Annotated in this window: 833 protein-coding genes, 9 tRNA genes, 7 pseudogenes and 2 riboswitches (2 of these 851 only partly in view); of the genes and pseudogenes, 461 read left to right on the forward strand and 388 right to left on the reverse strand. The window is 70.3% G+C overall.

The genetic code is table 11. The features are described from left to right. Positions 1–346 carry the final stretch of a helix-turn-helix transcriptional regulator gene (locus AC0L6F_RS09670; RefSeq protein ID WP_274636352.1) on the forward strand. It extends 425 nt beyond the left edge of the window, so 346 of the gene's 771 nt are visible here — the last part of the coding sequence; its start codon lies beyond the left edge, outside the window; its stop codon occupies positions 344–346. A gap of 155 nt (positions 347–501) precedes the next feature. On the opposite strand, the gene AC0L6F_RS09675 is transcribed toward AC0L6F_RS09670, so the two are convergent. From AC0L6F_RS09675 to AC0L6F_RS09710, 8 genes are read right to left on the reverse strand one after another with little or no spacing between them, the layout of a single operon-like run. Further along, positions 502–873 carry a fluoride efflux transporter FluC gene (locus tag AC0L6F_RS09675; RefSeq protein WP_473537712.1) on the reverse strand — a complete coding sequence of 124 codons (372 nt, stop codon included), beginning with the start codon at positions 871–873 and terminating at the stop codon, positions 502–504. After that, a complete protein-coding gene (locus AC0L6F_RS09680) occupies positions 870–1,331 on the reverse strand; it encodes a fluoride efflux transporter FluC (protein WP_473537713.1) in 462 nt (153 codons plus the stop codon). Before AC0L6F_RS09680 ends, AC0L6F_RS09675 begins: the two co-directional genes overlap by 4 nt. Beyond that, positions 1,328–1,840, reverse strand: coding sequence for a universal stress protein (locus tag AC0L6F_RS09685; protein ID WP_473537714.1), 513 nt, complete (start codon positions 1,838–1,840; stop codon positions 1,328–1,330). The genes AC0L6F_RS09680 and AC0L6F_RS09685 overlap by 4 nt, the downstream gene beginning before the upstream one ends. Positions 1,841–1,882: 42 nt before the next feature. Then, positions 1,883–2,446: a histidine phosphatase family protein gene (locus AC0L6F_RS09690; protein WP_473537715.1), complete on the reverse strand. Its 564-nt coding sequence runs from the start codon at positions 2,444–2,446 to the stop codon at positions 1,883–1,885. Continuing rightward, positions 2,443–3,735, reverse strand: a complete 1,293-nt coding sequence (eno, locus tag AC0L6F_RS09695) for a phosphopyruvate hydratase (protein WP_473537717.1) — start codon at positions 3,733–3,735, stop codon at positions 2,443–2,445. Before eno ends, AC0L6F_RS09690 begins: the two co-directional genes overlap by 4 nt. Next, complete coding sequence (locus AC0L6F_RS09700; protein ID WP_473537719.1) at positions 3,732–4,934, reverse strand: MFS transporter; 1,203 nt, start codon at positions 4,932–4,934, stop codon at positions 3,732–3,734. Before AC0L6F_RS09700 ends, eno begins: the two co-directional genes overlap by 4 nt. A gap of 49 nt (positions 4,935–4,983) precedes the next feature. After that, positions 4,984–6,480, reverse strand: a complete 1,497-nt coding sequence (locus AC0L6F_RS09705; RefSeq protein WP_473537720.1) for a MutS-related protein — start codon at positions 6,478–6,480, stop codon at positions 4,984–4,986. Continuing rightward, positions 6,477–8,108, reverse strand: coding sequence for a MutS-related protein (locus tag AC0L6F_RS09710; RefSeq protein ID WP_473537721.1), 1,632 nt, complete (start codon positions 8,106–8,108; stop codon positions 6,477–6,479). Before AC0L6F_RS09710 ends, AC0L6F_RS09705 begins: the two co-directional genes overlap by 4 nt. Before the next feature lie 10 nt (positions 8,109–8,118). After that, positions 8,119–8,191: riboswitch (Fluoride riboswitch) on the reverse strand. A 104-nt stretch (positions 8,192–8,295) separates the two neighbouring features. On the opposite strand from AC0L6F_RS09710, the gene AC0L6F_RS09715 reads away from it, so the two are divergent. Further along, positions 8,296–8,739 carry a hypothetical protein gene (locus AC0L6F_RS09715; protein ID WP_473537722.1) on the forward strand — a complete coding sequence of 148 codons (444 nt, stop codon included), beginning with the start codon at positions 8,296–8,298 and terminating at the stop codon, positions 8,737–8,739. Positions 8,740–8,749: 10 nt separating this feature from the next. Here the strand turns inward: AC0L6F_RS09715 and AC0L6F_RS09720 are convergent, their stop codons facing one another. The 5 genes from AC0L6F_RS09720 to AC0L6F_RS09740 form a co-directional block, all read right to left on the reverse strand. After that, complete coding sequence (locus AC0L6F_RS09720) at positions 8,750–9,967, reverse strand: redoxin domain-containing protein (RefSeq protein ID WP_473537724.1); 1,218 nt, start codon at positions 9,965–9,967, stop codon at positions 8,750–8,752. Then, on the reverse strand, positions 9,951–10,829 hold the full coding sequence (locus tag AC0L6F_RS09725; RefSeq protein WP_473537725.1) for a cytochrome c biogenesis CcdA family protein: 879 nt from the start codon (positions 10,827–10,829) through the stop codon (positions 9,951–9,953). The genes AC0L6F_RS09720 and AC0L6F_RS09725 overlap by 17 nt, the downstream gene beginning before the upstream one ends. Next, the gene (locus AC0L6F_RS09730) at positions 10,829–11,809 is read right to left on the reverse strand and encodes a cytochrome c oxidase assembly protein (protein WP_473537726.1); all 981 of its coding nucleotides are present in this window, start codon (positions 11,807–11,809) and stop codon (positions 10,829–10,831) included. The genes AC0L6F_RS09725 and AC0L6F_RS09730 overlap by 1 nt, the downstream gene beginning before the upstream one ends. A gap of 53 nt (positions 11,810–11,862) precedes the next feature. Continuing rightward, positions 11,863–12,333 (reverse strand): MarR family winged helix-turn-helix transcriptional regulator, encoded by a 471-nt coding sequence (locus AC0L6F_RS09735; RefSeq protein WP_473537727.1) that lies wholly within the window; start codon positions 12,331–12,333, stop codon positions 11,863–11,865. Positions 12,334–12,491: 158 nt separating this feature from the next. Then, positions 12,492–13,085, reverse strand: a complete 594-nt coding sequence (locus AC0L6F_RS09740) for a TetR/AcrR family transcriptional regulator (protein ID WP_473537728.1) — start codon at positions 13,083–13,085, stop codon at positions 12,492–12,494. Positions 13,086–13,185: 100 nt separating this feature from the next. Here AC0L6F_RS09740 and AC0L6F_RS09745 point away from each other — a divergent pair, with 100 nt between their 5' ends. From AC0L6F_RS09745 to AC0L6F_RS09755, 3 genes are read left to right on the forward strand one after another with little or no spacing between them, the layout of a single operon-like run. Further along, positions 13,186–13,782: a DUF6230 family protein gene (locus AC0L6F_RS09745; protein ID WP_259612984.1), complete on the forward strand. Its 597-nt coding sequence runs from the start codon at positions 13,186–13,188 to the stop codon at positions 13,780–13,782. Then, on the forward strand, positions 13,773–14,231 hold the full coding sequence (locus AC0L6F_RS09750; RefSeq protein WP_473537730.1) for a DUF6114 domain-containing protein: 459 nt from the start codon (positions 13,773–13,775) through the stop codon (positions 14,229–14,231). The genes AC0L6F_RS09745 and AC0L6F_RS09750 overlap by 10 nt, the downstream gene beginning before the upstream one ends. Then, complete coding sequence (locus AC0L6F_RS09755; protein ID WP_473537731.1) at positions 14,228–14,980, forward strand: hypothetical protein; 753 nt, start codon at positions 14,228–14,230, stop codon at positions 14,978–14,980. The genes AC0L6F_RS09750 and AC0L6F_RS09755 overlap by 4 nt, the downstream gene beginning before the upstream one ends. Before the next feature lie 180 nt (positions 14,981–15,160). On the opposite strand, the pseudogene AC0L6F_RS09760 reads toward AC0L6F_RS09755, so the two are convergent. Next, positions 15,161–15,973, reverse strand: a pseudogene (locus AC0L6F_RS09760) (EamA family transporter); the annotation flags it as partial. 121 nt (positions 15,974–16,094) lie between these two features. Beyond that, positions 16,095–17,360, reverse strand: coding sequence for a serine hydrolase domain-containing protein (locus AC0L6F_RS09765; protein WP_473537733.1), 1,266 nt, complete (start codon positions 17,358–17,360; stop codon positions 16,095–16,097). Between the two features lie 161 nt (positions 17,361–17,521). Here AC0L6F_RS09765 and AC0L6F_RS09770 point away from each other — a divergent pair, with 161 nt between their 5' ends. Beyond that, complete coding sequence (locus tag AC0L6F_RS09770) at positions 17,522–17,830, forward strand: DUF2470 domain-containing protein (RefSeq protein ID WP_259612989.1); 309 nt, start codon at positions 17,522–17,524, stop codon at positions 17,828–17,830. Positions 17,831–17,898: 68 nt separating this feature from the next. Then, positions 17,899–18,552, forward strand: coding sequence for a biliverdin-producing heme oxygenase (locus AC0L6F_RS09775; RefSeq protein WP_473537734.1), 654 nt, complete (start codon positions 17,899–17,901; stop codon positions 18,550–18,552). 155 nt (positions 18,553–18,707) lie between these two features. Here AC0L6F_RS09775 and AC0L6F_RS09780 read toward each other — a convergent pair whose 3' ends face one another. After that, positions 18,708–20,066, reverse strand: a complete 1,359-nt coding sequence (locus tag AC0L6F_RS09780) for an ATP-dependent DNA helicase (protein ID WP_473537736.1) — start codon at positions 20,064–20,066, stop codon at positions 18,708–18,710. Positions 20,067–20,150: 84 nt separating this feature from the next. On the opposite strand from AC0L6F_RS09780, the gene AC0L6F_RS09785 reads away from it, so the two are divergent. Further along, positions 20,151–21,332 carry a hypothetical protein gene (locus tag AC0L6F_RS09785; protein ID WP_473537738.1) on the forward strand — a complete coding sequence of 394 codons (1,182 nt, stop codon included), beginning with the start codon at positions 20,151–20,153 and terminating at the stop codon, positions 21,330–21,332. 39 nt (positions 21,333–21,371) lie between these two features. Here AC0L6F_RS09785 and AC0L6F_RS09790 read toward each other — a convergent pair whose 3' ends face one another. From AC0L6F_RS09790 to AC0L6F_RS09815, 6 genes are all read right to left on the reverse strand, one after another. Continuing rightward, on the reverse strand, positions 21,372–23,354 hold the full coding sequence (locus tag AC0L6F_RS09790) for a cytochrome c oxidase assembly protein (RefSeq protein ID WP_274638470.1): 1,983 nt from the start codon (positions 23,352–23,354) through the stop codon (positions 21,372–21,374). Positions 23,355–23,559: 205 nt separating this feature from the next. After that, on the reverse strand, positions 23,560–23,847 hold the full coding sequence (locus AC0L6F_RS09795; RefSeq protein ID WP_473537739.1) for an HU family DNA-binding protein: 288 nt from the start codon (positions 23,845–23,847) through the stop codon (positions 23,560–23,562). Positions 23,848–24,159: 312 nt separating this feature from the next. After that, entirely contained in the window at positions 24,160–24,465 is a 306-nt protein-coding gene (rpsN, locus tag AC0L6F_RS09800) for a 30S ribosomal protein S14 (RefSeq protein ID WP_274636367.1), read from the reverse strand. 4 nt (positions 24,466–24,469) lie between these two features. Next, positions 24,470–24,640 (reverse strand): 50S ribosomal protein L33, encoded by a 171-nt coding sequence (rpmG, locus tag AC0L6F_RS09805; protein WP_036301131.1) that lies wholly within the window; start codon positions 24,638–24,640, stop codon positions 24,470–24,472. Next, positions 24,640–24,876, reverse strand: a complete 237-nt coding sequence (rpmB, locus tag AC0L6F_RS09810; protein WP_259612994.1) for a 50S ribosomal protein L28 — start codon at positions 24,874–24,876, stop codon at positions 24,640–24,642. The genes rpmG and rpmB overlap by 1 nt, the downstream gene beginning before the upstream one ends. A gap of 499 nt (positions 24,877–25,375) precedes the next feature. Further along, positions 25,376–26,137, reverse strand: coding sequence for an SDR family oxidoreductase (locus AC0L6F_RS09815; RefSeq protein ID WP_473537740.1), 762 nt, complete (start codon positions 26,135–26,137; stop codon positions 25,376–25,378). Positions 26,138–26,239: 102 nt separating this feature from the next. Here AC0L6F_RS09815 and AC0L6F_RS09820 point away from each other — a divergent pair, with 102 nt between their 5' ends. Beyond that, positions 26,240–27,079 (forward strand): helix-turn-helix transcriptional regulator, encoded by an 840-nt coding sequence (locus AC0L6F_RS09820; RefSeq protein WP_259612995.1) that lies wholly within the window; start codon positions 26,240–26,242, stop codon positions 27,077–27,079. Between the two features lie 27 nt (positions 27,080–27,106). On the opposite strand, the gene AC0L6F_RS09825 is transcribed toward AC0L6F_RS09820, so the two are convergent. Further along, a complete protein-coding gene (locus tag AC0L6F_RS09825) occupies positions 27,107–27,769 on the reverse strand; it encodes a DNA-3-methyladenine glycosylase (RefSeq protein WP_473539988.1) in 663 nt (220 codons plus the stop codon). 384 nt (positions 27,770–28,153) lie between these two features. Between AC0L6F_RS09825 and AC0L6F_RS09830 the strand changes: the two genes are divergently transcribed. Further along, complete coding sequence (locus tag AC0L6F_RS09830) at positions 28,154–28,885, forward strand: glutamine amidotransferase-related protein (protein ID WP_473537741.1); 732 nt, start codon at positions 28,154–28,156, stop codon at positions 28,883–28,885. A gap of 39 nt (positions 28,886–28,924) precedes the next feature. Here the strand turns inward: AC0L6F_RS09830 and AC0L6F_RS09835 are convergent, their stop codons facing one another. From AC0L6F_RS09835 to AC0L6F_RS09860, 6 genes are read right to left on the reverse strand one after another with little or no spacing between them, the layout of a single operon-like run. Then, positions 28,925–30,388, reverse strand: coding sequence for a hypothetical protein (locus AC0L6F_RS09835; RefSeq protein WP_473537742.1), 1,464 nt, complete (start codon positions 30,386–30,388; stop codon positions 28,925–28,927). Continuing rightward, positions 30,378–31,250 (reverse strand): TIGR03943 family putative permease subunit, encoded by an 873-nt coding sequence (locus tag AC0L6F_RS09840; protein ID WP_473537743.1) that lies wholly within the window; start codon positions 31,248–31,250, stop codon positions 30,378–30,380. The genes AC0L6F_RS09835 and AC0L6F_RS09840 overlap by 11 nt, the downstream gene beginning before the upstream one ends. Continuing rightward, a complete protein-coding gene (locus AC0L6F_RS09845; protein WP_259612997.1) occupies positions 31,240–32,292 on the reverse strand; it encodes a permease in 1,053 nt (350 codons plus the stop codon). The genes AC0L6F_RS09840 and AC0L6F_RS09845 overlap by 11 nt, the downstream gene beginning before the upstream one ends. Position 32,293: 1 nt before the next feature. Beyond that, positions 32,294–32,710: a Fur family transcriptional regulator gene (locus AC0L6F_RS09850; RefSeq protein ID WP_473537744.1), complete on the reverse strand. Its 417-nt coding sequence runs from the start codon at positions 32,708–32,710 to the stop codon at positions 32,294–32,296. Positions 32,711–32,767: 57 nt separating this feature from the next. Beyond that, on the reverse strand, positions 32,768–33,517 hold the full coding sequence (locus AC0L6F_RS09855; RefSeq protein WP_473537745.1) for an ABC transporter permease: 750 nt from the start codon (positions 33,515–33,517) through the stop codon (positions 32,768–32,770). 39 nt (positions 33,518–33,556) lie between these two features. Continuing rightward, positions 33,557–34,396: a COG4705 family protein gene (locus tag AC0L6F_RS09860; RefSeq protein ID WP_473537746.1), complete on the reverse strand. Its 840-nt coding sequence runs from the start codon at positions 34,394–34,396 to the stop codon at positions 33,557–33,559. A gap of 111 nt (positions 34,397–34,507) precedes the next feature. Between AC0L6F_RS09860 and AC0L6F_RS09865 the strand changes: the two genes are divergently transcribed. From AC0L6F_RS09865 to AC0L6F_RS09875, 3 genes are all read left to right on the forward strand, one after another. Then, a complete protein-coding gene (locus tag AC0L6F_RS09865; protein ID WP_274636375.1) occupies positions 34,508–35,194 on the forward strand; it encodes a phosphatase PAP2 family protein in 687 nt (228 codons plus the stop codon). Positions 35,195–35,273: 79 nt separating this feature from the next. Next, complete coding sequence (locus AC0L6F_RS09870; RefSeq protein WP_274636376.1) at positions 35,274–35,939, forward strand: response regulator transcription factor; 666 nt, start codon at positions 35,274–35,276, stop codon at positions 35,937–35,939. Between the two features lie 23 nt (positions 35,940–35,962). Further along, positions 35,963–36,925, forward strand: coding sequence for a sensor histidine kinase (locus AC0L6F_RS09875; protein WP_473537747.1), 963 nt, complete (start codon positions 35,963–35,965; stop codon positions 36,923–36,925). A gap of 3 nt (positions 36,926–36,928) precedes the next feature. Here AC0L6F_RS09875 and AC0L6F_RS09880 read toward each other — a convergent pair whose 3' ends face one another. The 9 genes from AC0L6F_RS09880 to AC0L6F_RS09920 form a co-directional block, all read right to left on the reverse strand. Next, a complete protein-coding gene (locus AC0L6F_RS09880) occupies positions 36,929–38,458 on the reverse strand; it encodes a hypothetical protein (protein ID WP_274636378.1) in 1,530 nt (509 codons plus the stop codon). Position 38,459: 1 nt separating this feature from the next. Further along, a complete protein-coding gene (locus AC0L6F_RS09885) occupies positions 38,460–38,657 on the reverse strand; it encodes an SNARE-associated domain-containing protein (protein ID WP_259613003.1) in 198 nt (65 codons plus the stop codon). A 120-nt stretch (positions 38,658–38,777) separates the two neighbouring features. After that, positions 38,778–39,641 carry a metal ABC transporter permease gene (locus tag AC0L6F_RS09890; RefSeq protein ID WP_473537748.1) on the reverse strand — a complete coding sequence of 288 codons (864 nt, stop codon included), beginning with the start codon at positions 39,639–39,641 and terminating at the stop codon, positions 38,778–38,780. Beyond that, positions 39,638–40,459 carry a metal ABC transporter ATP-binding protein gene (locus AC0L6F_RS09895; RefSeq protein WP_473537749.1) on the reverse strand — a complete coding sequence of 274 codons (822 nt, stop codon included), beginning with the start codon at positions 40,457–40,459 and terminating at the stop codon, positions 39,638–39,640. Before AC0L6F_RS09895 ends, AC0L6F_RS09890 begins: the two co-directional genes overlap by 4 nt. Positions 40,460–40,664: 205 nt before the next feature. Next, complete coding sequence (locus tag AC0L6F_RS09900) at positions 40,665–41,615, reverse strand: metal ABC transporter solute-binding protein, Zn/Mn family (protein WP_473539989.1); 951 nt, start codon at positions 41,613–41,615, stop codon at positions 40,665–40,667. Positions 41,616–41,800: 185 nt separating this feature from the next. Further along, positions 41,801–43,120, reverse strand: coding sequence for a dihydrolipoamide acetyltransferase family protein (locus tag AC0L6F_RS09905; RefSeq protein WP_473537750.1), 1,320 nt, complete (start codon positions 43,118–43,120; stop codon positions 41,801–41,803). A 121-nt stretch (positions 43,121–43,241) separates the two neighbouring features. Further along, the gene (locus AC0L6F_RS09910) at positions 43,242–44,207 is read right to left on the reverse strand and encodes an alpha-ketoacid dehydrogenase subunit beta (protein ID WP_274638473.1); all 966 of its coding nucleotides are present in this window, start codon (positions 44,205–44,207) and stop codon (positions 43,242–43,244) included. A 77-nt stretch (positions 44,208–44,284) separates the two neighbouring features. Further along, a complete protein-coding gene (locus tag AC0L6F_RS09915; RefSeq protein ID WP_473537752.1) occupies positions 44,285–45,433 on the reverse strand; it encodes a thiamine pyrophosphate-dependent dehydrogenase E1 component subunit alpha in 1,149 nt (382 codons plus the stop codon). A 4-nt stretch (positions 45,434–45,437) separates the two neighbouring features. Further along, positions 45,438–46,544, reverse strand: coding sequence for a histidinol-phosphate transaminase (locus AC0L6F_RS09920; protein ID WP_473537754.1), 1,107 nt, complete (start codon positions 46,542–46,544; stop codon positions 45,438–45,440). A gap of 231 nt (positions 46,545–46,775) precedes the next feature. On the opposite strand from AC0L6F_RS09920, the gene AC0L6F_RS09925 reads away from it, so the two are divergent. Then, the gene (locus tag AC0L6F_RS09925) at positions 46,776–47,834 is read left to right on the forward strand and encodes an OmpA family protein (protein ID WP_473537756.1); all 1,059 of its coding nucleotides are present in this window, start codon (positions 46,776–46,778) and stop codon (positions 47,832–47,834) included. After that, positions 47,831–48,448, forward strand: coding sequence for a hypothetical protein (locus tag AC0L6F_RS09930; protein WP_473537757.1), 618 nt, complete (start codon positions 47,831–47,833; stop codon positions 48,446–48,448). Before AC0L6F_RS09925 ends, AC0L6F_RS09930 begins: the two co-directional genes overlap by 4 nt. Before the next feature lie 143 nt (positions 48,449–48,591). Here AC0L6F_RS09930 and AC0L6F_RS09935 read toward each other — a convergent pair whose 3' ends face one another. From AC0L6F_RS09935 to AC0L6F_RS09960, 6 genes are all read right to left on the reverse strand, one after another. After that, positions 48,592–49,407, reverse strand: coding sequence for an ABC transporter ATP-binding protein (locus AC0L6F_RS09935; RefSeq protein WP_473537759.1), 816 nt, complete (start codon positions 49,405–49,407; stop codon positions 48,592–48,594). Beyond that, positions 49,404–50,216, reverse strand: a complete 813-nt coding sequence (locus tag AC0L6F_RS09940) for an ATP-binding cassette domain-containing protein (RefSeq protein ID WP_473537760.1) — start codon at positions 50,214–50,216, stop codon at positions 49,404–49,406. Before AC0L6F_RS09940 ends, AC0L6F_RS09935 begins: the two co-directional genes overlap by 4 nt. Then, the gene (locus tag AC0L6F_RS09945) at positions 50,213–51,082 is read right to left on the reverse strand and encodes an ABC transporter permease (protein WP_274636388.1); all 870 of its coding nucleotides are present in this window, start codon (positions 51,080–51,082) and stop codon (positions 50,213–50,215) included. The genes AC0L6F_RS09940 and AC0L6F_RS09945 overlap by 4 nt, the downstream gene beginning before the upstream one ends. Next, positions 51,079–52,032, reverse strand: coding sequence for an ABC transporter permease (locus tag AC0L6F_RS09950; protein WP_274636389.1), 954 nt, complete (start codon positions 52,030–52,032; stop codon positions 51,079–51,081). The genes AC0L6F_RS09945 and AC0L6F_RS09950 overlap by 4 nt, the downstream gene beginning before the upstream one ends. A 51-nt stretch (positions 52,033–52,083) precedes the next feature. Beyond that, positions 52,084–53,601: an ABC transporter substrate-binding protein gene (locus AC0L6F_RS09955; RefSeq protein ID WP_473537762.1), complete on the reverse strand. Its 1,518-nt coding sequence runs from the start codon at positions 53,599–53,601 to the stop codon at positions 52,084–52,086. A gap of 68 nt (positions 53,602–53,669) precedes the next feature. After that, positions 53,670–54,389, reverse strand: coding sequence for a DUF1684 domain-containing protein (locus tag AC0L6F_RS09960; protein ID WP_274636391.1), 720 nt, complete (start codon positions 54,387–54,389; stop codon positions 53,670–53,672). Between the two features lie 210 nt (positions 54,390–54,599). Here AC0L6F_RS09960 and AC0L6F_RS09965 point away from each other — a divergent pair, with 210 nt between their 5' ends. Continuing rightward, the gene (locus AC0L6F_RS09965; protein WP_259613016.1) at positions 54,600–54,992 is read left to right on the forward strand and encodes a phage holin family protein; all 393 of its coding nucleotides are present in this window, start codon (positions 54,600–54,602) and stop codon (positions 54,990–54,992) included. 195 nt (positions 54,993–55,187) lie between these two features. On the opposite strand, the gene AC0L6F_RS09970 is transcribed toward AC0L6F_RS09965, so the two are convergent. The 3 genes from AC0L6F_RS09970 to AC0L6F_RS09980 form a co-directional block, all read right to left on the reverse strand. Continuing rightward, positions 55,188–56,219 (reverse strand): pirin family protein, encoded by a 1,032-nt coding sequence (locus tag AC0L6F_RS09970; RefSeq protein WP_473537764.1) that lies wholly within the window; start codon positions 56,217–56,219, stop codon positions 55,188–55,190. Between the two features lie 64 nt (positions 56,220–56,283). Continuing rightward, positions 56,284–56,670, reverse strand: a complete 387-nt coding sequence (locus AC0L6F_RS09975) for a nitroreductase family deazaflavin-dependent oxidoreductase (protein WP_473537766.1) — start codon at positions 56,668–56,670, stop codon at positions 56,284–56,286. A 223-nt stretch (positions 56,671–56,893) separates the two neighbouring features. Next, positions 56,894–57,016 (reverse strand): hypothetical protein, encoded by a 123-nt coding sequence (locus AC0L6F_RS09980; RefSeq protein ID WP_473537767.1) that lies wholly within the window; start codon positions 57,014–57,016, stop codon positions 56,894–56,896. Between the two features lie 43 nt (positions 57,017–57,059). On the opposite strand from AC0L6F_RS09980, the gene AC0L6F_RS09985 reads away from it, so the two are divergent. From AC0L6F_RS09985 to AC0L6F_RS10030, 10 genes are all read left to right on the forward strand, one after another. Beyond that, positions 57,060–60,017: a helix-turn-helix transcriptional regulator gene (locus AC0L6F_RS09985; RefSeq protein WP_473537768.1), complete on the forward strand. Its 2,958-nt coding sequence runs from the start codon at positions 57,060–57,062 to the stop codon at positions 60,015–60,017. 77 nt (positions 60,018–60,094) lie between these two features. Beyond that, positions 60,095–62,683 (forward strand): PEP/pyruvate-binding domain-containing protein, encoded by a 2,589-nt coding sequence (locus AC0L6F_RS09990; protein WP_473537769.1) that lies wholly within the window; start codon positions 60,095–60,097, stop codon positions 62,681–62,683. Positions 62,684–62,685: 2 nt separating this feature from the next. Next, positions 62,686–63,150 carry a hypothetical protein gene (locus AC0L6F_RS09995; RefSeq protein WP_473537770.1) on the forward strand — a complete coding sequence of 155 codons (465 nt, stop codon included), beginning with the start codon at positions 62,686–62,688 and terminating at the stop codon, positions 63,148–63,150. A 45-nt stretch (positions 63,151–63,195) separates the two neighbouring features. Continuing rightward, positions 63,196–63,897, forward strand: coding sequence for a YceI family protein (locus AC0L6F_RS10000; RefSeq protein WP_473537771.1), 702 nt, complete (start codon positions 63,196–63,198; stop codon positions 63,895–63,897). Positions 63,898–64,254: 357 nt separating this feature from the next. Beyond that, complete coding sequence (locus AC0L6F_RS10005) at positions 64,255–65,907, forward strand: thiamine pyrophosphate-binding protein (RefSeq protein ID WP_473537772.1); 1,653 nt, start codon at positions 64,255–64,257, stop codon at positions 65,905–65,907. A 33-nt stretch (positions 65,908–65,940) separates the two neighbouring features. Further along, positions 65,941–66,930 (forward strand): ABC transporter substrate-binding protein, encoded by a 990-nt coding sequence (locus tag AC0L6F_RS10010; protein WP_473537773.1) that lies wholly within the window; start codon positions 65,941–65,943, stop codon positions 66,928–66,930. 13 nt (positions 66,931–66,943) lie between these two features. Further along, a complete protein-coding gene (locus tag AC0L6F_RS10015; protein ID WP_473537775.1) occupies positions 66,944–67,765 on the forward strand; it encodes an ABC transporter permease in 822 nt (273 codons plus the stop codon). Continuing rightward, positions 67,762–68,568 carry an ABC transporter permease gene (locus tag AC0L6F_RS10020; protein ID WP_354002970.1) on the forward strand — a complete coding sequence of 269 codons (807 nt, stop codon included), beginning with the start codon at positions 67,762–67,764 and terminating at the stop codon, positions 68,566–68,568. The genes AC0L6F_RS10015 and AC0L6F_RS10020 overlap by 4 nt, the downstream gene beginning before the upstream one ends. A gap of 10 nt (positions 68,569–68,578) precedes the next feature. Then, positions 68,579–69,376 (forward strand): ABC transporter ATP-binding protein, encoded by a 798-nt coding sequence (locus AC0L6F_RS10025; RefSeq protein WP_274636451.1) that lies wholly within the window; start codon positions 68,579–68,581, stop codon positions 69,374–69,376. A 26-nt stretch (positions 69,377–69,402) separates the two neighbouring features. Further along, positions 69,403–70,317, forward strand: coding sequence for a LysR family transcriptional regulator (locus tag AC0L6F_RS10030; protein ID WP_473537777.1), 915 nt, complete (start codon positions 69,403–69,405; stop codon positions 70,315–70,317). Positions 70,318–70,693: 376 nt separating this feature from the next. On the opposite strand, the gene AC0L6F_RS10035 is transcribed toward AC0L6F_RS10030, so the two are convergent. From AC0L6F_RS10035 to AC0L6F_RS10090, 12 genes are all read right to left on the reverse strand, one after another. Next, a complete protein-coding gene (locus AC0L6F_RS10035; protein WP_473537779.1) occupies positions 70,694–71,959 on the reverse strand; it encodes an ABC transporter substrate-binding protein in 1,266 nt (421 codons plus the stop codon). After that, complete coding sequence (locus AC0L6F_RS10040) at positions 71,956–73,467, reverse strand: amidase (protein WP_473537780.1); 1,512 nt, start codon at positions 73,465–73,467, stop codon at positions 71,956–71,958. Before AC0L6F_RS10040 ends, AC0L6F_RS10035 begins: the two co-directional genes overlap by 4 nt. Before the next feature lie 98 nt (positions 73,468–73,565). Then, positions 73,566–74,138 (reverse strand): TetR/AcrR family transcriptional regulator, encoded by a 573-nt coding sequence (locus AC0L6F_RS10045; RefSeq protein ID WP_473537782.1) that lies wholly within the window; start codon positions 74,136–74,138, stop codon positions 73,566–73,568. A 130-nt stretch (positions 74,139–74,268) separates the two neighbouring features. Beyond that, positions 74,269–76,509 carry a glycoside hydrolase family 31 protein gene (locus tag AC0L6F_RS10050; RefSeq protein ID WP_473537784.1) on the reverse strand — a complete coding sequence of 747 codons (2,241 nt, stop codon included), beginning with the start codon at positions 76,507–76,509 and terminating at the stop codon, positions 74,269–74,271. Next, a complete protein-coding gene (locus AC0L6F_RS10055) occupies positions 76,506–77,798 on the reverse strand; it encodes a glycoside hydrolase family 15 protein (protein WP_473537786.1) in 1,293 nt (430 codons plus the stop codon). The genes AC0L6F_RS10050 and AC0L6F_RS10055 overlap by 4 nt, the downstream gene beginning before the upstream one ends. Before the next feature lie 69 nt (positions 77,799–77,867). Further along, positions 77,868–79,124 (reverse strand): ABC transporter substrate-binding protein, encoded by a 1,257-nt coding sequence (locus AC0L6F_RS10060; RefSeq protein ID WP_473537787.1) that lies wholly within the window; start codon positions 79,122–79,124, stop codon positions 77,868–77,870. 46 nt (positions 79,125–79,170) lie between these two features. Beyond that, positions 79,171–80,001: a carbohydrate ABC transporter permease gene (locus tag AC0L6F_RS10065; RefSeq protein WP_473537789.1), complete on the reverse strand. Its 831-nt coding sequence runs from the start codon at positions 79,999–80,001 to the stop codon at positions 79,171–79,173. Further along, positions 79,994–80,941: a carbohydrate ABC transporter permease gene (locus AC0L6F_RS10070; protein WP_473537790.1), complete on the reverse strand. Its 948-nt coding sequence runs from the start codon at positions 80,939–80,941 to the stop codon at positions 79,994–79,996. The genes AC0L6F_RS10065 and AC0L6F_RS10070 overlap by 8 nt, the downstream gene beginning before the upstream one ends. Beyond that, positions 80,938–82,146, reverse strand: coding sequence for an ROK family protein (locus AC0L6F_RS10075; protein WP_473537791.1), 1,209 nt, complete (start codon positions 82,144–82,146; stop codon positions 80,938–80,940). Before AC0L6F_RS10075 ends, AC0L6F_RS10070 begins: the two co-directional genes overlap by 4 nt. Before the next feature lie 1,070 nt (positions 82,147–83,216). Continuing rightward, on the reverse strand, positions 83,217–83,630 hold the full coding sequence (locus tag AC0L6F_RS10080) for a hypothetical protein (RefSeq protein ID WP_259613030.1): 414 nt from the start codon (positions 83,628–83,630) through the stop codon (positions 83,217–83,219). Positions 83,631–83,787: 157 nt separating this feature from the next. Next, positions 83,788–85,233: a threonine/serine exporter family protein gene (locus AC0L6F_RS10085; protein ID WP_473537792.1), complete on the reverse strand. Its 1,446-nt coding sequence runs from the start codon at positions 85,231–85,233 to the stop codon at positions 83,788–83,790. Positions 85,234–85,510: 277 nt separating this feature from the next. Further along, positions 85,511–85,984, reverse strand: a complete 474-nt coding sequence (locus AC0L6F_RS10090) for a MaoC/PaaZ C-terminal domain-containing protein (protein WP_473537793.1) — start codon at positions 85,982–85,984, stop codon at positions 85,511–85,513. 226 nt (positions 85,985–86,210) lie between these two features. On the opposite strand from AC0L6F_RS10090, the gene AC0L6F_RS10095 reads away from it, so the two are divergent. The 5 genes from AC0L6F_RS10095 (at position 86,211) to AC0L6F_RS10115 (ending at position 90,547) form a co-directional block, all read left to right on the forward strand. Beyond that, positions 86,211–86,630: a YciI family protein gene (locus AC0L6F_RS10095; RefSeq protein ID WP_274636463.1), complete on the forward strand. Its 420-nt coding sequence runs from the start codon at positions 86,211–86,213 to the stop codon at positions 86,628–86,630. An 18-nt stretch (positions 86,631–86,648) separates the two neighbouring features. Further along, positions 86,649–87,899, forward strand: coding sequence for an RNA polymerase sigma factor (locus AC0L6F_RS10100; RefSeq protein ID WP_473537794.1), 1,251 nt, complete (start codon positions 86,649–86,651; stop codon positions 87,897–87,899). 45 nt (positions 87,900–87,944) lie between these two features. Continuing rightward, positions 87,945–88,103, forward strand: coding sequence for a hypothetical protein (locus tag AC0L6F_RS10105; RefSeq protein ID WP_274636465.1), 159 nt, complete (start codon positions 87,945–87,947; stop codon positions 88,101–88,103). 42 nt (positions 88,104–88,145) lie between these two features. Beyond that, a complete protein-coding gene (locus AC0L6F_RS10110; RefSeq protein WP_274636466.1) occupies positions 88,146–89,399 on the forward strand; it encodes a hypothetical protein in 1,254 nt (417 codons plus the stop codon). Between the two features lie 182 nt (positions 89,400–89,581). Further along, positions 89,582–90,547 (forward strand): IS481 family transposase, encoded by a 966-nt coding sequence (locus AC0L6F_RS10115; RefSeq protein WP_473537795.1) that lies wholly within the window; start codon positions 89,582–89,584, stop codon positions 90,545–90,547. Here AC0L6F_RS10115 and AC0L6F_RS10120 read toward each other — a convergent pair. From AC0L6F_RS10120 to AC0L6F_RS10130, 3 genes are all read right to left on the reverse strand, one after another. Then, on the reverse strand, positions 90,478–91,380 hold the full coding sequence (locus AC0L6F_RS10120) for a GSU2403 family nucleotidyltransferase fold protein (RefSeq protein ID WP_473537796.1): 903 nt from the start codon (positions 91,378–91,380) through the stop codon (positions 90,478–90,480). The genes AC0L6F_RS10115 and AC0L6F_RS10120 overlap by 70 nt on opposite strands. Continuing rightward, entirely contained in the window at positions 91,368–92,306 is a 939-nt protein-coding gene (locus AC0L6F_RS10125) for a hypothetical protein (RefSeq protein WP_473537797.1), read from the reverse strand. Before AC0L6F_RS10125 ends, AC0L6F_RS10120 begins: the two co-directional genes overlap by 13 nt. A gap of 255 nt (positions 92,307–92,561) precedes the next feature. Beyond that, positions 92,562–93,236, reverse strand: a complete 675-nt coding sequence (locus AC0L6F_RS10130) for a GntR family transcriptional regulator (RefSeq protein WP_473537798.1) — start codon at positions 93,234–93,236, stop codon at positions 92,562–92,564. A gap of 90 nt (positions 93,237–93,326) precedes the next feature. Here AC0L6F_RS10130 and AC0L6F_RS10135 point away from each other — a divergent pair, with 90 nt between their 5' ends. Next, positions 93,327–94,586, forward strand: a complete 1,260-nt coding sequence (locus AC0L6F_RS10135; protein ID WP_473537799.1) for an MFS transporter — start codon at positions 93,327–93,329, stop codon at positions 94,584–94,586. Between the two features lie 82 nt (positions 94,587–94,668). Continuing rightward, positions 94,669–95,058, forward strand: a complete 390-nt coding sequence (locus tag AC0L6F_RS10140) for a VOC family protein (RefSeq protein ID WP_473537800.1) — start codon at positions 94,669–94,671, stop codon at positions 95,056–95,058. Between the two features lie 34 nt (positions 95,059–95,092). On the opposite strand, the gene AC0L6F_RS10145 is transcribed toward AC0L6F_RS10140, so the two are convergent. From AC0L6F_RS10145 to AC0L6F_RS10155, 3 genes are all read right to left on the reverse strand, one after another. Beyond that, a complete protein-coding gene (locus AC0L6F_RS10145) occupies positions 95,093–95,458 on the reverse strand; it encodes a DUF5615 family PIN-like protein (protein WP_473537801.1) in 366 nt (121 codons plus the stop codon). After that, complete coding sequence (locus AC0L6F_RS10150) at positions 95,455–95,874, reverse strand: hypothetical protein (protein ID WP_473537802.1); 420 nt, start codon at positions 95,872–95,874, stop codon at positions 95,455–95,457. Before AC0L6F_RS10150 ends, AC0L6F_RS10145 begins: the two co-directional genes overlap by 4 nt. A 186-nt stretch (positions 95,875–96,060) precedes the next feature. Then, positions 96,061–96,765, reverse strand: coding sequence for an SDR family NAD(P)-dependent oxidoreductase (locus AC0L6F_RS10155; RefSeq protein ID WP_473537803.1), 705 nt, complete (start codon positions 96,763–96,765; stop codon positions 96,061–96,063). Positions 96,766–96,866: 101 nt separating this feature from the next. On the opposite strand from AC0L6F_RS10155, the gene AC0L6F_RS10160 reads away from it, so the two are divergent. Both AC0L6F_RS10160 and AC0L6F_RS10165 read left to right on the forward strand, forming a co-directional pair. Further along, positions 96,867–97,718 (forward strand): helix-turn-helix transcriptional regulator, encoded by an 852-nt coding sequence (locus tag AC0L6F_RS10160; protein WP_473537804.1) that lies wholly within the window; start codon positions 96,867–96,869, stop codon positions 97,716–97,718. Positions 97,719–97,726: 8 nt separating this feature from the next. Next, positions 97,727–98,542, forward strand: a complete 816-nt coding sequence (locus AC0L6F_RS10165) for a hypothetical protein (protein ID WP_473537805.1) — start codon at positions 97,727–97,729, stop codon at positions 98,540–98,542. Between the two features lie 52 nt (positions 98,543–98,594). On the opposite strand, the gene AC0L6F_RS10170 is transcribed toward AC0L6F_RS10165, so the two are convergent. Then, positions 98,595–99,332: an alpha/beta hydrolase gene (locus AC0L6F_RS10170; RefSeq protein WP_473537806.1), complete on the reverse strand. Its 738-nt coding sequence runs from the start codon at positions 99,330–99,332 to the stop codon at positions 98,595–98,597. A gap of 255 nt (positions 99,333–99,587) precedes the next feature. Here AC0L6F_RS10170 and AC0L6F_RS10175 point away from each other — a divergent pair, with 255 nt between their 5' ends. The 5 genes from AC0L6F_RS10175 (at position 99,588) to AC0L6F_RS10195 (ending at position 104,966) form a co-directional block, all read left to right on the forward strand. Further along, on the forward strand, positions 99,588–100,397 hold the full coding sequence (locus AC0L6F_RS10175) for a nuclease-related domain-containing protein (protein ID WP_473537807.1): 810 nt from the start codon (positions 99,588–99,590) through the stop codon (positions 100,395–100,397). Between the two features lie 610 nt (positions 100,398–101,007). Further along, on the forward strand, positions 101,008–101,670 hold the full coding sequence (locus AC0L6F_RS10180) for a hypothetical protein (protein ID WP_473537808.1): 663 nt from the start codon (positions 101,008–101,010) through the stop codon (positions 101,668–101,670). Positions 101,671–101,841: 171 nt separating this feature from the next. Continuing rightward, a complete protein-coding gene (locus tag AC0L6F_RS10185; protein ID WP_473537809.1) occupies positions 101,842–102,765 on the forward strand; it encodes a DUF2971 domain-containing protein in 924 nt (307 codons plus the stop codon). A gap of 291 nt (positions 102,766–103,056) precedes the next feature. Then, positions 103,057–103,671 (forward strand): hypothetical protein, encoded by a 615-nt coding sequence (locus AC0L6F_RS10190; RefSeq protein ID WP_473537810.1) that lies wholly within the window; start codon positions 103,057–103,059, stop codon positions 103,669–103,671. 356 nt (positions 103,672–104,027) lie between these two features. After that, positions 104,028–104,966, forward strand: a complete 939-nt coding sequence (locus tag AC0L6F_RS10195; protein ID WP_473537811.1) for a hypothetical protein — start codon at positions 104,028–104,030, stop codon at positions 104,964–104,966. 27 nt (positions 104,967–104,993) lie between these two features. Here AC0L6F_RS10195 and AC0L6F_RS10200 read toward each other — a convergent pair whose 3' ends face one another. Then, on the reverse strand, positions 104,994–105,524 hold the full coding sequence (locus AC0L6F_RS10200) for a hypothetical protein (protein WP_473537812.1): 531 nt from the start codon (positions 105,522–105,524) through the stop codon (positions 104,994–104,996). A 548-nt stretch (positions 105,525–106,072) separates the two neighbouring features. On the opposite strand from AC0L6F_RS10200, the gene AC0L6F_RS10205 reads away from it, so the two are divergent. Then, positions 106,073–107,038, forward strand: a complete 966-nt coding sequence (locus tag AC0L6F_RS10205; RefSeq protein WP_473537795.1) for an IS481 family transposase — start codon at positions 106,073–106,075, stop codon at positions 107,036–107,038. Positions 107,039–107,185: 147 nt separating this feature from the next. On the opposite strand, the gene AC0L6F_RS10210 is transcribed toward AC0L6F_RS10205, so the two are convergent. Both AC0L6F_RS10210 and AC0L6F_RS10215 read right to left on the reverse strand, forming a co-directional pair. Continuing rightward, entirely contained in the window at positions 107,186–108,325 is a 1,140-nt protein-coding gene (locus AC0L6F_RS10210) for a helix-turn-helix domain-containing protein (protein ID WP_473537813.1), read from the reverse strand. Further along, a complete protein-coding gene (locus AC0L6F_RS10215) occupies positions 108,318–109,067 on the reverse strand; it encodes a hypothetical protein (RefSeq protein WP_473537814.1) in 750 nt (249 codons plus the stop codon). Before AC0L6F_RS10215 ends, AC0L6F_RS10210 begins: the two co-directional genes overlap by 8 nt. A gap of 262 nt (positions 109,068–109,329) precedes the next feature. Between AC0L6F_RS10215 and AC0L6F_RS10220 the strand changes: the two genes are divergently transcribed. The 3 genes from AC0L6F_RS10220 (at position 109,330) to AC0L6F_RS10230 (ending at position 112,712) form a co-directional block, all read left to right on the forward strand. Then, positions 109,330–109,533 (forward strand): hypothetical protein, encoded by a 204-nt coding sequence (locus AC0L6F_RS10220; RefSeq protein ID WP_473537815.1) that lies wholly within the window; start codon positions 109,330–109,332, stop codon positions 109,531–109,533. A gap of 292 nt (positions 109,534–109,825) precedes the next feature. Further along, positions 109,826–110,473, forward strand: coding sequence for a hypothetical protein (locus AC0L6F_RS10225; RefSeq protein ID WP_473537816.1), 648 nt, complete (start codon positions 109,826–109,828; stop codon positions 110,471–110,473). 202 nt (positions 110,474–110,675) lie between these two features. Continuing rightward, positions 110,676–112,712, forward strand: coding sequence for a hypothetical protein (locus tag AC0L6F_RS10230; protein ID WP_473537817.1), 2,037 nt, complete (start codon positions 110,676–110,678; stop codon positions 112,710–112,712). On the opposite strand, the gene AC0L6F_RS10235 is transcribed toward AC0L6F_RS10230, so the two are convergent. The 4 genes from AC0L6F_RS10235 to AC0L6F_RS10250 all read right to left on the reverse strand — a co-directional run bounded on the left by AC0L6F_RS10235 (position 112,616) and on the right by AC0L6F_RS10250 (position 116,847). Continuing rightward, entirely contained in the window at positions 112,616–113,905 is a 1,290-nt protein-coding gene (locus AC0L6F_RS10235; RefSeq protein WP_473537818.1) for an ATP-dependent DNA helicase, read from the reverse strand. The genes AC0L6F_RS10230 and AC0L6F_RS10235 overlap by 97 nt on opposite strands. A gap of 179 nt (positions 113,906–114,084) precedes the next feature. Then, a complete protein-coding gene (locus AC0L6F_RS10240) occupies positions 114,085–114,831 on the reverse strand; it encodes an ATP-binding protein (RefSeq protein ID WP_473537819.1) in 747 nt (248 codons plus the stop codon). Next, a complete protein-coding gene (istA, locus tag AC0L6F_RS10245; RefSeq protein ID WP_473537820.1) occupies positions 114,828–116,399 on the reverse strand; it encodes an IS21 family transposase in 1,572 nt (523 codons plus the stop codon). The genes AC0L6F_RS10240 and istA overlap by 4 nt, the downstream gene beginning before the upstream one ends. A 142-nt stretch (positions 116,400–116,541) precedes the next feature. Further along, positions 116,542–116,847: an AAA family ATPase gene (locus AC0L6F_RS10250; protein WP_473537821.1), complete on the reverse strand. Its 306-nt coding sequence runs from the start codon at positions 116,845–116,847 to the stop codon at positions 116,542–116,544. Positions 116,848–116,981: 134 nt separating this feature from the next. Between AC0L6F_RS10250 and AC0L6F_RS10255 the strand changes: the two genes are divergently transcribed. Beyond that, the gene (locus AC0L6F_RS10255; protein WP_473537822.1) at positions 116,982–117,746 is read left to right on the forward strand and encodes a hypothetical protein; all 765 of its coding nucleotides are present in this window, start codon (positions 116,982–116,984) and stop codon (positions 117,744–117,746) included. Positions 117,747–117,942: 196 nt separating this feature from the next. Then, complete coding sequence (locus tag AC0L6F_RS10260) at positions 117,943–118,833, forward strand: HNH endonuclease (protein WP_473539990.1); 891 nt, start codon at positions 117,943–117,945, stop codon at positions 118,831–118,833. Between the two features lie 228 nt (positions 118,834–119,061). On the opposite strand, the gene AC0L6F_RS10265 is transcribed toward AC0L6F_RS10260, so the two are convergent. From AC0L6F_RS10265 to AC0L6F_RS10330, 14 genes are all read right to left on the reverse strand, one after another. Beyond that, positions 119,062–119,907, reverse strand: a complete 846-nt coding sequence (locus AC0L6F_RS10265; protein WP_473537823.1) for an ABC transporter permease — start codon at positions 119,905–119,907, stop codon at positions 119,062–119,064. Beyond that, positions 119,904–120,707 carry an ABC transporter ATP-binding protein gene (locus tag AC0L6F_RS10270; RefSeq protein ID WP_473537824.1) on the reverse strand — a complete coding sequence of 268 codons (804 nt, stop codon included), beginning with the start codon at positions 120,705–120,707 and terminating at the stop codon, positions 119,904–119,906. The genes AC0L6F_RS10265 and AC0L6F_RS10270 overlap by 4 nt, the downstream gene beginning before the upstream one ends. Positions 120,708–120,760: 53 nt before the next feature. Further along, a complete protein-coding gene (locus AC0L6F_RS10275) occupies positions 120,761–121,750 on the reverse strand; it encodes an ABC transporter substrate-binding protein (RefSeq protein ID WP_473537825.1) in 990 nt (329 codons plus the stop codon). Positions 121,751–121,801: 51 nt separating this feature from the next. After that, positions 121,802–122,005, reverse strand: a complete 204-nt coding sequence (locus AC0L6F_RS10280) for a tautomerase family protein (protein WP_473537826.1) — start codon at positions 122,003–122,005, stop codon at positions 121,802–121,804. 4 nt (positions 122,006–122,009) lie between these two features. Next, positions 122,010–123,428, reverse strand: a complete 1,419-nt coding sequence (locus AC0L6F_RS10285) for an MmgE/PrpD family protein (protein WP_473537827.1) — start codon at positions 123,426–123,428, stop codon at positions 122,010–122,012. Further along, positions 123,425–124,192 (reverse strand): HpcH/HpaI aldolase family protein, encoded by a 768-nt coding sequence (locus tag AC0L6F_RS10290; protein ID WP_473537828.1) that lies wholly within the window; start codon positions 124,190–124,192, stop codon positions 123,425–123,427. Before AC0L6F_RS10290 ends, AC0L6F_RS10285 begins: the two co-directional genes overlap by 4 nt. A 6-nt stretch (positions 124,193–124,198) precedes the next feature. Beyond that, positions 124,199–125,047: an SMP-30/gluconolactonase/LRE family protein gene (locus AC0L6F_RS10295; protein WP_473537829.1), complete on the reverse strand. Its 849-nt coding sequence runs from the start codon at positions 125,045–125,047 to the stop codon at positions 124,199–124,201. Positions 125,048–125,182: 135 nt separating this feature from the next. After that, a complete protein-coding gene (locus AC0L6F_RS10300; protein ID WP_473537830.1) occupies positions 125,183–126,082 on the reverse strand; it encodes a LysR family transcriptional regulator in 900 nt (299 codons plus the stop codon). Between the two features lie 110 nt (positions 126,083–126,192). Next, positions 126,193–127,242: a class I mannose-6-phosphate isomerase gene (locus AC0L6F_RS10305; RefSeq protein WP_473537831.1), complete on the reverse strand. Its 1,050-nt coding sequence runs from the start codon at positions 127,240–127,242 to the stop codon at positions 126,193–126,195. Beyond that, the gene (locus tag AC0L6F_RS10310) at positions 127,239–128,489 is read right to left on the reverse strand and encodes an ADP-dependent glucokinase/phosphofructokinase (protein WP_473537832.1); all 1,251 of its coding nucleotides are present in this window, start codon (positions 128,487–128,489) and stop codon (positions 127,239–127,241) included. Before AC0L6F_RS10310 ends, AC0L6F_RS10305 begins: the two co-directional genes overlap by 4 nt. Continuing rightward, the gene (locus tag AC0L6F_RS10315) at positions 128,461–129,324 is read right to left on the reverse strand and encodes a ketose-bisphosphate aldolase (RefSeq protein WP_473537833.1); all 864 of its coding nucleotides are present in this window, start codon (positions 129,322–129,324) and stop codon (positions 128,461–128,463) included. The genes AC0L6F_RS10310 and AC0L6F_RS10315 overlap by 29 nt, the downstream gene beginning before the upstream one ends. Positions 129,325–129,362: 38 nt before the next feature. Beyond that, a complete protein-coding gene (locus AC0L6F_RS10320) occupies positions 129,363–130,202 on the reverse strand; it encodes a carbohydrate ABC transporter permease (RefSeq protein WP_473537834.1) in 840 nt (279 codons plus the stop codon). Between the two features lie 8 nt (positions 130,203–130,210). Further along, positions 130,211–131,161, reverse strand: a complete 951-nt coding sequence (locus tag AC0L6F_RS10325) for a carbohydrate ABC transporter permease (RefSeq protein ID WP_473537835.1) — start codon at positions 131,159–131,161, stop codon at positions 130,211–130,213. An 81-nt stretch (positions 131,162–131,242) separates the two neighbouring features. Further along, the gene (locus AC0L6F_RS10330) at positions 131,243–132,499 is read right to left on the reverse strand and encodes an ABC transporter substrate-binding protein (protein ID WP_473537836.1); all 1,257 of its coding nucleotides are present in this window, start codon (positions 132,497–132,499) and stop codon (positions 131,243–131,245) included. Between the two features lie 255 nt (positions 132,500–132,754). On the opposite strand from AC0L6F_RS10330, the gene AC0L6F_RS10335 reads away from it, so the two are divergent. The 10 genes from AC0L6F_RS10335 to AC0L6F_RS10380 all read left to right on the forward strand — a co-directional run bounded on the left by AC0L6F_RS10335 (position 132,755) and on the right by AC0L6F_RS10380 (position 143,919). Then, a complete protein-coding gene (locus AC0L6F_RS10335; protein WP_473537837.1) occupies positions 132,755–133,561 on the forward strand; it encodes a DeoR/GlpR family DNA-binding transcription regulator in 807 nt (268 codons plus the stop codon). Positions 133,562–133,731: 170 nt separating this feature from the next. Beyond that, on the forward strand, positions 133,732–135,375 hold the full coding sequence (locus tag AC0L6F_RS10340; protein WP_473537838.1) for an ABC transporter substrate-binding protein: 1,644 nt from the start codon (positions 133,732–133,734) through the stop codon (positions 135,373–135,375). After that, a complete protein-coding gene (locus AC0L6F_RS10345) occupies positions 135,372–136,343 on the forward strand; it encodes an ABC transporter permease (RefSeq protein WP_473537839.1) in 972 nt (323 codons plus the stop codon). Before AC0L6F_RS10340 ends, AC0L6F_RS10345 begins: the two co-directional genes overlap by 4 nt. Continuing rightward, positions 136,340–137,269 carry an ABC transporter permease gene (locus tag AC0L6F_RS10350; RefSeq protein ID WP_473537840.1) on the forward strand — a complete coding sequence of 310 codons (930 nt, stop codon included), beginning with the start codon at positions 136,340–136,342 and terminating at the stop codon, positions 137,267–137,269. The genes AC0L6F_RS10345 and AC0L6F_RS10350 overlap by 4 nt, the downstream gene beginning before the upstream one ends. Beyond that, a complete protein-coding gene (locus AC0L6F_RS10355) occupies positions 137,266–138,936 on the forward strand; it encodes an ATP-binding cassette domain-containing protein (RefSeq protein WP_473537841.1) in 1,671 nt (556 codons plus the stop codon). The genes AC0L6F_RS10350 and AC0L6F_RS10355 overlap by 4 nt, the downstream gene beginning before the upstream one ends. After that, positions 138,933–140,048, forward strand: a complete 1,116-nt coding sequence (locus tag AC0L6F_RS10360; protein ID WP_473537842.1) for a peptidase C39 family protein — start codon at positions 138,933–138,935, stop codon at positions 140,046–140,048. The genes AC0L6F_RS10355 and AC0L6F_RS10360 overlap by 4 nt, the downstream gene beginning before the upstream one ends. Before the next feature lie 72 nt (positions 140,049–140,120). Then, positions 140,121–140,753: a TetR/AcrR family transcriptional regulator gene (locus AC0L6F_RS10365; protein WP_473537843.1), complete on the forward strand. Its 633-nt coding sequence runs from the start codon at positions 140,121–140,123 to the stop codon at positions 140,751–140,753. A gap of 78 nt (positions 140,754–140,831) precedes the next feature. Beyond that, the gene (locus AC0L6F_RS10370) at positions 140,832–142,202 is read left to right on the forward strand and encodes an aminotransferase class III-fold pyridoxal phosphate-dependent enzyme (RefSeq protein ID WP_274636514.1); all 1,371 of its coding nucleotides are present in this window, start codon (positions 140,832–140,834) and stop codon (positions 142,200–142,202) included. 18 nt (positions 142,203–142,220) lie between these two features. Continuing rightward, a complete protein-coding gene (locus tag AC0L6F_RS10375) occupies positions 142,221–143,450 on the forward strand; it encodes a flavin monoamine oxidase family protein (RefSeq protein ID WP_473537844.1) in 1,230 nt (409 codons plus the stop codon). A gap of 109 nt (positions 143,451–143,559) precedes the next feature. Beyond that, positions 143,560–143,919, forward strand: a complete 360-nt coding sequence (locus tag AC0L6F_RS10380; RefSeq protein ID WP_473537845.1) for a YybH family protein — start codon at positions 143,560–143,562, stop codon at positions 143,917–143,919. Between the two features lie 210 nt (positions 143,920–144,129). Here the strand turns inward: AC0L6F_RS10380 and AC0L6F_RS10385 are convergent, their stop codons facing one another. Both AC0L6F_RS10385 and AC0L6F_RS10390 read right to left on the reverse strand, forming a co-directional pair. Then, positions 144,130–144,432: a hypothetical protein gene (locus AC0L6F_RS10385; RefSeq protein WP_473537846.1), complete on the reverse strand. Its 303-nt coding sequence runs from the start codon at positions 144,430–144,432 to the stop codon at positions 144,130–144,132. Beyond that, positions 144,416–146,359, reverse strand: coding sequence for a C1 family peptidase (locus AC0L6F_RS10390; RefSeq protein WP_473537847.1), 1,944 nt, complete (start codon positions 146,357–146,359; stop codon positions 144,416–144,418). Before AC0L6F_RS10390 ends, AC0L6F_RS10385 begins: the two co-directional genes overlap by 17 nt. A 171-nt stretch (positions 146,360–146,530) precedes the next feature. Here AC0L6F_RS10390 and AC0L6F_RS10395 point away from each other — a divergent pair, with 171 nt between their 5' ends. After that, the gene (locus tag AC0L6F_RS10395) at positions 146,531–147,022 is read left to right on the forward strand and encodes a hypothetical protein (RefSeq protein WP_473537848.1); all 492 of its coding nucleotides are present in this window, start codon (positions 146,531–146,533) and stop codon (positions 147,020–147,022) included. After that, positions 147,019–147,531, forward strand: coding sequence for a J domain-containing protein (locus tag AC0L6F_RS10400; RefSeq protein WP_473537849.1), 513 nt, complete (start codon positions 147,019–147,021; stop codon positions 147,529–147,531). The genes AC0L6F_RS10395 and AC0L6F_RS10400 overlap by 4 nt, the downstream gene beginning before the upstream one ends. Before the next feature lie 144 nt (positions 147,532–147,675). On the opposite strand, the gene AC0L6F_RS10405 is transcribed toward AC0L6F_RS10400, so the two are convergent. Then, entirely contained in the window at positions 147,676–148,254 is a 579-nt protein-coding gene (locus AC0L6F_RS10405) for a helix-turn-helix domain-containing protein (RefSeq protein ID WP_473537850.1), read from the reverse strand. Between the two features lie 67 nt (positions 148,255–148,321). Between AC0L6F_RS10405 and AC0L6F_RS10410 the strand changes: the two genes are divergently transcribed. The 5 genes from AC0L6F_RS10410 to AC0L6F_RS10430 all read left to right on the forward strand — a co-directional run bounded on the left by AC0L6F_RS10410 (position 148,322) and on the right by AC0L6F_RS10430 (position 153,631). Further along, complete coding sequence (locus AC0L6F_RS10410) at positions 148,322–149,224, forward strand: NAD(P)/FAD-dependent oxidoreductase (RefSeq protein WP_473537851.1); 903 nt, start codon at positions 148,322–148,324, stop codon at positions 149,222–149,224. Between the two features lie 130 nt (positions 149,225–149,354). Next, positions 149,355–150,833: an IS1096 element passenger TnpR family protein gene (locus AC0L6F_RS10415; protein WP_473537852.1), complete on the forward strand. Its 1,479-nt coding sequence runs from the start codon at positions 149,355–149,357 to the stop codon at positions 150,831–150,833. Positions 150,834–150,880: 47 nt separating this feature from the next. Then, positions 150,881–151,117, forward strand: a complete 237-nt coding sequence (locus AC0L6F_RS10420) for a ribbon-helix-helix protein (RefSeq protein ID WP_259613102.1) — start codon at positions 150,881–150,883, stop codon at positions 151,115–151,117. After that, positions 151,110–151,472, forward strand: coding sequence for a type II toxin-antitoxin system PemK/MazF family toxin (locus AC0L6F_RS10425; protein ID WP_473537853.1), 363 nt, complete (start codon positions 151,110–151,112; stop codon positions 151,470–151,472). Before AC0L6F_RS10420 ends, AC0L6F_RS10425 begins: the two co-directional genes overlap by 8 nt. 203 nt (positions 151,473–151,675) lie before the next feature. Next, positions 151,676–153,631 (forward strand): nuclear transport factor 2 family protein, encoded by a 1,956-nt coding sequence (locus tag AC0L6F_RS10430; protein WP_473537854.1) that lies wholly within the window; start codon positions 151,676–151,678, stop codon positions 153,629–153,631. Here AC0L6F_RS10430 and AC0L6F_RS10435 read toward each other — a convergent pair. The 7 genes from AC0L6F_RS10435 to AC0L6F_RS10465 all read right to left on the reverse strand — a co-directional run bounded on the left by AC0L6F_RS10435 (position 153,586) and on the right by AC0L6F_RS10465 (position 162,615). Next, positions 153,586–154,371, reverse strand: a complete 786-nt coding sequence (locus tag AC0L6F_RS10435; RefSeq protein WP_473537855.1) for an IclR family transcriptional regulator — start codon at positions 154,369–154,371, stop codon at positions 153,586–153,588. The two genes, AC0L6F_RS10430 and AC0L6F_RS10435, sit on opposite strands and share 46 nt — an antisense overlap. Positions 154,372–154,417: 46 nt before the next feature. Further along, entirely contained in the window at positions 154,418–155,245 is an 828-nt protein-coding gene (locus tag AC0L6F_RS10440) for an ATP-binding cassette domain-containing protein (protein WP_473537856.1), read from the reverse strand. Next, entirely contained in the window at positions 155,242–156,996 is a 1,755-nt protein-coding gene (locus AC0L6F_RS10445) for a dipeptide/oligopeptide/nickel ABC transporter permease/ATP-binding protein (RefSeq protein WP_274636535.1), read from the reverse strand. Before AC0L6F_RS10445 ends, AC0L6F_RS10440 begins: the two co-directional genes overlap by 4 nt. Continuing rightward, positions 156,993–157,937: an ABC transporter permease gene (locus AC0L6F_RS10450; RefSeq protein WP_274636536.1), complete on the reverse strand. Its 945-nt coding sequence runs from the start codon at positions 157,935–157,937 to the stop codon at positions 156,993–156,995. Before AC0L6F_RS10450 ends, AC0L6F_RS10445 begins: the two co-directional genes overlap by 4 nt. A 10-nt stretch (positions 157,938–157,947) precedes the next feature. Next, entirely contained in the window at positions 157,948–159,474 is a 1,527-nt protein-coding gene (locus AC0L6F_RS10455) for an ABC transporter substrate-binding protein (RefSeq protein ID WP_473537857.1), read from the reverse strand. 139 nt (positions 159,475–159,613) lie between these two features. After that, entirely contained in the window at positions 159,614–161,602 is a 1,989-nt protein-coding gene (locus AC0L6F_RS10460) for a nuclear transport factor 2 family protein (RefSeq protein ID WP_473537858.1), read from the reverse strand. Beyond that, positions 161,599–162,615: a cyclase family protein gene (locus AC0L6F_RS10465; RefSeq protein ID WP_259613113.1), complete on the reverse strand. Its 1,017-nt coding sequence runs from the start codon at positions 162,613–162,615 to the stop codon at positions 161,599–161,601. Before AC0L6F_RS10465 ends, AC0L6F_RS10460 begins: the two co-directional genes overlap by 4 nt. Positions 162,616–162,679: 64 nt before the next feature. On the opposite strand from AC0L6F_RS10465, the gene AC0L6F_RS10470 reads away from it, so the two are divergent. Then, complete coding sequence (locus AC0L6F_RS10470) at positions 162,680–163,444, forward strand: SDR family NAD(P)-dependent oxidoreductase (protein WP_473537859.1); 765 nt, start codon at positions 162,680–162,682, stop codon at positions 163,442–163,444. Further along, a complete protein-coding gene (locus AC0L6F_RS10475; RefSeq protein ID WP_473537860.1) occupies positions 163,441–164,172 on the forward strand; it encodes an IclR family transcriptional regulator in 732 nt (243 codons plus the stop codon). The genes AC0L6F_RS10470 and AC0L6F_RS10475 overlap by 4 nt, the downstream gene beginning before the upstream one ends. A gap of 7 nt (positions 164,173–164,179) precedes the next feature. Here AC0L6F_RS10475 and AC0L6F_RS10480 read toward each other — a convergent pair whose 3' ends face one another. From AC0L6F_RS10480 to AC0L6F_RS10535, 12 genes are all read right to left on the reverse strand, one after another. After that, complete coding sequence (locus AC0L6F_RS10480) at positions 164,180–164,956, reverse strand: SDR family oxidoreductase (protein ID WP_473537861.1); 777 nt, start codon at positions 164,954–164,956, stop codon at positions 164,180–164,182. Beyond that, positions 164,946–166,808, reverse strand: coding sequence for a nuclear transport factor 2 family protein (locus AC0L6F_RS10485; protein WP_473537862.1), 1,863 nt, complete (start codon positions 166,806–166,808; stop codon positions 164,946–164,948). Before AC0L6F_RS10485 ends, AC0L6F_RS10480 begins: the two co-directional genes overlap by 11 nt. Then, complete coding sequence (locus AC0L6F_RS10490) at positions 166,805–167,968, reverse strand: sialidase family protein (RefSeq protein ID WP_473537863.1); 1,164 nt, start codon at positions 167,966–167,968, stop codon at positions 166,805–166,807. The genes AC0L6F_RS10485 and AC0L6F_RS10490 overlap by 4 nt, the downstream gene beginning before the upstream one ends. A gap of 3 nt (positions 167,969–167,971) precedes the next feature. After that, on the reverse strand, positions 167,972–169,579 hold the full coding sequence (locus AC0L6F_RS10495) for an ABC transporter substrate-binding protein (protein ID WP_473537864.1): 1,608 nt from the start codon (positions 169,577–169,579) through the stop codon (positions 167,972–167,974). A gap of 31 nt (positions 169,580–169,610) precedes the next feature. Beyond that, on the reverse strand, positions 169,611–170,759 hold the full coding sequence (locus AC0L6F_RS10500) for a sialidase family protein (protein WP_473537865.1): 1,149 nt from the start codon (positions 170,757–170,759) through the stop codon (positions 169,611–169,613). A 3-nt stretch (positions 170,760–170,762) separates the two neighbouring features. Next, entirely contained in the window at positions 170,763–171,686 is a 924-nt protein-coding gene (locus AC0L6F_RS10505; RefSeq protein ID WP_473537866.1) for an amidohydrolase family protein, read from the reverse strand. A 43-nt stretch (positions 171,687–171,729) separates the two neighbouring features. After that, entirely contained in the window at positions 171,730–173,310 is a 1,581-nt protein-coding gene (locus tag AC0L6F_RS10510; protein WP_473537867.1) for an ABC transporter substrate-binding protein, read from the reverse strand. Between the two features lie 40 nt (positions 173,311–173,350). Next, positions 173,351–174,130, reverse strand: coding sequence for an ABC transporter ATP-binding protein (locus tag AC0L6F_RS10515; RefSeq protein ID WP_274636548.1), 780 nt, complete (start codon positions 174,128–174,130; stop codon positions 173,351–173,353). Then, complete coding sequence (locus tag AC0L6F_RS10520) at positions 174,123–175,001, reverse strand: ABC transporter ATP-binding protein (RefSeq protein ID WP_274638480.1); 879 nt, start codon at positions 174,999–175,001, stop codon at positions 174,123–174,125. Before AC0L6F_RS10520 ends, AC0L6F_RS10515 begins: the two co-directional genes overlap by 8 nt. A gap of 2 nt (positions 175,002–175,003) precedes the next feature. Then, positions 175,004–175,945, reverse strand: coding sequence for an ABC transporter permease (locus AC0L6F_RS10525; protein ID WP_473537868.1), 942 nt, complete (start codon positions 175,943–175,945; stop codon positions 175,004–175,006). Continuing rightward, the gene (locus AC0L6F_RS10530) at positions 175,942–176,928 is read right to left on the reverse strand and encodes an ABC transporter permease (protein ID WP_259613126.1); all 987 of its coding nucleotides are present in this window, start codon (positions 176,926–176,928) and stop codon (positions 175,942–175,944) included. The genes AC0L6F_RS10525 and AC0L6F_RS10530 overlap by 4 nt, the downstream gene beginning before the upstream one ends. A 247-nt stretch (positions 176,929–177,175) precedes the next feature. Next, a complete protein-coding gene (locus AC0L6F_RS10535) occupies positions 177,176–177,940 on the reverse strand; it encodes an IclR family transcriptional regulator (RefSeq protein ID WP_274636550.1) in 765 nt (254 codons plus the stop codon). 109 nt (positions 177,941–178,049) lie between these two features. Between AC0L6F_RS10535 and AC0L6F_RS10540 the strand changes: the two genes are divergently transcribed. From AC0L6F_RS10540 to AC0L6F_RS10565, 6 genes are read left to right on the forward strand one after another with little or no spacing between them, the layout of a single operon-like run. Further along, positions 178,050–178,973, forward strand: a complete 924-nt coding sequence (locus AC0L6F_RS10540; RefSeq protein WP_274636551.1) for a DUF6282 family protein — start codon at positions 178,050–178,052, stop codon at positions 178,971–178,973. Then, complete coding sequence (gene kce, locus AC0L6F_RS10545; protein WP_473537869.1) at positions 178,973–179,911, forward strand: 3,5-dioxohexanoate:acetyl-CoA acetone transferase; 939 nt, start codon at positions 178,973–178,975, stop codon at positions 179,909–179,911. The genes AC0L6F_RS10540 and kce overlap by 1 nt, the downstream gene beginning before the upstream one ends. Further along, complete coding sequence (locus AC0L6F_RS10550; RefSeq protein WP_473537870.1) at positions 179,908–180,819, forward strand: cupin domain-containing protein; 912 nt, start codon at positions 179,908–179,910, stop codon at positions 180,817–180,819. The genes kce and AC0L6F_RS10550 overlap by 4 nt, the downstream gene beginning before the upstream one ends. Next, on the forward strand, positions 180,819–181,592 hold the full coding sequence (locus AC0L6F_RS10555) for an HpcH/HpaI aldolase family protein (protein WP_473537871.1): 774 nt from the start codon (positions 180,819–180,821) through the stop codon (positions 181,590–181,592). Before AC0L6F_RS10550 ends, AC0L6F_RS10555 begins: the two co-directional genes overlap by 1 nt. Then, on the forward strand, positions 181,589–182,821 hold the full coding sequence (locus AC0L6F_RS10560; RefSeq protein ID WP_473537872.1) for an iron-containing alcohol dehydrogenase: 1,233 nt from the start codon (positions 181,589–181,591) through the stop codon (positions 182,819–182,821). The genes AC0L6F_RS10555 and AC0L6F_RS10560 overlap by 4 nt, the downstream gene beginning before the upstream one ends. Beyond that, positions 182,818–184,245, forward strand: coding sequence for an NAD-dependent succinate-semialdehyde dehydrogenase (locus tag AC0L6F_RS10565; protein ID WP_473537873.1), 1,428 nt, complete (start codon positions 182,818–182,820; stop codon positions 184,243–184,245). The genes AC0L6F_RS10560 and AC0L6F_RS10565 overlap by 4 nt, the downstream gene beginning before the upstream one ends. Before the next feature lie 179 nt (positions 184,246–184,424). On the opposite strand, the gene AC0L6F_RS10570 is transcribed toward AC0L6F_RS10565, so the two are convergent. Then, on the reverse strand, positions 184,425–187,649 hold the full coding sequence (locus AC0L6F_RS10570) for an ExeM/NucH family extracellular endonuclease (RefSeq protein ID WP_473537874.1): 3,225 nt from the start codon (positions 187,647–187,649) through the stop codon (positions 184,425–184,427). Positions 187,650–188,166: 517 nt separating this feature from the next. After that, positions 188,167–188,844: an SDR family NAD(P)-dependent oxidoreductase gene (locus AC0L6F_RS10575; protein ID WP_473537875.1), complete on the reverse strand. Its 678-nt coding sequence runs from the start codon at positions 188,842–188,844 to the stop codon at positions 188,167–188,169. 110 nt (positions 188,845–188,954) lie between these two features. Here AC0L6F_RS10575 and AC0L6F_RS10580 point away from each other — a divergent pair, with 110 nt between their 5' ends. The 8 genes from AC0L6F_RS10580 to AC0L6F_RS10615 all read left to right on the forward strand — a co-directional run bounded on the left by AC0L6F_RS10580 (position 188,955) and on the right by AC0L6F_RS10615 (position 197,838). Beyond that, the gene (locus tag AC0L6F_RS10580; protein WP_473537876.1) at positions 188,955–189,617 is read left to right on the forward strand and encodes a histidine phosphatase family protein; all 663 of its coding nucleotides are present in this window, start codon (positions 188,955–188,957) and stop codon (positions 189,615–189,617) included. 191 nt (positions 189,618–189,808) lie between these two features. Beyond that, positions 189,809–191,107: a M18 family aminopeptidase gene (locus tag AC0L6F_RS10585; RefSeq protein WP_473537877.1), complete on the forward strand. Its 1,299-nt coding sequence runs from the start codon at positions 189,809–189,811 to the stop codon at positions 191,105–191,107. Positions 191,108–191,189: 82 nt separating this feature from the next. Continuing rightward, on the forward strand, positions 191,190–191,684 hold the full coding sequence (locus AC0L6F_RS10590) for a bifunctional nuclease family protein (protein ID WP_259613138.1): 495 nt from the start codon (positions 191,190–191,192) through the stop codon (positions 191,682–191,684). A 146-nt stretch (positions 191,685–191,830) separates the two neighbouring features. Next, the gene (locus tag AC0L6F_RS10595) at positions 191,831–193,198 is read left to right on the forward strand and encodes an FAD-binding oxidoreductase (protein ID WP_473537878.1); all 1,368 of its coding nucleotides are present in this window, start codon (positions 191,831–191,833) and stop codon (positions 193,196–193,198) included. A gap of 68 nt (positions 193,199–193,266) precedes the next feature. Then, positions 193,267–194,442, forward strand: a complete 1,176-nt coding sequence (locus AC0L6F_RS10600) for an ROK family transcriptional regulator (protein ID WP_473537879.1) — start codon at positions 193,267–193,269, stop codon at positions 194,440–194,442. A gap of 102 nt (positions 194,443–194,544) precedes the next feature. Beyond that, a complete protein-coding gene (locus AC0L6F_RS10605) occupies positions 194,545–195,663 on the forward strand; it encodes an ABC transporter substrate-binding protein (protein WP_473537880.1) in 1,119 nt (372 codons plus the stop codon). 85 nt (positions 195,664–195,748) lie between these two features. Further along, positions 195,749–196,570 carry an ATP-binding cassette domain-containing protein gene (locus AC0L6F_RS10610; protein WP_274636563.1) on the forward strand — a complete coding sequence of 274 codons (822 nt, stop codon included), beginning with the start codon at positions 195,749–195,751 and terminating at the stop codon, positions 196,568–196,570. Next, positions 196,567–197,838 (forward strand): sugar ABC transporter permease, encoded by a 1,272-nt coding sequence (locus AC0L6F_RS10615; protein ID WP_473537881.1) that lies wholly within the window; start codon positions 196,567–196,569, stop codon positions 197,836–197,838. Before AC0L6F_RS10610 ends, AC0L6F_RS10615 begins: the two co-directional genes overlap by 4 nt. 85 nt (positions 197,839–197,923) lie before the next feature. Here the strand turns inward: AC0L6F_RS10615 and AC0L6F_RS10620 are convergent, their stop codons facing one another. Further along, the gene (locus tag AC0L6F_RS10620; protein WP_274636565.1) at positions 197,924–199,081 is read right to left on the reverse strand and encodes an ROK family transcriptional regulator; all 1,158 of its coding nucleotides are present in this window, start codon (positions 199,079–199,081) and stop codon (positions 197,924–197,926) included. A 114-nt stretch (positions 199,082–199,195) separates the two neighbouring features. Between AC0L6F_RS10620 and xylA the strand changes: the two genes are divergently transcribed. Together xylA and AC0L6F_RS10630 are read left to right on the forward strand one after the other, a co-directional pair. Continuing rightward, positions 199,196–200,383, forward strand: a complete 1,188-nt coding sequence (gene xylA / locus AC0L6F_RS10625) for a xylose isomerase (RefSeq protein WP_473537882.1) — start codon at positions 199,196–199,198, stop codon at positions 200,381–200,383. 13 nt (positions 200,384–200,396) lie between these two features. Beyond that, a complete protein-coding gene (locus tag AC0L6F_RS10630) occupies positions 200,397–201,689 on the forward strand; it encodes a xylulokinase (RefSeq protein ID WP_473537883.1) in 1,293 nt (430 codons plus the stop codon). 78 nt (positions 201,690–201,767) lie between these two features. Here AC0L6F_RS10630 and AC0L6F_RS10635 read toward each other — a convergent pair whose 3' ends face one another. Together AC0L6F_RS10635 and AC0L6F_RS10640 are read right to left on the reverse strand one after the other, a co-directional pair. After that, the gene (locus tag AC0L6F_RS10635; RefSeq protein WP_473537884.1) at positions 201,768–203,237 is read right to left on the reverse strand and encodes a hypothetical protein; all 1,470 of its coding nucleotides are present in this window, start codon (positions 203,235–203,237) and stop codon (positions 201,768–201,770) included. 90 nt (positions 203,238–203,327) lie between these two features. Beyond that, a complete protein-coding gene (locus tag AC0L6F_RS10640) occupies positions 203,328–203,597 on the reverse strand; it encodes a hypothetical protein (RefSeq protein WP_473537885.1) in 270 nt (89 codons plus the stop codon). 114 nt (positions 203,598–203,711) lie between these two features. On the opposite strand from AC0L6F_RS10640, the gene AC0L6F_RS10645 reads away from it, so the two are divergent. Further along, positions 203,712–204,218 carry a low molecular weight protein-tyrosine-phosphatase gene (locus AC0L6F_RS10645; protein WP_274636570.1) on the forward strand — a complete coding sequence of 169 codons (507 nt, stop codon included), beginning with the start codon at positions 203,712–203,714 and terminating at the stop codon, positions 204,216–204,218. A gap of 37 nt (positions 204,219–204,255) precedes the next feature. Beyond that, positions 204,256–205,629: an adenylosuccinate lyase gene (gene purB, locus AC0L6F_RS10650; RefSeq protein ID WP_473537886.1), complete on the forward strand. Its 1,374-nt coding sequence runs from the start codon at positions 204,256–204,258 to the stop codon at positions 205,627–205,629. Between the two features lie 227 nt (positions 205,630–205,856). Here purB and AC0L6F_RS10655 read toward each other — a convergent pair whose 3' ends face one another. From AC0L6F_RS10655 to AC0L6F_RS10665, 3 genes are all read right to left on the reverse strand, one after another. Beyond that, the gene (locus AC0L6F_RS10655; RefSeq protein ID WP_274636572.1) at positions 205,857–206,249 is read right to left on the reverse strand and encodes an amino acid transporter; all 393 of its coding nucleotides are present in this window, start codon (positions 206,247–206,249) and stop codon (positions 205,857–205,859) included. Continuing rightward, complete coding sequence (locus tag AC0L6F_RS10660) at positions 206,246–206,929, reverse strand: acyl-CoA synthetase (RefSeq protein WP_274636573.1); 684 nt, start codon at positions 206,927–206,929, stop codon at positions 206,246–206,248. The genes AC0L6F_RS10655 and AC0L6F_RS10660 overlap by 4 nt, the downstream gene beginning before the upstream one ends. A gap of 185 nt (positions 206,930–207,114) precedes the next feature. Continuing rightward, positions 207,115–208,284: a trans-sulfuration enzyme family protein gene (locus tag AC0L6F_RS10665; protein ID WP_274636574.1), complete on the reverse strand. Its 1,170-nt coding sequence runs from the start codon at positions 208,282–208,284 to the stop codon at positions 207,115–207,117. Positions 208,285–208,658: 374 nt separating this feature from the next. Between AC0L6F_RS10665 and AC0L6F_RS10670 the strand changes: the two genes are divergently transcribed. Both AC0L6F_RS10670 and AC0L6F_RS10675 read left to right on the forward strand, forming a co-directional pair. Beyond that, positions 208,659–209,288: an NAD-dependent epimerase/dehydratase family protein gene (locus AC0L6F_RS10670; RefSeq protein WP_274636575.1), complete on the forward strand. Its 630-nt coding sequence runs from the start codon at positions 208,659–208,661 to the stop codon at positions 209,286–209,288. Position 209,289: 1 nt separating this feature from the next. Next, on the forward strand, positions 209,290–210,312 hold the full coding sequence (locus tag AC0L6F_RS10675; RefSeq protein WP_473537887.1) for a zinc-dependent alcohol dehydrogenase family protein: 1,023 nt from the start codon (positions 209,290–209,292) through the stop codon (positions 210,310–210,312). A gap of 49 nt (positions 210,313–210,361) precedes the next feature. Here the strand turns inward: AC0L6F_RS10675 and AC0L6F_RS10680 are convergent, their stop codons facing one another. The 4 genes from AC0L6F_RS10680 to AC0L6F_RS10695 all read right to left on the reverse strand — a co-directional run bounded on the left by AC0L6F_RS10680 (position 210,362) and on the right by AC0L6F_RS10695 (position 214,806). After that, the gene (locus AC0L6F_RS10680; protein WP_473537888.1) at positions 210,362–211,612 is read right to left on the reverse strand and encodes an alpha/beta fold hydrolase; all 1,251 of its coding nucleotides are present in this window, start codon (positions 211,610–211,612) and stop codon (positions 210,362–210,364) included. Between the two features lie 107 nt (positions 211,613–211,719). Beyond that, positions 211,720–212,538, reverse strand: a complete 819-nt coding sequence (locus tag AC0L6F_RS10685; RefSeq protein WP_473537889.1) for a carbohydrate ABC transporter permease — start codon at positions 212,536–212,538, stop codon at positions 211,720–211,722. After that, complete coding sequence (locus tag AC0L6F_RS10690; protein WP_274636578.1) at positions 212,538–213,482, reverse strand: carbohydrate ABC transporter permease; 945 nt, start codon at positions 213,480–213,482, stop codon at positions 212,538–212,540. The genes AC0L6F_RS10685 and AC0L6F_RS10690 overlap by 1 nt, the downstream gene beginning before the upstream one ends. Before the next feature lie 67 nt (positions 213,483–213,549). Continuing rightward, positions 213,550–214,806 carry an ABC transporter substrate-binding protein gene (locus AC0L6F_RS10695; protein ID WP_473537890.1) on the reverse strand — a complete coding sequence of 419 codons (1,257 nt, stop codon included), beginning with the start codon at positions 214,804–214,806 and terminating at the stop codon, positions 213,550–213,552. A gap of 215 nt (positions 214,807–215,021) precedes the next feature. Between AC0L6F_RS10695 and AC0L6F_RS10700 the strand changes: the two genes are divergently transcribed. Further along, the gene (locus AC0L6F_RS10700; protein WP_473537891.1) at positions 215,022–216,224 is read left to right on the forward strand and encodes a Gfo/Idh/MocA family protein; all 1,203 of its coding nucleotides are present in this window, start codon (positions 215,022–215,024) and stop codon (positions 216,222–216,224) included. A 28-nt stretch (positions 216,225–216,252) separates the two neighbouring features. Then, complete coding sequence (locus AC0L6F_RS10705) at positions 216,253–217,257, forward strand: LacI family DNA-binding transcriptional regulator (protein WP_473537892.1); 1,005 nt, start codon at positions 216,253–216,255, stop codon at positions 217,255–217,257. Between the two features lie 16 nt (positions 217,258–217,273). On the opposite strand, the gene AC0L6F_RS10710 is transcribed toward AC0L6F_RS10705, so the two are convergent. The 3 genes from AC0L6F_RS10710 to AC0L6F_RS10720 are packed head-to-tail and all read right to left on the reverse strand — an operon-like array spanning position 217,274 to position 221,281. After that, the gene (locus AC0L6F_RS10710) at positions 217,274–217,921 is read right to left on the reverse strand and encodes a response regulator (RefSeq protein ID WP_473537893.1); all 648 of its coding nucleotides are present in this window, start codon (positions 217,919–217,921) and stop codon (positions 217,274–217,276) included. Further along, positions 217,918–219,183, reverse strand: coding sequence for a sensor histidine kinase (locus AC0L6F_RS10715; protein WP_259610794.1), 1,266 nt, complete (start codon positions 219,181–219,183; stop codon positions 217,918–217,920). The genes AC0L6F_RS10710 and AC0L6F_RS10715 overlap by 4 nt, the downstream gene beginning before the upstream one ends. Then, complete coding sequence (locus tag AC0L6F_RS10720) at positions 219,146–221,281, reverse strand: MMPL family transporter (RefSeq protein ID WP_473537894.1); 2,136 nt, start codon at positions 221,279–221,281, stop codon at positions 219,146–219,148. Before AC0L6F_RS10720 ends, AC0L6F_RS10715 begins: the two co-directional genes overlap by 38 nt. 145 nt (positions 221,282–221,426) lie before the next feature. On the opposite strand from AC0L6F_RS10720, the gene AC0L6F_RS10725 reads away from it, so the two are divergent. The 4 genes from AC0L6F_RS10725 to AC0L6F_RS10740 are packed head-to-tail and all read left to right on the forward strand — an operon-like array spanning position 221,427 to position 225,835. Next, positions 221,427–222,947 (forward strand): class I adenylate-forming enzyme family protein, encoded by a 1,521-nt coding sequence (locus AC0L6F_RS10725; protein WP_473537895.1) that lies wholly within the window; start codon positions 221,427–221,429, stop codon positions 222,945–222,947. Beyond that, positions 222,944–223,294: a hypothetical protein gene (locus tag AC0L6F_RS10730; RefSeq protein ID WP_473537896.1), complete on the forward strand. Its 351-nt coding sequence runs from the start codon at positions 222,944–222,946 to the stop codon at positions 223,292–223,294. Before AC0L6F_RS10725 ends, AC0L6F_RS10730 begins: the two co-directional genes overlap by 4 nt. After that, the gene (locus AC0L6F_RS10735) at positions 223,291–224,658 is read left to right on the forward strand and encodes a beta-ketoacyl-[acyl-carrier-protein] synthase family protein (RefSeq protein WP_473537897.1); all 1,368 of its coding nucleotides are present in this window, start codon (positions 223,291–223,293) and stop codon (positions 224,656–224,658) included. The genes AC0L6F_RS10730 and AC0L6F_RS10735 overlap by 4 nt, the downstream gene beginning before the upstream one ends. A gap of 10 nt (positions 224,659–224,668) precedes the next feature. After that, positions 224,669–225,835 carry an acyl-CoA dehydrogenase family protein gene (locus tag AC0L6F_RS10740; RefSeq protein ID WP_473537898.1) on the forward strand — a complete coding sequence of 389 codons (1,167 nt, stop codon included), beginning with the start codon at positions 224,669–224,671 and terminating at the stop codon, positions 225,833–225,835. Positions 225,836–225,848: 13 nt separating this feature from the next. Here the strand turns inward: AC0L6F_RS10740 and AC0L6F_RS10745 are convergent, their stop codons facing one another. From AC0L6F_RS10745 to AC0L6F_RS10770, 6 genes are all read right to left on the reverse strand, one after another. Continuing rightward, positions 225,849–226,097 carry a hypothetical protein gene (locus tag AC0L6F_RS10745; RefSeq protein ID WP_473537899.1) on the reverse strand — a complete coding sequence of 83 codons (249 nt, stop codon included), beginning with the start codon at positions 226,095–226,097 and terminating at the stop codon, positions 225,849–225,851. A gap of 22 nt (positions 226,098–226,119) precedes the next feature. Next, on the reverse strand, positions 226,120–228,078 hold the full coding sequence (locus AC0L6F_RS10750) for an ABC1 kinase family protein (protein WP_473537900.1): 1,959 nt from the start codon (positions 228,076–228,078) through the stop codon (positions 226,120–226,122). Positions 228,079–228,133: 55 nt separating this feature from the next. After that, complete coding sequence (locus AC0L6F_RS10755) at positions 228,134–229,522, reverse strand: C1 family peptidase (RefSeq protein ID WP_274636591.1); 1,389 nt, start codon at positions 229,520–229,522, stop codon at positions 228,134–228,136. Positions 229,523–229,598: 76 nt separating this feature from the next. Further along, the gene (locus AC0L6F_RS10760; protein WP_473537901.1) at positions 229,599–230,057 is read right to left on the reverse strand and encodes an iron chaperone; all 459 of its coding nucleotides are present in this window, start codon (positions 230,055–230,057) and stop codon (positions 229,599–229,601) included. 130 nt (positions 230,058–230,187) lie between these two features. After that, positions 230,188–230,691, reverse strand: coding sequence for a hypothetical protein (locus AC0L6F_RS10765; protein WP_473537902.1), 504 nt, complete (start codon positions 230,689–230,691; stop codon positions 230,188–230,190). After that, the gene (locus AC0L6F_RS10770) at positions 230,688–231,890 is read right to left on the reverse strand and encodes an NAD(P)/FAD-dependent oxidoreductase (protein WP_473537903.1); all 1,203 of its coding nucleotides are present in this window, start codon (positions 231,888–231,890) and stop codon (positions 230,688–230,690) included. Before AC0L6F_RS10770 ends, AC0L6F_RS10765 begins: the two co-directional genes overlap by 4 nt. A gap of 134 nt (positions 231,891–232,024) precedes the next feature. Between AC0L6F_RS10770 and sigJ the strand changes: the two genes are divergently transcribed. Continuing rightward, entirely contained in the window at positions 232,025–232,957 is a 933-nt protein-coding gene (gene sigJ, locus AC0L6F_RS10775) for an RNA polymerase sigma factor SigJ (protein WP_473537904.1), read from the forward strand. A gap of 20 nt (positions 232,958–232,977) precedes the next feature. On the opposite strand, the gene AC0L6F_RS10780 is transcribed toward sigJ, so the two are convergent. Next, positions 232,978–233,898, reverse strand: coding sequence for an NADP-dependent oxidoreductase (locus tag AC0L6F_RS10780; protein ID WP_473537905.1), 921 nt, complete (start codon positions 233,896–233,898; stop codon positions 232,978–232,980). Positions 233,899–234,011: 113 nt separating this feature from the next. Between AC0L6F_RS10780 and AC0L6F_RS10785 the strand changes: the two genes are divergently transcribed. From AC0L6F_RS10785 to AC0L6F_RS10795, 3 genes are all read left to right on the forward strand, one after another. Next, positions 234,012–234,578: a PadR family transcriptional regulator gene (locus AC0L6F_RS10785; protein ID WP_473537906.1), complete on the forward strand. Its 567-nt coding sequence runs from the start codon at positions 234,012–234,014 to the stop codon at positions 234,576–234,578. A gap of 38 nt (positions 234,579–234,616) precedes the next feature. Then, on the forward strand, positions 234,617–236,305 hold the full coding sequence (locus tag AC0L6F_RS10790; protein WP_473537907.1) for an ABC1 kinase family protein: 1,689 nt from the start codon (positions 234,617–234,619) through the stop codon (positions 236,303–236,305). Between the two features lie 320 nt (positions 236,306–236,625). After that, positions 236,626–237,324 carry an NUDIX hydrolase gene (locus AC0L6F_RS10795; protein WP_259610803.1) on the forward strand — a complete coding sequence of 233 codons (699 nt, stop codon included), beginning with the start codon at positions 236,626–236,628 and terminating at the stop codon, positions 237,322–237,324. Between the two features lie 28 nt (positions 237,325–237,352). On the opposite strand, the gene AC0L6F_RS10800 is transcribed toward AC0L6F_RS10795, so the two are convergent. The 5 genes from AC0L6F_RS10800 to AC0L6F_RS10820 form a co-directional block, all read right to left on the reverse strand. Further along, positions 237,353–237,697, reverse strand: a complete 345-nt coding sequence (locus AC0L6F_RS10800; protein ID WP_473537908.1) for a DUF2200 domain-containing protein — start codon at positions 237,695–237,697, stop codon at positions 237,353–237,355. Between the two features lie 51 nt (positions 237,698–237,748). Then, positions 237,749–238,519, reverse strand: a complete 771-nt coding sequence (locus AC0L6F_RS10805) for an isocitrate lyase/PEP mutase family protein (RefSeq protein WP_473537909.1) — start codon at positions 238,517–238,519, stop codon at positions 237,749–237,751. A gap of 147 nt (positions 238,520–238,666) precedes the next feature. Then, positions 238,667–239,341, reverse strand: a complete 675-nt coding sequence (locus tag AC0L6F_RS10810; protein ID WP_473537910.1) for a 4a-hydroxytetrahydrobiopterin dehydratase — start codon at positions 239,339–239,341, stop codon at positions 238,667–238,669. A gap of 95 nt (positions 239,342–239,436) precedes the next feature. Further along, positions 239,437–239,838 (reverse strand): PPOX class F420-dependent oxidoreductase, encoded by a 402-nt coding sequence (locus AC0L6F_RS10815; protein ID WP_473537911.1) that lies wholly within the window; start codon positions 239,836–239,838, stop codon positions 239,437–239,439. Further along, positions 239,747–240,718 (reverse strand): EamA family transporter, encoded by a 972-nt coding sequence (locus tag AC0L6F_RS10820; protein WP_473537912.1) that lies wholly within the window; start codon positions 240,716–240,718, stop codon positions 239,747–239,749. Before AC0L6F_RS10820 ends, AC0L6F_RS10815 begins: the two co-directional genes overlap by 92 nt. A 38-nt stretch (positions 240,719–240,756) precedes the next feature. Here AC0L6F_RS10820 and AC0L6F_RS10825 point away from each other — a divergent pair, with 38 nt between their 5' ends. The 4 genes from AC0L6F_RS10825 (at position 240,757) to AC0L6F_RS10840 (ending at position 242,654) form a co-directional block, all read left to right on the forward strand. Next, a complete protein-coding gene (locus AC0L6F_RS10825) occupies positions 240,757–241,254 on the forward strand; it encodes a MarR family transcriptional regulator (RefSeq protein WP_274636609.1) in 498 nt (165 codons plus the stop codon). 84 nt (positions 241,255–241,338) lie between these two features. Continuing rightward, positions 241,339–241,830, forward strand: coding sequence for a methylated-DNA--[protein]-cysteine S-methyltransferase (locus tag AC0L6F_RS10830; protein WP_274636610.1), 492 nt, complete (start codon positions 241,339–241,341; stop codon positions 241,828–241,830). After that, positions 241,830–242,180: an HNH endonuclease signature motif containing protein gene (locus AC0L6F_RS10835; RefSeq protein ID WP_473537913.1), complete on the forward strand. Its 351-nt coding sequence runs from the start codon at positions 241,830–241,832 to the stop codon at positions 242,178–242,180. Before AC0L6F_RS10830 ends, AC0L6F_RS10835 begins: the two co-directional genes overlap by 1 nt. Before the next feature lie 84 nt (positions 242,181–242,264). Beyond that, positions 242,265–242,654, forward strand: a complete 390-nt coding sequence (locus AC0L6F_RS10840; RefSeq protein ID WP_274636611.1) for a DUF1304 domain-containing protein — start codon at positions 242,265–242,267, stop codon at positions 242,652–242,654. On the opposite strand, the gene AC0L6F_RS10845 is transcribed toward AC0L6F_RS10840, so the two are convergent. Together AC0L6F_RS10845 and AC0L6F_RS10850 are read right to left on the reverse strand one after the other, a co-directional pair. Beyond that, positions 242,594–244,006 carry an acyltransferase family protein gene (locus tag AC0L6F_RS10845; RefSeq protein ID WP_473537914.1) on the reverse strand — a complete coding sequence of 471 codons (1,413 nt, stop codon included), beginning with the start codon at positions 244,004–244,006 and terminating at the stop codon, positions 242,594–242,596. The two genes, AC0L6F_RS10840 and AC0L6F_RS10845, sit on opposite strands and share 61 nt — an antisense overlap. An 82-nt stretch (positions 244,007–244,088) precedes the next feature. Next, positions 244,089–244,841, reverse strand: coding sequence for a MerR family transcriptional regulator (locus tag AC0L6F_RS10850; protein WP_274636613.1), 753 nt, complete (start codon positions 244,839–244,841; stop codon positions 244,089–244,091). Between the two features lie 61 nt (positions 244,842–244,902). Between AC0L6F_RS10850 and AC0L6F_RS10855 the strand changes: the two genes are divergently transcribed. After that, entirely contained in the window at positions 244,903–245,349 is a 447-nt protein-coding gene (locus AC0L6F_RS10855; RefSeq protein ID WP_473537915.1) for a DUF6194 family protein, read from the forward strand. Positions 245,350–245,467: 118 nt separating this feature from the next. After that, the gene (locus tag AC0L6F_RS10860; protein WP_473537916.1) at positions 245,468–246,124 is read left to right on the forward strand and encodes a histidine phosphatase family protein; all 657 of its coding nucleotides are present in this window, start codon (positions 245,468–245,470) and stop codon (positions 246,122–246,124) included. A gap of 39 nt (positions 246,125–246,163) precedes the next feature. Here AC0L6F_RS10860 and AC0L6F_RS10865 read toward each other — a convergent pair whose 3' ends face one another. From AC0L6F_RS10865 to AC0L6F_RS10885, 5 genes are all read right to left on the reverse strand, one after another. Further along, positions 246,164–246,442 (reverse strand): putative quinol monooxygenase, encoded by a 279-nt coding sequence (locus tag AC0L6F_RS10865; protein WP_473537917.1) that lies wholly within the window; start codon positions 246,440–246,442, stop codon positions 246,164–246,166. Between the two features lie 37 nt (positions 246,443–246,479). Further along, positions 246,480–246,962: a glutathione peroxidase gene (locus AC0L6F_RS10870; RefSeq protein ID WP_473537918.1), complete on the reverse strand. Its 483-nt coding sequence runs from the start codon at positions 246,960–246,962 to the stop codon at positions 246,480–246,482. Between the two features lie 111 nt (positions 246,963–247,073). Further along, positions 247,074–248,450 (reverse strand): replicative DNA helicase, encoded by a 1,377-nt coding sequence (gene dnaB, locus AC0L6F_RS10875; protein WP_473537919.1) that lies wholly within the window; start codon positions 248,448–248,450, stop codon positions 247,074–247,076. 456 nt (positions 248,451–248,906) lie between these two features. Continuing rightward, complete coding sequence (locus AC0L6F_RS10880) at positions 248,907–249,383, reverse strand: hypothetical protein (RefSeq protein WP_473537920.1); 477 nt, start codon at positions 249,381–249,383, stop codon at positions 248,907–248,909. A 110-nt stretch (positions 249,384–249,493) separates the two neighbouring features. Continuing rightward, positions 249,494–249,658: a hypothetical protein gene (locus AC0L6F_RS10885; protein WP_473537921.1), complete on the reverse strand. Its 165-nt coding sequence runs from the start codon at positions 249,656–249,658 to the stop codon at positions 249,494–249,496. A gap of 238 nt (positions 249,659–249,896) precedes the next feature. On the opposite strand from AC0L6F_RS10885, the gene AC0L6F_RS10890 reads away from it, so the two are divergent. After that, positions 249,897–251,429: a MinD/ParA family ATP-binding protein gene (locus tag AC0L6F_RS10890; protein WP_473537922.1), complete on the forward strand. Its 1,533-nt coding sequence runs from the start codon at positions 249,897–249,899 to the stop codon at positions 251,427–251,429. A gap of 335 nt (positions 251,430–251,764) precedes the next feature. Here the strand turns inward: AC0L6F_RS10890 and rplI are convergent, their stop codons facing one another. The 5 genes from rplI to AC0L6F_RS10915 form a co-directional block, all read right to left on the reverse strand. Next, positions 251,765–252,217: a 50S ribosomal protein L9 gene (rplI, locus tag AC0L6F_RS10895; protein ID WP_259610832.1), complete on the reverse strand. Its 453-nt coding sequence runs from the start codon at positions 252,215–252,217 to the stop codon at positions 251,765–251,767. Positions 252,218–252,228: 11 nt separating this feature from the next. Further along, positions 252,229–252,483: a 30S ribosomal protein S18 gene (gene rpsR / locus AC0L6F_RS10900; RefSeq protein ID WP_259610833.1), complete on the reverse strand. Its 255-nt coding sequence runs from the start codon at positions 252,481–252,483 to the stop codon at positions 252,229–252,231. 159 nt (positions 252,484–252,642) lie between these two features. Beyond that, complete coding sequence (locus AC0L6F_RS10905; protein WP_259610834.1) at positions 252,643–253,146, reverse strand: single-stranded DNA-binding protein; 504 nt, start codon at positions 253,144–253,146, stop codon at positions 252,643–252,645. A gap of 5 nt (positions 253,147–253,151) precedes the next feature. Further along, positions 253,152–253,520 (reverse strand): 30S ribosomal protein S6, encoded by a 369-nt coding sequence (rpsF, locus tag AC0L6F_RS10910; protein ID WP_259610835.1) that lies wholly within the window; start codon positions 253,518–253,520, stop codon positions 253,152–253,154. Between the two features lie 172 nt (positions 253,521–253,692). Further along, on the reverse strand, positions 253,693–254,298 hold the full coding sequence (locus AC0L6F_RS10915; protein WP_473537923.1) for a TetR/AcrR family transcriptional regulator: 606 nt from the start codon (positions 254,296–254,298) through the stop codon (positions 253,693–253,695). A 117-nt stretch (positions 254,299–254,415) separates the two neighbouring features. Between AC0L6F_RS10915 and AC0L6F_RS10920 the strand changes: the two genes are divergently transcribed. The 4 genes from AC0L6F_RS10920 to AC0L6F_RS10935 all read left to right on the forward strand — a co-directional run bounded on the left by AC0L6F_RS10920 (position 254,416) and on the right by AC0L6F_RS10935 (position 258,399). Further along, entirely contained in the window at positions 254,416–255,201 is a 786-nt protein-coding gene (locus AC0L6F_RS10920) for an SDR family oxidoreductase (protein ID WP_473537924.1), read from the forward strand. Between the two features lie 78 nt (positions 255,202–255,279). Beyond that, on the forward strand, positions 255,280–256,101 hold the full coding sequence (locus AC0L6F_RS10925) for an alpha/beta hydrolase (protein ID WP_473537925.1): 822 nt from the start codon (positions 255,280–255,282) through the stop codon (positions 256,099–256,101). Between the two features lie 91 nt (positions 256,102–256,192). Then, on the forward strand, positions 256,193–257,200 hold the full coding sequence (locus tag AC0L6F_RS10930) for a hypothetical protein (protein ID WP_473537926.1): 1,008 nt from the start codon (positions 256,193–256,195) through the stop codon (positions 257,198–257,200). Positions 257,201–257,298: 98 nt separating this feature from the next. Next, complete coding sequence (locus AC0L6F_RS10935) at positions 257,299–258,399, forward strand: hypothetical protein (RefSeq protein ID WP_473537927.1); 1,101 nt, start codon at positions 257,299–257,301, stop codon at positions 258,397–258,399. 1 nt (position 258,400) lies between these two features. Here the strand turns inward: AC0L6F_RS10935 and AC0L6F_RS10940 are convergent, their stop codons facing one another. Together AC0L6F_RS10940 and AC0L6F_RS10945 are read right to left on the reverse strand one after the other, a co-directional pair. Beyond that, entirely contained in the window at positions 258,401–259,072 is a 672-nt protein-coding gene (locus AC0L6F_RS10940; protein ID WP_473537928.1) for a TMEM175 family protein, read from the reverse strand. Positions 259,073–259,135: 63 nt separating this feature from the next. Continuing rightward, entirely contained in the window at positions 259,136–259,606 is a 471-nt protein-coding gene (locus AC0L6F_RS10945; protein WP_473537929.1) for a DUF6098 family protein, read from the reverse strand. 203 nt (positions 259,607–259,809) lie between these two features. Between AC0L6F_RS10945 and cds1 the strand changes: the two genes are divergently transcribed. Next, positions 259,810–260,898: an L-cysteine desulfhydrase Cds1 gene (cds1, locus tag AC0L6F_RS10950; RefSeq protein ID WP_473537930.1), complete on the forward strand. Its 1,089-nt coding sequence runs from the start codon at positions 259,810–259,812 to the stop codon at positions 260,896–260,898. A gap of 158 nt (positions 260,899–261,056) precedes the next feature. Here cds1 and AC0L6F_RS10955 read toward each other — a convergent pair whose 3' ends face one another. The 7 genes from AC0L6F_RS10955 to AC0L6F_RS10985 all read right to left on the reverse strand — a co-directional run bounded on the left by AC0L6F_RS10955 (position 261,057) and on the right by AC0L6F_RS10985 (position 269,573). Next, a complete protein-coding gene (locus AC0L6F_RS10955; RefSeq protein WP_473539992.1) occupies positions 261,057–262,745 on the reverse strand; it encodes a dipeptide ABC transporter ATP-binding protein in 1,689 nt (562 codons plus the stop codon). Positions 262,746–262,756: 11 nt separating this feature from the next. After that, positions 262,757–263,728, reverse strand: coding sequence for an ABC transporter permease (locus AC0L6F_RS10960; protein WP_473539993.1), 972 nt, complete (start codon positions 263,726–263,728; stop codon positions 262,757–262,759). Positions 263,729–263,798: 70 nt separating this feature from the next. After that, the gene (locus tag AC0L6F_RS10965) at positions 263,799–264,875 is read right to left on the reverse strand and encodes an ABC transporter permease (protein WP_274636637.1); all 1,077 of its coding nucleotides are present in this window, start codon (positions 264,873–264,875) and stop codon (positions 263,799–263,801) included. Positions 264,876–264,941: 66 nt separating this feature from the next. Further along, the gene (locus AC0L6F_RS10970; protein WP_473537931.1) at positions 264,942–266,579 is read right to left on the reverse strand and encodes an ABC transporter substrate-binding protein; all 1,638 of its coding nucleotides are present in this window, start codon (positions 266,577–266,579) and stop codon (positions 264,942–264,944) included. A gap of 298 nt (positions 266,580–266,877) precedes the next feature. Further along, on the reverse strand, positions 266,878–267,630 hold the full coding sequence (locus tag AC0L6F_RS10975; protein WP_274638486.1) for an amino acid ABC transporter ATP-binding protein: 753 nt from the start codon (positions 267,628–267,630) through the stop codon (positions 266,878–266,880). Positions 267,631–267,674: 44 nt separating this feature from the next. Beyond that, complete coding sequence (locus AC0L6F_RS10980) at positions 267,675–268,667, reverse strand: amino acid ABC transporter permease (RefSeq protein ID WP_435526185.1); 993 nt, start codon at positions 268,665–268,667, stop codon at positions 267,675–267,677. 3 nt (positions 268,668–268,670) lie between these two features. Then, positions 268,671–269,573, reverse strand: coding sequence for an ABC transporter substrate-binding protein (locus tag AC0L6F_RS10985; RefSeq protein WP_274636639.1), 903 nt, complete (start codon positions 269,571–269,573; stop codon positions 268,671–268,673). A 216-nt stretch (positions 269,574–269,789) separates the two neighbouring features. Here AC0L6F_RS10985 and AC0L6F_RS10990 point away from each other — a divergent pair, with 216 nt between their 5' ends. From AC0L6F_RS10990 to AC0L6F_RS11005, 4 genes are all read left to right on the forward strand, one after another. After that, positions 269,790–270,791, forward strand: coding sequence for an ABC transporter ATP-binding protein (locus AC0L6F_RS10990; protein ID WP_473537932.1), 1,002 nt, complete (start codon positions 269,790–269,792; stop codon positions 270,789–270,791). Next, the gene (locus AC0L6F_RS10995; protein ID WP_259610845.1) at positions 270,788–271,609 is read left to right on the forward strand and encodes an ABC transporter permease; all 822 of its coding nucleotides are present in this window, start codon (positions 270,788–270,790) and stop codon (positions 271,607–271,609) included. Before AC0L6F_RS10990 ends, AC0L6F_RS10995 begins: the two co-directional genes overlap by 4 nt. 421 nt (positions 271,610–272,030) lie before the next feature. Next, positions 272,031–273,218, forward strand: coding sequence for a sensor histidine kinase (locus tag AC0L6F_RS11000; RefSeq protein WP_473539994.1), 1,188 nt, complete (start codon positions 272,031–272,033; stop codon positions 273,216–273,218). Further along, positions 273,215–273,820: a response regulator transcription factor gene (locus AC0L6F_RS11005; RefSeq protein WP_259613278.1), complete on the forward strand. Its 606-nt coding sequence runs from the start codon at positions 273,215–273,217 to the stop codon at positions 273,818–273,820. The genes AC0L6F_RS11000 and AC0L6F_RS11005 overlap by 4 nt, the downstream gene beginning before the upstream one ends. Positions 273,821–273,833: 13 nt before the next feature. Here AC0L6F_RS11005 and AC0L6F_RS11010 read toward each other — a convergent pair whose 3' ends face one another. Next, entirely contained in the window at positions 273,834–275,261 is a 1,428-nt protein-coding gene (locus AC0L6F_RS11010; protein WP_473537933.1) for a CCA tRNA nucleotidyltransferase, read from the reverse strand. A gap of 10 nt (positions 275,262–275,271) precedes the next feature. After that, the gene (locus AC0L6F_RS11015) at positions 275,272–276,906 is read right to left on the reverse strand and encodes a DUF7059 domain-containing protein (RefSeq protein ID WP_473537934.1); all 1,635 of its coding nucleotides are present in this window, start codon (positions 276,904–276,906) and stop codon (positions 275,272–275,274) included. 117 nt (positions 276,907–277,023) lie between these two features. Here AC0L6F_RS11015 and AC0L6F_RS11020 point away from each other — a divergent pair, with 117 nt between their 5' ends. The 4 genes from AC0L6F_RS11020 to trxA all read left to right on the forward strand — a co-directional run bounded on the left by AC0L6F_RS11020 (position 277,024) and on the right by trxA (position 282,479). Beyond that, positions 277,024–279,390 carry a DUF6049 family protein gene (locus tag AC0L6F_RS11020; RefSeq protein WP_473537935.1) on the forward strand — a complete coding sequence of 789 codons (2,367 nt, stop codon included), beginning with the start codon at positions 277,024–277,026 and terminating at the stop codon, positions 279,388–279,390. After that, positions 279,387–280,982 (forward strand): murein biosynthesis integral membrane protein MurJ, encoded by a 1,596-nt coding sequence (gene murJ / locus AC0L6F_RS11025; RefSeq protein WP_473537936.1) that lies wholly within the window; start codon positions 279,387–279,389, stop codon positions 280,980–280,982. Before AC0L6F_RS11020 ends, murJ begins: the two co-directional genes overlap by 4 nt. Positions 280,983–281,086: 104 nt before the next feature. Further along, positions 281,087–282,085: a thioredoxin-disulfide reductase gene (gene trxB / locus AC0L6F_RS11030; RefSeq protein ID WP_274636646.1), complete on the forward strand. Its 999-nt coding sequence runs from the start codon at positions 281,087–281,089 to the stop codon at positions 282,083–282,085. Between the two features lie 70 nt (positions 282,086–282,155). Then, a complete protein-coding gene (gene trxA / locus AC0L6F_RS11035) occupies positions 282,156–282,479 on the forward strand; it encodes a thioredoxin (protein ID WP_259610847.1) in 324 nt (107 codons plus the stop codon). A gap of 82 nt (positions 282,480–282,561) precedes the next feature. On the opposite strand, the gene AC0L6F_RS11040 is transcribed toward trxA, so the two are convergent. The 10 genes from AC0L6F_RS11040 to rpmH form a co-directional block, all read right to left on the reverse strand. Then, entirely contained in the window at positions 282,562–284,460 is a 1,899-nt protein-coding gene (locus AC0L6F_RS11040) for an APC family permease (protein WP_473537937.1), read from the reverse strand. 123 nt (positions 284,461–284,583) lie between these two features. Beyond that, on the reverse strand, positions 284,584–284,946 hold the full coding sequence (locus tag AC0L6F_RS11045; RefSeq protein ID WP_259610848.1) for a tryptophan synthase subunit alpha: 363 nt from the start codon (positions 284,944–284,946) through the stop codon (positions 284,584–284,586). Between the two features lie 56 nt (positions 284,947–285,002). Beyond that, positions 285,003–285,995 (reverse strand): ParB/RepB/Spo0J family partition protein, encoded by a 993-nt coding sequence (locus tag AC0L6F_RS11050; protein ID WP_473537938.1) that lies wholly within the window; start codon positions 285,993–285,995, stop codon positions 285,003–285,005. Continuing rightward, positions 285,995–286,945 carry a ParA family protein gene (locus tag AC0L6F_RS11055; protein WP_435526186.1) on the reverse strand — a complete coding sequence of 317 codons (951 nt, stop codon included), beginning with the start codon at positions 286,943–286,945 and terminating at the stop codon, positions 285,995–285,997. Before AC0L6F_RS11055 ends, AC0L6F_RS11050 begins: the two co-directional genes overlap by 1 nt. 1,580 nt (positions 286,946–288,525) lie before the next feature. Further along, complete coding sequence (gene rsmG, locus AC0L6F_RS11060; RefSeq protein WP_473537939.1) at positions 288,526–289,164, reverse strand: 16S rRNA (guanine(527)-N(7))-methyltransferase RsmG; 639 nt, start codon at positions 289,162–289,164, stop codon at positions 288,526–288,528. Positions 289,165–289,182: 18 nt separating this feature from the next. Next, complete coding sequence (locus AC0L6F_RS11065) at positions 289,183–289,695, reverse strand: Jag family protein (RefSeq protein ID WP_473537940.1); 513 nt, start codon at positions 289,693–289,695, stop codon at positions 289,183–289,185. A gap of 22 nt (positions 289,696–289,717) precedes the next feature. Next, entirely contained in the window at positions 289,718–290,845 is a 1,128-nt protein-coding gene (gene yidC, locus AC0L6F_RS11070) for a membrane protein insertase YidC (RefSeq protein WP_274636653.1), read from the reverse strand. Between the two features lie 3 nt (positions 290,846–290,848). Continuing rightward, positions 290,849–291,196 carry a membrane protein insertion efficiency factor YidD gene (yidD, locus tag AC0L6F_RS11075; RefSeq protein WP_473539995.1) on the reverse strand — a complete coding sequence of 116 codons (348 nt, stop codon included), beginning with the start codon at positions 291,194–291,196 and terminating at the stop codon, positions 290,849–290,851. Positions 291,197–291,201: 5 nt separating this feature from the next. Then, on the reverse strand, positions 291,202–291,600 hold the full coding sequence (gene rnpA / locus AC0L6F_RS11080; RefSeq protein WP_473537941.1) for a ribonuclease P protein component: 399 nt from the start codon (positions 291,598–291,600) through the stop codon (positions 291,202–291,204). Then, a complete protein-coding gene (gene rpmH / locus AC0L6F_RS11085; protein ID WP_259610854.1) occupies positions 291,548–291,685 on the reverse strand; it encodes a 50S ribosomal protein L34 in 138 nt (45 codons plus the stop codon). Before rpmH ends, rnpA begins: the two co-directional genes overlap by 53 nt. Positions 291,686–291,978: 293 nt before the next feature. Here rpmH and dnaA point away from each other — a divergent pair, with 293 nt between their 5' ends. The 7 genes from dnaA to AC0L6F_RS11120 all read left to right on the forward strand — a co-directional run bounded on the left by dnaA (position 291,979) and on the right by AC0L6F_RS11120 (position 302,084). Beyond that, the gene (gene dnaA, locus AC0L6F_RS11090) at positions 291,979–293,385 is read left to right on the forward strand and encodes a chromosomal replication initiator protein DnaA (protein WP_473539996.1); all 1,407 of its coding nucleotides are present in this window, start codon (positions 291,979–291,981) and stop codon (positions 293,383–293,385) included. Between the two features lie 452 nt (positions 293,386–293,837). Beyond that, positions 293,838–294,986, forward strand: a complete 1,149-nt coding sequence (dnaN, locus tag AC0L6F_RS11095; protein WP_473537942.1) for a DNA polymerase III subunit beta — start codon at positions 293,838–293,840, stop codon at positions 294,984–294,986. A 200-nt stretch (positions 294,987–295,186) separates the two neighbouring features. After that, entirely contained in the window at positions 295,187–296,368 is a 1,182-nt protein-coding gene (gene recF / locus AC0L6F_RS11100; RefSeq protein ID WP_473537943.1) for a DNA replication/repair protein RecF, read from the forward strand. Further along, positions 296,358–296,852 (forward strand): DciA family protein, encoded by a 495-nt coding sequence (locus tag AC0L6F_RS11105; protein ID WP_259610856.1) that lies wholly within the window; start codon positions 296,358–296,360, stop codon positions 296,850–296,852. The genes recF and AC0L6F_RS11105 overlap by 11 nt, the downstream gene beginning before the upstream one ends. A 120-nt stretch (positions 296,853–296,972) precedes the next feature. Beyond that, on the forward strand, positions 296,973–299,027 hold the full coding sequence (gyrB, locus tag AC0L6F_RS11110) for a DNA topoisomerase (ATP-hydrolyzing) subunit B (protein WP_473537944.1): 2,055 nt from the start codon (positions 296,973–296,975) through the stop codon (positions 299,025–299,027). 73 nt (positions 299,028–299,100) lie between these two features. After that, a complete protein-coding gene (gyrA, locus tag AC0L6F_RS11115; RefSeq protein ID WP_274636659.1) occupies positions 299,101–301,683 on the forward strand; it encodes a DNA gyrase subunit A in 2,583 nt (860 codons plus the stop codon). Continuing rightward, positions 301,680–302,084: a DUF3566 domain-containing protein gene (locus tag AC0L6F_RS11120; RefSeq protein WP_274636660.1), complete on the forward strand. Its 405-nt coding sequence runs from the start codon at positions 301,680–301,682 to the stop codon at positions 302,082–302,084. The genes gyrA and AC0L6F_RS11120 overlap by 4 nt, the downstream gene beginning before the upstream one ends. 242 nt (positions 302,085–302,326) lie before the next feature. Here AC0L6F_RS11120 and AC0L6F_RS11125 read toward each other — a convergent pair whose 3' ends face one another. Beyond that, positions 302,327–303,049: a VIT1/CCC1 transporter family protein gene (locus tag AC0L6F_RS11125; RefSeq protein ID WP_473537945.1), complete on the reverse strand. Its 723-nt coding sequence runs from the start codon at positions 303,047–303,049 to the stop codon at positions 302,327–302,329. Between the two features lie 91 nt (positions 303,050–303,140). On the opposite strand from AC0L6F_RS11125, the gene AC0L6F_RS11130 reads away from it, so the two are divergent. Together AC0L6F_RS11130 and AC0L6F_RS11135 are read left to right on the forward strand one after the other, a co-directional pair. Beyond that, positions 303,141–303,214, forward strand: a tRNA-Ile gene (locus tag AC0L6F_RS11130). Between the two features lie 13 nt (positions 303,215–303,227). Next, positions 303,228–303,300: transfer RNA gene (locus tag AC0L6F_RS11135), tRNA-Ala, on the forward strand. A gap of 61 nt (positions 303,301–303,361) precedes the next feature. Here AC0L6F_RS11135 and AC0L6F_RS11140 read toward each other — a convergent pair. The 3 genes from AC0L6F_RS11140 to AC0L6F_RS11150 all read right to left on the reverse strand — a co-directional run bounded on the left by AC0L6F_RS11140 (position 303,362) and on the right by AC0L6F_RS11150 (position 304,554). Further along, positions 303,362–303,667, reverse strand: coding sequence for a DUF2283 domain-containing protein (locus tag AC0L6F_RS11140; RefSeq protein WP_473537946.1), 306 nt, complete (start codon positions 303,665–303,667; stop codon positions 303,362–303,364). Between the two features lie 117 nt (positions 303,668–303,784). After that, a complete protein-coding gene (locus tag AC0L6F_RS11145; RefSeq protein ID WP_473537947.1) occupies positions 303,785–303,985 on the reverse strand; it encodes a DUF6186 family protein in 201 nt (66 codons plus the stop codon). Further along, positions 303,982–304,554, reverse strand: coding sequence for a hypothetical protein (locus tag AC0L6F_RS11150; protein ID WP_473537948.1), 573 nt, complete (start codon positions 304,552–304,554; stop codon positions 303,982–303,984). The genes AC0L6F_RS11145 and AC0L6F_RS11150 overlap by 4 nt, the downstream gene beginning before the upstream one ends. Positions 304,555–304,704: 150 nt before the next feature. On the opposite strand from AC0L6F_RS11150, the gene AC0L6F_RS11155 reads away from it, so the two are divergent. Further along, positions 304,705–305,130 carry an NUDIX hydrolase gene (locus AC0L6F_RS11155; RefSeq protein ID WP_274636665.1) on the forward strand — a complete coding sequence of 142 codons (426 nt, stop codon included), beginning with the start codon at positions 304,705–304,707 and terminating at the stop codon, positions 305,128–305,130. A gap of 1 nt (position 305,131) precedes the next feature. Here AC0L6F_RS11155 and AC0L6F_RS11160 read toward each other — a convergent pair whose 3' ends face one another. Both AC0L6F_RS11160 and AC0L6F_RS11165 read right to left on the reverse strand, forming a co-directional pair. Then, complete coding sequence (locus tag AC0L6F_RS11160) at positions 305,132–305,563, reverse strand: aminoacyl-tRNA deacylase (protein ID WP_473539998.1); 432 nt, start codon at positions 305,561–305,563, stop codon at positions 305,132–305,134. A gap of 143 nt (positions 305,564–305,706) precedes the next feature. Beyond that, positions 305,707–306,294: a DNA helicase gene (locus AC0L6F_RS11165; RefSeq protein WP_259610865.1), complete on the reverse strand. Its 588-nt coding sequence runs from the start codon at positions 306,292–306,294 to the stop codon at positions 305,707–305,709. 111 nt (positions 306,295–306,405) lie between these two features. Between AC0L6F_RS11165 and AC0L6F_RS11170 the strand changes: the two genes are divergently transcribed. After that, on the forward strand, positions 306,406–306,963 hold the full coding sequence (locus AC0L6F_RS11170; protein ID WP_259610866.1) for a peptidylprolyl isomerase: 558 nt from the start codon (positions 306,406–306,408) through the stop codon (positions 306,961–306,963). Between the two features lie 22 nt (positions 306,964–306,985). Next, positions 306,986–307,891, forward strand: a complete 906-nt coding sequence (locus tag AC0L6F_RS11175; RefSeq protein ID WP_473537949.1) for a rhomboid family intramembrane serine protease — start codon at positions 306,986–306,988, stop codon at positions 307,889–307,891. Between the two features lie 75 nt (positions 307,892–307,966). On the opposite strand, the gene AC0L6F_RS11180 is transcribed toward AC0L6F_RS11175, so the two are convergent. Beyond that, entirely contained in the window at positions 307,967–308,206 is a 240-nt protein-coding gene (locus AC0L6F_RS11180; RefSeq protein ID WP_274636668.1) for a cell division protein CrgA, read from the reverse strand. A gap of 78 nt (positions 308,207–308,284) precedes the next feature. Here AC0L6F_RS11180 and AC0L6F_RS11185 point away from each other — a divergent pair, with 78 nt between their 5' ends. From AC0L6F_RS11185 to AC0L6F_RS11195, 3 genes are read left to right on the forward strand one after another with little or no spacing between them, the layout of a single operon-like run. Beyond that, positions 308,285–309,094, forward strand: coding sequence for a class E sortase (locus tag AC0L6F_RS11185; protein ID WP_473537950.1), 810 nt, complete (start codon positions 308,285–308,287; stop codon positions 309,092–309,094). Beyond that, on the forward strand, positions 309,094–309,249 hold the full coding sequence (locus AC0L6F_RS11190; protein ID WP_274636670.1) for a hypothetical protein: 156 nt from the start codon (positions 309,094–309,096) through the stop codon (positions 309,247–309,249). The genes AC0L6F_RS11185 and AC0L6F_RS11190 overlap by 1 nt, the downstream gene beginning before the upstream one ends. Further along, positions 309,233–309,901 (forward strand): anthranilate synthase component II, encoded by a 669-nt coding sequence (locus tag AC0L6F_RS11195; RefSeq protein WP_473537951.1) that lies wholly within the window; start codon positions 309,233–309,235, stop codon positions 309,899–309,901. Before AC0L6F_RS11190 ends, AC0L6F_RS11195 begins: the two co-directional genes overlap by 17 nt. Here the strand turns inward: AC0L6F_RS11195 and pknB are convergent. The 7 genes from pknB to AC0L6F_RS11230 form a co-directional block, all read right to left on the reverse strand. Beyond that, a complete protein-coding gene (pknB, locus tag AC0L6F_RS11200; RefSeq protein ID WP_473537952.1) occupies positions 309,898–311,613 on the reverse strand; it encodes a Stk1 family PASTA domain-containing Ser/Thr kinase in 1,716 nt (571 codons plus the stop codon). The two genes, AC0L6F_RS11195 and pknB, sit on opposite strands and share 4 nt — an antisense overlap. Before the next feature lie 79 nt (positions 311,614–311,692). Further along, positions 311,693–313,477 carry a serine/threonine-protein kinase gene (locus AC0L6F_RS11205; RefSeq protein ID WP_274636673.1) on the reverse strand — a complete coding sequence of 595 codons (1,785 nt, stop codon included), beginning with the start codon at positions 313,475–313,477 and terminating at the stop codon, positions 311,693–311,695. Then, the gene (locus AC0L6F_RS11210) at positions 313,474–314,940 is read right to left on the reverse strand and encodes a peptidoglycan D,D-transpeptidase FtsI family protein (RefSeq protein ID WP_274636674.1); all 1,467 of its coding nucleotides are present in this window, start codon (positions 314,938–314,940) and stop codon (positions 313,474–313,476) included. The genes AC0L6F_RS11205 and AC0L6F_RS11210 overlap by 4 nt, the downstream gene beginning before the upstream one ends. Position 314,941: 1 nt before the next feature. Continuing rightward, positions 314,942–316,369, reverse strand: a complete 1,428-nt coding sequence (locus AC0L6F_RS11215) for an FtsW/RodA/SpoVE family cell cycle protein (RefSeq protein WP_274636675.1) — start codon at positions 316,367–316,369, stop codon at positions 314,942–314,944. Further along, a complete protein-coding gene (locus AC0L6F_RS11220; RefSeq protein WP_473537953.1) occupies positions 316,369–317,604 on the reverse strand; it encodes a PP2C family protein-serine/threonine phosphatase in 1,236 nt (411 codons plus the stop codon). The genes AC0L6F_RS11215 and AC0L6F_RS11220 overlap by 1 nt, the downstream gene beginning before the upstream one ends. A gap of 12 nt (positions 317,605–317,616) precedes the next feature. Then, the gene (locus AC0L6F_RS11225; protein WP_274636677.1) at positions 317,617–318,147 is read right to left on the reverse strand and encodes an FHA domain-containing protein FhaB/FipA; all 531 of its coding nucleotides are present in this window, start codon (positions 318,145–318,147) and stop codon (positions 317,617–317,619) included. Beyond that, complete coding sequence (locus AC0L6F_RS11230) at positions 318,144–318,881, reverse strand: FhaA domain-containing protein (protein WP_473537954.1); 738 nt, start codon at positions 318,879–318,881, stop codon at positions 318,144–318,146. Before AC0L6F_RS11230 ends, AC0L6F_RS11225 begins: the two co-directional genes overlap by 4 nt. A 450-nt stretch (positions 318,882–319,331) precedes the next feature. Between AC0L6F_RS11230 and AC0L6F_RS11235 the strand changes: the two genes are divergently transcribed. Continuing rightward, positions 319,332–319,415: transfer RNA gene (locus AC0L6F_RS11235), tRNA-Leu, on the forward strand. 65 nt (positions 319,416–319,480) lie between these two features. Here the strand turns inward: AC0L6F_RS11235 and AC0L6F_RS11240 are convergent. Beyond that, positions 319,481–319,966, reverse strand: a complete 486-nt coding sequence (locus AC0L6F_RS11240; protein ID WP_473537955.1) for a GNAT family N-acetyltransferase — start codon at positions 319,964–319,966, stop codon at positions 319,481–319,483. A 39-nt stretch (positions 319,967–320,005) separates the two neighbouring features. Continuing rightward, positions 320,006–320,650 (reverse strand): GntR family transcriptional regulator, encoded by a 645-nt coding sequence (locus tag AC0L6F_RS11245; RefSeq protein ID WP_259610871.1) that lies wholly within the window; start codon positions 320,648–320,650, stop codon positions 320,006–320,008. A gap of 361 nt (positions 320,651–321,011) precedes the next feature. On the opposite strand from AC0L6F_RS11245, the gene AC0L6F_RS11250 reads away from it, so the two are divergent. Next, complete coding sequence (locus AC0L6F_RS11250; RefSeq protein ID WP_259610872.1) at positions 321,012–321,218, forward strand: cold-shock protein; 207 nt, start codon at positions 321,012–321,014, stop codon at positions 321,216–321,218. A 54-nt stretch (positions 321,219–321,272) separates the two neighbouring features. On the opposite strand, the gene AC0L6F_RS11255 is transcribed toward AC0L6F_RS11250, so the two are convergent. Then, positions 321,273–322,541 carry a hypothetical protein gene (locus AC0L6F_RS11255; RefSeq protein WP_473537956.1) on the reverse strand — a complete coding sequence of 423 codons (1,269 nt, stop codon included), beginning with the start codon at positions 322,539–322,541 and terminating at the stop codon, positions 321,273–321,275. Position 322,542: 1 nt separating this feature from the next. Continuing rightward, a complete protein-coding gene (locus tag AC0L6F_RS11260; RefSeq protein WP_473537957.1) occupies positions 322,543–323,301 on the reverse strand; it encodes an HAD hydrolase-like protein in 759 nt (252 codons plus the stop codon). Positions 323,302–323,373: 72 nt separating this feature from the next. Between AC0L6F_RS11260 and AC0L6F_RS11265 the strand changes: the two are divergent. Beyond that, positions 323,374–323,532: pseudogene (locus AC0L6F_RS11265) on the forward strand (coenzyme F420-0:L-glutamate ligase); the annotation flags it as partial. Positions 323,533–323,832: 300 nt separating this feature from the next. Further along, positions 323,833–325,401, forward strand: a complete 1,569-nt coding sequence (locus tag AC0L6F_RS11270; protein WP_473537958.1) for an HNH endonuclease signature motif containing protein — start codon at positions 323,833–323,835, stop codon at positions 325,399–325,401. Positions 325,402–325,448: 47 nt separating this feature from the next. Here the strand turns inward: AC0L6F_RS11270 and nucS are convergent, their stop codons facing one another. Next, positions 325,449–326,144, reverse strand: a complete 696-nt coding sequence (gene nucS / locus AC0L6F_RS11275) for an endonuclease NucS (protein ID WP_473537959.1) — start codon at positions 326,142–326,144, stop codon at positions 325,449–325,451. Positions 326,145–326,153: 9 nt separating this feature from the next. Beyond that, positions 326,154–326,789 (reverse strand): cysteine hydrolase family protein, encoded by a 636-nt coding sequence (locus AC0L6F_RS11280; protein ID WP_473537960.1) that lies wholly within the window; start codon positions 326,787–326,789, stop codon positions 326,154–326,156. Between the two features lie 100 nt (positions 326,790–326,889). Between AC0L6F_RS11280 and AC0L6F_RS11285 the strand changes: the two genes are divergently transcribed. The 10 genes and pseudogenes from AC0L6F_RS11285 (at position 326,890) to AC0L6F_RS11330 (ending at position 338,462) form a co-directional block, all read left to right on the forward strand. Beyond that, positions 326,890–327,651, forward strand: coding sequence for an IclR family transcriptional regulator (locus tag AC0L6F_RS11285; protein WP_473537961.1), 762 nt, complete (start codon positions 326,890–326,892; stop codon positions 327,649–327,651). Positions 327,652–327,795: 144 nt separating this feature from the next. Next, positions 327,796–328,818 carry an amidohydrolase family protein gene (locus AC0L6F_RS11290; protein WP_473537962.1) on the forward strand — a complete coding sequence of 341 codons (1,023 nt, stop codon included), beginning with the start codon at positions 327,796–327,798 and terminating at the stop codon, positions 328,816–328,818. 39 nt (positions 328,819–328,857) lie between these two features. After that, positions 328,858–329,880 (forward strand): ABC transporter substrate-binding protein, encoded by a 1,023-nt coding sequence (locus AC0L6F_RS11295; protein ID WP_473537963.1) that lies wholly within the window; start codon positions 328,858–328,860, stop codon positions 329,878–329,880. A 27-nt stretch (positions 329,881–329,907) separates the two neighbouring features. Further along, positions 329,908–330,717, forward strand: coding sequence for an ABC transporter permease (locus AC0L6F_RS11300; protein WP_473537964.1), 810 nt, complete (start codon positions 329,908–329,910; stop codon positions 330,715–330,717). Next, a complete protein-coding gene (locus AC0L6F_RS11305; protein ID WP_473537965.1) occupies positions 330,714–331,541 on the forward strand; it encodes an ABC transporter permease in 828 nt (275 codons plus the stop codon). The genes AC0L6F_RS11300 and AC0L6F_RS11305 overlap by 4 nt, the downstream gene beginning before the upstream one ends. Before the next feature lie 9 nt (positions 331,542–331,550). Further along, the gene (locus AC0L6F_RS11310; protein ID WP_473537966.1) at positions 331,551–332,345 is read left to right on the forward strand and encodes an ABC transporter ATP-binding protein; all 795 of its coding nucleotides are present in this window, start codon (positions 331,551–331,553) and stop codon (positions 332,343–332,345) included. Positions 332,346–332,375: 30 nt separating this feature from the next. Beyond that, positions 332,376–333,878: an aldehyde dehydrogenase family protein gene (locus tag AC0L6F_RS11315; protein WP_473537967.1), complete on the forward strand. Its 1,503-nt coding sequence runs from the start codon at positions 332,376–332,378 to the stop codon at positions 333,876–333,878. Beyond that, complete coding sequence (locus tag AC0L6F_RS11320) at positions 333,875–335,599, forward strand: thiamine pyrophosphate-requiring protein (RefSeq protein WP_473537968.1); 1,725 nt, start codon at positions 333,875–333,877, stop codon at positions 335,597–335,599. The genes AC0L6F_RS11315 and AC0L6F_RS11320 overlap by 4 nt, the downstream gene beginning before the upstream one ends. A gap of 2 nt (positions 335,600–335,601) precedes the next feature. Then, the gene (locus AC0L6F_RS11325; RefSeq protein ID WP_473537969.1) at positions 335,602–337,032 is read left to right on the forward strand and encodes an MFS transporter; all 1,431 of its coding nucleotides are present in this window, start codon (positions 335,602–335,604) and stop codon (positions 337,030–337,032) included. A 141-nt stretch (positions 337,033–337,173) separates the two neighbouring features. Then, positions 337,174–338,462, forward strand: a pseudogene (locus AC0L6F_RS11330) (MFS transporter). 41 nt (positions 338,463–338,503) lie between these two features. On the opposite strand, the gene AC0L6F_RS11335 reads toward AC0L6F_RS11330, so the two are convergent. After that, complete coding sequence (locus AC0L6F_RS11335; protein ID WP_274636689.1) at positions 338,504–339,754, reverse strand: MFS transporter; 1,251 nt, start codon at positions 339,752–339,754, stop codon at positions 338,504–338,506. Positions 339,755–339,813: 59 nt separating this feature from the next. On the opposite strand from AC0L6F_RS11335, the gene AC0L6F_RS11340 reads away from it, so the two are divergent. The 7 genes from AC0L6F_RS11340 to mnhG all read left to right on the forward strand — a co-directional run bounded on the left by AC0L6F_RS11340 (position 339,814) and on the right by mnhG (position 347,115). Continuing rightward, a complete protein-coding gene (locus tag AC0L6F_RS11340) occupies positions 339,814–340,848 on the forward strand; it encodes a LacI family DNA-binding transcriptional regulator (protein ID WP_473537970.1) in 1,035 nt (344 codons plus the stop codon). 116 nt (positions 340,849–340,964) lie between these two features. Continuing rightward, a complete protein-coding gene (locus AC0L6F_RS11345; RefSeq protein ID WP_473537971.1) occupies positions 340,965–343,877 on the forward strand; it encodes a Na+/H+ antiporter subunit A in 2,913 nt (970 codons plus the stop codon). Continuing rightward, positions 343,874–344,398 carry a Na(+)/H(+) antiporter subunit C gene (locus AC0L6F_RS11350; RefSeq protein ID WP_473537972.1) on the forward strand — a complete coding sequence of 175 codons (525 nt, stop codon included), beginning with the start codon at positions 343,874–343,876 and terminating at the stop codon, positions 344,396–344,398. Before AC0L6F_RS11345 ends, AC0L6F_RS11350 begins: the two co-directional genes overlap by 4 nt. Continuing rightward, positions 344,395–345,963 (forward strand): Na+/H+ antiporter subunit D, encoded by a 1,569-nt coding sequence (locus tag AC0L6F_RS11355; RefSeq protein WP_473537973.1) that lies wholly within the window; start codon positions 344,395–344,397, stop codon positions 345,961–345,963. Before AC0L6F_RS11350 ends, AC0L6F_RS11355 begins: the two co-directional genes overlap by 4 nt. Beyond that, positions 345,960–346,514, forward strand: coding sequence for a Na+/H+ antiporter subunit E (locus tag AC0L6F_RS11360; protein ID WP_473537974.1), 555 nt, complete (start codon positions 345,960–345,962; stop codon positions 346,512–346,514). The genes AC0L6F_RS11355 and AC0L6F_RS11360 overlap by 4 nt, the downstream gene beginning before the upstream one ends. After that, complete coding sequence (locus tag AC0L6F_RS11365) at positions 346,511–346,771, forward strand: MrpF/PhaF family protein (protein ID WP_259610883.1); 261 nt, start codon at positions 346,511–346,513, stop codon at positions 346,769–346,771. The genes AC0L6F_RS11360 and AC0L6F_RS11365 overlap by 4 nt, the downstream gene beginning before the upstream one ends. Further along, complete coding sequence (gene mnhG, locus AC0L6F_RS11370) at positions 346,771–347,115, forward strand: monovalent cation/H(+) antiporter subunit G (protein WP_274636695.1); 345 nt, start codon at positions 346,771–346,773, stop codon at positions 347,113–347,115. Before AC0L6F_RS11365 ends, mnhG begins: the two co-directional genes overlap by 1 nt. Before the next feature lie 58 nt (positions 347,116–347,173). Here mnhG and AC0L6F_RS11375 read toward each other — a convergent pair whose 3' ends face one another. The 7 genes from AC0L6F_RS11375 to AC0L6F_RS11405 all read right to left on the reverse strand — a co-directional run bounded on the left by AC0L6F_RS11375 (position 347,174) and on the right by AC0L6F_RS11405 (position 356,756). Further along, positions 347,174–348,001 (reverse strand): aggregation-promoting factor C-terminal-like domain-containing protein, encoded by an 828-nt coding sequence (locus tag AC0L6F_RS11375; RefSeq protein WP_473537975.1) that lies wholly within the window; start codon positions 347,999–348,001, stop codon positions 347,174–347,176. A gap of 320 nt (positions 348,002–348,321) precedes the next feature. Continuing rightward, entirely contained in the window at positions 348,322–350,922 is a 2,601-nt protein-coding gene (locus AC0L6F_RS11380) for a penicillin acylase family protein (protein WP_473537976.1), read from the reverse strand. A 184-nt stretch (positions 350,923–351,106) separates the two neighbouring features. Further along, entirely contained in the window at positions 351,107–353,008 is a 1,902-nt protein-coding gene (locus tag AC0L6F_RS11385) for a YhgE/Pip family protein (protein ID WP_473537977.1), read from the reverse strand. Further along, positions 353,005–353,862 carry a hypothetical protein gene (locus AC0L6F_RS11390; RefSeq protein ID WP_473537978.1) on the reverse strand — a complete coding sequence of 286 codons (858 nt, stop codon included), beginning with the start codon at positions 353,860–353,862 and terminating at the stop codon, positions 353,005–353,007. Before AC0L6F_RS11390 ends, AC0L6F_RS11385 begins: the two co-directional genes overlap by 4 nt. After that, positions 353,859–354,470, reverse strand: coding sequence for a TetR/AcrR family transcriptional regulator (locus tag AC0L6F_RS11395; protein ID WP_259610888.1), 612 nt, complete (start codon positions 354,468–354,470; stop codon positions 353,859–353,861). Before AC0L6F_RS11395 ends, AC0L6F_RS11390 begins: the two co-directional genes overlap by 4 nt. A gap of 122 nt (positions 354,471–354,592) precedes the next feature. Next, a complete protein-coding gene (gene argG / locus AC0L6F_RS11400) occupies positions 354,593–356,023 on the reverse strand; it encodes an argininosuccinate synthase (RefSeq protein ID WP_274636700.1) in 1,431 nt (476 codons plus the stop codon). Positions 356,024–356,033: 10 nt separating this feature from the next. After that, positions 356,034–356,756, reverse strand: a complete 723-nt coding sequence (locus AC0L6F_RS11405) for a Pr6Pr family membrane protein (protein WP_274636701.1) — start codon at positions 356,754–356,756, stop codon at positions 356,034–356,036. A 107-nt stretch (positions 356,757–356,863) separates the two neighbouring features. Between AC0L6F_RS11405 and AC0L6F_RS11410 the strand changes: the two genes are divergently transcribed. Then, positions 356,864–358,150, forward strand: coding sequence for an adenylosuccinate synthase (locus tag AC0L6F_RS11410; RefSeq protein WP_274636702.1), 1,287 nt, complete (start codon positions 356,864–356,866; stop codon positions 358,148–358,150). Beyond that, positions 358,150–359,307, forward strand: a complete 1,158-nt coding sequence (locus AC0L6F_RS11415) for a lactonase family protein (RefSeq protein ID WP_473537979.1) — start codon at positions 358,150–358,152, stop codon at positions 359,305–359,307. Before AC0L6F_RS11410 ends, AC0L6F_RS11415 begins: the two co-directional genes overlap by 1 nt. 5 nt (positions 359,308–359,312) lie before the next feature. Here the strand turns inward: AC0L6F_RS11415 and AC0L6F_RS11420 are convergent, their stop codons facing one another. Beyond that, positions 359,313–360,509, reverse strand: coding sequence for an AI-2E family transporter (locus AC0L6F_RS11420; protein ID WP_473537980.1), 1,197 nt, complete (start codon positions 360,507–360,509; stop codon positions 359,313–359,315). 135 nt (positions 360,510–360,644) lie between these two features. Here AC0L6F_RS11420 and AC0L6F_RS11425 point away from each other — a divergent pair, with 135 nt between their 5' ends. Further along, complete coding sequence (locus tag AC0L6F_RS11425) at positions 360,645–360,950, forward strand: chorismate mutase (RefSeq protein ID WP_274636705.1); 306 nt, start codon at positions 360,645–360,647, stop codon at positions 360,948–360,950. Between the two features lie 4 nt (positions 360,951–360,954). Here the strand turns inward: AC0L6F_RS11425 and AC0L6F_RS11430 are convergent, their stop codons facing one another. Genes AC0L6F_RS11430 through AC0L6F_RS11440 form a run of 3 tightly spaced genes read right to left on the reverse strand, consistent with a single transcriptional unit; the run spans position 360,955 to position 362,974 of the window. Continuing rightward, positions 360,955–361,683: a hypothetical protein gene (locus AC0L6F_RS11430; RefSeq protein WP_473537981.1), complete on the reverse strand. Its 729-nt coding sequence runs from the start codon at positions 361,681–361,683 to the stop codon at positions 360,955–360,957. Continuing rightward, positions 361,680–362,588, reverse strand: coding sequence for an ABC transporter ATP-binding protein (locus AC0L6F_RS11435; protein WP_473537982.1), 909 nt, complete (start codon positions 362,586–362,588; stop codon positions 361,680–361,682). Before AC0L6F_RS11435 ends, AC0L6F_RS11430 begins: the two co-directional genes overlap by 4 nt. Then, positions 362,585–362,974: a GntR family transcriptional regulator gene (locus AC0L6F_RS11440; RefSeq protein ID WP_473537983.1), complete on the reverse strand. Its 390-nt coding sequence runs from the start codon at positions 362,972–362,974 to the stop codon at positions 362,585–362,587. The genes AC0L6F_RS11435 and AC0L6F_RS11440 overlap by 4 nt, the downstream gene beginning before the upstream one ends. A 350-nt stretch (positions 362,975–363,324) precedes the next feature. Here AC0L6F_RS11440 and AC0L6F_RS11445 point away from each other — a divergent pair, with 350 nt between their 5' ends. The 3 genes from AC0L6F_RS11445 (at position 363,325) to AC0L6F_RS11455 (ending at position 366,594) form a co-directional block, all read left to right on the forward strand. Further along, on the forward strand, positions 363,325–364,650 hold the full coding sequence (locus tag AC0L6F_RS11445; protein WP_473537984.1) for a quaternary amine ABC transporter ATP-binding protein: 1,326 nt from the start codon (positions 363,325–363,327) through the stop codon (positions 364,648–364,650). Beyond that, the gene (locus AC0L6F_RS11450) at positions 364,650–365,588 is read left to right on the forward strand and encodes an ABC transporter permease (protein ID WP_473537985.1); all 939 of its coding nucleotides are present in this window, start codon (positions 364,650–364,652) and stop codon (positions 365,586–365,588) included. Before AC0L6F_RS11445 ends, AC0L6F_RS11450 begins: the two co-directional genes overlap by 1 nt. 103 nt (positions 365,589–365,691) lie before the next feature. Beyond that, complete coding sequence (locus AC0L6F_RS11455) at positions 365,692–366,594, forward strand: glycine betaine ABC transporter substrate-binding protein (protein ID WP_473537986.1); 903 nt, start codon at positions 365,692–365,694, stop codon at positions 366,592–366,594. 216 nt (positions 366,595–366,810) lie between these two features. Here the strand turns inward: AC0L6F_RS11455 and AC0L6F_RS11460 are convergent, their stop codons facing one another. Beyond that, complete coding sequence (locus tag AC0L6F_RS11460) at positions 366,811–367,437, reverse strand: TetR/AcrR family transcriptional regulator (protein ID WP_259610893.1); 627 nt, start codon at positions 367,435–367,437, stop codon at positions 366,811–366,813. Positions 367,438–367,565: 128 nt separating this feature from the next. Between AC0L6F_RS11460 and AC0L6F_RS11465 the strand changes: the two genes are divergently transcribed. From AC0L6F_RS11465 to AC0L6F_RS11490, 6 genes are all read left to right on the forward strand, one after another. Then, on the forward strand, positions 367,566–368,549 hold the full coding sequence (locus AC0L6F_RS11465) for a phosphotriesterase family protein (RefSeq protein ID WP_473537987.1): 984 nt from the start codon (positions 367,566–367,568) through the stop codon (positions 368,547–368,549). A gap of 1 nt (position 368,550) precedes the next feature. Further along, positions 368,551–369,504 carry a phosphotriesterase family protein gene (locus AC0L6F_RS11470; RefSeq protein WP_473537988.1) on the forward strand — a complete coding sequence of 318 codons (954 nt, stop codon included), beginning with the start codon at positions 368,551–368,553 and terminating at the stop codon, positions 369,502–369,504. Between the two features lie 72 nt (positions 369,505–369,576). Next, the gene (locus tag AC0L6F_RS11475) at positions 369,577–370,692 is read left to right on the forward strand and encodes an FAD-dependent monooxygenase (RefSeq protein ID WP_473537989.1); all 1,116 of its coding nucleotides are present in this window, start codon (positions 369,577–369,579) and stop codon (positions 370,690–370,692) included. A gap of 3 nt (positions 370,693–370,695) precedes the next feature. After that, a complete protein-coding gene (locus AC0L6F_RS11480; protein ID WP_473537990.1) occupies positions 370,696–371,601 on the forward strand; it encodes an alpha/beta hydrolase in 906 nt (301 codons plus the stop codon). Then, positions 371,598–372,506, forward strand: a complete 909-nt coding sequence (locus tag AC0L6F_RS11485) for an MBL fold metallo-hydrolase (protein ID WP_274636715.1) — start codon at positions 371,598–371,600, stop codon at positions 372,504–372,506. The genes AC0L6F_RS11480 and AC0L6F_RS11485 overlap by 4 nt, the downstream gene beginning before the upstream one ends. Beyond that, a complete protein-coding gene (locus tag AC0L6F_RS11490) occupies positions 372,503–374,215 on the forward strand; it encodes a CocE/NonD family hydrolase (protein WP_473537991.1) in 1,713 nt (570 codons plus the stop codon). Before AC0L6F_RS11485 ends, AC0L6F_RS11490 begins: the two co-directional genes overlap by 4 nt. 89 nt (positions 374,216–374,304) lie before the next feature. Here the strand turns inward: AC0L6F_RS11490 and AC0L6F_RS11495 are convergent, their stop codons facing one another. Together AC0L6F_RS11495 and AC0L6F_RS11500 are read right to left on the reverse strand one after the other, a co-directional pair. Further along, a complete protein-coding gene (locus AC0L6F_RS11495) occupies positions 374,305–375,486 on the reverse strand; it encodes a cytochrome P450 (RefSeq protein ID WP_473537992.1) in 1,182 nt (393 codons plus the stop codon). A gap of 149 nt (positions 375,487–375,635) precedes the next feature. Continuing rightward, positions 375,636–376,577: a LysR family transcriptional regulator gene (locus tag AC0L6F_RS11500; protein ID WP_473537993.1), complete on the reverse strand. Its 942-nt coding sequence runs from the start codon at positions 376,575–376,577 to the stop codon at positions 375,636–375,638. A 149-nt stretch (positions 376,578–376,726) separates the two neighbouring features. Here AC0L6F_RS11500 and AC0L6F_RS11505 point away from each other — a divergent pair, with 149 nt between their 5' ends. The 4 genes from AC0L6F_RS11505 (at position 376,727) to AC0L6F_RS11520 (ending at position 380,968) form a co-directional block, all read left to right on the forward strand. Beyond that, a complete protein-coding gene (locus AC0L6F_RS11505) occupies positions 376,727–376,915 on the forward strand; it encodes a ferredoxin (protein WP_473537994.1) in 189 nt (62 codons plus the stop codon). Beyond that, positions 376,912–378,060, forward strand: a complete 1,149-nt coding sequence (locus tag AC0L6F_RS11510; RefSeq protein ID WP_473537995.1) for an NAD(P)/FAD-dependent oxidoreductase — start codon at positions 376,912–376,914, stop codon at positions 378,058–378,060. Before AC0L6F_RS11505 ends, AC0L6F_RS11510 begins: the two co-directional genes overlap by 4 nt. 168 nt (positions 378,061–378,228) lie before the next feature. Beyond that, positions 378,229–379,962, forward strand: a complete 1,734-nt coding sequence (locus AC0L6F_RS11515) for an MFS transporter (protein ID WP_473537996.1) — start codon at positions 378,229–378,231, stop codon at positions 379,960–379,962. A gap of 139 nt (positions 379,963–380,101) precedes the next feature. Continuing rightward, complete coding sequence (locus AC0L6F_RS11520) at positions 380,102–380,968, forward strand: carbohydrate kinase family protein (protein ID WP_473537997.1); 867 nt, start codon at positions 380,102–380,104, stop codon at positions 380,966–380,968. Between the two features lie 80 nt (positions 380,969–381,048). On the opposite strand, the gene AC0L6F_RS11525 is transcribed toward AC0L6F_RS11520, so the two are convergent. The 4 genes from AC0L6F_RS11525 to AC0L6F_RS11540 form a co-directional block, all read right to left on the reverse strand. After that, on the reverse strand, positions 381,049–381,912 hold the full coding sequence (locus AC0L6F_RS11525; protein ID WP_473537998.1) for a hypothetical protein: 864 nt from the start codon (positions 381,910–381,912) through the stop codon (positions 381,049–381,051). A 43-nt stretch (positions 381,913–381,955) separates the two neighbouring features. Further along, positions 381,956–382,090, reverse strand: coding sequence for a hypothetical protein (locus AC0L6F_RS11530; protein ID WP_259610904.1), 135 nt, complete (start codon positions 382,088–382,090; stop codon positions 381,956–381,958). Between the two features lie 40 nt (positions 382,091–382,130). Next, positions 382,131–384,473, reverse strand: a complete 2,343-nt coding sequence (gene purL / locus AC0L6F_RS11535) for a phosphoribosylformylglycinamidine synthase subunit PurL (protein WP_473537999.1) — start codon at positions 384,471–384,473, stop codon at positions 382,131–382,133. Positions 384,474–384,550: 77 nt separating this feature from the next. Next, the gene (locus AC0L6F_RS11540; protein WP_473538000.1) at positions 384,551–386,104 is read right to left on the reverse strand and encodes an HNH endonuclease signature motif containing protein; all 1,554 of its coding nucleotides are present in this window, start codon (positions 386,102–386,104) and stop codon (positions 384,551–384,553) included. 179 nt (positions 386,105–386,283) lie between these two features. Here AC0L6F_RS11540 and AC0L6F_RS11545 point away from each other — a divergent pair, with 179 nt between their 5' ends. Then, entirely contained in the window at positions 386,284–386,841 is a 558-nt protein-coding gene (locus AC0L6F_RS11545) for a hypothetical protein (RefSeq protein ID WP_473538001.1), read from the forward strand. A 1-nt stretch (position 386,842) separates the two neighbouring features. Further along, on the forward strand, positions 386,843–387,781 hold the full coding sequence (locus AC0L6F_RS11550) for an alpha/beta hydrolase (protein WP_473538002.1): 939 nt from the start codon (positions 386,843–386,845) through the stop codon (positions 387,779–387,781). A gap of 16 nt (positions 387,782–387,797) precedes the next feature. Here the strand turns inward: AC0L6F_RS11550 and vapC are convergent, their stop codons facing one another. From vapC to AC0L6F_RS11570, 4 genes are read right to left on the reverse strand one after another with little or no spacing between them, the layout of a single operon-like run. Beyond that, positions 387,798–388,190 carry a type II toxin-antitoxin system VapC family toxin gene (gene vapC, locus AC0L6F_RS11555; protein WP_473538003.1) on the reverse strand — a complete coding sequence of 131 codons (393 nt, stop codon included), beginning with the start codon at positions 388,188–388,190 and terminating at the stop codon, positions 387,798–387,800. 1 nt (position 388,191) lies between these two features. Then, entirely contained in the window at positions 388,192–388,395 is a 204-nt protein-coding gene (locus AC0L6F_RS11560) for a type II toxin-antitoxin system VapB family antitoxin (protein ID WP_473538004.1), read from the reverse strand. Between the two features lie 23 nt (positions 388,396–388,418). Next, positions 388,419–388,862 carry a Fe-S cluster assembly sulfur transfer protein SufU gene (gene sufU / locus AC0L6F_RS11565; protein ID WP_473538005.1) on the reverse strand — a complete coding sequence of 148 codons (444 nt, stop codon included), beginning with the start codon at positions 388,860–388,862 and terminating at the stop codon, positions 388,419–388,421. Further along, complete coding sequence (locus tag AC0L6F_RS11570) at positions 388,859–390,130, reverse strand: SufS family cysteine desulfurase (RefSeq protein ID WP_473538006.1); 1,272 nt, start codon at positions 390,128–390,130, stop codon at positions 388,859–388,861. Before AC0L6F_RS11570 ends, sufU begins: the two co-directional genes overlap by 4 nt. Positions 390,131–390,217: 87 nt before the next feature. On the opposite strand from AC0L6F_RS11570, the gene AC0L6F_RS11575 reads away from it, so the two are divergent. From AC0L6F_RS11575 to AC0L6F_RS11595, 5 genes are read left to right on the forward strand one after another with little or no spacing between them, the layout of a single operon-like run. Continuing rightward, positions 390,218–390,541 (forward strand): hypothetical protein, encoded by a 324-nt coding sequence (locus AC0L6F_RS11575; RefSeq protein WP_473538007.1) that lies wholly within the window; start codon positions 390,218–390,220, stop codon positions 390,539–390,541. Then, a complete protein-coding gene (locus AC0L6F_RS11580) occupies positions 390,528–391,109 on the forward strand; it encodes a carboxymuconolactone decarboxylase family protein (protein ID WP_473538008.1) in 582 nt (193 codons plus the stop codon). The genes AC0L6F_RS11575 and AC0L6F_RS11580 overlap by 14 nt, the downstream gene beginning before the upstream one ends. A 52-nt stretch (positions 391,110–391,161) precedes the next feature. Then, positions 391,162–391,506, forward strand: coding sequence for an ArsR/SmtB family transcription factor (locus AC0L6F_RS11585; RefSeq protein WP_473538009.1), 345 nt, complete (start codon positions 391,162–391,164; stop codon positions 391,504–391,506). A gap of 31 nt (positions 391,507–391,537) precedes the next feature. Then, entirely contained in the window at positions 391,538–392,518 is a 981-nt protein-coding gene (locus tag AC0L6F_RS11590) for an SRPBCC family protein (RefSeq protein ID WP_473538010.1), read from the forward strand. A gap of 25 nt (positions 392,519–392,543) precedes the next feature. Further along, a complete protein-coding gene (locus AC0L6F_RS11595; RefSeq protein ID WP_473538011.1) occupies positions 392,544–393,422 on the forward strand; it encodes an alpha/beta fold hydrolase in 879 nt (292 codons plus the stop codon). A gap of 3 nt (positions 393,423–393,425) precedes the next feature. Here AC0L6F_RS11595 and AC0L6F_RS11600 read toward each other — a convergent pair whose 3' ends face one another. From AC0L6F_RS11600 to AC0L6F_RS11625, 6 genes are all read right to left on the reverse strand, one after another. Beyond that, positions 393,426–394,628 (reverse strand): mechanosensitive ion channel family protein, encoded by a 1,203-nt coding sequence (locus AC0L6F_RS11600; RefSeq protein ID WP_473538012.1) that lies wholly within the window; start codon positions 394,626–394,628, stop codon positions 393,426–393,428. Between the two features lie 85 nt (positions 394,629–394,713). Next, positions 394,714–396,843 (reverse strand): APC family permease, encoded by a 2,130-nt coding sequence (locus tag AC0L6F_RS11605; RefSeq protein ID WP_473538013.1) that lies wholly within the window; start codon positions 396,841–396,843, stop codon positions 394,714–394,716. A gap of 84 nt (positions 396,844–396,927) precedes the next feature. Continuing rightward, the gene (locus AC0L6F_RS11610) at positions 396,928–397,398 is read right to left on the reverse strand and encodes a DUF3237 domain-containing protein (protein WP_473538014.1); all 471 of its coding nucleotides are present in this window, start codon (positions 397,396–397,398) and stop codon (positions 396,928–396,930) included. A 112-nt stretch (positions 397,399–397,510) separates the two neighbouring features. Next, complete coding sequence (locus tag AC0L6F_RS11615; RefSeq protein ID WP_473538015.1) at positions 397,511–397,888, reverse strand: hypothetical protein; 378 nt, start codon at positions 397,886–397,888, stop codon at positions 397,511–397,513. A 342-nt stretch (positions 397,889–398,230) separates the two neighbouring features. Continuing rightward, positions 398,231–399,268: a LacI family DNA-binding transcriptional regulator gene (locus tag AC0L6F_RS11620; protein WP_473538016.1), complete on the reverse strand. Its 1,038-nt coding sequence runs from the start codon at positions 399,266–399,268 to the stop codon at positions 398,231–398,233. A 31-nt stretch (positions 399,269–399,299) separates the two neighbouring features. Next, positions 399,300–400,994, reverse strand: coding sequence for a glycoside hydrolase family 13 protein (locus AC0L6F_RS11625; RefSeq protein WP_473538017.1), 1,695 nt, complete (start codon positions 400,992–400,994; stop codon positions 399,300–399,302). A gap of 206 nt (positions 400,995–401,200) precedes the next feature. Here AC0L6F_RS11625 and AC0L6F_RS11630 point away from each other — a divergent pair, with 206 nt between their 5' ends. Next, a complete protein-coding gene (locus tag AC0L6F_RS11630) occupies positions 401,201–401,716 on the forward strand; it encodes an adenine phosphoribosyltransferase (RefSeq protein ID WP_274636740.1) in 516 nt (171 codons plus the stop codon). 20 nt (positions 401,717–401,736) lie between these two features. Here AC0L6F_RS11630 and AC0L6F_RS11635 read toward each other — a convergent pair whose 3' ends face one another. From AC0L6F_RS11635 to AC0L6F_RS11660, 6 genes and pseudogenes are all read right to left on the reverse strand, one after another. Beyond that, on the reverse strand, positions 401,737–402,666 hold the full coding sequence (locus tag AC0L6F_RS11635) for a 2-hydroxyacid dehydrogenase (RefSeq protein WP_473538018.1): 930 nt from the start codon (positions 402,664–402,666) through the stop codon (positions 401,737–401,739). A gap of 65 nt (positions 402,667–402,731) precedes the next feature. Then, entirely contained in the window at positions 402,732–403,067 is a 336-nt protein-coding gene (locus AC0L6F_RS11640; RefSeq protein WP_259610919.1) for a cupin domain-containing protein, read from the reverse strand. A gap of 53 nt (positions 403,068–403,120) precedes the next feature. Then, a complete protein-coding gene (gene purQ / locus AC0L6F_RS11645) occupies positions 403,121–403,828 on the reverse strand; it encodes a phosphoribosylformylglycinamidine synthase subunit PurQ (protein WP_274636742.1) in 708 nt (235 codons plus the stop codon). Further along, positions 403,825–404,073: a phosphoribosylformylglycinamidine synthase subunit PurS gene (locus AC0L6F_RS11650; protein WP_259610920.1), complete on the reverse strand. Its 249-nt coding sequence runs from the start codon at positions 404,071–404,073 to the stop codon at positions 403,825–403,827. Before AC0L6F_RS11650 ends, purQ begins: the two co-directional genes overlap by 4 nt. 40 nt (positions 404,074–404,113) lie before the next feature. Further along, the gene (locus tag AC0L6F_RS11655) at positions 404,114–404,596 is read right to left on the reverse strand and encodes an FAD dependent oxidoreductase family protein (protein WP_473538019.1); all 483 of its coding nucleotides are present in this window, start codon (positions 404,594–404,596) and stop codon (positions 404,114–404,116) included. Positions 404,597–404,657: 61 nt separating this feature from the next. Further along, positions 404,658–405,320: pseudogene (locus tag AC0L6F_RS11660) on the reverse strand (FAD-dependent oxidoreductase); the annotation flags it as partial. A 253-nt stretch (positions 405,321–405,573) separates the two neighbouring features. Between AC0L6F_RS11660 and AC0L6F_RS11665 the strand changes: the two are divergent. From AC0L6F_RS11665 to AC0L6F_RS11685, 5 genes are all read left to right on the forward strand, one after another. Next, the gene (locus tag AC0L6F_RS11665; RefSeq protein ID WP_259610922.1) at positions 405,574–406,902 is read left to right on the forward strand and encodes an ABC transporter substrate-binding protein; all 1,329 of its coding nucleotides are present in this window, start codon (positions 405,574–405,576) and stop codon (positions 406,900–406,902) included. A gap of 109 nt (positions 406,903–407,011) precedes the next feature. Further along, positions 407,012–408,118, forward strand: a complete 1,107-nt coding sequence (locus AC0L6F_RS11670) for a carbohydrate ABC transporter permease (protein WP_473538020.1) — start codon at positions 407,012–407,014, stop codon at positions 408,116–408,118. Beyond that, positions 408,115–408,996 carry a carbohydrate ABC transporter permease gene (locus AC0L6F_RS11675; protein ID WP_259610924.1) on the forward strand — a complete coding sequence of 294 codons (882 nt, stop codon included), beginning with the start codon at positions 408,115–408,117 and terminating at the stop codon, positions 408,994–408,996. Before AC0L6F_RS11670 ends, AC0L6F_RS11675 begins: the two co-directional genes overlap by 4 nt. 56 nt (positions 408,997–409,052) lie before the next feature. After that, the gene (locus AC0L6F_RS11680) at positions 409,053–410,522 is read left to right on the forward strand and encodes a GH1 family beta-glucosidase (protein ID WP_473538021.1); all 1,470 of its coding nucleotides are present in this window, start codon (positions 409,053–409,055) and stop codon (positions 410,520–410,522) included. Positions 410,523–410,543: 21 nt separating this feature from the next. Continuing rightward, positions 410,544–411,551, forward strand: coding sequence for a LacI family DNA-binding transcriptional regulator (locus AC0L6F_RS11685; RefSeq protein ID WP_259610926.1), 1,008 nt, complete (start codon positions 410,544–410,546; stop codon positions 411,549–411,551). 16 nt (positions 411,552–411,567) lie between these two features. Here AC0L6F_RS11685 and AC0L6F_RS11690 read toward each other — a convergent pair whose 3' ends face one another. From AC0L6F_RS11690 to AC0L6F_RS11700, 3 genes are all read right to left on the reverse strand, one after another. After that, the gene (locus AC0L6F_RS11690; protein WP_473538022.1) at positions 411,568–412,458 is read right to left on the reverse strand and encodes a VOC family protein; all 891 of its coding nucleotides are present in this window, start codon (positions 412,456–412,458) and stop codon (positions 411,568–411,570) included. Positions 412,459–412,601: 143 nt separating this feature from the next. Continuing rightward, positions 412,602–413,921 carry a uracil-xanthine permease family protein gene (locus tag AC0L6F_RS11695; RefSeq protein ID WP_274636748.1) on the reverse strand — a complete coding sequence of 440 codons (1,320 nt, stop codon included), beginning with the start codon at positions 413,919–413,921 and terminating at the stop codon, positions 412,602–412,604. Between the two features lie 88 nt (positions 413,922–414,009). Further along, positions 414,010–414,906 carry a phosphoribosylaminoimidazolesuccinocarboxamide synthase gene (locus AC0L6F_RS11700; RefSeq protein WP_473538023.1) on the reverse strand — a complete coding sequence of 299 codons (897 nt, stop codon included), beginning with the start codon at positions 414,904–414,906 and terminating at the stop codon, positions 414,010–414,012. Between the two features lie 88 nt (positions 414,907–414,994). Here AC0L6F_RS11700 and AC0L6F_RS11705 point away from each other — a divergent pair, with 88 nt between their 5' ends. Then, positions 414,995–415,621 carry a PadR family transcriptional regulator gene (locus AC0L6F_RS11705; RefSeq protein ID WP_473538024.1) on the forward strand — a complete coding sequence of 209 codons (627 nt, stop codon included), beginning with the start codon at positions 414,995–414,997 and terminating at the stop codon, positions 415,619–415,621. 137 nt (positions 415,622–415,758) lie between these two features. Then, entirely contained in the window at positions 415,759–417,177 is a 1,419-nt protein-coding gene (locus AC0L6F_RS11710; protein WP_473539999.1) for a DHA2 family efflux MFS transporter permease subunit, read from the forward strand. 72 nt (positions 417,178–417,249) lie between these two features. Here AC0L6F_RS11710 and AC0L6F_RS11715 read toward each other — a convergent pair whose 3' ends face one another. Both AC0L6F_RS11715 and AC0L6F_RS11720 read right to left on the reverse strand, forming a co-directional pair. Then, entirely contained in the window at positions 417,250–418,110 is an 861-nt protein-coding gene (locus AC0L6F_RS11715; RefSeq protein ID WP_473538025.1) for a siderophore-interacting protein, read from the reverse strand. A 173-nt stretch (positions 418,111–418,283) separates the two neighbouring features. Continuing rightward, positions 418,284–420,806 carry a CDP-glycerol glycerophosphotransferase family protein gene (locus AC0L6F_RS11720; protein ID WP_473538026.1) on the reverse strand — a complete coding sequence of 841 codons (2,523 nt, stop codon included), beginning with the start codon at positions 420,804–420,806 and terminating at the stop codon, positions 418,284–418,286. 204 nt (positions 420,807–421,010) lie between these two features. On the opposite strand from AC0L6F_RS11720, the gene AC0L6F_RS11725 reads away from it, so the two are divergent. The 6 genes from AC0L6F_RS11725 (at position 421,011) to AC0L6F_RS11750 (ending at position 428,882) form a co-directional block, all read left to right on the forward strand. Further along, positions 421,011–425,525, forward strand: a complete 4,515-nt coding sequence (locus AC0L6F_RS11725; RefSeq protein ID WP_473538027.1) for an MBG domain-containing protein — start codon at positions 421,011–421,013, stop codon at positions 425,523–425,525. Positions 425,526–425,556: 31 nt separating this feature from the next. Beyond that, entirely contained in the window at positions 425,557–426,423 is an 867-nt protein-coding gene (locus AC0L6F_RS11730) for an LLM class F420-dependent oxidoreductase (protein WP_473538028.1), read from the forward strand. A gap of 230 nt (positions 426,424–426,653) precedes the next feature. Further along, the gene (locus tag AC0L6F_RS11735) at positions 426,654–427,550 is read left to right on the forward strand and encodes a DUF222 domain-containing protein (RefSeq protein ID WP_473538029.1); all 897 of its coding nucleotides are present in this window, start codon (positions 426,654–426,656) and stop codon (positions 427,548–427,550) included. Next, the gene (locus AC0L6F_RS11740; RefSeq protein ID WP_473540000.1) at positions 427,489–428,211 is read left to right on the forward strand and encodes an HNH endonuclease signature motif containing protein; all 723 of its coding nucleotides are present in this window, start codon (positions 427,489–427,491) and stop codon (positions 428,209–428,211) included. The genes AC0L6F_RS11735 and AC0L6F_RS11740 overlap by 62 nt, the downstream gene beginning before the upstream one ends. 42 nt (positions 428,212–428,253) lie before the next feature. Continuing rightward, the gene (locus AC0L6F_RS11745) at positions 428,254–428,508 is read left to right on the forward strand and encodes a type II toxin-antitoxin system Phd/YefM family antitoxin (RefSeq protein ID WP_259613287.1); all 255 of its coding nucleotides are present in this window, start codon (positions 428,254–428,256) and stop codon (positions 428,506–428,508) included. After that, on the forward strand, positions 428,505–428,882 hold the full coding sequence (locus AC0L6F_RS11750) for a type II toxin-antitoxin system VapC family toxin (RefSeq protein WP_473538030.1): 378 nt from the start codon (positions 428,505–428,507) through the stop codon (positions 428,880–428,882). Before AC0L6F_RS11745 ends, AC0L6F_RS11750 begins: the two co-directional genes overlap by 4 nt. A 10-nt stretch (positions 428,883–428,892) precedes the next feature. On the opposite strand, the gene purD is transcribed toward AC0L6F_RS11750, so the two are convergent. Beyond that, positions 428,893–430,164, reverse strand: coding sequence for a phosphoribosylamine--glycine ligase (gene purD, locus AC0L6F_RS11755; RefSeq protein ID WP_473538031.1), 1,272 nt, complete (start codon positions 430,162–430,164; stop codon positions 428,893–428,895). Positions 430,165–430,231: 67 nt separating this feature from the next. On the opposite strand from purD, the gene AC0L6F_RS11760 reads away from it, so the two are divergent. Next, the gene (locus tag AC0L6F_RS11760) at positions 430,232–430,585 is read left to right on the forward strand and encodes a sterol carrier family protein (protein ID WP_274636758.1); all 354 of its coding nucleotides are present in this window, start codon (positions 430,232–430,234) and stop codon (positions 430,583–430,585) included. Between the two features lie 198 nt (positions 430,586–430,783). Next, positions 430,784–431,167 carry a potassium transporter Trk gene (locus AC0L6F_RS11765; RefSeq protein WP_473538032.1) on the forward strand — a complete coding sequence of 128 codons (384 nt, stop codon included), beginning with the start codon at positions 430,784–430,786 and terminating at the stop codon, positions 431,165–431,167. 3 nt (positions 431,168–431,170) lie between these two features. Here AC0L6F_RS11765 and AC0L6F_RS11770 read toward each other — a convergent pair whose 3' ends face one another. Then, complete coding sequence (locus tag AC0L6F_RS11770; RefSeq protein ID WP_274636760.1) at positions 431,171–431,782, reverse strand: zinc-binding alcohol dehydrogenase; 612 nt, start codon at positions 431,780–431,782, stop codon at positions 431,171–431,173. Positions 431,783–431,849: 67 nt separating this feature from the next. Between AC0L6F_RS11770 and purM the strand changes: the two genes are divergently transcribed. Both purM and purF read left to right on the forward strand, forming a co-directional pair. Further along, positions 431,850–432,980 carry a phosphoribosylformylglycinamidine cyclo-ligase gene (gene purM, locus AC0L6F_RS11775; RefSeq protein ID WP_274636761.1) on the forward strand — a complete coding sequence of 377 codons (1,131 nt, stop codon included), beginning with the start codon at positions 431,850–431,852 and terminating at the stop codon, positions 432,978–432,980. 6 nt (positions 432,981–432,986) lie between these two features. Next, on the forward strand, positions 432,987–434,447 hold the full coding sequence (purF, locus tag AC0L6F_RS11780) for an amidophosphoribosyltransferase (RefSeq protein WP_274636762.1): 1,461 nt from the start codon (positions 432,987–432,989) through the stop codon (positions 434,445–434,447). Positions 434,448–434,467: 20 nt separating this feature from the next. Here the strand turns inward: purF and AC0L6F_RS11785 are convergent, their stop codons facing one another. Further along, positions 434,468–434,677, reverse strand: coding sequence for a DUF3073 family protein (locus AC0L6F_RS11785; protein WP_259610941.1), 210 nt, complete (start codon positions 434,675–434,677; stop codon positions 434,468–434,470). 163 nt (positions 434,678–434,840) lie between these two features. Here AC0L6F_RS11785 and AC0L6F_RS11790 point away from each other — a divergent pair, with 163 nt between their 5' ends. Next, entirely contained in the window at positions 434,841–435,377 is a 537-nt protein-coding gene (locus AC0L6F_RS11790; protein WP_473538033.1) for a universal stress protein, read from the forward strand. A gap of 30 nt (positions 435,378–435,407) precedes the next feature. On the opposite strand, the gene AC0L6F_RS11795 is transcribed toward AC0L6F_RS11790, so the two are convergent. Then, positions 435,408–436,034: a PadR family transcriptional regulator gene (locus AC0L6F_RS11795; protein WP_274638490.1), complete on the reverse strand. Its 627-nt coding sequence runs from the start codon at positions 436,032–436,034 to the stop codon at positions 435,408–435,410. After that, positions 436,034–436,891, reverse strand: coding sequence for a DUF4097 family beta strand repeat-containing protein (locus AC0L6F_RS11800; RefSeq protein WP_473538034.1), 858 nt, complete (start codon positions 436,889–436,891; stop codon positions 436,034–436,036). Before AC0L6F_RS11800 ends, AC0L6F_RS11795 begins: the two co-directional genes overlap by 1 nt. 230 nt (positions 436,892–437,121) lie before the next feature. On the opposite strand from AC0L6F_RS11800, the gene AC0L6F_RS11805 reads away from it, so the two are divergent. The 5 genes from AC0L6F_RS11805 to acs all read left to right on the forward strand — a co-directional run bounded on the left by AC0L6F_RS11805 (position 437,122) and on the right by acs (position 442,125). After that, positions 437,122–437,880, forward strand: coding sequence for a MerR family transcriptional regulator (locus AC0L6F_RS11805; RefSeq protein WP_274636764.1), 759 nt, complete (start codon positions 437,122–437,124; stop codon positions 437,878–437,880). Positions 437,881–437,971: 91 nt separating this feature from the next. After that, on the forward strand, positions 437,972–438,199 hold the full coding sequence (locus AC0L6F_RS11810) for a hypothetical protein (protein WP_259610943.1): 228 nt from the start codon (positions 437,972–437,974) through the stop codon (positions 438,197–438,199). Beyond that, positions 438,196–439,371 carry a MalY/PatB family protein gene (locus AC0L6F_RS11815; protein ID WP_473538035.1) on the forward strand — a complete coding sequence of 392 codons (1,176 nt, stop codon included), beginning with the start codon at positions 438,196–438,198 and terminating at the stop codon, positions 439,369–439,371. The genes AC0L6F_RS11810 and AC0L6F_RS11815 overlap by 4 nt, the downstream gene beginning before the upstream one ends. Before the next feature lie 130 nt (positions 439,372–439,501). Continuing rightward, a complete protein-coding gene (locus tag AC0L6F_RS11820; RefSeq protein WP_473538036.1) occupies positions 439,502–440,137 on the forward strand; it encodes an acetate uptake transporter in 636 nt (211 codons plus the stop codon). 20 nt (positions 440,138–440,157) lie between these two features. Continuing rightward, on the forward strand, positions 440,158–442,125 hold the full coding sequence (gene acs, locus AC0L6F_RS11825; protein WP_473538037.1) for an acetate--CoA ligase: 1,968 nt from the start codon (positions 440,158–440,160) through the stop codon (positions 442,123–442,125). Positions 442,126–442,131: 6 nt separating this feature from the next. Here the strand turns inward: acs and AC0L6F_RS11830 are convergent, their stop codons facing one another. The 3 genes from AC0L6F_RS11830 to AC0L6F_RS11840 form a co-directional block, all read right to left on the reverse strand. Beyond that, entirely contained in the window at positions 442,132–443,367 is a 1,236-nt protein-coding gene (locus AC0L6F_RS11830) for a CynX/NimT family MFS transporter (protein WP_473538038.1), read from the reverse strand. Between the two features lie 58 nt (positions 443,368–443,425). Further along, the gene (locus tag AC0L6F_RS11835; protein WP_473538039.1) at positions 443,426–443,989 is read right to left on the reverse strand and encodes a flavin reductase family protein; all 564 of its coding nucleotides are present in this window, start codon (positions 443,987–443,989) and stop codon (positions 443,426–443,428) included. A gap of 98 nt (positions 443,990–444,087) precedes the next feature. Then, entirely contained in the window at positions 444,088–444,252 is a 165-nt protein-coding gene (locus AC0L6F_RS11840; protein ID WP_259610947.1) for a hypothetical protein, read from the reverse strand. 227 nt (positions 444,253–444,479) lie between these two features. Between AC0L6F_RS11840 and AC0L6F_RS11845 the strand changes: the two genes are divergently transcribed. Beyond that, positions 444,480–447,797: an efflux RND transporter permease subunit gene (locus AC0L6F_RS11845; protein ID WP_473538040.1), complete on the forward strand. Its 3,318-nt coding sequence runs from the start codon at positions 444,480–444,482 to the stop codon at positions 447,795–447,797. Positions 447,798–447,898: 101 nt separating this feature from the next. On the opposite strand, the pseudogene AC0L6F_RS11850 reads toward AC0L6F_RS11845, so the two are convergent. Next, positions 447,899–448,471 (reverse strand): annotated as a pseudogene (locus AC0L6F_RS11850) (DUF998 domain-containing protein); the annotation flags it as partial. Positions 448,472–448,917: 446 nt separating this feature from the next. Here AC0L6F_RS11850 and AC0L6F_RS11855 point away from each other — a divergent pair. After that, entirely contained in the window at positions 448,918–451,071 is a 2,154-nt protein-coding gene (locus tag AC0L6F_RS11855; protein WP_473538041.1) for a DEAD/DEAH box helicase, read from the forward strand. A gap of 168 nt (positions 451,072–451,239) precedes the next feature. After that, positions 451,240–453,027 (forward strand): glycosyl hydrolase family 18 protein, encoded by a 1,788-nt coding sequence (locus AC0L6F_RS11860; protein WP_473538042.1) that lies wholly within the window; start codon positions 451,240–451,242, stop codon positions 453,025–453,027. Positions 453,028–453,176: 149 nt separating this feature from the next. On the opposite strand, the gene AC0L6F_RS11865 is transcribed toward AC0L6F_RS11860, so the two are convergent. Beyond that, complete coding sequence (locus AC0L6F_RS11865; RefSeq protein WP_473538043.1) at positions 453,177–454,100, reverse strand: hypothetical protein; 924 nt, start codon at positions 454,098–454,100, stop codon at positions 453,177–453,179. A gap of 286 nt (positions 454,101–454,386) precedes the next feature. Continuing rightward, positions 454,387–455,454, reverse strand: a complete 1,068-nt coding sequence (locus tag AC0L6F_RS11870) for an Rv2578c family radical SAM protein (RefSeq protein WP_473538044.1) — start codon at positions 455,452–455,454, stop codon at positions 454,387–454,389. Positions 455,455–455,562: 108 nt separating this feature from the next. Here AC0L6F_RS11870 and AC0L6F_RS11875 point away from each other — a divergent pair, with 108 nt between their 5' ends. Then, positions 455,563–456,822: a M15 family metallopeptidase gene (locus AC0L6F_RS11875; RefSeq protein WP_473538045.1), complete on the forward strand. Its 1,260-nt coding sequence runs from the start codon at positions 455,563–455,565 to the stop codon at positions 456,820–456,822. 171 nt (positions 456,823–456,993) lie between these two features. After that, positions 456,994–458,157 carry an acyl-CoA dehydrogenase family protein gene (locus AC0L6F_RS11880; protein ID WP_274636777.1) on the forward strand — a complete coding sequence of 388 codons (1,164 nt, stop codon included), beginning with the start codon at positions 456,994–456,996 and terminating at the stop codon, positions 458,155–458,157. A 10-nt stretch (positions 458,158–458,167) separates the two neighbouring features. Here AC0L6F_RS11880 and AC0L6F_RS11885 read toward each other — a convergent pair whose 3' ends face one another. Next, positions 458,168–458,749: a TetR/AcrR family transcriptional regulator gene (locus tag AC0L6F_RS11885; protein WP_473538046.1), complete on the reverse strand. Its 582-nt coding sequence runs from the start codon at positions 458,747–458,749 to the stop codon at positions 458,168–458,170. A 106-nt stretch (positions 458,750–458,855) separates the two neighbouring features. On the opposite strand from AC0L6F_RS11885, the gene AC0L6F_RS11890 reads away from it, so the two are divergent. Then, positions 458,856–460,115 carry an FAD-dependent monooxygenase gene (locus AC0L6F_RS11890; RefSeq protein WP_473538047.1) on the forward strand — a complete coding sequence of 420 codons (1,260 nt, stop codon included), beginning with the start codon at positions 458,856–458,858 and terminating at the stop codon, positions 460,113–460,115. A gap of 29 nt (positions 460,116–460,144) precedes the next feature. After that, positions 460,145–462,826: a helix-turn-helix transcriptional regulator gene (locus AC0L6F_RS11895; protein ID WP_473538048.1), complete on the forward strand. Its 2,682-nt coding sequence runs from the start codon at positions 460,145–460,147 to the stop codon at positions 462,824–462,826. 349 nt (positions 462,827–463,175) lie between these two features. Here the strand turns inward: AC0L6F_RS11895 and AC0L6F_RS11900 are convergent, their stop codons facing one another. From AC0L6F_RS11900 to AC0L6F_RS11915, 4 genes are read right to left on the reverse strand one after another with little or no spacing between them, the layout of a single operon-like run. Next, positions 463,176–463,997 carry an energy-coupling factor transporter transmembrane component T family protein gene (locus AC0L6F_RS11900; protein ID WP_473538049.1) on the reverse strand — a complete coding sequence of 274 codons (822 nt, stop codon included), beginning with the start codon at positions 463,995–463,997 and terminating at the stop codon, positions 463,176–463,178. Then, a complete protein-coding gene (locus AC0L6F_RS11905) occupies positions 463,994–465,877 on the reverse strand; it encodes an ABC transporter ATP-binding protein (protein WP_473538050.1) in 1,884 nt (627 codons plus the stop codon). The genes AC0L6F_RS11900 and AC0L6F_RS11905 overlap by 4 nt, the downstream gene beginning before the upstream one ends. Then, entirely contained in the window at positions 465,874–466,416 is a 543-nt protein-coding gene (locus AC0L6F_RS11910) for an ECF transporter S component (protein WP_274636783.1), read from the reverse strand. Before AC0L6F_RS11910 ends, AC0L6F_RS11905 begins: the two co-directional genes overlap by 4 nt. A 32-nt stretch (positions 466,417–466,448) precedes the next feature. Continuing rightward, positions 466,449–466,748: a GNAT family N-acetyltransferase gene (locus tag AC0L6F_RS11915; RefSeq protein ID WP_274636784.1), complete on the reverse strand. Its 300-nt coding sequence runs from the start codon at positions 466,746–466,748 to the stop codon at positions 466,449–466,451. A gap of 91 nt (positions 466,749–466,839) precedes the next feature. Between AC0L6F_RS11915 and AC0L6F_RS11920 the strand changes: the two genes are divergently transcribed. The 4 genes from AC0L6F_RS11920 to AC0L6F_RS11935 all read left to right on the forward strand — a co-directional run bounded on the left by AC0L6F_RS11920 (position 466,840) and on the right by AC0L6F_RS11935 (position 471,199). Next, on the forward strand, positions 466,840–469,425 hold the full coding sequence (locus AC0L6F_RS11920; RefSeq protein WP_473538051.1) for a DEAD/DEAH box helicase: 2,586 nt from the start codon (positions 466,840–466,842) through the stop codon (positions 469,423–469,425). A gap of 242 nt (positions 469,426–469,667) precedes the next feature. Further along, positions 469,668–470,342, forward strand: a complete 675-nt coding sequence (locus AC0L6F_RS11925; RefSeq protein ID WP_473538052.1) for a hypothetical protein — start codon at positions 469,668–469,670, stop codon at positions 470,340–470,342. A 204-nt stretch (positions 470,343–470,546) separates the two neighbouring features. Next, positions 470,547–470,768, forward strand: coding sequence for a type II toxin-antitoxin system VapB family antitoxin (locus AC0L6F_RS11930; protein ID WP_259610971.1), 222 nt, complete (start codon positions 470,547–470,549; stop codon positions 470,766–470,768). 32 nt (positions 470,769–470,800) lie between these two features. Further along, positions 470,801–471,199, forward strand: coding sequence for a VOC family protein (locus AC0L6F_RS11935; RefSeq protein ID WP_473538053.1), 399 nt, complete (start codon positions 470,801–470,803; stop codon positions 471,197–471,199). A 6-nt stretch (positions 471,200–471,205) separates the two neighbouring features. On the opposite strand, the gene AC0L6F_RS11940 is transcribed toward AC0L6F_RS11935, so the two are convergent. After that, positions 471,206–471,676: a VOC family protein gene (locus AC0L6F_RS11940; RefSeq protein ID WP_473538054.1), complete on the reverse strand. Its 471-nt coding sequence runs from the start codon at positions 471,674–471,676 to the stop codon at positions 471,206–471,208. Between the two features lie 30 nt (positions 471,677–471,706). Here AC0L6F_RS11940 and recQ point away from each other — a divergent pair, with 30 nt between their 5' ends. The 12 genes from recQ to AC0L6F_RS12000 all read left to right on the forward strand — a co-directional run bounded on the left by recQ (position 471,707) and on the right by AC0L6F_RS12000 (position 487,378). Further along, positions 471,707–473,791, forward strand: coding sequence for a DNA helicase RecQ (gene recQ, locus AC0L6F_RS11945; RefSeq protein ID WP_473538055.1), 2,085 nt, complete (start codon positions 471,707–471,709; stop codon positions 473,789–473,791). A 60-nt stretch (positions 473,792–473,851) separates the two neighbouring features. After that, complete coding sequence (locus AC0L6F_RS11950) at positions 473,852–474,100, forward strand: hypothetical protein (RefSeq protein ID WP_259610974.1); 249 nt, start codon at positions 473,852–473,854, stop codon at positions 474,098–474,100. Beyond that, positions 474,097–474,531, forward strand: a complete 435-nt coding sequence (locus AC0L6F_RS11955; protein ID WP_259610975.1) for a TA system VapC family ribonuclease toxin — start codon at positions 474,097–474,099, stop codon at positions 474,529–474,531. The genes AC0L6F_RS11950 and AC0L6F_RS11955 overlap by 4 nt, the downstream gene beginning before the upstream one ends. Before the next feature lie 51 nt (positions 474,532–474,582). Next, positions 474,583–476,361, forward strand: a complete 1,779-nt coding sequence (locus tag AC0L6F_RS11960) for a glycoside hydrolase family 3 protein (RefSeq protein WP_274636788.1) — start codon at positions 474,583–474,585, stop codon at positions 476,359–476,361. Between the two features lie 220 nt (positions 476,362–476,581). After that, on the forward strand, positions 476,582–477,985 hold the full coding sequence (gene uxaC / locus AC0L6F_RS11965) for a glucuronate isomerase (protein WP_473538056.1): 1,404 nt from the start codon (positions 476,582–476,584) through the stop codon (positions 477,983–477,985). Further along, complete coding sequence (locus tag AC0L6F_RS11970) at positions 477,985–479,331, forward strand: mannitol dehydrogenase family protein (protein ID WP_473538057.1); 1,347 nt, start codon at positions 477,985–477,987, stop codon at positions 479,329–479,331. Before uxaC ends, AC0L6F_RS11970 begins: the two co-directional genes overlap by 1 nt. A gap of 22 nt (positions 479,332–479,353) precedes the next feature. Further along, complete coding sequence (gene uidA, locus AC0L6F_RS11975; protein WP_473538058.1) at positions 479,354–481,186, forward strand: beta-glucuronidase; 1,833 nt, start codon at positions 479,354–479,356, stop codon at positions 481,184–481,186. Positions 481,187–481,255: 69 nt separating this feature from the next. Continuing rightward, on the forward strand, positions 481,256–482,782 hold the full coding sequence (gene uidB, locus AC0L6F_RS11980; RefSeq protein WP_473538059.1) for a glucuronide transporter: 1,527 nt from the start codon (positions 481,256–481,258) through the stop codon (positions 482,780–482,782). A gap of 32 nt (positions 482,783–482,814) precedes the next feature. Next, positions 482,815–484,053, forward strand: a complete 1,239-nt coding sequence (gene manD, locus AC0L6F_RS11985) for a D-mannonate dehydratase ManD (protein WP_473538060.1) — start codon at positions 482,815–482,817, stop codon at positions 484,051–484,053. A gap of 6 nt (positions 484,054–484,059) precedes the next feature. Next, complete coding sequence (locus AC0L6F_RS11990; protein ID WP_473538061.1) at positions 484,060–484,551, forward strand: gluconokinase; 492 nt, start codon at positions 484,060–484,062, stop codon at positions 484,549–484,551. After that, positions 484,548–485,606: a LacI family DNA-binding transcriptional regulator gene (locus AC0L6F_RS11995; protein WP_473538062.1), complete on the forward strand. Its 1,059-nt coding sequence runs from the start codon at positions 484,548–484,550 to the stop codon at positions 485,604–485,606. The genes AC0L6F_RS11990 and AC0L6F_RS11995 overlap by 4 nt, the downstream gene beginning before the upstream one ends. A 95-nt stretch (positions 485,607–485,701) precedes the next feature. Beyond that, on the forward strand, positions 485,702–487,378 hold the full coding sequence (locus AC0L6F_RS12000) for a formate--tetrahydrofolate ligase (protein ID WP_473538063.1): 1,677 nt from the start codon (positions 485,702–485,704) through the stop codon (positions 487,376–487,378). Here AC0L6F_RS12000 and AC0L6F_RS12005 read toward each other — a convergent pair. Continuing rightward, on the reverse strand, positions 487,362–487,841 hold the full coding sequence (locus tag AC0L6F_RS12005; protein ID WP_274636805.1) for a MarR family transcriptional regulator: 480 nt from the start codon (positions 487,839–487,841) through the stop codon (positions 487,362–487,364). The genes AC0L6F_RS12000 and AC0L6F_RS12005 overlap by 17 nt on opposite strands. A gap of 120 nt (positions 487,842–487,961) precedes the next feature. Here AC0L6F_RS12005 and AC0L6F_RS12010 point away from each other — a divergent pair, with 120 nt between their 5' ends. Further along, positions 487,962–489,071 carry an alkene reductase gene (locus tag AC0L6F_RS12010; RefSeq protein ID WP_473538064.1) on the forward strand — a complete coding sequence of 370 codons (1,110 nt, stop codon included), beginning with the start codon at positions 487,962–487,964 and terminating at the stop codon, positions 489,069–489,071. 66 nt (positions 489,072–489,137) lie between these two features. Here the strand turns inward: AC0L6F_RS12010 and AC0L6F_RS12015 are convergent, their stop codons facing one another. From AC0L6F_RS12015 to AC0L6F_RS12030, 4 genes and pseudogenes are all read right to left on the reverse strand, one after another. Then, positions 489,138–489,782 (reverse strand): NAD(P)H-dependent oxidoreductase, encoded by a 645-nt coding sequence (locus tag AC0L6F_RS12015; RefSeq protein WP_274636807.1) that lies wholly within the window; start codon positions 489,780–489,782, stop codon positions 489,138–489,140. Between the two features lie 31 nt (positions 489,783–489,813). Beyond that, positions 489,814–490,440, reverse strand: a complete 627-nt coding sequence (locus tag AC0L6F_RS12020; RefSeq protein WP_473538065.1) for an NADPH-dependent F420 reductase — start codon at positions 490,438–490,440, stop codon at positions 489,814–489,816. A 168-nt stretch (positions 490,441–490,608) separates the two neighbouring features. Further along, positions 490,609–491,094: a GNAT family N-acetyltransferase gene (locus tag AC0L6F_RS12025; protein ID WP_259610983.1), complete on the reverse strand. Its 486-nt coding sequence runs from the start codon at positions 491,092–491,094 to the stop codon at positions 490,609–490,611. A gap of 40 nt (positions 491,095–491,134) precedes the next feature. Then, positions 491,135–491,293, reverse strand: a pseudogene (locus AC0L6F_RS12030) (PIN domain-containing protein); the annotation flags it as partial. A 224-nt stretch (positions 491,294–491,517) separates the two neighbouring features. On the opposite strand from AC0L6F_RS12030, the gene AC0L6F_RS12035 reads away from it, so the two are divergent. From AC0L6F_RS12035 to AC0L6F_RS12065, 7 genes are all read left to right on the forward strand, one after another. Beyond that, the gene (locus AC0L6F_RS12035) at positions 491,518–493,626 is read left to right on the forward strand and encodes an acyl-CoA dehydrogenase family protein (protein ID WP_473538066.1); all 2,109 of its coding nucleotides are present in this window, start codon (positions 491,518–491,520) and stop codon (positions 493,624–493,626) included. Positions 493,627–494,065: 439 nt separating this feature from the next. After that, a complete protein-coding gene (locus tag AC0L6F_RS12040; protein WP_473538067.1) occupies positions 494,066–494,641 on the forward strand; it encodes a DNA-3-methyladenine glycosylase I in 576 nt (191 codons plus the stop codon). Between the two features lie 31 nt (positions 494,642–494,672). Continuing rightward, a complete protein-coding gene (locus tag AC0L6F_RS12045) occupies positions 494,673–497,423 on the forward strand; it encodes a hypothetical protein (RefSeq protein WP_473538068.1) in 2,751 nt (916 codons plus the stop codon). After that, the gene (locus AC0L6F_RS12050) at positions 497,420–500,143 is read left to right on the forward strand and encodes an FtsX-like permease family protein (RefSeq protein WP_473538069.1); all 2,724 of its coding nucleotides are present in this window, start codon (positions 497,420–497,422) and stop codon (positions 500,141–500,143) included. Before AC0L6F_RS12045 ends, AC0L6F_RS12050 begins: the two co-directional genes overlap by 4 nt. 23 nt (positions 500,144–500,166) lie before the next feature. Next, positions 500,167–501,120 carry an ABC transporter ATP-binding protein gene (locus AC0L6F_RS12055; protein WP_274636814.1) on the forward strand — a complete coding sequence of 318 codons (954 nt, stop codon included), beginning with the start codon at positions 500,167–500,169 and terminating at the stop codon, positions 501,118–501,120. Next, positions 501,117–501,803, forward strand: a complete 687-nt coding sequence (locus tag AC0L6F_RS12060) for an ABC transporter ATP-binding protein (RefSeq protein WP_274636815.1) — start codon at positions 501,117–501,119, stop codon at positions 501,801–501,803. The genes AC0L6F_RS12055 and AC0L6F_RS12060 overlap by 4 nt, the downstream gene beginning before the upstream one ends. Before the next feature lie 16 nt (positions 501,804–501,819). After that, positions 501,820–502,734, forward strand: coding sequence for an alpha/beta fold hydrolase (locus AC0L6F_RS12065; RefSeq protein ID WP_274636816.1), 915 nt, complete (start codon positions 501,820–501,822; stop codon positions 502,732–502,734). Here AC0L6F_RS12065 and AC0L6F_RS12070 read toward each other — a convergent pair whose 3' ends face one another. Continuing rightward, positions 502,735–503,523: a glycosyltransferase family A protein gene (locus tag AC0L6F_RS12070; protein ID WP_473538070.1), complete on the reverse strand. Its 789-nt coding sequence runs from the start codon at positions 503,521–503,523 to the stop codon at positions 502,735–502,737. Positions 503,524–503,804: 281 nt separating this feature from the next. Between AC0L6F_RS12070 and AC0L6F_RS12075 the strand changes: the two genes are divergently transcribed. The 10 genes from AC0L6F_RS12075 to AC0L6F_RS12120 all read left to right on the forward strand — a co-directional run bounded on the left by AC0L6F_RS12075 (position 503,805) and on the right by AC0L6F_RS12120 (position 522,696). Then, on the forward strand, positions 503,805–506,048 hold the full coding sequence (locus AC0L6F_RS12075) for an LLM class flavin-dependent oxidoreductase (protein WP_473538071.1): 2,244 nt from the start codon (positions 503,805–503,807) through the stop codon (positions 506,046–506,048). Positions 506,049–506,268: 220 nt separating this feature from the next. Next, positions 506,269–512,340, forward strand: coding sequence for an Ig-like domain-containing protein (locus tag AC0L6F_RS12080; RefSeq protein WP_473538072.1), 6,072 nt, complete (start codon positions 506,269–506,271; stop codon positions 512,338–512,340). Positions 512,341–512,368: 28 nt separating this feature from the next. Further along, positions 512,369–513,340, forward strand: a complete 972-nt coding sequence (locus AC0L6F_RS12085; protein ID WP_473538073.1) for an AAA family ATPase — start codon at positions 512,369–512,371, stop codon at positions 513,338–513,340. Then, positions 513,340–514,593: a DUF58 domain-containing protein gene (locus AC0L6F_RS12090; protein WP_473538074.1), complete on the forward strand. Its 1,254-nt coding sequence runs from the start codon at positions 513,340–513,342 to the stop codon at positions 514,591–514,593. The genes AC0L6F_RS12085 and AC0L6F_RS12090 overlap by 1 nt, the downstream gene beginning before the upstream one ends. Beyond that, a complete protein-coding gene (locus AC0L6F_RS12095) occupies positions 514,590–516,962 on the forward strand; it encodes a transglutaminase-like domain-containing protein (RefSeq protein WP_274636822.1) in 2,373 nt (790 codons plus the stop codon). Before AC0L6F_RS12090 ends, AC0L6F_RS12095 begins: the two co-directional genes overlap by 4 nt. Beyond that, a complete protein-coding gene (locus AC0L6F_RS12100; protein WP_473538075.1) occupies positions 516,959–518,257 on the forward strand; it encodes an RDD family protein in 1,299 nt (432 codons plus the stop codon). Before AC0L6F_RS12095 ends, AC0L6F_RS12100 begins: the two co-directional genes overlap by 4 nt. A gap of 23 nt (positions 518,258–518,280) precedes the next feature. After that, positions 518,281–519,123, forward strand: coding sequence for a PP2C family protein-serine/threonine phosphatase (locus AC0L6F_RS12105; protein WP_473538076.1), 843 nt, complete (start codon positions 518,281–518,283; stop codon positions 519,121–519,123). Further along, entirely contained in the window at positions 519,123–520,352 is a 1,230-nt protein-coding gene (locus AC0L6F_RS12110; protein ID WP_473538077.1) for an FHA domain-containing protein, read from the forward strand. The genes AC0L6F_RS12105 and AC0L6F_RS12110 overlap by 1 nt, the downstream gene beginning before the upstream one ends. Then, positions 520,349–521,968 (forward strand): serine/threonine-protein kinase, encoded by a 1,620-nt coding sequence (locus AC0L6F_RS12115; protein WP_473538079.1) that lies wholly within the window; start codon positions 520,349–520,351, stop codon positions 521,966–521,968. Before AC0L6F_RS12110 ends, AC0L6F_RS12115 begins: the two co-directional genes overlap by 4 nt. Continuing rightward, on the forward strand, positions 521,965–522,696 hold the full coding sequence (locus tag AC0L6F_RS12120) for an FHA domain-containing protein (protein ID WP_259613294.1): 732 nt from the start codon (positions 521,965–521,967) through the stop codon (positions 522,694–522,696). The genes AC0L6F_RS12115 and AC0L6F_RS12120 overlap by 4 nt, the downstream gene beginning before the upstream one ends. Before the next feature lie 3 nt (positions 522,697–522,699). Here AC0L6F_RS12120 and AC0L6F_RS12125 read toward each other — a convergent pair whose 3' ends face one another. Further along, a complete protein-coding gene (locus tag AC0L6F_RS12125) occupies positions 522,700–523,098 on the reverse strand; it encodes a recombinase family protein (protein ID WP_274638492.1) in 399 nt (132 codons plus the stop codon). Between the two features lie 55 nt (positions 523,099–523,153). After that, a complete protein-coding gene (locus AC0L6F_RS12130) occupies positions 523,154–524,893 on the reverse strand; it encodes a cation:proton antiporter (protein WP_473538080.1) in 1,740 nt (579 codons plus the stop codon). Positions 524,894–525,051: 158 nt separating this feature from the next. Between AC0L6F_RS12130 and pip the strand changes: the two genes are divergently transcribed. Further along, entirely contained in the window at positions 525,052–526,035 is a 984-nt protein-coding gene (pip, locus tag AC0L6F_RS12135; protein WP_473538081.1) for a prolyl aminopeptidase, read from the forward strand. Positions 526,036–526,045: 10 nt separating this feature from the next. On the opposite strand, the gene AC0L6F_RS12140 is transcribed toward pip, so the two are convergent. Continuing rightward, positions 526,046–526,537 (reverse strand): MarR family winged helix-turn-helix transcriptional regulator, encoded by a 492-nt coding sequence (locus tag AC0L6F_RS12140; RefSeq protein WP_473538082.1) that lies wholly within the window; start codon positions 526,535–526,537, stop codon positions 526,046–526,048. A gap of 81 nt (positions 526,538–526,618) precedes the next feature. Between AC0L6F_RS12140 and AC0L6F_RS12145 the strand changes: the two genes are divergently transcribed. After that, entirely contained in the window at positions 526,619–527,239 is a 621-nt protein-coding gene (locus tag AC0L6F_RS12145) for an NADPH-dependent F420 reductase (protein WP_473538083.1), read from the forward strand. A 27-nt stretch (positions 527,240–527,266) separates the two neighbouring features. On the opposite strand, the gene AC0L6F_RS12150 is transcribed toward AC0L6F_RS12145, so the two are convergent. The 8 genes from AC0L6F_RS12150 to AC0L6F_RS12185 form a co-directional block, all read right to left on the reverse strand. After that, positions 527,267–528,874, reverse strand: coding sequence for a GMC family oxidoreductase (locus AC0L6F_RS12150; RefSeq protein ID WP_473538084.1), 1,608 nt, complete (start codon positions 528,872–528,874; stop codon positions 527,267–527,269). Continuing rightward, positions 528,871–530,649 carry an aldehyde dehydrogenase family protein gene (locus AC0L6F_RS12155; protein ID WP_473538085.1) on the reverse strand — a complete coding sequence of 593 codons (1,779 nt, stop codon included), beginning with the start codon at positions 530,647–530,649 and terminating at the stop codon, positions 528,871–528,873. The genes AC0L6F_RS12150 and AC0L6F_RS12155 overlap by 4 nt, the downstream gene beginning before the upstream one ends. Before the next feature lie 31 nt (positions 530,650–530,680). Continuing rightward, positions 530,681–532,264: an MFS transporter gene (locus tag AC0L6F_RS12160; protein ID WP_473538086.1), complete on the reverse strand. Its 1,584-nt coding sequence runs from the start codon at positions 532,262–532,264 to the stop codon at positions 530,681–530,683. 110 nt (positions 532,265–532,374) lie between these two features. Further along, positions 532,375–533,628: a kynureninase gene (locus tag AC0L6F_RS12165; RefSeq protein WP_473538088.1), complete on the reverse strand. Its 1,254-nt coding sequence runs from the start codon at positions 533,626–533,628 to the stop codon at positions 532,375–532,377. After that, positions 533,618–534,589, reverse strand: a complete 972-nt coding sequence (locus AC0L6F_RS12170; protein WP_473538089.1) for a hypothetical protein — start codon at positions 534,587–534,589, stop codon at positions 533,618–533,620. The genes AC0L6F_RS12165 and AC0L6F_RS12170 overlap by 11 nt, the downstream gene beginning before the upstream one ends. Before the next feature lies 1 nt (position 534,590). Further along, complete coding sequence (gene kynA / locus AC0L6F_RS12175; protein WP_274636834.1) at positions 534,591–535,451, reverse strand: tryptophan 2,3-dioxygenase; 861 nt, start codon at positions 535,449–535,451, stop codon at positions 534,591–534,593. 144 nt (positions 535,452–535,595) lie between these two features. Continuing rightward, positions 535,596–535,856, reverse strand: coding sequence for a glutaredoxin domain-containing protein (locus AC0L6F_RS12180; protein ID WP_473538090.1), 261 nt, complete (start codon positions 535,854–535,856; stop codon positions 535,596–535,598). Between the two features lie 134 nt (positions 535,857–535,990). After that, a complete protein-coding gene (locus AC0L6F_RS12185; protein WP_473538091.1) occupies positions 535,991–537,307 on the reverse strand; it encodes a UDP-glucose dehydrogenase family protein in 1,317 nt (438 codons plus the stop codon). A gap of 167 nt (positions 537,308–537,474) precedes the next feature. Here AC0L6F_RS12185 and AC0L6F_RS12190 point away from each other — a divergent pair, with 167 nt between their 5' ends. Then, positions 537,475–538,635 carry a glycosyltransferase gene (locus AC0L6F_RS12190; RefSeq protein WP_473538092.1) on the forward strand — a complete coding sequence of 387 codons (1,161 nt, stop codon included), beginning with the start codon at positions 537,475–537,477 and terminating at the stop codon, positions 538,633–538,635. A 198-nt stretch (positions 538,636–538,833) separates the two neighbouring features. On the opposite strand, the gene AC0L6F_RS12195 is transcribed toward AC0L6F_RS12190, so the two are convergent. The 4 genes from AC0L6F_RS12195 to AC0L6F_RS12210 all read right to left on the reverse strand — a co-directional run bounded on the left by AC0L6F_RS12195 (position 538,834) and on the right by AC0L6F_RS12210 (position 541,805). Continuing rightward, positions 538,834–539,256: a PIN domain-containing protein gene (locus AC0L6F_RS12195; RefSeq protein WP_473538093.1), complete on the reverse strand. Its 423-nt coding sequence runs from the start codon at positions 539,254–539,256 to the stop codon at positions 538,834–538,836. Further along, positions 539,237–539,479, reverse strand: a complete 243-nt coding sequence (locus tag AC0L6F_RS12200) for an AbrB/MazE/SpoVT family DNA-binding domain-containing protein (protein WP_473538094.1) — start codon at positions 539,477–539,479, stop codon at positions 539,237–539,239. The genes AC0L6F_RS12195 and AC0L6F_RS12200 overlap by 20 nt, the downstream gene beginning before the upstream one ends. A 231-nt stretch (positions 539,480–539,710) precedes the next feature. After that, the gene (locus AC0L6F_RS12205) at positions 539,711–540,685 is read right to left on the reverse strand and encodes a N5-glutamine methyltransferase family protein (protein WP_473538095.1); all 975 of its coding nucleotides are present in this window, start codon (positions 540,683–540,685) and stop codon (positions 539,711–539,713) included. Between the two features lie 124 nt (positions 540,686–540,809). After that, positions 540,810–541,805, reverse strand: a complete 996-nt coding sequence (locus tag AC0L6F_RS12210; RefSeq protein WP_473538096.1) for a glycosyltransferase family 4 protein — start codon at positions 541,803–541,805, stop codon at positions 540,810–540,812. Positions 541,806–542,161: 356 nt separating this feature from the next. Between AC0L6F_RS12210 and AC0L6F_RS12215 the strand changes: the two genes are divergently transcribed. The 4 genes from AC0L6F_RS12215 to AC0L6F_RS12230 are packed head-to-tail and all read left to right on the forward strand — an operon-like array spanning position 542,162 to position 546,543. Then, positions 542,162–543,484: a glycosyltransferase family 4 protein gene (locus AC0L6F_RS12215; protein WP_473538097.1), complete on the forward strand. Its 1,323-nt coding sequence runs from the start codon at positions 542,162–542,164 to the stop codon at positions 543,482–543,484. Next, entirely contained in the window at positions 543,481–545,040 is a 1,560-nt protein-coding gene (locus tag AC0L6F_RS12220) for an acyl-CoA ligase (AMP-forming), exosortase A system-associated (protein ID WP_473538098.1), read from the forward strand. Before AC0L6F_RS12215 ends, AC0L6F_RS12220 begins: the two co-directional genes overlap by 4 nt. Next, positions 545,037–546,263 (forward strand): pyridoxal-dependent decarboxylase, exosortase A system-associated, encoded by a 1,227-nt coding sequence (locus AC0L6F_RS12225; RefSeq protein ID WP_473538099.1) that lies wholly within the window; start codon positions 545,037–545,039, stop codon positions 546,261–546,263. Before AC0L6F_RS12220 ends, AC0L6F_RS12225 begins: the two co-directional genes overlap by 4 nt. A gap of 22 nt (positions 546,264–546,285) precedes the next feature. After that, on the forward strand, positions 546,286–546,543 hold the full coding sequence (locus AC0L6F_RS12230) for an acyl carrier protein (RefSeq protein ID WP_473538100.1): 258 nt from the start codon (positions 546,286–546,288) through the stop codon (positions 546,541–546,543). Positions 546,544–546,547: 4 nt separating this feature from the next. Here AC0L6F_RS12230 and AC0L6F_RS12235 read toward each other — a convergent pair whose 3' ends face one another. Beyond that, positions 546,548–547,402, reverse strand: a complete 855-nt coding sequence (locus tag AC0L6F_RS12235; protein ID WP_473538101.1) for a hypothetical protein — start codon at positions 547,400–547,402, stop codon at positions 546,548–546,550. A gap of 41 nt (positions 547,403–547,443) precedes the next feature. Here AC0L6F_RS12235 and AC0L6F_RS12240 point away from each other — a divergent pair, with 41 nt between their 5' ends. The 3 genes from AC0L6F_RS12240 to AC0L6F_RS12250 all read left to right on the forward strand — a co-directional run bounded on the left by AC0L6F_RS12240 (position 547,444) and on the right by AC0L6F_RS12250 (position 549,388). Beyond that, positions 547,444–548,310: a glycosyltransferase gene (locus AC0L6F_RS12240; protein WP_473538102.1), complete on the forward strand. Its 867-nt coding sequence runs from the start codon at positions 547,444–547,446 to the stop codon at positions 548,308–548,310. Between the two features lie 95 nt (positions 548,311–548,405). After that, a complete protein-coding gene (locus AC0L6F_RS12245) occupies positions 548,406–548,960 on the forward strand; it encodes a polysaccharide deacetylase family protein (protein WP_473538103.1) in 555 nt (184 codons plus the stop codon). 11 nt (positions 548,961–548,971) lie between these two features. Then, positions 548,972–549,388, forward strand: a complete 417-nt coding sequence (locus tag AC0L6F_RS12250; protein ID WP_473538104.1) for a holo-ACP synthase — start codon at positions 548,972–548,974, stop codon at positions 549,386–549,388. On the opposite strand, the gene nadE is transcribed toward AC0L6F_RS12250, so the two are convergent. From nadE to AC0L6F_RS12265, 3 genes are read right to left on the reverse strand one after another with little or no spacing between them, the layout of a single operon-like run. Beyond that, positions 549,378–550,358: an NAD(+) synthase gene (gene nadE / locus AC0L6F_RS12255; RefSeq protein WP_473538105.1), complete on the reverse strand. Its 981-nt coding sequence runs from the start codon at positions 550,356–550,358 to the stop codon at positions 549,378–549,380. The two genes, AC0L6F_RS12250 and nadE, sit on opposite strands and share 11 nt — an antisense overlap. 2 nt (positions 550,359–550,360) lie before the next feature. Then, positions 550,361–552,367: an asparagine synthase (glutamine-hydrolyzing) gene (asnB, locus tag AC0L6F_RS12260; RefSeq protein ID WP_473538106.1), complete on the reverse strand. Its 2,007-nt coding sequence runs from the start codon at positions 552,365–552,367 to the stop codon at positions 550,361–550,363. After that, positions 552,367–552,576, reverse strand: coding sequence for a hypothetical protein (locus AC0L6F_RS12265; RefSeq protein WP_473538107.1), 210 nt, complete (start codon positions 552,574–552,576; stop codon positions 552,367–552,369). Before AC0L6F_RS12265 ends, asnB begins: the two co-directional genes overlap by 1 nt. 125 nt (positions 552,577–552,701) lie before the next feature. On the opposite strand from AC0L6F_RS12265, the gene AC0L6F_RS12270 reads away from it, so the two are divergent. Further along, the gene (locus AC0L6F_RS12270; protein WP_473538108.1) at positions 552,702–552,950 is read left to right on the forward strand and encodes a hypothetical protein; all 249 of its coding nucleotides are present in this window, start codon (positions 552,702–552,704) and stop codon (positions 552,948–552,950) included. Between the two features lie 51 nt (positions 552,951–553,001). Beyond that, complete coding sequence (locus tag AC0L6F_RS12275) at positions 553,002–553,598, forward strand: serine O-acetyltransferase (RefSeq protein WP_473538109.1); 597 nt, start codon at positions 553,002–553,004, stop codon at positions 553,596–553,598. A 121-nt stretch (positions 553,599–553,719) separates the two neighbouring features. On the opposite strand, the gene AC0L6F_RS12280 is transcribed toward AC0L6F_RS12275, so the two are convergent. The 3 genes from AC0L6F_RS12280 to AC0L6F_RS12290 all read right to left on the reverse strand — a co-directional run bounded on the left by AC0L6F_RS12280 (position 553,720) and on the right by AC0L6F_RS12290 (position 558,476). Then, positions 553,720–556,227: a DUF7402 domain-containing protein gene (locus tag AC0L6F_RS12280; RefSeq protein ID WP_473538110.1), complete on the reverse strand. Its 2,508-nt coding sequence runs from the start codon at positions 556,225–556,227 to the stop codon at positions 553,720–553,722. Positions 556,228–556,340: 113 nt separating this feature from the next. Then, positions 556,341–557,684, reverse strand: a complete 1,344-nt coding sequence (locus AC0L6F_RS12285; protein WP_473538111.1) for an O-antigen ligase family protein — start codon at positions 557,682–557,684, stop codon at positions 556,341–556,343. A gap of 12 nt (positions 557,685–557,696) precedes the next feature. Further along, on the reverse strand, positions 557,697–558,476 hold the full coding sequence (locus AC0L6F_RS12290) for a YveK family protein (RefSeq protein WP_473538112.1): 780 nt from the start codon (positions 558,474–558,476) through the stop codon (positions 557,697–557,699). Between the two features lie 120 nt (positions 558,477–558,596). Here AC0L6F_RS12290 and AC0L6F_RS12295 point away from each other — a divergent pair, with 120 nt between their 5' ends. Beyond that, positions 558,597–559,271: a hypothetical protein gene (locus tag AC0L6F_RS12295; RefSeq protein WP_473538113.1), complete on the forward strand. Its 675-nt coding sequence runs from the start codon at positions 558,597–558,599 to the stop codon at positions 559,269–559,271. Here AC0L6F_RS12295 and AC0L6F_RS12300 read toward each other — a convergent pair. The 5 genes from AC0L6F_RS12300 to AC0L6F_RS12320 all read right to left on the reverse strand — a co-directional run bounded on the left by AC0L6F_RS12300 (position 559,268) and on the right by AC0L6F_RS12320 (position 565,615). Then, positions 559,268–560,800 (reverse strand): lipopolysaccharide biosynthesis protein, encoded by a 1,533-nt coding sequence (locus AC0L6F_RS12300; protein WP_473538115.1) that lies wholly within the window; start codon positions 560,798–560,800, stop codon positions 559,268–559,270. The two genes, AC0L6F_RS12295 and AC0L6F_RS12300, sit on opposite strands and share 4 nt — an antisense overlap. A 223-nt stretch (positions 560,801–561,023) precedes the next feature. After that, complete coding sequence (locus AC0L6F_RS12305) at positions 561,024–562,271, reverse strand: hypothetical protein (RefSeq protein WP_473538116.1); 1,248 nt, start codon at positions 562,269–562,271, stop codon at positions 561,024–561,026. Positions 562,272–562,290: 19 nt separating this feature from the next. Continuing rightward, positions 562,291–563,334 (reverse strand): glycosyltransferase family 2 protein, encoded by a 1,044-nt coding sequence (locus tag AC0L6F_RS12310; protein ID WP_473538117.1) that lies wholly within the window; start codon positions 563,332–563,334, stop codon positions 562,291–562,293. A gap of 139 nt (positions 563,335–563,473) precedes the next feature. After that, positions 563,474–564,673, reverse strand: coding sequence for a glycosyltransferase (locus tag AC0L6F_RS12315; RefSeq protein WP_473538118.1), 1,200 nt, complete (start codon positions 564,671–564,673; stop codon positions 563,474–563,476). A gap of 42 nt (positions 564,674–564,715) precedes the next feature. Then, complete coding sequence (locus tag AC0L6F_RS12320) at positions 564,716–565,615, reverse strand: glycosyltransferase family 2 protein (RefSeq protein ID WP_473538119.1); 900 nt, start codon at positions 565,613–565,615, stop codon at positions 564,716–564,718. A 153-nt stretch (positions 565,616–565,768) separates the two neighbouring features. Between AC0L6F_RS12320 and AC0L6F_RS12325 the strand changes: the two genes are divergently transcribed. Further along, positions 565,769–566,290: an acyltransferase gene (locus AC0L6F_RS12325; protein ID WP_473538120.1), complete on the forward strand. Its 522-nt coding sequence runs from the start codon at positions 565,769–565,771 to the stop codon at positions 566,288–566,290. Positions 566,291–566,315: 25 nt separating this feature from the next. On the opposite strand, the gene AC0L6F_RS12330 is transcribed toward AC0L6F_RS12325, so the two are convergent. Next, entirely contained in the window at positions 566,316–567,950 is a 1,635-nt protein-coding gene (locus tag AC0L6F_RS12330) for a DUF4082 domain-containing protein (protein WP_473538121.1), read from the reverse strand. 1,694 nt (positions 567,951–569,644) lie between these two features. On the opposite strand from AC0L6F_RS12330, the gene AC0L6F_RS12335 reads away from it, so the two are divergent. Then, entirely contained in the window at positions 569,645–570,100 is a 456-nt protein-coding gene (locus tag AC0L6F_RS12335) for a VanZ family protein (protein WP_473538122.1), read from the forward strand. Positions 570,101–570,240: 140 nt separating this feature from the next. Here the strand turns inward: AC0L6F_RS12335 and AC0L6F_RS12340 are convergent, their stop codons facing one another. Further along, positions 570,241–571,785, reverse strand: coding sequence for a sugar transferase (locus tag AC0L6F_RS12340; protein ID WP_473538123.1), 1,545 nt, complete (start codon positions 571,783–571,785; stop codon positions 570,241–570,243). A gap of 327 nt (positions 571,786–572,112) precedes the next feature. Here AC0L6F_RS12340 and AC0L6F_RS12345 point away from each other — a divergent pair, with 327 nt between their 5' ends. From AC0L6F_RS12345 to AC0L6F_RS12360, 4 genes are all read left to right on the forward strand, one after another. Beyond that, entirely contained in the window at positions 572,113–572,508 is a 396-nt protein-coding gene (locus tag AC0L6F_RS12345; RefSeq protein WP_259611027.1) for a (deoxy)nucleoside triphosphate pyrophosphohydrolase, read from the forward strand. Positions 572,509–572,652: 144 nt separating this feature from the next. Further along, positions 572,653–573,900 (forward strand): Fic family protein, encoded by a 1,248-nt coding sequence (locus tag AC0L6F_RS12350; protein WP_473538125.1) that lies wholly within the window; start codon positions 572,653–572,655, stop codon positions 573,898–573,900. A gap of 224 nt (positions 573,901–574,124) precedes the next feature. Beyond that, the gene (locus AC0L6F_RS12355) at positions 574,125–574,346 is read left to right on the forward strand and encodes a helix-turn-helix domain-containing protein (protein ID WP_036280208.1); all 222 of its coding nucleotides are present in this window, start codon (positions 574,125–574,127) and stop codon (positions 574,344–574,346) included. Continuing rightward, positions 574,336–575,619 carry a HipA domain-containing protein gene (locus tag AC0L6F_RS12360; RefSeq protein ID WP_473538127.1) on the forward strand — a complete coding sequence of 428 codons (1,284 nt, stop codon included), beginning with the start codon at positions 574,336–574,338 and terminating at the stop codon, positions 575,617–575,619. The genes AC0L6F_RS12355 and AC0L6F_RS12360 overlap by 11 nt, the downstream gene beginning before the upstream one ends. 82 nt (positions 575,620–575,701) lie before the next feature. Here AC0L6F_RS12360 and AC0L6F_RS12365 read toward each other — a convergent pair. The 3 genes from AC0L6F_RS12365 to AC0L6F_RS12375 form a co-directional block, all read right to left on the reverse strand. Next, positions 575,702–575,774: transfer RNA gene (locus AC0L6F_RS12365), tRNA-Phe, on the reverse strand. A 72-nt stretch (positions 575,775–575,846) separates the two neighbouring features. Beyond that, positions 575,847–575,920, reverse strand: a tRNA-Asp gene (locus AC0L6F_RS12370). Between the two features lie 26 nt (positions 575,921–575,946). Further along, positions 575,947–576,019: transfer RNA gene (locus tag AC0L6F_RS12375), tRNA-Glu, on the reverse strand. A gap of 263 nt (positions 576,020–576,282) precedes the next feature. On the opposite strand from AC0L6F_RS12375, the gene AC0L6F_RS12380 reads away from it, so the two are divergent. Beyond that, the gene (locus AC0L6F_RS12380; protein WP_473538128.1) at positions 576,283–577,683 is read left to right on the forward strand and encodes a peptidoglycan DD-metalloendopeptidase family protein; all 1,401 of its coding nucleotides are present in this window, start codon (positions 576,283–576,285) and stop codon (positions 577,681–577,683) included. A 33-nt stretch (positions 577,684–577,716) separates the two neighbouring features. Here the strand turns inward: AC0L6F_RS12380 and AC0L6F_RS12385 are convergent, their stop codons facing one another. Next, a complete protein-coding gene (locus AC0L6F_RS12385) occupies positions 577,717–578,202 on the reverse strand; it encodes an inorganic diphosphatase (RefSeq protein WP_259611030.1) in 486 nt (161 codons plus the stop codon). A gap of 87 nt (positions 578,203–578,289) precedes the next feature. On the opposite strand from AC0L6F_RS12385, the gene tilS reads away from it, so the two are divergent. The 11 genes from tilS to AC0L6F_RS12440 all read left to right on the forward strand — a co-directional run bounded on the left by tilS (position 578,290) and on the right by AC0L6F_RS12440 (position 587,693). Next, complete coding sequence (tilS, locus tag AC0L6F_RS12390; protein ID WP_274636880.1) at positions 578,290–579,279, forward strand: tRNA lysidine(34) synthetase TilS; 990 nt, start codon at positions 578,290–578,292, stop codon at positions 579,277–579,279. A 62-nt stretch (positions 579,280–579,341) separates the two neighbouring features. Continuing rightward, entirely contained in the window at positions 579,342–579,893 is a 552-nt protein-coding gene (hpt, locus tag AC0L6F_RS12395) for a hypoxanthine phosphoribosyltransferase (RefSeq protein WP_274636881.1), read from the forward strand. A gap of 130 nt (positions 579,894–580,023) precedes the next feature. Then, complete coding sequence (gene ftsH, locus AC0L6F_RS12400) at positions 580,024–582,021, forward strand: ATP-dependent zinc metalloprotease FtsH (protein WP_274636882.1); 1,998 nt, start codon at positions 580,024–580,026, stop codon at positions 582,019–582,021. A gap of 10 nt (positions 582,022–582,031) precedes the next feature. Further along, the gene (folE, locus tag AC0L6F_RS12405) at positions 582,032–582,622 is read left to right on the forward strand and encodes a GTP cyclohydrolase I (protein ID WP_274636883.1); all 591 of its coding nucleotides are present in this window, start codon (positions 582,032–582,034) and stop codon (positions 582,620–582,622) included. Beyond that, on the forward strand, positions 582,619–583,422 hold the full coding sequence (folP, locus tag AC0L6F_RS12410) for a dihydropteroate synthase (RefSeq protein ID WP_274636884.1): 804 nt from the start codon (positions 582,619–582,621) through the stop codon (positions 583,420–583,422). The genes folE and folP overlap by 4 nt, the downstream gene beginning before the upstream one ends. Next, positions 583,419–583,796 (forward strand): dihydroneopterin aldolase, encoded by a 378-nt coding sequence (folB, locus tag AC0L6F_RS12415; protein ID WP_354003047.1) that lies wholly within the window; start codon positions 583,419–583,421, stop codon positions 583,794–583,796. Before folP ends, folB begins: the two co-directional genes overlap by 4 nt. Beyond that, the gene (gene folK / locus AC0L6F_RS12420; RefSeq protein WP_259611033.1) at positions 583,793–584,314 is read left to right on the forward strand and encodes a 2-amino-4-hydroxy-6-hydroxymethyldihydropteridine diphosphokinase; all 522 of its coding nucleotides are present in this window, start codon (positions 583,793–583,795) and stop codon (positions 584,312–584,314) included. The genes folB and folK overlap by 4 nt, the downstream gene beginning before the upstream one ends. Continuing rightward, positions 584,311–584,829: a DUF3180 domain-containing protein gene (locus tag AC0L6F_RS12425; RefSeq protein WP_259611034.1), complete on the forward strand. Its 519-nt coding sequence runs from the start codon at positions 584,311–584,313 to the stop codon at positions 584,827–584,829. Before folK ends, AC0L6F_RS12425 begins: the two co-directional genes overlap by 4 nt. Then, positions 584,750–585,370: a PH domain-containing protein gene (locus AC0L6F_RS12430; protein WP_274636885.1), complete on the forward strand. Its 621-nt coding sequence runs from the start codon at positions 584,750–584,752 to the stop codon at positions 585,368–585,370. Before AC0L6F_RS12425 ends, AC0L6F_RS12430 begins: the two co-directional genes overlap by 80 nt. Then, positions 585,367–587,001: a PH domain-containing protein gene (locus AC0L6F_RS12435; protein ID WP_274636886.1), complete on the forward strand. Its 1,635-nt coding sequence runs from the start codon at positions 585,367–585,369 to the stop codon at positions 586,999–587,001. The genes AC0L6F_RS12430 and AC0L6F_RS12435 overlap by 4 nt, the downstream gene beginning before the upstream one ends. Continuing rightward, positions 586,998–587,693: a DUF2520 domain-containing protein gene (locus AC0L6F_RS12440; protein WP_274636887.1), complete on the forward strand. Its 696-nt coding sequence runs from the start codon at positions 586,998–587,000 to the stop codon at positions 587,691–587,693. The genes AC0L6F_RS12435 and AC0L6F_RS12440 overlap by 4 nt, the downstream gene beginning before the upstream one ends. 183 nt (positions 587,694–587,876) lie before the next feature. On the opposite strand, the gene AC0L6F_RS12445 is transcribed toward AC0L6F_RS12440, so the two are convergent. Beyond that, on the reverse strand, positions 587,877–589,508 hold the full coding sequence (locus AC0L6F_RS12445) for a phospholipase C (protein ID WP_473538129.1): 1,632 nt from the start codon (positions 589,506–589,508) through the stop codon (positions 587,877–587,879). Between the two features lie 69 nt (positions 589,509–589,577). Between AC0L6F_RS12445 and lysS the strand changes: the two genes are divergently transcribed. The 10 genes from lysS (at position 589,578) to AC0L6F_RS12495 (ending at position 598,920) form a co-directional block, all read left to right on the forward strand. Next, positions 589,578–591,107 (forward strand): lysine--tRNA ligase, encoded by a 1,530-nt coding sequence (gene lysS / locus AC0L6F_RS12450; RefSeq protein ID WP_473538130.1) that lies wholly within the window; start codon positions 589,578–589,580, stop codon positions 591,105–591,107. A gap of 38 nt (positions 591,108–591,145) precedes the next feature. Further along, a complete protein-coding gene (locus tag AC0L6F_RS12455; protein ID WP_259611037.1) occupies positions 591,146–591,334 on the forward strand; it encodes a hypothetical protein in 189 nt (62 codons plus the stop codon). A 103-nt stretch (positions 591,335–591,437) separates the two neighbouring features. Then, on the forward strand, positions 591,438–592,898 hold the full coding sequence (cls, locus tag AC0L6F_RS12460) for a cardiolipin synthase (protein WP_274636890.1): 1,461 nt from the start codon (positions 591,438–591,440) through the stop codon (positions 592,896–592,898). Between the two features lie 40 nt (positions 592,899–592,938). Further along, positions 592,939–594,480 (forward strand): protoporphyrinogen/coproporphyrinogen oxidase, encoded by a 1,542-nt coding sequence (locus AC0L6F_RS12465; protein ID WP_473538131.1) that lies wholly within the window; start codon positions 592,939–592,941, stop codon positions 594,478–594,480. 52 nt (positions 594,481–594,532) lie between these two features. Further along, the gene (locus tag AC0L6F_RS12470; RefSeq protein ID WP_259611040.1) at positions 594,533–594,895 is read left to right on the forward strand and encodes a hypothetical protein; all 363 of its coding nucleotides are present in this window, start codon (positions 594,533–594,535) and stop codon (positions 594,893–594,895) included. Between the two features lies 1 nt (position 594,896). Further along, positions 594,897–595,307 carry a phage holin family protein gene (locus tag AC0L6F_RS12475; RefSeq protein WP_274636892.1) on the forward strand — a complete coding sequence of 137 codons (411 nt, stop codon included), beginning with the start codon at positions 594,897–594,899 and terminating at the stop codon, positions 595,305–595,307. Further along, a complete protein-coding gene (locus AC0L6F_RS12480; protein ID WP_259611041.1) occupies positions 595,297–595,575 on the forward strand; it encodes a hypothetical protein in 279 nt (92 codons plus the stop codon). Before AC0L6F_RS12475 ends, AC0L6F_RS12480 begins: the two co-directional genes overlap by 11 nt. 229 nt (positions 595,576–595,804) lie before the next feature. Then, entirely contained in the window at positions 595,805–596,614 is an 810-nt protein-coding gene (locus AC0L6F_RS12485; protein ID WP_435526279.1) for a uroporphyrinogen-III synthase, read from the forward strand. Positions 596,615–596,624: 10 nt separating this feature from the next. Next, the gene (cofD, locus tag AC0L6F_RS12490) at positions 596,625–597,584 is read left to right on the forward strand and encodes a 2-phospho-L-lactate transferase (RefSeq protein ID WP_259611043.1); all 960 of its coding nucleotides are present in this window, start codon (positions 596,625–596,627) and stop codon (positions 597,582–597,584) included. 109 nt (positions 597,585–597,693) lie between these two features. After that, a complete protein-coding gene (locus AC0L6F_RS12495) occupies positions 597,694–598,920 on the forward strand; it encodes an MFS transporter (protein WP_473538133.1) in 1,227 nt (408 codons plus the stop codon). On the opposite strand, the gene cofC is transcribed toward AC0L6F_RS12495, so the two are convergent. Genes cofC through cofG form a run of 4 tightly spaced genes read right to left on the reverse strand, consistent with a single transcriptional unit; the run spans position 598,917 to position 604,589 of the window. Next, complete coding sequence (cofC, locus tag AC0L6F_RS12500; RefSeq protein WP_473538134.1) at positions 598,917–599,573, reverse strand: 2-phospho-L-lactate guanylyltransferase; 657 nt, start codon at positions 599,571–599,573, stop codon at positions 598,917–598,919. The genes AC0L6F_RS12495 and cofC overlap by 4 nt on opposite strands. Before the next feature lie 59 nt (positions 599,574–599,632). After that, positions 599,633–600,640: a glucose-6-phosphate dehydrogenase (coenzyme-F420) gene (fgd, locus tag AC0L6F_RS12505; protein WP_473540001.1), complete on the reverse strand. Its 1,008-nt coding sequence runs from the start codon at positions 600,638–600,640 to the stop codon at positions 599,633–599,635. After that, the gene (locus AC0L6F_RS12510; protein ID WP_473538135.1) at positions 600,640–602,091 is read right to left on the reverse strand and encodes a flavin-containing monooxygenase; all 1,452 of its coding nucleotides are present in this window, start codon (positions 602,089–602,091) and stop codon (positions 600,640–600,642) included. The genes fgd and AC0L6F_RS12510 overlap by 1 nt, the downstream gene beginning before the upstream one ends. After that, positions 602,088–604,589, reverse strand: coding sequence for a 7,8-didemethyl-8-hydroxy-5-deazariboflavin synthase CofG (gene cofG / locus AC0L6F_RS12515; RefSeq protein WP_473538136.1), 2,502 nt, complete (start codon positions 604,587–604,589; stop codon positions 602,088–602,090). Before cofG ends, AC0L6F_RS12510 begins: the two co-directional genes overlap by 4 nt. 192 nt (positions 604,590–604,781) lie before the next feature. Between cofG and AC0L6F_RS12520 the strand changes: the two genes are divergently transcribed. Further along, entirely contained in the window at positions 604,782–605,219 is a 438-nt protein-coding gene (locus AC0L6F_RS12520) for a hypothetical protein (protein ID WP_473538137.1), read from the forward strand. Between the two features lie 15 nt (positions 605,220–605,234). On the opposite strand, the gene AC0L6F_RS12525 is transcribed toward AC0L6F_RS12520, so the two are convergent. Continuing rightward, positions 605,235–606,059, reverse strand: a complete 825-nt coding sequence (locus AC0L6F_RS12525) for an ABC transporter permease (RefSeq protein ID WP_473538138.1) — start codon at positions 606,057–606,059, stop codon at positions 605,235–605,237. Then, the gene (locus AC0L6F_RS12530; RefSeq protein ID WP_473538139.1) at positions 606,056–607,723 is read right to left on the reverse strand and encodes an ABC transporter ATP-binding protein; all 1,668 of its coding nucleotides are present in this window, start codon (positions 607,721–607,723) and stop codon (positions 606,056–606,058) included. Before AC0L6F_RS12530 ends, AC0L6F_RS12525 begins: the two co-directional genes overlap by 4 nt. A 133-nt stretch (positions 607,724–607,856) precedes the next feature. Here AC0L6F_RS12530 and AC0L6F_RS12535 point away from each other — a divergent pair, with 133 nt between their 5' ends. After that, positions 607,857–608,960 (forward strand): enoyl-CoA hydratase/isomerase family protein, encoded by a 1,104-nt coding sequence (locus AC0L6F_RS12535; RefSeq protein ID WP_473538140.1) that lies wholly within the window; start codon positions 607,857–607,859, stop codon positions 608,958–608,960. 3 nt (positions 608,961–608,963) lie between these two features. Next, complete coding sequence (locus AC0L6F_RS12540; protein WP_473538141.1) at positions 608,964–609,896, forward strand: DnaJ domain-containing protein; 933 nt, start codon at positions 608,964–608,966, stop codon at positions 609,894–609,896. Between the two features lie 13 nt (positions 609,897–609,909). Here AC0L6F_RS12540 and AC0L6F_RS12545 read toward each other — a convergent pair whose 3' ends face one another. After that, positions 609,910–611,376: a D-alanyl-D-alanine carboxypeptidase family protein gene (locus tag AC0L6F_RS12545; RefSeq protein WP_473538142.1), complete on the reverse strand. Its 1,467-nt coding sequence runs from the start codon at positions 611,374–611,376 to the stop codon at positions 609,910–609,912. A 34-nt stretch (positions 611,377–611,410) separates the two neighbouring features. Further along, positions 611,411–611,520: riboswitch (TPP riboswitch) on the forward strand. A gap of 6 nt (positions 611,521–611,526) precedes the next feature. Here AC0L6F_RS12545 and AC0L6F_RS12550 point away from each other — a divergent pair. From AC0L6F_RS12550 to AC0L6F_RS12560, 3 genes are read left to right on the forward strand one after another with little or no spacing between them, the layout of a single operon-like run. Continuing rightward, positions 611,527–612,162 carry an ECF transporter S component gene (locus AC0L6F_RS12550; RefSeq protein WP_473538143.1) on the forward strand — a complete coding sequence of 212 codons (636 nt, stop codon included), beginning with the start codon at positions 611,527–611,529 and terminating at the stop codon, positions 612,160–612,162. Between the two features lie 9 nt (positions 612,163–612,171). Further along, on the forward strand, positions 612,172–613,647 hold the full coding sequence (locus AC0L6F_RS12555; RefSeq protein WP_473538144.1) for an ABC transporter ATP-binding protein: 1,476 nt from the start codon (positions 612,172–612,174) through the stop codon (positions 613,645–613,647). Then, the gene (locus AC0L6F_RS12560) at positions 613,644–614,426 is read left to right on the forward strand and encodes an energy-coupling factor transporter transmembrane component T family protein (protein WP_473538145.1); all 783 of its coding nucleotides are present in this window, start codon (positions 613,644–613,646) and stop codon (positions 614,424–614,426) included. The genes AC0L6F_RS12555 and AC0L6F_RS12560 overlap by 4 nt, the downstream gene beginning before the upstream one ends. 190 nt (positions 614,427–614,616) lie before the next feature. Here the strand turns inward: AC0L6F_RS12560 and AC0L6F_RS12565 are convergent, their stop codons facing one another. Both AC0L6F_RS12565 and AC0L6F_RS12570 read right to left on the reverse strand, forming a co-directional pair. Further along, on the reverse strand, positions 614,617–615,003 hold the full coding sequence (locus AC0L6F_RS12565; RefSeq protein WP_473538146.1) for a YchJ family protein: 387 nt from the start codon (positions 615,001–615,003) through the stop codon (positions 614,617–614,619). Between the two features lie 4 nt (positions 615,004–615,007). Next, on the reverse strand, positions 615,008–615,733 hold the full coding sequence (locus tag AC0L6F_RS12570; RefSeq protein ID WP_473538147.1) for a phosphotransferase: 726 nt from the start codon (positions 615,731–615,733) through the stop codon (positions 615,008–615,010). Positions 615,734–615,857: 124 nt separating this feature from the next. Here AC0L6F_RS12570 and AC0L6F_RS12575 point away from each other — a divergent pair, with 124 nt between their 5' ends. Next, a complete protein-coding gene (locus tag AC0L6F_RS12575; RefSeq protein WP_473538149.1) occupies positions 615,858–616,109 on the forward strand; it encodes a hypothetical protein in 252 nt (83 codons plus the stop codon). On the opposite strand, the gene AC0L6F_RS12580 is transcribed toward AC0L6F_RS12575, so the two are convergent. Next, a complete protein-coding gene (locus AC0L6F_RS12580; protein ID WP_473538150.1) occupies positions 616,098–616,409 on the reverse strand; it encodes a hypothetical protein in 312 nt (103 codons plus the stop codon). The genes AC0L6F_RS12575 and AC0L6F_RS12580 overlap by 12 nt on opposite strands. 137 nt (positions 616,410–616,546) lie before the next feature. On the opposite strand from AC0L6F_RS12580, the gene AC0L6F_RS12585 reads away from it, so the two are divergent. After that, positions 616,547–617,791, forward strand: coding sequence for an HNH endonuclease family protein (locus AC0L6F_RS12585; protein WP_473538152.1), 1,245 nt, complete (start codon positions 616,547–616,549; stop codon positions 617,789–617,791). Positions 617,792–617,894: 103 nt separating this feature from the next. On the opposite strand, the gene AC0L6F_RS12590 is transcribed toward AC0L6F_RS12585, so the two are convergent. After that, a complete protein-coding gene (locus AC0L6F_RS12590; RefSeq protein WP_473538153.1) occupies positions 617,895–618,242 on the reverse strand; it encodes a DUF488 domain-containing protein in 348 nt (115 codons plus the stop codon). Positions 618,243–618,392: 150 nt separating this feature from the next. On the opposite strand from AC0L6F_RS12590, the gene AC0L6F_RS12595 reads away from it, so the two are divergent. The 10 genes from AC0L6F_RS12595 to AC0L6F_RS12640 all read left to right on the forward strand — a co-directional run bounded on the left by AC0L6F_RS12595 (position 618,393) and on the right by AC0L6F_RS12640 (position 629,929). Beyond that, complete coding sequence (locus AC0L6F_RS12595) at positions 618,393–619,154, forward strand: SDR family NAD(P)-dependent oxidoreductase (protein ID WP_259611061.1); 762 nt, start codon at positions 618,393–618,395, stop codon at positions 619,152–619,154. Further along, positions 619,151–619,909: an enoyl-CoA hydratase/isomerase family protein gene (locus AC0L6F_RS12600; RefSeq protein WP_274636908.1), complete on the forward strand. Its 759-nt coding sequence runs from the start codon at positions 619,151–619,153 to the stop codon at positions 619,907–619,909. The genes AC0L6F_RS12595 and AC0L6F_RS12600 overlap by 4 nt, the downstream gene beginning before the upstream one ends. 31 nt (positions 619,910–619,940) lie before the next feature. Continuing rightward, a complete protein-coding gene (locus tag AC0L6F_RS12605) occupies positions 619,941–620,780 on the forward strand; it encodes an SDR family oxidoreductase (RefSeq protein WP_473538154.1) in 840 nt (279 codons plus the stop codon). Positions 620,781–620,841: 61 nt separating this feature from the next. After that, complete coding sequence (locus AC0L6F_RS12610; RefSeq protein WP_473538155.1) at positions 620,842–621,624, forward strand: sulfite exporter TauE/SafE family protein; 783 nt, start codon at positions 620,842–620,844, stop codon at positions 621,622–621,624. Between the two features lie 71 nt (positions 621,625–621,695). Next, a complete protein-coding gene (gene rlmN, locus AC0L6F_RS12615) occupies positions 621,696–622,937 on the forward strand; it encodes a dual-specificity RNA methyltransferase RlmN (RefSeq protein ID WP_473538156.1) in 1,242 nt (413 codons plus the stop codon). Positions 622,938–623,005: 68 nt separating this feature from the next. Continuing rightward, positions 623,006–624,433, forward strand: a complete 1,428-nt coding sequence (locus AC0L6F_RS12620) for a DUF4407 domain-containing protein (protein WP_473538157.1) — start codon at positions 623,006–623,008, stop codon at positions 624,431–624,433. A gap of 152 nt (positions 624,434–624,585) precedes the next feature. Next, positions 624,586–625,599 (forward strand): aldo/keto reductase family protein, encoded by a 1,014-nt coding sequence (locus AC0L6F_RS12625; RefSeq protein ID WP_473538158.1) that lies wholly within the window; start codon positions 624,586–624,588, stop codon positions 625,597–625,599. Then, a complete protein-coding gene (locus AC0L6F_RS12630) occupies positions 625,596–626,063 on the forward strand; it encodes an NUDIX hydrolase (protein ID WP_473540002.1) in 468 nt (155 codons plus the stop codon). The genes AC0L6F_RS12625 and AC0L6F_RS12630 overlap by 4 nt, the downstream gene beginning before the upstream one ends. A gap of 69 nt (positions 626,064–626,132) precedes the next feature. After that, the gene (locus AC0L6F_RS12635) at positions 626,133–627,860 is read left to right on the forward strand and encodes an ABC transporter ATP-binding protein (RefSeq protein ID WP_473538159.1); all 1,728 of its coding nucleotides are present in this window, start codon (positions 626,133–626,135) and stop codon (positions 627,858–627,860) included. After that, positions 627,857–629,929 (forward strand): ABC transporter ATP-binding protein, encoded by a 2,073-nt coding sequence (locus tag AC0L6F_RS12640; protein WP_473538160.1) that lies wholly within the window; start codon positions 627,857–627,859, stop codon positions 629,927–629,929. Before AC0L6F_RS12635 ends, AC0L6F_RS12640 begins: the two co-directional genes overlap by 4 nt. A 21-nt stretch (positions 629,930–629,950) precedes the next feature. Here the strand turns inward: AC0L6F_RS12640 and AC0L6F_RS12645 are convergent, their stop codons facing one another. The 3 genes from AC0L6F_RS12645 to AC0L6F_RS12655 are packed head-to-tail and all read right to left on the reverse strand — an operon-like array spanning position 629,951 to position 632,980. Then, positions 629,951–630,418 carry a GbsR/MarR family transcriptional regulator gene (locus AC0L6F_RS12645; RefSeq protein WP_259611081.1) on the reverse strand — a complete coding sequence of 156 codons (468 nt, stop codon included), beginning with the start codon at positions 630,416–630,418 and terminating at the stop codon, positions 629,951–629,953. Between the two features lie 10 nt (positions 630,419–630,428). Then, complete coding sequence (locus tag AC0L6F_RS12650; protein ID WP_473538161.1) at positions 630,429–632,048, reverse strand: ABC transporter permease; 1,620 nt, start codon at positions 632,046–632,048, stop codon at positions 630,429–630,431. Further along, a complete protein-coding gene (locus tag AC0L6F_RS12655) occupies positions 632,045–632,980 on the reverse strand; it encodes an ABC transporter ATP-binding protein (RefSeq protein ID WP_473538162.1) in 936 nt (311 codons plus the stop codon). The genes AC0L6F_RS12650 and AC0L6F_RS12655 overlap by 4 nt, the downstream gene beginning before the upstream one ends. Before the next feature lie 146 nt (positions 632,981–633,126). Here AC0L6F_RS12655 and AC0L6F_RS12660 point away from each other — a divergent pair, with 146 nt between their 5' ends. The 9 genes from AC0L6F_RS12660 to AC0L6F_RS12700 all read left to right on the forward strand — a co-directional run bounded on the left by AC0L6F_RS12660 (position 633,127) and on the right by AC0L6F_RS12700 (position 642,214). Beyond that, on the forward strand, positions 633,127–634,566 hold the full coding sequence (locus tag AC0L6F_RS12660) for a dicarboxylate/amino acid:cation symporter (protein ID WP_274636917.1): 1,440 nt from the start codon (positions 633,127–633,129) through the stop codon (positions 634,564–634,566). Between the two features lie 120 nt (positions 634,567–634,686). After that, positions 634,687–634,926, forward strand: coding sequence for a FitA-like ribbon-helix-helix domain-containing protein (locus AC0L6F_RS12665; RefSeq protein WP_259611084.1), 240 nt, complete (start codon positions 634,687–634,689; stop codon positions 634,924–634,926). Beyond that, positions 634,923–635,315: a type II toxin-antitoxin system VapC family toxin gene (locus AC0L6F_RS12670; RefSeq protein ID WP_473538163.1), complete on the forward strand. Its 393-nt coding sequence runs from the start codon at positions 634,923–634,925 to the stop codon at positions 635,313–635,315. Before AC0L6F_RS12665 ends, AC0L6F_RS12670 begins: the two co-directional genes overlap by 4 nt. Before the next feature lie 152 nt (positions 635,316–635,467). Further along, entirely contained in the window at positions 635,468–636,127 is a 660-nt protein-coding gene (locus tag AC0L6F_RS12675; protein WP_274636919.1) for a GntR family transcriptional regulator, read from the forward strand. Continuing rightward, complete coding sequence (locus AC0L6F_RS12680; RefSeq protein ID WP_473538164.1) at positions 636,124–637,650, forward strand: MmgE/PrpD family protein; 1,527 nt, start codon at positions 636,124–636,126, stop codon at positions 637,648–637,650. Before AC0L6F_RS12675 ends, AC0L6F_RS12680 begins: the two co-directional genes overlap by 4 nt. Continuing rightward, positions 637,650–638,561, forward strand: a complete 912-nt coding sequence (prpB, locus tag AC0L6F_RS12685; RefSeq protein WP_473538165.1) for a methylisocitrate lyase — start codon at positions 637,650–637,652, stop codon at positions 638,559–638,561. The genes AC0L6F_RS12680 and prpB overlap by 1 nt, the downstream gene beginning before the upstream one ends. A gap of 7 nt (positions 638,562–638,568) precedes the next feature. Beyond that, positions 638,569–639,759: a bifunctional 2-methylcitrate synthase/citrate synthase gene (locus AC0L6F_RS12690; protein WP_473538167.1), complete on the forward strand. Its 1,191-nt coding sequence runs from the start codon at positions 638,569–638,571 to the stop codon at positions 639,757–639,759. Continuing rightward, entirely contained in the window at positions 639,756–640,928 is a 1,173-nt protein-coding gene (locus AC0L6F_RS12695) for a thiolase family protein (protein WP_473538168.1), read from the forward strand. The genes AC0L6F_RS12690 and AC0L6F_RS12695 overlap by 4 nt, the downstream gene beginning before the upstream one ends. A 134-nt stretch (positions 640,929–641,062) precedes the next feature. Further along, positions 641,063–642,214: an acyl-CoA dehydrogenase family protein gene (locus tag AC0L6F_RS12700; RefSeq protein ID WP_473538169.1), complete on the forward strand. Its 1,152-nt coding sequence runs from the start codon at positions 641,063–641,065 to the stop codon at positions 642,212–642,214. A 4-nt stretch (positions 642,215–642,218) separates the two neighbouring features. Here the strand turns inward: AC0L6F_RS12700 and otnC are convergent, their stop codons facing one another. The 5 genes from otnC to AC0L6F_RS12725 are packed head-to-tail and all read right to left on the reverse strand — an operon-like array spanning position 642,219 to position 645,916. Continuing rightward, a complete protein-coding gene (gene otnC / locus AC0L6F_RS12705; protein ID WP_473538170.1) occupies positions 642,219–642,821 on the reverse strand; it encodes a 3-oxo-tetronate 4-phosphate decarboxylase in 603 nt (200 codons plus the stop codon). Then, positions 642,811–644,073 (reverse strand): 3-oxo-tetronate kinase, encoded by a 1,263-nt coding sequence (gene otnK, locus AC0L6F_RS12710; RefSeq protein ID WP_473538171.1) that lies wholly within the window; start codon positions 644,071–644,073, stop codon positions 642,811–642,813. The genes otnC and otnK overlap by 11 nt, the downstream gene beginning before the upstream one ends. An 8-nt stretch (positions 644,074–644,081) precedes the next feature. Beyond that, positions 644,082–644,750 (reverse strand): aspartate/glutamate racemase family protein, encoded by a 669-nt coding sequence (locus AC0L6F_RS12715; RefSeq protein ID WP_259611089.1) that lies wholly within the window; start codon positions 644,748–644,750, stop codon positions 644,082–644,084. 1 nt (position 644,751) lies between these two features. After that, entirely contained in the window at positions 644,752–645,219 is a 468-nt protein-coding gene (gene rraA, locus AC0L6F_RS12720) for a ribonuclease E activity regulator RraA (RefSeq protein ID WP_473538172.1), read from the reverse strand. Between the two features lie 22 nt (positions 645,220–645,241). Next, positions 645,242–645,916, reverse strand: a complete 675-nt coding sequence (locus AC0L6F_RS12725) for a GntR family transcriptional regulator (RefSeq protein WP_274636928.1) — start codon at positions 645,914–645,916, stop codon at positions 645,242–645,244. Positions 645,917–646,147: 231 nt separating this feature from the next. On the opposite strand from AC0L6F_RS12725, the gene AC0L6F_RS12730 reads away from it, so the two are divergent. The 8 genes from AC0L6F_RS12730 (at position 646,148) to AC0L6F_RS12765 (ending at position 657,100) form a co-directional block, all read left to right on the forward strand. Beyond that, positions 646,148–647,326, forward strand: coding sequence for an ABC transporter substrate-binding protein (locus tag AC0L6F_RS12730; RefSeq protein WP_473538173.1), 1,179 nt, complete (start codon positions 646,148–646,150; stop codon positions 647,324–647,326). A 67-nt stretch (positions 647,327–647,393) separates the two neighbouring features. Next, positions 647,394–649,154 (forward strand): ABC transporter permease, encoded by a 1,761-nt coding sequence (locus AC0L6F_RS12735; RefSeq protein ID WP_473538174.1) that lies wholly within the window; start codon positions 647,394–647,396, stop codon positions 649,152–649,154. Beyond that, entirely contained in the window at positions 649,147–650,274 is a 1,128-nt protein-coding gene (locus AC0L6F_RS12740; RefSeq protein ID WP_274636931.1) for an ABC transporter ATP-binding protein, read from the forward strand. The genes AC0L6F_RS12735 and AC0L6F_RS12740 overlap by 8 nt, the downstream gene beginning before the upstream one ends. Continuing rightward, positions 650,271–651,353: an isocitrate/isopropylmalate dehydrogenase family protein gene (locus AC0L6F_RS12745; RefSeq protein ID WP_473538175.1), complete on the forward strand. Its 1,083-nt coding sequence runs from the start codon at positions 650,271–650,273 to the stop codon at positions 651,351–651,353. Before AC0L6F_RS12740 ends, AC0L6F_RS12745 begins: the two co-directional genes overlap by 4 nt. After that, complete coding sequence (gene acnA / locus AC0L6F_RS12750) at positions 651,346–653,994, forward strand: aconitate hydratase AcnA (RefSeq protein ID WP_473538176.1); 2,649 nt, start codon at positions 651,346–651,348, stop codon at positions 653,992–653,994. The genes AC0L6F_RS12745 and acnA overlap by 8 nt, the downstream gene beginning before the upstream one ends. Beyond that, the gene (locus tag AC0L6F_RS12755) at positions 653,994–655,187 is read left to right on the forward strand and encodes an MFS transporter (protein ID WP_473538177.1); all 1,194 of its coding nucleotides are present in this window, start codon (positions 653,994–653,996) and stop codon (positions 655,185–655,187) included. Before acnA ends, AC0L6F_RS12755 begins: the two co-directional genes overlap by 1 nt. Next, a complete protein-coding gene (locus tag AC0L6F_RS12760) occupies positions 655,184–656,242 on the forward strand; it encodes an Ldh family oxidoreductase (protein WP_473538178.1) in 1,059 nt (352 codons plus the stop codon). Before AC0L6F_RS12755 ends, AC0L6F_RS12760 begins: the two co-directional genes overlap by 4 nt. An 81-nt stretch (positions 656,243–656,323) precedes the next feature. Continuing rightward, positions 656,324–657,100: an enoyl-CoA hydratase gene (locus AC0L6F_RS12765; protein ID WP_274636934.1), complete on the forward strand. Its 777-nt coding sequence runs from the start codon at positions 656,324–656,326 to the stop codon at positions 657,098–657,100. Between the two features lie 11 nt (positions 657,101–657,111). Here the strand turns inward: AC0L6F_RS12765 and AC0L6F_RS12770 are convergent, their stop codons facing one another. Continuing rightward, positions 657,112–658,386 carry an MFS transporter gene (locus tag AC0L6F_RS12770; RefSeq protein ID WP_473538179.1) on the reverse strand — a complete coding sequence of 425 codons (1,275 nt, stop codon included), beginning with the start codon at positions 658,384–658,386 and terminating at the stop codon, positions 657,112–657,114. A 51-nt stretch (positions 658,387–658,437) separates the two neighbouring features. Between AC0L6F_RS12770 and AC0L6F_RS12775 the strand changes: the two genes are divergently transcribed. Continuing rightward, on the forward strand, positions 658,438–658,965 hold the full coding sequence (locus AC0L6F_RS12775) for an ArsR/SmtB family transcription factor (protein WP_473538180.1): 528 nt from the start codon (positions 658,438–658,440) through the stop codon (positions 658,963–658,965). 4 nt (positions 658,966–658,969) lie between these two features. Here AC0L6F_RS12775 and AC0L6F_RS12780 read toward each other — a convergent pair whose 3' ends face one another. From AC0L6F_RS12780 to AC0L6F_RS12800, 5 genes are all read right to left on the reverse strand, one after another. Beyond that, the gene (locus AC0L6F_RS12780) at positions 658,970–659,734 is read right to left on the reverse strand and encodes an ABC transporter permease (protein WP_473538181.1); all 765 of its coding nucleotides are present in this window, start codon (positions 659,732–659,734) and stop codon (positions 658,970–658,972) included. Then, positions 659,731–660,522, reverse strand: a complete 792-nt coding sequence (locus AC0L6F_RS12785; protein ID WP_473538182.1) for an ABC transporter ATP-binding protein — start codon at positions 660,520–660,522, stop codon at positions 659,731–659,733. Before AC0L6F_RS12785 ends, AC0L6F_RS12780 begins: the two co-directional genes overlap by 4 nt. Beyond that, positions 660,519–660,887 carry a DUF1048 domain-containing protein gene (locus AC0L6F_RS12790; RefSeq protein ID WP_473538183.1) on the reverse strand — a complete coding sequence of 123 codons (369 nt, stop codon included), beginning with the start codon at positions 660,885–660,887 and terminating at the stop codon, positions 660,519–660,521. Before AC0L6F_RS12790 ends, AC0L6F_RS12785 begins: the two co-directional genes overlap by 4 nt. A gap of 1 nt (position 660,888) precedes the next feature. Further along, a complete protein-coding gene (locus tag AC0L6F_RS12795; RefSeq protein ID WP_259613310.1) occupies positions 660,889–661,218 on the reverse strand; it encodes a PadR family transcriptional regulator in 330 nt (109 codons plus the stop codon). A gap of 130 nt (positions 661,219–661,348) precedes the next feature. Next, complete coding sequence (locus AC0L6F_RS12800; RefSeq protein WP_473538185.1) at positions 661,349–661,885, reverse strand: MarR family winged helix-turn-helix transcriptional regulator; 537 nt, start codon at positions 661,883–661,885, stop codon at positions 661,349–661,351. A gap of 102 nt (positions 661,886–661,987) precedes the next feature. Here AC0L6F_RS12800 and AC0L6F_RS12805 point away from each other — a divergent pair, with 102 nt between their 5' ends. The 6 genes from AC0L6F_RS12805 to AC0L6F_RS12830 all read left to right on the forward strand — a co-directional run bounded on the left by AC0L6F_RS12805 (position 661,988) and on the right by AC0L6F_RS12830 (position 668,164). Continuing rightward, entirely contained in the window at positions 661,988–662,764 is a 777-nt protein-coding gene (locus tag AC0L6F_RS12805) for an electron transfer flavoprotein subunit beta/FixA family protein (protein WP_473538186.1), read from the forward strand. A 10-nt stretch (positions 662,765–662,774) separates the two neighbouring features. Then, positions 662,775–663,740, forward strand: coding sequence for an electron transfer flavoprotein subunit alpha/FixB family protein (locus tag AC0L6F_RS12810; RefSeq protein ID WP_473538187.1), 966 nt, complete (start codon positions 662,775–662,777; stop codon positions 663,738–663,740). 536 nt (positions 663,741–664,276) lie between these two features. After that, on the forward strand, positions 664,277–665,269 hold the full coding sequence (locus tag AC0L6F_RS12815) for a cytochrome b/b6 domain-containing protein (RefSeq protein WP_473538188.1): 993 nt from the start codon (positions 664,277–664,279) through the stop codon (positions 665,267–665,269). Between the two features lie 74 nt (positions 665,270–665,343). Beyond that, positions 665,344–666,627, forward strand: a complete 1,284-nt coding sequence (locus tag AC0L6F_RS12820; RefSeq protein ID WP_274636962.1) for a histidine kinase — start codon at positions 665,344–665,346, stop codon at positions 666,625–666,627. Next, entirely contained in the window at positions 666,615–667,292 is a 678-nt protein-coding gene (locus tag AC0L6F_RS12825; protein WP_274636963.1) for a response regulator transcription factor, read from the forward strand. The genes AC0L6F_RS12820 and AC0L6F_RS12825 overlap by 13 nt, the downstream gene beginning before the upstream one ends. After that, positions 667,289–668,164 (forward strand): DUF4097 family beta strand repeat-containing protein, encoded by an 876-nt coding sequence (locus AC0L6F_RS12830; RefSeq protein ID WP_274636964.1) that lies wholly within the window; start codon positions 667,289–667,291, stop codon positions 668,162–668,164. Before AC0L6F_RS12825 ends, AC0L6F_RS12830 begins: the two co-directional genes overlap by 4 nt. A gap of 44 nt (positions 668,165–668,208) precedes the next feature. On the opposite strand, the gene cofE is transcribed toward AC0L6F_RS12830, so the two are convergent. Both cofE and AC0L6F_RS12840 read right to left on the reverse strand, forming a co-directional pair. Next, a complete protein-coding gene (cofE, locus tag AC0L6F_RS12835; protein WP_274636965.1) occupies positions 668,209–668,988 on the reverse strand; it encodes a coenzyme F420-0:L-glutamate ligase in 780 nt (259 codons plus the stop codon). 2 nt (positions 668,989–668,990) lie between these two features. Continuing rightward, positions 668,991–669,497 carry a GNAT family N-acetyltransferase gene (locus tag AC0L6F_RS12840; protein ID WP_259611108.1) on the reverse strand — a complete coding sequence of 169 codons (507 nt, stop codon included), beginning with the start codon at positions 669,495–669,497 and terminating at the stop codon, positions 668,991–668,993. Positions 669,498–669,718: 221 nt separating this feature from the next. On the opposite strand from AC0L6F_RS12840, the gene AC0L6F_RS12845 reads away from it, so the two are divergent. After that, entirely contained in the window at positions 669,719–670,279 is a 561-nt protein-coding gene (locus tag AC0L6F_RS12845) for an acyl-CoA thioesterase (protein ID WP_473538189.1), read from the forward strand. A gap of 7 nt (positions 670,280–670,286) precedes the next feature. Here the strand turns inward: AC0L6F_RS12845 and AC0L6F_RS12850 are convergent, their stop codons facing one another. Next, the gene (locus tag AC0L6F_RS12850; RefSeq protein WP_274636967.1) at positions 670,287–671,168 is read right to left on the reverse strand and encodes a LysR family transcriptional regulator; all 882 of its coding nucleotides are present in this window, start codon (positions 671,166–671,168) and stop codon (positions 670,287–670,289) included. Between the two features lie 115 nt (positions 671,169–671,283). Here AC0L6F_RS12850 and AC0L6F_RS12855 point away from each other — a divergent pair, with 115 nt between their 5' ends. From AC0L6F_RS12855 to AC0L6F_RS12870, 4 genes are read left to right on the forward strand one after another with little or no spacing between them, the layout of a single operon-like run. After that, positions 671,284–674,994 (forward strand): proline dehydrogenase family protein, encoded by a 3,711-nt coding sequence (locus AC0L6F_RS12855; protein ID WP_473540003.1) that lies wholly within the window; start codon positions 671,284–671,286, stop codon positions 674,992–674,994. A 41-nt stretch (positions 674,995–675,035) separates the two neighbouring features. Next, positions 675,036–675,476, forward strand: coding sequence for a hypothetical protein (locus AC0L6F_RS12860; protein ID WP_473538190.1), 441 nt, complete (start codon positions 675,036–675,038; stop codon positions 675,474–675,476). Between the two features lie 41 nt (positions 675,477–675,517). Continuing rightward, positions 675,518–678,049 carry an excinuclease ABC subunit UvrA gene (locus AC0L6F_RS12865; protein WP_473538191.1) on the forward strand — a complete coding sequence of 844 codons (2,532 nt, stop codon included), beginning with the start codon at positions 675,518–675,520 and terminating at the stop codon, positions 678,047–678,049. After that, entirely contained in the window at positions 678,028–681,012 is a 2,985-nt protein-coding gene (locus AC0L6F_RS12870) for an alpha-mannosidase (RefSeq protein ID WP_473538192.1), read from the forward strand. The genes AC0L6F_RS12865 and AC0L6F_RS12870 overlap by 22 nt, the downstream gene beginning before the upstream one ends. 70 nt (positions 681,013–681,082) lie before the next feature. On the opposite strand, the gene AC0L6F_RS12875 is transcribed toward AC0L6F_RS12870, so the two are convergent. Further along, a complete protein-coding gene (locus AC0L6F_RS12875) occupies positions 681,083–682,531 on the reverse strand; it encodes an HNH endonuclease signature motif containing protein (RefSeq protein ID WP_473538193.1) in 1,449 nt (482 codons plus the stop codon). Positions 682,532–683,082: 551 nt separating this feature from the next. On the opposite strand from AC0L6F_RS12875, the gene ddaH reads away from it, so the two are divergent. From ddaH to AC0L6F_RS12890, 3 genes are read left to right on the forward strand one after another with little or no spacing between them, the layout of a single operon-like run. Next, entirely contained in the window at positions 683,083–683,973 is an 891-nt protein-coding gene (ddaH, locus tag AC0L6F_RS12880) for a dimethylargininase (RefSeq protein WP_473538195.1), read from the forward strand. Next, positions 683,970–685,193: an ornithine--oxo-acid transaminase gene (gene rocD, locus AC0L6F_RS12885; RefSeq protein WP_473538196.1), complete on the forward strand. Its 1,224-nt coding sequence runs from the start codon at positions 683,970–683,972 to the stop codon at positions 685,191–685,193. Before ddaH ends, rocD begins: the two co-directional genes overlap by 4 nt. A gap of 6 nt (positions 685,194–685,199) precedes the next feature. Further along, positions 685,200–686,003 carry an IclR family transcriptional regulator gene (locus AC0L6F_RS12890; protein WP_473538197.1) on the forward strand — a complete coding sequence of 268 codons (804 nt, stop codon included), beginning with the start codon at positions 685,200–685,202 and terminating at the stop codon, positions 686,001–686,003. A 35-nt stretch (positions 686,004–686,038) separates the two neighbouring features. Here the strand turns inward: AC0L6F_RS12890 and AC0L6F_RS12895 are convergent, their stop codons facing one another. Next, complete coding sequence (locus tag AC0L6F_RS12895; RefSeq protein WP_473538198.1) at positions 686,039–687,637, reverse strand: AMP-binding protein; 1,599 nt, start codon at positions 687,635–687,637, stop codon at positions 686,039–686,041. Between the two features lie 181 nt (positions 687,638–687,818). On the opposite strand from AC0L6F_RS12895, the gene AC0L6F_RS12900 reads away from it, so the two are divergent. From AC0L6F_RS12900 to AC0L6F_RS12960, 13 genes are all read left to right on the forward strand, one after another. Continuing rightward, the gene (locus AC0L6F_RS12900; protein WP_259611117.1) at positions 687,819–688,358 is read left to right on the forward strand and encodes a UGSC family (seleno)protein; all 540 of its coding nucleotides are present in this window, start codon (positions 687,819–687,821) and stop codon (positions 688,356–688,358) included. A gap of 1 nt (position 688,359) precedes the next feature. Next, a complete protein-coding gene (locus AC0L6F_RS12905) occupies positions 688,360–689,475 on the forward strand; it encodes a hypothetical protein (RefSeq protein ID WP_259611118.1) in 1,116 nt (371 codons plus the stop codon). Further along, positions 689,472–689,717: a hypothetical protein gene (locus AC0L6F_RS12910; protein WP_274636977.1), complete on the forward strand. Its 246-nt coding sequence runs from the start codon at positions 689,472–689,474 to the stop codon at positions 689,715–689,717. Before AC0L6F_RS12905 ends, AC0L6F_RS12910 begins: the two co-directional genes overlap by 4 nt. An 11-nt stretch (positions 689,718–689,728) precedes the next feature. Then, a complete protein-coding gene (locus AC0L6F_RS12915; RefSeq protein WP_274636978.1) occupies positions 689,729–691,012 on the forward strand; it encodes an aconitase X catalytic domain-containing protein in 1,284 nt (427 codons plus the stop codon). Further along, entirely contained in the window at positions 691,009–691,434 is a 426-nt protein-coding gene (locus AC0L6F_RS12920; RefSeq protein WP_274636979.1) for an aconitase X swivel domain-containing protein, read from the forward strand. Before AC0L6F_RS12915 ends, AC0L6F_RS12920 begins: the two co-directional genes overlap by 4 nt. Before the next feature lie 112 nt (positions 691,435–691,546). Beyond that, a complete protein-coding gene (locus tag AC0L6F_RS12925; protein WP_274636980.1) occupies positions 691,547–692,617 on the forward strand; it encodes an ABC transporter substrate-binding protein in 1,071 nt (356 codons plus the stop codon). 17 nt (positions 692,618–692,634) lie between these two features. Beyond that, on the forward strand, positions 692,635–693,468 hold the full coding sequence (locus AC0L6F_RS12930) for an ABC transporter ATP-binding protein (protein ID WP_473538200.1): 834 nt from the start codon (positions 692,635–692,637) through the stop codon (positions 693,466–693,468). A gap of 1 nt (position 693,469) precedes the next feature. Next, positions 693,470–694,267: an ABC transporter permease gene (locus tag AC0L6F_RS12935; RefSeq protein WP_274636982.1), complete on the forward strand. Its 798-nt coding sequence runs from the start codon at positions 693,470–693,472 to the stop codon at positions 694,265–694,267. 10 nt (positions 694,268–694,277) lie between these two features. Beyond that, entirely contained in the window at positions 694,278–695,513 is a 1,236-nt protein-coding gene (locus AC0L6F_RS12940; protein ID WP_473538201.1) for a Bcr/CflA family efflux MFS transporter, read from the forward strand. Positions 695,514–695,603: 90 nt separating this feature from the next. After that, complete coding sequence (locus tag AC0L6F_RS12945) at positions 695,604–696,293, forward strand: alpha/beta fold hydrolase (RefSeq protein ID WP_473538202.1); 690 nt, start codon at positions 695,604–695,606, stop codon at positions 696,291–696,293. Positions 696,294–696,407: 114 nt separating this feature from the next. Further along, on the forward strand, positions 696,408–697,202 hold the full coding sequence (locus AC0L6F_RS12950) for an alpha/beta fold hydrolase (RefSeq protein WP_274636984.1): 795 nt from the start codon (positions 696,408–696,410) through the stop codon (positions 697,200–697,202). A gap of 126 nt (positions 697,203–697,328) precedes the next feature. Next, entirely contained in the window at positions 697,329–697,781 is a 453-nt protein-coding gene (locus AC0L6F_RS12955; RefSeq protein WP_473538203.1) for a MarR family winged helix-turn-helix transcriptional regulator, read from the forward strand. After that, positions 697,778–698,941 carry an alpha/beta hydrolase gene (locus tag AC0L6F_RS12960; protein WP_473538204.1) on the forward strand — a complete coding sequence of 388 codons (1,164 nt, stop codon included), beginning with the start codon at positions 697,778–697,780 and terminating at the stop codon, positions 698,939–698,941. The genes AC0L6F_RS12955 and AC0L6F_RS12960 overlap by 4 nt, the downstream gene beginning before the upstream one ends. Before the next feature lie 18 nt (positions 698,942–698,959). Here AC0L6F_RS12960 and AC0L6F_RS12965 read toward each other — a convergent pair whose 3' ends face one another. The 4 genes from AC0L6F_RS12965 to AC0L6F_RS12980 all read right to left on the reverse strand — a co-directional run bounded on the left by AC0L6F_RS12965 (position 698,960) and on the right by AC0L6F_RS12980 (position 705,287). After that, positions 698,960–700,501: a molybdopterin-dependent oxidoreductase gene (locus AC0L6F_RS12965; protein ID WP_473538205.1), complete on the reverse strand. Its 1,542-nt coding sequence runs from the start codon at positions 700,499–700,501 to the stop codon at positions 698,960–698,962. A gap of 105 nt (positions 700,502–700,606) precedes the next feature. Continuing rightward, positions 700,607–701,680, reverse strand: coding sequence for an alpha/beta hydrolase (locus AC0L6F_RS12970; RefSeq protein WP_473538206.1), 1,074 nt, complete (start codon positions 701,678–701,680; stop codon positions 700,607–700,609). Positions 701,681–701,711: 31 nt separating this feature from the next. Next, positions 701,712–703,754, reverse strand: coding sequence for a prolyl oligopeptidase family serine peptidase (locus tag AC0L6F_RS12975; protein ID WP_473538207.1), 2,043 nt, complete (start codon positions 703,752–703,754; stop codon positions 701,712–701,714). Positions 703,755–703,766: 12 nt separating this feature from the next. Continuing rightward, complete coding sequence (locus AC0L6F_RS12980; protein ID WP_473538208.1) at positions 703,767–705,287, reverse strand: MATE family efflux transporter; 1,521 nt, start codon at positions 705,285–705,287, stop codon at positions 703,767–703,769. A gap of 129 nt (positions 705,288–705,416) precedes the next feature. Between AC0L6F_RS12980 and AC0L6F_RS12985 the strand changes: the two genes are divergently transcribed. Then, positions 705,417–706,535, forward strand: coding sequence for a glycerate kinase (locus AC0L6F_RS12985; protein WP_473538209.1), 1,119 nt, complete (start codon positions 705,417–705,419; stop codon positions 706,533–706,535). A gap of 95 nt (positions 706,536–706,630) precedes the next feature. Here AC0L6F_RS12985 and AC0L6F_RS12990 read toward each other — a convergent pair whose 3' ends face one another. From AC0L6F_RS12990 to AC0L6F_RS13030, 9 genes are all read right to left on the reverse strand, one after another. Next, complete coding sequence (locus tag AC0L6F_RS12990; RefSeq protein WP_473538210.1) at positions 706,631–708,271, reverse strand: DUF5605 domain-containing protein; 1,641 nt, start codon at positions 708,269–708,271, stop codon at positions 706,631–706,633. Between the two features lie 107 nt (positions 708,272–708,378). After that, positions 708,379–711,189 (reverse strand): alpha-L-rhamnosidase, encoded by a 2,811-nt coding sequence (locus AC0L6F_RS12995; protein WP_274636992.1) that lies wholly within the window; start codon positions 711,187–711,189, stop codon positions 708,379–708,381. Beyond that, positions 711,186–712,706 carry a glycoside hydrolase family 43 protein gene (locus tag AC0L6F_RS13000; protein WP_473538211.1) on the reverse strand — a complete coding sequence of 507 codons (1,521 nt, stop codon included), beginning with the start codon at positions 712,704–712,706 and terminating at the stop codon, positions 711,186–711,188. Before AC0L6F_RS13000 ends, AC0L6F_RS12995 begins: the two co-directional genes overlap by 4 nt. A 20-nt stretch (positions 712,707–712,726) precedes the next feature. Continuing rightward, entirely contained in the window at positions 712,727–713,851 is a 1,125-nt protein-coding gene (locus AC0L6F_RS13005) for a serine hydrolase domain-containing protein (protein ID WP_274636994.1), read from the reverse strand. Further along, positions 713,848–716,280: a glycoside hydrolase family 3 C-terminal domain-containing protein gene (locus tag AC0L6F_RS13010; RefSeq protein WP_274636995.1), complete on the reverse strand. Its 2,433-nt coding sequence runs from the start codon at positions 716,278–716,280 to the stop codon at positions 713,848–713,850. Before AC0L6F_RS13010 ends, AC0L6F_RS13005 begins: the two co-directional genes overlap by 4 nt. Then, positions 716,277–717,131 carry an ATP-binding cassette domain-containing protein gene (locus AC0L6F_RS13015; protein ID WP_274636996.1) on the reverse strand — a complete coding sequence of 285 codons (855 nt, stop codon included), beginning with the start codon at positions 717,129–717,131 and terminating at the stop codon, positions 716,277–716,279. The genes AC0L6F_RS13010 and AC0L6F_RS13015 overlap by 4 nt, the downstream gene beginning before the upstream one ends. After that, positions 717,128–718,996 (reverse strand): dipeptide/oligopeptide/nickel ABC transporter permease/ATP-binding protein, encoded by a 1,869-nt coding sequence (locus AC0L6F_RS13020; protein WP_473538212.1) that lies wholly within the window; start codon positions 718,994–718,996, stop codon positions 717,128–717,130. The genes AC0L6F_RS13015 and AC0L6F_RS13020 overlap by 4 nt, the downstream gene beginning before the upstream one ends. Further along, entirely contained in the window at positions 718,993–719,934 is a 942-nt protein-coding gene (locus tag AC0L6F_RS13025) for an ABC transporter permease (RefSeq protein ID WP_274636998.1), read from the reverse strand. The genes AC0L6F_RS13020 and AC0L6F_RS13025 overlap by 4 nt, the downstream gene beginning before the upstream one ends. A gap of 67 nt (positions 719,935–720,001) precedes the next feature. After that, positions 720,002–721,525, reverse strand: coding sequence for an ABC transporter substrate-binding protein (locus tag AC0L6F_RS13030; protein WP_274636999.1), 1,524 nt, complete (start codon positions 721,523–721,525; stop codon positions 720,002–720,004). Positions 721,526–721,709: 184 nt separating this feature from the next. On the opposite strand from AC0L6F_RS13030, the gene AC0L6F_RS13035 reads away from it, so the two are divergent. Genes AC0L6F_RS13035 through AC0L6F_RS13045 form a run of 3 tightly spaced genes read left to right on the forward strand, consistent with a single transcriptional unit; the run spans position 721,710 to position 726,268 of the window. Further along, positions 721,710–722,366 (forward strand): TetR/AcrR family transcriptional regulator, encoded by a 657-nt coding sequence (locus AC0L6F_RS13035; protein WP_274637000.1) that lies wholly within the window; start codon positions 721,710–721,712, stop codon positions 722,364–722,366. Then, positions 722,363–724,777, forward strand: coding sequence for a glycoside hydrolase family 2 TIM barrel-domain containing protein (locus AC0L6F_RS13040; protein WP_274637001.1), 2,415 nt, complete (start codon positions 722,363–722,365; stop codon positions 724,775–724,777). The genes AC0L6F_RS13035 and AC0L6F_RS13040 overlap by 4 nt, the downstream gene beginning before the upstream one ends. Positions 724,778–724,807: 30 nt before the next feature. Continuing rightward, positions 724,808–726,268, forward strand: a complete 1,461-nt coding sequence (locus AC0L6F_RS13045) for a sulfatase family protein (protein WP_274637002.1) — start codon at positions 724,808–724,810, stop codon at positions 726,266–726,268. A 17-nt stretch (positions 726,269–726,285) separates the two neighbouring features. Here the strand turns inward: AC0L6F_RS13045 and AC0L6F_RS13050 are convergent, their stop codons facing one another. Genes AC0L6F_RS13050 through AC0L6F_RS13065 form a run of 4 tightly spaced genes read right to left on the reverse strand, consistent with a single transcriptional unit; the run spans position 726,286 to position 730,508 of the window. Further along, entirely contained in the window at positions 726,286–728,028 is a 1,743-nt protein-coding gene (locus AC0L6F_RS13050) for a D-apionate lactonase family protein (protein ID WP_473538214.1), read from the reverse strand. A 16-nt stretch (positions 728,029–728,044) separates the two neighbouring features. Beyond that, entirely contained in the window at positions 728,045–728,815 is a 771-nt protein-coding gene (locus tag AC0L6F_RS13055) for an SDR family NAD(P)-dependent oxidoreductase (protein ID WP_473538215.1), read from the reverse strand. Positions 728,816–728,853: 38 nt separating this feature from the next. Continuing rightward, positions 728,854–729,717, reverse strand: coding sequence for a phosphogluconate dehydrogenase C-terminal domain-containing protein (locus AC0L6F_RS13060; RefSeq protein ID WP_473538216.1), 864 nt, complete (start codon positions 729,715–729,717; stop codon positions 728,854–728,856). Beyond that, positions 729,714–730,508, reverse strand: coding sequence for a sugar phosphate isomerase/epimerase family protein (locus AC0L6F_RS13065; protein ID WP_473538217.1), 795 nt, complete (start codon positions 730,506–730,508; stop codon positions 729,714–729,716). Before AC0L6F_RS13065 ends, AC0L6F_RS13060 begins: the two co-directional genes overlap by 4 nt. A gap of 70 nt (positions 730,509–730,578) precedes the next feature. On the opposite strand from AC0L6F_RS13065, the gene AC0L6F_RS13070 reads away from it, so the two are divergent. After that, a complete protein-coding gene (locus AC0L6F_RS13070; RefSeq protein WP_473538218.1) occupies positions 730,579–731,322 on the forward strand; it encodes a FadR/GntR family transcriptional regulator in 744 nt (247 codons plus the stop codon). A 1-nt stretch (position 731,323) separates the two neighbouring features. On the opposite strand, the gene AC0L6F_RS13075 is transcribed toward AC0L6F_RS13070, so the two are convergent. From AC0L6F_RS13075 to AC0L6F_RS13085, 3 genes are read right to left on the reverse strand one after another with little or no spacing between them, the layout of a single operon-like run. Then, complete coding sequence (locus tag AC0L6F_RS13075; protein WP_473538220.1) at positions 731,324–732,256, reverse strand: alpha/beta hydrolase; 933 nt, start codon at positions 732,254–732,256, stop codon at positions 731,324–731,326. A 49-nt stretch (positions 732,257–732,305) separates the two neighbouring features. Then, complete coding sequence (locus AC0L6F_RS13080; RefSeq protein ID WP_473540004.1) at positions 732,306–733,676, reverse strand: MFS transporter; 1,371 nt, start codon at positions 733,674–733,676, stop codon at positions 732,306–732,308. A gap of 5 nt (positions 733,677–733,681) precedes the next feature. After that, positions 733,682–734,143, reverse strand: coding sequence for a MarR family winged helix-turn-helix transcriptional regulator (locus tag AC0L6F_RS13085; RefSeq protein WP_435526195.1), 462 nt, complete (start codon positions 734,141–734,143; stop codon positions 733,682–733,684). A gap of 72 nt (positions 734,144–734,215) precedes the next feature. Here AC0L6F_RS13085 and AC0L6F_RS13090 point away from each other — a divergent pair, with 72 nt between their 5' ends. Beyond that, a complete protein-coding gene (locus AC0L6F_RS13090; RefSeq protein WP_473538221.1) occupies positions 734,216–735,067 on the forward strand; it encodes an alpha/beta fold hydrolase in 852 nt (283 codons plus the stop codon). Between the two features lie 22 nt (positions 735,068–735,089). On the opposite strand, the gene AC0L6F_RS13095 is transcribed toward AC0L6F_RS13090, so the two are convergent. Further along, a complete protein-coding gene (locus AC0L6F_RS13095; protein ID WP_473540005.1) occupies positions 735,090–736,679 on the reverse strand; it encodes a DEAD/DEAH box helicase in 1,590 nt (529 codons plus the stop codon). A gap of 183 nt (positions 736,680–736,862) precedes the next feature. Between AC0L6F_RS13095 and AC0L6F_RS13100 the strand changes: the two genes are divergently transcribed. The 3 genes from AC0L6F_RS13100 to AC0L6F_RS13110 all read left to right on the forward strand — a co-directional run bounded on the left by AC0L6F_RS13100 (position 736,863) and on the right by AC0L6F_RS13110 (position 739,871). Then, positions 736,863–737,912, forward strand: coding sequence for a lipoate--protein ligase family protein (locus tag AC0L6F_RS13100; RefSeq protein ID WP_473538222.1), 1,050 nt, complete (start codon positions 736,863–736,865; stop codon positions 737,910–737,912). Then, a complete protein-coding gene (locus AC0L6F_RS13105; RefSeq protein WP_473538223.1) occupies positions 737,891–738,754 on the forward strand; it encodes a DNA-methyltransferase in 864 nt (287 codons plus the stop codon). Before AC0L6F_RS13100 ends, AC0L6F_RS13105 begins: the two co-directional genes overlap by 22 nt. Before the next feature lie 130 nt (positions 738,755–738,884). Next, positions 738,885–739,871 carry an LLM class F420-dependent oxidoreductase gene (locus AC0L6F_RS13110; RefSeq protein WP_473538224.1) on the forward strand — a complete coding sequence of 329 codons (987 nt, stop codon included), beginning with the start codon at positions 738,885–738,887 and terminating at the stop codon, positions 739,869–739,871. On the opposite strand, the gene AC0L6F_RS13115 is transcribed toward AC0L6F_RS13110, so the two are convergent. The 3 genes from AC0L6F_RS13115 to galT are packed head-to-tail and all read right to left on the reverse strand — an operon-like array spanning position 739,852 to position 742,875. Then, positions 739,852–740,481, reverse strand: a complete 630-nt coding sequence (locus tag AC0L6F_RS13115; RefSeq protein ID WP_473538225.1) for a TetR/AcrR family transcriptional regulator — start codon at positions 740,479–740,481, stop codon at positions 739,852–739,854. The genes AC0L6F_RS13110 and AC0L6F_RS13115 overlap by 20 nt on opposite strands. A gap of 34 nt (positions 740,482–740,515) precedes the next feature. Further along, positions 740,516–741,691 carry a galactokinase gene (gene galK / locus AC0L6F_RS13120; RefSeq protein ID WP_473538226.1) on the reverse strand — a complete coding sequence of 392 codons (1,176 nt, stop codon included), beginning with the start codon at positions 741,689–741,691 and terminating at the stop codon, positions 740,516–740,518. Then, a complete protein-coding gene (gene galT / locus AC0L6F_RS13125) occupies positions 741,688–742,875 on the reverse strand; it encodes a galactose-1-phosphate uridylyltransferase (RefSeq protein WP_473538227.1) in 1,188 nt (395 codons plus the stop codon). The genes galK and galT overlap by 4 nt, the downstream gene beginning before the upstream one ends. 134 nt (positions 742,876–743,009) lie before the next feature. Here galT and AC0L6F_RS13130 point away from each other — a divergent pair, with 134 nt between their 5' ends. Continuing rightward, positions 743,010–744,029: a LacI family DNA-binding transcriptional regulator gene (locus AC0L6F_RS13130; protein WP_473538228.1), complete on the forward strand. Its 1,020-nt coding sequence runs from the start codon at positions 743,010–743,012 to the stop codon at positions 744,027–744,029. A 93-nt stretch (positions 744,030–744,122) separates the two neighbouring features. Here the strand turns inward: AC0L6F_RS13130 and AC0L6F_RS13135 are convergent, their stop codons facing one another. Further along, positions 744,123–745,028 (reverse strand): SDR family oxidoreductase, encoded by a 906-nt coding sequence (locus tag AC0L6F_RS13135; RefSeq protein ID WP_473538230.1) that lies wholly within the window; start codon positions 745,026–745,028, stop codon positions 744,123–744,125. A 131-nt stretch (positions 745,029–745,159) separates the two neighbouring features. Here AC0L6F_RS13135 and AC0L6F_RS13140 point away from each other — a divergent pair, with 131 nt between their 5' ends. After that, complete coding sequence (locus AC0L6F_RS13140; RefSeq protein WP_473538231.1) at positions 745,160–745,765, forward strand: TetR/AcrR family transcriptional regulator; 606 nt, start codon at positions 745,160–745,162, stop codon at positions 745,763–745,765. Here AC0L6F_RS13140 and galE read toward each other — a convergent pair. Together galE and AC0L6F_RS13150 are read right to left on the reverse strand one after the other, a co-directional pair. After that, positions 745,696–746,685 (reverse strand): UDP-glucose 4-epimerase GalE, encoded by a 990-nt coding sequence (gene galE, locus AC0L6F_RS13145; protein ID WP_473538232.1) that lies wholly within the window; start codon positions 746,683–746,685, stop codon positions 745,696–745,698. The two genes, AC0L6F_RS13140 and galE, sit on opposite strands and share 70 nt — an antisense overlap. Positions 746,686–746,808: 123 nt before the next feature. Beyond that, positions 746,809–747,219, reverse strand: coding sequence for an SgcJ/EcaC family oxidoreductase (locus AC0L6F_RS13150; RefSeq protein WP_473538233.1), 411 nt, complete (start codon positions 747,217–747,219; stop codon positions 746,809–746,811). A gap of 107 nt (positions 747,220–747,326) precedes the next feature. On the opposite strand from AC0L6F_RS13150, the gene AC0L6F_RS13155 reads away from it, so the two are divergent. Then, positions 747,327–747,899 (forward strand): PadR family transcriptional regulator, encoded by a 573-nt coding sequence (locus AC0L6F_RS13155; protein WP_473538234.1) that lies wholly within the window; start codon positions 747,327–747,329, stop codon positions 747,897–747,899. Between the two features lie 13 nt (positions 747,900–747,912). Here AC0L6F_RS13155 and pgm read toward each other — a convergent pair whose 3' ends face one another. After that, positions 747,913–749,553, reverse strand: a complete 1,641-nt coding sequence (gene pgm / locus AC0L6F_RS13160; protein WP_473538235.1) for a phosphoglucomutase (alpha-D-glucose-1,6-bisphosphate-dependent) — start codon at positions 749,551–749,553, stop codon at positions 747,913–747,915. Between the two features lie 32 nt (positions 749,554–749,585). Continuing rightward, complete coding sequence (locus AC0L6F_RS13165) at positions 749,586–751,013, reverse strand: glycoside hydrolase family 1 protein (RefSeq protein ID WP_473538236.1); 1,428 nt, start codon at positions 751,011–751,013, stop codon at positions 749,586–749,588. A gap of 109 nt (positions 751,014–751,122) precedes the next feature. Between AC0L6F_RS13165 and pheA the strand changes: the two genes are divergently transcribed. From pheA to AC0L6F_RS13225, 12 genes are all read left to right on the forward strand, one after another. Next, a complete protein-coding gene (pheA, locus tag AC0L6F_RS13170; RefSeq protein WP_274637023.1) occupies positions 751,123–752,082 on the forward strand; it encodes a prephenate dehydratase in 960 nt (319 codons plus the stop codon). A 71-nt stretch (positions 752,083–752,153) separates the two neighbouring features. Continuing rightward, positions 752,154–753,380, forward strand: coding sequence for a CaiB/BaiF CoA transferase family protein (locus AC0L6F_RS13175; protein WP_473538237.1), 1,227 nt, complete (start codon positions 752,154–752,156; stop codon positions 753,378–753,380). After that, positions 753,377–754,180, forward strand: coding sequence for an HpcH/HpaI aldolase/citrate lyase family protein (locus tag AC0L6F_RS13180; protein WP_473538238.1), 804 nt, complete (start codon positions 753,377–753,379; stop codon positions 754,178–754,180). Before AC0L6F_RS13175 ends, AC0L6F_RS13180 begins: the two co-directional genes overlap by 4 nt. A gap of 97 nt (positions 754,181–754,277) precedes the next feature. Beyond that, positions 754,278–755,315, forward strand: coding sequence for a LacI family DNA-binding transcriptional regulator (locus AC0L6F_RS13185; RefSeq protein ID WP_473538239.1), 1,038 nt, complete (start codon positions 754,278–754,280; stop codon positions 755,313–755,315). Next, positions 755,312–756,241 carry a carbohydrate ABC transporter permease gene (locus tag AC0L6F_RS13190; RefSeq protein WP_473538240.1) on the forward strand — a complete coding sequence of 310 codons (930 nt, stop codon included), beginning with the start codon at positions 755,312–755,314 and terminating at the stop codon, positions 756,239–756,241. The genes AC0L6F_RS13185 and AC0L6F_RS13190 overlap by 4 nt, the downstream gene beginning before the upstream one ends. Beyond that, positions 756,238–757,074, forward strand: coding sequence for a carbohydrate ABC transporter permease (locus tag AC0L6F_RS13195; protein ID WP_473538241.1), 837 nt, complete (start codon positions 756,238–756,240; stop codon positions 757,072–757,074). Before AC0L6F_RS13190 ends, AC0L6F_RS13195 begins: the two co-directional genes overlap by 4 nt. A 52-nt stretch (positions 757,075–757,126) precedes the next feature. Beyond that, positions 757,127–758,422, forward strand: a complete 1,296-nt coding sequence (locus tag AC0L6F_RS13200; RefSeq protein ID WP_473538242.1) for an ABC transporter substrate-binding protein — start codon at positions 757,127–757,129, stop codon at positions 758,420–758,422. A gap of 69 nt (positions 758,423–758,491) precedes the next feature. After that, entirely contained in the window at positions 758,492–759,643 is a 1,152-nt protein-coding gene (locus tag AC0L6F_RS13205; RefSeq protein ID WP_473538243.1) for an ADP-ribosylglycohydrolase family protein, read from the forward strand. After that, positions 759,640–760,998 carry an ADP-ribosylglycohydrolase family protein gene (locus AC0L6F_RS13210; protein WP_473538244.1) on the forward strand — a complete coding sequence of 453 codons (1,359 nt, stop codon included), beginning with the start codon at positions 759,640–759,642 and terminating at the stop codon, positions 760,996–760,998. Before AC0L6F_RS13205 ends, AC0L6F_RS13210 begins: the two co-directional genes overlap by 4 nt. Beyond that, positions 760,995–761,981, forward strand: coding sequence for an ADP-ribosylglycohydrolase family protein (locus tag AC0L6F_RS13215; RefSeq protein WP_259611156.1), 987 nt, complete (start codon positions 760,995–760,997; stop codon positions 761,979–761,981). The genes AC0L6F_RS13210 and AC0L6F_RS13215 overlap by 4 nt, the downstream gene beginning before the upstream one ends. Next, on the forward strand, positions 761,978–762,961 hold the full coding sequence (locus AC0L6F_RS13220; RefSeq protein WP_473538245.1) for an ADP-ribosylglycohydrolase family protein: 984 nt from the start codon (positions 761,978–761,980) through the stop codon (positions 762,959–762,961). The genes AC0L6F_RS13215 and AC0L6F_RS13220 overlap by 4 nt, the downstream gene beginning before the upstream one ends. Positions 762,962–762,964: 3 nt before the next feature. Beyond that, positions 762,965–763,870 carry a ribokinase gene (locus AC0L6F_RS13225; RefSeq protein ID WP_473538246.1) on the forward strand — a complete coding sequence of 302 codons (906 nt, stop codon included), beginning with the start codon at positions 762,965–762,967 and terminating at the stop codon, positions 763,868–763,870. On the opposite strand, the gene AC0L6F_RS13230 is transcribed toward AC0L6F_RS13225, so the two are convergent. After that, entirely contained in the window at positions 763,831–764,886 is a 1,056-nt protein-coding gene (locus tag AC0L6F_RS13230) for an LLM class flavin-dependent oxidoreductase (RefSeq protein ID WP_473538247.1), read from the reverse strand. The genes AC0L6F_RS13225 and AC0L6F_RS13230 overlap by 40 nt on opposite strands. Positions 764,887–764,998: 112 nt before the next feature. Between AC0L6F_RS13230 and AC0L6F_RS13235 the strand changes: the two genes are divergently transcribed. The 5 genes from AC0L6F_RS13235 to AC0L6F_RS13255 all read left to right on the forward strand — a co-directional run bounded on the left by AC0L6F_RS13235 (position 764,999) and on the right by AC0L6F_RS13255 (position 771,385). Then, complete coding sequence (locus AC0L6F_RS13235) at positions 764,999–766,006, forward strand: LacI family DNA-binding transcriptional regulator (protein WP_473538248.1); 1,008 nt, start codon at positions 764,999–765,001, stop codon at positions 766,004–766,006. Positions 766,007–766,231: 225 nt separating this feature from the next. Then, positions 766,232–767,968, forward strand: a complete 1,737-nt coding sequence (locus tag AC0L6F_RS13240; RefSeq protein ID WP_473540006.1) for a glycoside hydrolase family 13 protein — start codon at positions 766,232–766,234, stop codon at positions 767,966–767,968. Positions 767,969–768,014: 46 nt separating this feature from the next. After that, positions 768,015–769,400, forward strand: a complete 1,386-nt coding sequence (locus tag AC0L6F_RS13245) for an ABC transporter substrate-binding protein (protein ID WP_473538249.1) — start codon at positions 768,015–768,017, stop codon at positions 769,398–769,400. A 66-nt stretch (positions 769,401–769,466) separates the two neighbouring features. After that, positions 769,467–770,420 (forward strand): carbohydrate ABC transporter permease, encoded by a 954-nt coding sequence (locus AC0L6F_RS13250; protein WP_473538251.1) that lies wholly within the window; start codon positions 769,467–769,469, stop codon positions 770,418–770,420. Continuing rightward, a complete protein-coding gene (locus tag AC0L6F_RS13255; protein ID WP_473538252.1) occupies positions 770,417–771,385 on the forward strand; it encodes a carbohydrate ABC transporter permease in 969 nt (322 codons plus the stop codon). The genes AC0L6F_RS13250 and AC0L6F_RS13255 overlap by 4 nt, the downstream gene beginning before the upstream one ends. On the opposite strand, the gene AC0L6F_RS13260 is transcribed toward AC0L6F_RS13255, so the two are convergent. Beyond that, a complete protein-coding gene (locus AC0L6F_RS13260) occupies positions 771,375–772,391 on the reverse strand; it encodes a diacylglycerol/lipid kinase family protein (RefSeq protein ID WP_274637025.1) in 1,017 nt (338 codons plus the stop codon). The genes AC0L6F_RS13255 and AC0L6F_RS13260 overlap by 11 nt on opposite strands. Positions 772,392–772,444: 53 nt before the next feature. On the opposite strand from AC0L6F_RS13260, the gene serS reads away from it, so the two are divergent. The 4 genes from serS (at position 772,445) to arfA (ending at position 776,347) form a co-directional block, all read left to right on the forward strand. Continuing rightward, the gene (gene serS, locus AC0L6F_RS13265; RefSeq protein WP_473538253.1) at positions 772,445–773,710 is read left to right on the forward strand and encodes a serine--tRNA ligase; all 1,266 of its coding nucleotides are present in this window, start codon (positions 772,445–772,447) and stop codon (positions 773,708–773,710) included. Continuing rightward, positions 773,707–774,606: an HAD family hydrolase gene (locus AC0L6F_RS13270; protein WP_473538254.1), complete on the forward strand. Its 900-nt coding sequence runs from the start codon at positions 773,707–773,709 to the stop codon at positions 774,604–774,606. Before serS ends, AC0L6F_RS13270 begins: the two co-directional genes overlap by 4 nt. A 108-nt stretch (positions 774,607–774,714) precedes the next feature. Further along, a tRNA-Ser gene (locus tag AC0L6F_RS13275) sits at positions 774,715–774,799 on the forward strand. 36 nt (positions 774,800–774,835) lie between these two features. Continuing rightward, positions 774,836–776,347 (forward strand): arabinosylfuranosidase ArfA, encoded by a 1,512-nt coding sequence (gene arfA, locus AC0L6F_RS13280; protein WP_473538255.1) that lies wholly within the window; start codon positions 774,836–774,838, stop codon positions 776,345–776,347. On the opposite strand, the gene AC0L6F_RS13285 is transcribed toward arfA, so the two are convergent. From AC0L6F_RS13285 to AC0L6F_RS13295, 3 genes are all read right to left on the reverse strand, one after another. After that, on the reverse strand, positions 776,334–779,261 hold the full coding sequence (locus AC0L6F_RS13285) for a helix-turn-helix transcriptional regulator (RefSeq protein ID WP_473538256.1): 2,928 nt from the start codon (positions 779,259–779,261) through the stop codon (positions 776,334–776,336). The two genes, arfA and AC0L6F_RS13285, sit on opposite strands and share 14 nt — an antisense overlap. A gap of 56 nt (positions 779,262–779,317) precedes the next feature. Beyond that, positions 779,318–779,533 carry a hypothetical protein gene (locus tag AC0L6F_RS13290; RefSeq protein ID WP_473538258.1) on the reverse strand — a complete coding sequence of 72 codons (216 nt, stop codon included), beginning with the start codon at positions 779,531–779,533 and terminating at the stop codon, positions 779,318–779,320. Positions 779,534–779,620: 87 nt separating this feature from the next. Then, positions 779,621–780,511 carry a LysR family transcriptional regulator gene (locus tag AC0L6F_RS13295; RefSeq protein WP_274637039.1) on the reverse strand — a complete coding sequence of 297 codons (891 nt, stop codon included), beginning with the start codon at positions 780,509–780,511 and terminating at the stop codon, positions 779,621–779,623. A 125-nt stretch (positions 780,512–780,636) separates the two neighbouring features. Here AC0L6F_RS13295 and AC0L6F_RS13300 point away from each other — a divergent pair, with 125 nt between their 5' ends. The 6 genes from AC0L6F_RS13300 to AC0L6F_RS13325 all read left to right on the forward strand — a co-directional run bounded on the left by AC0L6F_RS13300 (position 780,637) and on the right by AC0L6F_RS13325 (position 785,864). Continuing rightward, positions 780,637–781,671 (forward strand): MBL fold metallo-hydrolase, encoded by a 1,035-nt coding sequence (locus tag AC0L6F_RS13300; RefSeq protein ID WP_473538259.1) that lies wholly within the window; start codon positions 780,637–780,639, stop codon positions 781,669–781,671. Positions 781,672–781,733: 62 nt separating this feature from the next. Further along, the gene (locus tag AC0L6F_RS13305; protein ID WP_274637041.1) at positions 781,734–783,077 is read left to right on the forward strand and encodes an MFS transporter; all 1,344 of its coding nucleotides are present in this window, start codon (positions 781,734–781,736) and stop codon (positions 783,075–783,077) included. Between the two features lie 111 nt (positions 783,078–783,188). Then, positions 783,189–783,280, forward strand: a tRNA-Ser gene (locus AC0L6F_RS13310). A gap of 371 nt (positions 783,281–783,651) precedes the next feature. Next, the gene (locus tag AC0L6F_RS13315) at positions 783,652–784,815 is read left to right on the forward strand and encodes a hypothetical protein (protein ID WP_473540008.1); all 1,164 of its coding nucleotides are present in this window, start codon (positions 783,652–783,654) and stop codon (positions 784,813–784,815) included. 61 nt (positions 784,816–784,876) lie between these two features. Then, positions 784,877–785,545: a hypothetical protein gene (locus AC0L6F_RS13320; RefSeq protein ID WP_473538260.1), complete on the forward strand. Its 669-nt coding sequence runs from the start codon at positions 784,877–784,879 to the stop codon at positions 785,543–785,545. Positions 785,546–785,570: 25 nt separating this feature from the next. Continuing rightward, on the forward strand, positions 785,571–785,864 hold the full coding sequence (locus AC0L6F_RS13325) for a Rossmann-fold NAD(P)-binding domain-containing protein (protein WP_473538261.1): 294 nt from the start codon (positions 785,571–785,573) through the stop codon (positions 785,862–785,864). A 36-nt stretch (positions 785,865–785,900) separates the two neighbouring features. Here the strand turns inward: AC0L6F_RS13325 and AC0L6F_RS13330 are convergent, their stop codons facing one another. Together AC0L6F_RS13330 and AC0L6F_RS13335 are read right to left on the reverse strand one after the other, a co-directional pair. Beyond that, on the reverse strand, positions 785,901–787,028 hold the full coding sequence (locus AC0L6F_RS13330) for a winged helix DNA-binding domain-containing protein (RefSeq protein ID WP_473538262.1): 1,128 nt from the start codon (positions 787,026–787,028) through the stop codon (positions 785,901–785,903). Between the two features lie 40 nt (positions 787,029–787,068). Further along, complete coding sequence (locus tag AC0L6F_RS13335) at positions 787,069–787,449, reverse strand: DUF5655 domain-containing protein (RefSeq protein ID WP_259611185.1); 381 nt, start codon at positions 787,447–787,449, stop codon at positions 787,069–787,071. A 166-nt stretch (positions 787,450–787,615) separates the two neighbouring features. Between AC0L6F_RS13335 and AC0L6F_RS13340 the strand changes: the two genes are divergently transcribed. From AC0L6F_RS13340 to araA, 8 genes are all read left to right on the forward strand, one after another. Further along, the gene (locus AC0L6F_RS13340) at positions 787,616–789,136 is read left to right on the forward strand and encodes a SulP family inorganic anion transporter (RefSeq protein ID WP_473538263.1); all 1,521 of its coding nucleotides are present in this window, start codon (positions 787,616–787,618) and stop codon (positions 789,134–789,136) included. A gap of 43 nt (positions 789,137–789,179) precedes the next feature. Further along, positions 789,180–790,409 (forward strand): pyridoxal phosphate-dependent decarboxylase family protein, encoded by a 1,230-nt coding sequence (locus AC0L6F_RS13345; RefSeq protein WP_473538264.1) that lies wholly within the window; start codon positions 789,180–789,182, stop codon positions 790,407–790,409. 62 nt (positions 790,410–790,471) lie between these two features. Continuing rightward, on the forward strand, positions 790,472–791,125 hold the full coding sequence (locus AC0L6F_RS13350) for a GyrI-like domain-containing protein (protein ID WP_473538265.1): 654 nt from the start codon (positions 790,472–790,474) through the stop codon (positions 791,123–791,125). Between the two features lie 88 nt (positions 791,126–791,213). Then, positions 791,214–791,636 carry a DUF6069 family protein gene (locus AC0L6F_RS13355; protein ID WP_473538266.1) on the forward strand — a complete coding sequence of 141 codons (423 nt, stop codon included), beginning with the start codon at positions 791,214–791,216 and terminating at the stop codon, positions 791,634–791,636. 11 nt (positions 791,637–791,647) lie between these two features. Further along, positions 791,648–792,709, forward strand: coding sequence for a LacI family DNA-binding transcriptional regulator (locus AC0L6F_RS13360; RefSeq protein WP_259611213.1), 1,062 nt, complete (start codon positions 791,648–791,650; stop codon positions 792,707–792,709). Between the two features lie 101 nt (positions 792,710–792,810). Further along, the gene (locus AC0L6F_RS13365) at positions 792,811–793,533 is read left to right on the forward strand and encodes an L-ribulose-5-phosphate 4-epimerase (protein ID WP_473538267.1); all 723 of its coding nucleotides are present in this window, start codon (positions 792,811–792,813) and stop codon (positions 793,531–793,533) included. Beyond that, the gene (locus tag AC0L6F_RS13370; protein ID WP_473538268.1) at positions 793,530–795,110 is read left to right on the forward strand and encodes a xylulokinase; all 1,581 of its coding nucleotides are present in this window, start codon (positions 793,530–793,532) and stop codon (positions 795,108–795,110) included. The genes AC0L6F_RS13365 and AC0L6F_RS13370 overlap by 4 nt, the downstream gene beginning before the upstream one ends. A 29-nt stretch (positions 795,111–795,139) precedes the next feature. Beyond that, the gene (araA, locus tag AC0L6F_RS13375; RefSeq protein ID WP_473538269.1) at positions 795,140–796,663 is read left to right on the forward strand and encodes an L-arabinose isomerase; all 1,524 of its coding nucleotides are present in this window, start codon (positions 795,140–795,142) and stop codon (positions 796,661–796,663) included. Between the two features lie 22 nt (positions 796,664–796,685). Here the strand turns inward: araA and AC0L6F_RS13380 are convergent, their stop codons facing one another. Both AC0L6F_RS13380 and AC0L6F_RS13385 read right to left on the reverse strand, forming a co-directional pair. Next, a complete protein-coding gene (locus AC0L6F_RS13380) occupies positions 796,686–798,110 on the reverse strand; it encodes an HNH endonuclease signature motif containing protein (RefSeq protein ID WP_473538270.1) in 1,425 nt (474 codons plus the stop codon). A 61-nt stretch (positions 798,111–798,171) separates the two neighbouring features. Next, complete coding sequence (locus tag AC0L6F_RS13385; RefSeq protein WP_473538271.1) at positions 798,172–798,972, reverse strand: siderophore-interacting protein; 801 nt, start codon at positions 798,970–798,972, stop codon at positions 798,172–798,174. Between the two features lie 132 nt (positions 798,973–799,104). Here AC0L6F_RS13385 and AC0L6F_RS13390 point away from each other — a divergent pair, with 132 nt between their 5' ends. The 3 genes from AC0L6F_RS13390 to AC0L6F_RS13400 all read left to right on the forward strand — a co-directional run bounded on the left by AC0L6F_RS13390 (position 799,105) and on the right by AC0L6F_RS13400 (position 803,453). Next, positions 799,105–799,896 carry a universal stress protein gene (locus AC0L6F_RS13390; RefSeq protein WP_259611215.1) on the forward strand — a complete coding sequence of 264 codons (792 nt, stop codon included), beginning with the start codon at positions 799,105–799,107 and terminating at the stop codon, positions 799,894–799,896. Between the two features lie 134 nt (positions 799,897–800,030). Beyond that, positions 800,031–802,157: an RNA polymerase recycling motor ATPase HelR gene (gene helR / locus AC0L6F_RS13395; protein ID WP_473538273.1), complete on the forward strand. Its 2,127-nt coding sequence runs from the start codon at positions 800,031–800,033 to the stop codon at positions 802,155–802,157. 54 nt (positions 802,158–802,211) lie between these two features. Further along, positions 802,212–803,453 carry an FAD-binding protein gene (locus AC0L6F_RS13400; protein WP_473538274.1) on the forward strand — a complete coding sequence of 414 codons (1,242 nt, stop codon included), beginning with the start codon at positions 802,212–802,214 and terminating at the stop codon, positions 803,451–803,453. A gap of 20 nt (positions 803,454–803,473) precedes the next feature. Here the strand turns inward: AC0L6F_RS13400 and AC0L6F_RS13405 are convergent, their stop codons facing one another. Together AC0L6F_RS13405 and AC0L6F_RS13410 are read right to left on the reverse strand one after the other, a co-directional pair. Then, positions 803,474–805,738 carry a glycoside hydrolase family 3 C-terminal domain-containing protein gene (locus tag AC0L6F_RS13405; RefSeq protein ID WP_473538275.1) on the reverse strand — a complete coding sequence of 755 codons (2,265 nt, stop codon included), beginning with the start codon at positions 805,736–805,738 and terminating at the stop codon, positions 803,474–803,476. A gap of 72 nt (positions 805,739–805,810) precedes the next feature. After that, the gene (locus AC0L6F_RS13410) at positions 805,811–807,121 is read right to left on the reverse strand and encodes an MFS transporter (RefSeq protein WP_473538276.1); all 1,311 of its coding nucleotides are present in this window, start codon (positions 807,119–807,121) and stop codon (positions 805,811–805,813) included. 102 nt (positions 807,122–807,223) lie between these two features. On the opposite strand from AC0L6F_RS13410, the gene AC0L6F_RS13415 reads away from it, so the two are divergent. Genes AC0L6F_RS13415 through AC0L6F_RS13425 form a run of 3 tightly spaced genes read left to right on the forward strand, consistent with a single transcriptional unit; the run spans position 807,224 to position 810,404 of the window. Continuing rightward, a complete protein-coding gene (locus AC0L6F_RS13415) occupies positions 807,224–807,826 on the forward strand; it encodes a TetR/AcrR family transcriptional regulator (protein ID WP_473538277.1) in 603 nt (200 codons plus the stop codon). After that, complete coding sequence (locus AC0L6F_RS13420) at positions 807,823–809,319, forward strand: carboxylesterase/lipase family protein (RefSeq protein ID WP_473538278.1); 1,497 nt, start codon at positions 807,823–807,825, stop codon at positions 809,317–809,319. Before AC0L6F_RS13415 ends, AC0L6F_RS13420 begins: the two co-directional genes overlap by 4 nt. Positions 809,320–809,363: 44 nt before the next feature. Further along, entirely contained in the window at positions 809,364–810,404 is a 1,041-nt protein-coding gene (locus tag AC0L6F_RS13425) for an NAD(P)H-dependent flavin oxidoreductase (protein ID WP_473538279.1), read from the forward strand. On the opposite strand, the gene AC0L6F_RS13430 is transcribed toward AC0L6F_RS13425, so the two are convergent. After that, complete coding sequence (locus tag AC0L6F_RS13430; RefSeq protein WP_259611243.1) at positions 810,405–810,989, reverse strand: DnaJ family domain-containing protein; 585 nt, start codon at positions 810,987–810,989, stop codon at positions 810,405–810,407. 135 nt (positions 810,990–811,124) lie between these two features. Here AC0L6F_RS13430 and AC0L6F_RS13435 point away from each other — a divergent pair, with 135 nt between their 5' ends. From AC0L6F_RS13435 to AC0L6F_RS13445, 3 genes are all read left to right on the forward strand, one after another. Beyond that, complete coding sequence (locus AC0L6F_RS13435; protein ID WP_473538280.1) at positions 811,125–812,078, forward strand: aldose 1-epimerase family protein; 954 nt, start codon at positions 811,125–811,127, stop codon at positions 812,076–812,078. Positions 812,079–812,177: 99 nt separating this feature from the next. After that, positions 812,178–812,864 carry an asparagine synthase gene (locus AC0L6F_RS13440; RefSeq protein WP_473538281.1) on the forward strand — a complete coding sequence of 229 codons (687 nt, stop codon included), beginning with the start codon at positions 812,178–812,180 and terminating at the stop codon, positions 812,862–812,864. A gap of 77 nt (positions 812,865–812,941) precedes the next feature. Next, positions 812,942–813,014, forward strand: a tRNA-Arg gene (locus tag AC0L6F_RS13445). An 84-nt stretch (positions 813,015–813,098) separates the two neighbouring features. On the opposite strand, the gene AC0L6F_RS13450 is transcribed toward AC0L6F_RS13445, so the two are convergent. Further along, positions 813,099–813,869: a GntR family transcriptional regulator gene (locus AC0L6F_RS13450; protein ID WP_473538283.1), complete on the reverse strand. Its 771-nt coding sequence runs from the start codon at positions 813,867–813,869 to the stop codon at positions 813,099–813,101. A gap of 279 nt (positions 813,870–814,148) precedes the next feature. Between AC0L6F_RS13450 and ehuB the strand changes: the two genes are divergently transcribed. From ehuB to ehuA, 4 genes are read left to right on the forward strand one after another with little or no spacing between them, the layout of a single operon-like run. After that, positions 814,149–815,063, forward strand: a complete 915-nt coding sequence (gene ehuB, locus AC0L6F_RS13455; RefSeq protein ID WP_473538285.1) for an ectoine/hydroxyectoine ABC transporter substrate-binding protein EhuB — start codon at positions 814,149–814,151, stop codon at positions 815,061–815,063. A gap of 6 nt (positions 815,064–815,069) precedes the next feature. Continuing rightward, the gene (gene ehuC, locus AC0L6F_RS13460) at positions 815,070–815,831 is read left to right on the forward strand and encodes an ectoine/hydroxyectoine ABC transporter permease subunit EhuC (protein WP_274637091.1); all 762 of its coding nucleotides are present in this window, start codon (positions 815,070–815,072) and stop codon (positions 815,829–815,831) included. Next, positions 815,828–816,487 (forward strand): ectoine/hydroxyectoine ABC transporter permease subunit EhuD, encoded by a 660-nt coding sequence (gene ehuD / locus AC0L6F_RS13465; RefSeq protein WP_473538288.1) that lies wholly within the window; start codon positions 815,828–815,830, stop codon positions 816,485–816,487. The genes ehuC and ehuD overlap by 4 nt, the downstream gene beginning before the upstream one ends. Positions 816,488–816,491: 4 nt before the next feature. After that, positions 816,492–817,295, forward strand: coding sequence for an ectoine/hydroxyectoine ABC transporter ATP-binding protein EhuA (gene ehuA / locus AC0L6F_RS13470; RefSeq protein WP_473538290.1), 804 nt, complete (start codon positions 816,492–816,494; stop codon positions 817,293–817,295). 213 nt (positions 817,296–817,508) lie between these two features. Here ehuA and AC0L6F_RS13475 read toward each other — a convergent pair whose 3' ends face one another. Beyond that, a complete protein-coding gene (locus AC0L6F_RS13475; RefSeq protein ID WP_473538292.1) occupies positions 817,509–818,534 on the reverse strand; it encodes a hypothetical protein in 1,026 nt (341 codons plus the stop codon). 307 nt (positions 818,535–818,841) lie between these two features. On the opposite strand from AC0L6F_RS13475, the gene AC0L6F_RS13480 reads away from it, so the two are divergent. The 7 genes from AC0L6F_RS13480 (at position 818,842) to AC0L6F_RS13510 (ending at position 825,698) form a co-directional block, all read left to right on the forward strand. After that, complete coding sequence (locus AC0L6F_RS13480; RefSeq protein ID WP_473538294.1) at positions 818,842–820,191, forward strand: MFS transporter; 1,350 nt, start codon at positions 818,842–818,844, stop codon at positions 820,189–820,191. Beyond that, positions 820,188–822,035 carry a glycoside hydrolase family 2 protein gene (locus AC0L6F_RS13485; RefSeq protein WP_473538296.1) on the forward strand — a complete coding sequence of 616 codons (1,848 nt, stop codon included), beginning with the start codon at positions 820,188–820,190 and terminating at the stop codon, positions 822,033–822,035. The genes AC0L6F_RS13480 and AC0L6F_RS13485 overlap by 4 nt, the downstream gene beginning before the upstream one ends. Continuing rightward, positions 822,032–823,069, forward strand: coding sequence for a DUF2804 domain-containing protein (locus AC0L6F_RS13490; RefSeq protein WP_473538298.1), 1,038 nt, complete (start codon positions 822,032–822,034; stop codon positions 823,067–823,069). The genes AC0L6F_RS13485 and AC0L6F_RS13490 overlap by 4 nt, the downstream gene beginning before the upstream one ends. 70 nt (positions 823,070–823,139) lie before the next feature. Next, positions 823,140–823,907, forward strand: coding sequence for an ABC transporter ATP-binding protein (locus AC0L6F_RS13495; RefSeq protein ID WP_473538300.1), 768 nt, complete (start codon positions 823,140–823,142; stop codon positions 823,905–823,907). Next, complete coding sequence (locus AC0L6F_RS13500) at positions 823,904–824,629, forward strand: ABC transporter permease (RefSeq protein WP_274637104.1); 726 nt, start codon at positions 823,904–823,906, stop codon at positions 824,627–824,629. The genes AC0L6F_RS13495 and AC0L6F_RS13500 overlap by 4 nt, the downstream gene beginning before the upstream one ends. 51 nt (positions 824,630–824,680) lie before the next feature. Continuing rightward, on the forward strand, positions 824,681–825,082 hold the full coding sequence (locus AC0L6F_RS13505) for a PPOX class F420-dependent oxidoreductase (protein WP_473538302.1): 402 nt from the start codon (positions 824,681–824,683) through the stop codon (positions 825,080–825,082). Beyond that, positions 825,075–825,698 (forward strand): TetR/AcrR family transcriptional regulator, encoded by a 624-nt coding sequence (locus AC0L6F_RS13510; RefSeq protein WP_473538303.1) that lies wholly within the window; start codon positions 825,075–825,077, stop codon positions 825,696–825,698. The genes AC0L6F_RS13505 and AC0L6F_RS13510 overlap by 8 nt, the downstream gene beginning before the upstream one ends. A 36-nt stretch (positions 825,699–825,734) precedes the next feature. Here AC0L6F_RS13510 and AC0L6F_RS13515 read toward each other — a convergent pair whose 3' ends face one another. Continuing rightward, positions 825,735–826,178, reverse strand: coding sequence for a MarR family transcriptional regulator (locus AC0L6F_RS13515; protein WP_274637107.1), 444 nt, complete (start codon positions 826,176–826,178; stop codon positions 825,735–825,737). A 35-nt stretch (positions 826,179–826,213) separates the two neighbouring features. Between AC0L6F_RS13515 and AC0L6F_RS13520 the strand changes: the two genes are divergently transcribed. Continuing rightward, positions 826,214–828,064: a DUF2207 domain-containing protein gene (locus AC0L6F_RS13520; RefSeq protein WP_473538305.1), complete on the forward strand. Its 1,851-nt coding sequence runs from the start codon at positions 826,214–826,216 to the stop codon at positions 828,062–828,064. Positions 828,065–828,075: 11 nt separating this feature from the next. Here AC0L6F_RS13520 and AC0L6F_RS13525 read toward each other — a convergent pair whose 3' ends face one another. Then, complete coding sequence (locus AC0L6F_RS13525) at positions 828,076–829,554, reverse strand: HNH endonuclease signature motif containing protein (RefSeq protein ID WP_473538306.1); 1,479 nt, start codon at positions 829,552–829,554, stop codon at positions 828,076–828,078. A gap of 370 nt (positions 829,555–829,924) precedes the next feature. Next, a complete protein-coding gene (locus AC0L6F_RS13530) occupies positions 829,925–830,818 on the reverse strand; it encodes an MBL fold metallo-hydrolase (RefSeq protein ID WP_473538307.1) in 894 nt (297 codons plus the stop codon). A 121-nt stretch (positions 830,819–830,939) separates the two neighbouring features. Between AC0L6F_RS13530 and AC0L6F_RS13535 the strand changes: the two genes are divergently transcribed. Further along, the gene (locus tag AC0L6F_RS13535) at positions 830,940–831,614 is read left to right on the forward strand and encodes a YdeI/OmpD-associated family protein (RefSeq protein ID WP_473538308.1); all 675 of its coding nucleotides are present in this window, start codon (positions 830,940–830,942) and stop codon (positions 831,612–831,614) included. A gap of 18 nt (positions 831,615–831,632) precedes the next feature. Here the strand turns inward: AC0L6F_RS13535 and AC0L6F_RS13540 are convergent, their stop codons facing one another. Both AC0L6F_RS13540 and AC0L6F_RS13545 read right to left on the reverse strand, forming a co-directional pair. After that, on the reverse strand, positions 831,633–832,442 hold the full coding sequence (locus AC0L6F_RS13540) for a Cof-type HAD-IIB family hydrolase (RefSeq protein ID WP_473538309.1): 810 nt from the start codon (positions 832,440–832,442) through the stop codon (positions 831,633–831,635). A 43-nt stretch (positions 832,443–832,485) separates the two neighbouring features. Beyond that, the gene (locus AC0L6F_RS13545; protein ID WP_473538310.1) at positions 832,486–833,088 is read right to left on the reverse strand and encodes a TetR/AcrR family transcriptional regulator; all 603 of its coding nucleotides are present in this window, start codon (positions 833,086–833,088) and stop codon (positions 832,486–832,488) included. Positions 833,089–833,193: 105 nt separating this feature from the next. On the opposite strand from AC0L6F_RS13545, the gene AC0L6F_RS13550 reads away from it, so the two are divergent. The 7 genes from AC0L6F_RS13550 (at position 833,194) to AC0L6F_RS13580 (ending at position 839,076) form a co-directional block, all read left to right on the forward strand. Beyond that, positions 833,194–833,877: a DUF899 domain-containing protein gene (locus AC0L6F_RS13550; protein ID WP_473538311.1), complete on the forward strand. Its 684-nt coding sequence runs from the start codon at positions 833,194–833,196 to the stop codon at positions 833,875–833,877. Between the two features lie 136 nt (positions 833,878–834,013). Continuing rightward, entirely contained in the window at positions 834,014–835,255 is a 1,242-nt protein-coding gene (locus AC0L6F_RS13555; protein WP_473538312.1) for an extracellular solute-binding protein, read from the forward strand. A 10-nt stretch (positions 835,256–835,265) separates the two neighbouring features. Next, a complete protein-coding gene (locus AC0L6F_RS13560) occupies positions 835,266–836,228 on the forward strand; it encodes a carbohydrate ABC transporter permease (RefSeq protein WP_473538314.1) in 963 nt (320 codons plus the stop codon). Next, a complete protein-coding gene (locus tag AC0L6F_RS13565) occupies positions 836,225–837,115 on the forward strand; it encodes a carbohydrate ABC transporter permease (RefSeq protein WP_473538315.1) in 891 nt (296 codons plus the stop codon). The genes AC0L6F_RS13560 and AC0L6F_RS13565 overlap by 4 nt, the downstream gene beginning before the upstream one ends. A gap of 117 nt (positions 837,116–837,232) precedes the next feature. Next, positions 837,233–838,006 (forward strand): lysostaphin resistance A-like protein, encoded by a 774-nt coding sequence (locus AC0L6F_RS13570; protein WP_473538317.1) that lies wholly within the window; start codon positions 837,233–837,235, stop codon positions 838,004–838,006. Between the two features lie 42 nt (positions 838,007–838,048). After that, a complete protein-coding gene (locus tag AC0L6F_RS13575) occupies positions 838,049–838,666 on the forward strand; it encodes a TetR family transcriptional regulator C-terminal domain-containing protein (protein WP_473538318.1) in 618 nt (205 codons plus the stop codon). Positions 838,667–838,758: 92 nt separating this feature from the next. Beyond that, entirely contained in the window at positions 838,759–839,076 is a 318-nt protein-coding gene (locus tag AC0L6F_RS13580) for a cupin domain-containing protein (RefSeq protein ID WP_473538319.1), read from the forward strand. Positions 839,077–839,121: 45 nt separating this feature from the next. On the opposite strand, the gene AC0L6F_RS13585 is transcribed toward AC0L6F_RS13580, so the two are convergent. Continuing rightward, the gene (locus AC0L6F_RS13585) at positions 839,122–840,411 is read right to left on the reverse strand and encodes an HNH endonuclease signature motif containing protein (RefSeq protein WP_473538320.1); all 1,290 of its coding nucleotides are present in this window, start codon (positions 840,409–840,411) and stop codon (positions 839,122–839,124) included. Positions 840,412–840,440: 29 nt separating this feature from the next. After that, positions 840,441–841,400 (reverse strand): alpha/beta fold hydrolase, encoded by a 960-nt coding sequence (locus AC0L6F_RS13590; RefSeq protein ID WP_473538321.1) that lies wholly within the window; start codon positions 841,398–841,400, stop codon positions 840,441–840,443. A gap of 113 nt (positions 841,401–841,513) precedes the next feature. Between AC0L6F_RS13590 and AC0L6F_RS13595 the strand changes: the two genes are divergently transcribed. After that, positions 841,514–842,437 (forward strand): hypothetical protein, encoded by a 924-nt coding sequence (locus AC0L6F_RS13595; RefSeq protein ID WP_473538322.1) that lies wholly within the window; start codon positions 841,514–841,516, stop codon positions 842,435–842,437. Between the two features lie 19 nt (positions 842,438–842,456). Here the strand turns inward: AC0L6F_RS13595 and pgi are convergent, their stop codons facing one another. After that, positions 842,457–844,136, reverse strand: a complete 1,680-nt coding sequence (gene pgi / locus AC0L6F_RS13600; RefSeq protein WP_473538323.1) for a glucose-6-phosphate isomerase — start codon at positions 844,134–844,136, stop codon at positions 842,457–842,459. Positions 844,137–844,278: 142 nt separating this feature from the next. On the opposite strand from pgi, the gene AC0L6F_RS13605 reads away from it, so the two are divergent. Further along, positions 844,279–845,472, forward strand: a complete 1,194-nt coding sequence (locus AC0L6F_RS13605; RefSeq protein WP_473538324.1) for a ScyD/ScyE family protein — start codon at positions 844,279–844,281, stop codon at positions 845,470–845,472. A 1-nt stretch (position 845,473) separates the two neighbouring features. Here AC0L6F_RS13605 and AC0L6F_RS13610 read toward each other — a convergent pair whose 3' ends face one another. After that, positions 845,474–846,109, reverse strand: coding sequence for an NADPH-dependent F420 reductase (locus AC0L6F_RS13610; protein ID WP_473538326.1), 636 nt, complete (start codon positions 846,107–846,109; stop codon positions 845,474–845,476). Between the two features lie 135 nt (positions 846,110–846,244). Between AC0L6F_RS13610 and AC0L6F_RS13615 the strand changes: the two genes are divergently transcribed. Genes AC0L6F_RS13615 through AC0L6F_RS13630 form a run of 4 tightly spaced genes read left to right on the forward strand, consistent with a single transcriptional unit; the run spans position 846,245 to position 853,599 of the window. Then, on the forward strand, positions 846,245–848,191 hold the full coding sequence (locus AC0L6F_RS13615) for a type I restriction-modification system subunit M (RefSeq protein ID WP_473538327.1): 1,947 nt from the start codon (positions 846,245–846,247) through the stop codon (positions 848,189–848,191). After that, positions 848,188–849,609, forward strand: a complete 1,422-nt coding sequence (locus AC0L6F_RS13620; RefSeq protein WP_473538328.1) for a restriction endonuclease subunit S domain-containing protein — start codon at positions 848,188–848,190, stop codon at positions 849,607–849,609. Before AC0L6F_RS13615 ends, AC0L6F_RS13620 begins: the two co-directional genes overlap by 4 nt. Next, a complete protein-coding gene (locus AC0L6F_RS13625; RefSeq protein WP_473538329.1) occupies positions 849,606–850,643 on the forward strand; it encodes a virulence RhuM family protein in 1,038 nt (345 codons plus the stop codon). The genes AC0L6F_RS13620 and AC0L6F_RS13625 overlap by 4 nt, the downstream gene beginning before the upstream one ends. Further along, positions 850,621–853,599, forward strand: coding sequence for a type I restriction endonuclease subunit R (locus AC0L6F_RS13630; RefSeq protein WP_473538330.1), 2,979 nt, complete (start codon positions 850,621–850,623; stop codon positions 853,597–853,599). The genes AC0L6F_RS13625 and AC0L6F_RS13630 overlap by 23 nt, the downstream gene beginning before the upstream one ends. A 37-nt stretch (positions 853,600–853,636) precedes the next feature. Here the strand turns inward: AC0L6F_RS13630 and AC0L6F_RS13635 are convergent, their stop codons facing one another. Further along, the gene (locus tag AC0L6F_RS13635) at positions 853,637–855,334 is read right to left on the reverse strand and encodes a class I adenylate-forming enzyme family protein (protein WP_473538331.1); all 1,698 of its coding nucleotides are present in this window, start codon (positions 855,332–855,334) and stop codon (positions 853,637–853,639) included. 179 nt (positions 855,335–855,513) lie between these two features. Here AC0L6F_RS13635 and AC0L6F_RS13640 point away from each other — a divergent pair, with 179 nt between their 5' ends. The 3 genes from AC0L6F_RS13640 to AC0L6F_RS13650 are packed head-to-tail and all read left to right on the forward strand — an operon-like array spanning position 855,514 to position 858,922. Next, a complete protein-coding gene (locus AC0L6F_RS13640; protein ID WP_473538332.1) occupies positions 855,514–855,930 on the forward strand; it encodes a hypothetical protein in 417 nt (138 codons plus the stop codon). A 33-nt stretch (positions 855,931–855,963) separates the two neighbouring features. Then, positions 855,964–856,794 (forward strand): aldo/keto reductase, encoded by an 831-nt coding sequence (locus tag AC0L6F_RS13645; protein ID WP_473538333.1) that lies wholly within the window; start codon positions 855,964–855,966, stop codon positions 856,792–856,794. Between the two features lie 16 nt (positions 856,795–856,810). Further along, complete coding sequence (locus AC0L6F_RS13650; protein WP_473538334.1) at positions 856,811–858,922, forward strand: S9 family peptidase; 2,112 nt, start codon at positions 856,811–856,813, stop codon at positions 858,920–858,922. A 23-nt stretch (positions 858,923–858,945) separates the two neighbouring features. On the opposite strand, the gene AC0L6F_RS13655 is transcribed toward AC0L6F_RS13650, so the two are convergent. The 3 genes from AC0L6F_RS13655 to AC0L6F_RS13665 are packed head-to-tail and all read right to left on the reverse strand — an operon-like array spanning position 858,946 to position 860,771. After that, entirely contained in the window at positions 858,946–859,170 is a 225-nt protein-coding gene (locus AC0L6F_RS13655; protein ID WP_274637141.1) for a hypothetical protein, read from the reverse strand. A gap of 19 nt (positions 859,171–859,189) precedes the next feature. Continuing rightward, a complete protein-coding gene (locus tag AC0L6F_RS13660) occupies positions 859,190–859,771 on the reverse strand; it encodes a YdeI/OmpD-associated family protein (RefSeq protein ID WP_473538336.1) in 582 nt (193 codons plus the stop codon). 40 nt (positions 859,772–859,811) lie between these two features. Further along, positions 859,812–860,771, reverse strand: a complete 960-nt coding sequence (locus AC0L6F_RS13665) for a DNA-3-methyladenine glycosylase family protein (RefSeq protein WP_473538337.1) — start codon at positions 860,769–860,771, stop codon at positions 859,812–859,814. A gap of 77 nt (positions 860,772–860,848) precedes the next feature. Here AC0L6F_RS13665 and AC0L6F_RS13670 point away from each other — a divergent pair, with 77 nt between their 5' ends. The 4 genes from AC0L6F_RS13670 to AC0L6F_RS13685 all read left to right on the forward strand — a co-directional run bounded on the left by AC0L6F_RS13670 (position 860,849) and on the right by AC0L6F_RS13685 (position 864,289). Continuing rightward, entirely contained in the window at positions 860,849–861,079 is a 231-nt protein-coding gene (locus AC0L6F_RS13670; protein ID WP_473538338.1) for a hypothetical protein, read from the forward strand. Beyond that, on the forward strand, positions 861,076–861,471 hold the full coding sequence (locus AC0L6F_RS13675; RefSeq protein WP_473538339.1) for a TA system VapC family ribonuclease toxin: 396 nt from the start codon (positions 861,076–861,078) through the stop codon (positions 861,469–861,471). The genes AC0L6F_RS13670 and AC0L6F_RS13675 overlap by 4 nt, the downstream gene beginning before the upstream one ends. Positions 861,472–861,539: 68 nt before the next feature. Next, positions 861,540–862,874: an aminomethyl transferase family protein gene (locus tag AC0L6F_RS13680; RefSeq protein ID WP_473538340.1), complete on the forward strand. Its 1,335-nt coding sequence runs from the start codon at positions 861,540–861,542 to the stop codon at positions 862,872–862,874. A gap of 41 nt (positions 862,875–862,915) precedes the next feature. Further along, positions 862,916–864,289, forward strand: coding sequence for a glycine cleavage T C-terminal barrel domain-containing protein (locus tag AC0L6F_RS13685; protein ID WP_473538341.1), 1,374 nt, complete (start codon positions 862,916–862,918; stop codon positions 864,287–864,289). 2 nt (positions 864,290–864,291) lie between these two features. On the opposite strand, the gene AC0L6F_RS13690 is transcribed toward AC0L6F_RS13685, so the two are convergent. Continuing rightward, on the reverse strand, positions 864,292–865,650 hold the full coding sequence (locus tag AC0L6F_RS13690; RefSeq protein ID WP_274637147.1) for an aminomethyl transferase family protein: 1,359 nt from the start codon (positions 865,648–865,650) through the stop codon (positions 864,292–864,294). 130 nt (positions 865,651–865,780) lie between these two features. On the opposite strand from AC0L6F_RS13690, the gene AC0L6F_RS13695 reads away from it, so the two are divergent. Further along, positions 865,781–866,269 (forward strand): MarR family transcriptional regulator, encoded by a 489-nt coding sequence (locus tag AC0L6F_RS13695; RefSeq protein WP_274637148.1) that lies wholly within the window; start codon positions 865,781–865,783, stop codon positions 866,267–866,269. 25 nt (positions 866,270–866,294) lie between these two features. Here AC0L6F_RS13695 and AC0L6F_RS13700 read toward each other — a convergent pair whose 3' ends face one another. The 4 genes from AC0L6F_RS13700 to hpaD all read right to left on the reverse strand — a co-directional run bounded on the left by AC0L6F_RS13700 (position 866,295) and on the right by hpaD (position 870,497). Further along, a complete protein-coding gene (locus AC0L6F_RS13700; protein ID WP_274637149.1) occupies positions 866,295–867,629 on the reverse strand; it encodes an aminomethyl transferase family protein in 1,335 nt (444 codons plus the stop codon). A gap of 34 nt (positions 867,630–867,663) precedes the next feature. Further along, on the reverse strand, positions 867,664–868,509 hold the full coding sequence (locus tag AC0L6F_RS13705) for a methylenetetrahydrofolate reductase (protein WP_274637150.1): 846 nt from the start codon (positions 868,507–868,509) through the stop codon (positions 867,664–867,666). A gap of 23 nt (positions 868,510–868,532) precedes the next feature. Further along, complete coding sequence (gene purU, locus AC0L6F_RS13710; protein ID WP_259611289.1) at positions 868,533–869,438, reverse strand: formyltetrahydrofolate deformylase; 906 nt, start codon at positions 869,436–869,438, stop codon at positions 868,533–868,535. A 63-nt stretch (positions 869,439–869,501) separates the two neighbouring features. Continuing rightward, positions 869,502–870,497 carry a 3,4-dihydroxyphenylacetate 2,3-dioxygenase gene (gene hpaD / locus AC0L6F_RS13715; protein ID WP_259611290.1) on the reverse strand — a complete coding sequence of 332 codons (996 nt, stop codon included), beginning with the start codon at positions 870,495–870,497 and terminating at the stop codon, positions 869,502–869,504. Positions 870,498–870,618: 121 nt separating this feature from the next. On the opposite strand from hpaD, the gene AC0L6F_RS13720 reads away from it, so the two are divergent. Beyond that, a complete protein-coding gene (locus AC0L6F_RS13720) occupies positions 870,619–871,527 on the forward strand; it encodes a LysR family transcriptional regulator (RefSeq protein ID WP_473538342.1) in 909 nt (302 codons plus the stop codon). A gap of 124 nt (positions 871,528–871,651) precedes the next feature. Next, positions 871,652–872,314, forward strand: a complete 663-nt coding sequence (locus AC0L6F_RS13725; RefSeq protein ID WP_259611292.1) for a GntR family transcriptional regulator — start codon at positions 871,652–871,654, stop codon at positions 872,312–872,314. A 4-nt stretch (positions 872,315–872,318) separates the two neighbouring features. On the opposite strand, the gene AC0L6F_RS13730 is transcribed toward AC0L6F_RS13725, so the two are convergent. The 7 genes and pseudogenes from AC0L6F_RS13730 to AC0L6F_RS13760 form a co-directional block, all read right to left on the reverse strand. Next, positions 872,319–872,765, reverse strand: coding sequence for a MarR family winged helix-turn-helix transcriptional regulator (locus AC0L6F_RS13730; protein WP_259611293.1), 447 nt, complete (start codon positions 872,763–872,765; stop codon positions 872,319–872,321). Between the two features lie 52 nt (positions 872,766–872,817). Beyond that, positions 872,818–873,951 (reverse strand): annotated as a pseudogene (locus AC0L6F_RS13735) (FAD-dependent oxidoreductase). Positions 873,952–874,066: 115 nt separating this feature from the next. After that, positions 874,067–875,113: an amidohydrolase family protein gene (locus AC0L6F_RS13740; protein ID WP_259611295.1), complete on the reverse strand. Its 1,047-nt coding sequence runs from the start codon at positions 875,111–875,113 to the stop codon at positions 874,067–874,069. After that, on the reverse strand, positions 875,110–876,435 hold the full coding sequence (locus AC0L6F_RS13745) for a DUF3500 domain-containing protein (RefSeq protein ID WP_274637153.1): 1,326 nt from the start codon (positions 876,433–876,435) through the stop codon (positions 875,110–875,112). Before AC0L6F_RS13745 ends, AC0L6F_RS13740 begins: the two co-directional genes overlap by 4 nt. Further along, the gene (locus AC0L6F_RS13750; RefSeq protein ID WP_473538343.1) at positions 876,436–878,037 is read right to left on the reverse strand and encodes a sugar ABC transporter ATP-binding protein; all 1,602 of its coding nucleotides are present in this window, start codon (positions 878,035–878,037) and stop codon (positions 876,436–876,438) included. Positions 878,038–878,039: 2 nt separating this feature from the next. Beyond that, complete coding sequence (locus tag AC0L6F_RS13755) at positions 878,040–879,212, reverse strand: sugar ABC transporter substrate-binding protein (protein WP_274637155.1); 1,173 nt, start codon at positions 879,210–879,212, stop codon at positions 878,040–878,042. A 57-nt stretch (positions 879,213–879,269) separates the two neighbouring features. Continuing rightward, a complete protein-coding gene (locus AC0L6F_RS13760; RefSeq protein WP_274637156.1) occupies positions 879,270–880,298 on the reverse strand; it encodes an ABC transporter permease in 1,029 nt (342 codons plus the stop codon). A 209-nt stretch (positions 880,299–880,507) separates the two neighbouring features. Between AC0L6F_RS13760 and AC0L6F_RS13765 the strand changes: the two genes are divergently transcribed. The 6 genes from AC0L6F_RS13765 to AC0L6F_RS13790 all read left to right on the forward strand — a co-directional run bounded on the left by AC0L6F_RS13765 (position 880,508) and on the right by AC0L6F_RS13790 (position 885,229). Beyond that, positions 880,508–881,785 carry an FAD-dependent monooxygenase gene (locus AC0L6F_RS13765; RefSeq protein ID WP_473538344.1) on the forward strand — a complete coding sequence of 426 codons (1,278 nt, stop codon included), beginning with the start codon at positions 880,508–880,510 and terminating at the stop codon, positions 881,783–881,785. Beyond that, positions 881,782–882,249, forward strand: a complete 468-nt coding sequence (locus tag AC0L6F_RS13770) for a YybH family protein (protein WP_259611303.1) — start codon at positions 881,782–881,784, stop codon at positions 882,247–882,249. The genes AC0L6F_RS13765 and AC0L6F_RS13770 overlap by 4 nt, the downstream gene beginning before the upstream one ends. Next, entirely contained in the window at positions 882,246–883,103 is an 858-nt protein-coding gene (locus AC0L6F_RS13775) for a fumarylacetoacetate hydrolase family protein (protein WP_473538345.1), read from the forward strand. The genes AC0L6F_RS13770 and AC0L6F_RS13775 overlap by 4 nt, the downstream gene beginning before the upstream one ends. A gap of 4 nt (positions 883,104–883,107) precedes the next feature. After that, entirely contained in the window at positions 883,108–883,515 is a 408-nt protein-coding gene (locus AC0L6F_RS13780) for a RidA family protein (RefSeq protein WP_473538347.1), read from the forward strand. A gap of 92 nt (positions 883,516–883,607) precedes the next feature. Further along, on the forward strand, positions 883,608–884,828 hold the full coding sequence (locus tag AC0L6F_RS13785; protein ID WP_473538348.1) for an acetyl-CoA C-acyltransferase: 1,221 nt from the start codon (positions 883,608–883,610) through the stop codon (positions 884,826–884,828). Next, on the forward strand, positions 884,828–885,229 hold the full coding sequence (locus AC0L6F_RS13790; protein WP_274637161.1) for a PaaI family thioesterase: 402 nt from the start codon (positions 884,828–884,830) through the stop codon (positions 885,227–885,229). The genes AC0L6F_RS13785 and AC0L6F_RS13790 overlap by 1 nt, the downstream gene beginning before the upstream one ends. A gap of 51 nt (positions 885,230–885,280) precedes the next feature. Here AC0L6F_RS13790 and AC0L6F_RS13795 read toward each other — a convergent pair whose 3' ends face one another. Continuing rightward, entirely contained in the window at positions 885,281–886,300 is a 1,020-nt protein-coding gene (locus AC0L6F_RS13795; RefSeq protein WP_274637162.1) for a dihydrodipicolinate synthase family protein, read from the reverse strand. 8 nt (positions 886,301–886,308) lie between these two features. After that, positions 886,309–887,322 carry an ornithine cyclodeaminase family protein gene (locus AC0L6F_RS13800; protein WP_473538349.1) on the reverse strand — a complete coding sequence of 338 codons (1,014 nt, stop codon included), beginning with the start codon at positions 887,320–887,322 and terminating at the stop codon, positions 886,309–886,311. A gap of 100 nt (positions 887,323–887,422) precedes the next feature. On the opposite strand from AC0L6F_RS13800, the gene AC0L6F_RS13805 reads away from it, so the two are divergent. From AC0L6F_RS13805 to AC0L6F_RS13840, 8 genes are all read left to right on the forward strand, one after another. Further along, complete coding sequence (locus AC0L6F_RS13805) at positions 887,423–888,799, forward strand: aldehyde dehydrogenase family protein (protein WP_274637164.1); 1,377 nt, start codon at positions 887,423–887,425, stop codon at positions 888,797–888,799. Positions 888,800–888,845: 46 nt separating this feature from the next. Continuing rightward, the gene (locus AC0L6F_RS13810) at positions 888,846–889,784 is read left to right on the forward strand and encodes a LysR family transcriptional regulator (protein ID WP_274637165.1); all 939 of its coding nucleotides are present in this window, start codon (positions 888,846–888,848) and stop codon (positions 889,782–889,784) included. An 83-nt stretch (positions 889,785–889,867) separates the two neighbouring features. Beyond that, entirely contained in the window at positions 889,868–891,370 is a 1,503-nt protein-coding gene (locus AC0L6F_RS13815; RefSeq protein WP_274637166.1) for a bifunctional 3-(3-hydroxy-phenyl)propionate/3-hydroxycinnamic acid hydroxylase, read from the forward strand. Positions 891,371–891,388: 18 nt separating this feature from the next. Then, positions 891,389–892,330 carry a VOC family protein gene (locus AC0L6F_RS13820; protein WP_274637167.1) on the forward strand — a complete coding sequence of 314 codons (942 nt, stop codon included), beginning with the start codon at positions 891,389–891,391 and terminating at the stop codon, positions 892,328–892,330. A 3-nt stretch (positions 892,331–892,333) separates the two neighbouring features. After that, complete coding sequence (locus AC0L6F_RS13825; RefSeq protein WP_274637168.1) at positions 892,334–893,362, forward strand: fumarylacetoacetate hydrolase family protein; 1,029 nt, start codon at positions 892,334–892,336, stop codon at positions 893,360–893,362. Continuing rightward, the gene (locus tag AC0L6F_RS13830; protein ID WP_473538350.1) at positions 893,359–894,072 is read left to right on the forward strand and encodes an ABC transporter substrate-binding protein; all 714 of its coding nucleotides are present in this window, start codon (positions 893,359–893,361) and stop codon (positions 894,070–894,072) included. The genes AC0L6F_RS13825 and AC0L6F_RS13830 overlap by 4 nt, the downstream gene beginning before the upstream one ends. 25 nt (positions 894,073–894,097) lie before the next feature. Then, complete coding sequence (locus AC0L6F_RS13835; protein WP_473538351.1) at positions 894,098–895,396, forward strand: oxidoreductase; 1,299 nt, start codon at positions 894,098–894,100, stop codon at positions 895,394–895,396. Position 895,397: 1 nt separating this feature from the next. Next, the gene (locus AC0L6F_RS13840; RefSeq protein WP_274637171.1) at positions 895,398–896,105 is read left to right on the forward strand and encodes an EthD domain-containing protein; all 708 of its coding nucleotides are present in this window, start codon (positions 895,398–895,400) and stop codon (positions 896,103–896,105) included. Positions 896,106–896,216: 111 nt separating this feature from the next. On the opposite strand, the gene AC0L6F_RS13845 is transcribed toward AC0L6F_RS13840, so the two are convergent. Further along, positions 896,217–897,467, reverse strand: a complete 1,251-nt coding sequence (locus tag AC0L6F_RS13845; RefSeq protein ID WP_274637172.1) for a substrate-binding domain-containing protein — start codon at positions 897,465–897,467, stop codon at positions 896,217–896,219. Between the two features lie 132 nt (positions 897,468–897,599). On the opposite strand from AC0L6F_RS13845, the gene AC0L6F_RS13850 reads away from it, so the two are divergent. The 7 genes from AC0L6F_RS13850 (at position 897,600) to AC0L6F_RS13880 (ending at position 905,486) form a co-directional block, all read left to right on the forward strand. Further along, positions 897,600–899,105 (forward strand): sugar ABC transporter ATP-binding protein, encoded by a 1,506-nt coding sequence (locus AC0L6F_RS13850; RefSeq protein WP_473538352.1) that lies wholly within the window; start codon positions 897,600–897,602, stop codon positions 899,103–899,105. Next, positions 899,102–900,061, forward strand: a complete 960-nt coding sequence (locus AC0L6F_RS13855; RefSeq protein ID WP_473538353.1) for an ABC transporter permease — start codon at positions 899,102–899,104, stop codon at positions 900,059–900,061. The genes AC0L6F_RS13850 and AC0L6F_RS13855 overlap by 4 nt, the downstream gene beginning before the upstream one ends. After that, the gene (locus tag AC0L6F_RS13860; RefSeq protein WP_473538354.1) at positions 900,058–901,089 is read left to right on the forward strand and encodes an ABC transporter permease; all 1,032 of its coding nucleotides are present in this window, start codon (positions 900,058–900,060) and stop codon (positions 901,087–901,089) included. The genes AC0L6F_RS13855 and AC0L6F_RS13860 overlap by 4 nt, the downstream gene beginning before the upstream one ends. Before the next feature lie 279 nt (positions 901,090–901,368). Next, positions 901,369–902,511, forward strand: coding sequence for an FAD-dependent oxidoreductase (locus AC0L6F_RS13865; protein WP_274637176.1), 1,143 nt, complete (start codon positions 901,369–901,371; stop codon positions 902,509–902,511). Positions 902,512–902,525: 14 nt separating this feature from the next. After that, positions 902,526–903,557, forward strand: a complete 1,032-nt coding sequence (locus AC0L6F_RS13870; protein ID WP_274637177.1) for a fumarylacetoacetate hydrolase family protein — start codon at positions 902,526–902,528, stop codon at positions 903,555–903,557. Positions 903,558–903,567: 10 nt separating this feature from the next. Then, complete coding sequence (locus AC0L6F_RS13875) at positions 903,568–904,497, forward strand: VOC family protein (RefSeq protein ID WP_274637178.1); 930 nt, start codon at positions 903,568–903,570, stop codon at positions 904,495–904,497. Positions 904,498–904,562: 65 nt separating this feature from the next. Continuing rightward, positions 904,563–905,486 (forward strand): AraC-like ligand-binding domain-containing protein, encoded by a 924-nt coding sequence (locus tag AC0L6F_RS13880; RefSeq protein WP_274637179.1) that lies wholly within the window; start codon positions 904,563–904,565, stop codon positions 905,484–905,486. A 25-nt stretch (positions 905,487–905,511) separates the two neighbouring features. Here the strand turns inward: AC0L6F_RS13880 and AC0L6F_RS13885 are convergent, their stop codons facing one another. Continuing rightward, the gene (locus AC0L6F_RS13885; protein ID WP_274637180.1) at positions 905,512–907,122 is read right to left on the reverse strand and encodes an FAD-binding oxidoreductase; all 1,611 of its coding nucleotides are present in this window, start codon (positions 907,120–907,122) and stop codon (positions 905,512–905,514) included. A 179-nt stretch (positions 907,123–907,301) separates the two neighbouring features. Here AC0L6F_RS13885 and AC0L6F_RS13890 point away from each other — a divergent pair, with 179 nt between their 5' ends. The 5 genes from AC0L6F_RS13890 to AC0L6F_RS13910 all read left to right on the forward strand — a co-directional run. Next, positions 907,302–908,078 carry an SDR family oxidoreductase gene (locus AC0L6F_RS13890; protein WP_274637181.1) on the forward strand — a complete coding sequence of 259 codons (777 nt, stop codon included), beginning with the start codon at positions 907,302–907,304 and terminating at the stop codon, positions 908,076–908,078. Positions 908,079–908,167: 89 nt separating this feature from the next. Next, on the forward strand, positions 908,168–909,175 hold the full coding sequence (locus AC0L6F_RS13895; protein ID WP_274637182.1) for a fumarylacetoacetate hydrolase family protein: 1,008 nt from the start codon (positions 908,168–908,170) through the stop codon (positions 909,173–909,175). Between the two features lies 1 nt (position 909,176). Then, positions 909,177–909,782: a cupin domain-containing protein gene (locus AC0L6F_RS13900; protein ID WP_274637183.1), complete on the forward strand. Its 606-nt coding sequence runs from the start codon at positions 909,177–909,179 to the stop codon at positions 909,780–909,782. Then, positions 909,779–911,761 carry an acetoacetate--CoA ligase gene (locus tag AC0L6F_RS13905; RefSeq protein WP_274637184.1) on the forward strand — a complete coding sequence of 661 codons (1,983 nt, stop codon included), beginning with the start codon at positions 909,779–909,781 and terminating at the stop codon, positions 911,759–911,761. Before AC0L6F_RS13900 ends, AC0L6F_RS13905 begins: the two co-directional genes overlap by 4 nt. A gap of 58 nt (positions 911,762–911,819) precedes the next feature. Beyond that, positions 911,820–911,957 carry the 5' end (the start) of a TetR/AcrR family transcriptional regulator gene (locus tag AC0L6F_RS13910; protein WP_274637185.1) on the forward strand. It continues 441 nt past the right edge of the window, so only the first 138 of its 579 coding nucleotides appear in the window; its start codon is at positions 911,820–911,822; its stop codon lies off the right edge, out of view.

Raw genomic sequence — 911,957 nt, forward strand, 5'->3', positions numbered from 1 at the left:
CGCGGCGGTGGCCGCAGCCGAGCGGAACCTGCTGTGGCTCGTGTTCACCGACCCGTCGGTGCGCGAACTGCTGGACGACTGGGATGTCACGTCCCGGCGGTTCCTCGCGGAGTTCCGGGCGGAGGCGGGGCGGATGGCCGATCCGTCGAGCGCGCAGCTGGTGCAGGCGCTGAGCGAGGCCAGCCCGGAGTTCCGCACCGGCTGGGAGTCGTACGACGTCGGCGGGTTCGAGTCGCGCGAGCGCGTGTTCCACCTGCCGGACGGCGGGACGGCTACGTTCGAGCACCACCAGCTGCGTCCGTCCGACCGGCTCGACCTGCAGCTGGTGGTCTACACCCCGGTGTGACGCCGCCCGCGGCCCTTCGCCTGGTCGCTGCGCTCCTCGCTCAGGGACCTGACCAGCCCCCAGGTCCAGAGCGAGCGCAGCGCTCAGGGACCTGACCAACCCCCAGGTCGCTGAGCGAGCGCAGCGAGGCGCCAGGACCCGAGACACGCCCCAGCTCAGTGAAGCCCGCCGAGCCACAGGCCGAGCCCGGCCGCGAGCAGGGCGAGCAGCAGCATCCCGAATGCATTCGCGGTCGCGGCTCGCCAGCGCCCCTGCTGGGCGAGCCGGACGGTCTCGAAGCTCGCGGTGGAGAAGGTCGTGTACCCGCCGAGCAGGCCGGTGCCCAGCACGAGCGCCCACGGGCCGAGGCCGGAGGCGAGGCCGGTGACCACGCCGAGCAGGAGCGATCCGGTCACGTTGACCACGGTCGTCCCGACCGGGTACGGGATGCGGGTGGCCGAAGTGATGACGCCGTCGAGCATCATCCGCCCAGCCGCGCCGATGCCGCCGGCGACCGCCACGCAGAGGGCGAGCAGCACCGGGCTCATCCGCGGCCCGTCCGTGCGCCCAGGGCTCCCCGTGCGCCCAGCGCGATGCCGGCGACGGATGCCGCGGCTCCCACGATCACGGTGACCAGCGCATATGCGACCCCCAGCCACGGCCGGTCGGCGGCGAACAGCCCGTCGGCGCCGACGGCGAATGTCGAGTAGGTGGTGAAGCCGCCCAGGATCCCGGTGCCGGCGAACAGGCGCAGCATCCGCCGCCGGCCCGCATCCGGTCCGCCGCGCCCGAGCGCGGACAGCAGCCAGCCCAGCGCGAACGCACCGACGACGTTGATCAGGAGGATCGGCACCGGCATCCCGCCCCATTCGGGCAGCACCAGCGACAGCAGGTACCGGGCGAGTGTGCCGATCGCGCCGCCGGCGATCACGAGTCCGATCGCCGACCAGCGCAGGTGCACGGGACGAGGGGCGGATGCCGCGGCCTGAGGATCCGGCCCGCTCACTCCCCCGGCATCCATTCGCCGTCGGTCACCGGACGCAGCGGCACCACGAGCACGGGGCGGTGCTGCCGGTGGGCGAGGTGACTGGCGACCGAGCCCTGGAAGAACTCGCGCAGCGTCTCACGCACGGTGGCCTCACGGGTGCCGACCACGATGTAGCGGGCGTCGACCGCGTCGGCGAGCCGGCCGAGCGCATGGCCCGGATCCCCGGCCAGCTCGCGGCCCACCCAGGCCACGCCCGAGCCGGCGAGCACCTCGTCGATGTGCGCGGCCAGCGCGGCGTCGAACCCGCCCTCGCGCTCGTCCGGCAGGTCGGGGTCGATCGAGCGGGTCAGCACCGACCCGTCCAGGTGCTCGCCGACCGTGTACCGCTCGAGGTCGACGTGCGCGCAGACCAGGTCGACGTGCAGGTCACGGGCCAGGCGGGCGGCCTCGTGCAGCACGGCATCGGGCAGGCCCGGCTGCACGCCGACCAGGATGCCGCCGCGCGGACCCTTCTCGCTGTCATCCATGTCGGCTCTCCCTCCTGCCGCCATTGTCCCAGCCCCGGCGCGTCATCGGGGCATGCGCGCGGGCAGGTTCCCGGCCGAGACCACAACCCACCCCCCGTGGTCCCATCGCAGCTCGGACCACGATCCGGTCGGGATCTCGGGGTTCTGCTCCGGTGCGAGCAGGTGCACCACCGGCCGGATCACGGCGTCGTGCGAGACGATGACCACTCCTCGGTCGTCCTGCCGCGCCGCGTCCATGGCCGGCCGCACGCGTGCGAGCACGGTCTCGGTGGGCTCCACTCCGGGCGCGGCATCCACCGATCCGAACTGTGCCACCACCGCGGCACGCTCGTGCCCGGTCCATGGACCGTAGTCGCGGTCGTTGAACCGAGGATCGGCATCGGCGCTCACCCCGAAACGCGTGGCGATGACTCCGGCTGTGGTGACGGCCCGCCCGAGCGGGCTGGAATACACGGCAGCGACATCCCGCCCTGCCAGCGCGTTCGCGACCGCCTCTGCCTGGGTCACGCCGATCTCGTCCAGCGGCGGGTCGGCGAGACCGCGCAGCCGGTCCTGTGCGTTCAGCACCGTGCGGCCGTGGCGGACGAGGAAGAGGGATGTCGTCATCGGGCCGCTCCGTTCGCGAGGCCGTACGGGATGCCGGGGACATCGGCTTCGATCTCCATCAGCCGGTTGTACTTCACGACGCGTTCCCCGCGCGCCGGGGCACCGGACTTGATCTGCCCGACACCGGTACCGACGACGAGATCGGCGATGAACGCGTCCGCCGTCTCACCCGACCGATGCGAGACCATGCACGCCATGGCATGCTCGCGTGCGACGGCGATCGCGTCCAACGTGCCCGAGACCGTGCCGATCTGGTTGGGCTTGATCAGCACCGCGTTCGACCAGTAGCTGAGCGCGCCTTCCTCGATGCGTCGGGCGTCGGTGACGTACAGGTCGTCACCGACCAATTGAGTGCGGCGTCCGAGAGCGTCGAACATCAGCCGCCAGCCCTCGTGATCGTCCTCGGCGAACCCGTCCTCGATGCTGCGCAGCGGATACCGGTCGAGCAGCTGGACATAGTAATCGACCAGGTCGTCCCGGCCGATCACCTCACCGTCCACGCGATAGCGGCCATCCCCGAGGAAGAAACCGTTCGCGGCCGGGTCGATCGCGATCGCCACCCGGTCCACCGCGGCCGTGGCCCCGGCATCCGCGATCGCGGACACGAGCAGGTCGAGCGCCTCGTGCGGGTTGGCCAGGTCGGGCGCGAACCCGCCCTCATCGCCCAGCCCCGCCGTGCCGAACCGCTGCTTCACGCGGGCGGCGAGCGCGTGGTACACCTCGGCGCCGGTCTCGACGGCCTCCTCTTCGGTCGCCGCCCCGACGGGCGCGATCATGAACTCCTGGAAGTCGAGCGGATTGGCCGCATGCGCGCCCCCGTTGAGCACGTTGAAGTGCGGCACCGGCATCCGCTCCGCGCTCCCGGCGAGCTGTGCGAGCCATACGTGCACGGGTGCACCGGCAACATGCGCGAACCCGCGAGTGGCCGCGATCGATACGGCGACGACGGCGTTGGCGCCCAGGCGCGAGAAGTTGCCGGTGCCGTCGAGCTCGCCCATCGCGGTGTCCAGTTCACGGATCGACCTCCACGACCTCGACGCGAGCATATCCGCGAGTTGCCCGGTCACGGAGGCCACCGCACCGCGGACGCCGCGGCCGGAGAACGCCTCTCCCCCGTCGCGGAGCTCGACGGCCTCGAACTCGCCCGTCGAAGCGCCGGCGGGGGCGGATGCCTCGACCACCGCACCGTCGGCGAGCACGAGCCGCACCGCGACGGTCGGGTACCCACGAGAGTCCAGGATCTGTCGCGCCGCGACGGATGCGATCGTCAGGGACTGGTCAGTGGTCATGTGCTTCTCCTTCGAATTGCGCCCTCCGGGCGGATGAACACGGATGCCGTGACGGCCAACACCATCCACGCCGCTGCATAGCCGAAGGCGGCGGCCGCACCGACCACGGTGTAGAGGATCCCGGCGACCACGGTCGCCACGACGTCACCGGCCGCTTGAATGCCGCCGAGCACGCCGTACCCACTGCCGCGCAGCCGGTCGGGGAGGATCCCGGCGACCAGTGCCGACTCGGCGGTCTCGGCCAGGCCGATCCCCGCCCCCGCCAGCACGAAGCCGCTCGCCAGTCCGAGCACCCCCGACACGTCCGTGGCCAGCAGGAGGTATGCCAACACGTACAGGGCGGCGCCCGTGGCGAACACCCGGCGCGGACCGTTGCGATCCAGCCACGCGCCACCGCCGAGGGCGACGGCCGCGGCGACGGCGTTGTGCCCGGCGTACATCAGGATCGCCAGCGATGCCGCCCCGGCCACCCCCAGTGTGGCCAGTGCATCAGTGGCACGGAGAATCAGCAACGTCGTCGCGAGATTCCCGCACTCGAACAACACCACCGGCAGCATCGGCCGGACCAGTCCCGCGGCGCGCAGTCCCGCGACATCCAGGCGCGCGCGCTGCTTCTGCGGGTTCCCGTCGCTTCGGCGCGCGGCGCGGGCGGCCACGGTGATCGCCGCGGCGGCCAGGAGCCCCGGTATCAGCGACACCCACATCGTGGGACGGATGCCGATCCAGCCGACGAGGACGGCTGCCAGCAGGGGCCCGGCGACCGCCCCGAGGTTATCGCCGGCCCGCTCGACTCCGAACGCACGCCCGTAGCGACCGTCGATCGCGATCGAGCTGAGCAGGGCATCGCGGGCGGGAGACCTGACGCCCCGCGCGGTCCATGCGACCACCCGCAGCACGCCGGCCTGCCAGACCGCGGTGGCCAGCCCGATGGCCGCCGTCGCCACGGCGGTGACTAGATATCCGCCGGTGGCCAGCGTGCGTCGTCGACCGGCGTCGTCGGCGAACGGCCCACTGATGACTTTGGCCAGTCCGGTGCTGGCGTCGCTGATGCCTTCGATGACGCCGAGTGCGGCTGCGGAGCCGCCCAGCGTGCTGGTGATGAACGAAGGCAGCAGGCTCGTGACGATCTCGTGCCCGGTGTCGGAGAAGAAACTGGTCGCCCCGACCGCCCACACCCCGGCCCCGTTCCGTTTCCGCACGAGTGCGCGTTCCCCTCGGACGGGACCGGGGCGGTCCGGCCGGGCGCCGTCACGCCTGGGCAAGGCGCGTCCCGAAGACACGGTCGTACAGGTCGACGCCGAAGCTCGTGGGAAGGGGTGGGCCGGCCTCGAGACGGTAGCTGCGTGAGCCGTCCGTGTCCCGCGGCGCGCGCAGGAACTCGGCGCCTGTCCCGTCGGTCTGGACCGTGTGCGCGAAGTCGTACATGTGCGTCACATAGCGCACGCGCACTCCGGCATGGACCAGGGCGGAGGTCACGTCCAACGCGATCTGCGAGCCCTCCGCCTCGTTCGTGGACGCGAAGGACTCGTTGCACAGCAGCAGGTCGCCCGCGCGGAGGGTATCGATCAGCGTGCTCATCCGGTCCAGTTCCTCGTCGAGCTTGCCGTGTGTGAGGTTCTCGTCCTCTTCGCGCGTCCAGTGCGTGAGCACCCGGCCCACCACCGGGGCGGAGAACGCCGTGGCCGCGACGAACAGACCGGACTGTGCCATCAGCTGGGCGACGCCGAGCGCCCGCAGGAAGGTGGACTTGCCGCCATGGTTGGCGCCGGTGATCACCAACAGGCTGCCGTCGTCGAGGGCGAGGTCATTTCCCACCGGCGCGCGCTGCGCGCGCAGCGCGAGACACGGGTCGCACAGTCCCTGGGCCCGAGTCGGCCCGTCGGCCGCGACATCCGGCACGCACTGCGGCACGCCCAGCTCGGCGAGCGCATCGTGCAGCGCGGCGGCGGCGAGGTAGAAGCCGAGTTCGACGCGCAACGTCCGGAAGAACCCCATCACGTGGTCGACGGATGCGGTCGCCGCCTCCGCGACGGCGCCCAGGCTCCGTTCACGCAGTTCGCCCAGCGCTTGGAAGCCGGCCTCGTCGCGCTCGGGAATGGTGAACGAGTAGTACGGGCGCAGCAGCGGTGTGCGGTCGAAGATCCTGCGGTTCTCACGCTTGGCGCGACGAAGCACCTGCCCGATGACCTGCCCGTCGTGGCCGAGCCGCGCGCTCATCATCAGTCCCTGCCCGAACGACAGCTCCTTCAGCTGGGACCGCAGACGTTGCATGTAGTCCGCGTCGAGTTCGGCTGCCACGACCCGGAACATGTCGGTGAACGCGGGTGAGCGGAACGTCGGAGCGATGCGCGCGCACAGCTCATGCAGTCGCTCCAGCCGGTCCGTGAGCGCGGTGAGCATCCGCACGGCGTGCGACAGCGACAGCTCGGGACGTCCGCGCACCGGCATCATCAGGATGCCGCGCTGCACCGAGATCGCATCGATCGCCACCGCAGACAGCTCGGCGGCGGCATCCGGTTGAGCGAGCACGTCGGCGAGCGCACGCTGCCGGTACCGGACGACGTCCGAGTCGGTGACGGGGTGCAACGTGACGGTGCGGACGACATCGTGCAAGAACCGGTCGCCGCCCGCCATGGCGTTCCACAGCATGTCCAGTTCGAGGTCGCGGCGCAGGTCGTCGGCGAATTCCGGGTCCGCGGCATCCGGATCGATGTCCCGCTGCGGGTCGAGCAGTCGCACCTTCATGAGGTCGCCTCCCTCGCGGCCGCGTCGGCGTCCTCGGTCATCCGCTTCTGAATCTGCTCCGCGGTCAGCCCGTGCACGGCCGCGAGCGCCCGCGCGTACGCGCGGCCGTCCGCGACCCGCCGCTCGACCCGGAATGTGCGCACGGCGAGGTCGGCGGGGTCGACGGTGCTCACCATCGACACGGTGCGCTCGTCGAGCCGCGACAGCTCGTCGATGAACGTGACGCACACGGCGAGTGCGTCGCGGTCGAGGACGCGCTGCAGGATGTCGCGGGTGAGGATCCGCGCATCCTGCAGGGCGGTCGAGGAGAACACCTCGTTGAGCACGAGCGCGGTGCGGTCGGTCGCGCTCTGCAGCATCCCGTGCATCCGGTCGATCTCGGCACCGAGCCGGCCGGCCAGATCGTCCAGCTGCTCCTCCCGTTCGAACGCGGTGAGCACCTGGTCGCACAGGAACACACGTGCGCCGGTGCCCGGGACGGGGCATCCGATCCCCGCCAGATGGTGCAGCTGCCCGAATGTGCGCGCGGTCGTGGTCTTGCCGCCCTGATTCGGACCGGAGATCACGAGGACGCGCTCACCACCCGTCAGGTGAAGGTCGTTGCACACGACCGGCGCGCTCTTGGCCGTGAGCTCCGCGGCAAGGGCGAGGTCGAACGTGTCGGTGGCCGCGAGCTCCTTCGAGGAGGCCGACACCTCCGGCATGCACAGCGGGAGTCCGACGGCCCGCAGCGGGGCGACGAAGTCCAGATACGCCAGATAGAACCAGATCTCGGCGGTGAACCGGGCGATCACCGCGTCACGGTACCCGGCGCTGGACTGCACGAACCGGGTGAGACGGTCGGCATCGGCACGGTGCACCTGGGCGACCCTCTCCAGCACCCACGCCTGGACATGATCCAGCCCCCGGTTCGGGAGGTACCCGGATGCCGCGACGTCCACGTCCGCGGGACGGAACCGGGCGAACGTGGCCAGGACCTCAGCGCGCAGATCGGTCTCGTCATCGGTGTGCGCGACGCTCAGACGCGCCCCGCGGATCAGGACGTTGTAGTCGAGCGCGTCGAGGCGCTCCCGACATTCATGCGCCTCATCGGCGAGCGCGACGAACGACGAGGACGCCGCCATCTCGCTCACGTATCGGGTGAACCCGCGCAGGCCGTCGGATGCTTCCGCTGCCGGGCAGGCGGGGAGGTCTGCGGACAGCGCCCGGACGGCGTCCGTGTACGCGATCACCGCCGTCAGCCGCCACAGCTCACCCTCGTACGGATAGTGCGGGTGGGCCGCCGCCCCATCGGCGATATCAGCGCGGCCCACGGCCTGCAGGAACGCGTCGATCGCGCGGCGTGTGTCCGGATCCTCGAGGGCACGGAACACGCCCTGCCGGTAGTGCACCTCGTCTTCGTCCCCGCACAATGTGCGAAACGCGTCGGCGGCCGCCGGTGCCTTCTCGATCGTGCGGGCGAACACGTGGTCCAGGGCCAGGTCGTGCAGGACATCGTCGGCCGTGCGGCGCCCCTCCGACGGCGATGCCGCATCGCTCGGCGCCAGAATCGTGCGGAACGGAGGCGGGACGTCGGCTTCCGGGGGCGTGGACGTGGTCGTGTCGTGGGGACTGCTGATCGCGGACACCGTGACTCCTCTCGTCACAGGTGCCATCAGCCGTCTCGGCAGTTCGGGCCATCGCCCCGGCGGACTCCATCGCCGTTGCTCTCAGCATGGCACATTCGGAGGGCGATCGGCCAGTACCCGCGAGAGCGCTGCAGGCCGATGCCGCTCCTCGATCGGCGGCGACACATCATCGTGGCAGGCTGGAAGCATGACGACATCACGACCGCGGACCCCGTATGGGCGACTGATCCACGAGGTCACCGAGACGGTCGCGATCCCGCACACGTACACGCTTCTCATCTGGAGCACGACCATGGTCACCGTGGAGCACCACGGCCTTCCTGACCTGCTGTCGGTCGTTCTCCTGCTCGTCGGCGCGTGCAGCGCGTATGTGATCGTCGGCCGGGTCGCACACCATCGGCACGGCAACCGGCCGGCCGTGGAACGTCGGGTGATCGCGCATCCGTACCTGGTGGCGAGCGGGAACATCGTGACGCTGATCGTGGCGACCGGGGTGTGCTGGGCGGTGTCGATCGTCCCTCTCGTGCATCTGGCGTGGTTGCTGTCCGGCCTCGCGGGCACGACCACCTATCTGATCGGGGTGGCCCTGCAGGCCTACGTCGTCGCGCACGCCGTGCCGGTCGAGGAGTGACCCGGCGGCGCTACCCCTCGCCGGGCGGCAGCGCGGCGTCGAGGTCGCGCAGCACATAGTCGAGTTCGTCGACGGTGAAGAGGCCCGGGTGGCGCACCAGCACCTTTCCTGTGGGCGAGAGGATGACCGTGTAGGGGAGTTCGCTCACCCGGAAGCGCGCCGCCTGCGCGCCATCCGGGTCGCGCAGGTTCGGGAACGCGACGTGCGCACGGGCGGTGACGGCGCGCCCGGCGGCGATCTGGTCGCCGACGTCGACCCCCAGGAAGGCCACGGCACCGTCCAGTCGGCTCGCCTCGGTCTGGACGGCCGGAAGCTGGGTCGTGCACGCCGCGCACGTCGATGACCAGAAGTCGACGACGGTGAACTGTCCGTGCGAGGTCGCGCTGCTCAGGCTGCCCGTCCCGGCCAGAGCGTCACCGGTCACCGGCGCGGGGGTGTCTGAGAGGCCGGTGCCCCCGGCGATCTCGCCTGCCAGATTGGCGCCGGTCACTTCTCCGCGCTGAGCGCTCGGCAGCGCGTCGTTCGCGAGCGTGGCCAGCCCGTGCGCGAAGGGAGCGGTGTCGGCGGATTCAGTGCCGAACGCGGCCTGCTCCACGATTCGTCCCTGCGGGCCGATGATGAAGATCTGGCTGCCGTGCGAGATCGTGCGAGTGGCAGGGTCGAGCTCGACCGGAACGCCGTAGGCGCGGGCGGCAGCGCTCAGCTGCGCCGCGCTGCCCGTGAGATACTCCCAGTTCGGCAACGTGCCCAGCCCGTTCTGCTCGGACCAGGCCCTCACGTCGGACGGCTTCGGGTAGTAGGGGTTCGCGTTGATCGAGACGAACTCGATCTTGCCCCGCGCGGAGGCCGACAGGTCATCGTCGGCCGCGAGGATGTCGGTGGCCAGCATCGCGCACAGGTCGGTGCATCGGTCGTCGCTGAAGGTGAGGACGACCACCTTGCCCCGCAGCTTCGCAGGGTCCACGACGCGTCCGCGTTGATCGGTGAGGCGATACGACGGCGCCGAGACGGGATCGGTGGCCACCGGTGCCACCCCGAGCAGACTCGCGGTCGCCTCATTCACACCCGCTGGCAGGACATCGACCGCGCGCGGCGCGGACGGCGCGCGACCGGCGCCGACGGCGACCAGGGTCAGCGCCACGATGACCGCCAGCAGCCCGGCCGACGAGATCCACAGCACCCAGGTGCGCTGCCAGACCTGCAGTGGTCTCTTATCGTCTCGTGTCACGGGTTCTCCTCTCGGTAGGGGGTGGGGATGCCGTGCCCGACGCGGGGCCGCGGCTGAGATGGGCCGCGACGATGAGGGCGGCGAGAACGAACGCCGCGGCGCCCACGCCGATGGGAAGCCAGGCCCGTTCGATGGCTCCGACGATCCCCTGCTGGGCGGTCTCCAGCACCCGTGTGATCGGAGCGACCAGTTGCGGGCCGCCCGCCTGCCCGACCCAGTACCCGATCAGATAGACGCCGATCACGATGCACACCACGCCCGCGGCCCGGGGCAGGCCGGAGGCGATGCGTCGCAGCCGGCCGAACCGGACCGCGCCGACGAGCGAAGCGATCAGGGCCAGGACGATGGCAAGCAGCCCCATGCCCAGCCCATATGCGACCACGACGGCCGCTGTCACGAGAGCCGACTCGGTGGTGAGCGCACCGCCGACCGCGGCGATGAAGACGGGCAGGGAGCAGCTCAATGAGCCGACCGCGTAGGCGATGCCGAATCCGATCATCGGGAGCACGCCCGCGCCGCTGCGGAACCCCGGCAGGAAATGCATCGGCACCGTCTTCCCCCGCACTGCCATGATCCCTAGGGCCACGATGGCCGTCGCCACCGCGATCATCAGCCATGGTGCCACCGCCATCAGGACCGCGTGCAGCGATCCGGCGAGCAGTCCTGCGGCCGAGAACACTGCGACGAATCCGATCGTCACCGCCAGCCCGGCCCGTGTTCCGGTCACCACGCGCGCGACCCAGCTGCGGCGGCCGTCCTGGACGAAGGCGGCGAGGTAGACCGGAAGCAGGGGGAATCCGCAGGGGTTCAGCAGCGCGACCATCCCGAGCAGGAACGCGAAGCCGATGACGCCGCCGGTCATCACCCGAGTCGGCCGTCCCGCGTCGCCAGTTCCTGCAGTCGCGCGTTGTAGGCGTCCAGCTCGATGTCGCCGAACCGTTCCACACGACGGTCGACGGCCGCCGTGTGCCGTGCCTCGCCGCGCTGCCATTGCAGGAACAGCACCAGGAGGACCAGCAAGGTGGGCAACTCGGTGAATCCCCAGGCGATGCCGCCGGCGGTCTGCTGATCGCTGAGTGCGGTCACGTGCAGGAACGGCATCGGGACCGCGTAGTAGGTCACGACCGCGGTGCTGGCCATCATCAGCACGACCCCGAAGAAGGCGTGGAAGGGGATCGGCAGGGCCATCTCGGCGATGCGCGCGACGGGGCTGGCCGCACGCCCCATCAGGCCGCTACCTCGGCGCGGGTTCGGATCGACGCCGAGAATTCCCCAGAAGTACAGCATCCCGATCAGCATGAAATGGATGAGCATGAGGTTGTGGCCCCACATGGAGCTCATCAGCACGTCGAACAGCGGTGTGAAATACATCACGTAGAGACTGAACAGGAACAGAAGACCGGTCACGACCGGGTTCGCGATGAACGCGACCGGAGCCGAATGCACGACGCGCAGCAACAGGGCGCGGAGCCGGCGACGGACGCGGCCGCCGCTGGAGAGCGCGCGCAGCAGGAGCGTGATCGGCGCCCCCAGCGCGAGCAGGATCGGTGTCACCATGCTCAGCGTCATGTGCTGGATCATGTGGATGCTGAACAGCTCCATGCCATAGCCGTCGAACCCGGTCGCCGTCATCAGCTCGATCGTGAACACGCCCAGCATCCAGCACGTCGTCCGGATCACGGGCCATCTGTCGCCGCGTCGGACCAGGACCAGCACGCCGGCGACGTAGCAGACTGCCAGCGCCAGCCCCAGCACGGGGAGCACCGGGATCGGCTGCGGATGCACGGCGAACAGGTTCGCCGTGCTGACGGGCTGGGTCGGCATCCACATGGGGCCGGTCATCGCGGCGGCACCTCCTGCGGGAGGCATCGGCATGTGGGAGAGCAGGCCGATCATCACAGCCCCAGGATCAGAAGGTCGGCGACCGCGGGTTCGCCGGCGGCCCGGTCGAAGGCACGCAGCGAGTCATTGAGCGTGTCGCGGTCGTCGGGATCCATCCGTGCCAGAACCTCTGCGATCAGCGTGCGGCGCTGGTCGGTGACGGACCGCACGAGCTCGTGCCCGCTGTCGGTGAGCGCGAGGATCACCTCGCGTCGGCTGTCGGGATTGCCCTCGCGTCTGACCCGGCCGCCCAGGACGAGACGATCCGCCATTCGGCTGAACGTGGACACGTTCACGCCGAGCCGTTCCGCCAGGGCCCCCATGCGCAGCGGACCGGCCGAGGCGAGCACGACCAGCACCCGGAACTGCGGGAGCGACACCTGTTCCAACGCCGGCACCATCGAGCGGGCGATGATCCCCAACAGGGCTCGCGAGGCCGTCACAGTGGCTTCGGCCGCGTCCTCCCGGGAGTCGGCCGAGGTCACGCGAGCGCCTTCTCGACACACGTGCATTTCCGCAATATTTGCATCACGGCAATGGTAGTGCGCTCGCGGGCCCGTCGGCCCTTCGAACCGGGGAAGGTGCTATTGGTCGCACCCTCGCGGATCGGCGAGACCGAGATCAGCCTCGCGGATCGGGACGGTCAGTGGCGGACGACGGCGGCCACGACGCCACGCGCCGCGCGCTCGAGGAAGTCCACGATCTCGTCGGCGGGCCGGTCGGCGTCCACCGCGAGCTCGACCAGCACCTCCTCGGCGAACCCCACCCAGGAGCGCACCGCCACCCGCAGCAGCGGCGAGTCCTCGGTGCCCTGCTCGAGGAGCACGTCCAGCAGGCGCTGCGCGTTCTCGGCCCGCGACTCGTCGATCACCGCACGCACCTCGGCATCGCCGCTGGCCACGCCCCGCACCAGCGAGTAGAACGTGCCGCGATGCTCGCGCACGAACCCCACGATGCGCTGCAGCGTGTCGCGGAAGCGCTCGGCCGGGGGCAGCTCGGCACGGGGGGCGGATGCCTGCAGCAGGCTGTCGCGCGCGGTGATCACCACCTCGCGGTGCAGCCCCTGACGCGATCCGAAATAGTGGAAGACGAGGGCGCGCGAGACGCCGGCGAGCTCGGACAGAACCTCCATGGTGAGGTCGTCGAGGGGGCGGTCGGCGAGGAAGTTCACGCCGAGCGCGACGAGCTGGGAGCGGCGCTGATCGGGAGTCAGCCGCATCCGACGGTCGGCGGACATGAAAGAAGCCTAATCCGCGATCACTATTGACCGACAGTCAATAGTGTCTAGGCTCGTCCCGGAGCGACACCGCGGTCGCGCCGACGACGAGGGAGAGCCGATGAAGTTCCGCACGTTCGCACGCTCACATGCCGGGCGGCTGGTCCTCACGGCGATCCCCGTCGCCGCCGCGGTCACGCTCGTGACCGCCGGCGTCGCGCAGGGGGCGGTTCCCGTCTCGTTCGCCGTCTCGGGCAGCCAGTTCCAGATCGGCGCGTCCTCGCTGGAGGGCACCGGCTTCTCGCAGTACGCGGGCGTGGCCGAGGACACCGCCGGCAAGAGCCACGCCGTCGCCATCGCCAACATCAAGTCCGCGACGCTGCACGACCTGTGCCAGTCCGTGGTCACCGACACCCCACTGGGCAAGGTCGGGGTGCTGATCACCGCGGGCGGCGGAGACAAGCCGGCCACGGCATCCGACCTGCAGATCGGGATGACGGGGCTGAAGGGCGACTCGTCGTTCGGCCACATCCGCATCGGCGTGGACGCCTCGACCGTGAACACCAAGGCCAAGGGCTCGGCCGGCGACTTCGCGCAGGACGCCGACACCGTCACGATCAAGAACCTGCAGCAGACGGCCTGGAGCACCCAGGCATCCGTGTTCACCCTCACCGGAATGACCATGAAGCTGACGGACGGATCGAAGGGATGCTTCTGACCGCGTCGATGCGGCGACGGGATGCCGCGGTCCCCGCGGATCGCGGAGGACTCCGGAGCTGGAGCCGGCGGCGGCCGCTGATCGGCGGCATCCTCACCGTGCTCGCCGGCGCCGAGATGTTCCTGTCCAGCCAGCTGGACATCGGGCACCTGCACGTACAGTTGGGCATCGAGGGGTTCCAGGCGACGGTGATCCCGCTCGTCCTGATCCTGCTCGGCGCCCTCGCGGTCGCGATGCCTGCACACCACGTGTTCTACGGCGTGCTCGCCCTGGCGGTCGCCGTCTACTCGCTGATCGGGGTGAACCTCGGCGGGTTCGTCCTGGGGATGCTGCTCGGCTGCATCGGCGGCATCTTGATCGTGGCGTGGATGCCGAAGCCGCGCGCGGCCGATGCGGGCACAGCGGGTGCGGCCGATGCGGGCGCCGACGACCTGCAGGATCGCCCGTGACGCGCGGGGGCGGACGCGCTCGGCGGCCTCGGCTGCGGCTTGCCGTCGGCGCGGCGGCCGCGATCGGATGCCTCCTGGTCGGCCAGTCGGTGGTGGCGGCCGCACCCGCCTCGGCGCAGCTGTGCATCCCGATCCTGCTGCCGTGCCCGAAGCCCTCGGCCTCGCCGACCCCGACCCCGACGCCCACGGACTCGCCGTCGCCGCACGCCTCCGACGCCCCGCCGGCGGCGGGAACCGACCCCGGCGAGCCGGACAAGGGCACCCCGGCCGCGCCCGACGACCCGGGCGGGAGCACCCCGAAGACCACCGACCCGAGCCTGCTGCCCGCCGATGACAGCATGGTGTTCACCCAGCCGCCCGCCCAGCTCGGGGCATCCTCCCTCTCGTTCTCGGGGCTCCAGGGCATCGCCGCGGTGAAGGTGCGGCTGGCCGACGGGTCGCGGGTCGCGGCGCTCCGACTGCGGGCCGACAGCATCACGATCGACGGATTCGCGCTCACCGTCCGGGCCGAGACGGGTCCGACGCTGGCGACCACCGCCGACCGGATGACGCTGCGTGGCGACGTCGCCGTGTACGTGAACTCGCTCACCGCGACCACCGCGGACGGGCATTCGTACACGCTCGGGGCCGACACCCCGCCGCCGAAGGACGGCATCGCGCCGTCCCTGGTGCGCGTCACGCTCGGCCTGGTGGGCGCGCGCGCCGATCAGATCAGCTACTCGAACACCGACCAGCGCCTCAGCGAATGACGGATGCCGCGGCTATGCCCGCGGCTCGGCGAACGGCTCTTCCGGGTCGTCTCGCAGCGGCAGCGTCTCGATCGGACCGGTCAGCGGACCGTTGAATCCGGCGAGCGGGCCGGTCGGATCGGCGATCACCGCATCCGCGGCCGACAGCGGCCCGGCCGGGGCCGGCAGCGTCTGGATCGGACCGGTCCGCTCGGCGCGCTGCTGCGACGCGGCGACGCCCGCGCGCACCGCCCCTACACCCGCGGCGACCACCAGCACGATGCCGGCCAGCTCGAGCGGGGTCAAGGCCTGACCGAGCAGGACGAGACCGGCGAGGGCGGCCGTGGCCGGGGCCAGGCTCATCAGGATCGCGAACGCCGAGGCGGGCAGGCGCCGCAGCGCGATCAGCTCCAGGGCGTAGGGGATCGTGCTCGACAGCAGCGCCACGGCGGCGCCCAGCCCGAGGATCTCGGGGCGCAGCAGCACCGCGCCGCCGTCGATGATGCCGAACGGCAGTGACAGCAGCGCGCCGATCGACATGGCGATGGCCAGGCCATCCAGCCGGGGGAACTCGCGGCCGACCCGCGCCGCAGCCAGGATGTACCCCGCCCAGCTGGCGGCGGCGCCCAGCGCGAACACGACCCCGAGCGGGTCGAGGTGGTCCCATCCGCCGCCGCCCAGGCACACCACGCCGGCCAGCGCCAGCCCTGCCCACAGCCAGGCCGAGGCGCGCCGGCTGGCGATGATCGACAGGGCGAGAGGCCCGAGCACCTCGATCGTGACCGTGACGCCCAGCGGCAGCCGCTCCAACGCCAGGTAGAACAGGGTGTTCATCGTCGCCAGAACGGTGCCGTAGCCGAGCACGGCCAGCCATGCGTCCCGCCGGTGACCGCGCAGCCGCGGCCGGGCGATCGCCAGCAAGACGAGGGCCGAGAACACCAGCCGCATCATCACCATCCCCACCGGCCCCACCCGGTGGAACAGGAGGACGGCGATCGCGGCCCCGACATCCATGCAGATCTCGCCGACGACGACGAGGCCGACGGCCGAGATCGCGCCCGCCCTCCCCGGCCGGTTCACCGCTCACCCGCCGCCGGTGCCGCATCCCGACGTGTACGGAGGCGGAGACCTCCGGTCACGACCGGGGGACGGGGCACACGGCCGCCTTGGCGATCGTGCTGTGGAACTGGTCGGCCGACCAGGGCAGTCCCAGCGCAGGTGCTTCGCGGTCGCCGGTGGCGGGCGCCTTCGACGCGATCGCGGCCAGTTCGCGCGCCAGGTCGACGATCGGACCGCGCCCGGCGGTCGAGTTGTTCAGCACGACCGCGACCGTCAGCCCGCTCTTCGGGTCCGAGAACGCCGCAGTCAGATACCCTGCCGTCGAGCCGTACTGCCCGACCATGGGCCCGGCCTGGACGGCGCCGCCGGCCGTGGTGAACCAGGAGGGCGAGCTCGCGGTGACCGGCAGCGCGTCGGCGAAGCGGCTCTTGTCGGCCACCAGCGTCCCCCGGGCCAGCGCGCGCGCGTAGCTGCCGAGGTCGCTGATGTCGGAGACGACACCGGCATCGGTGAAGCCGAAGCTGGCCGACTGCTCGGTGATGTCGGTCTGCTTGTCGCAGACATACGCGCCGCTCTTCGACGTCTTGCCGAGGTAGTAGCCGGGCAGCGCGGTCGACGAGCCGACCACCGGGGCGGCCGCGGCCGGGTCCGGCAGTGCCGTGCTGTGCATGCCGAGCGGGTCGAACACGTGCTCGCGGAGCAGCTCCGCCGCGCTCTTGCCGCTCGCCCGCTCCAGGGCGAGGCCCAGCAGCACGTATCCGGCATCCGAGTCCCGGTACGTCACGCCGGTGCGGACCTCGCCGCCGACCTGCCCGATGCCGTAGCCGACCAGCTCGCGCGGGTCCCATACGCGGTCGGGGTTGCCCAGCGACTGGCTCTTCAGCAGGGCGTTGTACGAGCCGATGCCGCTGGTCCCGTCGCACAGGCTCTCCAGCGTGACATCAGCGAACCGCGGCATCCCGCCGACGTACTTCGTGATGCTGTCATCCACCGCGACGACGTTCTCGTCGGCGAGCGCATAGAGGACGTCGCAGATCATCGGGCGGGTCAGCTGGCCCGCCCGGAACGTCATCTCCGGCGTCACCGCGGTCTTGCCGCCCGGCTCGACTGTGCCGAGACCGGCCACCCACGACCCGCTCCACGGCACCCAGACGCCCACGACGGCACCCGAGGCGCCGGTCGCCGCCATCGCATCGTCGACCGCGCCCGTGAGCTGATCCTGCGTGTCCGAAGGGAGGTTCTTGTCCGGAGCGAGGGTCCCCGCGCCCGGGTCGGCGTGTCCGGCCGAGCAGGCCGCGGCCACCAGGGTGATCGCCAGCACGGCGGCGGCCGACGCGATCACGCGCCTGATTCCTGAGCGGACCGGCATTCTCACCCCCGATGACTGTGCATATGCATTCAAACACACGCTCCCTGCGGAACCGGCGGGCGTGACCGGCCGCCGGCGGTGCGTCCCGGGCACCGGGGGCGGGCATCGAGGGGGCGCATCCGTATGGTGGAGGGATGGCGCACATCTTCGAACCGGATGCCGTGGCCGGCGTCCTCGGTCACATGAACGGCGATCACGCTGATGACAATCTCCTCATCGTCCGCGCCTTCGGCGCGCCGGATGCGACCGCGGGCCGGATGACCGGGGTGGACGGCGACGCCGGCACGTGGGAGGCGACGGCGGCGGACGGTGCGACGGCGACGGTGCGCGTGCCCTGGCCGGGCGGAGCGATCAGCGAGCGGCCGGCCGTGCGCCGCGCGGTCGTGGCGGTCTACCAGGAGGCGTGCCGACGGCTGGGCGTGGACGCCCGCAGCGAGCACTGAGGACGGTCACGGCATCCTCATGCCGTTTTCTTGGTTAGGCACGCCTTACCTTGAGCTAGGGTGAAGGTATGAGTGAGCCGATCCCCTTCTCCACCACGCTGCGCGAGCGCTCCAGCGGCGCCCACAGCGGCAGCGAGCACGCCGGATTCATGGCCGACCTGCTGCGCGGGCGCGGGACGCGGGACGACTACGTCAACCTCGTCGCCCAGCACTGGTTCATCTATGCGGCGCTGGAGGCCGCGACCGAGCGGATGCGGCACGACCCGGTCGCGGCTCCGTTCATCAGCGACCATCTGACCCGGCTGCCCGCGCTGGAGGCCGACCTCGAGTTCCTGATCGGCGCGGATTGGCGCGAGCGGATCGAGCCGCTGCCGGCGACCGTGCGCTACGTCGAGCGGATCACGCAGGTGGGCACGGTGTGGGCGGGCGGGTACGTCGCGCACCACTACACGCGGTACCTGGGCGACCTGTCCGGCGGGCTGTACATCGGCAAGGTGATGCAGCGGCAGTTCGGGTTCGAGACGAACGGGATCGGGTTCTACCTGTTCGACGGGATCGCCGACCCGGCCCAGTTCAAGACCGTGTACCGCGAGCAGCTGGATGCCGCCCCCTGGGACGAGGTCGAGAAGGAGCGCGTGATCGACGAGGTGCTGCTGGCGTACCGCTGCAACACCGAGCTGTTCGAGGATCTCGACCGCCGCCGCCCCGAGCGCGTGGCCTGACCCGCCTCCCTCCGCGTCGAGATCGTACGATTTGGCCGAGTGCACATCAAACTCGGCCAGGTTTGATGTGGTCTCGGCCAAATCGTACGATCTCGGGCAGAAGAGGGGCGGGGTCCCCGGGCGCGGAGTACGGGGGACGAAGCGGCGCGAGCCGGTCAGGGCGCGGGCGCGCGCACGCCGGCCATGAACCGCTGCACGTCGGGATCGACCTGGATGTCGCGGGGCCGCAGCGGCCGCGTCAGGTACAGCCCGTCCAGCGCGGTCAGCCGCGACAGCGCGACATACGTCTGGCCGGGCGCGAACGCCCCCGACCCGAGGTCGATCACCGCACGGTCGTACGTCTTGCCCTGGGACTTGTGGATGGTCACCGCCCACGCCAGCCGCAGCGGAAACTGGGTGAACTCCGCCACGATCTCACGGGTCAGCGCCTTGGTCGACGGCTCGTACGCATAGCGGAACTTCTCCCACACCGCCGGCTCCACGTCGTGCTCCTCGCCGTCGACGTCCACCCGCACGGTGCCGCCGGCGATCCGCGTGACCGTCCCGATCGTGCCGTTCACCCACCGCGGCGGCTCGCCGAACGACCCGGTGTCGTTGCGCAGGAACATCACCTGCGCGCCCACCTTCAGCTCCAGGTCGACGTCGGCCGGGTAGGCGTCGCCGCGCCCGAAGTCGCCGTTGACCTCTGCGACCGCGTTCTGCGCCCGACCGGGCAGCGCGTCCAGATGCCGCTTGTTGATCGCGCTCACCCGGTCGTTGCGGGTGGCCAGCGTGATGATCGGGGTCTCGCCGTCGACCGGCTCGGGCGGTCTGCGTGCGCCGGTGTCGTTGAGCATCTGCGCGATGTCGGCGGTCACCCGCCCGTGCCGCACGGCGTTGAGCATCGCCTTGAAGGCCGGATCGGACTGCCGATGGATGTCGCGCAGCTCGCGGATGCGCAGTTCGGCGCCGTACGTCCCGACATCCAGCAGGCCGTCCGCATCCGCCGCCGAGCCGGCCCACACGTGCGCGTCGAAGAACCAGAACGACCGGTAGTGGTCGGCGATGTACCGCGCCTCGTCGCCTCGCGGCGGCACCGGCGCCAGCTGGTACGGGTCGCCGAACATGACCACCTGCGCGCCGCCGAACGGCTCGCTGCGCCGGCCGCGGGCGGTCCGCAGCGCGCGGTCCACGGCATCCATCACGTCGGCGTTCACCATCGAGATCTCGTCGATGACCAGCGTGTCGATGGCGTTCAGCAGCTTGCGGGTGGCGTCGGTCTGCGGTTCGTCCTTGCTGCCGATCAGCCCGATCGGCAGCTTGAACAGAGAGTGGATGGTCTGCCCCTCGACGTTCAGCGCCGCCACCCCGGTGGGCGCGCACACGGCGATCTGCTTCTCGGTGTGCCGGGCGAGGTGGTTCAGAAGGGTGGACTTGCCGGTCCCGGCGCGGCCGGTCACGAACACGTGCTCCCGGGTGTCCTCGATGAGCCGATACAGCTCCTCCTGCTCGGCGGACAGGGCGGGCGTGCTCACCCTGTCCATCGTAGGCGGGTCGGCGTGCGTCGATCTGCGACATTCCACAGGGGAATCCCGGATGCCCTTTCCTAGACTGGGTGCGTGGAGCAGCAGGCGAAGGACGCGACGGCCCCGGCGCCGTCCGTTGCGGATGCCTCGGCCCCGTCGGCCTCTCCCGTGACGGAGACACCCGCCCCGGCCGAGACCACGTTCGTCGATGCGACCGCCGCAGACGCCGACATCCCACCCCGTCGCACCCATCTGGGGCGGGATCTGACTGTCATCGTGCTGATCACCGCCCTGCTGCTGGGCGGCCTCGGAGTGGCCGGCTTCGCCGCCTACCGCACCCTGTATAGCCCGTCGGCGTTCGTCGAGCACTATCTGTCGCTGCTGTCGACCGGGCACGCGGCCGATGCGCTTCGCGTGCCGGGCGTCGCCGTCGACCGGTCCGAGCTGAAGGCGGCCGGGCTTGCCGACGACGCCTCCGACGCGCTGCTGCGGCAGGCGGCGCTGGCCCCGCTGACCGACGTCCGGGTGGATTCCGAGCAGACCGACGCGGCCGGCTCGCACGTCACCGTCTCGTACCGTGCCGGCGGGTACGTGGGCACCACGACGTTCGACCTCGAGCGCGCCGGGAGCATCGGCATCGTGCCGACCTGGAGGTTCTCCCGCAGCCCGCTCGCGGTGATCGACCTGACCGTGCACGGATCGATGTCGTTCCTGGTCAACGGCTTCGCCATCGACAAGCGGCAGGTCTCGCCCGCCGGCACCGAGGCCGCCCCGGCGGATGCCGTGCCGCTGCTCGTGTTCTCGCCCGGGATCTACTCGGTGCGGGTGGACACGGCCATCTCGTCCTCGTCCGGGGTGGCGGTGCTCTCGGATTCCCCGCTGAAGAACGTGCCGGTCACGGTGCAGTCCGAGCCGACGTCGAAGTTCGTGCAGGTCGTGCAGGACCGGGTCGACGACTTCCTCACCCAGTGCGCGACCCAGCAGGTGCTGCAGCCGACCGGATGCCCGTTCGGCTACGTGGTGCAGAACCGCATCGACGGCTCGCCGGAGTGGTCGATGGATCAGCCGCCGAAGATCGACGTGATCCCGGACGGCGAGGGCTGGGCCATCCCGCCCACCGACGGCGTCGCGCACATCGTGGTCGACATCCGCTCGATCTACGACGGCTCGCTGACCCACATCGACGAGGACGTGCGGTTCACGATGGTCGGGACCATCGACATCTCCCCGAGCGGGACCGCCTCGATCCGGGTGAGCGCGCCGGACAGCGACTGACATGCGCGGGTGGATGCCGCATCCGCCCGCACGCACCGGCTACAGCCGCGCCGTACCCTCACTCTCGCGGGCGTCGCGTTCGGCCAGCGCCGCGAGCCGGGCGTTGTACTCGACCAGCTCGGCATCGCCGGTGCGGTCGGCGTTGCGATCGGCCCGGCGCTCGGCGCGGGCATCGCTCTGGCTCCATTGGATGCCGACCACGATCGCGAGGATGAGGGTGGGGATCTCTCCGATCGACCACGCGGCGCCGCCGCCCACGTACTGGTCCATCATCGGGGTGGCACCCCAGGTGCGGCCCATCGAGCCGAACCACTCGGCCACCATCAGTCCGGACTGCATCATGATCGTGATGCCGAAGAACGCGTGCGTGGCCATCACGAGGATGAGCACCACCAGCCGCATCGCCCACGGCAGCCGGTACGGCACCGGGTCGATGCCGATCAGCGACTGGATGAAGAGGTACCCGGCGATGAGGAAGTGGACGATCATCCACTCGTGCCCGAGATGGTCGTACATCGCCCAGCGGAACAGGTCGGTGAAGTAGAAGACCCACAGCGACGCACCGAAGATCACGGCCGCCACGATCGGGTTGGTGACCACGCGCGCGAACGGGGTGTGCACGGCCCAGAGGATCCATTCCCGGGCGCCGCGGGTCTCGTCCTGCCGCTTGGCGATGGCGCGCATCGCCAGGGTGACCGGCGCCCCCGGGACCAGCAGCACCGGAATGGCCATGTTCAGCAGCATGTGCCCGACCATGTGCACGCTGAACAGGTAGTCCTGGTACGCGTTGATCGGCCCGCAGGTGACCCAGAACAGCAGCAGCAGCCCGAGGATCCAGAACACCGTGCGGTACACCGGCCACTTGTCGCCGCGCCGGCGCAGGCGACGCACGCCGGCGAGATAGAAGAAGATGCCGAAGCCGCACACGACCGCCCAGAGCAGGTCGATGTCCCATTGGGTGAACCAGCGGGCCATGGTCAGCATCGGCGGCAGCGGGGCGCCGGTGAGGATCTCGGCCGGCGTCTGCGACAGCGGCACCTCGGCCCCCGTCGGCGGCGGCGTCCGCGACAGCGCCACGGCGGCGCCGCTGGCCACGCCCATGATGATCAGCTCGCCGACGACGAAGCTCCAGAACCGGCGGCGGGATGCGGCATCCGTGCGCATCGCGGTGATCAGGCGGGTCCGGTAGACGGCGCCGAACAGGCCGAGCAGCACGAGGGCGGCGACCTTGACGATCAGGATCGTGCCGTACCCGGAGTTCAGCCCGGCCCAGCTGCCCACCCCGACGATCGCGCGGCCGACGCCCGAGACGGCGACCACCACGAACGCGACGAGCGCGATCGACGAGTAGCGCGAGACGACGTCGACCATGCGGTCGTGATCCATGACCGGCCGGATCAGCACCAGCAGCACGAGGCCGCCGACCCAGACCGCGGCGCCGATCATGTGCATGACCAGCGAGGTGACCGCGATGTTGTGCGAGGCGAGGTCGCCGGAGTGGCCCTGCGTGCCCATCGGCACCAGTGCGGCCAGCGCGAGCCCGGCGGTGATCAGCGTCATCGTCCAGCCGCGCACGGCGAAGGTCAGCACGGTGAGCACCGCCCCGGCGAGGGTGGTCAGCAGCCACGTGCGGCCGGACTCGGTGCCCACCAGCCAGCTGCCCAGCTGCGAGCCGAACGTGTTGTCCAGCCCGACGGTCGCGTTGAAGGTGAGCACGAACGTGAGGAAGCCGGTGAGGCCGGCGGCGATCGTGAACACGGCGGCCGAGACGGATGCCGTGTTCAGCGCGATCTCGAACGGCTTCTCGCCGGCGCGGAGGGCGAACAGCGCGAGCACGAGCGTGCCGCACAGACCGGCGGCCGACAGGTTCACGACCATCGTGACCAGTGGGAGGCTCCACCGCACGAACGGCCCGGGATCGCCCAGCTGCAGCGGCGCGGCGCCGCCGCCGTACGCGAGTGCCCAGATCGCCGTGAGCAGGGCGGCCGCGACCAGTAGCGCCGGTCCGAGCGCCCGCAGCAGGCGGGCCGGGCCCGCGCTCCCCGGGACTCCGCGCGGCGCGACGGCGCCGCGTGGAGTGAGGGTGGGGTTCACCCCTCAAGCCTAAGCGGGATCGGGGCTGCCCCGCCCCGCCGGTGAGGCCGATGTGCGCGGGCGGCGCGTGGGTCGCGATCGAATGCGAGAGGGGGATGCCGCGGCTGCGGCATCCCCCTCTCGAGCGACCGTCCTACTTGACGGTGGCCTTGAGCTTGGAGCCAGCGGTCACCTTGACGCGCTTGCCTGCCGGGATCTTGATCTCGGCGCCGGTCTGCGGGTTGCGGCCGGTGCGGGCCGCGGTGGCGACCTGCTCGAACGCGATCCATCCGGGGATCGAGACCTTGCTGCCCTTGGCGACGGCCTCGGAGACCGTGGAGAAGAGGGAGTCGAGCACGCTCGAAACGACGGACTGGCTCTGGCCGGTCGCGCTGGCGATGCTCGCAACGAGTTCGGTCTTGGTGATGGACTTGTCAGCCATATGGTGTGTCCTCCAGACGGCGGACCGCCGTCGTTCTAAACGGAACCGAAGAAGCAGCTGCCCCCCGGCTGGTCTTTCAACCGCGTCGAATGTACCAAGAAACCGCGGAATCACGCGGATTTCCGCTGGTCCTGCGTGATCTTTCCCGGCGTGTCGCGCGCCGGGCGTGACTGGTGTGACTGGTGTGACTCCGGCATCCTCCCGCCGCCGGGTCGGCGAGGGGCCTGGTACGCCGGTGCGGGCGGGCGCCGACCGGCACAGACGCGAGAAGGCCGGAGCCCGAGGGGCTCCGGCCTTCGTCGAAAGCGTGGTCTACCAGCTGGACTTGGTCACGCCGGGCAGCTCGCCCCGGTGCGCCATGTCGCGGAAGCGCACGCGCGAGATGCCGAACTTCGACAGGTTGCCGCGGGGGCGCCCATCGATGACGTCGCGGCTGCGCAGGCGCACCGGCGACGCGTTGCGCGGCAGCTTCTGCAGGCCGACGCGAGCGGCTTCGCGCTCCTCGTCGGACGCGTTCGGGTCCACGAGCTGCTTCTTCAGCTGAGCGCGCTTCTCGGCGTAGCGGGCCACGACCTCGGCGCGCTGGTTGTTGCGCGCGATCTTGCTCTTCTTCGCCATAGGATCAGCGCTCCTCTCGGAATTCGACGTGCTTGCGCACTACCGGGTCGTACTTCTTCAGCACGATGCGGTCGGGGTTGTTGCGGCGGTTCTTGCGCGTCACGTAGGTGTACCCCGTGCCGGCGGTCGAGCGCAGCTTGATGATCGGACGGACGTCCTGCGACTTCTTGGCCATCAGAGCTTCACACCCTTCGCGATCAGGTCCTGTACGACCGACTCGATGCCACGGGCGTCGATCACCTTGATGCCCTTGGCGGACACGTTGATGGTGATCTTCCGGCCGAGCGACGGCACGAAGTAGGTCTTCTTCTGCACGTTCGGGTCGAAGCGGCGCTTCGTCCGACGGTGCGAGTGCGAGATGCTGTGACCGAAGCCGGGAACCGCGCCGGTCACCTGGCACACTGCAGCCATGGTGATGTCTCCCTCTGTACCGTGAGACCGGACGGCCTCACCCAAGATCCCTTGTCTGCACCCACTCCACGAACCCGTCGTTTCCGACCGGCGAGAATGGGGAGGGTGCGAACTGCGCGCAGGAGTGCGCGCAGACAAGGAGTCAGTTTAGCACGGGGAGAACCGGCGCCCGATCACTGCCGAGCCGAACGGCGAGAGACGGCATCCGTCCGAGACACGGGGTGGAGAAGCGGCGGATGCCCGGGCCGGCAGGCCGGGGCATCCGCCGCTCATGTCAGCGCTTGCGCGTCTTGACGATGCCCTCGTCGGCCTTCTCCCGCTTCTGCGCACGCTTCTCCTTCAGCGTGGCCTGCGGTGCCTTCTTCGCATTCTGCTTGTCAGCCATGGTGATACTCGCGTCCCCTTTCACAGCTGGCGGGTAGTCCCGCCGACCATAGCCGACTTTCACGAGGAAGTCACTTCCTGCCACCTGACCGGGGAATTTCTGCTGTCTCGGCCATCAGGCCGCCGCGTGCGGGTCGAGCCGGTTCAGCGTCGCGACGGTCTGTGCGTAGTCGCCGCGCACCTCGCCGAAGCGCAGCAGCTTCACGTTCTCGACGAGGATCTCGTGGGCGTCCGGCTGCGCGGAGATGAGCGCCATCGTCTCGTCGGCGAACGCGTCCAGCGGCATCGCGAACGGACTCTGGTCCTGCCCAGGGAGCAGCTCGGTCGCCACCGCGGGCGGGACGAGTTCGAGCACCTTCACGCTCGTGTCGGCGAGCTGCAGACGGATCGACTCCGACAGCTGGTGGACGGCGGCCTTCGTCGCGTTGTAGCTCGGCGTCACGCGCAGCGGGGTGTGCGCCAGCCCGCTCGAGACGGTGACGATCGTCGCGTCCGGGCGGGTGCGCAGCTGCTCGACGAACGCCGCGATCAGGCGGATCGGACCGAGCAGGTTGGTCGTGACCATCTGCTCGGCGTCGGAGAGGAAGCCGTCGCCGTGCCAGTCCTCGATGCGCATGATGCCGGCCATCGCGATCAGCACGTTCACGTCGGGGTGCGCGGCGATCACCTCGGCGGCCGCACCGCGGATGCTGGCGGCGTCGGCGGTGTCGATGCGCACCGTGTCGAATCCGTACTGGGTCTGCAGCCGGGCGAGCAGTTCGGCGCTGCGTCCGCCGATGATGACGGTGTTGCCGGCCGCCTGCAGGCGGGTCGCGAGGGCGAGACCGATGCCGCGGGTCGCGCCGGGGATGAAGACGGTGTTTCCTGTGATGTCCATGCGATCCAGAATCCGCGGCATCCGTTCACGCGGTAAGAGACCTGCGGATCGGGGGACTCGCGATCCCTGGTTCCCGCGGCGTGCACGCCGCACAATGGGGGGATGGACCGCGTCGCACTCGCCGACTTCCTCCGCCGCCGCCGGGCGTCGCTGCAACCCGCCGATGTCGGGCTTCCCGCGGGCGCTCGACGGCGGGCGCCGGGGCTGCGGCGTGAGGAGGTCGCAGCCCTGACCGGGATGTCGGCCGACTACTACACCCGCCTCGAGCAGCGTCGCGGTCCCCAGCCGAGCGAGCAGATGCTCGCCGCTCTCGCCCGCGCTCTGCGCCTCACCGATGACGAGCGCGACTATCTCTTCCGCACGGCGGGACATTCGGCGCCGGGCCGGCGCCGCTCCCTCCCGCATGTCGCGCCGCCGCTGCTGCGCGTGCTCGACCGGCTCGAGGACACGCCGGCGCTGATCCTCTCGAACCTCGGCGAGACCCTGGTGGCGAACCGGATGGCGACGTCGCTGTTCGGCGACACGACGGCACGCACCGGCCCCTCACGCAGCGACGTCTACCGCTGGTTCACCGAGCCGACCTCGCGCGCCGTCTACCCCGAAGACGACCACCCCCGGCTGGCGCGGGCCCTGGTCGCGAACCTGCGGGTCGCGTACGGCGCGATGGGCCGGCGTTCGCGCGCCGGAGAGCTCGTCCGCGCCCTGCAGGAGGTCAGCCCCGAATTCGCCGAGCTGTGGGACCGGCACGAGGTGGCGGCGCGCTTCGAAGACCACAAGACGCTCATCCATCCCGAGCTGGGCCCGATCGAGCTGGACTGCCAGGTCCTGTTCACCGAAGACCAGTCGCAGGCGCTGCTCGTGCTCACCGCCGCGCCGCACAGCGAGGCGGCCGAGAAGCTCGAGCTGCTCTCCGTGCTCGGCACGCAGCGCTTCGGCGGCTGAGGCGGCGGGTCCTCCCGCGCGCAGGCGTCAGCGGGATGCCGCGGCCTCGGCGGCTCCCCGCCCCCAGCGGAACGGTGAGACGGTGCGGTCGCCGGCAATCCAGAACCGCCAGGGGAAGGCATCCGTCCCGGCGATCCCGGCGATGCCGACGCGGGGACCGGATGCCACGGATGCCAGCGGCTCGTCCCGCAGCTCGAGCCGCGCCACAGCGTCGCCGAACGGCGCGGACTCGACCACGTCGATGCCGTCGTGCAGCGCGTGCCGCAGTCCCATCGCGTCGCCGAATCGTCCGGGCCCGCGGGCGAGCTCGCGATCGGTGCGGGCAGCCGGCCGGCGTCGCCGCGCGACCTCGAGCCCCTCGACGATCTCGCCGGCGCGCAGCAGGATCCCGCCGGCCTCGCCCTCCGGGCCGCACACCACGTTGGCGCAGGAGTGGATGCCGTGGCTCAGGTACACGTACAGGTGACCGGGTTCTCCCCACATCGTGGCGTTGCGGCGGGTGTACCCCATGCGCGCGTGCGATCCCGGATCCGGCACCGGTCCGGTGCCCTTGCCGTGATACGCCTCGACCTCGGTGATCCGCGCGGCGACGGTCTCGGCATCCATCGTCACCGTGAGCACGCCGCCGAGCAGGCGCGGGGCGACCTCGAGCGGCAGGCCGGACAGCTCGGCGCGCGCGGCCGGATGCATGGCGGAGCGGGCGGATGCCGGGGGCACGGCTCGGTCGATGGATGCGGGGGGCACGGCTCGGTCGGCGGATGCGGGGGGCACGGCTCGGTTGTCGGATGCCGAGCGGGCGGATGCCGGGGGCACGGTCTCGGGTGCGGTGTCAGTCATGGCGGTCGGGGCGGGGCGCCCGCGCTCCACGATACGCCGGAGCGCGGGACCGCCCGGCCCTCCCCCGACCACTCGCCCGTGCGTGACTCGTCAAAAGTGGTCGGTATGGTCGCGATGATTCCCGCCAGTTCTGACAAGTCGGGAACGGGCGCGGGGCGCCGACCGGCGCGGGGCGCCGACCGCCGCGGGCTCGCGGGACCGCCCGGCCCCGCACGCACCCCGCCGTAGACTCGCCGCATGCCGCTCGTCTACCTGTGCGTGCGCCCGCAGCACGAGGCGGGCGTCGCCGAATACGCGTCCTTCCGCGAGACGGCCGGTCTGGGCCTGGACGAGCTGCAGCAGCACGACCTCACTCGCGCGCCGCTGCCGGCGGATGCGTTCGAGCGGTGGCGCGGGTTCCTCGTCGGCGGCAGCCCGTTCAACCTGACCGACCCGGAGCGCGACAAGTCCGACGTGCAGCGCCGCGTCGAATCCGAACTCGAGGCGATCGCGGCTCGAGCGGCCGACGCGCGCACCGCGGCACTGTTCACCTGCTACGGCATCGGGGTCGTCACCCGGATGCTGGGCGGCAAGGTGACCCGGCAGCATCCCGAGCCGACCGGACCGGCCACCGTCGTGCTGACCCCAGCCGGTCACGACGACCCGATCACGGGCGGCCTCGCCTCGCCGTTCCACGCGCTGTCCGCCCACAAGGAGGGCGCCGGCGCCGCCCCGGCCGGTGCGACCCTGCTCGCCACGAACGAGGCCTGCCCGGCGCAGGCGTACCGGGTGGGCGATCGCCTGTATGCGACGCAGTTCCATCCCGAGTCGACGCCGGTGCCGTTCACCGAGCGGATGGCGCTGTACCGCGACGGCGGATACTTCGACGCCGCCGAGTACGACGCGATCGCGCAGCGGGTGCTCGCCACGCCGGTCACCGAGCCGGGTCGGATGCTGCGGGCGTTCACGGAGCGGTTCGGCGCTTCCTGACCTCCGCGGCGTGCGACGCCGCACCATCCAGCACGCCCGTCACTGGGACGGCGGCGGAGGCACCTGACACCAGGACAGGTCGAAGCCGGTGAAGGTGTGCACGGCGCTGCCGTCGGCCAGCGCGATCACGTGCGTGACCACCCGGGTCGGCATCGGCATCCAGTACTGGTCGTAGCTGTTCGAGACCGCATCGGGCGCGACGGTGATGGCCGCGTACTGGCCGCTCGGCGACACGCAGGTCTGCAACAGGGCATCCGTCGGGGGCATGTCGAAGACGGATGCCGCGGCCCCGTCGCCCGCGACCCGGTATACCCGCGTCCCCTCCGGAACGCCCTGGCCGGCGCCGGTGCCGCCGGCCACGTCCAGCACCGTGTAGGGGCGGATCGACCCGCCGTCTGCGCCGGGGATCGGGGTGACGACCCCCATCCGGCCGGGCACGTCGCGTCCGTCGAGGCTGGCCTTGGTGAGCGTGTTCTGGGTGCCGTCGGTGAGGTCGACGGTGACCATCCCGTCGGCCCGCTCGACGACGGCGACGGACGATCCCCGGGCGATGCCGTCGATCGCCATCCCGGTGCCGAGGTCCGCGGCATCCTGTCCGTCGGCGCTGCTCAGCAGCATCCGCCCGTCGTAGGTGAGGACCAGGATGCTGTCGCTGTCGGGCACGAAGCGCCAGTCGGCGACCCGCTTCTCGGTGCCGCTGACGGCGACCTCGGTGGGGGCGGTGTCGGCGGCGGCATCCTTGACCGAGGCGATGAACAGCCGGTTCTCGCGGGCGCCGGCGGTGCCGAGTGCGGCATCCGAGAACGTGTACCCGACGAGCTCGCCGCGGTCGGCGCTCTGCAGCTGCGAGATGGTGCCGGGTCCGGGCAGCGGGAGGGTGCGCTCGCCCTTGCCCTGCAGGTCGGTCACGACGAGCGCCGTGTTGCCTTTGGCATCGAGCGTGGAGATGACCAGGTGCCCGGTCGTGGCGCGGAAGTCCTCGATGTGATCGCCGCTGAACACCGGCACCGGGTCGGCGCCGTGCAGATCGGTGCGCAGGATCCGGTCGCCGTGTCTGCCGCGCTGCAGCAGGTACGTCTGCAGCCCCGGCGTGCGGAACGTCTCGGTCACGGTGGTGGACGGGCCGCCGCCGAGCCCGGTCACGCCGGCGACGCGCACCGTGTACTCGGTGTCGTCGTGCAGCGGGAGGGTGAAGCGGATGCCCAGGTCGCGGCCGGCGGTGTCGACGGTGAACTCGGCAGCCGGGGTCACCGTGACCTGTGCGGCCCTGATCTTGTGCAGCGACTGGTTCATCGTCACGATCAGGCGCGCACCGGATGCCGTGGCCGCGGCATCCGGATCCACGTGCACCGCCGTGGGCCGCGGTCCCTGCGCACCGCCGACGGCGGCCCCGACCAGTCCGAGGACGGCGAGCGCACCCAGGACGGCCGCGAACGTGCCGGCGAACGCCCGTCCTCGACGCCGGCGGGAGGCCGCGCGCCGGGTTCCGGCGTCAGTACTCATACGGATCCTGGGGCTCGGGGATCGGCTTCACGCCGGTCGCCGCGATCTGCAGCGCGCCGGACCCGCTCGAGCGGACGGTGCCGGTGACCTCGATCCACGCGCCGGTCTTCGGTGCGGCGCCGGATCCGACCACCGGGACGCTGGCCGGCTGCGCGTCGATCACGCAGTGGGTGATGATCAGGCGGGTCAGCGCGAAGCCGCCCCCGTCGGCCGGCGTCGCGAATCCGGTCAGGGTGACCGCGTCGCCCTCGAACGCGTCGGGGTTCGTGGCGGTCGCGAACACGCTGGCCCAGTCGCCGACCCCGAACTTGGCCGTGTCTCCGTGGGTGGCCAGGCTCACGACATCCGCGCCCGCGAACAGCGGCGCCGCGCCGACGTCGCGGCTCTGCGCGATCTCGGCCGACAGCGACGCGGGCGGCAGCAGCAGGATCGACAGGATGACGCCGGTCGCGGCGACGCCCCCGGTGGCGGCGACCACCGCCCCTGCGCTCCGCCCCACCCCCTGCCGCGAAATCGTACGATCTGGCCCACTGAACATGAAACTCGGCCCGGTTTGATGTGCACTCGGCCAAATCGTACGATTTCGCGGACCAGCGGCGGCCGCGGGCGCGGGGGCGGGAGGGGCGTGCGCGACGTCGCCGTGGTCGTGGCCGTGGTCCTCCTCGGCGCCGGGCGGCAGCAGGAAGCTCAACGCCGCCCCGACCAGCACCAGCACCGCCATCGGGATCGCGAACCAGTTCGACGACGGGTTGATGTACAGGGCCAGGCGGCCGGTCAGCGCGAGCCCGAGGGTCACCACCGCCAGGCACGAGGCGAGCCCCACGCCGAGCCAGCGGTTCCAGAGCGAGGCGCTACGCGACAAGGTTCACCCCCACCCCGATGGCGAACGCCGCCAGCACCACGGTGACCACCATCCCGATCAGCACCCGGGTGGTGAACGTGGTCCGCAGCAGGGCCATCATCTTCACGTCCACCAGCGGCCCCACCAGCAGGAACGCCACGATCGACCCCGGCGTGAACGTGGAGGCGAACGACAGCGCGAAGAACGAGTCGACGTTCGAGCAGATCGACACGATCATGGCCAGCATGATCATCGCCACGATCGAGAACACCGGGTTCGATCCGATCGCCAGCAGCGCGTCGCGCGGCACGAGCACCTGCACGGCACCGGCCACGGCCGATCCGATGATCAGCGCCGGCATCACCGCGCGCAGCTCGACGACGAACTGGGCGAGGCTGCGCCGCCACCGGTCGCCGGGCTCGTGCGTGACCAGCTCGCACGTGTCGCGGAACCGCTCGGTCAGCAGGGCGTCCGGGTCGGGATGCCGGCTGTAGATCCATCCGATCAGGTTGGCGATCAGATAACCGCCGACGAGCCGCGCGACGAGGATGCCGTCGCTGAAGCCGAACGCCTGGTGGGTCGTGATGATCACGATCGGGTTCACGATCGGCGCGGCCATCAGGAACGTGAGCGTCTCGGGCACCGTGAACCCGCGCATGAGCAGGCCGCGGGCGAACGGGACGTTGCCGCACTCGCACACCGGGATCACCATGCCCAGCAGAGACAGCACGGCCCGCCGGGCCCACGCGCGCCGCGGCATCCACCGCTCGATCATCCCCGGCGGGATCCACACCTGCACGACGATCGAGAGCAGCACGCCCAGCACGACGAACGGCAGCGACTCGATCAGCACGCTGATCGCGAGGGTCAGCCCGTCCTGCGCGCGGGTCGGGACCCCGGGCATCAGCTGCGGCGCGAACGCGTCCAGCGCGAACAGCACGGCGATCGCGGCGACGCCGATCCCGAGCAGGAGGGCGCGCCGGGGCGCCGGCCGGCGAGGCGGCCGGAGGCGATCGGTGGGCTTCGGGCGGGCGACGGATGCCGCGGCCGGGGTCCGCGTCACGTCAGCTCGTGCTCCTGCCTGCAGCGTCGCGTCGTGCCGCACAGTCGGCGCACAGGCCGAAGATGTCCACGACGTGCTCGGCCTCGGTGAACCCATGGCCGGCGGCCGTGCGTCGCGCCCAGTCCTCGACGTCGGTCGCGGCGATCTCGACGGTCAGCCCGCACGATCGGCAGATGAGGTGGTGGTGGTGGCCCGGGCTGGTGCAGGCGCGGTACAGGCTCTCGCCCTCGGGGCTCTGCAGCGAGTCGGCGTCGCCGGCCGAGGCCATGTCGGACAGCGCGCGGTACACGGTGGCCAGGCCGATGCCGGTGTTCTCGTCGCGCAGGGTCGCGTGCAGCGTCTGCGCGCTCACGAATCCGGGGGCGTCGGTGAGCGCCTCGCGCACGCGTTCGCGCTGCCAGGTGTTCCGCTGGGCCATGCTCCGAGTCTAGGCGGGCTCCCCGAGATGAGGCTGGGCGTCGGCCTCCGGCATCCCTCACCGCAGCGGGACGGGCTTGACGGTGATCCTCCCCATCCAGGTCGCGACCAGCACCGCCGTCAGCGACCCCGCCGTCATGATCGCCGCGAGCACGACGAGCTGGAACCGGCCGGCCTCCAGCGGCGAGATGCCGCCGAAGATCGCCCCCACGAACGCCCCCGGCAGCACGACGAGCCCCGTCGTCCTGGTCTGGTCGATCGTCGGGATCAGCGCGCCGCGCACCGCACGCCGCGCCAGCCCGATCGTCGACTGGCGCGGGGTGGCGCCCAGGGCCAGCCAGCCCTCCACCTCGTCCCAGTGGTCGATGACGGCCGTCGTCAGCATCCGGCCGGTGAGCGTGGCGATGGTCATCGCGTTGCCGATCACGATCGCGCCGATGGCCAGGGCGTAGCGCGGGGTGAACTCCAGCGCTTCGGTGCTGAACACGATGACCGCCGCGAGCAGGATGCCGGCGCCCATCGAGCCGGTCATCATGGTCGTCGACCGCCATGACCAGCCGATCCGACCGGTCGCGACCGACGCGGCGATGGCGAACATCACGCACAGGGCGACGGCGATCCAGCCCGGCTGGGTGATGATCCCGCTGAGGATGACGCTGATCACGGCCAGCTGCACGGCGCCGCGCAGGATGGCCAGCAGCGGCGTCCACGCCGCGGGCACCCGGAACAGCAGCAGCACGCCGGTCGTGACCGCCGCCAGCACCGCGACGCCGACGAGGGTCGGCAGGATGTCGGTCGGGATGCTCACACCGCGAGCCTAGGACTCGGAGTCGACGCGCACCGCCGGTCAGAGCTCGTCGGCTCCGGGTGGGGCAGGCGCGGGGGCGGGCGCCGCGGCGGCCCTCGGCATCCCCGAGCGCCGATCGACCGACGCGTGAACGCGCCCCGTGGCCAGCACAGTCGCCAGCACAAGGGCCACCATCGTCACCGCGAACCCGAGCGACACCCAGCCGGCGCCCAGGCCGACGCCGCCGTCGGCGACGGGCTTGCCCAGCCAGTCGGCGACCGACGCCCCCAGCGGCCGGGTCAGCACGTACGCGAACCAGAACGCGAACACGGCGTTCCAGCGCAGCACGCGATACCCGAGCGCCGGGACGAGGATCAGCAGCGCGAACAGGGCGATCGACGGCAGATATCCCAGCCCCAGTCCGACCGCGGTGAAGTCGCCCAGCGCGGTGCCCAGCGCGAAGGTGCCCACGACGGCCGCCCAGTAGAACAGCTCGCGGCGCGCGGTGGTGATCTCGTGCACGTCCAGGGTGCGCTCGATCAGCCGCCAGCCGACGAAGACCAGTGCCAGCAGCAGGGCGTACACGGCGGTCGAGACCGCGTAGGGCGCCCCGAGCACGACGTGCACGACATCCGCCGCCATCGTCCCGAACACGCCGACCATCGCCACCGCGAGCCAGTAGACGCCCGCGATGAAGCGCCGCCGGGTCAGCTGCAGCGCGAGGGCGGCGGCGAACAGCGCGAATCCGAGCAGCACCGCGACCACCGGAGGCATCACGTGGATCGAGAAGTCCGACAGCGCCTCGCCCAGCGCCGTCGAGGCGCCCTTCGTGACCCAGAACATCACCGACGGAGCGGCCACTCGGCTCACCGGTCGGGCCGCGGGGATCTGTGCGCTCACGCGGAAGAGAGTGGATGCCGCACGCTAAGAAATCACCCAGAGAGCGTCCGCGCGCGATGGCCGCGGCGCGTCTCAGCCGATTCTCAGAGCGAGGCGTCCAGTGTTCTGTGCATGCACACCAGCTCACCCCGCCCCGCGCTCGTCGCGCCCCTGATCCTCGCCGGCGCTGTTCTCGCCGTGGTCATCGGCGCCGGATTCGCGATCGTCGGGCACCCCGACTGGTCGGTCGCCGAGGACCAGGCGATCCGTGCCGTGCAGTCCGTGGGCGGTGCCGGGCTCGAGCTCGTCGCCGGGGCGATCGGCATCGGCTTCGGGCCGGCCGGGGCGATCCTGGTCGTCCTGATCGTGCTGGCGGTGGCGTATCTGCGCACCCGATCCTGGCGGCTCACGGCCCGCACGGCGATCGTGATCGCGGTGCCCTGGGCGGTCGCCGAGGCGATCAAGGACATCGTGCGGCGACCCCGGCCCGACCCGGCACTCCTCGGCCAGGCGGCCACAACGCCGCTGACCTACAGCTTCCCCAGCGGGCATACGGCGTTCGCGGCCGCCCTCGGCTGCGCGGTGATCCTGCTGCTGGCAACCGGGCGTGCCCGCGCGGTCGCGGTGGCGATCGCCGCGGTGGTCGTGCTTCTGACCGGCTGGTCGCGCATCTACCTCGGCGCGCACTATCCGACCGATGTGATCGCCTCGATGATCCTCGTGCCGGTGCTCGCCGTGGCCGCAGACCGGGTGGCCGGACGCATCCGCCTGCTCGCCGACGACGGTCTTCCGACGCACCTGCCGGCCGACGCGCCGTGACGCACGCCCGGGACGGACGTATCTTTCTCACAGGGGCCGCAGCCGCGCTCGGGGAGGACGACCGGATGGGATCCGCACGATGACCGGCGACCGGCCGCGCCTGCTGCTCGCCGAGGACGACCCGCAGCTCGGCCCCCTGATGGCCCGGGTGCTCGACGAGGTGTATGACGTCGTCCTGATCCCGGATGGCGCGGATGCGCTGGCCGCCGCGGTGGACGGCATGTTCGCCGTCTTCGTGATCGATCGCCGGCTCCCCGGGCTGGACGGCCTCGAGATCATCGCTCGCCTGCGCCGCGAGGGGGTGCGCACCCCCGCCCTGATCCTCACGGCGCTGGGCACGGTGCACGACAAGGTGAGCGGCCTGGACGCCGGCGCCGACGACTACCTCGTCAAGCCGTTCGACTTCGACGAGCTGTTCGCCCGGCTGCGGGCGATCCGACGGACCGACGACGGCGAGGGGCCGTTCGTCCGCATCGGCCCGTGGGAGTTCTACCCCGAGTCGCGCGCCGTCTACTCGCCGTACGAGGGCCGCAGCATCCTCACCGATCGCGAGAGCGCGCTGCTGCGACTGCTCGCCCTGCACCCCCGCAGGACGTTCAGCCGGGGCGAGATCCTCGAGGCGGTCTTCGATGCGACCGACACGCCCGGCACGGTCGACACGTATGTGCACTACCTGCGGCGCAAGACCGATCGCGACATCATCACGACCGTGCGCGGGCGCGGCTATCGACTGGGGATGATGTGACGGGCCGCGCGAGGCGGCGGCGATTGGATGCCGATGCCCGGCTGGTCCGCCGGACGGCGTGGACGGTCGGGGCGTGGATGACCGTCGCCGCGACCGTGCTGGTGATCGCAGTGCTGGTGGCGGCGTCCTCGATCGTGCTGGGGCAGATCCCCCTGGCCGAGCTGCTGGACCGACGGCACCACGAGGAGTCGATCGATGTCGGGGGGCTGGACGCGCTGGCCGGGATCGTCGTCATCGGGCTGCTCGCCATCGTGCTGGCCTGCACCCTCAGTCTGATCGTCACCCGCCGCGCCGTCGCGCCGCTCGTGGATGCGCTGGCCCGGCAGCGCCGCTTCGTCGCCGACGCCTCGCACGAGCTGCGCACGCCGCTGGCCGTCCTCGACGCGCGGCTGCAGGTGCTCGAGCGCTCTCTGCCGCCCGACGATCCGCAGCGGGGCATCGTCGCCGAGCTGCGCGCGGACTCCCGCTCGCTGATCGCCGTGGTCTCGGACCTGCTCGACTCGGTCGACGTCGCCTCGTCCGGGCACCAGCAGCCCGTGGCGCTCGCACCGATCGTGCAGACGGCGGTGTCGTCGATGCGGATGCTCGGCCAGGACAGGGGCGTGCACGTGACCGCGGGCGACGTCGCCCCGGACGTCTGGGTGCGGGTCCCCGAGACGAGCCTGCACCGCGCCCTGGTCGCGGTGATCGACAACGCCGTGAAGAACTCCGCCGCCGGAGACGCCGTCGAGGTCGCGGTGCGTGCGGACCGCGCGCAGGTGCGGATCGCCGTCCGCGACCATGGTCCCGGCATCCGCGGCATCCCCGTCGAGCGCGTGTTCGATCGGTTCGCGCGCGCCGCCGAGCCGGGCGCCGGCGGTTTCGGGATCGGGCTGTCGCTGGTGCAGGACACCGCCGGACGGTTCGGCGGCTGGGTCGAGGTGACCGAGACCTCGGCCGACGGGACGACGATCACGATCGGGCTGCCGCGGGCCAGGCGCCGCTGACAGTCAGTCGGCAGACGTGTAGAGGGCGACGACGCTGCGGTGATCGACGACGCGCTCACGCTCGCGGTATCCGAGGCGACGCAGCTCGTCCACGCCCCAGGTGTCCACCGCCCGACCGACCCGGTATTCGACCACCCACACCCGCTGCACGTCGTGGAACCGGCCGTGGCGGGCCGCAGCATCCACCGACATCGTGGTGTCATACCACGTCGGATCGTCGGGGTACGGCGAGGCCAGCGTGACATCGCGGACGGTTGCGAAGGATGTCGGGTCGGTGTCCATCGCCAGCCGCGGCCGGCGAGATGGGCGGGTGCCATCGTCGAACACGATCGCGTCGCCGACGCGCGCGTGCGTGCGGATCACCTGGGCGATCTGGTTCCAGTCCGACTGGTTCTTCGCGAACGGCGTACGTTGCGAGGCCCACACCGGGACTGCCGCCGCGATGACCGCGAGCAGGGCGATCGGAGCGAGCCGCCGGCCGAATCGCAGTCGCGCGAGCCGGCGGATGCCGGACGCCATCAGCACCGCGGCCGCGGGGGCGGCGTAGGTGCCATACCGCGCGGTGAATCCGGGCGCGACCGGACTCGCCGCGACCAGGATCCCCACCGGGATCACCAGCCAGCACACGGCCAGCACATCCAGCGCGCGCACCGGTGATCCGTCACCGATGTGCCGCGCGGCATCGCCGACCACGCCAAGCGTCGCGATACCGATCAGGGCCCAGGCGATCGCCGCGAACAGCGGTGTGGCGAACCACATCTGGATGAACACGGCGGTCGGGCCCGCGACATCCGTCCCGCGCAGATACCCGATCTGCGCCGTCTGGGTCGCCGCGACGGCGAGCAGGGGCAGCGCCAGGGCGGATGCAGTGGCCGATGCGATCAGCCAGCGACGCCGTTGCGGCCGCAGTTCGGGCGTCATCGCGATCGCCGCGCCGACGGCAAGGGTGAGCAACGCGAAGTAGAGGAACGCGTAGACGCCGACCGTGAGCACCACGGTGTAGGCGATCCACCACGGCCGGGAGGGCCCCCGGCCGAGCAGCAGCTCGACGACGATGGCGCACAGGATCGCGGCCAGAGCCGCGTCCCACGCATAGGAACGGGCTTCTTCGCCCGCATAGGTGAGCCGTGGCAGGACCGCGACGAGGACGCCGGCCAGGACGCCGAAGCGGACGGTGCCCACGCGCCCGCACATCCAGGTGACGGCGGCCGCGCACATCCCCGCGGCGAGCGCGGAGGGAAACCGCACCGAGAACGGGCCGGCGCCGAATAGCGCGACCCAGTCGTGCAGGCCGAGGTAGTAGGCCGCATGCACGACGTCGACGTGCATGACCATCGCGAGCAGGCTTCCGACCGGCCGTGTCGCAGACAGGACGCTGGCCGCCTCGTCGCCCCACAGCGAGGGGATCCACGAGCCGGTCATGGCGAGCGCCGCGGCCACGGCGCCCAGGGATACCGCAGCCAGGCGCAGCCGCCGCCGGGATGGGGGATCCGTGGGGCTGTGGATCCGCCCCTCGAGGTCGAGAGTCGTCATGTCACGGCGTCCCCCGCCGCGGGAAGAACGCGTCTGTCTCATCGAGGTACGCGGACTTCAGGATGCGCACATCGGGACGGAACCATCGACGCCCGTGCCGGCGTCCGATCAGGAAGCCGCCCCCGGCACCGGTGATCACCGCCCCGCCGGCGACGAGAGCGGGCGATCCGGATGACGCGAGGAACGCGCTGACCACCATGGGGTGAGCGTGCGCGCGGCCGACTAAGGAAGGTCTCAGACGGCCGTCGTGGCCGCGCAGGCTCTGCGCATCGGCCGTGCCACAAGGGACGGGTGCGGGGCGGACGGCGCCCGGCGGGGGCTATGCCGCCGAGCGCGTGACGCGGTCGCGGCCGGCGCCCACGCCCCGGCAGACCAGGTAGATCACGAACGAGATCGTGGTGATGTACGGGCTCACCGGCAGTTCGCCCATGACGGCGAGCAGGATGCCGCCGACGGCCGAGACGAGACCGAAGACCGCCGCGAGCACGGGCACCGCGACCGGACCGGTCGCCACCCGCATGGCCGCGGCGGCGGGGGTGACCACCAGCGCCAGCACGAGGAGGGCGCCGATGATGTGCACGGCGACGGCGACCACCAGGCCCAGCAGCAGCATGAACCCGAGCGAGACCCACCGCACCGGCACGCCGCGCGCGGCGGCGGCCTGCGGGTCGAGCGAATCGAAGCGCAGCGGCCGCCACATCAGGACGAGCCCGACCAGGACGACCGCGCTGATCACGATCAGCCAGCCCAGCTGTGCACTCTGCACCGTGACGATCTGGCCGGTCAGCAGACTGAACCGGTTCGCGCTGCGACCCGGATACAGCGACAGGAACAGGATGCCCAGGCCCAGCCCGAACGGCATCAGGACGCCGATGATCGAGTTGCGCTCCCGCGCGCGGGCGCCGAGCCACCCGATGAGCCCCGCGGCGATCAGCGATCCGACGATCGACCCGGTCACGGCATCCGCGCCCAGCAGCAGGGCGGCCGCGGCGCCGGCGAACGAGAGCTCGCTGATGCCGTGCACGGCGAAGGCCATGTCGCGCTGCATCACGAACACGCCGATCAGGCCGCCCACGAGCCCGAGGACGGCCCCCGCCCACACGGAGTTCGACACCAGCGCCAGGATCTCGCCGTAGTCGGCCACGCCGCCGAACATGGCGTTCCAGACATCCCCCCAGCTCATTCGTGCTCGCCTTCGTGATGGTGGTGGGATGCCTCGGCATCCGGTGCGCCGACGACCACGAGCCGGTTCCCGGCCCGCATCACGAACACGGCCGCGCCGTACAGGTCGGTGAGCACATCGCTGCGGAGCACGTCGCGCGGGGCGCCGAGCATGAATCGCCCGCCGGCGAGGTAGAGGATGCGGTCGACCTTGCCGAGCACCGGGTTGATGTCGTGCGTGACCAGCAGCACGGCCGCCTGCTGCTCGCGCCGATGCCGGTCGATCATGCGCACCACGGCGTCTTGGTTGGCCAGATCCAGGCTCGTCAGCGGCTCGTCGCACAGCAGCAGCCGCGGCTGGTCGGCCAGCGCCTGCGCGACCCGCAGCCGCTGCTGCTCGCCGCCGGAGAGCAGCCCGACCGGGCGGTCTGCGAACGCCGCCGCGCCGGCCGCGCGCAGCAGCTCGTCGACGCGCTCCCGGTCGCCGCGATGCGGGATCGGCGGACCGAACCGGTGCCCGTCGACGCCCAGGCGCACCAGATCGCGGGCCCGCATCGCCGTGTCGCGGGGCAGCGGACGCTGCTGCGGGATGTATCCGATCCGCCGGTTGCCGGCGCGGTGCACGGGCTCGCCGAGCGCGGTGATCCGGCCCTCGCTGAGCCGGTCGAGCCCGAGGATCGCGCGCAGCAGCGTGGTCTTGCCCGAGCCGGACGGCCCGAGCACGGCGATGAGCTCACCCGGGTCGACGGTCAGATCCAGGCCCGACCACAGGCTGTGGCCGCCGCGGCGCAGCGCCGCGTTCTCGATCACGAGGGGCGGGCCGGAATGCTCGGATTTCACCACTCCACCTTAGTGATAACGGTTCTCAGGGTGTGCGCGACCTTCGCCCGGCAGACGCCGAGCAGATGCCGAGACCGGGGAATCGTGGCGAGACCGGGCGGAATGCACTGGGTGTCACGGAGGATCCCTGGTTTCGGCATCCGGACGGGGCGAGGGAGGGGCACGGAGGCGAGGGCGGGCGGCTGCGACCGGGTCGCGGCGGAGGCTAGGACAGGGCGCCGGCGAGCGCGTCGACGTTGGCCGTCATCCAGGTCAGGTAGGTCTCGCCGTCGGGCAGCAGCTCGGAGAACCGCAGCGTCGGGATGCCGGCATCCTTCGCATCCTGCTCCACCCGGTCGGTCTCGGCTCCGCCGGCCTGCGCATTGACGACCACGACGGCGACCTGCTTCGCCGAGATGATCTGCAGCGCTTCCAGAAGCGTCGCGGGCGCGACATCCTGCCCTTCCTCGACGGCTTCGCTGAAGGCCGGGGGCGTCTTGTTGTCCAGGCCGGCCGCATCGGTGAGGGAGAGCGGCAGCGGCTCGGTGACGAACACACCCGTTCCCTCGTGCGCGCTCTTCAGCTGGGCCAGGCGGCGGTCGATCTTCTCGATGCCGGCCCTGAACGCCTGCGCGTTCGTCGCGAACGCGTCCTTGCCCGCCGGGTCGATCGTGCCGAGCTCCTCGGCGACCTTGCCGGCGAGCGTGGCCATCACGGCCGGGTCGTAGAACACGTGCTCGTTGAACCCCTCGAGGTGGTCATGGGCGTGCGCGTCGTCGTCACGGTGGGTGTCGAGGTCGCCGTCGGCGGGGTACTCCGGCGAGAGGGTCGCGGCGGTGATCACGGCGGCCTTGCTGTCGGATGCCTGGATCAGGCCGTCGATGAACGGGTCGAACCCGCCGCCGTTCTCGATCACGACCGCGGCATGCGCCACGCGCAGCTGGTCGCGGGCGCTCGCCTCGTACTCGTGCGGATCCAGCGCGAAGGAGTCGATGATCGAGGTGACGTCCACGCGGTCGCCGCCGACGGCCTCGGCGATCGATCCGTACACGTTCGTCGAAGCGACCACGGCGATGCGCCCATCCCCCGAGCCGTCGGCGGCGGTCGGGCCGGAGCATCCGGCGAACAGGGCGGCCGTGGAGGCGATCGCAGCGGCGAAGATCACGCGGTTTCTCATCACGTCCCCCACCCTAACCCGTAATGAGAATCATTCTCAACTCGCCCGGGGGCGCCTCGCTCCCCTCCCCCGCCGCCCTCGCTGTCGGCGAGAGTGCATCTCGCGGTCGGGGCGGCGGCCGGGCCGGGTCGGGGCGGCCAGCCGGGGCGGGTCGGGCCGGGTCGGGGCGGCGGCCGGGCCGGCGGTCAGTCGAGGAGGAGGGCGGGCTCCTCCAGGATCGAGGCGACGTCGGCGATGAACCGGCTCATGCCGTCGCCGTCGACCACGCGGTGGTCGAACGATCCGGCCACGGTGGTGACCCAGCGCGGACGCACCTCGCCGTCGACCACCCAGGGCTTCTGCCGGATCGTGCCCATCGCGACGATCCCGGCCTCTCCGGGGTTCAGGATCGGGGTTCCGGCATCCATCCCGAACACGCCGATGTTCGTGATCGTGATCGTGCCGTCCTGCTGGTCGGCCGGAGTGGTCTTGCCCTCGCGGGCGGTGAGCGTGAGCTTCTGCAGCGCCGCGGCGAGCTCGCGCATCGTCAGGTTCTGCGCGTCCTTGATGTTCGGCACCAGCAGCCCACGGGGCGTCGCCGCGGCGATCCCGAGGTTCACGTAGTGCCGCACCCGGATCTCGGCGCCGTCTCCGGTCTCGATCCACGCCGCATTGACCATCGGCGTGCGCCGGACGGCCCAGATCACGGCGCGGGCCACGATCAGCAGGGGCGACACCTTGATGTCGGCGAAGTCCGGCGAGGACTTGAGCCGCTTGACGAGCTCCATGGTGCGGGTGGCATCGACATCCGTCCACACCGTCACGTGCGGGGCGGTGTAGGCGCTGCGCACCATGCCGCTGGCGACGGCCTTGCGCACGCCCTTGACCGGGATCGTCTCGGTGCGCTCGTCGACGGATGCCGCGGCCGGCGCCGCGACCGGGATGGTCTCTTCGCGCACCGGCGACCAGTCGGGGGTCTCGATGTTGCGGAAGACACTGGCCTGCGACGCCTGCTTCAGGACGTCGTCGCGGGTGACCTCGCCGGCGGGGCCGGAGGGCGTGACCGCGGACAGGTCGATCCCCAGGTCGCGCGCGAGCTTGCGGATCGGCGGCTTGGCGACGGCCCCGACCGAGGCGCGCACCGGGCGCTCGGCGGGCTTGCGACGGCGCGACTTCACCGGGCCGCCGGTGCCGTAGCCGACGAGCACGGAGCCCTCGGTCGCCGGTTCGGCCTCGGGCTCGCCGTGCTCGCTCTGCCCCACCACGGCGTCGGGAGCGGATGCCGCGCCCGACGCGATCGTGATGATCGGGGTCCCGACATCCACCGTCGTCCCCTCGGTCACGAGGATCTCGCCGACCGTGCCGTCGAACGGCGACGGCAGCTCGACGAGCGACTTGGCCGTCTCGATCTCGACCAGGACGTCGTTGACGGCGACCTGGTCGCCGGGGGCCACGTGCCAGCTGACGATCTCGGCCTCGGTGAGGCCCTCGCCGACATCCGGCAGCAGGAAGGTCTGGGGGCTCATATCGTTCCCTTCGTCACCCCGCCAGCACCGTGCCGAGAGTGCATCTGACGGCCGAGAGAGCGGGCATCACCCATACTCTCGTCCGTCAGATGCACTTTCGCGGTCATCGCGGAGGGTCTTGTCAGTAGGCGAGGACGCGGTCGACGGCCTCGAGGATGCGGTCCGGGTCGGGCAGGAACACGCCCTCGAGCTTGGCGGGCGGGAACGGGGCGTCGAAGCCCGACACCCGCAGCACCGGGGCCTCGAGCGCGTAGAACGCCTCGGTCATGACGGTCGCCGCGACCTCGCCGCCGAGCGACACGAAGCCGGGGGCCTCCTGCGCGTAGACCATCCGGCCGGTGTGCCGGATCGAATCCAGCACCGGCCCGTAGTCGATCGGCGACAGCGAGCGCAGGTCGATGACCTCGCACGAGACGCCCTCGCCCTCGGCCAGGGCGGCGGCCTGCAGCAGCGTCGTGACCATCGCGCCGTGCCCGACCAGGGTCACGTCGGTGCCGCGCCGCACGATCCGCGATGCGTGCAGCGGCAGCGCCGGGGCGGCCTGGTCGACCTCGCCCTTCTGCCAGTACTTCGCCTTCGGCTCGAGGAAGATCACCGGGTCGTCTGACGCGATCGCGTCCTGGATCATCCAGTACGCGTCGTTCGGCGTGGACGGCGAGACCACCCGCAGGCCCGGGGTGTGCGCGAAGTACGTCTCCGGACTCTCCTGGTGATGCTCGACCGCGCCGATGTGGCCGCCGTACGGGATGCGGATGACCACCGGCATCCGCAGCGCACCCTCATGCCGGTTCGTGATCTTGGCCAGCTGGGTGGTGATCTGGTCGAACGCGGGGAACACGAACCCGTCGAACTGGATCTCGACCACCGGACGGAATCCGCCCATCGCCAGCCCGATCGCCGTGCCGACGATGCCGGACTCGGCCAGCGGGGTGTCGAGCACCCGCTGCTCGCCGAACTCGGCCTGCAGCCCCTCGGTGACGCGGAACACGCCGCCGAGCCGGCCGATGTCCTCGCCCATCAGCAGCACCCGGTCGTTGTCGGCCATCGCGCGGCGCAGCCCGGCGTTCAACGCCCGGCTGAACGGCATGGTCTGCACGGCGGGGGGGCCGCCGTCGACGTCCGCCGGCTCGCTCACCGGCCCGGCGGACGATGCGACAGGAGCGCTCATCGGGTGCCCTCCTCGAGGGATGCCTCGTACTCGGTCAGCCACGCCTTCTCGCGTTCCATCAGCGGATGCGGCTCGGAGTACACGTGATCGAAGATCGTCGAGGCCGGGATCGGCCCCAGCGCGACCGTGCGCGTGCGGATGTCGTCGGCGCCCGCGGCGGCCGCGGCATCCACTTCGTCGAAGAAGGCGTCGGAAGCCCCGCGTCCGCGCAGGTACGCCCGCATCCGCGCGATCGGGTCGCGGCGCGCCCACGATTCCTCTTCGTCGGAGGTGCGGTACTTGGTGGGGTCGTCGCTGGTGGTGTGCGCGCCCATCCGGTAGGTGACGGCCTCGATCGCGCGCGGGCCGGTCCCGGCGCGGGCCTCGTCGAGGGCGCGACGGGTGACCGCGTAGCTGGCGAGCACGTCGTTGCCGTCCAGGCGGACGGACGGGATGCCGTAGCCGGCACCGCGGCGGGACAGCGGCACGCGCGCCTGGGTGGCGACCGGCACCGAGATCGCCCACTGGTTGTTCTGCAGGAAGAACACCTCGGGGGTCTGGTAGCTGGCGGCGAACACCATCGCCTCGTGCACGTCGCCCTGACTGGAGGCCCCGTCGCCGTAGTACACGATGACGGCCTCGTCGCGGTCCGGATCGCCGGTGCCCGACTTGCCGTCGAAGGCCAGCCCCATGGCCAGCCCGGTGGCGTGCAGGGTCTGCGAGCCGAGCACCAGCGTGTAGATATGGGTGTTGCCGAAGGCCGGGTCGGACGGATCCCATCCGCCGTGCGTGAGGCCGCGCATGAGCCGGATGATGTCGATCGGGTCGACGCCCCGGATCATGCAGACCGCGTGCTCGCGGTACGACGGGAACAGATGATCCTGGGTGCGGGCGGCGTAGGCCGAGCCGACCTGCGCGGCCTCCTGCCCGAGGCTCGGCGGCCAGAGCGCGAGCTGTCCCTGCCGCTGCAGGTTGGTGGCCTGCTGGTCGAACGCGCGCACCACCACCATGTCGCGGTAGAACTGCTCCAGCTCGGCGTCGGGCAGCGCCTCGACCAGGTCGAGATACGGTTCCGCGGCGGGTGTCGGCGCGAGTGATCCGCTCGGATCGAGGACTCGGACCAGGCCCGGGTCGTCAGGGGTCACATCGTCATCGGTGGGGAGCACCGTTCTACGCTAACCGTCGCGCCGGATGCCCCTCCGGAAGAGACTCGACAATGGATCCTGCAATTTGCAGTACCTTCTCCACAGACTCCTCCTCGCCGACCGAGACGCGGATGCCGTCGCCGGCGAACGGCCGGACGATGCATCCGTCGCCCTCGAACCGCTCCGCGGCCTCCATCGTCTGGGCGCCGGTGGCCAGCCACACGAAGTTGCCCTGCGCCTCTGGGACCGCCCAGCCCTGGGCGCGCAGGCCGTCGACGACCCGGTCGCGGCGGGCGGCGATCGTGTGCACGCGCGCAAGGAGCTCGGCCTCGGCGTCCAGGCTCGCCAGTGCCGCCTCTTCGGACTGCGCCGTGACCGACAGCGGCACGGCGGTGGAGCGGGCCGCATCGAGGATGCGGCGGTGCCCGATGGCGTAGCCGACCCGCAGGCCGGCCAAGCCGAACGCCTTGGAGAACGTGCGCAGCACGACGACGTTGGGGTGGTCGTCGCGGCCGAGCTTGCGCAGGCCGTCGACGGCGTCCGGATCGGTGACGAACTCGGCGTACGCCTCGTCCAGGAGCACGAGCAGGTCGGACGGGATCTTGGTCAGGAACGCCTCGAACTCGGCCTGGGTGACCACCGGTCCGGTCGGGTTGTTCGGGCTGCACACGATGATCGCGCGGGTGCGGTCGGTGACGGCGGCGGCCATGGCGTCCAGGTCGTGCCGGGCGTCCGCGGTCAGCGGCACCTCGACCGGCGTCGCCCCGGCGATCAGGACCAGACCAGGGTACGCCTCGAACGAGCGCCATGCGTAGACGACCTCGTCGCCGGGACCGGCGGCGGCCAGCATCAGCTGCGACAGGATCGACACGCTGCCGGCGCCGACGTGCACCTCGTCGGGGGTGACGCCGAACCGCGCGGCCAGCGCCTGCCGCAGGCGGGCGGCCGTGGCATCCGGGTAGCGGTTCACGCCGACGGTGCGCCGCAGCGATTCGACCACGGTGGGCAGCGGCTCGTACGGATTCTCGTTGCTGGACAGCTTGAACGCGTCTTCGCCGGCCTGCTTGCCCTGCCGGTACGGGGGCAGGGCCGCGATCTCGGGGCGGATGCGGACGGGAACATCTTCGGTCACGCCTCGAGTCTACGAGCCGCCGTGCGCCCTCCCCTCTCGGACGCCGAAATCGTACGACTTGGCCGACTGCACATCAATTTCGGCCCAGGATGATGTTCACTCGGCCAGATCGTACGATTTCGCGTGTCCGGGGATGGGGAAATGTGCCCATGGAGCGATCCGCCGCCGGCGGCTAGCGTTCACTGACGGCCGGCGACCCAGCCGCGTCGGGACGGGAGTCGGGAGGGGAACATGAGGCCAGGACGCAGAGGGATCGCCGCGACGGCGGCGGTGATCGGGATGCTGAGCCTGGCGACGCCGGCGGTTGCGGCATCCACACCCCCGCCGAGCGACCCCGGCTCGGCCACCGCGCCCCTGCTGGGCACCACCGCGTACCGCGTGGTCGCCCTCGGCGAGAGCCAGATCAGGGTCGGCATCCTGGCGGTGGCGCGCATCCCGCATGGCACGGCGGTCTATTACGCCGTGGCCCCGAACTCCACCGGCGACGCCGATGTGGTCTTCATGCACACCAAGTCGCTGAACGATCCGTTCCCCGTCCAGGCTCTCGCGAACCTGGCCATCGTCGACGTCGCGCACGACGCCGTCTACCAGCCGTTGATCTCGGGCGAGCGCTGCCTGTGCAGCTCTGCCGGCGACCTGTCCGGCACGGACGCGAACGGCACGCCGAGCGTGGGCTACGCGATTCTGCCCGAGCTGCCCGCCGATCTGAGCTCGGTCACCATCCGGATGGGCGGGTACGCGTTCCTGCCCGGCATCCCGGTCGGCGACGCGCCCCCGACGGGACCGGTCGCCGCGGCGCCGGTGCCGCTGGGATCCTGGCCTGAGCTGCCCGACGAGGCCGCGATCGCCGCCGGCGACGTGAAGCAGGCCACGCGACCGCTGACCACCAATATCGCCGACCCCGTCGCGGCGACCTCCACGAGCCGGACGCGCACGACCGTCGCCCTGGCCTCGGACGTGCTGTTCGCCAACGACAGCGCGACCCTGAACGGCAAGGCGCAGTCCGCGCTGCGGGCGGTGGCCGACAAGATCAACGCGCACGGCACGGGCGTCGTGATGATCGACGGATACACCGACTCGGTCGACTCGGACGCGCACAACCAGGCGCTGTCCGAGGCGCGCGCGCAGTCGGTGCGCACGGCACTGACCCCGCTCGTGACGAACACCGGCGTGACCTTCCAGACCGCCGGGCACGGCGAGCAGGATCCGGTCGCCGACAACGGCACCGCACAGGGACGGCAGCTGAACCGCCGCGTGACGGTCTCGTTCGCGACCGAGGGGGACAAGTGAACCGCAGGATGCCGCACCCGGCCGCCGGCCTCGCTGCGGCGGGTCTCGCCCTCGCGCTGGTCCTGGCCGGCTGCACCGCCACCCCTCCGCCGACCCCGCCGTCGCCGAGCACCCCCAGCCCGACCGCCCTCTCGGTCGATCAGGTGTCGAAGAAGATCGCGGATGCCGCCTTCCCGAGCGGGTCGATCGCGCACACCGACGGCACCATCGACGCGATCGACAAGACGGCGGTGACGATCGATGTGGTCGCCCTCGAGGCGCTGCCCGACTCGACGATGCTCGAACTGCGGATCGCCACCGCCTCGGGCAAGGAGGAGCGGATCACCTCGTTCCAGTTCGCGGTCGCCCCGTTCCACGACACCCGCAACATCGGCCTCGTCGACACCGCGAGCGGCAAGACGTACCGTCCGTACACCTACCAGAACGCCCGGGATGCGGACGGCCAGAACACCGGCTGCCTCTGCGACGGGCTGCCCGACAGCGCCGACGGCACCGGCATCCTGGTGTCGATGATCATGCCGCCGCTGCCCGACGGAACCGACGCCGTCGACGTCACGATCCCCGGGATGACCACGATGAAGGCCGTCCCGGTCTCTCGCGACGCCGCTCGCTGAGCCGGCCGCTCGCTGAGCCGGCCGCTCGCTGTTCGGCCGCCTCCCGTTCGCTTCACACCCAGCGAGATCGGAAATATGCTCCGCTGCGCGCCAGATTCCGAGACATCTCCCCGATCTCGCGCAGGGGATCCGGAGCCCTGAGCTCAGGCCGGAGGCAGCCGCGGCACGCTGCCGAGCAGGCGCTGCGTGTAGGGATGCGCGGGCGCCGCGAGGACGGATGCCGTCGGCCCCTGTTCGACGATCCGCCCCTGCTCGAGCACGATGATCCGGCGGCACAGCCGAGCGACGATGCTGAGGTCGTGCGAGACGACGACCATCGTCACCGGCGTGCGGCCGGCCTCGCCTTCGCCGCCGGCCTCGCCGCCGCCACTGCCGGCCCGGCCGCCGCCGAGCTCTTCCAGCAGGTCGATGATCGCCACCCGGGTGACCATGTCCAGCGCCGAGACCGGCTCGTCGGCCAGCAGCACGCGCGGGTTCGTGACCAGCGCGCGAGCGATGGCGATCCGCTGACGCTGTCCTCCGGAGAACTGGTGCGGGTACCGGTCGGCGGTGTCGCCCTCCAGCCCGACCGAGACGAGGGTCCGGCGGGCCAGCTCCTCGGCGCGGGCACCGGATGCCACACCCAGCGAGCGCAGCGGCTCCGAGACCGTGCGGCCGATGCGCTGGCGCGGGTCCAGCGACGAGTAGGGGTCCTGGAAGACCGGCTGCGCGAAACGACGGTGTGCACGCATGCGCGCGCCCGCCCCGGTCTGCAGTGCGGTCCCGTCGGCGCGGACCGTCCCGGCCGTGGGCGCGCTCAGGCCGAGCAGCAGCCGCAGCAGCGTCGACTTGCCCGCCCCGGACTCGCCGACGATGCCGACGTGCTCCCCGGGCTGGATGGCGAACGAGATGCCGGCCAGGACGTCGGGGCCGGACCGGTACCGGAAGCCGACCTCGTCCAGCTCGTACAGCGCGCTCATGCCGGGCCCCCGGCATCCAGCGCCCGGTCCAGCGCCCGCGCCGCGCCCACCAGGCGGCGGGTGTACGGCTCCTGCGGCGCGGTCAGCAGCCGGCCGACCGGACCCGTCTCGACCGCGCGCCCGTCGCGGAGCACGATGGCGGTGTCGGCCATCTCGGCGACCACCGCCAGGTCGTGGCTGACGAACAGGGTGGCGGTCCGGTCGTCGTCGACCACCGCGTGCAGCAGCTGCAGCACCTCGGCCTGGACCGTGACATCCAGTGCGGTCGTCGGCTCGTCCAGGATCAGCAGGTCGGGACGCGACGCGAGCGCCATCGCGATCGCCACCCGCTGCCGCTGCCCTCCCGACGCCTCGTGCGGGTAGGCGCGGGCGATCCGCTCGGGGTCGCGCAGCCGCACGGCGCGCAGCGCCTCGTGCACGGCCTCGACCCGTGCCCGCCGGCCGGGCTTGGGCGATGCGGCCCGGCCGATCGCCTCGCCGAGCTGTCGCCCCAGGCGCATCAGCGGGTCCAGCGCGGTCAGCGGCTCCTGGAACACGATGCCCACGCGACGGCCGCGCACGGCCCGGGCGATCCGGTCGGGCGCGCCCACCAGCTCCTGCCCGCCGAGCCGGATGCTGCCGGTCACGGTCATGCCCTCCGGCAGCAGTCCGAGGATGGCCAGGCTGGTCAGCGACTTGCCCGACCCGGATTCGCCGATCAGCGCGAGGCGCTGGCCGCGCTCGGCCCGCAGGGTCAGATCGTCGACGAGCACCCGCCCGTCTCCGGCGCGGATGGTCAGGTGCTCGACGCTCAGCACCGGATCGCTCATCGCCGCCTCCGGGTGGGGTCGAAGGCGTCCTGCAGCCCGTCGGCGAGCAGGTTCATCCCGAGCACGAGCACGATCAGCGCCACGCCGGGGGCGATCGCCCCGAGCGGGGCCACGTAGACCGTCCCCTGCGCCTGCTGCAGCAGGCTGCCCCACGACGCGTTGGGCGGCGGCGCCCCCAGGCCGAGGTACGACAGGCTCGCCTCGGCCAGGACTGCGAGCCCGAACTGCAGCGCCACGATGACCGCCAGGGTCGGCCAGATGTTGGGCAGGATGTGCTGGAAGATGATGCCGGGCCAGCGCGTGCCCGAGGTGCGCGCCGCCGTCACGTACTGCTGGGTGAGCACCCGCTTGGCGAGGATCCGGGTCAGCCGCGCGACGATCGCGCTGCAAGCCAGCCCGATGGCCAGGATGGCCGAGCCGAGCGTGGCGCCGCGGGCGGCGACCACCAGCATCGCCAGCAGCAGCGCCGGGAACGCGATCAGCACGTCCAGCACGGCGGCGATGGCGTCGTCGAACCACCGCTGCGCGAACGCGGCGGCAAGCCCCAGCACGATGCCCAGCACGCCGCCGAGTGCGGCCGAGCCGGCCCCGGCCAGCAGCGCGATGCGCGCGCCCACCATGAGCTGGGAGAGCAGGTCGCGCCCGAGCGTGTCGGTGCCGAGCCAGTGCTGGGGCGAGGGGCCGGTCAGCCGTCCGCCGCCGATCTGCGCCGGCGGGTAGGGCAGGTAGACCAGCGAGACGAGCGCGACCACGACGACGATGCCCACCAGCACCGCACCGATCGTGGCGGTCGCCGACCACCGCCGGTCGCGGCGGCGCGCCGCGGCATCCACCTGGGCCGCGACATCCACCACCGGCGCCGTCACAGCAGCGCTCCCCGCAGCCGGGGGTCGAGCATCTTCTGCACGAGGTCGGCGAGGAAGCCCACGATCAGCACCAGCATCGTGGTGACCAGGATCACGCCCTGGATCGTCGGGTAGTCGTGCTGGGCGATGCCGGTGACCAGCATCGAGCCCAGCCCGGGCAGCGCGAACACGTTCTCGACCACGACGGCGCCCAGGAACGTGGTGGCCAGCTCGATCCCGAGCACCGAGACCAGCGGCACCGCCACCGACTTCAGGCCGTGCCGGAGCATCGCGCTGCCGAAGCTGGCGCCCAGGCTCCGGAAGGTGCGCAGGAAGTCGCTGCCGATCACCTCGATGCACGCCGAACGCACGTAGCGGGCGATCGAGGCCGACATCACCAGCGCGATGGTGATGATCGGCAGGGTCAGCGACCGAAGCGCCTCGGCCGGGTCGGCCCAGTCCGCCTGCGGGAAGCCGCCCGCCGGCAGCACCCGCATGCCGAGCGCGAACGCCCACACCAGCAGGATGCCGATCCAGAACACCGGCACCGCGATGCCGAGCTGCGAGACCGCCGAGCACACCACCCCGACCCAGCTGCGGCTGTAGCGGGCGGCGACGAACCCCACCGGGGCGGCGATCAGGATCGCCAGCACGAACGCGATGAGCGTCAACGGCAGGGTCACCAGCAGCCGCTGGGCGATCTGCGGGCCCACCGGCAGGCTGCTCACGAACGACGAGCCGAGGTCGAGGCGCAGCATCTGCCCCGCCCACGTGGCGAACTGCTGCAGGAGCGGCTGATCCGAGCCGATCGCGTGCCGGGCGGCCGCGATCTGCTCGGGGGTGGCGCCGACGGCGACCAGCGCGTTCGCCGGGTCACCCGGCAGCATCCGCAGCAGCACGAACGTGACGACGGCCGCCGCCGCCAGCGACACCAGCAGGAAGACGAGGCGCCGGAGAATGTACGCGAGCATCGGTCGCCCCTCCTCCCCCGGCTGCGGATGCCGTGACCCGGCGCCCTGCGATCAGCCCTGCTTCTTGATCCCGTACACGAAGAACTGCGAGTTCAGGCCGTTGACAGGGTATCCGCTGAGCGTGGTGCGGGCCACGACGATCTGCGGGTACAGGTACAGCCAGTCGCTGGCGGCGTCCTTCACGATGAGCTCGTTGGCCTGCTTCAGGTCGGCGGTCTGCTCGTCGGCCGTCTTGGCCTGCTCGGACTTCGCGATCAGCGCCGTGACATCCGGGTTGTCGTAGCCCCAGTAGAAGTCGGGGTTGCCGTACCAGACCACGTCGCGGTCGTTCACGTGCTCCTGCATCGTGGCGGCGAAATCATGGTTCTGGTAGATCTTCGTGTACCACTCGTCGGGCGTGATGATGTTGATCTTCACGTCCACGCCGACCTTCGACAGCTGCTCCTTGATGAACGCCGCCGCCTGCGGGTGCGGGTCGTAGTTGGGGGTGTCCAGGGTGAAGCTGAAGCCGTCCGGGTAGCCGGCCGCGGCGAGCTCCTTCTTCGCCTCGGCGGGGTCGTACGGGTAGAGCGCGCTGAAGTCCTGGTACCACGGGTCGGTGGGCGGCACCATCGATCCGGTGACCTTGCCGTAGGAGCCCCAGATCGAGTTCAGCAGCGCGCTGCGGTCGATCGCCCGGGTGATCGCGACCCGCACCGCGGTCTTGTCGAACGGCGCCTTCTTGTCGTTGAACGCCAGCAGCAGCTTGGTGGTGGACGACCCGTCGTTGACCTTGTACTGCGGGTTGTTCTCGAACTGGGTGAGCGCGTCCGGGCTCTGCTCGCCGGTGACGATGTCGAGCTGTCCGGACAGCAGCGCGTTGTTCTCGGCGGTCGAGTCCTTGTAGTAGTTGTAGACGACCTGCTTGTTGGTGGCCGGGGTGCCCCAGTAGTCGTCGAATCGGGTCAGGGTCAGGGCGCTGCCCTGCTTCCAGTCCGACACCGTGTAGGGCCCGGTGCCGTCCTCGGTGGTCTTCAGGTCCTTCGCGTCGCGCTGGATGATCCACACGTAGCTGAGGTTGTAGATCAGCGAAATCGAGGGCTTGGACAGGGTGATCACGACGGTCGCGTCGTCGGGGGTCTGCACCGAGGCGATCACGGCGAGGTCGCCCTTGCGTGCCGACTGCGAGTCGGGGGCCAGCACCTTCTCGATGCTGTACTTCACGTCCTGGGCGGTCAGCGGCTGCCCGGAGTGGAACGTCACGTCCTTGCGCAGCGTGAACGTGTAGGTGAGTCCGTCGTCGGAGTGCTTCTCGGATGCCGCGAGCAGCGGCGTGACCTTGCCGTCGTCGCCGAGCTTGTACAGCGCCTCGTACACGTTGCCGTTCAGCGCCTCGGTCACACCCTGGCCTCCGCCGGCGGTGTTGTCCAGGTTCTGCGGCTCGTAGATCGAGCCGACCTGGATCGTCGCCTCCTTGTCGTATCCGCCCGCGGCGGACGGGTTCTGCGACGCCCCGGCCCCGCAGCCGGCGAGGACGGTGACGGCGGCGACCGCCAGGGCGAGGATGGCGATCGGACGTGCCGTGCGCATGGTTCTCCTTCTCGGGTATGTCATCGGGTCGACCTGGTGGGATGCTGCGCCCAGGTCACGTCGCGTTCTCAGCGGCCGTCGGCCGCGGCATCCGGTGCGAACAGCGGCAGCTTCTCGCCGGCGCGCACCGGGACGCCGATGCGGTTCGACGGCGGCGGGAACGGACAGTTGTACTGGTCGCTGAACCCGCACGGCGGGACGAACGCGCGGTTGAAGTCGAGGGTCACGGTACCTTCGGTGGCGAAGCCGTCCGCGGCGCGCTCGATGAACAGGAACCGCCCGGCACCGTAGGTCTCGGCGCCGTTGGTGGGATCGGCGAAGACCAGCAGCAGCGTGCCGTCGTCGTCGAATGCGCTGAGCTGGTAGTCCTGCCCGGCGATCTCGACGTCGATCCGGCCCGGCACGACCAGGTCGCGGGTGCGCCCGTTGTCGCGCATGTGCTCGAACGAGACGGTGTGGCCCGCCGCCAGCGGCGTGTAGCGGCCCTCGAGCACCCAGGCGGGGTCGTACGGGTAGCAGCCGATGTCGGTGAAGGCGGCGATCGCCGGCGAGTGCGCGTCCCAGCGGCGCAACCCCTCCTGCATCAGGCCGGTCTCGAGGTCGGTGCGGCGCAGGGCGGTGATGCTCACCCCGTCCTCGTCGGGGTCGCGCAGCTGCTCGGCGGGGATCGTGGTGCCCGCCGGATACCACCGGGTCTCGACCAGGGCGAGGTTGCCGCGCGCCGAGGTGACCGACGCGAGGCGCTCGCGGTGCCACGCCTCGTGCTGCTGCCTGTCGATCGAGTCCATCCTTCTATTCTCTCCCCGTCACGGCCGGCGGCTCCGCGCGTGTTACCGCCTGTGACCGGCAGGCGGCGCCGCCTCCCGTGCAGAACTCCGGACACTTCGAGCCGTCCGCCGCGACACGCCGGTGATCGGCCGCGCGGCGGCGCATTCTTCCGGAGTTCTGCACGCGCGCCGGCCGAGACATCCGCCGATCCCGCATGTCAGACTGACCGCATGCGCTTCCTCATCCGCGTCGTCATCAACGCCTTCGCCATCTGGGTCGCGACCCTCATCCCGGTGCTGACCGTGACGGTGATCGCGTTCCCGCCGGGAGACACGCTGCAGTTCGTGCTCACGCTGCTGATCGTGGCGGCGATCTTCGCGATCGTGAACACGATCATCGGCACGATCATCAAGATCGTCGCCTTCCCGCTCTACATCCTCACGCTCGGCCTGATCTCACTGGTGATCAACGGCCTGCTGCTGTGGATCACCGCCTGGCTCACGCACTGGTGGAACTGGGGTCTGCGCGTCGAGTCGTTCTGGTGGGGCGTCGTGGCGGCGCTGCTGATCACCGTCATCAACTGGATCCTCGGCATCATCCTCCGCCCGCAGCGCCGGCGCTGAGCCCGGGCCTCGGGTCGCCCGGTTCGGCGACACTGACTCGGCGTTCATCTGTCGCCGTTGCACGCGGATGCTGCGACCGCCGTGCATCAGCGACAGATGAGCCGGAGCGGGGCGGGGCGCGGCGGGACGCAGCAGGGCGCGGCGGGGAGCAGCATCCGTCCGCCCTGTGGCCCGCCCGCGGACGACGAGCCCGGATCAGCCCTGCACGTGCGGCGGACGGTTCTGCCGCGGGCGCAGCCGCAGCCCGGGCAGGGCGGGGGCGGGCAGGCGCTGCAGGCCGCCCGGTCCGCCGAGCCCGACGTATCCCTCGACCCGGCCGAACCGGTCGCCCTCGTCCTGCCATTCCTGGCGGAACCGGGCGATCTCGTCCGAGTCGCGGCCGACGAAGTTCCACCACATCACGATGTCCTCGTCGAACGGTGCGCCGCCGATCAGCACGAGCCGCGCATCGGTCGTGCCCTCGTTGCGGATCCGCAGCCGGGCGCTGCCGATGCCGGTGTACCCGATCGTGGCGCGCGGCACGGGAACTCCCTCGAGCGTGATGTCCCCGGCATCCACCAGCACGCCGTGCTCGAATCCCGGGTCGACGTCCAGCACGAGCGTGGCGGCCGGCGCCAGGCGGATCTCGGCGCCCACCAGCGGAGAGTGCACGTCGACGGGGGATGCCGCACCCAGCAGGCTGCCCAGGAACACCAGCGCCGACCCGCCGTCGAAGGCCACCGGCTCGGGGGCGTAGTGCTCGAACACACGCCCGATGGCGTTGCGCACGGCGTCGGGCAGCGCGAGCCACAGCTGCACGCCGTGCAGAGTCGTGGTCTCGGCGGTGGAGACCTCGGAGTGGCAGATTCCGGTGCCGGCCGTCATCAGGTTCATCTCTCCGGGGAGCACCAGACCGACGTTGCCGCCCGAGTCGATGTGGTCGATCGCGCCCTCGAACAGCCAGCTCACGGTCTGCAGTCCGGTATGCGGGTGGGGCGCGACATCCATGCCGCCCGAGGTCGACACGTCGTCGGGGCCGTAGTGGTCCACGAAGCACCAGGCGCCGATCATCGAGCGCTGGCGCTGCGGGAGCGTGCGGCGCACGGTCATCGCGCGCGGGCCGCCGAGGGGAACCTCGCGCGATTCGATGATCTCGACCGGCGCGCCGTCGGCGCATGCCGATCGCGGCCCCGGCAGTCCCCCGTCGTGGGCGACGATCTCCTGCGGGTGCGCCTCGGTGTTGCTCATGGCCCCATCCTCGCCCGGGGACGCGCGGGCGGCAAGGATGCCGCGGCCGGCCGGATCGCTCGGGTCACTCCCCGTGCCGGAGGACGATCGCCGCCGGCATCCGGCGCACGACCCCGCGGAACAGCGGCTTGGTGAGGGATGCCGCCTCAGCGGCCGCGACGATGCGGGGCGCGTTCGTGACGATGTCGCGCCCCTTCCAGGTCAGGATCGCCCCTCCGGCTGCGACGACGTTGCGCGCCCAGTTCGTCTTCCGACCCCACGGCAGCCCGATGAGGATGACGCTCTCATCGACGACCGGCACGATGGCGACCGGATTCTCGTACACTGTGCCGCTGCGGCGCCCGCGGTGATGCATGACCGCCCACAGCGGGAACCACCGGCGCCCGGCGAGCGCCTTCGCGACCGGCGTGAACGCCCGCTGCGCCGACGGACGCCGGTTCTGCTCACTCATGCCTCCAGGATGCACCCGCGGCGGTTGGCGCGCACGGCCCCGCCTCACCGAGGCATCCGCCCCGGCCTACGCGCACGGCCCCGCCTCACCGAGGCATCCGCCCCGGCCCACCTCCCAGGGCGCCTTCATCTGTCGCTGTTGCACGAATATCCGCCGGGGAGTGTGCAACAGCGACAGATGAGGCGGCGTGAGCCGACCGGCGTCAGCCGACCGCCGACCGCCGTCAGGCGACGACGGCCGCCGGCACGGCCGCGGGCTGGACCGCATCGACCTGCCGGCCGACGAAGCGCTTCAGTGCGACCAGGAGCAGCGCGGTCACGATCGTCCCGGCGATCAGGGCGACCACAAACGGGATCGTGTGGGAACGCGGGGCGGTCTAGCATGCAGCTATGTCACTGGGGCGTGACCGACACCTGTCGCCGGGCTCGACCCCTGCCACTGCCTCTCCCTCTGTCCCTGCCGCTGAGACCGCGCTCGTCCTCGTCGGTCGCGCCCGCGAGCGGGACCAGCTGGCCGGGGCGCTCGCCGAGGCGGCGGGCGGGCGCGGCTGCTTCGTGCGGATCGTCGCCCCCCTGGGGATGGGGGCGACCGCACTGGCAGAGGATGCCATGGCCGCGGCCGCGGCATCCGGGTTCTGCGTCCTGTCCGTGCATGTCGACCCGGTGGATCGCGAACTGCCCTACGGTGCGCTCGCCCGGATCGTTTCCGCCTTTCTCCGGGAGCAGGAGCCGTCGGTGCGCACAGAGCTGACCCGAGGACTCAGCGCGCTGGCCGCCGTCGTTCCGGGCGTCGACGCGACTGCGACGCGGCCTCGGGGCGACCCGCGGTTCGAGGCCGCGCGGATCCTCGAGGACTTCGCACAGCTGCTGACCCGTCTGGCCGCGCCGACGCCGCTGGCCGTGCTGATCGACGACCTCCCACTGCTGGACCGGCAGAGTATGCGCCTCTGGGAATACGCGGCGCCGCTGCTGGCTGATCAGCCCGTTCTGGTGGTCGCCACCGCGCACCCGGGCGACGATCTGGCGGCCGTCGACGGACTCGGCGCCGCGTTCGAGCGGGACGGCTGGTTCGTGGCCGCGTGCACCCCCGACCCGCTGGACGACGAGGCGGCCGGGATGATCGTGGATGCCGCTGCCGGACGCCGCCTGCCCGTGGCGCTGCGCCGTCGGGTCGTCGCGCACTGCGCCGGGCGACCGCTGTTCCTCGCGGCGCTGGGCCGCGATCTCGCCGGGCGGGCGGCGTCCGATCCACAGGACCTGCCGCTGCCGGCGGACATCCATGCTCCGGTACGCGGCCGGCTCGCGGACCTCGACGAGCTGTCGCACCGCCTGGTGGACGCCCTCGCGATCGGTGGCCGGCTGTCCACCGATGCACTCGCGGTCGTGTCGCGACACGATCGCACCGACCTGGCCGATCCGCTGGCGGGGCTCATGGTCGCGGGTATGGTGCGGCAGGACGAAGCGGGGGCATGGATGCTGACGCACGGCATCCTGCGGGACGTCGCGGTGGCTGCGCTCCCACCGGTGCGGATCGCAGCGCTGCACGCCCGACTCGCTCATGCGCTGAGCGGCCCGCGCACCGATCCGGGGGACGGGCTCGGAGTCCGCGCCGTCGAGCCCGGGGCGGCCGCCGCACACGCGCTGGCCGGCATCGGCTTCCTCGATCCGGACGAGGCGGGCGGGCTGATCCTCGACGAGGCCGAGCGCCTGCAGCGCATCGGCGGGGTCGGCGCGGCGGTGCGGCTGCTCGAGCCGGCCGCGGCGCACGCGGACCGCATGCGGCCGGCCACGCGTGCGCGGCTGCACCTGGTCCGCGGACGCTGCCTGCACGAGACCGGCGACGACGAGGCGGCCTGCCTCGCCTGGGACCGCTCCGCCGCCGCCTATGAGGAGGCCGCCGACCCGATCGGCCAGGCGGCCGTGGCCCGGGACCGCGCGGAGGTCGATTGGGCGCACGGAGATGTGGCGGCCGCCCAGGCGCGACTGCGCGCGGCCGAGGCGCGACTCGACGGTCTGGAGCCCACCGAGACGCTCGCCGCGGTGCTGCACTCGCGCGCGGTGGCGGCCGTGCGCCTGGGCGAGAACGACGAGCTGCAGGCGATCGCCACCGCGCTGGACGGGGTCGCGGCCCACCTGGGCACGCGCGTCGCCGCCGGACGGGTCGAGCTCGTGCGCGCCGCCGGACTGCTGACCCACACGGATTTCGTCCGGGCGGAGAGTCTGGCCCAGCGTGCGCTCGACGACGCCGACGGCGACGAAGCGCTGCAGATCCGCGCGCACGATCAGCTCGCCGTCACCGCGGCCATCCAGGGAGACCTCGATCGGCTGCTCGCCCACAGCCGCGCCAGCCTGGAGCTCGCGCACGGGGTGCCCCTGATGGAGGGATGGCCGCTCAGCCGCATCGCGTTCGTCGAGCTGGCACACGGACGGCCCGACCGCGCCCTCCCCCTCACCGCGCGGATGGTCGAGATCGCGCTGCGGGCGCACGAGCCGCGGATCGTCCTTTCGGCGCTCAGCACGCACGCCCTCGCACTCGCACAGGCGGGGCGCCTCGCGCCGGCGCGCGCCGCCGTCGACGAAGCCCGGCGCGCGGCGGCATCGACCCTCGAATCCGACCGCAACGTCATCTCCACGCTCGAGCTCGCCGACATCGCGGTCACACTCGCCGAGGGGCGGCCGGCGGATGCCGTGGCCCGCGTCCACGTCCTCGGCCACCCCGCCGTCGGCTGGCAGCCGCTGATCGGCATTGTCCTGCTGGGGCGCGCGCACGCCGAGTCCGGGCATCCGGAGCATCTGTCCGGGCTCATCGATCGGGTCGCCGGCATCCGCTCGTGCCGCACCGTCCTGCCCACGACCGTGATCGCGTGGCTGCGCGGGCTGCAGCAGCTGCACCAGGGGCGGAGCGCGGGTGGCGTGGCGCGGCAGACCATCGCTCTGCTCGACGCCGCGGCCGACGGGTTCGACGACCTCGGCTACGTGACGCTGGCCGCCCGGTCTCGACGGATGGCCTCCGCCGTTCCCGACCGACGGGCGACGACCGCGGGCGCGCTGACCGTGGGCACCACCCCCTCGTCCGGACCGGCGCCGCCGGACGCGTCTGATTCGGCCGGTCCCGCGCTGAGCGCGCGTGAGCTCGACGTGGCACGGCTCGTCGCCGCCGGGATGACGAACGTTCAGATCGCGGATCGGCTCTCGATCAGCCCTCGCACGGTGTCCACGCACCTGGATCACGTGTACCGCCGGTTCGGGTTCCGGTCACGGGTGGGACTGACGCGGTACCTCGTCGACACCGGTCTTGCGGCCCCGACGTCCGCGCCGTCCGGCGGGTCCCGCACCAGCGATACGTAATTCTCCCGATGGCGGCGTCCGCCGGTGTAGGAGCACGATGCATCAAAGGATGCAGGGGAAGCAGAGGGGGCGACCGGATGCCCGAGATCGAGCGGGGCGGACGCGGCGGACGCGCAGCGGCGTCGGCCGTGGTGCACCCTTCGCTGTCGGACGTCCCGGTCGCGCCGCTGACCGTGCCGCTCGCCCAGGCCGCCCACTGGGGCCGCCGCGTGGTCGGGTCGAAGGCCGCGACCCTCGGCGCGCTGGCGAACGCGGGGTTCCCGGTGCCGGAGGGCACCGTGCTGACCACGGCCGCACTCGCCGGCGACGGCGCCGCGGCGGGTGACGAGATCGACGCTGAGATCGCCGCTATCGCCGCCGCGGCGCCGGAGCAGACGTTCGCCGTCCGCTCGTCTGCGGTCGCCGAGGACCGCGCCGACGGGTCGGCGGCCGGCCGGTTCCGCACCGTGCTGGGGGTGCGCGGTGCGACCGCGCTGCGCGACGCCGTCACCTGGTGCCGGGCCGGGGCGGCCACCCTCGGGATCGGCGGTCGCGGCGCTGCGGCGCGGATCGCGGTGCTCGTGCAGCGGCAGGTGGACGCGGATGCCGCGGGCGTGGCGTTCACCGCCGATCCGGTGACCGGTGACCGCGGACAGGTGGTGATCTCGGCCGTCGCGGGGATCGGCGACCCGGTCACGGCGGGCACCGCGGACCCCGACGAGTGGGCCGTCGCGGGGGAGGCGGCCCACGCCGTCCGCGTCCGACACGGGGTTCTCACGGCGGGTCAGGCGCAAAAGATCGCGGCGCTCGCCCGGCGGATCGAGCAGTTGGCGGGCCGGCCGCAGGACGTGGAGTGGGCGTTCGCCGACGGGCGCCTCGTCGTGCTGCAGGCGCGTCCGATCACCGCGCTGCCGACCCCTCCGGCGGCGTCGCTGCCGCCGCGACGCACGTGGGCGAAGGACCCCGAGCGCTACCCCGAGCCGTTCACCGCGCTGGGCGCGTCATTGGCGCCGGCGCTGATCGCGACCGGGCTGTCGGCGGCCTTCCACGAGGCGGGCGCATTGGCCGATCAGGTCGAGGTGCGGCAGATCGGCGGCGAGCTGTACGTATCGGTCGCGACGGCCGGCGCGCACCGGTCGGGGCCGCCGCCGTGGTGGGCGCTCGGCATCCTCGCCCGGGTGCAGCCGGACCTGCGCGCCACCTGCGCACGGGCACGGCGGATGCTTCGACCCGCTGCCCTGCGCGAGCGCAGAGAGCGGTGGCGGCGCGAACTTGGGCCAGCATGCGACGGCGCAGCCGAGCGTCTGCGGGCGGTCGACCTCGCCGTGCTCGACGAGACGGCGCTGGCGGCGCACCTCGACCGGGTCCGTGCCGAGGCCACGCGGGCGATGGCCGCGCACTTCGCCGTCATGGTGCCGGAGACGCTGCCCGTCTACCGGCTCGTCGTGCTGTGCCGCGATCTGCTCGGGTGGTCGACGAGCGATTCTCTCGCCCTGCTTGCGGGGTCGTCTCCGGCCAGCTCCGTACCCGCTCGCGAGTTGCATCGCCTTGCCGCGGCCGCTCCCGAGGCCGAGCGGACCGCCGTGACCGGATCCTGGCGCGAGATGCCCGGCGAGTTGGAACTGCTCGCCCCGCGCTTCGCGGCGGGGTTCGCCGCGTGGTGCGATCGATATGCCCTGCGTGGCATCAGTGACGACCCGGGCTCGCCCGTGCTGGCCGAGCGCCCTGCCCTGCTGGCGCGCCTCGTCCGCGACGCGTTCGCCGCGGCGTCCGGGGCGACCGCGTCCGAGGCGACAGGGTCGGAGGCGACAGGGTCGAATCGCAGCGAGGCGGTCGCCACGCAGGCGCTGACCCGCGCGCATCAGGAGATGACGGATGCCTCCCCCGGCGCCCGCGACCGGTTCGTCCGGATTCTGCACGACGCGCGGGACGCCTACGGCATGCGCGACGACGTCGCCGCCCGCACCGGATCGACCTTCGGCGGGCTGCTGCGCATCGCCGCGCTGGAGATCGGCACGCGGCTCGTGGAGCGCGACGCGCTGGGGCGCCGCGAGGATGCCGTCCACTTGACGTTCGACGATCTGAGGGCGGCGCTGATCGGCACGCTGACCGCGGACGAGATCTCCTCGCGGGTCGCCCGGGCGCAGGCCGAGCGAGCGTGGGTGCGCGTTCACCCCGGCCCGGCGCACGTCGGACCGGTTGCTCCGCTCCCGGACCTGCGCGGCCTGCCGACGGCGGCCCGCGAAGTGAATCGGGCCATCCTCTGGGTCCGTGATGCGGGCACCGGCAACGGGCTGCGCACAGACGACGGGCACCCCGGGGAGGAGGAGCTGCTGGCCCGCGGCATCCCGGCGTCCCCCGGCCGATGGACCGGCCCGGTGCGCCTCATCGCGGGCGAGGCCGACCTCGACCTCGTCGAGCCGGGGGATGTGCTGGTGTGCGCGACGGCCGATCCGGGGTGGGCTGTGCTGTTCGCGAGCGCCGGAGCCCTGATCGCCGATCACGCCGGACCGCTGTCGCACGCGGCGATCATCGCGCGCGAGAACGGCATCCCGGCCGTCGTCGGCACGGGGGCGGCGACGCGGATGCTGCACGACGGTCAGCGCGTGACCGTCGATGGATCGTCGGGGCGGATCATCGCCGCTCCGTCAACACAGAACGAGGCGATGGGGAACGAGGAGGTCTGATCATGATGACGACGACGAAGGAGCGGCCGGACGCCGCCGTGCAGTCGATGCCCGGCTGGCGGGTGCTGTTCGACCGGCTGGAGCTGATCGGCGCGGTCATCGGGATGGTGGCGTGCGCGCTGCAGGTGGCGTTCGCCGCCTACGGGTTCTGGGTGGGCACCGCCGCCACCGACGAGTCTGTGGCCCGTGCGGCGTTCGACATGCACGTGACCAACGGCACCGTGCTGTCCTATCTCGCCGTCGCGCTGCTGATCTGTGGACTGTTGGCACGGTCCGGCTGGAAGGGCTGGGTGATCCCGCTCGTGCTCGCGGTGCTGCTGTTCGCCGTGCAGGGACCGCTGGTGGGGCTCGGCTTCGGGGTCAGCCCATGGTTCGGCGCACTGCATGCCTTCAGTGGCATGTGCATCACGGGTGGGTTCGTGTGGCTGACCGTGGATCGATCACTGCACCCGCTGCGGACACACTGATCTCACACAGATCCCGCTCATAGCGGGTGTGCCTACCGTGGGGGGATGACCAAGCGCGTCCGGCGGGCGAAGGCGGGCCTGCTGGTGACCGCAGGCATTGTCGTGGCGGCCGGGGCGGCCGTCGCGATCGTCGGCCCGGCGTTCTACCGCGACGTCATCGTGGGTGCGCCCGATCCCACCCCGACCGTGACGGCCGGCGCGGCCGGCGGCGTGGCCGTCGCCGCCGCCGATGTCCAGGGCGACTGGCGGGTGGGCGAGGGGTCGTACGCGGGGTACCGGGTCGACGAGGTGCTCAACGGCACGGATGTCACGGTGGACGGGCGCACCGATCAGGTCACCGGAACCGTGACCGTCGCGGGCGAATCCGTGACCGCGGCATCCTTCACCGTCGACGTCGCCTCGATCACGACCGACCAGGGCAGTCGCGACTCGTACTTCCGCAGTACGGCGATGCAGGCATCCCGCCACCCGACCGCGACGTTCGAGCTGACCGCGCCGGTGGTCGCGGCGTCCGCCCCGCACCTGGGCGCCGCCCAGACGGTGACGGCGACCGGAGAGCTCACCCTGGTCGGGACCACCCGCACCGTCACGGTGACGATGGATGCCGTCTTCGACGGCGCGCGGGTCCAGCTGGCCGGCAGCATCCCGATCCGCTTCGCCGACTACGGCGTGCGGGCCCCGGACCTCGGCTTCGTGAAGGTCGAGGATTCCGGCTTCGTCGAGTTCTCCCTCACCCTCACCCGCTGACCCCTCCGCGAAATCGTACGATCTGGCCGAGTGCACATGAGTTTCGGCCGAGATTGATGTGCAGTGGGCGAATTGATGTGGTTTGGCGTGCGCGGGCGGGCACGCCCGGCGTACGCGGGCCGGCACTGGCCAGTGTGCGCGGCGCCACCGGCCATGCGCCGCGATGCGCTCAGGCCGACGCGCGGCGCCCGCCCCGCCGACCGCCCACCCCGCCGATCGGCCCACCCCGCGACTCCACCCCACGACCCCACCCACCCATTAGCCCCACTGATGGGCGACCCAAGTAATCCTCAGTCGACTTATCCTTCCGGCCTTGCGATGCTCGACAGGCACGACGCAAGGAAGCGGAGGAACAGCATGGGTCGCAGGATCACGGTCGCCGAGGCGGTGGGGCTCACCCTCGCCCGCCTCGGGGTGAGTCGCGTGTTCGGGGTCGTCGGCAGCGGCAACTTCCACATGACCAACGCCCTGCTCACCGGCGGGATGCCGTACACGGCCGCCCGGCACGAGATGGGTGCGACCTGCATGGCCGACGCGTACACGCGCACGACCGGCGAGGTCGCGGTGGTCAGCCTGCACCAGGGGTGCGGCCTGACCAACGCGATGACCGGCATCACCGAGGCGGCCAAGGCGCGCACCCCGATCGTGGTGCTCACCGGCGACACCCCCGGGCACGCCAAGACCTCGAACTTCTACATCGACCAGGACGAGGCGGTCGCCGCGCTCGGCGCCGCCGCGATGCGCGTGCACCGCCCCGAGACCGCCGTCGCCGACACCTATCGCGCGTACGTCCACGCGGTGAAGGACCGCCGCACGGTCGTGCTGTCGGTGCCCATCGACCTGCAGACCGCGCTCGTGGACTGGGACGAGGATGCCGTGCCCGCCGTGCCCGTCACGCAGGGCGCCGGAGCCGGCGGCGACGCGATCCGCGCCCTCGCCGATCTGCTCGCCGCGGCCGAGCGCCCGGTGCTGGTGGCCGGCCGCGGCGCCTGGCACGCGAAGGAGCAGATCGCCCGGATCGCCGGCCAGGTCGGCGCGCTGCTGACCACCTCGGCCGCCGCGCGCGGCCTCTTCCACGACGACCCGTGGCACATCGACGTGATGGGCGGCTTCGCCACCGACGGCGGCGCCGAGCTCATCGCCGGCGCCGACGTGCTCGTGGCCTTCGGCGCCAGCCTGAACCGCTGGACCACCCGCAACGGCACGCTGCTCAAGGACAAGACGATCGTCCAGATCGACGACACCCCGGACGCCCTCGGCAGCCACACGCGCATCGATCTCGGCGTCCGCGGCGACACCGCGGCCGTCGCCGCGGCGGTCGCCGACCTGCTCGCCGAGCGGGAGGTCCGCCGCACCGGCTACCGCACCCCGGAGGTCGAGGGCCGGCTCGCCCAGACCCTGCTGTGGCGCGACCAGCCGTTCGACGACCAGGGCGACGCCGACCGCATCGACCCGCGCACGTTCACCAACGCGGTCGACGCCATGGTCCCCCTCAACCGGGTCGTGGTGCCCGACGGCGGCAACTTCAACGGCTACCCCGGCGCCTACCTGCAGGTGCCGGACGTGCACGGCTACAGCGTCCCGCTCGCGTTCCAGTCCATCGGACTCGCCCTGGCCAGCGCCATCGGCGCGGGGCTTGCCCACCCCGACCGCATCCCGATCGCCGGCGTCGGCGACGGCGGCTTCATGATGAGCCACGTCGAGCTCGACACCGCCGTCCGCCTGCGGCTGGGCCTGCTCGTGCTCGTCTACAACGACAGCGCGTACGGCGCCGAGGTGCAGCACTTCAAGCACGTCACCGACGACCTCGACACGGTCCTGTTCCCCGAGACCGACATCGCCGCCGTCGCCCGCGGCTACGGCTGCGAAGCCATCACGGTCCGGTCGGCGGCCGACATCGCGCCGCTGCAGGACTGGCTGGACGGTCCGCGCGAGCGCCCGTTCGTGATCGACGCCAAGACGGCGGCCTTCCCGTCCTGGCTGCTCGGGCACTCGATGGACGAGAACTGACGCACATCCCCCGCACAACCAAGGAGTACAACGATGTCCTCACGCAGAACCCGCTTCACCCTCGCCGCCGCCGGGCTCGCGGCATCCGTCCTCGCCGTCACCGCGTGCGCGTCCGGGTCCGGCGGCGGGGCCGACCACACCGACGGCGAGCCCGTCGCCATCACCGTCGCCTCGCTGCCGACCGCCAACCTCGCCTCGGTCCAGCTCGGCCAGCAGCAGGGCTTCTTCACCGACGAGGGGCTGGATGTCACGATCCAGAACGTGCAGTCCGGCAGCGCGATGATCACCGGCGTGCTGGGCGGATCGTTCGACTTCATCGCCGCCGGCTACGTGCCGGTCTTCACCGCCCAGTCGCAGGGCCTGCCGCTGAAGTTCCTCGCGGGCAACGACACCGGCGCCGACACCCCCGACAAGGACTGGCAGATCGTGGTCGCCGGCAAGGACAGCGCGGTGAAGACCCCCGAGGACCTCGCCACCGCCACCGTCGCGGTCAACGCGCTCAAGGGCGTGGCCGAGGTGCAGGTGCGCGCCTCGCTGGAGAAGCAGGGCATCGACGACTCGAAGATGAAGCTCACCGAGATCCCGTTCCCCGAGATGCCGGTCGCGCTCTCGGAGGGGCGAGTGGATGCTGCGCTGGTGCCCGAGCCGTTCGTCACCGCCGTGCTGCAAGCCGGCGGCCACGTCGTGGACACCCCGTACGTCGTGATGGGCAAGCACTTCCCCAACGGCGCGTGGGAGACCTCGCAGCAGGTCATCGACCGCGACCCCGAGACGGTGGCCGCGTTCACCCGCGCCATCATCAAGTCGGTCGAGTACGCCCGGGACAACCCGGATGCCGTGCGCAAGATCATCCCGGAGTACACGTCGGTCAAGCCCGAGATGGCCGCCGCGATCCGGCTGCCGATCTTCAGCCCGGACCTGCCGATCGACCAGATGCAGGAGCTGATCGGCTACACGAAGAGCTACGGGGTCCTGGAGAAGGACCTGAACGCCGCCGACCTCATCTACACGCCGAAGTCGTAGGCCGCACGCCATCATGACGGTCCTGTCCCGACCCGCCCCGAGCGGACCGGCCACCCTGCTGCGACGAATGGGCAGGGGGGTCGGTGCGCTCGGCGGCGTGGTCGTCGTCCTCCTGCTGGCCGAGCTGGTGACCCGGCTCGAGATCCTGCCCAGCCGATTCCTGCCGCCGCCGTCGGTGGTCATCGTCACCCTGGTCGGCGAGCTCGGCACGCCCGAGGCGTGGTGGGCGATCCTGGACACCCTCCGCGGCTGGGCGATCGGGCTGGGGATCGCGATCGTGATCGCCGTGCCCCTCGGCCTGCTGCTCGGCTCGAGCGAGCTCGCGTACCGCGCGACCCGCCCGATCGTGGAGTTCCTGCGCCCGGTGCCGTCGGTCGCGCTCATCCCGCTGGTGTTCCTGCTGTTCGGCCGCAACCTCGGCGACGGCAAGATCTTCCTCGCCGCGTTCGCCGCGATCTGGCCGCTGCTGATCCAGACGATCTACGGGGTGCGCAATGTGCTGCCCACCCAGCTGGACACCGCGCGCTCGTTCCAGATCCGCCGCCGCGACGTCGCCCTGAAGGTGGTGCTGCCCAGCGCGGCGCCGTATCTGGCCACCGGCATCCGGATCGCCTCCACCGTGGCGCTGATCCTCGTGCTCACCGGCGAGATCGTGATCAACGCCGGCGGCATCGGCGAGCAGATCAACCTCGCCCGCGAGGGCAGCGCCGTGGATGTGATGTACGCGTACGTGGTCATGTCCGGCATCCTCGGGCTGCTGCTGAACGCCGCGTTCGCATGGCTCGAGAAGCGCGTGCTGAAGTGGCATCCATCGCATCGGAAGGTCGAGTCATGACCACGGCGCAGCGCGAGAAGGGAAGGGTCGCCACCCGCCGGGGCGGCTGGTACGTCGCGGCCGAGGTGCTCCTGCCGGTGCTGGTGGTGCTCGGCGTGCTCATCTTCACGAACACGGCCGGCAGCTTCTACTTCCCGCCGCTGCAGGACGTGCTGGTCGCGTTCCAGAAGAACTGGCTGTTCGCGCGGATCCCGGTCGATCTCGTGCCCTCGCTGGCCCGGCTGCTCAGCGGCTACCTCATCGCCGCTGTGCTCGGCGTGCTGCTGGGCGTCCTGCTCGGGCGCGTCGCCTGGCTGCGCCGCCAGGCCTCGCCGATCATCGAGTTCCTCCGGGCCATCCCGCCGCCGGCGCTGCTGCCGTTCACGATCGTCGCGATCGGCGTGGACTCGTCGGCCAAGGTCGCCCTGATCGCGTTCGTGTGCATCTGGCCGATCCTGCTGAACACGATGGACGGGATCGCCGGCATCGAGCCGACGATGGCCGAGACGGCGCGGGTCTATCACATCCGGGCATCCGACGATCTGCTGCACGTGCAGCTGCGGGCGGCGTCGCCGCAGATCTTCGCGGGCATGCGCACGGCGCTCCCGCTGGCGATCATCCTCATGGTGATCAGCGAGATGGTCGCCTCCACCGACGGGCTCGGGTACTTCGTCCTGCAGGCCCAACGCACGTTCGCCCTGGCGGACATGTGGTCCGGCATCCTGCTGCTGGGCATCCTCGGATACCTGCTGAACCTTGTGTTCACACTGATCGAACGCGGGGTGCTGGCCTGGCACCGCGGGGCGCGCGCTGCGGCGCGGTGAAAGGAACACGATGCTGACACTGAACGGCGTGAGCAAGCGCTACGGCGACGCGACGACGGGGATGCTGGCGGTCAGGGACCTCACGTTCCAGATCGGCGGCGGCGAGATCGTGACGATCGTGGGGCCCTCCGGATGCGGGAAGACCACCGTGCTGAAGCTGATGGCCGGGCTGCTGGCGCCGACCGCCGGGACGATCGAGGTGGACGGGCATCCCGTCGCCGGGCCGCCCGAGCAGATCGCGCTGGTCTTCCAGGACTACGCCAACTCGCTGTACCCGTGGATGACGGTGGCCGACAACGTGGCGTTCCCGCTGCGACGGATGAAGCTGAGCCGGGCGGCGCGGCGCGAGCGCGTAGCGCACGCGCTGGAGTCGGTGGGGCTGGGCGCGTCGCCCGACCGGTACCCGTGGCAGCTGTCCGGCGGGATGCAGCAGCGTGTGGCGATCGCGCGCGGGCTGGCGTACCAGCCCGAGATCCTGCTGATGGACGAGCCGTTCGGGGCGCTGGACGCCCAGACCCGCGCCGACCTGGAAGACCTGGTGATGAAGGTGCGGGACGACTTCGACGTGACGATCGTGTTCGTCACGCACGACATCGACGAGTCCATCTACCTGGCCGATCGGGTGCTGGTGATGGGCGCGCGCCCGACCTTCATCGAGGAGGACGTGGCGGTGACGCTGCCCAAGCCGCGCGACCAGCTGGCGACCAAGCAGCTGCCCGAGTTCGGCGAGCTGCGGGCCCACATCTACCGCAACATCAAGGCGTCCAGCCAGCTGATGGCCAAGACGGGGGCGGTCCCCACGTCGTGATCGGGCGGGACGGCCAGTATGGGGTCATGGACCTCAACCTGCTGCGGACCTTCATGGCGGTCTACGAAGCGCGCAGCCTGACCGGAGCGGCATCCGCTCTGCACGTGACGCAGTCGGCGGTGAGCCAGGCGATGAGTCGGCTGCGACGGGATGTCGCGGACGAGCTGTTCTACCGGTCCGGGCGCGAGATGCTCCCGACGCCGTACGCCCAGGAGCTGTTCCCGGTGATCCGGGATGCGCTGGGCCGGATCGAGAACGCGGTCTCGGCGCAGGCGTTCGACCCGGCGACCTCGAGCCGGCGCTTCCGCATCGCGCTGTCCGAGCTCGGCGAGATGCACTGGCTGGCCTCGATCGTGGAGCGGGTCAGCGCGGCCGGATCCGGGATGGGCGTGGACGTCATCCAGCTCGATCCCGCCGGAATGGCCGACACGCTCGCCCGCGGGGTGGTGGATGTCGCGATCAACTCGGCGGTCGTCCCGGGCCGGTTCCAGACCTGGACGCTGAAGCACGAGCCGTACGTCGTGCTGATGGCGGCATCCAACCCCCTCGCCTCGGGCGAGCTCGACCTGGCCGCATATCGGGGTGCGTCGCACGCCGTGGTGACCGGGGAATCCGGGCACTCGAACATCGAGCGGGCCGTGGACGCGCTGGGCGGGGCGCGCGAGCCGGTCGCGGTGATGAACCACTTCACGGCGCTGCCGCCGATGCTGTGCGCGACGGACCTGGTCGCCACGATGCCGTACAGCCTGGCCGTGCGGTGGGCGCGCGAGTGGCCGCTGGTGATGCGCGACCTGCCGTTCCCGTTCGAGCCGGTGCAGGTGCGGCTGTACACCCGGTCCGCGCATCAGGAGGCCAGCTCGCTGCTGTGGTTCCGCGACATCGTGCTGGCCGCGACCGAGGCTGAGTCGGGCTTCACCCCGGTGCCGGCCGACCCCGCCTGACCCGCCCGCCCTGCCTGTCTTCTCCCGCCCCGCCCGGCCCCGCCCGGCCCCGCGTCGCGTGGCCCCGCGTGGCCCCGCGTGGTGTGTTCTTCGGGATCGTACGATTTGGCCGAGTGCACATGAATTTCGGCCGAGAATGATGTGCAGTGGGCGAATTGATGTTCAGTCGCGCGCGTTTGCCAAGGCCCCGGGCCCCGTCTCCCGGCGGCTTCGGCCCCCGCGCCCGCGGCCCCATCTCTCCAGCCCCGCGCCCGCGGCCCCATCTCTCCAGCCCCGCGCCCGCGGCCCCATCTCTCCAGCCCCGCGCCCGCGGCCCCGCCCCGGGCGCGGCGGCCAAGGCCCGCGGCCCGGCGGCCGCGCCCCGCGTCTCCCCCGCTCAGTTCAAGGCGTCGATCGGGTCGTATCCGCTGCCGTTGAACCGCTCGAGGATCACCGACGAGATCGCCGGCTCGCCGTCGATCGTGGTGTCGACCTCGGCGCCGTCGAGCATGAGCGGCGTCTGGTATCCCTTGATCGACCGCAGCTGGGTCATGAACTCGGCGCGCGTGGGCTCGGACATCTGCTGGAACGTCTTGTCGAGGATCGCGGCAGCCATGTACCCCCACATGCAGTGCGGGAACTCGGGGATCTCGGGCTGCTTCGTGTACTTCGCCAGGTCGGCGACGAACTTCTTCACATCCGCGTCGTCCGCGTAGGCGGGGTCGTCGGGGGTCTTGTGGTACCCGATCGTGTAGACGTTGGGGAAGGCATCCGCCCCCGCCGGCTTCAGGATCGGTGCGACGCCGGACGTGTTCGACGGCAGGAACCAGTCCGGCAGCCACCCCAGCGTCTGCGCCTTCTTCATCGCCGAGACCGTCAGGTGCGGCTGCGAGACGGCGTTGAAGATGACGTCGGCCCGGGTCGCGGCGAGCGTCGTGATCTGGGTGTCGAGCGAGAGGTCGGGCACCTCGTAGGTGAGTTGCTTGGTGATGGTGATGTTCGGAGCATCCTTGACCGCCTCGGTGAACCCGGTGAGGTAGTCCTTGCCGTAGTCGTCGTTCTGCGACAGCACGGCCACCTTGTGCGTGCCCGAGGCGACGAGCATCTCGCCGAAGGCCCGGCCCTCCTCCACGTAGGTGGGGAACGCGTCCAGCTGCATCGGCGACTTCTCGCGGTCACTGAACAGGGGGTCTCCGGTGCCGGTGAGCACCTGGGGCACGCCGTCGGCGATCGCCGCCTCGCGGAACGCGCGGTTGGTGGGAGTGCCCAGCCCGATCGCGATGGCGAACGCCGTGCCCTTCAGCTGGTCGTAGTTGGCTTTGGCCTTCTGCGGGTCGTACGCATCGTCCAGGGCGACGACCTTCACCTCGCGGGTCTCGCCGTCCCCGAACGTCACGCCGCCGTCGGCGTTCTTCGCGCCGAAGTAGGCGATGGCGCCGTCGGCCGTGCAGGTGCCGGGGCCGGCTACCGGGCCGCTCAGCGGCGAGCTGATCCCGATGGTCACCGCGGTGTCGGTGATGCCGGGGGAGGATGCCGCGTCCCCGCGCCCGCCGCCGTCGGTGCGGGCGCACCCGGCGAGGGCGAGGCCGACGACGGATGCCACGGCCACCGCGCCGAGGATGCCCCGCGCGCGGCGGTGCCTGTTGTTGTGGTGCAGGTTCATCGTTCGTTCCTCTCCGATGATGCAAACGGGATGCCGGGGTTCGGGATGCCGGGGCTCCAGACGGGCGGCGGCGCGGCATCCTGCAGGGCGATGCCTAGCGCGAGCACGTCGATGTCGGCGTCGGGTGCGCCGATCAGGCTCACCCCGACCGGCAGACCGGAGCGGGAGCCGATGCCGGCGGGCAGGGCCACGACGGGGAAGCCGGTCACGTTCCAGGTGGCGGTGAACATCGTGAGCGGGTCGGTGCCCCCGGCGGGCCTTCCGGCGTCGTACCCGCTGCCCCGTGCCGGCGCCGTCACGGCGCTCGTCGGCTCGAGCAGCGCGTCGATCCGGTGCTCGCGGAACCAGACATCCCACCGCGCGGTCACCGCGCGGCGCCGGGCCTGCGCGCCCAGGTACGCGTCCACGGGCAGGGGTGCGGCATCCGGGTCGATGAACGCGCGCACCGACGCCCGGTAGCGGTCCCCGCGGGCGCGGTATCGCGCGTGGTGGGCGCGGGCCTCGGCGATGAGGATCGTGTCGTAATCAGCGGACGACAGGTCGTCGGGGGCGGCCAGCTCGACGATCTCGGCGCCGAGAGCCCGCGCGAGGTCGCACAGCCGGTCGTAGCCGTCGCGCACGTCGGGGTCGACCTCGTCCCGGTCGGCACGGGGCGTGATCGCGATGCGCCGCCCGGTGAGGTCTCCGCGCGACTCACCAGTTGATCCGCCCTGCGGATCAACTGGTGAGTGCAGCGGAAAGGGCGGTCGACCGAAGACTCCCCAGGGGTCGCGGGTGGCGGGGGCCGCCGAGAGCACCGGCAGAAGCACAGCACAGTCGGCGAGCGTGCGCGCGAGGGGCCCGACATGGTCGAGCGTGGCCGCCAGCGGGATCACGCCATCCATCGACACCCGGCCGAACGTGGGCTTGAACGACGAGACGCCGCACAGAGCGGCGGGGATGCGCACCGATCCGGCGGTGTCGGTGCCGAGAGCGGCGGGCACCATCCCGGCCGCCACCGCAGCGGCCGAGCCCCCGCTGGATCCCCCGGCGGAGTGCGCGAGGTTCCAGGGGTTGCCGACCTGATCGGTCGTGCCGCCGGCGGCGAACTCGTGCGTGTGCGTGTGTCCGGCGTACACCGCCCCGGCAGCGGCGAGGGCCGCCCAGGGGGCGCTGTCGACGTCGGCGACGGATCCCTCCAGCACGCGGCTGGAGGCGGTGAGCGGCTGACCGGCGACGGCGAAGAGGTCCTTCACCGCGATCGGGATACCGCACAGCGGCGAAGCGTCTCCGTCGGCGATCCGCCGGTCGGCGTCGGCGGCGTGGCGCAGGGTCGCGTCCGCGTCGAGGTGGGCCCAGGCGTTGATCGCCTCGGGCGCACCGTCGTACGTCGGGTCGCCGCCGTTGCGGGCGGCGATCCGCTCGAGCATCGTCTCGGCCAGCCGGGTGGCGGTGAGCTCACCCGTGCGAAGACGGGTACTCAGGACGTCGATGCCCGCCAGCGGCAGGTCGGTGTCGATATGCGCCATACCGCACACCATACGAACGGCTGTGCCTCGGCGGCGTCGAAGTGAGAGGAATGCCGCGCGTTCCTCGCAGATGCGGGGCCGGCGACCGCACCGCGCGCTCAGCGCGTGAGGACGGCGTGGGCCAGGTGCTGCGCGTCGATCCGCGGAGCGCAGAACCCGTTGATCAGCGTGGTGAGCTTCGGAACGCGGCGTCCCGCGTCGCGGATGCCGCCGACGAGATCGACGAGGTCCATCGGGTCGGCCCACGACACCACATGGCCGGCGGCGGATGCTGTGGCCCACAGCGCCTCGAAGCGCTGGGCGAACTCCCGCCGGACGGGGAGGATGGCGACCGGGGTCTGACCCACGTCGACGCCGGCCGCGGCGATGAATTCGCTGTCATCGGTCACCATCAGCGAGAACCGGTCGAGGGTCGTGACGATGTCGATGAGGGCCCGCTCGGGTCTGCCCGAGCCTGCGGCCCACCCCGCCGCGCGCCGCCAGCGGTCGACCGACACCTCGTCGATGAGCGCCTGCTTGCTGCCGAAGTGCCGGTAGACGCTGGCCGGGCTGACTCCAGCACGGTCGGCGATGCCGTCGACGCTGATCCGGGCCGTGCCGGTCTCGCTCATCAGCTGCCAGACCGCGCGCAGCACCATCGCGCGGGTGCGGCGCGCATCATCACGGAGCATGCCTCTCACCTCGTCATGACAGGTTCGGGATCGGCGCCGCCACGGTGCGGGATGCGGCGGAGCAGAGTATCGCCGAGTCTAGCCGCGAACCCGCTCGCCGCGGCCGCGTCCCGCCCCGCGCACGGCCGCGTCACGCCCCGGGCGCGGCCCCCTCGAAGAGCGCGAGAAGGCCGGCGTCGCGGGTGTAGACGGGGATCCGGGCGATCGGCGCGGCCGCGGTGATCGTCTGCCCGCCCGCGTGCCGGTGCCCGGTCCAGACGTCGATCCACTCGCCGGCCGGCAGGTACACGTCGCGCTCCTCGACCCCGGGCGCGAGCACCGGCGCGACGAGGATGTCGTCCCCCAGCAGCCACTCGATATCCGCGCGCCACACCTCGGGGTCGTCCGGCCACTCGAAGAACAGCGGACGCATGAGCGGTCGATCGGTCGCGATGCTCTCGGCGGCCGCCGCCGTCAGGTACGGCACGAGCCGCTCACGCAGCTGCGCGTACGCACGGAAGACGGGGAGCACCCGGGCGTCTCCGGTGCGTTCGGCGATGTTCCACGGCGTGCGGTCGCGCGACGGTGTGCGGTGGTGGTTGAACTCCGAGTGGTACTGCATGATCGGGACGAACGCAGCCGCCTGCGTCGCGCGCAGATACAGCTCGGCCGACGGGATCTCGCCCGAGAAGCCGGCTATGTCCCAGCCCCAGTACACGATTCCGGATGCTGCGGCCGACAGGCCGGCGTTCATCGACCAGCGGAACGCCTCCCAGGTGGAGTTCTCGTCGCCGGCCCAGAACGCGCCGTGCGCCTGCGATCCGCTGAACCCGGCACGGCTGAACGTCACCGGCGCCTTGCCCGCCGACTGCAGGAGCTGCCCGTACGCCGCCGCGTACGCCACCGGGAACAGGTTGTTCTTCTCGTCGCCGCGCCGCCCGTCGAGGTAGACGAGCTCGGCGCCCCAGGCGTGCTCGCCGCCGTCGGTCTTGAAGCCGTCGATGCCGATCTCGTCCACGAGGTAGCGGCGCTTCTCAGTCCACCACCGCGCCGCGCGCTCGTCGGTAAGGTCGGGCATGAGCGCGAGCGGGAACCACCATCCGCGGTTGCGGTAGGGGCGGGTTCCGCCGCGCGGGGCGGGCTCTCGGATCACGACGCCGTCACGCACGGCGGCCGCAGCATCCGCCGCGAGCTGCCCGGTGGGATGAGGACGCATCTTGATCAGCGGGATCTGCCAGAGATGAAGACGGATGCCGCGGTCATGGAGTTCGTCGGTCATGCCCTTCGGATCCGGCCAGGCACCTTCGGACGGGAAGTCGAAGTCGGCCAGGCGGTGCGGCGCCCCGTCCGCCGACACCTCGTATCGGGCATCGCGGAACGCGGTGAAGGTGGCCTCGTCGCTCCACGCCTCGATCACGACCGACCCGACCGGGATGTCGTGCGCGGCGTGCAGGTCCATCTGCCGGATGACCTCGGCCTGCGTGTTCCATTCGTTGCCGCTGGCCCAGAGCCGGAACACCCACGCCGGCAGCTCGGTCGCACGACCGACGCCGTCGAGGAAGCCGCGCAGGACGTCGACGGGAGCGCCGTCGAACAGCCGCAGTGCGATGGTGCCCTCGGCGCCGGTCTCGGCCTCGATGAGGATGCGGCGGCGATCCGTCTCGCCGACGTCGAACCAGACGCGGCGCGATGTGTCGACGTGGAACCCCCACCCGGCGCCGCCGACGACGTGGGCGAACGGCATCGGCAGGTAGGTCTTGCGTTCGGCGCCCTGGCTCTTGTACTGCTCGAAGACGACCGCGTCGAGGCTGCCGCCCGCCTGATCGACGGCGTCGAACCGTTCACCGAATCCGGCCACGTGCTCGGCGGCCTCCAGCGGCAGCGCGAACCGCACCCGCCAGGCGCGCTGCCCGTCATGGAGCACCTCGGTCGAGCCGGGGAGCACCCGCGCGCGGCCGCTCTGGGTCACGGCATCCTCTGCCGGCACCCACTGCGCCGCCCGGAACTCGAACCAGCGGGTGCGCTCGGTGCGGCCGTCGGCATGCGTCGCCGTGAACCGGTAGCGATAGCGTCCGCCGGTGCGCAGCGTCGCGGTCCGTGCCTGCCAGCCGCCGGTCGCGCGGGCCAGCCGGCTCGCGGCGGAGGCGAGGTGCCCGCCGTCGCTGACCCGGCCGCGCGAGGTCGTGGCGACCCGTTCCAGCGTGAGCTCCTCGATGGCGCCGGCACCGCCGTCATCCGGCTGCCACTCGATCGTGCACACCGCCGACTCCACCGTGGCGTCGGCGCGCAGGCCCAGGGCGGCGGTCTGGCCGACCAGCGGCACGATCGGCCACCGCTGCTCGGTGTCGACGGAGTACGGATGCCCCGACCCGGACGGACGGTGACGGATCATCGGGCGGCTCCTTCCGTGGTCGCCGCGGCGGCGGCTGGCTCCACATCGACCGACACAACATCGACCGGCACCGCGTCAATCGGCACGGCGTCGACCAGCTCCACACCGACCGACACAGCGTCAGGCACGACCTCGACCGGCAAAGCCGCGACCGGCGCAATCCGCCCGAGCGCGAGACCGAGACGCAGGAACATCGCGTGGCTCCACAGCAGGGGCGTCGCCACCGTCCCCCAGCGCTGGATCCACTCCTCGCGCATGCCGGGGGCGATGAGGTGGCGGGATGTCTGTTCGGGCAGATCCAGGTCGGGGGTCGCGGCGGCCGCCGCCCACTCCAGGAGCTCGCCCGCGCGGCTGCGGTCGCCCGCGGCGAGGTGGGCCAGACCGAGGAAGCAGGACAGCAGCGGCCACTGCCCGCCGCCGAAGAACGTGTCGCCGAGGTAGCGGTGCACGCCGCCGTCGACGGTCAGATGCGCCTCGAGCACGCCGATGGTGCGGCGGGCGAGGTCGGAGGCCGGATCGATGAACCCGAGCGGGGCGATCGCGGCGGCCAGGCTGCCGTCCACGGCGGTGCTGCCGATCCACTTGATGAGGTGGCCGTCGCGCGTGCCCTGCGTGGCGACGAGGCGCCGGATCGCGGTGGTCTCGGCGCGGATGCTGCCGGCCCGGTCCGCGTCGACGAAGCCGGCGACCGCATCCAGGCCGGCGGCGATGCACGCGAGGGTGGACACGTGCACGTGTTGCGCGTGCTCCTCCCACCAGTCGTAGCAGGGGCGCTCCCACGAGACGAGCAGATAGTCGACGGTGAGCTCCACCGCGGCGCGGTAGGGCGCGGCATCCAGCCCGTATCGCGTGAGGTGCTCGGCGAGCGCCCAGATCCAGGTGCCGTACCCGTCGAGCTGGAAGTCCCACCACTCGTCGGTGCCGTCCGCGCCGCTGAAGGTGAAGCGGGCGGGGAGCATGTGCTCGGCCGGCGGGCGTCGACCCGCGCGGGACTCGTCCACGATCCAGCGGATCGCGTCCGTGCGGCGCTCGATGACATCGGCGCACCAGCCGAAGAACCGGGTGGCCGAGCCCTGTTCGCCCGCGGCCGACATCGCGTCCGCGATGAAGGCGCCGTCGCGCAGCCAGCTGTAGCCGACGTACGCCGAGAACGTGGGGCTCGCCGGGAACGCGCCTTCGGGCGTCTGCAGTGCGCCGATGAGCTGCCGGCTGCGTTCGGCGAGCGCGGCGATGTCGGGCCCGTCAGGCTCGCCGTCAGTCCCGAGGCGGAGCGGAGGGATGTCGTTCACAAGGCTTCTTTCGAGGGAGGGGCCGTGTCCGCGGGAATCGGATGCCGCGGACACGGCCGATCGGTGCGGCTACTTCAGGAGCGCGTCGACCTGGGCGGCCAGCGCGGGGATGGCCTTCTCGGTCGTGGTCCGGCCCGCGGCGATCTCACCGAGGGCGTTGGTCGCGGCATCCTGGATCTGCTGCGAGTTCGCACCCAGCTGCGGCGCCGCGGCGATGTGGTCGAGCGCGTCGAACACGGCCTGACGGTTCGCCGGCGGCGTCTTCTCCAGGTACGGCTTCAGCAGCGCGTCGTCGCTGATCGCGGGCAGCTCCCACCCGGCGTCGAGGCGGACGCCGACCATCTCCTTCGAGCTGCTCAGGTACTCGGCCCACTTCTGCGCCGCGGCCTTGTGCTTGGAGGCATCCGAGACGACGACCGCGTTCGAGAACGTGGCGCTGGCCTTCTGGGTGTCACCGGGCTCGACGGCGATGTCCCACCCGAACGGCAGGTCGCCCACCAGGCTGATCATCCAGATCCCGGTGTGCCACATGGCCAGCTTGCCGTCCTTGAACAGGTTCGTGTCGAAGTCGGGGGTGCCGGCGCCGTCGGCCGCGGTCGGCATGACCGTCCCCGACTTGCCCGCGATCCAGTCCGCGGCGGCCTTGCCCGCGGCGGAGTCGAAGGCCGTGGACGTGCCGTCGTCGGACAGGAACGAGCCGCCCGCCTGCTGCACGGCCTTGTAGTACTCGTTGTACGAGATGGGCTGGTAGTCGCCCCACACGCCTGCAGCCTTGTCAGTGAGCTTCGCGGCGGTGGCCTTCTCATCGGCCCACGTCCAGTCGGCCGTCGGGTAGCCGACGCCTGCCTTGTCGAACAGGTCCTTGTTGTAGAACAGCACGACGTTCGAGAACGAGGTCGGCAGACCGTACTGCTTGCCGTCCACCTTGTAGCTGTCGAGCACGGACTGCCGGTACGCCCCGGCGTCGACGCCGTCCAGGCCGGCGAGCACGCCGTTGGCCTGGATGTTGGCGAAGCTGCCGGCGTCGACGTCGAACACGTCGGACTGCGTGCCCGCGGCCAGGTCGGTCTGCAGCTTGGTGAAGTAGTCCGCATACGCCGACGTGGTGACGTCGACGGTGATGTCGGGGTTGTCCTTCTCGAACGCCGCGACGATCTTCTTGAGGTTGTCCTCGTTGCCGCCGTTGGAGATGAAGTTCGAGTAGGTGATGGTGACGGGGCCGCTGTCACCGGCGTCGCCGGCGCCGGCACCGGCCGAAGAGCAGCCGGTCAGTCCGGCGGCTGCCAGGAGCGCGACGGATGCCGTCGCGACGAGTGTCTTCTTCATGTGCGTGCGATCTCCTTTGATGTGGGTGTCTCTTCGGGTGAAGGGTTCATTTGATGCCCGCGCCGGCGACGCCCTGGACGATGTACTTCTGGGCGAAGACGTAGAGCGCGAACATGGGCAGGATGCTGATGATCGAACCGGCCATGAGCACATCCCATTGGGTGGAGTACTGGCCCTGCAGGCTGGACAGCGCCACCGGGAGGGTCTGCATCATCGGGTCCCGCAGGATGATGAGCGGCCAGAGGAAGCTGTTCCAGGTGTTGAGGAACGCGAACACGGTGAGCGTCGCCAGCGCCGGCCGGATCAGCGGCAGCATGATCTGGAAGAAGATCCGGAAGTGCCCGGCGCCGTCGAGGGTCGCGGCCTGGTCGAGGTCGTAGGGGACCGAGCTCATCGCCTGGCGCAGCAGGAACACGCCGAACGCCGAGGCGATGGTGGGCAGGATCGCGCCGAAGTACGTGTTGATGAGTCCGAGCGTCTTCATCTCCGCGAACAGTGGCACGATCAGCACCTGGAACGGGATCATCATCGTCGCGAGGTAGAGCACGAACACGGCGCCGCGGCCTCGGAACGGCATCCGCGCGAACGCGTAGGCGGCCATGGCGCTCGTGATGAGCTGGAACACCGTGCTGATCACGGCGATGATGAGCGAGTTGACGATGACCTGTCCGAACGGCACCCGGCTGAACAGCTCGAAGTACGGGGCGAGGGACGGGTTGTCCGGGATCAGCTTCGGCGTCGTGGTGAGGGTCGCTCCCGGGGTGAGGGATGTCACGACCGTCCACACGAACGGGAACACCATGATCAGCGCGCCGACGATGAGCACGACGTAGAGCACCGATCGGCCGGTGACGTTGCGGCGGAGGGCGTCAGTCATAGTTCACCCACTTGCGCTGCCCGTAGAACTGGATCAGCGTGACGATGAGGATGACGAAGAACAGCAGCCATGACAGGGCCGACGCCATCCCGGCCTGCCCGTACCGGAACGTGAGGTCGTAGACCTGCTGCACCACGACCTGACTCGAGTTGTTCGGGCCGCCGCCGGTCATGACATAGACCTGGTCGAACACCTGGAAGCCGTTGATCAGCGAGAGCACGACGACGAAGAACGTGGACGGCGACAGCATTGGCAGCGTGACGCTGAACAGGCGCCGCCACCAGCCCGCGCCGTCGAGCTCGGCGGCCTCGTACAGGTCGGGGTTGATCGACTGCAGCCCGGCCAGCAGGATGACCATCACGAAGCCGAGGTCCTTCCAGGCCGATGCGAGGATGATCGACGGCATCGACCAGACCGGGTCGGTCCACCAGCCCGGCCCGTCGATGCCGACCCAGCCCAGCACGGTGTTGACGATGCCGGTGGACGGGTTCAGCAGCCAGCGCCAGACCAGCGCCACGACGACCCAGCTGGTGATGACGGGCAGGAAGTAGACACCGCGCAGGAACGAGCGTCCGCGCAGTTTCGCGTTCAGCGCCAGGGCGAGGGCGAGCCCGCCGACGTAGACGATCGGCAGGTAGCCCACGATGTAGTAGATGGTGTGCAGGAACGCCTGCCCGGTCACGGGATCGGTGAGCAGGTGGGCGTAGTTGTCCAGGCCCACCCACTTCATCGGGCCGATGAGGTTCCAGGAGTGCAGGCTCGTCCACGCGGCCGAGATCATCGGTCCGATGACGAACGCGAGCAACGGGATCAGGCTGGGCAGCAGGAACACCGCGACGGTGAGCAGGTACTTCACCCGCCTGGGCCGGCGGCGGGCCGGCGTCCCGGAGGGCGTTGCCGGCACAGCGGCGACGGCCGGAGTGATGGTCATCGTGGTCATGGACGCGCCTCGATCGATGCCACCAGGCGCTCGCGCACCAGACGTCCCTGCTCGCCGGCGACACCCTGCGAGTCGAAGGGCGTGGCCAGGACGAGGGCGGCGGCGCCCTGCGCCCACCGGTCGTCCTGCCAGCGCTCGACCGCCACCGTGGTCCCGCGCTTGCCGGGGACCAGGGCGCTGCGCAGCGCGTTCTCGAACGACGGCGCCCAGTGCGTCCACGCCTCCATGCCCTCGCCGGAGAGGACGACGATGTCGGGGGCGAACAGGTTCACCGCGCCGGCCAGCGAACGGCCGAGCTGGTGGCCGGCGTGCGCGAAGATCTCCCGGGCCTGGTCGTTGCCGGTGTCGGCGAGCTCGCGGAGCTCGTCGATGCCCTCGGTCTCGCCCAGCAGGCGGATGGAACGGGCGTCGTTCACGAGCGCAGCCTGGCCGATGATCGCCTCGAGGCAGCCGCGGTTGCCGCACTGGCAGAGGGGCCCGTCTTCACGCACCGGGATGTGTCCGAGGTCGCCGGCACCGCCGGCGCGTCCGCGGACGATCACCCCGTCGGCGACGAGGCCGGCGCCCACGCCGTTGCCGACCGTCACGACCAGCACATTGCGGAAGTCGCGGCCCTGCCCATACAGCTGCTCGGCGACCGTGAGCGCGTTGACGTTGTTCTCGACCACAACCGGCAGCCCGAGTGCGCGGCGCATCTGCTCGCCGAGCGACACCTGGTTCCAGCGCAGCTGGGTGGAGTCGACCACGCCGATCCCCTGCTGTGCGACCGTGCCGGGCAGTCCGACGCCGATGCCGATGAGCTGGTCCGAGTCGCCCGCGATGATGAACTCCTGGACGAGGTCGGTGAGGTGCGGCACGGCCAGCGGCGAGACCGCGTCGAACGGGCGGGTTCCGGAGCGGCGCACGACCCCGTCGATGCCGACCTCGACGAACGCGATGTGGTCGGGGGCGACCTTGACCCCGAGCGCGGTGATGTCGTGCGAGACGATGCCGAGCATGCGTGCCGGGCGGCCGCCGCTCTTGGCCGCCTCGAGCTCCTCGAGCAGTCCGTCGGCCAGCAGGTCGCGGGTGAGCTGGGTGACCAAGGCCGCCGAGACGTCGAGCGCCCGGGCGAGCTCCGCACGCGATGCGGGCCCGTGCGCGCCCAAGTGCGCCAGGATCGCCGTGCGGTTCACGTCGGCCTGAGACCGGGACGCAGCACCCATCTTTACCCCTTTGTTAAGTAGTAAAGAAACTGTAGAAGGAAGCGGCTGGCGGTGTCAAGTGGCCGCGCTCGCGTTGCCCTTTCCCGCGTCCGCGCCCGTTTCTTCTAAGTGGCTGCGCTCGCGCTGCCCTTTCCCGCGTCCGCGTCCGTTTCTTGTGGGCGCGGATGCGGAAAACGGGCGCGCGAGCAGTCGGGGCGCGGGCGGCGCGTGAGACCCCGGCGGCAGCGACGAACATCGGCACCGCGAGCGGCGACGCGGTCAACCCGGCCGGCAAGCGCGCAGTACGGGGCGGTGATCTCATGTGGGCGCGCTCGCGCTGCCCTTTCCCGCAACCGCGCCCGTTTCATTCGGGCGCGGATGCGGAAGACGGGCGCGCGAGCAGCCGGGGCGCGGGCGGCGCGTGAGACCCCGGCGGCAGCGACGAACATCGGCACCGCGAGCGGCGACGCGGTCAACCCGGCCGGCAAGCGCGCAGTACGGGGCGGTGATCTCATGTGGGCGCGCTCGCGCTGCCCTTTCCCGCAACCGCGCCCGTTTCATTCGGGCGCGGATGCGGAAAACGGGCGCGCGAGCAGCCGGGGCGCGGGCGGCGCGTGAGACACCGGCGGCAGCGACGAACATCGGCACCGCGAGCGGCGACGCGGTCAACCCGGCCGGCAAGCGCGCAGTACGGGGCGGTGATCTCATGTGGGCGCGCTCGCGCTGCCCTTTCCCGCAACCGCGCCCGTTTCATTCGGGCGCGGATGCGGAAAACGGGCGCGCGAGCGGTCGTGGCGCGGGCGGCGCGTGAGACACCGGCGGCAGCGGCAAGAGCGGCGAACGTCGGCGCCGCGAGCGGCGACACCGTCTGGCTGCGCTCGCGCTGCCCTTTTCGGCAACCGCGCCCGTTTCATTCCGGCGCGGATGCGGAAAACGGGCGCGCGAGCAGCCGGGAAGGAGCCGAGCGGCGCCGGGGGCGGGCGGCGCGGAGCGACGGGCACCGCCCCGGACGGTGCACCTTGGCGCGGGGGCGCCGAGCGACCGGCCCGAGCGCGCGAGCGCAGGGGCGAGCGCGGCGGGCGGGGCGCGGCTCAGTCCTCGTCGTCCTCGGCGGCGCCGATCAGCAGGCTCAGGCCGATGGCCAGCATCCACGAGTCCTTGCTGATCGCGGTGCCCGCCTGGCTCGGCCAGATGCTGCCCGGCTTGCGCAGCGCCGGGGTGCGCAGGTACATGCCGACCAGTCCGGACGAGAACACCGTCAGCGCGGCGCCCGCGAGGGCGGTGGGGACGAACGGGACGAGCAGCAGCGATCCGACCGTGATCTCGCCGATCGCCAGCAGCCGGACGAATTTGCCGGCGGGGATGCGCGTCAGCGCCGGATACGCGCTCGTGGCGCCGGCGTACAGGCCCGCGACCTGTTCCGGGCCGGCGCTGAGCTTGGTGATCCCGGAGTGCACGATGTATGCCCCGGTGGCCAGCCGGGTGGGGATGTCTCGCAACCGCATGATGACCTCCTTCCCGGCGCGCGACGCGCCGACCGTCTGTACGATACGCCGGATCCGCGGGCGGCGAGCCGCCGAGACGCCGCGGGGGCTCAGAACTCGGTCGACCGAGGATGCCGAACCCGCCAGAACCGGGCGATCCGAAGCCCCGCACCCCGCCTCAGCCGCGGACGCGGGAGCGGCGCTGGGCGATCCGCGCCGAGCGGTCGAGGCCGAAGCTGAGCCGGGCGATGTATCCGCCGATGGCGGTGCCGGCGGCCAGGCCCAGCCCGGTGGCGGCGGCCGTCAGCAGCGCGGGCGCCGCCGCCGACGGGTCGAAGTCGTCGCCGATGAGGCTGTACAGCCCCTGGTAGAAGGCCAGGCCGGGGATCAGTCCGATGATGCCGGCCATGGCCATCGCCGATTCGGGCACCTTGATCCACCGGTACGCGAGGTAGGCGATCACCCCCGCGACCGCGCCGGCCACGGCCGCGGCCATCCCCGGCTGCGGCATGAGCGGGCGCAGCAGGTAGTACACGGCGAACACGGCGGCCGCATCGGCCGCCATCAGCGGCGCCAGGCCGAAGCGCACATAAGAGGTGAGGGCGAAGCCGATCCCGATGAGGGCGACCCCCAGCATCCCGGCCCACAGCCCGCGCCCGCCGCCGAGCGTGGTCCCGACGGCGACGGGTGCCCCGAGCCGGAAGGCGGCGCCGAGCGTGATCCAGATGCCGATCGCCAGGCCCAGGGTGAGCATGACGACCTCCATCATCCGCGCCGCGGCGGTGAGGTAGTAGCCGTCGACGGCGTCGCGGGCGGCCGTGGTCAGGCCGATGCCGGACAGCAGCATGATGATGCCCGAGATGACGATCACGGTCGGGTGGTTCGTCCCCGGCAGCTCGAGTCCCACCGAGCGCAGCCAGTACATGACCACGGCGATGATGGTGATGGCCGCCGCGCACGCGATCTGGGAGAAGAAGACCGCGATCCCCCACTTGCTCAGGCGCCGACCGATCAGATCGGCGATCACCGCGGATGCCGCGGCCACGACGACCAGCACGACGCTCGCGTTGAACATCACGACCACGCCGGCGGCCAGCACCGCCATCCCGAGCGTCACGATCCACCGGCGGTACGGATGCGGCTGGTTCAGGATCGTGCCGAGCCGCTCGCGCACCTCGTCGACGTCGATCGCGCCGCCCGACGTGACCGCCTCGTCGATCAGCCGGTACACCGCCTGCAGCCGCGTGTAATCGGTCGTGCGGACCTTCACCACGCGCATGATCGAGATGGGATTCTCGTCCAGTCCGCGATGCACCGAGATCGTGATCGAGGTGAACGCGATGTCGACGTGGACGTTGCGCAGCCCGTAGGTCGCGCTGATGCGCAGCACCGTGGCCACCACGTCCGCCGTCGTCGCGCCGGTGGCGAGCATCGTCTCGCCGGCGCGCAGGCACAGGTCGATGACCGCGCGGGCGTGCCGCTGCGAGAGCGCGTCGTCGCTCCACGGGATCGAGACGCGCTGCGTGGGCGGGAACGCCGCACGGACGATCTCACCGCTGAACACGCGCAGCCGCCGGCTCCACCAGGTGCGCAGCCGGTCGGGCCGCTGGGCGTCGCCGGTCATCCATCCAGCCTAGGGCCAGGCTCGCGCGGATGCCGGGGACAGCGCGGATGCCGGGGACAGCGCGGATGCCGGGGGCGGCCGCAGGTGCCGCATCCGAGCGGGCGCGGGACGAGAGCGGATGCCGGGGGCAGGGTGTCGGCCGTGCCCGTCACCGCGCTCGATGACACGCGGGATCAGCGGATCCTCGCCGAGGCGGTCGCACTGTGAAAGACGCCGCTTCCCGGCGCTGGCAGCGGCGGCTCGAATGGCGGCCGACGACGGTTGACGAAACGCGCCGCTATCCGGTCGCGGTGATGCTCTCGTCAGGGGCCGGCCGGCGGAGCACCATCAGGTCCATCCGGCCGGACTGCACGGTCTCGCCGTGCTGGTTGCGCAGCGTCACCTGGCGTTCGACGACCCCGTAGTCGCCCGACGAGGTCGGACGGGTGGAGAGGATGTCGACGGTGCACGTGACCGTGTCGCCGATGAACACCGGGGCGGTGAATCGCCACCCGTCGATGCCGAGCAGAGCGACGGCGCTGCCCTCGAACACGCCGGTGCGGGCGATGAGCCCCAGACAGAGCGAGGCGCCCAGCATCCCGTGCACGATCCGCTGTCCGTAGCGCGTGCCCTTCGCGAACTCGGCGTCGGTGTGCACCTGGTTGTTGTCGTTGGTCCATGCGGCGAATGACATGACATCCGCCTCGGTGATGGTGCGGCCCGGACTGACGAACGACTGCCCGGCTTCGAGGTCTTCCAGGAACAGCGGCATGCGCGTCCTCCTTCCAGCGTGCCCGACCAGGCTAGCGCCGGCCCGACGGCATCCGCGCCCTGTTCATCTGTCACCGTTGCGCACGATCCCCCGCGAACGCGCGCAACCGCGACAGATGAATCGCGCCGCCGGCAAGATTTCATCCCCCGATGTCGATTCCGCTGACGCCCGTTCGACGCGATAGTGAGAGGGGACGAAAGGTCCCCACCGTTCAAGGAGAATCGAAATGAAGCACATCCTGATCATGCGGGCCACCGCCGAGGCGGTCGAGGCGTCGAAGCAGCTCGATTTCAACGAGGTGCTGAATGCGATGGGCGCGTACAACGAGTCCATGATCAAGGCCGGGGTGATGGTCGCCGGCGAAGGACTGTCGTACGAGCCGGGCTACGTCGTCGACTTCGCCGCCGAGCCGCCGATCGTCAGCGACGGCCCCTACGGCGAGGTGCACGAGCTGTTCAACGGGTTCTGGATCATCCAGACCGCCACGGCCGAAGAGGCGCTCGAGTGGGCCAAGCGCTGCCCCCTCGGCCCGGGCAGCAAGCTCGAGGTGCGGCGCGTGCACGAGGATGCCGACTTCGAGGCCTTCGCCGACAACGAGTACGTCCAGAAGGAGAAGGAGTGGCGCGCCGAGCTGGGCGCCAACTGAGCCGCAACGCGAACCGACATGGATGACACCCGGCGCACGGTCGAGGCCGTCTGGCGCATCGAAGGGCCGCGGATCACGGCATCCGTCGCCAAGATGACCGGCGACCTCGGCCTCGCCGAGGATGTCACTCAGGAAGCGCTCATCGAAGCTCTCGGCGCGTGGCCGGACTCCGGCATCCCGAACAATCCGGGCGCGTGGCTGACGGCCGTCGCGAAGCGGCGCGCGATCGACGCCTGGCGTCGGCGCGAGCGGCTGGACGACCGGTACGCGGCGATCGCGCGGACGCTGGACGAGGCATCCGACGACGACTGGCAGCCGATCGACGACGACGTGCTGCGGCTCGTGTTCACCGCGTGCCACCCGGCGCTGTCGCGCGAATCGCAGGTGGCGCTGACGCTGCGGGTGGTCGCGGGGCTGTCGACGGACGAGATCGCGCGGATGCTGCTGACCAGCGTGCCCACCGTGCAGGCGCGCATCACCCGGGCGAAGAAGTCGCTGGCCGCGGCGCGGGTGCCGTTCGAGACGCCCGACCCGAGCGAGTGGAAGGCGCGGCTGAGCGCCGTGCTCGGGGTCGTATATCTCGTCTTCACCGAGGGGTACGCCGCCACGGCGGGCGACCGCTGGGTGCGTCCGGAGCTCGCCGACGAGGCGATCCGGCTGGGCCGGGTCGTGGTCGGGCTGCTGCCGCGCGAGCCCGAGCCGCTCGCGCTGGTGGCGCTGATGGAGTTCCAGCGCTCGCGCTTCGCCGCCCGCGAGGCCGGCTCGGGTGCGCCCGTGCTGCTGGCCGACCAAGACCGGTCGCGGTGGGACCACGGGCAGATCCAGCGCGCGATCGGGCTGCTGAAGCGGGCGGATGCCGCGGCTCGCGCACGCGGCACGGGCCGAGGCGCCTACGCCCTGCAGGCCGCGATCGCGCAGTGTCATGCCGTCGCGCCGAGCGTCGCCGAGACCGACTGGGCGCGGATCGTGACCCTGTACGAGGTGCTCGGACGGGTCGCGCCGAACCCCGTCGTGGACCTGAACCGGGCGGTCGCCGTCTCGATGGCGCAGGGTCCGGCTGCGGCGCTGCCGATCGTCGACGAGATCGACGAGGCGGGGGCGCTGCGCGGCTCGCACCTGCTGCCGAGCGTGCGCGGAGAGCTGCTCGCCCAACTCGGACGGCTCGACGAGGCCCGCTCGGAGCTGCTGACCGCAGCGGCCCTGTGCGCGAACGCGGCGCAGCAGCAGGTGCTGCGCCAGAAGGCCACCGCCCTCACCCTCGGTCGTTGAGCGAGCGCAGCGAGGAAGCGCACGTGCGCACTCCTCCGGTCCGTCGTGCTGAGCCGCAGCATCGGTGCGGGCGCGGTGTTCGTGCACTGCCGCGACGAGGTCGCCCGAGACTTCTCCCTGCACAACGGCGACTTTCTCGCATCACCCATCGATGAGCTGCATCTGATGGCACCGATCTCGGCGGTGGAGCGCTACGTGGGCTGAGCGCCGCGGCACGTCTTGCGTGAAGCCTGGCATCCTGGACGCATGACGCTCGCTCGCGACATCCCGAACGTTCTGGCCTCGTTCCGCACCACACGACGCGACATGTGGAACTGGCGCGCCGTCGACGAATACGCATTCGAGGCCGAGCAGGCCGTGCCGCTGCTCGCCGATATGGCCGAGGACTACGGTGCGGCGGGCGTGATCCCCGTCGTGCAGAAGGCGATCGCCAGCACGTTCCGGGTGCTGATGCGCGCGGATGACTCGAACGGCGTGATCCAGCTCGTGATCGCCGACCTGCTGAACCTGCACGCCGAGCTGTGCGCCGAAGCGCCGCCGGCAGCGGCGACCCTGTCAACCTGGATCCAGAAGCAGCAGTTCGGTGAGCTGGGCCAGTACTTCACTATCGATGTCATCGATTATGAAGAGGCCCTCGGTGAGCGCGGCATCGCGCGCTTCGAGGCGCAGCTGGCGGCGCGTCGGACACAGCTGTCGGCATTCGACGATCGCCCCGAGCTGGAGTTCGACCACGATGACGAGTGGCACGCTCGGCATGCGCTGCGCGCCAACCTGCAGCGGTTGGCCGTGCTGCACGAGGACGAAGAGGCGATCGTGCGCACGCACGGCGGCGATCTGCCGCGCGCACACCTGCGGGCCGCCGCGGCGAAGGCGCTGCGCGAGGCCGGATTCATCGACCGGGCGATCGCCGTCGCACAGGAGGGGATGCATCTGCCCGGTGGAGAGTTCCAGCAACAGCAGTGCGGTGAGCTGTGGGTCGAGCTGGTGACGGCGTCGGGAGGGAAGGATGCCGCGGCCGCAGCATCCGAGGTCTTCTACCGGTGGCCGACGGCATCGAATGCGCGCGTATGGGAAGAGGCGGCGGGTGGCACGTGGCAGGTGCACCGCGAGGCGGCGATCGCGCAGCTGCGGGGGCGGGCCTGGGAGCTCACCTCATATCTGATCGACGCGGGCGATGTCGAGCGCGCATGGCACGAGGCGCTTCGCGCCGCCGAGGATGGTCGCTCGCTGCTCGCGGATCAGTGGGACGACCTCGTCGCCCGCTACGCCAAGGTCGATCCGGGCGCCGTCCTGCCGGTGATGGCACAGCTCATCGACGACCGGCTCGTCGCGGCGAACACGCGCGTGTATCCCGGAGCCGTGCGGCGGATGAAAGCGCTGCGCACGGCCGCGCTCGATGCGGGGCAGCCCGAGTTCGCCAGCGAATACCTGGCGGAACTGCGCGCACGGTACGCGCGCCGACCGTCGCTGATCGCGCGGATGGATGCTGCGCGGGTGTGAGGAGCGGCTTGAAGGGGTTCCCGGCGTCCTGGCGCTGGTCGGACCGATCTGCTCGTCGAAGAGCTCAGACTCCGCCTAGCTGTACCCGGCCAGGACGTTGGTAGCGGCGAGCCTGGTTGAGCGAACGAGAACCTCCGAGTGGGATGTGGCTTGTCTAGGGCCAAGACCCACCGGAGGTTCTCGTGTCCCACGGTAACGCGCGACTGACCGTTCACGGTCGCCGATTGATCGTCCAACGCCACCAAGCGGGTTGGCCGCAAGCCCATATCGCCGCCGCGATGGGCATCTCCCGGAAGTGCGTGAAGACCTGGATCGATCGTTTTCGCGCCGAAGGCGATGCTGGACTCGCGACGCGGTCGTCACGACCTCACACGATGCCCACGAGAACCAGCGACGAGATCGAGCAGCGGGTCCTCACTGCACGGGCCAAGGAGCGAAGCGGCCCCGATGTCCTCGGCCCGAAGGTCGGGGTGCCCGCACGAACGGTGTCCCGGATCCTGCGCCGGCACAACGTGCCCTACCTGCGCGAATGCGATCCGATCACTGGCGAAGTGATCCGTTCCTCGAAGCAGACCGCAGTGCGGTACGAACGCGACCAGCCGGGCGAACTGGTGCACATGGACGTGAAGAAGCTCGGCCGGATCCCTGACGGCGGCGGATGGCGCGCCCACGGCCGCGCCAGCGCGTCGATCCAACGCGACCGCAACACCAAGGTCGGTTTCGACTACGTCCACTCCCTCATCGACGACCACTCCAGGCTGGCCTACAGCGAGATCCTTCCCGACGAGAAGGGGCCGACATGCGCTGCGTTCCTCGAGCGCGCGATCGTCTACTTCGCCGCGCACGGCATCACCCGGATCGAGCGGTTGATGACCGACAACGCCTGGGCCTACAGGTGGTCGCTCCGCGAGGTCTGCGCGACGCACGAGATCCGGCAGACGTTCATCAAGCCCCACTGCCCCTGGCAGAACGGCAAAGTCGAGCGACTGAACCGGACCCTGGCCACCGAGTGGGCCTACCGCCAGACCTTCACCAGCAATGCAGAGCGAGCCGCAGCCCTTGCACCCTGGCTCGAGCACTACAACAATGAACGTCGCCATAGCGCACTCGGAGGCCACCCGCCGATCAGCCGACTGCTACCAACCTGATGGCCGGGTACACCTAGCCGCCCAATCGCAGCGGAAAGGTCCTCAGCGAGCAGGCTGGCTGAGAGCGCAGTGCGCTCGGGGTCCCCGATGCCCTCCTCCGCGGCACCTGCGGCCTGTGAGCCGAACGCGTCAGGTCCTCTCGCATACAGTTCGGCGAGCAGCTCGATTCCTTTGCGTGTAGCCGCCGAGCTCACATCGGTGGCCAAAAGCGCGCGAATGCTGTCCGCCAGGTCGCGCGTATCGACTGCCACGAGGAGGCGGTAAATGTCATGGGCGTCCTTGTGGTCATGCCTCCTGGGGTCGTCGCGCCGCTCAGCCAGCTTGTGCAGTTTGGCGATCAACAGCGCTGCCGGACCGGCGACACGAATCGTGAAGGAGCGTGAGTCTGCGTTGTCAAGCGCGTACACAGTCATGAATGCGTTGTCGACCAATGCCGGTTCGAGCCCGGTCGTCCGACGCATCGATCTCCGACCATGAGGCGGAATCGTCACGCCGCGACGGCCCCGACCCGCCACCTGATCGGGCACCATCAGGTCGACGGGCACGCCGGTCGGCGACATCCACGTCCCGGGGCTACTGTCACCGGCCTTCGGCACGAATCCGGCGGCACTCATTGCCTCTTCGATGAGCGGATGCTCAGAGACGACCCTCGCGTCGATCGCGAGGTCGGCATCGGTAGTGAACTCGGCGATTGCGACATCGGCGGCGTGAGTGTGCATGTAGATCGCCTGCGCGCCGACGAGAATGATCGATGGCAAATGCTCGTCGAGTGCTCCCAGGGCGTCCAGCAATACTGCGCGTGCACGTATGGTCGCGTCGTTCAGGTCCTCCATGACGCTTCGTTCTCCCTCATCCATGTGAGCAACTCTTCGGCCTCGGCCGGGTCACGACCCGGTCCGTTGAGCAGATCGGCTGCAACCTGCGCGGGAGCGACGCGCTTGAGCCCATCCCCCAGCGCGCCCATGTTTGCGAACACGAACGACGGATTCCTTCGAGGCTCGAGCAAGATGACATTCGCCCCTGTCTCTGTCCGCCGAAGCTCCCATTCATCTGCCGCGGTTTCAGCGTCCTCGACATAGATCATCAGGGAGCGCGCCGGGGCGATCGACGACCATTCACTCGCCGCTGTCGCACCGGTGACGGCGTATTTCATACCGGAGGCGGCGATGGAATCGCGCGCGCGACTGAGGCCCCGCGGCTGAAGGTAACGCGCCACCTTGTTCTCACTCAAAAATCTCCAGTCCCCCGCCCACGCGCGAAGCAACTGCTCCCAATCCGGAATCGACCAGGTGCCGTTCTCGTCGCGCGTCGCCAACTCCTGCTCGTTCAGATACTCGAGCACCCGGTACGTCGCCCCGGTCGACGCCCCTGATGCTTCGATGAGATCTCGAATGCGCCAATTCGCGCGTTCATCGAGAAGCGCTCTGACCACGCGTGCCGCCGGTTCCCCCTTCAGCGTTCCGCGCGGTCTACCGGCACCGCGCCAGGGGTCTTTGTCGGCTCCACGATCCGCGAGGTAGACCGCGGGTTCCGTCGCAGAGAGGAAGAGATTGCCTGTCGCATCGGCATACGCGACGCCGCCATCGCGAAGTGCCGCGCGCGCCTCGGGAGACAGGTACCGCGTGATGAGCATGGGCACTGATCCGGGGCCGGCCTCGACGGCGAGGGTTCGAGCCGCGCCGATCGCGACGCTCTTGGTGATGGTGCGCTTTATCTCACTCGCTATGACGATGGTGCTGCCGTCGGGCGCGGTCAGCATGAAAGCGCCGCATGGCTCCTGAGTTGCGTTTGGCTTCTCCGCGTTCTGGATGCTCCATCCCGGCGGTAGCCGCTCGGCTATGAGTAGGCGGGCTGCGCGAAGCAGTTCTCCGTCCGACTCGGGTGGGCTCGTTTCCAAGGTCTGCACCCCCTGTTTCTGAAAATAAGGGTATTCCGCTCGATGCGGAAAGTCCATATTCCCCGAACAATTGCCACCTCTCGCGTGGGCCAGTAATCTGTGGACCCCCACCACGCCTCACTCCCCGACGATGCGCAGCCCGCGCGCGCCGAGCGCACGGCGATCGGCGCGCAGCGAGGTCAGAAGGCGCTCCAGGTTCGCCTGCGAGTGGCGGGCGACGGCGGATGCCGCGGCCTGCGCATCGCGGGCGCGGACGGCGTCGACGATCGCGGCGTGCTCGCGCCAGGCGGCATCCCGCCCCTCCTCGCTGCGCATCTCGAGCCAGCGCGCCCGCGCCATGCGGGTCACGGCATCCGTCACCGCCTGCCGGATGAACGGATTCCCGGCCAGCGCGGCCAGCCCCTCGTGGAAGTCGGACCCGCGCCGCATCCCGGCCTCCGCATCGCCGGCCGAGTCCTGTGCGTCGCGGTCGGCCGCGGCGAGCGCCGCGATCTCGTCATCGGACGCGCGCTCGCAGGCGAGCCGCGCCGCGGCGATCTCGACGGCCTCTCGGTACTCGGCCAGGGCGGTGACCTCGTCCAGGTCGATCGGGGTGACCCGCCACGCGCGCCCATCGCGGGCTGCCAGCCCCTCGGCCTGCAGGCGCATCAGCGCCGCGCGCACGGGAGTGCGACTCGCGCCGTACTGGGCCTCGAGCCCGCGTTCGCTCAGCGACGAGCCGGGAACGAGGTCGAACGACAGGATCGCCTGCCGCACCCGGTCATAGAGCAGCTGGGTCTGTGAGGTGGGCATGGATGCTCGCTCCCGGTGTGTCGGCTCCGCTCCAGTATCCGGCATGAGCGCGAGTTGCGAACCGGATTGGGATACCACTACGGTATACCAATGAGCTGGACGACACAGCCGCGGGTCGGCGCCCGCCCGTGGGTGATGCTGGCCGTGGCGGTGCTCGCGCAGGCCGCCGGCACGGTCTTCCAGTCGGCGCCCGCCTTCCTCATCCCCCTGCTGCACACCCAGCGCGGCATCCCGCTCGCCCAGGCGGGCCTGCTCGCCTCCGCCCCCACGCTCGGACTCGTCCTCACCCTCGTCGCCTGGGGTGCGCTGACCGACCGCGTCGGCGAGCGCTGGGTGATCGCCGGGGGTATGGCTCTGACCGCCCTCGCCGCGGTCGGGGCGGTCCTGGCTCCGGGATACCTCGGGCTCGGCCTCTTCCTCCTGCTGGGCGGGGCCGCCTCGGGCAGCACGAACGCCGCCAGCGGCCGTGTGGTCGTCGGCTGGTTCCCGAAGAATCGTCGCGGGCTGGCGATGGGCATCCGACAGATGTGCCAGCCGCTGGGGGTCGCGGTCGCTGCCCTCGCCATCCCGCCGCTCGCGGCATCCGGTGGCGTGTCGGACGCGATGTCGCTGCCGCTCGTGCTGACGGCCGTGCTCGCCGTGCTCAGCGTCGTGCTCATCGTGGATCCGCCGCGCCCGGCGCGGACGGGGACGGATGCCGCGACCCGGCCGGCGAACCCGTATCGGTCGCGCCTGGGGCTGGTCCGGATCCACGCGGCATCGGCCCTGCTGGTCGTGCCGCAGTTCACCGTGTCGATCTTCGGGCTGGTCTGGCTGACCGCCGATCGCGGTCTCAGCCCGGTGGCGGCCGGCATCGTCGTGGGCGCCGCGCAGTTCATCGGCGCGCTGGGGCGGGTCGCGATCGGGATGCTGTCGGACCACGTCGGCAGCCGGATGAGACCGCTGCGTTGGGTGGCGTGGGCCGCCGGGCTGGTCATGGTGCTGCTCGCGGCCAGCGAGCTCGCCCCGGCGTGGGCGGGCGCGGCCGCGCTGATCGTGGCCGCCACGATCACGGTCGCCGACAACGGCCTGGCCTACACCGCGGTGGCCGAGATCGCCGGGCCGTTCTGGTCGGGCCGGGCGCTGGGCACGCAGAACACCGGGCAGTTCCTGGCGGCATCGGTGGTCGGGCCCGCGGTGGGCGGCCTGATCACGCTGGTCGGCTACCCGCTCGCGTTCGCCGCGGTGGCGCTCGCGCCGCTCTTCGCGGTGCCGGTCATCCCGCGTGAGCCCACGCCCATCCCGGCCGAAGCCGAAGTGGATGCCACGGCCGACGCCTTGGCAGGTCCCGGGGATCGAGCCAGATCCTGAGCCGGCGCGAACGCTCGCGCCGCGCGCGGCCCCGGTCGAGCCGCCTGTGGACGCGGCGCCTGCGACGGAGGATGCTGGAGGAATGACCGGCTTCACCCCCACCGACGCGTTCAGCGGCTTCAGCGTCGACGACATCGCCGCGGCCAAGACGTTCTACGGCCAGACCCTCGGGCTGGATGTCGAGGACAATCCGATGGGCATGCTCGACCTCGTGCTCCCCGCGGGCGCCCACGTGCTGATCTACCCCAAGCCGAACCACGAGCCGGCGAGCTTCACCATCCTGAACTTCAGCGTCGACGACATCGATGCGGCCATCGACGACCTCAATGCGCGCGGGGTGGAGACGAAGATCTATCGCGACCCGGACTTCGGCACGGACGAGAAGGGCATCGCCCGGGGCAACGGCCACGGCCCCGACATCGCCTGGTTCCGCGACCCGGCCGGCAACGTCCTGTCCGTGCTCCAGGGCTGACCGCGCGGTATCGCCTCCCCGCGGTCGCAGGTCGTCAGACGAGCCAGTCTTCGACGGGGCGATCACCGTCGCCAGCTCGCGACATCCACGCTTCGATCGCACCGATGATGGCACCCGTGCGACTCGCGCTCCCTCGCGGAAATCGACGAGGCGGTACCAGCAGCAACGCCGCAGCGAGATCACCGGCATCGAGCGCCGCCAGCAGAAGCGGCCGGAAATCCTTGATGTTCTCGGTGACGATGCGCCGACCGGACTGCGCCGCCGATCGAAAGATCGCGGGGTCGTCGGCGCCACGCAGGTCGGGGTCGGTGACGACCGCGACGACGTCGTGCCCGCGGACACGCAGCGCGGCGGCGATGGCCTGCGAATAGTGCTCGTCGAGAAGCAGCCGCTCCGTCATGCCAGGAGACGCCGCTGGGCCTGCCATCCGCGTTGAGCCTCGTCGGCCGCGCGATCGTTCCGCTCGATCTCGCGATCGATCTCGTCGGCATAGGCTCCGTAATAGTCCAGTGCGGCGCGGACACGGCCTGGGGTGAGTTCGAAGTCAGCGGCGATTGCGGCGATCGCTTCGTCCCCGCGCGTCTCGCTGTCGCGCAGGGCGGCGATCACTTCCCACACATCGGGGCCGACGGAAAGGGCCGCCCGTCGACCCGAGGGTCCGTCTCGAAAGACGACGCCCGGGAACTCCTGCGAGCGCAGCCCCTCGTCGACGAGCCGTTGCGCAAGCCCCGACGGCGTCAGGTCTCGGGCGGCCGCACGAGCGCGGAGACGGTCGAGCAGGGTCGGGCTGAACCTGATCGAAAGAGGCGTTGTCATGGTGCACTACAGTGTAGCGCAACAGCCGACCGGCAGCCCGCGGTGAGCAGGTCGCCCCCCGCAGATCGGCCTTCGTGCCGTGATAGAACGGTCCCTCGTCTGACGGTTGGCTCACCGCCACATCGTATTCCGCGCCGTGCCGCAGATGGATGCTGCCGGGCGGCCTTCGGCCCGGCAGCATCCGTCTCACCACCCCAGTTCGCCGTCGTCCTCCCAGAACGAGCCGGTGGGGCCGTCGGTCCCGATCTCGGCGAGCTGCGCGACGATCCGGGCGCTCACGTCGGCCGGGCGCCCCGGGTGATCGTCGACGCCGCCGCCGCCGAGGTCGGTCGCGGTGATGCCCGGCTCGACCGCGTTGAACTTCACCTGCGGATGCACCTTCGCGTACTGCACGGTGAGCATCGAGACGGCGGCCTTGCTCGATCCGTACACGATCGAGGGGAAGTGCGACGCGGGACGCGACGGCTCGTGGGTGGCCCAGAACGAGCCGAGCGCGCTCGAGATGTTGACGACGACCGGGTTCGCCGATCGGGTGAGCAGCGGCAGCGCCGCCTCGGTCACGCGCACGATGCCGACCACGTTCGTGTCGTACACCGACAGCACGCTCGGCCCGTCGAGGGCCTCGGTCGGGCCGAGACGGTTCGCGATGCCCGCGTTGTTCACGAGCACGTCCAGTCCGCCGTCGGCGGCGATGCGCTCGAACGCGGCGGCGACCGAGGCGTCGTCGGTCACGTCGAGGGGGACGAACCGCGCACCGATCTCGTCGGCGGCGGCGCGGCCGCGTGCGGCATCCCTCGCTCCGACATAGACGGTGTGGCCGTGGGAGACGAGCAGCTGGGCGGTCGCCTTGCCGAGGCCCTTGTTGGCCCCGGTGATGAGGATTGTTGTCATGGTCCGATCGTGCGCGGATGCGGCATCCACAGCCAGCGCTCCGCTCATCGTAGGAACGGCAGTACCACGACAGGCGGCGGTGCGAGTGCCAGGCTGGCAGAGTGGATGATCGCGAATTCGGCCGGCTGGTGCGACAGTGGCGCGACCGGGTCGAGCCGGCGGCGGTCGGGATGCCGGCGGGAGGCCATCGCCGCGCGCTGGGGCTGCGCCGCGAAGAACTGGCGCAGCTGGCCGGCATCTCGGTGGACTACCTGACCCGGCTCGAACAGGGCCGCGCGACGTCGCCGTCGGCGCAGGTGGTCGAAGCCCTCGCCCGCGCGCTGCGCGTGAGCGACAACGAGCGCGAGCGGCTGTTCCGCGGGGCGGGGCTGTCGGTGCCGGGGCCGGGCGTCGTCCCGACCCGGGTCGCGCCGAGCGTGCAGCGGCTGCTGGATCGGCTGGCGAACACCCCGGTCGTCGTGTACGACGCGGCGTGGAATCTGATCCAGGCGAACGCGCCGTTCGACGCCCTGATGGGGGCCACGTCGCAGCTGCGGGGCAACGATCGCAACGCGGTGTGGCGCAACGTGGCCGGCAGCGGTTCGCGGGCGCGGCACACTCCTGAAGAGCAGGCGCGGCAGAACGCGGGCCTGGTCGCCGACCTGCGGATGACGGTCGCCCGGTACCCGGATGACGGGCGGCTGCGGCGCCTGGTCGACGACCTGCGCGCGCAGAGTCCGACGTTCCGAGAGCTGTGGACCTCGGCGACGGATGCCCCGACCGCCGAGCCGTCGCGGCACAAGATCATCGACCACCCGCTGGTCGGCCCGATCGAGCTCGACTGCGACGTGCTCGTCGTCACCGACGACGACCTGCGGATCATGGTCTACACGGCCGAGCCCGGCTCAGAGGGCGCGCAGAAGCTCGAGCTGGCGGTCGTGCTCGGGTCGCAGGAACTGGCCGGTCAGGGTTAGATCGACTCATGCCGGCTTCCCGTCCCCTCCGCGCCGCGGCCCTCCTCGCATCGCTTCTGGCCGCCGGGGCGCTGACCGGCTGCGCCCCCACCACGTCCGGCCGCGACGCGGCGCTTGCCACGCGGGCGCACCACGAAGCGGCCGACATCGCCCGGCACCTGTACCGCGGTCCGACCGACACGATCGACGACTATGCCCGATGGGCCGACGAGCGGCTCGGCGGCCTGGCCTCACCCCAGCTGATCGGCTACACGGCCTACCCGGACGCCACGCACGCCGAGCCGTTCGGCACCCTGCAGCTGCGGGTCACGATCGAGCGCTACGACGGCGCCGACCCCTACGTGGCGTGCTTCGAGTCGCAGTTCGACTACTGGGGCGTCGTCACCGACGACCACGCGCACTGGGACGACGACAACGCGGTCGCCCATTCGATCGACTGCCCGGCGGACGCGCACCCCATCGATCCGCCCGTCGATACCCGTCCCGTCTACGTCATACCCGACGGCGCCGAAGACGTCGTCGTCGACGTGCTCACCCGTGCGACTGCGGAAGGTTCTCCCGACGACATCCTCGCCGAAGTGAAGAAGCGGATGCCGCAGCCCACCGGCGACCGCGAGGTCGCGTTCGCCGCGTCCGTCGCGATCGGCGATCACCAGGTCGGGTTCGCGATGGGGGATGCCGACGACTGCCTGCTCGCGGTGCGCCGGCCCACCGGCGGCGTCGAGGTTCTCCACGTTCCCCGCGTGCTGCTCCAGCCCGGAGAACTGGGATGCCGCGCCGAGACAGCCCTGCGCCCGGTCGATCAGCTGCGGGCGCCGCACTGAGCCCGCGGGCAACGGCCGGATCAACTGCGGCGCACCGCACGACATCCCTCCGCTACGCCAGGTGACGGGCGAAGAAGCGGGCCGCGTCCTCACCGGCGAACGAGGGCACCCCGGTGTGCCCGCCCAGGTTGGCCTGCAGCGTCTTCTGGGTCGACCCGAACGCGTCGAACAGGTCCAGCGCCAGCTGCCGGTCGTTGCCCTCGTCATCCCATTGCAGCAGCACGTGCAGCGGGATCGTGACCTGCCGGGCCTCTTCGAGCAGCCTCGCCGGCACGTAGCTGCCGGCGAACAGGCCCGCCGCGACGATCCGCGGCTCGACGACCGCGAGCCGGATGCCGATGCCGATGACTCCGCCGGAGTATCCGACCGGGCCGCCGATCTCGGGCAGCGACAGCGCTTCATCCAGGAGCGCCTGCCATTCGGGCACGGCCTGGTCGACCAGCGGGAGGATGAGCCGGTCGACGATGTCGCCCGAGACCGGTTCGCCGGCCGCGAGCGCGGCCCGCAGGTCGGCGCGCGCCTGGTCGACGGCGGCGAGGCGGGGACGGTCGCCGGCGCCCGGCAGCTCGATGGTGGCGGTGGCGAACCCCTGCCCTGCCGCGGCGGTGGCCCGCGCGGCCAGCCGCGGGTACATCGGGCCCAGCCGGCCGGGGTGGCCCATGAGGATGAGCGGGATGGGATCGTCGGCCGAGGCGGATGCCGGGGTCCACAGCATCCCGGGGATCCCGTCGAGGGTGAACCCGCGCTCGACGACGTCGTGGTCGAGTCGTCGTTCGGTGGTGAACTGCATGGTCGCGCCTTTCGAGAGTGCTCTTCAGACGGCGCTCCCGGACGACCTATCGCCCGACCGTGACCCCGCTGAGGAGCACCCACGTCGATTCGTTCATGGGTCTCACCTCCTCGCTTCGTGTCTCGGCTGTGGGGCGAGCGTAGCAGGGGGCGCTGTCGCGTGCCTGCTTCGACGGGCGTCCGGCACGGTCGAGTCGACCGTGTTGTCGCGGCATCCGGCTCACGATCGGGACCAGTCGGCCGATAGCGTGCAGGTGTGTCGACCCCTCCCGAGTCCAGCGCTCTCGAAGCTCCGGTGACGGCGTTCGGCAGCACGCCTGCCAGGCAGGTGATCATCGAGTGCCTGCGCGTGCAGAGCAGCGTCGCGCCGCGTGGTCGGATCGCGCGGGTGTTCGGCCGATCACCGCTGTCCGCTGACTCCCGTTCGTGGTACCTGGGGACGCTCGGCGAGCGCGAGATCGCGCGTCGGCTGGCGGGTCTGGGTGGCGAGTGGACGGTTCTGCACTCCGTCCGTGTTGGTGTGCGCGGCAGCGACATCGACCACGTCCTGATCGGCCCCGGCGGCGTCTTCACGATCAACACGAAGCTCCACGACGACGCGAAGGTCTGGGTCGGAGCACGCCGCATCCTCGTGAACGGGCAGAAGACGGATCACCTGCGCAACTCACGATTCGAGGCAGAGCGTGCGGCACGACTTCTCAGTGCGGCAACCGGCACGGATGTCGCGGTGCACCCGGTCCTCGCGATCGTGGGTGCCCGCGAGGTGACTGTCAAAGAGCGACCGAAGGATGTCGCGGTCCTCCGCGACCGGGAGCTCGTGCGCTGGCTGCGCAGGCGACCGTCCAGCCTCGATGCGACCGCCCATGCACACCTCGCCGCGGTAGCCGCCGTCCCGACGACCTGGACCGTAGCGCCCGATGCGGAGGCCGTCGACCTCGGCCGGTTCAACGCGCTGCACGACGAAGTCCGTGCCGCGAAACGGGTGAGGCTGCTTTGGGCGTCGCTCGGCCTTCTTGCGCTGATCACGGCGACAGCGACGCCGCTGCTTATGCAGGTTCTCGGATGACGAGACGCGCGACTCCCCTTCGGATCCGAGTGGTCGCATCCGGCCGCTGGGACGTCCCCGCGGGGCGACCAAGACATCTAGCCGCGATGCCCGTGGCTACACGGCCTGATACGTTCGTCGCTGTAAGACGTCCGGTCGCCGGCTATCGGCGTGCGCTGCTTTTGGCCTTGGTATCAACGGGGGACGTGGCGCAATTCAACTGGGGAACATGCGGTGATTCTGGATGAGACGTCGGACGGTTTGGACCGTGGTCGGTGTGTGCGCGGGAGCTCTGGCTCTAGCTGCCGGTGGTGTCGCCTTAGTCGTCCAGCTCCTGGGAGACGTACAGGCAGACACGGCCATGAGGGCGACCCCTCAACAGTCCACAGAAGCGATGCATGGAGCTGAGCCAGTTGCGCCGGAGTCAGCGACGCCCGTGACCAAGGCGGCCGTCCCTCAGCCCGAGGACTCGGTGACAGACGCCGTGTCGACTCAGCCGCGTCCGACCATCGCATCAGGGTGTCGGACGATCCCTAACCGGGCGGTGCACGTTCAAGGTTGCTGTGAGTGGTGCAGAACCACGGGCTGCGCGAGACCGACGCTGTAGCGGAGAGTGGCCTAGCCTGCTCACGTGCCAATCACACCCAGCGAGTACGTTCGCGACGGCCCAACGAGTGCGTGGCACGTTCCCGACCTCGTGCCGGCGAACGGGCGCGACATTCGACTGCTTTTCATACTCGAATCGCCCCACGTCGACGAGCTTGAGGCGCCCAGACGCCCAGTCGTCGGTGATGCGGGGAAGTCAGCGCTCAAGTTTCTGCAGGGCGCTAACTGGGGCGGCGACAGTCTGGGGGGCTTCGTCGCAGCTAGACACCGCACGGGCGAGGGTCGCCTCGCGGTGATGAACGTGTCGACAGTTCCGTTGCAGGCGGCGGCATTCGAGCGCACTGCCGTTCCGCCGGACTTGTCCAAGCCCGACTGGAAATGGTTAGGCGAGACGTTTCGGAAGTCGGTGGCATCGACCGTGAGTAGGACCCCAAGCACGAAAGCAAACTTGGTCGGCCAGATCCTTCTGGACGACCTGCAGGATCGCGTTGACCAGTTGGCGCTGGACTCAGCGTGCACGGTTGTCGCGTGCGGACGTTGGGTTCAGAGATATGTGCGAGAGCTCGAGCGAATGCCGGGCGTGCAACTCGATGTGCCACACCCCGCCAACAACCAATGGCACCCGGTCCAGTCGCCTGTCCCGAAGGCGTTGGAGTCAACGCGAAAGCTCTTCGGACGCTTCGCCTGACGGGCGATCTCTCCGGATCGTTGTCCGCGCGCGTTTGCCTAGGACGGCCCCCCCCCCCCCCCCGGGGCGAGACACACCCTGCGGATGGTCGAGGTATCGTTTGCCCTGAGACCCGGCCTCGGCACAGCGAAGCCTGATCCGAGCAAGACTTTGTCCCCGAAAGGAAGTCCTTTGGCCGGCAAGCTGTATAAGTACCTCGCCCCTGACCTTGCAGACAAGGCACTTTCGCAACATGGAGCAACACTCAAGTTCTCTCTGCCGAGCGAGTTCAATGACCCTTTCGAGTTGTTTCTCACCGTTGACCCCAATTCTCCCCCTGAAACTCTCGCTTTCTATGAGGAGGTGATCGGCGAGCTAGAGATGATGCCCACTACCTGCTTCTCACGTCACCCTGATGTCGTTCCAATGTGGGCTCACTACGGACAGAACGGCGAGGGGTTTGTAGTTGAGGTAGACGAAGCAGCACTACGTGCTGAGCTCGGTGACTCCTGTGCTATCCAGGACGTCACCTACCGCGACTCACCCCAGGAGAACCTCGCGCAATCTCTCGCGCGGGCTCAGTTTCGCCAGAAGTTTAGGGATATCTACTTTCTCCGCAATAGCGTCTATCACGCCGCGTACTTCACAAAGGCCTCCTGTTGGTCGTACGAGAAGGAGAGGCGTCTCGTCCTGAACAATGCGACCGACCTCGCTCACGTGGATGGAGCGTCACTCCTTTCGATTCCGCGCCAATGCGTGACCGCGGTGTTCCTCGGCTCGAACACCGACGCTTACACGCAGGCCAAAGTGCGCTCTTACGCCGCGAAAATCGGTTGCGAAGTGTATGAGTGCAGGATCGGGCGAAGCAACATAACCCCATTCTTCTTGGCTTCAGACGGTTCGTCGCGAGTCTTTGCGGAAGGGGCGCTCTCAGAACCCGACAACGCTTGCGATATGTGCGCCGAGCCTCTAGAAGAGGGCAATCGCTGCTCATGGTGCAGGATTGAGGACGCTGATCGTGATATTGCGGCAGCAAGTAACTCTTGGCGATCGCTCGCTGCACATGGACTCTTGGAGGAGTACATCAATTCCATGAACTCTGTCGGGAAAAAGTAGTCGTCCGGGACTGCTGAGGGTGTCGGTGACGCTTCTCGTGAGACCGCGTACGTGGCCTTTGATCACATTGGCTTCGAACTCGACGCGCGTCAACTTGGCGAGGAGTCGTTGCGGACTGATCGAACAACTATCCTCAGCAGGGGGCGGCGAAGCGAGGAAGTGGTGCGACACTTCCGCCCGTCAAAGCGACGCCAGACAGCGATCCCTCCGCGGGCATTGCCGTCCAGATGTCGATCGCAGACGCGGCGAGCGATGGATAGGTACAGTCAAGAGCTCCCCTAGCCTTACGCCATGCGTGAAGATATAACCACGGAGAGCCGCCCCGAATCGCGAGCTCGGCGAAGGTCGAACTCCTTCCTCAACTGGTTGGCAGTCGTTCTCTCAATTCTGTCGTTCACCGTCTCCGGGGTCACAGCGTGGGCCACGTGGGCGCAGGTCGCAGCGATTGAACAGTCGACGACCGAGGACCTTGTGGTCATCGGCGTTGGCACCGGGCCGCTCAACGCGCAGTCCGAAGAAGACATGGGCGATACTGGTGGGCGGATTCCGGCGTCGACCACACAGAGCGAAACCTTCTCCGTTTGGATGGACGTCGCCAACAACGGACGGGCTGCAGGGTCGATTACCGAACTGCACTACCTTGTCATCGGCCAGCAGCCGATCCCGATCTTCGCTGTGAAATGCGGCGCTCGCGAGGAAGAGGTTGCTCGCGAGTGCGTGTTGCCCATCGCCATTGAGCAGGGCGAACAGATCCGAATACGGGTTGACTTCGACACGCAGCAACGAGCGGCTATGAACTGCCCGCAACGAATGGAGTACTTACTCCTCACACTGACGGATTCAGCAGGTCATGATCTAAATATCGGGGAAGAGTACAAGGAGCGCCTGTGGGATTGCTCCAACTGACGCGCCTCAAGCCAAAGCGCGGGCGTCGGGAAGCTAGCGAGCTGGACGCATGTCCGATCCTCAAACATGCGGGCGCTCGAGCTGGATCCTTCGCCGGGCACCTCGACCCCGTTATGCCGGTCGTAGTTCGTGTAGGGAGCCGAGGCGTGCAGCTGAACAGGGCTCTTGCCTGCCAGGTCACCGGTGTGCGACTCATCCGTAGCGCCTGCTGTTGCGGTGACGATATGTCGAGTGTCAAGTGAGCGCCGCCTCGGTCGCGTGAACGGTCGTCTTCCCAGCGTCAAACGACAGGCTGCCCGCGACCGGGTCACCGACGGCTACCGCGCGACCGGCAAAGCGGACCCTAAGGTAATCGCATGACGACGGACGGCTTCCACCGCTTCGCAGGCCTGGTGGGCACATACATTCAGCGTCACGGCGACGAGGTGTCTGAGCAGGAAGCGCAGCAGAAGCTCGGCGGCCTTCTCGAGGTGTGGCGAAGGTCGATGCACGACCGTGACGGCGTGATGTCCCGCGAGGACGGTTCCGACCTTCGCGGGGATGAGCTCAGGTTGCCGAAGCTCCCGGCGACCGAGCGGAGCGTCGCAACGAAGAACGATCCGCTGCTACACGTGACCCCCGCGCAGCAGGCGGACCACGCCATCCTCACGTTCCACAACCTGATGCGCGGATTCGACAGCATGGTGGTCAACGACAACCGCGACGAGCTGCGCCTGCACCTATCCGCGGAGTTTGTGATGATACGCGCCCTCTACGAGACCGCGGCCGCCGCGCTGTGGGTGCTCGGTCCGGACAGCAGCGACGAGCGAATCACCCATTCCCTTCGCTTACGGTTTGGGGAACTGACGCACTCCCGCAAGCTCACTATCAAGTACGCCGAGCTCGCCGACGACGACACGGGCCTGCAGGCGCAGGAAGACTTCGTCGCCGGCCAGCTCGAGGATCTCACCCAGATGGCGTCACAGGCTGGGCTCGATGCCCGCACTGTCCACAAAGCCATCACTCCGGGGAATCTGGTGATCGAGGCGGGTCAATACGTGGACGAGCTGTCTCCCGCGCTGACGTACTGGTATTGGTCGACGGCGAGCTCTATCGCGCACGCAGAACCGTCGAATATGAACCTGCTGGCCGACATGCAATTTATCGGCGTGGACGTTCGGGACCAACCCATCGCGCACGTCGAACCGAGCGCCGTCGCCATCTGGAATCACCTCGACGTCGCCCACAAGATGATCTCCCAGGCGCACGAACTGTGGAATCGCCGAGCGGCTCCACCTTCGAACGCACCCGCGTGAGCGCCCTGCGGTGAAAGTCCTGAAACCTCAGCTCAGGTCGAGTACCCGCGGGTTCCACAGGACGACCGGCACTGTCGAGAGCCCGTACGTCTGATCACCGCTCATGCCGATGCGGAAGCGCAAGTCGTAATCTTCGGCGGTGCTTCGGACCTCAGCCTGGAGCTTGTCGTAGTCCCAAGACGAGTAGGGAGCGAAGGTGACGACGGCGAGTCGAGAGCGCCCTCCGGCGGGCCTGACGTTGTAAGCCCGGCCGTGATCCCTCACGTGGGTGGGCTCTCGGAACAGACATGCCCGTGACTCGTACTTGTGGAAGCGGCCGACGAGGCCGCTGTCGCTCGCGAGCATGTGGAAGCACGAGTCACGCGTGCCCACACTGAGCCCGTGGTCCGCAGCCCACGCGCGTTCGCGTTCCTCACGTCCGGGCAGAGCCAGTGTCTGGTCCGCATACAACGGGCGTCCGGAGGTCGCGTCGAACTGACGGAACGCGGTGGTGTAGCTGATGGAGTTCAGGTCCGCGAATGCGCGAACCTGTGCCTTGCGGCTGTGGTGGGTAGTCACGATCTCAACCTTTCGTCGATGTGCTCCGCGCAGCCATCGACGAGGGAAATCGAAGACAACTGAGAATTGGATACAGCGCGATCCCGTGGACCTTGTCGTCGTCTGTGTCGGTGCGCGGACCGAGACATCGGAGTAGGGCGTGCGCCACGCCCAGGATGTGCAACGCATGTGCGCCGGAGCCTATTCCCGAGCCGCCCGTGAGGCCGGCGTAAATCCCTCTTGGCAAGGCCTTCCGGATCGGTCCGATCGGGACGTGAAGGACCCACATGCCGCCGCCACGGCGAGGCCAACCCTGCGCTCGCACCGAACCCTTGGGCACGAATCGTCGGTCCGTGTTCCGCCGCCCGCGCGTTCATGCGCGAGCTTGGGCTGACCTCCCGAGAGCTCGACGAGGCGGGTTGACACGCTTCTCGGATCCCGGGTGATGTTCGGTGCGAGCAGCTAGTTGTACCCGGCCAGGACGTTGGTAGCGGCGAGCCTGGTTGAGCGAACGAGAACCTCCGAGTGGGATGTGGCTTGTCTAGGGCCAAGACCCACCGGAGGTTCTCGTGTCCCACGGTAACGCGCGACTGACCGTTCACGGTCGCCGATTGATCGTCCAACGCCACCAAGCGGGTTGGCCGCAAGCCCATATCGCCGCCGCGATGGGCATCTCCCGGAAGTGCGTGAAGACCTGGATCGATCGTTTTCGCGCCGAAGGCGATGCTGGACTCGCGACGCGGTCGTCACGACCTCACACGATGCCCACGAGAACCAGCGACGAGATCGAGCAGCGGGTCCTCACTGCACGGGCCAAGGAGCGAAGCGGCCCCGATGTCCTCGGCCCGAAGGTCGGGGTGCCCGCACGAACGGTGTCCCGGATCCTGCGCCGGCACAACGTGCCCTACCTGCGCGAATGCGATCCGATCACCGGCGAAGTGATCCGTTCCTCGAAGCAGACCGCAGTGCGGTACGAACGCGACCAGCCGGGCGAACTGGTGCACATGGACGTGAAGAAGCTCGGCCGGATCCCTGACGGCGGCGGATGGCGCGCCCACGGCCGCGCCAGCGCGTCGATCCAACGCGACCGCAACACCAAGGTCGGTTTCGACTACGTCCACTCCCTCATCGACGACCACTCCAGGCTGGCCTACAGCGAGATCCTTCCCGACGAGAAGGGGCCGACATGCGCTGCGTTCCTCGAGCGCGCGATCGTCTACTTCGCCGCGCACGGCATCACCCGGATCGAGCGGTTGATGACCGACAACGCCTGGGCCTACAGGTGGTCGCTCCGCGAGGTCTGCGCGACGCACGAGATCCGGCAGACGTTCATCAAGCCCCACTGCCCCTGGCAGAACGGCAAAGTCGAGCGACTGAACCGGACCCTGGCCACCGAGTGGGCCTACCGCCAGACCTTCACCAGCAATGCAGAGCGAGCCGCAGCCCTTGCACCCTGGCTCGAGCACTACAACAATGAACGTCGCCATAGCGCACTCGGAGGCCACCCGCCGATCAGCCGACTGCTACCAACCTGATGGCCGGGTACAGCTAGTCGCCGGCACGAACACCGCGAGCACCACCGTGCCAGAACTCTACGTCCCGAAGCTGATCCCGCTGCTGACGGCGCTGCTTCTTGGCCTGCTTCGCTCTCCCCAATGCCCGTGCCGGCCTACTGACCGCGGTCAGAGAAGTGGGCGCAGGTGAGGGCGCCGGTCGCCATTGCCGAGAAGCCGCTCAACAGTGGACTCCCGCCAGCCAAGTTCATGCGCGAGATCCGTCACGGTGACACCTTCGGACCGCGCGTAGTCGAAGGCCCGTTTGAGCAGAACAGGCGTCTCACCTTCGTACCGCGCTGTCGGCGAAGACTTTACAAGACCCGCGCTCTTCATCATCTCCAGCCGCTGGTATGCACGCCGCGCGGAGGCGTCGGAGAGCAAGCCGAGCTGGCGGGAGCGGTACACAATCGCTTTCATCTCGACTCCCCACTTCTGACTCAGGTGCGCGACGTAGTCCCATTCGACTTTCGGCCTCAACGCTGCGCGCATCGCGCGCTCAGGAAGAAGCAACTCGCCGGCAAACGCGTCGGCTTCCCGTTCGATCTCGATCTCCCCGTGCACCTCGTCCTGGTGGAGAGCGAAATGACCGAGCTCATGCGCCAGGTTGAAGCGGTGGCGGTAGACGTCATCAATGCGGTCCGGGGGCGTGACGACAAGCGGCCGGGAAAGCTTGCTTGTGGAAAACGCGCTTATTCGTTTGACCTCAGCGTCATCGGCGAAGGAGGCGAAGACGACGACGATGCCATTGGCTTCTGCAGTACGAGTCAAGTGCGGAAACGGCTCGTCTAGATGGATCCCCCATTGCTCACGCAAGCCCTCTGCCGCTTCACGCAACGCGGCCCGGTCAAGAGGCCCGTCAACAGATCGGGGAGTGGGGAGGTTGATGTCAGGGAACTGCACCCAGCGTTCGAGCGCGTGAGTCAACTCCCATACCTGCTCCGTGTAGGCGAGTGCCTTACTTCGCTGCCCCACCGTCGTAGCCCGTAGCGACTTGAAGTGCGCGTCGGAGCTGTCGAGAACAGCGCGTGGCCGACCTGTCGCGAAAAACGGGACCGGAACATCGAGAACGCGTGCCACGGCTTCCAGCACATTCGGGCGGGGAGCATTCACTCCCGCTTCCCACTGGCCAACCGCAGCGGCCGAGACCCCCACTTGAGATGCCAGGGCCTGCTTCGTCATCACCGCGAGCCGCCGCGCTTGACGGAGCCTGCCTGCGTCGAACAGTGCCGCGACGTCGGCGGTACGAGGTTCGGTGGGACTAGTCATCGGAGACAATCTTCGCGGCTTCCCGCGCACGCGCGATCTCGTCCTCGTCTACCGGGGAAATCGCCTTTCGACGCCGCGGAGACATGGAAGGCACCGGGATCATGCCGGTGTCGAAGCGAGGTTCTGCGTCGACTTCGCGGAGGCGCTGCGGTGCCGCCCGGTAAAGGTCGAGGTCCAGCGGAACGAAATGGACCCATTCCACGAATCCGTCTGCGCGGAGTCGGCCCTGGCCGAGGCCCGCCCCGAGGACCCCCGAGTCGGCGTTCGCGACGAAGGGAACGAGGAGTGCGCGACGCGGCCACACCGGCGCGGAGGTTCCCCAGCCCTCTTCTTCACCGGCACCGAACTCGAGTACCTGAGCGCGAGGCATCCGATTCGACAGCGCAACCAATGCATCACGGATCCGGCGGGGTTCCATCGCCGCGCTGTCCAGGCTCTCCTTGACCCGGGAGTCCTGGCGATATGCGTAGATGGCTGTGTCATTGACGACCGGAATGTCGTACGACGCGCCGTCGGGACGGTAAACCGAGAACTCTCCCGCCGCGGCTGCAGCCGCGACCATCTCTTCGTGAACGGCGAGCCACAACGAGTTGCCGTACGGGTTCAGTTGACGAAGCCGGCTGGCGGTCTGTGCGTCTTTCGCCCGCTCGTTGGCGGTGCGCAGACCATCCGGAATTCGGGCCACGACATCGACCGTGCGAGGCCCCAGCAGCTCGGTAAGCCAATCCGGATGTGTAGCCACGCGAGACCCCCTTGATTGCGCCGGCGCCCTGCCGACATCAAAAAAGTTACACCTCGGCTAGCGACTTTGGCGATGGCGACACGCTAAAACTTCAGTTCTCTTCACCAATTGCGCATCCACGCGCTATGCTCGTCTCGTCTCAACGGAGACAAACGAAACGACCCCGCAGCGGTCGTGCCGCCACGGGGTCGAGAGTTCCGGAAGAACACCAACGATTCTATGGGGCGCGGTCGATCGAGGTCACCAGTAAGGAGCCAGCACCATGCCCGATCCGAAGAACCACAACAAGCCCTGGACCGCCGCCGACAACGCACAACTGCGCCGCGAGGCTGCGGGGAACACTCCCACGCGCGTCATCGGCCTTCACCTCGGTCGCACGCCGGATGCCGTTCAGTCCCGCGCGTCTGATCTCGGCGTTTCGCTGAAGCCGACCAACCAGAGCCCCTACGGCACCCGCAAGAAGTAGGAGTCACGCGCACCTGGCGTGCGCGTGACTCACGGTCCCCTTCGGTGCCGTCGGCCTCGGTGGCACCGAAGGGGATTACAGACGGATACCAGCGCCCCGAGATCATGCTGTTCCTCGGATCCGATTTCAGCAGATGCGACTGCAACTCGTCGCGCTAGGAATCCGGACGGCCGATATCCGCACAAGCATTCGTGCGCGAGCTCAAACTGGCAACTAGCTCTTGACGGGCGGAAGCGCTGACCTCATCGCAAGACGGTCCTGGAACGTCCGAGGTTGACCGTATGTTGACGACATGAGCACAGTCGCAGCCGGGGAACGTCCTTCTCGTGTCGAATTGATCGCGTCCACGCTGCTGGGTCCGATCCCGGTGCTGACGACGCTCTACTTCGTGGTCGGCATTGGGTCACTATTCGGCCAAGTGTGGGCAATCGCGTTGTTCTGGTCCCTGACGGTGGTCGTCGCCGGCATCACGATCACAGTGCTTGCCGGCGCTCGCCCCCTTCCTCGACTCGCCGACCAGAGTCATCTCGTTAACCGGCTGTCGTGGCTTGGCCGTTACGGAACTGCGGCCTTCCTGCTTTGCGTTTCCACGTTCCTAGGCGGCATGGCCGGGGTGGCTGTTCCTGCGGGCTCGGCGCAGCAAGTTGCCGACGCGCTGTCTTCGCTCGTCGGGGCTGTGGGAATCTACGCGATCCAGGCCGCGATCGTCATCTTCCTGGTGTGGCTGACGATTGACGTCAAACGGCTCGGCGTCGATCATCGTCGCGCAGGCTTCGCGCGGTCCGTCACCTACTTACTCGGACAGCGCGTAACGAGCGTGTGCGATCATCCCGCGGTCACGCGGTGGATCATCGCGCTCACGTCTCCGCTGCTGGTTTCGCTCGCTGCGGCAACCGCGATCGTCTCGATGTTCCTGCATACGGCTGGTTCGGTTTCCTAAACCGAACCTCTCTCCGGCTCATATCGGTCTCGTCGGTAGAGGTCGGGCGTACTTTGACCGGTCCACATACGATCGCTCCAAAGACCTCGTTGCGTGCGGGAAGACTGCTTCGCTCCGCACGTGCTCGACATTGTCAGCTTCATTGGATTTGCATGACTCGCATCGCCAGCGAGCCGTTCACGTGGAACGGTATCGTCCAGTTATGGAAATCGAAACGGAAGATCTGCCGTGGCTAGCGAAAGTTGGTGCGGTACCGACTCTTCCGAGCCCAACCGATGGCTGGCGAGACCAGCTCATCCGTCTGCTGGAGTGGCTGGTCGACGCGGGGCCATTGCCTAAAGAGACGGCCTTCTTGAACCCCACGTCAGACACGCGATACACCCTCGAGCAATACGCGAATCAGCTGGCGCCTTTCGACATCTTGACACGGACTGCCGAACGGCAAATTGAGGTTGGGCACTTCGGTCGCGAGTGGCTGAAGGATCCCTCGCCAGCTGACCTGCTGAAGCAGATTCACGCAAGGGCCAAATTCGTTGGCGAGCTCCTCTCTGCCATCAGCGACAGGCCTCGCGAAATGGTCGAGTTGCACGATCTTGCCAACGACGAGTACGAGCTCGACTGGCGAAGCCGGGACCAGATCCGCCGACGGATGACGTGGCTCATATCGCTCGGATTCGCGGAGCGCCTCTATAACAACTTCTATGCGATCACAGATCGCGGTCGCGACGTCTTACCAGCCCTCGTTCTACACGTGACCGACGCCGGTGACGAAAATGATCAGCTGTCCACACCCCTGCCGAACTCCGGGCCGGCAATCCAAGCTCTCGTGATGACCCATGCCGCCGACCCGACTGTGGACAGGGAGCGCCGTCGCGGGCTGGGCTACCTCCCAGCCAATCCCGACAGCCCGGTTGAGAAGTCGATCGCTGTTCTCGCCGCGCTTGCTTTGCAGCAGACCTCGATCGAGGACTTCGTTGCCACCGCGCGCGCAACGTTTGACCTCAGCGAGAGTAGCGCTAAGTCTTCGCTTGGAACTCTTCGCGGCTGCGGCCTGTTCGACCCAACTGGACGATCTACGTTCGTCGCGAGTCCGACGGCCCGCGAGTGGCTCCAGTCAGGTTCCACGCTAGATCTCGTACGAATTCTTCACGCTAGGACGTTCCCGGTGGGCGAGGTGATCGGCTTGATCGATGAGGCGAACCGAGCTCCTTCGCTGGCCGCAGCCATCGATGTGCGGTACGGCCAAGGTAGTACTTCTGCCCTCGCGGTGGCGCGAATCCTTCCCTTCCTCCTCGCGGTTGGCGCTATTCGCGAGATCGGATATGCGCGTTACGCGAGCACTCTCTTTGGGCGCAATCTTGCTGATTCGCTGCCGCTTCGACGCCCGATCATGGAGAACGTCGAGGAGGTGACTCGGCCGATCGCCGCCAATGAGCCCGAGCCGACTGCCGAGGAAATCGCGAGCGAACTCGTGGCCGCGGGCACGCGGTCGGAGCAGCCTCAAAGACTTGAGCGGGCTGTCGCCGCCGCGCTCAGTTATCTCGGCGCGGCAGCCCAGGTCGTCGGTGGCCCGGGAAACACAGATGTCTTGGTCGAGATCGGCACGCAACCAGCAGAGAGGACCATCGCGATCATCGATGCCAAGTCGTCAACACACGGCGTCGTCAATGAGAATGCGGTCAAGCTCGATGCGATCGAAGACCACAAACGAAAGCACGAGGCATCGCTCGCGGCCATTGTGGGCCCAGGTTTCGCTGGGCGACTCTCGACCTGGGCCGCTGACAAGAAGATCGCGCTGATCTCGACCGACTTGCTCGCCTCGCTAGTTCTCCGGCACTCCACCACGCCGCTCGGGCGCGCAGACCTCAGGGCGCTTCTCGAGGGCAATCTCAGGCATCAGGAGCTCGATAAATCCCTGACGGCGCGGAGCGCGGCGACGGGACTGGTTGGCATCGTTCTGACTGTCCTGTTGCGCGAGGCAGAGGAAAACGACCCTAACGTCACGGCAGGCCTTGATCTCGACGGAATGTACCGGGCCATTCGCGACCAGTTCGCAATCAAGGCCGACAAGGACGACCTTCGAATCGCTGCCGACCTTCTCGCTTCACCACTAATCGCAGGCGTAGCTCTCAAGGGGAGTCACTACCTTGCAGTTGAGCCCGTGACAACCATCGCACTTCGACTAACAACGCTTGCCACGTCGCTTGAGGGATCGGACCACAACGAGCCACCGCTCTGAAGCCGGTCCTTCATCAACACACGTGATGAGATATCGCGAGCGCCTTTCATGACGCGTCCGACCTCGCGCGAATAGCCGGCCCGAAAGCCTGCCCGCTGACCGCTCCGCGTGTGGAGCGCCGCTACATCCCGATCCCGCGCCCCGCACTCGACACCCCAACCGCCGGCCCCATCACCATCGCCGCCTCCCGGTTCCGCCGCGCGCCGCACCTCCGCCTGAGCCGCGCGCACGGCATCCTGCATCGTCAGTTCGGGCGTACCTCGCTGCATCGACTCGGCGAGACACTCGCGGGCGGCGGCATCCGTCCGCGCGACCACGATCGCTACGTTGTGCAAGCGCCCGCGTGTGAGGCCGACGTAGAGCCCCGCCGCGTCCACATCCGGCCCGACCACGGAGGCGTCGGCGGTGTCGCCCTGCACCCCGTGCACCGTCGACGCGTAGGCGAGCTGCAGGTGCTGACGTGCATACTCGGCAGACACTCGCCGCAACTCGCCGCTGTCGCCAACCGACACGAGATCGACGAACTCTTCGTTGATGCCGCGCACGATCCACTGCGCGCGATTCTCGACGCCCGTGAACCGGTCGTTGCGACGGGTCTGGACGGTATCGCCGACGAGGATCCGCTGCTGCCCCATTCCCCATGCGACTGCGCGGACGTCGAGCTCGCCCTGATCGACTCGCCGCTGCTGGATGGCATCGTTGATCGCATCCGCCTCAGCATTCGTGCCGGATACCAGCGTTACCCGCTTGCCGCCCGCGTGCCACTCGCGGTACGCGTCGATCAGCCGCTCACGCGCCGCGTCGTGATGATCGACCCGATCGACGTGCCCGTGTTCGGCGAGTTCGCCCGCAACCACCAGCGCACGCTCGCGATCACCCGCATCCCGCAGCCGCAGCGTGACCGCCGCGTACTCGGGATCGCGGAACCGGTGCACCGTGTCGAGCTCGATCGCAGCGTTCGCGTGCCGGATCGCGGAACCCATCGCGCCCGCATGTCCGACCGGTAACGCCTGATGCGTGTCACCCACGAACGCCAGTCCGACGCCCTGCTCGATCGCGAGCTCGACGAGGACGTTCGCCGTCTGCAGGTCGACCATGCCGGCTTCGTCGACGACGATCCGATCGCGAGAACGCAACACGTACTGGGTGGGTCCGCCGTATACGGCGCCCGTGCTGGGATCGACTTCTCCCACTCGAAGCCTGGTCCACACCTTCGCACCGGCCTCGTCGGTGCTCCATCGGTAGCCTGAGTATTTGCACCTCTGAGCGCCAGTGAATATTGTGGTGGCGCGCCACCCGGTATTGCGTTTCGGGGCCGCCGGGTATCGCCGGTGAGCGCCACCCGCGGCGCGACGCTCACCGGCGGGCTGGGTCAGCTGGTCATCGCGGCGTGTTCGCGCATGTTGACGTCGCCGGTTTCGATCCAGAGCGTGTTGTGCACGATGCGATCCATGATCGCGTCGGCGTGGACGCCACCGCCGAGGCGTTGGTGCCAGTCCTTCTTCGCGTATTGGGTGCAGAACACCGTCGAAGCGGCGTCGTAGCGCCGCTCAAGGAGTTCGAGGAGCATGCTCCGAACGTCGTCCGTTGGCGGGTCGAGGAGCCATTCGTCGATCACCAGGATCGTGAACGCCGAATATTTGCGCAGCCACTTCTCCTTCCCGGCGGGCTTGTCTCGAGCGACGGCCCAGGCCTCTTCGAGGTCGGGCATGCGGATGTAGTGGGCCCGGTAGCGGTGTTTGCAGGCTTGCTTCGCGAGCGCGGACCCGAGGTAGGACTTCCCTGACCCGGTGAAGCCTTGGAACACGACGTTTTGCTGCCTCGTGATGAACTGGCAGGTCCCGAGCTGCGCGATCACGCCCCGGTCCAGGCCCCGCTGCTCGAGCAGGTCGAGGCGGCGCAGGTCCGCGTTCGGGTAACGCAAGCCCGCACGTCGGATGAGTCCCTCGACCTTCGACTGGGTGAATGTGGCGTGGGCGTCGTCGACGGCGAGCTTGATGCGCTCCTCGAACACCATCCCCAACGTGAGGGTGTCGTCCTGCACGTCGAACGCGTCCACCAGCGATGTGACCCCCATCTCACGCAGCTTCCGCTTCGTCTCCGAGTCGAGCCGGCTCACCGGGCGCCCCCATCGGCGTAGTAGTCCGCGCCGCGAACATACCCGCCAGGCTCGGCCGTGGGCTCGGAGGGTTCGAGCCAGGTACCCCTGCCGCGTTGGTCCTGGTTCGAGGCGAGGATCGGCCGCAGGTGCGCGTAACGTGGTGATCTCACTCGTGAGGCCAGCGCGATGCCCGCGGCGGCTTCGACCCTGGTGGCGGAGTATCGGCGCGTCAACCGCAGCACGGCGAGGGCCGCGTCGAGGCCTTGCTCCTCGACCGGCACGGCCTCGAAGATCCGGTTCACGACGGTGGTCGTGTTCTCCCCGATTCGGGCCGCCCACTCCCGGACCCGGGCCGCGTCCCACTGCCGGTAGCGGGACCCGTCGGGCAGGTCACCATCATGCGTCCGATACTCGTTGACCATCCCGGCCGGGGCGATCAGATGACTGGTCAGCCGATCCTGCCCCGCGAACACCTCGATCGTCGTGTCGGTGACCCGCAGGTCGACGCTGGCACCGATGTGGGCGGCGGGGACGGAGTAGAAGTTCTTCTCGAACACCACGTGCCCGTTCTTCTGGACGCGGCGTCCGTAGACCCATCGGGCGATCTCGAACGCCACGGCCGACAGCGGTCGCAGCAATGGCTTCTCCTCCGCTTCGAACACGCTCGACCTGGACCCGGCGCGTTTCTGGAACGGTTCCGCGTTATACGCGGCGACGCGCTCATAGACCGCCGAGCGCAGCTCCGGCAGCGTCCCGAACGGCCGGTCGCGTAGGGACGCGATCACCCAGGTGGCGATGTTGCCGACCGTGTTCTCCACGCTCGCCTTGTCTTTCGGTTTGCGCACCCGGCCCGGCAGTACCGCGGCCGAGTAGTGCGCGGCCAGCTCCCGATACGCGTCGTTGAGGACCACCTCGCCCTCGGCTGGGTGCTTGATCACCCCGGTCTTCAGGTTGTCGGGCACGACCCGTGGGACGGACCCGCCGAACCAGTCGAACATCGCCGTGTGCGCACGCAGCCAGGTGTCCTGCTTCATGTCGAGCGTCGGCTCAACGAACGCGTACCGGGAGAACGGCAACGTGCCGACGAACAGATAGACCCGCGCCGTCGACGCGCCGGTGACCGGGTCAGTCAGCTGCATCGTCGGCCCCGACCAGTCGACCTCGACCGTCTGCCCCGCCTTGTGACCGACGCGGGACGCGGCCCCGGCGATAAGGACGTACCGCGCGTAGGTCTTGCAGAACCGGTCATAGCCCATCGTGGTCTCACCCTTGGCACGGCACGCATCGACATACTCACCGTGCAGCAGCTTCAGAGTCACCCCAACCTTCGCGAGCTCCCGGTGCACCCGCTCCCAATCCGGTTGCGCGTGCACGCTCTCATGCTCGCCCCTCCCGGGAAACAGTCGCGCATACACGGCTGCTTCCTCGAGGTCGGCGATATCGTCCCAGCCGATGCCTTCTCGGTCGGCTGCGTCGATGACTGCGGCTACCGAGTGCCGGGACATGCCCTGCGCGGCGATCTGCCGCCCGGTGAGGCCTTCCGCGCGAAGCCGAAGCACCAGCTTCGCCTTGATCTTGCGTACCATCCGAATCACTCCTCCTGCCGCGTGATTGGCCACACGGCAGGAGGAGCCTACGAGGGTGGCGCTCACCCCGAATATCGAGCGGCGCCCACGAACACGATCACATCGACGGGCAACCGGTGCTCAACCGCAATACCCCTGGCGCTCAGAAACGCGAATATTCATAGCCGTGATCCGAGAGCAGGGCATGAATACTGGATGCCGCGGCCCCGACCTCGCGAGACGCCACCGATGCTGCCTTCCGCGTGGGAGCAACGACAAGCATCCGCCGCCGTTGCGACGTGAGCGTCGCGAACGCAGCGCGCAGCATCGTCGTCCTGCCCGCTCCGGCGGGTCCGGTCACCGTCACGAGCCCGTCCGAGCCGGCGATGGCACATGCGGCAATGCCCTGCGACGCATCCAGTGCCGACAGATCCTCGTTCGGCGCGAACCGGAGCAACTCGCCCGGCATCTGGGGAGCGCCCCGGTTCGGCGAGCACGTCCAACCGGCCGGCGAGACGTGTTTTGGCGCGCACTGCTTGGGTCGCCATGAACGCCTTCGCGTGCGCCAGCGGATCATCCGCAACGAGCCGGTAGACGGCCCGTGTGGCACGCTCCGCAATCTCGGAGATCAAGCCATCCAGCCTGTCGCGCTCCGCAACGACGCCCGAGCGCGAGAGCGCGCGTATTGCGCCCGCACGGATGTCGAAGATGCTGAACCGTCCGCCGCATGATGTGGACCGTTCGTCCGCATCGACGACCGCCTTTGCAGCGAGCAGATCCAGGTCGACTGCCTGTGGGTCTGTTGCAACGACGGGAGTGGATGCGCGCGGCGCGGTCAGACTCGGATCGATCGCTGCAGTCTCGTCGCGGCCGCGCGCCTCCCAAGACGGCTCATCGCCGGGCAAAGAAGGCCCGGACTTCCACACGTACAGTCACGCCGTCGTGCACTGGAATCTGCCGAGCAACCCCGTCGATCTTGAGCAGCGCGAGGGACGCGTGCACCGGTACAAGGGGCACGCCGTGCGCAAGAACGTAGCGGCGCAGTACGGTGATGCGGCGCTGGCAAGGCCGGACGACGATCCGTGGGCCGCGATGTTCGATGCAGCCGTCGCGGATCGGCCAGAGGCGGCATCCGACATCACTCCGTCTTGGGTGTTCACGCGACCCGACGGCGAGGTCATCGAGCGGTACGTGCCCGCGCAACCGCTGAGCCGCGAGTCGGCGCAACTCGAGCGCCTGCAGCGCACCGTGGGTGCCTATCGGCTGGTGATGGGCCAGCCGCGGCAGGAGGATTTGCTGCGCTACATCGGCGAGCGCGACGGGGACGTCGACTGGATGCGGATCGACTTGAGCCCGCGGGCAGAGTGAAGAGGGCACTTCCGTCTTCCTCAAATGCGCACGACGACACAATTCAGTATCACAGCTTCCAAACAATGGCCGAGCCGCTCAGGGCACGCGTTGCTTCTGGCGACTACGCGAGCGAAAGCGAGGTCGTCCGTCACGGTCTGCGCACACTGTTTGCCCGTGACGAGGCTAGTTAGGCCATGATCGAACCGTGGCACGAATGCGCAGTGTGGCTGAACAAGCAGCGATCCGCGAGGACGTTTTCCGCTGGCTCGATGATGTCTTGATCGGCCACGGCGGGTACGAGATTCCGCGTACACTGCTGCTGTCATACGAGTATCGCGGTGAGCGCATCCCACTGCTCGACACAGGTCGCGGCATCCGGAACCCAGCTGACTTCTCGTCGACGTTGTCGATCATGTCGGGCTGGAAGAAGAACCAGTATGAGGACTACGAAAGTGATGACGGCTGGGTCACGTATCACTATCGCGCAGGCGAGGGCGGAGACAACGTCAAGCTGATCCGCGCGTTCGAGGATCAGGATCCGATCGTGTACTTCCGCGCGGTGCGCGAGGGGTACTACCTGCCGTATTACCCGATCCAGATCGCGGAGAACGACCCAGCGGGCCGGGTGGTGCGCTTTCCCCTTGACGAAGGTCTCGCACTGCTGGGCGACCCCATGGCTTACACGATCGCGCAGAAGCGCTATGCCGACCGGCTCGTGCAGACTCGCCTCCATCAGCCCATCTTTCGAGCGCGTGTCCTGCACGCCTACGACGGCTCGTGCACGGTGTGTGCGCTGCGCCACGCTGAGCTCTTGGATGCTGCGCACATTGTTCCGGATGCTTCGGAGCACGGCGTCGCCCACGTGACGAATGGGCTCGCCATGTGCAAGATCCACCACGCGGCCTACGACCGAAACCTGATGGGGATCACGCCTGACTTCGAAGTGCGCATCAACTCCGACCTTCTCAACGAGGTGGACGGCCCCATGTTGCGGCACGGCCTGCAGGATATGCACGGACGGGACATTCGCCTGCCGACCCGACGCACTGAGCAGCCGTCACGTGAACGGCTTGCGGAACGGTTCGCTGAGTTCGCGGCACGGTGACTCGAACACCCCTCTAGGGGTCTGCGTCCTCCCATCACGAGCGGTCAGTGAGTCTGCCGGCGACCGAGGAATGGCGTCGGGTGGCCGGTATGCGTGCAGCACTGCCGACACAGCGCCGCGGCGGATGAGACACTCGCGCTGCTGCGTGTCGTCACTGTCACCGAGAAGCGCGACTTCTACCCCCGCACAGCTTTCGAGCGTGGTCGGCAGTCCGCCTTCAGACAGGGATCACTCGCGTCCCGACCCAGCTTCGCGCCACGGTGCCATCCGACGCTCGAATACCTTCACGATGGCCATGATGATCACCGAGATGATCACCATGACGACCACACCAGCCAGATAGCGCGGCGTGTTGAACACCTCGGCATCCGACCTGATCCGGTATCCGATTCCGACGGTCGCTGCGATGTACTCGCCGACCACGACCGCGATCATTCCCTTCCCGATGGCCAGCCGCAGCCCGGTGATGAAGAACGGCAGGATCGAGGGGAACGTGACATCCCGGTAGACCTTCAGCCCCCGCGCGCCGAAGGATCTGGCGGCCCGGATGAGGGTGGCATCCGTCGTCTGGACGCCCTCGATCATGTTGATGAGAACCGGGAAGATCGCGAGGATCGCGACGTTCGCGATCTTCGAGCCGATACCGAGCCCGAACCAGATGACCAGCAACGGCGTGAGGACGAGGATCGGCGTCGAGTAGAGCGCGTTCACGATTGGGTCGAAGGCGATGCGGAGCCGACGGTTCGATCCGAGAAGGATCCCGAGCGGCACACCCAGGGCCAGCGCGATGGCCATGCCGATGAGGAACTCCGTCCCGCTGACGGCGAGATCGGACCAGAGCGGACCCTGGGCGAGGGCGATGAGTCCTTGGAAGATCTGCGACGGCGAACTGAAGAACAGCGGGTTCCACAGCTTGAAGGCCCCCGCGGTCTCCCAGACGATCAGAATGACGACGACCGCGGTGATGGGGAGGGTCAGCTTCTCATACCGTCGCCACCATGACTTGCGCGGCTCGACGCGGATACGCTCGACGGTTCCGTCGTGGCGCCTCTTCTCCTGGATGCTGACGCTCACGACGTCTCTCCTTCGCGCTCGCGCTGCTGGACGGTCTCCACCTCGTGACGGAGGTGGTCCCACAGATGCTCGCGATACTCGTCGTATCGCGCGACATACTCGGCCGAATGCGCTTCCGGGAGGTCCACCCGAATGTCGTCGCGAATCCGAGACGGCCCCGCCGACATCAGCAGGATGCGGTCGGAGAGCTGGATCGCCTCGTCGAGGTTGTGGGTGACGAAGACGATCGTCCGGTTTTCCTCTGCGACCAGCGAGCGCAACTCCTCGCGGAGGATCTCCGCGTTCTGCGCATCGAGAGCGCCGAACGGTTCGTCCATGAGCATGATGCTCGGCTCAACGGCGAACGCGCGGGCCAGTCCGACGCGCTGCTGCATCCCTCCAGAGAGATTGTGCGGATACAGCTCGGCCGCAGACGCGAGCCCCACCTTGTCGAGGAAGTGCAGGGCGGTCTCGCGCCGTCCCTTCTTCGGAAGCTCGGGCCGCCGATATCGCAAGCCCAGCTCGACATTGCTGAGCACGGTCTTCCACGGCATCAACGCGAAGTTCTGGAAGACCATGGCCCGCTCGGGATCGCCCGGCTTCGGTGCCCTCCCGTTGACCAGGATGCTTCCCGAGTCCGGGGAAGCCATACCGTCGAGCATCGCGAGGAGAGTGCTCTTCCCACATCCGCTCGGGCCGATCAGCGATACGAACTGACCCGCCTCGATGGCGATATCGACATTGTCGATCACCAGCTTCCTGCCGTAGCCGAAGCAAACCTTCTCGATGCGAATGACCGGCTCGGCATGCGATGCAGTCATGGGGCGAGTGCCTCTCTCCTTTGTGCGGACGTCCGTGTCCGCCATCACCGCCGTCATGATTCCGGGAGGAACGACGGGTCGTAGATGTCGTCGACTGCCACGGTGCCGGTGACCTTGCCGTACTCCTTCGTGAGCCGGATCCACGTCGTGAGGCCCTCGGTGCTGACCCTGCCGTCGAGCGAGTAGTCCGGCTTCGCGAATTCGTACGAGGAGCGGGCGATCTCTTCGCTCACCTTCGCGTCGCCCTTCAGGATGCCGACGGCCTCGTCCGGGTGCGCGACGATCCACTGGGTGCTCTCGGTGTATGCCGCGAGGAATTTCTTCAGAGCGTCGGGCTTGTTCTTGATGGCCTGACCTGACGCTCCGAACACCTGAGGGGTGAGACCGGGGATCATGTCGCGATAGTCGAGGACCTTGTTCATGCCCTGCGCGGCCGCCTGATCGGCGTATGGCTGCACGAGCCCGGCTCCGTCGACTTGCCCCGCGATGAGAGAGGCCACTTGAACCGATGCCGCACCGCTGGGCACGTAGGTGACCTTGTTCTCGATACCCGCTTTCTCGAAGAGGTACTTCGCGAGGATCTCGGTGCCGCTGCCGGGGCCGACCACCGCCATCTTCTTTCCGGCGAAGTCCTCGACCCTGGTGATCCCCTTGCCGCCGTAGAGGATGTGCTGGTCCTCAGTGAGCAGGTTCGCGATGATCTTCATGTCCGACCCTGCGGCGACAGCGCCGATCGCTCCTTCGGTGAGCATCGCGGCGACATCCACCTGCCCGCTGACGAGCGCTGCGACGCCCGTGCTGGTGTCCTTGACCTTGGTCACCTCGAGATCGATGCCGTGCTTGGCGAAGATGCCCTCCTTGAGCCCGGCGGTGACACCGAGGAACGAGCTCCCGGTGATCGAGGTTGCGAGCTTGACAGTGACAGTGCCCGATGACGAGTCGCCGCCGGACGTGGTGGCGTCGCCCGCACAGCCGGCGGCGGCGACCATCACGGCCGTCAGCACCACGGTGCCCAGAAGGCTCTTGCGAAGTCGTTGTCTCATGATGAATCTGCTTTCGATAATCGGCGTTGATTATGGTGGCGGTCCCAGTTGTCAGGACTTGTTCGCGCTGTCCATGTCGCTGAACAGGACGCCGCCGCGGGCGAGGTCGGAGCGCTCGATCTCGAAGAACGTGATCCGCACCCCTTCGGGCTTGATCCCGAACGCGTCGACGGCGGAGCGGGTGACTCCCTCGACGAACTGGCGGCGCTGGTCCAGCGTCCGTCCACGGAAGATCTCCACGGTGATGTTCGGCATCTCTTTACTCCATCTCTTGGTGGTGGTTCGGGTAAATCTCGGTCGGCTTCGCGACCCGCGCGTTCGCGAACAGCCCGCGCAGCGTCGATCGGGTGTCGATCGCACGGAGCTCGTCCAGAAGCCGGCGCGCATCCCAGGCGCTGCCTGGTGTCTGAGCGCATTCGGCGAACTTGGCATCGAGCTCGGCGTCGGTGAGAGGCGAGCCGGCATGCCCATGCGGCATGTCCGCGCGCTCTTCGAGCAGCGTGCCGTCGCGGAGCTGCACACGTACCGTCGAGAACCAGCGCCCGTACTCGGTCGGCCCGATCGGCGGAACGACCGCTTCATGAGTCGCCACGAGCGGGATCAGCCGCTGAATATGCGGCCGCCTGACCGCGGGGTCCTCGAATGATCGCAGCGACAGCGTCTCTCCGGCGAGGGCTGCGGCGACCGTGTATTCCATGCTGAACTTCGCCTGGAGCCCCGTCGTGGGCCGGTGGTGGATCGGCCCGGTGAGACCCGTCGGCTGCACCGTCACATCGATGCGCTCGATGTCCCCGGTGTCGAGGCCACGGGCGGCGATGGCCGATGCGGCACGGGCTGCAGGGTGGACGGCATAGCAGGCGGGGAAGGACTTGACGTTCAGTCCGCGAGTCGTGACCGTCCATCGCTCCTCAAGAACGGGGGCGATCCTGCTGAGATCGGGTTCGACCCCGAAGACATGGAAGTAGCCGAGCGCGGATTCGAGGTGTTCGGGATCGGCGTCGTAACCACTCTCGGCGAGGGACGCCGCGAGCACCGCGTGAGACGCGGCCATGCCCGCGTGCAGCGGCTTCACCGTGAATCCGCAGTTCTGCCGGCTTCCTGAGGCCAGAGATGCGGCGATACCGAGGGCATACCGCGTCCGGAGCACATCGAGTCCGAGAAGACGCGCGCATGCGGCCGTGGCCGCCATGATCCCGACGGTCCCGGTCGCGTGCCACCCCAGGGTCCAATGTGCGCGGACAGGCAGCGCCGCGGAGATCGCACACATCACCTGATGCCCCACCACGTACGCTTCCAGCGCCTGCCGTCCGGAGAAGGATCGGGACTCGCAGACGGCGAGGATCGGTGGCACGAGGACGACGCTCGGGTGGCCGTTCACATCGTTGAGGTGATCGTCGAAGTCGAGCGCATGCCCGGCGGTGGCGTTCACGAGTGCCGCGTGTACGGCTGAGGTGCCCGCACCCGAGCTGATCAGGGTCGCGCCCGCCGCCTCGCCGGCGGCGGGGGCGGGGGCCGAAGCGGTCAGAGCTGTCACGGCGACTTCGGGGACGCCCGCGATCGCGACGCCGATCGTGTCGACGAATGCGCGCGTCGCAATCCTCAGCGCCTCGCTGTCGAGAGCGGAGAGGTCGCTGTCGACGGCGAATCGTGCGATCGACTCCGTTGCCGCAATCGTCATCGCATTTCTCCTTCAGCCTGGACGGCGCGATCAAGTTCCTCGATAGATGTGGAGAGGAGGCGCGACTCCGCCGCGAGGAGGAACCGGGCGCCACGGTCACGTGCATCGGCGATGGCTGCGGGGGTGCTCGCCGACAGACCGATGATCTTTCCGGCGCCCTTGGCGGTGCCGATGACGGTCTGCACTGCGTCCCGGACCTCCTGCCGGTCGACCTGGCCCGCGAGGCCGAGGTCGTTCGACAGGTCGTAGGCGCCCGGCAGGACGATGTCGACTTCGGGGAGCAGAATCGCGGGCAGTTGCTCGACTCCCCGGCGACTCTCGATGTGGACGATGATGAGCGGCCAGGAGCCGTCCGCCACCAGCTTCTGGTAACCGCCCGGGTAACCCCCGAAATGGGTCACCCGCGAACGCCCGAGCCCCCGCTCACCGTCTGGGGCGAACGTCACGCAGCTTCGCACGGCGAGAATGTCATCGGCGCCCTCGACGTGAGTGAGCTCGAGCCCGTCGACCCCGATGTCGAGGCAGCGGCCGATCAGATCACGGTTCACCGGCAGGCGCGCGATCAGATCGACCTCCGCGACGGCGCATGCCCGCGCGACGTCCTCGAGTCGCGCCCAGTCCGGAAACCCTCGCTCGAGGTCGACCGCCAGGGCGTCGACTCCGAGGCGTCCGAGGTACTCCGCGGCCGCCGCGGTGGGGAAGTCGAGCGTGACGCACAGGGCGTTCTCACCCCCGGCCAGCCGGTTCCGGACTCTGTTCGCCATCGCTTCTCACGCTCCCGTGCGGAAGGGGTGCAGTGGCATCCCCGCGACGGGCCATGGCGCCGTCAGTAGACTCCCCTTGTCGGAGTCCGTGACGATGAGCTGGCCCTCTGCGGAGATCGCGACGTTCGTGTACTTCGTGCCCTCTCCTGGCCGGATGACCTCGATAAGGGATCCTTCCCGGTCGTAGACCTGAAGGTCGCCAGGCGCTGTTCCGGTGATGGCTCCGACGACCAGATTCCCATCGACGTCCCAGGCAAAGCCGTCCGGGCGACCGTGATCGAGCCGGATGAAGACCTCGGGCGCGCCGAGCCGGCGCTCGCCGGTGAACGGGATGCGCAGGATGCACCCCTCCGCGCCCTGTGCGACATAGACGGCGTCGTCGTTGGTGGTGAACCCGATGCCGTTCGGATACCAAGAGGTCGACCCGAGGAAGTCAGTCTCGCCACTCGCGACATCGACCCGCCACAGTCGGCCGTCGTTGCGCTCGGGATTGCGGCTGGGGTCGGTCACGTAGAGATGACCGTCCGGGCCGAAGCACAGATCGTTCGGATGGATCGGATCCTGGGTGATGGTCTCGACCCGACCGCTGGGAAGGATCGCCTGCACGCCTCCGGTGACGCCCGGCCACCGGTGCGCAGGGAACTTCCCGCCGTTCTGAGCAACGTACATGACGCCATCGGCACCCTCTGTCAGACCGTTCGGGCCTCCACCCGTCAAACCGTGTACGACCGTCTCGTCGCCGTGCACTCGATAGACGCATCCGCGGTCGATCGACGTGAAGAGGATGTCACCGTTCTGAGCGAACACCGGACCTTCGGTGAATCCGACATCAGATGCAACGACTGTGAACTCCATGCCTGCTCTTTCTCTTGCCCGGTCTGTCGCGGATCCCGCGCCAATGGCAACGAGTCTAGGAAGATCCAAGACGGAGATGCAGGGGGCTTCAGCGATCAATCCATCGGTTTCACCGATAGTTGTGGATGGCGTTCATCATCGGCGCAACGTTCCGTTCTCGGCGGTTTCCATGGCGATCGACACGAACTCCCGCGTCGGCTGGGTCGCCGCGCCGGGGATCCAGGCGAGCTGCATCTGCACGGGCTTCGCCAGGTCGTGCACGGGAACGAAGGCGACGTCTGCATTGCCGGATGATCGGAACGACAGCGGCTGCACCGAGACCCCGAGACCCGCGCTGATGAGCGCCATCTGCGTCTCCATGTTGGCGCTGGCGGTGATCTTCCCGGGGATGCAACCGAACTCGTGGCACGTCGCGATGATGCGGTCGTAAAACGATGCGTTGTCCGACCGCGGCCAGAAGATGAACGTCTCGCCGTCGAGCTCGGACAGACTGAGGCTCTTCGCCCCTGCGAGCCGATGGGTGGAGGGCAGCACGGCCAGGAGTGGCTCCTCGAGAAGGGACTCGACCCGCACGCCGTGTCGATGATGGACGCCGCGCACGAACCCGACGTCGAGGTCGCCCGTGAGCAGCCCGTTCAGCTGATGATCCGTCGACATTCTGATCAGCTGAACCTCGACGGCGGGGAACCGCTTCACGTAGATCTGCAGGATCGACGGAATCAACGTGGCGAGCGAAGGCGTCAGAGCGCCGATCCGAAGACGCCCTCGGCGGCCGGACCCGATCTCCTGAGCGGTGTCGGCGAGACTCTCAAGATCCTCGAGGATGCGGCGGGCACCCTCAAGAAAGCTCGCACCCGCTTCCGTCAGCAGGACGGAGCGGCTCGAGCGCAGCAGGAGCTCCGTTTCGAGCTCGCCCTCCAGCGAGCGGATCTGCTCACTGATCGTCGACTGTGCCACGCCGAGCCGCACGGCGGCCCGGCTGAACTGCCCGTCCTCGGCAACAGCGACAAAATAGCGCAACTGCCTGATCTCCATGGAAGCCCCGTCTCAGACGCCATCCGCAAACGAATCCAACGATATCCGAGCGTTATCACCACAGCTTGACGGTCTTCCGCTCCAGCCGATGTCCGCGATTAGGGCCCGCACTAGGCGGAGCGCCGAGGTCTCCCGCTCAGAGTGCTCGGTGCCGGCGGCATCCCGCGGATCGCCGACAGCTCACCCGACACGCGCACGGTCCCAGCGCCGAACGGTAGCAGCACCGTATCGCCGGCACGCACCAGCAGTGCGCCTCCGTCCCAGGCGAGCTCGCCCGCCCCTTCAGCCACCACGAACACGGAGAACTGCTGCACCAGCTCGACGTCGCGCCCCGCTGTGACCACGACCTCCTCGGCGCGGAAGAACGCATCGGCGCCAGAGGGCAGGAACGACCCCGCCGAGACGTGGCCGAGCCAACCCGCGATGTCCTCAGCGCTCACGCCAGTCCGCGTGACGGCACGCAGCGCGGTGGCCTCGTCCAGACCGAGCAGCGAGTCCTGTCTGGTCAGCCGCTCGTAGGGCGCGTACTCGAGGATGATCGAGAGGTCGGCGGGCTCCTGCAGCTCGAGGATCAGCATCCCCTCGCCGATCGAGTGCGGGACGCCGGCCGGCACGAACAGCACGTCACCCGGGCGCAGCGTCACCCTGTTCATGGCGCCCAGCATCGCCGCGGCATCCTGCGTCTGGAACCACGCTGCGAGCGTCGCCTCGTCGACATCCTCGCGGAAGCCCACCCAGGCACTGCCCTCGCCACCATCGACGTCGAGCACGATCCACGCCTCGGTCTTGCCGTTCGCCACGTGCAGCTCGCGTCGTGCGTACTCGCCGTCGGGGTGCGCGTGCACGAAGATCCGATCCCCGGTGTGCAGCAGCTTTGTCAGCAGCTTCGGGTCGGCGCCGAACGCGGCCACGTGCGCGTCCCCGAGGTACCCGACCGGATCGGCGGCGATGCGGTCACGCAGCGTGACCCCGTCGATCACCGTGAGCCCCTGGTCGTCCGACCCGAAGGTGGTCACGGTCGATGCCACGAAGTCCTCGGGCAGCCATTCGTCCGCGCCGGCGGCAATTCGCCGGAACCGTTCGATCGCCGCGCCTCCGCGGTACGCACGCGGGGTCGGGCGGTTCTCGCCGAGAACGACCGGGGTGAGTTGTGCAGTCATGCCGCTTCGATCCTCTCTGCGGCGGCGAGCGCCGCAATGAACCCGCCGACGAAGCAGTCGCCGAGTCCGATGGTGGTGGGCCGTTCGACCGAGATCGACCGGGCCGGCACGCACGTGGTCGGTTCCTCCGTGTGCACCACGATGTCCTCCGCGAATCTCGAGTGGGCGGCGGGCGGGTCGCCCGCACCAATCGCGGCGACCTGTTCGGCGGTGACCCGATCGCCGTGCGCATATCGGGCGGTCGCCGCGGATGTGCCGCCGCGCAGCGCCGGCTCGAAGCGGGCAACATCCTTCCCGTACGCGAGCGCCCAATGGCGAGTGTGGATGACAAGCGTCGGAGTCGCGATCAGCGAACGGATGTCGCGCAGGGCGCCCGCCACGTCATCGATGTCGAGCAGATCGATACGTCGACCGAGGTGCGCCTGCCATTCGTCTTCGTTCATGCTGTACACGTCGACCAACGGCGCGACGCCCGCACGGACAAGGCCGTGCAGCCGCGCATCGTGGAACGCGGCATCCTCGTACATCACCGTTCCGAACGCGGGCCGCGCCGCGAGCGCCGCACGCAGCTCACCCAGTCGCGCCTCGACCAGCCGGGCATCGGTCATCACGTTGAATCCCGACACCATCAGCCACTCGGCGTCGCGCGCGGCCGCCGCGAAGTCGGGGCTGAACGCCATCGCCACGTGCGGAGGATCGTTCGTGAAGATGAGCCGGTTCGGCACCTCCAGCACCACGTCACCGTCTGCCAGCTGGATGAGCCCGTGCTCGGGCAGCTGCACGATGAGGTGCGGATACATGCCGTCACGCGTCGCGCTGGTGATGTAGTCGCAGTCGACCGGGTACAGCCGCCGGAAGTCGTCGTCGATGCTCACCAGGTGCACGGTCGAGCGCACGCCGAGCGCCCGCATCATGAGCGCAGCACGCACGCACGTGCCGCCGAGCGTGACGGTCTTCTCGTGCTGCGCCGCGAACCGCGTGATCACCTCCGGCACCTCGACGAAGCGCTCTCCGCCGCGACGCTCGCGCGCGAACCCGAGGATCACCGCCACGAGCGACCGCTCGTCCCGAATCGGCAATTCCGGATCGCAGTCGGCGACCCGCAACTCGTGCGCGTCGGCGAGCCGTTGGATGAGTCGCCCGTCCCACACGATCTCGTCGTCGATGGTGCCCCCGAGGCCCAGGACGACGCGCCCGGGCCTCGAGGGAGAATGCGCGTCAGTAGAGATCCGCTTTGCCGGCTGCATCGAAGAGTTCGATCTTCTGCGCCGCCGTGACCTTCAGGGCCGCGATCGGCTCGGGCTGGATGGCGTTCGGCTCGCGCAGCCGCTCGTCGGTGCCGAGCACCTCGCGCATCCGGTTGTGGTACGCCACCTTGATGTCGCTGGAGATGTTGATCTTGTTGATGCCCAGCTCGACCGCCCGCCGCAGTTCCGCGTCGGGATTCGCCGACCCGCCGTGCAGCACCAGCGGGATGCCGGTGGCCGCCTTGATCTCCTTGAGCAGGTCGTGCCGCAGCTCGGGGTTCTTGTCAGCCGGGTACAGGCCATGCGAGGTGCCGATCGCGATCGCCAGACTGTCCACCCCCGTCTCGGCGACGAAGCGGACGGCGTCCTCCGGGCTCGTGTAGATGATCTCAGCAGCACCGGACTCGCCGTAGCTGTCGTTCGCCCCGATCGTGCCGAGCTCACCCTCCACCTGGATGCCCACGGCGTGCGCGGCCTCGACGACCTTGCGTGTCAGCGCGACGTTCTCGTCGAACGGCTGGAGCGACGCGTCGATCATCACCGACGTGAACCCCGCCTGGATCGCCCGGATCATCTGCTCGTAGCTGCCGCCGTGATCCCAGTGGATCGCCACGGGCACGCTCGAGCGGTGTGCGCGGGAGTGCATCGCGGGAATCAGGTCGGTCGTGATGTGCGCCACCTCGTCCGGATGGATCGCGATGATGACCGGCGCCGCCAGTTCCTCGCTGATGTCCATGACGCCATTGAACATCGCCCAGTCGCTGATGTTGAAGGCCGGGATCGCGAAGTTGTGCGCGTTCGCGACGTCGAGGATGGACTTTCCTGCGTAGAGCATGTCTCTCTCTTTCTCTGTTGAGGTTCGGGGCTGCCGGGTCAGGCCTTCACCGCACCGGCCGCGAGGCCGCCGATGAAGTACCGCTGGAAGATGAGGAACAGCACGAGCACCGGGATGGAGCCGAGGATGCTCATGGCCATCACCTCGTTCCACAGGTAGTTGTTCTGACCCATGAGGAGTTGGATGCCGACGGGCACCGTGCGCCGGTCGTCGGTCTGGGTGAGGGTGAGCGCGAACAGGTACTCGTTCCACGAGATCATGAACGTGTACAGGCCCACCGAGACCATGCCGGGCACGGAGACAGGCACGAGGATGCGCCACAGCACCGACATGGATCCGGCCCCGTCCACCCGCGCCGCCTCGTCGAGTTCGCGCGGCAGGCTGTCGAGGTAGGCGGTCATCATGATGATCGCGTAGGGCAGCGTGAACACCACGTAGGTGAGGATCAGCCCCTGGTACGTGTTGTAGAGCTGGAGCGCGACCATGATGCCGAAGAACGGGATCAGCAGCGTGATCGGAGGCACCGCCTGCACGCCGATGATGATGACCCGGATGATCGATTTGCCCCGGAACTCGTACCGGCTGAACACGTACGCGGCCAGCAGCGCGATGATCAGCGTGAAGATGACCACGCTGATCGCGACGATGTAGCTGTTGACGAAGTAGCCGATCTTCACCGGGTCGGTGAGCACTGCCGCGTACGCCTCGAACGAGAACGAGCCGTCCACGAGCTTCGGTGGGAACGCGAAGATGTTCGCGTTCGATTTGAACGAGCTCGACAGCATCCACAGCACCGGAAAGCCGGCGAACACCGCGCCAACGACGAGGGCGAGATAGATCAGGACGCGTCCGACGCTGCGTCGCGTTCGGGACTTCATTGCGATGCTCAAAACTGACTCGCCTTCTTCTGCTGGCGCACGTAGAAGATCGCGACGAACAGCGACGCGACGAGGATGACGACCGCGCTGGTGGAGGCCAGCGAGAACTCGTAGCTGTTGAACGCGAGCTTGTAGGTGTAGGTGCTGACCACTTCGGTGTGGTTGATCGGGCCGCCTCCGGTGGTGGCCCAGATGAGGGTGAACTGCTGCGTGGTCCAGAGCAGGTCCAGCAGGGCCATGCTGTACAGCACGGGGCGCAGTGCGGGGAGCGTGACGCTGAAGAACTGACGGATCAGTCCCGCGCCGTCGACCCGGGCCGCCTCGTACAGATCGGTCGGGACGCCCTGGAGGCCGGCGAGCAGGCTGATCATGAAGAACGGATAGCCCGACCAGATGTTGATCACCGTCACCGCGAGCAGCGCGGTTGCCGGCGTCGCCAGCCACGGCACTGCCTCCTGCAGGGCACCGAGGGTGGTCAGCACGTAGTTGATGACGCCCGACGGGTCCAGCAGCAGTCGCCAGAGGACGGCGACCACGGATGCCGTGAAGATCCACGGCAGGATGTAGATCGCCCGGAAGATGGCCCGGGGCAGCGCGTGCACGAGCTTCGAGTTGAGCATCAGCGCGAAGGCGACGCCGATGATCATGTGGATGACGACGCTGGCCACCGTGAAGATCAGCGTGTTGCTGACCGCGTTCCAGAAGTTCGGATCGGTCAGGATCGTGACGTAGTTGGCGAATCCGACGAACTGCGGGTTCTGGTTCGTGACGACGTTGTCAAACAGCGAATACGCGATGACGATGATGATCGGGATGACCATCAGGCCGAGCACGAGCAGCACGGTCGGCGCGATCAGCACGTAGGGCTCGAACCGCCCGCGCCGGCCCGAATGCGGGTGGGACGGCCCGCGGGGTGCGGATGTCGTGATCAGGACGGTGTCTGGTGCGGACGTGGTCATGGAGCTCCCCTTCCGGGTGGCCGGCCGCACCGTGCGGGTGCGGCCGGCCCGATTCTGCGCCTCAGCGAGATCCGAGGCGGATCAGAATTGCTTCTTCCACTGGTCTTGGACGTTCTGCAGCATCGTGGTGGTGGGCTCCTGACCTGCCACCGCCTTCTGGAACTCGGTGAGGAACGAGGTCATCAGCTGGTCGGCGGCCGGCAGACCGGTGAACTCGTTGACCGGCTTGCTCTTCTGGTAGATGTCGAACGCCGCCTTGAAGTGCGGGTCGGCACCGGAGAAGTCGGGCGTCGAGGTCTTGTTGCCGGGGAAGCCGTTGGCCAGGGTCGAGAGTGTCGAGTTGGTGTCCTTGTTCATCAGGTACTGGATGAACTTCCACGCCTGCGCCGCGTGCTGGGTCTTCGCCGACATCCCGATGCCCCATGATGCGGTGAGCATGCCCTTCGTGCCGGTGTAGCCGTCCTTGACCGGCTGCGCCGAGACGCTGAACTTCAGGTCGGCCGCACCCTGCGTGATGGTGGTGACATGTGCGAGCGAGTCGACCATCATGCCGACCCGGCCGTTGATGAAGTTGGTGACCTTGTCGGTCTCCTGCAGGCTGTTCGCACCCGGAAGGACGGCGTCCGAGGTGACGAGGTCCTTGACCATGTCGACGGCACCGCTGACGTCCGGGTTGTCCGTGAGGTTCGGCTCGCCGTCCTTGAGCATGCTGCCGCCGGAGGCCCAGGCCCACGACAGGATGTCGTTCTGCGCGCCGTTGGGGTTGGTGGTGCCCAGCGGCACGACCCATCCCTTGACGCCGCTCTCGGTCTTGCTGATCTTCTTGGCGTCGGCGCTGAACTCGCTCCACGTGGTGGGCGGGGTCGTGATGCCGGCCTTGCCGAGGATCGCATCGTTGGTGAACAGCGGGTAGACGAAGTTGACCACCGGGATCATGTACGTGCTGCCCTTGAACGCCACCTGGCTGGCGAGCTCGCTGTCGTCGTAGTTCGCCTTCTTCATGGCGTCGGTGAGGTTGTACAGGGCGCCCTGCTTGTACAGCGGGTTCACCCACGAGCCGTCGAGGCCGACGATGTCGGGCAGCGTGCCCGAGGCCGCCTGCGAGATCGTCTGCGTCTGCAGCGACGCGAACGGCGCGCTGATCAGCTTGATCGTGATCTTCGGGTTCGCCTTGTGGAAGTCGTCCACGATCTTCTGCAGCGCACCGCTGGGCATCTCGGGTGCCCACCACTGCGAGAAGGTGAGTGTGACGTTTCCTCCGTCGGCGCTGCCGGATCCGCCGCTGCACCCCGTCAGTGCGAGCGCGACCGCCGACGTGGTCGCGGTGGCAGCAAGCATCCATCGCAGCCGCCGAAGCGGCCTCCGAGCTTCGTTGCCCATGATTCTCCCATCGTTGGAATGAGACTGCTGTTCTCTACTGCTTTCTGCAGTTATCTGCATGGTAGGAGCATCTGCCTTGCAGAGTCAAGCAAAAAACGGCAATAATGGGCGAACGACGTGCGCGGGGCCGCCGGTCAATGCAATCCGATGCGGTTGGATGCGGCTGTTCTATGCTGTTCCTGTCGCCGCACGCGAATCTCTAGGGGGTCAACGATGAGCCTGCCCGACTCCGAGCGGCGTCTTCCGGCGGGGCGCAAGGCCGAACTCGCCGCCTACGTGTCAGAGCTCGGCGAGGTGACCGTCGCGAAGCTCGCCTCTCATTTCGGCGTCTCGACCGACACGATCCGGCGCGACCTCGATCACCTCGACCATGAGGGAATGGTGATCCGCACGCACGGTGGCGCCGTGAGCCTGAGCGCCGGGACGAAGCCCGACACCGAGCTCGAGGTCCGGCTGCGCGTCCAGACCTCGGCCAAAGAGGCGATCGGGCGCCGAGCGGCAAGCCTGGTGGAAGACGGGTCTGTCGTGATGCTCAACGGCGGCACCACGACGCTCGCGCTGGCCCGTCACCTGCGCAAACACCGCAACCTGACGGTGGCGACGAACAATCTGCGGATCCCCGCCGAGATCCCGCCCAACGTCCTGCGCGACCTGTACATGTTCGGCGGCCCGGTTCGGACGGTGACCCAGACCACGACCGGCCCGATCTCGCTGCGTCTGGGCCCGAGCGATCACGAGATCGAAGTGCGCAGCGACCTCGCGTTCATCGGCATCGGTGCGGTGTCACCGGTGGGCGGATACTCCACGAGCAACCTGGGCGACGCCGCGATGATGGCCGCGATGATGGCCCGCTCCACACGCGTCGCCATCCTCGCCGACTCGTCGAAGTTCGGGCGGGATCTGTTCGCCCAGGTCGCGACGCTGGATGCCGCGGACTACTTCATCACGAACGCGCAGCCCCCGGCCGACCTGATGACGGAGTTCGACGCCGGCGGCGTCGAGGTTCTCGTCGCCGAGTAGCGCGCTCCCGCTTGGTCGCAATCTGATTTCGAAGCTGTTGACTCGCCGTTAAATGCGGTATCGTGCACTCCAATTCAGTCCCACATTGAAATCAGTTGCCTTACGCCCGACGTGCGACGAAATCCGCAGGATTACGTCGCCCGGCCGAGCTGACGCAAGGGAGCGGTCAGATGAGCTCAGCAGTTCGGCAGAAGCGCCCCGGGTGGCGCACCCTTGTCGTCGTCGCGGTCAGCGCCGTCGCGGCGCTCAGCATGGCGGCGTGCACGCCGGTGCCCAAGGCGACGCAGGCGACGATCAAGTCCCCGGGCATCACGCTCGAGAACACCGGGGCCGAGGTCGACAAGGTCACCATCGCGCTGCCGGGGTCGCTGTCGAACCTGTATCCGGGCGTGGAAGACGGCATCCTCAACTACAACGTCATCGCCTCGGTGCAGGAAGGCCTGGTCGGTCGCGACGCGTCGGGCAAGATGGTCGGCGCGCTCGCCTCGAGCTGGACGACGCCGGATGCCACGACCTACGTGTTCGAACTGCGCAAAGACGCCAAGTTCCAGAACGGCGATCCGGTCACGGCCGAGGACGTCGCGTTCAGCATCAAGGAAGCGGCCGACGCCACAGCATCCCCCGGCACGTACTACTACCTGCAGAACATGGCATCCGTGGCGGTGACCGGGCCCGACGAGGTGACCGTCAAGACCAAGCACGCCGACGCCGGATTCCTCGTGAACATGTCGATCGCCGGTGCCATCGCGGTCACGCAGAAGAAGTTCTGGCAGGCCCACAACGGCAAGATCGGCACCAGCCAGACGCTGATCATGGGCACCGGCCCCTACAAGGTGACCGAGTTCGTGCCCGACTCGCATGTCACCCTCGAGCGCGTCGACACGTGGTGGGGCGGTGTGCCCAAGGTCAAGAAGATCGTGTTCGAGTTCATCCCCGACCAGAACACGCGTCTGGCCGCCGCGCAGAAGGGCAACGTCGACATCGCGCTGAACGTGCCGATCACTCAGCTCAAGCAGTGGCAGAGCATCGGCGACTCGCGCATCGAGGCCGTCAACGACCTGTCGTACGTGGGCATGATCTTCGACCAGAAGGTCAAGCCGTTCGACGACGTCAACGTGCGCAAGGCCATCTCGTACAGCATCGACCGCGACGCGATCGTGCAGAACCTGCTGCGTGGCCTCGGCCAGCCGGCGACGGCGATCATGACGCCCGAGTCACTCGAGCCGGCGTACAGCGCCGACGCGGCCAAGAAGCTGCTGGCCACCCTTCCGCAGTACGACTTCGACACGGCCAAGGCCAAGGCCGCCCTGCAGGCGTCGTCGGTGCCGAAGGGCTTCACGGTCGAACTGACCTACCCCAACACCGGGCCGCAGATCGGCCTGGCCGCGCAGGCGATCGCCGAGAACCTGAAGACGATCGGCATCACCGTGAAGGTCAGCGAGGTGCCCATCGAGCAGTGGCTGGCCACTATCGGCGACGGCAAGCACGGCCTGGGCTTCATGTGGTACTTCTCGACCACCGGCGACCCGTCCGAGATCAACAGCTACCTCGTCGGACCGGATAACCCGAACAACTTCACCGATCCGGCCGCCGAGCAGATCATCACGACGTCGTCGGCGCAATCCGACCCGAAGGCCCGCATCGACGACCTCATGAAGCTCGAGAAGCTCAGCGCCGACAGCGCGGTGAACGCGCCGATCTGGTGGGGCCAGTCGGTGACCTACTTCAGCAACAAGATCGGCATCGACTCGTACAGCCCCTACACGTTCGTGACGATGTGGGGACCGCAGCTGTTCTCGGCAAAGGTCAAATGAGCGGCCGGCAGTCCCTGCGTCTCGCCCAGACGATCGTCCTGCGCCTGCTCGGGGTGGCGGTGATCCTGGCGATCATCTCCTTCCTCACCTTCGCGCTGATGTACCTGGCTCCCGGCGACCTGGTCAAGAACCTGCTCGGCAACCGGCCGAGCACCCCCGAGGCGGTCGCCGCGATCCGCGCCCAGTACCACCTCGACGACCCGTTCATCGTGCAGTACTGGGAGTGGCTGAAGGGCGTGCTGCACGGCGACCTGGGCGAATCGATCCGGATGCAGCAGCCAGTGTCGCAGGTGCTGGCCGACCGCAGCAGCGTCACGATCATCCTGATCGTGCTGTCGTTCGTGATCGCCGTCGTCTCGTCGATCCCGCTCGGCATCCTCAGCGCCACCCGCCGCGGCAGCGCACTGGATCGGTTCGCCAGCGCGGTCACGCTGACCGGGCTGTCGGCGCCGAGCTTCGCGCTGGCGATCGTCGGCATCTACCTGTTCGCGATGCTGCTGCCGATCTTCCCCGCCTACGGCGCCGGGTCGGGGCTCTGGGACCAGCTGTACCACCTGATCCTGCCGTCGATCGTCCTGGCAGCCGGCATCGGGGCGATTCTGATGCGGATGACGCGGGCCGCCGTGATCCGTGAGCTCGACGGCGACGCCATCACGTTCGCCCGCGCCCGTGGGCTGTCGCAGCAGGTCGTCCAGCGCATCGCGCTGCGCGGGGCCCTGATCCCGATCGTGACCAGCGCCGGCCTGATCCTGACGTTCATCATCGGCGGCACGATCATCGTCGAGACGGTGTTCGCGCTCCCCGGCATCGGGCAGCTGCTCGAAGAGTCCGTGCTGTTCAAAGACCTGCCGACCGTGCAGGCCCTGACCCTCCTGGTGGCCGCGGCGATCGGCATCGTGACGGTGATCGTCGACCTCAGCTATCTGCTGTTCGATCCCCGGGTGCGGGCGAGGGAGCTGAACCGATGACCCTCGAGAACGGCGCGCCGCCCATCGACGGCGGGTTCGAGAACCCCGGCCAAGGCGTCCCGTCGACGCCGACCGAGCGGATCGCGGCGGTCGGCCGCGCCCGCACCCAGTCGCTCAAGCACCGCAGCTGGACGGTCATCGTCTCGGCGGTGTTCCTGGTGCTGGTGGTGGCCACCGCGATCGCCTCGCCGTTCCTGCAGACGGCGGCCACCGCGCAGCACATCATGGACGCCACACTGCCACCCGGAACCATCGGGCACCCGCTGGGGACGGATGAGCTCGGGCGCGATGTGCTGCTGTTCACTCTCGCCGGCGCCGGGTCGGCGACGGTCGGACCGGTCGTGATCGCCGCGGGCTCGATGGTGCTCGCGATCATCTTCGGCACCGTCGCCGGCTATCTGCGCGGCACCACCGACTGGGTCATCGGCCGGGTCGTCGACATCCTGCTCTCGCTGCCGGTCATGCTGGTCGCCCTGGTGGTCGCGGGCGTGTTCGGCGCCGGCTACTGGGTCACCGTCGTGATGCTGATCTTCTTGTTCTGCCCCTCTGACATCCGCATCGTGCGCGCGGGCGTGACCGAACAGGCACCGCGACCGTACGTCGAAGCCGCCCAGATGCTGTCGCTGTCGCCGGCCAAGATCATGTATCGGCACATCGTCCCGAACGTGTGGCCCCTGATCGTGACGAACTTCCTGTTGAACGTCGCGATCGCGCTGGTGACGCTGTCGTCGCTGTCGTTCCTGGGTATCGGCGTGGCCCCGGGCACCCCCGATTGGGGGCGCCAGATCTCGGACGGACAGAACATCATGAGCGAGAACCCCGCCATGCTCATCGTGCCGGCCCTGCTGATCGTGCTGGTGGCGATGGCCGTCAACGTCCTCGGCGACTGGCTCGACGACACGCTGCGCGAACGGGGACTGCAGTGAACGGCGATACGCAGGATGCCGCCGCCGGCGGCGCGCACGAGGCAGGAGCGTCGGGCTTCACCGCGTCGGGCCTGACCGTGCACGGCCCCGACGGGGTGATCGTCGCGCCGCTCGACCTGACGGTGCCGGCCGGCTGCATGGTCGCCCTCATCGGCGAGTCGGGCTCGGGCAAGTCGATGACCGCCCGCGCGATCACCGGGCTGCTGCCGCGCGGCGTCACCGCCGAAGGGTCGGCGAACGTCGCCGGATTCGCCTACGACCTGGCCCAGCGCGGCGAGAACGCCTGGTCGCGGGTGCGCGGCCGGCGGGCTGCGCTGCTGCTGCAAGACCCGTTCACAAGCCTGAGCCCGCTGTATCGGTGCGGCGACCAGATCCGCTGGACGCTACAGGCCCAAGCACAGGCCGCCGGCGGCGGCCGGCCCGGCGCCAAGGCGCTGCGCACCGAGGTCGCGCGGCGGCTGGACGAAGTGCACCTGTCCGAGAAGGTCGCCGGGCAGTACCCGTTCGAGCTGTCGGGCGGCATGCGCCAGCGGGTCGCCATCGCCGCGGCCCTGTCGGCGTCACCGCAGCTGCTGATCGCCGACGAGCCGACGACGGCTCTGGATGCCAGCACCCAGGGCGAAGTGCTCGACCTGCTGCGCGAACTGCAGCTCGCGCACCGGATGAGCCTCATCCTGATCAGCCACGATCTGGGCGTGGTCGGCGGCCGCGCCGACCATGTGATCGTCATGCGCCGCGGCGAGGTCGTCGAGCGGGGAGGCGCCGAGCAGGTGCTGCGGCATCCCTCGCACGAATACACGCGCGCCCTCATCGACGCCAATCCCGCACTGACCGATCCGATCGGACCGCTCGCCGGCGCAGAGCCCGCGCTGCTGACGGCCACCGGCATCACCAAGAGCTTCAGCGGCACCATCGCCGTACACGATGCCTCGGTCGACGTGGCCGCGGGCGAAGTGGTGGCGATCGTCGGCGAATCGGGATCGGGCAAATCGACGCTGGCCCGCTGCATCGCGGGACTCGAAGCGCCCGACGCGGGCGTGGTCGAACTCGGCGACACCACGCTGTCAAGCACACGGCACGGGCGCACGCCGGGGCAGATGCAGATCGTGTTCCAGGACCCGTATTCGACGTTGAACCCCGCCTTCACGGTGGGAGCGGCCCTGGCCGAGGCGGTGCGCGCCAGCGGCACCGGCGCGGGCACCGGCACGGGCACGAAGCTCACCGCGCGGGTCGACGAGCTGCTGACCTTGGTCGGACTCGACCCGCAGCTGCGCAGCCGACGGCCGGCGCAGCTGTCGGGCGGGCAGCGCCAACGCGTCGCGATCGCCCGGGCACTGGCCCCCGAGCCGCAGGTGCTCATCTGCGACGAGAGCGTGTCGGCGCTCGACGTCTCGGTGCAGGCCCAGATCCTCGCGCTGCTCGACCACCTGCGTCAGACCCTGAACCTCGCGATGCTTTTCATCACGCACGATCTGAGCGTGGTCGCGCGCATCGCGAACCGGGTCATCGTGCTGCGGGAGGGCGTCATCGTCGAACGCGGCACCACCGCGCATGTGCTCACGACGCCGGACCATCCGTACACGCAGCTGCTGCTGGCCGCCGCACACCGCGACAGCATGGCCCACGTGAGCAGCACGATGCCGGACACGACCGAGGGGCCGGAGTGATCACCGTCGAGCACCGGCCCGGAGCGCACGTGCCCGAGACGCTCGCCACGCCCGACGCCGTCGCGCGCTGGTCGTCGGTGCGCGAGTTCTGGATGCCGGTGACCACCGTGATCCGCGCGGCCGATGGCACCCCCACCGCCGCGGCGCTGACCATGGCCCGACCCGGCACCGCCTACCGCAAGATCGTCGACGCCCTCGCGGCCACCGACGCCGACTACGCCGCCCTGCTCCACGCCGTGATCGCTCTCGGTGGCGACGGCGGTGGCCTCGACGGCATCCTTCCGGCGACGGTGCTGCACCTCGAACAGCGCGCAGCACTGCCGGCCGCTCGTGCGCAGGCGCTCGCCGACGCCGGGTTCGTGCGTCAGGACCCCGCTGTGCCGTCGGTGCCGAGCACCCTGGTGGGGCAGCCGGAGGGCGTGGACGTGTGGTCGCGGTGGAGCACGGACGCCCCGACCCGCGGCATCCCGTACTACGGCCAGACGACCGAGGTGACCTGCGGTGCGGTCACCGCGCTGGGCGCGATGCACGCGACCGGGCACGGCGCGTTCGCCGCCGACCGCGACGACAACCACTCGATCGAGCTGGGGTTCTGGCGGCTCGCGACCAACCTGCCCGCGTGCGAACCGATCGGCCTGGCCGTGGCCACGCGAGAAGAACTGGGCGAGCACGCCGTCTCGCCGCGGGTGATCGTGAGCACCGATCAGTCCGTGCTGCTCGAGGAGTTCGCCGACCGGCCCGGCGAACTGCGCCTGCGCGAGGACCTGCAGGCCGAGGCCCGGCGCCGCGCGGGCCTGCTCGGCGTGCCGGTCGAGCACCGCTGGATCGACGTCGCCGAGATCGCCGCTCTCGTGCGCGACGGCTCGAACGTCGGCATCCTGATCGACCTCGCCCCGCTCATCGACGACCCCTCACCACACTGGATCCTGGCCTACGACGTGATCGGCGACGACCTCATCGTCTCGGACCCGTGGGTCGACGCCGACAATGCCGAGACGTGGGCCGACACGTTCGCGCTGCCGCTGCCGCCGGCAACCCTCGATCTGGTCGCGCGCTGGGGCGACCCGGTCTATCGCGGTATCGTCGTCTTTCCGCCGGCAGTGGCGCCGTGACGGCCGCATCGCAGGGTGAGAAGGCCGCGTGCAGAAGGCCGCATGCAGAAGGCGCCGTGCAGAGGGGATGCCATGGCTGACGAAGCGGTGACGCGGGCGCGCCGTCAACAGCTGCTCGAGGCCGGAGCGCGAGTGATCGCCGAGCGCGGGTTCGCGAACACGCGGCTGGCCGATGTGGCGCAGGAGGCGGGGGTGAGCGCCCCGCTGATCGTGCACTACTTCGGCACGCGCGAACAGCTGCTGACCGACGCCCTGCAGTACACCGAAGACCGGTTCTATGAGCTCGTCGCCGAACGTCTCGCCCCGATCGCTCGGGCCGCCGATCGGCTGACCGAGCTGATCGTGATCGACTGCTCGCCCGAGCCCGACGTGAACCTGCCGCAGGGCTGGGCGCTGTGGTTCGAGATCTGGAACCGGGCGGCGCATGATCGGGATGCCGCGACCCAGCGCGCCGCGCTGGATGCGCGCTGGGTCGCCGCGGTGGCCGAGATCATCCGGCAGGGGCAGGTCGACGGCGACTTCCGCACCGAGGTCGACCCCGATCGTGCCGCCCGCATGCTTACCGCGCTGCTGGACGGCCTGTCGATTCCGCTGCAGCTGGGCGACCCCGCCGTCACCCCCGACGAAGCCCTGAGCCTGGCCTTCGAGCTGCGCGATCGACTCCTCCTGCCGACGGACGACGTCCACGCCCACGCGCACTCCTGACCGCACTCCCGACGCCGCTCGCGTCCACGCATCGGGCAGCCCCTTGACATTCATTGAATGACCGTTCAATGTATGCATATGACCCTCACGACCGCCCTGACCGCCGACTGGCCCCGCGTGCACACCGCGCTTCCGGGGCCGGTCAGCCGCGGCATCCTCGCTCGAAAGGACGCCGTGCTGCAGGGACCGCTGCGCGACGCCGAGAACGTGCCGTTCGTGCTCGGGCGCAAGCACGGGCATCTTCTCGAAGACGTCGACGGCAACGTGTTCGCCGATCACGTGTCGGCGTGGGGCGCCGCCCCGTATGGTGCGCAGCCGCCGCAGGTTCGGGATGCCGTGACCGGCGCGTGGGATCGCTACGGCATGGAGATCTCGCAGTACCTCGCCAGCGAGCCGGTGGTCACGCTCGCCGAGCGGCTCGTGGCGCTCGCGCCCGGCGCGATCACGCGCGCCGCGCCCACGGTCACCGGCACCGAAGCCGTCGAGGGCGCGGTCAAGCTCGCGCGCGAGGCGACCGGCCGACCGATCATCCTGAGCTTCCTCGGCCAGTATCACGGCGAATCGACGTATCTGACGGCGTCGGTCTCGACCGACATGCCCGGCAACACGAGCGGCATCGCGCAGTATGTGCCCGGGATCGTGCAGATCCCGTATCCGCAGTCGTTCCGTGCGCCGTTCCACGAGGGGCCCGGGCCGTACGACGACACGATGTGCCTCGACTACCTGCGCGACTGGGTGCTGCGCTACCAGGTCGAGCCGAACCAGATCGCGGGTGTGCTCATCGAGCCGGTCGCGGGCGAAGCCGGGATTCTGACGCCGTCGCAGGCGTTCTGGGATCGCCTGGTCGGCATGTGCCGCCAGTACGGCTGGAAGCTGCTGCTGGACGAGGTGCAGACCGGTCTCGGGCGCTGCGGCACGGTGTTCGCGGCCGAGCGCTGGGGGCTGGAGCCCGATCTGCTGCTGGTCGGCAAGGGCGTGACCGGCGGCGGCCAGGCCGTGGCCGGAGTGCTGGGCACCGACGAGATGATGGCCGACTCGACGACGCACCTCGGCGGCACGTACGCGTGGGAACCGGCCGCCTGCGCCGGCGCCATCGCCGGGCTCGACCTGCTGGCCGATGGCACCGTGCTGGCCAACACCCGCGAGCTCGAGCGCATCGCGCTCGAGGAGTTCCGGCCGCTGGTCGACGAGATCGACCAGCTCGGCGACGCCCGTGCGATCGGGGCATGGGCGTGTCTGGAGTTCGTCACCGGCCGAGGCGAGATCGAGCCGGCGCCCGAGTTCCAGCACGCCGTCAACCTCGCGGCGATGCGACGCGGCGTCTTCGCGATCAGCGAGGCATCCAAGTCGCTGTACCGCATGCAGCCCGCGCTCACGATGGAGCCGGAATTGTTCCGCTGGTCATGCCAGCAGATCGCCGGCGCGATCCGCGAGGTGGCTCGCGGCTGACGGCCGAGGGCGGCGAACATGCAGGTCATCGTGGTCGGCGCGGGTCTGGCCGGGCTGACCGCGGCCTGGGAGATGCACAAGGCCGGGCATGCGGTCACGGTGCTGGAGGCACGGAACCGCGTCGGCGGGCGCAGCTGGTCGCAGCGGCTCGATAACGGGCAGGTCGTCGAGCGGGGCGGGGAGTACATCTTTCCGGTCGAGTTCGCGATCCGGCGCCTGGCCGCAGAACTGGGGATGCCGGTGCTCACGCACAACGTGCGGTACGCGCGGCGCACCCTGCGGGGGCGAACCATCACCTTCGACGAGCTCGCGGCCACGTCGCAGCGGGTGCGCGAGACGCTCGCTGCGATGACCGCCGACGGCGTGGCAGGGATCTCGTTGGAAGCGGCCTTCGCCGAAGCGCTCGGGGCCGATTATCGCCACGACGCCGTCTACCGGCGCACCGCGACCTCGGCCGCCGCGGACCCGGCGCTGATCAGCGCGGCGGCGGTCCTCGGATTCGAGTCGTCGACCGTCGGCGGCTATATCGAGGACGGCGGGCGTCTGGTGGACGGCAACCAGTCGCTCACGCTCGAGATCGCCCGCCGGCTGGGCTCGCGCATCCGACTCGAGACACCGATCCGCGGGATCGACCAGTCGCCGACCGGGGTGCAGGTCACGCTGGTCGACGGGTCGCGCCTCGATGCGGATGCCGTCGTCGTCTCGGTGCCGCTGCCGGTGCTGCGCGGGCTGGAGTTCGGGTTCGCCCTCGATGCCGCCCAGCAGCGGGCGCTCGATCACCGGTTCATGGGCACGGCGGCCAAGCTCGCGGTTCCGCTTCGGCGGGTCGACGACGACAACGCCGTGCAGAGTGCCGAGCACACCTGGTGGTCGTGGCACTCGCTGTCGACCGATGGAGTCACCCGCATCCCCGCACTGTCGTGCTTCGCCGGCGGCGGCGAGGCGCTGGAGGCGCTGCGCGTGCAGGACGGTGCCGACACCTGGATGCGCGCGCTGCAGCGGCTGCGACCCGAGCTCGAGATCGACGGCGAGGTACTCCTGTCGACCTGGGCGGATGACCCGTGGGCGCAGGGTGCGTACAGCGCGCCCGGTCTGGACTGGCAGCCCGACGACGCGGATGCGTTCGACCGCCCCACGGCGCGCGTGGCGATCGCCGGCGAGCACACCGGGCTGGCCCAATCACTGTCGGGGGCGGTGGCGTCCGGATACCGCGCCGCAGCCGCGCTCGCTCCCGTCCTCACCGCCTGACTCTCGAGGTCTCCGACCTGGGCGGGACCGGAGGAGGCGTGCATCGCGGCCGATCCCGCCAGCGAAAGCGGTGCCAAGCTGGGAGGAGCAGACCAGACAGGAGACCGCCATGCCCTCGAACGACGAGCACGAGAAGGCCGAGAATCCGGAGGACATCCCGCGACTGTTCGTGCAGTTCGTGCAGGCGGGCGACTATGACGGGCTCGCCTCGCTCTACGAGCCCGACGCCGTGCTCGCGCTGCCGCCGGGCGAGCAGACGCACGGCAACACCGCGATCGCCGAAGTGTTCCGTCAGGTGTTCGCCGAGCGCACACCGGGCGGGCCAGGATCACAGCTGCAGCCGCTGCTGCGCAGCGGAGACTTCGCGCTGACCTCCACGCGCATGGCGGACGGGCGCGTGACCGCCGAAGTCGCCCGCCGTCAGCCGGACGGTTCGTGGCGGTGGGTGCTCGACAACCCCAGCATGTGACGTCGCCGCGCCGCCACCGTCAGCGAGTCGTTGATGGGACCGAGCGCGAGGTCGCCCAGTGTGCCACCCCTCGCGCCAGGGTCGCCGTGCAGAACTCCGGAGATATCGACATGCAACGGCGCAACACGCCGAGGATCCGGACCTCGTCGTGTCGATCGTCCGGAGTTCTGCACGCGGCACACCCGCCCACGGTGACTCAGCACTCGGATCTCATCCCGGCGCGACGACTCGCACGACGAGGCCGTGCCGCTCCCGCACGCGCCCGCCCGCGTGGGTGAGTGCGAGGTCGATCACGGCGACCCCGGCCTGGAGCGCGTCGATCTGCAGCTCGCGCCCGTAGCTGCCGTGCCCGGGAGCGTGCCCGACCGGAGGCATCCCGACCGTCCGCACCTCGATGGCCGCGGCATCCCCGGTGACGGTGGCCAGCCATCGGTAGCCCTGGCTGCCCGCGCCGGTGATCGGGGCGCGGAACTGCGCCCCGATCGTCAGCTCGAGCTCAGAGGGCAGGTCCAATGACCACTCCGTCGTGCCATCCGGTGCCGTCGCGCCAGAAATGCTGCATGCGTCCATCCTGCCTGCGGGCGACCACCTCGAGGTTGAACCCGAAGCTGCCCTGCACGAGGGCGAGCACCCGCTCGATGCCGGTGCCGAAGCTTGCACTGGCGCGCCACACTCCGGCGCTGTCGCGCCACCAGTGCTGCAGCACGCCCGAGGCCAGGGCTACGACGAGCTCGTAGTTGCCCGACGCGAACTCGTCGGCGCGCCCGTACTGACCCTCGATCATCACCGGTGCGGTGCGGCATCCGCTCGCGAACGACGCCGTCGGCGACCACGCCCAGGTGGTGCCGTCGGCCCGCGCCCAGTGCTGCAGGGTGCCGTCGGCGCGCACGCACACCAGCTCGAGGTCGCCCTTCGTGGTCTGGATCAGGCTCGGCCCCGCCTCGCGCACGTTCGTGCCGAAGACCGGCCCCGCGTGCCACCCGCCGCCGTCGCGCCACCAGTGCTGCAGCTGCCCGCTGGCCAGCCCCGCCACCACCTCGAAGTTGGCGCCGTACGAGCTCTGCACGAACCCGGGGGTGCCCACCGCATTGGCCGGACCGAAGGTCGCGCCGTCGTTCCAGGTGCCGTGCGTCTGATCGAAGTACCAGTGCCGCAGGCGGCCGGCGCTGGACGCATAGATCAACTCGAAGTTGCGGTTGTAGGTCGTGCCGGTGGCCGTCGGCTCGGAGCCGGCGTCGTTCGCGAACCCGGATGCCTGGGCCCACGGCAGGCTGCCGGTGCCGTTGTCGCGCCACCAGTGCGCGATGCCGCCGCCCGCGGCCGCGTGCACGAACAGCTCGAAGTTGTCGTGGCCCGCGCCGTCGCCGCTTTCGAACATGGCGCCGTTGTGGCTGAACCGCTTCGCCCACGGATCGGGGTTCGTGCCGCGCAGGCCGTACATCACGTTCGAGTCGATGTTGATCTGGCCGTATCCGATCCAGCCGTACCCGTGGTCGCCCCAGTCGTCTCCCCCGGGCGTGCCGCCCCACGAGTTGCGGATCAGCCAGGCCTGCTTGCGGTCGTCGAACCCGACGACGTCGACCACGTGCGTGCCGTTGGAGCTCTGGTGCGGAGCCGCCTTGTACACGGTCGAGATGTCGCTGTAGCCGTAGAAGTCGTCGAAGATCGTGATGGAGCTGGCCACGGTCGGGCCGACCTGCCAGATCCAGTTCTTCATGTCGTCGACGTTGCTCAGGGTGGTGAACGCGGGGATCTTGACCGTGCGACCGCTGCGGTCGAACGTCGTCGTCGCGGTCGTGTGCTGCGTCGAGCCGGTGCCGCAGCTGCTCGGTCCCGGCACCCAGTAGCCGTCGTTGTGCGCGGCCGGGAACGGCCACGGGATGCAGCCCGGGTCGGCCTGCCCGTTGTTCTTCACCCAGTTGAGTGTGTTCACGGCGTCACCGCACTGCCCGACCACGACAGTCAGGCCGCGCACGACATCCCCTTCCGACCGCGGTGCCCACGTGCAGTGCTCGATGCGGGTCATCGCCTCGATGATGCCGGTCGGGGCGAAGATCCAGCAGTGCTCCGAGTCGAACTGGTCGCGCGTGCGGGTGAAGATCGGCCAGCCGTTGTGCGTGCGCCAGTCCACCGCCGCGGGGCGTGCGGGCGCCGGGGCCGGCGGCGCGGGCGGCGTCGGCTTCGGGATCGGCAGGCGCAGCCCGGGAACGAGTCCGGGCGACGGCGCCTGCGCGAACTGCCGGGCGACGGGATGCTCGGACACCAGCTTCAGCACGTCGACGCGCTTCGTCGGGTCGGCGGGCTTGGGCGGCGGACCGCCGAGCAGCCGGCGCACGAGGGGCGCGTCGTCGGGGATCGACGGCAGCACCCGCCATCCCAGATCGTGCTGCGCGATCAGCGCTCGCACGTCGCCGTAGGTCTTGAGCGTCTGCGTAGACATGAGGGACTCCCGAAGATCGGATGCCGCAACCTCGGCATCGTCCACTGGGAAGAGCGGCCCGCGCATCGGGCTGATACCGCGACGAACGCGCGCGCGGATTCGCCATTCCGCCTTCGGCCCGGACCGGCTACAGTTTCATGAGAGCTTTCTCATTTTAAAGGGAGTCGTGCGATGACTGGACGCGCCCGGCGGATCCGGGTTCCGGGTGTCGCGGCCGACTTCCGCGTGCCGCCGGGGTGGACGACGCCGACCGATCAGTGGATCCGCGAGAACGCCCTCTGGCGCCCACCCGCCGACTGGACGCCGCGAGATGGCCTCCCCCTCGCCCCCGCGGACTGGGTGTTCTGGCTGCCGAACACGCACTGGTACGCCACGAGCACCTCGATGTACCGCGGCGTCATGCGCTGGCAGACCAGCGCTGCGTGGCTGGCCCTCGCCTCGATCCTGGTCACCACGGCATCCGCATTCTTGAGCGCGTTCCCGCTCGTGCGCCTCGCCGGGATGGCGCTCGGCGCCGCGATGCTCGCCTGCCTGATCGCCTACACCGTGCTCCGGCCGCGGACGACGCGGCGCCTGTTCCGACAGCTCGAGTCCGAGGCCGATCACCGCCGGTCGCAGCGGCTGACCCGCGAGTACCAGCGCTATCTGGTGACCAGCGCATGACCCTCGATGAGGCACGCCGCCACCTCGGCATCGAGCGGGGCGCCAGCGTGGAAGACATCCAGCAGGCCTTCCGCCGGTGCGCGCGATGGCTGCACCCGGATCGCTTCCCCGAGGTGGATGACGCAGCCCGCGCGCGCCTCGCGCGCGATTTCGACCGCGCCCGGCAGGCCCGCGACATCCTGGTGCGCTTCACGCTGGACGCCGAGCGCGAGCCGGCTCCGGCATCCGATCCTTCGACGGTCCGCACGGCGACGCGGCCGCGGCCCGGGTCGCGTCCGGCGTCGACCGCACGATCACGGACGGGCGCGCAGCATCCCCCGCGGGCCGATGCGCCGCGGGTCACGCTGCGCTTCGACGAGTTCGTCGCGTGGACGGATGCCGTCGCCTTCGCCGACGCCGAGCACTCGCGCGGCTGGATCGACTGGCCGCGGATCATCGTCTGGTCGGCGCTCGGACTGGTCGTGACCGGTGTCGTCAGCAGCCTGATCGTCGCGGGCGCGATGACCTGACCGCGCTGACCTCGTGACCCGCGCGGCCCGGCGCGACGGCGGAGCCGCCTGTCCGACCCCCGCTCTACCGTGGGCGGCATGCGCAATGCGAGGGTGATCGACGAGCCGGCCGCCGCGCATGGCCGCACCGCGGCATCCGCGCGCTCACACGTCGCGCAGGTGCACCCGCTCGCCGTCGCGCGACATGAGGTGGATGATCTCGGCGGGTCCCGGCCCGGCCGACGCGGTGCCGTGCGGGATCAAGGTGTCGAATTCGACCGCCTCACCGGCCTCGATCAGGTGCTCCTGGTCGCCGAGCGCGAGGCGCACGCGACCCGAGACGACGAAGAACCAGTCGTGGCCCGAATGCACCCGCTGCTCGACGCGGCGCTTCACGGGCACCGCCGGCAGCGTCACCTTGAACGCCGTCGGCCCCTCGCCGTGACGCGACAGCGCGACCCAGGTGCGGCCGTCGCGCGTGATCGGCGTGCCGTGCACGCGCGGATCGCGGGATGTCTCGACCCCGACGAGCGCGTCGAGTCCGACGTCGAAGACCGTCGCGATCGGCAGCAGCAGGTCCAGGCTCGCGCGCCGCTCGCCCGATTCGAGGCGCGACAGCGTGCTGACCGAGATGCCGGTGCGGGCCGACAGCTCGGTGAGCGTGAAGTCGCGACGCGTGCGCAGGGCGCGCAGCCGCGGGCCGACCGCGTCGAGCATCCCGGCGACGTCGACATGTTCTGTCACGATGTCTCCTTTGCTATTTCAGCAAGGATAGTTGCTGCTGGCTGCGCCCGGGCCGCAGAGTGAGGATATGACAGACACCGACATCCACGACGCGCTCATCGTCGGCGGCGGCAGCGCCGGACTCAGCGCCGCCCTGCAGCTCTCGCGCCTGCGCTTCCGTGTGCTCGTACTCGACGACGACGCTCCGCGCAACCGCTTCGCCGAGCACATGCACGGCGTGCTCGGGCGCGACCACACGTCTCCCCTCGACCTGCTCGCCGACGGGCGCCGAGAGCTCTCCCGTTATGGCGTCGAGGTTCGGCAGGATGCCGCATCCACCGCCACCCGCACCGGAGAGCTGTTCACCGTCACCACCACGAGCGGAGCCACCGCCCGCGCTTGCGCGGTGCTCGTCACGACCGGCGCGCGCGACACCCTGCCCGACGTGCCGGGGCTCGCTGAGCGCTGGGGTCGCGGCGTGCACCACTGCCCGTTCTGCGATGGGTGGGAGAACCGCGACACCCGAATCGGCGTGCTCGCCGAGAGTGCCGACCCGTTCCATCAGGCCCGGATGCTGCGGCGCCTGACCGATCGGATCACAGTGCTCACAAACGGCAGCCCGCCGTTCGACGAGACGCAGCTGGCGCACTTCGCCGCGTCGGGCATCACGCTCGACCAGCGACCGCTGGCGCGCGTGCTCACCACGGACGACGGCATCCGCGGCGTCGCGTTCGCCGACGGCGGCGAGTCGCCGCTCGATGCGCTGTTCGTCAGCCCCCGCACCGCGCCCCGCGACGACGTCCTCGTCGCGCTCGGCGCAGAGCGGGTGGAGGCCTTCGGCCGCACGTGGGCCGGAGTCGACGCGATGGGCCGCACCAGCGTTCCGGGCCTGTGGGCCGCCGGAAACGTCGTCAGCCCGATGCTCGGCGTCGCGGCATCCGTCGCCGCTGGCGCCACCGCCGGGTACGGCATGGTCGCCGAGCTGCTGTAGGGGTGGGGGAACCGGGCCTCGGCCGGCGAGGGGCGCGCGGTTCCTCCCCAGCCGGGCCCCGGCGGCCGGTTCTCCACCGATCCGGGCCTCGGCCACCTGCGGCGACCGGTGCACCCGTAGCGTCTCGGTCATGGAAGTCACGACCGTTCAGACCGCACTGTCCGTCACTATCGTGCTGCGCGGGATCGACCCGCCCGTCGAGCGCACCGTCACGATGCCCGCGCACAGCACGCTCGCCGACCTCCACCGGGCGATCCAGCTCGCCTTCGACGGCGAGGTGCACGCCCATCACGTCTTCAGCGACCAGGAGCCGTTCCCCCGCGGCTTCCCGCCCTCGCCACAGAGCGAGTACGACGACTGCGCCTGGACGACGCGTCAGGACCATTACGGATGGCGGCCCCGCCGTCGGTGGGGCGACACCTGGACGATGATCGACTGGCGCGACCCCAACGTCCTCAGCGAATCCGACACACCTCTGGCTGATGCCTTCGCCGACGGCGGGCGCCTCCACTATCGCTCCGGCGATCCGCACGAACCGGGTGACTTCGCCTGGTTCGCCCTCGATGCACACGGCGTCGTCGAGCCGAGCTCCTCGGTCAAGATCACCGGCGGGCGGGGCGCATCGCCGCTGTCGCTGCTCGCCGTGGCCGAGTATGCCCAGCTGCTTCGCGCCTACGCCGGTCCCTCGCATCCCGATCACGACGCAGCCGTGGCGCGGCTGGCGAGGGCAGCCGGGCCCTGGGCGGAGTTCGACCCGACCGGGTTCGAGCAGGGGTGGGTGCAGAAGCGGCTCGACAGGGGACGACCGACCCCGCGCGGCCGCACGCGCTCGCGTCTGGATGCCGTGCTCGAGGCGCTTCCCGCCTCGAACGCGGCCGGACTGGAACGGCATCTCGTCTCGGTGGGTCTGAACGTGCCGCCGCTCGTGACGCGCGACGAGATGATCCAGTTCGTCCGCCCGTTCGCCTGGCTGCTCGATCGTGGCCGCGAGGGCCTGCCGCTCGACGGCGCACACCTGCCGGCCGGGCTCGCTCAGGAGTGGGCGGATGCCTGCGGCACGACGGTCACGCAGCTTCCGGTGATGCAGCGGACCGCACGCGAACTGCGCTTCGTCCGCACCCTGCAAGGACGTCTGCTCACGATGAAGAGTGCGGTGCCGCTGGCCGATGACCCGCTCGCGCTGTGGGACGCATTGGCCGACAAGCTCCCGGAGGCCGGCGACGGCAGCCTGCGGTTCGTCAACGCCTTGGTTCTCCTGGCGATCGCCGATGGTTCGATCGCAGACGGCGGGGAGGACGGCGGGCTCGATCGCATCGCTCGCGCCCACGATGTCCGCAATGACGTCGACGAAGACGCGTGGCGAGCACGCTCCTGGTGGGAGGACCGCGACTTCTTCCTGCCCGCCGATCCGAGCGTGTCGGTGGCGTCGCGGGTGGAGGTCGACAGCATCCGGCCGCTGGTCCTCCCCCTCACCGAGAGGCTGGAGCCTCTCGGGTTGGCCGCGCGCACGCGCGACACCTGGAGGGCGTCGCCCGCATTGCAGGGGTTCGCACAGGCTGCACTGACCGTGCCGACGGCGACCTCGCTGAGTGGCGGGTACGGATTCTGACCCGAGCGGCCGCCTTCGCTGCGGCATCCACTCGGTATACTGAAAGTATGACCACGACGATCAAGGTCAGCGACGAGCTCCGCGATCGACTCAAGGCGCAAGCATCCCAAGCGGGCCTCACCCTCGGCGCCCACCTGGCAGAACTCGCGGACCTCGCCGACCGGCGAGATCGCCTCGCCGCGGCGAAGCAGGCGATGGCGTCCTCTCCCGCCGGCGTCGACGAGTACCGGGAAGAGACACGCCGCTGGGAGGCGGCGGAGCTCACCGACGCGCAACATGACTGATCGCGCGCTCACTCCGGGAACGATCGCCTGGGCTGCCCTCGATCCGATCCGCGGGCGCGAACAGGCCGGTCACCGGCCGGTGCTGGTCGTGTCGTCGCTCGGACACCTCGCGGCCGCGACCACGCTGGCCATCGTCCTGCCCGTCACCTCGACGGACCGTGGGTGGCCGAACCACGTCGTCGTGACTGGACCCGCCGGACTCGACCGACCTTCGTGGATCATGACCGAACAGCCCCGCACCCTCAGCCGCGAGCGACTGACCGGCATCGCCGGTCAGGTCAGCGCCGAGTGCCTCGCGTCGGCGCGGACCTGGCTCGGCGACTTCCTCGACCTCTGGCCCACGCATCCGCGGTGAACGCTCGGACGAGCCGGGGCCATCGGTTCGGCGGCGTGAGTATCGGCCCTTCGTCTCGCTGCGCTCGCTCAGGGACCTGGGCGGACGGGCGCTCGCTCAGGGACCTGGGCGCACGGGCGCTCGCTCAGGGACCTGGGTGGACTGGCGCTCGCTCAGGAGCGGGTGATCGCATTATGAAGTTTGTGACTGTAATGTGAACACTGATGAAGAGTCTCACTGAGGACGTCGCCCGGCTGCAGTCGTTGCGCGCGGTGAAGGATCTGCACCGCCGCTACGCCCACCTCGGGCAACTCGGCCGGTGGGCGGATGCCGCCGCCCTGTTCACCTCGGACGCCACGGTGCAGGTCGGCGACCACACGGTCGCCGGGCGTGCCGCGATCGCGGAGTGGCTGCCGACTCAGCCGGGCGCATCGGGCCGGCCCGGCGCGTTCCGCACCGAGCTCGTCGACGAGCCGCTGGCCCACCTCGACGGCGATGGATCGACTGCCCGCGCCCGCTGGTCGTCCCTCTGCTTCAGCGCGGACGGCATCGGGGGCACGGGAATCGACGGCGGCGTCTACGAGAACGAGTACCGGCGCACCCCCGAGGGCTGGCGGATCGCCCGGCAGCACTTCTTCCCCCAGTACAGCGGCACGCACACGGACGGCTGGACCAACATCGACGGCGCCGAGCTGCCGATGGTGCCATACCACTTCACCGTCGACGAGGTCGGCATGCCCCTGCCGCCGTCCACCGCCCCGACCCCCGACCCGGACATCCCCGACGACGAACTCGCATCCACGATCGCCGCGCTCGAGGACGAAGGCTCCGTGCGCAACCTCGTCCATGCTTACGGCTACTACGTCGATCGGCGCATGTGGACGGATGTCGTCGAGCTGTGCACTGCGGACGTGCAGGTCGACCTCGCCCCCGGCGGATCCTTCCGGGGAGCCGACGGCATCCGTGAGGCGATGCTCACCATGGGCCCCGAGGGCCTGGAGACCGGACAGCTCAACGACCGCCCGCTGTTCGACACCCTGGTCCGCATCCTGCCCGGCGGGGTCGCGACCACCCGCAGCATCGAGCTCGGCATGCTGGGCGACGCCACACGCCACGAGGCGGCCTGGGAGGTGCGGATCCTCACCACGCGCTGCCGGAAGCACGACGGGATCTGGCGACTCGACGAGGTGCGGCTGGAACGGGTGATGCACGCCGACTATTTCCGCGGCTGGGCCGATGCCGACCTCCGAACCCCCTCGGCTCCGACGGCCGACGATCCGCTCAGCGCCAGCGCCAGGGCCGCCACCGATACGGCCGTCGCCACCGATCCGGCCGCACCGGCGACGTCCACGGCCGCCACCGATCCGGCCGCACCGGTGACCATCCCGCCCGCGGTGCTGCGGACACAGCTGGATCGCGCCCTGGCCTACGACGGCGTGGAGAACGTCTCATCCGCCTACGGCTACTACATCGACGACTTCCAGTGGACCGAGATGGCGGCGCTGTTCGCCGAGAACGGCAACAAGCAGTCCCCGTTCGCCGGGTACTACTTCGGACGCGACCGCATCACCGCGGCCGCGACATCCTTCTGGGGCTCGCCGCCCGAGACCCGCCCGGGCATCTCGTACCACTGGCGCACCCAGCCCGTCATCTCGATCTCGGCGGACGGGCGCTCCGCGAGCTTCCGGGTGCGGCTCTTCCAGCCGCGCACGCACAAGCTGCCGAGCCGCGCCGGCGACTTCTACGCCGCCGGCTTCCACAGCGGGATGTATCCGAACGACCAGGCCGTCCTCGAGGACGGGCAGTGGCGGCTGTGGAGCCTGACGATCGACGAGCCGTACTTCGTCTCCCTCGACTGGCGCGGCGGATGGGCATCGGTGCCCGCCGCCACCGGAACCGCCCCGAAGCCGAGCCGCCTGATGGAGATCTACCCGCCCGACGTCCCGATGACCGCCCTCGGGCGACGCGCCCGGCACTTCCGCGGAGGCACGGGCGACGTGCGGGAGTGGCCCGAGATCCTGCCGATGTGGTTCCACTACCGCAACCCGGTCAGCGGGCGCACGCCCGAGCACTTCTGGCCGGACGGCGTGCCCACCCGGATCGCGCCGCACACCAGCATGACGGCGCACGGATATCAGCTGCCGCCGGACGGCCCTGCCGCCGCGACGGCGCCGGAGTAGCCCAGCGCGCGCGAGAGACGGGCCGCCGTGCCGCGCAGCTCGGTCGCCTGCGCGGAATCCAGCGCCCCGGGCAGCGTGTGCACGGTGCCCAGGAGCGCGATCGTCGCCGCGACGTCGCCATCGCGGTCGAACACCGGCACCGCGATGCCGCGGGTACCCGACGTGACCGTGTCGCTCACGGCGATCCCGGTCTGCGCGGTGCGGCGGATGCGGTCGCGCACGCGCTGCGCGGTGACCCCGTCGCGGGCCGCCAGCTCGTCCGCCACGGCCCCGCCGTCGGCGCCGTACGCGGCGAACACGGCCGACTGCGCAGCATCCGCCCCCAGCGTCTGCCCCACCCGCACGGAGATGTGCAGGCTGCGGTCGAACGGCTCGGCGGTGCGCACCACGACCGGCTGCCGGTCGCCCCACACCGCGAGGATGGAGGTCTCGCCCGCGGCATCCGACAGCTCGCGCAGGTACGGTCCGGCGATGTCCACCACGTCCGAGTCGGTCAGCGCGAGCGCACCGAGCTGCGCGGCCAGGGGCCCGAGGGCATACCCCTCGTCGACCCGCTCGAGCAGGCCCGCACTGGCCATCGAGGTGAGATAGCGGTAGACCGTCGTGCGGCCGAGGTCGAGCTCGGCGGCCACGTCCTTCAGCCGGACGGCCCGCACCTCGCGAGAGAACATGCCGAGGATCTGCGTGCAGCGCACGACGACGCGGATGTCTCCCTCCGGCCCTCCGGCGCGATCTGACACTGCTGCTCCCACTCTCTTGTCGATGACGTAGACCGAGGTCCGCCGCTCACGCGACCGGCGGAAGGGCGCGCAGCGCAGCGCGGCGCTCCGCCTGCTCATCCGGATCGGGCAGCGGCGAGGACATGAACAGCCGCTTCACGTAGTCGTGCCGCGGCCGCTCGGTGACGTCGACCACCGGACCCTCTTCCACGATCCGCCCCCGCAGGAGCACGATCACGTCGTGGCTGATGTGCCGGATGACACTCAGATCGTGCGACACGAACAGGTAGGCCACACCCGTGCGCTGCTGCAGTTCGATCAGCAGGTCCAGCACGTGCGCCTGCGTCTTCAGATCCAGCCCCGACACCGGCTCGTCGCAGATGATCAGCCGCGGCTCGGTGGCAAGGCTCCGGGCGATCGCGACCCGCTGCCGCTGCCCGCCGGAGAACTCGCTCGGCACCCGGCGCGCCGAATCCGCCGGCAGGTGCACGGCATCGAGCAGCTCGCGCACCCGGGCTCGCGCGTCGCGCGTCGAGCGCCCCTGCGCGATGAGCGGTTCGGCGAGGATGTCCTGGATCTGCATCGCCGGGTTCAGCGACGAGTACGGATCCTGGAAGATCACCTGGATGTCGCGGGCCAGGGGGCGCCGGCGGCGACGGGACAGGCTCGTGATGTCCTGTCCGGCGAACCGGATCGCACCGCCCATCGGCGTCGCCAGACCCAGGATGGCCCGGCCGATCGTCGACTTTCCCGACCCCGACTCGCCGACCAGGCCCAGCGTGCGCCCCTGCGCGACTTCGAAGCTCACGCCGTGCACCACCGGCGTCGCGGCCCGGGCCAGGCCGGTCCGGTATCCGATGGTGAGGTCGTCGACCTCCAGCAGCGCCCCGCTCATGCCACCGTCTCCTTCGCCTGGTCGTCGATGTCGATCCGGGTCGTGGTCTCGCTGAGCATCGCGTCCAGCAGCGACACGGTGTACGGATGCTGCGGGCTGCGCAGCACCGTGCGCACATCGCCGGATTCCACCAGCTCTCCCTGCGACATCACCGCCACCCGGTCGCAGATGTCGGCCACGACCCCGAAGTTGTGCGTGACCATGAGCACCGCCATGCCCGATTCCCGCTGCAGGGTGCGCAGGATCTCCAGCACGTCCGCCTGCACCGTGACATCCAGCGCCGTGGTCGGCTCGTCCGCGATGAGCAGCCGGGGGCTGCACGAGACGGCGCCGGCGATCAGCACCCGCTGGGCCATGCCGCCGGACAGCTGGAAGGGGTAGGACGCGAACACCTTCTCCGGGTCCTGGATGCCGACCCGGGCCAGCAGCTCGAGGGCACGGGTGCGCGCATCGCGCGCGGACATCCCGAGCTTGCGGCGCAGCGGGACGACGAGCTGGCTGCCGACCGTGAACGTCGGGTCGAGGTTGGACATCGGCTCCTGCGGCACGTACGCGATGTCGGTGCCGCGCAGCGCGGTGTAGTGCTTCTCGTCGAGACCGGTCAGCTCGCGCCCGTCCAGCCGGACGGAGCCCGCCGTGATCTCGCCGCCGTGCGGGAGCAGGCCGAGGACGGCCAGCGCGGTCTGGGACTTTCCCGACCCCGACTCGCCCACGAGCCCGAGCACCTCGCCCGCGCGGATGTCGAACGAGATGCCGTGCACGACTTCGACCTCGCCGGTGCGGTAGCCGTAGCCGACGCGCAGATCCGCGACCCGCAGCAGCGCGTCGGGTGCCGTGTCCTCGCCGACCGCCGGCGGGGCGACGATCGTCGCCGTCTTCCGGCGACCGCCGACCGGCTGGGTGCGGTCCTCGAGCGCATCGCGCAGCGCGTTGGAGAACAGCACCAGGGCGACGCTGACCACCGCGATCGCCAGGCTCGGCCAGACGATCAGCATCGGCGCGTCGTACACCCGGCGGAAGCCCTCGTTCAGCATCCCGCCCCACGAGGCGACGGTGACATCGCCGATGCCGAGGAACTCCAGCCCCGCCTGGATCGCGATCGCGATGACAGCGAGCCGCGCACCCTGGATGAGGATCGGGGCGCGCACCACGGCCAGCACGTGCCGGAACAGGATGCGCCCGTCGGACAGCCCGGACACCAGCGCCGCGTCGACGTAGAGCTCGCCGCGCACGGCGAGCACCGAGGCCCGAACGATCCGGAAATAGGCGGGGGCCAGCATGATGCCGAAGATCGCCATCGCGAGCCAGACCGACGGGCCGACCACCGCGCTGACGGCGAGCAGCACGATGATGCCGGGCAGCGCCATGACCAGGTCGTTCACCCAGCCCGAGACCGAGTCGACCCAGCGGCGGTAGTAGCCCGCGGCGATGCCGACCGGCACGCCCAGGACCAGTGCCACCGCGACGGCGAGCGCGGCGCCCAGCAGGTTGACGCGCGCACCCCACACCAGTCGGCTGAGGATGTCGCGGCCCGTCGTGTCGGTGCCGAGCCAGTGGGCCGCGCTCGGCCCCTGCATGGCGTCGGCGAGCTCTCCCGCGTCCGGCGAGGGCAGCGGCAGCAGCGGCGCAAGCGCCGCGACCAGGATGACGATCGCGATCACGATCGCCGAGGTCATGCCGAGGCCGTTGCCCAGCAGCCGGCGCGTGACGCCGGTCGTCGGGAGCGCGACGGTCCCTGTGGTCGCACTCATGCGTTCAGCCTCACCTTCGGGTTCACCCAGGCGATGAGCACATCGACCAGGAGGTTGACCACCACCACGATCACCACGTACGTCATCAGCACCCCGAGGATCACCGGAATGTCCGAGCGCAGCGCCGCCTGCACGGCCAGCGACCCCAGCCCGGGCAGGGCGAAGACCATCTCGATCACGACCGAGGCGCCCAGCAGGCCCACCACCTGCACCGCGAGAGCGGCCAGGCCCGGGGTCGCGGAGTTGCGCAGCACCGTGGTGGTCAGCAGGTAGCCGGTGGGCAGGCCGCGGCTGCGGCGGGTGCGCAGGTAGTCGCTGCGCAGCACGGTGATCGCGGAGGACCGCACGTGCTGCGATACCCCGACCACGCCCGACACCGTCATCGCCGCCACCGGGAGCGCGAGCGAGGCTGCCCAGCCCAGCGGCGACGACAGCAGCGGCACGTACCCCGTGGCCGGGAACCAATGCAGCTGGACGGCGAACACCGTCGCCAGGAACAGGCCGATCACGAACGCCGGCAGGGCGTCGGCCACCGTCACCAGCACCTGCAGCATCCGGTCCACGAATCCGCGGTGCACGGCCGCCGTGATCCCGAGGGCGAACGCGATGAGGGCGGTGAGCACGGTGACCAGGATCACCAGCGACATGGTCACCGGCAGGCGGGTGGCGATGGCATCCGTCACCGACTGCGTCGAGTAGTACGACGTGCCGAAGTCACCGTGCACGACGCCCGCCAGCCAGTTGCCATACCGGACCAGGAGCGGCTGGTCCAGGCCCAGCTCGTGCGCCTTCAGCGCCACCTGCTGGTCGCTGGCCAGTTCTCCCAGCACGTTCCGCGCGATGTTGCCGAGCCCCGGGAGGATGAGCAGCTGGGCGAGGAACGAGATGACGATGATCAGGGTGAGCCCCGACACCGCCCTCTTCAGGAGGAGCGTCTTCACTTCGGCGGCCTCACTTCGCCGGAGCGAATGCCCAGATGGGCGGCTGCACGTAGCCCGGGTAGACCGTCAGGTCGATGCCAGGCGCTGTGAGGTAGAACATCGCGGGCCGATACAGCGGGCCGTACCAGTAGTGCTCCACGAGGTACTTGTTCACCGCCTGTCCGGCCGCGGGACGCTCGGCGTCGGTCGCGTGCTGCAGCGTCGAGATGAGCTTGTCGAGCTCGGGCGTCTCGGAGTGGAACGGGTTGTACTGCGTGTGCGGCGCGACCGAGAGCTGGATGACCGACCAGGTGTCCAGCAGCTCGAGGTTCGAGAAGTACACGAGCCCGTAGTCGCCGGCCATGATCGACTTGACGGCTTCGCCCGGCGCCCACTGGACGTCCTTCGTCTTGACGCCGATCTTGCTCCAGTACTGCGAGATCGCGGTGTAGATCTCGGGGAGGATCGAACCGGTGCGCGGCCACGGAACGGTGAAGCCGTCCGGGTAGCCCGCCTCGGCCAGCAGCTGCTTGGCGCGGGCGGGGTCGTACGGCGAGGCGTCGTCCAGACTCTTGTCGAACGCGTCCATCGTGGGCGAGAAGATCTGATCGGTCGCCTTGCCGTACCCGCCGCGGATCGTCTTGATCATGGCATCCGCGTCGATCGAGATGGTCAGCGCCTCGCGCACCCGCTCGTCCTTCAGCTGCGGCAGCATCTTGCCGTCGCGGTCCAGGAAGAACAGGCCCTCCCAGGTGACCATGTTCTGCTTCATGTCGGCACCGGCGACGGCGTTCTTCGCGTCGAGGGCCGCCGAGGCGGTCGTCGTGTGTGCGTACTGGATCTGCCCCGACTTGAAGGCGTTCAGCCGCGCCGTCTCTTCTGGGAAGACCGCGTAGGTCACCGTCGAGTACGGGTACTTCTGGTCCCAGTAGCCGTCCTTGCGCTGGAAGGTGTACTTCGATCCGGGCACGGAGTGGGCCGTGTCCAGCGTGTAGGGGCCGGTGCCGTCGGGGTCGGCGGCGATCGCCTTGGTGCCGAGGTCCTTCGGGTTGCCCATCAGGCCGGCGGCCTGTGTCAGCGAGAACAGCAAGCCGGGATCGGGCTGGGACAGCGTGAGCTTGACCGTGCTGTCGTCCACGGCGTCGATGCTCGCGACGTTCTGCAGCAGCGGACCGGCCGGGGTCGCGAAGCCCTGGAAGTGCTTCATGTTGGCCTTGACGGCGTCGGCGTTGAACGGGGTGCCGTCCGAGAACTTCACGCCGGTCTGCAGAGTCAGCGTCAGCGTGAGGTTGTCGTCGCTGTACTTGTAGCCGGTCGCAAGCTTGGGGGCGACCTTGCCGTCCTTGTCCAGGATGAACAGCGAGTCGTAGACCGCGAGCGCGTACGGCAGGTATGGGCTCTCGCCGAAGGCGGCGGGATCCCAGCTCGTGGGCTCTGTGAAGGAGTAGAGGTTGAGCGTGCCAGCGTCGCCGTCGGTCGGCGTGCCGCCCGAGGAGCCGCCTGCGGTGCACCCGGAGACGAGCGCGACGCAGACCGCGGCGACGGCAGCGAATCCCACCAAACGTCCTGTCCGAATCATGTGACTTCCTTGTCTTGATGAGAGCGAGGTATTCCGTCAGTTGAACACGTGTTCCACCTGCCGGACATTTCTTGTTGGTCAGACTAAGGCGCCGCGCCGCTGAAATCAAGAACTTTGTTCATATTGTGCCTTGCCCGTCCATATCGCGAACGTATCGGTGGACCTCTCGTCCGTCGATCTCGGGCCCGTCAGGCGGCCGCTGGTACCCGTGCGCGGTCATCCGCGTGTGCGGGGCGACCTCGCACGGAACGCAGTCCGGCCAGAACCGCTCGGGCACGCGGCCGCTGACCGGATTCCGATAGTGGAACCACATGGGCAGGATCTCCGGCCACTCCACCAGCCGACCCGGACCACCGCGGAATCCCTCCTCGCGCGGGGCGATGTCGCGCAGCAGGATCTCGGGCGGATACGCGGTCAGCACCGGACTCGGCCGCGGCGCATCCCCCTCCGGCCGCGGGCTGACGCCGGCCCAGCCCTCGCGCCAGTTCTGCATCGCGACGTAATGCTCGTCGACGGCGAGACTCCACAGTCGCCAGGTGCCGTCCTCGAGGACGGCCTGGTCGTTCGGATACATTCCGGTGTGCAGGCCGCCCATGTAGAAGTCCCGCGGCGTGTCGTCCGGATGGATGGCGGTGCGCGGCTGGAAGAGGCGCGTGCGCAGGTTCGCCGAGCGGCCGTCGTGCGACACGTGGATCACCGGCTGGGTGCGCCAGTGGAAGCTGAGCACCGGCCGGAACGCACGCGTGGTGCCGTAGCAGGCGATGGCGGTGCCCAGGATCGCCTCGGGGCCGATCGCGTAGCCGGCGAACGCGGACTGCTTGTGCCCCTTCGCGGCGAACAGCGCCGCCATGTCGGCCCAGCGGAAGTCGTCGAGAAAGAAGCCATACGCGCCCGACACGTTCTCGACACCGTCGTAGGCCACGCAACGGCGCAGCCGTCGCGCCAGATCAGCGGTGTCGCCGGCATCCGGAGCCGTCTTCCCGGCCGCGCCGGCGGCGATCGGCGGCTGCGACCGCCAATGCGGCTCGATCACCCGGGTGGGGTCCGGTCGTCGAGCCCGGATGCCGCCGCCGGCCCATCCCTCGCGGTGGTCGGCCCGCAGCAGCACATCCAGATCCAGACCGGCGATGCGCCAGAGGCCGCCGGTCCCGGCGACCAGCCGCGCTCGGACGGTGGCGAACTCCCAGCAGGCCGTCCCGGTGCGCACGTCGGCCAGGATCCCGAGCTGGATGCCGCGGGCCCGGGCCGTGCCGTCGTCGGCGATCTCGACGGTCACGTCGAACAGCGGGTGCTCGGCCGCCTCGCCCCATCCGAGGCCCTCCGGCCCGCGTGCTTCGTGTGCGCGCCGGGCGCCTTCGGACCCGTGGAAGACCTCGTCGTCGAACCGGATCGCCGCGTCCACGGTGAACAGGTCGACGACGTCGCCCCACATCCGCCGGTCGAGGTAGTAGCCGTATGCGTGCACGAGGTTGCGGACCGCATCCTCGTCGTTGAGCCGGCCGATGTGCGCGGCCAGTTCCCCCACCGACATGCCGGGATCGGGCGCGTCGCCGACCGGCTTCATGAGCGGGGTCCCCGCGTCGTACGCTCCGAAGTGCGTCGGGATGACCGGCAGCGCAGCGCCATTCACGTTGGCCCACCCGTTCACGTCATCCCCGGCGTATTGCGGATGGAAGGTCATCGACGTGATGAGCCACCGCCCGTCTCGCCGGTCGTATCGGTTCTCGTACAGACCGCCCTCCACGGCGGCCGCGCCGGCGCCGTCCCCGAGGAAGACCAGGGCCGACCAGCGACCGAACACGGTGTCGCCGTGCGGCGACAGATGCACGACCGGGGCATCGATCAGCTCGGTGTACAGCCCGCCGGGCTGCACGGCCCGCCCGGCGCGCCCGGCCAGCCAGTCGCGGATCTCGTCGCGGCCGTTCAGGGTCAGATCGCCCCAGTGCACGCTCGCGTCCGCGGCGAACAGCGCGGCGGCGTCCTCCGCGCGGCCGAGCTGCAGCAGCTGCGCGTACGTGCGCTGCACGTCCTTCGCGCAGCGCAGGGACTCGAGCCGTGCGACGTCCCGGGCGAGGACGCGGATGTCGCCGGATGCAGAGGCGCTCATTTGATCGCCATCGCATTGGCCGGCGAACCGACTCCACCCGGCAGGTTGAGCGGCTTCGCCGTCACCAGGAACTCGTAGACCCCGTCGGTCGCGCAGTCCTGCGCGAGACCGTCGAGCGCCCACATCTCGCCGAGCGCGAAGCCCAGCATGGTCAGCAGATGCCGGTGGATGCCCCCGTTGTGGTCGACGCCACGCTCGGGCGGCTCCTGCCCCTCGAGCCGCAGATCGTTGCCGGGGGTGTACGGGAAGCACTCCACACCCAGATTGTCGACGGCCACCAGCGAGAAGTGATGGTCCCACAGCCACGCGACCACGGCCCGGGTGGTGGCCAGGCCGGGAAGACGCATGTCCGACGTGAAGGCGGCCCGGGCCGCGGCATCCATGTGCGCGCGGCAGTACTCGGCCCACCCGGTGCGCACCAGCAGCAGGTCGCCGTCCTCGAAGCGGACGCCCTGGCGCGCGGCGGTCGCCTCGAGGTCGTCGACGCCGATCTCGTACGCCGTGTCCTGCGCGATCGGCCGGCCCTCCGCCTCGAGGTGACGGGCGACGTCCAGCAGGACGCCGCGACCGACGATCCCCGCTTCGGCATACGTCTGGATGCCGAGAGTGCTGGTCTCGGTGGAGAACTCCTCACGCGCCCGTCCGCCGTAGAACCCGAGCTCGGGGTGCCCGATGTGCCGCAGCGCGTCGATCTGAGTCGTCGCCTGCAGATAGAACGAGTCGAGCCAGTCGTCGAAGTGCCACGGGTTGTTGCTGAACATCGAGTGCTTGGCTTCGGGCCGGGTCCCGGTCGGGAAGGGATCGAACGCCCCGATCGCGTAGTCGAGGTTGAAGGTGCGCCCCGTCCGCACCAGCGCGGCGGCGCGACGCCGGACCTCCGGCGTCAGGAAGTTGAGGGTGCCGATCCCGTCGTCGGCGCCGAACAGCGACCACGAGGTCTCGGGCGGATCCGCCTGCCCGAGCTCACGGAAGGACGGCCAGCGGATCTCGGACTCGGGGTGATAGCTTTCCATGACTGTTCACCATATAATCTGAACGTTCGGTTTGTGAACACCGGGTGGGAAACCGAGGGGAATCATGGATGCGGCAAGCGGACTGCTCGCGGGGAAGGTCGTCCTCGTCGTCGGCGCGAGCACGGGGATCGGGGCGGACGCCGCGCGCGTGTTCGCGCAGGAGGGGGCGGCCGTCATGCTCGGCGCGCGCAGCGACGAACTGCTGGCCGCACAGGTCGACAGCCTCCGCGCCGAGGGATTCCGCGCGGAGGCGCAGCGCTGCGATGTGACCTCCGCCGCCGACGTGCAGAACCTGGTGGATGCCGCGGTCGAGCGCTTCGGACGCCTCGACGGAGCGTTCAACAACGCCGCGATGACCCAGTCGGGTCTGCTGGAGGAGCTCACCGAAGACGAGTTCGACCGCATCATCGCCGTCAATCTCAAGGGGGTCTGGCTGTGCCTGCGCAGCGAGATGGCGCACATGCGCCGCGCCGGCGGCGGGTCGATCGTGAACGTGACGAGCGTGGGCGCGCTGAAGGCGAGCAGCGGGCTGGGCGCCTACCAGGCCAGCAAGCACGGCGTCCTCGGCCTGACCGGCACCGCCGCCCACGACGGGGGGCCGGCCGGGATCCGGGTCAACGCGCTCGCACCCGGGCCCACCGAGACACCGATGCTCGACGCGACCCGCCTTGCGATCCCCGGCGGCGTCGAGGCGCGCGTCGCGGCGACCCCGCTGCGCAAGACGGCGACCACGACCGACGTCGCGCAGGCGGCGGCCTGGCTGCTCAGCGATCGCGCCGGCCACCTGAGCGGCGTGCATCTTCCGGTCGACGGGGGGTACCGGGTATGAGCCGCGCGACCGAGGATCGCGGGCCGATCCAGTCCATCGACCGTGCGGCGAACGTGCTCGCCCTGTTCGACGAAGACACCCGGGTGCTGACCCCGAATCTCGTGTCCGAGCGGCTCGGCCTGAACCGCACCACCGCGCACCGGTATCTGCTCGCCCTGCAGGGCGCCGGGTTCCTCACCGCGGGCTACACCCCGGGACCGCTGCTGGACCAGCTGGCCGGCCTGGTCTCCACGCGGCAGCAGACGCTCACCCTCGCCCCGGCGATCATGCGGCAGCTGTCCGCGCAGACCGACCTGACCGTTGTGCTGTCGTTCCTCGGCCGGTCCGGCGCCGTGGTGACACTCGTCGAGGAGGCCCGCGAGGGCACCATCGTCCTGACCGTGCGGGTGGGCACCATGCTCGAGCTGAAGGCCGCGCAGTCGCGCGCCCTCTTCGCGTTCCAGTCCGACCCGGCCATCGTCTCCCGAGCGCTGGCCGACCTGCCGCCGGCCGAACAGGTCCGCGAGCAGGGCGAACTCGCGCGGGTGCGCAACGAGCGCATCGCGTGGGCCGACCTCGGACGCACCGGTCTCGCCTCGGTCGCCGCCCCGATCTTCCGGGACGACGAAGCCCAGGCGGCGATGGGTCTGCTCGGCACGAGCCCCCAGCTGGGCGGCGAACACGGCGCCCGCCGGGTGGAGCAGCTGAGCGAGGCCGCCGGCTACCTCAGCTCGCTGCTGACCGACTGACTGACGGTCACAGGGCGGCCATGTAGCCGCCGTCGAGCGGGATCGTCACGCCGTTGACGTAGGCGCCGGCGCGCGAGCTCAGGAACAGCACGAGCCCCTGCATGTCGCGCTCTTCGCCCGCGCGGGCCAGCGGGATGTAGGTCTGCACGTTCTTGCGCACGGTCTCGGCGCTCGCGGAGGTCATGCTCGTCGGGAACGGGCCCGGAGCGATCGCGTTCACCGTGATCGAGTCGTGACCGAGCTTCTTGGCCAGCGACCGGGTGAGGTGGTGCAGTGCGGCTTTGGATGCGCCGTACGCATGCGCCTCCCAGTTCGGCACGTGCAGGCCGCCGATCGAGCCGATGTTCACGATCCGGGCGGGATCGTCCACGCTCGCCGCCGCACGCAGCGGCGCCAGCAGCCCCTGCACGAGCTGGAACGGGGTGCGCACGTTCAGCTCCATGATGTCGTCCCACGCCTGGGTGGTGCTGGCGTCGAGCGAGTCCGGGCCGACGGCGCCGGCGTTGTTGACCAGGATGTGCAGACGCTCCTCGTGCCGCATGAACTCGGCGGCCAGCGCCGCCACCTGAGCGGGATCGGCCAGGTCGGCGACCAGGGGCCGGCAGTCGCCGTCGTCCCCCGACACGGCGGCTGCGACATCCGTCGTCTTCTGCGGATCACGCCCGACGAGGTAGGTGCGCACGCCGCGGCTGACGAAGCCGCGGGCGATCATTCCGCCGATTCCGCCGGTGCCGCCGGTGACGAGGGCGACTTTGCCGCGGACGTCGAAGAGTTCATCGGTCATGAGGGGCCTTTCGGGTCATGTCTGTGGTGGGGATGCCGTCGGCCGGGTCGAACCGGCCGTCCGACCAGTCGAAGTGCACGGCGGGCGCCCGGCCGCTGACCGGGTTGGCGAAGTGGAAGCCGAGCGGCCCGATCTCGGGGAACGGCGCGAACGCGAGGCCCCGGAGCGGGCCGTCGGGGGCCGGATCGAAGGCGGCGATGACCTCGGGCGTGGGGGCGAACTTGCGTCCGAGGTCGGGCGTGACGGCCGACCATCCGCCGGCCCATTGGGTCACGACGATGTAGTCGAGGTCCATGCCGTGGATCCGCCAGACACCGTCCTCGCGCACGATCTGCTCTTCATAGACCCCGGTGACGGTGCTCGCCTCGGTGTCCCAGCCGCTGTTGACCTGAAGCATCTTCAGTCGGACGCGTGCCCGCTGTCCGCCGGGTTCGACCGTCACATAGGGCTGCGTCTTCTGGTGGATCGGCAGGAAGGTGGGGCGCCGCGGGCGGCGGCCGTAGCGCGCCACGAGCGAGTCGCGGATGCGCTCGCGCCCGATGTAGGTGCCGACGAACGAGAGCTCCTTCCACCCGTCGCGGGCGAACAGGTCGGCCGTGGCATCCCACTGCGCCTCGTCGAGGAGGTAGCCGTACGCGCACGCGACGTTCTCCGCCCCGTCGAACGCCTCGGCGACGGCCAGCGTCGCGCGCAGGTCATCGAGGGAGGCCTCGCTTCGGACGACGGGCGGCGGGGTCGCCTCTCGCACCGGATGGGAGAACGCGATCGCGGGTCCGCGGGACTGGGGGTAGGCCGTGCCGAGCGCCGAGCGCGGCGGGAGCGCGTCCCGCCAGCCGCGGTCGTGGTCGGCGAGCAGCCGCGGGCGGAACCGGAGTGCGACGATCCGCCATCCGGACGCGGTGCGACGGAACTCGCCGTCGCACACCCGCACGCCCCATCGGTCGGGTCTGCCGGGGCCGGCGATGGACTGCAGTTCGAGGCTGCGCATTCGTGCGGTCGCCCCGTCGGGGGCGATGTCGACGATCGGCATCAGCTGCAGGTGGTCGAACAGCTCGCCGCGGCGCAGTCCGGCCGGCGAGATCGTCTCGAGTGCGAGCCGGATGCCGGCCCGTCCGCCCCACTCATCGTCGCCCCACTGCAGCACGCCGTCCTCGGCGAACAGGTCGCCGACGTCGTCCCACAGCCGACGATCGACATAGAAGCCGTATGCGGCGAGCAGGTTCTGCACCAGGCCCTGGTCGACCAGGCGCTGCGCGCGGGCGGCGAGCGAGCGCGGTTCGGCCTCGTCGCCGGGAATCCCGTCCGGCACGGGGGTGCCGGCGTCGTCCGGGGTGAAGTGGAACGGCACGAGCGGGACGGCGTCCGAGACGCTGCGCCAACCGGTCTCGTGCGGTCCGGTGAACTGCGGGTGGTGATGCAGCACCCCGATCTTCCACACCCCGTCCTCGCGCACGTACGTGTTCTCGTGGATGCCGCCCGACCACTGGGCGCTCTGGCCGTACCGTCCGGTCAGGGCGAGTTCGTGCCAGCGCCCCCGGCCGGTGGTGCCGTCGGCGGCGATGGTGACGACCGGGGAGAGCTGCAGCCGGACGTTCAGCCGGTCGGGTGCGGCATCCGCGCCCCCCATCGTCCGGCTCAGCAGGGCGAGGATCTCGTCGCGTCCGGTGGCTTCGTGCGGCGGGAGGACGAGTCGGCCGTCCCGGGCGAAGAGGTCGGCCATCGCCTCGAGGTCGCCGGCGTCCGCGTAGTGTCCCCATGCGTGCTGCAGGCGCTTGATCGCCCGCACCGCCTCGGTGCCGGAGAGTCGTCCGGCGAGGCGGGCGGTCTCGGTCGTGGTGATCGTGCCGCTCATGGCCGGAACCTCGTGCTCGCGATGTGGCGGACTCCGCCGCCGTCACCGGAGCCCGGCTCGGCGAGGTTCATCCAATAGTGGGTGAGCACCACGCCCGGCTCCACCTCGATCGCACGCGGGTACCCGAGGTCCCATGTCGCCCCGTCGTCGCGCAGGATCACCTCCTGCCCCCAGGTGCGCCCCTGGTCGGCGCTGATCCGATATCGGATGCCGCGGCCCGGCGAGAGCCGGTAGCCGTACACGCACAGCAGCCGGCCGTCCTGCAGCGGGACGAGGTCGCCGGGTGCGCCCCAGTCGTTCACGCGGCTCAGCCAGTGCCAGGTGCGTCCGCCGTCCAGGCTCTCGTGGATCTCGACCCAGAACAGGCCGCGCGGGTCGCGTTCGTACCGGACGGATGCCAGGACCCGCCCGTCCGGCAGGACCACCAGGCGCGGGTAGATGTGCTGGGCCGAGGCGAACTTGCCGCCCGGCCAGAACGGCGATGCCGGCGCCTCGGGCACGATCTGCCCGAGGTAGCGGAACTGGCCGCCGTCCTCGCTGGCGTAGACGACGGGCAGCGGGTTCTGCGCCCCGGGCGCCCAGGCGTGCACGCCGAACAGCATCACGCCGTCCGGCCGCACCGCATACATCGACGTGCCGGGCATGGTCACGCCCGGCAGGTCCCAGTTGGGCAGCAGGCGGTGCGGCCGCCACGTGCGACCGCCGTCGGCGGATGCACGCACCCACGCGCGGGAGCCGTCGCCCGACATGAGCCGGGGGATGCCTCCGCCCATCACGAGGGTGTCGCGGCTGGTGAAATCCAGCGGCGGCAGGTCGGTCCACTCGTCGCTGGCGCCGCCCGGCAGCTCGGCCTCGGACGTGATCGACATGTCGAACACCGGCACGATCGACTCGTCATCCCACGTCCGGCCCCCGTCATCCGACCGGATCACGACGATCTCACCCGGCTTGCGGACGAGGTTGTAGTGGTCGATGTCGCGATAGTCGGTGGGCACCCGTTTGAAGCCGGCGACCACGCTCCCGTCCGCGGTCAGCCACAGGCCGCAGTAGTACGGCCAGGCTGCGAACTCGTCGTCTCGTCGGTAGACGATGTGGTGTTCGGCGGTCTCGTCGCGGCGCGGCGGCCACCCGGTGGGCACGAGCTGCTGGGTGTGGTTCACCGGTCACTTCCCGTTCGCGGGCGTCATCGTCAGCCACGGGCGCCGATCGGCCTGGAGCGCCGGCTCGTCGGCGCGCTGCCAGCGCGAGGTGTTCACGGTGGGGAAGGCGCCGTCGTACCAGACCAGCGGCGCGTAGAACATCAGGTCGGCGGCCCGCTGCTGCACCGTCCGCAGCGCGGCGGAGCGCTTGTCGCGATCGCTGGTGTCGAGCGCGGCCGATGCGGCGGCATCGAGTTCGGGGTCGCACATGCCGGTGGGGTTGCGGCCGGGCTGCCTGTCCTTGTTGCACGCGTACCAGTTGACGATGCCCAGGCTCGGGTCCGGACCCACCGACGACCGGACGAAGGCGAGATCGTAATCCCCCTTCGCGTACACCCGGTCCACGTAGGCCGCGCCGCCCACGCCGTCCAGCTTCACCTTGATCCCCACGTCGGCCAGCATCGACTCCACCATCTCGACGCTGGAGACCACCGCGTGCAGGGCGTTGATGTAGACGACATCGAGGGTGAATCGGGTGCCGTCCGCTCCCCGCGGGTAGCCCGCCTTGTCGAGGGCGGCGTTGACGGCGTCGACGTCGTACGGGAACAGCTTGGTGAAGTCGATGTCGGGATCGACGGCCCAGCCGATCGTGTCGGGGACGAAACCCTTGCTGGGCACGCCGAGACCCGACAGGGCCTTGTTCACGATGGCCGTCCGGTCGATCGCGGAGAACACGGCCTTGCGCACGGCCGGGTCGGACAGGAACTTCTTCTCCGTGTTCTGGATCATCACGATCTCTTCGGGGAAGGCGCCGTGCTTGAGCAGCTTCGTGTCGTCGTCGCCGGACACGCGCTGCTGCTTGGACGGGTGGAGCACCGCCTCATCGACTTCGCCCGCGAACAGCGCTTCGGCGCGGGCGCTGATGTCCGGGATAACGGTGTACACGGCCTTGTCGACCTTGACGTCGCCGCCCCAGAAGTCCGGATTCTTCGCGAGGATGACCTGGGACCCCTCGACATAGGAGTCGAACATCATCGGTCCGGTGCCGATGGGATGGTTGTTGGCGGGGTTGGTCACATAGTCGGTGCCTTCGTAGACGTGCTTGGGCAGCATGAACTGCGTCGACAGGTTCTCCAGGAGCGGCCCGTAGGGCTTCTTCAGGTGCACCACGACGGTGCTCTCGTCCGCGATCTCGACATCGTCGATGCGCTTGGACAGTTCGCTCCCGTAGGCCTGGAGCGGGACGATCTCGTCGAAGTTGAACTTCACGTCCTCGGCCGTGAACGGCTTGCCGTCGTGCCACTTCACGCCGGAGCGCAGGTGCAGGGTGAGCGTGAGACCGTCGTCGCTGAGCTCCCAGCTCTCAGCCAGTGCGGGCGAGAACTTGTAGTCGTCGGACATATAGATCAGCGGGTCCAGGATCTGGGCGCTGAACAGCTTCGGGGCCGATCCGACCGCCAGCTGCGAGTTGAGTCCGAAGTTCATCGGATCGCCGCCGACGACACCCACCCACGCGGGCTGTTCGTCGCCGCCGCCACCACCGCCACCGCCGGTGCAGCCGGCGAGCGCGAGTGCTCCGATCGCCAGCCCCGCCAGCACGGCGATTCCTCTTCTCCTGCTCGTTCCCATCATCCTGACCTCCTTGTCGGTTTTCGTTGCACCTTCAGACGGTGAAGATGCTGCGTGCGATGTGCCGCACGCCTCCGTTCGCCTGCACGGCGTCGTCGCGCCGGTTGAAGTAGTAGAGCGTCCCGATCCGGCCGGGCTCGACCTCGAACGCATTCGGGTAGCCGAGATCCCAGCTGCCGCCGTCATCGCGCACGATCAGCTCGGGGCCCCACGTGCGTCCGCCGTCTTCGCTGACCACGGCACGGATGCCGTAGGGCTTGATGCGATAGCCGTAGACCACGACCAGCCGTCCGTCCGAGAGCACGATGAGGCTGCCGGGCGCGCCGAAGTCGTTGACGCGGGAAAGGAAGAACCAGGTGCGGCCCCCGTCGTCGCTCGCGTACACCTCGGTCCACATCACCCCGGTGGGGTCGCGCTGGCTGCGCAGCGTGCACACGATGCGCCCGTCCGGCAGCAGCACGCCGCGCGGGTAGAACCAGCGGTGCCCGCCGAAGCGATACGTGCTCTTCCAGTCGCCGTCGGCGGCGGCGAACGGGTCGTGCTCGGGCGTGATGAAGGAGAGGAAGTGGAAGTCCGTGCCGTCATCCGTGCTCGCGTAGACGAGGGGTCGCCGGTTCCAGCCGTCCTCACTGACCAGGGTGAGGAACAGGAGCGCCCGCCCGTCGGGACGCACCAGGGCCGAGTTGATCGCCGACAGCGAGTGCAGGCCGTCCAGCGGCAGGCGCGCCGACGGCGTCCAGCTGCGGCCGGCATCCTGCGACACGCGCACATAGGCGCGGCTCTCGGGTTTGCCGAACTGGGTGCTGACGTTCCCGATCAGCACATCCGGCCGGGTGAGGTCGAACGGCCCCCACGCCGACAGGTCGGAGGGGAAGTCGCCGTCCGGCGAGACCCGGGGATAGACGTCGAACTCGGGCTGCCCCCAGGTGCGGCCGCGGTCGGACGAGCGGACCGTCACCATCCGGCTGCCCGCGCCGAAGCGTTCGCCGAGGCGATCGTGGCTGATGCCGGACGGGTCGCTGTAGTCCGCGTCGAGCGACATGAAGTTCGCGACGAGCTCGGACGAGCCGACCTCCCAGAACCCCATCGTGTACGGCCACGCGCAGAATTGCGCCTCGTCTCGGTAGACGACGTCGTGCTCGAGCTGTGACGCGGGCTGCGGTCTGCGGTACTGGATCGCCATCCGTCACCGTCCGCCGAGGTAGACGCGCGCGGCGTTGTCGTGCAGGAAGCCGTTCGCCTCGTCCTCGGTGAGGAAGTCGGCCGCGGACCGCGCCATCGCCGCCTTCTCCTCGTACGACCACAGCATGCTCTGTCCGATGTCCGAACCCCACACGAGCCGGTCGGGACCGAACTCATCGACCATGCGGCGCACCACGTGGGCTGCCCGCACGTTCTCGGCGTCGAAGCGCTCCATATTGATCTCGGTGATCTTGAAATGCACGTTGGGCGCGTCCCCCAGCACCGAGATCGTCGTGTCGATGCCGAAGTGCGGCGGCCCCGGCAGCTCGACCGGTTCGCCGGCCTCGCGCGCCAGTCCGACCTCGTACTGCGACATCCCGTACGGCATGCCGCCGTGGTCGAGCAGGATCGGCAGCTCCGGGAACTGCTTCGCGATGATCCGGATCAGCGGCAGCAGGTACGACAGCTGGTTGCGGAACAGGATCAGCGTCATCGGCGTGCCCAGGTCGGCGCACGTCTTCCACACCTCCATCGCCTGCGGCGAGCTCACCCACGCGGTGTCGAGGATCCAGGGGCGCAGGTGCGCCATCCGGAACCCGCGCACGTGCTGGTTCTCGACCATCTCCCGGTAGCGCGCGGGCGTGGCCGGATCCTGCGGATCGAGGATCACGACCGGATGCAGGCGGCCCGGGTGCCGCGCTGCGGAGTCGAGGATGTAGCTGTTGTCGTAGCCGTACAGGTGACCGCGCTGCACGAGGCACGCGTCGGTCACGCCCTGCGCGTCCATCATCTCGATGAGCGCGTCCACGGTCACGGTGTAGTCGGGCTTGCGCGGAACCGGCAGGTCCGGGCGCAGCGGTGTGGCCGGATAGGTGGCCCAGTCATCGGAGATGAGATGGGCGTGGGTGTCGAAGAGGGGGCTGGTCATGTCTGTTCTGCTTTCGTCGTCGCCTGCTCGGGTCGGGTGGTCGCTAGCCCAACGTCATGGTCTGCCACGGCATCCGCTCGGCCATCAGGTCGCGCTTGTCCTGTCCCTTCCACCGCGACGAGTTGATCGTCGGGTACGCGCCCCGGTACCACGCCAGCGGCACGTTGAACATCAGTTCCGCCGCACGCGCCTGCAGCTTCTTCAGCGCCGCACCGCGGGCAGCGCGGTCCGAGGTGTCCAGCGCGGCGGCCGCGGCTTCATCGATCTGCGGGTCGCAGACGCCGGACGGGTTGAACCCGACGCGACGGTCCTTGTTGCACTCGAAGTAGCGCACCACGCCCAGGCTCGGGTCCGCGCCGAGGTTGGCCCGGACGAATGCCAGGTCGAAATCGCCCTTGGTGTAGACCATCTCGCTGTACTGCGCTCCTCCGACCGGGACCAGCTTCAGGTCGATGCCGAGATCAGCGAACATCGACTGGGCCATCTGGACGGCGGAGACGACCTCGTTCAGGGTGAGGATGTACACCACCTTCAGGGTGAAGCGCTTGCCGTCGGCGCCGCGCGGGAATCCCGCCTCGTCCAGGGCCTTGTTGGCTGCATCGGGGTCGAAGGGGTACATCTTGTCGAAGTCGACGTCGTGGTCGACCGCCCACCCGAGGGAATCCGGCAGGAAGGTCGTGGCGGGCTCGCCCACGCCGGCCATCGCGGTCTCGGCGATGGCGTGCCGGTCCAGCGCGGAGTACAGCGCCTTGCGCACCGCGGCATCCTTCAGCTGCTCGCTCTCGGTGTTGAAGATCATGATGTCGTCCTGCGGGTATTCGCCGCTTGTGAGCAGCTCGGTGTTCGGGTCCTTGTCGACCTTGTCCACCTGGGACGGGTCGAGGATCGCCTCGTCGATCTCGCCGGCGAACAGGGCCTGGGCGCGACTGTTCGGGTCGGCCACCGTGGAGTAGACCGCCTTGTCGACCTTGCTCACCCCGCCCCAGTAGTCGGGGTTCTTCACCAGCACGACCTGTTTGCCCGGGCTGTACGAGTCGTACATCATCGGACCCGTGCCGATGAGCTCCTTGTTCGCCTCGTTCGTCAGGTAGTCCGTCCCCTCGTAGAGGTGCTTGGGGAGCATGTACTGCTGCGAGATCGTCTCGATCAGCGGCCCGAACGGCTTGGACAGGTGCAGCACGACCGTGTCGTCGTCGACGATCTCGGTCGAATCCAGGCGCGCGGCGAGCTGTGATCCGGCGACGTTCAGGGGCACGAGCTCGTCGAAGTCGAACTTCACGTCCTCCGCGGTGAACGGCTTGCCGTCGTGCCACTTCACGTCGTGACGCAGATTCATCGTGAAGTCGAGTCCGTCGTCGCTGAGCTTCCAGTCGGTGGCAAGCCCCGGGCTGGTCTTGAAGTCGCCGTTCATGAAGATCAGCGGATCCAGGATCTGTGCGCTGAACAGGCTGGGGACGGTGCCGGTGGTGAACTGGGCGTTCAGCCCGGTCGTCATCGGATCGCCGTTCATGGCGCGGACCCAGACGCGTTCGCTGCTGTCGTCCGCGCCGCCTCCGGAGCAGGCGGTGAGGGCGAGCGCGAGTGCGGCGAGTGCCGCGACGGCCGCGCGTCGTGTGATTGTCATCGGATGTCCTCCTTGGTCGCGGCATCGGCGCCGCCGGGGTTCAGGTGGTCGGGGTGAGCGAGGGTGCGGCGGCCAGGAGCGTGCGCGTGTACGGATCCTTCGGGGCGTCGAAGATGCGGTCCTTCGGACCTTCTTCGACGACCTTTCCGCGGTGCATCACATAGACCCGGTCAGCCACCTTCTTCACGACCGGCAGGTCGTGGGTGATGAAGACGAAGCCGACGCCCAGCCGATCCTTCAGATCGACCATCACGCGCAGCACGCCGGCCTTCACCGACGCGTCCAGGGCGGACACCGCTTCGTCGGCGATGATGATCCGCGGGTCGAGCGCGAGCGCGCGGGCGATGAGCACGCGCTGCCGCTGCCCCCCGCTGAGCTCGTGCGGGAAGCGATCCAAGAATCGGTCGGCCGGCGACATCCCCACCAGTTCGAGGGTCTGCACCACCTTGTCGCGGATGCCGCTGCCGGTCGCGATCCCATGCAGCCGGATCACCTCGCCGATCGTGCGATCGACGCGCTTGCGCGGGTTCAGCGACCCTGCCGGGTCCTGCAGCACCGCCTGCACCTGACGGCGGTAGCCGCGCTTGTCGGTCCGGTTCATCGCGGTGATGTCGTGGCCGTCGAGCAGGACGGATCCGGACGTTGCGGGGATGAGGTCCAGCAGCATGCGCGCGAGCGTGCTCTTGCCGCTGCCACTCTCGCCCACGATGGCGACGAACTCGCCGGGGCCGGCCTGCACGCTGACGTCGTCGACGGCGATCACCGGGCTCGCGGACCGTCGGCCGCGGAAGATCTTCGTCACGTTGTGCGCTTCAAGCATCGGTCATCATCTCCGACAGTTCGCGCCGCAGCTGCGGCGGCATCGAGTAGAGCTCGACCCCGGGGTCGGTGAGGCTCCGCACGCTGCGGATGAGCGCCTTCGTGTAGGGATGCTGCGGGTCGTTCATCACCTGTTCGGTCGGACCCTCCTCGACGATGCGCCCGGAGTACATGACGTAGACGCGGTCGGTCATCCCGGCGACCACGGCGAGGTCGTGCGAGATCAGCACCAGCGAGGTGTTCAGCTGCCGGACCGTCTGGTCGAGGGTGCGCAGCACATGGGCCTGCACGGTCGCGTCCAGCGCCGTGGTCGGCTCGTCGGCGATGATCAGCGACGGCAGCTTCGCGATCGCGATGGCGATGAGCGCCCGCTGCCGCATCCCGCCGCTCAACTCGTGCGGGAACGCGGCGGCGGCGCGTTCGGCATCGTCGAGGCCGGCCTGGCGCAGGAACTCCAGGGCCGCGGCGGAGCGGGCCGCGGCGGATGCCTCGCGACGCCGCGGGATCGATTCGACCACCTGAGCTCCCACGCGCATCGTCGGGTTCAGGAACGTCAGCGGATCCTGGAAGATCATGCCGACGCGGGTGCGCCGGACCTCGTCCCACGCGGTCCGCGGTGCGCCGACCAGCTCGTCGCCGGCGATCTTGATCGAGCCGGACACGCGCACGCGCGGCGAGGTGGGCAGGAGTCCCGCGATGGCACGGCCGGTCACCGACTTGCCCGAGCCGGACTCGCCGACCAGGCCGACGCGCTCGCCGTCGGCGACGACGAGGTCGACGTGGTGCACCGCCTCGATCTCGCTCTTGGCGCCGGTCGGCAGCATGACGCGCAGGTCGCGCACCGCGACCAGTGGCGTGGATGCGGCATCCATGGTCACTTGACTCTCCCCACGGTCGGATTGAAGGCGTCGTTCAGGGCGTCGCCGAGCATGTTCACGGCCAGGACCACCAGGAAGATGCAGCCGCCGGGGAACACCGCCAGCCACCAGGCGTCGCTGATGTAGGACTGGGCCGAGTTCAGCAGAGCGCCCCAGCTGGGGGCGCTCGGGTCGCCGATGCCCAGATAGGCAAGTCCCGACTCGATGAGGATGGCGCGACCGACCGTCATGCTCGTGGCCACCAGGACGGGGGGCATGAGGTTCGGGATCACATCCGAGCGGATGAGGCGCACGCCGCCGAAGCCCGCCGCACGGCCCGACTCCACATAGCCCAGCTGCGAGATCCGCATGGCCTCGGCGCGGACGATCCTGGCCACTCCCGGCCACATGGTGATCGCCAGGATCGCCACCAGAATCCAGATGTTCGCCCCGAGCAGGGCGGCCGCGATCAGGGTGAGGACGATGCCGGGCAGCACCTGGAAGAACTCGGCGACCTTGACCATGATCACGTCCATGAATCCGCCGTAATATCCGGCGAGTCCGCCGACTATCAGGCCGATGGTCATGCACAGCAGGGCGACGCTGAAGCCGACCAGCAGCGAGACCTGGCCGCCGTACACGACCCGGGCGAAATAGTCGCGCCCGAGCATGTCGGTCCCGAGCAGGTGCTCTCCGCTCGGAGGCAGCAGCTTCGGGAAGCTGGTGGCGACCGGGTCGGCCACGAAGAACGGACCGATCACCGAGACCAGTACGAACAGCACCAGCAGCGGGATGAAGACCATCGCTGCCGGGGTGCGGAAGAACGTCCGCCAGGCGGCGCGCGTTCCCCCGGCCCGTCGGGGCGATGCGGCATCCGACTCCGCCGCCGCGGCGGACGCGTTCCCCCCGGGCGGGGTCTCGACGATGTCGGTCGAACCGTCCATCTGCTCGACGGTCATGCGGCCACCTCCTGTCGGCGCGGGATGAATCGCGCGCGAAGACGCGGGTCGACGAGCCCGTAGACCACGTCGGTGAGGATGTTGACGATGATGATCGTGATCGTGAGCACGATCACGATGCCCAGGGCCACCATGTTGTTCTTGCGTTCGATGGCGTCGAAGAACAGCAGGCCCATACCGGGCCAGCCGAACACCCGCTCGACCAGGATCGAGCCGGCCAGGATGAACCCGAGGCTGTAGCCGGCGACCGAGATCATCGGCAGGAGCGCATTCGGCATGGCATGCCGCCACAGCACGCGGTTCGACGACAGGCCCTTGGAGCGGGCGGTGTCGATGAAGTCCTGGCCGAGCGACTCGATCATCGACGAGCGCATGATGCGCGTCTTGTAGGCCAGCTCGGTGGTGGCCATCGTGATCACCGGCAGCACGAGGTACTGCGGCCGGATGCCCGTGTCGCCATAGGGTGCCATGCCGCCGGTGGGCAGCCACCCCAGCCAGATCGAGAACACCAGGATCAGCAGCATCCCGAACCAGAAGTTCGGCACCGAGAACAGGCCGACCGCGGTGCCGGAGATGCCCCCGTCCAGCCAGCGCGACCGCGTGCGTGCGGCGATGGATCCCAGCACCATGCCGCCCACCGTGGACAGGATGAAGGCGGGAATGGCCAGGGCCAGGGTGTTGCCCGCGCGGCTGAGGATGATCTCGAGCACCGGCTGCGAGTTCGTCGCGTACGAGTAGCCGAGGTTGCCGGTGAGCACATTGCCCATGTACGTGGCGTACCTGACCAGCAGCGGCTGATCGAGCCCGTACGCCTGGACCAGCTGGTCATGGACGGCATCGGAGATCGGCACGTCGCCCACGAGAGCCTGCACCGGATCGCCGGGCGCGATCTCGAGCAGGAAGAACAGGACGGTGACGACCGCGAGGAACAGCAGGAACGACGAGAGCAGGAGTTTGCCGACGTGCCACAGCCAGGCTTTCATTACGACGACCTCCTTGTTGTTCGCAATGTGCGCACCTTGTGCATAATACGGATTATCTGGAGTGATGTCTACCACACCCGCATCCGTCCCGCCAAGGGGCATCGTCGATCACAGACGTGGGGCGGCGCTCGCTGTCGGCCGGCCTGCACCCGGCGCCCGGACGGATCGCAGACAGGCCGAACACCGTCACCGGGCGTGCGGCAGCCGGCGATTCGCGGACGACGGCCGGCGTGCCCGGCCGGACGGGTCAGTCGGTCGGGGACGGGATCGCGCCGCCGAGTTCCGCGCTCACGGCCGCGGCGGTCGCACGCAGACTGCCCAGCGCCGGGGATGTCTCGGACAGGTCCGCGAGCTGGGTCGCGCCGAGCACGGCGATGGTGGCGCAGATGCCGTTCTGGTCGAAGACGGGCGCGGCGGCCCCGAACATCCCGCCGTCGTAGCCGACGACGGCGTAGCCGGTCCCCCGTGCGCGCTCCACGTCGGCCAGCAGACGCGCCGTGTCGTCCTTGCGGAGCCCCTTCGCCGCGGCGGCGACCGCGTCGTCACCGGCGTAGGCCAGGTAGACGTGGGTCTGGGCCGCGGTCTCGTCGAGCCGGGTGCCGGGGCGCACGGTGATCATGACCCCGCGGCTGGCATCCTCCTCGACGAGGGCGACGACCGGGCGTCCGGCGGCCCACAGGCTCAGCACCGTCGTCATCCCCACCGCATCCCGCAGCTCGCTCAGGTGGCTGGGTGCGATGTCGACCACGCGGCGTCGGCCCAGCGCCTGGATGCCGATCTGCAGCATGAGCCCGCCCAGGGCGAAGGTGCCGCGGCGCGAGCCGCGCTCGAGGATGCCGGCGGCCGTCATCGACGCGCAGTAGCGGTACGCCGTCGTGCGGTTCAGCCCGGTCAGCTCCGCGACATCCGCCGCGGTCAGCTCGTTCGCGCCGAACAGGCCGCAGATCTGCGCAACCCGATCGACCGCCTGGATGTCTGAGGTGGACGCCTCGCCGCGCTCACTCTTGGCCATGCCGACAGCGTAGTTCACATCGCGACCACATCCCGCTCCATGGTGGACATCTGTCCGACGTGTGCATATTATGAACCAGCAATACGTATTCCGAACAAAGGTGACCATAGTGACGTTCGTCGGCGAAGATTCCCTGACTCCCACCCCCGCTCTGCTCAAAGTGCTCGACGGGGCCGTCGACCTGCATACCCACTCGGGCCCGAGCCCGTTCCCGCGTCGCATCGACCACGTCGACGCGTCCTATGACGCGGCCCGCATCAACATGCGCGCCATCCTGGTCAAGTCGCACCACCACAACACCGCGATGGACGTCCTGGCCATGAGCAAGCCACTCGCCGACGCACCGACGCCGGTGTACGGCGGCGTCGCCCTGAACACCGAGGTCGGCGGCGTGAACCCCTCGGCGGTCGCCCTCGCCCTCTCGATGGGCGGGCGCTGCGTCTGGGGCCCCACGGTCTCGGCAGCACAGCACATCGCCGCTCACAGCCACGACGACGGGTTCCCCACGATCGGCGGCAACCTGTACGAGCGGACCGAGACGGTCCTCGGCGACGACGGCGACGTCTCCGAGGCCGCCGACACCGTGACCAAGCTCGTGGCCGAAGCCGGAGTCATGCTCACCGGCGGTCACCTCGACCCCACCTCGATCTCGGCGTTCTTCCACGCCGCGCACCGCAACGGGGTGAAGCGCCTGCTGCTGCACCACCCGGACTTCATCGTGAACACACCCGAGAACGTGCTCGACGAGCTCGTGGGACTCGGCGCCTTCGTGGAGCACGAGCTGGCGATGTACCACCCCGGCGTCTCGGCGCCGCAATGGCCGATCCAGCGGCTCGTGGACTGGATCGAGCGGATCGGCCCCGAGCACACCGTGATCGATTCCGACCTCGGGCAGAAGGGCAACCCGCTGCCGGTCGACGGCTACATCCTGATCATCCAGCAGCTGCTGGACCACGGCGTCTCCGAGCGCGACATCCGTCAGATGATCTGTCGCAACACCGCCTACCTGCTCGGACTCGAGGACTCGATCTGATGCGTCGAGCCGACAAGGTGATCATCACGACGGCGGTGACCGGCTCGGTCAACATCCCGTCGCAGAGTCCGCACCTTCCGCTGAGCGCCGAGCAGGTGCTGGCGGCGTCGCTGGAGGCGGTCGAGGCCGGCTCGGCGATCATCCACCTGCACGCACGGCACCCGGACGGACGCCCGGCGTTCGAGCCGGAGGTGTTCGAGCAGATCGTGCCGGTGCTGGAGTCCGAGACGGATGCGGTCATCAACATCACGACCGGCGGATCGTCCGCCATGACGATGGATGAGCGGCTGGCGGCGGCGACCCGGTTCCGGCCCGAGCTCGCCTCGCTGAACATGGGCTCGATGAACTTCGTCTACTCCGGCATCGCCGAGAAGGTGACCGAGTGGCGGCACGACTGGGAGAAGCCCTACGTGCGGAACACGTACTCGCAGCCGTTCATCAACACCTTCGACCGGATCGAGCACACCATGCGCACGCTGGGCGCGCAGGGCACGCGCTTCGAGTACGAGTGCTACGACATCGGCCACCTGTACTCGCTCGCCCACTTCGTCGAGAAGGGTCTCGCGAAGCCGCCGCTGCTGATCCAGGGGGTCTTCGGCATCCTCGGCGGCATCGGTGCCGACCACGAGAACCTCGAGCACATGGTCCGGATCGCCGACAAGCTGTTCGGCGCCGACTACTCGTTCTCGGCGTTCGCCGCCGGGCGCGACCAGATGCAGTTCGGCACGCACAGCGCCTGGCTGGGCGGCCATGTGCGCGTCGGCCTGGAGGACAGCCTCTGGATCGGCAAGGGGCGGCTCGCCGAATCGAACGCCCAGCAGGTCCGCAAGATCCGCGGAGTGATCGAGGACCTCGGAAAGCAGATCGCGACCCCCGACGACGCGCGGGAGATCCTCGCGCTGCGCGGTCGGGTCCGGGAAGGAAGCACACCCGCATGAGCACGTATGCCGCAGACGACATCCGCTCCACCCTCGCCGAGGTCTCACCGGCCCGCACAATCGATCCGACGACCCCGATCAAGCCCTCGCAGTGGGTCGAGTTCCTCGCGCACGAGCCGACCGAGACCACCGCGCGCGGCGGACGCACGTGGGTCGCACGTGCGTCGAACGCGGTGATCGCGTACTCGGTCGTGAAAGCCGGCGACGTGCTCGCCCGCCGCAGTCAGCCGGACGAGTACGCCGTGCTGATGTACTCGGACTCCGCGCCGGTCACGGTCAGCGCCGGCGGCGAGGAGGCGCGGGTGGCCGAAGAGGCGTTCGTGGTCGTGCCGTCCGGCGACAGCGAGGTGCGGGCGGATGCCGACGGCATCGTGATCCGCCTGTTCTCCACGCGCGCCGACGACCTGCGCAACGGCGCCCTGAATGCGGCCGCCTATACCGAGCCCGACCTGCGGGCGGCGCCGCTGGAGCCGTGGCCGGATCCGGTCGGCGGATTCCGGCTCCGGGTGTACCGGCTGGCCGACACCCCGATCGCCGAGGGGCGCTTCGGGCGCATCTTCCGCACCACCAACCTGATGGTGAACTTCCTGGCCGAGGAACCGGCGCCGCGCGACCGGCGCAAGCTCTCACCCCACCACCACGACGACTTCGAGCAGATCTCGCTCGCCGTCAAGGGGCGCTTCGTCCACCACATCCGCTATCCGTGGGGGCCGGACTCGACGCAGTGGCGGCCCGACGAGAGTCGCGAGATCGCGACCCCGTCGATCTGCATCATCCCGCCGCCGACCGTGCACACCACCCAGGGAGTGGGGCCGCACCAGCAGCTGATCGACATCTTCTCGCCCCCGCGCGTCGACTTCTCCGCCTCGGGGTGGGTCCTCAACGCCGACGACTACCCGGCCCGATGATGCGGCGCAGTCTCTTCCGCGCCGCGTTGAACGACGATCGTCCCGCGCTGGGTACCTGGATCAAGCTGCCGACGACGGCCAGCATGGAGCTGATCGCTCTCGCCGGCTTCGATTTCGCCGTGATCGACCTGGAGCACTCGCCCATCGATCTGCAGACCGCCTACGACCTGATCGGCGTCGGGCTGCACACCGGGGTCGCGCCGATCGTGCGGATCCCCGCGCTCGATGCGGCTGTCATCCAGCGCGTGCTCGACGCCGGCGCGGACGGCATCATGGTGCCTCACATCGACACCCCCGAGCAGGCACGGGCGGCGGCATCCGCCGTGCGGTTCCCGCCCCTCGGAACGCGCGGCGTGGGCGCCACGAGCCGCGCCGGGGACTGGGGCGCCATGCCGCGGGAGGAATATGTGCGCTTCGGCCGGGAGGAGGCCGTGCTCATCGCCCAGCTCGAGAGCGCCGAGGCCATCGCCCACGCCGGCGCCATCGCGGACGTACCCGGGGTGGATGCGCTGCTGGTCGGCACCGCCGACCTGTCGATGAGCGAGGGGCTCGACGAGTCCGATCCCCGGGTGCTTGCGATGACGGCGGATGCCGTCGCGCAGGCGTCCACGAGGGGGATGCCGGTCGGGTGCGCCGGCGCCGCGTCGGCCGAGGCCGTGCAGACCGCGGTCGACGCGGGCCTGCGGTTCATGCTGATGGGAAACGATGCCGGGCTGCTGGGCGCCGCGGCGCGCACGGCGGTCGAGCGCGGAAGGACGGTGAGGTTCACATGACGGATGCCTGGCTGAAGGGGACCCTGCGGCTCCCGCCGCGGGTGCACGTCGGATTCGGCGTGCGACAGCGGCTGCTCGCCGAGCTGCCTGCCGACAGCGAGCGCGTGCTCGCCGTGATCGACCCGTTCCTGGTCGGCACTCCCATCTGGGCGCAGCTGCGCACACTGCTGGAGGGTGCCGGCCGCCAGGTGAGCGTGTATTCCGACATCACGCCGGAGCTGCCGGTCGACTCGCTGACCGCGGCCGCGGCCGACGCCGCCGACTTCGGCGCACAGGTGATCGTCGCCGTCGGCGGCGGGAGCGCGCTGGACGCCGGCAAGCTCATCGCCCTGCTCCTCGCGCACGGCGGTCCGCTCTCGCGCTACTACGGCGAGAACCGCGTGCCCGGGCCGGTGCTGCCGGTGGTCGCGCTGCCGACGACTGCGGGCACCGGGTCGGAGGTCACTCCGGTCGCGGTGATCGCGGATTCGGAACGTGAACTGAAGGTGGGCGTCTCCAGCCCGTACCTGGTTCCCGCCGTGGCCCTCGTCGACCCGGAGCTGACCATGGCGGCGCCGGCATCCGTCACCGCATTCGCCGGGATCGACGCGCTCGTGCACGCCGTCGAGTCCTATACGGCCGCGCCCTTCTCCTCGGAGGCGGCGACGGATTCCGCGGCTGCGGTGCCGGTGTTCACCGGGCGGAACGTGCTGACGGCGGGTCTGAGCCTTCAGGCGGCAGGACGCATCCATCGCTGGCTGCCCGTCGCCGTGCGCGACGGCGGCGACCGCCGCGCACGGGCCGAGCTCTCGGTCGGCGCGCTGCAGGCCGGCATCGCGTTCGGTCCGACCGGCACCCACCTGTCACACGCCCTGCAGTATCCGATCGGCGCACTCACCAAGACGCCGCACGGGCTGGGCACGGGGCTGCTGCTTCCCTACGTGCTGGACATTCTCGCGCAGGATGCCGAGGCCGCCCTGCGGATCGGCGAGCTCGGTGCGACGTTCGGCGTCGCGGCCGATCCGGGCGCCGTCGTGGCGGCGCTGGTCGAGCTCAACCGCCTCATCGGGGTCCCACCGGACCTGGGCGAGCTGGGCATCGAGCGCGGGCAGCTGCCCCGCATCGTCGAGCTCGCGCTCCAGTCGCAGCGGCTCGTGGCGATCTCTCCGGTGCCGGCCGACGCCGTGCTGCTGCATGAGATCCTGGACAACGCCCTGGCCGGCACGCTGACAGGTGGGAGCGCATCGTGACGTACCGAGCAGACCTGTTCATCGACGGCGAGTGGCGTCCGGGATCGTCCGACGAGCGGTTCGCCGTGACCGACCCGGCGAGCCTGTCGACGATCGCGCGGTTCGCGGTGGCGACGGCCGAGGACTGCGACGCCGCCGTCGACGCGGCCGCGGCCGCACAGCAGTCGTGGGGCACGACTGCCCCGCGCGAGCGCAGCGAGCTGCTGCGCGCCGTGTTCGAACAGCTGCACGCCGATGCCGAGGCGCTGGCGGCGGTGATCGTCGCCGAGAACGGCAAGTCATGGGCGGATGCTGAGGCCGAAGCGGGCTACGCAATCGAGTTCTTCCGGTGGTTCTCGGAGGAGGCAGTGCGGATCGGGGGCGACTACCGCCTCTCGCCGGATGGGCGCAAGCGCATCGTCGTCGATCGGCAGCCGGTCGGGGTCTCGCTGCTGGTCACGCCGTGGAACTTCCCGGCGGCCATGGCCACGCGCAAGCTGGCACCCGCGCTGGCGGCCGGGTGCGCGACGATCCTCAAGCCCGCGCGCGAGACGCCGCTGACCGCCGCCTGCATCGTGGAGGCGATGCAGCGCGCGGGCGCACCGCGCGGGATCGTCAACCTGGTCACGCCGGTGCCGACCGGCCCGCTGGTGGCCCGCATGATCGACCGGCCCGAGGTGCGCAAGCTGTCGTTCACCGGGTCGACCGAGGTCGGGCGCGAGCTGCTGCACGCCTGCGCGGACACCGTGGTGAGCGCGTCGATGGAGCTGGGCGGCAATGCCCCGGTCATCGTCCTGCCCGACGCGGACCTGGATGTCACGGTCGAGGGCGCACTCCTGGCGAAGATGCGCAACGGCGGGTCGGCGTGCACGGCCGCCAACCGGTTCTACGTGCATTCCTCCCTGCACGACGAGTTCGTGGCCCGCATGCGAGAGGCACTCGAGCAGATGACCGTGGGTCCCGGCAGCGTGCGATCCAACGAGCTGGGGGCGCACGTCTCGGTGGCCGAACGCGACAAGGTGGCCCGGCTCGTGGAGGGCGCGGTGCGCCAGGGAGCCACCGTCGTCTGCGGTGGCCGGCCGCACGAGGGCGGCGCCTTCTACGCGCCCACCCTCCTCGTCGATGTCGCGCACGGCGACACCATCAACACCTCGGAGATCTTCGGGCCCGTAACCGCGATCGTCTCGTACGACGACGTGGACGAGGCGATCCGCATGGCCAACGACACCATCTACGGGCTGATGGGGTACGTGTTCGGTCCGGAGCGCGAAGCGGTCGCCGTGGCCCGGCGACTGGAAGCCGGGATGGTGGCCGTCAACCGCGGCGTGGTCAGCGATCCCGCCGCCCCGTTCGGCGGCGTCAAGCAGAGCGGGCTCGGGCGGGAAGGCGGATTCGAGGGCATCCACGAGTTCCTCGAGGAGCAGTACATCGCGTTGACCGCGTGACCGGGCCGCGGCATCCCTCCAGCGGCGCGAGTATCGACCCTTCGTCTCGCTGCGCTCGCTCAGGGACCTGGGTGGGCTGGCGCTCGCTCAGGGACCTGGGCGGACTGGCGCTCGCTCAGGGACCTGGGCGGACTGGCGCTCGCTCAGGGACCTGAGCGGTTGCGGGCCGCGGCATCCGGTCAGCCGATCGCCTTCCACGGGCTGTGCTTCTGCCCCGGCCGGTCGCCGCGCGTGTAGTACTGGGCCTCGTACTTGACGCCCTGGTAGAGCGCCACATCTCCGGCTTCGAACACCCGTGAGGCCGTCCACAGCGCGGTGCCGTCGGGCGCGGACGCCATCTCCTGCCACGGCCCCTTCGCGTCGCCGGGCTTCTGGTTGCGCGTGTAATACAGCGCCTCATACGTCTTGCCCTGGTACGTGACCGAGTCGCCGCCGTGGAAGATCCGGGAGGGCGTCCACACCGCGGTCCCGTCCACTCCCACGACGATCTGCTCCCACGCGCCGTTCGGGTCACCCGGCTTCTGGTTCTTCGTCCACCACAGCGCGCGCCACGTCGACCCGTCGTAGGTCACCTCGTCGCCGGTGTTGTACACGGTGCTGGCGTTCCAGTCCGCCGGGGCGGGCAGCGTCAGTCCGACGACCACCGGGTCGTGATCGGATGCCGCGAACGGGTCGGACGCATCGAACAGCTGCCGCACGTTGTAGTTGTCGCGGCTGTACGCATAGGCCACGGCCTCCTGCGCGTTGATCTGCCAGACGTCCGCGCCCGTGACCATCGCCCGCGCCGCCGCATTGGCCAGCACATGGTCGAGCGAGCCGGCCAGGCTGCCGTACGAATAGGTCGCCTCGGAGGGGTCGATCGCGCTGCCGAGGTCGGTGTATCCGGCGTCGTACAGTGCCTGCATCGGGTCCTCGTGCGTGTAGGCGTTCAGGTCGCCGAGCAGGAAGATCCGGTCGGTGCCGATGCTCTTCGCGGTCGCCTCGGCGAAGGCCGCGGCATCCTTCGCCTGATGCACGCGGGTGCAGTTGAACGCGCCCTGGTCCAGGGCCGGATCGGTGTTCTCGGCATCCCCGCCGTTCACGCAGTCGTTGAACAGGCCGTCGGCGTCCGCGCCCTTGGACTTGAAGTGGTTGGCCACCACCAGGAACGCGTACTGGGCGGATGTCCCGGCCTTCGTGAACGCCTGCGCCAGCGGTTCGCGCGCGATCGAGAACGACTGGCCCGCGCCAGACTCGTCGCTCAGCACGTGCGAGGCGCCGACCGGCGAGACCTCGGCCGGCTTGTAGATGAACGCGGTGCGGATCACGTCCTGCTGCGCCGTGGGCGGCAGGTCCGCGGCATCCGGCGACGGCGCGTACGCCCACACCGGCGATCCGGCTGCGGCGTTCAGCGCATCGACCAGCCCGGCCAGGGCCGCATCGCGCGGCTCGCCGAACTTCACCGAGTTCTCTATCTCCTCCAGCGACACGATGCCGGCGTCGAGCCGGTTGATCCCGGTCACGATCTTGGCCTGCTGCTTGGCGAAGCTCGCGGCCGTGGCGGCGCCCCGCGGGCCCGCGCTGCCGTCGGTGCCCACGCACCGGTTGTCGGTGACGTGGTTGCCCTGCCGGTCGTCGTACCAGGTGCAGGTGCCGAGCCCCTTGGCCACGTACTCCTCGCCGGTGGTGGCGAAGTAGTTCTCCACGTTGAACGTGGCCAGTCGGATGTCTCCGCCGACGGCGGCAGGATGCTGGTTGTCGGCACGGGTGTCAGCGAAGGTCACGACATCCGTGCCGGCGTCGGTGACCTGGTGCGCGGGCTGGAGGTTCCAGGCGTCGAACCGGTACTCGAGGATCACCGGGGCGGTGAAGGTGACGGCCGCGCCCACCCGCGGGTGATTGTCGGAGGTGAGCCACGGCAGCGGGTCGCCGGTGTGCGAGCTGAACACGGCGTAGTTCCAGCTCGAGCCGTCGTCCAGCGTGATCATCCGGCGCGCGTTGTCGGCGACGGCGGCCTGCGCGGCGTCGCTGCCGGCCGGGCCCACGTCGGTGGGCTGGGCGAGCGGCGTGGTGCCGGCGGCGAGCACGAACGAGCCGTAGTAGTTGGTGTCGTAGTTGTCCGACACGGTGAACGCGCCCTGGGGTGCGAGCAGCTCGCCCTCGTGCGCCTCCTTCTCGGCGGCGGTGTCGAGCCGGTTCCACGGGAGGGCTCCGGCGGTCACGGCCGGCAGAGGCTGCGCGAGCTTGGTGACGGTCGGGAACGTGATCTCGGTGGTGCCCTGGTACTCCTGCACCTCGCCGGTGACGCTGACGCTCTCGCCGACCGCCACGACGGCTGCCGACTGCGATCCGAACACGAAGATGCCGTCCGAGGCGCCGGGCGTGGCATCCGGCTCGCCGCCGGAACCGCCGGTCTGCAGGTAGAACCCGTTGAACCCGCCGGTCGGGTAGGCCGCGGTGACCACGCCGGTGGTGGTCACGTGCTTCCCGCTGTACGGCGACGTGTCGGTGTCGGTCCCCTGGATCTCGGCGATCGTCACCGCAGCTGCCGGGCCTGCGACCTCGAACGCGAACGTGGCTGATCCTGCCGCGCCGGCGGCGTCGGTCGCGGTCACCGCGACCGTGGAGGTGCCGGCGGTGTCGGGGGTGCCGGAGATGATGCCGGCGGCGGTGATGACCAGTCCGCTGGGGAGGCCGGTCGCCTCCCACGTGTACGGCGCGGTGCCGCCGGTGGCGGTGAGGGTGATCGGCGCGATCGCGGTGCCGACCGTGCCGGTCCGATCGCCGGGGTTCGTGACGGCGACGGCGGCCGTGTCGCCGCCGCCGGAGTTCTCCGGGGCGGGAGTGCCCCTGGTGAAATCAGCGAGGTTGTCGTCGGTGTCGACGCCGTTCGTGCGGGCGTCGGCGGTGGTGTTGGTCAGTGTGGGAGCGGACCCGCTCCCCTCCCGGTCGTTGGCGGTGCCGTAGCCGACGAAGTCGACGACTGTGGTGGCGCAGGCAGTGCCGCAGGAGAGCGCTGCGGTGCTGGAGACGAGGGCGACCTTGCCGCTGGAACCCGACATCGCCAGCGTGCCGGTCGCGTCCGGGGTGGGCAGGGGCATGGTGCCGGCGGCGCCCTGCGCCTCCTGCACCAGATAGTGGCCGCCCGCCGGGATGCTGCCGTGCAGCGGGGTCGCACTCCACGAGGTGCCGCTCGCCGAGGCGTACTGCACACTCCAGCCGTCCAGTGCGATGGCGGCGGCGGTGGGGTTGTACAGCTCGATGAAGTCGTTGGTGAAGGTGGCGCCGGAGTTGCCGCCCCCGCCGTAGACCTCGCTGATGACGACATCCGTGCCGGCCGTGTTCGCCATGGCCGGCGCGGCGACGACCGTGCAGGTGGCGGCCACGGTGGCCAGGCAGACGGCGATGGTGGCGAATCGGTTCATCCCGGGCACACTTCCTCGTGGGTTCTCGCAGGGAGCGGGCGCCGCCGCGGATCGTCGCTGCGGCACCCGATGCCCCAGGATGGCACGACCCCCCGACGCGCACCAGCCCCTGCGCGAGATGTCCGGTCGCAGACACGGACTGTTCACCGATCCGGGGCCATCCGGCCGCTGCGCCCGCCGCCTTGCCCGTGCAGAACTCCGGAAGTTCTCACGCGAGGGGCAGGAATAAGGTCAATCCCGGGCCTCTGGGCGCCGGACTTCCGGAGTTCTGCACGCCCGGCCACCGGCACCAGACTCCTCCGGCCGAGTGCTGCGGCGGGCGGCCGCAGCGCGACCAATCGGCCGCGCCCGGTTCAGAGCCCGGGTGCGGCCGTGCGTCGGCCGCACCTGGCGTGCAGAACTCCGGAGATTTCGACCTGGGGTCCGGAATCAGACCCGTCCTGGCCCTCGGGCCACCAGGTCTCCGGAGTTCTGCACCTGCGCGCACCGGCGCTGACCCCAGCCCGGGTCCCGCGCGCTACAGCCCGGTGGTGCCGCGCATGCGATGGCCGACGGCGATCGACTCGCCCGAGACGCCCCCGCCGAGTGGCGAGACGAGGAACGCGATGAGGTCGGCGATCTCGTCCGGGGTGCACTGGCCCCCACCGTGCGCGACGTCGCGATCGGGATCGGTGGAGACGATGCCGGGGCTCACCGTGTTCACCGTCACGCCGGTGCCGGCGACCTGATCGGCCAGGTTCTTCGCCGCGATGATCAGCGCGGCATTGCGCACCGACCCCGCGATGCTCCCGGTGGTGAACGCGTTCTGACCGCTCACCCCCACGACCCGGCCATAGCCGGCATCGGTCATCGTGGGCAGCACCGCGCCCGCCACCCGCAGGAACGCCAGCGACTTGGTCTCCACCGCCTCCAGCACCTGGTCCGGATCAGAGCTCCGTGACGGGTCGAGGGTCTGCGCGGCCGGTGCGGCGGTCACCACCACGGCATCCAATCGCCCGTGCTCCCGCAGCACGCGCTCCAGCCCGTCGCGCACCGAGACGTCGTCGCGGGCGTCCATCACCACGCCCTCCGAGGTGTGACGGGATGCCGCGACCACCGTCGCGCCCTCGGTCCGCAGCCGCCCGGCGACGGCCGATCCGATGAATCCGGTCGCGCCGACGACGAGGACGACGCGCCCTTTCAGTTCGAGGTCCATGCAGGCGACGATAGTCCGGCCGGCGGACGCGGAGAAGCCCGGCGGACCGCTTGTAGTCTGGGATGACGCGTCCAACCGATCTGCGTCCACACCGATCTCCAGGGAGCGAAGTGCGTCTCGTCCTCATTCGTCACGGCCAGACTCCGTCGAACGTCAGCGGACTGCTCGACACCCGGGTGCCCGGGCCGGGACTGACCGGCCTCGGTCTGGAGCAGGCGGCGGCGCTGCCGCGGGCGCTGGCCGACGAGGACATCTCGGCGATCTACGTGTCGACCATGGTGCGCACCCACCTCACCGCCGCGCACCTCGCCGCCGCCCGGCGGCTGGAGACCATCGAACGCCCCGGCGTCCGCGAGATCACCTCCGGCGACCTCGAGATGCGCAGCGACCACGACTCGGTCATGCGGTACATGAGCACGGTCTTCGACTGGACGCACGGCGAACTGGACCGCCGCATCCCCGGGGGCGAGAGCGGCGCGGAGTTCCTCGACCGGTTCGACGACGTGATCGCCGAGGCCGCGTCCGGCGATCACGAGGCGGTCGCGGTGGTCAGTCACGGCGCGGCGATCCGTGCGTGGATGTCGCTGCGCGGCCGGAACGTGCCGTCTGACTTCATCATGCACAACCCGCTGCACAACACCGGAGTCGTGGTCGCGGACGGCACTCCGGACGCGGGCTGGGAGATCCTGAGCTTCATGGGCGAAGCCATCGGCGGCGACCGGGTGGAGTCCGCGGCCGCCGGCCCTGCCGGAGAGCCCGTCGCACAGGACTGAGGCCGCTCGGCCCTGTCGCTCGGCCCGCCGCTCGACGGGCCGCTCGACCCCGCCGCTCGGCCCTGTCGCTCGACCCCGCCGCTCGGCCCTGTCGCTCGGTCCGCGGCTCGGCCCCGCCGCGCGACCGGGCGGCCCACACGCTCACGCGTACGATCGAAGAACCGCATCCGCTCTGCCAGGAAGGCCGCTCCGTGCCCACTCCCGCCGTGCCCACTCCCGACGCCCTCGCCCACGCCGAAGACCTCGCTGATTTCGTCGCGGCCTCGCCGTCGAGCTTCCACGCCGCCGCCGAGGTGGCCCGGCGCCTGGGCGATGCCGGTTTCCGTGCGCTCGACGAGACGCAGCCCTGGCCGGCTCAGCCGGGCGGCCGGTTCTTCGTGCTGCGCGACGGGGCGATCATCGCCTGGGTCGTCCCCGAGCAGGCATATGCCGAAACAGGAATGCATATCTTCGGCGCGCACAGCGACTCGCCCGCCTTCACGCTGAAGCCGCGGCCGACGACCGGATCGCGCGGCTGGCTGCAAGCCGGGGTCGAGGTGTACGGCGGCCCGCTGCTGAACTCCTGGCTCGATCGCGAACTCACGCTGGCGGGGCGACTCGTGCTCGACGACGGCGCGCAGGTTCTGGCATCCACCGGCCCGCTGCTGCGGCTGCCGCAGCTGGCGATCCACCTCGACCGCTCGGCGAACGAGGGTCTCACGCTGGACAAGCAGCGGCACACCCAGCCGGTGTGGGGGCTCGGCGAGGCCGACTCCGCCGACATCCTCGCCGAGCTCGCGGCATCCGCGGGCGTCGACGCCGCCCGCATCCGGGGCTACGACGTCGTCACCGCCGACACCGCCCGCGGACGGGTCTTCGGCAAGGATGACGCGTTCTTCGCCGCCGGCCGGCTCGACGACCTCGCCTCGGTGCACGCCGGGGTGGCCGCGCTGGCGCGGATCGCCGCGCAGGGCGACCTGGACCGGATCGCGATGCTGGCCGTGTTCGACCACGAAGAGGTGGGGTCGGCCACGCGCTCGGGCGCCGCCGGTCCGTTCCTGGAGAACGTGCTCGAGCGCGTCTGGCTGGCCCTCGGCGCCGATCGCGACCAGCAGCTGCGAGCGCTGGCGGCATCGTGGTGCGTCTCCAGCGACGTCGGCCACTCGGTGCACCCGAACTACGCCGACAAGCACGATCCGGTGGTGCAGCCCCTGCTCGGATCCGGGCCGATCCTGAAGATCAACGCGAACCAGCGCTATGCGACGGATGCCGCCGGTGCGGCCGCCTGGAGCCGCTGGTGCGCCGCGACCGGCGTGGCCAGCCAGGAGTTCGTCTCGCACAACGCCGTCCCGTGCGGCTCGACGATCGGCCCGATCACGGCGACCCGGCTCGGCATCCGCACCGTGGACGTCGGCATCCCGATCCTGTCGATGCACTCCGCCCGCGAGCTGGCCGGCGTCGCCGACCTGCACGCCCTGACCCGCGTCGCCCAGACCTTCTTCGCGTCCTGACGCGCGGGGGCGGGGGCGCGCAGACCGGCCCACGCCGGGCCGGGTGATGCGTACCATGGCCAGACGGGCACCGGGAGGAATCATGGTCCAGGTTCGAGTCGCGGGAGTCGCCCTCGACACGTCGGGGCAGCATGTGATCCTGCTCCAGCCGCTGGAGGCGGTGCCGGCGGAGAGCAAGCTGCTGCCGATCTGGATCGGCGAGATGGAGGCCACCGCGATCATGGTCGCCATCGAGGGGACCGAGACGCCCAGGCCGCTCACACACGATCTGCTGCGCACGGTCCTGGAGACGCTCGGCGCCACCGTGGAGCGGGTCGAGATCACCCGGATCGACGACGGCACCTTCTATGCCGAGATCACCGTCGCCGGCGGCACGGGCGGCGTGCAGCGCATCGACGCGCGTCCCTCGGATGCCGTGGCGCTGGCCGCGCGCACGGACGCCCCGATATTCGTCGCCGACGAGGTGCTCGCCGCGGCGGGGGTCGACGACGTGATCACCGAGGCCGAGACCGAGACCGAGGTCGAGGAGTTCTCCAAGTTCATCGAGGAGGTCGACCCGGAGGACTTCCGGGAATAACCCGCCCTCATGCCCCCTTCCCAATGTCACCGGGCAGGAGCACAATCGTGACATCGCGTGTATCTGGGGTGCGCACACCGTCTCTGTCCCGGCAGAGCCGTTCCGTCGTCGTGATGGATGCGGCATCCCCCCGAGGATCGGACGACATGACACTTCTCACCTCTGACGAGGCCGCGCAGCCGCTGCGCGACGCCCTGGGCACCCGCGTGCTCTTCACCGCCGACGCCGGCTACGACGCCGCCCGCACCGCCTGGAACCTCGCCGTCGACCAACGACCGTTCGCCGTGGCGCTGCCCGAGACCGAGGCCGAGGTGGCCGCCGTGGTCGCGGCGGCCGCCGCATCCGGCCTGCGCGTCACGGCGCAGTCCACTGGCCACGGCGCCGGCGCACTGCGCGGAGCCGACCTGTCGGGGACAGTCATCGTCTCGCTCCGGGGCTTGCGCGGGGTGGACGTCGATCCGGCCGCGCGCACGGCGACCGTGCGAGGCAGCACCGCCTGGCACGACCTGCTCCCGGTCGCGGCCGAGCACGGGCTGACCGGTCTGCACGGCAGCGCCGCCGACATCTCGGTCATCGGCTACACCCTCACCGGCGGGATCTCGTTCTACGGCCGTCGGCACGGCCTGGCCACCAACACGGTCCGCGCGGCGCGCGTGGTCACCGCCGACGGGTCGATCCTCACCGCGAGCGCCACCGAGAACCCCGACCTGTTCTGGGCCCTGCGCGGCGGTGCCGGCGCGTTCGGCGTGGTCGTCGAACTCGAGATCGACCTGCTGCCGATCGCGGATGTCTTCGCCGGCATGCTGCTCTGGGACGGCGCCCGCGCGGTCGAGGTCGCGCAGGCGTGGGCGCAGTGGACGGCATCCGCCCCCGAATCGGCGACCACCGCGCTGCGGATCATGCACTTCCCGCCCATCCCCGAGCTGCCGCCGTTCCTGTCCGGCCGGTCGGTCGTGATCGTGGACGGCGCGATCCTCGACACGGATGCCGCGGCCGCGGCCATCCTCCAGCCGCTGCGCGCGCTCGCACCCGAGCTGGACACATTCGCCCGCATGCCCGCACCCGGCTTGGTCGACGTGCACATGGACCCGCCCGAGCCGGCCGGCGCCGTGCAGGATCACGCCATGCTGGCCGCACTGGATGCCCCAGCCGTCGACGCGTTCGTGTCCGCGGCGTTCACGGCCCGGCCGATGGTCAGCGAGATCCGGCACCTGGGCGGTGCGCTCGGACGCCGCCCGGCCGACGCCGGCGCGGTCGGGGCGGTGATCGGCGAGCATCTCCTGTCCGCCGTTCAGCTCGTCCCCGTGCCGGACGCCCTGCCCGCGGCCACCGCCGCGGTCCGGGGCGTGGTCGGCGCGCTGTCGGAGTGGCACGGTCCGGGCCTGGCGCTCACGTTCGTCGACGACGACCGCGACCCGGCCGGCGGGTTCGGCGAATCCGCTGCGCGGCTCGCCGAGCTCAAGCTCCGCTACGATCCGGAGGACGTCTTCCTGGCCGCGCATCGCGTGCGCTGACATCGCCGCCGGGCGGGCTCGGCAGAACCCACGGTTGCCGCGGGCGAGTCACCGGGTATCGTGTGCTCGTGGCAAACCAACGACGGACTCCGGGCTCGCAGGCTTCACTTCGTGAAGCCAACCGTGCTCGAATCGTCACCGCCATCAACAAGCACGGCGGCCTGACCCAGGTCGAGCTGGCCGCCATCACGGGCCTGTCCCCGGCATCCGTCTCCAACATCGTGCGCGAGCTGGCCGGCGTCGGCGTGCTGCGCACCACGCCCAGCACCCGCAGCGGTCGGCGCGCGAGCCTGGTCACGTTCAACCGTGCGGTCGGTCTGGTCGCCGGCATCCACGTCAACACCCGTCATCTGCGGGTGATCGTCGCCGACGTGAACCGCACCGTGCTCAGCGAGCGGCACATGCCCCTGGCCCGCGATCACCGCGCCGACAACGAGCTGGATCGGGCCACGCTGCTGCTGGCCGACATGCTCTCCACCCTGGATTCCGGGCTGGACGAGCTGCTCGGCGTGGGCGTGGCGATCTCGGCGCCGCTGGACCGGGCCACCGGCCGGGTGGCGGGCCGCGGCATCCTGCGCGGATGGACCGGCGTCGACATCGCGGACGTGATGCGTCGGCGGCTGCGTCGCCCCGTCCACCTCGACAACGCGTCCAACCTCGCCGCCCTCGCCGAGGCCCGGCTGGGTGCGGGACGCGGCCGGCAGAACGTCATCTACCTCGACATCGGCGACGGCATCGGCGCGGGCCTGATCCTCGGCGGCCAGGTGCTGCGCGGGCACAACGGCACCGCCGGCGAACTCGGCCACACCGTGATCCTGGAGGACGGACCGCTCTGCCGCTGCGGCAACCGCGGATGCCTCGAGGCGATCGCCGGCGGACCGGCGATCCTCGAGCGGCTCGAGCCCATCGCCGGCGCGATGAAGCTCGGCGACATCGTCGTGCGGGCGATGGCCGGCGACGGGGCCAGCATCCGCGCGCTGTCCGATGCCGGCAAGCACATCGGCCTGGCCACGGGCAACCTCTGCAACCTGATCGACCCGGAGCGGATCGTGGTCGGCGGCGACCTCGCCCGCGCCGGCGAGCTGCTGCTCGGACCGATCCGGCTGGCGATGGAGAACTCGGTGATCGTGGATGTCGCCTCCGCCCCCGACGTGGTGCAGGGGCAGCTCGGAGTGAGCGCGGCCGCGATCGGGGCGGCGGTGCACGCGATCGATCAGGTGAACGTGCAGTCGGCGGCGGTCTGAACGGCGTTGCCAAACCGTTGTGTTCAAGTCTTGACGCCAACGCGGGAAGATGGAATGCTCAACATCGTCGCCACAGTGGTCGGCACAGCAACGGAGGTTTCGATGAAGATCACCACCAAGAGAGCGCTCGTCGCCACGACCGCGCTGCTCCTGTCCATGGGCATGCTGTCGGCGTGTTCGAACGGCGCGCAGAAGGCCGGAGACAACGCCTCGGCCTCCACGGGCGCCGACGCGAGCTCGGCCAAGATCGGCCTGCTCCTTCCCGACAACGTCACCGAGCGGTACGCGAGTGCCGACAAGCCCTACTTCGAAGAGAAGGTCAAGGACCTCTGCTCCGGCTGCGAGGTGCTCTACGCGAACGCCGACGGCGACGCGGCCAAGCAGCAGCAGCAGGCCGAGTCGATGCTCACGCAGGGCGTGAACGTGCTCGTCCTCGACCCGTTCGATGGCAAGGCCGCGGCCGCGATCGTGAACCAGGCCAAGTCGAAGAACATCCCGGTCATCTCCTACGACCGTCTCGTGGACAGCGCCGACGTCGCCTACTACGTGTCCTTCGACAACGAGAAGGTCGGGCAGCTGCAGGCCCAGGCCCTGGTCGACCGGATGAAGGCCCTCGGCCTGCCGTCCGACGCCGGCATCATCATGGTCAACGGCTCGCCGACCGACCCGAACGCGGCCCAGTTCAAGAAGGGCGCGCACAGCGTCATCGACTCCTCCGGGCTGACCGTGCTCGCCGAGTACGACACACCCGGATGGGAGCCGCCGAAGGCTCAGGACTGGGTCTCCGGCCAGGTGACCAAGTTCGGCGACAAGATCAAGGGCGTCTACGACGCGAACGACGACACCGCCGGTGGCGCGATCGCGGCGCTGAAGGCCGGCGGCATCAAGCCGCTGCCCCCGGTGACCGGTCAGGACGCCGCGCTCTCGGGCATCCAGCGGATCCTCGCCGGCGACCAGTACATGTCGGTCTACAAGGCGTTCAAGCCCGAGGCGTACCAGGCGGCCGAGCTGGCCGTGGCGCTGACCAAGGGTGAGAGCCCGAAGGCGGATGCCGCAGCCGACACCGCGAGCGGGACGTCCATCCCCTCCTTCCTGCTGACGCCGGTCGCCGTGACCGTCGACAACATCAAGGACACCGTGGTCAAGGACGGCCTGTACACCGTGGACCAGATCTGCACCTCGGCCTACAAGGCGGCGTGCCAGAAGAACGGTCTCGAGTAGCATCCCTCCCGCGTGCCGGCCGGGGCGACCCGGCCGGCACGCGCACCCGTCAACCACCGCCCCACCCAACGACCAAGGAGCCGCCGTGGCCACAGCATCCGCCACCGACGAACAGCGCGCACCGGCGCGCGAACCCGTCCTGTCGATCCGCGATGTGTCGAAGGGGTTCGGCGCCGTGCGCGCACTCACCGACGTCGCACTGGACGTCTATGCCGGCGAGGTGGTCGCCCTGGTGGGCGACAACGGCGCCGGCAAGTCGACGCTGGTGAAGATCCTCGCCGGCGTGCACTCCGCCGATCAGGGCACCATCACCTTCAACGGCGCACCGGTGTCCATCCCGTCGCCGACGGAGTCGCGCGAACTGGGCATCGCCACCGTCTTCCAGGACCTCGCCCTCTGCGACAACCTCGACGTCGTCGCGAACCTCTTCCTCGGCCGCGAACGCGGCGGCCTCGCGATCGACGAGGAGGGGATGGAACAGCAGGCCTGGGAGCTGCTGCGCCAGCTCTCCGCGAAGATCCCCTCCGTGCGCATCGCCGTGGCCTCCCTCTCCGGCGGTCAACGGCAGACCGTGGCGATCGCCCGCTCGCTGATCGGCGAGCCGCAGATCGTGATCCTGGACGAGCCGACCGCGGCCCTCGGCGTCGCCCAGACCGCCGAGGTGCTGAATCTGATCGAGCGCCTGCGCGAGCGCGGCCTGGGAGTGCTGCTGATCAGCCACAACATGGCCGACGTGCAGGCGGTGGCCGACCGCGTGGTCGTGCTGCGCCTGGGCCGCAACAACGGCGTGTTCCGCACCGCGGACGTCAGCTATGAGGACATCGTGGCCGCGATCACCGGCGCCACCGACAACCCCGTCAGCAGCCGGGCCCACACCGGCGCGGCCGACAAGGAGCAGGCAGAATGACGAAGGCGACGCCCGAGACCAAGGACAACTCGGCGCCGACCACGGTCGCCGCCGACCTGCAGGACGAGCGGCTGATGCGCGGGGACGGCCTGCGCGGAGTCTTCAGCGCGTTCGGGACGCGCGTCCGCACCGGCGACGTCGGCTCGCTGCCGGTCTTCCTGGGACTGATCGTGATCTGGATCGTCTTCCAGATCCTCAACCCGCGATTCCTGTCGGCGACCAACCTCGTCGACCTCACCCTGCAGTGCGCGGCGCTGGGCACCATCGCGCTCGGCGTCGTGGTCGTGCTGCTGGTCGCCCAGATCGACCTGTCGATCGGCTCGCTCGCCGGACTGGCATCCGCGATCCTCGGCGTGACATTCGTGAGCTGGGGCTGGCCGATCTGGGTGTCGATCCTGCTGTCGCTGGCCGTCGGTGCGGCCATCGGCTACATCTACGGCTTCCTGTTCACGCGATTCGGCGTGCCCACGTTCGTGGTGACCCTGGCCGGCCTCATGGGATTCCTCGGACTGCAGCTGTGGGTGCTCGGCCCGACCGGCACCATCAACCTGCCCTACAACTCCTGGATCGTGCAGTTCGCGACATCCTGGTTCCTGCCGCCGTGGCTCGCGTACACGCTCGCCGGACTGGTCGTGCTCGGCATCGTCGTCAACGACGTCACGAGGGCCCGGCGCCGGGCGAAGGCGGGCCTGTCGACCGGGCCGGTGTCGCTCATCGTCCTGAAGGCCATCGTCATCGCGATCGTGGCCGCCGCGGCGATCACGTGGCTGGCCACCAACCGCGGCGTCGCGGTGTCGTTCCTGCTGTTCATCGTGCTGGTCGCGGTGATGGCGTCGGCGCTGACCCGCACCCGGTGGGGACGCTGGATCTATGCCGTCGGCGGCAACGTCGAGGCCGCCCGCCGGGCCGGCATCAACGTGAAGGCCATCTACATCTCGGCGCTCATGGTCGGGACCGTGCTGGCCAGCCTCGGCGGCCTCATGCTCGCGGCGCGTCTGACCGCGGCGAGCATCTCGACCGGCGGCGGCACGACGAACCTGGTCGCGATCGCGGCCGCCGTGATCGGCGGCACGAGCCTGTTCGGCGGACGCGGATCGGCGTGGTCGGCGCTCCTGGGCATCGTCGTGATCCAGTCGATCTTCAACGGGCTGACGCTGCTGAGCCTGGACTCGGACGTGCAGTTCATGGTGACCGGTGCGGTGCTCCTGCTCGCGGTGATCATCGACTCGCTGTCGCGGCGCTCGCGCGCCACGCACGGCACCGCCTGACGCCCGCGGTGCCTGAGCCCCGCACCGCCGGAAGAGGCAGAGCTTCCGCCTCTTCCGGCTGATGCGCCGGACCGCGCGGCCGCGGTCAGCCGAGCGGGTCGCGGAGCAGCGCGGCGAACGCCGCCTCGGCCGCGCCGATCAGCAGCCGATCCTCGGCGAGGGTCGCGGGGCGGATGTCGAGGCCTTCCCCCGAGCTCGGCATCGACTGCGCGCGCACATCGGCGAGCAGTCCAGCCAGGTCGACCTCCGCGATCGTGGCGAGGAATCCGCCCAGCACGACCACGGACGGGTTCAGCCCGTTCACGGCGTTGGCCAGGGCGGTGGCGAGGATCCGCCGCTGCCGCCCGACCTCGGCAGCGACCGCGGGCGAGGCGGATGCCGCCAGCGCCGCGGCGAGCGCCGCGTCGTCCGCGGCGTGCAGACCGACGGCATCCAGCAGTCGACGTCTGCTCACCTCGTCTTCGAGCGCACCGTCCGGGCTGCGGCGGTCGTCCGCGCGCGAAGCTGCGGGACGGCTCTGACCGAACTCGCCCGCGTACCCGCCGGCACCGACCAGAGCACGGCCGCCGACGATGATCCCGCCGCCGATGCCGCTGGCCCCGCCGTTGAGGTAGACCACATCGTCGACACCGCGCGCCGCGCCGAACAGGTGCTCGGCGACGGCGCCCATGTTCGCATCGTTGCCGACCACGACGGGCAGCCCGGTGGCCTCCGCCACCAGCGGGCCGAGGGCGGCATCCGTCCATCCCAGGTGCGGCGCAGCGCGCACGAGCCCATCGGCCACGCGCACCGGCCCGGGCACGGCGACCCCGGCCGCGACCACGCGCGCGTCCTTCAGCGGGCCGGACCGCCACTGCGCCACCTGCTCGGCGATCAGCTGCGCGGTCTCGTCGGGGGCGAGCAGCCGGTCGCGCTCGATGCGGGCACGGACCCGGATGCCGCGGTCCAGGCCCACCGCGGCGACGGTCAGCGCATCGACCTCGGGGTTGGCGGCGATCGCCACCGGCGCGGGATCGACGGCGACGACCGGGGACGGCCGGCCGACCCGGCCCTGGGTGTCCGGGTCCTGCTCGCGCACCAGCCCGGCCTCGGCGAGCGCGGTCACCAGGTCGCCGATGGTCGAGCGGTTCAGGCCGGTCCGCGCGGTCAGCACGGCGCGGGAGAGCGGCCCGTCCAGGTGCACCAGTCGCAGCACGTGCGCGAGGTTGGCTTCGCGGATCCCGGTCTGTCTGGCGTGGCTCACCCGACCACTGTATGAGATTTGTTGGATTCGCCGACGAAAGCTGGACGCGGCGGGCCATCTGGTATAGGTTGTTGGCAGCAACATTTATCCCCCTCTCCGCCGCGAAGGAGCGCCATGCCCACCCCGACACCCGCCGACAAGTTCACCTTCGGACTGTGGACGATCGGCTACAACGGCACCGACCCGTTCGGCGGGCCGACCCGTCCTCCCCTCGATGTCGTGCATGCGGTCACCAAGCTCGCCGAACTCGGCGCGTACGGGCTGACCTTCCACGACGACGACCTGTTCGCGTTCGGCTCGACCGACGCCGAGCGGCAGACCCAGATCGACCGCCTCAAGGGGGCGCTGGCCGACACGGGCCTGGTCGTGCCGATGGTCACCACCAACCTGTTCAGCCCGCCCGTGTTCAAGGACGGCGGCTTCACCTCGAACGACCGGTCGGTGCGCCGCTACGCGCTGCGCAAGGTGCTGCGCCAGATCGACCTGGGCGCCGAGCTGGGCGCGAACACGCTGGTGATGTGGGGCGGACGCGAGGGTGCGGAGTACGACGCGGCCAAGGACATCCGCTCGGCGCTGGAGCGGTACCGCGAGGCCGTGAACCTGCTCTCGGAGTACGTCATCGACAAGGGCTACGACATCCGGTTCGCGATCGAGCCGAAGCCGAACGAGCCGCGCGGCGACATCCTGCTGCCCACCCTGGGCCACGCCCTCGCGTTCATCTCCTCGCTCGAGCACCCCGAGATGGTGGGGCTGAACCCCGAGGTCGGGCACGAGCAGATGGCCGGGCTGAACTTCGCCGCCGGGATCGCGCAGGCGCTGTACCACGGCAAGCTGTTCCACATCGATCTGAACGGCCAGCGCGGCATCAAGTACGACCAGGACCTGGTGTTCGGGCACGGCGACCTGCACAACGCGTTCGCCCTCGTCGACCTGCTCGAGAACGGCGGCCCCGACGGCGGCCCGGCCTACGACGGGCCGCGGCACTTCGACTACAAGCCCTCGCGCACCGAGGACGAGACCGGCGTGTGGGACTCGGCCGCCGCGAACATGCGCACCTACCTGCTGCTCAAGGAGCGGGCCGCGGCATTCCGCGCCGACCCCGAGGTGCAGGAGGCCCTGGCCGCGTCGCGGGTCGCCGAGCTCGCCCAGCCGACCCTGGCCGACGGCGAGGGATACGCCGAGCTGCTGGCCGACCGCTCCGCGTTCGAGGACTTCGACCCCGCACCGTACTTCGGCGGACGCGGGTTCGGGTTCGTGCGACTCCAGCAGCTGGCCACCGAGCACCTGCTCGGCGCCCGCTGATCCCGCCCTCAGCATGACGCTCGTTGCGGGGGTCGACTCGTCGACCCAGGCGTGCAAGGTCGTGGTGATGGATGCCGCGACCGGCGCGATCGTGCGCGAAGGGCGCGCGACGCACCCGCCCGGGACCGAGGTCGATCCCGAGGCATGGTGGGTCGCGCTCCAGGCCGCGATCACGGCCGCCGGCGGGCTCGATGACGTCGCGGCGTGGGCGATCGGCGGGCAGCAGCACGGCATGGTGGCGCTCGACGAGGCCGGCCGCGTCATCCGCCCGGCCCTGCTGTGGAACGACACCCGGTCGGCCGGGGCGGCATCGGATCTGATCGCCGAGTTCGGGGCGGACGCCCTGGCCGAGCGGACCGGCCTCGTGCCGGTCGCGTCGTTCACGAGCACGAAGCTGCGGTGGCTGCGCGACCACGAGCCCGACTCCGCCGCCCGCGTGGCCGCGGTCGCGCTGCCCCACGACTGGCTCACCTGGCGGCTGCGCGGATTCGGCCCGGAACGTCCGGACCTGTCGGCGCTGATCACCGACCGGTCGGATGCCTCGGGCACCGGCTACTGGGGGCCGGACGGGTACGACCGCGACGTGCTGGCGGCCGCCCTCGGCCACGACGCGATCCTGCCGCGGGTGCTCGGACCCGACGAGTTCGTGACGGATGCCGCGGGCCGGCGCGTCGGCGCGGGGGCGGGCGACAACGCCGGTGCGGCCCTGGGGCTGGACGCCCGCCCCGGAGACGCGGTGGTCTCGATCGGGACCAGCGGCACGGTCTTCGCGGTCAGCGCGCACCGGGTGATCGACCCGAGCGGGACGGTCGCCGGCTTCGCCGCCGCCGACGGCAACTGGCTGCCGCTGGTGGCCACGCTGAACGCGGCGCGCGTGCTCGACACGATCGCCGCCCTGCTCGGCGTGGACCACGCCGGGCTCAGCACGCTGGCCCTCGCGGCCGAGCCGGGGGCGGCCGGCCTGCAGCTGCAGCCGTACTTCGAGGGCGAGCGCACGCCCAACCTGCCCGACGCGACCGCGACCCTGTCGGGCATGACCCTGGCCTCGACCACCCGGCAGAACCTCGCCCGTGCGGCGGTCGAGGGGATGCTGGGCGGTCTCGCGTTCGGCATGCAGACCCTGCGCGAGCTCGGGGTGCCGCTGCGCCGCGCGCTGCTGATCGGCGGCGGCGCGCAGTCCGCGGCGGTGCGCGCGATCGCGCCGGCAGTGCTCGGCGTCGACGTCGAGGTGCCGGAGCCGGCCGAGTACGTCGCCCTCGGGGCAGCGCGGCAGGCCGCCGGCGTCCTGGCGCGGCCCGGCTCCTGACCCCCTGCCCGCTCACGGGCCCGACCCCGGCGGGGCGGCGCCGTCCTGGCGCAGCCCGGCTTCTGACCCCCTGCCCGCTCACGAACCCGACCCCGGCGGGGCGGCGCCCGGCCCCGGCCCCGGCGGCGCGGCGCCCGGCGTCGGCCTGGGCGACGGCCCCGGCCGCGGGTCCGGGTGCGGACGCGGCGGGGGATCCGGCAGCACCCGGCGCGCGTCGTACTCCACCGCGGTGACCGAGGTCGCGCCGCGCAGCTCGCCGACGGCGCGACGCAGAGCCGTCGTGCGCGGGTCGCGCGCGGCATCCAGCATCCGCGCCGTCGCCACGTACTCCCCCAGATGGTGCGGCGCCAGCGACAGGTCCTGCAGTCCGGGCAGCGGGTCGCCGACGCGCTCGACGACGAGGCTGCCCGGCGCCCCGACCCGGGTCGGCGATCCGCCCGCCGCCAACGCCGGGATGAGGTCGTCGGTGTGCCGCAGCTGCACGCTGAGCGTCTCCGGTCCGACGGCCGCCTCGGTCGGCGACCCGGCGGTGGCCAGCAGCCGGGTGTCGTAGCCGCCTTCGATCGCCAGCCGGTCGGCGATCATCCCGCCCTGCGAGTGCCCGAACAGGTACACCTGCGCGCCATCGGGCACCCCGGCATCCCTCATCGCCTGCACGGTCGCCTCGTAGGCCGAGGCATCCTCCCCCAGATACAGCCGCAGGTTCGAGCGCATGTCCCACGGATCGGCGCCTTCCGTGGTCGGCGAGAAGTCGCGGGTGCCGGCCAGATACACCGCGTACCGCGTCGTCCCGTCGGGCATCGTGTAGGTCTCCACCCGGATGCGCGCGTCGCCCGACGGGATCCGGCCGAGGGCGGCGGCGAAGTCGTCCGGCGGCCCGGTCGCGGTGACCGCCGAGGTCCGCTCCAGCCGCACCGGGCGCGCCGCCCCGTCCAGCCGCTCGTCGGGCCCGATGACGCCGGTGCCCAGCAGCCGCAGCAGCGCCTGCAGATTCTGCGCCGCCGCGGGCAGCGCGATCACGGCGGAGTACAGCGCGGCCGCGACCGGCGCCGGCAGCACCGGCCCGAGTCCCGCCGACAGCGCCCAGCCCAGGTTCGCGCCAGAGATCAGGCCGCCGCCCACCCGGCGCTCCCAGGCGGATGTCGCGCGATCTGCGGCGTCCGCGGCAGCGGGATGCTGCGCCTCGGCCCGCCCGGACACCAGAGCAGCTCCCGCCCGGGCGCCCGCCCCGACCGCCATCGCCTGCCGCGCGCGCAGCTCGACGATCTCGTACGTCTCGGCCAGCGTGCGCAGGTCGTCGGCGATCCCGTCCGCCTCGTCCGCGCTCTGCGCGGCGGCCCACGCCGACTGCTGCAGCAGCGTCGGCAGCGACCCGCCCCAGGCGCCGGCCGCGCCCACGGCGGCGAGGCGCTCGGCCTGGGCGCGGAGCTTCATCGCAGCATCCTGCAGCTCCTGCCCCAGGCCGCGGTACCGGCCGGCCGCCGCGCGCAGGCTGCCGGTGTCGACGGCGACCAGCCCGCCGTCGCGGATGTCGAGGTCATCGCTCATCCGTATCCATCGCATCGCTCATCCCGCGCCCGTCGCCGCACCTCATCCCGCACCCGTCGCCACACCTCATCCCGCACCTGTCGCCACACCTCATCCCGCACCCATCGCCACGTACGCCGCGGCGCGCATCGCCCGCAGCCGGTCCTGCTCGTCGACCACCCGGGCGGCGACCCGGCCGACCCCGTCCCGCCACATCCCGGCGTCGCGGTGGTACGCCTGGACGGCCCGCGCCTGCCAGTGCGTCCCGTCGATCACGGCGGATGCGGCATCCTGCACCGCGCGCAGCCGCCGCTCGACCTCGTCCAGGGCGTGGAGAACGGCATCCATCGCCGCGACGGCATCCACGGTCACAGCGCTCATATCCCCACGATGCCAGGGCCACGGGTGCCGGATGCCGCGGTTTCGCCGATCGGTGGACAGACCGTGTGCGGCCCCATGCTGTGCAGGAACCGCTGGACACCCCAGAATAGGAGCATGACCGATGCGCCGCCGCCCTTCCGGGTCGTGTTCGTATGCACCGGGAACATCTGCCGCTCGCCGATGGCCGAGATCGTGTTCCGCTGGTTCGCCCACTCGGTCGGCCTGGGCCATCGGGTGATCTCCAGCAGCGCCGGCACCGGCGACTGGCACGTCGGCGAGCAGGCCGATCGCCGCACCATCGCCGCGCTGCAGCGGCACGGATACGACCCGGCCACGCACCGCGCCCGCCAGTTCGGCTACCACGACTTCGACGCCAACGACCTGGTGGTCGCCCTCGACACCGGACACGAGCGGGTGCTGCACGAGTGGGCGCGCGGCGAAGACGACGAGTCCAAGATCGCGCTGCTGCTCTCGTTCGACCAGACCGCGGGCGGGGCCCTGGACGTGCCCGACCCGTACTACGCCGAGCCGGAGATGTTCGACGACGTGCTCGGTATGATCGAGAGCGCGTGCCGGGCGCTCTTCCGGCAGCTCGAACCCGCGATCCGCGCCGCCGGCTGACCTGCAGCGAGCCGGGTCCGCGACGAACGGGAGACCCGTGACCGCTCTTGCCCCTCAGCCCCTGAGCCCCCTGGACGGACGCTATCGCGACGCCGTCGCCGGCCTGTCCGAGTACCTGTCCGAGGCGGGGCTGAACCGCGCGCGGGTCGAGGTCGAGGTGGAGTGGCTGATCACCCTCACCGATCGCGGACTGTTCGGCACGAGCCCGATGGCGGATGCCGACAAGGAGCGCCTGCGCGGGCTGTACCGCGACTTCGGTCCGGACGAGATCGCCTGGCTCGCCGCGAAGGAGGCGGTCACCCACCACGACGTGAAGGCCGTCGAGTACCTGGTGCGCGACCGGCTCGCCGCACTCGGCCTGGACGCCGTCGCCGAGCTCACCCACTTCGCGTGCACCAGCGAGGACGTCAACTCGGCCTCCTACGCGCTGACCGTGCAGCGCGCCGTGCTTCAGGTGTGGCTGCCGAAGCTGCGCGAGGTGATCGCCGTGCTCGACGCGATGGCCCGCACGCACGCGGATGCCGCCATGCTGGCGCGCACGCACGGCCAGCCGGCGACGCCGACCACCATGGGCAAGGAGCTCGCGGTGTTCGCGTGGCGCCTGCGGCGGGTGGCCGACCAGATCGATTCCGGCGAGTTCCTGGCGAAGTTCTCCGGTGCCACCGGCACCTGGTCGGCGCACCTCGCCGCCGACCCCGAGGTGGACTGGCCGGCGCTGTCGCGGGAGTTCATCGAGGGCCTCGGCATCGGGTTCAACCCGCTGACCACGCAGATCGAGTCGCACGACTGGCAGGTCGAGCTCTACGACCGCGCGCGGCATGCCGGCGGCATCCTCCACAATCTGGCCACGGATGCCTGGACCTACATCTCGCTCGGCTACTTCGCCCAGATCCCGGTCGCCGGAGCCACCGGCTCGTCGACGATGCCGCACAAGATCAATCCGATCCGGTTCGAGAACGCCGAGGCGAACCTCGAGATCTCCGGCGGCCTGTTCGCCACGCTCGCATCCACCCTCGTCACCAGCCGGATGCAGCGCGACCTCACCGACTCGACCACGCAGCGCAACATCGGCGTCGCGTTCGGACACTCGCTGCTCGCCCTGGACAACCTGCTGCGCGGGCTGGATTCGATCTCGCTGTCGCGCGACGTGCTGCTGGCCGATCTCGACGCGAACTGGGAGGTGCTGGCCGAGGCGATCCAGACCGTCGTGCGCGCCGAGATCACCGCCGGCAACTCCCAGATCTCCGACCCGTACGCGCTGCTGAAGGAGCTCACCCGCGGCCACCGCGTCGGCGCGGCCGAGCTGGCGGAGTTCGTCCAGGGACTGGACATCTCGGATGCCGCGAAGCAGCGTCTGCTCGCGCTCACACCCGCCGGCTACACCGGCCTCGCATCCCGCCTCGTCCCGTAGCGCGGGCCGGCGGTTCGCCCAGACCGCGCCCCAGTTCGCCGAGACCGGGGATTCCCGGCGAAACCGAGGACATTCCGCTGGGTTTCGCCGCAGATCCCCGGTCTCGAAGCCGACCGGCCGGGCCGGCGCGCGCCGAGACTGACCGAGCCGGGACGGCGCGCGCCGAGACTGACCGAGGGCCGGGCCGGGCCGGGACGGCGAGGGCCGGGACGGCGAGGGCCGGGAGCTCAGCGCTCCGTCGAGTCGTCCTCGTCGGGCGCGGTGGGGGCGGCGTCGGTCTCCGAGGCCGGGGCGGCCGCGGCATCCTTCTCCCGCGCCTCGTCGGCGACCGCTCGATCGCGGGCGATGAGCACGGGACCGTCGACGCGATGCGTGACCTGGTCGGGCTGGACCACCAGCAGCAGCAGCGCGATCACGACGATGGTCACGATGAAGGTGATTCCGGCGACGACGAGCGCCATGATCAGGGCATGCGTCGACTCGCCGGGGAACCGGGACTGGAAGAACCCCATCGAGAACAGGGTGACCACGCCGGCGAACAGCGCGGCGATCAGTGCCAGGCCGAGCAGTTGCGCCGGCTTCATCAGGTCACGGCGCGTGGTGGGTCGCTGGCCGCTCATGCGGCACCTCCGGGATGGTCATCGGATGCGGTCGATTCGGCCGCGAGAGGAGTGTTCGTGGCGGCATCCCTGCGCGGGGAGAATCCCGCGATGCCGAGATAGACGGCGGCGATGGCGGCGTAACCGCCGAACACGCCCACGCCGATCGTGATGCCGGTGAGGGTGAACGTGGCGTGCGCCTCTTCGACCGTATAGTTCAGCGCATAACCGGCGGGGACCAGGAGCAGGCCGAGACCGAGGAGCACGCCGATCGCGCCGACGGTGATGGCGTCCCGCGCCTCGGAGCGGAGCTGCGGGTCGTCGCCCAGTGCCGCGGCCCGGCGGGCGCGGAGCCCGGCGACGCCCTCGGCCACGCCGGTGGCCAGACCCCAGCCGATCACCAGCCCGAAGAACAGCCCGTCGCTGCGGATCGGCCCGATCCCCGCCACCATGCCGGCGGCCAGGTCGAGTACGGCCAGCAGCACGGCGGCCGACCGCCTCCCGGCCGGGAAGACCAGCCAGGCTGCGACGAACAGGACGAGGGCCGAGGTGATCGCGAAGCCGCTGAACACCGACAGTCCCAGCGTCGCCGAGTGGTCGGATGAGAACGTGATCATCGCAGCCGCGAGCGCCGCGATGGCGGCGCGCGCGATCTGCAGGTGACGCACCTCGAACGGGCGCACGGCAGAACGAGACGACACGACTGGTTCCTCGACGACGGGGGCTCGCAGAGCGCGAGACGGATGCCTCCAGTCTAGATCGTGCGCCGCCCCGCCGGTCGCGCCCGCCTCCCCGCCGGTCGCGCACGCCTCCCCGCCGGTCGCGCCCGCCTCCCCGCGGCCCGGCCGAACCCGCGAGTCCGGGCGGGACATCGCCGGGGGACGAGTCAGCGCAGGGCCTGGTCGAGGTCGGCGATCAGATCGTCCACGTCCTCCAGGCCGATCGAGATGCGCACGACATCCGCTCCCGGCCGCACCTCGGCCGGCACCGGTCGATGCGTCAGCGCCGCCGGCAGCTGCAGCAGCGAATCGACCCCGCCCAGCGACACCGCATGGCTGAACAGCCGGACGCCGGAGGTCAGGGCGCTGGCGGCGGCGTATCCGCCGTGCAGGCTGACCGAGAGCATCGCCCCGGTGCCGCGCATCTGCCGGGCGACGATGCCGCGCGGGTCCCCGTCGATGCCGGGGTAGTAGACCTCGCGCACGGCGGGGTGCTCTGCCAGCCAGGCGGCGATCCGGGCGGCGCTGTCCTGCTGGGCGCGCATCCGCAGCGGCAGCGTCTGCAGCCCGCGGTGCAGCAGATAGGCGGCGAGCGGATGCAGCACCGCGCCCGTGATCACTCGGACGCTGCGCAGCGCGACCGCGGTCTCCTCGTCGCAGGCGATCACGCCGGCGATGACATCCCCGTGCCCGCCGATGTACTTCGTGGCGCTGTGCAGCGACATCCGCGCGCCCCACGCGAGTGGGTTCTGCAGCACCGGAGTCGCGAACGTGTTGTCCACCACCACCGGCACCGACCCGGCCTGAGCCACGACGGCCGCGATGTCGACCAGGTCGAGGGTGGGGTTGGCGGGCGTCTCGATCACGACCAGGGCCGTGTCGTCGCGGATGCTGTCGCCCACGGCATCCTCGGCGCAGTAGGTGGTCTCGGTCCCCAGCAGACCGGACTCGAGCAGGTGGTCCGTTCCGCCGTACAGGGGCCGGACCGCGACCACGTGCCGCTTGCCGGTGGTGCCGGTGTGCGCGATGATCATCGCCGTCGTGGCGGCCATCCCCGACGCGAACGCCACCGCCGCCTCGGCACCCTCGAGCTCGGCGAGCGCCTGCTCGAACCGGGCCACGGTCGGGTTCCAGAGCCGGGCGTAGACCATGCCGCCGTCGGCGAGCGGATGCCCGCCGCCGGAGATCGACTCGTACGAGTCCCCTCCGCGGTCGATGTCCGGCAGCGGATTGGTGGTCGACAGGTCGATCGGCAGCGCATGCACGCCCAGTGCGGCGAGGTCTTCGCGGCCGCTGTGCACGGCGACCGTGTCCAGACCCAGGTGGTTCCGTCCCATACGCTCCACGCTAGCCGCTCGGCCGGGCCGCCCCACCCGCCGGGCCACCCCACTCGCCGGGCCACATTCACCGAGCGGGCCCGCCCCACTCGGCCGGGGCACAGACCCGACCGGTCACAACGGCAGGCCGAAATGGGCGTTCCGCCCCACCACAGCCCCGCCGCGGCCGATCCGGCCTGCCGTTGCCACACACAACCCGCCTCCCCGGCCTGCCGGACCGGCCCCACTCGGCCGGGGCACAGACCCGACCGGTCACAACGGCAGGCCGAAAGGGGCGTTCCGCCCCGCCACAGCCCCGCCGCGGCCGATCCGGCCTGCCGTTGCCACACACAACCTGCCTCCCCCGGCCCGCCGGCCCGGCCTACGATCGGAACATGCGCGTCTTCCTGGCCGGTGCCTCCGGGGTCATCGGCAGCCGACTCATCCCCCTCCTGTGTCTCGACGGCCACGAGATCGCAGGGCTGACCCGCACCGAGAGCAAGGCCGTCCTGCTCGAAGAGCTGGGGGCGACACCCGTGGTCTGCAACGTGTACGACGCGGACGCCCTCACCGACGCGGTCGTGGCGTTCGAGCCCGACCTGGTGATCCACGAGCTGACCGACCTTCCCGACGACCCGGGGCAGATCGCCGCGTACCGGCTGCGGCACTCGCGTATCCGGACCGAGGGCACCCGCAACCTGCTCGCCGCGGCCCGTGCCGCGCAGGTCACGCGCCTGCTCGCGCAGAGCGTCGCCTGGACGATGCCGCCGGGCCCGGGGCAGGACGCGGTCGACGAGCTGGAGCGCTCGGTCCTCGCGTTCGGCGGCGTCGTGCTGCGCTACGGACAGTTCTACGGGCCGGGCACGTTCTACCCCGAGGGCGAGCCCACCGCGCCGCGGGTGCAGATCGACCGGGCGGCCGAGGCCACGGTCGACGCCCTGCATGAGCGCTCCGGCGTGCTGGTGATCACCGATGAGGCAACGACACGGGTGGATGCCGCATCCGCCCCCGTGAAGGAGGACTGACATGCGCGGAGCAGTGATCCACGCCCCCGGGGACGTCCGGTTCGAAGAGCGGGACGACCCGCGGATCGAGCGGCCGACGGATGCCGTCATCCGGATGCTGGCGACGTGCGTGTGCGGGTCCGACCTGTGGACGTATCGGGGGCTCAACGACATCCGTCGTCCGCTGTGGATGGGGCACGAGTACGTCGGGGTGGTCGAGGAGATCGGCGCCGACGTGCGGACGCTGTCGCCCGGCGACGTCGTCGTCGGCTCGTTCATGGCGTCCGACGGGACGTGCGAGATCTGCCGGGCCGGGTATCCGTCGCGGTGCGTGAACGTGGTCTCGATGGGGTCGCTGGGCGCTCAGGCCGAGCGGCTGCGCGTCCCGTGGGCCGACGGCACGCTGGTGGCGACGCCGGGCGAGCCCGCGCCCGAGCTGATCCCGTCGCTGCTGGCGGCATCCGACGTCCTGGGCACCGGGTGGTTCGCCGCCGAGGCCGCCGATGCCGGGCCGGGCAAGACCGTGGTCGTGGTCGGCGACGGGGCGGTCGGACTGCTCGGCGTGCTGGCGGCCCGGGCCCGCGGCGCGGAGCGCATCATCGCGATGAGCCGGCACGCCGACCGACAGGAGCTCGCGCGGCGGTTCGGCGCCACCGACATCGTCACCGAGCGCGGCGACGAGGGCGTCGAGCGGATCAAGGAGCTGACCGACGGCCTGGGCGCGCACTCCACCATCGAGGCCGTCGGCACACAGGAGTCGATGGTGCAGGCCATCCGCTCCACCCGCGCCGGCGGGCACGTCGGGTTCGTGGGCGTCTCGCACGGCGTCGCGCTGCCCGGCGAGCTGCTGTTCTACAGCGAAGTCCACCTGTTCGGCGGACCGGCCCCGGTGCGCCGCTACCTGCCCGACCTGATCGACCGCATCTGGCGCCGCGAGATCGACCCGGGCCAGGTGTTCGATCTGACCCTGCCGCTGTCCGAGGTGGCCGAGGGCTACCGGGCGATGGACGAGCGGCGGGCGATCAAGGTGCTGCTGCAGCCATAGACGTGGGGGGATGCCGGCGGTCGGCCGCCGGCATCCCCTCACCGCGTGCTCAGCGCACCCGTCGGCCGTGGGCCAGGTCGATCAGGTGCGGCAGCACATCGCCCTCGCGCAGTCCGGAGTGCTCGTGCTCGCTGGTGATCCACGGGGTCACGCCCGGCAGCAGCGCCGCGGTGGCGACCGAGAACTCCAGCGGGACGTACAGGTCGTGCACGTACACCGCGGCCGCGCCGCGCGCACCCGAGGCGCGCAGGGCGTCGGCGTCGTAGAGCTTCGGCCAGGGGTGGTCGGCGAGCGCGAGCGCGACATCCTTCCACGGCCGCAGGCCGGGCACCGTGTCGAGCCAGTCGCGGTGCACGTGCTCACCGGTCAGCAGCGTGACGTCGCTGCGGAAGTCGTCCGGCTCGACCCGCTCGGCCGACCAGCTCGTCGCGTGACCGTCGGCGTAGCTGGACTCGTGGAACACGTAGTACAGCGGCTCGCGGGCCGAGAACGGCAGGAGGCCGGCCAGGTCGTAGCGGAACGCGTTGGTGTGCGGCTCGTGCTCGAGCAGCTCGTGCAGGTTCTGCCATCCGTCATTCGAGCCCAGCAGCGTGCCCAGCGAGCGCAGCCGCGAGACCGAGACGACCTCGCCGTCCGGCAGCACGATGCGCCCGTCGGCGGCCAGATCCGCCAGGCGTCGGATCGTGTCGCGGTGATGCGGGAAGCGCCGGTAGTACCGCTGGGAGGCATCCCGCAGCTTGTCGTACGTGAGCGCATAGACGTCGTCGGGGTGGTGGCCCACGGCCGAGAGCCCGCCGGTGAGGTAGGCGTCGCGGATGGATGCGGCATCCGTCGTCAGGTACGCCAGCGTGGTGAACCCGCCGAAGGACTGGCCCAGCACGCTCCACGTGGCGGCGCCCAGGTGCTCGCGCATCGCCTCGCAGTCGTGCACGATGGCGTCGGCGCGCAGGTGGGTGATGTACTCGGCCAGCTCGGCGGTGCCGCGCTCGTCCAGGTCGCGGTCGCCGACCGGCGTGGAGCGCCCGGTGCCGCGCTGATCGATCATGACCACGCGGTAGTGCTCGAGCGCGGCATCCAGCCACGACGGACTCGCCGGCGCGTGGAACGGCCGCGGCGCATCGCCCCCGGGCCCGCCCTGCAGGAACACGAGGTACGGCAGGTCCTCGCCGCCGCTGCGCGCGACCACCGCGGCGTACACCTCGATGGTGCGGGCGTCGGCCGCGTCATCCCACACGAGCGGCACGGTGATGGTGTGATCTTCGACGGTGAGATCCTGCATGCGACGGGTGGTGACGGCCATGCGCTCGAGTCTAAACGGGCCGCCCCCGTCGCCGAGAGTGCATCTGACGGCCGAGGATGCGGGAAATCACCGCTCTCTCGGCCGTCAGATGCACGTTCGCGGGCGGGTCACTTCTCGTAGCCGGCGACCATGCCCTTGATGAAGTAGCGCTGCAGCACCAGGTAGGCCACCAGCACCGGGATGACGGTGAGCAGGGCCGCCGCGGCGGCGGCGTTCGGATCGCTGCCCTGGCTGGCGAAGAACGTGGCGATCGCCGGCGCGGTCGTGCGCACCTCGGGGTCGCGGAGGATGAACACGCTCAGCGCGTACTCGTTCCACACCGACACGCTGGTCAGGATGATGACGGTCGCGGTCACGGGCTTGAGCATCGGGAACACGACCCGGAACAGCGTCTGCAGCAGACCGGCCCCGTCCACGGTGGCCGCCTCTTCGATCGACAGCGGAAGGCTGCGCACGAAGTTCGCGTACAGGAAGATGCTCAGCGGCAGCTGGGACGCCACCATCAGCGCGGTCGCCCCCCAGTAGGTGTTGATCCAGTGCAGCTGGGCCATCAGCGTGTAGACGGGGACCAGGATGCTGAGGGGCGGGATCATGATCAGCCCGATGATCCCCGCGAACACGAGTCGGTTCCCGAGCGTCGCGCGACGGGCCAGCGGGTATGCGGCCAGCGCCCCCAGCACGCAGATGAGCACCGTGGACGCAACGGTCACGACGGCGCTGTTGCCGATGGCGCGCAGGATGCCGCCGTCCACGATCGCGGTCTGGAAGTTCTGCCAGTAGATCCCGCGGGTGGGGAAGATCCACTGCGACGACAGATCGGTGCGGGGCTTGAGCGCCGTGGTCAGCGTGATGTAGAACGGCACGAGCTGCAGGGCGCAGGCGGCGAGCAGCCCCGCCACCATTCCGATCGTGCCGAGCCGACGCATCACACGTACTCCAGCCGTCGGCGGTTGAAGTACGTGTTCAGCGCGAGCGTGAAGATCGCGATGATGAGGAACAGGACCACGCCGATCGCCGACGCATAGCCGGCGTTCTGGTTGTCGAAGTAGAACTTCGAGATCAGGGTCGACATCGAGTCGGTGGAGTATCCCGGGCCGCCGCCGGTCATCACCCGGATCACGTCGAACAGCTTCAGCCCGCCGATGAGATTGAGCACGATGCTGGTGGCGAACGCGGGCTGCAGCAGCGGCACCGTGATGGAGGTGAACTGCTGCCACGGGCCTGCCCCGTCGATTCGGGATGCCTCGTAGTAGGTCACCGGGATCGACTGCAGTCCGGCCAGGTAGATCACCATGGAGATCCCGACGAACTGCAGCGAGTTCACCAGCACGATGATCGTGATCGCCGACGGCGCGGTGCTCAGCCAGGCCACCCGCTGCCCGCCGAGCGCGACGACGATGTCGTTCAGCCCGCCGTACGAATACGAGAACAGCAGGTAGTACATCGTCCCCATCACGACCGGCGAGACCAGCACCGGCAGGTAGACGATGGCGCGCGCGAGGTTGCGTCCGCGCAGGGCGCGGTCGAGGGCGACCGCGAGGGCGAGCCCGATCACCTGCTGCAGGATCGTCGATCCGAAGCCGTACACGAACGTGTTCCGCAACGCGGTGCCGACCAGCGGATCGGCGAGCATGTGCAGGTAGTTGTCGAGACCGACGAACGTCCTGGTGGGGCTGTAGCCGTCCCACTTCGTCAGCGAGATGGCGATGCCGTTGACCAGCGGGTACACCGTGAACACCGCGAAGACGGCGAGCGCCGGCAGGTACAGCAGGTTGACCCGGCGCCGCACGAACGGCGCTCCCGGCGATCGTGCGGGGCGCCGCGGGGCGGTTCTGCGCGGGGCGGTTCCGCGCCCGGCGACCGCTGTCATGGCCGCTCCCGTTCGGCGGTGGGGCGGCCCCCCGACCTGCCCCACCACCGAAAGCCGCCCCCAGCGGTCACTGGCCGAACAACGAGGAGAACTGCTGCTTCATCTGGTCGACGGCCGCGGCGGGCGTCGACTGGCCGCTGATGACTCCGCCGGTCGTGGTCACCATGGTGTCCCACATCCCGTTGGGCAGGTACACCCGGTCGAAGTACGGCTGCAGCGTGTAGGTGTTCGGCTTCACGAGTGTGTCGTAGCTGTCCTGCAGGATGCCGAGATCGGCGGTCGCGTCGGTCAGCCCGGGGATCGCCCCCAGCGCCTTGGCGAGCTTGCTGATGTTGTCGGGCTGGGCGAGGCAGTCGATGTAGGCCAGCGCCTGCTTCTTGTGCGGGCTCTTGTTCCACACGCCGTAGGCCGTGCCCTCCCCGCCGACGAAGTACGGGTCGCCCACGAAGGACGGGATCGGGATGAAGCCGAGCTTCGCGTCCGGGCTCTGCTCGAGCGCCGTGCTCACCAGCGAGTTCTGCACGAAGACGAACCCCACGTCTCCGCTGCCGAGCCCCCGCCCGATCTCGTCCATCGTGATGGACGAGAAGTCGGGGTTGAAGTCCCCGGCCTTCGCCCACTCCTGCACCTCGTCGAGCATGGTCGTGTACCCGCCCTCGACGAAGGTCCCCTTCGTGAACTTCTCCAGGTCGGCGGCGCTGAACGCGCCGGACGACATGAAGTCGGCGACGTTGCCGGCCATCCACGAATCCTTCGACGACGACGAGAGCGGCGTGACGCCGGCATCCTTCAGCGTGGCCAGTGCCTTGGTGAACGCATCCCACGTCGTGAGCGTAGACGGATCGACGCCCGCCTTGCTCAGCGTGTCCTTGTTGTACAGGATGCCCGCCACGTCGGTGGTGATCGGCAGAGCGAAGAACTGGCCGTCCTTGCTCTGCATGGCCGGTGCAAGCGCCGTGTTGAATTTGTCGGCCCAGGACTGCTTGTCCAACGGCTCCAGGAACGGGCTGTAGCGCAGCAGCGACCAGCCGTGCGTCGACCAGATGTCGGGAAGGTCGCCCGAGGCCATGCGGGTCTTCATGTCGGCCTCGTACGTGTTCGTCATCGGAACGAGGTCGATAGCGGTGTCGGCCGGCGTGCAGGTCTTGGTGATGTCCTGCAGCACGGTGAGGGTCGGATCGGCCGAGCCGAGGCCGGTCTGCATCTCGAGTTTCGCCGTGCCGCCCGTGCCGCCGCCGCCACCGGAACACCCGGTCAGCACGATGCCGACGGCGGCCATACCCGCCACGACACCGCACGCCATCGTCCTTCTCCGTGCGCTCATCTGCTCACTTCCCTGTGATCCCGACCAGCCCTCGAGGTGTGTGGCAAGGAATCTACCCGCGTAACTGAACATATTCAAGTGACGACGCGGATTCGCCCTTCAGTGTCACTGAAATGACGGTATCGCGGGCGCGCCGACGCGGCCGCACCTTGACGCGGGTAGATGACTGCTGGATGCTGGAGCGGGCAGGACGAACCGTTCGGAGAGGAGCGCGCATGCCGTTCACGATCGGCATCGTCGGCGCCGGCCAGTTCGCGGACACGTTCGCGCCGCTGCTGACACACCATCCGCTGATCGGCGCGGTCTGGGTCACGGATGTCGTCCCCGAGCGCGCGGACCGGCTGGCGGCGCGGTACGGCCTGTCCGGCACGTTCGACTCGTTCGACCAGATGCTGGCCGACCCTCGCGTGGATGCCGTCGCGATCTTCACCCAGCGGTGGACGCACGGGGCTCTCGCGGTGCAGGCCCTGCGGGCCGGCAAGCACGTCTACTCGACGGTGCCGATGGGCATCAGCGTCGACGAGATCGGCGCCATCATCGACGCGGTCACCGCCAGCGGCCTGGTCTACATGATGGGCGAGACCAGCTTCTACAACCCGGCGACGGTGCTGGCCCGCGATCGGAACGAAGCCGGCGCGTTCGGCCGGCTGTTCTACGCCGAAGGCGACTACCTGCACGACATGGATCTCGGGTTCTATGACGCGTACCGGTTCAGCGGGGGCGAGGACTGGCGGCGCACGGCGAGCTATCCGCCGCTGCTGTATCCCACACACTCGATCGGCGGCATCCTCGGCGCGTGGGACACGCATGTGACCAAGGCGATCGGGATCGGCGTGCGCGACACCCGCGGTGACGGCGTCTTCGACCGGTCGGTGAGCATGTTCGACAACGACATCTCCAACGCCACGGCCCTGTTCGAGGTCGCCGGCGGCGGCTCGTTCCGGACGAACGAGTTCCGTCGGGTCGGCTACCCGTCGCACATCCGCGAGTCGCGCTTCCGCTATTTCGGCACGGAGGCGAGCTTCGAGGAGGTCGCCACCGCCGCCTTCTGGTACACCCGGGAAGGGGCCGAGGACGTGTCGCGGCTGGTGGAGACCTCCGCCACGCTGGACGTCGACGATCCGTCGCTGGCCCACATCGCGCCGGATCTGCGCCCCAGTTTCGTGTCCGGCTACGCCCCGGTGCATCACCGGGAGCGCATCCCGGCGGCGGTCGCGGCGCTGCCGAACGGGCACGAGGGCAGCCACCACTTCCTCGTCGACGACTTCGCCGTCGCGGTCGACGCCGGCGGGATGCCGCCGGTGAACGCGTGGCGGGCGGCTCGCTTCACGGTGCCGGGTATCATCGCCCACGAGTCCGTCCGACGGGACGGCGAGCGGTTGGATGTCCCCGATTTCGGCGACGTCCCGGGATCATGACATCGGACGAGGGGCTCTGGGGAGTCGGATGGTGATGGACGGCCGAAGAAGGACCGTCACGCGAGCGGACGTCGCGCGGCTGGCGGGAGTGAGCACGGCGGTGGTCAGCTACGTGCTGTCCGGCTCGGACCGACCGGTCTCGGATCAGGCGCGAGAGCGCGTGCGGTCCGCGGCCGACGCCCTCGGGTACCGGCCGAATGCGGCCGCACGCGCTCTCAGCCGCGGCCGGTCGACGATGATCGGGTTCATCGTGCCCGATCAGCGCAACCCGTTCTTCGCCGAGATGGTGGCCGCGCTGGACGGCGCCGCGCACACGCACGACTTGATGGTGCTGACCTTGAACGCGCGGGAGCGCCGCTCTGCGGACGGCGACGAGATCGCCGGGCTGACCTCACAGCAGCTGGAGGGCATCGTCAGCGCCGACACCCTCACCACGCAGGAGCTCAGCATCATCGAGCGCAACCGCATCCCGCTGGTGTACCTGAACCAGTTCAGCGCCCGGTCGGGGCACCCCACGTTCAGCACCGACTACCTCGAGGGCGCGCGGATGGCCGTCGAGCACCTCCTCGGGCTCGGCCACCGGTCGATCGCGTTCGTCGGCGAGGAGTCGACGCTGGATCCCCGCGAAGCGGGCTGGCGGCGGGCGCTGTCGGATGCCGGCATCCCGGCCGGTCCGGCCTTCCGCAGCGGATACACGCCGCAGAGCGGGTTCGATGCAGGGCTGAAGGTCGCGGAGCGCCGAGACGAGATCACGGCCGTGTTCGCGGCATCCGATCAGGTGGCCATGGGCCTGATGGCCGCGCTGCACTCGCGCGGCGTCGACATCCCCGGCCAGATGTCGGTCGTGGGCTTCGACGGCACGGCAGAGGGCGCTTTCACCTGGCCCGCCCTCACCTCGGTGTCGCAGCAGGTGACCGAGATGGCGAGGGATGCCGTGGCTCTGCTCGTCTCCGGGGACACCACGCCGATGGCCCGGAACTACCCCGCCGTGCTGCTGCTGCGCGACTCGACGGCACCGCCGCCGGCCCGGTGATCCGGGCGGGCGGGCGTCACTCCAGCAGGCCGGTCTCGCGGGCGACCGCCAGCACGCGCGAGCGACTGTCGGCACCGAGTTTCGTGAAGATGTGGGCGAGATGGGTCTTCACCGTCGCCTCCGTCACGAACAGCTCGCGGGCGATCTCGCGGTTCGAGGCGCCGCGGTCCAGCAGCCGCAGCACATCGCGTTCGCGATCGGTCAGGCGCACCCGCGGGGCGCGCATCGCGGTGACGAGCCGCCGGCTCAGCTCCGTGGTCAGCACCAGGCGCCCTGCGGCGGCGTCACGCACCGCCGCCACGATCGTCGCGGGCTCGACATCCTTGAGCAGGTAGCCGACGGCTCCGGCCTCGATCGCACCGACCACCTCGGCGTCGCGATCGAATGTCGTGAGCATGAGGACGGCGGGCGGATGCGGCAGCCCGCGCAGCGCCACGGTCGTCGCGATCCCGTCCATCCCTTCGCCCAGGCGCAGGTCGCACAGCACCACGTCGGGGCGCAGGTGCCGCGCCAGGGCCACGGCCTCGTCGCCGGAGCCGGCCTCGCCGACCACTTCGACGTCGCTCTGCCCGGTCAGCAGCGCCCGCACCCCGGTGCGCACGATCGGGTGATCGTCGACGAGGATCAACCGCACCCGGTCCGCGCCCCGGTCCGACCCGGTCACGGACGCGCCTCGGCCAGCCGCGGCAGATGCGCCGACAGCGCGGTGCCCTCCCCGGGGGTGCTCTCCACGTCCAGCCCGCCGCCGAGTTCGCGCAGCCGGGTCCGCATCGCCCGCATCCCATAGCCGCCGTCGCCGGCGCGCGCGGCGCGGGCGTTCCACCGCTGCGCGTCGAAGCCGGTGCCGTCGTCGGCCACATCCAGCCGGACGGTGTCCCCGGCATCCGCCAGCGTCACCACCACCCGGCGCGCGTCGGCGTGCGAGCGCACATTGGCCAGCGCGGACTGGGTGACCCGCAGCAGGGCGACCTCGGTGGCCGGTGCCAGCGCGGGGAAGCCGGCATCCACGTGCAGCTCGGTGCGGATGCCGGTCTCGTCCTGCAGCCGGTCCAGCATGCGCGCCAGGGCGTCGCCGAGCGCCGTGCCGTCCAGTTCGGCCGGCATGAGCGCGTTCACGATCCGTCGGGTGTCGGCCAGTCCGTCGCGGGCCAGCTCGTCGATCTGCCGCAGGGCACGGGATGCCTCGGCCCCCGTCCCCCGCTCGGCGCCGTCCAGGGCGCCGCGCGCCAGCATCCCGATCGAGGTCATGCTCTGCGCGACGGTGTCGTGGATGTCGCGCGAGAGCCGGGTGCGCTCGGCGTGCACGCCGGACTCGCGCTGCGTGCGCGCCAGCTCGTCCTGCAGCGCGGCGGTCTCGTCCTGTGCGGCCACCAGCGACGCGATCAGCAGCCGGCGCTCGCGGCCGTCCCGGACGAGTTCGAGGTAGCCGCGCGCAATGCCCAGGGCGAACAGGCCGCCCACCACCGGCCCGATCACGTTGGCCGACGACGTGCTGCCGGTGTGGGCGACGGGCGCGACCAGCACGACGACCAGCACGATCAGGCTGTACGGGATCGCCCACCGCATCCGCAGCGCGAAGCCGGCCAGCAGCCACAGCGAGAACGCCAGCCAGACGAACTCGGCGCTGACGGCGACCGCGCCCACCCAGATCAGGGCCAGTCCCAGGAGCCACCACGCGGCCAGCGGCCGGTCGGCGGTGCGGGTGCTCAGCACGAGGCCGGCGGCGTACCAGCCCGCGAACGCGACGGCGACCGCCGCGGTCAGCGCGATCGGCACGCCGTCGGCGGCGGCCCGGACGGCGCCCGCGATCAGCAGCGTCGCCGTGATCAGCGCCTGGCCGAGCCGGATCGACCCGACCAGCCCCGCCCAGGACCGCGGCGCCGGCGCGCTATCGCGCGGCGACCGAGACGGGATGGGTGTCGACATCCTTCGATTCTCCCCCGTCACCGGCCGATTCGTCGACGCCGTCGGCGGACGGGCCGGCGGAGGGGCGGATGCGGCTCGGCCACCACATCCGGTCGCCGAGCACGGCGAACAGCGCGGGCACGATCAGCGTGCGCACGACGAACGTGTCGACGATCACCCCGACCCCGACGATCAGTCCGATCTGGCCGAGCGTGACCAGCGGCAGCACCCCGAGGGCGGCGAACACCGCCGCCAGCACCAGGCCGGCGCTGGTGATCACCCCACCCGTCGAGGCGACCGCGTGCACGATCCCGGCGCGCGTGCCCCGCCGCCGCGCCTCGCCGCGCGCGCGGTGCACGAGGAAGATCGTGTAGTCGATTCCGAGCGCCACCAGGAACAGGAACCCGAGCAGCGGCACCTGCAGATCCAGCGCCTCCCAGCCGAACAGCACCCGGCCGAGCCAGGCGCCGGCGCCGATCGCGGCCACCGCGCTGAGCGCGTTCACGCACAGCAGCAGCACCGGGGCCACGAGGGCGCGCAGCAGGCCGATCAGCACGACCAGGCTGATGCCGAGGATGAGCGGCGTGATCAGGACGAAATCGCGCAGGTTGCCGGCGCGCGCATCCAGGTCGGTGGCCACCGGCCCGCCCACGAGGGCATCGGCGCCGGGGACGGCGCGGGCGGCATCGCGCACGGTCTGCACCAGCTCGAGGCTCTCCGGGGTGCCCGGCGCGGGCTCGCCGGTGACGACCAGGCGGGTCTGCGCGTCATCGGCGCTGGTGCCGGATGCCGTGACCCGCACGACGCCGGGAACATCCGCGATCGCGTCGGTGACGGCATCCGCCGCCGCCGTGTCGGCGATCACGATCATCGGCTGCGCCAGGCCCGGATCGAAGTGCGCGCCGAGCACCGTGAGACCGGCGGCCGACTCGGACGGCACGCGGAACTTCTCCACCTGGGTGAGCCCGACGGTGGTGCCGAACAGGCCGGCGGCCATCACACCCAGCAGCAGCGCTCCGCCCACGAGGGGCAGCCACGGCCGGCGCACCACACGCTCGGCCACACCACGCCAGGCCCGACCGTATTCGCGCGGCCGGTCGGGACGCGGCACGAACGGCCAGAACACCCCGCGCCCGCACACCGCCAGCAGCGGCGGCAGCAGGAACAGCACCGCGACCAGGGCGATCAGCAGGCCGACGGCGGATGCCACCCCCAGGCCCCGGGTGCCGGGGATCACCGCGAGCACCAGGGTGGCCAGGGACAGCACCACGGTCAGGTTCGACGCGACGATCGCGCCCGCCGTGCCCCGCCATGCCCGGGCGAGCGCACGCCGGTGGTCGGTGTCGACGGCGAGCTGCTCGCGATAGCGCGACACCAGCAGCAGCGCGTAGTTCGTGCCGGCACCGAACACGAGCACGCTGACGATGCCGGTGTCGAACTGCAGCTGCAGGGCGTTGCCGACCGCCACGGTGGCGCTGCCGGCGAGCTCATCGGCGAGGGCGACGACCACCAGCGGGATCATCCAGAGCACCGGCGAGCGATAGGTCAGGATCAGCAGCAGCGCGACGATCACGATCGTCACCAGCAGCAGGGTGAAGTCGGCGCCGTCGAACGCGGCCGCGACGTCCACGCCGAACGCGGGACCGCCGGTCACCTGCACTGCCACGCCCGAGATCGGGTGCGCGGCGACGGCATCGCGCACCGTGGTCACGGCCGCCTTCGCGTCGCCGTCGGCACCGACATCCACGGTCGCCTGGATCACCGCGGCCCGGCCGTCGTCGCTGGGGAACGGCCCGAGCGGGGCGATCCCGGTGGCGGTGCCGACCGGATCGATCAGGGTGCCGAGAGCCGCGGTGTCGCCGGCGGTCAGCTGGGCGCCGTCGTCGCGGCTCGCCACGATCAGCAGGGTCTGGCGCTCGGCACCGGGAAACCGGTCGGCGGCCGTGGCGGCCCGTGCAGATTCGGACTGCGGCGGGGCGGCCTCGTTGCCCGCGTCGAGATCGGCGCGGCCGAGCGCGCCCATTGCCAGCACCAGCAGCACGGCGGCGACGGCCAGCGACCACCACGCACCACGGCGGGAGGTCAGGACGGAGGGGATCGAACGCAGAACACGCAGCATGGTCCCCAGTCCAGCCGTCGCCGGCGCCGGGCACGTCGGGAAGATGGCCGATCCTTCTCTCATCCGAACGGATGAGGTGACGGCCCCCTCGCCCGGGCCCGACCGGGGAATCCCGAATAGACTGACCGGGGAAGCGGAGGTCACGGTGCCGATCACGGGGGCGATGCTGGATGTCGCGGCACGACATCCCGAACGCCTCGCCATCGTCGGACCGGACGGTCGCCTCACCTACGCCGAGCTCGTCGCCGACTCGCGCCGCATGTTCGCGGCCGTCGATCAGTTGCACGCGGCACAGACCCGGCCGCCGACGCCGGCTCGCGAGACCAGCGGCATCCCGATCACCGCGATCAGCGTCACCTCGGCGTTCCACACCGCCCGCATCGTGGCCGGCCTGGCCGGGTTCCGCGCCGTCTCGGCGACCATCGACCCGCGCTGGCCGCTCACCCATCGCGTCGCGGTGGTCCTGGCCACCGGCATCGGCGTGGTCATCAGCGACCAGGCCGACCTCGCCGAGGCGCTGCACGCGCGAGGCTGGGGCGGTGCGATCCTCACCCTCGCCGAGTTCATGCAGGTCGAGGCATCCGTCCCGACGGGGGCGGGGTCGAGCCCCGAGCCGGGCGTGCGGGATGGCGACGAGCCGTTCCTGCTGCTGTTCTCGTCGGGCACCACCAGCAACCCGAAGGCGTTCCTGAAGACCCGCCGGCAGTACCGCGCGAACGTCGCGGTCTCGGCGGCGCATCTCGAACCGCTGCCCGGGGTGGCGACTCTCGCACCGGGACCCGTCTCGTACAGCCTGACCCTGTATGCGCTGATCGAGTGCCTGGCCACCGGCGGCAGCGCACACGTCGCGGATGCGTTCGATCCGGTCGCGCTCGGTCGCCGCATCCGCGACGAGCAGATCACCCGGGTCGTCGCGGTGCCCGCCGTCGTGCAGGCGCTCACCGACGTGGCCCGGCGCCGACGCCACGACATCACCGGGCTCGAGGTGGTGGTCACCGGCGGTGCGAACCTGCCGGCATCCCTCCGCGCGGGGCTGCGCGCCGTGCTTCCCGCGGTGCGGCTGATCAGCTACTACGGCGCCGCCGAGATCGGCTTCATCGGCGACAGCCGCGACGGCGACGGCACGTTCATCTCGGTCTACGAGGGGATCGGCGCACAGGTGCGCGACGATGCCGGCGCCCCGGTGCCCGACGGCGAACTCGGCACGGTCTGGATCCGCGCTGACGCATGCTCGGACGGGTATATCTCGGCGACGACCACCGAGCCGCTCAAGGACCCCAGCGGGTGGGCCACCGTGCACGACCAGGGGCGGCTCGTCGACGGCCGCCTGCAGCTGGTCGGCCGGGCCGGAGACATCACGATCACCGGCGGACACAAGGTCGCCCTCACCGAGGTCGAGCGGGCATTCGACGGGATGCCGGGGCTCGGCGCCGTCTGCGCGGTGGCGCTCGCGGACCGCGGCCTGGGAAGCGTGGTCGCGCTGGTGGTCGAGGGCGACGGGCCCGGCAAGGACGAGCTGATCGCCTGGGCGCGGGAGCGACTCGCGCCGCAGTTCGTCCCGCGCCGCTGGTATCGCATCGAGGCCCTACCCCGGACGGTGGGCGGCAAGATCCGCCGCCCTGCCACCACCGAGCTGGTGGACGACGGACTGGCGGCGCGGCTGTGAGCGCGGGCGGGGCGCTGGCCGCGGGCGGGGCGCTCGCCGCGGGCGGGGTTCCGATCGCGGGCGTGGCGCTGGCCGCGCGCGGGGTGCTGGCCGCGGGCGGGGTTCCGATCGCGGGCGTGGCGCTGGCCGCGGGCGGGGTGCTGGCCGCGCGCGGGGTTCTGGCCGCGGGCGGGGCCCTGGCCGCGGCATCCACTGCCCCCGCCTCCCTCGCCTTCGACGCTGGGCGCCGCCGGCCCTCGGCCCAGCCGAGGAGATCTGCCGAAGCGAGGATGATCCGGCCCGATTTCGCCCGCGCCCGGGCATATCTCCTCGGCTCGGCCGAGGATGACGGGGGAGCGGACGGATGAGGCAGGTCGTCGTCACCGGGATGGGCGCGGTCACCCCCAGCGGTCTGGACGTGCCCGCGTTGTGGGATGCCGTGGCCACCGGCCGCAGCGCGATCACGGTGCTCGACGAGCCCGAGTTCGCCGGACTCGCCGTCCGGATCGGCGGGCGGGTGCGCGGGTTCGAGACCGCGCCGGGCCCCGCACCGGGCCCCGCATCAGGTCCCGCACCGGACCCCGCACCAGGTCCCGCACCAGGTCCCGCACCAGGTCCCGCACCGGACCCCGCACCAGGTCCCGCACCGGGTCCCGCACCGGGTCCCGCACTGGGCCATGCGCTGGCCCGGCGGCTCAGCCCGGTGCAGCACTGGGCGATCGCCGCGGCCGACCAGGCGCTGGCGCAGGCGGCGGCATTCCCGCTGACCGCCGAGCTGCCGTGGGATCCGCTGCAGGTCGCGGTTATCGCCGCCACCGGCTCGGGACCGGTCGACGCGATGCAGCAGGCCACCCGGGCGTACGACGAGCGCGGCCCGCGCGCCGTGCCGCTCAGCCTGTCCATGCACGGCGCACCGGATGCCGCGGCCGCCCTGCTCACCCAGCGCTACGGCATCCGCGGCCCGGCGCAAGGCGTGTCCGCGACCTGTGCGAGCGGCGCGGTCGGGCTGGGCGAGGGGCTGCGGCGCATCCGTCACGGCTACGCCGACGCCGTGCTGGTGGTCGGCATGGAGGACTGCCTGAACCCGGTGAACCTGTCGTCGAACGCGAATATGCGTGCACTGGCATCCGGGTACGAGGACGACCCCACCGCCGCGTCCCGTCCGTTCGATGCGGGACGCCGCGGGTTCGTCATGGCCCAGGGCGCCGCGGCGATCCTGCTCGAGTCCGAGCACTCGGCCCACGCCCGCGGGGCGGCCGTCCTCGCCCGGCTCGCCGGATTCGGGGCGGCCAGCGACGCGCACCATCCGACGGCGCCGCATCCCGACGGCCGGGGCGGGGCCGATGCCATCAGGCAGGCCCTGGCCGATGCCGGCCTCGGCGCCACCGAGATCGCACACATCAACGCGCACGGCACCGGCACCCCCGCTGGCGATGCGGCCGAGCTGAACGCCCTGGCCGCCGCCCTCGGCGGGCGGGCCCGCAGCATCCCCATCAGCGCCACCAAATCGAGCACGGGTCACCTGCTCGGGGCGTCCGGCGTGGTGGAGGCGATCATCGCGGTGCAGACGCTGCGAGACGAGGTCCTGCCACCGACGCTCAACCTCGACGACCCTGCATTCCCGGACTGGAATGTTGTGGCGGCGCCACGCCGCGAACGTATCGACACCGTCCTGTCGACATCCTTCGGGTTCGGCGGACACAACGGGGCGATCGTGATCGCCCGCGGATGAGGAGAGCCCGATGGACCGAGAAGCCCGCCACGCCCAGCTCGCCGAGCAGTACCTGCCCGATGCACTGCTCGAGCGATTCCGCGAGCGCGCCGCGGTGTACGACCGAGAGAACCGCTTCTTCGACGAGGACCTGACCGAGCTGCGCGAGCGCGGATACCTGCGGCTGTTCGTGCCGGTCGAGTTCGGCGGCCCGGGGCTGGGCCTTTCCGAGGTGTCGCGTCTGCAGCAGCGGCTCGCCGGTGCGGCGCCGGCCACGGCGCTCGCGGTCAACATGCACCTGATGTGCACCGGCGTGGTCAAGGCGATGGTCGATCGGGGCGACCGCTCGCTGACCTGGGTGTTCGACGACGTGATGGCCGACGAGATCTTCGCCTTCGGGATCAGCGAGCCCAGCAACGACTGGGTGCTGCAGGGGTCGAACACGGTGGCCGCGCCGACCGGCGAAGGCGGGTACCGCCTGACCGGGGTGAAGATCTTCACGTCGCTGTCGCCGGTGTGGACCCGGCTGATCGTGCACGGGCTGGACACGACCGGCGACCCGATGCTCGTGTACGGATTCATCGAGCGGGATGCCGGGGGCATCACGATCTCGGACGATTGGGATGTGCTCGGCATGCGCGCCTCGCAGAGTCGCGCGACCATCCTCAAGGACGTTCCGATGCGCGCCGACCGGGTCGCCCGCCGGATCGCGCCCGGCCGGGTGCCGGACCTGCTGACCTTCGCGATCACGAGCAACTTCCAGCTGCTGATCGGCGCGGTCTACGCCGGTGTCGCGCGACGCGCCCTCGACCTGGGCGCCGCGGGCCTGAAGCATCGGAAGTCGGCGAAGGCCGGAGCATCCCTCTCCGAGATCCCCGAATCACGCGCCCGGCTCGCCGACGCGCTGATGGATTACATGGCCGTTCCCGCGCAACTGGACGCCTACGCTCGCGATTTCGACGACCTCGTCGATCACGGCACCGGCTGGCCGCTGCGCCTGGTCTCGGCCCGGATCAACGCGTCCAACGCGGCGCGGCGAGCCGCCGAGGTGGCCCTGACCTGCGCCGGCGGCAGCGGATTCGGCAACGGGAACGAGGTGAGCCGCCTCTACCGCGATGCCGCGGCCGGGCTGTTCCATCCGCCGAGCGCCGACGCCGCACGGCCGATGTACGCGGCGGCACTGCTCGACGACGACTGAGTCGCCGCGACCCTCAGCGGGCGAGCGTGAACGGCGGCCGCGGTCCCTCGATGCGGGCGACCGCGATCTTCACCTCGACGAGTTCGGCTTCGACGCGGGCGAACCGCTCGTCCATCTTGTCGAACCGGGCGTCCATCTTGTCGAACCGGGCGTCCAAGCGGAGCGTCTGGCGATGCAGCATCCCCGCGATCACGCCCACGAATCCGACCGCCGCGACGAAGACGGCGACGACCACGCCGATCACGTCCGGTGTCACGATCATGCCTCCATTGTGCCTCGGCCGTTCACCTTCGGCGGAGGACATCGAACACCACGCGCAGCGTGAGCACGCCCGACACGAGCACCAGCAGGTAGCCGAACACCTGGAACAGGCTCAGGGTCGGCGTGATCTCGGGCCCGCCGCCGCTGGTGAGGAGCATCGCGGCCATCACGCCGAACACGCCGGCGAGGAATGTGATCGCGGCGAGGTTGATGAACTCGCGCAGCAGCGCCCGGTCGCGGCGGTCCGCGAGGAGGCGCACGTTGAGGTTGAGCCGCCCGGCGGCCAGCTGTCCGCTGATGTCGTCGATCCGCCGCGGCAGGCGCCGCGCGATCGGGAGCGCGCCGAGCAGCTCATCCCCCACCGCACGCGCCAGCGCGTCCGGCTTCCGTCCCGCGACGAGGCGCTCCTGCGCGTAGGCCGCGGCGGCGGGGACCAGCTCGAAGTCCGGGACCAGCACGCGGGCGCTGCCCTCCACGGTCGCGATCGCACGGAAGGCCGCCGTCAGCTCCGGCGGCACCGCCAGTCCGTGCGCGCCGAGGATGCCGATGACCTCGGTGAAGGCCGAGGCGTCCAGCACCGATCCGGCCCCGAGGTACCGCGACATGAACTCGCCGATCTGACGGCGCAGCATGAACTCGTCCAGGTCGTCCGGCAGCTCGACGAATGTGATCAGGGTGTCGGCGAACGCACGCGCATCGCCGCGCGAGAACGCCAGCAGCACGTCGGTGATCTGCCGCCGCACCTCCGAGTCCAGTCGGCCGACCGACCCGAAGTCCAGCAGCGCGAGATCGTCGTCATCGGTGATCATCACGTTGCCCGGGTGCAGATCGGCGTGGAACACCCCGGCATCCATGATCTGTTCCAGCGTGCCCTGGAACAGTCGTACCGCCAGCGCCCGGCGCTGCGCCTCCGGGATGCGGTCGGCGGCACCGCCCTCGCTCAGGGTCGTGCCGCTCAGGTACTCCATCACGAGCACGTCGCGCGAGCTGAGCGCGGCGATGAAATGGGGGATGCGCAGCCGCTTCCCTTTCGGGCGCTGTTCCTGCACCGCTTCCATCGCGGCGATGTTGGATGCCTCGACCCGATAGTCGAGTTCGTCGCGCAGGCTCGCGGCCAGGCTGTCGGCGAGCTCGTCGAGTCCGAACCGGCGCGCCCATCCGGTCGACTGCGCGAGCCGCCGCGACAGCCGCAGCGCGATGTCGATGTCGCGTTCGACCAGCGGCACGATGCCGGGTCGCTGCACCTTGACCGCCACCCGCTGCCCCGACGGAAGCGTCGCCTCGTGCACCTGCCCGATGGATGCCGCGGCCACGGCCTCCTCGCGGAAGTCGGCGAACACCTCCGAGACCGGCCGGCCCAGCGACGCCCCCAGCGTCGGCGCGATCTGCGCCCAGGGTGCCGGCGGCACGCGCTGCTGCAGTCGGCCGAGCGCCTCGGTGAACTCGACCGGCAGCACGTCGGTGCGGGTCGACAGCAGCTGGCCGATCTTCACGAACGCGCCGCCGGCGTCCTCCAGCGCGGCGGTGAGCGCGACGGCCTGGCGGCGCCGCTCGGCTGCGCCGGCGTTGGTCGGCTCGGTGTTGATCTTGAACGGCAGCAGCCGGTGATGCGACGCGATCCGCAGCAGCTCGGCATAGCGCCGGGTGCGCTCCCGGCTACGGCGCATCGCCGCGGCCCACTGATCCGGCCGCGGCAGCGTGCCCTGGGGCACGGCCACCTCGGCGAGCACGAGGAACGCGATCGCCACGAACAGGATGATCCCGAACTGGACCGGGATCAGCGCCGGCGTGTAGGCGCCCCACACGAACTGCGACTCGAAGCCGACCTCGGCGGCGAGCCCCAGGATGCCGGCGATGACGACGCGGACGATGCTCACGCGGATGCCGAGCACCCGCCGGGCGAACGCGCCGATCACGACCATGGCCACGACGGTGGCGATCACGATGACCGCGACATCCAGCACAATCGTCAAGGCGCTCACCGCTGGTTCCTTCCGCCGGGGCCGGTCTCAGCGTATCCGCCGAGACCGCGTGCGCTCAGGCCAGGGCGCCCATCGGGTCCCACGCCGGCAGCTCGAGCGGCTCGGTCGTCAGCGCCGCCTGCAGCTCGGCCGGCAGCCGGTCCTTGCGCACCACCACCTCGAAGACATACTCGTCGAACCACGAGCCGGCCATCGTGTAGAAGCCCTTGTCGGCGTTCTCGGTGCCCCAGCTGTTCTCCACCCGCCAGCGGCGGGCCGCGCCGTCCTCGTCGAGGTCGACACCGGTGAACAGCATCGCGTGCGTCATCGCCGACTCTCCGAAGCGGACCCGCTCCTCCTTGGTCGTGGACAGGTCGACCCCGTACACGCCGGCGTAGTCGAACAGGTCGGCCGCCCACAGCCCGTCCTTGCGCGCCATCTGCGGACCCACGTCGCACCCGAACCAGACCGGCTCGCCGTCGACGATCGTCTGCGCGGCGATCCGCTTGATCAGGTCGATGTCCACGTTCAGGTAGACGACCGGGTCGCCGCCGACCACGTTGCCCAGATGCGCGACGGTCAGCGCGGCGCCCTTCGGGTGCTCGGGGCGCGGGTCATCGACCAGGCACACGTAGTCGGCCAGGTCGATGTCGGTGTACGCGGCGAGGAAGGACTGCGGGGTGAACGAGCCGGCGCGGTGGAACTGCTTCTCGTCGTCTCTCCACTGCCACTCGAACTCGGTCGGCGGCACTCCCAGGTGGATCGTGAGGATCCGGTGCGTGTCGGTGAGGATCTGCTCCTTCAGCCGCTGGAGCTCATCGGATGCCGCATCGGCCGCGGCGGCCTGGCGCAGCATCCGCGCCCCACGGCGCAGCTGGGTGCGCAGCGACGAGTTCATCCGCGCCGTGTTCGCCGACGACTCGGTCTCGGGCATCAGCTCCTTGGGCACGGCGCCGTGCTTGGCGAAGACCGAGACCTCCATGTTCCACTGGCCGCCGTCGCCCATCAGCTGCTCGAGCAGGAACGCCATCAGGCGATCGTCCGGCGCGGTGCCGGCGAGCTCGATCATGTCGTCGAGGAAGTAGTTGGCCCGCTCGATCTTGTCCCAGTACATCGCGTGGTTCTGGCTGAACTCGAAGTCCTTCACACCCAGGACGCGGCGGGCATCGGCCCGCAGCAGGTTCAGCGCCGCGAACAGCCAGCACCGCCCCGACTTCTGCTGGTTCGTCGCCGCCCAATCGTCCAGCCGGTGCGACATGCTCAGCCGCGTGTCGACCACCCGCGCCCGGTTCAGGGCGACCTCGTCGATCGGAGTGCGGGTGACGGCGTTCATCGCTCGCACGGCAGACGGGTCGGCCAGGAACTTTTCGCGCCAGTGCGCGACGGTGGCCTCGTCGAGAGGAGTGCGGGGGGATGCCGCCGCGTGAGCGGCTGCGGCCGTCTGGGGATCGTCGAGAAGCGTCATCCCTCCAGCCTGCCACTGCCGCCCGTCGGCCGCACTCTCGGACGCCCGCGCGCCCACCCCCGCCGCCCGGATGGAGTCAGCCCGCGGCTTTCGCGACCAGTGCGCGCACCCGCTCCTCGACCTCGGGGGTGAACTCGATCAGCGCATAGACCGTGGGCCACATGGGCCCGTCGTCCAGCTGGGCGGCGTCGTTGAAGCCCAGGGTCGCGTAGCGCGTCTTGAATTTGCCCGCCGGCTGGAAGAAGCACAGCACGGCGCCGTCCTGGGCATACGACGGGAAGCCGTACCAGGTCTTCGGCTCGAGCTGCGGGGCCACCTCGGTCACGATCTCGTGCAGCTTCTCGGCGAGTTCCTTGTCGAGGCCGTCCATCCCGGCGATCGCCTCCTGCAGCGCCTGCAGTCCCTGCGCGCGCTTCTCCGCGCCCTTGGCCGCCTGCTTCTCGGCGCGCAGTTCCGCCGCCCGCTGCTTCATCGCGGCCCGCTCGTCGGCGCTGAACCCGCTCTTGCCGGTCTTCGCGGCTGTCTTCTCGGCCATGAGCCTTCCCTTCGTCGTGGTGGATTCCACGTTACGGATGCCGCGGCCCCCGCGCTTCTCGAATCCTGCTCGACCGTCGACTCGATCGACGACGTGCTGGCACAGGTCGAGCAGGCCGGCGGAGTGGTCCTCACCCCGCGGAGCCCGATCTCGGAGACGAGCTGGTGGGCGGTGTTCGAAGACCCGGACGGCAACGTGATCGGACTGTTCGAGGGGACGATGGGCTGACCCGCGCCAGCGGCAGGCGCCAGGCGGCGGCGAGCTGCAGCGCCACCGCAGCGACGATCAGCACGCCCAGGGGGACGTGCAGCCACGGGCCGATGTGGATTCCGGCGTAATACTGCGCGGTCTCGGCGACGGCGATCGCAAGGGAGGAGGCGAACGGCCATCGTCGGCCCAGCCGTACCAGGACGACGATCGCGACGATCACCTGCAGATAGCCGATCGCCGTGGTGAGGTTGGCGCCGATCAGGTGCAGACCGAGGCCGCCATGGTCGCCGGAGAGGAGGATCCCGGCGAACACCGGCTGGCCGATGAGCGCCACCATGTGGGCGCTCACGACCCCGCGGAAGACCCATCCGCTCGCGTCGGCCCGCCGCTCGACGACGGATGCCGCGGTGATGCGCTCCGTCATGACGCGGCCCCACTCGCCCGCACGAGGGCGATGTCCCCGGCATCCACTGTCTCCGGCCGGCGTCCTCCCCGAGGCCAGGGAACGGAACCGGGCCGACGCGCCTCGAGGCGGATCTTGCCCACGGCGACCCTCGTCGACAGCTCTTTGTATGCCACGCCGAGGCTCCCGGACAGGCAGCCATCCATCGCGACGTCGTCCTTGTGCGCGAACTGCCGGACGGCGGCGCGGCGTCCGAGGCTGACGCACGCGCCGGTGAGGGCGAGGTCGATCGCCCTCGGCTCGGTTCCGGCGATGCGACTCAGCACGGTGTCGGCGGCCTGGGCGCCGAGCGGGCCTGCGGCCTGGCAGCTCATGCGCAGCGGTCGCCCCGATGGCGCGGCGGCGTCGCCGGTGGCCACGATCCGATCGTCGTCAAGGCTCGTGAGCGTCTCGTCGGTGAGCAGCCGTCCCACCGCATCGGTGCGCAGCCCGCTGTCGGCGGCCAGCGTCGGCACCCCGAATCCGGCCGTCCAGAGCGTCAGCGCGCTCGCGCGCACCGTGCCGTCGGCCAGCACCACCGCCGTGCGTCTCACCTCGACCACACGCTGCCGTTCGAGCACGACCACACCGTGCCGCGACATCCACCGTGCGATGTGACGACGTACGCGGTCGCTCAGGTATGGCGAGAGTCCCTCGGCGCAGACGAGCGTGACCGACCGGCCCGTCCCGGCCAGCTCGGCGGCCGTCTCGATCCCGGTCAGCCCGCCGCCGATCACGGTGATCGGGGCGTCCGCCGGCAGCACGTCCAACGCGGCGCGCGCCCCCTGCGCTGACTCGAACTCGGCGACCGACAGCGCGTGCTCGCGGGCGCCGGCAACGGATGCCGGAGGCTCGCCGGTGCTGCCGACGGCATAGATCAGGCGGTCGTACGGCAGGGTGCGCCCCGAGGCGAGGAGAACGCCGCACCCCGAGGGGTCGATTCGCGTGACGGTGTCGACCACCAGGTCGACCGGGGGCGCGAGGATCCTCCGGTAGTCCACGATCGCCGCGGCGGTGCCGGCCACGAACTGGTGCAGCCGTACCCGCTCGACGAACATCGGCCGGGGATTGATCAGCGTGACGCGCACCTCCGGGCGCTTCCGCAGCCGGTTGGCCGCAAGCGCCCCGGAATACCCGCCGCCGATGACGAGGACCGACGTGTCGTGATTGAGTGTCGACATGAGAGGCTCCCTTCCTTGGTCTCACCCCTCCGACCGCACAGCCGCCCGGATCGTCAGGTCGCCGCACCTGACGAATCACGGTGCTGCGCGGTCGGATCGGTGAGAGACATCCCGAAGGGGGAATGGGCGAGATCATGACCGACACGTACCCGCCGCCCGACGAGCCCGACCTGAGATCGCAGGAGGTCGAGGGGGAGCGTCGTCAGCTGATGAACGTCGCCTATCGCCTGCTCGGCTCGGTCGCCGACGCCGAGGATGTCGTGCAGGAGGCCTACGTCCGCTGGTACACCCGGTCGCGGGTCGAGCGGGATGCCATCGCCTCACCGGGCGCGTGGCTGACCACGGTCGCCACCCGGCTCTGCCTGAACCTGCTCACCTCGGCCCGGGTGCGCCGCGAGAGCTACGTGGGCGAGTGGATCCCCGAGCCGGTCCCCGGCGGATCGGACTGGCGCGTCGCGCTGTCCGGCGATGCCCCGGTCGACCCGGCCGATCGGGTCACGCTCGACGAGTCGATCAACATGGCGTTCCTCGTCGTCCTGGAGTCCCTGACGCCCGCAGAACGCGTCGCCTTCATCCTGCACGACGTGTTCTGCTATTCCTTCGCCGAGGTGGCCGACATGGTCGGTCGAACGGCCGGAGCCTGCCGGCAGCTGGCATCGTCCGCCCGCACACGCATCCGCGCGGCGCGCACGCCCGCCCCGCCGACCGCCGAGCAGGCGGCGGTCATCCGAGACTTCAAGCGTGCCTGGGAGCACGGCAAGATCGACGCCCTCGTCGCCCTCCTCGCCCCCGATGCCATCGCGGTCAGCGACGGCGGCGGGCGGGTCAACACCGTGCTGCGTCCGATCGAGGGCGCGGAGCAGTTCGCACGCGCGTTCGTCCGGCTCCGGGAGCTGTTCACCGGGCTGATCATCCGGGAGCGGACGGTGAACGGCCAGCCCGGTCTGGTGGCCGTCCGGGACGGTGTCATCGTGTCGGTCTACGCCTTCCAGGTCGCGCACGGCCGGATCACGCACATCTGGGTGGTGCGCAATCCGGACAAGCTGCGCTCCTGGACCGCGGCGTGACGCCACCGCCGCAGGATCGGTCAGGGCACGAGCACGATCTTGCCGCGTGTGTGCCGGCGCTCCAGATCGGTGTACGCCGCCCGCACCTCGGCGAGCGGATAGCGGGCCGCGATGGGCACCTCCAGGCGCCCGGCGGCGATCTCGTCAGCGAGCGCCGCGAGCACGGCGGGCGTGGCGGCCGCGTCGTGTCCGACCCACTGCGCGCCCTTCTCTCGCGCGGTGAAGTCAGCGATGGTCGCGACGCGCGCCGGCTCGACGCCGAGGTCGAGTCCGAGCTCGATGTATCCGCCTCCGTGCGTGTCCAGCAGCGCCGCGATCGGCCGGCCCTCGGCAGCAGCACGGATGCGGTCCGCCAGCCCCTCGCCGTGATAATCGACCGGAACCACTCCGAGCCCGCGCAGCCATTCGTGGTTCTCCGGGCTCGCCAGCCCGATCACCCGCGCTCCCGCGTTGCGGGCCAGCTGGGTCGCGAACACTCCGACCCCGCCCGCGGCCGCCACGACGACCACCGTCTGGCCGGACTGGATGCCGACGGCATCGGTGATCGCGCGGCCCGAGGTGCCCGCCACGAACAGCGCCCCCGCGACATCCCACGGCACCGCGGCGGGCTTGCGCACGAGCTGGTCGTCGTCGACGGCCACCAGCTCGGCGTGGCTCGCGCGATCGTTGGTGAAGCCGAAGACCTCGTCGCCGACCGCGAACCCGGTGACCTCCGCGCCGACCTCGGTCACGATGCCGGCCAGGTCGCTGCCCTCGCCCTCCGGGAAGTGCGCGGGCCAGCGGGCGTCCAGGTCGCCGCGTCGGATCGCCGCCTCGCCCGGGTTGATGCCGGCCGCGCGCACCCGCACGATCACCTGATGCGGTCCGGGCGCCGGATCGGCGACCTCCCGCACGTCCAGAACATCCACGTCGCCGTACCGGTCGAATCGCACTGCCTTCATGCCAGCGCCAACCTGACCGGCCTCGGGGGTATTCCACCTCGGGTCTGAACGATATATCGTTGACTATCGGTAACGCCCCTCGGTGGGGCACCGTCATCGAACGGAGGATCACCATGAACGGTTCGTATTCGAGCGGACGACCCGACGATCACTCGCACCGCCCGGACTTCGGGCCGCTGGGCTTCGGACTGTGGGATGCCGTCGGCAATCTGCGGGAGGCGTTCGAGCAGCGGGTCGGTCCGCGGATGGGGCGCGGCGACGTGCGCGCGGCGATCCTCGCCCTGCTCCGGGAGCAGCCGATGCACGGCTACCAGCTCATCCACGAGATCGAGGAGCGCTCCGGCGGCGCATGGAAGCCGAGCCCCGGATCGGTCTATCCGACCCTGCAGCTGCTGGCCGACGAGGACCTCGTCGAGGTCGACCACGCCGACGGAAAGAAGACCTACTCTCTGACCGACGCCGGCCGCGAGCAGGCCGAGGCGGCCGAGGGCGACGCGCCGTGGGAGTCGTCGATGGCCAAGAGCGCCGCGCGCGCCGCCGCGCTGCCCAAGGCGGGGGCGAAGCTGGCGCAGGTGGCCATGCAGGTGGCCCACGACGGATCCGCCGACCAGGTCGAGCAGGCGGTGGCGGTCATCGACGACGCCCGGCGTAGGCTCTACTCGATTCTCGCGCAAGACTGAGCGGATGCCGCCGGCGAGGCCGGGGCCAAGGGGAGCCGATGACCGACGCCAGGGCGACGCGTGTCCGCTATCGCCGGATCATGCGCTTCGCGCTGCGCCACATGGTGCAGGAGTGGTGGTTCGGCCTGGTGCTGCCCCGCATCGGCCTCGGCCGGCTGGCCCGGGCCGGCCGGTCCGCCCGGTTCGAGCGGATCGCCCGGCGCTTCCACGTGCTGGCGGTCGATCTCGGCGGGCTGATGATCAAGGTGGGGCAGTTCCTCTCCTCCCGGCTGGACGTGCTGCCGCCCGAGATCACCGGTGAGCTCGAGTCGTTGCAGGACGAGGTGCCGCCGGTGCCGTTCGCCCCGATCCTCGAGCTCGCCGAGACCGAGCTGGGGGTGGCGCTGGATCGGGCGTATTCCTTCTTCGATCCGGAGCCGGTGGCCGCGGCATCCCTCGGGCAGGTGCATCGGGCGCGACTGTCCACGGCCGATGCCGCGCAGGCGGGAGTCACGGACGTCGTCGTGAAGATCCAGCGGCCGGGGATCGACGCGATCATCGAGGTCGACCTCGCGGCGCTGCGGCGGATCGCGGGATGGCTCAGCCGGGTGCGGTTCATCGCCGCGCGCGTGGACCTGCCGGCCCTGGTCGAGGAGTTCGCGGTGACCAGCCGGCAGGAGGTGGACTACCTGCACGAGGCGGCGAGCGCCGAGCGCTTCGCCGAGGATTTCGCGGACGACGCACGGGTGGATGCGCCCCAGCCGGTGTGGGAGCGCACCACCCGGCGCGTGCTGACGCTGTCGGACGTGACCGCGATCAAGATCAACGACATCGCCGGGCTGCAGTCCGCGGGGATCGATCCGGCCGAGGTGGCCGACACGTTCGCGGGCGTCATGTTCGAGCAGCTGTTCATCCATGGCTTCTTCCAGGCCGACCCGCACCCGGGCAACATCTTCGTGACACCGCGACCGGGCACCGAACGCGGCTGGTCGCTCACGTTCGTCGACTTCGGGATGATGGGCGAGATCCCGGACGGGCTTCGGCAGGGTCTGCAGAAGGTGCTCATCGCGGTCGCCGCCCGCGACGGCAAGGGGCTGGTCGGCGCGATCCGCGACATGGGCGTGCTGCTGCCGGGGGCCGACTCGGGCGAGCTCGAACGGGCCATGCACGAGCTGTTCGACCGGTTCGGCGGCATGGCGCTGTCGGATCTGCAGCAGGTCGACCCGCGCGAGTTCGAGGACTTCGCCCGCCGGTTCAGCGACGTGATGCGCACGATGCCGTTCCAGCTGCCGGAGAACTTCCTGCTCATCATCCGGGCGGTCTCGGTGATGTCCGGCGTGTGCACCGCCCTGAACCCGCGGTTCAACATGTGGCACGCGGTCGAGCCGTATGCGCAGCGGCTGCTGCGCGACCAGGGCGGCAGCACGGTGCGCGAGTTCGCCCGCCAGGCGCTGACCGTCGCCGGGGTCACCGCGCGGCTGCCGCAGCGACTGGACTCCCTCGTGAGCCTCCTCGAAGAGGGCCGGCTGACCGCGCACACGCCGAGCGTCGACCGGCGCATGCGCCGGCTCGAGCGCGCGGCACGCCGGGTGGTCTCGGCGGTGCTGTTCGCCGGACTGCTCATCGGCGGCATCCTGCTGCGGCCGAGCGACGACGTCCTCGGCATCGTGCTGATGTCGATCTCGGCCCTGCCGCTCCTGCACGCGCTGTTCGCCGGCTTCGGCGATCGGTCCGGCGGCTCGAGGTAGCCCGCGCCCGCGCGCCGAGCTGACGGCCGGCGTCGTCCCACCGGTCCTCCACCTGGGCGGCCTCGATCTCGGCGAAGTCGACCGAGTCGATGATCACCCGCGCGGAGTGGTAGCCGCCGAGCCGCTCGTGCACCAGCTCGTTCACCAGCCGGTAGTACTCGGCCGTCGACTCCCAGCTCATCCCGCCCAGCATCCCGATCGTGCGCATGGAGTCAGTCTCGCCGATCGGCGTCGTCGGCGCGTCGCGACGTGCCCCGCCGGCTCCGGTCGGCGGGCGGATCCGGCGATCCGGTGGGGGCGGCGCGGCATACGCTGAGGGGATGAAGGCCCCGCAGACCACGACCGATGTCCGCTCGGCGCTGGCGGCGCTGGGCCGGACGGGCTTCGACTGGCGGCAGTTCGCCTCGGAGCGGATGTCGGTGAACGCGGAGCTGGCGCGGCGATCCGCGGTACTCATCCTCTTCGGTCCGCTGGACGGTGTCCTGCACGGGGACGGCGCCCACCCGGATCCCGTCGACCCGGCGCATGCGGACGTGCTGCTGCTGCGCCGCGCATCGAGTCTGCTGCATCATCCCGGCCAGATCGGGTTTCCCGGTGGCGGGGTGGAGCCGGCCGACGGCGACATCCGCGCCACCGCCGTGCGCGAGGCGGTCGAAGAGACCGGGCTCGACCCGGACGGGCTCGAGCTGTTCGACCCGCTGCCGGACCTGCCACTGGCGGTCAGCAACCACCTCGTGACCCCGGTGCCGGCCTGGTGGCGGCATCCATCCCCCGTGCACGCGGTGGATGCGGCCGAGACCGCCGAGGTCTTCCGGGCGCCGGTCGCGCGCCTGCTCGACCCTGCCAACCGGGTCAACGTCACGCGCATGCGCGGGGTGGACCTGCCCCCGATGCCCGCCTTCGAGCTCGACGGACGGCTGATCTGGGGATTCACCGCGATCATCCTGTCCGGCATGTTCGACACGCTGGGCTGGACCGTGCCGTGGGATGCCGCGCGCACAGTCGAGCCGGACGTGTAGCCGGACCGGACCGATCCGTCGGGCGGCGCTACGCGCGCCGGAGCACCTTGTCCATCGCTTTGCCGCGCGCAAGCTCGTCGACGAGCTTGTCGAGGTAGCGGATCTTCTGCATCAGCTGGTCTTCGATCTCTTCGACCCGCACCCCGCAGATCATCCCGGTGATCAGCGACACGTTCGGGTTCAGCCGCGCGTCGGCGAAGAACTCCTCGAAGGTCGACCCGTCTGCGAGGTGGCGATGCAGCTGCGCGTCGTCGAAGCCGGTGAGCCAGCCGATCACCTCGTCCAGCTCTTCGGCGGTACGGCCCTTCTTCTCCAGCTTGGTCAGGTACAGCGGGTAGACCGCCGCGACGCTGGTGGTGAAGATCCGGTGCATGCCTCCAGGGTACTTGGGGCGACCTCGGTCGAGCGGGTGGTCACCCCGCGATCAGGCCGTCCCGGGCTCGCGGCCCTCGTCCAGGAATGCTCGCGCCGCGGCGTCCGCCGCGGCGAAGGCGGCGAACGCGAAGCGCCCGCCGACCGAGATCCGCGCCACACCGAGTGCCCGCAGTTCCGCGACGCCCGGGCCGCCGCGCCGCAGCAGCACGTTGACCGGACGGTCGACCGAGGTCACGACCGCGCGGATGTCGTCGGCGCGCATCAGCCCCGGGGCGTAGAGGACGTCGGCTCCGGCATCCTGATACGCCTGCAGCCGGGCGATCGTGTCGGGCAGGTCCTCCCGCCCGTGCAGGAAGTTCTCGGCCCGCCCGGTGACCACGAACGCGGGGTCGACGGCGTGCGCGGCCTCCGCCGCGACACGCACGCGTTCGGCTGCTGCGGCGGAGTCTCGGATCGGCGCCGCGTCGTCGGGCACGGAGTCTTCGATGGATGCCCCGGCCAGGCCGATCCGGGCGGCGCGGGCGTACGTCTCGGCGACCTCGTCGAGACCGTCGCCGAACCCGCCCTCCAGGTCGGCGCTGATCGGGATGTCGACGGCGTCGACGAGCGCGGCACAGTGCGCGAGCACGATGTCGCGCGACAGCTCACCGTCGCTGTGACCCAAGGACGCCGCCAGCCCACTGCTCGTGGTGGCCAGGGCGGCGAAGCCGAGGGCCGCGAACCGCCGTGCCGAACCGACATCCCACGGGTTGGGCAGCAGCAGCGGCGTCCGCTCGTAGTGCAGGGCGCGGAATCGTTCGGTGATGGCGGGCGCGGGCATCGGAGCCTCTCCTTCCGACGCCGAGACCGGCGCCTTCCCCGGTTATAGCACCGGCCGCCGACGCGATCGCGGTCAGCCCTGCTGGAGTGGACATGGTCTGATCCTAAGAACCGACCGCAGGTTCGGGAATGGCCTCCGCGTCGCCGGTCACGCCTCGAGGTCGGCCCAGCCGGCGATGTCGACACCGTGGTTCTCGGGCGAGGCGACGGTCCAGGTCCTGGGCATGAACTCCCCGGTGACCACACGCCCGCCGTGGTCCAGCGCCGCCTGCCGGCGCTCGTCGGCGACATCCGCCGGCACGGACAGGTCGATGTGCGTGCGCCCGCGGCCCGGCTTGGGCGGGGTGAGCTCGTGGAACCACAGATGCGGGCCGCGGCGCAGCGGATCGATCAGGTCCTCGTCGCCGACCCGGATGTATCCGAACACGGACTCGAAGAACGCGCGGGTGTCGATCCCGGCATCCTGCGCGATCGCGATCCCGACCACCTTCAGCAGGCCCGGATCCGCCTGCAGCCCCCGCGCATGCGCGGCGCGGCTGATCGCCACGGCGAGGTCGGCGTCCTTCCGGCTGAGCGCCCCGTCCATGCGCGAGAAGGTGCGGATCACCACGCCCTCGGGCCGCACGTCCACGTCGGGGTCGTGCCCGACCTCGACGGCTGCCTGTGCGATGTCGGCCGTGAACGCCACGGCCTCGGCGAACGACCCGGTCCGGTAGAACGCATGCGCGCCCCAGAACAGGACGCGCCAGTCCTCGGTGCCGGCTGTCGCGTGGAAATCCTTCGGGAACAGCTGAACGACGGCATCCTCCGTCGACTCGACCATCGTGATCCTCCTTGATGACGCGGTTCGTCTCGTACCCGCCACACGATAGGCGTCACCGACGACACGGCCTCCTGCCGCACCGACGCCGCTGTGGGCTACTGCCTCGTCGTGCGCTCGATCGACATGACCAGGATGAGGCGGTGCTCCTTGTCGGCCGGCGGCGTCGTGCTCGGGTTGCCGTAGCGGTTCTGCAGCCGGACGTAGAACGCGCCCTCCGGGTCGGGAACGGCCTCGACCAGTCGGCCGGCCACCTCCAGATAGCGGAAGGGATGCTCGGGGTCGAGGATCGACAGGGCCATCGAGGGATTGCGCTGCAGATTGCGATACTTCTGTCGCCGGTTCGTGTGCGTGAACCGCACGTGCTCGCCGTCGAATTCGAACCACATCGGCGTCACCTGCACCGTGTCATCGGGGCGGATCGTGCCGAGGTGCCCGTACAGCGGCAGCTCGAGCAGGTGGCGGCGATCGGCGGGGATGAGTGTCTCGAGATCGGTCATTCCTCCAGCATCTCAAACCCGTCCGGTCAGCGGTGCGCGGCGTCCGCGCCCCCAGCACCACCCCCGTGATCACCAGGACGAGCCCGACCGCCTGGGCCGGGCCGAAGCGCTCACCGGCCAGGACGACGCCGAGAACGACGCCGGTGACCGGGTTGAGCAGGCCGATGACGCCGACCGCACCGCCGGTCAGATGGCGCAGACCGGTGAACCATGCGGCGTACGCGAGCACGGTGGCCACGAGGATCACGTAGGCGAATCCGGCGAGCGCCGGCACGTCCAGGGCGGGCGGCGCGCCCTCCACCAGCACGGCGAACGGCAGCACGACGATCGAGCCCGCCGTCAGCTGCCACGCGGTCATGGTCAGGGGCGGGACATCCGGTCCCCATCTGACCGTCAGGATGAAGCCGAGCGAGCTGGACAGCATCGCCGTGACCGACGCGACGACCCCCCACGGATCGATGGGGCCGGCGCCCCAGCCCATCATGATGACGACGCCGACGATGCCGACGACGGCGCCGGCCACGGCGGCGGGGCGCGGACGCTGATCGAGGATGAGGCGGCTCAGCAGCAGCATCGCCGCCGCCGAGAGGGACATGAGCGTGGCGGCGAGGCTCGTCGGCAGGCGCTGCGCGACCACAAACACGAGGACGTTCAACCCGCCGACGGTCAGCGCCCCAAGCACGAGCGAGCGCCACCACCACGAGCCATGCGGCGCACGACGGACCCAGAGCAGCACGATGAGACCCGCGGGAAGGCACCGGATCACACCGCCCCAGAGGGCGGCGTCGGGGAGCACCTGCCGAGTCACGAAGTACGTGCTCCCCCAGGCGATCGGTGCGATCGCCGTGATGAGTGCCCAGCGTCGCGTTTTATCTTCCATGGAAGACAGACTAGCTTCCGTGGAAGGTAACATGAAGCATGGCCGCGAACAGCTCTCCCGACCGAGTCGATCGGATCCTCGCTCAGTGGGGTCGTGAGCGTCCCGATCTGGACACCACGCCGCAGGCGGTGATCGGGCGACTGCATCGCGTCGCGCTCGCCCTGACCGCCCGCCTCGTCGAGGTCTATGCCGCGCACGGCCTGAGCGAGCCCGAGTTCGACCTGCTGGCGACCCTGCGTCGCACCGGCGAACCGTTCGCGCTGCCGGCAGGCGAACTCGCCGAGCACACGATGGTGACGTCCGGGGGGCTCACCAAGCGGGTCGATCGGCTGGTGGCACGCGGCCTCGTCGAGCGTCTGGGTGCGGAGGGGGACGCACGGCGGCGCCTCGTCGCCCTGACGCCCGCCGGGCGTGCATTGATCGACGCCGCCTTCACCGACCATGTCGCGAATGAGCAGCGACTGCTCGCGGAGCTGGGACAGGATGCCGCGGCCGTCGCTCCGATCCTGAAGCGCTGGCTCGCCCTACTGGAGTGAGGTCGCGGGGCGCTGGGTGCGGTCCCGTCGAACCGGTCAGTCACCAGCTGAACCGGTGTCGCCGGCTCGGGCTACGCTGCCTTCATGTCCTCGTTCGGCACGCTTGCCACTCCCGTGGGCATCCTCGGCGTCACCAGCGATGGCGACGCGATCACGGGCGTCGGCTGGCGGATGACGCGGTCGGCCGACGCCGACACGGCCGACCCGCTGCTCGCCGAGGCGCTCGCACAGCTGACCGCGTACTTCGCGGGAGTGCGGCGCCGGTTCGACCTGCCGTTCACCCTCGCGCAGCAGCCCGAGGGTACGCGTGCCGTGCTCACGGCACTGCACGCGACCGTCGACTACGGCGACTCGATCACGTACGGCGAGCTCGCCGCGCGGAGCGGCACCGACATTCCCGCGCGCGGCATCGGCGCGATCATGGGCGCCAATCCGATCCCGGTGATCGTGCCGTGCCATCGGGTGCTGGCCGCCGACGGCCTGGGGGGTTACTCCGGCGGTGGCCCCGGTCAGGGACCGGCCACCAAGCGCTGGCTGCTCGAGTTCGAGGGCGCGCTGCCCGCCCCGCTGTTCTGATGCTCGGCGTCCCGCTCTCCTCGGCCATCTGGACCGCCGCGCATCTCGGTCACCGCTCGTCTCCCTCAAACCTCGATGCTCGCGACGAGCACTGCCGGTTTCCCGGATGCACCCAGCCCACGTGGCGATGCGACCTCGACCACACCGTCGACCATGCGCGCGGCGGCAAGACATGCGCCGGCAACCTCGCCCACTTCTGCCGGCGCCATCACATCCTCAAACACCACTCGCCGTGGCGGGTCGAGCAGCTGGGCCGCGGCCGCCTCAGGTGGACGAGTCCGACCGGCCGCGTCTACCTCGATCGCCCGACCCCGACGGTGCAGTTCGTTCCCGACCCTCCACCATTCTGAGCGCACGAACGGCTCACGCCCGCGCCGGCTTTCCACCCATACTGAAGCAGTGCACGTTCGGACCCGGGCACGGCGGGAGCACACATGATCGTCGTCGGGCTGATCCTCGCGGTCCTCGCGGGCCTGATCCACGTGTACATCTTCTGGCTCGAATCGGTGGCGTGGACGAGCACTCGCGCTCGCGCCGTCTTCGGGATGACGGCGGCACAGGCCGAGCAGACCCGGCAGCTCGCGTTCAACCAGGGCTTCTACAACCTGTTCCTGGCGGTCGCGGCCTGTGCCGGGATCGTCGTCTGGGTGTTCGGAGCCCAGACCGTCGGCGTCACTCTCGCCTTCACCGGCACGGCGATGATGCTCGCGGCATCCCTGGTCCTGTTCAGCTCCGCGCCCGACAAGCGATCCGCGGCGACCACTCAGGGTCTCGTGCCGCTCCTCGCGATCGTCGCGCTGATCGTGGGGCTCGCCGTCGCGTGAGTGCGGGATGCCGGTGACCCGGTCCCGGGCTCCGTCAGCATCCGCCCGACTTCGCGCCGTCGCGGTGCCCGGATGCGGAGGAGCGCGCCGACGAGCAGGATGACGGCGACCGCTGCGGTGACCGCGGTGGTGCCGACCGCGAGCAGGAGCACGACGGCGACCAGGCCGAGAATCACGGCTTGTCGAGCGCGACGCACGGAGCCGGTCGGAGCCGGCATCGGGCGACGTTCCAGCCCGGCGAGCGCCCAGGCGACGACGGCGGTGAGCAGCACGGCGAGCGCGAGCCACAGCGGGCGGGTCATCCACCAGCTCGCGCTCGACGGTTCCGGCAGGGCGAGACCGCTGCTCATCGCGACGAGCGCGGTGATACCGGCCAGCGTCAGCAGCACCGGCATGTGCCAGAGGTAGATCGTCATCGTGCGGGCGGTGACGAACCGCGTGAAGGCAGCGACTCGGGGGCGCCGGCTGACAGCGGTGAGCGGAGCGCGCAGGAGCGAGAAGAGCGCCGTCTGCGCCACCCCGACGAGCAGCAGCGCGGCGGTCGGCGGGTTGAGGTTCTCGAGGAGATCCGGAGAGAACACGCCGATCACACACCCCGCGGCGAACACGGCAGCCGCCGCGATCGCCGCTCCAGCGCGCACGCGGCGCGGGAGGGCGTCGATCCGTCCCTCGGCGAGGAAGAACCCCAGCTGCTGCAGCGCGAGCCAGATGAAGGCGAGGTTGAGGAAGCCGATAGCGCCGACCCCGGTGATCCCGCGGACGACATCCACGAGGATCGCTGCCGCGGCGAGCGCGCCCACGGTGCGCATCGGCGCCCGCTCGTGCGCGGCCAGCAGGGCCGGCAGCAGCGCCTGGCAGAGCAGGAACACGCCGAGGAACCAGAGGGGCTGGCTGTAGCGGAACCCGGCGATCTGCACGATGTCACCCGGTACACCGCAGATCGCGAGCAGCGCGAGTCCGATGCCGACGGCGCCGATCGACAGCACGCCCGGCAGCAGCAGCCGGTGCACTCGCGCCGTGACGAAGCCGACCGACGTGCCGCCCTGGGCGCGCAGTCGGCGGTAGGCCACCGAGCCGGCATACCCGCCGATCACGAAGAACAGCGGCATGATCTGCGCGACCCAGGTCAGCGGCACCAGCCACGGCGCCCCGTCGGCGGCGTTCTCGAACACCGGGCCGGCCGGGCCGATGGTGACGCCGACCATGAGGGCGTGCAGCAGCACGACCGTGGCCACGCACAGCGCCCGGACCAGATCGATGGCGGTGTCGCGCCCGACGCGCTGCGGCGCCGTTCGGCCGGTTGGCAGAGGGACGGTGGGCGTGCGCACCGAGCGCGCAGGCATGATGGCCATGGGGGTCCTCCTCGAGTGGATCTCGAGGAGGCTATGGACGCGGTGGGTGCCGGCACATCACCCCCCGGTGCCGTTCCCGCCCCTACCCAGGCGTGAGATCCGCGCCGGACCGCGGCGTCGAACCGGTCAGGAGTGCGTGCAGGTGGGATGCCGCGGCCAGAAGTGCAATGCTGCGCTCGGTGAGGCCGGCGAGCCGATCATCGAGCATCGCCCGTGCCCGCTCGGCGTCTCCGTCGGTGCGCAGCCGGTCGAGCACCCCGGCGATCTCGGGGATCCGGTAGCCGCCGCCACGCAGCGCGGCGACGATGCGCGCCTCGGCGATCGCCGAGGCGCGGTAGCGCCGAGTCTGGGTCGCGGGCAGACGCTCCGGGATGACGAGCCCCTCGCTCTCCCAGTGCCGGAGCGCAGAGGTGCGGACCCCGAGCGCCTGGGCGAGCTCGCCGATCGTCATGGCATCCCGGTCATCGAAGTCCGCCGTGACGCGGGTGTCGGCCAGCACGGCGTCGAGGCCGCGGCGCGCCTCGCGGACCCGCGCGCGGTCGCGGGCGAGGGCCGCGTGGAGGTCGTCGATCCTCTCCGCCGCGACGTCCAGGGGACTCGTCAACAGCACGGGCATGAGGCGGCGTGCGGGCACCGGACCGATCGCCACGGCGAGGGCGCGGTAGGCGCGCAGCGCGGCGAGGTGCCGGTGCTCGTACTGCCGGTATCCGTTGCGTGCACGCTCCGCGGCGGGCAGGATGCCGAGGCGCTCGAGGTCGCGCACCTGCTGGGTGGAGTAGCCTGCCAGGCGGCCGATCTCGGCCGTCGTCAGGCGCGGCACTTGAGGGTTCGGCATCCTGTCTCCGCTCGTTGAGCCGTTGAAGTCCACATAAGCACATGAAGGTGACGATGGAAGCATGGATATGCAGCAGATCATCGATGCCGTCGAAGGATTCGACGGAGCGCTCGTGTTCGTCCCGCGCGAGGGCGGCCCGTTCCCCGAGCTGGCATGGGGAGACGCCTTCTTCTACTACGCCCCGGACGGCGTGATGCCCGCGCGGACCCAACCGTACGGGACGATCATCACGAAGAACTACCCCGACGACGAGGCATCCCGCCTCGACGATCCCGATCGGTTCCGCGTCAACATCCACGTCGGGCGCGACATCGCGGCGCAGCTTACGGCGGACGACGACGATCCCGCCGATGTGGATGTCTTCGTCCCGCATCCGCTGTACGGCGCGGCGGGCTGGGTCTCGGTCGTCAATCCGGGAGCACGGACGGCCGAGACGGTCATCGCCCTGCTGCGCGACGCGCACGCCGACGCGCAGGCCCGCGCGGTCCGCCGGGCGCAGCGCGGATAAGGTCCGCGGGGCCGCTCGGTCCGGGGATGCTGGCGTCCGGTCGGCTCGGAGCGATCATCCGCGACATCCAGGCCGCCGTTGACGGGTGAGGTGGACCGAACGGGATTACGGTGACGACATGGACCATGTCGATCAGCTGCCGGACCGCCCCGCCCCCGACAACCCTCCCGGCAAGCTCGTGCTGATGCGACACGGCGAGACCGAGTGGTCGAAGGCCGGCAGGCACACCGGGCTCACCGACATCCCGCTCACCGCGCGGGGCGAGGAGCTCGCCCGTTCCGCCGGGGCACTCGTCCGGGGGTACGACTTCCGGCTCGTGCTGAGTTCGCCGTTGCAGCGCAGTCGGCGCACGGCCGAGGTGGCCGGGCTGCACGCGGACGTCGATCCGCTGCTCGTCGAGTGGGACTACGGCGGATACGAGGGGCGAACGACGAAGGACATCCGCGCCGAGCTGGGCTACAACTGGACGGCCTTCACGCACGGCGTGATCCGCGGTGCGACCCCGGGTGAGACCGTCGAAGAGGTGGCCGCACGGGCGTCACGCGTGCTGACCCGCGTGCTGCCGGCGATGGCGGAGGGGGATGTCGCGCTGGTGGCCCACGGCCACTATCTGCGCATCCTGACTGCGGTCTTCCTCCGTCTGGCACCGCGTTTCGGCGCGATGATCTCGTTGGATGCCGGATCGGTCTCGGTGCTCGGCTTCTACCGGGAGCAGCCCGCGATCCTCGCGTGGAATCACGGTCCGGAGCTGCCGCTGGCGCCCTCGGAGTCCTGAGTCCGAGGTCGTTCGGGTCCGGATCGGACGCGGCGCTGGCTACAGCCCCTCCACCTCGTACCGTCGCTGGATGCCGGCCGTCGCGCGACCCCAGTCGGATGCGGTGACGCGGGCCTGATGCCGGCGGTAGGCCGCGGCATCCGCGAATCGCTCGTCGACATGCCAGACGAGCGGATCGGCCGTGGCGACCACCTCGAACGACAGACATCCGGCCTCGGCGCGCGTGAGCGCGACGTGCTCGGGAAGCGCGTCGGCGACGACGTGCGCCTCGTGCGGGTCGCGACAGATCAGCTCACCGGACAGATGTATGCGGGACACCACACCATCTTCCGGCATCGATGCTTCCGGGGCGGAGTCAGGCGGGCAGGCTCTCCTCGATCGCCGCGATGACCGTCGGGTCGTCCGGCACGGTGTGCGGGCGGAAGCGGTGGACCTGGCCCGCGGGGCTGACGAGGAACTTCTCGAAGTTCCAGGTGACCCGCCCGGCCTTGCCCGAGGCATCCGGCGTCTTCTTCAGCTCGGTGTAGAGCGGGTGCTCACGGCGCCCGTTGACGCGGATGCGGTCGAAGATCGGGAACGTGATGCCGTAGGTGGTGGAGCAGAACTCCTTGATGGCGTCGTTGCTGCCGAGCTCCTGCAGGAACTGGTTGCTCGGGAAGCCGAGCACCTGCAGCCCGCGGTCGCCGTACTCCTGCTGCAGCTTCTCCAGCGTCTCGTACTGGGGCGCCAGTCCGCACCGCGAGGCGACGTTCACGATCAGCACCGCCTTGCCATCGAATGCGGAGAGGGACGTCTGCGTGCCCTCCATGGTCTTGATCGGGATGTCGCGGAGGCTCATGAGCAGTGAAACGTCGAACGCCGCGCGTCCATTCCGGCGCATCGTTCGAGGGTGCATTGCGAGCGCAGCGGCGAGAGGTCGCCGCCCTTCGTAGGACCCCGGCAACCGGCGCTACTGGAAGTCGCCCGCCGGGGCCATGTCGGCGAAGCGGGAGAAGTGGCCCTGGAACGCGATCTCGATGGTCGCGGTCGGGCCGTTGCGGTGCTTGGCCACGATCAGGTCGGCCTCGCCGGGGCGGCTGTCCTTGTCGTAGACCGACTCGCGGTGCAGCAGGATCACCATGTCGGCATCCTGCTCGATCGACCCCGACTCGCGCAGATCGCTGACCTGGGGCTTCTTGTCCTGCCGCTGCTCGGATCCACGGTTCAGCTGTGAGAGCGCGACGACCGGCACCTGCAGCTCCTTGGCCAGCAGCTTCAGCGCACGCGAGAACTCGCTGACCTCCTGCTGGCGCGACTCGACGCGCTTGCCGCTGGTCATCAGCTGCAGGTAGTCGATGATCACCATCTTCAGGCCCACGCGCTGCTTGAGCCGGCGGCACTTGGCCCGGATCTCGACCAGCGTCATGTTCGGGCTGTCGTCGATGTACAGGGGCGCGTCGTTGATGCGGCCGCGGGTGGCGGCCACCGTGGTCCAGTCGCGCTGGTCGAGTGATCCCTTGCGCATGTTCTGCAGCGGGATGGCGCCCTCGGCCGACAGCAGGCGCATGGCGATCTCGCTGCGCCCCATCTCGAGCGAGAAGAAGATCGTCGGCATGTCGTGCTTGATCGCCGCCGCCCGGGCGAAATCCAGAGCGAGCGTCGACTTGCCCATCGCCGGACGCGCGGCCACCACGATCATCTGGCCGCCATGCAGCCCGTTGGTCAGTTCGTCCAGCTCACGGAACCCGGTCGGGATGCCGGTCATCTGACCGTCACGACCGCGGGCCGCCTCGATCTCTTCGACCGCGGCATCCACCGCCATCGTCAGCGGCACGTAGTCTTCGGACGCCTCGATGCCGGTCACCGAGTAGATCTCGGCCTGGGCGTTGTTGACCAGGTCGAGCGCCTCGCCCTGGCCGGAGTAGCCCATCTGCACGATCCGCGTGCCGGCCTCGACCAGGCGGCGCAGCAGCGCACGCTCGGACACGATCGACGCGTAGTATCCGGCGTTGGCCGCCGTCGGCACGATCGAGGTGAGCGTGTGCAGATAGTCGGCGCCGCCGGCCCGTTGCAGATCACCGGTCTTGATCAGCTCGTCGGTGACGGTGATGACGTCGGTGGGCTCGCCATGCGAGTAGAGGTTGAGGATCGCCTCGAAGATCAGCTCGTGCTTGGGGACGTAGAAGTCGGCGCCGCGCAGACTCTCGATGACGTCGGCGACGGCATCCTTCGACAGCAGCATCCCGCCCAGCGCACTCTGCTCGGCGAGGATGTCGTGCGGAGGGGTCCGCTCGTGCTCTCGGGGCGGTCCGCCCAGGCGCTCGTCGGAGATGTCAGCGATCGACACGTCGTCTGTCCTCCTCCACGATGTCTGGCACGCATGAACCTGCACATCAGGAGGATGTCGCCGGTCGATGCCGCGCTCGTGAGCACAGCACACCACGGACCCCCGACATCCCTCGCCTGTGACGGATGCTCTCCCCCGGATGAACCAGAGACCACGCTATGCACCGTGCAGATCGCCCGCAAACGTCCCTGTGGATAACTATGTGGAGAGATTGGGCAGAACGCCGGTGAGCCTGTGTACAAGCCCTGTGGACAACAGAGGTGTAATTCGCGAAAGTCAGGTTTTTTCTCCCGCTTGACCTGGCACTCTTGTCTGCACAGCCTGTGGATGGATCTGTGTTTGAAGTAGCGGTTTAAAGTTCCGTCGTCGCAGTGAGTTATGCACAGCATACGCCCGAATGCAAGTCGGGCCGAGACCTGCGTGAGCGGGGCCGTTCGCCCTGATCAGCGGCCCTGGTCAGAGGCGAGATGCGCGCCGGCGGACCACGATGTTCTGCACCAGCAGCGTGACTCCGAGGAAGAACAGCACCGGCCCGGTGGTGACCACCGCCGCCGCACCGAAGTCGCCTCCGACCAGTCCCAGAGCGAACCGCAGGACGATCGACACCGCCCACAGCGCCACCGTCACCACGGTGTACCGCGACCACACGACGTCGTCGACAGCGTGGAGCTGCACGCTCGCGCCGCGCACCCATCCGAGCCCCACCGACAACGCCACGTCGATCGTCAGCACCAGGGCATCCACGAGGTGGAATGCGGACGTGGCCATCACCGCCGGAAACAGAACGGCGATCCCGGCGACGATCAGGACAATCGGCAGGATCACGAGGCGGGGTCGGATCGGCCGTGCGCGAAGCCTGGTCAGGACGACCACCACGACGATGGCCAGGCCCAGCAGCACCTGCGGCGGCATGCCCGCCACGACCGCGCTCATCGACCCGCACCGGTCACAGCGGCACGGCCCCCGTCGCGGGGCCCGGCCGCGATCTGCGGGCAGGGCCAGGCCGCATCGGGCCGCTGGATCGGGTCGGTCATGAGGTCTCCTCAGCGGCCATCGGGGTTCTTCGGCGAAGCGCCGGTACCGACATCCAGCGGCGGATATCGGGGTGGGTTCGACCGGACAGAAGCCGGGCGGGAGGCGGTGCGCTCGATGCGCTCGGCGCGCTCGGTCCGCATGCCACGGTAGCGGATCAGCATCGCGCGCGACACTGCCGCACGGTATGCCCGACCCGTGGGACCCGGGAGTGTCGCGGCATCCGTCTCCGCCGCCGGGATGAGGACTCAGGGTCCTCCCGACCGCATCCGGCTAAAATCCCTCATGGCGCGTTCTTTCGGGGCGCGCCCGCGGAGCCGTCGAGAACGGAGACATCGCTGGGGCCACCGCGGCGGGCTGGGGCCGCCGTCCATCCGACCGCCAGGTCTCTGCCGATCCGCTGAGGAGCAGCACATGCCGAACACCAAGGAGATCGCCGCCACCATCCGAGTGGACGGATCGGTGACCCTCGAGGTCGACGGCCGCGTCGAGACCCTCGCGACGACTCGCCCCGAAGACGCGCGCCGTGAGGTCGTGCAGCGCGCCGGCATCCGGGCGGCATCGCTCGGCCGGCCGGTTCCCGTCATCGTGACCGAGCCGGATGGCGCGGTCCAGCTGGTCGTCGCCGCCGACGGATCGGTGACCGTCGTCGAGGACACGCATCCGGCGCCCGCGCCCGCCGACACGCCCGTCCCGGATGCTGCGCCCGCCGCTGCCGCGCCGGTCAGCGCGGTCCCGGCCGCCGCGGCGGCCACCGCGGCACCGGCCGATCCGGCACCGACCACAGCGGTCCCCACCGCCGCCCCTGCCGCGTCGCAGCCCGCGTCGCCGCAGCCGGCGTCCCAGCCCGTTCCCCCGGCCCCGCAGTCGGCGTCCCAGCCAGCATCCCCGGCACCGGCGCAGCCCGCGTCGCCGCAGCCGGCAGCACCGCAGGTCGCCGCATCCGTCGCCGCCGCCGCGCCGCCCATCACCTCCGTCCCGGCCGCCGCCCCCGCGCCGACCCAGGGTGAGGCATCCGTGCCCCGCACACAGGAGCGCCAGTCGTTCCTGAAGCACGAGCAGGCGGAGCGGCCCGCCTCGAAGGGCTGGCGGGGCGGACTCGTCCGCATGGGGCTGCGCGTGCCGCCGAACGCGAGCGAGCGGGCCGAGCGCGACGACCTGCACGCCGTGTCGCAGCACTGGCCCGGTCCGCGCACGATCGCCGTGGTCAACGGCAAGGGCGGCGCCGGCAAGACCCCCACCACGATCAACCTCGCGGCCGTGTTCGCCCGCCACGGCGGAGCCGGCGTCCTCGCCTGGGACAACAACCAGACCCGCGGCACCCTGGGCTGGCGCACCGAACGCGGTCCGCACGAGTCGACGCTGCTCGAGCTGCTCCCGCAGACCGGGCGCCTGCTCGGCACCAGCGCGCAGTCCGCCGACCTGGCGCGCTTCGTCCACCACCAGACGGCCGACAAGTACGACGTGCTGCGCTCGAAGCCCGCGGTTCTCGCGAGCGAGCAGCGGATCACCGCGCAGGATGTCTCCGCCATCCACGCCGTGGCGGCGAAGTACTACCGGCTCATCGTGATCGATTCGGGCAACGACGAGACCGACCCGCTCTGGCTGCAGATGATCGAGCACACCGATCAGCTGGTGATCGCCACGACCACGCGCGACGACCACGCCGAGGCCGGGGCGCTCCTGCTGGAGGGGCTGGCCGACCGCGACGAGCGCTCGGCCCGTCTTGCGGCGAACGCGGTGGCCGTGGTCACCCAGGCCGATCCGAAGGCGACGGATGCCGACATCCGGCACGTCGCGGACGGCTTCCGCGCGATCGCACGCGACGTCGTCAGCATCCCCTTCGATCCGACGCTGGTCGACGGCATCATCACCTTCGATGCCCTGCGGGCCGACACCCGCCGAGCCTGGCTCGCCGCCGCCGCGGCCATCGCCCGCGGCCTCTGACCCGCGCTCGCGGCCACGCGACCCCTCCGTGCGCCGCTCGCGCCGGCTTCGGCAGCGCGCAATTCGTCGCGCTGTCGTTTTCCGCTTCCGCGCCCGTAAATCGCGGGCGCGGAAGCGGATTTCGATAGCGCGACCGACATCCGCCGCGGGAAAACGACAGCGCACTCCGAAAACGACAGCGCAGCACGAGCGCGTCACCGCCGACGCGAAGAGCGCCGGGCGAACGGCGCCAACGCCAGCACCAACGCCGACGCCAGCGCGAACAGCACCAACGCCAACAGCGCCAACGCAGAAGGCCGCCGACCCGAAGGTCGGCGGCCTCACGGCGATCGCGCCTACTTGGCGGCGACCACCTGCAGCGTGATCACGGCGGTCAGCTCGTCACGCAGGCGAACGGTCGCCTCGTGCTGGCCGGTGGCCTTGATCGGCGCGGTGATGTGGATCTTGCGCTTGTCCAGTTCGCCCAGACCCGCGGCCTTGACCGCGTCGGCGATGTCGCCGGTCTTGACGGCGCCGAACAGTCGACCCTCGGTGCCGGCCTTGACGGCCAGGCGCACGATGTTCGACTCGAGGGCGTCCTTGAGTGCGACGGCCTCTTCGTGGTCGTGGATCGCGCGGGAGTCGCGGGCGGCGCGGATCGACGCCACCTGCTTCTCGCCACCGCGGCTCCAGGCCACTGCGAAGCCCTGGGGGACGAGGTAGTTGCGGGCGTACCCGTTCTTGACCTCGACCACGTCGCCGGCGCTTCCGAGCCCGGCGACCTCATTCGTGAGAATCAGCTTTGCCATGTCGATACCCCTTACCGGCCGGCGCCGGCGTAGGGCAGAAGAGCCATCTCGCGCGCGTTCTTGATGGCGCGGGCGATGAGGCGCTGCTCCTGCACGGAGACACCGGTGATACGACGGGCGCGGATCTTGCCGCGCTCCGAGACGAACTTGCGAAGGGTGGCGACGTCCTTGTAATCAATGACGCCGACCCGGATCGACTTCGCGGGAGCGGCGTTCTTCGCGCCCTTCCGCGGCTTGCGGCGGTCGCCGCTCGACTTTCCAGCCATTGTTGCTTCCTTAGATCAGATGAGAGTTGTTCGCGACGGATGCCTCGGTCAGACGCAGACTGTCGCTCGGGCTTCGTCTCGCTCGCGCTTCGCGCGGGCTCGCTCAGCCTTGAGTCGCGGTCGCATCAACGCCGCTGCGCGGCATTGATCCGGCCCGGATCAGAACGGCGTGTCGTCCCCGTAGGAGCCGGGCGCGGCCCAGCCGTCGGCGCCGCCGTTCGACCCGGGGGTCGACCACGGCTCGTCCGAGCCCTGCGGGCGCGCCTGTCCGCCGGCATTGCCGCCGCCCGAGCCGGACGACGCCGCGCGCGTGACCTGGGCGGTCGCGTAGCGCAGCGAGGGGCCGATCTCGTCGACCTCCAGCTCGATCGAGGTGCGGTTGTTGCCCTCGCGGTCCTGGTACGAGCGCTGCTTCAGGCGCCCGCTCGCGATGACGCGGGAGCCCTTGGTCAGCGACCCCGCGACGTGCTCGGCGAAATCGCGCCACACGCTCGCGCGGAGGAACAGCGCTTCGCCGTCCTTCCACTCGTTCGCCTGACGGTCGAACGTGCGCGGCGTCGACGCGATCGTGAAGTTCGCGACGGGCAGTCCCGACTGCGTGTAGCGCAGCTCCGGGTCGGCCGTGAGGTTTCCCACGACGGTGATGATCGTCTCGCCGGCCATCGCGGTTACGCCTTCGCGCCGGCGGTCGCCTTGCGGGCGGCCTTCGCCTCGGAGCGCTCCTTCTCGGCGGCGACCTGGGCGATCGCCTCCTCGGCGCGCAGGATCTTGGTGCGCAGGACCAGCTCGCTCAGCTTCAGCTGACGGTCGAGCTCCTGAGTGGACTCGCTCGTGGCGGTGAAGTCGACGACGGCATAGATGCCCTCGTTCTTCTTCTGGATCTCGTACGCCAGACGGCGGCGGCCCCAGATGTCGACCTTCTCGAGCGTTCCGGCAGCATCCGTGATGACCTTGAGGAACTTGTCCAGGTGCGTCGGGACCTGGCGCTCATCGATCTCAGGGTTGAAGATGACCATGAGTTCGTACTGGTGCGTCACTTACCCACCTCCTTCGGACTAGAACGGCTGCGGGGCATCTCCCCGCAGCAGGAGGGTGTGATTCACGTCGCCCGGCGGACAGACCGCGGGCAACCTTCATAGTGTACCGGATGCCGCGGCCGGCGCCCATTCGACGGCCGCCGAGAGCCGCCCCAAGCGGGACGCCAAGGTCTCAGCGCTGGTCGATCAGTGCCCACCACGCGCGATCGAACGCGCCGTCGACGTTGCCGAACCCTTCGAGCGACGAGGCGATGACGGCGCCCGTGCGCATCGTGAACAGCACCTCGGCGGTGGCGAGAGGTGTGGGATGTCCGAGCTCGTGCAGGGAGTCGGCCATGATGTCGCGCACCCATGCCCGGTGCTGATCGACGACGACGCGCACCGGGTGGTCGGGGTCGCAGTACTCCGCCGCGGTGTTGACGAACTCGCATCCGCGGAACCCGTCGCAGTCCATGCCCACCTTGGCCCCGGCGGCGATCTCGGCCAGGAGCGCACGGGAGCCGTCCGGCTGCGCACGCACCCGGGTCAGCTGCTCTCGGGCCTCCGCCGCCTGGGACCGCAGGAACGCGACGACGAGATCGTCCTTGGTCGGGAAGTGCCGGAAGAACGTCGCCCGGGCGACCTCGGATTCGGCGATCAGGCGGTCCACGCCCACGGAGCGGATGCCGACGGAGATGAAGAGTCTCGTGGCGGTGGCAAGGATGCGCTGGCGGGCCTTCGAGCTCGGCCGTTCCGATTCGGTGGGCGCGGCATCGACCGCGGTCGTGAAATGGCTCATATCCGCTCTTGCCTTCCGGTTGCCTGTACGCCATACTTTCACACGACCAGATAGACCAGTCCGTCTACCTTGATCGAGATTCGCAAATCAGCGCGCGGTTCGAGGTGGACGGGACAGATGGATCTTCACCTGGCAGGCAAGAGGGCGGTCGTCACCGGCGCCAGCAAGGGCATCGGCCTCGCGGTCGTCCGGGCCCTGGTAGACGAGGGCGCACAGGTGGTCGCGAGCGCGCGCACCCTCAGCGATGAGCTGGGCGGACTCGTCGCCGACGGCCGCGTCGAGTTCGAGTCCCTCGACCTGTCCGCCGCCGACGGCCCCGCCGCCCTCGCGCGCAGCGCCCTCCGCGGCGGCGGCATCGACGTCCTCGTCAACAACGTGGGCGCGGTGAAGCCCCGGCCCTCGGGTTTCGCCGCCGTCTCGGACGAGCAGTGGCTGCAGACCATCAACCTCACCCTCATGGCGGCGGTCCGCGCCATCCGCGCCGTGGTCCCGGCGCTGATCGAGCGCGGCGGCGGCAGCATCGTCACGATCAGCTCGGTGAACGCCGCGCTGCCCGATCCGCTCGTGATCGACTACTCGGCCGCCAAGGCTGCGCTGAGCAACCTGTCGAAGTCGCTGTCCAAAGAGCTGGGCGGGTCGGGCGTCCGTCTGAACACCGTCAGTCCCGGTCCGGTCGAGACGGCGCTGTGGCTCGGCGAGCACGGCGTGGCTGCGACCGTGTCCGCAGCGGGCGGGCCGACACCGGCGCAGGTGGCGGCAGCGGCCGCCGCGCAAGCCGTCACCGGGCGATTCACCCGGCCCGAAGAGGTGGCCGCCCTCGTGGTGACGCTCGCGAGCGACCGCCTCGGCAACGTCACCGGGGCCGACTTCCGCATCGACGGCGGCCTCATCCAGACGCTGTGATCGCACCACCGACGCGTGATCCCCCGCAGGAGCGGGACCCTCGCCCGCGTACGCGGGCACCAGACGAAGGAGCAGTTCATGTCAGAGACGAGACCCGCCGACCACCTCCCGGTGATGTTCATCCACGGACTCTGGATCCACGCCGCGGCCTGGCGACCGTGGCAGGACCTCTTCGAGTCCGCCGGCCACGCCACCTCCGCACCCGGCTGGCCCGGCGACGGCGACACCGTGCAAGCCACCCGCGACCACCCCGAGCCGCTCGCCGACGTCGGCATCACGGCGATCTGCCGGCACTACGCCGACCTCATCGACGCGATGCCGCACAAGCCGATCGTGGTCGGCCACTCGTTCGGCGGACTGATCGCCCAGGAGCTGCTGGCCAACGGATACGCGACTGCCGCCGTGGCGATCGATCCCGCCCCGGTCAAGGGCGTGAAGATCCTGCCGCTCTCGCAGCTGCGCTCGGCGTTCCCCGTGCTGGGCAACCCCGCCAACCGCAAGCGGACGGTGGCGCTGACCGCCGACCAGTTCCACTACGGCTTCGGCAACACGCTGTCCCGCGAAGAGTCGGACGCGCTGTTCGCGCAGTGGACGATCCCCGGGCCCGGCAGGCCGCTCTTCGAGGACGCGTCCGCCGCGTTCGTCCGCGATTCGCCCGCGGCCGTCGACACCCATCACGCCATCCGCGGTCCGCTGATGCTGATCTCGGGCACCGAGGACCACACGGTGCCGCTGAAGGTCACCGAGGCCGTCGTCAAGCTGTACGCCGACAATCCCTCGCGCACCGACTTCGTCAAGGTCGAGGGGCGCGGCCACTCGCTCACGATGGACGCCGGCTGGCCGGATGTCGCGCGGCTGGCACTGGACTGGATCGCCGAACGCGAACCGGCCCTGGTCTGACCCGCGCGCCGGACTCGGCTCGTCCGACCAGGCGTGGCGACGGCGTCGCACACGACCGGTCGGACGCGCCCGCGCCCGGTACCGTTGTCGGATGGAGTGGACCGCGGATGTCTCGGCCGGCGAGTGGCTGCGCGCACGCATCGACGACCCCTGGCGGAACAGCATGCACGATGTCGTGCCGCGCGGGTTCGCCGCGTACGCGCGCGTGTTCCACCCGGCGACCCGGGAGCGGCCGGTCGGCCGCGTCTGGCCCGACGAGGACGACCGCGACGGATGGGAGGCGTTCCTGCGCGCGGGTGTCGAGGTCGACACCGAACGGGTGACGTGGGCGCAGACCGCCGCTGCATTCGGCACGACGATGCACCCGCTCGCGCAGTGGCAGCGACTCGTCGGCAAGCACGACCCGTACGGACACGACGGCGGCTCGCCGCGCGACGCCGTCGGCTGGCGCTACAGCGACCCGCCGCAGGGCCAGCTCGAACCCGACACGCTCGCCGTCCTGGCAGACGTGCTCGGTGCCCATACGACGACCCCGGATGCCGGGGGCATCGCACTGTGGGAGGGGTGGGGCGGGGTCACCGGCGGGATGGGCTACGGGCCGTCGCGCGTGTTCCTCACCGAGGCCGGTGCCGCCGATCCCGAATCGGACGAGGCGCGCAACGTCAGCCGACAGCACGAGAGCTTCCTCGCCCACGCCGGCCGGGACGTGTTCAATGACGTGTTCCGGCAGCCGACGTGGCGCCCCGGCATCCTCTCCGACGAGATCTCGCGCGGACCGCGGCTGTCGCTGCCCGGTCGGGACTACGTGCTGTTCCGCGGGGGTGCCGCCGAATTCGCCGACCCGGCGTGGGTGCGCACCGCGCCCTGGAGCGATCACAGCGGCGAGCAGCACGGATTCAGCCCGACCGCCGAATCGCCCTCCCTCATCTGGCCCGACGACCACGCCTGGGTGATGGTGACCGAGGTCGACTTCGACGTGACGGTGGTCGCGGGCAGCGAGGCGCTGATCGCCGCGCTCGTCGCCGATCGGCGCCTCGAGGCCGCGCCGATCCCGGCCGGCGCCGACCTGGGCTGGACCAGCGATGAGGTGAACCGATGAGTCAGACCGCGACATCCTTCGACCCTCGGCCGTTGACCGAACCCGTCGACAAGAAGGCCGCCCGCGCCTTCTGGAGGCGAATCCGATCGTCCAGCGGCATGACTACCAGCCGCATCGTCGGCGTCGCGGTCGCCGTCGTGTTCCTGGTCTTCTTCGTCGGTGTGGGCAGCCGCGTGTTCGGTGCGTTCTTCTCGGCCGGTGCCGGCGTCGGCGGCGGCATGGGGGCGCTGTTGGTCGTCGTCCCGGTGGTGTTCGGGCTCGTCGTCATCGGCGTGCTGGTGGCGGTCGTCCGGTCGATGTTCGGCCCCGGCGCGGCCGTGCGCGCCTACCGCCTCGACCGGTTCGCCCGCGCGAACGGCATGTCGTACGAACCGGGCCTGACCGCTCCGCAGCTGCCCGGAATGATCTTCGGCCAGGGCAGCGCGCGCCGCTCGGCCGACCTGGTGCGCGGGCAGCGTCCCCGCTTCGTCGAGTTCGGCAACTACCAGTACACGACCGGCTCGGGCAAGGAGCAGACCACCCACCACTGGGGCTACGTCGCGATCCGGCTCGACAGCCCGCTGCCGAACATCGTGCTGGATGCGGTGAGCAACAACGGCCTGTTCGGCTCGAACCTGCCCGCCTCGTTCGCCCGCGGCCAGCGGCTGCACCTCGAGGGCGACTTCGACCAGCACTTCGCCCTGTACTGCCCCGAGGGCTATGAGCAGGACGCGCTCTACCTGTTCACCCCCGACATCATGGCCCGCTTCATCGACCACGCCGCCGCCCTGGACGTGGAGATCGTCGACGACTGGCTGTTCCTGTACGCGCAGGGCCGCACCCTGTCCACGCTCGATCCGGCGACCTGGGCGTGGATGTTCGCGACCGTCGGCGCGCTCCTGGACAAGATGGCGCAGTGGGCGCGCTGGCGCGACGACCGGCTGGCTCCGGATGCCGCGGCCCGTGCGACGACGTCGGGCACAGCATCCGCCCCCGCCGTCTCAGCGGAGAGCGGCACGGCTGCGCCGGTGGACGGCACCGCTCCGGTCGACGGGGCCGCGTCACTGCCGTTCGTCGCGCCGTCCGCGCCCCTCACGCCGCCGCCGGGCGTCGCCCCGGAGGGACGCCGCCTGCGCAGGTCGACACCGATCACGGCGATCGTGATCGGCGTGGTGATCGTCGGGGCGTGGTTCGCGATCTCGACGCTGATCCGGTTCTGACTCACACCCGACGCGGGCGCGGCGGGATCCGCATCAGGCGCGCGATCGCCCGCTGCCCGACGCCGGTGAGGAAGAGCAGGAACAGCGCGTAGTAGTTGACCAGCGGCACGGTGATCGCCACCACCAGCGCGACGGCGAACAGCACCGCCATGGCGATGTCGACGGCCATCCCACGACGCAGATCGTCGTCGTCGATCTCGTGCAGCTCCGGGTGCGTGTGCAGCAGGAGGCGCTGGGCGAGGGTGAGCAGGCTGGTCAGGATCATCGTGCCGATGTAGACGATCTTCACGACCGGGTCCCCGCTGCTCATCAATCCCGTCATCGCGGTGGCCACCGGCATCCACACGATGGACAGCAGCCAGGCGATGCACACCCACAGCAGCCCGTTCGAGACGCGGTCGACCTTCGCGAACAGGTGGTGGTGGTTGACCCAGAAGCTCGCGATCACCGCGAAGCTGATCACGAAGCTGACCAGCTGCCACTGATGCACGCCGAACCAGTGCGCCGCGCCCAGGTCGGCTTCGCCGAGGTCGGACACGCTCTCCATCAGCGGCAGGATCAGCAGCGTCATCGCGATCGCCACGACGGCGTCGATGAAAGCCTTGGCGCGCTCTGCGCCGAAGACGCGCTGCACCGGCGCGCTGTCCGCCTCGCTCCCCGGCTGGTCGGTCACGCCTCGATGCTAGCGGTGGCGGGCCGGGAGCGCGCCACCGCACGCCGTCGACCACCGGCCGGTTCAGTCCTCGGGACCCTGCCCCGCCTGGAAACGCTCCCGGTAGTGGGACCGCGCCTCGTCCAACAGCGAGCCGCCGAGGCGGGCGATCGGAACGACGTCGCGCAGCAGGGGCTCGCAGTCCGGGCCGCGTCCCACCTCGCTCCCGGTCAGGATCCACGGGAACCGCTCCGGGTTCTTCTCGCGCAGCTCGTCGTACTGACACACCTGTCGCGCCAGCCAGTCCTCGACCGGGCGCGTCCACCAGACTTCGGGGTTCAGCGGGTTGGCCGACAAGCCCGGCAGCGAGAGGCCGCTCTCGGTGTCGACGCTCTCGTCGTCGGCCTGCGGCCCCTCGCTGTACCGGACATACGAGGGGCCCAGCCGCATCACCCGGCCGGAGAGCTGGGCGAGGGTGGCCAGCTCTTCGACCAGCTCGGACGAGCGCAGCAGGGGCAGCTCGGCAGTCCCCGCCTCGCGCTCTCGATGGTTCATGGGTCGATCCCCTCTGCCGGTCGAGGACATCCTCCGCGCGGCCGGTCGATGACATCCGACGGGCCGAATCTACGACCCGGGAGCGTCGCCGGCACCGGCGGTGACAAAGACGGCGGCCTGTGCTAGTCGGGGGCGCCTCCGTCGTCCGCGACACGCACCGGCCGCCGGGCGAACGGATAGGCTCGCGGCGGAAGGGAGCGACGATGCACGATCCGAACGAGGCCCGAACGACGCGCGAGTGGGTGAGCGAGGCCGTGCGCAAGGTCGACGCCGACGCCAATCGATCCAGCGACACGCATCTGCTCACCGTGCCGCTGCCGGAGGAGTGGGGCATCGAGCTCTATCTGAAGGACGAGTCGACGCATCCCACCGGGAGTCTCAAGCACCGCCTCGCCCGATCCCTGTTCCTGTACGGACTGTGCAACGGGTGGATCCTGCCGGGCACGACGATCGTCGAGTCCTCTAGCGGGTCCACCGCCGTCTCGGAGGCCTACTTCGCCCGGATGCTGGGGCTGCCGTTCGTCGCGGTGATCCCGGCGACCACCACCCAGGAGAAGATCGATCTGATCGAGTTCTACGGCGGCCGGTGCCACTTCGTGGACGACGCCGCCGGCGTGTACGACGAGGCGACCCGGATCACCGCCGAGTGCGGCGGCCACTACATGGATCAGTTCACGTACGCCGAGCGCGCCACCGACTGGCGCGGCAACAACAACATCGCCGAGTCGATCTTCCAGCAGCTGTCGCTGGAGCGGCATCCCATCCCCCGCTGGATCGTGGTGGGTGCCGGCACCGGCGGGACGAGCGCGACCATCGGCCGCTATCTGCGCTATCAGCGGCATCCCACCCAGCTGTGCGTGGCCGATCCGGAGAACTCCGCGTTCTTCCAGGCGTGGACCACGGGCGACTGCGGCGTGACCACGCACGCGCCCAGCCGGATCGAGGGGATCGGCCGCAGCCGGGTGGAGCCCAGCTTCCTGCCCCAGATCGTCGATCACATGGTGCAGGTGCCGGATGCCGCGTCCATCGCCGCGATGCGGTTCCTCGCCGCGCGGACCGGCTTTCCGGCCGGGGCATCCACCGGCACGAACCTGTGGGCGGCGTGCGGGCTGATCGCCGAGATGCTGCGCCGCGGTGAGACCGGCAGCGTCGTGACGCTTTTGTGCGACTCGGGCGACCGCTACCGGCACACGTACTACAGCGACGCGTGGGTGGCCGAGCGCGGGATGGACCTCACCGAACCAGCGGCCGTGCTCGAGGAGTTCGCCGCCTCCGGCGCCTGGCCGACCTGACCGCCCCCCGCCGCCTCCCCCCGCGCGCCCCGTTCCCTCCCCGTTCGCGAATTCGTCCCCTGCTCGCGAAATCGTACGATCTGGCCGACTGAACATGAAACCTGGCCGAAATTGATGTGCACTCGGCCACATCGTACGATTTCGACGCGGGAACGGGGTCAGTCCGCGATCGCGTCCTCGGCGGCGAGCCGGGCGGCGCGGCGGGCGGCCTGCTGCTCGGGGTCAGGCACCGGGATGGATGCCAGCAGCCGGCGGGTGTAGTCGTCCTGCGCGGCTCCGAGCACATGGGCGGTCGTGCCCTGCTCGCGGATCTCGCCGCGGCGCAGCACGACGATGCGGTCGGCGACCTCGTCGATCACCGCAAGGTCGTGGCTGATGAACAGGCAGGCGAACCCGAGCTCGCCCTGCAGCTCGTCGAACAGCTCGAGCACCCGTGCCTGCACCGAGACGTCCAGCGCGCTGGTCGGCTCGTCGGCGATCAGCAGCTTCGGCCGCAGCGCGATCGCGCGCGCGAGCGATGCGCGCTGGCGTTGGCCGCCGCTCAGCTCGTGCGGGTACCGGTCGCCGAACGTCTGCGGCAGGTGGACCGCATCCAGCAGGTCGTTCACCCGGGCACGTGCGGCCCCCGGGTTCGCGGCCCGGCCGTGCACCACCAGCGGCTCGGCGATGCACTCGGCGATCGTCAGCAGCGGGTTGAAGCTCGTCGCCGGATCCTGGAAGACGAACCCGATGTCGGGTCGCAGCTTCTTCAGCGAGCGCGTCGACGTCCCGCGCATCTCGTGCCCGAGCACGGTCAGCGACCCGGCGACCACCTGAGTGAGCCCGACGATGGCCCGCCCGATCGTGGTCTTGCCCGAACCGGACTCGCCGACCAGGCCCAGCACCTCGCCGGGGCCGATCCAGAAGTCCACGCCCCGCACCGCGACCACTCCCGCCCGGCCGAACCGGCCCGGATAGGCGATCTGCAGCCCCCGGGCCACCACAAGCGAGTCGGGCACCGGCTCGGTCGGCGCCTCGGCCGCCGGATCCTGGGTCACGCTCTTGCCTCGGCCCACGTGCGGCACCGCGGCGAGCAGGTTCTTCGTGTACTCCTGCTTCGGCGCGGCGAACAGCTCGCGCGCCGGCGCCTGTTCGACGATGTCGCCCTGGTACATGACGATCACGCGGTCGGCGAGGTCGGCGACCACGCCCATGTTGTGCGTGATCAGCACGACCGTCGCGCCGAACTCGTCGCGGGCGATGCGCAGCAGGTCGAGGATCTCGGCCTGGACCGTGACATCCAGCGCCGTCGTGGGCTCGTCGGCGATGATCAGCCCGGCATCCAGCACGAGCGCCATCGCGATCACGATCCGCTGCTTCTGCCCGCCGGAGAACTGGTGCGGGTAATCGTTCACCCGCTGCTCGGGGTCGGGAATGCCGACACGGCGCATGATGTCGATCGCGGCGCGCTTGGCCTCGCGCTTGCCGATCCGGTGGTGCGCGCGCAGCCCCTCGGCGATCTGGAAGCCGACGGTGAACACCGGGTTCAGCGCCGTGGACGGCTCTTGGAACACCATCGCCGCGTCGCGCCCACGCATCGCCCGCAGCTGCGCCGGCGTCGCATGCACGACGTCGGTCTCGCCGCCCTCGCGCCCGCGGATCACGAGCGCCCCCTTCAGCGTCGCCGTCTCGGGTAGCAGCCCGAGCAGCGCGTTCGCGGTGACGGTCTTGCCCGACCCGGACTCGCCGACGATCGCGAGCACCTCGCCGGCGTGCGCCTCGAGCGAGATGCGGTTCACGGCGACGACCGGGTCGCCGTCGGTGGCGAACGTGACCGTCAGGTTGCGGATGGATGCCGCATCCGGCATCGAGACATCGTTCATTCGTCGCCGCCCTTCACCACGACCCGACGCCGGCGGCGCAGCCGCGGATCGCTGAGGTCGTTCAGGCTCTCGCCCACCAGGGTGATGCCGAGCACCACCAGCACGATCGCGACACCCGGCGGGATCGCCGTCCACCAGATGTGGCTCGTGACATCCGACACCGACCGCGACAGGTCGTAGCCCCACTCCGCCGCCGCGGTGGCCTCGATGCCGAACCCGAGGAAGCCCAGGCCCGCCAGGGTCAGGACCGCCTCGGATGCGTTCAGTGTCAGCACCACCGGCACCGACCGCGTGGCGTTGCGCAGCACGTGCCGGGTGAGGATGCGGATCGTGGGGACGCCGATGACCTTCGCCGACTCGACGAACGGCTCGGATTTCACGCGCAGCACCTCGCTGCGCACGATCCGGAAGTACTGCGGCACGAACACGACGGTGATCGCGATGGCGGCGGCCAGGATGCCGCCCCACAGCGTGGACTGGCCGTGACTGATGACGATCGCCATGACGATGGCCAGCAGCAGCGACGGGAACGCGTAGATCGCGTCGGCGATGACGACGAGGACGCGGTCGAGCCACCCGCCGAAGTACCCCGACAGCAGCCCCGCGAAGATGCCGATGAAGATCGAGAACAGAATGGCGAACACGATCACCAGCAACGCCGTCTGCGCCCCCCAGATCGTGCGCGAGAGCACGTCGAAGCCGCTGACGGTGGTGCCCAGCAGGTTCGTCGCGCTGGGCGGCTGCAGAGTGCCGAACTCGCGCCCGTCCAGGGTGCGCTGTGCATACCCGTAGGGGGCGATCCACGGTGCGAAGATCGCGACGACGACGAACAGCACCGTCAGCACCAGCCCGACCACCAGCATCGTGCGCTGCCAGCCCACGCTGTGCTTCAGGTGCGAGACGACGGGGATGCGGTCGCTCAGCGGACGCCGCGGCGTCTCGGCGGCCGGCAGCACACCGGTGCGCATCGGGTCGAGCACGCCGGTCGGGGTGGGGTCTTCGGCGCCGGTCGGGGTGGGGTCTTCAGAGGCCGACATCTCAGTACCTCACTCGCGGGTCGATGAGCACGGCGAGCACGTCGACGACGAAGTTCGCCACGGCGACCACGACGGCGATCATGATCACGATCCCCTGCACCGCGACGAAGTCGCGGGATCCGAGATACTGCGCCAGCATGAATCCCAGACCCTTCCATTCGAACGACGTCTCGGTCAGCACGGCACCGGCCAGCAGCGCCGCGATCTGCAGGCCCATCAGGGTGACCACCGGGATCAGCGCCGGTCGGTAGGCGTGCGTGGTCACCAGCCGATACTCGCCCACTCCGCGCGAACGGGCCGAGGTCACGTACTGCGAACCGAGGGTGCCGATCACGTTGATGCGCACGAGCCGGAGGAAGATGCCGGCGGTGAGGATGCCCAGTGCGAGCCCCGGCAGCACTGCGTGCCAGAGGACGTCGGCCACGGCATCCGGGTTCCCCAGCCGTATCGCGTCGATCAGGTAGATGCCGGTGGGATGATCCAGGCTCTGCAACGCGAGTTCGGTGCGGGTGCCGGCCCGTCCGGAGACGGGCAGGATGTTGAACTGCACCGCGAAGACGAGCTTGAGCAGGATCGCGATGAAGAAGATGGGCGTCGCGTAGCCGAGGATCGCGGCCACGCGCAGCAGGGCGTCCTGCCAGCGGTCGCGCTTGTACGCGGCCAGAAGACCGAACGGGATGCCGAGCAGGAACGCCACGATGAGGGCGTAGAAGGCGAGCTCGAGGGTAGCCGATCCGTACTGCAGAAGGATCGTCGTGACCTTCTGATGATCGGTGAGCGTCGTGCCGAAGTCGCCGCGGAACACCCCGGCGAGGTACTCGAAGTACTGCACCACCAGAGGGCGGTCGTAGCCGGCTTCATGGATGCGCTGGGCGAGCTGGTCGGGGGTGAGCCGGCCGCCCAGGGCCGCGGTGATCGGGTCGCCGGTCAGTCGCATGAGGAAGAACACGACGGTGACGAGGATGAACACCGTCGGGATGATCATCAGCAGGCGGACGAGGATGAACCGCCAGAGTCCGCCGCTTTTCGCTCGAACCGGTTTGGCGACGAGATCGGCTTCTTCGACGACAGTGGTCATGCGTGAACCTTACTCAGACGCGGGTCGCGCCCGGCCGCATCGGGGCCGGGCGCGACCTCATGGCGCCTACTTGTGCAGCGGGGCGTAGCGGAACTTGAACGAGGCGTCGAGGGTGGTGTCCTTGACGTCCTTGCCCACGACCGCGATCTGCGCGCCCTGCAGCATCGGGAGCGTGGAGAGGTCCTTCGCGACCAGCTCCTGCACCTTCTCGATGTCGGTCTTGCGGGTCGCCGGGTCGGCGTCCGTCTGCTCCTTCGAGATGAGCGCCTGCACGTCCGGGTTGTCGTAGTGGTTCTTCAGGAAGTTGTCCTTGGTGAAGAACGGCGACAGGTAGTTGTCGGCGTCGGAGAAGTCCGGGAACCACCCCAGCTGGTAGATCGGGTAGACGTCGCTGGTGCGGTCCTTCGAGTACTGCACCCATTCGGTCTGCGCGATGTTGACCTTGAACAGCCCGCCGTTCTCGAGCTGGGTCTTGATCGCGGCGTATTCGTCAGCCGACGACGGGCCGTAGTGCTCGCCGTTGTACTGGATGTTCAGCGTCACCGGGGTCGTCACTCCGGCGGCCTGCAGTGCCTGCTTGGCCTTGTCGAGCGACGGTCCGCCGTTGCCGTCGCCGTACATGCCCTTCAGCGCGTCGGTCGCACCGGTCAGCCCCTCGGGGACGAACGAGTACAGGGGGGTGTAGGTGCCCTTGTAGACCTCGGTGGCGAGCTTGTCGCGGTCGATGAGGTCGGCCATCGCCTGGCGGACGGCGAGCGCCTTGGCCGGGTCAGCCTCGGGCGCCTTCGCGCCGAACGGCATCGTGTCCATGTTGAAGACCATGTAGCGGATCTCGCCACCCGGTCCCTTCACGACCTGGACCTTGTCGTTCTTGCCGAGGTCGGCGACGTCGGTGGCCGACAGGCTGCGGTAGGCCACGTCGATGTCGCCGTTGCCGATCGCGAGCTTCATGTTCGAGGCATCCGCGTAGTACTTCGCGGTGATGCCCTTGTTGGCCGCGGCGCCCAGCTCGCCCTGGTAGTCGGGGTTGGGCACGTAGTTGATCAGCTGGTTCACCTTGTACGAGGTGATCTTGTACTGGCCGGCGAACCCCTCGCCCTTGACGATGTCGTCGTCGGGGGTGACCTTGTCGGCCGAGAACGTCTGCTCGTCGACGATGGGGCCGGCGGGGCTGGACAGCACCTGCGGCCAGGTCTGGTCGGCGTGCTTGAGGTGGAACACGACCGTGGTGTCATCCGGCGCGTCGACGCTGTCCATGTTGGCCAGCAGCGATGCCGGCCCGTCCGCCGCGTTGATCTTGACCACACGATCGAACGTGAACTTCACGTCCGAGCTGGTCAGGTCGTTGCCGTTCGCGAACTTCAGACCCGGCTTGAGCTTGACCGTGTACTCCGTGGGGGTGGTGAAGTCGGCCGACGCGGCGATGTCGGGCGTGACATCGGCCGACCCGTACTTCGTGTTCATCAGGAAGGGATAGACCTGGTTCATCACCTGGAACGATCCGTTGTCGTACGAACCGGCCGGGTCGATCGACGTGATCTTGTCGGTCGTGCCGACCAGAAGCGGTTCGGAGGCGCTGCCCCCGCCGTCGCCGTTGTTGTTGCCGCCGCCACCACCGGCGCAGCCGGCCAAGACGATCGCCGAGACGCTGAGCGCCCCGAGCGCGAACAGCACGCGCCCGCGCGTGGATGTCTGCAATGCCATGGTTCATCCTTCTGATACGAAGAGAGACGGCCGCGCGGGGTGGCGCGGCCACTGTGCTCCCATCCTCCCCGCGGGGCGCGGCATCCGGCAATCGCCGCAACGATTCGTGACCAGATAGCAACTCGATGCAGGCGCATGCGCCGTCCGCCGCGCCCGGCCTCCCGCGCCGCCGAAATCGTACGATCTGGCCGAGTGCACATCAGTTTTGGCCCGGTTTGATGTGGTTTCGGCCAAATCGTACGATTTCGGCGAAGAGAGGGCGGCGCGGGGGCACTCGAGCGGGCGCGGGATGCCGGGGTCAGAGCACCTTGGAGAGGAACGCCTTCGTCCGCTCATGCTGCGGATCGGCCAGCACCTGGTGCGGATCGCCCGCCTCGACCACGACGCCGCCGTCCATGAACACGAGCTGGTCGCCCACCTCGCGCGCGAAGCCCATCTCGTGCGTGACCACGACCATCGTCATCCCGGTCGCGGCCAGTTCGCGCATCACATCGAGCACCTCGCCCACCAGTTCAGGGTCCAGCGCACTGGTCGGCTCGTCGAACAGCATCAGCTTCGGATCCATCGCCAGCGCACGCGCGATCGCCACCCGCTGCTGCTGCCCGCCGGACAGCTGCGCCGGGTAGTGCCCCGCCTGCTGGCTGAGCCCCACCCGCGCCAGCAGGTCGCGGCCGCGGGCCGCGGCATCCTTCCGGGACACGCCCTTGACCTGCATCGGCGCCTCCATCACGTTCTCCAGCGCCGTCATGTGCGGGAAGAGATTGAAGTGCTGGAACACCATGCCGATGTCGCGACGCTGCCGGGCGGCTTCGCTCGGCTTGAGCTCGTAGAGCTTGTCGCCCTTCTCGCGGTACCCGACCAGGTCGCCGTCGACGTAGAGGCGGCCGGCGTTGACCACCTCGAGGTGGTTGATGCACCGCAGGAACGTCGATTTGCCCGAACCCGAGGGCCCGATCACACAGGTCACGTGACCGCGCTCGACGCGCAGGTCGATGGATTTGAGGACTTCGTGCGAGCCGAAGCTCTTGGAGACCATGACGGCCTCGACCATCGGCGGGGTCGCCGTCGGGGTCGCCGTCGCGGCGTCGGACGGGGTCATCCCTTGCCTCCGATCTCGATGCCCACCGCTTCGACGGCGGGGCCCTCCAGCGCGATCGCCGGCCGGTTCCGGTCGGTTCCGCGGGCGAACCGCTTCTCGACGAAGTACTGGCCGACCATGAGCACCGACGTGAAGAACAGGTACCACAGCGACGCCACGATCAGCAGCGGGATCGGGGCGAACAGCCGCGCCGAGATGTCGCTGGTGCGGCCGAACAGGTCGAGCGAGAACGGCACGGCCACCACCAGCGACGTGGTCTTCAGCATCGAGATCACCTCGTTGCCGGTCGGCGGGATGATCACCCGCATCGCCTGCGGGATCACAATGCGACGCATCGTCCTGCCCCACGGCATCCCGAGCGCCGTCGCCGCCTCTTCCTGACCGGGGTTCACCGACAGAAGCCCGGCCCGCACGATCTCGGCCATGTACGCCGACTCGTTCAGCGCGAGGCCCACCATCGCGACCAGGAACAGCGGCGGCACCCATTCGACCTGGATGACCGCCCAGGTGTGCACGAAGGGGATGCCGACGTTGATCGTCTTGTAGATGAGGGTGATCAGCCCCCAGAACACCAGTTGGACGTACACCGGTGTCCCGCGGAACACCCACAGGTACGCCCACGCGATCCACTTCACGACGGGGTTCGGGCTCAGCCGCATCACCGCCAGCAGCAGACCCAGCAGGATGCCGATGATCATCGCCGTCACGGTCAGAGCGAGCGTGACCATGGCGCCCTGCGTGACCCGCGCGTCGAACAGGTACTTGCCGACGATGTCCCACTGGAACGTCTCGCGCTGGGCGGCGTCGAGGATGAACAGCAGCACGATGAGGACGAGGACGACGGCGATGGTCATCCGCCAGGGGTGCTTCTGCGGCACGGCACGGATCGTCTCGGCCCGCTCCACCGGGATGTTCGCGGTGCTCGGGGGTCGGGCGCCCGGCTCGGCGGGCTCACCGCCCGCCGGGCCGGGGCGTTCGCTCTCACTCATCGGCTACTGCTTCGAGGCGGCGTTGACGGCGGCCTCGGTGACCGCCCCCGAGGCCACGCCCCACTTGTCGAGGATCTTCTTGTACGTGCCGTCGTCGATCAGCGCCTGCAGCGTCTTCTGGATGACCTGGGTCATCTCGCCGCCCTTGGGCAGTGCGAAGCCGTAGGGCGCGACCTCGAACGTGGTCCCGGCGGCCTGGATCTTGTCGGACTGCTGATGGATCGCGTACTCCGTGATCGGCGAGTCCGCGCTCATCGCCTGCACCTGACCGAGCACCAGGGCGTTGGTCACCTGATCCTGCCCGTCGAATTTGAACACCTCGATCGCCTTCTTGCCGGCATCCGTGCACGCCTTCGACTTGGCCGGCAGCTCGTCGAGATCCTCGGTGGTCCCGGCCTGCACGGCGACCTTCAGCCCGCACGCGTTGTTCGGGTCGACCGTCTCGCCCTTCTTCGACGCCCACATGATGCCGGCGTTGTAGTAGTTGACGAAGTCGACCTGCTTCTCGCGGTCGAGGGTGTCTGTGAACGACGAGATGCCCATGTCGTATCGACCGCCGGTGATCGACGGGATGATGTTGTCGAACTTCGACTCGACGTACACCGTCGAAACCCCCAGCTTGGCCGCCAGGGCATCACCCAGGTCGATGTCCCAGCCGACGATCTTGCCGGTGTCGTCCTTGGACTCGTTCGGGGCGTACGTCGGGTCGGTGCCGATCTGCAGCGAGCCGGCGTCGGCGATCTTGCTGGGCAGGAGCTTGGCCAGCGCGTCGTCCTTCGTGACGCCGTACGGGTTCGAGGCCGATTCGCCACCGCCGCTGGACCCGGGGTTCTCTGCGGCCTGGTTGTTGACACAACCGGTCAGCAGCAGCGCTGCCGCGGCGAGCGCTACCGGCAGAACGAGCATCCTTCGCATTTCTTGCCTTTCCTCTTCGCTGAGGGGACTGCTCCGGCACATCGGGCGTTGCCGGCCCCTGAAGTCTATGTACACCCGAACCGTCGCCAGGTGACGATCTGGTCTCTTCGTGTCTGGTGCGGCAGACACGATCTCGTGACGAATGTCATGGGCGGAACGTGACGGGAGTGTGCGGGGCATCGGGGCGCGGCATCCGAGCATGGAGACATGGAATCGACAGCACTGACAGAACGCATCGGGACGGATGCCGCATCCGCCGCCCTTCCGCCGGCGATCGCGGCGACCGGACTGACCAAGAGCTTCGGGCGCGTGCGCGCCGTGGACGGGGTGGATCTCCACGTCGAGGCGGGCGAGGTCGTCGCCTTCCTCGGACCGAACGGGGCCGGCAAGACCACGACGATCGACCTGATCCTGGGCCTGAGCCAGCCCGACACCGGCCAGATCAGCGTCTTCGGCACCTCGCCGCGCGGCGCCATCTCGCGCGGCTACGTGTCGGCGGTGCTGCAGACTGGCGGGCTGCTCAAGGACCTCACCGTCCGCGAGACGGTCGAGCTGACCGCGAGCCTGTTCTCGGACACCCGGCCGGTGGACGAGGTGCTCGAGCGGGCCGGCATCCGCGACATCGGCGACCGGATGGTCGGCAAGTGCTCGGGCGGGCAGCAGCAGCGGCTGCGGTTCGCGATGGCGCTGCTGAGCGACCCGGGCGTCCTGATCCTGGACGAGCCGACCACCGGCATGGATGTCGAGGGCCGTCGCGCGTTCTGGCAGGCCATCCGCGCCGACGCCGGTCGGGGCCGGACGGTCCTGTTCGCGACGCACTACCTGGAAGAGGCGGATGCCTACGCCGACCGCATCGTCCTGATGAGCCACGGCCGGATCGTCGCCGACGGGCAGGCCGCCCAGATCAAGAACCTCGTGTCCGGCCGCATCGTCCGTGCGACCCTGCCCGGCGCCGACCCGGTGGCCCTCGCGGCCGTCCCCGGGGTCAAGGATGTCGAGGTGCAGGGTGAGCGCGTGGTCATCGGCACGTCCGACTCGGACGCCCTGGCCCGCCACCTGCTCACCACCACCGAGGCCCGCGACCTGGAGATCTCGTCGCAGAACCTGGAGAGCGTGTTCCTCGCGCTCACCTCGGATGGGGCGGGCGCTTCCGCCGCATCCACCGTGTCCACAGCATCCACAGCATCCATCGAAGGAGACCAGCGATGACCGTCACCGCCACCCCGCAGGGCCGGGTCAGCCTGGAGCGGAAGGTTCCGCCGCTCGGCGGGTTCAACCTGCGCTTCCTGGGGCTCGAGCTCAAGCGCCGCTTCCGCAACTACCGCACGCTCGTGTTCACCGTGATCTTCCCGGTCGCCATGTACTTCATGGTCGGCTACCCGCAGCGCAACACCCCCCTGATCGACGGACACCCCATCGATCAGGGCGGGCTGTCGGTCGCGGCCTACCTCATGGTGTCGATGGCCGTGTATGGGGCGATGATGTCGGCCACGGCATCCGGCGCCGCCGTCGCGGTGGAGCGCTCGCTCGGGTGGAGTCGCCAGCTGCGACTCACCCCGCTGTCGCCGGTCGCGGCGGTGGCCACGAAGGTGGTCGGCGGCATGGTGTTCGGCCTGGTCGCGATCGTGGCGACCTATTTGGCCGGCGCCTTCACCGGCGTGCACATGAGCGGGTCGCAGTGGATCGTGTCGGCGCTGGTCGCCTGGCTGCTCGGGTCGGCGGTGTTCACGACCCTGGGACTGATGATGGGCTACCTGGTGCCCGGCGAGAACGCCATGCAGCTGACGAGCCTGGTGATCGTGTTCCTCGCGTTCATCGGCGGCCTGTTCTACCCGGTGAGCATGATGCCGCCGGTGCTGCAGGATGTCGCGGCCTGGACACCCGTGTTCGGCATCGGAGAGCTCAGCCGTGCTCCCCTGACCGGCGAGGGATTCGACCTCGGCGCCCTGCTGAACGTCCTGCTGTGGCTGGGCCTGTTCATCGTGGGCACCGCGCTGCTGTTCCGTCGCGACACCAAGCGCGTCTAGCCCGCCCCCTCCGAGCCCCGCCCCCGCCGAGGTTGTCCTCCGTCCGCCGAGATTGTCCTCCGTCCGCCGAGATTGTCCTCCGTCCGCCGAGATTGTCCTCCGTCCGCCGAGATTGTCCTCCGTCCGCCGAGATTGTCCTCCGTCCGCCGAGGTTGTCCTCCGTCCGCCGAGATCGTCCGCGGACGGGGGCACAATCTCGAGACACCGAGGACAATCTCGCGCGACCGAGCACAACCTCGCGCGACCGAGCACAACCTCGCGGAACCGAGCACAACCTCGCGCGACCGAGGACAACCTCGCGCGACCGAGCACAACCTCGCGGAACCGAGCACAACCTCGCGCGACCGAGCACAACCTCGCGCGACCGAGGACAACCTCGGCGCACTCGGCGCACCGCGGCCCACGATCTAAGGTGAAGTTCATGCACGAGGACGCGCCCCGCACCCCCGCGCTGCGGCCGGATCCCTTCAGCGGACCGCCCTGGCCCGTGCGCGCGGCAGCGCTCGGTCCCCGCTCGGTCACCCCGCTGCCGCAGCGGCTCTGCTCCCGCGGCGCGGTCAGCTGGTACTTCGGCGCAATCATCGCCCTGCTCTGGCTGATCAGCGCCGGGCAGGAGATCATGGCCGAGGCGGCGGCGACGACCTCGGCCGTCCTGGGCATCGCCGCGCTCGTCGCGTACGCCGTGGGCTTCCTCGTGGTCGTCCCCCTGGGGTGGGGTGCGGGCACCCGTACCCGACTGCTGCTGACTGTCGGGCTGTTCGCCCTGTCGTTCACGATGTTCCCGTGGCTGTCCTGGGGTGTGCGCGGTCTGTGGACCTACGTCGGGGTGGCCCTCGGCATGATGGTGGTCTCGTGGCCGCTCACCCTGACGGCGATCACCGGGCTGACGCTGCTGGCGGGCTGGTTCGGCTTCCTGCTGGACGGGTGGGCCGAAGACGACTTCTGGGTGCCGGCGATCACCTTCTCGATCTCGCTCATGATGACCTCGTTCGCCCGCACGCTCGCGGCGATGAATCAGCTGCGCGCCACCCAGGATCAGCTCGAGGCGATGGCCGCGGAACGTGAGCGCGGCCGGATGGCACGCGACATCCACGACATCCTCGGGCACTCGCTGACCGTGATCACCGTGAAGTCCGAGCTGGCATCCCGTCTCATCGACGCCGACCCGGCCCGCGCCAAAGCCGAGGTCACCGAGATCGAAGCGCTCGCCCGCGGGGCGCTCGCCGACGTGCGGGCGACCGTCGCCGGCTCGCGAGGCGTGACCCTCAGCGGCGAGCTGGCCGCGGCACGGGTCGCCCTGCACGCGGCCGGGATCGCCGCGGAGCTTCCGCGGGCCACGGATGCCGTGCCCGCCGCGCGACGGGAGCTTGCGGCGTGGGTGATCCGCGAGGGGGTGACGAACGTCGTCCGCCACTCCCGAGCGGGACGGTGCGAGGTGCGGATCGGCGAACGCGAGATCGAGATCGCCGACGACGGCGTCGGGCCGGTGGCGTCCGGCGCGTCGTCGACCGGACTGTCCGGGCTGCGTGAGCGCGTCGAGGCCGCCGGTGGCAGAATGTCGATCGGCCGCGGCGACCTGGGCGGCTTCAGCCTGAAGGTGATGCTGTGATCCGTCTGCTCATCGCCGACGACCAGGCGCTGGTGCGCGGGGCGCTGTCGGCGCTGCTGGCTCTGGAGACCGACATCGACGTGGTCGCCGAGGTCGGACGCGGCGACGAGGTCGTCGCGGCGGCGCAGACATCCCACCCCGATGTCGCGCTGCTCGACATCGAGATGCCCGGCATCGACGGCATCGCCGCCGCCACGCAGCTGCGGGCGGTGATGCCGGGATGCCGCGTCCTCATCGTCACGACGTTCGGGCGGCCCGGATACCTGAAGCGCGCGATGCAGGCCGGGGCCTCCGGCTTCGTCGTCAAGGACACCCCGGCGGCCCAGCTGGCCGACGCGGTGCGCCGGGTGGCTCAGGGGCTGCGCGTGGTCGACCCGGTGCTGGCGGCGGAGTCGCTCGCCCAGGGGGACTCCCCGCTGACCGAGCGCGAGACCGACGTGCTCGAGGCCGCGCGGGCGGGCGGCTCGATCGCCGACATCGCCCGCATCCTGCATCTGTCCGAGGGAACGGTGCGCAACCACCTGTCCAGCGCGATCGGCAAGACCGGCGGACGCAATCGTGCCGACGCGGCCCGCATCGCCGAGGGCAACGGCTGGCTCTAGCCCGGCTCAGCCGTCAGCCGCGCGCGGCCCACCACGCGCGCAGGCGCCGCTCGGCCTCGTCCGGGCCCAGCATCCCCTCATCCAGACGCAGGTCGAGCAGGAACCGGTATGCCTCGCCCACCTCGCGCCCGGGCGGGATGTCCAGGATCTCCTGGATCTGATTGCCGTCCAGCTCGGGGCGGATGGCGTTCATCTCCTCCTGCGCGGCGAGCTCGTCGATGCGCTGCTCGATGTCGTCGTATGCCGATGCGAGCATGCGCGCCTTGCGCTTGTTGCGCGTGGTCACATCGGCCCGGGTCAGGATGTGCAGCCGCTCGAGCTCGTCCCCGGCGTCGCGCACGTACCGGCGCACCGCGGCATCCGTCCATGCGCCCTCGGCATAGCCGAAGAACCGCAGGTGCAGCTCGATGAGCTTGGTGACGGTGTCGATGGTCGCCGAGTCGAACCGCAGCTCGCGCAGCCGCTTGCGCGCCAGCCGGGAGCCGCGGATGTCGTGGTGGTGGAACGTGACCGCCCCACCCGGCTCGAGCTTGCGGGTGGAGGGCTTGCCGATGTCGTGCAGAAGCGCCGCCAGCCGCAGCGGCAGGTCAGGCGCCTGGTCCGGATGCCGCTGCTGCTCGAGCTCGATCGCCTGCCGCAGCACGGTCAGCGAATGCTCGTAGACGTCCTTGTGGTGATGATGCTCGTCCACCTCGAGCCGCAGCGCCGGCACCTCCGGCAGGAACTGCGCCATCAGCCCGGTCTCCACGAGCAGACGGATGCCGCGGCCCGGGTCGCCGGTGGCCAGCAGTCGCAGCAGCTCGCCCTGAATGCGCTCGGCCGACACGATCTGGATCGTCTCGCGCAGCTCTTCGATGGCCGCGACCGTGTCCGGGTCGACGGTGAACTCGAGCTGCGAGGCGAAGCGGGCGGCCCGCAGCATCCGCAGCGGGTCGTCGCCGAAGCTGATCCGCGGATCGATCGGGGTGCGCAGGACCTCACGCATCAGGTCGTCGACCCCGCCCGTCGGGTCGACGAGCCGCTTGCCGGGCAGCTGCAGCGCCATCGCGTTCACGGTGAAGTCGCGGCGCACCAGGTCGCCCTCCAGGCGATCGCCGAACGCGACCACCGGCTTGCGGGTCGTGCCGTCATAGCTGTCGGCACGGTAGGTGGTGATCTCCACCTGCTCGCCCGACACGCGCGCGCCGATCGTGCCGAACTCGCGCCCGATATCCCAGCGCGCCGTCGAGATCGGCGTGACGATCCGCAGGATCTCGTCCGGCTTCGCGTCGGTGGTGAAGTCGAGGTCGTGGGTGTCGCGACCGAGTAGGGCGTCACGCACGGGTCCGCCGACGAGGGCGAGCTCTCGGCCCGCGGCGGCGAAGGCGCGCGCCAGGCGATCGACCGGGTCCGATGCGGCCAGCGCGTCCAGGCGCGCCACGGAGTCGGCCATCTTGAGCATGGGTTCCAGCCTAACCGGGGTGGGCGACGCCATCATCTGTGGGCGAATCCGCCGCGAAGTCGAGGAATCCGCAGAATGTCAGCTCGCGCACCCGCGGCAGCAGGTCCGGGCACAGCGCCGACTCGTCCACCTCGAGCAGCTGGGCGATGGCGCCGATCAGCGGGCCGACGGCCAGGTCGCCGTCGCACGCGCCGACGAGTGCGGCCAGTGCCGGGTCGACCTCGATCGTCCGGCAGAGTCCGCCGCCCTGGCGCAGCTCGATCACGCTCGGCGCCTCGGCTCCGGGCAGATGGTGCCGTGCCTCGGTGACGTCCGCGGCGACCGTCAGGACGGATGCCGTCAATTCGGCGTCATCGAGCAGCGCCAGCCGGTCGTGCCTGTCCAGTGCCTGACCGAGGTGCAGGCCGAGGCCGCTCTCGGCGACCGGCTGGGTGGCCCGCTCGTACCGCGCCAGGGTCGGCCCGTGCCCGAACGGCCGGCGCAGCAGGACGTAGCCGAATCCGATCGCCTGGACGCCGCGCGCCGCGAAGTCGTCGAGCCAGGCGCCGAGCAGGGCGTCGTGCGCCGTCGTGCCCGGCAGGGTCCCGGCATCCCTGATCCACAGTTCGGCGTAGGCGACCGGGTCCAGCAGCTCGCGCTCGATGACCCACGCGTCCAGCGGCTCGGGTGCGGCCTCCACCCAGGCCCGGACGCGCTCCAGCCCGGTCCGGCCGTCGCGGCTCTCCCAGTTCGCGAGCAGCTGCGCGGTCCCGCCGGGCGCGAGTACCGCCGGGACGCCGGCGATGAACTCGGCGACCAGGTCGTCGCCGACGCGCCCACCGTCCCGGTACTCGTACGCGGGCACGCCCGTCGCGCGGGGGGTGATCACGAACGGCGGATTCGACACGACCCGGTCGAATCGCTCGCCGGCGACCGGCGCGAACAGGTCACCCGATCGGGTCTGGATGCCCGTCACCCCGTTCAGCAGCGCGTTGAGCCGGGTGTACCTCAGTGCCCGCTCGGAGACGTCGGTGGCGACGACGGATGCCGCAGCCCGCCGTGCCCGCAGCGCCTGGATGCCGCACCCGGTCCCGACGTCCAGCGCCCGATCCACCGGTCCGGGCAGCTGGATGCCGGCGAGCGTCAGCGACGCGCCGCCCACCCCGAGCACGTGGTCCTCGGGCAGCGGGCCGCCGATCGCAGCCTCGTCGAGGTCGCTGGCGATCCACCATTCGTCGTCGCCGGTCGCGTCCGCGAACGCCTGCGGACGCACCAGGGCGCGGGCGCGGACGAGATCGCCGTCCCGCGCCGCGATCCCGAGCGCGACGAGCCCGTCGATCCCGGTGCGGGGGAAGGCGGCGGATGCCGCGTCCGCGCCGATCTCGTCCCCGAGGCCGAACAGCAGGGCGATCGATGCGAGCGGACCGGGGTCGGCCACCAGGCGCCGGCGCGCCGGCAGCGCGGGTCCGCGGCCGAGCAACCCGTCGACATCCGTCCCCCAGGCCGTGCGCAGCCGGTCGGTGCGATACCCGGCGTCGTCCAGATCGGCCGCGAGCGCCCGGCAGAGCTCGGGGCTGGGCTCGCCTCCGGACGCGCGACCGGGCTCGCCTCTGGACGCGGGAGCGGGCTCTCGGGTCGGGTCGGAATCGGGTTCAGGCTGCGGCATCCTTCCATTCAACCGCGCCCGTGCGCCGGCGCGCGCTCGGGAAGCGCAGAGCCCGTCCCCCGTAGAATCGCACCTGTTCGCATGCCGCGCGGCGTGCGCACGCCAACCACCATGTCCGTGACCCGTCCTGATCCCGTCACGCGCGCGTCCCAGACCGAGCCGCCCCCGCCTCGCGTCGACCCGCGCGCCAGCGGTGACCCGACCGCACGAGAGCCCGTTCGCTCTGGCCGTCGTCACGCACGCGCCACCGGCACGTCGCCCGCCACCCGGCCACCGCGCCGAGCCGGCACCGCCCGGCGCCGGCTCGGCGCCGCCCTCGCGGCGACGGCCGCCCTGCTGGGTGCCCTCGCGGCCGGCCCGGCGCAGGCCGCGGACGACACCCCCACACCCGCTCCGAGCCCCACCCTCTCGGGCAAGCTCGAGGCGTTCGTCTCGCCCACCGCGGACGGCATTCTGCGCACCGATCGCCCCCTGTCGACCTGGGCGGCGCTGCGCAACGGCACCGGCTACTCGGTGGCCGCCTCCGATGTGACCCTCCGGCTCGGCACCGCGCCGATCACGACCCGCGCCGCGCTCACCGCCTGGCTGACCGACGGCACCGCGCCCGGCAGGATGACGACGATCGGCACCGGCACGATCGACCCGGTCGACTCCGGCACGGTCGGCCGCACCATGATCACAGTGCCGGCCGACGACAAGGCCCTCACGGGCCTGAAGCCCGGGGTCTACCCGCTGGCGGCGACCATCGCCGGGGCGTCGAAGGCGCGCACCCCGACCAGCGTGGTGGTCGTGCCGGACGAGGATGCGAAGCAGCGCACCCCAGTCGGGCTGGTCGTGCCCATCACGGCGGGTCCGCTCAGCGCGGGACTGCTGACCTCCGACGAACTGGCCGCGCTCACCGCACTGGACGGCGCGCTGTCCACCGAGCTGAACTCCGTCGCCGGCACCTCGGCGATCCTCGCGATCGATCCCGCGATCCCCGCCGCGATCCGGGTCCTCGGCACGTCGGCGCCCGACTCGGCGCGCGACTGGCTCGACCGCCTCGACGCCCTTCCGAACGAGCGGTTCGCGCTGCAGTTCGGCGACGCGGATGTCACGGTGCAGACCACCGACGGCCGCAGCACCCTGCTGGCCCCGACATCCCTGCAGTCCTACATGGAGCCGGCCGACTTCCTCCCCGACGCCGACTCCGGTGCGAACGCCGACACGGGCGCCAGTGCCGGACCCGCGTCCGTGGACACCGCGTCGCCGACCCCTTCCCCGACCGCGACGACGGGCCCGAACGAGCCGGTCTATCCGACGCTCGAGGCGCTGCAATACCTGGGCGGGAACACGCGCGACGCCGTCACCTGGCCCCTCTCCGGGACGGCCGGGCCGAAGGATGTCGCCGCGCTCGGCGCGCTGTCCACCGACGCCACGCGGGCGCTGACCCTCGTGCCCTCCGACACGACCTCTGGCGCGACGGCATCCGGCGCCATCCCCGCGCACGCCACCGCCGGGGACGCCGACCTGCTGGTCTATGACTCGGCCGCATCGGACGCGCTGCGCACGGCATCCACCGAAGAAGACCCGGCCGTGCGCGGCACGTCGCTGGCCGCGGCGACCGGCTATCTCGAGCTCGCCGCCGACACGTCGCCCACCACGCCGGTGCTCGTCGTCGTCGACCGGTCGGTGCTGCGATCGGGCCTCGGACTGTCCGCCGCCGTCGAGGCCGTCGGCCGCGCGCCCAGCACCCGCAGCGCGTCGCTGTCCGACCTCACCGCCGCGCCCGCGCGGCCGGTGACGATCGCGGATGCCACGCCCCACCCCGAGCGGGTGACCGCGCTCTCCCAGCTCACCGAGGGCGAGCGGACGCTCGGGTCGTTCGCCTCGATCCTGACCGACCCCGCGCTGCTGACCGGGCCGGAGCGCGCCTCGATCCTGCAGTTGATGGGCGGCGGCTGGATCGAGGATGCCGCGGGGTGGGATGCCGCCATCGCGGCGCACCACGAGGCGACCCGCACCACGCTGGCCGCGGTCTCGATCGCCCCCAGCAGCAACATCAACCTGGCCGGGACCGTCGCCAACCTGGGATTCGGCGTCCGCAACGACCTGCCGTGGCCGGTCAACCTCACCCTGATCACCCGTCCTGACGACCTGCGCCTGGAAGTCCAGAACACGACCTCGGTGGTCGCGCACGCCAGCAGCACCACCCGCGTCACCGTGCCGGTCCGCGCGAAGATCGGCAACGGCGAGGTGACCCTCGATCTGCAGCTGTACAGCCCGACCGGCGTGAGCATCGGGTCCTCACAGAGCGTCACGGTCAATGTGCATGCCGAGTGGGAGGCCATTGGCCTGACCGCCCTGGGCATCGCGATCGGCGGGTTCCTCGTGCTGGGCCTGATCCGCACCGTCATCGCCCGCCGCCGGCGCGCCGCCCCCGAGGCCGCCGCCGAGAACGCGTCGGATGACGAGCACACCCACGATGACCGGGAGGCCACGTGAGCAGCGTCGGGCGCGCGAGCGTCCTGATCGGGGCCGGCACCGTCGTCTCGCGGCTCAGCGGCTTCCTTCGGCAGATCGTCCTGGTCGCAGCGGTCGGCGGGCAGGTCTCGGCGGCCGGCAACGCGTTCGGTCTGGCCAACCAGCTGCCCAATAACATCTACGCGATCATCTCGACCGGGCTGCTGGCAGCCGTCGTGGTCCCGCAGATCGTGCAGGCCGCGTCTCACCCCGACGGGGGCACCGCGTTCATCTCCAAGCTGTTCACCCTCGGCGCCGTGGCGCTGCTGGGCGTCACCGCGATCGCCATGGTCTGCGCGCCGCTGCTGGTGCAGCTGTACGGCTGGAGATTCCCGACCGAGCAGCGGGCACTGGCCACCGCGTTCGCATACTGGTGTCTGCCGCAGATCCTGTTCTACGGCCTCTATGCCCTCGTCGGCGAATCGCTGAACGCCCGACGGGTGTACGGCCCGTTCACCTGGGCGCCGATCGTCAACAACATCGTCTCGATCGCCGGCTTCGCGGCGTTCATCCTGATGTTCGGCCCGACCGGCAGTTCGCTGGAGTGGACGCCGGGAATGGTCGCCCTGCTGGGCGGCACCGCGACCGCCGGCATCCTCGTCCAGGCCCTGATCCTGGCCGCCTTCTGGCCGCGTGCGCACCTGCGCGTGCGCCTGGACTTCCGGTGGCGCGGCGTCGGCCTCGGCCGGATCGGACGGCTGGCCGGCTGGACCTTCCTCATGGTCCTGCTCGGCCAGCTCGCCGGAGTCGTGCAGTCGATGGTGCTGTCCGGGGCAAGCCAGGACTACCCCGGCATCCTGGCCACGCAGAACGCCTGGCTGCTGTACATGATCCCGTACTCGCTGATCGTGCTGTCGATCGGCACCCCCTACTTCACCCGGCTCAGCGAGCACGCCGCCGCGGGCCGTCACGACGAGGTGCGCGCCGACATCGGCCGCAGCATCCGCACCCTCGGGGTGTTCATCGTCATCTCGACGTTCGCGCTGGCCGCGGCATCCGTCCCCGCCTCACGCCTGTTCTCCACCACCGCCGGCGAGGCTTCGGCGGCCGCGGTCGTCCTGGTCTGCTTCCTGGTGGGGCTGATCCCGAACGCGGTGCAGTTCACCATCCAGCGCACGTTCTACATGTACAACGACACGCGCACGCCGTTCCTGTTCACTATCGTGCAGGCGGCCATCGTGATCGGCGCGACTGTCGCGGCCGGCGCCGCCCTCCCGCTCGAGTTCATCGCCGCGGGGCTCGCGCTGGCGCAGTCCGGGGCCGCGATCGTGCAGCTGGTCCTGGCGACGTGGCTGCTGCACCGCAAGATCGGCGACCTCGGGGCCCGATCGTGGATCCCCGCGCTGGGCCGCTTCATCGCCGCGGCGATCCCCGCCGGCCTCGCCGGATGGGGCGTGTTCCTGCTCACCGGCGGCGTGGACGGCTGGACCACTGCCAGCAGGGTGCTCGGCGCCGTCGGCGCTGCCCTCATCGGCCTGGTCGCCGTCGCGGTGTACGGCGTCTTCCTTGCGCTGCTGCGCGCACCCGAGCTCGGCCCCGCCCTCGCGCTGGCGCGGCGATTCGTCCGTCGCTGACGTTTCGCACAGCGGAAGGTGCGGCGCCGACGCGGAATGCCGCACGGTTACGATGTGTTGAGGCATCCAGGCGGTCTTGCACCGTCTGCAGACAGGGAGACACCGTGCGTCAGCTCATCATCATCGGTTCCGGACCGGCAGGCTTCACGGCCGCCATCTACGCGGCGCGGGCCAACCTCAGCCCACTCGTCGTGGCCAGTTCGGTGGATATCGGCGGCGAGCTGATGAACACCACCGAGGTGGAGAACTTCCCCGGGTTCCCGGAGGGGATCCAGGGCCCCGAGCTCATGACGAAGCTGCAGCAGCAGGCCGAGAAGTTCGGCGCCGAGATCTCGTACGACGATGTCGTGGAACTGGATGTCTCCGGCCCGATCAAGCGCGTCACCCTCGGCAGCGGCAAGGTCGAAGAGGCCGAGGCGCTCATCTTCGCGACCGGATCGGCGTACCGCAAGATCGGCATCGAGGGCGAGCAGCGCCTGTCCGGGCACGGGGTGTCCTGGTGCGCGACCTGCGATGGATTCTTCTTCCGCGAGCAGGAGATCGCCGTCGTCGGCGGCGGTGACTCCGCGATGGAGGAGGCCACGTTCCTCACCCGGTTCGCGTCGAAGGTCTACGTCATCCACCGTCGCAGCGAACTGCGGGCCTCCAAGATCATGCAGGAGCGCGCATTCGCGAACGAGAAGATCGAGTTCGTGTGGAACAGCGAGGTGGCCGACATCCTCGGTGAGGATGCCGTGACCGGCGTGCTGCTGCGCTCCACGGTCGACGGCTCCACTCGGGAACTGCCGGTCACCGGCGTGTTCGTCGCGATCGGCAACGACCCGCGCACGCATCTCGTGCACGACAAGCTCGATCTGACGCCCGAGGGCACGATCTGGGTCGACGGACGGTCGTCGAGGACGTCGGTCCCCGGTGTGTTCGCGGCCGGTGACGTGATCGACCCCACCTACCGGCAGGCGGTCACGGCGGCCGGCTCGGGCACCGTGTCGGCACTGGATGCCGAGCACTATCTCGCCGCGCTGGGTGAGGCCGGCGCTCCCGAGGCCGACGCCGATGAGATCGGCGGGCGCCCCGAGGTGACCGTCGACGCGGGCGTCGCCTGAGAGCGCACGAGGAACAAACCCGCCGCGACCGGCGTTTCACATACCGACAGACTTCCATCGAAGGAGAGACATGACCGCCAAGGCGACCACATCCGCCACCTGGGAGCAGGACGTCCTGGAGGCGCCCGGCCCCGTACTCGTCGACTTCTGGGCCGCGTGGTGCGGTCCGTGTCGCATGGTCTCGCCGGTGCTCGACGAGATCGCGTCCGAGAACCCTGACAAGATCACGGTGCTCAAGCTCAACGTGGACGAGAACCCCGATCTGGCGATGAAGTACCAGATCACGTCGATCCCGGCCATGAAGGTGTTCCAGGGCGGTGAGGTGAAGACCTCGATCATCGGCGCCAAGCCGAAGTTCGCCCTCGAGCAGGATCTGGCCGCCTACCTGGGCTGAGTTCCTCTCTGCGAGAGCCCCCGCATCCGCCGCCGGAATCCGAGGCGGACCGCGGGGGCTTTCTGTCGTTCCACGCGTCTCGCTAGGCGCCGTCGGCCTCGGCATCCGCGGCCAGTCGTCGCTCGTCCTCCGCAGCGGACACCGCGACGATGTCTTTGATCTCGTCGGTGGCGAACCCCGATCGGATGGCCCACACGTACGCGACGAGTCCGACCGCCACCTCGACCAGCATTCCCCAGGGGAATCCGAGAGCCGGATGCTCCATCGGTCCGTACTCCCCGAGGTAGCCGACCAGCAGCGACGCGAGCAGCAGCCAGATCAGCCACCAGTTCGCCTGCACGTGCCGTCGTGCCTCGCGGGTGCCGGCCACCCAGACCGCCGTGCAGAAGGCGATGATCAGCACGCAGAAGGCGATGTAGTAGACGGGGAAGGGCCAGCCGCCCGGCCTTTGCTCGCCGTTCGTGGTCAGCACCCAGCCACCGGCGGCAGCGACCCAGATCCACAGCACGAAGAACACCACGCTGATGATGATGCTGGTGACGGCGTTCAGCCACTTGTGCTTCCACGCGAAGTAGACGGTGAAGACCGGCAGGCCGATGAACGTCGCGGTGATCACGTTCGTGAGCGTCGAGAATCCGCTCCAGTACAGGATGAGGACGGCGGCCAGGAACGAGATCGGCGACCAGAAGCGAAAGCCCTTCAGCAGGAACGGCCGCTTCAGGTTCGGCGCCGTCCGTCGCAGCACCGGCAGTCCCGCCCCGCCCATGATGTACGTCAGTACCGCCGCCGAGCTGATGAATCCGACCAGTTGATACCAGCTGGGCGCCGGCACGAAGAACACGCAGCCGACCACGGTGGACACGATCAGCGGCAGCCACGGGATGCCGAATCGGTTGTTCTTGGTGAACGCCTTCGGGATGTTGCGGTGCACACCCAGCCCGTAGCCGGTGCGGGCTCCGGTACCCAGGTAGACCCAGCCGGTCGCCAGCGGCGACACGGCCGCGTCGATGAGCAGGAAGGTGCCGAGAGCGGCCAGGGCCGCCATATTCGCCGAGTCGAGCGCGTGGAACAAGGGTCCATCGGCCCAGCCTCCGGAGACGAGCTGGTCCCACGAGCCGGGGGCGAGCCCCATATCGGCCCAGTTGATCGCGCCGATGAAAGCGACCTGCAGCAGCGTGTAGATCACAGCCGGGATCGCTATGGATCCGATCGTGGCGAGGGGCACGTTGCGCTGCGGATTTCTGACCTCGCCGCCGAAGTCCAGCGCCTGGCGGAAGCCGAGCAGCGAGAAGATGATGCCGGTGGTCGCGATGGCGTGGAAGATCGGGGGTACTCCCAGAGGTGCGAATCCGCCGTAGCTGGTGAAGTTGCTGCCTTTGAGGATGAAGAACAGGAAGATGAACGTCAGCGTCGGCAGGGCGATCTTCCACAGCGTGACCCAGCGATTCGACTCCGCGAGGAAGCGGGCCCCGAAGAAGTTCAGGGCGAAGAAGAGCAGCATCAGCACGAAGCCGGCGAGGATGCCGGTGGGCCAGCTCAGCACGTCCACGCCGTCGACCTTGGTCAGAAGATGGAGATCCGGGAACCGCCCGCCGATGTACGTCAGCGTCGCCTCGGCCTCGATCGGCGGGATGGAGACCACCGACAGCCAGTAGGCCCACCCGATGATCCAGCCCGACAGGGCGCCGTGCGTGAGGTAGGTGTACCGCACGATCGCACCCGAACGGGGCAGCATCGCGCCCAGCTCGAGATACGTCAGCGCGATGAGGAACACCAGCACCGAGGCGATGATCCAGGACAGGATCGCAGCGGGACCGGCCACCCCGGCTGCAGCGAGCACGCCGAACAGCCAGCCCGATCCGATCTGCGCACTCACCCCGAGCAGAAGGAGCTGGGTGAACGAGAGTCTGCGTTTGAGCCCGGCATCCGTGGTCTCGAATGCTCCTGTGATCGGCTCCGGTTCCGTGCGCGCGCTGCTCATCTGTGACACATCCTCATGCGATTCGATGTCACGGCCCGTCTTCACGGGCGGGTCGCCGGTGCCCACGGTACGCCCGTGTCGGGCCGTCGTGGGGCCAACTGCCCGCGCGATTCGTCGGATGGATCAGGAGGCGTCGGTCTGGATGACCGCATCCCATCGCCGGTGCGTGTTGGCCTCACCGAGCAGTCGCCAGACCGCCGGGGTCAGTGCCGGGTAGTCCAGCGCGATCTGCCGCAGCACACGGTAGTGCCTGCTGGCGTTGGGCCGCACGCCCCCGTTCTCGGCGATGTTCTCGGCGCGCAGGGTGAACACGACGAGCTCGTCGACCGTGGGCAGATCGTCCATGAACTCCCAGGGATCCTCGCCGCCCAGCAGGCGTTCGTGCACGATCACGGCGAGCTCGTCGGCGGCCTCCGCGCGCAGCAACTCGAGGCTGGCGCGGCGCCGCAGCCGCACCTCGCGCTCGTCGCCCACCGGATCCGCCATCGTTCCAGGGTACGTGAGCCGTGACGACTCGGCGCCATCGCGACCCGGCGTGCCGGTCAGGCGCCGTACGTCGACTCGCCCAGCTCAGCGAGGATGCGATTCAAGTCCTGGATGGTGGCGAAATCAACCGTGATCTGGCCTTTTCGCGCACCCAGCGCGACCCGCACCTTGGTGTTCAGACGGTCGCCCAGCCGGTCGGCGACCTCGTTCAGGTACGCCTGGCGGGCACCGGCCTTGGGTGGGAGGCTGCGCGTGCCCGCAGCATCCTTCGCCTTCGCGGCCGCCTCGGCCGCCCGGACCGAGAGGTCCTCGTTCACGATCTTGTCGGCCAGGCGCTGCATCGCCTCGACGTCGTCGAGCGACAGGATCGCCCGCGCGTGGCCGGGCGTCAGCACCCCCGCGGCGACGCGCTGCTGCACCGGCACGGGCAGCTTGAGCAGTCGGATCGTATTGCTGATCTGGGGGCGCGAACGGCCGATGCGCGAGGCCAGCTCCTCCTGGGTGATGCCGAAGTCCTCGAGCAGCTGCTGATATGCGGATGCCTCTTCCAAGGCGTTGAGCTCGGACCGGTGCAGGTTCTCCAGCAGGGCATCGCGTAGCAGGTGCTCGTCCGCCGTGTCGCGCACGATCGCCGGGATCGACTCGAGTCCGGCCTCGCGAGCGGCGCGCGTGCGCCGCTCGCCCATGATCAGCTCGTAGTCTCCGTTGCCGTTCTGGCGGACGACCACCGGCTGCAGCACGCCGAACTCGCGCACGCTGTGGACGAGCTCGGCCAGATCGTCCGGGTCGAAGTCGGTGCGCGGCTGGCGCGGGTTGGGGACGATGCGGTGCGGGTCGATGCGGACCAGGCGCGCGCCGGGGACCTCGACCAGCTCCGTCGTCTCGTCCTCGGCCGGGGCCGGCGCCTCGTCCTGGGGCTTGGCGATCGTCGCGGTGGTGCGCGTGGCCGCCCCTGGGAAGAAGACGTCGACGGGGCGCTCCATCGTCGCCTCCGCTGTCGGGATGAGGGCTCCGATGCCTCGTCCGAGTCCCGTTCGCTTGGCCGCCATCAGGCGCCTCCCTCTGACGCAGCCGCGTCCTCGTGCGTGTGGTTGTACCGCTGGATGACTTCGACCGCGGCTTCGCGGTAGGCGACCGCGCCGGCCGACTGGCCGTCGTATGCGATCACGGTCTGGCCGAAGCTCGGGGCCTCGGAGACGCGCACGGACCGCGGAATGACGGTGTGCAGCACCTGCTCGGCGAAGTGTGCGCGCACCTCGTCCGCCACCTGCTGCGCCAGCCGGGTGCGGGCGTCGAACATCGTCAGCATGATCGTGGAGACGTGCAGGCGCGGGTTCAGGTGCTTCTGGATCATGCGCACGTTGCCCAGCAGTTGGCTGAGCCCCTCGAGCGCGTAGTACTCGCACTGGATCGGGATGAGCACCTCGGTCGCCGCGGTGAAGGCGTTGATCGTCAGCAGGCCCAGGGACGGCGGGCAGTCGATGATGACGAAGTCCGGCTTCTCGTCGACCGTGGCCAGATAGTCGTCCAATGCCGTTCGCAGCCGGTGCTCACGAGCGACCTGAGAGACCAGCTCGATCTCGGCGCCGGCGAGATGGATCGTGCTCGGCGCACAGGTGAGCAGGTCCGACTCCGGGCTGGTCTGGACGATGTCCGAGATCGGGAACTCGTCGATCAGGACGTCGTAGACGCTCGGGGTGTCCGCGCTGTGCGGGATGCCGAGCGCGGTCGACGCGTTCCCCTGCGGATCTAGGTCGATGACCAGGACTCGGGCGCCGACCGATGCCAGCGCCGCGGCCAGGTTGACGGCGGTCGTCGTCTTGCCGACGCCGCCCTTCTGGTTCGACACGGTGATCACACGCGTGACGCCCGGCAGTTCCACGGTCGTCGCCTCCAGCATGCGGCGGCGGGCCGACAGGTCAGCGAGCTCGCGCGCAATCGGACTGTCATCGTCGAGAGGGTCGAAGGCCGTGATGCCCGCGTTCTCGGCTTGTTTCACGTGAAACACACTCCCTCTGCACGTGCGATCGACCTGCCGTCCAGTCTAGGCGCCGCATCCCCCATTCCCCGACGCCGCACCCGCTCCCGTCGATCCCACCCCGTGCCCCCTTCCTCGCGAAATCGTACGATTTGGCCGAGTGAACATGAAACTTGGCCAAGATTGATGTGGTCTCGGCCAAATCGTACGATCTCGGCGACGGGGACACGGTGGGGGCGGGATGCTGTGAACTGGATCGCGAGTCGGCGAACGCATCTTCATCGAGATCCGGGTATGCCGGTCTGGATGGAGACGCTGCCGGCCACGCGAGCGGGCGCGGCCGGCTCGTGGGCGTCCCGGGCGAACGGGTTGTTTCACGTGAAACGTGCCGGTGGTCCGGTCATCGAGGGACTAGCCGAGGGACACATGCCGATTCCAGCAGTCATGCGAGACGCGGTGCCGACGCACCGACCTAGGCTGCGGACTGCCGGTGCAGCGACGTGCGGGTCGGGGCGGCATGGAGAACGGCGCGTCCGCTCTTGCCGCCCGCGAATCGCGGGCCCACTCCCCGACCTCTCTGAGTTGTCGGTGCCACCGTCCGCATGTTTCACGTGGAACGACACCACGCGCGAGTGGATGGGCCATTCACTGTACGTGCGGTGCACGCCGGCGGCCAGCGTTCCGCCCATTCCCGCCAGCGGATCGCCGGACATGGCGTCCTCATCGTGAAGGACAGCGCCACTCCAGCTGGTTTCACGTGAAACGGCCATGTCGAGGCTGTGGGAAGGGGACCCACGGCGGACTCGTGAATGGGCTCGGACACACTGCAAGGCGCCGACGGTCTGCCCCCGCGCAGCCCGCATGCGGAGTCGCGCATCGGGTACTGCCGAAGTTGCTTGCCGCGAGCCTCGTGCGACGTGCCCGCCACGCCATCCCCGCGCACGAGAATCGGCGGTGCCGGGGCCAGCGGCCACATCAGGCGCGTGCGCCGAAACCCACCCGAATGACGTTTCACGTGAAACATCAGCGATCGCGGAAATGGCAAGCGTCGATACTGGCGCTCCGCGGGTCGCGCCGATCAACCGATCAGCCGACAGCCATCAGCCGGCCTGGATCATCTGAAGACGGCCGACATCGAACTGCGTGAGCAGCGGGAACCGGCACTGCTCGCGCTGCCGGTCGCGACGTTCCTGATCAGGGCGGCTGCGCGGGTGACCTCAACCGCGGTGCCGACGATCGTGGCCGACATCGGCGGACTCGCCTCGCTCCCCGGCCGTTCCTGCGATCACTCTTCCCGGCTCGCCGCGCGTCCCCCGGCGATATTGCCGCTGCGGGCCGGCGACCCGGGTTCCACTGCACCAGCGCACCCTGTTGGCATCGCCCTGGTTTTCAGCATCGCCCCGGGCTGATGTCGTGGCCCATCTTCCCACCACCGCGCGGCCCCGCGCCATGCACAACTACCCGCCAGCGCGACAGGACCCGGCAACGTGGGGAGCACCCCGCCCCGCCACCCACATCGGGTCGTCCAGTGACGTCACCGCGGCAGCCGTTTCACGTGAAACGCAAGCCCGGACCCCACCGCCTTCGCACCCGCGCAGGCGTCAGGCGCGAACGCGGGCGCGGATGACGCGAGAAGGCTGCGAGATGAGTCCATCGCCGATGGTCTCGACGCGCACATCAGACAAGCCGAAGCGTCGGATCTGCTTCTGCGCGGCCTCGATCTCCTTCGGCGCACTCATGCCCTTCAAGAGGATGAGTTCTCCGCCGTCGCGGACCAGGGGAGCGGTGAGCGGAACGAGCGTGCGCAGGGCACTCACAGCGCGGGCGGTCACGGCATCCATAACCGGTCCCCCCTTCCAATCCTCGGCGCGTGCCCGCACGACCTCGACGTTCGCGAGCCCGAGGGCATCCGCTTGCTCCTCCAGCCAGGCGACGCGCCGCTCCATCGGCTCGATCAGCACCCATTCCACATCCGGGCGCGCGATGGCCAGCACGACACCGGGCAAGCCCGCGCCCGACCCGACGTCCCCGACCCGTCCCGAGAACAGAGGCGCGATGACGGCGCTGTTCAGGATGTGTCGTGACCACAGGCGAGGGCGCTCGAGCGGCCCGATCAGGCCGCGTTCTTCACCGTGCTCCGCCAATGCCGCGGTGAAACGCCGCGCCAGCTCGACGCGGCCGCCAAAGATGGCGGCCGCGGCAGCGGGCTCCGACTCGAGCTCGGCGATCTCGTCAGACATGATGTTCCACGTGAAACATCACGGGCGACGGATGACCGTGTGGCGGTCCGACCCCTCGCCATACGACTCCGACACGAGCCCACGCTCCGCGACGATGTCGTGGATCAGCTTGCGCTCGTAGCTGGACATCGCCGGCAGCGACGCCTGCGATGCGCCGGCATCCAGCCGCTCGATGGCGCGGTCCACCAGGTGTGCCAGCTCCTGCTGACGCGCATCCCGGGACCCGCCGATGTCGAGGATGAGCCGCGAGAACCGCCCGGTGCGGTTCTGCACGGCCAGCCGCGTGATCTCCTGAACGGCCTGCACGGTGTCAGGGTCAGCGAGCCCGCCCAGAGCACCGGCATCCGGCGCCTCGACGGAAACGTAGGCGCGGCCGTTGCGGACATCCAATGCGAGGTCACCGTCGACATCCGCGATGTCGAGCAGCCCCTCCAGGAAGTCGGCGGCGATATCGCCCTCTTCCTCGAGCTGCTCGACGGTTGCCGAACGATCCTCCAGCGGAGCGGATGACGAGGTCTCTGTCGTGGACATGAGCTTCCTTGGGTTCAGGGAGTCAGGACGGGGTCCCGGGCGAGTCGCCCGGCCCGGAGGGAGTCTGCTTGGATGTCTGCTTCTTGGCGCGCTGCTTGCTCATCGGCTGCTGCCGCTTGGGTGCGGCCGCCCTGGCCTTCTCGGCCTCGGCGAGCAGCCGCTCCTGCTCGGCGACGTACTTCTCCATCGGGATGATCTTGCCCTTGGCGTCCAGCGCCTTGCCGCGCTTGGCCAGCCGCTCCTCGCGCTCCTTGGCTGCCTGCGAGCCGGGCGTGGGCAGATTCCGGATGACCATGAACTGCTGCACGGCGGTCCAGATGTTCGAGGTGAACCAGTAGATGACCACACCGAGCGGGAAGAACACGCCGGAGAAGACGAAGGCGAACGGCAGGACGTAGACCATCATCCGCTGCATCTTGTAGGCCTGGCCCTGCTTGGCCTCGGGCGACAGGTTCTTCGAGACGATCTGCAGCTGGGTGAAGAACTGCGACGCGATCATGAGGACGACCAGCGTGACCATGATGGTGACCGTGGTCTGCCAGCCCTCGGGCTTGGTCTGAAGCGTGCCCTGGAGCGACTCGTGCAGCGACGCGACCCCGAACAGCTTGGCGTTGTAGAACTCCTGAGTCAGCTCGTTCGTGAGCCAGAAGATGCCGCCGTGTCCGGCTTCGGCGTTCGTCTTGATCGTGGACAGCACGCTGTACAGCGAGAAGAACACCGGCATCTGCACGAGGATCGGCAGACAGCCCGAGACCGGAGAGGTGCCGTTCTTCTTGTACAGCGCCATCGTCTCGCGGCTCATCGCCTCGCGTGAGAGCTGATCGCGCTTGCCTTTGTACTTGGCCTGAACCTTCTTCAGCTCGGGCGCGATCTCCATCATCTTGCGCTGGCTCTTGATCTGCTTGACGAAGAGCGGAACGAGCGCAGCGCGAACCACGACCACCAGCCCGATGATGGATAAAACCCAGGTCAGACCGGAAGCCGGGTTCATTCCGATGGCGGTGAACAGCGCGTGGAAGGCCACCAGAATGAGCTCGACGAGCCACTTCAGCGGCCAGAGGATGAACCCGATGGGGTCGAAGCCGCCACCAGCGGCCGCGTCAGTGGGTGACGGCGTGCTCGTGGCAGCGAGAAACAGCAGATCCTGCACGGATCAGTCCTTTCTGGGGGGCACGACGAATCCGTGCGGAGTCAGCTCGTAGCGGAAGTGTGCGTGGGGCCGGACGTCGTCGACGCCACCGGCCGCCCATGGGTGGCAGCGGGCGATGCGCAACGCAGCGAGAGCCGCGCCCTTCGCCGCGCCGTGCTGCTGCACCGCGCCCACAGCGTACGCGGAGCAGGAGGGATAGTAGCGGCACACGTCGCCGTAGGCATGTGAGATCGTCGCCCGATATCCATGGAGCAGCGCAAGCAGCGCATTCCGTGGAAGAAGAGGGATGCTGCGGCCCAGTCCCGAGTCACGGAAGGTCCCGCCGCCGAGGTACGCCGCCGGCAGCGTCATGACGCTCACGCCGCCCTCCGGACCAGACAGCGGGAGACCTCGGCACGCAGCTGGCGGAAGTCAACGCCCGCTGACCCCGGCAGCGCGCGGATGACGACATCCGCCCCCGGCCGGACCTGCGGCAGCGCCTCGGCACAGACTGCCTTCAGTCGACGACGGACGGTGTTCCGTGTGACCGCGGAACCGACCTGCTTGCTCACGATGAACCCGAACCGGGCTGCGCGGTCCTCACCCGAGGACACCACGTACGTCACCGTGTGCGAACCGGCGCACTTGACGCCCCTGCGGACGACGGTCTTGTATTCCGCACCGCGGGTCAACCTGTTCGGCCGCGCGAGCACCAGGATCAGATCAGGCCGACAGCTCGCTGCGGCCCTTGCCGCGGCGAGCAGAGAGGATGGCACGACCGGCGCGCGTGTGCATGCGGGCACGGAAGCCATGCTTCTTGGCACGACGGCGGTTGTTGGGCTGGAAAGTGCGCTTGCTCATGGGATCACTCCGGAGGTTCACCGGGTCATGTGCCCGGAGACGACGAATGGGGACTATGCCGGGAGGGCATACGTCAACCGATTAAGGCTACGTCGTGGCGGAACATAACTCAAACCGGCCGACTTCGCTCAGACATTATCCACAGCGACCGCAGGAACCCTGGAAGGGACACGCGACCGGGATCTACAGTGGAGTTTGCTCTCCGAGCACCTGCTGACTAGCGTTGCTCGGGCAAGTTATCCACAGGTTGAGTCGCGGGTCCGCCGCCTGTGTCACATTTCCGCCGGGGGGCCATCGTGCAGCAGGAGAGTCCTGACGTTCCGATCTGGGCGAGCGTTCTCCACCTGCTCGAAGCCGACGGCCGGATCACCCCGCAGATGTGGGGGTTCCTGCATCTCGCCGTCCCGCAGGGCGTGATGGGCGGCATCCTCTACGTCGATGTGCCCAACGACCTGACGGCCGCGCAGATGAACAAGCGGATGCGCGCACCGATCATGGAGGCCCTGGAGCACGCCGGTGACGAGGTGAACTCCTTCCGGGTGGTCGTCAATCCGGAGATCACCGACACCCACCTGACCGAGGCCATCCCGGTGCAGACCGCCCCGTCGCCGATAGTGGAGCACCCGCCGGTCGAACGTGTGGAGCAGCCGTCCGCCGGCACCCGCAACGACACCAGGCTGAACCCGAAGTACACGTTCGACAGCTTCGTCATCGGCCAATCCAACCGGTTCGCGCACGCCGCCGCGGTCGCCGTCGCCGAAGCACCGGCGAAGGCCTACAACCCGCTGTTCATCTACGGCGACTCGGGGCTGGGCAAGACTCACCTCCTGCATGCGATCGGCGACTACGCGAAGAGCATGTACGCCGGCATCCGCGTTCGCTACGTCTCCAGCGAAGAGTTCACGAACGACTTCATCAACTCGATCGCGAACAACCGCGGTTCCGCTTTCCAGGCCCGATACCGCGACGTGGACATCCTGCTGATCGATGACATCCAGTTCTTGCAAGGGCGCGCCGAGACGCAGGAGGCGTTCTTCCACACCTTCAACACGCTGCATGATCACGACAAGCAGGTCGTGATCACCAGCGACGTCCCGCCGAAGCATCTGACCGGCTTCGAGGACCGGATGCGCAGCCGCTTCGAGTGGGGACTGATCACCGACGTGCAGGCGCCCGACCTCGAGACCCGCATCGCGATCCTGCGCAAGAAGGCGCAGAGCGAGCGGCTGCAGATCCCGGACGAGGTGCTGGAGTACATCGCCACGGTCGTCTCATCGAACATCCGCGAACTCGAGGGTGCACTCATCCGCGTCTCGGCGTTCGCGAGCCTGAACCACTCGACCCTCGACATGTCGCTGGCCCAGACGGTGCTCCGCGACATCGTCGATCAGGATGACGCGAACATCATCTCGCCGACCGACATCATCACCGCGACCGCGGCCTACTTCAAGCTGTCGGTCGACGACCTCTACGGCTCGAGCAGGTCGCAGGCCGTCGCGCAGGCGCGCCAGATCGCGATGTATCTGTGCCGCGAGCGGACGAGCCTGTCCCTCCCGAAGATCGGGCAGCTGTTCGGCGGACGCGATCACACCACGGTGATGTACGCGTACAAGAAGATCAGCGACCTCATGAAGGAGCGCCGGTCGATCTTCAACCACGTCACGGACATCACCGCGCAGCTCGGCCGCAACGGTCGCTGACCGCCGGAGGGCGGGCTGGAGACGCATTCGGGATGCTGCGGACAGATCGACTCTTGACAACCACCCCTCGGCACCACCACAATTCGCGTTCTGCACAATGTGGATAACTTGTGGAGAACTCGTCGGTGAATGTCATTCTCTGTGAGCGATGGACCGCCCCACTGTGGATAACCGGCGGGGCACTCTGGTTGTCCACAACCGCTCTGTCCCCGGGATTCCGCAGGACGTCCACATCTCACACGCGTGTAGTTCCTTAGAGCCGCAGACGATCCACCGAGTTATCCACAGATTCCACAGCGGTTAACACCATGACAGATAGTTAACGATTTGAGGGGACTCCGATCACCTCGACGGCGCGGGGTGTGATCGTCCGCTCCGGAAATCACGACATCGGCATCCGGCGTGAAGGGCACTAGCATGAGAAAGCCCACGCCCATCTCAAGGGAGCGCAAGTGAAGTTCCACGTAGGTCGCGATGTCTTCAGCGAGGCCGTCTCGTTCGTTGTGAAGCTCCTGCCCCAGCGCAATCCTCAGCCGATACTCGCCGGCGTGCTCATCGAGGCGAGCGAATCCGGGCTCTCCCTGTCGGCGTTCGACTACGAGGCATCCGCTCGCACCACGATCGAGGCGAGCGTCGACGACCCGGGTACGATCCTCGTGCACGGCCGGCTGCTGTCCGACATCGCCAGCCGGCTGCCCAACGCCCCGATCCAGATCGAGGTCGAAGACGAGGGGATTGCGCTCACCTGCGGATCCGCGCGGTTCATGCTGGCGTCGATGCCGGTGCAGGAATATCCCGCCATTCCCGAGGTGAGCGGCGAGAAGGGACTCGTTCCCGCCGACGACTTCGCGACAGCGATCGCGCAGGTCGCCTTCGCCGCATCCCGTGACGACGTCACTCCTGTGCTGACCGGGGTGCAGCTCGAGGTCAGCGGCACCCGGCTCAGCCTGGTCGCGACCGACCGGTACCGGGTCGCGCTGCGCGAGATCCCGTGGGACGGCGGGACCGCAGCATCCGAAGACATCACCTCGGCCCTCGTCCCGGCACGCACCCTCATCGAGGTGGGCAAGACGTTCTCGCACGGCGGCGAGATCGCGGTCTCGTTCTCGGGTGCCGGCGACCGCGAGATCATCGCCTTCACCTCGGGCAACAAGACCGTCACATCGCTGCTGATCAAGGGCAACTTTCCGCCGGTGCGTCGGCTGTTCCCGGAGCAGACCGAGCACCACGCGGTCGTCAACACCGCCGACCTCACCGAGGCGGTGCGGCGCGTGTCGCTCGTGCTCGACCGGTCCGCACCGCTGCGGTTCACGTTCACGCCCGACACCGTCTCGATGGATGCCTCCGGCACCGAGCAGGCGCGGGCGAGCGAGTCCGTCGATGCCACGCTGGTCGGCGAGGACGTCACGCTCGGGCTGAACCCGCAGTATCTGCTCGAGGCGCTCGCCGCCGTGCGCAGCGAGTTCGCGCGCGTCACGTTCACGTCGACCGAGAATCAGAACAAGCTCAGCCCGGTGCTGATCACCCCGCAGACCTCGGTCGACAAGGGCGGCGAAGACAGCTTCCGCTACCTGCTGCAGCCCAACCTGCTGCTGCGCTGACTCCGCCGGCGTCTTCCCGCCCTCCCCAGCCTGCCTTCTCGTCGAAATCGTACGATCCGGCCGAGTGCACATCAATTTCGGCCAAGTTTGATGTGGTTTCGGCCAAATCGTACGATTTCGCGGAACTGGACCAGGGGTGGAGCGGGCGCAGAGGCGGCGGGAGATGGGCGGCGGGGGATGCCGTCGGTAGGCTTGATCCGGTGATCGTCGAGCAGCTCAGCCTGGTGGATTTCCGCAACTATGCGGCCGCCGAGGTGACGCTGGACCGCGGTCCGAACCTGTTCGTCGGAAGCAACGGCCAGGGCAAGACGAACCTCGCCGAAGCCATCGCGTACCTGGCCACCCTCGGCTCCCACCGCGTCTCGACCGACGCGCCGCTGGTGCGGGAGGGCGCCGACGCCGCCATCATCCGCACCCGACTCGCGCACGGTGAACGACGGGTGCAGCTCGAGCTGCAGATCAACAGGCAGGGTTCGAACAAGGCCCGGGTCAACGGCGCCCCGATCAGGGCCGCCGAACTGCCGCGCTACGCGCAGGTGGTCCTCTTCGCCCCCGAAGACCTGCAGATCGTCCGCGGAGATCCGTCGGCGCGGCGCCGCTTCGTCGATCAGCTCCTGATCCAGCGCGCACCGCGGATGAGCGGTGTGCTCGCCGACTACGACCGCGTGCTGCGGCAGCGCAATGCCCTGCTCAAGTCGGCCCGGGCGCGCGGGATCCGCGGCGATCAGCTGTCCACGCTCGAGGTGTGGGACGAGAAGCTCGTCGTCCTGGGGTCCGAGGTCATCGACGCCCGTGCCGCGCTCAGCGCCGAGATGTCGGCGCCGCTCGCCCGTGCCTACGCGGCGATCGCCGGCGCCGATCACGCCCCGGAGCTCGAGTGGATGCTGTCGGTGCGCGGCGCCGACCCGGAAGAGGGCGCGGATGCCGTGACCGCAGAGACCGCCGGCGACACCCCCGAGCTGTTCCGCGCCGCGCTCGCAGCCCGACGGTCCGCCGAGCTGGACCGCGGGGTGACCCTCGTCGGCCCGCACCGTGACGATCTGCTGCTCCGGGTGCGCGGTCTGCCGGTGAAGGGGTATGCCTCGCACGGCGAGTCGTGGTCGATGGCCCTGGGCCTGCGCCTGGCGTCGGCCGAGCTTCTGCGGGAGCGCTCGCTCCTGGGCGATCCGGTTCTGATCCTGGACGACGTGTTCGCCGAACTCGACGCCGACCGGCGCGAGCGGCTGGCCGGCATGGCGGCCGGGTACGAACAGGTGATCGTCACCGCCGCGGTCGAGCCCGATGTGCCGGACGCGCTGCGCGCGCATGTCGTCCGGGTCGAGGCCGGCACGATCCTCCCGGCCGATGCCATCCCCGCCGCGGAGCCCGCAGATGGGCGATGAGAAGGATGCCGTCCCCGAGACGATCGCGACCTACCTGCGGCTGCGCGGCCTCGAGCCGTCCGCGCACCGCAGGCGTCGACGCCGGCGCCGCAGCGGCGACGACGACGAGAACCAGCCGTTCAGCCTCGGCCGCGACCCGAAGGGCGTCGGCGACGTGCTCACGACGCTCACGCATGAGGCGGGGTGGGACTCCCAGCTGGCGCGCGCCGACCTGGTCCGGGAGTGGGACGAGGTGGCGGGCGACGAGACGGCCCGGCACACGCGTCCGGTCGCCCTGAGCGATGGGATGCTGACGGTCCAGTGCGATTCGACCGCGTGGGCCAAGCAGCTCCAGCTGATGCGGGCCCACATCCTCACCGAGATCCTGCGACGGTATCCGGACGCCGGGGTCGACAGCATCCGGTTCATCGGCCCGGACGTCCCCTCGTGGAAATGGGGTCCCAGAGCCGTTCCAGGGCGCGGCCCGCGCGATACCTACGGGTGACCCACGTTCGGGACCCATCTCGTCCCTTTTCTGCCCGCAGAGGGGCGTATGGCGGGCTTTTACAGCCACCTCTTGGTAAGATGGGAACGTCACCACAGACGACTGGAGCGCGGGATACCTATGACGTCAGATGCACCGGAGAACGAGTCCGCGCAGGCGAGCGAGCAGCACTCGGCGAAGCCCGCCACACCCGGAAAGAACGACTACGGTGCCGACGCCATCCAGGTCCTCGAGGGACTCGAGGCCGTCCGCAAGCGTCCGGGCATGTACATCGGCTCCACCGGTGAGCGCGGACTGCATCACCTGGTCCAGGAGATCGTCGACAACTCGGTCGACGAGGCCCTCGCCGGGTACTGCGATCTGATCGAGGTCACGATCCTCGCCGACGGCGGCATCCGATGCATCGACAACGGCCGCGGCATCCCGGTCGGTCCGCATTCCTCCGACCCGACCAAGTCCACGGTCGAGGTCGTGCTCACCGTGCTGCACGCCGGCGGCAAGTTCGGCGGCAGCGGCTACGCGGTCTCGGGCGGTCTGCACGGCGTCGGCTCATCCGTGGTCAACGCGCTGTCCACCCGCTTCGAGGTGCTGGTCAAGCGCGAGGGATACGCGTGGCGGCAGACGTTCGCCGACGGCGGCGTGCCGCAGGGGCCGCTGGAGCGCGGGGAAGAGACCGACGAGACCGGGACGATCATCACGTTCTGGCCCGACGGGTCGATCTTCGACGCGGTCGAGTTCGACTACGACACGCTGCGCGTGCGGTTCCAGCAGATGGCGTTCCTGAACAAGGGTCTCAAGATCACTCTCCAGGACGAGCGCGAGAAGGCGATCGAGGTGACGGAGGATGCCGAGGGCATCGATGTCGTCTCGCAGCGACACGACACGTTCCTGTACGAACGAGGACTCGTCGACTACGTCGAGTACATCAACCGCGTGCGCAAGGCTGAGCACGTGAACGACGAGATCATCGACTTCGAATCGGAGGACACGGAGCGCAAGATCTCGCTCGAGGTGGCGATGCAGTGGACCACCGGCTACACCGAGAACGTGTTCACCTACGCGAACACGATCAACACGCACGAGGGCGGCACGCACGAGGAAGGCTTCCGTGCGGCGCTGACCACGCTGGTGAACCGATATGCGCGCGCGAACAACCTGCTCAAGGAGAAGGACGACAACCTGTCCGGCGAGGACGTGCGCGAGGGCCTGACCGCGGTCATCTCGGTCAAGCTGTCCGAGCCCCAGTTCGAGGGCCAGACGAAGACGAAGCTCGGCAACACGTCGGCCAAGGCGTTCGTGCAGAAGGTGGTCGGCGATCGGCTCGGCGACTGGTTCGACCGCAACCCGAACGCGGCCAAGAACATCATCCGAAAGTCCATCGACGCCTCGACCGCCCGACTGGCTGCCCGCAAGGCGCGCGAGACCGCACGACGCAAGAGCGTCTTCGAGTCGGCATCCATGCCCGACAAGCTCAAGGACTGCACCAGCAAGGACCCGTCGATCAGCGAGATCTTCCTCGTCGAGGGCGACTCGGCCGGCGGCTCGGCGGTGCAGGGACGCGACCCGCACACGCAGGCCATCCTGTCGCTGCGCGGCAAGATCCTCAACGTCGAGCGGGCGCGCCTGGACCGGGCACTCGGCAACAACGAGATCCAGGCGATGATCCAGGCGTTCGGCACCGGCATCGGCGAGGACTTCGACATCGAGAAGGCCCGGTACCACAAGATCGTGCTGATGGCGGATGCCGATGTGGACGGCCAGCACATCACCACGCTGCTGCTGACCCTGCTGTTCCGCTACATGCGCGGACTCATCGAGGCGGGCTTCGTCTACCTCGCGATGCCGCCGCTGTACCGGCTGAAGTGGTCGAACTCGGCGCACGAGTACGTGTACTCGGACCCCGAGCGCGACGCCCTGCTCAACGACGGGCTGGCCTCGGGCAAGCGGATCCCCAAGGACAACGGCATCCAGCGCTACAAGGGTCTGGGTGAGATGAACCCCAAGGAGCTGTGGGAGACCACGATGGACCCCGTCACGCGGACGCTGCGACAGGTGACCATCGACGACGCCGCGGCCGCAGACGAGATCTTCTCGGTGCTGATGGGCGAGGATGTCGAATCCCGCCGCAGCTTCATCCAGCGCAACGCCAAGGACGTGCGCTTCCTCGACATCTGAACCGTTTCGTCGGGACGACCTCGGTCGCCCAGCGGACGAAGCAAGACGAAACGAAACGAAGAGAGAACTGAGAATGGCCGACGACGAGCGCCCCACCGAGGCTCCCGAACACAACCACGGCAAGATCGACCAGGTCGACCTGCAGGTCGAGATGCAGCGCAGCTACCTCGACTACGCGATGAGCGTCATCGTCGGGCGCGCGCTGCCCGACGTGCGCGACGGGCTGAAGCCCGTGCACCGCCGGGTGATCTACGCGATGTACGACGGCGGATACCGTCCGGACAAGTCGTTCTCGAAGTGCGCGCGTGTCGTCGGCGAGGTCATGGGTCAGTACCACCCGCACGGAGACTCGGCGATCTACGACACCCTCGTGCGGCTCGTGCAGCCGTGGTCGCTGCGCTACCCGCTCGCCCTCGGGCAGGGCAACTTCGGCTCGCCCGGCAACCAGGGCGCCGCGGCGCCGCGATACACCGAGACCAAGATGGCTCCGCTCGCGCTGGAGATGGTGCGCGACATCGAAGAGGAGACCGTCGACTTCCAGGACAACTACGACGGTCAGACGCAGGAGCCGGTCGTGCTGCCGGCGCGCTTCCCGAACCTGCTGGTCAACGGCTCGGTGGGCATCGCGGTCGGCATGGCGACCAACATCCCGCCGCACAACCTGCGCGAGGTCGCCGCGGGCGCCCTGTGGGCGCTCGAGCACCCGGACGCCTCCCGTGAAGAGCTGTTCGAGGCGCTGATCCAGCGCATCCCCGGTCCGGACTTCCCGACCGCCGCGCAGATCCTCGGCACCCGCGGCATCCAGGAGGCCTACCGCACCGGCCGCGGCTCAATCACCATGCGCGCGGTGGTCAACGTCGAGGAGATCCAGGGACGCACCTGCCTGGTCGTCACCGAACTGCCGTACCAGGTCAACCCCGACAACGTGGCGGTGAAGATCCGCGACCTCGCCCGGGACGGCAAGATCTCGGGCATCGCCGACATCCGCGACGAGTCCAGCGACCGCACCGGGCAGCGACTGGTCGTCGTCCTGCGGCGGGATGCCGTGGCCAAGGTCGTGCTGAACAACCTCTACAAGCACACCCAGCTGCAGGAGAACTTCGGCGCGAACATGCTCGCGATCGTGGACGGCGTGCCGCGCACGCTGCCGATCGACGGGTTCGTCACGCACTGGCTGGTGCACCAGATCGAAGTGATCGTGCGCCGCACCCAGTACCGGCTGCGCAAGGCCGAGGAGCGGATGCACATCCTGCGCGGATATCTGAAGGCGCTGGACGCGCTGGACGAGGTCATCGCGCTGATCCGCCGCTCGCCCACGGTCGACGAGGCGCGCGAGGGTCTGAAGCAGCTGTTGGAGATCGACACCGACCAGGCCGACGCGATCCTCGCGATGCAGCTGCGCCGCCTCGCGGCGCTGGAGCGCCAGAAGATCATCGACGAGGCCACCGAGCTCGAGGCCCAGATCGCCGAGTTCAAGGTGATCCTCGCCGATCCGGCCCGTCAGCGCGGCATCGTGCGGGACGAGCTGACCGACATCGTCGCGAAGTTCGGCGACGAGCGGCGCACGCAGATCCTGCCCGGCTACGACGGCGACATGTCGATGGAGGATCTCATCCCCGAAGAGGAGATGGTGATCACCGTCACGCGCGACGGCTACATCAAGCGGACCCGGAGCGACAACTATCGGTCGCAGCACCGCGGCGGCAAGGGCGTGAAGGGCGCCCAGCTGCGGGCGGATGACGTGGTGGAGCACTTCTTCGTGACCACGACCCATCACTGGCTGCTGTTCTTCACGAACAAGGGCCGGGTCTATCGCGCGAAGGCGTACGAGGTGCCCGAGGCCGGGCGCGACGCGAAGGGTCAGCACGTCGCGAACCTGCTGGCGCTGCAGCCAGAGGAGGAGATCGCCCAGATCCTCGACGTCCGCACCTACGAGGACGCGTCCTACCTCGTGCTGGCCACCCGCGGCGGTCGCGTGAAGAAGACCGCGTTCACCGAGTACGACACCAACCGTCAGGGCGGCATCATCGCGATCCGGCTGCGGGATGAGGACGAGCTCGTCTCGGCGCTGCTCGTGAACACCGGCGACGACATCCTGCTCATCAGCCAGAAGGGCATGTCGCTGCGCTTCGGCGCCACCGACGAGGCGCTCCGGCCGATGGGGCGCTCCACCGAGGGTGTGAAGGGGATGTCGTTCCGGCCGGGCGACTGCCTCCTTTCGGCGTCGCTGGTCTCGGACGACGGGTACGTCTTCGTGGTCACCGACGGCGGATACGCCAAGCGCACGGCGGTCTCGGAATACCGCGTCCAGGGACGCGGCGGACTGGGCATCAAGGTCGCCAAACTCAACGATGATCGAGGCCATCTCGCGGGCGGACTGATCGCCACCGAGGACGACGAGGTCTTGGTGGTTCTTGCCAGCGGCAAGGTGGTACGCTCTGCCGTGGCCGAGGTGCCCGCCAAGGGCCGTGACACCATGGGTGTCGTCTTCGCCCGTCCCGATGACGACGATCGCATCATCGCGATCGCTCGGAACTCGGAACGAGGACTGGGTGAGGAGGACGCGGTGGAGCCCGAGCCCGGAACCCCCGAGAGTTCGGCGGCGGCAGCATCCGACACCTCCCCCGAGAGCATCGAAGAGAGTACTGACGCATGAGCACGGTAGCCGACAAGCTGGCCAAGAAGTCGAGCCACAAGACCAGCGCCAAACAGGTGCGCCTGCGGCTGGTCTACGTGGACTTCTGGTCGGCGGTCAAGCTGTCGTTCCTGGCCGCGGTCGCGCTGGCCGTGGTCACGGTGGTGTCGTTCTTCCTCATCTACATGGTGGTGTCGGCGACCGGGCTGATCGGCAAGACGGATGATCTGTTCAAGAGCATCAGCGACGGCGGCGTGACGCTGTCATCGATCATCGGGCTGCCCCAGGTGATGGCGATGGGAGCGATCGTCGCGATCCTGAACCTCATCGTCGTGACCGTGCTCGGCGCGGTCGTTGCCGGCATCTACAACCTCGCGGTGAAGATCACCGGCGGTCTGCTGATCGGGTTCACCTCGAACTGACCCTCGCGCCCCTCAGGTCCCTGAGCGAGCGGAGCGCCCCTCAGGTCCCTGAGCGAGCGGAGCGAGACGAAGGGCCGGTACCTCAGGTCCCTGAGCAGCGCTGCGCCCCTCAGGTCCCTGAGCGAGCGGAGCGAGACGAAGGGCCGGTACCTGCGCGATGCGCCCCTCAGGTCCCTGAGCGAGCGGAGCGAGACGAAGGGCCGGTACCTGCGCGATGCGCTCCTCGCTCAGGGACCTGCTCGTCACGCGATGCCGGTGGTGCCCAGCAGCATCCCGATCACGAACGTGGCCGCCAGCGCGAGTGCGCCGCCGACGACCAGGCGGGTGATCGCCCGCGCCTTCGGCGCGCCGCCGAGCTGGGCCGACACGGTGCCGGTGAACACCAGGGCGACCAGCACGGCGATGAACGTAACGGCGATCCGGGCCGGGGCCGGGACGAGCAGGATCGCGAGCATCGGCAGGATCGCGCCGATCGTGAACGACACCGCCGAGGATAGTGCGGCATGCCATGGATTGACAAGGTCGTCCTGGTCGATGTGCAGCTCGACCTCGAGGTGCGCGGCCAGCGCGTCGTGCGCGGTGAGCTCCCGGGCGACCGCGCGGGCGGTCTCGGGGGTGAGCCCGCGCTGCTCGTACATCTCGGTGAGTTCGGCCAGCTCTTCCTCGGGCATCTCGGCGAGCTCCCACCGCTCCTTCTCGATGAGGGCCCGCTCCGTGTCGCGCTGGCTGCTGACCGATACGTACTCCCCCAGAGCCATCGAGATCGCGCCGCCCACCAGGGCCGCCATCCCCGCGGTGAAGATCGCGCCGAGATCGGGTGTGGCCGCTGCGACGCCCACGACGACGGCGGCGACAGACACGATGCCGTCGTTGGCGCCGAGCACGCCGGCGCGCAGCCAGTTGAGGCGCTCCCCGAACTTCAGGGAGTGCGGCTCATCCTGATGCTGTCCGTCGGCATCCGTCATGTCCCCCAGTCAAGCACCCTCGCCCGTTCGGATTCGGAAAATCACGCCGATTCGGGTAATCTCTTGGAGGTTGACGGTGCATGTCGACAGAGGGGCTATAGCTCAGTTGGTTAGAGCGCTTCACTGATAATGAAGAGGTCCCAGGTTCAAATCCTGGTAGCCCCACATCACCTCTCTCGGGGCCTTAGCTCAGTTGGTAGAGCACCTGCTTTGCAAGCAGGGGGTCACCGGTTCGAACCCGGTAGGCTCCACAATCTGAATGAATCGCCTGGGCAAGCCAGTTGGCCGATGGTGCCGTGCGATTTCTCCCGGTCAGATCAACTTTTGGCCGAAGGGAACCCGCGGCTGGTGCTCGTCCTTGATACTTTCCGGTGAGAAGCCCGACAGTCCAGCCTGCTGATCCAGTCGCTCGGCGCCGTCGATGAACTTGGTGTCCAGGATGCTTCGTGCGCCGAGCACTTCGACGCCGAGCAGGATGCCGGCCCGGTCGAAGTCGAGGGCGATTATCTGTCCGGTGGGACTCTCGGTCACGACGTTCCGCACTGAGCGTCCGGGCTCGATCTCGGGGACGAGCTCGATGTAGGCGGCATCGGCTATGGCGTCGTAGGTGGTGCGCATGCGGAGACCCTACCCAGTGGCTGCGACATGCAGCCCGTCGGTCGTCGGACAACGCCGTCAATCAGCGGCCGGCTCGACGGTATGAGCAACCGAGCGGCCTGGACATCGCGACCCGCATCACAGCGTCTGCCCGGCGAGGAAGTGCCATCCGAGCCACCACCACACCACGATCACCGCGAGACTGATCGCGCGTTCGGACATCAGCCGGTCGAACATCCCGGTGACGGATGCCTCGGCGTACCGCCGTCCGATCACCCAACCGGCCACCGCCAGGGCCGCCGCACATGCGAGGAAGGCCCCCGCGCTGATGACGATCATCGCTTCCCTCCTCGGCGCAGCAGCCACACGCCGCCGGCCAGCCACACGGCGATGAAGAGGATCTTGCCCGGCACCGTGGCCACCGCCGGATTGAGCAGGTCGCTCAGCGCGAACCAGGTCGCGTCGGGCTGGACGAGCCCGAGGATGAACTGGATCAGCTCCCAGACGCAGCCCGCCACGACGATCACCGTCCACGCGAGGGCGAGACGGCGGATGCCGGGGGTCAGCGCGGTGGGGGCGTCCGGCCGCGCGACCGCCGCACCCGAGGGAGCAACCAAGACGATCGCGATCACCCCGACCGCGATGACCATCGCCTGCATCATCGGGCCGTGGCGGGGCAGGAAGCAGAGCACCGCTCCGATCACGGCCGCCGCGCCGGCCAACCACCGCAGGGTGAGTCGTCGTGCCGGCCGACGCGGGACTCCACGAAGCGACTGCAGCGCGACACCGCCCGCGGCCACGCAGAAGACGACGGCATCGAACCACTGCATCCGCACGACCTGCACGACCCCGATCGCCACGAGAACGAACACCCAGCACGCGACCGGCCAGACCGCGGACGTGGCCACAGACCCGGCCCTCGCGTGCCGCCGCACGCGAGCCGTCTGCCTATGGTCTTCGCGCCGGTCCATGCTCACACGCCTCAATCGCACTCTAGTCACGCCCAGGGCACCCGGGCGCGCCACGATCCCGGGGTGGCCGGGTTCTAGGGTGGAGCCATGGATCTACGGGTCGCCGCGTATGCGGTCATCATCGACGCGGACGACCGCATCCTGCTCTCGCACTGGACGCAGGGGCGCCGCCCGGCGTGGACGATGCCCGGCGGCGGACTCGAAGATGGCGAGGACCCGGTCGAGGCGGCCCGCCGCGAGGTCCGCGAAGAGACCGGCTACCGGGTCGACGTCGGCGAGCTGCTCGGCATCCACTCGCGCGTGATCCCGGCCGGGCGACGTGTGACCGACGCCACCGAGCCGCTGCACACGCTGCGCATCATCTACCGGGCGCGGATCGTGGGCGGCAAGCTGCGCAACGAGATCGACGGATCCACCGACCGCGCCGAATGGTTCGCGCTGAGCGGCGTACGCCGGCTGCAGCGGGTCAAGCTCGTCGACATCGCACTGAAGATGGCGGATGCCGCGTACTGACTCAGCCGGCGGCGCCGTCCACCGGCTGTGAGATGTCGGCGATCGTCGCGCCGTACGCGGCGATCAGGTCATCGGCGTCCACGAACAGGCTGTAGCCGTGCGCACCGGCACCCATCGCCACGCGCCGGCCGACGATCTGCTCGTCGGCGAACACCGGCCACTCATGCGCGCTGCCGATCGGCACGATCGTGCCCCGTTCATAGCCGGTCGCGGCCAGCGCGAGTTCGGGTTCGGGCAGCCGCAGCTTGTTCACGCCGACCACCGCCCGCAGCTTCGGCCACGAGATGGCGCGGTCGCCGGGGATCAGCGCGAACAGGTAGGTGTCGTCGCGGCGCTTGACGACGAGCGTCTTGACGATGTCGGCCGTGGCCAGACCCAGCAGCGTGGCTGCCTCGGGCAGGCTCTGTGCGACGGGCCGCTCGCGTACCTCGATGGCCAGACCCCGTGCGGACGCCGCGTCCCGTACGCGCGCCGTGGGGTCGGGCGTTGCGCCCTCCGGCCCTTCGTCTCGCTTCGCTCGCTCAGGGACCTGGGGTGGCTCGGGGGCCTGGGGTGGCTCAGGGACCTCCGGCTCCGTCACGCCTCTGGAGCGCGCAGCGGGTCGTCGGCGACCCAGAGCTCATCGTCGGCACGCAGCGTCTGCCAGGCGGCGTAGAGCACACCGACCGCGGCCGCGACGCCCAGGAGGATCGCGATGACGCCGCCGGCGCCCACTCCCCGCTTGGCGGGAGGCTGGACCGCGGCCAGCTGTGCCGCGAACGTCTTCGACGCCTTCTTGCCCTGCTTCTTCGCGTTCTTGGCCATCGCGTCCAGGTCCGGCAGCGTCAGGCGACGGTCGTCGGAGAGCTTCGAGCGGGTGTCGTTCGCGGCATCCCAGACGGACAGGGCGGAGCCCACCACGGCGCCGGCCGCCGGCACGAGCTTCTGATTGAAGACGTGCTGGGCGGTCTTCACGCCCTTCTCGACATACGGGGCGGCGTACTTCTCATAGTTCTGCTGGACGGCCGGGACGACATGCTCCCGGTTGTAGCTGCCCAGCTGGCGGCCTGCTTCACGGGCGACCGATGCGGCTTCGCCGACCAGCACCTGCTGCGACTCCCAGAGCTTGTTGGCCTGTTCCTGAAGCTTGCGGAGTTCCTTCTTGCGCTTGCGGCTGATGCTCACGGGGTTCCCTCCCTGTCGAATGGGTCGTGTGCCCCTTCATCTTGCCAGACGCGCCCGTGAGCGGAAGGGGATGTACAGAACTTAGAAAGATAACTCTGCGAGAATGTGCCCATGCCTCATGCAACCGCCGTCGCCACGCTCCACACGAACCACGGCGACATCGTCATCAACCTCTTCGGCGACCACGCACCCCGTACCGTGAAGAACTTCATCGGCCTCGCCGACGGAACCGGCGAATGGACCGACCCGCACACCGGTCAGCCGGGCGAAGGTCCGCTCTACACGGATGTCGCCTTCCACCGCATCATCCCCGGTTTCATGATCCAGGGCGGCGACCCGCTCGGTGTGGGCACCGGCGGTCCGGGCTACACGTTCAACGACGAGATCCACCCCGAACTGACGTTCGGCTCGCCCTATCTGCTGGCCATGGCCAACGCCGGTCTGCGGCGCAATGCCATCACGGGGGCGGCCGAGGGGACGAACGGCTCGCAGTTCTTCCTGACCACCGACCCGACGCCGTGGCTGCAGGGCAAGCACACGATCTTCGGCGAGGTGGCCGACGACGCGTCCCGCACGGTCGTCGACGAGATCAGCAAGGTCCCCACCGGCGCGCAGGATCGTCCGGTCGAGCCGGTCGTGATCTCATCGATCGACGTCGTCGAGGCGTGAGGCAGGTCCTCTGACCTGACGCATGACGTCCGCTGATTTCGCCCGGAACCGGGAGAACTACTGCTATCGGCATCCCGATCGGCAGAGCTTCGTGCTGTGCCAGCGGTGCCTGCGCACGATCTGCCCCGAGTGCCAGATCCAGGCCCCGGTCGGCGTGATCTGCCCCGAGTGCCTCCGCGACCAGCAGAAGGCGGCGTCGCCCGCCCAGCGCAAGGCGCAGCGACGCTGGGGCGGCAGCCGCGGCGCGTCCACCGTCACCGCCCCGCTGGATCGCCGGCCGCTGGCCACCTACTGGATCATCGGCATCACGGTCGTGGTGTACCTGACCCAGCTGATCCCGCACTCACCGGTCCAGCAGTGGCTGGCCCTGAACAGCGCGTACCTGATCCCGGCGCTCGGACCGATCGAGCCCTGGCGCCTGATCACCGTGCTGTTCGTGCACTCCGGCTGGCTGCACATCGGGCTGAACATGCTCGCCCTCTGGATGATCGGGAGGATCCTCGAGCCGCTGCTGGGCCATGTCCGGTTCCTCGTGATCTACCTGATCTCGGGCATCGGCGGCTCCGTGGCGGTGGCGCTGCTGGCTCCGGGAACCTGGGTGGTCGGGGCATCCGGCGCCATCTTCGGCCTGTTCGGCGCGCTGCTGATCATCGGCCGCCACATCGGCGCGAACGTGTCGGGCATCGCGATCATCATCGCGATCAACTTCGCGTTCCCGTTCGTGGTCGGTCTGCTGTCGGGGTCGCTGGCCGCGGTGCAGATCTCCTGGCAGGCGCACCTGGGCGGTCTGATCGCCGGCTCGGCCGTGGGCTTCATCTACGCCCGGACGCGATCGATCCGGCGCCGCCGGCTGCAGATCGGCCTGCTGATCGCGCTCACCGTGGTGCTGCTGGCCCTGTTGATCATCCCCGCGACGTTCTACGTCTGACGCGAGCCGGAAAGTTATCCACAGGTTCATCCCCAGCTGGGGATGAATCACACCGGTGTAATTCGGCGGCGGTGGTCAGCGCCAGCGGGTCGTCATGAGGAAGCCGACGAACGCGATGCCGAAGCCGATCGCCAGGTTCCAGGCGCCGATCCCCGGGATGGGGAATTGGCTGCCGCTGAGGTAGAACACCAGCACCCACACGAGGCCGACGAGCATGAGGCCGATCATGATCGGCTTGAACCACACCGCGTTGGGGGCAGCGTCGGTTCCGCTGCGCTCGACGAGGGGCTCCTCATCCTTGCCTGATCGTGCCATACCGGCATTCTACGGGGCGAAGGGATGCGAATCGAACTGCCCGGCGGAACCACAGGCCGCGCCGGATAGAATCACGGGGTGACCGATCAGCCGGATGCTGGGGGAACGCGGCGGCCACGCAGCCGTGACGCGCCCGCAACCCCGCGACGCCCGAGCGTGGTCGGCGTGCTCGGCGAGGTGCTGATCACCCTGGGCGTGGTCACCCTGCTGTTCGTCGTCTGGCAGCTGTGGATCGGCGACTGGATCGGCGCCGCGGAGAAGAACGCCGTCGGCACGAGCTACAGCCAGCAGTGGGCGGCCGCCGCCGACACACCCGCCCCGACACCGACATCCACGCCCGATCCGTCCGCGACATCCACCCCGAAGCCGACCTCGAGCGCCGAACCGGTGATCCTGTCCGAGGCGAAGGACGCGCAGGTGTTCGGTGTGATGCACATCCCGCGGTTCGGCGCGGACTACCACGTGCCGATCGCCGGCGGGGTGACCCGCCCGCGCACCCTCGACCCGATCGGGATCGGCCACTACCCCGACACCCCGATGCCGGGGGCCGTCGGCAACGTGGCGCTGGCCGCCCATCGCACCACCTTCGGCAAGCCGTTCAACCAGATCGCGAAGCTGCACCTGAACGACGCCATCGTCATCGAGACGGAGGGCGGCTGGTACACCTACCGGTTCCGGACCCTCGAATACGTCAAGCCGGACGCGGTCGACGTGCTGCTGCCGGTGCCCCAGGAGACGCACGTGCAGGCGAACGGCCGTTACCTGACGATGACCAGCTGCAGCCCGATGTACTTCAAGAGCGAGCGCATCGTCGCCTACAGCGTGTTCGAGTCGTACACGCCGCGCGCGGACGGACCGCCGGCGTCCCTGGCGAAGGAGAGCAGCTGATGTACGCGGCGCTGTGGCGCATCCTTCCGGGCCCGTGGTGGGTGCGGGTGCTCATCCTCGTCGTGCTGGCGGCCGCCATCCTGTACGGCCTGTTCTTCTCCGTCTTCCCCTGGGTGAGCGCGCTCATCGATCCGCAGGATGTCACGGTCCAGTGAGCACGGTCCAGTGAGCCGCATCCTCGTCATCGACAACCACGACAGCTTCGTGCACACCCTCATCGACTATCTGGTCGAGCTGGGGGCGGATGTCGTGATGGTCGAAGCGGATCGGATCGAGCCGGATGCCGCGGCCGACGCGCTCGCCGGATACGACGGCGTGCTCATCTCCCCCGGGCCCGGCACCCCGGCACGGGCCGGGGCGTCCATCGCCGTCGTGCACGCCGCGTTCGCAGCGCGCCTTCCGCTGCTCGGCGTGTGCCTGGGTCACCAGGCCATCGCCGAGGCGTTCGGCGGCACGGTCGGTGAGGCGCCCGAGCTGATGCACGGCATGGTCTCGCCGGTCTGGCACGACGGCACAGGGCTGTTCGACGGGATGCCGCAGCCGCTCGCCGCGGGCCGGTACCACTCGCTCGCCGTCACCCGGATGCCGGACGACCTCGAGGTCACCGCCCGCACCCAGTCCGGCGTGGTGATGGCGCTCGCGCACCGTGAGGCGCCGATCTGGGGGGTGCAGTTCCACCCCGAGAGCGTCCTGACCGAAGGCGGCCACCGGATGCTCGGCGCCTGGCTGATGCTGACCGGGATGACGGATGCCGCGGTCCACGCGCGTGGGATGTCGGTGCGCCGCGCCGCCCCCGACGGCTCTTAGTCGCCGCCCTTGCCGGCCGCGCCGGAGCAGGAGACGAGGGTCACCTCGGAGTGGATCGGCACATCGCCGGGGCCGGCCGACTGCGACTTCACGCTGCGCGGATCGGTCGCCGGGCATGAGTCGTCGTCCTGCACGGTGACCTTGAGCTTCAGGTCTTCGAGCGCCTTCTTCGCATCGTCCAGGGTGAAGTTCGACGTCAGGTCGACCACCGTGACCGTGCCGGTGGCCACCACCAGGTCGACGACGGTGCCCTTGGCCACCTCGTCGCCCTCGTCCGCCGAGCTGCTCAGCACGACGTCGGCGTCCTTGTCGGGGTCCTCCTCACGACGGACCTGGCCGAGGGCCAGCCCGGCGTCGTCGAGCGCGGTCTGGGCCTGAGCCCGCGACAGGCCGACGAGCGCGGGCACCTTCACGGTCTCGGGGCCCCTCGACACGTACACCGTGACCTGCGAGTCGCGCGCGACCGAGATGCCGGCGACCGGGTCGGTGCGGATCACGTCGCCCTCGGGGACCGTCTCGCTGGCCTCGTCCTCGCGATGCGCCAGCAGATCCTTCCCGGCGAGCGTCTGGTTGGCGTCGTCGTAGACCATGCCGATCACATCGGGCACGATGCGCGAGCCGCTCGGGATGACGCTGCCGGGACGCATGGTGAGCACCCAGATGAGCACCGAGATGAGCAGGACGGCCAGCACCGCGACGCCGGCCCAGATCCACGCCGCCGGGGGTCCGGGCTGGGTGCGCTTCATGGTGGGGTCCGAGCTGAGCTGACGCAGCGAGCGGGCGGTCTCGGCCGCCTGCTTCGGGTCGGGCCCGTACAGCGAGTTCGCGAGGGTGTCGACCTGGCGTCGCGACGGCGACGAGCCGGAGGCGGCGGCGTCCAGCGTCTCACGGAAGGCGGCGGCATCCGGGAATCGCTGGAACGGATCCTTCGCCAGCGCCCGCAGCACGACCGCATCCAGCGCGCGCGGCACCGTGTCGACGACCTCGGACGGCGCGAGCGGTGCCTCGCTGACGTGCTGGTAGGCCACCGCGACGGGGGTGTCGCCGCGGAACGGCTGCTGCCCGGTGAGCAGTTCGTACAGCACGACGCCGGTGGAGTACAGATCCGCGCGCGCGTCCACCACGTCACCCTTGGCCTGCTCGGGCGAGAAGTATGCGGCAGTGCCGAGGATGCTGGTGGTCTCGGCGACCGTCGAGGACGAGTCCGAGACGGCGCGGGCGATGCCGAAGTCCATCACCTTGACCTGGCCGGACGGGGTGACCATCACGTTGCCGGGCTTGATGTCGCGGTGCACCACACCGGCGCGGTGCGAGTACTCCAGCGCCTCGAGGATGCCGTCGACGTACCGGATCGCGTCCGGCACCGGGACCGGCCCGGCGGCGATGATGTCCTTGAGCAGGCGGCCGCCGACCAGTTCCATCACGATGAACGGAATCGGATGCCGCTTGCCGGCGTCGTCGACCTCGCTGTCCTCACCGGCGTCGTACACGCGCACGATGGTCGCGCTCGACATCCGGGATGCCGCCTGTGCCTCGAGCCGGAAGCGGGTGCGGAACGAGCTGTCGGCGGCCAGGGCGCTGTCGAGGATCTTGATCGCGACCGGACGCCCCAGGGTCAGGTCGTAGCCGCGGAACACGGACGCCATGCCGCCGTGCCCGATGGGCTCGTCGACGCGGTAGCGTCCGGAAAGCACGCGTGGCTCGGCTGACACTTCTCTCCCCTGGGATGAACAGATGCCAGCCTAACCGACCGGCGAGGACCGGCCCGTTCCGGGCCGCGGAAACCCCCGGTCAGGGTTCGGTTGTGGCGGTGGGGCCGGGAGCGGCTCCGTCGCCTCCGCCGTCGCCCTGTCCATCGGCCGGCGGCGGCGTGTCGGACGGCTGGACGGCGGCGGGGCCGATCGTGACGGACTTCGACGACGCGGGCGAGGTCAGCGGACCGCTGCTGCCGCCCGAGCAGGTCGCCGTGTAGCTGATCTCCAGCGGATCGCCCGCATTGCCGGTGACGTTCAGCGACAGCTCGCCGGGAGTCGTTCCCGTCTCGAGCGTCGACTTGTCACCGGAGTTCGAGCCGTTCACGAACTGTCCGTTGGTGGCGGTGAACGAGTAGCCGGTCAGGTTTCCGGTGCCGGACGGGCAGGAGAAGTCCGGGACGGTGATGATCGCCGTCCCGCCCTCGATGACCTGGTTGTTCGGTCCGTCGCCGCGGATGTCGGCCGCGCCGGGCTTGTCGGTGAGCGTCGTGGGGGCGGTGTAGCAGGTGAGGGTGACGGTGGTGCCCTTCTCGGCATTGCCGCCCGGCTGCACGGACTCGACCCAGCCCTGCTTGTCCTTCGACGGGGCCGGAGAGCCGTCCTGGCGCTCGGGGTTCAGATCCCGATCGGTCAACAGCGCCGCCGCGTCGTCGCAGCTCATCGTGGTCAGTGCCAGCGCATCGATGTTCACCGGAGTGGGCGTCGGGCTGGAGGGCGACGAGATCGGCGTCGACGGACTGTCGGTCACCTTCCCCTCGTCACCGCGGGGGCCGAAGATCGCCCAGAGCGTGCCGCCCAGCACGATGATCAGCAGCGCGATGAGCGCGATCAGCGGCCAGGTCCACGGGCTGCGCTTCTTCTTCTTCTCCTCCTCGAGCGGCACGGGAGCACCGGACGGGAGCAGCGCAGTGGTGGCGGCCGTGGCGCCGGCAGGAGTCAGCAGCTGGGTCGCGGCATCCACTCCCGCCCCGATGGCGGGGACGGCCGCGATCGCGGCCGCCATGTCGCCCCGACGCAGCGCCGTCGCAGCCCGCGCCACCGTCGCCGTCGAGGCGGGCCGGTCCTCGGGCTTCTTCGCGATCATCGAAAGCACGAGGTTCTGCACCGGCTGTGCGACGGTCGCAGGCAGCGGGGGCGGCTGTTCGTTGATCTGCGCCATCGCGATGGCGACCTGCGACTCGCCCGTGAACGGGCGCTTGCCGGCCAGGCACTCGTACGCGACGATGCCGAGCGAGTAGATGTCGGTGGCGGGGGATGCCGGGTGCCCGGACGCCTGCTCCGGCGAGAGATACTGCACCGTGCCCATGACCTGGCCGGTGGCCGTCAGCGGCACCTGGTCGGCGATCCGGGCGATGCCGAAGTCGGTGATCTTGACCCGGCCGTCCGGGGTGATCAGCAGGTTCCCCGGCTTGATGTCGCGGTGCACGAGACCGGCCGCATGTGCTGCCTGCAGCGCCGTGGCCGTCTGGGCGACGATGTCGAGGGTCTTGTCGGTGGACAGCTGGGTCTCGCGCTCGAGGATCGTCGACAGCGCCTCGCCGGGCACGAGCTCCATCACGAGGAAGGCCGAGCCGTTCTCCTCGCCGTAGTCGAAGACGCTGGCGATGCCCTCGTGGTTGACCAGGGCCGCATGGCGGGCCTCGGCGCGGAAGCGCTCCAGGAACCCTGGATCGCCCATGTACTCGTCTTTGAGGATCTTGATGGCGACGGTGCGGCCGATGACGTGGTCGGTGGCCTCCCAGACCTCGCCCATCCCGCCGATCGCGATCCGCGAGTCGAGCTCGTAGCGGCCGCCGAAGGTCACACCCTGCGTCGGTCTCATTTACCCAACACCGCCTCCATGACCTTCTTCGCGATAGGAGCGGCGATGGTGTTGCCGCTGCCCGACTGCCCCTGACCTCCGCCATTCTCCACGACGACCGCCACCGCAACCTGGGGGTCGTCTGCAGGGGCGAACCCGGTGAACCACAGCGAGAAGGGCTTGTCCGGCCCGTTCTGTGCGGTGCCGGTCTTGCCGGCCACATCGACCCCGTCAATTCTTGCATTGGTCGCCACGCCGCTGCTGACATTGGCGACCATCATCTGTACCAGTTCGGCATCGAGATCAGAATCGAGCACCTGTCCGTACTCCTTGTCCTCGTACCGCTGCTGCACAGACAGGTCCGGCCCGACGACCTGATCGACCATCCGCGGGTTCATCAGCTTCCCGCCGTTGGCGATGCCGGCCGAGACCATCGCCATCTGCAGCGGGGTGGCGGTGACCTGGCCCTGGCCGAAGCCGGTCAGTGCGGTCTGCGCGTCATCCAGCGCCTTCGGGTACGAGGATGCCGTGGATGTCGGGGGCAGGTCGAACGACGAGTTGAAGCCGTACTTCTCGGCTTCGGCGCGGATGGCGTCGTCGCCGAGTTTGACCGCGAGCTCGGCCATCGGGATGTTGCAGCTCAGCCGCAGCGCATCGGCGATCGTGACCTCCTTGCCGGGGCCGCATGTGCCGCCGGTGTCGTTGGAGATCTGCTGCGAGGTGCCCGGGAGCGTGTAGCGCGCCGGGTTGGGGAGTTTGGATTCGGGGGTGAAGTCGCCGGAGGCCAGCGCCGTCGAGACCGTGACCAGCTTGAAGGTCGACCCCGGAGGGTTCAGGTTGCCGGCGATCGCACGGTTGTACAGCGGATGGCTCGGGTCGTCGTTCAGCTTGTCGTAGGCGGCGTTCACGGCGTCCGGATCATGGGACGCGAGCGCGTTCGTGTCATAGCTGGGGCTGGTGACCATGGCCAGGATCCGGCCGGTCTTCGGCTCGATCGCCATCACGGCGCCCTGCAGCTTTCCCAGGGCGTCGTAGGCGGCCTTCTGCACCTTCGCGTCCAGGGAGAGCACGACGTTCGATCCGCGCGCCGGCTGGCCGGTGACGATGCGCTCGACCCGCGACAGGAACTGCGAGCTGCCGGTGCCCGACAGCTGCTGGTTCATCGTCTGCTCGATGCCCGGTGCGGGCGAGAACGAACGGAGCACCGGGTTGATGTATCCGGTGACCGGTGCCCACATCTGCGGGTCGACGTAGGTGCGCTGCCAGCTGTAGACGTCCTTGGACGGCACGGACGAGGCGATCGCCGAGCCGCTGGCGATGATCGACCCGCGCTGCACGTCGAACGAGTCGTAGATGGCCCGCTTGTTGTTCGGGTTCTGTGCCAACGTGTCGGCCTGCACCACCTGGATGACGCTGGTCGAGCAGAACAGCGCGAGGAACATCACCAGCATGATGATGGACAGCCGTCTCAGTTCCTTGGTCATCTCAGCCGATCACCACCCGCGGACGTGAGCGCACGGCGTCCGAGATCCGCAGCAGCAGCGCCACGATCAGCCAGTTCGCCACCAGGGACGAGCCGCCGGCGGCCAGGAACGGCGTGGTCAGCCCGGTCAGCGGGATGACCCGGGTCACACCGCCGACCATGATGAACACCTGCAGCGCGATGGTGAACGAGACGCCCACCGCGAGGAGCTTGCCGAAGTCGTCCTGACCGTTCAGGCCGATGCGGATGCCGCGGCTGGTGAACACCATGTAGAGGGCGAGGATCGCGAACAGGCCGATGAGGCCGAGCTCTTCGCCGAGCGCGGCGAAGATGTAGTCGCTCTCGGCCACCGGGGTCAGCCACGGGCGGCCCTGTCCGAGCCCCGTCCCGATCAGCCCGCCCTGGGCGAGCCCGAAGATGCCCTGCACGAGCTGATAGCTGCTACCGTTGACCAGGTCGGGGTTGAAGGCGTCCAGCCAGTTCGTGAACCGTCCGCCGACGTACGGCAGGAAGCGGGATGCCAGGAACGCGCCGCCGGCGGCGAGGATGACGCCGATGAGGACCCAACTGGTCTTGCTCGTGGCCACGTACAGCATCGCCACGAACATCCCGAAGATGAGAAGCCCGGTGCCGAGGTCGCGCTGGATCACGATGATCCCCAGCGACACCAGCCAGATCACCAGCAGCGGCCCGAGCTCGCGGGCGCGCGGCCAGGTCATCCCGAGGAAGCGGGTGCCCACCGAGGTGAGGCTGTCGCGGGTGCGCACCAGGTACCCGGCGAAGAAGATCGCCAGGCAGATCTTGGCCAGTTCACCCGGCTGGAACGAGAAGAACCCGAGCGAGACCCACACGTCGGCGTTGGCATCCGTCCCCAGGCCCGGGACGATCGGCAGCAGCAGCAGGAGGATGCCGACCAGGCCGAAGATATATGTGTACCGGAACAGCACGCGGTAGTTGCGCAGCAGGATCACCAGCACGATCGCCCCCACCAGGGCGATCCCGGCCCACGCGAGCTGTCGGGTCGAATAGGCCTCCCAGCCGTGCCGGCCCCAGTGCACGTCCAGCCGATAGATCTCGGCCAGCCCGATGCCGGTCAGCAGGGTCGCGATCGGCACGACGAACGGGTCGGCGTCGCGGGCGACCAGGCGCAGCACGATGTGCAGCGCCAGGGCCAACGCGGTCAGCGCGCCCAGATAGATGAGGAACTTCGGGTCGATCTCGCCGGCCGCGCCCAGCTGGACGAGGACGACCGCCGCGCCGTTGATGAGGAAGGCGAACACGAGCAGCGCGAGCTCGCGGTTGCGCTGGGTCTGCGGCACCCGGATCTTGCGCAGGGCGCGCAGGACCGCGGTGTCGGCCGACCCGCCGTCGGTCGGTGCCGGGGTCGGCGCGGGGCGGACCGGGGTGTTTCCACCGGGGGGCGTGCGCATCAGTCACCCCCGATGTTCTGTCGAAGCTGGTCGACGATCTGCTCGGCGTCCGCGAGCGAGCCCGCTGAGATCGTGCCCTGCACGACCTGGCGCTCGAACTCGGGCAGCACGCTCAGCGGCAGGCCGGTGTCCTCGTACGGCGAAGACAGCGAGATCGGGCCGATGCTCTGCTGGATGCCGCGGAAGATCACCACGGTGTCTTCGTCGGCACCGACGAAGTACCGCGTCTGGGTCCACTGGTAGGCGCCGAACAGCGCGGCGCCGATCAGCGCGAGCACCAGGATCAGCCCGGCGATCCAGCCGATCCGCCGCCGCCGGCCGCGTCGGCGGTCCTCCTCGATGAGCTCCTCGAGGTACTCGGCGTCGGGTTCGAAGTGGGTCGGCTCGTTCGCCGCCTGCCGGGTCAGGTGCAGCCACGACACGCGTCCGGGGCGGGCGAGCGGCACCTCGACGCCCTTTGGGGTGGATGCCGCACCGACGATCGTCGGCGTCCCGGACACGAGCGGATGCTGACCGCCGACATCCACGATCACGATGGTGACGTTGTCCGGCGCGCCGGCATCCAGCGCATGCTTGAGCAGCACGTCGGCCGTGCGGCCGGGGGCCAGGCCCAGGCCCAGCGTCTTGGCGGTGTGCGCGTCGTCCACGACCCCGCTCAGACCGTCCGAGCACAGCAGCCAGCGGTCGCCGGGCTGCGTGGGCATGATGAACGTGTCCACCTCGGGGTCGGCATCCATGTCGCCGAGCACCCGCATCAGCACCGACCGGCGCGGATGGTAGCGCGCCTCTTCGGGGGTGATCCGGCCGGAGTCCACGAGGCGCTGCACGAACGTGTGGTCGGTGGTGATCTGGGTGAGCGCGTCGTCGCGGTACAGGTAGATGCGCGAGTCGCCGATGTGGGCGATGACGGCGTACTCGTCGACCATGATGATCGCGCACACGGTCGTGCCCATGCCGGCCAGCTCGGGCTTGATCTTGACCGTGTCGATCAGGGCGCCGGCCGCCGCGGTGAGCGCCCGCTGGAGCGCGCGCTCGGCGTCGGCCGGGGTGTCATAGGTGTGGTCGAGCCCCTCGAGCCGGTCGATGGCGATGCTCGAGGCGACGTCGCCGCCGGCGTGACCGCCCATTCCGTCGGCGACGACGAACAGGTTCGATCCGGAGTAGCCGGAGTCCTGGTTGTTCCCGCGCACCTTGCCGGTGTGCGAGAGAGCAGCGCTCGAACCCTGGAAGACCATGGCGGGCGGCGCCTACTTCCGCAGCTCGAACGTCGTCGCGCCCACGCGGATCGGCGCGCCGATGGTCACCGGAGTGGGGGAGGCCACCCGGCGCCCGTCGTGCCAGGTGCCGTTCGTCGAGTCGAGGTCCTGGATCATCCACTGGTCGCCCCAGAGCACGAGGCGCGCATGATGACTGGACGTGTAGTCGTCGCGGACGACCAGGCCCGACTCGCTGGACCGGCCGATCGTCAGGGGCTCGGTGCCCAGCGGCAGCTCGAGTCCGGCCTTGGGGCCGCTGGTGATCACGATGCGCGACACCGTCGCGGTCGTCGCTCCCCCGCCGGCGGCCGACGGCGCCAGCGACTGCACGGGCGTGGTCAGCTCGTTCGGGCTGGACGTGGGGGCGGGGGATGCCGCGGCTGCGGCGGCCTCGGGGGCGGGCATCTTGCGCACCTTCACCCCGAACAGGTCGGCGCGCAGCGAGTACACCACCGCGAACACGAAGAACCACATCAGCACCAGGAACCCGAGGCGCAGCAGGAGAAGTGTCAGCTCACTCAACGGTCGCCACCCCCGACGTCGAACATGCGGGTCGCGGCATCCGCCGCCGAAGATCTCGGCACCGGCGGCGCGGCCTGCGGGACGACGCGGAACACGATCTCGGTGCGGCCGATCGTGATCGTCGCCTCGGGCGGGAGCGGAGCCTGGCTCACCGGCTGCCCGTCGAGCTTGGTGCCGTTGGTCGAGCCGAGGTCGCGCACCATGGCCCGCTCGCCGTCCCAGAGGATCTCGACGTGCTTGCGGCTGGTGCCCGAGTCGGCGACGGTGATGTCGGCATCGCTGCCGCGGCCGATGACGGTGCGGCCGGTGCGCAGCGGATGCCGGGTGCCGTCGATGTCGACCACGCCTCGCCACGACACTGTGCCCTCGGCCGTGCGGGAGGCGACCCGCAGCGTGCCGGTGGAGAGCCGCTCGTCGCGCTGGAGCGTGACTGACACGGGGCCGGCGAACGAGTAGTGCTGGGAGGCCGCGTGCGTGCGCACGATCTCGGTGAGTTCGCCGATCAGTGCCGGGCCGATGGCCGCCATCTTCTCGTCGTCGGACGGCGCGAGGCGCACGGTGAGCGTGTTCGGCACCAGAATGCGGTCGCGGGAAACCACGGCGGCCTTCTTGTCGAGCTCGCTCCGCAGAGCGGATGCGATCTCGACAGGCTGGATGCCGCTGCGGAAGGTCTTGGCGAACGCGCCGTTGACGGCGCGCTCGAGACCCTTCTCGAAGCTGTCAAGTAGTCCCACACGACTCCTCAGGCAGGCAGATCAGTGGCTACATGCTAGTTCCCCCGCCTGGGGAGACGATGGATTCGGTGTCGCGGGCCCGCTGTCCCTTCCGCTCGCGCTGTCGTTTCCCGCTCGCGCTGCCCTTTCCCGCTCGCGCGGCCGTTTCCCGCTCGCGCTGTCGTTTCCCGCTCGCGCTGTCCTTTCCCGCTCGCGCGGTCCTTTCCCGCTCGCGCGGCCGTTTCCCGCTCGCGCGGCCGTTCTCGACCTGCCCCTGCGGCTCGCGCTGCTGCTTCCGGCATCCGCGCCCGAAAAAGCCGGGCGCGAAAGCGGAAAACGACAGCGCGAGGCGCGGGGCGGGGAGGGCGCTCGCGCGGCGATGCGACGGGCGATGCGACGGTAAGCGCCAGGATCGGAGGCCGGTCGAGCCGTGCTATCCTCGACAAGTTGAGATTCGGGGTTTCCCGACTCGCGCGAGTGGCGGAATTGGTAGACGCGCTGGCTTCAGGTGCCAGTGCCCGCAAGGGCGTGGGGGTTCAAGTCCCCCCTCGCGCACGCAGCAGAGACAGCCCCTGATCCGGGTTCCCGGACCGGGGGCTGTGTCGTCCTCGCGCCCCTCGCTATTCGAGCGCGGGCACGAGGGTGTAGACGATCTCCTCCACGTCGCGGCCGAGTCCTGGGGCGGGCGCGACGTCGCGGGACACCTCGGTGAAGCCGTTGTGCTCCAGCACGGCGATCGCGCCGGGATTGTGTGCGGCCACGCGGGCGAACAGCGGACGCGTCGGCTCGCGCGAGACGAGCAGGCGCAGCGCCTCGGTCGCGACGCCTCTCCCCCACGCGTGCCGCGGTAGCCAGAACGTGACCTCGCGGTCGCCGTCCAGGGTGAACGCCGCGACGGTGCCGGCGAAGCCGCCCCGCTCGGTGATCACGTGCAGCGAGACGTCCGGCGATGCACGGCGCACCGCGAGCCACTCGTCGAACGCGGTGCGGTCCGCGGCATCCCGCGCCGTGAAGGCCGCCATCGCGATGGCCTCGGGATCGCGCAGCATCTCGAAGACGGCGTCGAGGTCGTCGTCGTCCAGGTCACGCAGCTCGATGTGGCCCATGCCGACACCGTACCCGCGCGGGGCTCGCGCGGGAATGCCTCAGCCCAGGCCGTGCTGCATGCGCAGGATGCGCTCCGCGCTGTCGCCGTCGCGCGCGGCGACAGCCTCACGGAACACCCGGTAGATGTCGGTGCGCTCGGCGCGGTCGGTCACGTGCGGGCTCCAGCTGTGCAGGTTGCGGCGCAGGGCGAACTCCGACTCCTCGAGCATCATCTGCACGACCCGGTTCTCGGTGGCGTACGTGACCAGGATGAAGAAGTGCATGCTGACCCGCAGCAGGTCGTCGCGGTCGTCGGCGTCGGAGGCGGCGATCATCTGATCGATCCCGGCCAGCAGCTGGTCCACTGTCTCGTCCGAGCAGCGGCTCAGCGCCATGCGCACCGCGGTGCCCATCATGTAGACGACCATCTCGTGGGTCGCCGCGCGCAGGCTGTCGTCCGGGACGGACACACGCGTCCACCGGTTGGCCGACACCTCGACCAGGCCGGAGCGCTCCAGCCGCTGCAGCGCCTCGCGGACGGGAGTGCGTGAGACGCCCAGTCGCTCGGCGAGTTCGGTGTCGCGGAGGCGCTCGCCGGATCGGAGCCGGCCGTCGAGGATGGCCTCGCCGAGCACGCGGTACACCTCGTCGCCGAGGATGGCGCCGCGCGGGTCGAGCGGCGCGAAAGCTACATCGCTGGTCATGGGTTGCCCAAGTCTTCTGTCAGGGGGTCTCGATCGGTGGGGGGTCGGTCGAGGAGAACAACAGCACTGGGATGCGTCGCAATATATCAGCCGTGACTATCAGGGCACCAGGCGATCTTGCGTGGCGAGAGGGCACCGGGCCGATATATCGGTACAGTTGGGGTGCCACGTGCGCGTGGCCTATCCGGGGGGATACGTCGACGCCCGGACCGTCGGTCTCAGACCCGGTCCGGGCGTCGACGGGGCCCGTCGTGCAACATTTCCGTCACCATCTGTCGCAGACCCGCCATCGAACACGCGACTTCGTTACGGTGGAGGCAATCCGGCGCACGGTGTGTCGGAACGCACAGAATGGCAATACATGAGCACGCAGGGCACCGTCAAGTGGTTCAACTCCGAGAAGGGGTTCGGATTCATCGCCCCCGACGAAGGCGGCGCTGACGTCTTCGCGCACTACACCGCCATCGAATCGAGCGGCTACCGCTCGCTCGAGGAGAACCAGCGCGTCGAATTCGACGTGGCGCAGGGACCCAAGGGTCTCCAGGCCGAGAACATCCGCGCGCTGTAGCGCGGCTTTCGGTCGCTGAGCGGGCTCGCACGGCGTCGCGCCCGCTCAGCGACCTCAGGCAGGACTCATCCGGTCGTATGCCGCCAGGGCCTGTGCGTCTTCGGCGTGCCTCAGTGCGCGTCGCGCAGCATCCAGCGCCTCGACCGGATCGGGCAGTTGGCGTGCCGTGGCGAGTTCCTCCTGCGCGCCGATGAGGCGTGCGCGCGCGTCGGCGCCGGTTCCCGGGACGGATGCCTCGGCCCGCGCGACCGCGTTCTGAGCGGCCGCGATCGTGCCCGGCAGTGCCGTGCGCGCGCCCCGCAGGCGCTGCTGCGCGGTGCGGGCGTCTCCAAGCGCGAGGTCGAGCCGATCGCGCAGCCGCGCGATCGATTCGACCGCCGCCGTGGGGTGGCGCGCAGCATCCGATTCGAGCGCCGCCAGGGCGCCCTGCGCCTCGTCGATCGCACCGCCCAGCCGGGCGGAGGCATCCGGCTCGAGCGACTCGCGCACCGTCAGCGCCTGCCGGATCGCCCCGCGGGTCGCGTCGAACTCGTCCGGCAGCGCGGCCGACGCCTGGCGTATCAGGCGGTGCACCTCCTCCATCCGGCGGGTCTCGGACTGAGCCGAGCGGATGCGGCGCTCGGCCAGGGCCAGGTCGCTCAGAGCGCTGCGGGACGGGTCGTGGGCGCTCGCCGCCGCCCGGTCGAGGAGTTCGGCGGCCTCGTCGGCGTGGGCCACGGCCGCGGCGGCGCCGGCCGCGGCATCCGTCCATTCCGACTCATCGAACCGCTCGCCCAGTTCGCGCAGCAGCGCGGTGGGGTCGCCGAGCTCTTCCCGCAGCCGGGTCAGTCGGGTGCGGGCGGCGTCGATCTGGGCCGGCGCCGAGGTGTTGGCGCGCATCCACTCCTCGTGCTCGGCGCGGGCGCGGGCGATGATGCCCTGGGCGTCGGCGACGTGCCTCGTGATCAGCCCTGCCCGGCGCTGCACCTCGGCGGGCAGCAGTCCGGATTCGTCGCCGATCGCGCGATAGTCCTCGAAGGCCTCGTCGCGCACGTGCTGGGCCGTCATGCGCGCGCGGCGCAGGGACGCCGGGGCGCCGCCGCCGTAGAGCGCTCCGGACAGGCCGACCTCGAGGTCGAGCTCGCCCACCTCGTCATCGAGTCGAACCAGGGCCGAGCCCGCGGCGGTGCGCGCCGCGGCGGCTGCCGCCGTGGCCCGCGGGGAGCGGCGCGCAGACCTCACCGCCCAGCCGATCGCCACGATCACCACCGCGGCGACCACGATCACGACCAGCGCGGGCACGAGCCAGCGCACGATCTCGCCGACCACCCCCGCGAACGGCATGTCAGCCGATCTCGACGGATGCGGGTCGGGATGCGGTGGCCCGGCTGGGTTCTTCGGGCCTGGGTTCTTCGGGCCTGGGTGCCTCGGGCTCGCCGACCAGCACCAGAGCGCGGAGCTCGGCGACGGTGTCCACCGCCGCCTGGGCGCCCTCGGCCTCGTGCGGCCAGCTGAATCCCCAGCGCACGAAGATCACCGGGACATCCCGCTCGGCGCCGCCTTCGACATCGTGATGCCGGTCGCCGACCAGGACGGGACGCGAGACATCCGCCCCGGCCGCCGCGAGCCGGCGCAGCGCCTCGCCGATGATGTCGGCCTTGCGGCTCAGGGTCTGCTCGTCCGGCGTGGAGCCGACGGTGGCGGTCAGATGCGGGGCGAGGCCGAAGTGATCCATCAGCGCCACCACCTGCACCTCGGGCTTGGAACTGGCCGTGGCCTGGGGGATCCCGGCGGCGCCCAGTTCGGCGATGAGGGCGGCCATTCCGGGGAACAGCCGGGCGCCCGTGGTGTAGCCGTCGGCCCTGCCGATCGTGCGGTAGTAGGAGACCGCTTCGGCGGACTGCTCGGGGCTCATCCCCACGTTCGCCTGGAACGAGTCGAACATCGGCGGTCCGATCCAGTGCACGAGCTCGTCGTGCGTCGGGGCGGGATGGCCGAAGTGTTCGAGGGCGATGGAGAGGCGGCGCAGGATGCCCTCGGAGGCGTCCACGATCGTCCCATCCACGTCCCAGAGGATGCAGGTGAACGGCGAGAGGGCGGACATGTCCCCCAGCCTACGGTGGCGGGCTGGCACGGATCCTTCAGGAGGGGCCCGGTGGGCGCGGTCCTGGCCTGCGACGTAGCCGTGGTCGACATCGACGACCTCGGCGGGAACATCCTCGGCTCCACGCTGGACAAGGCCGTCGACGAACACCGGCTGCGGGCGATCCTGAGGGACAACCCGCTCGGTCAGGGCCACGAGTCGACTCCGCTGGGCATCGTCCGCGCGGTCTGATCGCCCCGCGCCGTGGGGGTGGCGCGCGCCGCGATCTTCGGCCCGCTTCAGCTGTCGCTGATGTACGCGAAGCCGGCGTTTCCCGTGCATCAGGGACAGATGAAGGTCGTTCGGGCGAGCGTCGACGGGTGCGGGCGAGCCGCTGCTTTGTTCGCATCTGAACCAGATCGCAGGGCAAGGATGGGGATGCTGATACCGACCGATCTGACGGGATAATCATGAATTGATCATTGACACAGCGAAGCTTCGTTCGATACACTGAAGGTAGTTCACCCGAGGGACAGACCGGAGGTTTCGCTGATGTCATCATCGTCTGCGGTGCTGTCGGAGTTGGATCAGCTGGTCGAGGACCTGACCGGGTCGCGGGCCCTGGCGGCGCGGGCGTTCGCGGCGGAGATGTTCTTCTTCGAACGGGTCGGCGGGCTGGTCCAGGAGCGGGAGCGGGAACGCGCCGTCCGGGACGGGAATGGGGCGGTCACCTGCTCGTCGCAGCTGGGTATGCGGGAGGTGTATGCCGAGGTCGCGGCCGCGTTGCGGCTGAGCGAGTGGCAGGTGGCGCGGAAGGTGTCGCAGGCGTGGAGCTTGACCCACCGGTTCTATGAGACGTTGTGCGAGGCCAGCGACGGCCGGATCTGGCCGGAGCATGCGACGCTGATCGCGGAGACCGGTGCGGTGATCGAGGACGATCGGGTGCGCCGTCAGTACGAGGCGGTCGCTGTGGATATGGCGGGGGAGATGACCCCGGCACAGTTGCGGCCGGCGTTGTCCGGGCTGGTGTCCCGGCTGGACCCGGAAGGCACCCAGCAACGGGTCCGGGACGCCGTGAAACGCCGGAGGGTGACGGTGCGGGAGCTGGAACCGGGGCTTGCCCGGATCACCGCGGACCTGCCCACCACCCAAGGTGTCGGGATCGTGAACCGGCTGCAGGAGATGGCCGATCAGCTGTACGAACAGAACGCCGCCGACCGCGCCCAAGCCGAAGCCCAAGCCGAAGCCGCGGCTGCGGTCGCCGATGCGGCCGCGGATGCGAACGCCGGGGCAGACCCGAACCGCGACCGTGCCGACGCCGACGCGGACCCGGATGCCCTCGCCGACCGTGCCGGCGCCGACGCGGACTCGGACGGCGTCGCGGACGGCGGCAGCGATGATGCCGAGTCTGAAGAGGCCGAGTCTGGGGATGCCGGGTCTGGGGAGGTCGTGTTCGATGAGCGGACCCGGTCGCAGATCATGGCGGACGTGTTCAGCGACCTGCTGCTGACCAACATCCCCGACGGGCACGGCACCACCGAACAGGCCAGAAACCAGCTCGGGGCGATCACCGGAACCGTGCAGGTCACCATCCCGGCCCGCACCCTCACCGGCGAAACCATCGGCGGGGCGACCGTGGTCGGGTTCGGGGCGATCGACGATGACACCGCCCGGGACCTGGCCGGGGCGGCCCGGGCGTGGACCCGGGTGTTCACCAACCCGTGCACCGGGGTCCCCACCCGTGTGGACCGGTACCGGCCAACCAACAGACAGCGGCTGTTCCTGCAGGTACGGGATGAGCACTGCCGGTTCCCCGGCTGCCGCCGCCCCGCCCACAAATGCGACATCGACCACACTGTCGCGTACGCCGAGGGCGGGCAGACGTGTCTGTGCAACCTGGCACACCTGTGCAAACGGCACCACACCCTCAAACACGAGACCGACTGGACCGTCATCCAGCTGCCCGGCGGGATCCTGGAATGGACCGCACCCACCGGACGCATCCACCACACCCGACCACCCGACACCGTCAGATTCGAACCCATCGCGCTGATCGTCGACGAACCACGACACAGACACGAGATCAGCCACGCCCTCGCCCGCGACCCCGCACCCTTCTGACGCGGTGGGCAGTCCGTCAGGACCAAATCCAGCAGCTCGGATCCGGATCAGAACAGGCGGGGCGCCCCGGACTCGATGCCCTTCATCCCGTCGTAATCGAGGGTGACGCAGCGGATGCCGCGGTCCGCGGCCAGCACCTTGGCTTGAGGTTTGATCTCCTGGGCGGCGAACACGCCGCGCACCGGCGTCAGGTGCGGGTCGCGATCCAGCAGGTCGACGTAGCGGGTGAGCTGCTCGACGCCGTCGATGTCGCCGCGGCGCTTGACCTCCACCGCGATCGTGCCCCCGGCCGGATCGCGCAGCAGCAGATCGACGGGCCCGATCGCCGTGGGGAACTCGCGGCGCACGAGCGTGAGACCGTCGCCGATCACATCGACCTGCTCGGCGAGAAGCCGCTGCAGGTCAGCCTCCACCCCGTCCTTCTGCAGCCCCGGGTCGAGGCCGAGCTCGTGGTGGGAGTCGTGAATCAGCTCGTAGATCTGCACGACCAGCTCGTCGCCGCTCTTGCGGTGGGTGACGCGCCACTGCTCGAGCACGCCGGCGGATGCGGCATCCTCGCTCGGCTGCTCGACCACCAGCGTGCATGGCGGGCTCATCCAGTTCAGAGGCTTGTACGATCCGCCGTCCGAGTGCACGAGCAGACTGCCGTCGCCTTTGTGCACGAGCAGTCGCGTGGCCAACGGCAGGTGCGCGTTGAGACGCCCGTGGTAATCGACGGAGCAGCGGGCGATGACAAGGCGCACCCGATGAGCCTACCCGTGGGTCGCTGTTCCCCAGGTCGTCGTGAGCTCGGCAGCCGAGGTCACGATGCCGAAGCTGCGGGCGACCACGGCGATCGACGCGTCCTGCGCCTGCGGCGTGTATGTCGCCACGCAGTCGGCCACCAGCGACACGAGGTATTCGGCGGAGAGCCCGTCACGCAGGCTCGATTCGACGCACACCTCGGTGGCGACGCCGGTGAACAGCAGCGAACGTGCGCCGAGCGTGCGCAGCGTCATGTCCAGGTTCGTGCCCACGAACGCGGAGTAGCGGTGCTTGGTGATGACGATCTCGCCGGGCAGCGGGTCGACGCCGTAGAACTCCGCTCCCCACGAGCCGGTGCGGCAGATCACACCCGCCGGAGCGTCGGCCGGATCCGCCGAGTACCGGCTCAACCAGGCGGCGGTGTCATCCGTCTCGTCGTGCGTCGTGCGCACGAAGACCACGGGCACGGATGCCGCTCGCGCCGCGTCGATGAGGGCGACCAGCCGGGGCACCATCGCACCGACCGCGGCCACATCGCTTCCCAGCCGTGCGACGGCCCCGGTGGGATCGCAGAAGTCGTTCTGCACATCGATGACGATCAGTGCGGCGCGGCTAGGATCGAAGCGGACGGGCAGTTCCGGCATGGGGTTCCTCTCGCTCCTGCGGCAGCGGCGACGCGGAGTCCGGCTCACCATACCCGATGCGTCAGCGCCGTGACGCCCGTGCACCGCGAGCGAGGAGACGATGAGCGCTGACCCGGCCCGCAGCCGCGTCGAGTCCGTCGACACGGCGCTTCGGCTCCTCCTTCTGCTTCATCAGCAGCCCGAGCTGCGGGTGACCTCAGCCGCCAGGCAGCTTGGTGTGGCCCCGTCCACCGCCCACCGACTGCTGAGCACGCTCGAGGCCCGTCGCTTCGTCACCCAGGACCGGGTCAGTCGGGCGTATCGTGCCGGACCCGCGCTGATCGAACTCGGCCTGCAGAGCACCGGCTCGTTCGACGTGCGCGTGGCGGCCGAACCGCACCTCAAGGCGCTCGCGGGACGGATGGGCGAGACCGTGAACCTCCTCGTCCTCGAAGACACGTCGGTCCGCTTCATCGCGGGGTATGAGAGCGATCAACGCGTGCGCACGCATGTGCTCACCGGGACCCTTCTGCCGGCGTACGCGGTCTCGGGCGGCAAGGTGCTGCTCGCGGAGCTGCCGCGCGAGACGCTGAAGGCGATGTATCCGCACGGACTGCGCAAGCTCACGTCACGAACGAACACGTTCACCCAGCTGGTGGACGAACTGTCGCTCGTGATGATGCGGGGCTACGCCATCAACCACGGGGAGAGCGAGGCTGGGCTGAGCGCCGTCGCGGTGCCGTTGAAGGACCACCTCGGTCGGACCATCGCAGCCGTTGCCATGTCGGCCCCGACCGCACGACTGAAGCGCCTCGACCTGCGCGAGATCGTCATCCAGCTGCGCGAGTGCGCGCGGCAGATCCGCGCCGACCTGGCCCGGTGAGAGGCGTCTCGGCCTCGACCGACCCTCATTGATTCCGCACAGCGGAATCGGCGGGGGCTCTCCATTGCCCCTGTCACCGGCGCGCGGTTGGGTGACAGGACGTCGTCGGGCCGCGTCGAAGTGGCCCGGAAAGGAACTTCAGCGATGAAGATTGATGCTTTCTGCCATCTGCTCCCGCGTGCCTACGCCGACCGCCTCTTCGCGATCGACGACAGCCCGGTGGCACGCAACATCCAGAAGAGGGTGAGCGGAGTCCCTGCACTGGTCGACATGGACGTGCGGTTCGCGTTCATGGATGAGTTCGGATCCGACTATCGGCAGGTCATCAACACCGCAGCCCCTCCGCTGGAGGATCTCGGACCGGCCTCGCGCACGACCGAACTCGCACGTATCGCGAATGACGGCATGGCCGAGCTCGTCGCGGACCATCCTGACCGCTTCGCGGGCTTCTGCGCTGCGGTCTCGCTCGACGACGTCGAGGCGGCCATCGCAGAGGCCGAGCGTGCGTTCGACGAGCTGGGCGCCGTCGGCGTCCAGATCTACACGCACCACCATGGCGGCCCGATGGACCAGGAGCGCTTCTTCCCGTTCTACGAAGCAGTGGCGCGGCGCGGGAACAAGATGATCCAGGTCCATCCCTGCCGCGATTCGAGCTGGGCCGACTACAAGACCGAAGAACGGTCGAAATTCGAGATCTGGTGGACGCTGGGGTGGGAGTACGACCTGGCGGCGTTCATGTCGCGCGTGGTCTTCGCAGGCATCTTCGAGCGACTCCCCGACATCAAGATCCTGATGCATCACGGCGGTGCGATGATCCCGCACTTCGCCGGGCGTGTGGGCCCCGGGTGGGACCAGCTGGGCGCGCGGACGCCGGACAGCCAGCGCGAGGACATCACCGGCTACCCGCTGACAAAACGGCCGATCGACTACTTCAAGAACTTCTACGTCGACACCGCATACTTCGGCGCCGGCGACGCGATGCGCACCGCGATCAAGTTCTTCGGCGTCGATCGCACGCTCTTCGGATCGGACACCCCCTTCGATCCCGAGAAGGGACCGGGCTACACCCGGTCGACGATCGCCAATCTCCAGGAGATGGACATCCTCACGGATGCCGACAGAGAAGCGATCTACCACGGCAACGTCACCCAGCTCCTGGGGCTGTAGCGCTGCCGACGCACCACCTACACAGAATCGAGGCACACAATGAAGTTGCTCCGCAGAAGGAAGCTGGGCGCGGTCGCGCTCGCGGCATCCGCCGCGCTCCTCCTGGCCGCATGCTCGTCAGGACCGTCCGGCTCCGGTGATTCCGCAGGCAGCGGACCAGAGAAGGCGGACCTCACCGTCGCCATCAACCCGTCCTCCCAGTTCGCGCCGATGTACTACGGCATCGACTCCGGGATCTTCAAGAAGCACGGCCTGACCCTGAAGATCGTGCCGCAGACCGACATCGCGGCGATCATCTCCGGCATCGCGAGCGGCCAGTACGATTTCGGCTTCGCGACCGTCGTGCACGTGCTCACCGCCAATGCGAACGGCATCCCGATCCGGACGGTCTCGTCGATCGAGGGACAGCTCAAGCCGGACGACGACGGCACCGTGACGATCGCGTCGAAGGATTCCGGCATCACCGACTTCTCGCAGATGGCGGGCAAGCGCCTGGCCACCGTGGGCCTCTCGTCGATGAACACCCTCACCTCGTGGGCGCTGGCCGAGAAGGCCGGAATCGACCCGAAGTCGATGAAGCTCGTGCAGCTGCCGTTCGGTCAGATGGCCGCCGCGCTTGCGAACGGCGACGTCGACGCGGCCGTGATGCAGTGGCCGTTCGCCGGAGACGCGCTCAACGCGGGTGGCAAGGTGCTCGCCTACAACAACGGGGTCATGTTCGGGAACACGGCGACGACGTTCTTCAACACCTCGCAGTCGTTCATCGATCAGAACCCGAACACCGTGAAGGCGTTCTCTGAGGCGATGATCGAATCGATCGATGCGGCGAACGCGGACCCGGATGCGGCTCGCAAGGCGCTCATCCCCGGGATGGGCCTGAGCGAGGAGCAGGCGAAAGAGGCAAAGTGGAACATCGGCGGCGTCCCGTATGTGAGCCTCGACGCGTTCACGACGGCGCAGAGCTTCCTCGTGAAGTACTCCGATGACAAGGCGGCGGCCTCGGCGACCGAAGCGCTCGACGTGAGCACTCTGGTGTATCCGGGCGCGCTCCAGAAGAAGTAGACCCGTTCCGGCGAAGGGAGGAGCGTGATGAGCACGCAGAGGATGTGGACCGCATGGGTGCTGCCGCCGGCGACGGTGCTCATCGTGCTCCTCCTGTGGCAGGGGGTGACATCGACCGGGATCGTCAGCTCGGTCCAGTTCCCGACGATGGCCGACTCGATGGCGGCTCTGTGGCATGAGGTCGTCTCGGGGCGGGTGTGGAGCGCCGTCGGCGCAACGCTCCTGGGGTGGCTGATCGGGATGATCATCACGATCGCCCTGGGGATAGCGGTGGGCACCGCTCTCGCGTCCAATCGATTCGCGTTGCGCAGCGCGGCGCCGGTCATCGAGATCTTCAAGGCCATTCCGGCCATCGCGATCCTTCCCCTGGTGATCCTGGTCGCCGGTTCCACCCTGCCGATGAAGGTGTTCCTGATCTGCTTCGCCGCCTTCTGGCCGTTCGTGATCCAGGTGATCTACGGCGTGCAGTCCATGGACCAGGTCGTGCTCGACACCTCGCGGGCGCTCGGAGTGCGCGGCATCCGACGGTTCTTCGCGGTCAGCATCCCGAGTGCGTCGCCGTACCTGGTGACCGGGATGCGGATCGCCTCCGCACAGGCCCTGATCCTCGCGGTCGTCGCCGAGATCGTCGGGGGTGCCGAGGGGATCGGACGCAACATCCTGCTCGCGGAGAACTCCGGGACCTCCGCCTACCCGACCATGTATGCCTACATCCTCGTCGCCGGCCTGCTCGGGCTGGTCCTCACCGGTGCCTTCTTCCTGTTGGAGCGCAGACTCATGCATTGGCACGAATCGCAACGGAACATCCGTGCGTCCAACGGGGCGGTGGGGGCATGAGCCGGCTCACCACGAGCGTCGTGCGCGTCTCGCGTTCTTCTCCTCCCATCCCGCTGAGAGGGCTCGGTCGCGTCCTGACCCCTCTGTGGCTGCCGGTGCTGCTGGTGGCGGCGTGGTGGGTGCTCTCCGCGCGCAGCACATCGCCTTTCTTCCCCCCGCTGCAGGACATCCTGGTCGAGACGTGGAACCAGTGGATTCTCTTCGGCGCATGGACGAACGCCGTGAGCAGCGTCCAGAACCTTCTGATCGGCTACGCGGCCGGCGTACTCATCGGGCTGGTGGGCGGATCGGTGCTGTGGCGGCTGCGTCTCGTGCGCACGGCGACCAACCCGATCATCTATTTCCTCTACGTGCTTCCCGCCCCGGCGCTCCTGCCGGCGATGATCGCGATCTTCGGCATCGGCGACATGCGCCAGATCGCGCTGATCGCGCTGGGCTCGATCTGGCCGACGCTCCTGAACACCCTCGACGGGATGCGCGGCATCGACGGGGTGAAATTCGACACGGCCCGTGCACTGCGGCTCGGCGGATGGCGGCAGTACTTCTCGCTCGTCCTGCCCGGTGCGGCACCGCAGATCGCTGCCGGGATGCGTGCGAGTCTCACCGTCGGCATCATCCTCGTGGTTGTCAGCGAGATGGTGGCCGCGCAGTCCGGGATCGGCTATTTCATCCTGCAGGCGCAGGCCTCGTTCGCGATCAAGAAGATGTGGACGGGCATCCTCGTCCTCGCCGTGCTGGGCACTGCGCTCAATTACCTGTTCATGCTCGTCGAGCGCATCGTCCTCCGGTGGTACTACCGGTCGCGTGCGCTGAGCGGTTCGTAGGAGGCTGTCATGACCATCGCTCAGACCACACAGACCGTGCTCGCGGTCGACGGCTTGCGCAAGATCTACAACGAAGGCACCGAGCAGGCGAACCTCGCCATCGACGACGTCACCTTCACCGTCACCAAGGGCGAGTTCGTCTGCATCGTCGGTCCCAGCGGCGCCGGCAAGACGACGCTGCTCCGTTGCATCTCCGGCCTCGCACCGGCAAGCTCCGGCTCGATCACGTTCGAAGGTCGGCCGCTCACGAGCGTGCCGGACGAGTTGGGCCTGGTGTTCCAGGACTACAGCCGTTCGCTGTACCCGTGGTTGACGAACGCGAAGAACATCGCGTTGCCGCTGGCGGCGCGGCGCATCCCGCGAGCAGAGCGCGCTGAGCGCATCCAAGACGCGCTGGACAGCGTCGGTCTCTCGCAGGTCGGCAGGAAGTACCCGTGGGAGCTGTCCGGCGGGATGCAGCAGCGGGTCGCGATCGCCCGCTCACTGTCCTACCATCCTGACCTGCTCCTCATGGACGAGCCGTTCGCGTCCGTGGATGCCCAGACGCGATTCGACCTGGAGGATCTCATCCTGCGCGTGCGGCGCGAGCGAGGGATCACCGTCGTCCTGGTCACGCACGACATCGACGAGGCGATCTATCTCAGCGACCGGATCGTGGTCCTGTCCAACAGCCCGAGCGTAGTGAAGGAGATCGTCCCGGTCGACCTGGGCGATGAGCGGTCACAGGTCGAGACGCGCGCCAGCGAGGAGTTCCTCGCCCTGCGCAGCCACCTGCTGTCGCTGGTGATGCCGCGCGAACACTGACCCCTGCCTGATCGAATCCGAGGAGAGACCGTGACACACACGATCGACACGACGGCGCCGGTGCGCCTGGGACAGCTCATCGACGGACGTGAGGAGCAGTCCGAGGCGGTGATCGAGGTGCACAATCCGGGCCGGGTCGCGCAGCTGGTGGGCACCGTGGCTGCCGGGACGGTGGCGGATGTCGACGCTGCCGTCCGCGCGGCGGCCGCGGCGGCTCCCGCGTGGGCCGCGACGCCGCCCGAGGAGCGCGTCCGCCTGTTCGCCCAGATCGCCGACGGCATCGATGCGGCCGCGGCGGGCCTCGCCACCCTGGTCGCGCAGGAGAACGGCAGCGTGCGGGAGATCATCCGCCGCGAACTCCTCGGTGCGGCCGCCGCCTTCCGCGATGTCGGAGCCTTCCTGGTCGAGAAGCTCGCGTCCGTCCGCCACGACTCGGGGCCTGGCGGCGCGTCGGTCACCGTGTCGCGCAAGCCCTTCGGCGTCGTGGCGTGCATCGTGCCCTGGAACGCCCCGCTGATCCTCACGGCCAACAAGATCGCGCCGGCGATCGCCGCCGGCAACGCGGTCGTGCTCAAGCCATCGCCGTTCGCGCCGCTGGGGGTGACGCTCATCGGCCGCATCGCGGCATCCGTCCTCCCCGCCGGCGTCGTGAACGTCGTCAACGGGCAAGGCGAGGTCGGTGCGGCCCTGATCGGCCACCCGGCGGTGCGGAAGGTCTCGTTCACCGGCGGCGGCGAGACTGCCCGTCACGTGATGCGGCAGGCCGCGGACCGGCTCACCGGTGTGCACTTCGAGCTCGGCGGCAACGACCCCGCGATCATCCTGGACGACGCGGACCTGGCGGTGACGGCGGACCGGATCGCGGACTCGGCGTTCCGTCGGGCGGGGCAGGTGTGCTTCGCGGTGAAGCGGATCTACGTCCCGCGTGCACGGCTGGCCGCCTTCGGCGAACTGCTGGTCCAGCGGGTGGACCGCATCGTCGTCGGCGATGCGCTGGATCCGCGCGCGACGATGGGCCCGCTGAACAACGCCGACCAGTTCGAGAAGGTGCGGAGCCTGCGGGAGCGCGCCAGCGCCGCCGGGCGGGACGTCCGCGAACTCGGCACGATGCTGGACCCCGATACCTGGGACGACGGATACTTCCTCCGCCCCGCAGTGGTGCTGGATGCCGCGCCGGACGACGAGCTCGTGCGGGAGGAGCAGTTCGGCCCCCTGCTGCCGGTCGTCGCGTACGACACCGAAGAAGAGGCGATCGCGATGGCCAACGACACCGAATACGGCCTGTGCTCGTCGGTGTGGTCGCGCTCGCTGGATCGGGCCGCCCGGGTCGCCGAACGGATCGAGTCCGGGATGACGATCGTCAACAGCCATCTGTTCAGCCCGGTCGGCACGCGCGAGATCCCGTTCGGAGGGTGGAAGCAGTCCGGGATCGGCTGGGAGGCGTCCCCGTACGGACTCGATGAATACCTGCAGTTCCACAGCGTGGACGTCCAGACGCTGCCGGCGGGCGACGGGACCGAGGGGCAGCGATGACCGTGTCGGCCGCGGCGCTCCTGGTGACGACGCTGCGCGAGGCCGGGATCACCCACCTGTTCGCCAACTTCGGCAGCGACCATCCCGCCATCATCGAGGCCCTCGCCGAGGACCGCGAGCGGGGGGTCTCCGACCCCGCCGTCATCCTCTGCCCGCACGAGTACACGGCGCTGAGTGCCGCCCACGGCTACGCGGCGGTGACGGGGCGGCCTCAGGCCGTCTTCGTGCACACGGACGTGGGCACCGCGAACCTCGGCGGTGCCGTGCACAACGCGGCCCGCTCGCGGATTCCCGTGTTCATCTTCGCCGGTCTCACGCCGTACACGCTCGAGGGCGAGCTGCCGGGGACCAGGAACACCCACGTGAACCACCTGCAGGACGCCCCGGACCAGCACGCACTGGTCCGCCAGTACGTCAAGTGGAACTACGACATCCGCACCGGCCGGAACGTGCCTCAGGTCGTTCGACGGGCGTTGCAGCTCGCGGCCAGCGCGCCCGCCGGACCGGTCTACCTCACCGGGGCCCGCGAGGTGCTGGCCGAGGAAGTGCCCGACCCGCGGATCCGCGCGACGGGGTGGGCGACGATCGACGCCATCCCCGCACCCGGTGGGCTGATCGAATCCCTCGCGCGCGATCTGCGCGACGCGCGGCATCCGCTGATCGTCACCAGCTATCTCGGACGTCGGCAGGGCGCGGTGGCGCGGCTGGTCGCACTCGCCGAGCGACTTGCAATCCCGGTGGTGGAAGTGAACGCCGAGGTGCTCAGCTTCCCGCCCGACCATCCTCTGCATCTCGGGGACGACCCGCTGCCCCTCCTCGAGGAGGCGGACGTCATCGTCGCGGTCGACACCGATGCCCCCTGGATGCCGGCGGCCGCCCGCCCCCGCGAGGACGCGACCGTCTACCTGATCAACGACGACCCGCTGCAGGAGCGGATCCCCCTGTGGTACCTGCCGGCCGATCACCTCATCCGTGCGGACGCCGACCTCGTGCTCGAGCAGCTGCTCGACCTCGTCGACGATGTGCCGCCCACGGGCCGCCACGCGCGGCGCGCGGCCGAGCTGCAGGAACGATCGGAGCAGCAGCGCGCATCCTGGGTCGCGGGTGCGCAGCAGGATGTCGCGGCGGGACTGCTCACACCGCGAAGCGTCGCCCACGTCCTGGCGGGTCTCATCGATGACGACACGGTCGTGCTGAACGAGGCCATCTCGGAGGCATCGGTCGTGTGGCGGCACCTCCCCCGCCGTCGGCCCGGCACGCTGTACGGCAATCGCGGCACATCGCTGGGCTGGTCCGGGGGTGGGGCCCTCGGGGTCAAGCTCGCGGTCGGCGACCGCACGGTCGTGAGCATCGTGGGCGACGGCACCTACTTCTTCGGCATCCCGTCGTCCGCGTTCTGGGTCGCCGATCGGTATCGCCTTCCGGTGCTGACGGTCATCCTGGACAACGGCGGCTGGAACGCGACTAAGCGCAATCTCCATCGACAGCACCCGGGTATGACCGCCGACAGCACCGACCGCTACTGGGTGAATCTGCAGCAGAGCGCAGATCTTCCCGGTATCGCGACGGCCGCAGGCGGCGCGTGGGGTGCCACCGTCGGCTCGTTCGACGAGCTGGAGGACGCGCTGGTCACGGCCCTGGCCCGGGTCGCGGCCGGTCAGCCCGCCGTCGTGTGCGTGCGGCTCGAGCCGATCAGCCGTCAGCCGGCCGAGCTCATCTGAGGATGGCCGCCGTCGGACTGCGTGAGCAGCGGGGACCGGCACTGCTCGCGCTGCTGGTCGCGACGTTCCTGATCGGGATGTCGGCGTGGGTGATCTCGACCGCGGTGCCGTCGATCGTGGCCGACATCGGCGGATTCGCCTCGTTCCCGTGGCTGTTCTCGGTGTATCTGCTGACGATGACGGTCACCGTGCCCGTGTTCTCCAAACTCGCCGACACGATCGGGCGCAAGCGCCTGCTGCTGTTCGGGCTCGCCGTGTTCATCCTGGGATCGGTGCTGTGCGGTCTGGCCTGGAGCATGCCGTCGCTCATCGTCTTCCGCATCGTCCAGGCGTTGGGCGGGGGATCCATCCAGCCGCTCGCCCTGACCGTGATCGGCGATCTGTATGAGCGCACGGAGCGTGCCCGGGTGCAGGGGTACCTGGCGGTCACCCTGGCCACGGCATCCGTCCTCGGCCCTGCCGTGGGCGGCGTGTTCGCGATGCTCGACCTGTGGCGCCTCGTCTTCCTGATCAACCTCCCGCTCGGCCTGCTCGCCGCGTGGCTCATCCACCGCAACATCCGCGAGAAGGTGACGCATCGCCCGCACCGCATCGACGTCGCAGGGGCGATCCTCATCACCGGCGGCCTCACGCTGATCATCCTCGGGCTGCTGGAAGGCGGAGACGCGTGGGCGTGGGCCTCGCCCGCGAGCTTCGGCGTGTTCGGCGGTGGGGCGGTCCTGCTGAGTCTGTTCGCCCTCAGGGAGACGCGGGCAGCCGAGCCGGTGATCCCCCTCGCCCTGTTCCGTCGGCGCCTCGTCGTGATGCTGGCGGTGCTGGGCGTGATGATGGGCGGCATCATGGTCGGGCTGACCGCGTTCGCCCCCACCTATCTGCAGGTCTCGGCGGGGATCTCGCCGGTCTGGGCGGGCGTCGCCGTGGCGGCCATGGCGATCGGCACTCCGGTGTCGTCGGCGTGGGCGGCGCGACTGTACCTGAGCTGGGGTGTGCGCCCGACGACGGTGGTGGGCGCGGTCATCGCCCTGATGGGCGCGGCCGGGCTCGCGCTGCTGGCGCCGTTCCCCTCGGTATGGATCGTCGCCGCGTGCTCGGCGTTGGTCGGAGTCGGCTTCGGGTTCACCACGATCCCGGGACTCGTCGCGATCCAGGAGAGCGTGCCGTGGGACCAGCGTGGGGTGGTGACCGGCCTGATCACATTCTTCCGATCGCTCGGCCAGGCCCTCGGCGTCGCGGTGCTCGGTGCAGTGGCCAAATCGATCCTGGAGCGCGGTGGCGCTGGGGAGCAGGATCCGGCGGCGGTCCTCCAGGCGAGCATCGCGGTGTTCGCCGTGGTCGGGATGTTCGCGGTGATTCACCTGCTGGCCGCCTGCGGAATGCCGCGGGAGCGAGCGCGCGCACACGACCCGGTCACCCGCGCCGACACACCCGCCTGACGGCCGCACCGGCTTGCCGACGGGTGAGTGCGAGAAGATCGATGGGTGGACCCCAGAACGGCGAGTGCCGCCGCCCGGCGGGCGGGGTGGGCGGTCTCGGCACTGAGCCTGGGTACGACACTGAATCCGCTGAACTCTTCGATGATCGCGGTCGCGCTGCTGGCGCTCCAGCACGATTTCGGACTGAGCATCGTCGACGTGACCTGGGTGGTCACGCTGTTCTACATCGCGTCCGTCGTCGGGCAGCCGCTGATGGGCGGATCGTCGACGCGTTCGGTGCGCGGAGGACGTTCGTGGCCGGCATGGTGCTCGTCGTCGTGGCGGGAGCGATCGCCCCGCTGGGCGGTTTCGGACTCGTGCTGGTCTCGCGCGTGATCCTGGCCATCGGGACCTCGGGGGCGTTCCCGGCGGCCGTGGCCCTGGTGGGGCCGCTCGCGGTCGCCGGAGGCACGAGTCCCCCGCGGCTGCTGGCGCGCATCCAGATCGCCAACACGACGGCGGCCGGTCTCGGCCCGGTCGTCGGAGGACTGCTCATCGCCTTCGCCGGGTGGCAGGCCATCTTCCTCGTGAACGTTCCGCTGGGACTGGCCGGGCTGATCAGCGTCGCCCTGCTCGCCCCGAAGGACGCCCGGCGTGCGGCGGTCACCGCGTCGGCGGTCATCCGCGTCCTGGATCCGCTGGGCGTGACCACCTTGGCGGTTGCGGTGGTCAGTCTGCTGATGGTCGCCCTCGGGGCCGCCCCCGGCATGGTCTGGCCGCTGGTGGCGCTCGGGATTCTGGTGCTCGCGCTGTTCGTGTGGCGCGAGATGCGCGCCCGGGTCCCGTTCATCGACGTCCGGATGCTGGCGGCGAACCACGTGCTCAGCCTCTCTTATGCCGGCTTCGCCGCATTCAGTGCGCTGTACTACCTCGCCCTCTTCGGACTGCCCCAGCTCCTTGAGGGGTACGGCCGGTATTCCACCGCCGTCGTGGGCCTCCTGATGCTGCCGCTGTCCGGCATCACGATCGCGTTGGCTCCCGTGGTCGCGCGGCTGATCGACCGTCGTGGGCTGGTCCCGGTGCTGCTGACCATGGCGGTGCTGCTGGTCGTCTCCGCCGGGATGCTGGGGATCGGCGTGCTCACGACATCCCCGATCTGGATGCTGGTGATGTCGGCCGTGATGGGGGTCCCCTATTGCATGGGCTCGCTGGCGATGACGGAGACTGTGCGGCGGGCGGCGCCGGCGGACGCGCTGGGCGTGGCATCCGGTCTGCTGCAGTCCACCCGCTACCTCGGTGCCATCGCGGCGACAGTGGTGCTCGGCCGCGCCCTGGCCGGAGGCGTGGACGCCGGGACGTGGGGCGTCGTCGTCATCGCGGCCGTGGCGATGGCGGTCCTGCATCTCGTCGTCGCCTTCGTCGCGGCATCCGCCCTGCGCCGTCGGGCGTGACCGCTCAACTGTCGCTGCTCGCCCGCCGTCGGCCGGGGCCGTCAGCGAGCGTCGTGGTCGGAGGGATGCCCCGCCCCGACGTGCGATCCCGCGATCGGCCGGGCCGCGCCCGACGCGAGGCCGGACAGCACGATGAGCGCGACGATGATGTAGAGGGTGTTCAGCAGGCCGATGTGGTCGCTGATGTAGCCGAGGACCGGCGGCCCCGCCAGGAACGCGACGTAGCCGATCGTGGCGGTGGCGCTGACCCGCGCGGCGGCCTTGGCCGGATCGTCGGCCGCGGCCGACATCCCCAGCGGGAAGCCGAGCGACGCGCCCAGCCCCCACAGCGCCGCGCCGACGAACACCAGTGGGAGGTTCGGCGCGAGGATGAACAGGAGCAGGCCGGCGGTGGCCAGCACCGACAGGACGCGCAGCGTCGCGACCCGGCCGATGCGATCCACGAGCGGCCCGCCCAGGACCCGCATCCCGGTCATGCACACCGAGAACGTCGCCAGGGCCGCGGCGCCCATCGCCTCGGGCGCGGAATGCCCGTCGACCACGCCCAGCGCAAGCCAGTCGTTCGCTCCCCCTTCGGCGAACGACATGCCCAGCATGATCAGGCCGAGCGCGTACGTGCGCGGCTCCTTCCACGCCGACAGCGCGATGTGCAGCCGCTCCCGCCAGTCCTGCTTCTGCGCCGCCGGCTGCGGGGCGTCCATGGCCGCCTCGCGGCGCGGCACGTTCGCCACGCTGATCACGCCGACCACGACGATGATCGCCGCGATGATCGGCAGATGCACGGCGGGGACCATGCCCACGGTGATGGCCAGCACGCCCAGCCCGGCGCCGATCACGGTGCCGAAGCTGAAGAAGGCGTGGAACAGCGGCAGGATCGTCTTGTTCACCTGCTTCTCGATGGCGGCGCCCTCGACGTTCATGATCACGTCCAGACAGCCGTTGCCGAAGCCCCACAGCACCAGCCCAACGGTCACGACCGGCCAGGATCCGGCGACATCCGTGCCGATGCCGATGACCGCGATCCCGATCGCGAAGGTGACCATCATCGCCAGCATCGCCCGCCGGGCCCCCCACCGCGCGAGGAAGACCGAGCTGGTGGACAGGCCGAGGATCGATGCCGCCCCGCCGATCAGCAGCATCAGCCCGACGTCGGTGCGGGTGATGCCGAGCGTGTCGCGGATCGCAGGGACGCGCGCCGACCACGTGGCGATGCTCAACCCGCTGGCCAGGAAGATCGCGAAGATCGCGGTGCGCCAGCGCACGAGCTGAGAACGGGTGAGGGCGAGATCCATCGGGCCAGTGTATCGAATCGATTCGGAGGGGAACGACCGATGCCGGTAGCATCGAGACGATGAGCACTCGCAGGGCGACGATCGCCGATGTCGCACGGGCCGCCGGGGTCGCGGCCTCGACGGCGTCGGTGGTGTTCAGCGGCAAGACGCCGACCTCGGATGCCACCCGCCGGCGCGTGCTCGACGCGGCGGCGTCGCTCGGCTACACCGGGCCGGATCCGCGCGCGGCCTCGCTGCGCCGCGGGCGCAGCGGGATCGTCGGGATCGTCTTCCAGGGGCCGCTGCGCACGGTGTTCCTCGATCCGGTGACCCGCATCATGATGGACGGGATCGCCGACGGCGTCGCCGATCTCGGGGCGGCCCTCCTCCTGCTGCGCGACGACGAGGACCGCGAGCCGACGCTGACCACCGCTCCGCTGGATGCCGCCGTGCTCGTGGGCTGCAACCCGCGGATGCGCTCGTCGCTGGAGACACTGCGGGCCCGCGGCATCCCGGTGGTCGTGATCGAGGGCGACGCCGGCGCCGGAGTCCCGCAGATCGACCTGGACAACCGTGAGGCGCAGGGGCAGGTCGCCCGGCACGTGCGCCGGCTCGGGCATGAGCGGGTGGCGATGGTGACCCTGCCCCGCGACGAGTCGCGCGAGCGCGGCTGGATCGGCCCCGACGCACCGATCACCGTCGACGTCACCCGGGATCGGCTCGCCGGGTTCCGGGACGTGTATCCGGATGCCGGGGCCTTCGCCGCCGCGGCCAGCTCGATCGACGAGGGCCTGATCGTCGGGCGCATCCTGCTGGCCGATCCGCTCACGCGGCCGACGGCGATCCTCGCCCAGAGCGACCTGCTCGCCGCCGGCGTGATCCGTGCGGCCGAGGAGGCAGGGCTGCGGGTGCCCGCCGACCTCACGGTGACCGGGTTCGACGGCATCAGCGTCGACGGTCTGGCGCCGTACGACCTCACCACCATGGCCCAGCCGGCCACAGACAAGGGCCGTGCCGCAGGCCAGGCGGTCACCGCCATGCTGAACGGACAGGACGCGGCGTCCTTCCGCTTCACCTCCACGTTCCACTCGGGCAACACCGCCGGCCCGGCCTGACAGCCGTGACACGGCGAGCAGGCACCGGCCCGTAGGATTGAGTCCACACCCCGAACGTCCCTGCCCGGGCACGGTACTTGCCGCGGCACGGGTGACGAGCACGAGGAGGCCGCACCGTGCTGCTGCTCCTCGCCGCGTTCGCCCTCGCTCCCCTGGTGCTCCCGTGGCTGGTCCACCTGCTCGGTCCCCGCGCGTTCTACGCCGCGGCCGCGGTGCCGATCGTCGCCTTCGTGCACACCGCCCTGCAGGCACCCGACGTGCTGGCCGGGCGGATTCCGTTCGAGGAATATCGCTGGATCCCCAGTCTCTCCGTCAGCATCTCACTGCGGATGGACACCCTCGGCTGGATCATGGCGCTGATCGTCACGGGCGTGGGGGCCGTCGTCCTGCTCTACTGCCGCTGGTACTTCGCGGCCGGTTCGAACGAGGGACTCGGGCAGTTCGCCGCCGTGCTGCTCGCCTTCGCCGGCGCCATGTACGGCCTGGTGCTCACCGACGACCTCGTCGTCCTGGTGATGCTGTGGGAGGTCACGAGCGTCCTGAGCTACCTGCTCATCGGCTTCTACCACCGGCGCGGTGCCAGCCGTCGGGCGGCGCTGCAGGCGCTGCTGGTGACCACCGTCGGCGGCCTGGTGATGCTGGTCGGCGTGGTGCTGCTGGTGGTGCAGGCGGGGACGACGAGCCTGTCCGGAATCATCTCGCTGGCCCCGACCGGTCCGATCGTGGATGCGGCGATCGTGCTGATCCTGGTCGGCGCGCTGAGCAAGTCGGCCATCTTCCCGTTCCACTTCTGGCTGCCCGGAGCCATGGCCGCGCCCACCCCGGTCAGTGCGTACCTGCACGCCGCCGCGATGGTCAAGGCCGGCATCTATCTGATCGCGCGGCTGGCCCCGGCCTTCGCCCTCGTCGGGCCGTGGCGGCCGATCCTGATCGCGCTCGGGACGTTCACGATGCTGCTGGGCGGCATCCAGGCGCTCCGCGAGACCGACCTCAAGCGCATCCTCGCGTTCGGCACGGTCAGCCAGCTGGGATTCCTCACCGTGGTGCTCGGGTACGGCACCCGCGACCTCGCCCTGGCCGGACTCGCGCTGCTGATCAGCCACGCGCTGTTCAAGTCCTGCCTCTTCCTGGTCGTCGGCGTGATCGACCGGCAGCTGTCCACCCGTGACATCCGCGAACTGAGCGGGGTGGGGCGGCAGACCCCGGTGCTGGCCACGTTCACGATCATCGCCATCTGCTCGATGGCGGGGGTGATCCCCACGATCGGCTTCGCCGCGAAGGAGGGGATCCTCGCGGCTCTGATCGACCAGACCACCCAGGCGTGGGGACTGGTCGCGCTGATCGGGGTCGTCCTGGGCTCCGTGCTCACCGCGGCCTACGGCATCCGCTTCGTCTGGGGCGCCTTCTGGCGCAAGAAGGCCCCCGACGGCGCGTATATGCCGGATACGGCATGGCCGGTGCCGCCGCGGGGATTCGTCGCGGCGCCGGTGCTGCTGTCGGGGCTGACGATCGTCGCCGGGCTGACAGCGTCGCTGCTGGATCCGGTCCTGGCCGGCTATGCCGACACCGTGGCGGGCCCGGGCGCCCACCCCGCCCACCTTGCGCTCTGGCACGGATTCGAGCCGGCCCTGTGGGTCTCGCTGGGCACGCTGGCCGTCGGCGCCCTCGTGTTCGCCGCCGCTCGTGCCGTGCAGTGGGACCGCTGGCGACGGGTCCTGCCGTTCACCGCGGTCGAGGTGTACAACCTCGCCCTGCGCGGAGTCGCGCGCGTCTCTGTCGCCGTGACCCGCACCACCCAGCGCGGATCGCTGCCGCTGTACGTGGCCACGATCTTCGTGGTCTTCGTCGCCGCCGAGGGCACCGCACTGCTGGCGGGATCGGACTGGCGCGCCGACCTGGCGGCGTGGCACACCCCGATGCAGCTGCTGGTGGCACCGTTGATGATCGTGGCCGGTCTGGTGGCCGTGCGTGCGCGGAAGCGGTACACCGGCGTGGTGCTGGTCTCGGTCACCGGACTGGGCATGATCCTGCTGTTCGCGACCAGCGGCGCCCCCGACCTCGCCGTGACCCAGGTGCTGGTCGAGACCGTCACGATGATCACGTTCGCGCTCGTGCTGCGCCGCATCCCGTCGCGGATGGGCGACCATCACGCCTCAGTGTGGCCGGTCGCGCGCGCCGTGCTCGGCGCGGCCGTCGGCCTGACCATGGCGGCGATCGCGATCGTGGCCACCGGTGCGCGGCAGGCCGCCCCCGTCTCCGACAGCTTCCCCGAGCTCGCGTACCAGCTCGGCCATGGCCGGAACGTCGTGAACGTGGCCCTGGTGGACCTGCGCGGCTGGGACACGATGGGCGAGCTGTCGGTGCTGATCCTGGCCGCCACCGGCGTGGCATCCCTCGTCTTCGTCACCCACCGCGCCGACCTGCTGTCCTCCACCGCCGCCCTGCCCGCCGCCGTCGGCCGCTCCCGCCGGCCGCTGGTGGAGACCGCGGACGGCCTGCGCCGCCAGACCGGGCAGACGCGCGGGCGCCGCGCGTGGCTGGTGGGCGGGCAGCGGGTCAGCGCGGGGGAGCGCTCGATCATGCTCGAGGTGATCGTGCGGATCCTGTTCCACACCATCATCGTCATCTCGCTCTACCTGCTGTTCGCCGGCCACAACCTGCCCGGCGGCGGATTCGCCGGGGGACTCGTCGCGGGCGTCGCCCTGGTGATGCGCTACATCGCCGGCGGCCGATACGAGCTCGGCGCGGCCGCGCCCACGGACGCCGGCCGGCTGCTGGGCGCCGGGATGACGCTGGCGGTGGCCTGCGCGATCATCCCGGTGTTCTTCGGGGCGGCACCGCTGACCAGTGCGGTGCTGGAGGCGGAGGTGCCCGTGCTCGGCCACGTCGAGTTCGTGACATCCACCATCTTCGACATCGGCGTCTACCTCGTGGTGATCGGGCTGGTGCTGGACGTGCTGCGCAGCCTCGGCGCCGAGGTCGACCGGCAGCTGCACGAGCTGACGGCCGAGCAGGCGGGTGCGCGATGAACGTCAGCGGCGTGCTCATCGTCATCATGGCCGTGCTGTTCGCGTGCGGCGTGTACGCGATGCTCGAGCGGAGCCTGACCCGGGTCCTCATCGGCTTCCTGCTGCTGGGCAACGCGGCCAATCTGCTGCTGCTGATCGTGATGGGTGTCCCCGGCGACGCGCCGTTCTTCGGCGAGGCCGACAAGGACACCATGAGCGACCCCCTGCCGCAGGCGCTGACCCTCACGGCGATCGTGATCACGTTCGCGGTGTCGGCGTTCCTGCTCGCGCTGATCTACCGGTCCTGGCAGCTCGGCCAGGCCGACACCGTCGAGGACGATGTGGAGGACGTCGCGCTGCGCGGGCCGGAGTGGGTCACCGAGGAGGACGCCCTGGACGATGAGGTCGAGGTCGAGGATGCCGACGAGAAAGTCACGACCGACTTCATCGGCACCTCCACCGCCCCGATCACCGTGCTGCACCATCGCGACCACCCGGCGATCGACGACGACGCGCCCACCGACCGGGGGGACCGCTCGTGAACGGGCTCATCCCGCTGATCGTCACGCTGCCGCTGCTGGGCGCGGCCGTGACGCTCGCGGCCGCACGCCGCCGGCGCGTCCAGGTCGCGGCATCCGTCATCACCCTGTCGGCCGTGCTCGTGATCGCCGCGATCCTGCTGGTGGCCGTGGATGCCTCGGACACACCGCTGGCCGTCTCGGTCGGCGGCTGGCCCATCCCGTTCGGCATCGTCCTGTACGTCGACCGGCTCTCGGCGCTGCTGGTGGGGGTCTCGGCGGTGGTGCTGCTGGCGGTGCTGCTGTTCTCGGTCGGCCAGGGCGCCGCCGACGGGGACGACGAGACGCCGATCTCGATCTTCCACCCGAGCTACCTGATCCTGGCGGCGGGGATCTTCAACGCGTTCATCGCCGGCGACCTGTTCAACCTCTATGTCGGGTTCGAGATCCTGCTGGTGGCGTCGTTCGTGCTGATCACGCTGGGCAGCACCGAGTCGCGGATCCGCACCGGCGTGGTCTACATCGTGGTCTCGCTGGTCTCGTCCATCCTGTTCCTCGCGGCGATCGCCATGATCTACGGGGCCCTGGGCACGGTGAACATGGCGCAGATCTCGGAGCGGATGGGGGAGCTGCCCGACTCCACCCAGCTTGTGCTCCATCTGATGCTGCTGATCGCGTTCGCGATCAAGGCGGCCGTGTTCCCGCTGTCGTTCTGGCTGCCTGACTCGTACCCGACCGCCCCCGCGCCGGTGACGGCCGTGTTCGCCGGGCTGCTGACCAAGGTCGGCGTGTACGCGATGATCCGCACCGAGACCCAGCTCTTCGCGAGCAGCGACATCAACACGGTCCTGCTGATCGTGGGCCTGGCCACGATGGTCGTCGGCATCCTGGGCGCACTGGCCCAGGCCGAGCTGAAGCGGATCCTGTCGTTCACCCTGGTCAGCCACGTCGGGTACATGGTGTTCGGGCTCGCGATCGCCACCCCGGCGGGTCTGGGGGCGACGGCGTACTACATCGTGCACCACATCGTCGTGCAGACGACGCTGTTCCTGGCGGTCGGGCTGATCGAGCGGCGGGCGGGCTCGACATCCATCCTGAAGGTCAAGGGGCTGATGCGCGCGGCCCCGCTGCTGGCGGTGCTGTTCTTCATCCCGGCGATCAACCTGGGCGGGCTGCCGCCGTTCTCGGGCTTCATCGGAAAGTACGCGCTGTTCGACGCGGCCGCCCAGGTGGGCACGCCGCTGATGATCGCACTGATCGTGGGCGGCATCGTCACCTCGCTGCTGACCCTGTACGCGCTGATGCGCGCCTGGAACCTCTCGTTCTGGCGCGAGGAGGACGAACCCGACGAGGCCGAGGCCGAGACGCTGTCGCGGGTGGCCTATCTGAAGGGCGCTCCGGCGGCCGCGGTCGAGACCGAGCAGCGCGTCATCCCGCGCATCATGACCGCCGCCACGGTGGGGATGGTGGGTGTGACCATCGCGCTGACCGTGTTCGCCGGCCCGCTGTACGACCTGTGCGCGCGGATCGGCGTGGGCATCGCCCAGCCGGTCCATCTGCAGCAGCTGCATGAGGAGGCCGGGGAATGAACGCCCTGAGGTCCGCCTGGCGGCAGATGCCGTTCTTCGTCTGGCTCATCGCGCTGTGGATGCTGCTGTGGGGGCAGTTCACCGTCCTCGCGTTCGTCACCGGGCTGGTCGTCGCGCTCGTGGTCACCCGGGTGTTCCGCCTGCCCCCGGCGGAGCTGTCCGGTCGGATCAACCTGTGGTGGGGCCTGGTGTACATCATCACGTTCCTCGGCGCCGTGGTGGTGGGCTCGCTCACCGTGGCCTGGCAGGCGGTCGATTGGCGCCGTCAGCCCGGCGCCGCGATCATCGCCGTCCCGCTGCGCACCGACGACGATCTGATCATGACGCACGTCGGGGTGACGGCATCCCTCATCCCCGGGTCGCTCGTGGTGCACACCGACCGTGAGCGGCGCATCATCTATCTGCACTTCATCGGCGTGCGCTCGATGGGCGACGTCGACAAGCTGCGCCGCAACGTGCAGCACTGGGAGGCGAGGATCGTGCGCGCCGTGGGCTCGCGTGCACAGCTGCAGCAGGTGCGGGATGCCGCGAGTTCGGGAGGCGGACGATGATCTGGCTGATGGGAGTGGTCTACGCGGTCTTCGCGGTGGCGGCGCTGGTGACGCTGTGGCGGATCGTGCGCGGCCCGTCGATCCTGGACCGCGCCGTCGCGGCCGACGTGCTGCTGACCGAGGTGATGTGCGTCCTCGGCGCCGACATGGTGTTCGCGCACCACACGAAGACCCTGCCGGTGCTGCTGATCATCGCGGCCGTGGGAGTGTTCGGCTCGATCGCGATCGCCCGATTCGTGGCGCGGAAGGAGCAGTGATGGACGCGGTGATGGATGTCGCGGCCGGCGTGCTCGTGCTGGTCGGCGCGCTGCTGTGCCTGACCGCGGCGATCGGCGTTGCCCGGTTCAAGGACGTGCCCACCCGGCTGCACGCGGCGACCAAGCCGCAGGTGCTCGGGCTGATGCTGATCTGCCTGGCGGTCGCGCTCGCGCTGCGGTCGTGGCCGATCACGGCGTTCCTGGTGCCGGTGGTGCTGATCCAGCTGGCGACCGCGCCGCTGGCCGCGCACATGGTCGGCCGGCAGGCCTACCGCAACGGTCGCATCGACGAGGCCTCGATGGTCGTCGACGAACTGCGCGACGCGCGCGACCCCGACGCCTGATCCCGCGCGCGGCTGCGCCGCCCGCCGCCCGCCGCCGGCGGCGGGGTCGCCGGGCGGGTCAGTACCAGCCGTTGGCCTGCGAGTGGCCCCAGGCACCGCACGGGGTGCCGTAGCGGCTCTTGATGTAGCCCAGTCCCCACTTGACCTGGACGGTGGCGCTGTCCTGCCAGCCGGCGCCCATCTTCGAGCCCGGGAGGGCCTGCGGGATGCCGTACGCGCCGCTCGGGTTGGCGGCGTGGTAGTTCCAGCCGGACTCGCGGTTCCACAGCGAGTTCAGGCACGAGAACTGGTCGCCGCCCCAGCCGTAGGTGCCGGCCATGTAGCTGCGCGCGAACGCGCGGGCCGCCGACGGGGAGTTGCCTCCGGACGAGGCGGGTGCGGACGAGCCGACCGAGGCCGGTGCGGCGGAGCGGGCCGACGCCTGCTCGGCGGCACGCGCGGCGGCCTGGCGCTTCGCCTCGGCGGCGGCGGCCTTGCGCGCGCGCTCCTTGGCGGCCTTGGCCTCGGCGGCCTTCTTGGCCTGGACCTTGTCGTGGTGCACCACCTGCGCGGCGACGGATGCCGTCATCTTGCGCAGATCGGCGGTCAGGGTCTTCGCGGTGTCGGCCGACATGCTCTCGGACTGCTCGACGAGAGCGATCTGCACGCCCAGGTTGCCGGTGCTGACCTTGCCGTGGGCCAGCTTCGCGGTGCCGACGGCGACACTGGCGAAGTAGGCGGCATCGCGGTCCACGGTGCGCACGACGGGGGCCGCGACCGGGTCGGCGACGGCCACGGCGGTGCGCGGGGCGGCACTGGCGGGAACGGCGACGACTCCGAGGGATGCGGCGACGGTCACCGCGGCGAGGAGGAACTTGCGGGGGCGGGTGAGGGTGCGAAGGCGCACGGGGCTCCGATGTTCATGCTGTCCCGCCGTGTGCCCACCGCTCCTGTGGGGCGGTGGGTGACAGGCACGCGTTCAGCTCGCGCAACCCGGACGGGCTGGTCCTCTCGGCACGGCATGTCCTCCAGCGCACGGCGACGGAGGATGCTGAAACCGTTCGACCGCGGAGGCCGGACCGAGACATCCACCCCACGACTCGGGTGCCGAACGGCGGACTGGACCACGGTAAGGGCGGTTTCTGGACGGTTCATCCGAGAAGCCTGACCGGGAGGTGATAACGGTCCGATAACGAATCGGCGTGTCGACGTGCGTCGGGCGCGGTACTACGGGGCCAGTACCAGCGTGTGCGTGGCGTCGGCGGCGACCGCCTTGGCCGAGAACGGCCAGGGCAGCGGGGTCACATGCTGCCAGGCATCCGTCTGGTCGTAGTAGTTCGGATGGAACGCGTGACCGCTCTCGCCGGTGAGGTTGTTCCAGGTCGACGCATCCAGATCCGACAGGTCGACGACCATGCGCATCGACGGCACCGTGACGACGCTGAAGTCGTCGCCGATGTCCCAGCCCGTGGCATCCACCACCGACGAGCCGCCGCCGACCGGGAACGGCCCGCGGTTGAACAGCCACTCGATCGGCGCGATCCCGCTGGTGCCGAACGAGCCGTTGGTCAGAGTGAGGGTGTGGATGCCGCCCCACGTCCAGCTCTCCGGGTTCGGGCCCTCGGTCTTCGCAAGGCGCCGGTAGGCGTCGGTCGCGGCCTTGGCGAGCATCTGGTCCCGGCCGGACACGCCGATGGTGTCGTTGGTCCACCACGACGAGTCGGGCTGGCCGAGCAGCGTGTCGACGACGAGGAACAGCCGGGCCTGGTCGGTGACCGGCGCCGGGGCGTCCCGACGCGAGAACAGATCCTGCGCCAGTTCGTCCCAGACGACGTTGGCGTACGCGGCGGCCGCCGAGTCGACGTCGTTGTGGCCGTCCCACAGATCGAACAGGTCCAGCGCCGACTGCACGTCCTTGTCGTCGACCGTGATGTCCGAGTACGCGGCGATGAGCTTCTTGCCGATCCAGAAGTCCGTGTCGGCCTGGATGGTGCGCATGTCCTCGGCGGTCAGCTTGTGCGAGGCGGACCTGCGCTCGATGAGGTCGACGATGCGCGCGGCGCGCCAACCGTAGTCCCAGTCATCGGTGAGGAAGTACGGGTAGTCCTTGCCCACGATCGCGTTGTTCGCGGTCACGATGTAGCCCGAATCGGGGTTGTACGAGACGGGGAGCTTCTCGAACGGGATGAAGCCCTTCCAGTCGTACGCCGGATCCCATCCCGGCTGCGGCATCGACCCGTCGCCCTTGCCGCGCAGCGGTAGCTTGCCCGGCGCCTGGTAGCCGATGTTGCCGTCGATGTCGGCGTAGATCAGGTTCTGCGCCGGGACGTCGAACTGCCGCGCCGCCGCGCGGAACCCGGCGAAGTCCTGCGCCGTGTCCAGCGTGAAGATCGCCTCGGCGGTGGTGCCGGGCGTCAGCGCGGTCCACTTCAGGGCCACCGCCGTCTCGCCGTCGGGCGCATCGGTCGGGGCGGTGACGGTGCCGCCGGTGCCGGTGTGCGGATCCTTCGCGATCGTCTCGTCGTCGCCGTTCACGCTCGAGATGATCGGACCGTTGTTCGTCGAGCGGATCTCGAGATCGACATCCTTCCCTCCGGCCACCTTGATCTTCTCGTGCGTGATCGTCAGCGGCACGAGCGTGCCGTCGCGCCAGTACTTCTCGCCCTGGATCTTCTCCAGGTACAGGTCGGTGACGTCGGTGGTGAGGTTCGTGAAGCCCCAGGCGATCGTCGCGTTGTGGCCGATGATCACCCCGGGCACGCCCGAGAAGCCGAATCCGGCGACGTCGAACGGGCACTTCGCCGACACCGTGGCGCACTTCAGGCCGATCTGATGCCAGACGCTGGGCATCGCTGCGCCGAGGTGCGGATCGTTGGCCAGCAGCGGCTTGCCCGAGGCGGTCAGGTCGCCCGAGACGACCCACGAATTGGAGCCGATCCCCTCGCCGGCCCCGCCGACCAGGGCGCTGGCCGCCTCGATCACGGAGTCGACGTGCGACCAGGTCACGGATGCCGGAGCCACCGACGTGGGGGGCGCCTTGGCCTTCGGTGCATCCGTGGTCAGCGTCGGCACGATCACCGGGTTCTGATCGAACGGATACTTCGGGTAGAGCTCGTCGATCTGCGCCGCGGAGTAGCCGTCGGCGGCCAGCAGGGCGCGGGACGTCTCCTCGACGAGGTTCGAGCGCAGATCCCACGCCATCGCCTTCAGCCACGCGAGCGAGTCGGCGATCGTCCACTTCTCGATCGTGTAGTCCGGGTTCTGCAGGCCGAGCACCGCGTACTCGAGCGAGACGGCGGCGCCGTCGTGGGCGGCGAGGTAGTCGTTCACGCCATCGGCGTAGGCCTGGTAGTACGCCTTCGCGTCGTCCGAGAGGAGGTCGACCTCCTTCTCGGCGACGGCGCGCCAGCCCAGCGTCCGCAGGAACCGGTCGGTGCCCAGCTGAGACTTCCCGAACAGCTCGGACAGCCGGCCGCTGGTGACGTGCCGGCGGAAGTCCATCTCCCAGAACCGGTCCTGCGCGTGCACGTACCCCTGGGCAAAGAACAGGTCGTGCGGGTCCGCGGCGGTGAGGGTGGGGATGCCGCGGTCATCGCGCTGCACCGTCACGGCGTGGTTCAGACCCTGTGCCGTGACCGTGCCGTCCAGCTGCGGAAACGAGCGCTGGATCGTGAACGTGACGACGCCGGCGGCGACGAGGGCGATCGCGGTGAGTCCGGCGACGACCGCGAACGCGATGATCCCGATCCTGCGGCCGAGCGATCGCTTCGGCCGGGTGCCGGGGGTGCCAGGGGTGGCGGACTCGGGCACGGGGGACGTGTGCGACATTGACGCTCTTTCAGTGCGGGCGCCCGCGGGTTCGGGTGACGCAGGCATCCTGGCATCGTATCGTCCCCCGTCTTCGCCTCGGGATCGTACGATCTGGCCGGGTGCACATCAATCTCGGCCAAAACTGATGTGCATTCGGCCAAATCGTACGATTTCAACGAGGAGGAGGAGGGGGCGGGGGCGGCTAGCCGATCAGGCTGGGCTGCAGGTCGCGCAGCGTGCGGCGGTGGGTCATCCGGGTCACACCGAGCGCCGCGAGCACGAGCGCCCCGACCAGCCAGGCGGCCAGCACGAGCAGGTCGCCCCCGGCACGCGCCAGGTCGCCGCCGTACATCAGCTGCCGCATGGCATCGACGACGTAGCCCATCGGCAGCACGTGGTGCAGCCCGGCCAGCGGCGCGGGCAGCGTCTGCCAGGGGAACGTGCCGCCGGCCACGACCAGCTGCAGCACCATCAGCACCAGCCCGAGGAACTGGCCCACCGAGCCGAGCCACACGTTCAGCGCAAGGATGATGGCCGCGTAGGTGAAGGATGCCGCGACCATCACGCCGAGCGTGCCCCACGGGTTCGCGAACCCGAAGCCGAGGGCCAGCGCGAGCACCCCGAACAGTCCGACCATCTGGACGCCGCCGAGCAGGGCCGGCGTCAGCCAACCGGCCATCGTCACCCGCACCGGCCGGCGCAGGGCCGTCACCGCCCGACGCGAGACCGGCTTGACGATCAGGAAGAGGGCGTAGATGCCGATCCAGCCCGCCAGCGCCGCGAAGAAGGGCGCCAGTCCCGCGCCGTAGTTCGCCGCGGATGCGGCCTTCGCCGAGTGCACATCCACCGGGTCCGAGATGGTCTTGGCCTGCGCGGCCCGCACGTCGGCGGTGGATGCCGGGATCTGTCCGACCCCGTCGCGCAGGCCGTCGCGCAGCTCGGCCGCGCCGTCCGTGAGGGTGCCGAGCCCGGTCTGCAGCCGGGCGGCGCCGTCGCGCAGCTGCGCGGATCCGGAGGCCGCGGCATCCGCCCCGTCCGCCACCTGCGATGCGCCGTCGGCGACTCGACGCGCACCGCTGGTGAGCTCGCCGGCGCCTCCGGCGACCTGGTCGGCCCCGGTGGCGAGCTGGTCGACCTTGTCGACGGCGGCCTGCACCTGCGCATCGCCGGCGCGCGCCTTCTCGGCGAGCGGGTCGAGCGTAGCCAGGACGACATCGATGTCGGCGGCATCCAGTCCCTTGTCGGCGAGCACGCGGGTGATGTCGGCGCGGGCGGTGGGCAGCGCATCCGTGACCCGCTGCACGGCCGTGCCTGCGCGGTCGGCATAGTCCGCGATCTGCCGGGTGCCGGCCGCGACCTGCTGCGCGCCCGCCGTGAGACTCTGCGCGCCCGTGACGAGCTGTGCTGAGCCGTCGGCGACTCGATGGGCGCCGGTCGCCAGGGTGCTCGCGCCGGAGGCGAGGTCGGTCGCACCGTCGTGCAGCGTCGCGGCGCCCGTCCCCGCCTGGGCCGCGCCGTCGGTGAGCTGGGCGGCGCCATCGGCCGCTGTGACCAGGCTGCCGCGGATGTCCGACAGCGCGGTGAGCAGCCGCCCGGCGGCCTCGCGGCCGACGAGCTCAGCCACCGAGCGGCGGATCTTCTCGACGGCCTGGTCGCCGATCGTGGACGCGAGGTAGTTGTTGGCGTCGTTGGTCTCCAGCTCGATCAGCGCCTGGTGCGGAGCAGCGCCCGAGACGCTGGTCAGCGCCGCGGAGAAATCGCTGGGCAGCGTCACGGTGAAATCGACCTCGCCGTCGTGCAGGGCAGTGGCGGCGTCGGCGGCCGTCATGCGGTGCCAGTCGAACGCCTTGCCCGCAAGCAGCTCGTCCGCCACCCGATCGCCGTAGTTCACGGCATCCGCATCGTGGGATGCCGCGACGCCGTCATCCTCGACGACCAGCGCCACCGGCACTTCGCTGAACTGGCCGTACGGGTCTTGGTTCGCCCACAGGTACAGCCCGCCGTACAGGATCGGCACGGCGATCAGCGCGATCAGCGCGAGCACGGCCATCTTCGTCGAGGTCAGCCGCCGCAGCTCGGCTGTGATCATCGCGGGGATCTTCACCGGTCCTCCTCGGGCTCGGGTGCGTCGTCGGATGCCTCGGGCTCGGATGCCTCGGGCTCGGATGCCTCGGGCTCGGATGCCTCGGGCTCGGACGCCTCGTCGGCGAGTGGCTCGTCGGACGTCTCGTCTGCGACGGCGGGAGACTCGGGCGAGAGAAGGATGCCCGAGTCCTCGAACGTCCTTCCCTCGGCGGAATCTTCTTCTCCCGTCGGCTCGTCAAGAGGCTCAGCCTCAGGCCCGGCCTCCTCCTCAGCCTCCGGCGAGACGGCGCGCAGCACCATCGCGGCGGCCCTGCCGGTGATCGCGAGCATGGCGTACCCGCGGGCGGCGAAGCCGTCGACGACCTCCCACCAGTCCAACGGGCTTCCGCCGTGCCGATCCGGCGAGACCAGGACCATGCCCTCGACGTCGCGCCGCAGCGCGGTCAGCTCGAGCAGCAGCGCCACGCGGTCTCGTGCGGCGACGGCCGAGATCGGCATCCGCACCAATCCGGCGAAGCCGTTCTCATCCAGCCACCGGCGGGCCGAGATGACGTTCGACGCGCGTCCGGCGAACATCAGCTCCTCCTCGACGAGCCCCAGCACGGTGACGTTCGGGGCCGGATCGCAGACCTCCGGCGCATCCACGAGTGCCACCCGGCGACGGATCTCGCGGCCGGCGTCTGCGCCGTCGAGCAGGACCTGCCCGGCGTCCGGCCGCATCCGCCCCGAGGCGACCAGGCCGAGCACGGTGGGTCGCTGCTCGGTCTCGGGCTCGATCAGCACCGCCTGCCCGGTCGCGAACGACACCGACACCGGATCCAGCGCCCGAGCCCGCTGCGGCCCCTTGGCGACCGCGTGGAGTTCGATCTTCATTCCCGCTCCTCCGCCGGTTCGGCCAACAGCGCATCGGACTCGGTCCAGCTCAGACCGGCGGCGCCGAGCACGGCCCGCGCGGCGAGTCGGTGATCCCGGGCGAGTTCGGGGTCGACCCGAGTGATGACGCCGCGCGCGGCCTCTTCGACCAGACGCGCCGCCACCGTCGGCGGGATGTCGCGCCGCAGCACGTCCCGCTCGTAGCCGCGCGCGCAGATCTCGGCGAGCCGCGCGCGCACCGGCGCCAGGGCATCGGCGGTGCGGGCGACGAGGCGATCCTGCAGTGCGAGGGCCGCCGCGGCGTGCACGTGCTCGGCCTCGGCCCACAGTTCGCGGGCCAGGTGGGCGAGGGCGACGCGCGGGTCGTCGTCGGTCACGGCCGCCGCGACCGCATTGAACCGCTCGGCGCCGCTCGCGATCACCGCGTCGATGAGCGCATCGCGGTCGGCGAAATGACCGTAGAAGGCGCGACGGGTCAGGCCGGCCGCGCGCGTGATGGTGTCGACCGAGGCCGCCGGGTCGTCGGCGAGGACGGAGAGTGCCGCGCCGAGGATGCCCGCCCGGTTCTGCTCGGCGTCGCGCCGACGCGGGGGAAGTGCTGTGTTCACGACATCCAGGATAGAACTTGCACACCTCTGTGCACAAATAGTTTGCACAAGACTGTGCAAACTCGCAGGATGCCGCGGTCCGCTCGTCCTCGGAAGCGCCAGTCCTCAGTCGGCGCCGGCCCTCAGTCGGTGCCGGCGTCGAAGGCGGCGCCCTCGACGGCCTCGTTGACCGCCGCGGCCGCCTGCTGCGTCTCGGATCCCGCCTCGGAGATCTCGTCGGCGGCGCCCTGCTCGAGCTGTCCGACCAGGTCGCGGGTCGCTCCGCCGATCAGTCCCAGCCCGGCGTACTGCTCGAGCCGGCCCCGCGAGTCGGCGATGTCGAGGTTGCGCATCGTGAGCTGCCCGATGCGGTCGACCGGACCGAACGCGGCGTCGCCGACGCGCTCCATCGACAGCTTCTCCGGCTGATAGGACGAGTGTGCGGCGACGGTGTCCAGGATCGTGTAGTCCTCGCCGCGGCGCAGCCGCAGGGTGACGACGCCCGTGATCACCGAGCCCACCCACTTCTGGATCGACTCGCGCAGCATGAGCGACTGCGGCTCGAGCCAGCGGCCCTCGTACATCAGCCGGCCCAGGCGCCGCCCCTGCTCGTGGTACGTGGCGAGGGTGTCCTCGTTGAGGATGGCGTTGACCAGGCGCTCGTACGCGATGAACAGCAGGGCCATGCCCGGCGCCTCGTAGATGCCGCGCGACTTCGCCTCGATGATGCGGTTCTCGATCTGATCGCTCATGCCCAGGCCGTGCCGTCCGCCGATGCGGTTGGCCTCCAGCACGAGCTCGACCGGGTCGCCGAACTCGACGCCGTTCAGCGCCACCGGGCGCCCCTCGGCGAACGCGATCGTCACGTCCTCGGTGTCGATCTGCACGGCCGGGTCCCAGAACCGCACGCCCATGATCGGCTCGACCGTCTCGAGCGAGACGTCCAGGTGCTCCAGGGTCTTCGCCTCGTGGGTCGCGCCCCAGATGTTCGCGTCGGTCGAGTAGGCCTTCTCGGCCGAGTCACGGTACGGGAAGCCGTGCGCGACGAGCCACTCGCTCATCTCCTGGCGGCCGCCGAGCTCGCTGACGAAGTCGGCGTCCAGCCACGGCTTGTAGATGCGCAGCGCCGGGTTCGCCAGCAGCCCATAGCGGTAGAACCGCTCGATGTCGTTGCCCTTGTAGGTGGAGCCGTCGCCCCAGATGTCGACGCCGTCCTCCTTCATCGCGCGCACCAGCAGGGTGCCGGTCACGGCGCGCCCGATCGGCGTGGTGTTGAAGTAGGTGCGACCGCCCGAGCGGATGTGGAACGCGCCGCACGCGAGGGCGCCCAGGCCCTCCTCGACGAGGGCGCGCCGGCAGTCCACGATCCGCGCGACCTCGGCTCCGTACTCGAGCGCACGGCCGGGGATCGCCTCGATGTCGTCCTCGTCCGGCTGACCCAGATCGCCGGTGTAGGTGCAGGGCACGGCGCCCTTGTCGCGCATCCACGCGACGGCCACCGAGGTGTCAAGACCGCCCGAGAAGGCGATGCCGACGCGCTCGCCGACGGGCAGGGACTGCAGGACTTTGGACATGCGCCCAAGTCTACAAAGAGGCGGGATGCCGCACCCGCGCCGCCCGCTTCCGCCCCGTCCACACGACCGCCGCGCCGACGCCCACGATCACGATCGCGATCGCGACGATGTACAGCGCCACGGTGCCGTAGCCGTTCGCGAAATTGTGCGGATCCAGGAAGGGGTAGGGGTACCACCAGCCGTCGCCGGTCACCGGACTCGTCGTGAGCGGGCCGCGCACGAGCGTGTACACCGCCCAGGCGATCGGGAAGGCGGCGATGACGAAGAGCGCGCGCCGGCGCAGTGATCGTCGCCGCGCGCCGAGGAGCACATCCAGGAGCAGGAAGAGCGGCGCGATCAGGTGCAGGATCTCGTTCGACCAGGGGATCGGCTCGCTGCCCTGCGGAAGCGTGATTCCGCGCAGCAGCACGTTGTAGACGACGCCGGTGACGATCATGTACGTCGAGACGCATGCCAGCGCCAGGGCGAGCCCGTTCGGCTCCTGGGTCGCGCTCTTCCCCCGCGTCCAGTACCATGCCGCCGCCCAGAGCAGGACGATCGCCGCCGCGACGTTGGAGAGGATCGTGAAGAAGCTGAAGAAGTTCGCCGCGGTGGTGGCCAGGTCCCGGCCCCGCTCGGCGGAGGTCGACATCGACGTCGTGAACTGGGCGATCACCGCCACGAGGATGGCGACGGCCAGCACGAGCCGGAGCGCCGTCCAGACGGTCGCGAACGTGCCCGAGGGTCGACTCATGTCCCCACTGTAGGGAAGCGGGCGGCGGTGCGATACGACCGCGGATGCCGGAGCCCGGTCGATAGGATGGGGCGTAACCCGTTCGACCACAACCCGGGGGCCCACTCATGCCAGGAATCGTCATCGTCGGAGTCCAATGGGGGGACGAGGGCAAGGGCAAGGCCACCGACCTCCTCGGTGAGCGCACCGACTGGGTGGTGAAGTTCAACGGCGGCAACAACGCCGGCCACACGGTTGTGGTCGGCGACGAGAAGTACGCGCTGCACCTGCTGCCCAGCGGCATCCTCACCCCCGGCGTCACGCCGGTGATCGGCAACGGAGTGGTGGTCGACCTCGAGGTGCTGTTCAGCGAGCTCGAGGCGCTCACCGCCCGCGGCGTGGACGTGTCGCGGCTGAAGATCAGCGCCAACGCGCACATCATCACGCAGTACCACCGCACCCTCGACAAGGTCACCGAGCGGTTCCTCGGCAAGCGGCAGATCGGGACCACGGGTCGCGGAATCGGCCCGACGTACGCCGACAAGATCAACCGCGTCGGCATCCGGGTGCAGGACCTGTTCGACGAGAACATCCTCCGGCAGAAGGTCGAGGGGGCGCTCGATCAGAAGAACCACCTGCTGCTGAAGGTCTACAACCGCCGCGCGATCACCTGCGACGAGGTCGTCGACGACCTGCTGTCGTACGTCGACCGGCTCCGGCCGATGGTCGCCGATACGGCGCTCCTGCTCGACCAGGCGCTGGATGCCGGCGACGTGGTCGTGTTCGAGGGCGGCCAGGCCACGATGCTCGACATCGACCACGGCACCTATCCGTTCGTGACCTCGTCCTCGGCGACCGCCGGCGGAGCGGCGACCGGGGCCGGCGTCGGGCCGAACCGGCTCGACCGGATCGTCGGGATCGTGAAGGCGTACACCACCCGCGTCGGCTCGGGGCCGTTCCCGACCGAGCTGTTCGACGAATCGGGGGAGTGGCTGCGCTCGCGCGGTTTCGAGTTCGGCACCACGACCGGGCGGCCGCGCCGGGTCGGCTGGTACGACGCCCCCGTCACCCGCTACGCGACCCGGATCAACGGCATCACCGACCTCGTGCTGACCAAGCTCGACATCCTCACCGGGCTGGAGCAGATCCCGGTCTGCGTCGCCTACGACGTGGACGGTCGCCGCTTCGACGAGGTGCCGGTCAATCAGACCGACTTCCACCACGCCACGCCGATCTACGAGTACCTGCCCGGCTGGAGCGAGGACATCACCACGGCCCGATCGTTCGACGACCTGCCGCAGACCGCCCGAGACTACGTGCTCGCACTCGAGGCCATGAGCAACACCCGCATCTCGGTGATCGGCGTCGGCGCGGCTCGCGATGCGGTGGTCGTGCGCCACGACCTCGTCGACTGATGCGGCTCTTCACGGGCGGCTACACCGCCGACATGGACGGCGCGGCCACCGGCATCGGCACGCTGCTGGCCGGCGCCGCGGACGACGTGCTGGCCGGCGGCCCGCTCGGATTCGCGGGGGATGCCGTGGCCACCGGCGGGTCGCCGTCGTGGATCACCGCCCACCCCGCGCGGGACGTGGTCTACGCCGCGCTCGAGGCGGACGGCGCCGTGCAGGCATTCGCCCGCACGGGCGAGGCGTCCTTCACCAGGCTGGGCGCGCCGGTCGACGCCGGCGCCCTGACCTGCCACGTCGCGGTCGCGCCGGACGGCGGCTCGCTGGTCGCATCCTGCTGGGGCGACGGGCGCGTGGTGCGGATGAGCCTGGATGCCGACGGCCGGCCGTCCGCGCCGGTGATCGCCGAGGCGGCGGTCGACCCGTATGCCGAGCCGGACCCCTTCGCCGAGTCCGACGCACAGCTGTTCGCCGGGGCGGTCGACCTGCGGCATCCCGCCTCCGACCCTCGCGGGGATGGCGGCGGAGACGAGGATGACGGGGACAGGGACGGGGACGCCGGGGGGCGCACGTCGCACACGCACCAGGCCATCTTCCTGCCCGGCGGGCTCGTGGCCACGACCGACATGGGTCTGGACCTCGTGCGGTTCTGGCGCCCGGCAGCCACCGGGCTGCGGCCCGCCGGCGCCGTCGTGCTGCCGCGCGGCTGCGGTCCCCGGCACATGCGCTGGCACCCCAGCGGCCACCTGTACGTGATCACCGAGCTCTCGCGCGAGGTGTTCGTGCTCGTGCCGGACGCATCGGCGACCTGGCGCGTGGTCGGCGGCACTCCGCTGGCCCCGGGCCTGCTCGACGACGACACGGCGGCCGAGCTGGCGGCATCCCGCGACGGAGAGTTCCTCTACGCCGGCATCCGTGGCTCGAACACCATCGCCACGCTGCGCGTGCGCGGCGACGGATCCGAGCTGCAGTCGATCGCGCTGGTCGACTCCGGCGTGGACTGGCCGCGGCACCACGTCGTGCTCCGCGACACGCTGCTGGCGGCAGGCCAGCGCTCGAACGAGGTCGCCTCGCTCACGCTGGACGCGCACTCCGGCGTGCCCGGCCGGGTGCGGTACCGCACCGCCGTGCCGTCGCCGACCTGCCTGCTGCCGACGCGCTGATCCCGCTAGACCTTCGCGTCCTGGCGGGGGATCAGCACCTGTTTGATGATGAGCAGGATCGACGCGGTGACCGGAATGGCCACGAGCGCCCCGAGCAGCCCCAGCAGGGTGCCGCCCACGAGCGCGCCGATGACCACGAGCGAGCCCGGCACCGACACCGCCTTGTTCATCACGCGCGGGGTCAGCACGTACGCCTCGATCTGCATGTAGATGAGGTAGATGATGGCGAAGATCAGCGCACCCAGAGGGCTGGAGAACAGCGCGATCATCGACCCGATGATCCAGAACAGCACCGAGCCGACCAGCGGGATCAGCGTGATCGAGAACGCCACCACCGCCATCAGCAGCGGGAACGGCAGCCCCAGGAACGTGTAGAGCAGGAACGCGACGATCGAGTTGAAGAACGCCAGCACCACCATGCCGCCGAGGTAGCCGCCGATCGAGTTGGTGATCTGCTCGGTGATCGAGGTGACCGTCGGCCGGTTGCGCGCCGGTGTCAGCCGCGCGAACGAGACCTTCATGGCGGGCAGCGACGCGAGGAAGTACAGGCTGAGCACCAGGACGATGATCAGCCCCGAGATCGTCGTGCCGATGGTGATGCCGACCTTCACCACGCCGCCGCCGATGGCCGCGATGTTCGACGGGTTGGTCAGGAAGCCCTGGATCTGCTTGAGGATGTCGCCGACCTGGTCGCCGAGGTTGTCCTGCAGCCAGGCGAACAGCGCGGAGTTCTGGAAGTTCGCGATGAGCGCCGGGATGTCTCTGATGAACTGGCTGATCTGCTGGACCACCGTCGGGATGATCAGCCACAGCACGCCGACCAGGATCACCGCGAACCCGGTGAAGACGATGACGATGCTCCACGCGCGCGTGACGCCGTGCCGCTCGAGGAACCGCACCACCGGGTCGAGGCCGAGGGCGGCGAACAGGGCGAACACGACGTAGATGATCACGGTCGACAGGTTCGATACCGCCAGGCCGAGGAGGATCGCCACCAGGGCGCCCAGGGTGACGAAGAAGCCCAGGGCGAACGGGTGGTTCAGGCTCGCCCAGAACGTGCGCGACGGCGGGGCCTCGCCGGACTGCGCCGCGATGGCGTCGGTGGCGGCGCCGGTCGAGCCGCTCGGCGCGGTCGTCACCGGTGCGGGGGCGGATGCCGCGGCATCCGATGCTGCGGCGGACTCGCTGGTGGCGTCGGTCATGCAGACACTCTATGGGCGGGGTGGGTCCGGGACCGGGACGGATGCCGCGCGCCGTCATGCGGCGCGGGCAGAAGCGGTGTGCGCGATACCCTCGAATTCGCGCGCTCGCGTGCGGGCGGATGCAGGGAGGACGCCATGACCGACGACGGCAACGCCGACCCGATCGACACGCTCCGGCGACTGCGGGGCAGCATCGACAACATCGACGCCGCACTCATCTATCTGCTCGCCGAGCGCTTCAAATGCACCAAGCAGGTCGGCCGGCTCAAGGCGGTGCATCGGATGCCGCCGTCCGATCCGGCTCGGGAGGAGCAGCAGATCGGACGGCTGCGCCGCCTCGCCGAAGAGGCTGACCTCGACCCCGAGTTCGCCCAGAAGTGGTTCGGGTTCGTCGTGGCCGAGGTCATCCGCCATCACGAGGCGGCCGCCGAGGAGGGCTGACAGGTCAGGGGACGGCCCGGCGCAGCAGCGCGAACGCGACGACGGCGAGCACCGCGACCAGCAGCAGCCCCCAGAGGGTGAGGCCGATCGCGCCCAGCGACGCGAACCAGCTGAAGACGGCGACCCACGCGTTCAGCCGCCCGACGATCCACATTGCTACTACCAGGAGCAGGGCCAGGCCGATGCCCACGAGGGTCAGTCCGATCGTGCCGAACCGCTTGTACACGGTCGCGGCGGTGAATCCGACGACGAAGAAGAGCATCGCCACCATGAAATAGAACAGCGCCGCGGTCGCGACACCGCCCGCCCACACCCAATCCAGCGCGAAGAACCAGCCGTTCATGCCCCAGCCGTGGGTGGCCTGCTCCAGCAGACCGCCGATCACGAACACGGCCGACAGGATCGCGCTGGTGATCGCGGCGGTCAGCAGAGTGCCGAGGAAGAACTCGCGCCGGGTGACGCTCATCGCCTGGGAGAACGGGAACGTGAGGGTCAGCGCCTGCATCCCGACGACTCCGAAGTACCACAGCGGCGCCTGCGCACCGCCGCCGTACATCGCCACGTCGCCACCCGCGCTGCGCACGATCGCGAAGATCGCGAGCGTGATCACCACCATGCTGACGAAGATGATCAGCGGGATCCAGATGTAGGTCATGCGGTTGATCAGCTGCATCCGCACGACCTTGACGATGCGGTTGCCGCTGCCCGTGACGGGCTGGGCGATGGCGGTCATCGCACTGCTCCTTCCGTTGTGGCGCGGCCGGACTCGGCCGCGTGCTGGGTCATGCGCACGATCAGCTGCTGCAGTGAGACGGGTGTGACGTCCAGGCCGTCGGCGGCCAGCCGGCGGCGGTCCTCGTCGTCGACCCGGCCGAGCATCGTGACCGAGGCGATGCGGCCGAGCCGCTCGCGATGCAGCACCTCGTGATCGGCGACGAATGCGTCCACCGACGCCGCGTCGCCCACGATCGTGGCCGCGCGATCGCGCAGCTGGTCGGTCGACTCATCCATCACCATCCGCCCGGCGTCGATGACCAGCACCCGCTCGATCAGGTTCGAGACCTCGTCGATCAGGTGGCTGGACAGGATGATGGTGCGCGGGTATTCCGCATAGTCGGCGAGCAGTCGGTCGTAGAAGATCTGCCGGGCCACGGCATCCAGTCCGAGGTAGGGCTCGTCGAAGAACGTGATCTCGGCGCGCGAGGCCAGTCCGATGATCACCCCGACCGCGGACAGCTGGCCGCGGGACAGCTTCTTGATCCGCCGGTTCAGCGGCAGCTGGAAGTCCTCGATCAGCCGTTCGCACAGGTCCTGATCCCAGTGCGGGAAGAAGAGGCGCGCGGTGGCGAATGCGTGCCGGGCGTGGGCGTCGTCGGGGTACTTCTGCCCCTCGCGGACGAAGCAGACCCGCTGCAGCACGTGAGCGTTCTCGTACGGATGCTCGCCGAACACGCGCACCTCGCCGTGCGTGGCGAAGCTCTGCGCGGTCAGGATCGACATGACCGTGGTCTTGCCGGCGCCGTTGCGGCCCAGGAGGCCGTAGATGGTGTCCTGCTCGATCGTGAAGCTGACGTCGTCCACGGCGAGGGTGTCGCCGTAGCGCTTGGTGAGGCCTTCGACCTCGATGACCGATGTCATGGTGTGTTCCCTTCTGCGGGCTGGACGCTCGCGGATGTGCGCTCGCGGATGAGTGCGGCCAACTCCTCCGGCTCGAGCTCGAGCCGGCGCGCCTCGATCAGGAGGGGATCGACGTAGCGCTCGGCGAAGGCGGTGCGTCGCTCGGCCAGGAGGCGCGCACGCGCTCCGGGCGCGACGAACATCCCGATTCCACGGCGCTTGTACAGCACGCCCTTGTCCACGAGCATTCCGATTCCTTTCGCGGCGGTGGCGGGGTTGATCCGGTAGAAGGCGGCCAGCTCGTTGGTGGACGGCGCCTGCGTCTCTTCGGCGAGGCTGCCGTCGATGATCGAGCCTTCGACGCTCTCTGCGATCTGCAGGAAGAGCGCTCTGCCGTCATCGACCACGTTGCTCCTCGATGTTCCTCGGTTAGTTGCTTGACTAGGTAACCAGTGGGGCCGCCCCATGTCAAGCGCGGGTCGCCCGAAAGCGGGCTCGGTTTGCGGGTTTCTATCGACGGGCGTAATGTCGTTAGATGGGCCTTGTGCCCTTGACGACCAGTCCGCGACCGCGTCGTCTGCTCCTGGGGAGCCGCACACGTGGGCGTATGGTCGGCGGTCTTGGCGACGGACCCGATGTGTGTCGCCGGTACGCGTATTATCTGGAGCCGCTCGTGCGGTGCCGCGATGCGCAGAAGATCGTCACCCGGGCGTAACCAAAAGCAGCCTGTTCCATCGGCTGCCCGAGGCCAAGCAACGTGACCATCCCACCAGCAGTCGAGGCGAAGAGCCTCTTCAAAGTCTTCGGACGCAATCCGAAGGACGCCGTCCGCAGGTTGAAGGCCGGACAATCCCGCGCCGACGTGCAGGATGCCGGCACCGCCGCCGTGATCGACGCCAGCTTCACCGTCCAGCCCGGAGAGATCTTCGTGATCATGGGCCTGTCCGGTTCGGGCAAGTCGACGATCATCCGCATGCTCAACGGGCTGCTGCAGCCCACCGACGGCCAGGTGCTCGTGCAGGGCGCCGATGTGACGAACGCCAATCCCGCCGAGCTGCGCGACATCCGCCGCCGGTCGATGTCCATGGTGTTCCAGCACTTCGCCCTGCTGCCGCATCTGAGCGTGCTCGACAATGCCGCGTATGCGCTGGAGATCCAGGGCGTCGGCAAGGCGGAGCGACGCGAGCGCGCGCGGGAGATCCTCGGCAAGGTGGGCCTCGGCGACCGCGTCGACGCGATGCCGGACGAGCTGTCCGGCGGCATGCGCCAGCGCGTCGGCCTGGCCCGCGCGCTCACCGCCGGCACCGACATCCTCCTGATGGACGAGGCCTTCTCGGCGCTGGACCCGCTGATCCGGCGCGAGATGCAGGAGCAGCTGGTCGAGCTGCAGCAGGAGCTCGGCCGCACCATCATCTTCATCACGCACGACCTGAACGAGGCCATGTTCCTCGGCGATCGCATCGCCGTGATGCGCGACGGGCGCATCGTGCAGAACGGGACGCCGGAGGAGATCCTCACCGACCCCGCCAACGACTACGTCGCCCAGTTCGTGCAGGACGTCGACCGGGCGCGCGTGCTCACCGCGAGCGCCGTGATGGAGCGTCCGCTGGCGGTGCCGGTCTCGGCCGGCATCCGCGGGGCCCTGCGCATCATGCGCGAGGAGCAGGTCGACGAGGTCTTCGTGGTCGAGAACCGCCGCCTGCTGGGCGTGGTCACCGACCGCACCGTGATCCGGGCTGTGAAGGCCGGGACCACCGATCTGCGCACGATCGCCGACCAGACCGTCACCCGGGTCGGACCCGACGACCTGCTCACCGACATCGTCGAGGACTCGGTCGGCAGCCCCGTGCCGCTGCCCGTCGTGAACGAGAGCGGGCGTCTGCTGGGAGTGGTGCCCCGCATCACCCTGCTGGCCGCGCTCGGCAACGTGCCGCCGACCACCCAGGCGATCGACATCGTGCCCAGCACGGCGTTCTCGCTCGCGACCGAGCTGACCGAGCTCGCCCCCGGCGCCTTCGCCGCGGCGGCCGGCCCCGTCGATGCCACGCCGGATCTGGCCACGGCAGAGGGGGGTGAGCGCTGATGGACGCGTTCCGCATTCCGCTCGGCGACTGGGTCGAGACGTTCATCAACTGGGTCATCGATGTGCTCGGGGGTTTCTTCGAGGTCGTATCGACGATCTTCCAGGGGCTCTACGACGGCGCGGAGTGGCTGTTCGTCACTCCGCCCTTCTGGGTCATGATCATCGTGATCGCAGCGATCGCATGGCTGGTCAAGGGGTGGAAGCTCGCCGTCGGCACGGTCATCGGGCTGCTCGTGATCGTCGCGGTCGACCAGTGGGAGAACGCGATGCAGACGCTCGCCCTGACCCTGGTGGCGGTGCTCATCGCGGTGGCCATCGCGATCCCGGTCGGCATCTGGGCGGCACGCTCGCAGACCGTATCCAGTCTTGTCCGCCCCATCCTGGACTTCCTGCAGACGATGCCCGCCTTCGTCTATCTGATCCCGGCGATCTTCCTGTTCGGCGTGGGCGTGGTGCCGGGCATCGTCGCGACGATCCTGTTCGCGGTCGCCCCCGGCGTGCGCCTGACCGAGCTCGGCATCCGTGGAGTGGACAAGGAGGTGGTCGAGGCCGGCAACGCCTTCGGCGCGACCCCGGGCCGCATCCTCCGCCAGATCCAGCTCCCGCTGGCGATGCCGTCGATCATGGCGGGCGTCAACCAGATCATCATGCTCGCCCTGTCGATGGCGGTGATCGCCAGCATGGTCGGCGGGCCCGGCCTGGGTAAGGACATCATCCAGGCGCTGAACAGCACCGACATCGCGCTGGGCGTCGAGGCCGGCCTGTCTGTGGTCATCATCGCGATGATCCTCGATCGCATCACGGGTGCCCTCGGCACCGTGAAGCGGCCCCGGCGCACGTCATCCGAAGCGTCCGCCGATGAGGCCCCGGCTGGGGCATCCGGACGCGCGGATGCCGATGCCGTCGTCGTCGCCGGCGCTCGCCCGACCCAGGGCTGACGCCGGGGTCCGAATACTCGGCGCGCTCGCGCGCCGTCGTGCCCGCGGATCCTCCCCGGGCCTCCCCAACACCCGTGACAGCACACGGGAGGAAAGGAATCACATGAAGAAGCGCACACTGCTCAGCGCCCTCGCCATGGGCGCCGCGGCCAGCATCGCGCTGGTCGGCTGCTCCAGCTCGTCCGGCTCGGACAACGGCTCCGGCGACTCGGGCGACAAGGGCACCATCACCGTCGGCGTGTTCAACGGCTGGCCCGAGGGCGAGGCTGCCTCGTACCTGTGGCAGCAGCTCCTTGAAGACAAGGGCTACAACGTCGATCTCGAGTACGCCGACGCCGGCCCCGTCTTCCTCGGCCTGGCCAAGGGCGATTACGACGTGGCCTTCGACGGCTGGCTGCCGACCACGCACAAGACCTATTTCGAGAAGTACGGCGACGACCTGGTCGACGTCGGCACCTGGAACGAGGACGCCAAGCTGACGCTCGCCGTGAACGCCGATGCGCCGATCGACTCGATCGACCAGCTGGCGGCGAACGCCGACAAGTTCGGCAACCGCATCGTCGGCATCGAGCCCGGCGCGGGGCTCACCGAGGCGATGAACAAGAAGGTCATCCCCGAGTACGGGCTGGACAAGATGGACTTCCTCACCTCGTCGACGCCCTCCATGCTCGCCGAGCTGAAGAAGTCGTTGGACGCCGGTGACAACATCGCCGTCACGCTGTGGCGTCCGCACTGGGCCTACGACGCGTACGACCTGAAGGATCTGAAGGACCCGAAGGGCGCCCTGGGTGCCGCCGAGTCGATCCACACCGTGACCCGCACCGGGTTCGCGGATGACTTCGCCGACGCGAACAAGTGGTTCGCCGCGTTCAAGATGGACTCCGACCTGCTGTTCTCGCTCGAGAACGTGATGTTCCGCGAGGACCACAAGCAGAAGGAGTTCCCCGAGATCGTCAAGAAGTGGATGTCCGAGAACCAGGACTACGTCGACTCGCTCACCTCGTGACCCGATAGGTCACCGAGCGAGGCGAAGGGGCCGGTACCGCGTGTTCTGCGGGTACCGGCCCTTCGTCTCGTCGCTGCGCTCCTCGCTCAGGGACCTGGGACGGAGCGGGAGCGGCTGAGCTCAGGGACCTGGGACGGAGCGGGAGCGGCTCAGCTCAGGGACCTGGGACGGAGCGGGAGCGGCTCAGCTCAGGGACCTGGGACGGAGCGGGAGCGGTCAGCGTGAGCCGCCGTCACCGACGAGGTGCCACCAGGTCTCGGCGAGCACGTCGAACTCCGTACCTGAGCCCGGCTCGAAGCCGCCGGTGCGCATCCAGTACAGCGCCGTCTGATCGAGGTTCGCGAACGCGAGCTCGCCGCGGAAGTGCCGACTCGCGGGATCGAACCTGCCCGCCGCATCCAGCCCCTCGACGACGTCGGCCACGACCTCTTCGACCCATCCGGAGAACAGGCCGCGGATGTCGGGGTCCACGGCTGAGGCCTCGGTGGCAGACAGGATGTACGGGCGGATGCGCGGCCATCGCACGGCCTGATTGCGCAGCCACTCGGTGAGCAGCTCACGCGAGCCGATCTGCACCGCCTCGACGAGCGGACTGGCTGTGGATCCCCCGGTGCCGGCGCGCGCGTGCCGGTCGAGGATCTCGTTCAGCTCGGCGATCAGCGCGCGCATGAGATCCTGCCGCGACTCGAAATGCGCATAGAACGTGACTCGAGTCGTGCCGGCGGCCGATGCGATGTCGTCGATCGTCGTGGCGACGTAGCCACGTGAGACGAAGAGGTCCAGCGCGACCTCGAGCAGGCGCCTGCGGGTCGTCTCCTTCTGCAGCTGCCGTAGGTTCGCCATGGATCCGAGCCTAACTCTGCTCGGCGGGGTCGCCGGTCACTGCGGTCACTCACTTGACAAGCTGTAAAGTGAATGCGAAGCTGGAGAGCGATCCCGCCGGATCACCCGACTCGATGGAGAGGAATCCTGTGAGCGGCACAGTCCACACCGTCCTCGGCGACATCCCCGCCGACCAGCTCGGCGTCGTCGCGACGCACGAAGCGCTGCTGTCGGTGGTCCCCGGAGCGCAGTACGCGTACGACATCCCGTTCGACCGGTCCGAGATCTTCGCCGCCCTCGCCGTGAAGCTGCGCGCCTTCGCCGCCGCCGGGGGAGGCACGGTCGTCGACGCCACCGGGATGTTCCACGGGCGCGACCTGCCGCTCTACGAGGCGCTGTCCCGGGCGACCGGCGTGCACATCGTGGCCTCGACCGGACAGGGGCCCGAAGACGAACTGGGCGGCTATTTCCTCACCCCGCAGACCAACCCGCCCACACCGTGGCCGGCCGAGCGGTTCGCCGAACTGTACGCGCGCGAGATCACCGAGGGCATGGTCGTGCCGCGCGTGGAGCGCCGCGGCCGCGCCGGCCTCATCGCGATCGGCGTGACGCCGGCCGGGATGACGCCGACCGACGAGAGCCAGACCCGCGGCGCCGCGCGGGCGGCCGTCGTGACCGGGTCGGCGCTGTCGATCCGGTTCGGCGCCGACGCCGTGCACGATCTCGAGGTCGTGCGCGATGCCGGCCTGCCGGTCGACCGCGTGGTCGTCGGCGGGCTCGACCGGCCCGACGCCCTCGCCACCGGCGCCCCGGTCGCCGTCGCCGAAGCGGGCGCGTACGTCGGCATCGACCACGTCGGACACCTCGGCGCCGACCTGCCGACCGACCTCGAGCGCGCACAGCTGGTCGCCGAGCTCATCTCCGCGGGCCACGGCGACCGCATCATCCTCTCGTCGAGTGCGATCGGCGTGGCGAAGGGGCACCCGGATGCCGACGCCGACACCGCGCCGGAGTACGCGCACGTGCTCGAGGTCTTCGTGCCGATGCTGCGGGATGCCGGCGTGCCGGATGACGACATCCATCGCCTGCTCGTCGACAATCCGGCCGCCCTCCTGGCTGTGAAGGAGCACTGACATGGCGCACGTGAACACCGTCCTCGGCCCCGTCGCCCCCGAGGAGCTCGGCTTCGTCGCCGTGCACGAGCACATCGGGTACGGGATGCCGGGGTCAGAGCTGGACCCCCAGTGGTGGAAGAGCCCCGAACAGCGCTACGACGAGACCGTCCCGAAGCTGCGCGCGTTCCATGAGAACGGCGGCGGCACGTTCGTCGACGCGACCGGAATCTGCAACGGCCGGGACGTGCCCTATTACCAGTCGCTGTCTGAGAAGACCGGTGTGCACATCGTCGCGTGCACCGGCTTCGTCGGCGGCGACACCGCGCTGAAGTTCTTCGCCGACGCGAGCGTCGACTACCTCTACCGCCAGTTCGTGCACGAGATCACGGTCGGCATCCAAGGCACCGGGGCTGCGGCGGGGATCATCAAGGTCGGCGTGAGCCGCGGGTTCCGGATGAAGGAGCTCGACCTGCGCATCTACCGCGCCGCCGCGCGCGCCGCGCTGCAGACCGGGGTGCCGGTCTTCACGCACCTCGCCGTCGACGTCGAGCCCGCGCTGGCGATCTTCGCCGAGGAGGGGCTCGCGCTGGACCGCGTGCTGTTCGGCCACGCCGACGACGGCGTCAGCCAGGGCAGGGTGAACCAGGAGGCGATCCTCGCCGCGGGCGGGCGGCTGGGCTTCGACACGTTCGGGTACGACCTCGAACTGCCCGACCCGCCGTTCTGGGGACGCCACCGCGACGAGCGGCTCGCGCACTTCCTCGGCCTGGTGCGGGCCGGGCACGTCGACCGGCTGCTGGCCTCGGCCGACGCCAACTGCAGCCCGCTGGGCTGGCCCGGCGTGAAGGGCCATACCGTCAACTACCTGTTCGAACAGCTCATCCCGGCCCTGCACGCCGCCGACATCGACGACGACACCATCCACCGGATCTTCGTGACGAACCCCGCCGGCTTCCTCGCGATCGACCGCTGACACCCGAACACCGAACGACCCCGAACGACCCCGAACGACCCCAGAACGACCCCAGAACGACAAGGACGCGTCATGGACCTGAAGAATCTCGACATCGCCATCGTCGGCGCCGGCTACGCCGGGGCCGCCACCGCCAAGGCCCTCAGCCGGCTCGGCGCGACGGTGAACGTCTACGAGAAGGCGCGCGAGATCCGCGAGGTCGGCGCCGGCATCGGGCTGCGGCCGTCGTCGCTGGCCGCATTCCGCTCCTGGGGCATGCTCGACGCGATCGAACGGGTGACCAGCCCGAGCGAGAGCTTCGAGATCCTCACCGCGACCGGGCAGCGCATCGCCGAGGAGGAGTGGCCCGAGAAGGACGTCTTCGGCCTGACCACCCGGTTCGTCCACCGCGGCGACTTCATCGACGCCCTGATCGGCGAGCTGCCCGACGGGATGGTGCACACCTCGCACACGCTCACCCGCATCGACGACACCGGCACTCGGCCCGTGCTGGAGTTCGCGAACGGCAAGACGGTGACCGCCGATCTCGTGATCGGGGCCGACGGCATCCGCTCGCTCGTGCGCGAGCAGCTGTTCGACGATCGCCCGCCGATCTACGCGGGGGAGCACGCCTACCGGGCCGTGATCGACATCGCCGACGCGCACGGTCTGCCGTTCGACGACAAGCTGCGCATGTACCTGGGCCACGGCACGAAGATCTACTCGCTGCCGCTGCAGCACCGCGGCCAGATCTCGTTCGACATCACCGCACTGAACCCCGACCCGACGCCGAACCCGCGCGACGGAAAGCAGGCGATGCTCGCCACCGTCGCCGGCTTCGAGGACGCGATCGTGCAGACCACCCGCGACCTCGACATGGGCATCGTCAACGTCCGCGCCGTATACGACATCGACCCGATCGAGGTGTGGCACTCCGAGGCCGTCGCGCTGGTCGGCGACGCCGCCCACGCCATGTGCCACCACCAGGGACAGGGCGCGAACTCGGCCATCCTCGATGCGCAGGTGCTGGCCGAGGCCCTGGCCGGCGCCGACTCGGTCGCCGCGGCGCTGGCGCAGTACCAGGCGGCGCGCAAGCCGATCACCGACGGGCTGCAGAAGGTGTCGCGCGAGGGCTGGAGCGAAGACGAGATCCAGACCGTGTTCCCCGGGCAGAAGCCCGGCGACCTCGCGGCGACGGCGAAGGGCTGACGGATGCCGCTGAACCCCGTGATCGCGCAGGTCCTCGCGTCGCTGCCGACGCCGTCGCCCGGACCGATCGACCCCGTCGCGCTGCGCGCAGCCGACGAGGCGCACCTGGCACCGGTGGCCGAGCGCCCGGTCGTGGCGCGGGTGGACGACGAGATCGCGCACACCGTGCACGGCGACGTGCCGGTGCGCATCTACCGCGACGGCGACGGCGACCGCGGCATCCTGGTCTACCTGCACGGCGGAGCGTTCTTCCTCGGCAGCCTCGACACGCACGACCACGTCGCCCGCGCGCTCGCGGCGGCGACCGGGCTCACCGTCGTCGCGGCCGGCTACCGGCTCGCGCCTGAGAACCCGTTCCCCGCGGGGCTCGACGACGCGACCGGCGTCGTGCGGTGGGCAGCCGACCGGTTCCCCGGCCCGGTGCTGGCGGTGGCCGGCGACAGCTCGGGCGGCACGTTCGCCGCCGCCGTCGCCGCGCGGCTGCACGACGAGGGGTTCGACCGCATCACCCACCAGGTGCTGCTGTACCCGTCGCTCGACCTCGACTTCGACCAGAGCCGCTACCCGTCGCTGGTCGAGAACGCCACCGGCTACGGGCTTGAGTACGCCGGCCTGGCCCCGTTCAACGCCTTCTACCTGCGCAGCGGCGCCGACCCCGACGACCCGCTCGTGTCGCCGATCAAGCGGGTCGACCTGGCCGGCCTGCCGCCCGCCCTCATCGTCACCGCCGAGTACGATCCGCTGCGCGACGAAGGCGAGCGGTACGGGCAGCGCCTGCGCGGGGCGGGCGTCGATGCGACGGTGGTGCGGATGCTGGGGGTCAACCACGGGTTCGTGCAGAACTTCCCGGCCATCGACGAGAGCCGACGGACCATCGACCGGGTGGCCGCGTTCCTGGGGGCGCCATGACCGTCGTCGTCCACCCGATCGCCGCGCCGTGGGGGCGGTTCCACCTCTACAGCTTCCTGATCGACGCGCCCGAGCCGGCCCTCGTCGACACCGGCGTGACCGCATCGGCCGCCGGGGTGCCCGCCGCGCTCGAGGGGCTGGGCCGCCGCACCCGCGACATCCGATGGATCCTGCTCACGCACGGGCACATCGACCACGTCGGCGGTGCGTTCGCGCTGTGGGAGGCGACCGGCCGCAAGGCGCAGGTCGTGATCGGACGGCGAGACGCCCCGTTCCTGCGCACGCGCCGCGCGCACGTCGACGAGGCGCTCGCCCTGCGCGGCGACCGCGTGCCCGGGCTCGAAGCCGCCAAGACCGCCGAAGCGGCCGCGGCGATCTCGGGCGAGCTGGAGCCGACCCGCGTGGTCGACGACGGCGACCGGCTCGACCTCGGCGGCGTGACGGTCGATGTGCACGCCGTCCCCGGGCACACCGCGGGCGGGGTGGCCTACGCGGTCGACGGACACGTGTTCGCCGGCGACGCGGTCCAGGCCTACGGCGCGGCCAGCGGATTCCCCGGATACGAAGACCCCGACGCGTATCGGTCCAGCCTTCAGCGCCTGCAGGCTCTGCATCCCGCGCACCTGTACCTCGGGCATCCCTACCGCCGGGCCGACGGCTCGCCGTTCCCGGTCGCGCTCGACGCCGTCGACGCCGAGGAGGCGCTCGCCGGCAGCCTGGCCGACGAAGCCCGCATCCGGGCGGCCGTGGCGGCGCACCCGCCTCGGCCGGACGACTCGGTGTACTCGCCGTACGCCGGGGTCGCGGCATCCCTCGGCTACACCGGCGACCCGATGCTCGAGCCGTCCCCCTTCTTCACCACGATGCGCGGCTACGCGACGCACTCCCCAGGAGCACGATCATGATCAAAACCGTGACGACCGGCACCCAGACCATCGCGGTGCGCAAGAACCTCGAGATCCCGATGCGCGACGGCGTCACGCTCGTCGCCGATGCCTACCACGCGCCGGACGAGAAGGCCCGTCCGGCGCTGATCGCCCTCAGCCCGTACGGCAAAGAGTTGCAGGCGCTCGCGCTCACGATGCCGCCGCAGCGGCGGCCCTCGCCGATGTGGGACGGCTGCATCGAGGCCGGCGACATCGCCCGGGTCGTCGGCGAAGGGTACGTGCACGTGATCGGCGACCTGCGCGGATCGGGCGGATCCGGCGGCGAGCACATCGGCAACTACAACGCGGGCGGCGTCTCGCTCGGGCAGGACGCGTACGACGTCATCGAGTGGGTCGCCGCGCAGCCGTGGTGCGACGGCAACGTCGGCATGATCGGCATCTCGTACTTCGGGTCGATGCAGGTGCTGGCCGCCGCCGAGCGCCCTCCGCATCTGAAGGCGATCTTCGTCTCGGGCGGGCACTACGACTTCTACGAGACGACGTACCACGGCGGCATCATGTGGTTCATGCCGCGCGCCGCGCGCGAGGGCCGCGGCGGCGACTCGGGCTGGGCGTTCACCGACCGGATCAAGAGCCGGATGCTGCAGAACGTCGATCCGGGCGAGGTCGAGCGCCGCGTGGCCGAGCGGCTGGCCGACCCCGACATCCAGGCGTGGCCGAATCTCGTGCATACGCTGCACTACCCGGTGCACCACGAGGCGTGGTTCGACATCGTCACCAACGACCTGGACGGCCCCTGGTACGAGGAGCGCAACCCCATCACGGTCGCACCGAACATCGACATCCCGGTGTGGCTGCAGCTCGACCAGGGCCGCGGCTGGACCTTGGACGGCACGATCGAGCTGTTCCTGGCGCTGCCCGGCCCGCACAAGCGACTGTCGATCGGGTCGTACCCGCCGATGCAGTCGCGGCCGTGGATCGAAGAGCACGACAAGATGTTCCGCTGGTACGACCGGTGGCTGAAGGGCATCTCCAACGGCGTCGAGCACGAGCCGGCCGTCGAGGTGTTCGTCGAGGGGTCGCGCGAGGTCGTCACAGCCGACCAGTGGCCGCCGAAGCCGGTCGAGCACCGGCCGCTGTATCTGCGCACGCGTCGGGCCCTGTCGGCCGAGCCCGAGGTCTTCGGGCCCGAGGCGGCCGCGCCCGACGGGTTCTTCCAGGCGCCGCTGACGGTGACCGACAAGGTCGAGGTGCTGTCGTGGTCGACCGCCGCGTTCGAGCAGCCGGCCGAGCTGATCGGCACCGGTGCGTTCCACCTGTACGCCGCGATCGACCAGGACGACACGAACTTCATCCTGCGACTGTGGGATGCCGCGCCCGGCGGCACGCGGCAGCTGCTGACCACCGCGTACCTGAAGGCGTCGCAGCGCGAGCTCGACCCCGACCGGTCGGCCGAGGGCGGCCCGGTGCACCCGCACACCCGCAAGGTGCCGGTGGTGCCGGGTGAGATCACCGAGTACGTGCTGCGGATCTACCCGTTCGCCGCGACGATCCTGCCCGGGCACAGGCTGGTGGCCGAACTGTCGTGCGACGAGCCGCTGAGCGACGAGCACAACGCGCTGCTGCCGCCCGACGCGTTCCACCTGCCGGTGGGCCGCCCGGTCACCCACACGATCTACCGCGACGCGCAGCATCCGTCCCGGCTCGTGCTGCCGTTCACGGTGTGAGGTAGTGCCCGCACGATCGCCCCGCAACCCGCGCCCGACGCTCTGAGAGAACGGCGAGCGCGGGACGCGTTGCGTGGGCACGACGCCCGTCAGACGGCGACGACGTCGAAGACGGGCAGAGACGCCAGGGCGCGGCTCGAGTTGTTGAGCTTGGGCACCGCGGTGCCGATCGAGAACGACGAGACGTGGCGGCAGAACGCGTCGATGGCAGCGTACGCCTCGAGTCTGGCCAGGCCCTGACCCGCGCAGCCGTGTACCCCGTAGCCGAACGAGAGGTGATCGATCGGGTTGCGCTCGACGATGAACGTGTCGGGGTCCTCGTAGTGTCGCGGATCGCGGTTGCCGGCGTAGAGCAGGATCGCCACCTGCGAATCGGCGGGGATCGTCACGCCGTCGATTTCGACGTCGCGGGTGGTGCCACGCCCCACGGCGTGCAGCAGCGCCTGGTAACGCAGCGTCTCGTTGAACGCGGCGGGGATGAGCGAGGGGTCGTTCTTGACCAGGGCGAACTGGTCGGGGTTGTCGCCGAATGCGCGGATGGCGTTGGCGATCGCGCCGATCGTCGTGTCCATGCCGGCTGCCAGGTACTGATGGATGATGTGGCCGCACAGCCCGGGCGGGATGTCACCGCGGGCGCCGGCGTCGAACACCGCACGGCCGATCGAGCCCTCGGCGAGCTGGCTGCCGTCCATCCCGTGCGTCCACTCGAAGAGCTCGCCCGCAAGGGGGAAGCTCTCCTGGGAGCGTTCGTTCATGGGTCCCAGCAGGTTGAAGGCGGAAGCACCCCAGTCGAGGATCTTCTCACGCACGTCACCCTGCACTCCGATGAGATCGAGCACGATCTGCAGTGGCAGTTCGCGGGCCAGATCGTGCACCGCGTCGAACGAGTCCCGGCCGACGAGGTCGGCGACGATGCGGTCGGCCTTCTCATCGATCGTGGTCTTCAACCCGCGCAGCGCGCGAGGCGTCAGGTTCTCGCTCAGCGCGGCCCGCAGGGTCGTGTGCAGCGGAGGGTCGCTGGCGAGGGTCGTTCCGGTGAGCACCTCGTTCATCTGCGGGTTGAACGCCACCCGGGTCGAGGTGAAGGTCTCCCAGTCGGCCATCGCACTGCGGATGCCGTCATAGCGCGTGATCGCCCACGCGTCGGATGCCTCCAGGTAGACTGCGCCGGCCTGCTCGCGCAACTCGGTGAAGGCGTCATGCGGGTCGGCCAGGATCTCGTCCGACCAGATGTCCAGGGTCGACATTGGAGTCTGCAGAACGGCGGTCATGTCTCTTGCCTCATCATTCGTCTGCCGCGGCCTCGTCGCCGCGCACGGATTCCATGCAATCGGCACGGGGCCCGTGCGGCAAGACCTCCCGGTGCATGATGCCCATGCGGGGGATGAATCTTCGTCGCGCTCGCCTCGACCTGCCGCGGTCAGGGGCGGCGGGCTCGTCGGCGCAGGGGTGCGGCGGCGTCGCGCATCGCCGCGCCCAGCCAGCGACGGAACTCGTCGTCGGCGAGCCACGGGTTCCAGACCACGTCGATGCTCAGGCCGGCGATCGGGAATGGGAACTCGGCCGTCTGCAGGCCGAGCAGGTGCCGGAACTCCTCTGCCGCTTGGAACCGGTGCAGGGCGACGCGTCGCGATGAGGCGAGAAAATGCGGGATCACGGTGTAATCCGAAACGATCTCACGGATGCGGTACGGCACGCGATGCTGATCCAGGACATCGTACGGGCGGATCCGCTGACCGGCCGCCTCATAGCGGATGTGCTCTTCACGCGAGAGCATCCCCACCGGCGCAGTCTCGGCTGGGATCGACGGCGATGCCAGCACGATCCAGCGGTCTTCGTACAGACGCTGCCGCGGATGCGGAGACGGCATCCCCTCAGTCAGGAGCACGGCGTCGACACTGTCGTCAGTGAACACGGTCGGCGAACCCATGTCCGGTGAGATCATGCGCAGCGTCACGTACGGCGCACGCTCGGCCAGGACCGCGCTCAGTCGCGGTCCGAACACGAACGCGGTCGTGGTGGTCGACGCGATGGTCACCGTGCGGGCGTCCGTGGCGGGATCGAATGACGAGGGGTGGAGTGCCCGCGCCGATTCGTGCAGGGCGTGATGCACCGGAGAGAACAGGCTCTCGGCGCGCGGCGTGAGCACCATCTCGCCGCCCCTGCGTACGAGCAGCTGGTCATGCAGCTGCAATCGCAATCGCCGCAGCGCATGGCTCATCGCGGGCTGGGACATCCCGATGCGCTCGGCTGCGCGGGTGACCGAGCGCTCCTGCAGCAGCGCGAGCAGCGGGACCAGCAGGTTCAGATCGGTGGCGGCCAGACGCGAGAGCTCCCGGTCGCCGGCGGCGAGTCTCGTCATCTTTGCCGGCCCTTCATTCGCGGAACGCATGAGACAGATACGCAATGTCAACTTGACTGACATGCTGTAAACCATTCTAGATTGACAGTGATGCCCCATTCCCCTGCCGCAACGTGGCACAGGGGAGGCATCGCGAGGAGGTCACGATGATGAAGCTGGAAGTCGATCGCGTGCGCTGCGAAGGGCACGGACTGTGCGAAGAAGTGGCGCCGCATCTGCTGCACCTCGATGATGACGGCGAGCTCGTCGTCGATGTCGAGGACGTCGGCGAGGCCGATCTGGAGGCGGCGCGTGCGGCTGTGCGTGTCTGTCCCGTGGCCGCCCTGAGGCTGCGGTGAACCCGTCGCGCCTCCGAAACATCGTCGTGGTCGGAAACGGCATCGCGGGGGTGACCGCCGCCGACACGCTGCGCAGCCTCGGCTTCGCGGGCGAGCTCACGATCGTGGGCGCGGAGGAGCACGCCCCGTACAGCCGGCCGGCGCTGTCGAAAGCGGTCCTCACCCAGGATGGTGACCCGACCGCGCACGTGCTGCCCGCTCCCGATCACGGGGGCGTCGAACTGCGCGGGTGTGCGGCGGTCGGCATCGACGACGTGCGGCGACGGCTGCAGCTCTCGGACTGCTCCGAACTGCCCTACGACGGTCTGGTGATCGCGAGCGGCTCGCGCGCCCGACGGCTCGGGGCTTCCGAGCGCGAGGTCACACTGCGCAGCCTCGACGATGCGTGGGCCTTGCGCGCACTGCTCGCCGACCGACCGCGCGTGGTTGTCATCGGCGGTGGCGCCCTCGCCATGGAGGTCGCGTCGGGTTGCGTCGAGGCGGGGTGCGACGTGCGGATCGTCGTGCGTCGGGCCGCGATGGTCGGCCATGTCGGCGCATTCCTCTCGAACGTCTTGACGCAGTCGGCGGTGGCTGCCGGCGCGGTGTTCCATCGGTCCGCCCGCACACGCATCGTCGACCGCCCGGACGAGGCCGTCGTCACACTCGACGACGGCACCAAGCTGATGGCGGACCTCGTGGTCTCGGCCGTCGGCGACCGGCCGAATACCGAGTGGCTGACGGGTACGGCGCTGCTGAAGGACGGGATGCTGGTGGCAGACACCCACTGCCGAGTCGCCGAAGGGGTGGTGGCGGCGGGCGACGTCGCCGCGTATCCCACCGCGCGCGGACTGCGGCGTGTCCCGCTGTGGACCAACGCGATTGAGACGGCGCGGGCGGCCGCCTCCGCCCTGATGCTCGGCGACGCCGCGGACGAGGTGGCCCATCAGCCCTACTTCTGGACCGAGCAGTTCGGCAACAGCATCAAGGTCTGTGGACCTCTTCCCGTCGACGGCGCCCCCTGTGTGCGCGACGGTGACCTCGATGAGCGGCGCGCCGTCCTGCGCTGGCCGCACGCCGACGGCTCAGCCACCGCCGCCGCATGGAACATGCGTGTGGCCGTGCCGCGCCTGCGCGCTCTCACTCGCCCGGCCATCGCGGCCTGATTCGCCTCGTCTGAACCGTCTCTCGACCTCTGCCGGCGAAGACCCCCGGTCGATGCTCGTTTCACACATCGACAAGTCACTTGACAGAGTGTAAAGAAACGTGTTCAATCATCACAGCACGCACCCACGTGCCGCGTCGTCGTTTGGAACGAAGGGGTTCCCGCAGCCATGTCCAGCACACAGACCACCACGATCATCGCCTCGCGCGGATCGGTGCGGGCGACGTTCGCCGCCGCGTTCCTCTCCGTGGCGCTCGCCCAGACCGCCTACGCGATACCGGGAGCGCTGAACGGCGCCTTCGCCGCCGAGTTCCATGCCTCCGGGGCGGGACTCACCTGGATCACGGCCATCTTCGAGATCGGCATCGTCGCCTTCGAGCTCACGTTCGGACTGCTCGGCGACCTGTTCGGTCGCAAGAAGCTCATGGTCGCGGGCAGCGCCCTGGTGATCGTCGGCGCCGCGCTGTCCGCCGTCGCCGGCACGATCGGCTTCATGATCTTCGCCCAGGCGGTGATCGGCATCGGGGCCGGGCTGCTGTTCCCGATCGGCCTGGCGATGGTGGCCGCGCTGACCCCCGATCCGAGGCGGCGTGCACGCGTGATCGCGACGTGGGCCGGGTTCCTCTCGCTCGGCGCCGTCATCTCGCCCGTCATGGCCGGGCTGACCGACCAGTTCTTCACCGTCCCGGGGGCGGCGCCGGGGGCGCCGAACGTCTTCAGCGGATGGCGGGTGTCGTACTGGGTGATCGTGGTCGTCGCGATCGTGCTCGTCTTCGTGTCGCTGGCCACCCGCGACTCGTCGGCGCCGGCGGGCCGCAAGCTCGACATCCCCGGCCAGATCACGTTCGCGGTCGGCCTGATCGCGGTGCTCTACGCCACCGTCACCGCCGTCGACTCGGGATGGTCGGCGTGGCAGGTCATCGCCGGCTACATCGTCGGCGCGGTGACCCTGGCCGCGTTCATCGTCATCGAACTGCGCTCGAAGGCGCCCCTGCTGCACCTGTCGCTCTTCAAGAACCGCGCATACTCGATCGGCAGCATTGTCGCCGTGATCGGCATGTTCGCGTTCCTCGCGACGGCGTTCTCCACCTCGATCTCCGTCGGTGCCCTCCAGCAGAGCCCGGTGTGGGTGCTCGGCGTGCTGTTCGTGTGCATCCAGGGCCCCGCGTTCGTGCTGGCGCCGCTGGTCGGACGCCTCATCCACTCCGTGTCGCCGCGGTGGATCCTCACCGTCGGGTTCGCGTTCATCGCCGCGAGCGGATACTGGCTCTCCACCTACAAGGTCGGTGTGCCCGCGCAGTTCGGCGGCGCGCCATGGCAGGACTTCCTCGCACCGCTGCTCCTGCTCGGCATCGGCTTCGCGCTGACCATCGGCTCGATCACGGCCGTCGCGATCAACACCGTACAGCCGCACGAGATCGGCATGGCGTCCGCGACCACCAGCCTCATGCGCGATCTCGGCTTCACGCTCGGGCCCGTCGTGGGCTCGGCCATTGCGTTCGGTCTCGGCGCGGCCGCCTTCGCCGCACCGATCGCGGGTGTGCTGACCGGTGCCGGTCTGCCGGCCGAGGCCGTCGCGGGGCTGTCGCAGGTGCCCCCGCTGGCGTGGCTCTCGGGCTGGGACGGCGTCGTCGGCCAGTTCGCCGCTCAGCTGGGAGCCTCGGGCGCCCCGCAGGCGACCGTCGACGGCGCCATCGCAGCACTGAGCGGATCGCAGGGCGACATCATGGGGCTGGCCGGCGCATCCCTCGGCTCGGGCTTCCAGGTCGTCTATCTCGTCGCCGCGATCGCCGCGACCGCGTCGGCGGTCCTGACCCTGTTCATCCCGAGCAACCGCGCGGACGTGCCCGTCACCGACGCCGAGCTGGCCAAGACCGTCAAGGTCGAGGCCACCGAGGTCTGACCCGCCCCGCCAGGCACCACGCTGGCCGGTGGCAACGGCAGGCCGGATCGCGGACTCGGGGTCGCTGCGACGCCGAAACGCGCGATCCGCCCTGCCGTTGCGACACCGATCGGCCGGACCGAGGCGGCAGGATGGACCGGTGACAGTCTTCATCGCGGGCCCCGCGTCATGGAACCGCATCGTGCTCCTCGACCGACTGCCCGACCCCGTGCCGCACATGCAGTTCGCGCTCGCCGAGCACGAGACGGTCGGCGGCACGTCGGCCGGCAAGGCGCTCGGGCTGGCGGCACTGGGTCGACGGCCGGTTCTGCACACGCTGCTGGGCGAGGATGCCGAGGCCGCCCGCATCGCGGAGGCCCTGCGCGGTGCCGGCGTCGAGCTCATCACCGGGGCGGCCGACGCCACAGAGCGCCACCTCAACCTGATGACGCCGGCGGGCGAGCGCGTCTCGGTGTACCTGTCGGCACCAGGTGAGGCCTCCGCCGCATCCCGTGCCCGGACCGCCGCGGCCGTCACGGCCGCGATGGCGGATGCCGCAGCCATCGTGCTCGATCTCGCGGCCGAGGCGCGCCGGCTCATCCCCGAGGCGCGGCGGACCGGTCGCCCGATCTGGACCGATGTGCACGACTACGACGGCACCGCGGAGTTCGCGCGGCCGTTCGTCGCGGCAGCCGACGCCGTGTTCATGAACGCGGACGCCATCGGCGACCCCCTGCCGTTCCTGCGTACCCTGGTCGACCGCGGGGCGTCGCTTGCGGTGTGCACGCTGGGCGCGGACGGCGCGGTCGCGGTGGATGCGGCCGGGCGCGAGCACCGTGTCGCCGCCGTCCCGGTCGAGGTGGTCGACGTCAACGGCGCCGGCGATGCGTTCCTGGTCGGCGTGCTGGACGCGACGCTCGACGGGGCCGAGACGCCCGATGCGCTCGCCGCGGGCGCACGGCATGCGGCGACCGTGCTCACCACCAAGCACCTGCATCCCGTCCTGGATGAGCGCGGTACTGCATGAGCGCGGTCCTGGATGAGGCCCGTGTTGGATGAGCCCGGTGTTGGATGAGCCCCGTGCTGGATCAGGCCACTGGCTGATGGTCAGGCGCGGCCGTCTGGGGCGCCGCTGCGGCGGGGGACCGGCCAGGGCGCATCTGCGGCGCCCGGCGTCGGGGTCGCACCGGGGGTGGTCGCGGCAGGCGTCGCGGCAGGCGTCTCCGCGGCGGGCGGCGGAAGCGTGGCACCCGGCGGCAGGGCCAGCGCCACCTTCTTCTCGAGCACCTCGATCGCGCCGTCCGACAGCGAGATGAGTCCGTCGAGCTCTTCGCGCACCCGCTTGTACGCGACCTGGCGCTCGGCGGGGGTCGCCGCCTGGTCGATGGCGACGGTCAGCAGCTGCTTCGCCGTGTCGAGGCGCTTGCGCTCGGGCTCGGTGAACGACGAGTCCCGGAGTCGGCGGGCATCCTGTTCGGCGACGTCGAACGCCACCTCGAAGTCGGTCACCGCGTTGCGGTACTCGTCCAGCTGCTCCTTCGTCACCCGGGCCTTCTCCGAGTCCGGGCGCAACCGGTCCGCGACCTTCTTCGCCCGCAGGAACGCCGCAGTCAGCGGCTGGCGTCCGTCGCTCATCGCGGGGAACGCGATCAGCTTCGCGACATCCAGCTCGTAGTCCAGCCAGCGCTTGGTCACGGCGTCGTGTGCGCGGAACAGCTGGGTGAGCTGCTCGGCGTGCGACTGCTCGATGGGAGCGGGGGATGCCGCGACCGCCCGGCCCGTCCCCCGGCCCGGCCCCCGGGCCGCCGCCTTGGCCGAGGTGATCTCGGCCTTCGCGTGCAGGATCTCCAGTCGCCGCTCGTGCCGGCTGCGCGCGTTGCGCTCCCACGCCTTGCCGGCGCCCCCGAGGACGCCCATCAGCGGGAAGATCAGCCACCAGTAGCTGCCGGCGAACTGCCAGAAGTCATCCACCCTGCCATGGTACCCATGACGGCGGTGGGCGCTCGGCCCGAGGTCAGCCGAACAGCAGCGCGAGGACGGTGGCACCGCCGGCCACGAGGATGAGCGCGACGATGACGACCCAGGCGATCACCTTGATGCGACGCTGGCGCCGCTCGTTCAGGGGCCCGTAGTCCTCATCGCTCGACATGCGTTCAAGTCTAGGGGCAGGCGCGGACGCCGCCCGGTGATCACTCCGCGATGGTCGGTCCGAAGGCCGCCGGCAGGGTGGCGGCGGATGTCGCGCGCAGCTCGTCGACCGGGACGGTGAACACTCCCTGCACCTCGAGTGCGGCGTCGGCACCAGCCTGATCGGTCACGCCGATGCGCAGCACCGGGTAGCCGCGGCCCTGGCACAGCCCGCGGAACTTGACGTCCTCTTCGCGCGGCACGGACACGATGACGCGGCCGGTCGACTCGGCGAACAGGGCGGATGCGGCATCCACCCCGTCGCGGTCGATGATCTCGTCGAGCCACACCCGGGCGCCGACGCCGAACCGCAGCACACCGTCGGCCAGCGTCTGGGCCAGCCCGCCCTCGGACAGATCGTGCGCGCTGGAGATCAGGTTCTGGTCGTTGGCGGCGCGCAGCAGGTGCGCGAGGCGCTTCTCGGCCTCGAGGTCGACGGCCGGCGGCCGCCCCCCGAGGTGCTGGTGCACGGTGGCCGCCCAGGCCGATCCGCTCAGCTCGGTGGCGGTCACGCCCAGCAGGTAGATGTTCTCGCCCTCGTCCTGCCAGCCGGACGGGATGCGGTGGGCGACGTCGTCGATGATGCCCATCACGCCCACGACCGGCGTGGGGTGGATCGGGACCTCGCCGGTCTGGTTGTAGAAGCTGACGTTGCCGCCGGTGACGGGGATGCCGAGCTCGAGACATCCGTCGGCGAGGCCGTCGACGGCCTGGCTGAACTGCCACATGACCTCGGGGTTCTCCGGGCTGCCGAAGTTGAGGCAGTCGGTGACCGCCGCCGGGGTCGCGCCGGTGACGGCGACGTTGCGGTACGCCTCGGCGAGGGCGAGTTTGGCGCCCTGATACGGGTCGAGCTGGCAGTATCGGCCGTTCGCGTCGGTGGCGATCGCGAAGCCGAGGCCCGAGTTCTCGTCGACGCGGATCATGCCCGCGTCATCGGGGAACGCCAGCGCCGTGTTGCCGCCGACGTAGTAGTCGTACTGGTTCGTGATCCAGGACGTGTCGGCCTGGTTGGGGCCGGCCACCAGCTGCAGGAACTGCGAGCGCAGGATGTCGGGATCGGCAGACCGCGGCAGCGCGGCCGCCGGGTCCTGCTGCAGCGCGTCCAGCCACGCGGGGTAGGCGACGGGGCGCTCGTACACCGGGCCGTCGACGGCCACCGTCGACGGGTCGACATCCACGATCTGCTCGCCGTGCCAGTAGATCTTCAGGCGGCCGTCGCCGGTAACCTCGCCGAGCACGCTGGTCTCGACATCCCACTTTCCGGTCACCGCGAGGAAGGCGTCGAGCTTGTCCGGCGTGACGATGGCCATCATGCGCTCCTGGCTCTCGCTCATGAGGATCTCTTCGGGCGTGAGCGAGGGGTCGCGCAGCAGCACGTTCTCCAGATCCACGCGCATGCCCGAGCCGCCGTTGGCGGCCAGCTCGGAGGTCGCGCACGAGATGCCGGCGGCGCCCAGGTCCTGGATCGCCTCGACCAGCTCGCCCCGGTACAGCTCGAGGCAGCACTCGATGAGCACCTTCTCGGCGAACGGGTCGCCCACCTGCACGGCCGGACGCTTGGTCGGCCCGCCGGCGGCGAACGTGTCGGAGGCGAGGATGGATGCTCCGCCGATGCCGTCACCGCCGGTGCGGGCGCCGAACAGCACGACCTTGTTGCCGGTGCCGGACGCATTGGCCAGCTTCAGGTCTTCGTGGCGCAGCACCCCGACGGCCAGGGCGTTCACCAGCGGGTTGCCCTGGTACACCGGGTCGAACACCGTCTCGCCGCCGATGTTGGGCAGGCCCAGGCAGTTGCCGTAGAACGAGATGCCCGACACCACGCCGTGCACCACGCGCGCGGTGTCGGGGTGGTCGATGGCGCCGAAACGCAGCTGGTCCATCACCGCGACCGGGCGGGCCCCCATCGAGATGATGTCGCGCACGATCCCGCCGACGCCGGTGGCGGCGCCCTGGAACGGCTCGATGTAGCTGGGGTGGTTGTGGCTCTCCACCTTGAAGGTGACCGCCCAGCCCTGGCCGATGTCGACCACACCGGCGTTCTGACCCATGCCGACCATGAGCCGCTCGCGCATCTCGTCGGTGACCTTCTGGCCGAACCGCTTGAGGTAGATCTTGCTCGACTTGTACGAGCAGTGCTCGCTCCACATCACCGAGTACATGGCCAGCTCGCCGCTGGTGGGACGCCGGCCGAGGATCTCGCGGATCTGCGCGTACTCGTCGTCCTTCAGACCGAGGGCGCCGTACGGCTGCTCCCGCTCCGGGGTCGCGGCCGCGTTCTCAACGGTGTCTGCCACGGAGCTGGCGGTGACGGATGCTGGTGCCTGAGCGGTGGGGTTGGTCACGCGACTGAGCTCCAAGTTCGGGATGCCGGGCGGTAGCCGGCGGTGTCGGGCGGCCGACAGGGGACCGCGTGCCCAGTCTAGTTCGGGGCACCACGAGCTCTGCCGGGAGTCGGCACTCCGACCGGTCGGTCTTCCTGCCCCCCGTGATCTTGACGCCAATCGCCGCGGTCGGGTGGTGGATCCCACGCCCACCGCAGCGGCGAACGGGAGATGACCGGGATCGGAGGACCACCGTCCGGCCGGTGCAGGAGGAATGGCCCGTGGCCGCCGCGCCGAATGTGCCAGCCGGCGTTATGGAGCAGCAGATGATGGAATCGACAGAGGAGGATGCCCCGGTCGATGTCGGTGGACCCATGGTCGGCGGACCAGTGGTCGCAGTGGTGCGCCTCGCAGTACCACGCGGGCACGACGCACCCGGGCCACAGGCATCCGCCATCTCGTATCGCCAGCGCGATCCGTTGCTTCGCGGTGAACAGACGCTGCTCTCGACCGACGTCGAGGGGGTTGCCGCACGAATCGACGGTGACCGGCACTGCTCCGGTCTCGCACAAGGATCGCGCGATGACCGAACCCGGCAGCGGATCGCCGCCGTCCTCGAGGTGCCCGGTCATCAGCGCGCGCCCGAACGCGTCGCGCGGGCCGGCGGAATCTACGATCGTCACCATCCGCACGCCGGGCTGGCGCGCGCCGAACACCTCGGCTGCAGTCGCGAGCGCGCCGGCGCGCAGCACCTGCATGAGCAGGTCGTACTCGAGCTGTTCGTTCGTGCGCGGATCGTCGATGAGGCTCTGCTCGGCGGCCCGCTCTTCGTCAGTCTGGAAGCGCGGTCCACCGCGGCGCGGCCGCAGTCCCGCCGCTGTGATCGAGCGCACCCACGCCGCCATCTCGTCGTCGTACACGATATGGCCGTGGTGCAGACCGTCCTGGTCGGTCCAGCTGCGATACGACCGGCGCTCGAACCGCTGCGCGAATCTCTTCTCGGCTCCTGCGGCATCCAGCACGTCCCGCACCTGTCGAGCGCGTCGCGCAAGCTCTTCGACCGGCATCGCTGCCGCCTCGACCGTCAGCTGCTCGGCCGCGATGCGCCACACCTCGGCCGCCTCGCCCTCGTCGCGATCTTCCGGCGGATCCCCGAGCCCACGCTGGATGGCCTCATGCTGCGCGGTCGAGAGGGTGCCGTTCAGCAGCGCCGCGCGCAGCGGGGCGCGCCAGTCCTGCGGCCTGTCAGCGTCGGGCGGCGCGGGCGCGTCGATGCCGGCACCCGTGCCGTCGCCGGGTTCATCCCCAGGGCCATCCAGCAGTGACGCGCCCAGCGTGACGTCCCGCCGCGCCTCGGCCCGGGTGACGCCGCCGATCGACTGCACGAATTCGACCGGGGTGCGATGGCCGTGCTTCGCGGCAAGCCCCGACTGCCCCATATCGCGCGCCGATCGCTCGGCCAGGATGCCGGCGCCGATCACGCGGACCTTCTCGACGGCGCGGGTGAGGGTCGCGGCGTCCCGCAGCAGCCGCACGAGGTCATCGCCATCGATGTGGCGCAGCGCGCGGGGCAGATCCGGCGTGGCCGCACCGAGCTCAGGGCGGGAAGCGAGGGCGTCTGCCGCCTCCCGAAGCTCGGATGAAAATGACATACTTCATCCTGACACTGGCTCCCGACATCCGAAGTAAAATCGCCCAATCTGTGGACAGCCGACGGATTGTCCAATCTGTGGAGAACCGACGGAACGAGCGCCCCTCGCCCCCGCTGCCGCCCCTGGCCGGCGAGAGGGCGCCACAGCTAGGGTGAGGCGCAGACATCGGAAGGGGCATCATGCTCGACTTCGGCCATCCGCGCGACCTCGTCATGATCGGCGCCATCTTCGGCGTCGCGGCTTTCATGTGGGCCGGGTGGGCGCAGGAGAGTCCGCCTGCCCAGACGGGATGGCGCGTCGTGCTGGGCGCGCTCTCGCTGCTCGGCGTCGCCCTGGCGGCCCTCAGCATCCCGCTCGCGATCAAGAACTGGGGCGCCGGGACGGCGATCGACCCGCACACCCGTGCGTTCGTCATCTACATCATCGTGTTCTGGGCCGAGTTCGTCATCGCCGGCGTGCTCGCGTTCGTCGTCATCCGGGCGGGTCGGTCGGATCTGGTCGCCCCGCTGATCCTGGCGATCGTCGGCATCCACTTCTTCGCGCTCGCCGTCGTGTTCGGCCAGCCCGTGCTGCACCTGGCCGGCGGACTGCTGACCGCCCTCGCGATCGTGGCCGCATTCCTGCCGCGCGATTTCGCCGCCCCGAGCTTCTGGTGCGGGCTGATCGGCGCGCCCATATTCCTCGCGATCGGCGCGTGGTGCCTGGTCGCCGGGCGCAGCGCCCTGACGGCGGCATAGGATGTCGCGCTCTCGCGACCCCCTCAGCTGGACGCTGGTCGCGCTCGGCGGCGTCGGGGTGCTGGTGGTGGTCTGGGTGTGCGTCACGCAGTGGGGCGGCGTCGTGCACGGACACCCCGCCTACGCCGTGCTGCTGGCCGTCACGGTTGTGGCGTCGGTCCTGACCGGGGTGGTCGGTCTTCGCGGCCGGCGCCCGGGGACCGCGCGTCTCACCCTGCGCATCGTCGCGATCGCACTGGGCGTCGGCTGGCTCGCCCTCACGGTGTGGATGCGCCCGCACACGGCCGTCGAACCGGCCTTGGAGGCCATGCGGTCGGATGCCGCGGTCACCGTCGCCGAGTCGGCCACCGAGATCGTGATGACCCCGACCGGCGAGGTCGACGACGTCGGCGTGCTCTTCCAGCCCGGCGCCTTCGTCGATGCGCGGGCATACGCCGCCGTATTGCGTCCGCTGGCCGAGGCCGGGCACACGGTCGTCATCCCGAAGCAGCCGCTGGGCATCGCGTTCCTCGCCATCGGCGCGCTCGACGCCACGCGTCCGCGCTTCGCCGAGGTCACGGGCTGGGTCGTGGCCGGCCACTCTCTCGGCGGCACGGTGGCGGCCATCGAGGCGGATGAGGCGGATGCCGCGGCGACGCACCCCGCGGTCGGGCTCATGTTCTTCGCGTCCTACCCGGCGAACGACATCAGCGGGTCGCTGACCGTGCCGGTGCTGTCGATCTCGGGGTCGAAGGACGGCCTGTCCACTCCGGAGAAGGTCGACGCGTCGCGGGCGAACCTGCCCGCCGGCGCCGAGTTCGTGCAGATCGACGGCGCGTCGCACGCGCAGTTCGGCTCCTACGGCCCGCAGGCCGGCGACGGAACGCCGACGATCAGCGCGGACGATGCCCGTGCGCAGATCTCCGCGGCCGCCGTGCGCTTCGTCGACGACCTGCCCTGAGCGCGAGCAGCCGCGGTCAGTCGCGCGCGACGGTCAGCGAGGTCACGCGAGCAATGGCCTCGAAATCGACGTCGTGGTGCAGGATCGATTCGTCGTTGCGCAGGGCGATGGCCGCGATGAGGCAGTCGACGAGTCTGCGGACCGTCACCCCCTGGCGACGTCCCATGCGATAGATGCGCGCGGCGTCGACCCAATCCGTCGGCTGGGTCGGCAGCAGGGTCGCGCGCGCGAGCAGTCGCTCCAGTTGGCGTGTGTGGGTGTCCGAGCGCGCGCCGGCGAGCAGTTCCATCATCACCGGCTCACAGGTCTTCAGCGGAGCCTGTTCGCGGATCAGCCGTTCGACGGCAGCATCCGCGGGCGAACCTGTCGCGCGCAGATACTCGATCCAGGCGGACGAGTCGACCAGCACCTCAGGATGCCCGGTTCTCGCGGAGCGCGTCGAGATCGCCTTCCCACCCCGACCCCCGCAAGGCCAGCGCCTGGTCGACGTCCAGCGGATCGGCGGCGAGGGCGCGCAGCGCATAGTTGACGGCATCCCGCTTGGACGAGAACGCGAACCGACGCATCACGGACTCCACGGCAGAGTCGTCCAGGTCGATGTTGGTGCGTGTCATACACCAACGATACACCTCGCCGTTCAGGCGCGCGAGAGGGCGTCCTCCAGCGCGACCCAGGCGAGCATCGCGCACTTGACCCGGGCGGTGTACTTCGAGACGCCCGACAGAGCCGCAGCATCCCCGAACCGCTCCTCATCCAGCGGAGTCTCGCCGCGTGAGCGCAGTGCCTCGCGGAACGATGCGATGAGGGCGGATGCCTCGGCCCGAGACATCCCGTCGGCGTCGTCCACCAGCACCGCGAGCATCGACGCGGACGCCTGCGAGATCGAGCAGCCCGAGCCCTCCCAGGTGACGTCGCGCACCACGTCCCCGTCCACGCGCACGCGCAGCGTGACCTCGTCGCCGCACACGGGATTGCGCTGATGCGAGGTCGCCGCGTGCTCGTCGGCGCTCAGCCCGAAGCCGTGCGGGGTGCGCGAATGGTCCAGGATCAGGTCCTGATACAGCGACTCGAGCCCGCTCATCGCGACACCCCGAAGAACGCCCGCACGCCCGAGACGGCGTCCAGGAACGCGTCGATCTCGTCCGCGGTGGTGAAGACCGACGCGCTCGCCCGGACGGTCGCGGTCACCCCGAACCGGCGGTGCAGCGGCTGCGCGCAATGGTGGCCGACGCGCACCGCGATGCCCCGGTCATCGAGCACCTGGCCCACGTCGTGCGCATGCACCCCGGCCACCTCGAATGCGCACAGCGCGACGCGGTCGGCCGCGGCATCCCCCAGCAGTCGGATGCCGTCGATCCGGCGCAGCCCGTCGCGCATACGCCGTTCGAGCATCTGCTCGTGCGCGTGCACGGCGTGCATGCCGAGCGCGTCGAGGTATCGCACGGCGGCGGCCAGGGCGATGGCCTGCGACACCGGCTGGGTGCCCGCCTCGAACTTCTGCGGCGCGGGCAGGAACTCGGCGCGATCGAGAGTGACCGTCGTGACCATCGAGCCGCCGGTGAGCACCGCCGGCAGCGCGTCGAGCACCTCGCTGCGGCCGTAGAGCGCCCCGATGCCGTACGGGCCGAGCATCTTGTGGCCCGAGAACGCGGCGAGGTCGACGCCGAGCGCCGGCAGGTCGAGGGGCAGGTGCGGGGCCGACTGGCAGGCATCGAGGACGGTGAGGGCGCCGACGGCGTGAGCCAGCGCGACGAGCTCGGCGACCGGGTTGACGACGCCCAGCACGTTCGAGACGTGCGCGAAGGCGACGACGCGGGTGCGCTCGCCGATCAGCCGGCCGGCCGAATCGAGGTCGAGCGTGCCGTCCTCGCGGACCGGGATGTGACGCAGCACTGCGCCGGTGCGGGCGGCCAGCTGCTGCCACGGGATGAGGTTCGCGTGGTGCTCGGCCTCGGTCACGACGATCTCGTCACCCGCGGCGAGCCCATACCGTGACCCGTCGATGCTCGCATTGCCGATCGCGGCCGCCACGAGGTTGAGGGCGGCCGTCGCGCCCGAGGTCCACACCAGGTTCTCGCCGGCGGCGCCGACGAACGCGGCCACGGTGGCTCGGGCATCCTCGAACAGCTCCGTGGCCCCGGCGGCCAGCGTGTGCGCTCCGCGGTGGACGGCCGCGTTGCCGTGCGCGAGGAAGTCGCGTTCGGCGTCCAGCACCGCGCGCGGCTTCTGGCTCGTCGCGGCGGAGTCGAGGTAGACCAGCGGTGCGCCGCCGATCGTCTCGGCCAGGATCGGGAAGTCGGCGCGGACGGCGGCGACGTCGAGCGCGCCGGTCTCGGCGAGGGGGATCACATCTTCCAGGCTACGCGTCGCAGACCTGGCCGAGGGTGGGACGTGTCGGGTCTGGTGAGCGGCCGTACAGCGGGCTACCCTGCCGGCATGGGCGAGTACGAGGGGCACGCCGCCCTCCGCCGTCGGCTCGAAGCGGCGGTGCGGGGTGCGGGGACCAGCGACCTCGGCGTGCGTGCCGCGGCATTCGCCGGCGATCTGTCGGCGCTGGGCCCGCCGTACCGCACGCTCGTCGAGCGGGTCCGCGAGGAGTCGTCTCGGGTCACCGATGCGGACGTCTCGGCGGTGCGCGCCGCCGCCGGCGGCGACAGCGCGGCTTTCGAGGTGATCCTGGCGGCAGCATCCGGTGCGGGTGCGCAGCGGTGGGATGCCGCGGTCCGCGCGATCGCGGAGGCCGGCGATGCGCCTGGATGAGGTCGAGCACGGCGACCGGCTGAAGACCCGGCTGCTGTTCCGGTTCGTCTCCGCCGTCTCGGGGATGCGGCTGCCCGACGCCGCGCGGGTGGCCATGTACCACCCCGACTACGTCGGACCGGCGCTGAACGCGTGGACGCAGGCGGCGATGCGCGGCGAGAGCGACTGGTCGGTGGCCGAGCGGGAGCTGATGGCTGCGCTGGTCGCGACCTGGAACTCGTGCCCGTTCTGCGTCGGGGCGCACAGCGCGGTGGCCGTGCACGGCATGGACGCCGACGTGGTCGCGCGGGCGCTGGACGACTACCGGGCGGCACCGCTCTCGCCGCAGCTGCGGGCGGCGCTGTTGTTCCTGGAGAAGCTGACCCGCGACCCGGACGGGGTCGACGCGGCCGACGCCCGCGCCGCCTTCGCCGCGGGCGTGAGCCCGCAGCAGCTGGAGGACGCGGCCGCCGTCGCCGCCGTGTTCCACGTGATCACCCGCTACGCGAACGCGCTCGACTTCGACATCCCGAGCGCCGACGACTTCGCGAAGGCGTCGAAGCGCCTGCTGGGCCACGGGTACGCCTGATTCTGCAGCGAAGGGTTGACGGGCACCGGGAGCGGGTATAACGTACAACCAAATGGTTGCACGAACTGGACTCAGCGACGACGAGGTGGACCGGATCTTCCGGGCCCTCGCCGACGCGACGCGGCGCGACATCCTGCGCCGCACGATCGCCGCGGAGCAGTCGGTGTCGACGCTTGCCGCCGACTACGACATGTCGTTCGCGGCGGTGCAGAAGCACGTCGCCGTGCTCGAAGCCGCCCGCCTGATCGTCAAGCGGGCCGAGGGAAGGGAGCGTCTCGTGCGCACCGATCCCGAGATGATCGCCCGGGCGCAGCAGCTGCTCGAGCGCTACCAGGACCTGTGGCGGCACCGCATCGATCGCATCGACGCGCTGCTGGCCGAGGATCCCGAGGAATGACCGCACAGCATCCGTCACACAAGGAGAGATCATGCCCGTCATCGACATCACCAGCGATCCCGAGAAGCTGACGATGAACATCGTCGCCGATTTCGCCGCCCCGCCCGAGCGCGTGTGGAGCGTCTTCACCGATCCCCGCCAGCTCGAACGGTTCTGGGGTCCCCCCGGGTGGCCCGCCACCTTCACCGGGTTCGAGTTCGCGCCCGGCGGCCTCGCGCAGTACCGGATGACCGGTCCCCGCGGTGAGACCTCCCGCGGTCGCTGGGAGTTCCTCACCATCGACGCGCCCCGCTCGTTCGAGGTGCTGGACGGCTTCGCCGACGAGAACGGCGAGCTGGACGACGCGATGCCGGCGATGCGGATGGTGTTCGCGTTCGAGCCGACCTCGACCGGCACGCGCCTGAACGGGGCGACGTACTTCCACTCGGTCGACGACCTCGAGAAGGCCGTCGGCATGGGCATGGTCGAGGGCACCCGGATGGCCATGGACCAGCTGGACGCCGTGCTGCAGGACCTGCGCGACTACGCCGCCGGCAAGGGCACCCGGCTCGAGGTGCTGGACGACCAGCACGTGCGCATCACCCGGCTGATCGAGGGCCCGCGCGAGCTCGTCTGGCGTGCGCACCACGACCCCGAGCTGCTGAAGCAGTGGCTGCTCGGTCCGGACGGATGGCGGATGACGGTGTGCGAGGTGGACTCCGCCCCGGGCGGCACCTACCGGTACGCGTGGGAGCCCGAAACCGGCACCGAGGGTGAGGCGTTCGGCTTCGACGGCGAGACGCTCGTCTCGGACGCGCCGCGCCGCGCGGTGACCACCGAGCACATGACCGGCACCGACTACCCGGCCACCGTCAACGACCTGCAGCTCTACGAGGAGGACGGTGCGACGCTCCTGACCCTGCTCATCGAGTACCCGGATGCCGCGACCCGCGACATCGTCCTGGCCACGGGCATGGTCGACGGCATGGAGACCAGCTACCGGCGCCTCGAGCGCGAACTGCTGCCGGCGTGACCCGGCACGACCGAGAGGAATCCGCATGACCGACGACAACGCGGCGCGCCCCGTGACCACCCAGCTGGTCGGCGAGGGCGACGATGCCATCACCTACGACATCCTCGGCGACCTCGCCACGGCGACTCCGGAACGCCCCGTGCTGTTCCTCTTCGGCGCTCCGATGGACGCCACCGGATTCGGCCTGCTGGCCGGTCACTTCACCGACCGTCCGGTGGTGACCTACGACCCGCGCGGCACGGGGCGCAATCCGCTCGGCACCGCCGACATCACCGTCGACCGGCACGCCGACGACCTGCACCGGGTCATCTCGGCGCTCGGCGTCGGCGCCGTGGACGCCTTCGGCACCAGCGGCGGGGGCGTGAACCTGCTCGCCCTCGTCGCCGCGCACCCGGAGGACGTGCGCTACGCGGTGGCCCACGAGCCGGCCACCGCCGCGCTGCTGCCGGACGAGCGCGCGGTGCACGCCGTGGTCGACGACCTGAAGCGCACGTACGCCGAGCGCGGCGACGGCCCGGCCATGGCGAAGTTCATCCAATTCGTGATGCTGGACGGAACCGTTCCGGACGACTACCTCCAGCGGCCTGAACCGGACCCCGCCATGTTCGGCATGTCGGCGGTCGATGACCGCACCCGCACGAACCCGCTGTTCCGCAACATGCCGGACATCCTCGATCACCGTCCCGACCTCGACGCCCTGCGGGCCCTCGGCGACCGGCTGGTCATCGCGGTGGGCGTCGAGTCGGGCCAGACGATGCCGGCACGCGCCGGACGTGCCGTCGCCGCCGCCGTCGGGATCGGCGTGACGGACGTGCCCAGCCACCATGCGGGCTTCACCGATCAGCCGGGCATGCCCGGCGACCCGGCGGGGTTCGCCGCCCGGCTCCGCGAGGTGCTCGGCTGATCGTCAGTCGCGGGCGTCGGCGGCGGATGCCTCATCCGCGTCGGCGTCCGCGATCACCGGGATGGGCCGGGTCTCATCCCCGCGCGAGCGGTGGTCCGCGGCATCCTCCGTCGCAGCGCCGCCCACCGGCGCCCGGTGCGTGCGCGGAAGCTGCTCGCCGTCCCGCTGGATCGTCTGGATGCGGGTGCGCGGCAGGCCCTCGGGGTTCTCGTGCTGCAGCCACAGCAGCATCTCTTCGCGCACCGTCCGCGTCAGATCGAACATCTTGAACGCATCATCGGCGCTGACCAGCGCCCGCACCTGGACATACCCGCCGACCGTGTCGGTCACGCGCAGCGACGAGGCCGCTCCGTCCCACAGCCCGCTCTCATCGAGCACGCGGTCCAGCTGCGCGCGCATGCGCGGGATGTCGACGCCCCAATCGAGGTCGAAGAAGACCGTGCCCAGCACGGCGGTCGACTCGCGCGTCCAGTTCTCGTACGGCTGCTGGGTGAAGTAGGTGGAGGGCAGGACGAGCCGGCGCTCGTCCCAGATCCGCACCACGACATAGGTGAGGGTGATCTCTTCGATGTAGCCCCACTCGCCGTTGACCACGACGACATCCTCCAGCCGCACCGCCCCGCTGAAGGCCAGCTGCATGCCGGCGAACAGGTTTCCCAGCGTGGACTGGGCGGCAAGGCCGGCCACCACCGACAGGAATCCGGCCGACGCCAGCAGGGTCGTTCCGAGTGCGGCGATCTGCGGGATCGTCAGCAGCGCGGCGCCGACGCCGATGACCACCGTGGCCGCGCCGATCAGGCGACGCACCACCACCACCTGGGTGCGGGCGCGCCGCGCCTGCCATCCGTCCGAGCCGTCGGTGGCGTAGTGCGACAGGCCGATGTCGGCCGCGAACATGAGCACCGACCCGATCGCCCACACCGCCGACAGCACGAGGAGCACGACGAACACGTGCCGCATCAGCACGGCGCCGGGGTCGGTCAGGGGCAGGGTCGCCGCCAGGGCGATCCAGGCCAGGATCACCGAGAGGACCACCAGGAACGGCACACGGGTGCGGCGGCGGAGAAGGTCCAGCCACGGCCGGCGCCGGGCGAGGGCGCCGAGCACGCGACCGAGAACATAGGCCGCGGCGATCACGATCACCGCGGCGATCACCAGCAGGATCAGGGCGTTCAGGGCAGGGGCGAGGTTCCAGAACGAGACCATGGACCCTCACCCTAGGCCTGGTGCCGGGCCGGTTCAAACAGGCCCGTTCCGCAGCGGGCGGAGCGGATGCCGCGGCCGGCCGTGGTCAGCGGTCCGGGGTGTGCGGCTTCACCGGCGGCGGCAGGGTCTGCGGCGCGAACGGCCGCCCGGCGCGATCCTGACCGGGGACCGGACGCGAGCGCCGGCCGTAGATGAGCTCGGACGAATCCAGCAGCCAGGGCACGAGCGTGATCGTCACGCCGTGCACGAGCATGAGCTGCTGTGCCATCCGCCGCGCGCGGCGGTTGTGCAGGATCGACTCCCACCAGTGCCCGACGATGTACTGCGGCAGATAGACGGTGACGACGGCCGACCCGTGCTCGGCGCGATACTGCTTGATGAACTCGATGACGGGGCCGGCGTAGCTGCGGAACGGCGACTCGATGGTGATCAGCGGCACCGGCATCCCGTGCTGCTGCCAGTCCTTCTGCAGCGCGCGCGACTCGGCCTCGGTGACGCCGACGTGCACCGCGATCGTCTTGTCGTGCCGGGCGGCCAGGGCGTAGTCCACGGCCTTGACGACCGGCTTCTGCAGCCGGTTCACCAGGATGACCGCGACATCCCCCGCCGCCCCGAAGTGCACGGTGTCATCCATCCGGATCTCGTGCTCGACATCCCGGTAGTACCGGTAGACCCCCATCATCAGCACGGACAGGATGGGGATCGCCAGGAACACCAGCCACGCGCCGTGCGTGAACTTCGTGATCGTCACGATGATCAGTACCGCCACGGTCATGGTCGCGCCCACGCTGTTGATGGCCAGGCCCTTGCGATAGCTGCGCGCCTGCCGATGGGCGGACTCCTGCGCGCGGGCGTCGGCGGGCAGCGCCTGGATCCGGCGCAGGCCGCGGATCCAATGTCGGATCATCCCGATCTGGCCCAGCGAGAACGACACGAACACGCCGATGATGTACAGCTGGATCAGATTGCTCAGGTTCGCCCGGTACACCACCAGCACCGCGATCGCGGCGATGCCGAGCACGATCATGCCGTTCGAGTAGACCAGGCGGTCGCCACGGGTGTTCAGCGCCTTCGGCGCATAGCCGTCGCGGGCCAGCACCGCACCCAGCAGCGGGAACCCGTTGAAGGCGGTGTTGGCCGCCAGCAGCAGCACGCACGCGGTCGCTGCCTGCACGATGAAGAACGGCACCGAGTTCATTCCGAACGTCGCCGCCGACAGCTGCGCCATCAGGCTCGGCTGCGGCAGGTTCTTGCAGTCGAAGCCGACCAGATCGCACGGGTTCTCGGAGTACTGCACCCCCGAGATCAGCGCCAGCGTGACCAGTCCGGCGAACATGAGGCCGGCGATCGTGCCCATCAGCGCCAGGGTCGCGCGGGCGTTGCGGATCTTGGGCTTGCGGAACGCCTGCACGCCGTTCGAGACCGCCTCCACCCCGGTCAGCGCCGAACAGCCGCTGGAGAAGGCCCGCAGCACCAGCAGGATCACCGCGGCCTGCGAGATGCTCTGCGCGTGCAGCCCGTACTGGGCGCTGGAGGCGACCGGGGCCGCGCCGATGAAGGTGCGCGCCATGCCCACCACCACCATGACGCCGACCGACGCGATGAACACGTAGGTGGGGATCGCGAAGGCGCGCGACGCCTCGCGCACGCCGCGCAGGTTCACGACGATGATCAGGATGACGCATCCCACCGCCAGCTCGACCCGCCACGGGTTCAGCCCCGGCAGCGCCGAGATGATGTTGTCGACCCCGGATGCCGTCGACACGGCCACGGTGAGGATGTAGTCCACCAGCAGAGCGGATGCCACGACCACGCCGGGCACCTCGCCGAGATTCGTCCGCGCCACCTCGTAGTCGCCGCCGCCGGACGGGTACGCCCGGATCAGCTGCCGGTACGAGAGGACGACCACGGCAAGCAGCAGCACGACCGCCGCGGCGACCCAGGGCGCGAAGGCCAGGAACGCCAATCCGCCGGTCAGCAGGATCATCAGCAGCTCCTGCGGGGCGTAGGCCACGCTCGACAGCGCATCGGACGCGAAGATCGGCAGCGCCATCCGCTTGGGCAGGAGGTGCTCGTCCGCTTTCTCCGACGCCAACGGGTCGCCGAGGAGGATGCGCTTCGCGATCGGCGACTCCGGCGCCGGATCACGATCTTCTGTTGTCACGGCGCGTGACACTACGCCTATCGGGGGGCGGTTGCAACGCGACGCGGCCATGCGCGGCATCCCGTGATCAAGAGGTGATCTCGCGCGTCGGCGGCGCCGCCGCGAGGGCGGGTCGGACGGCGTCGCGGGCGCGGGTCAGACGACGGCGAACACGGCGATCTCGACGGCATCGGGGTGCCGCACGCCGGTGCCCACGAAGATCGTGCGATTCACCCAGTCCCAGGCGCCGCGCGGGGCGCGCAGCCGGGGAACGCAGCGGAAGTAGATCCGGTCGGGGTCCACCGTCTCGCCCCGCATCAGCCGGTCGATGTCCTCCGGCGTTCCGGCCCGGATCGCGGTGTTGACCACCTCGATCACCGTGTCATCGTCGACCTGGATCGGATACCGCGCCTGCAGATCGGTCACGCCGTCCGGCCGCAGAACCTGGAAGTCGGCGCCGCCGCCGAGCACGCGGCCGGAGAGCTCGCCGGTCGCGGTGCCGGAGCGGATCGGCACGATACGGCGCCACCCGTCCGGTCCGGAGCCCAGGTCGATCGGCTCGTCCACCTCCACCCGGATGCTGGTCACGTGACGCAGGGCGGGAGCGGTGGGGGATGCATCGGCCATAACGGCATGCTAGGCCGCCGATCGGACCGCAGACGGCACTGGAAGGCGTTACCCGACCTCGGAGTGCCTACAGAGGCGGTGCCGGCGCCTCAGACTGGCGGTCCAGCGAGAATCAACGAACTCGTGGCGCGTGCCGCGCCAGCCACACTGAGCAGACAATCGTCGACACGATCGCCAGCGTCGGAGCTATTGCCCAGATCCACCAGAACTGCACGAGCCCGCTCGGGTCATACTCTGCGCTCATCACCAGGGAGACAGCGACGTTGAGCATGAGTGCAGCTGCTCCCGCGAGGAGCCACAGGCAGATCACCAGAATCAGATACGCGCGCACCGGATGCTTCATGCTGCGGCGCCGCAGCACGCCCACCACCACAAACCCCGATGGAAGCGCGACCAGAGCGAAGAGCAGGCCCGCATATGCTCCAATCACCCACAGCCCTCCCATGCCGAGGACACAGCCGATGAAGGCGACGATGACAGGGATGACCACGTGTCTCGGCGTGAGCCTAGAAGCCAGGACCTCTCCCGCACCCTGACTGCGACTCGCTTGAGCCATCGTCACAACCCAGCACCTCGCATGTTGAACGCGAACTCTCCCAGTTCAAGTATGCTCCCGCTCCATCGGGTTGGTGTTCGTGATCCAGTCTTGCGCCAGACCACACGCACGGGCTGGTCGAAACTGGGCGCGTCGACAAGCGCCACCTCCCGGCGGCCCTGAGAGCCCGCGATCACCCCGCAACGCGGGCACACCGTGACAGTCGGAGGCGATTCGACCGGTGAAGGGCTGCTTGGTCGCTACCCATCCTGAAGGCCTCGACCCCGATCACCCCGATCACCCCGCCGCCGCGCCCAACAACTCCGCCCCGGGCCGGGCGGTCGTGCCGCGCACGACCAGCTCGAAGGGGAGGCTTCCCGGCTCGGGACGGGGATGCGCGCCGGGCTCGAGGAAGCGCAGGATCGCGTCGGCCGCGCGTTCGCCCTGGCGCACCGGGAACTGGTCCACCGTGGTGAGCTGGAAGAAGTCGCCCAGTTCGTGGCCGTCCACCCCCACCACCGACAGATCGGTGGGAACGCGGAAGCCCAGTTCGCGTGCGGCCAGCAGCGCGCCGACGGCCATCTCGTCCGAGGCCGCGAAGATCGCGGTCGGCTTCTCGCCGGGCCGGCCCAGCAGCTGCTTGGCCGCCCGGAATCCGCCGTCGATGGTGAAATCCGCCGGCTCGAACAGCCGCGGCCTGACCTCGACCCCGGCCTGTTCCAGCGCGCGCTCGAAGCCCTGCCGGCGCTGGGTCGGGATATGGAAGTCGAGATCGAACTCGGGGCTGGCTCCGATGTGCGCGATCTCGCGATGGCCGAGCGCGAGCAGGTGGTCGGCCGCCAGCTCGGCGACCGCGACGTCGTCCACGGTGAGCGTGGTCAGCCGCGGATCGGACCCGCCGATCGCGATCACCGGGATGCCCAGGGCGAGCAGGCGCTCGATCTCGGCATCCCCCAGTTCGATCGAGATCGAGATCACCCCGTCCACGCGCTGTCGGCGCAGCAGCGTGTCGAAGACGTTGCGACGCAGCTCCTGGTCCTCGGTGAGGCTGTACAGGGTGATGTCGTAGCCGTGCCGCATCAGCTCGTCCGCCACGCCGGACAGGACCGTGCTGAAGAACCAGCGCTGCAGGAACGGCACCAGCACGCCGACGTTGCGGGTCCGCCCCGATGCCAGGCTCGACGCGGACGCCGACACGACATAGCCGAGCGACTCGGCGGCGGCGTGCACCCGCGACTTCGAGGCGTCCGACACGTGCCCGCGGCCGCTGAGCGCGCGCGACACGGTGGCGGTGGACACGCCGGCCAGCCGCGCGACTTCGTCGATGCTCACCATGGCGCCTCCCGGCCGGCCGTCTCAGTCCGCCTCAGTCCGTCTCGACCCAGACCGAGGTGTCGACCGGCAGCATCCCGTCGGCCAGCGGTCCACTGGACAGGATGACCCGCCCCGCGGGGACGGGGATCGGCTCGGCGCCGATGTTCGCCACCACCGCGACATTCCCGTTGCGGAATGCGACGACATCCGTCCGCTCGGAGCCAGTCCCCTCGGCGTCGATCCATGCGAGGGAGCCGACGCCCAGGCCGCGCGTGCGACGCTCGGCGAGCAGCTGCCGGTAGAGCGAGAGGGTGGATGTCGGGTCCTGCGACTGCGCGTCGCGGGTCAGCCGCGCCCACTCGGCCGGCTGCGGCAGCCACGACGTCCCGGTCGTGTTGAAGCCGTACGCCGGGGCATCCGACCGCCACGGGATCGGGACGCGGCAGCCGTCCCGGCCGTACCGCTGGTGGCCGGTGCGGAACCAGGTCGGATCCTGCCGGGCCTCATCCGGGATGTCGATGACCTCGGGCAGCCCGAGCTCCTCGCCCTGGAACAGGTAAGCCGAGCCGGGCAGCGCGAGCATGAGCGTCGTGGCCGCACGCGCGCGGCGCAGGCCGATCACCGGGTCGGGCTTGCCGGGGGAGTTCGGGCCGATGCCCTCGCCCTGCGGGCTGTCGGCGGTCAGCGCGAGCCGCGACGCGTGCCGGATCACGTCGTGGTTGGACAGCACCCAGGTGCTCGGGGCCCCGACCGCGCCGTACTCCCGGATCGAGTCGGCGATCACCCGGCGCAGGGCGCCGGCGTTCCACTCGCTCATCAGGTAGCCGAAGTTGAAGGCCTGGTTCATCTCGTCCGGGCGCACCCACAGCGCCGTCTGCGCGATGGTCGGCAGCCACGCCTCGGCGCACAGGGCGCGGTCGCCGTCGTATTCGGCGAGCACCTTATGCCAGTCGCGGTATACGTCGTGCACACCCTCCTGGCCCCAGTACGGGACGTCGGTCTCGTCGCCGCCCATCGAGCCGCCGTCGACGGCCGGGGTGTAGTCGGGCAGGCCGTCGGCCTTGATCAGGCCGTGGGCGACGTCCACGCGGAAGCCGTCCACGCCCCGGTCGAGCCAGAACCGCAGGATGCGGCGGAACTCTGCGCGCACCTCGGGGTTGGTCCAGTCGAAGTCGGGCTGCGAGGCGTCGAACAGGTGCAGGTACCACTGGCCGGGGGTGCCGTCCGGTGCGGTCACGCGGGTCCAGGCGGGACCGCCGAACACCGACTCCCAGTTGTTCGGGGGCAGCTCGCCGTGCTCGCCGCGGCCGTCGCGGAACAGGTAGCGGGCGCGCTCGGGGCTGCCGGGGTCGGCGGCCAGCGCCGCCTGGAACCAGACGTGCTGGTCGGAGGAGTGGTTCGGGACCAGGTCGACGATCACCCGGATGCCGCACTCGTGCGCGCGCTCCAGCATCCGGTCGAAGTCCTCGAGCGTGCCGAACAGCGGATCGACGTCGCAGTAGTCGGCGACATCGTAGCCGGCATCCTTCTGCGGGCTGGTCATGAACGGGCTGAGCCAGACCGCGTCCACGCCGAGGGTCTGCAGGTCCCGGAGGTGGGCGGTGATGCCGGGCAGGTCGCCCACGCCGTCGCCGTTGGCGTCCGCGAACGAGCGGGGATAGATCTGGTAGATCACGGCAGAGCGCCACCACTCCGACCCCGGGGCGGTGGGCAGGGCGCGGGCGGTGTCGAGCGCGGGCGAAGTCATGCGAACAGCGTAGTGCAAGCGCTTACACATGTCGCCGCGCCCGCCTTCCTCTCCGCGAGATCGTACGATTTGGCCGACTGCACATCATCCTGGGCCGAAATTGATGTGGTTTCGGCCAAATCGTACGATTTCGGGGACGGACCGGGGACGGACCGGGGACGGACCGGGGAGAGTCGGGGAGGGAAGGGGCCGCGTAGGGTGGACGGGTGCCCGATGAGCTTGCGCGTGCGGAGAGCCTGATCCGCAGCATCCCGGACTATCCCGAACCGGGCGTCCTGTTCCGCGACATCACGCCGCTGCTGGCGGACGGCCGTGCCCTGCGGACCACCATCGACGCGATGATCGCGCCCTTCGCCGGGCAGTTCGACGTCGTCGCCGGGGTCGAGGCACGCGGATTCCTGCTCGCCGGCGCCGTGGCGATCGCGGCGAACGTCGGACTGGTGCCGATCCGCAAGGCCGGCAAGCTGCCCCGGCCCGCGGCATCCGTCGACTACGCCCTCGAGTACGGCACCGCGACCATCGAGGCGCACGACGACATCCGTCCCGGCGTCCGCCTCCTGCTCGTGGACGACGTGCTGGCCACCGGCGGCACCCTGCAGGCCGCGCACACCCTCGTCGCCGAGCTCGGCGGCACGGTCGTCGGCACGTCGGTGCTGATGGAGCTCACCGCCCTCGGCGGCCGCGCCCTGGTCGGCGACGTGCACACCGTCTTCCGCGCCTGAGCCGTCCGGTCCGCGCCGGGTCAGGATGCCGGGAGGACGACGTTCACCGGTGCCTCGCCGGCGAGCATCCGCTCCACCTGCCGGCGGATCAGCCGCGCGATCCGCGGCGCCATCGCGGTGGATGCTCCGCCCACATGCGGCGCGATGAGCACACCGGGCAGCGTCCACAGCGGATGGTCGGCCGGCAGCGGCTCGGGATCGGTGACATCCAGCGCCGCCCGGATCCGGCCGCGGCCCACGTGGTCGGCCAGCGCGTCGGTGTCGACGATCGCCCCGCGCCCGACGTTGACGATGAGCGCACCGTCGGGCAGCAGCGACAGCGCGGCGTCGTCGATCAGGTGGCGGGTCTGGTCGCCTCCCGGCAGCGTGGCGATCACGATCTCGGCATCCGGCAGCAGCGCCGCGAGCTCGTCCGATCCATGCACCGGGATGTCGTCCTCGACGCGTGCCCGATGCGCGAGCACCGTCAGCCGCACCTCGAACGGGGCCAGGCGCGCCGCGGTCGCCTTGCCCACGCCGCCGTAGCCCAGCAGCAGCACCCGCCGGTCGGCCAGACTCGCAGCGAACACCGGCTGCCACCGCCGCTCGTCCTGGGCGCGCACGAAGTCGGGGATCTGCCGCTGGGCGGCCAGGGTCAGCGCGAGCGCCATCTCGGCGGTCGAGGTCTCATGCACGCTGGCGGCGTTGGCGAAGACGCGGCCGGCCGGCAGGTGCGGCACCACGTGCTCGTAGCCGATGGACTGGCCCTGGATGAGCCGCGTGCGCACGTCGCGCAGCTGCGCGAAGACGGCGGCGGCGCTGCCGCCCATGTACGGCGGCACGACGATGTCGATCGCCTCGCGGTCGGTCGGGGCATCCATCGGCCAGACGATCAGCTCGACGTCGTCGGGCAGATCGGCGAGGTCCTCGGCGAGCGACTCGGTGGGCACGGACACGACCAGACGGGGCATCCTCCCACGCTACCGCCGGCGCAGAAGGTCCTGACTCAGAAGGCGTCGCCTCAGACGGTCTTGCCTCAGACGGTCTTGACCACGGTCAGCACGAACGCCGAGTCCTCGACCGCCTGCACCGAATGGCGCGCGGTCGGGACGATGAGGAAGTCGCCGGGCAGGCCCTCCCAGACCGTGCTGCCGGCGATCAGCCGGATGTGCCCCTGGATGACGTGCAGGGTCGCCTCGCCCGGGTTGTTGTGCTCCTCGAGCTCGCGGCGGGCGCACAGCGCGATCACGGTCTGCCGGAGCATCCGCTCGTGCCCGCCGAAGATGGTTTTCGCGCTGCGACCGCTGGGCGCGTGCGCGGCGAGACTGAGCTGCTGACGCGCCTGCGCGATCAGGGAGATCTTCTGCGACACCGGGGACACCTCCGTGCCGCAAGTCAAGCACGTTCCCCGTCTCGGCGGGAGGGTCAGGCTGCGGCGCGGGCGACTGCGGAGATCGCCGCGGAGAAGAAGCGCAGCCCGTCGGTGCCCGAGCGCATGGCGTCGGGCGTGTTCGGCCCGAAGCCGGGCTCGACGGCGTGCTCGGGGTGGGGCATCAGCCCAACCACGTTTCCGCGCTCGTTGGACAGCCCTGCGATGTCGTTCAGCGAGCCGTTCGGGTTCACACCCACGTAGCGGAACGCCACCTGGCCCTCGCCCTCGATGCGCGCCAGCGTCTCGGCGTCCGCGATGTAGCCGCCCTCGCCGTTCTTCAGCGGGATCACGATCTCCTCGCCGGCCGCGAACTCGGCGGTCCAGTCCGTCGCCGCGTTCTCCACCCGCAGCCGCTGGTCCCGGCGCACGAACTGCTGGCCGGCGTTGCGGATCAGGCCGCCCGGCAGCAGGTGCGCCTCGACCAGCATCTGGAAGCCGTTGCAGATGCCCAGCACCGGCAGGCCGCCGGCCGCGGCATCCTTGACCTCCGCCATGATCGGCGAGAGGGCGGCGATGGCGCCGGAGCGCAGATAGTCGCCGTAGCTGAACCCGCCCGGCAGGACGAGGGCGTCCACGCCCTCCAGGTCATGCGAACCGTGCCACAGGGCCACCGGCTCGGCGCCGGCGATGCGGATCGCGCGCTGCGCGTCGCGGTCATCGAGCGATCCGGGGAACGTGATGACCCCGATCCGCGTGGTCACTCCACGACCTCGATGCCCACGACATCCTCGATCACCGCGTTGGACAGGATGTCGGCGGCGACCTGTCGCGCCTGCGCGAGCGTGGCGTCGTCGACCTCGCCGTCCACGGTGAGCTCGAAGCGCTTGCCGATGCGCACCGCACGGAACGGGGTCTCGCCGATCCGCGCGAGAGCGCCGGCGACGGCCTTCCCCTGCGGATCGAGCAGCTCGGCCTTGGGCATGACGTCGACGACGATGGTGGGCATTCGAGGCTCCGGATGTCGCGGAAAAAGGGGCACCGCCAGTCTACGGTGCGGCCGCCAGGTGATTCTCGATGACGTACTCCGCAATCGCGAGCGAACTGGTGGCCGCGGGGGAGGGCGCATTGCGCAGCAGCGTGACGGCCCCGACCTGGTCGACCGCGAAGTCGTCCACCAGTGCGCCGTCCCGGGCCCATGCCTGGGCACGCACCCCGGCGGCGGACTTGTGCGTCAGGTCGGACATCGTCAGTTCGGGCACGAACCGGCGGGCCTTGTGGAACCAGCGGCGCTTGATCAGCGATCCGCTGATCTCGTCCACACCCATCCGCCAGTGCTCCTTGGCCAGCGGCCACGCACCGGGCCAGACCAGCGACTGCCAGGTGTCGCGGGCCGACCACTGCCACCAGGTGTACCCCTCGCGGGCCAGGGCCGGGACCGCATTCGGTCCGACGTGGACGTTGTCGTAGACGCCGCGGGTGAAATGCACGCCGAGGAACGGGAAGCGCGGATCGGGAACGGGGTAGATCATCCCGTTCACCAGAACCGGTGCGCTCCGGCCGCAGCTCCCAGTACTCGCCGCGGAACGGCAGGATCTTCGGCGACGGGTCGGCTCCGACGAACCGTGCGACGACGTCGGACTGCAGCCCCGCACAGACGATCACCCGGTCGAACAGGTGGCTCGAGACCGGCGTGGTCACCCGGACCCGGCCGCGCTCGTCGGCGATCGCGGTGACCTCGTGGCCGAGCAGGATCCGGCCCCCGGCGGCGCGCACGTCCTGTGCCATCGCCTCGGTGATCGAGGAGTAGTCCACCACCGCGGTGTGCGGCGAGTGCACCGCGGCCACCCCCGCCGCGTGCGGCTCGATCTCGCGCAGGCGCGTGACGTCGTAGATGCGGGCGAGGTCCGGGACGCCGTTCTCGCGGGAGCGCCGCTCGATCTCGTCCAGCGCCGGGATCTCGGAGGGATCCACCGCGACCACGAGCTTGCCGACTTCGCGGAAGGGCAGGCCCTTGTCCTGGCAGAACTCGCGCATCGACGTGCGCCCGGCCGCGCACAGCGTGGCCTTCAGCGAACCGGGTGCGTAGTACAGCCCGGCGTGTACGACACCCGAGTTGTGTCCGGTCTGGTGCTGCGCGAGGCGCGCCTCCTTCTCCAGCACGGTGACCTCGTCGCCGCGGCCCGACAGGGCGCGGGCGAGCGCGATGCCCACGATGCCGCCCCCGATGATGCCGACCCGGCCGCCCACTCCCACACGCTCACGCTAGCGGAATCAGCATCCGCGCCCGGAAGAAGCGACAGCGGATGCCGATTCCGGCCGCGCGAAGCGGCACCCACGGCGCCGTGATCAAATCGTGACCGATTTCGTGGGAGCGCTCCCTTGACCCAGATGGGAGCGGTCCCATAGAGTCGGTCGCGTGCTTGGGAGCGCTCCCATCTGGAGCTGCGACACGAGCCGTGCAGGAAGCCCGTACTTGCAAGAACCCGACACCACAAAGGAGTGACCCGTGAAATCACGTGCACTGCGACGCACCGCCGTCGCGATCGCCGCCACATCCACTGCTGTTCTCGCCCTCGCCGGCTGCGCCGGCAGCGGTGGCTCCGACTCCGGCGACTCGAACGAGAAGATCACGCTGACCGTCACCACGTTCGGCGCGATGGGGATGGACGACCTCTACAAGCAGTATGAGAGCGACCACCCCGGCATCACGATCAAGGCGACCAACATCGACACCGGTGGCAACGCACTGACCGACTGGCAGACCAAGCAGGCGGCCGGGGCGGGTCTTCCCGACGTCCAGGCCGTCGAAGAGGGCTGGCTGAGCAAGGTCATGCAGGTCAGCGACAGCTTCACCGACCTGACCAAGTACGGCGCCGACGACACCAAGGGCGACTGGGTGCCGTGGAAGGTGCAGCAGGCCACCGACAAGGACGGCCGCATCATCGGCTATGGCACCGACATCGGACCGGAGGGGCTCTGCTACAACAGCAAGCTGTTCGCTGCGGCCGGCCTGCCGACAGACCGCGACAAGGTCGCCGAATACTTCGGCGGCGCCGATGCGACGTGGGACAAGTTCTTCCAGATCGGAAAGGACTACCACGACAAGACCGGCAAGGCGTGGTACGACCAGTCCGGCTTCGTCTGGAACTCGATGGTCAACCAGCTGCCCGAGGGCTACTACAAGAGCGATGGCACGCTGAACGTCAAGGACAACGCCGATCTGAAGGCGCGCTGGGCCCTTCTCGCGCAGGGTGCGGCCGATGGTCTGAGCAGCAACCAGACCCAGTGGGACTGGGGCGGGGGCAAGGCGTTCACCGACGGCTCGTTCGCCGTCTTCGTCTGCCCGGGCTGGATGCTCGGCAACGTCAAGGGCGGGGCGGAGTCCGCCGGCGGCGACGCGAGCACCGGCTGGGACTTCGCCGATGTCTTCCCCGGCGGCCCCGCCAACTGGGGTGGCTCGTTCCTGACGGTGCCGACCACCTCGAAGCACCCGAAGGAGGCCGCAGAGCTGGCGGCGTACCTGACCAGCGCCTCCTCTGAGGTCGCCGAGTTCCAGAAGGCCGGCGCGTTCCCGAGCGTCGTGAAGGCCCAGAGCGACCCCGGCGTGACCGGCGAGAGCGAACTGACGAAGTTCTTCAACGACGCGCCGATCGGGGAGATCCTGGCCAAGCGCGCCGAGGGCGTGAAGGCGCAGTACAAGGGTCCGGACGACGCGGTCATCCAGGAGCAGGTGTTCGGCCCGAGCATCCAGCAGCTGGACTCCGGCAAGGCCGACGGCACCAAGGCGTGGAACAACGCCATGAAGCTGCTCGACCAGCTCGTCATCAACAAGTAGCGCTCGACGCTGCAGCACCGGGCGGGCCCTCCGGACATCCCTCGGGGGCCCGCCCGCATCCCACCGGGCTCACCACGCCCCCGCATCCCGCCAGAGGTAGAGAGCAGACATGACCTCCACGCTCCAACCGCCGACTCGGCAGCAGTCATCGCCCGTCCGGCGACCCGCCGGTCCGACCCCGGCGCTCACGTTCCGGCAGCGGCTCAGCCGCTGGGACGTGCGCTACTCGCCGTACTTCTACGTCGCGCCGTTCTTCGTTCTCTTCGGCCTCGTCGGCCTGTTCCCGCTGGTGTACACGTTCGTGGTCTCGCTGAACGACTGGGACCTTCTCACCGGGGCCGGCGACTGGGTGGGCTTCGAGAACTTCGGCACGGAGCTGACCGACCCGCTGTTCTGGAACTCGGTGTTCAACACCTTCAGCATCTTCTTCCTGTCGGCGATCCCGCAGCTGATCGCCGCCACGGTGATCGCCGCGGTGCTCGACCAGAACCTGCGCGCGAAGACGTTCTGGCGCATCAGCGTGATCCTGCCGTACGTGGTCACCCCGGTCGCCGTCACCCTGATCTTCAGCAACATGTTCGGCGAGAAGTACGGGCTGATCAACAACCTCCTCGAGGCGCTCAACCTGCCCGACGTGATGTGGAAGACCGACACCCTGCCCAGCCACCTCGCGATCGCCACCATGGTCAACTGGCGCTGGACCGGCTACAACGCCCTGATCCTGCTGGCCGCCATGCAGGCGGTGCCGCGCGACATCCACGAATCCGCCGCCATCGACGGCGCCGGAGCGGTGCGCAGGTTCTTCTCCATCACGATCCCCAGCATCCGGCCGACGTTCATCTTCGTCGTGATCACCGCGACCATCGGCGGCCTGCAGATCTTCACCGAGCCGAAGCTGTTCAACGCCGCCAGTTCGACCCCCGGTGGGCCGCAGCGGCAGTACCAGACCACCGTGCTGTATCTGTGGGATCTCGCCTTCAACCGCGGATCGTTCGGCAAGGCCGCGGCGGTCGCCTGGATCCTGTTCCTGATGATCGTCGCGATCGGCATCGTGAACTTCCTGATCACCCGCAGCATCTCCGGCGTCGAAGCCAAGGCCGTCTCACGGCGCCGCCAGCGCCGCCTCGACCGCGTGCGTGCCGCGCAGGATGCCGGATCGGATGCCGCACCCGCCGCACCCGTCGTGCCGCCCGGAACCGAAAGGGGCATCGAATGACCGCGCAGACCCTCACCGCGGCGCCCGCGCGCTCGCGGCGGCACCGCCGTGGCGGCTTCGGGATCGAACGCCGGCCCGGATGGTTCAGCTACACCCTCGTCGCGGTCTTCTTCATCGCCGGCGCCTATCCGCTCTACTGGTCGTTCGTCATGGGCTCGCGCGACAACGCCGCACTGACCCAGACCTGGCCGCCGCTGCTGCCGGGCGGACAGTTCTGGACGAACGTCGCCGAGGTCTTCGACACCATCGACTTCTGGAAGGCGCTCGCCAACTCGATCATCGTCGCCGGCGTGATCACCGCATCCGTCATCCTCTTCTCCACGCTGGCCGGCTACGCGTTCGCGAAGCTGAGGTTCCGCGGGCGCGAAGGCCTCATGGTGTTCGTGATCGCCACGCTCGCCGTGCCGACCCAGCTGGGCATCATCCCGATGTTCATGCTGATGAAGCAGTTCGGCTGGACCGGCACCCTCGGCGCCGTCATCATCCCGACGCTGGTCACGGCGTTCGGTGTGTTCTTCATGCGGCAGTACCTCGTCGACGTGATCCCCGACGAGCTGATCGAGGCCGCCCGCATCGACGGCGCCAGCATGTTCCGCACGTTCTGGCACGTCGGAGTGCCCGCCGCGCGTCCGGCCATGGGCATCCTCGGCCTGTTCACCTTCATGACCGCGTGGACCGACTACCTCTGGCCCCTGCTGGTGGTGCCGCAGAATCCGACGCTGCAGGTGGCGCTCAGCCAGCTGCAGAGTGCGAAGTACGTCGACTACGCGGTCGTGCTCGCCGGAGCCGTCCTGGCCACCCTCCCCCTGATCGTCGTGCTCGTCGTCGCCGGCAAGCAGCTGGTGTCGGGGATCATGGCAGGTGCGGTCAAGGGATGATGGATACGACGACGACCACCACCACGACGTCCGCCACGACAGGGAATCTCCACGCCATGACCCATACGCCCGCCCGGCCCTTCCCCACCGAGTTCCTGTTCGGTGCCGCCACCGCCGCGTTCCAGATCGAGGGCGCCGCCCACGAGGACGGCCGCCGCGATTCGATCTGGGACGCGTTCTGCCGCGTCCCCGGCGCCGTCATCAACGGCGACGACGGGGATGTCGCGTGCGACCACTATCACCGCTACCGCGACGACGTCGCGCTGATGAAGCGGATGGGCGTGCAGACGTACCGGTTCTCCACGTCGTGGGCGCGGGTCCGACCCGACGGCGGCGCGGTCAACGCGGCCGGCCTGGACTTCTACCGGCGGCTGGTCGACGAGCTGCTGGATGCCGGCATCCTGCCGTGGCTCACGCTGTACCACTGGGATCTGCCGCAGGCGCTGCAGGAGCAGGGCGGCTGGACCGTGCGCTCGACGGCCGACCGGTTCACCGAGTACGCGCTGGACATGCATGACGCGCTCGGGGACCGGGTCAACGTGTGGACCACGCTGAACGAGCCCTGGTGCGCGTCGTTCCTGAGCCACACCGCCGGCGTGCACGCGCCCGGGCACACCAGCGTGACCGAGGGGCTGCTCGCTGCGCACCACCTGCTGCTCGGGCACGGCCAGACCGTGCGCGAGCTGCGGGCTCGCGATGCAGCGCTGAACCTCGGGCTGACCCTGAACCTCACCGTCGCCGACGCGGTGGACCCGGCCGATCCGGCCGACCGGGATGCCGCACGGCGCATCGACGGGCAGTTCAACCGGTGGTTCCTGGACCCCGTGTTCCGCGGCCGGTACCCGGCCGACGTCGTGGACGACATCCGCGCCGTCGACGCGGACGCCGTCGCCCGCCTCGAGGACGCGGTCCGGCCCGGCGACCTGCCGGTCATCGCGACGCCCATCGACACGCTCGGCGTGAACTACTACCACGGCGAGTTCGTCGGCGGACACGCCCCGGCCGAGGCGGTCACCGGCGGAGACGCGCCGACCGCCCGGGCCACGGCATCCCCCTTCCCCTCGCACGACGGGATCTTCTGGCACGACCGCGACCTGCCGCGCACCCCGATGAACTGGGAGGTCCAGCCCGAGGGGCTGACCCGCCTGCTCGTGCGCGTGCAGCAGGAGTATGCCGGCGCGGCCGGCACCGCGCTGTACGTCACCGAGAACGGGGCCGCCTACGACGACGAGCCGGTCATCGAGGACGGCGCGGTGCGCATCCACGATGACGAGCGCACCGAGTACGTGCGCGGGCACCTGGGTGCGGTGCTGGATGCGGTGGATGCCGGAGCCGACGTCCGCGGCTACTTCTACTGGTCGCTGCTGGACAATTTCGAGTGGGCATGGGGCTACGACAAGCGGTTCGGCATCGTCCACGTCGACTACGACACGCAGGAGCGGACGGTCAAGGACAGCGGCCTCGAATACGCTCGCATCATCGGCGCCCGGGAGTTGGATGACATCGCCGCCGTCGCCGCGCGCTAACATCCGACGGGAGGGGGTCCGATGAGCACACCGAGCACGCGCGCGACGATCGAAGAGGTCGCCGCCGCCGCCGGGGTGTCGCGCTCCACCGTCTCGCGCGTGGTGAACGGATCCACGTCGGTCAGCCCGGCGGCCCTGGAATCGGTGCGGCGCGCGATCGCCGAGCTGAACTACGTGCCCAACCGGGCGGCCCGTTCGCTGGCGAGCCGGCAGACCCTCGCCATCGCGCTGGTCGTGCCCGAGGACACCACGAAGTTCTTCGGCGACCCGTTTTTCGCCGCGATCGTGTCCGGGATCAACGCGCGGCTGACGCGCTCGGACTATGTGCTGAACCTCTTCATCGCCAGCGACGACCCCGGCGACAAGATGACCAGCTACATGCGCGGGGGCAACGTCGACGGCGCGATCATCGTCTCGCACCACACCAGCGACACCTTCATCGACCGGATCGCGGCGACCATGCCGGTGGTGTACGGCGGGCGTCCGATCCGCCACCGCGCATCCGACTACTACGTCGACGTCGACAACCTGGTCGGCGGGCGGGATGCCACGAACCATCTGATCGCGCAGGGGCACCAGCGGATCGCGATGATCACCGGCCCGCTGACGATGGCCGCGTCGCGCGACCGGCTGCAGGGGTTCCGCGACGCGCTGAGCGCGGCCGGCCTGACCGAGGTCGCCGTGGTCGACGGCGAGTTCACCTCGGACGGCGGGGCGCGGGCGATGCGCGGCATCCTTCAGTCCGGCAACCGACCCGACGCGGTCTTCGCGGCCAGCGATCTGATGGGACGCGGAGCCCTCGGCGTGCTCGCCGAACAGCGTGTGCGGATCCCCGAGGAGGTGGCGCTGATCGGCTTCGACGATTCGCCGGTCGCGACATCCGTCTCACCGCAGATGACCACGATGCGGCAGCCGTCGTTCGAGCAGGGCGAGAGCATGGCCGCCGTCCTGCTGGACATCCTGGCCGGCGGCGAGCCGCCGCACGAGACGGTCCTGCCCACCGAGCTCGTGGTCCGCGCCTCGGCCTGAGGGGGCTTCTGCGGGTCTATGCCGCCCGCTGCTGCACAGTTGCGTGCAGGGCGTTGTTCCACGGATCGTCGAAGCCGAGCGTGCGGCCGTCGTCGCGCACCGCGAAGCCGTAGTGGCGCAGCCGCTCGTGCAGCGCGCCGAGCGCGTCGGCGTCCGGCAGGGTCAGGTCGATCCGGCCCAGGCCGAGCGCCGGCATCCGCGGGCCGGCGCCGCGCGAATCCCAGACGTTCATCGCCATGTGATGGTGGTACCCGCCGGCGCTGACGAACAGGGCGGTGTTGCCGAGCGTGGCGGTCGTGTCGAACCCCAGCGCGTCGACGTAGAAGGCGCGGGCGGTCGCGACATCCCCCACCGAGAGGTGGACGTGGCCGACGGATGCGGCGTCCTGCGCGGTGGATCCGGCCAGCACCTCTTCGGTCAGATGCTCGCGCAGATAGGCGTTCGGGTCGAGGAAGAGCGTGGACATCTCGACCTGACCGTGCGTCCACGACCACTCGGTGCGGGCGCGGTCCCAGTACAGCTCGACGCCGTTGCCCTCCGGGTCGGTGAAGTAGAAGGCCTGGCTGACCAGGTGATCCGCGCTGCCGGTGAACGTGCCCGGGGCATGCTGGGCGGCCGAGTACAGCGCGGCGGCCAGCGCCGGCTGCGACTCGAACAGGATGGCGGTGTGGTAGAGCCCGGCAGACCCGGCGGCCGCGTGGCGCAGGCTCGGCTCGTGCCGCAGGATGACGATCGGGCGGCCGGCGCGTCCGAGCGTGACGGTGTCGCCGGAGGCGTCCAGCACCTGCAGCGTCACCGCATCGCGGTAGAAGCGGGTCTGTGCGTCGAGGTCGGCCACCAGCAGGGTGACCGCCCCCATGGCCGTGGCGGCGGCGATGCGGTCGGCCGCGGCGAGCTGCGTATTCATATGAATAGACAACCCGTGGGCCGTCTCCCGCATTCCCCGCCCTCCTGTCCGCGAAATCGTACGATCTGGCCGACTGCACATGAAACTCGGCCCAGAATGATGTTCACTCGGCCAGATCGTACGATTTCGACGAGGGCGGGAGGCTACTCGGGGTCGCCGCCGAGCGGGCCGACGGCCGGGATCGGTCCGCCATCGTCGGCGCCGGTCTTCCGAGCCCGCGCGATCGCGTTGCCCCCGTGGTAGATGACCAGCGCCGCGGCTGCGCCGAGCACGATCCCGGTGAGCTGGAAGTCGCCCCAGCCCATCGTGAAGTTCGCGATCGCGATCACCAGGGCCACCGCCCCGGTGTACTGGTTGACCGGGCGCGAGAAGTCCACGCGGTTGTCGACCCAGATCTTGATCCCGATGATCCCGATCAGGCCGTACAGCGCCGTGGTCGCCCCGCCCAGCACGCCGGCCGGGATGGTGTTGAACAGCGCGCCGATCTTCGGCGACAGCGCCAGCAGGATCGCCACGATGCCGGCCACCCAGTACGCCGCGGTCGAATAGACGCGGGTCGCGGCCATCACCCCGATGTTCTCGCCGTAGGTCGTCGTGCCCGAGCCGCCGAACGTGCCCGCGATCGCGGTCGAGACGCCGTCGGCGATCAGGGCCCGTCCGGTCTGCTTGTTCACCGAGTTGTCGGTCATGGTCGCCACCGCGCGCACGTGCCCGACGTTCTCGGCGATCAGGACGAGCACGACCGGCAGGAACATCGCGATCGCAGCCCAGGTGCCCGGCGCGGCGAAGTTCGCGAAGTGGAACTCGGGCAGCCCGACCCACGCGGCATCCGACACCGCCTTCCAGTCGATCTGCCCCTGGATCCCGGCGGCCACGTATCCGACCAGCACGCCGAGGAAGATCGAGATGCGTCCGAGGAATCCCCGGAACAGCACGCTGAACAGGATGACGGCGGCCAGCGTGATCCCGGCGGTCAGCGGCTGCTTCTCGACGTTGCCCCACGCCGCCGGCGCGAGGTTGAAGCCGATGAGGGCGACGATGGCACCCGCGACCACCGGCGGCATGAACCGGTCGACCCACGAGATCCCCGCGAACTGCACCACGAGACCGATGACGGCCAGCAGGATGCCGACGGCCACGATGCCGGCCAGCGCCGTGCCCATGCCGGCGGATGCCGTGGCCGCCGTCACTGGCGCGATGAACGCGAACGACGATCCCAGGTAGCTGGGCAGCTTGTTGCGGGTGACCAGCAGGAACAGGATCGTGCCGATGCCGGAGAACAGCAGCGTGGTCGAGACGGGGAAGCCGGTCAGGATCGGGACCAGGAACGTCGCGCCGAACATCGCGACGACGTGCTGCGCCCCGATCGCGATGGTCGCGGGCCAGTTCAGCCGCTCACCGGGGTGCACCACCTCGCCGGGGGCGACGGTGCGGCCGTTTCCGTGCAGGGTCCAGAGGGGCATGCGGGCTCCAGGGGGTCGGGGGACGACGCAGATGCCGCCCAGACGACTTTACTGGGAGGATGCTGTGAGCCGCACCTCCTGAGCCCGACTATCCCGCGAGGCGCTCGATCAGCTCGCGGTAGCGGGCCGCGGTCCGCTCGACCACGTCGGCGGGCAGCGTCGGCGGCTCGCCTTCTCGGGACCAGTGTGCGGCGAGCCAGTCGCGCACGATCTGCTTGTCGAAGCTCGCCATCCGCTCGGCCGGTGTCTGGCCGGCCGCCCAGGCCGCGGCATCCCAATACCGCGACGAGTCCGCGGTGAGCACCTCGTCGGCCAGCGTGACCGCGCCGTCGGCGTCGACGCCGAACTCGAATTTCGTGTCGGCCAGGATCAGGCCGCGCGCATCGGCGGTGGCCGCCCCCCGCTCGTAGATCTGCAGCGACAGCGCCCGGATGCGCTCGGCGTGCTCGACGCCGACGAGCTCGACGGTCCGCTCGAACGAGATGTTCTCGTCATGGGCGCCCTGCGGGGCCTTGTAGGCGGGGGTGAAGATCGGCGCCGGCAGCCGGTCGCCGTTGCGCAGGCCGTCCGGCAGATGGATGCCGCACACGGTCTGGCTCGCCTGGTACTCGCCCCATCCCGATCCGGTGAGGTAGCCGCGCACCACGCATTCGATCGGGAGCATCCGCAGCGCTCGCACCACCATCGCGCGTCCCCGGACGGCGGCCGGGATCTCGGCATCCGGGATCAGATGATTGGGGATGCCGGGTCCGCCGTCGCCTCCGGCGAGTCGATCGAACCACCACAGTGTCAGCGTCGTGAGCAGTTCGCCCTTGCCGGGGATCGGCGGCTCGAGCAGCACGTCGAACGAGCTCACCCGGTCGCTGGCGACCACCAGCATCCGGTCCGGCTCGCCGCCGGCCGGCAGACCGGCGGGGACGTAGAGGTCGCGCACCTTGCCGGAGTAAGTGTGCGTCCAGCCGGGAAGTTCGAGAGGGGCGGTCACCCGCCCATCCTCCCACTTCCGTCGGACCGCACTTTCAGCGAGGGGTCGGAACGTGTATAGTCCATCTGGACTAGTCGATAAGGAGCATATGGTGACGGATGCCGCGCTCACGCCCCTCGGGGCGATGGTGCTCGCGCTGCTGCACGAGGGCGACATGCACCCGTACGAGATGATCCGGATGCTGCGGCACCGCCGCGACGACCGGATGGTCAAGCTCACCAACGGCACGTTCTACCACACGGTCGCCCGCCTCGAGCGGGACGGGCTGATCGCCGAGGCCGGCACCGACCGCGAGGGCAACCGCCCCGAGCGGACGACGTACGCGCTGACGCCGGCGGGCCCGCCGGCGCTGGCCGAGTGGGTGAGCGCCCACCTCTCGCGCACGGACGGCGCCGCCAGTTTCCGCGTCGCGCTCGCCGAGGCGCACAACCTCAGCCGGACGGAGGTCGCCGCCCAGCTCGCGACGCGACGCGCCGGACTCGCCGAGGAATACGAGGCGCTGCGCATCGGGTTGCAGTCTGCACGTGCGCGCGGGACGGCCGGCCAGTTCATGGTCGAGGTCGAACGCCATCTGCATCTGCTCGGGGCCGAACTCGAGTGGACCGATTCCTTCCTCGCGCGGCTCGCCGACGAAGACTACCTCTGGGGCGTCGCCGATCTCAGCCCCGCTCAGATCGCGCACCATCAGGAACTGCGAAAGGCAGCCCAGAAATGACACAGACGCCCCCGCCGACGGCATCCGTCCCCGACGGCACCGCCGCGAACGGCACCGCCCCGACGACATCCGTCCGCCGCGGCGCCACTCCGCGCAGCCCGTGGCCGGCCCTGTGGGCCCTGGTCATCGGGTTCTTCATGATCCTCGTCGACACCACGATCGTCTCGGTGGCCAACCCTGCGATCAAGGCTGCGCTGGATCCGGACACCAACAACCTCGACAACGTGGTCTGGGTCACGAGCGCCTACCTGCTCGCCTACGCCGTCCCGCTGCTGATCACCGGGCGCCTGGGCGACCGGTTCGGCCCGAAGAACATCTACCTCATCGGTCTGGCCGTGTTCACCCTCGCCTCGTTCGGCGCGGGGATGTCGGCCACGCTGCCGATGCTGATCGCGTTCCGCGCGGTGCAGGGCCTGGGCGCTGCGCTGATGACCCCGCAGACGATGGCCGTGATCACCCGCACCTTCCCGCCGAACCAGCGCGGTGCCGCCATGGGGCTGTGGGGCGCCACCTCCGGCGTTGCGATGCTCGTGGGGCCGCTGGCCGGCGGCCTGCTCGTGGACGGCTTCGGGTGGGAGTGGATCTTCTTCATCAACCTTCCGGTCGGCGTGATCGGATTCGTGTTGGCCTGGATCCTCGTGCCCAAGCTGCCCACGCATCCGCACCGGTTCGACATGGTCGGGGTGTTCCTGTCGGCGGCCGCGCTGTTCTTCATCGTGTTCGGCCTGCAGGAGGGCGAGAAGTACGACTGGGGCGCCATCTGGGGACCGATCACGGTCTGGGAGCTGATCCTGTTCGGTGCCGTGCTGCTGGGCGTGTTCATCTGGCAGCAGGCCAAGACCAAGAGCGAAGCGCTCGTGCCGATGGTGCTGTTCGCCGACCGCAACTTCTCGGTGTCGAACCTCGGGATCGCGATCGTCGGGTTCACCGTGACGTCGATGACCCTGCCGATGATGTTCTTCATCCAGCTCGCACGCGGGCTCACGCCGACCCAGTCGGCGCTGCTGATGATCCCGATGGCCGTGCTCGCGGGCGTGCTCGCCCCGTTCGCCGGGCGGCTGCTGGACCGCATCGACGCACGATTCCTGCTCGTTCCGGGCGTCGGCCTGTTCGCGGCCGCGCTGTTCTGGTACGCCGCGCTGATGAACATGGACTCGCCGATCTGGATGTTCCTGCTCCCCTCCGCCCTGATGGGCCTGGGCAGCGCGGGGGTCTGGGGACCCCTGGCCACCACCGCCACGCGCAGCCTCCAGCCGCGGCAGGCGGGGGCCGGTGCCGGCATCTACAACACCACCCGCACCATGGGCTCGGTGCTCGGGTCGGCGGCCATCGCCTCGTTCATGCAGGCGCGGCTCGAGTCCAACCTGCCGGGCGCGAGCGAGCACGCGGGCGCGATGGGGACGGGCGGCCAGCTGCCGGCGGTCATCGCCGGCGGATTCTCGGACGCGATGGCGCAGGCGATGCTGCTGCCGGCGATCGTGATGGCCGTGGGCGTCATCGTCGTGCTGTTCATGAAGCCGACCGACTCGGCCGCCTGGCACGACGCGCACCAGTAGCGCACGACGCGAAGGGCCGGCCCCCGCCGTGCGGGGTGCCGGCCCTTCAAAGCGGGGCCGCTTCGCTCGGTCTCAGTCCGGGTCGACGGGGTCGATCGGGGCGTGGTGATCCCACGCCTGCACGCCGACCCGCCAGTAGCCGGACACGCTGTACTGCTCCCGCGGCAGATGCAGGGTGTGCCGCAGGTGGCGGCGCACGGGCACGAGAGCGGATGCCTCGCCCGCCGCGAACACGTAGGTCGAGGCATCCACCCCCACCGCGGTGAGGGTGCCGACGAGGTCGGCGCCGGGCTCGGGGGAGTGCAGGCCGAACGTGCGGTCGGAGCCCTGTCGGGAGAGGAATCCGGCGAGGTAGCCGCGCGCCGCGGAGAGGTCGTCGACCTGCGCGATGATCTCCACGGCGGTCGAGGTCGGCACTTCGGCCAGCCAGCGTCCCGCCGAAGGCAGCGACGTGCCGTCCACGACGAGCACGATGCGCGGGGCGTTCTGGGTGGCGCGCTTGGAACCGCGCGGGCCGACGAGCACGAGGCGGTCGCCGACGGCCGCCTTCGCTCCCCACTGCGCGGCCGGGCCGGCATCGGCGTGGCGCAGGATGTCGAGGTCGACCAGGCGCGACCCGTCTTCGTCGCGGACGTTCAGCGGGGTGAAATCGCGCCCGAACGTCGCCTCGGCGGGGCGGACGATGCCGTCCCCGTCGGGTGCGGCGTGCGGGGCGACGAGCTCGCCGGTGGACGGGTCGGGGAAGAACGTGCGGGTGTGGTCGCTCGGGCCGGCGCTGACGAAGTCGCCGAAGTCGGGGCCGGTCAGGGTGACCCGGATGTACTCCGGCGCCGGGGTGCTGACCGCCACGACCGTCGCCTCGCGTGCGGTGAAGCGGTTGCGGCCGCCCTCACGGTGGAACAGCGCCGACTCGTCGGCAACGACATCCGTCATGACATCCCTCCTCGTGCCGCGCAGATCGCGACATCCCTAGCCAATCATGAGACCCGACGGGGCGGGCGCCGGCGTCGAGACCGGGGATTCTTCGCGAGGCCGAGGGTGGTGTCCCCGGTTTCGCGGGGATCACCCGGTTTCGGCGAATCGCGGTGCCGGGGCGGGCGGATGCCTCAGCTGTGCCGGATCGTGCGGATCGACCCGGTCGCGGCCGCCGCGCGGCCGGCGTCGATCACGGCCGCCAGCTCGGTCGCGACCTCGGCGGCGTAGGCCGCGGCATCCAATCGGGTCACCGGGACCTCGCCGGCCAGGTGGGCGAGCATCCCGTCGCGCAGCGCGTCGTCGTCCTGCGCGACGATGCGGATGGTGTCTCCGGGCAGCGCATCGCGCACCGAGCTGAAGGCGGTCGAGACGATCGGCAGCTCGCACAGGGCCGCCTCCAGCAGCACCATGGGCTGGCCCTCGTAGGCGCTGGAGAGCACGAAGCAGTCGGCCGCCGCCAGGATCGCGAACGGATTGCGCCGCAGGCCGGCCAGGAACGCCGCACCGCCCAGGCCGAGCTGGTGGATCAGCCGCTCGAGCTCATCCTGGAGCGGCCCGGTGCCGACGATCAGGAGTCGGGCCCGCGCGTCCTGCGCGTGCACCTGGGCGAACGCGCGGATCAGCCGCGCATGGTCCTTCTCGGTGGACAGTCGCCCCACCGTCACGAACCAGACGGTGTCGTGTCCGGGCTGCTCCAGCTGTGTCAGCCACTCCGGGGCGACTTCGTCCGGGTCCAGCACGCTGCGCAGCGGCGCCTGCATGCCTTCCGAGACCCGCGCCACGTTGGGCAGGTTGCGCACCGTCACGAACTTCTCCGGCGCGGCGTAGTCGGCAAGCTCGGCGCGGTTCAGCTCGGTCAGGCTCGGCGACACCGACACCAGGTGGTCGAACGCGGCGTACTGCGCGAACACGAGTCCCAGCGAGCGACGGTGCGGCTGTTTGCCGGCCACCGTCCGCTGCTGATCGGCGGCCATCTCGTTGTGCAGCCAGATCGCGCGGGCGGCGTACGGCGAGTGCAGCAGCAGGTTGGTCCAGATCGGGCTGTAGCCACTGAAGTCGGCGAGCCAGTCGAACGTGGCCGAGCCGAAGACGCGCGCCCATTCGCTGTCCCACAGCTGGGCGTGCCACCGCTCGTCGCGGGGCGCGGGCGGCAGGCCTCGGCGGTCGCGGGCGTGCCGGCGCAGCTGCAGCGCCTTCGACCCGTTCATCCCGCCGATGCGGAACACCTGCCGCACGGCGGGGTGGATCAGCACCCGGTTGGCCAGCGGGTCCTCCGCGCGGAAGCGCGGCATCAGCGCGGTCACGTCGTACCGCGAGTGGTCGATCGCGTTCAGCAGGTTCAGCACCGACGTGGTGATGCCGTTGGAGCGCATCCCGCCCAGGAAGAACAGCAGGCGCGTGCGGCCGTCGTTGCGCGCGGTGCGCACGCGGCGGCCGACCATGCGGCCGCGGAAGACGATGTCGGTCACGCGTCGGGTGACCTCTCCGTCCTCGTACGGGGCGAACCGCTGCGCCCACTCGTCATACCGCGGGTGCGCCCGGGCGCCGGCCAGCAGGGTGGCGGTCAGCCGGCCGGCCTCGACCGGATCGGCGGTGACCGGGCCCGGCAGCTCGTCCAACGGCAGATACGTGCCGCGACCGGTGGCGTAGGCATCGGCATCCGGTGTGAAGAACACGATCGGGCGCCCGGTGGCCAGGTAGTCGAAGAAGATCGACGAGTAGTCGGTGATGAGGGCGGATGCCGCACCCAGCAGCACGTTGGTGGGAATCGTGTTCGGCACCAGGATCTCGCGCATCCGGGGCCGGGCGGCGGCCAGCGCGTGCACGATCTGATGCGTCTTCAGCAGCACCACCGTGTCGTCGTCCAGACGGGCCTGGATGGCGGCGACCTGCGCGGCCAGCTCGTCGAGGTCGGCGTCGGGGTCGCTGAAGGAGGCGCCGCGCCAGGTCGGAGCGAACAGCACGATGCGGCGCTCGCCGAGCTCGACTCCGGCCCGCTCGAGCTCGAGCCGGACATCGGCGGTCTGCGCGTCGGTGAGGCGCTGCCGGTCGATGCGCGGGTAGCCCTCTTCGATGATGCGGCCCTGGTAGACGTTGCGCAGCCGGTACGCGTCCTCGTACATGGTCTCGGCCATGAACGCATTCGCCGCGAGCAGATAGTCGGCGGCGAGCAGGTTGCGCAGCGTGTTCGCCGATTCGATGGCGCCGTCCGGCATATCGAAGCCCATGAGCTTCAGCGGGGTGCCGTGCCAGGTGTTCAGATACACCTGGCCGGGGCGCTTGCCGAACGCCGGCGGGAAGGTCGCGTTGTTGACCAGGTAGCCGGCCGTGGACAGCACCCGCCAGTACTCGAAGCTGCCCCGGTGGACGAACGAGACACGGGGATGCGCACCGAACTCCGCTTCGAACCGGGCGATCGCGGCCTCGTCGGCGATCGACCAGACGTGCCACAGATGGTCGAACTCGGGTCGGTTCAGCAGGTAGCGGAAGATCGCCTCGGGGTTGCAGAGCACTCCGTTGCCGGCGAACGACTCGTACAGGACGACGTCGTGCTGGATCGGCTTGGATCGGCTGTACGCGATCCGCTCGGACTGCACCGCCCGGCCGGCGCGCGCGACGTAGCGGTTCAGGCGACCGGGCAGGGGAAGTCTCACGACAACCGAGCGTAGGACGATGCGCTGTGAGCCGCCTTCGGGTGCACCGGGCCGTTACGGGGCTGTTATCGGGTCGGAGGAAACCAGTACCGGACTACTGAGGTGCCGAAGGCCGGCGGTGCGTACCGTGTGAGCCGTCTGTCACCGAGCTGGGGAGCATACGTGCGCACGCGTCCGAGATCGTCTGTCCGCGGCATCCGTCGGATGCTGCACCGCGCATTGATCGTCGGCACGGCCGCGCTCACGGCCGCTGCCGGCCTCGCATTGGTGGCCCCCGCCGCGCCGGCGCGGGCGGCGGACGAGATCCACTTCACGATCGACGGCGACTGCACGCTGTCGCGGGGAATGGCGGTCGCGGTCGCTCTGAGCCGCTACTACGGCGGTTCTCAGGCGGTCTCGTGCGGCGCCCAACACGGCGCGGGAAACCAGGCCACGCCGGTGATCATGAGTCTCACCGACGATGTCACCCTGACGAGCCCGCTCCCTGAACTCTTCGGCGCTCCCGTCGTGATCCAGGGCCACGGTCACACGATCGCGCGTGCCCAGAGTGCGGGTCCCTTCCGTCTGTTCACGGTCACTGATGGTGGTGCGGTGAACAACCCCGGCGACCTCACGATCACCGATGCGGTGCTGAAGGGTGGCAAGGTGACCGGCGCGTCCGGCACGGACGGGGCGGACGGCGACCCGGATCTGCTCTGCTCCGTCGACGGCGGTCACCCCTCGGGATGCTCGGGGAAGAACGGGGCGGACGGCGCCTCGGTGTACGGCGGGGCCATCTCGGTCGACGGTTCAACCCTGACGCTGACCCGCGTCGTCGTCACCGGCAGCACTGCCGTCGGCGGCGCGGGTGGTGATGGCGGCATCGGGCGCGATGGGACGGCCGGGACCGTCACCGACTCCGGCCGCTGGGGCGGTTGGGGCGGAGAGGGCGCCGGCGGTGGGTCGGCCTTCGGCGCCGGGTTGTACGCGATTCGGTCGACCGTCACGATCTCCGACTCGGTGTTCTCCGACAACACGGTGACCGGCGGTGACGGCGGTGCCGGTGGTGACGCCGGCGATGGCGGCGACGGTGCCCCGGGGACCGATGCGTACTGCACCTCCCTCGGGGGCGCCCACTCCGGCACCGACGGCGGCGATTCCGGCTGGGGCGGCGACGGCGGCGCCGGCAGCCTCGGTGGCCGCGCGTTCGGGGCGGCCGTCTATGCGCGGTTCGGCGACGTGCGCATCGAGCGCACCTCGATCGTCCAGAACACGGCGCACGCAGGCGACGCCGGATCCCGTGGCGCGGCGGGCGCCGCCGGCGACGTGAGTGGCGGCGAGGACATCGCCTGTGCCGGGGTCGGCGCCGGCGGCACGAGCGCCGCAGGCGGTGCCGCCGGGACGGCGGGCGACGATGGGCACACGGGGGCACCTGGCATCGCGGGCGACGCATTGGGCGCGGCGGTGTTCTTCGACGGATACTCCGACGATGCGACCACGGGCAATGCCCTGGGCAGCTTCACGCTCGCCGAGTCGACCGTCGCCAAGACGGCCGCCGAGCCGGGTGGGGGTGCCAGCAACCCGAACCGGTACACCGATTGCGAGAAGTACAAGGAATCCGGACAGTCCACCACGCACAACATGCAGGTCTGCGATGCGATGTGGCGTGACCACGGCGTCGGCTCGGCGGTCGCCGGTGACGGCGCGATGTCGGTCGTGGCATCCACCATCACCGACAACACCACGACTTTGAAGCTGGACGCCGACGAGTTCGACGATGCCTGGCAGCTGAACGCCGGCATCATGCAGGCGTGGGATTCCGACACCTTCATCCTGGCTCGGGGTCCGGACAGCCCGAACTGGCACAGCAAGCCCTGGACGCCGCTGGGCTGGGTGCCGACCCGGTCGGTGTCGGTGAGCAGCAGCATCGTCGGTCCGAACTATCTCAAGACCACGGACGGGGCGCGGCACCTGCCCGCCGACTGCCGCACGGTCGTGGATCAGACCGGCGGCGACCCGGGCACCGAAAACGCCGATCCGGGCTACGGCGTTCGGTCGATGACGGTGTCCTCCGGCGGGCACAACGTCATCTACGCCGCATCTGCGAACGCTTCCGCGGCGTGTATGACCGGTGGCAGCGGCGACACGCACCTGACGGCGGATGCCGCTGACCCGGCCGTCGTGCCGGCCGAGTACGACACCCTGCTGACCACATACACCCTGCCGGGAGGGTGGGAGGCCTATGGCTACACGCCGCATGCGGCCGCCCTCGGCAACGGCAGCGAATGCACCGACGGCGCTGCCGACGGCGACGCCGGTCTCGATCAGGCCGGGCAGGAAAAGCCCACCTCGGGCTGTGACATCGGCGCGGTGCAGGCATCCTCCCAGTCCGTGGACCTGCACGTGCAGGTGTCGGGTTCCGCGACGTATGGCGATCAGGCCCCGGTCTTCCGCATCCGGTCCAGCGACATCCCCGACGGCCTGAGCCAGGGAACCGTCTCGTGCGATCTGGACGGCGTCACGTGGAGCAGCTCGCTGGATGCCGACGACTACGCGATCGATCCGTCGACCTGCAGCGGGTCGTTGGACGGCACGGGAGCGACCCATTACCAGCTCACGTTCACCGACGGCGGCTTCACTCAGGGCAAGGCATCCCTGACGGTCTCGGGCTCGGACGCGACGGTCACCTACCAGGACGCCGTGCCGACGATCACCCCGGTCTACAGCGGCTTCGTCAACGACGAGACGGCCGCCGACCTGATCGATGCCGGCGATCTGACCGCGCCGACCTCGTGCAGCACCGACTACACCAGGGCATCGGATGTCGGGACCTCTGCGACCTCATGCACGGGCGCGGCCGCGCGCAACTATGTCATCGTCAGCGGTACCGGCCACGTCACCGTCGATCCGCAGTCGGTCGATGTCGGCATCGGCGGCACCATGCGCTACGGCGAGGCTCCGGAGTTCCATCTGTACCCCGCGTACACGGGGCTCTCCTTCGACCTCTCTGACGGTCTCACCTGCGCGAAGGACACCGACGGCGACACGCTGACCGGCCTGCACTACCTGCTCGGCGGCTATCGCATCGATCCGAACTCCTGCAACGGACCTGCCAGTGACACGACCGGCAACTACAGCCCCAATTACACGAGCGGCACCTTCACCGTCACGACCGCACCCCTGTCCGTCACCCCGAGCATCACAGATGCGGTGTACGGCTCGGACGCGAACGTCACCCCCAGCTACAGCGGGTTCGTGAACGGCGAGGATGCCTCGGTGCTGGACCCGGCCCCCACCTGCTCGTCCGACTACGCGGCGGGAATGCCGATCGGCTCCTACACGGCGAACTGCACAGGCGGCTCCGCGAACGACTACACGCTCCACTACAACTCGGCGAACTTCACCGTGGCAGCGAAGTCGCTGTCGGTGACGATCAGTGCGACCCAGACATATGGAGGCACGCCGGTCTTCTCCGCCAAGGTGTCGTCGAGCGACCCGTCTGACCGCGCCGCATTTCCGAGTGACGCCGCCCTGTCGTGCACGACGGTCGACGGCCAGTCGATGACTGGTCTGGGCGTGGCGTTCTACCGCATGGACACCGATTCATGCACGGGCCCCGCGACGGATGCCGACGGGAACTACGCCTACACCTACGTGGGCGGACTTCTGCAGGTGACGCCCGCACCCCTGACGGTGACGGCGTCGGGCACGCAGGCCACCTATGGTGACGCCGCCCCGTCGGTCGACCCCGTCTACACGGGGTTCGTCAACTCGGACGACGCCGCCGACCTGTCGACATCGCCGACCTGCGAGACGACGGCGTATGCGGCCGGCGATGCGATCGGCGACTACGAGAGCACGTGCAGCGGCGCGACATCCGACAACTACACGATCACCTACGCGGTCGGGCACCTCACGGTGATGCCCGCGCCGCTGACCGTGCATCCGGCGGACGTGACGATGGCGTTCAACTCTCCCATGCCGCCGCTGACGATCGGCTACGACGGCTTCGTCGCCGGCGACGACGCCACGGTCGTCACGACAGCATCGACGTGCGCCGTGTTCGATGCCGCACTCACCCCGATCACACCGCTGTCACGGCCCGGCGTCTACCCGATCACCTGCAACGGCGGGGATGCCGCGAACTACGTGTTCGTGGGGCTCGCCGACCCCGCGACGCTCACGATCCTGGACCCGACCTCGTTCCGCCTGTTCGTCGCCCCGTCCACGGTCTTCGACGGGGATGGCGTGGACATGAGCGGCGGCGTGCTGCCTCCGGGCACGACGGTGGCGTTCACGTTCCACTCCGACCCGGTCGCCGCGGGGGTCGCGAGGACGGGTTCGGACGGCACGTTCGCGCGCCCGTTCACGGTGCCGGCGGGGACGGTCGCCGGGGCACACGAGATGCAGGCCGTGGCCACCCTGCCCGACGGCACGCAGCTCGAGCAGACTGCGCCGCTGACCGTCGTGGCCGCGCCGGCAGGGTCGTCCGGGAGCTCGGCCGCTGACGGGAGCTCGGCCGGTGCAGACCCCGCCACGTCGGGCATCCTGGCCATCACCGGCTCGGCTCTGAACGCGGTGGGGGCTGCCACGCTGGGTGCGCTGGCGGTGGCACTCGGCGCCGGGCTCGTCCTGCTGGTCGCCGTGCGCCGGCGCCGCCTGAATGAGACAGCGACGGAGCAGGGGGAGGTCCGCACCCGGATGCGCGGATGCGTGGAGCGCGCAGCGGACTGTCAGTGACACCGGTCGTACCCGGGCATAGCCTGACGACATGCATGCAGGAATCCACTTCTGGAACTACACGATGCCGCAGGCGTCGGCATCCATCCCCACGGTGCTCGCCGACACCGCCCGCGCCGCCGAATTCGGCGGCTTCGAACAGTTCACCGTCATGGACCACTGGTTCCAGATGGAGGCTGCCGGCGACCCCGCCGAGCCGATGCTCGAGGCGTTCTCGACGCTGGCGTTCGTCGCCGGGCAGACGCAGCGGATGCGGCTGGCCCCGCTCGTCGTCGGCGTGACGTATCGGCACCCGGGCCTGCTGGCCAAGACGGTCACCACGCTCGATGTGCTCAGCGGCGGCCGGGCGGCGCTCGGCATCGGCGCGGCCTGGTACGAGCGCGAGCACCATGCGCTGGGTGTGCCGTATCCGGCGATCGCCGAGCGTTTCGAGCGGCTGGAGGAGGCGATCCGGATCGCGCTGCAGATGTGGGGCGATCAGACCGGTCCGTTCGAGGGGAAGCACTACGCGCTGGCTGAGACGCTCAACAGTCCGGCGCCGGTGCAGCAGCCGCATCCGCCCCTGATGATCGGCGGCAAGGGCGAGCGCAAGACCCTGCGCATCGCCGCCCAGTACGGGCAGATCGTCAATCTGATGACCGGCGACCCCGATGAGACCGCGCACCTGCTGGACGTGCTGCGGCGGCACTGCGACGCGGTCGGTACCGACTACGACGCGATCGAGAAGCAGGTGATGGGCAGCCGACTCGACCCGTCGAGCCCGGAGTTCTGGCCCACCATGGAGCGCTTCGCCGCTCTCGGCATCGACCTGGTGGTGTTCGGCGTACGGCCTGACCGTCAGCTCGCTTCGGTGGAGACGCTCGCCGCCGACGTGCTGCCGCGGCTGCGTGAGCTCTGACGTCGGCGCGGTGGGGCTGCGGTGAGCCGCTGCTGTGTTCGTATCTGGGTCACATTTCAGGGCAAGGACGAGGGATGTCGAGGGTGACGGGTTCGGCAGGATAATCATGAACCGACCATTGACATGGCGAAGCTGCGTTCGATACACTGGGGGTAGTTCACCCGAGGAGCAGACCGGAGGTTTCGCTGATGTCATCATCGTCTGCGGGCCGGTCTGCGGTGCTGTCGGAGTTGGACGAGATCATCGATCATCTGGCCGGGTCGCGGGAGCGGGCTGCATCCGCGTTCGCGGCGGAGATGTTCTTCTTCGAGCGGGTCGCCGGGGTGGTCGAAGAGCGGGAACGGGAACGCGCCGCCCGGGACGGGAACGGGGCGGTCACCGCCTCGTCGCAGTTGGGGATGCGGGAGGTGTATGCCGAGGTCGCGGCCGCGTTGCGGCTCAGTGAGTGGCAGGTGGCGCGGAAGGTGTCGCAGGCGTGGAGCCTGACCCACCGGTTCTACCAGACGCTGTGCGAGGCCAGCGACGGCCGGATCTGGCCGGAGCACGCGACGTTGATCGCGGAGACCGGTGCGGTGATCGAGGACGATCAGGTGCGCCGTCAGTACGAGGCGGTCGCGGTGGATATGGCGGGGGAGATGACCCCGGCACAGTTGCGGCCGGCGTTGTCCGGGCTGGTGTCCCGGCTGGATCCGGAAGGCACCCAGCAGCGGGTGCGGGACGCCGTGAAACGCCGGAGAGTGACGGTGCGGGAGTTGGAGCCGGGGCTTGCCCGGATCACCGCGGACCTGCCCACCACCCAAGGTGTCGGGATCGTGAACCGGCTGCAGGAGATGGCCGATCAGCTGTACGAACAGAACGCCGCCGACCGCGCCCAAGCCCAAGCCGAAGCCGAAGCCCAAGCCGAAGCCGCGGCTGCCACCGCCGATGCGAACGCCGGGGCAGACCCTAACGGCGACCGTACCGACGCCGACGCGAACGCGGATGCAGACCCGAACAGCGACCGTGCCAACGCCGACGCGGACGCGGACACGGAGCCGGACGGTGTCGCGGACGGCGGCAGCGATGATGCCCCGTCTGAGGAGGCCGAGTCTGGAGAGGCCGGGTTCTGGGGAGGTCGTGTTCGATGAGCGGACTCGGTCGCAGATCATGGCGGACGTGTTCAGTGACCTGCTGCTGACCAACGTCCCGGACGGGCACGGTGCCACCGACCAGGCCCGGAACCAGCTCGGGGCGATCACCGGGACCGTGCAGGTCACCATCCCGGCCCGCACCCTGACCGGTCAGACCGTCGGCGGGGGTGAGGTGGTCGGGTTCGGGGCGATCGATGATGACACCGCCCGGGACCTGGCCGGGGCGGCGCGGGCGTGGACCCGGGTGTTCACCGACCCGTGCACCGGGGTCTCAACCCGTGTGGACCGGTACCGGCCCTCGAAGCGACAGCGGCTGTTGTTGCGGGTGCGGGATGAGCACTGCCGGTTCCCCGGCTGCCGCCGCCCCGCCCACAAATGCGACATCGACCACACTGTCGCGTACGCCGACGGTGGGCAGACGTGTCTGTGCAACCTGGCACACCTGTGCAAACGGCACCACACCCTCAAACACGAGACCGACTGGGTCGTCGTGCAGCTGCCCGGCGGGATCCTGGAATGGACCGCACCCACCGGACGCGTCCACCACACCCGACCACCCGGCACCGTCAGATTCCAACCGGTCGCGCTGATCGTCGACGAACCACGACACAGACACGAGATCAGCCACGCCCTCGCCCGCGACCCCGCACCCTTCTGACCGCCGAATACTAGAAGTAGTAGACTCATTGGCGTGGGCAGGGTGAGTCGGACCGAGTTGAATCAGCAGACCGCGCGGGTGCTCGCGCGGGTCGTGGCCGGCGAGCGCATCACGATCACCGATCGCGGCCGACCGATCGCTGAACTGACTCCTCCGCTGCGATCGCGTTGGGATGAACTCGTGGCGGCGGGCAAGATCATCCCGGCTCGTGTGCCCGGTGGCGTGACCGTCGTCGGTGGCGGAGTCGACGCCAGCACAGAGGAGATCATCGCCGACATCCGCGCGGACCGCTCGTGATCTACCTCGACACGTCGGCCGCTGTGAAGGCGCTCGTCGACGAGTCCGGCAGCGTGCAGATGCGCGCGCTGCTCTCGGGCGATGCGCCGTTGATCTCATCGCGGCTGTTCGCGGTCGAACTTCAGGCGGTCGTCGATCGGCGAGGTATCGACGCGGATGCGGCAGCCCGCGTGGTCGACAGGATCGCGCTCGCCTCGCTGGATGATGCCGTCGCCGATCGAGCGAACATTCTTCGTTCGGGGCTGCGCACGCTCGACGCGCTGCACCTGGCCACCGCGCTGGAGCTGGGCGACATCGTCACCGGATTCCTGTCATATGACGCCGAGCTCAACGCCGCCGCGCAGGCTGACGGCCTGAGACTCGTCGAGCCCTGACGGGGCCGCGTCAGTCCTCGACGACGCGGGCGGCGATGTCGGTGCGGTATTGGCCGCCGGCGAGCTCGATCTTCGCCAGCGCCTCGTATGCGCGCTGCGTCGACTCGGCGAACGTCGTGCCCAGTGCGACGACGTTCAGCACGCGTCCGCCGGTCGCGACGATCCCCTCATCGCTCCTCCCGGTGGCCGCATGCGCCAGATGCACGCCGTCCACGGCGGCCGCGGCATCCAGCCCCCGCAGCGCCCGACCGGTGATCGGATCAGCCGGATAGCCCTCGCTGGCCAGCACGACGCTGACCGCGGTCGCGTCGGCAAAGGCCGGTCGCGGGCAGTCCTCGAGATGACCGGATGCCGCAGCCAGCAGCAGCTCCGAGAGGGGGTCGACCAGCCGGGGCAGCACCACCTGGGTCTCGGGGTCGCCGAAGCGGGCGTTGAACTCGATGACCTTCACGCCGCCGTCGGTGAGCACGAGTCCGGCGTAGAGGAGTCCGATGAACGGCGTGCCCTCGGCATCCAGCTGCCGGATCACCGGCTCGGCGATCGTGCGGGTGACCAGGTCGACGAACGCGTCCTCTCCGCCGAAGTGTTCGAGCAGCCACGGCAGCGGCGAGTAAGCGCCCATGCCGCCGGTGTTCGGTCCCTCATCGCCGTCGCGCAGACGCTTGTAGTCCTGGGCGGGGCTCAACGGCAGCACGTGGTCGCCGTCGGCCAGGAAGAACAGCGACACCTCGGGACCGGACAGGAACTCCTCGACCAGCACCGGCGCAGACCCCAGATACTGCGCGGCGTGCGCGAGCGCCGCGTCACGGTCGGAGGTCACGATGACGCCCTTGCCCGCCGCCAGCCCGTCGGCCTTCACGACATAGGGGGCACCCAGCTCGTCCAGCGCGACGCCGATCTCGTCGGCCGTGTGCGCGCGCACTGCACGACCGGTCGGCACGCCGGCGGCCTCCATGATCCGCTTGGCGAAGGCCTTCGAGCCCTCCAGCTGCGCGGCGGCCCGGCCCGGCCCGAAGACCGGGATGCCGCGCTCGCGCAGCGCGTCGGCGACACCGGCGACCAGGGGAGCCTCGGGGCCGATCACGACCAGGTCGATGCGTGCGTCGTTGGCATATCCGGTGACCGCACCCGGGTCGTTCGGGTCGAGCGCCACGACGACCGCGTCCTGCGCGATGCCGACGTTGCCGGGAGCGGCGAAGATCTCGTGCGCGGTGCCCTCCGCGCGCAGCGCCAGGATGATGGCGTGCTCGCGCGCGCCCGAGCCGAGGACGAGGATTCTCACCCCCTCAGCCTATCGGCGGGGCCGATCCGCCGCCCGGTCGTGACGGCATCCGGAGTAGCGTGAACGCATGCCTCGCAAGATCGACACGGAGGAGGGCAGAGCCGCCCTCGCCGGCGTGAACAGCGGCGACCCCGGGCGCACGGATCTGGCGACGGCCGTGCGCTACCTGCTGCAGCTGCTGGCAGAGAAGGCGCCCGGCCACACCGTCGAGGTGCGGGTTCCGCCGTTCGGCGCGGTCCAGATCATCGAGGGCCCCCGCCACACCCGCGGCACCCCGCCGAACGTCGTGGAGACCGACCCGATGACATGGATCTCGCTCGCACTCGGGAATCAGCAGTGGCAGGATGCCGCCGGCGACGGCCGGATCCTCAGCTCCGGGGTGCGCGCCGACATCTCGGACCTGCTGCCGCTGCGCCCCTGAAGCCACTGCCGCGAGTTCTGCCGTGTGCAGAACTCCGGAACAATCGCGCCCGCGCCCGCGACGCGCCGTCGCTCACCGCGGTCGGCGTGGGGATCTCCGGAGTTCTGCACGCCCGCTCCGTCACGAAGAGCTCCGTCACGAAGAGCTCCGTCACGAAGAGCAGGGGACAGTGCTCGCGCCTGGTGCGACAATGGAGACATGGCCGATCCGGTGAGTCCTCCCCCGCCCGCGCAGCGCCGACCGACGGCATCCGCGGAGCTGATCGAGGAGAGCGTCGAGCAGGCGACCCTGCGGCGCGCGCCGAAGATCGCGGTGTTCCTCGTCCTGGGAGCAGCGCTCGGCGTCATCGTCGCCGCCATCCTGACCTTCGCGTTCGGCATCGCCGACGGGTCGGGCATGGAGGCGAGCAGCATGAGCGCCGTCAGCTACTCGAAGGGCCAGGTGTTCGGGTTCCTCGTGCTGGTCTGCGGTGTGGCCGGAGTCGCGCTGGGCGGCATCGTCGCGCTGGTCTTCGACTGGACCGCCGGCCGTCGTGCGCGCCGGGTCCGCGTCGACCGCGAGACGGTCACCAACGTCGAGTGACGCTCACGCCAGCTCGGCGATGATCGGATGGATGGCGGCGTCGAACGCCGCCACATCCTGACGCAGCCCGTCGGTCACGGCGATGGTCAGCGCACCGATCCACCACACGCCCCGCTGGGTCAGCGGCAGCACCTGCACGTTCAGCTCGAACGAATGCGCCCGCCGCCCGACCGTGCGCTCGTGCTCGGCGATCGCGCTCGCGTACGCGCGATAGGACGTGCCCGGGTTCGCCCCGGCGTTCTTCGTGTGCCGGGCGTGCATCGTCTGCGACACCGCGAGCGCCTCGGCGGCGTGCGGCGTGATCGCCGCCCGCAGCTCGTCGAAGCCGTCAACCGGCAGCGCGATCAGCGTCTCGAACCCGTCGACCAGCTCGAGCGGCACCGCCGAGGGGTGGGCCTGCGGCTCGACCGTGAGATCCCAGTACGCGCTCCACTGCCGTTCCAGGATCGCCTGCGCGTCGGGGCTGCGGTCGTTCACGCGGGGGCGGATGCCGCGAAGGTGCGGAAGCTCGTCGGGTGCGCGGATCCCCACCAGCTGTCGCAGACACAGAGCGAGCAGCACAGGGTGACTCGCGTCCTCGCGAATCACCCACTCCGGACCGCCGGCGCTCTGCATGCCGCCATTGTAGGGCGGGGCCGGTCACGCGGCATCCGTCCAGCCACCGCGCCGGTAGGCTGGGCACGTGGCCGCATCCCCCTCTGCGAATCCCTATGCCCAAGCCGGAGTCGACACCGCCGCCGGTGATCTCGCGGTCGAGTTGATGAAGTCGGCCGTCCGCCGCACCCATGGTCCCGAGGTGATGGGCGGCGTGGGCGGTTTCGCCGGGCTGTTCGACGCGTCCGCCTTGCGCGGATACACCCGTCCGCTGCTGGCCTCGAGCACCGATGGCGTCGGCACCAAGGTCGCCATCGCCCAGGCGCTCGACAAGCACGACACGATCGGCGAGGACCTCGTCGGCATGGTCGTCGACGACATCGTGGTGGTCGGTGCCAGGCCGCTGTTCCTGACCGACTACATCGCCTGCGGCAAGGTCGTGCCGGAGCGCATCGCCGACATCGTGTCCGGCATCGCGCGCGGCTGCGAGCTCACCGGGACGGCCCTGGTCGGCGGCGAGACGGCCGAGCACCCGGGCCTGCTGGGCGCGCACGACTACGACGTCGCGGGGGCCGCGACCGGCGTGGTCGAGGCCGATCGCGTGCTGGGTGCGGACCGCGTCCGTCCCGGCGACGCGGTGCTGGCCCTGGCGTCGTCTGGACTGCACTCCAACGGATACTCCCTGGTGCGCCACATCGCCGCCGGTGCCGGCATCTCGTACGGGCAGCATTCCGCCGACCTGGGCACGACCTGGGGTGAGGCACTGCTCGAGCCCACGCGCCTGTACACCAGCCCGCTGCTGGCGCTGATCGATCAGTTCGGCGACGGCATCCACGCCCTCAGTCACGTGACCGGGGGCGGCATCGCCGCGAACCTCGCGCGCGTGCTGCCGCAGGGCACCTGGGTCGAGCTCGACCGGGCGACCTGGTCGCCGGCGCCGGTCTTCCGGGTGCTGGCAGAGCTGGGCGACATCGCGCTGCAGGCGACCGAGGAGACCTGGAACCTCGGCATCGGGTTCCTCGCGGTCGTGGACGCGGCGACCGCGGCGGATGCGGCATCCGCCCTCTCCGCGGAGGGGATCGCCACGTGGCAGGTGGGCGTGGTCGCCGACGGCGCGCGCCCGGCCGGGCAGTTCAGCCAGGGCGCGAAGGGCGTGGACGGCGGCGCGGTGCGGCTGGTCGGCAGCTATGCGGACGACGCGGAAGACGGGGCGAAGTAAGAGCATATGTGCGGCATCGTCGGCATGGTCGGGCGCGGCCCGGTCAATCAGGACATCTACGACTCGCTGCTCCTCCTGCAGCACCGCGGCCAGGACTCGACCGGCATCGCCACGGCCGAGCCGTCGGGCGTGTTCCACCTGCACAAGGCCGAGGGCATGGTGCGCGAGGGCTTCCGCACCCGCGACATGCGCACCCTGCTGGGAAACATCGGACTCGGGCACTGCCGGTACGCGACCAAGGGCACGGCATCCAGTGAGGAAGAGGCGCAGCCGTTCTATGTGAACGCCCCCTACGGCATCGTGCTGGTGCACAACGGCAACCTCACCAACACCCGTGAGCTGACCGACGAGCTGTTCCACAAGGACCGGCGCCATCTGAACACGAGCTCGGACACCGAGCTGCTGGTCAACGTGCTGGCCAACGAGCTGCAGTCCTCGATCTCGGGTCTCGAGCTCGGACCGGACGAGCTGTTCCAGGCCGTCACCCGCGTGCACGAGCGGGCCGAGGGCTCGTACGCGGCCATCGCGCTGATCGCCGGCTACGGACTGCTCGCGTTCCGCGATCCGTTCGGCATCCGTCCGCTGATCCTCGGCGTGCGCGAGGCGGCCGGCGGCGGGTACGAGTGGATCGTGGCCAGTGAGTCGCTGGTGATGGAGAACGCCGGCTTCGAGGTAGTGCGGGATGTCGAGCCTGGCGAAGCCGTGTTCATCGACCTCGACGGACAGCTGCACACCCGGCAGTGCGCCGCGAACCCGCAGCTGTTCCCGTGCTCGTTCGAGTACGTGTACCTGGCCCGCCCCGACTCGGTGATGAACGGCATCTCGGTGTACGAATCACGGCTGCGGATGGGGGAGCGGCTGGCCGACACGATCGCCAAGCACGTGCCGCGCGAGAAGATCGACGTGGTCATGCCGATCCCGGACTCGGCGCGACCGGCGGCGATGCAGGTCGCCCGCAAGCTCGGCATCGAGTACCGCGAGGGCTTCTACAAGAACCGCTATGTGGGGCGCACGTTCATCATGCCCGGGCAGGCGGTGCGCAAGAAGAGCGTGCGGCAGAAGCTGAACGCGATGTCCAGCGAGTTCAAGGGCAAGAACGTGCTGCTGATCGACGACTCGATCGTGCGCGGCACCACGAGCAAGCAGATCATCCAGATGGCGCGGGATGCCGGGGCAGAATCGGTCACGTTCGCCTCTGCTGCGCCGCCCGTGCGGTACCCGCACGTGTATGGCATCAACATGCCGTCCCGGCTCGAGCTGGTCGCGCACGGGCGCACGATCCCCGAGATCGCCGAGGAACTCGGTGCCGACTACATGGTCTTCCAGGAGATCGACGATCTGCGCGCCGCGATCCTCGAGGGCTCCGAGATCGAAGACCTCGACATGAGCTGCTTCGACGGTCGCTACATCACCGGGACGGTCACCGACGAATACCTGGCCTGGGTCGAGGGCTCGCAGGAGTCCTGAGGCCCGCGGCCGCCGACAGTTCAGGCCTGCTGGCGCTGAGGGTACGAGGGGTCGGCCTCGTCCTCGTCTTCGTCACCGTACTCGTCGGCCCACTTGTCGACGTACTCGTTCTCCGAGCCGTCGGGATGGCCGAGCTCGCGCTCCAGCGCCCCGAAGTTCGGAGAGTAGGTGTCGTACTTGAGTTCCCGGGCGATCTTGGTGTGCTTCGCCTTCTGACGGCCACGCCCCATGCGAGACCCCCTCATGGTCAAGTCGCGGGCAGTGCATGGCCCGACGCGTTCACGATATCCGGCTTCAAACCGGTAAGAGTAGCATTCAGGATAACACGCGGGGCGATGACCGGCCCTGTCCAGGCAGGGTGTTCGTCCGGCCGGAACGAGAGGTGAGCGATATATGTCCGAAGCGGCATCCGACGTCCCCGCCGACGGCCCCGTCGACCCCGCGCTCACCGGTGCGGTGATCGTCGGCGTCGTCCCCGGAGAGCCGCCGCGCGTCGTGAAGGAGGCCGCGCGCTATGCGAAGGCCTTCGGCGCTCCGCTGCTGGTCGTGAACGTCGACGTCACCCGGTTCGTGGCCTACGAGGACCCCGACGGCTTCGTGCAGACCGCCCCACTGGAACTGAGCATCGCCGGTCGCGAGAGCGAGGTCGAACAGCTCACGAGCGAGACCACCGCGGCACTCGAGGGCTGCGGCGTGCCGTGGTCGTTCCGCCAGCTGGTCGGCGACCCGGCGCTGGCGATCAAGAAGCTCGCCGACGAGGTGCGCGCCCGGCTCATCGTGGTCGGGACCCGCAAGGGCGGCATCGGCGAGTCGATCCGGGAGTTCTTCACCGGGTCGGTCGCCGTCCGCCTCGCGCACCGTCAGACCCGGCCCGTGCTCGTGGTGCCGATCAGTGAGATCATCCCGGACGACCAGGACTTCGATTGGTGACCGGCCGGCGCTGACGACACCGGCCGACCTCTACCGACGCAGGTCGCGCGAGATCGTGCGGCTCACCTCGTCCAGGGCGCGACCGAGCTCGTCCACGACGGACGCCGCCAGCTCGCCGCCCCGCGCCACATGCCCGCGCAGCTCGGCGCGCACTTGCGCCCGGAAGCCGTTGACCGCGGCATCCGCCCGCTGCAGCTGCTCGCGACTGATCACGCGCGCATCGTCGTAGCGGGATGCTCCGGCCGGCGCGCCGGCGGAGCCGCCGGTCCGGCGCTCCTCCTGTGTGGCGGCGGCCAGATCGGCACGCAGGCTCTTCATCGCCGCGCGCACGCTGCCGCGCACCTCGTCCGCGATCAGACGCACCGAATCGGCGAGGTGCGATTCGATGCCCTCCAGCTCGCCGGAACGGGCGGCCACCTCGGCGCGGCCGGCGTCGGTGATGCGGTAGACCGTCTTGCGGCCGTCGACCGCCTTGGTGACCAGGCCCTCCTCTTCGAGCTTGGCCAGGCGGGGGTAGACCGTCCCGGCGCTGGGCGTGTACGTCCCGCCGGTGCGATCCGACAGCGCCTGCATCAGGTCGTAGCCGTGGCGCGGCTCCTCATCGAGAAGGTTCAGCAGGTACAGCCGCAGGTCGCCGTGCGAGAAGACCGGGGCCATCACAGCTGCTCCTCGTGCTGCGAGGCCGGGTTCGCGCCGCCGTCCGGCGCGGGCCGCCGCACGACCGTCAGGTCACCCGAGACCGAGTTGACCCGGACATCCGCGAACGAGCCGGACAGTTCGCCGGTCGAGCCGGTGAAGTTCGTGGTGAACCCGCTGCCCGAGCGCACGACGTTGTCGACCAGGACGCGTCCACTCACCGACCGGGCCGCGTACTTGACCGCCAGGTCCTCGTCGAGCCGCACCGTTGACGCGCCGCTGACCGTGTTCAGGCCCACCTGGTGCACCTCACCGGTCGAGTCCACCAGCATCCCGCCTGAAACGGTGTCGATCACGGTCTTGCGGATGCTGCCGGTCGCGGCGACGTCGCCGGAGACGCTGTTGGCCGACAGCGTGCCGGTCAGGCCGCGCACCTGCACGTCGCCGGAGACGGCGTTCACGCCCAGGTCGCCGACCAGGCCGTCCACGATGATGTCGCCCGAGACGGTGTTCAGCTTGGCGTCGTTGCGGATGCCCGTCACGAGCGCGCTGGCGCTGACCACGCCGAGGGTGAGGGCGATGCTGCGGGGGACGGCGACGCTGATCTCGGCCTTCGGCCCGCCCGAGCCGAAGTTGCGGAACACCTCGAGGAAGTTGTCCCAGCGCAGCTGGGGATGGTCGATCTCGACGGTGTCGCCGGTGACTTCGACGCGCAGCTCCTTGCCGGTGACGGCGTGCACCTCGATCCGGGCGCCGGGCTCGTCGTGCGCGACGACATCCACCTGCCCGCCGACGAGGCTGATCTTGAGCTTGCGCACGTCTTCGATGTCGATCACGCGCGTCTGCCCCGGCTCGATGAGCCACTTCTCAAGGGTCATGGGTTCCTCCCGGTTGGTTCCACTTCGCGATATATCGCGTTCACCGACCCTAACACGATATATCGCGTCCCACCACCCCCCGTCTCCCTCGCGGGATCGTACGATTTGGCCGGCTGCACATCACCCTGGACCGAAATTGATGTGCACTCGGCCAAATCGTACGATTTCGCGGGCTTGACATTGACGTTGCGGCAAGGTTTAGCGTCGAGGGCACGGCGAGGAGGAGGGGCATGGACTGGTCGATCCAGGAGGTCGCGAAGCTCGCGGGCACAACGAGCCGCACGCTGCGTCACTACGACGACATCGGGCTGCTGGCCCCGACCCGCATCGGCTCGAACGGCTACCGCCGGTACGACGAGGGCGCGCTCGTGCGCCTGCAGCGCATCCTGCTGCTGCGCGAGCTCGGGCTGGGACTGCCGCAGATCGCCGACGTCCTGGCCCGCCAGACGAGCGAGACCGACGCGCTGACCACCCACCTGGCCCTGCTGCGGCAGGAGCAGGACCGGCTGGCCCGGCGCATCGCCGCCGTCACCTCCACCATCCACGCCTTGACCGAAGGAGAGACCCCCATGGCAGAGAAGATGTTCGACGGATTCGACCACACCCAGTACCGGGAAGAGGTCGAGACCCGCTGGGGCGCCGACGCGTACGCGCGCAGCGACGCCTGGTGGCGCGGCCTGAGCGCCGACGAGAGGACCGCGTGGCAGCAGCGCGCCCGCGACCTGGGCCGGGACTGGACGGATGCCGCGGCCCGCGGCATCGCCCCGGACAGCGCCGGGGCCCAGGCCTTGGCTGAGCGGCACGTGCAGTGGCTCATCGGCATCCCCGGCACGCCCGCGGGCACCCCCGGCGGCGACGTCCGCGGATACGTCACCGGGCTCGGCGACATGTACGTGGCCGACCCGCGGTTCGCCGCCAGCTACGGCGGCCTCGACGGCGCCACCCTGGTGCGCGACGCGCTGCGCGTGTACGCCGAGGCGCACCTGTAGCCCCGAGGCGCACCTGTAGCGCCACGGCACATCACCGGTGACCCCGGGCCGTCCGCCGCCGATCGACCGGGCCGCCCGTAGGCTGAGACGTATGGGCGACCCGGTCGAATTCCTGCGCGCGTGCGCACCCGGCACCCGGGTGACGGTGCGCCGCCGCATCGACAGCGGCTACACGGACGCACTCGGCTACCTGCGCGAGATCACCGACGACACCTGCGTGGTGGACACCCGCCGCGGCCTCGTCGAGGTGCCGCTGGATGCCGTGACCGCCGCGATCCGCGTGCCCGAGCCGCCGACCACGAGGAGACAGCAGGGATGACGGCAGAGATGACAGCGTTCGACGCGATCACCGAGGACCGGCTGCGCGAGATCGGCGGCATGAAGTGGTCGCTGTACCCCGAGGCGACCGGGATGTTCGTCGCCGAGATGGACTTCGGCGTCGCCGAGCCGGTGCGCGCCGCGGTCCAGGGCGCGGTCGACGACGCACTGTTCGGCTACCCGCCGCCGCGCATCGTGGACGCGCTGTCTGCGGCCTGCGCCGCCTGGCAGCGCGACCGCTACGGCTGGGACGTTCCGGCCGAGCGCGTGCGTCCGCTCGCGGACGTGCTCACCGGGCTGACCGCCGCGATCGAGCTGTTCACCGCTCCCGGGAGCGCGATCATCCTGCCCACGCCCGCCTACATGCCGTTCCTCACGGTGCCGGCCACGGTCGGCCGCGAGGTCATCGAGGTGCCGATGCTCATCGAGGACGGCGAGCTCGTGCTCGATCTGGACGGCATCGACCGCGCGTTCGCCGCGGGCGGCGGCATGCTCATCCTCTGCAACCCGCACAATCCGGTCGGCCGCGTGTACCGGCCCGACGAGATGCGGGCGGTCGCCGAGATCGTGGAGCGCCACGGCGGGCGGGTGTTCTCGGACGAGATCCACGCGCCGCTGGTGTACGAAGGCACCCGCCACACTCCGTACGTGTCGGTCTCGCCGATGACTGCCGCGCACACGATCACCGCGGCATCCGCCTCGAAGGCATGGAATCTGCCGGGGCTGAAGTGCGCGCAGCTCATCCTCTCCAACGACGAGGATGCCGCGGCCTGGGCCGACTCCGCGAAGGCGCGCTTCATCGAGCACGGGGCCAGCATCCCCGGCATCCTCGCCAACACGGCCGCGTACACCGACGGCGGCCCGTGGCTGGCCGAGGTCCTGGACTATCTCGACGGCAGCCGCCGGCTGCTCGCCGAACTCGTCGCCGAGCATCTGCCCGGGGTCGTCCACCGCCCGCCCGACGGCACCTACCTGGCCTGGCTGGACTGCCGCGCGCTCGACCTCGGCGATCACCCTGCCGCCTTCTTCCTGGAGCGGGCGCAGGTGGCGTGCACCGACGGCGCGGACTGCGGGCAGGTCGGCGCCGGGCACCTCCGGCTGAACTTCGCGACACCCCGCCCGATCCTGCGCGCCGCCATCGAGCGGATGGGCCGGGCCCTGTCCGCCCGCTGAGCCCGGGCCGCGTCGCGGACTATATGACTCTGCTGTGGCTTTCACCACCCCTGGTACACACCTGCGCCACAGGAGTAGCGTGACGGGCGGATCGCCGGCGACGGCGCCGGCGGCATGAGGAGTTGTCATCATGTCAACATCAGAACAACCGCTGCGTTCACACGTTCCCGAGGGCCACATCTCTGCCCCGCCGCCGGCCGCGTTCGGCGATCCGGCCGGTCTGGGGCTCGCCGCGTTCGCGCTGACCACGTTCGTGCTCAGCACCTTCAACGCCGGATGGTTCCCCGAAGCGGCCTCCAGCGTCGTGCTCGGCCTCGCCCTGTTCTACGGCGGCGCCGTGCAGATCCTCGCCGGCCTGTGGGAGTTCGCGAACCACAACACGTTCGGGGCGGTGGCGTTCTGCTCGTACGGCGGTTTCTGGATGTCGTTCTGGTATCTGCTGACGGCGACCAAGCTGCCGGCCGACAGCGCGGGATCGGCGATCGGCATCTACCTCCTGGCCTGGGGGATCTTCACGCTGTACATGGCGATCGCCGCCAGCCGCACGAACGTCGTGGTGCTCCTGGTGTTCATCGCGCTGACGCTGACCTACTTCGCACTGGCGGCCGGCGAGTTCGCCGGATCGTCGACCTGGACGATCATCGGCGGCTGGCTGGGGATCATCACCGCGATCTTCGCCTGGTACGGCTCGTCCGCCACCGTCACCAACTTCACCTACAAGCGCACGCTGCTCCCGCTGTGGCCGCTCGCGCCGGCTGCGCGCTGACCGCGGAAGGAGACATCGACATGTCTGATGAGAGCAGCACCATCGCCAACCTGATGCACGAGGCGCGGACCTTCCCGCCGCCGGCCGAGTTCGCCGAGCAGGCCAACGCCCGGCCCGACATCTACGATCGTGACCCCGACGAGTTCTGGGAGACCGAGGCGCGGAACCGGCTGAGCTGGTCCACCCCGTTCACGGCACTGAAGGAGGGCGCCGTCCCGTACGTCACCTGGTTCACCGGCGGCAGGCTGAACGCCTGCTACAACTGCGTGGACCGGCACGTGGAAGCCGGCAACGGCGACAAGGTCGCGTTCTACTGGGAAGGGGAGCCGGCCGACGACAAGCGCACGATCACCTACGCCGATCTGCAGCGCGAGGTGGTGCGCGCGGCCAACGGCTTCGGCAGCGCCGGCATCACCCGGGGCACGCACGTCGCCGTCTACATGGGCATGGTGCCCGAACTGGTCGTGACGATGCTCGCACTGGCCCGCCTCGGCGCGCCGTTCACCGTGGTGTTCGGCGGGTTCAGCCCCGACTCGCTGGCCGGTCGCATCGACGACATGCAGTGCACGCACGTGATCACCCAGGACGGCTCCTGGCGTCGCGGCAAGGTGGTCGATCTGAAGTCCAACGTCGACACGGCGGTGGCCGGATGCCCGTCGGTGACCACGACGATCGTGGTGCGCCGCACGGGCAACGACGTGGTGATGGCCGAGGATCGAGACCTCTGGTGGCACGACGTGATCGCCGGGCAGAGCGAGGATGCGGCATCCTGCCCGTGCGCCGAGATGGACAGCGAGGATCTGCTGTTCGTGATGTACTCCAGCGGCACGACGGGAAAGCCCAAGGGCGTGATGCACACGACCGCCGGCTACCTGCTGGGCACGTCCACCACGCACAGCTACGTCTTCGACATCAAGCCGGAGAGCGTGTACTGGTGCGCGGCCGACATCGGCTGGATCACCGGGCACAGCTATATCGTGTTCGGTCCGCTGGTGAACGCGACCACCTCGGTGATGTACGAGGGCACCCCCGACTTCCCCGAGCGGGACCGGTGGTGGGACATCATCGAGCGCTACAGGGTGACCGTGCTGTACACCGCCCCGACCGCCGTGCGCACGCACATGAAGTGGGGCACGCAGTACGCCGACAAGCACGACCTGAGCTCGCTGACGGTGATCGGCTCGGTGGGCGAGCCGATCAACCCCGAAGCGTGGATCTGGTACCGCGACACCATCGGCGGCGGGCGCACGCCGGTCGTCGACACGTGGTGGCAGACCGAGACCGGGATGATCATGATCACGCCGCTGCCCGGCGTCTCCACGCTGAAGCCGGGCGCCGCGCTGCGCCCGTTCCCCGGTGTGACCGCCGAGGTGCTCGACGAGGAGGGCAACGCCATCGCGCCGGGAGGCGCCGCCGGCTACCTGACTCTCACGAGCGCCTGGCCGTCGATGCTGCGCGGCCTGTACGGCGACAACGAGCGGTACGAGCAGGTGTACTGGAGCCGGTTCCCCGGTCGCTATCTCGCCGGCGACGGCGCACGCGTCGACGCCGACGGCGACTTCTGGCTGATGGGCCGGATCGACGATGTGATGAACGTGTCGGGGCACCGGCTCTCGACGATCGAGATCGAGAGCGCCATCGTCGACCACCCCGAAGTGGCCGAGGCGGCCGTCACCAGCCGGCCCGACGAGGTCACCGGCCGGGCGGTCGTCGCCTACGTCACGCTGAAGGGGGACGTCGAGGGCGACGCCGCGAAGGCGTCCGAGCTGCGCGACCACGTCGCGAAGGTGATCGGTGCGATCGCGAAGCCGGCGAACATCGTGTTCACCCCGGAGCTGCCCAAGACCCGGTCCGGCAAGATCATGCGGCGGCTGCTGAAGGATGTCGCCGAGAACCGCACGCTGGGCGACACCACGACGCTGGCCGACCCGACCGTCGTGGACGAGATCCAGCGTCGTGCGGCGGCGATGGCCAGCCAGGAGGAGTGAGCGGGCTCAGCGGAGCCGGTCGCCGACGAAGCGGGGGCGGCCGGCGAGGATGCCGGAGAAGAACATTCCGACGATGCCGATCACCACCACCATCAGGGCGATGGCCCACGAGCCGGTCGCATCGTGCAGCACACCCACCAGGACTGGTCCGAGCGAGGCCAGCAGGTAGCCGATCGACTGCGCCATCCCGGACAGGGCGGCGGCCTGATGGTGGTTGCGCGTGCGCAGGCCGAACAGCGACAGCGCGCTGGTGATGGCCGCGCCGCCGGCGATGCCCAGCAGCATCACCCACAGCAGACCGAGCGCGGGCAGCAGCATCTGCCCGACGATGCCCAGCATCGCCACCACCGCCAGCACGGCGTTCAGTCCGCTCTGGCTGCGCAGCCGATGCAGCAGCCACGCGCCGGACAGGCTCCCGGCGATGCCGAACGCCTGGAACACGAACTGGTGCACGCCCGCGGTCGCCACGCTCACCCCGGCATCGTGCTCGATCGTTGGCCACCACGTGATCACCGTGTAGTACACCGTGGACTGCAGGCCGAGGAACACCGTCACGAACCAGGCCAGCGGTGAGCCCCACATCGATCCGACCTGCGCGGGGGCGGCCGGGGCATCCGCCGCGGCCACGGCCGCGGCATCCGCTGCCCGATCGTGCCGGCGGCGGATCTGCGGCAGGAACACGGCGAAGCCGATGAGGCCCAGCGCCGCCCAGACGCCGAGCGAGAGCCGCCAGCCCGCCGGGGTCAGCCCCGCGATCGGCACCGCCAGCCCGGCCGCGAGCGCGGCCATCGTGCTCTGCGCGGCCGAGTAGATGCCGGTCATCGCTCCCACGCGCGCCGGATACTCGCGCTTGACCAGGGCCGGGATCAGCACGTTGAGCATCGCGATCGACATGCCCAGCACAGCGGTGCCCACCCAGATCGCGCCCGGGACGGGCATCGAACGCAGGACGATGGCCCCCGCCAGCACCAGCACCGAGCCGCCGAGCGACCACTCCAGCCCGATGCGGCGGGCCACCAGCGGGGCGATCGGCGAGATCACGGCGAACCCGATCAGCGGAAGGCTGATGAGGAAGGATGCCGCGGCCCCGCCGATCCCGAGGTCGGCGCGGATCTCGCCCAGCACCGGGCCGACCGAGGTGATGCCCGCGCGCAGGTTCATCGCCAGCAGCAGGACCCCGGCCAGGATCAGCCCGGAACGGGCCACCGCGTCCCCGCGGGAGGAGAGGGAGGCGTCGGGCACCGTGCCAGGCTATGCCCCGGCCGCGGGGCCCGGCGAATCCGCCGGAGCGGAGCTCCGCTCAGTCGATCCGGGACCGATCGCCCAGGCGATGCCAGGTGCGGTTGTGGTAGACGAGCGCGTCGCCGTGGGCACCCGGCTCGACGTCGCGCGAGACCCGCGACTGCAGGGCGTGCGCGGCGATCACGGTCGAGCCGCCGGCATCCATCCGCCCGATGACCGCGCAGCGCACCCAGGCCCGCACGCCGTGATAGACCGGCTCGCCGGTGGTCAGACGCGACCAGGCCGAGGCGTCGGCGAACCGGTCGACGCCGCTGGTGGCGGCCAGGGTGGCCAGCGGCAGATCGTGCGCATCCAGCAGGTGCACGATGACCGTCTCGGCACGCGCCAGCACGGGGGATGCCGAGGACTGACCCGAGATCGAGAAGATCAGCAGCGGCGGCTCGGCGCTCACCGAGGCGACGGATGTCGCGGTCAGCGCGACCGGCCCGTCGCCCGCGTCGGCGGTGATCACCGCCACGCCGCCGGGATGGCCGCGGAACAGCGCCTTGAACTCGGCCGCCGACAGCGACATCCCGAAGGCGTGATCGATGGTCGGTCCGGGGCGCGCAGCGGGAGAGGCCATGGCAGGACGCTATTCCGGTCGCGCGCTGTCGGGGGCCTCCCTGTCACTGCATGACCGCAGATGACGGAACATGACGTTCCGCCGGGGGAGACGCGGCGTCAGGTGCGGTTGCGGCCGCTGATCACCCGGAACAGGAAGGCGATCAGGGCGATCACCCCGACGATCAGCGCGACCCACAGCAGCCACTGCAGCGCAGCGTTCAGCCCGCTGACGATCGCGACGATGATCGCGACCACGATGATGATGATCAGGGCGATGTTCATAGCAGCATCTCCTCGTTCCGTCCGCGGAATGGATCCGCGGTCTGGACCCACCGTGGCAAACGCGGACCCTCCCCGCAAGGGGGCGCACCGGAGCGGGGGAGAACCGGGCTGCCCGGCCGGGACGGGGACTCGCGGCGAACGCACATATGCCCGCGTGGAATACTGAGCCGAGCGCGGCCCGCGCCGTGCCGTCGTGCCGTCGCATCCCCCTCGATCGAAGGTCTTCCGTGTCGAAGCTCGCCGTCCTGAGCCTGCGCAACCGCGCGCTCATCGCCCTCGTGACGATCGTCGCCGCCGTGTTCGGCTCGCTCGCGCTGGTGAACCTCAAACAGGAGCTCATCCCCTCGATCGAGTTCCCCCAGCTGGTCGTCGTCTCCACCTACCCCGGCGCCTCGCCGGCCGTGGTCGAGAACGACGTGTCCACCCCGATCGAGACCGCGATCCAGGGGGTCCCGGGTCTGGAGCAGACCAGCGCCACCAGCACGACGAACTCGTCGATCGTCCAGGCGCAGTTCACCTACGGCACGAACCTGGCCACCGCCGAGCAGAAGATCTCGCTGGCCATCGGCCGGATCAAGGACTCGCTGCCCGACGGGGTCGATCCGAACGTCATCTCGGCCAGCATCGACGACTTCCCCGTGATCCAGCTCGCCGTCACCGGCTACGACGATCAAGAGGCGGTGCAGTCCCGGCTGCAGTCCACCATCGTGCCCGAGATCGAAGACCTGCCCGGGGTCAACGCCGCGCAGATCGTCGGCGGCCGCGGGCAGCGGGTGACCATCACCCCGGACGACGACAAGCTCGCGGCATCCGGCTTCACCACCCAGGCGATCAAGGACGCCCTCGCGCAGAACGGGATGCTGTTCCCCGGCGGCGACATCACCGAGGGCGGCAAGACCCTCACCGTGCAGACCGGCACGAAGCTCGACTCGGTGAAGCAGATCGCCGCGCTGCCGCTGGTGCCCACCTCGCCCGCGCAGGCGGCCGGCGGCGAGCAGACGATCTCGGATGTGGCCGATGTCGTGCTGGGTCAGGACCCGGTCACCACCATCTCGCGGGTCGACGGCAAGGATGCCCTGACGCTGGCGATCACCAAGCTGCCCTCGGCGAACACGGTGGACGTCTCCAAGGCCGTGCAGGACGCGCTGCCCGATCTGGAGAACAAGCTGGACGGCGCCACGTTCACCGTGGTGTTCGACCAGGCGCCCTACATCCAGCAGTCGATCGACGCGCTCGCACAGGAGGGCCTGCTCGGCCTGCTGTTCGCCGTGATCATCATCCTGATCTTCCTGCTGTCGGTGCGCTCCACCCTCGTCACGGCGATCTCGATCCCCACCAGCGTGCTGATCACCTTCATCGGCATCCAGGCGTTCGGCTACTCGCTGAACATCCTCACGCTCGGCGCGCTGACCATCGCGATCGGGCGGGTGGTGGACGACTCGATCGTGGTGATCGAGAACATCAAGCGACATTACGTCGAGGGCGCCGACAAGCTCACCGCGATCATCCGCGCCGTGCGCGAGGTCGCGATGGCGGTCTCGGCATCCACCATCACCACGGTGGCGGTGTTCCTGCCGATCGCGTTCGTGGGCGACATGACCGGCGAGCTGTTCCGCCCGTTCGCGCTCACCGTGACGATCGCGATGGTCGCCTCGCTCCTGGTGGCGCTGACGATCGTGCCGGTGCTCGCGTACTGGTTCCTCAAGCCGGGCAAGGCGATCACCGACGCCGCCGGGGCCCCGATCGACCCGGAATCGCCGGATGCCCCGCCCTCCCGCCTGCAGAAGTCGTACCTGCCGATCCTGCGGTGGACGCTCAAGCACTCCTGGGTGACGGTGCTGCTGGCGATCCTGGTCCTCGGCGGCACGGCGGCCCTGGCCCCCCAGATGAAGACGAACTTCCTCGGCGACTCGGGCCAGAACACGTTCACCATGACGCAGGACCTCGGGCAGGCCGCCTCGCTGGACGTGGAGAATGCCGCGGCGAAGAAGGTCGAGGACGCGCTGAAGGACGTGGACGGCATCCAGACCGTGCAGGTCTCGATCGGATCCTCCGGCTCGGCGCTGCGGGATGCGTTCTCGGGCGGCGGCAGCGGCGTCACCTATTCGATCACCACCGACCCCGCCGCCGACCAGGAGAAGGTGCGCGCGGACGTCCAGGCCGCGGTCGCCGACCTCGACGACGTCGGCACCCTGACCGTCTCGACCTCGGGTGGCGGATTCGGCTCCAGCGACGTCGAGATCGACGTGACCGCGCCGGACGGCCAGACGCTGAACACCGCGACGGACGCGGTGGTGGATGCCGTGACCGGCAAGGACGGCGTCGGTCAGGTCACCACCAACCTGTCGGCCTCGCTGCCGTACATCGCGGTGGAGGTCGACCACGACAAGGCCGCAGCCCTCGGTCTGAGCGAGGTCGCCGTCGGCGGGCTCGTCTCGAACACGATGCAGGCGCAGTCGATCGGGACCGTCGACATCGACGACACCGGTCTGACCGTCTACCTCGCGGCATCCGAGACGCCGGACTCGCTCGACGCGCTGAGGGCCATGACCGTGCCCACCGCGACCGGTCCGGTCCGGCTGGACAGCGTCGCCACGGTGAAGCAGACCACCGGCCCGACCTCGATCAGCACCGAACGCGGCGTGCGCACCGCCACGGTGACGGTCACCCCGTCCACCGACGACCTGACCGCGGCATCCGCCACCATCAGCACCGCCCTGGAGACCGTCGACCTGCCCGAGTCGGCCGACGCCCAGATCGGCGGGGTGCTCTCACAGCAGGGCACCGCGTTCTCGCAGCTCGGCCTGGCGATGCTCGCCGCGATCCTGATCGTCTACATCGTGATGGTGGCGACCTTCAAGTCGCTGCGGCAGCCGCTGCTGCTGCTGGTGTCGGTGCCGTTCGCGGCCACCGGCGCGATCCTGCTGCAGCTGGCCACCGGCGTCCCGCTGGGCGTGGCATCCCTCATCGGCGTGCTCATGCTCATCGGCATCGTGGTCACCAACGCCATCGTGCTCGTCGACCTGGTCAACCAGTACCGCGTGAAGGGGCTGTCCGCGCACGACGCGGTGCTGGCCGGCGGCTCTCGGCGACTGCGCCCGATCCTGATGACGGCGCTGGCGACCATCTTCGCGTTGACCCCGATGGCGCTGGGGATCACCGGCCACGGCGGGTTCATCTCCCAGCCGCTGGCGATCGTGGTGATCGGCGGGCTGATCTCGTCCACCGTGCTGACACTGCTGGTGCTGCCCACGCTGTACAACCTGGTCGAGGGTGCGCGCGAGCGCCGGACGGCGCGGCGGGCGGGACGGGCCGCGGGCGCGGCGAGCGACACCGAGGCGGTGCCGGAGGACGTCCAGGTCGGCGTGGGTACGGCATCTGTCTCATCCGGGACGACCCGGCGCACGACGGCGTCCGACGGGAGCGTGGTCGACCACGGCGGAGCGGTGCAGGAGCCGTTCCTGGGCGGGTTGCCGCCGGCGGCGCCGATCCAGTTGAACGAGGGCAAGCTGCGGCGGGAGCGGCGGACGGGGCGCGAGGACTGAGCCGTCCGGCGCGCTTGCGCGAGGGTGCGGTGCAGCCGGGTGGAGAACACGCCCATCCAGCCGAAGATCAGGACGAAGCCGACCAGCTCGAGGGCGGCCAGGGTCAGTCCGCCGCACAGGAACACGGTGATCGCCGCGACCAGGACGATGCCCACGCCGAGGGTGACGCGCAGCATCAGCGCCGAGTACTGGCGTCGCCGGACGGCGACCACGATCAGCAGCCCGAGGAATGACAGCATGATCCCGGAGGCGGCGCGGTCGTGCAGGAATCCGTTCACGTTCAGCGGGATCGCGCCCACCGCCGCCAGATGAAGCCCGGCCGAGGCGACGAAGGCGCTGAAAAGCCGCGAGCGCTTGACGCCCCGCAGGTCCTGGAGGGCGTGCATGTCGCGGCGCAGTCGGACGGCGAGGACCACGATGAGCAGGCCGGTGGCGCCCATCGTGGCATTGAACACATCGCCGGAGAAATCGCGGAAGGTGCCCAGCTCGCTGAAGTGGAGCTGCCACCAGCTGCGGTCGGGTGTCGTCACGATCGACAGCGAGGTGCCGAGCGTGAGGAACGCGATGACGATCCCCGCCAGGGCGGGACTGGTCATCGCGGCGCGCACGTCGAACGTCGGAGGGTGTATGTCGCCGGAAACGGGTGTCGGCGGTACGGGTAGAAGCAGAGCCATTCGGGTAGCCCACAGTGTTCGGGGCGCCTCATCCGCCCCCGGCCCCCTGGCTCCCCAGCCTCCCGGTAACGTATGCGGCGCCGGGTAGCAGTCGTCCCAAAGCTCCCCAGCACGACGGCAAGCCGTCGAAACGATATTATGCGCGTTCTCCTGAGAAAAGCACCCTTCCGCGATATCCGATGTTTCGGGGAGCGCCGGCCGGGGCTGATTTCGGGCTGCCCGGCCTCGGCCAGGCGAGCTCACAGGTCGGGGCCGCTAGGCTGGATCGGTCGGCTCGAGACACCGCGGTGAACGCGGGTGGGTTTGTGAGTCTCAGGGGCCGATGGTGAGCGTCGATCGACGCACATGACCATCACATGAATGGCCCCGGCCGACGGATGTCCGGGCAGCCCGAGCGACGATCTCGGGCGCTGTTCTCGTGCGAGAGAACCCAGAAGGACACTCCCATGCCCAAGAACAAGAAGCCCGCCGGCGGACGTCCGGCGCAGAACTTCGACCCCCGCTACGCGAGCGCCGCCAAGCGCCGACCCGGCGACTCCTCCACCGGCAAGCCCGGCAGCCGCAGCCCGCACCACCGCGGATACCGGCCGGCCGAGTCGGAGGGCGCGGAGCGCAAGCAGCGCTGGACCGCCCAGGAGCGCGCCGGACGCGACGAGGCCCGCAGCATCCGCGGCGGCGCCGAGCGACGCGACCGCGCGCCCCGATCCGATGATCGGACCGCGCGTTACGGCGACCGCCCGCAGTGTTCCTATGCGGAGCGCCCGCAGCGTTCGCAGGATGACCGGCCCCAGCGCTCTTACGGTGACCGCCCGCAGCGTTCCTATGCGGATCGCCCGCAGCGTTCCTACGCGGACCGGCCGCAGCGTTCGTATGGGGACCGCCCGCAGCGTTCGCAGGATGACCGGGGTCAGCGCTCCTACGGTGACCGGCCCCAGCGTTCCTACGGGGACCGTCCGCAGCGCTCCTACGCGGATCGCCCGCAGCGCTCGCAGGATGACCGGCCCCAGCGCTCCTATGGTGACCGGCCGCAGCGTTCGTTCGGGGATCGCCCGCAGCGTTCGCAGGATGACCGGGGTCAGCGCTCTTACGGTGACCGGCCCCAGCGTTCCTACGGGGACCGGCCGCAGCGTTCGTATGGGGATCGCCCGCAGCGTTCGCAGGATGACCGGGGTCAGCGCTCCTACGGCGACCGACCCCAGCGTTCCTTCGACGACCGTGGCGAGCGTCGCACGGGACGTCCGGCCGAGCGCTCGACCTTCCGCGACGACCGGCGCGAGCGTGCGCCGTTCCGCGACGACCGGCGCCCGGCACGCGACGCGTCGCGTGCACCGCAGCGCGACGCGAAGCAGGAGCAGCAGGTGGACGTCGTCCACGAGCGCCTGCAGGCCAACGCGGTGCAGGCCGACGAGGGCGCGACAGCGTCGTTCGCCGACCTGGGTCTCGGCCAGAACATCGTGAGCGCGCTCGCCGACCTCGGCGCGGCGCATCCGTTCCCGATCCAGGCGGCGACGATCGCTCCGATCCTCGAGGGCAAGGACGTGCTCGGCCGCGGTCGCACCGGCTCGGGCAAGACGATCGCCTTCGGCGCTCCGCTGGTCGAGGCGCTGCTGCGCGCGCAGGCCGGCCAGAAGCGTGAGTTCGGCCGTGCACCCCGGGCGATCATCCTCGCTCCGACCCGCGAGCTCGCGCTGCAGATCGACCGCACCGTGCAGCCGATCGCCCGCAGCGTGGGCCTGTTCACCACCCAGATCTACGGCGGCGTGCCGCAGGCGCGCCAGGTCGGTGCGCTGAAGAAGGGCGTCGACATCGTGATCGGCACCCCCGGCCGCATCGAAGACCTCATCGAGCAGGGTCGACTGGTTCTCTCCGACATCCACTCCGTCGTCCTGGACGAGGCCGACCACATGTCCGAGCTCGGGTTCCTCGAGCCGATGCAGCGGATCCTGCGGCTCGTCCCGAACGGCGCCCAGAAGCTGATGTTCTCTGCCACGCTCGACCGCGAGGTCGCCGCGCTGGTCGACGAGTTCCTCGTCGACCCGGCCGTCTACGAGGTCGCCGGCGAAGACCAGGCCTCGAGCACGATCGACCACCGGGTGCTCGTCATCGACCACCGCGACAAGGCCGAGATCCTCACGTCGCTGGTCGATCGCGAGGGCAAGACGCTGGTGTTCGCCCGTACCCGCGCCTACACCGAGATGCTCGCCGAGCAGTTCGAGGATGCCGGGATCCGCGCCGTCGCCCTGCACGGCGACCTGAACCAGGCCAAGCGCACCCGCAACCTGAAGCGTCTGACCGACGGCAAGGTGGACGTGCTGGTGGCGACGGATGTCGCGGCCCGCGGCATCCACGTCGACGACATCGACCTGGTGATCCAGGCCGACGCGCCGGACGAGTACAAGACGTATCTGCATCGCGCGGGCCGCACCGGCCGTGCCGGGCGCACCGGAACGGTGGTCACGATGATCCCGCGCCAGCGTCGCCGGCGGATGACCGAGATGCTCGACCGCGCCGAGATCGACGCGCCGTTCGACGAGGTCCGCCCCGGGGACGACCTGCTTGAGGAGCTCGCCGGCCGCCAGGTCGACCCGGTCGCCTCCTAGCGGGGCGGGTGGGCGCGCTCTCACGGAGCGGGAAGAGGGGTTCCGTCCGAGCGAGGTCTCTGCCAGGATGGGGCGCGAGCGTTTGTCAGGACGGCGTGCGTTACCCGGCGCAGGCGTCCGGCTCGGACCCGGTTGCCCGAGCGCGCGCAGCCGAAGGAGCTTGTGGACGTGTCCCCCCGATTCACCGCAGCGGTCACCGCTGTCGTGGGCGTGCTGGTCGGCGGGGCACTCATGGCGGCCCCCGCGGCGGCGTCCTCCGCTCGTGCCGCCGCCTCCGAGCAGGCGGTGACCACCACGCTGAACGGCTACCGCAACGTCGGCTACTACGGCGGGTGGCAGGCCACCGGTGACGCCAAGGCCACCGTGAAGAAGCTGTTCGTCGACACCCCGGCGGCCAAGAACATCACGCACCTGAACTACGCGTTCGGCAACATCGCGGGCACGCAGAAGGCGCTGGATGCCGCACGCACGGCGGGCGCGCAGGGCCTGGACGACGTCGAGCCCGGCACCTGCTTCGTCTCGGATCAGGCCGCCCCGGCCGCCGGCCAGACCGACGCGGCCGGAGACGCGGGCAACGATTTCGTGCGGGCGTACTCGGCGGATGAGTCGGTGCTGGGCGTGGCCGACACGAAGACGCAGAAGCTCGCCGGCAACTTCAACCAGCTGCGTGAGCTCAAGCGCCTGTACCCGGATCTGAAGATCAACATCTCGCTGGGCGGCTGGTCGTGGTCGAAGTCGTTCTCGACCGCCGTGGCCACCCCCGAGAGCCGGGCGGCGCTGGCGAGCAGCTGCATCGACCTGTACATCAGGGGCAATCTGCCGACCATCGACGGGCGTGGCGGCGACGGCGCCGCCGCCGGGATCTTCGACGGCATCGACCTCGACTGGGAGTGGCCGGGAGCGCCGGACTGGGCGCAGGAGGTCGGCAACACGGTCGATGAGCACAAGGATGCCGCGAACTTCCTCGCCTTCGTGAAAGAGCTGCGCACCCAGCTGAATGCCCTCACCGCCCAGACCGGTTCGCCGTACCAGATCTCGGCGTTCCTGCCGGCGAGTCCGACCGTGATCACCGCCGGCGGCTGGAATGCCGCCGACCTGTTCCAATACCTCGACTACGGCAACCTGCAGGGCTACGACCTGTGGGGGTCGTGGGCCGACACCACCGGCTACCAGGGCAACATCCACGGCGACTCGGCGCACAACTGGAACCTCGGGCTCGACACGATCGTCGCCTCATACACCGACGCGGGCGTCGATCCCGCGCAGCTGAACCTCGGCATCCCCGCATACGGCCAGGGGTGGAAGGATGCCACGGCCCAGCCGTGGGCGCCGGGTACCGGCATCCCCCAGCAGTCCTGGGACGCGCTGAAGGATCGGAAGCTCCAGATCCATCACGACTACACCGCCGAGGGCGACTTCAACGCGACGTGGGGATTCGACCCCGCCACGAAGGAGTTCTGGTCGTTCGACGACCCGTTCGCGGTGGCCGAGAAGACGACCTGGGCGACCGCGCAGGGACTCGGCGGCATCGACTTCTGGGACCTCGCCCAGGATGTCGACGGCAACCTGTCGTCGGCCACGGCGACCGTGCTGCGCCACGCCGACCGCGGCCCGGTGAGCGGCTCGCCGGCTGTGCTCTGCCAGAACACGCCGGATGCGGCATCCCACGCCTGGAACGCGCTGACCACGTATCACTCCGGTGACCGCGTGTACCTCGACGGACACGTCTACGAGGCCCGCTGGTATGCGAAGCGGCAGGTGCCGGGCGCCTCGAACACCGGCCCGTGGAGCACCCTGACCGCATGCGGGGTGAATCCGTCGACCGTGCAGCCGTGGTACGCCGACCGCGTCTACAACACGGGCGACAAGGTCACCTTCCGCGGGGCGACGTACACCGCCCGCTGGTGGACGCGCGATCAGACGCCCGGTCCCGTCTGGGGTCCCTGGCAGCGCTGACCCGCCGTTCCGCCCGGCATCCATCCATTCACCACGCGAGATCGGGAGGATGTCTCGCGTTCGCGTCTGTCATGAGACATTCTCCCGATCTCGCAGGGGCATGGATGCCGCAGGGGCATGGATGCCGCGGGTGAAGTGGATGCCGCGGGTCAGCGGGCCGCCAGCGCGCGCGAGATCCGTGCGGCCAGGGCAGTGCAGTCGGGAGAGATGTCGTCGTGGCCGACGAGCAGGGTCTTGTATCCGGCATCCTCGAACATCTGCACCCGGGTGAGATCCTTGAGCCAGCGGGACCGCGAGACGCGGTGCTCGTCGCCCTGGTACTCGATCAGCAGCCTCGCCCGCGGCCAGCCGAGGTCGGCGTGGAGCACCCCGACCGGTGTCGCGACGGGCACCTGCACGTCGGGTTCGGGCAGCCCGCGGTCGACGAGACCGAGACGCAGCAGGGTCTCCATCGCCGAGCCGACCGGGTGCCGTGCGCGGGCCAGGGCCGCGCGCATGACCCGCGTGCCGCGGCCGCGGCCGCGACGGGCGACGGCGTCGGCGAGCTGCTTCGCCGTGCAGATCGGATGCCACCTCCGACCGTCGTAGGTCCCGCTGAGGAGATGATCGGCGACCGCGACCAGCCATTCCTCGCCGAGACCGTCTTCCGGCGGCAACGTGGCGAGCTGGCACCAGGCCTCGTGCGCGGCGACGATCGGCAGGCCGCCGCGCACTTCGCGTTCGATCGCCGCGTCGGAGCTTCCCCAGCTGCGGACGCCTGCACGCTCCAAGCGATGGTGCGAGCCGATGACGAGCACGTCCAGGTCGTCGGCCGCATCGTCGCCGTCGGGGAGCGGACCGCCCCGCAGCCTGACGGCCGTCCGATGACTGAACCAATGGTCGGGTCGCATCACCGGCAGCAGCGTCTCGCACCGCTCGGTGAGGCTGCTCAGATCGACGCCGTTCGTGTAGACGCCGTGGAACGGATGCCCGAGGTCGGCGTGTGCGAGACGTCGACGCGAGACGCCGGCCTGACGCGCATCGGCGTAGGTGAAGGTCGATCCCAGCGGTTCGTCCGGAAGTCTGCGCGGCATCCCTCGATCATCGCGAAACCGGCCGATTGCGTGCGGCGGTTATCCACAGGCTGAAGTCGATGGATGTGCGAGATCGGGGAAATGTCACGAACGCCGGCGTGCGGCGGGACATCTTCCCGATCTCGCGTGGAGAAAGCGGGAGTCCGGAGGCTGCGGGCAGGAAGAGTGGTGGGTGGGAGGCCGGAGGCTGCGGGCAGGAAGCGTCGCGGGTGGGAGGCCCGAGGCGGCGGGCGGGAAGAGTTGCGGGTGGGAGGCGGAGGAGCAGGAGGAGTGGCGGGTGGCCGGTTCAGAAGAGCCGGTCCGCCTCGACGGCGCGGCCGCGCGACGTCGTGACGACCGCGGCCCGGGCCGCCGCGGCCGACGGGGCCGATGGCCGGCGCGGCGGATCGTCCTCTTCGGCGTGGCCGCCGAGCCCGTGCACGCGCAGCAGGGGCCGGACCCGCTTGTTCAGCCAGGTGCGATACCCCTTCGGCGCGTAGGCGGAGGCGCCCGGGTACAGCCCGCGATACGACGACACGAGCTCGGGATGCTCGCGCTCGAGCCACTGCAGGAACCACTGCTTCGCTCCGGGCCGCAGGTGCAGCGCGCCGAAGACCACGCGCACCGCTCCGGCGGCCCTGATCCGGGACAACGCGTCATCGAGCTGCGGGATGGAGTCGGTCAGGTGCGGCAGGATCGGCATCAGGAACACCGTCACCGCGAACCCGGCGTCGGTCGCCGCCCGCACCGTCTGCAGCCGCGCCGTCGCGGTCGGAGTCCCCGGCTCGATCGAGTGCTGCAGGGCGTCGTCGAACACCGCGATCGACATCGCCAGCGAGACGCGCACGCGGGACGCGGCGTCGGTCAGGATCGGCAGGTCGCGGCGCAGGAGCGACCCCTTCGTGAGGATCGAGAACGGCGTGCCCGAGTCGGCCAGCGCGGCGATGATGTCCGGCATCAGCCGGTACCGGCCCTCGGCGCGCTGGTACGGATCGGTGTTGGTGCCGAGCATGACCGGCTCGCGTGCCCAGCTGCCGCGGGCCAACTCGTGCCGCAGCACCTCGGCGACGTTCACCTTCACCACGATCTGCGAGTCGAAGTCGTGCCCGGCGTCGAGGTCGAGGTACTCGTGCGTGCCCCGAGCGAAGCAGTATGCGCATGCATGGCTGCATCCCCGATACGGATTGACGGTCCAGTCGAACGGCATGGCCGACATGCCGGGCACGCGGTTGAGGGCGCTCTTGGCCATCACCTCGTGGAATGTCATGCCGACGAAGTCGGGCGTGGTCACCGAGCGGACGAACCCGTCCATGCGGTCGAGGCCGGGCAGCGCGGCGACATCCACCGCTCCCAGCTCCTGACCCTGCCACCGCATGCTCCCATGGGAACAGAAATACGAACGCATGTCAAGCAGCGGAATCCGACTCTCGAAGAGCGCGCGTTCTCCTCGCATCCTCAGGCCGAGCGGGGCAGAATGGGGCGGGTGACGGTTCCCGACCCGCACGACCCCCCGATCGATCGTGCCCCGATGACGCGGCGTGCGCTGCGCGCCGCGCACGAGAGGGCGGATGCTGCGGCCGAGACGCCGACTGCTCCGATTCCGATCGTCTCAGCCGGTTCCGACATCCCGTCGCATCCGCCGATCTTCAAGCCGCCGCCCCCGCCGCTGCGCGCGCAGACCGCGCCCGTCCGCACGCGTCCGGTGCCGCTGATCGCCATGCGCCCCGCCGAGGCGAGCCGGCCCCGGCACGCCCGGCGCCCCCGGCACCGCGTGGCAGCCCGGGTGGCGATGGCTGCGGCATCCCTCCTCGTCATCGGCGGCGGGGGAGCCGCCGGCGCCCTCGCGCTGAGCCCCGGCCCCGCCGACCAGCCGATCTCGGCAACCGCAGACATCACCGCCTCGAAGCTCCTGGCTGCCCCGACCGAGACCGCCGCCCAGGCCCCGACCTCTGCCGCCCGCACGCCGAGCCCCATCACCGGTCAGGTCGACGGGACCGTCGCCGCCCCGGCATCCCTCGCCCTGTGCGAGACCCCGAGCTTCACCAAAGCCCTCGCCGCGCACGACGATGTCGCCGCGATCGCGACGGCCGGCGGCGGCGAACGGTTCCGCACGGCGGTCGTCGACGGGCAGGCGCCGTGTGTGTCGTTGTCCGACCCGACCCGGTTGTGGACCGTGGTCGACAAGACCCGACCGTTCGAGCCGGTCGACTACACGCCGTCGCCCGTGCGGGGGCCCGTCGACGTGCGCAGCATCGAGGGTGACGGGCTGCGGGCGGATGCTGCGACCGCCCTGACCCGGATGGTGAAGGCGGCGAAGGCCGACGGCGCCGGCGAGATCGCGTTGGAGAGCGGGTATCGCTCGTACAAGACGCAGCAGAGTTCGTACGGGCAGCAGGTCCGGATGCGGGGGACGGCGAAGGCCGACCTGGTCAGCGCGCGCCCCGGGTACAGCGAGCACCAGTCCGGGCTCGCGGGTGACCTCGTGCCGTGCGACGGCGGCACCTGCGGCACGCTCGATGACCTGGCCGGGACGCCGCAGGGCGACTGGATCGTCGACCACGCGTGGCAGTACGGCTGGATCATCCGCTACGAGAAGGGCCACACCGACGTCTCGGGCTACCTGCCCGAGCCGTGGCACCTGCGCTACATCGGCATCGACTTGGCGAAGGCCTACCACGACGGCGGCTGCCACACGCTCGAGGAGTTCTTCGACCTGCCGGCGGCGCCCGACTACGCGGGCTGACGCCGGTCGTTTGTGGACTCCGGTGCGGCCGGGGCGCGGCATCCGTCGTTTCCTTGTCGGTGGCACTGAATGCCATCGACGATGACACTGGATGCCGCGTAGGATCGACGTGCCGCGGCGCGGCAGCGCGCCGCCCATTGAACACTCGGTGAAGAGAGAGGGTTGCCCGCCATGGACCGGGAGATCTACGACGAGGACCACGAGGCGTTCCGCGACGTCGTCAAGGAGTTCATCAAGCGCTACGCCACGAACGAGAAGCGCGAGCAGTGGGATGCCGACGGTGAGATCGACCGGGCGACGATGCTCGCCGCGGGCGAGGCCGGGATCATCGGCCTGTCGGTCCCGGAGGAGTTCGGCGGCGCCGGGATGCTGCAGGACTACCGCTTCCGGGCGATCGTGCTCGAAGAGACCATCCAGTCCGGCAACGGCTCGCTGGCCGGCGCGTTCGGCATCCAGGACGACCTCGCAGTGCCCTACCTGGTGCACATGGGCACCGACGCGCAGAAGCAGAAGTGGCTGCCGAAGATGGCCACCGGCGAGGTGCTCGGCGCGCTCGCGATGACCGAGCCGGGCGCGGGCTCGGACCTGCGCGGCATCAAGACCACCGCCAAGAAGGTCGACGGAGGCTACCTCGTCAACGGCGCGAAGACGTTCATCTCCAGCGGCAAGACCGCCGATGTCGTCGTGACGTTCGTCAAGACGGGCGAGGGCAATCGCCCGGACGCGTTCAGCCTCGTCCTGATCGAGGACGGGATGGAGGGCTTCGATCACGGCAAGAAGCTGAACAAGGTCGGCTTCCACGGCTGGGACACCGCCGAGCTCAGCTTCACCGATGTGTTCGTGCCGGAGGAGAACCTGATCGGCGGCGTCGAGGGCAAGGGCTTCATCCAGCTCATGATGAACCTGCCGCTGGAGCGCTTGTCGATCGGCGTCGCGGCCGCGGCTGCCGGCGAGGCCGCGCTGAAGTGGACGCTGGACTACACGCTGAGCCGGGATGCGTTCGGGCAGCCGGTCGCGGACTTCCAGAACACCCGGTTCGCGCTGGCCGACATGGCGACCACGGTCGACGTGATGTGGGCGTACATCGATCGTGCGATGCTGCTCTACAAGGACCGCAAGCTCACGCCGGAGGAGGCCGCGAAGGTCAAGTTCTGGGCCACTGAGCGCGAATGGGAGCTGCTGGACCTGGGCGTGCAGCTGCACGGCGGGTACGGCTACATGCTCGAGTACCCGATCGCCCGCGCCTGGACCGACGCGCGCGTCCACCGCATCTACGGCGGTACGAACGAGGTCATGCGCGAGATCGTCGCGCGTCAGGTGACCGGCCGCAAGTAGGGGCCGGGGCTCAGGCGTCGGCGGCCGGCGTCGCGGCGATGACGGCGACCGCGCGCGCGAGCTCGTCGCCGGTGGGGATCGCATCCGGGCTCATCAGCCAGAGGATGCCGAGGCTCTGCACGAGCACGTAGTCGAGCTTCGCGACCGCTTCGACGTCGGCGTCGGCGAGCTCCGGCCGAGCGGCGCGCAGCTGCTCGGCCATGCCGGCGTAGCCCTGACCCGTCGCCGCGGCGAGCTCGCGACTCGTCGTCCCGTCGCGCAGCACGCGCACCGCGTTCTCCAGGCTCGCCAGCAGCGCCTCGCGGTTGGCGGCGAAGATCTCGGGCATGCGGTTCCACAGCGCGGCGAACCCGTCGAGCAGGGGGGCGTCGGCGTGCTCGGCGACGACGTTCTCCATGGCATCGCCGATGCCGCTGCCCAGCGACTGCGTGAGCGCCTCGGTGATCAGCTGCTCCTTCGACCCGAAGTGGTAGCCGATCGCGGCGAGGCTGACTCCTGCCGCCGTCGCGATCTCGCGCGCGGTCGCTCGGGCCACTCCGTGCTCGAGGATCACCTGGCGCGCGCCGGCGAGAAGGTCTTCGCGGTTGCCCATGGCGCCAGTCTAAGACAAATGAATGAGACGCGCGTACTAGACAGATGTGCAAGCGGTCTGTTAGACATACGTATTAGACATTTGTCTCATCAGATTGGAGCACCTCATGACCACGCACGACAGCAGCATCCGCGTCCTCGTCTCGGGCGGCGGCATCGCCGGCCTCGCCCTCGCCCTGCAGCTCGTCCGCCAGGGCGTCCGCACCACCGTGGTCGAGCGCGCGAGCGCGCCCCGGCCCGGCGGGCAGGCGGTCGACCTGCGCGGCGCCAGTCGTGAGGTGGCCGAGCGGATGGGCCTGATGCCCGGCATCGAGCCGCACCGGCTGCACGAGGAGGGCCTGGCCTACGTCGACGGCCGCGGACGCGTGTTCGGCCGCATGTCGATGGCCGCATTCGACGGACAGGGCGCCGTCGCGGAGGTCGAGATCGCACGTGGCGACCTCGCCGACGTGCTCCTGGCGGAGCTGACTGCCGCCGCCGAGGCCGCGCCCGGCCTGCTCGACCTGCGCTACGACGACCGGATCACGGCGCTCGACCCTGCCCTCGACGGCGTGGACGTCGCATTCGAGCACGGCGCGCCCGAGCGCTACGACGTCGTGGTCGGCGCGGACGGCGTGCATTCGGCCACGCGGCGGCTCGCCTTCGGGCCGGAGGAGCGGTACGCCACCGGGCTGGGCGGATACGCCGCCTTCTTCACGATGCCCACGCCCGCCGACATCGAGCCGGGATGGTTCTCGATGCGGTTCGTGCCGGGGGCCACCTTCGGCATCAGGCCCGACCTCGACCCGACGACGGCGAAGGCGATGCTGACCCTGCGCGTGGACAGCGATCCCCGGCTGCGCGCAGACCGCGGCCGGCAGGAGGCGCTGATCCGCGGCCTGCTGCAGGATGCGGGATGGCGCGCGCCCGAGATCCTCGACGCGATGGGCGCGGCATCCGACTTCTACTTCGACGAGCTGCTGCGCATCGACCTGCCGAGCGCGGTGAAGGGCCGCATCGCGCTGCTCGGCGACGCCGCCTCGTGCGGCTCGCCCATGACCGGCATGGGCACCGCCACCGCCCTCGTCGGCGCCTACCTGCTCGCCGCGCGCATCGCGGATGCCGGCGGCGACCTGACCGGCGCGCTGCAGCGATACGACGCCGACGTCGCGCCGTTCGCCGAGGCGGGCAAGAAGGTTCCCGGGGGCGGCATCCAGCGGATGGTGCCGGCGAGCCGCGCCGAGGCCGTCCTCTCGCGGGTCATGACCGGGCTGATGATGTCGCGACCCGCGCGTCCGATCGTGCGCCGCATGTTCGTCCAGGGGGCGGACGACCTCGCGCTTCCGGTCGCGGGCGACGCACCTGCGCGCGTCGCGTCCGCTCGTTAGCCTGGGGGCGGGCAGCGGAAGGGGAGTGCATGGCGTACGACCCGGATCGGGAGTGGCCGTTCCTTGCCCGGGACGCCGAGCTGGACGCGCTGTGCACGACGATCCGGGCCGGTGTCGACACTCCGGATGCTCCGGGCGGGGCCGTCATCGTCGCGGGTGCGGGTGTGGGGAAGACGCGGCTCGCCCGTGAGGCCGCGCAGGCCGCCGCCGCCCGCGGCATCCCGACGCTGCGGGTGGTCGGCACGCGTGCGACGCGGCAGACGCCGTACGCGGCGGTCGCCCACCTCGCCGCCCACACGGGGCCGGAGGAGGATGCCGCGGCCCGGTACCGCGCGGTCGCCGCGGCGCTGCCGGCCGACCCGCGACCGCTGCTCGTGGTCGACGATGCGCAGCTGCTCGACCCGGCCAGCGCCGCCCTGATCCTGCACCTGGTGATCACCGCGGCGGTCACGGTGATCGCGACCGTGCGCCGCGGGGCCGTCGTCCCCGACCCGATCACGGCGCTGTGGGCGGACGAGCTGGTCACGCGGATCGACCTGACGCCCTTGCCCCCGCGGGAGCTGGAGGAGGTGCTGCGGGCCGCCCTCGACGAGCGCATCACCGCCGCCAGTGCGCACCGGCTCGCGGCCACCGCGGCCGGCAACGCCCTGTACGCGCGGGAGCTCGTGCGCGCCGCGGTCGCCTCGGGGGCGCTCGCCGAGACGGACGGAGTCTGGACCTGGGACGGCACCGTCGTGGTGGGCGATCGGCTGGTGGATGCCGTCGGCCGCCGCCTGGGCGGACTGTCGGCCGACGACCGCGTCGCGCTGACCCGGCTCGCGGTGGGCGAGCCGCTGTCGCTCGGGCTCGCCGAGCGGGTCGCCGAGCCCGACGCCCTCGCCCGGCTCGAGCGCGAAGGCCTGATCCGGATCGAGGACGGGCTGTGCCGCCTGGACCATCCGGTGTTCGCGGACGTGCTGCTGGCGGATGCGGGGGTGGCGACCACGCGTGCCGCGCTGCGCATCCTGGTCGAGGCGTCCGAGCAGCTCTCTCCCGGCGAGGACCTGCTGCGCCGCACCACGTGGCGCCTGGAGAGCGGGATCGCTCCGCCGCCGGACGACCTCGTGCGCGCGGCACGACTGGCGCTGACGGCGTTCGACCCGGCACGGGCCTCGCGCCTGGCCGAGGCGGCGATCGATGCGGGCGCGGCGGATGCGGCGCAGGCGCGCGTGGTGTGGGCCATCGCCTGCAACCAGCAGGTGCGGTTCGCCGAGGCCGCGCGGCTGCTCGCCGTGGCCGAGCGCGATGTCCTGCGCACCGGTTCGCCGGCGCTCCGCCGCGAGTGGCTGGACGCGAGCGTGGTCGCGCTGCACCAGGGGCTGGGCCGGACCGCGGACGCGGAGCACCTCCTCGAGCGGGTCGAGGCCGCGACATCCGCCCGCCCCGCCGACCGTCGGCTCGCCCGCGCGCTGCGCGCGAACATCCTCGCCGACGACGGGCGACTGGCCGAGACCGTCGACCTGACCCGCGCCGTCCTGGGCGACGATGCGCCGCCGGACTACGCCGCCGTGGTCGCCGCATCCTCCCTCGGCGAAGCGCAGGCCACGATGGGGCTGACCCACAGCGCGCGGCAGACTCATCGGATGCTCTACGCGCTGAAGGACGCGGGGGTGCCCGAGGCGCAGCGCGCCGGAGACTACGCGGCGCTGCAGGAGCTGATGTGCCAGATGCTGGAGGGCCGCGTCGACGAGGCATCCGTCGTCGCCGAGGGCGTCTACCGGATGCTGGTGGCCGGCCACGAGCACACCACGGTCGGGCTCGCCGCACTGGTGGCGGGGCGGTGCCGGCTCGGACAGGGCAGGATCGCCGAGGCCGCGCAGACCATGCGCGAGGCGGTCGACCTGCTGCGCCGCACCGATCTGGACGGCGCGCTGCCCTGGGCGCTGAGCATCCTCGCCCAGATCGAGGCGCTGCGCGGCGACGTGGGCGCCGCGCAGGAGGCGCTGGACGAGAGCCGCGCTCAGCACCGCACACCCGTGCCCGCCCGCTCGCGGTTCGACCTGATCCTGGCCGAGGTGCGCGTGCGCACCGCGGCCGGCGACCGCACCGGGGCCGCCCGCATCGCCCTCGCCGGCACGACACACGCCGGCGGGGACGGAATCGAGCAGTTCACCGTGTACCGGGCCCAGCTGCGGTACCTCGCCGCCCTGCAGGGCGGCGATGCGGCACTGCTCACCCCGGAGCTGGCGGCGGATGCCGCGGCCTGCGAATCCGAGCTGGTCGCGCTCATCGCCGATGCCGTCTCGGCGCTGGCGGCGTCGGATCCGACGACGCTGGCCCGAATCGGCGAGCGGTTCGAACAGCGGGGGCTGCGGCTGGAGGCGATGGACGCGGCCACGGCGGCCGCTCGCCTCCTCCGCGAGGACGGACAGGCCGCGCGCGCCGCACGTCTGGAGGCGCGCGCTCTGCGACTGGCCCGGCAGTGCGGCGTGGAGATGCCCCGCTCGCCGACCGGCAGGCTCCGGCTCAGCCGGCGCGAGCAGGAAGTCGCCGCGCTCGCCGCGGAGGGACGGGCCAACGCCGAGATCGCGCAGCGGCTCACACTCTCTGTCCGTACCGTCGAGTCCCACCTCTATCAGGCATTCGGCAAGCTCGGGGTGCAGCGTCGCGAAGACCTGGCCGCGGCGCTGTCGCCGACACCCGATCGCCCGGAGACGTTCTCAGAGTTCTGATCCGACGCAGAAGGAACGCTCAGCGCGCTCTGGGCGGTCTTTGTCATTCCGAAGTGCTTACTGAGGAGAGCCGATGCTGCGCGTCGGCGGCGGACCGTCGCAGGACGCGGAGGATGCCGCGGCACTCGGTGACGGTGCGGGCGAGTGCCGCACCGGGTCGCCTGCCACTTCCCGCTGCAGATGACGACGGCCGGGCTCATCCCGGGGCGTCCCGACCTGCCGCGGCCCGAGCCGGGGTGTTGATATATCCCCCGCCCACGCGAAATCGGCAATATGTGCGGTTTCGGGTCCCTGGGCGTGCATATTCCGGATCTCGCGAACGGTCCGGGGCCTTCTTCCGCGGCAGCAGCTATGGCTGCCAGGGGAAGAACGTGCCGAACAGGGCTGCCGAGACCGCCAGGAACAGCAGCACGAACACGACATCGCGCGCACGGAACGGCACCGGGTGGCGCTCGGTTCGGTCCGGGAACGCGCCGAAGGCACGGGCATCCATCGCCAGCGCCACCCGTTCGGCGTGCCGGATGGCGCCGGCCAGCAGGGGCACGATCGAGCCGAGGCCGCGACCCAGCGCGGCGAACGGACCGCGCTGGTCGCCGGCCGCGCGCACGCGATGCGCCTGCCGGATGACCTCGTGCTCGCGTCCGAACCGGGGCACGAAGCGGAAGGCGGCGATGGCCGTGTAGCCGACGCGGTAGGGCACGCGCAGCTGCTGGACCAGCGACCGGGCCAGGTCCGGCCCGGTGGTGGTCAGGCCGGCGATCAGGGCGAGGGCGATGATCGCCGCCAGCCGCAGGCCGGTCGACAGGCCGGTCTGCAGGGCCGCGCCGTAGAGCACCCAGTCGCCGATCCGGAGCACGGTGACACCGTGGTCGACGCCGGCCGGATCGGCCCACAGCGAGAAGCCGAGACTCATCACCGCCGCCAGCACCGGGATCACCGCGAACAGCATGACCGCCAGCCGCGCGGTCAGGCGCGCACCGACGAGCACCACCGCATATGCGAGGGCGAGGAAGGCGAGCGGCGTGGCCAGGTCGCGCACGAAGACCAGGAGGATCATCGCCGGCGCCGGCGAGAGCAGCTTGGCCAGCGGGTTCAGCCGGTACAGGAAGCGCACCGGCGAGGCGGGGGCCGATTCGGCGTACGGGTCCAGCGGCAGGGAGGCGGTGCTCACGGTGCGCCCTCCACGGGGCCGGGCAGGTCGGCCAGCCGGGTGATGGCGGCCAGCTCGGGGTGGCCGGCCAGCTCGGCCAGGGCGAGGCGCAGCGGCGGTGGGCGGAGCCCGGCCCGGGCGATCAGCGCGGCGTCGGCGAAGACATCCGCCGTCGGCCCATCGGCGAGGACCCGCCCGTCGCCGAGGACCACCGTGCGGGACGCGTACTCGGTGACCAGCTGCATGTCGTGCGTGACCACGATGACGGTGGTCCCGTCGGCGTTGAGCCCGGCCAGCAGATCGAGCAGCTCGTCGGCGCGGGCCCGGTCCTGGCCGAACGTGGGCTCGTCCAGCGCGAGCACCGGCGCGCCGGCCACGAGGGCCGTGCCCACCGAGAGGCGGCGCTTCTGCCCGCCGGAGAGCAGGAACGGATGCACGTCGGCGCGGTCGGTCAGTCCGAACCGCGCGAGCACGTCCGCGATCTGTGCCTCGGCGTCCGCGCGCGGCAGATGCCGCAGGCCGTACGCCAGCTCGTCGTGCACGGTATGGGCGACGAACTGGTGCTCCGGGTTCTGGAAGACGAACCCGATCCGTCCGGTCACCTCGCGCGGCTTCATCCGGGTGATGTCGCGGCCGTCGATCCGCACCGTCCCGCGGGGCGGGCGGGTGACCCCGGCGATCGCGTGCAGCAGGCTCGTCTTGCCGGCCCCGTTCGCCCCGATCACGGCGACGAACTCGCCGGCGCGGATGTCGAGGTCGACCTCGTGCAGCACCTCGGTCCGGCCGCGGCGCAGCGTGAGACCCCCGACCGAGACGACGGGATGCGCGTCAGGTCCGAGCGGGGACGTGTCAGGTCCAAGCGGGGACGTCTCAGGTCCCTGAGCGAGGGAGCGCAGCGACCGAGACGAAGGGCCGGCCACCGCAATGTCCCGGCGCTTCGTCTCGCTTCGCTCGCTCAGCGACCTGGGGGCCGGGGTTCCCCGCTCGCTCAGCGACCTGGGGGCCGGGGCTCCCGTCTCGCTCAGCGACCTGGGGGCCGGGGCTGGACAGGCCTCCAGCGCGGCGCGCAGCTCGGACGGGGTCAGCGGCAGCGGGTCGAGCGCGTATCCGGCGCGGCGCAGCGTGAGCGCGGCCAGCGCCGAGGTCGGCAGCCACACGCCGAGCGCGTGCAGTTCGGCCGCCCGTGCGCGCAGGATGTCGTCGACCGGACCGTCCGCGATGGTGCGGCCCGCGGCATCCAGCACCACCACGCGGTCGACGAACTCGACGGCGTGATCGAGGTTGTGCTCGACCAGCACGATGGCGCGGTCGCCGGAGGCGACGATCTCGGCCAGCGCGGCGTACACCTCTTCGATGCCCTGCGGGTCGAGGTTGGCGGTCGGCTCGTCGAGCACGAGCACCGGCGATCCGAGGGCCAGGGCGGCGGCGATCGCCAGGCGCTGGCGCCCCCCGCCGGACAGGGCGTCCGGGTTCTCGTGGCGGCGATCCCACAGGCCGACGCGCCGCAGCGCGGTCTCGGAGCGGCCGAGCACCTCGGCCACCGGCAGCCGCAGGTTCTCGGGCCCGAACGCGACCTCGTCCAGCACCGTGCCGGTGACCTGCTGGGCGTCGGGGTCCTGGAAGACCATGCCGACCCGGGTGGACAGCACCGACACCGGCGTCTCGACGGTGTCCAGGCCCCCCACGCGGACCATCCCGGTGACCTCGGCGGGGATGTCGTGCGGGATCAGTCCGTTCAGGGCCAGGGTGAGCGTCGACTTGCCGGATCCGCTCGGGCCGAGCAGCAGCACCACCTCGCCGCGGCGCACCTCGAACGTCGCAGCAGCGGGGGTGAAGGCATCCTCGCCCGCGTGCCGGATGGCGAGATCGCGCACGCGCAGCAGCGGCACGGACCCGGTCATCGCCGGCCGATGCCGGCCTGACGAAGGCCCGCGCCGATCGCCAGGGCGATGGCGGTCCAGGCGATCGGGCCGAGGACCGAGAGCACGAGGTAGGAGATCTGCGCCCACGGCGCCATCGAGGCGAGGTTGACGACGAAGCCGACCACGACCGCCACGAGGATGCCGATCACCGCGCCGGAGATGAAGAAGCGCCACGCCCGCCACACCCGGTATCGGGTGACGGCGGCCACGAGTTCCTGGATGCCGCCGAACAGCACCGCGGTGCCCAGGAACCGCCCCGCCCACTGCGGCGCCATCGCGCTGGCCACGAGCGCCGCGAGCACATGCGCCAGCAGCGCCACCCAGGGCAGACGCAGCACCTCCTGCGCGATGATGCCGGGAATCACGTGCGCGCCCAGGACGAAGCCGTAGATGATCGGCACCCCCGCGATCACGACCGGGGTCACCCAGCCGGCGATACCGCCGAGGATGCCGGAGGCCACGCCGATCGCCGCGCACACCAGCAGGACGCGGGTGGAGAGGGCGGAGGTCGCGGGCATCCGTCCAGTCTATCGGCGAGGTGAGGGTAGCCTTAGCCGGTCCACTCCACGGTCAGACCGTCCACGTCGTGCTCGTGCAGGTACTTCTGCACCACCGGGCACAGCGGCACGACCGTCTCGCCGCGGGCCGCGACATCCGCCATCGCGCCCGCGACCAGCGTGCCGGCCAGACCCTGCCCGCGGAAGCTTGGGATGATCACCGTGTGCGGCATGACCAGGCGACCGGCGGCATCCGTGCTGATCTGGGTGTAGCCGGCCAGCTCGCCGCCGACCGTGATCACGTAGCGGCCGTTCGCGTCGTCGCGCGAGACGGCGGTCTCTGAGTCAGCCATGCGGGTTCCTCTCGTCGCAGTCTCCAACGTAGGCCGTGCCGGGTGTGTTCCGCGAGGGCGGATGCCGCACCCGGTACGGCAGACTCGAGTGATGACCGCCCCCCTGATGGATCTGCTCGCCGGCGCCGATGCGGACGCCGTGTACGACGGGTTCGTCGAGTGGGTGGGCCAGCGCGGGCTGACGCTCTACCCGGCGCAGGACGAGGCGGTCATCGAGCTGGTCTCGGGCGCGCATGTGATCCTGTCCACGCCGACCGGCACCGGCAAGTCGCTGGTGGCGGTCGCCGCGCACGCGGCGGCCGTGGCATCCGGCAAGCGCACCTTCTATACCGCCCCGATCAAGGCGCTGGTCAGTGAGAAGTTCTTCGCACTGGTGGAGATCTTCGGCGCCGCGAACGTGGGCATGGTCACCGGGGACTCCTCGGTGAACCCGGACGCGCCGATCGTGTGCTGCACCGCCGAGATCCTCGCGAACATGGCGCTGCGGCAGGGCGCCGACGCACCGGTGGACCAGGTCGTGATGGACGAGTTCCACTTCTACGGCGACCCCGAGCGCGGATGGGCCTGGCAGGTGCCGCTGCTCCTGCTGCCGCGGGCGCAGTTCCTGCTGATGTCGGCGACCCTCGGCGACGTCACCGACATCGCCGACGATCTGACCCGGCGCACCGGCCGGCGCACCGCGCTGGTGACGGGCGTGGAGCGGCCCGTGCCGCTGCACTTCTCGTACGAGGTGCGCCCGGTGCACGAGGTGCTCGAGCTGCTGCTCCGGGACGGCGAGATCCCGGTCTACATCGTGCACTTCTCGCAGGCGGCGGCCGTCGAACGCGCCCAGGCGCTGTCGAGCGTCAAGGTGATCAACCGCGCCCAGCGCGACGAGATCGCCGAGGCGATCGGCGGGTTCCGCTTCTCGACCGGATTCGGCAAGACGCTGTCCCGCCTCGTGCGGGCGGGCATCGGCATCCATCACGCCGGGATGCTGCCCCGGTACCGCCGGCTGGTCGAGACGCTCGCCCAGCGCGGGCTGCTGCGCGTGATCTGCGGCACCGACACCCTCGGCGTCGGGATCAACGTGCCGATCCGCACCGTGGTGATCACCGAGCTGACCAAGTTCGACGGGACCCGGATGCGGCAGCTGTCCGCCCGCGAATTCCACCAGGTCGCCGGCCGGGCCGGCCGTGCCGGCTTCGACCCGTACGGGAACGTCGTGGTGATGGCCCCGGAGTGGGAGATCGAGAACGCCGCCGCGCTGGCCAAGGCCGCCGACAACCCGGCCAAGCGCAAGAAGATCGTGCGCAAGAAGGCCCCCACCGGTGCCGTGAACTGGGGCAAGGGCTCGTTCGAGCGGCTGGTGGCCGCCGTCCCCGAACCGCTCGTGCCGCAGCTGCCGCTGACCGCCGCGATGCTGATCAACGTGATCGCACGCGGCGGCGACGTGTTCGCGCACGTGCGCTCGCTCGTGTTCGACAACCACCAGACCCGGCCGCAGCAGTACGCGCTCGCGCGGCGCGCGCTGGCGATCTTCCGCACGCTGCGCGATGCCGGGATCGTCGAGACTCAGGTCGTTGAGCGAGCGCAGCCCCCGGTCGTTGAGCGAGCGCAGCCCCCGGTCGTTGAGCGAGCGCAGCGAGACGAAACGCCCGGGACACCGAGCATCCGCCTCACCGTCGACCTGCAGCCGAACTTCGCGCTGAACCAGCCGCTGTCGCCGTTCGCGCTCGCCGCCATCGATCTGCTCGACCCGGAGGACGCGCCGGATTCCGCCGGCTCGGGGCACTACGCGCTCGACGTCGTGAGCGTGATCGAGGCGACGCTGGACGATCCGCGGGCGATCCTCGCGCAGCAGGAGCACAAGGCGCGCGGCGAGGCGATCGGCGCGATGAAGGCCGAGGGGCTGGACTACGACCAGCGCATGGACGCGCTCGAGGAGATCACGTACCCGAAGCCCCTGGACGAGCTGCTGCGGCAGTCGTACGAGGTGTTCGCGTCGAGCCAGCCCTGGATCCGCGACTTCGAGCTCAAGCCGAAGACCGTGGTGCGCGACATGTTCGAGCGGGCGATGTCGTTCTCGGAGTTCGTCTCGTTCTACCAGCTCGCCCGCAGCGAGGGGCTCGTGCTGCGCTACCTCTCCGACGCGTACCGTGCGATCCGGCAGACCGTGCCGCTGGAGGCCCGCAACTCCGAGCTGCTCGACGTCATCGAGTGGCTGGGCGAGCTGGTGCGCCAGGTCGATTCGAGCCTGGTCGACGAGTGGGAGCAGCTCGTGCATCCCGCCGTGGACCCGGATGCCCCGGTGGTGCCGCCGGCCCCGCCCTCGGTGGTGGCGAACCACCGGGCCTTCACCGTGCTGGTGCGCAACGAGCTGTTCCGCCGGGTGCAGCTGGCGGCCCTGCAGCGCGACGACGAGCTGGTCGCGCTGGACCCGGATGCCTCCTGGCCCGAGGCCCTGGACGAGTACTTCGCCGAGCACGACACGATGGGCATCGATGGGCGCGCTCGGTCGCCGCGTCTGTGCACGATCGACGAGGGAGCGGCCGCGTCGGGTCTGTGGCGGGTCGAGCAGACGATCGACGACCCGGCCAGCGACCACGACTGGCGCATCCGCGCCGAGGTCGACCTGGCCGAATCGGAGGATGCCGGGGCCGCCGTGGTCCGGGTGACCGAGGTCGTGCGGCTGTAGCCTGCGCGCTGGCCGGCGCCGGGCCCGCGCCGCTGCTGGGCCCGCGCCGCGCGAACGCTGCCGCGGCCCGCGCCGCTGCCGCAATTCGCCGAAACCAGGGGATCGCCGCGGGACAAGGGACGTCCCCCTGGGTTTCGCGGAGGATCCCCGGTCTCGCCGGGGTCGCGATGCGCAGAATCTGACGGCGCTGGAGGCGATTCCACCCCGCTGCCCGGTGCCGACACGACCGCTAGGCTCACGAGGTGGACGTCCTCGGCATCGATGTCGCCCCCGTGCTCGCCGCGCGCTGGCGCGAATGGCTCATGCCCGCATGCCAGCCGTTTGTCATTCCCGGAGACGTCGCGACGGTCCGCGGTTGGAGCGATGAGCGCGCCGAATTGACGTTCCTCGACCGGACGCAGGCACGTTCGCTGCCTCCTGATCTGCGGCGGACGCAGCGTGCGCGACACCGCTGGCCGACAGGGGATGTCTCCGCCGACATCGAGCGGACGGTCCGGTTCGTCGAGCGTGCGCGACTACCCAGCCGTCACACCGAAGTGACCGAATGGATTCTGCCGGGTGCCCGCGAGCTTGGCGGAACGTTTCCGGATGGCAGCGGACCTAATTGCTTCGGCGTCGTGATGGCTGCGGCCGGCGTCACAGGCGCTGCGGGAAAGTGGATGCAGATCGCGCCGTTCGAACGCTGGGTGGAAGCATCCACCATCGACGGCGGATCCGACGACGAGCCCGGAACCGTGCTGCTGTGGCGAGATCAGCGCGGCGAGCCTGCGCACGCTGCTGTGACGCTCGGCGGCGGATATGCACTGAACAAGTCGTCGCAGGGGTGGATGTCGCCGACCCAGGTGTTCACGGTGCGCGAGGTGATCAATCGATCCCGATACCGAGGGCTCCGGCTGGAGCGACGCCGGATCGTGTGAGCGTGTCCTTTGCGAACCGTCAACCCCCGCGCCGCCGCCTCGGCCCGAGGCTCGGCGCGGCCCGAGCCGCGGCCGCAACTCGCCGAAACCAGGGGATCGCCGCGAGACAAGGGACGTCCGCCTGGGTTTCGCGGAGAATCCCCGGTCTCGCTGGGCGCCGGTCACGGCAGGTAGACATGGAGACCGCGAGGGTTGACTTCTGCCATGAGCCTGAACATCAAGAACGACGAGGTTCACGCGGCCGTCCGCGAGCTGTCCCGGCGCCTGGGTGTGAACCAGACGTCCGCCGTCGAGATCGCCGTGCGTGCGAAGCTCGCCGAGCTGGGGGACGAGCAGCAGCGGGTAGACCGCGCCCGCCGCATCCGGGCGGCGGCCGAGGCGGGAAGGATGGCGTTCCGCGATGTCGATCTGCGGGCGGCGGCGTAGACTCTGGGCGCCCGCACATCGAGGGAGCTGTCATGGTCAGCGTGAGCGTGCGATACATCGTGGCCGACGTCGATGCCGCGATCGACTTCTACACCCGTCACCTCGGGTTTCACGAGGTCATGCACCCGGCGCCGTCGTTCGCGATGCTCTCCCGCGGCGATCTGCGGCTGAACCTCAGCTCGCCGAGCGCGCAGGGCGGCGGCGGGCAGGCGATGCCCGACGGCACCGTGCCGCAGCCGGGCGGCTGGAACCGGTTCGCGCTGGGGGTGACGGATCTCGACGAGATCGTCCGCATGCTGCGCGCGGCGGGAGTGCGCTTCCGCAACGAGATCGTCACGGGCGTGGGCGGCCGCCAGGTGCTGATCGAGGACCCGTCCGGCAACCCGGTCGAGCTGTTCGAGCCGACCCTGCCCGAGGCGCGACTCGGGTGAGTGGGCTCAGCCCTCGCGCGGCGGATTGTTCATGAACTCGATGCGGATGCCGTTGTCGTCTTCGACGAACGACGCGTAGTACCGGTCGGTGAATCTGGGGTAGAGCTTCGGCGCCCGCACGACCGACCAGCCCGCGTCCGTCGCGATCTCGTGCAGACGATCGACCTCGGCGCGCGACCCGACCTCGAACGCGAGATGCTGCCAGCCCACGCGGCCGTGCACGTGCGGTCCGCTGTCAGGTTCGCGGGCGGGGAGAAGGATGAATTCGGGTTCGTCATCGCGCTGCCAGCTCGAATCGTTCTCGCGGTCGAACCGCTCGAAGCCGAGGGCCTGCATGACCGGGTCGAACTGCTCACGGGCGCGGTCGATGTCGGCGACGGAGATGCTGAGGTGGTCGAAGACGAGCATGCGGGCGAGTCTAAAGGCGGGCGCCGACGCCCACCAGGAGCGGAGGATGTCGGCCTTGGCGCCGGCCACCGTGTCGCCGGGCCCGGTTAGCCTGGACCGGTGAGCACTCCCGCCGGCGACCCGTACGCAGACATCGTCTGGAGCGACGACGACGCGCCGCCGGACGAGTGGGCTCCGCCCGAGGACGAGTGGATGCCGCCGCCCGACGCGCGCACCGCCGGCGCGCTGCGCGGAGCCTCGGGGCGCGTGGGCCCACCGCCGGACGGGCATGGGGCGGAGAGCGTCGTTTCGTCTCGCTCCGCTCGCTCAACGACCGGGGGGCAGTCCGCTCGCTCAACGACCGGGGGCGGGCAGAGGTTCACGGGCGCCGACCCGCTGCACGTGCTGCACGAGGTGTACGGGTACGACGCGTTCCGCGGCGAACAGGCCGCGATCGTCGCGCAGGTCGTGTCCGGCGGCGATGCCGTCGTCCTGATGCCCACCGGCGGCGGCAAGTCCGTCACCTACCAGGTGCCGGCCCTGGTGCGCGAGGGCACCGGACTCGTGATCAGCCCGCTGATCGCCCTCATGCACGACCAGGTGGACGCGCTGATCGCCAACGGCGTGCGGGCGGCGTACCTGAACTCCACGCAGTCGGTCCCCGAGCGCACCGCCGTCGAGCAGGCGTTCCTGGCCGGCGAGCTCGACCTGCTCTACGTCGCCCCCGAGCGGCTGAACGTCGCGCAGACCACGGCGCTGCTCGGCCGCGGACGACTCAGCGTCATCGCGATCGACGAGGCCCACTGCGTGTCGCAGTGGGGCCACGACTTCCGACCGGACTACCTCGCGCTCGGAGATCTCGGTGCGCGATTCCCCGGCGTGCCGCGGATGGCGCTGACCGCCACGGCCACCCGCGAGACCCACCGCGAGCTGACCGAGCGGCTGCACCTGCCCGCCGCGAAGCACTACGTGGCCAGCTTCGACCGGCCGAACATCCAGTACCGGATCGAGCCGAAGGTCGACGCCCGCCGACAGCTGGTGCAGTTCATCCGCACCATGCCCGAGGGTGCGGCCGGAATCGTCTACACCCTCAGCCGCAAGAGCGTCGAACAGACCGCCGAGCATCTGCGCGGGCAGGGCATCGATGCGCTCGAGTACCACGCCGGGCTGCCGGCCGAGGTGCGCGCGCGGCACCAGTCGCGGTTCCTGCGCGAGGACGGCGTGGTGATGGTCGCCACGATCGCGTTCGGCATGGGCATCGACAAGCCCGACGTCCGCTTCGTGGCCCACGTCGACCTGCCCAAATCGCTCGAGGGCTACTACCAGGAGACCGGCCGCGCCGGCCGCGACGGCGGGCCTTCGGTCGCCTGGATGGCCTACGGCCTGGGCGACGTCGTCCAGCAGCGCCGGTTCATCGACTCGTCACCCGGCGACCGCACCTACAAGATGCGGCTGGGCCAGCACCTGGACGCCATGCTCGCCCTCTGCGAGACGGTGGGATGCCGCCGCCAGAACCTGCTGGCGTACTTCGGCGAGGCATCCGAACCGTGCGGCAACTGCGACACCTGCCTGACCCCGCCCGACACGTTCGACGGGCTCGTCCCGGCGCAGAAGCTGCTGTCGACGATCGTGCGGCTGCAGCGTGAGCGCGGGCAGGCCTATGGAGCGGGCCACCTGATCGACATCCTGCGCGGCGCGACCACCGAGCGCATCGTGCGGTTCGGGCACGAGCAGCTCGCGACGTATGGCGTGGGCGCCGACCTGAGCGATCAGGACTGGCGCAGCGTCGTGCGGCAGCTGCTCGCGCGCGGCCTGCTCGTGGCCAAGGGCGAGTACGGCACCCTGGCGCTCGGCGAGGCGGCCGCAGGCGTGCTGCGCGGCGAGACCGATGTGCCGCTGCGGCGGGATGTGCTCGGCCGGACGACGCGCCCTTCGTCTCGCTCCGCTCGCTCAGGGGCCGGTAAGGCGTCGGATGCTGTCGCCCCGGCCGACCGTGGGCTGTTCGAGGCGTTGCGGGCCTGGCGGGCGGAGCAGTCGCGCGAGCAGGGCGTGCCGGCCTATGTCGTGTTCAACGACGCGACGCTGCGGGCCCTGGCCGAACACCGGCCGACGTCGGTGGACGCGCTGGATGGCATCACCGGCATCGGAGCCAAGAAGCGCGAGGCCTACGGCGAGGCCGTCGTCGCCGTGATCGCGGCGGCGTGATCCGGCACCACAGAGTCCCGAGCATCACTGCATCAGTCATGGTGATGCTATGATGCAGGCATGCGCACCACCATCACGTTGACGCCCGAGGCCGAGTCGGTGATCCGCCGCATGATGGACGAGCGGAAGCTGTCGTTCAAAGAGGCTGTGAACTCCGCCATTCTCAGTGCGCCACGCCATGAGGCACGCGAACGATACGTGCTGCCCTCCTTCACCCTCGGCACGCGGGTCCCATTGGATGACATCAAGGGTCTGCTCGGGCAACTCGACGACGAGGACTACCTGCGCAAGCAGGAGTTCGGCAAATGAAGCTCGTCGACACGAACGTTCTCGTGTACGCCGTGGTCTCGGATGCGCCGCACCATGCGCGTTCGAAGGAGTGGCTCGAGCGCGCGTTCGGGGGCGTTGACACCGTTCTGCTGCCGTGGGTGAGTCTTATCGGCTTCATCCGGATTGTGAGCAATCCGCGTATCCACGAGAGCCCCGTTGCCGTGGATGAGGCACTGCGGGTGGTCGACGAATGGCTGGAGCGCGCGGTATCCGTCGCTCCCGTACCGGACGCGCGCCATCCCCATCGCATGCGCGAATTGCTCACTCCGATCGCCGCGTCGGGCGGGAACATCGTCAACGACGCTCATCTGGCAGCGCTTGCCGTCCAGTACGGCGCAACAGTCGTGACGTTCGATTCAGACTTCGGCCGGTTCCCCGGGGTGAAGTGGGAGCAACCGGGTCCGGGCTGAGTCTCCGAGGCACACTAGAAAACCGAACGATATTCGTTTTATGCTGGGGGCATGAGACGAGACCTCTCCGAAGACGCTGCCGTCGACGCCCGATACCGCGACGCCTCCCTTCCCACCGACGAGCGCGTCGAGATCCTCCTCGGGCAGATGACGATCGAAGAGAAGGCGGGTCTGCTCTTCCACACGATGATCGCGATGGGCGCCGGCGGTGAGCTGTCGGACGGCGACCCGACCTTCGGGCTGCCCTCGAACCGCGAGTACGTGATCGAGAAGGGCATGACGCACTTCAACCTGTTGGGGGTGGCTCCCACGGCGGGCGAGATCGCACGCTGGCACAACAAGCTGCAGGAGCTGGCGGCATCCACTCGCCTCGGCATCCCGGTGACGATCTCGACCGATCCGCGGCATGCGTTCAGCGAGAACCCCGGCGCCTCCATGCTGTCCGGGCCGTTCTCGCAGTGGCCCGAGCCGCTCGGGCTGGCCGCCACCGCCGACCCCGAGCTGGTGCAGCGCTTCGGCGATATCGCCCGGCAGGAGTACACCGCGGTCGGCATCCGCGTCGCCCTGCATCCGCAGGTGGACCTCGCCACCGAGTCGCGCTGGGCGCGGCAGCTGCAGACGTTCGGCGAGGACCCCGAGCTCGCGGGCGACCTCGGTGCGGCCTACGTGCGTGGCTTCCAGGGCGAGTCGTTCGGCCCCGGGTCGGTCTCGACGATGACCAAGCACTTCCCCGGCGGCGGCCCGCAGCGCGATGGCGAAGACCCGCACTTCGCCTACGGGCGCGAGCAGGTCTACCCCGGCGGGCAGTTCGAACTGCACCTGACGCCGTTCGAGAAGGTCTTCGCCGCCGGCGGCCGCCAGATCATGCCGTACTACGGCATGCCGGTGGGCACCGAGTACGAAGAGGTCGGCTTCGGCTTCAACAAGTCGGTGCTCACCGGACTGCTGCGCGAGCGCTTCGGCTTCGACGGCATCGTCTGCACCGACTGGGGCCTGATCACCGACAACGAGATCATGGGTCAGCCCTTCCCGGCACGTGCCTGGGGCGTCGAGCACCTGACGCCGGCCGAGCGCATGCAGAAGATCCTGGATGCCGGAGCCGACCAGTTCGGCGGCGAGGCCTGCGTCGATCTGCTGCTCGAGCTGGTTGCATCCGGTGCGGTCAGCGAGGCGCGGCTGGATGTCTCGGCCCGCCGGCTGCTGCGCGAGAAGTTCGCGCTGGGTCTGTTCGAGAACCCGTACGTGGATGCCGCGGCCGCCGATGCGATCGTCGGGTCGGCCGAGTTCCGCGCCGCGGGCGAGGACGCACAGCGCCGCTCGATCGCCGTGCTCAGCAACGGCGGAGCGCTGCCGTTCACCGCCGGCGCCCGGCTGTACGTCGAGGGCATCGACGCCACCGTCGCCGGGGCGTACGGGCAGGTCGTCGCGACCCCGGGCGAGGCCGACCTCGCGATCCTGCGCCTGCAGGCGCCGTACGAGCAGCGCGCGACCATGTTCGAGAACTTCTTCCACGCCGGCTCGCTCGACTTCGCCCCGGAGGTGATCGCGCACGTGGCCGAGGTCGCGGCATCCGTCCCCACCGTGGTCGACGTGTTCCTGGACCGCCCGGCGATCCTGGCGCCGATCGTCGAGGCCGCCGACGCGGTCGTGGCGGACTGGGGCGTGAGCCCGGCCGCGCTGCTGGACGTGCTCAGCGGCGCGGCGCCGGCACAGGGCCGGCTGCCGTTCGATGTGCCGCGCTCGATGGCGGCGGTCGAGGCATCCCGCCCGGACGTGCCCTTCGACACGGCCGACCCGCTCTTCCGGTTCGGGCACGGGCTGAGCCTGTAGCCCGGCGGCCGTGCAGAACTCCGGAGATTTCGAGCACGCACGGCCCGGCTCCCCCGAATTGGGGGTGTGCCGCTCCGGATCTCCGGACTTCTGCACCGGCGTCGCCGCGGGGCGCCTTCGTGCAACCGGTTGTCACTAGGATCTCAGTGCGCAGAACGCGCCTGTGAATCACCTCTGGCAATCGGTTGACAAAACGGCCGGACGAGCGCATGATGGACCCATGCCCGCGACGACGCAGACCGACATGGCGCTGATGCCCGCCGATGAGAAGACCCGTGATGTCGCCCTCGAGCTGTATGCCGAGGTCGCCGACGCCGCGATCATCTCGCCGCACGGCCACGTCGACCCGGGGATGCTGCTGCACGACATGCCGTTCGCCGATCCGGCCGAGCTGCTGATCACCAAGGACCACTACGTCACCCGGCTGCTGTTCGCCTCGGGCGTGCCGCTGGAACAGCTCGGCGTGGGCGCCGCGGGCGCGTCGGCCGACCCGCGCGAGATCTGGCGCGCACTCGCGTCGCGGTGGCACCGTTTCGCCGGCACGGCGTCGGCGTACTGGCTCGACTACGAGCTGCGCACGCTGTTCGACATCGCCGACGAGCCGAGTGCAGACAACGCCGACGTCCTCTACGACGCGATCAGCATGAAGCTGGCCGAGCCCTCGTTCCGGCCCCGGGCCCTGTTCGACCGGTTCCGGATCGAGGTGCTGGCCACCACCGACGACCCGCTCGACGACCTCGCCGCGCACGCCGCCCTCGCCGCCGACCCCGGCTTCGGCGGGCGCGTGCTGCCGACCTTCCGACCCGACGCCTACCTCGATCCCGACGCCGAGGGCTTCGGCGAGCGGGTCCGCCGACTGGTCGAGACCACCGGGCAGGCGACATCCTTCGCCGGCTACCTGATGGCGCTGCGCGAGCGCCGCGCGCACTTCGTCGCGCACGGCGCCGTCTCGGCCGATCATGGCGTGCTCGAGCCGTACACCACCGACCTCGACCCGGCCGCCGCGCAGGATCTGTTCGCGCATGCGATCGACCATCGGCTGGATGCCCGGGCCGCCCGCGAGTTCCGCGGGCACATGCTCTTCCAGATGGCGAAGATGAGCGTCGACGACGGCTTGGTCATGACGATCCACGCCGGGGTGCGCCGCAACCACCACCGCCCGACGTTCGACGCCTTCGGCCCCGACACCGGGCACGACGTCCCGGTGCGCACCGACTACACCGAGAACCTGCGCCCGCTGCTGGAGGCGTTCGGCACCGCGCCCGGCCTGCACATCGTGCTGTTCACGGTCGACGAGACGAGCTTCTCGCGCGAGATCGCGCCGCTGGCCGGCTTCTACCCGAGCCTGTACATCGGCGCCCCGTGGTGGTTCCTCGATGCGCCGGACGCGATCCTCCGCTTCCGCTCGGCCGTCACCGAGACTGCCGGGTTCTATCGCTCGAGCGGCTTCATCGACGACACCCGCGCGTTCCTGTCGATCCCCGCGCGGCACGATGTCTCGCGGCGGATGGATGCCTCGTTCCTGGCGCGGCTGGTCGTGGAAGGCCGGATCAGCCCGCCCACCGCCCGCCGGATCGCACGCGACCTCGTCGACGCGATCCCCCGCGAGGTGTTCAAGCTGTGATGGAGCTGAATCGCGCGAGCCTGTCGGCCGCCGGCATCCCCTCCGCTCCCGACCCGGTGCGCATCGTCCACCTCGGGCTGGGCGCCTTCCACCGTGCACACCAGGCGTGGTACACCCAGCGGGCGGGCGACGGCTGGGGGATCGCCGCGTTCACCGGCCGATCGCCGCGGGCCGCCGGGCCGCTCGCCGCGCAGGACGGCGTGTATGCGCTGGTCGAACGCGGCGTCGACGGCGATGCCGTGCGGGTCATCACCAGCATCGTCGAGGCCCGCGACGGCGCCGACCTCGACCGGCTCAGCGGGCTGATCGCCGACCCGGCCGTGGGCGTGGTCACGCTGACGATCACGGAGGCCGGCTACCGGCTGGATGCCGCCGGAGCCCTCGACCTCGACGACCCGGATGTCGCGGCCGACATCCGCGCACTGCGCGGGACGGGCGCCCCGAAGACCCCGCTCGGCCGCCTCGTGCGCGGGCTGCAGGCACGCCGCACCGCCGGCGCCGGGCCGATCGCCGTCGTGTCGTGCGACAACATCCCGGCCAACGGCGCCGTCACCCGCCGGGCGCTGACGCGCCTGGCCGCCGAGGTCGACGCCGCACTGGGCGCGTGGGTCACCGGCAGCGTCTCGTTCGTCAGCACCAGCGTCGATCGGATCACTCCGGCCCACACCGGCGAGGTCGAGGCCGTGAGGGAGGCCGGCTGGCACGACAACGCCACGGTGATCACCGAGCCGTTCTCCGACTGGGTGCTCGAGGGCGAGTTCCCCGCCGGCCGCCCGGCCTGGCACGAGGCCGGCGCCCGCTTCGTCGACGACATCGGCCCCTGGGAGGACCGCAAGCTCTGGCTGCTCAACGGCGCGCACACGATCCTCGCGGTCGCCGGCCCGCCCCGCGGCCACACCACGGTGGCAGAGGCCTTCGCCGACCCCGCCTGCCGTGCGATGGTCGACGCGTTCTGGGCCGAGGCCGTCACGTGCCTGCCCGCCGAGGTCGAGCACGTCGCCTACCGCCGGCAGCTGGCCAGGCGCTTCGCGAACGCCCGCATCGTGCACCGGCTCGACCAGATCGCCGCCGAGACCACCACCAAGATCCGCTACCGGCTCGTCCCGATCGCGCGGCAGCTGCGCGCGCGGGGGGAGGATGCCGCCGGCACGATCGCCGCGCTCGCCGACTGGGTGTCCGCCGCCATTGCGGGCATCCCCGTCGCCGATCGGGAAGCGGACGCGGTGGCGGCTGCAGCATCCGCCCCCGATCCCGTCGCCGCGCTGCTGGCCCTCGTCGCGGCCGACATCGACCCCGACTTCATCACCAGGGTGCGCGCCCGTCGCGCACTCACCCCGATCGCGTAACGACGCGCAGAGAAAGGCAGTCATGCTCAAGCCCAAGATCACGGCCACCCGCGAGCTGGTCTCACTGAACGGCGTCTGGAAGTTCGCGCTCGAGACCGGCGCTGACGCCACCCCCTGGGCGGGCCCGCTCGAGACGACGCTGGAGGCCCCCGTGCCGGCCAGCTACAACGACCTGTTCACCGACCCGGCCATCCGCGACCACGTCGGCTGGGTCTGGTACCAGCGCACCGTGCGCGTGCCGCGCGGCTGGGCCGACGACCGGGTGATCGTGCGCGTGGATGCCGCGACCCACCACGGGGTCGTCTATGTCAACGACCGGCACGTCGCCGAGCACGAGGGCGGATACCTGCCGTTCGAGGCGGACATCACCGACCTGGTCAGCGCCGGCGAGGAATTCCGCCTGACCATCGGCGTCGACAACCGCCTGACGCCCGACACCATCCCGCCCGGCACGGTGACCACCCGCGCCGACGGCAGCTTCGCGCAGACCTACATGCACGACTTCTACAACTACGCCGGGCTCGCCCGCTCGGTGTGGCTGACCAGCCGTCCGGCCGTGCACGTCGACGACGTCACCGTGGTCACCGATATCGACGGCACCGTCGGCGTCGTCGACTACCGCGCGGTGGTGGGCGAGACTGCAGGGATCAGCACCGCCGCCGACGTGCGCGTGCGCCTGACCGATGCGACCGGCGTCGAGGTGGCCGCCGCCGAGGGAGCCACGGGCACGTTGCGTGTGGCCGACGCGCACCTCTGGCAGCCGGGTGTCGGGTATCTGTACACGCTGGTCGTCGAGGTCACCGTCGACGGGATCGTGGTCGATGAGTACCCGCAGACCGTCGGCATCCGCACCGTCGCCGTCGACGGTGGGAAGTTCTTGATCAATGGTGAGCCGTTCTACTTCACCGGGTTCGGCAAGCACGAGGACTCCGCCGTGCGAGGCAAGGGGCACGACGACGCCTACCTCGTGCACGACTTCCAGCTCATCGACTGGATCGGCGCGAATTCGTTCCGCACCTCGCACTACCCCTATGCCGAAGAAGTGATGGACTTCGCCGACCGGCATGGCATCGTCGTCATCGACGAGACCGCCGCGGTGGGGCTGAACAAGAAGATCGGCGGCGGGATCGCCGACATGCTCGGCGGCGCCGCCGACGAAGACTTCGCCGACGGCTTCGGCCCGAAGATGCAGGACGCGCACCGCCGCGAGATCCGCGAGCTGATCGGCCGCGACAAGAACCACCCCAGCGTCGTGATGTGGTCGATCGCGAACGAACCCGACACGATGAGCGAGGGCACCGACACCTACTTCGAGCCGCTGTTCGCGCTCGCGCGCGAGCTCGATCCGAGCCGCCCGGTCACGTTTGTGAACGTGATGATGGCACCGCCGAACGTGTGCCGGGTCTCGAAGTTCGCCGATGTGCTGTGCCTGAACCGCTACTACGGCTGGTACGTCGACGGCGGCGATCTCGCCTCGGCCGAGGCGCATCTCGAGGCCGAACTGCGCGGCTGGGAGGTGATGTACGGCAAGCCGATGATCATGACCGAGTACGGCGCCGACACCATCGCCGGCTACCACTCGGTGTGGGACCAGCCCTGGACCGAGGAATACCAGGCGAACATGCTCGCGATGTACCACCGCGTCTTCGACCGTGTGGAGACCATGATCGGCGAACAGGTATGGAACTTCGCCGACTTCCAGACCTCGTCCGGCTTCTTCCGCGTCGATGGCAACAAGAAGGGCGTGTTCACTCGAGACCGCAAGCCGAAGGCCGCCGCCCACGCGCTGCGCGCGCGCTGGACCGCGCTGCGCGACCGCAGTGCGACATCCGGCACGGCGACATCCGACGACTGATCGACCGGCCCCGCGGTGTGTCCGCGGGGCCGCCCTACCGCACCATCCCACGGCAAAGGAGCCTCGCCCATGTCCGCATCCGACCGCACGCCCACCGGCGTGAAGGACAAACTGCCCAAGATCAGCATCATCGGCTACGGTGCCGGTGACGCTGCGAACAACCTCGCCTTCACCACGGCGACGATGTTCCTGCTCATCTACTACACGGATGTCGCGGGCATCGCCGCAGCATCCGTCGGCACGCTGTTCCTGGTCCTTCGCATCCTCGACGCGTTCGCGGATGTCGCGGTGGGACGCCTCGTCGACCAGGTGAACACGAAGCGATGGGGCAAGTTCCGGCCGTTCATCCTGTTCGGCTCGCTGCCCCTGCTGCTGCTCACGGTGGCCACCTTCCACGTGCCGCAGATCGGACAGTCGGGCATGCTGCTGTACGCGTACCTGACGTACGGCCTGCTGAACATCGCGTACTCGCTGGTGAACATCCCCTACGGGGCGCTGGCCGCGGCGATGACGCAGAGCCCGAGCGAACGGGCCAAGCTGGCCACCGCCCGCACGATCGGGGCCGTCATCACCGGTGCCGCGCTGGGCATCGTGGTCTCGCCCCTGCTGGGCGCCAAGGACAACCTGCAGGGCGTGTTCACCACGGTCACGGTGTGCTTCGTGTTCATCGGCGTCGCCCTGTACCTGTTCACCGTGTTCACGACGAAGGAGCGCGTGCACCGCGCGGTGCCTCATGTATCCATGCGGCAATCGATGGCCACCCTGAAGGGGAACAAGCCTCTGCTGCTCCTGTGCATCAGCTCCCTGCTGTTCCTGACCGGCATGATCTCGATGTCGACCGCGCAGATCTACCTCATGCGCGACGTCTTCCACGCGCTGTATCTGGTGCCCTTCCTCTCCATCGGCCAGCTGGTGCTGGTCTTCGCGCTGGCGCCGTTCGTGCCCGCACTGGTGCGCAAGCTCGGCAAGCGCACCGCCTACATCGCCGGTTCCTTCCTCGGAGCGATCGGCATGCTGTCGGCGGCCTTCGCGCCCAACGGCGGCGTCGCGTTCGTCGCGCTGTTCCTCGGCATGATCGGGGTGATGCTGGTGAGCATGCTGATGTGGGCGATCGAGGCCGACACCGTCGAATACGGCGAGTGGAAGACCGGCGTGCGCACCGAGGGCATCACGTACGCGCTGTTCTCGTTCACCCGCAAGACCGGGCAGGCCTTCGGCGGTGCGGTCGCGGCGTACGCGATCGGGATCGGCGGGTATGCTGCCGGTGCCGCGACGCTGACGACGCAGGCGGAGTGGGGGATTCGCGCCGGTGCCGCCCTGATCCCCGCGATCTTCGTCGTGCTGGCGGCTGTCGTCATGTTCCTCTATCCGCTCACGGACACGGCGCACGCACAGATCGTCGCCCAGATCGCCGAGCGCCGCGCCGACGAGGACGCCGCCGCGTCCGAAGCGGAAGCGGCGATCACGGTCGCCGGAGAGGGCATCAGCCTGGAGACGGCGGGCGTCGATGCCGAGGCGTCCGATGTGAGCCTGTCGACGGCGGCATTCGCCGCGGGCAAGGCGCGCCCCGCGCGGCTCTCGCGCAAGAAGCACTGAAGAAGCACTGAAGAAGCAAGGAGAAGACCCCCGTGATCATCGACAAGGCCGAGGTCATCGTCACCAGCCCGGACCGGAACTTCGTGACGCTCAAGCTCACGACCGACGACGGTGTGACGGGGTTGGGCGATGCGACCCTGAACGGCCGCGAGCTGGCCGTGGTCGCCTACCTGAGCGAGCATGTGGTGCCGCTGCTGATCGGCAGCGATGCCTCGCGCATCGAGGACGCCTGGCAGTTCCTCTACCGCTCGGCGTACTGGCGCCGCGGCCCGGTGACGATGGCCGCGATCGCCGCGGTCGACATGGCGCTGTGGGACATCAAGGGCAAGACCGCCGGGATGCCGGTGTACCAGCTGCTCGGCGGAGCCAGCCGGTTGGGGCTGCTCGCCTACGGCCATGCGTCGGGCAAGGAGCTGCCCGAGCTGTTCGACTCGGTCCGCGACCATCTCGAGAAGGGATACCGGGCCATCCGCATCCAGACCGGCGTGCCCGGGCTGAAGGCGATCTACGGCATCGCCTCGCAGGGCGCCGACCAGGGCGAGCCGGGCGTGCGCTACGACCACGAGCCGGCGGTGCGCGGCGCCAAGCCGGTGCAGGAGGACTGGGAGACTCGCGCCTACCTGCGCCACCTGCCCGGTGTGTTCGAGGCGGTGCGCAGCGAGTTCGGGCCCGAGCTCCCGCTGCTGCACGACGGCCACCACCGGATGACCCCGATCCAGGCGGCCAAGCTCGGCAAGTCGCTCGAGCCCTATGACCTGTTCTGGCTCGAGGACTGCACGCCGGCCGAGAACCAGGAGGCGCTGCGGCTGGTGCGACAGCACACCACCACACCGCTGGCGATCGGCGAGATCTTCAACACTGCGTGGGACTTCAAGGACCTCATCCGCGAGCAGCTGATCGATTACGTGCGCGGCGCCGTCACCCACATGGGCGGCATCTCGCCGCTGAAGAAGACCCTCGACTACGCGGCGATGTACCAGATCAAGTCCGGCATGCACGGCCCGACCGACATCTCGCCGGTCGGCATGGCGGCCGCGATGCATCTGGGGCTGGCGATCCACAACTTCGGCATCCAGGAGTACATGCAGCACGGCTCGCGGACCGACCAGGTCTTCGAGCAGTCGTTCACCTGGGCGAACGGGATGCTGCACCCCGGCGACAAGCCCGGCCTCGGCGTCGAGCTGAACCAGGACGAGGCCGGCAAGTACCCTTATGAGCAGGCCTATCTGCCCTACAACCGACTCGCCGACGGGACCGTTCATGACTGGTGATCCGGCATGACCGCCGAAGCGCCCCCCATCGTGGTGATGGGCGTGTCGGCATCGGGGAAGACCTCGGTCGGCCAGGCGCTGGCCGATCGGCTCCACATCCCGTTCGTCGACGCCGACGACCTGCACCCGCAGGCCAACGTCGACAAGATGGCGGCAGGCGTGCCGCTGGACGACGACGACCGGAGGCCGTGGCTGGATGCCGTGGCCGCCCGGCTCGCGGACGGTCCGGTCGTGATCGCCTGCTCCGCGCTGAAGCGCCGCTACCGCGACCGGCTGCGCGCGTCCGCCCCCGAGGTCGTCTTCGTGCACCTGACCGGAGACAGCGACGTGCTCCGTCGGCGGATCCGGAAGCGCGCCGGGCACTTCATGCCGGCAAGCCTCCTGCGGTCACAGCTGGAGACGCTGGAGGATCTAGGCTCGGACGAGGCCGGATTCACGCTGGACTTCGCCGACGACGTGGATGCCCTGGTCGAGCAGGCCATGGAACGGATCGAATGAGCGCGCAGTCCTCGACGGATGGTGACGCCGCCGAGGCGATTCTTGCCCGTGTCCGGGCGCGCGGCGGAGCGGCGACGATCTACGACATCGCCGAGCTCGCCGGGGTGAATCCGTCCACGGTGTCGCGGGCGCTCGGCAAGCCAGGACGGATCAGCGCCGGCACCGCGGCCAAGGTGCGCGCGGCGGCCGAGCGCCTGGACTTCCGGGTGAACCCGATGGCGCGGGCGCTGCAGACGGGCAAGACCCGGATGCTGGGACTGGTGCTGGCCGACATCACGAACCCGGTCGTGTTCGGCATCGTTCGCGGGGCTGAGCACGCTGCGGCCGCGGCTGGGTACACGCTGGTCATCGCGGAGTCGCAGGAGTCCGGCGAGAACGAGGCCGAGGTGGTCGAGCGGCTGCTGCCGAGCGTGGACGGGCTGGTACTGGCGACGACGCGCCTGAGCGCGTCCGCGATCACCGACCTCGCGCAGCGCAAGCCGGTGGTGCTGATCAACCGCGCCGTCGACGGCGTCGATGGCGTGCTGCCGGACGTCGAGGCGGGTGTCGTCGAACTGGTCGAACACCTCGCGTCGTCGGGGCATCGCACGGTCGCATATCTGGCCGGCCCAGACACGTCCTGGATCAATGCCCGGCGGTGGTCCGACATCCTGGCCGCCGCTGAGGAGCGCCGCATCGCGATCGTGGAGATCGGCCCGAACCCCCCGACGATCGCCGGGGGCCGGGACGCGCTGAGGCGCGTGCGCGCGGCGCACGTGAGCGCTGTGATCGCGTACAACGACCTCATGGCGATCGGCCTCATGCAGGAGGCGGCCGCGCGCGGGATCACCGTCCCGGATGAGCTGAGCGTCGCGGGATTCGACGACATCTTCGGCAGCGAACTCATCGTGCCGCCGCTGACGACGGTGGCAGCCGACCTGGTCGCGGCAGGCGGGCGCGCGGTGCAGCTGCTGCTGGCCGCGGACGCCGATCACCGGCCGAACGCGGCACGTCCGGAACTGCTGCCCACGACGTTGCTCGTGCGTGGGTCGACCGGCCCCGCCCGCGGCGAATGACGAGCGCACCGGGGGTGTCGCGCGCGGGGACGGCTCCGTAGGCTGGCCGCAGGCCGTCCACAAGACGGTCGCGGACGAGAGCCGGAGGTTCGAGGATGAGCCTGAGCAACATCGAGATCGCACAGGCGGCGCAGCTGCTGCCCATCGGGGAGATCGCCACCGGATTGGGGATTCCGCCGGACGCCGTCATCCCGTACGGCACGACCAAGGCGAAGATCGCCCTGCCGTATCTGCAGGGCCTCGCCGATCGGCCGCCGGGCCGGCTGATCCTCATGACCGGAACCTCGCCGACACCGGCCGGCGAGGGCAAGAGCACCACGGTCGTCGGGCTCGGCGACGCGCTGACCCGGATCGGGCAGAAGGCGATGATCTGCCTGCGCGAGCCGGCGCAGGGCCCGGTGTTCGGCATGAAGGGCGGCGCGTGCGGCGGCGGCTACGCCCAGGTCGTGCCGATGGAGGACATCAACCTGCACTTCACCGGCGACTTCGCCGCGATCGCCGCGGCGGCGAACCTGCTGGCCGCGCTCATCGACAACCACATCCACCACGGCAATGCGCTGGGCATCGACGTCCGCCGGGTCACGTGGCGGCGTGCGCTCGATGTGAACGACCGCGCGCTGCGCGACGTCGTCCTGGGCCTGGGCGGCACCGGAAACGGCTTCCCACGCGAGTCCGGCTTCGACATCGTCGTGGCCAGCGAGGTGATGGCGATCTTCTGCCTGGCCACCGGCCTGGACGACCTGAAGCAGCGCCTCGGCGAGATCGTCGTCGCCCAGACGCGGGACCGCCGGCCGATCCGCGCCCGCGACCTGGACGCGCACGGAGCGATGACCGCCCTGCTGCGCGACGCGCTGGCGCCCAACCTCGTGCAGACGATCGAGCACACGCCCGCGTTCGTGCACGGCGGGCCGTTCGCCAACATCGCCCACGGCTGCAATTCGTATCTGGCGACCAACTCGGCGCTGCGCCTGGCCGACTACGTGATCACCGAGGCGGGCTTCGGCGCCGACCTGGGCGGCGAGAAGTTCGTCGACATCCTGTGCCGGTCCACCGGCCTGCGGCCGTCGCTGGCGGTGGTCGTGGCCACCGTGCGATCGCTGAAGTACCAGGGCGGGGTGGATGTCGCGGACCTGCCGACCGAGGATGTCGACGCGCTCGGCCGCGGCGTGGGCAATCTCGAGCGGCACCTGCACATCGTGCGCGACATCCTCGGCCTGCCGGCCGTGGTCGCGATCAACCACCGCGCCGAGGACAGCCCCGCCGAGATCGACGCGCTGCTGGCCGCGTGCGAGCGCCTCGGGGTGACCGCGTCGGTCGCCACGCACTTCGCCGACGGCGGGGCCGGAGCCGAGGACCTCGCCCGCAAGGTCGTGGACGCCTGCCCGCCGGCGCCGGTCGAGCCGACGTACACCTATCCGCTCGCGGCGACGCTGTGGGACAAGATGACCGCGATCGCGACCCGGGTGTACGGCGCCGTCGGCATCTCGGCTGACGCCGGCGTGCGCGCGCAGATCCAGCGTCTGCAGGACGACGGCTACGGCGAGCTGCCGGTGTGCGTGGCCAAGACCCAGTACTCGTTCTCGACGAACCCCGCGCTGCTGGGCGCCCCGGACGGGCACACCGTCAACGTGCGCGAAGTGCGGCTGGCCGCCGGCGCGCGGTTCATCGTGATGATCTGCGGCAGCATCATGACGATGCCGGGCCTGCCGGCGCGGCCGGCCGCGGCATCCATCGACGTCGACGCCGACGGACGGATCAGCGGGCTGTTCTGAGCGGCGTCGATGAGTCGCGCCGACTCGCCGATGCGGCGGCCACATTCCGTTCCAGGTCGGCCAGATCGTCGATCATCCGCGCCACCCGATCGTCGGACAGCTCGCCTCGCGTCACGCGTTCGAGCTCTGTCCACGCCTGGTCGACCTGGGCGCGCAGCGCGAGGCCGGCGTCGGTCACCTCCACGATGACCGCGCGACCATCGGTCGGCGACGGCCGCCTGCGGACCAGACCGACCTTCTCGAGCCGGGCGATGCTGCGCGTCATGGTCCCGGCGTCCGATTCGAGGGCCTCGACGAGGTCGACCTGACGCTGCGGACCGTCCTCCCACAGCGTCATGAGCACGAGTTCCTGCCCGGGCCGCAGGCCCGCCCCGCGCAGCAGACGTGCGGCGAGGCTCTTGTGGGCCCGGGCGACGCGGAAGATGGCGCGGCTGAGCGGCAGCGCAGATGCAGGTTCGTCCACATAGCGAGAGTACGACGAGGGACGCCGGTTCCGGGCGCCCTCGCTGGATTAGTTGTTCGGACAGGAATAGGTCCGCCGATTTAGTTGTTCGGCTAGGTAAATGAGGACAAGGAGCAACTGATGACACATCTCACCACCACCGCCGGCACGACCGCGTTCGAGCCCATCACCGTGGGCGACCTGGAGCTGCGCAACCGCATCGTGATGTCGCCGATGACCCGCAACCGGGCGTTCGGCACCGTGCCGACGGCCGGCATGGCGACCTACTACAGCCAGCGGGCAGGGGCCGGCCTGATCATCACGGAGGGCGTCCAGCCCAGCGCCGTGGGGCAGGGCTACCCCGACACGCCGGGCCTGCACTCGGCCGCGCAGATCGCCTCGTGGCGGTCGGTGACCGACGCCGTGCACGAGGCCGGCGGCACGATCGTCGCCCAGCTCATGCACACGGGACGGATCGGCCATCCGAGCACGACCGAAGCGGTCGGGCACGGTGCGCTGATCCCGGTCGCGCCCTCGGCGGTGCGCGCGGACGGTCAGGTGTTCACGCCCGCCGGGCGGGCGGACTACGTCACCCCGCGCGCGCTGAACGAGGCCGAGATCGCCGCCACGATCGACGATTTCGCCGCGGCGGCCCGCCATGCGATCGATGCGGGCTTCGACGGGGTCGAGGTCCATGGCGCCAACGGCTACCTGCTGCACCAGTTCCTCGCGCCGAACGCGAACCGGCGCTCCGACGGCTGGGGCGGCAGCCCGCAGAACCGCATCCGGTTCACCGTCGAGGTCGTCCAGGCGGTCTCCGACGCCATCGGGGCGGGGCGCACCGGCTTGCGGATCTCACCCGCGAACGGGCTGGGCGACACGGTCGAACCCGACTACGCGACCGTCTACCCGATGCTCGTGCGCGAATTGGACGGGCGGGGGCTGGCGTACCTGCATCTGATCGAGGCGGGGGCGCCGGAACTGACACCGGTGCTTCGCGAGCTGTGGCATGGTCCGCTGATCCTGAATGCGGCCGATCCCGATCCGCTCACCCACGTCGATCGGCTGCAGCGAGTCGCGCGCGGCGATGCCGACATGCTCTCGTTCGGCCGTCTCTTCATCTCGAATCCTGACCTGGTCGATCGGCTCGCGGTGGGTGCACAGCCGACGCTGCCCGACCTGTCGAAGGCGTACGGCGGAGACCATCGCGGCTACACCGACTATCCGTCTCTCGCTGCCGTGGGCGGCTGAGCGGCGACACTGCGACGACGACTGCGCCCCCGGGGTCTCCCCCGGGGGCGCAGTCGTCGAGGCGGGTCAGGCGGCGCGCTCCGCGAACCTTCTGCCCTCGATCTCGGCCTCGCGCAGTGCCTCGCGGTGCATCGTGGCGGCCATGTCGGTGAACCGGTCGAGCGCCGGGTTGACGCCGACCAGAGTGAACCGGCGCTGGACGGTGGTCAGATCGAGCGCCAGCACGTCGGTGAGGACGCGCTGCAGCCAGCCGGTGGAGTGATCCCATCCCTCCTTCGGCGTCCCCGGCCCGTAGTTGCCGCCGGTGACGGTGACCAGGAGGGCGGGGCGGCCGCGCAGCGGGGCGCCGCCCTCGTCGACGCGGGGATCCGTGTACAGGATGTCGAACCAGGCCTTGACGTGCTGCGAGACGCCGTAGTTGTACAGCGGCACCGCGAACAGGAGCGCATCGGCGGCGAAGAGTTCGTCGGCCAGCGTGGTCGCCAGCTCCACGGCGGCCTGCTGGGCGGGGCTGCGGTCGCCCTGCGGCAGCCGGTGCCCGACCACCGCTTCGGCCCATGTCGTCGACGAGAGCGGGTCCGTGCCGATGTCGCGGCGGACCACCGCCTCGCCGGGATGAGCGGCCGTCCACTCCGCTTCGACGATGTCGGCCAGCTCTCGGCTGGCGGACCGGCCGGGGAAGACGCTCGCGTCAAGTCGGAAGAGTGTCATCGTGTCTCCTCGCGATCGAGCGTGCCCGCACTCACTTGGATGCTCCGGTGTTGACGCCGAGCGAGAAGTCGAATCCCAGGCCGGTGCGGGCCAGGTTGACCGCCAGCAGGCCGGCGCCCTCCAGCCAGTGCGCCATGCTCAGGCCTCCGGCGTCACGGGGGCGCAGACCGAGGCCCGTGATGAACGCAGACACGCTCGCCTTGCTCTGCGGATCGTCGCCGGCCAGGAACACGTCCACCGGGTCGCCGGCGGCGACGATGTGGGCGAACAGCGTGTTGAACGCCTTCACGACCCGGGTGCTGGCCGGGGCCGCCTGGGCGATCAGCTGTGCGGCGGAGGTGTCATCGGGAACGCTCATCCCGCCGAGGTCGCCGCGGAACGGGTTGGTGATGTCGATGAGGACCTTGCCGGCCAGAGCCTGCCCGTACTCGGTGACCACCGGCACGGCGCCGTCGAACCGCACGGCGAGGATCACGATGTCGCCCGACGGCGGTGCGCCCCACGTGCCGGCCGTGGCGCCGTCGCCGAGCACCCGGACCGCGTCTGCGGTCTTGACCGCATCGCGACCCGCGATCTCGACGGTGTTGCCCGCCCTCAGGGCCGCGGTGCCGATGGCTCGTGCCATGTTCCCCGAGCCGATGATGCTGATGCTGCTCATGACGTACTCCTTACGTGATGGATGTCTCGACGGGGTCTTCCGCCGGGAGTCCGGTTCGAGCGTCAAAGTGAGGCACCCCTCCGGACATCACGATTGAACCGGAGGGGTGCCTCGCCTATTCCGCATGGCAGCGGAATCACGCAGACGGTCAGCGGAGGGATGCCACGGTCACAGACGCAGCACCCACACGTTGTACTCCAGCACGCCGCCGCGCCACGGCTCGGTGCCCGACCCGGTGTGCGTGAAGCCGGCGCCGCGGCACAGCGCGTTCGACGCGGGGTTCTCGACGCCGGGATAGGCGGTGAGCAGCTCGCGGTCGCCGCGTGCGATCACGCGGGGGATCAGCATCCGCAGTGCCTCGCGGGCGACCCCGCGTCCCTGGAACTCGGGCAGCGTGTTCCACCCGGTCTCGTACGCCGGGGTCCCCTCGTGGTCGACCTGCCAGAACCCGATGCCGCCCGCCGGCTCGCCGTCCACCTCGATGCGGTACATCTCGGCCTCGCCGGACGCGGACAGCCGCAGGTATCGCCGGTTCCGCTCGACGAGCTGCTCGGCCGTCTCGGGTCCGCCGATGAACCGCGTCATCTCCGGAGTGTTGGCGCGCTCGAGCAGCGGAAAGTCGGTCTCGGCCCAGGGCTCCAGCGTGATCCTCATCCTCCGATCCTCCCCTCGGCCCCCGACATCCCGCCGTCGATCACTCTTCGCAGATGACCTCAAGCCCGATGAAACGGGTGAAGCCCTGGTCGGCGGTGATCAGCGGCATGCCGAGGCTGAGCGCATGCACCGCGATGAGCGCGTCTGTGGAACGCGCCGCCGTCGGCGGCTGCGCCGCGAGCATGGCATACGCCGTCGATGCGGCGCTGTCGAACGGGCGCCTTTAGACCTCTCGCTGTCGGATCGGATCGGCTCCCGCATTCGTCTCCCTACGCGACCGCGCCGCGGGGCGGGGCCTGGTGTCGGGATGCCACAATCAGGCGCTGCCGCGGGATGGCGCCCGGTTGTGGCATCCATCAACGCATTTGAAGCGTGATTGTGGGAGTCCTACCGTTGGGGTGATCCCGTCGAAAGGTCCCCCCCATGGTCGATGCCGTCCGCACGAAGAAGCCGTCCGTCCACACGCGTCACCCCGCCGGCGGTGCGCCCACTGCCGCACACAGCGCCGCCGAGGCACGCGAGCCCCGCATCGACCGCGACGCGGTCACCGACCTGCTGCTGGGCACGTGGGGCGAGGCCCGCCGCGAGGCGCGGGAGATGATCCGCGACGAGGCGTTCTGGCAGATCCCGGGCCAGCCGATGGCCGAGCACCGCGAGCGCGTGTTCGGGCAGCTGCAGCTGTTCGTCGACGCCGGCGCGGCGGGCCGCGCGTTCCCGGTCGCGCATGGCGGGCAGAACGACAACGGCGCGAACCTCGCCTCGTTCGAAGAGCTCGTGCTGGCCGACCCGAGCATGCAGATCAAGGCGGGCGTGCAGTGGGGGCTGTTCGGCTCGGCGATCCAGCAGCTCGGCACGCAGAAGCATCACGACAAGTGGCTGTCCGACGTGCGCACCCTCACGCTGCCGGGGGCGTTCGCGATGACCGAGATGGGGCACGGATCGGATGTCGCGGCCATCGGCACCACGGCGACCTACGACGCCGACGCCTCCGAGTTCGTCATCCACACCCCGTTCCGCGCGGCGACCAAGGAGTTCCTCGGCAACGCCGCCCTGCACGGGCGTGCGGCCACCGTGTTCGCGCAGCTGATCACCGGGGGCGTGAACTACGGCGTGCACTGCTTCTTCGTGCCGATCCGGGACGAGGACGGCGCCTGCCTGCCCGGCGTCACGAGTGAGGATGACGGGGTCAAGGGCGGACTGAACGGCATCGACAACGGGCGGCTCGCATTCGACCACGTCCGCATCCCGCGCGAGAACCTGCTCAACCGCTACGGCGACGTGGCCGCCGACGGCGCCTACTCCAGCGACATCCCGAGCCCCGGTCGCCGTTTCTTCACCATGCTCGGCGCGCTCGTGCAGGGCCGTGTGTCGCTCGACGGCGCCGCCACCACCGGCGCCGCGCTGGCCGAATACATCGCCATCACGTACGGCAACCAGCGTCGCCAGTTCGACTCGGGCACGGGGACCGACGAGGTCGTGCTGCTGGACTATGGCAGGCACCAGCGCCGCCTGCTGCCGCGCCTGGCGCAGACCTACGCGCAGTTCTTCGCACACGACCAGCTCCTGCGCACGTTCGATGGCGTGTTCGGCGGCGCGCACGACATCCCGGCCGAACGGGAGAACCTCGAGACCCTGGCGGCGGCGCTCAAGCCCCTGTCGACCTGGAACGCGCTGGACACGATCCAGGAGTGCCGCGAAGCGTGCGGCGGGGCCGGGTTCATGGCCGAGAACCGGCTGGTCGGCCTGCACCACGACCTCGACGTGTATGCCACGTTCGAGGGCGACAACAACGTGCTGCTGCAGCTGGTCGGCAAGCGTCTGCTCAGCGACTTCGCGAAGCAGCTCACCGGGAAGGATGCCGCGGCCCTGGCCCGCTACGCCGTCGGACAGACCGCCGGCAAGATCTTCCACGGCGCGGGGCTCCGCCGGCTCGGCCAGTCCGTCGCCGACTTCGGATCGACCGCGCGTTCGGTCGAGCTGGGTCTGCGCGCCGAGCAGCAGCACGAGCTGCTGGCCGGCCGCGTCGAGCAGATGGTGACGGATGTCGCGACCGCCCTGCGCCCGGCATCCACGCTGTCGCCCGCCGACGCGGCCGCACTGTTCAACGAGCACCAGTCGGCGCTGATCGAGGCCGCGCGCGCCCACGGTGAGCTGCTGCAGTGGGAGGCGTTCGCCGAGGTCGTCGGCCAGATCCCGGATGCCGGCACCCGCCAGGTGCTCACCTGGCTGCGCGACCTGTTCGGACTCTGGCTGATCGAGAAGCACCTGGCCTGGTACCTGATCAACGGGCGGCTGTCCACGCAGCGCGCGGCATCCGTCACCCGCTACATCGACCGGCTCTGCGCCCGGCTGCGCCCGCACGCGCAGGACCTCGTCGACGCCTTCGGCTTCGCCCCCGAGCACGTGCGCGCCCCGATCGCCTCGGGCGCCGAGCGGCAGCGGCAGGACGAGGCCCGCGCCTACTACGCCGAGCTGATCGCGTCGGGGCAGGCGCCGGTCAGCGAGAAGACCCTGCGCAAGCAGAAGAAGTAGCCCGCGGCAAGATCACGAATCGGCAACGTTTGCCGATTCCCTGTCAGGAATCGGGCTGTGCGGACACTTCTCTGATGAAGGCATCTCTGAGATGACCTCGCAGTCGGGCGAATGCGGGGCGCGTGTCTTCGCGGGGACCGCGATCGGGATCGCGGTCCCCGCCTTCGCGTCGGGCACAGTGATCCGGCGACGGCGTGCGGGTGCAGCATCCCGTGGCACCGCGCGGTTCGGTCGACGCGATGTGCGGTGTGCGTGGGCCGGGAGCAGCCGTTTGCGTCGACCGAAGGGTGGATGCTGCGGGGTGGCGCGGTTCGGTCGACGCGATGTGCGGTGTGCGTGGACCGGGAGCAGCCGTTTGCGTCGACCGAACGGGCGAGACGGCGGCCAGGTGGGCACGTCGGGGGCCGCCGGTAGTCTGACCGGGTGATGCCAGGTGCTGATGTCTGCTGATGTCGTGGTGGGTGAGGACGGGCGTGCCCGGTGCCGGTGGTCGGTTCAGGACCCCGAATACCGGCGCTACCACGACGAGGAGTGGGGCACGCCGCTGCACGGCGACGTCGCGCTGTTCGAGAAGCTGTCGCTGGAGGGATTCCAGGCCGGGCTGAGCTGGATCACGATCCTGCGCAAGCGGCCGCGCTTCCGCGAGGTGTTCGCCGGGTTCGACCCGGCGACCGTGGCCGCGTTCGGCGAGGACGACGTGGAGCGGCTGATGTCGGATCCGGGGATCATCCGCAACCGCGCGAAGATCCGCGCGGCCATCGGCAACGCGGGCATCGTCGCCGGAATGCCGGCCGGTGAACTCGACGCGCTGATGTGGTCGTTCGCCCCCACGGCGGCCCGCCCCCGCCCGGTTGGCTTCGCCGAGGTGCCCGCCGTCACCGCCGAGTCGACCGCGATGAGCATCGAGCTGCGGCGCCGCGGCTTCCGCTTCGTGGGTCCGACCACGCTGTACGCGCTGATGCAGTCGGCCGGCATGGTCGACGACCATGTGCAAGGGTGCTGGCGGGGACGTTAGCCTGGGCGGACGCACCCAACGGAGGCCCTGCATGCTGTTCGCTGTCCGTCGAGCGCTGCGGCATGGCGGACAACTCCTCGCGATCATCTCGGTCGCGGTGGTCGTCGGGGGCGCCCTGGCCGCTGCCTCGGCCCTGACCGATCGGATCATCGACACCGGTGTCGATCGGACCGTGGCATCCGCCGACCCGGCCGACCAGGGCGTCGTCATCGACGGACCGCTCGGCGCCACCGACGAGTCCGCAGTGACCGCCGCGATCGACGAGGCCTTCCGCGGTGCGCCGATCGACGTCGCCCGGAGGCTGTGGGGAACGGCGTCGTCGACGGCCGTCTCCGACCCCGTGCTCCTGGTGGCCGACGCCGACATCGCCGCCCACGCGGCCCTGGTCGACGGCGTGTGGCCGACGGCACCGGACCAGATCGCGGTCGCCGCGCCGGCGGTCGAGTCCACCGGCCTGCGGCTGGGCGACGACCTCGAACTCGGCGATCGGACCGTGCACGTGGTCGGCGTCTGGGCCGGGGCATCCGATGACCCGACGTGGGGCGGGCAGCCGGCCGTGTTCTCCGGCCGGACCGAGGATGCCGCAGGCCCGGTCCTGGTCGAGGCGACGCGGTTCCCGGATGCCGCGGACTCGGGCCGGGTGCACTGGACGGTGTCGGCGCGGCATCCGGTCGCCGACGCCGAACTCCCGGCGTACCGCGCCGGCCTCGGCCGGCTGAATGCCGCGCTGGACGACCTCAACCGCGATGGGGCAGGGCTGCGGGCCGTGGGCGGATGGGATGCCACGCTGGCGCGCGCCGCCGACGCCGGGAACGTCGCGCGCGGCATCGTCGTCGTGCCCGTCGTGCTGCTGCTGGTGGTCGGGGCACTGGTGATCGGGCTGCTCGCCCGCGCCGCCGGGCGCCGGGCCGGTCCGGACGTGCACCTGCTGCGGGCCCGGGGCGCCGCCGCGGCGGCCGTGATCGCCGAATCGGCCGGGATCGCCGCGCTGCCCGCGATCGGCGCGCTGGCCGCGGCATCCATCGTCGGCATCGCCCTCGGGGTCGCGCCCTCCGCGGTCGCGGCGCTCGCCGCAGGGTGCGGCCTGGCCCTGCTCGCGCTCGTGACCGTCGCGCACGCCGGCGGCGCGCTCGCCCCGCCGACCGGCCGCGACGACATCGCCCGCGGCGGCGTCGTGGGCCTGGCCGGGCTCGCGCTGGTCATCGCGGTGCTGACCGGCCTCGCGGCCGCGCAGCTGCTGACCACGGGGCTGGCGCCCGGCGGGCGGGCGGATGTCGCCGCCGCCGCATCCCCCGCCGCGGCGCTGGTCACCGTGGCGCTGATCGCCGCGCTGGTGGCCGCGCCGCTGGCCGCCGGTGCCGCGCAGCTGGCCCGTCGCGGGCGGGGGCTGACCGTGGTGCTGGCGCTGCGGCGCGTCGCGCGGCAGTCGCGGGTGCTGATCGCCGGGATCGTGAGCCTGTCGCTGGCCGCGGCGGCCATCGCGTTCGCGGCGGTCGCCGTGGCGTCCGCCAACACCGCGATCCACGCCGAGCTGGGCGAGCGGATCGGCGCGGACGTCCGCGCGGTGTACGACATCTCGCCGACCGTGGATGTCGCACATCCGGCGGTGTCGGCGAGCGACGTCTCGGCGCCCGGCGAGGTGTTCGCCGCCCTGGGGACCAGCGTCACCGCCGGGCAGACGACGACGTCGCTGGTCGCCGTGCCGGCCGGCGAACTGGCCGCGGCGACCGACGTGGACGCCGCACGGCTGGCGTCGGGCACGCCGCGACCGCTGGACGGCGACCTCGAGGCACGTGTCACCGCCGCGACGGCGGGAACGGTGCCGGGCGCGGCTCCGGGAACGCGGCTGACGGTGACGGCGTGGCTGACCGATGTCGACGGGGCCGCGCGCGCGATCGCGCTCGGCAGCGTCCCGGTGGACACGCACGCGCATGCGCTGCGCGTCCACGGCATCGCCGCCGGCCTGTCGCTGGCGGCGATCGACGTGCAAGCGGCGCCCGGAGGCATCGACCTCAGCGTCCGCGTCGAGCTGCCCAGTGCCGATAAGCGCGGTGCCGATAAGCGCAGTGCCGGAAGAAGCGGCGGCGCCCCGCTGTCGATCGCGGTCGGGGCCGACGCGCAGCGCGGCCGAGCCCTGACGGTGGACGACATGCCGGATGCCGTGCCCGCCGTGGTCACCAGGGCGTTCGCCGATCGGCTCGCGCTGCACGCCGGCGAGGCGGTGTCGCTCCGGCTCGGGACCCTCGCCCAGCCGATCCCGGTCGAGGTCGCCGCGATCCGCGACCAGGTGCCCGGCATCGGCGCCGCATCCGGCGTGTCCGTCCCGCTGTCCGCACTCGTGGCGCAGTCCCTGGAGTTCGGCGGATCGGTGCCGGCGGCGGATCAGCTCTGGGCGCACACGGCCGACGTGGATGCCACGGCCGCCGCGCTGCGGGCGGTCGCCGAGCGCCCGGTGCACATCATCACCGCCGCCTCGGCGGGGACGGCGGCCGTGATCGACCCGATCCTCGCGCTGTTCGCCGCCGGCATCGCGCTGGTGGCGGCCCTCGCCGCGGCGGGCGCCATGGTGACCGGTGTCGGCGCGGTGCAGGCGCGCCGCGCCGACGTGGTGCCGCTGCGGGCGTTCGGCTTCGGCCCCGGTCGGCAGGCCCGGGCGACCGCGCTCGAGCTGGCGGCGACCGCGCTGTTCGCGGTGGTCGCCGGCGGGGCGGCGGGCGTGCTCATCGCGCTGTGGCTCGGGCCCGCGCTGCTCGGCGCCCTCAGCGGGGGAGGAGTGCTGTGACCGCGCGTCGCATCGGCGGGTTCCGGATCGCGGTGCGGGCGGCGACCACCGCGCCGTTCGCCTCGCTGCTGGTGGTCGTGGTGGTGGCGCTGGTCGCCCTGGCCGGCTCGATCGCGCCGGCGCTGCTGGAGCGGACCGGCACCGAGACCGTGCGGGCCGCGCTCGGGCACGCCCCGGCCGAGACCCTCGATCCCACCGCGACCGCGCGGGGCACCGCCGTTCCCGGGCCCGGATCGGGGCAGTTCGGACTGGATCCGGCACTCGCCGACGTGTGGGGCGGCCCCCTCACCGCCGCGCAGCGGATCCAGACGTCCCTCCCCGCGCCGCTGCGCACGGTCGTGGGCGACGCGCAGGTGTTCGTCGCGACCGACCCCGCCGTCACGCTGCCGGTTGACGGGCCGGCCGTGCCGAGCAACAGCGTGCAGCTCGCACTCGACCCGGGACTCGCCGCGCGGGTGCGGATCGTCGAGGGCACCCTGCCGACGGTGGGGCCGGATGCCGCGGACGACGACGGGGAACAGGCCACGCCGGTCGCGCTGTCGCGCGATGCGGCGCAGACCCTGGACTGGGCGGTGGGCGCGCAGCGCCGGATCGGCGGGCCCGACGGACGGCTCCTCACGCTGACCGGCACGTTCGAGGCGCGGGATCCGGACGACCCGGCCTGGCGGCACGAGCCCACCGGTCTGGCGCCGGGCATCGCGCAGAGTCAGATGGGCGACATCATCCACCTGGCGATGGCGTATGCGCCGGCCGAGCTGCTGACCGGGATGGCGGCGGAGGCCGACGGCGCGTCGACGACCGTCTGGTTCCCGCTGCTGGTGGACCGGATCACCGGCGAGAACGCCGCGACCGTGGCCGCGCAGCTGCGGGGACTGGCGGGGGAGAACCAGTCGTTCGCGGTGAACGCCGGCAACCAGTTCTACACCGGACTGGTGATGCGCAGCGCCGCGCCGGACCTCCTCGACGACGGCGCCGCACGGGTACGGGCGCTGAACGCGGTGGTGCTGCTGGTGGCGATCGCACCGCTCGGGGTCGCCGTGGTGGTGGTGGGGATGACCGGGACGATGCTGGCGGCCCGGCGCGCAGCATCCGTCCGGCTCGCGCGCGCCCGCGGAGCCTCGACGGCCCGGCTGGCGGCGCTCCTGGGCGTCGAGGGCCTGATCCTCGGGGTGGTCGGCGCCGCGGTCGGCGCGGGCGTCTCGAGGACGTGGTCGCCGGCCGCGATGGCCGTGTGCGTGCTCGTCGCGCTCACCCCTGCGGTGGTGCTCGCGATCGAGGCGCCGGCCGCGGCATCCCGCACCGCCCGCGCCGACCTGGGCGGCGCCGACCGTCCGCACCGCCGGCGGCGGTTGCTGGTCGAGGCGGCGGTCGTCCTGCCAGCCCTCGCGGTGCTGGTCCTGGCCGCGACCCGGATCGGCACCCCCGGCATCGATCCGGTGCTGGTCGCCGCGCCGCTGGCGCTGGTCGCGCTGGCCAGCGTCCTCGCGCTGCGCCTCGTGCCCCCGCTGGTCGGGCTGCTCGAGGCGGCGCTGGCCCGCGGCCGCGGACTGATGGCGCTGCTCGGCCCGGCGCAGGCCCGGCGCGGGGCGACCGTGCGGGTCGCCCCGGTGCTGGCCGCCGTGGTGTGCGTGGCGATCGCGCTGTTCGCGGCGGTGTTCACCGCGACCGTGGCCGCCGGGGTGACCGCGACCGCCCGCGGCCAGGTCGGCGCCGACGTGAACCTGACGGCCACGGGCATCGATGCCGCCGCGCAGGATCGGCTGCGGGCGCTGGACGGGGTGGACGCGATCGCCCCGGTGTACGCCGACCCGCGGGTGGTGGCGAGCCTGCCCGGGCATTGGGTCTCGGTCACGGTGTACGCCATCGACCCGGCCGAGCTGGCTCGGGTGCAGCAGGGGGTGCCGGGCGCGCTGCCGCTGCCGGCGGCACTGAGTGAGCCGAGCGGCAGCGCGGGCGGCGACGCCGTTCCCGCCGTGTTCTCGGACGTGCTCGCGGGCGAGGTCGGCGATGCGACCCTGACCATCCAGGACATCCCGATCGACCGGGTGGCCACGACCTCCACCGTCCCGTTCGGCGCGGACGCGCGCTGGATCGCCGTGGACCGCGACCGCGCGGCCCCGCTGATCGGACCGGACCACACCACCCACACCGTGCTGCTGCGGCTGGATGCCGACGCCGACACGGCGGCGGTGGCCGGTGCGGCGCGGCAGATCGCCGGGGCCGGGGCGGCCACGGTGACCCCGGCGCAGGTCGAGCAGGGGCTGGAGGCCGATCCGGCGCTGCAGGCCATGCGCACCGCGCTGGTGGCGGCGCTGGCGGCGGCCGCGATCCTGCTGGTGTGCGCGATCGCGATGACGCTGCTGCGCACCGCGGGCGTGCGCGGACGGATGCTGGGGCTGCTCGCCGCCGTCGGGTACCCCCGCCGGCGGGCGCTGCCGCTGGTCGTGTGGGAGCTCGCACCGCCGCTGCTGGTCGCCCTCGTGGTCGGCCTGGCCGCCGGGTTCGCGCTGCCCCCGCTGCTGATCCCGGCCGTGGATCTCACGCCGTTCGTCGGCGGCAGCATCCAGCCGGCGCCGGTGGTGCAGGGATGGATGCCGGGGGCCGTGGCGCTCGGATTCGTGCTGGTCGGCGCCCTGGCGGTGCTGATCGCGGCCGCGATCGCCGCGCGGGCGACGGCGTCGGCGACGCTTCGACGGGTCGACGAGGAGGTCGGAACGTGAAGAATGTGGACAGGGAGGCGGAGATGACGGGTGAGCAGCCGGACATCCTCTGCGAAGGCGTGGTGCGCATCTTCACCGCGCAGGGGGTGGAGGTCCAGGCGCTGCAGGGGCTCGAGCTGACCGTGCAGCCCGGCGAGCTGGTGGCCCTGGTGGGCGCCTCGGGGTCGGGCAAGTCGACGCTCCTCGGGATCCTCGCCGGGCTGGACGCGCCCAGCGCCGGCCGGGTGCGGGTGGCCGGGCACGAGGTGGGTGCGATGCGCGCGCGGGAGCGGGTGCACTACCGGCGGCGCACGGTCGGGTTCGTCTGGCAGCAGTCCGGACGCAACCTGCTGCCGTACCTGTCCGCACGCGAGAACATCGCGATGGTGCACGCGGTGGCCGGGGTGGTGGAGCGGGGCCGCCGGGAGGCGCTGGCCGACGAGCTGCTCGACCAGCTGGGCGTCGCGCACGTCGCCGACCATCGCCCTGCGGAGCTGTCGGGCGGACAGCAGCAGCGGGTGGCGATCGCGGTCGCGCTGGCCAACGAGCCGCGGGTGCTGCTGGCCGACGAGCCGACCGGCGAACTCGACGAGGCGACCAGCGCCGAGGTGCTCGCGGCGATGGAGTCGGTGAACCGCGACCGGAGCGTGACGACCCTGATCGTGACGCACGATGCGGCCGTGTCCGAGCACGTCGACCGGACCGTCCGCATCCGCGACGGACGCACCGCGACCGAGACGCTGCGCACCACGCACACCGACGATCAGGGCCGCAGCGTGCGCACGGCGGCCGAGTACGCGGTGCTGGACCGCGCCGGGCGGATGCAGCTGCCCGCCGAGTACGTGTCGGCGCTGCAGCTGCGCGAGCGGGTGCGCCTCTCGCTCGAACCCGATCGGATCGAGGTGCGCCCGTCGTCCGTGCCGCCGGCCGAGCTGCCGCCAGCCGAGCTGCCGCCGGCGGGCGAGAGCACGCACGAGAGCACGGAGGAGACGTCATGAGCGCGCTGCACGCCACCGGCCTGGTCCGGGTGTACCGGACCGCGGCCGGCGAGATCCCGGCCGTGCGGGGCGTCGACCTCACCGTCGACGCCGGCGAGCTGGTGGCCATCCGCGGGCGGTCCGGGGCGGGCAAGACGACGCTGCTGACCATGCTGGGCGGACTCGAGCGGCCCGAGGAGGGCAGCGTCCACATCGAAGGACGCGACCTGTTCGAAGCCTCCGGTCACGCGCTGCGCGGGGATCGGGTCGCCTCGGTGTTCCAGGCCTTCGGGCTGATCCCGATCCTGTCGGCCGCCGAGAACGTCGAGGTGCCGCTGCGCATCCGCCGGATCCCGGTCGCAGAGCGCACCCGGCGGGTCGCGGCGATGCTGGATGCCGTCGGACTGGCCGAGCACGCGGCGCAGCGCCCGGCGGAGCTGTCCGGCGGGCAGCAGCAGCGGGTGGGCATCGCCCGTGCGCTGGTCACCGAGCCGGCCGTGCTGCTGGCCGACGAGCCCACCGGCCAGCTCGACTCGGAGACCGGCGCCCAGATCATGGAGCTGATCGCCCGGCTCGCGCACGAGCGCGGCACGGCCGCGGTCGTGGCCACGCACGATGCGGCCCTGCTGGCCCGCGCCGACCGCGTGCTCGAGCTGCACGACGGACGACTCAAGCCCGCGGCATCCGTCCCCGCGGCCGGATGATGGGAGGATCTGGCTTGTGACCATCGACAGCGACGACGGGCTGTCCACGCATCGCATGCGCGAGGCGGCGGCGAAGGATGCCGCGATGCGGCCGATCGATTGGAGCGTTCTGCCGGCGGGCGCTCAGCGCGACGTCGTGACGGCGCCGTCGGGGCTGCTCGCTCGCGTCTCGATGGGCCCGCTCGACGGCCCGCGCGTGGTCCTGATGCCGGGGATGACCGGCTCGAAGGAGGACTTCGTCCGCGTGATGCCGCTGCTGGCGGCATCCGGTCATCGGGTCGAGGCGTTCGACATGGCCGGCCAGTACGAATCGTGGGCGGCGGGACCGGCGAACCTCATCCCGCCCGGTGCGCACTACACGATGGCGCTGTTCGAGGCCGACCTCCGCGCAGTGCTCCAGGCCGGCGCCACCCCCGCACACGTGCTCGGCTACTCGTTCGCGGGCACGGTCGCCGCGGCGGTGGCCGGCACCCATCCCGAGCTCGTGCGCAGCCTCACCCTGCTGTCCACGACGCCCCGGTCGGGGCAGGCGCTGCGTGCGTTCAAGGTGCTCGGACCGTTCAGCGGGATGCTGTCGGCCGCCGCACTCGGGCGCCTGTTCGTCTGGGTGCTCCGCCACAACGTGCACGGGGCGCCGCGGGACCGCGCCGTCTTCGTCACCGCGCGATTCGACCAGACCAGCATCGCCAGCGTCATCGACATCTTCGGGCTGATGAAGCAGACGCCGGATGTCGCGTCCGCGGTGAGCGCCCACGGCATCCCGACCCTGGTCGTCGTGGGAGCGCACGACGTGTGGCCGCTGGCCGCGCACCGCGCCTTCGCCGCGCAGCTGGGCGGCCGGCTGGTCGTGCTGGACGCCGGGCACAGCCCGTGCGAGACCGCGCCGCACCAGCTCGCCGAGGCGATGTCCGCGTTCTTCGCCGGGCGGTGACTACGCGGGGTCGGACGCTGCGGCCCGGCCCGCGAGCTCGGCCTGCCGCGCTCGGCGCCGGCGGCGCCCGCGGGCGCCCTCCGCCCGGCGGCGCAGCACCCCGACCTCGCGCAGGTTCAGCGCGATGTCGTGGAACGCCCACGAGGCCCGCCGCTGGAACCCGGCCACGTTCGCGAACGGCCGGGCCGAGACCTGCACCTGCAGCGCCCGGTCGTAGTCGACGCCCATGTCCGGGTCGAGGATGAAGCTGATGTCGAGGTCGTCGTGGACGTGCGGGTCGTCCACGTGCGCGCGCTCGCGCACGGCGCGCCAGGCTGTGCGGCGGATCGCGAAGTTCGATCCGAACAGCGGCCGATGCCCCATCAGCATCCCCATCGACCAGAAGTAGCCGCCCAGGTACAGGTAGCGGCCGACGAACCGCCAGAGCCGGCCGCAGCCGTAGAACGAGCCGGTGCCGGTGAGGGCGTGCAGCGTCGCATCGGCCTCGAAGGCGGCCGCGACCCGCGCGGTCCAGTCCGGCGCCGGGCGCGAGTCGGCATCGAGGCGTCCGATCACCTCGCACCCGGCGGCGTCGCACCCGGCCGCGGTGGCCCGCAGCACGCCGCGTCGCGGCTCGGTCACCACGCGCGCCCCGGCGGCACGCGCGATTGCGGCCGTCGCATCGGTCGACCCGTTGTCCACGACGATCAGCTCGTCCGGCGGCCGCGTCTGCACCGCGAGCGCGGCGAGGCATCCGCGCAGCATCTCGGCGTCGTTGTACGAGGGGATGACGATACTGACCGTGCTCATCGTCGGTCAGCCTACGGCCTCGCCCGGCTCGGCCCCCGCCCGGCGCACCCGCCGCGCCCGCCCGGCCCCGCCCTCCCCGCCCGCCCCGCCCTCGCCGAGACCGGGGATCTGCCGTCAACCGGGGGACGTCCGCCTCGGTCTCGCCGCGATTCCCCGGTCTCGGCACACGGCTCGGCACACGGCTCGGCACACGGCTCGGCGCCCGGCTCGGCACACGGCCGACCCGCGCCGCACCGGAATAGCACCAGGCCGGGGAGGGTTGGCCTGGGCGGAGGAACCACGTGGACTACGGACATACGCTGCGATTCGGCGTCTTCATCACCCCTGCCAATGCCGAGCCGCAGGCGCCGGTCGCGCTCGCCCGGGCGGCCGAGGGATCGGGTCTGGATCTGGTCAGCTTCCAGGACCACCCCTATCAGCCGGCGTTCCTGGACACGTGGACGCTCATGTCGTACGTCGCGGCGCAGACCCAGAGCATCCGGATCGCGCCGAATGTGCTGAACCTTCCGCTGCGCCCGCCGCTGGTGGTGGCGCGGTCGGCGGCCAGCCTCGACCTGCTCTCCGGCGGCCGGTTCGATCTGGGCCTGGGGTCGGGGGCCTTCTGGGACGCCATCGAGGCGATGGGCGGGCGCCGGCTCACCCCCGGTCAGGCGGTCTCGGCGCTGGAAGAGGCGATCGGGCTGATCCGAGCGGCGTGGGATGCCGGGGCTCGGGGCGGCATCACCAGCGACGGCCGGTTCTACCAGGCGCACGGCGCCAAGCGCGGGCCGCGGCCCGCGCACGACATCCCGATCTGGCTCGGCGCGTACAAGCCGCGGATGCTGGCTCTCACCGGCCGGAAGGCCGACGGCTGGCTGCCGTCGCACGGCTACATGAAACCGGGCGACCTCGCCGCCGGCAACGCGCGGATCGACGAGGCGGCGGCATCCGTCGACCGCGACCCGCGCGAGATCCGGCGCCTGCTGAACATCGGCGGGCCGCAGGGCGAGCTGAACGGGTGGATCGAGCAGTTGGCGCAGCTGACCCTCGAGGACGGGATCAGCACGTTCATCCTCGCGGCCGACGACGCGCGCCTGATGCAGGTGTTCGGCGAGGATGTCGCCCCCGCCGTGCGCGAACTGGTCGAGCGCGAGCGGGGCGAGCGCGGCACATCCGCCGTCCCGGTGCGCTCGACGGCGGCGCTGGCCGCCCGGCGGCCCGGCATCGACTACGACGACCTGCCCGCCGGCGTGCACGCGATCGAGCCGGGCGACTTCGACTACCCCGACCTGAAGTCCACCTACCTGCGGGGCGGTGCGCCCGGGATCATCCTGCAGCCCGACTCGCCGGCCCAGGTGGCCGCCGCCGTCGGGTTCGCCGCCCGCCACCGCGGCGTGCCGCTGTCGGTGCGCAGCGGCGGTCACGGCGTCTCGGGCCGATCCACGAACGACGGCGGGATCGTCATCGACCTGCGTCGCCTGGACGCGGTCGAGGTCATCGACCCGGAACGACGCCTCGTGCGCATCGGTCCGGGGGCGCGGTGGACGTCGGTGGCCTCCGCCCTCGGCGAGCACGGCTGGGCGCTCAGCTCGGGCGACTACGGCGCGGTCGGGGTCGGAGGCCTGGCCACAGCCGGCGGCATCGGCTGGCTCGCCCGCGAGCACGGCCTGACCATCGACCACGTGCGCGCGGTCGAGATGGTGCTGGCCGACGGCACCGTCACGCGGGTGGACGCGGCATCCGACCCCGAGCTGTTCTGGGCGATGCGCGGAGCGGGAGCCAACATGGGGATCGTCACGTCGTTCGAGTTCGAAGTCGACGAGGTCGGCCCGCTCGGGTTCGCCCGGCTGGCGTTCGACGCGTCCGAGACTGCGCAGTTCCTCGTCGACTGGGGCCGGATCGTGCAGGCCTCCCCGCGCGAGGTCACCAGCTTCCTCATCCTCGGCGCCGCCCGGGCCGGCCGGCCCGCGGTCGCGAACGTGATGGTCGCCGTCGACCGCGGCGACCCGGACGAGATCATCGAACTGCTGCAGCCCTTCGCGCAGCTCGGCCCGCTGCTGGACCAGCAGGTGCAGCTCACCTCGTATGCGCAGATCATGGCGAACGCCGACATCGGGCCGCAGCGCGGGGCGGGCGAGCCGCTGGCCCGGTCCGCCCAGCTCGACGAGATCACGCCGGAGTTCGCGGCGGCGGCGGTCGGGATGCTGGAGGCCGGGGAGTCCTACTTCTTCCAGATCCGCTCGGTCGGCGGGGCCGTGGCCGACGTCCCGGAGGACGCCACCGCCTACGCCCACCGCGCCGCGAACTTCTCCGTCGTGGGATTCGGTGCGCATCCGCGCCGATTCGCCGAGGCATGGAGCGCGCTCGCCGCGCATTCGCGCGGGGTCTACCTGAGCTTCGACAGCTCCCTGCGCCCGGAGCGCATCGCCGAGGCGTTCCCGCCCGCGACCCTGGATCGGCTGCAGAACATCAAGCGCCGCGTCGACCCGGACGGGCTGTTCGCGGACAACTTCGCGATCCCGCTGCCGGAGGCCGTCGCCGGCTGACGGGCCGGCCGATGGGGATTAGTCCCCATCGAATTTTCAAGGAACCTCGCATAGTCTGCTGAAGTCGGCCCGTCGGCCGACACCAGTTGAACGATGTCCGTGTGCGCCCGCGCGGGCCGGGGAAGCTCCGTTCCCGGGCCGGTGCGGACGCTCCGCGGCAGGATGTCGGTGTGCCCACCGGGCGGCCCCTGCGCGGAATCCCCGGAGGAGCCGATACCGCATGAGGATCTCTGCGTGGCTGCGCGCGCGCCCGCGAACCCTCGCCGCCGGAGCGATCGTGACCGCCGGCGCGGTCGCGATCACCACCCTCGCGTTCGTGTATCAGGGCAACCCCACCGCCGAGCTCGACCTCAACGACGGCAGCGTGTGGGTCACCAAGCAGTCCAGCCTCATGGTCGGCCACTTCAACCACGAGTCCGCCGTGCTCGACGGGGGTCTGCGCACCGCGAGCGATCACTACGACATCCTCCAATCCTCCCAGGCCGTGCTCATGCACGACGAGTCGGGCAACGCCGTCTCGACGGTCGACCCGGCCACGGTCGCCCTCACCGGCTCGACGAACGTGCCCAGCGGGGCGCAGGTGCTCCTCGGCGCGAAGACCGTCGCGATCCTGGACGCGACCAAGGGTTCGCTGTGGGTCCTGCCGGCGGCCGCGATCGGCGGGTTCAAGGCGGCCAGCGTGAAGCCGACGGCCCGGCTCGGCGCCGGGGCGGCGGCCACGGTCGCCATGGACGGCACGGTCTATGCGGTCTCGCCCACCAAGAAGACCCTGACGACCGTCCGGGTCGACGCGCAGGGTGCGCCCGCCGAGCCGGAGCGCCGGCAGCTGGACGGCCTGGGCAGGAAGGCCCAGGTCTCGATCACCGCGGTCGGGCAGACGCCGGTCGTGCTCGACGCCGCCACCGGCACCGTGATCGACGGCTCCGGGCTGGACCAGAAGCTCCCCGATGCCGCCGGAGCGGTGCTGCAGCAGCCCTCGCCGGCCGGCGACGCGGTCACGGTCGCGACCGCCACCGCGCTGCTGCGGGTGCCGCTGGACGGCTCGAAGCCGACGGTGCGGGATGCCGGGGGCACGGGCACGCCCGCAGCCCCGGTCTGGCTGAACGGCTGCGCCTACGGCGCGTGGGCGGGCTCGGCGCGCTTCCTCCGCGACTGCACCGGCGACGCCGACGATCTGGCCACCGAGATCCCCGGAATCGCCAAGACGGCGCAGCTGACGTTCCGGCAGAACCGCGACATCGTGGTGCTCAACGACATCATCGGCGGCACCGCCTGGATGGCCAGCGACAGCCTGCAGCAGGTGGACAACTGGGACGACCTCACCCCTCCGAAGGGCGAGACCGAGGACAACGAGGAGAAGGTCACCGAAGACACCATCCAGTCCACCCTCCCCAAGCGCACGGCGAAGAACACCCCGCCGATCGCGAACCCGGACAGCTACGGCGTGCGCCCTGGACGGACCACCATCCTCCCCGTGCTGGAGAACGACACGGATGCCGACGGCGACGTGCTCACGGTGAGCGTGCCCAAGGGCGATCCGTCGCTGGGCACGCTGCAGAGCATCAACAACGGCTCGGGCCTGCAGATCGCCGTCCCGGACGACGCGGTCGGCACCGGCACGTTCTCGTATCAGGTCGACGACGGGCGCGGCGGCAAGGCCGATGCCACCGTGACCCTGAAGGTGCACCCATGGGACGACCCGGACCAGGCGCCGAAGCAGACCCGGGTGACCTCGCTCACGGTCGAGTCCGGGGGAGTTCTCACCTACAACGTGCTGCCCGACTGGCGTGATCCCGACGGGGACGACGTCTACCTCAGCGGCGCCGAGCCGGCGCCCGGCGACGAGGTGGAGACCACCAACGACGGCCAGATCACGTATCGATCGGTGTCGGGCACGCTCGGCCGCAAGGACGTGAAGATCTACGTCTCGGACGGCACGAAGACCACCGAGGGCACCGTCCGGCTGGACGTGCGCCCGCGCGGCGCGACCGAACCGGTGGCCACGGCCGACCACGTCGTGACCCACGTCGGCCAGACGGTGACGGTGTCGCCGCTGAGCAACGACTACAGCGCGAGCCGGCAGGAGCTGCGCCTGACCCGCGTCGACAAGGTGTCCGGCGCCACCGTGACCCCGTCCTTCGGCGACCGCACGTTCACGTTCCGGTCTTCGACGGCCGGCACCTACTACGTTCCGTACCTGATCGCCACCGGCACGGCCACCGCCGAGGGTGTGGTCCGGGTGGACGTGAAGGAGCCCGAGGACGAGAACCTCCCGCCGGTCGCGGTGCGCGACGTCGCGCTGCTGCCCACCGGCGGCGACACGCTGGTCAACGTGCTCGCGAACGACTCCGATCCGGCCGGCGGCATCCTCGTGGTCCAGTCGGTCTCGGTGCCGCAGGATGCCGGCATCTCGGTCGCCGTCCTGAACCACGAGACGCTGCGGGTGGGCGATCAGGGCTCGCTCGCCCAGCAGGTGGTCATCGACTACACCGTCTCCAACGGCACGCAGAGCGCGAACGGCCAGGTCGTGGTGATCCCGGTGGCCGCGGCATCCACCATCCGTCCCCCGGTCGCCGACGACGACCAGGCGGTCGTGCGCGCCGGCGACGTCGTGACGATCCCGGTGCTGGACAACGACTCGGACCCGAACGGCGCCACGCTGCACGTCGCCCCCGACCTGGTGCCGCCGCTGGTGGACCCGAAGGACGGCGAGGCGTTCGTCTCGCAGGACACCGTCCGGTTCCGCGCCGGCGGCAAGGCCGGCACCGCCTACGTGACGTACGAGGCCGTGAACGACAGCGGGCAGAAGGATGCCGGCTACGTCACGATCCAGATCCTGCCGGTGGACGCCAAATCGAACCAGGCTCCGCGGCCGAAGGATGTCACGGCCCGCGTGCTCAGCGGGTCGCAGGTGCGCATCCAGATCCCGTTGGACGGCATCGACCCGGACGGCGACTCGGTGCAGCTGGTGGGAATCGCCTCGGCGCCCGGCAAGGGCCGGATCGACGACGTCGGTGCCGACTACATCGACTATCAGGCGATCGGCGACGGCGGCGTCGACTCGTTCACCTACCGGGTGCGCGACCGGCTCGGCAAGGAGGGTCTGGCGACGATCCGGGTGGGCATCGCCCCGGCCGCGGCCGAGAACCAGCCCCCGTACGCCATCAAGGACACCGTCGTGATGCGGCCCGGCCGTTCGGTCGCCGTCCCCGTGCTGACCAACGACTCCGACCCCGAGGGCGACCGGGTGGGGCTGGTCGCCGACGGACTGATCCTGCCCGACGTGGCGGGCCTGTCGGCCGAGGTGCTCGGCGACCGGGTCGTGGTCACGGCCCCGGACGAGCCGGTCGAGACCAGCCTGCAGTACACGATCCAGGACACGAACGGCGCGACCGCGGTGGGCGTGCTGCAGATCTCGGTGCGCAAGGACGTCCCGCTGCTGCGCCCGGTCGCCCGCGACGACCGCGTGCAGCCCGAGGACATCAAGGACGGATCGGTCACGCTCAACGTCCTCGACAACGACGAGGACCCCGACGGCACGATCGAGGCGCTGGACGTGTCGGTGGCGGGTGAGACCGCGCAGGTGCTCTCCGGCGGCAGGGTGAAGATCGCCGTCGGCGACGACGACCAGCTGCTCACGTACACCGTCACCGACCAGGACGGGCTGACGGCATCCGCCTTCATCCACGTGCCCTCGCTGACCTCGCTGCCGCCGTCGCTGATGGCCGCCGAGGGCATCACCGTCAAGAGCGGCGAGACGGTCGAGCTGCCGCTGAACGAGTACGTGCGGGTCTCGCGCGGTGGGGGCGCGGTGATCACCGAGGCCGAGAAGGTCACCGCGATCCACGGCGACGGTGCCGACCTCGTGAAGGATCAGCACACGCTGGTGTACACGTCCGCCAGCCGGTACGCCGGACCGGACGCGCTCACGTTCGAGGTCACCGACGGCACCGGGCCGGACGATGTGAACGGGCACAAGGCCACCCTCGTGCTGCCGATCACGGTGACCCCGCCGGACAACGTGCAGCCGACGTTCACCAACGGCCAGATGAAGGTCGCGCCTGGCGAGGATGCGGTCGGCCTGAACCTGCGGGCGCTGACGAAGGATCTGGATGCCGGCGACCTCAAGGGCATGAGCTACCGCATCACCGGGGGCGCCGCGGACGGGCTGACGGCCACGATCGACGGGCAGACCCTGAAGGTGGCGGCGGATGCCTCCACCCCGAAGGGCACGCGGGCGCGCATCGGCCTGGAGATCTCGGACGGCCACACCAAGCCGGTCGCCGGATCCGTCGCGGTCGAGGTGACGGCATCCACCCGTCCGCTGCCCACGGCCAACGACGACGTGATCGATGAGGCCGACCAGGGCAAGACGATCCGCGTCGACGTGCTCGACAACGACTTCAACCCGTTCCCGGACAAGCCGCTGAAGATCACGACCGCGGTCACCGAGGCCGGCTCCGGCGGCGTCGAGGTCGCCGGCGACCACCTGCAGATCACCCCGAGCGCCGACTTCGTGGGTCGGATGACGGTGCGCTACCGCATCCAGGACGCCACCGGCGACCCCGACCGCGAGGTCGAGGGGCACGTCATCGTCACGGTCCAGGGGGTGCCCGCCGCCCCCGGCAAGCCCACCGTGTCGAGCGTGCAGGACCGCACCGTGGTGCTGTCCTGGGCGCCGCCCGTCGACAACGGCGCGCCCATCACCGGGTACACCGTGACCGCCGTCGGCGGCGGGTACAGCAAGGCGTGCCAGGCCACCACCTGCACGTTGAACGGGCTGACGAACAACGTCGAGTACAACTTCACCGTCGTCGCCACCAACCGGGTCGGCCCGTCGCCAGCCTCGCCCGCGTCCGAGACGGCACGTCCGGATGCCCGCCCCGACACGCCCCAGGCGCCCAAGCTCGTCTTCGGCGACAGCAGCCTGAAGGTCTCGTGGGTCACACCGCCCACGCCGGGTTCGCCGGTCGAGTCGTTCAACCTGGAGATCTCGCCGGCCCCGCCGTCGGGCATCGCGCAGAAGACCAAGGTCAGCGGCAACTCGATGACGTGGGACGGGCTCGAGAACGGCGTCGCCTACCAGGTGCGCGTGCAGGCGGTGAACCGTGCGCCCGAGCCGTCGAGCTGGAGCCCCTGGTCGGCGACCGAGATCCCGGCGAAGGCGCCGAACGCGCCCAGCAAGCCGACCACGTCGATGATGTCGCCGGTGGGATCGCAGGCGCAGATGAAGGTGTCGTGGAACGCGCCGAACGACAACGGCGACGCGGTGTCGAGCTACCAGCTCGCGGTCATGCGCGGGTCCTCCACGCTGCGCACCGTCACCGTCGGCGGCGGCACGACATCGCAGGCGGTCACCGTCGACACCTCGACGACCGACTACGTGTACAAGGTGCGCGCCGAGAACAAGGCCGGCTGGGGCGCGTGGAGCCCGGTGTCGGATGCCAGGCGCGGTGTCGTCGCGCCGGGTGCCCCGGGCACGCCGACGGCCACCGCCGGCGACAAGAAGATCACGGTCAGCTACGCCGCTGCCGAAGGCAACGGCGCGACCAGCGGCGAGATCCGCTACCAGTACAGCGTCAACGGCGGTGCCTGGGCCGGCAGCTGGACGGGCACGAAGAACACCATCACCGGCCTGAGCAACGGCACCACCTACAAGGTGCGCGTGCGGGCGGTCTCCACCGTCGACGGCGCGAGCTACACCGGTGCGGCATCCGGCTCCTCCGCCGGCGCCAAGCCCTACGGCGTGCCCGGCACGCCCGGGGCCAGCGCGTCGGCCAGCGGGCAGAAGATCACGTACAGCTGGTCGGCGGGGTCGGCCAACGGCGACGCCATCGACCAGACCCGCATCCGCATCGACGGCGGGAGCTGGCAGACGAAGTCGTCGAGCGGATCGACGTCCGACACGTACCGCTACTCCACGACCCACAAGATCGAGGTGCAGGCGCACAACTCGGCCGGCTGGGGATCGATCGGATCGGCCAGTGCGAGGACGGCGGATCCGCCGAACCCGACCGCGACAGTGTCGCGCGGCACCCCCCACAAGGAGGCAGGCCTGTGCACGACGTCGTCCTGCTCCTACTTCAAGGTGACGGTGAAGAACTTCAACGCCGGCAGCTACACGGTGTACTGCAACGCCACCGGGCCTTATGGCGGCACTCCCTTCGCCGGTGGCTCCCGCCACAGCTTCCCGGCCGACGGCGCCGTCGAACTGGGCTGCTTCTTCGGCGACCCGGGCGCTCAGGTCTGGGTGACCATCGACGGCAAGGACTACGGGCGATCCACGTGGTAACGCGGGTCACAGAAGGACGGATATCGAGATGACAATGACACCGGAACAGGCCGCCTGGTTCCAGGGCACCTTCGTCCGCCTGGTCGACAACGTCGACCAGGCACTGATGGGCAAGCGCGAGGTGGTCGCCCTCGTGCTGTCGGCGATGCTCGCCGAAGGCCACGTGCTGCTGGAGGACGCGCCCGGAACCGGCAAGACGAGCCTGGCCAAGGCGCTGGCCGCCACCGTCCAGGGCACGTCCAGTCGCATCCAGTTCACGCCCGACCTGCTGCCGTCGGATGTGACCGGGGTCACCATCTACGACCAGAACACCCGCACCTTCGAGTTCCACCGGGGACCGGTGTTCGCCTCCATCGTGCTGGCCGACGAGATCAACCGCGCCTCGCCGAAGACGCAGTCCGCGCTGCTGGAGGTGATGGAGGAGTCGCGGGTCACCGTCGACGGCCAGCCGCACGAGGTGGGTCGGCCGTTCCTGGTCATCGCCACCCAGAACCCGATCGAGCAGGCCGGCACGTACAAGCTGCCCGAGGCGCAGCTGGACCGCTTCCTGATCAAGACCTCGATCGGCTACCCAGACCTGGCCGTGGCCGAGCGCATCCTCGCCGGATCCGCCGACCGCAACCCGTCGGCGCACCTGCAGGCGATCATCACCACCGGCGCCGTGGCCGACATGGCGGACCTCGCCGCCACCGTGCACGTCGAGACCGCGGTGCTGCGCTACGCCGCACAGCTGTCCGAGGCGACCCGGAACGACGAGTCGACCCGGGTGGGCGTCTCGGTGCGCGGGTCGTTGTCGATGGTGCGGATGGCCAAGGTGTGGGCGGCCGGCCAGGGCCGGCACTACGTCATCCCCGAGGACATCAAGACGCTCGCCGCCGCGGTGTGGACGCACCGGCTGGTGCTCGACCCCGAGGCGGAGTTCTCCGGCGTGACCGCCGACACCGTCATCGCCCGCGTCCTGGACGGCGTCGCCGCGCCGCAGGCGAGGTCCGTGGCCTGATGACCTCGTCGACGATCAGCGCACCGGCGACCGATGAGCGGTCGCCGTGGCAGGATGCCGCGGCCCGCGCCGGCACCGCGATGCTCCGCGGTGCGCGGGCAGCGGCCCGCGTCATCCGCCCCATCACGTGGGTGCTGATCGCCGTCACCGCCGCGCTGTGGATCGGCGGCGAGACGATGGGCTGGTCCGAGATGGTCGTGGCCGCTGTCGTGCTCACGGTCATCCTCGCACTGTGCGCACTGCTGCTCATCGGCCGCACCGCCTACGACGTCGACCTCGATCTGACGCGGACCCGCGTGGTCGTCGGCGAGCGCGCCGTCGGCGCACTGACCCTTTCGAACCCGTCCGGTCGCGCCATCCTGCCGTCCCGCGTGGTGCTGCCGGTCGGTGCCGGGCGCGGGGTGTTCGCCGTGCAGCGGCTCGCCCCGGGCCAGTCGGTCGAGGAGCTGTTCGCCATCCCCACCCGCCGGCGCGGGGTGCTCCCGATCGGCCCGGTCAGCGTCGTGCGCGGCGACCCGATCGGGCTGTTCGAGCGCGTGCACCGCAAGGACGAGCCGGTCGACCTGTACGTGCACCCGAAGACGATCGCGTTCGACGGGCAGACGCTCGGGTTCATGCGTGACCTGGAGGGGCTGCCGGCCTCCGATCTGTCGCCCGACGACGTGTCGTTCCACGCGCTGCGCGAGTACCAGCCCGGGGACGACCTGCGGCACGTGCACTGGCGCTCCACGGCGCGCACCGGCGACCTCATGGTCCGCCAGTACGAAGAGACCCGCCGGTCGCACTTCGTCATCGCGCTGTCCACGGTGCCGGGCGACTTCCGCACACCGCAGGAGTTCGAGCTGGCGATCTCGGTGGCCGGCTCGCTCGGCCTGCGCGCGCTGCGTGACTCGCGCCGGGTGGATGTGCACGTGCCGGGGCGCACGCTGCCGGCCTCCAGCGGCAAGCGGTTCCTCGACTCCCTGGCCGCGCTCGAGCAATCCCGCACCAGGCACGGGCGGATCGAGGACCTCGCCGGCGCGGTCGCGGCCGCCGTCCCGCTCGCGTCGATCGTCGTGCTGGTGTGCGGATCGACGGTGGATGCTGCGCGCCTGCGGCTCGCCTGCTCACGACTGCCGTACGGCGCCCGGGTGCTGGCCATCCGCGCCGAAGCCGGCGTGGCGCCCACGATGCGGCGGATCGGCGAGGCGTCGGTGGTGACGGTGGGCGCACTGGACGAGCTGCCCCTGGCCCTGCGGAAGGTGCTGTCGTGACGGTCTCGCTGCCGACCCGGCGCTGGGTCCTGGACCTGTCCGGGATCGCCCTGCTGCTCCTGGTCCCGATCATCGGCTTCTGGCCCACGTTCGGCGGACCGTCGTACCTGCTGCCGGCGCTCGGCGGTCTCGTGCTCGGGCTGGGGGTCGCCGCGCTCGGCGCCCGTCTGGGCTGGGGCATCCTGATCGTGGCGGCCGCGACCATCGGCGTCTACTTCGTCTTCGGCTCGGCGCTGGCGGTGCCGCACAGCGCCCTGCTCGGGTTCGTGCCCACCCTCGACTCGCTGCGCGCGCTGGCGGCCGGGGTCATCACGTCGTGGAAGGACGTCGTCACCACGGTCGCCCCGCTGACGGTGGCCGACGGTTTCGGGATCATGCCGTTCCTGCTCGTGCTGGTCGCCGCGGTGCTGGCCGGCAGCCTCGCGCTGCGCCGCCGGCCCGCCTGGGCGCTGCTGCCGGCCGGGGCGTGCCTCATCGTGCAGATCGCGCTGGGCACCTCGAGCCCGGCCGCCCCGATCGTGCAGGGCATCGTGTTCGCCGTCGTCGCGGTCGGCTGGCTCGCCCTCCGGCAGGCATGGGCGCCGGCTGAGACCGTGGTCTCGCTGGGCGAGACCGGGCAGGCCACGCGCTCCGGCACGCGCCGCCGACTGGCCACCAGCGCCGGGATCATCGTGCTGGCCGTGGTCGCCGGGGTCGTCACCAGCGGGTTCGCCGCTCCGGTGGCGCCGCGGTACGTCCTGCGGGATGTCGTCATCCCGCCGTTCGACATCCACGACTACGCCAGCCCGCTGCAGTCGTTCCGCAAGTACGTTCGCGACGACCGCGAGAAGACCCTGTTCACCGTCGACGGGCTGCCGGGGAGCGCCCGCGTCCGGCTCGCCGTGATGGACGCATACAGCGGCACCGTCTACAACGTGTCCGACACCGGATTCGGCTCGTCCAGCGCGTTCTCGCCGGTGCGCGCGAACATGTCCGCCGCCGCGACCGGCACGCCCGCGGACGTGCATGTGGAGATCGGCGCGTTGGACGGCGTCTGGCTGCCCGAGGTCGGCGCCGTGCAGTCGGTCACCTTCACCGGCGCCCGCGCCGAGGATCTGGGCCGGTCCGCGCTGTACAACGAGGCCACCTCGACCGGCCTGGTCACCGCGAGCCTGCAGAAGGGCGACGAGTACGATCTGCAGACGGTGGTCGCCGACCAGCCCACCGACAAGGCGCTGGCCAAGGTGCCGTTCGCGCCGGTGAAGATCCCCACGCAGGAGGGCGTCCCGGAGTCGTTCGCGGCGATCGCGGCCAAGGCGACGGCGGACGCCAGCACACCCATCGAGCAGGTGCGCAAGCTGCAGAAGTACCTGGCCGACGGCGGGTTCTTCAGCCACGGGCTCGAGGGCGAGGTGCGCTCGCTGGCCGGTCACGGGGCCGCGCGCATCTCGGCGCTGCTCGGCTCGCAGCAGATGGTCGGCGACGACGAGCAGTACGCGGCGGCGATGGCGCTGCTGGCCGGCGAGCTCGGCATTCCGGCGCGGGTCGTGATGGGCTTCTACCCGGGGGAGGATGCCGCGTCCGCCACGACGTTCTCGGCCACCGGGGACGACCTGCACGCCTGGGTGGAGGTGCCGTTCGCCGGCGTCGGCTGGGTCTCGTTCGACCCGACGCCGCCCAAAGACCACGTGCCCACAGACCAGGCCACGAAGCCCAAGTCGCAGCCCAAGCCGCAGGTCCTCCAGCCGCCGCCGCCCGAGCAGCAGCCGGCGGACGAGCCGCCGACGGTGCCGGCCGACCACGGCAAGAAGGACGACAAGAACCCGGCCGCCGGCATCCTCCTGGCCATCCTCGGCGCCGTCGGCATCGGTGCGGGCGTGCTCGCGCTCATCGCGTCGCCGTTCCTCGTGATCGGAGCCCTGAAGACCAGCCGCCGCCGCAAGCGGCAGTTCGCCGAGCGCCCATCCGACCGGATCAGCGGCGGCTGGGACGAGCTGATGGATCGGGCGGTCGACTACGGCACGCCGGTGCGCACCGGCGCGACCCGGAACGAGGATGCCGCGGCGGTGCGCACCGCGCTCGCCCAGCCGTCCGTCACGGTTCTCGCCGAGCACGCCGACGCGCAGGTGTGGGGGCCGGCCGACCCGACCGACCAGGACGTCGACCGGTTCTGGCAGCACGTCGACGAGATCGTGGGCGACATCGGCCGCTCCCACGGGTTCTGGCGGCGGATGGGCGCCCGGCTCAATCTCCGCTCGCTGCTGCTCGGCACCCGACTGGAGCGGTGGCTCCCGCCCGCGCGCACGCCGCGCCCGCGCGCAGACCGTGCCGAGCACGGGCAGAATGGCACCGATGCGGACCAGCAGCGACCGCAGGAGGAGACCGCATGAACGCAGGGGCGTCTCTGGGCGCGCGCGCCCTGGCCTACGTGGTGGACGCGGCGATCGCGCTGGGCGCGGTCCTGCTGGTGGGCGGCCTGGTCGCCGCGGCGGTGTTCGGTTCGCTGCGCCCCGCCGACCCCGGGACGCTTGCCGCCGCGATCTTGATCGTGCAGCTCGTGGTCTGGGTCATAGCGATCGCGTGGGGCATCGTGTACACGCTCATGCAAGGTGGCGCCGGCTCGGTCGGTCAGCGCCTGCTGGGCGTGGAGCTGGCCGACCGCGAGACCGGAGCGCCCATCGGCTTCTGGCGTGCACTGGTGCGTAACATCGTGTGGGCCCTGGCCGGATCGATCGTGGTGGGCTACTTCAGCCCCCTGTTCGACCGCAGCCCGTATCGACAGGGATGGCACGATCTGGCAGCCCGATCCGTCGTCGCGCGCGCTCGCACCGCGGCGCCGTCGGGACCACCGGTTGCGGTCGCGCCGGCCGTCTCCGTCCCGCCGGCCGTGCCCCCCACCGGCTCCGTCGCACCGGTGCTCGGATACGCGCCCCCGCCGGCCGCCGCATACACGCCGCCGTCTTCCACCCCGCCGTCTTCCACCCCGCCGTCTTCCACCCCGCCGTCTTCCACCCCACTGGTGCTCGTGGCCCCGCCGCGCGCCACTCCCGCCCTCCCGATCGAGTATTCCGGGGTGATCTTCGCCGTCCCCGAAATCCGCGGCGCGCAGGCGTCCGGCGACGGGCAGCTGGCGGCATCCGGCCCTTCGGCACTCCCGTTCGCGGAAGCTTCTGCAAAGAAGGACGCTGTCCTTCGTTCCGGAAGCACCGCCGATCCCTTGGTGCCGACCGGCGAGGGCCGCGAGGCTATGCCCGCGGCGGAGGGACAGACGCTCGGTGCGACCGTCGCGCGCGATCAGGTCGACGCCGCGCCCGCGCCCGCGCCGGCCGCGGCCAGCGCACCCGCGCCGGCCGCGGCCAGCGCGCCCGCCGCGCTCCTGGCCTGGGACAACGGCACGCGCACCGGCGTGTGCGGGCGCACGCTGTTCGGCCGCAACCCCGCCCACGAGGACGGCGCTACCGTGGTGGCGGTGCGCGACGAGACCCTCTCGCTGTCCAAGACGCACTTCGAGATGGGCGGCGACGCCGACGGCGCCTGGGTGATCGACCGGCACTCGACCAACGGCGTCGTGCTCGAGCGGAATGGACGCCGGGCACGCCTCGTCGCGGGCATGCGCACCCCGGTGCGACCCGGCGACCGCCTCGAGTTCGGCGATCGCAGCGTGACCGTGGAGGCCGCACAGTGACCGCCCCCGCGCAGGATCCCGCCGTGACCCCGGTCATCACCGTGCAGGCCGGCGCCGCCACCGACACCGGCCTGCGTCGCCGGCTCAACGAGGACTCGTACGTCGCGACGTCCCCGGTGTTCCTCGTCGCCGACGGAATGGGCGGCCACCAGGCGGGCGAGGTCGCCAGCGCCACTGTGATCGACGAGTTCTCCCGCCTGATCGGGCGGCCGAGCGTCTCGGTCGAGGACCTGCGCACCACGTTCGACCGGGCACGGCTGGGCGTCGAGCGGCTGCCCAACGCCGGCGGCGCCGGAGCGGGCACGACCCTGACCGGGGTCGCGATCGCCGACATCGACGGCGACGGATACTGGCTGGCCATCAACGTCGGCGACTCGCGCACCTATCGGCTCAGCCAGGGCGAGTTCGAGCAGATCAGCGTCGACCACTCCGTGGTGCAGGAGTTGATCGACCGCGGCGAGCTCGACCAGGCCCAGGCCACGCGCGACTCGCGGCGAAACGTCATCACCCGGGCCATCGGCGCCGGCAGCGACGGCGATCCCGACTACTGGCTGATCCCGGCCGAGGAGGGCGACCGGATGCTGGTCTGCTCGGACGGGCTGACCGGCGAGCTGAACCACGAGCGGATCGACGCGATCCTGCGCGAGGAGGCAAACCCCCAGGCGGCCGCGACGCGGCTCGTGCACGAGGCGATCCTGCACGGCGGGCGTGACAACATCACGGCACTCGTGATCGATGCCATCAGCGTCCTCGGCGACGGCCGCTCGAGCGGCCGCGGCACGCAGCCGGTCTTCCCGGACGACGATGATGACCTGGATGCCGACACCCGACCCCGTGAACCGCGTCTGAGCGAAGGAGCCCGCTGATGGTCGCCGTGCGCTATGCCCCGGGCCAGGCACACCTGGTCGCCACCCGCGCCACGGTGGTGCTCATCGACGCCGACATCGCCACCGATCTGCTCACCCGCATCTGGCGGCAGGTGGACGAGGGACGGGGCCTGGCCGCCGTGCTCGAGGCGCTCACCGGAGCCTTCGGCACCTCGCTGGTCGCCATCCCGCCGTTCGTGGTCGCCGTCGCCGAGCCCGACGGCCTGCGGGTCGCGGTGCGCGGCGACATCACCGTGACCGCCCTCGGCGGCGACGCGCCCGCGCGCCTGACCGGCGTCGGGGTGACCACCTGGTCCGAGCGGGTCCTGTCCGGGATCACCCGCACCGAGATCCAGCTGTCCGCCCCCGGGGACGGCGGCGACGTCCGCCTGCCGCTGCGCGACGGCGTGGTCCGCGCGTCGGCGGTCACCGTGGACTGGACCCACGAGGATGCCGCGGCCGACCGGTCCGAGCCGGTGCCCGCGGTCACGGCCACCGTCCCCGTCCCCGCCGTCCCCGAAGAACCCGCGCCCGCGGCCGTGCAAGAGCCCGTGGCCGAAGACCCCGAACCCGAGGCCGAGCCGGAAGAATCCGAGCCGAAGCCGGCGGAAGGGACCGAGCCGAGCCTGGACACCTGGGTGCCGGCGGATGCGACGCTGATCCCCGAGATCACCGGCATCCCCTTCGATCTCGCGCCCACTCCGCCCCACGGTGTGCCGGCCGCCGACACCTCCGACGCGACGGACGTCGCCGATACAGTGGCTTCCGTGCGTGTCCGCGGAGATCATGACGGCGAGACCGTCTCGGTCGCCCAGGCACGTGCCCTGCGCGGCGCGGCTACGGCCGAGGACCCAGCCCACGAGCCGCTCGCCCCGCCGCGACCGACCGCACCCGGGCGACTGCGCCTGTCGACCGGGCAGCTGGTGGCCCTGGATCGCACGGTCGTCATCGGCCGCCGTCCGCGCTCCACGCGGGTGACCGGCACCGATCTGCCGCACCTGATCGCGGTCGAGAGCCCCGAGCAGGACATCTCGCGCAGCCACCTCGAGGTGCGGGTGGAGGGCGACAGCATCCTGGCCACCGACCTGCACACCACCAACGGCACCACGCTGCGCCGCATCGGCGCCGACCCGGTCCGATTGCACCCGGGCGAGCGGAACGTCGTCGTGCCGGGCGACGTGCTCGACCTCGGCGACGGCATCACGGTGACCGTGGAGGACATCGCGTGAGCCCCCGTCGGACCCCCGCCGCGCCGCCGGAGCTGCCCGGCTTCACGTACATCGACCTGCTCGGGTCGGGCGGGTTCGCCGACGTCTACCTGTACGAGCAGCAGCTGCCGCGCCGCCGCGTCGCGGTGAAGGTACTGCTGACCGATCGGATGTCGTCCGGCTCGGTGCGCGAGTTCACCGACGAGGCGAACGTGATGGCGATGCTGTCCACGCACCCCGCGATCGTGACCATCTACCAGGCCGGGGTGGCCGGCGACGGACGCCCCTACCTCGTGATGGAGTACTGCCCGAAGCCGAACCTGCAGGTGCGCTACCGGCGCGAGCCGTTCTCGGTCGCCGAGTCGCTGCGCGTGGGCGTGCAGGTCGCGGCCGCCGTCGAGACCGCGCACCGCGCCGGCGTGCTGCATCGCGACATCAAGCCGGCCAACATCCTGGTCACCGAGTACAACCGGCCCGCGCTGACCGACTTCGGCATCGCCTCCACCACCACGGCGGCCGCCGAGTCGGCGGGGCTGTCGATCCCGTGGTCGCCGCCCGAGTCGTTCGCCGACGTGCCGCGCAGCGACGTCCGCTCGGACGTGTACGCGCTCGGCGCCACGGTGTACACGCTGCTGGCGGGGCGCTCGCCGTTCGAGCTGCAGGGCCAGCGCAACACCGCCGCCGACCTCATCCAGCGGATCGAGACCATCCCGGTGCCGCCGCTCGGCCGGCAGGACGTGCCCCCGTCGCTGCAGCGCGCGCTGGAACGTGCGATGGCCAAGAACCCGGCCGACCGGTTCCCGTCCGCGCTCGAACTGGCCCGGGCGCTGCAGAAGGTGCAGATCGAGCTGTCGCTGGCGATGGCCCCGATCGACATCCTCGACGACGGGATGCCCGACGACATCGTCGAGGACGAGGACGACGGCCTCACCCGGGTGCGCGGCGTGGTCAGCATCGACCCCGAGACCGCGCCGGCGGCCGGGCTGACGCATCCCGCCGACGTCACCCACGCCGGCCCGCCGACCACCGCCCCGACCCGGCCGGCGCCCACCCTGCCCGGGCCGGCCGCCTCCGAGGACACCGTCGTGCGTACGCCGGCCGCCGCGCACGCGACCGCGCCGTCGCTGGACGAGACGGTGATGCGCATCCCCGACATCCCGGGGTCGCCCCCGGCCCCCGCCCTCGCCGATGCGCCCGCCGACCCGGCCGCCCGCTCCCGGCCGAAGATCGGCCTGTGGGCCGGAATCGGCGCGGGAGTGTTCGTGGTCGCGATCGTCATCGTCGCCCTGGTCGCCCTGCCCGCGCTCCTGGGCGACGCGAGCGCCGAGCCGAAGGCCAGCAGCACGACCAGCAAGCCGCAGGACGCGCTGCCGGCGACCGTGCCGGCCCCCACCGACCTGACCGGCACCGTGAAGGGCGGCCAGGTGGTGTGGACGTGGAAGAACGCGGACGGCGCCGCCGACGACGTCTTCCTCTGGCAGGACGTGTCGCGGGCGGATGCCCCGGGCAGCCCCCGCAAGGTGGACGAGGCGACCGTCACCCAGCCGGCCGACGACTCCGGCCGGACCTGCATCGCCGTCAGCACGCTGCGCGCCGACGGCGGCAGCTCGCAGGCCACGACGAAGTGCGTGTCATGACCGACGCGCAGACGAAGGACGAGCCGGTCACCGTCGAATTCGCCGGGGAGCGGTTCCCGGTGCATCCCGGGAGCGTGTTCACGGTCGGCCGCGAGGGCGACCTGGCGCTCGAGGACAACCTGTTCCTGCACCGGCACTTCCTCACCATCCAGTGCCAGGACGGGCTGTGGCTGCTCTCCAACGTCGGGTCGCGGCTGGCCGCGACCGTCACCGACTCGGGCGGACGCGTGCAGGCATGGCTGGCACCCGGCGCCCGCCTGCCGCTCGTGTTCGAGACGACCACGGTGATCTTCAGCGCCGGACCCACCACGTACGAGCTCGTGGTCCATGCCGCCGAGCCGGCGTTCCGCGAGACGGTGCGGTTCGAGGAGGACGACGGCCAGTCGACGATCGGCGACGTGCCGCTCACCCACAGCCAGCGGGTCATGATCCTCGCGCTGGCCGAGCCCGTGCTGCGGCGCGAAGGAGCCGGGATGAGCGAACTGCCCACGTCGGCGCAGGCCGCGCAGCGACTGGGCTGGACGCTGACCCGGTTCAACCGCAAGCTCGACAACGTGTGCGACAAGCTCGACCGGATCGGCGTGCCGGGGATGCGCGGAGGCGCCCGCTCCTACGCGACGAACCGGCGGGTGCGGCTGGTCGAGCATGCCATCGCCGCGCGCCTGGTCACCCGCGAGGACCTCCCGCTGCTGGACGCCGAGGCCGGCGACGACGAGGACGACGCCTGAATCTCAGCGTCCGGCGTCGAACAGGTGCCGTCCCTCGTGGCTGAGCACCTTCACCACGACCCCGCGCCGCTGCAGCTCGGCCACCGTGCGGGTCTCCTCGCTGATGTCGCGGCCGAGGGCGTGGATGCTGGCGACCACGAGCACATCGCCGCGGCGCAGCGTCCCGAACAGGCGGACCAGCCGCTCCTCCCACGACTCGAGCGTCTCCGGGGCCGGGTGGCGGAACCCCTCGATCGGCACCCCGAACCGGGTGAGGTCGTCGCGCTGCTGCATGATCGAGGGCATGTCGTCGCGGGCGACCACCAGGCCCACCAGCCGCGAGCCGGCCGGCCGCGCCTGCCACCAGCCGCGGTCGCGCTGCAGCTCGACGAAGCACTCCGGGCACTCGGCGGCGGAGTGCATCGGGGGGTGCGTGTGGTCGTGCATGCTCTCATTCTGCCCCGTGGCGGCCCGCCCATCACTCATCCTGCAGCCGCAGCTGCAGACTGAGCTGGTCGGCGTCCAGCTCGGCGAGCGAATGGCGCAGCGCGGCGGTGCTGAAGGTGCCGTCGTGCGAGAGCGTGTCCAGGCGTGCGCGCATCGCCTCGATCGCGGCCATCCGCAGCTCCAGCCGCTCGCGGGCCGCCACCGACCGGTCCTCGGCCGGCGGCGCGCTCATCCGCTCGGCCGCCTTCTCGGGCAGTCCCGGAGTGAACGGCGTCCCGTCCCGCTTGACCACGGTTCCGTTCTGCAGCGCGGTCACCGCGGCCTGCTGCAGCTCGGCGGCCAGCCGTGCCCGCTCCTCGGCGCTGACCGCCTCGGCCGCCTCGCCGCCCAGGCCCAGCCGGCGCACGAGCAGGGGCAGCGTGAAGCCCTGCAGCATGAGGCTGATCAGGGCCACCAGGAACGCGACGAACACGAGCAGCGCCCGGTGGTCCAGACCTTCGCGCGGCAGGGTCTGCGCGGCCGCGAGCGTGACGACGCCCCGCATCCCCGCCCAGACGATGACCGATCCGTGCTTCCAGTTCAGTGGCGAGCCCTCGTAGTAGTCGAGGTCGGCCAGCGACTGGGTGACCCGCGTGCGCATCGCGTTGACCCGTCGGTCGGTGCGCTCGGGGTCACCGCGGCGGCTGCGGTCCGGCAGCGTCTCGCGCCCGTCGGCCACGGCATCCAGCCGCGCGCTGAACCCGTTGAGCCGGTCCCGGTCCACGCGCCGGGCGCGGCGCCCGCTGCCGGACACGAGCAGCGCGACGTAGCCGGCACGGACCACCAGCACGATCGCCAGGGCCGACAGGGCCAGCCAGGCGCCGTGCCACAGACCGCCCGAGCCGGCGATGTTCGCGGAGATGACCTCGCGCAGCTCGAGGCCCATGACCAGGAACACCGCGCCCTCGAGCATCAGCTCGATGGTGTGCCAGTTCATCGTGTCGCTCAGACGCTGGTCCGGGGTCAGCAGACGCCGGCCGGCCTGACCGGTGACGATCCCGGCCACCACCGCGGCGACCAGGCCCGAGCCGCCCAGCTGCTCGGTGGGCAGATACGCGAGGAACGGCACGGTGAAGCTGATGGCGGTGTTGGCGGCCGACCCGCGGATCCACCTGCGCAGCAGCAGCGCCAGCCAGCCCACGACCCCGCCGATGATCAGCGCGGCCAGCACCGCCCACACGAACGAGCCGATCGCCGCCCAGGCCGAGAAGCTCCCCGCGATCGCCACCACGGCGGTGCGCAGCAGCACCAGGGCGGTGGCGTCGTTGAGCAGGCTCTCGCCCTCGAGCATCGTCACCACGCGGGGGCTGATCCCCAGCCGCTTCGCGATCGAGGTGGCCACGGCATCCGTCGGACTCAGGATGGCGCCCAGCGCGATGCCCACCGGCAGCGGCAGCCCCGGGACGACCAGCCAGAAGAACACGCCCAGCACGAGCGCGCTGACCAGCACGAGCACCACGGCCAGCCCCGAGATCGAGGTGAAGTCCCGCCGGAACTCGACGGCCGGCAGGTTCACCGACGCGGAGTACAGCAGCGGCGGGAGCACGCCGACGAGGATGATCTCCGGCGGGATCGGCGGGATCTCGACCGTCGGGATGAGGGCGATCGCCAGTCCCACGGCCACCAGCAGCAGGGGGCCGGCCACGCCCAGCCGCTGGGCCAGCGCGGTGACGATGACGATGACCAGGACCCCGACCACCGCGATGAGCAGTCCCAGCATGATCGGTTCCATGCGTGCTCCTGAGCGGTCTCGCGGTCGGGCGTACCTCCCGAGCCTATTCCTCGGGCCCACGCCGTGGAACGGGTTGCGGGCGGGGTTGCCGGGTTCCGGCGGTCGGGCACGATAACGTGTCAGGGGCGCGATCTGTGCGTCGTGACAGGGGGAGAGCGGTGAGCACACCGGCGGGTCTCGACGACATCCTCTATCCGGAGATCGAGCCGTACGACAGCGGGATGCTGCTGGTCGGCGACGGCAACCGGGTGGCCTGGGAGGTCAGCGGCAATCCCGAGGGCAAGCCGGTGGTCTTCCTGCACGGCGGCCCCGGCGGCGGCACGGCGCCGTGGCATCGGCGGTTCTTCGACCCGGAGCGGTACCGCATCGTGCTGCTGGACCAGCGCGGCTGCGGCAGTTCCACTCCGCACGCCTCGGAGCCGGACGCCGATCTGCGGCACAACACGACCTGGCACCTGGTGGCCGACCTCGAGCTGCTGCGCAAGAACCTCGGCATCGACCGGTGGCAGGTGTTCGGCGGGTCATGGGGGAGCACGCTCGCCCTCGCGTACGCGCAGGCGCATCCCGAGGCGGTCAGCGAGCTCGTGCTGCGCGGCGTGTTCACCCTGCGACGCCATGAGCTGGAGTGGTTCTACGAGGGCGGGGCATCGGTGCTGTTCCCCGATCTGTGGGAGGACTTCATCGCCCCGATCCCGCTGCTGGAGCGCTCCCGGATGATCGAGGCGTACCACCGGCGGCTGTGCGACCCCGACCCGGCCGTGCACGTGCCGGCCGCGGTGGCGTGGAGTCGGTGGGAGGCGTCCACCGTCTCGCTGCTGCCCGATCCCGGGCGCGTCGCCGAGGCTGTGGAGCCGGAGCACGCGGTCGCCTTCGCCCGGATCGAGAACCACTACTTCCTCAACGGGGGCTGGCTGCGCGAGGGCCAGCTCATCGACGACGCGGCGCGGCTGCGGGGCATCCCGGCGGTGATCGTGCAGGGCCGCTACGACGTGTGCACACCGGCGATGACCGCGTGGGACCTGCATCGCGCGTGGTCCGAGGCCGAGATGGTCATCGTCCCGGATGCCGGCCATTCGGCCGGCGAGCCGGGCATCGCCCGGGCGCTGCGCGCGGCGACGGACCGGTTCGCCGACCGCGGGTAGCCCCGCGCGGTCAGTCGCCGCCGGCGATCCGCTGGACGCTCCGGTGGGGGTCCAGCGCCGCCACGACCGGCTCGAGCGCGTCGGCGAGCGCGTCCAGCTGCGCGGGGGTCAGGGCGTCGATGACCAGGTGCCGGGCCAGGGCGATATGGCCCGGGGTCGCGCGCACGAGCGCACGCCGGCCGGCGGAGGTGAGCGTGAGGTTCACCGCCCGGCGGTCCGCGACATCCGTGCGCCGTTCCACGAGTCCCCTCCCGATCAGCTTCTGCACGACCTTCGACAGGCGGGGCAGGGTCGCGGCGGTGACGGCGGCCAGCTGCGACATCCCGAGCATTCCCTCGGGGGAGCGACGCAGCGCCGAGAGCACGATGAACTCGAAGTGCGTCATCCCGGCCTGGGCCTGCAGCTGGGCGTCCAGCGCGGCGGGCAGCAGCTGGGCGGTGCCGATCAGCGCGAGCCAGGCGCGCGCCTCGCGCTCGTCCATGCGGGGGACCTGGGCACTCATCCTGCACCTCCGGGAATATCCTGCCGCAGAACCCGTTCCACTAGATAGTTGCCATTACAACTTTATGGGAAAGGACCCAGTATGAGCACTGTCACCGTCATCGGCACGGGGAACATGGGATCGGCCATCGCGAAGATCGCCGCGAAGGGCGGCGCCGTCGTCCAGATCGCCGCGCGCGACACCGCCAAGGCACAGGAGCTGGCGGCCGAGGTGGGCGGCACGGCCGTCGGGCTGGACGCCGTCTCGGGCGAGATCGTCGTGCTCGCGGTGCCGTACCCCGCGCTGGCCGAGATCGCCGGCGAGATCGGCGACCGCCTGGCCGGCAAGGTCGTGGTGGACCTCACCAACCCGGTCGACTTCGCCACGTTCGACGGGCTCGTCGTCCCGGCCGACTCGTCCGCCGCTGCCGAGCTGGCGGCCGCCCTTCCGCAGTCCCGCGTCGTCAAGGCGTTCAACACGAACTTCGCCGCGACCCTGGCCACCGGAGCTGTCGGCGGCGCCGTCACGACGGTGCAGCTCGCCGGTGACGACGATGCGGCGAAGGACAGCCTGCGCGGCGTCATCGAGGCCGCCGGGCTGAAGACCGTCGACGCGGGAAGCCTCAAGCGCGCCCGCGAGCTCGAGGCGCTCGGCTTCCTGCAGATGGTCCTCGCCGTCCGCGAGCAGGTCGCCTGGACGGCCGGCTACGCGGTCCACGCCTGACGGTGCCACCGGCTGTCGTCGTCGGCCTCATCCCCGGATGAGGTCGGCGGCGACCTCGCCGATCACGATCGCGGGGGCGTTGGTGTGCCCGCGGATGATGGTGGGCATGATCGAGGCATCCGCCACGCGCAGGCCCTCGACGCCGCGCACCCGCAGGCGGGGGTCGACGACGGATGCCGCATCCTGCCCCATCCGCGCGGTGCCCACCGGGTGGTACAGCGTGTGCGAGTAGCGGCGCAGCGAGACCTCGGCGCGTTCGGCCGGCGACATCCGCTCTCCGCCGACGGGCTGCACCCAGGAGCCGGTCGTCACCGCGCGCAGCGCCTCGGTGTCGATCAGCCGTTCGCACACGGCGAGGCCGGCCAGCAGCGTCTCCCGGTCGACCGGGTCGCTCAGATACGCGGGGTCGATCAGCGGTTTGGCGGTCGGATCGGCCGAGGCCAGCCGCACCGTGCCGCGGCTGCGCGGCTGCAGCAGGATCGCGCCGACAGTGATCCCCTCGCCCGGCAGCGGCACGAGCCCCTCGCCCACGTACGGTGCGGCGGCGAAGATGATCTCGATGTCGGGGAGCCCGGCCGGTCCGCCGGCGCGCTCGGCGACGTCGGTGCGCACGAATCCGTACGCCTCGGCCACATTCGAGGTCAGCATGCCGCGCCGGCGGATCAGGTAGTCCGCCAGCTGCGCGGGCCTCTCCGCGCCGAACAGCGTGCCGCCTCGAGCGGCCGGCGCGAGCCCGGCGACGAGGTGGTCCTGCAGGTTCGCGCCGACCTCGGGCGCGTCCACGACGAGCGGGATGTCATGCGCGGTGAGCTCGGCGGCCGGCCCGATGCCGCTGAGCTGCAGCAGCTGCGGGGTGTTCACAGCTCCGCCGCACAGGATCACCTCGCGCCGCGCGCGGGCGTGCCGGGTCACCCCGGCGATGTCCACGTACACGCCGGTGGCGCGCGGGGCGTGCTCGGCGGAGCGCGCGAACGTCACCTTCCGCACCAGCGCGCCGGTCACCACCGTCAGGTTCCGGCGCCGGCGGGCGGGGCGCAGGTAGGCATCGGCGGTGGATGCCCGCGCGCCGCGCCGATGCGTGACCATCGTCTGTGAGAAGCCCTGGTCCCGGGGCAGGTTCGCCGCGGTGACCGGGTACCCGGCCTCGTCGGCGGCCCGCAGGAACGCGGCCGTGTGCGGACGCGGATCGCGCTGGTGCTCGACCGGCTGTGCGCCGTCGATGCCCTGCGTCGGGTCGGCGGCGTCCTGGGTGCGCTCGGCACGACGGAAGGAGGGCACGAGGGCGTCCCACGACCAGTGCTCCCCCGCGGCATCCGCCCACGCGTCGTAGTCCGCGGCGAACCCGCGCACCCACATCATCGCGTTCAGCGAGGACGAGCCGCCGAGCGTCTTGCCCCGCGGCCAGTACACGGTGCGATCCTCGAGCTGCGCCTGCGGCACGGTGTCGTAGTTCCAGTCGTACCGGCCGCGGAACAGCGTGGAGAACGCGGCCGGGACGTGCAGCTCCATCGCCTTGTCCGGCCCGCCGGCCTCGAGCAGCAGGACCGAGACGGCGGGGTCTTCGCTCAGGCGGGCCGCGAGGGCGGCGCCGGCCGAACCGGCCCCGACGATGACGTAGTCGGCGTCGAGGTTCACGACCGCATCGCCTGGGCGAGGGTGGCGACCAGGCGCGGGATGCTGTGGTCCATGTGCCAGCGGGTGAGTCCCTCGGCGACCGGGGTGGCCGTGCGCGAATCGACGAACCAGGGCGGCTTGGGCAGCGCCGAGAAGCGGTTCCTCCCGCCGACCGAACGGGGGAAGGGGCGGAACGGGCCGCGCATGACCGAGCGTTCGACCTGGTCGAGCAGGAGCGTGTTGTGCACGACTCCGATGCCGCTGGAGACGTCCTGGATCGTGCCGCCGGGGAACGCGCCCCAGGACAGGATCGGGGTGGCGAAGACGATGCCGGTCCAGGCGTTGACCGCGATGCCGCCGTAGCGCAGCGCGGCGATCGCGCGCTCGAACCCAGAGCCGAGGGACCGCTGGGTGTCAGGGTCGATGAGCACGTTCGCGCCGAGGGTGCCGGCCAGCTTGTCGTTGGCGTGCGCGACGGCCGCGTCGAGGAACTCCTGCCCGTTGCCGTCCAGCTCGACCACGCCCAGGACGGGGGCGAAGTACTCGGTGGTCTCCAGCGCAGTCGCCTCGCCATCGCCGGACACGTCGATCAGGGCGCGCGTGCGGTCGGCCGACCACTCCGCGTCCGGATAGTCTTCGGCCGCCTCCTGGAGCCGGCGCTCGCCGTTCGGGTACCAGATCGGCCGCGGGGGCGCGGCGGCGTACGCGGCGCGCAGCGCGGCCAGGAAGGCGTCGCGCTGCGGCCAGTCGCGACTGATGACGACGACCTGCCCGGCGATGCAGTTGTGGCCGCTGTTGTACAGGCGCATGGTCGCGATATGGGATGCCTGGTACGCCAGGTCCGCGTCGGTCCAGCGCCCCGGCACCACGATCATGGGCGAGACGCCGCCGAGCTCGGCGGTGATCGGCGTGGTCAGCTTCGGGTCGTCGGCCTTGCGTCGTCGGGTCGCCTCGGCGCCGGTGCCCCACACGATCGCGTCGAACGTCGCCGCCGAGCCGGTGATGTGGATGTGATCGAAGGCCGGATTCCCGGTCAGATACGCGCCGACATCCCCACCGCCCTGGACGATGCGCAGGAACCCGGGTTCGATCAGCGGCGCCAGCGCGCGCTCGTAGACGGGTACCAGCGAGTCCTGCGTGGGGTTCGCCTTCAGGACGCTGACCCGGTTCGAGGCCAGCAGCTCGTACAGCACGTCCAGCACCGGGATCGAGGTGATGTTCCCGGCTCCGAGGACCAGGCCCACGGTGGCGGGTTCGGCGGGCCGTCGCTGTCCGAGGCCGGCGGCGTCGCGCGCGGCGGCCTGAGTCGTCCCGGGTCGCAGCCAGACCTCGCCGGTGTAGCCCGACAGCAGCAGGCCGTCCATGCGCGAGGCGGGGAAGACGTGTGCGCGCAGGCCGCCGTGGGCAGCGGCATCCGTCTTCACGCCGTCCAGCGGGCTGGCGCCGCGCGCGAGTGCGCGCAGGGTGGCCAGGTAGCCGTCGAGGGCGGTGAGCATCGCGTAGGGTCCGGACAGCCACTCTTCGCCGAACAGCGGATGCGTCTCGTCCAGCCCCTTCGATCGTGCGGCGGTCATCGCCCACTCGTCGGCGCAGGTGACCACGGCGGCGCGGATGCGCTCGATCAGGCGGGCCCGCTGCTCCAGCGTCAGATGGCTCCAGGAGCGTGCCCCCCGCTGGACCGCGGCGATCGCGGCATCGAGGGGTGCCCGGACGTCATCCGACAGGGCGGATGCGGCGACCTTGCGCTTCGCGGGGGCCCGCTTCGGGGCCGGCTTCGGGGTGTTGCTGGTGGGCACGACGCTCTCCTTCGGGCGCTTCGGTCACAGTCTACGCATGGGACCCCGTCTCACCGTCGGTGCGACCGGATGCCGCCGACTCGATGTCGTGGCGGCGGAGCCGATACCGTCCCAGCGCGATCAGGCTGCCGGCGATCAGGGCTGCGGGCAGCACGCTGAAGCTGATGACGATGCCGGTGACCGCGGCATCCGGCTGGGTGACCGTGGTCCCGGCGGTCGAGGAGACGTATCCCGTGACGGCGAGCATGATCGACAGGGCCGTGGCGCCGAGGGCGAAGCCGATCGTCTCGCCGGCGGTCCAGACGCCGCTGAACGCGCCGGCGCGGCCGCGGCCGTGGGTGCGCTCGTCGTGCGAGATCACGTCCGGGAGCATGGCCATCGGCAGCGACTGCATCCCGGCGTAGGCGATGCCGGCGACGGCGACCGGCAGGTACGCCCAGTCGCCGGTGTTCCACTGCAGGCCCAGCAGCGACAGCGCCGCGACGGCGAACACGACGCTGGCGATCGCGAAGGACCGCTCCTTGCCGATGCGGTCGGCCAGCAGCCCCCACAGCGGCGCCGCGACGAACGCGGGCGCGATCAGGGCCACGAACAGCAGCTCGACGGCCGACTCGGAGTGCATCACCCACGTCGCGACGTACTGCGCGCCGGCCAGCATGAGCCCGGTCGCCAGCGCCTGCAGCAGGTAGGTGGTCAGCAGCGTGCGGAACGGGGCGCTGCGGCGGAGGGCGCCGATGCCGGCCGCATAGTTCGCGCGGATGCCGCCCTCCGCCGACAGCGCGGACGCGCTCGGGCCTGTGCTCGCGGCTGTGCTGGCGACCGTGCTCGCAGTCGTGCTCGCGACCGTGCTGGCAGTACCGGCATGTCGCGCGACGGTCGTGGCCACCAGCATCCCGAGGCCCAGCACGACGCCCGCGACGACGCCCATGACGAGGTAGCCGGTCACCGGGTCGCCGGTCACGCGGCGCAGCGCCGGGCCACCGGCGCCGAACAGCAGGATCGCGAGGGTGAGCATCACGACCCGCCAGGTCAGCAGGCGCGTCCGCTCGTTGTACCCCGGCGTCAGCTCGGCCGGCAGGGCGATGTAGGGCACCTGGAAGAGGCTGAACGACGTGGCGGTCAGCAGGAAGGCGATCACCACCCACACCGCGCCGAGGGTCGGGCCGAACGCCGGCGGCGCGGCGAACGTCAGGGCGAAGAAGAGCGGGATCGTGCACGCCCCGATGAGCATCAGCCGCCGCCGCGACCCGTGCCGCGCGCGGTCACGATCGCTCAGTGCGCCGACCACCGGGTCGATGATGACGTCCCAGATCTTGGCGAGGGTGATGACCAGCCCCGCCACGATCGCCGCCACCCCGAGCGAGTCGGTGAGGTAATAGGTCAGCACCAGACCGGGCAGCGTCGCGAACCCGCCCGTGCCGATCGAGCCGATGGCGTAGCGCGTGATCACGCCCACGCTCAGCCGCGGCGCGGGCGGGGTGGTGGCGGCGGCCTGGGCGGGCAGCCCGGCAGGTTCGGGCGCGGGCGGCCCGGCAGGTTCGTGCGCGGGCGGCCCGGCGGGTTCGGGTTCGGGCGCGGGCGCGGGCGAAGCGGTGTCGGGAGCGTCGTTGCTCATCGCGCCAGTGTACGGCCGCCGGCGGGATCGCCCGGCGCCTGCGTACCCGCGCCGCGCCGGCCCGCGCCGCGCCGGCCCGCGCCGCGCCGGCCCGCTCCGCCCGTACCGCCTCAGACCGCGCGGAGCGCCTCCTGCACGCGCGCCATCCCGGTCACGACCTCGGCGAACGAGGTCGACAGCGGGGAGAGCCCGATGCGCAGGCCGCCCGGATCGCGATAGTCCGGGATCACGTCCTGCTCCCAGAGCCGCGCCGTCACCGCGCGCATGGCGGGATGGGCGAGAGTGACGTGTCCGCCTCGCCGCGCCGCCTCGCGCGGCGAGGCGACGGTGACGCCCAGGGGTGCGAGCCACGCGTCGGCCAGCAGGATCGTGAACGACGTCAGGGCGATCGACTTCGTGCGGATCGGCCCGATCCCGACCTCTTCGATCAGCGGCACCATGTCGCGCAGCGCGATCATCGCCGTGATCGACGGCGTGCCCGACACGAAGCGGCGCATTCCGGCTCCCGGCTGATACTCCGGCCCCATCGCGAACACGTCGGCCGCACCCATCCATCCCTGGATCGGTGGGGCAAGTCGCTCCTGGTGCCGGCGGGCGACGTACGCGAAGGCCGGCGAGCCGGGTCCGCCGTTCAGATATTTGTAGGTGCACCCCACCGCCAGGTCGAACCCCCAGGCGTCCGCGGTCACCTCGACCGCACCGACCGAGTGGCACAGATCCCACACGATGAGCGCGCCGGCGTCGTGCGCGATCGTGGTGAGAGCCGCAGCATCCGCCATATACCCGGACCGGTATGCGACGTGGCTGAGCAGCACCACGGCGGTCTGCGGCCCGACTGCACCCCGCAGCTGCGCCGCGGTCACGCCGGATGCCATGTCCACATCGATCCAGCGGACGCGGCCGCCGCGCTCGGCGGCGATGCCCTCGACGAGGTAGCGATCGGTGGGGAAGTTGTCACGATCCACCACGATCTCCGCTCGCCGCGGGTCGGTCGAGTGCGCGAGATCGAAGGCCGCCCGCACCAGCTTGTACAGCAGCACGGTGGTGGAATCGCCGATCACGGTCTGCCCCGGCGCCGCGCCGATCGCCGCCGCGCCGATCCGGTCGCCGAGCGAGAACGGCAGGTCCATCCACGTCTCGTCCCACCCGCGGATCAGGCGCCCGCCCCATTCGTCGCGGACGAACGACGCCGCCCGGTCGACGCTGGCCCGCAGCGGCCGGCCCAGCGAGTTCCCGTCGAAGTAGATCAGCGGGGTCTCGGACCCGACGAACGCGTCGCGGTGGGCGCGCAGCGGGTCGGCGGCGTCCAGACCGGATGCCTCGGCCTGCGCCTGGGCGAGGGTGGGCGCCGCGTCAGGGCTCACGGGTGATCAGCTCCTCGGCAGGGACGACGGTCGCGCCGCCGAGCCAGGCGGGGATGCCCGCCTCGGCGTCGGGCGCGGGGCCGGTCACGAAGGTCGCCACGCCGCGGTCGAACGCGGCGCGTGGCCACGGGTCGGTGAGTGCGCCGATCAGCGCCGGGCCGCGGATCCCGGCCCGGTGCAGGCAGCGCAGCTCGGCCGGCACCAGGCCGGCCGGCCGATCGCCGTTGCCCAGGTCTGTGCCGTACAGCACCCGGCCGCCGGCGGCGGCGAACGCAGCGGTGTTGTCGATGGCGAGCTGCGGGTCATCGTGGATCGCCAGCGTCGAGATCCACCGCTGCCCGGCGGCGACCGCCGCGGCGACGAGGTCCTCGTCGACCCGCTCGGTGAACGGGGTGTGGGCGAGCACGTCGACTCCGGCATCCGACGCGAGCCGCGTCATCCCGTCGCCTTCGACGTGGGCGACGACCGGCAGACCCCGGTCGTGCGCCGCGGCCACCAGCACCTGCAGGGTATGCGCGTCGAAGACCGGGCCCTCGGTGCTGTGCAGGGCCACCTTGATGACGGATGCCCCGGCATCCGCCATCTCGTCCACCGAGGTCCGCGCCCCACCCGAGACTCCCGGCGCCGCCGAGGCCGAGGTGACGATGTGGACGATCTGGGCGGGCGCCCACGACCGGAACGACGGGTAGCCGCCCGGGACGGTCAAGAACGCACCCGCATATTCCACCTGCGGCATGCCGTGCTTCGGTCGTCGGGCGAAGTACGCCGGATCGCCGCCCAGATCGACGGCGCCGGCGATCCCGTGGGCGGGCAGCGCATGCTCGTCGACCAGGTGCAGATGCAGGTGGTGGTCGATCAGCGGCGCGAGCGCGACGCCGTCCTGGCCGGTCAGACCGCGGCGGCAGAATCGGGCCGACGGACCGAGCAGGGCCTGCAGGGCCTCGGCATCCGTATGCGCCATCTCAGGCCCCGATCTCGGTGCGGACCGCGTACAGCTCGGGGAAGAAGGTGAGATCCAGCGCCCGCTTCAGGAACCCCACGCCGCTCGATCCGCCGGTGCCCCGCTTGTGGCCGATGATCCGCTCGACCGTCTTGAGATGCCGGAACCGCCACAGCTGGAAGTTGTCCTCGAGGTCGACGAGCTCTTCGCAGGTCTCGTAGGCGCCCCAGTGCGCTGCCGGGTCGGCGTAGATCTCGGCGAACACTGGCAGCAGTTCGGGCGTGTACTCCCAGGCCTTCGTGACATCGCGCTCGAGGACCTCGGCCGGAACGGCATGCCCGGCGCGGGCCAGCAGCCGCAGGAACTCGTCATACAGGCTCGGTGCGCGCAGCGCCGCCTCGACCAGCGCGAGGTTCTCCGGATCCGCGGCGAACACCTTGAGCATCCCGGCGTGCTTGTTGCCCAGGGTGAACTCGACGGCGCGGTACTGCGCCGACTGGAAGCCGCTCGCGTTGCCGAGCACACCGCGGAACTGCGCGTACTCGCTCGGGGTGAGAGTGGCCAGCACCGACCACTGGTCGGTGATCGTCTTCTGGATGTGCTTGACCCGGGCGATGCACTTCAGCGCCGGGGCGAGCTCGTCTTCGCGCAGCAGCCGGCATGCCGCGCCGAGCTCGTGCAGGATCAGCCTCAGCCACAGCTCGGTGGTCTGGTGCTGGATGATGAACAGCAGCTCGTCGTGGTGTTCGGGCGAGCTGAGCGGATGCTGCGCCTGCAGCAGGGTGCCCAGCTGCAGGTATCCGCTGTAGGTCATGCGGTCTTCGAAGTCGGTGATCACCGATTCTTCGATCGTCCGGGTGTTGCGCTCGACGCCGTCGTCCACCGTCTCAGCTTAGGTCGCGCAGGTCGCTGAGCGGAGCGCATGAGCTTGCCCGCCGGTCGCTGAGCGAGCGCGTGAGCTTGCCCGCAGGTCGCTGAGCGAGCGCAGCGAGACGAAGCGCCCCGCCCGGGGACCGGTGCGCGGGCGTCAGATGAGCGAGAGCTCGCGCAGCTTCGCCTCGACGTCGCCGTTGGACGGCTCGACCTGGTGCGAGGCGTCCGGGTACAGCACGACCGGGATGTTCGTGCGGCCCGAGATCTCCTTGGCCACATCGGCGGCGGCGGGATCGGCGACGAGGTCGATGTACTCGTAGTCGATGCCGAGCTCGTCGAGCTGCTTCTTGGTGCGGCGGCAGTCGCCGCACCATTCGGCGCCGAACATCTTGATGGAGGTCGCGGAGGTCGTCATGCCTCCATTCTCCCAACCTCCTGCTGGGTCGGCGCTGTGCGCGATCGTACGATTTGGCCCACTGCACATCAAATTCGGCCCAGGATGATGTGCACTCGGCCACATCGTACGATTTCGACGCGAGAAAGGGCTGGTCAGGGGCGGCCGAGGCCGCGGTAGGTCCAGCCGGCGGCACGCCAGCGGGCCGGGTCGTAGCTGTTGCGACCGTCCACCACGTTCCGCGCGCCCACCAGGGCGCCGACCACCTCGGGGTCGAGGTAGCGGTACTCGTCCCACTCGGTGACCAGCACGATCGCGTCGACGCCGCGGACGGCATCCTCGAACGAGGCGCGGTAGTCCAGCTGCGGGTGCAGCGCGCGCGAGTTCTCGATCGCCTCGGGGTCGGTCGCGCGCACCTCGACGCCCAGCCCCTTCAGCCGCACCGCGACATCGAGTGCGGGAGAGTCACGCACGTCGTCCGAGTGCGGCTTGAACGCGAGGCCGAGCACCGCCACGGTCTTGCCGTACGGCTCGTGGTCCAGCAGTTCGACCACGTTGTCGACGACCTTGCGGCGCCGGCGCAGGTTGATCGCGTCGACCTCCTTGAGGAACGCGACCGATTCCCCGCGCCCGAGCTCTTCGGCGCGCGCCATGAATCCGCGGATGTCCTTGGGGAGGCATCCGCCCCCGAACCCCACCCCGGCTCCGAGGAAGCGCCGTCCGATCCGTGGATCGAAGCCGATCGCATCGGCCAGCTGGGTGACATCCGCGCCCGTCGCCTCGGCGATCTCGGCCATCGCGTTGATGAACGAGATCTTCGTGGCCAGGAACGCGTTCGCCGACACCTTGACCAGCTCGGCGGTCGCATAGTCGGTGAGCACCAGCGGCGTCTCGGCCGCAATCGCGTCCGCGTAGACCTCGCGCAGGGCGGCTTCGCCGGCGGATGCCGCGTCCGCCGCGGGCGGCAGCCCGAACACGAGGCGGTCCGGGGTGAGCGAGTCCTTCACCGCGAAGCCCTCGCGCAGGAACTCCGGGTTCCAGGCCAGCACCGCCCCCGACCCGGCCTCGGCGATCCGCTCGGCGAGTCGGGCGGCGGTCCCGACCGGGACCGTGGACTTGCCGGCCACGACATCCCCCGCATTCAGGTGCGGCAGCAGCGATTCGATTGCGGCATCGACGTAGCGCAGATCGGCCCCGTGCGAGCCGCGCAGCTGCGGGGTGCCCACCGCGACGAAGTGCACCTGTGCGCCCCGGACCTGCGCGATGTCGTCGGTGAAGCGCAGCCGGCCGCTGGCGGTCGCGTCGCGCAGCAGCTCGGGCAGGCCCGGCTCGAAGAACGGAGCCTCTCCGCGTCGCAGCGCGGCCAGCTTGACCTCGTCGACATCCACGCCGATCACGTCATGGCCCAGCTGCGCCATCGCCGCGGCGTGCACCGCCCCCAGATACCCGCACCCGATCACACTGACTCGCATGGCTCCTGATCCTACGGGGCGCCTTCGACCGGGGAGCGATCCGGGGCCCTGGTGAGCTCGCCCAGCGTCGGCTGAGCAATGCCGATGACGCCAGCACAACGTCAGGTGCGCATGCGACGATGGAACCGGCACGACGCACCCCGCGTCGTCCGCATCACGGAAGTCCCATGCAGCTGTCGATCATCGTCCCGACGTACAACGAGGCGCCCAACGTGGCCGAACTCGTGCGTCGCACGGTCGCGGCGATCCGCGGCGTCGATGCCGAGATCATCTTCGTGGACGACAGCACGGATGCCACACCCGCCGCGGTGCGCGAAGCCGCGGCCGGGCTGCAGGGCGGGCCGGATGCGCCCGTGCCGGTGCGGCTGATCCATCGCGAGCACGCGACCGGGGGCCTGGGCGGCGCCGTCGTGGAGGGCATGCGCGCGGCGGAATCGGATGTCTGCCTGGTGATGGACGGCGACCTGCAGCATCCGCCCGAGGACATCCGGCTGCTGTGGGACCGGTTCGCCGAAGGCGACGTCGATCTGGTCGCGGCATCCCGCTACCTCGGCGACGGGTCGGCGCAGGGGCTGGCCGACCGCACCCGCGTGCTCATCTCGCGGCTGTCGACCATGATCACCCGCGCGATGTTCCCGATCCGGCTGCGCGGCGTGTCCGATCCGATGACCGGGTTCTTCATCGTCGACCGGCGCACCATCGACCTGGACGGGCTCAAGCCGCGCGGGTTCAAGATCCTGCTCGAGATCCTCGCGCGCAAGAGCCTGCGCGTGGCCGAGGTGCCGTTCCGGTTCGCCGACCGGTTCGCCGGCGAGTCGAAGGCGTCGGTGCGCCAGGGCGTGCACTTCCTGGTGCAGCTGACCGGCCTGCGGTTCGGCAAGATGTCGCTGTTCGCCATCATCGGCGGGCTCGGCGCCGTGGCGAACCTCATCATCATGTGGGCGCTCACGCAGCTGGGGATGCATTACATCCCCGCCGCCGTGATCGCCGCCGAGCTGACGATCGTCGGCAACTTCGTGCTGCAGGAGCGCTTCGTGTTCCAGGACATGAAGGGCGAGGCATCCGGTGTGTGGTCGCGGTTCGCGAAGTCGTTCGCGTTCAACAACGCCGAGGCGGTCGTGCGCATCCCGATGATCGCGCTGCTGGTGAACACGTGGCACCTGTCGAGCGTGATCGCGGCCGCCATCACCCTGGCGCTCGCCTTCGTGGTGCGGTTCATGTTCCACTCGCTCGTGGTCTACGCGCCGCGCAAGGCCGGTGCACCCTCGGTCGCCCGCGAGATCGTCGACGAGCTCGACGCCCAGGCGATCGCCCCCGGCGAGCTGTAGCGGGGGACCACCCCCAGCTCGCTGTGCGAGCTCGAGGCACCCCCTCAGCTCGCTGAGCGAGGGAGCGAAGCGCGGTCGCCACCCCCCAGCTCGCTGAGCGAGGGAGCGAAGCGCGGTCGCCCCCCCTCAGCTCGCTGAGCGAGGGAGCGAAGCGACCGAGACGAAGCGCCCGGAACGAAGCGCCCTGGTCGTCGGATCTCAGACGAACTCGACCACGGCCCCGATGGCACGGTAGACGGTGGCCGCACGTCGGTCACGGCTGATCATCAGCGTCTCCGCCTCGTGGGCGGCCGCCGCCACGAGGGCGTCGAACACCGCCCCTCCGCCGATGCCGGCTGCGGGCAGCTGCGCGAACAGGCGATCTGCCCCGTCAGTCGACAACTGGTGACCTGCGGGGAATCCGGCCTTGATGGCTCGATGGGCGGCCGCAGGCGACAACCGCCACGGCCGGGGCTGACGGGTCAATACCGAGAACGTCTCGAACGCGGCGTGGCCGGCCAGTCCGAGCTCGTGGCCGCGGACCCGCGCGGCGACGGCGACATGTGCTTCGTGATCGAGGACGAGCAGTGCGATGGCGGCGCTCGTGTCCAGGAGGAGACGCTCAGCGCTGCTGGAGGCCAAGGCGCAGCTCGCGGACGTCGTCGTCGGTCATGGTCGAACCGCTGGCCGCCACCACGAGGCGGCCGTCCTCGTCCTGGACGAGAGGATCTGCGACGTCGGGCACCTCAATCTGAAGTACGTTCCCCACGACGTGGATGTCGACGACCCCAGCGCTGATCCCGACGGCGTCCCGCAGCTCCTTCGGGACGACCAGGCGTCCGGAACGATCGATGGTGGTCCGCATACCATGAGAATACCATCGGAATGGCATGTGATCGCCAGTTCCGCTCCGGCCTCCCGCAGATCGCTGAGCGAGCGCAGCGAGACGAAGCGCTGTGCCCTCACACGAGGGTCAGCGTCTCGCCGTCCTCGCGCGTATGTCCGCGCCGATGTCGGCGCGTCCGTCGACGTCGGCGGTGGGCTGGATGCATGTCAAATAGGCGGGGCACGGTCGGTCCCGATTTGACCAGGGACGCTAACTATCCTTGCCCGCGCAGGCCGTTCGGACGCGCGCGCAGACTACGCGGATCGTTGCCTCTGAATCCTCCACACCGCGCACCTCGGAGTAGTTATCGTTCCGGCTCAGTCGCCTCATGACACCCTGCCCCTGCCCCTGTCCAACCTCGAAGGCAAGCCAGCCGCCGTCAGTCAGCACTTTGGGTGCGTCCTCGATCAGCCGTAGCAATAGATTTACCCCAAGCGGACCGCCGTCGAAGGCCATAGATGGCTCGTGTTCGGCGATCTCCGTTGCCATATCCCCGACCTTCGATGTGCTGATGTATGGCGGGTTGCAGGTCAGCACATCGATCCGACCCGCGTAGGGGAAGAATGGCGCGACCAGATCACCCGCGGTGAATTCCACGCGACGGCTCAGACCGAGATGCTCGGCGTTGAGGTGCGCCAGCGCGATGGAGGCCTCGCTCAGGTCCGCCGCGAAGACGTGGGCCAGCGGGACGCGCGCGGCGATTGCCAGCGCGACGTTGCCGCACCCGGTGCAGGCGTCAGCGACATTCACGTGACCTTTCTCCGCGATGGTCGCGCGCGCCAGCTCGATTCCGGTCTTCGCCAGCAGTTCGGTCTCTCGTCGCGGCACGAGTGCTTCTGGGCCGACGAGCATCTCCATACCGGAGAACCATTGGCGCGCGGTGATGTGGGCAAGGGGCTCTCCGGAGAGACGCCGATTGATGAGGCTGTCGAGTTGCTGGAGTCCTGCGCGGTTGAGCGCCGGCGGGCGAGCGCGTGTCGCCGCGACAGCAGAGACACGGCGTCCGGCGGCTAGCCACCACAACGCGTAGAACGTGCTGGTCGCGTTCTCCTCCGGCTTGTCTATGAGCGTCTGTAGCGCGGCACTCAAGAGTGAGAGCCGGAACGCATAGCCGGGCGGCAGCACGTCGCTGATTTCTGAACCCGGGACTCGCCCGGATTCAGCCGGACCGTCGTGGCTTTTCACTGTCGAATTCTGCCTTCCGTGCTGAACCGCATCGCGTTGCCGATGGCACGAGGTCACCCTTCGGGGCATCCTACAAGCAGACCTGTCGCCGCACCCGTCGCCGGTCGCTCCCGGGTTGCGATTCTCAGACGTGGCGGCTTGCGGCGATTTCTCGGTAGACGACATCGAGCGCAGCCATGGCCTTGTCCTCGCCGAAGAGCGACTGCATCACGTGTCGACCGGCATTTGCGCGGGCCGTGCGAAGGGCATCGTCGGAGAGAAGTCGGTCGAGGACCTGCGCGATCTGCGCAGCCGAGGCGTCCGGAAGGAAATAGTCGACATGCTCCTCGTCTCGGAGGTAGTCCGTCCACGGCCGGATGCGGGAGAGGGCACACGCCACGCCGCTTTGCAGCGCCTCAACCGCGGTGAGCCCAAAGCTCTCGGTTGTGGAGGGCGAGAGAAAAACGTCGGCATCCGCATAGAGCGTGTCCACGTCCTCGACGTGGCCGAGGATCCGGACGCGCTCACCGAGGTCACCCACGGCCGCGTGCGCTTCGTCCATCAACGGGCCGTCCCCCGCCATGACCAGTACCGAATCCGTGAAGGTGCAGGCGCGGAACGCCTCGACCGCCAGGAGGGGATTCTTGGACGCGACCATCCGACCGCAGAAGAAGACGATTCGCGTCTGCTCGTCGATGCCCAGTCTCGCCCGCGCGGCGCCGACGGCAGCGATGGGTGGCGGCACGATTGCTGAGACGACGTGAATGCACGATGGGTCGATGCCGGCCGCGACCTGCTCGTCCCGCTGGCTCGCGCTCGGCACCACGACCGCGTCGGCCGACGCGGCCACGGCAACGTGCTCGCGCACTTGCTCGATGCTCGCGCTAGCCAGGTCGCCGGAGCCGTGCAACCACACTACGAACCGCACGGAACGAGGAAGCACGCGACGAATGGTGCGCAGACGCTCCGACAACATATCCATGCCCGAGTGGACATGCATCACATCCGGCCGAGCGCCAAGGAGCCGCATTCGAGCGAGCTCCATCAGCAGGCCGCGCACATCGACGCGCCGGATCTCCAACCCGGAACGTTCCGCCATCGCGCGCACCGCGTCGAACTCTTCGGCGATGATCGCTTCCACCGTGACAACTCGGCCACGTGCACGTTCTGCCGCAGCGATCCGGAGGGGGGCGAGTACCCCCCCGCCCGCGCTGTGCATGCGGATGAGGTGACTTACGTGGTGCATACTCGGCGCCGGAGGATGGGGAGGTCGCTGTTCTTCATTTCTGCCTTCCAAAGACTGCTTGACATCACAAGCCAGGGTCGGCCACGGGTCGATCCTCGCATGCGCGGGCACGAGAAGTCTTAGGTGTTCGTTTCGCATGCGCACGGTCAGTTGCTCTTGCGCCGATATACTCCCACCGAGAGCGTGCTGGCTTGTAACGGGATTCACCGAGCGCCGGATCATCGATGAGCAGCCGTGAAAGGAACACAGGGATGCCACCATCGCACGTCCTGATCATCGTGCAGAACCTGCCGGTGCCGCTCGATCGGCGAGTGTGGCTGGAGTGTCAGGCATTGATCGCGCGTGGATACCGGGTGAGCGTCATCTGCCCAAAGGGTCCGGGCGATCCGGACCGGCAGCACATCGACGGCGTCGACATCTACAAGTACGCACCCGCGCCGGAGGCGGGGGGATTCCTCGGGTTTGCATGGGAGTTCGCGTACAGCTGGGTACGCACCGCATGGCTGTCGTTGAAGGTGTGGCGCAGGGGCCGGTTCGACGTCATTCAGGCCTGTAACCCGCCGGACACGTACTGGCTGCTCGCCCAGCTGTGGCGCATCCGCGGTGTCCGGTTCGTGTTCGACCACCACGACCTCAATCCGGAGCTGTTCGTCTCCCGCTTCGGCCTGCCGAGCCGCCTTGCGCAGCGGCTTCAGTTCGCGGGTCTCAAGTGGCTCGAGCGGCGCACTTTCCGCGTGGCGGACCGTGTCATCTCGACCAACGAGTCGTACAAGTCGATCGCCGAGCGCCGAGGCGGGAGGCGCCCAGGACACGTCACGGTGGTGCGCAGCGGGCCTGATACGCGGCAGATGCGGCCGATCTACCCGGAGAACCCGCGCCCCGCCGGCAGGGTGAACCTCGTATACCTGGGAATTATGGGCCCGCAGGACGGCGTGGATCAAGTCTTGCTTGTGATGGATGAGCTCGTGCATCGACGCGGCCGCGAGAACTTGACGGCGACCCTCCTTGGCTTCGGTGACTGCCTCGAGGACCTGAGGGTGCAGTGCAGCCGCCTCGGACTCGACGCCAATGTGAACTTCACCGGTCGTGTCGACCGGGTCGCGATCGCCGAGCACCTGAGCCGCTCCGACATCGGTGTGTGCCCCGATCTCAAGACGCCGCTGAACGACCTCTCCACCATGAACAAGACGATGGAGTACATGGCCTACGGGCTGCCCTCGGTGTCGTTCGATCTTGTCGAGACGCGGGTATCGGGCGGCGACAGCCTCATGTACGTGCCCTCCGGTGACATCTCCGCGTTTGCAGACGCTGTGGAGCGGCTCATTGACGATCCCGTGCTGCGGGCGGAACTTGGCAGGAAGGGTCGCGAACGCGTCTCCTCGCAGCTCGACTGGCGCCCGCAGGCAGAGGCCTACGTTGCGGTGTTCGACGAGGTCACCGGTTTCTCGCGGGCAGGTGCAGCGGTGCCCGACGACGGCTCATCCGCCGAGTCCGACCCTCAGGGCCGCCGCTACGTCGATCTCGACGATCGGGAGGAGTTCGACAGATACCTCGTGGAGCGGAGGGCGCCATGACTATCAGGGCCCACGTCCACGACCTGCTTGCACAGTCGGCCGCGGTCCGCCCGACCGCCCCCGCGGTCACGTACAAGGGCGAGACGGTGACCTACGCGCAGCTCTGGAGTACGGTCCGCTCGGTCGCGGCCGGAATACTCCGGCTCGGACTGCGCCCCGGCGACCGGGTCGCGATCTCCCTGGAAAAGCGCGTTGAAACGGTGGCGGCGATCTTCGCGGCGTCCGCCGCCGGCGGTGTCTTCGTCCCGATCAACCATGTCCTCAAGCCTCCCCAGGTGGGACACATCCTTCGTGACAGCGGCGCTCGGTTCCTCGTGACCTCGGCGGACCGCCTCGGGCAACTGCGGGAGGTGCTGCCCGGCAGCGAGGTGGCGTACGCGATTGTCGTGGGAGGACCGGATGCCACCGCCGAGCGTGTCGAGGTGCACGCGTGGCCGGAGGCGATTGCCGCCACCGAACTCCCGACGCCCGCCGCGATCGACATCGATCCGGCGGCGATCTTATACACATCCGGGAGCACGGGCAGCCCCAAGGGCGTGGTGCTCAGTCATCGGAATCTCATCGTCGGCGCGGAGAGCGTCAGCACCTACTTGAAGAACACGGCAGATGACGTCATCCTGAGCGTTCTGCCGCTGAGCTTCGACGCCGGCCTCAGCCAGGTGACGACGGCGTTCGCGGTGGGTGCGCACTGCGTGCTCATGAACTACCTCCTGCCGCGTGAGGTGCCGAGGCTGTGCGAGGAGCATGGAGTGACCGGCATCACCGGTGTCCCCCCGCTGTGGCTTCAGATCGCCCAGGTGCCGTGGCCGGAGGAGACCGCGCGGCGCATCCGGTACTGGGCGAACACCGGTGGACGTATGCCTCGGGTGGTCCTAGACCGCCTCCGCGGCATCTTCACCGATGCCGACCCGTATCTCATGTACGGCCTCACGGAGGCGTTCCGCTCCACCTACCTCGACCCGAGCGAGGTCGACCGCCGTCCCGACTCGATCGGCAAGGCCATCCCCAACGCCGAGGTGCTCGTCCTGCGCCCGGACGGTACGCGCTGCGCACCCGGCGAGGAGGGTGAGCTCGTGCACCGCGGCGGGCTGGTGGCGCTCGGCTACTGGAACGACCCGGAGCGAACCGGTGAGCGGTACCGTCTCGTGCACCACCCGGGCCAGCCGTGGCGGGCACCGGAACTGGCGGTGTGGTCGGGCGACACGGTCGTCGCCGATGAGGAGGGCTTCCTCTACTTCGTCGGGCGCACCGACGACATGATCAAGACGTCCGGCTATCGGGTGAGCCCCACCGAGATCGAGGAGGCCGCGTATGCGACCGGCATGGTCCGCGACGTCGTGGCACTCGGCATCGATGAACCCGGCATCGGCCATCGCGTCGTGCTGGTCGCGACATCCTCTGACGGCGAGCTCGACGTCGCGGCGCTCACGGTCGCGCTGCGCCGGGCGCTGCCCCTCTACATGGTGCCGTCGCACGTCGACGTGCGCTACGAGCTGCCCCGTTCGCCCAACGGAAAGTTCGACCGCAACCTGATGAAGGCACAGGTGTCCGGATGAGCCCGCACGACCACGTCGCCGCGTTCGGCACGATCGGCGGCGAGCTCCGCGTCGGCGGGATGCCGCTGTCACGGCTGGCCGCGCGCGTCGGCTCGACTCCGTTCTTCGCCTACGACCGCGGCGTGCTTGACGCCCGCATCGATCGGCTGCGCCGGGCGCTGCCTGCACGCGTCGAGCTCAGCTACGCCATGAAGGCCAATCCCATGCCCGCGGTGGTGCAGCACCTCGCCGGCCGTGTCGACCGCATCGACGTGGCGTCCGCGCTCGAGATGCAAGCGGCGCTGGATAGTACGATCCGCGCGGAGAGGGTGAGCTTCGCGGGTCCTGGGAAGGCGCCCGCTGAGATCCGCCAGGCGGTCGCCGCGGGCATCATCGTCGAGGTCGAATCGACCACGGAGATCCGGCGGGTGATCGCCGCGGGCGACGAGCTCGGGCTCACGCCGACCATCGCGATCCGCGTCAACCCCGACTTCGCAGTGAAGGGGTCGGGCATGCGGATGGGCGGCGGTCCGCAGCAGTTCGGCATCGACGCGGAGCAGGTGCCCGCCGTGTTGCGCGAGTACGGGACGGCGGGTCTCGATATCTTCGGCTTCCACGTCTTTGCCGGCTCGCAGAATCTCAACGCCGCGATCATCGCCGAGGCGCAACGGCGCACCGTCGACCTCGTGAGCGCGCTCGCCGAGCAGCTGCCCAAGCCGGTGCGCTACCTGAACCTCGGCGGAGGTTTCGGCATCCCCTACACCGAGAAGGATCGGCCGCTGGACCTGGACGCGGTGACCGTCGACCTCGGTGAGCTCGTCGACGGGCCGATCGCCAAGCGCCTGCCGGAGGCGACGCCCGTGATCGAGCTCGGCCGGTACATCGTCGGCGAAAGCGGCGTCTACGTCACCCGCGTGCTCGACCGCAAGGTGTCGCGCGGCCGGACCTACCTCGTGGTCGACGGCGGGATGCACCACCAGCTCGCTGCGTCCGGCAACTTCGGACAGGCGATCCGACGCAACTACCCGCTCGTGGTCGGCAACCGCGTCGACGTCGCGGCGGACGACCGCGCCACCGTGGTGGGATGCCTCTGCACGCCGCTCGACCTCCTCGGCGACGACGTCGCCCTGCCGGTCGCCGACGTCGGCGACCTCGTCGTGATCTTCCAGCAGGGCGCGTATGGCCTCACGGCCAGCCCCACCGCCTTCCTCGGGCACCCGGCACCGGCCGAGGTGCTCGTCTGACCGCATCCCAAGGAGAGAAGCCATGACCGACACGATCGACACCGTGCGCGACGTCCTGATCGAGACCCTCGAGCTGTCGCAGAGCCCCGCTGACCTGACCCGCGACACTGCGCTGTTCGGCTCTCTCCCGGAGCTCGACTCGTTCGGGGTCGTGCAACTGGTGGCTGCGGTCGAGGAGCGCTTCGATATCACGATCGACGACGACGAGTTCGGCGCCGACCTGTTCGAGACCGTCGGTACGCTGACGGATTTCGTCGATGCGAAGCGCAGTGCGAGCTGACGCGCTACCACTCCACGAGCGCGAGCTCGCTGTACAGGTAGTCGATCGCGCCGGGGTCGAGGCCCTCGCCGCGGTACATCTTCGCTCGAGAGGCGGTGAGCTCGCGCCCCGGTCCCCGCGCGTCGCCGAGGATGCGGTGCTCGACGAGGGTGAAGGGCAGGCCGCGCCGCAGAAGGTGGGTGCGGATGCGGCCCCACGAGTCTGCGACGAGGCCGCGGTCGCCCCCGACGTACAGTGGCGAGGCGAACAGGCGCAGGCGCTTGCGCCGGTCGCGGCGGTACACGAGATAGCCGTAGCGGTCGCCGCGCCGCACCAGGACGTGGCGAGCGGCGGAAGTCCTCGCGTGGTCGCGGTACACGTCGGCGTCGGGGCCGGCCAGGGTCGCCGTGATCGCCGCGGGGTCCGAGGTCACACGCGTCCCGCGCTCCGCCCGGCCGGGGATGTTCGCCACCAGGCGTGTGGACGTGTCGAGCCGCCGGAAGCCGAGGCGCTCGTTCATCGCGATGACATTGCCGCTCGGCGAGAAATCGGTGAAGATGAGTCCCTTCTGCGCCAGGAGGGTCCGAATCAGGCGCAGCCCCTGCGCACGGTAGGGTTCGAGCACGCAGAACGCCGCGAGGTTGCAGACCGCGACCCCGCCGCGCGTCGAGTACACGGCCGCGTACACGCCGACGATCGCCCCGTCAGGGGTCTGGAGGTGGAAGCCATGGTTCGGCCCGCTGTCGGCCCACGGGGGCCGCAGGAGACCCATCCACGCCTCGGGGGAGACCCGTGGATTCAACTCCCTGTGCAGGAACGCGGCCGCGGCCGCGGCATCGTCCCCCGTGATCGGTCGCACTGCGACGGCCGGTCCGCTCATGGAGTCAGCCTAGGGCACACCGCCGCGCGGAGGATCCGCGCATGACGTCGGTCATCGTGGCCGCGCATGACGAGGAGGCGGTGATCGGCGCGTGCCTGGACGCACTTCTGCGACAGGAGCCCGACGGCGGCATGGAGGTCATCGTGAGCGCGAACGCCTGCAGCGACGGCACCGCGCGCATCGCCCGTGAGCGCGGGGCCATCGTCATCGAGCGCGCCGAGCCCGGAAAGGCCGCGGCGATCAACGCGGCCGAGCGGATCGCGTCCTCTTTTCCGCGAATATACCTCGATGCCGACATCGTGGTGCCCGACCGCGGACTCTCCGCCCTCATCGAACGCTTCGACGAGATGCCGGCCGCGCTCGCCGTAGTGCCCCGGCGCCGCGTCGAGACCCGAGGACGCCCGTGGCCGGTCCGCGCGTACTTCGCGGTCAACGAGCGGCTCCCGGCCTTCCGTGACGGGCTCTTCGGACGCGGCCTGATCGCTGTGTCAGAGCGGGGCCGGGCGCGCTTCGACGAGTTTCCCACGCTCATCGCCGACGACCTCTTCCTCGACTCCCAGTTCGCCGGCGCCGAGAAGGCGGGGGCCGACGTCGAAGTGGCCGTCGAGGCACCTTACACGACGGCGGATCTGCTGGGTCGACTCGTCCGGGTCCGCCGTGGGAACGCCCAGATGCGCGTCGCGGCGGCCGCAGGAGAGGTCGGCGCCGTCGTCCGCCCGTCTGACCGCTGGGCGTGGGCGAGGGTCGTCGCCCGGCGGCCCTGGCTCATGCCGCAGGGTGTCGCGTACGCCCTGATCACCATCGTCGCCGCGCGCCGTGCGCGCTCGGGAGCGCGCCGTGCGCGCTCGGGAGGCGACGAGAGCTGGGGGCGCGACGAGAGCACTCGCCAGAAGGGGGCGCGGTCATGATCACCAACCTCTGCTTCCACGGGATCGGAACGTGCACGGTCGAGCGGGAGCCCGGGGAGCGCCGGTACTGGATCACGCGGGACACGTTCCTCGGGGTGCTCGACCTGGTCGCCGAGGCAGGCGACGTCCGGCTGAGCTTCGACGACGGGAACCGGTCGGACCTCGACGTCGCCCTCCCCGCGCTCGAGGAGCGCGCGCTGCCGGCGACTATCTTCGCGCTGGCCGGGCGGCTCGATGACCCCGCGAGCCTGAGCGCCGCCGACCTCGTCGCTCTGCGCGGTGCGGGCATGAGCATCGGTTCTCACGGGTGGAGGCACATCCCGTTCCGGGGGCTCGGCGCGGACGACGCGCGCCGCGAGTTCGTCGATGCCCGCACGGAGCTGGAGCGGGCGAGCGGCGGCCCGATCGACGACGTGGCCCTGCCTCTCGGCCGGTACGATCGCGCTGCCCTGAGGGGCCTGCGCCGCGCTGGCTACCGCACAGTCTTCACGAGTGACCGGTTCCCTGCGAAGGAGGGGGCGCGGCTGCAGGCGCGCTACAGCCTGACCGCTGGCGACGACATCGAGACCGTCGCCGGCATCCTCCGCCGTCCGCGGCCGTTGTCCGAGACGGTAAGCCGGACGAAAAGCCTCGTGAAGAGGTCGATCTGACGGGCGTGGGGATGCCGGAGGATATCGTGGCCACGGTCATCGGCATCGGCGTCGACGTGGTCGATGTCGCTCGGTTCGGGCGATTGGTCTCGACCGGCGAGAGGTTTACGCGCCGGTGGTTCACTCCGGTCGAGCGGGCGCAGTCCGAGGACCGCTGCCGCCCCGACGCGGCGTACGCTGCCCGCTTCGCCGTCAAGGAGGCCGTGTGGAAGACGCTCGGAGTCGGGAGCTGGCACCGGCCGATCGTGTGGCGGTCGATCGAGGTCGTGGCCGTCTCGGGGAGCACCGAGGTCACGGTGATCCTGCACGACGAGGCGGCCGCGGAGGCGCTTCGCGCCGGGGTCTGCCGCGTACGGGCGACCATGTCGGTCGCCCGGGGAGTGGCGACGGCCTTCGCGACCGCCACCCGCGTCGCGGCTATCCCGTGATCTCCTCGACGGGCTGGGTGAGCACCGGTCCCATGTGGAGGTACGCCGTGGTGCGGCGCTTCTGTTCGATGTCCCGAAACACGCGCTCGACCTGCTCCACCGTCAGGTCGGTGGCCGCTGCGACATCCTCGACCGGCACGCCGTTGTTGAGTCCGAACAGGCAGAGGTCCATCCGTGGATACGGTAACGAGAAGTAGAACTCTTCCTGCGACTGCGGCATCGAGTACGTGTCGGTCGTCGACGGGCGGCTTCGGATGTCGGCGGGCACGCCCAGATGGGCGGCCAGGGCATACACCTGAGTCTTGTACAGGTGGGCGATCGGTTTGATGTCTGCGGCGCCGTCGCCGAGCTTCACGAAGAAGCCCTGATCGTATTCGAGCCGGTTCGGGGTGCCGGCGACGACGTAGTTCAGCCGATCCGCGTGGTAGTACTCGAGCATCTTGCGCGTGCGCTGCTTGAAGTTCGACGCCGCGACGATCTCGAGGTAGGCCGCCGTGGGGAGGCGCTTGCTGGTGCGGGTCCCATCCGGGGCCTCCACGACGACGGAGAAGAGGCGGAAAGCGTCGGAGTCGACGACGCTCGGCAACACGATCTTGGACTTGTATCCCTCATTGAACTCCGGGATCACCATGCGTATAGCCTCGTCGCGACGGCGATAGCAACCCGCTGCGCGCAGGATGGGGGAGATGTCCTCGACTGTCGAGGGGATGCCGAGCCAGTCGGTCAGCTGTGTGCTGAATGCCAATGTCTCCGTGTCCGACTCCTGCTCGGGCAGGTGCAGACCGAACACGCGATCCGGCCCCAGCGCACGCACGCAGAGGGCGGCGACGACGCTCGAGTCGATGCCGCCAGAGACGGCGATCACCGCGCCCTTTCGTCGGTACGAGCGAGCGTAGTGGCGGATGGCGTCGACGATGTGCGTGACCTCTGCCGCCTCATCGAGGACGAGAGTCTCCGGTCCGAATTCCATGTTCACTCCTCCGAGTCTGTGGGGTCTGTGGGGTCTGTGTCGATGTAGTCGAAGACGGCCATCGGCGACGGGGGATCGACAGAGGACGGATGCCCACGGTCGACGAACTGCGCATGCAGGAGTTGGACCGAGAGCAGGGAGATCAGCCGCATGTTGTCCGTGTTGCTGAGACCTCGGCCACCGCTGGAGCGGCACTTGGCGAGCAGCCGCTCGACCATTGCGGGCTTGAACTGCCCGGCGGCGGCGACGGCGGCGGGCGAAGTGACCGCGTCGAGCCAGTCGGGTTTGCCGCCTCCGAAGAAGCTAGCCGCGTCGGGCGCTCGATACGGCTGCTTTGGTCGATCCACAATGCTCTCAGGAATGAGATCGGCGAACGCGCGCTTGAGAAGATGCTTCTCATCGAGACCGAGGATTTTTTGACGCGCGGGGAGATCTTTCGCAAGTGCGCTCACATCGACGTCGAGGAACGGAAAGCGGCCCTCAATCGAGTTGGCCATGAGCATCCGATCGCCTTGTGACGCGAGTATGTATCCCGGCAGCAGTGTCGACATCTCGAGCCACTGCGCCCGCGCCAGCGGGTCCCAACGCTCGTAGTCCGCGGGCAGTTGCGCGACGAGGTCCTCATCGGGGCGCGCTCCCTCCGCCGCTCGGGCCTCGGGGGCCAGCATGGACTTGAGGGCCGAGGTCGTATCCCAGCGAGGGCGGTGCGACTTCGCGGCGTCGAGCGCCGTGAGTCCCTTCCCGAAGAAGCTCTTCGCGAAGGCGGGGGCGAGGTTGGGGGAGCGCTTCATCCACGGGTAGAGCAGCTCCACCGCCCGCGAGCGGACGTGCGAGCCAGGATCGCGTGCCCAGAAGTCCCTGACCTTCGCTTCACGGAAGATGTCGTAGCCGGCGAGGACCTCATCCGATCCCTCGCCGGTCACGACGACCTTGTACCCTGATTCCCGCACGTGCTTCGAAAGCAGGTACATGGGCGCAGGGGCCGTGCGCAGGAGGGGGTTCTCGGCATGCCACACCACCTCAGGGAATACCTCTGCGATGTCTCGTTCATCTACGACGACCTCGCTGTGCACGGTACCGAGTCGTCGGCTCATCATGTTTTGATAGCGGCCCTCGTCGAACTCGTCGTCCGAGAACCGGAGGGAGAAGGTGTGCAACTCAGCATCCGTGTAGTGCGAGATTACCGCGGCGGTGACGGCGGAGTCGATCCCGCCCGACAGATACGCGCCGACGGGCACGTCGCTGCGGAGGAAGCGCAGGCGTGTCGCCTCCACGACGGCGTCGCGAAGCTCCTGCACGTTCGCCGGCATGCTCTGCCGCGGCTCCGCTCCGCGTTCGGGGAACGTCGGCGCCCAGTAGCGATGGGTCTGCTCCCCGGAGTCGCCCACTCGAACGTATGAGCCGGGGGGTACCTGGCTCACTCCGGCGAACGTCGTTCTGGGCGCGATCGTCGACCAGAACGTCAGTGTCTCATCGATCCCCGCTGGGTCGAGCGCGCGGGAGACGGCCGCGTCAGTAAACAATGCCTTCACCTCAGAGGCGAAGCGCAGCTCGCTCCCGACGTGAGTGTAGAACAGCGGACGGACGCCGTATCTATCGCGGCAGAGGATCAGCTCGGCCGTCCGGCGGTCCCAGATGGCCAGCGCCCACTGACCGTTGAAGCGCTCGAAGCAGGTCGGCCCCCATTCCTCCCACGCATGGACGACGACCTCCGTGTCGCTGCGCGTGCGGAAGCGATGGCCTCGCTGACGGAGTGTCTCCGTGAGCTCGACGTAATTGAAGATCTCGCCATTGAAGGTCACCCACACCTGCTCGTCCTCGTTGCACATCGGCTGGACGCCGCCCTTAGTATCCACGATGGCTAGGCGCGTGTGCCCGAGGGCGACGCGGCGATCGCGGAAATACCCGCTCCCATCAGGGCCACGGTGGCTCAGCGCGGCCATCATCTTCATCACGATTGCGACGTCCGGTGCTCCGGACGCGGTCCTCGTCCCGCAGATCCCGCACATCAGCGCTTGCCGGCGATGACGGCCAGAGTTCGCTCGACGGCGGCCGTCGACCCGAGATGCTCGGCGGTCAAGAACTGGTCGGGCAGGGTGATGTCCAGGGCGTCTTCGAGGTACATCGCGACCTGTAAGGCGTCCAGCGCATCGTCGCCCGTGATGCGTCGGAGGCGCGAAAGCTCTTCCACGATCACACGACGTGCGAGTTGGGCCATAGAATCCCCCTAGCTGTGAATGCGCGATTGAGAAGCGCATGTCGGCGCGAGCATTGCGGCTGAGCACACACTAGAGCACGGGGCCCGGTGTGACGCAGTTCCTCGCAGGTGGAAGGGAACGACAGATGGAAGATGTGCAGAGGCGGATCGAGGCGTTCATTCTCGATGACGTGTTGCTCGGCGACGAGTCGCGGATGCCGGCGCCCGAAGACTCGCTCGTGGAGACCGGTGTCGTCGACTCGACAGGCATCCTCGAGATCATCGAGTTTCTCGAGACGGAGTTCGGCGTCCAGGTGGACGATGTCGAGACGGTTCCCGAGAACCTCGATGGCGTGGCCCGGCTCACCGCCTTCGTGACGCGGAAGCTTGGTTGAGACAGGACGGTCGATCCGTCGTCTCCCGGATTCGGCCAGAGGGTGAGACATGTGAGCGATTTCGCGATCGATCTGCACAAGATGTACACCATCCTGCTCTCGGACGAGAACCCGTCTCTGCGTCAGCGTATGGGACTCTGGCTGACGAACTCGGAGTTTCACTGTGTGGCCGCGTACAGGTTCCGCCAGGCCGCCGAGCGCGTCCGGCGCCGGCATCGCCTGGTGGGCGCGCTCGGCGTCTTCGCGTACCGGATCTGGAACCGCTGGAACACCCACCAGCACCACTGCGAGATCAACCACGGCGCGAGGGTCGGGCCGGGATTCCTGCTCATGCACCGCCACGGCGTGACGATTGGGCCTGCCGTGATCGGCAGCAATTGCGTCGTCCATCAGAACGTCACGATCGGCCAGCGTGTCGCGGGCGGTGACCGGGGTGTGCCAACGATCGGGGACAACGTGTGGATCGGTACCGGCGCGACCATCATCGGGGCGATCGAGGTAGGCGACGGCGTGACGATCTCGGCAGGGACGGTGCTGTCGCGCGATGTGCCCCCGGGGTGTCTGGTTGGTGGCAATCCCGGCCGGGTCCTCGCGAAGGACTACGACAACAGCGCCATGCTGAACTACAGGATTCCGTTCGACCGATAGGGCACTGCTCGAACAGACGTCATGAGCGCGGTCTCCGATGCGCTCATGTGCTCGCTGACGAACCCCGCTCGCTCTTCTGACGTGCACGGGGAATGGGCTCGGCAGCGTCGCCGACGGCCGCTCAACCCGCGCCGTTGTAGACCTCGAACTCGGCGAGTCCGATGTTGCGGGTGCTGCCGGAGGTGGTGGTGATCGTGAGTCGCAGGCTCGTGGTGGAGCGTGCGGCGAAGGTCACGATCGTCGCGGTGCCGTCGTTATTCAGCGCGGGCACCGTCACCGTCGTCCCGTCGGAGAAGGTGAGGATGCCGCCGGTGATCTGGTCGTCTGCATTCGGCCGGTCGTAGAGGGTGACCTGATCGATCTGCTGCGCGTTCGACCAGTTCAGCTGAATCCAAGCACCGGCCTGTTGCCCGGTCGTCGACCATTCGGCGGCGTAGTCGCCGGGGTACCCGTCGATCACCCCGTCGATCGCCTTGACGGCCTCCTGCCCGGTCGATTGCGACGACGCGGTCACCGTCGCGTTGCGAGCGACGTTCGTGCTCGGCGTCGGGTCCGGAGTCGGCGTCGGATCTGGCGTCGGCGTCGGCGTCGGATCAGGCGTGGGCGTCGGCGTCGGATCAGGCGTGGGCGTCGGGTCCGGAGTCGGAGTCGGTGTCGGTGTCGGTGTCGGAGTCGGAGTCGGAGTCGGCGTCGGGGTAGGTGTCGGATCAGGCGTGCGCGTCGGGTCCGGAGTCGGTGTACCGCCCGATCCGTCGGAGCCCACATCGTAGACCTCGAACTCGGCGAGTCCGATGTTGCGGGTGCTGCCGGAGGTGGTGGTGATCGTGAGTCGCAGGCTCGTGGTGGAGCGTGCGGCGAAGGTCACGATCGTCGCGGTGCCGTCGTTATTCAGCGCGGGCACCGTCACCGTCGTCCCGTCGGAGAAGGTGAGGATGCCGCCGGTGATCTGGTCGTCTGCATTCGGCCGGTCGTAGAGGGTGACCTGATCGATCTGCTGCGCGTTCGACCAGTTCAGCTGAATCCAAGCACCGGCCTGTTGCCCGGTCGTCGACCATTCGGCGGCGTAGTCGCCGGGGTACCCGTCGATCACCCCGTCGATCGCCTTGACGGCCTCCTGCCCGGTCGATTGCGACGACGCGGTCACCGTCGCGTTGCGAGCGACGTTCGTGCTCGGCGTCGGGTCCGGAGTCGGCGTCGGATCTGGCGTCGGCGTGGGCGTCGGATCAGGCGTGGGCGTCGGCGTCGGATCAGGCGTGGGCGTCGGGTCCGGAGTCGGAGTCGGTGTCGGAGTCGGAGTCGGCGTCGATCCGGAATCGGTCGTGTAGGCCTCGATCTCAGCTAGTCCGCTGTTCTGGGTGCCGACCGATGTGCTCGTCACCGTGATTCGGAGGCTCGTGACCGACCGCGCCGTGAAGCTCACGGTCGTTGCGGTGCCGTCGTTGTTCAGCGTCGGGACGGTCACGGTGGTGCCGTCGGAGAACGTGAGAGTGCCTCCGGTGATCTGATCTGTCGCGTTGGGCCGGTCATGGAGGACGACCCGGTTGATCTGCTGAGGACTCGTCCAGCTCAGCTGGATCCATGAACCCGACTTCTCCGACGCGGTGGTCCACTCCGCCGTATAGTCACCGGGATAGCCGTCGACGACCCCGTCGATCGCCTTCGTCGCCTCAGAACCGACCGTCTGGGACGAGGCGACCACCGATGCATTGCGCCCGACGTCGGGACCGGAGTACGGAGCGGGACCCGCGACGGGTTGCACGGGCGAGGCGAGCGGAAGGGTATATTGGCGCTCTGCCAGCTTCAGTGATCCGCCGGCGGGGCACACCGGCTCGCTTCCGCACAGAAGCGCGTCGTGTGCGGAGTAGGCGTCGATCGCGGCGCTCTTCAGAGCCAGGGCATCGCCCGAGACGTTGGCCGCCTTGTCGTTCACGCCATACCCCTGATACGCGTCCACGCTGCCCGCGAAGCCCGAGCCCGCGGTCGATGCGAGGCCGAAGAGGCCCGCCGTGAGGTGATCCGGGTGATCGGTCGGGTCGGACGAGGCGTTCTGAAGCCGAATGGTCGCGGGCGCGACGGCGGACTCGATCGCCGAGAGGGTCGCGATCAAGTCGGTCTTGCTGTAGCTGTTGCTGCCGTCGAGGGCGCTGAGGGAGGTGATCGAGCCCTTCCATAGCTGGCTCAGCGAGCGGTTGCCGGTGGACGCGTAGCCGCTGCCCTGGAGACCGCCGTCCGGCAGGCGGAGATAGACGAGGGTGACGTGGCTGTTCGTGGCCGTGGACAACGAGTGCCCGTTGTAGGTGCGCTGTTGAGTCGTCCAACTCGTCGACGTGCCGAGCATCGTGCTGTAGGCGGCTTGCGGCCCGAGCTCGCGGTCTTGCCAATACGTCGCGCCGCGTCCGTCGTCTCCGGCCGTCAGAAAGACGGTCGTCACACACGCTCCGTCGCGGACGTCTTCCTGGATGTCGGGATTCATGAAGAGGATGTCGTCGTCTTCATGAGCGACGATGGACATCGACGAACCGTTGCAACCCTCCGCCGCCGTCGCGAACGCGGGCACTGCTACCGCAGCGACGATGAAGCTCGCGACCGAAACGAGCGTAAGAACTGTCCGGCGCTTTCTCGCGACCACGACCCGACTCCCCAGTGTGGTTGTTGTCGAGGCGGTAGGTCTCCCCACCGCTTCGGGGAACGGCGTCCCATACACCGCCCCGCGCCAGACTACCGTACGCGGCGAGGGGACCGCTACTGCGGTCCCCTCTGGGCTGGCGGGGCGTACATCGCCGGCCTCTGGAACGCCGTCCCCTGTGCCGACGAGCTCAGCCTGCGGAGAGCACCGGCGAGACCGAGGAGCAGGAACAGCGTTCCCATCGTCATCGGGAAGGCAAACGCGTCAAACGCTGTCAGACTCATCGCCCCGGCGGCGATCGACGCGATCAGGGTGAGTCCGAGATCGCTCAGCGCCGGATCGTTGACCTCACGGTGCACCCGGAAGGCACTGATCATCGCAGCACCGATCAGAGCGAGGAAAGCAATCGTCCCCACGACTCCGACGCCGATAAGAAGGCCGAGGTACTCATTGTCGAAAATGCGGTACTTGGGAAGGAAAGTACCGAGGCCGCGACCGAAGAACGGCCACTTCACGAAGAACTCCCAGAAGAGTTCGTAGCTGTCGGTACGGGACGAGATACTCGGGTCGTTCCCGATATTGCGGAAGAGCGAGTTGATGATCCCGAAGAGCCTGGGCACAGCGGCGAACAGCGCAACGGAGAGCACTGCCACCCCGATGAGGAACGCCACACGTCTGCGCATGGGCCATCCGATGACGAGGATCACCACAGCCACGGCGATGCTGACATAGGCCGATCGAGAGAAAGTCAGCGACACGGCGACACCGAGCACGAGCACGGGAAGCCAGCGGAGCCAGCGCTTGAGAGCGAGATCCGTGAATGCGACGTGGAGCGCAAGCGGAAGCAGCATTGTGAGAATGATGCCGAACTCGATCGGATGGGTCGCGGTGCCGGAGGGCCGCACCATTCCATCACGAGTGAAGATCTCGAAGACACCCGGGCGCAGACCCGGAATAGCGATCCAGTTGATCAACGTCTGTCCGGTGAGGAACTGACCGATGCCCAGCAGGCCGAGCGCGCCCCCTGCCCATGCCAGCCGGCGCGCCAGCGCTCTCGCGCGATCGAGAGTCGGGATACCATCGTTGGTGACCAGAGCGGTGCCGGCCCATGCCACCACCGAGAGCATGGCCACGTCTGCGGGGCTGATCTCGTCCCCGTCGATGGGGCGGGTCATCCCGGCAATGTAGCCCAGCCCGACGCACATCACGAAGGCGATCAACGCCGTGCGAACGGAGCGACGCTCGAACCCTGTGGTGCTCCCGGAGGTGACGCTGAGCTGCATCAGCCCCCAACCGCCGAAGCTCAGGAGCCCCATGAGCATCGAGGGAGCACCTGCGCTGCCGAGCGCATCGATCACGAGGCTCGTCGGTATCGCAAAGAGGATGATGACATATAGGGTGAGCCACGTCACCGCGTCCGTGCGGCGCCGCGGTGAGGGAACGATCTCAGGGAGCGTCATCGACCGCGACCGCTACGGTTCGCTGTGGAGCAGGTTCGACAGAAGGTCGTCGTCCCTTTCGGAGGCGCGGCGGGTCTCATCCACCGCGTCCTCATCCTTCTTCTTCTTCCGAGTGAGGCGCGAAGGCCGGGTCGCCGCCCGGTGCCGCAGCCATGCGTCGACTGCCACGGCGAGAGCCAATGTTGCGACGACACCCGCGACCGCTGTCGCGACCACGAATCGAACGGCGTCGTCGGTCACGCGCGTGGCCTTGCTGTCGACCGTCAAGCGCATCGAGCCGATGACGGCGTCGCTGGGAACCTTCTGTTCCTTCTGGATGTCGCTGAGGATCTCGGTGGCAGTGTCGAGCATCGAGTTGAGCGTGTCCACCGTGCTGGCGGCGGTCTTGTCCGTGACGGTGATCAGGACTGTCGGCCCGCGCATCGTCGGGTCCGTGTCGACCGAGTACTTGGCGGTGGGTGCCGTCTTCTTCAGCTCGGATCGCTCGGCTTCGCCGTCAAGTCTTGCTATCACGAGGGCGGCGGGGGCGCTGAGACTGTCCAAGTTTAGAAAGGGATTCTGGCCCCCCTGGCTCACCGTGCTCTTGGACGGCAGCAGTAGGATGGTGCCCTCCGCTTGATAGACCGGCGGGATGATGTGCCATGCCGCAAATGCCAGCCCGGCCGTGGCGAGCACGCCGGCGACGATGATGTACCAGCGACGCAACATCGCGCGAAGCACATCGGCCAAACCCATTCGATACCCCCCGGCACACGTGATGTCGGCGCCGACGAACACGAGCACCGCGAGCATCAGTCAGTCTGATGCCTTCCCATCGTAACGACCGCGCTGCACTGCGCCACATCGTTCGAGGATCGCACAGGCAATTCAGGGTTCCGCATGACAGCATCTCTCGTGCGAGGAGGGAGTCGGGTGACCATCTGGGACACTCTGGTGGCGCTGCGCCATCACTGGGCAGTCGCCGTGTTCGGCGTCATCGCCACCATTCTCGCGCTGTTCGTCGTCTCGGATCAGCAGATGGTCTACTACTCGAGGGTCTCGGCGTACTTCTTCGCTCCCGCCAGCACCGTCTACCCGAACGTATTGAGCACGACGTCGCTGGATCTCGTGGACACGGCTGGCGCGGTGGCGAAGCGACTCAACGGAACCACGACCATCGCCAAGGTCGCGTCGACGGATGCGACCATAGTGGGCCGCGGGATCTATGACGGTACCAAGATCACACTCGTCGACAACGGGGGCCAGTGGTCGGCCTACTATAACGTCCAAGCCCTCGACATCCAGGTGGCCGGCTCGTCGCCCGAACTGGTGCGAGAGCGGCAGTCGGACGCGTTCTCCGCCATCGCGGACGAGTTGGACAAGATGCAGGACGAGCAGCACGTCGACAAGGTGAACCGCATCACTGTGCAGCTCACCCCGAGCACGCCGGTTATGCAGGAGATGAGCGGTGACCGCCGGCGCGCACAAGGCATGACCGTGGTCGTCGGGGCGGCGTTGACACTATTCGCGGTTGCGCTGCTTGAACGACGTCGCCTGCGTCGCCTCCAGCCTCGCTTGCCTTCCGAGCGTGACCTCGTCTCAGCCTAGCTGTGCGGCTGTTCAGGGCCGGGAACGTCCGCGGCTTCTTTGCGTGCCCACAGTCGGCGGGGAAGGGTCCATCGCAAGGACCTCGAGACTTGCTGCGGCAGCACTGCGACCACATCGGTGAATGCTGTCGGGCGCAGGAAGCGCAGCGCAAGAAGGTAGACGAGCACGACGAGGATGCCAACGCAGGCCAGGGTCAGAACTTGCGGGGCGTGCGCCATCGCCTGCATCAGCGCGAGCCCCGCAACAGCTGCGATCACGGCTGGCACGAGAGCGCCCAAGAGTGGCCTGGCCGCCTGCCAGACGGTCACGCCTGTAAGCCTGCTCACCGCGATCCAACGGATCACCGACTCCACGAAGGCGCCAGCGACCCACGTGAGCAAGAGCACGGTGAGACCGAATTGCACCCCCACAGCCAGCATCGCCGTCGAGCTCGTATAGGCGATAGCGACCAGCGCGAGCCAAGGACCTGGACGACCCATGCCGATGTGGAGGCCCTGGTCGATCGGCCAGCCCACGCTGATCAGGAACACGGCTGCCAGCGCCGGCACCGCGATCGCGCTCGGCGACTTGTCCGCCCCGAACAGGAAGGGCACGAGCACGGGTGCGGCAACGGCGACGTAGACCATGAGCGGCGCGACCACCGTGTACGCGATGGAGGACGCACGCACATATGAGGAGCGCAGCCGCACGGGATCGTCACGCACCTGGGAAAAGGCCACCATCGAGACGGGAGAGAGTGCCGCGACGCTCAGATCCTGAGCCGTCTGCACAAGCCGTTGTGCGATGTTCACATATCCCATCTCACGCACGCCGAGACCCGCGATGATGATCGCGGTCTCTAGCCACGCGCGCGAGACTCCGACCAGCTCGCTGCCCAGCACCTTCACGCCAAACGATCCGATGGTCTTGAACTCGCCGCCGGAGAACTCGGCACTAGGCCGCCAGCGCACCGCGATCCAGACCCAGACCGTCGCGAACAGCTGCGAGACCAGCGCCTGCAACACCAGCGCCCATGCGCCCGCGCCGAGCAGGGCCGCGGTGATGGCAACGGCTTGGGCTGTGAGTGCAGCCGAGACCTCCATGAGCGCGAGCGAACGGAACGCCATACGGCGGCGCATCAACGCCATCGGAACCGAGGCGATCGCGATGACGAAGACGGACACAGCCATGGCCTGCAGAAGAGGGACGACGGCCGGAAGCTGGAGGGCGATGCCGATGAGCGGAGCAGCGGCCACGACGATGCCCGCCAACAGGAGACCTGATACGACGGAGAACCAGAACGCGGTATTGAGCGTTCGAGGCTCCGCCGACTCGGTCTGCACGATATAGGTCGTAAACCCGACGTCCGCGAGGACGTACAGCAACGGCATCATTGTGGTGGCGGCAGCGGCGAGCCCGAAGTCCTCGGGAGTGAGCACCCGAGTGAGGATCACGATCGCCAGCAGGCCGCCAATGCGCGATGCCCACTTCTGGGCTGTCATCCACATCACGCCGGCAGAGGTCCGGCGGGTGAGTGACTCGTCGGTCATGAGGTGGACAACTGTCTCTCGGCGGTCGGTTGCCGGTCCGCCGAGGCCAAGTTCCGCGTGCCCATCAGATGCCTTCTTCGAATGATGTCCGACCCCGGATCGGCGGCAGGACCCGACGTGTTCTCGCCGTCAGTGCGGTCCTCATCTCGCGTGCGACGCCCCCAGGGCATTCTAGCCGATCGACATCTCGAAGAGAGCTGGGACGACCGACCATGGGGGAGTCTCAGCGTGAGCCGAGACGGAGCTTCCACCTCCAGGCCCAGCCGACGACGCGGTGGGCGAGTGTCCTTCTCCACGACATCCGTGCGACGCCACTGTCCGCGGCGCCCTTGAGAGGAGCCCTGCTTTCATGGTGGGCGAGCACCGCCTCGTCGATCTCGTACTGCTCGGGGACCACGTGGAAATCGCTGCGGGCTCCATACCAGTCGGTCGAGATCTTCAGAAGATGGGCGAAGCGGAGGCCCTCCACCGGTGTCATCCATACCCCGCGCACATTGTGAACCGAAAGCTGCGCCGCGCGCGGAACACGCGAGGGGACGACGCACCACTTCGGGGCCGACGGCATCTCCGGGGGAAAGGTCTTCACCCAGAAGGACTCGGCATGGACCGGTCGCTCGCCTCGTGGCGTGTCCGGGTCCGGATACGTGTATCGGCCTGGAAGTTCGACGACGCCGCTCCTGATGGCTGTGGCAACGTCGAAGACGGATCGGCCGTTGACATCGAGCACCAATTCGTCGATGTCGGCATTCAAGAAGCCTGCGGCATCCCGTAGCAGCCGCCATCGTGCGTGCTCGATCGCGCCACGCTGGGCGTAATCCGAATCCCAATGCCTCTGCAGGCGAGTGACCGGTCCGTACTTGAAGGGCCACGCGACCACCGCCGCCGTCATGATGCCCGCGATACCCGCGAGCGTCTCCCAGAGCTCATCGAGAGAATATGCCGTCGAGTTGTTGTCGTACACGACGAGAGCATCCGCACCGTGGTATCGCGCATGCCACCTTCCCCAGTCCCGTACCCAGGTGAGGTCGTTATCCTTCGACACCGTCATCGCCGCCCGGCTGCCCCGGAAGACGGCCGCGAGGTCATCCCCGACCCGAAGCGGCGACGTGGAGAGCCGGCTGTGGACCTCGAGGGTCTGTTCGTTCGACGGCGAAAGTGCCCGTGTCCAAAACCTGCCCACCCGGTCCAGCCCCCGATCGATACGGAGGCTCATGGACGGCCCGCGCGCCGCGCGGACTTCCATCGCTTCGATCTCCGAACGGAGGGTACCCGCCGGAGGACCGACGGCGAGCACCCGCTGGCCGCAGCGGAACACGTCATAGAAGAGGGTCGCGTCGTCGTACTTCTCGGTGTAGCCGGGTTCGCGATCCTCCGGTGCGCGTGGTGGCGTGCGCACCGCACTCCCGTCCGTGCTCATCAGAGGGGTCGGCGTGATGATCCACGGCTCTCGGGCCGGGGTCATGCCGGCCAACCCACCGATGGTGCAGACCTCATGCTCGGTCGAAATGACGGACGCATATCTCCTCGTATCGATCGGCGAGTTCTTTTGCGGAGGCCGCAAAGAGCCCGGGAAGCTCATCGAAGGCGACCATCGCCCCCTCATAGACGTCGCGGTCGTACTGATCTCGGCGGCGCAGACGGTAGAGCGCGAGCTTGTAGCGCAGGTAGCGATTGATGGCGGCGCGGGCGCGACTGTCTTCCGGAAAGATCTTGTGACACACGTATGCGTAGTTGAATATATGAAAGAAGCCATACGACATGCCGCTCGTGCGCTTTCCGGGATGCACATTGTGGAACACTCGGGCCGACTCGGCCACCGCGATGAGCGAGCCCGAGGCGAGCACGCGCAGCGCCATATCCTTGTCTTCGTGCACGCCGTATCCGACACGCGAGCCCAAGACCGGATCGAACTGGAGCGTCCGTGCCACCTCGGTGCGGAACGTCATGCGATAGCCGCCGATCGTTCCGACGAGCTTGTCAGAGAGACCGTCTGCGCGGGCGCCTGATTCGAATTGCTTGGTGCGCTCTCGCCCGTACACCTCGAACGGCTGGGGCACCACGGCCGCCTCGATCGCGTTGCGGACGGTCATGACCGACCGACGGTCGGTGAAGCGGATGTGACGCCCAGGGGCGTCATGGCCGAGGGGCACGGGTGACTCGTACACATCCACCGCGGAGACTGCTCCATATCGCGCATTCACGTCCGCGTCGTAGACTCTCATCACCGAATCGGCGGTGTCGGAATACCAGAGCACATCGTCGTCGGGAAACATTGTGACGGCCTCCGTCACGAGAGCGAGACCCTGGTTTCGCTGGAGCGGGAGGTTGGCGGCGTCGCCATGGTGCACCTCGAACGGGATCGCCGCCGCCGCCGCCGCGTACTCGACGATCTCCCTCACCGCGGCGTGATCATCGCTGTGGTCGATGACGATGATGCGCGAAGGCGACCTGGTCTGCTCCGCGAAGGTCGAAAGGGACGTTCCGAGGATGTCTTGACGGTTACGTGTCGCGACGACGACCGCGTAGTCGAGCATTGCGGGTCTCCTCGAGGTTTGGATGCAGGCGGTCGCCCCGGTTAGCGGTGCCAGTGTCCCACGCAGCGATCCCCGGCGCTCGAAACGTAGGATACTCGAAAGCCAGCACTCTCCGGGAAGCTACCGCACGAAGGTTCGATCACGTGCCGAGCAGCCGACCGTAGAGGGCCTCCATCCACGCGATCCGTCGATCCCACAAGTAGTTCTTCTCGATCCGCGCTCGCGCCTCCTCGCCCATCCGCGCGCGGAGGACAGGATCACCTGCCAACCTGTCCATCGCGGTTGCCAGGGCCCGTGAATACTGCTCCGGGTCGACCGCGGGAACGAGGAGACCGCTGGCGTCGTTCGCGGTGGTCGCCGGTCCGCCACGATCAGAGACGATCACAGGCAACCCGTATGACATCGCCTCCACCACGACGATCCCGCCGGCCTCCCGGTAGCTGGGGAAAAGAAATACATCGGCCGCGGAGTAATGGGTTTCCACATCCTTGTGCGGCACGCGGCCGTGGAACCGCACGAGCGACGAGACGCCGAGCTGCGCTGCGAGCGACTCGCACTCTGCGCGGTCATATCCCTCGCCGACGACATCGAGTATCGCGCGTCCAGGACGGAGGAGGGCAAGGGCCCGAACGGCGTCGCGCACGCCCTTGGTGCGGATCACGCGGCCGACGAAGAGGAACCGCACGGCTTCGGTGCGTGTGCTCCCTACGGCGCGCCGCGGAAGCTGGTCGATGCCTGTGTCGCCGAGCGTCTCGAACGACTTCAGCGGTACGTCGGCGAGAATATCGCGTACATAGTCGGCGATGCCGATCACGCACGCAGCTTCTGCAAATGATCGGCGCAGTTGCGGGTCGTGGCGCAGCCGCGCGCGGTCGAGGCGGCGCAGGGCAGTGAAGCCGGGGGCGCCGCCCTCTTCCGCCGAGAAACCTGACGGCGATTCGATGCTCCCCCCCACGGGACCGACAATATAAGGGATGTCGGCGCCCGCGAGCGGCGAGGGATACCGCAGTGACACCGGTGCCACCTGATGCCCGAGGTCGAAACGCTCGCCGTGTGCGATCGCGGATCTGATCCATGCACGGGCGCGCCTGCGGAATGGGATGTAGCCGGGGTTCATCATGGCGTTGAGCCGCTCGTACCTGCCCACGAGTGCCGGCTCAGGCCATTCCACGACGCGTGCGTTCACTACTTGATTCGCCAGCGGCCCATGCGCTCGTTGGTAGTAGCTGAGCACGGTGACATCGTGTCGCTCCGAGAGCCGGCTGACCCAGTCGTACGCGATGCGCGCCTCGCCGGTGGACTCGCGGTTCGCGGCGGGCGCGATGAGGAGGAGTCGCATCAACCGCCCGCCTTCTCGACTGCGATCATGACCAGCTTCCACTCATGCCGGCAGCAGACGGTCGTTCGCCCCGATCTCTGGGGGCCGGCGAGAGGGACAAAGGAGGGCGCGGAATGCGACCCATGACTGCGAGTGTCCGAACAGGCCCCGGCGGAGCTCCGTCAGGACTGCGATCCCGTAGTACACCCACGTCGAGATGCGGCCATGGCGGCGGCCGTAGATCCGCACACGATTGACCATCTTCATCGTATGTGTGGTGGCGGACTCGCCGGAGCCGCCGCCGATGTGCATGACCCGGGCGGCCGGTGTGTACATCGTGCGCCAGCCGGCGTCTTTCGCGCGAAGGCAGAAGTCGGTCTCTTCGGAATACAGGAAGAAGGTCTCGTCGAAACCGCCAAGGGCGTCGAAACATGGACGCGAGATAAGCATGACGGCGCCGACTGCCCAGTCCACCTCGTGCTCGTACTCATACTCCTGTGGGTCCTCGATCCGTTCAGCGAACGCGGCGAGGCCGGTGAAGCTCAGACCCCCTGCCCGCATCAGACTCGGCTCACGGCGGAGCGACGGTGACAGGCTACCGTCTGCCTCATGCATCCGTGGTGCCACGACACCGACGCCAGTTCGCTGAAGAACATCCATCATCGCCGACACGCTCCCCGGCGTCATCGTCGCATCCGGGTTCAGCACGAGGATCGTCGCGTCAACAGCCGCGAGTCTTACGCCCGTGTTGATCCCGCTGGCAAATCCGGTGTTCGTCGAGCGCACGACCGTGACTTCGGGCCGCCGCTCTGCGACATCGGCCGTCCCGTCGACCGAGCCATTGTCCACGACCACCACCGAGTGCCCGATGTCCCCGAAGGCCGCCGGAAGGCTGTCCAGCAGTGCGTCGATGTGCTCGCGGCTGTTGTAAGTCACGATGATGGCGACTGCTGAAGTGATCACATCCGAATTGTAGTGAGGCGTGGGAAGCTGGCCATCCGCTTCTCTGTGCTGATTCTCGGCCGCCACAGCACCGGTCGGCGGCCAGCGCCGATAGTCTGAGACGACTCGCCAGCAGCGCCCGACCACCCGCACGTCGTACAGGAGGAGTGGCAAATGACTGCACTGCGCTCACTCCTGTTCACGCTCGTTGTCAACGTGATGGCGAGGTCGCCGCTCCTCCCCTCGCGCGTCCGCCGCGTCCTGCTGCGAGCGAGCGGCATCCGGCTGGGTCGATCGGCCGTGAGCGCTCGATGCTTTTTTGGCGGCCCCGACGTCATCATCGGTGACCGCACGTTCATCAACGTAGGCGTCTTCTTCGACGGACTCGCACGGATCACAGTCGGCGACGACGTCCACATCGCGATGGAGACCATGCTGCTGACCGGCTCCCATGCCATCGGCGATGGAACGCGGAGAGCGGGGACACTCACTGCTTCCGACGTGAGCGTTGAGGACGGGGCGTGGATCGGGGCGCGCGCCATCATCCTGCCGGGCGTGACGGTGGGAGCCGGAGCAGTCGTTGCCGCGGGCGCGGTCGTCACCGCATCCTGCGAACCGCATGCGCTCTACGCGGGGGTTCCTGCCCGTCTCCTGCGCCGGTTGGACGACGGTGAAGGCATCCGGCCCGAGATGTGACCGGACTCCCTCGTCATCCGGCCCGTCAGTGGCTCATGCAGGTGAGCGGCTTCACCGACTTCACAGAGCCGTTGGCCGCCACATCGACCACCTCGTTGCCCGGGCCCCACGTCACCTGCTTACAGCTGCTGATGTCGAGCGGTGCGAAGTCCCACGAGTTGTTGACGATCTTCAGATTGGATACGCTTCCCGCTGTTCCGAGCCGGAAGACATATCCACCGCCGGAGAGCAGGACATTGTCGATCGTCGCTCTCGTGTTGCCCTGATCGGGATAGAAGAACGCCGACGTGCCCGTGCAGCTGGGCCGCTCCGCGAGTGTGACCGCTGTGTGGCGGAGCGTGAGGGCCACACCCAGGTACCCCTGAATGCCGTCACCGTGCCAGGAGGAGTTGTCCGTGCAGCCCTCAGGAGCAACGACCCGGACCCAGGAGTCTTGAATCGTTACCGGGCCGCATCCCACGTCAGTTCCGGCGACGCGGAATCCTTCCGATACTCCGTCGATCTTGACGCGGGTGGCCGTATAGCCACCCGACTCCACGACGGGCATCTCGAGATCGGTGGGGCCACGGAGGATGGTGGTGTCCTCGATCTTCAGGCCGTTATAGCAGACGCCCGCATACTCATTGACGATCCGCGCGCTGACGAGCTCAACTCGTCGGAGGGTTACATTACTGCCTCGAATGTAGAGGATTCCGCCGGTGACGCGCAGATCCTGGACGACGGCACCGTCATCTCCGATCGTATAGTCCCCCTTCACCTCCTTTTTCGGTTTCCATCCCGCCGGCACGCCCGTGGTCGCAGCAGTGGGGAACGACTTCGCTACGGGCGTCGGAGATGGTGACGTTGACTGCGATCGCGTCGGCGTCGGCGTCGGCGTCGGCGTCGGCGTTCTCGTCGTCGCGGTGGGTGCCGGGGTAGGCTTCGCGCTCTTGGTCGGTGTGGGTTTCATGCTCGTCGTCGGAGTGGGCATCGGCGACGGCAGGGGTGCTGCACTCGTGGTCGGCGTGGACGCGGAGGCCGACCCCGCAGGCCATGACGGCGAGGTTCCATGCGGCTTCTTCGCGGGGTGATAGACGACGTCGACCCAGTACTGATTCGAGCGCCAGGTGTGGCGCGAGAACCTCTCGGACGTGGTGGCGCGGAACACGCCGGCATCACTGTGCGACACCGAGAAGGCCGGGCTCTTCGAGATGAACGTGTAGTTCGGCGTCTGGACATAGGAACCGCCGTCCGGTGCGCGATAGGACACCACATACGACTTGCCGGCTTTGAGGGTGACGGACTTGGGCAGCGATGCGACCTGCCAGCCAGACGACGACTCGTTCGCAAAGTGGACGGTGGCAAGTGCCTTCCCGGCCTCGGTATACAGCGTTCCTGTGTGCGAGCCAGTAGTACCCTTGGCCTTGTAGAAGCGAATCGCAGACACGGAGCCGTCGACGGTGGGGCTGAAGCGCGTGCCGATCTCGGCCGTACTCATGCTGGAGTCGACTTGAACATCATGAGGCGTGTCGTCCCCCCAGATCGTCACTGCCGAGGCGGACGATGCGTTGATCGCGAACACTGTCAGCGTCGAGGCGATGATCGCACACGCGAGGACCAGGGCCAGGACCGAGAACCTCCGGGTTCTCGTGCGCAGAGCCGAATCAATGAGCTTTTTCATGGGGATTCCTCGGGTAGGAAGGTGAGACCCGTGTTCAGCATACGGGCGCGGGGGCCTCCAATCCGCTATAATGAATCGCTTCTCACATGATGATGGTTCCTTCATGACAGGTTTCGGTTGCGTTCACGGGAAGAAGTCTCGGCGGCCTTGATGCGCCCATCGTGGTTGCTCTGCGATCCGCGTCACCGGGCAGGTTCAGGGCCAGGGGGCCGGCCACCGTCCTCCTCGTCGCCATCTCGGTGTGAGGAGTCAGCCCAGAACGCCGACTCCTGGCATGAGAGCGAGACCAGATGAGGACCTTCGTCGCCCGGCCCGCCCTAGATCAGGCGATGACCGGTGCGAGGATCCTCATGACCTTCGGCCCCGTCGCGGTGCCGCCTGTCGAAGCAGTCCGCGCAGCGTTTCACACGTTGGCCGCTGGTGGAAATCCGGTTCGACTGGGATATCGGACCCACCGCAGCGGTCAGTGGGAGTGGATCGCTCCTGCGATCCAGTCGCGGCTCAGCGAGATCGTCCGGGTAGCAGCGCCTGGGCAGGATCACTCATTGGAATGCTGGCTCGCTGACAACCTGATCGACGATCTACCGGTCCAGATCGCCTTGCAGGAGGACTACGTCAGCATTTCGATCGACCACACTTTGTTCGACGCGCAGGTAGCGGTGAGGCTCCCCGTGCTGCTCTTCGACACAGCGAGCGGCCGTGAGACATCACTCCCCGCATCGAGCAGAGCGCCCTTGGTGAGAGCGCTCATAGCCACTTTCGGTGCCCGGCCACGGTCATGGAGCAGGCTCGTCCGCGATGTTCGTCATCATCGCGTCCGACAGCGCGAGATGCCGCTCCCGCTCGTGACGCAGTCACGTGAGCAGAGTGTCCCTCTCGCAGCTGGATCGGCCCTCACCCGCCACGTATTCGGCTCGTGTGATGCCGATCTGCTGCGTGCAGTCAGGTCGTGGGGTCGGCAGCAGGGAATCTCGATGGCGCCAACCCTGACGTATCTCGCGTCCCGTGCGCTTGAGGCGAGCGGCATTGCCACAAGCGGCGAAGGATACATTCTTGTGGATCTGCGACGCTACTTGCCTCCGGACGTCTCCACGACGGGAAACTTCATTGCCAGTCTGCCAGTTCGGGTAAGAGATCCGCGCACGTTTCCCGCCGACCTGGGAGATGACGTGAGGGCGGGCATAGCGTCGGGGCGCCCTCTTGCCTCTATTGCGACCAGGCTGGCGAGTCAGCGACTTAGACGCGCCGCACCCCCGCCAGTGGACGCCCACGTGCCGGTCCCGTCGCACGCTCGGCTCTCCATGAGTGCTCTGCCCACTCTGCCGGGCTGGGAGGGCTTGCCGTGGACCGGCGACGCGAGTTCGCGCTCTATTCGGCTTGCCACGGACTCCGCGGAACCGAGCACGATTGGCTGGGTCATCGCGACGTCAGGAGGGCGGACCTACTTCAGTGCCACATTTCGCTCTGATGTGTTCGCCGACGATCAGATGGAGCACGCCATGATATTGGCCACGGAGCATCCGTTAGCCGTGCTCGACACGGCCCAATAGGAGCACGGCACTTCATCTCTTTCGCTCAGGCAGGGGTGAGCTCTCGCGCTTCCATATGGGACCGGCCGCCGATACCTGTTGGTGTGGCGCGGTACCTGTCCGGCTCCCGTGCTGCGCACTCTCGCAGTGTGAGAATGGGTGCTTATGGGGATCACGCGAAAACGCTGGGCACTGATCGCGTTGATCTGCTATGCCGCCGTTGCCGTCGCGCTTCTCTTTGCGCCCGTCTCGCCAGAGCTCGTGGTGCGTGCGGTTGTGAGAGTGCTGCACGACGGCCTCGGATGGGCATTCATCCGGACAGGGCACGTGGATGCCGCACTGAATGTCATCTTGTTCGTGCCGCTCGGATTCTTGATGACATGCGTCCTCCGGCCCGGTTGGCTGGGGATGCTCATCGCTCTCGCGCTGTCGGTCAGCGCGGAGCTCGTGCAGACGCTCTTGCCTGCGCGTACCGCCAGTCTTCGAGACATTCTCACCAACGTGGTGGGCGCGGGCGTCGGCGCCGTGGTCGCCTTGGTTTACCTGCGGTGGCACGATCGCCGCGCCGCGCGGATTTCGGAGTCGAGAGCCGGAGCGAGCAAGAGTAGCGAGCAAGAGTAGGGGCGCAATGGTCGTTGCGCCGACGTGGGAGGGATCCGCGACCATGGGGACACGTGCCATGCGGCGATCGTGTCCTTTGGGAAGGGGAGCATGGTCGCGGATCCAGTCGGTGGTTCGGATGCTGTAGGCACCCGAACGAGTCAGTAGGCCCCCTTCGGGTCGATCATCACGCGGAAGGTCCGCCACATGATCATCAGATCGGTCATGACCGACCAGTTCTCGACGTAGCGCAGGTCGAGCCGCACGCTCTCGTCCCACGACAGGTCGCTGCGCCCGCTCACCTGCCACAGGCCGGTGATGCCCGGCTTGATGTACAGCCGGCGATACACGGCGCCGCCGTACGCGTCGACCTCGCTGGGCAGCGGCGGGCGCGGGCCCACCACGCTCATGTCGCCGCGCAGCGCATTCCAGAACTGCGGCAGTTCGTCCAGCGAGAACTTGCGCAGCACGGTGCCGATCCGGGTGATGCGCGGATCGTGCTTGAGCTTGAAAAGCGGACCCGACCCTTCGTTGGCGTCCCTCAGCTCGGCCAGGCGGGCTTCGGCGTCCACGTGCATCGTCCGGAACTTGAGGATCTTGAACTCCGTGCCGTCCCGACCGACGCGGACCTGGCGGAAGAACACCGGGCCGCGGTCCTCGAGCTTGATCAGCAGCGCGATCGGCAGGCCGATCAGCGTGATCGGGATGAGCGCCAGCCCAGAGATGGCGATGTCCATCGCGCGCTTGAGCAGGTGCCGTCCGCCCTCGAACTCGGGGATCTTCACGTGGATCAGCGGCAGGCCGTCGATCGGGTGAAGCGAGATCCGAGGGCCGGCGACATCAGCGAGACGACTGGACAGGATGAGCTCGGATGCCGTGCCCTCGAGCTCCCAGCTCAAGCGCTTGATGAAATCCGGCTCCCTGTCCAGTCGACTCGCCACGACGACGGAGTCGGCGCCGAGTTGGCGCGCGCGCAGCGCGACCGTACCCGTCGTCCCCACAACGGGATAGGTGCGTCCGTCGACGATCATGGGGGTCTGAGACCCGTCCTCGAGCGCCGCTCCGACGATCGAGTAGCCCTTGTTCGTGTCCTGCTGCAGCTGCCGGATGACGTACTCCACGTCGTCCCGGGTGCCGGTCACGAGGGTGCGTGCCGTGCAGTGGCCGTACTCGCGCTGGGCGATGAGCCAGCGGCGCCAGCTCCACCGCCCGACGAGGACGGCGAACAGGCCGAGCGGGAGCGCGGCGATCAGCTGCATCCGCACCCCGTGCCACTGGAAGACCACGAACAGCATCGCGACGATCCCGAAGGCGAGACCGGTCGCATGCGCCACGCGCTTGTACTCGGTCGCGCCGCCGCCGAGGATCGCCATCGTCCGCGTGCCGAACAGCGACAGCATCCCGATCCAGACCGCGGCCGTCAGCAGCGGGATCCGCAGCATGGCCCAGGCGTCGATCGACCCGGAGGCGTCGGTGAGCAGGGCAAGCGCCCCGGCGCCCGCGGAGGCGCCGAGGACGATCATCGCGTCGGAGACCCGCAGCCGCCGGCGGTAGCGTCGCTCCCAGAGCAGGCGGCGCTCCAGCGCGGGCTGGACGCGCGGCGAGACGCCGGTCGTCACGGCAGCCGTGTGCGATGTCTCGGCGTGGCGCGACGGGGTGAGCTGATCGAAGCCGATCACTCCCGGCAGTGCGTCGATCGCCGTCATAGTGCACGCGCGGTCAAGCGCACGCGTGCCAACGCGTCCCCAGTCGACATCTTTACTTCCCCAGTAATGTCGCGACAGGTTCCCACCTGTCGTATTCCCCAGACGGCTCATCGGCTTCCCACGGCCGATGATCGGAGCATCCCACTGCTCCAGCCGCTGTCACTCTATCGTGCCCGGGTCCGTTGCGGAAGGGATACCGCGGATCCGTGTCACACCGTGACGTTCACCCTGCAAGAGGTCGTCGTCTGCGCGGTGATACCGGGCGTCATTCTCGGGGGCACCGGCGCGTGCGGTGACGGAATCCGTGCGCTGTGCGACGATGCCGACATGACCGCCGCCCCGCTCGACGTCGTCGCCGCGGTGATCGTGGACGGCGACCGGATCCTCGCCTGCCGTCGCCGTGAGGGAAAGGCCGACGCCGGCCGCTGGGAGTTCCCCGGCGGCAAGGTCGAACCGGGGGAGTCGCCGGCCGAGGCGCTCGTGCGCGAGGTCCGCGAAGAGCTGGGCATCGACATCCGCATCGGGGAGGTCCTGCGGACGGACGTGACGGATGCCGCAGGCCGCAGCATCCGCCTCACCTGTCTGGCCGCGACCCTGTCAGGGGAGCGTCCGACCGACAGCACCGATCACGACCGGATGGAGTGGGTGCGCCCTGCCGAGCTGTCGGCCCTGGACTGGGCCGAGCCGGATCTGCCGATGGTGCGCGAGCTCAGCGGCGGGTGAGGCTGTGATCAGCGCGCGCGACACGAGTGACGACGCTCACACCCATCGACGCCAGCCGAGTGCGTGTCGAGGGCAGTCCATCTTCTGTGTCGTTCGTCCATTCAAACCAACACATAAGAAGCTAGGTGTTGGTAAGATGGCGGGATGATCACGGCTTCTGCACCATCTTCGATCCCGGTCGAAGCCGTCTCGCACGAGACCTTCGAGTGGACGCCGCACGCGCCCCAGAGGTACTCGCGCGCCGAGGTGGCTCGGCAGACCGGGCCGTACGACGCGACCGTCACAGCGCCCATCGCCGCGTGGCTTCCCGATGTCTCCGGTGAAGACGCGGCCGACGTCGAGGACGCCATCCGCCGACTGGTCGAGTTCGACCAGCACGCCCAGCGCACTCTCGGCACGGACTCTCCCGCGCTCGGGCCAATGACCGCGATCCTGCTGCGCACCGAGTCCGCTTCGAGCTCGCAGATCGAGCAGCTGACGACGTCGGCCAAGCAACTCGCCCTCGCCGAGATCGACGAGGGCGACGAGGCGAACGCACTGACCGTCATCGGCAACGTCCGCGCGATGGAGGCCGCTCTCCAGATGGCCGACGACATCAGCGAGGGCTCCATCCTCGCCATGCACCGAGCGCTGCTGACCCATCAGCCCGGTCTCGAGCACGAGGCCGGCCGGTACCGCCAGGAGCAGGTGTGGATCGGGGGCGACAACGCCGGCCCTCGCGACGCCCGTTTCATCGGCCCACACCATGACCGCATCCCCGGTGCGATCGCGGATCTGGTTGCCTTCGCCCGCCGCCAGGACATCTCGGTGCTCGTTCAGGTCGCGGTCGCCCACGCCCAGTTCGAGACCATCCATCCCTTCGTCGACGGCAACGGTCGGACCGGGCGCGCCCTTGCGCAGTCGATCCTCCGCAACAAGGGCCTGGTCGGATCGACCGCCGTGCCGATCTCGGCGGGGCTCCTCGTCGACACGAACCGGTACTTTGCAGCCCTCGGGTCCTTCCGCGATGGCGACGCCGGCCCCATCATTCGCGAGTTCGCGATGGCGAGCCGGATCGCGGCGAAGACCGGCAGCCGGCTCGTCGACGACATGGTCGGGCAACTCAACGAGTCCCGCGCGAAGATGAAGGGCATTCGCTCGGATGCCGCGGCCTGGAAGGTGCTGCCGCACCTGGTCGGACAGCCCGCCGTGAACACCAAGTACCTCATGACCCACCTCGGCCTCGGCGAGATGGCAGCCCTCCGCGCGCTCGATGCGCTCACGGAGCGCGAGGTGCTCACCGAGACCACGGGCCGGGGCCGCAATCGCGTCTGGCAGCACCGCGGCATCCTCGGGGTCCTGGATGCCTACGCTGCCGAGATCCGTAGGATGACCCGTCCTACGGTGCCGTAGGTGACGGTTCGCCAACCCATGCAGTTCGCGTCGCCGCACCGAACAGAAGAATCCCCGCTGAGACTATGAAAGAAACCCCCGCGTGTAGAAGCCACGCGAGGGTTCCAGTGGTGGGTTGTCGCGTGGCTCGGCGACACAGGAACGTGCGGTATAAGTCACTTCCCCTTGTGTGCGTTATAAGTCACATGTAGAGTTGTGCGTTATAAGTCACTTGTGAGGTGGAGATGGAAGTACGCGCTGCATCCGACTTCGGGGCCCTCGTTGCTGAGCGCCGCGAAGGTCTGAGTCTGTCTCAAGCTGAGCTCGCGCGCCGCGCCGGCGTCACTCGCGAGTGGGTCGTGCGGCTGGAGAACGGGTCCACAACCGTCACGCTCTTCCGGCTCATGCGCGTTCTCCGAGAGCTCGGCCTCGTCGTCGACGTCAGCGAGGTCGACGATGTCGAGTGAACTGTTCGCGTATCTCGATGGCGAAGCGATCGGCGTCGTCGAGCAGTCGGCTGGTGGCGCCTTGTCATTCACCTACGACGCTGATTACCGGTCCCGGCGCGATGCGACCCCGCTCTCACTCTCCATGCCGCTTGTGCGCGCCGGGCACAAGAACAGGCCGGTGCGCGCTTTTCTGCAGGGGTTGCTTCCCGACAGTCCGGGCCGGCTCACGGAGCTTGGACGCGAGTATCGTGTCAGCGCCAGTAATCCTTTTGCTCTGCTTTCGCACATTGGTCGTGACGCGGCCGGTGCGGTGCAGCTGCTTCCACCTGGTGAGGCGAGCGCTGACGCAGCCGAACGTCACGGCGATGTGAGAGAACTCTCCGACACCGACTTCGCGGAGCTCGTGGCAGATCTTGTCCGCAACGGTGATACCTGGGGGAGGCGTACGGATGACGCGCGTTGGAGTCTTCCCGGTGCGCAGCCCAAAGTCGCGCTGTTCCGCACCGAGCAGGAACGATGGGCGGTGCCGCAGGATTCGACACCGACCACGCACATACTGAAGCCAGCGGTCGCGCCCTATCCGGACCATCACATCAATGAGTTCATGACGACGGCCGCGGCGCGTGGGTTGCGGCTTCACGTCGCTGACGATTTCTTGGTGACCACCGAGCGTGGTCACGCGGTGTTCGTTTCCACGCGCTACGACCGCCGGCTCGAAGACGGGCGTTGGCATCGGCTCCATCAGGAGGACCTCGGTCAGGCGCTGAGCGTGCCGCCGGACATGAAGTATCAGTCCGAGGGCGGACCAGGTATCGCCGCGATTGCCCGCCTCATCAACTCCCTGCCTGACGCCGAAGACCGGCGGGGCAACGCAAGACAGTTCTACGAGGCCCTTGTATTCTCGGTAGCGTCTCTCGGCACCGACGCGCACGCGAAGAACTACTCGCTTCTGCTGCAGCGTGATCGTGCCAAGCTCGCCCCGCTCTATGACCTCGGCAGCTACGCACCGTACCTCGCCGCCGACGGCGGTAACCCGAAGCTCGCCATGTCAATCGAGGGGGAGTACAGCGTCGGACGGATCAGCCTCGATTCGCTGGTCAGGGTGGCGGCGCGGGTCGGCCTCGACCGCGATTGGGCTGAGGCGCGCGCCCATGAGATCACGGACGGCATCGTGATCGCCTACGCGGCGGCGGCGGATGCTGCGCGAGCGCAGCTCGGCGACGACCCGTTCATCGGGCGGATGGTCGACAGCATCCATGAGTACGCGTCGTCGCGTGGCTGGAACGCATGACTAGCTCTCACCAGGGCAAAGCAAAACCCCCGCGGATAGAAGCTCCGCGAGGGTTTCTAGGATGACGTAATGATCATCCGTGTGGCTCCGACGGGCGTCGATCCCGTGACCTCACGATTTTCAGTCGTGCGCTCTACCAACTGAGCTACAGAGCCACGCGGCATCCGTGTGCAACATCCGCCGCGTCCGACACGAAAGGCCCTTCGGAAAGGGCCCGTCGCTTGGAGCGACCCTGACGGGACTTGAACCCGCGACCTCCGCCGTGACAGGGCGGCACGCTAACCAGCTGCGCTACAGGGCCAGAACTATGAAATTGTATCGGAAGAGTGACCCCAACGGGATTCGAACCCGTGCTACCGCCGTGAAAGGGCGGCGTCCTAGGCCGCTAAACGATGGGGCCCGATGAACCCCTGCCTTCGCAGGCCTGGTGCTCACGCTTGCCGACGCTCAAGCATAAGAGATTCGGTCCCGTTTCGCGAATCGGGCAGGGGGCCGATTCGGCGACCCGCCCGGCGGGCTCCGCGGCGGGAGAAGGGCGGGGCGCAAGATGGTCGGGGTGCCCGAACACGAGCGGAATCTGTTGCATCTGTGACGGATGTTGTTACTGTGGAGCGAGTTGTGCCGATAGTGCCCGGTGAGACACCGCAACGAAGAGGAGGCCGCGTGCTCGACGAACAGGTCGATCCCGACGCCTGCGATTGCGCCCCCACCGAGCGCGAACGACGTGCACTGTGGCCGAGCACGGTCACCCGACGAGGCGCGCTCGCGCTCGGCATCGTCGGGGTCGCCGCAGTCGGCGTCGCAGCGGCACCCCGCATCCCCGCCGCGTACGCGGCCGACTATCCCTCGTGGGACGACGTGAAGCGCGCCAAGGCCAACCAGTCGGCCAAGAACGGCGAGATCGGCCGGATCGAGACGCTGATCCAGAACCTGAAGAACGCGGCGGCCGAGGCGCAGCGGCTCTCAGAGCAGCGGGGCCAGGAGTACTTCGAGGCGCAGCAGGCGTTCCTCGAGGCATCTCACCGCGCCGACGACCTGCAGGCGCAGGCCGACGCGCAGGCGAAGACGGCGACGGATGCCGCGGACAAGGCCGGTCGCGTCGCCGCCCAGCTGTACCGAAACGGCGGCGACAACGCCTCGCTCGAGCTGTTCCTGTCCGGCTCGGCCGCGAACGCCGACGACCTGCTGGCCCGCCTGGGCACGATGGACAAGCTGCTGGACGCGAACCGAGCGGTGTACTCGGATGCCGTGGCCGCCCGGGATTCCGCCCAGAGCCTGACCGACCAGGCGAAGAAGCAGCGCGCCGAGCGCGACCGGCTGCAGAAGATCGCCGAGAAGAAGATGGTGGCCGCGCAGCAGGCCGCCGACGCCGCCGAGGCGGCCGTGGCCAACCAGAACGCGCACCTGGACGTGCTGCAGGCGCAGCTGGCGGCCCTCAAGGACAACACCGCCAAGACGATCGCCGGCTACCGGGCCGGGGTCGAGGCGCGCCGCAAGGCCGAGGAGGAGCGCAAGCGCCGCGAAGCGGCCGCGCGCAAACGCGCGGAGGAGGCGGCCCGCAAGGCCGCCGCCGAGGCGGCCAAGCACCATAACAGCGGGGGAGGCGGGTCACCCGCCAGCTCCGGCGGGGGCGGCTCGGTGCTGGGCTCCGGCTGGTGCCGGCCGAACAGCGGCGGGCAGAGCTCCGGCTACGGACCGCGCATGGTCTGGTGCGGCAGTGCGTACTGCTCCAGCGGATTCCACGAGGGCGTCGACCTGGCCGGCCCGTGCGGATCGAACATCTACGCCGCACACTCCGGCCGGGTCACCTACGCCGGCTACAACGGCGGATACGGCAACTACATCCGCCTCGACCATGGCAGCGGCATCGGCACCGGCTACGGCCACATCCGCCCCGGCGGCATCCACGTCCGGTACGGCCAGTACGTGAGCGCCGGGCAGGTCATCGCCAGCGAGGGCAACACCGGCAACTCATTCGGCTGCCACCTGCACTTCGAGGTCTATGTGAACGGCAGCACGACCAACCCCGTGCCGTTCATGGCCCGCCGCGGCATCTCGGTCTGACCGCTCCGGCGCCGGACCCGTTCGAGCCGTGCGTCAGTGCTGTTCGAAGCGCGCGTACGCCTCGCCGACCAGGCGCTCGGCCTCGGCCGCGTTCGCCCAGTCGTCGACCTTGACCCACTTGCCCTGCTCGAGGTCCTTGTAGTGCTCGAAGAAGTGCGAGATCTCGTTCTTGGTGTGCTCGGGGATGTCGTCGACGTCCTGGATGTGCGCCCAGCGCGGGTCCTTGGCCAGGACCGCGACCACCTTGTCGTCGCCGCCGGCCTCGTCGCTCATCTTCAGCACCGCCACCGGGCGCACCGTGACGTGGACCCCGGGGAACAGGGTCTGGTCCAGCAGCAGCAGGACATCCAGCGGGTCGCCGTCCTCGCCGAGCGTCTTGTCGAAGAACCCGTACTCCGCGGGGTAGCCGAACACCGTGTAGAGGATGCGGTCGAGGTGGACGGCCCCGGTCTCGTGGTCGACTTCGTACTTCACGCGGCTGCCGCGCGGGATCTCGATGACGGCGTCGTACGCGCCCATGCTGTGCTCCTTCGGTGACGGGAATTCCGCGCACCAGCCTATTCCGCGCACCAGCCTATCGGCGTGCGGCGGCGGTACCGTGAGGGAATGGAGCACCGGCCGAGCCTCGACCCCGCCGTCGCCGACACCCGTCGGGCGGTCCGGGCGGCCCTGGCCGAGGTGCGGCCCGGCGCCGTGGTGGTCGCGCTCTCCGGCGGCGCCGACTCGCTCGCCCTCGCAGCGGCCACCGCGTTCGAGGCGCCCAAGCGCGGGATGACACTGATCAGCGTCACCGTCGACCACGGCCTGCAGCCCGGCTCGGGCGAAGTCGCCGAGGCCGCCGCCCGGCAGGCCGAGGAGCTCGGCCTGGACGCACGGGTCGAACGGGTGCAGGTCGGCGCCGACGGCGGGCCGGAGGCGGCCGCGCGGGCGGCCCGCTACCGGGCCCTGTCCCGCGTCGCGGCCGAGGCGGACGCGGCCGCCGTCCTGGTCGGCCACACCCGCGACGACCAGGCCGAGACCGTGCTGCTGGGCCTGGCCCGCGGATCGGGCGCCGCGAGCCTGCAGGGCATGGCCGCGGCATCCGATCTGGACGGCATCCCCCTGCTGCGGCCGTTCCTGGACATCCCGCGGGCGACCACCCGCGCGGCCTGCTCCGCCCAGGGGCTGCAGCCGTGGGACGACCCGCAGAACGACGACCCCGCCTATGCGCGGGTGCGCGTGCGCCGCACCGTCATGCCGGTCTTGGAGGCCGAGCTCGGGCCCGGCATCGCCGAGGCGCTCGCACGCACCGCGGACCAGCTGCGCGAGGATGCCGCGGCCTTCGCCGAGATGATCGACGAGACCATCGAGGACATCGTCGAGCCCGCCGAGGCCGGCATCGCCGTATCGGTGGCCGCGCTCGCCGCGAACCCGGCGGCCCTGCGCCACCGGGTCATCCGGCACGTGGTGGCCAGCGAGTTCGGGCAGAGCCTGACCCGCGCCCAGACCCTCGAGGTCGCCCGGCTCGTCATCGACTGGCGCGGACAGGGGCCGATCGATCTGCCCGGCTGCCGGGCGCAGCGCAGCGGCGCGCGGATCGAGTTCACCGCGCAGTGATTCCACCGCGCAGTGAATCCCGGGCATTCGGCGCGTCCGGGACCGGCCCGTAGACTCGAGGCATGCGCGCGGCGGACATCTCCGATCAGATCACGACCGTCCTCGTCACCGAGGAGGACATCCGCGAGAAGCTCGCCGAGATCGCGGCCCGGGTGGCCGTCGACTACGCGGGCAAGGATCTGCTCCTGGTCGGGGTCCTCAAGGGCGCCGTCATGGTGATGGCCGATTTCGCCCGGGCGCTGCCGATGGTCGTCCCGATGGACTGGATGGCCGTCTCGTCCTACGGCAGCGGCACCAAGTCCAGCGGCGTGGTGCAGATCCGCAAGGACCTGGACACCGACATCCACGACAAGCACGTGCTCATCGTCGAGGACATCATCGACTCCGGCCTGACCCTGAGCTGGCTGCTGGAGAACTTCGCGTCGCGCGGTGCCGCCTCGGTCGAGGTGTTCGCCCTGCTGCGCAAGCCCGAGGCGGCCAAGGTGCACGTGGAGTCGAAGTACGTCGGCTTCGACATCCCGCCCGAGTTCGTGATCGGGTACGGCCTGGACTACGACGAGAAGTACCGCAATCTGCGGGATGTCGCGGTGCTGGCCCCGCACGTCTACAGCTGAGCCTGTGCGGCCCCGGCGCCTGTACGCCGTGGGCGAATGCACAGACGACCCCTAGCGGGCGCGCGATACCCTGAAACGACAATCCGCGAGCATGCGGATCGCAAGGAAAGGGCTCGGGCGTCGCCCCACCATGGATTTCAAGAAGATCACTCGCAACCCGTTGATGTATGTGCTGCTCATCGGGGTACTGCTGATCGTCGGCTTCTCCCTCATCTCCAGCCTCGGCGGGGCCAAGCAGATCACCACCCAGGAGGGCCTGAATCTGCTCAAGGGCGACACGGTCACCAAGGTCGTCAACACCGACGGCGACCAGCGCGTGGACATGACCCTCTCCACGGCGTACCAGGATTCCACCGACGTGCAGTTCTACTACGTGTCGGCGCGGGCCGACCAGGTGGTCGAGGCGATCAACGCCGCCAACCCGAAGGACGGCTACAACGACGCCGTCCCGAAGGCGAGCTGGTTCGACGGCTTCCTGTCGCTGCTGCTGCCGATGGTGATCCTCGGTCTGCTGTTCTGGTTCCTGCTCTCCTCCGCCCAGGGCGGCGGCAGCAAGGTCATGCAGTTCGGCAAGTCGCGCGCGAAACTGGTGACCAAGGAGATGCCCCAGGTCACCTTCGGCGACGTCGCCGGGGCCGATGAGGCGATCGAAGAGCTCGAGGAGATCAAGGACTTCCTCAAGGAGCCGGCGAAGTTCCAGGCCGTCGGCGCGCGGATCCCGAAGGGCGTGCTCCTGTACGGCCCTCCCGGAACCGGCAAGACCCTGCTCGCCCGTGCCGTCGCCGGCGAGGCCGGCGTGCCGTTCTACTCGATCTCGGGTTCGGACTTCGTCGAGATGTTCGTCGGCGTCGGCGCCAGCCGCGTGCGCGACCTGTTCAGCCAGGCGAAGGAGACCGCCCCGGCGATCATCTTCATCGACGAGATCGACGCCGTCGGCCGCCACCGCGGTGCGGGCCTGGGCGGCGGCCACGACGAGCGCGAGCAGACCCTGAACCAGATGCTCGTCGAGATGGACGGGTTCGACCCCAAGGCGAACGTCATCGTGATCGCGGCGACCAACCGCCCCGACATCCTCGACCCGGCGCTGCTGCGTCCGGGCCGCTTCGACCGGCAGATCGGCGTGGACGCCCCCGACCTGCAGGGCCGCCTGCAGATCCTGCAGGTGCACGGGCGCGGCAAGCCGCTGGCCGACGGGGTCGACCTCGAGGTCGTGGCCCGCAAGACGCCGGGGTTCACCGGCGCCGACCTGGCCAACGTGCTCAACGAGGCCGCGCTGCTGACCGCCCGCTCGAACGCGCAGCTGATCGACAACCGCGCCCTGGACGAGGCGATCGACCGGGTCATCGCCGGTCCGCAGCGCCGGACCCGGGTGATGAAGGACAAGGAGAAGCTGATCACCGCGTACCACGAGGGCGGCCACGCCCTGACCGCCGCGGCGATGAACTACTCCGACCCGGTCACGAAGATCACGATCCTGCCGCGCGGCAAGGCCCTCGGCTACACCATGGTCATGCCGCTGGATGACAAGTACTCGATCACCCGCAACGAGCTGCAGGACCAGCTGGCCTGGGCCATGGGCGGCCGGGTCGCCGAGGAGATCGTGTTCCACGACCCCACCACCGGGGCATCCAACGACATCGAGAAGGCCACCGGCATCGCCCGCAAGATGGTCACCGAGTACGGCATGACCGCCGCCATCGGGCCGGTCAAGCTGGGCGGGTCCTCGGGCGAGATGTTCCTCGGCCGCGACATGGGCCACGGCCGCGACTTCTCCGACTCGATGGCCGAGACCGTCGACGAGGAGGTCCGGGCGCTGCTGGAGCAGGCGCATAACGAGGCCTACCAGGTGCTGAACGCGAACCGCGAGGTCCTCGACCGGCTGGCGCTCGCGCTGCTGGAGAAGGAGACGCTGGACCACCTCGAGATCGCCGATATCTTCACCGACATCACGAAGCTGCCGGAGCGTCCGCAGTGGCTCTCCAGCGACGAGCGTCCGGTCTCGGCGATGCCCCCGGTCGAGGTCCCGCGCCAGCCGGCCGGCATCGCCGCCTCGACCGAGGCCGAGGAGGGTTCGCACGCCGGAGCGCGCCGTCGCCCCAGCGGGCAGGCGCGTCCCGCGACAGCGTAGGCTCGGGCGTGTGGCCGTGGACCGTGAGCGCGTGAGTTCCCTGGTCCGGGAGCTCCTCGACGCGATCGGGGAGGACCCGGACCGCCCCGGCCTGCGACAGACCCCGCAGCGGGTCGCGGAGCTGTACGCCGACTTCTTCGCCGGGGTGGGGCAGGATGCCTCAGCCCCCCTCGCGCACACCATCTCGGTGTCGTCCGGCCCCGCGCCGGACACCACGCCGTCCGGCGCAGTGATGCTGCGCGGCATCCGCTTCCGCTCCGTCTGCGAGCACCACCTGCTGCCGTTCGCCGGGCGCGCGCACATCGCCTACCTGCCCGGCGAGCAGGTGGTGGGCCTGGGCGCGCTGCCGAAGGTGGTCGACATCCTCGCCGACCGGCCCCAGGTGCAGGAGCGGCTGGGCGAGCAGATCGCCGACACCATCGCCCAGGCGCTGGACTGCCGGGGCGTGCTGGTGGTGCTGGACGCCGTGCACGAGTGCGTCACGATGCGCGGAGGCAAGCAGACGGATGCCTCGACCGTCACGATCGCCGCGCGCGGCGAGCTCGCCGACCCGGCGGCACGGACCGAACTCGTGGCCCTGATCGGACGGGAGAGCGCATGACCCTGATCATGGGAGCCGTCAACGTCACCCCGGACTCGTTCAGCGACGGCGGACGGTATCTGCACACCGAGGACGCGATCGCGCACGGACTGGCGCTGCGCGCCGACGGCGCCGACATCCTCGACATCGGCGGCGAGTCGACCCGGCCCGGCGCCGCGCACGTCGAGGCATCTGTGGAGCGCGATCGCGTCGTGCCGGTGATCCGCGAACTGGCCGCCGCCGGCGCACTGATCAGCGTCGACACCATGCACGCGGCGACCGCGCGCGCGGCGGTCGAGGCCGGGGCGCGGATCATCAACGACGTCGCCGGGGGCCTGGCCGACCCGGACATGCTGCGGGTGGCCGCCGACCTCGAGGTCGACATCGTGATCAGCCACTGGCGCGGCCACTCCGACGACATGTACGCGCATGCGCAGTACGACGACGTGGCCCGGGATGTCGTCACCGAACTCGTCGGGCGGATCGAGGCGGCCGCGGCCGCCGGCATCCCCCCGGCGCGGATCATCCTGGATCCGGGCATCGGCTTCGCCAAGCGCGGGGTGCAGAACTGGGAGATGCTGCGCGGGCTGCCGGCGCTGGTGGGGCTCGGCCCGCGGGTGCTGGTCGGCACGAGCCGCAAGCGGTTCCTCGCCGACCTGCTCGAGGAGGACGACGCCGGCCCCGCCACGGAGCAGCGCCGCGACCTGGCGACCGCGGTGGCAAGCGTCCTGGCCGCCCAGGCCGGCGTGTGGGGGGTGCGGGTGCACGATGTGGCCGGCACCCGCGACGCGCTGCGCGTCGCGAAGGCGTGGAGAGGATGATGGGCGAGCTCGACGAGATCACGCTGCGCGGCCTGCGCGCGTTCGGATACCACGGCGTCTACCCGCACGAGCGGCGCGAGGGGCAGGTGTTCGTGGTCGATCTGACACTGTTCGTCGACACCCGGGCGGCCGCGGCATCCGATGACGTGGCCGACACCGCGCACTACGGCGACGTCGCCGTGGCGGCCACCGAGATCATCGCCGGCGAGCCGGTCAACCTGATCGAGACACTGGGCGCGCGCATCGCCGAGCGGGCGCTCTCGTTCACGGGGGTGCGTGCGGTGGCCGTCACCGTGCACAAGCCGGACGCCCCGATCACGGTCCCGTTCGAGGATGTGACCGTCACGATCCGCCGCGAACGGGAGTCGGCATGAGCCGGCGGCTCGCGCAGGGGTTCGTCCCGGAGCCCCCGCCCGGCACCCCGGTGGTGATCGCGCTGGGTGCGAACCTCGGCGACCGGGACGGGACTCTGGATGCCGCGGCCGCCGAGCTGCGCGCCCTGCCGCTGACCGACCGGGTGCGGGTCGCCGAGCCGATCTCGTCGATCGCGATCAAGCCGGACGGGCCGGATGCCGCGGCCCCCCGATACCTGAACTCGGTCGCCACGCTGCGCACCCGGCTGGCCCCGTCGGTGCTGCTGGCGGCGCTGCACGAGATCGAGGCGCGTCACGGCCGGGTGCGCGCGGAGCGGTGGGGAGACCGCACGCTCGACCTGGACATCATCGCGTACGGCGCGGTGCTCAGCGCGGATCCGGCGCTGACGCTGCCGCACCCGCGCGCCGCCGAGCGCTCGTTCGTGCTCGCGCCGTGGCTGGCCCTCGACCCGGACGCGGAGCTGCCCGGCGCCGGCCCCGTGCGCGCGCTGCTGGACCGCCTGGGGGAGGACGGATGAAGCGCACCCGACCGCTGTCGCTGATCATCGCCGCCGTGCTCGGCGTCGGCGCCGGCTACCTGTTCGACCAGCTGCTGACTGCGGCCGGGCGCCCCACGTTCACCCCGATGGTGTCGCTGCCGATCATGCTGGTCGTCCTCGGCATCGTCGTCGTCCTGTTCGCGCTGCCCATCCACAGGGCCACGCACGGCCGGTCCGCCGGACCGGTCAACCCGTTCCACGCGGTGCGGGTCGCGATGCTGGCGAAGGCCTCGAGCCTGCTGGGCGCGCTGTTCGTCGGGCTGGGACTCGGCCTCATCCTGTTTCTGCTGACCCGGCCCAACGACCCGTCGGTAGGCTCGTTGAGTGCGCTGATCGCGACCGTCGTGTGCGCCGCCCTGCTGGTGGCCGGCGGGTTGATCGCCGAGCACCTCTGCACGATCCGGAAGGACGACGATGACGAACATCCCCGAGGCGGGTCCGGATCCGACAGACCGGACGACTCCGGTCTCGCCGGAGGCTCCCACCCCCGGTGAGCTCGGCGACGCGGTGCTCGACGACCGCACGTTCGACGTCGTCCTCGAGCCGCGCGGCGACAACCGCCTGCCGCTCGGCGACGGCACCTGGCATCAGCTCGCGCGGGCCTACGTCTGGGTGCGGCTCATCTCGGTGACCGCCATGCTGGTGGTCGTGCTGATCGCGGCCACGGCGCTGTCGGTCTTCGCCCACGAGGCATGGGTGTGGATCCCCGGCGGCATCGCCGCCGCCGTCTTAGCGGCCACCGCCGTGATCACCCCGCGGCAGGCTCGGTCGTTCGGGTATCAGCTGCGTCACGACGATCTGGTGTTCCGCCGCGGCATCCTCTGGCAGCGCCAGGTGGCGGTGCCCTACGGGCGGATGCAGCTGGTCGACATCACCCATGGCCCGCTCGACCGGGCGTTCGGCATCGCGCAGCTCAAGCTCGTGACGGCCGCGGCATCCACCGGCGTCGTCATCCCCGGGCTCACCCAGGGCGCGGCCGAGCGGCTGCGCGACACCCTCATCGCCGTGGCGGAGACCCGCAGGACCGGACTATGACCACCGCCGAGCCCGTGCCGCCGGCTGCGGGACCGCCGGCGCAGGGGGCTCCGCTGCCCGGCGCGCGCTCGCCGCTCAGCGACGGCGACTGGCACCGTCTGCACCCGCTCACGCCGCTGTTCCGCGGCGGGTTCGTGCTGGTCGTGGTCGCGGGCCTCGTGATCTCGAACCTGCGCGAGCGGATCATCGACTTCTTCGTGAACTCCGCGGTGCCGGATGCCGGAGACTTCGAGGACAGCGGCGACCCGATCGACTTCATCCTGTCGCACAACCTCGTGCTGCTGGCACTGCTGGCCGTGCTCGTGGTGGTGCTGGTCCTGATCGGCCTGTTCTACCTGGCGTGGCGGTTCCACACGTTCCGCATCACCGGAGACGACGTGGAGGTGCGGCAGGGCGTGCTGTTCCGCAGCCATCGCCGTGCCCCGCTGGACCGCGTGCAGGGCGTGAACCTCACCCGGCCGATGCTTGCCCGTCTGTGCGGCATGGCCAAGCTCGAGGTCGTCGGCGCCGGCTCGGACGCCAACGTCAAGCTCGACTACCTGTCCACCTCGAACGCCGAGGCGGTCCGGGGCGACATCCTGCGCCTGGCCTCGGGCCGCAAGCTGGCCGAGGCCCGGGCCCGGGGCGCGGCGCCCCCGGCCGGCTCGCGCGTGGCGGCCGCGGCATCCGTGGTCACCGACGCCGTGAACTCCCTCGTCCTCGGCGCGGAGGAGCCGGTCGCCGAACCGGCATCCGTCGTGTCCATCCCGGTGGTGCGGCTGATCCTCGCGCACCTGTTCGGCGGGCGGACGCTGGTGCTGCTGGCCCTGATCGCGATCGCCGTGTGGGGCTCGATCGTCGGCACGCCGTGGATCCTGTTCACGATCGTGCCGATGTTCCTCGCGTTCGGTGCCGTCCTGATGCGGTCGATCACCAAGTCGCTGCGGTACTCGATCGCCCCGACGCCGGACGGCGTGCGCATCACCTACGGCCTGTTCACCACCGTGACCGAGACGCTGCCGCCCGGCCGCATCCACGCCGTCGAGATCAGCCAGCCGCTGATGTGGCGCGCGTTCGGCTGGTGGGCGGTGCGGGTGAACCGGATGAGCGGCAAGAGCGCGAACTCCGGTCAGACCGACCAGTTCTCGGAGGTGCTGCCGGTGGGCGACCGCGCCGACGTCGAGCGGGTGCTGCGGCTGGTCATGCCCGGGATGCCGGAGCAGCAGTGGCCGCTCGTGTTCGAGCACGGCATCCTCGGCCCCGGCGCGGCCGACCCGTACACCAACACGCCGCGCCGCGCGCGGATCCTGCGGCCGCTGTCGTGGCGGCGCAACGGCTTCCTCCTGGCCGAGGCCGGACTGCTGCTGCGCCGCGGGATGGTGTGGCGCAGCCTGGGCATCTTCCCGCTCGCGCGGCTGCAGAGCGTCGGGCTGCATCAGGGCCCGCTCGCGCGCGCGCTGGGCGCGGCCAAGGTGCACGCGCACACGATCCCCGGGCGGGTCTCGGGCCAGCTCGGGGCGGTGGACCGGGATGCCGCGGTCGCGCTGTTCGCACGCGCCGAGGCCGCCGCCGTCGCGGCCGGCGCCACCGACCGCAGCCACCGCTGGGCCGGGGAGGATCCGGCGACGCCGGGCGGGGGTGGGCGGTTGTGAGGGCCGACGGGCGCCTGGGGGTCGGGATCATCGGCGCGGGCCGGGTCGGCCCGGTGATCGGCGCGGCGCTGGCAGGCGCCGGACACGCCGTGGTCGGCATCACGCACGGGTCGGACGACGACCGGGTCGAGTCGGTGCTGCCCGGGGTGCCCTTCCTGGACACGCCCGAGATCGTGCGCCGCGCCGAGCTGGTCGTGCTGGCCGTGCCGCACGACGAACTGCCGGGGCTGGTGACCGGCCTCGCCGAGGTCGAGGCGTGGCAGATCGGCCAGCTGGTGCTGCACACCGATCCCGGCCACGGCCTGGACGTGCTCGCGCCCGCCGCCGCCCGCGGCGCCATCCCGCTGGCGATCCACCCGGCGATCACGTTCACCGGGACATCCATGGACATCCGCCAGCTCACCGACGCGTTCGCCGCGGTCACGGCACCGGCGGCCGTGCTGCCGATCGCCCAGGCGCTCGCGGTCGAGCTGGGCTGCGAGCCGGTGGTGGTGGCGGATGCCGACCGCCCGGCCTATGCGGAGGCCATCGCGACCGCGACCGAGTTCTCGCGATCGATCGTGCGGCAGGCATCCGATCTGCTCGCCTCGGCCGGCGTGGAGAACCCGCGCGCGTTCCTGTCGACGATCGTGCACTCCAGCGTCGATCAGGCGCTCGCCGACCCGGGCGACGCCGCCGACCTCAAGCCCTGAGCGGCGGGCGGATGCGGCATCCGCCCGTTCGGTCGACGCATATGGCTGCCGGTTCGGCGCGCGAGGAGGCATTCGCGTCGACCGAATCGGCCCGCGGAGTTTCGGTCGACGCATATGGCGGTCGATTCGGCCCCAGGACAGCCATTCGTGTCGACCGAACCGACGACGGGAGGGGCACGCGGCTCAGCGCCGCACGGACCCGTTCGCGTCAAGCAGCAGCGGCTCGGCGTGCGGCGGGCCGGCGAAGTCGAAGAGGCCGTCCAGGGTGCCCGCCCGCGCATCGAAGCTGCCGCCGCCGATGCGGCCGGTGCGCCAGTTGTCCTCGATGAACCGCAGGATCGAGGTCTGCTCGGTCGCGGTGTGGTCGATCGCCCCCGCCCGCGCGTAGGGCGAGATCACCAGCAGCGGCAGCCGCTGGCTGGGCCCGCAGCGCCCGATCTGACCGCCGGCGACGGGCGCGGCCGCGTCGGCGCAGATGGCGGCGTCGATGTCGGATGACCGCGAGGCGTTGAGGATCGTCGGGGCGACGTGGTCGTACCACCCGTCCGAGTCGTCGTACGCGATCACGACTGCGGTCGAGGCCCAGTCGGCCGAGGTCTGCAGCCGGTTGAGGGTGCCCACCAGGAAGGCCTGCTCGTCGAGGGGGTCCGAGGAGCCCGCGTGGCCGTCCTGCGCGCCCGGCGCCTTCAGGAACGACACCGCGGGAAGCCGTCCGGCGGTCAGTGCGGCGTCGAAGTCGGTCAGATCGTACTGATGGTGCGCGCGATCGTCGTACCCGATCATCGCCACCGACGTCGGGGGCAGATGATGCGGATTGGCGGTGGACGGGTAGTACTGGAACGGCTCGTGGTGCGGGACGTAGTCGGCGATGCGCGCCCCGCCGACGTTCGTCCGGCTCGCCCCGCACTGCGCGGGCGCGCCGGTGGCGGCATCCCATGCCGAGGTCGGGCGGAACCCGCCGGAGAACCAGCCCCACGTCACGTGCGCGGCCGACAGCAGGTCGCCGATCGTGCGGGAGGATGCCGGGAACCGGCCGAGCGGAGCATTCGCGCCGCGCCGGCTGCAGTCGTCGAGGGCCGGATCGACGTCGGTGATCAGGGTGCCGCGGCCCTGCGCGTCCGGCGCGGCGACCCGTGCCGGATCGCGGACGACCGCGCCGCTGTGCGGATCGACGAGGGTCATGCCCCACGTCTGCCCGGAGACCAGGTCGATGGCGCCGGGCGTGGACGGGCCGAACACCGTGTCCCACGAGTTGTCGCTCATCGCGAACCGCTGGGCATAGTTCCACAGCGCCGTCACCGTGTTCCCGTCGTAGTAGTCCATGACCAGCCCGGGTTCGCCGAACCCGGTCCGGCACGCATCCCGGGACGTGTGCTGGACGAACCGGTCCATCCGGCCGCCGTTCATTGCGCGCTGCTCGTCGGTGTAGTCGTGGTCCTGGTCGCAGGTCAGCGCCTGCTCGTGGGTGAGACGGCGTGGCGCCGACGCGTTCGGATTGTGCGTCAGCATCCCGGACGTGGTCAGCGTGTCCGCATGCGGAGTGTCGGATGCCGCATGGAACGGCGTGCCGTCGGTGTTGGCGGCGACCGGGTAGGTGCCGAAGTAGTGGTCGAACGACACGTTCTCGCCGAAGATCACGACGAGGTGCCGGATCGGCGTCGTCGTCGCCTGCGCGCTCGGAGAGGCGGATGCCGGGGCCGACGCGGTGCGTGTCGGAACCGGGGTCGGGGTGGGGGCCGGCGCACAGGAGACGAGGGCGACCGCGAGCGTCGCAAGGACGGCAGCCGCCCGCGCGCGGTGCCTCGGCTGGACCATACGATCGCCTCCGAGTACCAGTGTGCCGCGCCGATAGACTGGACGGCGACTTCCGAGGAGCCCCGCCGCATGACCGACACCCCCCGCACCGCACCGGCCGACGCGCCCGAGACGACCGAAGAGGACGTCATCGAGCAGAAGGCCGTGCGCATGGCCAAGCGCGAGCGGCTCATCGCCGAGCGGGCGGATGCCGCCGGTGGCGCGTATCCGGTGAGCGTGCCGGTCACCGACACCATCCCCGACCTGCGCGCCCGCTACGGCGACCTCGAGGCGGGGGCCGAGACGGGCGTCACCGCCGCGGTCGCCGGCCGGGTCGTGTTCAGCCGCAACACCGGCAAGCTGTGCTTCGCGTCGCTGCAGTCCGGCGACGGCAGCCGCATCCAGGCCATGGTGTCGCTGGCCGTCGTCGGCGAGGAGCAGCTCGCGCGCTGGAAGGAGCTGGTCGACCTCGGCGACCACGTCTACGTGCGCGGCCAGGTCATCTCCAGCCGCCGCGGCGAGCTGTCGATCATGGTCGAGGACTGGGCCATCGCGTCCAAGGCGCTGCTGCCGCTGCCGAACATGTACACCGAGCTCAACGAGGAGAGCCGTGTGCGCAGCCGGTACCTCGACCTGATCGTGCGCGAGCAGGCGCGCCAGACCGTGCGCGCCCGCGCCCAGGTCAACGCCAGCCTGCGCCGGACCTTCGCCGCGCACGACTTCATCGAGGTCGAGACGCCGATGCTGCAGATCCAGCACGGCGGGGCGTCGGCGCGCCCGTTCGTGACGCACTCGAACGCGTTCGACGCCGAGCTGTACCTGCGCATCGCTCCCGAGCTGTACCTGAAGCGCGCTGCCGTCGGCGGGATCGACCGGGTGTTCGAGATCAACCGCAACTTCCGCAACGAGGGCGCCGATTCCACCCACAGCCCCGAGTTCGCGATGCTCGAGGCCTACCAGGCGTACAGCGACTACAACGGCATCGCCGACCTCACGCAGGAGCTCGTGCAGAACGCTGCGATCGCCGTCGCCGGATCCACCACCGTCACCTGGGCCGACGGCACCGAATACGACCTGGGCGGCGACTGGGACCGCATCTCGATGTACGACTCGCTGAGCGCGGCATCCGGTGTCACCGTCACCCCGCAGACCTCCCTCGCCGAGCTGCGCGCGCTGGCCGACGCGCAGGGAGTGGACGAGCCGCCGCATCCCACCCACGGCAAGTGGGTCGAAGAGCTGTGGGAGCACTTCGTCAAGGGCGGGCTGACCCGTCCGACATTCGTGATGGACTTCCCGGTCGACACGAGCCCCCTGGTCCGCGAGCACCGGACGATCGCCGGCGTGGTGGAGAAGTGGGATCTGTACATTCGCGGCTTCGAGCTGGCCACCGGGTACTCCGAGCTGATCGACCCGGTCATCCAGCGAGAGCGGTTCGTCGCGCAGGCCACACTCGCCGCCGCCGGCGATGTCGAGGCGATGCGCATCGACGAGGAGTTCCTGCGGGCCATGGAGCACGGCATGCCCCCGATGGGCGGCATGGGCATGGGCATCGACCGGCTGCTGATGGCGATCACCGGCCTCGGCATCCGCGAGACGATCCTCTTCCCGCTGGTCAAGTAGCGGATCCGGTGCTCCGGCGGCGCCGGTACGATGGAGGCATGGACAACTTCTGGGTCGCCGCGTTCTGGTCGCTCATCCCGACCGTCGTGGTGCTGGGGCTGTTCCTGTTCATCCTGCGCTCGGTCGTGCGGATGGATCGCAACGAGCGCCGTACCTACGCCAAGGTCGAGGCGGAGGAGCGTGCCAAGCGGGGGATGCCGCCCGCCCCGCCCGCCTCCGAGCACTGACCCGCTCGACCCGCTCGATCCTCGCGACGCCTCCGCGGTGGGCGTCACGGCTGGCGGCGCGCGCCCGCTACGCTGGAGCGAGGATTCGCCGAGAGGGGGCCGGATGACGGCGTTCATCGCGACGTGGTGGCCGATCGTCATCCTGATCGTCGACATCGCCATCCGCATCGCCGCGGTGATCATCGTGCCGCGCAACCGCCGCCCGACCGCCGCGATGGCATGGCTGCTGGCCATCTACTTCATCCCCTTCGTCGGGGTGTTCCTGTTCCTGCTGATCGGGACCCCGCGGCTGCCGCGCAAGCGGCGTCGCAAGCAGGACGCGATCAACGACTACATCCGCGAGACCAGCGCGCACCTCGACTTCGGCACGCTGCGCCCGCATGCGCCGGACTGGTTCACCTCGACGGTCACGATGAACCGCACGCTCGGCGCCATGCCGCTGGCCGGCGACAACGACGCGCACCTCATCTCGGACTACGCCGCCAGCCTGGCGGCGATGGCGGGGGCCATCCGCCAGGCGAAGAAGTACGTGCACGTCGAGTTCTACATCCTGCAGGCGGATGCCGCGACCGACGACTTCTTCCGAGCGCTCGAAGAGGCCACGGCCCGCGGGGTGACCGTCCGGGTGCTGCTGGACCACTGGGCGAACCGCGGCAAGCCGCACTACCGGCGCACCCTGAAGCGGCTGACCGCGATGGGCGCGCACTGGCAGCTCATGCTCCCGGTCCAGCCGCTGCGCGGGAAATACCAGCGTCCCGACCTGCGCAACCACCGCAAGCTGCTGGTGGTGGACGGCGACGTCGCGTTCATGGGCTCGCAGAACGTGACCGACTCCACCTACAACCTGCGCAAGAACATCCGGCGCGGGCTGCACTGGGTGGACCTGATGGTGCGGATCGAGGGCCCGGTGGTGGCGTCGGTGAACGCCGTGTTCCTCTCGGACTGGTACAGCGAGACCGACGAGACGCTCGAGGACGAGGTCGAGCTGTTCGAGATCACCCCGAGCTCGGGCGACCTGGACTGCCAGATCGTGCCCAGCGGACCGGGCTTCCGATTCGAGAACAACCTGAAGCTGTTCCTCGCGCTGCTGTACTACGCGCAGCGCAAGGTCATCATGGTCAGCCCCTACTTCGTGCCCGACGAGGCGATGCTGCTGGCGGTGACCACCGCGTGCCACCGGGGGGTGGAGGTCGAGCTGTTCGTGTCCGAAGAGGGCGATCAGGCGATGGTCTACCACGCTCAGCGCAGCTACTACGAGGCGCTGCTGAAGGCGGGGGTGAAGATCTGGCTGTACCGGCGGCCGCTCATCCTGCACTCCAAGTCGATGACCGTCGACGACGAGGTCGCCATCATCGGCTCGAGCAACATGGACATGCGCTCGTTCGGTCTGAACCTGGAGATCTCGATGCTCGTGCGCGGCGCGGAGTTCGTCGCCGAGATGCGCCGGATCGAGGAGGAGTACCGTCAGCTCTCGCGCGAGCTGACCCTGGAGGAATGGATGCGGCAGCCGCTGCGCTCCACGGTGCTGGACAACATCGCACGCCTCACCTCCGCGCTCCAGTAGATCCCAGGCGGCGTCCGGGCCCGGATGGAAGGATGGACCCGTGGCATCGCATGAAGAGGATCCCGCGCCCACGGCCGGACCAGGCTCGGAGCCGATCCCGCTCGATCAGCTGGCCGATCAGGCCGGTGCCGTCCGGCTGGCCGTCGTCGGCGGAGGGATCGCCGGTCTCGTCGCCGCGCTGGAGTGCGCGAAAGTAGGGCTGTCGGTCACCGTGTACGAAGCAGCCGACCGGCTCGGCGGCACCGTGCGCACGGTCGACCTGGACGGGATCCCGGCCGACACCGGCGCCGACTCGTTCTCGGCACGCGGCGGTGCGGTGGCCGCGCTGGTGGCCGACCTCGGGCTGAGCGAGGCGGTGATCGCCCCGGTGACAGAGACGCGCTGGGTCAGCGGAATCGAGGGCGGGACGGATGCCGCCCCCCTGCCGGCGGACGCGGTCCTCGGCATCCCGGAGAACATGTTCGGCGACGAGGTGCGCCGGATCCTCGGCACCGGCGGCGCATGGCGGGCCTACCTCGACCGCCTCCGCCCGCCGCTGACCATCGGGCACGAACGGCGGCTGTCGACCCTGGTGCGCTCCCGGATGGGCGCGAAGGTGCTCGACCGCCTGGTCGCCCCGCTCACCGCGGGCGTGTTCGGGGCGCTGCCCGACGACATCGACGTCGACCTGGCCGCCCCCGGCCTGAACGCCGCGCTCACCCGTGCCGGCTCGCTGTCCGGCGCGGTCGCGATCGTGCGCGGCGACACGTCTCGGCAGTCCGGCGCGGGATCGATGGCCGGCGGGATGTCGCGGCTCGTCGACGCGCTGGCCGCCCGGCTGGACGACCTCGGTGCGGACGTGCGGGTCGGCGTCACGGTCTCGGCGCTCGAGGCCGCCGGCGCGTCGTCCGGTGCGGGATGGATCGTGCACACATCCTCGGACGAGTTCGACACCACCGACGAGGCGCCCCCGCCGGAGCGGTTCGACGCGGTGATCCTCGCGGTGCCCGAGCGCGAGGCCCGGCGTCTGCTCGAACCGATCGTGCCCGGCCTGCCGGCCGCGGCGCCGGCCGGCACCCCGGTCGAGACCGTCACCCTCGTCCTGGACGCACCCGAGCTGGACGCCCGCCCCCGCGGCGCCGAAGTGGTCGCCGCACCGGGGTCCCGCGCCGCCTCGGGTGCGCTGCACCTGACCGCCAAGTGGGCGATCCCCGCCGCCGGCGGACGGCACCTCGTGCGGGTCGCGTTCGGCGGACCCGGCATGCCGCCGCCCACCGCCGGGATGGACGAGGCGGAGGCCGCGGAGCTCGCGCGGACCGAGGCATCCGCGCTGTTCGGCGTCGCCCTGCGGCCGGAGCAGGTGCGGGCCTTCGACCGGGCCCGCTTCACGCTCGCCCCGCCCCGGGCCCTGATGGGCCGCACCGCCGCCGCCGACCGGGTGCGCAGCGCGGTCGAAGCCCTGCCGCGCCTGGCGGCGACCGGCGCCTGGCTGTCCGGGAGCGGGCTCGCACAGGTCGTCCCGGATGCCGCGGCCACTGCCGACCGGCTGCGCCGCCGTGCCCTGTTCGGCGAGAAGCCCTCGTCTTCAGGGGTGGATGCCTGAAATGGAATACAGCGTTACCCTGGGGTGGACACCAACCGTGAGGAGAGACCTGATGCGGGGAAAAGTCGGACTTGTGATCGGACTGGCTGCGGGATATGTCCTGGGCGCGCGGGCAGGTCGTGAGCGCTACGAGCAGATCAAGGAACAGGCCGAGCGGGTCTGGGAGCTTCCCGCGGTGCAGAAGCAGGTGGATCGGGCCAAGGACTTCGGCAAGTCCGCCGTGATGGCGCTGCCGAACGCGCTGTGGGACGGCGCGGTCAAGGTGACGCGCGCGGCGAGCTCGCGCGGCACGGCGGGTGAGCGGGTGGATGCCGCGGTCCGCGCCGGCACGCGGTCGGGCGACGACGTCGCCCGGGCCGCCCAGACGACGGCGGACGAGGTCAAGGACGCGCTCCGCGACCGCGATGGGAGCTGAGATGACCACTCCACGCGGCTTCCGCGACCGCGCCGATGACGGGTTCCTGACCCTTCTGGGCGATCTGCCCGAGTTGATCCGCAACCTCGTTGTCGCCGAGATCGACGCAGCCAAGGCGTGGGTCGCGAAGACCGCGAAGGATGCCGGGTTCGGCGCGGGATGGATGGTCGTCGCGCTGTTCTTCCTGTTCTGGTCGGTTCCCGTGTTCGGCACGTTCCTGATCGCCGGCCTGTCGTCGTGGTGGCCGGTCTGGCTGTCGGCGATCGTCGTGTTCGGGATCATGATCGTGATCACCGCGGTGTTCGCCCTGCTCGGCCTGCTGCGGTTCCGCCGGCTCACCAGGCGCGAGAATCCGGGCCAGGCCGTCGCCCGTGACGTGAAGATCGTGAAGGATGTGGCCGATGAGTTCTGAGACCGACGTCCCGGTGCCGCGCACGGCGGTGTCCCTCGGGATCGACGACCCCGTCGAACGCGCGCGCGCCGAGTTGAAGGCGGCGCTGGCGGCGATCGAAGAGAAGGCGAATGTGCCCAAGCGCATCTCGCGCGCCGCCGAGCGCGGCGCGGCCGATGCCCGGACCTTCGCCCGGAAGAACCCGGCGATGGCGGTGGTCGCTGTGGCCGGGGTCGCCACGGCGGTGGGACTGACCGTGTGGGGTCTGGTCCGGCTCTACACCCGCTGAGATCCGGCGGCCCGCACGGCCTGTGCCGGACGCTCCGGGAGGCGCTCAGGTAGGAGCACGGCCCGGGCGGGGGTATGCTCGGTGGCTAGGCAGTGGCAATGGTGCGAGTGCTGCCGACGGCGCGAACCCGAAACGCGCAGATGCGCGCCGGGGTCGAATGCGCCTGTCGGTTGCTCGAACACGGGGCGGCCGACGTCATTATCCGTGAGCCGACCCTGAACACCACATGATGAACACAGCCCACCCGCATACCGGCGCCATCGTCGCCAAGCCCCTGACCGGATGGCGCGTCCTCGTGCCCCGCGGGGGCCCGTGGGGCGATGGCGTCGCCGCCACGCTGCGTGCGCAGGGGGCTGTTCCGGTCGTGGCGCCGCTGATCAACTTCGCCCCGACCGAGGATCTCGCCGGGCTCGAGCAGGCGCTCGCCGACCTCGGCGACGGCCGGTTCGACTGGCTCACCCTGACCAGTGCCACCACCGTGGACGTGCTGTACGCGTACCGCGCGGTGATCCCTGCCTCCACGCGGGTCGCGGCGGTGGGCGAGACCACGGCGGCGGCGCTGCAGGCGGTGGGCTACCGGGTCGACCTGGTGCCGGAGAAGGACAACTCGGCTGCCGGGATGGCCGACGAGATGATCGCGCTCGAGCCCGACCCCAAGCGCATCCTCACCCTCCGCAGCGAGATCGCCAAGCCGGTGCTGACCAAGCGGCTGATCGCCGCCGGTCACGATGTGCGCTCGGTCGTGGCCTACCGCACGGTCGGGGTGCCGGTGACCGAGCGCATCGCGCGGGACGTCGCCAACGGCCGGATCAACGCGATCCTGGTCACCAGCGGCTCGGTCGCCCAGCAGGTGCGCGAGCAGTTCGCCGACATCCCGGACGAGACGGTGATCGCCGCGATCGGACCGCGCACCGCGAAGGACGCCCGCCGGGTCGGGCTCACCGTCGACGTGGTCGCCCCTCGGCAGACCGTGGACGACCTGATCGACGCCGTCTCGTCGCTGCCGCTGCCCCATGCCAGCGACGAATTCCACCTCTGAGCGGCTGCCCGTGACATCCGCCCGCGTCGTGGTCCTGGCCGGCGGCGTGGGCGGCGCGAAGTTCCTGCTCGGCGTCCGCGCGGCGCTCGCGTCCACGAGCGCCGATCCCGCCACCGCCGTCGTGAACACCGGCGACGACCTGTGGCTGTCCGGCGTGCGCCTGCAGCCGGACGTCGACTCGATCCTCTACGCGCTGGCCGGGCAGAACGACACCGCCCGCGGCTGGGGTCGGTCCGGCGACACCGAGCGGGTGAACGCCGAGCTGCAGGAGTGGGGCGCCGGATGGCCCTGGTTCACGCTCGGCGACCTCGACCTGGGCACCCACCTGGCGCGCACCGGCTGGCTGCGCGACGGGATGTCGGTGACACAGGTCGTCCAGCAGCTGTCGCGTCGCTGGCCGCTGGGCGTGCGGATGCTGCCGATGACCGACAGCGAGGTCGACACGCACGTCCTGCTGGCGGACGGGCGGCGGATGCACTTCCAGGAGTGGTGGACGCGGCACCGCGCCGCCCTCGCCCCGCGGGCGTTCGAGAATCCCGGGATCGACCGGGCCACACCGGCCCCGGGCGTGCGCGAGGCGATCGCCGCGGCCGACGTCGTGGTGCTCGCGCCGTCGAACCCGGTCGTCTCGATCGGGCCGATCCTGGCGGTCCCGGGCCTGCGCGACGCCCTGCGGGCCACCCGCGCCCGCGTGGTCGGGGTCTCGGGCATCATCGGCGGACGCGTCGTCCGCGGCATGGCCGACGTGTGCCTGACGGCGATCGGCGTGGACACCCGCACCGATGCCGTCGCCGCGCACTACGGCGCGCGCGCCGACGGAGGGCTGCTGGACGCCTGGGTCATGGCCGAGGAGGACGCCGCCCTCGCCCCGGCGGTCTCGGCCCTCGGCATCCGCGCGGTCGTCGCGCCGCTGTGGATGACGGACGTCGAGGCGTCCGCCGCGATCGCGACGGCCGCGCTGAACGCGTGACGACCGTCACCGGGCGACGTCGCGCCGCACCGAAACCCGCCGGCCGGGGAATGGCGCGTGCGGCATCGCGTTGTCGTTCGATAGATCTCGAACTGTGGGGGAGTCCATTGTGAGCGTCACCCGCTCTGAAGCCGAGGCGCGCACGGCCGCATCGGCACGCACCGGCGTCCTCGGCAACCGCTTCGGATTCGTGCTGGCCATCGCCGCGCAGATCCTGATGCTGGCCGGTGCCAGTGCGCCCTCGCCCTTCTACCCGGTGCTGGCCGACCGCATCGGCTTCGGCACGTCCGTGATCGGCACGGTGTTCGCCGTCTACGCGGTCACCCTGCTGCTGACCCTGCTGACGGCGGGCTCGCTGTCCGACTACATCGGGCGGCGCCCGGTGGCGATCGCCGGCTTCGTCGTCCTGGCCGGCAGCATGGTGCTGTTCTGGCATGCCGACAGTGTGACGATGCTGGTCCTCGCCCGCGCCGTGCAGGGTCTGGCCAGCGGGCTGCTCATCTCGGCGCTGTCGGCGACCGCACTCGACTTCGCCCCCGCGCACCGCCCCGGTCTCGCCGCCCTGTGGAACGCACTCGCACCGGGCATCGGCCTCGCACTCGGAGCGCTCGTCTCCGGGATCGCGCTCGAGGTGGCAGACGCCGCGCTCGCCGACGTGTTCTTGTCGCTGACGGCGACCTACCTCGTGGTGGCGGCGCTGTTCGCCACCGTGCCCGAGACGTCGCCGGGCCGCACCGGCGCATGGGGGTCGCTGCGGTTCCGGCTGTCGGTGCCCGCCGCGATCCGGGCCGACTTCTGGTGGTCGGCGCCGGCGATCGTCGCCGGGTGGGCGACCGGCGGGCTGTTCTTGTCGCTCGGCGCGAACATCGTGCGCCAGCAGCCGGGTGGGACGACCCACCTCTGGCAGGCCCTGCCCGTCGTGGTGCTGGCCGGCGTCGGAGCGCTGGCGGCGTTCCTGCTGCGTCGGCGCGCGCCGCGCACCTCGCTGATCGTCGGCACGGCCGCGCTGGCCGCCGGCACGACCCTGTCGCTGGTCGCGCTCGCGTTCGGATCGCTCTGGTTCTACCTGGGCGCCGTCGCCGTCACGGGCACGGGGTTCGGCACGGCGTTCTCCGGTGTGCTCGGGTCTCTGACGCCCCGCATCCCCGCCGCCGAACGCGCCGACACGTTCGCGGTCATCTTCCTGCTCGCGTATCTGTCGTTCGGTGTGCCGTCGGTGCTTGCGGGAATGCTCGTGCCCGTGGCCGGCCTGAGCGCCGTGTGCGTCGGCTACGGCGTGGTCGTCATCCTGCTGGCGGTGACGGCGCTCGTGCTGCGCGTCCGCCGTCCGGATTAGAGTTCCGCCGCGTCTCGGCGTCCCGTGAACACGGCCGCGGTGCGCGGCCCGAGCCCGAGACCGGCCGCCGCCTCGAGCTGATCGACGGTGTCGATGTCGCGACGCAGCGAGGCGGGGGCATCCATCACGACGCACCCGAGCGCCACATGCCGTGCGAGCGAGCCCTCGCCGAAGGCCGACTCCCACGCCACCCCCGTGCGCGCCGTGACCAGCGTCGAGCCGGTGGCTTCGGCATCCGGCACCACCGCACGATCGACGGATGCCGCGGCCCGCAGCGCGGCGGCCAGGTCCGTGCCGCGCAGGGCGGGCAGGTCGCCCAGCAGTGCGGCCCGGTGCACGTTCGGCAGAGCGGCCACGGCCGCAGTGATGCCGGCCGCGATCGCGGCGTTCAGGCCGCGCCGCTCGCCCTCGGGCACGACCGTGGCACCCAGGGCACGGGCGGCCGCGCGGATGTCGTCGTCGTCGGTCACCACCCACACCGCGCATACCCCGCAGGTGGCCGCTATCGTGTCCAGGGCGATCGCGCGGGCAAGCGCCGCACGGTCCCGGCCGGCCGCGGACAGCCGTGACTTGCCGTGTGCGGCGTGCTTGACCGGGATGACGACGGTCCACCCCGTGCAGAACTCCGGAGTCTTCTCAGTGTTATCGTGCACATCTCCCCCGGGGCACCGTGTTCACGTCAACACTCCGGAGTTCTGCACGCGCGCCCGACTCACGACCGGTACTTCGCGCGCAGGCGCGGCAGGATCTCGGCGCCGTACATCCGCAGGAACTCCTCCTGGTCGGCGCCCGGGTCGTGGAAGACCAAGTGCCGGAAGCCGAGCTCGATGTACCGGCCGATCTGCTCGACGTGCTCGTCCGGGTCGGTGGAGACGATGAACCGCGAAGCGACCCGCTCGATCGGCAGTTCGGCGGCCAGCCGCTGCATCTCGATCGGGTCGTGCACGTCCCGCTTCTCCTCCGGCGACAGCGCCAGCGGCGCCCAGAACCGGGTCTTCTCCAACGCGGTGTCACGGTCGGGGTGGTACGAGACCTTGACCTCCATCAGCGTGTCGACGTCGGCGGCCGCCCGGCCCGCCTTGCCCAGGCCGTCGTGCAGGGCGGGCAGCAGCGTGTCGGTGTACAGCGCGGGATCCTTGCCGCTCGTGGTGATGTAGCCGTCGGCGATCCGCCCGGCCAGCCGGGTGGCGGCAGGTCCCGAGGCGCCGATGTAGATCGGCACCTCGTGCTCCGGGCGGTCGTAGACCGTGGCATCCGTCACCTGCCAGAACGTGCCGTCGAAGCTGACCCGCTCGCCCGCCCACAGGGCGCGGATCAGCGTGATCGCCTCCTTCAGCCGCTGGAAGCGCTCGGGCGGGTCGGGCCAGTCCAGCCCCAGAGTCACCTCGTTCAGCGCCTCGCCGGTGCCGACGCCGAGGATCACCCGGTCGGGGTAGAGGACGCCGAGCGTCGCAAACGCCTGCGCGATCACGGCGGGGTGGTAGCGGAACGTGGGGGTCAGCACCGAGGTGCCGATCAGCACCCGCGAGGTTCGTGCGCCCAGCGCCCCGAGCCACGGCAGGGCGGCGGGGGCGTGCCCGCCTTCGTGCATCCACGGCTGGAAGTGGTCGGAGAGGAAGACCGAGTCGAACCCCATCTCCTCGGCGAGCACGCCGAACCGCAGCAGCTCGGTCGGACCGAACTGCTCGCTGGAGGCCTTGTAGCCGAATCGCAGTGTCATCATGCGCCTTTCTCCACCGGGACGGGCAGGAACTCGGAACCGGATGCCGCGGCCAGCCGCGCCCGGAAGGCGTCGACCGTGCCCGGCCAGAGCAGGGTGAGGCGCCCGGACCGCTCGTCGACGTACCAGTTGCGGCATCCGCCGGCCAGCCAGGGGGTGGATGCCGCTGCGCGGTCGATCTCGGCGGTGTAGGCGGTCTCGGCGTCGGGGTCCACCCGCAGCACGCCCCGCCGGTTCGCGAGCGTGCGAGCCGTGTACCCGGCCTGGGCCTCCATCATCAGCACCGACGAGTTGTGGCCGAGCGATGCGTTGGGCCCGTCGAGCACGAACAGGTTGGGGAAGCCGGCGACCACGGTCGAGCCGAACGAGGTCATGCCGCGGTCCCAGTGCTCGGCGAGCGTGCCGGCCTCGCCGTGCACCAGCTCGGCGTACGGCTGGCGGGTCGACTGGAACCCGGTGGCCAGCACCAGCGCGTCCACGTCGTGCCGGGCGCCGGACGCGGAGACGAGCGTGTGGCCGGCGACGGCGGCGAGGGCGGACGGCTCCAGTCGCACAGCGCCGGAGGCCAGCGCCGGGTAGAACGTGTCCGACAGCAGCACCCGCTTGCAGCCGAACGCGTAGTCCGGGGTCAGGGCCGCGCGCAGCGCGGGGTTGGACACCTGGGCGTGCAGATGGGTCAGCGCGACGGCGCGGGCGGCGGCCGCGGCATCCGCATCGCCGGAACGCGACGCATACCGCGCCTCGCCCTCGCGGTAGAGCTCGTCGCGCAGCCGGGCCAGCGCGTCGGGATGCGCGGCGAACGTCGCCTGCTCGGCGGGGGTGTAGGGGCGGTCCTCACGCGGGACGATCCAGGCCGGCGTGCGCTGGAACAGGGTCACGTCGGCGGTGCGGGCCAGCTGCGGCACCAGCTGGACGGCCGAGGCGCCGGTGCCGATCACGCCGACGCGCGCGCCGTCGAGCGCGGCCCGGTGATCCCACCGGGCCGAGTGGAACATCGGCCCGGGGAAGGACTCCAGCCCCGGGATGTCGGGGACCCGCGGCTCGGTGAGCCGGCCGCATGCGAGGACCAGGGCGTCGGCGGTGAGCTGCCCCGGGCGGGCGCCGCCGGTGCGGATGCGCCAGGCGCCGGCATCCCATCGCGCGTCCAGCATCGGGGTCTCCAGCCAGGGCGCGATGCGCTCGGCGGCGGCCACGTGCTCGAGGTAGGCGCGGATCTCGTCGCCGCGCGCGAACACCCCCGACCAGCGGGGATTCGGGTGACCGGCGAACCCGTACAGGTGGCTGGGCACGTCGCACGCGACCCCCGGATAGGTGTTGTCGCGCCAGGTGCCGCCGAGGGATGCCGCCCGCTCGAGCACGACGACGTCCTCGATGCCCTGCGCGCGCAGCGCCATGACCGCGGCCAGGCCCGCGAAGCCGGCCCCGACGACCACCACCTCGGCGTGCGTCATCGGGTCGCCTCGCGGTAGTCCGTGGTCCGGCGGCGGAACGGCCGGAACAGGTGCGCGCCCAGGGCCGCGGCATCCGCCACCGGCAGCTCGCTGCCGTGCTCGACGCCCGCCTTCGGCAGGACGCGCCCGTCCAGCAGGGCGCCGCCGAGGTCGTCGCCGCCGGACTGCAGCAGGGTGCGGGCGGCGTCCCGCCCGACCCGCGGCCACGGGACCTGGATGTGCGGGATGCTGCCGCTGAGCAGCAGCCGCGACACGGCGACCATCGCCCGGTGCTCGTCGATCGGCGCACGGCCGGGCACCAGCGGCACGCCGCCGGCCCCGTGCGGTGCGGCGGCGGGCGGTGCGGCCCCGTGCGGGGTGGCCCCGTGCGGTGCGGCGGCGGGCGGTGTGGCGGCGGGCGGTAGCGGGATCGGGACGAACTCGGCGAAGCCACCGGTCTCATCCTGGATGCGGCGCAGCATCCGCAGGTGGGCGATGCGCTCCGCGGCGGTCTCGACGTGCCCGTAGAACAGCACGCTCGTCGACGGCAGGCCGGCGCGGTGGGCGGCCGTGATCGCCTCGACCCATCGGTCGATCTCGAGGTCGCCGGGCGCGACCAGGCCGCGCACCCGTTCGCTGAGCACCTTGACCCCGGTGCCGGGCACGCTGCCGACGCCGGCGTCGCGCAGCGCGTGCAGGGCCGCGTCCAGCCCGAGGCCGGAGCGTTCGGCGAAGTCCCAGACGTCCTGCGGCCGGTACGCGTGCAGGTGCAGGTGCGGGGCCGCCCGCCGGGCGGCGCGGACGATGTCGAGGTAGCTCGCCGGGTCCGCGGCATCCGGCACCCGCCCCTGGATGCACAGCTCGGTGGCGCCCAGCTCCCACGCGTCGGCGGCGATCGCGCCCACCTCGTCGAGGGTGAACGTCGCCGGGTCGGCGTCGGGCGCGGACCGGAACCCGGTCGTGGTGAGATTGCGGTTCACGACGAGGCTGACCGCCTCGCCCACCGTGTACCGGCGGACGTCGTCCGCGGTCGCGGTGAGGGCATCCAGGTCGGCGCCGGTCGCGGTCAGCAGGGCCGCCCACTGTGCGTCGTCGAGGGCGAGCGGGTCCGACGCCGCGGTCTCGGCGAGGCGGGGCACGTCGTCGAGCCGTGCAGAACTCCGGAGATCCGCGCCGATTCGGGCCGATTCCGGCGTGGCGGGCGCCGCAGCGCGCGATCCTCCGGAGTTCTGCACGCGATCGGTTCGGGTGCCGGCGGCGGGGAGAGGGGATGCCGCGGCGGATTCCGCCCGCGCCAGCCCGGTCTGCTCGTCGGCCAGCGCCGCGACGGCGTCGTGCAGCTCCGGGTCGATCCAGGCGTCAGCATCCCGCACGTACTCGGGGTGCGCGGTGAGCCGCTCGCGCAGCGCGAAGCCGAGCTCGGCGGTGCGGGCGGCGAGCTTGTCCAGCGCCGGCCAGGGGCGCTCCGGGTTGACGTGGTCGGCGGTCAGCGGCGAGACACCGCCCCAGTCGTCGGCGCCCGCGCGGACCAGCAGCGCGAGCTCGGCGGCATCCGACAGGTTCGGCGGCACCTGGATCCGCATGCGCGGCCCCATCACCAGCCGGGCCACCGCGATGGCGGCGAGGTACTCGCGCAGCTCGGCATCGGGGGCGCCGCGCATCGCGGTGCCCGGCTTGGCGCGGAAGTTCTGCACGATCACCTCCTGCACGTGCCCGTGGCGCTCGTGCAGCTCGCGCAGCGCGATGAGCGACTCGGCGCGGTCCTGCAGCGTCTCGCCGATGCCGACGAGGATGCCTGTGGTGAACGGGATCCCGGCGGCTCCGGCATCCTCGATCACCTGCAGTCGCACCGCCGGGTCCTTGTCCGGCGAGCCGTAGTGGACCTGGCCCGCTTCGGCGAACAGCCGCCGCGAGGTCGTCTCGAGCATCATGCCCATGGAGGGGGCCGTGGGGCGCAGCACGTCGAGCTCGGCGCGCGACATCACGCCGGGGTTCAGATGTGCGAGCATCCCGGTCTCGGCCGTGATCAGCCGTGCGATGGCGCCGACGTACTCGAGGGTGGACGCGTAGCCGTGCTCGTCCAGCCAGGCGCGGGCTTCGGGCCACCGGTCCTCGGGCCGGTCGCCGAGCGTGATCAGCGCTTCCTTGCAGCCCTTCGCCTGCGCCTGCCGCACGACGTGCAGCACCTGCTCGGGCGACATGTAGGCCGGCTTGTGCAGCTTTGCCAGCTGACCCGGCGTGTCCACGAAGACGCAGTAGTGGCAGCGGTCGCGACACAGCGTCGTCAGCGGGACGAACGCCTTACGCGAGTAGGTGATGACCCCGGGCCGCCCGGCTGCGGCGAGGCCCTCGTCACGGACGGATGCCGCCAGCTCGAGCAGTCGCTCGAAGTCGGCGCCGTCCACCTGCAGGAGGGATTCGGCCTGGTCTGCGTCCAACCGCGCGCCCGCCGCCGCGGCCGCGAGGGCCGACGCGGGTGCGGGCAGGTCGCGCGCGGGAGCGGGCTCGATCAGCGTCACCGTCCCAGTCTCGCACCGCCGCGCCTCGCCCCCTCCCCTTGCGTCGAAATCGTACGATTTGGCCTAGTGCACATCAATCTCGGCCAGGTTTCATGTGCAGTCGGCCAGATCGTACGATTTCGGGGAGGGATTGTTGCCGCACTGTGAGCGAAACGGCCCGTCGGCCGGCGGGAACGCTGGCACACTGGAGACATGGTGACCCTGCTGCTGGACGCGACGCAGCTCGAGGTCGTGCTCTCGGCGACCGAGCACCTGCTCGCATTCCGCAAGCAGAATGTGGCGCTCGAGCGCTCGCAGATCGTGAAGGTGCAGCTCACCGACGACGCCTGGACCTGGCTGCGCGGTGTGCCCGACCCGGGGACCTACATCCCCTCCGCCGCGGCGATGGGCACCTGGAAGTCCGCCGGCGGCCGCGACTTCGCCGTCATCCGGCGCCGCCGCCCGAGTGTCGTGATCGATCTCGAGGGCAACGCCGAGTTCCAGCGGGTGATCCTGACCACGCGCCACGGACTGGCCCTAGTCAAGGCCCTGCGGATGGATGCCGGGGACGAACTCGCCGACGTCACCGAGATGACCGCGAAGCCCACGCGAAAGCCGCGGGCGGGCAAGCCGCGCCCGGCGCAGGCCTGAGCCGCGCCCGGTGCCTCAGCTGACGTCGCGTCGCCAGCTGGCGTAGTTGCCGATCACGATCAGGACCACCGCGTAGCCGAGCAGCACGATGCCGCCGGCCCACCACTCCAGCTGGGCCGCGCCGGTGGACTGGCCCATCGACGTGTAGATGCTCTGCCCGACGAGCGCATCGCTGGCCGCCCCCGGCAGGAACTGGGTGACCTTGTCGAGGCCCTTCACGAACGCGGCGGCGACCCGGCCGATCGGCTCGATGAACTGAGTGAACGCCAGCACGATCACCACGGCGGCGACCTGGTTGCGCACCAGCGCACCCACACCGATGCCGATGAGCACCCACAGCGCGAACGCGAGCACGATCCGCCCGAACATCGCCCACGTGTCGGACGAGGCGAGGTCGGTGTCCAGCCCGAAACCGGCGAGGAACCCGGCCGCCGGGCCGGCGGCCGCGATGATCGCGAGCACGGCGTAGACCGCCCCGATCCCGACGCCGACGACCGCCTTCGCCCACAGCACGGTGCCCCGGCGCGGGGTGGCCAGGAACGTGGGGGTCAGCGTCTTGTGCCGGAACTCCGCCGTCACCATCAGCGTGCCGATCAGCAGTGGGAACACGTATCCCACCGACGCCGCGATGCTGTACAGCACGCCGGCCACGCCGTCGGCCGGCACCTGGGGGCCGTTGCCCTCGCCGGGCAGCGCGCCGGTCGCGGACGCCGAGAACACGAAGCCGAGACCGGCCGCGGTCATCCCGACGTACACCACGAGCACGAGGGCAAGGATCCACCACATCGCCGTCGTGAACAGCTTGGTCGTCTCCGACCGTGCCGAGGTGGCAAGGCTCATGACCGGTCACCTTCCTCGTCGTCGCCGGGTTCAGGTTCGGATACCTCGGGATGGTCGGGATGCTCGGGTTCGGACGCCGCACGTTCGGCTGTCTCTTCAGGTTCGGCTGTCTCTTCGGGTTCGGATGCTGCGGACTCCGACCCCTCGTCGGCTGCGGCGGTGGCCTCGAGCCCTGCCTCGGACGCCACAGCCCCCTCGGCGGAGCCGTCGAACGCGTGGAAGAAGTCGTCCGCGGCGAGGTCGGCCTCGGTCTTCTCCTCGTGCCGCCAGTCGTCCTCCGGAAGCGCGTCCGGCTCGCCGGCCACGACGTCCTCCTCGGCGACGACGTCCTCCTCGGCGACGACGTCGCCCTCCGCCTCCTCCGGCGGAATGATGTCGATCACGCCGGTGGCCGCGACCGCGAAGGCGGGAGTCGCGGTGGCGTCGGCCGGGCTGTCGGGCTCGGCGTCCTCGCCGTCCGCCAGCGCCATGGCCGCCGCATCCTCGGCACCTGCCTGCTCGCCCTCGGCCGTGACGTCAGGCTTCCCCGCCTGCTCGGCTTCGGCCGCCTGTTCAGCTTCGGCCGCCTCGGCCTCGGCCTGGGCCGCCTCATCGACAGTCGCCTCGGCCCGCGCCGCCTCATCCACAGTCGGCTCGGTCTCGGCATCGTCGTCCGCACTGGCCGCAACGCCCAGGGCGCCCGCGGCCACAGCACCCGCCGCGCCCACGGCACCCGCCGCACCCGCACCCGCAGCATCCGTCCCCGCCGCGCCCTGTCCCGACCCGTGCACCCGCAGCCCGTTGACCAGGTCGAAGAAGACCTCTTCCAAGGCGGGTCCGCGCCGCTGCAGCAGCGACAGCGACACCCCCGCGTCCGCGGCGAGCCGGCCGACCGTGGTCGGGTCGGTGCCCCGGATGGTCAGGCCGGTGCGGAGCACCTCGAACGGGATGTCGGCGGCCGACAGGGCTGCCGTCAGCTGCGCGCGGTCGGGGGCGTCCACGACCGTGGCGTGCTCGGACGGATCGGAGAGGTCCTCCAGCCCGCCGGCGAACACCAGCCGGCCACGCGAGATGATCAGCAGCCGATCGACGGTCTGCTGCACCTCGGCGAGCAGATGAGACGACACCAGCACGGTGCGCCCCTGGTGGGCGAGCTCGCGCAGCAGGCCGCGCATCCAGGTGATGCCCTCGGGGTCCAGGCCGTTCGACGGCTCGTCCAGGACGAGCACTCCCGGGTCGCCCAGCAGCGCCCCGGCGAGCCCGAGTCGCTGACGCATCCCCAGCGAATACCCGCCGATCTTGCGCCCGGCGACATCCGCCAGGCCCACCGTGCCCAGGGCGTCGTCGACCCGCGCAGCCGGAAGCCCGGCGGCCTGCGCATACGCCTTCAGATGGTTCGCCGCGGACCGGCCCGGGTGGAAGCTGGATGCCTCGAGCACGGCGCCGACGGTCTGCAGCGGATGCCGGAGCTTCTCATACGGCACGCCGCCGACGGTCGCCGTCCCGGCGGAGGGCTGCACCAGCCCGAGCAGGATGCGCAGGGTGGTCGTCTTGCCCGCCCCGTTCGGCCCGAGGAATCCGGTGACCGCGCCCGGCTCGACCCGGGCCGAGAACCCGTCGACGGCGACGACCGCACCGAATCGCTTGGAGAGCCCCGCGAATTCCAGCACCTGACCTTCGGGCATGCCGAACCTCTCGTCGTCGCGGGCAGTACCTCCCTATCTTGTCGGAAAACCTCCCTCGCGTCCTCCCCTGATTCGCACGGAGCGGCCCCGGCCGCCTGCGGGTGCCGACCATGCAGCGGGTAACGTGGCGACCGTGACCGAGTCGCCCAGGACCGAACCCCCGTCCGCACCCGAGCCTGCACCCACGGCCGAGCCCACCGTCCTCGTCCGCTCCCGCGGCGGGCTCGGACGGATCACGCTCAACCGCCCGCGCGCGATCAACGCGCTCGACCTCGAGATGATCGGGCAGATCGCCCGGGCCCTGGACGAATGGGAGCACGACCCGGATGTCGAGCTCGTCGTGCTCGACGGCGCCGGCGACCGCGGACTGTGCGCCGGCGGCGACGTGCGCAGCCTGTACGACCAGATCCGTGCCGGCCGCGCCGACGACACCGCCGCCTTCTTCCGCGCCGAGTACGCGCTGAACGACCGCATCGCCGAGTACCCCAAGACGATCGTCGCGCTCGCCGACGGGATCACGATGGGCGGCGGCATCGGCCTGGCCGGGCACGCCGCGATCCGCGTGGTCACCGAGCGGTCGAAGCTGGCGATGCCCGAGACCCGCATCGGGTTCACCCCGGACGTCGGCGGCACCTGGCTGCTCGGTCGCGCCCCCGGGCGCATCGGCGAATACCTCGGGCTGACCGGAGCGACGATGGATGCTGCGGGCGCGATCTACGCCGGCTTCGCCGACCACTTCGTCCCCAGCGACCGCCTGGACGCCCTGCGCGAGGCGCTCGAGACCCGCGCCGACCCGCCCTCCCGGACGGGGATCGTGCTCCTGTTCGACGAGACGCCCGCGCCGTCCCGGCTCGAGGCGGCGCGCGCCTGGATCGACGACGCGTTCTCGGCCGACACCGTCGCCGAGATCGGGCGACGCCTCCGTGCGCGGCCCGAGCCGGAGGCATCCGCCGCCGCCGACACCATGGACCAGCTCTCGCCGACGGGCATGGCCATCACGCTCGAGGCGGTGCGCCGCGCCCGCGAGCTGCCGGACCTGCGCGCCGATCTCGCCCAGGAGTACGGCCTGGTGATGTGGTTCGGCGCCACCCAGCCCGACCTGGTCGAGGGGATCCGCGCGCAGCTGGTCGACAAGGACCGCGACCCGAAGTGGACGCCCGCCGACCCGGACGCGGTCACGGCCGAGACCGTGGCCTCCGCCTTCGCCCACACGCCGCCCCTGCCGCTCTGGAGCTGACCGGTGTTCGACAGTCCGCTGTCCGCATCGGCGTACGAGGTGCTGCAGGTCGCCCCGACGGCGGACGACGAGGCGCTGCGCAAGGCGTACCGTCTGCGACTGCGGCAGACCCACCCCGACACCGGCGGCGATGCCGCGATGTTCATCCAGGTGCAGCGCGCGTGGGAGCTGGTCGGCAGTGCCGCCGCCCGCGCCGCCTACGACCGTGGGCACGGCTTCGGGCAGGATCCCGTGCATCCGGACGCTGCGGCGCAGTGGAGCGGATGGCGTGCCCCCGTGCCGCGCACCGACACGCGTCCCCGCGCCCGGTCGCAGGGGCAGCCGGGCGGCCGGCGGCGGGAGCAGTATCTGGGGCTCATCCGGGAGTGGGCCGGCCGCGGCGTCGAGCTGCCCGACCCGTACGACCCCGCCCTCGTGCGCCGCGCCCCGCTCCAGATCCGGCGTCTGCTGGCCGACGCGCTCGCCGAGGAGGCCACCGCGCGGATCGTCGCCGACCTGGGCATGGGCTACACCGTGTGGCACGACGTGGCCGCCGGGCGGAATCCGGATGAGAAGATCGACCACATCGTGCTCGCGCCGTCCGGGCTCTACGGCATCCTGTCCGAGGACGTCGGCGGCCCGGTGCACGTGCGCCGCGGCGAGCTGGTGGGGGATGCCGTGGCCGGCACTCCGATCGCGGATCTGATCGCCGGCATCCGCACCGTCTCACGCGCCGCCCGCGTCCGGTTCGGCGCGGCGATCGTGGTGGTGCCCGACGACGACGTGGTGCACCCGATCGACGAGCTGGGCAAGGTCCGCGGGATGCGCACGGTGGTGTGCGCGCGCAGCGCGCTGCCGCGCCTGCTGCGGCTGGGGGTCACCGGCGCGCGAGAGATCGGCGGCAACGAGATCTTCGACGTGCGCACCCGCCTGAATCAGACCGTCCGCTTCGCCTGAGCCGGCTCGGGGCTCAGTCGGCCCCGAACCAGCCGAGCAGCTCGATCGGGTGCGTGACCCGCCACCAGAACCCGGGGCCGTCCAGCTGCGCGGCCAGCGTCGTGTCGACGGTCGCCGCATTCACCGGGCCGCTGGCGGTCAGGGTGCCGGCATGGGCGCCCCGATCCCAATCCGTGCCGAGCCGCAGCTGGGTCTTCGCGCTCGCCTTGGCGCTGTTCCACAGGACGAGGTCGGCGCCGGATGCCGTCACTACCGGGGCCGACGCACCCCACGCCGTGTGCACGGTCCCGACCGGGGTGCCGGCCGCGACGGATGTCGTCGGCTGCAGCTGCTTGTCCACCTGGGCGAACAGCGAGCGCACCGCGGCCCACCGCGCGTCGGAATCGGGCTGGTTCAGGGCGACCGCATCGATCTGCAGGGAGACGTCGCCGATCTTCAGGTCCTTGACCGCCAGCAGGTTGTACCCGTCGAGGGTGCCGGTCTTCATCCCCACCACATCCGGGTCGGCGAGCAAGTCGTTCGTGTTCTTGACCGTGCCGGCGCCGGGCAGCTTCACGGACTTCTTCGCCACGATCTCGGCGATCGTCGGATCGTCCATCGCCAGCCGCGCCACCTGGATCAGGGCGGCCGGAGTCGCCGTGTTGGCGGCGTTGAAGCCGGTCGGGTCGGCGATCGTGATGCCGGTCACGTCGTGCTCGTCCAGCCAGCCGCTCGCGGCGACGGCGAAGGACTGGTCCGAGCCCCACCAGGTGTCGGCCAGGCGGGCGGCATAGTTGCTGGCCGAACCGATCAGCATCCCCTCGAGCAGCTGATACTGGGTCAGCGAACCGCCGATGGGCACGTCGAGCGCCGACTCGTTGTTGCGCAGGTAGCTCCAGTATTCCGCGTTGTCGGCGTACGTGAATGTGAACTTCGGTCCCTGGTCCTTCGCGGTGACCGGGCTCTTGTCGAGCACGACCAGCGCGGTGACGACCTTGGTGATGCTGGCGATGGCGCTCTGCTCGGTGGTGGAGGCCAGCGGCGCGCCGAACCCCTCGACGGCGACCCCCGCCGCGCCCGCCTTCGGCCACGCCAGGGATGCCGCCGCCGCGCCGTGCGGCGTCACCGTGACCGCCGCGATGGTCGGCGCGACGGCGTTCAGCGGCCACAGCGCCATCGTGGTGCAGTAGGCCGCGACCAGCAGGACCACCAGCCCGAGCGGGACGAGCACGCCGGGTCGTCGCAGTGACCGGCGCGGGCGCACCGCCAGCAGCGACACCGACGCCGGAAGCGAGGTCGACATGTCCAGAGAACTGGGGATGTGCACCGCCGTCAGGGTGCCGCCGTCCCACCAGCGCAGCGCCGCGTCGTCCGGCTCCTCGAGATCGAGGACGGATGTCGCGGGCTCGGCCGTTTCGCCGGCTTCGACCGATGCGGCGGGCTCGCCCGTTCCCGCGGGCGAGGCGGCCGGCGGGTCGGGCGTCACGTCGGCGGAGGGCACCTGCCCACGGTACCGGACAGACGACTATACTCGGCGGCACAACCACGGGAGTCCGGTGAGCCGGGCTGAGAGGAAGCGACCCACGCTTCGACCGTCGAACCTGATCTGGGTCATGCCAGCGCAGGAAGGGAGCATCGCATGCATTCTGCTGTGTCCGAATCCGCCGTCACCTCGGCATCCGCCCGCCGTTTCCAGTGGCGGGTCGTCGACATCGTCGTGGCCAGCGTCATCGGCGTCGCCGCCGGGGTGATCTTCTGGCTGTGGGGCCAGGCGTGGACCCCGCTGTCGACCGGGCTGTCGTTCCTGCCCGGACTGGACGGCCTGCTCGCCGGCGGCTGGCTGTTCGCCGGCGTGCTCGGCGGGCTGGTGATCCGCAAGCCCGGGGCCGCCCTGTACACCGAGATCGTGGCTTCGGTCGTCTCGATGGTCGTGGGCACGCAGTGGGGACCAGAGACCTTCATCTGGGGCGTGATCGAGGGGCTGGGAGCCGAGATCGGCTTCGCGATCCTGCTGTACCGCAACTGGCGACTGCTCGGCGCACTGGTCGCCGGCGCCGTCGCGGGACTGTCCACCGCGATCCTGGACACCAACTTCTCTTCCATCGCGGCCTACGAGTTCGGCCCGCGCGCCATCTACTTCGTCGCCGCGATCGTCTCCGGCATCCTGCTGGCCGGTCTGGTGTCGTGGCTCATCGTGCGGGCCCTGGCCGCGACCGGTGCGCTGGACCGGTTCGGCGCGGGACGCGAGGCGCGCTCGCGCGAGTCGGACGATCCCGACGCCGCCTAGGAGCCGGACGTGACCCTCGACCCGGTCGCCGTGACCGCCGCAGGATGGGGGTGGCGGCATGCCGGCCGCCGCCGCTGGGCGGTGACGGGGCTCGACCTCGACATTCCCGCCGGGCAGCGGGTGCTGCTGCTGGGCGCGAGCGGTGCCGGCAAGAGCACCGTGATGCGGGGGCTGGCCGGCGTGCTCGGCGAAGAGGAGGACGGCGAGCAGACCGGTCGCCTCCTCGTGGACGGGATGCCGCCCGCGGCCGCCCGCGGGCGGGCCGGCCTCGTGCTGCAGGACCCGGATGCGCAGGTCGTGCTGGCCCGGGTCGGCGACGACGTCGCGTTCGCGTGCGAGAACCTCGGCGTGCCGCGGGACGAGATCTGGCGGCGGGTGGATGCGGCGCTCGACGCGGTCGGACTGCGGCTGGGCCGCGGCCATCCGACGGCGAAGCTGTCGGGCGGGCAGAAGCAGCGGCTCGCGCTGGCCGGGGTCCTGGCGATGCGACCCGGACTGGTCCTGCTGGACGAGCCCACCGCGAACCTCGACCCGGACGGGGCCGTCGAGGTGCGCGACGCCGTGCTGCACGCCGCGGCGGGCGCCACGCTCGTGGTCGTCGAGCACCGGGTCGAGCTGTGGGCGGCGCACATGGACCGGGTCGTGGTGCTCGGGCCGGACGGAGTGCTGGCGGACGGGCCGCCGGCCGCGGTGTTCGGCCGGCACGCGGCGGTGCTGGCCGAGGCGGGCGTGTGGGTGCCCGGCGCGACGCCCTGGCGATCGCCCCGGGAACGGGGCCGGGGCGAGCAAGTGCCGCTGCTGCACGCGCAGGGCCTCGCCGTGGGGCGGCGCTCGTTCGGATCGCGGATGCCGCAGGTCGCGGCATCCGGCATCACCGCGTCGGCGCACGCGGGCCGCGCCCTCGCCGTGACCGGACCCAACGGCGCCGGCAAGTCGACGCTGGCGATGACCCTCGCCGGGCTGCTCACGCCGGTCGGCGGCGAGCTGGCCGCCGACGCGGCGCTGCGCGACGGGATCGGCCCGCAGCCGGCGGCGTGGACCTCGCGGCAGCTGCTGACCCGCATCGGCATGGTGTTCCAGACCCCCGAGCACCAGCTGCTGACCGCGCGCGTGCGCGACGAGCTGGCGGTGGGGCCTCGCGCCGCCGGACTCGGCGACGACGAGATCGCGGCACGGGTCGACCCGCTGCTGGAACGGCTGCGCCTGACCCGGCTGGCCGCGGTGAACCCGTTCACGCTCTCCGGCGGCGAGAAACGGCGGCTCACCGTGGCCGCGGCGCTGGCGACCCGGCCGCGGGTGCTCGTGCTGGACGAGCCGACCTACGGGCAGGATGCCCGCACCTGGCGCGAGCTGGCCGACCTGATCGACGAGGTGCGGGATGCCGGGACCGCGGTCGTGTTCGTCACGCACGACCGCGAGCTGGTCGACGCGCTGGCCGACGACGAGCTGCGCCTGTCGGGTGTGCCGGCGGAGGTCGGGGGATGAGCATCCTGGTCGCCGACCCGCGCGCCCGGGTCTCGTCGTTCAACCCGGTGGCCAAGCTCGTGGCGACGCTGCTGATCACGGTCACCCTGCTGCTGTCGATCGACCCGGTCTCGGCCGGGGTGACGCTGGTGCTGGTGCTCGCGCTGATGCCGTGGTCGGGACTGTCGGCGCGGATGCTGTGGCTGCGCACCTGGCCGCTGCTGATCGCGGCGGTGCTCGGCGCGGCGGCCACCGTCCTGTACGGCCGGGTGGCGGGCCAGACCTATCTGCAGTGGGGGCTGGTGCACGTCAGCGACGGGTCGCTGCAGCTGGCGGCGGCGATCCTGCTGCGGGTGCTGGCGATCTCGCTGCCGGCCGTCGTGCTGCTGTCGACCACGGACCCGACCGACCTGGCCGACGGACTGTCGCAGCTGCTGCGGCTGCCGGCCCGGTTCGTGCTCGGCGCGCTGGCGGGGCTGCGGCTGGTCGGGCTGCTGATCGAGGACTGGCGTGAGCTCTCGCTCGCGCGGCGGGCCCGCGGCGTGGCCGACACCGGGCGGGTGCGGCGCCTGTCCGGGCAGGCGTTCGCGCTGTTCGTGCTGGCGATCCGACGCGGCACGAAGCTGGCCACCGCGATGGAGGCCCGCGGGTTCGGGGCGCCGGGCGCGCGGACGTGGGCGCGGCGGTCGGTCCTGCGGCCCCGCGATGCGGTGCTCGTGCTGATCGCCGCGGCGGTGGCCGCGGCATCCGTCCTGGCGGCCCTGGCCGCCGGCACCTGGACGTTCGTCTGGTCCCTCTGACCCCCTCTCCTCTCCTCCCCTCCCCTCTCCTTCTTCGCCGGGATCGTACGATTTGGCGGAGTGCACATGAGTTCGGGCCGAGTTTGATGTGCTCTCGGCGAATTGATGTGGTTTCGGCGTGATGCGGCGGGACGAGGCGTGCGGGTCGGCGTGAGGCGGCGGGACGATGCAGGCGGGCGGCGCAACAGCGCTACCGGATCTCGCCATCCACGTACACCCACCGCCGCGCCCGCCGCGCGAACCGGCTGCGCTCGTGCAGCATCCCGTCGCCGGCGTCGGCCGCGAACCGCGCGCGGAACTCCACCACACCGGACTCGTCCTCCGGCCCGCCGTCCTCGGTCGCCAGGATCTCCAGTCCGGTCCAGGTCATCCCCGGCGTGGGCTCGATCGCGGCCGGCCGCGTGCGCGGATGCCAGGTGCGGAACACGTAATCCAGCACCCCGACCGCGTAGGCGCTGTATCGCGCCCGCATCAGCTCCGCCGCCGTGCCGGCCTCGCGCTCGCCGCGGTGCAGCGGGCCGCAGCACGTGTCATAGGAACGGATGCTGCCGCACGGGCATTCTCGGACGAGGGTCACGGTCTCACGTCGCGTTCCACAGCGACCGGTAGTAGGCGAGTCGGTCCTGGTCGGGCGCCACGCCGTACGCCTCGATGAGCGCGTCCTGCCAGCCGGGCCCGTAGTTCCACTCGGTGCTCATGGCCGCGACGGCGATGTCGGCCCACCGGTCGGCGACGCCCATCGCGCCCAGGTCGACGTGCGCGATCGGCCGGCCCGCGGCATCCAGCAGCGTGTTCGGGCAGCACGCGTCGCCGTGGCAGACGACGAGCGTGTCGATCGGCGGGGGAGTGCGCAGCGCGTGGGGAACCCGGATGCCTCGGCCCGCCGCGTTCGCGATCCGCTGCGGCACGCCCCAGTCGAACGGACACTCCTGGACCGGAAGAGCCTCGTGCAGCCGGCGCAGCCCCTCTCCGACGGCGCGCACGGCCGTGGCCGGATCGGCGATCCACCGCGGATCGATGGCCGAGCGGCCCTCGATCGCGGCCGTGACGAGCCATTCGTGCTCGCCGTCCGCGCCGACCGCCAGCACCTCGGGCACGCGCGTGTACGCAGCCGCCCAGCGCAGCCGCTGCGCCTGGGCCGCGGCATCCCCCTCCGGATCGTGCCGACCCCACTTGATGTACCGACCGTCGTCCGTGCGGAACGTCAGTCCGCCCAGCTGGTTCTGCCAGATCGGCGTCAGCGCCGCGCCGCGCGCCAGCTCGGCCACGGCGGCGGGAACCGCCACCGGCGTCATGGGGGTGGACATGCGTCCATCCTGCCTGCCTATCGGATCAGGCGACGGCGGTGGGGCGGAGTGTGGGTGGTCGTGGTGGCGAGGATCTCCATTGGCAGCGTCGTGCGAGGCGGGTGGTGAGCAGGATCGGGGCCGCGTGGCCTGGTGGGTCGCGTTCGATCGTGGCCACCAGGTCCCCGACCGCCGCCGGGTCCTCATGGTCGACGACGCGCGCCGCGCCGGTCCCACCGGCAGCCGCGTTGAGGTCCCCGGTGTCCTCGATGGTCTCAGGCCGATCGATCTCGCTCGGCGCGCCGTGCCGGCTGCTGCGCCCCGCCGCGTAGACGAAGAAGCCGGCGCGGGCGAGTTCGACCGCGATCGCGCGACCGGCTCCGGATCAGTGCGGTGAGCGCTGCAGCTGCCAGGCTGCCGCCAGCGCGTCGGCGATCGCGCGCTCGTCGCCGGTCTCGAGGTCCGCGACCACCATCATGTGCTTTCGGAAGCGGGTCGGCACGCTGAAGGTGCCGGGATGCCGCGCCAGCACCCCCTCCCGATGGTCGAACGCCGACCGGATGACGATGTGCGTGGCATCGAGCTGTCGGGCCACCATCCGGCCGTGATACCGCCACTGCGCCGGTTCGCCGTCACCGCCGGTGGCGCGCACGCCCTCGAACCCTGCGAGCAGGTCGGCGACGTCGGTCAGCTGCATGGGCGGCAGTCTCGCACGCGGATCGGGCGGCGGCTACCCGGCCTCACTGCCTCGCGCACCCACTAACATGAGAGAGCTCTCATCTGCGATCGGTGGGGTGGCGGAACCGGATCGATGCGGAACGGCAGATCGGCGGGATGAATAGGCGACTCTGGAAGCGGCCCTCGCTGTGGGTGGGCATCGGTCTGACCGGGGTGCTGCTCCTCGTCGCCGTCAGCGCGAGCGGACTGGGCGGCCTGCTGATCATGGCCGGCCTGGTCGCGCTCGGCACCGGGCTCTACACGCTGCTGATCGGCCGCCCCTCCTGGGCCGGGCTGAAGGGGCGGGCCGCAGGCGCGGTCGTCACGATCGTCGCCTGCGCCGTGGTCATCACCGGCACCGGGGTGTATGGCGCCACCCTTCCGCCGGATGCCGCGCCCCCGGCATCCGTATCGATGTCGGCGACCGAGCAGCCGGCAGCGGATGCCGCGGCCACCGCGACGACCACGCCGACGCCGACCCCGACCCCGACGGCGACGCCAACGCCGACACCGACGGCGACGGCGACGCCGACCCCGACATCCCGCCCTCCGGCCGCCGGCACCGCGCTCGCACTGCTGGCGACGATCCCGGTGAAGGGCCGCGCGCCCAAGACCGGCTATGACCGCACCGTCGTATTCGGCCAGGCGTGGAAGGACGTCGACCGCAACGGATGCGATACCCGCAACGACATCCTGCGCCGCGATCTGACGAGGGTGGTGATCAAGGCCGGCACGCACGGATGCCTCGTGCTGACCGGCATGCTGCACGACCCGTACACCGGCAAGACCATCAGCTTCGTGCGAGGCCGGGGCACCTCCAACGCGGTGCAGATCGATCACGTCGTCGCGCTGATGGATGCCTGGCAGAGCGGCGCTCAGCAGCTGAGCCAGACCCGGCGCGAGGCGCTGGCCAACGATCCGCTGAACCTGCTCGCCGTCGACGGGCCGTCGAATGCGCAGAAGGGGGCCGGGAACGCCGCGACCTGGCTGCCGAAGGCCATGGGATATCGCTGCGCATACGTCGCCCGTCAGATCATGGTCAAGGCCGACTACGACCTGTGGGTGACACCGCCCGAGCGCGATGCGATGACCCGGATCCTGCAGACGTGCCCGCAGCAGAAGGCCGCCACCGCGGGGACGATCACGCTGATGCCGGATGCTGTGGGCACGGCGCCCGCCCCGAAGCCGGCCGCGCCCAAGTTCGCCCCGAAGCCGGCCGCGCCCCAGCCCGCCGCGCCGAAGACCGTGCATCCCGGGTCGTTCTGCGCGCCCATCGGCGCGCACGGCGTGACCACGAAGGGCACGCCCATGGTGTGCAGCGTCAAGGCCGGCCAGACCCGCGCCCGCTGGCGCTCAGGCTGACCCGCCGCGCGGCGAAATCGTACGATCCGGCCGAGTGAACATCAATTTCGGCCAAGTTTCATGTGCAGTCGGCCAAATCGTACGATTTCGAAGAGGAACGGGGTCAGGCCGCGAGCGCGTCGCGCAGCAGCCCGGCGTGGGTGTGGTCGGCATCCTGCGAGCTGAACAGCAGCGTGACCACGTCGTGCCCGGCGATGCTCTGCCGCAGCGCGTCCAGCGCATCCTGGTTCCCCGCCAGTTCGGCGGCATATACCCGCGCGAACTCATCGAACGGCATGCCATCGTGGTGGAACGCCGTGCGCAGCTCGGTGCTGGGGGCGACATCCTTGTCCCACAGGTCGATCTGCGCCTTCTGCTTCGACAGCCCGCGCGGCCACAGCCGGTCCACCAGCACCCGGAACCCGTCGGATGCCTCGGCCTCGGCGTACACCCGTTTGATCCGGATCTCCATGCCCCCAGTCAACACCCGTCCGGGCTACCCTGGGGGAGAACGCCGCCGGCCCGCACACGGTGAGACTGAGTCCCGCGTATGCTGGCACGGAATGTCGGCTGCTCGAGGTCGGCGGTTCGAGACGGTTCGGGACGGTTCGAAGGAGAACAGATGGAGATCAGCGGAGCATCCGCCCTCGTCACCGGCGGCGCCAGCGGCCTCGGCCTGGCCACCGCGCGGCGGCTGGCAGAGAAGGGCGCGAGGGTCACGATCGTCGACCTGCCGCAGTCCCGGGGAGCCGAGATCGCCGCCGAACTGGGCGGCACGTTCGCCGCCGCCGACGTCACCGACCCGGCGCAGGTCGCCTCGGCGGTCGAGGTCGCCGCCTCCGCCGCCCCGCTGCGGGTCGTCGTCAACTGCGCCGGGATCGCCCCGCCCGCCAAAGTGCTGGACCGTGACGGCGAGCCGTCGCCGCTGGCCGCCTTCGCGCAGGTCATCCAGGTCAACCTGATCGGCACGTACAATGTGATCTCGCAGGCGGCGGCATCCATCGCCAAGACCGAGCCCACCGACACCGGCGACCGCGGCGTGGTCGTCAGCACCGCGTCGGTCGCCGCCTTCGAAGGCCAGATCGGGCAGCCCGCCTACTCGGCCAGCAAGGGCGGCGTGCACGCGATGACCCTGCCGATCGCCCGCGAGCTGGCGCGGTACGGCATCCGGGTGTGCACGATCGCCCCGGGCATCATGGAGACCCCGATGCTCGCCGGACTCCCGCAGGCCGCGCAGGACTCGCTCGGCCAGCAGGTGCCCTACCCGGCACGACTCGGCGTCCCCGACGAGTACGCCCGCCTCGTGCTGTCCATCATCGACAACGGCTACCTCAACGGCGAGACCATCCGCCTCGACGGCGCCATCCGGATGGCACCGCGATGAGCGCCCCGATCCTGCTGCACGTCGAGGAGGGCCTCGCCCGCATCACGCTGAACCGGCCCGATCGGCTCAACGCTTTCAATGCCGAGGCGGCGCAGACCTGGGCCGACGTCGCCCGCGAGGCCACCAGTCGCGACGACGTGGGGGCGATCCTGCTGGATGCCGCGGGCCGCGCGTTCTGCGCGGGCGGCGACGTCCGCGACATGGCCCAGAACATGGGCTCGGGGGCCGAGATCACGGCGCTGGCCGAGGTCATCAACACCGGCATCCGGGCGCTGACCGAATCGGCGGTGCCGGTGGTGGCCGCCGCGCAGGGCACGACCGCCGGCGGCGGCCTGGGAATCCTCATGGCCAGCGACTACGCCGTGGTGGGCGAGGACTCGCAGATCGGCAGCCGATACGCCAACGTCGGACTCACCCCCGATCTTTCGGTGACCGCGCAGCTCACCCGCGCGGTGGGCGAGCGGCGCGCCCTGCAGCTCGTGCTGCAGGACCGGATGCTGTCGGCCACCGAGGCGCTGGAGTGGGGGCTGATCGCCGAGATCGCCGCGCCGGACGCCGTCGGGCTGCGCGCCGAAGAGGTCGCCCGATTCTGGCTGTCCGGAGCCCGCGGGGCGTACGGCCAGGCCAAGCGCCTGATCCGCAGCCAGCCCGCGCGCACGTTCATCGAGCAGCTGAGCGAGGAGGCCCGCTCGATCGGCGTCGCCTTCGACACCGCCGAGGCCCAGGCCCGCATCCGGGCGTTCGCACAGCGCTGACCGATCCCCCGACCCGATCAGGAGACCCGACATGACCGACACCCCTCTCGCCGGCAAGACCATCCTCCTGTCCGGCGGCAGCCGGGGCATCGGCCTGGCCATCGCGCTGCGCGCGGCGCGGGACGGCGCGAACGTCGCGCTGCTCGCCAAGACCGACACCCCGCATCCCAAGCTCGAGGGCACCGTGCACACGGCGGCCGCGGCGATCCGGGATGCCGGAGGCAACGCCCTGCCGATCGTCGGCGACGTCCGCAACGACGAGGACGTCACCGAGGCGGTGCTGAAGACCCGCGGCGAGTTCGGCGGCATCGACGTCGTGATCAACAACGCCAGCGTGATCGACCTGTCCGGCTCGCTCGAGCTGGCGGCCAAGAAGTACGACCTGATGCAGGACGTCAACACGCGCGGAACGTTCATGCTGTCGCGCGCGGCCGTGCCGATCCTGAAGGATGCCGACAACCCCCACATCCTCTCCCTGTCCCCGCCGCTGAACCTGTCGCCGAAGTGGCTCGGCGCGCACACCGGATACACGCTGGCCAAGTACGGCATGAGCATGGCGACGCTGGGCATGGCCGCCGAGTTCGCCGCCGACGGGATCGCCGCCAACACGCTCTGGCCGCGCACGACCATCGCCACCGCGGCGGTGCAGTTCGCCCTCGGCGGCGACCGGATGATGCGGGTCAGCCGCACGCCGGAGATCTACGCCGACGCCGCCTACGCGGTCATCACCCGGCCGGCGCGTGAGTTCACCGGGCAGTCGCTGATCGTCGAAGAGGTGCTGGCCGCCGCCGGCGTCGACGACTTCTCCGGCTACGCCGCCGTGCCCGGCACGCCCGACGCCGAGCTGTTCCCGGACATCTTCCTCGACTGAGCATCGCGGCTGCCGCGCGGTAGCGTGAGCGGGTGACCCGACACATCCGATGCCCGCGCCGATGCCCGAGCTGAGCGCGCTGGCGTGGGTCGCGCTCGCGGTCGGGGCCGCCGTGATCGGGCTGTCCAAAGCGGCGCTGCCGGGGGCCGCCACCCTGGCCGTGGCGCTGTTCGCCGCGGTGCTCCCGGCCAAGCAGTCCACCGGCACGATCCTGGTGCTGCTGATCGTCGGTGACGTCTTCGCGCTGTGGGCGTATCGCCGGCACGCCGACATCCGCACCCTGATACGGTTGGCGCCCGCCGTGATCGTGGGGCTCGTCGGGGGAGCGGTGTTCCTCGCCTTCGCCTCCGATACGTGGGTGCGCCGGATGATCGCGATCCTGCTCCTGACGGTGGTGGCGGTCAGCCTCTGGCGGCGGGCGCGGCAGGCTCGGCGCGAGGCCGCCCCCGGCACCGCCGGATCGCACCAGCCCGCCCCCGGCACCGCCGGCTCGCACCGGGCCGCCGCAGCCACCTACGGCAGCCTCGCCGGATTCACCACGATGGTGGCCAACGCCGCCGGCCCGGTGATGTCGATGTACTTCCTGGCCGCGCGGTTCCCGGTCAAGGCGTTCCTGGGCACCAGCGCCTGGTTCTTCGCCATCGTGAACGTCACAAAGCTGCCGTTCTCGATCGGACTGGGCCTGATCACCCCGTCCGGACTGCTGGTCGACCTGGTCCTGATCCCGGTGGTGGTCGGCGCGGCCTTCGTCGGCCGCGCCATCGCCGGCCGGATCAGCCAGGTGCTGTTCGACCGCATCATCATCACGCTCACGGTCGTGGGTTCGCTGTACCTCCTGGTGTGATCCGAGGACTCGCAGAACCGGACGGCAGCCGGACTCGGCGAGCGCGCAGGCGGCTCGCGTACCCTGGACGGATGACCTCCACCCCTCCTTCGACCCCGCCCGCGACGCAGGTCCGGCCGCGCACCGAAGGGTGGACGCAGAAGAAGGATGCCGAGGGCAAGCCGCTGCTGCAGTTCGCCAGCCCCCGCCGCGGCAAGCCGCCGGTGCACCTGGCCGACCTCACGCACACCCAGCGCGTGGAGAAGGTCGTCGAGCTGGGGATGCCGGGATTCCGCGCCGCACAGCTGGAGAAGCACTTCTTCACCCACGGCACGCACGACCCGGCCGCGATGACCGACCTGCCCGCCGAGGGGCGGGAGGCGTTCGTGCACGGCATGCTGCCCCCGCTGCTGACCGAGGTGCGGCGTCTGCGCACCGACCGGGGCGACACGATCAAGTTCCTCTGGAAGCTGCACGACGGTGCGCTGGTCGAGTCGGTGCTGATGCGCTACCCGGGCCGGATCACGCTGTGCGTGTCCAGCCAGGCCGGCTGCGGCATGAACTGCCCGTTCTGCGCCACCGGCCAGGCCGGACTGACCCGCAACATGTCGGCGGCCGAGATCGTCGCCCAGGTCGTGCGCGCCAACCGGGTGATCGCCGACGGCGAGCTGGGCGACCCGCGCGCGGTCGGGCACACCGGCGAGCGCGTCTCGAACATCGTGTTCATGGGCATGGGCGAGCCGCTGGCCAACTATGCCCGGGTGATGCACGCGGTGCGCGTGATGACCGACAAGAAGCACGGCCTGGGCATGAGCGCCCGCGGCATCACCATCTCGACGGTCGGGCTGGTCCCGGCGATCCGCAAGCTGTCGGATGAGGGCGTGCCGGTGACGTTCGCGCTCTCGCTGCACGCGCCCGACGACGAGCTGCGCGACGAGATGATCCCGATCAACTCGCGCTGGAAGGTCGACGAGGCACTGGATGCCGCCCGCGAGTACTTCGAGAAGACGGGACGTCGCGTCTCGATCGAGTACGCGCTGATCAAGGACATGAACGACCACGGCTGGCGGGCCGACCTGCTGGCCGAGAAGCTGAACGCCCGCGGCCACGGCTGGGTGCACGTGAACCCGATCCCGCTGAACCCGACGCCCGGGTCGGTGTGGACCGCGTCCACCCGGCAGGCGCAGGACGAGTTCGTCCGCCGGCTCGAGGCCCACGGCATCCCCACCACCATCCGCGACACCCGCGGCAAGGACATCGACGGCGCCTGCGGACAGCTCGTGGCCACCGAAGACGACCAGCAGGCGGCGCAGGCGACCCCGGTCGAGGTCTGACCCGGGTCACACCGCGCACACAACCGCCGCCCATCCGGCGTCCAGCCGCGGCCGTCTACGCTGGCACGATGTCGTTTTCCGTCCACCGGCCGGGCCGCTTCGACTCCGACGGCCGCATCGAGCTCGACGCACCCGACGCGGAGGACGAGACCGAGCCGCTCTATCTGAGCGACCTGCAGGGGATGGATGACCCGGACGCCCCCGCCGAGCCCGAGCCCGCCGAGCCCGCACCCACGCCCGACGCACCCGCCGAGCCCGCGCCCACCCGCCGCCCGCGTCGTGCGCGCGCCGGCATGCCATGGACCCGGCGGCTGGCCGTCCTCGGCGGCGCCGACGCCGACGTCCTGGCCGAGGTTCCGATCGAGACGCCCCGGTTCGTGCAGATGTTCTTCGTCCTGGCCGGCACCGCCCTCGTCTCGGCGCTGTCGATGTTCTTCGCGCTGATGACCGGCGTGCGCGTCGCAGTGTGGGTCGCGGTGCCGATCGCCCTGGTCTGGGCGCTGATCATCTTCAACCTCGACCGGTTCCTCACCTCGACCATGCGCGCCACGCACAGTGTGCTGAAGCTGCTCGGCCTGGCCCTGCCGCGAGTGGTCATGGCCGCCATCATCGGCATCGTGGTGGCCGAGCCCCTCGTGCTGCAGGTGTTCCACAACGACATCGCGCGCGAGGTCACCTCCAGCAACGTCGCGCACGCCCTCGCCGATCAGAAGGGCGTCTCGGACGGCCCGGAGAAGAAGGCGATGGATGCCGCGACCACCCGGGTCGCCGCCCTGGAGAACCAGGCGGCCACCGGGATCGTCGCGGGCACCTCGTCGACGTCGGCGGCGTCGGTCGCCGCGCAGCAGACGGTCGACGACCTCGATGCGAAGCTCGCCGCGCAGCAGAAGGTCATCGACCGGGCGCGCGCCCTCTATCAGTGCGAGCTGACCGGAAAGGGGCAGGGCAGCGTCCCCGGCTGCACCGGCGTCGTCGGCTCCGGCGCGAGCTCGGCCGCCGCCAAGGACCAGCTGGCCGCCGCCCAGTCGTCGTACGACGCCCTGGCTGCGAAGCTGCGGGACGCGAACGCCGCGCTCGCCGCGGCCGACGCCTCGGGCACGGCCGCGGTCGGCGCGGCCGAGGCGCAGAACAAGAAGCAGGCGCAGGACCAGCTGCCCGCCGCCCGCGCGACCTACAAGGCGGCCCTGGCCGCCTACGACGCCCGTGCATCGTCGGTCGCCGGCGGCAACGCCGACGCGGTCGGTCTGCTCAGCCAGATCGGCGCGCTGGACCGACTCTCGCAGAAGGAGCCGACACTGGCCTGGGCACACTGGCTGATCGCCGCGCTGTTCTTCATGATCGAGCTGCTGCCGGTCCTGGTGAAGGTGCTGACCAGCTACGGGGATCCGTCGCTGTACGAGAAGGCCGACGCCCTGCGCCGGCAGGTCGCGCTGGACCGCGTCACCAGCCGCAGCTGGAACGAGCGGGCCGGCATCGCCCTGGGAAGCGCCGGCTGACAGACCGCGCCGGCTTCGGCATCCGCCCCACCGCGTTCAGATCGCAGGAAGATCTGTGCGGTCTCAGCGTGTCGAACGGCGTGTCGCGGATGCCGCGGTCGAATGTCCTGCGAGATGAACAGGGTGCCGTGCGACACCGGTAGCGTAATGGAATGGTCAACTATCGGTACCTCGGAAACAGCGGACTCAAGGTCTCGGAGATCACCTACGGGAACTGGGTGACGCACGCCTCGCAGATCGACGACAGCGCCGCGATCGCGACGGTGCACGCGGCGCTGGATGCCGGGATCACGACGTTCGACACGGCTGACACGTATGCGAACACCGCCGCCGAGGTCGTCCTGGGCAAGGCGCTGTCGGGTCAGCGCCGCGAGGGGCTGGAGCTGTTCACCAAGGTGTACTGGCCGGTCGGGCCGAAGGGGCCGAACGACGCGGGCCTGTCGCGCAAGCACATCCTGGAGGGGATCAACGGATCGCTGCGGCGACTGGGGGTCGACTACGTCGACCTGTACCAGGCCCACCGCTACGACTACGAGACCCCGCTGGAGGAGACGATGCAGGCGTTCGCCGACGTCGTCCGTCAGGGCAAGGCCCTGTACATCGGCGTGAGCGAGTGGACGGCCGAGCAGCTGCGCGAGGCATCCGCCCTGGCGGTGCAGCTGCATGTGCCGCTGATCTCGAACCAGCCGCAGTACTCGATGCTGTGGCGGGTCATCGAGGAGAAGGTCGTGCCGGCCAGCGAAGAGGTCGGCATCTCGCAGATCGTGTGGTCGCCGATGGCGCAGGGCGTGCTCAGCGGCAAGTACCTCCCCGGCGAGCCCGTGCCCGAGGGGTCGCGCGCGACCGATGAGAACAGCGGAGCCGCGTTCATCCGGCGCTTCCTGCGCGACGATGTGCTCACGGCGGTGCAGAAGCTGAAGCCCATCGCAGCCGAGGCCGGCCTGACGATGCCGCAGCTGGCGATCGCGTGGGTGCTGCAGAACCCGAACGTGGCCTCGGCGCTGGTGGGGGCATCCCGCCCCGAGCAGATCGCGTCGAACGTGGCCGCGTCCGGAGTGACGCTGGATGCCGCCGCGCTCGCGGCGATCGACGCGGCGCTCGGCGACGTCGTCGTGCGCGACCCGCAGAAGACGTACGAGGTGTCGCCGAAGACGCGACCGGCCTGATGATCCGCAGCGCGGGGCTCCTCCTGCATCGCCGCACCGGCGGTGCGCTCGAGGTGTTCATCGCGCACATGGGCGGCCCGTTCTGGGCGCGCAAGGATGCCGCGGCCTGGTCGATCCCCAAGGGCGAGTTCGATCCGGACCTCGAGACGGCGGCGAATGCCGCGGAGCGCGAGTTCCGCGAGGAGCTCGGCGTCGACCCGCCGGACGGGCCCCGCCTCGAACTCGGCACCTGGGCGTACTCCTCGGGCAAGCGGGTGACGGTGTTCGCCGTCGACGGCACCGGGTTCACGGCATCCGTGTTCACCTATGGCACGTTCGAGCTGGAATGGCCACCGCACTCGGGCACCCGGCACGCGTTCGGAGAGGTCGACCGGGCGGAGTGGACGCCGATCCAGAGCGCCCGGACGCGGCTCGTGAAGGGCCAGCGGCCGGCCCTGGACGCACTGGTGGATGCCGCCGACTAGCAGAGTGTCGGCGGTCCGTGGCACTCTAGTACGTCCGCGCACTCGCGCGATCCCCCTCTGGAGTCCTCCGTGCTCGCGAAAGTCCTGTTCCGCTATCTCAAGACCTACCGCTGGCTGCTGCTGGCGGTGCTCGTGTTCCAGTTCGCGTCGGTCATGGCGCAGCTGTACCTGCCGCGGCTGAACGCCGACATCATCGACAAGGGCGTCGCCGTCGGCGACACCGCCTTCATCTGGTCGCACGGCGGCTTCATGCTGCTGATCTCGCTCGGCCAGATCGTCGCGTCCATCATCGCCACCTACTTCGCCGCCCGGGCCGCGATGGCCACGGGCCGCGACATCCGCCGCGACGTCTACGACCGGGTGAGCTCGTTCTCCGAGCGCGAGATCTCGGGCTTCGGCGCCGGCTCGCTGATCACCCGCAACACCAACGACGTGCAGCAGGTGCAGATGCTGGCGATGATGGGCGCGACCATGCTGGTCACGGCCCCGCTGCTGGCCATCGGCGGGATCATCATGGCGCTGCAGCAGGACGTCGGGCTGAGCTGGCTGATCGCCGTCTCGGTGCCCCTGCTGCTGCTGCTGGCGATCGTGGTGGTCAGCCGGATGGTGCCGCTGTTCCGCCGCTACCAGCTCAAGCTCGACGCGGTGAACCGCATCATGCGCGAGCAGCTCACCGGCGTGCGCGTGGTGCGCGCGTTCGTGCGGGAGCGGATCGAAGAGGACCGCTTCCGCGGTGCGAACACCGACATCATGGTGATCGGCCGCCGGGTCGGATCGCTGTTCGTGATCCTGTTCCCGCTGGCCATGCTCGTGCTGAACCTCACCGTGGTGGGCGTCATCTGGTTCGGCGGCATCGCGGTCAACGACGGCGACGTGCAGATCGGCACGCTGTTCGCGTTCATGCAGTACGTCGGGCAGATCCTGATGGGCGTGCTGATGGCCAGCTTCATGACGATCATGATCCCCCGTGCGGCGGTCTCGGCCGAGCGCATCGGCGAGGTGCTCGACACCGACAGCTCGCTCGCCCGCCCGGACGCCCCGGTGGCCGCCTTCCCGCAGCGCGGCGCCGTCGAGTTCGACCACGTCACCTTCGCCTACCCGGGGGCGGACGAGCCGGTCCTCAAGGACATCTCCTTCCGCGCCGAGCCGGGCGAGACGGTCGCGATCGTCGGCTCCACCGGCGCCGGCAAGACCACGCTGGTCTCGCTCCTCCCGCGCCTGTTCGATGCGACCTCCGGCGCCGTCCGGGTCGCCGGCGTCGACGTGCGCGAGGCCGACCTCGATCAGATGTGGAAGGGGATCGGGCTGGTCCCGCAGCGCCCGTTCCTGTTCACCGGGACGATCGCCTCGAACCTGCGCTTCGGCCGAGAAGAGGCCACCGACGCCGAGCTGTGGGCGGCGCTGGAGATCGCCCAGGGCCGCGACTTCGTCGCCGAGAAGGACGGCGGGCTGTCGGCGCGCATCGCCCAGGGCGGCACGAACGTCTCGGGCGGGCAGCGGCAGCGGCTGGCGATCGCCCGAGCGATCGTGCACCAGCCCGACATCCTGATCTTCGACGACTCGTTCTCGGCCCTGGACCTGTCCACCGACGCCCGGCTCAGACACGCCCTCTGGGAGCGGATGCCGGAGGTGACCAAGATCGTCGTCGCGCAGCGCGTGTCCACCATCACCGACGCCGACCGGATCGTGGTCCTCGACGACGGCCGGGTGGTCGGCATCGGAACGCACGATGAGCTGCTGCAGACCTGCTCCACCTACAAAGAGATCGTCGACTCGCAGCTGGGAGTGCAGGCATGAGCGCGCCGGACATGCTCACCGAAGAGGAGCGGCTCGAGCAGGAGCTCGCCGAGCAGGCGAGGCTGAACGCCGACGATTGGAGCGGCGGGGTCGCGCCCGGCAAGGCCGCGAACTTCCGCGCCAGCTTCACCCGGATGATCGGGCTGCTGCGGCCGCACTGGATCGCCTTCTCCCTGGTCTCGCTGGCCGGAGCGATCGGCGTCGCCCTGGCCGTGATCGCACCGAAGGTGCTCGGCGAGGCGACCAACATCATCTTCGAGGGCGTCATCTCGGCCGCGCTCGGGGCGAACTTCCCCGCGGGGGCGTCCCAGCAGCAGGTCGTCGACGCGCTGCAGCAGGCGGGGCAGACCGACATCGCCAACATGGTGGCCGCGTTCAGCGACTTCCACGTCGGCGCCGGGGTCGACTTCGAGCGGCTGCGCTACATCATCGCCTGGGTCCTGGTCATCTATGTGGCCTCCGCGCTGCTGAGCTGGGTGCAGGGCTATGTGATCAACGTGATCATGGTCCGCACCATGTGGCGACTGCGCGAAGAGGTCGAGGCGAAGCTGAACCGGCTGCCGCTGTCGTACTTCGACAAGGTGCAGCGCGGCGAGCTGATCTCGCGGGTCACCAACGACATCGACAACATCACCCAGACGATGCAGCAGTCCCTGTCGGGCGCGCTGACCAGCGTGCTGACGGTGGTCGGCGTGCTGATCATGATGTTCACCATCTCGTGGCAGCTGGCCCTGGTCGCGCTGGTCTCGCTGCCGCTGATGGCGGTCATCTTCGGGGTCATCGGCCCGAAGTCGCAGAAGGCGTTCAACACGCAGTGGCGCAAGGTCGGGCGACTGAACGCCCGCGTCGAGGAGTCGTTCTCGGGCCACGCGCTGGTCCAGGTGTTCGGCCGCGAGCGCGACTCGCGCGAGAAGTTCGCCGACGAGAACGAGGAGCTGTTCCAGGCTTCGTTCAAGGCGCAGTTCCTGTCCGGCATCATCATGCCCGGCATGATGTTCATCGGCAGCCTGACCTACGTGGGCATCGCGGTGCTGGGCGGACTGATGGTCGCGTCCGGCAACCTGCGGCTCGGCGATGTGCAGGCGTTCATCCAGTACTCGCAGCAGTTCACCCAGCCGCTGTCCGAGCTGGGCGGCATGGCCGCGGTCGTGCAGTCCGGCACGGCGTCGGCCGAGCGGGTGTTCCAGCTGCTGGATGCCGACGAGCAGGAGCCGGATTCCGACGACGCGCCCGCGCTGCAGCCGGGTGCCGGGGTGATCGAGTTCGAGGGGGTGCGCTTCGCGTACGACCCCGAGCATCCGCTCATCCGCGATCTCTCGTTCCGGGTCGAACCGGGGCAGACCGTCGCGATCGTCGGACCGACCGGGGCCGGCAAGACGACGCTGGTGAACCTGCTGATGCGGTTCTACGAGCTGGACGGCGGCCGGATCCTGCTGGACGGGCAGGACATCGGCGCGCTCACCCGCGACGACGTGCGCAGCCGCACCGGCATGGTGCTGCAGGACCCGTGGCTGTTCGCCGGCACGATCCGCGAGAACATCCGGTACGGGCGCGAGTCGGCCACCGACGACGAGATCGTCGCCGCGGCCACCGCGACCCGGGTCGACCGGTTCGTGCACTCGCTGCCGGACGGGTACGACACCGTGCTGGACGAGGACGCGTCGAACGTCTCGGCGGGCGAGAAGCAGCTGATCACCATCGCCCGCGCGTTCGTGGCACAGCCGTCGGTGCTGATCCTGGACGAGGCGACCAGCTCGGTCGACACCCGCACCGAGCTGCTGCTGCAGCACGCGATGGCGGTGCTGCGCCAGGGCCGCACCTCGTTCGTGATCGCCCACCGGCTCTCCACGATCCGGGACGCCGACCTCATCCTCGTGATGGAGCACGGCGACATCGTCGAGCAGGGCACGCACGACGAGCTGATCGCGCGCGAGGGCGCGTACTGGCGGCTGTATCAGGCCCAGTTCGAGCAGGCCGCGACCGACATCGACGCCGAAGAGGCGCTGATGGCCGTCGCGACCGGCACGGTGTCGGTCCTCGAGGCAGGCGGCGAGACCAAGTCGGCCTGAGTCCGACGGGCCGGAGGGTGCTCAGGCGCCCTCCGGCCCGTTCCGCTCGGCCTCCCACTCCTGCACCAGTTCCGGCATCCGCCGGGCCATGAACCGCAGGAACGAGGACATCTCGGCCGCATGGACCGCGGCATCCGGGTCGTCCTGCGCGGCCCGGATCCCGTCGATCAGGTCGGCGAGCCGGTTGTACACCGGGGCGTTGGCCGTCATCACGCCGAACCACGAGTCCGAGACGACTTCGTAGCGATCGCGCCGATGCCCGGGCCGGGAACGTCGGCGGATGAAGTGCAGCGTCTGCAGATACCGCACCGCGCCCGACACGGCGGCGGCGCTCACGCCGAGACGATCGCCGAGCTCGGCGGCGGTGTAGCCGCCGTCGGGAGCGGCCAGCAGCGCCATCAGCACCCGGGCCGGCATGCGGGGCATGCCGGCGGCCGTCATCACGGCCGCCGCCTCTTCGGCCTGCTCGCTCGCTCGGTGCTGGCTCATCACATCGAATCTATCCGTCGGCGGCCAGTTGGCGCCGCCGCATCAGGGTGAGGGATGCGGCGGCCCCGACCACGACCGCGGCGATGAGCCACCACAGCCCCCGCACGTCCACGTCGCTGCCCGAGACCACCGGCGTCACGCCGAACGGCGAGAAGTTCGTGGTCCACTCGGGCAGGCCGAACAGCGGGCCGAACATCCCCAGCATCGTGGCGATCAGCAGCAGCGCCCAGGCGAGCCCGATCGTCGCGCGGGGCAGGAGCACGAACACCAGCGCGGTGACGACCGTGAACACGGATGCCGCCACGAACTGGCCGCCGCCGTCCACGAGCACCGTGCGGTACAGGTCGCCGTCGCCGCCGGCCGCGGCCAGCCCCAGGAATCCGGCGGCGACGGCGGCCACGACGATGATCAGCACCGCACAGCTGGCGACGATGAGGTAGTCGGCGAGCCAGCGCACGCGGCCGACCAGCGTTCCCAGCACCGGCTCTGCGGTGCCGTGGGCCTCCTCCTGCCGGGCGCGGACGACCGTCTGGACCGCGCAGCACCCGGCCACGATGCCGAGCATCGTGAAGAAGACCGTCACGACCGCCTCGTCGATCGAGCCCGACTGCGAGAGCTTCGTGATGATGTCGGCCACCGCGGGGTTCGAACCGGCGACCTGGTCGACGATGCCGCCCAAGCTCGTCGCGAGGATGCCGGTCAGCGCCCCGCCGATCGCCCACCCGATGATCGAGCCGGACGCCAGGCGCCACACCAGCGCGTGCGACGTCGACAGTGCCGGCCGCGCATGCACCCGTCCCTGCCGCCCCACGAGGAAGCTCGCGTCGATGTCGCGGACCGACTGCAGGACGGTGGCCAGCACGCTCAGCCCGAGCCCGACCCCGACCGACAGCAGCACCGGCCACCAGTTGCCCTCATCGAACGGACGCGTCTGCTCGGCCCAGCCGAACGGCGAGATCCAGGCCGGCCAGCTGCTGGTGATGTGCGTCAGGTCGTCGCTGGGCGTGCCCGCGGCGTTGCCGATTCCGCGCAGCAGGAACGTGCCCACCAGGACCCAGATGGTGATGGAGTTGGCCGCACGCGAGGTGCGGGCCAGCTGGGCGGCGATCAGCCCGATGCCCAGGAAGGCGATGCCGGTGGCGCCGGCGGCGGCACCGGCCAGCCAGGATCCGGCAGGGCCCAGCCCGGTGGAGATCAGCGCCAGGGCGGTGAGGATGGCGAGCACGACGCTGGCGAGCACGCCGTGCACGATCGTGGCCAGGGTGGGCATCGTGCGGCCCGCCGGGGTCGCCGACAGCAGCTCGGTCCGGCCCGCCTCCTCGTCGCCGCGGGTGTGCCGCACCGCCAGGAACGTCGTCATCAGCGCCGCGAGGATCGCCAGCCAGGGCAGGATCTCGAATGCCAGGAACGCGCCCTCGCTCGGGCCGGACGGCAGGCCGCGGAACATCAGGATGACCGGGTTGGCGACGGCGGCGGCGAGGATGTTCTGCCGGTCGGCGAGGGTGGAGTAGGACTGGGTCACTCCGGCGTAGCCGGCGTAGGCCATCAGGGCGGTGCCGACGATCCACAGCAGCAGCTGCAGCCAGTCCCGGCGCACGCGCTGGCGCAGCAGAGCGGTCAGCCGCCTCATCGCTCGGCCCCGGCCGTCTCGAGCTCGGCGACGTCGTCGCCGTAGTGCCGCAGGAACAGCTCCTCCAGCGACGGCGGCGCCACGCGCAGCCCCTCCACGCCCAGCTGCGCCAGCGCCGGCAGGGTCTGCGCGATCTTGTCGCTGTCCACCGTGAACCGCGCCCGTCCCTCCTGCACCGACGGGTCGTGGGCGCCGGGGATCGCGGCCAGACGCTCGGCGACCTGCCCGTCGGCGGCGAACGACACCTCGGTGCGCGTGAGGTGGCGCAGCTCGGCCAGCGTCCCCGACTCGACGATCCGTCCCGCGCGGATGATCGAGAGGCGATCGCACAGCTGCTCGACCTCGGAGAGGATGTGGCTGGACAGCAGGACCGTGGCACCGGCATCCCGCACCCGGGCCACTTCGCGGTGGAAGGTCACCGACATCAGCGGGTCCAGTCCGCTGGTCGGCTCGTCGAGGATGTACAGGTCGGCCGGCACGGCGAACGCCGCGATCAGCGCGACCTTCTGCCGGTTGCCCTTCGAATAGCTGCGCCCCTTCTTGCGGGGGTCGAACTGGAACTCGGCCATCAGCCGCTCGCGCTCGGCGCGATAGGCCCGGTCGGCGCGGGGGGTGCCGCGCAGGCGGACGAGCAGGTCGACGGCTTCGCCGCCACTGAGGTTCGGCCAGACGCTGACGTCGCCGGGCACATACGCGGTGTGCCGATGGATGGCGACGGCATCCGTCCAGGGGTCCATCCCGAACACGGATGCCGCCCCCGACGTCTTGCGTGCAAGGCCCAGCAGCACGCGGATGGTGGTGGTCTTCCCCGCGCCGTTCGGGCCGAGGAAGCCGTGCACCGCACCGGCGTCGACGCGGAGGTCGAGGCCGTCGAGGGCGTGGACGCGACCGTAGTGCTTGTGCAGGTCGCCGGTGTCGATCACTGTGGTCATGGATGGCGAGTGTACGCCGATTTCACAAATTAGTGAATACTCTGAAATGACGCGGGATGACGTCACGAAACGTCACACCGGCACCAGCGGCCGCTCGCCCTGCATAGCATCGGGCTCACCCAGTCTTCTCTCAGAAACGGACTCGCATGAGCACCAAGACCGCGTCACGCGACGCCAAGGCAGAGCGCGGACCTGCCCGGCGCCTGCTCACCAACTTCGGATTCCAGATCCTCATCGCCCTCGTCCTCGGCATCGTGCTGGGACTGTGGGCGCTGTCGATCGGCGACGACAGCGCCGGCAACCCGAACGGGCTGGCCGCGACCCTCGGCGTGATCGGCTCGTCGTACGTCACGCTGCTGAAGGCGGCGGTCGTGCCGCTGATCTTCGCCGCGATCGTCTCGAGCATCTCGAACCTGCGCCGGGTGCGCAACGCCGCGCGCCTGGCCGGGCAGACGCTGCTGTGGTTCGCCATCACCGCCTTCATCGCGGTCTCGATCGGCATCGTGCTGGGCCTGGTCATCCAGCCCGGCAACCGCGCCGGCGAGGGACTGCAGACCGGCGAGCCGCACTCGGTGGGCACCTGGTGGAACTTCCTCATCGGGCTGATCCCGCAGAACTTCCTCGGGCTGCAGGTCTCCAGCTCGCTGGACGGAGACAGCGTCAGCTCGGCGGTCGGGTTCAACATCCTGCAGGTCATCGTGGTCAGCGCCGTCATCGGCATCGCCGCGCTGAAGGCCGGCCGGAAGGCCGAGCCGTTCCTGGCGGTCGTCGAGTCGTTCCTGAAGATCATCCAGCGGGTGCTCTGGTGGATCATCCGCATCGCTCCGATCGGCACCCTGGGCCTGATCGCGAGCGCGGTCGTCAACTACGGCTGGGAGAAGCTCGCGTCGCTGATCTGGTTCGCGGTCGCCGTCTACGTGGGTCTGGCCATCGTCCTGTTCGTCGTGTACCCGATCCTGGTCAAGACGCACGGGCTGTCGATCCGGCAGTACTACTCGGGCGTGTGGCCGGCGGTGCAGCTCGGCTTCGTGAGCCGCTCGTCGATCGGCACGCTGCCGGTGACCGAGCGGGTCACCGAGCGCAACCTCGGTGTGCCGCGTTCGTACGCCTCGTTCGCGGTGCCGTTCGGCGCCACGACGAAGATGGACGGCTGCGCCGCCATCTACCCGGCCATCGCCGCGATCTTCGTCGCGCAGTTCTTCGGTGTCGCGCTCACGCCGATCCAGTACATCCTGATCATCGTGGTGGCGGTGTTCGGATCGGCGGCGACCGCCGGCACCACCGGCGCGACCGTGATGCTCACGCTCACGCTGTCCACGCTCGGCCTTCCGCTGGAGGGCGTCGGCCTGCTGCTGGCGATCGACCCGATCCTGGACATGGGGCGTACCGCGGTCAACGTCGCCGGGCAGGCGCTGGTGCCGACGATCGTCGCCAAGCGCGAGCACATCATCGACCTCGACCTGTACAACGCCCCGCGTGCGGGACTGCCGTTCGCCGACGACAGCGACATCGACGAGGCCGAGCTGCGGGTCACCGATGAGGCCGCGGGCCTGGTCGACGACGAGTCGGAGAAGGCCACGGTCTGACATCCGGCGCACAACGGGGCGCGGCATCCATCATCGGGTGGATGCCGCGCCCCGTCCGTTGCCGGCTGTCACTCCCTCGACATCCCGACGTGCATGATAAGTGCATGCTAGCCTCATGATATGAGCACGCTGCAGGTTCGCAACCTTCCGGACGATCTTCACGCCAAGCTGGGGGAGCGCTCGGCCCGGCTGGGCATCTCGATGTCGGAGTACGTGACGCGCGTGCTCCGCGTCGACCTCGACCGCCCGCTGTTCGACGACTGGGCCACCGAGGCGCGGGCGGCCGGCGCGGCGCGTGCGATCGATGTGCTGGGATCGCTCGACGGGGCTCGCGGCGAGTACGACCCGGACGCCGCATGAGGCGCGTCGTCGACGCGAGCGCGCTCGTGGACGCCATCCTTCCCACGCTGCAGCGCGACGCTGCGCTGGCTGCCCTGCAGGGATGCGAACTGTGGGCGCCGGCGATCATCGACCTCGAGGTGCTGTCGACGCTGTGGCGCCTTGTGCGCGCAGGCGAGATCAGCGCCGACGAGGCCGAACGCGCCATTGCGCTGCATCGGAGCGTCCCGATCCGCCGCGTCGACGACGCCTTGATCACGGCCGAGGCGTGGGCACTGCGCGCATCGCTGCGCATCAGCGATGCGTTCTACGTCGCCGCAGCGCGCCTGCTCGACGCCGACCTGCTCACCTCGGACGCGCGGCTGTCGAACGCGCCGGTGCTCGGCGTCACGGTGGTCCTGCTGCGCTGACCGCCTCCTCAGCCGCCCGGGCAGTCGCCACTCGGCACCGATGCCAGGTCCGACAGAATGTATACGGTATCGCCGGTCAGCGGCACCCGCGCGCCAGTGATGGGAGGTTGTGTATACACTGGACGGGCAGGGTGAATCGAGGGAGGGCGGCTGTGCGAGCAAGCGATCGGGCGTATCGCACCCTCCTGGACGAGATCCAGTCGGGCGCACTGGCGCCCGGCACCGTCCTCGGCGAGGTCGAGCAGGCCGCCCGTCTCGGTGTGAGCCGCACGCCCCTGCGCGAAGCGCTCGGGCGCCTGGCCGCCGACGGGCTGGCCGTGCAGCAGTCGCCCCGGGTGACCGTGGTCAGCGAGATCGACGCCGACGACATCCGCGAGCTGTTCGAGGTCCGCCGCGCACTGGAAGAGACCGCCGCCCGCCTGGCCGCGCAGCGGGGGGATGCCGCGGCCTTCGCCGCGCTCGCCGAGGGCTTCGATCGGGTCGGCGCGGATGCCGGGGACCCGGCGGCCTCCTACGATCAGCTGTTCGCCGAGTTCGACGCGCAGATCGACGCCTCCGTCGCCAACGACTACCTCACCGCCGCGCTGCGCACGATCCGCACCCACCTGGTGCGCGTGCGCCGGCTGGCCCGCGAGAATCCCGGCCGCGTGGCGGCCGCCGTCGCCGAGCACCGCACCATCGCCCGGGCGATCGCCGCGCGTGACGCCGAACTGGCCGCACACGCCACCCACATCCACGTCCACAACGCCTTGGAGAGCATCCTCGCCTCCGTCGAGGCGCCGACGACGACCGCACACGAAGGAGCAGCATGACCGTCACGCATCGCGTCCGCGTCCACAAGAGCGAAGAGAGCCTGCCGCGCACCGAGCAGCTCGCCTACAAGATCGCCGAGGTGGCCGCCGACCCGATCCCCGCCGACCAGGACGTCGTCGAGATGATCATCAACCGGATCATCGACAACGCGGCGGTGGCCGCGGCATCCCTCACCCGCGCTCCCGTGAGCGCCGCCCGCCAGCAGGCCCTGGACCACGCGGTCTCGGTGTCCGGCGACGGCGCGACCATCTTCGGATGCGCCCTGGAACGCCGCACGAGCCCCGAGTGGGCGGCCTGGGCCAACGGCGTCGCCGTGCGCGAGCTGGACTACCACGACACGTTCCTGGCGGCCGAGTACTCCCACCCCGGCGACAACATCCCGCCGATCCTCGCCGTCGCCCAGCACGCCGGCAGCGACGGGGCCGCACTGGTGCGCGGCATCGCGACCGGGTACGAGATCCAGATCGACCTCGCCCGCGCCATCAGCCTGCACAAGCACAAGATCGACCACGTCGCCCACCTCGGCCCGTCGGCCGCCGCCGGGATCGGCACCCTGCTGGGGCTGCCCGTGGACACCATCTACCAGGCGGTGGGCCAGGCGCTGCACACCACGACGGCCACCCGCCAGTCGCGCAAGGGCGAGATCTCCACCTGGAAGGCGCACGCCCCCGCGTTCGCCGGGAAGATGGCGATCGAGGCCGTCGACCGGGCGATGCGCGGCGAGACCAGCCCGTCGCCCATCTACGAGGGCGAGGACGGCGTCATCGCCTGGATGCTGGACGGCCCGGACGCCTCCTACGGCGTGCCGCTGCCGGCCGACGGGGAGAGCAAGCGCGCGATCCTCGACTCGTTCACCAAGGAGCACTCGGCCGAGTACCAGGCGCAGGCCTGGATCGACCTGGCCCGCAAGCTGCACACCGAGCACCCGGACGCGTTCTCGCCGGAGAACGTCGCCTCGATCGTGCTGCACACCAGCCACCACACGCACTACGTGATCGGCTCGGGGGCGAACGACCCGCAGAAGTACGACCCGGCGGCATCCCGCGAGACGCTGGACCACTCGATCCCGTACATCTTCACGGTCGCGCTGCAGGACGGCACGTGGCATCACGTCGACTCGTACGCCCCCGAGCGCGCGGCCCGCGCGGACACCGTCGCGCTGTGGCACAAGGTCACCACCGCCGAGGACGAGGAGTGGACGCGCCGCTACCACTCCGAGGACCCCGCCGAGAAGGCGTTCGGCGGCCGCGTCGAGATCACGTTCGCCGACGGCGGCACCCTCGTCGAGGAGATCGCCGTCGCCGATGCGCACCCGCTCGGAGCCCGGCCGTTCGCGCGCGAGGACTACATCCGCAAGTTCCGGATGCTGGCCGAACCCGTGCTCGAGCCGGACGAGATCGAGCGCTTCCTCGCGCTCGCCCAGCGTCTGCCCGAGCTGTCCGCCGACGAGGTCAGACAGCTGTCGATCGTCGCCCGGCACGGCATCCTCGCCGGTGCGCCGGCACCGAAGGGGCTGTTCTGATGCTGTACGCGCAGACCCCCGCAGCCGAGAAGCGGCGCGCCCTGCGCGCGCGGCTCGCGTCCGGCGAGCTGCTGCGCTTCCCCGGGGCGTTCAACCCGCTGTCGGCGCGGCTGATCGAGCGGAAGGGCTTCGAGGGCGTCTACATCTCGGGCGCGGTGCTGTCGGCCGACCTCGGGTTGCCCGACATCGGGCTGACGACGCTGTCCGAGGTCGCCGGCCGCGGTCAGCAGATCGCCCGGATGACCGAGCTGCCGGCCATCATCGACGCCGACACCGGGTTCGGCGAGCCGATGAACGTGGCCCGCACCATCCAGACGCTCGAGGACGCAGGCCTGGCCGGCACCCACATCGAAGACCAGGTCAACCCGAAGCGGTGCGGGCATCTGGACGGCAAGCAGGTGGTCGACGAGGACACGGCGATCAAGCGGATCCGGGCCGCCGCCGATGCCCGCCGCGACCCGGACTTCCTCATCATGGCGCGCACCGACATCCGCGCCACCGCCGACGGTGCGGCGGGGCTGGATGCCGCAGCCGACCGCGCCAAGGCGCTGGTGGATGCCGGGGCCGACGCGATCTTCCCCGAGGCGATGCGCACCCTGGACGAGTTCGCCGCGATCCGCCGCGCCGTCGATGTGCCGATCCTGGCGAACATGACCGAGTTCGGCAAGAGCGAGCTGTTCTCGGTCGACCAGCTGCGCGACGTGGGCGTGAACATCGTGATCTGGCCCGTCTCGCTGCTGCGCATCGCGATGGGCGCCGCCGACCGGGCGCTCGATACGCTGATCGACGAGGGCCACCTCACGTCGAAGCTCGGCGAGATGCAGCATCGCGCCGAGCTCTACGATCTGGTGGACTACGAGGGGTACAACCACTTCGACACCGGCGTCTTCAACTTCCAGATCGCCCGATAGGAGAGTCATGGCAGACATCGACATCAAGAAGGGGCTCGCGGGGGTCGTGGTGGACTACACCGCGGTCAGCAAGGTCAACCCCGACACGAACTCGCTGCTGTACCGCGGCTACCCGGTGCAGGAGCTGGCCGCCACCCAGCCGTTCGAGGCGGTGGCCTACCTGCTGTGGCACGGCGAGCTGCCGGATGCCGGCCAGCTGGCCGCGCTGCGTGCCGCCGAGCATGCGCACCGCGCCCTCGCCGACAACGTCAAGGCCGCCATCGACCTGGTGCCGCTGCAGGCGCACCCGATGGACGAGCTGCGCACCGCGGTCAGCATCATCGGCGCCGACGACACCGCCGGCGCCGGCAACGTGCTCGAGGCCAGCGGCAGCGTCGAGGAGAACCTGGACCGCAGCATCCGCCTCTTCGCGGCGCTTCCGGCGATGGTCGCCTACGGCCAGCGGCGGCGCCGCGGGCAGGACCTCGTGCCCCCGCGGGACGACCTGGACTACGCGGCGAACTTCCTCTGGATGACGTTCGGCGAAGAGGCCGACCCGGTCGTCGTGGACGCCTTCAACCGGTCGCTCGTGCTGTATGCGGAGCACTCGTTCAACGCGTCCACGTTCACCGCGCGGGTGATCACCTCGACCCTGAGCGACCTCTACTCGGCGGTGGTCGGCGCGATCGGGGCGCTGAAGGGTCCGCTGCACGGCGGTGCGAACGAAGCGGTGCTGCACATCTTCGACGAGATCGGCGAGGCCGAGAAGGTCAGCTCCTGGCTGGATGACGCGCTGGCGCGCAAGCGCAAGATCATGGGCTTCGGCCACCGCGTGTACAAGCGCGGCGACTCGCGCGTGCCCACGATGAAGGCGGCGCTGGACACCCTGGTCGCGCACTACGACCGGCCCGATGTGCTGGCGCTGTACGAGACGCTGGAGCGCGAGTTCGTCCAGCGCAAGGGCATCTACCCCAACCTGGACTACCCGTCCGGGCCGACCTACAGCCTCATCGGGTTCGACACGCTGACCTTCACGCCGCTGTTCGTCGCCGCCCGGATCACCGGCTGGACCGCGCACATCATGGAGCAGCAGGCATCCAACGCCCTGATCCGGCCGCTGTCCGCCTACAACGGGCCGGACGAGCGGCACATCGACGGCTACGTGCCGGATGCCGCGGTCGCCGCGGTCGCGGACCGGCCGGAAGAGGCGCAGTCATGACCACCGCCGTCATCGTGGATGTCGTCCGCACCCCCGTCGGGCGCGGCAAGCCCGGGGGAGCGCTCAGCGGCGTCCACCCGGTCGATCTGTCCGCCGGGGTGCTGCGCGCGGTGCTCGAGCGGAACGGACTGGAGTCGACCCAGATCGACGACGTGCTGTGGGGATGCGTCAGCCAGGTCGCCGACCAGAGCCTGAACGTGGCCCGGCAGTCGGTGCTGGCGGCCGGCTTCGCCGAGACCGTCCCGGCGACCAGCATCGACCGCCAGTGCGGCTCGAGCCAGCAGGCCGCGCACTTCGCCGCGCAGGGCGTGATCGCCGGCGCGTACGACATCGTGATCGCCGGCGGCGTGGAGTCGATGAGCCGGGTTCCGCTCGGCTCGTCCGCGCACGGCGGCACGCCGTCCGACGGGCTGACGGCGCGCTACCCCGAGGGCCTGATCAACCAGGGCGTGTCGGCCGAGCTCATCGCCGCGAAGTGGGGCCTGGACCGCGCCGTGCTCGACGCGTTCGCGGCCGAGTCGCACCGACGGGCGGCGGATGCCTGGAGCAGCGGCCGGTTCGACAGCCAGATCCTGCCGGTGCCCGGCGCCGCGGAGCTCACCGTCGACGAGACCGTGCGCCCGGCGACCACGGTCGAGGGCCTGGCCGGCCTGAACCCGTCGTTTCGCACCGAGCAGATGGAGACCCGGTTCCCCGAGCTGGACTGGCGGATCACCCCGGGCAACTCGTCACCGCTGACCGACGGGGCCTCGGCGGTGCTGATCATGAGCGAGGAGAAGGCCGTCGAACTCGGCCTGACCCCGCGGGCGCGGTTCCACGCCTTCGCGGTCGTCGGCGACGACCCGATCATGATGCTGACCGGGCCGATCCCGGCCACCCGCCGGGTCCTCGAGCGCTCCGGACTGTCGCTCGGCGACATCGACGCGTACGAGGTCAACGAGGCGTTCGCCTCGGTGCCGCTGGCCTGGGCGCACGAGCTGCAGGCCGACCCGGACAGGCTGAACCCGTGGGGCGGCGCGATCGCGCTCGGGCACGCGCTGGGCTCGAGCGGCACCCGGCTGATGGGCACCCTGCTCGCGCACCTGGAGGCCACCGGCGGCCGCTACGGACTGCAGACGATGTGCGAGGGCGGCGGCATGGCCAACGCCACCATCATCGAGCGGCTGTAGCCCGGTTCGCCGCATCCGCGGACGCCCGCGCAGATACTAGGACGTCCATGTAAAATGATCGTGATGCCCACATGGGCATCGCCCCCAGGGCACACAATGCCCGGTCGAGGGGCCGATCGATGGGCGGATCCGACATGAGCATGACCACGACCGAAGAGCGGCAGGCGATCCTGGAGGCGGTGCGCGACTTCTCCGCGGCCGAGCTCGAGCCGCACGCGCAGGAGTGGGATCAGACCAAGCACTTCCCGCGCGACGTGGTCCAGCGGGCCGGTGATGTCGGACTCGGCGGCATCTACGTCCGAGAGGATGTCGGCGGGGCGGGTCTGGGCCGCGCGGAGGCCGTCGCGATCTTCGAGCAGCTCGCGATGGGCGACCCCGCGATCGCCGCGTACATCAGCATCCACAACATGGTCGCGTGGATGATCGACTGCTTCGGCACCGAGGAGCAGCGCCGCGAGTGGCTGCCGCGGCTGACCACGATGAGCGCCCTCGGCGGCTACTGCCTCACCGAGCCCGGGGCGGGGTCGGATGCCGCGGCCCTGACCACCAGCGCGATCCGGGTCTCGGACGGTGGCCGAGACGAGTACGTGCTCACCGGCGTCAAGCAGTTCATCTCGGGCGGGGGCGAGGCATCCGTCTACGTCGTGATGGCGCGCACCGGCGAGCCCGGCGCCCGCGGTGTCACCGCGTTCCTGGTCGAGGACGGCACGCCCGGCCTGAGCTTCGGCGCCAACGAGAAGAAGATGGGCTGGAACGCCCAGCCCACCCGCCAGGTGATCTTCGACGAGGTGCGGGTGCCGGCATCCGCGGTCCTGGGCGAGGTCGGCAAGGGGTTCAAGATCGCGATGAAGGCCCTGAACGGCGGCCGGCTGAACATCGCCGCGTGCTCGCTGGGCGGGGCCCAATGGGCGATGGACAAGGCCGTGCGCTACGTGCACGAGCGGTTCACGTTCGGCGAGCCGCTGGCAGAGAAGCAGTCCGTGATGTTCGCGATCGCCGACATGGCGACCAAGCTCACCGCGGCGCGCGCGCTGGTGCGGGATGCCGCGGCCGCCGTCGACGCGGAGGCCCCGGACGCCGCGATGCAGTGCGCGATGGCCAAGCGCTTCGCGACGGACGCCGGATTCGAGGTCGCGAACGAGGCGCTGCAGCTGCACGGCGGGTACGGCTACCTGCAGGACTACGGCATCGAGAAGGTCGTGCGCGACCTGCGCGTGCACCAGATCCTGGAGGGCACGAACGAGATCATGCGGGTGATCGTCGGCCGCGCGGTGCTGAACGACTGACGGGTCAGGACGGCACCGCCCGGGTGCGGTGGCCCTGGAGCAGGAAGAACAGGCGGGCGGTCTGCTCGATCTCCTCCGCCGCATCCATCGCGGCCGCCACGCTCGCTCCGGCCACGACCGGCCCGTGGTTGGCCAGCAGCAGGGCGTGATGCTCCGGTGCGAGCCGTTCGGCGGCCTCGCCGAGCCGGCGATCGCCCGGCGGGAAGTACGGGATCAGCGGCATCCTGCCCACGCGCATGACGTAATAGGCGGTGACGGCGGGCAGGACGTCGTCCGGGTCGAGGTCGGCCAGGCACGAGACCGCCGCGGCGTGCGTGGAGTGTGTGTGCACGACGGCGCGGGCATCCGGCCGGGCCCGCAGGATCGCGGTGTGCAGGAACGCCTCCTTCGACGGCTTCGGCCCGTCCAGGTGCCGCCCGTCGAGGTCGGTCACCGACAGGTCGTCGACGCCGACGGTGCCCAGGCTGCTGCCGGTCGGGGTCACGAGCACCCGGTCGCCGACCCGTGCGCTGATGTTGCCGGTCGACCCATGGGTGAGACCGCGGGCGAACGCGGAGTGCGCGGCGGCGACGATGGCGTGCCGGGCGAGATCCTCCTCAGTGGACACGGTGCGCCTCCGCAGCGCGGACGAGCAGGTCCGGATCGCCGTAGTTGCCGGACTTCAGGAGCAGCGCCATCGGCGTCGGTCGATCGGCGAAGATCCACGGCACGCCCGGTGCGGCCTCGGCGCCCACCCGGCCGTGGCCGATGCCGAGGGCGCGGATCACCTCGCCCGAGGTCTCGCCTCCCGCGACGATGAGGCGATCCACGCCCCGGCGGGCGAGCCCGGCGGCGACCAGTCCGAGCGCGTGCTCCACGAGCTGCGCGGCGCGTTCGGCGCCCAGGGCCTCCTGAGCCTCGCGCAGCTCGCCCGGTCCGGCGCTGGAGTAGATCAGCGCCGGCCCCTCGGCGCGGGCGCCGTCGTACCAGGCCAGGGCATCCTGAGCGAGCGCCTCGCTGTCGGGGAGGCGGACCGGGTCGAGCCGGAGCGCCGGCCCGCTCTCCTGCCACCGTGCGATCTGCTCGCGGGTGCGTGCGGAGCAGCTTCCCGCGATCGCGGCGGCCGTTCCCGCGGCGGTCAGCCGGTCGGCGGTGTCGTCTGCGACCGCCGCCCTGCCCGGGGCGGATGCTGCGGCATGCGCGCGGGCCAGCGCGGCGGCCAGTCCCGCGGCACCGGTGACCAGCGGCCGGGTCCGCACGGCGTGGGCTATCGCGTCGAGGTCGTCGTCGTCCACGGCGTCGACGATCACGAACTCGCGCCCGCGGGCGGCCTGCGCCGCGATCCGCTCTTCGATCGCGGCACTGCCGGTCCGCACGACGGCGAGGTCGACCAGGCCGACCCCGTGCACGGCCTGCGCGGCCAGCACCCGCGGAAGACGCGCATCCGTCATCGGGGTCAGGGGATGGTCGCGCAGGGTCGACTCGCTCAGCAGCACGTCCCCGACGAACAGGTGGCCCTGGTACACGGTGCGCCCCTGCACCGGGGTGGTCGGGGCGAACACGACCGGCCCGGCGCCGAGCTCGGCCGCGAGCGCATCGGCGACCGGCCCGATGTTCCCGGCCGGAGTCGAGTCGAAGGTCGAGCAGTACTTGAAGAAGACCTGCGCGCAGCCGCGCGCGATCAGCGCGCGGGTCGCGGCGAGAGCGGCGGACACGGCGTCGGCGGCGGGGACGGTGCGCGTCTTCAGTCCCACCACCACGACATCGAGGTCGGCGCTCGAGGCGTCGTCGTCGATGCCGCCGAAGAACAGCCCGACCCGCAGCCCCGCCGAGCCGAACGCGGCGGCGACGTCGGTCGCGCCGGTCAGGTCGTCGGCCACCGCGCCGATCATCGCGCGTCCGTGTGCAGCAGGTCGCGCATGAGCGCGGCGGCGCGACCCGGGCCGGCCAGCACCGGGATGCCGAGGCGCGCGGCCAGCGCGTCGGCCGCGGGGGCGATCGAGTACTGGGCGAGCAGCACGGCGTCGAGGTCCGGGATGCCGCGGACCGCCCGTTCGAGGGCGTCGGTCAGGACCGCGGCATCCGTGACGCCGGCCGCATCGGCGGCCAGCACGTCCACCACCTCGAGACCGGCCTCGCGGCCCGAGCGGAACGCGTCGAACCGCGCGCGGGCGTCGGCGAGCGGGATGGGCAGGGATGCGACCAGGGCGATCCGCCGGAATCCGCCGGCCGCGGCATCCGCGAACGCGGCGTCATCCGACGCGAGCACCGGGACCGCGGCACGGGCGGCGACCGCGTGCGCGACCGGCCCGTACATCGAGCAGGTCAGGAGGACGCCGGCGGCCCCGTGCGCCAGGGCGTAGTCGATCAGGGCGGTCATCCGCGCGGCGAGCGGTGCGGTGACCCGGCCCGCGTCCAGCGCGTCCGCGATCAGCCGATCGTCGAGGATGTTCCATGTCTGCGCCTCGCCGAACACGGCGGCGAAGGCCTGCTCGGCCGGCGGGGCCGCGGCGGCGACCGCGCCGACCAGGGCGATCCTCGGGGATGTCTCGGCCATGTCAGCGGTCGACGACCACGCCGTCCTCATCGGCGTGGATCATGGCACCGGGGCGGATGACCGCGTCGCCGAAGCAGAGCTCGACGTCGGCCTCGCCCGCCCCGGCCTTCCCGCTCTTGCGCGGGTTCACGCCGAGGGCCTTGATGCCGATCGGCAGGACGGCCAGCGCCGCGCTGTCGCGGACGGCGCCGTTGATGATGACGCCGCCCCACCCGTTGTCCACGGCCAGTCCGGCGATGCGGTCGCCCATCAGCGCGCAGTGCAGCGACCCGCCGCCGTCCACGACGAGCACCGCACCGTCGCCCGGGGTCTCCAGGAGCGCGGCCAGCACGACGTTGTCCTCGTGACAGCGCACGGTCCGGGCCGGCCCGGCGAAGCGGGTGAGGCCGCCGAAGTCGCGGAACTGGGTGGTCAGCGAGCTCAGCTGATCGCCGCGCTCGTCCCAGAGGTCTGCGGTGGAGGTGGTCATGTGGTGTCCTTCCGGGACGGGTTCAGGCGTCCGCTTCGGCCTGCAGCAGCTGCGTGGCGGTCGCACCGAGGCTGGATCGGATGTGCCGGCGCATCACCTCGGTCGCCCCGGCGACATCGCCGGCGATGACGCACATCATCATCCGGTGGTGCTCCGCGTCCTTCTCGTGCAGCTCGTCGTCGGCACGGTCGTGGCGCAGGGCGGCGAGCCGATAGCGGTCGGACTTGTCCCACAGCGCGTCCAGCGTCGTGATCAGCACGTCGTTGTGCGAGGCGCGGTAGATCGCCTGATGGAACCGCCGGTGCCGGACGAGCTGGTCGAGGGTGGGGTGTCCGGGCAGCGCATGGATCTCGGACGCCGCCCGGATCTGCGCGATGTCGTCACGGGTGCGCCGCTCGGCGGCCAGCCCGGCCGCCAACGGATCCAGGGCCAGTCGCATCTCCAGCAGGTCGCGCGCCTCCTCGACGCTGAGGCGGGTCACGGTGGCGTCGCGATGCGCGCCGAGGTCGACCAGACCCTCGGACTGCAGCTTGCGCAGCGCCTCGCGCAGCGGCGTCGTGCTGATGCCGAGCTCGACCGCGAGGGTCGCCTGATTGAACCCCGAGCCGGGCGGGTACTCGCCGGACAGGATGCGCTCGCGCACCACCGCGTAGGCGAGATCGCTCTTGACCGCGTAGTCGGGGGTCGCTGTGCTCATCGGTGCCCATCGTCGGGAAGTCAGTCCCTCCGTTATAACATACGATGGCGGTGGTTATAACGAAGGATTCCGGTAGTCCCGCGAAATCTCGGGCCGCATGAGCTAAATGCACGAAACTAGCGGAAAGTTCGATAAACCCAGCGGGCCCTTGACGTGTTCTCGTTATAACCATACTGTGATCTTCGATCCGGGGTCGCACGCCCCGGCCGTGCATCACAAGGGAGTGAAAACATGAATCGTCTGTCGCGTTCATCGCAGCCGGGCCGCACACGTCGACGCTGGTCGACCATCGCGGTCACCACCGTGGCGGTGGCAGGGCTCGCGGTCTCGCTCAGCGCCTGCGCCGGCGACTCCGCGCCCAAGGCGCCGGAGAACAAGATCTCGCAGGGGGTGTGGCCCAGCTACTATCCGTCCGACTACGGCAAGATCGTCGACGCCGCCAAGAAGGAGGGCGGCACGCTGACGATCTACTCGAACACCGACCAGGAGAACTGGGCCCCGATCTTCCGCGACTTCCAGAAGAAGTACCCGTTCGTCACGAAGATCGCCGCGAACAACCTCGATTCCGACGAGGTGTTCCAGAAGCAGCTCAGCGAGACGGCGACCGGCAACGCGCCCGCCGACATCCTGGTCACCAACGCCGTCCAGGCGTGGACCAAGTACGACGCCGAGCCCGACCGCGTGCTGGACTACACATCGCCGGAGCTGTCCAAGCTGCCCGACTTCGCACAGGTCATGCCGAACGTGTACGCGCTGTCGATGGACCCGGTCGGCCTGGCCTACAACGAGCAGCTCCTGGGCAGCAACCCGACTAGCATCGCGGATCTGGCCAAGACCGTCTCCGCCGATCCGGCGAAGTTCAAGGGCAAGATCACCACGCGCGACGTGAGCGGCTCGTTCGGCTTCACGGTGTCGAAGGGCTTCGTGGACGGCAACCCGGACGCCTGGTCGTCCCTGGAGAAGATCCTGCCGTCGGCACGGCCCGAGACCTCTTCCGGCACGCAGATCGACAAGATCACCTCGGGCGAGTACCTGGCCGGCTTCTTCATCTCCAGCGCCGTCGCGTTCCCGCAGGAGACGAAGGCGACGGGCATCTTCAAGTTCGTCTACCCGAAGGACGGCACGGTCGTGCTCGGCCGCGGCATCGGCATCACCCCGAAGGGGCCGCACCCGGCCACCGCCAAGCTCTTCCTCGACTTCGTCCTGTCCGAGGAGGGCCAGAACGCGGTCGCCGAAGGAGGCCTGACCGCCTACCGCGACAGCGTCAAGCAGGTCGAGGGCCGGCACACCTACCAGGAGATCGTCGACCTGGCCGGTGAGGACGCGATCATCCGCGTCCCCTACAAGGTCACCTCCGACGCCGACGTGAAGGCCTTCACCGACAAGTGGAACGGGATGCTCGGAAAGTGATCGCTCGGGTGGCCGGGGCGATCGCCCCGGCCACCCCGCGGCATCCTCCGACAGGGGAAATGAACCCATGACAACTCTGACCAGCGCTCCGGAGAAGCCGGCGGATCGGTCGCCGGCGCTCCCGGCGCCGAAGTACCTGCGCCTCTTCGGCGTCGGGCGGGACCGCGTCGTGCAGTGGGCGGTGCTCATCATCGTCGCTCTGTTCGTCATCGCGCCGATCGTGCCGATCCTGTACCAGTCGATCCGCAGCAAGCCGCTGTACGACTCCACCGGCGCGTTCACGCTCGCCTCCTACGTCAAGCTCTTCACCGAGGCCGGCTTCGGCCAGGTGATCCTGAACACCGCGATCTTCGCCCTCCTCACCACGTTCCTCACGCTGCTGTTCGCCATCCCGATGGCGGTCCTGGTCGTGCGCACCAAGCTGCCGTTCGGGCGGCTGCTGGCCGGGTCGATGCAATGGCCGTTCTTCATCTCTTCGCTGCTGCTGGGCTTCGGCTGGATCGCGCTGTACGGTCCGGCCGGCTTCGTCAGCGTCGAGGTGCAGCGGTGGATCGGGTTCGTGCCGTGGAACCTCTACTCGATCCCCGGCATGGCCCTGACCGAAGCCGTCGGTCTCGCCCCGATCGCGTACGTGTTCTGCGCGAACGCGCTGCGCAAGTCCGACGCATCGCTGGAGAGCGCCGCGCAGGTCTGCGGCTCGGGTCCGCTGCGCATCCTGTTCCAGGTCGTCGTGCCGCTGCTGCGCCCGCCGATCGTCTACGCGTCGATCCTCATCTTCAGCATGTCGATCGAGACGCTGAGCGTGCCGCTGCTGTACGGCACCCCGGTGCGCATCGAGGTGTTCTCGACGTTCCTGTACACGCACGGACTGCAGTCGATCCAGCCGGACTACGGCATCCTCGCCTCGGCGTCGACCATCATCCTCGCCGTGACCATCACGACGGTCGCCCTGCAGGCCAAGGTGCTCAAGAACGCGCAGCGGTTCGTCTCCGTGCGCGGCAAGGCCGTCCGGCCGCGCCGGCTCGACCTCGGCTGGCTGAAGTGGGTGGCCACCGTGCTCATCGTCATCTACGTGGTGTTCGGGGCGGCGCTGCCGATCCTCGGCCTGGTGTTCCGCTCGTTCACGCTCATCTTCACCCCGCTGCAGAGCCCGCTCAAGACCCTGACCCTGCAGAACTACCAGACGGTGTTCACCTACCAGACCTACATCCAGTCGATCTACAACAGCGTGATCATCGCCGTCGTCGGCGCCGTCCTGGTCAGTGCCCTGGCTCTGATCGCGGTGGTGGTGGCCAAACGCTCGACGTTCCGGTTCGCCCGGGCCGTCGAGTACCTCGCACTGGCGCCGCAGGCGATCCCCGGCATCATCGTCGGCATCGGGTTCTTCTGGGCGTTCGCGATCATGCCGGGCGGCAGCGTCATCCAGGGCACCCTGGCCGCGGTGATCATCGCGTTCGGGCTGCGGGCGCTGCCCACGGCCTTCGGTTCGATCTCGCCGGCGCTGATGCAGATCGCCGGCGAACTCGACAACGCCGGCCGGGTGGTCGGGGCCGACTGGGTCGGGGTGTTCGTCCGCATTCTGCGCAAGCTCCTGGTGCCGGCGTTCGCCGGGGCGATGCTCCTCGTGTTCGTCACGATGCTCAAGGAGTACTCGGCCGCGCTGTTCCTGTCGTCCGCGAACACCAATGTGATCGGCACGACCATGCTCGAGCTCTGGGTGCAGGCCAACACCGGCTCGGTCGCGGCCCTCGCGACCATCCAGATCGCCATCACCGCCGTCGTCGTCGGTGTTGCGAACCTCCTGATGAAAGAGAAGAAGGATGCCTGAGATCCGTGTCTCCCACATGGCCAAGACGTTCGGAGACGTCAAGGTCCTCAACGACATCGACTTCGAGGTGAGGGACGGCGAGTTCTTCACCCTGCTCGGCCCGAGCGGCTGCGGCAAGTCGACCACGCTGAACTGCATCGCCGGATTGGAGGATCCCACCGAGGGGTCGATCTCGATCGGCGACCGGCCGCTGGTGGACCGCGCCGAGCGCGTCTACGTGCCGACCGAGGAGCGCAACCTCGGCATGGTGTTCCAGTCGTACGCGCTGTGGCCGCACATGACGATCAGGCGCAACCTCGCGTTCCCGCTGAACATCCGCAAGGCGAGCCGTGCCGACAAGGACGCCCGCATCCACGAGGCGCTCGACAAGGTCGGCCTCGCGCACCTGAAGGACCGCTACCCGCATCAGCTGTCCGGGGGGCAGCAGCAGCGCGTCGCGCTCGCGCGTGCCCTGGTGTACTCGCCGAGCGTGCTGCTGCTGGACGAGCCGCTGTCCAACCTCGACGCGAAGCTGCGCGAGCAGGCCCGGGCGTGGCTGAAGCGGCTGCAGGCCGACCTCGGGATCACCACGCTGTACGTCACGCATGATCAGGACGAGGCGCTGACCCTGAGCGACCGGATCGCGGTGATGTTCGACGGGGTGATGACCCAGGTCGGCACTCCGCACGAGGTCTACGAGCACCCGGCCACGGCGGCGGTGGCCGCCTTCGTGGGCAGCTGCAACTTCCTGATCGGCACCGTGGAGCAGATGCGCGCCGATCAGGTGGACGTGCGGCTGCAGGCCACCGGTGCCATCGTGTCGGTGGCGACCACCGAGGATTGGCTGCCCGGCGCTCCCGTGACGGTCGCGGTGCGGCCCGAGAAGCTGAAGATCGTGACCGAGGAGCCGGGCAGCCGCGACCTGAACGTGCTCGACACCGAGGTCGTGACCAAGGCGTACGTCGGGTCGCGGTACGAGTACATGCTGCGGCTGGGCGACATCGCGGTGCAGGTGGTCGCCCCCGACGGCTCGCTGGACGGCGCCGTGCGCCTGGTCTTCGCGCCGGGCGACGCGCATGTCTTCCCCGGCGCGTCCGGGCCGTCCACCGAGGTCCTCGATCTGATGAAGGTGGCGGCATGAGCACGGACGCATATCGGATCGGCCTGCTCAACGGCGACGGCATCGGACCCGAGATCGTCCCGGCGGCGGTCGCGTGCGTGGATGCCGCGGTCCGGGCGGTCGGGCTCGCTGAGATCGCGTGGGTCGAACTGCCGCTCGGCCGCACCGCGATCGACACCCACGGTGCGGCGGTGCCGGCCGAGACCCTGACCGCGCTGGACGGGCTGGAAGCGTGGATGCTCGGTCCGCACGACAGCGTCTCGTACCCCGAGCCGCACCGGTCGCGGCTGAACCCGAGCGGCACCATCCGCAAGCATGCGGGCCTGTTCGCCAACATCCGTCCCGCCACCTCGTTCGCGGGCAGCCGGGCCCCCGTGCCCGACACCGACCTGGTGATCGTGCGCGAGAACACCGAGGGGTTCTACGCCGACCGCAACACCTATGCCGGCACGGGTGAGTTCATGCCCACGCCGGACGTCGCCATCGCGCACGGCATCATCACCCGGGCGGCGACCGAGAAGATCGCGACGGCCGCGTTCGAACTGGCGATGCAGCGGCGCAAGCACGTCACGATCGTGCACAAGGCGAACGTGCTCGCGCTGACCACCGGCCTGTTCCGGGACGTGTGCCGCGATGTCGGCTCGCGCTTCCCCGAGGTGCGCATCGACGACTTCCACATCGATGCGATGACGGTGCACCTGGTGCGTCGCGGGGGCGATTTCGACGTCATCGTCACCGAGAACATGTTCGGCGACATCCTCTCCGATCTGTCCGGCGAGCTGGCCGGGTCGCTCGGGATCGCTCCCTCGCTGAACAGCTCGCTCACCCAGGCGATGGCGCAGGCCGCGCACGGGTCGGCCCCCGACATCGCCGGACGCGACATCGCGAACCCGATTGCGATGATCCTCTCGGCCGCGATGCTGCTGGAGTGGCTGGGCGCCCGCCACGACGACGACCTGCTCGTCGAGGCGGCGCGGCGGATCCGCTCGGCGGTCGACGACACGGTCGCCGCAGGCACCGCCACCGGCGACCTCGGCGGCTCGGCCTCGACGAGCGGCTTCGCGGCGGCGGTGGCCGCCGCGATCAATGCCGATGGCTGAGTCCGACGCCTTCCTGACCACCGCCTTCGGCCGCTACCGGATCGCGGCCCTGGACGGCGTCGCGCCGGACCGACTGCCGTACTCGATCCGCATCCTGCTGGAGAACGTGCTGCGCAACCAGGACGGGCACCGCGTCACACGGGCGCAGGCCGATGCCCTGATCGGGTGGGGGACGGATGCCGCATTCCGCACCGCGATCGAGCTGACCCCGTCCCGCGCCTTCCTGCACGACACGAACGGGGTGCCGGCCCTGGTCGACCTGGCGACGATGCGCGATGCGATGGCCGCGCTCGGCGGCGACCCGGCGGCCATCGGCCCGCGGATCCCCGCCGAGCTCGTGGTCGACCATTCGGTCATCGCAGACTTCTTCGGCACGCCCGACGCGCGCGAGCGCAACGTCGAGCGCGAATACGAGCGCAACGCCGAGCGGTACCGCTTCCTGAAATGGGGGCAGCACGCACTGGACGGCTTCCAGGTGGTGCCGCCGGGCGCCGGGATCATGCACCAGGTGAACCTCGAGCGGCTCGCCCGGGTGGTCGAGGCCGCGGACGGCTGGGCCTACCCCGACGTGTGCCTGGGCACCGACTCGCACACCACCATGGTCAACGGACTCGGCGTGCTGGGCTGGGGCATCGGCGGGATCGACGCCGAGGCGATCATGCTGGGCGAGACGTTCGGGATGCTGGTTCCCCGCGTGGTCGGCTTCCGCCTGACCGGCGCACTGCCGGCCGGCACGACCGCCACCGACCTGGTGCTGACCGTGACCGAGATGCTGCGCCGCCACGGCGTGGTCGGCTCGTTCGTGGAGTTCTTCGGCGACGGGGTCACCCGGCTGACGCTTGCCGACCGGGCGACGATCGCGAACATGAGCCCGGAGGCCGGCGCGACCTGCACCTACTTCCCGATCGACGCCGAGACGATCCGCTACCTGCGCTTCACGGGGCGCTCGCCGGAGCGGGTGGCGCTGGTCGAGGCGTACGCCAAGCGGCAGGGGCTGTGGCACCGGCCCGAGCAGACCGCGGCCTACACCGAGATCATCGAGCTCGACCTGGGCACCGTGACCGCATCGCTGGCCGGCCCCCGCCGCCCGCAGGACCGGGTGGCCCTGGCCGACGCCCGGACCTCCCATCGCGCGACCCTCCCGGAGCTGCTGCCCGCCGGCTCCGATCCGGCCGAGCGCTTCGAGGTGCCGCTGCCCGCGGCATCCGCCGAGCTGGGGCATGGATCCCTGGGACACGGGACCGTCGCGATCGCCGCCATCACCTCCTGCACGAACACGTCGAACCCCGCCGTCATGCTCGCCGCGGGCATGTTCGCCCGCAACGCGGTGGCGGCCGGTCTGCGCAGCAAGCCGTGGGTGAAGACGACGCTGTCGCCCGGCTCGCTCGTAGTCACCGAGTACCTCGAGAAGGCCGGGCTGAGCCCCGCCCTGGACGCCCTCGGCTTCACCACCGCCGGCTACGGCTGCATGACGTGCATCGGGGCGTCCGGCCCGCTCATCCCCGCCGTGCAGGACGCGGTGCGCGAGCAGGGCCTCGCGGTGGCGGCCGTCCTGAGCGGCAACCGCAATTTCGATGGGCGGATCAACCCCGACGTGCGGATGAACTACCTCGCCTCACCGCCGCTGGTCGTCGCGTACGCCCTGGCTGGGACGATGGACATCGACCTCGTGCACGATCCGCTGGGGGAGGATGCCGCGGGCCGGCCGATCCGGCTCGCCGACCTGTGGCCCGCCGAGGACGAGATCGCCGCGCTCATCGAGCGGACGCTGAGCCCCGAGATGTTCACCGCCGCCTACCGCGACGTGTTCGCCGGCGACGACCGCTGGCGGGCGCTGGCGGCACCCGAGAAGGCGGTGTTCGACTGGGATCCGGACAGCACCTACATCCGGCATCCGCCGTTCTTCGACGGGATGAGCGCGAACGCCGACGCGCCGGCGGACATCGTCGGCGCCCGGGTGCTCGCGCTGCTCGGCGACTCGATCACGACCGACCACATCTCGCCGGCCGGGGCCATTCCGGCCGCGTCGGTGGCGGGGCGCTACCTGGCCGACCTCGGCGTTCCGGCGCGCGCGCTGAACACCTACGCATCGCGGCGCGGCAACCACGAGGTGATGATGCGCGGCTGCTTCGCCAACGTGCGGCTGCGCAACCGGCTGCTGCCGGGAGTCGAGGGCGGGTACACGCGCAACCTGCTCGACGGCTCTCAACAGACGATCTTCGATGCCGCGCAGGCGTATCGGGCCGCCGACGTGCCGCTCGTGGTGATCGGCGGGAAGGAGTACGGCACGGGGTCATCCCGGGACTGGGCGGCCAAGGCTCCCGCCCTGCTGGGGGTGCGCGCGGTGCTCGCCGAGTCGTTCGAGCGCATCCATCGTGCCAATCTGATCGGCATGGGGATTCTTCCGCTGCAGTTCCAGCCCGACCAGGGTGCCGATGCGCTCGGGCTCACCGGCGCCGAGCCGATCGACATCCGGGGCCTGGCGGACCTCGATTCCGGGCAGGTCACGGTGCAGGCCGGCGACATCGAGTTCTCAGCATCCGTCCGCCTGGACACGCCGCGCGAACGCGAGCTGTACCGCCACGGCGGCATCATGAAGTACGTGCTGCGTCACCAGCTCGACCGCGGGCGCGGGCGCTGATGGCCACTGGGCGTCGTGGGCTGATCCTGCTGCTGATCCACGCCGCCCTGATGCAGATCATCATCTTCGGCATGCGCCCGTCGCTGTCGTACGCGGCACTCGGGCTGGGCAGCTCGCCCGCCGTGCTGGGCGTGCTGTCGGCGTTCTACGCGCTGCCGGCTCTGTTCCTCGCACTGCCCGCCGGCCGGGTCACCGACCTCATCGGCGAACGCCGCGGCATGGTGATCGGAGCGGTCACGGTCGCCGCCGCCGCGGCCGTCGCCGTGTTCGCCGGCTCGTCGCTGGTGACGTTGATGGTGGCCTCGGTGCTGCTGGGCTGCGGCCAGATGTTCACCGTGCTGGGCGAGCAGTCCTATGTCGGTGCGATCTCGACCGCGCGGCGCTCGGACACCACGTTCGGCATCTACGGGTTCGCCGTGGCACTGGGGCAGACCGTCGGCCCGGCGATGCTGATCCTGCCCGGCGGCACCGTCGACATGCCGCCGGTGACGCTCATCTTCGGGGTCAGCCTCGCCTGCGCGGTGCTCATGCTGGTGGTCTCGCTGTTCATCCGGTCTCCGGCCCGCTCCGGGCTGGTCGAGCGGCTCGGGATGCTGCGCACCGCCCGCGGCGTGCTGTCCACGCGGGGGCTGCCGAACGCCCTCGTCGCCGGCAGCCTGGTGCTGGCATCGGTCGACATCTTCATCGCGTACGCGCCGCTGATCGGGCACGACCGCGGGTTCCCCGCTCTGGTGATCAGCCTGATGCTGATCGCCCGGTCCGGGTTCTCGATGTTCTCGCGCCTGTTCCTCGGGGCGCTGTCGCGGATGCTGGGACGCCGACGACTGCTGGTGGGCAGCATCCTGCTCTCCGCGGTCATGCTCGCGGGCTTCGTGCTCGACCTGCCGCCGTGGGCGCTGATCGCGTTCGCGTGCGGATACGGGTTCGTGATCGGGATCTGCCAGCCCATCACGATGTCGTGGATCTCGCTCATCGCCCCGCCCGGCACCCGCGGACTCGCCATGTCGATGCGGCTGGCGGCGAATCGACTCGGGCAGACCGTGCTGCCGGCCAGCCTCGGCATCCTCGCCGCGGCGACCGGCGCCGCCGGCGTGCTGGCCGCCAGCAGCGTGATGCTGCTGGTCGCGGCGTGGTCGGGGACGGGTGTGCCGCGCGATCCGGCCGCCGGCGCGACCGCGGAGGAGGACGCATGATGGCTTCTGCCGCCGACCTGCGCGCGTTCGGCACCCGCGTGCTCGAGACGTTCGGGGTGCCGACGCCCGACGCCGAGCTGGTCGCCGACTCGCTGGTCGTCGCCGAGGAGTGGGGGCATCCGTCGCACGGGATGCTGCGGCTGCCCTGGTACGTCGAGCGGCTGCGCACCGGCCGGATCGAGGCCGTCACGCGCATGGAGGTGCTCAACGACACCGGTGCGCTGGTCAGCATGGACGGCCACTCCGGCGTGGGCCAGGTCGTGGCGGCGCGCGCCATGGACCTGGCCGTCGAACGGGCCAAGGTGCACGGGGTCGGCGTCGTCGGGGTGCGCAACTCGAACCACTTCGGCACTGCGGCGTATTTCACCCGACGGGCCGCGGCCGCCGGATGCGCGGCGATCCTCACGACCAACGGATCGCCCGCGATGGCGCCGTGGGGCGGCATGGACAAGGCGGTCGGCGCGAACCCCTGGTCGTTCGCCACCCCGGACGGGCAGGGGGATGCCGCGGTGCTCGACATCGCGAACACCGGCGTCGCGCGGGGCAAGATCTATGCGGCCGCAGAGAAGGGCGAGCCGATGCCCGAGGGGTGGGCGCTGGATTCTTCGGGCCACCCGACGACGGACCCCGCGGCGGCGCTCGACGGCGGCGTCGTGCTGCCGCTGGGCGGGCACAAGGGGTACGCGATCTCGTTCATGATGGACGTGTTCTCGGGGGTGCTCACCGGTTCGTCGTTCGGCACGGACGTCGGCGGGCCGTGGCAGCCCGATGCGCACAGCGGCGCGGGTCACCTCGCGATCGCGATCGACATCGCCGCGTTCCAGCCGCTCGCGGCGTTCGACGAGCGGATGTCGCAGCTGATCGGCCAGGTCAAGGGCGTGCGCCCAGCCCCCGGCGCCGAGGACATCCTCTACCCGGGCGAGCTCGAGAACCGCAACGCGGCATCGGGCCGCGGCATCCCGCTGCCCGCCAAGACGCGGCGCGACCTCGCCGCCCTCGGCGCCGCCCGCGGCATCCCCTTCCCTCCCACGGGATCGTACGATTTGGCCGACTGAACATCATCCTCGGCCGAAATTGATGTGCACTCGGCCAAATCGTACGATCTCGACGCGGGAACAGCGTGACACGATGGGGGGATGACCGAGTACGAGACGATCCTGGTCGAGACCCGCGGGCGCGTCGGCTGGATCACCCTGAACCGTCCCGAGGCGCTGAACGCCCTCAACTCCCAGGTGTGCGCGGAGGTCGTCACCGCCGCGACCGCGTTCGACGCCGATCCGGACATCGGCGCGATCGTCGTCACCGGCAGCGAGCGGGCCTTCGCCGCCGGCGCCGACATCAAGGAGATGGAGTCCAAGACCGGCCTCGACATGGTCATGGGCGACCACTTCGGCGGCTGGGCCGACTTCGCCGCCGTGCGCACCCCGGTGATCGCCGCCGTGTCGGGCTATGCCCTCGGCGGCGGCTGCGAGCTCGCGATGATGTGCGACATCATCCTCGCCGCCGATACCGCGAAGTTCGGCCAGCCCGAGATCAACCTGGGCGTGATCCCCGGCATGGGCGGCACGCAGCGCCTCATCCGCGCCGTGGGCTACTACAAGGCCGCCGAGCTGGTCCTCACCGGGCGGCTGATGGATGCCGCCGAGGCCGAGCGCGCCGGACTGGTCTCGCGGGTGGTGCCCGCGACAGAGCTGCTGGCCGAGGCATCCACGGCCGCCGAGACCATCGCCTCGAAGTCGCTGCCGAGCGTCTTCGCCGCGAAGGCGGCGCTGGATGCCGCGATGGAGACGCCGCTGGCCGAGGGCCTGCGCTTCGAGAAGCAGGCGTTCGCGTCGCTGTTCGACACGCACGATCAGAAGGAGGGCATGGCCGCCTTCCGGGAGAAGCGCGCCCCCGCCTTCGAGAACCGCTGACCGGTCGCCGGTCAGGCCGGGGGAGCGGCGGCGGCGAGGGCGGATGCCTCGGCCCGCTGGGCCCGCAGCACCGCGACGCCGGCGACCGCCATGGTGACCGCACCGGCGATGCCCGCCACCGCGAACGTCGAACGCGGCCCCAGCACGGCGTTCGCCGTGCCGCCCAGGCCGAGCGCGATCAGCGACGCCGTCCGGGCGAGCCCGTTCAGCGCGGCATACACCCGGCCGCGCTGCGCATCCGGCGTGCGGCTGGTCAGCAGCGCCCCGAACGTCGCGTTGCCGGTGCCGAATGCCGCCACCAGGAGCGTGAGCAAGACAGCGTATGCCCAGAAGCTCGGCGCCAGCCCCATCGCCACCATGATCACGGCCGCCGCACCGAATCCCAGCGTCGCGATTCGGGCGCGGACCGTATTACTGAGGATGCGTCCGGCAATCGCCGCCCCGATCAGGCCGCCGGCGCCGGCGAAGAACTCGCTGAGCCCGTACTGCCAGTTCGTCGCGTGCAGGGCGTCGCGCACCAGGAACACCTCGACCGGGTTGATGCCCTCGACCAGGATGACGAACACGAGGATCGAGGCGAACAGCGGCTGCAGGATGCGGTCGCGGGCCACGACCCGGATCCCCGCCGTCCACGAGGCGGTCGGCGCCGCTGCGGACGCGTCGTCGGATCCGGATGCTGCGCCCTTCCGCCGCGTGCGGATCAACAGGGCCGCCCCCGCCAGCAGGAGGTAGGTCGCGGCATCCGCCCAGAACCCCCACGCGACATCGTCGAGGGTGACCAGCAGACCCCCGAAGGCGGCGCCGATCGGCGAGGCCACGGCCGCCAGTCCCTGCTGCCACGAGATGGCCTGGCCGATCTTCTCCTCGCCGACCACCCGCGGGACCAGGGCCGACCAGGTCGGCTGTGCGAAGGCCTGTGCGAGGGCGATGATCACGCCGGTGACGAAGATCATCGCCGGCACCGGCGCGAAGCCGAGGGCGGTGACCGCCGCGGCCTGTACCAGCGCGGTCACGGTGAGCACGAGCCGGGAGTCGACGGTGTCGGCGACCCGCCCGGCGACGCCCATCGTCGCGATGGTCGGGATCACCAGCGCCGCCAGGAACGCCGCGACCACGAACGCGGCCGTGCCCTCGTCGGCGACGCCCCGGTCGGCGAAGGCATTGTGCAGCAGCAGGATCGCCGCGATCGAGGTCACCGCCGTCCCCGCCGTGCTCACCGCGCGCGCCGACAGCGCGATCCGGGCGTCGCGGATGGCCCAGATGGAACTCTGAAAGGAACGCTTCACAATTTATGAAGCATATGCTTCAGGAACCGGATCCACAAGTAGACTGCGAGCGTGCGCGGCGATCCGATCAGAGTGACCGAGTTGGGCCAGATGCGCGCGGCGATGCATCCCGTGCGCTGGCAGGTGCTCACCGAGCTCTTCGAACGCGCCGAGACGCTCACCGCGACGCAGGCCGCCGAGCTGACCGGACTCTCGCCCTCGGCGATGAGCTACCACCTCAATCAGCTCGCCCGAGCCGGGTACATCGAGCGCGACGACTCGGGAGACGGGCGGGAGCGTCCCTGGCGGGCACGGGGGAGTGGCCTGGAGATCTCGGGCCAGCCGGATGAGGCGATGGGGCGGGCGATGATGCAGAACATCCTCACCGAGGTCACCCGGCTGCTCTCCGCGGGCCCGCCGATGAGTCCCGACGGCACGCCGTGGCCGTCCTCGTACACGCACACCCAGCTGCGCCTGACAAAGGACCGTGGAAAGGAGCTGCACCGCCGCATCCACGAAGTCATCGACGAGTTCGACGAGGACACCGAGGGACCCGAACACGAGATCTTCTGGATCCAGGGCGTGCACCCGGCCGAGTGAGGCGCTAGCCGAGTCGGCGTCGATAGACCGCGATCGCCCCGACGTAGGCGACGACGAGGATGCCCACGCACCAGGCCAGCGCGATCCAGATGTCGGCGCCCACCGGCTGCTGCGCGAACAGCGCCCGGATGGTGTTGACGATCGAGGTCACCGGCTGGTTCTCGGCGAACCAGCGCACCGGGCCGGGCATGGTCTCGGTGGGGACGAATGCCGAGCTGATGAACGGCAGGAAGATCAGCGGGTAGGCGAAGGCGCCGGCTCCGTCGACGGTCTTCGCCCCGAGCCCCGCGATCACCGCGAGCCAGGTCAAAGCGAGGATGAACAGCACGAGGATGCCCGTCACCCCCAGCCAGGCGGCCACGCTCGCCCCGCTGCGGAACCCGAAGGCCACGGCCACCAGCATCACGACGGCCACCGAGATGAGGTTGGCCACCAGCGAGGTGAGCACATGCGACCAGAGGAACCCGCTGCGGGCGATCGGCATCGACTGGAACCGCTCGAAGATCCCGCCCTTCAGATCCATGAACAGGCGGTACGACGTGTACGACACGCCGGATGCCACGGTGATCAGCAGGATGCCGGGGGCCATGTAGTCGATCGACGAGACGGCTCCGGTGTCGATCGCTCCGCCGAGCACGAAGACGAACAGCAGCATCAGGGCGATCGGGGTGATCACCGTGGTGAGGATCGTGTCCAGGCTCCGCGTGATGTGCTTGAGCGAGCGGCCCGTCAGCACGGCGGTGTCGGCGAAGAAGTGCGCGGTGCTCATGGTCGTGTTCCCTTCGATCGGTCGGCGTCCGTCTCGCCGGTCAGGGCGAGGAAGACATCCTCCAGCGACGGCTGCTTCTCGACGTAGGTGATTTCAGCGGGCGGCAGCAGCGTCCTCAGCCCCTCGAGCGTGTCCTCCACGAGGATCCGGCCCTGATGCAGGATCGCGATGCGGTCGGCCAGCTGCTCGGCCTCGTCGAGGTACTGCGTGGTCAGCAGCACCGTCGTGCCGTTCTCGGCGAGCGTGCGCACGGTGGCCCAGACCTCCAGGCGAGCCTGCGGATCCAGACCGGTCGTCGGCTCGTCGAGGAAGATCACCGGCGGGCTGCCGACCAGGCTCATCGCGATGTCCAGCCGTCGCCGCATGCCGCCGGAGTACTCACCGGCCTTGCGGTCACCCGCCTCGGCCAGTGAGAACCGGGCGAGCAGGTCGTCCGCGATCTCGCCGGGCTTGCGCAGATGCCGCAGCTGCGCGACCAGGACCAGATTCTCCCGGCCACTGAGGATCTCATCGACCGCGGCGAACTGGCCGGTCAGGCTGATCGCCGCGCGCACGTCGGCGCCGCGCGTGACGACGTCGAAGCCGGCCACCTGGGCGGTTCCGGCATCCGCGCTGAGCAGGGTCGACAGGATGCGGATGACCGTCGTCTTGCCGGCGCCGTTCGAGCCGAGGAGGGCGAAGATGCTGCCTCGCGGGACCTCGAAATCGACGCCGCGCAGGACGTGCAGATCCTTGTACGACTTCTCCAGGCCCTGCACCCGGATCGCCGGCGGTGCTGTCGCGGTCATTTCCGCTCCGCGCGCTCTGCGTCCTCGACGGCCTTGGTCAGGCGCGCCCGCTCCTTGTCGATCCACTGCCGGCCCGAGTAGGCCTGGGCGAACGTCTCGGCGAACTCAGCCGGGTCGGCTCCGACGATGTCGCGCACCGGCGTGCCGTCGGCGGCGGCGCGGTCCCACAGATCGGCGAGGTCGCCGAACATCGTGACCATCGTGTCGCCGTCCAGGACGACGCCCGAGACCATGAGGTACCGCTCGACCGCCTTCGCGACCGAGCCGTACGGCGCGGGAAGCGCCTCGATGCGTGCCTTGTACTGCCTGTACTGCTTCTTCTGCTCGAGTGAGCCGGTGAGGGTCTCGATCCACTTCGCGGCCATGTCAGTCTTCTCCTTCACGGAGCTGTTCCAGTCGGTTCACGAGGAAGCTCCAGGTCCTCCAGAACTCGGTCAGCTGGTCCCGGCCCTGCGCGTTCAGGGAGTACACCTTGCGCGGTGGCCCCTTCTCGGACGGGACCTTCTCGACATCCACGAGTCCGCGCTGCTCGATCCGCACGAGGAGGGCGTAGACGGTGCCCTCGACGATGTCGGCGAATCCCTGCTCGCGCAGCCACGCGGTGATCTCGTATCCGTACGCCGGGCGACGCGCGAGGACGGCGAGGATGATGCCCTCGAGAACGCCCTTGAGCATCTCGGTGGTCTGCTTGCCCATCTGTCCTCCCACTGCTCGGTACTACTTGGTGTTGCTGACTATCAGTAGACGATAACACTAGGTACCGGTAGTTGGCAGCACTGAGTAGCGCCGATCTCTCGGCGGAGCGTGGAGCGGACGTAGAAGGGTGTCAGAGCGGGTCGGGCGCCGGGCGGGGGTCCTCGAAGTCCCCGGCATTGCGGCGCAGCTGCGCCACCAGACCGACGAGCGCATCCGTGTCCTGCGCCGAGAGCCCGGGCTGCTCGAACACCGCCGTGTTCAGCGCGTCCGTGGCCCGCTCGCTCAGCGCGCGCCCGCTGTCGGTGAGCACGATGAGCGTGGCCCGTCCGTCCTCGGGATGCGGCTCGCGCCGCACATGACCGGATGCCTCGAGCCGATCGACCGTGTTCGTCACGCTGGTCGGGTGCACCTGCAGGCGAGCGGATGCCGAGGCCATCGGCATCCGTCCGTCATGCGTGAAGCGCAGCAGCGTGAGCAGCTCGTAGCGGGCGAACGTGAGCGTGAACGGCTTGAGCGTCGCGTCGACCCGCGCGAGCAGGAGCTGCTGGGCGCGCATGATCGAGGTGACCAGGGTCATGCCGCCTGCGGCATCCGTCCACCCGTGCGCGAGCCATTGCCGCCGCGCCTCGGCGATCGGGTCGACGGGCAGTCGTTTCACGCGAGCCACAATCACCTCCGGTTCTTCCGAGTCCACGGTAGTCGTTTCCCCACTGGCGGCTGTGGCGGACCCCGCCGTCTGAATAGACTCGAACACGACGAAGGAGAGCCAATGAAGATCGTCGTCCTGGTCAAGGAGGTCCCGGATACCTACGGGGACCGAAAACTGAATCTCGAGACGGGCCTGGCCGATCGCTCGGCCAGTGAGACGGTGCTCGACGAGATCGGCGGCCGTGCGCTGGAGGTGGCGCTCGCTCACGCCGGAGCGAACGCGGGGACCGAGGTGGTCGTGCTGTCGATGGCCCCCGAATCCGCGCAGGCCACGATCCGCAAGGCCCTGGCGATGGGTGCCGATTCGGCGGTGCAGATCGTCGACGAGCAGCTGCAGGGCGCCGATCTGGGGCTCACGGCCGAGGCGCTGGCTGCGGCGATCCGTGAGACCGGGTTCGACCTGGTGATCACCGGCAATCAGTCCACCGACGGCTCGGGCGGGGTGATGCCGGCCATGCTCGCCGAGCTGCTGGACGTGCCCCAGCTGACGAGCCTGAACTCCGTGGAACTGACCGACGCGCAGGTGTCGGGCGAGCGAGCGATCGACGGCGGTACGGCGACGGTGTCGGCGCAGCTCCCCGCGGTGATCTCGATCACCGAGCGGCTCCCCGACGCCCGCTTCCCGAACTTCAAGGGGATCATGGCGGCAAAGAAGAAGCCGTACGAGACCCGTTCGCTTGCCGACCTCGGCATCGATCCGGCCGACCCGGCGGCATCCCGGTCGATCATGGTCGCGATCAGCGAGAAGCCGCCGCGCACGGCGGGCACGAAGATCGTCGACGAGGGCGATGCCGGCACGAAGCTCGCCGAATTCCTTATCTCGAACCGACTGGCCTGAGGTGGCACAGATGGCTGAATACGCTGCAGACTCGATCCTCGTCCTGCTGGACGTCGCCCCGTCGGGCGAGCTCGCCAAATCGTCCGCCGCCCTGCTGGGCGCGGCATCCGGCATCGGCACGCCCGTCGCGCTGGTCGTCGGCGACGAGAAGCTGGCGGATGCCGCGGCCGCCCTCGGTGCCGCGCGCGTCCTGGTCGCGAGCCCAGGCGAGGGCCTGACCGTTCCGATCGTGGACGCCCTGGCCGCCGCGGCCGACGCCGTCGGACCGGATGCGATCCTCGTCTCGCACTCGGTGGACGGGCGGGATGTCGCGGGCCGCTACGCCGCCCGGACCCGTTCCGCGCTCGCGATCGACGCCGTCGGCGTCTCGCGGGACGAAGAGGGCGTCGTGGCTCATCACTCCGTCTATGGCGGGATGTACAACGTCGACTCGGCGGCCACGTTCGGCGCGCCGGTGATCACCGTGCGCGAGGGTGCCGTGGACGCCCGCGCCGACGCGCAGCCGGTCGCCTCCGAGATGCTCGAGGTGACGGCATCCGGTCGCAAGGCGGCGACCGTGGAGTCGGTGCAGGAGTCCACCGAGGTGTCGTCTCGGCCGGAGCTGCGCGGCGCCGCGAAGGTGGTCTCGGGCGGTCGGGGGCTGGGCTCGGGCGACAAGTTCGCGCTCGTCGACGATCTGGCCGACGCGCTCGGCGCCGCCGTCGGCGCCTCGCGGGCGGCGGTGGATGCCGGGTACGTGCCGCAGTCCTACCAGGTCGGTCAGACCGGTGTCTCGGTCTCGCCGCAGCTGTATGTCGCCCTGGGGATCTCGGGCGCGATCCAGCACAAGGCCGGCATGCAGACGGCCAAGACCATCGTGGCGATCAACAAGGACGCGGATGCCCCGATCTTCGACATCGCCGACTTCGGCGTGGTCGGCGATCTGTTCACCGTCGTGCCGCAGCTGATCGAGACGCTGAACGCGCGGAAGCAGTAGCCGTGGCGACCTACGGACCCGCACTGCGCCGTGGCCTGCCGCGCACCTCTGGCGGCGAGCCGTGGCCGCCCGCCGAACTCGCTGTCGCTGCTGCCCCCCAGGTCCCTGAGCGAGCGGACGCCCAGGTCCCTGAGCGAGCGGAGCGAGACGAAGGGCCGGTAGCGGCTCCCGTCGTCGCCGAAGAGGCGACCGGCCCTTCGTCTCGTCGCTTCGCTCCTCGCTCAGGGACCTCCGGGGGTGCACTGCGCCGCGGCCTGCCGCGCACCTCTGGCGGCGACCCCTGGCCGCCCGCGGGCTCCGCGGCCGCCGTCGCAACCGAGTCCGCGGGGCCGACCGTCGACCAGGTCGCCGAACCCGCCCAGTCAGTCGCAGCGGCTCCGGAGCCGGCCAGGGCCGGCCGCCGCACGGGCCTGCCCCGTCCCGGGGCCGCCGCCACGGCTCCGGCACCCGCCACGGCTCCCGCGCCCGCCGAGGTCGCGGCATCCGTCCCGGAACCGGCCGCCCCTGCCCTGGCGCCGCTCCCGTACGAGCAGACCGTGTTCGCCGGGACCGCCGCGGCGCGTTGGGAGGCCGACCGGGCCCGCACGATCCCGAAGCGCACCCCGATCGTCGCTGACGAGCCGAAGCGCTACGGCCCCTTCACCAGAGTCCAGTGGGCCGGCGCCGTGATCGTCGCCGGCGCGGGACTGCTGTTCGCCGCCGGCATGGTCGTGCTGCTGATGCGGTGGTTCCTCAGCCTTTCGTTCATGCAGGAGTTCCTCACCGCCTACCCGGGCGCATACGCGCTGCCGTCGACCGCGCCGGTCGGCTTCGCCGCCTGGGTGAACTGGCAGCACTTCTTCAACATCTTCCTGATGGTGCTGATCATCCGCTCCGGTCTGACCGTGCGCCACCAGAAGCGGCCGAGCGCGTACTGGAGTCCGCGCACGAACCCGAAGCGCAAGATCACCCTCGCGCTGTGGTTCCATCAGTCGCTGGACATCCTGTGGCTGGTCAACGGTGTGATCTTCGTGATCCTGCTATTCGCCACCGGGCAGTGGATGCGGCTCGTGCCCACCAGCTGGGACGTCATCCCGAACGCGATCTCGGCAGGGCTGCAGTACGTGTCGCTGGACTGGCCGATCGAGGACGGCTGGGTCAACTACAACAGCCTGCAGCAGCTGACCTACTTCGCGATCGTGTTCCTGGCCGCTCCGCTGGCGGCCGTCACCGGCGTCCGGATGAGCGGCATCTGGCCGCAGAACGCCAAGGCGCTGAACAAGGCCTACCCGGTCGAGTGGGCGCGCGCCGTGCACTTCCCGGTGATGCTGGTGTTCGCGCTGTTCATCGTCGGCCACGTGTTCCTCGTGCTGACCACCGGAGCCCTGCACAACCTGAACAGCATGTTCGCGGCCAACGGCGGCGGCAGCTGGGTCGGGTTCTGGTTCTTCATCGGCGCGATGGTCGTCGTCTGGATCGGCTGGGTGGCGGCCCGCCCGCTCGTGCTCGCCCCCATCGCGCGGCTGTTCGGCACGGTGAGCGGCCGCTGACCGGGGGATAACCCGAAGTCACGTCTCCAGATCCCCACGCTGTGCGGGGGGATGCTTCGCCCTACCGTGGAGTCATGACCACGACTTCCCCCTCCGCTGCGGGGCCCGGCTCGACCGTCCGGCTGTTCTCGCCCCCACTCATCCTGGGCGCGATCGCGCAGCTCGCCCTCGTCGGTGTCGCCTGGGCGGTGATCTTCGGAATCCTCATCGCCCTGTTCGCCACCGGGATCGGACTCACCTTCGCGTTCGGTGTCGGGCTGCTCGTGCTGCTCTTCTTCGTCTACGCGCTGTTCGGGTTCTCCTGGCTCGAAGTGGCCCGGGTCGAGGGGCTGTACGGCTTCGGCCTGGCGCCCCGCCGGCCGCGGGTGAGTGGACGGCCGGGATTCGTCGGGTTCCTCAGCACCGTCTGGCTGCAGTTCATCGACGGCTCGATGTGGCGCGGGATCGCGAACGCCGGCGTCTCGGCCGTCCTCGGCTGGGCGACGCTCTCGCTCGTCACCATCGCCGCCTCCGGCGTCGTGGTGGCCTTCGCCCCGCTGGTGCGCGGCGACGACTCGACCGTGCCTCTGCAGGGCATCGGCGTGGACGTGCCGATCAGCTGGGCCGTGGTCGTGGGGATCATCGCCCTGGTCGCGAGCCTCGCCGGCCTCGTCGGCCTGGCCGCGCTGCACGGCGTGCTCTCCCGGGCGATCCTGGTGCCCTCGCGCGAGGCGCAGCTGGCCGAGCAGGCCCGCACCTCGCAGGAGCAGCGGGTGGGCGCGGTGCGCGCCGCCGACGTCGAGCGCACCCGCATCGAGCGCGATCTGCACGATGGCGTCCAGCCGCGGCTGGTCTCGGTCGGGATGACACTGGGCCTGGCCCAGCAGAAGATCGACGACGACCCGACGGCGGCCAAGGCGCTGATCGCCGAGGCGCACACGTCGACGAAGGCGGCCATCACCGAGCTGCGACAGCTGGCCCGCGGCATCCACACGTCCGTCCTGGACGACCGGGGACTGGATGCCGCGCTGTCGGCCCTGGCCGCCCGCTCGCCGGTGCCGGTGGCGCTGGACGCGCGGATCACCCAGCGCTGCAGCCCCCAGGCCGAGGCCGCCGTCTACTTCGTCATCGCCGAGACCCTGACCAATGCGGCCAAGCACTCCCGCGCGGCGGAGTGCCGCGTGACCGTGCGCCAGCGCGACGGCGGCGTCCTCTGGGCGCGGATCGAGGACAACGGCATCGGCGGCGCGACCGTGGTCGCCGGCGGCGGACTGGACGGACTGTCCAACCGGGTCCTGGGGGTGGGCGGCACGTTTCGCCTGGACAGCCCCGTCGGCGGCCCGACGAGCGTGGAGGTGAGCGTCCCGTGCGCATTCTGATCTGCGAGGACTCCGTCCTCCTCCGCGAGGGGCTCGCCCGACTGCTGGACGACGCCGGCCACGAGGTGGTCGCCGCACTGCCGGATGCCGACGGTCTGGACGAGGCGCTGGCCGAGACCGCGCCGGACATGTGCATCCTCGACGTGCGGCTGCCGCCGACCGGCACCGACGAGGGCATCCGGGCCGCGCTGCGCATCCGCGATCAGCATCCGACCCTCCCGATCCTCGTGCTGTCGCAATACGTCGAGGAGCGCTACGCGGCCGACCTCATCGCCGGCCGCGGCGGGGCGCTGGGCTACCTGCTGAAGGACCGGGTGGCCGATGTCGCGGACTTCGTCCAGACGGTGGAGCAGATCGCCGCCGGGGCGACCGTCTTCGACCCCGAGGTCGTCGCCCAGCTGCTGAGCCGGCGCGCCCAGGACGAACGGATGCTGCGGCTGACCGGACGCGAGGCCACCGTGCTGGCGCTGATCGCCGAGGGCAAGTCCAATCAGGCGATCGCGCAGACGCTGTACATCACCGAGGGGAGCGTCGAGAAGCACATCACCTCGGTGTTCTCCAAGCTCGAGCTCGAGCCCGACCAGTCGGGCAACCGGCGGGTGCAGGCCGCGCTCGCCCACATCGCACACAGCGGCGACACGCCGCAGTCAGGAGAGACCCGATGAGCACCATGAACACCACCGGCGCCCCGCCGCTCCCGCCGTCGCCGGCGCCGCAGCCGCCGACCCCGCAGCCGCCGGCGCCGGGGTCGAGCACTGCGCGGGTGGTGGCGATCGTGGCGATCGTCCTCGGCGCCCTCATCGTCGTCGGGGGCGTCACCTCGGCCGTGCTGTCCACCCTCCTGTCCGGATCGCAGGAGACCACGAGCCGATCGATCGCGGTTGACGGGGTGGACGCCCTGTCGGCGGATCTGAACGCCGGCTCGCTGCGCGTGGAGTTCTCGGACGTCGACGATGCGCAGCTCACCGTGACCAGCACGTTCCGTGCCGACCAGTGGACGCTGCGCCGGGACGGCTCGGAGCTCGTGGTCGCCGCGCCCGACGGACGATTCCACTGGTGGGGCGGCTGGTTCGGCCATGGCAACGGCGAGGCCGTGCTCCAGCTGCCGCAGTCCCTGGCCGGACTGGACGTCAACCTCGACCAGGCGGCCGGGACGCTCACCGTCGAGGGCGACTTCGGCGACCTCGAGGCCACCGTGGGAGCGGGGCGCCTGACCGTGAGCGGGAGCGCGCAGTCGGTCTCCGCCGACCTCAGCGCCGGGGATGCCGACATCCGGCTCTCCGGGGTGCGCACCGCCGATCTCGAGGTGAGCGCGGGCGACATCGACGCCACTCTGACCGGCGCGCAGCCGGACCAGGTGAAGCTGAGCGCGAGCGCGGGAGCCATGAACGTGACGGTGCCGGCCGGCGAGTACGACGTGACCTCGCAGCTCTCGGCGGGTTCGTTCGACAATCGCATCGGCTCGACTCCGGGGGCGTCCAGCACGGTGGACGTGGATGTCTCGGCCGGGCACGTCGTGCTCCGCTCGGGGCGCTGAGCGCCCTCGACGAGCGCCCTTGACGAGCGGGGGACGGTGGGAGGTCAGCGGCCGGAGCCGCCGTCCTCCCACACGTCTTCCACGCCGGCGGCGTAGCCCTGGTCGTAGGCCTCGTCCGTGCCGACGCGGAACATGTCCCGCTCGGCGGGGCGCACGATCGAACGGGCGCCGGGCAGATCCAGGTCGCCGACCAGATCGGCGCGGCCGCGGACGACGGCGACCGGCAGGCGCGAAGCCTTGCCCTTGACCAGATCGGCGGCCGCCGCCAGCTCGTCGGCGACGCACGGCATGGTGACGACCAGCGGCCGACCCTCGGCATCCGTCTGCCCGCGCAGGTCCTCGAACACGCGGACGCCGCCGGCGCCGATGGCGGTGTCGGTCTGGCCCTCGCGCCAGGCGCGGCCCAGGGTGTCCGACACGATCACGCCGACCGTCACGCCGAGCAGGGCGCGCAGACCCGTCGCGATCGCGCGGGCCGAGGCATCCGGATCCTGCGGAAGCAGCAGCACGGTGCCGTGCGGGGTGTTCGACGAGTCGACCCCGGCGGCGGCCGCGACGACTCCCAGCCGGTTCTCCACGATCCGGGTGATGTGCCCCGACTCGGAGGTGCGGGATGCCACGACCCGCACGGTCTCGGCGGTGATGGCTGCTTCGCGGTCATCGGCGGCGACCGTGCGCCCTTCGGACTTGGAGACGATCTTGGACGTGACGACGAGGATGTCGCCGTCGGCCAGGGTGCCGTCCGCCGCGTCGGCGATGACCCGTACCAGGTCGACGCCGGTGCTGATCTCGGGGATGCCCTCGAGGGCCCAGATCTGCAGCACGATCAGCGGACGAATCGGACCTCGGTGAGCTGCTCACCGAGGAACGGCTCGGTGTGGCTCGCGCCATCCAGCGCGAACCCGTTGCGCAGATAGAACCGGTGCGCACGCGGGTTGTCCTCGGCGACCCAGAGGTAGAGCGGCTCGCCCTCCTCGACGGCAGCGTCGAACAGCTGCTTGCCGATCCCGCTGCCGTGGTACTTCGCAAGCAGGTAGATGAAGTACAGCTCGCGGTTGCGCGGGGCGTCCTTGTCGCGGGCGGGCCCCGAGCCCACGAATCCCACGATCTCGCCGTCGACGAGGGCGGCGCTCATCTTGAACTCGTCGCCCTGGACGGCCCAGTGGGTCCACAGTTCGGCGAGGCGCCGGGGCGAGATCCGCTCCAGGGCCGCGTGGCTGATCAGATGGTCGTAGGTCTCATGCCAGCACGTCGCGTGCACGCGGCCGAGAGCCTCGGCATCCACGTCCCGGACCGGACGGACGACGATGTCGGTCTGCAGTTCGGCTTCCATGGCCAGACTCTACGCGGCCCGGTCGCCGGGGGGAAATCGGCGGGTCAACGCAGGGTTACGTAGGTGAGTGGCGAACCTGAATCTCGCGTCATGTGACGCGAGTGGCTGGAATGATCGCAGTCAGAGCGACCACTTATGACGAGTCACGCTTTTCGCTGAATTGTGGGCATCACACAATCGATGAGGGCGACCCATCGCTGACAGCGCTAGCATCGCCCCTCGTGAACGTGTGGTGGCGGACCCTGATGACAATCCTGCGCGCGAAGGCGATGCTGCGGCGCAACGGCGTCATAGCGCCGCGATCTGTCGGGCGCGTGCGGCTGCGCACGCTGCCCACCGATATCGACCTGCTCGGCCACATGAACAACGGACGGTACGGCTCGCTGTTCGACCTCGGCCGGTTCGACCTGCTCATCCGAACCGGCATGTGGGATGTCGTCAACCAGCGCGGCTGGTACGCGGTCGTTGCGAGCGAGACCATCACTTTCCGCAAGTCACTGCAGCTGTGGCAGCGCTTCACCGTCGAGTCGCGCCTCGCCGGCCACGACGACAAGTCGGTGTACATGGTGCACCGCGCAGTCGTGAAGGGAGAGGTATACGCCGAGATGATCGTCCGCGCCCGCTTCCTCCGACGCAGCGGCGGCATCGTCTCCCTCGACGAGCTCTTCGAGGCCCTCTACCGCCCCGATGACCTCCCGCCGCTCGAGCCGTGGGTGCAGACGTGGGCGACCGGCTCGGCACTGCCGTCGACGAAGGCGCCCGCGCCGAGCGTCTGGGAGTAGCGCCGGCTCAGCGAGCGTCGAACGCGGCATCCAGGGCGGCGCGCACCGCGACGATGCCGCTGCGCTGCGCGGTCGAGCGCCGTGCGGCGGTGAACAGCTCGCGCGCCGGCGCGCCGGGCAGGTCGACGAGCGTCGCGGTGGGTGCGACGGCGGTCCAGACCAGGTCGGGCAGCATCCCGACCGCGTGCCCGGCGGCGATGAGCCGCACCTGCGCGGTCAGATCGGCGATCTCGAACCGCACGTCGGGCTCGAACCCGGCGGCGCGGCACTGCTCGACCGCCCATCGCCGCGCGGCGGTGCCCCGCGGCTCCATCGCCCAGGCCCGATCGGCAAGCCGGGCGAGCGCCCGGGCGTCGTCCCGCGGCGGCAGCGCGAGCCGGATCGGGTCGCGGCCGATCACGACGCGGTCGAGGTCGGCCCGGTGCTCGCGCGCGGACCCCGGGTACTGTTCGGCGATCACGAGGTCGAACCGTCGTGCCGACAGCTCGAACAGCCCCTCTTCCGGCGGCACCTCGGCGACCTCGACGCGCAGACCGGGCTCGGTGTCGGCCAGGATCGAGAGGGCGGGAGCGAGGATCGCCTGCGCCGCCGTCTGCATCACGGCCACGCGCACCGGCGCCGCGCCCGGCTGCAGCCGCTCCAACTCGCCCCGTGCCTGCTCGTCGAGTTCGAGCACGCGTTCCGCGTGGGCCGCCAGCAGCCGCCCGTGCGCGGTCAGCCGCACGCCGCGGCCGTCCGGTTCGAACAGCGTGACGCCGGCTTCCTGCTCCAGCTGTCCGAGCTGCTGCGAGATCGTCGACGGGCTGTAGGCGAGCGCATCGGCCACGGCTGCGAGCGTGCCCCGCAGGGCGAGCTCGTGCAGCATCCGGAGCCGGCGGAGCTCGAACATGAAACCCCTTCAGTCATCGAGAAAGCCGATGTGAATCCATCGTAGATCATCACTATTTACAATGAGTCGGATGCCGCATTCTGAAAGGGTGAAGCATGATGTGGTGCAGTCTGGGATGAGCCAGACGGGAGTGCAGATGAACGAGGCGCACACGCCGGAGCTCGCCCACGAGGCCGTGGCTCTGGCGCAGCGATGGGTGGACGAGTCGGCGGCGGCGCAGGTGGACCCCGCCGCGCAGAGACTCGCGGGGGTGCTGCAGGACGAGAACGGGCTGCCGTTCACGCTCGGGTTCGTCGACGGCGTGATGCGCCCCGAGTCCCTGGCGGCCGCGGCATCCAACCTCCGTCGCGTGGCACCGCTCGTGCCGGAGTTCCTGCCCTGGTATCTGCGCGCGGCCGTGCGGGTGGGCGGCGCCGTCGCCCCGATCCTGCCGTATCCGGTGGTGCCGATCGCGCGGCGGGTGCTGCGCGGAATGGTCGGGCATCTGATCGTCGACGCGCGACCCGACAAGCTGGGCCCGACGATCGAGAAGCTGCGCGGAACCGGCCACCGCCTCAACCTGAACCTGCTCGGCGAGGCCGTGCTCGGCGAGGCCGAGGCGCACCGGCGCCTGGAGGGCGTGCACGAGCTCATCCGCCGCGCCGACGTGGACTACGTCTCGGTGAAGGTCTCCGCCGTCGTCAGCCATCTGTCGATGTGGGCGTACGACGAGGTCGTCGCGTCCGTCGTCGAACGGCTCACCCCCCTGTATCTGACCGCCGCGCAGACCGGCACCTTCGTCAACCTCGACATGGAGGAGTACCGCGACCTCGACCTGACCGTCGAGGTGTTCACCCGCATCCTCGACGAGCCCGCGCTGCGCGGCCTCGAGGCCGGGATCGTGCTGCAGGCGTATCTGCCGGATGCGCAGCCCGCCCTCGACCGGCTCACCGAGTGGGCGCAGCGACGGGTCGACGCCGGCGGTGCACGGATCAAGGTGCGCCTGGTGAAGGGCGCGAACCTGGCGATGGAGCACGTCGACGCCGTCATGCACGGGTGGCCGGCAGCCCCGTACTCGCGCAAGCTCGACACCGACGCGAACTATCTGCGGTGCCTGGACGCGGCGCTGCACCCCGAACGCACCCGCGCGGTGCGGCTCGGGATCGCCGGACACAACCTGTTCGACATCGCCTACGCGTGGCTGCTGGCCGGCGAGCGGGGCGTGCGCGACAGCATCGAGTTCGAGATGCTGCTGGGCATGGCCCAGGGGCAGGTCGAGGCCGTCTCGCGCGAGGTCGGTCCCGTGCTGCTGTACGTCCCGGTGGTCAAGCCGAGCGAGTTCGATGTCGCGATCAGCTATCTGGTGCGCCGCCTGGAGGAGAACGCCTCCACCGAGAACTTCCTCTCGGCCGCGTTCGAACTGCACGAGGACCTCTCGCTGTTCGACCGGGAGAAGGGGCGCTTCCTCACGTCGGTGCAGCGCTCGGCCGACCCGGCGCTGCACACCGGACCGTTCCGGACGCAGGATCGCACCGCCGAGGTCGCCGCCAACGGCGAGCCTGCGCGACGGCGGCGCGATGCTCCGTCCGGCCCGGATCACGGGCTGACCGAGGCCGTGATCGGCATCGCCCGCTCGGCAGCCGCCGATCAGGTCGTGTCGGCGCTCGCCGACACCGAGGGCGTCTCGCCGGACGCGGAGGAGCTGCTGTTCGGCGGCGAGGGGTTCGTCGAGACCGCGGTGTTCTCGCCGCGCGAATCCGGGACCCGTGCGGTGGGCGCACCCGGGTTCCGCAACACACCCGACTCCGACCCGGCGCTGCCGGCGAACCGCGAGTGGGCTGACGAGGTGATCGGTCGGATCGAGACCTCGACGGCGGGCGATGCGACGCTGGCGGCGGCGCGCGTGACCGACCCGGCTGCGCTCGACGAGATCGTCGCGCGGGTCCGGGCGGCCGGCGCGGCCTGGGGTGCGACGCCGGCGGCCGAGCGGTCGGCCGTCCTGCAGGCTGCCGCACGGAGCCTGGAGGCGCGCCGCGGCGAGCTCATCGAGGTCGCGGCGTCCGAGACCGGGAAGGTCTTCAGCGAGGGGGATGTCGAGGTCAGCGAGGCCGTCGACTTCGCGAAGTACTACGGCGCCTGCGCGCGCGAGCTGGACAGCATCGCCGGGGCCGTGTTCGTGCCGTCCGAGGTGACGGTGGTCACGCCGCCGTGGAACTTCCCGATCGCCATTCCCACCGGCGGTGTGCTGGCCGCTCTGGCCGCCGGGTCCGGGGTCGTGTTCAAGCCCGCCCCGCAGGCACGCCGCTGCGCGGCCGTCATCAGCGAGGCCCTGTGGGAGGCCGGGGTGCCGCGGGAGCTGCTCGCGCTGGTCGACATCGACGAAGGCGGGCTCGGCCGGCAGCTGATCACGCACGCGGATGTCGACCGCATCATCCTCACCGGGGCGTGGGACACGGCGGCGCTGTTCCGCTCGTGGCGGCCCGAGCTGCCGCTGCTGGCCGAGACCAGCGGCAAGAACGCGATGATCGTGATGCCCTCCGCCGACCTCGACCTGGCGGCATCCGATCTCGTCAAGAGTGCGTTCGGACATGCCGGCCAGAAGTGCTCGGCCGCCTCACTGGTGATCCTCGTGGGCGCCGTGGCCAAGTCGGAGCGGTTCCGCCGTCAGCTCATGGACTCGGTGACCTCGCTGCGCGTCGGTCCGCCTTCCGACCCGATGGCCGAGGTCGGCCCGGTGATCGAGAAGCCGCAGGGCAAGCTCGAGTGGGCCCTGACCACCCTCGCCGAGGGGGAGAGCTGGCTCATCGAGCCGCGCTCACTCGACTTCGGTCCCGAGACGGCGGGTCGGTTCTGGACTCCCGGAGTGCGCGTGGGCGTGGAACCCGGTTCGCGCTTCCACCGCGAGGAGTTCTTCGGCCCGGTGATGGGCGTGATGCACGCGTCGTCGCTGGCCGAGGCCATCGAGCTGCAGAACGCCGTCGCGTACGGTCTGACCGCCGGGCTGTACACGCAGAACCCGGACGATCTGGCCACCTGGCTGGACCGCGTGGAGGCGGGCAACCTGTACGTGAACCGCGGCATCACCGGCGCGATCGTGCAGCGTCAGCCGTTCGGCGGGTGGAAGCGCTCGTCGGTCGGGGCCGGCACGAAGGCCGGCGGCCCGAACTATCTCATCGGCCTCGGGTCGTGGCGCGCCTCGCACGGAGCGGCGGCCTCCACCACCCTGCACCTGCGCGGGCTCGACTCGCGCATCACGGACGTGATCGAGGCCGCGCAGCCGTCGCTGGACTACCCCGCCTTCGAATGGCTGCGCCGGGCGGCGCTGTCGGACGCGATCGGGTGGGACCGCGAGTTCGGCCAGGTGAAGGATGTCTCGCATCTGGGCGTCGAGCGCAACCTGTTCCGCTATCGGCCGCTGCCGGTCGCGGTGCGCGCCACCGCCGACGCCGAGCTGCAGGAAGTGCTGCGCGTGGCCTTGGCCGGCGTGCGGGCCGGGTCGGCGTTCACGCTGTCGCTGTCGACCGGGCTGCCCGCCGAGGTGCGACGAGTGCTGTCCGCGCAGGAGGTGCCGGTGTTCGTCGAGAGCGACGCGCAGTGGATGCAGCGGGTCGGCGCCGCGGGCGCTCGACCGCCGCGGGTGCGGCTGATCGGCCGGCCGCAGAGCGTGTCCGCGCTGCACCGAGCGCTCGCCGCGGCCGTGGACGGCGACCCGGACCTGGCCGTGTACGACAACGAGGTGACCACCGCGGGCAGGCTCGAGCTGCTGCCGTTCCTGCACGAGCAGGCGATCGCCATCACCGCGCACCGCTTCGGCAACCCCGACGATTGGTCCGAGAATGTGATCTGACCCCCGTGAAGCTCGCGCGGGGCGGGTTGTAAGGTTCGGCCATGAGCATGGGGCTGGGCGCGAGCGGTAAGCGACTCGCCATCAGCGCGGGGAGCCTCGTCTTGCTGTCGATGGCGATGAGCGCATGCGCGCAGCTCGTTCTGCCAGACAGGACGCAGCTGCTCGGCACGTGGACGAACTTCGAGACGAACGCCGCGCTCGACCTCGCCGAGGACGGGACGTGTCATGTCACGGGACTTCCCCGTGGGGTGGAAGACGGTATGGGACCTCCTTATGGGGAGCCGTACTCGGCCGACTGCACATGGCAGCTGGGAGGCGGAGGCGGAGGCGACAGCGAGCCGGGCGAGAGCGGCGCGACGGTGATGACGGTCAGTGTCGACGGTGGCGGCGATATGACCGTGGTAGTCCTCCGCGGACCGAAGCTCGGTGTTCGACAGGGCACCGGCGCCGACGTCTTCGAGTTCGAGCGAGCGCTCCTGTGAGCGCCCGGACGACGTGGGAGATGGCGCGGGACAATGGCGGGATGACACAGACCGAGCCCACCTCCGCGCCCGATCGGATCCGGGTGCGCGGAGCCCGCGTGCACAACCTGAAGAGCGTCGACGTCGACGTGCCGCTGCAACGGCTGGTGGGCATCGCGGGCGTGTCCGGATCGGGCAAGTCGTCGCTGGCGATGGGCGTGCTCTACGCCGAGGGGTCGCGTCGGTATCTGGAGGCGCTGTCGACGTACACCAGGCGCCGGATGGCGCAGGCATCCCGTGCCGACGTCGACAGCGTCGAACACGTGCCCGCCGCGCTCGCCCTGCGCCAACGACCCGGCGTGCCGGGGGTGCGCTCGACGTTCGGCACCTCCAGCGAGCTGCTGAACGTGCTGCGGCTGATGTTCTCACGGCTCTCTTCGCATGTGTGCCCCAACGGCCACCGCGTGCCGCCGACGATCGACGTGGCCGCCGAGACCCCGATGTTCTGCCCGGTCTGTGGCGAGGAGGTGCATCCGCCCGGGGCCGAAGCGCTCGCGTTCAACTCGGAAGGCGCCTGCCCAACCTGTTCCGGCACCGGCATCGTCCGCGGCGTCGACGACGACGCGCTGATTCCCGACACCGGCAAGACGATCGATGAGGGCGCGGTCGCGCCGTGGAACATGTTCGGGTTCAACGTGCAGCCCGACATCGTGCGCGAGTTCGGGGTGCGCACCGACATCCCGTACCGGGACCTCACGGACCGTGAGAAGCAGGTCGTGCTGGCCGGGCCCGAAGAGAAGAAGCACATCGTCGTCACCAGCCGCAGGGGCCTGCACGACCTCGACTTCACCTTCCGAAACGCGCGCCTCACGGTCACGAAGGAGCTCGAGCGCGCCACCGACGAGAAGCGCTACCAGCGGGTCGCACGGTTCCTCACCGAGACGGTCTGCCCCGACTGCGGGGGAACGCGGCTGTCGCCTGCGGCACGGGCGCCTCGCATCGGTGAGGTGAACCTCGCCGAAGCCACCGCCTACACGCTCGAGCAGATCGTGGAGTGGGCCGCGGGCGTGCCCGCCGCGCTGCCGGACGAGATGCGCGCCATGGCATCCGCGCTGGTGGACGCGCTCGCCGGCATGGCGCGGCGGCTGCGGGAGCTCGGGCTCGGGTACCTCACCCTCGACCGGGCGAGCGCCACGCTGTCGACCGGCGAACGGCAGCGCGTGCAGTTGGCCCGGGCCGTGCGCAACCGCACGACGGGTGTGCTGTACGTGCTCGACGAGCCGTCGATCGGGCTGCACCCGGCGAACGTCGCGGGGCTCGTCGGCGTCATGCGCGACCTGCTGGCCGACGGCAACTCGGTCGTGTTCGTCGACCACGACGTGCAGGTGCTCGGCCAGGCGTCGCACCTGATCGAGATCGGCCCCGCCTCGGGAGCCGACGGCGGGCGGGTGATCGCCGCCGGCACCGCAGACGAGCTCGCGGCGTCTGTGGCGTCGCGGCTCGGACCGTTCCTGTCCGGCGGCACGGCGGTGCTCGTCCGCGACCGCGCGCGTGCGGACGAGTTGTTCGCGCACGGGCGCATCCACCTGGCGACGGCCCCGCTGCACACCGTGCACGCGCTGGATGTCGACATCCCGCGTGGACGCCTGATGGCCGTGACCGGCGTGTCGGGCTCGGGCAAGACCACCCTCGTCCTGGAGGCGCTGATCCCCGCGCTGCGGGCACGGATCGACGGCGGCCGGATGCCGCACCCCGTCACCGCGCTCGAGACCACCGGTGCGCCGTTGACGCAGGTGTACGTGGTGGACGCCGCACCCATCGGCATCAACGTGCGCTCGACCGTGGCCACGTACTCGGGCGTGATGGACCGGCTGCGCCGCGCGTTCGCCGAGACCGAAGCGGCACGCAGCCGGGGATGGGGTCTCGGCGACTTCTCGTACAACACCGGGAGTCTGCGCTGCCCGCGCTGCGACGGCACCGGGGAGGTGTCGCTGGACGTGCAGTTCCTGCCCGACATCGACATCACCTGCCCGGTGTGCCGGGGCTCGCGATACGCGCCCGAGGCCGACGCGGCGCGGCTGGAGAACGGGATGAGCCTGCCCGACGTGCTCGCGCTGACCGTCGCCGGCGCGCTGGACGCGATCGGCGCCATGCCGCAGGTGCGGCCGCACCTGCAGACGCTGGTCGACCTCGGGCTCGGCTACCTCACGCTGGGCGAGGCGACCCCGGGGCTGTCTGGTGGCGAGGCGCAGCGCCTGAAGCTCTCCGGTCAGTTGCGGCGCCGGCAGGACGGCGCCGTGTTCGTGCTGGACGAGCCCACGGTCGGCCTGCATCCGCTCGACGTGCGCGTGCTGATCGGCGTGCTGCAGCGCCTGGTCGAGCACGGTGCGACGGTGATCGTCATCGAGCACGACCTCGACCTGATCGCGAACGCCGACGGGGTGATCGACCTGGGCCCGGGCGGCGGAGTCGACGGCGGGCGGGTCGTGTTCGCCGGCACCGTCGACGACCTCGTGACAGCGCCCGGCAGCATCACCGGGACGTACCTCGCGGCCCACCTGAAGGAGCACGCATGCACGACCACCAGACCCTGACGATCGGACGGGCGCGCCGGGTGCTCGAGGAGCGGCTGCGGCCGGCGATCCATTCCGATCCGCATCCGCTCGAGCTGGCGGCGCACGTCGTCCGCGGCGAGCCGATCCCGGTCGCCGAGGGACTGAGCGGGCCCTTCGGGCCGACGGCGATCGGCGCGGCCTGGGGGCGGGCGTGGGACACGACGTGGTTCCGGGTGAGCGGGCGGGTGCCGGCATCCTTCGCCGGGAAGCGGGTCGAGGCGGTCATCGACCTCGGCTTCAACAGCGCCGTCCCGGGGTTCCAGGCCGAGGGGCTGGTCTACCGCGCCGACGGCACCCCGATCCGCGCCCTGCATCCCCGCGCGCAGTGGGTGCCGATCGAGACGGGGGACACCGTCGTCGAAGCGACCGTCGAGTTCTTCATCGAGGCCGCGTCCAACCCGGTCATGCTCGACCTGGCCGCGCCGTTCCGGCCCACAGGTGTCGGCGAATGGGAGACCGCGGGTGAAGCGCCGCTGTATCGGCTGAGGCGGGCGGACCTGTGCGTGTTCGAGCCCGAGGTGTTCGAGCTCGTGCACGATGTCGAGGTGCTGCTGCAGCTGGCCGTCGAGCTGCCGGATGCCTCGACCCGCCGCGCCCGGATCCTGCACGCACTCGACCGGGCGCTGGACCTGATCGACCTGCAGCAGGTCGCCGGGACCGCCGCATCCGCGCGCGCCGCCCTCGCCGACGTGCTCGCCGCGCCGGCCGAGGCCAGCGCCCAGCGGATCGCGGCGATCGGTCATGCGCACATCGACTCGGCCTGGCTCTGGCCGCTGCGCGAGACCGTGCGCAAGGTCGCCCGGACCGCGGCATCCATGACCCGGCTGCTGGATGAGCATCCCGAGTTCGTCTACGCGATGTCGAGCGCGCAGCAGTACGCGTGGCTGCGCGACGAGCGACCCGAGGTGTTCGCCCGCGTCCGGCAGGCCGTGGCCGACGGACGTTTCATCCCGGTGGGCGGGATGTGGGTGGAGACGGATGCCGTCCTGCCGGGCGGCGAGTCGCTCATCCGACAGATCGCCTACGGACAGCGGTTCTTCCGCGAGGAGTTCGGAGTCGAGTCCCGCGGCGCATGGCTGCCGGACAGCTTCGGCTATTCCGGAGCGCTGCCGCAGATCCTGGCCGGAGCCGGGTTCGAGTGGTTCCTCACCCAGAAGATGTCGTGGAATCAGACCAACCGCTTCCCGCACCACACCTTCGCCTGGGAGGGCGTCGACGGCACCCGGATCTTCACGCACTTCCCGCCGATGGACACCTACGAGGCCGAGCTGTCGGGAGCAGAGCTCGCCCGCGCGACGCGGCAGTTCGCCGAGAAGGCGGTGGCGTCCTCTTCGCTGGCCCCCACCGGTCACGGCGACGGGGGCGGCGGGACGACCCGCGAGATGATCGCCCGCGCGGCGCGGCTGGGCGACCTCGAGGGCAGCGCCCGTGTGGCCTGGCAGACGCCGGACGACTTCTTCGCACAGGCCAAGGCCGAGCTGCCCGATCCGCCGGTGTGGCGCGGCGAGCTGTACCTCGAGCTGCACCGGGGCACCTACACCAGCCAGCACGCGATGAAGCAGGGCAATCGCACGAGCGAGGAGCTGCTGCGTCAGGCCGAGCTGTGGGCGGCGACCGCGGCGGTGCGGGCCGGGCATCGGTATCCGTACGAGGCGCTCGACGGGGCGTGGCGCGAGGTGCTCCTGCTGCAGTTCCACGACATCCTCCCCGGATCGTCGATCGCGTGGGTGCACCGCGAGGCGCGCGAGCGGTACGCGCGGATCGAGCGGACGCTGCAGGGGATCGTCGACGAGGCGCTGCGGGCGCTCGGGGTGCGCCATGGCGAGGGGGGAATGCTCATCAACCCCGCCGTCGTCGCGCAGCGCGGCGTGCCGGCCGGTGGGGTCGGCGTCGGCACGGATGCCGCGGTCGGCCGGGTCGCGGCATCCGACGACGGCTTCGTGCTGGAGAGTGCGCACGTCCGTGTCGCGGTCGATGCCGCCGGCCGCATCACCTCTGCGATTCAGCGCGCGACCGGGCGAGACGCGATCCCTGCGGGGCTTTCCGGCAATGTGCTGCAGCTGCATCAGGACTTCCCGAATGCGTGGGATGCGTGGGACGTCGACGCGCACTATCGCGGCTCGGCCGTCGATGTCACCGGCGGCCGTGCCGAGCGGGATGGCGACGCGATCGTCGTGCGGGCGACGTTCGGCGCATCCGCCATCACGCAGCGGCTGACCCTGTCGGACGACGGCCGCACCCTTCACATCGACAACGAGGTCGACTGGCGCGAGACCGAGAAGTTCCTCAAGCTCGCGTTCCCGCTCGACGTATTCGGCGACCAGGTGATCGTCGAGACGCAGTTCGGCCACCACGCGCGGCCGACGCACACGAACACGTCGTGGGATGCCGCCCGGTTCGAGCAGCACACGCAGCGCTGGTTCGTGCTGGGCGAGCCCGGGTTCGGAATCGCGTTCCTGAATGACAGCAGCTACGGGTTCGACGCGACCCGGGTCGAGCACGACGGCCGGATCGTCCAGGTCGCGCGGTTCTCGATGCTGCGCGCGCCCCGGTATCCCGATCCGCATACCGATCAGGGCGTGCAGCGCATGCGGTACGGGTTCGTGATCGGCGCGGATGAGACGGATGCCGCAGCCGCCGCATCCCGCTTCGCGGCGCCGCTCCTCCCGGCGACGGGGCCCGAGGTCGCACCCCTCGTGCGCGTGACGGGTGCCGCGCTGAGCGCGGTGAAGCTTGCCGACGATCGCTCGGGCGATCTGGTGGTGCGGGTGTACGAGGCGCGCGGCGGGCGGGCCACGGCATCCCTCACCCTGCCGGCCGGAGACGTCGTACACGCCGATCTGCTGGAGCGGCCGGGGGAGTCGTTGCCGGTGGTGGACGGCACGGTGCAGCTGCCGCTGCGTCCGTTCGAGATCGCGACGCTGCGGGTGCGGCGCCGGTGACTCTGCCTGCACGTGTGAGTGCAGACCCACTGCTCTGACCGGCCGCGCGCCACGCGCCGGCGCTTCCGCGTCAGAAGGGTGCGGGGTCGCGGGCGAGGGCGTTCGCAGTGATGGGTTGGAATCTGACGGTGCCGGGTGGTCGGGTGTGGTGGATGCGGCCGGTGGGGGCGGTCCATTCCAGGATCCCGCCGGGCAGCTGGATGACGACCCAGTCGGTCTCGTGCTTCAGGGTGTGGTGGCGTTTGCACAGGTGTGCCAGGTTGCACAGGCACGTCTGCCCGCCCTCGGCGTACGCGACAGTGTGGTCGATGTCGCATTTGTGGGCGGGGCGGCGGCAGCCGGGGAACCGGCAGTGCTCATCCCGCACCTGCAACAACAGCCGCTGTCTGTTGGTGGGCCGGTACCGGTCCACACTGGTCGGGACCCCGGTGCACGGGTCGGTGAACACCCGGGTCCAGACCCGGGCCGCCCCGGCCAGGTCCCGGGCGGTCTGGTCATCGATCGCCCCGAACCCGGTCACGGTCGCCCCGCCGGTGGTCTGCCCGGTCAGGGTGCTGGCCGGGATCGTGACCTGCACCGTCCCGGTGATCGCCCCGAGGTTCTCTCTGGCCTGCTCGGTGGTGCCGTGCCCGTCCGGGACGTTGGTCAGCAGCAGGTCACAGAACACGTCCGCCATGATCTGCGACCGGGTCCGCTCATCAACCACCAGCCCCGCAGCGTCCGGATCGGCGTCGGCATCCGCCGGAGCGCCGGTTGCGGCGTCGTGATCAGCGCTACCGGTCGCCGCGGCATCCCCCGCACTCGCGGCCTTCGCGGCCGCTTCGGCTTCGGCTGCGGCTTGGTCGGTTTGGTTCTGTTCGTACAGGTCGGTGGCCATCTGCTGGACCCGGTTGTATGCGCCCACGGCCTGCACGGTGGGCAGGTCCGCGGTGATCCGGGCAAGCCCCGGCTCCAACTCCCGCACCGTCACTTTCCGCCGTTTCACGGCGTCCCGGACCCGCTGCTGGGTGCCTTCCGGATCCAGCCGGGACACCAGCCCGGACAGCGCGGGTCGCAGCTGGGCCGGGGTCATCTCCCCCGCCATATCCAAAGCGACCGCCTCGTACTGACGGCGCACCTGATCGTCTTCGATCACCGCACCGGTCTCCGCGATCAGCGTCGCGTGCTCCGGCCAGATCCGGCCGTCGCTGGCCTCGCACAACGTCTCGTAGAACCGGTGGGTCAGGCTCCACGCCTGCGACACCTTCCGCGCCACCTGCCACTCACTGAGCCGCAACGCGGCCGCGACCTCGGCATACACCTCCCGCATGCCCAACTGCGACGAGGCGGTGACCGCCCCGTCGCCGTCCCGGATGGCGCGTTCCCGTTCCCGCTCCTGGACCACCCCGGCGACCCGTTCGAAGAAGAACATCTCCGCCGCGAACGCCCGCGCCGCCAGAGCCCGCGACCCGGTCAGGTCCTCGACCAGCTGATCCAACTCCGACAGCACCGCAGACCGGCCCGCAGACGATGATGACATCAGCGAAACCTCCGGTCTGTTCCTCGGGTGAACTATCTTCAGTGTATCGAACGAAGCTTCGCCATGTCAATGGTCAATTCATGATTATCCCGTAAGATCGGTCGGTATCAGCATCCCCTCGTCCTTGCCTTCAGGCGTGACCGAGATGCGAACAAAGGGGCGGACTGACTGGCCCGCCTGACCGCGTTTCGTCTCCTCGCTGCGCTCGTCGCTCAACGGGCTGTGCGGCGGTCTGACCGGCCCGGCTGACCGCGTTTCGTCTCCTCGCTGCGCTCGTCGCTCAACGGGCTGTGGGGCGGTCTGACTGGGCCCGGCTGACCGCGTTTCGTCTCCTCGCTGCGCTCGTCGCTCAACAGGCTTTGGGGCAGCACGTCGCTCAACGAGCTGTGAGGCGCCTCGACCCGCTGAGAGCCGACTGACCGAGGACAGCACCCGGCGGTGAGAGAATGGATGCGGCGTGCTCGTGTCGCCTCTTCCTCACCCGACAGTGTGGGTCGAAGTGCCGCCGGGCCACAGGACGGCGTCCGCCACCACACTCAGTGAGGAGCGATATGTCCCTGCAGAACACCGCCGCGCCCGAGCACGCCTCGGCCCCGGCATCCGAGCGGATCGCGCAGCATCGGCGCTATCTGATGTGCAAGCCCGAGTACTTCACCGTGGCGTACGAGATCAACCCGTGGATGCACAAGGCCGACCCGACCGACACGCCCAAGGCCGTGCGTCAGTGGCAGACGCTCTACGACACGTACCTCGCCCTGGGCCACGACGTCGAGCTGATCGACCCGATCGAGGGCCTGCCCGACATGGTCTACACCGCCAACGGCGGGTTCATCATCGACGGCACCGCGCTGGGCGTCCGCTTCAGCGTGGGGGAGCGCAGCGGCGAGGAGCGTCCGTTCATGGACTGGTTCGCCCGAAACGGCTTCGAGGTCGTCGAGCCGGTCGCGATCCAGGAGGGCGAGGGCGACATCCTGCTGGTCGGGGATGTGATCCTGGCCGGCCACGGCTTCCGCTCCGACATCGCCAGCCACGCCGAGATCGCCCGCGTGTTCGACCGGGAGGTCGTCTCGCTCAAGCTCGTGAACCCGAACTTCTACCACCTCGACACGGCGATCTGCGTGCTGGATCCGGTGCAGGGTCCGGGCGGGGTGGACAGGGCCAACATCGCCTACCTGCCGAGCGCCTTCGACGACGCCAGCCGGGCGATCCTTGAGCAGCGCTACCCGGATGCGATCCGCGTGCCCGAGGCCGACGGCGCCGTGTTCGGCATCAACGCCTCCAGCGACGGGAAGCACGTGTTCATCTCGCCGCGTGCCACCGGGTTCGACGCCCTGCTGCGCGAGCGCGGCTACGAGCCGGTGCACGTCGACCTGTCCGAGCTGCTGCTGGGCGGCGGCGGCATCAAGTGCTGCACCCTCGAGCTGCGCGGGGGTGCACGATGAGCACGGCGACCAACCTGGACACCAAGGCGGTCCGGATCATCCGCACCGAGGACGACCACCTCGCCCACAACTACCATCCGCTGCCGGTGGTCGTGGCCACGGGCGAGGGCTCGTGGGTGACGGATGTCGAGGGCAAGCGCTACCTCGACCTGCTGTCGGCCTACTCGGCGCTGAACTTCGGGCACCGGCATCCCGCCCTCGTCGCCGCGGCGACCGAGCAGCTGGGCCGACTCACCCTGACCAGCCGCGCGTTCCACAACGACCGGCTCGGCGCGTTCGCCACCGCCCTGGCCGAACTGTGCGGCAAGGACCTGGTGCTGCCGATGAACACCGGCGCCGAAGCGGTCGAGACCGGCATCAAGACCGCGCGCGCCTGGGCGTACCGGGTCAAGGGCGTGCCGACGGATGCCGCGACCATCATCGTCGCAGACGGCAACTTCCACGGCCGCACGACCACGATCGTCGGCTTCAGCGACGACGAGAGCGCCCGCGACGGGTTCGGACCGTTCACGCCCGGCTTCGTGCGGGTCCCGTACGGGGATGCCGATGCCATCGCGGCGGCGATCGACGAGAACACCGCCGCGGTGCTGGTCGAGCCGATCCAGGGCGAGGCCGGGGTGATCATCCCGCCGGAGGGCTACCTGGCGCGTGTGCGCGAGCTGTGCACCGAGAACAACGTGCTGTTCATCGCCGACGAGATCCAGTCCGGCCTGGGCCGGGTGGGCGCCACGTTCGCCTGCGACCGCGAAGGCGTCGTGCCGGACGTGTATCTGCTGGGCAAGGCGCTGGGCGGCGGCATCCTGCCGGTCTCGGCCGTCGTCGCCGACCGGGACGTGCTCGGGGTGATCCACCCCGGCGAGCACGGCTCGACGTTCGGCGGCAACCCGCTGGCGGCCGCGGTCGGCCTGCGGGTCGTCGAGATGCTCTCCTCGGGCGAGTTCCAGCAGCGCGCGGCCGCCCTCGGCGAGCACCTCAAGACCAAGCTGGATGCGTTCCTCGGCCACGGCGTCACCGAGGTGCGGGTGGCCGGGCTGTGGGCCGGCGTCGACATCGACCCCTCGATCGGCACCGGGCGCGAGATCGCCGAGCGGCTGCTGGCGCGGGGCGTGCTCGTGAAGGACACCCACGGCCAGACCATCCGGATCGCCCCGCCGCTGGTCGTCCGCGCCACCGAACTGGACTGGGCGCTGGACCAGCTCCGCGTCGTGCTGGAGGGCTGAGCGGACGTGACGGCGAAGGCGACGGAGGTCACGGAGGACGACGACCCGCGCGGGGCGCGTTCGCTGATCGATCGCGCCTTCGCCGTCATCGGCACGTTCCAGGGCGGCCGGTCGCGGCAGAGCCTGTCGGACATCAGCCGCCGCACCGGGCTGCCGATCGCCACGTGCTATCGCATCGTCGCGCGCCTCACCGACTGGGGGGCGCTGGAGCGCGACGCCGAGGGCCGGTACAGCATCGGCCTGCGCCTGTGGGAGATCGCGTCGTTCGCGCCGCGCTCGGTCGGCCTGCAGCGCCTGGCCCGGCCCTACATGCAGGACCTCTACGAGACCACCGGGTACGCCTGTCACCTCGCCATCCGCGAGGGCCTCGAACTCGTCTCGATCGAGCGCTTCCAGAGCCCGCGCCGGCGGGTGCGGCGTCCGCTGGTGGGCAGCCGCTACCCGCTGCATGCGACGGCGATCGGCCTCGTGCTGCTCGCCCACGCCCCGGCCGAGGTGCAGGACGAGGTGCTGGAGCGCGGACTGGAGCCGTTCACCACGCGCACGTACACGGATGTCGAGACCCTGCGCCGGGTGCTGGTCGACGTCGAGCGGGCCGGCTACGCGGTCAGCGACCGGCAGGTCGACGAGGTGCACGTGGGCTTCGCCGCCCCCGTGCGCGGGGCGGACGGCTCGGTGGTCGCGGCGGTCTCGCTCGCCCTGGATGAGCAGGGCGCCGACCCGAAGAACCTCATCCACCTCGTGCGGCTGACGGCCACCTCGATCGGGCGTGCGCTGGCGTCGTCCGGCTTCGGGCGCGCCGAGAGCTGAGCCCCGCCCGCTGAGCCCCCGCCGCTGAGTCGCGCTCAGCTCGCCTGTGCGGCCAGCTCGCTCTCCGCGTCGGCCTTGACCCGGGCCAGCTCCACCTTGCCGGTCGGAGTGCGCTCCAGCGACGGACGCACGAACACGTGCCGCGGCCGCTTGTAGCCCGCCAGGCGCCCGTCGAGGAATCCGAGCAGCGCCGGCACGTCGATGACCGCCCCGGGCGCCGGCGACACCATCGCGCTGACGACCTCGCCGAACCGCCGATCCGGCAGGCCGAACACGACCGCGTCATCCACCGACGGGTGCGCCAGCAGGCTCTCCTCCACCTCGCCCGGGAACACCTTCTCGCCGCCGGTGTTCACCACGGCGCTGAGGCGTCCGAGCAGCTCGATCCCGCCGCGCCCGTCCGCGCGCGCCCAGTCGCCGGGCATGACGTAGCGGTGCCCGCGGATGGTCGGGAACGTCAGCGCGGTCTTCTCCGGATCGCCGAAATACCCGGTGGGCAGGATTCCGCGGAACGCGAGGATGCCGAGGGCCCCGGCATCCGTCTGGATCTCGCGCAGCTCCTCGTCCAGCAGCACCGTGCCCGGGGTCATCTCCAGCCGGGTGGGAAGATCGTCGACCCCCTGCGTCGTGCCGAACGCGTACGGGCCGCCCTCGCTCGAGGCCACCATGTCGATGATGGTCAGCTCGCCCAGCGCGTGCAGCCGGCGCTTCACGTCGTCGCTGAACCGCATGCCCGAGCTGATGATCGTGCGCACGTGCAGGAGCCCCGCGCCGGACCGCTCCGCGGCCTCGGCCAGGGGCAGGGCGAGGGCGTCACCGGCGACGATGATCCGGGTCACGTGGTGGGCCAGCATCAGCCGGAGCGCCTCGTCGATGTCCATCCGCGCCGCCGCGTGCAGCACGACCGTGCCGCCGAGGGCGAGGGTGGCCATGGTGGTGGACTGCGCGGTGCCGTGCAGCAGCGGCGGCAGCGGCAGGGTGACCGGGCGCACGATCCCCGGGTCCAGGGCGATGCGCACCGCCGCGTCCAGGTCGTCCGGCGGGGTGATCCCGAGGATCCCCCACGTCGACTGGCGGCGGGCGACCAGCAGCGTGTCCATGTCCCACACCACCGCGCGCGGGCGACCGGTCGTGCCGCCGGTGTACAGCCGCAGCTCGGCGCCGCGCGGGGCCGCCGGCGGCAGCACGCCGCCACCGGCGATCACCTCGGCGTACGACAGCGCGCCGGGCACCGCCGGGCCGCCGTCGTCGATCGCGATCACCGCGACATCCTGCCCCGCGGCCTCGGCGGCCACCTCGCCCAGCGAGGTGCAGGTCAGCAGCACCCGCGCCCCCGAGTCGTCCAGCAGCTCGCGGACCTCGCCGGCACGGTACCGGTAGTTGATGGCGACCGGCGCCGCCCCGATGGCCAGGCACGCCCAGAAGAACGCGAGGTACTCCGCACGGTTGTACAGCAGCAGGGCGGCGGCGTCGCCGAAGCCCACCCCGCGCTCGCTGAGGTGGCGGGCCAGTGCCCCCGCCTCGGCGGCGAGCCGGCCGTAGCCGACCGTCTCGTCCCGGGTGATCACCGCGGGGCGCTCGGGGTCTGCCCGTGCGATGGCCTGCCAGAGGTCGCTGTAGTGCGGCGCCGTCACGTGATCACTCCGTCCCGCGCGGACGCCCGCGTCCGCGCCTCCCGTCGACAGCTGTCGTCGACAGCAGAAGCATGCCGTCTCCGCCGTGCCGCGCTCACGGACTTTTTCGCACGGTGGAAACCGGGAAGGATCCAGGCGGATGTCGCGTGCCAGAGTGACGCCGACGACGAAAGGGGTGGCAATGGCCACACACGAACTGCTCCTGGACCCCACCGGGGCGGCGGAGGGCGCACAGGAGAGCACGCTCTCACCGCGCCCGGTCACGCTCAGCGGTCTCACGATCGGGCTCCTGGACAACACGAAGCCGAACGCGACGCTGCTGCTGGAGGAGATCGGCACCCTGCTGACCGGCCGGCACGGTGCGGCCGAGACCCGCCTGTACACGAAGGACTACTTCGGCACGCCGGCGAAATCCGAGCTGATCGCGCAGATCGCCGACGAGTGCGATGTGGTGGTCACCGCCGTGGGCGACTGCGGCTCGTGCAGCGCCGCGACCGTGGCCGACGGCATCCTGCTGGAACGCGCCGGCGTGCCGACGGTGAGCATCACCTCCGACTCGTTCCTGATGTCCGGCCGTGCGATGGCGCACGTGCAGGGCTTCGCGGGCTTCGACTTCCATGCGGTGAGGCATCCGATGGCGAGCCTTTCGGCGCAGGAGGTGCACGAGCGGGCGCTGGAGGCGCTGCCGAACGTGCTGCGGATTCTCGGAGTGGAGGACTGACATGTCGACGATCGTGGACGAGACGGCGGCACCGGATGCCGACACCGACCGGATGCGGGAGGTGCTGGAGTACTACTGGGACCAGGAATGGACCGACGGCCTGCCGGTGGTGCCGGTGACCGAGTCGTATCTGCGGCGCTTCCTGGACACGGTGGACCGCGACCCGGACGAGGTGCTGTTCACCATGCCGCACCTGAACCGCAGCCTGACGGTGCGGACCGCGGCCATCAACGCCGGCCTGGCCGGCTGCCGGCCCGAGTACTTCCCGGTGATACTGGCCGCGTGGGAGGCCATCGCCCAGGAGCCGCACCCGGTGCGGGGCATCTGGCAGTCCACCACCGGAACGGCACCCTTCCTCGTGGTCAACGGGCCGGTGCGCACCGAGATCGGGCTGAACAGCCGGGGAAACATCTTCGGCTCCGGGTTCCGTGCGAACGCGACCATCGGCCGGGCCATCCGCCTGGCCTGCATCAACGTGTTCGGCCTGCATCCGCACAAGCTCGACCAGGCCACCCAGGCCACGCCGGCGAAGTACTCGGCCTGCATCGGCGAGAACGAGGAGCAGAGTCCCTGGCCCCCGCTGCACGTGGACTACGGCTTCGACGCCGCCGACAGCGTCGTGACCGCGTACGTGATCCGCTCGGTGATGCACATCGAGGCACGGCACACCTCGGTGCCCGAGCAGCTCGCCCTCGACTTCGCCGACAGCGTGCGCCGCACCGGCGCCCTGATCCACGAGTACACCAGCGCGCTGCTGGTGCTCACCCCGGAGCATGCCGACGTGTTCGCGTCGGCCGGCTGGAGCAAGGACGACCTGCGCCGGTACGTGTTCGACCACGCCGTGCGCTCGCGGGACGAGCTGGCCGCCGTCGGCAAGGACGCGCTGTCGCACAAGAGCCGGTGGCGGCTCTCGGCGCAGCATCCCGATGCCACGCCCGACACCGCCAGCGGCAGCGCCGAGCCCGACACTGTGCCGGTGCTCAGCCACCCCACGTCGATCCAGGTGGTCGTGGCCGGCGCCGACAACGCCGGCGTCTCGGCCGTCGTCGAGGTGTTCACGCTGAACCCGCCGCGCGAGAACCCGTACTCGTACGCGCAGGTCGGAGCACGACGATGACGATCGACACGGACCGGGTGGATGCCGCGCTCGCGCAGTTCACCGAGATGATGGCCGCCGACGGCTACCTGCTGAACTGGGAGCCGGCCAGTCCCGATCGCATCGTGGTGCGGATCTCGGCGACCGACGGCGCCTGCGCGGACTGCCTCGTGCCGGCGCCGGTGATGACCGCGATCATGACCTCGGCACTGGCCGACACGCCGTACGACGTGGAGCGGGTCGAGCTGCCGGGGGCGCACTGAGGGGAGCACGCATGCTGCTGACCGACGAAGAGAAGCGGATGCACGACGGCGCCGAGGGCGCCGCGGTCGCCGCGGCGATGGACCTGCTCGTGCGGTACGGCGACGCGCTCGGCGCGGAGCGCCTGGTGCCCACCCGCAATGTCGCCGGCACGATGACCCAGCCGTCCCCGGCCAAGGCGCAGCTGTTCGCCGAGGGCGGGTGGGCGCACGTGTACGCGGTGACGAACCTGGACTGCGACGACGACATCGAGATCCCGCGGATGAAGGTGCCCACCTGCCAGCTGCAGCACGGCTTCGGGACGGATGCCGCGGGCCTGACCGGCTACCCGGATTCGTCCATCGCGATGCAGGACGACGCCGAGGCGTACTTCAGCGAGCGCGGCGTCACGGTCCTGGCCACGTGCACCCCGTACCAGGTCGGCAACCTGCCGGTGCGCGGCGAGCACTGCGCATGGATGGAGTCCTCGGCCGTCGTCTACTGCAACTCGGTGCTGGGGGCCCGCACCAACTGCGAGGGCTCCACATCGACCGGGGCGGCGGCGCTGACCGGTCGCATCCCGTACTGGGGCAATCATCTGCCCGAGAACCGGTCCGCGACCCATCTGATCCGCGCCGACGTCGAGGTCGCCTCGTTCCAGGACTGGGGGATGCTCGGCTACTTCGTCGGCGACGCCGTGCAGGAGGCCCGGCCCGCCGTGGTCGGCGCACTCGGGCAGCCCGACGCCGCCGCGCTGAAGCACTTCGGCGCGGCGACGGCGACCTCGGGCGGCGTCGAGCTGTACCACCTGCCGGGGATCACCCCGGAGGCCCCCGACCTGGCCGCCGCGTTCGGCGGCGGCGCCGTGCCCGAGCCGATCGTCTACGACGAGCGGGCCCGCCGGGAGGTGTACGACGCCCTGAACAGTCAGGGCTCCAGCGACGACGTGGACTTCATCCTGCTCGGCTGCCCGCACGCCTCGCTGGACCAGCTCGCCGAGATCGCCGGGCTGCTGGACGGGCGGACGCTGCATCCGGACACCGAACTGTGGGTCATGACGCCGCGGGCGCTGCGCTCGGTCGCCGACCGCAGCGGCTTCACCCGGGCGATCACGCGGGCCGGCGGCCGGGTGCTCACCGACTCGTGCCCCGCGATGTCGCGCGCCGCCCCGCCCGGCACGCGTGTGTTCGCCACCGACTCGGCCAAGCAGGCGCACTACCTGCCGGCGATCCTGGGCATCGAGGCCTGGTTCGGCACGCTCGGGGAGTGCATCGACGCGGCCGTCACCGGCCGCTGGCACGGAGGCCTGGCGGCATGACGGTCCTGCGCGGACGCGGCATCGTGGGCGGAGTGGTCGAGGCGCGCGCCCTGGTCACCCACGATGCGATCTCGGGGTTCGGCGGCATCGACGTGGCCACCGGCACCGTGATCGAGCCGCGGCACGAGCTGTTCGGCGTGTGCTTCACCGGCCAGGTGCTGGTCTTCCCCGGGGCGAAGGGGTCGTCCGGGTGGTCCGGGTTCTTCCAGAGCACCCGGCTGATGGGCACCGCCCCGGCTGCGCTCGTGTTCACGACGATGACCACGAAGGCGGCGCTCGGCGCGATCGTGACCCGAGTGCCGGCCGTGGTCGGCGCGACGCCGGATCCGGTTCAGGCGATCCGCACCGGCGACCTGGTGCGGGTGGACGGCGACGCCGGCACGGTCACGATCCTTGAGCGGGCGCATTCTTTCGTTGAATGAAAAGGCCTCTGGTCCGGGCCGCGGACCGTGGCCAGACTCGACCCGTCCGCATAGCCGTGGACGCAGCAGTACAGACGGTGCAACACCGACGAAGCGACAAAGGAGTCTCCTCATGCGAACGACCCCCTCTTCCCGACGGCGCCTCTTCCGAGCGGCCGCCGCGCTCACCGCAGCCGCCGCACTCGCGCTGACCGGCTGTGCATCCGGCTCCGGGTCGGCTGCCGGCGGCGACGCGGAGGGCCTGAAGGAGATGACCGTCGTCACGTTCCTCCCGCTCGAGTCCTTCACCTTCACCCCCGAGATGTTCGCCTACTCCGGGGGCTACTTCGAGAAGCACGGCCTCAAGGTCGACCTGCAGCCGGTGAAGGGCACCGCGGCGGCCATCCAGTCGCTGCTCGGCGGCGCGGCCACCATCACCCGGGCCAGCACCGTGGACGTGTTCCCCGCGATGGAGAAGGGCCAGCCGATCCAGGCGGTCGGCACGATGGCCTACAAGTCGAACCTGCGCATGATCTCGGTCAAAGACAACCCGGTCGCCACTCCGCAGGACATGAAGGGCAAGACCATCGGCATGGGCTCGGTGGGCGGCACCAGCGAGAAGATGCTCGACCTGACCCTGCACGCCAACGACATCGCCAAGGACGACGTCACCCGTCAGGCCGTCCCCGTCACCGCCGCCACGCTCGAGGTCGTGCGCAAGGGCCAGCTGGACGGCTACATCGTCAGCCTGGACACCTCGATCGGCATCGGCGCCCAGAACGACGACGCCGTCGTCGACGACGCCGGACTCGGCGACTCGCCCGACATCCAGACGTGGCTGGCCACGGCATCCACGCTGAAGGATCCGGAGAAGGCGAAGGAGGTCACGGCGTTCCTGGCCGCGATCCGCGAGGCCGTGCAGGCCGTGATCGACGACGCGCCCAACCACTACGCGAACGTGCTGAAGACGCTCCGCGACAGCGGCGACTGGAAGTTCCCGGCGCTCGAGGACGATCAGGTGGCCGCCGACGCCCTGGACGTGTACACCAGCCAGACCTGGGTGGATGCCTCCGGCGACGTGCCGCTGCTGCAGAACAACGTCGACGCCTGGAAGAAGACGTACGACACGTACGTCGAGGCCGGGATGCTGCAGGGCGGCCACGATCCGAGCGACTGGATCACGAACGACTACCTGCCCGAGTGAGTGAAGAAGGTGCACCCGTGACCAACGACACACTCGCCCCGCCCGTGCCCGACGCGGACGTCGGCGGCGACATCCCCCGCCTGCGGATCCGCGGCATCGGACGCGACTTCCACACCCGGTCCGGCATCACACACGCCGTGTCGGGAGTCGATCTGGACATCCGGATCGGGGAGTTCGTGGCCCTGATCGGACGATCCGGATGCGGCAAGACGACCCTGCTGCGGATGATCGGCGGGCTGCTGGCCCCCACCGCCGGCACCATCGCCGTGGACGGCCGGCAGCTGTGGAGCGACGGCCGGGTGGAGAGCTCGGCCGTCACCAAGCTCGGATTCGTGTTCCAGGAGAGCAACCTGTTCCCCTGGTTCAGCGTGCTGGACAACATCGCCCTGCCGCTGAAGCTGCGCGGGATCCGCAAGGCCGAGCGGCGGGCGCGGGCGGCAGAGCTGGCCCAGCTGGTCGGACTCGCCGACTTCGTCGATTCCTATCCCCGCGAGCTGTCCGGCGGGATGCGGCAGCGCGCCGCGATCGCCCGCGCGCTGAGCACCGAGCCCGACCTGCTGCTGATGGACGAGCCGTTCGGGGCGCTGGACGCCCTGACCCGCGAGCGGATGAACCTCGAGCTGCAGCGGATCGTGATGGAGACCGGATCGACAGTGGTGTTCGTGACGCACGACATCCCCGAGGCGGTGTTCCTGGCCGATCGGGTGGTGCACCTGACGCCGCGGCCGGGCCGGATCCGGCAGATCCTGCCGGTGGACTTCGCCAAGCCGCGCTCGGTGGAGCTGCAGACGACCCCCGAGTTCAACGACATCGTGCGGGCCCTCCGCCACGACCTCGACGAGGAGGAATGACATGCCCTCATCGCGCATGGCCAAGCTGCTGCCGTGGATCGTCACCCCGGCTCTGGTGATCCTGCTCATCGCGGGCTGGCAGGTGTTCGTCATGGTCAGCCAGGTGAACCCGTTCGTCTTCCCGCCGCCGGCGGCGGTCGGCAAGGCGTTCCTCGCCCTGATCCTCGACCCCGCCACCTGGCAGGAGGCGCTGGTCACCGTCACCGAGATCGTCGTCGGCTTCGCGATCGCGGTCGTGCTCGGGGTCGCGGTGGGCGTGGTGCTCGGAAAGCTGCCGTGGCTGGAGATCAGCATCCGTCCGCTGATCATCATCGCCCAGGTCGCGCCGAAGGTGGCGTTCATCCCCATGTTCGTGATCTGGTTCGGCTTCGGGATGACCTCGAAGATCGTGCTGTCGGCGCTGCTGGCGTTCTTCCCGGTCATGCTCAACGTGCTCCTCGGGGTGCGGTCGGTCGAGCAGGGGCAGAAAGAGGTCATGACGAGCCTGAACGCCAGCAGGTCGCAGACGTTCACGCAGCTCGAGCTGCGCAGCCTGCAGCCCTACCTGTTCGCCGGGATGGAGGTCGCGATCGTGCTCGGCACCATCGGCGCCATCGTCGGCGAGTACCTCGGCGGCAGCGTCGGGCTCGGCGCGATGGTGGTGCGGGCGATGAACTCGCTGGATGCCGCCGGGACGTTCGCCATCATCCTGCTCCTGGCGCTGATCGGACTGGTGCTGTACCTGATAGTGAACGAGGCCAAGCGGTTCGTGATCCCGTGGCATGAGTCGGTCTACGGGCTCCGCACCGCGACGGCCTGAGGCGGCGGCCGTGCCCCGTTCCGGGCACGGCCTGTCGCCCGGGCTGCTCGCGGTGCTGGGGCTGCTGATGACGCTGAACCCCATCACCGCGAGCATCTATCTGCCCGCGCTCGGCGCGATCGCCGACGATCTGGGCGTGTCGATCGCCGTGGTGCAGCTGGCGCTGACCGGGTATTACCTCGGCGTCGCCGTCGGGGTGATGTTCGGCGGTCCGCTGACCGACGCGCTCGGGCGCCGGTCGGTGCTGCTGGTCGGCCTGGGCGTGCTGGCCGCGGCCACGGTGGCGGTCGCGCTGGCGCCCGCCGCGCCGATCCTCATCGGGGCGCGGGTGCTGCAGGGACTGGGGTCGTCGACGGCGATCGTGGTCGTGCGCGCCATCGTGTCGGATGTCGCCCGGGGGCGGCAGGCGGCGCGGGCGTTCAGCGTGCTGATGGGGATCCTCGCGGCGGGTCCGCTGGTGGCGCCGCTGCTGGGCACGGCGCTGCTGCAGCTGGGCGGCTGGCGGACGATCTTCGTCGGACTTCTCGTGGTGACCGTGGTCTACCTCGTGGTGGCGGGGATGACGGTGCCCGAGACGCTTCCCGTCGCGCGCCGGGCGCCGCTGCGGCTGGCACCGCTGCTGCGCAACTACCGGCGGCTGCTGGGCGACGTGCCGTTCGCGGGGGATGCCGCGGCGGTCGCCCTCGCCTTCGGGGCGCTGTCGGTGCACGTGAGCGCGTCCTCGTTCATCGCGCAGGAGGTGCTGGGAACCGGAACGTGGGGCTATGCGATCCTTTACGCCTGCTACGCCGTCGCGGTGATGGGCGGCAGCTGGCTGAACGCGCCGCTGGCCGGACGCTTCGGCCCGCGCCGGATGCTGCTGGCCGGGCAGGGCGTCGCGCTCGCCGCCGCGGTCGCGTTCGTGGTCGTCGCCGCCGGGCGGCCCACGATCGTCGGATACCTGGTGGTGGTGATGATCGGCTCTGCGGCGATCTCGTCGGTGCTGGCCAACGGCACGGCGCTGGGGATGTCGCGGGCGACGTTCGCCGCCGGCACCGGCGCCGCGCTGATGGGCTGTCTGCAGTTCACTTTCAGCGCCGTCGTCTCGCCGCTGGGCGGCGTCGCCGGCTCGCACACGGCGTTGCCGACGGCGCTGGTGATGGCGGGGTGCCTGGTCGCCAGCATCGGCGCCGGCGTCGTGGCCGCGGCATCCGTCCGTCGCGCGCGGCGGCGGGCTCGGGCCGGGGTCACCGACGTCCAGTCTTGACGACCAGGAGGGACGGAGTCGCTTGCATCACGAAAGGAGTGTGTGTGAAGGTAGTTCCGCGTGAGTGATGGACGCAGATGAGAGGCAGTGATGGCAACGTTTGTTCTCGTCCCCGGGGCGTGGCACGGCTCGTGGGCGTTCGAAGCCGTGACGCCGCTCCTGGAGGCGGCTGGTCACACCGTGCACGCCCTGACGTTGACCGGCTTGGGGCCGGATCCAGACGAAGCGGCGGTGGCACGCGCGAACCTCGACACCCACGCAGACGACGTGATCCGGGTCGTGGAGACGGCCGGGATCACCGAGGCGACGCTCGTCGGACACAGCTACGGCGGGATGGTCATCTCGGCCGCCGCGGATCGTGCGGCCGAGCGAATCTCCCGCCTGGTCCATCTCGACGCGTACGTTCCTCGCGACGGCGACTCCTGCTGGTCGTTGACGACGGACGCCTACCGGCACGCCTTCATCGACGGTGCAGCCGAGCTGGGCTATGCCGTTCGCCCGCCGTTCCGGGCTCCGCACGGCGGCGATGCTCGCCGCCGCCCGCACCCGCTGGCCTCCCTCGTACAGCGCATCCGGCTGACCGGAGCCGTCGAGACCATTGCTCGACGCGACTTCATCTACTGCTCGGGATGGGAGGACGGGACGCCCTTTGCGGGCCTGCGCGCCCGTCTCGATGCCGACCCGGGCTGGCGAGTACAGGACATCCCCACGGGCCATAACGCGCTGCGCGAAGCCCCGGCGAGGGTCGCCGAGCTGCTGATCGACCTGGGGACCCGTTGAACAGCCGGCGCCCGTGTGATGCCCATGGGTCCTAGCGTGGACGGCGTGCTTGATCGGCTCTCGCTCCCTGCCCCTCGGTACGTCGATCTCGACGGCGAGCGCATCGCGACGTACGTGTTCGAGCCGTCCAGCGCGGAGCCGATCGGCGACGTGGTGCTCTGTCACGGCACGCCCTGGTCTGCGGCGGTGTGGTCGCCGGTGGCGCATCACCTCGCGTCAGCCCGTCGCGTGTACCTGTACGACATGCCCGGATACGGCGCCTCGATCAGCGCCTGCTCGTCGGACGTCGACCTGGTGACCCAGCGCCGCCGGTTCGCGGCGATGCTCGACCACTGGGGGCTGAGTCGCCCACACGTGGTGGCGCATGACATCGGGGGAGCGGTCGCGCTCGGCGCCCATCTTCTCGAGGGGGTTCAGATGTCGTCGCTGTATCTGGCCGACGTCGTGACTCTCGACCCATGGGGTTCGCCGTTCTTTCAGCTCGTCGCGCAGCACGAAGAGGTCTTCGGCGCTCTGCCTGCGAGCCTTCATGCGGCCTTGGTGCACGAGTACATCTCTGGGGCGAGCAACGGCAAGCTCGACGCCCGCGTGTCAGCTCGGCTCGCGAGTCCATGGTGCACGCCGGAGGGTCAGCGCGCGTTCTACCGGCAGATCGCCGCGTTGAAGCCCGCGCACACGCGACCGATCGTGGATGACCTCGCACGTGTGGCGTGCCGGGTTCGCGTCGCGTGGGGTGAGGCTGATCCCTGGATTCCTGTGGCGCAGGCCTTTGAGCTGGCCACGCGGATATCCAGGGTCGTCGACACCATCATCATCCCCGAGGCCGGGCACCTGGTTCCGTTGGAAGCCGCGGGCGTACTGGGGGCCGATGTCGCGAACTGGCTGGATCAGGGCGCGTCGCGAGGGTGACGCCGGGCGTCGGCCGCCCCGGGGCTCGACCATACAGATCGTTTGTCAGCCAAACGATCTGTTACGCTTCCTGTCATGGCTGAGGCAGACTCATCTGAGGCGGCGGCGCCCCCGGAGAAGCTCTGGATGTTGGCGACATGGCTCATCGGGCATGCGGTGGTGGATGCGCGGCGCTTCGTGGCGCAGTCCTTCGGGAACTCCACCGGGCGCACCGACTTCGCAGTCCTCGCCGGGCTCGCCCAGTACGGCGCGGTCAGTCAGGCGATCCTCGGCCGCCGTCTCGGGATCAACCTCGGAGACCTGGTCGCCGTACTCAAGCGGCTGGAGGCGAAAGGGTCGGTCGTGCGACAGCAGGATCGGAACGACCGTCGTCGCAACGCCGTCGAGATCACGCCTGCCGGCCGCGTGACGTTGTCCGAGCTCGAGGCGGCAGCCGCGGCCGCGCAGGACGAAATGCTCGAACCGCTCTCGCCGAATGAACGACTCCAGCTGGTCGCACTGCTGCAGAGGCTGGTGGAACACCATCGCGGCTATCAGCACGCAGGTGATGCCGTCACGCCGAACGAGGGGCGACCATGACGTGGCCGGTCGGGTACGTGGTCACCGTGGCGATCGTCGCCTGGTGCACGTTCTTCGCATGCGTGGCACCCCGCCGCCCCAACCTGCTTGCCAAGTCGAGCTGGTTGTTCGGCATGATCGTCAACGAGGTGCCGTTCCTGGCCATCTACTTCCTGATCGCCTCCACCGTGCTCGCGGCTTCAGAGGGGGATCTCGACTCGCTCGCCGGTCGCGGCGCGGCCGGAATCGCCGGTCTCGTGATCGTCGGCCTCGTGATCGTGGCGTGGCGAGGGGCGCGCAGCGATCGCGCTGTCGAGCGCGCATTGGACCGCGGACTGGGAGCAGATTGGCGAAGCAGCGTGCACGTGAAGCCACGTCGGCACCGGCCCTGGCTGCGCATCCTTCTGATTCCGTTCGTCCAGTGGCGGCCGGATGTGGAGCGAATCAAGGACATCCGCTATGGCGACGCCGGACGCGGCAACCTGCTGGACATCTACCGCCCCCGCGACGCTCCCTCGCATGCTCCGGTGCTGGTCTACTTCCACGGCGGTGGCTTCAGCACGGGCAGGAAGAGCCATGAGGCCAGACCGCTGCTGACCCGACTCGCGAGCCGCGGATGGGTGTGCATCAGCGCCAATTACCGGCTGCGTCCCGAGGCAGACTTCCCCGACCATCAGATCGACGCGAAGAAGGTCATCGCCTGGGCCCGGGAGCACGGGCATGTCTACGGTATCGACCCGACGAGGGTGTTCGTATCGGGCAGTTCTGCCGGAGCCAACCTGGCGGGGCTGTGCGCCTTCACCCCGAACGATCCCCGGTTCCAGCCCGGGTTCGAGCACGCCGACACGACAGTGAGTGGTGCGATCCTTCTGTACGGGTACTACGGGCATTACTTGACGGATGCGCCCGACGAGCCGGGGTCGGTGCTCCAGCCGCAGGGCTACTTCACCGGTCGTACGCCTCCGCTGTTCATCGCGCACGGGACGAACGACGGCTGGGGCACGGTCGAGGCGGCCAGACACTTCGCGAGTCTGGCTCGCGAGGGAGGGGTCAACGACGTGGTCTATGCCGAACTCCCCGGCGGCCAGCACTCCTTCGACGTGTTCCACTCGCCGAGATTCGAGGCGGTGGTCGACGGGGTGGAAGCCTTCACCGCGTGGGCCCTCGCTGCCCGCCCGTGACGGCGGTGAGGCCGGGCATCACCCCACGTGAGCCGTGACCTGGTGCCAGCCGCTGGCGCCGTCCGGCGCCGGCGGCGCCTGGTGCGCGGTCTGGACCTCGCCGGTGCGGCTGGTCGCCCGGCACCGGATCACGTGGTCGCCCGCCTCGGCGCGCCAGGGCAGGCGCCACTGCACCCAGGTGTCGACCGAGATCGCAGGAGCCAGCTCGGCGGGGACCCAGGGCCCGTCGTCCACCGACACCTCGACCTTCGACACGCCCGTGTGCTGCTGCCAGGCCACCCCGGCGATCACGGCATCCCCGGCGGGCACGGTGTCGCCGGGCCGCGGCACGTCGATCCGCGATTCGAGCTTGATCGGCCCGCGCGGCGCCCAGCCCTGCGTCGTCCAGAACCCCGTGGCGCGGTCGAAGCGGGTCACCTCGAGGTCGACCACCCATTTCGTCGCGGACACGTAGCCGTACAGCCCGGGCACGACCATCCGCACCGGGAACCCGTGGGCGGCCGGCAGCGGCTGCCCGTTCATGCCGACCGCGAGGATCGCGTCCCGGGCGTCGGTGAGCGCGGCCAGCGGGGTCGAGGCGGTGAACCCGTCGGCCGACCGCGACAGCACCATGTCGGCGTCCGCGTGCGGCCCGGCCCGTGCCAGCAGTTCGCGAATCGGGTATCCGAGCCACTTCGCGTTGCCGATCAGATCGCCGCCGACCTCGTTCGACACGCAGGCGAGGGTGGTGTAGCTCTCCTGCAGGGGCAGGGCGAGCAGCTGGTCCCAGGTGAGGGTGACGGTGCGGTCGACCATGCCGTGGATGCGCAGCGACCACTGCGTGGGATCGATCTGCGGGACCAGCAGGGCGGTGTCGATCCGGTAGAACCGGTCGTTGGGCGTGACCAGCGGGGCCACCCCGGCCACACCGAGGTCGGCGCCGGCGGGGATGGGCGCCGCCGACCGGGCCGGCATGGGCAGATGCAGGCTCGCCCGCACCGCGCTGGCCGCACGCGCGCCCGACTGCAGCAGTGTCCCGCCGACGGCCGCCGCCACCCCGACGAGGGCGGCGGCGCCGGTCCAGGCGAAGAACCGCCGCCGGTCGGGGTCTGCCACCCGGGCGTCGGAATCGCCGTGCGGAGCGGCCGGCGCCGCGGCGCGACGCGCAAGCGGGCCGATCGCCATCGCGGCCACCGCACCGGCCACCGCCGCCGGCGCCCAGGCGAGACCGCCGGCATCCGCGCGGCTCACGGCCGCCATGATGCCGATCAGACCCAGCGCCGCGCAGAGGATGCGGCCGATCGGCGGGAAGCGGGCCTGAAGGATGCCGATGCCGGCCGCGGCCGCGACCAGGACCACGGCGACCCCGATCACGAGCGCGAGCTTGTCGTTCGTGCCGAACACCGAGATCGCGGCCTCCTTCGCCCAGGGCGGGGCCAGGTCGATGAGCGCATCGCCGATCACCGCGATCGGGCTGGACGACGGGGCGAACGCTGCCGCGACGAGTTCGCCCAGCCCCGCGCCGAGGACGACGGCGGCCACCCCGGCCGCGGCCGAGCGCCCTCCGGTGGACACGTTCACGATCCCGAGCCTACGTCCGAGTCCCCGCGGGCGGGAGGGCGATCGCGCTGCGTGCTCAGCGCGCAGTCAACCGAGAACTAGGCGGGAGGGTGAACCGGCTGGACGCTACGCGGCTGCTTGCCCGACCGTGATCTTGGTGAAGCGCTGGATTGCATCACCGACAGCGTGAAGACGCAACGACGGAAAGAAATCGAAGTTGTGATTCGCTCCCGGCAGTTCCGCATACACAACGGGTTCCTGTGAACGCGACTTGAGTCGTTCGGCGAAGTCCCGAGCATCCTCGCGTCGCACGAGGGTGTCTTGCGCGCCGTGGACAACCAGAAACGGCGGGGCTTCCGAAGTGATTCTGCCGGCCGGAGAGTGGGGGCCCGTGCCTGTCGCGCCGGCAGGGCCATAGTAACCGTAGAGGCACACGACGCCGCGGACCTGCGCCCCGGAGAGTGCGGCGGATGCAGCCAGGTTTGCGCCCAACGACGCACCGATGGCGATGACGGAAGCCGGGTCGCCGCCGAATTCTTCCGCATGCCTGCGCGCCCAGCTCATGGCATCCTGGGCATCGGCGAGCTGATCGCCATAATTCACTCGGAGCATCCGGTAATTCGCGCTCATGCAGACCCACCCCCTGGCGGCGAGCTGATACATGAGCGCGTGGGCGAATATTGCCTTGTCTCCTCCTCCTCCGTGCAGGTACACCAGCACGGGTGCCCTGGCCTGTCGGTTTCGGCGGCGCGAGACATAGACGTCGAGCAGGTTTCCGAAGCGTGCCGGGCCATATCGACGATTGCGGATGCGCCGAACGTCGGGGCGCCACGCCACGATGGGCAGCAGCACGATGCGCCACCACGGGGAGCGGGTCTCATGCGGGCGCCCGCGAGGCCCATAGACGTTCTGGAGCGCCGCCGTGAGTGCGCGCCGCGCGAATCGCGCCCGCACGAGGATCCAGGCGAGAATCAGCGTCACGGCCAAGGTGAGAGCCGCGATCAGCCACCACCAGAAGCTGGACCCCGGGTTCAGGAGGGTGGCGAGGGTGCCGGCCAGCAGCCACCACAGGCCGATGAACGGCAGCTCGTTCATCCACCAGGAGAGCGCAAACTGCACATTGAACGGTGTGGAGCGCCGGGGGCGCAGTGGGAGCAGGGCCGCTGCCGCGAACACGGCGATTGTCAATGCTGTCGTCATAGCGCCATTCATGAGAGGCAAGAGTCACAGCTCAGCGCAGGCCGGTGAAGTGGGCGGCGAACGCGAGCTGATCGGCGAACTCGGCGGCCGCGGCATCCTTCGGCTTGCCCATGCCGTGCCCGGCGCGGGTGTCCACGGCGAGCAGGATGGGGGCATCCGATGCCTGCGCCTCCTGCAGCGCGGCGGCGAACTTCAGCGAGTGGCCGGGCACCACGCGGTCGTCGTGATCCCCGGTGGTGATCAGCGTCGGCGGGTACGCGACGCCGTCCCGCACATTGTGCAGCGGCGAGTACGCGCGCAGGTACGCGAATGCCTCGGCCTCGTCCGGGTCGCCGTAGTCGCTGATCCACGCCCACCCGATCGTGAAGCGGTGGAACCGCAGCATGTCGAGCACGCCCACCCCGGGCAGCACCGCCGCCCACAGCTCGGGCCGCTGGGTGAGCGCGGCGCCGGCCAGCAGGCCGCCGTTGGACCGCCCATGCAGGGCGAGCCGGTCACGGGTGGTGACGCCGGTCTCGATCAGATGCTCGGCGACCGCGTACAGGTCGTCGAAGACCTGCTGCTTGCGCTCCTTCGTCCCGGCGTGGTGCCAGTCCGAGCCGAACTCGCCCCCGCCGCGCAGGTTGGGCACGACGAGCACGCCGCCGGCCTGCACCCAGGTCGCCAGGATCGGGCGGAACTCCGGATTCATCGGGATGTTGAACCCGCCGTACCCCCAGATCAGCGTCGGGCGCGGCGTCGCGCCGTCGTCGTCGGCAGGCCGCACCACGAACGCCGGCACCTCGACGCCATCGGAGCCGGTCACGCGGACGCGCGTCGCGGTCGCCGCCGGGGCCGCCGGACCGGGCGTCGGCAGCGTCCGGTGGGTCAGCACCGAGGCGCCGTCCACCTCGATCACGTGCCGGGTGCCCCGGTCGACGAAGCTCGACGTCGTGGCGAACACGCGGTTCGTCTCGTCGCTGGTCGACATCGCCGTGATGCTCACTCCGTCGCCCAGCGGCAGGGCGTCGCCCAGCGCGCCGTCGAAGGTCGCCGCCTGGGCGCGATGGGCGGCGTCGTGCGAGTACTCCAGCACCAGGCCGCTCGCGGTCAGATGGGCATCCAGCAGCACGTCCTCGGGGTGCTCGGGCACGAGGGTCCACTGCCGGCCAGTGACCAGGTCGAACGCCGCCAGGCGATACCGGGGCGCGTCCTGGTCGGTGACGGTGTACAGCACATCGCCGCGCACCCCGATCGAGTGCCACTCGTGCTCGCGGCCCTGCACGAGCATGCGCAGCGCCTCGGCCGGCTCGTCGTGGCGACGGGCCGCGAGGTCGTTGCCCGACGACGAGCCGCCGTCGGTGTGCAGCACGAACCAGACGTCGTCGTGCGGCCAGTCCCGGGCGAACAGCCGCGGCTCGTCCGGACGGGTGAACACGACGCGGTCGGACGCGGCATCCTCGCCGATCTCGTGCACCGCCAGCCGGCCCGCGCCCTGCTCGTCGGTCAGCGCGTTGCCGGTCGGAGGGTCGTAGCGCCAGGTGGTGAACGCGCGCGAGCCGGGCTGCCACACCGGGGAGTTCCACTTCGTCCACTCGATCACATCGGGCAGGTCCTGCCCGGTCGCGACGTCGCGGACCCGGATCGTGCGCCAGTCCGACCCGCCGTCGGCGATGCCGTAGGCGAGCAGGGCGCCGTCCGGGCTGACCGAGGCGGTGGTCACCGCCCGGGTGCCGTCATCCGAGAGCAGGTTCGGGTCGAGCAGCACGCGTGCGTCCTCGAGTCCGTCGACGCTGTCGGCGACGACCAGCACGTTCTGGTTCTGTCCGTCGTTGTGCCACGCGAACACGCGGTCGCCCCGCTCGAACGGGCAGCCCCGGGTGGGCGCGGTCAGCAGCGCGGTGACGTCCTCGAGGAACTCCTCGCGGCCGCTGAGCGCATTCAGCAACGGCCGGGAGTGGGCGTTCTGCGCGGCCACGAACGCGGCCGTCCCGGCGGAATCGGCATCTTCCAGCCACCGGTACGGGTCGGCGACATCCTCCCCGTGGAGCGTCTCGGTCAGGTCATCGCGGCGTGCGGCGGGGTAGTCGTGCATCGTCCCATCGTTTCACGAGCGGATGCCGCGACCCGCCCGTCGACCGGTCCGGCGTGGACGCCGCGGGGCCTTCGTCCGTCGTGGGGAGCGAGCGCCGACGACCGGCACCGACGCCGTCACCACGGCATCCACCACCATCGACCCGTCCGTCGGACCGACCACCGCGATCGGGGTGGTCTCGGTGGCCAGGTCGGGGGCCACCGGCATCGCGGCCAGCTGCCGGTGCGCGGCCAGATATGCCGGGATCAGCAGCGCCGCCGCCCCCAGCCAGGCGAGCGGGTTGCTCAGCACGACGCCGGGGTAGCCGATGAGTCCGCCCAGGATGAGGGCGGCCGCCACGCGCATCACCAGCTCGATCACGCCGGTCACCGTCGGGATGAGGGTGCGCCCCAGACCCTGCAGGGCCCCGCGCAGCACGAATAGGGTGCCCAGGGCCGCGTAGCTGACCCCGTTGATGATGAGCATCAGGTGGGCCAGCTCCACCACCTCGTCCGAGCCGTCCCCGATGAAGACCCGCACCATCTGGGTGCCGAACGCCACGAGCAGGGCGCCCAGGGCGACTGAGGCCGCGATCGCCATCCACGTGGCCTCGACGACGCCGCGGCGGATGCGGTCGGGGCGGCGCCCGCCGAGGTTCTGCGCGGCGTACATCGAGACGGCGAGCCCGAGCGACTGCAGCAGGGCGACGGCGATCGAGTCCACGCGGGACGCGGTGGTGTAGGCGGCGACGGCGTCGGCGCCCAGCAGGTTCAGCGCGACCTGCACGGTGAGCGTGCCGATCGCGATGATCGAGGCCTGGAACCCCATGGGCAGACCCAGGCGCAGGTGCTCGGCCAGGTCGGCGCGGGCGACGCGCCAGTCCTCCCGGCGCACGTGCAGCACCGGCACCCGGCGGCGCACGAATTCCAGGCACAGCAGCACCGAGACCGCCTGCGAGACGACGGTTGCCAGCGCGGCGCCGGCCACGCCCAGGCCCAGGGGGCCGACCATCCAGATCACGAGGCCGACGTTCAGGCCGCAGGCCAGGGTGAGGAACACCAGTGGGGTGCGGGAGTCGCCGATCGCGCGGATGATCGCGGCGAAGTAGTTGAAGAACATCGTGGCCCCGGCGCCGAGGAAGCTCACCTGCGTGAACACGGTGGCATCGGCCAGCAGCTCGGGCGGGGTCTGCAGCAGCACCAGCACCGGGCGGGCGATCAGGGGAGCTGCGACGGTCAGGATCACGCTGGTGATGGCGGTGAGGATGGTCCCGGCGGCCACGGACCGGCGCACCCCGGCGTGGTCTCGCGCACCGAACGCCTGGGCGGTGGGGATCGCGAACCCGCTGGTCAGGCCCCAGGCGAAGCCGAGCAGCAGGAACAGCAGGCTGCCGGTGGCGCCGACGGCGGCCAGTGCATCCACGCCGAGGCGCCGACCCACCACGATGGTGTCGGCGAACTGATACAGCTGCTGGACCACGTTGCCGACCAGCAGCGGGATCGAGAAGGCGAGGATGACGCGCCAGGGACGGCCCGTGGTCAGGGAAGTGGTCATGCGGGTGCTCTCGCGGGACGGAAGACGGAAGAAGGCAGGCGACCGAGAGCCGGTCGCCTGCGGACTCGAGTCTATCGAATCGATTCGGGTGAGATCGAGAGAACGCCGGGTACGGCTACGCTGAGCGGCGTGACCGCGACCGTCGTCCTGGCCCTCGACAGCTTCAAGGGATCGATCACGGCGGCGGCCGCGTGTGACGCCCTCACCGCCGGCTGGCGCGAGACCGATCCCGACGCGCGACTCGTCGCGCGCCCGATGGCCGACGGCGGAGAGGGCACGCTGGACGCGTTCGCCGCCGCCGTCCCCGGCGCACGTCGCATGCCCGTCGTCGTCACCGGTCCGGCCGGTCGCGACATCCCCGCCGAATGGATGCTGCTGCCGCCCGCGCCGGACGCCCCGGGCGGCACCGGGGTCGTCGAGCTCGCCGGCACGAGCGGGATCGAGCTGCTCGGCGAGGCGCGTCTGCCCTTCGATGCGCACACGGTCGGATTCGGCCAGGCGATCGCCGCCGCGCTGGACCACGGCGTCTCGCGGCTGATCCTCGGCATCGGCTCGAGCGCGTCCACCGATGGCGGGTCGGGGATGCTGCGGGCGCTCGGTGCGCGATTCCCGGGGGCCCTGGGCCTGCGCGGGCTCCGGGCGGTCACGGCCGTCGACGTCGCCGGGATGCGGATGCCGCCGCCCGGCGGCGCTCTCGTCCTGTCCGACGTCACCAATCCGCTGCTCGGCCCGACCGGTGCGGCCGCGGTGTTCGGCGCCCAGAAGGGCCTCGCCGCCGGCGACGTCGCCGACGCGGATGCCGCGCTCCGGCACTGGTCCGAGGTCCTGGCCGCCGCCCTCCCGGACGCCGATGCGGCCGCCGCCGGTGCCGGCGCCGCCGGCGGCACCGGCTTCGCGCTGCAGGCGTGGGGGGCGTGTCTGGTCTCCGGCTCGGCCGAGGTCGCCGACCTCGTGCGGCTGCCGCAGGCGCTGGCCGGAGCATCCCTCGTCGTCACGGGGGAGGGGTCGTTCGACGCGCAGTCGGCGGCGGGAAAGGCGCCGGCGCAGGTGGCCGCACTGGCGGCGGCCGCCGGAGTACCGATCGCGCTCGTGGCCGGGCGGATCGCGCCGGACGCCGACACCTCGTCGTTCGCGGCATCCGTCTCGCTCGCTGCGCTCGCCGGAAGCGCCGAGGCGGCGCGCTCCGATCCGGAGCGCTGGCTGCGCGGGGCCGGCCGCCTGCTGGCCGAACGGGGCGCCCCCTCGTGATGTGAGGAATCACATCTGCGTCGTCGGTGATCGGCCGATGGTTTCGGGGTGCTGCAACTACTCGAGAGCGAAGACCAGATCAATCGCGCTGCACATCAGACGCGGATGACCCGTACGGCCATGTACTGCCTCCCGGGCAGGTCGACGCGAACGGTGCCGCGATATGTGCCGGGCAGTCGGTCCACGGTCATGTTCCAGGTATCGATCACGTCGATGCTCCAGTCGCCGTCCGGGAGCAAAAGGTTGCGGAAGCGCGGGCGGTTGAAGCCGAAGTAGCCGACCCGGTGGGTGTCGGTGCCGCCCCAGGGGAGATCCCAGTCGGACGGCAGCGGATCCCATACTCCCTCGGGTGCTTCGGCGAGCAGCGATTCAAGGAAGCCGATGCGGTCGGGCGAGGACCCTTGCTGCACACCGCCCTTCGACCACCAGAGCACTTCGTCGTCTCTGAGGTAGGTCTCGCCATGGCCCACGTAGCCGCCGCGGACCGCGCCCTCCCAGAAGCGGCGCACCATTTCTTCGCCGGTGATGTTGCCCCAGCCCTGGTCGATGTCGCCCTCGTAGGCGCACTCGTCGATCACGACCGGCTTGCCCCACCTCTCGCGCCACTGGTCGGTGTTCTCCGCGGTCCGGTACACATCGACCCGCTGAACACTGACATGCGTGATCCACGGCTTGCCGTAGTCGTAGAACGGACGACAATTGTGGATCGAGTTCAGGTGGCCGACGGCATCCTCGACGCCGACGAGCGCCGCCAGCCGCTCCCAGTCCTCGACGTCCTTCGCCCAGAGCAGGTCGTACTCGTTGGCCATCGACCACCACACGTTCGCATAGGCGGCAAGCCGTCGCACGACGTAGCGCAGGTACCGCTCGTCCACGGCCGGCCCCAGGTCTGCGAAGCCCCACCTGTCATAGGCGTGGAAGAGGATGAGATCTGCTTGGATGTCGCGATCGGCGAGCTGCCGGATACGCTTCTCCAATCGGCGGAAGTACGTGACGTCGAACCGTTCCAGGTCGAAGCCGGAGGCCAGCGAGCCGGGAAACGGGAAGTCGTCCGGCTCGTTCGCGTTGTACAGGTACGACTTCGGGAACACGCACATCCGCAGCTTGCGGAATGGCGCCGCCTCCAGAGTCGCGAGTGTCTGCTCCTGCAGTGCTTCGGGCTGGTGCGTCCATGCGTAGGCGGTGGTGCCGATCGGCCGATGCCGGGTGCCGTCGGCGTGCCGGAAATGGAAGCCGTCCACGCGCACCGGGCCGTGGCATCCGTCCCGCGGTGCGACCACCGTCGCCGATCCGGTGATGCCATCCAGCGATCGTGCGGTGCTGCGGGTCGTGAACGTCCATTCGCCCTCGACGTCGGCGAGGACCCGGACGAGGTAGGTGCCGTCGCCGTCGTAGAACCCGCCCATCCGCACCGTCTTGCCGTCCGGCCTGGTGAACACGGCGTCCAGTTCGACGTCGACGAACGGGTTGCCGTGCGACGGACCGTCAAGTCTCACTTCGAGCACGTCCCACTGCGGGACCGGTCGCGGCAGCGTCAGCTGCGCCGATCCCGGCGTCACCTCGTCGCCCTCGTAGCTCGGGTCGGGGTCGATCGCGGGTGCGTACGGGGCGCGCTGCACGTCATCTCCCACCTCGGCCAGCGCCGCCCACAGCTCTTCGCGTGCGGCCGGGTCCTCCAGAGTGGGTGCGAAGGCCACGAGCGAGCCGAGGCGGCCGTCGCGGTATTGGGCCGCCATCGGTGAAGCGGCGATTCCCGGAAGATATCGTTCCAGGATCGCGCGTCCAGCGGGGTCATCCAGGGCGTCACCGAAAGTGGAGCGGCGGTCGAACATCGGGTTCCTTCCTATCGTGCGGTGGCGGTTCGGACCGCGTCGTCGACGGCGGCCAGCAGGTCCGGCGGCGTGAACATCAGCGCGGTGGACAGCGTCCGTGCCGCGCCCCAGACGGTATCTGCGCGGACCGCCTCCGCGCGAGGCGGGTCGACGGCGGCGATGGTGTCGAGGATGGCACGGTAGGCACGGGGATCGTCGATGGCCTCGGCCAGTGATGCGTTCAGCCCATCCAAGACGGGTGGTACGTCGGGTGCGGCCGCGGCCATGCGCCATTCATGCGCACCGGATCCGAGATCGCCGTCGCGGCCGGCGACCTCGGCCGTCGTGTTGGCAGGTATGACGGCGCGCACCACGACTTCGGCGCCATCTCGCTCCCAGGACACGGATGCCTCGCCGTACGGTGTGATGTGCCGTGCGGAGGCGTTGTCGAGACCGGTCAGCGGCTGCGGCGCGATGCGGATGCGGCGGTAGCCCGGTTCCGCCGGAGCGAGGCCGGCCACGCTCCGATGCAGCCAGTCGGCCACCGCTCCCAGCGCGTAGTGGTTGAACGAGGTCATCTCGCCGGGGTTGACGGTGCCGTCCGGCAGTATCGAATCCCAGCGCTCCCACACAGTGGTCGCGCCCATCGTCACAGGGTAGAGCCACGAGGGGCACTCGGTCTGGAACAGGAGCCTTGCGGCAGCGGCGAGATGGCCGCCGCCGGTGAGCGCGTCGGTGACCAGCGGGGTGCCGACGAACCCGGTGCCGATGCGATACCCGCCTTCGCGCACGAGCGCAGCGAGTCTGTCCGCCAGCGCCTGGCGGGTGCCGGGATCGGTCACCAGGCCGAACTCGAGCGCGAGCGCGTACGCGGTCGGCGCGTCGCTCATCATCCGCCCCGCGGGCGTCACGTACTCGGCGACGAAGGCCGCGCGACTGCGCTCGGCGCGTTCCGCGTAGTGCGCGGCATCCGCCTCCCGGCCCAGTAGCACCGCCGCGTCCGCAACCTGGCGCAGCGAGCGGGCGAGGTAGGCGGTGGCGACGATGTCGCCGTCGACCTTCGCCTGCCCCGGCTTGTCCGGCGGGGCGGCCGGATCCAGCCAATCGCCCAGCTGCATCCGGCCTGCCCAGAGGCCGCGGTCGTCCGCGTCCCGCAGCGCGGTGTCGACCCACGCGCGCATGCTCGCGTACTGCGCGGCCAGGATGCCGAGGTCGCCGAAGCGCTCGTACAGCACGACCGGCAGCACGGTCGCCGCGTCGCCCCACGCGGCCGTGGCGCCCCCGCCGCCGAATGCCGGCAGCGCCGCCGGCACGACCAGGGTGACGGCGCCGTTGTTGCGGCGCTGCTCCAGCGCCAGATCGCGCAGCCACGAGGTGAGGAAGGCATCGCTGTCGTACAGGAACGATGCCGTCGGCGAGAACACCTGGATGTCGCCGGTCCAGCCCAGGCGCTCGTCGCGTTGGGGACAGTCCGTGGGAATCGACAGGAAGTTGCCGCGCATTCCCCACACCACGTTCTCGTGCAGTCGATCGAGCAGTTCGTCTGATGTCGAGAACCAGCCGGTGCGCGTCATGTCGGTGTGCAGCACGACGGCCTCGACGTCTGCCGGTTCGATGTCGATCCCGTCGATCCGGGCGTACCGGAATCCGTAGAAGCTGAAGCGAGACTCCAGCACGGCCGCTTGGTCGGTCAGGTCGAACGTCGCCGTCGCAGCCGCGTTGCGGAGGGGGCGCAGTGCGAGGTCGCCGTTCTCGAGCACCTCGGCATGGCGGACGACCACGCGCTGCCCGGCACGGCCGCGCACGCGCATTCGCAGGCGGCCGACGAGATTCTGACCGAAGTCCAGGATGCTGTGGCCCGACGGTGTCGTCAGCACCTCGGCGACCGGAAGCGTCTGGATCTCTCGCACGGGCGGTGCGATGCGCGCCTCGGGCACCGGAACGTTCTCGTAGCCCGGTTTCGCGGCCGCGCCGACGCGCGCCGGCGTCCATGTCCGCGCTCCCGATCCCGTCGCGTCCGTGCCCGGTCGCGACCAGCCCGGCATCGCCCGACGAAGATCCTGATGCTCTCCCGGGTAGATGCCGCTGTCGACGATGGGACCGTCGCCGGTCGCCGTCCACCCGGCACCGGTCGGCGCGACGGTCTGGGTCGAGCCGTCTGAATAGCTGACGCGAAGCTGGGCGAGGAAGGACGGCTGCGTTCCGTACAGACGGTCGGCGAACGCGAAGAAGCCGTACTTCTCGGTGTACCAGGCTCCGGCGATCGTCGCGCCGAGCACATTCTCACCCGCATGCACGAGGGCGGTCACGTCGACGGTCTCGTGCACGAGTCGATCACGGTAGGCGGTCCAGCCGGGGGAGAGGACGTCGTCCGAGACGGCCGACCCGTTGATCTCGGGCTCGGCGACGCCCAGCGCGGTCCAGAACAGCACAGCCCGGGCGACGGGGCGATCCAGCGTGAACGTCGTCCGCACCAGTGCCGGCTGCGCTTCGCGGTCCGGAGCCGACAGACCCACCGGCTCAGCGATCCACTCACCGTCGGCGAGGAAGCCGGCGGCCACGCGCAGAGGTTCGCTCCACCCGGTTGCACCGCCCGATGTGGAGCGCGCGCGAACGCGGATGTCCCTGACCTCGCCGGCATCCAGCGGCGCGAACGGCCACGCGACGAGAACGCTGTCGCGTCCGTCGATCGTGATCGTCGTGAGTCCGTCGGTGAGATCGGCGGAAGCCTGGATCCAGCCGGGTTCGTCTGCCGCGACCGTCCAGCTCAGCCGCGGAGTGGCACGGGCGACGAAGGAGCTGTCCTCGCGCAACTCTGCCCGCAGGGTGGCGATCGGGTTCATTCGTCTTCGCCTTCCGCGACCCAGCGCTGCACGTGGACGACGCCGCCTGTCGCATACACTCCGATGACGCGGCCGGTGAACGACTCGGCCACTTCGCTGGAGAGGAATCGTCCATCGAAGGTGGCGAGGTCGACGCGCTGCCCGCCGTCCGGTGTGAAGCCGAGATGGAACACGTCGCTGGTCGACGTGAGTGCGGCGGCACCCGTTTCGGGACGCCGTGAATCCAGATGCAGGTCGACGACACCGCCCGGCGTCGGCGCGGACCACTCCTGCACGAGCCCGCCGAATGACGCACGTGCCGTGATCGTCGTTCCCACGACCTCGATCTCGGCGTGGAAGGTCTCGGAGTAGCGGACGGCAAGACCACCGGCACCGGAAGAGGCATCCAGGCGTACTGTCACGGCATTGGCCAGATGCTCCTGGCGGCGGCCGACGAATACCGGCGCGGGGTCGTCCAGCCCGGACCCGTCCGCATGCAGCGTGAGCCATCCGGGGCGGGTGGTGAGGTCGGCGACGTCGGCGGGGAAGCGGCGCACCGCGATCCACTCGGCATCCAGTGGTTCGTCGAAGCCGACCTGCACGCGGGTGCCGGGCCGCGGGTGCAGGGCCACCGGCGCGATGGCCGGCCAGCCGTCGACCCACGTCACCGGGGTGACGAACGTCTCACGGCCGAGGGCGGAGAACGCGCGGGTTCCGCTGCGCGGTCGTACGCCGAGCAGCACGCACAGCCAGGTGCCGTCGGGCCCGAGCACGAGATCGCCGTGCCCGGTGTTCTGCACGGGCCGCGGCGTCGAGCGGGCTGACACCAGCGGATTGCCCGGCGCGCCTTCGAACGGGCCGGTCGGCGCGGTGCCGCGAGCGATCGAGATGGCGTGCCCGCGCTCGGTGCCGCCCTCGGCGATCAGCAGATACCAGTGCCCGTCGATCTCATACAGGTGCGGTGCCTCGGGGAACATCAGGCCCGTGCCCGACCACAGCAAGCGCGGCTGCTCGAGTGCCCGGTGCGCGGCGAGGTCGACACGTACCTGCTGGATGCCGAGGTGGGTCGGCGCGTTCGGGTCCATCGCGCCGTCGAACAGCAGGCCCGAGAACGTGATGTACGTCGTGCCGTCGGCATCCCAGGCGATGTCGGGATCGATGCCCGAGACGCCGTCGGCGCCGTCTGCGACGCGGATGAGGTCGCCGTCACTCCACGGTCCCGCCGCGTCCGTCGCGGTGAAGTGCAGCATGCCGCGGCCCATCGCGTCGGTGATCACCAGGTGGAACGCACCGTCGTGATGGCGGATGGTCGGCGCCCACGCACCGCCCCCGGTCGGCACGTCTGCCGCGCCGAGCTGGCCGCGTCTGGTCGCAACGTGGCCGATCAACTCCCACGTCTCGAAGTCGAGGGAGCGGTGGATCGGGATGCCCGGCAGGTATTCGAACGAGGATGTCGCCAGGTAGTACCAGTCGCCCACGTGGACGACGCTCGGATCGGGGTGGAAGCCGCTCACGAGCGGGTTGTACAGGGCGGTCATGGCGTCCGTTCTTCGTCGGGTCAGGTCAGGATGCGGCCGAGATCGGCGGCCAACGCCACGGCGCGGGGGTCGGCGCCGCCAGGCCACGGCCCGCGGGCGATGGTGTAGCCGAACGTGACGCCGGTGTCGGGGTCGACGCAGGCCAGCGCTCCGGCGGCGCCGTCGTGCCCGAACGCGCGCGGTCCGCCGAACGCGAGCTGCGCCGACGGCTTCTGGAATACGATCGCGTGCGCGCGGCCGTGCTGGCCGAGCACCTCGTCGTAGCCGCGCACCTGCTGGCGCCCGACGACCTCGACGGTGTCGGCACTCAGGAACGGCGCGGCGTCGCCGACGCCGGTGACCGCCAGGGCGAGCATCCGGGCCAGGCCGCGCGCGGTGACGGTGCCGGAGCCGGCCGGGTGGCCGAACCGCCAGCTCGCCTCGTCGTTCGCCAGGTCCACCGGCGGCCCCGCCATCGTCATGGTCCGCTCCGCGAGGCCCGACCACCCTCGTGCGGTGGTGTCGGATACGGGCTGGATCATCGGCAGCACCGGCACCCGGCGCGCGTCCAGTTCTGGCGGCAGGCCGAGATGGACGTCGAGGTCATGCGGCGCGCGGATGTCGTGCTCGAACACGTCGTGCAGGGTGCGCCCGGTGACCCGGAACACGAGCTCGGAAGCCAGGTTGCCGATCGTCACCGCGTGGTAGCCGAAGCCACTGCCGGGCTGCCAGAACGGGGCGGATGCCGCGAGCTTGTGCGCAGCGGCATGATGATCGAGCACGTCCGCCCACGCCAGTGTCGGCGTCGCCTGTGGCAGCCCCGCCTGGTGGGACAGCAGCATCCGCACCGTCACTTCGCCTTTGCCCTTGGCGGCGAACTCCGGCCAGTACTGCGCCACGCGCGCGTCGAGGTCGAGCTCTCGCCGTTCCACGAGCAGCGCGATGGTCAGCCCGATCGTGTTCTTGGTGACCGAGAAGGGCACCATCAGCGAGTCCCGCTCCAGGTGCGGACCGCCCCAGACATCCAGCACCGGCGCGCCGTCGTGGTACGCGGCCGCCTGGAACGACAGGTCCGGGTCGGCAGCCAGGCTCGCCTGCAGCCGGTCGACGATCTCGGCCAGGCGCTCGTCGGCCTCGCCGCGCAGCGCGCCGGTGACCGCCCTCACTCCGACACCTCCCAGTCGATCTGCAGGGGCAGCTCGGCGACCGAGTGCCCGACCTGCAGCGTGAAGCCGCCCGGTTCGTGCACCCACGCGCCGTCCCAGTGCGCAAACCGACGCGCCGGCAGCTCGATCGCCGCGGTCACCGTCTGGCCTGCCGCGCCGCGCACCACGGCATGGCCGACCAGCCAGCGCACCGGACGTTCGAGCGTCGAATCGACCCGCTGCGCGTACACCTGCACGACCTGCTTGCCGGCGCGCGCGCCTGTGTTGGTCAGCGTCACCCGCAGCGCGTCGCCGTCGCGCTGGGTGGCATCCCACGACCAGGTCGTGTAGCCCAGGCCGTGCCCGAACGGGTACGCGGGCTCGGTATCGGCGCGCAGCCAGGCGCGGTAGCCGATGTGGATGCCCTCGGCGTAGCGGAGCACGCCGTCGGTCGGGGTGACATCGGTGACCGGAACGTCGGCCAGCCCCTTGGGCCAGGTGGTGGGCAGTCGCCCGCCCGGCTCGGCCGCACCGGTGAGTACGTCCGCCAGCGCGTTGCCGAACTCCTGGCCGCCGAAGTAGCCCTGCACGACGGCCGACACCTCGTCGGCCCACGGCAGCTGCACCGGCGAGCCGGCGTTGACGATCACGACCGTGCGCGTGCCGGTGGCGACCACTGCGCGCACCAGGTCATCCTGCCGGCCCGGGAGTGCCAGGCTGGTGCGGTCGTAGCCCTCGGACTCGACCTTCGAGTTCGTGCCGACCACGACGATCGCGACGTCGGCCGCGGCGGCGGCTGCCGCCGCCTGCGCGATCAGGTCATCGGGGTCGTCAGCCTTCGCGGCCACGCCGAGCGACGCGCTCAGCGTCCCGCCCACCCCCGACTCGGATTCCAGTCGGATCTCTGCGCTCAGCATCACCGGCACGCCGGCCGTGACCGCGACCGGCGTCGTCACCGACGGCGGGTTCAAGAACGCGGCACCGAGGTCGGTGCCCTCGCCGATGCTGGGGGTGTCCTCGAGCAGCAGCGCGCCGTCGACGAAGATCCGGCCCGGGTTGACACCGGCGAAGCCCAGCTCGATCCTGCCGGTCTCGGTCGGCGTGAACCGGGTCGCCAGCACGACGGTCGAAGTCTGTGCGATCGGGGCATCACCGCCGAACCACACCAGTTCGCTGGCGCGGCGGTCCTCGGTGAACAGCTCGGCACCATCTGCGCCCAGGAACGTGACCCGCAGGCCGGGTTCGCCGGTGGCGGGGTTGGTCATCTGTGCGAGCGGAAACCCGGCGACGCCCTCCTGCACGACGGCGCCGAGTTCGTATGTCACCTCGGCGCCCGGCAATGCCGCGCGAATGCCGTCCAACGGCGAGACGATGTGGTCGGGCAGCACGGTGGCGCTGCCGCCGCCCTGGGTGCGCGCATCGCGCGCGTTGTGCCCGATCACGGCGACCCGGCGCAGCGCCGCGCCGTCCAGCGGCAGCACGCCGTCATTGCGCAGCAGCACCGTGCCCGCCACGGCCGCCTCGCGGGCGAACGCCACACCGTCGATGGGCGCCGGCACTGTCGCCGGCACGTCGCCGAGGGCGCCGACCCGCTCGGCGAGCAGCAGCATCCGCAGCACCTTGCGGTCAAGGTCTGCCTCATCCACGCGGCCGTCGCGGACGGCTGAGACCAGGTCTGCCCAGGCGGGCGCCGGGCCGGGCATCGCGAGGTCCTGCGCGGCACGGACGGCAGCCAGGCTGCGCACCGCGGTCCAGTCGCTGATGACCACGCCATCGAAGCCCCACTCGCTGTTCAGCGGCGTCTGCAGCAGGTCGCTCTCGGTCATCGTGACGCCGTGCACCGAGTTGTATGCGCTCATCACGGTCCAGGCGCCGGCCTGCACGGCGCGCTCGAACGGCGCGAGGTACAGCTCGCGCAGCGGGCGCTCGTCGACGTCGACGTCGATCGTGAACCGGTCGGTTTCGGAGTCGTTGGCGACGAAGTGCTTCGGGCAGGCGCCGACGCCGTTCTCCTGCATCCCGCGCACGTATGCCGCGGCCAGTTCGCCGGTCAGCTCGGGGTCTTCGCTGAAGCACTCGAAGTGCCGGCCGCCTAGGGGTGAGCGGTGCAGGTTGATGGTCGGGCCGAGTACGACATCCACGCCCTTGCGGCGGGCTTCGGATGCCGCGGCCGCACCGTACCGGTAGGCGAGGTCCGCGTCCCACGAGGCGGCCAGCGCCGACCCGGACGGCAGGTTCAAGGACGGTTCGCGCTCGTCCCACCGAGGACCGCGCACCCCGGACGGGCCATCGGACAGCGTCATCGCGCGCAGCCCGATCTCGGGCAGCGGCACAGTCGTCCAGAAGTCGGCGCCCTGGACGAGCGCGGCCTTCTGCTCCAGGGTGAGCCTGTTCAGCAGAGGTCGCAGGTGGGCGACCGAGACGCTGTCGGTCGTGGTGGGCGTGCTCATACGACTTCTCCTGATTCGACGGCGAACTCGGCCAAGAACTCGTGCCGCTCGCGACGGCGCTGCTCTTGCCGATCCGGATCGGGCACCGGCGCGGCCATGAACAGTCGCTGCGTGTACGGGTGCACCGGGTGCGAGGTGACCTGATCGCCGTCGCCGCTCTCGACGATCTCGCCGCGGAACATGACCGCGACGCGATGGCTGATGTGACGCACCACGGCGAGGTCGTGGGTGATGAACAGATACGCCACCCCGGTGCGCTGCTGGATGTCGATCAGCAGATCCAGCACGCGCGCCTGCGTGGACAGGTCCAGCGCCGAGACCGGCTCGTCGCACACGATCAGCTTCGGGTCCAGGGCCAGTGCGCGCGCGATCGCGATGCGCTGCCGCTGGCCGCCGGAGAACTCGCGCGGCAGTCGGCTGCGCGTGTCGGCGGGCAGGGCCACCTCTTCGAGCAGGCTGCGCACCCGGGTGCGGGCCACGGTGCGGTCGGTACCGCTGGCGGTCAGCGGCTCGGTCAGGATCTGCTCGATGGTCAGATTCGGGTTCAGCGACGAGTACGGGTCCTGGAAGATCACCTGGATCTCGCCGGCCAGCACTCGCCGTTCGCGGCGCCGCAGGTGCGAGATGTCGGCGCCGTCGTAGCTGACGGTGCCCGAGGTGACCGGCGCCAAACCCAGCAGCGCACGACCCAGTGTGGTCTTACCCGACCCGGATTCGCCGACCAGGCCCACCGTCTCGCCGGGGCGGATGTCGAGCGAGACGCCCTTCAGCGCCTGAAATGGCGCCGCGCGCAGGCCCTTGCCCGGGTACTCCACTGTGAGGTTGTCAACAGAAAGCAGCGGATCGGTCATGACGAAGCTCCGGAGATGTAGGCGGGGCGGGCCGGGCCGCCCTCCAGGATGGCGTCGCGCAGCGTCTTCGTGTACGGATGCGCGGGATTGCCGAGGATGGTCCGCACCGGGCCGGACTCGACGAACCGCCCCTGCTGCATCACGGTGACCCGATCGCACAGATCGGCGATGACGCCGAAGTTGTGCGTGACCAGCAGCATCGCCATGCCGCGCTCGCGCTGCAGGTCGCGCAGCAGGTCGAGCACGTCGGCCTGCACCGTGACATCCAATGCGGTGGTCGGCTCGTCGGCGATGATCAGGTCGGGATCGGTCGAGACCGCGCCGGCGATCAGCACGCGCTGGGCCATGCCGCCCGAAACCTGGAACGGGTAGGCGTCGAACGTGCGCTGCGGATCCGGTATGCCGACCCGCTCGAGCAGTGCCAGCGACCTCTCCCGCGCCTCGTGCCTGCCCAGGCCCAGGTTCAGCCGGAGCGGTTCGACGAGCTGGCTGCCGATCGTGAACGACTGATCGAGATTCGACATCGGCTCCTGCGGGATGTACGCGATACGGCGTCCGCGGATGCCGTGGTAGGCCCGCTCGGCGGCATCCGCCAGGGCGACACCGTCGTAGTCGATGGTGCCGGCCGACACCCGGCCGCCGCGGGGGAGCAGCCCGAGCACGGCGAACGCGGTCTGGCTCTTACCCGAACCCGACTCACCGATCAGGCCGTGCACCTCGCCGCGACGGATGTCCATGCTGACGCCGTGCACGACCTCCAGCAGCGACCCGTCCGGCTGGTCGTAGCCGACGTGCAGATCGCGCACGCGCAGCAGCGTCGCAGACTTGTCGGCTAAGGCGTCCGGGTGCACGATCGTCTCGCCGATCAGCGGCAGCTCGCCGGAATCCTCGAACGGGTCGATGTCTCCGCCGCTGGTCGACACCGAGGTGGTGACCGCAGCGATCGAGCCGGTCGCGGTGGTCACCGCGCGGCGGCGTCGGCGGCGCACCACGACGGTGCGCTCCAGCTCGTCACGCAGCGCGTTGGCCAGCAGCGTCAGTGCGATGCAGGTCAGCGCGATGGCCAATGACGGCCACAGCATCAGCAGCGGCGCCTTATAGATGTTGATGAAGCCGTCGTTGAGCATCTGGCCCCAGGTCGGCACGGTCGTGTCGCCGAGGCCCAGGAACTCGAGCCCGGCCTGGATCGCGATGGCGATGCCCATCACAATCGCACCCTGGATGATGATCGGGGCGCGCACGACCGAGAGCACATGCCGGCCGATGATGCGGGAGTCGCTCAGACCCGACACGCGTGCCGCATCGACGTAGAGCTCTTTGCGCACCGCGGTGACCGCCGCGTGCACGAGCCAGTAGAAGGCGGGCGCCAGCAACACGCCGAACACCAGCATCGCCAGCCATACCGACGGGCCGAGCACGGTGCGCGCGGCCAGCAGCACGACCATGCCGGGCAGCGCCATGATCAGCCCGGTCACCCATGTGGCCGCGCCGTCGAACCAGCCGCGGTAGTAGCCGGCGATCAGGCCCGAGGTCACGCCGAGGATGACCGCGACCACCAGGGCCAGCAGCGCTGCCGCCATGCTCGTCTGGGTCGAGGCGAGCAGGCGCGAGAGCACGTCATGACCGCTGCTGTCGGCACCGAGCGGATGCCCTGGCCCAGGTGGGGCCAGTACGAGTTGGATGGACGCGTGATTCGGGTCGTACGGTGCGATCCATGGGCCGATGATCGCGATGATCGTGACGATGACGAGGAAGATCGCCGACGCCAGGCCGAGGGGGCGGCGCAGCAGGCGGCGCACCAGGCCGGCATGGGCGGGAGCGGTCGGCGGAATTGGAACGGTCGGGGTGACGTCGATGGCGGTCATGACAGTCGCACCTTCGGGTTGAGGGCTGCCTGCGCCAGGTCGATGGCGAGGTTGACGATGATGACGATGATCGCCGTGGCGATCACCACGCCCATGACCACCGGGATGTCTCCGGCGGTGGTCGCCTGCACCGTGAGCTGCCCGATGCCGGGGAGGGCGAAGACCTGTTCGATGACGACCGCGCCGCCGATCAGTCCCACGAACTGCAGTGCCAGCACGGCCAGGGCGGGGCCGCCGGCGTTGCGCAGCACGTGTTTGTAGACGACGCGATTCATACCCAGGCCCCGGCTGCGCAGCGTCCGTACGTAGTCGCGCGATAACGCGTCGATGACCGATCCGCGGATCTGCTGCGATACCGAGGCGATCGCGCCGATGGACAGCGCGGCGATCGGCAGCGTGACCGATGCCAGCCAGCCGCTGAGCGAAGTGGTGATCGGCACGTAGCCGACGGCCTTGAACCAATGCAGGTTGATCGCGAAGGTCAGCACCAGATATAGCGCGATCAGGAACCCGGGGACGGCGAACCCGACGACGGCGATGAATTGGACCACGGCATCGATCCAGCCGCCGCGTCGCGCGGCGAGCACGCCGAGCACGACCGACAGGATGGCCGAGACGAGCACCGCGCCGATCACGATCGACAGCGTGACGGACAGGCGGGTCGTCACCGAGACCGAGACCAGCTGGCCGGTGGTCCAGGCGCGGCCGAGGTCGCCGCCGAGCGCACTGGTGAGCCAATCCCAGTACTGCGTGAGCAGCGGGCGGTCCAGCCCCAGCTCGTGCGCCTTCTTCAGGACGGTGTCCTGGGTGGCGTTGGTGCCCAGCAGATTGCGGGCGATGTTGCCGCCACCGAGGTACAGCAGGGTGAAGGCGATCACTGAGATCGCGAACACCATGACGACGCCGGAGATGACACGGCGGACGATGAACATGAACATGCGATGCTCCCGGAGATCGAGGATCGGGCCCGCCCGCAGGCGGACCCGATCCCGATGTGATGGGTCCCTAGGACTTCGGCGTGAAGTCGTAGATGGCCGGGAACGCGTTGGTGACGAGCATCTTCACCGACGTGTTCGCATCCGACGCGACACTGCCCTGCACGCGGTACAGCGGCGCGAACCACGCCTGGTCGACGATGTACTTGTTCAGGTCCTTGACGGCGGCTTCGTCGCCGTTCTGAATCTTCGCGATGTAGCCGTTGGCGGTGTCGTCCGAGTAGTGGAAGGGATTCCACGATGCAGTCGGCGAGATCATGAACTGGATCAGCTGCCAGTCCGGGTTCTGCTCCAGTGCCATGAAGGCCGCGGGGAACTTCGGGGCGAGCATGTCGGTGATGTAGTTGGTGCCCGAGTCGGTGTACTTCACCGTGATCCCGATGTCCTTGAGTTGCTGGGCCAGGAGATTGAAGGTGTTGGAGCCCAGGAGGGAGGTGGATGGCATCTCCAGCGTGAAGCCGTTTGGGTACCCCGCGTCGGCCAGCAGCTGCTTGGCGCCAGCCGGGTCGTAACTGTACGTGGTGTCCAGCGCCTTGTCGAAGCCGACCGAGCTCTCGGGGAAGACCTGCTCTGTCACCGTGCCGTATCCGCCGCCGACCGCCTTCAGTAGAGCGGCCCGGTCGAAGGCCATGTTGATCGCCTGGCGCACCTTGACGTTGCCCAGCGCCTTGTTCATGGTGCCCGCGCGGTCATAGAGCATCAGACCCTGGAAGTCGAGCTCATTCTTGTTGACCGTCCAGCCGGCGGCTTCGACTTCGGAGAGACTGTCGTTGCTCGCCAGCTTGACGGCGTTGGCTGCGCCGCCCTTGATCGCGTTCAGTGCTGCGGTCGGGTCGGAGTAGACATTGATGACGAGCTTGTCGTAGTGCTGCAGGTCCTTGTTCCAGTAGTCCGGGTTCTTCGTGTAGGTGTACGACGTGCCGGTGACGGTGGCCTTGGTGTCCAGCTCATACGGGCCCGAACCGACCGGGTTGGTGGCCAGATCGGCAGCGGTCAGCGACTTTGCACTGCCGACCAGCCCCGCGTCGCGGCTCAGATTGTTCAGCAGTGCGGGGTCGGGTGCGTCCAGGGTCAGCACGACCGTGGTGTCGTCCGGCGCCTCAATGCTCTTGACGCCGGCAAGGCCTGCGGCATCCGGTGAGGTGCCGTCCTTGAAGCGCTGCAGGTTCTCGCGAACCACATCGGCGGTGAGCTTGCTGCCGTCGGTGAATGTGACATCGTCGCGGATGGTCAGCGTCAGCACGGTGTCGTCGTCGTTGTACACCCACTTGGTGGCGAGCATCGGTGCGACGGTGCCATCCGGCTTCATCAGGATGAGCGTGTCGTAGACCGCCTGGTAGAACGGCGACGCATTGCCCCACTGTGCACCCGCGGGGTCGAAGGTCTGCGGCGCGACGATCGCGCCGAGGGTCAGTGTGCCGCCGGAGGCGTTGCCGGATGTGTCATCGCTGGCGCCGGAGGAGCAACCGGCGAGGACGAGAGCAGCGGCAGCGATGACCGCGGCTGTTGCGGCTGGAGCTTTCCAACGGAACATCGTTATCCCTTCTTGGGCGATACCCCTGTGGATCGCCGTCTGGCGGAGAAGCTAACACGAATTTCGATCATGCGATAGGTTTTCAACACGGAAACCTAACGAATGCGAGAAATTCGTTATAGAACTGACGGCGGAAGGTCTTCTCCCTCGCCGGTGCGGCGCGGTCGGAGGATACGGTGACACCATGTCGAACAGCACGACCGCACGGGCCACGCCACGCGTGACTAAGCCCCGCGGAGAGTACGCCAAAAGCGCTCTGACCCGGAGAGCGATCCTCGACGCGGCGCTGGAGGTCTTCGCCGAGTCGGGCTACCGCGCCGGTTCGCTGCGCGAGATCGCCGCACGCGTGGAGATGAGCAGCGCCGGTCTGCTGCACCATTTCCCGAACAAGAGCGCACTCCTGCAGGCGGTGCTGGACCACCGCGACGACCGGGCGCGCGAGCTCGTCGACTTCGATGCACCCGATGGTGCCGAGTCGCTGCACGGACTAGTGGCGCTCGCCGCGCGCAACGCATCGATCCCCGGCGTGGTCGAGCTGTACTGCACCCTGTCGGCCGAGGCGACGACATCGGACCACCCGGCGCACGACTACTTCATCCAGCGTTATGAGTTCGTCCGTACCGCCACGACCGCGGTGTTCGAGCGCGTCGCGGCCGCCGGGCGGCTGGCACCCGGAGTCGATCCGTACCGTGCGGCGGTGGCCACCATCGCCTTGATGGACGGGCTGCAGGTGCAGTGGCTGCTGGATCGCAGCGCGACCGACATGGCGCGCGAACTGAACAGCTTCATCAGCGGGTTGGTCCGTGACTTCGCGGCAGACGGGAGCGGGAGCGCATCATGATCCGCAGGCCACTGCTGGGCAGCTGGACCGTCGAGCCCAAGCGCGGCGTGTTCGAGGCCGCCCCGGACGGCGCGGGCCCGGTAGCGGTGACGCTGCCGCATGACGCGCTGCGCGACCTGCCGCGCGCTGCCGAGCATGGCGTGCACTCCGGCTACATTCCCGGCGGGGTCTTCGAGTACCGACGCGTGCTGGACATACCCGAGGCCTGGCGTGACCGCGTCGTGGCGATCGAGTTCGAGGGCGTCTACCGTGATGCGGCGGTGTACCTGAACGGCGCGCTCGCAGGCCGGCACACCAATGGCTACACCGGCTTCACCGTCGACGCCGACGCATTTCTGCGGTTCGGTGGGCCCAACGTGCTGACCGTCGAGGCGCGCGCCCACGGTGACAGCCGCTGGTACACCGGCGCCGGCATCTATCGGCCGGTGCACCTGGTCGTCGCCGACCCGGTGCACATTCCCCTCGCCGGGGTGGCGGTGACCACGCCCGACGTCGACGCCGAGCGGGCCATCGTCCAGGTCGCCACCGATGTGGTCAACCGCACCCGGCACACCGCGCTGGCCAGACTGCGCTGGCAGGTGCTCGATGCGGCGGATCGCGAGGTCGCCGCCGGCACCTCGCCGATCACCGTGCTGCCCGGTGAGCGGGCCACCGCCCGAGCCCGGCTCACCGTGACCGATCCGGCGCTGTGGAGCAGCGCGCACCCCGCACTGTACACAGTGCGCACGCAGCTGGCGATCGACGGCCGGGTGGTCGATGATGATGCCACGACCTTCGGAATCCGCACCCTGCAGCTGGATCGGCAGCACGGTCTGCGCATCAACGGCGAGTCGGTGACGCTGCGCGGCGCATGCATCCATCACGACGGTGGGCCGCTCGGCGCCGCCGCCACCGCACAGGTCGAGGACCGCCGCGTGCGTCTGCTGAAGGACGCCGGGTTCAACGCCGTGCGCAGCGCGCACAACCCGGCCAGTCGCGCGCTGCTGGATGCCTGCGACCGGCACGGCGTGCTGGTGATGGACGAGCTCAGCGACGTGTGGACCCGGGCCAAGACGCCCTTCGACCACTCGCTGGCCTTCCCCGACACGTGGCCCGACGACGTCGCGCGCATCGTCACCGCCGACCGCAATCATCCCAGCGTGATCCTGTACTCGATCGGCAACGAGATCCTCGAGCTGGCCACGCCGCTGGGGGCGGTGTGGGGGCGCCGGCTCGCCGAGGAGTTCCGGCGCCTGGACCCGACCCGGTTCGTGACCAACGGCATCAACGGCGTGATCGCGAACATGGACAAGCTGGCCGCTGCTATCGCGGCGGATCTCGATGCCGGCGCGAACACGATGATGGCCGATATGGGCGAGCAGATGGCGCGGATGAACGCCTCGGCGTTCGTGTCGGACTCGATCGAGGAATCGGCATCCGTGCTCGACGTCGTCGGCTTCAACTACGCCGACTCGCGGTACCGGCAGGACGCCGCCGACTATCCGAACCGGGTGATCGTCGGCTCTGAGACCTTCCCGGCGCACATCGATGCGATGTGGGCGCTCGTGCACGAGCTGCCGCACGTGATCGGCGATTTCACCTGGACGGGCTGGGACTACATCGGTGAGGCGGGCATCGGCCGGGTCGACTACAGCGACGAGCCCGGCTATCAGCCCACCGGCACGGCGGGCCCCTACCCGTATCTGCTGGCAGGCTGCGGTGACATTGACATCACCGGCTTCCGTCGCCCGATCTCGTACTACCGCGAGATCGTGTTCGGCCTGCGCGCGGATCCGTACATCGCCGTGCATCCGCCGGCCGACCACGGGCGGCCGACGGCGACGACCCCGTGGAGCTGGAACGATTCCGTCGCGTCGTGGAGCTGGGATGCCGCGGCCGGCGCACCGGTCACCGTCGACGTGTACGCCGACGCCGACGAGGTCGAGCTGCTGCTCGACGGCCGGTCGCTGGGCACCGCGCCGGTGGGTCAGCGCAAGCGTTTCATCGCCACGTTCGAGGTGGCCTACCACCCCGGTGAGCTGACCGCTGTCGCGCGGCGGGCCGGGGTGATCATCGGCTCGCACACGCTGCGCTCCGCGGCCCAGGAAGTACGGCTCGTCGTGCGTCCGGAGGCGGATCTCGTGGCGCCGGGTGACCTGGTCTACCTGCCGATCACACTCGAAGATGCCGCCGGCACCGTGCCCTGCGACCACGACGCGGTCGTCACCGTGCAGGTGGACGGCGGCGAACTCGCCGGCCTCGCGTCGGGCCGCGCACGCACCGAGGAGTCATTCGCCGGCCCGAGCTGCACCAGTCACGACGGTCGACTGCTGGCCGTCGTGCGTGCGGGCGCGGTCGGCACCGTCCAGGTCACAGCCACCGCCGACGCGCTGGCGTCCACCACGACGCAGGTCGTGGTGCGCGCACGCTGATCAGCCGATCCGACCCGAACAGGAGCTCCCATGACAGAGACCGGTCGCCGCCCCAACCTCATCTTCTTTCTCACCGACGACCACGCCGCGCACTCGATCGGCGCGTATGGGTCGGTGGTCAACCGGACGCCGCGCATCGACGAGATCGCCGAGCACGGGGTGCGCTTCGACCGCTGCTATGCGACGAACTCGCTGTGCTCGCCGAGCCGGGCGTCGATCCTGACCGGTACCTACAGTCACATCAACGGCGTCACGACGCTGTTCACCCCGATCGACGCGAGCCAGCCCACGTTCATCTCGCAGCTCAAGCAGGCTGGCTACCGCACAGCGGTGGTCGGCAAGTGGCACATGGGCGAAGGCCCGGAGGCGAATCCGCAAGGCTTCGACTACTGGGACGTGCTGATCAACCAGGGCGAGTACTTCAACCCGCGGTTCCTCTCGGCCGACGGCATCCGCCATGAGGAGGGGTACGCCACCGACCTGATCACCGACCTCGCGCTGAAGTGGCTGGAGAGCCTGGAGGGCGAAGAACCGTGGTGCGTGCTGATCTGGCACAAGGCGCCGCACCGCCCGTGGCAGCCGGATGCGAAGCACCAGGACATGTACACCGACCCCGTGCCGGTGCCGGGCACGTTCTGGGATGACTACGACACCCGCTCGGGGTCGGCACGCCGCGCGCTGATGCGCATCGTGGACTACCTGAACAAAGAGGACCTCAAGGTCGACCCGCCCGAGGGCCTCAGCTACGAGGAACTGGCGCTGTGGAAGTACCAGCGCTTCATGGAGGACTACCTGCGGTGCGTGGCATCCGTGGACGACAACGTCGGCCGTGTGCTGGACTGGCTGCACGCCCGCGACGAATTCGACGACACCGTCGTGGTGTACTCGTCAGACCAGGGCTTCTTCCTCGGCGACCACGGCTGGTTCGACAAGCGCTTCATGTACGAACAGTCGCTGCAGATGCCGATGGTGATGAGCTATCCGCGTCAGATCGCGGCGGGCACTGTGCACAATGGGATTGTCACGAACGTCGACTTCGCCCGGTCGATCCTCGACGCCGCCCGTGCCGCTCCGCATGAGCGGATGCAGGGCCGCAGCTTCTGGGGCGACCTCATCGGCGCGCCGACATCCCCACCGGCAGAGGGGATGTACTACCGCTACTGGGAGAACGACGACTGGTTCCACAAGGCGCCCGCGCACTATGGCTACCGTGACGATCGCTACAAGATCATCTACTTCTACAACGCCAGCCTCGGGCTGCCGGGCGCCGGCTTCTTCGAGTACCCGGCCGAATGGGAGTTGTACGACCTGGCCGAAGACCCCGATGAGGTGCGCAACGTCTACCATGATCCGGCCTACATCGAGGTGCGCGAGGCGATGAAGGGCAAGCTCGCCGCCGCGCAGGCGGCGGTGGATGACGAACCGTGGACGGGACAGCAGATCACGCGTGACGAGCGCGGCGCGGTCCTGGCGCGGCTGACCGGGCGCTGACCGGCCTCTGATCGGTGTCAGCGCATCTCGACGCGCTGCCAGCCGCCCGGTGGCAGGGCGACGGATGCCTCGCCCGACGGCGTACCCACCATGAGGGTGCGCTGCCGGCGGTCGAGGTTTGCGACCAGCACGGTCGTGGCATCCGCCGCGACGCCGCCGACGGCCCACACCTGGCCATCCGGGCTGTCGCCGTGCAGCAGTGTCGTTCCGATCAGCGTCCGCAGCGCCTCGCGTGCGGCCAGAACCGGCCGGGCGGAACCGTCCGCACGCACCCATCCGCGCGGACCCCACTGCTCGAAGTGCGCCACGGTCGCCACGCCCGGGACTGCCAGCGCCGCGAAGCTCGCGATCGTCCAGGCCGCCAGCTCGGGCGCGTCGTAGCGCTCGTCGTCGGCGTCGGTCAGCTGCGTTCCGTACCCCTCGGCCAGATCGGTGCGGCCCGGGCCCGGCGGCGGCGTGGTGGCCACGTCGTTGAAGTGCGGGCGCAGGGTCACCGGTCCGACGTGCACCGGCGCGCCGCCGGCGATCTCGACCGCCTGCTCGGCGACCAGACGCTGGATGGCGACGGCCTCGACGAGCTGCTCGGTGGCCGGGCTGTGGAACAGCGGGGTCATGCTGAACGTGATGCCGTCCAGGTCCTCCGGCAGCCGGGCGTGCTCGCGGTTCAGCTCGGTGAAGTGCGACCGGACGCCGCCGACCACGGCGATGTCGAGGCTCGCAGCGGCCAGCTGCGCTCGCAGCGCCGCCGTCGCCGCGCGATCCGAGACGTGCCGAGCAGGGCCGTCGGACGGGAAGGCCGCCACCCGCAGCAGCGGCAGGCCGGCCAGCGCGCGCACTCCGTCACCCAGGACGTCGGATGCCGCACCATCGCCGCCGCTCCCGTCGAGCACGAACCGCACGTCCAGTGCGGTCGCCCCGGCAGCCGCACGCTCCAGCGCGGCGCGCCAGTTCGGCGTCCGCAGGTCGAGCTCGACGAGCACCGGCATGCCCGCGGCCTCGAACGCCGGAGCGGGATCGGGCGCGGTCGCCGCCCCGACACCGAGTACCGGGAAGGCGCCGCCGGCAGCGAGCGTGATCCGGGCGTCAGTGCCGACCGCCGCCGACGTCGCAGTCGTCTCGTGCACCCGCACGCGCAGCGTCTGGTTGATCACCTCACCGGCCGCCAGCCGGTACGGGAACGGGAGCGCCAGCGGGCGGCTGTACGTCTTGAACGACGCGTCGGTCCAGTTGCGCTGGTCCTCCATCTCGAACACGTCGCCGCCGAAGCGCAGCCGGATGTCGGCGCCGGCATCCCGCCACTGCAGCCCGGCGATGTCGAATGCCGGCTGATGCGGACTGATCTGCCGCGGAAACGCGGTCTTCTCGACCGTGCCGTCGGAATGGACGACCTTCAACGGCGTGCCGGCGGTCTGCGGCGGGTGCAGCACGACCAGCCCGGTGCGGTTCGTCCAGAACTCGTCATGCGCGCCCAGCTCGAGCTCGACCTCGAAGGCGTCCCCGGTGGCGGTCGCGGTGAGCGTCCCATGCAGGTCGGCGCCGAAGCCCGTGGAGTGCACCTGCAGCATGAGCTGCCCGGGCGTGCCGTCATCGACGGCGTCCACCACCATGACCGGAGTGTTCCAGTCCTCGTCGCGGACGACGGCGCGGATGCTGCGCAGCACGCGCCGTCCCTCGAACGTGAGGTCGGCGATCTCGTCATCGCGCAGCTCGAACCCCCAGGCGCCGCTGCGCCAGGTGCGGTGCTCCCGGTACCAGCTCATCTGCACACGCACCCTCTCAGAGCGTCGACATTCCGCCGTCGACGGCGAACAGCGAACCGGTCGCGAACGCGCCGTCGTCCGAGGCGAGGAAGACCATGATGCCCTCGACGTCGCGCGGCGCGCCCGGCCGGCCGAGCGGGATGCGGCCGATGATCGCCGCGCGGTCTTCGGGGTTCGTCGAGATGCTGGTCACCAGCGACGTCTCGGTGTAGGCCGGGACGACGGTGTTCACCCGGATGTTCCGGTCGGCGTACGCGGCGGCGACGGTGCGGGCCAGCCCATGGATCCCGGCCTTCGTGGCGCTGTACGCGGTGAAGTCCGCGCCCTCGCCGTTCAGTCCGGTGGGGCTGCCGGTCAGGATGATCGACCCGCCCCGGGCCGCCTCGTCCACGCCCCGGAGCATCGAGCGCACCGCGTGCTTGACGGTCAGGAACGTGCCGGTCAGATTCACATCGAGGGTGCGGCGCCACACGTCCAGGTCGAGGTCGGCCGCCTTCGCGTCCTGCCCGAACAGCTGCACGCCGGCGTTGGCCACCACGACATCGGGCGCCCAGCCGTCCGACTCGAGCGTCGCGAACGCGGCCGCGACGGAGGCCTCGTCCGAGATGTCCACCACCACCGCACGTGCGGCGGCCCCGATCGCCGCGGCCGCGCCGGCCGCGGCATCCGCGTCCCGATCCGCGATCACGACCCGGGCGCCCTCGCGTGCGAACCGCTCGGCCACACCGCGCCCGATGCCCGTGCCCGCGCCGGTGACCAGCGCGGTCTTGCCCTCCAGCATGCCCATCTTGCTCCTCCGTGTCCGATCCGGCAGCGTCGCCCGGGTCAGCGCTCGATGTGGTCCAGGTGCAGCATCCGTGCCAGGTTCGCATCGAGCTCGTCGTCGCGGAAGATCTTCTTCCAGTCGTCCTTGATGATGCTCTCGCGACCGTACTCCATCGCTATCAGGCAGGCGTCGCTGAACGGGTTGTCACCGCGCAGGCCGTTGGCCAGCGCCACCTGCGTGTGTCCGTAGAGGATGCTGCGGGCCGCCGCCTCGGGCACGCCCATGGTGTGCACGGCCTCGTCGAGCGCCTCGTTCAGCAGGCTGCCGATCATGCAGGCCACGGTCTCGACCAGGGTCGGCTCGAGCTGGGCGAGCTGCTTGATCGTGACGTAGTGCACGTCGATGACCGGGGCGTAGATGGCCCGCACGGTCGCGTCCAGAATCGCCTTCTTGGCCGGGTCGTCCGACTCGATCGCGGCGATCGAGTCCTGCGGGGCGGCGATGCCGCCGAACGTGTCGGCGTACTCCTCGGGCGTCGTGCGCTGCAGGAAGATCGAAGGGTGGCAGGGGTGGGCGACCGCACGGATCACGTCGTCGCGATCGGTGAGCAGCCCGGCGTAGGCGGCCGCCGGGTCGAGCGTCAGCGCGATCGCGCCCGAGCGCAGCTGCGGCACCAGCTCGGCGGTGACCGCCTGCAGCGCCAGGTCGGGGACGGCGAACACGACGATGTCGGCGTCGGCGACGGCCGTGGCCGCATCAGTGAGGGGGCGCCCGGCGTCGGTGGTGCGCTGCTGCCCGGCGGGCGAGTTCTCGACGTAGGCCACCCGATGAGCGGTCTTGGCGAGGTTGTCCGAGACGCGCATGCCCATCTTGCCGCCTGCTCCGATGACGGCGATCCGGTAGGTGTCGGTGCTGGTGATCATATCGTGCTCCTCAGATAGTCGATGGCCGTGCGGGTCCAGTCCCGCTCGGTTCGGATGGTGGTCTCGGCGTCGCCCTGCCAGCTCAGCCAGTGCTCGACGATCTCGTCGATGCCGCGCTCGCGCGGTCGCACGGCGCGCAGCAGATGCGGATAGTCGTGCAGCCCCGTGCCCATCGGGGCGCCGCCGTAGGTGAAGCCGACCCAGCCGGGCTGCCGGGCGAATGCGAAGTCCTTGACGTGCACGTTCCGGGTGAGGGCCGCGGTGGCCTCGACGCAGTCCCGGGGTCGCTCCAGTCGCGCCACGACGTTGGCCGGGTCGAGGCAGATCCCCAGGGCCGGGCTGTCGAGGCGTTCGACGAGCGCGACCAGGTCGTCGGTCGCCACCTGCTCGTAGGTCTCCAGCGCGAGCGTGACCCCGGATGCCTCGTACCGGGGCAGCACGGCGCGCAGCTGCTCCTCGGCGTCAGCGAGGCGGGGGCGGGAGTCCGGGCCGTGCAGCATCGAGCGCACCAGGTCCGCCCCGAACACCGTCGCGCGCCCGAGGAACCGGGCGAGATGCTCGGGATCGATGCCCTTCGTGCCGAGCTGGATCGTCACCCCCAACTCACGGGCGGCGGCCGCGGCATCCCGGATCTCGGCATCGGTCATGGCCTCCAGCGGCGCGTAGTCGCAGATCTGGAAGAGGTCGACGCCGAGCTCGCGGGTCGCCTCGAACGCGCCGATCAGCGACAGCGGCTCGGGCACCCGGTCGGAGTGCTGCCAGAAGAACGCGTAGGTGCCCAGGCCGATCACGTCTTAAGTCTGGCAAACCGGTTGACCAATTGCAAGGGCGGATCCCGCTGTGCTGCGGTAGGTTGTCGGCATGCCCGCATACCCCTCCGGTCCGGCTGCCGAGATCACGGCCGGTCTGGGCGCGCTGCCCACCGGGACGCCGGTGTCGGAGGTCGCGCGACGCCTGCTGGATCTGTTCACGAGCGGATCGATCGCGCCGGGCACGCGCCTGCCGCCCGAGCGGCAGCTGGCGCAGACGCTCGGGGTGGGCCGCTCGGCCGTGCGCGAGGCGCTCGCCGCCCTCGAGATCCTCGGCATCGTGGACGTGCGCGCCGGCTCGGGCACGTATCTGCGCGGCACGGCCAGCGAACTGCTGCCACAGACCCTCCGCTGGGGCCTGCTGATCGGCGAGCGCAACACCGCCGAGCTGCTCGAGCTGCGCTCCGGGCTGGAGATCTACGTCGCCCGGCTCGCGGCCAAGCGGGGAGACCCGGCGGCGCGCGCGGCGCTGGAGGGGCACCTCGCCCGGATGCGGGAGTCTCTGCAGGGCACGGCCGCCGGGCTGAAGGCGTTCGCCCGTGCCGATCTGGCGTTCCACGACCAGCTGGCGGCGGTCGCCGGCAATGCCGCGCTCATCGACCTGCTGCACGTGGTCCGCTCGCTTCTGCAGGTGTATGCCGACCGGGCCGTGCATGACGACGCGCAGGCACGCGTCGCGGTCGCCGAGCACGATGCCATCGCCCGCGCGGTCGCCGAAGGCGACGAGGATGCCGCCGCCTCGGCGATGGCCATGCACATGGCCACCGCCTCGTCCCGGCTCTCGGCCGCTCCCTGAGCTATCCGAACGCGTCGACCCAGGCGATCATCCGCCTCACACTGCGCTGCGCGGAGTTCGCCTCGGGGTGGTTGAGATGGCCGTGCGTGGCGCTGCGCTCGGCGAACAGCTCCACCCGCACACCGGCAGCGCGAAGCTGCTGCGCGAACAGGTCGCCCGACGAGCGCAGGTCGTCGATCATCGCCACCAGGATGTAGGTCGGCGGGAAGCCGCGCAGGTCGGGGGCCGTCCCGGCGAACGCGTAGGGGTCGCTCATCGCCGCCGACCCGGCGTAGTGCTTGGCCAGCGCCCGCACGACGCTGGGCCGGAACCGCAGCCGCGCCGGCATCTTCGCCGTCAGCGCGAGCGTCTCGGGCGTGTTCGGCGGGAGGATCGGGTGCAGGAACGGGTAGCTCAGCACGAGGGATGCCGGCATCGGGCCGTGCTCGTCGCGCAGCCGCAGCGCCAGGCCGGCCACCAGCGCCCCGCCGGCGCTCGCGCCGCCGAGATGGACGGCTCCGGCATCCACCCCGAACAGCTCCGCCGCGTGCGCCGTCGCGTGCAGCCACGCCGCATGCAGGTCGTCCGCGGGGACCGGATGCCGCACCCCACGCAGCGCCTTGCGGTAGTCCACCGACAGGACCGGGATGCCGGCGGCGGCGAACTCGAGGGCGACCCAGTTCGACTCGGGCATGTCCAGGTCGCCGCCGACGAACGCTCCGCCGTGCACCCAGACGAAGGCGCTGCGCGCCCGGCCCGGCGCACGATAGAGCCGTGCCGGGACCGGCCCGTGCGGGCCGATGATCGGGACATCGCCGACCTCGACCGGAGCCAGACGCGGGAAGCGGCGCTTCAGTGAGGCGGTGTCGATGTCGGTGCGGGGATCGGGGCGCAGCGCTGTGCGCCCCAGGTACCACGCCATGGCGCGGACCACGAGGTCGGCCGGCGTCAGCATCCGTCTGCCCTCACCACTCGAATGGTAGCGGCCCGCCCCCTGACGGCGGTCAGTCGGCGTGCCGGAAGCGATCGCGGGACGCGGGCGACTCGTCGCCGGCCCGGTTCGGCAGCGGGATGGGCGTGGTCTGTGCCAGCCCGTCGCTGAACTCCTCGGGGATCGGCTGCTCGATCACGCGGATCGGCAGCGTCTCGTCGATGGTCAGGCGGAATCGACTCGTGCTGTGCCGGTGCAGCCGGCCCGAGCTGATCATCCAGACCGCGCCGATCACGCACGCGATGATCCCTGCTGCGGCACCGACCTGGATCGCCGCGCGCGGGCCGAACGCGGTGGCCACCCATCCCACGATGGGGGCGCCGATCGGCGTGGACCCCATGATCACGGCCATGTAGAGGGCCAGGACGCGTCCGCGCAGCTGGGCGTCGGTGGTGGTCTGCACGTACCCGTTGGCGGTCGTCAGCATCGACACGGTCGAGAAGCCGACGAACACGACGGTCGCCCCGTACATCCAGTACTCCGGCATCACCGACGAGATGATCGAGGCGAGTCCGAATCCGCCGGCCGCGATGATCACCACCCGGATGCGGGCCTTCTCGCGGCGCGCGGCCATGAGCGCGCCGGCGAGCGATCCGATGGCCAGCATCGAGCTGAGGGCGCCGTAGCCGTCGGCCTGCTTGCCGAACTCCAGCGCCATGGTCGAGGCGAAGATTGGGAAGTTCATGCCGAACGCGCCGATCAGGAACACCATCACGAACAGCACGAGCAGGTCGGGGCGGCGCGCGACGTAGCGGAAGCCGTCGGCGATCCGCGTGGCATCGGTCGCCCGCACCCGCGGCTGCAGCTCGTCGCGGCGCATCAGCGACAGGGCCAGGAGCATCGCCACGAACGTGGCGGCGTTGATGATGAACATCCACCCGGTGCCGACCAGCACGATGGCGATGCCGCCGACGGCCGGTCCGATCAGACGCGCGGTGTTGAAGGATGCCGAGTTCAGAGCGACCGCGTTCGCGGCGTTCTCGCGCGAGACGACGTCCGAGACGAACGCCTGGCGGGCGGGGGAGTCGAACGCGTTGGCGACGCCGAAGAAGCCGGCGAACATCCACATCATCGGCAGCGTCATGACGTGGGTGAGCAGGAGCACGCCGACGGTGATCGCCAGCAGCCCGAGCGCGGTCTGCGTGCACATCAGCAGCTTGCGCCGATCGAAGTGGTCGGCGACCCACCCGGTGATGCTGACCAGCACCAGCGGCGGCCCGAACTGCAGCGCCATCGTCACGCCCATCGCGGTGGCGTCGTTGTGGGTCAGCTCGGTGAGCACGACCCAGTCCTGCGCGGTGGACTGCATCCACCCGCCGATGTTGGAGATCAGCGCGCCGAAGAACCAGACCCGGTAGTTGAAGAGGCCGAGGGAGCGGAACATCGTCTTCATCGCGCGGCCACCTCGCTCATGATCGCGGCGGCGCGGGCGAGGGTCCGTCGCTGGGACGGGGTGAGGTCGGCGACCACCTGTGCCAGCCACATGTCGCGGCGGCGCACCGTCTCGGCCACCAGCTCGCGTCCCTGCGTCGTGATCTCGATGTTGACCTTGCGGCGGTCGGTCTCGTCGGGGGTGCGGGTGATCCAGCCCGCCTCCTCCAGGCAGTTCACGGTCCGGTTCATCGAGGGGGCGGTCACGCGCTCGCGCTCGGCCAGCTCGCCCAGGGTGTGCGGTCCGTGCCCCTTGAGCGTGGCGAGCACGGCGAACTGGGCGTCGCTCATCGTGTCCAGCGCGCGCTGGGAGCGCAGTCTGCGGCTGAGGCGGAAGGTCGCCATCCGCAGATCGCGGGCGGTGACGGCATCCTCTTCGGGGACTTCGGGGACGTCGGAGGGTTCGTGCGAGATGACCATACAGATCGTTAGTCTAGCTTATTAGTCTCGCTAAGTAAATGCCGGAGGTCGGGCGAGGCTAGGCTCTGGGTCATGCCCGAGTTCATCGATGCACACGGCATCGCGATCGCCTACGACCTCCATCCGGCGCAGGGGACGGCGCGGGCGGTGGTCCAGCTGCTGCACGGGGTGGGCGAGCACGCCGGACGCTACGGCGAGGTCATCGCGGCGCTGAACGCCGAGGGCTACACGGTCTACGCCGACGACCACCGCGGGCACGGGCGCACCGGCATGACGCAGCACGGCGGCAACGCCGCGCGCCTCGGCCGACTCGGACCGGGCGGTCACCGCGCCGCCGTGGCGGCGTGCTGGCGGTTCACCGAGCTGATCCGCGACGAGAACCCCGACCTGCCGCTGGTGATCCTCGGGCATTCCTGGGGATCGTTCCTCACCCAGATCCTCGTGAACGATCATCCCGAGGCCTATGACGGCGTCATCCTGTCCGGGTCGGCGCTGCGGATGCCCGGATCGCTGAACGCGGGAGACCTGAACGCCAAGTGGAAGGGGCCGGATGCCTCGGGTCTGGAGTGGCTCTCGACCGATCCGCGCGTCGCCGCGGCGTTCCACGACGATCCGCTGACGGTCGAGACCCCGCTGCTGAAGCTGTTCGGCCCGATCGAGTCGCTGCGTCTGTTCGGTCGTCCGCGGGCGGACCTCGGCCGCGACATCCCGCTGCTGCTCATCGTCGGCCGCGACGACCCGGTCGGCGGGCCGCGCAGCGTGCACAAGCTCGCCGACGCGTACCGGAACCGATCCAAGCTGACCGATGTCACGACGCTGGTCTACCCCGATGCGCGGCACGAGCTGTTCAACGAGACGATCGCCGACGAGGTGCGCGCGGACGTCCTGGCCTGGCTGAACGCGCGCTTCGCCGCGCGGGACTGAGCCCGCCGGGCCGCGGCGCGGGTCAGCGCCCGCCGGGGCGCGAAGCGCGGCGCGAGCCGCCCGAGCGCATGCCGCCGACGGTGGCACCCATCGTCGGCTTGCCGGATGCGGTGCGCCCGCTCTGCGGGGCCGGGGCATGCGACGACTGCGCGTGCGGTGCCTTCCCGCCCTTGGCGCGGGCGGCGCCCGCATCCGTGCGGGGCGTGCGGGCCGAGGCATCCGCAGACCCGCCCTGCCCGCCGTTGCCGCGACGACGCCGCGAGCCCGACCGGGCCGGGGCCTCGGCCGCGGCCGGACGATCGCCGTTCGCCCCACCTCGCGAACCGTTGCGCGCCGACCCCCCGCGGGCGGATCCGTTGGATCCCCGGCTGGACGACGCCTTCGCCGGACGCTGCTGCTGCACGGGCTGCATCGCCGCCGGCTTCACATACGGAGCCGGGTCGCCGACGAGGTCGGTGACCTGGGTGCCGTTCGGGTCGACCGACTCCAGTCCGACGCGGATCTGCGCCTTGCGGAGCAGATCGGTGACATCGCGGCGCTGCTCGGCGAGCACCACGGTGACCACCACGCCCTCGGCGCCGGCACGGGCGGTGCGGCCCGAACGGTGCAGGTACGACTTGTGCTCGACCGGCGGGTCGACGTGCACGACCAGCTCGACGTCGTCGACGTGGACGCCGCGGGCTGCGACATCCGTCGCGACGAGCACGCGCACGCCGCCCGCGGCGGGGTCGGCGTTGAACGCGGCGAGGTTGCGCTCGCGCGCCGGCTGCGACAGATTGCCCTGCAGATCGACGGCGGGGATGCCGGCCGCGGTCAGCTGCTTGGCGAGCTTCTTGGCCTGGTGCTTGGTGCGGGTGAACAGGATGCGGCGGCCGCGGCCGCGCGCGAGGTGCTGCACGAGGTCCTTCTTGGCGTCGGCATCCGGCACCACGAACACGCGGTGGGTCATCACGCCGGCGGGCACGCTGGACTCGTCCACCTCGTGCCGGACCGGGTCGTGCAGGAACCGCTGCACGAGCGTGTCGACGCCGCGGTCCAGGGTCGCGCTGAACAGCATCCGCTGCCCGCGCACCGGGGTGGCCTTCATGATGCGGGTGACGCCGGGCAGGAAGCCCATGTCGGCCATGTGGTCGGCCTCGTCCAGCACCGTGATCTCGATGGCGTCCAGCGAGACGATGCCCTGCTTCATCAGGTCCTCGAGGCGGCCCGGGCAGGCCACCACGATGTCGACGCCGCGCGCCATCGCCTGCTCCTGCGGGCGCTGGCTGACACCGCCGAAGATCGTCGTGACGGTCAGGCCGGCGGCGTCGGCCAGCGGGGTCACGGTCGCGGCGATCTGGGTGGCCAGCTCGCGGGTCGGGGCCAGGACCAGTCCGCGCGGGTGGCCCGGGCGGCGCGAGACGCGGGCGGCCGAGAGCCGTGCCACCAGGGGCAGGGCGAACGCGATGGTCTTGCCGCTGCCGGTGCGGCCGCGGCCGAGCACGTCACGGCCGGCCAGGGCGTCGGGCAGCGTGTCGCGCTGGATGGGGAACGCCTCGGTCTTGCCCTGTGCGGACAGAACGGCGGCGAGGTTCTCGGGCACGCCGAGAGAAAGGAAAGTAGACAAGGGGATGCTTTCGGTGAAGGCGCGCACTCGGATCGGCGCGCTGGAGGCGACGGCGCACCAGGACGGTGCGCATCGGTTCGCCGTTCGAAAAGAAACCGTGGCGGGCTCGGGGAACCAGGCCAGGGGAGCGTGTCGACGACGCAGCGGCAGGGCCGCAGCATCCATCCTACCGGCACGTAGGCTGAGAACATGCACGGTGAGTACAAGGTTCCGGGCGGCAAGCTCGTCGTCGTCGACCTGCAGGAGCGCGACGGGCGGATCGCCGACTTCCATCTGGCGGGGGATTTCTTCCTCGAGCCGGACTCGGCGCTGGCCGATATCGACGCCGCCGTGAACGGGCTGGCCACCACGGCGGATGTCGCGGCGATCGCCGCCGCCGTGCGCGGAGCGCTGCCCGAGGGCGCCCAGCTGCTCGGCTTCACGCCGGAGGCGGTGGGCACGGCGGTGCGGCGGGCGCTGGTCACCGCTCCGGGCTGGAGCGACTTCGACTGGGAGATCCTGCACGAGAAGCCGGTCTCGCCGCGGATGAACCTCGCGCTGGACGAGGTGCTCACCACCCGGGTGGGCGACGGACGCCGCAAGCCGGCGCTGCGGATGTGGGAGTGGGACGAGTCGGCCGTGGTCATCGGGTCGTTCCAGTCGCTGCGCAACGAGGTCGACCCGGAGGGCGCCCGCCGGCACGGCTACGACGTGGTGCGCCGGATCTCCGGCGGCGGCGCGATGCTGATGGGCGCGAACTCGATCGTGACCTACTCGCTGTACGCACCGGGGACGCTGGTGGCGGGGATGACGTTCGCCGACTCGTACGCGTTCCTGGACGACTGGGTGCTGCAGGCGCTGCGCTCGCTCGGCATCGACGCGGTGTATCAGCCGCTGAACGACATCACCGGCCCATCCGGCAAGATCGGCGGAGCAGCGCAGAAGCGGCTGGCCAACGGCGGCATCCTGCATCACGCGACGCTGAGCTACGACATGGACGGCCAGGTGATGACCGAGGTGCTGCGCATCGGCCGGGAGAAGCTCAGCGACAAGGGCACGGTGTCGGCGGCCAAGCGTGTCGACCCGCTGCGCAGCCAGACCGGGCTGCCGCGGGAGGCGATCATCGAGCGGTTCATCGAGACGTTCGGGACGCTGTACGGCGCGACCCCGGGACATATCACGGAAGAGGAATATGCCGAGGCGGAGGCGCTGGTGGCGTCGAAGTTCGCCACCGACGCGTGGCTGAACCGCGTGCCGTGACCGGCGCGGGCACGATCGTCATCCACCACGGCGACAACCTGGCCGCGGCCCGCTCGCTGCCGGACGGCGCGTTCACCCTCGTCTACCTCGACCCGCCGTTCAACACCGGACGGGTGCGCGAGCGATCGGCCGCGCGGGATGGCGGCTCCGTCGACGCGACCCCGGGCGCGGTGCGTCGCGGATTCCGCGGCCGGGAGTACGAGCGGCTGCGCGGCGACCTGCGCCGGTACGACGACCGGTTCGACGACTACTGGGGGTTCCTCGAGCCGCGGCTGCGCGAGGCATGGCGGCTGCTGGCCGACGACGGAACGCTGTACCTGCACCTGGACTTCCGCGAGGCGCACTACGCCAAGGTGCTGATGGACGCGCTGTTCGGCCGCGAGCGGTTCTTGAACGAGCTGATCTGGGCCTACGACTACGGCGCGAAGGCGCGCAGCCGGTGGCCGGCCAAGCACGACACGATCCTGGTCTACGTCAAGGATCCGCAGCGCTACTGGTTCGACTCGGCGGGCGTCGACCGGGAGCCGTACATGGCCCCCGGCCTGGTCACGGCCGAGAAGGCGGCGCGCGGCAAGCTGCCCACCGACGTCTGGTGGCACACCATCGTGCCCACCGGCGGCCGGGAGAAGACCGGATACCCCACGCAGAAGCCGGAGGGCGTCCTGCGCCGCATCATCCAGGCCTCCACCCGCGAGGGCGACCGCGTGCTCGACCTGTTCGCCGGCAGCGGCACCACCGGGGCGGTCGCCGCGGCCCTCGGCCGCCACGCCGTGCTCGTGGACGACAACCCCGAGGCGATCGCCGTCATGCGCCGGCGGATGCCGCAGGCCCAGGTCGTCTGACCGTCGGGGGTCCGGATGTAGCCTGCGATCTGGAGGTGCTCCGTTCCCGGGTGCCGCTGCTGCGCGAGACCGCCGCGCGGATCGCGCACGACCTCGGATAGCCTCGACCGATCACCGTGAAAGGACGCAGATGCGATTCGGAACCTTCCTCCCGCAGGGCTGGCGCTTCGACCTGGTGGGCATCGACCCCGCCGAGCACTGGAACACCATGCGCGCCCTCGCGCAGCACGCGGATGCCGGCCCCTGGGAGTCCGCGTGGGTGTACGACCACTTCCACACCAGCCCGGTGCCCTCGACCGAGGCCACGCACGAGGCATGGACGCTGATGGCCGCCTTCGCCGCGTCGACCTCCCGCATCCGGCTCGGGCAGATGTGCACGTGCATGGGATACCGCAACCCCGCCTACCTGGCCAAGGTCGCCGCGACCGTCGACCACGTCTCGGGCGGCCGTCTGGAGATGGGCATCGGCGGCGGCTGGTACGAGCACGAGTGGCGCGCGTACGGCTACGGCTTCCCCGCGGTGCCCGAGCGGCTGCGCAGGCTCCGCGAGGGGGTCGAGATCATGCATCAGGCATGGACCGACGGCACCGCGACGCTGGACGGCCGCGAGTACCAGGTCGACGGCGCCATCGTCCGTCCGCTGCCGGTGCAGGCCGGCGGCATCCCGTTCTGGATCGCCGGCAGCGGCGAGAAGGTGACTCTGAAGATCGCCGCGCGGTACGCGTCGTACACGAACTTCACCGGGACGCTGGACGAGTTCGACCGGAAGGATGCCGCGCTGCGCGGGCACTGCGCGGCGCTCGGGCGGGACCAGGCCGAGATCGTGCGCTCCTCGAACTTCAACACGATCGTCGCGCCGACCGAGGCCGAGGCCCACGACCGGCTCGCGGCGGTGAAGGCGCGGCTGCTGCCGCATGTCGGCCGGGAGCAGGCCGACGCGATCGAGGCGCAGTACCTGAGCTCGGACGCGTTCGGCACGCCCGAGCAGATCGTCGAGCGGCTGCGGGTCCGGGCGGCCCACGGCGTCGGGTACGCGATCCACTACTTCCCCGAGCTGGCCTACGATCGCTCCGGGGTCGAGCTGTTCGAGCGCGAGGTCATCCCGGCGCTGGCGTAGCCGGGGCGCCGGCGTCGGCGGGGCCGAGCAGCGCCGTGAACAGAGCGTCCACGACCGCGGCCATATCGACGTCGGGCTCGAGCATCCACTGCAGCTGCAGTCCGTCGGCGACGGCCTGGAACGCGCGCGCGAGCGCCTCGGGGTCGACGTCCGGCGACAGCAGACCGTCCTGCCGGCGCCGCTCGAGCGCCGCCGTGAACACCGCACGCAGCCCGGTGCTGCGCTCGACGAAGAACCGGTGGGCCGGATGCTCGGGGTCCACGGCGTCCACGGACATCCGGGAGAACAGCTGCACCAGGCCCGGCACCTCGGCGTTGTGACGGACGATGTCGAGGTAGCCGCGCCGGATGTCGGCAAGCTCGGCCGTGTCGAACGCCGCCGGCGGGAGGCCGGCCGAGTCGACCTGATCGCGCTTGCGCAGGATCTCGGTGAACAGCTCCTCCTTCGAGTCGAAGTAGTGCAGCAGCCCGGCCTGACTCAGACCCACGGCATCCGCGAGCTCCTTGACCGACGCCCCGCGGTAGCCTTCGCGGGCGATCACGTCGAGAGCGCGGGTGAGGATCTCCTCGCGCTTCGCGACGCCTTTCGCGTAGGACCCTCTGCGTGCCATGCCTACGAGAATATGCCGAACGACGGGAGGTCTCTCACTCGTCGCGGCGGGCGCCGTCCGAGGGCGTGACGGTGAACACGTGCGGCGCGGCGAACCCGGCCTCGTCGAACGCGGATGCCGCCGCCAGCGCCACCTCGTCGACCCGGTCGTGCGGGGTCAGGGCGATCGCCGCGCCGCCGAATCCGCCGCCGGTCATCCGGGCGCCGATCGCCCCGGCCGCCCGCGCGGCCGCGACCGCCGTGTCCAGCTCCGGGGTGGAGATCTCGAAGTCGTCGCGCATCGAGGCGTGCGAGGCATCCAGCAGGGCGCCGATGGCCGCCGGTCCCTGCGCGCGCAGCGTGCGCACCGTGTCCAGGACGCGCTGATTCTCGGTGACGATGTGCCGCACCCGGCGGAAGGTCGTCGCATCCAGCATCCGCTCGGCACGGCCCAGGTCATCCACCGACAGATCGCGCAGCGCCGGCACGCCCAGGGCGGCGGCGCCCCGCTCACAGGCGTCGCGCCGGTCGCGATAGCCGCCGGTGGAGTGCGCGTGCGTGACGCCGGTGTCGATGACCATGAGCTGAAGGCCGGCGCCGGCGAAGCCGAGGTCGACGATCTCGGCGTCCAGCGAACGGCAGTCCAGGAAGATCGCCGCGTCCGCGCGGCCGAGCATCGAGGCCATCTGATCCATGATCCCGGTGGGGGCACCAACGGCTTCGTTCTCGGCGCGCCGCCCGATCCGGGCCAGGTCGACCGGGTCCAGCCCCAGCCGCCAGCTGTCGTTGAGAGCGGTCGCCGTCGCGCTCTCGATGGCCGCCGACGACGAGAGCCCCGCGCCCACCGGCACGTCCGAGGCGATGGCGATGTCGACGCCCACCTGGGGAGCCGTGGCGGCGTGGCGCAGCGCCCAGGCCACCCCGAGCGGGTAGGCCGCCCATTCCGGGACCGCCGGCTGCCCGGTCGTCGGGAAGATCCGGTCGAGGCCGTCCAGCGGCACCACGACCGGTGCGTCGGCGAACGTCGAGGCCACGCGGATGTCGCCGCCCTCGTTCGTGCCGAGGACCACGTGCGTGCGCCGGTCGATCGCGAAGGGGAGCACGAAGCCGTCGTTGTAGTCGGTGTGCTCGCCGATCAGGTTCACCCGGCCCGGAGCCGACCACGCGCCCGCGGCGGGGCCGTACGACAGCTCTGCGAACAGGGCGCGGGCAGCGGCCGGCGCGGCGGTCACAGTGAGACTCCTTCGATGGCGGTCCGCAGCCGGGTGGCGGCGGTCTCGGGCGGCACATCGCCGATCCAGGCGCCCATGGCGGCCTCGGAGCCGGCCAGGAACTTCAGCTTGTCGGCGGCGCGGCGCGGGCTGGTCAGCTCGAGGTGCAGCCGCACGGCGTCGCGTCCGACGTGCACCGGGGCCTGGTGCCACGCCGCGATGTACGGGGTGGGTGAGTCATACAGCGCGTCCACGCCGCGCAGCAGCCGCAGGTAGAGCGGTGCGAGCTCATCGCGCTCGGCATCCGTCGTCTCGGCGAGGTCGGCGACGTGCCGATGCGGCATGACGTGCACCTCGAGCGGCCAGCGCGCGGCGAAGGGCACGAAGGCGGTCCAGTGCTGTCCGGCCAGCACGACGCGGTCCGAGCCCCGCTCGAACTCCAGGATCTCGTGGAACAGGGTGGGGGAGGTGCGCGCGATCTGGTCGAGCAGCCGGGTCGTGCGCGGGGTGACGTACGGGTACGCGTAGATCTGGCCGTGCGGGTGGCCCAGGGTGACGCCGATCGCCTCGCCGCGGTTCTCGAACGGGAACACCTGCTCGATCCCGGGCAGGATCGACAGCGCGGCGGTGCGGTCGGCCCACGCCTCGATCACGGTCCGTGCGCGGGTGACGGTCTGGGTGCCGAACGATCCGCTGGTGTCCGGGCTGAAGCACACGACCTCGCAGCGCCCGACACCGGTGCGGGTGCGGCCGAGGCCGGGGGCGGCGAGGTCGTCCAGGCCGCGGGGCGGATCGACGGCGGCCGGCGCCGTCCCGGTGGCCTGAGCCAGGGCCGGGCCGAACGAGGGCGAGCGGTTCTCGAACACCGCCACGTCGTAGTGGGAGGGGATCTCGGACGGGTTGGTCGCCGACTGCGGCGCGAGCGGGTCGAGCTCGGCCGGCGGCAGGAACGCCCGGTTCTGGCGGGCGGCGGCGACCGAGATCCAGTCGCCGGTGAGCACGTCCAGCCGCATCGTGGCCGTGTCCGGGCGCGGATCGAGGATGCGCGTGTCGACGGCGCGGTCGGCGGCCAGCGTCGTGTCCGGGTCGTCGAAGTAGAAGAGCTCGCGGCCGTCGGCCAGGCGCGTGGCGCGTTTGACGACGCCGGCGCCCAACTGCTGCGCGGGCGGTGACGGCGCGGGGGCCGCCGGCTGCTCTGAGGTCATGTGCAGAACTCCTCCATGTTGACGTTCACACGGTAGCAACACCGCCATGTTATCGTCAACACGGACGAGTTCTCCGGAGTCCTGCACGGGACGCGGCGGGCGCCAGGGGCCGGAACGCGCGGGAGGCGGGCGAGATGGGCGACGCAGACACGGTGGAGAAGGCCGAGCGGCGCGTGTCGATGGCGGATGTCGCGGCCCGCGCCGGCGTGTCGGGACAGACGGTGTCGCGGGTCGTGAACGGCAGCCCGCGCGTCGACCCCGAGACCCGCGCGCGGGTCGAGGCGGCGATGGCGCACCTGGGATACCGCCCGCACCACGCGGCCCGGGCGCTGCGCACCGGCCGCTCGCAGACGATCGGACTCGTCGTGTCGTCGCTGGCGACGGTCGGCAATTCGCGGATGCTGCAGGCGGTGGCCGATGCCGCGGCCGCCCGCGGGTATGCGCTGACCGTCATCACCCTCGGGTCCGGCGGCGAGATCGGGGACGCGTTCGCGCGGCTGCGCGATCAGGGCGTGGACGGCGCCGTCGTGCTCAACGAGGCGACCGAGCTCGCGCGTGAGGCCGGGACCCCGACCGGCCTGCGGCTGGTCGTGGTGGATTCGCCCGCCGACGACCGGTTCGGCATCGTCGAGACCGACCACGTCGCCGGTGCGCAGGCTGCGGTCGCCCACCTGCTCGGACTCGGCCACCGCACCGTGCACCACCTCGCCGGGCCGCCGCACTCCTTCGCCGCCGTCGAGCGGGCGCGCGGCTGGCGGGCGGCGCTCGCCGCAGCCGGGGTGCGCGCTCCGCGACCGGTGCGCGGCGACTGGACCGCGGCATCCGGTCATGCCGTCGGGGCGGCGCTGGCGGCCGACCCCGCGGTGACGGCGGTGTTCGCCGCCAACGACCAGATGGCGCTGGGGCTGCTGCGGGCGCTCGCCGACGCCGGCCGCCCGGTGCCCGACCAGGTCAGTGTCGTCGGGTTCGACGACCTGCCCGATGCCGCGGACTATCGTCCGCCGCTGACCACCGTCCGGCAGGACTTCGATCGGCTCGGCGAGCGCGCCGTCGCGGCCCTGGTCTCGGGGATCGAGGACGGCGGTCCCTGGCGATTCGAGGCGGTGCCGGCGCCCCTGGTGATCCGCTCCAGCACCGCCCCCGCCCCCGCCTGACCCTGACCCGCCGAGGTTGTCCCCGGTTCGCCGAGATTGTCCTCGGTCCGCCGAGGTTGTCCTCGGTCCGCCGAGGTTGTCCCCGGTCCGGCGTCAGACGGATGCCGCGCGGAAGTAGTGCCCGGCATCGAGGTCTTCGATCAGTCCGGGGTGGGTCGGCGTCCAGCCGAGCAGCGACTGCGTGATGGCGCTGGAGGCGGGGATGTCGAGAGCGAAGATGGCTCCGAGCCACCCGAAGTGGTCCGCCGCGTCCTCGGCCGGGATCGACACGGTGGGGACGCCGAGTCCGCGTCCGATGGCCTCGGCGATCTCGCGCGTCGGCACCCCTTCGTCGCCGACCGCGTGCACCGCGCTTCCGGCGGGCGCCTTCTCCAGGGCCAGCCGGACCATCCGCCCGGCGTCGAGGCGGTGCACCGCCGGCCACCGGTTGGCGCCGTCGCCGATGTACGCCGCGACGCCCTTCTCGCGGGCGATGTGGACGAGCTGCGCCGCGAAGCCGTGGTCGCCCTCGCCGTGCACGCTGGTGGAGAAGCGCAGAGCGACCGATCCCACTCCGCGGTCGACGGCCGCGAAGGCGAGTTCTTCGGCCCCGCCACGTGGCGCATCCGGACCCGTGGCCGCCACGCGGTCGTGCTCGGTGGCCAGGCGGCCGGGGGTGATGCCGCCGGCACCCGAGGCGAACAGGAACGGGCGCGAGGATCCCGCCAGGGCGTCGGTGAACGTCCGGATCGCGGCGCGCTCTGCCCGGCCGGATGCGGCGAAGTCGCTGAAGTCGTGGATGAAGGCCAGATGGATCACCGCGTCGGCGTCCGACGCTCCCGACCGCAGGCTGTCGAGGTCGTCGAGGCTGCCGGTGCGCGGTGTGGCGCCCGCGGCTTCGATCGCGGCCGCGGATGCTGCCGAGCGTGCCAGTCCGACGACGTGGTGTCCGGCGGCGATGAGCTCGGGGACGACGGCCGAGCCGATCCATCCGGATGCTCCGGTGACGAAAACGCGCATGATGATGCTCTCCTGCCTGTCCGGTCCCTCGACCGGACTCCGATGTCGACGGTTGATGTCAGTTCCTGTCATCAACTTCCGTCCTCACCGTACACCTCATGTCAGGCGCTGTCATCACCTAGACTGAGGCCATGGCCCGATGGGAACCGGATGCGCGCGGTCGGCTGACCGAAGCGGCGTTGCAGCTCTACCTCGATCGCGGGTTCGATGCGACGACCGTGGCCGACATCGCGGCGCGCGCCGGGGTCACCGAACGCACCTTCTTCCGCCACTTCGCCGACAAGCGCGAGGTGCTCTTCGACGGCGCGCACGAACTCGAGCACCTGGTGACCGAGGCGATCGCGCAGGCGCCGGCATCCGCGTCTGCGATCGACGTGGTGGGCGAGGCGATGGTGCACGCGGGCGCCGCGCTGCAGCCGCGCCGCGAGTTCGCCGTGCGCCGTGCGGCGGCGATCTCGGCGAACGCCGGGCTGATGGAGCGCGAGCTGCTCAAACTCGCGATGCTGGCCCGGGCCATGGCCGACGCGCTGCGGCGTTGCGGCGTGCCGGATCCGGCCGCGGCGCTGGCCGCCGAGGCGGGCGTGGCCGTGTTCAAGGTCGGCTTCGAAGAGTGGATCGGCGAGGACGATCCGGGCGATCTGCCGGCGCGGATCGCCGACGCGCGGCGTCAGCTCGCGGCGCTGGTGGCCCCGCGTCGTGCCTCCCAGGCGCTGCGCACCATCTCGTCGACCGTGTAGCGGTTGGCCCAATCCAGGTCGCGGGCGGCCAGTTCGCCGGTCGCGACGATGCGATCCGGGTCGCCGGGACGGCGCGGGGCGACCTCCGGAGTGAACGGGATGCCGGTGGCCCGGGCCACGGCATCCATGATCTCGCGCACCGACAGCCCGTTCTGCGAGCCGAGGTTGTAGGCCGGCTCGACCGGCTGCCCGCCCGCCAGCCGCTGCGCGGCCACGACGTGCGCGGCCGCGATGTCGGCCACGTGCACGTAGTCGCGCAGGTTCGTGCCGTCCGGCGTGTCGTAGTCGTCGCCGAAGATCTTCGGCGTGCGCCCGGCCAGCAGCGCCTCGAACACGAGGGGGAACAGGTTGTGCGGGCTGGTGTCGTACACGGCGGTGTCGCCCGAGCCGACGACGTTGAAATACCGCAGCGAGGTGTGCCGGAGCGGATGCGGCGACCCGGCGGTCGCGACGCCCTGATCGGCGATGAGCCATTCGCCGACGAGCTTGGACTCGCCGTAGGGCGAGGTCGGATGCTTGGGGGTGTCCTCGGTGACCAGGGCGACATCCGGCGTGCCGAACACCGCGGCCGACGACGAGAACACCAGGTTGGCCACGCCGGCGGCATCCATCGCCTCGAGCACGACCCGCGTGCCCTCGACGTTCTGCGCGTAGGTGTGCAGCGGTCGCTGCACCGAGACGCCGGCGTACTTGAACCCGGCGACATGGATGACGCCCTGAACCTCCTGCTCACGCAGTGTGTCCTCGACCAGCGGGCGGTCCAGGATCGAGCCGCGCACGAGCGGAACCCCGTCCGGCACGAAGCCGGCGTGGCCGCTGCTCAGGTCGTCGATGACGACCGGCTCGAGCCCCGCGGCCGCAAGGGCGCGGACGATGTGGGCGCCGATGTAGCCGGCTCCGCCGGTGACAAGCCAGGTCATTTCACTCCTCTGCGGGGCCGAGCAGCGGGGCGGACGCGAAGCGGGCGCCGGCCGCGAGCAGCTGCTCGAGTTCGATCACGGTCACTTCATTCTGCCCGGTGCGCAGGAGCGGAGTCGGCACGTCTACGCCGCGAGCCGGCGCTTCTCCCGTGCGTTGACGGCCGCCATGATGCGGTTGCGCTTGGTGTTCTGGAACGCCGCGCAGCGCCAGGTGTCGCCCTCGCGGACCATCACGAACGTCTGCACCTTGTCGTACCGCACCCGCTTCGGCTCGCCCTTGTAGAGGCCGCCCTCCGTGAGCACGACGGCGACGTCGGCGCCGAGCGGGCGCGCATCGAGCACGCGCATCGCCATCCGGCTCCCGCGCTGCCAGCGCTCGAACACCGGCACGTGGTCCCGATGGATCTCGTCGCGACCGTCGCTGACGATCCCGGCGAAGATCACGTACGTCGCATCGGCGGTGAACTCGTCGGCGTAGGCGCCGGCATCGCCGGCGTCCCATGCCTGCCGCATCCGGTCCAGCGCGTCGTACACGCCCTGGGGGACGTTCGTCTGTGCTTCATCATGATCTCCTTATGGCAAGTCGCACTATTAATTAATGCAAACTGCACTATCCGCTGTCAAGTCGTAGACTCGGGCGCGTGACCGAGACCGCCCGACAGCTCACCCGCGACGAGCGCGATCTGCCGGGTCTCACGGTGCTGGCCCTGCTCACCCGCGGGCCGCGGCATCCGTACGACATCCACCGGTTCGTGGTCGAGACGCGCAAGGACTTCGTCCTCGGCGCGCCCCGCAGCATCTACCACGCCGTGCAGAGGCTGCAGGCGGCGCACCTCATCGAGCCGATCGGCTCGGAGCAGGCCGGGGGCCGCCCCGAGCGCACGGTGTTCGCGCTGACCGACGCTGGACGCTCCGAGGCGCGCCGGCGCGTGAGCACCCTGCTCGCCGTGCCGCAGGCCGACCGAACCATCACCGTCGCGGCGCTCTCGTTCATCGGCATCCTTCCGCGCAGCGAGGCGGTGCTCGCGCTGCGGGCGCGCGTGGCGACCCTCGACGCCGACATCGCCGTGGCCGCAGCCGATCTCGAGGCCACCGGCGATCTTCCGCCCGTGCTGATCATCGAGGCGGAGTACGAAGACGACCAGCTGCGCGCGGAGCGCGCGTGGATCTCGGGTCTCATCGCGCGGCTGGAGGCCGGCGAGCTGGACTGGTGAGCGCCTCGGCCGGTCAGCCCTCGAGTGCGGCCGCGACGACCGCGCGCGCCTCTTCCTGCACCTGCGCCAGGTGCTCGGGTCCGCGCAGCGATTCGGCATAGAGCTTGTAGACGTCTTCGGTGCCGGACGGGCGCGCCGCGAACCAGGCGTGCTCGGTCTGCACCTTGAGCCCTCCGATCGCGGCGCCGTTTCCGGGCGCGTGCGACAGCTTGGCCGTGATCGGCTCGCCGGCCAGTTCGGTGGCGGTCACCGCCTCGGGCGCCAGCTTGGCCAGCGCGGCCTTCTGCTCGGGCGTGGCCGGGGCGTCCACCCGCTGGTACGCGGATGCCCCGAACTCGGCCTCGAGCTCGGCGTAGCGCTGTGACGGGGTCTTGCCGGTCACCGCCATGATCTCGCCGGCCAGCAGCGCCAGGAGGATGCCGTCCTTGTCGGTGGTCCACACCGAGCCGTCGCGGCGCAGGAACGACGCACCGGCCGACTCCTCGCCGCCGAATGCGACCGAGCCGTCCAGCAGCCCGGCCACGAACCACTTGAATCCCACCGGCACTTCGAGCAGGGGACGGCGGAGGGATGCTGCGACCTTGTCGATGATCATCGACGACACCAGCGTCTTGCCGACCGCGGCATCCGCCGGCCAGTCGGGCCGGTGCGCGAACAGGTAGTCGATCGCGACGGCCAGGTAGTGGTTGGGATTCATCAGGCCCGCGTCGGGGGTGACGATCCCGTGTCGGTCGGCGTCGGCGTCGTTGCCGGTGAGCAGGTCGTACTCGCTGCGCTTGGCGACCAGGGCGGCCATCGCCGACGGCGAGGACGGGTCCATCCGGATCTTCTCGTCCCAGTCCAGCGTCATGAACCGCCAGGTCGGGTCGACCTCGGGGTTGACCACGGTCAGATCCAGCTCGTAGTGCTCGGCGATCAGCGCCCAGTACTCCACCGACGCCCCGCCCAGCGGGTCGGCGCCGATCCGCACCCCCGCGCGCTTGATCGCCTCGACGTCGATGATGGTGTGCAGGTCCTCGACGTACCGCTGACGGAAGTCGTATCGCCCCAGGGTGCCCGCGTCCAGGTCTGCGAACCGGGTGCGGTGCACGTCCTCCAAGCCGCCGGCGATCAGCACGTTCGCGCGGTCGGCGATCCACCCGGTGGCGTCGGTGTCGGCCGGTCCGCCGTTCGGCGGGTTGTACTTGAACCCGCCGTCGGCCGGCGGGTTGTGGCTGGGGGTGACGACGATCCCGTCCGCGCGCGCCGGGTCGGTGGCCTCGCGTCCGCGGTTGTGGGTGAGGATGGCGTGGCTCAGCGACGGCGTCGGCACCCAGGAGTCCCGGGAGTCGATGTGCACGTCGACGCCGTTCGCGACCAGCACCTCGATCGCGGTGCGCTCCGCCGGGCGCGACAGGCCGTGCGTGTCGCGACCCAGGAACAGCGGGCCGGCGATCCCCTGCGCGTTGCGGTAGTCCACGATCGCCTGGCTGGTGGCCAGGATGTGGTCTTCGTTGAAGCTGCGGTTCAGCGACGAGCCGCGGTGGCCGCTCGTGCCGAACACCACGCGCTGGGTGGTGAGGGAGACATCCGGCTTCAGGTCGTAGTAGGCGTTGATGACCTCGTCGATGTCGATGAGATCGGACTCGGCGGCGGGCTGTCCTGCACGGCTCATTCCTCCAGTCTGCCCCGAATCCTCCGCTGCCGTCACCTTCGGTCTCGTCTGCGCAGCACCTCGGCGAGGTAGCGGTACGACTCCTTCTCGGTGCGGGTGCCGTCCGCGAAGTCGACATGGACCAGCCCGAAGCGCTGTGTGAACCCCGCCGCCCACTCCCAGTTGTCCAGCAGCGACCAGACGAAGAAGCCGCGCAGGTCGACGCCCTCCGCCTCGCCGCCCGGCGCGACCGCCGACAGCGCGCTGGCAAGGTGGCGGGCCAGGTAGTCGGCGCGGCGGATGTCGGCGATCGTGCCGTCCGCCTGCACCACGTCGTCGAAGCTCGCCCCGTTCTCGGTGATCAGCACGGGCGGCAGGGCGTCGCCGTAGCGGTCGCGCAGCTGCGCCAGCACGGTGCCGAGGTATTCGGGCGCGATCGGCCACCCGAATCCGGTGGTCTCGTGAGCGGGCAGCGCCTCGAGCCGGAAGGGCAGCTCGGCCATCGCCGCGCTGACCCCGTCCGGGCTGTCGCCGGTGCCGGAGCCGGCGGCCACGACGCTGGGCATGTAGTAGTTCAGGCCGTAGAAGTCGAGGGGCTGACAGATCACAGCCAGGTCTTCGGCGGGCACCTCGGCCAGCGCCCCGAACAGCGCGGCGAGCTCGTCGGGCACCTCCGGATAGCGGCCGGTGAGCACCGGGTCGGCGAACACGCGATTGTGGATCACGTCGAACAGGAGGGCCATGACCGCGTCCTGCTCGCCGTCGCCGGCCGGCAGGACCGGCGTGTGCGCGTTGGTGATGCCGATCTGCCCGCGCACGCCGGCGGCCCGCAGCGCCTGCACCGCCAGGCCGTGGCCGAGCAGCTGGTGGTGGGCGGTGGGCAGTGCGTCGAACAGCAGGCTCTCGCCGGGCGCATGCAGTCCCAGGGCGTACCCGTTCAGCGTGACCGTGGCCGGCTCGTTGATCGTGATCCAGCCCTCGATCCGGTCGCCGAAGCGTTCGCCGACCAGTCCGGCGAATTCGCCGAGGCGCAGCGCCGTGTCGCGGTCTCGCCAGCCGTGCGCGTACTCCTCGGGGAGGTCCCAGTGCGACACGGTCGCGAAGGGCGAGATGCCGGCCGCCAGCAGCTCGTCCAGCAGCCGGTCGTAGAAGGCGGCACCGTCGGGGTCCAGCGGGCCGCGCCCTCCCGGCTGCAGCCGGGTCCAGCCGAGCGAGAAGCGATACGCGTCCACGCCCAGCCCGCTCATCAGCCGCACGTCCTCCGCGTGCCGGTGGAAGTGGTCGGCGGTGACGGCCGTGGTGCTGGCGTCGAGGATGCGCCCCGGCTGTTCGCTGAATCGGTCCCAGACGCTGGGCGTGCGGCGGCCCGCGTGCACGCCGCCCTCGATCTGCGCGGCCGCGGTCGCGGTGCCGATGACGAAGCCCGCCGGGATCCGCTCGGCCAGCTGCTGCGGGGTCAGAGGTGTCATCGGCTCGGGCATCACAGGCTCCTGGGGACGTCGGCGTCCGGTCGGGATCGGGCGGATGCGGGGCGAGCGCCCGCATCCGCCACTGTATCCGCGCCGACCGGCATCCCTCTAGGCTGAGCGGGTGACCGAGTCCGCCGCATCCCCCGCCCGCCGCGTCTACAGCTATCTCGGGCCGGCCGGCACCTTCACCGAGGCCGCGCTGGCGCAGGTCCCGGAGGCGCGCGGGCAGATCTGGCGGACCGTGCGCAACGTCCCCGAGGCGCTCGCCGATGTCGTGGAGGGACGGTCGGATGCCGCGATGATCGCGATCGAGAACTCGGTCGACGGCGGGGTGAGCACGACGCAGGATGCGCTGGCGACGATCCCCGGGCTGCGGATCGTCGGCGAGTACCTGGTGCCGGTCCAGTTCGTGCTGGTGGCCCGTCCAGGCACCGCGCTGGAGGACGTGTCCCTGATCGCGGCGCATCCGGTCGCGTACGGGCAGTGTCTGCACTGGCTCACCGACAACCTCCCGGCGCATGCCCACCTGCCGGCATCCAGCAACGTCGCGGCGGCGCTGGAGATGCTGGACGGCACCTCGAACGCGGATGCCGCGATCGCGCCGCCCGGGATCATCGATCATCACGAGCTCGCGCTGCTGGCCGAGAACATCGGCGACAACCCGCGGGCGGTCACCCGCTTCGTGCTGGTCTCGCGCACGGTCACGCCCCCGCCGCCGACCGGGGCGGACAAGACCTCGCTCATCGTCGAGCTGCCCGACGACCACCCCGGCGCCCTGCTGGACATGCTCGAGCAGTTCGCGACGCGGGGCATCAATCTGTCGCTGCTGGCGTCGCGTCCGATCGGCGACGAACTGGGCCGCTACCGATTCGTGGTGGATGCCGACGGCCATGTGTTCGACGAGCGGATGGCCGACGCGCTGCTCGGGCTGCGTCGCTTCAGTCCGCAGGTCGTGTTCCTCGGGTCCTACCCGCGTGCGGACCGCGCGATCGTGCACTACCCGGACCGCTACGCCGACGAGGTGTTCGTCGAGGCGCGCGACTGGCTGCGCGGCCTGATCGCCGGCGAACCGGACGAGTGAGCGGCTCCTCAGCTGCGGCGCCGCCCGGACACCCGCCGTGGACGAACTGTCGCGCTGGCTATCATGAGCCGGTGAACGCGCCAGATCAGCAGAACACTGCAACGGATTCCACTCCAGCGGCGCTGGCCGGCGTGCGGGTCCTCGACGTGTCGACCCTGTTCGCCGGGCCCTTGGCCGCCACATTCCTGGGTGATTTCGGGGCAGACGTCATCAAGGTGGAGCATCCCGATCGGCCCGACGCGGCTCGCGGACACGGGCCCCAGAAGCAGGGCGCGAGTCTGTGGTGGAAGACGCTCGGGCGCAACAAGCGCGATGTGACGATCAACCTGTCCCAGGCAGAGGGCGCCGAGATCCTGCTGCGTCTGGTCGCCGACGCCGACGTGATGATCGAGAACTTCCGGCCCGGAACGCTCGAACGATGGGGGCTGAGTCCTGAGCGCCTGTTCGAGGCGAACCCGAGACTCGTGCTGGCCCGCGTCACGGCGTTCGGGCAGTTCGGTCCCTATTCCTCGCGGCCGGGGTTTGGCAGCCTCGCCGAGGCGATGAGCGGATTCGCCGCGCTCACCGGCGACCCTGACGGGCCTCCGACGCTCCCTCCCTTCGGACTCGCCGACGGGATCGCCGCCCTCGCGACGGCCTACGCGATCATGGTCGGCATACGCGGGGCCGAGCGAGACGGACGCGGCCAGGTGATCGACATGGCGATCATCGAGCCGATCCTGATGATGCTCGGCGGGCAGATCACGGCATGGGACCAGCTGGGCGTCGTGCAGCCGCGCGTCGGCAACCGTTCGGTCAACAACGCGCCGCGCAACGTGTACCGCTCGAAGGACGGCGTCTGGCTCGCAGTCTCGACCAGTTCGCAGTCGATCGCCGAGCGAGTGATGCGGCTGGTCGGCCGGGCCGACGTCGTCGAACAGCGCTGGTTCGCGACCGGTCATGACCGTGCCTTGCACGCCGACGAGCTCGACACCGCCGTGCAGGAATGGATCGGGGGACGCGACGCCGAAGAGGTCGTCTCCGCGTTCGAAGCCGCGAACGCCGCGATCTCACCCGTCTACGACGTGCGCGGTGTCATGGACGATCCGCAGTATCGGGCACTCGGGACGGTCGTGCGCGTCGAGGACGAGGATCTCGGCCCGATCGCCATGCAGAACGTCCTGTTCCGGATGTCGCGCACGCCCGGCGACATCCGATGGACAGGGCGCGGGCACGGACAGGACACCGACGCCGTTCTGGGCGGGCTCGGCTACACCGACGCGCAGCTGGCGGCGTTCAGGGAGGCGGGAACGATATGACGGTGCGGCGCATGGCGGGCCTGTACGTCCCGGGCGATCGACCCGACCGATTCACGAAGGCGGTGGCCAGCGGTGCCGACCTCGTCGTCATCGATCTGGAGGACGCCGTCGCCGCCGGCGCGAAGGCCGCAGCGCGGGTCGCCGCCTGCGCCTGGGCCGCGGACCACGATCCGGCGGACGGCGTGACGATCCAGATCAGGGTGAACGCCGGCGACATCGACGATCTGCGAGCCGTCAGCGCGCTGCCTCCGTCGGTCGGGCTGCGCCTGCCCAAGGTGGAGGACGTCGCCACGGTGCAGACGGCGGCGGAGATCGCTCCCGGGCGCCCCATCGCGGCACTGCTCGAGTCGGCCGGTGCGGTGCTGTCGGCGGTCGCGATCGCGACCCACCCCGCCGTGACCGAGATCGCCCTCGGCGAGAGCGATCTGCGCAGCGAACTCGGCGGTGGTCAACCGGTCATCGACCATGCCCGCCTCACGGCCGTCTACGCCGCGCGCGCCGCCGGACTCGTGCCGCCGATGCTCTCCGCCTACCCCGCGATCGCCGATCTCGATGGGCTCGTCGCCGACACTCGCCGGGGGGCCGCACAGGGCCTTGTCGGACGGATGGCGGTCCATCCGTCGCAGATCGCTCCGATCGCCGCGGTGTTCCGCCCGTCCGACGCCGACCTCGCCTGGGCCAGGGATGTCGTCGCCGCAATGGGTGGCGGGGGCGGGGTCCGTCGTCTGCCCGACGGGCAGATGATCGACGCGGCGATGCTCGGGAGGGCCCGTACCTTGCTCGATCGCGCTGCCGGTTGACGACGCGTTTCCGGGTCGCTATCGTGTGCGCACCTGACCGGAGCCGCGGCTCCAAACTGTAATCGTTTCCACTGCCCCGCTCGATGAGGAGATGACGATGGCGAGACCGACGCTTCATCAGGTCGCGGCAGCGGCGGGCGTGTCGATCGCGTCGGCATCACGCGCGCTGTCGGGCGGTGTCGCCAGCCCCCGGACCATCGCGAAGGTGCGGGCTGCGGCGCGGGAGCTCGGCTACTTCCCGGATGCGACGGCACGCGCACTGCGGACCGGCGCTCCCCGGCGGATCACGTTCGCCGTCGACGACATCGGCAACCCGAACTACGTCGCGATGCTGCGCGCCATCGAGGCCGAAGTCGGCCACGGCGGTCCGTCGGTCAGTGTGACCTCGACCGGCAGCAGCGATCAGGCCGTCGAACTCGTCCGCCACGCGGCGACGGCGGCGGACGGCATCATCATCTCCCCGATTCGGGTGAACGACCGGCTGCGGCGGGCGATCACCAACTCGCCGATCCCGGTGGTCGTGATCGGCTCCCTGGGCGAGGACGCCCCGGTCGACGTCGTCCACGTCGACTCCGCGAAGGGCATCGGCACCGCAGTGGCACACGTCGCCGCGCTGGGACGGCGCAACCTCGTGTTCCTCAATGGACCGTTGGACACCAACCCCGGATCCTCGCGCGAGCGCGGCTTCTACCGTGCCATCCGCACCGGCGGGCTGGACCCCGACCGCTGCCGGCAGGTTCTCGCCGACGACTTCACCGTCTCCGCCGCCCGAAAGACCGCCGCCCACCTGTTCGCGGGCTGGCAGCGCCGACGAGCCGTCGACCGTCCCGATGCCGTGATCGCGGCGAACGATCTCATGGCCATCGGCGCGATGAACGCCGCGACCGATGCCGGACTGCGCATCCCCGACGACGTCATGTTCACCGGAGTCGATGACACCGAGATCGCGGCCGTGTACAACCCCAGCCTGACGAGCGTCTCGCTCGAGGCGGCGCAGCGGGGTCGGCTCGCCGCTCAGCTCCTGCTGCAGCGCTTCGAAGAGCCGCATCGCGCCCCTCATCTCGTCAGCGTCGAGCCCCGCCTCGTCGTGCGTCGGTCGACGACGATCAGCACCGCGGAAGTCCTGGCATCGTGACCGCGCTCGCTCCCGCGGGGCCCCGCCCGCCGCGCCAGCGGAAGCTGTCGGCGACTCGGCGGAACGAGGCTGCCGCCCTCGTCCTCCCTTCGCTGATCCCCGTCGTCGCGCTCAGCGTGCTGCCGATCCTCATCGGCCTCGGCTATGCCTTCACCGACTCCCAGCTGGCGAGCACCGAGACACCGCAGTTCGTCGGGCTCGACAACTTCGGGAAGGTCTTCCGCGATGAGGCCTTCTGGAACTCGTTCGGGATCGGCGCCATCTGGACGATCAGTGTCACGGTCCTCCAGGTCGTGCTGGGGCTGTGCCTCGCCCTCCTGCTGAACACCGACATGCGGTTCGGCGGGTTCGCGCGGGTCCTGGCGATCATCCCCTGGGCGATGCCGCCGGTGGTGGTGGCGATCATGTGGAAGATGATCTACTCGCCCACGAACGGGCCGCTGAACTGGCTCATCGCCGCACTCGGCGGGCCGGACAGCATCAACTGGCTCGGCGACTTCACGCTCGCACTGCCGGCGGTCATCCTCGTGGGCGTCTGGACCGGCATCCCGCAGAACACGATCACGATGCTGGCCGGGCTGCAGCAGATCCCGAGTGAGCTGATGGAAGCGGCGACCGTCGACGGAGCGGGGGCGTGGGCGCGCTTCGTGCACGTGACCCTCCCCGGGCTGCGACCGGTCATCGTCTCGATCGCGACGCTCAGCGCCATCTGGAACTTCAACTCGTTCGGCATCGTCTATGTGCTCACCGGCGGGGGCCCGGGCGGGCGGACGCTGCTTCCCATGCTGTTCGTCTACGACGAGGCCTTCCACAACGGGAACACCGGCGTCGCGGCCGCGATGACGTTCGTCATCCTGCTGGTGCTCGTCGTGATCCTGCTGCTGTCCCAGCTCACGCGACTGCGTCGTCTGGGGGTGAGCAGATGAATCGCACTCCGCCCCTCGCCCGCTTCTTCCAGTACATCGTGCTGGCGCTGTTCATCGTGTTCCTCGGCTTCCCGTTCGTCTGGCTGATCTCGACGTCGTTCAAGAGCGACCGCGAGCTCAACTCGCTCGCGGTCCACCTGATCCCCACCGAGCCGACGTTCGACAACTTCGTGCAGGCGCTCCAGTCCCAGGGACTCGTGCAGGCGGCGGTGAACAGCATCGTGGTGTCGCTGGCGACGACCATCGTGGTGGTCCTGGTCGCCGTACCCGGCGCCTACGTCATGGCGCGCTACCGGGGAAGGATCCGCGCGGCCGGCGTTGGCTGGATCCTGGTCAGCCAGATCATCCCCGTCCCGATCATCATCATCCCGATGTTCTTCATTCTGCGCTCGATGGGGCTCTTCGACTCACTGGGCGGCCTCGGGATCGTGTACGTCGTGTACTCGCTTCCCTTTGCGCTGTGGATGCTGCAGGGCTATGTGGCGGGGATCCCGATCGACATCGAGGAGGCCGCCGCGATCGATGGAGCCGGCCGGCTGCGCGTGCTGGCCAGCGTCGTGCTGCCGCTGCTGCGGCCAGGACTCATCGCCACCGCGATCTTCACGTTCGTCTCGGCCTACAACGAGTTCTTCTTCGCGCTCGTGCTGCTGCAGAGCAGCGACAAGTACACCCTCTCGGTTGCGCTGAGCACGTTCGTCAACGGTCAAGGCATCAGCCTCATCGGGCCCCTCGCCGCCGGTGCGCTGCTTGCCAGCATCCCCAGCATCGTCTTCTTCGCCATCCTCCAGAAGCGACTCACCGGCGGCATGCTCGCCGGGGCGGTCAAAGGCTGAGCGTTCCCGCTTCCACATCACCGCAATCACACATCAGAAGGGAATCGAGATCATGAGAATGCGTCCCATCCTGGCCGGCGCCGTCGCCGTCGTCAGCATCGCCGCGCTCGCCGGCTGTTCCGGCGGAGGCGGCTCGAACACGCCGTCCACCAACGCCTCCGGGCAGCCCACCGGGGCGATCACGTACGAATACTTCAACAACCAGCCGGCGGCGATCGAGGCGACAAAGCAGATCGTGGCGGACTTCGAGAAGAAGTACCCCGACGTCAAGGTGACGCTGCAGGTGGCTCCCGCCGACAGCCTGCAGCAGAAGCTCCAGGTGCAGTACGCGGGCGGCGTCGCTGCGGACGTCGTCCAGAACGACTCGCCCGGCAGCACCCTGCGCTTCGCCGACTACCTGACCGATCTCGGCTCGCTGCTGCCGGCCAAGATGGTCTCGGACATCCCCGACAGCGTGCGCGAAGGGCTGCAGCAGGACGGCAAGCTGCTGGCGGTGCCCACCGAACAGCAGAGCTATGTGGTGTTCGCGAACAAGGACCTGCTCGAGAAGGCAGGCGTGACCATTCCCAGCGGCGACACGATGAGCTGGGACCAGTTCGAGGACATCGCGAAGACGACGACCACCGGTGGGGTCAAGGGCCTCGCATGGGGGCTCGGCAGTCCGACCTCGGTGTTCGCCAGCTTCGGGCTCGGCTTCGGCGCGAAGTTCTTCACCAGCGCGGACGAGAGCCGGGCGAAGGCATCCATCGGCGAAGCCGAGCTGCAGGTCCCGACGCGCGTCAAGTCGATGATCGACGCGGGCTATGTCGACAAGACGAGTGTCACCCAGTCGACGTCTGAGACGCTGCCCACCTTCTACGGCGGGAAGGCGGCGATGACCGTCGCCGGCTCCTATCAGATCGCCAACATCGAGTCGCAGGCTCCGAAGGGCTTCCACTGGATCGTGCTTCCGGCGCTGGAGGGCAGCGAGGGATCGCAGCAGATGTCCGCGCCGATCACGCTGTCGATCTCCAAGTCCTCGAAGAACATCCCCGCTGCCGCGGCCTTCGTCGAGTTCTACCAGTCGGCCGAGAACCTGGCGAAGATCAACATCGCCGACGGGGAGATCCCGGCGACGACCTCGGCCCAGGCCGCCGCGGCGAAGCTCACCGAGGGGAAGACCGGCTGGGCACAGGTGCTCGCGTCCGGAAAGAACCTCGTGAACCCGCAGTGGAACACGTTCACGAAGTACGAGAGCTGGAAGAGCACGGTGGCCAACCCCGCCTATCAGAAGTTCCTTGCGGGCCAGATCGACACCGATCAGCTCACCAAGGAACTGGAAGACGGCTGGGCGAGCACCAACCAGTGACGCGTGCGGCCGGCGGCGGAGACGACGCCGGCCGCATCCCCGGACCGCACGATCGAGAGTGAGAGAGCAGTGAACTGGTTGCGTGAGCGGACCGCCGCCGTCCTGACGGGAGCCGCCGTGGGCGACGCCCTGGGCGGTGCCACCGAGGGCTTCACCCCGGAAGCCATCGAGCAGCGGTATGGCGGGAGGGTGGAGGGCATCGTTCCGCCGTTCTTCGCCGACTGGCAGACCCGCAAACCGATCAGCCCATACCACAAGGGCGACGGGCACGTCACCGACGACACCCTGATGACGCAGGCGCTCGTCCAGGTGTACGCGAAGCGCCGTCGCCATCTCGATGCGTTCGACATCGCAGAGGATCTGGTGCCTCTTCTGACCGAGCAGGTGCGCTGGATCCCCGAACTGGAGCGGGAGACCGTGCTGCTGCAGCGCATCTTCCTCGCTGAGAAGTGGCTCGTGCTGCGTCTGCGGTACGGGCACGTCGATCCCCGGGAGGCGGGGGTGGGCAACACCGTCAACTGCGGTGCGACGATGTATATGGCCCCGGTCGGCGTCGTGAACGCCGGCGACCCCGCGGCCGCGTACGCCGAAGCGATCGACCTCGCCGGCGCACACCAGTCGAGCTACGGTCGCGAGGCAGCCGGAGCGTTCGCTGCCGCGATCTCAGCGGCGCTCACCCCCGGTGCCGATGCCGAGGCGGCCGTGGCCGCCGCCCTCGCAGTGTCGCACGACGGCACCCGCGCGGCGATCGAGGCGGTGGTCGAGGCGGCACGCCGGAACGCCGCCGCGGCACCTCGTGAGCTGGCGGCAGCCTTGCGCGAGGCGGTGATCCCGTTCGACACCGTCGGGCCGGACTATCGAGAACCCGACGCCGACGCCCGGCGTCCCTCCCGCACGAAGTCGATCGAGGAGCTGCCGGTCGCCCTCGGATTCCTGGTGGCGCACCGCGGAGACTTCCGCGCATCCGTGCTCGGCGCCGTCAACTATGGGCGAGACAGCGACTCCATCGCCACCATGGCCGGCGCGATCGCCGCCGCGCTCGGCGGGGCCGACGCGATCCCGGCGGAATGGGTCCGTGGGGTCACCGAGGGCAGTCGCATCGACTTCGACCACTACGCCGGTCTGCTCGCCGACGCGGCAGAGCAGATCCTCCGCGACGACACAGACCGCATCCGGCAGCGCCTTGAGCGGCTGGGTGCGCTCGCCGGGGCGGCTTCATGAGGCTCAGCTGGTCGCAGCCGGAAGATCTCGTCGCGCAGGAGATCGTCGCGTCCCGGGACGAAGGACGGGATGTTGCCGCGGTCGCCGAGGCGTGGACCGCCGTCGGCGGGGTCTTGGAGGTCCCGCGCAACGGCGCCTCCGCGCAGCGCGCAAGCGACGAGAGCCGTGCCGTCGCCGTCCGCCTGCTGGACGAGCTCGACGCACTGCCGATGCCGGCCGATCCGCGACGGCCTGAGGGATTCGACCAGATCATCTCGGCGGCCCCCGATGTCCCACGGCTTGCAGCAGCGTCCGGCGACATCGAGGACCGCATCCACGGAGCATGGCTCGGACGTGCCGCGGGATGTCTCCTCGGAAAGCCGGTCGAGAAGATCCCGCCCGAGGGGATCCGCGAACTGCTCACATCCGCCGGCCGATGGCCGCTCGACTTCTACTTCACCGCCGAGGGCGTCGCCCCCGACTCGCTCGCCCGCTGGCCGTGGAATCGTCGCAGCGCTCCGACATCCCTCGTCGAGAACATCGACGGCATGCCGGAGGACGACGACCTCAACTATCCCCTGCTCAATCTCGCCCTCGTCGAGCGCATCGGGCGCCGATTCACGGTCGACGACGTGGCCGATGCGTGGCTCGCGGAGCTTCCCGCGGGGCGGGTCTTCACCGCGGAGCGGGCGGCGTACCGGCATCTGCTGGAGGGCATCGATCCCGAGAGGTGCGCACGGGTGCGCAATCCGTTCCGGGAGTGGATCGGGGCCCTGATCCGCGGCGACGTCTTCGGCTGGATCTCGCCGGGGGACCCGCGTGAAGCCGCGCGGATGGCCTTCGAGGATGCGCGGCTGAGCCATACCGGCAACGGTCTGTACGGCGAACTTTGGGCGGCGGGGCTCGCGGCGGCGGCCGTGGTCGGCGATGACGTCGAGACGGTGCTGGATGCGGCATCCGCCGTCGTCCCCTCCTCCAGCGATCTGGCCGATGCCGTCGCGTTCGGGCGTCGGCTCGGCCACAGCGGTGGAACGCTGGACGACGACCTCGCCGCCCTCGCCGAACGGTACGCGGGGGTGCACTGGGTGCACGTCGTGAACAACGCCGCGACCATCGCGTGGGCGCTGACGCGCGGCGGGGGCAGACTGGAGCGGGCTGCGCCCCTGGCCGTCATGGCCGGCTGGGACACCGACTCGGTCGGGGCCACCGTCGGCGGGGTCTGCGGTGCCATCGCCGGCGCGCGGGCTCTCCCCGCGTCCTGGACGGCGCCGCTGCACGATCGGATCGCCACCAGCCTTCCCGGCCTGGACGGCGTCGCCATCTCGGAAGTCGCACGTCGGACGACGGCGCTCGGCGTCGGCAAGGAGGAGCAGTGAGCACCATTTCCGCCCGCGATCGCGCGCGGGGGTCGATGGCCGGGCTGGCGATCGGCGATGCCATCGGCCGCCCCGTGGAGGGTCTGTCCGCGCAGGAGATCCAGGACCGTTACGGCCGGGTCGAGGGTTACCTGCAGTGGCCGCCGGCCGGCAGCGACGACACCGAGTACGCGCTCCTGACGGCCCGCACCATCCACCGCGTCGGCGTCGCGGCGACAGCCGACGACTTCGCACAGACCTGGATCGAAGACGTCCTTCCCCAACTCGACAACTTCGCCGGCGGCGGTTTCAGCGAGATGGCGGCGATCGACAATCTGCGCCGCGGGATCCGCCCGCCGCAGTCCGGCGACCACATCCACGCGTGGAGCGACGGTCTCGCGATGCGGGTGGCGCCGCTGGGCATCGTGTCCGGCGGAGACACGGATCTCGCCACCCGGCTGACGATCGCTGACGGCGAGGTCAGCCACAGCGGCGAGGGGATCCACGCGGGGGTCGCGGTCGCGGTCGCCGTGTCGGCGGCGATGAGCGGGGCCACCGCTCGGGACGCGTATGCGGCGGCCTTGACGGCCATACCGGCGGACTCGTGGACGGCGCGCAACCTCGTGGCCGGCCGCGCCCTGGTCGACGCCGAGTCCGACCCGGGGCGGCTGGCGATCGCACTGCACGGGCGCCTCGCCGTCGACGACTACTACTGGGCTGATCTGGCCCCGGAGGCGGTGGGGCTGGCCATGGCCGCGGTGCTGGCCGGTGACGGCGACTTCCGTGCGAGCGTCCTGTTCGCCGTGAACCTCGGCCGCGACGCCGACACCATCGCCGCGATGGCGGGATGCATCGCCGGCGCGATCTCGGGCGTCGGAGCGATCCCCGCCGACTGGGTCGAGGCACTTCGCCCGGTCGAGGGATCGTGCATCCGATCGACGGCTGGCATCCACCCGCTCGACGCCGCCGATGCCCTGATCGACCTCTGGGAGCAGAACCGATGAACACCGACATCGTCCGCGGACTCGTCGCCGGCGAGAGCCTGCATCCGGCGAACCTCGAGTTCCGCATCCACGCTCTTCCGCCCAAGCGGCATGCGCGCATGGAGGTGCTCCACGCGTTCGATCGAGAGCACACGCAGGTCACGCCCACGCGCCCGTACGCGCACTCCTCGCCCCCACAGCTGCTGCAGGGCCCGGGCGAGAACGCCGAGTGGTTCGCCTTCAGCGCGCCGCTGATCGCGACGGCGGACTCCGGCGCGATCACGGCCGGATGGATCGCGCTGTCCGGCGAGGAGGGAGCGCGCCGGCGCCCGGGTACGGCGATCGCGCTCGGCAACATGCGCCGGGGGCTGCGTCCGCCCCAGTCCGGCCATGACAATCCGCACTATTTCGACGATCTGGCGATGGTGCGGGCGATCGGGGCTTCGCTGCTGCACGACGACGAGCAGACGGCCCGAGAGCTCGCCGCCGTCGACGCCCATGCCACGCATGACCTGGACGGGGTGTGGGCGGCGGATGCCGCGGTGGTGCTGTTCCATGCGCTCGGCCACGGCGCATCCGGACCGGATGCGGCACGGGCCGCGGCAGCCGCGCTGCCGGCCGAGAGCTGGACCCGACGGCTGACCGACGCGGCGCTGGAGACCGCGGAGGACACGGCCGACCCGCTGGGACTCGCGGTCGCACTCGGACGCGAAGTCTGCGACTGGATCTACAGCTACCCGGTCGCTGCGCCCGAGACCCTCGCCGTCCTGCTCGCGCATGTCAGCGCCGCCTCCGACGCGACGGCGCTGCTCCTGGGCACGGGGGCGACCGGCCGCAACGGCACGACGCTCGCCGCCCTCGCCGGTGCCGCGGCCGCGGCGCTGTTCGGCGGCGGGTGGATCCCCGCCGAGATCACCCTCGACGCTCCGCTCGCCGGAATCAGCGTGCCCCGTCTCGCCGGAACGACGCTCACGGACGCGATCGGCCGAAAGGGGCCCTGAGCGGTGGGAAGCGTCGTCGCCATCGGATCGGCGAACGTCGACGTCATCTTCCGGGTGCCGCATCTGGTCGCGGCCGGCGAGACGCTGCACGCTCGGGACGTGTCGGAAGCCGCCGGCGGGAAGAGCGCGAACCAGGCGGCGGCCGCAGCCCGGCTCGGCGCGCCCGCCCGCTTCGTCGGGTGCGTGGGAGATGACGACCACGGGCGGCTCGCTCTTCGTGCCCTCGGCGATGCGGGCGTCGATACCGCCGAGGTGCGCATCCGCACGGATGCCCCCACCGGGTCGGCGTTCATCTGCGTGGACGACGCGTCGGAGAACACGATCGTCCTGTCGACCGGCGCGAACGACCTGTTCTCACCCGACGACCTCGACGACCTCGTGCTCTCGCCGACGGACGTCGTCACCCTCTGCTGCGAGCCCCCGGCGGCCCTCGTGGCCGAGGCGGCGCGCCGGGCCCATGACGCGTCGGCGACGGTGATCATGAACGCGTCGCCCGTCGCGGCGTTCGACCGGCAGACGCTGCAATGGACCGACATCCTCGTGGTCAACGCCGCCGAGCTGGCTGCCCTCGTGGGCGGCACCGCCGATGACGAGGTTCGCGCCGCACGCTCCCGCCTGGGGGTCGGCACGCTCGTCGTGACCCTCGGCGCCGCGGGTGCGGTGATCGCCCGGACAGACGTGATCACGCGCATTCCCGGCCACCGCGTCGAGGCGGTGGACACGACAGGGTGCGGCGACGCGTTCCTCGGAGCTCTCGCCGCGGGTCTGGTCACCGGCCGCGCCTTCGAGGATGCGGCGCGCCGAGCGAACGTGGCGGCCGCCCTGGCCGCCACCGCACCCGGTGCGCAGCCGTCCTACCCGACGGCAGCTCAGCTCGAGAGGGATGCCGTGAGCAGCTCGAGGGTCTGAACCCGGCCCGGAGCCGCATCCAGCGGCTCGCCCGCGTAGGAGCCGGCGATCGGCGAGACCATCACCTCATCCACTCCCCAGCGGTCGGCGAACGCGCGCAGGGCCGCGCCGACCTCGTCGCCGGTGCCGACCAGCCACTTGGCGCGCATCGCGTCGACGATGGTCTGCGCCATGCCGTCCAGCGCGCCGGCCTGCGCCTCTTCGACGGTCTCCAGCGGCTGCATCGGCTGGTTCGTGCGCAGCCGCGCCATGCTGCGCAGCTGGGGGAGTGCGCGCGCCTCGGCCTCGTCGGCCGTGGGCGCCGCGACGGCGTTCACGGTCAGGAACGTCTGCGGCTCGGGGTGAGCCTCGCTCGGCTGGTACTGGCTCCGGTACAGGCCCAGGGCGCGCTCCAGCCCCTCGCCGGAGAAATGGTTCGCGAACACGTACGGGAGACCGGCGGATGCCGCCAGCTGGGCGGAGTAGTCGCTCGAGCCGAGCAGCCACAGCACGGGTGCGCCCGTCGCGGCGGGCGTGGCGTGCACGTCGTACAGCTGCCCGCTGGTGAATTTCAGCGAGGCGCCCTCGGGGCTGATGAGCCGGGCGATGTCGCGCACGTGGTCGGGGAAGCGCTCGACGTCGCTGGTGGTGCCCGACATCCGCAGCAGCTGGGTGATCACCGGGTCGCTGCCGGGCGCCCGGCCGATGCCCAGGTCGATCCGGCCGGGGGCGAGCGCCTCGAGCGCGGCGAACTGCTCGGCGACCACGAGCGGCGAGTGGTTCGGCAGCATCACGCCGCCCGATCCGATCCTGATGCGCGCGCTGCGCGCGGCGGCCGCAGCCGCCAGCACCGGCGGAGTGGTCGAGGCCACCGCGGGCATGTTGTGGTGCTCGGCGAACCAGTAGCGGCGCAGACCGAGCGCGTCCGCGCGGGCGACCAGGTCGAGGGATGCTGCGACCGCCTCCGCACTGGACTGCCCGGTGCGCACCGGCACCAGGTCGAGGACGGACAGGGCGGGCGCGGTTGCAGTGCTCATCTCCGGGTGCAACCGGCCCGAGGCATCCGTCATTCCCGGACGGCGGGACCGACGCAGACGCAGAGAACGCCACTTGCGCGATTCACGCAAGTTCTTGCGTAAACTGGGCGCCATGTCGAAGCGTCTCGCCGAAGTGGCGCGCAAGGTCGGGGTCAGCGAGGCGACCGTCAGTCGCGTGCTCAACGACAAGCCGGGGGTCTCGGATGCCACGCGGCAGGCCGTGCTGACCGCGCTGGACGTGCTCGGCTACGAGCGCCCGACGAAGCTGCGCGGCGAGCGGGCCCGGCTGGTCGGCCTGGTGCTGCCCGAGCTGCAGAACCCGATCTTCCCCGCGCTGGCCGACATCGTCGGCGGGGCGCTGACGCAGAACGGCTACACCCCGCTGCTGTGCACGCAGAACGCGGGCGGCGTCACCGAGGCCGACTATGTCGACCTGCTCCTGCAGCAGCAGGTGTCGGGCGTGATCTTCCTCGGCGGCAACTACAGTCAGGCCGCCGCAGCCCACGAGCACTACGACCGGCTGCGCCGGGTGAACCTGCCCACGGTGCTGGTCAACGCGCGCATCCCGCGACTGGCCTTCGCGACGGTGTCCACCGATGACGGGGCCGCCGCCGAGCAGGCGCTGCTGCATCTGCATCAGCTCGGGCATCGCCGGATCGGGATGCTGATGGGCCCGGCCGATCACATCCCGTCGCAGCGCAAGCTCGCCGCGGCGCGCGCGCTGCTGGAACGGCTGGGCACCCCGCTGTCCGACGAGATGATCGTGAACGGGCTGTACTCGCTCGAGTCCGGTCAGGCCGGCGGCTCCCGGCTGTTCGGCAACGGCGCGACGGCGGTGGTGTGTGCGAGCGACCCGCTGGCACTGGGTGCGGTGCGCGCCGCGCGCAGGGCCGGCCTGCGCGTCCCGCAGGACGTCAGCGTCGTCGGATTCGACGACTCCGCCCTGATGAGCTGCACCGAGCCGCCTCTGACGACGGTCCGCCAGCCGATCGAGGCGATGGGCCGCACGGTCATCGAGCTGCTGCTCTCGCAGATCGCAGGCACGGCGGCCGGCGGCGACGAGCTGCTGTTCGAGCCCGAGTTGGTGCTGCGCGGATCCACCGGGCCCGTCGCGGCCTGACCCTGGCATGATCCGGCGCGCCGGCTCCGGCATCTTCGGGCGCGCCCGGCTCCGGCATCCTCGGGCACGCCCCGGCATGCGCGCCCTCGCTCCAACCCCTCCGAAATCATAGTTTTGCAGACTTCTGTTCAAGTCTTGCACTCAGCCATGAACAAAGCTACATTCGACGCATTGCAGGAAATCGATCGAATGAGGAGCCCTGTGGACGACGACGTCCTGACCAGAGTGGACCGGCGCGACGACGATGAGCCATCGCGTCACGACGCCTGGCCGACGCCCTCGTCCGCCGACGCACAGTGGTGGCGCAGCGCCGTCATCTACCAGGTGTACGTGCGCAGCTTCGCCGACGGCAACGGGGACGGCACCGGCGACCTGGCCGGCGTGCGCTCCCACCTCGGGTATCTGAAGGACCTCGGCGTCGACGCGCTCTGGTTCAACCCGTGGTACCCGAGCCCGCTGGCCGACGGCGGGTACGACGTGCAGGACTACCGGGCCATCGACCCCCGATTCGGCACGCTGGCCGAGGCCGAGGCGCTCATCGCCGAGGCGCTGGCCCTCGGCATCCGGACGATCATCGACGTCGTGCCGAATCATGTCTCCGATCGGCATCCGTGGTTCCAGGCCGCGTTGGCGGCGGGGCCGGGCAGCCCGGAGCGCGAGCGGTTCTGGTTCCACCCGGGCCGCGGCCGGAACGGCGAGCTGATGCCCACGCGGTGGGAGTCGAACTTCCAGGGGCCGACCTGGACCCGCACCACGAACCCCGACGGCACCCCCGGCGAGTGGTACCTGCACCTCTTCACCCCGGAGCAGCCCGACCTGAACTGGAATCATCCGGACGTGCGCCGGGAGCACGAGGACATCCTGCGGTTCTGGTTCGACCGGGGCGTTGCCGGCGTGCGGATCGACTCGGCCGCGCTGCTGATCAAGGATCCCGACCTGCCCGAGGTGGGCGAGAAGCCGGACCATCCCACCGAGGACCGGGACGAGCTGCACGACGTCTACCGCGCGTGGCGCGCGGTCGCCGATTCGTATCCCGGCACCCGCATCCTGGTCGGCGAGGTGTGGGTGCCCGACATCGTGCGCTTCACCAACTATCTGCGCCCGGACGAGATGCACACGGCCTTCAACTTCGACTTCCTCGCCCGGCCGTGGGGTGCGGACCAGTTCCGGGACTCGATCCAGGACACGCTCGCGGCCCACGCACCGGTGCACGCCCCCAGCACCTGGGTGCTCTCCAACCACGACGTGACCCGCCCGGTCACCCGGTACGGGCGCGAAGACACCGCCTTCGCATTCCTGAAGAAGCGCTTCGGGGTGCCCACCGACCCCGAGCTCGGCCGGCACCGGGCGCGCGCCGCCGCACTCCTGGTGGCCGCCCTTCCGGGCAGCCTGTACATCTACCAGGGCGACGAGCTCGGTCTGCCCGAGGTCGAGGACCTGCCGCGCGAGCTCATCCAGGACCCGATGCACTACCGGTCGGGGGGCATCGACCCGGGACGGGACGGATGCCGCGTCCCGCTGCCGTGGGCCGGAGACGAGCCGCCGTTCGGCTTCAGCCCGGACCAGGCGGGCGCGGCACCCATCACGCCGTGGCTGCCGCAGCCGGAATCATGGCGCACCCTCACCGTGGCAGCGCAGGAGGCCGATCCCGGCTCGACGCTGCGGCTGTACCGGTCGGCGCTGCAGCTGCGCCGGCAGATCCCCGCCGCACCGCTGACCTGGATCGAGGGCCTCGGCCGCGACATCCTCGCCTTCCGCCGTGGCCAGGAGTTCGCCTGCATCGTCAACACGGGCGACGAGCCGTTCGCCCTGCCCTCCCACCGGGCCGTCCTGCTGACCAGCGCCCCCCTGTCGGGCGGTCGCCTGCCGGGCAATTCCGCCGCATGGCTGCGGACCGACGCGGATGCCGCGGCATCCGCGCCCGCCGAGAACTCGAACACCACCACCCACCCCGAGGGATGATCCGGCGCCGAGAGGCCGACGCCGCCCTCACACGAAAGGAAAGACGATGAAGTCACCAGGAAAGATCCTGCTCGCCGGTGCCGTCGCCGTCGCGACGATCGGCGCGCTCGCGGGCTGTTCGTCCGACGGCGGCAGCGGCACCGACGGCGGAAAGGTCCACATCGTGGTCGCCCCGGTGCTGCCGGGCGCCACCGCCGACGCCCTGAGCGCGCTCGCCGACCGTGTCGCAGAATTCGAGAAGGCGAACCCCGACATCGACGTGAAGGCCATCGAGTACCAGTGGACCGGCACGACGTTCGCCGCCGAGCTCGCCGGCGGCACGCTGCCGGACGTGTTCAACGTGCCGTTCACCGACTCGAAGACCCTCGCGAACAACGGCCAGCTGGCCGACATCACGAAGGACTTCAAAGAGACCTCCACCGCCGACAAGTGGAACAAGAACGTGCTGGATGTCGCCACCGGCGACGACGGCAAGGTCTACGGCATCCCGTGGGGGCCGTATGCGATGGCGCTGTCGTACAACCGCGAGATCTTCCAGAAGGCGGGACTGGATCCGGACAAGCCGCCCACCACCCTGGACGAGATCGCCGCGACCGCGAAGACCATCTCCGAGAAGGTGCCGGGCACCGCCGGCTACATGCAGATGACGCAGGGCAACACCGGCGGCTGGGAGCTGGCCACCCTCACCCAGTCGCTCGGCGGTCGGCTCGAAGAGGTCGGTGCCGACGGCAAGGCCACCGTGACCGCCGACAACGACCAGACCAAGGCCGGACTGGCGTGGCTGAAGGGCATGCGCTGGACCGACGACTCGATGGGCCGCAACTTCCTGTTCGACTGGGGCGGCATCAACGAGGCGTTCGCCGCCGGCAAGATCGGCATGTACATGAGCGGCTCGGACGTGATCGGCTCGCTCATGCAGGCCAACGGGTTCGATCAGGCCAAGTACGGGGTCACCACGTTCCCGGTCGCGGATGCCGCGGACGCCGGCATCCTGTCCGGGGGCAACGTCGACGTGGTCAATGTGAAGGACACGCCCGAGCAGATCGCCGCCGCGGTGAAGTGGATCGACTTCTACCGCACCGGCCCGACCGCCGACAAGGACGCCGCGATCAAGAACGCGAAGACCCTGCAGGCGGGCAACCAGGCCGTGAACGCGCCGACGCTGCCGGTGTTCGACAAGGCGACCTGGGAGCAGAACCAGGAGTGGGTCAAGCCCTACGCCAACATCCCGGCGGCCAACCTGGCACCGTTCACCTCCGGCATCTTCGACCAGAAGATCGCCCCCGAGCCGCCGCAGCACACGCAGGATCTGTACGGCGCGCTGGATGCGGTGGTCCAGGCGGTGCTGACCGACAAGAATGCAGACGTCGACTCCCTGCTGCAGGGCGTGGACACGAAGATCCAAGCGCTGATCGACGCCGACAGCAAGTGACCGCCAGGCGTGCGGTCGGGACGCCCCGGCGCCCGACCGCACGCCTCACCCCGGGAGCACATCGCCATGACCGCGACCATGACACCGACGGATGCCGCAGCCGACATCCGTCCGGCGCCCCGCCGTCACAACCCGATCACCTGGGTGCAGCGCGGCGGCCTGACCACGCTGCTGTTCCTGATCCCGACCCTGGTCGTCTTCGGCGTCTTCTCCTGGACGCCGATCGTCGAGGCGGTCGTGATGAGCTTCCAGAAGACGAACCTGGTCACGCCGGCCTCCTTCGTCGGCTGGGACAACTTCGTCGCGGTCTTCCACGATCCGGTGTTCTGGATCGCCATCCGCAACACCGCCTACTTCGCCGGCCTCGCGCTGCTGTTCGGCTATCCGCTGCCGCTGCTGGCGGCGGTGCTGATGAGCGAGTTCAAGCGGATGAAGGGCGTGTACAGCGTGCTGGCCTACCTGCCGGTGGTGATCCCGCCGGTAGTCTCGGTGCTGCTGTGGAAGATCTTCTACGACGCCGGACCGAACGGCGTGTTCAACACGGTCCTCGGCTGGGTCGGCATCCCGCCGCAGCCGTGGATCCAGAGCGCCGCCACGGCCATGCCCTCGCTCGTGCTGGAGGCGACCTGGGCCGCCGCCGGGGGCACCATCATCATCTATCTGGCCGCCCTGACCTCGGTCGCCCCCGAGCTGTACGACGCGGCCGAAGTGGACGGCGCGTCGATCTGGGGCAAGGTCTGGCATGTGACCATGCCGCAGCTGCGCGGCATCCTGTTCATCACCCTGATCCTGCAGGTCATCGCCACCGCGCAGGTGTTCCTGCAGCCGTTCCTGTTCACCGGCGGCGGCCCCGCCAACTCGACCACCACGATCCTGCTGCTGATCTATCAGTACGCGTTCACCAACAGCCTGGGCGTCGGGGTCGGCAAGGCGACCGCGCTGAGCCTCATGCTCGCCGTGTTCCTGGCGGTGCTCTCGATCGTCTACTTCCGGGTCACCCGGAGATGGAGCGACAATTGACGACCTCGATCCCGGCGCAGCTGCAGCGGGCGGATGTCGCCGCGCAGCCGGCCCCCCGTCGCCGGCGCCGTCCGAAGGCGGCGGATGCCGCAGACCGGGGCATCCTGTCGATCGCCGACTGGCGCCGCCCGCACGTGCGCTGGTTCGGCACCGTGCTGAACTGGCTGCTGGGCATCGCCCTGGTCGCGGCGGGCCTGCTGCCCCTGCTGTGGCTGTTGAAGTCGGCGGTCACCCCGACGCAGGAGACGCTGACCCACCCGCTGGCCCTGCTGCCGCAGGACTGGGCCTGGTCGAACATCGCGCGCGCCTGGAACGAAGTGCACATCGGGGACTTCTTCTTCAACACGATCGCGATGGCGGCCGGGTCGTGGGGCGTGCAGCTGCTGGTGGCCACCACCGGCGGATTCGCGCTGTCGGTGCTGAGGCCCCGGTACGGGAAGATCGTCAGCGCGCTGGTGCTGGCGACGCTGTTCATCCCGGCGGTCGTCCTGCTCGTGCCGCTGTACCTGACGATCCTGCACCCGCCGCTGATCGGGCATTCGCTGATCAACACGTTCTGGGCGGTGTGGCTGCCCGCCGGAGCGAGCGCGTTCAACGTGCTGCTGGTGATGCGCTTCTTCGACTCGCTGCCGCGCGAGATCTTCGAGGCCGCGCGCACCGACGGGGCCGGCACGTTCCGGCTGTTCTGGTCGGTCGTGCTGCCGATGTCCAAGCCGATCCTCGGGGTGGTCTCGATCCTGGCGATCAACGCCTCATGGGCCGACTTCCTCTGGCCGAACCTGGTCCTGAACGACATCAGCGTGCAGCCGCTGTCGGTGCGGCTGCCGCAGATCGCGGCATCCACCGACCTGGGCGTCTACCTGGCCGCGCTGACCATCGCCACCCTCATCCCGGTCGCGATCTTCCTCGTCTTCCAGCGTGCGTTCCTGAACTCCGGCGGCATCGGCGGCGCGGTCAAGGGGTGACGGCGTCGGCGCGAGGGCGCGTCGCCGTGCGGCTGCTGGGCATCGCCACCTGCAGCGCCCCGGGAACGACCCAGCAGCGGATGCGGACGGCCTCTCCGAACTCGTCGCCGTCCAGCTCGACCGGCTGCGCCGACTCGACGCCCGCCTCGATCTGCGGGCAGCGCAGGTAGCGGATCGACGTGTCCTTCCGGCGCTCGACGATGCGCCGCCCCGATCGGGTGCGCCGCAGCACGCTGTTGTCCCACCACACCTTGCGCCACACGCCCAGCCAGCCGAACCAGCCGGTGGGCTGGATCATCGCGACATCCAGCAGGCCGTCGGTCATCGAGGCGCCCGGGATGAGCTCGATGCCGGCCGGCAGCGTGCCGCAGTTGGCGAACAGCATGCTCTGCACCTTCGCCGAGTGCAGGCGGTGCCCGTCGCGCTCGTACATCAGTCGGAACGGCTTCGCGTTCGGCAGCGATCGCGCCGCCCCGTCGACGTAGGCCACCCACCCCATGCTCTTCTTCAGCTGCGAGTTGGTGTTCGCGATCATCGCCGCATCCAGCCCCATCCCGCCCATCACCACGAACGCGTGCTCCTCGTGCGTGCCGTCGGGGCGGGTCAGCTGCGCCATCCCCACATCGATGGGGCGCACCTCGCCGTCGAACGTCGCGCGGATCGCGGCATCCGGATCCGCCAGCGGCAGCTCGAGATTGCGGGCCAGCAGGTTGCCGGTGCCGCTGGGCACGATGGTCAGCGGCACGCCGGTGGAGGCCATCGCCTCGGCCACCGCGCGCACGGTGCCGTCGCCGCCGGCCACCAGTACCGCATCGGCCCCGTCGCGCAGCGCCTGGGCCGTGGCCTCCTGCCCGAGGTCCTCCGGCGTGGTGTGGTAGAAGAGCGGATGCCCCCACCCGGCCTTCTTCGACGCCTTCTGCACGCGCGCGCGCAGCTTCTTCTCGTCCACCTTGATCGGGTTGAAGATGAGCGCAGCGCGCCGATCCTGGGCGCGCTGTTCACTCATGGCCTCACGATAGCGGCACCGGGGCCGGCAGAGCCGCTGGCTAGACTTGTCGGATGATCGATCCCGTCATCCTGCGCGAGCATCCCGAGCTGGTCAAGCGTTCCCAGGTCAAGCGGGGCGAGTCGCCGGAGTCGGTCGACGAGGCGCTCGCCGCCGACGCGTCGCGTCGCGCCGCCATCACGGCGTTCGAGCAGCTGCGGGCCGAGCAGAACGCGCACGGCAAGCAGGTTGCGGCCGCGCCGAAGGATGAGAAGGCCGCGCTGGTGGCGCAGGCAAAGGAGCTCAGCGACCAGGTCAAGCGGGCCCAGCAGGCGGTGACGGCGGCCGAGGAGCATGCGCACGAGGTGCTGTCGCGGATCGAGAACATCGTGATCGACGAGGTGCCCGCCGGTGGCGAGGAGAACTTCGTCACGCTGCGCACGCACGGGCAGCGCCGGACGTTCGCGTTCACCCCCCGGGATCACCTGGAGATCGGCGAGAGGCTGGACGCGATCGACATGGAGCGCGGCACGAAGGTGTCGGGCAGCCGCTTCTACTTCCTCAAGGGCGTGGGCGCGCGGCTCGAGTACGCGCTGATGTCGCTCGCGCTGCAGCGGGCGCTGGATGCCGGATTCATCCCGATGATCCCGCCGACCCTGGTGCGGCCAGAGGTGATGGAGGGCACCGGATTCCTGGGCCAGCACTCGGACGAGGTGTACCGGCTCGAGAAGCAGGACCTGTACCTGGTCGGCACCAGCGAGGTGCCGCTGGCCGGGTACCACATGGGCGAGATCCTCGACCTGACGGCCGGGGCCAAGCGCTATGCCGGATGGTCGACGTGCTACCGCAGCGAGGCCGGCTCGTACGGCAAGGACACCCGGGGGATCATCCGGGTGCACCAGTTCAACAAGCTGGAGATGTTCGTCTACACCACGCCTGAGGATGCCGAGGCCGAGCACCTGCGGCTGGTCGGGATGCAGGAGCGGATGCTGCAGGACCTCGGTCTCGCGTACCGGGTGATCGACGTGGCCGCCGGCGACCTCGGGTCGTCCGCGGCGCGCAAGTACGACATCGAGGCGTGGGTGCCGACGCAGGATGCGTACCGCGAGCTGACCTCGACATCCAACTGCACGACGTTCCAGGCGCGGCGGCTGGACGTCCGGTACCGGCCGGACGGCGGCAAGACCCAGCACGTCGCGACGCTGAACGGGACGCTGGCCACGACCCGCTGGATCGTCGCGCTCCTGGAGACCCATCAGCGCGAAGACGGCTCGGTCGTGGTGCCGGAGGTGCTGCGGCCGTACCTCGGCGGGCTCGCAGTGCTGGAGCCGGTGGCGTGACGTCGGCCCGGCTGCCCGCGACCGGCAGCGTCGAGATCGAGGACCAGGCCGAGGCCGCGGACCTGGTCGAGCAGGTCGCGGACCGCGTCGCGACGCGGATGCTGATCGCCCTCGATGTGGACGGGACGGTCATGCTGCAGGACGAGTCGCTGAGCCCGGGGATCGTCGAGGCCGTCGGCGCCGCGCAGGCCGCGGGGCACGAGGTGATGCTCGCGACCGGCCGCAGCTGGGAGGGGACTCACGCGGTCCTGTCCGCGCTCGGCCTGGACCCGGAGTACATCGTGTGCTCGAACGGTGCCGTGATCATGCGCCGGATCGAGGACGGGCCGGCGGGATACGACCGCTACGAGCGGTTCCACACCGAGACGTTCGACCCGGAGCGCGTGCTCCGGCTGCTGCACGAGAGCGTGCCGGATGCGCACTACATGGTGGAGCTGGCCGACGGGCAGCGCCTGTACACCGAGCCGATGGACGACTGGAACCTCCGGCTCGCGCGCCGGGTGTCGTTCGACGAGCTGTGCGCGCAGCCGGTCTCGCGGGTCGTGGTCGTCTCGCCCGACCGCACCGAGCAGGACTTCGTCGAGCTCGTGCATCGGATCGGCCTGAACCAGGTCTCGTATGCGATCGGATGGACGGCGTGGCTGGACATCGCCCCGATGGGCGTCGACAAGGCGAGCGGCCTGGAGCTCGTGCGCGCCTGGCTGGGCATCGACCGGGCGCACACCCTGGTGATCGGCGACGGACGCAACGACCTGGGCATGTTCGCCTGGGCGCTCGAGCACGGAGGGCGCGCGGTGGCGATGGCGCAGGGCCCGCAGGAGGTGCGGGATGCCGCGGGCGAGACCACGCTCTCGGTGCAGGACGGCGGCGTCGCGGCCGTCCTCCGGGCGCTGTAGCCGGCACCCAGCTCGCTGGGCGGGGCCGCGCGCAGCGCGCCCGAGACGAAGGGTCCGTGGCCCCACCGCCCGGTAGACTCGACCAGGTCCGGCGGGCGTGCCCGCCGGGGAGGGTTGTCCGAGCGGCCGATGGACCTGGTCTTGAAAACCAGTGGGCAGCAATGTCCCGTGGGTTCGAATCCCACACCCTCCGCTGTCAGGTCGAGATGGCGACCACGGGAAGATGAGAATGATCCGAGCACACCTGACCATCGACCCGCACTTCACGGTCGGTCCCATCAATCGCCGCCTCTTCGGCTCGTTCGTCGAGCACCTCGGGCGGTGCGTCTACGACGGCATCTACGAGCCGGGGCACGAATCCGCCGATGCGGACGGGTTCCGCACCGACGTCATCGACCTCGTGCGCGAGCTCGGCGTCTCGACCATCCGCTATCCCGGCGGCAACTTCGTCTCGGGGTACCGCTGGGAGGACGGCATCGGACCGCGCGCGGATCGGCCTCGTCGGCTCGATCTGGCGTGGCACTCGACCGAGACGAACGAGATCGGCCTGGACGAGTTCGCGACCTGGTTGACGAAGGTCGATAGCGAGCTCATGTATGCGGTCAACCTCGGCACGCGGGGAGTGCTCGACGCGCTCGACGTCCTGGAGTATGCGAACCTGCGATCGGGCACCGCGTGGTCGGATCGGCGTCGGGCGAACGGGCATCCCGAACCCCACGACATCCGGATGTGGTGCCTGGGCAACGAGATGGACGGTCCGTGGCAGCTCGGCCACAGCAGCGCGGAGGAATACGCGCAGCTGGCGGCGAAGACGGCGCGCGCCATGCGGCAGCTCGACCCCGACCTCGAGCTGGTGGTGTGCGGCAGTTCGGGCGCGCAGATGCCGACGTTCGGCGACTGGGAGCGCACCGTGCTGGAGGGCACGTACGACGAGGTCGACTTCATCTCGTGCCACGCCTACTACGAGCCGTCCGGCGACGACTACGGTAGCTTCCTGGCCTCGGCCGTGGACATGGACCGGTTCATCGACGCCGTGGTCGCGACCGCCGACCACGTGAAGGCGACGCGCAACACCGACAAGACGATCGACATCTCGTTCGACGAGTGGAACGTCTGGTACCAGTCCCGCTTCAACGAGGTCGACAAGATCACGGATGTCGACGAGTGGCCGGTGGCGCCGCGCCTGCTCGAGGACTCGTACTCGGTGCTGGACGCCGTCGTGTTCGGGAACCTCATGATCTCGCTCATCCGGCATGCCGACCGGGTGACCTCGGCAAGTCTCGCGCAGCTGGTGAACGCGATCGCACCGATCATGACCGAGCCCGGTGGGCCGGCCTGGCGACAGACCACGTTCTACCCCTTCTCGCTGACGTCGCGCCTCGCGCGGAGCCAGGCGCTCGAACTCAAGCTGGACAGCCCGGCCTACCGGACGGAGCGCTACGGCGAGGTCTCGCTCGTGGACGCGGTGGCCACGCACGACCCCGCGACCGGCGGCACGACGGTGTTCGCCGTGAACCGGAGCCTGACGGATGCCGTCGCCCTCGAGATCGCCTCACTGGCGCTCGGCGCGGTGAGCCGCGTGGACGCCACCTCGATCTTCGACGACGACATCCACGCCGCCAACACCCTGGACCAGCCCGATCGCGTCATGCCGAAGCCGAACGAATCGGCCGCACTGGTGGACGGCGCCGTGAGCGTGACGCTGCCGCCCTGCTCCTGGACGGTCATCACGATCGACTGAACGACCGACTCGGGCTGGTACGCGCGGCGTCGTCCCGAGTGACGCCTCGCGCCGCCGCCAGCACGGCCGCCTCGGTCCGGCTGGTGACGCCGAGCTTGCGCAGGATCGCCGACACGTGCACGCTCGCGGTCTTCACGCTGATGAAGAGCCGTTTCGCGATCTGGCCGTTGCTCAGCCCCTCGGCGATCAGGTCGAGCACCTGGCGTTCCCGCGGAGTGAGCTCGGCCAGTGCCGCGGACGCGTCGACGTCGGCCGCGGCGGGTGCGAGCCCGGATGCCGCGGCGAATGCGGCGACCTCGCGGCGCAGCGGCTCGTGCTGCAGGTCGTCGGCGTGCTGGGATGCCGCGGCCACGGCGGCTGCGGCATCCGTGCGCCGACCCGCCGCGACGAGCGCCCGCGCCTGCTCGAGGCGGACCACGACGCGGAACGTCGCGGGGACGTCGTCGCCGTCGGCGCAGGCGACGGCCGCCTCCAGCGTGTCGGCTGTCGGCGCCAGGAGGGCGTCGAGGATCTGCGCCCATGCCGCGGGGCGCAGCATCTCGGGGATGTCGGACCATGCGGCGCGCACCCGGTCCACGGTGCCGGGCACCTCGTCGGAGCGGGCGCGCAGCGCGGCGATGATGGCACCGGCCTCGAGCAGGATGCGGACGCGGTGGGCGGTCTGCGGCGCAGTGTCGTCGAGCATCTCGTGCACGACCTCCAGCGCCGCGCGCGGGTCGTCGGCGGCCTGCGCGATCGCCAGGCGCGCCTGGAGAGCGTAGTACCAGACCTGGCGTTCGCTCATCGCCGCGGCATCCAGCGCCGCGCGCTGCTCGCGCAGCAGGGCGGCGGCACGGGCGTGCCGGCCGTGCCAGGCGAGGGCGCGCACGCGCGAGGTGGTCGTGTACATGCGGAACACGGGGAAGGTGCGCAGCTCGAGATCGCGCGCGAGCAGCGCGTCGACCCGGTCGATCTCGCCGAGCTCGAGCAGCGCCTCGACCGTGTTCTGGATCATCAGCGAGCCCGAGGTGCGCTCGATCCCCATTCCGCGGGCCTGCGCCGAGCCCTCTTCGGCGACGGTCACCGCCTCGCGGTACCGCCCGAGCATGGCCAGCATGTCGGAGTAGTTGACCTGGTAGCGCAGCAGCGCGGCGGGGGTGCGGGCGTGTTCCCGGGCGGCGGCGTAGTCGGCGAAGGCGCCGTCCAGGTCGCCGCGGTGCGCGCGCGACGTACCCCGGAGGTTGCGGGCCACTGACATCTGCTCCTCGACACCCGCGCGCACCGCGCAGTCCCAGGCGCGGCTGGCGGCGTCGATCGCGTCGGCGATGTGCCCGGCGACCATCTGCCGGCCCGCGTACTGGCACAGGACGATGGCGCTCAGCTTGTCGTCGTGCACGCGGCCGTCCATGATGTCCAGCGCCTCGGCCAGCAGCTCGGCGGCACCCGGTCGGCCGAGGTTGACCAGATACATCGCCTTGTCGCGCAGCAGCCGGACCTGCAGGGCGGGGTCGATCTCGGTCGTGCCCGCCTCGGTCAGTGCGCCGTCGACGACGGTGAGGGCGCGCTCGCTGTCGCCGGCGTTGCGGAGGATCGAGCCGATCCGCAGCATCAGGGTGATCCGGTCGATGCCCGCCGCGTCTTCGGCGTCGTCGACCTGATCCCACAGCTCCAGGACCAGCCGGCCGAAGCGCGCCGCGGTCGAGAACGCATAGCGCGCCTTGGCGGACCACATCGCGGCGGTCGCGGCCACGAGCGCGCGGCGGCGATCGTGCGCGAGCTGCCAGTGGTGGGCGAGCGCGGCGTGCAGGTCGCGGCGGGGGTCGGCGTCGGCGAGGGCCTGCAGGTGCTCGGCGAAGGCGCGGTGCAGCGCGGCGCGCTCGCCCGGGAGCAGCTCGTCGTGGACGGCCTCGCGCAGCAGGGCGTGGCGGAAGGTGTACCGGTCTTCGTCGACGACCAGGATGCCGGTGCGCATGGCCTCGCGGATGCCGTTGTTCAGTCGCGGCCCGTCCAGGCCGCTCAGCGCGGTCAGCGTCTCGTGCTCGAGCGGGGAATCGGATGCCGCGGCGACGCGGACGACGGCCGCGGCATCCTCACTCAGCTGCTCGTAGCGGGCGAGCAGGAGGTCGCGCAGGGTGTCGGGCAGCGTCGCGGTCGCGCATCGTGACAGCTCTTCGACGAAGAACGGGATGCCCTCGGCGCGCTGGGCGAGGCCGTGCAGGATGTCTTCGTCGTCGGTCGTGGCCAGCGCCGAGACCAGCGCGTGGACGGATGCCGCATCCAGCCGCTCGAGGGTGATGCGTTCGATCAGATGGGCCCGCTCGGCTTCGCCGAGCACGAGCCGGACCGGATCGTTGCGGCCGCTTTCGTCGCTGCGCCAGGCGAGCACGACGAGCAGCCGCCCTCGGGTGACCACGCGCAGCAGGAAGGACAGCAGCGTGAGGGTGCCCCCGTCGGCCCAGTGCAGGTCCTCGATCATCAGGACCAGCGGGCGGGTGTCGGCGAGCGATTCGACGGCGGTGACGAACGCCTCGCGCAGCCGCTCCGGGCTGGTATCGGGGAGCGTGGCCTCGGGGGAGTCGCCGAGCTCGGGCATCAGCAGCCGGAGCGCGGCCCGGCCCGGGCCGGCGGCCTGCATCACGCGGTCGGCGCCGCGCTGGGCGACGAGGTCGCGCAGCAGTCCCAGGATCGCGCCGTAGGCAACCGGCGTCCCGCCCAGGTCGAGGCATCGGCCGGTGGCGATGTCGGCCTGCCCGGCGACCGAGGCGGCGAACTCGCGCAGCAGCCGCGACTTGCCGATGCCGGCCTCGCCCGCCACGACCACCGCGGACGGCTCGCCCGCCGATGCCCGCGCGAACGCGGTCTGCAGGCGGGCGAGCTCGTCGTCGCGGCCGACCATCCGGGCTGCGCTCGACGGGGCATCGGCGGTGAAGGGCATGCTCCCATCGTGCCAGCCACCACCGACACCGGTGCGGCCCAGAAGGGGGCGGACGGTCACCGGGCGGAAGCGGTCTCGCACGGTGCCGGGCGCGGCACCGCCGGCGCGCGTCCCGTGACGATGCGCCGCAGCATCCGCCGCCACCACCCTGCGGGCCGACGGTGGATCTGTTCGGGGTGATCCAGGATGAAGCGGCGGCGCTCGGCGTTGCGGGCGCGCTCCTCGATCTCCTGGGTGATGATCGTGTAGCCGAGTGAGGGGTGCATGGTCATGATTTCTCCTTCGATGCACCTTCTACGCTCGGCGCTAAGGTAGCCCCCTCACATCGGACGGATGCCGTATTCCTGCGCGCGCGTGCCTCAGACGCCGGTGAGCGCGTCGATCGCGGCGCGCACGCGGCGCGGGGCGCGGTGGTGGCCGGCTGTCAGCGCGACGATGGAGTTGGTGCCGGCGGTGTCGCGGACGGGGATGAAGCGGACCTGGCGGCCGTCGTAGGTGTCGTTGGTGGCAGGCGGGCTGTTGACCAGGGAGTACCCGTAGCCGCGGGCCACGAGCGAGAAGATCGTCTGGATGTTGCCGCTGGAATAGCGGATCCGCGGCTCGCCGCCGACCGCCCGCAGCTGCTCGATGAGCCGCTCGATCGTCGGCGGGACGCTGAGCAGGATCGCATCCAGCTCGATGAAGTCGGCGACGTCGACCTCGGTGCGGGCCGCGAGCGGGTGCTCGGCGGGCAGCACCAGATGCAGACGCACGTCTGCGAGGTGGTCCTGCCTCAGGTCGTCATCGGCCTGCTGGCTGTACACGAGGCACAGGTCGAGGCGCCCCATCCGCACCTCCTCCTGGATGTCGTGGGCCGAGCCCTCGACGAACTCGACGGTGACCTGGGGATGCTCGCGGTCGAACCGCGTGATCAGCTCGGGGATGAGCCGGGGCGAGAGGGTGAAGCTGCAGCCGATGCGCAGCGTGCCGGTCAGGGCGGTGACGCTGTCGGCGACGACATCCAGCGCCTCGCCCACCGTGTCGAGCACGCGCCGCGCGTGCGCCGCGAACAGGTAGCCGCGGGGCGTGGGCACGACGCGTTTGGACCGGGTGCGGATGAGAAGGTCGGCCTCGAGGGTGTTCTCCAGCTGGGCGACGGCCATGGACAGCGCCGCCTGGGAGATGTGCTGGGCCTTGGCGGCGGCGGTGACCGAGCCGTGATCGACCACGGCGACGAAGTACTGCAGCTGGCGCAGAGTCACATCGTGCATAAGCATCCTTGATCGAAGCGTTAAGAACAATTGACTTTTCATATCACGGTTCGGCCTCCAGAGTGGACAGTGCTCATCGCAGACGGCGGTGGATCCGTGCCGCGGGCGCGGGAAGGGAGACCAGGATGGCCGAGATCGAACCGGGGCTGCGCGTGATCACCCTCGGCACGGCCGGAGGTCCGCGGTGGTGGGGTTCGGGGCAGCCGATCCTGCGCACCGGAATCGCCACGGCGATCGCCGTGGGCGACGTCTTCTATCTCGTCGACTGCGGTCACGGCGTCGGCCGGCGCCTGAACGAGGCGGGCCTGGGCATGAAGAACCTGCGGGGCATCTTCCTGACGCATCTGCACTCGGATCACACCATCGATCTGGCGAGCCTCGCGGTCTTCGGGCTCTACGAGATGGCGGACCGCACGGACGCGCCGGTCCGGCTGCTGGGCCCGGGCGATCGCGGTGCGCTCCCGCCGGTGTCGCCGCGGGCGACGGTGCCGCCGCGGCCGGTCGCGCCGCACTGCCCGACTCCGGGGACGCGGCAGATGTTCGAGACGCTGATCGCGGCACATGCCACCGATCTGAACGACCGGGTGATGGACGGGCTGCGGCCCAACCCGATGGATCTGTTCGTCGCGGAGGACATCGCGATCCCCGCGGGATCCGGCTACGACCCCACCGACAACCCGACGCCCCGGATGGCGCCGTTCGAGATCTACCGGGACGACTTGGTCACGGTGACCGCCGTGCTCGTCGAGCACCCTCCGATCGCGCCGGCCTTCGCGTTCCGTTTCGACACGGCATCCGGCTCGGTGACGATCTCGGGTGACACCGCTCCGACGGCGAACATGGTCGAGCTGGCGCGCGACACGGATCTGCTGCTGCACGAGGCGATCGACTTCGACTTCGTCGAGGCGATGTATGCCGGGCGGGTCGACGAGGGCTCCCGCGCCTCGCGCGACCATCACTACAAGTCGCACACCTCGGTGCGCGACGCGGCGCGGATCGCGACCGCAGCCGGCGCGCGTCGGCTCGCGCTGCACCACCTCGTGCCGGGGACGGCACCCGCCGCGGTGTGGCAGGCTGCGGCGGACGGCTTCGCGGGCGATTTCATCCTGCCCGACGACCTCGACGTCATCACCGTGCAGCCGGCGCCCGCGCCGGTCTGACGCGACACCACCCCGCCTCTGCCCAACCCCGGGCGACCCGATTGTCGATTCAAGGAGGAATCGTGACCGAATCCATCAAACCCGCCGAGCCACAGCTGGAATCCGCCGACACCCAGACGGTCGTGCAGCAGTCGCTGAACACCCCCGACATGCGCAGGATCCTGTCGTCGAGCTTCATCGGCACGGCGATCGAGTACTACGACTTCATCCTCTATTCGGTGGCGTCGGCCGTGGTGTTCGGCCACGTGTTCTTCACGTCGCTGCCCGAGCCGGTGGCGATCTTCGCGTCGTTCGCGACGCTGGCCGTCGGGTACCTCGTCCGTCCGGTGGGCGGCATCGTGTTCGGGCACTTCGGCGACCGGATCGGCCGGAAGAAGATGCTCGTCCTGTCGATGCTCATGATGGGTGTGGCCAGCACCGCGGTGGGGCTGCTGCCGACGACTGCGCAGATCGGGGTGGCGGCGCCGCTCATCCTCATCTGCTTCCGTCTGATCCAGGGATTCGCGGTCGGCGGCGAGTGGGGCGGGGCGGCGCTGATGGCGCTCGAGCATGCGCCGCAGCGCAAGCGCGGGTTTGCGACGTCGTTCGCGAACGCCGGCGGGCCGGCAGGCGCGATCCTGGCGACGCTGGTCGTCTCGCTGGTCTCGGCGATCACCGGTGAGCAGTTCCTGGTGTGGGGCTGGCGGATCCCGTTCCTGTTGAGCGCGGTGCTGATCGTCATCGGGCTGATCATCCGGTTGCGCGTGACGGAGTCGCCGCTGTTCCGGCGGCTGGAGCAGTCGAGTCAGAAGCGCAAGCTGCCGCTGGTCGAGGTGCTCACGCATCACTGGCGTGCGGTGGTGTGGGCGCTGCTGGCCACCATGAGCTTCTACTGCTGCCAGGGCATCGTGACAGTGTGGGGCGTCGCGGCCTCGGTCGAGGCGGGTGCCGATCGCACTGAAGTGCTGAACTGGAAGGCGATCGGTGCGGTCGTCACGCTCATCATCACGTTCGCGTCCGCGCGGTTGAGCGACCGGATCGGACGTCGGACGGTGCTCATCACCGGCGGGGTGCTCGGGATCGTGGCCGTCTATCCGCTGCTGCTCCTGCTGACCAACGGGACGGTGTGGGGCTTCGCCACCGCCGACATCATCGGCAACGGTGTGATCCAGGGCCTGCTGTACGGGCCGATCGGCGCGTTCATCGCCGAGCAGTTCCCCACACGCGTGCGCTACACCGGTGCATCGCTGGCCTATCAGGGCGCGTCGACGCTTGGTGCGGGATTCACTCCGATGATCGTGAGCGGTCTGCTTCTCGTGGCGGGCGGGTCGCTGTGGGTGGTCGCCCTGTTCTGGGCCGCAGTGCTGGCCGTCGGCATCCTCGCCGTGGCGCGCACCCCGGAGGGCTCACGCCGGGCGCTCACCTGAGTTCGGGCGATCGCGTCGCGGGACGGAGGCCGCTCTCGGCGGCGGTCCGTCTCGGCGCGACCGACCGGTTATCATTGACAGATGTGTTCGCGCCCCGGGCGTCGAACGCATGGAGACGTCGCATAGTCAGGCCTAGTGCACCACCCTGCTAAGGTGGAGTCCCCGTAAGGGGACCGAGGGTTCAAATCCCTCCGTCTCCGCCAGATAAACCCTGATCAAGAGGCATTAATGTCGCTCCTGCCACGGAATCCGCCACTTCTGCCACGTTCGCGGCGGCGACTTGGGTGAGCAGATCGTGCAACTCGAACTGCGAAGTTGTGGCGATCTGCGAAGCGCTGTCGGCGCTCAGGGCGATTTCATGAGCGTTGCACAAGTGACCGGGAGTGCGAATCCCTCGGTCTCGTTCCCCGCGCCGAGAGTGATGGGTTGAGCGCCGTTCACGTCCTCGCCAACGTAACGGGCGTGGGAGCCTGGGGCGGGGTGGCATGCTCGATGTATGGCGCGCACGTGGCTGTCGGTGACGGTAGAGCTCTTGGGCGGGCGGGGTGAGGATCTGTGGCCGTGGCCGGGTCGGATGTTCGCGGTGGCGCCGTCGCACACGTTCCTCGATCTGGCTGACGCGATCGACGACGCGTTCGCACGGTGGGATCGCTCGCATCTGTCGGTGTTCACGCTCGCCGATGGTCGTGTGGTCACGGACGATGAGACCGGGCAGGAGATGGCATCCAGTTCGTTCGGACCGGTCGTTGCGGCGGTGGATATCGCGTCGGCGAAGGTGGGGCGGACGCTGTCGCTTGGTGCCGAGTTCCAGTACACGTTCGATCTCGGCGACAACTGGGTTCACCGCTGCGTGGTCGGCGAGCGCAAGATCGATCCGCTCGATGAGCTCGGGATCGTGCCGGACAAGCCACTGCCCTACTGGGGATGGGGGAGCATCCCCGACCAGTACGGAAGGAACTGGGACGGCGACGACGGCGAGTCCCCGATGCCGCAGCGGCCGCGGGTGCTGCATCCGATGCAGGCTCACCGGTGGCCATCCGCGGATGTCATGGCGGAGCTCGACATCAGGACCGTCCGCGCCGCAGTAGCGGAGGCCGACGCGGCCGGCTTCCTCGATGCGCTCACGGGACGGGAGATCGATGTCGCGCTCCAGCAGCTCGGCTCCGGCATGGCGGTGGCGTTGCGCAGCCGACGCCGCCAAGCTGAGCCGGTGGCGCTCTCGCTGATCAACCGGCTCACCTCGCGGGGCGGCCCCGGTGACCAGGTGCTCGCCGAGGACCTGCTTGCTCTGCTGCGGCGGGAGCCACCGTCGGCGCGAACCGCCCCGGTCGACCTCGACGAGCTCAGTTCGCTCCTGGAGGGCGGCTTCGGGGAGTCGAGCACGGTCTACGTCGACCTTCTGACCGGGGAGGTATTCAGTGGAGACTTCACCGACCCAGCGATCGTCGGAGAGGATGCGGTGATCGACATCGACGCCGAACCGGATCGGTGGATCTGGCTCGAACGGGCTGGATCGCGGGAGGGGTGGGAGGACATGCAGGCCTTTGCGCTCCGCCAACGCGATCATGCGCTGCAGGACCGACTCATCCGTGCGATCGAGGGGGCGGGCGCGTTCCGACGATTCCGGGAGCTCGTCCATGACGGGGGTCTTGCCGAGCAATGGCAGATCTACTCAGATGACCGCCGATGGGGTCGCGCCCGTGACGCGCTCGCGGAGGCCGGCATCCGCGTCTCGTGAGCTGCGATTTCCCTCAAGCTGCGAGTATCATCGTAACCATTCGTTCGAGCGAAGGGTTACGATGACTGAGGTGACGACGGCTGATGCTGCGCGGCGTCTCGGCTTGTCGCAGGAGCGGGTGAGTCAGATGCTGCGGTCCGGCGAGCTGGTCGGGCGGCGGATCAGCGCGCGGGGTTGGCTGGTCGATCTCGCCTCGGTTGCTGAGCGCGCGCGCGTCGCCACCGCCGGTGGCCGGCCCTGGTCCGAGAACCGGGTGCGATCGGTTATCGATGCGCTTTCGAACGGGGAGGCGACCGACCCGAAGACGCGAGCGCTGATCCGCACGACGGAGCCCGATGTGTTGTGGCGCAAGCTGGCGCAGCCGGTGACGGTGCGGCGCTTCACTGCCCGGCATCCGGATATCGTGCGCGATGCGCTCACGCTCACGGGTGAAACCGCGATCGAGGTGCTGGGGGAGCGGCTCGTCGGGCAGTCCGGCACGGTGCACGGCTATGTTCGCGAGGGTGACCTTGAGGACCTTCTTGACGACGCTGGACTCGTAGAGCACGGCGACGGTGAGGTCGCCGTCCATACGTTTCGATCTGGGAGCCATTCCTGGATGACCGGCGCCACGGCGCCGCGCGCGCTCGTCGCTGTGGACTGCGCCCGCTCGGGGGCATCACGGGTCCGTTCGATCGGTGTGCGCGCGCTCGATGAGATGAGGCAGGCGTGGCTGGCGCGGAACACCTGATCGTCGTTCCGGACGCCGAGCGCCCGTGGAGCTCGGCCAGGGCAGCATCGCGAACAACCTCTCCGGTCGATTCGAGGTCTACCGGGCGACCAAGTCGGCGCTCAACCAACTGATGCGCAGCTACGCGGCCCGGCATCAGGGCGATCAGCGTGCGTTGCTGCTGATGGCGCCCGGCTGGGTCAAGACCGACTTGGGCGGCCCCGGCGCCACCTTCGAGATCGGCGACAGCATCCCGCTGCTCGTCGACACGGTCGACAGGCAGCGCGGTACGGCGGGGCTGCAGTACCTCGATCGCCACGGGCAGACCGTGCCGTGGTGAACCCGCGCGGGAGGTCGCGAGAGGCGTGACGCGCGTCTATCCGAGCAGCTCCGCGTCGAACTCGACCGTGCGGTTCGCTGCGCCGGGGTCGGTGAAGTCGAGCAGTCGCTGACCTTCCACGGCGAGCTCGGTCGCATCCGAATCGGACAGCGAGGCGTAGGGCCGGATCCTCAAGGTGGCAGTGTCGGCGTCGCGGGCGATAATCCAGTCGGCCGCGGTGAAGCCGTCGATGAGGACGATCGAGGGCACCGGGCCGTGCGGGCGGCGGGAGTGCCGAGCGACGTCGTCGGTGAGGACGCGGCTGCGGTCCGCGTGCGAGAGCAGCAGGTTGTCGAAGTCATAGAGGAGGCGCGGTGGCGCGGGCGTGTCCGGATCGGGGTGGGGTGCGTCAGGCAGGTCGAACAGCTCTTCCCCGTTCTCGCCGCGGAAGGTCACCAGTTGCGGTCGCAGGGCGTCGACGACCTCGCGCAGGCGCGTCAATCCCGACCACCGCTGCGCGTCGCCGACCGTGGCCGGACCGAACGCGGCCAGGTATCGGAGCACCAGGTGGGCGAGTGTCTGGTCGGGTTCGGCACCGACACCGAGCCAGGCCTCGGCGGTCTGGTGCGCGATGGGCCCGCTGCGTCCCCACAGTCCGCGGGGTGGCACCTGCACGAGCGGAACCAGGTTGCGCAGCGCGTACGCGAGGGTGGCGGGTGGGATGTCGGGCCACCGGGCGTGCAGCTGCTCGCCCAGCTCCTTCGCGGTCATCGGCCGTTCGGCGAGCAGCGAGCGCCCGGCGGCGGTCAAGGCTGCGACATCCACCCCGCGGATCGGAGCCCCATGCGTGGCGTTCGCGTACAGATCTCGGTCCAGGGCGGGTTGCACCAGGGAGCGCAGCGCGAGGGCATCCCGCGCGGTCACCAGATGGATGGTGGAGCGCATCAGCGCGATGCGCACCAGGCGTCGGTCCGCGAGCAGCGCGGCCGCCTGCTCGGCGCGGAAGCCGGCGAGGCGACTCCGGAGCCCGACGTACCAGCTGTGGGGAGTCTGGGCCTGCAGACCGGCCAGGTGCTCCACCGCCTCCGGAACGGGTCGGTCACTCCTGCGGAGGAGCAGCTGACGCGCCAGCGTGGCGCGGTTGAGCTCTCGTCGGCTGAGGGTCTCGACCACGCCCGTCAGCACCTCGTCACGATGACGCCGCCGGAGAACAGGTGCGCCCAGCTCACCGGATGTGCGCCCCATTGCCGACCGCGTAGGCCTCGCGGAGCCACTCCGCGAACCGGTGATCGAGTTGATCCGCGGATTCGATCCGGAAATAGTGGACGAACAGCCGGTTCGAGAAGGGGGCGGAAGACGAGATGCGCGCATCGCTGACCACGCGCTGCAGATCGAAGTAGCCGCGCAGTCCCGATTGCACCGGGTGCGCGCCGGCGAATCCGCGTCGCTTCCCCTTCAGCGTGATCGTCGACTTGCTCACCGCATAGGTGAACGGCCCGACGGCCTCGACCATCTCGATGAACCGGTGATAGAGCGCGATCGCGAAATCAGGCTTGTCCGCGAGATGGCGAGCGACCGTCCACTCGGCGTCAGCAGCATCCGTCATCCCCCCACTGTGGCAGACGTCGAAACCCGCGCACCCGCGACGACACGCCCGTCCCCGTAGAATCGACGGGTCGCCGCAGCGTCCGAGAGGCCTCTCGGGCCGCACGACCTCTCCCGCCGCCGAAAGGACTGCCGCGCGGCCGTCGCGGCTGCCGGCGCACCCGCTGATGCCCGTCGCCCCCTCCGCTCCCGCGTCGACCGCCTTCCGCCTGCCGAACGGCCAGGTGCCGATGCGGGCCGTGCTGCGGCATCCCCGTCTGCTGACGACCGAAGTGCTCGCCGGCATGGTGACCACGCTCGCGCTCATTCCCGAGGTGATCTCGTTCTCGCTCATCTCGGGCGTCGGCCCGGATGTCGCGCTGATCTCATCGGTGGTGCTGGCCATCGTGATGTCGTTCGTCGGCGGACGGCCCGCGATGGTCTCGGCCGCGGCCGGTTCGGTCGCGCTCGTGCTCGCACCGCTGGTGCAGGCGCACGGCACCGCGTACGTGCTGCCGGCCGTGCTGCTGACGGGGCTCATCCAGATCGTGTTCGGGGCGGCGGGACTCGCGCGGCTCGTGCGGTACATCCCGCGATCGGTGATGATCGGCTTCGTCAACGCCCTCGGTGTGCTGATCTTCGCCGCGCAGGTGCAGCACGTGATCGACGTGCCGTGGCAGGTGTATCCGCTGTTCGTCGTGACGATCCTGATCGTCGTGCTGCTGCCGCGGCTCACGCGGGCGATCCCGGCGCCGCTCGTGGCGATAGTGCTGGTGACGGCGGCAGCGATCGTGTTCGGCATGAACGTCCCGACCGTCGGGGACGAGGGCTCGGTGAGCGGGGGACTGCCCGGGCTCACCCCGTGGACGGTGCCGTTCGATCTCGAGACGCTGCGCATCGTCGCGCCGACCGCGTTCGCCGCCGCGATGGTCGGCCTGCTGGAGAGCCTGCTGACCGCGAAGGTCGTGGACGAGATCACCGACAGCCGCTCGGGCAAAGGCCGCGAGTCGTGGGGACTGGGCATCGCGAACATCCTGGCGGGGGTGTGGGGCGGTGTCGCCGGCTGCGCGATGATCGGCCAGACCGTCGTGAACGTGCAGCTCGGGCGGGCGCGCACCCGCATCTCGACGCTCGTGGCGGGGCTGTTCCTGCTGTTGCTGGTCGCCGTGCTCTCGCCGGTGATGGCGGCCATCCCGATGGCGGCGCTGGCCGCGGTGATGATGGTGGTCGCCGTGCGCACCGTGGACTGGCACAGCATCCGTCCGTCGACACTGAGACGGATGCCGCTGCCCGAGACCATCGTCATGCTGGTGACCGTGGCGGTCGTCGTGGCCACGAACAACCTGGCCACCGGAGTCGGCGTCGGCGTGCTCCTGGCACTCGTCTTCTTCGCGCGGCGCATCGCGCACGTCGTACGAGTGTCGCGGAGCGTGTCGGCGGACGGCGAGGTGGCCCACTACCGCGTGCTCGGGCCGCTCTTCTTCGCCTCGAGCAACGACCTGGTCGACCAGTTCTCGTACGTGGATGATCCGGCCCGCGTCGTGATCGACCTCAGCCGCTCCCACGTCTGGGATGCCTCCAGCGTCGCCGCTCTCGATGCAATCGAGACGAAGTACGCGGCCCACGGCGCCACCGTGGAGCTGACCGGCCTCAATCCGCACAGCCGGATGTTCCATGGCCGGCTGACCGGGTCTCTGGGCGGGTCCTAGGTCTGTCGTACCGCCCCAGCGCGATTCCCGCTTTACTGGATCCATGCCACTTGAGGCCGACTTCGCTCCCGACGATGAGGGGCTGCACGAGGCGTTGCGCCTGCTGACAGAGGCGAAGCGGATGCCGGGGACACCGCACGGCGATCCCGAGGCCGCCCTCCCGCTGCCGGAGAGTTGGCCGGACGCGGGCGTCGGCGGCCGTGCGGCGCTCGCGGCGCTCGCCGCGCCCGCGCTCGCGCAGCCCACCCGGTTCGACCACCCGGGTTTCTTCGCCCACATGGACCCGCCGACGCCGTGGATGTCGTGGGCCGCCGCCCAGTGGGCCGCGGCGATGAATCAGAACCTGCTGCATCCCGACAGCGCCCCGGCGGCGCGCCGGCTCGAGCGGCTCGCCGTGGACTGGCTCGCCCCGGCCTTCGGCATGGACGGCGGGCATCTCGTCCCCGGCTCGACGGTGGCCAACCTCACCGCGCTCTGGGCGGCGCGCGATCTCACCGGCGCGCGACGGGTGATCGCGTCATCGGCGTCGCACCTGAGCGTCGCGAAGGCCGCGCACATCCTCGGCCTGGAGTATGTGGCCGTGCCCGTCGACGCGGGAGAGCGGATGCGGGTCGGCCTGCTGCCGGGCGACCTCGGCGACGCGATCGTCGTGCTCACCGCCGGCACCACGATCGCCGGCGCCGTCGATCCGCTGGACGCGGCATCCGGCGCCGCCTGGCGGCATGTCGACGCGGCCTGGGCGGGGCCGCTGCGGCTGTCATCACACGCCGACGTGCTCGACGGGATCGACGGCGCCGACTCGGTCGCGGTCTCGGCGCACAAGTGGCTGTACCAGCCGAAGGAGAGCGCGCTGGTGCTGTTCGCCGACGCCGCGCGCGCCCACGACGCGATCAGCAGCGGGGGCGCATACCTCGCCGCCCCGAACGTCGGCCTGCTGGGCTCGCACGGCGCCGCCGCGCTCCCGCTGCTGGCGACGCTGCTCGCCTGGGGGCGCGACGGTCTGCGCGCCCGCATCGACGCCGACATGGCGCTCGCGCAGCGGCTCGCCGAGCGGGTGGCGTCCGAGCCGGCGCTCGAGCTGTTCGCCCCACCCGAGACCGGGGTGGTGGTGTGGCGGCCGCGGGGCGTCGATGTCGCGGCCGTGCGCGATCGGATGACGGATGCCTGGGTCAGCACGGCGACCATCGGCGACGTGACGTGGCTGCGATCGGTCGCGGTCAATCCGCTCGCCGACCCCGATCGGGTCGTCGACGCGGTGCTCGCGGCGCGCTGATCCGCGACGACGGCGCTCGCCGCTCGGCGGCGATGTCGGTGCCGTGTGGCACCCTGGTGGCCATGCCCGATGCAGCGCCGAAGACGGACTTCACGAAGACCCTCGACTCGTACCAGGCCAGAGCGGGTCGCTTCCGCGTCCTCGACATCCCGCCGCGGCAGTACCTGATGGCGGACGGGCACGGCGACCCGAACACGGCGCCGGAGTACGGCGAGGCGATCGCGGCGCTCTATCCGCTCGCCTACGCGCTGAAGTTCGCGAGCAAGGCGCTCGGTCGCGACTACGTCGTCCCGCCGCTGGAAGGCCTGTGGTGGGCATCCGACATGGCCGCCTTCACCACTCGCCGCGACAAGTCGCAGTGGGATTGGACGCTGCTGCTCCTCGTTCCCGAATGGGTCACGCGCGAGATGTTCGACGCCGCGCGGGCGAAGGTCGCCACCGGCGATCGACCGGCCGCGCTGGACCGCGTGCGGCTGGAGACGCTGCACGAGGGCCGGTGCGTGCAGACCCTGCACATCGGGCCGTTCGAGGACGAGGCGGCCGTGCTCGCCGAGCTGCACGACCGGTTCATCCCCGACGCCGGGCTCGCCCTGGCCGGCCGGCACCACGAGATCTACCTCAGCGATATCCGCCGGACCGCGCCCGAGCGTCTGCGCACGATCCTGCGCCAGCCGGTCGTCGACGCGGCGGGCCCCGCAGACGCGCCCGCCCCGTGACATTCGTCACGCTCAGGACACGACATCGCTCCCAGGTCGCGGGGCCGGCGCCTTCCTAACGTGGAAGAGATCCACCAAGGAGGCTGATATGTCCCGATCCACCGCCGTCACCCGTCCCGCACCGGGCATGATGCGGCAGCGACGGCTGCGTCGCTCCGCAGCGCTCGTCGGTGCGGCGATCCTCGCGCTGATCGTCTGGCTCATCGCCGTCCCCGTGCTCGGCCTGACCCTCGAGGTCGGCGCCGGCGCGACGGCGCAGACGATCGGACCCCTCGCGGTCGTCATCGTGCCGCTCCTGGCCGGAGGCGTCGCCTGGGCGCTGCTGGCAGGACTCGAGCGGATGTCGCGTCGAGGTCGCCGCATCTGGCAGATCATCGGCTGGGCCGTGCTGGCCGTCTCGCTGCTCGGGCCCCTGCTGATGGGCGCGACCGGCGGCGTGCTGGTCGCGCTGCTGATCATGCACCTGGTTGTCGGTGTCACGCTCGTGCTCGGGTTGGCGTCCGCCCCGTAAACTCATCGCCGATGGGCGAGTCGAGCGGAGCGGGACGGGCACGGGCGGTCGGGGTGCGGGACGTCGCCGCGTTCGCCGGCGTCTCGCGGCAGACCGTCTCGCGCGTGCTCAACGACCATCCCGACGTCGCGGCGGCCACCAAGCTGCGCGTGCAGCAGGCGATGGCCGCGCTGGACTACCGGATGAACAATGCCGCCCGGGCGCTGGGCACCCGGCGCTCGCACACGCTCGGCGTGCTCGCGTCGGACGCGCAGCACTACGGCCCGGCGCGCAGCATCGCCGCGATCGAAGCCTCGGCGCGGGACGCCGGCTACTGGGTGAGCGCCGCGTTCGCCGACTCGGGGGACGCGGCGTCCGTGGCCGCCGCCGTGCAGCATCTGATCGCCCAGGGGGTCGAGGGCATCGTGGTGATCGCGCCGCACGCACGGACTCTGCAGGCGCTGGACGCGCTGCCGGTGGACATCCCGGTGCTGACCCTGCACTCCGCCGGCCGGGGCGCCGGCTGGGGTGCCGGTCGAGGCGCCGGTCGGGGCTCGCGGGGTCTGTCCGTCGACCAGGCCGCCGGCGCCCGGCTTGCGGTGGCGGCACTCGCGGACGCCGGGCACACCCGGATCGCCCATCTCGGCGGGCCTGCGGACTGGCTCGAGGCGGCATCGCGGGCCACCGGCTTCGCCGCCGAGCTCGCCGCACGCGGGCTGCCGGCCGGGACCGTGATCACCGGCGACTGGACGGCCCGATCCGGCTATGCGTCCACCGACGCGGTCCGCGCCTCGGGTGCGACGGCCGTCTTCGCCGCGAACGACCAGATGGCGCTGGGACTGCTCACCGGACTGCACGAGGCCGGGATCGCGGTGCCCGACGAGCTCAGCGTGGTCGGGTTCGACGACATCCCGGATGCGGCGTACTTCTGGCCGCCGCTGACCACGGTGCGCCAGGACTTCGACGAGCTCGCCCGCCGCGCGGTCGCGGCGCTCACCCGGGCGACCGCACCGGGCGACCCGGCGGAGGAGGACGAGCTCGCCCCGGTCGCGCCGCTGCTGGTCTCGCGTGCGTCGGTCGCGCCGCCGCGCTGACGATTCCCGGCCTGCTCGTCGGGCATGCTTGACGCCCGACATCCGTCGTGGTTCGATGGATGTGACCGGTCACACCAGCCGCCCGACACGACGAGGTATCCGTGAGCAGCCCCGCATCCCCCCGCGATCGCGCCATCGCCGCCGTCCGCGCCGATGTCGCACGCCTGCACGGCGAACTCGTGCGGAATCACCTCGTGGTCTGGACCGGCGGGAACGTCTCGGGCCGAGTGCGGGTCGGTGACGATCCCGCCGCCGACCTGTTCGTGATCAAGCCGTCCGGGGTCGCGTACGACGACCTCGCACCGGAGAACATGATCCTGTGCGACCTCGACGGCACGGTGATCGCCGGCTCGGCCGGCAGCGAGCGCTCACCGTCGAGCGACACCGCCGCGCACGCATACGTCTACCGGAATATGCCCGAGGTGGGCGGGGTGGTGCACACCCACTCGACCTTCGCGGTGGCCTGGGCGGCGCGCGGCGAAGAGATCCCCTGCGTGATCACGGCGATGGCGGACGAATTCGGCGGACCGATCCCGGTCGGACCGTTCGCGATCATCGGCGACGACTCGATCGGCCGCGGGATCGTGCAGACGCTCACCGGCCACCGCTCCCGCGCCGTGCTGATGCAGAACCACGGTCCGTTCACGATCGGGACGGACGCGGCCGACGCGGTCAAGGCGGCCGTCATGGTCGAAGACGTGGCCCGCACCGTGCACTACGCGCGCGAGGCCGGACCGCTGATCCCGATCCCGCAGGAGGCGATCGACCGCCTCTTCGAGCGGTACCAGCACGTGTACGGCCAGAACCCGGAAACCGGGCGATGACCGGGCGAGACGACATCCTCGCCGGACGCACGAGCCTCGGCATCGAATTCGGGTCGACGCGCATCAAGGCCTGCCTGATCGGCGCGGACGCCTCCACCGTGCTGGCCGTCGGCGCGCACGAATGGGAGAACCGGCTCGACGGCGGACTCTGGACGTATGCCCTCGACGACGTCTGGGCGGGGCTGCAGGCCGCCTACTCCGCCCTCGTCGCGGACGCCGAGCAGCGTCACGGCGTGCGCCCCTCCACCTTCGGTGCGATCGGCGTCTCGGCGATGATGCACGGCTACCTCGCGTTCGACCGGGACGGATCCCTGCTCGTGCCGTTCCGCACCTGGCGCAACACGAACACCGGCCCGGCTGCGGCCGAGCTCACCGAGCTGTTCGGTGTGAACATCCCGCTGCGCTGGTCGATCGCACACCTGCATCAGGCGGTGCGCGACGCCGAGCCGCACGTGCCGCAGGTGGATTTCGTGACGACGCTGGCCGGCTGCGTGCACTGGCGGCTGACCGGCAGCAAGGTCCTCGGGGTCGGAGACGCGTCGGGCATGTTCCCGATCGACTCCGCGACCGGCGGGTACGACGAGCGGATGCTGCGGGCCTACGACACGCTGACGTCCGAGCGTCTCGCACCGCTGGCCGGACTCCTGCCGGAGGTCCTCGCCGCCGGTGCTCCCGCCGGCGTGCTCACCGCCGAGGGAGCGGCGCTCCTGGACCCGTCCGGCGCCCTGAGCCCCGGCATCCCGCTGTGCCCGCCCGAGGGGGATGCCGGCACCGGGATGGTCGCCACCGACTCGGTCGCACCGCGCACCGGCAACGTGTCGGCGGGGACCAGCATTTTCGCGATGGTGGTTCTGGAGCGTCCGCTCGCACACGTCCATCACGAGATCGACCTGGTGACCACGCCGGCCGGCGACCCGGTCGCGATGGTGCACTGCAACAACGGCGCCAGCGAGCTCGCCGACTGGGTCGGCCTGTTCACCCGCTTCGCCGCCGCAGCCGGGCAGCCCCTGGGCGCGGACGCGGTCTTCGAGGTGCTCTTCCGGGAGGCGCTCGCGGGGGATGCCGACGCCGGCGGACTCCTGGCCTACAACCATCTCGCCGGCGAGCCGATCGCCGGTCTCGCCGACGGCCGCCCGCTGTTCGTGCGCACGCCGGACAGCGACCTGACCCTGGCGAACTTCATGCGCGCCCAGCTCTACGGCGTCTTCGGCACCCTGAGCCTGGGCATGCGGGTGCTGGACGCCGAGGGCGTCGCTCTGGACCGCATGTATGCGCATGGCGGAATGTTCCGGACGGCGGGCGTCGCGCAGCGGTTCCTGGCGGCCGCGCTGAATGCGCCGGTCGGCGTCGGCGAGCTGGCCGCCGAGGGTGGCGCGTGGGGGATCGCGGTGCTCGCCTCGTACCTCGCGCACGCCGACGACGGCGACCTGGCCGCCTACCTGAGCGCGCGGGTGTTCGCCGGTGCGGACGTCCGCATCGCCGAGCCCGATCCCGACGACGTCGCCGGCTTCGCGCACTACCTGGCCCGCTACCGCTCGGGCCTGGCCATCGAGGCCGCCGCCGTGGACGCCCTCTGACGACCCCGATCGACACCGAAGGACATCCCATGCCCCGCACACCGCTGACCACCTCCCTCGACGGCTGCGAGGTCTGGTTCCTCACCGGCAGCCAGCACCTGTACGGCCCCGAGACGCTGGCGCAGGTCGCCGAGCAGTCACGGCGGATCGCCGAGACGCTGGATGCGGCATCCGAGGTGCCCGTGCGGATCGTGTGGAAGCCGGTGCTGACGGATGCTGCGGCCATCCGCCGCATGGCGCTCGACGCGAACGCGGACGACCGCGTCATCGGACTGATCGCCTGGATGCACACCTTCAGCCCGGCCAAGATGTGGATCGCCGGGCTGGACGCCCTGCAGAAGCCGCTCGCGCACCTGCACACCCAGGCCAACGTCGAGCTGCCCTGGGCGGACATCGACTTCGACTTCATGAACCTCAACCAGGCCGCGCACGGCGATCGGGAGTTCGGGTATATCCAGACCCGCCTGGGCGTTGCGCGCAAGACGATCGTCGGGCATGCCAGCGACGTGCGCGTCCGCCGGGAGCTGGGCACCTGGCAGCGTGCGGCCGCCGGGCTGGCGGCATCCCGCAGCCTGAAGCTCGCCCGCTTCGGCGACAACATGCGCTTCGTCGCCGTGACCGAGGGCGACAAGACCGAGGCCGAGCTGCGCTTCGGCGTGCAGGTGAACACCTGGGGGGTAGGCGAACTGGCCGACGCCGTGCACGCGGCCGCAGACACCGAGATCGACGCGCTCGTCGCCGAATACGAGGAGCTCTACGAGGTCGTGCCCGAGCTGCAGCGCGGCGGGGCGCGGCACGAGTCGCTCCGCTACGGGGCGGCGATCGAGCTCGGGCTGCGCGCGTTCCTGGAGGAGGGCGGATTCGGCGCCTTCACCACGTCGTTCGAGGACCTCGGCGCGCTGCGCCAGCTGCCGGGGCTGGCGGTGCAGCGTCTGATGGCCGAGGGGTACGGCTTCGGCGCCGAGGGCGACTGGAAGACCGCCGTGCTGGTGCGCATCGCCAACGTGATGGGTGCGGGTCTGCCCGGCGGGGCGAGCCTGATGGAGGACTACACCTACGACATGACGCCGGGGCGCGAGCTCATCCTGGGGGCGCACATGCTCGAGGTCGCACCGTCGCTTACCACGGCCACGCCGACTCTGGAGATCCACCCGCTCGGCATCGGCGGCAAGGAGGATCCGGTGCGGCTGGTGTTCACCGCCGACCCCGGGCCGGCCGTGGTGGTCGCGCTCAGCGACATGCGCGATCGCTTCCGCCTCACCGCCAACGTCGTGCAGAACGTCGCTCCGCGCGCCGCGCTGCCGAACCTTCCGGTGGGACGCGCAGTGTGGGAGCCGCAGCCCGACTTCCGCACGAGCGCCGCCGCGTGGCTGACCGCCGGTGCGGCGCACCACACGGTCATGTCCACCGCCGTCGGCATCGAGGCGTTCCGCGACTTCGCCGAGATGGCGCAGGTCGAGCTGCTCACCATCGACGAAACCACCACGCTGCCCGAGTTCCAGCGGCAGGTCCGCTGGAACCAGGCCTACTACCGCCTCGCGCAGGGGCTCTGACCCGATCTCGCCGCCCGATGCCTCAGAAGGGTGGAGGGTCGGGGGCGGACTGGTAACCGGTCGGACTGGTCCATCGGATGCTGTCGCCGACATGATCGCATCGCCACAGCGTGTCGTGTCTGATGTGGTGATGATGCTCGCACTTCGGCGTGGCATTGCCGACCGAGGTGGTGCCGCCGTACTGCCAGTCCACGTCGTGGTCGATTTCGCAGTCGCGGGCGGGACGCCCGCATCCGCTGAACACGCACGTCGGATGGTGCACGCCGAGCCAGCGCCGCATGGCCTTGGGAACCCGGTAGACCGTCCGATCGACGTCGAGCACCGTGCCGGTGACCGGGTGGGTGAGGATGCGGACCCAGGATGTCGCCGTCCCGGCGAGCCGCTTCGCGGTCTCGAGGTCGATCGGTCCGTACCCCTCGAGGGTCGCGGGCTCGGTGCCCGCGCCGAGGAGGGTGAGCGCGGGGACCGTGATCGCGACGACCGGCCGGACGCGGGCGGCATCGCGGCTGTCGCCCGTGCCCAGCCCGGTGAGCAGCAGCTCGGAGGCGACGTCGGCGCGCAGCTGGTTGAGGATGCGGGTCTCGCCGTCCTGCGCGCGCAGGTGCCGCGCCATGGCGTCGATGCGCCGGTACGCGGCATGCACGTCGGCGGCCGGCGCACGCAGTCCGAGGGACGCCATCCCGTCCGGCTCGTCCTTCATCCACACGTCCCGGTCCTGCCGGGCCCGTGCGTGCCGCTCGTCGATCGTGCGCGGGTGGAGCTGTTCACGCAGCACGCGCGCCCGGGTGCGGAATCTGCCCGGGGTCAGGGACTGGGCCGGGTCGGCGGCTCGCTCGTCGAACATCGCCCACGCCTCGGGTGCGTCTTCGGGAAGCGTGCCGGCGGCGTCGGCCGCCGAGCGCGCGTTGGGCTCGCCGATCTGTCCGCCCAGGAACAGGCTCCAGATCCGAGGGCAGCGCTCCCGCAGCGTGGCCGTGGTGACGCTCATGCCGTGCACGGCGGCCTCGCTCAGGCGCAGACGCACGGCGATGTCGGCGCCGGCTGCCCGGACCGCCATCATCCGCCGGTCGCGGCGGACGGCCGCCACTCCCCGGTCGCGCGGGTCGCGCCAGTCGGGATGGAGGGTGGGATCGGGACCGCACCACGGCGTCGGATCCGCCAGCGCGTCGCGGATGACGTCCCCGATCAGCCGGTACTGATCCGCGGTCGCGATCCGAGCACGGGCGACCGTCTCCGCCAGCTCGTCGATGACCGCGCCCGGGCCCGTGACGAGCTCGCCCCCGTGCTCGCCGGGACTGCCGCCGGGCCCGCGGCCCTCCCACTCGGCGAGGTCCACATCGGCCAGGTCGAAGTCGTCCACGTCCAGGCCGTCGTGCCACGCGAGATCCGCATCCCACCCGGTCGGCGGCACCGCCCGGGTCGGGGTCTCGGTCGTGGAAAGGTCCATATCTCGAGTGTAGAAGCGACCCCCGACATCGGAATGGGACGACGTCATCACATCGGCATGCCTACCCCGCCCGGCCGACCTTCCAGTACCCGGTGAACGCGATCCGGGACTTCGGAACACCGGATGCCACGAGGTGCCGGCGGCTCTCGGCGACCAGCTGCTGCTCGCCGGCGAGGTACGCGTGCAGCGTGTCGGTGTGCGCGGGCGCATGCGCGCGCACCGCGTGAAGCGCCAGCATGCCGGGGCGGTCGTGCGGGTCGGCGCGGGGCAGCCAGCGCACCTCGACGCCGGCCGGTGCGTCGACAGCCTGTCGATCCTCGGCGTGCGGGATCTCGATCACCGCGACCCCCGGCATGTCGCGCGGCAGGTCGCGGAGGATGCCGGCGATCGCCGGCAGCGCCGACTCGTCGCCGACCAGGAGCACCGACTCGGTGTGCTCGAGCGGATCGAAGCCGCGACCTTGATCGATCATGGCCACGCGCGCACCGGCGTCGGCGCGCTGCGCCCACGGGCCGGCGATGCCGACCTCGCCGTGGGCGACGAAGTCGACGTCGACCTCGCCGGCACCCGGGCGGTGCGCCCGGATCGTGTAGTTGCGGAAGGCAGGCCGGGTTCCCGACTTCGAGGTCAGGTACTTCAGGTAGCCGCCGAACGTGAAGTGCTCCGGCACGGCGTCGAAGTTCGTCTCGCCGTCGCGGCGCGGCAGGAACAGCCGGAACCAGTGGTCGTACCCGCGCTGGGGGAGTCGGGTCAGATCCTCGCCGCGCAGCGTCACCCGCACCATGTGCGGGCTGATGCGCTCGGTGCGGCTGACCTCGGCGGTGTACAGCCCCGTCGTCCTGCGGCCGTCGGTGAACCCCATGCCATCCCTCTGCTCGCGACGGACACTCGTCGTCCGACTATGGGTAGGCTAACCTACCTCGCAAATGGTGGCGGCGGCGCGCGGGCTGCTCTACCCTGTGGCCAGGGATCGGCACGGACGGACGGGGACGGCATGTACGCGCGCATCGTGGTGCCACTGGACGGATCGACGTTCTCCGAAGAGGTCATCGCGCGCGTCGCGCCGATGGCGGAGCAGATCGACGCACGCCTGACGTTCGTGCGGATCGTGGAGCGTCCGGGCGAGATGGTCGGCGCCGACGCCTACGTCCAGGCGCTCGCCCGCACGTGGGCGGCCGAGGGCCGCGCCATCGTGTCGCGCGGTTCCATCAGCGACGCGATCATGGGCGAGGTCGACCGGGTGCCCGGCTCGCTCGCCGCCATCACCGCCCGCGGACGCAGCGGCCTGGGCACCGCGGTGCTGGGCAGCATCGCGCGCGAGTACGTGCAGTCCAGCCACGACCCGGTGCTGGTCTACCGGCCCGAAGGCGGAGCATCCGCGCCCACACCGCGGATCGCCACCGTGCTGCTGCCGCTGGACGGCACACCGCGTTCCGAGTCCATGCAGCCGCAGGCCGCGCAATGGGCGCGCGCCCTGGGCGCCCGGCTGGTGCTCGTCCAGGTGGCCGATGCGAGCCGGTTCGACACCGACATCGGCGAAGACGCGTATGTGCGCGCCCGCGCATCCGACCTCGCGCGCCGAGACGGCATCGACGCCGAGTGGGAGGTGCTGCACGGCGACCCGGTGGACGCGCTGGCCGGCTATCTGAAGGGGCGCCGCGACGTCCTGGTGACGATGGCGACCAGAACCCAGCCGGCACTGCGCGCGGCGGTGCTCGGCAGCGTGACCTCGGGGCTCATGCACCGGGTCAGCGCGCCGGTCATCGTGCAGGCGCCGCGGGCCTGAGGAACCCCGGGGACGCCGGCGGCAGGCCCCAGCATCCTTCCCTTTCCATTGTAGAGAAGGGAGGGGGGCTTGCGGCAAGGGCCCCCGGCGGGTGCAGAATCGACCTCTGCCCGCGCCGCCTTCCCAGGAGCACCATGCCCACAGCCGCACTCTCGGTCTTCGCCCTTCCCGAACGCCTGGCCGCCAAGGCCGATCCCGCCCTGACCGCCGCCGACCAGACCCGCTTCGAGACCATCGCCGCCCGCATCGCCGACGAGGTGCACCAGCTGCAGGAACGCCTGGTCACTGCACGCGTCGACCGCGCCGGTCGCGGCCAGTACCTCATCGAGCGCGACGCCGAGGTGCGGCGACTCACCTCGCGCCTCGGAGTGCTGAGTCGGTTCCGCCTGGACATCTGCCTGGGGCGGATGGTTCCCGAATCCGGCGAGCCGGTCTACATCGGCCGCATCGGGCTGACCGATGCCGCCGGCGACCCGCTCCTGGTCGACTGGCGCGCCCCCGCCGCGGCGCCGTTCTTCGCCGCCACGGCCGCCGACCCGATGGGCCTGGTCAGCCGCCGTCGCTACCGCTGGACCGGCGGTCGCATCACCGACTACTGGGACGAGGCGTTCGCCGACACGACCCTGACGGCGTCGCTGGACGACCAGTCCGCGTTCATCGCCAGCCTGGGCGCGAGCCGGTCGCCGCAGATGCGCGACGTGCTGGCGACGATCCAGTCCGATCAGGACGCGATCATCCGCGCCTCCTCGCGGGGAGCGCTGGTCGTCGACGGCGGACCGGGCACGGGCAAGACCGTGGTGGCGCTGCATCGCGCCGCGTATCTGCTCTACGCCGACACGCGGCTGGCCGGCGGAGGCGGCGGGGTGCTGTTCATCGGTCCGCACCAGGCCTACCTCTCCTATGTCGCCGACATCCTCCCGAGCCTCGGCGAGGACAGCGTGCAGACCTGCCTGCTCGCCGACCTCGTCCGCGAAGGGGCGGATGCCGCGTCCGAGCCGGACGCGCGGGTCGTCGCCCTGAAGGCCGACGCCCGCTGGGCCGAGGCGATCGAACGCGCCGCACGGTTCTATGAGGAGCCGCCCGAGGACGAGCTGCAGGTCGAGACGCCGTGGGCCGACCTGTGGCTCACGGCCGCGGACTGGGCCGACGCGTTCGCCGCGCCCGAGCCCGGCATCCCGCACAACGACGCGCGCGACCAGGTGTGGGACGCGCTGGTGGCCATCCTCCACGCACAGCTCGACGATCCCGACATCCCGCCCGCACAGGTGCAGCGCGCCCTGCGGCAGAACGCCGGACTCACGGCGCGGTTCCAGCGCGCGTGGCCGGTGGTGGAGGCATCCGTCGTCGTCGCCGACCTGTGGACCGTCCCGGCGTTCCTGCGCCGCTGCGCGCCCTGGCTCACCGAGGACGAGGTGCGGATGCTGCAGCGCGACCCCGACGCCGCCTGGACCGACGCCGACCTGCCGCTGCTGGACGCGGCGCGGCTGCGGCTGGGCGATCCGGCCGCCACCCGCCGGCGCCGGGAGCGCGAGGCGGCCGCGACCGCGCAGCGCGCGTACATGGCCGACGTGGTCGAGCGGCTCAAGGACGGCGGCGACGAGATGCTGGCCTGGCTGGACGGCGACGACCTGCGCAACAGCCTGGTCGATGACGAGGTGCTGCCCGCGCTCGACCCCGATGTGCTGGCCGGGCCGTTCGCCCACGTCGTGGTCGACGAGGCGCAGGAGCTCAGCGACGCGCAGTGGCAGATGCTGCTGCGCCGCTGCCCGTCGCGCTCCTTCACGATCGCCGGCGACCGGGCGCAGGCACGCCACGGCTTCGCCGAGTCGTGGTCGGCACGACTGGAGCGGATCGGTCTGCGCGGTGTGCGGCAGATGTCGCTGACTGTGAACTACCGCACCCCGCAGGAGGTGATGGATGCCGCCGCCCCGGTGATCCGCGCCGTACTGCCCGATGCCAACGTCCCCGCGTCGGTGCGGGCCACCGGCATCCCGGTCCGGCACCGGCCCGCGCTCGAGCGCGACCGGATCGTGGACGAATGGCTCGCCGCGCACGGCGAAGGGACGGCGTGCGTCATCGGCGACGACAGCTACGCCGGCGCCGAGCGGGTGCGGTCCCTGAGCCCCGCGCACGTGAAGGGCCTCGAGTTCGACCTGGTCCTGATGCGGGAGCCGGGGATGTTCGGCGACGGGGTGACCGGAGCGGTCGACCGCTACGTGGCGATGACCCGGGCGACCCAGCAGCTCGTCATCCTCGAGTGAGCCCGTCGTGGGCCGAGCCCGTCCTGGGCGAGCCGCGCGGATAGGCTGGCGGCTGTGCGCACCGAGACGAACTGGGCCGGCAATCACCGCTATCGTGCGCAGCGCTACGCCGAGCCCGCAAGCGTCGACGAACTCGCCGCACTGATCACCGGCTCGCCGGCGGTGCGGGTGCTGGGCAGCCGGCACTCGTTCAACGACATCGCCGACAGCGACGACCTCCTCATCGGCACGTCCGCACTCCCGACCGATATCGCCATCGACGCTGCCGCCCGCACGGTCACCGTCGGCGGCGGGGTGCGCTACGGCGACCTCGCCAAAGCGCTGGACGAAGCCGGCTGGGCGCTGCACAACCTCGCGTCGCTGCCGCACATCTCCGTGGCCGGGGCGGTCGCCACCGCCACGCACGGGTCCGGCGATCGCAACGGCAACCTCGCCACGGCGGTGCGCGGCATCCGCCTGGTCACCGGCACCGGCGAGGTCGTCGAGCTGCGGCGCGGAGACGCGGGGTTCGACGGCGCGGTCGTCGCGCTCGGCGCGCTGGGCGTCGTGGTCGAGGTGACGCTGGAGATCGAGCCGACCTTCGCGGTCCGGCAGCGCCTGTTCGCCGGACTGGGGTGGGATGTCGTCGCCGACCGCTTCGACGACATCTTCTCCGCCGCCTACAGCGTGTCGCTGTTCACGCGGTGGGAGGAGGCATCCGTGTCTCTGGCCTGGATCAAGGAGCGCGTGGACGAGCCGGGCGGGGTGGGCGAGGACTTCTTCGGCGCGGTGGCCGAGACCGCGCCACGGCACATGATCGCCGGGATGGATGTGCGCAACACGACCGAGCAGCTCGGGGTCCCCGGCCCGTGGAGCGAGCGACTCGCGCACTTCCGCTTCGAGTTCACGCCGTCAGCCGGCGCCGAGATCCAGTCCGAGTACCTCGTGCCGCGCGCGCACGCCGTCGCCGCGATCGACGCGGTGCGTGCGCTCGGTCCGCGGCTGCGCGACGTCCTGCAGATCACCGAGATCCGCACCGTCGCCGCAGACGGGCTGTGGCTGTCGACGGCATCCGGGACGGATGTCGTGGGTCTGCACTTCACGTGGGTGCGCGACATCCCGGGAGTGGCCGCCGTGCTGCCCGCCATCGAAGACGCGCTGCTGCCGCTGGGGGCCCGCCCGCACTGGGGCAAGGTCTTCGACCGGCTGGATGCCGCGGCCATGTACCCGCGGCTCGAAGACTTCCGCGCGCTGGCCGACCGGTTCGACCCGCAGGCGCGCTTCCGCAACGCCTTCGTGCGGCGCGTGCTCGGCTGACGCTCACTCGGTCGGGCGGACTACGGCCGCCCGGCGTTGGCCGCGGCCAGCAGCCCGTCGATCATCTCGGGTGTGACCGCATCACCGGCGACCATCGAGATGCGACCGATGGGGAAGGACGCCATCATCTTCTCCATCGAGACGCCCTCGGGCATGATCGAATCCATCCCCTCGAGCCCCGAGGTCAGCTGCGCCACCGCGCCCTGCAGGAGCGGACCGGCGATCGGGTGGCCCATCACCTCGGCCAGCGACGACTCGTGGGTCAGCGGCAGCACGAGCGCGTCGCCGTCGACGGGGACCGTCACGGACGAGCGGATGTCGCGGCTCGACGCCGCGACTTCGACGGAATAGCTGCCGCCCTCGACGACCCAGCCGGCGACCCGGCCGTCCCAGTAGGCGAGGTCGTCCCGCCGCACCGTCAGCACCACCTCGCGCGCCTCGCCGGGCTCCAGGTGCACGGACGCGAACGCCTTCAGCTCGCGGACCGGACGCTGCACGGCGCCGCCGGGCAGCGAGGTGTAGACCTGCACCACCTCGCGGCCGGCACGGTCGCCGGTGTTGACGACCGTGACCCGCACCTCGATGTCGCCGGCCGCGTTCTGGTCGGCCGCGGCATCCCGGTACGCGAACGTCGTGTACGAGAGGCCATGACCGAACGGGAACGCCACGTCCAGCTGCCGCGCGTCGTACCACCGGTAGCCGACGAACAGACCCTCGCCGTAGCGCACGTGCGAGAACTCGCCGGGGAAGGACAGATACGCGGGGGAGTCGCTCAGCCGCTGCGGAATCGTCTCGGCGAGCCTGCCCGAGGGGTTGACATCGCCGAACAGCACGTCGGCGGTCGCGCCACCGCCGGCCTGGCCGAGCAGCCAGCCTTCCAGGATCGCCGGCACGCGCGCGGCGAACGGCAGCGCCACGACGCCGCCGTTGGAGAGCACGACGACCGTGTTCGGGTTGACGGCCAGCACGGCATCGACCAGGGCGAGCTGATCGGCGGGCAGGTCGATGTCGTCGCGGTCGTAGCCCTCCGACTCCAGCCGCGCCGGAAGGCCCAGGAACAGCACCGCCACGTCGGCGGCGGACGCCGCGGCCACGGCCTCGTCCCGGAGGACGGCGGTCTCGTCGCCGCTCGGGTTCACGGCCAGGCTGAACCCGGCCGCATACGCGACGTCACCGGCCGCGGCGGCGCGGATCTCGTCGAGCGCGTTGTCCAGACGGGTCGGGCTGATCATCGACGACCCGGCACCCTGATAGCGGGGATGCTCGGCGAACGCGCCGATCACGGCCAGGCGCGCGTCCCGGGCCAGCGGCAGCACCCCGCCCTCGTTGCGCAGCAGCACCATCGAGCGCCCGGCCGCCTCGCGGGCGAGCGCGTGGTGCGCGTCGACATCCAGCGGCCCGGCGATCCGGCCGGCGCCGGCCTGCACCTTGCGCACCAGCTCGGTCACGCGGCCGGCGGCGACATCCAGCACGCTCTCGTCGAGTGAGCCGTCGCGCACCGCGGCGACGATCTGCGCGTCCGTGCGACCGCCCGAGGCCGGCATCTCCAGGTCGAGACCGGCCTGAAGCGCCGGGACCCGCTCGTTGACCGCACCCCAGTCCGAGACGACGAGGCCCTCGAAGCCCCACTCGTCCCGCAGCACCTGCGTGAGCAGCCACGGGTCCTCGGACGCGTACACGCCGTTGATCCGGTTGTAGGAGCACATCACGGTCCAGGGCTGCGCGTCCTGCACCACCCGCTGGAATCCGCGCAGGTAGATCTCGCGCAGCGGCCGCTCGTCGACGTCGCTCGAGGCGCGCATCCGGTCGCTCTCCTGGTTGTTGGCCGCGAAGTGCTTCAGCGACGTGCCCACGCCCTTCGACTGGATGCCGGTCACCAGCGCCGCCCCCAGCACGCCCGAGACGATCGGGTCCTCGCTGAGGTACTCGAAGTTGCGGCCGCACAGCGGGGAGCGCTTGATGTTCACGCCCGGGCCCAGCAGCACGCCGACGTTCTCGATCGCGGTCTCGGTGCCCAGCGCCCGTCCGACCCGCTCGACGAGCTCGACGTCCCACGACGAGCCGAGGGCCGCCGCGGGCGGGAAGCAGGTCGCCGGCACGCTCTGGCCGAGACCGAGGTGGTCGCCGCCCTCGGCCTGCTTGCGCAGCCCGTGCGGACCGTCGGTCAGCATGATCGACGGGATGCCGGCGTGCTCGACCGGTTTCGTGTGCCAGAAGTCCCGGCCGCTGGTCAGCGACGCCTTCTCTTCGATGGTGAGCGCGGCGGTGGACGGGGAGTCGGTCATTGCGTCATTCCTTCTGGTGGAGAGGTCAGTCGGTTGCGAGTGCGGCGCTCGTGCTCTGTGCCGACGCCACGGCTAGCGCACCGCTTTGATCGGCCACACCGCGAACGCGCCCAGAATGCTCAGCACGATACCGACCGGGAAGAGCCCGGCGTAGCCGAACGTGAGCACGATGGCCCCGGCAACACCCGGCGCCAGGGTCTGTGGCAGGGTGGCGGCGATATTGACCACGCCGAGGTCCTTCGCGAACGACTTCGCCGACGGCAGCACCTCGCTCATCAACGCCGTGTCCACGGCCTGGAACATGCCGAAGCCGAGTCCGGCGACCAGCGTCATGATCATCCACGACCCGAGGGTCGGCGACACCCAGGGGAATACCAGTGCCGCACCCGTGACGATCGACGAGATGAAGACGAAGATCTTGCGCCGTCCGAGCTTGTCGGACAGCGGGCCCGACACGACCGTGGCGAGCAGGATTCCGGCGAGGCTGATGATGCCCAGCAGCGGGATCACGGTCTGAGGCTCGGTGACGCCGAGATAGTCGGTGAGGATGAACAGCTGATACCCGGTGACCGCGAAGTAGCCGGTGTAGAGGAGGAGTCGTCCGGTGAACGCCCAGAAGAAGTCGGGGTGCCGACGCGGGCTCACCCAGAACGTACGTAGGAAGTCGCCCATCCGGAACGGCTCGGCCGGCATCTCCTTGCTGGAGTAGTCCGGGTTGAAGACGACGAACAGGGTCAGGGCCACCAGCGAGAAGGCGGCGAAGAAGAGGTAGCCGACCGCAAGGCTGTTGAAGAACAGCGAGCCGATGATCTGTCCGCCCAGCGCGCCCACCATCAGGCCGATCCCGGACAGCGCGGCGAACGTGCCGCGGCGGGAGAGTGGGACACGGTCGGGCATGATCGCGCTCAGCGGGCCCTGGGCGAAGTTGTAGCAGACCTGGACGAGCACCCATGCGATGGCCACGCCCACGATGCTGTTCGCGAACGCGAGGCCCACCAGCGAGAGCCCGCCTGCCAGCACACCCAGGACGATCCAGGGTGTGCGTCGGCCGAAGCGCGAGCGCGTGCGGTCGGAGAGCTGACCGGCGATCGGCTGCGCGAGCATGGCCGCGAACGCGCTGATCGTCATGACGATGGCCAGGTTGGCGACCTTGCGCACCGGGTCGGGGTCCAGCAGTGTGATCTGCTGCGGCAGCAGGATGCCGGGGACCGCGCCCCAGATCAGGAAGATGCCCAGGTTCGCGGGGATGATCCATCCCAGCAGACGCCGGACGCCCTTGATGGGTGCGGGCGGATCCTGGTTGCCCGTGGCCTCCTCGATGAAGGCGGTGGGGACGGGCTCGACGGCGGGCGGGAAGGCGGGTGGGTCTGACGGCATTGTCATGGTGGTTCCTTCGGGGGATCGGCCGCGATGATGAGGCCGGTAGCGAAAACGGTAAGGCATTCGGTATTGAAAAGCAAGCACGATTCGGTTTAGGGTCGGGGCATGGCTCAGCGAGGTGCGTATGCGAAGGGCGTCGCCAAGCGCGAGGAGATCCTCGACACGGCGCTGGAGGTCATTGCGCGCGAAGGCTACGCCGGCGCATCGGTGCAGAAACTGGCGGCGGCGGTGCAGTTGAGCCCCGCCGGGCTGCTGCACTATTTCGGCACCAAGGACGAGCTGTTCACCGAGATCCTGCGCAAGCGCGACGAGCTCGACTTCGCGACCTACCGGGCCGAGGCCGACGTCGATCCGGCTCGCGTCTTCCTGCGGGTCATGCGCCACAACGCCGAGGTGCCGGGGTTGGTCGAGCTCTACACCCGGCTGCACGCCCAGGCCAGCGACCCCGACCATCCCGCGCACTGCTTCTTCGCCGAACGCCGCGCGAGCATGCGCGCGCTGTTCGGTGACATCATCGAAGCGGACGCACGCGCCGGACGCTATCCGGCCGACCTGGACACTGCCTCGGTCGGCCTTCTGGTCACCGCCGCCGCGGACGGGCTGCAGACACTGTGGCTGCAGGACCCGACGATCGACATGGCGGCCGAGCTCGAGCGCCTGCTCGCGGCTCTCGGCATCCTCCCCCACGAACGGAGCACCACCCCATGAGCGCACCCACCGCCGACACCGCGACCGGCCGGCCGCTGGTGACCCTCGACGTCGGCCAGGTCCGAGGGGTGTGGCGCGGCGCGTCCGCCGCATTCCTCGGCATCCCGTTCGCCGAGGCCCCCGTGGGTCCGCTGCGGTTCGAAGCCCCGGTGCCGATCGCCCCGTGGGAGGGGGTGCGGGATGCCTCAGCCTACGGCCCGACGCCGCAGCGCAAGCAGCTCGCCGAGATCACGCTCATCCCCGAGCCGTCGATCCCCGGCGAGTCCACGCTGAACGTCAACGTGTTCACCCCGGCGCCCGGCCGACCCGAGACGGCGCTCCCGGTGCTGGTGTGGATTCACGGCGGCGGCTTCACCGCCGGCTCGCCGGCCAGCCCCTGGTACGACGGACGGTCGTTCAACCGCGACGGCGTCGTGACGGTGTCGCTCTCCTACCGGCTCGGCTTCGACGGCTTCGGGGCGATCGAGGGGGCGCCCTCCAACCGCGGCGTGCGCGACTGGCTGCTGGGGCTGGACTGGGTGCAGCGCAACATCGCCGCGTTCGGCGGCGATCCGGCACGGGTCACGATCGCCGGGCAGTCCGCCGGCGGCGGCGCCGTGCTGACGCTGCTCGGGATGCCGGCGGCACAGCACCTGTTCCGCTCGGCGTGGTCGCTGTCCGGCGCCGTGGGCGATGTGCGCCCGGACCGCGCGAAGCGTTTCAGCGAAACGCTCGCGGAGCTCGCCGGCGTCGAGCCGACCCGCGACGGCTTCGCGTCGCTGCCCGAGACCCGCGTGCTCGAGCTGCAGGACGACGCGGCCAACCCCGACAAGCTCGACCCGATGGCCGGCATGCAGTCGATGCTCACGGACGGTCTGCCCTGGGGGCCGATGATCGACGGCGATCTCATCACCGAGCCCACGCTCGACTCGATCCGCAGCGGCATCGGCGGCGACAAGCCGCTCGTGCTCAGCGCGGCCGACGACGAGTTCACGATGGCCACCGACGGCGCCAAGGGCAAGCTGCGGTTCATCCCGCCGTCGATCCTGCTGCGCCGGATGATCCCCGACCGCGCCGTCCGCCGGGCCTATCTGGCGGCCAACGGGCCGCAGCGCCGCAAGGGCACCGCGGCCGTCCTCGGCCGGTTCGCGACCGACACCCTGTTCCGGGCGCCGCTGGCGCGCGTCGCCGACGCCCGCGGATCGCGCCCGACCTGGGTGAGCCGGTTCTCCTGGGCGTCGCCGAAGTTCGGCTGGGCCGTGCACTGCATCGACGTGCCGTTCTGGTTCGACTGCCTCGACGCCGAGAAGGTCGACGTCCTCGCCGGCGACGATCCGCCACAGGCGCTGGCAGACGCGCTGCACGGGGCCGCGGTGGCGTTCGTCCGCGAGGGCGCCCCCGGCTGGCGGCCCTGGTCGGAGTCGGCCGGCGCCACGCGCGTGTTCGGGGGAGCGGCATCCGCCCCCGACGTGCTCCCCGACGGCTACGCCTCCGTCCGCCCGCTCGCCGGCTGAACGGCCCGGCGGCAGCCCGGCGCCGGCGGAGTAGCGTCGGGATCATGAACCTGTCCGCCGCGCTCGGCATCGAGCATCCCATCGTCCTCGGCCCGTTCGGCGGGCTGTCCTCGGTCGCGCTGGTGGCTGCCGTCAGCGACGCCGGCGGGCTCGGCTCGTACGGACTGTACGGATACGCGCCCGATCGCATCCGCGACACCATCGCCCAGCTCCGCGCCGCCACGCGGCAGCCGTTCGCGGTGAACCTCTGGCTGCCGACCGGCGACGAGGTGACACCCGGCGAGGTCGATCTGTCGGAGCCGGCCGCCGCCGTCGCGCCGATCTTCGCCGAGCTCGGCGTGCCGGTCCCGCCGCTGCCGGAACGGTTCCTCCCGCCGGTGGACGAGCAGCTGGATGCCGTGCTCGAGGCCGCGCCGGCCGTGCTCAGCGTGGTCTACGGCGTGCCGTCGGCCGAGCTGGTGGCGGGCGCGCACGCGCGCGGCATCCGGATCACCGGGACCGTGACCACGGTCGCCGAGGCGGTGGCGATGGATGCCGCGGGGGTCGACGCGATCGTGGCCAGCGGCGCCGAGGCCGCCGGGCACCGGGTGTCGTTCCTCGCCCCGGCCGAGGAGTCTCTGATCGGCACGTTCGCGCTCGTGCCGCAGGTGGTCGACGCCGTCTCGGCGCCGGTGATCGCCGCCGGAGGCATCGCCGATCGGCGTGGGGTCGCCGCCGCGTTCGCCCTCGGAGCAGCCGGCGTGCAGGTGGGCACGGCGTTCCTGCGCACCCGGCAGTCCGCGGCATCCGACGCGCACCGCGCCGCCATCGCTGCGGCCGCCGACACGACCACCGTGCTCACCCGGGCGATGAGCGGACGGCTGGCCCGCGGCATCCCGAACCAGGCGGTGCGCACGATCGAGCAGAACGGGGCGATTGCGCCGTTCCCCGCGCAGAACTGGCTGACCGGGCAGTTCCGCGCCGAGGCCGGCCGGCGCGGGCTCGGCGCGTTCGCCTCGCTGTGGGCCGGACAGTCCGCGGCCCTGGCGACCCGCACCGAAGCCGACGAGGTGTTCGCCGAGCTGCGCGCGGGGCTGCCCGCCTGATCACGACGCGCGCGAGCGGAACCAGCGCCGGCGTGTCGGGGCCGCTGCCGCCGCAGCGGCCTGCGCGGCCGCCGCGCGCTGCGCGCGCTCGGTGCGCCGCCGGTGCCACGCCGCGATCTCGGCCTCGACGTCGCGGGTCGCGGTCACCACCGGCGGACCGCCCTGCAGCTGGCGCCGCGCATGGATGACCCGGGTGTTGAAGTCCTCGAGTGCCTCGCGCACGTCCTGCTCGCGACGCAGCTCGTCCAGCGTCTGCTCCAGCCGCTCGCTCTCCACGCGCAGGGTGAGTGCGGGCGGGCCGAGGCCGCCCAGCTGCTCGGTCTGGATCTTGCGCCGGATCCACCAGTCCGGGTCGTGATGGTCGGTCAGTCCCTCGAGCGGCTTGCCGGCGCCGGGCAGGTCGTCGAACTCGCCACGCCGGATCGCCTGCTGGATGCTCGTCTCCACGTACGCCCACCGCTGCTGCTCGTTCATCGTGCGCGGCGTGGCGGTCTGCTCGGGCTCGTCGCCGTGGAGTTCGGGATGCTCGAGCCGCTCGCGTTCCTGCTGATAGCGCGCGGCGGCCTCGCGGGGATCTTCGGTCATGCGGCACCTCCGTGTCTTCGAGCCTACGACCGGTCGCGGACGACGCGCGCGGCGTGAGCGCTCCCAGCGGGTAGAATCGGCCCGCGTGGCGCACCCGAAGCCCACCCCGCACCCTCCCTTCAGAAAGACATCCCCATGGCACGCATCCCCCTCTCCGGCACCCAGCACGCCCTCCGGGCGGGCGACTACGAGGCGGTGATCGCCGGGGTCGGAGCATCCCTGCGGACGCTGACCCACGCCGGCCGCGACCTGGTGCTGCCCTTCGACCCGGACGAAGTGCGTCCGGGACACCGCGGCGCGACCCTGGTCCCCTGGCCGAATCGCGTCGTCGACGGCCGGTACACGTTCGACGGCGCCGAGCTGCAGCTCGCCCTCACCGAGCCCGCGCGCGGCCACGCACTGCACGGACTGGGGTCGTGGATCGAGTTCGTCGCGGTCGCCAAGGGCCCCAGCCACGTCACCCTCGAAGGGGTCATCGAGGCGCAGAAGGGCTACCCGTGGCGCATGGTCGTGCGCACCACCTTCACGCTCGACGCCGACGGGCTGACCCAGTCGGTGTCGGTGGTCAACGAGTCCGAGCAGCCGGCGCCGTGGGGCACGTCCGCGCACCCGTACCTCGTGGCCGGTGCCGGCGGTGTCGACGACTGGACGCTCGAGCTGCCCGCGGCCGAGGTGCTGCGCGTGGCCGGGGACCGGATGATCCCGGCCGGGCTGGCGACGGTGGATGCCGAGGACCCGGCGCGCTTCGACTTCCGTGCGCCGCGGCCGCTGGTCGGCGTTCAGCTGGACCACGCGTTCACCGGGCTGACTGCGGACGCCGACGACGCGATCACCGCGCGGGTGACGGCCGCCGACGGCACCGGGGTGGAGATGGTGTGGGACGCCGAGTGCCCCTGGGTGCAGGTGTTCACCTCGGACCAGCCCGGCGGCACCGCCGACCCCGCCCACCGGGCCGGGGTCGCGCTGGAGCCGATGACGTGCGCGCCGGACGCGTTCAACGACGACGCCTACCCGTACGACACCGGGCTGGCGGTCGTCGAGCCCGGCGAGACCGCCACCGCAAGCTGGAGGATCGCCGCGATCGTCTGACCCGGGATCAGTCGTCGCCGCCTGATCCGGCCGGGCATCGGCGGTGATCGGCGACGGCTACGCTGAGAGCAGGAAGTCGGGCAGCCGCGGGGAGAGTCAGTGGCGGACAGCAAGGGTGAAGGCGCGGCCCGGCGCGCCTGGCCGTCCCGGCGCCCGAAGCGGGCGACGGTCTCGGACATGGTGGCGGAGGGGCTGTACGTCGCGTCGGCGGCGACCCGACTCGCGCTGAAGAACCGCATCCTCGTCGAGACGATCAGCCTCGGCGAGGACTTCGACGTGGAGCGGTTCATGCCCGCGGCGCGCGAGACGCTGCTGGGGGTGGCAGCCGAGGCCGAGGAGGACGCCCGTCGGGTCGAGGCCGCGCGCAAGCGCGCCAGCCGCCGGCACAGCGACTCCTACGGCACGCACGACTACCGCAGCCGGGATGTGCGCAATCTGCGCAGGCGCCAGCATCAGTCCGAGCGGGTCGCGGCCAAGCTGCGCGAGCGCGCCGAGGATCCGGAGCAGCTGCGCATCCTGGTCGAAGGGGCGCGCGAGGCCGCCTGGTCGGATGTCGAGCGCAACATCGATCGCACGCTGCGCATCGAGGCGGCGCGCCCCGATCTCGAGCCGGACTACGACAAGCTGCGCGAGGCGCGGATGCAGTCGCTGCGTCTGGTCGACCTGCCCCGGCTGGCCGCCCACCGGCGCCGCAACGCCGAGGGCGCGTCCGGCGAGCAGGACGAGCCGGTCGTGGCGGATGCCCCGGCCCGGGCCGCGGGCGTCGACCTCTCCGAACTGGAGTAGACCGGGGGTGCCGCGCGGATTCGCACCGGCGCCGTCCGTCGGTTAGGATTGACGACTGTGCGCAGCAGTGTGCACGAGCGCTCGTAGCTCAATGGATAGAGCATCTGACTACGGATCAGAAGGTTGGGGGTTCGAGTCCCTTCGAGCGCACACTGCGTTGAGACAGTGCCTGGCCCCGGTTCTTCGGAACCGGGGCCATTGTCTTTCCCACGGCCGATCGAAGGCGGGTGCCGCTCACTCCGGCGCGTCGCTGACGCCCAGCGGACGCAGCGCGGGCGGCTCAGTGGTGGGCTGCGCGATCGTGTCGACCTCGACGCCGACCTCGTCCAGTCGTCCGGAAAGGCGGGCCACAGCCTCGTCGAACTGCGTCTGCATGGCCGCGATCGCGGCGTCGGCGTCGCCGGCGCGCAGCGCGTCGACCAGCGCGCGATAGGTGGGGGAGACATCCCGCCGCACGGTGTACTCATCGCTGGTGCTGAAGCTCGCGATGCGCGTCTCGATCGCGAGCGTCGCGATGTACTGCGACAGCCGCCGGTTGCCGGATGCCTCGACCAGGCGCCGGTGGAACACCAGATCCGCATCGCCGATGGCGCGGGCATCCTCGCCGGCGCTGACGCGCACCAGTTCGGCGAGGGCGGCGTCGATGTCGCCCAGCACCGATGCATCGGCCTGGCGGACGATCAGCCGGATCGCTTCGAACTCGACCGCCGCACGCGCGTCGTACAGATCCTGCAGATGCTCGGACCCGATGACGCTCACCCGCAGCCCGCGCCCGGGCGTCGCCGTCAGCAGGCCTTCCTGCACGAGCCGTTGCGCGGCCTCCCGCAGCGGGCTGCGGCTCACGCCCAGCTGCGACGAGATCTCCACCTCGCCGATCGGGCTGCCCACGGCCAGCGCACCGGAGAAGATCGCGGTGCGCAGCTCGATCGCGATCAGGTCGACGGTCGAACTGCGCGGAACGGGGAACACGCTCCCCGAGCCGAGGGGCGCTTTCACTGCGGACATGGGTGCTCCTTCAACGTGCACGGTGGCGGCTGACCGTCGGCCGTCACTCCGGCATTCCGCTGAGTCCACGGTACCGGCGCGCCCCAGCGGCGACCGTCATTGGCGAGGTCAGGATAACAACTCTGCATACAATCAGACAAATAGACGCTCAGATTGCACGACTGTCCACGAATCGGCATAAGGTTGTTGACGGCCATCACCCATTTCGGGCCGGGTCGCCAGGCACGCGCACCGCGCTGGCTGAGTGGTTCGCCCCGCACACCACCGAAAGAGGAAATGATGACGAAGCGTTCCACGCTCACCCGGATCGGGGTCGCCGGCGCGGGCGTCCTGGCTCTGACGATGCTCGCCGCCTGCAGCGGCGGCGGAGGATCCAGCGACTCGGACAGCGGAAAGAGCACGCTCGAGCAGCTGAAGGCGAAGGGCTCGATCACGGTCGCAGTCGCGGACGAGCGCCCGTACTCCTGGAAGGAGGGCGGCGAGGCCAAGGGTGCGACGATCGCGATCGACAAGGAGATCTTCAAGGCCATCGGCATCGACGAGGTCAAGGTCGTCGAGGTCGACTGGAACTCGCTGATCCCCGGCCTGAACGCCGGTCGCTTCGACGCGGTCAGCGCCGGCATGTCGATCCTGCCCGACCGCTGCGCGCAGGCGGCGTTCGCCGACCCGGAGATCATGTACACGACCGGCCTGATGGTCGCCCAGGGCAATCCGCTCGGCCTTCAGACGCTCGATGACGTGAAGAAGGCGCAGGATGCCGGCAAGGACGTCAAGCTCGCGGTGCTCAACGGCGGCATCGAAGCCGGGTACGCCGACAGCCTGGGCCTGAAGGTGTCGCAGTCGGTCAAGGATGCGCAGAGCGGCATGGATGTCGTGGCCAACGGTCGCGCGGATGTGTTCGCCATGACCGCCATCTCGCTGAACTACATGGCCAAGAACAGCGGCAACGACAAGGTCGAGACCACTCCCGCGTTCGTGCAGAAGATCGACGGAGTCGAGCAGATCGGCGCCGGCACCGAGGTGTTCCGCAAGGGCGACACCGAGCTGCTGAAGGCCTACAACGAGCAGCTGGACAAGATCACGAGCGACGAGGACACCTACCTCGGCCTGGTCGGCGAGTACGGGTTCACCAAGGAGAACATGCCTCCGGCCGACCTGACCACCGAGCAGCTCTGCAAGGGCGACGAGGGCTGAGTCCTCTTGTCCGCTGATCTGCTGAGCGCCCTGCAGAGCGCGCTGCCGACGCTCGGCTCGGCGGTCCTGGTGACCGTCGAGCTGACCGTCGCGGGCGCCCTGCTGGCGGTGATCATCGCGATCGCTCTCGGCCTGATGGCGCGGCTGGAGAACATCGTGCTGCGCGGCATCGCCCGGGTGATCATCGAATTCTTCCGGGGCACCTCGCTGGTCGTCCAGCTGTTCTGGCTGTTCTTCGTGATGCCGATGTTCGGGGTCGAGTGGCCTCCGCTGCTGGTGGGCATCCTCGCCCTCGGCCTGAACTTCGGCGCCTATGGCGCAGAGGTCGTGCGCGGATCCATCAACTCGGTGCCCACCGGGCAGTGGGAGGCCACGACCGCGCTCAGCATGTCGCCGACGCAGCGGATGCTGCGGGTCATCTTCCCGCAGGCGTGGGCGCTGATGATCCCGTCGCTGACCAACCTGCTCATCCAGCTGCTGAAGGCCACCGCGATCGTGAGCTTCATCACCCTCGCAGACCTCACGCACTGGATCGACAAGCTGCGCATCCAGACCGGCAGCACCTACTTCGCCTACGGCATCGGCCTGGTGATGTACTTCGTCGTCGCCTACCTGTTCACGCTCCTGATGAACGCGCTCGAGGTGCACGCGAAGCACAAGATCGGCCGCGGTCAGTCGCTGCGCGAGGCGCTGAGCTTCCGCACCCGGCCGCCGGTCGATCCGGTCGCATCCAGCGCCGCCGATCTCGATGGGGAGCGTGTCCGATGACCGACCAGCCGATCTGGCAATGGGATCTCGCGTGGCAGGTCCTGCCCGACCTTCTCGTCGCGTTCTTGAAGGTCACGCTCGTCGTGACGGTGGTCAGCACCCTCATCGCCGCCGTCCTCGGGCTGATCATCGCCGTCGTGCGGCGCTCGGCCCCGCAGCCGATCACCGGCATCGTGGGGTTCATCGTCAATTTCATCCGGATGACGCCCATCGTGGTGCAGCTGATGTTCGCGTATTTCGCGTTCACCTCGATCGACCCGATGACCATCGGCATCGTGATCTTCGGCATCCACTATTCGACGTACATGTCCGAGGTATACCGCGCCGGCATCGAGGCGGTCCCCACCGGTCAGTGGGAGGCCAGCACGGCACTGTCGATGTCGCGCACGCGCACCTGGGTGGCCGTCATCATCCCGCAGGCGCTTCGCGCGACGGTCCCCGCGCTGGGCAATTACGCGATCTCGATGTTCAAGGACACTCCGTTCCTCGTCGCCATCGGCGTCGTCGAGCTCGTCCAGGCGGGACTCGAATTCGGTGGCAACCACTTCCGATACATCGAGGCGATCACCCTGTGCGGCGTGATCTTCCTCGTCGCGAGCTACCCCACCTCGCTGCTGGTGGGGCGATTGGAGAAGCGTCTTGCTTTCACGAACTGACACCGTGCCCGAGCCCGCCGCGGCGGGCGGAGCGTCGGCGGCGCCGGTGATCCGCTTCGACAACGTGCAGAAGCGGTTCGGCGACAACATCGTGCTCAATGACCTGAACTTCCAGGTGCAGAAGGGGGAGCGCGTCACGCTCATCGGGCCGAGCGGCTCGGGCAAGACGACCATCCTGCGCCTGGTGATGACCCTGGAAGAGGCCACCGGCGGCTACATCTACATCGACGGCGAGCCACTCACGCACGAGCTGCGCGGCGGCAAGCGGGTCGAGCTGAAGGAGAAGCACAAGAACGAGGTGCGCAAGCGCATCGGGATGGTGTTCCAGCAGTTCAACCTGTTCCCGAACATGACGGTGATGGAGAACATCATCGAGGCGCCGGTGCACGTGCTGAAGAAGCCGAAGGATGCCGCGAGGGCGCGTGCCCTCGAGCTGCTCGATCAGGTGGGACTGGCCGACAAGGCCGACGCGCACCCGCTGCAGCTGTCCGGCGGTCAGCAGCAGCGCGTGGCCATCGCCCGCGCCCTGGCGATGGATCCCGAGATCCTGCTGCTGGACGAGGTGACCAGCGCACTGGACCCCGAGATCGTCGGCGAGGTCCTCGGCATCCTCCGCCAGATCGCCCAGACGACCGACATCACCATGCTGATCGTCACCCACGAGATGCAGTTCGCCCGCGAGGTGTCCGATCGGGTGCTGATGTTCGACGGCGGGAAGATCGTCGAAGAGGCCGAGCCGGAGGTCATGTTCACCGAGCCGACCGAGCAGCGCACCCGCGACTTTCTGGCCGCCGTCCTGGGCGACTGAGTCACGACGCGGCGGACGCCCCGCGATCCAGCTGTCGCTGGGGGTCGGGCTGAACCTGTCCGGCGACGACGACGAGGTCGCCGAGGCGCTGCGCGGGTGGCCGAGCGTCGACTTCGCCGCGCGGACCATCGGCACGTCCGCGGGTTCATCTGTCGCTGTTGGGCGCAGCATCCCTCGCCTGTGTGCAACGGCGACAGATGAATGTCCGAGCGACTATGCCGGCTCGCCTGGTCGCCACCCGCGCTGCAGGAGAGCGACGCGGACGCGGCGGACCGCCTCGGCGCGGTCGTAGCGCACATCCTGCCCCGTCACCCGCACGACCATCCAGCCCGCCTCGGAATAGGCCTGGTATTTCCTGATGTCGCGGTTCCACTGGGCGCGGCTCGTCCGGTGCTGGTCGCCCTCGCACTCCACCGCGATCTTGTACCGGATGTAGACGATCTCGCTGCAGCCGAGAAACGTGCCGGACTCGTCGTACACGTCGACGTCGAGCGTGGGTTCGGGCAGTTCGTCGTCCCGCATGCCGAGTCGCTGCAAGGTCTCCAGGTCCGATGAGGACCCGGTCCGGATCAGAGGGAGTGCGCGACGCAGCCGGTCCACGCCGACCCGACGGCCTGCGTTCATCGCGGCAGCGAGGTCGTCGAGGGTGGCCGACGCAGGTGGGGCCTCCTCCAGCGGAGTGCGGGGGACCCGCGCTCGTCGCACGAACGAATCGCCTAGGACCACGAGCTCCTCGACGGTGAGTCGATCCGCCAGCATCGCCCACGTGGATGCCGGATCGGAGACGCGGTATCCGTCATGTTCGACGACGTGACAGAGTCCGGGACTCATCTGGTGCCCGGTGACGATTCCGGCGCGAGGACTGCGACGAGGGACGAGAGCGGAGGCCTCGATCAGGCCGGCCAGACTGGTGCCCGGCTGTGCGAGGTCATAGGCGGATCCCGGCGCCGGCAGTGGAAGGCGCCCCTCGAAGACCTCGGCGGCGGTGGTGTGGCTGAGGAACGCGGACGCCGGCATGACCTTCTGATAGGCGGTTGCGAGCTGGAGAACGGTGCGGCGGCGCGTCTCCCAGGGCGGTTCGTCCTTCCGGGCGGGGCGGACGCGGATGCGGACGCCGGGCAGAGGCGCACGGACCTCGGGGTGCCGATCGAGACGGCCCCGCGAGACGCCGGCCGCCGCCGCCCCGTGGACGGTGAACACCGCCCCGGGACGCGGTCGGAGGATCAGCGTGCCGCGCATGCCGTCTACATTGGCGTTCCGGGGCGGGCCGAGGGACGTCCGCACCGGGATCTGTGGACAACGGCGATCGGACCCGCGGCTGGGGAGGAATCGCCGCGCGCGGCGCCCATCCGCCGGTTCATCTGTCGCTGTTGGGCGCAGCATCCCTCGCCTGCGTGCAACGGCGACAGATGAATGCACCCGCCGCGCCACCGCGCACATCACCACCACGCGGCGCCGCGCGCTTCAGGACGTAGAGTCGATCCGCCGTCCGATCCGGCGTAGGATCGTCAAACCCGAACTCCGGTCAGTTTCAGCAAGGATGCCGATGCCCGTCGACCCCGTGACGCCCGCGCGCGTCGCCGCCGCCGTCTCCGCTCCCCGCCGTCCCCGCGCCCCGCTGCCGGCGCGCGCCTGGGTCGTCGTGGTGGTGGTCGGGCTGGTCGGCCAGCTCGCCTGGACCGTCGAGAACATGTACCTGAACGTGTTCGTGTACGACACGATCTCTACCGATCCGACCGTGATCGCCCTCCTCGTCGCGTTCTCGGCGATCGCGGCGACCCTGGCCACGATGCTCATCGGCGCGGCATCCGACCGAGTGCGCCGCCGACGTCCGTTCATCGCGGTCGGCTACGTGCTCTGGGGCATCACCACGGCGATGTTCGGGTTCGTCCAGCCGGCGGGCGGACCGGATGCCGCGCAGAGCGTCGGCCTCGCGGTGGTGGCGATCATCGTCCTGGACTGCGTGATGTCGTTCTTCGGCTCGGGCGCGAACGACGCCGCGTTCAACGCATGGGTGACCGAGTCGACCGTTCCCGCCAACCGCGGCCGGGTCGACGGGGTGCTGGCCATCATGCCCCTGATGGGCATGCTCATCGTGTTCGGGGCGCTCGACCCGCTGACCCGCGACGGCCAGTGGAAGCTGTTCTTCGGCCTGGTCGGCGTGGTCACCGCGGTGGTCGGCGTGATCGCCTGGTTCCTGGTGCGCGAACCGGCCGCCACCCGCACTCCGCCGGACGGCTACTTCGCCGCCGTGGTCAACGGCCTGAAGCCCCGCACGGTGCGCGCGAACCCGCGGCTGTACCTGCTGCTGGCGGCCTGGGCGGTCATCGGCACCAGCACGCAGGTGTTCATCCCGTACCTGATCATCTACATCCAGCGGTATCTGCGCATCGAGGGGTATGCCATCGTGCTGGCCAGCGTCCTCATCCTCGCGGCCGTGATCAGCGTGCTCGGCGGCCGGGTGATCGACCGCATCGGGAAGGTGCGCGCCATCATCCCCGCGACCGTGTTCATGATCGCCGGGCTGGTCGGCATGTTCTTCGTGCGCGAGATGCTCCCGGTGATCGTGTTCGGCACCATCATGATGGGCGGATTCATGCTCTCCACCGCGGCGCTGTCGGCGAGCGTGCGTGATGTCACCCCGGTCGAGCGCGTGGGCATGGTGCAGGGGCTGCGGATGATCGCCATGGTCCTCATCCCGATGGTGGCCGGCCCCTTCATCGGCGCGGCGGTGATCGTCGGGGCGAACGAGACCTACGTCGACCTCGGCATCGTCAAGCAGGTGCCGACGCCGTGGATCTTCCCGGCCGCCGCCGCCGTCGCGGTGTTCGTCGTGATCCCGATGCTGCTGCTGCGCCGGGCGCCGGCGCCGGCCCTCGAGGACGTCTCGGTATGACGATGCTCACCCGCTGGGGCCGGACGCTGGACGCCGCGGCCCCGCTGCCCGAGTACCCGCGCCCGCAGCTGCGGCGCGAGGCCTGGCAGAACCTCAACGGCCGGTGGCAGTACGCGATCACGCCGTTCGGCGGCTCGGACCCGCTCGCGGTCGCCGATCCGACGCAGGCGCCGCCCGACTGGGACGGACCGATCACCGTGCCGTTCTCGCCCGAGACCGTCCTGTCCGGGGTGCAGCGGATGCTGCAGCCCGACGAATCGCTCTGGTATCGACGCACCTTCACGGTCGATCCCGCCGCCGACGAGCGGGTGCTGCTGCACTTCGGCGCGGTCGACCAGAGCTGTCGCGTGGCGGTCGACGGGACGGAGGTCGGCGGCCACACCGGCGGGTACCTGCCGTTCACGCTCGATGTCACCGCGGCGCTCGCCGACCGCCGGGGGCACGAGCAGGGGCACGAGTGCGAGCTGATCGTCGCCGTGCGCGACGTGACGGATGCCGCGTGGCTGGCCCGCGGCAAGCAGTCCCGCCGCCGCGGGGGCATCTGGTACACCCCGCAATCCGGCATCTGGCAGACGGTCTGGCTCGAGACCGTACCGCGGATCGCGGTCGACGCGCTCGTGCTCACCCCGCAGCTGGACGACGGGATGCTGGAGGTCGAGATCGGCAGCGAGCATGCACCGGCCGGGGCCGAGGCTGAGGTGCGGATCCTGGCGGACGGCGACGTCGCGGCATCCGCCGCCGTGCCCGTGGGCGCACCCACCCGCATCCCGCTGCCGCGCCCGATCCGCCCCTGGTCGCCGGATGACCCGTTCCTCTACGACGTCGAGGTGACGCTCGGCGCCGACCGGGTGCTCTCATACGTCGGCATGCGGTCGTTCGGGGTCGGCCGTGACGCCCGCGGCGTGCCGCGGCTGCTGCTGAACGGCGAGCCGCATCTGCCGGTCGGGCTGCTCGACCAGGGCTACTGGCCCGACGGCGGATACACCGCACCCTCCGACGAGGCGCTGGAATACGACATCCGGCTGGCCCAGCGGATGGGTTACACGATGCTGCGCAAGCACATCAAGGTCGAGCCGATGCGCTGGTACCACCACTGCGACCGGCTCGGCATGCTGGTCTGGCAGGACGCGGTCAACGGCGGCACCGCCTACGCGCCGCAGATCATCACCGCTCCCGCGTTCGGGGCGCCCGCGATCTCGGACCGACGCCATCGCGCGTTCGGGCGCGCCGACGAGCGCGGCCGGGAGCAGTTCGAGCACGAGCTGGCCGAGATGATCGCGCACCTGCGCTCGGTGCCGTCGCTCTCGCTGTGGGTGCCGTTCAACGAAGGCTGGGGACAGTTCGACGCGGCCCGGATCGCCGAGCTGGTGCGCCGCCTCGATCCCACCCGGCCGATCGACCACGCCAGCGGCTGGCACGACCAGGGCGTCGGCGACCTGCAGAGCCGGCACATCTACTTCCGGCCGGTGCGGGTGCCGCGCCGGCGCGACGAGCGCGTGCTCGCGGTCACCGAGTACGGCGGATACAGCCTGGCCGTTCCCGGACACGGCTGGGGGCCGCGCACGTTCGGCTACCGTCGCTACCGCACCCGCGCCCGCCTGCAGGATGCGCTGGTCCGTCTGCACCAGCGCGAGATCGAACCCGCCGTGCGGCGGGGCCTGGCCGCGCTCGTCTACACCCAGCTGTCGGATGTCGAAGACGAGGACAACGGCCTGGTCACCTACGACCGGCGGTTCGTGAAGGTGGACGAGCAGGTCCTGCGCGGCGTGAACGACGCGCTGCGGGCGGCCGCCGGCGGCCCGTCCGCCGTCGAACCCGTCCGCGTCGGAGGAGGATCCCGATGACCGCCCGTGAGCTCGTCGCGCCCGTCTCGCTCACCGGCCCCGACGGCCGGCTCAACCCCGACGCGGTCGGCTGGGCGCGGCATCCGCTCGTCGACACCGGCGGAATCGGCGCCGGCCCGCGCGCCGTCCCCACCGCGTGGGGCCGCAACAAGCGCTGGGAGTACTGGGGTGTGGTCACCCCCACGCATCTGCTCGCCCTGACGGTGTCGTCGATCGACTACGCCGCCGTGCACGAGGTCTGGATCTTCGACCGCGAGACGCGGCGCTCGTGGCACCGCGGCGCGACCGTGCTGCCGGCCCGCGGGGTCACGCTGCCGCCCAGATCGGATGCCGGACCCGCCCGCGCCCGCGCGAAAGACCTCGAGATCGACGTCGAGCCGTCGCGGGAGCGGCGGGACGAGGCGGCGACGTCGGTCCGCCTGCGCGCGCGGATCCCGGGCGCCGGGTTCGACCTCACCGTCACGCGCCCGGACGGCCACGAGTGCCTCGCCGTGGTCGTGCCGTTGCGTGACACCCGCTTCCAGTACACGGTGAAGGATGTCGCCCTCCCGGCCTCCGGAACCGTCACCACGGACGGCACCGTGCACGAGGTGCCCGCCGGGGCCTCGTGGGCCGTGCTCGACCACGGCCGCGGCCGCTGGCCGTACGACGTGCGCTGGAACTGGGGCGCCGGATCCGGCGTCTCGGGCGGGCGCACCATCGGGGTGCAGGTCGGCGGACAGTGGACCGACGGCACCGGACAGACCGAGAACGGGCTGGTCGTGGACGGCGTGCTGCACAAGATCCACGACGAGCTGGTGTGGGACTACGACCCGGCCGATCACCTGCGACGCTGGCACATCCACGGGGACGGGCTGACGGCATCCTTCACGCCCTTCCACGACAAGCAGAGCCGCACGAACCTGCTCGTCCTGGCCAGCCGCACCGATCAGTGCTTCGGCACCTGGGCGGGCAGCTTCGTCACCGCGCAGGGCGAGCGGATCGCGTTCGACGGCATCGAGGGGTGGGCCGAGGACGTGCACAACCGCTGGTGAGTCCTCGGCTGAAGTCGTGCCCGGCATGTGATCACGCTGCCGGCGATCCGCGGCATCCATACTTCATCACATGATGAACAATGCGGTGGAGATCCGCCGGCTGCGGGTGCGGCGCGGCCGGACCACCGTCTTCGACGGCCTCGACCTGGACCTTCCCGCCGGGATGGTGACCGGCCTGCTCGGTCCGTCCGGCGGCGGCAAGACGACGCTGATGCGCGCGATCGTGGGCGTGCAGAAGATCGACGCCGGCAGCGTCCGGGTGTTCGATCAGCCGGCGGGATCCCGCGGCCTGCGCACCCGCGTCGCGTACGACACGCAGGCCGCCTCGGTGTACGGCGATCTCACCGTGGCGCAGAACCTGCGCTACTTCGCCCGTCTGGTGGGCGCCGGGCGGGGCGAGGTCGACCGGGTCATCGCCGAGGTCGGGCTGCAGCCCCAGGCCTCCCAGCTGATCGCGTCGCTGTCCGGCGGCGAGCGGGGACGCGTCTCGCTGGCCACCGCGATGCTGGGCACGCCCGAGCTCGTGGTGCTCGACGAGCCGACGGTGGGCCTGGACCCGGTGCTGCGCGAGAGCCTCTGGCGGGTCTTCCGTCGGCTGGCCGATGCCGGGGCGACGCTGCTGGTGTCCAGCCACGTCATGGACGAGGCCGTGCGCTGCGACCAGATCGTGCTGGTGCACACCGGTCGCGTGCTGGCCCAGACCACCCCGGCGCAGCTGCTCGCCGAGACCGGGGCATCCGATCCCGACACGGCGTTCCTGCGGCTGATCGAGCGGGACGCCCGGGCCCACCCGCACCTGCGCCGCGAGACGCACCGAGACCACGAGGCCGCATCATGAGGATGCTCGCCACTGCCGGGCGGGTGCTGCGGCAGCTCGGCCACGACCCGCGCTCGATCGCCCTCATGCTGATCGCGCCGAGTCTGCTGGTCGGCCTGTTCGCCTGGCTGTTCAGCGACCAGGACGGCGTTTTCGACCAGTTCGGCGCACCGATCCTGGCGCTGTTCCCGTTCATCGTGATGTTCCTGATCACCTCGATCACGACCCTCCGCGAGCGGAGGTCGGGCACGCTCGAGCGCCTGATGACCACCCCGATCGGCAAGGCCGACATCATCGTCGGCTATGCGCTCGCGTTCGGGCTGATGGCGATGCTGCAGGCCATCGTCACCGTGGGCTTCGCCGTCGGCGTGTGCGGACTGGATGTCGAGGGCCCGCTGTGGCAGCTGGGTCTGGTCGCGGTCGTGGATGCGCTGCTGGGCACCGCACTGGGGCTGCTGGCCAGCGCGTTCGCCCGCACCGAGTTCCAGGCCGTCCAGTTCATGCCGCTGCTGGTGTTCCCGCAGATCATCCTCGGCGGACTGTTCATGCCGCGCGACCAGATGCCCGACGTGCTGTACGCGATCAGCGATTGGCTGCCGCTGAGCTATGCGATCGACACGATCAACGCCGTGACCGCCGGTGACGAGGGGTGGGACGTGTTCGGGCCGCTGCTGATCGTGGTGGCGTTCCTGGCGGGATGCCTCGTCCTGGCCTCGCTCACCCTGCGCCGCCGCACCCGATGACGCGATCGCTGGTACTCTGTAAGTAAGTGGTTACTTACGAAGGAGGCGGCCATGTCCCGCACACCGACCACGCTGGACGCGTTCACGCTGAGGACGCAGCGCACGATCCTGCTGTCCACCCGCAAGCGCGACGGGTCGTGGGTGTCGACGCCCGTGAGCATCGTCGTGGACGACGATGGGCGACTCTACTTCCGCACGTACGACGCCGCCGGCAAGTACAAGCGGCTGCGCAACTTCCCCCAGGTGCGTGTCGCCCCGGCGACCACCCTGCGGGGGCGTCCGACCGGACCGGCCGTGGACGGCACCGCGCGCCGCATCAGGGGAGACGACGAGGCGCGTGCCCGCACGCTCCTGGCGGCCAAGTATCCCGTGCTGCACCGGCGGCTCGTTCCCTGGCTGCATCGGCGCAAGGGCTGGACGACGGTCCACTACGAGCTGACGCTCGATGACTGAGGCGGATGCCGCACCCGCCCGCACCCGCGATACGGTGGTGCACGCCGCCATGGAGCTGTTCGGCCGGCAGGGGTACCGCACCACCACCATCGCGCAGATCGAGGCCGCCGCCGGCCTGTCGCCGGGCGCGGGCGGGCTCTACCGGCACTTTCCATCCAAGCGCGCGCTGCTCGAAGAAGGGCTCCGACGGCAGGCGGAGCAGGGGCGGAGCCTGGCAGCGTTCCTCGAGGACCCCGACGGCCTCGCCGCCCTCGGTCTGCGCGAGCGGCTGCAGGCGGTCGCGCGCGCCGGGCTGCGCCGGCTCGAGACCGAGCGCGATGTGAACCGGCTGCTCGTGCGCGACCTGGCCGCGTTCCCGGATCTGCTCGCACAGGTGCGGGAGCAGGAGCTCGCGGCGGTGGTCGGGATGGTGGCCGCCTGGCTGCAGGCCCAGCCCGAGACGCCCGTGGGCGATCCGGACTGGGAGGCCCTGGCATCCGTCGTCGTCTCGGCGATCAGCCACTACTGGGTGCTGCGCGACGTCTACGACGGTGTCCACCCGCACGGCGTCGACGAGGAGCGGTTCGTCCGCGCACTCGCCGATCTGGCCGCCCGCGCCTGGCGCACCGCGGACTGATACGTCGGCGTTCGGCGGGTGCTGGGCCGGCGCGGATCACTCCGCGATGTCGTCGCGATCGCGCAGCTTGGCGGTGAGCTCGAGCAGCCGGTCCAGCTCGTCGTCGTCGAGCACCGACATCCGCTCGGCGATCGACCGGGCGTGGGCGGCGCCCACGGCGCGGAACCGCGACGCGCCGAGCGGCGTGGCCTGCACCAGCGCACCGCGGCCGTCCTCCGGGTCGGCGCACTTGTGGATCAGGCCGCGCGCGACCATCCGGTCGATCAGCCGCGACACGCTCGGCTGGCTGATCAGCATGTTCGCGGTGACGTCGCGCAGCCGCGCGGTCAGCTCCGGCCCGCGGGCCACGGTCAGCAGCACGTCGTATTCGGCCTGGGACAGATCGGTGCGCTCGAAATCCTCGCTGATCACGGCGAACACCTCGTGCTGGGCGCGGAACAGGCTCTCCCACGCGGCGACGGCGAGGCGGCGGTCGGTCATGGGCACCAGCGTAGCGGGCACCTAGGCTGGCACCCATGCGAAGATTCGTCCGCGCCCTCGCTGCCGTCGCCGTCGTGGTCGCGGCATCCGTCTCGCCCGTCCTCCTCGCCACGCCCGCGCAGGCCGTCGCGCCAGCGCAGGCCGTGCCGGAGGCCGTCGGCCCGGTGCCCTCCGGAGTCGACGACTTCACGTTCCGCAGCCTGGACGCCGACTACACGCTCGGCCGCGAGGACGACGGGACCAGCACGCTGCGGGTGGTGGAGACGTTCGTGGCGGTCTTCCCCGACACCGACCAGAACCACGGCATGCGCCGCAGCATCCCGGATCACTACAACGGTCAGCCGCTGGACCCGACCTTGGTCTCGGTGACCGATGAGAACGGCGCGGCGCGCGACGCCGAGACCGATTCGGACGACGGGGTGTTCTCGATCACCTCGCGATCGGACGACTTCGTGCACGGCCCGCAGACCTATGTGTTCACGTACACGCTGCGCCACGTCACGTGGACCTTCCCCGACACGGGCGACGACGAGTTCTACTGGGACGTCAACGGCAACGACTGGGCGCAGCCGTTCGACACCGTGAGCACGACGCTGCACGTGCCGGTCGCGCTCGCGTCGGCGCTGACCGGGCAGCGGGCCTGCTACCAGGGCGCGTTCGGCGGCACGGACACGTGCGACATCTCGGCATCGACCGGGGCCGACGGCTCGGCGACGGTGACGGCGCAGGCCCGGGGCCTGAAGCCGTTCGAGACGATGACGATCGCGGTCGGGTTCACGGCGGGCACCTTCGTGCCGTTCGACCCGTCGTACCTGGCCTCTCCGTGGGGGTGGGTGCAGGGGCTCGCAGGCCTCGGCGTCCTGGGGGCGCTGATCACCGTCATCGTCACCCGGGTGCGTCGGCTCGGCGATGCTCCCGGACGCCCGGTCATCATCGCCGAGTACACGCCGCCGGCCCAGATCGACGCGCTGCAGGCGGCCGTCATGCTCGGGCGGAGCACGAAGGCGATTCCCGCCGAGGTGCTCGAGCAGGCGGTGGTCGGCAGCATCCGGATCGTCGAGGGCGAGCGTCGGCTGTTCGGCGGACACAAACTGCAGGCCGAACTCGTCGATCCGTCGCGCGCCGACCGGGACGGACGGATGCTGCTGTCCGGCCTGTTCGGCGACGATCCCGCGCCGGGGGCGGTGTTCGAGTTCGGCCGGTCCGACACCCGGTTCTCGAGCGCGGCCCGCAGCATCCTCAGCTGGGCTGACAAGAACCTCACGGTGATCGGACTGCGCCGCCCGGTCCCACGACGACAGCGCGGGCTGCCCCTGCTGCTCAGCGGTGTGTTCGGCGCGATCACGCTGGTCGCCGGGATCCTGGCCCTCGCCGCGGACGTCTCGCCCGCCGTGCCCGTCCTGCTCTTCATCTTCGGGATCGCGGTGTTCATCGCGAGTGCGATGCTGCTGGCGCGCAAGCCGCTGTCGGCCGAGGGTGCCGAGGTGCGCGATCATCTCAAGGGGCTCCAGGTGTTCATCGAGTGGGCCGAGGCCGACCGCATCCGCATGCTGCAGTCCCCGGAGGGCGCCGAACGCGTGCCCGTCGACGTGAACGATCCGCGCCAGATGCTGAAGCTGTACGAGTCGCTGCTGCCGTACGCGGTGGTATTCGGCCAGGAGAAGCAGTGGGCGCAGCAGCTCGCGGTGATGTACACGGCCGGCTTCGGCGCCACGGCCGTGCCGTACTGGTACGTGGGCACGCACGGCTTCGACGCGGACGCGTTCTCGGCCGGCATCGGATCGCTCTCGAGCGCGGCATCCTCCGCCTCGTCGACCTCCGGCGGTTCGGGTGGCGGCGGCTCCGCCGGGGGCGGCGGCGGAGGCGGTGGCGGTGGCGGGGTGTGAGCGCATCGCACTCACGTCCGCTGCGGAATCCGGGCCGGCCGGCCGCGTGACCTCGGTCCGGCCAGCCGACGCCCGACCTGTTCGTACTGCCGGCGCATCGATCCTGCGGTCGCGCGCCAGCGGCGAGCAGGGTCGATGGATGCGGGTGCCCGGACCTGCGGCATCCCATCGACCATGCGGATCTCCCATCCACTCCAGTCCAGGGAGCGGTGATGCCACCAGCACAGCGGAACGCCGTTGTCGATGTGCGTCGGGCCGCCCCGCGCGTGCTCTGCGACGTGATGGATCTCGCACCACTCCGCAGCGACGTGGCAGCCGGGGATGACGCAGCCGCCGTCGCGGGCGTGGATGGCGCGACGCTGCTGTGACGTGAAGACCCGCTGCGGCGAGCCGAGGTCGATGATGCGGCCGTTCTCGTCGAGGACGAGACGCTGGATCCCGCCGCAGCAGGCGATCTGCCGTGCCACGGATGACGGGACCGCGCAGTCGGTCCCGTCGACGAAGCCGACCCCGTCGGCGCGCTGCAGCTCGTCGGCCGAGATGGTCACCAGCAGCGTCGGGGGAGCGCCGCCGATCGAGGGCGTTTCGGCCGCGCGGGCGGCCACGCCGAGGATCGCGGCGAGCACGTCGTGCTGTCGCTGTGCGCGGGTGCGGGTATCGGCGAGCGGCTCGGGCTCGTCCGGCACCTCGCGGAACGCGACGCCCGGGTCGTCCGTGCGGTCGTGCGTGCGCGGGTTCGAGAAGGAGTCGAAGAGGCGCTGCACCTGCGCTGCGACATCCGGCAGCATCCCACCGCGGAAGGGCACGATCCCGTTGCGTTCGCGGCCCAGGATGAAGGAGCGATCACGCAGCGCCCTCGCCTGCTCGGGCAGAGTGCCGTCCGGGTCGAGGAAGAGGCGCCAGACCTTCGCCTGCAGCCGGGTCTCGTCGGCGGTGCAGGCCGGTGCGTCGGCCGCGCCGGCGCCGGTCGCCGCCTCGACGAGCTCGCTCTCGGCGACCGCGAGATGCCCGGGCGCGCAGCGGTCGGCGATCGGACCGAGCACGCGGCTGATCGCGGCCGCACCGTCCAGTCCCATCGTGCCGTCGATCACGGCCTCTCGGATCGCGGGGAAGTGTGCCGGCCGCGGCTGTCCGGTCAACGTCGTCCGGGTGGCGATCAGCCGGGCGGTCTGCACGCGGGTGTGGGCGGTGCCGGAGGCGACGCCGGTGAGGCGCGTGAGAAGGTCGATCGCGTTGACGCAGCCGTGGCGGCCGGAGAGCCGCTCCGCGCCGAGTTCGGGCCGGGAGCGGTGGTCGATCTCGCCTGCGGCGACGATGCGCAGTGCATCCACGCGCCGGCCGAGCGACTCGGCGATCCGCGCGAGCGCGATGGCATCGGCATCCGTCATCGTCCGCGGCGAGTCGTCGCCGAGCGCGCCGCCGACGGCGTCACCCAGCGCGGCGTCGAGACGCGTGAGCGTCTCGAGCAGTGGTGGGGATGCGATGTCCATGCTTCCACTGTAGGAAGGACCACCGACATCCAGTCGAAGGCAAATCCCGGGTCAGCGGTACTTTCTGTGGATAACTCCGCAGACTCGCCGCACAGCGGCACCTGTGGAGGAATCGCCGCCCGGGCGAGAGCCTCGGCGACGGGCACCGGGCTGACGACGCGCACCGGTCTCCCTGGGGGAGGAAATGGTGAGGGCCGGTCGGAGAGGCTCCCGACCGGCCCTTTTTCCCTTGCACCAAGAGTGTCCTGCAATCACATGTCGGCAGCTGCCACAGCAAAACAACTGCCTGGAATGACTATATAACGGGAAGGTAACGGAGCACCAGGGGTCGGCGTTATCTTTTCGTGATTCTTGGCAAACTCATCAACTCTCACGCCCGCGCCGTCACGATGTCCTTCATGTGCGCGTGTGCTTCTTGCATCCCGGGGTTGTGCACCCGCGGATCATCGGATGCACCGCGCATCGCCATCTCCTCGATGTACCGGCGGTCTGCCTCGAGCCTGGCGAGGGGGTCTCCGCCGACATGGCCGTGACCGGGCACGACGACCGTCGCCTGCGCTGCGAAGGGGGCGAGGCGATCGAGCGCGTCCAGGTACGCGGGAAGATCGTCGGGGTAGAACGGCAGAGGCAGCTCGACGTCACTGAGCATGTCGCCCGCCACCAGCACACCCTGTTCTGGGAGCCAGAGCGCGGTATGCCCGGGTGCGTGCCCATCGTGGATGATCAGCTCGATCTCGACTCCATCGGGCACCGACTCCCGAGGGATGCTCCCGTCCACGCCACGAACGCGTCCCATCAGTTCGACCAGGTGCGCGGGGAATCCGGGACCGAGCAAATCGATCAGCGTCTTCCTCTCGACCGCCGCAAGATCCGCTGTGGGCTCTGATGCCCAGCGCGGGGCTGCACCGAAACCCGGATGCCACAGCAGGTGGTCCTGGTGGGCGTGGGTGGCGAACCCGCCAATCACACGAAGACCTCGCCGCAGGATCTCGGCTGCGAGGGAATCGAGTTCATCGGGCATCCAAGCGGGGTCGACGAGAAGCGCATCAGAACCCCCGACGAGCAGCGTCGAGTTCGTCGACATCCGCCGGCTCGTTGCGATCATCACTCCGGGGGCGACTTCGCGCAGTGTCGTCATGCGGGATCCTTCCTGGCCGACCGCACTCGCGAGAGTACCGCGATGGCTGCGGCGACCGCGAACCGCCGGAATCGGCCGGCTCGAGGCTGCGCGTCTCCCATCGCTCCAGTATCGCGTCTGGCGCAACCCCCTCCGGACGGCGCGGCAAGCGACGGATCCACGAGAAGCCGGCCGTCGGCCATGTCGTCGCGTGCGAGCCGTGGCTGCAGGCGGAGGCGACGTCGGAGGCCGCTGGCAGACTGGCCCCATGGACGCGAGCATCGGCACCCCGGGCGGCACGCCCGAACGCCCCGCCGTCTTCTTCTCCGGTCCGGGCGAGTTCCGTTCCTGGCTCGAGGCGCACCACGCCACCGCGACCGAACTATGGATGGGGCTGTACCTGAAGCACGTGTCCGACCGCGGCCTCACCTGGGAGCAGGCGGTCCCCGAGGCGCTCTGCTTCGGCTGGATCGACTCGGTCTCGCAGCGCATCGACGACGATGCCCGCCGCCAGCGCTGGACGCCGCGCAAACCCGCCGGCAACTGGTCGAGCGTGAACATCGCCCTGGTCGAACGGCTCACGGCCGAGGGGCGGATGCACCCGGCCGGCATCGCGGCGTTCGAACGGCGACGGGCCGACCGCTCGGGCGTCTACTCGCACGAGCGGCCGGCGCAGGAGCTTCCGCCGTCGGCTCAGGCGCTGTTGGCAGCGGATGTCGCGGCCTGGGCATTCTGGGAGCACGCGACCCCCACCTACCGTCGGCAGGCCGTCCACTGGGTGCTCTCGGCCAAGCAGGAGGCCACGCGCGATCGACGGCTCAGCCAGCTCATCGACGACAGCGCGGCCGGACGGCTGATGCCCTTCCAGCGCTACGGCCAGACGCCGAAGTGGGTCGAAGGCGCTGCGGCGGCCGCGCGCGCGGCATCCGCCGACGCTCGGTGAGCCAGGCCGCTCAGCCGCTCAGCCCAGCAGCTGCTCGATCACGGTGAGCACCCCGGCATCCGCGTTCGACGGCGCCCGGAAGCGAGCGGCGGCGGCGACGTCGGGGTGCGCGTCGGCCATCGCGTACGACCAGTCTGCCGCCTGCAGCATCGGGAGGTCGTTGAGGTAGTCGCCGAACGCCGCCGTCTGTGCCGCCGTCACCCCGAGCGAGTGCTGCAGGCTGCGCAGGGCGACGCCCTTGTCGACGCCGATGTTCATGATGTCGACCCAGTGCTGGCCCGACACGACCACCTGGTGCGTCGCGCGCAGGTCATCCAACTCGACCGCCGTGTGCGCCTCGCCGCCGTCGAAGTCGAAGATCGCGATCTTGATCGGGATCTCGTCGATCGCCGTGAGGTCGTCGACGATCTCGAGTCGCGCGTAGTACTTGTCCGCTTCGGCCAGGAACGCCGGGTCGGTGTTCTCGACGTAGGCGGAGCGCTTGCCGCACAGCACGACACCGGCGTGCAGCGCGCCGAGGGCGACCAGCGTGCGCATCCGATCAACGAACGCGGCGGTGAAGTCCTCGTCCAGCGCGTCCGAGCTCACCTCCTCCTCGCCGCGGACGACGAACGCGCCGTTCTCGGCGATGTAGTCCAGCTCGACCTCGACGTGGCCGAACATGCGCTGCAGCGTGGCCAGCTGACGTCCGCTCGCGGGCGCGAACGCGATCCCGCGCTCGTGCAGCCGGTCCAGCAGGGGCCACAGCGCGTCCGGGATCCTCCCCTCGGGGGTCAGCAGCGTCCCGTCCATGTCGACGGCGATGAGGCGGATGTCGGGTGGGGTCACCGTTCCATCCTCCCAGGGCCTCGGCGGCCGGCTCACCGGCGACTCACGCCAGCAGTCCGGTGATCACCGCATCGACCGTGCGCTCGGCCGAGGTCCAGACATCCGCCGCCGGCAGCGCGCGCAGCGGACCGTGCAGGGCCAGGCGCGCGAACCCGTGCACGGCCGACCAGCACGGCCACTCCGCCCCGGATCGTTCATCGGCGGGCAGCGCGCCCTCGTCGACGAGCGCATCCAGGGCGGTCACCAGCGCGGCCAGCGGGGCCGGCAGCGGGGCGGCATCGGCGCTGTCCGGCCGGGCCTCGATCGTGGAGAACGCCGCCTCGAACCAGCCCGGCTCGCGCAGCGCGAACGCGATGTAGCCCAGACCGACGGCGCGCAGGCGGCCTGTGGCATCGGGGGCGGATGCCTGGAACGACCGCATCCGCTGCGCCATGTCGTCCTGGATCCTGGTCGCGACCGCCGCCAGCAGTGCGTCGCGGTCGGCGAAGTGGCGATACGCCGCGCTGGGCGAGACCCCGACGCGGCGGGTGACATCCCGCAGGGCGAGGGCGTCCGGCCCGCCGGCGCGGGTCAGCTCCAGGCCGGCCTCGATCAGCGCCTGGCGCAGATCGCCGTGATGGTAGGTGGCGCGCGACAGCTCCGGCATCCGATCCTTCCCGATGCGGGGTTGACCTCCGCCTCGCAATGTTTACACTGTAAACATAGCAGCCCGCCACCGGGCGGCCTGCGCCGCACACTCGTCGGAGGTCTCATGAGCATCGCATTGCCGCCCGTCGTCGATCAGGCGACCTGGGCCCGGGAACTGGCCGCACTGCGCGTCCGCGAGAAGGCCGCGACCCGCGAACTCGACGCGATCGCGGCACAGCGACGCCGGATGCCGATGGTCCGGCTGCCCGAGTACACACTCGTCGGCCAGGACGGCCCGGTCCGCCTCGTCGACGTGTTCGAGGGCCGCTCGCAGCTGATCACCTACCACCACATGTGGCATGCCGGAGCCGAGTGGCAGTGCTCGGGCTGCACCGGTTTCACCAGCCAATTCACCCGGCTCGAGTTCCTGGAATCGTACGATGCGCGCTTCGTGATCGTCACCCAGGGGACGATCGACGAGGCGCTGGCCTACCGCGAGAAGGTCGGCAATCGGATGACGTGGTACTCCAGCGCCGACAGTGCGTTCGGTGCGGACATGGATGCCCCGCCCGACGGCGGCTTCGCGGTCAACGTTTTCCTCCGCGACGGCGACGACGTGTACCGCACCTGGCACACGAACGGGCGGGGGACGGAGCAGCTCACGCACACGTTCGCGCTCGTCGACGTGCTGCCATGGGGTCGCCAGGAGGAATGGCAGGACGTGCCGGAGGGCTGGCCGCAGCATCCGACCTACTCGGGCTGGAATGGATCCGAGGACATCGCCGCGGCGTATGGGGCCGGCGGATAGGCGCGACCCGACATCCTCGCGTCGATGAGAACTCCCTCATCGCGGCATCCCTGGTCGGGTCCGCCGATCGACGGTATCGTTTCCCGGGTAATTGGTTAGGACGCCTTCCAATTGACCTTCGAGAGCGAGGATCTCAATGAAGACATCTCTCCGGTGGATGGCCGTGGCCGCGACCGCGGGCGCTGCCGCGGCCGCCCTCACCGGCTGCGGCTTCGGCGGCGGCAACGGGAACGCGAGCGGATCCAGCCAGTCGCTCACCCTCATGGTCGCGAGCTACTCGGACAACACCAAGGCCGAGTGGGAGCAGATCATCAAGGACTTCGAGGCGAAGAACACGGGGCTCACCGTCACGCTCGACGTCGAGTCGTGGAACGACATCAACAACGTCATCAAGACGCGGATCCAGGCCGGCAAGCAGCCCGACATCCTGAACATCGACGCGTTCGCCGGCTTCGCCTCGGACGACCTGCTCTACCCGGCCAAGGACATCGTCTCGCCGGCCACCCTCGCCGACTTCCAGCCGTCGTTCGTGCAGAACGCGTCGATGAACGGCACCCAGTACGGCCTGCCGTTCATCGCATCGGCTCGCGCGCTGTTCTACAACAAGGACCTGTTCGCCAAGGCCGGGATCAGCGCTCCGCCCAAGACCTGGGCCGAGATGGAGGCGGCCGCCGCCAAGCTGAAGAAGTCCGGGGTCACCCCGTACGGGATGCCGCTGGGCAGCGAGGAGGCCCAGGCCGAGACCGCGATCTGGTTCTACGGCGGAGGCGGCGGCTACGGCGACGCGTCCACGCTCACCATCGACAGCCCCGAGAACGTCGCCGCGGCCACCGAGATGCAGAAGTTCATCACGCAGGGCTGGACGCAGGCCAATCCCGGTTCGACAGACCGCACTCCGCTGCTGAACGTGTTCATGCAGGGCAAGATCGGCATGCAGGTGGGGCTGCCGCCGATCGTCGGCCAGATCAAGGACAAGAACCCGGCTCTGAAGTACGCGATCGCCCCGATCCCGACGAAGGACGGCTCGGCGTTCACCCTCGGCGTGGCCGACCACCTGATGGCGTTCAAGAACAAGACCGACAAGAAGGCGGCCATCACCAAGTTCCTGGACTACTTCTACTCGGCCGACGTGTACACGAAGTGGGTCACCGCCGAGGGCTTCCTGCCGACCACGAAGTCCGGTGCCGAGAAGATGGCCTCGAACGAGGAGCTCAAGCCGTTCCTCGATCTGCTGCCGGCCGCCAAGTTCTACCCGTCGACGAACCCGCACTGGTCGGCAGCCCAGGGTGCGATCCAGGCGCAGATCGGGCAGCTCGGCCAGGGCACGAAGCCGGCCGACCTCCTGAAGTCGATCCAGGCCAAGGCCGACGGGCAGTGACGCCCCCGCGATGACCGGCCTCGCGACGACGGCGGCGCCGGGCACGGCCACCGGCCGCACCCGCCGCCGCGGCCCCGCCCGCCCGCCCCGCACCGGCGGTGCCGCCGACCTCTGGCACGCGGTCCCCTGGACCGCTCCGGCGCTGATCCTCATCTTCGGGATCGTGCTTTTCCCGGCCGGGTACATGGCCTACAACTCCACCCGCGAGATCTCGGTGGCCGGCGTCGACCACGGCCCGGTCGGGTTCGCGAACTATCTGGCCGTCCTGTCGCGGCCCGAACTGGCCCGCATCCTGCTGAACTCGCTGGTGTGGGTGGCGGCGGTGGTGATCCTCACCGTGGTGGTCTCGCTCGCCCTCGCGCAGTTCCTGAACAAGAACTTCCCCGGGCGCCGCTGGGTGCGCATGGCCATCATCGTCCCCTGGGCCTCCAGCGTGGTGATGACCACCACGGTCTTCGTCTACGGGCTCGACCCGTTCTACGGGATCATCAACCGATTCCTGGTCGACGTGCACATCCTCGCCCAGCCGTTCGGGTTCACGAAGGAGCCGCTGCCGGCATTCCTCTCGTCGATCGGCATCGCGGTGTTCGTGTCGCTGCCGTTCACCACCTACACGCTGCTGGCCGGGCACGCCGCGATCCCCGACGACATGATGGAGGCCGCTCGGGTGGACGGGGCGGGGCCGGTGCGCGCCTACTTCGGCGTGACCCTGCCGAACCTGCGCAATGCGATCGCCCTGGCGAGCCTGATCAACATCATCAACGTGTTCAACTCGCTGCCGATCCTCAAGCTCATGACCGGATCGATTCCCGGCTATCAGGCCGACACGACGACGACCTACATGTTCAAGCTGCTGCAGAACGAGCAGCGCATCGACCTGTCCAGCGCGCTCGGCGTGATCAACTTCTTCATCGTGCTGGTCGTCGTCGCCCTCTACCTGTGGATCGTCAAGCCGATGAAGGACGTGTCATGACCGGCACCCGCGCCCTCGTCGTTCCCGCTCACCGCCGCCGTCACGCGCGGGTGTGGGATGCCTCGCCCGCCCGGATCGCCGGACGCACGATCGCGGGGATCGTGATCGCCGTCGTCTTCCTGATCCCGTACCTGATCATGCTGGTCGGCTCGTTCAAGAGCCGGAACAACATCCTCGCCGTCCCGCCCACCTACCTGCCGACCACCTGGCATCCCGAGAACTACCTCACGATGTGGTCGACGCCGGAGACGCCCCTGCCGCTGAACACGATCTCCACGATCGTGATCTCGGTGTTCGCCACCGCGCTGGTGCTGGTCGTGTGCGTGCCGGCGGCCTATTACACGGCCCGATTCCGCTTCCCCGGCCGCGGGGTCTTCCTCTTCCTCGTGATCGTCACCCAGATGCTGCAGCCGACCGTGCTGGCCACCGGGCTGTTCAAGGAGATGGTCGCCCTCGGGATCAACGACACCTGGCTGGCGATGATCCTGATCAACGCGGCCTTCAACCTGGCGTTCGCGATCTGGATCATGCACAACTTCTTCGCCGGAGTGCCCCGCGAGGTGGACGAGGCCGCCCAGCTGGACGGCGCCGGCAAGTGGTCGGTGCTGTTCCGGGTGCAGCTGCCGCTGGTCTGGCCGGGCATCGTCACGGCGATCGTGTACACGTTCGTCGCATCGTGGAACGAGTTCGCGGCATCCCTGGTGATCCTGTCCACCGACGCCAACCAGCCCCTGTCGGTGGCGCTGACGAAGTTCGTCGGCCAGTACGACGCCGCCTGGCAGTACGTGTTCGGCGTCTCGATCGTGGCCATCGTGCCGGTCGTGATCCTGTTCATGCTGATCGAACGACGGCTGGTGGGCGGACTGACCGCCGGCAGCGTCAAGTGACCGCTGACTGAGGCCACGGCGCCGGGCCTTGCGCTTGGCGCACGGGTGCTTGACGGCGTCGGAATACAGTCGTATTCTAAATTCTGAGAATACGAATGTATTCACCTGGAGGACGTTATGACCGACACCCGCGACACCCGCGACACCCGCGATGACCGAGCGCCCGCCGTCTGGGCAGTCCGCTTCCGCTGGCCGGTGGCGATCGGGTTCGCGCTGGTGCCCGTCATCCTCACCGCCGTCGCGTCCGCCATGGCGCAGCTCATGCACGCGAACGAGGCGCTCTCGGCGCTCGTGATCGCAGCCGGCGCCGCCATCTCTGCGGCTGTCGGACTGGCGATCATGTTCCGGTCGCGGCCCACCGCACGCCGGTATGGCTTTCGGGTGCCGGCCGATGCGGCAGCGGTCTGGTGGTTCGTGCCACTGCCCGTCAGCATCGTGGCGGCCGCCGCGACGCAGGGCATCCACGTGCCGTGGCCGACGGCGGCATCCTATGCGGTGCTGACGATCGCCGTGGCGGTGAACGAGGAGGTGTGGTTCCGCGGTATCGTCCTCGCCGTCCTGCGCGGCGCGGGGGTACGGGTCGCGGTGATCGGCAGCTCGACACTGTTCGGCGTGCTGCACCTGGCGAACCTGGCCGGCGGCGAGGATGTGTTCGCGGCCGCACTGCAGCTTGTGTTCGCCGTGCTGTTCGGGCTCGTCGCGGCCGAACTGGTCGTGCTCACCGGCAGCCTGTGGCCGGCCATCGCTTGGCATGCGGCGTGGGACTTCGTGAACTACCTGGGCGGGAACGCGATCTCCGGCGCCGCATTGGCCGGTACCGGGGTGGCTTGTGCGGCCATGCTGGTCTACGCCATCGCACTGTGGCGCCGCACGATGCGGACCCCGGCGTGATCGCCCGTTCCGTTCGCCCGGCGGACCCGTAGCCTGATGGTCATGGAACTGACGGTCCGGCAGGAGGAACTCGCCGACGCGGCCCTGCGGATCATCGCCCGCGACGGCCTGGCCGCGGCATCCTTCCGGGCGGTCGCCGCAGAGGCGGGCTGGTCGCTCGGTGCGGTGCAGAAGGCATTCCCCGCGAAGGATCGGATGCTGGCGGGAGCCTTCGCGCGACTGCGTGCGCGCGCCGCGCCCCTGCCGCCGGGCGAGCCGGGACGGCCGACGCTTGGGGGCTGGCTCGTGGCTCTGCTGCTGGGCATTCTCCCGCTCGACGAGCAGCGCATCGCGGCGCAGAGGCAGGGTGACGCCTTCGCGCAGCGCGCCCTCGTCGATCCCGAGATCGCCGCCGCGATCGCCGAGAGCGACGACCACGTGCGCGCACTGCTCACCTCGCTCGTCGCACGCGCGCGGTCCGAGGGCGAGGTGCCATCCCATATCGATCCGGAGACCGTCGCGTGGGCGGCGCTCGCGCTTGCGCAGGGGCTGGCCGCACAGCTGCTCTACCGGCAGGAGCCGGAGGAGAAGGTCCGCGAGCGCCTCGAGGGCACGATCGCGGCACTCCTGGGCACCGACGGCGGACTGACCGCCGGCAGCGTCAAGGAGCCCGCACCGTAGGCTGTGGCAGTGTCCACGCCGCAGAGTCGGGTGCGCGAGCTCGCGCGCCAGCAGCCGCCCCGGGTGCCCTGCGCGGGGGCCAGGATGGACTCATGGGAATGACGGCGATCGAGAACGCGGATGCACTGGTCAGGGTCGAGCCCGGAGCCCGCACCTCGCAGCTGGTGCTGTCCGCCGACGGGGCGCGCGTGGTCGTGTTCGCGTTCGACGCCGGCGCCGAGCTGACCGAGCACACGGCCCCCGGTCCGATTCTCGTGCAGGCGCTGGAGGGACACCTCGCCTTCACCGCCGAGGGGGTCACGAAGGAGCTTCGGCCGGGCGGCGTCATCCACCTGGACGCCCGGATCCCGCACGCCGTGCGCGCGCTCGAGCCGTCCAAGATGCTGCTGACGATCATCCGTGCGGGCTGAGGGTGCGATGGCCGAACAGCCGCCCGCGTGATGAGGGCGCACCCCTTAGAACGGGGGAGGTTCGTCGCTGGTGTAACCGGCGGGGGTGAGCACCTGCGTCGTGCCGTCGGGGCGGGGTCTGTAGCGGATGCGGGTGGTGTGCCGGCGGACGTGGTCGGGTGGGCAGAGCGGGCGCAGATCCTTCAGATTCGTGCGCCCACCGGCGGCCCACGCGATGATGTGGTCGATGTCGGCATCCAGAGCGAGGCGGGTGCAGCCGTCGCGGGCGCAGGTGCCGTGCTGGAGGATCAGCCATTCGCGTTGCGCGCGCGTCGCGTGTCTCGCGTGGCGTTCCATGTCGACGATCACGCTGTGGATCGGGTCGGTGATCACCCGTGTGAACGCCTTCGCATCCAGGAACAGCTGCTTGGCGGTGAGGGGGTCGAGCAGTTCGTCGCCGACGATGCGGGCCTGTTCCGGGAACCCGGTACCGCCGCAGACGGTGCACCGGCCGCCCTCGCCGACGGCGGTGCCGGTGAGGATGCCGACCGGGATCGTGACGAACACCTTGGTCTTCACCGGGTTGACCGTGTCTTGCCCGCGCAGCCGTGCGGTGGCCAGGTCGGCCCGGAGCTGGTCGCGGCCTCGGGTCTCGGCCGGGTTCTTCTGAAGGTGCTTGGCCTGCGAGGTCAGCGACCGCTTCGTGGCGATCGCATCGATCCGGGGCATCAGGACGCAGAGCCACGCCATCCCGTCGTCCTCGTCGTGGACGACCACCCGCCGATCCGCCAACGCTGCGGCATGCCTTCCGGCGCTGTCGCGGGGATCGAGGCGGTTGATCAGGGCGCGCAGTCGTGCTCGGAATGCTGCCGCGCTCAGGTGCAGCACCCATTCAGCGGCCTGCTCGTCGACCAGCCCGATCGCGGCGAGCGCTGCCTGCCGCACCTGCTCGTCCGCGTCGTCGGGAGGCAGCAGCCGGGTGATCGCGGCGCAGGCGGTCTCGACCAGCGGGTACGCGGCGAAGCCCTCGTGCGCCCGCCGCCACAGCAACGGCAGCCGGAACGAAGCGGTCTGGGCGGTGTACGCGAGATTGCGGATCTGGTTCTCGCCGGTCTGCAGCCGCAGCCCGATCTCCAGGAGGACCGCCAGCTCGGCCGCCCGCACCCCGAGCGTTCCGGGGGTATCTGTGTACACCTCGGGGTGCATGCGGGCATGATCCAGCGCCGCCCGCACCCCTTCCGCGCGGCACGCGGCCCGCCGATGCGCTTCCATCTGATCGGCCTGCAGATCGTCCAGCAGCCCCCGCGCATCCCGGGTCGCGGCATCCATGCCGTCGAAGAAGCTGAGGGAATCCATGCCTCCACAGTAGAGCGGGGCTCCGACACTCACCCGACGCGGCATGCCTCCGCGCTGTCGGCGAACTCGTCCGTCGCCCGCGCCACCAGCTCCATCATCTCGGGCCCGCCGTGGCCTTCGCTCTCGACGATGTGCAGGCGGCTGCCCGGCCAGGCGCGATGCAGCCGCCAGGCGGTGATCGCCGGCCCGCTCACGTCGTGGCGCCCGTGGATGAGCACGCCGGGGATGCCGGCCAGCTCGCCGGCGCGATCGATGATCGGCTCGTCCAGGAACCCGTCGTGCGCCCAATAGTGGGTGACCAGAGTAGCGAAGACCTGCTGGACCCGGGCGTCGGCGGGATGCAGCGGTCCGGGCGCGTGCAGCGGGTCCAGGGAGACGTGCACCCCCTCCCAGCGGTCCCATGCCGCTGCCGCCTGCGCCCGCACCGCGGCATCCGGGTCCCGCAGCAGCCGCGCATACGCCTCGACGACGCGTTCGCCGGGCCGATGTGCGGCGGCGAACGGCTCCCACTCCTCGGGGAACAGAGCGCCCACCGTCTCGGTGATCCACTCCACCTCGGCACGGGACGTCGTGGTCACGGCGGCATTCACCACGGCGGACACCCGGTCGGGATGCGCGAGGGCGTACGCGAGCGCCAGCGTCGACCCCCACGACACCCCGTGCAGCACCCAGCGTTCGACGCCGAGTTCCACACGCACCGCCTCGAGGTCGGCGATCAGCGCCGGTGTGGTGTTGTCGTCGAGCCCGTCGAGGTCGTCGAGCACGTTCGGGATGCTGTGGCCGCAGCCGCGCTGGTCTACCCCGACGATCCGGTATCGGGCAGGATCGAAGCGACGGCGATACCCGCCGGCGCCGAGCCCGCCGCCTGGTCCGCCGTGCAGGTACAGGGCGGGGATGCCGACCGGGTCTCCGGAGGACTCCCAGTAGATCTGCGCGCCGTCCGGACGCGGCACCAAGCCCGACGCGTACGGTTCGATCGGCGGGTACACGCGGGCCAGCCTACCGAGGCAGGGGTTGACACCGGGCGTCGTCGTCGGGAGACTCGCACCACGCTGTGCTGTGCGCAGCGGAGGACATCCGCTTCACTCTGGGGGTCGAGACGATGTCGAATACACAGGTGCGTGCACGGATGTCGCGTGGGCTGCGGGTCGCGGGGGCGGTGTCCGCGCTCGCGATCGCGGTCGCGCTGGCGGGCTGCTCCGCGCTGAGTCCGGCGTCGCCGCCGGTCGCCGATCCGACGACGCCGGATGCTCCGAGCCCGACGCCCACTCCCACCAGGATCGGGGTCGATGACATCGACCTGCCGAACGGAGAGTGGGTGTATTCGCCAGGCGGATTCTCGGCACCGATCACCATCGACTTCGTCGACGGCGCCGCACAGGTGGACGGGGTCGGCTACGCGATGAAGGAGCCCGTCTATGGCGATGCGAACAGGGACGGGCTCGAGGACGCGCTCGTGCCGATCGAGCGCAGTGACGGCAACGGCTGGGAGTCGCTGTGGTACATCTTCGTCGCCGACGGCGAGTCGGCCGTGCAGGTGCCGATGCCGGTCGCGCGTTCGTCGCGCTGCGGTGATGCGGTCACCGGAGTCTCGGCGACACCCGACGGCTTCGCGCTCGAGTTGATCCTGCGGATGTCGCCGCTGGACGACACGGTGCCCTGTTCAGATCCAGGCACCGGGGTGCAGCGGCGGGTCGTCGGCATCGAGCACGACAGCGCGGGCGACCTCTGGCCGGTCCAGACCGAGCCCGTCGCGGCGTGGGGCGGACTGTGTCCGGGATCGGAGTGGATGGACGCCCCGCCGGAGAAGGTCGCTCTGTACACGGTGCCCGACACCTCGGGCACCGTGGTGAACCCGGCGACCGAGCCGACCGCGGTCTTCCCCGTGCGCGCAGCGCCGTGGGAGCAGCTGCCCGCCGCGGCCGGGGTGACCGAGGACGACTGGGCGTTCGTCGGGTCGATCCCCGACGGGCTGCCGGACGCCGAGGCGGTGCGGCTGCACTGCTCCTGGGCTCCGCGCCGGTGAGCGCGCATGCTTGATTCGGTCAGCGCCGGTGCGCGGCGTAGTACTCCAGCAGGCCGCGGGTCGAGGCATCCTGCGCCGCCACGGCATCGGCGTCGCCCTCGAGGGCGGGGGCGATCTGCAGCGCGAGCTGCTTGCCCAGCTCGACGCCCCACTGGTCGAACGAGTCGATGCCCCACACCGCGCCCTGCGTGAACGTGATGTGCTCGTACAGCGCGATCAGCTCGCCCAGCACCCGCGGGGTCAGCGCCGGAGCGAAGATCGACGTCGTGGGCCGGTTGCCGCTGAACGTGCGGGCCGCCACCAGCGCGCCCGTGGTCCCCTCGGCCTCGACCTCTTCGGCGGTCTTGCCGAAGGCCAGCGCCTTGGTCTGCGCGAGGAAGTTGGCCAGGAACAGGCCGTGCACGTCGCGGTCGCCGTCCTGCAGGGGGTAGGCCGGGTTCGCGAAGCCGATGAAGTCGGCCGGGATCAGCCGGGTGCCCTGGTGGATCAGCTGGTAGAACGCGTGCTGCCCGTTCGTGCCCGGCACGCCCCAGAACACCTCGCCGGTGTCGGTGGTCACCGGCGACCCGTCCCAGCGCACGCTCTTGCCGTTGGACTCCATCGTCAGCTGCTGCAGGTAGGCCGGAAATCGGTGCAGCAGCTGCGCATACGGGAGAACCGCGTGCGACTGCGCGCCCAGGAAGTTGTTGTACCAGACGTTGAGCAGACCCATCAGCATCGGGACGTTCCGGGCCAGGGGAGTGGATGCCGTGTGCACGTCGATCGCGTGGAAGCCGGCCAGCATCTCCTCGAAGGCGTCGGGCCCGAGCGTCAGCTCGAGCGACAGGCCGATCGCCGAATCGACCGAGTAGCGCCCGCCGACCCAGTCCCAGAACCCGAACGCGTTCTCGGTGTCGATGCCGAAGTCGGCGACCTTGTCCAGGGCCGTCGAGACCGCGACGAAGTGGTGGGCGACGGCATCCGTCTTCGCGGCATCCGACCCGTCGATCGCGCCGGAGGCCTGCAGCCCGTCCCACAGCCAGGCACGCGCGAGCCGCGCGTTGGTGAGGGTCTCGAGCGTGGTGAACGTCTTGGACGCGACGATGAACAGCGTGGTCTCGGGATCCAGGTCGGCGGTGGTCTGGGCCAGGTCGGTGGGGTCGATGTTCGAGATGAACCGGGCCTGGATGCCGGCGTCGGCATATGGCCGGAGCGCCTCGTAGACCATGGCCGGGCCGAGGTCGGAGCCGCCGATGCCGATGTTGACGACGTGCGTGACCCTCTTGCCGGTGACGCCGGTGAACCGACCCGAGCGCACCCGGTCGGCGAACGCGCGCATCCGGCCGAGCACCTCGTGCACGTCGCCGTCGACGTCCTGCCCGTCCACCTCGAGCGGAGGCCGGCTGCCGGAGGGCCGGCGCAGCGCCGTGTGCAGGACGGCGCGGTCTTCGCTGGTGTTGATGTGCACACCGGCGAGCATCTGCGCGAACCGCTCGACGACCCCGGTCTGCTCGGCCAGGCGGATCAGCGCGGCGAGGACGTCGTCGGTGACGAGGTTCTTCGACAGGTCGACGTGCAGATCGGCGGCGTCCAGGGTGAAGCGCCGGGCGCGGTCCGGGTCGGCGGCGAACCAGCCGCGCAGGTCGGGGGTCAGGTCGTCCTTGAGGTGCTGCAGCTCGGCCCAGGCAGAGGTCGCGGTGGCGTCGGTGGGAGCGGTCATGGTGACCACGGTAGTCCGACCGCGCCGCGGGTGCGCAGGCCCCCTCGACAGACCGTGCCCGGGAGAGGATGCTGGGGCCCAGCGACGCATCCGACGCCGATTCACTGGGGACCGGCGCGCCGTCGGAGAGAAAGGCCTGCAAATGCGTATCCATCGCATTCGCGTGGTGGCCGCCGTGGGGTCGGCGAGCCTTCTGATGCTGGGGCTGGCTGTCGCACCCGCATCGGCGCACACGACATCGACATCACCCTCCTCGGGCTCGTACCGCGTCATCGCGGAGGGGTTGAACAACCCGCGCGGCATCACGGTCGACGCCCGCGGGGCGCTGTACGTCGCCGAAGCCGGCACCGGCGGTCCGGAGTCCGACTCGTGCTTCGTCGCGTCCGCCGGCACCCGGGTGTGCGCCGGCAACACGTCCTCGATCACGCAGCTGACGGCATCCCGCCACGGCTGGCACCAGCAGCGCGTGGTCACCGGCCTGCCGTCGCTGGCGCCGCCTCCCGGTGCCACCGGCGCCGGCACCGAGGCATCCGGCGTGAGCGCCGTGCTCGTGAACGGCCGGCACTACGATGCGGTGATCGGCTTCGGCGTCGGGTGCGAGGATGTCGCCTCCGGTCCGGATCCCTCGTGCGACCCATGGACCGAGCACGGCCTGTCGCGGCTGTCCGGTGCGCTCGTGACCGGCACGATCGGCAGCCACCACGCGCCGCGGGTGGTGACCAGTCTCGCGGAGTACGAGTACCGGACGAACCCGATCGACTCTCCGGACAGCAACCCGGTCTCGCTGGTGCGCGATCGCGGCGGCTACCTGATCGCCGACGCGGGTGCCAACGTCATCCTCCAGGTGCGGTCCCGGAACCACATCCGGGCGCTCGCCCAATTCGCCGACGTGGACGTGCAGAACCCGTTCGCCCCTCCCGGGGTCATGACGCCGATGCAGTTCGTGCCGACATCCGCCGTGCGCGGGCCCGACGGCGCGCTCTACGTGAGCCAGCTCACCGGGTTCCCGTTCCCGCAGGGCGGGTCCACGATCTGGCGGATCAGCGCCGGTCATGCGCCCACCCCGTATGCGACGGGACTGACCAACGTCACCGACCTGGCGTTCGCCCGGGACGGCAGCCTGTACGCGGTGGAGATCTCGGCCGCCGGCCTGCTCAGCGGTGACACCACCGGCGCGCTGATGCGCGTGCCGCGGCACGGCGGCACGGCCACCGTGGTGGCCGGCGGACTGCCGGCGCCCTACGGCGTGGCGCTGCAGGGCCGCGACGCGTACGTCACGGTCAACAGCAGCTCACCGGGCATCGGCCAGGTCGTGCAGGTGTCGCTGACGCGGTGACTCAGCGCTGGGCCGCAGCGAGGTTCGCGCGCAACTCGTCGGCGTTCTGCCGCACGACGTACGCGGGCTGGTCGCGCTCGACCCGCCAGCTCTCCGCGAGCGGCCCGGCGCTGACCGTGTCGTACCCGAACTCGTCGTACAGCGCGGTCACGAAGGCGACGGCATCCGGATCGTCGCCGGCGGTCGCCAGCGCGCGCCGGTTCTCGGTGCCGGCGGGGGTGCCGTCGGTGAGGATGTCGGTCGAGGTGATGTGGTTGAACGCCTTGACCACGGTCGAGGTCGGCAGGTGGTCCTGGACGATCTGCGACGTCGTGCTCTGCTTCTGGTCCAGCGCCGGGATGCGGCCGTCGCGCTCCCAGTAGTAGTTGCACGTGTCGAGCACGGTCTTGCCGGCCAGTGGCGCGACCGGGATGTCGTCGACCGCCTTCAGCGGCACCGTCACGATCGCCCAGTCCGCGGACTCCGCCGCCTCTGCGGCCGTGGCGGCCCGCGCCCTGTCGCCCAGCTTCGCGACGAGGTCGAGGAGCGTCTCGGGTCCGCGCGAGTTGGCGATCACGACGTCGTAGCCGCGGGCGACGAGGCCTTCCGCGAGGGTGCTGCCGATGTGTCCTGCTCCGATGATTCCCACTGTGGTCATATCAGGGGCAACGCAGACAGCGCCCGGTCATTCCCGCATCGGAGTCCGTGTGCCTCCATCGTGGTGGCGTACGACACCGACGTCAGACCCGCTCGGTAGGCTCGGTTCAGGCTTATCGAGAGAAGAACAGCACACGTGAACAGCGCCACCCACCAGGCAATCGCCTCGCTCATCTGGAACATCGCCGACGACGTGCTGCGCGACCTGTACGTGCGGGGCAAATATCGAGACGTGATCCTGCCGATGACGGTGCTGCGCCGACTCGACCTGGCATTGGAGTCCAGCAAGCAGAAGGTGCTCGACACCAAGAAGACGCTGGACGAGCCGGGGATCGTGAATCAGGATGCCGCGCTGCGCGCTGCCGCAGGTCAGGCGTTCTACAACACGAGCGCGTTTCGCATGGCGGATCTGCGGGCGGCATCCAGCCAGACGCAGCTGCGGCAGAACATGGAAGCCTACCTCGACGGGTTCTCGCCGAACGTGCAGGAGATCCTCGAGAACTTCGACTTCCGCCACGAGCTGCCGCGCCTCTCAAAGGCCGACGCACTGGGCACGCTGCTCGAGAAGTTCCTCGACCCCAAGCTCGACCTCTCACCGGCAGCTGTCGACAACCACGCGATGGGCACGCTGTTCGAAGAGCTCGTCCGCCGATTCAACGAGGCCAACAACGAAGAGGCCGGTGAGCACTGGACCCCTCGTGACGTTGTGCGGCTGATGACCCGGCTCATGTTCGACCCGGTCGCCGACACGATCCCCGACGGCACCTATCTGCTCTATGACGGGGCGATGGGCACCGGCGGCATGCTGACCGTCGCCGAAGAGACGTTGCAGCAGGTCGCCGCGGGGCGCAAGATCTCGACGCACCTGTATGGGCAGGAGATCAACGCCGAGACCTACGCGATCGCGAAGGCCGACCTGATCCTCAAGGGCGAGGGGGCCGCCGCTGACCACATCGTCGGCGGGCCGGAATACTCCACCCTGTCGAACGATCAGTTCTCGCACATGAAGTTCGACTTCATGCTTTCCAACCCGCCGTACGGCAAGTCGTGGAAGACCGACCTCGAGCGCCTGGGCGGCAAGGGCAGCATCACCGACCCGAGGTTCGTCGTGGACTTTGACGGCGACCCCGAGTTCAGCTTTCTCACGCGATCCAGCGACGGGCAGATGCTGTTCCTGGCAAACCTTGTTGCCAAGATGAAGCAGACCCCGCGGGGCAGTCGCATCTGCGAGATCCACAACGGATCAAGCCTGTTCACGGGGGATGCCGGCCAGGGCGAGTCGAACATCCGCCGGTACGTGTTCGAGAACGACCTGGTCGAGGCGATCGTCGCGCTGCCGCTGAAGCTGTTCTACAACACCGGCATCGCCACCTACATCTGGGTGCTCAGCAACCGCAAGGAGCAGCGCCGGCGCGGCAAAGTGCAGCTGATCGACGCGACGGCGTGGTTCACACCGCTGCGTAAGAACCTCGGCGAGAAGAACTGCGAGCTCTCGCCCGCCGACATCGACAAGATCCTCGACACGTTCGCGGCGTTCGATGCCGCCGACCCCGACGTGTCGAAGGTGTTCGACAATCGCGACTTCGGGTACTACAAGGTCGCCGTCGACCGTCCGCTGCGGCTGGTGGATGCCGGCCCCGGCCGCGTCTATAAGCCAGCCGAGATCAAGCAGCTGCGCGTGACGAGTGAGCGGGCCGATGACGGGCCTCGCGTGATCAAGAAGCTGCACCGGCGCGGCACGCCCGCCGATCCGCTGCACGGCCTGTTCGAGACCGAGATCGACGGAGTCATGCGCGTCGTCGAATACGAACGCGACACCGAGTTGTCTGACACCGAACAGATTCCGCTGACCGAGCCGACAGAAGAGTATGCGGACGGCATCGAGGCGTTCGTCCGCCGCGAGGTGCTGCCGTACACACCGGATGCCTGGATCGACGCGAGCAAGACGAGGATCGGCTACGAGGTCAGCTTCACCCGTCACTTCTACAAGCCCGCGCCGATGCGCACCCTCGACGAGATCCGCGCCGACATCCGTGCCCTGCAGGCCGAGACCGACGACCTCCTGAAGGAGATCGCGGGGTGATGTTCGCAGTCGACAGGAGGCGCGACCTGAGCCCGAGCGGCAACCATATGCTCGGCGACGTCCCGCTAGCATGGGGCGTCCGCGCGATGCGCAGTCTGGTGGCTCCGCGAGTTGAACGGGATCGGCCGAACTTGCCGCTCTTGTCGGTAGCTCGTGAGCGCGGCGTCTTCGCGAGGAGTGCCGACGACGATAACCACAACGCGATTCCGGACGATCTGTCGACCTACAAGGTCGCACGCGCGGGTGATCTGGTCATCAACAAGATGAAAGCGTGGCAAGGGTCACTGGGCATCGCGCCGGTCGACGGAATCGTCAGTCCCGCGTACTTCGTGTTCAAGACGGGCATGGCCGACCTGCGATACGCATCAGCGCTTCTGCGTAGTCGTCGGTATGTGGGGATGCTTGCGGCCGCCTCTGACGGGATCCGGGTCGGGCAATGGGACCTGAGCATGCCCCGTTTTCGTGCGCTGCCAGTGCTCGTCCCACCCGCCGACGAGCAGGCGGGGATCGTGAAGTATCTGCGACACGCGCACGCGCGCATCGACCGGGCCATTGCCGCCAAGCGCAAACTCATCGCCCTGCTCGAAGAGCAGAAGCAGGCCGTCATCCACCAGGCCGTCACGCGCGGCCTGGACCCGACCGTGCCGCTCAAGGACTCGGGAGTCCCTTGGGTCGGTGAGATACCCGCGCACTGGGACGTTCCCGTTTTGGGAAGGTTGCTATGGCGTATTGAACAGGGGTGGAGCCCGGTCGCGGCAGAAGAGGTGCTCTCCGATGACCAGTGGGCCGTCCTCACTCTGTCATCCGTTGATAAAGGGCTGTTCCACAGAAATGCATTGAAACCGATCGCGCGATCAGCGAGAGTTCCAACCCAGTATGAACTGAGGGATGGAGACCTGCTCCTGACTCGGTCGAACACACGCTCCCGCGTTGGTGACGTGGCCGTTGTCAAGAACTCGCGGCCTCTCACGATCTTCTCTGATTTGATTTATAGATTGGATCACACCGACGCAGTAGATGCGCACTTCTTGGCGGCGGTCCTCCTGTCGAGGATCGGGCGCAATCAGATTGAGGCTGATGCTCGGGGATCAAGCGGCACGATGCCGAAGATCAATCACACTCAAATTAGGAGTTGGCGCATTCCGCTGCCACCACTTCCTGAGCAACTCGAACTCCGTGTGCACATCCAGGAAGATAGTGCTGAAGCAACTGCAGCAGTCCAAACTGCTTTGCATGAGATCGCGCTCCTGCAGGAGTTCCGAACGCGGCTGACGTCCGACGTCGTGACCGGGCAGGTCGACGTGCGCGAGGTCGCAGCGTCCCTCCCCGACCTCACCGACGAGCAGCTCGTCGAAGCCGACGAAGCATCCGACCCGCTCGATGACGCCGAAGAGTATCTCGCCGAGGAGCCTGCATGACGGGTGAGATGATCCTCTACACCTCGGGCGACGGCGCTCAGGTGCAGCTGCGTGCGGTCGGTGGCACGATCTGGCTCACGCAGCACGAACTCGCCGAGCTGTACGGCACCTCGGTGCCGAACATCGCCCAGATCATCGGGCGCATCCTCGCTGACGGCGAGCAGACCGAGGCAACCATTAACTCAGAGTTAATGGTTCGATCCGAGGGCCCGCGCCAGGTGCGACGCGAGGTGAAGGTCTACAACCTCGACATGGTGCTCGCCGTCGGCTACCGCGTCACCACCGACCGCGCCGTGCAGTTCCGGCAATGGGCGACCACTGTGCTGCGTGAGTACCTCGTCAAGGGCTTCGTCCTGCAGGACGAGCGTTTGAAAGACCCCGCCGCGACCGACTACTTCGACGAACTGCTCGAGCGCATTCGCGACATCCGGGCATCCGAGAAGAGGTTCTACCAGAAGGTGCGCGACATTTTCGCGACGACGAGCGTCGACTATGCGGGGTCGGCCCCACTCGCCCACGACTTCTTCGCGACGATCCAGAACAAGCTGCTGTATGCGATCACCGGGCGCACCGCCGCCGAATTGATCACGCAGCGCATCGACGTCTCGGCACCGAGCATGGGACTCACCAGCTGGAGTGGCGCGCGGGTGCGGAAGGGCGACGTGAGCATCGCGAAGAACTACCTGAGCGACAGTGAACTGAGCGACCTGAACCTGCTGGTGACGCGCTTTCTCGACTTCGCCGAAGACCGTGCTCGCCGCAGGCAGCAGATCACGATGCAGCAATGGGTCGATCAGACCGACCGCTTTCTCGACTTCGATGAGCGCCCGATCTTGACCGGCGCAGGCCGGGTCTCGGCCGCGCAGATGCAGCAGATCAGCGCCGACCGATACCGTGAGTTCGACGGGCGGCGTCGCGCGAGCGAGCGCGACGAATCACTCACCGAAGAGCAGCACGACCTTGAGCGGCTGATCGCCGCCGAGCGGTCGTTGGAGCAGAACAGGGACGACGATGTCACCGACGCAGATCAATGAAGAAGGCCTCGAGGCGCTCATCGTCGCGCAGATGACGGGGGATGCGGCATCCGGCGCCCCGCAGTGGGCGCAGGGCGGGGCATGCGACTTCAACGCCTCGTACTGCCTCGACCTCGTCGCCTTTCGCGCGTTCATCTCTGCCACGCAGCCCCACCTGATCGACGCGCTCGACCTCGACGGCGACTCGCCGACCACGCACAAGTTCTTCGCCCGGCTGCAGGGCGAGATCACCAAGCGCGGTATCGTCGACTGCCTGCGCGGCGGCATCGACCACAACGCCCATCACGTCGAGCTGTACTACCCGGCACCGACAGTCGGCAACCAGTCGGCCGCAGAGCAGTTCGCGGCCAACCGCTTCACCGTCACCCGACAGGTGCACTTCTCCGCTGCGACACCGGGCAAGTCGCTCGACCTCGTCACGTTCGTCAACGGGATGCCGGTGGCCACGTTCGAGCTGAAGAACAGCATCACCAAGCAGACCGTCGAAGACGCCGTCCAGCAGTACAAGACCGATCGCGACCCGCGCGAGCCCATCTTCGCCTTCGGGCGGACGATCGCGCATTTCGCCGTCGACGACCGTTCCGTGCGGTTCTGCACCCGGCTCGCCGGCAAAGCATCATGGTTTCTCCCCTTCGACCAGGGGTACAACGACGCGGCCGGCAACCCGCCCAATCCCGATGGTGTGATGACCGACTACCTGTGGCGGCGCATCCTCACCCCGCGGTCACTCGCCGACATCATCGAGAACTTCGCCACGGTCATTCGCGAGAAGGATCCGAAGACCGGCAAGAAGAGCGAACGCGCGATCTTCCCGCGCTTCCACCAGCTCGACGTCGTACGCACGCTGCTCGCCCACGTGCGTGAACACGGCGCGGGCACGCGATACCTGATCCAGCACTCCGCCGGCAGTGGCAAATCGAACTCGATCGCCTGGCTCGCCCTGCAGCTGATCGGCGTGCGCCACGGGGTTGCGCCGGCATTCGACTCGATCGTCGTCGCGACAGACCGGGTCATCCTCGACCGGCAGATCCGCGACACGATCAAGGGCTTCACACAGGTCAAGTCCACTGTCGCGCACGCCGAGACGTCCCGTGAACTGCGCGAAGCGATCGAGGCCGGCAAGAAGATCATCATCACGACCGTGCAGAAGTTCCCGTACATCGTCGAGGAGCTCGGGGGCACGCAGCGCAGCAAGCGGTTCGCGATCATCATCGACGAGGCGCACTCCAGCCAGGGCGGCAAGGCCTCGGCGGCCATCGCGCAAGCGCTGTCGAAGGTGGGCGAAGACGCGGCGGGAGTCCCGGAGTTCGACGTCGAAGATGCCCTTACCAGGCTGATGCAGTCGAAGAAGCTGCTGCCGAACGCGTCGTACTTCGCGTTCACCGCCACACCCAAGAACAAGACGCTCGAGACGTTCGGCGTGCCGTTCACCGTCGACGGCGTCGTCAAGCACCGCCCGTTCCACAGTTACACGATGAAGCAGGCCATCGAAGAGAAATTCATCCTCGACGTGCTCGCCAACTACGTGCCCGTCGACACCTACTACCGGCTCGTCAAGACCATCGAGGGCGACCCCGAGTTCGACGCGAAGCGAGCATCGAAGAAGCTGCGCGGCTACGTCGAGAAGCAGAAGCACGCTATCCGGCAGAAGGCCGAGATCGTTGCCGACCACTTCCACTCACAGGTCTACGCTCCGCGCAAGATCGGCGGAAAGGCCCGGGCGATGGTGGTCACCAGCTCGATCCAGCGCGCCATCGACTTCTACGAGGCCATCAGCGCCTACCTGGTCGAATCGCACCGGCCGTACCAGGCGATCGTCGCATTCAGCGACTTCAAGGACGATGGTGGCGCGCTGGTCACCGAGGCGCACTACAACGGTTTCGCGAGCAACGAGATCACGGACCGTATCGCCGAGGACCCGTACCGGATCCTCGTGGTGGCCGACAAGTTCCAGACCGGGTACGACCAGCCGCTGCTGCACACGATGTACGTCGACAAGCCTCTGTCCGGGGTCAAAGCCGTGCAGACGCTGTCGCGGCTGAACCGGGCGCACCCGCAGAAACACGACTGCGCGGTCCTGGATTTCGCCAACGACAGCGACATCATCGAGAAGTCGTTCCAGCCGTACTATCGCACCACGGTGCTGGCCGAAGAGACCGACCCGGACAAGCTGAACGACCTGGCGTTCCGGCTGTGGGATGCGGCGGTCTTCACGAGCGATCAGGTCGACCCATTCGTCGCCCGCTACCTCGCCGGTGAGGGCGTCGAGACCCTGCATCCGCTTCTTGATGTCGCGGCGGCCGAGTACATCGAGACGATGGACGAGGGCGAGCAGATCGGGTTCAAGGGTGACGCAAAGGCGTTCGTGCGCACGTATGGGTTCCTCTCGGCGATCTTGCCGTACACGAACGCAACCTGGGAGAAGTTGTCGATCTACCTCGGCTACCTCATCCCGAAGCTGCCCACGCCGGCGGGGGAAGACCTGGCAGAGGGAATCCTCGAATCCATCGACCTGGATTCCTTCCGTGCCGAGAAGCGGCAGGCGATGAAGATCGCGCTCGCCGATGAGGACGCCGAGATCGACCCCGTTCCGGCAGGTTCAGGTGCAGGGACGATCGATGTCGAGATGGAGCGGCTCAGCGAGATCCTCGACTCGTTCAACGCCATGCTCGGCAACACCGAGTTCACCGACAACGATCGCGTGCAGCGTCGCATCGCCGAGGACTTGCCCACCAGCCTGGCCGGTGATGAGAAGTACGTGACCGCGGTGCACAACAACGACCAGGCCAATGCGAAGGTCGCCATGCAGGACTCGCTCGACCGCATGATGCTTGCGTACATCGCCGATGAGACCCAGCTGTACAAGCTGTACTCCGACAACGCCGACTTCCGTGCACAGCTGGCGAATTGGCTGTTCCAGAAGACCTACGGCGAGATCAAGAGGCGCGCCGCCTAGATTCGGGTGAATATCCGGATGCGTCGTCCGATGCTGCTCAGCGGATCGGCCCGAGGCCGGCCACCAGCAGGTACTTCTGGATCTTGCCGGTCGTGGTCATCGGCAGGTCCTCGGCGGCCGTGACGGTGATCCCGCGGGGCACCTTGAACGGCGCGAGGTGCGCGCGGGCGTGCGCGAGCAGCGCTCGCTCGTCCAGGTGCACACCCTCGTTCGGCACGATCCACGCCCAGCCGATCTCGCCCCGGCGCTCGTCCGGAACGCCGGCGACATACGCCTGGCTCACCCCCTCGGCGCCGCTGAGCACCTGCTCCACCTCGCTCGGCGCGACCAGTTCGCCGCCGACCTTGAAGAGCTCCTTGCTGCGCCCGCGCAGATGGATGTAGCCGTCCTCGTCGACGAATCCGAGATCCCCGGTGCGCAGCCAGCCGTCGGCATCGAGCGCCTCCGGCGCATCCGCGCCGACGTACTCGCGGGTCACGAGCGGTCCGCGCACCACCAGCTCGCCCTCGGCGCCGGTCGGAAGCGGATGAGCGTCGAACGGATCCACCGTGCGGTACTCGGCGAGCAGCCCCGAGGCATCCGTCGCCGCCGATCCGCCTCGCTTCATCGCGCCCACCACCGCCGAGACCGTCTCGATCGGGTCGCCCGGATGCGTCAGCGCGGTCGCGGCCGAGACCTCGGTCTGGCCGTATCCGGTGAACACCATCTGCGGTCGAAGATCGCTCAGCACCCGTTCCCACAGCCAGACCGGCGCGGGCGCCGCCGCCGAGAACACCGACTGCAGGCTGGAAAGGTCGGGGCGCAGCTTGACCGCCTGATCGACCACCGCGACCGTCATCGTGGGCACGAAGAGCACCTCGTTGATCCGGTGCCGCTCGATCTGCTCCAGCGCCGTGCGCGGATTGAACACCTTCTGCGGCACGATCGCCCCGCCCGCGAACAGCGCCGCCAGCATCCCCTCGATGTAGCCGAACACGTGGTACAGCGGCAGCGCGAAGCCGATCCGCCACCCGTCGTCGAACGCCCGGTGATACGCCGAGCCGTAGGCGCTGCGCAGGAGCATGTCGTGCGTGAGCTGTGCGCCCAGGGCATGCCCGGTCGTGCCCGACGTGAACACGATGTCGGCGACGTCGCTGGGAGAGACGCCGGCGGATGCCGCATCCACCGTCGCCGCGTCGCCTCGGCCGGCCAGCGCGGGAACCGTGAGGGCGCCCGCGCGCCAGCCGTCCTCGACGAGCACGATGTGCTGCAGGGTGGGCACCTCGGAGCTTCGCACGCCGTTCTCCCACCCGGGGAAGCGCTCGTCGAATACCGCGAGGAAGTCGGTGGCCGTCGACCGGTCGATGCTGATGAGGACGGATGCCTCGGCCTGAGCGAGCCGCTGGAGGATCTCGTCGCCGCGGTAGGAGTAGTTCAGCGCCACGGCGATCGCGCCGGTGCGGGCGACGGCGAACTTCAGGACCGGGTAGTCGACCCGGTTGTCGACGAGCATGGCGACCCGGTCGCCGGGGCGCACGCCCAGGTCGATGAGCCCGGCCGCCAGCCGGCGCGACCGCTCCGCGACATCCGCGTATGTCAGGGTGGCGGCATCCGTGATCGTGTACGGGCGGTCGGGGAACCGTGCCGCCGCATCGTCGAACACGGCGGCCAGGGTGCGCGGGCGCCACCCGCCGTCGAAGGTGCGCTCGAGGGCGTTCCGGCGGCGCTCGACTTCTTCGGGCGAGATCGTGCTCATGCCGGTGACACTACCCCGCGCGAGCGGTCGGCCGACAGGCGCGGCAGTTGGTGACACACCGCAGCCCACCGGCCATAATCGTGAGGAACGGAAGGAGCGCCGTGTCCACATCATTCGAGATCCGCACGACACCCACATTGCCGGGGGCGCCGATTCTCAGCCGGCTGCGTCGCACGATCGTGGTCACCGCGGTCACCGCGGTCGCCTATGGCGCGTTCATGACGGCGGGTAAGGGCGGGTGCGCCGGGGGAGTGTCGGCTGATGGCGGATTCCTCGATGCGCAGGGCCATGCTGTCGACGCCGCTCCGATGTGCGTGAGCATGACGCTGCATGCGAACCCGTTCATGTATGCCTTCTTCATCGGCGCGATCGTCTTCGCTCTCTCGCACCTGCTGTCTCGTGTCGTCGACATCGATCACGCTGTGCGTGTCCTCGATCGCACGCTGCTGGTTGTCGTTCTCGTCGCTGTGGTGGGTGTGATCGTTGGCCAGGTGTGGTTCGCGCTGATCCCGCTCGGCGACGGCACGGGACCGTATTTCTTCCCCTTTCCGTTCGGCACGGTGGACCTGACGACGTCTTCGATGACGACCGGCTGAGCGGCCGTGACCTCGGCGCGGCAGGATGGAGGGATGACGATTCCCACAGTGACCCTGAACGACGGTGGCGTCTTCCCCGAACTCGGGTTCGGCACGTACAAGTTGCACGGGAAGGAGGGGGTGGATGCCGTGGTCAGCGCGATCGATACGGGCTACCGCCTGCTCGACACCGCCGTCAACTACGAGAACGAACAAGAAGTGGGCGAGGCGGTGCGCCGCAGCGGCGTGGACCGCGACGAGCTGATCATCACGACCAAGGTGCCCGGCCGCGACCACGGGTTCGACGAGACGCTCGCCAGCGCGCGCGGATCGCTCGACCGGCTCGGCCTGGACCGCATCGATCTGTACCTCATCCACTGGCCGAACCCGCGGGTCGGCCGATACCTCGACACCTGGAAGGCGATGATCCGGCTGCGCGAGGACGGCCTGGTCCGCTCGATCGGGGTGTCGAACTTCACCGAGGAGATGCTGACCGAGCTGATCGACGAGACCGGCGTGACCCCGGCGGTGAACCAGGTCGAGCTGCACCCGTACTTCGGGCAGGGCGCGCTGCGCGCGTTCCACGCCGCGCACGGCATCCGCACCGAGAGCTGGAGCCCGCTGACCCGCCGCGGCGAGCTGCTCAGCGAGCAGGTCGTGACGGACGTCGCGGCCGCGCACGCGGTCTCGCCGACGCAGGCGGTTCTGCGCTGGCACGTGCAGCTCGGTGCGACGCCGATCCCCAAGTCCGCCCATGCCGGTCGTCAGCGCGAGAACGCGGATGTCTTCTCCTTCGCGCTCACCGACGACGAGGTCGCCGCACTGTCAGGCCTGGAGCGCGGACGCCTCGGCGACATGGATCCGCGCACCCACGAGGAGATGTGACGGATAGCGTGGAGGGATGCGCGCAACGCCGTTCGACTCCCTTGACGACTACATCGCCCTGCCCCGCACCGATTCGCTCGCGCTCTCGCCCGACGGGCGCCGCGCGGTCGTGGCCATCGCGACACTGAACAAGGACGGCACCGGATACGACCGGGCGCTCTGGGAGATCGACGCCACGGGCACGGGCACGGCCACGGGCACGGGCACGGATGCTGCGCCCCGCCGGCTGACCCGCTCGGCCAAGGGCGAGTCGGCCCCGGCCTACACGGCGGACGGAGACCTGCTGTTCCTGTCGGCGCGCCCGGACGGCTCGGGCTCCGACGACGACCCTGCCCAGCTGTGGCTGCTGCCGGCCGGAGGAGGAGAGGCACGGCCGGTCACCCGGCTCGCCGGAGGCGTGTCGGCGATCGAGGCGGTGGCCGCGGCATCCGATGTCGTGATCGTCCGCGCCCCGCTGCTGCCGTCGGCCGACACTGTCGAGGACGACGCGCGCCTGCGCGCTGAGCGCACGAAGCACAAGGTCGCCGCGATCCTGCACGAGGGCTATCCGGTGCGGTACTGGGACCACGACCTCGGCCCGGACGAGCCGCACCTGTTCGCGCTGTCGCTCGGCGAGCTGGCCGATCCGGTCGGCGTCGATCGCGCCGAGGACGAGGGTGACGAGAAGGATGCCGCGTCCCGGCCGTATCCGGCGTCGCTGCCGCGCCCGCGCGAGCTGACGCCGCATCCGGGTCGGTCGGCCGATGCCTTCGGAGTGACGATCACGCCCGACGGGACCACGGTGGTCGCGGCGCTGCAGGCACCCGAGGGGCGGGACGAACGCGCGCGGCTGATCGCGATCGAGGTCGCGACCGGCGACCACACCGTGCTGCGCGACGAGCACGAGGTCGACAACGAATCGCCGACGATCTCGCACGACGGCACCACGCTCGCGTGGGTGCGCACGGTCAAGAGCACGGCCGCCGCCCCTACCGACCAGGAGGTCTGGGTGAGCGGCATCGACGGCTCCGGCGCCCGTCGCATCGCCGGCGGATGGGATCGCTGGCCGTCGAGCCTCGCCTTCGCCGCCGACGACGCGGCGCTGGTCGTCACCGCCGACCAGGACGGCCGGGGACCGGTGTTCCGCGTGCCGCTCGACGACACGCCCGTCGCGCAGCTGACCGACGACGACTTCACGTATCTGAACGCGTCCGTCGACCGCGACAGCGGCGACATCGTGGCCCTGCGGACGAACTGGATGCTGCCGCCCCGCCCGGTGCGCCTGTCGGCCGCCGGGGTGACGGCGCTTCCATCACCCGTGCCGCTGCCCGAGGTGCCCGCCACGATGACCGAGGTGGAGACCACCGCCGCGGACGGTGCGCGCGTGCGCGGCTGGCTGCTGCGGCCGGCCGCCGACGACGGCGGGGCGGAGGCCCCGGCCCCGCTTCTGCTGTGGATCCACGGCGGGCCCCTGAACAGCTGGAACGCCTGGAGCTGGCGGTGGAACCCGCAGCTGGCGGTCGCCCGCGGCTACGCGGTCCTGCTGCCGGACCCGGCCCTGTCGACCGGCTACGGCCTGGACTTCATCGCGCGCGGGTGGAATAGCTGGGGCGGCAAGCCCTACACCGATCTGATGGCGATCACCGACGCGGTGGTCGGGCGCGACGACATCGACGAGACCCGCACGGCGGCGATGGGCGGCTCGTTCGGCGGGTACATGGCGAACTGGGTCGCCGGTCACACCGATCGGTTCCGCGCGATCGTCACCCACGCGAGCCTGTGGGCGCTCGACCAGTTCGCCGGCACCACCGACCACTCCGGCTACTGGCAGCGCATCTTCACCCCCGAGGCGATGATCGCCCACTCGCCGCACCGGTTCGTCCGCGACATCCGCACCCCGCTGCTGGTGATCCACGGCGACCGGGACTACCGGGTGCCGATCGGGGAGGGGTTGCGGCTGTGGTCCGAGCTCAATGAGCATTTCGCCGCCGCGGATGGCACGCTGCCGCACAAGTTCCTGTACTTCCCGGACGAGAATCACTGGGTGCTGCGGCCCCAGCACGCGCTGGTCTGGTACCAGACCGTGTTCGCGTTCCTCGACCAGCACGTGCGCGGAGCGGACTGGGTCCGACCGGACCGGATCGGCTGACTGCTGCGGGCGGGCGCCGTCGTCTACAGGCGGGCCCCGTCGTCGTCCTCGTCGTCCAGGTGCGGCGCCTTGCCGCGCCACGACTCGTACGCCATGATCCAGCCGATCGACACGATCGCCGCGAGCATCAGACCGAGCCACACGCTGCCCAGGATCACGCCGACCAGCGCGCCGAGGCCGAGCAGCACGATCGTGCCGATGATCCACTGCACGCGGCCGCGCGGCCAGCCCGATCCCGTCGACGCCATGGTTCCAGCGTACTGACGATCAGTGGACGGGCGGTGGGTCGGGTCGCGCGGCGAGGCGCTCGAGGGCGCGGCGCAGGCGTGCCTCGAACGTCTGCGGCGACGGCGCGGTGATCAGCGGATGCAGGATCGAGTACCGTTCCGCGCGGCTGAGCGCCTCGAAGGCCGCGCGGCCGCCCGGGAGCGCGTCCAGCGCGCGCAGCAGTGCAGCAGGCGGTTCGGCTACTGCCGAACCCGCATACGCGCGATCCCACCGTCCATCGGCCCTCGCCCGGTCCACCTCGTCCTGACCGCGCGGGCGCAGCCGACCCTCGTCGGCGAGACGCGCGATGTGCTCGACGTTGCGCGCGGACCACATCGACCGCGCGCGGCGCGGGGTGAACCGCTGATGGAACGTGGCGGCGTCGCGCGCTCCCTTGGGGCCGTCGATCCAGCCGCTGCACAGTGCCTCATCGAGCGCCTCGTCGTAGATCAGTCGCGTGGGGGCGGTGGCTCCCTTCTTGGCCAGAACCAGCCACACCCCGTCCGACGTGGACTCGTAGGCGTCCAGCCACCGCCGCCACGCCGCGGCGTCATCGACGATCAACTCGTCGTCTCTTTCCATCCCGTGAGTGTCGCGCCGGCCTCCGACATCCCGCAAGGGGTCAGCGGTCGCGGTGGTCTTCGGGGGCCAGGCGCGGTCCGCGGCGAGGCTCGCGGGGCCCGCCCAGCCGGATCAGGCGGATGACCCGCTGCCGATGTCCGGGCCAGGCGGCCAGCAGCCGCAGCATCCCGTCGTCGTCGGTCCGGTGCCCGGTGAGAGCGAAGCCGACCTCGTGCGCGAGATGGTAATCGCCCACGCTCACCGCGTCCGGATCGCCGAACGCGCGGATGCGGACCTCGGCCGCGGTCCACGCCCCGATCCCGCGGATCGCCGTCAGGGGCGTGTCGCGGTCGGATGCCGCCTCCACCGCCGCGACGAGGGACCGGCCCCGCTGCGCGGCGGTGACGATGGCCCGCGACTGCGGAGGCTCCACGCCCGCGCGATGCCACGCCCACGAGGGGATCGTCCGCCACTGCTCGATCGTCGGCGGCGCGAACATCGGCACCGGCGTCGGGCCGGGCACGCGCTCGCCGAACCAGGTGACGAGTCGCCGCCAGGCGCCGAACGCCTGCAGGCCCGTGACCTTCTGCTCGAGCACGGCGACCGCCAGGGCGTCGAACGTGAGGTCGGTGCGGCTCAGGCGCAGCCCGGGGTGGCGGCGATGCAGGTCGGCGACGAGCGGATGGGCAGCCGGCTCGAATGCGTCCCGATCGTCGAGCGCCCCGCACAGGGCCGGCACCTGGGCCAGGGCCCAGGCGGCGCCCGGTCCCCACGCGGCGGCGCGCACCGTGCCCGGCGCCGTCTCGCGCAGCGCGAGCGCGGCGATGCCCTCCGGCGTCCGGGACGCGCGCCAGATCACCGAGCCGGCGACGGTCATCGTGGGGTCGCGCGGGCCGCGGCGGTGGATTCCGATGGTGGCGTTCAGGTCGAGGGGATGCCGCGGCCGGTACTCCGTCTCGCGCGGCGCGCCGGCATCCGGACGAGGGTCGCGCACGCGCGCGACGTTCGCTCCCGGATGCATGGACCCACCCTACGCGCGGTCGCCGACGGCGCCGCGGAGCCGGCCTGCATCATGTCTGCATCGGCTATGATGCAGGCATGCGCACCACCGTCGACCTTCCCCCCGCCGTGCACCGCCGCGTCAAGGAGATGGCCAGAGAACAGGGCGGCTCGGTGTCCGGTGTGATCGCCGACCTCACCATCCGCGGCCTCGCACAGCTCGGTGCACCGGTCGAGATCGAGTTCGATCCACGCACGCGCCTGCCGGCGGTCAGCATCGGCCGGCGGATCACCGACGGCGAGGTCGTGCGGCTGCTGGATGAGGAGTGAGCGTCTTCCTGCTCGATGCGAATGTGCTCATCGCGCTGACGGTCGTGGAGCACGAGCATCATGAACGCGCGGTGGCCTGGTTCGCCGGAATCGACCGATTCGCGCTCTGCCCCATCGTCGAAGGAGCGCTCGTGCGTTTCCTGCTGCGGCTGGGGGAGAGCGCCGATGTCGCGCAGCGCGTGCTCATCGGAGTCCATCAGCATCCCAAAGCCGAGTTCTGGCCGGATGCCGTCTCCTATGCCGACTGCAATCTGTCGGAGGTGCGTGGGCACCGTCAGGTGACAGATGCGTATCTCCTGTCCCTGGCGCGCAGCATCCCCGATGGCATGCTCGCGACGACGGATGAGGGACTCGCGGCCCTCGGGGACCGGGCCCTTCTGCTGCCCGCGTGAGCGTTGCTCCCAGGTTTCAGATGACTTAGACTGTCTCATATCACTGATGGCGAGCGAGGGAGCCCGACATGGCATGGGAGTTCGTAAGTCTGGAACAGGGGATCGCTCAGGCAGGGTCTCCGATCCGGCTGCTCTGGAAGCCGGAAGCCGGCCCGTGGGCGCCGCCGGTCGTCGAGGGCGAGTACGTGGGCTGGCGCCAAGAACAGGATGCCTGGCGCAGCACGGTCGCGCTCTCGGACCTGTCGTACCACATGTCCGACACGTTCCTACGGGGCTCGGGCGCGGCGCGACTGCTCAGCGACGTGAGTGCCAACAACATCGAGGACTTCGCAATCGGGCGGGCGAAGCAGTTCGTGCCGGTCGCCGCCGACGGCAACATCGTCACCGACGGCATCCTGCTGCGCGACGGCGAGGAGTCCTACGTGCTCAGCGGCGTCGAGGCAGCCCAGCACTGGGTGACGTTCCACGCGCAGCAGGGCGGGTACGACGTCGAGTTCTCCACCGATCCCGATCGTTCCTTCATGCCCGGTGACCCCCGACTGTTCCGGCTGCAGGTGCAGGGGCCGCGTGCGCTCGACGTCGTGCACCGTGCATTCGGGGGGCCTCTGCCCGAGACGAAGTTCTTCCACTCCACCCCGGTCTCCCTCGCGGGTGCCCGCTTCCGGGCGCTGAGGCATGGCATGGCCGGACAGCCCGGGTACGAGTTCATCGGCGACTACGCCGACCACGACCGGGTCAAGGATGCTCTGCTCGCGGCGGGCGAGGAGTCCGGCATCGTTCACATCGGCGCGCTCGCGTACGCCACCAACGGCGTGGAGAGCGGCTGGATCCCCACCCCGACGCCCGCGATCTACACGGATCCGGCGCTTGCCGGGCTTCGGGCGAGCGTCAACCTGTTCTCGTACGAGGGGCAGAATCCGCTCTACGGCAGCTTCTACTCGGACGATCTCGCCGACTACTACACGTCCCCGTGGGAACTCGGCTACGGACGGTCGATCTCGTTCGCGCACGACTTCATCGGGCGGGATGCGCTGCGGGCGACGAAGGAGGCGCCGCACCGCGCGAAGATCACGCTGGAGTTCGACGCCGCCGACGTCGAGCGGGTCTTCGGCGCCGACCCGGGCTACCTCAACGATTACGGGCGTCATCGCATCGAGCAGAACGACGAACTCGTCGGACTGACCTTCCAGACCATCAACAGCGACCCCGAGCGCACGGTGCTGGGGCTCGCGCTCGTCGATGCCGCCGTCGCCGAGCCGGGCACGAGCGTCGAGGTGGTCTGGGGGCGACACCCCGGCCACGGCACCGCGCCCGACGCCGACCTCGGGTTCCCGCGGCTGCGCGCCACGGTGCGGCCGGCGCCCTACAACGAGTACGCCCGCACGGCGTACCGGCAGGACTGAGGCCCGCCGTGGCGAGCGACCGCAGGGCACTCTACGAACAGATGCGAGAGCACCCGCAGGGCGCGCTCGGCATCGACCGTCCGGCGATCTTCAGTCCGGCTGCGGCCGCGCAGGACGAGGGCAACGACCGAACGACGATCAAGCGGTTCGGGCCGCTGTACCTCCCATCGGAGTACACGAACTGGGCGGATGAGGCATCCGCCCACGTGAAGACCGCTTACCTCGGTGACTGGTCGTCGCTCGCGAAGATCGTCGTGCGTGGCCCCGACGCGCACGCCTTCCTGAGCCAGCTCGGCATGAATGACCTGTCGCGCTTCGATATCGGCCAGATCAAGCACCACGTGCAGCTCGACGAGCACGGATGGGTCGCGTCGGAGGGCATCCTCCTCCGGCTCGCCGACGACGAGTTCCTCTTCACAGCCGGCTCAGGGGACTGGCTGCTCTGGCAGCTGAACCAGGGGACGTGGGATGCCGCGGTCCGGGACATCAGCCCGGATAGATTCATCTTCGGCATCCAGGGTCCGACGTCGATTCATGTGCTGGAGACCGTTCTCGCTGATTCGCTGCGCGAGGTCCGTTTCAACCGCAGCCGCTCGGCGACGCTCGGCGGTGTGCACGTGCAGATCCTGCGTGCGGGGATCTCCGCCGAGCTCGGGTACGAGGTGCACGGGCCAGCGGATGCCGCCGACAAGATCTGGCGGCTCATCCGCGATGCGGGCGCGCCGTTCGGCCTGCGCCAGCTCGGCATCCGCGCGCAGCCGGTCCAACACATCGAGGCCGGCATCGCCACCAACGGGCTGGACTATTTCCCGTCGTCGGCGATCACGCCCGGCGCGGCGTGGCACTTCCGACGTGGCGGGGTCGAGGGAAGTTTTGTGCCGACGAACGGGTTCGCCGACTACTTCCGCAAGCCGGTCGAACTCGGATGGCACGTGCGCGGCGACTTTACGCATGACTTCCTCGGAAAGGACGCGTTGCTGGCTGACCGCACTGCCGGCGACCCGCCGCGCGTGCTGGCGGGACTTGTGTGGAACAGCGAAGATGTCGCCGCGCTGCTCGCCGCGGGGCTGTCCGACGGGCCGCTGCCCGAGCCGATGGAGCTGCCGCGGGTCGCCGGGCCTGCTTTCGACACAGTCCTCGTCCGTGGTCGACCGGTCGGTGTCGCGACGGGTCGCACGCTCAGCCCGACATTGCGAAAGACGATCTCGCTCGCCACGATCGCGCGTCAGCACAGCGTGGTCGGCACGGAGGTCACGGTGGTCTGGGGCCGCCCCGGCACCCCGCAGCGCGAGGTGCGCGCGGTCGTCGCGCCCCTCCCGTTCCGGCCGGACAACCGGCGCGTGGACGTCACGACTCTGCCCATGACCCGACCGGCCGGAACGCGAAGCGTGGCGACGCGACGAAATGCCGGCTGATCTCAGCGGTTGCCGGATCCCTGCGTGCTCTCGCTGAACGGGCGGTTGATCACCGTGGCCCGCACCGTAGTCTGCGCGTGCCGCTCGATCGCCCGGTTGTTCGAGCCGCCGTTCGGCTCGCCCCAGGTCAGCACGACCTCGTCACCCGGCTGTGCGTCGGCGTCGAGTGATCCGAGTGAGATCCAGGACCGCGTGTTCGAAGAGTAGATCGACAGGTTCATGCTGCCGATGTGACGGCCGTCCTTCTCCACCCGGTCGAACTGGCAGGCGGTGTACGTCGACATCGGGGTGTCGAGGTACTTGTAGCGCTGGTCGCCCTCGTTGTACATGCTCGCGAAGATCTTTGCCACGTCATCCTGGTTCCACTCCACCCAGGCCTTGTGCCGGTGCGGTTCGTCGATGCGTGCCTCCAACGCCTCGCGCCCGATGAAGTCATGATCGAACTTGGCGATGTGCGTGTAGCCGAGATCCCACGGGGTGACGTAGTAGTCCTCGATGCGATCCGAGACGAAGCTGCCGCCAAGAGCCAGTCGGCCCTCGAACGAGTTGCCGTTGTGCCAGCGCCGGAAGTCGGCCAGCTCTGGCTGCGAATACACGGCCGGCAGCGTATTGGCGATCCACCCCGATTCGGTGGCGACGGATGCGTACGCGCGCCCGCCGATCTGGGTGATGCCGAACTCGGCCCCGGCCTGGAGGAGTGTGTCGCGCACGCCTTCGAAGTCTTCGTACGGACCGAAGAACTCGAGCCCGGGGAACCCAGACATCCGGTGATTCAGTGCGGTCGCCTCGTAACGTCCGATCTTGAACCGGCCCATGTGGAAGAACTTGATCTCGGGCAGCGGGCCGCCGTTGACCTTCTCCAGGATCTCGCCGGCGGTCGGGCCCTGCAGCTGCAGCCGATAGAGCTCGCGTGTGCGGGGCACGATGATCGCGCGCTCGTCCCGACGGAGCTCGACGTTCCAGCTGCCAGTCTCGGCGTGGAACTGCACCCAGCTCAATGCCGGCGGCCGGCCCACGATGCGCACCAGGTCCTCGCCGAGGCAGAACAGGATGGCGTCTCCGATCATGTTGCCGTCCGGACCCACCGCTATCAGCTGCTTCGCCTTCATCGGGCCGAATCCGCGGAACGTGTTCGCGCCCAGGTGCGCGAGCAGCCGGAACACGTCCGGTCCCTGCACGATGAGGTCGGGCATGTGCTGCGACAGGTCCATCAGTGCCGCGCTCGTGCGCCACGATTCCTGCTCGTCGCGCCAGTTGGTGAACTCGGAGGTCACCGGGAATATGAACGATCCGCTTCGTCCGCTGCGCAGCAGCTGGAGGGGTCCGCCGGCTGCCTGGATCGTGTCTTCGAGAGTGGGCATGTCATCCCTTCGGGTTTCGCCCGCGTCGGTGCGGGCGGATACCAGATTACCAGACATCTGCAATAATACCAGTGTTCTGTAACCATTCCGTTCGTGGATAATGTTGTCAGACGACGAACAGGAGTCCCACATGCTGCAAGACGAACCCTCTGCCTGGCTCGACGGGCTCCCGTACCGGCTGTGGCGGGCGAATCAGGCCCTGCACCAGCGGATCGTGAACGACATCGAGGATCTCGGCGTGACGGTCACCCAGCTCGGCATCTGCGTGCACCTCGACGAGCTCGGCCACATGTCGGCATCCGATCTCGCCCGGCTGTTCCGGCTCACGCCGCAGAGCGTCACCACCGCGCTGAACCATCTGGAGAAGCTGGGGTGGGTCACGCGGTTGCCGCACCCCGTGCACAAGCGCGTGATCTGGTACGAACTCACCGAGGCGGGGCTTGCCGGCGCGGACGAGGGCCGGACCCGGGTGGCGGCGGTGAACCACGAGATCGACGCGGTGCTGGATGCCACGCACCAGGCCGCTCTGCGAGAGACCCTGACGATCCTCACCACGACGTTCGACGGCGTCGAGGTGCCCACCGGCACGATGTGGCCGGTCACCGGCTCGGGCCGTTGACCGGCGCCCCTGACCGGCGCCGCGGTCAGGCGGCCCGGTAGGCGGTCCGCGTGTACTCGTTGTACGGCGAGGGCCGTACCGTCGCGCGGATGCGCGGGAACCCGAGGTCGGCGTCGGGCGCGGTGCCGTGCCCGGGGTGCTCGCCCCACACCACCTCGAGTTCGGTGCCAGGTTCGGCGACGCCCTCGTCGACGAGCGCCAGGGCGAGGATGCGGTCGAGCGGGGCGATCGTGGCGGTCCAGAACGTCATGCCCACAAGCGCTCCGTCCTGTGCTTGTACGCGGTGGCGGTCGTAGGTGCGCACATACCCGGGGTCGTCGCCGAAGACTGCGGCGACATCGGCGGCGTCGAACTCGAGTGTGACCTTGCGGCGACGGACGAGCTCGTGGGCCTCGTTGAGTGCGTCGCGACCGATGAACTCGCGGTCGAGCGTGATCGAGCGCCCGTAGCCGAGCTCCCACGGCGAGAGGTAGTAGTCCGCGATGTCGTCGGAGTAGAAGCTGCCGCCGAGCGGCTTCTTGCCCTCGTACGAGAAGGCACTCAGCCACCGGCGGTAGTCCGCCAGGCGCGGATCGGTGTAGATCGCCGGGGTCGGGGTCGGGATCCACCCGCTCTCGACGCCGTTCGTGAAATAGGCCATGCCGCCCACGGGCACCAGGCCGAGCGGCTCGCCCGCCTCCAGCAGCGCATCCTTGACGGCGCCGTGGTCGGCGAATGACCCGATGAACTCATAACCGGCCTGCCCGGCCATGCCGTGGCGCAGCGCGCGCACCCGGCGCCCGTCGACGTCCACGAAGACCGAGTGGAAGAACTTCGTCTCCGGCAGCGGTCCACCGAAGGCGCGGGCGGCGACCTCCAGTGCGTGCGGCCCCTGGATCTGGAAGCGGAAGAGCTTCGGGTCGCCGGCCCTGCGCACCGACGAGTCGGGGTCGGTGGAGAACGCGACGTCGTACCCGCCGCGCTCGGCGTGGAACGTGACCCAGTTCTGCGCAGCGGGCACGCCGGTCAGCGTGTACCGGTCCGGCGCCTCGCGCAGCAGGATGCCGTCGGTGATGATGTTGCCGTCGTACGACACCGGCACGAACTGCTTGGCCTGGCCGATCGCGAATCGGTCGTAGTCGTTCGCGCTCACATCGCGCAGCAGCCGGGTGGCGTCGGGTCCTTCGAAGACGGTGTCGGACATGTGGAACGAGAGGTCCGAGAGCGCGACCGTGCTGCGCCACGCCTCCTGCTCGCGCTGCCACCCCGCGTACTCGGCGGCGACGACGGGCACGTCCCACGGCGCGGCGTCGGGCTGCCACAGCAGCCGGATGGGTGATCCTGCGCGGTCGATCGCGTCCTGGAGGGAAGGCATGGTCATGGGTGTTCTCCTTTGGTGCGAGGGATGCCGTGGCTCATCGGCCGCGGAATTCGGTGATCCACTGGGAGGTGGCCTGGATGCCGCCGAAGGTGTAGAAGTGCAGGCGCACCGGGCCGTGCCGGCCGGGGTCGTAGCCGGCGGCGAGCGCGCCGATGAGCCTCTCCGGGCCCGCGGTCCCCATCAGGTTCGTGAGCGAGAAGCCGTACTTCTTCACGATCAGGGTGTTGGCGCCGATCCCGAACCGACGGGCGAAGCCCAGCAGCCGCTTCACCCCGGCCGGCCCAGGCACGCCGATCCGGATCGGGAGGTGGACGCCAGCGTCGCGCACCTGCTCGATCCAGCGCAGCACCGGCTTCTCGTCGAACGCGAACTGGGTGATGATCGAGCCCTCCACCCCCTGCTCAGCGAGGGCCGCGACCTTTCCGCGCAGCGCGCTCCACAGCACGTCGTCGGGGATGTCGGGGTGTCCCTCGGGGTACCCGGCGATGCTGACATGACGGACGCCTGCCGCGGGCAGGACGCCCGTGCGGATCACGGATTCGGCGTCGGCGTACGGCCCGTGCGGTGTCGCGGGGTCGCCGCCGACGCAGAACACGCTGGTCGCGGCATCCACCTCGTGCAGAGCCCGGAGATACGTCTCCAGTTCGGCACGGTCATGCAGGCGGCGGGCGGAGATGTGGGGGACCGGCTCGAGGCCGGCGGTCCGCACGGCGCGGGCGGCGGCCGTGCGCATCGTGAGGTCCTCGTTGCCGAGGAAGGTCACGTTGACTCGAGTGCCGCGCGGCAGCAGGCCGGCGGCGGCGTTCAGGTCATCGACGTCCTTGCCGGTCATCTCCAGCGAGAAGTCGGCGAGCAGGTCTGTAGTGGTGGGGTTCGTCATCGAATCGCCTCTCGGTGGTGGGTTCACAGCACGACGGTCTCGCGGCCGTGGCGCATCACCCGGTCCTCGCAGTGCCACGTGACGGCCCGGGCGAGCACCGCGCGTTCGACATCGGCGCCGCGACGCTGCAGATCGGCGGCGGTGTCGGCGTGGGTCACGCGGACCACGTCCTGCTCGATGATCGGGCCCTCGTCGAGGTCCTCGGTCGCATAATGGGCGGTCGCACCGATCAGCTTCACGCCGCGCTCCTTCGCCTTGCGGTAGGGGCCCGCGCCGATGAAGGCCGGCAGGAAGGAGTGGTGGATGTTGATCACGGGGACTCCGACCCTCGCCAGGAAGTCGCCGGAGAGGATCTGCATGTAGCGCGCGAGCACGACGACGTCGACGTTATCCGCCAGCAGTTCCACGATCCGGTCCTCCGCGGCCGCCTTGTCCGGCCCCGACGACGGCACGTGGAAGAACGGGATGCCGAGGAAGCGCACGTCGTCGGCGACGACCGAGTGGTTCGAGATCACCATCGGCACCGTCATCGGGATCTCACCGCGCCGCTGCCGCCACAGCAGGTCCAGCAGGCAGTGGTCGCTGGTCGATGCGAGGATCGCGACGCGCTTCGGCGTCGCCAGCGCGGAAAGCCGCCACGTCAGCCCGAATCCTTCGCCCAGCGCGACCCGCAGCGACTCCTCCAGTGCCGAACGCGCGACGTCCAGGCCTTCGAGCCGGAACACGGCACGTTGGAAGAAGCGCCCGCCGTTCGCGTGATCGGTGTACTGGTCGAGCGAGATGATGTTCGCTCGGTGCTCGGCGAGCGTGGTCGACACGGCACGCACCAGGCCCGGTCGATCCTGGCCCTGCACCAGCAGCACCGCCTGGTCGCGGAGCGGATCGAGATCGGCTCCCCGTGCCGCCATCGGTGTCTCGACGATGGTCATCGCCGCCTCCTGTCTTCGTCGTCAGAGTTTAAGCTGACTGAAAGACTAGCAGACACCTGTAACTCAGTGCACGCCGAGGAAGTCCTCGAGCGTGGCGGGGGTCGCGGTCAGCAGCGGCTCGTGCAGGGGTTCGTCCGGGAACTCGCTGGCCTCGAAGAACCAGCGACGGGATGCCGGCAGCCCCCACAGCTGTGCGCGGCGGCGGTTGCTGACATCCCAGCGAATCGGCTGCTCTTCGAGGTCGATGAACTGGTAGTGCGTGGTGAACAGCTCGATGCGGTGCTGGTCGGGATCGCGCAGGTACAGGAACATCGCGTTGCTGATGCCGTGCCGGCCCGGGCCGCGATCGATCTCGTCGCCGAACCCGCGCGCACCGGCGACATCCGCCGCATGCAGCAGGGCGGAGGCATCCGGCACGGTGTACGCGAAGTGGTGCAGACGCGGACCCTTCCCGTTCGTGAACACGAGGTCGTGGGTGTTGCCCTTGACCTCCATCCACGTGCCCCACAGCTCGTCGGTGCCGTCGGTCGCCGTGTATTCGCTCATGCGCATCCCCAGGCCGGTCCAGAAGTCGGTCGCAGTCTGCACGTCGTGCGTCACGGCCTGGTAATGGTCGAGGCGCTGCGGGGCCCCGGCGACGAACTCGTCGAAGTCCTGCATCTTGCGCGGCACGAGGTCCATGCTGCTGGTCAGCTCGAAGTGCATGCCGACCGGGTCGCGGAACCGCAGGGTCGGCCCCTGGTGCGGCACCTCGACGCGCTCGTGTGCGATGCCGGTCTCGGTGAAGTATCGCTCGGCGGCGACGATGTCACCATCGGTGCGGACGCGCAGCCCGATCTGGCGCGCCTGCGCCGTGTCGCCGCGCTCGAGCACCAGGCTGTGGTGGGCGGACTCCTCGAGACCGCGCAGATACACCACGTCGTCGGACTCCTCGGTGACGACCAGGCCGATCGTGTCGCGATAGAAGTCGCGGCTGGACGGAAGGTCGGTCACCGCGAGGCGCACGTGGCTCGCGCGGGTCAGGGTGAATGGGGGAGTCTGGTTCCAGGTGGGCAGCATCGGTGTCTCCTTCGGGTCGGTGCTTCCATCGTGTGCGCGATGGCCGCGAAGGAGAAGCCCCGGATCGGCTGGCGCACCTATAGATGAGCGCTATACCGACGGCTCGGATATCATCTGAGCCATGGAGCTGCGCCACTTGCGGTACTTCAGTGCCGTCGTGGCGGCGGGGTCGTTCTCGGCGGCCGCCGAGACGTTGCATCTTTCGCAGCCGTCGCTGAGCGTGGCCGTGGGCAAGCTCGAGACCGCGGTCGGCGTGCCCCTGCTGGTCCGCTCGCCGCGCGGGGTCGAGCCGACGAGCGCCGGACGGTACCTCCTGGATGCCGCGGCCGGCCTGCTCGCAGAGGTCGATGACATCGCCGAGGCGCTGGGGCGCTTCGGCGCCGGTACGACGGGTCGGCTCGCGCTGGCGGTCGTGCCGACCCTCTTGTGGCATCGGCTGCCGCGTCTGCTGCGGGCGTTCGCGGATGTCGCGCCGGACGTGGAAGTCCGTCTGACGGATCCGCCGCCGTGGACGGCGATCGATCAGCTCGCGCGTCGTGCCGTCGACGTCGCGATGATCATGGTGGCCGAGCCCGACCGGTTCGCCGCGCGGCACCGCGGCCAGTTCGACATCGTGGACGGCGGCGAGGTTCCGCTGGTGGCCGCGTTGCCTCCGAGTGAGTCCGACGCCCCCGACCCGCTTCCGCTTGCCGCGTTCGACGGGCGCCGCATCGTGCTCCCGCAGCGCACCGCGGCGGTGCCGAGCCTGCCCGAGGCCGTCGACGAGGCGTTTCGCGCGCACGGGATCGCACCGGCCGCCATCCGCACCGCCGAGACGATCCAGACGAGCATCCCGTTCATCGAGTCGGGTGCCGCCTGGGGCGTCCTTCCCGACCCGGATGCGGCGAGCCTGCGTCGCTTCGACCTCGTCGTGCGGCGCCTCGACCCCGAGCCGACGCCGCTGCGGGCACTCGTGCTCACCCGGCCCGGCGGGGCGCAGCATCCCGTCATCGCGCGATTCATCGCCAGCCTCGACGTCCGGGCTCGGTAATCGTGTGCGAAATCGCACGCGATTGTGGGAACCTTCGGGTGAATGCGCGGGATCTCGCCGCAATGAACCACTCTCTGCCGAGGAATGCGCGGGGATTGTGTGCGATTTCCGCTATTATTCAACGATGGTGACCAAGGCCGAGCAGGCATATCAGATCCTGCGCGAACGGATCATGGACGGCACGTTCGGCCCGGGACAAAGGCTGGTCATCGACCAGCTCGGCCGCGAGCACTCGATCTCGTCCGTTCCGTGGCGCGAGTCGCTGCGTCGGCTGGAGGCCGAGGGCTGGGTCGAGATCATTCCGAACGTCGGCGCCCTGGTGAAGACGTTCGACACCGACTCCTGGCACCGCACCATGCGGCTGCTGGCCCGGATCGAGGGACTCGGCGCCGCGCTGGCGGCCCCGCGCCTGACCACGGAGGACATCGACGACGCGCGCGCGCTGAACGCGGAGATGCGGCAGGCCCTGACCGATTTCGACGTCGCCCGCTTCGGCACTCTCAACCGGCAGTTCCACGAATTCATCTGCTCGCGGTGCGGCGACGCGCATCTGTCCCATCTGATCCACAACGAGTGGACCCGGCTGGACATGGTCCGCCGCAGCGCGTTCTGGTATGCGCCGGGGCGTGCGCTCGCATCGATTGCCGAGCACGAGGGCATCCTCGACCTGATCGAAGGGGGTGCCGACCCCGACCAGGTCGAGACGTCGATGCGGCGCCATCAGCTGAGCACGCTCGAGGCGATCGCCCATCACGAGGCGGCTCTGGCCGCTCAGACCGAGGCCTGAGCCTTCAGCGCTCGCCGCCGCGCACGATCAGCGTGAGCTGGACCATCGCGTCGGAGGCGGCTTCGAGTGCGTCGCGGTGCGCCGAGTCGAGTTCGGCGATCGCGTCGGCCACGTCTGCGGCCCAGCCGGCGGCTATCGCCTCGTGCTCGGTCAAGCCGAGCGCGGTGGGGATGACGCGGATCGTGCGCCGGTCGGCAGGGTCGGGAGCACGTTCGACCAGTCCGCGGTGCACCAGCACACGCAGCGCACCGCTCGCGTTCGGCTGATGCAGTCCGAGTGCGGTGGCGAGCTGGGAGACCGTGCACCCGGGAGCATCCACGATCTGCTTGAGCAGGGCCACCTCGGTGGTCGGCAGAGGCCCCACTCCGGCGCGATCCGGGGCCCGTTTGTGGATCGTCCAGGCCAGTTCGCGCAGGATCACCGGCAGTTGCCGGCCCGCCGCAGATGACATCGCACCCTCCCCTTCTCCGGCGCCAGGCTATCGGCTGGCGCCGGCGGATGGATCAGAGCGGCTGCGCCATGACGTCGAGCACATGGTTCGTGGCGGCGACGTTGTCGAACCCGGGAAGCCGCCCCATCTCCCACTCGCCGATCGCCAGGGACGTGTCGACGATGAGCTTGCAGCGCTCGTAGCGCCGTGCGGTGTACTCGGCGAACGCCGTGTCGAGGTTGTCGTGGCGGGAGAGCGCGTCGGCCAGCACGACCCCGTCCTCGATGGCCTGCGCGGCGCCCTGGCCCAGATGCGGCGTGATCGCGTGGACGGCGTCGCCCATGAGCACGACCCGGCCCTTGTGCCAGGGCGTGGGTGTGCCCATCGACTCCTCCGGCCGCAGCACGATGTCCGCGTCGTCGGTGATGAACTCGTCGCGCACGCGACCGGTGAGCCCACCGAACGGGGCGAGGTACTCGCGCAGCCGCGGCGCGAGCTGGTCGTCCGGGATGCGCTCGTGGTCCCCGAAGTGCGCGTTGTAGAACATGTAGGCCAGGTCGGGCCCGATCGGCACGTAGCCGGCCATCCCCGCCTCGCACACCTGCAGCACGATGCAGTCAATCTCCGGCAGCCGGGGGATGTTCACACGGAACGCCGACTGCCCGATGTAATGCGGTTCGATCTCTTCGCTCAGCACGTGCCGTCGCACCCGCGAGCGCACGCCGTCCGCGCCGACGACGAGGTCGGTGGTGAACGTCGTGCCCGTCTCGGTGGTGACCGTCACCGAGCTGCCGTCGTCCTACAGCGAGTCGAACGTCGTGCCGTAGTGGATGACGACGCCCACCTCGAGCGCCCGGGACGTGAGGATCTCGTGCAGCTGCGGACGGGTGATGCCGTTCAGTGGCGGGAAGGTGGAACCCGCGATCGCGACCCCCGGCATGTCATGCAGGTGCTCGCCGTCGACATCCAGCATCCGTCCCCACTGCGTCGCCGGATATCCGCCGGCGACGCAGGCGTCCGCGCAGCCGATCGCATCCAGCGCGCGCAGGGCGTTCCCGGGCTGGATGATGCCGACGCCGAACACGGAGGCGTGCAGGTCGGGGTATCGCTCGATCACCGTGACGTCGAACCCCTGCTGTCGCAGCGCGATCGCCGCGGAGAGCCCGCCGATGCCGCCGCCGACAACCAGTACTGTCCGTTGAACCATGTCGCTTCCGCCTACTCCGTCGTAGTGAGCTGTCCGCTCCGATTATGTATCTAGGCCAATATATACTGACCTAGATACATAATCAAGTCCGGAGGAGCCGGAGGGGACGACGCGGTCAGATCGGCAGGTTGAACAGGCGCTTCGCGTTGCCGGAGAACACCGCCTCGCGGTCGGCATCGCTGATCTCGAGTTCATTCTTGATGAAGTCGACGCCCTGGCTCATCCAGCTCTTGAACACCGGGAACGACGAGCCGAACATGTAGTGGTCGGCGCCGTTGATCTCAAGCGCCGCCTCGACCTGCGTCTTGCCCCACGAGTGCGGGTGGGTCATGTCGAAGAAGATGTTGTCCTTCAGGTAGGACCGGATCTTCTCGCCCCCGGTCGGGTCCAGTCGCGTGAGCGACTCCTTCTTCGTGGGTGCGTGCGGCGTGAGCAGCTCCGAGCTGGCGAACCAGTTGCCGCCCATCATCGTGTGGACAATGCGCAGTCCCGGCATCCGGTCGAACATTCCGCTGAACAGCTCGCGGCCCACGGCGATGCCCTGGTCGATGATCCGCCCGTACTCACGACGCAGGTTCGTGTAGTCGATCACCGAGTGCCACTCGACCGGCAGCGGGGTGTGATGGGCGATGACCGGGATGCCGAGCTTCTCGATCTCGAGGAAGTACGGCTCGAACACCGGGTCGTCGAGGTAGAGCTGGCCGTAGTGGCAGGCCAGCTGCACGCCGACCGCACCGAGGTCGATGCAGCGCTTGAGCTCGTCGATGTTCTCCTTGCCACCCCAAGGCGGCACCGCGGCAGTGAAGAACAACCGCCCGTTGGAGCGCCCCACGATATCGGCGGCGTTGTCATTGACGGCCCGGCAGGTCTCCAGATCGAGCCACTCCTGCCAGACCGGCACGCGCATGATGCCGTAGTCGACACCGGCATCGTCCATCGCGGCCAGCTTGGCCTCGGCCGAGTAATCGCCGTCGACGTAGTTGAGGTTCTGGTGGCCCGCCGGCTTCTCGAGCACGAGGTGCTTCTTGCCCTGGTCGGTCTCGGTCACATAGGCGATCTCGCCGAATCCGCGCGGAGCGGAGTTCAAGAAGCCGTTCAGGAGCTTCCCGTTGGTGAACAGATCCTCGGGCAGGTGGTGGATGTTGATGTCGACGACGGTCATATCTCGGTTCCTTCGGTCTCGGTTGTCGATCGGTCGGTGTGCTGCGCCAGATAGGCGTGGCCGTAGTCGTTGCCGTTGGGCAGGCGCAGCGTGGTGTGGACATGGAATCGGGCCGGCAGCCGATTGCTGAGCCAGACTCCGGCGTGGTGGTCGAGCTCGGCGAGGATCACGGGGCTGTGGATGCGCAGGTAGATCGGCGTCGACCCGTCGGTCGCGCCGTACCACGACACGTGCGTGTCGTCGCGGTGCGCGTCGACGTCTGCCAGGGTGAGCGTGCGCTGCTCCTCGCGGTACAGGAGCAGGTAGTCGGCGATGAGGGCACGCAGCCGGGCCCACTGGCCCTCGTCGAGCGTCCGGGCGACGAGTCCCTCGTACGGGATGACGCGATTGTCGCGGAAGGCGCCGGCGACGTGGCGCTCGTCGGCGGGATGCCGCCGCCCTTCCGGCATGCTCGGGTCGAGCACCGAGTCGTAGACGACCGCCGCGCGACGCTGCTCCGGCGTGAACGACTCGGCGAGCTCGATCGCGATCGCCTCGCGGTCTGCGAACAACGGCGGGTGCGCGTCGGAGAGCGCCGGCTCGCCGCCCAGGAACACCGGGGCGAGCACGTGCCGACCGGCGATGGTGGTGAAGCTGACGCAGACGTGATGCCCGAACAGCAGCCACCCCCACGGCTCGTCGGTCGAGGGCGTGCCGAAGATCGAGAACCAGAAGCTGCGGTGGTTCATGATCCGCGGCAGCCCGGTCAGCTCGCCGAGGAAGCCGTTGAGCTGCATCGCCTCGTCGACGCGCGCCCAGCCCTCGGGGCTCAGCGAGGCGCGGACGATCCCCAGCAGCGCGTCGGACTGCTCGGCGGGCAGGTCTTCGAGGCGGACGCCCACCCGGTGGAACACCCACTCCGGGTTGCTCCACGCCCTCCGCTCGGGTGCGTCGATCGGGTACGACAGGCGCTGCACGGCCGCGGCATCCAGCAGCGAGAGCGCCTTGCGTGCCGCGTCGACGATCGCCGGATCGTTCTGCCCGGACGGCTCGGGCAGGCGGTACAGGTCCGGCACCACGTCGCCGTCCGTCGTGATGCCGACGAACGGCTCGGCCAGCAGCGAGTCCCAGTATTCGACGAGGCTGCGCAGGAACGGCGCCCGATAGCGGTCTTCGCGGAACTGCTCGTAGCTCATCTCGCGGTAGGGCGCGAGGATCTCATCGTCCAGCGAGTACAGGAAGCGGCGGTAGTCGCCCTCGGGCAGTTCGACCGCGCTGGTATGGCCGGCGACCCGAGCAGTGGAGAAGAACTCGTCGATGTCGTTGCCTGATGACCCGGCCATTCACGCCTCTTCTCGGCGCGGGATGCGATCGCGCAGGGTCGCGCGCGATCCGCCCGCATAGATCGCTGCCACGATGTCGTCCGGACTCTGCCGGCCGGTCAACTCGTCCCGGACCCGGCCATCGGCGAACACCAGGATCCGGTCGCACAGCATCGACAGCTCGTTCTCGTCCGAGCCGGCGACGATGACCGCCCGGCCGGCGGAGGCGGCCTTCCGGATCGCGGCCACGATGGTGTGGCGCGCGCCGACGTCGACGGCCTGCGTCGGTTCGTGGAGCAGCAGCAGCTCGGGGTCGGTCGCGAGCCACTTCGCCAGCAGGACCTTCTGCGCGTTCCCTCCGGAGAGGTTCTTCACGAGCGACTTCGGATCGGGTGGCCGGACGTCGAGCTGGTCGATCCAGCCCGTGACCAGCGCCTTCTCGTCCTTGGCCGAATACGGCAGGAGCGCCCGCCGGGAGCGGCTGGTCTGCGGAAATGCGGCATTCTCGGCGACGCTCAGGCTGCCCGCCAGACCCGCGTGCTCGCGGCCCTCCGGCACGAGCGCGATGCCCGCGGCAACCGCGGAGGCGGGACTGAGCTGCCGGGCGGCGACCGCCGTGCCGCGCATCGTGATCGTGCCGTCGGCTGCTGGCGGGGCGCCGCTGAGCAGGTAGGGGACATCGTCGTAACCCGAGCCGGCGATGCCGGTCAGGCCGAGCACCTCGCCGGCGGCCACGTGCAGATCGAGGTCGGCGACGCCGAGTCCGGCGAGATGCTCGACGACGACCGGGGAGCCGGATGCCGCGGCCGGCGCCGTGCCCTGGGAGCTGAGGTCGACCAGCCCGCGTCCGAGCATCATCGTGGTGAGGGTGGCTTCGCTCATCCCCGCCACCTCGCGCCCGGATTCGACCACCCGTCCGTCGCGCAGGATCGTCACCCGGTCGGCGGCGTCGATGATCTCCTCCAGGCGGTGCGTGATGAGCAGGACGGACGTGCCGGTGGCCACGATCTCGTCGAGGATCGCGAAGAAGTGCTCGAGCGCGCGGCGTCCGAGTGCCCGCGTCGACTCGTCGAAGATGATCAGGCCGTGGCCGGGGGTCGCGTCCTGGAGCGCACGGGCGATCGCGACGGTCGCGCGTTCCTCCTCGCGCAGCGCGCCGACGGGGACGTCGAACGGGACGCGTCGACCGAGCCGGTCGAAGACGGTCTCGGCTTCTGCCCGCTCGCGCTTCCAGTCGATGCGTCGGCCGAGGCCGCGGGCGCGGAGCCGGCCCATGCGCAGATTCTCGATGACGCTCATCCGATCGATGAGCCCGAGGCTCTGATGGACCACGGCGACGCCGGCCGCGCGGGACTCGGCGGGGCGAACCGGGAGGCGCAGCGGCTCGCTGTCGACCAGCACGCGTGCGCCGGGGTCGGGGGTGTACAGCCCGGTGAGGACCTTCGCGAGCGTCGACTTGCCCGAGCCGTTCTGCCCGATCAGCCCGTGGATCTCACCGGGACGCACCTCGAGCGCGACATCCCGCAGGACACGGTTGCTGCCGAACGTCACCGTGACGTCGTGGACCTCGAGGCGCGCCGGGGGCGCGGACGTCGCCGTCCGCGCCTCCGGCTGGATGCTCATTGTCAACTCACGCCCCAGAGCTTCTCGAAGCCGTCGGCGATCGGCTCGGTCGGGCCGTACCAGGCACCGGAGTTCATCGAGGCCTCATCGAGGGTGATCGAGCCGATGTTGTCGGCCGAGAACAGCCGCATGGGCACCGTGTAGTCCGGGATGGTGTCGCCGGCGGCCATGCGCAGCGCGGCATCCGCGAAGATCCAGCCCTCGAACGTCGATGACGAGCTCGCGGCCGCCGACAGCGCGCCGGACTTGACCGCCTGGAGCTCACCGAGCTGCGCCGCGGTCGTGGCGATCTTCACCTTTCCGCTGCGTCCGGCGGCCTGCACGCCGCCGGCGGAGGCCTGCCAGTACTGACCGAACTGCACGTGCAGGTAGCCGACATCGGGGTTCTTCAGCAGTGCCGCGCTCGTCGAGGGTGCGACCAGCTGGAAGCTGCCGGTGGAGACCTTGTTGACGGTCACCTTCGCCCCGGCGGTGTCGTAGACCTTCTGTGCGGCCGTGAAGAACTCGGCGGGCGACGGCCCATCCGCCGAGACGTTCGCGAGCACCCCCGGGGGCGTGCTGCCGGCGTCCGCGACGATCCACTTCGCGACCGCCTCGTCCATCCGGTAGCCGACCTCGCCGTCGATCGTGACGAGCGTCTTCGAGTTCGGGTGGTCGGCCGACAGCGCCTGGTCGGCGATGATGACGGGGATGCCGGCGGCCTGGGCGGCATCGAAGGCGTTGCCGGCCAGGTCGTATGCCACCGCGGCAGCCACGATCGCCGCCGCATGGGACTGGGTGCCCTGCGAGACGCAGGCCGAGATCGCCGTCGGCGTGCCCTGGCCATCGCAGGTCTGGACCTTTCCGCCGAGCGCCTTGATCCCTTCGGTGAACGCGGTCAGGGTCGCCGCGAACTGCGGCGCCTGGAGCGTGATGGGGATGAAGTAGACGGTCTTGCCCTTCAGCGCGTCCTTGTTCGAGACGGACTCGGTCGGGGTCGGCCAGCTGGTCAGCGGAGCTTGGAGCTGGGCGACCTGGTCGGCCACGCTGGCCGGCGCGGAGGCGGTCGCGGCGCCGGAGGGCGTCGTGTCTGTGCCGCCGGTGGTCGAATCGCAACCGGCGAGCGCGAGCGCTGCGATAGCGACGGTGCCCACCAGCGCCACGAGGCGCCCGCGGGTGGTGTGTGCTGTGTTCACTGTGATTCTCCTTGTTGGCTTCGTTGACAATCGGGATGGGTAGGTCGATGCGGCCCCTCAGCGGGCCCGCCGGTGCAGGATGGTCGTGAGCGTGACCGCGACGACGAGGACGCCGCCGTAGAAGACGTTCGTGACCCAGGAATTGGCGCCGAGCAGCTGGAGTCCCAGGACCCCGGTGCCGAGGAAGAAGACGGCCAGCAGGGTGCCGAGCGGGTTGAAGCGGCCGGGGTCGAGGATCGCCGTGCCCAGGAACGTGGCGGCGAACATCGGCAGCAGATACGCGTTCGACGAGCTCGGATCGAAGCCGCCGGTGCCGGCCGCCGTGATGACCCCGCCGACCCCGGCGATCAGGCCCGCGAACGTGAAGGCGCCGAATCGGGTGCGCTGCACCCGCACGCCGGCGAGCCGGCTCACCTCGCGGTTCTCGCCGACGAAGCGCATGTTGCGCCCGAGGGGCGTGAAGCGCAGGACGTACGCGAAGCCGAGCATCAGGATGACACCGAGGTAGAACGCCAGTGGCAGACCTGCGATCTCGAAGTTCGCGATCCACTGCACATACTTCGCGAGTCCGCTGACCGGCTGCAGGTTCGACATCCAGCTCGCGATGCCCAGCAGGAACGTGCCCATGCCGAGCGTCACCACGATCGTGTTCACTCCGAGACGCACGACGAGCCAGCCGTTCAGAGCGCCCACCGCGGTGGACACCGCCACGGCGACGAGCGCGGCGATGTAGGCGTTGAGGTGGAGATCGACATTGAGCACGGTCAGCGTCATCGCCGCCAGGCCCAGGTTGGAGGCCACCGACATGTCGACGAATTCGCCGACGATGATCGTGCACAGCAGCGCCGCGGCCAGGAACACCAGCGTCGTGTTGTTGGGCCCGCCGAAGATCGCGTGCATGGCGCCGACGGTGGCGAAGGTCCCCGGCGCCAGCACGCTGAACAGGATGGCCAGCAGGATCCAGACGCCGATGACGGCGAATCGGGTGCTGAACCAGCTGAACGAGAGCCGGCGGCGAGGCGGAGTGGCGACCACGCCCGTATACGGGTCGGGCGTCGAAGCCTCGGTCGTCGAAGTCTCGGTCATTGCTGGCAGCTCCCTTGGTTCGCGTCATCGCGATACTGACATCGTGTGCGAAATCATATGCAGAAGGCGGCGTTTGCGCCAGTCCATCTCGCTGAGTCTCTCCCCAGTATGCCGAAATAATGGGCAAGGCGCCGCCCCCCGACCTCCAAATCGCGCACGACATCGTGTACGATCATGGTCGTCCACCCACCTCGAGGAAGAGGACTTCCATGCTCGACATCGCCATCGTCGGCGCCGGCCCCGCCGGTCTGCTCACCGCGCTCCGCCTTCACCAGAGGGGCTTCTCGCCGACGGTCTATGAATCGGTCGGAGAGCTGAAGCCGCTCGGCGTCGGTGTCGACATCAAGACGGCCGGTACGGCCGAGATCGACGATCTCGGGCTGCTCGACGAGTTCCGTGCGATCTCGGTCGACGCCGAGGACTCCATCTTCTTCACCAACAACGGTCAGGAGATCTACGCGGAGAAGTGCGGCGTGCACATGGGGTATCTGCACGAGCAGCGCTTCGTGCACCGGGGCGTCCTGCAGCTGCTCTTCTATCGCACGGTCCGGGAGCGCCTCGGAGCGGACTCGATCGTCCTCGGCGCGCGGGTGACCGGCTATGCGCAGGATGCCGACGGCGTGACGCTGGACCTCGAGCATCGGGACGGCCGCACCGCGCAGGTCCGGCACGACGCGGTCATCGCTGCCGACGGGATCAAGTCGGCGATCCGCCGGCAGATGCATCCGGACCAGGCCGAGCCGGAGTTCTCCGGGATCACGATGTGGCGCGGCACGACGCTGCGCGAGCCGTTCCGCGGCGGTCACACGATCTGCCACATCGGCAACCCGCACATCTCGTCGATGATCGTCTACCCGATCGCCCAGGACTTCGAGGGCACCGGCAAGGACCTCATCAACTGGGTGGTCGAGACCAACGGCGAGGAGACGATCGAGGACTGGAACCAGGTCGGCGACATCACCGAGGTCATCCCGCTGTACGACACCGTGAAGATCCCGTTCCTCGACGTGCAGCAGCTGATGCGCGATGCCCGCGAGGTGTATCTGTTCCCGCTCATCCGGCATGCGCCGCTGGACGGCTGGGTGGACGGGCGGGTCGTCCTGCTGGGCGACGCCGCGCACGCGATGTACCCGCGCGGCGGCAACGGGATCACCCAGGCGATGATCGACGCGCGCGTGATCGTCGAGCAGATCGCCGCGCATCCGGACGACCCGCACGCGGCCTTCACGGCCTACGACGGGGCCCGTCGCGAGGTCGTGAACCGCATCACCGACAATATGCGCGGCGAGGGCTACGAGGTCATCCGCCGGATCGTCGCCGATCGCACGGACGGGCTGCCCTTCGACGACATCGAACAGGTGCTGCCGCTGGCCGAGGCCGACGAGATCTTCGGCCGCTACCACGCGCTCGTGGGCAGCCCCCGGCCCGGCCACGACGCCGGTGCCGCCACCGGATTCCGCACGCACGACGTGGCCGTGGCCGAATGAGCGAGCTCACCGCGGCCGACGAGGCCACCCGCGCCGAGCTGCTCGCGGTCGAGGAGCGACGGCGGCGCGCGCTCATCGACGGCGACCTCGCGGCACTGGACGAGTTGTTCGAGGACTCGCTCGTGCACATCCACGCGCCCGGACTCGTGCACGACAAGGCGCACCTGCTCGAGCACGTCGCGGCGCGGCGCGCCTACCTGGACATGTGGCGCGGCGAGCTGAACATCCGGGTGTCGGGGGATGTCGCGATCGTGGTCGGCGAGCTCACGAACCGGATGCGCGCGCCCGGCGGCGGGGAGCGGACCCTCGGCGGCCCGGTCACCCAGGTGCTGCACCGCGGTGATGACGGGCAGTGGCGGTACGTCAGCTTCCAGATGACGCCGCACGGCGACGAGGTCTGGGGGAAGCTGCCGAGTGAGCAGGATGCCGCGGCGCAGGATGCCGCGCAGGAGGAGCCGTCATGAGGCTCGCACGATTCACCCCGGCCGGATCCGACGTCGTGCGCGTCGGGCGGATCGACGGCGACGAGGTCGTCGACCTGACCGCCGTGGCCGGTGCGGGCGGGTCGGTGCGGGAACTGCTGCCGCGACTGCCCGAGCTGACCGGCGTGCTGGCCGCGGCATCCGGACCCCGGTTCGCCCTGGCCGGCGTGCGGCTGCACGCGCCGATCGACGATCCGCAGAAGTACCTCGGCATCGGGATGAACTACCGCGAGCACGCCGAAGAGGCCGCGGCCGCCGGTATCCCGACCCCGACCAGCCAGCTGTGGTTCAACAAGCAGGTGACGTGCATCGTCGGCCCGCAGGACGACATCGTCAAGCCCTCGATCTCGGAGGAGTTGGACTACGAGATCGAGCTGGGCGTCGTGATCGGACAGCGCTGCCGGCACGTCGCGGTCGAGGACGCGCGTTCGGTGATCGCCGGCTACCTGGTCGCCAACGACGTCTCGGTGCGCGACTGGCTGCAGAAGCGGTCGCCGACCTTCACGCTGGGCAAGTCGTTCGACACGCACGGTCCGATCGGGCCGTGGCTGACCACCGACGACGAGATCGAGGACCCGCTGAAGCTGCAGATGCGGCTGACCGTGAACGGCGAGGTGCGCCAGGACTTCCCGACCTCGGACATGATCTACGACATCTACGAGCAGATCGCGTACCTCACCCAGGTGATGACGCTCATGCCCGGCGACATCCTGGCCACGGGCACGCCCGCCGGCATCGGGGCGCCGACGGGGCGGTTCCTGCGCGTCGGCGATGTCGTGCGTGCCGAGATCGACGGCCTCGGAGCCATCGAGAACCGCGTCGTCGCGGAAGAATGAGGTCATGGCGCGGCGACAGAGCATCGAGATCGGCGGGTTCTCGCACGAGAACCCGATCCCTACGGCGAGCCGGATCGGCCCGTTCCTGTTCAGCGGAGCGCTGACCGGGCGGGATCCGGTCACCCGGCAGATGCCCGCCTCGCTCGCCGATCAGGTGGCGAACGCCTTCCATCGCGTGCGCGAACTGCTCGCCGCGGCGGGCGGATCGACCGACGACATCGTCAAGATGACGGTCTGGCTCGCCGAGTATCGCGACCGCGACGCCCTGAACGCGCAGTGGCTGGCGATGTTCCCGGATGCCGCATCCCGGCCGGCCCGCCACGTCATGGCCGCGCAGTTCGATTCCGGCACGCGGATCCAGGTGGAACTGGTCGCCGTGCTGCCCGACGGTCGGTCCGCCGACAAGCTCTAAGCGCGTCGAACATCGACGGTTGGTTCTCTCGCCGGATGCGATACGATACGAGCTGGATAGTATTGCGCACAGGAGATCGAGAGGATACCGCGGTGATCAGGGATCTCACTCCGAGTGACGCCGTCGTCGTGGCGTATAAGCGAACGCCGTTCGGTCGGGCACGGAAGGGATCCCTCGCCGCAGAGCGGCCGGAGGACCTCGCCCTCGCCGCGGTGCGAGGAGCGCTCGCCGACGTGCCGGCCGTCGACCCGGCCACCCTGGATGACTTCTACCTCGGTACGGCGGTCCCCGAAGGCGCCCAGGGCGACAACGCGGCCCGGCGGGTAGCCGTGTACGCAGGGTACGACTCGCTGCCCGGCGCCACGATCAACCGGTTCTGCGCCTCATCCGTGCAGGCCGTCGCCGCAGCCGCCCGTGCGATCCGGTCCGGCGATGGGGATGCCTTCCTCGTGGGAGGGATGGAATCGACGTCGCGCACGCCGCCGGTGCCCACGGATGTCTACCCCGGCTCAGAGGTCCCCGCGGCCCGCTCCGACGCCATCTTCGCATCGGGCGATGCGTGGACCGACCCTCGCAGCGAAGGTCTGCAGCCGGATGTCTACGTCGCGATGGGCCGGACCGCCGAGTTCGTCGCGGGCCTGACCGGCACCTCACGACGAGATCAGGACGAGTGGGCACTGCAATCGCAGCGGCGTGCGGCCGCCGGCGTCGAGGCGGGATGGTTCGACGGCGAGATCGTGCCCTACCTGCGGGTCGACGGCACGGTCGTGACCGCGGACGACGGCCCTCGACCGGGGACGTCGATCGAAGGCCTTGCCGCGCTCCGGCCGGCCTTCGCTGAGAGCGGCACCGTCACCGCCGGAAATGCCAGTCCGCTCAATGACGGCGCCTCTGCTGCGGTGCTCATGAGCGCTGCCAGGGCGCGGGAGCTCGGTGTGACGCCGCTCGCCCGCATCCTGGGGGCAAGTGCCAGCGCACTGTCCCCGGAGATCATGGGCCTCGGCCCCGTGGGAGCGACGCAGAAACTGCTCGCCCGGCTGGGCCTCACTGTCGCGGATCTCGACTTGGTCGAGCTCAATGAGGCGTTCGCCGCGCAGGTCGTCCCCACCGTACGGCAGCTCGGGTTGGACTCCGAGAGAGTGAACGTGCACGGCGGCGCGATCGCCCTCGGGCATCCGTTCGGGGCCACGGGAGTGCGGCTGACGGGTACGCTCATCCGCGCGCTGCAGGAACGCGACGGCACCCTCGGCCTGGTGACACTCTGCGTCGGGGGCGGTCAGGGCATGGCGCTCGTGCTCGAGAGGCTGAGCTGATGGGCGCGGTCGACCCGCTCGTTCGCGAGATCCTCGCCGACGAGCCGTCGCTCGCCTGGTTCGGCTTCACGATCGACGAAGCAACGGGCGGTCGTGCCGTCGTGACCACGCAGGTCGGACCCGACCACGTCAACGCGAACGGCATGGCGCACGGCGGGTTCGTCTTCGCGCTCGCCGACCAGGCGTTCGCCATGGCGGCCACCACGGTGCTGCACTTCTCGGCGACGGCCGACGCGCAGATCCACTACCTCGCCCCCGCCCGCGTCGGTCAGCGGCTGGTGGCGACCGCACAGACGAGCTGGCACGATGATCGGCGGGCCGTCGTCGACGTCATCGTGACCGCCGACGGCGACGTGGTCGCGACATACAGCGGGATGGCGCGCGCGGTGCGGCGCGCATGACCCAACCTCACGGTGGCGCGGACCAGCGTCCGAGCCACCGTGATGGAGGCATCAGGCGGTCGTGCGACCGATGACGAATTCACTGTCGGGTGCGTCGGTGACGGGCAGGCCGGAGGCGACCAGCGCAGCCCGCGCCTGCTTCATCAGCCGGTCGGGGATGCGCGGCGCGGGGGCACGCAATGCGCCGCCGTTGAAGCCGGCCAGCCACTCCTGGTACTTCCAGGCGGTGCGGTTGATCACCGTCGTGCCTACTGCCGACCCCGTGAGGATGGCGGTGTTGGCCGCACGCGCCGGTGCGACCTGCCACCACAGCTTCATCGCCTCCTCCCACTGACCACCTCGAGCGAGATCGAACGCGGTCGGGAAGTAGTCGCTCATCCAGTTCGTGTTGCTCGTGCCCGAGAACTGGAAGTCCAGCACCGACATGAGCGGGATGGTCTCGCCTTCGATCGGGCACGAGATGATCACCTCGTCGCGGAAGTGATGGTTCATCTCCATGATCCCCGGGATGCCGGGGTTGCCCTGCTCGGCCTTGATGGCGACGATGTTCGGGATGGTGTCGAGCACGTGCCGCACCCACGGCACGGGCATGCCGGCGTTGTCGATGCGCTCGAATCCCCACGCGGGCAGGCCGAACAGCATGACCCCCAGATCGGTCGAGTCCGCCAGGGCCTTCGTGTAGTCGTAGACCTCGTCCAGCGTCGTCGGCCAGAACGCCGTCGGGTACGACAGCAGCACACTGTCGACGCCCTCGTTCTCGGCGAGCCTCAGCGCCGCGATGTTCTCCTCGAGAGTGTTGAACGCGGCGTGGAAGAACAGCTGGAAATCGGGCCCTCCCGCCTCACGTGCGACAGCTGTCACGCGCGCGTTCTCCTCCGGCGTGATGGCCAGTTCGGTGACCAGGAGAGTGCCGGCGAAGCCGAGGTCCTTCAATTTGAGGATGTCGTGGCGGATGGCGTTCTCGTTGATCTTCGAGAAGTCTCGGCTGTACGACGGCATCGTGACCGCGATGGCCCCACGCCAGTGCTGTTTCGCCCACGTGCGGGCCTGATCCTTCGTGTACTCGACCATGTGCGTCTCTACTTTCTGGTGGTGACGATTCCCACGGGCAGCGCGGTGCCGACACCGCGTGCCTGCGCGAGATCGACGAACGACTCGGCGACGACGATGTCCTGCAGTCCGGCGCCGGTGGACTTGTAGATCCGGATGCCGCGGTCGCGATCGATCACGCGATCGGGAGCCAGGGCGGCGTTCAGCGAGATGGTGATGGCGTCGACATCGATGCCGGCGGCCGCTGCGGCGAGCATGTCGCCGCTGCCGTGGATCACCTCGTCAACTCCGTCTGCGACCACGAGCGCGGCGCGCTCGAGGAGTTCGACGGGGAGCTCCCGCTGTGCCGGTGTGGTCGAGCCGATCGAGACCACGGTCGCGTCAGAGGCGACCCAGTCCGACTGGATCGTAGGACTCTCGTCGCGGGATCGCGCCGCGCACAGGATCAGGTCGGCGTCCTGCACGGCTGCCGCCGCAGAATCCACCGCCGTCACCGGCACGCCCAGTTCCGCCGTGAATCGCGCGGCGAAGGCCTCGCGGTTCGCCGGCGTCGGGCTGAAGACCCGCACGGAGGCGAACCGGGCCACCAGGTTCAGCGCGGCGATGTGCGACTGCGCCTCGAATCCAGACCCGATGACGCCGACCCTCAGCGGTCGCGCCGGCACGATGGCGCCGGTGCCGACGGCGGTGGTGGCCGCCGTCCGCAGCCCGGTGACCCGATTGCCGTCCACCAGGGCGACCAGCTCCGCCGTCTCTTTGTCGAACAGCGAGATGAGGTAGCTCACGCGCAGCCCGTCGGCGAACGACCCGTTGATCGACTTCGCACCGAACAGTCGGCCGCTGGCCGGCACGGACGGCATGACGCGCATCCACTCCCGACCGCTGTCGGCGAAGATGCGCCCGGGGTTCCGCTCGGCGTCGGCGGGCGCCGCGTACGCGGCGCGGATTGCGCGGATGGCGCTGGGCAGATCGGCCAGCGCTCCGACATCCGCGTCCGTCAGGAACAGGGGCAGACGCGCGGGCGGCGCAGACTCGACGCTCATCCGGACTCCTTCGTCGTGCTCAGGCGTTGTTAAACACGATACGTACCGTATCTGTTTCCTCTATGCTTCTGCAAGACGCCCCACAGAAGAGAGTGCACCCATGACCATTGCGACCGTCAACCCCACGACCGGCAAGGCCGAGATGATCATCGAACCGCACTCGCCGGCGGAGGTCGACGCGCGGATCGGCGAGGCCGCCGCCGCCGCACAGCTGTTGAAGACCACCACGTTCGCGCAGCGCGCGGAATGGATGCGGGCGGCTGCAGACATTCTCGACGACCAGGCGCCGGGTCTCGGCGAGCTCATCACGGTCGAGATGGGCAAGCCGATCGCGCAGTCGATCGCCGAGGTCGAGAAGTCGGCGAGGGCGATGCGGTTCTATGCCGATCGCTCCGAAGGATTCCTCGCCGACGTGCCGCTCGTCGACCCGTCGACGGTCGGCGCGTCGCGCGCCTGGACCCGGTACGAACCGCTCGGAGTCGTCCTCGCCGTGATGCCGTGGAACTATCCCCTCTGGCAGGTGATCCGCTTCGCGGCCCCGGCGCTGATGGCCGGCAATGCCGGTCTGCTCAAGCACGCGTCCAACGTGCCGCAGGCGGCGCTCTTCCTGGACACCCTCTTCGAGCGCGGTGGCTTTCCCGCCGGCTCGTTCCGCACCCTGCTGGTCTCCGGCGCCGACGTCGGGCCCGTCATCGCCGATCCACGGGTGCAGGCGGTCACACTGACCGGCTCCGAGCCGGCCGGGCGTTCGGTCGCCGCACTCGCGGGCGATCAGATCAAGAAGGCGGTCCTCGAACTGGGCGGATCCGATCCGTTCCTCGTGCTGCCCACGGCCGACGTCACCGCGGCCGCCACCACCGCCGTGCGAGCCCGGATCGGCAACAACGGGCAGTCCTGCATCGCGGGCAAGCGCTTCATCGTGCACGCCGAGGTCTACGACGCGTTCGCCGCAGAGTTCACCAGGCAGATGTCGGAACTGATCGTCGGAGACCCGCTGCTGCCGCAGACGCAGGTCGGCCCGTTGGCGACCGAATCGGGCCGCGACGACATGGTGGCCCTCGTCGAGGATGCCCGCGACAAAGGGGCGACGATTCTGACCGGCGGCAGCATCCCCGACGGACCGGGCTGGTTCTACACCCCCACGGTGATCGCCGACCTGCCCGACGACGCCCGCCTGGTACAGGAGGAGGCCTTCGGCCCGGTCGCATCGCTGTATCGCGCTGCGGATGTCGACGAGGCCCTGCGGATCGCGAACCAGACCAGCTTCGGCCTGTCCAGCGCCGTCTGGACGAACGATCCGGACGAAGAGGCGTACGTCATCGACCGCCTGGATGCGGGGGCGGTGTTCATCAACGGCATGACCGTCTCGTACCAGGAGCTGCCGTTCGGCGGCATCAAGACGTCGGGAGTCGGCCGCGAGCTCGCCGCCGAGGGCCAACGCGAGTTCTGCAATCTCAAGACGGTCTGGAAGGCTTAGCCCGACACGGGTCCGCGCGGGCCGGCGAGAGGCGAAGGAGCTTCGAGTGGCGATCGACTACAACCTGCTGCGACCGCTGCGTGCGCTGCTCGAAGAGCGCAGCGTGACCCGCGCCGCCGAGCGCCTGCACATGTCACAGCCGTCGATGTCCACCGCGCTGGCGCGGCTGCGGTCGCACTACGCAGATCCGCTGCTGCTGCGCCGCGGCAATCGGCACGTGCTCACGCCGCTCGCCGAGCGACTGCTGGCGGCGCTCCCGCGTGCGATCGCCGAGACCGAGCATGTGTTCGGCCTGCAGTCGCGGTTCGAGCCGGCGACCAGCACGCGGACGTTCACGATCGCCGCCGTGGACTACATGGCCGCGCGCGTCGCGCCGGACCTGCTGCGCATCGTCGAGCGTGAGGCGCCGAACGTGCGGTTCGAGTTCCCGGCGGCGGACGGGCGCCTGGTCCATGCCATGCCCGACGCCCTGCGCACGATCGATGGCGCGATTCTGCCGCACGGGTACGTCGCCGATCAGCCCCACCTCGACTTCCCCGCCGAGCCCTGGGTGTGCCTCGTCGATGCCGCGTCGGCGGTGGCCGCACATCCATCGCTGGATGAGCTGCTCACCCGGCCGTGGGTGCAGACCGTGCCCGCGCGGGAGGGTGCGAGCCCGGTGCGCCAGCAGCTGCGCTTCCGGGGCATCGATCCGACGGTCGTGGCGGCGACTCCGCACTTCTTCGTCGTGCCCTCGCTGATCCTCGGCACCGACCGGGTCGCGATGGTCCCGGCCGGATTTGCGCGAATGGCGGTGCGTGCCGAGCCGCGACTGCGGCTGGTGGTGCCTCCGCTCGACCTGGACCCGGTCCGCGACGCCTTCTGGTGGCACCTCGACCGGGAGCAGGACGCGGAGCACATCTGGCTCCGCGACCTCATCGATCGGGTGCGGCGCACCGTCATCGGGAATCCCGATGACGGTGATACCGGAATCAGCCTTCCCTGAGTCGCGGGGGAGGGGGAGGATCAGATCGCGGCACTCGACTGTGCAGCAATCGATACGGAACGTATGGATCACAAAGGAGTGTCGTGAGCACGAACGTGGACGTGATCGTGATCGGCGCCGGGCCTGTCGGCACCACCGCGCTCGCCCTTCTCGGCCGAGCCGGCCTCACGGCCATCGGGCTGGAGAAGGATCAGGAGATGTGGCCGACCGCGCGGGCGGTGCACTTCGACGGCCAGACGATGCGCACCCTGCAGGGTCTGGGGGTCGCCGACCAGTTCGTCGATGTGACCATCCCGATGAAGGACGTCGCGGTCGTCAACGAGGCCGACGAGGTCCTCGCGCACGCACCCACCGACCGCCTGGGCGACCAGGGGTGGAACGAACACATCAGCTTCCATCAGCCGGACATCGAGCGACTCCTGCGCGAGGTCGTCGAGGCGAGTCCGGGAATCGATCTGAGATGTGGCGTCACCGCGACCGACGTCCGCACGGTCGACGGCGGCGTCGAGGTGACGGCCGTCGACGCTCACGGCGATGAGGAGGTGCTCACGGCACGCTGGGCCATCGCCTCCGACGGCGGTCGCTCGGCCACGAGGCATGCCCTCGGCATCGAGACCGACAAGCACGGCGAGGACGCCCGCTGGCTCGTCGTCGACGGCGATCTCGTCGACGCACCGGGGTGCGATGCAGACATGGTGCAGTTCGCCCGCTACTCCCGCCCGGCGCTGTGGCTGCGACTTCCCGGCACACGCATCCGCATGGAGTTCATGCTCGTCCCCGGAGACGATCCAGCCGAGATCGTCACCCCTGCCGCTGTCGAGCGCATCAGCCGCGGCATCCTGCCCACCGACCGATTCACGCCCGATCGCCAGGCGGTCTACACGTTCCGCGGCCGCATCGCCCAGCGCTGGCGCGACGGCAATGTCTTCCTCGCCGGCGACGCCGCCCACCAGGCGCCTCCGCTGTTCGGCCAGGGGCTGTGCGCCGGCATCCGCGACGTGGCGAACCTGGTCTGGAAGATGGACCTCGTCGCACGCGGCGCGGCCGATGCCACGCTGCTGGACACCTACGAGAGCGAGCGCAAGCCGCACGCGCAGTACTGGGTCGAGACGGCCGCGCAGCAGGCCGAGATCATCCAGACCCTCGATCCTGAGGTCGCGAAGGGACGGGACGAGTTCGTCCGTGCGCATCCCGAGGCGTCCGCCGTCCCGCCGTCGCCGCCCCTCGGCCCCGGCCTGCACGAGGGCGACCGAGACGAGCGTGCCGGGCGGCTCGGCATCCAGCCGATCCTCGTCGACGGCACTCGTCTGGACGACATGGTGGGAAACCACTTCCTCGTGGCAGTGGACCGCGGGCTCTACGCCGAGCTTGCGACGGCCGTCAAGATCGCGCTCGACGACGACGCCGACATCGTCACGCTGACCGACCCGCTCAAGATCGAACAGATCCTGGCCGCAGCCGGTGCCCGGGCAGTGGTGATGCGGCCCGATCACTACATTCTGGGCGTCGGTGACACCGCCGCCGAGGCCGAGCGGATCATCGCCGGCATCCCATCGATCGCGCACGCCGCGACATCCACCGTCTGAAATCGCGAGGAGAACGCCATGACCTTCAGTCCCATCACCCACATTCGGCACTTCGACATCGCCGTGCCGGACTTCGAGAAGCAGATCGAGTTCTACAAGAACCACTGGGGTCTCACCGTCCAGCACGATGACGGCGACGTCGTCTACTTCGCCGCCGAGGGCTCGCCCGAGCAGTACGTCACCCGCGTGCGCCGATCCGCCGACAAGCGGCTCGACCTGGTGGCATTCGGCGCAGCGGACCGAGCGTCGGTCGACACCCTCGCGCAGGACCTCATCCAGGCCGGCGTGAAGCTCGTCTTCGAGCCGACCGATCTGCAGACCCTCGGCGGGGGCTACGGCTTCCGCTTCTTCGACCTCGAGGGCCGTACGGTCGAGGTCTCCACCGACGTCGCGGTGCGCCAGCACCGGAAGATCGAACGGCGCGAGTCGATCCCGGTGCGCCTCTCGCACGTCGTGCTGAACTCGAACCGGCCCGAGGCGATGCGCGACTGGTACGAGAAGCATCTCGGCTTCCGGCTCTCGGACACGCTGAACCACCCGCACGTCGGCGACCTGTTCTACTTCATGCGGTGCAGCTCGCAGCACCACTCGATGGCCATCGCGCGCGGCCCGCACGCGTCGCTGCAGCACGCGTCGTTCGAGCTGCGCGGCATCGACGAGTACATGTTCGGCAGCGGCCGGATCATCCGCGCCGGCTACCGCAAGCTCTGGGGGCCTGGGCGCCACCGCGCCGGTGACAACACGTTCACCTACTTCACCGACCCGAACGGCAACACGATGGAGATGACGACCGAGCTGGAGAACCTCGAGGAAGACACCTGGCACCCGCACATCTACGACGTGCAAGAGCCCGAGACCTCCGACCAGTGGGGCACCGGCGGCGACATGAACGAGTTCATCACCAAGGAGATGTTCAACGACTCCGACGACCGTCACCTGTTCGTGGCGCCCCCGGTCTGAGCCATGCGTGCTTTCGCCATCGGCACGTTCGAGATCGACGGCGCCGCCGTACCCGTGCTGGTCTCCGGCGATGACCTCCACGACATCCGTGCGATCCTCCCCGGCATCCAGCGCACCGGCGACCTGTTCGCCGACTGGGATGCGAACCTCGACGCCCTGACGGCGTTCCTGGGCGCGCCCGCGACGTCGTCGCAGTCGCGCGCGGCTCTCGCGCAGGCGGGCCGGCTGCACGTATTGCCGCCGGTTCAGCCGGTCGGGCCGATCCTGGCGGCCGGGGTGAACTACCGCGAACACATCCTGCAGATGGCGGTCGCGCACAAGCTCGGCGCGGACGGCGCGTCGGACGAGCAGCTGCTCGCGGACGCCGCAGCCGAGATCGACGAGCGGGTCGCCACCGGCGACCCCTATATGTGGACCGGCATCCCGTCCGCCGTCTCGGGAGCAGAGGACGCGGTGCAGCTGCCCGACTTCGGGGCGGATGTCGATTGGGAGGCCGAGTTGGGCGTGGTCATCGGCCGGCGCGCACATCGAGTGGACGTCGACGAGGCACTCGACTTCGTCGCCGGCTACGTCATCGTCAACGACATCTCGGCCCGGTCGCTGGTGCCCCGCACCGACGTGGCCAAGATCGGCACCGACTGGTTCCGCGCGAAGAATCAGCCGACGTTCTTTCCGACCGGACCGGTGCTGGTGCCCGCACGCTTCGTCCCGGACCCGATGAGCCTGCGCATCCAGCTGCGCCTGAACGGCGAGCTGATGCAGGACTCCTCGACGGCGAACATGGCGTTCGGCGTGGCGCAGCTCATCTCCTACGCCTCGTCGATCGCCGTGCTCGACCCCGGCGACCTCATCATCACGGGCTCGCCGGCCGGCAACGGCTCGCACCACGACCGGTTCCTGCGCGGCGGCGACATGATGGAGGTCTCGATCACCGGGCTCGGCACGCAGCGCACCCCGGTCCGGGCGCCCTCCGGGGTGCCGGCGCCCTGGCAGGCATCCCGGCGCACAGCGGCGGCGAGGACGACGGCGTGACGCTCCGGATCTCGTACTTCGTCCCGCCCGCACCGCTGCTCGCCGCCCAGGAACGCGGCCTGCTCGGCGGCATCGACCTGATCGAGACGCGCACTTCCGGCAGCCCCGCCCAGCTCGCGGGCCTCATCGCCGGAGAGCTCGACCTCGTCGTCACGGCGATCGACAACCTCTTCGAATGGACGGTGGCCGGGGCGGACGTCCGGCTCGTCGCCCAGGTCGAGCCGACGACCCCGCTGGGGATCTATGCCGATCCGTCCATCGCCGCGGTCGCCGACCTCGGCGGCCGCCGCTTCGCCGTCGACGCGTTCGCGAACGGCTTCGCCCTCGTGGCCCGCTACCTGCTCGGAGCTGACGGCATCGAGCCCGACTACATCGAGGTCGGCGGCGTACGGGAGCGTCTTGAGGCGCTCGTGGCCGGCACCGCCGACGCCACGCTGCTCGGGCCTCCGTTCGACGGGCAGGCGCTGGCCGCCGGCATGCACGAGCTGCTGCGCGTCGGAAACGTGCTCCCGGCGTTCCCCGGGCAGGGACTCGTCGTGCGGACCGCACTCCTCGGCTCGCCTGAGCTCGACCTGCTGCTGGCCGGGCTCCGGTCGGCCGGGCTGCTGCCGGTCGACCCGGCGGGGCTCGACCTGCTCACCGACATCCGCCGTGATCTCGGGCTGCTGCCGGCCGATGTCGCACTGTCCGCACTGCTGTCCACCCGATGACGCCCGCCCCCCGATGAGGAGTCCGATGTCCACGAGAACGCCCGCCGACATCCTCGGCCAGCCGCTGACGATCAACAAGCTCACGCTCAAGAACCGGATCATCCTCGGCCCGATGGCCGCGCTGCAGCCCACCGAGGACGGTCGCCCGAGCGACCAGTCGATCGCGTTCCTCGCGCGCCGAGCGAAGGGCGGCGCCGGCGCGGTGTTCGTCGGCGGCTCGGTCGCGACGGCGCGCGCATTCCGCGAGTCGCCGTTCTCGCCGAACATCCGCTACGACGACGACGCGTTCATCCCCGATCTCACCCGGCTCGTCGACGAGGTGCACGCGACCGGCACCGGCGTGGCGGTGTTCGCGCAGCTGTTCCCCGCCTTCGGGCGGATGGGAGTGCCCCGCGACGGGCACGGGATCTCGTCGGCATCGCCGAAGTCGGTCGACATGGGCGGGTTCGGGCTGCCGGACAATGTCTACATCCCCGGCGGCCGCATCACGCCGCTGCCGAACGAGGCGACCGTCGAAGAGATCAAGGAGCTCGAGCAGGCGGTCGTCGATGCCGCGCGCCGGGCCAAGGCGGCGGGCTTCGACGGCATCGAGATCGCCGCGCACATGTGCTACTTCTACTCGTCGTTCCTCTCGCCGTTGGCGAACTTCCGCACCGATGAGTACGGCGGCTCGGTCGAGAACCGCGCGCGTGCACTCAAGGATGCCGTTGCAGCGGTGCGCCGCGAGATCGGCCCAGATGTCGCGCTCGGCCTGCGTCTCAGCGCCAACGACCACGTGCCCGGCGGGCAGGGACCCGACGGCTTCGCAGCCGTCACGGCCGAGATCGCCAAAGCCGGCCTCGACTTCGTCGCCCTCACCGACGGCAACTACGAGTCGATGAAGGACAACGTCACGAGCGAATCCGGCAAGATGCTCCGCGAGGGCGAGCCCCAGGCCTTCCGCGCCGCGCTCGGGCCGGGGGTGGCGCTGTTCGTCAGCAGCACGCCCGACCCCGCACAGGCGGCCGCGGCGATCGAGGATGGCACCATCGACGCGACCATGCTGGCTCGCCAGCTGCTGGCCGACCCGGACTACCCGAACAAGGTCATCGAGGGGCGCCAGGCCGAGATCGTGTGGTGTGACCATGCGAACTCGTGCATGCGGCGGCTCATCCTCCAAGTCCCGGTGCAGTGCCATCTCAACCCGGAGATGGGCCGCGAGAGTCCGAGTTCGAAGCGCTCCAACGCCGGACAGAACCTGTTCATCTGGGCGGCGGGCAACCCCGTGCTGATGGCGATCGCCGACAAGGCGGCGCGGGCCGCGCAGAAGCGGAAGGCGCGCTGACGTGAGTCCGGCGTACAAGCTGACGCTGCTGCTCACGCGCCGCAGCGAGCTGTCGCAGAGCGCGTTCGTCGACGCGTGGCTGACGCGCGAACGCCGCCGTCCGATTGTGGCCACGGGCCTCGTCCGCCATGTCTTCCACGCTCCCGTTCCCGGGCAGCGGCCGATCGTCGGTGCGGATGCCGCGCCCTACGATGCCGTCGTGGAGACGTGGTGGAAGCGCACCAACGACGCAGCCGACTGGGTCACCTCGCACGAGTTCGAACAGCAGTGGCTCGTCGACCGCGGTGAGCTGTTGGGGGAGCGGCCGGCGGCGGTCGGCGGGCGGCCGAACCTGATCTGGGAACGGGAGCTCACCGACGCCATGACCCCGGTGACGGTCATCGTGCTCCCCGTGGCCCGGGGCTCGCTCCGTTTCAGCGAGTTCGAAGATCATTGGACCGGCGCGCACGCGCAGCTCGCCCTGGCCGGACCGGGCGCGAAGAGTCGACTTGTCAGCATCGAAGACACGCCCGCGCCGGTGCCGCCGCCGGCGTGCTTCACGAGCACGCGGTACGACGGTGTCGGCGCAATCACGTTCGCGTCGCCCGAGGCTCTGGCCGCGGAGTTCGACAATGCGTGGTATCGGGAGCAGCTCGCGCCGGACGAGCGTCGCTTCACCAACCCCGACGCGTCGAGCGCGCTGGTCTGCACGCCGATCGACCTCACCTGATCGGCGCCCGTGCGTGAGCGAGCGCGGGCGTGCGTCCTGTTGGTCGCGCACCCGAGAACGACGGCGGCGGGGAGAGTCGGACATTGCCGGCTCCCCCCGCCGCATTGACGGTCACTTCGTGGTCTGCGGACCGCGCTTCGGATCGTTGAAGAACTGCGCGATGTCGTCGTCCGTGAAGTACACACCGGCCGGAGCAAGGTCCGAACTGTCCGATTCCGCCCACGACGGGTCGACGAGATCCGCGATCTGCGAACGATCGATGTAGTACGGGGCCCAGACGATGTGGTTGATCTTCGGGCCTGCGCCCTCGAGCACCTTCAGGCCGATCTGTGCCGTCGCCTTCGCCTGTGGGATCGGCGGGGTCGCAGTGCCGAAGTAGGGGTAGGACGGATTCGCGGCAGCGTAGGCGATCATGCCCTGCGACGCGCTGATGTCCTGGATCGGGGGAGGGGTGAGGCCGGCCTGGGTGAATCCGTCGCGGATCGCCAAGCCCATCGTGCCGGCCTGGAGCACGCCGTCGACGCCCGCGGGGTTGGTGGCGAGGTATTGCACCACGGCCTGCTGAGCTGCCGGCGGCTGGTACAGTCCCTGAACCTGGCCGGCGACCTTCACATCCGGGCAGAGGTCGAGCACCGCCTTGCTGCCTGCCTCCCACAGTGTCTGGCTGGGAATGCCGGGGATGCCGTTCACCTCGAGCACGCTGCCCTTGCCGCCGATGGCGCCGAGCACACCCGCTCCGGTCTCCATCGCCTGAAGCGGGGTGTTGAAGGCCACCGTGATCGCATAGGGGCTGTCGAGCGTCGCCACCATGGAGATCACCGGGATGCCGGCGTCGTACGCCTGCTTGGCGAGGGTCACGCTGGATTCGGGTGCGGCTGCGTTGAAGAAGATGACGTCGGGCTTCAAGGAGAGGGCCTGGTTGAACATCTGGATCTGGCCGGGCACGTCGGTCGGGTCGTTCGGCGCAAGGTTCGCGACGATCTTGACGCCTTCCGCCGTGAGCGACTCCGCGAGCTGCTTCTGGAACGCGGCGATGAAGGGGGCGGCGGGTGCCTGACCCACGATCGCGGCGGTGAAGCCACTGGTCTTGTCGGACTTCCAATCCGACCACGCCGACTTCTCGATCTTCAGGGGGTACGCGTTGTATCCGGCTTGGATCTTCTCGGGGAGATCTTTGAGCAGGCCGTCCGGGTCGTTCGCCCCGACGTTCGGGACCGAACCGCACTGGCCGGCAGACGGTGTTCCCGAACCGGTCGGGTCTCCGGTCGGTGTCGATGCGCAGCCGGCGAGGGCGAGAGCCCCGGCTGCGACGAGGGCCGTGGCGGCCGCTCGCAGCCGACGTGGGCGCGTGTGCTGGGTCATGTGACAACTCCTCTTTGAGCATGCGCCTTGGTGCGCAGGACCAGACTAGACACATCCGATACGATTCGTCTAGTTTTGGATAACTGGCCGACGCATGTCGACCGATCTGCGGACTCGATGAGGAGTGATGGAATGTCCGATCCCGGCGATGGCATCCGGCTTTCCGGAGTGAGCAAGCGTTTCGGCGCCACCCGGGCGCTCGTCGATGCGCGCCTTCACCTGAGGCCCGGCGAAGTGCATACTCTGCTCGGGGAGAACGGCTCGGGGAAATCCACACTCGTGAAGATCATCGGCGGCGTTCATCGCCCCGATGGAGGAGACTTCACCATCGACGGTGACGCAGCCGAGCTGCGAAATCCTCGCCAGGCCAATGGCCGCGGGATCGCCGTCGTGTTCCAGGAGGTCTTGACCGCGCCGACCCAGTCGGTGCTGGACAACATCTGGCTCGGCACCGACGGCGTCTTCGCGCGTCGGCTGACCCGCAGTCGACAGCGCGTCATCGCCGCCCAGACGCTCGGGCGTCTGATCGAGGGCATCGATCTCGATGCACCGGCATCGACGCTGTCGCTCTCCGAGCGCCAAGCCGTCTGCGTCGTCCGCGCACTTGTGCGCAACCCGCGCGTCCTCGTCCTCGACGAGTCGACGGCGGCGCTCGACGTCCAGACCCGAGATCGACTGTTCAGTGAGATCCGGCGGCTCACCGAGGATGGGGTCGCGGTTCTGTTCATCTCGCATCGCATGGACGAGGTGCAGCAGATCTCGGACCACGTCACCGTACTGCGGTCCGGGCGCACCGTGTCGACGGTCGACCGCGCCGATCTGTCGGTGGACAAGCTCATCGCCGACATGACCGGCACCTCCGGTCAGTTCGATCGCGCCGACCATCGGCGGACGCTCGGGGAGATCACGCTGCGGGCCGACGGCGTGCAGCTGGCCGCGGGTGCGGTTCCGATCGAGCTCGAGCTGCGTGCCGGTGAGCTCGTCGGCCTGGCGGGCCTGGAAGGACACGGACAGGACGCATTCATCCGCCGGTTGGCGGGTGTGTCATCCGGAGCCGGAGTGGTGACCCGGGCACTGAGCCCCGCCGTGCCGCTTCGGTCAGCGAACAGCGCGAAGCTCGGCGTCGCCTACCTCCCGCGCGAGCGCCGCGGCGAGTCGATCTTCGAGCCGATGTCCATCCGAGACAACTTCGCTCTGCCCACGATGCGGCGTGATCGCTGTGGACTCCTGCTCAGTGCGAAGCGGATGTCACAGAGGTTCGCCGAGTTCGTCGGTTCGCTCAGCATCCGTCTCGGATCCCAGACCGATCCGATCGCGACCCTCTCCGGGGGCAGTCAGCAGAAGGTGGTGCTCGCCCGATGGCTGGCGTCCGATCCGAAGGTGCTGCTGCTGAACGATCCGACACGCGGCGTGGACATCATGACCAAGCGCGAGATCTACACGGCGCTCGACAAGCTGTGCGCCGACGGAATGAGCATCGTGATGCTCTCGAGTGAGGTCGAGGAGCTCGTCGAGCTGGTTGATCGGGTGCTCGTGTTCCGAGACAACCAGCTGTTCACCGAGATCCCTCGGGAACTCCTCAGCACGGAGGCGGTCGTGGCCGCCTACTTCGGACAGCAGATCGGGAGCGCCGCATGAGCCGGATACTCGTCTTCTTCCAACGACGCTCCTGGGCGTTCGCGCTGCTTCTGGCAGCGGTCCTGCTCGTCGTCAACCTCGCAGTGAGCCCGACCTTCCTGTCGGCGGAACGACTGCCGGCGACGCTCGCAACGCTCGCGCCGTTCGTGCTGGTGGGGTTCGCTTCGACGCCGTCGATCCTGTCGGGCGGTATCGACATCTCAGTGGGTCCGCTCGCCACCTTCATCAACTGCCTCTTCGTCGCGGTACTGCTTCCCCATGGCATCGGCGCCTGGTACCTCGCGATCCCCATCCTGCTTCTGGCGTCGGCGGCGATCGGCACCGTGACCGGTCTGCTCGTCGCGGTCGTACGCCTTCACCCGGTCGTGGCGTCCACCGGGGTGCTGTTCGTGCTGGTCGGGCTGTCCATCACGATCGCCAACACGCCGGTGTCCGCTCCCGCGAACTGGTCCGACGGCCTCGCGCGCTCGTACGGATGGTTCCCGGGTGCGATCATCACGATGGGGGTCGTCGCGATCATCTGGCTCCTGCTCAGACGCACCGCTTTCGTGAGCAACCTTCTCGCGACGGGCGAGAGCGACATCTCCGCGTACGGCTCGGGGGTGAACATCACCGTGATCCGCGTCCTCGCCTACACCACCGGAGGGGTCTTCGCCGGAGTGGGAGGCATCGCGCTGTCGGCGCTGCTGCAGTCGTCGCAGGCATCCCTGGCCACCACCTACGCGCTGCTGGGCATCGCCGCCGCGGTCCTGGGCGGAACAAGCCTCGGCGGCGGGACCGGCGGTCTGCTCGGAACCTTCCTCGGCGCCGTCGTGATCTACCTCGTTCAGCAGCTGCTGACCGCGTTCGGGGTGCAGCCGAGCTTCGTCCAGGTGACGTACGGCCTCGTCCTGGTGGTCGGCGTGCTGCTGGGGGCCACATTGCTGAATCCACGACTGGTGAGGAGTCGCGCATGAGCGAATCGACGACGGGCGTCACCCGGACGCTCACGGCCCCGCCATCGGCGCCGACGACCTGGGAGCGACTGCGTCGCCAGGCAGTGGAGACGCCGCTCATCCAGATCGTCGTGCTCGTCGCGCTCGCCGCGCTCCTCGTATCGACGATTCCCGCCTTCATCACGCGCCCGCAGGCATCGGTGGCGATCCTCGTGCTCGCCTCGCTGCTCGCGCTCGCCTCCATGGGCCAGACCTTGGTGGTCATCCTGGGCGGGCTCGACCTCGCCATCGCCGGCTACATCACGTTCGGCGCGATGATCGCCTCCAACGCGACGAGTCGACTCGGCTGGTCCCTCCCGCTCGCGTTCCTCGTCACGATCGTCGTCTGCGGCGCGGTCGGGGCACTGGTCGGCTGGCTCTGCCAGCGGCTCCGGATCCAGCCGCTGGTGATGACGCTCGGAGCGGGCGCGATCCTCACCGGGGGGTCGATGTTCGTCGCCAACGGAGACTACAACGGCAAGCCGCCGCTGGAGCTTCGCAAACTCGTGCAGCTGACGGGGACCACATTCGGGCTGCCGATCCCGCCGATCATCTTCATCGTGGTGATCCTCGGCGTGCTCCTCTGGCTGGTCCTGTCGAAGACCTCAGCGGGACGAAAGCTCTATGCGACCGGTGTCAACCCGCGCGCGGCTGCTCTCACCCGGATCAACACCTCCGCGGTGTGGAGCCTCGTCTTCGCCGTATCAGGTGCGCTGGCCGGCGTGGCCGGCATGTTCATCGCGGGTTTCGGCTCCGGGTGGGCGCAGGCGATCGGCGACCCCTACCTGTTCTCCGGGCTGGCGGCAGTGCTCGTGGGAGGGACGACCTTCGGCTCGGTGCGCGGGAGCTTCACACGTACGGCGCTGGGCGCGCTGATCCTCACGCTGGTGTCGACTCTGATCATCAGCCGGGGACTGGCCGAGGCGCAGAGCCGCATCGTGTACGGGGTGATCATCCTCGCGGTGGTGGCGCTGTATGGGCGCGAGAGGCACGTGCGGGACCGGTTCTGATCAGTCCACTCGCCTCAACGGTACGAACCGTACAGTATCGTGATACCCTGGATGTCTACATCCCGAACGACTCGACGAGGAGTCTCATGAGCAACGTCCGCCCGGTGTGCACCGGCGCAGCTCCGCGACATGCAGAGCTCATCGGTGCGCTGGGGCTCGCGATGCAGAGCCGCGACCGCAGTCCGGCCTAGCCGGCGTCAGGATCGATGCCGGCGACGCTCCCAGTAACGCGCCGCGAGAGCCCTCGACGGCGTAGGTCACAGACGACTGGAGGACGGTATGTCGGATGTCATCGAGCGAGTGCTCGTCATCGGTGCGGGGTTCGCGGGCCTGAGCGCTGCGATCTCGATCGCGAAATCAGGAAGGGCGGTCACGATCGTCGAGCGGTCCGAGACGCTTGCGGACGGAGCAGCCATCACCCTGAGCAATCGCGGACCCGATGCGCTCGCAGAGCTCGGGGTCTATGAGGAGGCGCTCGAGACAGGCCTGGCGGGGTGGGACCACTCCATCTACGACCGGGACTTCTACGATGCGTCCGGCACGCCGCGGAACGTGCCCACCCTGCCTGCTCGCGAGCCGGACGGCATGCCCGGTTACCTCTTCCTCTACCGGCCCCGTCTCGCGCAGCTCCTCGCGGCGCGTGCCTCCGCGCTCGGCGTGACGTCCCGCTACGGACTCCGCGTGACCGGACTCGTGGATCACGGCTACGGGGTGACCGCATCGTACGGCGACGGGACCTCTGACGACTTCGACCTCGTCATCGGGGCCGACGGTTCCCACTCACCCACGCGGGAGCTGATCTTCCCCGGGAGGATCGAGCCGATCTACTCCGGTCACATGAGCTTCCGCTGGGTCAAGAGCGATGTTCCCCCGGGCCCGGATGGATTCTTCGTGAACGAGGCGAGCGACGCGGTCTTCGTGCACTCGCTGCGCGACGGGATGGTGTACATCGCGGCCGGCCTCGATATGGAGAACCGTGTCGTGGGGCACGATGAGGGGATCCAGCTCTTCCGCTCGGCGCTGCGCAAGTTCCCGGCTCCGCGCGTACAAGAACTCCTCACGGCGGTGGAGGACTCGGACGACATCATCGTCCGCCCCTACACCTTCCACAACCTGCCGGCCCCGTGGCACCGTGGCCGCATCCTCGTGATCGGCGACGCCGCGCACACGATGTCCGCACACTTGGGAGCCGGGGGAGTGATGGCGCTTGAGGACGGTGTCGTGCTCGGTCAGGAGCTTGCGGGCGATGACGACATCGACTCGGCACTGATGCGATACGCACGGCGACGCGCTCGGCGGACCTTCGTGGCGGTGGATGCCTGTCGCCAGATGCTCGATCTCCAGGTCCACTATCAGGCCGATCCTCGGGATCTGCACCGGGTCCGCGAGTCGGCGTTCACCGAGCTCGTGCAGATGTACTGAGGAGGGGATTCGCAATGCACACCACAGGACTGGCCGAGGGAACCTTCGGCATCGCTCGGCTCTCGGACGGCATACGGGCGTTTTCGGCGATCGTGCGCCCAGACGGAGACGTCGTCGACATCTCGGCGAGATACACGGATCCGAACGCGATCTATGAGGACTGGCCGGCAACGTTCGACGAGCTCGAGCGTCTGACCCGCACGGCTCGGTCGACGGGCACGCTGGACGCGTACCGCGTCCTCGCACCCGTCCTGCGTCCGCAGATCTTCTGCGCCGGTTCGAACTACCGTCAGCACGCCGCCGAGATGTACACGTTCAACGAGGGCAATTACCAGAAGGAACGAGGCCCGGGGGAGAGTGACGTGGACTTCTTCCAGCGGAACTCCGCGTTCGTCAACGACAAGCGCGCCCAGGGGATGCCGTTCATCTGGCTCGCCAGCCACGGCTCGCTGGTCGGCCCGGACGACGACATCGAGCTTCCCCGCATCGGCCGCGCCCACGACTGGGAAGCAGAGCTGACCATCGTCGTGGCGGGCGGAGCCGGTCGCTATCTGACCCCCGACGAGGCGGCCGAATCGATCGCCGGCTACACGATCGGCGACGACATGCACACCGGCGACCTGTTCAGCCGGGACGACATCAAGTGGAACGCCGACTGGATCGCGAAGCAGCAGCCGACGTTCAAGCAGGTCGGCCCGTTCGTCGTGCCCAAGCAGTTCTTCCCCGACCGATCGGGCCTTCGCATCGAACTCGACGTCAGCGGTGAGCGGATGCAGGACTGGCCGGCGGACGACATGATCTTCACGCCCGAGGAGTATCTCGCCTATGCGTCCGAGCGGCTCCGTCTGCTGCCCGGCGACCTCCTGATGATGGGGTCGCCTCCGGGCAACGGCGCCGTGCACGGCGGACGCTGGCTCGTCCCCGGTGACACGGTGGACATCCGCATCAGCGGCCTCGGTCGCCAGCACCACCGCGTCGTCGCCGAGGACGCGGGCGGCCGGACGCCCTACTGGGGCATGCCCCCGTTCGACACCCCCTCGCGTTAGGAGAACAGACATGCCACACATCGAACATCCCGTCCTCGACACGACGGAGACGGTCCAGTGGAAGGGACCGCTCGCCGGCACCGACCACACCACGATCCGCGTCCCGGACCTGGAGACCGCGCTGCCGTGGTACCGGCAGCTTCTCGGGCTCGTGGTCACCGAACAGGCTGCGGGGCGCGCGTTCCTGGCGAGTCCGGTGACCGGGCGGGTCGTGCTGTCGCTGTCCGAGACCGGCCGCGGACTGGAGTATGTGAGCTTCCGTGCGCGGACTCCGGACGTGTTCCAGACGGTAGGCGCTCGCCTGGATGCGGCCGGGATCCGCACACGGAGCGATGTCGGCGAGACTCGCCCCGGCGTCACGGACGCGTTGCGAGTGGACCTGCCGACCGGGCATGCGCTGGAGGTCGTCGTGGCGCCCGACGACGCACCCTCCGCTCCGGTCGACGGCGCCTACGGGTTGGGCTCGGTGGACGTGCGCACAAGCCATCTGCAGCTGCGCACCACGGACGTCAAGGGGCTCACGGACTTTCTCGCGGTCCTGGGATTTCGCAGCAGCACGTTCGTGCCGCTGCCGACCGGCGAGGGCTTCTTCATCCAGTTCGTCCGCGCGAACGAGTTCCACCATCAGGTCGCGATCCTCACCGGCGCGGAAGGCGTCCATCACGTCGCACTCGAGGTCGACGAGGTCGCCTTCTGGTCGCTGTTGGACCACCTCGCGACACTCAGATGGCCGGCTGAATACGGGCCCGTGCGGCATCACGAGGGGAACATGCTCTCGTTCTACATCCGCGACCCCTTCGGCAATCGGCTGGAACTGACCAGTTCGATGGAGACGGTCGGCTTCGACTATCCGCCGACGATGGCCGACCAGCAGCCCTGGTACCACATGAACATGTGGGGCCCGCAGCCGCCCGAGTCCTGGGAGACCGAGTGGATGTGAGCGGCGCCGGCCTGTGGTGCCGGCCGACACGCGGTCCCGACGAAGCGGCGTGAGCGATGTCGACGATGCTCGACACTCGTGCGGTGGCGCCGGCCGACCGCTCCGACTACTGGTCGGCGGGCATCGCCGCGCACTTCTTTCCGGTGCGCGTCGAGCCGTTCGACGCCGCCCCGTTCGATGCGCGGCTGAGCGGCGGCGATGTCGGCCCCCTGTTCGTGCGCACGATCAGCGGCAATGCGCATCGCGTCGCTCGCACCCCGCGCTTGGTCGACAGCGGCGACCCGGAGTGCATTCTGCTCTACCTCGTGCGGCAAGGAGCGTGCCGTATCGAGCAGGACGGACGCCGTTGCGAACTGCACCCCGGAGACCTGGGCGCCCACGACACATCGCGGCCCTCGGTCTTCGAAGCGCCCGTCGGATTCGACGTCCTGGTCTTCACGGTGCCCAAATGGCTGCTCGGTCGTGAGGCCCGGGAGGTCGTCGCGCATACGGCCACGCGTGTCGGGGGAGTCGACACGCCGCTGATCCGCCTTGCCCTGCCGCTGCTCTCCGGCATCGCGAAGGCCGCCGACGGCGGCGGGGTCACGGGGCCGGCAGGTGAGGTCGCCGCCGAGATGCTCCTGCCCGTGATCCGCAGCCTGTACGGCGACAGCGAGGGCGATCGGGCGTCATCCCGGTCGGGCCTCCTGCCGCGCATGCGCCGGTACGCACTCGCTCACCTGCATGACCCGCAGCTCGGCCCGGAGCAGATCGCCGAGGCGCACTACGTCTCGGTGCGGTACGTGCACAAGCTCTTCGCCGCGTCGGGCGGTGCGTCGGCATGGATCAGAAGGCAGCGAATGGATGCCGCTGCCGACGAGCTGCGGGCGACGAGTCACCCGGTGTCGCAGATCGCCGGGCACGTCGGCTACGCGGATGCGGCCAGCTTCGCCCGTGCGTTCCGCCGGGAGTTCGGCCGGTCGCCGCGCGAGGTCCGCCGCCGCAGCTGACGGACTCGCACGGCGACCGCGGCGATCAGGCCTGCGGGAATCCTGCCGCGCGCAGCCGGCTGCCCCAGATGCCGGATTTGCCCGGTGCGATGATGCCGTTGGGGTCGAGCGTGTCCTTGAGCGTCTCGTTGAAGCGACGCTGCGCGTGGTCGTTGAACCCGAACTGGTCGGCGGCCAGGTCCATGAACGACAGGTGCGCGCGGTATTCGCCGTAGCCCATCTTGCCGGCGATGGCGACCATGCGCTTCGCGTGGTCGTACGCGCGCTCCACCTGGTCGGGATTCTTGGTGTCGAACGGGATCACGTTGATGAACGTGGTCGAGCGGGCGTTGATCGGCAGCATCCCGCCCAGGTAGTCGAGCCCGGCCTCGTGGCAGAGCCGCTGGAAGAGCTGCTGGGCTTCGCGTGCGTGCTTCGCCGTGAGCGGGATGACCGGCGAGAAATCGACGTGCCCGCCCTCTTCGCCGCCCGACCAGCCCGCCATCTTGTAGAGATCCTGGCTGGGTACGCCGATCTGCACGCGCTCGTGCGGGTTGGGCAGAGTCTCCCACTCGGCGGCGGAGTGCTTCGCGCCGAAAACACTCACGCTCGGGATCGCCTCGAAGCGCTTCTTCAGTTTGGCGAAGTTGTGGTCGACGACGGCCTCGTCGCCGTACAGGGCGAACCGCATCATCCAGCGCCCCAGCCCCAGTTCCTTCGCGATCTTGTCGATGATCTCCTCGGACATCGGCCCGGGCTGGTCGTACCAGTCGGCGCGGGCGGTGAGCATCGACGCCATGCACAGCGTGTTCGACAGCTGCGGGCGCATGTCGATCGTGCCGGCCAGCATCAGCTCGCGCAGCGCGTCCACGACGGCCGGCATCTGGTGGTCGTCCCAGACCTGCAGCCACAGCGGCATGTACACCTCGGGCTTGGGCATGAGCCAGTAGCCCATCTTGGTCACGATGCCGAAGTTCGACTGCATGAACAGCTCGCTGGATGTCGGTCCGAGGCCGCGCTTGTACAGCGGCCAGGTCGGGTTGCCATCCATGGCACCCGACCCCGTCCGCAGCAGGTCGCCGCTCGGGAGCACGACCTCGAAACCGCAGTGCGAGGCCTGGTCGATCGAGTACGGCATATAGGTGAGACCGTGCTCGAGCGTGTTGGAGACGACACCCCCGAACCCGATGTCGACGATGGATGCCACCAGGTCATGGCCGCCCGCTTCGATCGCGTCGTGCAGGTCGTACCAGCTCACCCCGGGCTCGACCATCGCGTAGCCGAGCTCCTCGTTGATCTCGAGCACCTTGTTCATCTCCTTGAACGACAGCATCACGGTGCCGCGCACCTGGGGCGCGGCACCGCCGTAGCCGTTGTTCTTGCCACGGCCGATCGGCCACAGCGGCACGCGGTGCTCGTTGGCGATACGCACGATCGCCTGCACGTCCTCGGTGCTGGTCGGCGAGACGACGGCCGAGGCGAGATTCGTGGCGGTTCCCGGCACCTGGAACGGATCCTGGAACTCGCGGAGCACCGCTTCGTCGGTACTCACCTTGTCGGCTCCGATCGCCGCAACGAAAGCGGCGAGTGCGCGACCGAGGTCGGCCGCGGTGACCCCGGGTGGGGTCGGGTGGCTGTTCGCAGTGCTGGTGGTCATCGGTTTCTCCTTCTCGTCCTCGAGTGGATTGCTCGTGCTGCCGTTGTATCGCCGGTGCCCCCTGTGGTCACTCCGCTGTGCACGCCCGGCATGAGATCGTGCCGGACCTGCACGGTGCGGCGCATCGCGCCCCCCTCGTGCTTGACTCCCGACGACATCCGACGAGAGAGGAATCGACGATGACGACAGGTCGCCTGGAGGGGAAGGTCGTGCTGCTCACCGGCATCGGCAGCGGCATGGGACGCGTGACGGCGCAGCTGTTCGCACGTGAAGGAGCCACACTGGTCGGCTGCGACCTGGACGCCGACGGCGCAGCCGAGACCGCACGCCTGATCGACGCGGCGGGCGGGCGCATCCATTCCACCGCGCCGATCGATCTCGGCGACCGCGGCGCGGTGACGCGCTGGATCGCCGACGCCGTCGAACGGCACGGACGCGTCGACGTGCTCTACAACAACGCGAGTGCACCGCGTTTCGGGCCGTTCGGCGAGCAGGCGGCGGCCGACTACGCGTTCACGATCCGCAACGAGCTCGACATCGTGTGGCACGCCAGCCAGCTGGCCTGGCCCCACCTCGCGGCCTCCCGCGGGGCGATCGTGAACATCGGCTCCGGGGCCGGGCTGCAGGGCGCGCGGGCGCTGCCGCAGGCCGCGCACGCGGCGGCCAAGGGCGGTGTGATGGCCCTCACCCGACAGCTCGCGGCGGAGGGGATCGCCTGCGGCATCCGGGTCAACTCGGTGAGCCCGGGCGTGATGGCGACTCCGCCGATCCTCGCGATGTACGCCGAGCTGGGCGAGGCGGCGCCCGTCGCGCCGATCGTGGCCCGGACGATCGACGGCAAGCCGGGCGACCCGCTCGCCGTCGCCTATGCGGGACTGTATCTGGCCTCGGACGAGGCGGCGTGGGTGACCGGCACGAACATCGTCGTCGACGGGGGCGCCAGCGCGACGATGTAGCGGACGCGCCGCGATCCCGGCAGCCGGACTGGCATTCGATACTGTCCGTATCGTATGCTGTGAGAGTCACAGAAGCCAGGAGGTCTGCAATGAAGCTAGGACGCATCGCCATCGACGGTCCGGACGGGGAGGAGATCCGCGTCGTCGCGGCCGAGCCCGAGCACGATCGGGTCATCGATCTGAAGAGGGCCTACGCGCTGTCGCTGCAGAAGGGGGGCGCGACAGTGGAGGGCGCCCGCCATCTGGCGCACGCCACGTTCCGCGATCTGACGCAGGGCATCTCGGCGGGGGACTTCTTCCTCGATGCGGCTCATCGGGCTCTCGACGCGGCCGACGACGCCGCGCTCGCGATCGCCGACGTGTCGTGGCGAGCGGCGATCAAGCCCCCGGTCATCCGCGACTCGCTCACCTTCAACGGGCACATCAAGAACTTCTTCGGCAACGTCATGAAGACGACCCCGACGCGCGCCGTCTACGAGCGCCCCGGCTATTTCAAGGGCACGACGTCGACGATCTACGGTCATGACGAGACGATCCCGTACCCCGACTTCACCGAGCAGCTCGACTACGAGCTCGAGATCGGCTACGTGGTCGGCAAGCCCGGGCGGAGCCTGACCCCGGAGAACTCCTGGAGCCATGTCTTCGGGATCACCATCTTCAACGACTGGAGCCTGCGCGACGTGCAGAAGCTCGAGTCGCCGATCGGCATGGGCGCCCAGCACTCGAAGGACTTCGCCTACGGCATCGGGCCGTGGATCACCACCCTCGACGAGATCCCCTCGATCATCGGCCTGACCGGCCAGGTGCGCGTGAACGGCGAGGTGTGGTCGAACACGAAGGTCGAGGACTTTATCTGGACTCCGGAGGAGACGATCGCCTACGCCTCGGTGCTCAACGGCATCCAGCCCGGCGACCTCATCGGCTCCGGCACGATGGCCTTCGGCGCGGGCGTCGAGCTCGGCAGGTTCCTGCAGCCGGGAGACACGCTCGAACTCGAGCTCGAGGGCGTCGGCACCCTCCGCAACCGGATCGCGGCCGAGAAGGAGTCCCCGGCATGGTGGCCGACGCCGCAGCCCTTCCCGTTCGAGGAGAACTGACGTGACCGGTCGCAGACCCGTGCGCCGGGTCGTCACCGGCCACGACGATCAGGGGCGCGCCGTCATCCTCTTCGATGATGCGGATGCGCCGAACACGTTCGACTCCGACACCATCCCGGGATTCGGCGCCACGGTCGCGTGGTTCACGCCGGCGGGCGCCGTCGACCACGTGACGGACGGCGATCCGGCGCCGGCCGGCGCGAAGATCGACTTCCCGAGCGTCGGCGAGACGGTGGTGCGCATCGCGGACTTCCCGCCGGACGATGTCTATCCGCGGGATGCCGGTGACGTCGTGTTCGAGGAGATCGGCGCGCAGGACGAGCGGGCGGCCGGTGCGCACAGTGCCGACAAGCACTTCTGGTTCCACCGCACCGAGTCGATCGACTACGCGGTCGTGCTCGAGGGTGAGATCACGCTCCTCGTCGACGAGGGCGAGGCCACGATGAGGGCCGGCGACGTCGCCATCCAGCGCGCCACCGCCCACGCGTGGTCGAACCGGACGGACACGCCGGCGCGCGTGCTGTTCGTGCTGGTCGGGACCGACCCGATCAGCCCGGCCGAGATCGCGATGCGACGCGCGGCGACCCGCGTCGCGGAGTCGGCGTGATCGTCGACGAATCCGCGGCCGACGGCGAGATCATCTGGCGGCCGGATCCGCGCGCGGGTCGGACGCAGACCGAGCGCTTCGCCGACTTCGTCCGGACGCGCGGTGTCGCGCTCGCAGAAGGGTACTCGGCGCTGTGGCAGTGGAGCGTCGATGACCCGGACGCGTTCTGGTCGGCACTGATGGACTTCGCCGGCGTCCGACTGGGCGGCGAGCCGGGTCCGGCGCGCGACGGCGCGCCGATGCCCGCCACGCGCTGGTTCCCCGGCCGCACCCTCAACTTCGCGCGGCACCTCCTGGACGGGCGCGAGGGCGCGGCGCTCATCGCGGTCGCCGAGGACGGCGCCACCGAGGAGATGTCGTTCGCCGACCTGCGCGGGCAGGTCGGCGCGCTCGCCGCACACCTGCGCTCGCTCGGTGTCGTGCCCGGTGACCGCGTGGCGGCCGTGCTGCCGAACGTGCCCGCCGCGGTCGTCGCCTTGCTGGCCACGGCGTCGATCGGTGCCGTCTGGTCGGTGTGCGCACCCGAGTTCGGCCCCGGCGCGCTGGTGTCGCGCTTCCGGCAGCTCGAGCCCACAGTGCTGATCGCCGCGCCCGGTTACCACCTGGCGGGCGCCGACCGCGACCGTCGATCCGAGCTCGCCGACGTGCTCGGCCAGCTGCCGAGCGTACGTCATGTGGTGTGGGTGACCGCGCACACCGATTCCGTCCCGGCGCCCGAGGTGGCCGTTCCCGCCAGCGCGTGGGACGACGTCGTGCGTCGGCCGGTCGATCCGGAGTACCTCGACGTCGAGTTCAGCCATCCCTTGTGGGTGCTCTTCTCCTCGGGGACCACCGGCATCCCCAAGGGCATGGTCCACGGTCACGGCGGCGCGCTGCTGGAGGAGCTGAACCTGCTCCTCTTCGGCGGGGACGTGCGCGCCGGCGACCGCTACTTCTCGGTCGCCTCGACGAGCTGGGTCGTCTGGAACACGCTCGCCAGCGCGATGGGCGTCGGCGCCGTCGCCGTGCTGGTGGACGGCAATCCCACGTTCCCCACGCTCGACCGGGTCTGGGAGGTGGCGGCCGGCACGCGTGCCGCTGTGATCGGGGTCGGTGCCGGATTCATCCATGCCTGCGCCAAGAGCGGCCTCGTGCCGGCGCGCGCGCACGACCTCTCGGCGCTGCGTGCGATCCAGGTGACGGGATCCCCGCTGTCGGCCGACGGGTTCCGCTGGGTCTACCAGAACGTGGGCGACGTCTGGCTCGTGTCGATGAGCGGCGGCACCGACATCATCGGGTGCTTCGTCGGGGGCGCCCCGACCGAGCCGGTGCGGGTCGGCTACATCCAGGCGCCCGCGCTGGGCGTGCGGGTCGAGGCCTGGGATGACTCGGGCAATCCGACGCAGGGCAAGGGCGAACTCGTCGTCACCGAGGCGATGCCGTCGATGCCGCTGCGCTTCTGGGGTGACGACGACGGGTCACGCTACCGTGGGAGCTACTTCGACACGTATCCCGGAGTGTGGCGCCACGGCGACTTCATCGAGATCTCCGACCGAGGAATCCAGATCCTGGGCCGATCGGATTCCACACTGAATCGCAACGGCATCCGTCTCGGCTCCGCAGACATCTACGCGGTCGTCGAGGCGCTGCCCGAGATCGCTGAGGCGATGGTCGTCGGGGCCGAGATCGGTGACGAGGACTACTACCTGCCGCTGTTCGTCAGACTGGGCGAGGGCGTCGACGAGGATGCAGCCCGCACGGCGGTGGTCGCCGCCATCCGCAAGAACCTTTCGGCGCGCTACCTTCCCGACGACATCATCGTGATGCGCGGCATCCCGCACACCCGCACCGGGAAGAAGCTCGAGGTTCCCGTCAAGCGGCTCCTGCAGGGCGCGGCATTGACCGAGGTGGTCGATCTCGGAGCGGTGGACGACGCCGGCCTGCTGCAGGACTATGCGGCCCTGGCCCGGGCGAAGATGGGCGCGTCGGCACGTCGGTGACCGCACCGGGCGTCGGTGGACGTATCGTATCGGATGAGTCGATTCGAAAGGCGGCCCCATGGCGATCCGGAGTGAGCAGAGCAGGCAGGCGATCCTGCACTCGACGATGAAGCTGCTGGACGAGCGGGAACCGGAATCGGTGTCGATCCAGCAGCTGTCGATCGAGCGGATCGCGCGGGACGCCGGCGTGAGCAAG

It is taken from the genome of Microbacterium sp. G2-16M (assembly GCF_055809115.1).

Excerpts from the sequence above, each read along its gene's own strand:
- AC0L6F_RS13680 (WP_473538340.1), top strand. The coding sequence starts at position 861,540 with ATGGCATGGGAGTTCGTAAGTCTGGAACAGGGGATCGCTCAGGCAGGG.
- AC0L6F_RS10275 (WP_473537825.1), bottom strand. The coding sequence starts at position 121,750 with ATGAGACAACGACTTCGCAAGAGCCTTCTGGGCACCGTGGTGCTGACG.
- AC0L6F_RS11955 (WP_259610975.1), top strand. The coding sequence starts at position 474,097 with ATGAAGCTCGTCGACACGAACGTTCTCGTGTACGCCGTGGTCTCGGAT.
- AC0L6F_RS09750 (WP_473537730.1), top strand. The coding sequence starts at position 13,773 with ATGCTTCTGACCGCGTCGATGCGGCGACGGGATGCCGCGGTCCCCGCG.
- AC0L6F_RS12920 (WP_274636979.1), top strand. The coding sequence starts at position 691,009 with ATGACGGTCCTGCGCGGACGCGGCATCGTGGGCGGAGTGGTCGAGGCG.
- AC0L6F_RS09835 (WP_473537742.1), bottom strand. The coding sequence starts at position 30,388 with ATGAGTACTGACGCCGGAACCCGGCGCGCGGCCTCCCGCCGGCGTCGA.
- AC0L6F_RS10830 (WP_274636610.1), top strand. The coding sequence starts at position 241,339 with ATGTCCTCGTTCGGCACGCTTGCCACTCCCGTGGGCATCCTCGGCGTC.
- AC0L6F_RS11105 (WP_259610856.1), top strand. The coding sequence starts at position 296,358 with ATGGGCGATGAGAAGGATGCCGTCCCCGAGACGATCGCGACCTACCTG.
- AC0L6F_RS13340 (WP_473538263.1), top strand. The coding sequence starts at position 787,616 with ATGCCCGTCGCCCCCTCCGCTCCCGCGTCGACCGCCTTCCGCCTGCCG.
- AC0L6F_RS10860 (WP_473537916.1), top strand. The coding sequence starts at position 245,468 with ATGGACCATGTCGATCAGCTGCCGGACCGCCCCGCCCCCGACAACCCT.
- AC0L6F_RS13195 (WP_473538241.1), top strand. The coding sequence starts at position 756,238 with ATGAATCGCACTCCGCCCCTCGCCCGCTTCTTCCAGTACATCGTGCTG.
- AC0L6F_RS10685 (WP_473537889.1), bottom strand. The coding sequence starts at position 212,538 with ATGCGTCGGCTCGGCACGATCGGAATGGTGGCGGGGCTGCTCGCCGCC.
- AC0L6F_RS13580 (WP_473538319.1), top strand. The coding sequence starts at position 838,759 with ATGGGAATGACGGCGATCGAGAACGCGGATGCACTGGTCAGGGTCGAG.
- AC0L6F_RS13505 (WP_473538302.1), top strand. The coding sequence starts at position 824,681 with ATGTCCCGCACACCGACCACGCTGGACGCGTTCACGCTGAGGACGCAG.
- AC0L6F_RS11840 (WP_259610947.1), bottom strand. The coding sequence starts at position 444,252 with ATGAACATCGCCCTGATCATCATCATCGTGGTCGCGATCATCGTCGCG.
- AC0L6F_RS12925 (WP_274636980.1), top strand. The coding sequence starts at position 691,547 with ATGCGAACGACCCCCTCTTCCCGACGGCGCCTCTTCCGAGCGGCCGCC.
- AC0L6F_RS10825 (WP_274636609.1), top strand. The coding sequence starts at position 240,757 with ATGGCCGCGAACAGCTCTCCCGACCGAGTCGATCGGATCCTCGCTCAG.
- AC0L6F_RS11215 (WP_274636675.1), bottom strand. The coding sequence starts at position 316,369 with ATGCGCACGCCCCCCGGTGGAAACACCCCGGTCCGCCCCGCGCCGACC.
- AC0L6F_RS09775 (WP_473537734.1), top strand. The coding sequence starts at position 17,899 with ATGAGTGAGCCGATCCCCTTCTCCACCACGCTGCGCGAGCGCTCCAGC.
- AC0L6F_RS13775 (WP_473538345.1), top strand. The coding sequence starts at position 882,246 with ATGAGGCTCGCACGATTCACCCCGGCCGGATCCGACGTCGTGCGCGTC.
- AC0L6F_RS13545 (WP_473538310.1), bottom strand. The coding sequence starts at position 833,088 with ATGCCGGAGCTGTCGCGCGCCACCTACCATCACGGCGATCTGCGCCAG.
- araA (WP_473538269.1), top strand. The coding sequence starts at position 795,140 with ATGCCCCGCACACCGCTGACCACCTCCCTCGACGGCTGCGAGGTCTGG.
- AC0L6F_RS12140 (WP_473538082.1), bottom strand. The coding sequence starts at position 526,537 with ATGAGTGCCCAGGTCCCCCGCATGGACGAGCGCGAGGCGCGCGCCTGG.
- AC0L6F_RS09995 (WP_473537770.1), top strand. The coding sequence starts at position 62,686 with ATGATGACGACGACGAAGGAGCGGCCGGACGCCGCCGTGCAGTCGATG.
- AC0L6F_RS12025 (WP_259610983.1), bottom strand. The coding sequence starts at position 491,094 with ATGAGGATCACGCTGGAGCCCTGGGCCGAGACCGACTTTCCGCTGCTC.
- AC0L6F_RS12120 (WP_259613294.1), top strand. The coding sequence starts at position 521,965 with ATGACCGACGCGCAGACGAAGGACGAGCCGGTCACCGTCGAATTCGCC.
- xylA (WP_473537882.1), top strand. The coding sequence starts at position 199,196 with ATGCCCACCCCGACACCCGCCGACAAGTTCACCTTCGGACTGTGGACG.
- pgi (WP_473538323.1), bottom strand. The coding sequence starts at position 844,136 with ATGACCGCTCCCACCGACGCCACCGCGACCTCTGCCTGGGCCGAGCTG.
- AC0L6F_RS13385 (WP_473538271.1), bottom strand. The coding sequence starts at position 798,972 with ATGGGGTTCACCGACGGCCGCAGGACGACGGGGCTGTACACCGCCGAG.
- AC0L6F_RS13845 (WP_274637172.1), bottom strand. The coding sequence starts at position 897,467 with ATGACCCAGCACACGCGCCCACGTCGGCTGCGAGCGGCCGCCACGGCC.
- AC0L6F_RS11435 (WP_473537982.1), bottom strand. The coding sequence starts at position 362,588 with ATGACATCGGTCATCGAGGTCGAAGGCCTCACCAAGCGCTACGGCGAC.
- AC0L6F_RS09970 (WP_473537764.1), bottom strand. The coding sequence starts at position 56,219 with ATGAGCAACACCGAGGCGCACCCGCAGGAGATCGTCGCCCACGACGGG.
- AC0L6F_RS10095 (WP_274636463.1), top strand. The coding sequence starts at position 86,211 with ATGAAGCACATCCTGATCATGCGGGCCACCGCCGAGGCGGTCGAGGCG.
- AC0L6F_RS11690 (WP_473538022.1), bottom strand. The coding sequence starts at position 412,458 with ATGAATACGCAGCTCGCCGCGGCCGACCGCATCGCCGCCGCCACGGCC.
- AC0L6F_RS11360 (WP_473537974.1), top strand. The coding sequence starts at position 345,960 with ATGAACGCCCTGAGGTCCGCCTGGCGGCAGATGCCGTTCTTCGTCTGG.
- AC0L6F_RS12525 (WP_473538138.1), bottom strand. The coding sequence starts at position 606,059 with ATGAGCCTTGCCACCTCGGCACGGTCGGAGACGACCAAGCTGTTCACG.
- AC0L6F_RS13720 (WP_473538342.1), top strand. The coding sequence starts at position 870,619 with ATGGAGCTGCGCCACTTGCGGTACTTCAGTGCCGTCGTGGCGGCGGGG.
- AC0L6F_RS12530 (WP_473538139.1), bottom strand. The coding sequence starts at position 607,723 with ATGCCCGAAGGTCAGGTGCTGGAATTCGCGGGGCTCTCCAAGCGATTC.
- AC0L6F_RS12970 (WP_473538206.1), bottom strand. The coding sequence starts at position 701,680 with ATGACGACAGCATTGACAATCGCCGTGTTCGCGGCAGCGGCCCTGCTC.
- AC0L6F_RS13700 (WP_274637149.1), bottom strand. The coding sequence starts at position 867,629 with ATGACCATGCCTTCCCTCCAGGACGCGATCGACCGCGCAGGATCACCC.
- AC0L6F_RS10680 (WP_473537888.1), bottom strand. The coding sequence starts at position 211,612 with ATGGCCGTCACCACCCGTCGCATGCAGGATCTCACCGTCGAAGATCAC.
- AC0L6F_RS12180 (WP_473538090.1), bottom strand. The coding sequence starts at position 535,856 with ATGACGACCTCCGCGACCTCCATCAAGATGTTCGGCGCCGAATGGTGC.
- AC0L6F_RS13820 (WP_274637167.1), top strand. The coding sequence starts at position 891,389 with ATGACCTTCAGTCCCATCACCCACATTCGGCACTTCGACATCGCCGTG.
- AC0L6F_RS09865 (WP_274636375.1), top strand. The coding sequence starts at position 34,508 with ATGCACACCAGCTCACCCCGCCCCGCGCTCGTCGCGCCCCTGATCCTC.
- AC0L6F_RS13800 (WP_473538349.1), bottom strand. The coding sequence starts at position 887,322 with ATGAGCGTCGAGTCTGCGCCGCCCGCGCGTCTGCCCCTGTTCCTGACG.
- AC0L6F_RS10465 (WP_259613113.1), bottom strand. The coding sequence starts at position 162,615 with ATGGAAAGCTATCACCCCGAGTCCGAGATCCGCTGGCCGTCCTTCCGT.
- AC0L6F_RS10165 (WP_473537805.1), top strand. The coding sequence starts at position 97,727 with ATGCCGGCTTCCCGTCCCCTCCGCGCCGCGGCCCTCCTCGCATCGCTT.
- AC0L6F_RS12870 (WP_473538192.1), top strand. The coding sequence starts at position 678,028 with ATGCACGACCACCAGACCCTGACGATCGGACGGGCGCGCCGGGTGCTC.
- AC0L6F_RS11040 (WP_473537937.1), bottom strand. The coding sequence starts at position 284,460 with ATGAGCAGCGCGCGCACGGAACCGGAGCCGATCACAGGAGCATTCGAG.
- AC0L6F_RS11885 (WP_473538046.1), bottom strand. The coding sequence starts at position 458,749 with ATGGGCAACCGCGAAGACCTTCTCGCCGGCGCGCGCCAGGTGATCCTC.
- AC0L6F_RS12215 (WP_473538097.1), top strand. The coding sequence starts at position 542,162 with ATGCCACCATCGCACGTCCTGATCATCGTGCAGAACCTGCCGGTGCCG.
- AC0L6F_RS11730 (WP_473538028.1), top strand. The coding sequence starts at position 425,557 with ATGCATGCAGGAATCCACTTCTGGAACTACACGATGCCGCAGGCGTCG.
- AC0L6F_RS12995 (WP_274636992.1), bottom strand. The coding sequence starts at position 711,189 with ATGAACCCGATCGCCACCCTGCGGGCAGAGTTGCGCGAGGACAGCTCC.
- AC0L6F_RS09880 (WP_274636378.1), bottom strand. The coding sequence starts at position 38,458 with ATGACGACTCTCGACCTCGAGGGGCGGATCCACAGCCCCACGGATCCC.
- AC0L6F_RS12560 (WP_473538145.1), top strand. The coding sequence starts at position 613,644 with ATGAGCATCCTGGTCGCCGACCCGCGCGCCCGGGTCTCGTCGTTCAAC.
- AC0L6F_RS09885 (WP_259613003.1), bottom strand. The coding sequence starts at position 38,657 with ATGGTGGTCAGCGCGTTCCTCGCGTCATCCGGATCGCCCGCTCTCGTC.
- AC0L6F_RS09910 (WP_274638473.1), bottom strand. The coding sequence starts at position 44,207 with ATGCCGTTCAGCCGGGCGTTGAACGCCGGGCTGCGCCGCGCGATGGCC.
- AC0L6F_RS12070 (WP_473538070.1), bottom strand. The coding sequence starts at position 503,523 with ATGAGCACGGTCAGTATCGTCATCCCCTCGTACAACGACGCCGAGATG.
- AC0L6F_RS11495 (WP_473537992.1), bottom strand. The coding sequence starts at position 375,486 with ATGACCGCCGTTCTGCAGACTCCAATGTCGACCCTGGACATCTGGTCG.
- AC0L6F_RS11305 (WP_473537965.1), top strand. The coding sequence starts at position 330,714 with ATGAGCCGGCTCACCACGAGCGTCGTGCGCGTCTCGCGTTCTTCTCCT.
- AC0L6F_RS10270 (WP_473537824.1), bottom strand. The coding sequence starts at position 120,707 with ATGACTGCATCGCATGCCGAGCCGGTCATTCGCATCGAGAAGGTTTGC.
- AC0L6F_RS12610 (WP_473538155.1), top strand. The coding sequence starts at position 620,842 with ATGCCCGAGCTGAGCGCGCTGGCGTGGGTCGCGCTCGCGGTCGGGGCC.
- AC0L6F_RS11610 (WP_473538014.1), bottom strand. The coding sequence starts at position 397,398 with ATGGCCGATGCATCCCCCACCGCTCCCGCCCTGCGTCACGTGACCAGC.
- AC0L6F_RS11815 (WP_473538035.1), top strand. The coding sequence starts at position 438,196 with ATGACGGCAGAGATGACAGCGTTCGACGCGATCACCGAGGACCGGCTG.
- AC0L6F_RS10295 (WP_473537829.1), bottom strand. The coding sequence starts at position 125,047 with ATGGAGTTCACAGTCGTTGCATCTGATGTCGGATTCACCGAAGGTCCG.
- AC0L6F_RS12360 (WP_473538127.1), top strand. The coding sequence starts at position 574,336 with ATGTCGAGTGAACTGTTCGCGTATCTCGATGGCGAAGCGATCGGCGTC.
- AC0L6F_RS12620 (WP_473538157.1), top strand. The coding sequence starts at position 623,006 with ATGTCGTTTTCCGTCCACCGGCCGGGCCGCTTCGACTCCGACGGCCGC.
- AC0L6F_RS11190 (WP_274636670.1), top strand. The coding sequence starts at position 309,094 with ATGTACGCGGCGCTGTGGCGCATCCTTCCGGGCCCGTGGTGGGTGCGG.
- AC0L6F_RS11595 (WP_473538011.1), top strand. The coding sequence starts at position 392,544 with ATGACCGACGACAACGCGGCGCGCCCCGTGACCACCCAGCTGGTCGGC.
- AC0L6F_RS10030 (WP_473537777.1), top strand. The coding sequence starts at position 69,403 with ATGGACCTCAACCTGCTGCGGACCTTCATGGCGGTCTACGAAGCGCGC.
- AC0L6F_RS10195 (WP_473537811.1), top strand. The coding sequence starts at position 104,028 with ATGACGACGGACGGCTTCCACCGCTTCGCAGGCCTGGTGGGCACATAC.
- AC0L6F_RS12915 (WP_274636978.1), top strand. The coding sequence starts at position 689,729 with ATGCTGCTGACCGACGAAGAGAAGCGGATGCACGACGGCGCCGAGGGC.
- AC0L6F_RS13685 (WP_473538341.1), top strand. The coding sequence starts at position 862,916 with ATGCGAGAGCACCCGCAGGGCGCGCTCGGCATCGACCGTCCGGCGATC.
- AC0L6F_RS11340 (WP_473537970.1), top strand. The coding sequence starts at position 339,814 with ATGAGCACTCGCAGGGCGACGATCGCCGATGTCGCACGGGCCGCCGGG.
- AC0L6F_RS12945 (WP_473538202.1), top strand. The coding sequence starts at position 695,604 with ATGGCAACGTTTGTTCTCGTCCCCGGGGCGTGGCACGGCTCGTGGGCG.
- AC0L6F_RS12035 (WP_473538066.1), top strand. The coding sequence starts at position 491,518 with ATGGTCGATGCCGTCCGCACGAAGAAGCCGTCCGTCCACACGCGTCAC.
- AC0L6F_RS09950 (WP_274636389.1), bottom strand. The coding sequence starts at position 52,032 with ATGCTCGCGTACATTCTCCGGCGCCTCGTCTTCCTGCTGGTGTCGCTG.
- AC0L6F_RS10930 (WP_473537926.1), top strand. The coding sequence starts at position 256,193 with ATGGAGTGGACCGCGGATGTCTCGGCCGGCGAGTGGCTGCGCGCACGC.
- AC0L6F_RS10690 (WP_274636578.1), bottom strand. The coding sequence starts at position 213,482 with ATGACAGCGGTCGCCGGGCGCGGAACCGCCCCGCGCAGAACCGCCCCG.
- AC0L6F_RS10485 (WP_473537862.1), bottom strand. The coding sequence starts at position 166,808 with ATGAGCGGCACGATCACCACGACCGAGACCGCCCGCCTCGCCGGACGA.
- AC0L6F_RS10220 (WP_473537815.1), top strand. The coding sequence starts at position 109,330 with ATGCCCGATCCGAAGAACCACAACAAGCCCTGGACCGCCGCCGACAAC.
- AC0L6F_RS10415 (WP_473537852.1), top strand. The coding sequence starts at position 149,355 with ATGGAAGTCACGACCGTTCAGACCGCACTGTCCGTCACTATCGTGCTG.
- AC0L6F_RS10260 (WP_473539990.1), top strand. The coding sequence starts at position 117,943 with ATGCGCAGTGTGGCTGAACAAGCAGCGATCCGCGAGGACGTTTTCCGC.
- AC0L6F_RS10880 (WP_473537920.1), bottom strand. The coding sequence starts at position 249,383 with ATGAGCGCGGTCGTGGCGGGCATGCCGCCGCAGGTGCTGCTGGGCCTG.
- AC0L6F_RS11580 (WP_473538008.1), top strand. The coding sequence starts at position 390,528 with ATGCGCCTGGATGAGGTCGAGCACGGCGACCGGCTGAAGACCCGGCTG.
- AC0L6F_RS12975 (WP_473538207.1), bottom strand. The coding sequence starts at position 703,754 with ATGCACGACTACCCCGCCGCACGCCGCGATGACCTGACCGAGACGCTC.
- lysS (WP_473538130.1), top strand. The coding sequence starts at position 589,578 with ATGACCGACACCCCCCGCACCGCACCGGCCGACGCGCCCGAGACGACC.
- AC0L6F_RS10010 (WP_473537773.1), top strand. The coding sequence starts at position 65,941 with ATGTCCTCACGCAGAACCCGCTTCACCCTCGCCGCCGCCGGGCTCGCG.
- AC0L6F_RS11460 (WP_259610893.1), bottom strand. The coding sequence starts at position 367,437 with ATGGCGAACCTACGGCAGCTGCAGAAGGAGACGACCCGCAGGCGCCTG.
- AC0L6F_RS13035 (WP_274637000.1), top strand. The coding sequence starts at position 721,710 with ATGTCGAACAGCACGACCGCACGGGCCACGCCACGCGTGACTAAGCCC.
- AC0L6F_RS13180 (WP_473538238.1), top strand. The coding sequence starts at position 753,377 with ATGACGGTGCGGCGCATGGCGGGCCTGTACGTCCCGGGCGATCGACCC.
- AC0L6F_RS10560 (WP_473537872.1), top strand. The coding sequence starts at position 181,589 with ATGACGGATGCCTGGCTGAAGGGGACCCTGCGGCTCCCGCCGCGGGTG.
- AC0L6F_RS09725 (WP_473537725.1), bottom strand. The coding sequence starts at position 10,829 with ATGACCGGCGGCGTCATCGGCTTCGCGTTCCTGCTCGGGATGGTCGCG.
- AC0L6F_RS10820 (WP_473537912.1), bottom strand. The coding sequence starts at position 240,718 with ATGGAAGATAAAACGCGACGCTGGGCACTCATCACGGCGATCGCACCG.
- AC0L6F_RS11540 (WP_473538000.1), bottom strand. The coding sequence starts at position 386,104 with ATGTCATTTTCATCCGAGCTTCGGGAGGCGGCAGACGCCCTCGCTTCC.
- AC0L6F_RS11865 (WP_473538043.1), bottom strand. The coding sequence starts at position 454,100 with ATGCCGCGCAGACTTCCGGACGAACCGCTGGGATCGACCTTCACCTAC.
- AC0L6F_RS11325 (WP_473537969.1), top strand. The coding sequence starts at position 335,602 with ATGGCCGCCGTCGGACTGCGTGAGCAGCGGGGACCGGCACTGCTCGCG.
- AC0L6F_RS12980 (WP_473538208.1), bottom strand. The coding sequence starts at position 705,287 with ATGACCACTTCCCTGACCACGGGCCGTCCCTGGCGCGTCATCCTCGCC.
- AC0L6F_RS12240 (WP_473538102.1), top strand. The coding sequence starts at position 547,444 with ATGACGTCGGTCATCGTGGCCGCGCATGACGAGGAGGCGGTGATCGGC.
- AC0L6F_RS11935 (WP_473538053.1), top strand. The coding sequence starts at position 470,801 with ATGGTCAGCGTGAGCGTGCGATACATCGTGGCCGACGTCGATGCCGCG.
- AC0L6F_RS13510 (WP_473538303.1), top strand. The coding sequence starts at position 825,075 with ATGACTGAGGCGGATGCCGCACCCGCCCGCACCCGCGATACGGTGGTG.
- AC0L6F_RS11705 (WP_473538024.1), top strand. The coding sequence starts at position 414,995 with ATGGTGACGGATGCCGCGCTCACGCCCCTCGGGGCGATGGTGCTCGCG.
- AC0L6F_RS11920 (WP_473538051.1), top strand. The coding sequence starts at position 466,840 with ATGACCGCCCCCCTGATGGATCTGCTCGCCGGCGCCGATGCGGACGCC.
- AC0L6F_RS10525 (WP_473537868.1), bottom strand. The coding sequence starts at position 175,945 with ATGACCGTCGAGCAGATGGACGGTTCGACCGACATCGTCGAGACCCCG.
- AC0L6F_RS12170 (WP_473538089.1), bottom strand. The coding sequence starts at position 534,589 with ATGGCGCATACGGATGCCGAGGCCCTGCAGGCCCTGCTCGGTCCGTCG.
- AC0L6F_RS10100 (WP_473537794.1), top strand. The coding sequence starts at position 86,649 with ATGGATGACACCCGGCGCACGGTCGAGGCCGTCTGGCGCATCGAAGGG.
- AC0L6F_RS10345 (WP_473537839.1), top strand. The coding sequence starts at position 135,372 with ATGAGCGGCCGGCAGTCCCTGCGTCTCGCCCAGACGATCGTCCTGCGC.
- AC0L6F_RS12250 (WP_473538104.1), top strand. The coding sequence starts at position 548,972 with ATGCCGGAGGATATCGTGGCCACGGTCATCGGCATCGGCGTCGACGTG.
- helR (WP_473538273.1), top strand. The coding sequence starts at position 800,031 with ATGCCCACAGCCGCACTCTCGGTCTTCGCCCTTCCCGAACGCCTGGCC.
- AC0L6F_RS10850 (WP_274636613.1), bottom strand. The coding sequence starts at position 244,841 with ATGCCGAACCCTCAAGTGCCGCGCCTGACGACGGCCGAGATCGGCCGC.
- AC0L6F_RS10130 (WP_473537798.1), bottom strand. The coding sequence starts at position 93,236 with ATGCCCACCTCACAGACCCAGCTGCTCTATGACCGGGTGCGGCAGGCG.
- AC0L6F_RS10300 (WP_473537830.1), bottom strand. The coding sequence starts at position 126,082 with ATGGAGATCAGGCAGTTGCGCTATTTTGTCGCTGTTGCCGAGGACGGG.
- AC0L6F_RS11245 (WP_259610871.1), bottom strand. The coding sequence starts at position 320,650 with ATGACCAGCGATGTAGCTTTCGCGCCGCTCGACCCGCGCGGCGCCATC.
- AC0L6F_RS12695 (WP_473538168.1), top strand. The coding sequence starts at position 639,756 with ATGACCACCGCCGTCATCGTGGATGTCGTCCGCACCCCCGTCGGGCGC.
- AC0L6F_RS12190 (WP_473538092.1), top strand. The coding sequence starts at position 537,475 with ATGCAGCTGTCGATCATCGTCCCGACGTACAACGAGGCGCCCAACGTG.
- AC0L6F_RS13835 (WP_473538351.1), top strand. The coding sequence starts at position 894,098 with ATGTCCACGAGAACGCCCGCCGACATCCTCGGCCAGCCGCTGACGATC.
- AC0L6F_RS13425 (WP_473538279.1), top strand. The coding sequence starts at position 809,364 with ATGAACCTGTCCGCCGCGCTCGGCATCGAGCATCCCATCGTCCTCGGC.
- AC0L6F_RS13315 (WP_473540008.1), top strand. The coding sequence starts at position 783,652 with ATGTTCGCGGTGGCGCCGTCGCACACGTTCCTCGATCTGGCTGACGCG.
- AC0L6F_RS10695 (WP_473537890.1), bottom strand. The coding sequence starts at position 214,806 with ATGAGCGCACGGAGAAGGACGATGGCGTGCGGTGTCGTGGCGGGTATG.
- rpmB (WP_259612994.1), bottom strand. The coding sequence starts at position 24,876 with ATGGCTGCAGTGTGCCAGGTGACCGGCGCGGTTCCCGGCTTCGGTCAC.
- AC0L6F_RS10390 (WP_473537847.1), bottom strand. The coding sequence starts at position 146,359 with ATGTCTACGCAGACGCTCAAGACCTACGGCGACGTGCGAGCGCTGATC.
- AC0L6F_RS10615 (WP_473537881.1), top strand. The coding sequence starts at position 196,567 with ATGACGAAGGCGACGCCCGAGACCAAGGACAACTCGGCGCCGACCACG.
- AC0L6F_RS11335 (WP_274636689.1), bottom strand. The coding sequence starts at position 339,754 with ATGGATCTCGCCCTCACCCGTTCTCAGCTCGTGCGCTGGCGCACCGCG.
- AC0L6F_RS13780 (WP_473538347.1), top strand. The coding sequence starts at position 883,108 with ATGGCGCGGCGACAGAGCATCGAGATCGGCGGGTTCTCGCACGAGAAC.
- AC0L6F_RS09770 (WP_259612989.1), top strand. The coding sequence starts at position 17,522 with ATGGCGCACATCTTCGAACCGGATGCCGTGGCCGGCGTCCTCGGTCAC.
- AC0L6F_RS11880 (WP_274636777.1), top strand. The coding sequence starts at position 456,994 with ATGGACCGGGAGATCTACGACGAGGACCACGAGGCGTTCCGCGACGTC.
- AC0L6F_RS12910 (WP_274636977.1), top strand. The coding sequence starts at position 689,472 with ATGACGATCGACACGGACCGGGTGGATGCCGCGCTCGCGCAGTTCACC.
- AC0L6F_RS12580 (WP_473538150.1), bottom strand. The coding sequence starts at position 616,409 with ATGCAGCTGACCGACGTCGCCGACCTGCTCGCAGGGTTCGAGGGCGTG.
- uxaC (WP_473538056.1), top strand. The coding sequence starts at position 476,582 with ATGCCCGCGACGACGCAGACCGACATGGCGCTGATGCCCGCCGATGAG.
- AC0L6F_RS09815 (WP_473537740.1), bottom strand. The coding sequence starts at position 26,137 with ATGGACATCACAGGAAACACCGTCTTCATCCCCGGCGCGACCCGCGGC.
- AC0L6F_RS13730 (WP_259611293.1), bottom strand. The coding sequence starts at position 872,765 with ATGTCATCTGCGGCGGGCCGGCAACTGCCGGTGATCCTGCGCGAACTG.
- AC0L6F_RS09705 (WP_473537720.1), bottom strand. The coding sequence starts at position 6,480 with ATGAAGGTGCGACTGCTCGACCCGCAGCGGGACATCGATCCGGATGCC.
- AC0L6F_RS13515 (WP_274637107.1), bottom strand. The coding sequence starts at position 826,178 with ATGACCGACCGCCGCCTCGCCGTCGCCGCGTGGGAGAGCCTGTTCCGC.
- AC0L6F_RS11390 (WP_473537978.1), bottom strand. The coding sequence starts at position 353,862 with ATGAAGATCGAACTCCACGCGGTCGCCAAGGGGCCGCAGCGGGCTCGG.
- AC0L6F_RS10120 (WP_473537796.1), bottom strand. The coding sequence starts at position 91,380 with ATGGAGGACCTGAACGACGCGACCATACGTGCACGCGCAGTATTGCTG.
- AC0L6F_RS10975 (WP_274638486.1), bottom strand. The coding sequence starts at position 267,630 with ATGGTCGAGGCCGTCATGGTCTCCAAGAGCTTCGGCTCGCACGAAGTC.
- AC0L6F_RS10595 (WP_473537878.1), top strand. The coding sequence starts at position 191,831 with ATGACACTTCTCACCTCTGACGAGGCCGCGCAGCCGCTGCGCGACGCC.
- AC0L6F_RS11715 (WP_473538025.1), bottom strand. The coding sequence starts at position 418,110 with ATGACGGATGTCGTTGCCGACGAGTCGGCGCTGTTCCACCGTGAGGGC.
- AC0L6F_RS13825 (WP_274637168.1), top strand. The coding sequence starts at position 892,334 with ATGCGTGCTTTCGCCATCGGCACGTTCGAGATCGACGGCGCCGCCGTA.
- AC0L6F_RS10250 (WP_473537821.1), bottom strand. The coding sequence starts at position 116,847 with ATGCCGGGCGAGTTGCTCCGGTTCGCGCCGAACGAGGATCTGTCGGCA.
- AC0L6F_RS11710 (WP_473539999.1), top strand. The coding sequence starts at position 415,759 with ATGATCCTCGTCGACACCACGATCGTCTCGGTGGCCAACCCTGCGATC.
- AC0L6F_RS13285 (WP_473538256.1), bottom strand. The coding sequence starts at position 779,261 with ATGCCCTTCACCGCCGATGCCCCGTCGAGCGCAGCCCGGATGGTCGGC.
- AC0L6F_RS12385 (WP_259611030.1), bottom strand. The coding sequence starts at position 578,202 with ATGGGCGCGTACGACGCCGTCATCGAGATCCCGCGCGGCAGCCGCGTG.
- AC0L6F_RS10085 (WP_473537792.1), bottom strand. The coding sequence starts at position 85,233 with ATGACCGGCGACGCCCAGCGGCCCGACCGGCTGCGCACCTGGTGGAGC.
- AC0L6F_RS12655 (WP_473538162.1), bottom strand. The coding sequence starts at position 632,980 with ATGACCACAGTGATCGACACCGGCGACCTGCACAAGCACTACGGTCGC.
- AC0L6F_RS10985 (WP_274636639.1), bottom strand. The coding sequence starts at position 269,573 with ATGCTCGTTCTGCCGGTAGCGCTCGCCGCGGCAGCGCTGCTGCTGACC.
- AC0L6F_RS13020 (WP_473538212.1), bottom strand. The coding sequence starts at position 718,996 with ATGACCGCCATCGACGTCACCCCGACCGTTCCAATTCCGCCGACCGCT.
- AC0L6F_RS13635 (WP_473538331.1), bottom strand. The coding sequence starts at position 855,334 with ATGAGCACGATCTCGCCCGAAGAAGTCGAGCGCCGCCGGAACGCCCTC.
- AC0L6F_RS11285 (WP_473537961.1), top strand. The coding sequence starts at position 326,890 with ATGAGCGCTGACCCGGCCCGCAGCCGCGTCGAGTCCGTCGACACGGCG.
- AC0L6F_RS13260 (WP_274637025.1), bottom strand. The coding sequence starts at position 772,391 with ATGAGTGAACAGCGCGCCCAGGATCGGCGCGCTGCGCTCATCTTCAAC.
- AC0L6F_RS11650 (WP_259610920.1), bottom strand. The coding sequence starts at position 404,073 with ATGCCCACCATCGTCGTCGACGTCATGCCCAAGGCCGAGCTGCTCGAT.
- AC0L6F_RS11890 (WP_473538047.1), top strand. The coding sequence starts at position 458,856 with ATGACCACGCACGACAGCAGCATCCGCGTCCTCGTCTCGGGCGGCGGC.
- AC0L6F_RS09955 (WP_473537762.1), bottom strand. The coding sequence starts at position 53,601 with ATGCGCACGGCACGTCCGATCGCCATCCTCGCCCTGGCGGTCGCCGCC.
- AC0L6F_RS10920 (WP_473537924.1), top strand. The coding sequence starts at position 254,416 with ATGGATCTTCACCTGGCAGGCAAGAGGGCGGTCGTCACCGGCGCCAGC.
- rlmN (WP_473538156.1), top strand. The coding sequence starts at position 621,696 with ATGACCTCCACCCCTCCTTCGACCCCGCCCGCGACGCAGGTCCGGCCG.
- AC0L6F_RS12485 (WP_435526279.1), top strand. The coding sequence starts at position 595,805 with ATGAACACAGCCCACCCGCATACCGGCGCCATCGTCGCCAAGCCCCTG.
- AC0L6F_RS12840 (WP_259611108.1), bottom strand. The coding sequence starts at position 669,497 with ATGGAAGCCGAACTGCAGACCGACATCGTCGTCCGTCCGGTCCGGGAC.
- AC0L6F_RS10000 (WP_473537771.1), top strand. The coding sequence starts at position 63,196 with ATGACCAAGCGCGTCCGGCGGGCGAAGGCGGGCCTGCTGGTGACCGCA.
- AC0L6F_RS10340 (WP_473537838.1), top strand. The coding sequence starts at position 133,732 with ATGAGCTCAGCAGTTCGGCAGAAGCGCCCCGGGTGGCGCACCCTTGTC.
- AC0L6F_RS11155 (WP_274636665.1), top strand. The coding sequence starts at position 304,705 with ATGGATCTACGGGTCGCCGCGTATGCGGTCATCATCGACGCGGACGAC.
- AC0L6F_RS11490 (WP_473537991.1), top strand. The coding sequence starts at position 372,503 with ATGATCAAAACCGTGACGACCGGCACCCAGACCATCGCGGTGCGCAAG.
- prpB (WP_473538165.1), top strand. The coding sequence starts at position 637,650 with ATGCTGTACGCGCAGACCCCCGCAGCCGAGAAGCGGCGCGCCCTGCGC.
- AC0L6F_RS12960 (WP_473538204.1), top strand. The coding sequence starts at position 697,778 with ATGACGTGGCCGGTCGGGTACGTGGTCACCGTGGCGATCGTCGCCTGG.
- AC0L6F_RS12200 (WP_473538094.1), bottom strand. The coding sequence starts at position 539,479 with ATGCGGACCACCATCGATCGTTCCGGACGCCTGGTCGTCCCGAAGGAG.
- AC0L6F_RS13200 (WP_473538242.1), top strand. The coding sequence starts at position 757,127 with ATGAGAATGCGTCCCATCCTGGCCGGCGCCGTCGCCGTCGTCAGCATC.
- AC0L6F_RS13360 (WP_259611213.1), top strand. The coding sequence starts at position 791,648 with ATGGGCGAGTCGAGCGGAGCGGGACGGGCACGGGCGGTCGGGGTGCGG.
- gyrA (WP_274636659.1), top strand. The coding sequence starts at position 299,101 with ATGGCCGACGACGAGCGCCCCACCGAGGCTCCCGAACACAACCACGGC.
- AC0L6F_RS12725 (WP_274636928.1), bottom strand. The coding sequence starts at position 645,916 with ATGAGCACAGCGACCCCCGACTACGCGGTCAAGAGCGATCTCGCCTAC.
- ehuD (WP_473538288.1), top strand. The coding sequence starts at position 815,828 with ATGACCGACCAGCCGATCTGGCAATGGGATCTCGCGTGGCAGGTCCTG.
- AC0L6F_RS13010 (WP_274636995.1), bottom strand. The coding sequence starts at position 716,280 with ATGAGCACGCCCACCACGACCGACAGCGTCTCGGTCGCCCACCTGCGA.
- AC0L6F_RS09745 (WP_259612984.1), top strand. The coding sequence starts at position 13,186 with ATGAAGTTCCGCACGTTCGCACGCTCACATGCCGGGCGGCTGGTCCTC.
- AC0L6F_RS10500 (WP_473537865.1), bottom strand. The coding sequence starts at position 170,759 with ATGGCGATCCAGTACCGCAGACCGCAGCCCGCGTCACAGCTCGAGCAC.
- AC0L6F_RS12315 (WP_473538118.1), bottom strand. The coding sequence starts at position 564,673 with ATGCGACTCCTCCTCATCGCGCCCGCCGCGAACCGCGAGTCCACCGGC.
- AC0L6F_RS10815 (WP_473537911.1), bottom strand. The coding sequence starts at position 239,838 with ATGACCGATCTCGAGACACTCATCCCCGCCGATCGCCGCCACCTGCTC.
- AC0L6F_RS10140 (WP_473537800.1), top strand. The coding sequence starts at position 94,669 with ATGACCGGCTTCACCCCCACCGACGCGTTCAGCGGCTTCAGCGTCGAC.
- AC0L6F_RS11140 (WP_473537946.1), bottom strand. The coding sequence starts at position 303,667 with ATGCGCACCACCTACGACGCCATAGCCGATGCCGCCTACATCGAGCTC.
- AC0L6F_RS13880 (WP_274637179.1), top strand. The coding sequence starts at position 904,563 with ATGCTCGACACTCGTGCGGTGGCGCCGGCCGACCGCTCCGACTACTGG.
- AC0L6F_RS11655 (WP_473538019.1), bottom strand. The coding sequence starts at position 404,596 with ATGATCTACCCCGTTCCCGATCCGCGCTTCCCGTTCCTCGGCGTGCAT.
- AC0L6F_RS13860 (WP_473538354.1), top strand. The coding sequence starts at position 900,058 with ATGAGCGAATCGACGACGGGCGTCACCCGGACGCTCACGGCCCCGCCA.
- asnB (WP_473538106.1), bottom strand. The coding sequence starts at position 552,367 with ATGTGCGGGATCTGCGGGACGAGGACCGCGTCCGGAGCACCGGACGTC.
- AC0L6F_RS13040 (WP_274637001.1), top strand. The coding sequence starts at position 722,363 with ATGATCCGCAGGCCACTGCTGGGCAGCTGGACCGTCGAGCCCAAGCGC.
- AC0L6F_RS12435 (WP_274636886.1), top strand. The coding sequence starts at position 585,367 with ATGACCACCGCCGAGCCCGTGCCGCCGGCTGCGGGACCGCCGGCGCAG.
- AC0L6F_RS13230 (WP_473538247.1), bottom strand. The coding sequence starts at position 764,886 with ATGAGCACTGCAACCGCGCCCGCCCTGTCCGTCCTCGACCTGGTGCCG.
- AC0L6F_RS10990 (WP_473537932.1), top strand. The coding sequence starts at position 269,790 with ATGGAATCGACAGCACTGACAGAACGCATCGGGACGGATGCCGCATCC.
- AC0L6F_RS10700 (WP_473537891.1), top strand. The coding sequence starts at position 215,022 with ATGCCGTTCACGATCGGCATCGTCGGCGCCGGCCAGTTCGCGGACACG.
- AC0L6F_RS13875 (WP_274637178.1), top strand. The coding sequence starts at position 903,568 with ATGCCACACATCGAACATCCCGTCCTCGACACGACGGAGACGGTCCAG.
- AC0L6F_RS13525 (WP_473538306.1), bottom strand. The coding sequence starts at position 829,554 with ATGGACATCGCATCCCCACCACTGCTCGAGACGCTCACGCGTCTCGAC.
- AC0L6F_RS10020 (WP_354002970.1), top strand. The coding sequence starts at position 67,762 with ATGACCACGGCGCAGCGCGAGAAGGGAAGGGTCGCCACCCGCCGGGGC.
- AC0L6F_RS09965 (WP_259613016.1), top strand. The coding sequence starts at position 54,600 with ATGCGCTTCCTCATCCGCGTCGTCATCAACGCCTTCGCCATCTGGGTC.
- AC0L6F_RS13650 (WP_473538334.1), top strand. The coding sequence starts at position 856,811 with ATGCGCGCAACGCCGTTCGACTCCCTTGACGACTACATCGCCCTGCCC.
- AC0L6F_RS13770 (WP_259611303.1), top strand. The coding sequence starts at position 881,782 with ATGAGCGAGCTCACCGCGGCCGACGAGGCCACCCGCGCCGAGCTGCTC.
- AC0L6F_RS12755 (WP_473538177.1), top strand. The coding sequence starts at position 653,994 with ATGGCCACTGGGCGTCGTGGGCTGATCCTGCTGCTGATCCACGCCGCC.
- AC0L6F_RS13130 (WP_473538228.1), top strand. The coding sequence starts at position 743,010 with ATGGGCGACGCAGACACGGTGGAGAAGGCCGAGCGGCGCGTGTCGATG.
- AC0L6F_RS12355 (WP_036280208.1), top strand. The coding sequence starts at position 574,125 with ATGGAAGTACGCGCTGCATCCGACTTCGGGGCCCTCGTTGCTGAGCGC.
- AC0L6F_RS12670 (WP_473538163.1), top strand. The coding sequence starts at position 634,923 with ATGAGGCGCGTCGTCGACGCGAGCGCGCTCGTGGACGCCATCCTTCCC.
- ehuB (WP_473538285.1), top strand. The coding sequence starts at position 814,149 with ATGACGAAGCGTTCCACGCTCACCCGGATCGGGGTCGCCGGCGCGGGC.
- AC0L6F_RS13480 (WP_473538294.1), top strand. The coding sequence starts at position 818,842 with ATGCCCGTCGACCCCGTGACGCCCGCGCGCGTCGCCGCCGCCGTCTCC.
- uidA (WP_473538058.1), top strand. The coding sequence starts at position 479,354 with ATGCTCAAGCCCAAGATCACGGCCACCCGCGAGCTGGTCTCACTGAAC.
- galT (WP_473538227.1), bottom strand. The coding sequence starts at position 742,875 with ATGACCTCAGAGCAGCCGGCGGCCCCCGCGCCGTCACCGCCCGCGCAG.
- rpmH (WP_259610854.1), bottom strand. The coding sequence starts at position 291,685 with ATGAGCAAGCGCACTTTCCAGCCCAACAACCGCCGTCGTGCCAAGAAG.
- AC0L6F_RS12820 (WP_274636962.1), top strand. The coding sequence starts at position 665,344 with ATGACCACGACTTCCCCCTCCGCTGCGGGGCCCGGCTCGACCGTCCGG.
- AC0L6F_RS10135 (WP_473537799.1), top strand. The coding sequence starts at position 93,327 with ATGAGCTGGACGACACAGCCGCGGGTCGGCGCCCGCCCGTGGGTGATG.
- AC0L6F_RS10075 (WP_473537791.1), bottom strand. The coding sequence starts at position 82,146 with ATGGGTGCTGCGTCCCGGTCTCAGGCCGACGTGAACCGCACGGCGATC.
- AC0L6F_RS12690 (WP_473538167.1), top strand. The coding sequence starts at position 638,569 with ATGGCAGACATCGACATCAAGAAGGGGCTCGCGGGGGTCGTGGTGGAC.
- AC0L6F_RS10575 (WP_473537875.1), bottom strand. The coding sequence starts at position 188,844 with ATGGACCTCGAACTGAAAGGGCGCGTCGTCCTCGTCGTCGGCGCGACC.
- AC0L6F_RS13645 (WP_473538333.1), top strand. The coding sequence starts at position 855,964 with ATGACGATTCCCACAGTGACCCTGAACGACGGTGGCGTCTTCCCCGAA.
- AC0L6F_RS10225 (WP_473537816.1), top strand. The coding sequence starts at position 109,826 with ATGAGCACAGTCGCAGCCGGGGAACGTCCTTCTCGTGTCGAATTGATC.
- hpt (WP_274636881.1), top strand. The coding sequence starts at position 579,342 with ATGCGCGCGGCGGACATCTCCGATCAGATCACGACCGTCCTCGTCACC.
- AC0L6F_RS12060 (WP_274636815.1), top strand. The coding sequence starts at position 501,117 with ATGAGCGCGCTGCACGCCACCGGCCTGGTCCGGGTGTACCGGACCGCG.
- AC0L6F_RS12430 (WP_274636885.1), top strand. The coding sequence starts at position 584,750 with ATGACGAACATCCCCGAGGCGGGTCCGGATCCGACAGACCGGACGACT.
- AC0L6F_RS13885 (WP_274637180.1), bottom strand. The coding sequence starts at position 907,122 with ATGACCACCAGCACTGCGAACAGCCACCCGACCCCACCCGGGGTCACC.
- AC0L6F_RS11210 (WP_274636674.1), bottom strand. The coding sequence starts at position 314,940 with ATGACCAAGGAACTGAGACGGCTGTCCATCATCATGCTGGTGATGTTC.
- AC0L6F_RS10960 (WP_473539993.1), bottom strand. The coding sequence starts at position 263,728 with ATGCGCACCGGTGTGCTGCCGGCCGCCGAGACGCCGCGGCGTCCGCTG.
- AC0L6F_RS11740 (WP_473540000.1), top strand. The coding sequence starts at position 427,489 with ATGCCCCGTCTGAGGAGGCCGAGTCTGGAGAGGCCGGGTTCTGGGGAG.
- AC0L6F_RS10745 (WP_473537899.1), bottom strand. The coding sequence starts at position 226,097 with ATGATCGTGACACCGGACGTGATCGGCGTGGTCGTCGCCGTCTTCGTC.
- AC0L6F_RS09685 (WP_473537714.1), bottom strand. The coding sequence starts at position 1,840 with ATGGATGACAGCGAGAAGGGTCCGCGCGGCGGCATCCTGGTCGGCGTG.
- AC0L6F_RS10480 (WP_473537861.1), bottom strand. The coding sequence starts at position 164,956 with ATGACCGATGAACTCTTCGACGTCCGCGGCAAAGTCGCCCTCGTCACC.
- AC0L6F_RS09820 (WP_259612995.1), top strand. The coding sequence starts at position 26,240 with ATGGACCGCGTCGCACTCGCCGACTTCCTCCGCCGCCGCCGGGCGTCG.
- rraA (WP_473538172.1), bottom strand. The coding sequence starts at position 645,219 with ATGACCACCTCCACCGCAGACCTCTGGGACGAGCGCGGCGATCAGCTG.
- folB (WP_354003047.1), top strand. The coding sequence starts at position 583,419 with ATGATGGGCGAGCTCGACGAGATCACGCTGCGCGGCCTGCGCGCGTTC.
- AC0L6F_RS11790 (WP_473538033.1), top strand. The coding sequence starts at position 434,841 with ATGTCCGAAGCGGCATCCGACGTCCCCGCCGACGGCCCCGTCGACCCC.
- AC0L6F_RS13630 (WP_473538330.1), top strand. The coding sequence starts at position 850,621 with ATGTCACCGACGCAGATCAATGAAGAAGGCCTCGAGGCGCTCATCGTC.
- AC0L6F_RS12325 (WP_473538120.1), top strand. The coding sequence starts at position 565,769 with ATGACTGCACTGCGCTCACTCCTGTTCACGCTCGTTGTCAACGTGATG.
- AC0L6F_RS13165 (WP_473538236.1), bottom strand. The coding sequence starts at position 751,013 with ATGCCCGAGCCGATGACACCTCTGACCCCGCAGCAGCTGGCCGAGCGG.
- AC0L6F_RS12345 (WP_259611027.1), top strand. The coding sequence starts at position 572,113 with ATGACCGCCGCCCCGCTCGACGTCGTCGCCGCGGTGATCGTGGACGGC.
- AC0L6F_RS09935 (WP_473537759.1), bottom strand. The coding sequence starts at position 49,407 with ATGAGCGCGCTGTACGAGCTGGACGAGGTCGGCTTCCGGTACCGGTCC.
- AC0L6F_RS10060 (WP_473537787.1), bottom strand. The coding sequence starts at position 79,124 with ATGAAGAAGACACTCGTCGCGACGGCATCCGTCGCGCTCCTGGCAGCC.
- AC0L6F_RS11915 (WP_274636784.1), bottom strand. The coding sequence starts at position 466,748 with ATGGCTGACTCAGAGACCGCCGTCTCGCGCGACGACGCGAACGGCCGC.
- rpsN (WP_274636367.1), bottom strand. The coding sequence starts at position 24,465 with ATGGCGAAGAAGAGCAAGATCGCGCGCAACAACCAGCGCGCCGAGGTC.
- AC0L6F_RS11450 (WP_473537985.1), top strand. The coding sequence starts at position 364,650 with ATGGACGCGTTCCGCATTCCGCTCGGCGACTGGGTCGAGACGTTCATC.
- AC0L6F_RS11795 (WP_274638490.1), bottom strand. The coding sequence starts at position 436,034 with ATGGCCCCGGTCTTCTCGCACGGCGACCTGCGGCTGTACCTGCTGAAC.
- AC0L6F_RS13670 (WP_473538338.1), top strand. The coding sequence starts at position 860,849 with ATGCGCACCACCGTCGACCTTCCCCCCGCCGTGCACCGCCGCGTCAAG.
- AC0L6F_RS13655 (WP_274637141.1), bottom strand. The coding sequence starts at position 859,170 with ATGGCGTCGACGGGATCGGGCTGGCCGCGCGGCCGCGTGCAGTGGATC.
- AC0L6F_RS12905 (WP_259611118.1), top strand. The coding sequence starts at position 688,360 with ATGTCGACGATCGTGGACGAGACGGCGGCACCGGATGCCGACACCGAC.
- purU (WP_259611289.1), bottom strand. The coding sequence starts at position 869,438 with ATGACCATCGTCGAGACACCGATGGCGGCACGGGGAGCCGATCTCGAT.
- AC0L6F_RS12640 (WP_473538160.1), top strand. The coding sequence starts at position 627,857 with ATGAGCGCGCCGGACATGCTCACCGAAGAGGAGCGGCTCGAGCAGGAG.
- AC0L6F_RS13550 (WP_473538311.1), top strand. The coding sequence starts at position 833,194 with ATGAGCATCGCATTGCCGCCCGTCGTCGATCAGGCGACCTGGGCCCGG.
- AC0L6F_RS10505 (WP_473537866.1), bottom strand. The coding sequence starts at position 171,686 with ATGACCAGCCCCCTCTTCGACACCCACGCCCATCTCATCTCCGATGAC.
- AC0L6F_RS10510 (WP_473537867.1), bottom strand. The coding sequence starts at position 173,310 with ATGACAATCACACGACGCGCGGCCGTCGCGGCACTCGCCGCACTCGCG.
- AC0L6F_RS09830 (WP_473537741.1), top strand. The coding sequence starts at position 28,154 with ATGCCGCTCGTCTACCTGTGCGTGCGCCCGCAGCACGAGGCGGGCGTC.
- AC0L6F_RS12100 (WP_473538075.1), top strand. The coding sequence starts at position 516,959 with ATGAACGCAGGGGCGTCTCTGGGCGCGCGCGCCCTGGCCTACGTGGTG.
- AC0L6F_RS13795 (WP_274637162.1), bottom strand. The coding sequence starts at position 886,300 with ATGGTCGAGTACACGAAGGATCAGGCCCGCACGTGGGCGAAACAGCAC.
- AC0L6F_RS10550 (WP_473537870.1), top strand. The coding sequence starts at position 179,908 with ATGAGCACGTATGCCGCAGACGACATCCGCTCCACCCTCGCCGAGGTC.
- AC0L6F_RS10520 (WP_274638480.1), bottom strand. The coding sequence starts at position 175,001 with ATGGATGCCGCATCCACGCCACTGGTCGCGGTGCGCGACCTGCGCGTC.
- AC0L6F_RS11300 (WP_473537964.1), top strand. The coding sequence starts at position 329,908 with ATGAGCACGCAGAGGATGTGGACCGCATGGGTGCTGCCGCCGGCGACG.
- purF (WP_274636762.1), top strand. The coding sequence starts at position 432,987 with ATGTGCGGCATCGTCGGCATGGTCGGGCGCGGCCCGGTCAATCAGGAC.
- AC0L6F_RS12730 (WP_473538173.1), top strand. The coding sequence starts at position 646,148 with ATGAATCGTCTGTCGCGTTCATCGCAGCCGGGCCGCACACGTCGACGC.
- AC0L6F_RS09975 (WP_473537766.1), bottom strand. The coding sequence starts at position 56,670 with ATGAGTGAGCAGAACCGGCGTCCGTCGGCGCAGCGGGCGTTCACGCCG.
- AC0L6F_RS11605 (WP_473538013.1), bottom strand. The coding sequence starts at position 396,843 with ATGGCCGCGTCGCGTTGCAACCGCCCCCCGATAGGCGTAGTGTCACGC.
- AC0L6F_RS12045 (WP_473538068.1), top strand. The coding sequence starts at position 494,673 with ATGCTGTTCGCTGTCCGTCGAGCGCTGCGGCATGGCGGACAACTCCTC.
- AC0L6F_RS13380 (WP_473538270.1), bottom strand. The coding sequence starts at position 798,110 with ATGGACCTTTCCACGACCGAGACCCCGACCCGGGCGGTGCCGCCGACC.
- AC0L6F_RS12900 (WP_259611117.1), top strand. The coding sequence starts at position 687,819 with ATGGCCACACACGAACTGCTCCTGGACCCCACCGGGGCGGCGGAGGGC.
- AC0L6F_RS12570 (WP_473538147.1), bottom strand. The coding sequence starts at position 615,733 with ATGTCCACCCCCATGACGCCGGTGGCGGTTCCCGCCGCCGTGGCCGAG.
- AC0L6F_RS10320 (WP_473537834.1), bottom strand. The coding sequence starts at position 130,202 with ATGAAGTCCCGAACGCGACGCAGCGTCGGACGCGTCCTGATCTATCTC.
- AC0L6F_RS11725 (WP_473538027.1), top strand. The coding sequence starts at position 421,011 with ATGCTGCACCGCGCATTGATCGTCGGCACGGCCGCGCTCACGGCCGCT.
- AC0L6F_RS13210 (WP_473538244.1), top strand. The coding sequence starts at position 759,640 with ATGAGGCTCAGCTGGTCGCAGCCGGAAGATCTCGTCGCGCAGGAGATC.
- AC0L6F_RS13690 (WP_274637147.1), bottom strand. The coding sequence starts at position 865,650 with ATGCCCACTCTCGAAGACACGATCCAGGCAGCCGGCGGACCCCTCCAG.
- AC0L6F_RS13500 (WP_274637104.1), top strand. The coding sequence starts at position 823,904 with ATGAGGATGCTCGCCACTGCCGGGCGGGTGCTGCGGCAGCTCGGCCAC.
- cls (WP_274636890.1), top strand. The coding sequence starts at position 591,438 with ATGACGGCGTTCATCGCGACGTGGTGGCCGATCGTCATCCTGATCGTC.
- AC0L6F_RS10790 (WP_473537907.1), top strand. The coding sequence starts at position 234,617 with ATGACCGACGCCAGGGCGACGCGTGTCCGCTATCGCCGGATCATGCGC.
- nadE (WP_473538105.1), bottom strand. The coding sequence starts at position 550,358 with ATGGAATTCGGACCGGAGACTCTCGTCCTCGATGAGGCGGCAGAGGTC.
- AC0L6F_RS12990 (WP_473538210.1), bottom strand. The coding sequence starts at position 708,271 with ATGGCGGCCCAATACCGCGACGGCCGCCTCGGCTCGCTCGTGGCCTTC.
- AC0L6F_RS11560 (WP_473538004.1), bottom strand. The coding sequence starts at position 388,395 with ATGACACGCACCAACATCGACCTGGACGACTCTGCCGTGGAGTCCGTG.
- hpaD (WP_259611290.1), bottom strand. The coding sequence starts at position 870,497 with ATGCTGCCCACCTGGAACCAGACTCCCCCATTCACCCTGACCCGCGCG.
- AC0L6F_RS12700 (WP_473538169.1), top strand. The coding sequence starts at position 641,063 with ATGAGCATGACCACGACCGAAGAGCGGCAGGCGATCCTGGAGGCGGTG.
- AC0L6F_RS12340 (WP_473538123.1), bottom strand. The coding sequence starts at position 571,785 with ATGACGGCGATCGACGCACTGCCGGGAGTGATCGGCTTCGATCAGCTC.
- AC0L6F_RS10795 (WP_259610803.1), top strand. The coding sequence starts at position 236,626 with ATGAAGGCCCCGCAGACCACGACCGATGTCCGCTCGGCGCTGGCGGCG.
- AC0L6F_RS10570 (WP_473537874.1), bottom strand. The coding sequence starts at position 187,649 with ATGAACCGATTCGCCACCATCGCCGTCTGCCTGGCCACCGTGGCCGCC.
- AC0L6F_RS10645 (WP_274636570.1), top strand. The coding sequence starts at position 203,712 with ATGACCGATGCGCCGCCGCCCTTCCGGGTCGTGTTCGTATGCACCGGG.
- AC0L6F_RS12000 (WP_473538063.1), top strand. The coding sequence starts at position 485,702 with ATGAGCCTGAGCAACATCGAGATCGCACAGGCGGCGCAGCTGCTGCCC.
- eno (WP_473537717.1), bottom strand. The coding sequence starts at position 3,735 with ATGACCACTGACCAGTCCCTGACGATCGCATCCGTCGCGGCGCGACAG.
- AC0L6F_RS10005 (WP_473537772.1), top strand. The coding sequence starts at position 64,255 with ATGGGTCGCAGGATCACGGTCGCCGAGGCGGTGGGGCTCACCCTCGCC.
- fgd (WP_473540001.1), bottom strand. The coding sequence starts at position 600,640 with ATGACACTGCGATTCGGCTACAAGGCCTCCAGCGAGCAGTTCGGTCCG.
- AC0L6F_RS11970 (WP_473538057.1), top strand. The coding sequence starts at position 477,985 with ATGGAGCTGAATCGCGCGAGCCTGTCGGCCGCCGGCATCCCCTCCGCT.
- AC0L6F_RS10460 (WP_473537858.1), bottom strand. The coding sequence starts at position 161,602 with ATGAGCGCCTCTGCATCCGGCGACATCCGCGTCCTCGCCCGGGACGTC.
- AC0L6F_RS12090 (WP_473538074.1), top strand. The coding sequence starts at position 513,340 with ATGACCTCGTCGACGATCAGCGCACCGGCGACCGATGAGCGGTCGCCG.
- acnA (WP_473538176.1), top strand. The coding sequence starts at position 651,346 with ATGGCTGAGTCCGACGCCTTCCTGACCACCGCCTTCGGCCGCTACCGG.
- AC0L6F_RS11120 (WP_274636660.1), top strand. The coding sequence starts at position 301,680 with ATGAGCACGGTAGCCGACAAGCTGGCCAAGAAGTCGAGCCACAAGACC.
- AC0L6F_RS11835 (WP_473538039.1), bottom strand. The coding sequence starts at position 443,989 with ATGGCCTCTCCCGCTGCGCGCCCCGGACCGACCATCGATCACGCCTTC.
- AC0L6F_RS09850 (WP_473537744.1), bottom strand. The coding sequence starts at position 32,710 with ATGGCCCAGCGGAACACCTGGCAGCGCGAACGCGTGCGCGAGGCGCTC.
- AC0L6F_RS09925 (WP_473537756.1), top strand. The coding sequence starts at position 46,776 with ATGAGGCCAGGACGCAGAGGGATCGCCGCGACGGCGGCGGTGATCGGG.
- AC0L6F_RS11425 (WP_274636705.1), top strand. The coding sequence starts at position 360,645 with ATGACCGACGACGGCAACGCCGACCCGATCGACACGCTCCGGCGACTG.
- AC0L6F_RS13450 (WP_473538283.1), bottom strand. The coding sequence starts at position 813,869 with ATGTCCGCAGTGAAAGCGCCCCTCGGCTCGGGGAGCGTGTTCCCCGTT.
- AC0L6F_RS10785 (WP_473537906.1), top strand. The coding sequence starts at position 234,012 with ATGAACGGTTCGTATTCGAGCGGACGACCCGACGATCACTCGCACCGC.
- AC0L6F_RS11500 (WP_473537993.1), bottom strand. The coding sequence starts at position 376,577 with ATGACGAGACTCGCCGCCGGCGACCGGGAGCTCTCGCGTCTGGCCGCC.
- AC0L6F_RS10315 (WP_473537833.1), bottom strand. The coding sequence starts at position 129,324 with ATGCTCTACGCAGGAAAGTCCATCCTCGACGTCGCGAACGCGCACAAC.
- AC0L6F_RS11530 (WP_259610904.1), bottom strand. The coding sequence starts at position 382,090 with ATGTCGAGCGATGAGGACTACGGGCCCCTGAACGAGCGGCGCCAGCGT.
- AC0L6F_RS12020 (WP_473538065.1), bottom strand. The coding sequence starts at position 490,440 with ATGAGCAGCATCAGCATCATCGGCTCGGGGAACATGGCACGAGCCATC.
- AC0L6F_RS13135 (WP_473538230.1), bottom strand. The coding sequence starts at position 745,028 with ATGCGCGTTTTCGTCACCGGAGCATCCGGATGGATCGGCTCGGCCGTC.
- AC0L6F_RS13745 (WP_274637153.1), bottom strand. The coding sequence starts at position 876,435 with ATGGCCGGGTCATCAGGCAACGACATCGACGAGTTCTTCTCCACTGCT.
- AC0L6F_RS12285 (WP_473538111.1), bottom strand. The coding sequence starts at position 557,684 with ATGACGCTCCCTGAGATCGTTCCCTCACCGCGGCGCCGCACGGACGCG.
- AC0L6F_RS12055 (WP_274636814.1), top strand. The coding sequence starts at position 500,167 with ATGACGGGTGAGCAGCCGGACATCCTCTGCGAAGGCGTGGTGCGCATC.
- AC0L6F_RS13495 (WP_473538300.1), top strand. The coding sequence starts at position 823,140 with ATGATGAACAATGCGGTGGAGATCCGCCGGCTGCGGGTGCGGCGCGGC.
- AC0L6F_RS10765 (WP_473537902.1), bottom strand. The coding sequence starts at position 230,691 with ATGACGGAGCGCATCACCGCGGCATCCGTCGTCGAGCGGCGGGCCGAC.
- AC0L6F_RS13000 (WP_473538211.1), bottom strand. The coding sequence starts at position 712,706 with ATGACCGCCCTGTACAACCCGCTCGTGAGCGGCTTCCACCCCGATCCG.
- AC0L6F_RS12645 (WP_259611081.1), bottom strand. The coding sequence starts at position 630,418 with ATGAGCCAGCACCGAGCGAGCGAGCAGGCCGAAGAGGCGGCGGCCGTG.
- AC0L6F_RS13185 (WP_473538239.1), top strand. The coding sequence starts at position 754,278 with ATGGCGAGACCGACGCTTCATCAGGTCGCGGCAGCGGCGGGCGTGTCG.
- AC0L6F_RS10040 (WP_473537780.1), bottom strand. The coding sequence starts at position 73,467 with ATGGCGCATATCGACACCGACCTGCCGCTGGCGGGCATCGACGTCCTG.
- AC0L6F_RS09730 (WP_473537726.1), bottom strand. The coding sequence starts at position 11,809 with ATGACCGGCCCCATGTGGATGCCGACCCAGCCCGTCAGCACGGCGAAC.
- AC0L6F_RS11430 (WP_473537981.1), bottom strand. The coding sequence starts at position 361,683 with ATGACCGCCATCGCCCAGCCCGTCACGGGCAGCGGCAACCGCATCGTC.
- serS (WP_473538253.1), top strand. The coding sequence starts at position 772,445 with ATGATCGATCCCGTCATCCTGCGCGAGCATCCCGAGCTGGTCAAGCGT.
- AC0L6F_RS12230 (WP_473538100.1), top strand. The coding sequence starts at position 546,286 with ATGACCGACACGATCGACACCGTGCGCGACGTCCTGATCGAGACCCTC.
- AC0L6F_RS10050 (WP_473537784.1), bottom strand. The coding sequence starts at position 76,509 with ATGATCCGTCACCGTCCGTCCGGGTCGGGGCATCCGTACTCCGTCGAC.
- AC0L6F_RS13765 (WP_473538344.1), top strand. The coding sequence starts at position 880,508 with ATGCTCGACATCGCCATCGTCGGCGCCGGCCCCGCCGGTCTGCTCACC.
- uidB (WP_473538059.1), top strand. The coding sequence starts at position 481,256 with ATGTCCGCATCCGACCGCACGCCCACCGGCGTGAAGGACAAACTGCCC.
- AC0L6F_RS11220 (WP_473537953.1), bottom strand. The coding sequence starts at position 317,604 with ATGGTCTTCCAGGGTTCGAGCGCTGCTCTCTCGCACACCGGCAAGGTG.
- yidD (WP_473539995.1), bottom strand. The coding sequence starts at position 291,196 with ATGACGCTGCCGGCGGCGTACCTCGGCGGCGGGACCTTCCGTGACTCG.
- AC0L6F_RS12760 (WP_473538178.1), top strand. The coding sequence starts at position 655,184 with ATGATGGCTTCTGCCGCCGACCTGCGCGCGTTCGGCACCCGCGTGCTC.
- AC0L6F_RS12850 (WP_274636967.1), bottom strand. The coding sequence starts at position 671,168 with ATGTTCGAGCTCCGCCGGCTCCGGATGCTGCACGAGCTCGCCCTGCGG.
- AC0L6F_RS10740 (WP_473537898.1), top strand. The coding sequence starts at position 224,669 with ATGGACCGAGAAGCCCGCCACGCCCAGCTCGCCGAGCAGTACCTGCCC.
- AC0L6F_RS11000 (WP_473539994.1), top strand. The coding sequence starts at position 272,031 with ATGCACGAGGACGCGCCCCGCACCCCCGCGCTGCGGCCGGATCCCTTC.
- AC0L6F_RS13345 (WP_473538264.1), top strand. The coding sequence starts at position 789,180 with ATGCCACTTGAGGCCGACTTCGCTCCCGACGATGAGGGGCTGCACGAG.
- AC0L6F_RS11585 (WP_473538009.1), top strand. The coding sequence starts at position 391,162 with ATGGTTGCACGAACTGGACTCAGCGACGACGAGGTGGACCGGATCTTC.
- ddaH (WP_473538195.1), top strand. The coding sequence starts at position 683,083 with ATGTCCCTGCAGAACACCGCCGCGCCCGAGCACGCCTCGGCCCCGGCA.
- AC0L6F_RS10590 (WP_259613138.1), top strand. The coding sequence starts at position 191,190 with ATGGTCCAGGTTCGAGTCGCGGGAGTCGCCCTCGACACGTCGGGGCAG.
- AC0L6F_RS10445 (WP_274636535.1), bottom strand. The coding sequence starts at position 156,996 with ATGAGTGCGACCACAGGGACCGTCGCGCTCCCGACGACCGGCGTCACG.
- AC0L6F_RS10605 (WP_473537880.1), top strand. The coding sequence starts at position 194,545 with ATGAAGATCACCACCAAGAGAGCGCTCGTCGCCACGACCGCGCTGCTC.
- AC0L6F_RS10720 (WP_473537894.1), bottom strand. The coding sequence starts at position 221,281 with ATGCTGCGTGTTCTGCGTTCGATCCCCTCCGTCCTGACCTCCCGCCGT.
- AC0L6F_RS11015 (WP_473537934.1), bottom strand. The coding sequence starts at position 276,906 with ATGCCGCAGCCTGAACCCGATTCCGACCCGACCCGAGAGCCCGCTCCC.
- AC0L6F_RS10495 (WP_473537864.1), bottom strand. The coding sequence starts at position 169,579 with ATGATGGGAACGAGCAGGAGAAGAGGAATCGCCGTGCTGGCGGGGCTG.
- AC0L6F_RS13140 (WP_473538231.1), top strand. The coding sequence starts at position 745,160 with ATGGCCCGATGGGAACCGGATGCGCGCGGTCGGCTGACCGAAGCGGCG.
- AC0L6F_RS12740 (WP_274636931.1), top strand. The coding sequence starts at position 649,147 with ATGCCTGAGATCCGTGTCTCCCACATGGCCAAGACGTTCGGAGACGTC.
- AC0L6F_RS10935 (WP_473537927.1), top strand. The coding sequence starts at position 257,299 with ATGACTACCAGCCGCATCGTCGGCGTCGCGGTCGCCGTCGTGTTCCTG.
- AC0L6F_RS13555 (WP_473538312.1), top strand. The coding sequence starts at position 834,014 with ATGAAGACATCTCTCCGGTGGATGGCCGTGGCCGCGACCGCGGGCGCT.
- AC0L6F_RS09715 (WP_473537722.1), top strand. The coding sequence starts at position 8,296 with ATGACGACATCACGACCGCGGACCCCGTATGGGCGACTGATCCACGAG.
- AC0L6F_RS10735 (WP_473537897.1), top strand. The coding sequence starts at position 223,291 with ATGAGGCAGGTCGTCGTCACCGGGATGGGCGCGGTCACCCCCAGCGGT.
- AC0L6F_RS10090 (WP_473537793.1), bottom strand. The coding sequence starts at position 85,984 with ATGCCGCTGTTCCTGGAAGACCTCGAAGCCGGGCAGTCGTTCGTCAGT.
- AC0L6F_RS12125 (WP_274638492.1), bottom strand. The coding sequence starts at position 523,098 with ATGCACTCCGCCGCCGAGTGCCCGGAGTGCTTCGTCGAGCTGCAGCGC.
- AC0L6F_RS10665 (WP_274636574.1), bottom strand. The coding sequence starts at position 208,284 with ATGGGACGGAACCACCTGGGTCTGGACACGGTCGCCGTGCACAGCGGC.
- AC0L6F_RS12665 (WP_259611084.1), top strand. The coding sequence starts at position 634,687 with ATGAGCACGCTGCAGGTTCGCAACCTTCCGGACGATCTTCACGCCAAG.
- AC0L6F_RS13100 (WP_473538222.1), top strand. The coding sequence starts at position 736,863 with ATGCACGGTGAGTACAAGGTTCCGGGCGGCAAGCTCGTCGTCGTCGAC.
- AC0L6F_RS10230 (WP_473537817.1), top strand. The coding sequence starts at position 110,676 with ATGGAAATCGAAACGGAAGATCTGCCGTGGCTAGCGAAAGTTGGTGCG.
- AC0L6F_RS12270 (WP_473538108.1), top strand. The coding sequence starts at position 552,702 with ATGGAAGATGTGCAGAGGCGGATCGAGGCGTTCATTCTCGATGACGTG.
- AC0L6F_RS11045 (WP_259610848.1), bottom strand. The coding sequence starts at position 284,946 with ATGGCGGATCCGGTGGGCGACGAGCGCGAGGTGCGGCTGCGGCGCCGC.
- AC0L6F_RS13320 (WP_473538260.1), top strand. The coding sequence starts at position 784,877 with ATGACTGAGGTGACGACGGCTGATGCTGCGCGGCGTCTCGGCTTGTCG.
- AC0L6F_RS12425 (WP_259611034.1), top strand. The coding sequence starts at position 584,311 with ATGAAGCGCACCCGACCGCTGTCGCTGATCATCGCCGCCGTGCTCGGC.
- AC0L6F_RS11800 (WP_473538034.1), bottom strand. The coding sequence starts at position 436,891 with ATGACCCTTGAGAAGTGGCTCATCGAGCCGGGGCAGACGCGCGTGATC.
- AC0L6F_RS10170 (WP_473537806.1), bottom strand. The coding sequence starts at position 99,332 with ATGCAGTTCACCACCGAACGACGACTCGACCACGACGTCGTCGAGCGC.
- AC0L6F_RS10760 (WP_473537901.1), bottom strand. The coding sequence starts at position 230,057 with ATGGCCGAGAAGACAGCCGCGAAGACCGGCAAGAGCGGGTTCAGCGCC.
- AC0L6F_RS11855 (WP_473538041.1), top strand. The coding sequence starts at position 448,918 with ATGCCCAAGAACAAGAAGCCCGCCGGCGGACGTCCGGCGCAGAACTTC.
- AC0L6F_RS13605 (WP_473538324.1), top strand. The coding sequence starts at position 844,279 with ATGCGTATCCATCGCATTCGCGTGGTGGCCGCCGTGGGGTCGGCGAGC.
- AC0L6F_RS12110 (WP_473538077.1), top strand. The coding sequence starts at position 519,123 with ATGGTCGCCGTGCGCTATGCCCCGGGCCAGGCACACCTGGTCGCCACC.
- AC0L6F_RS13570 (WP_473538317.1), top strand. The coding sequence starts at position 837,233 with ATGACCGACACCCGCGACACCCGCGACACCCGCGATGACCGAGCGCCC.
- AC0L6F_RS12795 (WP_259613310.1), bottom strand. The coding sequence starts at position 661,218 with ATGGGCAAGCAGACCACCGAGATGCTCAAGGGCGTTCTCGAGGGCATC.
- AC0L6F_RS11250 (WP_259610872.1), top strand. The coding sequence starts at position 321,012 with ATGAGCACGCAGGGCACCGTCAAGTGGTTCAACTCCGAGAAGGGGTTC.
- AC0L6F_RS09940 (WP_473537760.1), bottom strand. The coding sequence starts at position 50,216 with ATGAGCGATCCGGTGCTGAGCGTCGAGCACCTGACCATCCGCGCCGGA.
- AC0L6F_RS10370 (WP_274636514.1), top strand. The coding sequence starts at position 140,832 with ATGACCCTCACGACCGCCCTGACCGCCGACTGGCCCCGCGTGCACACC.
- AC0L6F_RS10190 (WP_473537810.1), top strand. The coding sequence starts at position 103,057 with ATGCGTGAAGATATAACCACGGAGAGCCGCCCCGAATCGCGAGCTCGG.
- AC0L6F_RS10995 (WP_259610845.1), top strand. The coding sequence starts at position 270,788 with ATGACCGTCACCGCCACCCCGCAGGGCCGGGTCAGCCTGGAGCGGAAG.
- AC0L6F_RS12225 (WP_473538099.1), top strand. The coding sequence starts at position 545,037 with ATGAGCCCGCACGACCACGTCGCCGCGTTCGGCACGATCGGCGGCGAG.
- AC0L6F_RS11905 (WP_473538050.1), bottom strand. The coding sequence starts at position 465,877 with ATGACCGGGTCCGTGCCGCTGCTGCGCGTGCGCGATCTCGCCATCCGG.
- AC0L6F_RS10380 (WP_473537845.1), top strand. The coding sequence starts at position 143,560 with ATGCCCTCGAACGACGAGCACGAGAAGGCCGAGAATCCGGAGGACATC.
- AC0L6F_RS10915 (WP_473537923.1), bottom strand. The coding sequence starts at position 254,298 with ATGAGCCATTTCACGACCGCGGTCGATGCCGCGCCCACCGAATCGGAA.
- AC0L6F_RS10065 (WP_473537789.1), bottom strand. The coding sequence starts at position 80,001 with ATGACTGACGCCCTCCGCCGCAACGTCACCGGCCGATCGGTGCTCTAC.
- AC0L6F_RS12470 (WP_259611040.1), top strand. The coding sequence starts at position 594,533 with ATGCGGGGAAAAGTCGGACTTGTGATCGGACTGGCTGCGGGATATGTC.
- AC0L6F_RS09740 (WP_473537728.1), bottom strand. The coding sequence starts at position 13,085 with ATGTCCGCCGACCGTCGGATGCGGCTGACTCCCGATCAGCGCCGCTCC.
- AC0L6F_RS13740 (WP_259611295.1), bottom strand. The coding sequence starts at position 875,113 with ATGACCGTCGTCGACATCAACATCCACCACCTGCCCGAGGATCTGTTC.
- AC0L6F_RS13695 (WP_274637148.1), top strand. The coding sequence starts at position 865,781 with ATGCTGCAAGACGAACCCTCTGCCTGGCTCGACGGGCTCCCGTACCGG.
- AC0L6F_RS10840 (WP_274636611.1), top strand. The coding sequence starts at position 242,265 with ATGATCGTCGTCGGGCTGATCCTCGCGGTCCTCGCGGGCCTGATCCAC.
- AC0L6F_RS11470 (WP_473537988.1), top strand. The coding sequence starts at position 368,551 with ATGGCGCACGTGAACACCGTCCTCGGCCCCGTCGCCCCCGAGGAGCTC.
- AC0L6F_RS12830 (WP_274636964.1), top strand. The coding sequence starts at position 667,289 with ATGAGCACCATGAACACCACCGGCGCCCCGCCGCTCCCGCCGTCGCCG.
- rpmG (WP_036301131.1), bottom strand. The coding sequence starts at position 24,640 with ATGGCCAAGAAGTCGCAGGACGTCCGTCCGATCATCAAGCTGCGCTCG.
- AC0L6F_RS11170 (WP_259610866.1), top strand. The coding sequence starts at position 306,406 with ATGCCTCATGCAACCGCCGTCGCCACGCTCCACACGAACCACGGCGAC.
- AC0L6F_RS13790 (WP_274637161.1), top strand. The coding sequence starts at position 884,828 with ATGGGCGCGGTCGACCCGCTCGTTCGCGAGATCCTCGCCGACGAGCCG.
- AC0L6F_RS11515 (WP_473537996.1), top strand. The coding sequence starts at position 378,229 with ATGTCCAGCACACAGACCACCACGATCATCGCCTCGCGCGGATCGGTG.
- AC0L6F_RS12865 (WP_473538191.1), top strand. The coding sequence starts at position 675,518 with ATGACACAGACCGAGCCCACCTCCGCGCCCGATCGGATCCGGGTGCGC.
- AC0L6F_RS10890 (WP_473537922.1), top strand. The coding sequence starts at position 249,897 with ATGCCGAACACCAAGGAGATCGCCGCCACCATCCGAGTGGACGGATCG.
- AC0L6F_RS11805 (WP_274636764.1), top strand. The coding sequence starts at position 437,122 with ATGGACTGGTCGATCCAGGAGGTCGCGAAGCTCGCGGGCACAACGAGC.
- AC0L6F_RS13725 (WP_259611292.1), top strand. The coding sequence starts at position 871,652 with ATGGTGACCAAGGCCGAGCAGGCATATCAGATCCTGCGCGAACGGATC.
- AC0L6F_RS11575 (WP_473538007.1), top strand. The coding sequence starts at position 390,218 with ATGGGCGAGTACGAGGGGCACGCCGCCCTCCGCCGTCGGCTCGAAGCG.
- AC0L6F_RS13045 (WP_274637002.1), top strand. The coding sequence starts at position 724,808 with ATGACAGAGACCGGTCGCCGCCCCAACCTCATCTTCTTTCTCACCGAC.
- AC0L6F_RS10330 (WP_473537836.1), bottom strand. The coding sequence starts at position 132,499 with ATGCTTGCTGCCACCGCGACCACGTCGGCGGTCGCGCTCGCACTGACG.
- AC0L6F_RS11990 (WP_473538061.1), top strand. The coding sequence starts at position 484,060 with ATGACCGCCGAAGCGCCCCCCATCGTGGTGATGGGCGTGTCGGCATCG.
- AC0L6F_RS10805 (WP_473537909.1), bottom strand. The coding sequence starts at position 238,519 with ATGCCCGCGCCCGCCATCACCGAACGATTCCGCGCCCTGCACTACGAG.
- AC0L6F_RS13625 (WP_473538329.1), top strand. The coding sequence starts at position 849,606 with ATGACGGGTGAGATGATCCTCTACACCTCGGGCGACGGCGCTCAGGTG.
- rplI (WP_259610832.1), bottom strand. The coding sequence starts at position 252,217 with ATGGCAAAGCTGATTCTCACGAATGAGGTCGCCGGGCTCGGAAGCGCC.
- AC0L6F_RS11270 (WP_473537958.1), top strand. The coding sequence starts at position 323,833 with ATGTCATCATCGTCTGCGGTGCTGTCGGAGTTGGATCAGCTGGTCGAG.
- kce (WP_473537869.1), top strand. The coding sequence starts at position 178,973 with ATGCGTCGAGCCGACAAGGTGATCATCACGACGGCGGTGACCGGCTCG.
- AC0L6F_RS09900 (WP_473539989.1), bottom strand. The coding sequence starts at position 41,615 with ATGAGAAACCGCGTGATCTTCGCCGCTGCGATCGCCTCCACGGCCGCC.
- AC0L6F_RS13760 (WP_274637156.1), bottom strand. The coding sequence starts at position 880,298 with ATGACCGAGACTTCGACGACCGAGGCTTCGACGCCCGACCCGTATACG.
- AC0L6F_RS11380 (WP_473537976.1), bottom strand. The coding sequence starts at position 350,922 with ATGTCGCACACGTCCCCCGTGCCCGAGTCCGCCACCCCTGGCACCCCC.
- AC0L6F_RS10430 (WP_473537854.1), top strand. The coding sequence starts at position 151,676 with ATGAAGAGTCTCACTGAGGACGTCGCCCGGCTGCAGTCGTTGCGCGCG.
- AC0L6F_RS10395 (WP_473537848.1), top strand. The coding sequence starts at position 146,531 with ATGACTGGACGCGCCCGGCGGATCCGGGTTCCGGGTGTCGCGGCCGAC.
- AC0L6F_RS11485 (WP_274636715.1), top strand. The coding sequence starts at position 371,598 with ATGACCGTCGTCGTCCACCCGATCGCCGCGCCGTGGGGGCGGTTCCAC.
- AC0L6F_RS12130 (WP_473538080.1), bottom strand. The coding sequence starts at position 524,893 with ATGGAACCGATCATGCTGGGACTGCTCATCGCGGTGGTCGGGGTCCTG.
- AC0L6F_RS12735 (WP_473538174.1), top strand. The coding sequence starts at position 647,394 with ATGACAACTCTGACCAGCGCTCCGGAGAAGCCGGCGGATCGGTCGCCG.
- AC0L6F_RS13235 (WP_473538248.1), top strand. The coding sequence starts at position 764,999 with ATGTCGAAGCGTCTCGCCGAAGTGGCGCGCAAGGTCGGGGTCAGCGAG.
- AC0L6F_RS13070 (WP_473538218.1), top strand. The coding sequence starts at position 730,579 with ATGCCCGCATACCCCTCCGGTCCGGCTGCCGAGATCACGGCCGGTCTG.
- AC0L6F_RS10335 (WP_473537837.1), top strand. The coding sequence starts at position 132,755 with ATGAGCCTGCCCGACTCCGAGCGGCGTCTTCCGGCGGGGCGCAAGGCC.
- AC0L6F_RS12220 (WP_473538098.1), top strand. The coding sequence starts at position 543,481 with ATGACTATCAGGGCCCACGTCCACGACCTGCTTGCACAGTCGGCCGCG.
- AC0L6F_RS12330 (WP_473538121.1), bottom strand. The coding sequence starts at position 567,950 with ATGAAAAAGCTCATTGATTCGGCTCTGCGCACGAGAACCCGGAGGTTC.
- trxA (WP_259610847.1), top strand. The coding sequence starts at position 282,156 with ATGACCGCCAAGGCGACCACATCCGCCACCTGGGAGCAGGACGTCCTG.
- AC0L6F_RS13565 (WP_473538315.1), top strand. The coding sequence starts at position 836,225 with ATGACCGGCACCCGCGCCCTCGTCGTTCCCGCTCACCGCCGCCGTCAC.
- AC0L6F_RS10145 (WP_473537801.1), bottom strand. The coding sequence starts at position 95,458 with ATGACGGAGCGGCTGCTTCTCGACGAGCACTATTCGCAGGCCATCGCC.
- AC0L6F_RS12480 (WP_259611041.1), top strand. The coding sequence starts at position 595,297 with ATGAGTTCTGAGACCGACGTCCCGGTGCCGCGCACGGCGGTGTCCCTC.
- acs (WP_473538037.1), top strand. The coding sequence starts at position 440,158 with ATGTCTGATGAGAGCAGCACCATCGCCAACCTGATGCACGAGGCGCGG.
- AC0L6F_RS11195 (WP_473537951.1), top strand. The coding sequence starts at position 309,233 with ATGTCACGGTCCAGTGAGCACGGTCCAGTGAGCCGCATCCTCGTCATC.
- AC0L6F_RS11995 (WP_473538062.1), top strand. The coding sequence starts at position 484,548 with ATGAGCGCGCAGTCCTCGACGGATGGTGACGCCGCCGAGGCGATTCTT.
- AC0L6F_RS13370 (WP_473538268.1), top strand. The coding sequence starts at position 793,530 with ATGACCGGGCGAGACGACATCCTCGCCGGACGCACGAGCCTCGGCATC.
- AC0L6F_RS12160 (WP_473538086.1), bottom strand. The coding sequence starts at position 532,264 with ATGAGCAACGACGCTCCCGACACCGCTTCGCCCGCGCCCGCGCCCGAA.
- AC0L6F_RS12350 (WP_473538125.1), top strand. The coding sequence starts at position 572,653 with ATGATCACGGCTTCTGCACCATCTTCGATCCCGGTCGAAGCCGTCTCG.
- AC0L6F_RS13110 (WP_473538224.1), top strand. The coding sequence starts at position 738,885 with ATGCGATTCGGAACCTTCCTCCCGCAGGGCTGGCGCTTCGACCTGGTG.
- AC0L6F_RS12235 (WP_473538101.1), bottom strand. The coding sequence starts at position 547,402 with ATGAGCGGACCGGCCGTCGCAGTGCGACCGATCACGGGGGACGATGCC.
- AC0L6F_RS10015 (WP_473537775.1), top strand. The coding sequence starts at position 66,944 with ATGACGGTCCTGTCCCGACCCGCCCCGAGCGGACCGGCCACCCTGCTG.
- AC0L6F_RS10305 (WP_473537831.1), bottom strand. The coding sequence starts at position 127,242 with ATGACTGCACAACTCACCCCGGTCGTTCTCGGCGAGAACCGCCCGACC.
- AC0L6F_RS13610 (WP_473538326.1), bottom strand. The coding sequence starts at position 846,109 with ATGACCACAGTGGGAATCATCGGAGCAGGACACATCGGCAGCACCCTC.
- AC0L6F_RS10035 (WP_473537779.1), bottom strand. The coding sequence starts at position 71,959 with ATGAACCTGCACCACAACAACAGGCACCGCCGCGCGCGGGGCATCCTC.
- AC0L6F_RS12790 (WP_473538183.1), bottom strand. The coding sequence starts at position 660,887 with ATGGCCGCGAAGTGGATCGAGACCCTCACCGGCTCACTCGAGCAGAAG.
- AC0L6F_RS10530 (WP_259613126.1), bottom strand. The coding sequence starts at position 176,928 with ATGAAAGCCTGGCTGTGGCACGTCGGCAAACTCCTGCTCTCGTCGTTC.
- AC0L6F_RS12660 (WP_274636917.1), top strand. The coding sequence starts at position 633,127 with ATGAGCACCAAGACCGCGTCACGCGACGCCAAGGCAGAGCGCGGACCT.
- AC0L6F_RS11475 (WP_473537989.1), top strand. The coding sequence starts at position 369,577 with ATGGACCTGAAGAATCTCGACATCGCCATCGTCGGCGCCGGCTACGCC.
- AC0L6F_RS13535 (WP_473538308.1), top strand. The coding sequence starts at position 830,940 with ATGGACGCGAGCATCGGCACCCCGGGCGGCACGCCCGAACGCCCCGCC.
- AC0L6F_RS10970 (WP_473537931.1), bottom strand. The coding sequence starts at position 266,579 with ATGGCATTGCAGACATCCACGCGCGGGCGCGTGCTGTTCGCGCTCGGG.
- AC0L6F_RS12860 (WP_473538190.1), top strand. The coding sequence starts at position 675,036 with ATGAGCATGGGGCTGGGCGCGAGCGGTAAGCGACTCGCCATCAGCGCG.
- AC0L6F_RS12650 (WP_473538161.1), bottom strand. The coding sequence starts at position 632,048 with ATGAGGCGGCTGACCGCTCTGCTGCGCCAGCGCGTGCGCCGGGACTGG.
- AC0L6F_RS12805 (WP_473538186.1), top strand. The coding sequence starts at position 661,988 with ATGAAGATCGTCGTCCTGGTCAAGGAGGTCCCGGATACCTACGGGGAC.
- AC0L6F_RS12810 (WP_473538187.1), top strand. The coding sequence starts at position 662,775 with ATGGCTGAATACGCTGCAGACTCGATCCTCGTCCTGCTGGACGTCGCC.
- AC0L6F_RS10925 (WP_473537925.1), top strand. The coding sequence starts at position 255,280 with ATGTCAGAGACGAGACCCGCCGACCACCTCCCGGTGATGTTCATCCAC.
- AC0L6F_RS11320 (WP_473537968.1), top strand. The coding sequence starts at position 333,875 with ATGACCGTGTCGGCCGCGGCGCTCCTGGTGACGACGCTGCGCGAGGCC.
- AC0L6F_RS12605 (WP_473538154.1), top strand. The coding sequence starts at position 619,941 with ATGACCGACACCCCTCTCGCCGGCAAGACCATCCTCCTGTCCGGCGGC.
- AC0L6F_RS11180 (WP_274636668.1), bottom strand. The coding sequence starts at position 308,206 with ATGGCACGATCAGGCAAGGATGAGGAGCCCCTCGTCGAGCGCAGCGGA.
- AC0L6F_RS13865 (WP_274637176.1), top strand. The coding sequence starts at position 901,369 with ATGTCGGATGTCATCGAGCGAGTGCTCGTCATCGGTGCGGGGTTCGCG.
- AC0L6F_RS09795 (WP_473537739.1), bottom strand. The coding sequence starts at position 23,847 with ATGGCTGACAAGTCCATCACCAAGACCGAACTCGTTGCGAGCATCGCC.
- AC0L6F_RS09960 (WP_274636391.1), bottom strand. The coding sequence starts at position 54,389 with ATGGACTCGATCGACAGGCAGCAGCACGAGGCGTGGCACCGCGAGCGC.
- argG (WP_274636700.1), bottom strand. The coding sequence starts at position 356,023 with ATGTCCAAAGTCCTGCAGTCCCTGCCCGTCGGCGAGCGCGTCGGCATC.
- AC0L6F_RS11365 (WP_259610883.1), top strand. The coding sequence starts at position 346,511 with ATGATCTGGCTGATGGGAGTGGTCTACGCGGTCTTCGCGGTGGCGGCG.
- AC0L6F_RS12785 (WP_473538182.1), bottom strand. The coding sequence starts at position 660,522 with ATGACCGCGACAGCACCGCCGGCGATCCGGGTGCAGGGCCTGGAGAAG.
- AC0L6F_RS12445 (WP_473538129.1), bottom strand. The coding sequence starts at position 589,508 with ATGGTCCAGCCGAGGCACCGCGCGCGGGCGGCTGCCGTCCTTGCGACG.
- AC0L6F_RS11670 (WP_473538020.1), top strand. The coding sequence starts at position 407,012 with ATGACCTCCACGCTCCAACCGCCGACTCGGCAGCAGTCATCGCCCGTC.
- AC0L6F_RS10210 (WP_473537813.1), bottom strand. The coding sequence starts at position 108,325 with ATGACTAGTCCCACCGAACCTCGTACCGCCGACGTCGCGGCACTGTTC.
- AC0L6F_RS11505 (WP_473537994.1), top strand. The coding sequence starts at position 376,727 with ATGAAGCTGGAAGTCGATCGCGTGCGCTGCGAAGGGCACGGACTGTGC.
- AC0L6F_RS13430 (WP_259611243.1), bottom strand. The coding sequence starts at position 810,989 with ATGACCGAAGATCCCCGCGAGGCCGCCGCGCGCTATCAGCAGGAACGC.
- AC0L6F_RS11295 (WP_473537963.1), top strand. The coding sequence starts at position 328,858 with ATGAAGTTGCTCCGCAGAAGGAAGCTGGGCGCGGTCGCGCTCGCGGCA.
- AC0L6F_RS13855 (WP_473538353.1), top strand. The coding sequence starts at position 899,102 with ATGAGCCGGATACTCGTCTTCTTCCAACGACGCTCCTGGGCGTTCGCG.
- gyrB (WP_473537944.1), top strand. The coding sequence starts at position 296,973 with ATGACGTCAGATGCACCGGAGAACGAGTCCGCGCAGGCGAGCGAGCAG.
- AC0L6F_RS11635 (WP_473538018.1), bottom strand. The coding sequence starts at position 402,666 with ATGCCCCGTCTGGTCGTGTCCGTGCCCACCGAGTCGCTCGCCGAGGAC.
- AC0L6F_RS13560 (WP_473538314.1), top strand. The coding sequence starts at position 835,266 with ATGACCGGCCTCGCGACGACGGCGGCGCCGGGCACGGCCACCGGCCGC.
- AC0L6F_RS10835 (WP_473537913.1), top strand. The coding sequence starts at position 241,830 with ATGCTCGGCGTCCCGCTCTCCTCGGCCATCTGGACCGCCGCGCATCTC.
- AC0L6F_RS10980 (WP_435526185.1), bottom strand. The coding sequence starts at position 268,667 with ATGAGTGAGAGCGAACGCCCCGGCCCGGCGGGCGGTGAGCCCGCCGAG.
- AC0L6F_RS12310 (WP_473538117.1), bottom strand. The coding sequence starts at position 563,334 with ATGCTCGACTACGCGGTCGTCGTCGCGACACGTAACCGTCAAGACATC.
- AC0L6F_RS10425 (WP_473537853.1), top strand. The coding sequence starts at position 151,110 with ATGACTGATCGCGCGCTCACTCCGGGAACGATCGCCTGGGCTGCCCTC.
- AC0L6F_RS13055 (WP_473538215.1), bottom strand. The coding sequence starts at position 728,815 with ATGGGCATGCTGGAGGGCAAGACCGCGCTGGTCACCGGCGCGGGCACG.
- AC0L6F_RS13850 (WP_473538352.1), top strand. The coding sequence starts at position 897,600 with ATGTCCGATCCCGGCGATGGCATCCGGCTTTCCGGAGTGAGCAAGCGT.
- AC0L6F_RS11620 (WP_473538016.1), bottom strand. The coding sequence starts at position 399,268 with ATGGTGAGCATCGACGAAGTCGCGCGGCTGGCCGGCGTGTCCACCGCC.
- AC0L6F_RS12595 (WP_259611061.1), top strand. The coding sequence starts at position 618,393 with ATGGAGATCAGCGGAGCATCCGCCCTCGTCACCGGCGGCGCCAGCGGC.
- AC0L6F_RS12080 (WP_473538072.1), top strand. The coding sequence starts at position 506,269 with ATGAGGATCTCTGCGTGGCTGCGCGCGCGCCCGCGAACCCTCGCCGCC.
- AC0L6F_RS13080 (WP_473540004.1), bottom strand. The coding sequence starts at position 733,676 with ATGTTCCGCTCCCTCGGCCTCTTCAACTACCGGGTCTGGTTCTTCGGC.
- AC0L6F_RS11205 (WP_274636673.1), bottom strand. The coding sequence starts at position 313,477 with ATGAGACCGACGCAGGGTGTGACCTTCGGCGGCCGCTACGAGCTCGAC.
- AC0L6F_RS13390 (WP_259611215.1), top strand. The coding sequence starts at position 799,105 with ATGTACGCGCGCATCGTGGTGCCACTGGACGGATCGACGTTCTCCGAA.
- AC0L6F_RS12265 (WP_473538107.1), bottom strand. The coding sequence starts at position 552,576 with ATGGCCCAACTCGCACGTCGTGTGATCGTGGAAGAGCTTTCGCGCCTC.
- galE (WP_473538232.1), bottom strand. The coding sequence starts at position 746,685 with ATGACCTGGCTTGTCACCGGCGGAGCCGGCTACATCGGCGCCCACATC.
- AC0L6F_RS13060 (WP_473538216.1), bottom strand. The coding sequence starts at position 729,717 with ATGATCACCAGCACCGACACCTACCGGATCGCCGTCATCGGAGCAGGC.
- AC0L6F_RS10715 (WP_259610794.1), bottom strand. The coding sequence starts at position 219,183 with ATGTCGACACCCATCCCGTCTCGGTCGCCGCGCGATAGCGCGCCGGCG.
- AC0L6F_RS11455 (WP_473537986.1), top strand. The coding sequence starts at position 365,692 with ATGAAGAAGCGCACACTGCTCAGCGCCCTCGCCATGGGCGCCGCGGCC.
- AC0L6F_RS12780 (WP_473538181.1), bottom strand. The coding sequence starts at position 659,734 with ATGAGCACCGCGCACTTCTTCGCCGACACCGCCGTGCTGACGGGCCGC.
- AC0L6F_RS10810 (WP_473537910.1), bottom strand. The coding sequence starts at position 239,341 with ATGGTCGAGTCGACGGAGGATGCCGTCGTTCAGCTGTTCCCGAAGGAT.
- AC0L6F_RS13890 (WP_274637181.1), top strand. The coding sequence starts at position 907,302 with ATGACGACAGGTCGCCTGGAGGGGAAGGTCGTGCTGCTCACCGGCATC.
- sufU (WP_473538005.1), bottom strand. The coding sequence starts at position 388,862 with ATGAGCGGGCTCGAGTCGCTGTATCAGGACCTGATCCTGGACCATTCG.
- AC0L6F_RS12335 (WP_473538122.1), top strand. The coding sequence starts at position 569,645 with ATGGGGATCACGCGAAAACGCTGGGCACTGATCGCGTTGATCTGCTAT.
- AC0L6F_RS13050 (WP_473538214.1), bottom strand. The coding sequence starts at position 728,028 with ATGAGCTGGTACCGGGAGCACCGCACCTGGCGCAGCGGCGCCTGGGGG.
- AC0L6F_RS11065 (WP_473537940.1), bottom strand. The coding sequence starts at position 289,695 with ATGTCCACGACAGAGACCTCGTCATCCGCTCCGCTGGAGGATCGTTCG.
- AC0L6F_RS09825 (WP_473539988.1), bottom strand. The coding sequence starts at position 27,769 with ATGCATCCGGCCGCGCGCGCCGAGCTGTCCGGCCTGCCGCTCGAGGTC.
- AC0L6F_RS09690 (WP_473537715.1), bottom strand. The coding sequence starts at position 2,446 with ATGACGACATCCCTCTTCCTCGTCCGCCACGGCCGCACGGTGCTGAAC.
- AC0L6F_RS09990 (WP_473537769.1), top strand. The coding sequence starts at position 60,095 with ATGCCCGAGATCGAGCGGGGCGGACGCGGCGGACGCGCAGCGGCGTCG.
- AC0L6F_RS13520 (WP_473538305.1), top strand. The coding sequence starts at position 826,214 with ATGCGAAGATTCGTCCGCGCCCTCGCTGCCGTCGCCGTCGTGGTCGCG.
- AC0L6F_RS12040 (WP_473538067.1), top strand. The coding sequence starts at position 494,066 with ATGTCTGCTGATGTCGTGGTGGGTGAGGACGGGCGTGCCCGGTGCCGG.
- AC0L6F_RS13085 (WP_435526195.1), bottom strand. The coding sequence starts at position 734,143 with ATGGTCATCTCGCACGAACCCTCCGACGTCCCCGAAGTCCCCGAAGAG.
- AC0L6F_RS10080 (WP_259613030.1), bottom strand. The coding sequence starts at position 83,630 with ATGCGGTTGCGAGACATCCCCACCCGGCTGGCCACCGGGGCATACATC.
- AC0L6F_RS13075 (WP_473538220.1), bottom strand. The coding sequence starts at position 732,256 with ATGCTGACGCCGGCCGACCTCGTGGTCCGCGCCATGGCGTGGTACCTG.
- AC0L6F_RS10110 (WP_274636466.1), top strand. The coding sequence starts at position 88,146 with ATGACGCTCGCTCGCGACATCCCGAACGTTCTGGCCTCGTTCCGCACC.
- AC0L6F_RS10855 (WP_473537915.1), top strand. The coding sequence starts at position 244,903 with ATGGATATGCAGCAGATCATCGATGCCGTCGAAGGATTCGACGGAGCG.
- AC0L6F_RS12185 (WP_473538091.1), bottom strand. The coding sequence starts at position 537,307 with ATGCGAGTCAGTGTGATCGGGTGCGGGTATCTGGGGGCGGTGCACGCC.
- mnhG (WP_274636695.1), top strand. The coding sequence starts at position 346,771 with ATGGACGCGGTGATGGATGTCGCGGCCGGCGTGCTCGTGCTGGTCGGC.
- AC0L6F_RS11480 (WP_473537990.1), top strand. The coding sequence starts at position 370,696 with ATGCCGCTGAACCCCGTGATCGCGCAGGTCCTCGCGTCGCTGCCGACG.
- AC0L6F_RS11310 (WP_473537966.1), top strand. The coding sequence starts at position 331,551 with ATGACCATCGCTCAGACCACACAGACCGTGCTCGCGGTCGACGGCTTG.
- AC0L6F_RS11125 (WP_473537945.1), bottom strand. The coding sequence starts at position 303,049 with ATGACGGATGCCGACGGACAGCATCAGGATGAGCCGCACTCCCTGAAG.
- AC0L6F_RS10325 (WP_473537835.1), bottom strand. The coding sequence starts at position 131,161 with ATGACCACGTCCGCACCAGACACCGTCCTGATCACGACATCCGCACCC.
- AC0L6F_RS10045 (WP_473537782.1), bottom strand. The coding sequence starts at position 74,138 with ATGCTCCGTGATGATGCGCGCCGCACCCGCGCGATGGTGCTGCGCGCG.
- AC0L6F_RS13575 (WP_473538318.1), top strand. The coding sequence starts at position 838,049 with ATGGAACTGACGGTCCGGCAGGAGGAACTCGCCGACGCGGCCCTGCGG.
- AC0L6F_RS12145 (WP_473538083.1), top strand. The coding sequence starts at position 526,619 with ATGAGCACTGTCACCGTCATCGGCACGGGGAACATGGGATCGGCCATC.
- AC0L6F_RS10150 (WP_473537802.1), bottom strand. The coding sequence starts at position 95,874 with ATGACAACGCCTCTTTCGATCAGGTTCAGCCCGACCCTGCTCGACCGT.
- AC0L6F_RS13660 (WP_473538336.1), bottom strand. The coding sequence starts at position 859,771 with ATGGAAAGAGACGACGAGTTGATCGTCGATGACGCCGCGGCGTGGCGG.
- AC0L6F_RS12010 (WP_473538064.1), top strand. The coding sequence starts at position 487,962 with ATGACACATCTCACCACCACCGCCGGCACGACCGCGTTCGAGCCCATC.
- AC0L6F_RS11545 (WP_473538001.1), top strand. The coding sequence starts at position 386,284 with ATGCTCGACTTCGGCCATCCGCGCGACCTCGTCATGATCGGCGCCATC.
- AC0L6F_RS12955 (WP_473538203.1), top strand. The coding sequence starts at position 697,329 with ATGTTGGCGACATGGCTCATCGGGCATGCGGTGGTGGATGCGCGGCGC.
- AC0L6F_RS13410 (WP_473538276.1), bottom strand. The coding sequence starts at position 807,121 with ATGACAATGCCGTCAGACCCACCCGCCTTCCCGCCCGCCGTCGAGCCC.
- AC0L6F_RS13665 (WP_473538337.1), bottom strand. The coding sequence starts at position 860,771 with ATGCATCCGGGAGCGAACGTCGCGCGCGTGCGCGACCCTCGTCCGGAT.
- rpsR (WP_259610833.1), bottom strand. The coding sequence starts at position 252,483 with ATGGCTGGAAAGTCGAGCGGCGACCGCCGCAAGCCGCGGAAGGGCGCG.
- AC0L6F_RS12600 (WP_274636908.1), top strand. The coding sequence starts at position 619,151 with ATGAGCGCCCCGATCCTGCTGCACGTCGAGGAGGGCCTCGCCCGCATC.
- AC0L6F_RS10800 (WP_473537908.1), bottom strand. The coding sequence starts at position 237,697 with ATGCACCGGATCTTCACCACCAGCGTCGCGGCGGTCTACCCGCTGTAC.
- AC0L6F_RS10555 (WP_473537871.1), top strand. The coding sequence starts at position 180,819 with ATGCGGCGCAGTCTCTTCCGCGCCGCGTTGAACGACGATCGTCCCGCG.
- AC0L6F_RS13705 (WP_274637150.1), bottom strand. The coding sequence starts at position 868,509 with ATGACGAACCCCACCACTACAGACCTGCTCGCCGACTTCTCGCTGGAG.
- AC0L6F_RS10635 (WP_473537884.1), bottom strand. The coding sequence starts at position 203,237 with ATGAGCGATGACCTCGACATCCGCGACGGCGGGCTGGTCGCCGTCGAC.
- rocD (WP_473538196.1), top strand. The coding sequence starts at position 683,970 with ATGAGCACGGCGACCAACCTGGACACCAAGGCGGTCCGGATCATCCGC.
- AC0L6F_RS10400 (WP_473537849.1), top strand. The coding sequence starts at position 147,019 with ATGACCCTCGATGAGGCACGCCGCCACCTCGGCATCGAGCGGGGCGCC.
- AC0L6F_RS11145 (WP_473537947.1), bottom strand. The coding sequence starts at position 303,985 with ATGATCGTCATCAGCGCGGGGGCCTTCCTCGCATGTGCGGCGGCCCTG.
- AC0L6F_RS12300 (WP_473538115.1), bottom strand. The coding sequence starts at position 560,800 with ATGACCGACGAGTCACTCACCCGCCGGACCTCTGCCGGCGTGATGTGG.
- AC0L6F_RS13090 (WP_473538221.1), top strand. The coding sequence starts at position 734,216 with ATGCCCGAGTTCATCGATGCACACGGCATCGCGATCGCCTACGACCTC.
- AC0L6F_RS13030 (WP_274636999.1), bottom strand. The coding sequence starts at position 721,525 with ATGTTCCGTTGGAAAGCTCCAGCCGCAACAGCCGCGGTCATCGCTGCC.
- AC0L6F_RS09985 (WP_473537768.1), top strand. The coding sequence starts at position 57,060 with ATGTCACTGGGGCGTGACCGACACCTGTCGCCGGGCTCGACCCCTGCC.
- AC0L6F_RS12290 (WP_473538112.1), bottom strand. The coding sequence starts at position 558,476 with ATGCTCGCGGTGCTCGTGTTCGTCGGCGCCGACATCACGTGTGCCGGG.
- AC0L6F_RS11600 (WP_473538012.1), bottom strand. The coding sequence starts at position 394,628 with ATGGTCTCGTTCTGGAACCTCGCCCCTGCCCTGAACGCCCTGATCCTG.
- AC0L6F_RS10770 (WP_473537903.1), bottom strand. The coding sequence starts at position 231,890 with ATGTCGACACTCAATCACGACACGTCGGTCCTCGTCATCGGCGGCGGG.
- AC0L6F_RS13290 (WP_473538258.1), bottom strand. The coding sequence starts at position 779,533 with ATGACCATGCACCCCTCACTCGGCTACACGATCATCACCCAGGAGATC.
- AC0L6F_RS12585 (WP_473538152.1), top strand. The coding sequence starts at position 616,547 with ATGAATAGGCGACTCTGGAAGCGGCCCTCGCTGTGGGTGGGCATCGGT.
- AC0L6F_RS11680 (WP_473538021.1), top strand. The coding sequence starts at position 409,053 with ATGACCCATACGCCCGCCCGGCCCTTCCCCACCGAGTTCCTGTTCGGT.
- AC0L6F_RS10025 (WP_274636451.1), top strand. The coding sequence starts at position 68,579 with ATGCTGACACTGAACGGCGTGAGCAAGCGCTACGGCGACGCGACGACG.
- AC0L6F_RS11960 (WP_274636788.1), top strand. The coding sequence starts at position 474,583 with ATGAGACGAGACCTCTCCGAAGACGCTGCCGTCGACGCCCGATACCGC.
- AC0L6F_RS10285 (WP_473537827.1), bottom strand. The coding sequence starts at position 123,428 with ATGACGATTGCGGCAACGGAGTCGATCGCACGATTCGCCGTCGACAGC.
- cds1 (WP_473537930.1), top strand. The coding sequence starts at position 259,810 with ATGCACGATCCGAACGAGGCCCGAACGACGCGCGAGTGGGTGAGCGAG.
- istA (WP_473537820.1), bottom strand. The coding sequence starts at position 116,399 with ATGGTACGCAAGATCAAGGCGAAGCTGGTGCTTCGGCTTCGCGCGGAA.
- AC0L6F_RS10310 (WP_473537832.1), bottom strand. The coding sequence starts at position 128,489 with ATGCAGCCGGCAAAGCGGATCTCTACTGACGCGCATTCTCCCTCGAGG.
- tilS (WP_274636880.1), top strand. The coding sequence starts at position 578,290 with ATGGAGCACCGGCCGAGCCTCGACCCCGCCGTCGCCGACACCCGTCGG.
- AC0L6F_RS11695 (WP_274636748.1), bottom strand. The coding sequence starts at position 413,921 with ATGCCCCTCTGGACCCTGCACGGAAACGGCCGCACCGTCGCCCCCGGC.
- AC0L6F_RS11950 (WP_259610974.1), top strand. The coding sequence starts at position 473,852 with ATGCGCACCACCATCACGTTGACGCCCGAGGCCGAGTCGGTGATCCGC.
- AC0L6F_RS10125 (WP_473537797.1), bottom strand. The coding sequence starts at position 92,306 with ATGCTGACCGCGCCCGACGGCAGCACCATCGTCATAGCGAGTGAGATA.
- AC0L6F_RS10420 (WP_259613102.1), top strand. The coding sequence starts at position 150,881 with ATGACCACGACGATCAAGGTCAGCGACGAGCTCCGCGATCGACTCAAG.
- AC0L6F_RS11930 (WP_259610971.1), top strand. The coding sequence starts at position 470,547 with ATGAGCCTGAACATCAAGAACGACGAGGTTCACGCGGCCGTCCGCGAG.
- AC0L6F_RS13295 (WP_274637039.1), bottom strand. The coding sequence starts at position 780,511 with ATGCACGATGTGACTCTGCGCCAGCTGCAGTACTTCGTCGCCGTGGTC.
- folP (WP_274636884.1), top strand. The coding sequence starts at position 582,619 with ATGACCCTGATCATGGGAGCCGTCAACGTCACCCCGGACTCGTTCAGC.
- AC0L6F_RS10755 (WP_274636591.1), bottom strand. The coding sequence starts at position 229,522 with ATGACGCTTCTCGACGATCCCCAGACGGCCGCAGCCGCTCACGCGGCG.
- AC0L6F_RS13595 (WP_473538322.1), top strand. The coding sequence starts at position 841,514 with ATGTCGAATACACAGGTGCGTGCACGGATGTCGCGTGGGCTGCGGGTC.
- AC0L6F_RS12015 (WP_274636807.1), bottom strand. The coding sequence starts at position 489,782 with ATGACACTCTTCCGACTTGACGCGAGCGTCTTCCCCGGCCGGTCCGCC.
- AC0L6F_RS12935 (WP_274636982.1), top strand. The coding sequence starts at position 693,470 with ATGCCCTCATCGCGCATGGCCAAGCTGCTGCCGTGGATCGTCACCCCG.
- AC0L6F_RS11410 (WP_274636702.1), top strand. The coding sequence starts at position 356,864 with ATGCCAGGAATCGTCATCGTCGGAGTCCAATGGGGGGACGAGGGCAAG.
- AC0L6F_RS10535 (WP_274636550.1), bottom strand. The coding sequence starts at position 177,940 with ATGGCCAAGAGTGAGCGCGGCGAGGCGTCCACCTCAGACATCCAGGCG.
- AC0L6F_RS11590 (WP_473538010.1), top strand. The coding sequence starts at position 391,538 with ATGCCCGTCATCGACATCACCAGCGATCCCGAGAAGCTGACGATGAAC.
- AC0L6F_RS11820 (WP_473538036.1), top strand. The coding sequence starts at position 439,502 with ATGTCAACATCAGAACAACCGCTGCGTTCACACGTTCCCGAGGGCCAC.
- AC0L6F_RS10675 (WP_473537887.1), top strand. The coding sequence starts at position 209,290 with ATGCGCGGAGCAGTGATCCACGCCCCCGGGGACGTCCGGTTCGAAGAG.
- AC0L6F_RS10475 (WP_473537860.1), top strand. The coding sequence starts at position 163,441 with ATGAGCCGCGCGACCGAGGATCGCGGGCCGATCCAGTCCATCGACCGT.
- AC0L6F_RS12875 (WP_473538193.1), bottom strand. The coding sequence starts at position 682,531 with ATGTCATCATCGTCTGCGGGCCGGTCTGCGGTGCTGTCGGAGTTGGAT.
- AC0L6F_RS10705 (WP_473537892.1), top strand. The coding sequence starts at position 216,253 with ATGGTGATGGACGGCCGAAGAAGGACCGTCACGCGAGCGGACGTCGCG.
- AC0L6F_RS12855 (WP_473540003.1), top strand. The coding sequence starts at position 671,284 with ATGAGCCAGACGGGAGTGCAGATGAACGAGGCGCACACGCCGGAGCTC.
- AC0L6F_RS13420 (WP_473538278.1), top strand. The coding sequence starts at position 807,823 with ATGAGCGCACCCACCGCCGACACCGCGACCGGCCGGCCGCTGGTGACC.
- AC0L6F_RS13115 (WP_473538225.1), bottom strand. The coding sequence starts at position 740,481 with ATGGCACGCAGAGGGTCCTACGCGAAAGGCGTCGCGAAGCGCGAGGAG.
- sigJ (WP_473537904.1), top strand. The coding sequence starts at position 232,025 with ATGACCGACACGTACCCGCCGCCCGACGAGCCCGACCTGAGATCGCAG.
- AC0L6F_RS13355 (WP_473538266.1), top strand. The coding sequence starts at position 791,214 with ATGTCCCGATCCACCGCCGTCACCCGTCCCGCACCGGGCATGATGCGG.
- AC0L6F_RS11405 (WP_274636701.1), bottom strand. The coding sequence starts at position 356,756 with ATGAGTCGACCCTCGGGCACGTTCGCGACCGTCTGGACGGCGCTCCGG.
- AC0L6F_RS13405 (WP_473538275.1), bottom strand. The coding sequence starts at position 805,738 with ATGACCGACTCCCCGTCCACCGCCGCGCTCACCATCGAAGAGAAGGCG.
- AC0L6F_RS13585 (WP_473538320.1), bottom strand. The coding sequence starts at position 840,411 with ATGGATTCCCTCAGCTTCTTCGACGGCATGGATGCCGCGACCCGGGAT.
- AC0L6F_RS10155 (WP_473537803.1), bottom strand. The coding sequence starts at position 96,765 with ATGACAACAATCCTCATCACCGGGGCCAACAAGGGCCTCGGCAAGGCG.
- AC0L6F_RS10410 (WP_473537851.1), top strand. The coding sequence starts at position 148,322 with ATGACAGACACCGACATCCACGACGCGCTCATCGTCGGCGGCGGCAGC.
- AC0L6F_RS10670 (WP_274636575.1), top strand. The coding sequence starts at position 208,659 with ATGCGCGTCTTCCTGGCCGGTGCCTCCGGGGTCATCGGCAGCCGACTC.
- AC0L6F_RS11910 (WP_274636783.1), bottom strand. The coding sequence starts at position 466,416 with ATGCCCGCGACCTCCGCCCTCTCCACCCGCGTCCTGCTGGTGTGCGCG.
- AC0L6F_RS12745 (WP_473538175.1), top strand. The coding sequence starts at position 650,271 with ATGAGCACGGACGCATATCGGATCGGCCTGCTCAACGGCGACGGCATC.
- AC0L6F_RS10280 (WP_473537826.1), bottom strand. The coding sequence starts at position 122,005 with ATGCCGAACATCACCGTGGAGATCTTCCGTGGACGGACGCTGGACCAG.
- AC0L6F_RS10780 (WP_473537905.1), bottom strand. The coding sequence starts at position 233,898 with ATGAAGGCAGTGCGATTCGACCGGTACGGCGACGTGGATGTTCTGGAC.
- AC0L6F_RS10365 (WP_473537843.1), top strand. The coding sequence starts at position 140,121 with ATGGCTGACGAAGCGGTGACGCGGGCGCGCCGTCAACAGCTGCTCGAG.
- AC0L6F_RS11050 (WP_473537938.1), bottom strand. The coding sequence starts at position 285,995 with ATGGCGGCCAAGCGAACGGGACTCGGACGAGGCATCGGAGCCCTCATC.
- AC0L6F_RS13895 (WP_274637182.1), top strand. The coding sequence starts at position 908,168 with ATGAAGCTAGGACGCATCGCCATCGACGGTCCGGACGGGGAGGAGATC.
- AC0L6F_RS11240 (WP_473537955.1), bottom strand. The coding sequence starts at position 319,966 with ATGGGCCACATCGAGCTGCGTGACCTGGACGACGACGACCTCGACGCC.
- AC0L6F_RS09905 (WP_473537750.1), bottom strand. The coding sequence starts at position 43,120 with ATGAGCCCCCAGACCTTCCTGCTGCCGGATGTCGGCGAGGGCCTCACC.
- AC0L6F_RS11290 (WP_473537962.1), top strand. The coding sequence starts at position 327,796 with ATGAAGATTGATGCTTTCTGCCATCTGCTCCCGCGTGCCTACGCCGAC.
- AC0L6F_RS13490 (WP_473538298.1), top strand. The coding sequence starts at position 822,032 with ATGACCGCCCGTGAGCTCGTCGCGCCCGTCTCGCTCACCGGCCCCGAC.
- AC0L6F_RS11175 (WP_473537949.1), top strand. The coding sequence starts at position 306,986 with ATGACGTCCGCTGATTTCGCCCGGAACCGGGAGAACTACTGCTATCGG.
- pgm (WP_473538235.1), bottom strand. The coding sequence starts at position 749,553 with ATGAGCCGTGCAGGACAGCCCGCCGCCGAGTCCGATCTCATCGACATC.
- AC0L6F_RS10070 (WP_473537790.1), bottom strand. The coding sequence starts at position 80,941 with ATGACCACGATGACCATCACTCCGGCCGTCGCCGCTGTGCCGGCAACG.
- ftsH (WP_274636882.1), top strand. The coding sequence starts at position 580,024 with ATGGATTTCAAGAAGATCACTCGCAACCCGTTGATGTATGTGCTGCTC.
- AC0L6F_RS11675 (WP_259610924.1), top strand. The coding sequence starts at position 408,115 with ATGACCGCGCAGACCCTCACCGCGGCGCCCGCGCGCTCGCGGCGGCAC.
- AC0L6F_RS11420 (WP_473537980.1), bottom strand. The coding sequence starts at position 360,509 with ATGACCGACGCCACCAGCGAGTCCGCCGCAGCATCGGATGCCGCGGCA.
- rsmG (WP_473537939.1), bottom strand. The coding sequence starts at position 289,164 with ATGTCTGACGAGATCGCCGAGCTCGAGTCGGAGCCCGCTGCCGCGGCC.
- AC0L6F_RS11260 (WP_473537957.1), bottom strand. The coding sequence starts at position 323,301 with ATGTCCGCCCTCTCGCCGTTCACCTGCATCCTCTGGGACGTGGATGGG.
- AC0L6F_RS13015 (WP_274636996.1), bottom strand. The coding sequence starts at position 717,131 with ATGACCGATCCGCTGCTTTCTGTTGACAACCTCACAGTGGAGTACCCG.
- folK (WP_259611033.1), top strand. The coding sequence starts at position 583,793 with ATGAGCCGGCGGCTCGCGCAGGGGTTCGTCCCGGAGCCCCCGCCCGGC.
- AC0L6F_RS10375 (WP_473537844.1), top strand. The coding sequence starts at position 142,221 with ATGCAGGTCATCGTGGTCGGCGCGGGTCTGGCCGGGCTGACCGCGGCC.
- AC0L6F_RS13220 (WP_473538245.1), top strand. The coding sequence starts at position 761,978 with ATGAACACCGACATCGTCCGCGGACTCGTCGCCGGCGAGAGCCTGCAT.
- AC0L6F_RS12590 (WP_473538153.1), bottom strand. The coding sequence starts at position 618,242 with ATGGAGATCCGGATCAAACGGGTGTACGCCGAGGCCGAGGCATCCGAC.
- AC0L6F_RS10515 (WP_274636548.1), bottom strand. The coding sequence starts at position 174,130 with ATGCTTGAAGCGCACAACGTGACGAAGATCTTCCGCGGCCGACGGTCC.
- AC0L6F_RS12455 (WP_259611037.1), top strand. The coding sequence starts at position 591,146 with ATGGACAACTTCTGGGTCGCCGCGTTCTGGTCGCTCATCCCGACCGTC.
- AC0L6F_RS10630 (WP_473537883.1), top strand. The coding sequence starts at position 200,397 with ATGACGCTCGTTGCGGGGGTCGACTCGTCGACCCAGGCGTGCAAGGTC.
- AC0L6F_RS11760 (WP_274636758.1), top strand. The coding sequence starts at position 430,232 with ATGCCTCGCAAGATCGACACGGAGGAGGGCAGAGCCGCCCTCGCCGGC.
- AC0L6F_RS13415 (WP_473538277.1), top strand. The coding sequence starts at position 807,224 with ATGGCTCAGCGAGGTGCGTATGCGAAGGGCGTCGCCAAGCGCGAGGAG.
- AC0L6F_RS11415 (WP_473537979.1), top strand. The coding sequence starts at position 358,150 with ATGCGGCTCTTCACGGGCGGCTACACCGCCGACATGGACGGCGCGGCC.
- AC0L6F_RS11895 (WP_473538048.1), top strand. The coding sequence starts at position 460,145 with ATGGCGTACGACCCGGATCGGGAGTGGCCGTTCCTTGCCCGGGACGCC.
- AC0L6F_RS13300 (WP_473538259.1), top strand. The coding sequence starts at position 780,637 with ATGGCCGAGATCGAACCGGGGCTGCGCGTGATCACCCTCGGCACGGCC.
- AC0L6F_RS11280 (WP_473537960.1), bottom strand. The coding sequence starts at position 326,789 with ATGCCGGAACTGCCCGTCCGCTTCGATCCTAGCCGCGCCGCACTGATC.
- AC0L6F_RS11765 (WP_473538032.1), top strand. The coding sequence starts at position 430,784 with ATGGCCGATCCGGTGAGTCCTCCCCCGCCCGCGCAGCGCCGACCGACG.
- AC0L6F_RS11255 (WP_473537956.1), bottom strand. The coding sequence starts at position 322,541 with ATGCCGTTCGCGGGGGTGGTCGGCGAGATCGTGCGCTGGCTCGTGCCC.
- arfA (WP_473538255.1), top strand. The coding sequence starts at position 774,836 with ATGATCCGAGCACACCTGACCATCGACCCGCACTTCACGGTCGGTCCC.
- AC0L6F_RS13025 (WP_274636998.1), bottom strand. The coding sequence starts at position 719,934 with ATGTTCATGTTCATCGTCCGCCGTGTCATCTCCGGCGTCGTCATGGTG.
- AC0L6F_RS11550 (WP_473538002.1), top strand. The coding sequence starts at position 386,843 with ATGTCGCGCTCTCGCGACCCCCTCAGCTGGACGCTGGTCGCGCTCGGC.
- AC0L6F_RS10905 (WP_259610834.1), bottom strand. The coding sequence starts at position 253,146 with ATGGCCGGCGAGACGATCATCACCGTCGTGGGAAACCTCACGGCCGAC.
- AC0L6F_RS10440 (WP_473537856.1), bottom strand. The coding sequence starts at position 155,245 with ATGAGCGGGGCGCTGCTGGAGGTCGACGACCTCACCATCGGATACCGG.
- AC0L6F_RS10350 (WP_473537840.1), top strand. The coding sequence starts at position 136,340 with ATGACCCTCGAGAACGGCGCGCCGCCCATCGACGGCGGGTTCGAGAAC.
- AC0L6F_RS09675 (WP_473537712.1), bottom strand. The coding sequence starts at position 873 with ATGAGCCCGGTGCTGCTCGCCCTCTGCGTGGCGGTCGCCGGCGGCATC.
- AC0L6F_RS09890 (WP_473537748.1), bottom strand. The coding sequence starts at position 39,641 with ATGAGCTGGGGGGATGTCTGGAACGCCATGTTCGGCGGCGTGGCCGAC.
- AC0L6F_RS13805 (WP_274637164.1), top strand. The coding sequence starts at position 887,423 with ATGACCATTGCGACCGTCAACCCCACGACCGGCAAGGCCGAGATGATC.
- AC0L6F_RS10290 (WP_473537828.1), bottom strand. The coding sequence starts at position 124,192 with ATGGCGAACAGAGTCCGGAACCGGCTGGCCGGGGGTGAGAACGCCCTG.
- AC0L6F_RS12715 (WP_259611089.1), bottom strand. The coding sequence starts at position 644,750 with ATGGCCGAGACATCCCCGAGGATCGCCCTGGTCGGCGCGGTCGCCGCC.
- AC0L6F_RS11770 (WP_274636760.1), bottom strand. The coding sequence starts at position 431,782 with ATGCAGAGCGCCGGCGGTCCGGAGTGGGTGATTCGCGAGGACGCGAGT.
- AC0L6F_RS13250 (WP_473538251.1), top strand. The coding sequence starts at position 769,467 with ATGACCGCGACCATGACACCGACGGATGCCGCAGCCGACATCCGTCCG.
- AC0L6F_RS11685 (WP_259610926.1), top strand. The coding sequence starts at position 410,544 with ATGAGCACACCGAGCACGCGCGCGACGATCGAAGAGGTCGCCGCCGCC.
- AC0L6F_RS13485 (WP_473538296.1), top strand. The coding sequence starts at position 820,188 with ATGACGATGCTCACCCGCTGGGGCCGGACGCTGGACGCCGCGGCCCCG.
- AC0L6F_RS13335 (WP_259611185.1), bottom strand. The coding sequence starts at position 787,449 with ATGACGGATGCTGCTGACGCCGAGTGGACGGTCGCTCGCCATCTCGCG.
- AC0L6F_RS13435 (WP_473538280.1), top strand. The coding sequence starts at position 811,125 with ATGGCACGCATCCCCCTCTCCGGCACCCAGCACGCCCTCCGGGCGGGC.
- AC0L6F_RS10655 (WP_274636572.1), bottom strand. The coding sequence starts at position 206,249 with ATGAGCGGCCAGCGACCCACCACGCGCCGTGACCTGATGAAGCCGGCG.
- AC0L6F_RS11810 (WP_259610943.1), top strand. The coding sequence starts at position 437,972 with ATGGGCGACCCGGTCGAATTCCTGCGCGCGTGCGCACCCGGCACCCGG.
- AC0L6F_RS10955 (WP_473539992.1), bottom strand. The coding sequence starts at position 262,745 with ATGCCGGATGCGGCATCCATCCGCAACCTGACGGTCACGTTCGCCACC.
- AC0L6F_RS10945 (WP_473537929.1), bottom strand. The coding sequence starts at position 259,606 with ATGAACCATCGAGAGCGCGAGGCGGGGACTGCCGAGCTGCCCCTGCTG.
- AC0L6F_RS11870 (WP_473538044.1), bottom strand. The coding sequence starts at position 455,454 with ATGCGGTGGCAGGGTCAGGAGCTGGGAGCGGTGGATGTCGCCGCGCTG.
- AC0L6F_RS13870 (WP_274637177.1), top strand. The coding sequence starts at position 902,526 with ATGCACACCACAGGACTGGCCGAGGGAACCTTCGGCATCGCTCGGCTC.
- AC0L6F_RS13245 (WP_473538249.1), top strand. The coding sequence starts at position 768,015 with ATGAAGTCACCAGGAAAGATCCTGCTCGCCGGTGCCGTCGCCGTCGCG.
- AC0L6F_RS10845 (WP_473537914.1), bottom strand. The coding sequence starts at position 244,006 with ATGGCCATCATGCCTGCGCGCTCGGTGCGCACGCCCACCGTCCCTCTG.
- AC0L6F_RS11625 (WP_473538017.1), bottom strand. The coding sequence starts at position 400,994 with ATGACTTCGCCCGCGCTCGACACCGCCCGCGCCCTGCCCACCGCCCCG.
- AC0L6F_RS09870 (WP_274636376.1), top strand. The coding sequence starts at position 35,274 with ATGACCGGCGACCGGCCGCGCCTGCTGCTCGCCGAGGACGACCCGCAG.
- AC0L6F_RS12510 (WP_473538135.1), bottom strand. The coding sequence starts at position 602,091 with ATGACGCACGCCGAGGTGGTGGTCGTCGGGGCCGGCTTCGCGGGCCTG.
- AC0L6F_RS12475 (WP_274636892.1), top strand. The coding sequence starts at position 594,897 with ATGACCACTCCACGCGGCTTCCGCGACCGCGCCGATGACGGGTTCCTG.
- AC0L6F_RS13475 (WP_473538292.1), bottom strand. The coding sequence starts at position 818,534 with ATGCGCGGCACGCTGATCCTCCGACCGCGTCCCGGGGCGGTGTTCACC.
- AC0L6F_RS11010 (WP_473537933.1), bottom strand. The coding sequence starts at position 275,261 with ATGCTCAAGATGGCCGACTCCGTGGCGCGCCTGGACGCGCTGGCCGCA.
- AC0L6F_RS12765 (WP_274636934.1), top strand. The coding sequence starts at position 656,324 with ATGACCGAGTACGAGACGATCCTGGTCGAGACCCGCGGGCGCGTCGGC.
- AC0L6F_RS12625 (WP_473538158.1), top strand. The coding sequence starts at position 624,586 with ATGGTCAACTATCGGTACCTCGGAAACAGCGGACTCAAGGTCTCGGAG.
- AC0L6F_RS12680 (WP_473538164.1), top strand. The coding sequence starts at position 636,124 with ATGACCGTCACGCATCGCGTCCGCGTCCACAAGAGCGAAGAGAGCCTG.
- AC0L6F_RS13350 (WP_473538265.1), top strand. The coding sequence starts at position 790,472 with ATGCCCGATGCAGCGCCGAAGACGGACTTCACGAAGACCCTCGACTCG.
- AC0L6F_RS11785 (WP_259610941.1), bottom strand. The coding sequence starts at position 434,677 with ATGGGGCGTGGCCGTCAGAAGGCGAAGCACACCAAGATCGCCCGGGAA.
- AC0L6F_RS10640 (WP_473537885.1), bottom strand. The coding sequence starts at position 203,597 with ATGAGCGCTGTGACCGTGGATGCCGTCGCGGCGATGGATGCCGTTCTC.
- AC0L6F_RS12520 (WP_473538137.1), top strand. The coding sequence starts at position 604,782 with ATGGTGACCCTGCTGCTGGACGCGACGCAGCTCGAGGTCGTGCTCTCG.
- AC0L6F_RS11350 (WP_473537972.1), top strand. The coding sequence starts at position 343,874 with ATGAACGTCAGCGGCGTGCTCATCGTCATCATGGCCGTGCTGTTCGCG.
- AC0L6F_RS10870 (WP_473537918.1), bottom strand. The coding sequence starts at position 246,962 with ATGAGCCTCCGCGACATCCCGATCAAGACCATGGAGGGCACGCAGACG.
- AC0L6F_RS13750 (WP_473538343.1), bottom strand. The coding sequence starts at position 878,037 with ATGAGCATCCAGCCGGAGGCGCGGACGGCGACGTCCGCGCCCCCGGCG.
- AC0L6F_RS10470 (WP_473537859.1), top strand. The coding sequence starts at position 162,680 with ATGGATGCGGCAAGCGGACTGCTCGCGGGGAAGGTCGTCCTCGTCGTC.
- AC0L6F_RS12085 (WP_473538073.1), top strand. The coding sequence starts at position 512,369 with ATGACAATGACACCGGAACAGGCCGCCTGGTTCCAGGGCACCTTCGTC.
- AC0L6F_RS10965 (WP_274636637.1), bottom strand. The coding sequence starts at position 264,875 with ATGACCACTGTCGTCGAAGAAGCCGATCTCGTCGCCAAACCGGTTCGA.